Origin of the sequence: Achromobacter spanius (genome assembly GCF_003994415.1) — a bacterium.
GTDB lineage: Bacteria > Pseudomonadota > Gammaproteobacteria > Burkholderiales > Burkholderiaceae_B > Achromobacter > Achromobacter spanius_C.
Map to the genome: position 1 here is coordinate 2,375,543 of NZ_CP034689.1, position 922,746 is coordinate 3,298,288.

General features: G+C 64.9%; 773 protein-coding genes, 1 tRNA gene, 14 pseudogenes and 2 riboswitches (2 of these 790 only partly in view). Of the genes and pseudogenes, 387 read left to right on the forward strand and 401 right to left on the reverse strand.

What is annotated here, in order from left to right; translation table 11 throughout:
- Positions 1-850: the 5' portion of a succinylglutamate desuccinylase/aspartoacylase domain-containing protein gene (locus tag ELS24_RS11025; RefSeq protein WP_050448583.1), read on the reverse strand. Its footprint begins 104 nt before the window's first position; only the first 850 of its 954 coding nucleotides appear in the window; the start codon lies at positions 848-850; the stop codon falls past the left edge of the window.
- A gap of 257 nt (positions 851-1,107) precedes the next feature.
- On the opposite strand from ELS24_RS11025, the gene ELS24_RS11030 reads away from it, so the two are divergent.
- Both ELS24_RS11030 and ELS24_RS11035 read left to right on the forward strand, forming a co-directional pair.
- The gene (locus tag ELS24_RS11030) at positions 1,108-1,362 is read left to right on the forward strand and encodes a hypothetical protein (protein ID WP_050448582.1); all 255 of its coding nucleotides are present in this window, start codon (positions 1,108-1,110) and stop codon (positions 1,360-1,362) included.
- Positions 1,363-1,572: 210 nt separating this feature from the next.
- Positions 1,573-2,166, forward strand: coding sequence for a BPSL1445 family SYLF domain-containing lipoprotein (locus tag ELS24_RS11035; protein ID WP_127184128.1), 594 nt, complete (start codon positions 1,573-1,575; stop codon positions 2,164-2,166).
- Between the two features lie 84 nt (positions 2,167-2,250).
- On the opposite strand, the gene ELS24_RS11040 is transcribed toward ELS24_RS11035, so the two are convergent.
- Together ELS24_RS11040 and ELS24_RS11045 are read right to left on the reverse strand one after the other, a co-directional pair.
- Positions 2,251-2,484 (reverse strand): hypothetical protein, encoded by a 234-nt coding sequence (locus ELS24_RS11040; RefSeq protein WP_050448580.1) that lies wholly within the window; start codon positions 2,482-2,484, stop codon positions 2,251-2,253.
- 115 nt (positions 2,485-2,599) lie between these two features.
- A complete protein-coding gene (locus ELS24_RS11045) occupies positions 2,600-3,070 on the reverse strand; it encodes an Lrp/AsnC family transcriptional regulator (RefSeq protein WP_006218755.1) in 471 nt (156 codons plus the stop codon).
- Positions 3,071-3,229: 159 nt separating this feature from the next.
- Between ELS24_RS11045 and ELS24_RS11050 the strand changes: the two genes are divergently transcribed.
- The 6 genes from ELS24_RS11050 (at position 3,230) to ELS24_RS31595 (ending at position 7,365) form a co-directional block, all read left to right on the forward strand.
- The gene (locus ELS24_RS11050) at positions 3,230-4,141 is read left to right on the forward strand and encodes a DMT family transporter (RefSeq protein WP_127184129.1); all 912 of its coding nucleotides are present in this window, start codon (positions 3,230-3,232) and stop codon (positions 4,139-4,141) included.
- A 60-nt stretch (positions 4,142-4,201) separates the two neighbouring features.
- Positions 4,202-4,948, forward strand: a complete 747-nt coding sequence (locus ELS24_RS11055) for a sulfite exporter TauE/SafE family protein (protein ID WP_050448578.1) — start codon at positions 4,202-4,204, stop codon at positions 4,946-4,948.
- Between the two features lie 55 nt (positions 4,949-5,003).
- Positions 5,004-5,228: a hypothetical protein gene (locus ELS24_RS11060; protein WP_050448577.1), complete on the forward strand. Its 225-nt coding sequence runs from the start codon at positions 5,004-5,006 to the stop codon at positions 5,226-5,228.
- Positions 5,229-5,576: 348 nt separating this feature from the next.
- On the forward strand, positions 5,577-5,789 hold the full coding sequence (locus tag ELS24_RS11065; RefSeq protein WP_006218759.1) for a hypothetical protein: 213 nt from the start codon (positions 5,577-5,579) through the stop codon (positions 5,787-5,789).
- 148 nt (positions 5,790-5,937) lie between these two features.
- Positions 5,938-7,047 carry an AGE family epimerase/isomerase gene (locus tag ELS24_RS11070; RefSeq protein ID WP_050448636.1) on the forward strand — a complete coding sequence of 370 codons (1,110 nt, stop codon included), beginning with the start codon at positions 5,938-5,940 and terminating at the stop codon, positions 7,045-7,047.
- Positions 7,048-7,149: 102 nt separating this feature from the next.
- Positions 7,150-7,365, forward strand: coding sequence for a hypothetical protein (locus tag ELS24_RS31595; RefSeq protein ID WP_025135384.1), 216 nt, complete (start codon positions 7,150-7,152; stop codon positions 7,363-7,365).
- A 110-nt stretch (positions 7,366-7,475) separates the two neighbouring features.
- Here the strand turns inward: ELS24_RS31595 and ELS24_RS11080 are convergent, their stop codons facing one another.
- On the reverse strand, positions 7,476-8,411 hold the full coding sequence (locus tag ELS24_RS11080; RefSeq protein ID WP_127184130.1) for a LysR substrate-binding domain-containing protein: 936 nt from the start codon (positions 8,409-8,411) through the stop codon (positions 7,476-7,478).
- 115 nt (positions 8,412-8,526) lie between these two features.
- Between ELS24_RS11080 and ELS24_RS11085 the strand changes: the two genes are divergently transcribed.
- The 3 genes from ELS24_RS11085 to ELS24_RS11095 all read left to right on the forward strand — a co-directional run bounded on the left by ELS24_RS11085 (position 8,527) and on the right by ELS24_RS11095 (position 10,850).
- Complete coding sequence (locus tag ELS24_RS11085) at positions 8,527-9,519, forward strand: Bug family tripartite tricarboxylate transporter substrate binding protein (protein ID WP_050448574.1); 993 nt, start codon at positions 8,527-8,529, stop codon at positions 9,517-9,519.
- Positions 9,520-9,521: 2 nt separating this feature from the next.
- A complete protein-coding gene (locus ELS24_RS11090; RefSeq protein ID WP_127184131.1) occupies positions 9,522-10,400 on the forward strand; it encodes an N-formylglutamate amidohydrolase in 879 nt (292 codons plus the stop codon).
- 147 nt (positions 10,401-10,547) lie between these two features.
- Positions 10,548-10,850, forward strand: coding sequence for a hypothetical protein (locus ELS24_RS11095; RefSeq protein ID WP_050448572.1), 303 nt, complete (start codon positions 10,548-10,550; stop codon positions 10,848-10,850).
- 8 nt (positions 10,851-10,858) lie between these two features.
- On the opposite strand, the gene ELS24_RS11100 is transcribed toward ELS24_RS11095, so the two are convergent.
- Entirely contained in the window at positions 10,859-11,701 is an 843-nt protein-coding gene (locus tag ELS24_RS11100; RefSeq protein WP_127184132.1) for a LysR substrate-binding domain-containing protein, read from the reverse strand.
- Positions 11,702-11,816: 115 nt separating this feature from the next.
- Here ELS24_RS11100 and ELS24_RS11105 point away from each other — a divergent pair, with 115 nt between their 5' ends.
- Positions 11,817-12,800 carry a bile acid:sodium symporter family protein gene (locus tag ELS24_RS11105; protein ID WP_050448570.1) on the forward strand — a complete coding sequence of 328 codons (984 nt, stop codon included), beginning with the start codon at positions 11,817-11,819 and terminating at the stop codon, positions 12,798-12,800.
- 14 nt (positions 12,801-12,814) lie between these two features.
- On the opposite strand, the gene ELS24_RS11110 is transcribed toward ELS24_RS11105, so the two are convergent.
- Complete coding sequence (locus ELS24_RS11110; protein ID WP_127184133.1) at positions 12,815-13,222, reverse strand: Rieske (2Fe-2S) protein; 408 nt, start codon at positions 13,220-13,222, stop codon at positions 12,815-12,817.
- Between the two features lie 51 nt (positions 13,223-13,273).
- Entirely contained in the window at positions 13,274-15,079 is a 1,806-nt protein-coding gene (locus ELS24_RS11115; protein WP_127184134.1) for an ABCB family ABC transporter ATP-binding protein/permease, read from the reverse strand.
- A gap of 284 nt (positions 15,080-15,363) precedes the next feature.
- Between ELS24_RS11115 and ELS24_RS11120 the strand changes: the two genes are divergently transcribed.
- Positions 15,364-16,191, forward strand: a complete 828-nt coding sequence (locus tag ELS24_RS11120) for an aldo/keto reductase (RefSeq protein WP_127184135.1) — start codon at positions 15,364-15,366, stop codon at positions 16,189-16,191.
- A gap of 74 nt (positions 16,192-16,265) precedes the next feature.
- Here the strand turns inward: ELS24_RS11120 and ELS24_RS11125 are convergent, their stop codons facing one another.
- Both ELS24_RS11125 and ELS24_RS11130 read right to left on the reverse strand, forming a co-directional pair.
- Entirely contained in the window at positions 16,266-16,469 is a 204-nt protein-coding gene (locus tag ELS24_RS11125) for a hypothetical protein (protein WP_050450087.1), read from the reverse strand.
- Positions 16,466-17,641, reverse strand: a complete 1,176-nt coding sequence (locus ELS24_RS11130) for a PepSY-associated TM helix domain-containing protein (RefSeq protein WP_050450086.1) — start codon at positions 17,639-17,641, stop codon at positions 16,466-16,468. Before ELS24_RS11130 ends, ELS24_RS11125 begins: the two co-directional genes overlap by 4 nt.
- Positions 17,642-17,883: 242 nt before the next feature.
- Between ELS24_RS11130 and ELS24_RS11135 the strand changes: the two genes are divergently transcribed.
- Positions 17,884-18,597 (forward strand): metallophosphoesterase, encoded by a 714-nt coding sequence (locus ELS24_RS11135; RefSeq protein ID WP_050450085.1) that lies wholly within the window; start codon positions 17,884-17,886, stop codon positions 18,595-18,597.
- A gap of 63 nt (positions 18,598-18,660) precedes the next feature.
- Here the strand turns inward: ELS24_RS11135 and ELS24_RS11140 are convergent, their stop codons facing one another.
- Positions 18,661-21,321 (reverse strand): PBP1A family penicillin-binding protein, encoded by a 2,661-nt coding sequence (locus tag ELS24_RS11140; RefSeq protein ID WP_127184136.1) that lies wholly within the window; start codon positions 21,319-21,321, stop codon positions 18,661-18,663.
- A 261-nt stretch (positions 21,322-21,582) separates the two neighbouring features.
- A complete protein-coding gene (locus tag ELS24_RS11145; RefSeq protein WP_127184137.1) occupies positions 21,583-22,401 on the reverse strand; it encodes an AraC family transcriptional regulator in 819 nt (272 codons plus the stop codon).
- A 165-nt stretch (positions 22,402-22,566) separates the two neighbouring features.
- Here ELS24_RS11145 and ELS24_RS11150 point away from each other — a divergent pair, with 165 nt between their 5' ends.
- Positions 22,567-23,808: an MFS transporter gene (locus ELS24_RS11150; protein WP_127184138.1), complete on the forward strand. Its 1,242-nt coding sequence runs from the start codon at positions 22,567-22,569 to the stop codon at positions 23,806-23,808.
- A 424-nt stretch (positions 23,809-24,232) separates the two neighbouring features.
- Complete coding sequence (locus tag ELS24_RS11155) at positions 24,233-25,474, forward strand: GGDEF domain-containing protein (RefSeq protein ID WP_127184139.1); 1,242 nt, start codon at positions 24,233-24,235, stop codon at positions 25,472-25,474.
- On the opposite strand, the gene ELS24_RS11160 is transcribed toward ELS24_RS11155, so the two are convergent.
- Positions 25,471-27,387, reverse strand: a complete 1,917-nt coding sequence (locus ELS24_RS11160; protein WP_370641208.1) for a S9 family peptidase — start codon at positions 27,385-27,387, stop codon at positions 25,471-25,473. The two genes, ELS24_RS11155 and ELS24_RS11160, sit on opposite strands and share 4 nt — an antisense overlap.
- Positions 27,388-27,524: 137 nt before the next feature.
- On the opposite strand from ELS24_RS11160, the gene ELS24_RS11165 reads away from it, so the two are divergent.
- Complete coding sequence (locus ELS24_RS11165) at positions 27,525-27,980, forward strand: BPTD_2524 family lipoprotein (protein ID WP_050450079.1); 456 nt, start codon at positions 27,525-27,527, stop codon at positions 27,978-27,980.
- 39 nt (positions 27,981-28,019) lie between these two features.
- Here ELS24_RS11165 and ELS24_RS11170 read toward each other — a convergent pair whose 3' ends face one another.
- Complete coding sequence (locus ELS24_RS11170) at positions 28,020-28,436, reverse strand: PaaI family thioesterase (protein WP_050450078.1); 417 nt, start codon at positions 28,434-28,436, stop codon at positions 28,020-28,022.
- 117 nt (positions 28,437-28,553) lie between these two features.
- Between ELS24_RS11170 and dinB the strand changes: the two genes are divergently transcribed.
- Positions 28,554-29,636 (forward strand): DNA polymerase IV, encoded by a 1,083-nt coding sequence (dinB, locus tag ELS24_RS11175; RefSeq protein ID WP_127184140.1) that lies wholly within the window; start codon positions 28,554-28,556, stop codon positions 29,634-29,636.
- A gap of 12 nt (positions 29,637-29,648) precedes the next feature.
- Here dinB and ELS24_RS11180 read toward each other — a convergent pair whose 3' ends face one another.
- The 20 genes from ELS24_RS11180 to ELS24_RS11270 are packed head-to-tail and all read right to left on the reverse strand — an operon-like array spanning position 29,649 to position 45,699.
- Positions 29,649-30,110 carry a GatB/YqeY domain-containing protein gene (locus tag ELS24_RS11180; protein ID WP_050450076.1) on the reverse strand — a complete coding sequence of 154 codons (462 nt, stop codon included), beginning with the start codon at positions 30,108-30,110 and terminating at the stop codon, positions 29,649-29,651.
- 50 nt (positions 30,111-30,160) lie between these two features.
- Positions 30,161-30,601: a hypothetical protein gene (locus ELS24_RS11185; RefSeq protein WP_050450075.1), complete on the reverse strand. Its 441-nt coding sequence runs from the start codon at positions 30,599-30,601 to the stop codon at positions 30,161-30,163.
- Positions 30,602-30,656: 55 nt separating this feature from the next.
- Positions 30,657-31,883: a beta-ketoacyl-ACP synthase gene (locus ELS24_RS11190; RefSeq protein ID WP_127184141.1), complete on the reverse strand. Its 1,227-nt coding sequence runs from the start codon at positions 31,881-31,883 to the stop codon at positions 30,657-30,659.
- Positions 31,883-32,614, reverse strand: a complete 732-nt coding sequence (gene fabG, locus ELS24_RS11195) for a 3-oxoacyl-ACP reductase FabG (RefSeq protein ID WP_050450073.1) — start codon at positions 32,612-32,614, stop codon at positions 31,883-31,885. The genes ELS24_RS11190 and fabG overlap by 1 nt, the downstream gene beginning before the upstream one ends.
- Complete coding sequence (locus ELS24_RS11200) at positions 32,611-33,099, reverse strand: hotdog family protein (RefSeq protein WP_127184142.1); 489 nt, start codon at positions 33,097-33,099, stop codon at positions 32,611-32,613. Before ELS24_RS11200 ends, fabG begins: the two co-directional genes overlap by 4 nt.
- On the reverse strand, positions 33,096-34,310 hold the full coding sequence (locus ELS24_RS11205; protein ID WP_205736963.1) for a beta-ketoacyl-ACP synthase: 1,215 nt from the start codon (positions 34,308-34,310) through the stop codon (positions 33,096-33,098). The genes ELS24_RS11200 and ELS24_RS11205 overlap by 4 nt, the downstream gene beginning before the upstream one ends.
- Before the next feature lie 59 nt (positions 34,311-34,369).
- A complete protein-coding gene (locus tag ELS24_RS11210; RefSeq protein ID WP_127184143.1) occupies positions 34,370-34,924 on the reverse strand; it encodes a hypothetical protein in 555 nt (184 codons plus the stop codon).
- Positions 34,925-34,932: 8 nt separating this feature from the next.
- A complete protein-coding gene (locus tag ELS24_RS11215; protein ID WP_205736964.1) occupies positions 34,933-36,180 on the reverse strand; it encodes an NAD(P)/FAD-dependent oxidoreductase in 1,248 nt (415 codons plus the stop codon).
- A gap of 42 nt (positions 36,181-36,222) precedes the next feature.
- Entirely contained in the window at positions 36,223-38,091 is a 1,869-nt protein-coding gene (locus ELS24_RS11220) for an MMPL family transporter (protein ID WP_240669548.1), read from the reverse strand.
- The gene (locus ELS24_RS31245) at positions 38,061-38,549 is read right to left on the reverse strand and encodes a hypothetical protein (protein WP_240669490.1); all 489 of its coding nucleotides are present in this window, start codon (positions 38,547-38,549) and stop codon (positions 38,061-38,063) included. Before ELS24_RS31245 ends, ELS24_RS11220 begins: the two co-directional genes overlap by 31 nt.
- Positions 38,533-39,216 carry an outer membrane lipoprotein carrier protein LolA gene (locus ELS24_RS11225; RefSeq protein WP_240669491.1) on the reverse strand — a complete coding sequence of 228 codons (684 nt, stop codon included), beginning with the start codon at positions 39,214-39,216 and terminating at the stop codon, positions 38,533-38,535. Before ELS24_RS11225 ends, ELS24_RS31245 begins: the two co-directional genes overlap by 17 nt.
- Positions 39,213-39,656 (reverse strand): acyl-CoA thioesterase, encoded by a 444-nt coding sequence (locus ELS24_RS11230; protein ID WP_050450067.1) that lies wholly within the window; start codon positions 39,654-39,656, stop codon positions 39,213-39,215. Before ELS24_RS11230 ends, ELS24_RS11225 begins: the two co-directional genes overlap by 4 nt.
- Positions 39,649-40,581, reverse strand: coding sequence for a glycosyl transferase (locus ELS24_RS11235; RefSeq protein ID WP_050450066.1), 933 nt, complete (start codon positions 40,579-40,581; stop codon positions 39,649-39,651). The genes ELS24_RS11230 and ELS24_RS11235 overlap by 8 nt, the downstream gene beginning before the upstream one ends.
- The gene (locus tag ELS24_RS11240; RefSeq protein ID WP_127184145.1) at positions 40,578-41,333 is read right to left on the reverse strand and encodes a glycosyltransferase family 2 protein; all 756 of its coding nucleotides are present in this window, start codon (positions 41,331-41,333) and stop codon (positions 40,578-40,580) included. The genes ELS24_RS11235 and ELS24_RS11240 overlap by 4 nt, the downstream gene beginning before the upstream one ends.
- Positions 41,317-43,017, reverse strand: coding sequence for an AMP-binding protein (locus tag ELS24_RS11245; RefSeq protein ID WP_127184146.1), 1,701 nt, complete (start codon positions 43,015-43,017; stop codon positions 41,317-41,319). Before ELS24_RS11245 ends, ELS24_RS11240 begins: the two co-directional genes overlap by 17 nt.
- A gap of 3 nt (positions 43,018-43,020) precedes the next feature.
- Positions 43,021-43,569, reverse strand: coding sequence for a hypothetical protein (locus ELS24_RS11250; RefSeq protein WP_050450364.1), 549 nt, complete (start codon positions 43,567-43,569; stop codon positions 43,021-43,023).
- On the reverse strand, positions 43,566-43,820 hold the full coding sequence (locus ELS24_RS11255; RefSeq protein ID WP_050450365.1) for an acyl carrier protein: 255 nt from the start codon (positions 43,818-43,820) through the stop codon (positions 43,566-43,568). The genes ELS24_RS11250 and ELS24_RS11255 overlap by 4 nt, the downstream gene beginning before the upstream one ends.
- Before the next feature lie 15 nt (positions 43,821-43,835).
- Complete coding sequence (locus tag ELS24_RS11260) at positions 43,836-44,096, reverse strand: phosphopantetheine-binding protein (RefSeq protein WP_050450366.1); 261 nt, start codon at positions 44,094-44,096, stop codon at positions 43,836-43,838.
- Positions 44,093-44,938 carry a lysophospholipid acyltransferase family protein gene (locus tag ELS24_RS11265; protein ID WP_127184147.1) on the reverse strand — a complete coding sequence of 282 codons (846 nt, stop codon included), beginning with the start codon at positions 44,936-44,938 and terminating at the stop codon, positions 44,093-44,095. The genes ELS24_RS11260 and ELS24_RS11265 overlap by 4 nt, the downstream gene beginning before the upstream one ends.
- Positions 44,935-45,699, reverse strand: coding sequence for a beta-ketoacyl synthase chain length factor (locus tag ELS24_RS11270; protein ID WP_127184148.1), 765 nt, complete (start codon positions 45,697-45,699; stop codon positions 44,935-44,937). The genes ELS24_RS11265 and ELS24_RS11270 overlap by 4 nt, the downstream gene beginning before the upstream one ends.
- A gap of 135 nt (positions 45,700-45,834) precedes the next feature.
- Here ELS24_RS11270 and ELS24_RS11275 point away from each other — a divergent pair, with 135 nt between their 5' ends.
- The 6 genes from ELS24_RS11275 to ELS24_RS11300 all read left to right on the forward strand — a co-directional run bounded on the left by ELS24_RS11275 (position 45,835) and on the right by ELS24_RS11300 (position 51,655).
- Positions 45,835-46,473 (forward strand): 4'-phosphopantetheinyl transferase family protein, encoded by a 639-nt coding sequence (locus ELS24_RS11275; RefSeq protein WP_240669492.1) that lies wholly within the window; start codon positions 45,835-45,837, stop codon positions 46,471-46,473.
- Between the two features lie 102 nt (positions 46,474-46,575).
- Entirely contained in the window at positions 46,576-47,793 is a 1,218-nt protein-coding gene (gene hmpA, locus ELS24_RS11280) for an NO-inducible flavohemoprotein (RefSeq protein ID WP_127184149.1), read from the forward strand.
- 55 nt (positions 47,794-47,848) lie between these two features.
- The gene (locus ELS24_RS11285) at positions 47,849-48,286 is read left to right on the forward strand and encodes an Rrf2 family transcriptional regulator (RefSeq protein WP_127184150.1); all 438 of its coding nucleotides are present in this window, start codon (positions 47,849-47,851) and stop codon (positions 48,284-48,286) included.
- Positions 48,287-48,397: 111 nt separating this feature from the next.
- Positions 48,398-49,645, forward strand: coding sequence for a D-amino acid dehydrogenase (locus tag ELS24_RS11290; protein WP_127184151.1), 1,248 nt, complete (start codon positions 48,398-48,400; stop codon positions 49,643-49,645).
- Positions 49,646-49,728: 83 nt separating this feature from the next.
- The gene (locus ELS24_RS11295; RefSeq protein WP_127184152.1) at positions 49,729-50,724 is read left to right on the forward strand and encodes a proline dehydrogenase family protein; all 996 of its coding nucleotides are present in this window, start codon (positions 49,729-49,731) and stop codon (positions 50,722-50,724) included.
- Positions 50,725-50,764: 40 nt separating this feature from the next.
- Positions 50,765-51,655 carry an AraC family transcriptional regulator gene (locus ELS24_RS11300; protein ID WP_127184153.1) on the forward strand — a complete coding sequence of 297 codons (891 nt, stop codon included), beginning with the start codon at positions 50,765-50,767 and terminating at the stop codon, positions 51,653-51,655.
- Here ELS24_RS11300 and ELS24_RS11305 read toward each other — a convergent pair.
- On the reverse strand, positions 51,580-52,245 hold the full coding sequence (locus ELS24_RS11305; protein WP_127184154.1) for a flavodoxin family protein: 666 nt from the start codon (positions 52,243-52,245) through the stop codon (positions 51,580-51,582). The two genes, ELS24_RS11300 and ELS24_RS11305, sit on opposite strands and share 76 nt — an antisense overlap.
- 133 nt (positions 52,246-52,378) lie before the next feature.
- Between ELS24_RS11305 and ELS24_RS11310 the strand changes: the two genes are divergently transcribed.
- On the forward strand, positions 52,379-53,383 hold the full coding sequence (locus ELS24_RS11310) for a LysR substrate-binding domain-containing protein (protein ID WP_127184155.1): 1,005 nt from the start codon (positions 52,379-52,381) through the stop codon (positions 53,381-53,383).
- Here the strand turns inward: ELS24_RS11310 and ELS24_RS11315 are convergent.
- Complete coding sequence (locus tag ELS24_RS11315) at positions 53,340-54,749, reverse strand: MFS transporter (protein ID WP_127184156.1); 1,410 nt, start codon at positions 54,747-54,749, stop codon at positions 53,340-53,342. The genes ELS24_RS11310 and ELS24_RS11315 overlap by 44 nt on opposite strands.
- A 108-nt stretch (positions 54,750-54,857) precedes the next feature.
- Here ELS24_RS11315 and ELS24_RS11320 point away from each other — a divergent pair, with 108 nt between their 5' ends.
- The 4 genes from ELS24_RS11320 (at position 54,858) to ELS24_RS11335 (ending at position 58,586) form a co-directional block, all read left to right on the forward strand.
- On the forward strand, positions 54,858-55,823 hold the full coding sequence (locus tag ELS24_RS11320) for a LysR substrate-binding domain-containing protein (protein ID WP_127184157.1): 966 nt from the start codon (positions 54,858-54,860) through the stop codon (positions 55,821-55,823).
- The gene (locus tag ELS24_RS11325; protein ID WP_127184158.1) at positions 55,820-56,725 is read left to right on the forward strand and encodes a LysR family transcriptional regulator; all 906 of its coding nucleotides are present in this window, start codon (positions 55,820-55,822) and stop codon (positions 56,723-56,725) included. Before ELS24_RS11320 ends, ELS24_RS11325 begins: the two co-directional genes overlap by 4 nt.
- Positions 56,726-56,864: 139 nt before the next feature.
- Entirely contained in the window at positions 56,865-57,494 is a 630-nt protein-coding gene (locus tag ELS24_RS11330; RefSeq protein ID WP_127184159.1) for a glutathione S-transferase family protein, read from the forward strand.
- Positions 57,495-57,557: 63 nt separating this feature from the next.
- Entirely contained in the window at positions 57,558-58,586 is a 1,029-nt protein-coding gene (locus tag ELS24_RS11335; protein ID WP_127184160.1) for a pyridoxamine 5'-phosphate oxidase family protein, read from the forward strand.
- Here the strand turns inward: ELS24_RS11335 and ELS24_RS11340 are convergent.
- The gene (locus ELS24_RS11340) at positions 58,583-59,041 is read right to left on the reverse strand and encodes a winged helix-turn-helix transcriptional regulator (protein ID WP_127184161.1); all 459 of its coding nucleotides are present in this window, start codon (positions 59,039-59,041) and stop codon (positions 58,583-58,585) included. The genes ELS24_RS11335 and ELS24_RS11340 overlap by 4 nt on opposite strands.
- A gap of 183 nt (positions 59,042-59,224) precedes the next feature.
- On the opposite strand from ELS24_RS11340, the gene ELS24_RS11345 reads away from it, so the two are divergent.
- Positions 59,225-60,418 carry an MFS transporter gene (locus ELS24_RS11345; protein ID WP_127186303.1) on the forward strand — a complete coding sequence of 398 codons (1,194 nt, stop codon included), beginning with the start codon at positions 59,225-59,227 and terminating at the stop codon, positions 60,416-60,418.
- Here ELS24_RS11345 and ELS24_RS11350 read toward each other — a convergent pair.
- A complete protein-coding gene (locus tag ELS24_RS11350; protein WP_127184162.1) occupies positions 60,400-62,169 on the reverse strand; it encodes an acyl-CoA dehydrogenase in 1,770 nt (589 codons plus the stop codon). The genes ELS24_RS11345 and ELS24_RS11350 overlap by 19 nt on opposite strands.
- Positions 62,170-62,211: 42 nt before the next feature.
- The gene (locus ELS24_RS11355) at positions 62,212-63,924 is read right to left on the reverse strand and encodes an acyl-CoA synthetase (RefSeq protein ID WP_127184163.1); all 1,713 of its coding nucleotides are present in this window, start codon (positions 63,922-63,924) and stop codon (positions 62,212-62,214) included.
- A 180-nt stretch (positions 63,925-64,104) separates the two neighbouring features.
- Here ELS24_RS11355 and ELS24_RS11360 point away from each other — a divergent pair, with 180 nt between their 5' ends.
- Entirely contained in the window at positions 64,105-64,815 is a 711-nt protein-coding gene (locus tag ELS24_RS11360) for a Crp/Fnr family transcriptional regulator (RefSeq protein WP_050448023.1), read from the forward strand.
- A 6-nt stretch (positions 64,816-64,821) separates the two neighbouring features.
- Here ELS24_RS11360 and ELS24_RS11365 read toward each other — a convergent pair whose 3' ends face one another.
- Entirely contained in the window at positions 64,822-65,526 is a 705-nt protein-coding gene (locus tag ELS24_RS11365; protein WP_127184164.1) for an aspartate/glutamate racemase family protein, read from the reverse strand.
- A gap of 120 nt (positions 65,527-65,646) precedes the next feature.
- Between ELS24_RS11365 and gorA the strand changes: the two genes are divergently transcribed.
- A complete protein-coding gene (gene gorA, locus ELS24_RS11370) occupies positions 65,647-67,005 on the forward strand; it encodes a glutathione-disulfide reductase (RefSeq protein WP_127184165.1) in 1,359 nt (452 codons plus the stop codon).
- 2 nt (positions 67,006-67,007) lie between these two features.
- Here gorA and ELS24_RS11375 read toward each other — a convergent pair whose 3' ends face one another.
- A complete protein-coding gene (locus tag ELS24_RS11375; protein WP_127184166.1) occupies positions 67,008-67,829 on the reverse strand; it encodes a DUF72 domain-containing protein in 822 nt (273 codons plus the stop codon).
- Positions 67,830-68,056: 227 nt separating this feature from the next.
- Here ELS24_RS11375 and ELS24_RS11380 point away from each other — a divergent pair, with 227 nt between their 5' ends.
- Both ELS24_RS11380 and ELS24_RS11385 read left to right on the forward strand, forming a co-directional pair.
- On the forward strand, positions 68,057-68,689 hold the full coding sequence (locus ELS24_RS11380; RefSeq protein WP_050448019.1) for a LysE family translocator: 633 nt from the start codon (positions 68,057-68,059) through the stop codon (positions 68,687-68,689).
- Positions 68,689-68,985 carry a hypothetical protein gene (locus ELS24_RS11385; protein WP_100855228.1) on the forward strand — a complete coding sequence of 99 codons (297 nt, stop codon included), beginning with the start codon at positions 68,689-68,691 and terminating at the stop codon, positions 68,983-68,985. The genes ELS24_RS11380 and ELS24_RS11385 overlap by 1 nt, the downstream gene beginning before the upstream one ends.
- Here the strand turns inward: ELS24_RS11385 and ELS24_RS11390 are convergent.
- Entirely contained in the window at positions 68,982-70,490 is a 1,509-nt protein-coding gene (locus tag ELS24_RS11390) for a PLP-dependent aminotransferase family protein (protein WP_127184167.1), read from the reverse strand. The two genes, ELS24_RS11385 and ELS24_RS11390, sit on opposite strands and share 4 nt — an antisense overlap.
- A 275-nt stretch (positions 70,491-70,765) precedes the next feature.
- Here ELS24_RS11390 and ELS24_RS11395 point away from each other — a divergent pair, with 275 nt between their 5' ends.
- Both ELS24_RS11395 and ELS24_RS11400 read left to right on the forward strand, forming a co-directional pair.
- Positions 70,766-71,494 carry a GNAT family N-acetyltransferase gene (locus tag ELS24_RS11395; protein WP_050448016.1) on the forward strand — a complete coding sequence of 243 codons (729 nt, stop codon included), beginning with the start codon at positions 70,766-70,768 and terminating at the stop codon, positions 71,492-71,494.
- Positions 71,485-72,369: a DMT family transporter gene (locus ELS24_RS11400; RefSeq protein ID WP_127184168.1), complete on the forward strand. Its 885-nt coding sequence runs from the start codon at positions 71,485-71,487 to the stop codon at positions 72,367-72,369. The genes ELS24_RS11395 and ELS24_RS11400 overlap by 10 nt, the downstream gene beginning before the upstream one ends.
- A 550-nt stretch (positions 72,370-72,919) precedes the next feature.
- Here the strand turns inward: ELS24_RS11400 and ELS24_RS11405 are convergent.
- From ELS24_RS11405 to ELS24_RS11420, 4 genes are all read right to left on the reverse strand, one after another.
- Complete coding sequence (locus ELS24_RS11405) at positions 72,920-73,810, reverse strand: DMT family transporter (protein WP_127186304.1); 891 nt, start codon at positions 73,808-73,810, stop codon at positions 72,920-72,922.
- A 188-nt stretch (positions 73,811-73,998) separates the two neighbouring features.
- On the reverse strand, positions 73,999-74,334 hold the full coding sequence (locus ELS24_RS11410) for a thioredoxin family protein (protein ID WP_006226863.1): 336 nt from the start codon (positions 74,332-74,334) through the stop codon (positions 73,999-74,001).
- Positions 74,335-74,438: 104 nt separating this feature from the next.
- Entirely contained in the window at positions 74,439-75,734 is a 1,296-nt protein-coding gene (locus tag ELS24_RS11415) for a Zn-dependent hydrolase (protein ID WP_127184169.1), read from the reverse strand.
- A gap of 114 nt (positions 75,735-75,848) precedes the next feature.
- Entirely contained in the window at positions 75,849-76,643 is a 795-nt protein-coding gene (locus ELS24_RS11420) for an enoyl-CoA hydratase/isomerase family protein (RefSeq protein WP_127184170.1), read from the reverse strand.
- 137 nt (positions 76,644-76,780) lie between these two features.
- Between ELS24_RS11420 and ELS24_RS11425 the strand changes: the two genes are divergently transcribed.
- Complete coding sequence (locus ELS24_RS11425) at positions 76,781-77,734, forward strand: SDR family oxidoreductase (protein WP_127184171.1); 954 nt, start codon at positions 76,781-76,783, stop codon at positions 77,732-77,734.
- Here ELS24_RS11425 and ELS24_RS11430 read toward each other — a convergent pair.
- A complete protein-coding gene (locus tag ELS24_RS11430) occupies positions 77,680-78,423 on the reverse strand; it encodes a TetR/AcrR family transcriptional regulator (protein ID WP_127184172.1) in 744 nt (247 codons plus the stop codon). The two genes, ELS24_RS11425 and ELS24_RS11430, sit on opposite strands and share 55 nt — an antisense overlap.
- A gap of 105 nt (positions 78,424-78,528) precedes the next feature.
- On the opposite strand from ELS24_RS11430, the gene ELS24_RS11435 reads away from it, so the two are divergent.
- The 4 genes from ELS24_RS11435 to ELS24_RS11450 all read left to right on the forward strand — a co-directional run bounded on the left by ELS24_RS11435 (position 78,529) and on the right by ELS24_RS11450 (position 83,455).
- Positions 78,529-80,151 (forward strand): acyl-CoA synthetase, encoded by a 1,623-nt coding sequence (locus ELS24_RS11435; protein ID WP_127184173.1) that lies wholly within the window; start codon positions 78,529-78,531, stop codon positions 80,149-80,151.
- A 143-nt stretch (positions 80,152-80,294) separates the two neighbouring features.
- Entirely contained in the window at positions 80,295-82,151 is a 1,857-nt protein-coding gene (locus ELS24_RS11440; RefSeq protein WP_050448009.1) for a phosphoenolpyruvate carboxykinase (GTP), read from the forward strand.
- Between the two features lie 99 nt (positions 82,152-82,250).
- A complete protein-coding gene (locus ELS24_RS11445) occupies positions 82,251-82,829 on the forward strand; it encodes a PDDEXK nuclease domain-containing protein (RefSeq protein ID WP_127184174.1) in 579 nt (192 codons plus the stop codon).
- Positions 82,826-83,455, forward strand: a complete 630-nt coding sequence (locus ELS24_RS11450) for a class I SAM-dependent methyltransferase (RefSeq protein WP_050448007.1) — start codon at positions 82,826-82,828, stop codon at positions 83,453-83,455. The genes ELS24_RS11445 and ELS24_RS11450 overlap by 4 nt, the downstream gene beginning before the upstream one ends.
- Before the next feature lie 36 nt (positions 83,456-83,491).
- Here ELS24_RS11450 and ELS24_RS11455 read toward each other — a convergent pair whose 3' ends face one another.
- On the reverse strand, positions 83,492-84,361 hold the full coding sequence (locus ELS24_RS11455) for a pirin family protein (RefSeq protein WP_050448006.1): 870 nt from the start codon (positions 84,359-84,361) through the stop codon (positions 83,492-83,494).
- A 302-nt stretch (positions 84,362-84,663) separates the two neighbouring features.
- Between ELS24_RS11455 and ELS24_RS11460 the strand changes: the two genes are divergently transcribed.
- The 4 genes from ELS24_RS11460 (at position 84,664) to ELS24_RS11475 (ending at position 90,449) form a co-directional block, all read left to right on the forward strand.
- Entirely contained in the window at positions 84,664-85,197 is a 534-nt protein-coding gene (locus tag ELS24_RS11460) for a DNA-deoxyinosine glycosylase (protein WP_050448005.1), read from the forward strand.
- Between the two features lie 212 nt (positions 85,198-85,409).
- The gene (gene dsrO / locus ELS24_RS11465) at positions 85,410-86,180 is read left to right on the forward strand and encodes a sulfate reduction electron transfer complex DsrMKJOP subunit DsrO (RefSeq protein ID WP_127184175.1); all 771 of its coding nucleotides are present in this window, start codon (positions 85,410-85,412) and stop codon (positions 86,178-86,180) included.
- 19 nt (positions 86,181-86,199) lie between these two features.
- Positions 86,200-87,234: an NrfD/PsrC family molybdoenzyme membrane anchor subunit gene (gene nrfD, locus ELS24_RS11470; RefSeq protein WP_127184176.1), complete on the forward strand. Its 1,035-nt coding sequence runs from the start codon at positions 86,200-86,202 to the stop codon at positions 87,232-87,234.
- A 20-nt stretch (positions 87,235-87,254) separates the two neighbouring features.
- The gene (locus ELS24_RS11475) at positions 87,255-90,449 is read left to right on the forward strand and encodes a tetrathionate reductase subunit A (RefSeq protein WP_127184177.1); all 3,195 of its coding nucleotides are present in this window, start codon (positions 87,255-87,257) and stop codon (positions 90,447-90,449) included.
- 187 nt (positions 90,450-90,636) lie between these two features.
- Here ELS24_RS11475 and ccmI read toward each other — a convergent pair whose 3' ends face one another.
- The 16 genes from ccmI to ELS24_RS11555 form a co-directional block, all read right to left on the reverse strand.
- The gene (gene ccmI / locus ELS24_RS11480) at positions 90,637-92,112 is read right to left on the reverse strand and encodes a c-type cytochrome biogenesis protein CcmI (protein WP_127184178.1); all 1,476 of its coding nucleotides are present in this window, start codon (positions 92,110-92,112) and stop codon (positions 90,637-90,639) included.
- Entirely contained in the window at positions 92,109-92,636 is a 528-nt protein-coding gene (locus ELS24_RS11485) for a cytochrome c-type biogenesis protein (RefSeq protein WP_127184179.1), read from the reverse strand. Before ELS24_RS11485 ends, ccmI begins: the two co-directional genes overlap by 4 nt.
- Positions 92,633-93,154, reverse strand: a complete 522-nt coding sequence (locus tag ELS24_RS11490; RefSeq protein WP_083447438.1) for a DsbE family thiol:disulfide interchange protein — start codon at positions 93,152-93,154, stop codon at positions 92,633-92,635. Before ELS24_RS11490 ends, ELS24_RS11485 begins: the two co-directional genes overlap by 4 nt.
- The gene (locus tag ELS24_RS11495; protein ID WP_127184180.1) at positions 93,151-95,175 is read right to left on the reverse strand and encodes a heme lyase CcmF/NrfE family subunit; all 2,025 of its coding nucleotides are present in this window, start codon (positions 95,173-95,175) and stop codon (positions 93,151-93,153) included. The genes ELS24_RS11490 and ELS24_RS11495 overlap by 4 nt, the downstream gene beginning before the upstream one ends.
- Positions 95,172-95,699 carry a cytochrome c maturation protein CcmE gene (gene ccmE / locus ELS24_RS11500; RefSeq protein ID WP_240669493.1) on the reverse strand — a complete coding sequence of 176 codons (528 nt, stop codon included), beginning with the start codon at positions 95,697-95,699 and terminating at the stop codon, positions 95,172-95,174. Before ccmE ends, ELS24_RS11495 begins: the two co-directional genes overlap by 4 nt.
- Positions 95,696-95,887 (reverse strand): heme exporter protein CcmD, encoded by a 192-nt coding sequence (ccmD, locus tag ELS24_RS11505; RefSeq protein WP_127184181.1) that lies wholly within the window; start codon positions 95,885-95,887, stop codon positions 95,696-95,698. Before ccmD ends, ccmE begins: the two co-directional genes overlap by 4 nt.
- Positions 95,884-96,633, reverse strand: a complete 750-nt coding sequence (gene ccmC / locus ELS24_RS11510; RefSeq protein ID WP_127186305.1) for a heme ABC transporter permease CcmC — start codon at positions 96,631-96,633, stop codon at positions 95,884-95,886. The genes ccmD and ccmC overlap by 4 nt, the downstream gene beginning before the upstream one ends.
- Before the next feature lie 101 nt (positions 96,634-96,734).
- Positions 96,735-97,400 (reverse strand): heme exporter protein CcmB, encoded by a 666-nt coding sequence (ccmB, locus tag ELS24_RS11515; protein WP_127186306.1) that lies wholly within the window; start codon positions 97,398-97,400, stop codon positions 96,735-96,737.
- Positions 97,366-98,055: a heme ABC exporter ATP-binding protein CcmA gene (gene ccmA, locus ELS24_RS11520; protein ID WP_127184182.1), complete on the reverse strand. Its 690-nt coding sequence runs from the start codon at positions 98,053-98,055 to the stop codon at positions 97,366-97,368. Before ccmA ends, ccmB begins: the two co-directional genes overlap by 35 nt.
- Positions 98,042-98,695 carry a cytochrome c3 family protein gene (locus tag ELS24_RS11525; protein ID WP_050447997.1) on the reverse strand — a complete coding sequence of 218 codons (654 nt, stop codon included), beginning with the start codon at positions 98,693-98,695 and terminating at the stop codon, positions 98,042-98,044. The genes ccmA and ELS24_RS11525 overlap by 14 nt, the downstream gene beginning before the upstream one ends.
- A 16-nt stretch (positions 98,696-98,711) precedes the next feature.
- Positions 98,712-99,200, reverse strand: coding sequence for a nitrate reductase cytochrome c-type subunit (locus ELS24_RS11530; RefSeq protein ID WP_050447996.1), 489 nt, complete (start codon positions 99,198-99,200; stop codon positions 98,712-98,714).
- Between the two features lie 19 nt (positions 99,201-99,219).
- On the reverse strand, positions 99,220-101,715 hold the full coding sequence (napA, locus tag ELS24_RS11535; protein WP_050447995.1) for a periplasmic nitrate reductase subunit alpha: 2,496 nt from the start codon (positions 101,713-101,715) through the stop codon (positions 99,220-99,222).
- A complete protein-coding gene (locus tag ELS24_RS11540; RefSeq protein ID WP_127184183.1) occupies positions 101,699-102,016 on the reverse strand; it encodes a chaperone NapD in 318 nt (105 codons plus the stop codon). The genes napA and ELS24_RS11540 overlap by 17 nt, the downstream gene beginning before the upstream one ends.
- Before the next feature lie 23 nt (positions 102,017-102,039).
- A complete protein-coding gene (gene napE / locus ELS24_RS11545) occupies positions 102,040-102,198 on the reverse strand; it encodes a periplasmic nitrate reductase, NapE protein (RefSeq protein WP_127184184.1) in 159 nt (52 codons plus the stop codon).
- Positions 102,199-102,416: 218 nt separating this feature from the next.
- Positions 102,417-103,271: a 3-keto-5-aminohexanoate cleavage protein gene (locus tag ELS24_RS11550; RefSeq protein ID WP_127184185.1), complete on the reverse strand. Its 855-nt coding sequence runs from the start codon at positions 103,269-103,271 to the stop codon at positions 102,417-102,419.
- Entirely contained in the window at positions 103,268-104,230 is a 963-nt protein-coding gene (locus ELS24_RS11555) for a 3-hydroxyacyl-CoA dehydrogenase family protein (protein WP_127184186.1), read from the reverse strand. The genes ELS24_RS11550 and ELS24_RS11555 overlap by 4 nt, the downstream gene beginning before the upstream one ends.
- Positions 104,231-104,353: 123 nt before the next feature.
- On the opposite strand from ELS24_RS11555, the gene ELS24_RS11560 reads away from it, so the two are divergent.
- Positions 104,354-105,262: a LysR family transcriptional regulator gene (locus ELS24_RS11560; RefSeq protein ID WP_050447990.1), complete on the forward strand. Its 909-nt coding sequence runs from the start codon at positions 104,354-104,356 to the stop codon at positions 105,260-105,262.
- A 59-nt stretch (positions 105,263-105,321) separates the two neighbouring features.
- Here ELS24_RS11560 and ELS24_RS11565 read toward each other — a convergent pair whose 3' ends face one another.
- From ELS24_RS11565 to ELS24_RS11590, 5 genes are all read right to left on the reverse strand, one after another.
- Positions 105,322-106,437 carry a hypothetical protein gene (locus ELS24_RS11565; protein WP_127184187.1) on the reverse strand — a complete coding sequence of 372 codons (1,116 nt, stop codon included), beginning with the start codon at positions 106,435-106,437 and terminating at the stop codon, positions 105,322-105,324.
- Complete coding sequence (locus tag ELS24_RS11570; protein WP_342672812.1) at positions 106,437-108,626, reverse strand: T6SS effector BTH_I2691 family protein; 2,190 nt, start codon at positions 108,624-108,626, stop codon at positions 106,437-106,439. Before ELS24_RS11570 ends, ELS24_RS11565 begins: the two co-directional genes overlap by 1 nt.
- A 62-nt stretch (positions 108,627-108,688) precedes the next feature.
- Entirely contained in the window at positions 108,689-109,150 is a 462-nt protein-coding gene (locus ELS24_RS11580) for a toxin VasX (protein ID WP_127184190.1), read from the reverse strand.
- Positions 109,147-110,043, reverse strand: a complete 897-nt coding sequence (locus tag ELS24_RS11585; protein WP_127184191.1) for a DUF4123 domain-containing protein — start codon at positions 110,041-110,043, stop codon at positions 109,147-109,149. The genes ELS24_RS11580 and ELS24_RS11585 overlap by 4 nt, the downstream gene beginning before the upstream one ends.
- Complete coding sequence (locus ELS24_RS11590; protein ID WP_127184192.1) at positions 110,040-112,151, reverse strand: type VI secretion system Vgr family protein; 2,112 nt, start codon at positions 112,149-112,151, stop codon at positions 110,040-110,042. The genes ELS24_RS11585 and ELS24_RS11590 overlap by 4 nt, the downstream gene beginning before the upstream one ends.
- A gap of 142 nt (positions 112,152-112,293) precedes the next feature.
- Here ELS24_RS11590 and ELS24_RS11595 point away from each other — a divergent pair, with 142 nt between their 5' ends.
- Positions 112,294-112,530 (forward strand): AbrB/MazE/SpoVT family DNA-binding domain-containing protein, encoded by a 237-nt coding sequence (locus ELS24_RS11595; protein WP_127184193.1) that lies wholly within the window; start codon positions 112,294-112,296, stop codon positions 112,528-112,530.
- Positions 112,531-112,581: 51 nt separating this feature from the next.
- Here the strand turns inward: ELS24_RS11595 and ELS24_RS11600 are convergent, their stop codons facing one another.
- Entirely contained in the window at positions 112,582-113,265 is a 684-nt protein-coding gene (locus tag ELS24_RS11600; protein WP_050447984.1) for a GntR family transcriptional regulator, read from the reverse strand.
- 17 nt (positions 113,266-113,282) lie between these two features.
- Complete coding sequence (locus ELS24_RS11605; protein WP_164741241.1) at positions 113,283-115,058, reverse strand: IlvD/Edd family dehydratase; 1,776 nt, start codon at positions 115,056-115,058, stop codon at positions 113,283-113,285.
- A gap of 222 nt (positions 115,059-115,280) precedes the next feature.
- On the opposite strand from ELS24_RS11605, the gene ELS24_RS11610 reads away from it, so the two are divergent.
- Positions 115,281-116,276, forward strand: a complete 996-nt coding sequence (locus ELS24_RS11610) for a Bug family tripartite tricarboxylate transporter substrate binding protein (RefSeq protein ID WP_050447982.1) — start codon at positions 115,281-115,283, stop codon at positions 116,274-116,276.
- Positions 116,277-116,576: 300 nt separating this feature from the next.
- Entirely contained in the window at positions 116,577-118,574 is a 1,998-nt protein-coding gene (pdeR, locus tag ELS24_RS11615) for a cyclic di-GMP phosphodiesterase (protein WP_127184194.1), read from the forward strand.
- Between the two features lie 27 nt (positions 118,575-118,601).
- Here pdeR and ELS24_RS11620 read toward each other — a convergent pair whose 3' ends face one another.
- On the reverse strand, positions 118,602-119,486 hold the full coding sequence (locus tag ELS24_RS11620) for a crotonase/enoyl-CoA hydratase family protein (RefSeq protein WP_127184195.1): 885 nt from the start codon (positions 119,484-119,486) through the stop codon (positions 118,602-118,604).
- Between the two features lie 386 nt (positions 119,487-119,872).
- On the opposite strand from ELS24_RS11620, the gene ELS24_RS11625 reads away from it, so the two are divergent.
- A complete protein-coding gene (locus ELS24_RS11625; protein ID WP_275066574.1) occupies positions 119,873-121,453 on the forward strand; it encodes a TonB-dependent receptor in 1,581 nt (526 codons plus the stop codon).
- Positions 121,450-121,971 (forward strand): TonB-dependent receptor domain-containing protein, encoded by a 522-nt coding sequence (locus ELS24_RS31520; protein ID WP_275066575.1) that lies wholly within the window; start codon positions 121,450-121,452, stop codon positions 121,969-121,971. The genes ELS24_RS11625 and ELS24_RS31520 overlap by 4 nt, the downstream gene beginning before the upstream one ends.
- Before the next feature lie 8 nt (positions 121,972-121,979).
- Here the strand turns inward: ELS24_RS31520 and ELS24_RS11630 are convergent, their stop codons facing one another.
- Positions 121,980-122,735: an SDR family oxidoreductase gene (locus ELS24_RS11630; protein ID WP_127184196.1), complete on the reverse strand. Its 756-nt coding sequence runs from the start codon at positions 122,733-122,735 to the stop codon at positions 121,980-121,982.
- Between the two features lie 140 nt (positions 122,736-122,875).
- On the opposite strand from ELS24_RS11630, the pseudogene ELS24_RS11635 reads away from it, so the two are divergent.
- Positions 122,876-123,088, forward strand: a pseudogene (locus ELS24_RS11635) (helix-turn-helix domain-containing protein); the annotation flags it as partial.
- Positions 123,089-123,158: 70 nt separating this feature from the next.
- On the opposite strand, the gene ELS24_RS11640 reads toward ELS24_RS11635, so the two are convergent.
- The 6 genes from ELS24_RS11640 to ELS24_RS11665 all read right to left on the reverse strand — a co-directional run bounded on the left by ELS24_RS11640 (position 123,159) and on the right by ELS24_RS11665 (position 130,030).
- Entirely contained in the window at positions 123,159-124,553 is a 1,395-nt protein-coding gene (locus tag ELS24_RS11640; protein ID WP_127184197.1) for a GntP family permease, read from the reverse strand.
- Between the two features lie 153 nt (positions 124,554-124,706).
- Positions 124,707-125,135 (reverse strand): NUDIX hydrolase, encoded by a 429-nt coding sequence (locus ELS24_RS11645; RefSeq protein ID WP_127184198.1) that lies wholly within the window; start codon positions 125,133-125,135, stop codon positions 124,707-124,709.
- 62 nt (positions 125,136-125,197) lie between these two features.
- Positions 125,198-126,460, reverse strand: a complete 1,263-nt coding sequence (locus ELS24_RS11650) for an ABC transporter substrate-binding protein (RefSeq protein WP_083447436.1) — start codon at positions 126,458-126,460, stop codon at positions 125,198-125,200.
- 132 nt (positions 126,461-126,592) lie between these two features.
- Positions 126,593-127,336, reverse strand: a complete 744-nt coding sequence (locus ELS24_RS11655) for a GntR family transcriptional regulator (RefSeq protein ID WP_050447974.1) — start codon at positions 127,334-127,336, stop codon at positions 126,593-126,595.
- Between the two features lie 3 nt (positions 127,337-127,339).
- Entirely contained in the window at positions 127,340-128,986 is a 1,647-nt protein-coding gene (locus ELS24_RS11660) for an AMP-binding protein (protein WP_127184199.1), read from the reverse strand.
- 3 nt (positions 128,987-128,989) lie between these two features.
- Entirely contained in the window at positions 128,990-130,030 is a 1,041-nt protein-coding gene (locus tag ELS24_RS11665; protein ID WP_050447972.1) for a cyclase family protein, read from the reverse strand.
- 120 nt (positions 130,031-130,150) lie between these two features.
- Here ELS24_RS11665 and ELS24_RS11670 point away from each other — a divergent pair, with 120 nt between their 5' ends.
- Both ELS24_RS11670 and ELS24_RS11675 read left to right on the forward strand, forming a co-directional pair.
- Positions 130,151-131,146, forward strand: coding sequence for a Bug family tripartite tricarboxylate transporter substrate binding protein (locus tag ELS24_RS11670; protein ID WP_127184200.1), 996 nt, complete (start codon positions 130,151-130,153; stop codon positions 131,144-131,146).
- The gene (locus ELS24_RS11675) at positions 131,143-131,865 is read left to right on the forward strand and encodes an SDR family oxidoreductase (RefSeq protein WP_127184201.1); all 723 of its coding nucleotides are present in this window, start codon (positions 131,143-131,145) and stop codon (positions 131,863-131,865) included. Before ELS24_RS11670 ends, ELS24_RS11675 begins: the two co-directional genes overlap by 4 nt.
- Positions 131,866-131,917: 52 nt before the next feature.
- On the opposite strand, the gene ELS24_RS11680 is transcribed toward ELS24_RS11675, so the two are convergent.
- Complete coding sequence (locus ELS24_RS11680; RefSeq protein WP_127184202.1) at positions 131,918-132,364, reverse strand: hypothetical protein; 447 nt, start codon at positions 132,362-132,364, stop codon at positions 131,918-131,920.
- Positions 132,361-133,248, reverse strand: a complete 888-nt coding sequence (locus tag ELS24_RS11685) for a GlxA family transcriptional regulator (protein ID WP_240669550.1) — start codon at positions 133,246-133,248, stop codon at positions 132,361-132,363. Before ELS24_RS11685 ends, ELS24_RS11680 begins: the two co-directional genes overlap by 4 nt.
- 90 nt (positions 133,249-133,338) lie before the next feature.
- On the opposite strand from ELS24_RS11685, the gene ELS24_RS11690 reads away from it, so the two are divergent.
- Positions 133,339-134,013 (forward strand): DJ-1/PfpI family protein, encoded by a 675-nt coding sequence (locus tag ELS24_RS11690; RefSeq protein ID WP_127184204.1) that lies wholly within the window; start codon positions 133,339-133,341, stop codon positions 134,011-134,013.
- A gap of 21 nt (positions 134,014-134,034) precedes the next feature.
- Here the strand turns inward: ELS24_RS11690 and ELS24_RS11695 are convergent, their stop codons facing one another.
- Positions 134,035-134,517: an Lrp/AsnC family transcriptional regulator gene (locus tag ELS24_RS11695; RefSeq protein WP_050448032.1), complete on the reverse strand. Its 483-nt coding sequence runs from the start codon at positions 134,515-134,517 to the stop codon at positions 134,035-134,037.
- Positions 134,518-134,659: 142 nt separating this feature from the next.
- On the opposite strand from ELS24_RS11695, the gene ELS24_RS11700 reads away from it, so the two are divergent.
- Positions 134,660-135,283, forward strand: coding sequence for a LysE family translocator (locus tag ELS24_RS11700; protein WP_232312089.1), 624 nt, complete (start codon positions 134,660-134,662; stop codon positions 135,281-135,283).
- Positions 135,284-135,315: 32 nt separating this feature from the next.
- On the opposite strand, the gene ELS24_RS11705 is transcribed toward ELS24_RS11700, so the two are convergent.
- Positions 135,316-137,214: an ABC transporter ATP-binding protein gene (locus ELS24_RS11705; protein ID WP_127184205.1), complete on the reverse strand. Its 1,899-nt coding sequence runs from the start codon at positions 137,212-137,214 to the stop codon at positions 135,316-135,318.
- A 353-nt stretch (positions 137,215-137,567) separates the two neighbouring features.
- Positions 137,568-138,500 carry a LysR family transcriptional regulator gene (locus ELS24_RS11710; RefSeq protein ID WP_050447962.1) on the reverse strand — a complete coding sequence of 311 codons (933 nt, stop codon included), beginning with the start codon at positions 138,498-138,500 and terminating at the stop codon, positions 137,568-137,570.
- A 156-nt stretch (positions 138,501-138,656) separates the two neighbouring features.
- On the opposite strand from ELS24_RS11710, the gene ELS24_RS11715 reads away from it, so the two are divergent.
- Positions 138,657-141,251, forward strand: coding sequence for a penicillin G acylase (locus ELS24_RS11715; RefSeq protein ID WP_127184206.1), 2,595 nt, complete (start codon positions 138,657-138,659; stop codon positions 141,249-141,251).
- Here ELS24_RS11715 and cydC read toward each other — a convergent pair.
- Positions 141,223-144,846, reverse strand: coding sequence for a thiol reductant ABC exporter subunit CydC (cydC, locus tag ELS24_RS11720; RefSeq protein WP_127184207.1), 3,624 nt, complete (start codon positions 144,844-144,846; stop codon positions 141,223-141,225). The two genes, ELS24_RS11715 and cydC, sit on opposite strands and share 29 nt — an antisense overlap.
- 94 nt (positions 144,847-144,940) lie before the next feature.
- On the opposite strand from cydC, the gene ELS24_RS11725 reads away from it, so the two are divergent.
- Positions 144,941-145,912, forward strand: a complete 972-nt coding sequence (locus tag ELS24_RS11725; protein ID WP_127184208.1) for a LysR substrate-binding domain-containing protein — start codon at positions 144,941-144,943, stop codon at positions 145,910-145,912.
- A 45-nt stretch (positions 145,913-145,957) separates the two neighbouring features.
- Here ELS24_RS11725 and ELS24_RS11730 read toward each other — a convergent pair whose 3' ends face one another.
- From ELS24_RS11730 to ELS24_RS11740, 3 genes are read right to left on the reverse strand one after another with little or no spacing between them, the layout of a single operon-like run.
- On the reverse strand, positions 145,958-146,746 hold the full coding sequence (locus tag ELS24_RS11730; protein WP_050447955.1) for an ABC transporter ATP-binding protein: 789 nt from the start codon (positions 146,744-146,746) through the stop codon (positions 145,958-145,960).
- A complete protein-coding gene (locus ELS24_RS11735) occupies positions 146,734-147,504 on the reverse strand; it encodes an ABC transporter permease (RefSeq protein WP_050447953.1) in 771 nt (256 codons plus the stop codon). The genes ELS24_RS11730 and ELS24_RS11735 overlap by 13 nt, the downstream gene beginning before the upstream one ends.
- Positions 147,505-147,522: 18 nt before the next feature.
- Complete coding sequence (locus ELS24_RS11740) at positions 147,523-148,521, reverse strand: aliphatic sulfonate ABC transporter substrate-binding protein (RefSeq protein ID WP_050447951.1); 999 nt, start codon at positions 148,519-148,521, stop codon at positions 147,523-147,525.
- 265 nt (positions 148,522-148,786) lie between these two features.
- On the opposite strand from ELS24_RS11740, the gene ELS24_RS11745 reads away from it, so the two are divergent.
- From ELS24_RS11745 to ELS24_RS11760, 4 genes are all read left to right on the forward strand, one after another.
- Positions 148,787-149,974, forward strand: coding sequence for an NAD(P)/FAD-dependent oxidoreductase (locus ELS24_RS11745; RefSeq protein ID WP_127184209.1), 1,188 nt, complete (start codon positions 148,787-148,789; stop codon positions 149,972-149,974).
- Positions 149,975-149,978: 4 nt separating this feature from the next.
- On the forward strand, positions 149,979-150,635 hold the full coding sequence (locus tag ELS24_RS11750) for a HutD/Ves family protein (protein ID WP_127184210.1): 657 nt from the start codon (positions 149,979-149,981) through the stop codon (positions 150,633-150,635).
- 72 nt (positions 150,636-150,707) lie between these two features.
- Positions 150,708-151,457 (forward strand): electron transfer flavoprotein subunit beta/FixA family protein, encoded by a 750-nt coding sequence (locus ELS24_RS11755; protein ID WP_127184211.1) that lies wholly within the window; start codon positions 150,708-150,710, stop codon positions 151,455-151,457.
- Positions 151,457-152,389 carry an electron transfer flavoprotein subunit alpha/FixB family protein gene (locus tag ELS24_RS11760; RefSeq protein WP_127184212.1) on the forward strand — a complete coding sequence of 311 codons (933 nt, stop codon included), beginning with the start codon at positions 151,457-151,459 and terminating at the stop codon, positions 152,387-152,389. The genes ELS24_RS11755 and ELS24_RS11760 overlap by 1 nt, the downstream gene beginning before the upstream one ends.
- Before the next feature lie 57 nt (positions 152,390-152,446).
- Here the strand turns inward: ELS24_RS11760 and ELS24_RS11765 are convergent, their stop codons facing one another.
- Both ELS24_RS11765 and hutG (ELS24_RS11770) read right to left on the reverse strand, forming a co-directional pair.
- Entirely contained in the window at positions 152,447-153,460 is a 1,014-nt protein-coding gene (locus tag ELS24_RS11765; protein WP_127184213.1) for a LysR family transcriptional regulator, read from the reverse strand.
- Between the two features lie 69 nt (positions 153,461-153,529).
- Complete coding sequence (hutG, locus tag ELS24_RS11770; protein ID WP_127184214.1) at positions 153,530-154,333, reverse strand: N-formylglutamate deformylase; 804 nt, start codon at positions 154,331-154,333, stop codon at positions 153,530-153,532.
- Between the two features lie 280 nt (positions 154,334-154,613).
- Here hutG (ELS24_RS11770) and ELS24_RS11775 point away from each other — a divergent pair, with 280 nt between their 5' ends.
- Positions 154,614-155,282, forward strand: a complete 669-nt coding sequence (locus tag ELS24_RS11775; RefSeq protein WP_127184215.1) for a MarC family NAAT transporter — start codon at positions 154,614-154,616, stop codon at positions 155,280-155,282.
- A 262-nt stretch (positions 155,283-155,544) separates the two neighbouring features.
- The gene (locus ELS24_RS11780) at positions 155,545-155,760 is read left to right on the forward strand and encodes a hypothetical protein (RefSeq protein WP_127184216.1); all 216 of its coding nucleotides are present in this window, start codon (positions 155,545-155,547) and stop codon (positions 155,758-155,760) included.
- Here ELS24_RS11780 and ELS24_RS11785 read toward each other — a convergent pair.
- Both ELS24_RS11785 and ELS24_RS11790 read right to left on the reverse strand, forming a co-directional pair.
- Positions 155,757-157,058, reverse strand: a complete 1,302-nt coding sequence (locus tag ELS24_RS11785; protein WP_050447937.1) for an LLM class flavin-dependent oxidoreductase — start codon at positions 157,056-157,058, stop codon at positions 155,757-155,759. The two genes, ELS24_RS11780 and ELS24_RS11785, sit on opposite strands and share 4 nt — an antisense overlap.
- Before the next feature lie 5 nt (positions 157,059-157,063).
- Positions 157,064-157,846, reverse strand: coding sequence for a 3-oxoacyl-ACP reductase (locus ELS24_RS11790; protein WP_127184217.1), 783 nt, complete (start codon positions 157,844-157,846; stop codon positions 157,064-157,066).
- 106 nt (positions 157,847-157,952) lie between these two features.
- A riboswitch (TPP riboswitch) is annotated at positions 157,953-158,057 on the forward strand.
- Between the two features lie 101 nt (positions 158,058-158,158).
- On the opposite strand from ELS24_RS11790, the gene ELS24_RS11795 reads away from it, so the two are divergent.
- Positions 158,159-159,610 (forward strand): sodium:solute symporter family protein, encoded by a 1,452-nt coding sequence (locus ELS24_RS11795; RefSeq protein WP_127184218.1) that lies wholly within the window; start codon positions 158,159-158,161, stop codon positions 159,608-159,610.
- Between the two features lie 111 nt (positions 159,611-159,721).
- Here ELS24_RS11795 and ELS24_RS11800 read toward each other — a convergent pair.
- From ELS24_RS11800 to ELS24_RS11815, 3 genes are all read right to left on the reverse strand, one after another.
- A tRNA-Ala gene (locus ELS24_RS11800) sits at positions 159,722-159,797 on the reverse strand.
- A gap of 68 nt (positions 159,798-159,865) precedes the next feature.
- Positions 159,866-160,648: an exodeoxyribonuclease III gene (gene xth / locus ELS24_RS11805; protein WP_127184219.1), complete on the reverse strand. Its 783-nt coding sequence runs from the start codon at positions 160,646-160,648 to the stop codon at positions 159,866-159,868.
- A gap of 362 nt (positions 160,649-161,010) precedes the next feature.
- A complete protein-coding gene (locus tag ELS24_RS11815; RefSeq protein WP_050447931.1) occupies positions 161,011-161,814 on the reverse strand; it encodes a FadR/GntR family transcriptional regulator in 804 nt (267 codons plus the stop codon).
- A gap of 281 nt (positions 161,815-162,095) precedes the next feature.
- Between ELS24_RS11815 and ELS24_RS11820 the strand changes: the two genes are divergently transcribed.
- Positions 162,096-163,532, forward strand: coding sequence for an aldehyde dehydrogenase family protein (locus ELS24_RS11820; RefSeq protein ID WP_127184220.1), 1,437 nt, complete (start codon positions 162,096-162,098; stop codon positions 163,530-163,532).
- 123 nt (positions 163,533-163,655) lie between these two features.
- Positions 163,656-164,360: a riboflavin synthase gene (locus ELS24_RS11825; RefSeq protein ID WP_050447929.1), complete on the forward strand. Its 705-nt coding sequence runs from the start codon at positions 163,656-163,658 to the stop codon at positions 164,358-164,360.
- A gap of 63 nt (positions 164,361-164,423) precedes the next feature.
- On the opposite strand, the gene ELS24_RS11830 is transcribed toward ELS24_RS11825, so the two are convergent.
- On the reverse strand, positions 164,424-165,917 hold the full coding sequence (locus ELS24_RS11830) for a M81 family metallopeptidase (protein WP_050447928.1): 1,494 nt from the start codon (positions 165,915-165,917) through the stop codon (positions 164,424-164,426).
- Between the two features lie 324 nt (positions 165,918-166,241).
- Here ELS24_RS11830 and ELS24_RS11835 point away from each other — a divergent pair, with 324 nt between their 5' ends.
- From ELS24_RS11835 to ELS24_RS11875, 9 genes are all read left to right on the forward strand, one after another.
- On the forward strand, positions 166,242-167,675 hold the full coding sequence (locus ELS24_RS11835; RefSeq protein ID WP_127184221.1) for an amidase: 1,434 nt from the start codon (positions 166,242-166,244) through the stop codon (positions 167,673-167,675).
- Positions 167,676-167,735: 60 nt separating this feature from the next.
- The gene (locus ELS24_RS11840; RefSeq protein ID WP_127184222.1) at positions 167,736-169,319 is read left to right on the forward strand and encodes an ABC transporter substrate-binding protein; all 1,584 of its coding nucleotides are present in this window, start codon (positions 167,736-167,738) and stop codon (positions 169,317-169,319) included.
- Between the two features lie 14 nt (positions 169,320-169,333).
- Entirely contained in the window at positions 169,334-170,275 is a 942-nt protein-coding gene (locus ELS24_RS11845; protein ID WP_050449721.1) for an ABC transporter permease, read from the forward strand.
- Positions 170,276-170,287: 12 nt separating this feature from the next.
- Positions 170,288-171,157: an ABC transporter permease gene (locus tag ELS24_RS11850; protein WP_127184223.1), complete on the forward strand. Its 870-nt coding sequence runs from the start codon at positions 170,288-170,290 to the stop codon at positions 171,155-171,157.
- A 5-nt stretch (positions 171,158-171,162) separates the two neighbouring features.
- On the forward strand, positions 171,163-172,815 hold the full coding sequence (locus tag ELS24_RS11855; protein WP_127184224.1) for an ABC transporter ATP-binding protein: 1,653 nt from the start codon (positions 171,163-171,165) through the stop codon (positions 172,813-172,815).
- A 21-nt stretch (positions 172,816-172,836) separates the two neighbouring features.
- Positions 172,837-173,763, forward strand: a complete 927-nt coding sequence (locus ELS24_RS11860) for a 2-hydroxyacid dehydrogenase (protein WP_127184225.1) — start codon at positions 172,837-172,839, stop codon at positions 173,761-173,763.
- Between the two features lie 71 nt (positions 173,764-173,834).
- Positions 173,835-174,818, forward strand: coding sequence for an alpha/beta hydrolase fold domain-containing protein (locus ELS24_RS11865; protein WP_127184226.1), 984 nt, complete (start codon positions 173,835-173,837; stop codon positions 174,816-174,818).
- A 15-nt stretch (positions 174,819-174,833) separates the two neighbouring features.
- Entirely contained in the window at positions 174,834-175,475 is a 642-nt protein-coding gene (locus ELS24_RS11870; protein ID WP_127184227.1) for an FMN-binding negative transcriptional regulator, read from the forward strand.
- Positions 175,476-175,502: 27 nt separating this feature from the next.
- Complete coding sequence (locus ELS24_RS11875; RefSeq protein WP_127184228.1) at positions 175,503-176,267, forward strand: class II aldolase/adducin family protein; 765 nt, start codon at positions 175,503-175,505, stop codon at positions 176,265-176,267.
- A 32-nt stretch (positions 176,268-176,299) separates the two neighbouring features.
- Here the strand turns inward: ELS24_RS11875 and ELS24_RS11880 are convergent, their stop codons facing one another.
- Complete coding sequence (locus ELS24_RS11880; RefSeq protein ID WP_127184229.1) at positions 176,300-177,091, reverse strand: IclR family transcriptional regulator; 792 nt, start codon at positions 177,089-177,091, stop codon at positions 176,300-176,302.
- 347 nt (positions 177,092-177,438) lie between these two features.
- On the opposite strand from ELS24_RS11880, the gene speG reads away from it, so the two are divergent.
- Positions 177,439-178,023, forward strand: a complete 585-nt coding sequence (gene speG, locus ELS24_RS11885) for a spermidine N1-acetyltransferase (protein ID WP_127184230.1) — start codon at positions 177,439-177,441, stop codon at positions 178,021-178,023.
- A 76-nt stretch (positions 178,024-178,099) separates the two neighbouring features.
- Here speG and ELS24_RS11890 read toward each other — a convergent pair whose 3' ends face one another.
- Positions 178,100-180,460 (reverse strand): heavy metal translocating P-type ATPase, encoded by a 2,361-nt coding sequence (locus ELS24_RS11890; protein WP_127184231.1) that lies wholly within the window; start codon positions 180,458-180,460, stop codon positions 178,100-178,102.
- A 104-nt stretch (positions 180,461-180,564) separates the two neighbouring features.
- Here ELS24_RS11890 and cadR point away from each other — a divergent pair, with 104 nt between their 5' ends.
- The 6 genes from cadR (at position 180,565) to lpdA (ELS24_RS11920) (ending at position 187,041) form a co-directional block, all read left to right on the forward strand.
- Positions 180,565-180,999, forward strand: a complete 435-nt coding sequence (gene cadR, locus ELS24_RS11895) for a Cd(II)/Pb(II)-responsive transcriptional regulator (protein WP_050449728.1) — start codon at positions 180,565-180,567, stop codon at positions 180,997-180,999.
- A 103-nt stretch (positions 181,000-181,102) separates the two neighbouring features.
- Positions 181,103-181,711: a nitroreductase family protein gene (locus ELS24_RS11900; protein WP_127184232.1), complete on the forward strand. Its 609-nt coding sequence runs from the start codon at positions 181,103-181,105 to the stop codon at positions 181,709-181,711.
- A 231-nt stretch (positions 181,712-181,942) separates the two neighbouring features.
- Positions 181,943-183,175, forward strand: a complete 1,233-nt coding sequence (locus ELS24_RS11905) for a 3-methyl-2-oxobutanoate dehydrogenase (2-methylpropanoyl-transferring) subunit alpha (RefSeq protein ID WP_050449730.1) — start codon at positions 181,943-181,945, stop codon at positions 183,173-183,175.
- 2 nt (positions 183,176-183,177) lie between these two features.
- Positions 183,178-184,221, forward strand: coding sequence for an alpha-ketoacid dehydrogenase subunit beta (locus ELS24_RS11910; protein WP_046804595.1), 1,044 nt, complete (start codon positions 183,178-183,180; stop codon positions 184,219-184,221).
- 1 nt (position 184,222) lies between these two features.
- Positions 184,223-185,623 (forward strand): dihydrolipoamide acetyltransferase family protein, encoded by a 1,401-nt coding sequence (locus tag ELS24_RS11915; RefSeq protein ID WP_127184233.1) that lies wholly within the window; start codon positions 184,223-184,225, stop codon positions 185,621-185,623.
- Between the two features lie 2 nt (positions 185,624-185,625).
- Positions 185,626-187,041 carry a dihydrolipoyl dehydrogenase gene (gene lpdA / locus ELS24_RS11920; protein ID WP_127184234.1) on the forward strand — a complete coding sequence of 472 codons (1,416 nt, stop codon included), beginning with the start codon at positions 185,626-185,628 and terminating at the stop codon, positions 187,039-187,041.
- 55 nt (positions 187,042-187,096) lie between these two features.
- Here lpdA (ELS24_RS11920) and ELS24_RS11925 read toward each other — a convergent pair whose 3' ends face one another.
- Positions 187,097-189,148, reverse strand: coding sequence for a PEP/pyruvate-binding domain-containing protein (locus ELS24_RS11925; protein WP_127184235.1), 2,052 nt, complete (start codon positions 189,146-189,148; stop codon positions 187,097-187,099).
- A 486-nt stretch (positions 189,149-189,634) separates the two neighbouring features.
- Between ELS24_RS11925 and ELS24_RS11930 the strand changes: the two genes are divergently transcribed.
- On the forward strand, positions 189,635-189,820 hold the full coding sequence (locus ELS24_RS11930) for a type II toxin-antitoxin system HicA family toxin (RefSeq protein WP_127184236.1): 186 nt from the start codon (positions 189,635-189,637) through the stop codon (positions 189,818-189,820).
- A gap of 78 nt (positions 189,821-189,898) precedes the next feature.
- Positions 189,899-190,318 carry a type II toxin-antitoxin system HicB family antitoxin gene (locus ELS24_RS11935; RefSeq protein ID WP_127184237.1) on the forward strand — a complete coding sequence of 140 codons (420 nt, stop codon included), beginning with the start codon at positions 189,899-189,901 and terminating at the stop codon, positions 190,316-190,318.
- Positions 190,319-190,435: 117 nt separating this feature from the next.
- On the opposite strand, the gene argH is transcribed toward ELS24_RS11935, so the two are convergent.
- Complete coding sequence (argH, locus tag ELS24_RS11940; RefSeq protein WP_127184238.1) at positions 190,436-191,857, reverse strand: argininosuccinate lyase; 1,422 nt, start codon at positions 191,855-191,857, stop codon at positions 190,436-190,438.
- 160 nt (positions 191,858-192,017) lie between these two features.
- Here argH and ELS24_RS11945 point away from each other — a divergent pair, with 160 nt between their 5' ends.
- From ELS24_RS11945 to ELS24_RS11955, 3 genes are all read left to right on the forward strand, one after another.
- The gene (locus ELS24_RS11945; protein WP_050449736.1) at positions 192,018-193,385 is read left to right on the forward strand and encodes a mechanosensitive ion channel family protein; all 1,368 of its coding nucleotides are present in this window, start codon (positions 192,018-192,020) and stop codon (positions 193,383-193,385) included.
- Between the two features lie 75 nt (positions 193,386-193,460).
- Complete coding sequence (locus ELS24_RS11950; RefSeq protein ID WP_127184239.1) at positions 193,461-195,524, forward strand: NAD(+) synthase; 2,064 nt, start codon at positions 193,461-193,463, stop codon at positions 195,522-195,524.
- Positions 195,525-195,661: 137 nt separating this feature from the next.
- Positions 195,662-196,000: a P-II family nitrogen regulator gene (locus tag ELS24_RS11955; RefSeq protein ID WP_050449738.1), complete on the forward strand. Its 339-nt coding sequence runs from the start codon at positions 195,662-195,664 to the stop codon at positions 195,998-196,000.
- 75 nt (positions 196,001-196,075) lie between these two features.
- Here the strand turns inward: ELS24_RS11955 and gspF are convergent, their stop codons facing one another.
- Positions 196,076-197,281, reverse strand: coding sequence for a type II secretion system inner membrane protein GspF (gene gspF / locus ELS24_RS11960; RefSeq protein ID WP_127184240.1), 1,206 nt, complete (start codon positions 197,279-197,281; stop codon positions 196,076-196,078).
- A 180-nt stretch (positions 197,282-197,461) separates the two neighbouring features.
- Here gspF and gspD point away from each other — a divergent pair, with 180 nt between their 5' ends.
- Together gspD and gspE are read left to right on the forward strand one after the other, a co-directional pair.
- Positions 197,462-199,867, forward strand: a complete 2,406-nt coding sequence (gene gspD / locus ELS24_RS11965) for a type II secretion system secretin GspD (protein WP_127186310.1) — start codon at positions 197,462-197,464, stop codon at positions 199,865-199,867.
- Positions 199,864-201,291: a type II secretion system ATPase GspE gene (gene gspE / locus ELS24_RS11970; RefSeq protein ID WP_127184241.1), complete on the forward strand. Its 1,428-nt coding sequence runs from the start codon at positions 199,864-199,866 to the stop codon at positions 201,289-201,291. Before gspD ends, gspE begins: the two co-directional genes overlap by 4 nt.
- An 18-nt stretch (positions 201,292-201,309) precedes the next feature.
- Here gspE and gspN read toward each other — a convergent pair whose 3' ends face one another.
- The 13 genes from gspN to ELS24_RS12035 all read right to left on the reverse strand — a co-directional run bounded on the left by gspN (position 201,310) and on the right by ELS24_RS12035 (position 210,868).
- On the reverse strand, positions 201,310-202,068 hold the full coding sequence (gene gspN, locus ELS24_RS11975) for a type II secretion system protein N (RefSeq protein ID WP_127184242.1): 759 nt from the start codon (positions 202,066-202,068) through the stop codon (positions 201,310-201,312).
- Positions 202,068-202,718, reverse strand: coding sequence for a type II secretion system protein GspM (gene gspM, locus ELS24_RS11980; RefSeq protein ID WP_127184243.1), 651 nt, complete (start codon positions 202,716-202,718; stop codon positions 202,068-202,070). The genes gspN and gspM overlap by 1 nt, the downstream gene beginning before the upstream one ends.
- Positions 202,715-203,707, reverse strand: a complete 993-nt coding sequence (gene gspL, locus ELS24_RS11985; RefSeq protein WP_240669494.1) for a type II secretion system protein GspL — start codon at positions 203,705-203,707, stop codon at positions 202,715-202,717. The genes gspM and gspL overlap by 4 nt, the downstream gene beginning before the upstream one ends.
- The gene (gspK, locus tag ELS24_RS11990) at positions 203,704-204,657 is read right to left on the reverse strand and encodes a type II secretion system minor pseudopilin GspK (RefSeq protein WP_127184245.1); all 954 of its coding nucleotides are present in this window, start codon (positions 204,655-204,657) and stop codon (positions 203,704-203,706) included. The genes gspL and gspK overlap by 4 nt, the downstream gene beginning before the upstream one ends.
- The gene (locus ELS24_RS11995) at positions 204,654-205,283 is read right to left on the reverse strand and encodes a PulJ/GspJ family protein (protein WP_127184246.1); all 630 of its coding nucleotides are present in this window, start codon (positions 205,281-205,283) and stop codon (positions 204,654-204,656) included. The genes gspK and ELS24_RS11995 overlap by 4 nt, the downstream gene beginning before the upstream one ends.
- Positions 205,280-205,690: a type II secretion system minor pseudopilin GspI gene (gene gspI / locus ELS24_RS12000; protein ID WP_127184247.1), complete on the reverse strand. Its 411-nt coding sequence runs from the start codon at positions 205,688-205,690 to the stop codon at positions 205,280-205,282. The genes ELS24_RS11995 and gspI overlap by 4 nt, the downstream gene beginning before the upstream one ends.
- The gene (gene gspH / locus ELS24_RS12005) at positions 205,677-206,165 is read right to left on the reverse strand and encodes a type II secretion system minor pseudopilin GspH (protein WP_127184248.1); all 489 of its coding nucleotides are present in this window, start codon (positions 206,163-206,165) and stop codon (positions 205,677-205,679) included. Before gspH ends, gspI begins: the two co-directional genes overlap by 14 nt.
- Positions 206,137-206,508, reverse strand: coding sequence for a type II secretion system major pseudopilin GspG (gspG, locus tag ELS24_RS12010; RefSeq protein ID WP_240669551.1), 372 nt, complete (start codon positions 206,506-206,508; stop codon positions 206,137-206,139). The genes gspH and gspG overlap by 29 nt, the downstream gene beginning before the upstream one ends.
- A gap of 131 nt (positions 206,509-206,639) precedes the next feature.
- On the reverse strand, positions 206,640-207,599 hold the full coding sequence (locus tag ELS24_RS12015; protein ID WP_127184250.1) for a tripartite tricarboxylate transporter substrate binding protein: 960 nt from the start codon (positions 207,597-207,599) through the stop codon (positions 206,640-206,642).
- Between the two features lie 62 nt (positions 207,600-207,661).
- The gene (locus ELS24_RS31600; protein ID WP_127184251.1) at positions 207,662-207,946 is read right to left on the reverse strand and encodes an FAD-binding oxidoreductase; all 285 of its coding nucleotides are present in this window, start codon (positions 207,944-207,946) and stop codon (positions 207,662-207,664) included.
- Between the two features lie 3 nt (positions 207,947-207,949).
- Entirely contained in the window at positions 207,950-208,195 is a 246-nt protein-coding gene (locus tag ELS24_RS31605) for an FAD-binding oxidoreductase (protein WP_164741242.1), read from the reverse strand.
- 168 nt (positions 208,196-208,363) lie between these two features.
- Positions 208,364-209,386, reverse strand: a complete 1,023-nt coding sequence (locus ELS24_RS12030) for an NAD-dependent epimerase/dehydratase family protein (protein WP_127184253.1) — start codon at positions 209,384-209,386, stop codon at positions 208,364-208,366.
- A 6-nt stretch (positions 209,387-209,392) separates the two neighbouring features.
- A complete protein-coding gene (locus ELS24_RS12035; RefSeq protein ID WP_127184254.1) occupies positions 209,393-210,868 on the reverse strand; it encodes an aldehyde dehydrogenase in 1,476 nt (491 codons plus the stop codon).
- A 92-nt stretch (positions 210,869-210,960) separates the two neighbouring features.
- On the opposite strand from ELS24_RS12035, the gene ELS24_RS12040 reads away from it, so the two are divergent.
- The gene (locus ELS24_RS12040; RefSeq protein WP_127184255.1) at positions 210,961-211,911 is read left to right on the forward strand and encodes a LysR family transcriptional regulator; all 951 of its coding nucleotides are present in this window, start codon (positions 210,961-210,963) and stop codon (positions 211,909-211,911) included.
- Between the two features lie 240 nt (positions 211,912-212,151).
- Here the strand turns inward: ELS24_RS12040 and ELS24_RS12045 are convergent, their stop codons facing one another.
- The gene (locus tag ELS24_RS12045; RefSeq protein WP_050449344.1) at positions 212,152-212,595 is read right to left on the reverse strand and encodes a hypothetical protein; all 444 of its coding nucleotides are present in this window, start codon (positions 212,593-212,595) and stop codon (positions 212,152-212,154) included.
- A gap of 263 nt (positions 212,596-212,858) precedes the next feature.
- Here ELS24_RS12045 and ELS24_RS12050 point away from each other — a divergent pair, with 263 nt between their 5' ends.
- From ELS24_RS12050 to ELS24_RS12065, 5 genes are all read left to right on the forward strand, one after another.
- The gene (locus ELS24_RS12050) at positions 212,859-214,808 is read left to right on the forward strand and encodes a PhoX family protein (RefSeq protein ID WP_127184256.1); all 1,950 of its coding nucleotides are present in this window, start codon (positions 212,859-212,861) and stop codon (positions 214,806-214,808) included.
- A 264-nt stretch (positions 214,809-215,072) separates the two neighbouring features.
- Positions 215,073-217,016: a PhoX family protein gene (locus tag ELS24_RS12055; protein WP_127184257.1), complete on the forward strand. Its 1,944-nt coding sequence runs from the start codon at positions 215,073-215,075 to the stop codon at positions 217,014-217,016.
- Between the two features lie 134 nt (positions 217,017-217,150).
- Positions 217,151-219,115 (forward strand): alkaline phosphatase family protein, encoded by a 1,965-nt coding sequence (locus tag ELS24_RS12060; protein ID WP_127184258.1) that lies wholly within the window; start codon positions 217,151-217,153, stop codon positions 219,113-219,115.
- Positions 219,116-219,135: 20 nt separating this feature from the next.
- Entirely contained in the window at positions 219,136-219,309 is a 174-nt protein-coding gene (locus ELS24_RS30915) for a hypothetical protein (RefSeq protein WP_164741243.1), read from the forward strand.
- 49 nt (positions 219,310-219,358) lie between these two features.
- Positions 219,359-221,530, forward strand: coding sequence for a phosphocholine-specific phospholipase C (locus ELS24_RS12065; RefSeq protein WP_050449341.1), 2,172 nt, complete (start codon positions 219,359-219,361; stop codon positions 221,528-221,530).
- Positions 221,531-221,533: 3 nt separating this feature from the next.
- On the opposite strand, the gene ELS24_RS12070 is transcribed toward ELS24_RS12065, so the two are convergent.
- The gene (locus ELS24_RS12070; protein ID WP_127184259.1) at positions 221,534-222,436 is read right to left on the reverse strand and encodes a LysR family transcriptional regulator; all 903 of its coding nucleotides are present in this window, start codon (positions 222,434-222,436) and stop codon (positions 221,534-221,536) included.
- 114 nt (positions 222,437-222,550) lie between these two features.
- Between ELS24_RS12070 and ggt the strand changes: the two genes are divergently transcribed.
- From ggt to ELS24_RS12125, 10 genes are all read left to right on the forward strand, one after another.
- Positions 222,551-224,179 (forward strand): gamma-glutamyltransferase, encoded by a 1,629-nt coding sequence (ggt, locus tag ELS24_RS12075; RefSeq protein ID WP_050449339.1) that lies wholly within the window; start codon positions 222,551-222,553, stop codon positions 224,177-224,179.
- A gap of 49 nt (positions 224,180-224,228) precedes the next feature.
- Entirely contained in the window at positions 224,229-225,743 is a 1,515-nt protein-coding gene (locus tag ELS24_RS12080; RefSeq protein WP_127184260.1) for an ABC transporter substrate-binding protein, read from the forward strand.
- Between the two features lie 143 nt (positions 225,744-225,886).
- A complete protein-coding gene (locus ELS24_RS12085) occupies positions 225,887-226,831 on the forward strand; it encodes an ABC transporter permease (RefSeq protein ID WP_050449337.1) in 945 nt (314 codons plus the stop codon).
- Positions 226,828-227,706, forward strand: coding sequence for a nickel transporter permease (nikC, locus tag ELS24_RS12090; protein WP_050449336.1), 879 nt, complete (start codon positions 226,828-226,830; stop codon positions 227,704-227,706). The genes ELS24_RS12085 and nikC overlap by 4 nt, the downstream gene beginning before the upstream one ends.
- 14 nt (positions 227,707-227,720) lie before the next feature.
- Positions 227,721-229,589, forward strand: coding sequence for a dipeptide ABC transporter ATP-binding protein (locus tag ELS24_RS12095; protein ID WP_127186311.1), 1,869 nt, complete (start codon positions 227,721-227,723; stop codon positions 229,587-229,589).
- Positions 229,590-230,046: 457 nt separating this feature from the next.
- Positions 230,047-231,003, forward strand: a complete 957-nt coding sequence (locus ELS24_RS12100; RefSeq protein ID WP_127183044.1) for an IS110 family transposase — start codon at positions 230,047-230,049, stop codon at positions 231,001-231,003.
- Positions 231,004-231,528: 525 nt separating this feature from the next.
- On the forward strand, positions 231,529-232,065 hold the full coding sequence (locus ELS24_RS12110) for a YaeQ family protein (protein ID WP_050449334.1): 537 nt from the start codon (positions 231,529-231,531) through the stop codon (positions 232,063-232,065).
- Positions 232,066-232,221: 156 nt separating this feature from the next.
- Positions 232,222-232,812 (forward strand): TetR/AcrR family transcriptional regulator, encoded by a 591-nt coding sequence (locus tag ELS24_RS12115; protein WP_050449333.1) that lies wholly within the window; start codon positions 232,222-232,224, stop codon positions 232,810-232,812.
- A gap of 117 nt (positions 232,813-232,929) precedes the next feature.
- Positions 232,930-233,622 (forward strand): SDR family oxidoreductase, encoded by a 693-nt coding sequence (locus ELS24_RS12120; protein WP_127184261.1) that lies wholly within the window; start codon positions 232,930-232,932, stop codon positions 233,620-233,622.
- 19 nt (positions 233,623-233,641) lie between these two features.
- Positions 233,642-235,132 carry an MFS transporter gene (locus ELS24_RS12125; protein WP_240669495.1) on the forward strand — a complete coding sequence of 497 codons (1,491 nt, stop codon included), beginning with the start codon at positions 233,642-233,644 and terminating at the stop codon, positions 235,130-235,132.
- 38 nt (positions 235,133-235,170) lie between these two features.
- Here the strand turns inward: ELS24_RS12125 and ELS24_RS12130 are convergent, their stop codons facing one another.
- Positions 235,171-236,529: an ATP-binding protein gene (locus ELS24_RS12130; RefSeq protein ID WP_127184262.1), complete on the reverse strand. Its 1,359-nt coding sequence runs from the start codon at positions 236,527-236,529 to the stop codon at positions 235,171-235,173.
- Positions 236,526-237,197 carry a response regulator gene (locus ELS24_RS12135; RefSeq protein WP_050449330.1) on the reverse strand — a complete coding sequence of 224 codons (672 nt, stop codon included), beginning with the start codon at positions 237,195-237,197 and terminating at the stop codon, positions 236,526-236,528. Before ELS24_RS12135 ends, ELS24_RS12130 begins: the two co-directional genes overlap by 4 nt.
- A gap of 141 nt (positions 237,198-237,338) precedes the next feature.
- Between ELS24_RS12135 and ELS24_RS12140 the strand changes: the two genes are divergently transcribed.
- From ELS24_RS12140 to ELS24_RS12165, 6 genes are all read left to right on the forward strand, one after another.
- Positions 237,339-237,965 carry a thermostable hemolysin gene (locus tag ELS24_RS12140; protein WP_050449329.1) on the forward strand — a complete coding sequence of 209 codons (627 nt, stop codon included), beginning with the start codon at positions 237,339-237,341 and terminating at the stop codon, positions 237,963-237,965.
- Complete coding sequence (locus ELS24_RS12145; protein ID WP_127184263.1) at positions 237,962-239,452, forward strand: AMP-binding protein; 1,491 nt, start codon at positions 237,962-237,964, stop codon at positions 239,450-239,452. Before ELS24_RS12140 ends, ELS24_RS12145 begins: the two co-directional genes overlap by 4 nt.
- 6 nt (positions 239,453-239,458) lie before the next feature.
- On the forward strand, positions 239,459-240,130 hold the full coding sequence (locus ELS24_RS12150) for a TenA family transcriptional regulator (RefSeq protein WP_127184264.1): 672 nt from the start codon (positions 239,459-239,461) through the stop codon (positions 240,128-240,130).
- Positions 240,127-240,942, forward strand: a complete 816-nt coding sequence (locus tag ELS24_RS12155) for an SDR family oxidoreductase (RefSeq protein WP_127184265.1) — start codon at positions 240,127-240,129, stop codon at positions 240,940-240,942. The genes ELS24_RS12150 and ELS24_RS12155 overlap by 4 nt, the downstream gene beginning before the upstream one ends.
- On the forward strand, positions 240,939-241,592 hold the full coding sequence (locus ELS24_RS12160; protein WP_083447526.1) for a hypothetical protein: 654 nt from the start codon (positions 240,939-240,941) through the stop codon (positions 241,590-241,592). The genes ELS24_RS12155 and ELS24_RS12160 overlap by 4 nt, the downstream gene beginning before the upstream one ends.
- Positions 241,593-241,689: 97 nt before the next feature.
- Complete coding sequence (locus tag ELS24_RS12165; RefSeq protein ID WP_127184266.1) at positions 241,690-242,151, forward strand: GNAT family N-acetyltransferase; 462 nt, start codon at positions 241,690-241,692, stop codon at positions 242,149-242,151.
- A gap of 230 nt (positions 242,152-242,381) precedes the next feature.
- Here ELS24_RS12165 and ELS24_RS12175 read toward each other — a convergent pair whose 3' ends face one another.
- Both ELS24_RS12175 and ELS24_RS12180 read right to left on the reverse strand, forming a co-directional pair.
- Positions 242,382-244,499, reverse strand: a complete 2,118-nt coding sequence (locus tag ELS24_RS12175) for a TonB-dependent siderophore receptor (RefSeq protein ID WP_127184267.1) — start codon at positions 244,497-244,499, stop codon at positions 242,382-242,384.
- Positions 244,500-244,650: 151 nt separating this feature from the next.
- Positions 244,651-245,532: a LysR substrate-binding domain-containing protein gene (locus ELS24_RS12180; protein WP_127184268.1), complete on the reverse strand. Its 882-nt coding sequence runs from the start codon at positions 245,530-245,532 to the stop codon at positions 244,651-244,653.
- Positions 245,533-245,652: 120 nt separating this feature from the next.
- On the opposite strand from ELS24_RS12180, the gene ELS24_RS12185 reads away from it, so the two are divergent.
- Together ELS24_RS12185 and ELS24_RS12190 are read left to right on the forward strand one after the other, a co-directional pair.
- Complete coding sequence (locus ELS24_RS12185) at positions 245,653-246,276, forward strand: glutathione S-transferase family protein (RefSeq protein ID WP_127184269.1); 624 nt, start codon at positions 245,653-245,655, stop codon at positions 246,274-246,276.
- A gap of 95 nt (positions 246,277-246,371) precedes the next feature.
- Positions 246,372-247,334: an LLM class oxidoreductase gene (locus tag ELS24_RS12190; RefSeq protein ID WP_127186312.1), complete on the forward strand. Its 963-nt coding sequence runs from the start codon at positions 246,372-246,374 to the stop codon at positions 247,332-247,334.
- 230 nt (positions 247,335-247,564) lie between these two features.
- On the opposite strand, the gene ELS24_RS31065 is transcribed toward ELS24_RS12190, so the two are convergent.
- The 6 genes from ELS24_RS31065 to ELS24_RS12220 all read right to left on the reverse strand — a co-directional run bounded on the left by ELS24_RS31065 (position 247,565) and on the right by ELS24_RS12220 (position 263,076).
- Entirely contained in the window at positions 247,565-255,097 is a 7,533-nt protein-coding gene (locus ELS24_RS31065) for a filamentous haemagglutinin family protein (protein WP_205737023.1), read from the reverse strand.
- Complete coding sequence (locus ELS24_RS31070) at positions 255,067-259,947, reverse strand: filamentous hemagglutinin N-terminal domain-containing protein (RefSeq protein ID WP_205736965.1); 4,881 nt, start codon at positions 259,945-259,947, stop codon at positions 255,067-255,069. Before ELS24_RS31070 ends, ELS24_RS31065 begins: the two co-directional genes overlap by 31 nt.
- Before the next feature lie 143 nt (positions 259,948-260,090).
- The gene (locus tag ELS24_RS12205) at positions 260,091-261,071 is read right to left on the reverse strand and encodes a FecR family protein (RefSeq protein ID WP_127184270.1); all 981 of its coding nucleotides are present in this window, start codon (positions 261,069-261,071) and stop codon (positions 260,091-260,093) included.
- A 106-nt stretch (positions 261,072-261,177) separates the two neighbouring features.
- Positions 261,178-261,693 carry an RNA polymerase sigma factor gene (locus ELS24_RS12210; RefSeq protein WP_050450442.1) on the reverse strand — a complete coding sequence of 172 codons (516 nt, stop codon included), beginning with the start codon at positions 261,691-261,693 and terminating at the stop codon, positions 261,178-261,180.
- Entirely contained in the window at positions 261,690-262,343 is a 654-nt protein-coding gene (locus ELS24_RS12215) for an STN domain-containing protein (RefSeq protein WP_127184271.1), read from the reverse strand. The genes ELS24_RS12210 and ELS24_RS12215 overlap by 4 nt, the downstream gene beginning before the upstream one ends.
- Positions 262,344-262,635: 292 nt before the next feature.
- Positions 262,636-263,076: a rhodanese-like domain-containing protein gene (locus tag ELS24_RS12220; protein ID WP_127184272.1), complete on the reverse strand. Its 441-nt coding sequence runs from the start codon at positions 263,074-263,076 to the stop codon at positions 262,636-262,638.
- A 125-nt stretch (positions 263,077-263,201) separates the two neighbouring features.
- Here ELS24_RS12220 and ftrA point away from each other — a divergent pair, with 125 nt between their 5' ends.
- A complete protein-coding gene (gene ftrA / locus ELS24_RS12225) occupies positions 263,202-264,230 on the forward strand; it encodes a transcriptional regulator FtrA (RefSeq protein WP_240669496.1) in 1,029 nt (342 codons plus the stop codon).
- A gap of 57 nt (positions 264,231-264,287) precedes the next feature.
- Here the strand turns inward: ftrA and ELS24_RS12230 are convergent, their stop codons facing one another.
- Positions 264,288-264,659 carry a hypothetical protein gene (locus ELS24_RS12230; RefSeq protein ID WP_127184273.1) on the reverse strand — a complete coding sequence of 124 codons (372 nt, stop codon included), beginning with the start codon at positions 264,657-264,659 and terminating at the stop codon, positions 264,288-264,290.
- 511 nt (positions 264,660-265,170) lie between these two features.
- On the opposite strand from ELS24_RS12230, the gene ELS24_RS12240 reads away from it, so the two are divergent.
- Both ELS24_RS12240 and ELS24_RS12245 read left to right on the forward strand, forming a co-directional pair.
- Positions 265,171-269,721 carry a beta strand repeat-containing protein gene (locus ELS24_RS12240; RefSeq protein ID WP_164741244.1) on the forward strand — a complete coding sequence of 1,517 codons (4,551 nt, stop codon included), beginning with the start codon at positions 265,171-265,173 and terminating at the stop codon, positions 269,719-269,721.
- Positions 269,618-270,376, forward strand: coding sequence for an autotransporter outer membrane beta-barrel domain-containing protein (locus tag ELS24_RS12245; protein ID WP_127184275.1), 759 nt, complete (start codon positions 269,618-269,620; stop codon positions 270,374-270,376). The genes ELS24_RS12240 and ELS24_RS12245 overlap by 104 nt, the downstream gene beginning before the upstream one ends.
- Positions 270,377-270,429: 53 nt before the next feature.
- Here ELS24_RS12245 and ELS24_RS12250 read toward each other — a convergent pair whose 3' ends face one another.
- Together ELS24_RS12250 and ELS24_RS12255 are read right to left on the reverse strand one after the other, a co-directional pair.
- Positions 270,430-270,879 (reverse strand): GNAT family N-acetyltransferase, encoded by a 450-nt coding sequence (locus tag ELS24_RS12250; protein ID WP_127184276.1) that lies wholly within the window; start codon positions 270,877-270,879, stop codon positions 270,430-270,432.
- 43 nt (positions 270,880-270,922) lie between these two features.
- Complete coding sequence (locus ELS24_RS12255) at positions 270,923-271,579, reverse strand: DUF7424 family protein (protein WP_050449012.1); 657 nt, start codon at positions 271,577-271,579, stop codon at positions 270,923-270,925.
- Between the two features lie 202 nt (positions 271,580-271,781).
- Here ELS24_RS12255 and ELS24_RS12260 point away from each other — a divergent pair, with 202 nt between their 5' ends.
- The 13 genes from ELS24_RS12260 (at position 271,782) to ELS24_RS12320 (ending at position 285,696) form a co-directional block, all read left to right on the forward strand.
- The gene (locus tag ELS24_RS12260; protein ID WP_050449011.1) at positions 271,782-272,579 is read left to right on the forward strand and encodes a GntR family transcriptional regulator; all 798 of its coding nucleotides are present in this window, start codon (positions 271,782-271,784) and stop codon (positions 272,577-272,579) included.
- Between the two features lie 18 nt (positions 272,580-272,597).
- Positions 272,598-273,803 (forward strand): ABC transporter substrate-binding protein, encoded by a 1,206-nt coding sequence (locus ELS24_RS12265; protein ID WP_127184277.1) that lies wholly within the window; start codon positions 272,598-272,600, stop codon positions 273,801-273,803.
- A gap of 9 nt (positions 273,804-273,812) precedes the next feature.
- Entirely contained in the window at positions 273,813-274,685 is an 873-nt protein-coding gene (locus ELS24_RS12270) for a branched-chain amino acid ABC transporter permease (RefSeq protein ID WP_050449009.1), read from the forward strand.
- 2 nt (positions 274,686-274,687) lie between these two features.
- Positions 274,688-275,656, forward strand: coding sequence for a branched-chain amino acid ABC transporter permease (locus ELS24_RS12275; RefSeq protein ID WP_127184278.1), 969 nt, complete (start codon positions 274,688-274,690; stop codon positions 275,654-275,656).
- Entirely contained in the window at positions 275,649-276,404 is a 756-nt protein-coding gene (locus tag ELS24_RS12280; protein ID WP_127184279.1) for an ABC transporter ATP-binding protein, read from the forward strand. The genes ELS24_RS12275 and ELS24_RS12280 overlap by 8 nt, the downstream gene beginning before the upstream one ends.
- Positions 276,401-277,111 carry an ABC transporter ATP-binding protein gene (locus ELS24_RS12285; protein WP_127184280.1) on the forward strand — a complete coding sequence of 237 codons (711 nt, stop codon included), beginning with the start codon at positions 276,401-276,403 and terminating at the stop codon, positions 277,109-277,111. The genes ELS24_RS12280 and ELS24_RS12285 overlap by 4 nt, the downstream gene beginning before the upstream one ends.
- Before the next feature lie 68 nt (positions 277,112-277,179).
- Positions 277,180-278,445 (forward strand): 3-isopropylmalate dehydratase large subunit, encoded by a 1,266-nt coding sequence (locus ELS24_RS12290; protein WP_127186313.1) that lies wholly within the window; start codon positions 277,180-277,182, stop codon positions 278,443-278,445.
- Complete coding sequence (locus tag ELS24_RS12295; RefSeq protein ID WP_127184281.1) at positions 278,442-278,975, forward strand: 3-isopropylmalate dehydratase; 534 nt, start codon at positions 278,442-278,444, stop codon at positions 278,973-278,975. Before ELS24_RS12290 ends, ELS24_RS12295 begins: the two co-directional genes overlap by 4 nt.
- A 10-nt stretch (positions 278,976-278,985) precedes the next feature.
- Positions 278,986-280,665, forward strand: coding sequence for a hydantoinase B/oxoprolinase family protein (locus tag ELS24_RS12300; protein ID WP_127184282.1), 1,680 nt, complete (start codon positions 278,986-278,988; stop codon positions 280,663-280,665).
- Positions 280,662-282,725: a hydantoinase/oxoprolinase family protein gene (locus ELS24_RS12305; RefSeq protein WP_127184283.1), complete on the forward strand. Its 2,064-nt coding sequence runs from the start codon at positions 280,662-280,664 to the stop codon at positions 282,723-282,725. Before ELS24_RS12300 ends, ELS24_RS12305 begins: the two co-directional genes overlap by 4 nt.
- 9 nt (positions 282,726-282,734) lie before the next feature.
- Positions 282,735-283,343, forward strand: a complete 609-nt coding sequence (locus ELS24_RS12310) for a cysteine hydrolase family protein (protein ID WP_050449001.1) — start codon at positions 282,735-282,737, stop codon at positions 283,341-283,343.
- Positions 283,340-284,839 (forward strand): FAD-dependent oxidoreductase, encoded by a 1,500-nt coding sequence (locus tag ELS24_RS12315; RefSeq protein WP_428839690.1) that lies wholly within the window; start codon positions 283,340-283,342, stop codon positions 284,837-284,839. Before ELS24_RS12310 ends, ELS24_RS12315 begins: the two co-directional genes overlap by 4 nt.
- Positions 284,836-285,696, forward strand: coding sequence for an isocitrate lyase/PEP mutase family protein (locus ELS24_RS12320; protein WP_127184284.1), 861 nt, complete (start codon positions 284,836-284,838; stop codon positions 285,694-285,696). The genes ELS24_RS12315 and ELS24_RS12320 overlap by 4 nt, the downstream gene beginning before the upstream one ends.
- Positions 285,697-285,770: 74 nt before the next feature.
- Here ELS24_RS12320 and ELS24_RS12325 read toward each other — a convergent pair whose 3' ends face one another.
- The 3 genes from ELS24_RS12325 to ELS24_RS12335 form a co-directional block, all read right to left on the reverse strand.
- The gene (locus ELS24_RS12325) at positions 285,771-286,286 is read right to left on the reverse strand and encodes a hypothetical protein (RefSeq protein ID WP_127184285.1); all 516 of its coding nucleotides are present in this window, start codon (positions 286,284-286,286) and stop codon (positions 285,771-285,773) included.
- A 114-nt stretch (positions 286,287-286,400) separates the two neighbouring features.
- A complete protein-coding gene (locus ELS24_RS12330; protein WP_127184286.1) occupies positions 286,401-288,104 on the reverse strand; it encodes a SulP family inorganic anion transporter in 1,704 nt (567 codons plus the stop codon).
- A 144-nt stretch (positions 288,105-288,248) separates the two neighbouring features.
- Positions 288,249-288,869: a chorismate--pyruvate lyase family protein gene (locus tag ELS24_RS12335; protein ID WP_127184287.1), complete on the reverse strand. Its 621-nt coding sequence runs from the start codon at positions 288,867-288,869 to the stop codon at positions 288,249-288,251.
- A 130-nt stretch (positions 288,870-288,999) separates the two neighbouring features.
- Here ELS24_RS12335 and ELS24_RS12340 point away from each other — a divergent pair, with 130 nt between their 5' ends.
- Positions 289,000-289,731 (forward strand): pseudouridine synthase, encoded by a 732-nt coding sequence (locus tag ELS24_RS12340; protein WP_050448996.1) that lies wholly within the window; start codon positions 289,000-289,002, stop codon positions 289,729-289,731.
- Positions 289,732-289,840: 109 nt separating this feature from the next.
- Here the strand turns inward: ELS24_RS12340 and ELS24_RS12345 are convergent, their stop codons facing one another.
- On the reverse strand, positions 289,841-290,746 hold the full coding sequence (locus ELS24_RS12345; RefSeq protein WP_050448995.1) for a LysR family transcriptional regulator: 906 nt from the start codon (positions 290,744-290,746) through the stop codon (positions 289,841-289,843).
- Positions 290,747-291,021: 275 nt separating this feature from the next.
- Between ELS24_RS12345 and ELS24_RS12350 the strand changes: the two genes are divergently transcribed.
- The 3 genes from ELS24_RS12350 to adeC are packed head-to-tail and all read left to right on the forward strand — an operon-like array spanning position 291,022 to position 296,875.
- Positions 291,022-292,197: an efflux RND transporter periplasmic adaptor subunit gene (locus ELS24_RS12350; RefSeq protein WP_127186315.1), complete on the forward strand. Its 1,176-nt coding sequence runs from the start codon at positions 291,022-291,024 to the stop codon at positions 292,195-292,197.
- 14 nt (positions 292,198-292,211) lie between these two features.
- Positions 292,212-295,391 carry an efflux RND transporter permease subunit gene (locus tag ELS24_RS12355; RefSeq protein WP_127184288.1) on the forward strand — a complete coding sequence of 1,060 codons (3,180 nt, stop codon included), beginning with the start codon at positions 292,212-292,214 and terminating at the stop codon, positions 295,389-295,391.
- Positions 295,391-296,875: an AdeC/AdeK/OprM family multidrug efflux complex outer membrane factor gene (gene adeC, locus ELS24_RS12360; protein ID WP_127184289.1), complete on the forward strand. Its 1,485-nt coding sequence runs from the start codon at positions 295,391-295,393 to the stop codon at positions 296,873-296,875. The genes ELS24_RS12355 and adeC overlap by 1 nt, the downstream gene beginning before the upstream one ends.
- A 136-nt stretch (positions 296,876-297,011) precedes the next feature.
- Here adeC and ELS24_RS12365 read toward each other — a convergent pair whose 3' ends face one another.
- Entirely contained in the window at positions 297,012-297,263 is a 252-nt protein-coding gene (locus ELS24_RS12365) for a GlsB/YeaQ/YmgE family stress response membrane protein (protein WP_050448991.1), read from the reverse strand.
- 137 nt (positions 297,264-297,400) lie between these two features.
- The gene (locus ELS24_RS12370) at positions 297,401-298,015 is read right to left on the reverse strand and encodes an SCO family protein (RefSeq protein WP_050448990.1); all 615 of its coding nucleotides are present in this window, start codon (positions 298,013-298,015) and stop codon (positions 297,401-297,403) included.
- Positions 298,016-298,348: 333 nt separating this feature from the next.
- Between ELS24_RS12370 and ELS24_RS12375 the strand changes: the two genes are divergently transcribed.
- Both ELS24_RS12375 and ELS24_RS12380 read left to right on the forward strand, forming a co-directional pair.
- Complete coding sequence (locus ELS24_RS12375; protein WP_240669553.1) at positions 298,349-298,969, forward strand: class I SAM-dependent methyltransferase; 621 nt, start codon at positions 298,349-298,351, stop codon at positions 298,967-298,969.
- 1 nt (position 298,970) lies between these two features.
- A complete protein-coding gene (locus ELS24_RS12380) occupies positions 298,971-299,204 on the forward strand; it encodes a hypothetical protein (protein ID WP_127184290.1) in 234 nt (77 codons plus the stop codon).
- Positions 299,205-299,315: 111 nt separating this feature from the next.
- Here the strand turns inward: ELS24_RS12380 and ELS24_RS12385 are convergent, their stop codons facing one another.
- From ELS24_RS12385 to ELS24_RS12405, 5 genes are all read right to left on the reverse strand, one after another.
- Positions 299,316-301,382: a M3 family metallopeptidase gene (locus tag ELS24_RS12385; RefSeq protein WP_127184291.1), complete on the reverse strand. Its 2,067-nt coding sequence runs from the start codon at positions 301,380-301,382 to the stop codon at positions 299,316-299,318.
- Positions 301,383-301,852: 470 nt separating this feature from the next.
- On the reverse strand, positions 301,853-302,986 hold the full coding sequence (locus ELS24_RS12390; RefSeq protein ID WP_127184292.1) for an IS481 family transposase: 1,134 nt from the start codon (positions 302,984-302,986) through the stop codon (positions 301,853-301,855).
- Between the two features lie 146 nt (positions 302,987-303,132).
- On the reverse strand, positions 303,133-303,984 hold the full coding sequence (gene folD / locus ELS24_RS12395; protein ID WP_050448987.1) for a bifunctional methylenetetrahydrofolate dehydrogenase/methenyltetrahydrofolate cyclohydrolase FolD: 852 nt from the start codon (positions 303,982-303,984) through the stop codon (positions 303,133-303,135).
- Positions 303,981-304,607, reverse strand: a complete 627-nt coding sequence (locus tag ELS24_RS12400; protein ID WP_043545730.1) for a response regulator transcription factor — start codon at positions 304,605-304,607, stop codon at positions 303,981-303,983. The genes folD and ELS24_RS12400 overlap by 4 nt, the downstream gene beginning before the upstream one ends.
- Positions 304,604-306,358, reverse strand: coding sequence for a PAS domain-containing sensor histidine kinase (locus ELS24_RS12405; RefSeq protein ID WP_050448986.1), 1,755 nt, complete (start codon positions 306,356-306,358; stop codon positions 304,604-304,606). The genes ELS24_RS12400 and ELS24_RS12405 overlap by 4 nt, the downstream gene beginning before the upstream one ends.
- A gap of 356 nt (positions 306,359-306,714) precedes the next feature.
- Between ELS24_RS12405 and aceE the strand changes: the two genes are divergently transcribed.
- The 3 genes from aceE to lpdA (ELS24_RS12420) are packed head-to-tail and all read left to right on the forward strand — an operon-like array spanning position 306,715 to position 312,927.
- Positions 306,715-309,423, forward strand: a complete 2,709-nt coding sequence (aceE, locus tag ELS24_RS12410) for a pyruvate dehydrogenase (acetyl-transferring), homodimeric type (RefSeq protein WP_127184293.1) — start codon at positions 306,715-306,717, stop codon at positions 309,421-309,423.
- Positions 309,424-309,435: 12 nt separating this feature from the next.
- Positions 309,436-311,103 (forward strand): dihydrolipoyllysine-residue acetyltransferase, encoded by a 1,668-nt coding sequence (gene aceF / locus ELS24_RS12415; protein ID WP_127184294.1) that lies wholly within the window; start codon positions 309,436-309,438, stop codon positions 311,101-311,103.
- 12 nt (positions 311,104-311,115) lie between these two features.
- Positions 311,116-312,927 (forward strand): dihydrolipoyl dehydrogenase, encoded by a 1,812-nt coding sequence (gene lpdA / locus ELS24_RS12420; protein WP_127184295.1) that lies wholly within the window; start codon positions 311,116-311,118, stop codon positions 312,925-312,927.
- Between the two features lie 157 nt (positions 312,928-313,084).
- Here lpdA (ELS24_RS12420) and ELS24_RS12425 read toward each other — a convergent pair whose 3' ends face one another.
- The 8 genes from ELS24_RS12425 to rfbG all read right to left on the reverse strand — a co-directional run bounded on the left by ELS24_RS12425 (position 313,085) and on the right by rfbG (position 319,686).
- The gene (locus ELS24_RS12425; protein ID WP_050448982.1) at positions 313,085-313,276 is read right to left on the reverse strand and encodes a putative motility protein; all 192 of its coding nucleotides are present in this window, start codon (positions 313,274-313,276) and stop codon (positions 313,085-313,087) included.
- A 223-nt stretch (positions 313,277-313,499) separates the two neighbouring features.
- The gene (locus tag ELS24_RS12430; protein WP_127184296.1) at positions 313,500-314,402 is read right to left on the reverse strand and encodes a hypothetical protein; all 903 of its coding nucleotides are present in this window, start codon (positions 314,400-314,402) and stop codon (positions 313,500-313,502) included.
- A gap of 285 nt (positions 314,403-314,687) precedes the next feature.
- Positions 314,688-315,188 carry an acyltransferase gene (locus tag ELS24_RS12435; RefSeq protein WP_127184297.1) on the reverse strand — a complete coding sequence of 167 codons (501 nt, stop codon included), beginning with the start codon at positions 315,186-315,188 and terminating at the stop codon, positions 314,688-314,690.
- A gap of 16 nt (positions 315,189-315,204) precedes the next feature.
- Positions 315,205-315,960: a cephalosporin hydroxylase family protein gene (locus ELS24_RS12440; protein WP_127184298.1), complete on the reverse strand. Its 756-nt coding sequence runs from the start codon at positions 315,958-315,960 to the stop codon at positions 315,205-315,207.
- Entirely contained in the window at positions 315,961-316,824 is an 864-nt protein-coding gene (locus ELS24_RS12445; protein ID WP_240669497.1) for an NAD-dependent epimerase/dehydratase family protein, read from the reverse strand. It lies immediately after the preceding gene.
- Positions 316,824-318,065 carry a class I SAM-dependent methyltransferase gene (locus ELS24_RS12450; protein ID WP_127184300.1) on the reverse strand — a complete coding sequence of 414 codons (1,242 nt, stop codon included), beginning with the start codon at positions 318,063-318,065 and terminating at the stop codon, positions 316,824-316,826. Before ELS24_RS12450 ends, ELS24_RS12445 begins: the two co-directional genes overlap by 1 nt.
- Positions 318,062-318,619, reverse strand: a complete 558-nt coding sequence (locus tag ELS24_RS12455; RefSeq protein WP_127184301.1) for a dTDP-4-dehydrorhamnose 3,5-epimerase family protein — start codon at positions 318,617-318,619, stop codon at positions 318,062-318,064. Before ELS24_RS12455 ends, ELS24_RS12450 begins: the two co-directional genes overlap by 4 nt.
- Complete coding sequence (gene rfbG / locus ELS24_RS12460) at positions 318,616-319,686, reverse strand: CDP-glucose 4,6-dehydratase (RefSeq protein WP_127184302.1); 1,071 nt, start codon at positions 319,684-319,686, stop codon at positions 318,616-318,618. The genes ELS24_RS12455 and rfbG overlap by 4 nt, the downstream gene beginning before the upstream one ends.
- Before the next feature lie 246 nt (positions 319,687-319,932).
- Between rfbG and ELS24_RS12465 the strand changes: the two genes are divergently transcribed.
- The gene (locus ELS24_RS12465) at positions 319,933-320,682 is read left to right on the forward strand and encodes a class I SAM-dependent methyltransferase (protein ID WP_127184303.1); all 750 of its coding nucleotides are present in this window, start codon (positions 319,933-319,935) and stop codon (positions 320,680-320,682) included.
- A gap of 85 nt (positions 320,683-320,767) precedes the next feature.
- Here the strand turns inward: ELS24_RS12465 and rfbF are convergent, their stop codons facing one another.
- From rfbF to ELS24_RS12490, 5 genes are all read right to left on the reverse strand, one after another.
- Positions 320,768-321,538, reverse strand: coding sequence for a glucose-1-phosphate cytidylyltransferase (gene rfbF, locus ELS24_RS12470; protein ID WP_127184304.1), 771 nt, complete (start codon positions 321,536-321,538; stop codon positions 320,768-320,770).
- Positions 321,535-324,981, reverse strand: coding sequence for a bifunctional class I SAM-dependent methyltransferase/glycosyltransferase (locus ELS24_RS12475; RefSeq protein WP_240669498.1), 3,447 nt, complete (start codon positions 324,979-324,981; stop codon positions 321,535-321,537). Before ELS24_RS12475 ends, rfbF begins: the two co-directional genes overlap by 4 nt.
- 225 nt (positions 324,982-325,206) lie before the next feature.
- The gene (locus ELS24_RS12480) at positions 325,207-326,898 is read right to left on the reverse strand and encodes a flagellin (protein WP_127184305.1); all 1,692 of its coding nucleotides are present in this window, start codon (positions 326,896-326,898) and stop codon (positions 325,207-325,209) included.
- Between the two features lie 239 nt (positions 326,899-327,137).
- On the reverse strand, positions 327,138-328,742 hold the full coding sequence (locus tag ELS24_RS12485) for a methyltransferase regulatory domain-containing protein (protein ID WP_127184306.1): 1,605 nt from the start codon (positions 328,740-328,742) through the stop codon (positions 327,138-327,140).
- A gap of 152 nt (positions 328,743-328,894) precedes the next feature.
- Entirely contained in the window at positions 328,895-329,650 is a 756-nt protein-coding gene (locus ELS24_RS12490) for an RNA polymerase sigma factor FliA (RefSeq protein ID WP_050448970.1), read from the reverse strand.
- Between the two features lie 432 nt (positions 329,651-330,082).
- On the opposite strand from ELS24_RS12490, the gene flhD reads away from it, so the two are divergent.
- The 16 genes from flhD to flhF all read left to right on the forward strand — a co-directional run bounded on the left by flhD (position 330,083) and on the right by flhF (position 348,994).
- Positions 330,083-330,406: a flagellar transcriptional regulator FlhD gene (gene flhD, locus ELS24_RS12495; protein WP_006219025.1), complete on the forward strand. Its 324-nt coding sequence runs from the start codon at positions 330,083-330,085 to the stop codon at positions 330,404-330,406.
- 32 nt (positions 330,407-330,438) lie between these two features.
- Entirely contained in the window at positions 330,439-331,020 is a 582-nt protein-coding gene (flhC, locus tag ELS24_RS12500; protein ID WP_050448969.1) for a flagellar transcriptional regulator FlhC, read from the forward strand.
- A gap of 129 nt (positions 331,021-331,149) precedes the next feature.
- Positions 331,150-332,019, forward strand: a complete 870-nt coding sequence (gene motA, locus ELS24_RS12505; RefSeq protein WP_046806435.1) for a flagellar motor stator protein MotA — start codon at positions 331,150-331,152, stop codon at positions 332,017-332,019.
- An 11-nt stretch (positions 332,020-332,030) separates the two neighbouring features.
- The gene (gene motB / locus ELS24_RS12510; RefSeq protein WP_127184307.1) at positions 332,031-333,020 is read left to right on the forward strand and encodes a flagellar motor protein MotB; all 990 of its coding nucleotides are present in this window, start codon (positions 332,031-332,033) and stop codon (positions 333,018-333,020) included.
- 2 nt (positions 333,021-333,022) lie between these two features.
- Complete coding sequence (locus tag ELS24_RS12515) at positions 333,023-333,403, forward strand: response regulator (protein WP_050448967.1); 381 nt, start codon at positions 333,023-333,025, stop codon at positions 333,401-333,403.
- Positions 333,404-333,433: 30 nt separating this feature from the next.
- Positions 333,434-335,569, forward strand: coding sequence for a chemotaxis protein CheA (gene cheA, locus ELS24_RS12520; protein WP_127184308.1), 2,136 nt, complete (start codon positions 333,434-333,436; stop codon positions 335,567-335,569).
- 16 nt (positions 335,570-335,585) lie between these two features.
- A complete protein-coding gene (gene cheW / locus ELS24_RS12525) occupies positions 335,586-336,086 on the forward strand; it encodes a chemotaxis protein CheW (protein WP_006219029.1) in 501 nt (166 codons plus the stop codon).
- Between the two features lie 93 nt (positions 336,087-336,179).
- Entirely contained in the window at positions 336,180-337,883 is a 1,704-nt protein-coding gene (locus ELS24_RS12530; RefSeq protein WP_050450350.1) for a methyl-accepting chemotaxis protein, read from the forward strand.
- A gap of 8 nt (positions 337,884-337,891) precedes the next feature.
- Positions 337,892-338,746 carry a CheR family methyltransferase gene (locus ELS24_RS12535; RefSeq protein ID WP_050450351.1) on the forward strand — a complete coding sequence of 285 codons (855 nt, stop codon included), beginning with the start codon at positions 337,892-337,894 and terminating at the stop codon, positions 338,744-338,746.
- A 20-nt stretch (positions 338,747-338,766) separates the two neighbouring features.
- On the forward strand, positions 338,767-339,825 hold the full coding sequence (locus ELS24_RS12540) for a protein-glutamate methylesterase/protein-glutamine glutaminase (protein ID WP_127184309.1): 1,059 nt from the start codon (positions 338,767-338,769) through the stop codon (positions 339,823-339,825).
- A gap of 51 nt (positions 339,826-339,876) precedes the next feature.
- Positions 339,877-340,266, forward strand: coding sequence for a chemotaxis response regulator CheY (gene cheY, locus ELS24_RS12545; RefSeq protein ID WP_043545108.1), 390 nt, complete (start codon positions 339,877-339,879; stop codon positions 340,264-340,266).
- 8 nt (positions 340,267-340,274) lie between these two features.
- Entirely contained in the window at positions 340,275-340,910 is a 636-nt protein-coding gene (gene cheZ / locus ELS24_RS12550) for a protein phosphatase CheZ (protein WP_050450353.1), read from the forward strand.
- Positions 340,911-341,091: 181 nt separating this feature from the next.
- Positions 341,092-342,606, forward strand: coding sequence for a methyl-accepting chemotaxis protein (locus tag ELS24_RS12555; RefSeq protein WP_050450356.1), 1,515 nt, complete (start codon positions 341,092-341,094; stop codon positions 342,604-342,606).
- Positions 342,607-342,716: 110 nt separating this feature from the next.
- Positions 342,717-343,871: a flagellar biosynthesis protein FlhB gene (gene flhB / locus ELS24_RS12560; RefSeq protein ID WP_127184310.1), complete on the forward strand. Its 1,155-nt coding sequence runs from the start codon at positions 342,717-342,719 to the stop codon at positions 343,869-343,871.
- 3 nt (positions 343,872-343,874) lie between these two features.
- Positions 343,875-345,995 carry a flagellar biosynthesis protein FlhA gene (flhA, locus tag ELS24_RS12565; protein WP_050450355.1) on the forward strand — a complete coding sequence of 707 codons (2,121 nt, stop codon included), beginning with the start codon at positions 343,875-343,877 and terminating at the stop codon, positions 345,993-345,995.
- On the forward strand, positions 345,992-348,994 hold the full coding sequence (flhF, locus tag ELS24_RS12570) for a flagellar biosynthesis protein FlhF (RefSeq protein WP_127184311.1): 3,003 nt from the start codon (positions 345,992-345,994) through the stop codon (positions 348,992-348,994). The genes flhA and flhF overlap by 4 nt, the downstream gene beginning before the upstream one ends.
- Positions 348,995-349,299: 305 nt before the next feature.
- Here flhF and ELS24_RS12575 read toward each other — a convergent pair whose 3' ends face one another.
- The 3 genes from ELS24_RS12575 to flgA all read right to left on the reverse strand — a co-directional run bounded on the left by ELS24_RS12575 (position 349,300) and on the right by flgA (position 350,946).
- Entirely contained in the window at positions 349,300-349,776 is a 477-nt protein-coding gene (locus ELS24_RS12575; protein WP_050450239.1) for a flagella synthesis protein FlgN, read from the reverse strand.
- 32 nt (positions 349,777-349,808) lie between these two features.
- Positions 349,809-350,102, reverse strand: a complete 294-nt coding sequence (gene flgM, locus ELS24_RS12580; RefSeq protein WP_050450227.1) for a flagellar biosynthesis anti-sigma factor FlgM — start codon at positions 350,100-350,102, stop codon at positions 349,809-349,811.
- 127 nt (positions 350,103-350,229) lie between these two features.
- Positions 350,230-350,946 (reverse strand): flagellar basal body P-ring formation chaperone FlgA, encoded by a 717-nt coding sequence (flgA, locus tag ELS24_RS12585; RefSeq protein ID WP_050450228.1) that lies wholly within the window; start codon positions 350,944-350,946, stop codon positions 350,230-350,232.
- 177 nt (positions 350,947-351,123) lie between these two features.
- Here flgA and flgB point away from each other — a divergent pair, with 177 nt between their 5' ends.
- The 19 genes from flgB (at position 351,124) to ELS24_RS12680 (ending at position 375,859) form a co-directional block, all read left to right on the forward strand.
- Positions 351,124-351,531, forward strand: a complete 408-nt coding sequence (gene flgB / locus ELS24_RS12590) for a flagellar basal body rod protein FlgB (protein ID WP_050450240.1) — start codon at positions 351,124-351,126, stop codon at positions 351,529-351,531.
- A 22-nt stretch (positions 351,532-351,553) separates the two neighbouring features.
- Complete coding sequence (flgC, locus tag ELS24_RS12595) at positions 351,554-351,973, forward strand: flagellar basal body rod protein FlgC (protein WP_050450229.1); 420 nt, start codon at positions 351,554-351,556, stop codon at positions 351,971-351,973.
- A 19-nt stretch (positions 351,974-351,992) separates the two neighbouring features.
- Positions 351,993-352,694 (forward strand): flagellar hook capping FlgD N-terminal domain-containing protein, encoded by a 702-nt coding sequence (locus ELS24_RS12600; protein WP_050450230.1) that lies wholly within the window; start codon positions 351,993-351,995, stop codon positions 352,692-352,694.
- A 71-nt stretch (positions 352,695-352,765) separates the two neighbouring features.
- Entirely contained in the window at positions 352,766-354,235 is a 1,470-nt protein-coding gene (locus ELS24_RS12605; protein ID WP_050450231.1) for a flagellar hook-basal body complex protein, read from the forward strand.
- Positions 354,236-354,268: 33 nt separating this feature from the next.
- Positions 354,269-355,030 carry a flagellar basal body rod protein FlgF gene (locus ELS24_RS12610; RefSeq protein WP_050450232.1) on the forward strand — a complete coding sequence of 254 codons (762 nt, stop codon included), beginning with the start codon at positions 354,269-354,271 and terminating at the stop codon, positions 355,028-355,030.
- A gap of 63 nt (positions 355,031-355,093) precedes the next feature.
- Positions 355,094-355,879, forward strand: coding sequence for a flagellar basal-body rod protein FlgG (gene flgG, locus ELS24_RS12615; RefSeq protein WP_050450233.1), 786 nt, complete (start codon positions 355,094-355,096; stop codon positions 355,877-355,879).
- Positions 355,879-356,568 carry a flagellar basal body L-ring protein FlgH gene (locus ELS24_RS12620; RefSeq protein ID WP_050450234.1) on the forward strand — a complete coding sequence of 230 codons (690 nt, stop codon included), beginning with the start codon at positions 355,879-355,881 and terminating at the stop codon, positions 356,566-356,568. The genes flgG and ELS24_RS12620 overlap by 1 nt, the downstream gene beginning before the upstream one ends.
- A 2-nt stretch (positions 356,569-356,570) precedes the next feature.
- Positions 356,571-357,707 (forward strand): flagellar basal body P-ring protein FlgI, encoded by a 1,137-nt coding sequence (locus tag ELS24_RS12625; protein ID WP_050450235.1) that lies wholly within the window; start codon positions 356,571-356,573, stop codon positions 357,705-357,707.
- Between the two features lie 5 nt (positions 357,708-357,712).
- On the forward strand, positions 357,713-358,690 hold the full coding sequence (gene flgJ / locus ELS24_RS12630) for a flagellar assembly peptidoglycan hydrolase FlgJ (protein WP_050450236.1): 978 nt from the start codon (positions 357,713-357,715) through the stop codon (positions 358,688-358,690).
- A 73-nt stretch (positions 358,691-358,763) separates the two neighbouring features.
- Positions 358,764-360,437 carry a flagellar hook-associated protein FlgK gene (flgK, locus tag ELS24_RS12635; protein WP_050450237.1) on the forward strand — a complete coding sequence of 558 codons (1,674 nt, stop codon included), beginning with the start codon at positions 358,764-358,766 and terminating at the stop codon, positions 360,435-360,437.
- A gap of 47 nt (positions 360,438-360,484) precedes the next feature.
- On the forward strand, positions 360,485-361,744 hold the full coding sequence (flgL, locus tag ELS24_RS12640; protein ID WP_050450238.1) for a flagellar hook-associated protein FlgL: 1,260 nt from the start codon (positions 360,485-360,487) through the stop codon (positions 361,742-361,744).
- 132 nt (positions 361,745-361,876) lie between these two features.
- A complete protein-coding gene (locus tag ELS24_RS12645; protein WP_127184312.1) occupies positions 361,877-363,820 on the forward strand; it encodes a methyl-accepting chemotaxis protein in 1,944 nt (647 codons plus the stop codon).
- A gap of 110 nt (positions 363,821-363,930) precedes the next feature.
- Positions 363,931-365,820 (forward strand): methyl-accepting chemotaxis protein, encoded by a 1,890-nt coding sequence (locus ELS24_RS12650; RefSeq protein ID WP_127184313.1) that lies wholly within the window; start codon positions 363,931-363,933, stop codon positions 365,818-365,820.
- Between the two features lie 29 nt (positions 365,821-365,849).
- The gene (locus ELS24_RS12655) at positions 365,850-366,320 is read left to right on the forward strand and encodes a hypothetical protein (protein ID WP_050450295.1); all 471 of its coding nucleotides are present in this window, start codon (positions 365,850-365,852) and stop codon (positions 366,318-366,320) included.
- A 137-nt stretch (positions 366,321-366,457) separates the two neighbouring features.
- Positions 366,458-368,185, forward strand: coding sequence for a methyl-accepting chemotaxis protein (locus ELS24_RS12660; RefSeq protein ID WP_050450296.1), 1,728 nt, complete (start codon positions 366,458-366,460; stop codon positions 368,183-368,185).
- 440 nt (positions 368,186-368,625) lie between these two features.
- The gene (locus ELS24_RS12665; RefSeq protein WP_127184314.1) at positions 368,626-370,221 is read left to right on the forward strand and encodes a methyl-accepting chemotaxis protein; all 1,596 of its coding nucleotides are present in this window, start codon (positions 368,626-368,628) and stop codon (positions 370,219-370,221) included.
- A gap of 84 nt (positions 370,222-370,305) precedes the next feature.
- On the forward strand, positions 370,306-372,810 hold the full coding sequence (locus ELS24_RS12670) for a type VI secretion system Vgr family protein (protein ID WP_127184315.1): 2,505 nt from the start codon (positions 370,306-370,308) through the stop codon (positions 372,808-372,810).
- Entirely contained in the window at positions 372,807-374,624 is a 1,818-nt protein-coding gene (locus ELS24_RS12675) for a lipase family alpha/beta hydrolase (RefSeq protein ID WP_127184316.1), read from the forward strand. The genes ELS24_RS12670 and ELS24_RS12675 overlap by 4 nt, the downstream gene beginning before the upstream one ends.
- The gene (locus ELS24_RS12680) at positions 374,621-375,859 is read left to right on the forward strand and encodes a T6SS immunity protein Tli4 family protein (RefSeq protein WP_127184317.1); all 1,239 of its coding nucleotides are present in this window, start codon (positions 374,621-374,623) and stop codon (positions 375,857-375,859) included. The genes ELS24_RS12675 and ELS24_RS12680 overlap by 4 nt, the downstream gene beginning before the upstream one ends.
- Before the next feature lie 17 nt (positions 375,860-375,876).
- On the opposite strand, the gene fliR is transcribed toward ELS24_RS12680, so the two are convergent.
- From fliR to fliF, 13 genes are all read right to left on the reverse strand, one after another.
- Positions 375,877-376,665 (reverse strand): flagellar biosynthetic protein FliR, encoded by a 789-nt coding sequence (gene fliR / locus ELS24_RS12685; protein ID WP_050450301.1) that lies wholly within the window; start codon positions 376,663-376,665, stop codon positions 375,877-375,879.
- A 34-nt stretch (positions 376,666-376,699) separates the two neighbouring features.
- A complete protein-coding gene (fliQ, locus tag ELS24_RS12690) occupies positions 376,700-376,969 on the reverse strand; it encodes a flagellar biosynthesis protein FliQ (protein ID WP_050450302.1) in 270 nt (89 codons plus the stop codon).
- A gap of 16 nt (positions 376,970-376,985) precedes the next feature.
- Positions 376,986-377,777, reverse strand: a complete 792-nt coding sequence (gene fliP, locus ELS24_RS12695) for a flagellar type III secretion system pore protein FliP (protein ID WP_083447589.1) — start codon at positions 377,775-377,777, stop codon at positions 376,986-376,988.
- A gap of 27 nt (positions 377,778-377,804) precedes the next feature.
- Entirely contained in the window at positions 377,805-378,128 is a 324-nt protein-coding gene (gene fliO, locus ELS24_RS12700) for a flagellar biosynthetic protein FliO (protein WP_127184318.1), read from the reverse strand.
- A 12-nt stretch (positions 378,129-378,140) separates the two neighbouring features.
- Entirely contained in the window at positions 378,141-378,698 is a 558-nt protein-coding gene (gene fliN, locus ELS24_RS12705) for a flagellar motor switch protein FliN (RefSeq protein WP_050450304.1), read from the reverse strand.
- Entirely contained in the window at positions 378,691-379,698 is a 1,008-nt protein-coding gene (gene fliM / locus ELS24_RS12710; protein ID WP_050450305.1) for a flagellar motor switch protein FliM, read from the reverse strand. The genes fliN and fliM overlap by 8 nt, the downstream gene beginning before the upstream one ends.
- 2 nt (positions 379,699-379,700) lie before the next feature.
- Entirely contained in the window at positions 379,701-380,309 is a 609-nt protein-coding gene (locus ELS24_RS12715; RefSeq protein ID WP_050450306.1) for a flagellar basal body-associated FliL family protein, read from the reverse strand.
- 170 nt (positions 380,310-380,479) lie between these two features.
- Complete coding sequence (locus ELS24_RS12720) at positions 380,480-381,862, reverse strand: flagellar hook-length control protein FliK (protein ID WP_127184319.1); 1,383 nt, start codon at positions 381,860-381,862, stop codon at positions 380,480-380,482.
- 24 nt (positions 381,863-381,886) lie between these two features.
- On the reverse strand, positions 381,887-382,336 hold the full coding sequence (gene fliJ, locus ELS24_RS12725) for a flagellar export protein FliJ (protein WP_050450423.1): 450 nt from the start codon (positions 382,334-382,336) through the stop codon (positions 381,887-381,889).
- Positions 382,329-383,828, reverse strand: a complete 1,500-nt coding sequence (gene fliI, locus ELS24_RS12730) for a flagellar protein export ATPase FliI (RefSeq protein ID WP_050450424.1) — start codon at positions 383,826-383,828, stop codon at positions 382,329-382,331. The genes fliJ and fliI overlap by 8 nt, the downstream gene beginning before the upstream one ends.
- Positions 383,825-384,568 carry a flagellar assembly protein FliH gene (gene fliH / locus ELS24_RS12735; protein WP_127184320.1) on the reverse strand — a complete coding sequence of 248 codons (744 nt, stop codon included), beginning with the start codon at positions 384,566-384,568 and terminating at the stop codon, positions 383,825-383,827. The genes fliI and fliH overlap by 4 nt, the downstream gene beginning before the upstream one ends.
- Complete coding sequence (gene fliG / locus ELS24_RS12740; RefSeq protein ID WP_127184321.1) at positions 384,561-385,571, reverse strand: flagellar motor switch protein FliG; 1,011 nt, start codon at positions 385,569-385,571, stop codon at positions 384,561-384,563. Before fliG ends, fliH begins: the two co-directional genes overlap by 8 nt.
- Positions 385,561-387,240: a flagellar basal-body MS-ring/collar protein FliF gene (gene fliF, locus ELS24_RS12745; protein WP_127184322.1), complete on the reverse strand. Its 1,680-nt coding sequence runs from the start codon at positions 387,238-387,240 to the stop codon at positions 385,561-385,563. Before fliF ends, fliG begins: the two co-directional genes overlap by 11 nt.
- 66 nt (positions 387,241-387,306) lie before the next feature.
- On the opposite strand from fliF, the gene ELS24_RS30920 reads away from it, so the two are divergent.
- Together ELS24_RS30920 and fliE are read left to right on the forward strand one after the other, a co-directional pair.
- The gene (locus ELS24_RS30920; RefSeq protein ID WP_157055552.1) at positions 387,307-387,483 is read left to right on the forward strand and encodes a hypothetical protein; all 177 of its coding nucleotides are present in this window, start codon (positions 387,307-387,309) and stop codon (positions 387,481-387,483) included.
- Between the two features lie 77 nt (positions 387,484-387,560).
- Positions 387,561-387,893, forward strand: a complete 333-nt coding sequence (gene fliE / locus ELS24_RS12750; RefSeq protein ID WP_050450428.1) for a flagellar hook-basal body complex protein FliE — start codon at positions 387,561-387,563, stop codon at positions 387,891-387,893.
- 86 nt (positions 387,894-387,979) lie between these two features.
- Here fliE and ELS24_RS12755 read toward each other — a convergent pair whose 3' ends face one another.
- The 7 genes from ELS24_RS12755 to ELS24_RS12785 form a co-directional block, all read right to left on the reverse strand.
- Positions 387,980-388,783 (reverse strand): flagellar brake protein, encoded by an 804-nt coding sequence (locus ELS24_RS12755; protein WP_050450429.1) that lies wholly within the window; start codon positions 388,781-388,783, stop codon positions 387,980-387,982.
- Between the two features lie 11 nt (positions 388,784-388,794).
- Positions 388,795-389,148: an EscU/YscU/HrcU family type III secretion system export apparatus switch protein gene (locus tag ELS24_RS12760; protein ID WP_050450430.1), complete on the reverse strand. Its 354-nt coding sequence runs from the start codon at positions 389,146-389,148 to the stop codon at positions 388,795-388,797.
- Positions 389,148-390,494, reverse strand: coding sequence for a flagellar hook-length control protein FliK (locus ELS24_RS12765; RefSeq protein ID WP_127184323.1), 1,347 nt, complete (start codon positions 390,492-390,494; stop codon positions 389,148-389,150). The genes ELS24_RS12760 and ELS24_RS12765 overlap by 1 nt, the downstream gene beginning before the upstream one ends.
- Entirely contained in the window at positions 390,491-390,844 is a 354-nt protein-coding gene (locus ELS24_RS12770) for a flagellar protein FliT (protein ID WP_050446578.1), read from the reverse strand. Before ELS24_RS12770 ends, ELS24_RS12765 begins: the two co-directional genes overlap by 4 nt.
- A 47-nt stretch (positions 390,845-390,891) precedes the next feature.
- On the reverse strand, positions 390,892-391,320 hold the full coding sequence (gene fliS, locus ELS24_RS12775; protein WP_050446577.1) for a flagellar export chaperone FliS: 429 nt from the start codon (positions 391,318-391,320) through the stop codon (positions 390,892-390,894).
- A gap of 28 nt (positions 391,321-391,348) precedes the next feature.
- Entirely contained in the window at positions 391,349-392,734 is a 1,386-nt protein-coding gene (fliD, locus tag ELS24_RS12780) for a flagellar filament capping protein FliD (protein ID WP_127184324.1), read from the reverse strand.
- A 143-nt stretch (positions 392,735-392,877) separates the two neighbouring features.
- On the reverse strand, positions 392,878-393,255 hold the full coding sequence (locus ELS24_RS12785; RefSeq protein WP_050446575.1) for a flagellar protein FlaG: 378 nt from the start codon (positions 393,253-393,255) through the stop codon (positions 392,878-392,880).
- A 142-nt stretch (positions 393,256-393,397) separates the two neighbouring features.
- Between ELS24_RS12785 and ELS24_RS12790 the strand changes: the two genes are divergently transcribed.
- Positions 393,398-394,135 carry an IclR family transcriptional regulator gene (locus ELS24_RS12790; RefSeq protein ID WP_050446574.1) on the forward strand — a complete coding sequence of 246 codons (738 nt, stop codon included), beginning with the start codon at positions 393,398-393,400 and terminating at the stop codon, positions 394,133-394,135.
- Positions 394,136-394,196: 61 nt separating this feature from the next.
- Here the strand turns inward: ELS24_RS12790 and ELS24_RS12795 are convergent, their stop codons facing one another.
- The 4 genes and pseudogenes from ELS24_RS12795 to ELS24_RS12810 form a co-directional block, all read right to left on the reverse strand.
- Positions 394,197-395,363, reverse strand: coding sequence for an acyl-CoA dehydrogenase family protein (locus tag ELS24_RS12795; RefSeq protein WP_050446573.1), 1,167 nt, complete (start codon positions 395,361-395,363; stop codon positions 394,197-394,199).
- Complete coding sequence (locus tag ELS24_RS12800) at positions 395,363-396,613, reverse strand: CaiB/BaiF CoA transferase family protein (protein WP_127184325.1); 1,251 nt, start codon at positions 396,611-396,613, stop codon at positions 395,363-395,365. Before ELS24_RS12800 ends, ELS24_RS12795 begins: the two co-directional genes overlap by 1 nt.
- Positions 396,591-397,564, reverse strand: a pseudogene (locus tag ELS24_RS12805) (Bug family tripartite tricarboxylate transporter substrate binding protein). The gene ELS24_RS12800 and the pseudogene ELS24_RS12805 overlap by 23 nt, the downstream one beginning before the upstream one ends.
- Before the next feature lie 67 nt (positions 397,565-397,631).
- Positions 397,632-398,048: a cupin domain-containing protein gene (locus ELS24_RS12810; RefSeq protein ID WP_050446587.1), complete on the reverse strand. Its 417-nt coding sequence runs from the start codon at positions 398,046-398,048 to the stop codon at positions 397,632-397,634.
- Positions 398,049-398,211: 163 nt separating this feature from the next.
- On the opposite strand from ELS24_RS12810, the gene folC reads away from it, so the two are divergent.
- The 4 genes from folC to purF are packed head-to-tail and all read left to right on the forward strand — an operon-like array spanning position 398,212 to position 402,457.
- Positions 398,212-399,522 (forward strand): bifunctional tetrahydrofolate synthase/dihydrofolate synthase, encoded by a 1,311-nt coding sequence (gene folC / locus ELS24_RS12815; protein WP_050446570.1) that lies wholly within the window; start codon positions 398,212-398,214, stop codon positions 399,520-399,522.
- Between the two features lie 53 nt (positions 399,523-399,575).
- Complete coding sequence (locus ELS24_RS12820) at positions 399,576-400,418, forward strand: SPOR domain-containing protein (RefSeq protein ID WP_127184327.1); 843 nt, start codon at positions 399,576-399,578, stop codon at positions 400,416-400,418.
- Positions 400,418-400,906 carry a CvpA family protein gene (locus ELS24_RS12825; protein ID WP_050446568.1) on the forward strand — a complete coding sequence of 163 codons (489 nt, stop codon included), beginning with the start codon at positions 400,418-400,420 and terminating at the stop codon, positions 400,904-400,906. Before ELS24_RS12820 ends, ELS24_RS12825 begins: the two co-directional genes overlap by 1 nt.
- Before the next feature lie 30 nt (positions 400,907-400,936).
- Complete coding sequence (purF, locus tag ELS24_RS12830; protein ID WP_050446567.1) at positions 400,937-402,457, forward strand: amidophosphoribosyltransferase; 1,521 nt, start codon at positions 400,937-400,939, stop codon at positions 402,455-402,457.
- A gap of 84 nt (positions 402,458-402,541) precedes the next feature.
- Here the strand turns inward: purF and dld are convergent, their stop codons facing one another.
- The 6 genes from dld to map form a co-directional block, all read right to left on the reverse strand.
- Positions 402,542-404,332, reverse strand: a complete 1,791-nt coding sequence (gene dld, locus ELS24_RS12835; protein WP_240669499.1) for a D-lactate dehydrogenase — start codon at positions 404,330-404,332, stop codon at positions 402,542-402,544.
- A gap of 101 nt (positions 404,333-404,433) precedes the next feature.
- Complete coding sequence (locus ELS24_RS12840; protein ID WP_050446565.1) at positions 404,434-404,955, reverse strand: M48 metallopeptidase family protein; 522 nt, start codon at positions 404,953-404,955, stop codon at positions 404,434-404,436.
- An 87-nt stretch (positions 404,956-405,042) separates the two neighbouring features.
- Positions 405,043-405,525 carry a disulfide bond formation protein B gene (locus tag ELS24_RS12845; RefSeq protein ID WP_127184328.1) on the reverse strand — a complete coding sequence of 161 codons (483 nt, stop codon included), beginning with the start codon at positions 405,523-405,525 and terminating at the stop codon, positions 405,043-405,045.
- Between the two features lie 52 nt (positions 405,526-405,577).
- The gene (locus ELS24_RS12850; protein ID WP_050446563.1) at positions 405,578-406,291 is read right to left on the reverse strand and encodes a MarC family protein; all 714 of its coding nucleotides are present in this window, start codon (positions 406,289-406,291) and stop codon (positions 405,578-405,580) included.
- 104 nt (positions 406,292-406,395) lie between these two features.
- Entirely contained in the window at positions 406,396-409,002 is a 2,607-nt protein-coding gene (locus tag ELS24_RS12855; protein ID WP_050446562.1) for a [protein-PII] uridylyltransferase, read from the reverse strand.
- A gap of 18 nt (positions 409,003-409,020) precedes the next feature.
- Positions 409,021-409,842, reverse strand: a complete 822-nt coding sequence (map, locus tag ELS24_RS12860) for a type I methionyl aminopeptidase (RefSeq protein ID WP_050446561.1) — start codon at positions 409,840-409,842, stop codon at positions 409,021-409,023.
- 779 nt (positions 409,843-410,621) lie between these two features.
- Here map and rpsB point away from each other — a divergent pair.
- The 18 genes from rpsB to ELS24_RS12950 all read left to right on the forward strand — a co-directional run bounded on the left by rpsB (position 410,622) and on the right by ELS24_RS12950 (position 427,387).
- Complete coding sequence (gene rpsB / locus ELS24_RS12865; RefSeq protein WP_050446560.1) at positions 410,622-411,371, forward strand: 30S ribosomal protein S2; 750 nt, start codon at positions 410,622-410,624, stop codon at positions 411,369-411,371.
- 181 nt (positions 411,372-411,552) lie between these two features.
- Positions 411,553-412,431 (forward strand): translation elongation factor Ts, encoded by an 879-nt coding sequence (gene tsf / locus ELS24_RS12870; RefSeq protein ID WP_050446559.1) that lies wholly within the window; start codon positions 411,553-411,555, stop codon positions 412,429-412,431.
- A gap of 177 nt (positions 412,432-412,608) precedes the next feature.
- Positions 412,609-413,325 (forward strand): UMP kinase, encoded by a 717-nt coding sequence (gene pyrH, locus ELS24_RS12875; protein ID WP_006219097.1) that lies wholly within the window; start codon positions 412,609-412,611, stop codon positions 413,323-413,325.
- 15 nt (positions 413,326-413,340) lie between these two features.
- A complete protein-coding gene (gene frr / locus ELS24_RS12880; protein WP_050446558.1) occupies positions 413,341-413,901 on the forward strand; it encodes a ribosome recycling factor in 561 nt (186 codons plus the stop codon).
- Between the two features lie 177 nt (positions 413,902-414,078).
- Complete coding sequence (uppS, locus tag ELS24_RS12885; RefSeq protein WP_050446557.1) at positions 414,079-414,843, forward strand: polyprenyl diphosphate synthase; 765 nt, start codon at positions 414,079-414,081, stop codon at positions 414,841-414,843.
- Between the two features lie 52 nt (positions 414,844-414,895).
- Complete coding sequence (locus tag ELS24_RS12890) at positions 414,896-415,753, forward strand: phosphatidate cytidylyltransferase (RefSeq protein ID WP_127184329.1); 858 nt, start codon at positions 414,896-414,898, stop codon at positions 415,751-415,753.
- Positions 415,750-416,949: a 1-deoxy-D-xylulose-5-phosphate reductoisomerase gene (locus ELS24_RS12895; RefSeq protein WP_127184330.1), complete on the forward strand. Its 1,200-nt coding sequence runs from the start codon at positions 415,750-415,752 to the stop codon at positions 416,947-416,949. The genes ELS24_RS12890 and ELS24_RS12895 overlap by 4 nt, the downstream gene beginning before the upstream one ends.
- Before the next feature lie 43 nt (positions 416,950-416,992).
- A complete protein-coding gene (gene rseP, locus ELS24_RS12900) occupies positions 416,993-418,324 on the forward strand; it encodes an RIP metalloprotease RseP (protein WP_050446554.1) in 1,332 nt (443 codons plus the stop codon).
- A 53-nt stretch (positions 418,325-418,377) separates the two neighbouring features.
- The gene (bamA, locus tag ELS24_RS12905) at positions 418,378-420,711 is read left to right on the forward strand and encodes an outer membrane protein assembly factor BamA (protein ID WP_127184331.1); all 2,334 of its coding nucleotides are present in this window, start codon (positions 418,378-418,380) and stop codon (positions 420,709-420,711) included.
- Between the two features lie 108 nt (positions 420,712-420,819).
- Positions 420,820-421,380: an OmpH family outer membrane protein gene (locus ELS24_RS12910; RefSeq protein ID WP_006219105.1), complete on the forward strand. Its 561-nt coding sequence runs from the start codon at positions 420,820-420,822 to the stop codon at positions 421,378-421,380.
- A 17-nt stretch (positions 421,381-421,397) separates the two neighbouring features.
- Positions 421,398-422,495: a UDP-3-O-(3-hydroxymyristoyl)glucosamine N-acyltransferase gene (gene lpxD / locus ELS24_RS12915; protein WP_050446552.1), complete on the forward strand. Its 1,098-nt coding sequence runs from the start codon at positions 421,398-421,400 to the stop codon at positions 422,493-422,495.
- 67 nt (positions 422,496-422,562) lie between these two features.
- Positions 422,563-423,018 (forward strand): 3-hydroxyacyl-ACP dehydratase FabZ, encoded by a 456-nt coding sequence (gene fabZ, locus ELS24_RS12920; RefSeq protein WP_050446551.1) that lies wholly within the window; start codon positions 422,563-422,565, stop codon positions 423,016-423,018.
- Entirely contained in the window at positions 423,019-423,813 is a 795-nt protein-coding gene (gene lpxA, locus ELS24_RS12925) for an acyl-ACP--UDP-N-acetylglucosamine O-acyltransferase (RefSeq protein ID WP_050446550.1), read from the forward strand.
- Entirely contained in the window at positions 423,810-425,006 is a 1,197-nt protein-coding gene (lpxB, locus tag ELS24_RS12930) for a lipid-A-disaccharide synthase (protein ID WP_127184332.1), read from the forward strand. Before lpxA ends, lpxB begins: the two co-directional genes overlap by 4 nt.
- Entirely contained in the window at positions 424,993-425,601 is a 609-nt protein-coding gene (gene rnhB, locus ELS24_RS12935) for a ribonuclease HII (RefSeq protein WP_050446548.1), read from the forward strand. Before lpxB ends, rnhB begins: the two co-directional genes overlap by 14 nt.
- The gene (locus ELS24_RS12940; protein WP_127184333.1) at positions 425,598-426,386 is read left to right on the forward strand and encodes a TrmH family RNA methyltransferase; all 789 of its coding nucleotides are present in this window, start codon (positions 425,598-425,600) and stop codon (positions 426,384-426,386) included. The genes rnhB and ELS24_RS12940 overlap by 4 nt, the downstream gene beginning before the upstream one ends.
- Before the next feature lie 105 nt (positions 426,387-426,491).
- Positions 426,492-426,920, forward strand: coding sequence for a hypothetical protein (locus tag ELS24_RS12945; RefSeq protein ID WP_050446546.1), 429 nt, complete (start codon positions 426,492-426,494; stop codon positions 426,918-426,920).
- Positions 426,917-427,387, forward strand: coding sequence for a DUF2846 domain-containing protein (locus tag ELS24_RS12950; RefSeq protein WP_127184334.1), 471 nt, complete (start codon positions 426,917-426,919; stop codon positions 427,385-427,387). Before ELS24_RS12945 ends, ELS24_RS12950 begins: the two co-directional genes overlap by 4 nt.
- A gap of 30 nt (positions 427,388-427,417) precedes the next feature.
- Here the strand turns inward: ELS24_RS12950 and ppsR are convergent, their stop codons facing one another.
- Positions 427,418-428,245, reverse strand: a complete 828-nt coding sequence (ppsR, locus tag ELS24_RS12955; RefSeq protein ID WP_050446544.1) for a posphoenolpyruvate synthetase regulatory kinase/phosphorylase PpsR — start codon at positions 428,243-428,245, stop codon at positions 427,418-427,420.
- 180 nt (positions 428,246-428,425) lie between these two features.
- Here ppsR and ppsA point away from each other — a divergent pair, with 180 nt between their 5' ends.
- Positions 428,426-430,792 carry a phosphoenolpyruvate synthase gene (gene ppsA, locus ELS24_RS12960; protein ID WP_050446543.1) on the forward strand — a complete coding sequence of 789 codons (2,367 nt, stop codon included), beginning with the start codon at positions 428,426-428,428 and terminating at the stop codon, positions 430,790-430,792.
- Positions 430,793-430,887: 95 nt separating this feature from the next.
- On the opposite strand, the gene ELS24_RS12965 is transcribed toward ppsA, so the two are convergent.
- Positions 430,888-431,763 carry a bifunctional transcriptional activator/DNA repair enzyme AdaA gene (locus ELS24_RS12965; protein WP_127184335.1) on the reverse strand — a complete coding sequence of 292 codons (876 nt, stop codon included), beginning with the start codon at positions 431,761-431,763 and terminating at the stop codon, positions 430,888-430,890.
- A 94-nt stretch (positions 431,764-431,857) separates the two neighbouring features.
- Positions 431,858-432,595, reverse strand: coding sequence for a glutamine amidotransferase (locus tag ELS24_RS12970; protein WP_127184336.1), 738 nt, complete (start codon positions 432,593-432,595; stop codon positions 431,858-431,860).
- A gap of 168 nt (positions 432,596-432,763) precedes the next feature.
- Between ELS24_RS12970 and ELS24_RS12975 the strand changes: the two genes are divergently transcribed.
- The 3 genes from ELS24_RS12975 to ELS24_RS12985 all read left to right on the forward strand — a co-directional run bounded on the left by ELS24_RS12975 (position 432,764) and on the right by ELS24_RS12985 (position 435,423).
- Positions 432,764-433,201, forward strand: coding sequence for an NfeD family protein (locus ELS24_RS12975; protein WP_050446540.1), 438 nt, complete (start codon positions 432,764-432,766; stop codon positions 433,199-433,201).
- Between the two features lie 88 nt (positions 433,202-433,289).
- A complete protein-coding gene (locus ELS24_RS12980) occupies positions 433,290-434,216 on the forward strand; it encodes an SPFH domain-containing protein (protein WP_050446539.1) in 927 nt (308 codons plus the stop codon).
- Positions 434,217-434,241: 25 nt separating this feature from the next.
- Positions 434,242-435,423, forward strand: coding sequence for a GGDEF domain-containing protein (locus tag ELS24_RS12985; RefSeq protein WP_127184337.1), 1,182 nt, complete (start codon positions 434,242-434,244; stop codon positions 435,421-435,423).
- 15 nt (positions 435,424-435,438) lie between these two features.
- On the opposite strand, the gene smpB is transcribed toward ELS24_RS12985, so the two are convergent.
- A complete protein-coding gene (gene smpB / locus ELS24_RS12990) occupies positions 435,439-435,912 on the reverse strand; it encodes an SsrA-binding protein SmpB (protein ID WP_006219123.1) in 474 nt (157 codons plus the stop codon).
- A 108-nt stretch (positions 435,913-436,020) separates the two neighbouring features.
- Between smpB and ELS24_RS12995 the strand changes: the two genes are divergently transcribed.
- The 7 genes from ELS24_RS12995 to ELS24_RS13025 all read left to right on the forward strand — a co-directional run bounded on the left by ELS24_RS12995 (position 436,021) and on the right by ELS24_RS13025 (position 441,530).
- The gene (locus ELS24_RS12995; protein ID WP_006219125.1) at positions 436,021-436,455 is read left to right on the forward strand and encodes a type II toxin-antitoxin system RatA family toxin; all 435 of its coding nucleotides are present in this window, start codon (positions 436,021-436,023) and stop codon (positions 436,453-436,455) included.
- The gene (locus tag ELS24_RS13000) at positions 436,445-436,792 is read left to right on the forward strand and encodes an RnfH family protein (protein WP_127184338.1); all 348 of its coding nucleotides are present in this window, start codon (positions 436,445-436,447) and stop codon (positions 436,790-436,792) included. Before ELS24_RS12995 ends, ELS24_RS13000 begins: the two co-directional genes overlap by 11 nt.
- A gap of 235 nt (positions 436,793-437,027) precedes the next feature.
- Entirely contained in the window at positions 437,028-438,182 is a 1,155-nt protein-coding gene (locus tag ELS24_RS13005) for an acyl-CoA dehydrogenase family protein (RefSeq protein WP_050446536.1), read from the forward strand.
- Positions 438,179-439,354 carry an enoyl-CoA hydratase/isomerase family protein gene (locus ELS24_RS13010; RefSeq protein ID WP_050446535.1) on the forward strand — a complete coding sequence of 392 codons (1,176 nt, stop codon included), beginning with the start codon at positions 438,179-438,181 and terminating at the stop codon, positions 439,352-439,354. Before ELS24_RS13005 ends, ELS24_RS13010 begins: the two co-directional genes overlap by 4 nt.
- Before the next feature lie 78 nt (positions 439,355-439,432).
- A complete protein-coding gene (mmsB, locus tag ELS24_RS13015; RefSeq protein WP_050446534.1) occupies positions 439,433-440,323 on the forward strand; it encodes a 3-hydroxyisobutyrate dehydrogenase in 891 nt (296 codons plus the stop codon).
- Between the two features lies 1 nt (position 440,324).
- Entirely contained in the window at positions 440,325-440,762 is a 438-nt protein-coding gene (locus ELS24_RS13020; RefSeq protein ID WP_127184339.1) for a PaaI family thioesterase, read from the forward strand.
- Between the two features lie 78 nt (positions 440,763-440,840).
- Positions 440,841-441,530 carry a VIT1/CCC1 transporter family protein gene (locus ELS24_RS13025; protein WP_127184340.1) on the forward strand — a complete coding sequence of 230 codons (690 nt, stop codon included), beginning with the start codon at positions 440,841-440,843 and terminating at the stop codon, positions 441,528-441,530.
- 25 nt (positions 441,531-441,555) lie between these two features.
- On the opposite strand, the gene ELS24_RS13030 is transcribed toward ELS24_RS13025, so the two are convergent.
- Complete coding sequence (locus tag ELS24_RS13030) at positions 441,556-442,554, reverse strand: YgfZ/GcvT domain-containing protein (RefSeq protein WP_127184341.1); 999 nt, start codon at positions 442,552-442,554, stop codon at positions 441,556-441,558.
- Positions 442,555-442,707: 153 nt separating this feature from the next.
- Between ELS24_RS13030 and mltG the strand changes: the two genes are divergently transcribed.
- The 13 genes from mltG to ELS24_RS13095 all read left to right on the forward strand — a co-directional run bounded on the left by mltG (position 442,708) and on the right by ELS24_RS13095 (position 455,180).
- Positions 442,708-443,859, forward strand: coding sequence for an endolytic transglycosylase MltG (gene mltG / locus ELS24_RS13035; RefSeq protein WP_050446530.1), 1,152 nt, complete (start codon positions 442,708-442,710; stop codon positions 443,857-443,859).
- Positions 443,856-444,479 carry a dTMP kinase gene (gene tmk, locus ELS24_RS13040; protein ID WP_127184342.1) on the forward strand — a complete coding sequence of 208 codons (624 nt, stop codon included), beginning with the start codon at positions 443,856-443,858 and terminating at the stop codon, positions 444,477-444,479. Before mltG ends, tmk begins: the two co-directional genes overlap by 4 nt.
- The gene (gene holB / locus ELS24_RS13045; protein ID WP_050446528.1) at positions 444,476-445,525 is read left to right on the forward strand and encodes a DNA polymerase III subunit delta'; all 1,050 of its coding nucleotides are present in this window, start codon (positions 444,476-444,478) and stop codon (positions 445,523-445,525) included. The genes tmk and holB overlap by 4 nt, the downstream gene beginning before the upstream one ends.
- 68 nt (positions 445,526-445,593) lie before the next feature.
- Positions 445,594-446,364: a TatD family hydrolase gene (locus tag ELS24_RS13050; RefSeq protein ID WP_050446527.1), complete on the forward strand. Its 771-nt coding sequence runs from the start codon at positions 445,594-445,596 to the stop codon at positions 446,362-446,364.
- Positions 446,365-446,402: 38 nt separating this feature from the next.
- Positions 446,403-447,278, forward strand: a complete 876-nt coding sequence (locus ELS24_RS13055; RefSeq protein ID WP_127184343.1) for an ankyrin repeat domain-containing protein — start codon at positions 446,403-446,405, stop codon at positions 447,276-447,278.
- Between the two features lie 273 nt (positions 447,279-447,551).
- Positions 447,552-448,292 (forward strand): IclR family transcriptional regulator, encoded by a 741-nt coding sequence (locus tag ELS24_RS13060; protein WP_127184344.1) that lies wholly within the window; start codon positions 447,552-447,554, stop codon positions 448,290-448,292.
- Between the two features lie 124 nt (positions 448,293-448,416).
- On the forward strand, positions 448,417-449,160 hold the full coding sequence (locus ELS24_RS13065) for a transporter substrate-binding domain-containing protein (protein ID WP_050446523.1): 744 nt from the start codon (positions 448,417-448,419) through the stop codon (positions 449,158-449,160).
- Positions 449,157-449,825: an amino acid ABC transporter permease gene (locus ELS24_RS13070; protein WP_127184345.1), complete on the forward strand. Its 669-nt coding sequence runs from the start codon at positions 449,157-449,159 to the stop codon at positions 449,823-449,825. Before ELS24_RS13065 ends, ELS24_RS13070 begins: the two co-directional genes overlap by 4 nt.
- On the forward strand, positions 449,822-450,604 hold the full coding sequence (locus tag ELS24_RS13075) for an amino acid ABC transporter ATP-binding protein (RefSeq protein ID WP_050446521.1): 783 nt from the start codon (positions 449,822-449,824) through the stop codon (positions 450,602-450,604). Before ELS24_RS13070 ends, ELS24_RS13075 begins: the two co-directional genes overlap by 4 nt.
- Positions 450,601-451,548 (forward strand): formimidoylglutamase, encoded by a 948-nt coding sequence (hutG, locus tag ELS24_RS13080; protein WP_050446520.1) that lies wholly within the window; start codon positions 450,601-450,603, stop codon positions 451,546-451,548. Before ELS24_RS13075 ends, hutG (ELS24_RS13080) begins: the two co-directional genes overlap by 4 nt.
- 306 nt (positions 451,549-451,854) lie before the next feature.
- Entirely contained in the window at positions 451,855-453,144 is a 1,290-nt protein-coding gene (locus tag ELS24_RS13085) for a Glu/Leu/Phe/Val family dehydrogenase (protein WP_050446519.1), read from the forward strand.
- A 188-nt stretch (positions 453,145-453,332) separates the two neighbouring features.
- A complete protein-coding gene (locus ELS24_RS13090) occupies positions 453,333-453,812 on the forward strand; it encodes a thioesterase family protein (RefSeq protein WP_127184346.1) in 480 nt (159 codons plus the stop codon).
- Between the two features lie 258 nt (positions 453,813-454,070).
- On the forward strand, positions 454,071-455,180 hold the full coding sequence (locus ELS24_RS13095; protein ID WP_050446517.1) for a porin: 1,110 nt from the start codon (positions 454,071-454,073) through the stop codon (positions 455,178-455,180).
- Between the two features lie 189 nt (positions 455,181-455,369).
- Here ELS24_RS13095 and ELS24_RS13100 read toward each other — a convergent pair whose 3' ends face one another.
- The 6 genes and pseudogenes from ELS24_RS13100 to ELS24_RS13125 form a co-directional block, all read right to left on the reverse strand.
- Entirely contained in the window at positions 455,370-456,179 is an 810-nt protein-coding gene (locus ELS24_RS13100) for an RsiV family protein (RefSeq protein ID WP_127184347.1), read from the reverse strand.
- Positions 456,180-456,211: 32 nt separating this feature from the next.
- Positions 456,212-456,988 (reverse strand): lipoate--protein ligase family protein, encoded by a 777-nt coding sequence (locus ELS24_RS13105; RefSeq protein ID WP_050446515.1) that lies wholly within the window; start codon positions 456,986-456,988, stop codon positions 456,212-456,214.
- A complete protein-coding gene (locus ELS24_RS13110; protein WP_050446514.1) occupies positions 456,985-457,260 on the reverse strand; it encodes a lipoate protein ligase C-terminal domain-containing protein in 276 nt (91 codons plus the stop codon). Before ELS24_RS13110 ends, ELS24_RS13105 begins: the two co-directional genes overlap by 4 nt.
- A 30-nt stretch (positions 457,261-457,290) precedes the next feature.
- Positions 457,291-457,755 carry a GNAT family N-acetyltransferase gene (locus tag ELS24_RS13115; protein WP_050446513.1) on the reverse strand — a complete coding sequence of 155 codons (465 nt, stop codon included), beginning with the start codon at positions 457,753-457,755 and terminating at the stop codon, positions 457,291-457,293.
- Positions 457,756-457,781: 26 nt separating this feature from the next.
- On the reverse strand, positions 457,782-458,483 hold the full coding sequence (locus ELS24_RS13120; RefSeq protein ID WP_050446512.1) for a glutathione binding-like protein: 702 nt from the start codon (positions 458,481-458,483) through the stop codon (positions 457,782-457,784).
- 142 nt (positions 458,484-458,625) lie between these two features.
- A pseudogene (locus tag ELS24_RS13125) lies at positions 458,626-459,513 on the reverse strand (DMT family transporter); the annotation flags it as partial.
- A gap of 127 nt (positions 459,514-459,640) precedes the next feature.
- On the opposite strand from ELS24_RS13125, the gene ELS24_RS13130 reads away from it, so the two are divergent.
- Positions 459,641-460,108, forward strand: a complete 468-nt coding sequence (locus ELS24_RS13130) for an Lrp/AsnC family transcriptional regulator (protein WP_050446510.1) — start codon at positions 459,641-459,643, stop codon at positions 460,106-460,108.
- A gap of 58 nt (positions 460,109-460,166) precedes the next feature.
- Here ELS24_RS13130 and ELS24_RS13135 read toward each other — a convergent pair whose 3' ends face one another.
- Entirely contained in the window at positions 460,167-460,658 is a 492-nt protein-coding gene (locus ELS24_RS13135) for a glutathione peroxidase (protein WP_050446509.1), read from the reverse strand.
- Between the two features lie 215 nt (positions 460,659-460,873).
- On the opposite strand from ELS24_RS13135, the gene ELS24_RS13140 reads away from it, so the two are divergent.
- Positions 460,874-461,206, forward strand: coding sequence for a hypothetical protein (locus tag ELS24_RS13140; RefSeq protein ID WP_083447338.1), 333 nt, complete (start codon positions 460,874-460,876; stop codon positions 461,204-461,206).
- A 51-nt stretch (positions 461,207-461,257) separates the two neighbouring features.
- On the opposite strand, the gene phrB is transcribed toward ELS24_RS13140, so the two are convergent.
- Positions 461,258-462,676: a deoxyribodipyrimidine photo-lyase gene (phrB, locus tag ELS24_RS13145; RefSeq protein ID WP_050446508.1), complete on the reverse strand. Its 1,419-nt coding sequence runs from the start codon at positions 462,674-462,676 to the stop codon at positions 461,258-461,260.
- 274 nt (positions 462,677-462,950) lie between these two features.
- On the opposite strand from phrB, the gene ELS24_RS13150 reads away from it, so the two are divergent.
- Positions 462,951-464,399 (forward strand): CoA transferase, encoded by a 1,449-nt coding sequence (locus tag ELS24_RS13150; RefSeq protein ID WP_127184348.1) that lies wholly within the window; start codon positions 462,951-462,953, stop codon positions 464,397-464,399.
- A gap of 57 nt (positions 464,400-464,456) precedes the next feature.
- On the opposite strand, the gene ELS24_RS13155 is transcribed toward ELS24_RS13150, so the two are convergent.
- From ELS24_RS13155 to ELS24_RS13175, 6 genes are all read right to left on the reverse strand, one after another.
- Entirely contained in the window at positions 464,457-464,993 is a 537-nt protein-coding gene (locus tag ELS24_RS13155) for a peroxiredoxin (RefSeq protein ID WP_127184349.1), read from the reverse strand.
- An 83-nt stretch (positions 464,994-465,076) separates the two neighbouring features.
- The gene (locus ELS24_RS13160) at positions 465,077-466,327 is read right to left on the reverse strand and encodes a YXWGXW repeat-containing protein (RefSeq protein WP_127184350.1); all 1,251 of its coding nucleotides are present in this window, start codon (positions 466,325-466,327) and stop codon (positions 465,077-465,079) included.
- 60 nt (positions 466,328-466,387) lie between these two features.
- Complete coding sequence (locus ELS24_RS30925; protein ID WP_164741246.1) at positions 466,388-466,552, reverse strand: hypothetical protein; 165 nt, start codon at positions 466,550-466,552, stop codon at positions 466,388-466,390.
- 258 nt (positions 466,553-466,810) lie between these two features.
- Entirely contained in the window at positions 466,811-467,218 is a 408-nt protein-coding gene (locus ELS24_RS13165; RefSeq protein WP_050446505.1) for a DoxX family protein, read from the reverse strand.
- 216 nt (positions 467,219-467,434) lie between these two features.
- A complete protein-coding gene (gene dbpA / locus ELS24_RS13170; RefSeq protein ID WP_050446504.1) occupies positions 467,435-468,823 on the reverse strand; it encodes an ATP-dependent RNA helicase DbpA in 1,389 nt (462 codons plus the stop codon).
- A gap of 71 nt (positions 468,824-468,894) precedes the next feature.
- Positions 468,895-469,653: an IclR family transcriptional regulator gene (locus tag ELS24_RS13175; RefSeq protein ID WP_127184351.1), complete on the reverse strand. Its 759-nt coding sequence runs from the start codon at positions 469,651-469,653 to the stop codon at positions 468,895-468,897.
- A 197-nt stretch (positions 469,654-469,850) separates the two neighbouring features.
- Here ELS24_RS13175 and xsc point away from each other — a divergent pair, with 197 nt between their 5' ends.
- The 6 genes from xsc (at position 469,851) to ELS24_RS13205 (ending at position 475,328) form a co-directional block, all read left to right on the forward strand.
- On the forward strand, positions 469,851-471,662 hold the full coding sequence (xsc, locus tag ELS24_RS13180) for a sulfoacetaldehyde acetyltransferase (protein WP_127184352.1): 1,812 nt from the start codon (positions 469,851-469,853) through the stop codon (positions 471,660-471,662).
- Between the two features lie 71 nt (positions 471,663-471,733).
- Positions 471,734-472,666 carry a bifunctional enoyl-CoA hydratase/phosphate acetyltransferase gene (locus tag ELS24_RS13185; protein ID WP_127184353.1) on the forward strand — a complete coding sequence of 311 codons (933 nt, stop codon included), beginning with the start codon at positions 471,734-471,736 and terminating at the stop codon, positions 472,664-472,666.
- Between the two features lie 119 nt (positions 472,667-472,785).
- A complete protein-coding gene (locus ELS24_RS13190) occupies positions 472,786-473,178 on the forward strand; it encodes a nuclear transport factor 2 family protein (RefSeq protein WP_127184354.1) in 393 nt (130 codons plus the stop codon).
- A 19-nt stretch (positions 473,179-473,197) separates the two neighbouring features.
- Positions 473,198-474,598, forward strand: coding sequence for an NAD(P)/FAD-dependent oxidoreductase (locus ELS24_RS13195; RefSeq protein ID WP_205736967.1), 1,401 nt, complete (start codon positions 473,198-473,200; stop codon positions 474,596-474,598).
- 59 nt (positions 474,599-474,657) lie between these two features.
- Positions 474,658-474,930: an antitoxin gene (locus tag ELS24_RS13200; RefSeq protein ID WP_127184356.1), complete on the forward strand. Its 273-nt coding sequence runs from the start codon at positions 474,658-474,660 to the stop codon at positions 474,928-474,930.
- Positions 474,927-475,328 carry a type II toxin-antitoxin system VapC family toxin gene (locus ELS24_RS13205; RefSeq protein ID WP_127184357.1) on the forward strand — a complete coding sequence of 134 codons (402 nt, stop codon included), beginning with the start codon at positions 474,927-474,929 and terminating at the stop codon, positions 475,326-475,328. The genes ELS24_RS13200 and ELS24_RS13205 overlap by 4 nt, the downstream gene beginning before the upstream one ends.
- Positions 475,329-475,401: 73 nt before the next feature.
- On the opposite strand, the gene ELS24_RS13210 is transcribed toward ELS24_RS13205, so the two are convergent.
- The 4 genes from ELS24_RS13210 to tauA form a co-directional block, all read right to left on the reverse strand.
- Positions 475,402-476,934: a PLP-dependent aminotransferase family protein gene (locus tag ELS24_RS13210; protein ID WP_127184358.1), complete on the reverse strand. Its 1,533-nt coding sequence runs from the start codon at positions 476,932-476,934 to the stop codon at positions 475,402-475,404.
- A gap of 112 nt (positions 476,935-477,046) precedes the next feature.
- Positions 477,047-477,874 carry an ABC transporter permease subunit gene (locus ELS24_RS13215; protein ID WP_127184359.1) on the reverse strand — a complete coding sequence of 276 codons (828 nt, stop codon included), beginning with the start codon at positions 477,872-477,874 and terminating at the stop codon, positions 477,047-477,049.
- Entirely contained in the window at positions 477,867-478,697 is an 831-nt protein-coding gene (locus tag ELS24_RS13220; protein ID WP_050446495.1) for a taurine ABC transporter ATP-binding protein, read from the reverse strand. The genes ELS24_RS13215 and ELS24_RS13220 overlap by 8 nt, the downstream gene beginning before the upstream one ends.
- Before the next feature lie 63 nt (positions 478,698-478,760).
- Entirely contained in the window at positions 478,761-479,786 is a 1,026-nt protein-coding gene (gene tauA / locus ELS24_RS13225; RefSeq protein ID WP_127184360.1) for a taurine ABC transporter substrate-binding protein, read from the reverse strand.
- A gap of 395 nt (positions 479,787-480,181) precedes the next feature.
- On the opposite strand from tauA, the gene ELS24_RS31525 reads away from it, so the two are divergent.
- Entirely contained in the window at positions 480,182-481,888 is a 1,707-nt protein-coding gene (locus ELS24_RS31525) for a methyl-accepting chemotaxis protein (RefSeq protein WP_275066583.1), read from the forward strand.
- A 152-nt stretch (positions 481,889-482,040) separates the two neighbouring features.
- The gene (locus ELS24_RS13235) at positions 482,041-483,384 is read left to right on the forward strand and encodes an amidohydrolase family protein (protein ID WP_164741247.1); all 1,344 of its coding nucleotides are present in this window, start codon (positions 482,041-482,043) and stop codon (positions 483,382-483,384) included.
- A gap of 24 nt (positions 483,385-483,408) precedes the next feature.
- Here ELS24_RS13235 and ELS24_RS13240 read toward each other — a convergent pair whose 3' ends face one another.
- The 6 genes from ELS24_RS13240 to ELS24_RS13265 form a co-directional block, all read right to left on the reverse strand.
- Positions 483,409-484,101, reverse strand: coding sequence for a response regulator transcription factor (locus ELS24_RS13240; protein ID WP_127184363.1), 693 nt, complete (start codon positions 484,099-484,101; stop codon positions 483,409-483,411).
- A gap of 679 nt (positions 484,102-484,780) precedes the next feature.
- Positions 484,781-485,326, reverse strand: coding sequence for a GTP cyclohydrolase I FolE (gene folE / locus ELS24_RS13245; protein ID WP_050446490.1), 546 nt, complete (start codon positions 485,324-485,326; stop codon positions 484,781-484,783).
- 402 nt (positions 485,327-485,728) lie between these two features.
- The gene (locus ELS24_RS13250) at positions 485,729-486,541 is read right to left on the reverse strand and encodes an alpha/beta hydrolase (protein WP_240669500.1); all 813 of its coding nucleotides are present in this window, start codon (positions 486,539-486,541) and stop codon (positions 485,729-485,731) included.
- 61 nt (positions 486,542-486,602) lie between these two features.
- A complete protein-coding gene (locus ELS24_RS13255) occupies positions 486,603-489,404 on the reverse strand; it encodes an autotransporter outer membrane beta-barrel domain-containing protein (protein ID WP_127184364.1) in 2,802 nt (933 codons plus the stop codon).
- A gap of 155 nt (positions 489,405-489,559) precedes the next feature.
- Positions 489,560-490,063 carry a hypothetical protein gene (locus ELS24_RS13260; protein ID WP_050446488.1) on the reverse strand — a complete coding sequence of 168 codons (504 nt, stop codon included), beginning with the start codon at positions 490,061-490,063 and terminating at the stop codon, positions 489,560-489,562.
- Between the two features lie 92 nt (positions 490,064-490,155).
- On the reverse strand, positions 490,156-490,911 hold the full coding sequence (locus ELS24_RS13265; protein ID WP_050446487.1) for an SDR family NAD(P)-dependent oxidoreductase: 756 nt from the start codon (positions 490,909-490,911) through the stop codon (positions 490,156-490,158).
- Between the two features lie 186 nt (positions 490,912-491,097).
- Here ELS24_RS13265 and ELS24_RS13270 point away from each other — a divergent pair, with 186 nt between their 5' ends.
- Positions 491,098-491,994, forward strand: coding sequence for an AraC family transcriptional regulator (locus ELS24_RS13270; protein ID WP_127184365.1), 897 nt, complete (start codon positions 491,098-491,100; stop codon positions 491,992-491,994).
- Positions 491,995-492,052: 58 nt separating this feature from the next.
- On the forward strand, positions 492,053-493,267 hold the full coding sequence (locus ELS24_RS13275) for an alpha/beta hydrolase family protein (protein WP_127184366.1): 1,215 nt from the start codon (positions 492,053-492,055) through the stop codon (positions 493,265-493,267).
- 28 nt (positions 493,268-493,295) lie between these two features.
- Here the strand turns inward: ELS24_RS13275 and ELS24_RS13280 are convergent, their stop codons facing one another.
- Positions 493,296-493,949, reverse strand: coding sequence for a hydrolase (locus tag ELS24_RS13280; RefSeq protein ID WP_050446485.1), 654 nt, complete (start codon positions 493,947-493,949; stop codon positions 493,296-493,298).
- A gap of 150 nt (positions 493,950-494,099) precedes the next feature.
- On the opposite strand from ELS24_RS13280, the gene ELS24_RS13285 reads away from it, so the two are divergent.
- The gene (locus ELS24_RS13285; RefSeq protein ID WP_127184367.1) at positions 494,100-494,984 is read left to right on the forward strand and encodes a LysR family transcriptional regulator; all 885 of its coding nucleotides are present in this window, start codon (positions 494,100-494,102) and stop codon (positions 494,982-494,984) included.
- 20 nt (positions 494,985-495,004) lie between these two features.
- On the opposite strand, the gene ELS24_RS13290 is transcribed toward ELS24_RS13285, so the two are convergent.
- Positions 495,005-495,784 (reverse strand): alpha/beta fold hydrolase, encoded by a 780-nt coding sequence (locus ELS24_RS13290; RefSeq protein WP_127184368.1) that lies wholly within the window; start codon positions 495,782-495,784, stop codon positions 495,005-495,007.
- A 155-nt stretch (positions 495,785-495,939) separates the two neighbouring features.
- On the opposite strand from ELS24_RS13290, the gene ELS24_RS13295 reads away from it, so the two are divergent.
- Together ELS24_RS13295 and ELS24_RS13300 are read left to right on the forward strand one after the other, a co-directional pair.
- On the forward strand, positions 495,940-496,410 hold the full coding sequence (locus ELS24_RS13295) for a MarR family winged helix-turn-helix transcriptional regulator (protein ID WP_050446482.1): 471 nt from the start codon (positions 495,940-495,942) through the stop codon (positions 496,408-496,410).
- Positions 496,411-496,555: 145 nt separating this feature from the next.
- The gene (locus ELS24_RS13300; RefSeq protein WP_127184369.1) at positions 496,556-497,596 is read left to right on the forward strand and encodes a Kelch repeat-containing protein; all 1,041 of its coding nucleotides are present in this window, start codon (positions 496,556-496,558) and stop codon (positions 497,594-497,596) included.
- A 47-nt stretch (positions 497,597-497,643) separates the two neighbouring features.
- Here the strand turns inward: ELS24_RS13300 and ELS24_RS13305 are convergent, their stop codons facing one another.
- Positions 497,644-498,540: a LysR family transcriptional regulator gene (locus tag ELS24_RS13305; RefSeq protein ID WP_127184370.1), complete on the reverse strand. Its 897-nt coding sequence runs from the start codon at positions 498,538-498,540 to the stop codon at positions 497,644-497,646.
- A gap of 33 nt (positions 498,541-498,573) precedes the next feature.
- Between ELS24_RS13305 and ELS24_RS13310 the strand changes: the two genes are divergently transcribed.
- The 4 genes and pseudogenes from ELS24_RS13310 to ELS24_RS13325 all read left to right on the forward strand — a co-directional run bounded on the left by ELS24_RS13310 (position 498,574) and on the right by ELS24_RS13325 (position 502,087).
- Positions 498,574-499,176: a DUF2231 domain-containing protein gene (locus tag ELS24_RS13310; protein WP_240669501.1), complete on the forward strand. Its 603-nt coding sequence runs from the start codon at positions 498,574-498,576 to the stop codon at positions 499,174-499,176.
- A gap of 59 nt (positions 499,177-499,235) precedes the next feature.
- A pseudogene (locus ELS24_RS13315) lies at positions 499,236-500,512 on the forward strand (PQQ-dependent sugar dehydrogenase).
- A 145-nt stretch (positions 500,513-500,657) separates the two neighbouring features.
- On the forward strand, positions 500,658-501,263 hold the full coding sequence (locus ELS24_RS13320; protein ID WP_127184371.1) for a TetR/AcrR family transcriptional regulator: 606 nt from the start codon (positions 500,658-500,660) through the stop codon (positions 501,261-501,263).
- A gap of 146 nt (positions 501,264-501,409) precedes the next feature.
- The gene (locus ELS24_RS13325) at positions 501,410-502,087 is read left to right on the forward strand and encodes a type 1 glutamine amidotransferase domain-containing protein (protein ID WP_127184372.1); all 678 of its coding nucleotides are present in this window, start codon (positions 501,410-501,412) and stop codon (positions 502,085-502,087) included.
- A 40-nt stretch (positions 502,088-502,127) separates the two neighbouring features.
- On the opposite strand, the gene ELS24_RS13330 is transcribed toward ELS24_RS13325, so the two are convergent.
- Entirely contained in the window at positions 502,128-502,556 is a 429-nt protein-coding gene (locus tag ELS24_RS13330) for a bleomycin resistance protein (protein WP_050446476.1), read from the reverse strand.
- Positions 502,557-502,655: 99 nt separating this feature from the next.
- Here ELS24_RS13330 and ELS24_RS13335 point away from each other — a divergent pair, with 99 nt between their 5' ends.
- Both ELS24_RS13335 and ELS24_RS13340 read left to right on the forward strand, forming a co-directional pair.
- A complete protein-coding gene (locus ELS24_RS13335; protein ID WP_050446475.1) occupies positions 502,656-502,958 on the forward strand; it encodes an ArsR/SmtB family transcription factor in 303 nt (100 codons plus the stop codon).
- Between the two features lie 62 nt (positions 502,959-503,020).
- A complete protein-coding gene (locus ELS24_RS13340; protein ID WP_127184373.1) occupies positions 503,021-503,989 on the forward strand; it encodes a zinc-dependent alcohol dehydrogenase family protein in 969 nt (322 codons plus the stop codon).
- Here ELS24_RS13340 and ELS24_RS13345 read toward each other — a convergent pair.
- Entirely contained in the window at positions 503,986-504,897 is a 912-nt protein-coding gene (locus ELS24_RS13345; RefSeq protein ID WP_127184374.1) for a LysR substrate-binding domain-containing protein, read from the reverse strand. The two genes, ELS24_RS13340 and ELS24_RS13345, sit on opposite strands and share 4 nt — an antisense overlap.
- A 108-nt stretch (positions 504,898-505,005) precedes the next feature.
- Here ELS24_RS13345 and metC point away from each other — a divergent pair, with 108 nt between their 5' ends.
- The 5 genes from metC to ELS24_RS13370 all read left to right on the forward strand — a co-directional run bounded on the left by metC (position 505,006) and on the right by ELS24_RS13370 (position 510,336).
- The gene (gene metC / locus ELS24_RS13350) at positions 505,006-506,157 is read left to right on the forward strand and encodes a cystathionine beta-lyase (RefSeq protein WP_127184375.1); all 1,152 of its coding nucleotides are present in this window, start codon (positions 505,006-505,008) and stop codon (positions 506,155-506,157) included.
- A 67-nt stretch (positions 506,158-506,224) separates the two neighbouring features.
- On the forward strand, positions 506,225-507,319 hold the full coding sequence (locus ELS24_RS13355; RefSeq protein ID WP_198158159.1) for an amino acid ABC transporter substrate-binding protein: 1,095 nt from the start codon (positions 506,225-506,227) through the stop codon (positions 507,317-507,319).
- A gap of 25 nt (positions 507,320-507,344) precedes the next feature.
- Positions 507,345-508,487 carry an amino acid ABC transporter permease gene (locus tag ELS24_RS13360; RefSeq protein WP_127184376.1) on the forward strand — a complete coding sequence of 381 codons (1,143 nt, stop codon included), beginning with the start codon at positions 507,345-507,347 and terminating at the stop codon, positions 508,485-508,487.
- The gene (locus ELS24_RS13365) at positions 508,484-509,578 is read left to right on the forward strand and encodes an amino acid ABC transporter permease (RefSeq protein WP_164741248.1); all 1,095 of its coding nucleotides are present in this window, start codon (positions 508,484-508,486) and stop codon (positions 509,576-509,578) included. Before ELS24_RS13360 ends, ELS24_RS13365 begins: the two co-directional genes overlap by 4 nt.
- A 50-nt stretch (positions 509,579-509,628) precedes the next feature.
- On the forward strand, positions 509,629-510,336 hold the full coding sequence (locus tag ELS24_RS13370) for an amino acid ABC transporter ATP-binding protein (RefSeq protein ID WP_269747731.1): 708 nt from the start codon (positions 509,629-509,631) through the stop codon (positions 510,334-510,336).
- An 81-nt stretch (positions 510,337-510,417) separates the two neighbouring features.
- Here the strand turns inward: ELS24_RS13370 and zigA are convergent, their stop codons facing one another.
- The 3 genes from zigA to ELS24_RS13385 all read right to left on the reverse strand — a co-directional run bounded on the left by zigA (position 510,418) and on the right by ELS24_RS13385 (position 514,088).
- Positions 510,418-511,632 (reverse strand): zinc metallochaperone GTPase ZigA, encoded by a 1,215-nt coding sequence (gene zigA / locus ELS24_RS13375; protein WP_127184377.1) that lies wholly within the window; start codon positions 511,630-511,632, stop codon positions 510,418-510,420.
- A gap of 193 nt (positions 511,633-511,825) precedes the next feature.
- Positions 511,826-513,046 (reverse strand): M20 aminoacylase family protein, encoded by a 1,221-nt coding sequence (locus ELS24_RS13380; protein ID WP_127184378.1) that lies wholly within the window; start codon positions 513,044-513,046, stop codon positions 511,826-511,828.
- 58 nt (positions 513,047-513,104) lie between these two features.
- Complete coding sequence (locus ELS24_RS13385; RefSeq protein ID WP_050446467.1) at positions 513,105-514,088, reverse strand: Bug family tripartite tricarboxylate transporter substrate binding protein; 984 nt, start codon at positions 514,086-514,088, stop codon at positions 513,105-513,107.
- Between the two features lie 108 nt (positions 514,089-514,196).
- Between ELS24_RS13385 and ELS24_RS13390 the strand changes: the two genes are divergently transcribed.
- Entirely contained in the window at positions 514,197-515,156 is a 960-nt protein-coding gene (locus ELS24_RS13390; RefSeq protein WP_050446466.1) for a LysR family transcriptional regulator, read from the forward strand.
- Between the two features lie 26 nt (positions 515,157-515,182).
- Here the strand turns inward: ELS24_RS13390 and ELS24_RS13395 are convergent, their stop codons facing one another.
- Positions 515,183-515,713 carry a GNAT family N-acetyltransferase gene (locus ELS24_RS13395; protein ID WP_127184379.1) on the reverse strand — a complete coding sequence of 177 codons (531 nt, stop codon included), beginning with the start codon at positions 515,711-515,713 and terminating at the stop codon, positions 515,183-515,185.
- A 126-nt stretch (positions 515,714-515,839) separates the two neighbouring features.
- Between ELS24_RS13395 and ELS24_RS13400 the strand changes: the two genes are divergently transcribed.
- Positions 515,840-516,100, forward strand: coding sequence for a hypothetical protein (locus ELS24_RS13400; RefSeq protein WP_127184380.1), 261 nt, complete (start codon positions 515,840-515,842; stop codon positions 516,098-516,100).
- A gap of 71 nt (positions 516,101-516,171) precedes the next feature.
- Here ELS24_RS13400 and ELS24_RS13405 read toward each other — a convergent pair whose 3' ends face one another.
- Both ELS24_RS13405 and ELS24_RS13410 read right to left on the reverse strand, forming a co-directional pair.
- Positions 516,172-518,205 (reverse strand): alkyl/aryl-sulfatase, encoded by a 2,034-nt coding sequence (locus ELS24_RS13405; RefSeq protein WP_050446463.1) that lies wholly within the window; start codon positions 518,203-518,205, stop codon positions 516,172-516,174.
- A gap of 313 nt (positions 518,206-518,518) precedes the next feature.
- Positions 518,519-519,775: a hypothetical protein gene (locus tag ELS24_RS13410; protein ID WP_127184381.1), complete on the reverse strand. Its 1,257-nt coding sequence runs from the start codon at positions 519,773-519,775 to the stop codon at positions 518,519-518,521.
- Positions 519,776-519,879: 104 nt separating this feature from the next.
- Here ELS24_RS13410 and ELS24_RS13415 point away from each other — a divergent pair, with 104 nt between their 5' ends.
- Positions 519,880-521,634 (forward strand): mechanosensitive ion channel family protein, encoded by a 1,755-nt coding sequence (locus ELS24_RS13415; RefSeq protein WP_232312014.1) that lies wholly within the window; start codon positions 519,880-519,882, stop codon positions 521,632-521,634.
- A 44-nt stretch (positions 521,635-521,678) separates the two neighbouring features.
- Here the strand turns inward: ELS24_RS13415 and ELS24_RS13420 are convergent, their stop codons facing one another.
- From ELS24_RS13420 to ELS24_RS13435, 4 genes are all read right to left on the reverse strand, one after another.
- Positions 521,679-524,354 carry a beta-eliminating lyase-related protein gene (locus ELS24_RS13420; protein ID WP_232312013.1) on the reverse strand — a complete coding sequence of 892 codons (2,676 nt, stop codon included), beginning with the start codon at positions 524,352-524,354 and terminating at the stop codon, positions 521,679-521,681.
- Between the two features lie 152 nt (positions 524,355-524,506).
- Positions 524,507-526,195, reverse strand: coding sequence for an aspartate-alanine antiporter (gene aspT, locus ELS24_RS13425; RefSeq protein ID WP_127184382.1), 1,689 nt, complete (start codon positions 526,193-526,195; stop codon positions 524,507-524,509).
- Between the two features lie 533 nt (positions 526,196-526,728).
- A complete protein-coding gene (gene ppk2 / locus ELS24_RS13430) occupies positions 526,729-527,592 on the reverse strand; it encodes a polyphosphate kinase 2 (protein WP_205736968.1) in 864 nt (287 codons plus the stop codon).
- Positions 527,593-527,745: 153 nt separating this feature from the next.
- The gene (locus ELS24_RS13435) at positions 527,746-528,663 is read right to left on the reverse strand and encodes a helix-turn-helix domain-containing protein (protein WP_164741249.1); all 918 of its coding nucleotides are present in this window, start codon (positions 528,661-528,663) and stop codon (positions 527,746-527,748) included.
- A 125-nt stretch (positions 528,664-528,788) separates the two neighbouring features.
- Between ELS24_RS13435 and ELS24_RS13440 the strand changes: the two genes are divergently transcribed.
- The 6 genes and pseudogenes from ELS24_RS13440 to ELS24_RS13465 all read left to right on the forward strand — a co-directional run bounded on the left by ELS24_RS13440 (position 528,789) and on the right by ELS24_RS13465 (position 534,183).
- Positions 528,789-529,265, forward strand: a complete 477-nt coding sequence (locus tag ELS24_RS13440) for a DUF3302 domain-containing protein (RefSeq protein ID WP_083447333.1) — start codon at positions 528,789-528,791, stop codon at positions 529,263-529,265.
- Between the two features lie 12 nt (positions 529,266-529,277).
- Positions 529,278-530,420, forward strand: a complete 1,143-nt coding sequence (locus ELS24_RS13445; protein WP_050446457.1) for an HlyD family secretion protein — start codon at positions 529,278-529,280, stop codon at positions 530,418-530,420.
- Between the two features lie 287 nt (positions 530,421-530,707).
- Positions 530,708-531,130: pseudogene (locus tag ELS24_RS31260) on the forward strand (TolC family protein); the annotation flags it as partial.
- A gap of 185 nt (positions 531,131-531,315) precedes the next feature.
- Positions 531,316-531,846: a TolC family protein gene (locus ELS24_RS31265; RefSeq protein WP_240669502.1), complete on the forward strand. Its 531-nt coding sequence runs from the start codon at positions 531,316-531,318 to the stop codon at positions 531,844-531,846.
- A gap of 310 nt (positions 531,847-532,156) precedes the next feature.
- Positions 532,157-532,384 carry a hypothetical protein gene (locus ELS24_RS13460; RefSeq protein ID WP_240669554.1) on the forward strand — a complete coding sequence of 76 codons (228 nt, stop codon included), beginning with the start codon at positions 532,157-532,159 and terminating at the stop codon, positions 532,382-532,384.
- Positions 532,385-532,464: 80 nt separating this feature from the next.
- Positions 532,465-534,183, forward strand: a complete 1,719-nt coding sequence (locus tag ELS24_RS13465) for a SulP family inorganic anion transporter (protein WP_050446454.1) — start codon at positions 532,465-532,467, stop codon at positions 534,181-534,183.
- A 28-nt stretch (positions 534,184-534,211) separates the two neighbouring features.
- Here ELS24_RS13465 and ELS24_RS13470 read toward each other — a convergent pair whose 3' ends face one another.
- Positions 534,212-535,075 (reverse strand): LysR family transcriptional regulator, encoded by an 864-nt coding sequence (locus ELS24_RS13470; protein ID WP_127184387.1) that lies wholly within the window; start codon positions 535,073-535,075, stop codon positions 534,212-534,214.
- A 111-nt stretch (positions 535,076-535,186) separates the two neighbouring features.
- Between ELS24_RS13470 and ELS24_RS13475 the strand changes: the two genes are divergently transcribed.
- Both ELS24_RS13475 and ELS24_RS30930 read left to right on the forward strand, forming a co-directional pair.
- Entirely contained in the window at positions 535,187-536,173 is a 987-nt protein-coding gene (locus ELS24_RS13475) for a zinc-dependent alcohol dehydrogenase family protein (RefSeq protein WP_127184388.1), read from the forward strand.
- Positions 536,174-536,580: 407 nt separating this feature from the next.
- A complete protein-coding gene (locus ELS24_RS30930; protein ID WP_164741251.1) occupies positions 536,581-542,646 on the forward strand; it encodes an autotransporter outer membrane beta-barrel domain-containing protein in 6,066 nt (2,021 codons plus the stop codon).
- Between the two features lie 40 nt (positions 542,647-542,686).
- Here ELS24_RS30930 and ELS24_RS13485 read toward each other — a convergent pair whose 3' ends face one another.
- The 5 genes from ELS24_RS13485 to ELS24_RS13505 form a co-directional block, all read right to left on the reverse strand.
- Positions 542,687-544,129, reverse strand: a complete 1,443-nt coding sequence (locus ELS24_RS13485) for an efflux transporter outer membrane subunit (protein WP_127184389.1) — start codon at positions 544,127-544,129, stop codon at positions 542,687-542,689.
- A gap of 10 nt (positions 544,130-544,139) precedes the next feature.
- On the reverse strand, positions 544,140-545,069 hold the full coding sequence (locus tag ELS24_RS13490; protein ID WP_127184390.1) for an efflux RND transporter periplasmic adaptor subunit: 930 nt from the start codon (positions 545,067-545,069) through the stop codon (positions 544,140-544,142).
- A complete protein-coding gene (locus ELS24_RS13495) occupies positions 545,062-545,256 on the reverse strand; it encodes a DUF1656 domain-containing protein (protein WP_050446448.1) in 195 nt (64 codons plus the stop codon). Before ELS24_RS13495 ends, ELS24_RS13490 begins: the two co-directional genes overlap by 8 nt.
- Positions 545,246-547,288, reverse strand: a complete 2,043-nt coding sequence (locus tag ELS24_RS13500) for an FUSC family protein (RefSeq protein ID WP_127184391.1) — start codon at positions 547,286-547,288, stop codon at positions 545,246-545,248. The genes ELS24_RS13495 and ELS24_RS13500 overlap by 11 nt, the downstream gene beginning before the upstream one ends.
- Positions 547,289-547,531: 243 nt before the next feature.
- Positions 547,532-548,464 carry a LysR family transcriptional regulator gene (locus ELS24_RS13505; RefSeq protein ID WP_127186326.1) on the reverse strand — a complete coding sequence of 311 codons (933 nt, stop codon included), beginning with the start codon at positions 548,462-548,464 and terminating at the stop codon, positions 547,532-547,534.
- Positions 548,465-548,628: 164 nt separating this feature from the next.
- On the opposite strand from ELS24_RS13505, the gene ELS24_RS13510 reads away from it, so the two are divergent.
- On the forward strand, positions 548,629-549,522 hold the full coding sequence (locus ELS24_RS13510) for an oxidoreductase (protein ID WP_127184392.1): 894 nt from the start codon (positions 548,629-548,631) through the stop codon (positions 549,520-549,522).
- 38 nt (positions 549,523-549,560) lie between these two features.
- On the opposite strand, the gene ELS24_RS13515 is transcribed toward ELS24_RS13510, so the two are convergent.
- The 3 genes and pseudogenes from ELS24_RS13515 to ELS24_RS31080 form a co-directional block, all read right to left on the reverse strand.
- Positions 549,561-550,055 carry a hypothetical protein gene (locus tag ELS24_RS13515; RefSeq protein ID WP_127184393.1) on the reverse strand — a complete coding sequence of 165 codons (495 nt, stop codon included), beginning with the start codon at positions 550,053-550,055 and terminating at the stop codon, positions 549,561-549,563.
- A gap of 8 nt (positions 550,056-550,063) precedes the next feature.
- The gene (locus ELS24_RS13520) at positions 550,064-550,402 is read right to left on the reverse strand and encodes a hypothetical protein (RefSeq protein WP_127184394.1); all 339 of its coding nucleotides are present in this window, start codon (positions 550,400-550,402) and stop codon (positions 550,064-550,066) included.
- 1,669 nt (positions 550,403-552,071) lie between these two features.
- Positions 552,072-552,371 (reverse strand): annotated as a pseudogene (locus tag ELS24_RS31080) (helix-turn-helix domain-containing protein); the annotation flags it as partial.
- A gap of 111 nt (positions 552,372-552,482) precedes the next feature.
- Between ELS24_RS31080 and ELS24_RS13535 the strand changes: the two are divergent.
- From ELS24_RS13535 to ELS24_RS13555, 5 genes are all read left to right on the forward strand, one after another.
- The gene (locus tag ELS24_RS13535; protein WP_164741252.1) at positions 552,483-553,700 is read left to right on the forward strand and encodes an MATE family efflux transporter; all 1,218 of its coding nucleotides are present in this window, start codon (positions 552,483-552,485) and stop codon (positions 553,698-553,700) included.
- Positions 553,701-553,820: 120 nt separating this feature from the next.
- Positions 553,821-554,771 (forward strand): GlxA family transcriptional regulator, encoded by a 951-nt coding sequence (locus ELS24_RS13540; RefSeq protein WP_127186328.1) that lies wholly within the window; start codon positions 553,821-553,823, stop codon positions 554,769-554,771.
- Positions 554,772-554,899: 128 nt separating this feature from the next.
- Positions 554,900-555,658 (forward strand): SDR family oxidoreductase, encoded by a 759-nt coding sequence (locus ELS24_RS13545; protein ID WP_127184397.1) that lies wholly within the window; start codon positions 554,900-554,902, stop codon positions 555,656-555,658.
- A 57-nt stretch (positions 555,659-555,715) separates the two neighbouring features.
- Entirely contained in the window at positions 555,716-556,909 is a 1,194-nt protein-coding gene (locus ELS24_RS13550) for an MFS transporter (protein ID WP_127184398.1), read from the forward strand.
- Positions 556,910-556,977: 68 nt separating this feature from the next.
- Positions 556,978-557,517 carry a carboxymuconolactone decarboxylase family protein gene (locus ELS24_RS13555; protein WP_127184399.1) on the forward strand — a complete coding sequence of 180 codons (540 nt, stop codon included), beginning with the start codon at positions 556,978-556,980 and terminating at the stop codon, positions 557,515-557,517.
- Between the two features lie 151 nt (positions 557,518-557,668).
- On the opposite strand, the gene ELS24_RS13560 is transcribed toward ELS24_RS13555, so the two are convergent.
- Both ELS24_RS13560 and ELS24_RS13565 read right to left on the reverse strand, forming a co-directional pair.
- Positions 557,669-558,532 (reverse strand): helix-turn-helix domain-containing protein, encoded by an 864-nt coding sequence (locus tag ELS24_RS13560; protein ID WP_127184400.1) that lies wholly within the window; start codon positions 558,530-558,532, stop codon positions 557,669-557,671.
- Positions 558,533-558,574: 42 nt separating this feature from the next.
- On the reverse strand, positions 558,575-558,955 hold the full coding sequence (locus ELS24_RS13565; protein WP_127184401.1) for a nuclear transport factor 2 family protein: 381 nt from the start codon (positions 558,953-558,955) through the stop codon (positions 558,575-558,577).
- Between the two features lie 323 nt (positions 558,956-559,278).
- Here ELS24_RS13565 and ELS24_RS13570 point away from each other — a divergent pair, with 323 nt between their 5' ends.
- Complete coding sequence (locus tag ELS24_RS13570; protein WP_127184402.1) at positions 559,279-559,599, forward strand: DUF1330 domain-containing protein; 321 nt, start codon at positions 559,279-559,281, stop codon at positions 559,597-559,599.
- A 173-nt stretch (positions 559,600-559,772) separates the two neighbouring features.
- Here ELS24_RS13570 and ELS24_RS13575 read toward each other — a convergent pair whose 3' ends face one another.
- From ELS24_RS13575 to ELS24_RS13600, 6 genes are all read right to left on the reverse strand, one after another.
- A complete protein-coding gene (locus ELS24_RS13575; protein WP_127184403.1) occupies positions 559,773-560,651 on the reverse strand; it encodes an alpha/beta fold hydrolase in 879 nt (292 codons plus the stop codon).
- Positions 560,638-560,895, reverse strand: coding sequence for an ArsR/SmtB family transcription factor (locus tag ELS24_RS13580; RefSeq protein ID WP_240669504.1), 258 nt, complete (start codon positions 560,893-560,895; stop codon positions 560,638-560,640). Before ELS24_RS13580 ends, ELS24_RS13575 begins: the two co-directional genes overlap by 14 nt.
- Before the next feature lie 270 nt (positions 560,896-561,165).
- Positions 561,166-562,050 (reverse strand): SDR family NAD(P)-dependent oxidoreductase, encoded by an 885-nt coding sequence (locus tag ELS24_RS13585; RefSeq protein ID WP_127184405.1) that lies wholly within the window; start codon positions 562,048-562,050, stop codon positions 561,166-561,168.
- A gap of 55 nt (positions 562,051-562,105) precedes the next feature.
- Entirely contained in the window at positions 562,106-563,374 is a 1,269-nt protein-coding gene (locus tag ELS24_RS13590) for a DUF1254 domain-containing protein (protein WP_127184406.1), read from the reverse strand.
- Between the two features lie 13 nt (positions 563,375-563,387).
- Positions 563,388-565,580, reverse strand: coding sequence for an acetate--CoA ligase family protein (locus ELS24_RS13595; RefSeq protein WP_127184407.1), 2,193 nt, complete (start codon positions 565,578-565,580; stop codon positions 563,388-563,390).
- Positions 565,581-565,725: 145 nt separating this feature from the next.
- The gene (locus ELS24_RS13600) at positions 565,726-566,628 is read right to left on the reverse strand and encodes a LysR family transcriptional regulator (RefSeq protein WP_127184408.1); all 903 of its coding nucleotides are present in this window, start codon (positions 566,626-566,628) and stop codon (positions 565,726-565,728) included.
- 182 nt (positions 566,629-566,810) lie between these two features.
- On the opposite strand from ELS24_RS13600, the gene ELS24_RS13605 reads away from it, so the two are divergent.
- The gene (locus tag ELS24_RS13605; RefSeq protein ID WP_127184409.1) at positions 566,811-567,791 is read left to right on the forward strand and encodes a Bug family tripartite tricarboxylate transporter substrate binding protein; all 981 of its coding nucleotides are present in this window, start codon (positions 566,811-566,813) and stop codon (positions 567,789-567,791) included.
- A gap of 46 nt (positions 567,792-567,837) precedes the next feature.
- Here the strand turns inward: ELS24_RS13605 and ELS24_RS13610 are convergent, their stop codons facing one another.
- From ELS24_RS13610 to ELS24_RS13640, 6 genes are all read right to left on the reverse strand, one after another.
- Entirely contained in the window at positions 567,838-568,128 is a 291-nt protein-coding gene (locus ELS24_RS13610; RefSeq protein WP_127186329.1) for a helix-turn-helix transcriptional regulator, read from the reverse strand.
- Positions 568,129-568,724: 596 nt separating this feature from the next.
- Positions 568,725-571,091 (reverse strand): TonB-dependent siderophore receptor, encoded by a 2,367-nt coding sequence (locus ELS24_RS13620; RefSeq protein ID WP_127184410.1) that lies wholly within the window; start codon positions 571,089-571,091, stop codon positions 568,725-568,727.
- A 202-nt stretch (positions 571,092-571,293) separates the two neighbouring features.
- On the reverse strand, positions 571,294-572,271 hold the full coding sequence (locus ELS24_RS13625) for a FecR domain-containing protein (RefSeq protein WP_240669505.1): 978 nt from the start codon (positions 572,269-572,271) through the stop codon (positions 571,294-571,296).
- On the reverse strand, positions 572,268-572,777 hold the full coding sequence (locus ELS24_RS13630; protein ID WP_127184411.1) for a sigma-70 family RNA polymerase sigma factor: 510 nt from the start codon (positions 572,775-572,777) through the stop codon (positions 572,268-572,270). The genes ELS24_RS13625 and ELS24_RS13630 overlap by 4 nt, the downstream gene beginning before the upstream one ends.
- A gap of 39 nt (positions 572,778-572,816) precedes the next feature.
- Positions 572,817-574,103, reverse strand: coding sequence for an MFS transporter (locus tag ELS24_RS13635; RefSeq protein WP_205736970.1), 1,287 nt, complete (start codon positions 574,101-574,103; stop codon positions 572,817-572,819).
- Positions 574,100-575,542 (reverse strand): amidase, encoded by a 1,443-nt coding sequence (locus tag ELS24_RS13640; RefSeq protein ID WP_127184412.1) that lies wholly within the window; start codon positions 575,540-575,542, stop codon positions 574,100-574,102. Before ELS24_RS13640 ends, ELS24_RS13635 begins: the two co-directional genes overlap by 4 nt.
- A 140-nt stretch (positions 575,543-575,682) precedes the next feature.
- Between ELS24_RS13640 and gcvA the strand changes: the two genes are divergently transcribed.
- Positions 575,683-576,636, forward strand: coding sequence for a transcriptional regulator GcvA (gene gcvA / locus ELS24_RS13645; protein WP_127184413.1), 954 nt, complete (start codon positions 575,683-575,685; stop codon positions 576,634-576,636).
- On the opposite strand, the gene ELS24_RS13650 is transcribed toward gcvA, so the two are convergent.
- The gene (locus ELS24_RS13650) at positions 576,597-577,502 is read right to left on the reverse strand and encodes a LysR substrate-binding domain-containing protein (protein WP_127184414.1); all 906 of its coding nucleotides are present in this window, start codon (positions 577,500-577,502) and stop codon (positions 576,597-576,599) included. The two genes, gcvA and ELS24_RS13650, sit on opposite strands and share 40 nt — an antisense overlap.
- A 165-nt stretch (positions 577,503-577,667) precedes the next feature.
- Between ELS24_RS13650 and ELS24_RS13655 the strand changes: the two genes are divergently transcribed.
- Together ELS24_RS13655 and ELS24_RS13660 are read left to right on the forward strand one after the other, a co-directional pair.
- Complete coding sequence (locus ELS24_RS13655; RefSeq protein ID WP_127184415.1) at positions 577,668-578,195, forward strand: sugar ABC transporter; 528 nt, start codon at positions 577,668-577,670, stop codon at positions 578,193-578,195.
- Between the two features lie 106 nt (positions 578,196-578,301).
- Positions 578,302-579,147, forward strand: a complete 846-nt coding sequence (locus tag ELS24_RS13660) for an MBL fold metallo-hydrolase (RefSeq protein WP_127184416.1) — start codon at positions 578,302-578,304, stop codon at positions 579,145-579,147.
- Positions 579,148-579,214: 67 nt separating this feature from the next.
- Here ELS24_RS13660 and ELS24_RS13665 read toward each other — a convergent pair whose 3' ends face one another.
- A complete protein-coding gene (locus tag ELS24_RS13665; RefSeq protein WP_127184417.1) occupies positions 579,215-579,829 on the reverse strand; it encodes a hypothetical protein in 615 nt (204 codons plus the stop codon).
- A gap of 47 nt (positions 579,830-579,876) precedes the next feature.
- Positions 579,877-580,269 (reverse strand): VOC family protein, encoded by a 393-nt coding sequence (locus ELS24_RS13670; protein ID WP_127184418.1) that lies wholly within the window; start codon positions 580,267-580,269, stop codon positions 579,877-579,879.
- Positions 580,270-580,483: 214 nt separating this feature from the next.
- Between ELS24_RS13670 and ELS24_RS13675 the strand changes: the two genes are divergently transcribed.
- The gene (locus ELS24_RS13675; protein ID WP_127184419.1) at positions 580,484-582,169 is read left to right on the forward strand and encodes a sensor domain-containing diguanylate cyclase; all 1,686 of its coding nucleotides are present in this window, start codon (positions 580,484-580,486) and stop codon (positions 582,167-582,169) included.
- A 531-nt stretch (positions 582,170-582,700) separates the two neighbouring features.
- Here the strand turns inward: ELS24_RS13675 and ELS24_RS13680 are convergent.
- The 3 genes from ELS24_RS13680 to ELS24_RS13690 form a co-directional block, all read right to left on the reverse strand.
- Positions 582,701-583,624, reverse strand: a complete 924-nt coding sequence (locus tag ELS24_RS13680) for an ADP-ribosylglycohydrolase family protein (protein ID WP_127184420.1) — start codon at positions 583,622-583,624, stop codon at positions 582,701-582,703.
- 18 nt (positions 583,625-583,642) lie between these two features.
- Entirely contained in the window at positions 583,643-584,086 is a 444-nt protein-coding gene (locus ELS24_RS13685) for a DUF695 domain-containing protein (RefSeq protein ID WP_127184421.1), read from the reverse strand.
- Positions 584,087-584,174: 88 nt separating this feature from the next.
- Complete coding sequence (locus ELS24_RS13690; RefSeq protein ID WP_127184422.1) at positions 584,175-585,116, reverse strand: LysR family transcriptional regulator; 942 nt, start codon at positions 585,114-585,116, stop codon at positions 584,175-584,177.
- A 98-nt stretch (positions 585,117-585,214) separates the two neighbouring features.
- Between ELS24_RS13690 and ELS24_RS13695 the strand changes: the two genes are divergently transcribed.
- From ELS24_RS13695 to ELS24_RS13715, 5 genes are all read left to right on the forward strand, one after another.
- Positions 585,215-586,312: a mandelate racemase/muconate lactonizing enzyme family protein gene (locus ELS24_RS13695; protein WP_127184423.1), complete on the forward strand. Its 1,098-nt coding sequence runs from the start codon at positions 585,215-585,217 to the stop codon at positions 586,310-586,312.
- 59 nt (positions 586,313-586,371) lie between these two features.
- Positions 586,372-587,364, forward strand: coding sequence for a Bug family tripartite tricarboxylate transporter substrate binding protein (locus ELS24_RS13700; RefSeq protein ID WP_050449462.1), 993 nt, complete (start codon positions 586,372-586,374; stop codon positions 587,362-587,364).
- A 92-nt stretch (positions 587,365-587,456) separates the two neighbouring features.
- Entirely contained in the window at positions 587,457-587,969 is a 513-nt protein-coding gene (locus tag ELS24_RS13705) for a sigma-70 family RNA polymerase sigma factor (RefSeq protein WP_127184424.1), read from the forward strand.
- Positions 587,966-588,931, forward strand: a complete 966-nt coding sequence (locus ELS24_RS13710) for a FecR domain-containing protein (RefSeq protein ID WP_127184425.1) — start codon at positions 587,966-587,968, stop codon at positions 588,929-588,931. Before ELS24_RS13705 ends, ELS24_RS13710 begins: the two co-directional genes overlap by 4 nt.
- Before the next feature lie 84 nt (positions 588,932-589,015).
- On the forward strand, positions 589,016-591,472 hold the full coding sequence (locus tag ELS24_RS13715; RefSeq protein ID WP_127184426.1) for a TonB-dependent siderophore receptor: 2,457 nt from the start codon (positions 589,016-589,018) through the stop codon (positions 591,470-591,472).
- A 99-nt stretch (positions 591,473-591,571) separates the two neighbouring features.
- On the opposite strand, the gene ELS24_RS13720 is transcribed toward ELS24_RS13715, so the two are convergent.
- The 5 genes from ELS24_RS13720 to ELS24_RS13740 all read right to left on the reverse strand — a co-directional run bounded on the left by ELS24_RS13720 (position 591,572) and on the right by ELS24_RS13740 (position 596,451).
- Positions 591,572-592,555 (reverse strand): Bug family tripartite tricarboxylate transporter substrate binding protein, encoded by a 984-nt coding sequence (locus ELS24_RS13720; protein ID WP_127184427.1) that lies wholly within the window; start codon positions 592,553-592,555, stop codon positions 591,572-591,574.
- A gap of 87 nt (positions 592,556-592,642) precedes the next feature.
- Positions 592,643-593,494 carry an enoyl-CoA hydratase-related protein gene (locus tag ELS24_RS13725; protein ID WP_127184428.1) on the reverse strand — a complete coding sequence of 284 codons (852 nt, stop codon included), beginning with the start codon at positions 593,492-593,494 and terminating at the stop codon, positions 592,643-592,645.
- A 17-nt stretch (positions 593,495-593,511) separates the two neighbouring features.
- Positions 593,512-594,729: a CaiB/BaiF CoA transferase family protein gene (locus tag ELS24_RS13730; protein WP_127184429.1), complete on the reverse strand. Its 1,218-nt coding sequence runs from the start codon at positions 594,727-594,729 to the stop codon at positions 593,512-593,514.
- A 148-nt stretch (positions 594,730-594,877) separates the two neighbouring features.
- On the reverse strand, positions 594,878-595,762 hold the full coding sequence (locus ELS24_RS13735; RefSeq protein ID WP_127184430.1) for a LysR substrate-binding domain-containing protein: 885 nt from the start codon (positions 595,760-595,762) through the stop codon (positions 594,878-594,880).
- A 2-nt stretch (positions 595,763-595,764) separates the two neighbouring features.
- The gene (locus ELS24_RS13740) at positions 595,765-596,451 is read right to left on the reverse strand and encodes a LytR/AlgR family response regulator transcription factor (RefSeq protein WP_127184431.1); all 687 of its coding nucleotides are present in this window, start codon (positions 596,449-596,451) and stop codon (positions 595,765-595,767) included.
- A 166-nt stretch (positions 596,452-596,617) separates the two neighbouring features.
- On the opposite strand from ELS24_RS13740, the gene ELS24_RS13745 reads away from it, so the two are divergent.
- Positions 596,618-597,697, forward strand: a complete 1,080-nt coding sequence (locus ELS24_RS13745; protein ID WP_127184432.1) for a sensor histidine kinase — start codon at positions 596,618-596,620, stop codon at positions 597,695-597,697.
- A 654-nt stretch (positions 597,698-598,351) separates the two neighbouring features.
- Here ELS24_RS13745 and ELS24_RS13750 read toward each other — a convergent pair.
- Both ELS24_RS13750 and ELS24_RS13755 read right to left on the reverse strand, forming a co-directional pair.
- Positions 598,352-599,137, reverse strand: a complete 786-nt coding sequence (locus ELS24_RS13750) for an SDR family NAD(P)-dependent oxidoreductase (protein WP_127184433.1) — start codon at positions 599,135-599,137, stop codon at positions 598,352-598,354.
- 9 nt (positions 599,138-599,146) lie between these two features.
- Positions 599,147-600,133, reverse strand: coding sequence for a Bug family tripartite tricarboxylate transporter substrate binding protein (locus ELS24_RS13755; RefSeq protein ID WP_127184434.1), 987 nt, complete (start codon positions 600,131-600,133; stop codon positions 599,147-599,149).
- A 165-nt stretch (positions 600,134-600,298) separates the two neighbouring features.
- Between ELS24_RS13755 and ELS24_RS13760 the strand changes: the two genes are divergently transcribed.
- On the forward strand, positions 600,299-600,571 hold the full coding sequence (locus tag ELS24_RS13760; protein WP_127184435.1) for a hypothetical protein: 273 nt from the start codon (positions 600,299-600,301) through the stop codon (positions 600,569-600,571).
- Positions 600,572-601,393: 822 nt separating this feature from the next.
- Here ELS24_RS13760 and msrA read toward each other — a convergent pair.
- The 5 genes from msrA to ELS24_RS13785 form a co-directional block, all read right to left on the reverse strand.
- A complete protein-coding gene (gene msrA / locus ELS24_RS13765) occupies positions 601,394-602,095 on the reverse strand; it encodes a peptide-methionine (S)-S-oxide reductase MsrA (RefSeq protein ID WP_127184436.1) in 702 nt (233 codons plus the stop codon).
- 69 nt (positions 602,096-602,164) lie between these two features.
- A complete protein-coding gene (msrB, locus tag ELS24_RS13770; protein WP_127184437.1) occupies positions 602,165-602,668 on the reverse strand; it encodes a peptide-methionine (R)-S-oxide reductase MsrB in 504 nt (167 codons plus the stop codon).
- Between the two features lie 177 nt (positions 602,669-602,845).
- Positions 602,846-603,157 carry a pentapeptide MXKDX repeat protein gene (locus ELS24_RS13775; protein ID WP_127184438.1) on the reverse strand — a complete coding sequence of 104 codons (312 nt, stop codon included), beginning with the start codon at positions 603,155-603,157 and terminating at the stop codon, positions 602,846-602,848.
- A gap of 41 nt (positions 603,158-603,198) precedes the next feature.
- Positions 603,199-603,990 carry a molybdopterin-dependent oxidoreductase gene (locus ELS24_RS13780; protein WP_127184439.1) on the reverse strand — a complete coding sequence of 264 codons (792 nt, stop codon included), beginning with the start codon at positions 603,988-603,990 and terminating at the stop codon, positions 603,199-603,201.
- 10 nt (positions 603,991-604,000) lie between these two features.
- A complete protein-coding gene (locus tag ELS24_RS13785; protein WP_127184440.1) occupies positions 604,001-604,633 on the reverse strand; it encodes a cytochrome b/b6 domain-containing protein in 633 nt (210 codons plus the stop codon).
- Between the two features lie 149 nt (positions 604,634-604,782).
- On the opposite strand from ELS24_RS13785, the gene ELS24_RS13790 reads away from it, so the two are divergent.
- Complete coding sequence (locus ELS24_RS13790; protein ID WP_127184441.1) at positions 604,783-605,511, forward strand: response regulator transcription factor; 729 nt, start codon at positions 604,783-604,785, stop codon at positions 605,509-605,511.
- The gene (locus ELS24_RS13795; protein ID WP_050450261.1) at positions 605,508-606,980 is read left to right on the forward strand and encodes a sensor histidine kinase; all 1,473 of its coding nucleotides are present in this window, start codon (positions 605,508-605,510) and stop codon (positions 606,978-606,980) included. The genes ELS24_RS13790 and ELS24_RS13795 overlap by 4 nt, the downstream gene beginning before the upstream one ends.
- Positions 606,981-606,985: 5 nt before the next feature.
- Here the strand turns inward: ELS24_RS13795 and ELS24_RS13800 are convergent, their stop codons facing one another.
- The 4 genes from ELS24_RS13800 to ELS24_RS13815 all read right to left on the reverse strand — a co-directional run bounded on the left by ELS24_RS13800 (position 606,986) and on the right by ELS24_RS13815 (position 611,519).
- Positions 606,986-608,143, reverse strand: a complete 1,158-nt coding sequence (locus ELS24_RS13800; protein ID WP_050450262.1) for an NAD(P)H-dependent flavin oxidoreductase — start codon at positions 608,141-608,143, stop codon at positions 606,986-606,988.
- A gap of 142 nt (positions 608,144-608,285) precedes the next feature.
- Entirely contained in the window at positions 608,286-609,674 is a 1,389-nt protein-coding gene (locus ELS24_RS13805; RefSeq protein ID WP_127184442.1) for a tripartite tricarboxylate transporter permease, read from the reverse strand.
- Positions 609,671-610,153 (reverse strand): hypothetical protein, encoded by a 483-nt coding sequence (locus ELS24_RS13810; protein ID WP_127184443.1) that lies wholly within the window; start codon positions 610,151-610,153, stop codon positions 609,671-609,673. Before ELS24_RS13810 ends, ELS24_RS13805 begins: the two co-directional genes overlap by 4 nt.
- A 76-nt stretch (positions 610,154-610,229) precedes the next feature.
- Positions 610,230-611,519 carry a hydroxymethylglutaryl-CoA reductase, degradative gene (locus tag ELS24_RS13815; protein WP_127186332.1) on the reverse strand — a complete coding sequence of 430 codons (1,290 nt, stop codon included), beginning with the start codon at positions 611,517-611,519 and terminating at the stop codon, positions 610,230-610,232.
- A 132-nt stretch (positions 611,520-611,651) separates the two neighbouring features.
- Here ELS24_RS13815 and ELS24_RS13820 point away from each other — a divergent pair, with 132 nt between their 5' ends.
- Positions 611,652-613,073 (forward strand): PLP-dependent aminotransferase family protein, encoded by a 1,422-nt coding sequence (locus ELS24_RS13820; RefSeq protein WP_127184444.1) that lies wholly within the window; start codon positions 611,652-611,654, stop codon positions 613,071-613,073.
- Between the two features lie 66 nt (positions 613,074-613,139).
- Here the strand turns inward: ELS24_RS13820 and ELS24_RS13825 are convergent.
- From ELS24_RS13825 to ELS24_RS13865, 9 genes and pseudogenes are all read right to left on the reverse strand, one after another.
- A pseudogene (locus tag ELS24_RS13825) lies at positions 613,140-613,899 on the reverse strand (anaerobic ribonucleoside-triphosphate reductase activating protein).
- On the reverse strand, positions 613,868-615,739 hold the full coding sequence (locus ELS24_RS13830; protein ID WP_342672809.1) for a ribonucleoside triphosphate reductase: 1,872 nt from the start codon (positions 615,737-615,739) through the stop codon (positions 613,868-613,870). Before ELS24_RS13830 ends, ELS24_RS13825 begins: the two are co-directional and overlap by 32 nt.
- Before the next feature lie 136 nt (positions 615,740-615,875).
- On the reverse strand, positions 615,876-616,226 hold the full coding sequence (locus ELS24_RS13835; RefSeq protein WP_050450266.1) for a DUF3325 domain-containing protein: 351 nt from the start codon (positions 616,224-616,226) through the stop codon (positions 615,876-615,878).
- Complete coding sequence (locus tag ELS24_RS13840; RefSeq protein WP_127184445.1) at positions 616,223-617,863, reverse strand: PepSY-associated TM helix domain-containing protein; 1,641 nt, start codon at positions 617,861-617,863, stop codon at positions 616,223-616,225. Before ELS24_RS13840 ends, ELS24_RS13835 begins: the two co-directional genes overlap by 4 nt.
- A 200-nt stretch (positions 617,864-618,063) precedes the next feature.
- Positions 618,064-619,197, reverse strand: a complete 1,134-nt coding sequence (locus tag ELS24_RS13845) for a serine hydrolase domain-containing protein (RefSeq protein WP_164741253.1) — start codon at positions 619,195-619,197, stop codon at positions 618,064-618,066.
- Between the two features lie 58 nt (positions 619,198-619,255).
- Positions 619,256-621,057 (reverse strand): annotated as a pseudogene (locus tag ELS24_RS13850) (dipeptide ABC transporter ATP-binding protein).
- A gap of 8 nt (positions 621,058-621,065) precedes the next feature.
- The gene (locus tag ELS24_RS13855; protein WP_240669510.1) at positions 621,066-622,598 is read right to left on the reverse strand and encodes an aldehyde dehydrogenase family protein; all 1,533 of its coding nucleotides are present in this window, start codon (positions 622,596-622,598) and stop codon (positions 621,066-621,068) included.
- An 11-nt stretch (positions 622,599-622,609) separates the two neighbouring features.
- On the reverse strand, positions 622,610-623,965 hold the full coding sequence (locus ELS24_RS13860; RefSeq protein WP_127184447.1) for an NAD(P)/FAD-dependent oxidoreductase: 1,356 nt from the start codon (positions 623,963-623,965) through the stop codon (positions 622,610-622,612).
- Positions 623,952-624,365, reverse strand: coding sequence for a Rid family hydrolase (locus ELS24_RS13865; RefSeq protein ID WP_164741254.1), 414 nt, complete (start codon positions 624,363-624,365; stop codon positions 623,952-623,954). Before ELS24_RS13865 ends, ELS24_RS13860 begins: the two co-directional genes overlap by 14 nt.
- Positions 624,366-624,706: 341 nt before the next feature.
- Here ELS24_RS13865 and ELS24_RS13870 point away from each other — a divergent pair, with 341 nt between their 5' ends.
- The 7 genes from ELS24_RS13870 (at position 624,707) to ELS24_RS13900 (ending at position 633,508) form a co-directional block, all read left to right on the forward strand.
- A complete protein-coding gene (locus tag ELS24_RS13870) occupies positions 624,707-625,840 on the forward strand; it encodes an NAD(P)/FAD-dependent oxidoreductase (RefSeq protein WP_127184449.1) in 1,134 nt (377 codons plus the stop codon).
- A gap of 46 nt (positions 625,841-625,886) precedes the next feature.
- Positions 625,887-627,539, forward strand: coding sequence for a peptide ABC transporter substrate-binding protein (locus ELS24_RS13875; RefSeq protein ID WP_127184450.1), 1,653 nt, complete (start codon positions 625,887-625,889; stop codon positions 627,537-627,539).
- Positions 627,540-627,555: 16 nt separating this feature from the next.
- The gene (locus ELS24_RS13880) at positions 627,556-628,506 is read left to right on the forward strand and encodes an ABC transporter permease (protein WP_127184451.1); all 951 of its coding nucleotides are present in this window, start codon (positions 627,556-627,558) and stop codon (positions 628,504-628,506) included.
- Between the two features lie 2 nt (positions 628,507-628,508).
- Positions 628,509-629,405, forward strand: a complete 897-nt coding sequence (locus tag ELS24_RS13885) for an ABC transporter permease (protein WP_205736971.1) — start codon at positions 628,509-628,511, stop codon at positions 629,403-629,405.
- A gap of 73 nt (positions 629,406-629,478) precedes the next feature.
- Positions 629,479-630,375 carry a LysR substrate-binding domain-containing protein gene (locus tag ELS24_RS13890; RefSeq protein ID WP_050444970.1) on the forward strand — a complete coding sequence of 299 codons (897 nt, stop codon included), beginning with the start codon at positions 629,479-629,481 and terminating at the stop codon, positions 630,373-630,375.
- A gap of 120 nt (positions 630,376-630,495) precedes the next feature.
- Positions 630,496-631,110, forward strand: a complete 615-nt coding sequence (locus ELS24_RS13895; RefSeq protein WP_127184452.1) for a hypothetical protein — start codon at positions 630,496-630,498, stop codon at positions 631,108-631,110.
- Between the two features lie 10 nt (positions 631,111-631,120).
- A complete protein-coding gene (locus tag ELS24_RS13900; protein ID WP_127184453.1) occupies positions 631,121-633,508 on the forward strand; it encodes a catalase in 2,388 nt (795 codons plus the stop codon).
- A gap of 94 nt (positions 633,509-633,602) precedes the next feature.
- On the opposite strand, the gene ELS24_RS13905 is transcribed toward ELS24_RS13900, so the two are convergent.
- Positions 633,603-634,583, reverse strand: a complete 981-nt coding sequence (locus tag ELS24_RS13905) for a Bug family tripartite tricarboxylate transporter substrate binding protein (RefSeq protein ID WP_127184454.1) — start codon at positions 634,581-634,583, stop codon at positions 633,603-633,605.
- A gap of 41 nt (positions 634,584-634,624) precedes the next feature.
- The gene (locus ELS24_RS13910) at positions 634,625-636,037 is read right to left on the reverse strand and encodes a M20 family metallopeptidase (RefSeq protein ID WP_127184455.1); all 1,413 of its coding nucleotides are present in this window, start codon (positions 636,035-636,037) and stop codon (positions 634,625-634,627) included.
- A 151-nt stretch (positions 636,038-636,188) separates the two neighbouring features.
- On the opposite strand from ELS24_RS13910, the gene ELS24_RS13915 reads away from it, so the two are divergent.
- From ELS24_RS13915 to ELS24_RS13925, 3 genes are all read left to right on the forward strand, one after another.
- Positions 636,189-637,100: a LysR family transcriptional regulator gene (locus ELS24_RS13915; protein WP_050444966.1), complete on the forward strand. Its 912-nt coding sequence runs from the start codon at positions 636,189-636,191 to the stop codon at positions 637,098-637,100.
- A gap of 135 nt (positions 637,101-637,235) precedes the next feature.
- Positions 637,236-638,348: a type IV toxin-antitoxin system AbiEi family antitoxin gene (locus ELS24_RS13920; RefSeq protein ID WP_127184456.1), complete on the forward strand. Its 1,113-nt coding sequence runs from the start codon at positions 637,236-637,238 to the stop codon at positions 638,346-638,348.
- Complete coding sequence (locus ELS24_RS13925; RefSeq protein WP_127184457.1) at positions 638,349-639,248, forward strand: hypothetical protein; 900 nt, start codon at positions 638,349-638,351, stop codon at positions 639,246-639,248.
- A gap of 34 nt (positions 639,249-639,282) precedes the next feature.
- On the opposite strand, the gene ELS24_RS13930 is transcribed toward ELS24_RS13925, so the two are convergent.
- From ELS24_RS13930 to ELS24_RS13940, 3 genes are read right to left on the reverse strand one after another with little or no spacing between them, the layout of a single operon-like run.
- Positions 639,283-642,378, reverse strand: coding sequence for an efflux RND transporter permease subunit (locus ELS24_RS13930; RefSeq protein WP_127184458.1), 3,096 nt, complete (start codon positions 642,376-642,378; stop codon positions 639,283-639,285).
- Complete coding sequence (locus ELS24_RS13935; RefSeq protein ID WP_127184459.1) at positions 642,375-645,458, reverse strand: multidrug efflux RND transporter permease subunit; 3,084 nt, start codon at positions 645,456-645,458, stop codon at positions 642,375-642,377. Before ELS24_RS13935 ends, ELS24_RS13930 begins: the two co-directional genes overlap by 4 nt.
- A 7-nt stretch (positions 645,459-645,465) precedes the next feature.
- On the reverse strand, positions 645,466-646,590 hold the full coding sequence (locus ELS24_RS13940) for an efflux RND transporter periplasmic adaptor subunit (protein ID WP_240669512.1): 1,125 nt from the start codon (positions 646,588-646,590) through the stop codon (positions 645,466-645,468).
- Positions 646,591-646,783: 193 nt separating this feature from the next.
- On the opposite strand from ELS24_RS13940, the gene ELS24_RS13945 reads away from it, so the two are divergent.
- Positions 646,784-647,725, forward strand: coding sequence for a hypothetical protein (locus ELS24_RS13945; RefSeq protein ID WP_050444960.1), 942 nt, complete (start codon positions 646,784-646,786; stop codon positions 647,723-647,725).
- Here ELS24_RS13945 and ELS24_RS13950 read toward each other — a convergent pair.
- The gene (locus ELS24_RS13950) at positions 647,722-649,029 is read right to left on the reverse strand and encodes an NnrS family protein (RefSeq protein ID WP_127184461.1); all 1,308 of its coding nucleotides are present in this window, start codon (positions 649,027-649,029) and stop codon (positions 647,722-647,724) included. The genes ELS24_RS13945 and ELS24_RS13950 overlap by 4 nt on opposite strands.
- 257 nt (positions 649,030-649,286) lie before the next feature.
- Between ELS24_RS13950 and mobB the strand changes: the two genes are divergently transcribed.
- The 5 genes from mobB (at position 649,287) to ELS24_RS13975 (ending at position 654,749) form a co-directional block, all read left to right on the forward strand.
- Positions 649,287-649,784: a molybdopterin-guanine dinucleotide biosynthesis protein B gene (mobB, locus tag ELS24_RS13955; RefSeq protein WP_127184462.1), complete on the forward strand. Its 498-nt coding sequence runs from the start codon at positions 649,287-649,289 to the stop codon at positions 649,782-649,784.
- A gap of 186 nt (positions 649,785-649,970) precedes the next feature.
- On the forward strand, positions 649,971-651,320 hold the full coding sequence (locus ELS24_RS13960; RefSeq protein ID WP_127184463.1) for an MFS transporter: 1,350 nt from the start codon (positions 649,971-649,973) through the stop codon (positions 651,318-651,320).
- Complete coding sequence (locus ELS24_RS13965; protein ID WP_050444956.1) at positions 651,317-652,336, forward strand: histone deacetylase family protein; 1,020 nt, start codon at positions 651,317-651,319, stop codon at positions 652,334-652,336. The genes ELS24_RS13960 and ELS24_RS13965 overlap by 4 nt, the downstream gene beginning before the upstream one ends.
- Positions 652,337-652,404: 68 nt before the next feature.
- Positions 652,405-653,376, forward strand: a complete 972-nt coding sequence (locus tag ELS24_RS13970; protein ID WP_050444955.1) for a LysR family transcriptional regulator — start codon at positions 652,405-652,407, stop codon at positions 653,374-653,376.
- 77 nt (positions 653,377-653,453) lie between these two features.
- A complete protein-coding gene (locus ELS24_RS13975) occupies positions 653,454-654,749 on the forward strand; it encodes an O-acetylhomoserine aminocarboxypropyltransferase/cysteine synthase family protein (protein WP_050444954.1) in 1,296 nt (431 codons plus the stop codon).
- A gap of 6 nt (positions 654,750-654,755) precedes the next feature.
- On the opposite strand, the gene ELS24_RS13980 is transcribed toward ELS24_RS13975, so the two are convergent.
- On the reverse strand, positions 654,756-655,214 hold the full coding sequence (locus tag ELS24_RS13980) for a surface-adhesin E family protein (RefSeq protein ID WP_050444953.1): 459 nt from the start codon (positions 655,212-655,214) through the stop codon (positions 654,756-654,758).
- A gap of 146 nt (positions 655,215-655,360) precedes the next feature.
- On the opposite strand from ELS24_RS13980, the gene ELS24_RS13985 reads away from it, so the two are divergent.
- Positions 655,361-656,683 carry a hypothetical protein gene (locus tag ELS24_RS13985; protein ID WP_127184464.1) on the forward strand — a complete coding sequence of 441 codons (1,323 nt, stop codon included), beginning with the start codon at positions 655,361-655,363 and terminating at the stop codon, positions 656,681-656,683.
- 35 nt (positions 656,684-656,718) lie between these two features.
- On the opposite strand, the gene ELS24_RS13990 is transcribed toward ELS24_RS13985, so the two are convergent.
- Both ELS24_RS13990 and ELS24_RS13995 read right to left on the reverse strand, forming a co-directional pair.
- The gene (locus ELS24_RS13990; RefSeq protein WP_050444951.1) at positions 656,719-657,138 is read right to left on the reverse strand and encodes a universal stress protein; all 420 of its coding nucleotides are present in this window, start codon (positions 657,136-657,138) and stop codon (positions 656,719-656,721) included.
- Entirely contained in the window at positions 657,135-658,142 is a 1,008-nt protein-coding gene (locus ELS24_RS13995; protein ID WP_050444950.1) for a TerC family protein, read from the reverse strand. Before ELS24_RS13995 ends, ELS24_RS13990 begins: the two co-directional genes overlap by 4 nt.
- Positions 658,143-658,289: 147 nt before the next feature.
- Here ELS24_RS13995 and nhaR point away from each other — a divergent pair, with 147 nt between their 5' ends.
- Positions 658,290-659,237, forward strand: coding sequence for a transcriptional activator NhaR (gene nhaR / locus ELS24_RS14000; RefSeq protein ID WP_050445023.1), 948 nt, complete (start codon positions 658,290-658,292; stop codon positions 659,235-659,237).
- Here nhaR and ELS24_RS14005 read toward each other — a convergent pair.
- Positions 659,219-659,908, reverse strand: coding sequence for a GntR family transcriptional regulator (locus ELS24_RS14005; RefSeq protein WP_050444949.1), 690 nt, complete (start codon positions 659,906-659,908; stop codon positions 659,219-659,221). The two genes, nhaR and ELS24_RS14005, sit on opposite strands and share 19 nt — an antisense overlap.
- Positions 659,909-660,040: 132 nt before the next feature.
- Between ELS24_RS14005 and araD the strand changes: the two genes are divergently transcribed.
- The 3 genes from araD to ELS24_RS14020 all read left to right on the forward strand — a co-directional run bounded on the left by araD (position 660,041) and on the right by ELS24_RS14020 (position 663,600).
- A complete protein-coding gene (araD, locus tag ELS24_RS14010) occupies positions 660,041-661,771 on the forward strand; it encodes an L-arabinonate dehydratase (protein WP_127184465.1) in 1,731 nt (576 codons plus the stop codon).
- A 62-nt stretch (positions 661,772-661,833) separates the two neighbouring features.
- Positions 661,834-662,544 carry a ribonuclease activity regulator RraA gene (locus tag ELS24_RS14015; RefSeq protein ID WP_050444947.1) on the forward strand — a complete coding sequence of 237 codons (711 nt, stop codon included), beginning with the start codon at positions 661,834-661,836 and terminating at the stop codon, positions 662,542-662,544.
- Between the two features lie 69 nt (positions 662,545-662,613).
- Complete coding sequence (locus ELS24_RS14020; RefSeq protein WP_127184466.1) at positions 662,614-663,600, forward strand: Bug family tripartite tricarboxylate transporter substrate binding protein; 987 nt, start codon at positions 662,614-662,616, stop codon at positions 663,598-663,600.
- A 104-nt stretch (positions 663,601-663,704) separates the two neighbouring features.
- On the opposite strand, the gene ELS24_RS14025 is transcribed toward ELS24_RS14020, so the two are convergent.
- Both ELS24_RS14025 and ELS24_RS14030 read right to left on the reverse strand, forming a co-directional pair.
- Positions 663,705-664,691 (reverse strand): tripartite tricarboxylate transporter substrate binding protein, encoded by a 987-nt coding sequence (locus ELS24_RS14025; RefSeq protein WP_050444945.1) that lies wholly within the window; start codon positions 664,689-664,691, stop codon positions 663,705-663,707.
- Between the two features lie 152 nt (positions 664,692-664,843).
- Positions 664,844-665,968 carry a muconate/chloromuconate family cycloisomerase gene (locus ELS24_RS14030; protein WP_050444944.1) on the reverse strand — a complete coding sequence of 375 codons (1,125 nt, stop codon included), beginning with the start codon at positions 665,966-665,968 and terminating at the stop codon, positions 664,844-664,846.
- Between the two features lie 107 nt (positions 665,969-666,075).
- Between ELS24_RS14030 and ELS24_RS14035 the strand changes: the two genes are divergently transcribed.
- Entirely contained in the window at positions 666,076-666,975 is a 900-nt protein-coding gene (locus ELS24_RS14035; RefSeq protein ID WP_127184467.1) for a LysR family transcriptional regulator, read from the forward strand.
- Positions 666,976-666,980: 5 nt separating this feature from the next.
- Here ELS24_RS14035 and ELS24_RS14040 read toward each other — a convergent pair whose 3' ends face one another.
- From ELS24_RS14040 to ELS24_RS14055, 4 genes are all read right to left on the reverse strand, one after another.
- On the reverse strand, positions 666,981-667,934 hold the full coding sequence (locus ELS24_RS14040; protein WP_240669513.1) for a hypothetical protein: 954 nt from the start codon (positions 667,932-667,934) through the stop codon (positions 666,981-666,983).
- A 229-nt stretch (positions 667,935-668,163) separates the two neighbouring features.
- Positions 668,164-669,354, reverse strand: a complete 1,191-nt coding sequence (locus ELS24_RS14045) for a hypothetical protein (RefSeq protein WP_127184468.1) — start codon at positions 669,352-669,354, stop codon at positions 668,164-668,166.
- 121 nt (positions 669,355-669,475) lie between these two features.
- Complete coding sequence (locus tag ELS24_RS14050; protein ID WP_127184469.1) at positions 669,476-670,381, reverse strand: hypothetical protein; 906 nt, start codon at positions 670,379-670,381, stop codon at positions 669,476-669,478.
- A gap of 175 nt (positions 670,382-670,556) precedes the next feature.
- Entirely contained in the window at positions 670,557-671,447 is an 891-nt protein-coding gene (locus ELS24_RS14055; RefSeq protein ID WP_050445020.1) for a LysR family transcriptional regulator, read from the reverse strand.
- A gap of 96 nt (positions 671,448-671,543) precedes the next feature.
- On the opposite strand from ELS24_RS14055, the gene ELS24_RS14060 reads away from it, so the two are divergent.
- Both ELS24_RS14060 and ELS24_RS14065 read left to right on the forward strand, forming a co-directional pair.
- Entirely contained in the window at positions 671,544-672,875 is a 1,332-nt protein-coding gene (locus tag ELS24_RS14060) for an arylsulfatase (protein ID WP_050444941.1), read from the forward strand.
- A 38-nt stretch (positions 672,876-672,913) separates the two neighbouring features.
- A complete protein-coding gene (locus ELS24_RS14065) occupies positions 672,914-673,888 on the forward strand; it encodes a Bug family tripartite tricarboxylate transporter substrate binding protein (RefSeq protein ID WP_050444940.1) in 975 nt (324 codons plus the stop codon).
- Between the two features lie 9 nt (positions 673,889-673,897).
- Here ELS24_RS14065 and ELS24_RS14070 read toward each other — a convergent pair whose 3' ends face one another.
- Positions 673,898-674,833 (reverse strand): LysR family transcriptional regulator, encoded by a 936-nt coding sequence (locus ELS24_RS14070; protein WP_050444939.1) that lies wholly within the window; start codon positions 674,831-674,833, stop codon positions 673,898-673,900.
- Between the two features lie 154 nt (positions 674,834-674,987).
- Between ELS24_RS14070 and ELS24_RS14075 the strand changes: the two genes are divergently transcribed.
- Complete coding sequence (locus tag ELS24_RS14075) at positions 674,988-675,386, forward strand: RidA family protein (RefSeq protein WP_050444938.1); 399 nt, start codon at positions 674,988-674,990, stop codon at positions 675,384-675,386.
- Positions 675,387-675,435: 49 nt separating this feature from the next.
- Here the strand turns inward: ELS24_RS14075 and ELS24_RS14080 are convergent, their stop codons facing one another.
- Positions 675,436-676,038, reverse strand: a complete 603-nt coding sequence (locus ELS24_RS14080; RefSeq protein ID WP_230694242.1) for a hypothetical protein — start codon at positions 676,036-676,038, stop codon at positions 675,436-675,438.
- A 290-nt stretch (positions 676,039-676,328) separates the two neighbouring features.
- Here ELS24_RS14080 and ELS24_RS14085 point away from each other — a divergent pair, with 290 nt between their 5' ends.
- A complete protein-coding gene (locus tag ELS24_RS14085; protein WP_127184470.1) occupies positions 676,329-677,162 on the forward strand; it encodes a DUF4189 domain-containing protein in 834 nt (277 codons plus the stop codon).
- Between the two features lie 116 nt (positions 677,163-677,278).
- On the opposite strand, the gene ELS24_RS14090 is transcribed toward ELS24_RS14085, so the two are convergent.
- From ELS24_RS14090 to ELS24_RS14100, 3 genes are all read right to left on the reverse strand, one after another.
- Positions 677,279-678,280 carry a Bug family tripartite tricarboxylate transporter substrate binding protein gene (locus tag ELS24_RS14090; RefSeq protein ID WP_127184471.1) on the reverse strand — a complete coding sequence of 334 codons (1,002 nt, stop codon included), beginning with the start codon at positions 678,278-678,280 and terminating at the stop codon, positions 677,279-677,281.
- A gap of 76 nt (positions 678,281-678,356) precedes the next feature.
- On the reverse strand, positions 678,357-679,409 hold the full coding sequence (locus ELS24_RS14095; RefSeq protein WP_050444935.1) for a hydroxyacid dehydrogenase: 1,053 nt from the start codon (positions 679,407-679,409) through the stop codon (positions 678,357-678,359).
- Between the two features lie 118 nt (positions 679,410-679,527).
- On the reverse strand, positions 679,528-680,427 hold the full coding sequence (locus ELS24_RS14100) for a LysR family transcriptional regulator (protein WP_127184472.1): 900 nt from the start codon (positions 680,425-680,427) through the stop codon (positions 679,528-679,530).
- A 154-nt stretch (positions 680,428-680,581) separates the two neighbouring features.
- Between ELS24_RS14100 and ELS24_RS14105 the strand changes: the two genes are divergently transcribed.
- The 3 genes from ELS24_RS14105 to ELS24_RS14115 all read left to right on the forward strand — a co-directional run bounded on the left by ELS24_RS14105 (position 680,582) and on the right by ELS24_RS14115 (position 683,416).
- Entirely contained in the window at positions 680,582-681,766 is a 1,185-nt protein-coding gene (locus tag ELS24_RS14105; RefSeq protein ID WP_127184473.1) for an alpha-hydroxy acid oxidase, read from the forward strand.
- 74 nt (positions 681,767-681,840) lie between these two features.
- The gene (locus ELS24_RS14110; RefSeq protein ID WP_240669514.1) at positions 681,841-682,719 is read left to right on the forward strand and encodes a hypothetical protein; all 879 of its coding nucleotides are present in this window, start codon (positions 681,841-681,843) and stop codon (positions 682,717-682,719) included.
- A 1-nt stretch (position 682,720) separates the two neighbouring features.
- Positions 682,721-683,416 (forward strand): hypothetical protein, encoded by a 696-nt coding sequence (locus ELS24_RS14115; RefSeq protein WP_240669515.1) that lies wholly within the window; start codon positions 682,721-682,723, stop codon positions 683,414-683,416.
- A gap of 30 nt (positions 683,417-683,446) precedes the next feature.
- On the opposite strand, the gene ELS24_RS14120 is transcribed toward ELS24_RS14115, so the two are convergent.
- The gene (locus tag ELS24_RS14120; protein ID WP_205736972.1) at positions 683,447-684,442 is read right to left on the reverse strand and encodes a type VI immunity family protein; all 996 of its coding nucleotides are present in this window, start codon (positions 684,440-684,442) and stop codon (positions 683,447-683,449) included.
- A gap of 17 nt (positions 684,443-684,459) precedes the next feature.
- Between ELS24_RS14120 and ELS24_RS14125 the strand changes: the two genes are divergently transcribed.
- From ELS24_RS14125 to ELS24_RS14135, 3 genes are read left to right on the forward strand one after another with little or no spacing between them, the layout of a single operon-like run.
- Positions 684,460-685,293, forward strand: a complete 834-nt coding sequence (locus ELS24_RS14125; protein ID WP_127184475.1) for a VRR-NUC domain-containing protein — start codon at positions 684,460-684,462, stop codon at positions 685,291-685,293.
- Complete coding sequence (locus ELS24_RS14130; protein ID WP_127184476.1) at positions 685,290-685,985, forward strand: hypothetical protein; 696 nt, start codon at positions 685,290-685,292, stop codon at positions 685,983-685,985. The genes ELS24_RS14125 and ELS24_RS14130 overlap by 4 nt, the downstream gene beginning before the upstream one ends.
- Positions 685,986-686,007: 22 nt before the next feature.
- Positions 686,008-686,499, forward strand: a complete 492-nt coding sequence (locus tag ELS24_RS14135) for a hypothetical protein (RefSeq protein WP_127184477.1) — start codon at positions 686,008-686,010, stop codon at positions 686,497-686,499.
- On the opposite strand, the gene ELS24_RS14140 is transcribed toward ELS24_RS14135, so the two are convergent.
- Complete coding sequence (locus ELS24_RS14140) at positions 686,483-687,664, reverse strand: type VI secretion system Vgr family protein (RefSeq protein WP_240669517.1); 1,182 nt, start codon at positions 687,662-687,664, stop codon at positions 686,483-686,485. The genes ELS24_RS14135 and ELS24_RS14140 overlap by 17 nt on opposite strands.
- A 207-nt stretch (positions 687,665-687,871) precedes the next feature.
- Here ELS24_RS14140 and ELS24_RS31275 point away from each other — a divergent pair.
- Positions 687,872-688,044 (forward strand): annotated as a pseudogene (locus ELS24_RS31275) (rhodanese-like domain-containing protein); the annotation flags it as partial.
- Positions 688,045-688,135: 91 nt separating this feature from the next.
- Here ELS24_RS31275 and ELS24_RS14150 read toward each other — a convergent pair.
- From ELS24_RS14150 to ELS24_RS14185, 8 genes are all read right to left on the reverse strand, one after another.
- Positions 688,136-689,284 (reverse strand): GGDEF domain-containing protein, encoded by a 1,149-nt coding sequence (locus ELS24_RS14150; protein WP_127184478.1) that lies wholly within the window; start codon positions 689,282-689,284, stop codon positions 688,136-688,138.
- Positions 689,285-689,359: 75 nt separating this feature from the next.
- Positions 689,360-690,793 (reverse strand): 3-deoxy-D-arabino-heptulosonate 7-phosphate synthase, encoded by a 1,434-nt coding sequence (locus ELS24_RS14155; RefSeq protein ID WP_127186338.1) that lies wholly within the window; start codon positions 690,791-690,793, stop codon positions 689,360-689,362.
- 100 nt (positions 690,794-690,893) lie between these two features.
- On the reverse strand, positions 690,894-691,394 hold the full coding sequence (locus ELS24_RS14160; protein ID WP_050445014.1) for a GlcG/HbpS family heme-binding protein: 501 nt from the start codon (positions 691,392-691,394) through the stop codon (positions 690,894-690,896).
- A 120-nt stretch (positions 691,395-691,514) separates the two neighbouring features.
- A complete protein-coding gene (locus ELS24_RS14165) occupies positions 691,515-692,144 on the reverse strand; it encodes a response regulator transcription factor (protein WP_127184479.1) in 630 nt (209 codons plus the stop codon).
- The gene (locus ELS24_RS14170) at positions 692,141-693,577 is read right to left on the reverse strand and encodes a sensor histidine kinase (RefSeq protein ID WP_127184480.1); all 1,437 of its coding nucleotides are present in this window, start codon (positions 693,575-693,577) and stop codon (positions 692,141-692,143) included. Before ELS24_RS14170 ends, ELS24_RS14165 begins: the two co-directional genes overlap by 4 nt.
- A 57-nt stretch (positions 693,578-693,634) precedes the next feature.
- A complete protein-coding gene (locus ELS24_RS14175) occupies positions 693,635-694,810 on the reverse strand; it encodes an HPP family protein (protein ID WP_127184481.1) in 1,176 nt (391 codons plus the stop codon).
- A gap of 109 nt (positions 694,811-694,919) precedes the next feature.
- A complete protein-coding gene (locus ELS24_RS14180) occupies positions 694,920-695,366 on the reverse strand; it encodes a MarR family winged helix-turn-helix transcriptional regulator (protein WP_127184482.1) in 447 nt (148 codons plus the stop codon).
- Between the two features lie 159 nt (positions 695,367-695,525).
- A complete protein-coding gene (locus tag ELS24_RS14185) occupies positions 695,526-696,419 on the reverse strand; it encodes a LysR family transcriptional regulator (RefSeq protein ID WP_127184483.1) in 894 nt (297 codons plus the stop codon).
- 162 nt (positions 696,420-696,581) lie between these two features.
- On the opposite strand from ELS24_RS14185, the gene argC reads away from it, so the two are divergent.
- Entirely contained in the window at positions 696,582-697,514 is a 933-nt protein-coding gene (gene argC, locus ELS24_RS14190; protein ID WP_127184484.1) for an N-acetyl-gamma-glutamyl-phosphate reductase, read from the forward strand.
- Positions 697,515-697,604: 90 nt separating this feature from the next.
- Here the strand turns inward: argC and ELS24_RS14195 are convergent, their stop codons facing one another.
- A complete protein-coding gene (locus tag ELS24_RS14195; RefSeq protein WP_050444921.1) occupies positions 697,605-698,498 on the reverse strand; it encodes an MBL fold metallo-hydrolase in 894 nt (297 codons plus the stop codon).
- Positions 698,499-698,601: 103 nt separating this feature from the next.
- Positions 698,602-699,507, reverse strand: coding sequence for a LysR family transcriptional regulator (locus ELS24_RS14200; RefSeq protein WP_230696084.1), 906 nt, complete (start codon positions 699,505-699,507; stop codon positions 698,602-698,604).
- 138 nt (positions 699,508-699,645) lie between these two features.
- Here ELS24_RS14200 and ELS24_RS14205 point away from each other — a divergent pair, with 138 nt between their 5' ends.
- The 4 genes from ELS24_RS14205 to ELS24_RS31280 all read left to right on the forward strand — a co-directional run bounded on the left by ELS24_RS14205 (position 699,646) and on the right by ELS24_RS31280 (position 704,237).
- On the forward strand, positions 699,646-701,259 hold the full coding sequence (locus tag ELS24_RS14205) for an ATP-dependent acyl-CoA ligase (RefSeq protein ID WP_127184485.1): 1,614 nt from the start codon (positions 699,646-699,648) through the stop codon (positions 701,257-701,259).
- Between the two features lie 38 nt (positions 701,260-701,297).
- Positions 701,298-702,611, forward strand: coding sequence for an MFS transporter (locus ELS24_RS14210; protein WP_050444918.1), 1,314 nt, complete (start codon positions 701,298-701,300; stop codon positions 702,609-702,611).
- Positions 702,608-703,780, forward strand: a complete 1,173-nt coding sequence (locus ELS24_RS14215; protein WP_127184486.1) for a thiolase family protein — start codon at positions 702,608-702,610, stop codon at positions 703,778-703,780. Before ELS24_RS14210 ends, ELS24_RS14215 begins: the two co-directional genes overlap by 4 nt.
- A 274-nt stretch (positions 703,781-704,054) precedes the next feature.
- Positions 704,055-704,237, forward strand: a complete 183-nt coding sequence (locus ELS24_RS31280) for a hypothetical protein (protein WP_240669518.1) — start codon at positions 704,055-704,057, stop codon at positions 704,235-704,237.
- Between the two features lie 34 nt (positions 704,238-704,271).
- On the opposite strand, the gene ELS24_RS14225 is transcribed toward ELS24_RS31280, so the two are convergent.
- Complete coding sequence (locus ELS24_RS14225) at positions 704,272-705,093, reverse strand: TlpA family protein disulfide reductase (RefSeq protein ID WP_127184487.1); 822 nt, start codon at positions 705,091-705,093, stop codon at positions 704,272-704,274.
- A 251-nt stretch (positions 705,094-705,344) separates the two neighbouring features.
- Between ELS24_RS14225 and ELS24_RS14230 the strand changes: the two genes are divergently transcribed.
- The 4 genes from ELS24_RS14230 (at position 705,345) to ELS24_RS14245 (ending at position 709,283) form a co-directional block, all read left to right on the forward strand.
- On the forward strand, positions 705,345-706,133 hold the full coding sequence (locus tag ELS24_RS14230; protein ID WP_127184488.1) for an amino acid ABC transporter substrate-binding protein: 789 nt from the start codon (positions 705,345-705,347) through the stop codon (positions 706,131-706,133).
- A gap of 21 nt (positions 706,134-706,154) precedes the next feature.
- Positions 706,155-706,808 (forward strand): amino acid ABC transporter permease, encoded by a 654-nt coding sequence (locus ELS24_RS14235; protein ID WP_006219374.1) that lies wholly within the window; start codon positions 706,155-706,157, stop codon positions 706,806-706,808.
- Between the two features lie 40 nt (positions 706,809-706,848).
- Complete coding sequence (locus tag ELS24_RS14240; RefSeq protein ID WP_127186341.1) at positions 706,849-707,601, forward strand: amino acid ABC transporter ATP-binding protein; 753 nt, start codon at positions 706,849-706,851, stop codon at positions 707,599-707,601.
- 122 nt (positions 707,602-707,723) lie between these two features.
- The gene (locus ELS24_RS14245) at positions 707,724-709,283 is read left to right on the forward strand and encodes an ArnT family glycosyltransferase (RefSeq protein ID WP_127184489.1); all 1,560 of its coding nucleotides are present in this window, start codon (positions 707,724-707,726) and stop codon (positions 709,281-709,283) included.
- A gap of 96 nt (positions 709,284-709,379) precedes the next feature.
- Here the strand turns inward: ELS24_RS14245 and ELS24_RS14250 are convergent, their stop codons facing one another.
- A complete protein-coding gene (locus ELS24_RS14250) occupies positions 709,380-711,608 on the reverse strand; it encodes an NADP-dependent isocitrate dehydrogenase (protein ID WP_127184490.1) in 2,229 nt (742 codons plus the stop codon).
- Between the two features lie 313 nt (positions 711,609-711,921).
- Here ELS24_RS14250 and ELS24_RS31530 point away from each other — a divergent pair, with 313 nt between their 5' ends.
- Both ELS24_RS31530 and ilvA read left to right on the forward strand, forming a co-directional pair.
- Positions 711,922-712,056, forward strand: coding sequence for a hypothetical protein (locus ELS24_RS31530; RefSeq protein ID WP_272868275.1), 135 nt, complete (start codon positions 711,922-711,924; stop codon positions 712,054-712,056).
- 96 nt (positions 712,057-712,152) lie between these two features.
- Positions 712,153-713,718: a threonine ammonia-lyase, biosynthetic gene (gene ilvA / locus ELS24_RS14255; protein ID WP_127184491.1), complete on the forward strand. Its 1,566-nt coding sequence runs from the start codon at positions 712,153-712,155 to the stop codon at positions 713,716-713,718.
- Positions 713,719-713,731: 13 nt separating this feature from the next.
- On the opposite strand, the gene ELS24_RS14260 is transcribed toward ilvA, so the two are convergent.
- Complete coding sequence (locus ELS24_RS14260; RefSeq protein WP_240669519.1) at positions 713,732-714,703, reverse strand: hypothetical protein; 972 nt, start codon at positions 714,701-714,703, stop codon at positions 713,732-713,734.
- Positions 714,704-714,883: 180 nt separating this feature from the next.
- Here ELS24_RS14260 and ELS24_RS14265 point away from each other — a divergent pair, with 180 nt between their 5' ends.
- Together ELS24_RS14265 and ELS24_RS14270 are read left to right on the forward strand one after the other, a co-directional pair.
- Complete coding sequence (locus tag ELS24_RS14265) at positions 714,884-716,059, forward strand: DUF1624 domain-containing protein (RefSeq protein ID WP_127184492.1); 1,176 nt, start codon at positions 714,884-714,886, stop codon at positions 716,057-716,059.
- A gap of 8 nt (positions 716,060-716,067) precedes the next feature.
- Entirely contained in the window at positions 716,068-717,156 is a 1,089-nt protein-coding gene (locus ELS24_RS14270) for a porin (RefSeq protein WP_127184493.1), read from the forward strand.
- Positions 717,157-717,163: 7 nt separating this feature from the next.
- Here the strand turns inward: ELS24_RS14270 and ELS24_RS14275 are convergent, their stop codons facing one another.
- The 10 genes from ELS24_RS14275 to kdgD form a co-directional block, all read right to left on the reverse strand.
- The gene (locus tag ELS24_RS14275) at positions 717,164-717,421 is read right to left on the reverse strand and encodes a PAAR domain-containing protein (protein WP_050444909.1); all 258 of its coding nucleotides are present in this window, start codon (positions 717,419-717,421) and stop codon (positions 717,164-717,166) included.
- A 98-nt stretch (positions 717,422-717,519) separates the two neighbouring features.
- Positions 717,520-718,638, reverse strand: a complete 1,119-nt coding sequence (locus ELS24_RS14280; protein ID WP_127184494.1) for a hypothetical protein — start codon at positions 718,636-718,638, stop codon at positions 717,520-717,522.
- On the reverse strand, positions 718,638-721,355 hold the full coding sequence (locus ELS24_RS14285; RefSeq protein WP_127184495.1) for a T6SS effector BTH_I2691 family protein: 2,718 nt from the start codon (positions 721,353-721,355) through the stop codon (positions 718,638-718,640). The genes ELS24_RS14280 and ELS24_RS14285 overlap by 1 nt, the downstream gene beginning before the upstream one ends.
- Positions 721,356-721,555: 200 nt before the next feature.
- Positions 721,556-722,296 (reverse strand): amino acid ABC transporter ATP-binding protein, encoded by a 741-nt coding sequence (locus ELS24_RS14290; protein WP_127184496.1) that lies wholly within the window; start codon positions 722,294-722,296, stop codon positions 721,556-721,558.
- 40 nt (positions 722,297-722,336) lie between these two features.
- Positions 722,337-723,440: an amino acid ABC transporter permease gene (locus tag ELS24_RS14295; protein WP_127184497.1), complete on the reverse strand. Its 1,104-nt coding sequence runs from the start codon at positions 723,438-723,440 to the stop codon at positions 722,337-722,339.
- 1 nt (position 723,441) lies between these two features.
- Positions 723,442-724,605 (reverse strand): amino acid ABC transporter permease, encoded by a 1,164-nt coding sequence (locus ELS24_RS14300; RefSeq protein ID WP_205736992.1) that lies wholly within the window; start codon positions 724,603-724,605, stop codon positions 723,442-723,444.
- 30 nt (positions 724,606-724,635) lie between these two features.
- Positions 724,636-725,844, reverse strand: coding sequence for an aminotransferase class I/II-fold pyridoxal phosphate-dependent enzyme (locus tag ELS24_RS14305; RefSeq protein ID WP_127184499.1), 1,209 nt, complete (start codon positions 725,842-725,844; stop codon positions 724,636-724,638).
- A gap of 167 nt (positions 725,845-726,011) precedes the next feature.
- A complete protein-coding gene (locus ELS24_RS14310; protein ID WP_050444902.1) occupies positions 726,012-727,028 on the reverse strand; it encodes an amino acid ABC transporter substrate-binding protein in 1,017 nt (338 codons plus the stop codon).
- Positions 727,029-727,469: 441 nt separating this feature from the next.
- Positions 727,470-728,198 carry a FadR/GntR family transcriptional regulator gene (locus ELS24_RS14315; RefSeq protein WP_050444901.1) on the reverse strand — a complete coding sequence of 243 codons (729 nt, stop codon included), beginning with the start codon at positions 728,196-728,198 and terminating at the stop codon, positions 727,470-727,472.
- Between the two features lie 300 nt (positions 728,199-728,498).
- Positions 728,499-729,413 carry a 5-dehydro-4-deoxyglucarate dehydratase gene (gene kdgD, locus ELS24_RS14320; RefSeq protein ID WP_050445009.1) on the reverse strand — a complete coding sequence of 305 codons (915 nt, stop codon included), beginning with the start codon at positions 729,411-729,413 and terminating at the stop codon, positions 728,499-728,501.
- Between the two features lie 289 nt (positions 729,414-729,702).
- On the opposite strand from kdgD, the gene ELS24_RS14325 reads away from it, so the two are divergent.
- The 5 genes from ELS24_RS14325 (at position 729,703) to ELS24_RS14345 (ending at position 736,898) form a co-directional block, all read left to right on the forward strand.
- Positions 729,703-730,686 carry a Bug family tripartite tricarboxylate transporter substrate binding protein gene (locus tag ELS24_RS14325; RefSeq protein WP_083447201.1) on the forward strand — a complete coding sequence of 328 codons (984 nt, stop codon included), beginning with the start codon at positions 729,703-729,705 and terminating at the stop codon, positions 730,684-730,686.
- Between the two features lie 151 nt (positions 730,687-730,837).
- A complete protein-coding gene (locus ELS24_RS14330) occupies positions 730,838-734,278 on the forward strand; it encodes a response regulator (RefSeq protein WP_127184500.1) in 3,441 nt (1,146 codons plus the stop codon).
- 36 nt (positions 734,279-734,314) lie between these two features.
- Positions 734,315-735,154, forward strand: a complete 840-nt coding sequence (locus ELS24_RS14335) for a CheR family methyltransferase (protein WP_127184501.1) — start codon at positions 734,315-734,317, stop codon at positions 735,152-735,154.
- On the forward strand, positions 735,151-735,750 hold the full coding sequence (locus ELS24_RS14340) for a chemotaxis protein CheB (RefSeq protein ID WP_050444898.1): 600 nt from the start codon (positions 735,151-735,153) through the stop codon (positions 735,748-735,750). Before ELS24_RS14335 ends, ELS24_RS14340 begins: the two co-directional genes overlap by 4 nt.
- A 20-nt stretch (positions 735,751-735,770) precedes the next feature.
- Complete coding sequence (locus ELS24_RS14345; RefSeq protein ID WP_127184502.1) at positions 735,771-736,898, forward strand: hybrid sensor histidine kinase/response regulator; 1,128 nt, start codon at positions 735,771-735,773, stop codon at positions 736,896-736,898.
- Between the two features lie 13 nt (positions 736,899-736,911).
- Here the strand turns inward: ELS24_RS14345 and ELS24_RS14350 are convergent, their stop codons facing one another.
- From ELS24_RS14350 to ELS24_RS14365, 4 genes are all read right to left on the reverse strand, one after another.
- Positions 736,912-739,317 (reverse strand): TonB-dependent receptor, encoded by a 2,406-nt coding sequence (locus ELS24_RS14350; protein ID WP_127184503.1) that lies wholly within the window; start codon positions 739,315-739,317, stop codon positions 736,912-736,914.
- Positions 739,318-739,462: 145 nt separating this feature from the next.
- The gene (locus ELS24_RS14355) at positions 739,463-740,455 is read right to left on the reverse strand and encodes a FecR family protein (RefSeq protein ID WP_050444895.1); all 993 of its coding nucleotides are present in this window, start codon (positions 740,453-740,455) and stop codon (positions 739,463-739,465) included.
- The gene (locus ELS24_RS14360) at positions 740,452-741,000 is read right to left on the reverse strand and encodes a sigma-70 family RNA polymerase sigma factor (protein ID WP_230695945.1); all 549 of its coding nucleotides are present in this window, start codon (positions 740,998-741,000) and stop codon (positions 740,452-740,454) included. The genes ELS24_RS14355 and ELS24_RS14360 overlap by 4 nt, the downstream gene beginning before the upstream one ends.
- Before the next feature lie 148 nt (positions 741,001-741,148).
- Positions 741,149-742,732, reverse strand: a complete 1,584-nt coding sequence (locus ELS24_RS14365; protein ID WP_127184504.1) for an aldehyde dehydrogenase (NADP(+)) — start codon at positions 742,730-742,732, stop codon at positions 741,149-741,151.
- A 258-nt stretch (positions 742,733-742,990) separates the two neighbouring features.
- Between ELS24_RS14365 and garD the strand changes: the two genes are divergently transcribed.
- The 6 genes from garD (at position 742,991) to ELS24_RS14395 (ending at position 749,717) form a co-directional block, all read left to right on the forward strand.
- Positions 742,991-744,565, forward strand: coding sequence for a galactarate dehydratase (gene garD / locus ELS24_RS14370; protein WP_127184505.1), 1,575 nt, complete (start codon positions 742,991-742,993; stop codon positions 744,563-744,565).
- An 85-nt stretch (positions 744,566-744,650) separates the two neighbouring features.
- Entirely contained in the window at positions 744,651-745,700 is a 1,050-nt protein-coding gene (locus ELS24_RS14375; RefSeq protein WP_127184506.1) for an SMP-30/gluconolactonase/LRE family protein, read from the forward strand.
- Positions 745,701-745,777: 77 nt separating this feature from the next.
- On the forward strand, positions 745,778-746,782 hold the full coding sequence (locus tag ELS24_RS14380) for a Bug family tripartite tricarboxylate transporter substrate binding protein (protein WP_127184507.1): 1,005 nt from the start codon (positions 745,778-745,780) through the stop codon (positions 746,780-746,782).
- Positions 746,783-746,864: 82 nt separating this feature from the next.
- Entirely contained in the window at positions 746,865-747,224 is a 360-nt protein-coding gene (locus ELS24_RS14385) for a hypothetical protein (RefSeq protein WP_127184508.1), read from the forward strand.
- Positions 747,225-747,480: 256 nt separating this feature from the next.
- A complete protein-coding gene (locus tag ELS24_RS14390; protein WP_230695941.1) occupies positions 747,481-748,389 on the forward strand; it encodes a helix-turn-helix domain-containing protein in 909 nt (302 codons plus the stop codon).
- 170 nt (positions 748,390-748,559) lie between these two features.
- On the forward strand, positions 748,560-749,717 hold the full coding sequence (locus tag ELS24_RS14395; RefSeq protein WP_127184510.1) for a cyclic nucleotide-binding domain-containing protein: 1,158 nt from the start codon (positions 748,560-748,562) through the stop codon (positions 749,715-749,717).
- A gap of 28 nt (positions 749,718-749,745) precedes the next feature.
- On the opposite strand, the gene ELS24_RS14400 is transcribed toward ELS24_RS14395, so the two are convergent.
- From ELS24_RS14400 to ELS24_RS14420, 5 genes are read right to left on the reverse strand one after another with little or no spacing between them, the layout of a single operon-like run.
- Positions 749,746-751,377, reverse strand: coding sequence for an MFS transporter (locus ELS24_RS14400; RefSeq protein ID WP_205736974.1), 1,632 nt, complete (start codon positions 751,375-751,377; stop codon positions 749,746-749,748).
- Positions 751,364-751,786, reverse strand: a complete 423-nt coding sequence (locus tag ELS24_RS14405; protein WP_127184511.1) for a DoxX family protein — start codon at positions 751,784-751,786, stop codon at positions 751,364-751,366. The genes ELS24_RS14400 and ELS24_RS14405 overlap by 14 nt, the downstream gene beginning before the upstream one ends.
- A 14-nt stretch (positions 751,787-751,800) precedes the next feature.
- Positions 751,801-753,690, reverse strand: coding sequence for an amidohydrolase (locus ELS24_RS14410; protein WP_127184512.1), 1,890 nt, complete (start codon positions 753,688-753,690; stop codon positions 751,801-751,803).
- Positions 753,683-753,979 carry a XapX domain-containing protein gene (locus ELS24_RS14415; RefSeq protein WP_050444885.1) on the reverse strand — a complete coding sequence of 99 codons (297 nt, stop codon included), beginning with the start codon at positions 753,977-753,979 and terminating at the stop codon, positions 753,683-753,685. Before ELS24_RS14415 ends, ELS24_RS14410 begins: the two co-directional genes overlap by 8 nt.
- Before the next feature lie 13 nt (positions 753,980-753,992).
- A complete protein-coding gene (locus tag ELS24_RS14420) occupies positions 753,993-754,646 on the reverse strand; it encodes a hydrolase (protein ID WP_050444884.1) in 654 nt (217 codons plus the stop codon).
- 364 nt (positions 754,647-755,010) lie between these two features.
- On the opposite strand from ELS24_RS14420, the gene ELS24_RS14425 reads away from it, so the two are divergent.
- From ELS24_RS14425 to ELS24_RS30935, 7 genes are all read left to right on the forward strand, one after another.
- Positions 755,011-755,808, forward strand: a complete 798-nt coding sequence (locus ELS24_RS14425; protein WP_050444883.1) for a transglutaminase family protein — start codon at positions 755,011-755,013, stop codon at positions 755,806-755,808.
- A 95-nt stretch (positions 755,809-755,903) separates the two neighbouring features.
- Positions 755,904-759,278 (forward strand): DUF2126 domain-containing protein, encoded by a 3,375-nt coding sequence (locus ELS24_RS14430; protein ID WP_127184513.1) that lies wholly within the window; start codon positions 755,904-755,906, stop codon positions 759,276-759,278.
- A 48-nt stretch (positions 759,279-759,326) separates the two neighbouring features.
- Positions 759,327-761,981, forward strand: coding sequence for a circularly permuted type 2 ATP-grasp protein (locus ELS24_RS14435; RefSeq protein WP_127184514.1), 2,655 nt, complete (start codon positions 759,327-759,329; stop codon positions 761,979-761,981).
- An 18-nt stretch (positions 761,982-761,999) separates the two neighbouring features.
- The gene (locus tag ELS24_RS14440; protein WP_127184515.1) at positions 762,000-762,983 is read left to right on the forward strand and encodes a transglutaminase family protein; all 984 of its coding nucleotides are present in this window, start codon (positions 762,000-762,002) and stop codon (positions 762,981-762,983) included.
- Positions 762,980-764,116 (forward strand): zinc-binding metallopeptidase family protein, encoded by a 1,137-nt coding sequence (locus tag ELS24_RS14445; RefSeq protein WP_127184516.1) that lies wholly within the window; start codon positions 762,980-762,982, stop codon positions 764,114-764,116. The genes ELS24_RS14440 and ELS24_RS14445 overlap by 4 nt, the downstream gene beginning before the upstream one ends.
- Positions 764,117-764,298: 182 nt before the next feature.
- Positions 764,299-765,444: a Fic family protein gene (locus ELS24_RS14450; RefSeq protein ID WP_240669520.1), complete on the forward strand. Its 1,146-nt coding sequence runs from the start codon at positions 764,299-764,301 to the stop codon at positions 765,442-765,444.
- Positions 765,445-765,451: 7 nt separating this feature from the next.
- Positions 765,452-765,619, forward strand: coding sequence for a hypothetical protein (locus ELS24_RS30935; protein ID WP_164741255.1), 168 nt, complete (start codon positions 765,452-765,454; stop codon positions 765,617-765,619).
- A 159-nt stretch (positions 765,620-765,778) separates the two neighbouring features.
- On the opposite strand, the gene ELS24_RS14455 is transcribed toward ELS24_RS30935, so the two are convergent.
- From ELS24_RS14455 to ELS24_RS14545, 19 genes are all read right to left on the reverse strand, one after another.
- Positions 765,779-767,278 (reverse strand): aldehyde dehydrogenase, encoded by a 1,500-nt coding sequence (locus tag ELS24_RS14455; protein ID WP_127184518.1) that lies wholly within the window; start codon positions 767,276-767,278, stop codon positions 765,779-765,781.
- Entirely contained in the window at positions 767,275-768,525 is a 1,251-nt protein-coding gene (locus ELS24_RS14460; RefSeq protein ID WP_127184519.1) for a Zn-dependent hydrolase, read from the reverse strand. The genes ELS24_RS14455 and ELS24_RS14460 overlap by 4 nt, the downstream gene beginning before the upstream one ends.
- A gap of 14 nt (positions 768,526-768,539) precedes the next feature.
- Positions 768,540-770,261 (reverse strand): thiamine pyrophosphate-binding protein, encoded by a 1,722-nt coding sequence (locus ELS24_RS14465; protein WP_127184520.1) that lies wholly within the window; start codon positions 770,259-770,261, stop codon positions 768,540-768,542.
- Positions 770,258-771,187 (reverse strand): HpcH/HpaI aldolase/citrate lyase family protein, encoded by a 930-nt coding sequence (locus ELS24_RS14470; RefSeq protein ID WP_127184521.1) that lies wholly within the window; start codon positions 771,185-771,187, stop codon positions 770,258-770,260. The genes ELS24_RS14465 and ELS24_RS14470 overlap by 4 nt, the downstream gene beginning before the upstream one ends.
- Complete coding sequence (locus tag ELS24_RS14475) at positions 771,184-772,467, reverse strand: TRAP transporter large permease (protein WP_050444873.1); 1,284 nt, start codon at positions 772,465-772,467, stop codon at positions 771,184-771,186. The genes ELS24_RS14470 and ELS24_RS14475 overlap by 4 nt, the downstream gene beginning before the upstream one ends.
- A 4-nt stretch (positions 772,468-772,471) precedes the next feature.
- The gene (locus ELS24_RS14480) at positions 772,472-772,951 is read right to left on the reverse strand and encodes a TRAP transporter small permease (protein ID WP_127184522.1); all 480 of its coding nucleotides are present in this window, start codon (positions 772,949-772,951) and stop codon (positions 772,472-772,474) included.
- Entirely contained in the window at positions 772,951-773,892 is a 942-nt protein-coding gene (locus ELS24_RS14485; RefSeq protein WP_404976350.1) for a DctP family TRAP transporter solute-binding subunit, read from the reverse strand. Before ELS24_RS14485 ends, ELS24_RS14480 begins: the two co-directional genes overlap by 1 nt.
- A 121-nt stretch (positions 773,893-774,013) precedes the next feature.
- Positions 774,014-775,144, reverse strand: a complete 1,131-nt coding sequence (locus ELS24_RS14490) for a YncE family protein (RefSeq protein ID WP_127184524.1) — start codon at positions 775,142-775,144, stop codon at positions 774,014-774,016.
- A complete protein-coding gene (locus tag ELS24_RS14495; RefSeq protein WP_240669521.1) occupies positions 775,141-776,010 on the reverse strand; it encodes an ATP-binding cassette domain-containing protein in 870 nt (289 codons plus the stop codon). Before ELS24_RS14495 ends, ELS24_RS14490 begins: the two co-directional genes overlap by 4 nt.
- Positions 776,007-777,017 carry an ABC transporter ATP-binding protein gene (locus tag ELS24_RS14500; protein WP_050444869.1) on the reverse strand — a complete coding sequence of 337 codons (1,011 nt, stop codon included), beginning with the start codon at positions 777,015-777,017 and terminating at the stop codon, positions 776,007-776,009. Before ELS24_RS14500 ends, ELS24_RS14495 begins: the two co-directional genes overlap by 4 nt.
- 4 nt (positions 777,018-777,021) lie before the next feature.
- Positions 777,022-777,891, reverse strand: a complete 870-nt coding sequence (locus tag ELS24_RS14505; RefSeq protein ID WP_127184525.1) for an ABC transporter permease — start codon at positions 777,889-777,891, stop codon at positions 777,022-777,024.
- Positions 777,888-778,805: an ABC transporter permease gene (locus tag ELS24_RS14510; protein ID WP_127184526.1), complete on the reverse strand. Its 918-nt coding sequence runs from the start codon at positions 778,803-778,805 to the stop codon at positions 777,888-777,890. Before ELS24_RS14510 ends, ELS24_RS14505 begins: the two co-directional genes overlap by 4 nt.
- A gap of 136 nt (positions 778,806-778,941) precedes the next feature.
- Positions 778,942-780,447 (reverse strand): ABC transporter substrate-binding protein, encoded by a 1,506-nt coding sequence (locus ELS24_RS14515; RefSeq protein WP_127184527.1) that lies wholly within the window; start codon positions 780,445-780,447, stop codon positions 778,942-778,944.
- Positions 780,448-780,655: 208 nt separating this feature from the next.
- Positions 780,656-781,390: a FadR/GntR family transcriptional regulator gene (locus tag ELS24_RS14520; RefSeq protein ID WP_127184528.1), complete on the reverse strand. Its 735-nt coding sequence runs from the start codon at positions 781,388-781,390 to the stop codon at positions 780,656-780,658.
- 287 nt (positions 781,391-781,677) lie between these two features.
- Entirely contained in the window at positions 781,678-782,922 is a 1,245-nt protein-coding gene (locus tag ELS24_RS14525; RefSeq protein WP_127184529.1) for a T6SS immunity protein Tli4 family protein, read from the reverse strand.
- Between the two features lie 61 nt (positions 782,923-782,983).
- Positions 782,984-784,084 (reverse strand): T6SS immunity protein Tli4 family protein, encoded by a 1,101-nt coding sequence (locus ELS24_RS14530; protein WP_127184530.1) that lies wholly within the window; start codon positions 784,082-784,084, stop codon positions 782,984-782,986.
- 95 nt (positions 784,085-784,179) lie between these two features.
- Positions 784,180-785,892, reverse strand: coding sequence for an esterase/lipase family protein (locus ELS24_RS14535; protein WP_127184531.1), 1,713 nt, complete (start codon positions 785,890-785,892; stop codon positions 784,180-784,182).
- Entirely contained in the window at positions 785,889-788,423 is a 2,535-nt protein-coding gene (locus ELS24_RS14540) for a type VI secretion system Vgr family protein (protein ID WP_205736975.1), read from the reverse strand. Before ELS24_RS14540 ends, ELS24_RS14535 begins: the two co-directional genes overlap by 4 nt.
- 140 nt (positions 788,424-788,563) lie before the next feature.
- The gene (locus tag ELS24_RS14545; protein ID WP_127184533.1) at positions 788,564-789,532 is read right to left on the reverse strand and encodes an alpha/beta hydrolase; all 969 of its coding nucleotides are present in this window, start codon (positions 789,530-789,532) and stop codon (positions 788,564-788,566) included.
- A gap of 212 nt (positions 789,533-789,744) precedes the next feature.
- Here ELS24_RS14545 and ELS24_RS14550 point away from each other — a divergent pair, with 212 nt between their 5' ends.
- On the forward strand, positions 789,745-790,326 hold the full coding sequence (locus ELS24_RS14550; RefSeq protein ID WP_127184534.1) for a DUF4202 domain-containing protein: 582 nt from the start codon (positions 789,745-789,747) through the stop codon (positions 790,324-790,326).
- 113 nt (positions 790,327-790,439) lie between these two features.
- Here ELS24_RS14550 and ELS24_RS14555 read toward each other — a convergent pair whose 3' ends face one another.
- The 3 genes from ELS24_RS14555 to ELS24_RS14565 all read right to left on the reverse strand — a co-directional run bounded on the left by ELS24_RS14555 (position 790,440) and on the right by ELS24_RS14565 (position 793,946).
- The gene (locus ELS24_RS14555) at positions 790,440-791,237 is read right to left on the reverse strand and encodes a ProQ/FinO family protein (RefSeq protein WP_050444860.1); all 798 of its coding nucleotides are present in this window, start codon (positions 791,235-791,237) and stop codon (positions 790,440-790,442) included.
- Between the two features lie 83 nt (positions 791,238-791,320).
- Positions 791,321-792,787, reverse strand: coding sequence for a hypothetical protein (locus ELS24_RS14560; protein WP_127184535.1), 1,467 nt, complete (start codon positions 792,785-792,787; stop codon positions 791,321-791,323).
- Positions 792,788-792,803: 16 nt separating this feature from the next.
- Positions 792,804-793,946, reverse strand: coding sequence for a metallophosphoesterase (locus ELS24_RS14565; RefSeq protein ID WP_127184536.1), 1,143 nt, complete (start codon positions 793,944-793,946; stop codon positions 792,804-792,806).
- A gap of 270 nt (positions 793,947-794,216) precedes the next feature.
- On the opposite strand from ELS24_RS14565, the gene fhuE reads away from it, so the two are divergent.
- Positions 794,217-796,424, forward strand: a complete 2,208-nt coding sequence (gene fhuE / locus ELS24_RS14570; RefSeq protein WP_127184537.1) for a ferric-rhodotorulic acid/ferric-coprogen receptor FhuE — start codon at positions 794,217-794,219, stop codon at positions 796,422-796,424.
- 12 nt (positions 796,425-796,436) lie between these two features.
- Here fhuE and treY read toward each other — a convergent pair whose 3' ends face one another.
- From treY to glgA, 9 genes are read right to left on the reverse strand one after another with little or no spacing between them, the layout of a single operon-like run.
- A complete protein-coding gene (gene treY / locus ELS24_RS14575) occupies positions 796,437-799,076 on the reverse strand; it encodes a malto-oligosyltrehalose synthase (RefSeq protein ID WP_127184538.1) in 2,640 nt (879 codons plus the stop codon).
- Complete coding sequence (gene malQ, locus ELS24_RS14580) at positions 799,073-800,839, reverse strand: 4-alpha-glucanotransferase (RefSeq protein ID WP_240669522.1); 1,767 nt, start codon at positions 800,837-800,839, stop codon at positions 799,073-799,075. Before malQ ends, treY begins: the two co-directional genes overlap by 4 nt.
- The gene (locus ELS24_RS31285; protein ID WP_240669523.1) at positions 800,836-801,234 is read right to left on the reverse strand and encodes a hypothetical protein; all 399 of its coding nucleotides are present in this window, start codon (positions 801,232-801,234) and stop codon (positions 800,836-800,838) included. Before ELS24_RS31285 ends, malQ begins: the two co-directional genes overlap by 4 nt.
- Positions 801,231-803,030, reverse strand: a complete 1,800-nt coding sequence (gene treZ, locus ELS24_RS14585) for a malto-oligosyltrehalose trehalohydrolase (RefSeq protein ID WP_127184539.1) — start codon at positions 803,028-803,030, stop codon at positions 801,231-801,233. The genes ELS24_RS31285 and treZ overlap by 4 nt, the downstream gene beginning before the upstream one ends.
- Positions 803,027-805,138 carry a glycogen debranching protein GlgX gene (glgX, locus tag ELS24_RS14590; RefSeq protein WP_127184540.1) on the reverse strand — a complete coding sequence of 704 codons (2,112 nt, stop codon included), beginning with the start codon at positions 805,136-805,138 and terminating at the stop codon, positions 803,027-803,029. Before glgX ends, treZ begins: the two co-directional genes overlap by 4 nt.
- 4 nt (positions 805,139-805,142) lie before the next feature.
- Positions 805,143-807,362, reverse strand: coding sequence for a 1,4-alpha-glucan branching protein GlgB (gene glgB, locus ELS24_RS14595; protein WP_127184541.1), 2,220 nt, complete (start codon positions 807,360-807,362; stop codon positions 805,143-805,145).
- Complete coding sequence (gene treS, locus ELS24_RS14600; protein ID WP_127184542.1) at positions 807,359-810,766, reverse strand: maltose alpha-D-glucosyltransferase; 3,408 nt, start codon at positions 810,764-810,766, stop codon at positions 807,359-807,361. Before treS ends, glgB begins: the two co-directional genes overlap by 4 nt.
- Before the next feature lie 17 nt (positions 810,767-810,783).
- Positions 810,784-814,047 (reverse strand): alpha-1,4-glucan--maltose-1-phosphate maltosyltransferase, encoded by a 3,264-nt coding sequence (locus ELS24_RS14605; protein ID WP_127184543.1) that lies wholly within the window; start codon positions 814,045-814,047, stop codon positions 810,784-810,786.
- Between the two features lie 11 nt (positions 814,048-814,058).
- Positions 814,059-815,657: a glycogen synthase GlgA gene (glgA, locus tag ELS24_RS14610; RefSeq protein ID WP_127184544.1), complete on the reverse strand. Its 1,599-nt coding sequence runs from the start codon at positions 815,655-815,657 to the stop codon at positions 814,059-814,061.
- Positions 815,658-816,005: 348 nt separating this feature from the next.
- Here glgA and ELS24_RS14615 point away from each other — a divergent pair, with 348 nt between their 5' ends.
- Positions 816,006-817,775 carry a thiamine pyrophosphate-requiring protein gene (locus tag ELS24_RS14615; protein ID WP_127184545.1) on the forward strand — a complete coding sequence of 590 codons (1,770 nt, stop codon included), beginning with the start codon at positions 816,006-816,008 and terminating at the stop codon, positions 817,773-817,775.
- 114 nt (positions 817,776-817,889) lie between these two features.
- Positions 817,890-818,288 carry a PRC-barrel domain-containing protein gene (locus ELS24_RS14620; RefSeq protein WP_050444848.1) on the forward strand — a complete coding sequence of 133 codons (399 nt, stop codon included), beginning with the start codon at positions 817,890-817,892 and terminating at the stop codon, positions 818,286-818,288.
- 10 nt (positions 818,289-818,298) lie between these two features.
- Here the strand turns inward: ELS24_RS14620 and ELS24_RS14625 are convergent, their stop codons facing one another.
- The 5 genes and pseudogenes from ELS24_RS14625 to ELS24_RS14645 all read right to left on the reverse strand — a co-directional run bounded on the left by ELS24_RS14625 (position 818,299) and on the right by ELS24_RS14645 (position 823,173).
- Positions 818,299-819,057: an alpha/beta hydrolase family protein gene (locus tag ELS24_RS14625; RefSeq protein WP_050444847.1), complete on the reverse strand. Its 759-nt coding sequence runs from the start codon at positions 819,055-819,057 to the stop codon at positions 818,299-818,301.
- 27 nt (positions 819,058-819,084) lie between these two features.
- Positions 819,085-820,209, reverse strand: a pseudogene (locus tag ELS24_RS14630) (DUF3182 family protein); the annotation flags it as partial.
- On the reverse strand, positions 820,206-821,210 hold the full coding sequence (locus ELS24_RS14635) for a lysylphosphatidylglycerol synthase domain-containing protein (protein ID WP_127184546.1): 1,005 nt from the start codon (positions 821,208-821,210) through the stop codon (positions 820,206-820,208). The pseudogene ELS24_RS14630 and the gene ELS24_RS14635, both read right to left, overlap by 4 nt.
- Positions 821,207-822,412 carry a cardiolipin synthase ClsB gene (gene clsB / locus ELS24_RS14640; RefSeq protein WP_127184547.1) on the reverse strand — a complete coding sequence of 402 codons (1,206 nt, stop codon included), beginning with the start codon at positions 822,410-822,412 and terminating at the stop codon, positions 821,207-821,209. Before clsB ends, ELS24_RS14635 begins: the two co-directional genes overlap by 4 nt.
- Complete coding sequence (locus tag ELS24_RS14645; RefSeq protein ID WP_127184548.1) at positions 822,409-823,173, reverse strand: endonuclease/exonuclease/phosphatase family protein; 765 nt, start codon at positions 823,171-823,173, stop codon at positions 822,409-822,411. The genes clsB and ELS24_RS14645 overlap by 4 nt, the downstream gene beginning before the upstream one ends.
- Before the next feature lie 329 nt (positions 823,174-823,502).
- On the opposite strand from ELS24_RS14645, the gene ELS24_RS14650 reads away from it, so the two are divergent.
- A complete protein-coding gene (locus ELS24_RS14650) occupies positions 823,503-824,225 on the forward strand; it encodes a ribonuclease activity regulator RraA (RefSeq protein ID WP_050444842.1) in 723 nt (240 codons plus the stop codon).
- A 9-nt stretch (positions 824,226-824,234) separates the two neighbouring features.
- On the opposite strand, the gene ELS24_RS14655 is transcribed toward ELS24_RS14650, so the two are convergent.
- Together ELS24_RS14655 and ELS24_RS14660 are read right to left on the reverse strand one after the other, a co-directional pair.
- Positions 824,235-824,453 carry a hypothetical protein gene (locus ELS24_RS14655; protein ID WP_050444841.1) on the reverse strand — a complete coding sequence of 73 codons (219 nt, stop codon included), beginning with the start codon at positions 824,451-824,453 and terminating at the stop codon, positions 824,235-824,237.
- A gap of 10 nt (positions 824,454-824,463) precedes the next feature.
- Positions 824,464-824,847, reverse strand: a complete 384-nt coding sequence (locus ELS24_RS14660) for a hypothetical protein (protein ID WP_083447197.1) — start codon at positions 824,845-824,847, stop codon at positions 824,464-824,466.
- Between the two features lie 237 nt (positions 824,848-825,084).
- Between ELS24_RS14660 and ELS24_RS14665 the strand changes: the two genes are divergently transcribed.
- Both ELS24_RS14665 and ELS24_RS14670 read left to right on the forward strand, forming a co-directional pair.
- Positions 825,085-825,597 carry a DUF2946 family protein gene (locus ELS24_RS14665; RefSeq protein ID WP_127184549.1) on the forward strand — a complete coding sequence of 171 codons (513 nt, stop codon included), beginning with the start codon at positions 825,085-825,087 and terminating at the stop codon, positions 825,595-825,597.
- Between the two features lie 73 nt (positions 825,598-825,670).
- Positions 825,671-827,170, forward strand: a complete 1,500-nt coding sequence (locus tag ELS24_RS14670) for a PepSY-associated TM helix domain-containing protein (protein WP_127184550.1) — start codon at positions 825,671-825,673, stop codon at positions 827,168-827,170.
- Here the strand turns inward: ELS24_RS14670 and ELS24_RS14675 are convergent.
- On the reverse strand, positions 827,146-827,805 hold the full coding sequence (locus ELS24_RS14675) for a GntR family transcriptional regulator (protein ID WP_050444839.1): 660 nt from the start codon (positions 827,803-827,805) through the stop codon (positions 827,146-827,148). The genes ELS24_RS14670 and ELS24_RS14675 overlap by 25 nt on opposite strands.
- Before the next feature lie 155 nt (positions 827,806-827,960).
- Between ELS24_RS14675 and ELS24_RS14680 the strand changes: the two genes are divergently transcribed.
- The 3 genes from ELS24_RS14680 to ELS24_RS14690 are packed head-to-tail and all read left to right on the forward strand — an operon-like array spanning position 827,961 to position 832,157.
- A complete protein-coding gene (locus tag ELS24_RS14680; RefSeq protein ID WP_127184551.1) occupies positions 827,961-828,743 on the forward strand; it encodes a LamB/YcsF family protein in 783 nt (260 codons plus the stop codon).
- Between the two features lie 8 nt (positions 828,744-828,751).
- The gene (gene pxpB / locus ELS24_RS14685; RefSeq protein WP_127184552.1) at positions 828,752-830,407 is read left to right on the forward strand and encodes a 5-oxoprolinase subunit PxpB; all 1,656 of its coding nucleotides are present in this window, start codon (positions 828,752-828,754) and stop codon (positions 830,405-830,407) included.
- A gap of 16 nt (positions 830,408-830,423) precedes the next feature.
- The gene (locus ELS24_RS14690) at positions 830,424-832,157 is read left to right on the forward strand and encodes an acetyl/propionyl/methylcrotonyl-CoA carboxylase subunit alpha (protein WP_127184553.1); all 1,734 of its coding nucleotides are present in this window, start codon (positions 830,424-830,426) and stop codon (positions 832,155-832,157) included.
- A gap of 69 nt (positions 832,158-832,226) precedes the next feature.
- Here ELS24_RS14690 and ELS24_RS14695 read toward each other — a convergent pair whose 3' ends face one another.
- Positions 832,227-833,666, reverse strand: a complete 1,440-nt coding sequence (locus ELS24_RS14695; RefSeq protein WP_127184554.1) for an efflux transporter outer membrane subunit — start codon at positions 833,664-833,666, stop codon at positions 832,227-832,229.
- Between the two features lie 171 nt (positions 833,667-833,837).
- Here ELS24_RS14695 and ELS24_RS14700 point away from each other — a divergent pair, with 171 nt between their 5' ends.
- From ELS24_RS14700 to ELS24_RS14710, 3 genes are all read left to right on the forward strand, one after another.
- Positions 833,838-834,455 (forward strand): TetR/AcrR family transcriptional regulator, encoded by a 618-nt coding sequence (locus ELS24_RS14700; RefSeq protein WP_127184555.1) that lies wholly within the window; start codon positions 833,838-833,840, stop codon positions 834,453-834,455.
- Positions 834,456-834,568: 113 nt separating this feature from the next.
- Positions 834,569-835,699, forward strand: a complete 1,131-nt coding sequence (locus ELS24_RS14705; RefSeq protein WP_127184556.1) for an efflux RND transporter periplasmic adaptor subunit — start codon at positions 834,569-834,571, stop codon at positions 835,697-835,699.
- On the forward strand, positions 835,696-838,803 hold the full coding sequence (locus tag ELS24_RS14710; RefSeq protein WP_127184557.1) for an efflux RND transporter permease subunit: 3,108 nt from the start codon (positions 835,696-835,698) through the stop codon (positions 838,801-838,803). The genes ELS24_RS14705 and ELS24_RS14710 overlap by 4 nt, the downstream gene beginning before the upstream one ends.
- On the opposite strand, the gene ELS24_RS14715 is transcribed toward ELS24_RS14710, so the two are convergent.
- The 3 genes from ELS24_RS14715 to ELS24_RS14725 are packed head-to-tail and all read right to left on the reverse strand — an operon-like array spanning position 838,792 to position 842,710.
- On the reverse strand, positions 838,792-840,315 hold the full coding sequence (locus ELS24_RS14715) for an amidase (RefSeq protein ID WP_127184558.1): 1,524 nt from the start codon (positions 840,313-840,315) through the stop codon (positions 838,792-838,794). The genes ELS24_RS14710 and ELS24_RS14715 overlap by 12 nt on opposite strands.
- An 11-nt stretch (positions 840,316-840,326) precedes the next feature.
- Positions 840,327-841,313 (reverse strand): Bug family tripartite tricarboxylate transporter substrate binding protein, encoded by a 987-nt coding sequence (locus ELS24_RS14720; RefSeq protein ID WP_127184559.1) that lies wholly within the window; start codon positions 841,311-841,313, stop codon positions 840,327-840,329.
- Entirely contained in the window at positions 841,310-842,710 is a 1,401-nt protein-coding gene (locus ELS24_RS14725) for a D-serine ammonia-lyase (RefSeq protein ID WP_127184560.1), read from the reverse strand. The genes ELS24_RS14720 and ELS24_RS14725 overlap by 4 nt, the downstream gene beginning before the upstream one ends.
- 123 nt (positions 842,711-842,833) lie before the next feature.
- On the opposite strand from ELS24_RS14725, the gene ELS24_RS14730 reads away from it, so the two are divergent.
- Positions 842,834-843,742 carry a LysR family transcriptional regulator gene (locus ELS24_RS14730; RefSeq protein WP_050444833.1) on the forward strand — a complete coding sequence of 303 codons (909 nt, stop codon included), beginning with the start codon at positions 842,834-842,836 and terminating at the stop codon, positions 843,740-843,742.
- Between the two features lie 188 nt (positions 843,743-843,930).
- On the opposite strand, the gene ELS24_RS14735 is transcribed toward ELS24_RS14730, so the two are convergent.
- On the reverse strand, positions 843,931-844,782 hold the full coding sequence (locus ELS24_RS14735; RefSeq protein WP_127184561.1) for a class I SAM-dependent methyltransferase: 852 nt from the start codon (positions 844,780-844,782) through the stop codon (positions 843,931-843,933).
- A 128-nt stretch (positions 844,783-844,910) separates the two neighbouring features.
- Between ELS24_RS14735 and ELS24_RS14740 the strand changes: the two genes are divergently transcribed.
- The 17 genes and pseudogenes from ELS24_RS14740 (at position 844,911) to ELS24_RS14810 (ending at position 893,232) form a co-directional block, all read left to right on the forward strand.
- The gene (locus tag ELS24_RS14740) at positions 844,911-846,998 is read left to right on the forward strand and encodes a transcriptional regulator (protein WP_127184562.1); all 2,088 of its coding nucleotides are present in this window, start codon (positions 844,911-844,913) and stop codon (positions 846,996-846,998) included.
- A 124-nt stretch (positions 846,999-847,122) separates the two neighbouring features.
- Positions 847,123-847,638, forward strand: a complete 516-nt coding sequence (locus ELS24_RS14745; RefSeq protein WP_050444831.1) for a sigma-70 family RNA polymerase sigma factor — start codon at positions 847,123-847,125, stop codon at positions 847,636-847,638.
- The gene (locus tag ELS24_RS14750; RefSeq protein WP_127184563.1) at positions 847,635-848,633 is read left to right on the forward strand and encodes a FecR domain-containing protein; all 999 of its coding nucleotides are present in this window, start codon (positions 847,635-847,637) and stop codon (positions 848,631-848,633) included. The genes ELS24_RS14745 and ELS24_RS14750 overlap by 4 nt, the downstream gene beginning before the upstream one ends.
- A gap of 180 nt (positions 848,634-848,813) precedes the next feature.
- A complete protein-coding gene (locus ELS24_RS14755; RefSeq protein WP_240669524.1) occupies positions 848,814-851,168 on the forward strand; it encodes a TonB-dependent siderophore receptor in 2,355 nt (784 codons plus the stop codon).
- A 15-nt stretch (positions 851,169-851,183) separates the two neighbouring features.
- Complete coding sequence (locus tag ELS24_RS14760; protein WP_127184564.1) at positions 851,184-851,705, forward strand: sigma-70 family RNA polymerase sigma factor; 522 nt, start codon at positions 851,184-851,186, stop codon at positions 851,703-851,705.
- Between the two features lie 159 nt (positions 851,706-851,864).
- Positions 851,865-852,092 carry an MbtH family protein gene (locus tag ELS24_RS14765; RefSeq protein ID WP_050444828.1) on the forward strand — a complete coding sequence of 76 codons (228 nt, stop codon included), beginning with the start codon at positions 851,865-851,867 and terminating at the stop codon, positions 852,090-852,092.
- Complete coding sequence (locus tag ELS24_RS14770) at positions 852,089-852,832, forward strand: thioesterase II family protein (protein ID WP_127184565.1); 744 nt, start codon at positions 852,089-852,091, stop codon at positions 852,830-852,832. Before ELS24_RS14765 ends, ELS24_RS14770 begins: the two co-directional genes overlap by 4 nt.
- Positions 852,810-853,523 (forward strand): 4'-phosphopantetheinyl transferase family protein, encoded by a 714-nt coding sequence (locus ELS24_RS14775; RefSeq protein ID WP_205736976.1) that lies wholly within the window; start codon positions 852,810-852,812, stop codon positions 853,521-853,523. Before ELS24_RS14770 ends, ELS24_RS14775 begins: the two co-directional genes overlap by 23 nt.
- A 63-nt stretch (positions 853,524-853,586) precedes the next feature.
- Positions 853,587-854,536 (forward strand): annotated as a pseudogene (locus tag ELS24_RS14780) (TauD/TfdA family dioxygenase); the annotation flags it as partial.
- Between the two features lie 84 nt (positions 854,537-854,620).
- Entirely contained in the window at positions 854,621-859,075 is a 4,455-nt protein-coding gene (locus ELS24_RS14785; RefSeq protein WP_127184567.1) for a condensation domain-containing protein, read from the forward strand.
- Positions 859,072-862,278, forward strand: coding sequence for an amino acid adenylation domain-containing protein (locus ELS24_RS14790; protein WP_127184568.1), 3,207 nt, complete (start codon positions 859,072-859,074; stop codon positions 862,276-862,278). The genes ELS24_RS14785 and ELS24_RS14790 overlap by 4 nt, the downstream gene beginning before the upstream one ends.
- Positions 862,275-863,666 (forward strand): annotated as a pseudogene (locus ELS24_RS31700) (condensation domain-containing protein); the annotation flags it as partial. The gene ELS24_RS14790 and the pseudogene ELS24_RS31700, both read left to right, overlap by 4 nt.
- A 102-nt stretch (positions 863,667-863,768) precedes the next feature.
- Positions 863,769-865,361: pseudogene (locus ELS24_RS31705) on the forward strand (amino acid adenylation domain-containing protein); the annotation flags it as partial.
- A complete protein-coding gene (locus ELS24_RS31710; RefSeq protein ID WP_428839701.1) occupies positions 865,347-870,209 on the forward strand; it encodes an amino acid adenylation domain-containing protein in 4,863 nt (1,620 codons plus the stop codon). The pseudogene ELS24_RS31705 and the gene ELS24_RS31710, both read left to right, overlap by 15 nt.
- Positions 870,209-878,071 carry a non-ribosomal peptide synthetase gene (locus ELS24_RS14800; protein ID WP_127184570.1) on the forward strand — a complete coding sequence of 2,621 codons (7,863 nt, stop codon included), beginning with the start codon at positions 870,209-870,211 and terminating at the stop codon, positions 878,069-878,071. Before ELS24_RS31710 ends, ELS24_RS14800 begins: the two co-directional genes overlap by 1 nt.
- Positions 878,072-878,076: 5 nt before the next feature.
- Complete coding sequence (locus ELS24_RS14805) at positions 878,077-879,600, forward strand: condensation domain-containing protein (protein ID WP_127184571.1); 1,524 nt, start codon at positions 878,077-878,079, stop codon at positions 879,598-879,600.
- 36 nt (positions 879,601-879,636) lie between these two features.
- Complete coding sequence (locus tag ELS24_RS14810; RefSeq protein ID WP_127184572.1) at positions 879,637-893,232, forward strand: amino acid adenylation domain-containing protein; 13,596 nt, start codon at positions 879,637-879,639, stop codon at positions 893,230-893,232.
- A gap of 79 nt (positions 893,233-893,311) precedes the next feature.
- On the opposite strand, the gene ELS24_RS14815 is transcribed toward ELS24_RS14810, so the two are convergent.
- The 6 genes from ELS24_RS14815 to fhuF all read right to left on the reverse strand — a co-directional run bounded on the left by ELS24_RS14815 (position 893,312) and on the right by fhuF (position 901,239).
- The gene (locus ELS24_RS14815; protein ID WP_240669555.1) at positions 893,312-894,277 is read right to left on the reverse strand and encodes an alpha/beta hydrolase; all 966 of its coding nucleotides are present in this window, start codon (positions 894,275-894,277) and stop codon (positions 893,312-893,314) included.
- Positions 894,277-896,424, reverse strand: a complete 2,148-nt coding sequence (locus tag ELS24_RS14820; RefSeq protein ID WP_127184573.1) for a TonB-dependent siderophore receptor — start codon at positions 896,422-896,424, stop codon at positions 894,277-894,279. The genes ELS24_RS14815 and ELS24_RS14820 overlap by 1 nt, the downstream gene beginning before the upstream one ends.
- 42 nt (positions 896,425-896,466) lie before the next feature.
- Positions 896,467-897,909 carry a diaminobutyrate--2-oxoglutarate transaminase gene (locus ELS24_RS14825; RefSeq protein WP_127184574.1) on the reverse strand — a complete coding sequence of 481 codons (1,443 nt, stop codon included), beginning with the start codon at positions 897,907-897,909 and terminating at the stop codon, positions 896,467-896,469.
- A 69-nt stretch (positions 897,910-897,978) separates the two neighbouring features.
- Entirely contained in the window at positions 897,979-899,301 is a 1,323-nt protein-coding gene (locus tag ELS24_RS14830; protein WP_127184575.1) for a lysine N(6)-hydroxylase/L-ornithine N(5)-oxygenase family protein, read from the reverse strand.
- Positions 899,302-899,309: 8 nt separating this feature from the next.
- Positions 899,310-900,335: a GNAT family N-acetyltransferase gene (locus tag ELS24_RS14835; protein WP_127184576.1), complete on the reverse strand. Its 1,026-nt coding sequence runs from the start codon at positions 900,333-900,335 to the stop codon at positions 899,310-899,312.
- Positions 900,336-900,480: 145 nt separating this feature from the next.
- The gene (gene fhuF, locus ELS24_RS14840; RefSeq protein ID WP_127184577.1) at positions 900,481-901,239 is read right to left on the reverse strand and encodes a siderophore-iron reductase FhuF; all 759 of its coding nucleotides are present in this window, start codon (positions 901,237-901,239) and stop codon (positions 900,481-900,483) included.
- Positions 901,240-901,459: 220 nt separating this feature from the next.
- Between fhuF and ELS24_RS14845 the strand changes: the two genes are divergently transcribed.
- Complete coding sequence (locus tag ELS24_RS14845) at positions 901,460-903,076, forward strand: cyclic peptide export ABC transporter (RefSeq protein ID WP_127184578.1); 1,617 nt, start codon at positions 901,460-901,462, stop codon at positions 903,074-903,076.
- Between the two features lie 121 nt (positions 903,077-903,197).
- Here the strand turns inward: ELS24_RS14845 and ELS24_RS14850 are convergent, their stop codons facing one another.
- The 5 genes from ELS24_RS14850 to ELS24_RS14870 all read right to left on the reverse strand — a co-directional run bounded on the left by ELS24_RS14850 (position 903,198) and on the right by ELS24_RS14870 (position 907,998).
- The gene (locus tag ELS24_RS14850; protein WP_127184579.1) at positions 903,198-904,115 is read right to left on the reverse strand and encodes an NAD(P)-dependent oxidoreductase; all 918 of its coding nucleotides are present in this window, start codon (positions 904,113-904,115) and stop codon (positions 903,198-903,200) included.
- A 54-nt stretch (positions 904,116-904,169) separates the two neighbouring features.
- A complete protein-coding gene (locus ELS24_RS14855) occupies positions 904,170-905,597 on the reverse strand; it encodes an aldehyde dehydrogenase family protein (protein ID WP_127184580.1) in 1,428 nt (475 codons plus the stop codon).
- A gap of 34 nt (positions 905,598-905,631) precedes the next feature.
- A complete protein-coding gene (locus ELS24_RS14860) occupies positions 905,632-906,228 on the reverse strand; it encodes a thiamine pyrophosphate-dependent enzyme (protein WP_050444814.1) in 597 nt (198 codons plus the stop codon).
- 15 nt (positions 906,229-906,243) lie between these two features.
- Entirely contained in the window at positions 906,244-906,759 is a 516-nt protein-coding gene (locus ELS24_RS14865) for a thiamine pyrophosphate-binding protein (RefSeq protein WP_050444813.1), read from the reverse strand.
- A 78-nt stretch (positions 906,760-906,837) separates the two neighbouring features.
- The gene (locus ELS24_RS14870; RefSeq protein WP_127186348.1) at positions 906,838-907,998 is read right to left on the reverse strand and encodes an ABC transporter substrate-binding protein; all 1,161 of its coding nucleotides are present in this window, start codon (positions 907,996-907,998) and stop codon (positions 906,838-906,840) included.
- Between the two features lie 223 nt (positions 907,999-908,221).
- Between ELS24_RS14870 and ELS24_RS14875 the strand changes: the two genes are divergently transcribed.
- Positions 908,222-909,145: a LysR family transcriptional regulator gene (locus ELS24_RS14875; RefSeq protein WP_127184581.1), complete on the forward strand. Its 924-nt coding sequence runs from the start codon at positions 908,222-908,224 to the stop codon at positions 909,143-909,145.
- An 11-nt stretch (positions 909,146-909,156) separates the two neighbouring features.
- Here ELS24_RS14875 and ELS24_RS14880 read toward each other — a convergent pair whose 3' ends face one another.
- Genes ELS24_RS14880 through ELS24_RS14900 form a run of 5 tightly spaced genes read right to left on the reverse strand, consistent with a single transcriptional unit; the run spans position 909,157 to position 914,158 of the window.
- Entirely contained in the window at positions 909,157-910,212 is a 1,056-nt protein-coding gene (locus ELS24_RS14880) for an acyl-CoA dehydrogenase family protein (RefSeq protein ID WP_127184582.1), read from the reverse strand.
- Positions 910,213-910,222: 10 nt separating this feature from the next.
- Positions 910,223-911,377: an acyl-CoA dehydrogenase family protein gene (locus ELS24_RS14885; protein WP_127184583.1), complete on the reverse strand. Its 1,155-nt coding sequence runs from the start codon at positions 911,375-911,377 to the stop codon at positions 910,223-910,225.
- Positions 911,378-911,413: 36 nt separating this feature from the next.
- Complete coding sequence (locus tag ELS24_RS14890; RefSeq protein WP_050444809.1) at positions 911,414-912,385, reverse strand: Bug family tripartite tricarboxylate transporter substrate binding protein; 972 nt, start codon at positions 912,383-912,385, stop codon at positions 911,414-911,416.
- Positions 912,386-912,437: 52 nt separating this feature from the next.
- On the reverse strand, positions 912,438-912,908 hold the full coding sequence (locus ELS24_RS14895) for a MaoC family dehydratase (protein ID WP_050444808.1): 471 nt from the start codon (positions 912,906-912,908) through the stop codon (positions 912,438-912,440).
- Positions 912,908-914,158: a CaiB/BaiF CoA transferase family protein gene (locus tag ELS24_RS14900; protein WP_127184584.1), complete on the reverse strand. Its 1,251-nt coding sequence runs from the start codon at positions 914,156-914,158 to the stop codon at positions 912,908-912,910. The genes ELS24_RS14895 and ELS24_RS14900 overlap by 1 nt, the downstream gene beginning before the upstream one ends.
- A 70-nt stretch (positions 914,159-914,228) precedes the next feature.
- Between ELS24_RS14900 and ELS24_RS14905 the strand changes: the two genes are divergently transcribed.
- From ELS24_RS14905 to ELS24_RS30940, 3 genes are all read left to right on the forward strand, one after another.
- Positions 914,229-915,131, forward strand: coding sequence for a LysR family transcriptional regulator (locus tag ELS24_RS14905; RefSeq protein WP_230695391.1), 903 nt, complete (start codon positions 914,229-914,231; stop codon positions 915,129-915,131).
- Positions 915,132-915,506: 375 nt separating this feature from the next.
- The gene (locus ELS24_RS14910) at positions 915,507-916,028 is read left to right on the forward strand and encodes a PAAR domain-containing protein (RefSeq protein WP_127184585.1); all 522 of its coding nucleotides are present in this window, start codon (positions 915,507-915,509) and stop codon (positions 916,026-916,028) included.
- Positions 916,012-916,470 carry a hypothetical protein gene (locus tag ELS24_RS30940; RefSeq protein ID WP_164741191.1) on the forward strand — a complete coding sequence of 153 codons (459 nt, stop codon included), beginning with the start codon at positions 916,012-916,014 and terminating at the stop codon, positions 916,468-916,470. The genes ELS24_RS14910 and ELS24_RS30940 overlap by 17 nt, the downstream gene beginning before the upstream one ends.
- Position 916,471: 1 nt before the next feature.
- On the opposite strand, the pseudogene ELS24_RS14915 reads toward ELS24_RS30940, so the two are convergent.
- Positions 916,472-916,935: pseudogene (locus tag ELS24_RS14915) on the reverse strand (hypothetical protein); the annotation flags it as partial.
- A gap of 70 nt (positions 916,936-917,005) precedes the next feature.
- A riboswitch (Fluoride riboswitch) is annotated at positions 917,006-917,079 on the forward strand.
- Positions 917,080-917,163: 84 nt separating this feature from the next.
- Between ELS24_RS14915 and ELS24_RS14920 the strand changes: the two are divergent.
- A complete protein-coding gene (locus tag ELS24_RS14920; RefSeq protein ID WP_050444803.1) occupies positions 917,164-918,477 on the forward strand; it encodes a voltage-gated chloride channel family protein in 1,314 nt (437 codons plus the stop codon).
- A gap of 28 nt (positions 918,478-918,505) precedes the next feature.
- Here ELS24_RS14920 and ELS24_RS14925 read toward each other — a convergent pair whose 3' ends face one another.
- Positions 918,506-921,238, reverse strand: a complete 2,733-nt coding sequence (locus tag ELS24_RS14925) for a cation-transporting P-type ATPase (RefSeq protein ID WP_127184586.1) — start codon at positions 921,236-921,238, stop codon at positions 918,506-918,508.
- Between the two features lie 154 nt (positions 921,239-921,392).
- Between ELS24_RS14925 and ELS24_RS14930 the strand changes: the two genes are divergently transcribed.
- On the forward strand, positions 921,393-921,818 hold the full coding sequence (locus ELS24_RS14930) for a universal stress protein (protein ID WP_050444801.1): 426 nt from the start codon (positions 921,393-921,395) through the stop codon (positions 921,816-921,818).
- 54 nt (positions 921,819-921,872) lie between these two features.
- Positions 921,873-922,331, forward strand: a complete 459-nt coding sequence (locus ELS24_RS14935; protein ID WP_050444800.1) for a universal stress protein — start codon at positions 921,873-921,875, stop codon at positions 922,329-922,331.
- Between the two features lie 14 nt (positions 922,332-922,345).
- Here ELS24_RS14935 and ELS24_RS14940 read toward each other — a convergent pair whose 3' ends face one another.
- A protein-coding gene (locus ELS24_RS14940; protein ID WP_127184587.1) for an MBL fold metallo-hydrolase RNA specificity domain-containing protein crosses the window boundary here: on the reverse strand, positions 922,346-922,746 show its final stretch. Its footprint extends 973 nt past the window's final position; 401 of the gene's 1,374 nt are visible here — the last part of the coding sequence; the start codon falls outside the window, past its right edge; the stop codon is at positions 922,346-922,348.

The following is a 922,746-nucleotide window of genomic DNA, read 5'->3' on the forward strand; positions in this document are numbered from 1 at the left end:
CGTTGATGGCGATCAGCTCGCCTTTGTCGAAGGTCTCAAAGCCGATGACGGGGCGGGTGAAGCGGAAGTCTTCGGACTTCACCATGTGTACTTCAAGCAGGCGGTAACGCTGCGGAACGGGCGGGGGCGCGGCGTCCTGGGGCGCATCGATCAAGCCGGTGTGGGCCAGAAAGCGCAGCGTGACGTCGGTGGCCAGTTCGGCCGCCGAACGCGCGAAGTGCTGGCCGCATTCGACCACCAGCGCGCCGCCGCTGTCAGACGCCGGGTCACCATGGTGGCCATAGCCCATGACGCCCGTGCCGGGAAACTTGTGCTGCGGCATCACTAGATGTATGGCCGGCGCCCCCACCGCCGCGGCCAATGCTGTGTTGCGGTCCATCTCGTTGTAAACCCAGAAGGGTTGCACCGGCGCGCGGGTCGAGTGGATGTCCAGGACGAAGTCGGCCGCGTCCAATACCGGCCGCAACTCGCGCGCGCGACGCAGTTCGGGGCTGTCTTCGGCGCCGTCCAGCATGGACGCGGACCAGATGCGGTTCAAGTTGTGGACAAGCTGGCGGTTTTCGTAGGGGTTGTCGATGTCGAAGGCTTCATAGGCTTCGACATGGGCAAAGCTGACGGTCAGCGTACCGATCTTGGGCCGCACTCCCGTGTCCAGCAAATGGGTGGCGGCAACCATGCCACAGATTTCGTTGCCGTGCGTGATGGCGTTGATCAGTACATGAGGGCCGGGCACGCCGGACTCGAAGCGATGGACATAAGGGATGCCGGTGTTGCCTTCGCGGTATGCCGATAGGTCGCGCGGCAGAACCTCAAGGGGAGCGGTGTCGGGTTCGAAAGCTGTGGTTTGCATGGGGATGGTTGGTTTCTTGTTGAACGTTGCAATATACCCCCGGGTATCTGGCGCGGGTCTATCGCGTGTTTTTTCCGCTGTCGCAAAAAATCTGAAAATGGCACAAAACGGGAGAAATTTCGTTGCCCTCCACCATTCGCAAGATGCGTCCGTACTAGGCGGCATAGTGCTTCATAACCGATTGAAACCATTGCTTTTCAGCGCGATTTTTTTTTGGCATATTGCGCGCGGTGAGTTCGATTTCAGGAGCGAGAAGAATGGGCGCGGTGCCTCAACGGCATATCGATGGTTTCCAAGTGGGTTGTGAAATCGTAAGCCTGGATGCAGGCGTGTTGGCCATCGAGATAATCGTGAGCCGGGTGGGCAATGACGGTGGACAGCAACGCTGGTCGCTGCCGCGTTTCGTGACGTTCGCCGACGCCGATGTGGCGCGGCGTCATGCTGAACTGGTCTTGTCGGCGATTTTGTCGGTGGACTCGGCGACTGGCGAGCCCCGCTACGGCATTCTGTAGCCATGTCGCAGGGGAAGTGATTCCTCTACGAAATGTTGCAGTGGCCATGCGCGTGCTTTCAGGTGCGCAGGCGCATGGTTGTTGAAAAATACCCGCCGTGGTCGAGGCGGCAGCAGGTAGGTTTTGTTTCGTTTATCACAATCCGACGCCGTGCTCCGACGGGTTTGGCCGGTACATTGGTGGCGGATGACAACAAGAAAGGAGAGTTCCATGCTTGATACTTTTCCTGTCCTGCGTCGTGCAGGCCTTGCGGCCGCAACGATTGGCGTAGCGGGCCTGCTGTTCGCGGGTTGCACCACTACCACGCCCCCATCCTCCGCCACGGCCACGGAGAAGCGCGACTCGATGAATAGCGCGGCCAACGCAACGCTTACCAAACTCTACGAGGCGTCGCCCCAATCCAAGGAACTGGTGGCGCGTGCCAAGGGCGTACTGGTGTTCCCTGATGTGTTGAGCGGCAGCTTCATTGTGGGCGCCGAGCATGGCAAGGGGGTGTTGCGTGTGGGCGGTTCCAATGCCGGCTACTACAGCACGACGGCCGGTTCTATCGGCTTCCAGGCCGGTGCGCAATCCAAGGCCATGGTGCTGTTGTTCATGACGGATGACGCCTTGACCAAATTCCGCAATAGCAGCGGTTGGACGGTGGGCGCGGACGCCACGGTGGCTGTGGTGAATATCGGCGCAAATGGCCGCATTGACACCAACACCGCGCAGCAGCCGATTGTTGGCTTCGTCATGAATAACGGCGGCCTGATGGCAGGCGTGTCGTTGGCGGGCACCAAGATCTCCAAGCTCGACTGGTAAGATCTTTCCCCATGAAAAACGCCGCGGATCATTCGTTTCCGCGGCGTTTTTATATTCGGCTGGCCATTAGTGAATCATGGCAAATCAGCCGATAAGGTTGTCGCCGTTATGGCGCACAGCGCTTTCGCGCTGGATTTCAGCTTCTTCGATATCGGGGTCCAGGCCGCGCCAACGCAGGATGCGCCCGCGTTCGGGCTCGGGTTCCCAGCCCAGCATGCCGTAGCGCGTGATTTCGGTTTCGCCTGTGTCAAATTCCACTTCAAAGTAACCCTGACGATCGGGTAGCGTGCTGCCGGGGGACCATTCTGTTTCGGGCATGGTTGCTCCTTGCTAAGCGATGGGAGGGAAGGCCGGCGCACCGTCGGCGCCGACGCAAGCATTGTGCGGGCGACCGCCTTATCCCGCAAGCGCGTCGATCACGCTGCGACGTCCGTCAGGCAAGCGGGACGGCGGTGGTGTAGAGCACCTGCTTCAACGCAAAGCTTGAGCGGATGCTGGCAACGCCCGGGATGCGGGTGATGTGTTCGACGATCAGGCGTTCCAGCGCATCCACGTCGGGCACCAGCGCGCGGATCAGGTAATCGGCGTCGCCCGACATCAGATAGCACTCCATGATTTCCGGCAGCACGGCGATTTCACGTTCAAAGACGTCCAGTGCCGCCTTGCGTTGCTTGTCCAGCGAGATCTGGATGAAGACGTTGACCTTCAACCCCAGCTTGCGCGCGTTCAGCAGGGTGACGCGGCGGTCGATCAGGCCATCGGTTTCCAGGCGCCGCACGCGGGCCAGACAGGGTGAGGCCGATAGGTTGACGCGGGCGGCAAGCTCCACATTGGTCAGGCGGGCATCACGTTGTAGTTCGTTCAGGATTCGGATGTCGGTTGCATCCAGGTTGATTTCCGGCATAAGTCACCTAGTTTTGTCGATCGGCAGTGCATTCATGCTGAGGCAGGAGTTTATCGGAGTCTATTCAGGTGAAATGTGCTGGGGTTTACCCTATAGACTATTCCATCCTTTTGCCAATCGGCAAAAGTGCGGAATATTCAAGCGGTAGATCGGGCAGTGATGAGTCAGCAAAGTACGTTGCGCAGGTTTTTGCCCTTGGCGGGCGCGGTCCTGATCTGGGGCGGCAATTGGCCCGTCATGAAGATGGGGCTGGCGCACATGAGCCCGCTTTGGCTGGCGGCCAGCCGTTTCGGATCGGCCGCGCTGATCAGTGTGGTGGTGCTCGCGATGCTGGGACGGATGCGCTTGCCCACGCGGCAGGAGTGGCCGCTGGTGGTGGGCGTGGCGTTGCTGCAAATGGGCGCGTTCACGGCATTGGCGCTGTGGGCGCTGCAATACGTGGCGCCTGGCCGCGCTTCCGTCATTGCTTATGCCACATCGATATGGGTCATCCCGTTGTCGGCATTGATTCTGAAAGAGCGCTTGAGCGCGGGCCAGTGGCTGGCAACGGCGCTCAGTTATGCGGGCATAGCCGTGATCGTGGCGCCCGCGTTCAGCCCGTGGCAGGCGCATACGGCGATCGGCCTGATCATGCTGCTGGGCGCCTCGTTCGCGTGGGCGTGCAACATCATCCAACTGCGCGGCAGCCGCCACGTGCGCTTGGGCGCCGACATGATCCCGTGGCAGACCGCGCTGGCCACGTTGCCGTTAACGGCGCTGGCCTGGCTACGTGACGGCGTGCCCACGTTCCTGGCGGTGCCCGACGCCTGGCCCATTATTCTGTACACCGGCCCGCTGGCTACCGCGCTGACATTTATCGTGGTGCTGGGCATGACGCAAAAGATGCCGCCCGTGGCGACGTCCATTGCCATGCTGTGCGTGCCGCTTATCGGTTTGCTGGTGTCATCCGCGGTCTTTCATGAACGCATCTCGGCAGACCTGGCGCTGGGCCTGTCCTTGATCGCGGCAAGCGTTGCGGCCTCCGCCCTGGCGGCGCGCATGAATCGTCCGCTTGCGCTGCGGCCGTCTTAGAACGCTTTAGAATGTCGTGCGCCGGGCGGGGCCTGGCAACACCTGTAGGTGCGCGGCAGAATGGACTCGTTATATGTATTGGTCGTGGTCGGCGCGGTGGCGGCCGGCTTCGTGCAAGGGTTGTCAGGGTTCGGCTTCGGGCTGGTGGCCATGTCATTCTGGGCGTGGACGATAGACCCCCGATTGGCGGCGGCGATGACCGTGTTCGGTGGGCTGACCGGCCAGTTGCTGGCGGCGTTCACCGTGCGCCGAGGGTTTTCGTGGTCGCATCTGCTGCCCTTCGTGGCGGGCGGGCTGGTGGGCATACCCGTTGGCGTGATGCTTTTGCCCCATCTGGATCCGGTGATATTCAAGGTTTGTATCGGCAGCTTGCTCGCGGTCTGGTGTCCGATGATGTTGTTCGCCACACGCTTGCCCCGCATCACAGCGGGCGGCAAGACGGCTGATGGGCTGGTGGGCGCGGTAGGCGGCATCATGGGCGGCATCGGTGGCTTTACAGGCGTGATTCCCACGCTGTGGTGCACCTTGCGCGGCTTTGACCGAAACGTGCAACGTTCGGTGATCCAGAACTTCAACCTGTCGATGCTGGTTGTGACGATGGCGGGCTACATCTATACGGGTGTGGTGACGAGCGACATGTTGCCGCTTTTCGCCATCATCGTGCCCGCGATGCTGTTACCGACGCTACTGGGCGCCCGTCTGTATGTGGGAATCAGCGATGTGACGTTTCGCCGCGTCGTGCTGGGTTTGCTGACGCTGGCGGGCGTGGCGATGCTGGCCTCTTCGGTTCCCAAGCTGTTGGCGTAGCCAGGCGGCCTTGACGGGCATGCTATCGTTTACGCCATTGAAGAGAGAATTACGCATGGCATTGCATCGTTTCCAGAAAGGCGAATTGAGTCATTGGCTGCGCATCGTGGCCGACAACTGTGAACCTGACGCCGCTCAAGCCGTGGTGCCTGCTGAAATTTCGCAGGCGCTGCAAACGTTGCGTTGCATCCAGCCCGGCCCCGATGGCCGTTGGTTGATTACCGAAAAGGGCAAGCTTGCCCTGCGCATGGAAGAGCCTGGCGCCATCCACGTACGCTGAGCGCCGCCAGGCAAAGAAGCGCCCCGCCGGTCAGTCCCTGGCCGCGCTTTTCTTTCAACTCCCTTAAATCTTTCTGCTTACTGCGCATTGAAGCAAGATGCGCGGAATTGCCGCACATCTTGCGAATGTTTTCGCCTTATGTCGCACTCAAGGGGGTATTTATGGGCCAGTACGGGAATCTCCTGAGACGGAATGTGCGATTTGGCATCTTCCGGACGTACCGCGCAAGTTATGTCGCCGGTAAGATGAACTTGCGTGACGCTTTCAGGTCTATTCATTTCGCGGGAATTTGCTCCCGCAACGTCACGCGTGGTTCACGCGTTTAGGTAACCGACTGGGAGGTAGCACATGCAGCATCGTGACCAGGAAGTACTGATCGACGTTTCCACGGCGGCCATGGATACCGGCGGATATGGCGTCTTGCTGACGGTAACGGCCGAGGGCGGCACCGAGGTGGATGCCGCGTTTTCCCACTTGGGCAACTGCGCTTCGTTGGACGAAGCACGTGATCGCGCGGAAATATTCGCGCAGAACTGGGTCGAGGAAAACATCTTCCGATAGGGCGCAAAGCTCTCGACGAAGCTGATCGGTGGGACCGGTCTGTGCTGGCATGAGGCTGCGGAGAATACTCAAAAAATTGCGACGAAATTTTCGGTTATCGTTGCTGCTCCGAAACCTGGAGCCCTTTTCGGGTATGCGTCGTTCCAAGATGACTGCCGCACAGACCACTCTTACTCTTACGGAACACGCCCGCGCCTTGCGGGCGCATTTTGATTCCGTGATCCTGCCTCTGTGGATGGGGCGGGGCTTCAATCAAACACTGGGTCTGCCCTACGAATCGTTGGATGGCGCGACGGGTGAGCCGTTGGCGCCCACCCGGTATCGTGCGATGGCTTGTGCGCGGCAACTGTATGTGTTTGCCCAGGCGCCAAGCGCTGAAGCCGGCCTGCATGCCGACCGGCTGTTCAATTCGCTATGTCGCGTGTTTCGCAATGAGCAAGGGGGCTGGTTGTACAGCGTGGACACCGATGCGCGCCCCTTGGATGACACGCAAGATCTTTATACGCACGCTTTCATTGTGCTGGCCTGCGCCGCGTACTTTCCGCGCAGCCGCAATGCCGATGCGCGTAAGCTGATGTTGTCGACGGCGGCCACGATCGAGTCGCGATTCAAGACAAATGACGGGCTGTACCACGCGGCGCTAAGCGCGGATCTTCTGCACCCGCTGAAAGCGCCAGCGCAAAATCCCATGATGCATCTGACCGAAGCCTATCTGGCTGCCGCGCAAGTGGCGGAACCCGCGCTGTTTGCACAGCATCTGCGTTCGCTGGCGCAAGGCGTCAGCCAGTTTTTCGTGCATGGGCCCACGCAGTGCATATCGGAGGCCCTGCAGGGCTCGGCCGGCAACCGGCTGGAACCCGGGCATCAGTTCGAATGGTTGTCGCTGGTGCACGGCGCGGCTGAAGTGTTCGAGGGCCTGGAGTTGGTGGAATCCTTGCCCCGCGCCGTGCGGTGGTCTCGCGAGCATGGCGTGGACGTGGGCGGCGCGGGCGTCGTGGCGTCGTTGGATGAGGCGGGCGCGGTCATCGATGACACTCGGCGCATCTGGGCGCAGACCGAATATCTGCGCGCATTGGCAGTGTTGGGCGATTGGCCCGCTCTGGAATCCGGCATGGCCGGTTTCCGCGCCCGTTTCCTGCACGACGGCGGTTGGTACGAGTGCCTGGACGGCCAGGGCGCGGTGGTGCGCGGCGATATGCCGTCAACGTCGCCTTACCATTTGGCAACCTGTCTTGCGGCATTACCAAACGTTGTTTAAACGCTCATTTAACAATTATTGTCATTCGATTGATATAAATTGATAGAAAAACATTGGTGAAATCCCTTACAATTCCGTAACACTGTTTGTGGGGAAGCATCAATGAGCGTCATGTGTTTGGCTTGCCAACGCATTAACCCGGGCCTTGCCGGCGTTGCGCCGCATTCGCATCTGGGACATCAAGGTTTCACCAATCCCACACAAAAAGGGCGCGAAGAGAGTCGCGAAGATCACTTCCGCTGCCTGAGTTGTGGGGCGAAATGGTTGCGTGAAACCGATAAGTGGGGCGTGGATCTGGGATTCAAGCTGGCGCCTTGAGCGTCGCACCGCCGCATGTGAGCCGGGCCTCTGGAAAGAGGCCCGTTTTATTTGGTTGCACGAATTTCCTTACGAACGAAACCAGACATTTCTGCCGAAGCAAGGCGCACTCAGCGGACTTGGTCCGCCGCCACGACGTCGGGGTCCGCCTGCGCGGTTTGCAGTAACCATTGCCGAAAGCAATCCAGCGCGTAATGGTCACGCCGCTGAGCCGGGGCGCACAAGTGATAGCCACGGCGCAAGCGTATCGGCAGCTTGGGAAAAGGCGCGGCCACGCGGCCGGCCTGAAGCTCATCGCGCACCAGGCAGCGCTGCAGCACGGCAATGCCCATGTCCGCCATGACCGCCCGGATCAGGATGGACACCTGATCGAACCCCTGTGACAGCGTGACGGCAGAGCGCGGGGCGCCAGCGGCAGTGAACCATTGCACCCAGTTGTCTTGCCCGTTGGTGTGGTAAAGCAGCGGCTCACCCAGCAGGCCCTGCGGCGTGTCCCATAGCCCTTTGGCCTGGCGCGCGGCCAGGCGGTCCGGGTGGCAGATCACCACCACTTCGCGTCCGATCACGTAGTCGGCCTGCCATCCCGGCCATTGCTCGGGCGTGCCCGCCAGGATGCTCGCGTCCGGCGTGGCGCCCGAAAAGTCTTCATTGCGGCGATAAGGCGAGAAGTTGAGCTGGATGTCGGGATGGCGCCGATGGAAGTCGGGCAGATGCGGTACCAGCCAGGCGCTGGCCAGCGTGGGCACCATGGATAGCGTCAGGTGCCGGCGGCGCTCGTCGGCGCGTAGCTCGGTGCTGAGCTTTTCGATGGCTTGTAGCGGCCCGTGCGCACCGTCGTAGAGTTTCTGGCCCATCTGGGTCAGGGTCAACCCATGCGCATTGCGATGCATCAGCGGCTGGCCGAAATGCGCTTCCAGACGCGAAATGGCGCGGCTGATGGCACCCTGCGTCACGCATAGCGTCTGGGCGGCCAGTGTGAAGCTGCCCAAGCGCGCTGCCGTGATAAAGGCATGCAACTCAGACATGGATGGCGAATGCAGCCGCATCGAGCATGATCTTTGGTAATGAAGGAGTGCAATATAGTCGTTTGAAAGGGGACGGTAAAGTTTGGACACTGGCGGCCTGTCTGAAACCCACACCTTCCTTTTTCGGAGTCGACTCATGTCTTGCCGCTTGCTTGGCCGATCCGCGCGTTTCGCGCTTGCTGGCGTCTTCGCCACCCTGTCTTTTGCCGGCGTTGTCCACGCCGCCGATTACCCCTCGCGACCCATCAAGCTGGTGGTGCCGTTCGCCGCCGGCGGCTCGACCGACATCGTGGCCCGCCTGGTGGCCGAGTATGCCGGCCGAGAGCTCAAGCAGACCATCGTGGTGGAAAACAAGGCGGGCGCGGGTGGCTCGATGGGTATGGAGCAGGTGGCGCGGTCCACGCCCGACGGCTACACGCTGGGCATGGCCACGATGAGCACGCACGGCTCGAATCCGGCCGTCTATCGCAAGATGAATTACGACCCCGTGAAGGATTTTGCGCCCGTGGCCAATGTGCTGGCGGTGCCCAGCATTCTGGCGATCAACCCGAATCTGCCCGCCAAGAACATGGCTGAATTCGTGGCAATGGTGAAGGCGGCGCCGGCTGAGCGCTACAGCTTCGCCTCGCCGGGCGTGGGCTCGCTGGGCCACGTGAATATCGAGAATTTCATGATGCTGTCCGGCATTCGCTTGCTGCATGTGCCGTATCGCGGCGCGGGCCCGGCCTTGAACGATGTGATGGGCGGGCAGGTGGACGCGATCACCGACAACCTGTCGTCGACGCTGCCGCAAGTGAAGGGCGGCAAGTTGCGGGCGCTGGCTGTGCTGGGCGCCGAGCGCTCGCCCTTGCTGCCGGACGTGCCCACCTACATTGAACTGGGTTACCCCGACATGGGCACGGGCGGTTGGTTTGGGCTGGTGGCCCCGGCGGGTACGCCCACGGCCGTGATCGACACGCTTAACCAGGCGGTGCGCGCGGCGATGAAAGATCCCGAGTTCCGCAAGAAGGCCGAAGACGTGGGTGGTACGCTGATGCCGACAACCCCCCAAGAGTTCCAGGACCAGATTCATCAGGCCCTGGCCCGCTACGCCAAGGTGGCCAAGGCCGCCAACATTCAGGCTGACTGACGATGACGCTTGCCGATTTCAACGTGGTTTCCGTGCATGAACCCCAAGGGCCGGCGCTGCCGCTGGTCTGTGATTCACCGCACAGCGGCGAGCACTATCCCGATGATTTCGGGGCGGTGGCCACGCGGGCGCAATTGCGCCAGGGTGAAGACACGCACGTGGACGCGTTGTGGTCGGCGGCCCCCGCGCTGGGTGCGACCTTGATTGCGGCGCACTTTCCGCGCGTGTATATCGATCCGAATCGCACGCTGCAGGACCTGGACCCTGAACTGTTGGCCGAACCCTGGCCGCACGCGCTGTCGCCCGGTGAGAAAACCCGCCTGGGCAAAGGGCTGATCTGGCGTCGCATGGACAAAGCCACGCCCATCTACGACCGCAAGCTGAGCCTGGCCGAAGTGCGGCATCGCATCCAGGCGTATTACGAGCCTTACCACGCCGCCTTGGCGCAGGCGATCCGCCAGGCCGAGCAGCGCTTTGGCGCGGTGTGGCATCTGAACCTGCATTCCATGCCCAACGACGCTTACGAGCGCCTGGGTCGGCAAAGCGAACATCCGCTGGCTGATTTCGTGCTGGGTGACCGCGACGGCACGACGTGCGAACCGGAGTTCATCGCGTTGATCGAAAAGGCTTTGCGCGACCTGGGCTATACGGTGGCGCGCAACGACCCCTACAAAGGGGTGCAGTTGATTGCGCAGATTGGGCAGCCCGCGCTGAATCGGCACAGCCTGCAGGTGGAAATTCGCCGGCCCTTGTACATGGACGAGGTCACGCGCGAGCGCAACCCGGGCTTTGAATTGCTGCGCGGGCATCTGTCGACGGTACTGGAGCAGGTGGCCGACTACGTGCGCGTGCGCATGGATGCGGTTACATCGACAAAATAGAATCGCTTGTGTGGTCGGCGGGCGGGGAAAGCCGGTGTTGATGCAGATCAACCCGGCTTTTTGCATGGCGCTTAAGTTTCCTCGTGCCGCGCCGTTGTCGCTAGGAACAAGCTGCGCCGTGTGTGGCCGTGGCGCGAGGGAACCGCAATGCTAGAGAAGACGATCAACGGATTTTCTGTGGTGGCGTACGCGACGCAGCCGGAAGGGCGCACGCCGCCTCGCGCCTTTTTGGAGACGCGGCGTTTGGCGCCCAAGGCAAAAGCGGGCGATGCGGCGCAGGACGAGGCGGAATCGGAAGAACCGCCGCAGGCTCCGGAAGGCCAGCCCTTCGAGATCTTCGTCAGCCGGCGCTTTCGCAGCACGATCGAAGCGATGTCGGCCGCGCGCAATGCCCTGGACCGCGTGCAGAGCGTGGACGAAGACGGCGTGCCGGACCCGTTGCCCGAATAGCCGCGCATTCAGGTCAAGGTGCTGCGCATCAGGATTTCCGTCAGCGCGCGGGTGGGCTTGTTGGGCGACGGCGCCGAGATGACGATGAATTCCACCTGCGGCAACGCCGGCAACTGAATCGCGCCGCCCGGCGCGGCCAGGCCCGCCGTGGACAAGTGCGAGGGTTGCACGGTAATGCCCAAGCCCGCGCGGGCGGCCGCCTGGCAACCCGCGTAACTGGTGCTGGTGCACACAATCTGCCAACTGCGCCCCACGCGCGCCAGCGCGTCCAGCGTAAGCGTGCGCGTGACGCTGGGTTCGCGCAGCAGAATCAGCGGCAGCGGCTCATCGGGCGCAAAGCGCAGACCTTCCTTGGCGCGCCACAGCAGTGCTTCCTTGTGCAGGGTCTGGCCCCGGCGATCGCCACGGCGGCGCTTGCCGATCATCACATCCAGGTCGTTGTCGTCCAGCAGTCTGTAAAGATCACTGGTAACGCCGATGGTCAGGTCCAGCTCGACTTCCGGATGCGCCAGGCGAAACGCGGCCAGCACATCGGGCAGGGGCCCCATGGCCAGATCGTCAGACGTGCCGAGCCGCACGCGGCCGCGCAGGCGCGGCGCATCGAACAGGCGTTCGGCGCGCTCATGCGCGTCAAGGATGATCTCGGCGTGAACCAGCAGGCTGCGGCCGTCGCTGGTCAGCACCAGTGAATGGGTGTCGCGCAGGAACAGGCGCCGGTTGACCGACTGTTCCAACTGCCGGATATGTTCGCTGACGGTGGGTTGCGTCAGCCCCAGGCGGCGAGCGGCTTCCGTGAAACTGGGCGCGGCCGCCGCGGCGGTGAAGGTCTTGAGCCATAAGGGATTCAGCATGGGGAACGCGGCCTGGTCATTATGATTTCCGATGACAGTTAAAGTAATCAGTGGGCTTCACGATGGCAAGCGGCGCGCCTATAGTTTTCCGTAATTTCTTGGAAACCCTTACGCCATGCGCCGCTTCCTGCCAGACCAGTTCACTTTGATCCTGCTTGCCACCGTGGCATTCGCCAGCTTTTTTCCCGCCGTGGGCAAGGGCGCGTCATTCATGATGGTGGCCAGCAACGTGGCCATTTCGCTGTTGTTCTTCCTGCACGGCGCGCGCCTGTCCACGGACGCCATCGTGGCGGGCGTGAAGGACGTGCGCCTGCATGCCCTGATTCTGGCGTCCACCTTCATTCTGTTTCCCGCGTTGGGCCTGGGCTTGCGTGCGCTGTTTCCGGGCCTCTTGACCCCATCGCTGTGGTTGGGCGTGCTGTTCGTGTGCACCTTGTCGTCGACCGTGCAGTCATCCATTGCGTTCACCTCGATGGCGCGCGGCAATGTGCCCGGCGCCATTTGCGCGGCGACGGCGTCGAACCTGCTGGGCACCGTGCTGACGCCGCTGCTGGTCGCGGTGCTGTTGCATCGGCAGGGCGGCGGGCACGGGCTGGCCGATGCGGGCCGCATTCTGGTGCAACTGCTGTTGCCGTTCGCCGTGGGCAGCTTGCTGCGGCCGTGGATTGGCGCTTGGGCGCAGCGCAACAACCGCACCTTGTCCAAGGTGGACCGCAGCTCGATTCTGCTGGCCGTCTACACCGCCTTCAGTGAGGCTGTGGCGCAGGGCATCTGGCACGCCTTTCCGGCGATAGACCTGGCCACGATGGTGCTGGTGAATGCCTTGTTGTTGGGGGCGGTGCTGGTGATTACCACCTGGGGCAGTCGCAAGCTGGGCATGTCCAAAGAGAACGAAATCACGCTGGTGTTCTGCGGATCGAAGAAGTCGCTGGCGTCGGGCATTCCGCTGGCCACGGTGCTGTTTGGCACGTCGCAGATGGGCGTGGTGGTGCTGCCCTTGATGATTTTCCACCAGATGCAGTTGATGGTGTGCGCGGTGTTGGCGCGTCGTTATGCGGAACGCCAGCCCCCGGCCCAGGCGGCGGTGGCCGGGGCCTAGAGGGGTGACAAGCGTCAAGCGTCGTTACGCGGAACGATCTTGCCGCTGGGGTGCCAGTAAACGGCGCCGTCTTGTTCGGAAACCGTCAGCACGGTCAGCCGGCCGTTCTTGCAGGGGCCGCCCACGCAAAGGCCCGTGTCGGGCTGGTACGTGGCGCCGTGGCGCGCGCACATGATCAGGTCGCCGGCGCGGGTGAAGAAGCTGCCTTCCCAATCCAGTTCAACGCCAACGTGGGCGCAACGGTTCAGGTAGCCGTGTACGCGGTCTTGATAGCGCACGAAGAACGCGGTGGTCTGGCCCGAGCCATCGGACACGGGCACTTTCACGCCCAGGCCGCCGTTGACCAGCTCGGAAGAGGCACAGACGTGAACACCGGGAGCGTCGGGAATCTCAGGGACGTCAGGGGCGGAAGAGTCCTGCATGGCGGGCCTTTGAAGAAAAGGGTGCGATCTTCGGATAGCGGGCCAGGCTTGTCAATCCGCCGGGGCGCTGTGGCTGCTGTCTTGCTGGCGGGCCCACATGCCGGCGTACACGCCGCGTTGGGCCAGCAATTGCGGATGGCGCCCGCGTTCGATGATGCGGCCTTCGGACAGCACGATGATCTCATCGGCGTCCGCTACGGTCGACAGCCGGTGGGCGATGATCAGCGTGCTGCGCCCTGCGCTGACTTCGCGCAGGTTCGCCTGGATTTCGCGTTCGGTATGGGTGTCCAGCGCGCTGGTGGCTTCGTCGAACAGGAAGATGACGGGGTTCTTCAAGATGGTGCGGGCGATGGCCACGCGCTGCTTTTCCCCGCCCGACAACTTCAGGCCGCGCTCGCCCACCATGGTCTGGTAGCCGTCGGGCATGGTCATGATCAGGTCGTGGATGTGCGCCAGGCGCGCGGCGGCTTCGATCTCGGCATCGGTGGCGCCGGGGCGGCCGTAGCCGATGTTGTAGTGGATGGTGTCGTTGAACAGCACCGTGTCTTGCGGCACCACGCCAATAGCCGCCCGCAGGCTGGCCTGGGTGACGCCGCGCACGTCTTGCCCGTCCACCAGAATGGCGCCACTGTCGGCGTCATAAAAGCGAAATAGCAAGCGGGCGATGGTGGATTTGCCGGCGCCCGAGGTGCCCACCACGGCCACGGTCTTGCCGGCGGGGATGCTGAAGCTGACGCCCTTCAAGATGGGCCGGCGCGCATCATAGCCAAAGTACACGTCGCGGAATTCAACCTGGCCGCCGGCCAGGTGCAAGGGTTGGGCGTCGGGGCGATCGGCCACTTCGCGGTCTTGGCCCAGCAGCTCGAACATTCGTTCCATGTCGATCATGGCCTGCTTGATTTCACGGTAGATGAAGCCGAAGAAGCTCAGCGGCTGGTAAAGCTGTAGCAGGTAGGTGTTGACCAGCACGAAGTCGCCCAGCGTGTAGCGGCCTTCGGCAATGCCGGTGGCGGCCATCCACATCACCAGCGTCAGGCCGACCGAGATGATGGCTGCCTGGCCCACGTTCAGGATCGACAGGCTGACCTGGCTGCGCACGGCCGCGCGTTCGTAGCGGGTCAGCGAGGCGTCGTAGCGGCGCGCCTCGTGCTCTTCGTTGCCGAAGTATTTGACCGTCTCGTAGTTCAGCAGGCTTTCGATGGCCTTGGTGTTGGCTTCGGAATCGGTTTCGTTCATCAGGCGCCGGAACTTGGCGCGCCATTCCGTCACCGCAAGCGTATAGGCCATGTACAGGATGACCGTGGCGCCGGTGGCCACGGCCAGCCAGATGTCGAACATCTTCCACAGCACAATACAGACCAGCCCGATCTCGAAGAACGTCGGCAGGATATTGAACAGCAGGAACGACAGCAGCGTCTGGATGCCCTTGGTGCCGCGTTCGATGGCGCGGGTCAGCCCGCCGGTCTGGCGCGACAGGTGAAAGCGCAGCGCCAGGGCATGCAGGTGCCGGAAGATTTGCAGGCCGACTTCCCGGATGGCGTGCTGCCCCACGCGGGCGAAGATGGCGTCGCGCAGTTCCGAGAACAGCAGCGACAGCACGCGCGCGGTGCCATAGGCCAGGATCAGGCCCAACGGCACCGTCACCGCACCGGGCGCGCCTTTGCCCAGTTCGTCAATGGCGTGCTTGTAGATCAGGGGGACGTAGACGGTCGCCGCCTTGGCGGCGAACAGGCACAGCAGCGCCAGCACCACGCGCACCTTGAGTCCCGTTTTACCTGGCGGCCAAAGGTAGGGGAACAGGGTTCGCAAGGTGGAAAAGCCGCCGCGATTCTTGGGCGGCGCGTCAGGGGAATTCATGGCGGGGCTTGGGGGCGCACGAAGGCGGGATGAGGGGCGGGATGAGGGGGAGGGCGGGCGGGATGAAGGGCATTATCGGGCACGGGCGCTATTATTTGGGAGATAACCCCTGGTAATTCCGGACCATTGCCAGGGGATGAGGGTTTGGTATTACGGCGCGGGCGCAGCTCGGCAAGCCCGTTTTTTATCTCTTCAATTCGGGGTTGGCCGGGCTGGACCCTGGATTGCGCGACCTGGCGCGTATTCGCCGCGCGAGCGTTGCGGTGCAAGTTTCGGAGGGTCTTATGGCGAAGGTACCCGCAGTGAAATTGAACGACGGCAATAGCATCCCGCAGTTGGGCCTGGGGGTGTGGCAGGTGCCCGACGACCAGGCGGCTTCCGCGGTCAAGGAAGCGCTGGCGGCCGGCTACCGGTCGGTGGACACCGCGGCCATCTACGGCAACGAAGCTGGCGTGGGCACGGGCCTGCGGGCGGCGGGCGTGGCACGCAAGGATCTGTTCATCACCACCAAGCTGTGGAACGACAAGCACGGCTACGACGATGCCCACAAAGCCATGGACGAAAGCCTGGAGAAGCTGGGCCTGGCGTATGTGGACCTGTACCTGATCCACTGGCCCGTGGCGGGCAGCACGAAGTTCCTGGACGCCTGGCGCGCCATGGTCGAGATGAAGGAAGATGGCCGCGCGCGTTCGATCGGCGTGTCCAACTTCACGCAGGCCAACCTGGAGCAACTGATCGAGTCGTCGAAAGTGGCGCCGGCGGTGAATCAGATAGAACTGCATCCGGGGTTCGCACAGCATGAACTGCGGGCGTTCCATGCCAGGCACGGTATCGCGACCGAGTCCTGGAGCCCCTTGGCGCAAGGCGGAGTCACCAAGGAAAAGGTCATCGTGGACTTGGCTGAAAAACACAATAAATCGGCCGCCCAGATCACGCTGCGCTGGCACTTGCAGAGTGGGCTGATCGTGATTCCGAAGTCGGTCACGCCTGCCCGCATCCGCGAGAACATCGACGTGTTTGATTTTGAGTTGTCCGCCGACGAGATGGCCGCCATCGATGCCATCAAGGACGGCGCGCGCTTGGGACCGGACCCGGAGAACTTCGGCCGATAGCTGGCCAGGTACGAGAGGGGCGAGGCCAGGGGTGGGGCAGCGGGGCCCCAAGACCCCACGGCCCGGCCTGCAATCTAGTGCTTCAGCGGGAACACCCAGTAGCGCAAAATGACCACCAGCAGGATGGTCAGCGTGATCCACGAGGCCCAGTGCCAGGCGCCCGTGCCCAATAGCGCGGCCAGCAGGCCGAACACGCTCAGCACGCCCAGCAAAATGGGCGCGCCCCATACGAACATGAAACCGCGTCCACCGCGGCTTTTGCTTTGGCGCTTGCTCATGCCGGCGTCCTTTGCGGCGTGGCGGCGGCCTGGTGCCTTTTCACGAGTTCGTTGATGCGCGCTTCCGTCGCGCGGCGCCGCGCGATCCACAGGTAGAGGCCGCTGACCAGAACCACGATGGTGATCAGGTCCAGCAGCGCCCAGATGATCTTCAAGGGCAGGCCGGCGTAGTCACCGAAGTGCAGCGGGCGGGACACCTCAAGCGCGGTCAGGTACCACGGCATTTTGGCCACGGTGGTGAGTTCGCCGGTTTTGCCGTCCACCAACACGGGGGTGTTCAGCTTGGAGGTCAGCGGCGTGTCGCCGCGCATCCAGGCAATGTAGTGGTGCGGGCTGCCGAAGGCGTTGCCGGGGAAGGAGATGAACGACACCTCGTTGCCGGGCATGGCTTTCTTGGCGGTGTCGGCGGCAAGCTGCGCCGAGGCCAGTTGCGTGGGCACGGTCTGGCCCTTGTAGGGCTCAAGAATGCGGACCAGCTCGGTGGACTGCCACAGGCGGAACAACGGCGTCGACAGTTCATTGATGACGCCCGTGAACCCCACGACGAACGCCCATACCAGCGTCACGATACCCAGCAGGTTGTGCAGGTCCAGCCATTTCAGGCGGGTGGAGCGCGCGGCGCGCACGGTGCCGAATTCCAGCTTCTTCATGAATGGGCCGTACAGCACCACGCCCGACACGATGGCCACGCAGAACAGCAGGCCCATGAAGCCCAGGAACAGTTCGCCGGGCAAGCCCGCGAACAGGTCCACGTGCAGGGCCAGCATGATGCCCATGAACGAGAATTTGTCTTCGGTATAGAGCGGGCCGTCCAGCAGCACCTCGCCTGTGCGGCCGTCCATGCGGACGGCGTGGCCGGAGGCCTGGCCGTCGCCCGGGGTTTTGGCCATGCCGACGTACACCTGGGGTTCATCGGGGTCGAAGAAAAGGTAGTCGACGACCTCGCCCGGGTACATCGTCAGGGCGCTGGCAACCAGCTTGTCCAGGTTGGCGGGCGGTGTGTCGGCCGGTACGTTGGACAGCGGCTTGCCATCATCCAGCCAGTGTTCGATCTCGTGATGGAACACCAGCGGCAAGCCGGTGAGGCAGATGATGAGCAGGAAGATGGTGCAGACCAGGCTGGTCCACTTGTGGATCCAGTACCAGGTTTTGATGGTGGACGCGGCTGTCATGGCGGCGGGAGGGCGGCGACGCGCGCGGCCCCCTTTAAGGTATTTGTGAGGAAGTACGGAACATTATCACGAACAATAGCGATTCTCGTAACGGATTATTTGACCTCGATGGCGGCGGGGCTGCAAGGCTTGCGTAATCCAAAGCGGGTTAAAAAGACAGGTCGGGGTTTACCGGGCGCAAGCCGCCACGGTGTGTTTCAAGGGACGGTTCATGTCCCCTCAACCGCTTGTCGAGAATCATCATGGAGCAGCGTTTTGTGAAAGTACCGCGCAACGAGCTGGGCCGCGATTTTGCGGTGGGCGACGTGCACGGGCATTTTTCACGTTTACAGGAAAGCTTGGACCGGCTGGGTTTCGACCCCGCCCGTGACCGGCTGTTCTCGGTGGGCGACCTGGTCGACCGTGGGCCGGAATGCGAGGCAGCGCTGGACTGGCTGGCCCGCCCGTGGTTCTACGCGGTGCAGGGCAACCACGAGGACTATGCGATCCGCCATGTACGCACGGGGCAGGTGGACGTGAAGAACTGGCGTGGCTATGGCGGCGGCTGGTTCCTGGACCTGCCCGCGGATCGGCAGGCGGTGTTTGCCGAGGCCTTTGCGCAACTGCCTATCGCGATCGAAGTCGAAACGTCCGAGGGCGCGGTCGGCTTGCTGCATGCGGATTGCCCGGTGCTGTTCTGGCCCCGCCTGGAATTTGCGTTGCAGGATCGCTACAAGCGCACCAGCGCGGCCTGCCAATGGTCGCGCGAGCGGCTGCGGCAGATGAACCGAACGGGCATCCAGGGTGTGCGCGCGGTGGTGGCCGGGCATACGCCGGTGGCCTCGCCCTTGGCCTTGGGCAATGTCTATCACATCGATACCGAAGGTTGGCGCGCGGGCTACTTCACCTTCCTGGACCTGGAGTCGCTGTCGGCATGGCCGTGCGAGGTGGTGACGGAGCTGGTGGTGGAAGCGTAGGGCTACCCCTGAAACGAAGACGGGCGCCGTAGAGGCGCCCGTTGGCATTTCAAGACCCGAGGATCAGAGCGGCCGGGCGACGACGGCGCTGGACGGGGTGATGGCGCTGGCGCTGGCCGCGCCGCCGTCGGCACCATTGATCGGCGTGGCCACGGGTACGCCCGCAGCCGGTACGCCTGAAGCCGAAGCCCCCGCAACTGGTATGCCCGCCGTCGGGACCGCCGGCAGTGCATTGCCGGCGCTGGGCGCCGGGATAGGCTGTAGCGGCGCCTGGATGGGGCTGTTCAAGCTAGGCGGCGGCACGGCGCTGCCGGGGGCCGGCAACGGCTTTACCGAGGTGTCCACGCCGTCGGTGCTGAGGTTGTTGTTCAGGAAGTCGGTCAGTTCATCCCCGGAAGACAGGTCCAGCGACGCCACGGCCTGGCCGGGCGGGAACTCCGAGAAATAGTATTCGCCGTTATCCACCAGCAGGCCGTCGGGACGTGGCGCCGGCTTGACTTCGGGCACGCCCTTCAACACCGGCTGCATGTAGTCCAGCCAGGTGCTCAGCGCCAGGCCGCTGCCAAACTCGTTGGTGCCCAGCGATTTGGGCTGGTCAAAACCCATCCAGACGGTCGTGGCCAGATCGGGCGTGAAGCCCGAGAACCAGACGTCCACCGCGTCGTTGGTGGTGCCGGTTTTGCCGCCCACGTCGTTGCGTTTGAGCACCTGGTGCGCGCGCGCGGCCGTGCCGTTGGTGGTGACGCCTCGCAGGATGTCGTCCATGACCCAGGCGGTGCGCGGGTCGATGGCGCGCGCCGTTTCGTCGCCCGCCTTGACCGGTTGCGCCTGCATCAGCACCTTGCCCGAGCGGTCCGTAACGTGATCCACCAGATACGGCGTGACGCGGTAGCCGCCGTTGGCAAACACCCCATAGCCGTTGACCACTTGCAGCGGGGTGGCGCCGCCCGCGCCCAGCGCCAGCGGCAGCACGGCCGGCCAGCGCGACTTGTCGAAACCGAAGCGGGTCAGGTAGTCCTGTGCGTATTGTGGGGAAATGGCCTGCAGGATGCGGATCGACACCATGTTCTTGGACCGGTACAGCCCCTGGCGAAACGTCAGCATGGGTTCGTACTTGTTGCCGTCGTTCTTGGGCTGCCAATCCTTCGAGCCGGTCTGGGCGGCGGTCAGCATGAAGGGCTGGTCGGAAATCTGCGTGGCGGGCGTGAAGCCGCGTTCCAGCGCCGCGGCGTAGACGAAGGGCTTGATATTGGAACCGGGCTGGCGCCAGGCTTGGGTCACGCGGTTGAAGCTGCCGCGGTGGTAGTCGAAGCCGCCGATCATGGCGCGGATGGCGCCATCCTGCGGCGCCATGGACACCAGCGCCGCCTGCAGCGTCGGCATGTTGATGATTTCCCAGCCGTCGCCGTCCTTGCCGCCGGTCTTGTGGATGTAGACGACCGAGCCGCGGCGGATGCGCTGGCTGTCGCTGGCCTTGGGGTTCAGGGCGCGCGCCACCACGGCCAGCGCCTTCTTGTCTGAAATGGTGATGATGTCGCGCGCGCTGCGGGCAACCTTGACCTCGGTGGGGCTGGCTGACAGCACCACGGCCGTCAGCAGGTCGTCGCTGTCGGGCGTGGTGTCCTGCACGCCGTCCAGAATGTCATCCAGCGCCTGCGGATCGCTTTCAACGTCATCGGGCAGGTCGATCTGGTCTTCCGGGCCGGGGTAGACGGCGCGGCGCGTGTAGTCCAGCACGCCATCGCGTACCGCGCGGTAAGCGGCCTCCTGGGCCTTGGAATCGATGGTTGTGTAGACGTCGATGCCCTTGGAATAGGTGTCTTCCTGGAACACGCCATACATCAGTTGGCGCGCCAGTTCCGACGGGTAATCTCCATGCACGGCGAAGCCGCGCGCGCTGGTGCCGTCGGCGCCACGGATGGTCAACTGCTGTTGCAAGGCCTGGTCGGCCTGCTCAGGCGTCAGGTAGCCCAGCGTCTTCATGCGGCCCAGCACATAGTGCTGGCGAATTTCGGCGCGCGGGAAGTTGGTGATGGGGTTGAAGCGCGATGGGGCCTTGGGAATGCCGGCCAGCATGGCGGCTTCGGCCGGCGTCACTTCCGACAGCGGCTTGCCGAAATAGGTGCGCGACGCGGCGGCGAAGCCGTAGGCGCGGTGGCCCAGGTAGATCTGGTTCATGTAGAGCTCCAGGATCTGGTCCTTGGTGAGCTCGTTCTCAATCTTGAACGTCAGCAGCAGTTCGTAGAACTTGCGCGAATAGGTCTTTTCCGACGACAGGTAGAAGTTGCGCGCCACCTGCATGGTAATGGTGCTGCCGCCCTGCGACTTCGACCCCTTGACCACGTTGGTCAGCACGGCGCGCGCCACGCCCATCCAGTCGACGCCGCCGTGGCTGTAGAAGCGGTCGTCTTCGGCCGCCAGCACGGCCTGGCGCATGACGGGGGGAATCTCGTCAAAGCGCAGCACGTTGCGGTGCTCTTCGCCGTATTCACCGATCAGCACTTTGTCGGCGGTGTAGATGCGCAGCGGCACCCGTGGCCGGTAGTCGGTCATGGCGTGCAGGTCGGGCAGGGCGGGCCAGGTCAGCGCCAGCGCCAGTCCAAGCGCAAGCGCGCCGCAGGCGCCGACGCAGGCTGCGGCGATGCCCGTTTTGACCAGGATGCGTTTCCAGGGAAGGCCCGATTTGCCGCCCGGGGTGGCGGAGGATTGCTGGGGGGTGCTCATTGCAGGCGATTCTAGGACAGAACGCTATAGACCGGCCAGGGTGCAATAAGGTTTCGGTAACCAAACTTGCCCGAGCCGGGGGGTGGCGTGTGCCAGGTAATTTGAGGGACGTGGTCCAGGATACGCAGAGAAGGGCCTTGCGCGCGGGGGCAATGGGAAATGTGCGGCGAAATGCGCTGTGAACCGCGCTATGAAATGTATTTCGCGCGGTGACAAACGGCAAGACTGGTTGCAAGCGTTTGTCGCGATCAGCCCAATTGTTCAGCTTCCATTCAGCGTTGACGCGTTGCGCTGATAGCGTTGTGGCGGCGCGCCCAGCGCGCGGTGAAACATGGCGCTGAACGCGCTGGGGCTGCGGTAGCCCAGGTCGGCGGCGATGCGCGCCACCGGCTCTCCCAGCGACAGCCTGCACATGGCATCCGCCAGGCGCACCTGCTGCACCCACTGCCGATAGTTCAGCCCCAGCTCGGCCTGGAACAGCCGGATCAAGGTCCGGGCGCTGGCGCCGACTTCGCTGCCCCAGGCTTCGATACCGTGTTGCAGGCCTGGCTGGGCCAGAATGGCCGAGCAGATGGTTTGCAGGCGGCGGTCACGCGGCCAGGGAATCTGGACGGGCACCACGCGGGCCGCCATCAGTTCCGTCAGGATCAGCGCGGCAATCTGCTCGCTGCGGCCGCCCAGCGGGTAGTCGATGGGTTCGGCGGTCAGCGCCAGGATCAGCTCGCGCAGCAGGGCGCTGACTTCAATCACCTGGCACTGTTGCCAGTATCTGGCTGCGGCATCAGCCTGGATGTAGAGCGAGCGCATGGCCACCGTGCCCACCATTTCCACGCCGTGCGGCACACCGGCCGGCACCCAGAGCGCGCGCAGGGGCGGCAGCGCCCAGAAACCGCTGGGCGTGGTGACGCGCATGACACCTTCGGCCGCATAGATCAATTGCGCGCGCGGGTGGGAATGCGCGCCGGTCTGCGCACCCGCCCGAAATTCCTTGGCCATCGCGGTGACCACCCGCGGGCGGTCCTGGTAGTCCTGGGCATTTACGCTGCGCGAAAGGTCTGGCGGAGGCAGGCGGATGGGCATGATGTCACTTCCGACGAAAGGAGTAGGGCGAAGTTGAACGCGCAATGCCGCTATTTTGTCACTTAGGCGACGAATATTGGCAGATCGTATCCATGGCGCGTTTTTACACTGTGGGCTGGTCCTGGCGGTTGGCCGGGCATACCCCTCTTTCCCTTCCGCATAACCATGACTTCCGTCCAGAACCCCGTTGCCGGCATCTCTGACGCCAACCTGCCCGCACCCGCCGCCGCCGCCCCGTCGACCGCCTTCAAAGTGCTGGGCGCGATCAGCGTGGCGCATTTGATGAACGACATGATCCAGTCGATCCTGTTGGCCATCTACCCCATGCTGAAGGATTCGTTCAGCCTGTCTTTTGCTCAGATCGGGCTGATCACCTTGGTGTATCAACTGGCGGCATCGTTGCTGCAACCGTTCATCGGCTTTTATACGGACCGTCATCCCAAGCCGTATTCCTTGCCGGTGGGCATGGGGTTTACCTTGCTGGGCCTGCTGCTGCTGTCGGTGGCGCCGTCGTTCGGCTGGCTGCTGGTGGCGGCGGTGCTGGTGGGCACGGGGTCGTCGGTATTCCATCCGGAATCATCGCGGGTGGCGCGCATGGCCTCGGGCGGGCGGCATGGCCTGGCACAGTCCTTGTTTCAGGTGGGCGGCAATGTGGGGTCGGCGTTGGGGCCGCTATTGGCGGCGCTGTTCATCATTCCGCATGGGCAGCGCAGCGTGGCCTGGTTTTCCTTGGCGGCCTTGTTCGGCATCGTGGTGCTGACGGGCATCGGCCGTTGGTATAGCGCCAACCGCATCAGCCTGAAGCCGCGCGCGCGCCGCGATGGGGACGGCAATGGCCTGACGCCCAAGCAGGTGACGGGCGCGCTGGCCGTGTTGGGCGTGCTGGTGTTTTCCAAATACTTCTATCTGGCCAGCCTGAACAGCTATTTCACTTTTTATTTGATCGACAAATTCGGCCTGTCGGTGCGCGAGGCGCAGCTCTACCTGTTTCTGTTCCTGGCCGCGGTCGCGGTGGGCACGGTGGTGGGCGGCCCCGTCGGCGACCGCATCGGCCGCAAGATCGTGATCTGGGTGTCCATCCTGGGCGTGGCGCCGTTCACCCTGCTATTGCCGTACGCCAACCTGTTCTGGACAGCCGCGCTGGTGGTGATTATCGGCATGGTGCTGGCGTCGGCATTTTCGGCCATCGTGGTGTACGCGCAGGAACTGGTGCCGGGTAAGGTAGGCATGATTGCCGGGCTGTTCTTCGGCTTTGCGTTCGGCATGGGCGGGGTGGGCGCCGCCGCGCTGGGCAAGCTGGCTGACGCCACCAGCATCGGCTATGTGTACCAGGTGTGCGCCTACCTGCCGTTGTTGGGCGTGGTGGCGATTTTGCTGCCGAATGTGGAAAAACGGTCGACACGGTAAAAATAGTCTTATCCGCGGGGCACACTACCAAAGCATGGTTGCCCCCACCGCGCACTAGCCCTTATGGACGACTATGAAGGGCGGCCCATAATAATTAATCTAGGGCCTGCCCGTGGCTCATGCCAATGGCGGACGGCAGCAACGTTTTAACTGTCAAATACTGCAAACGTTCAACCGGGCGCCGCGGCCTTGGCGTATTCTGCGTGCTTACCGCGCAATCGTCTTGGCGCGGGAGGTAAAGGTTCCGGACAAATTGTGCCCTCGCTACGACGCTTGACCGTCTTGCGGGGATAGCGCCCTTTTGTTCGTCTGGTAACAAAAAGCATCAAGCATGCTGACGTGTAACGCGTTTCCACTTACGAACCCAGTGCAACAGCAGGTCAGAAGCGACGGCGCATGCCCACAAGGCGGCCCGGCAAAAACCATGACGACTTCCTTGTTCTTCCTGATGTGGGGGCTGGCCACGGCCTTGGCTTTACCGCTGCTGCTGCCGTTTCAGGCGCGCGGGGTGCGTGGTATCCGCATGTTCATTGCCGCGAACGGTTTGGCGGTGCTGTCTTTGCTGGCCGTTGCCGCCGCCAGCCTCATTCCGCCTGGCGTCTCCGTCATCGTGTCCAACGCGGCGTGGGTGGGCGCCATCAGCCTGGTCTACGTGGGCGTGCGCCAATTCTTTTCGCTGCGCCCGCATAGTCTGCGCACGGCGGGAATCAGTGCGCTGTGTGTGCTGGGTTTTGCGCTGCTGTGGTTCGGCACGGATGATCTGACCAGCCGCATGCTGCTGTATTCCGGCTTTACCTGTGCCAGCGCGCTGATGACGGGGCGGGTGGTCTTTCAGCAGCGCAAGCAGATCCGCACGCGCGGCGTGGTGCTGTATCTGATGTTGTCCATTTTTGCACTGGCCGTGCTGCATGGGCTGCGCGTGCTGGTTTATGGCGCGGGCTGGGTGGCGCCGGTATCGTTGACGGAGCCGTCGCCGTGGGCCTTGTTCTTCATCGTATGCGGGTCGGTCACCGTGCCCGCCCTGTTTCTGGCGCTGCTGTTGCTGGTGCAGACCCGCTTGTCCGAGCAGATGCAGGCGGCGCTGACCTTTGACGGCCTGACGCAGGTGCATTCCCGCCGCAGCATCCTGGATGAACTCGAACGCGAACTGCAACGCTGCGGGCGTTCGGGCGGGCCCCTGGCGGTGCTGGTGCTGGACATCGACCATTTCAAATCCATCAACGACCGCTATGGCCATGCGGCCGGCGACACGGCGCTGCGCCATTTCGCCAAGGTGGCGCAGAACGCGGTGCGCGCCACCGACCGTGTCGGCCGATTGGGAGGCGAAGAATTCGTGCTGCTGATGGTGGACTGCGACCCCGCGCGCGCGCTGGTGCATGCACAGCGCGTGTGCGATGCGCTGCGCGACACGCCGCTATACCTGCAGGGGGTGGAAGTGCCCATGACCGCCAGCGGCGGCCTGGCTTCTTATCAGGATGGCGATAGCGCCGACGTGATCCTGGCACGCGCCGACGTGGCGCTGTACCGCGCCAAGGAGCAAGGGCGCGACCGGGTGGAAATGGCGTTCGGGGGGCGCGCCCCAAGCCGCATGCAGGTGAGCAGCCTGATGGGGATGGCGCCAGCGGCGAATGGGCCGCTGGTGACTCAGGAAGGCGCCGGACGTTAAGGCTTGAGGTGCTGCGTCAGGAACTTTTCCATGGCTTCGTAGAACTCGAACTTGTTCTCGTCGTTGTGGAAGCCGTGGCCTTCGTTGTCCTTGACCATGTACTCCACCTCAACGCCGCGCGCCCTTAACGCGGCCACCATCTGGTCGCTTTCGTCTTTGTTGACACGCGGGTCCTTGGCGCCTTGCGCCACGAACAGCGGCGTCTTGATCTTGTCCGCATGCAGCGCGGGCGAGGTCGCGGCCAGCCGGTCCTTGTCGCGTTCGGGGTGGCCGACCATGTCCTGCATCTTGTCCAGCATGGGCTTCCAGTACGGCGGAATCGACTTCATGAACGTGAACAGGTTTGACACGCCCACGTAGTCCACCGCCGCGGCGTACAGGTCCGGCGTGAAGGCCACGCCGGCAAGCGTGGCGTAGCCGCCGTAGCTGGCGCCGTAGATGCCGATGCGCTTGGGGTCGGCAATGCCCTGCTTGATCAGCCACTGCACGCCATCGGTGATGTCGTCCTGCATCTTCAGGCCCCATTGCCCGAAGCTGGCTTCCCAGAAGGCGCGGCCATAACCGGTCGAGCCGCGGAAGTTCATTTGCAGCACGCAGAAGCCGCGGTTGGCCAGGAATTGCGTTTCGGGGTTATAGCCCCAGCCGTCGCGCGCCCAGGGGCCGCCGTGCGGGTTGACGATGCAAGGCAGGTTCTTGGGGTCGCGGCCGGCGGGCAGCGTCAGGTAACCGTGGATGGTCAGCCCGTCGCGGCTTTGGTAGCTGATGGGCCGCACGTGCGACATGTCGCTTTCCGGAATGGCCGGGTTGATGTCGGCCAGCTTGGTCAGCGTGTCGGAGGTGGCGTCGTACAGATAACGCGAGCCCGGCGTGCGGTCGTTGTAGGCGGCGACGATGAACACGTTTTCGTCACGGTTGGAGCCTTGCAGCGCGATCTCGTAGCCCGGCAGCTTTTCCGTCAGCGTCTTGAACAAGGCTTCGGACTGCGCATCGAAGAACTTGAATTGCGGCTTGTCGGTCTGGTAGGCCGCCAGGGTCAGCACGCGGCGCTTGCGCGAGTAACCCGCGCCGTCCAGGTCGACGGTGTCGGGGGTGAAGATCTCTTCTTCGGCGTCGGGGCGCGCCGGGTCGATGACCACCAGCGACAGCTTGTCGCGACCGCGGTTGCTGAGCGCGTAGATCTTCTTGTCGTCGAACGTGAAGAAGGACGGGCTGACGTTGGTGCGGTAGTCGGTGGTGATCAGCGGGCGGAATTCCGAGGCTTCGTCGTCGCGGTAGAGCAGGGTGGTGTTCAGGCCGTCGCTGGTGACGGCGGCGCGCACCTTGCCCGCGTGGTCGGTCTGCCAGCCAACGATGTTGCCCGGGTTCTGCGCCACCAGCACGGCCGCGCCGGTGTGGACGTTGACGCGGTAGACGTCAAAGACCTCGGGATTGCGCTGGTTGTGGCTGATCAGGACGTGATCGGGGTCGTCTTCGAGATCGTCTTCGATGCTGGCGCGCGCGCCGTCATACGGGGTCAGGTCGGTGATCTTGCCGGTCTTGGCGTTGACGGCCAGCACGTGGTAGTTCTCGTCGCCGCCAAAATCCTTTTGATAGAGCACCACGTCGGCGCCCTTCCAGAAATAGTTGGAGATGTCGCGGGCGGTTTCGCTGGTGAGGCGGCGGGGTTCGCCCACCAGTTTGCTGCCTTGCAGCGCCTGCACATAAATGTTCATGCGGGCCGGCTGGCCGTCCACGCTGGTGGGCTGCATGAAGCCCAGCGTGCGGCCGTCGTCGGCCAGGCGGAAGAAGCCGCGTTCCGGATTGCGGAAAAAGTCCTTGAGGGGATAGGCGCGGGGCGGCGGCTGGGTGGCGCAGGCGCCCAGCGTGGTGCCGACGATGCCGGCCATGCTGGCGGCCAGGACGGTGCGCGTCATGAATGAAAACAAGGCAAGACCTCCGCGTTTTGGATGCGGTTGATAATGCCATAGTCGCGCGGACGGTGTCGAACCGGCCCCACTTATGCCGCTGTGCGGTTTGCGGGATAATCGCGGCAGTTCATCTGGAGAATTACATGGTCAGGAATTTGGTCGCGGCATCGGCGCTGGCGCTGGGCCTTGCGGGTTGCTCGCTGGGCATCTCGTCGGACAGCGCGTCGCCGCACAGCGAATTCAAGGCGCCGGTTGCGTTCAAGGACGCTTACGCCGCGGTGATCCGGCAGTCGAACAACTGCCTGCGCAGCACCGACAACGCCTATCGCGTGGTGTCCGATCTGAACGAGGCGGCGCAGACGGGCGTGGTGCGCGTGCTGGCGCCGTATAGCGACAACGTCATGTCGCGGGTCGACCTGAAGGCCGCTGGCCCGAAGAGCACCGACGTGCGCATCGTGATGTGGGGCAAGGGCACCTGGGACGCGGCGGCAATGCGCGCGATGCAAGACGCCATCTACTACAGCATCACGTCGTGCAGCAGCTACATGCCGCTGGACCCGCGCACGCCCGTCAAGCCTTCACGCGACCTGCCGGACTAAGCCCCGGCGCCGAGGGCGGGGGGGCTGGTCAGAAACTCGTCAGTCGCCGCCCGGGCGGCGGCGCACGATCTTGAACGTGGCAGTGGCGCGCGCCACCAGTTCGCCATCAGCACGGCGGATGTCGCCTTCACAGAAGGCGATGGACCCGCCGCGGCGCAGGCAGCGCGCTTCAATGACCAGGTCGCCCGTGCCGGGCGACAGGAACGTGGTGTTCATGTCGATGGTGGCCATGCCTTCGGTGGCGTCGGCCGACCCGCGCGCCGCCGCGCTAAGCGTGAAGTCCAGCACGCTCATGAGCGTGCCGCCATGCACATCGCCCCGGCTGTTGGTCAGGTCCTGGCGCCAGGGCAGCGTGGTGCGGGCGAAGCCCGGCGCGATGCTTTCGGGCACCAGGCCAATGAAGTGCATGAAGGGGATCGTCAGGCCGAAGTAGTCGGTGGAAGCGGTTGCGGTCATGGAAGGTGGGTGGGTAGGCAGTGGGTAAGCGATTCAGCCGGTCATAATATATTTTTTTGCAGTGCCCGCCAGCGTCCGCCAGCACGACGCGTTGGCGGCCACCTGGTCTTCATCGGAATGTCTGAACTCTTGCGCAAGATCGTGCACGTGGATATGGATGCGTTTTATGCGTCCGTCGAACAGCGCGACAACCCCGAGCTGCGTGGCAAGCCCGTCGTTGTGGCGTGGACCGGGCCGCGCTCGGTCGTGTGCGCCGCGTCTTACGAGGCGCGGCGCTTCGGCATCCATTCCGCCATGTCCGCCATCCGCGCCGAACGCCTTTGCCCGCACGCCATCTATGTGCCGCCGGACTTCAACCGATACCGCGACGTGTCGCGCCAGATCCGGCAGATCTTCGCCCGCCATACCGATTTGATCGAACCGCTGTCGCTGGACGAGGCCTATCTGGATGTGACCCAGAACAAATACGGGTTGCCCTCGGCAACCGAGGTGGCGCAAGTCATCCGCCAGCAGATCAAGGAAGAAACGGGCCTGACCGCGTCGGCCGGCATTGCGCCCAACAAGTTCCTGGCCAAGATCGCGTCAGACTGGAACAAGCCCGACGGCCAGTTCGTCATTCGGCCCACCAAGGTGCTGGAATTCTTGCAGCCCTTGCCGGTGCGCAAGGTGCCAGGGGTGGGCAAGGTGACGCAGGCGCGCCTGGAGCAATTGGGCATTCAGACGGTGGGCGACCTGGCCACGCACAGCGTGGAAGAGCTGTCGCATTATTTCGGCCGTTACGGCAGACGCCTGTACGAGCTGGCGCGTGGCATCGATGAACGCCAGGTTCAGACCGACCAGCCCTTGCAGCAGGTGTCGGCGGAGACCACGTTTTCGGAAGATATCCGCCTGAACGCCTTGGGCGACGCCATCGACCGCATGGCGGACAAGGTCTGGGATCAGGCTTTGAAGAAGGGCGCGCTGGGGCGCACGGTGGTGCTCAAGCTGAAGACCGACCGGTTTCGCATCCTGACGCGCAGCCAGACCAGCTTGAACCCGCCCGGTTCGGCGGCCGAACTGGCCTCGGTGGCCAAGCTGCTGTGCGAGCGTGTGGAACTGCCGCCGGAAACGCTGTACCGGCTGGCAGGAGTGGGGATGAGCAATTTTGCCGACCCCGCCGAACAGGCGCGCCAGCCAGATCTGTTTGGCGGCGCGTTCTGAGCGGTGGCGGGATCAGGCCAGGCGGGCCTTGACCTGCTGCGACAGCGCCGTCATGTCGGCGCGGCCAGCCAGCGCCTGCTTCAACAGCGCCATGACCTTGCCCATGGCGGGCGCGCCGGTCACGCCTTGCGCGGCCACTTCGGCCAGGGCGGCGTCGATGGCGGCGGCCACTTCTTCAGGCGTGGCGGCTTGCGGCAAGAATTCTTGCAGCACCAGCAGTTCGGCCTTTTCCTGTTCCGCCGTTTCGGTGCGGCCGGCCTGTTCAAACGCGGCGATGGACTCGCGGCGCTGCTTGACCTGCTTTTCGATGATGGCGGTGATTTCGGCGTCGTTCAGCTCGCGGCGTTCGTCCACTTCTTTCTGTTTGACGGCAGCCAACAGGAAACGCAGCGTGGTCAGGCGTTCCGAGGCCTTGGCGCGCATGGCGTCCTTGACGGCATCAGAGAGGCGGGTCTTGAGCGTAGCAGTGCTCATAAGTGAACCTTTTGGGTGGTGTTGCGGCAATCCGCAAGTGTAAATCGGGTTTACTTCAGCCGGGTCAGGTCGCCGCGCAGCGCCACGCCCGCCACGACCGCGCCAGCATGGCATTCGTAGTCGGTCTTGCTGCTGTATTCTTTTTTGCGATAGTAGCTGACGATATTCGTGACGGCGTTGGCGTTGGCCTTCTTGGCGGCTTCATGCAGCGCGATCACCGCCGATTGGGCCACCCACAGGCAGGCGTCCGCGTCTTTCTTGGCAAAGGCGTTGGTCTTGCGGTTGGTGACCACGCCCGCTTCCAGCACCTGGCCTTTCGGGCCGGTGCCCGCCAGGTAGAACTTCACGCTGCCGTCGATCTTGCCCGCCGCCAGCGCGGCGTCGATGGCGGGTTGCAGGGGCAGGAATACGGTGCGATCCGCCGCCACCGCGTGAGCGGAGCAGGCGAGCGACAGGGACAGGGCGCCAAACAGCTTGTAGGTGATCTTCATGACGAGCGTTTCCGGTTATGAAAGTGAATCAAGGGCTGAAAGAGAGGACGCCGGCTCAAGGCCAGCGGCGAAAAACCAGGGACGTGTTGATGCCGCCAAACGCGAAATTGTTGTTCATGACGTACTCGTTGCTCATGCGGCGGCCATCGCCTTGCAGGTAATCGAGTTCGCCGCAACGCGGATCGATATTGCGCAGGTTCAGCGTGGGGGCGTACCAGTCGCGATTCAGCATTTCGATGCTGAACCAGGACTCCAGCACCCCGCAAGCGCCCAGCGTGTGGCCCAGATAGCTTTTCTGCGAGCTGATCGGCATGCGGCTGCCGAAGAGCGCGTGCGTGGCCTGGGTTTCGGCGATGTCGCCTTGTTCGGTGGCGGTGCCGTGGCCGTTTACGTAGCCGATGGCTTCCGGGGGCAGGCCGGCATCCGCCAGCGCCATTTCCATGGCGACCCGCATGGTGGCGGCTTCGGGCCGGGTGATGTGGGTGCCGTCTGAATTGCTGCCGAACCCGACCACTTCGGCATGGATGCGCGCGCCGCGCGCCAGCGCGTGGTCCAGCGATTCCAGCACCAGCATGCCGCCGCCTTCGCCAATGACCAGGCCATCGCGGTCGCGGTCGTAGGGGCGGGGCGTGAGTTCCGGCGTGTCGTTCTGCTGGCTGGTGGCATACAGCGCATCGAACACCAGCGCTTCGCTGGCGCACAGTTCTTCCGCGCCGCCGGCCAGCATCATCTGCTGGCGGCCGTAGCGGATGGCCTCGTAGGCATAGCCGATGCCCTGGCTGCCCGAGGTGCAGGCGCTGGACGTGGGGATGATGCGGCCTTTCAGTTCGAAGAAAATGCCGACGTTGGCGGCCGTGGTGTGCGGCATCATGCGCACATAGGAATTGGCGTTCAGATCGTCGGTGACGCCGTTTTGCAGCATATTGCCGAAGGCGCGGATTTCGTCGGTGCTGCCCACCGACGAGCCGCAGGCCACGCCCATGCGGCCGTCGGTGATGCTGGCGTCGCCCAACAGCGCGGCGTCTTCCAGCGCCAGTTCGGCGGCGCGCACGGCCAGTTGCGACACGCGGCCCATGCTGCGCAGTTGCTTGCGGGTCCAGTGCGCGGGCACGCGGAAATCTTCCACCGGCCCGGCCAGCCGCGTATTCAGTTCAGCAAAGCGCGACCAGTCGGGCATGTACCGGATGGCGCTGCGGCCCGATTGAAATGCTTGCTGCACGCTGGCCCAATCCGAGCCCAGCGCGCTGATGCCGGCCATGCCGGTAATGACGACGCGGTTCATCAGCACAAGCCTCCGTTGACGGCGATGACCTGGCGCGTGATGTAAGCGGCGCCGGGTGACATCAGGAAGGCCACCGTGGCGGCGACCTCTTCGGGCTTGCCCATGCGTTGGGCCGGCACCGCCTTCAGGATTTCTTCAACGGGTACGTGCTCGTCGATCATGTCGGTATCGATCAAACCGGGCGCCACGCAGTTCACGGTGATCTGGCGCTTGGCCAGTTCAACGGCCAGCGCCTTGGCGGCGCCGATCAGGCCGGCCTTGGACGCGCTGTAGTTGACCTGGCCACGGTTGCCCACCAGGCCCGACACCGACGCCATGCAGACCACGCGGCCCGCCGCGCGGCGCCGGATCATGGGCATGGCCAGCGGGCTGAGCACGTTGTAGAAGCCGTCCAGGTTGGTGCGCAGCACCTGGTCCCAGTCGTCGCCGGTCAGCGCCGGGAACGCGCCGTCGCGCGTCAGCCCGGCGTTGAGCACCACGCCGTAATAGGCGCCGTGCGCGTCCACGTCCGCTTGCAGCACGGCCGCGCATTGCGCGCGGTCGGACACGTCGAATTGCAGGATGCGGGCCTGGCGGCCGCGCGCGGTGACCTCGGCCAGCACGGCTTCGGCCTGTTCGCGTTGTTGGCGGCAATGCAGGACCAGGTCATGGCCGGCGTCGGCCAGGGCCAGCGCGATGGCGCGGCCGATGCCGCGGCTGGAGCCGGTGACGAGTATGGGGGCAGCGCTCATGTGAGGGGGGCTTCCTGAGTAAATTCGTTGGGGTCCTTGGGCTGATAGACATTCAGCCGGGCGTGCGCCAGCAGAGGGGCGTCGTCGCCTTCGTTGCTTTCATTACGCTCTTCGCGCAATTCGCATTCGAAAACGCTCATGCCGCTGGCGTCGATCAGGCCGCGTTGGACGTGGATGGACAAGGCCATGCCCACGGGCAGGCCGTCGCAGTGGCAGTCATAGCGCCGGGTGCCAAGCAGGAATCCCAGCTTGACGGTGGCGCCCGCTTCGCGCGCGTGGCAGCCGGCCCAGGCGCCCACGGCTTGCGCCATGAACTCCATACCCAGCCAGGGCGGCAGCGAGCCGTCGGGCAAGGAGTAGGGGCCGGGCTTGACGACGGCGCGCGCGCGCAGGCTGTCGGCGTCGTAGCCCAGCACGTCGTCGATCAGGATCATGTTGCCTGCGTGCGGCAGCAGGCTGGCAATGGGCCAGGGGCATGCGTTCATGGGCGGGCTCCCAGGATCAGGCTGGCGTTGTTGCCGCCGAACGCGAACGAGTTGCTCATGGCGATGCGGGGCCGGCCTTGGGCGTAGCGGTGCAAGCCGTTGCTGAAATCCAGCGCGGGCAGCGCCGGGTCGGGCTGACCGTCCCAGACGTGGGGCATGAGCCGGCCATCGGCCGTGCGCTCGGACAAGGTGATCCATGCCAGCGCCGCTTCCATGGCGCCGGCGGCGCCCAGCGTGTGACCGGTCAAGGCCTTGGTGGACGCGCAGGGCACGCCTTCGGGAAACACGGCATGCATGGCCAGGCTTTCCATCGCGTCGTTGTGCACGGTGCCGGTGCCATGCAAATTGACCCAGCCGATGTCGGCGGGCGTGACGTCGGCGGCGCGCAGGGCGGCAAGCATGGCTTGCCGCGCGCCCGCGCCGGAGGGCTCGGGCGCCGACATATGCCAGGCGTCCGAACTGGCGCCGCCGCCCAGCAGGGCCACGGCATCCGCATCAGAGGCGTCGCGTTCCATCACGAACAGAACGCCGGCTTCGCCGATGTTGATGCCACGGCGGTTGGCCGAGAACGGCTGGCAAAGCCTCTCGTCGATGGCTTCCAGCGTGGCGAAGCCATTGATCGTCAGGCGGCAGAGCGTGTCCGCGCCGCCGCACACCACCGCGTCGCAAAGGCCCAGGGCCAACAAGCGGCGTGCCGACAGCAGCGCGCGGGCGCTGGATGTGCACGCGGTGGACAGCGTGTAGGCCGGGCCGGTCACGCCTAGATGCGCGGCCAGGAACGCGGCGGGCGACGACAGTGCCTGACGGCGGTAATCGTAGCCAGGGGGAAAGGCGCCTTCGGCGGCAAGCGCCCGGAAATCTGGCGCATTGTCGTTCACGCCCGACGTGCTGGTGCCCAGCACCACGGCAACGCGGGCCGGGCCATGGCGGGCGATGGCGCGTTGCAATGTCGGCGCGATCTGGTCCGCGCAGGCAAGCAGCAGGCGGTTGTTGCGGCTGTGCAGATGGGCGGGCAGGGCGTCGGACACCGTCGGCAAGGCGCCGTCATAAGCGCCCAGCGTCAGACTGCGGCCGTTGACCCAGCCGGCCTGCCTGCGCATGCCGTGCGTATCGCCGCTGAAGGCCGCTTGCGCAACGGCGTCCACGCCCGCGCCCAGCGCGCAGACGATGCCGGGGGCGCTTAGCCAACTGGTGATGGGGCTTCTATTCATGTCGGCTCCCGTTCATGTCGGCTCCCCTTCATTGCAGCCCGGTCCATTGCGGCTTCCATTCATGGCGACTCCTTCAGCGGTTCGACCCGCCACATGACGCCATCGGCGCCGCTGATGGTAAAGACGTCGGGCCGCGCGGCTTGCGGCCAGCGCACCGTCCATCGAACCTGGGCGCCATCCAGCAGGCTGCGTTCAGCAGTGCCGTCATCGTGCCGCTGCGCGCGCCACGCGCCCGCGCCGTAGGCCGCGTCCAGCTCTGCCTGCGGTGTCCACGCGAACATCAGCGCGGCGAAAAGATCGCGGGCCTGGGCGTTGGGACGCAGGAATCCATCGTTGCGCCAGCGACCGGCTTCCAGCATCTGCCGTGCTTGCGGCACGCCCATCGGGTCAAACAGCGACCAGCGCAACGCCGCGCCTTCGCGCTGCACCACCAGCATCGTGTCCACCCGTGGCTGGCCGGTGGCCGACTGCACCACATGCAATTGGCGCGGCAAGGCAAAGTGGGCGTCGCGCGCGGGAACGGGCGGGGCGCTGGCGCAACCGGCCAGCGCGGCAAGCAGCATCGCCGTGGCGATGGCGCGGCGCGGAGACAGGAGGGTTGAAAGGGGATGCATGATGCGCGTCAGACCGCTTCCGCTTGCGTGGCGGCGACACGGCAAAGTTCGCTCAGCATGCGCAGGCGGCGTTGCGGGCTGGCGACGAAGGGGTTGGCCGTGTCCCAGGCGTAGCCGGCCAGGATGGAACTGATCATGCGGCGGATTTCCGGCTGCGGGTTCTTGTGGAACACGACGTCCTGGAATTCGCCGCTGTACCAGCCCTGCACATAGGCGCGGAAGGTTTCCACGCCCAGCATCAGGGGCTTGGCAAAATCGGCCTGCCAATCAACCAGTTCGCCGCCCAATTGGCGGTGCAAGGCGTCGGTGGCCAGCTTGGACGAACGCAGGGCGATGGTGACGCCCGATGAAAACACCGGGTCCAGGAATTCGGCGGCGTTGCCCAGCAGCGCATAGCCGGGGCCGTGCAGCCGAGTGACGCTGGCCGAGTAGCCGCCGATGGTGTTGGCGGGCGTGTCCCAGACCGCGTTGGCCAGCACGCGCTTGAGGTTCGGGGCGGCGTCCGCCATGGCGCGCAGCGTCGTCATCAAGTCTTGGTCGGGGCCGCCGAACAGGTCTTGTCCGCCCACCACGCCGAACGAGCAGCGCCCGTTGGAAAACGGAATCAGCCAGTACCAGATGTCGGGCTGTTCGGGATGCACGCTGATCAGGATCTTCTCGCGGTCGAAACCGGGGTCGTCGATGCGGTCTTCGATGTGCGTGAAGATGGCCTTGCGCGGGGGCATGGACGACGGGCGTTCCAGGTCCAGCAGGCGCGCCAGCACGCGGCCGTAGCCGCTGGCGTCCAGCACGAAGCGGGTCTGAACCTGATAGCTGTCGCCGTTGGCGCCGCGCACGTTCAGCACGGGCTGCTCGCTGCTGAAATCAGCGGCGGTCACTTCCTGCTGGTAGCGCACGTCCACACCCTGGCGGGCGGCGTCGTCGGCCAGCACCTTGTCGAACTGCGCGCGCTGCACCTGGAAGGTGGTGCCGGGGCCGGCGGTGAATTTGTCGCGGAAGTCAAAGTAGGTGTAGTCGTCGCCGCGCGCAAAGGCGGCGCCGTTCTTCACTTGAAAGCCCGCCGCGTTCACGGCGGGCATCATGCCGGCTTCTTCCACGAATTCCAGGCAGTGGGCCAGCAGGCTTTCGCCGATGGAAAAGCGCGGGAACTGTTGGCGTTCCAGCATCAGCACATCGTGGCCTTGCCGCTTGAGCAGCGCGGCCGCGACCGCGCCAGCGGGGCCTGCTCCAATGACGACGACTTCACGATGTTCCATGCGAGTTGATTCCATGTCGGTGCAATAAAAGTTCGGCCACGATCAGGCCGCCGGGGGCGGACGCACCCAGGGTGACCACAGCAAGGAAAAGGCGACGCCCAGCGCCACCGCCATGCCGAAGTTGGCGATGGCGGGCGTCTGGCTCACGGCCAGCAAGCCGAACGACAGCAGCGTGGTGACGGCGCCCAGCAAGATGCCGACCAGGCTGGCTGCCGCGCCCGCCACGCGCTCGTACATGAAGATGGCGTAGTCCACGCCGATGGCGGACACCAGCAGCAGGCCGAACAGGCTGAACAAGGTCAGCGGCTGGCCCAGGTATCCCAGGGCCGCCAGGGCGCAGGCGGTGGCGGCCACGGGCACCGACAGGATGCGCCAGGTGGCGGCGCGGCCCAGGGTCAGCAACAGCAACGCCGCCGCCACCACGTAGGACAGCAGCTTGAGTTCGGCGGCTTCGATGCGGGTGGACGCGAACATCCGGTTCAGGTCACCACTGCGGTCCACCAGTTCGACTCCGGGCAGCCCTTGCGTGATGCCCTCCAGCGCGGCGGTGTTGCGCAGGCCCAGCAAGGTGACCATGCCGGCCGCCTCGCCGCCGTGCAGCCCCAGCCATTGCGCGCGCCAGCGTTCGGCCAGCGGTCCTTGCAGCGCGGCGTCGATGCCGAGCGCGGGCAGCGCGGCCAGGGCTTGCAGTTCGTGTTGCACGGCGTCCAAGGGAATGCCGAGGTCGGTCAATGGCTTCCACACCTGCGGCTGTTGCGCCAGGGCTGCCAGGCGTTGGCCCAGCGTCCGCTGGTCTTCAGCGGGCGACACCAGTTGGCTCAGCGCGTTGTAGCCGGCAAGATCGCCGCGCTTGACCAGCGCGTCCAGCTTGCTGGCCACTTGGGCCTGCCTGCGCAGCAGTTCATCAGCGTTGGCGCCGCGCACCAGGAAGAACTGGCTGGTGGGCGTGTAGCCGGTGATCTCGCCGATCTGGCGCGCCTGCTGCAACAGCGGCGCGGGCAGGCTCAGCCATTGGCGCAGGTCGTCCTGGATGACAAGGCGGCTGATGCCGCCGACCGTCGCGGCGCTGAGCGCCAGCGCGCCGACCACCAACAGCACGCGCCGGCCCGCCAGGCGTTCGCGCAGGCGCAGCGCGGCGTCTGCGGCTTGCAGCAAAGGCGGCCAGGGGCGGGGTTGCCAGCCGTTCATCCAGGCCGGCAACTGGCACACCGTGCAGGCGTAAGCGCCCAACAGGCCAGCCGCCGAAAAGACGGCGGTCTGTGTCAGTGCGGGAAACGGGGTGAAGGCCAGCGCGATATAGCCGACCAGACTTGCCGCCAGGCTGATGCTCAGCCCCGGCAACACGCGGCGCAACGCGGGCCACGCTCGCCAGTCGGCCATGCCGTAGCTTTTGCCTAGCCAATGCATGGGAAAGTCCACCGCCACGCCAATCAGGCTGGCGCCGATCACCAGCGTCAGCACATGGATCGAACCGAACACCGCAACGCAGGCCACCGCGCCGGTCAGCAAGCCCACCGCCACGGGCACGAACGCCAGCAGGGCGCGCACGCGGCGCAAGGCCAACAGCAGCACCAGGACGATGCCCGCCAAGGCGATGGACCCGATCCATGCACTTTCCGCCATGGCCTGCGTCCGCCCGGCCGCAGCGTATAGCGGGCCGCCCGCCACCAACAATTCAGCGCCGTCGGCGCGCAGCGCTTGGCGCGCGTCATCGATGCGCGCCGCCAGGTCTTGCGGCGCGTCGGTATCGAAAGCGTCCGCGCGGGTTTCGGCCCGCACCAACACCCAGCGCCTACCGCCGTGATCGGCTTGCAGCGTGCCGCTGCCCATGTCGTATTGCACGGTGCCGCCCGGGCGCAGCGCCTGTTCGGCGCGCCGCGTCAGGCCCAGCCAGTCCTGGTCCACGGACACCAGCCCCGACGATGAAAACGGGTCGGACAACTCACGCGCGCGCCGCTGGGCGTAGGCGGTGGGGTCGGAGGCCAGTTGTTCGCGGTCAGCCACCGGCAGCATGGCAAGCCGGCCCCCAGCAGTTGCGCGCGCAGCGCGGGAACGTCCACATTCAATTCAAGCTGTACCGACGCAAACAGGCCGCTTGCCCGCAGGCGCTCGGCCAAGGCGCGCGCGGGGGCAACCGGGTCGGCGCCAGGCGGTGCGGCCACCAGCGCCAGCAACTGCCGCGACAGCGGCTCCTGGATGCGGGCTTCGGCCAACTGCCGGGTGGCGTCGGTTTGGGCGTGCGGCACCAGTTCCATCAGGTTGGCGGACACCGGCCAGCCATGGCGGCACTGCCAGGCACCCACGCATAGCACCAGCAACAAGCCCAGCTTGAAGAGCCGGGGCAGCCAGCGCTCAATCGGCAAACGCACGTTGCTCCTCGGGGGTCAGTGCATCGGCGGGGGCCGCGTCCGTCATTTGCAGGACGCTGCGGTCGCCCTGGGTTTCGCGTAATTCGATGCGGTCGACAAGCTTGCCGCCGTTGATCTGGATGTTGTCGAAAATCTGGCGCAGCAAGGCGGAGCGGGGCGTCAACAGCAACTGCCAGGCGTGGGTCTCGCCCGTGAGCGTCAGGTCGAAGTTTTCTTGCAGGCCCTTCGTGTCGCCCGCCAGCACCGCCAGGAACAGCTGGTTCTCGCGGCTGGATCCGGTTTGCTGCGGCAGGGCTTGCCAGGCGCCGGATTCGTCGCGCCGCGCAATGCCCTTGGCGTTGATGCGCAGATCTTGCGCGATGGGCGTGCGCAGCAGCCACAACAGTCCTTTGCCGGCTGCCAACGTGAAGTCGCCCCGGCTGGTCAGCGGTTGCGGCAGCGAGCGCAGGAATTTTTGCTGCACGAAGTGGCCGCGCACAATGGGCGTGGCGCGCAACTGGGCTTGCAGGTCGTCCAGGCCAAAGGCGTGGGCGTGCGCGGGCAGGGCGGCCAGCAACAGCAGCAGAGCCATGCGATGCGCGACGGTGCGCGTGGCCTGAATCCAAGTGGCCCGGTGCAGGGAACGGAATACGTTCATGCCGAGCGCGTTGATGTTCAGCATGCTCATGCCGCGGACTCCAGCGCTTGCAGCCTGCGCTGCACGGCGTCCACGAAAACGGTGGGCGACGTCAATTGCATTTCGCGGGTTTCGATGCACACCGCGACTTGCTCCGAGGTGCCGCGCGTCAGCCGCTGGCCGGTGGCCGCGTCCAGGATCAGGTAGTTGATCTTCAAGCGGTTTTCCCATTCCACCAGTTCGGCGCGCACCGTCAGGCGCTGGCCGAATTGGGCGGGCTGGGCGTAGCGCAGATGCAGGTCGATCACCGGCCAGGCGTAGCCGCTGGCGCGCATGGCGTCGTAGTTGTGGCCCAATTGGTCCAGCAGTTCGCAGCGCGCCTGTTCCAGGTACTTCACGTAGTGGCCGTGCCATACGACGTTGAGCGAATCGACGTCGAAGAACGGCACGCGGATGTCGATTTCCGCGCCGATAAGGCCTCGTTTACGCATCGTCTTTCCAGAAAGGGTAGAAGTTGAACCACTGCAAGGGCGCTTGGCGGCAATACGCGGCAAGGCGGTCGGCGTAGCGTTGCGCCCAGTGGGCGATGCGTTCCTGGCGCGTTGCGCGCGTCCAGTCGATGCCGTCGGACAGGCGTTCCATGGCGACGCGATAGCGCGCGCCGTGGCGCGTGCAGAACAGCACGTTGACGGGGCAGCGCAGCAGGCCGGCCAGCAGCCACGGCCCTTGCGGCAGGGCGGCGCGGGCGCCCAGAAAATCAACCAGGGTTGTGCGGTCGCCTTGCAGCGGCACGCGGTCGCCGGCAATGGCTAGCCATTCGCCACGATCCAGCCGCTGCGCCAGGTCCAGCATGACGGGCGCATCCAGTTCGCTGACTTGAATCATGCGCAGCCCGCCGCCCGCTTCGCCCAGCAGGCGGTTGAAGTGGACCGCGTGCTTGCTGTGCACCAAAACGTTCAGCCGCAGCAGGCCGGACTTTTCCGCCAGCGCGCGGCAGACTTCGATATTGCCCAGGTGCGAGCCCACCAGGATCTGGCCACGGCCCACGCCCATTTGCGCGTGCAGGCCGTCCGGGTCGGACATGTCCAGGTGCGACATCGTGATCTTGCCTTGCCAGACATCCAGCTTGTCCAGCATGGCGTCGGCAAACGCCAGGTACTGGCGGTACACCGGCAGGGTGCGTGGCAGCGGTACGGGTTGTGATGGACGCGCCGTGCTTTGCGTCAACCGCTGCTGGTACTGCGCGATGGCGCGCCGCGCGCGGCCGCCGAAGGCGTAGAAGTACAGCACGACCAACCACACCACCGGCGCCACGACGCGGCGGCCCAGCCTGCGGGCGGCCCAGGCCGTCAGGCGCATCAGCGTGGGGCTGCCACGCTCGGGCTGGTGCGCCCAGTGGGGATCTGTGGCGCTCACGATCGTGCCTTTTGCGCCAGGCGGCGCCAAAGCAAGGCGGGCGCGCGGCCCAGCATGCCGAAGAACAGCCGCGCATGCATGCGGCTGATCAGCAGGTTGTCGCGCAGGCCCTTGAAGTGCGACACGCCGCCTTCGGGGTAGCTGACGTGGGTGGGCAGCCAGGCCATCGGCACGCCGCGCCAATGCAGGCGCACCAGGATGGCGATGTCGAAATCCATGCGGCGGCCCACGCTGGCCTGTGCAATGACCGGCAGCACGCGCGCCAGCGGATAGACGCGAAAGCCGCACATGGCGTCGGGGATGTCTAGCGACAGCGTGTTGATCCATACCCAGACGCGGGTCAGCCAGCGCCCATAAAGACGGCTGCGCGGCACGTCGTCGCCATAGACCGGCGCGCCGCAGATCACGGCTTGAGGCTGGGCGCGGGAAGCGTCGGCCAAGGCCACGGCGTCCGTCAGCGCGTGCTGACCGTCGGCGTCCACCTGCAAGGCGTGGGTATAGCCGAACGTGGCGGCGGCGCGCAGGCCATCCTGCACCGCCGCGCCCTTGCCGCCGTTTTCGCTGCGGCGAATCAGATGCGTGCGCGGTTGCGCGGCCAATGCGTCCAGCACGGCGGCGCAGCCGGGTTCAGAGCCGTCGTCCACCAGCACGCAGGGCAGGCCCTGCGCCGCCAATTGCGCATGCACGGCCGCGACGGTGGCGCCGTGGTTATAGACGGGGATGACCGCGCAGAGTTTATGTTGTTGCGCCATGGTCGTCTTGATGCGGAATGCGGCCGGACGAGCAAGGGGCGTCGTCCACCGTGCAGGTGAAATACAGCTTCTGTTTGGTGTCGTCCCAGCGCAAGGCAAGCAGGGCGCGGTCGCCCGGGCGCAGCAGGCGCTGGAACTTCAAGGCTTCCATGCCGCTAAAGCGCAAGCCGGGGCACAGCTCGCGTTGGGCGATCGATACGGCCCAACTGATCTGGGCCACGCCAGGCACCACGGGCACGGATGGAAAATGCCCGCTGAAGAAAGCCAGGTCGTAGGGGATGTCCAGCGTGTAGCGGCGTTCGTTGGCGGGCTGGCCGGGTATTTCCTGAGCAATCGGGTCAACCGGGCGTGGGCCGGCCGCCGCGTCGAACAAAGCCTGCGGCAGCTTGCCTTGAGCATTGCTGGGCAGGTGCCTGAAAAAGCGCCACGCGCGCGGAATGGCCAAGGATTCGAAACCGGCGCCCAGGTGCGCGCGCAGCGCCTCAACGACGGTTTTGCGGCCCTGGTTGCGCAGTACGTGCAAGCCCGTGGCCGACAGCGCCACCAGCCCCGTCAGGCGCGTGGCGCCGGTGGCGCTGCCCACGCGCGCGTCGCTGACATAGGCGTGGCGCATCAAGGACAGTTCCAGCATGGGCAGCGAGATGCGCTTTTCTTCAATCTTGACGATGCGGTCCAGGCGGCCCAGTAGCTGGAAGCCGTTGGCGCTAAGCTGCGCGCCGTCGGCAGTTTGCTCGTCGGCGGCATGCACCCACGGCGATTGCACGCGCAAGGCGCCGTCGGCGTTCACGCTGATGGTCGCGCCCGGCAGCGGCTGCCAGTCCGCCGACCCGCGCCGCCACGCGACCGCGCCGGTTTCAGAGCTGCCGTAGATTTCGGTGGGACGCAGGCCCAGTTCGCGTTCAATGTCGTCGGAAACCTCGGTCGGCAGCGCGCCGCCCGACGAGTGGATGCGCAGCAGCCGGCCGCGCAGTTGCGCCCAGTCCAGCCGTTGTCCCAGGCGGCGCAGCAAGGCGGGGCTGGCGATCCAGGTGAAGGTCGGGTAGCGCAGGCTGGCCTTTTGCAGTTCTTCGGGATAAAGCCGTTGGCGGCGGTCGATCAGCCGGCCCGCGCATAGCGGCCACAGCACGCGGAAAGGCAGGCCATACATGTGCTGGGCCGAGACGCTGCCCAGCACGGGCGCATCCAGGTCGGGCCATTGCTGCTGCAAGGCCTGGACCTCTGCCGACAATTGCCGCCACGGTTTGTGCAGAGGCTTGGGCGTACCGCTTGATCCCGAGGTACACAGCACCAGGCCCACGGACGGGTCCAGGCTGGCGGGCGCCAGCGGGGGATGGTCTTGCAGCTCGGCCAGCCGCCATTGTCGGGCAGGCGGCAGGGGCAAGTCGGCGTCGGTGAGCCATCCGGCAACTTCCGGGTCCAGCGCGGCGCAGGTGGCGGGCTGCGCGTCGCCGGGAAGCACGGCGACGACGCCCGCGCGCCAGCAGGCGAAGAGAGCTACGGCCAGCGCCGCGGCGTCGTCGAACCACAGCGCCACTCGGCGCGGCGCGCGCGCCTGCAAGGCCGCGGCCACGCGCAGACTGGTTTGCGCGAAGGCGGCGCGCGCAAGCGGCGGGTCGTCGGCGATGCACAGGTTGTCGGCGGTGTCCGACGGCAGCAGCAGGTGTTCCAGCGGTGTCCAGCGCATGGCTTAAACCGCCTTCGCGGCCGCTGGACGCAGCAGCCATTCGCCTGCCATCAGCAGGCCCATCAAGCCATAGCTGATGGCGCCGTTATAGGCCATCCACCAGCTCCACGGCCCCCACGCCGCCAAACCCGCCGCGACCGCGCCGTTCAAGGCGAAAAACACGCACCAGGCGCGCGTGACGTTGCGGGTATAGCGCACGCCTTCGGGTGGCAGGTTGGGGTGGCGCAGGCGCGCCAGCTGTTCGACCACCGGGCGGCCCACGCGCAGGCTGGCGCCGAAGATGGCCAGCATCATCGCGTTGACCATCACGGGATACCAGCGCAGCCATGCCTCGGTATTGCACAGGGCAAGAATCAGGCAGAAGGTGACGGCAACGGCGGGCAGCAAGCGGCCGCCGGGCTGTCCGGCGCGCGCGGTGAGGCCGCGCAACAACCACAGCACGGCCAGCGGCAAGGCCAGCCACGCGGGGCTGACCCGGCCCAGCGTCGCATGCACCACGAAGGGGTACGCCACGCCAGCTACGGCCAAACCGGCCGCCACGCCGCGCCTCATGCGTCGGGAGCCTGCTTTTGCCACATGGCCTGAACCACGTCCTCGACGGTGCGCACCGTGCGGAAGTCGTTCGCATCCAGCTTGCGGCCGGTCTGGCGGCGCACGTGGTCGATCAGGTCGATGGCGTCGATGCTGTCGATTTCCAGATCGGTGTACAGATGGGCCTCTGGCGTGACGCGCTCGGGTTCGATCTCGAACAGTTCGACCAGCGCATCGCGCAACGTATTGAAGATGTCCTCGCGGGTATGCATCGTGGACTCCATGCGTCAGGCGCGCCGCTGGGCGGTGACAAAGGCCGCCAGGCTGTTGATGCTGGTGAAATGCTCGCGCATGTTGCGCGTTTCAGGGTCGATGGCGATGCTGTAGCGCTTTTGCAGCGCCAGGCCCAGTTCCAGCGCATCGACCGAGTCCAGCCCCAGGCCGTCGCCGAAGAGTTGCGCGTCGGACGCGATGTCGTCGGGGCTGATGTCTTCCAGCCCCAGTGATTCGATGACGAGCGTCTTGAGCTCAAGTTCCAGTTGGTTCATCCCGCTTCAACTCCGCTGCCACCCGCCGGGGTGGCTTGTTCGTTCATGACAGCACCGGCCGGCGCGCGCGCCAGCTCGGCTTCGAAATAGGCATGCAGCCAGGCATTCATCTTGCGTCCGGCGGCGGGCAGGGGGTGCGCGCTGCTCCAGACGGTGGGGTCGATGTCTTCGCCCACCTGGATCACATAGCGCATCCGGCGCGCCGGAATTCGGTACCACGGTTCACCCTTGGTGAGGCTGCGCGGGTTCATCCGGATGACGACAGGTGTGACGACGCGCGCCCCACGCAGTGCAATGGCGCAGGCGCCCCGGTGAAACTGCGGCAAGGCATCGGGGGGCGTGCGCGTGCCCTCCGGAAAGACGATCAGGGTTTCGCCGTTGCGCAGCACATCGGCGGCGCGGTCGAACATGTCGAAGCTTTCGTCGTTCGTGATGTAGCCGGCGTTGGCGATGGGGCCGCGCGTGAATGGGTTGGTGGCCAGGCCGTGCTTGACGATGCAATTGGCGTTCTTGACATGGCCCACCAGGAAAACGACGTCTAGCAATGACGGGTGGTTGGCCAGAATCATCTGCCCGGGCTTGCCCAGGCGTTCAGCGCCCTTGAATTCCACCGTCAGGATGCCGACGCGGACCATGAACCGGATGAACAGGCGGAACGTGCCGTTCAGCGCCCAGCGCGCGCGGCGCTGGCGTTCCAGCTTGCCGCCCGGCAACAGGCGCTGGGGCGGAAAGACCAGCACGCGCAGCAGCACGCCGCCCAGGCCGAACATCGTGAACGCCATGCCGGTGGCCACCAGGCGCCAGAGCCAGAAGTCCTGGCGGGTTTGGGTAGGGCTAGTCATGCGTTGCGGGTCCAGGTCCAGCGTCGAGCGCGATTCACATGCCCCCAGGAGGGCGTGCGCAGCGTCAGGTGGCGCAGCAGATTCAAGGGGTTTGGCCAGGCTTGCGATGCCTCGGCGGCGGGGGGCGCGATGGCATCGGTGGCAGGGCGCGGGTTTGGGCGGGCCGGCTCGGCCGCCATGGACAGCGTCCATTCAGTGCCCGCGCGCAGGTGAAAGGCGGCGGCGTAGGTGTAGGGCACGTCGTCGATCCACGGGGCGTAGGGGGCGGGCGGGCGCTCTTCGGCCAGCACCACCAGCACGTCGTCATGTCCCTGTTCCAACAGCATGGCGCCTTCGATGAAAGCGTGTTCCAGGCCGTCGTCGTCCACGGAAATGGCGACCGATTCCGTGGTTTCGCGGCGTATGATCGACCACTGCGCGGCGATGGCGTTGTGCACGGACAGGCCGAACGCGGTGGGTGACAAGGGCTCATCCGCCGCCAAGGACTGCAGCAGGCCGAAATTGCGGCTGGTTTCACCGTGCCGCGAGGCGAACACCAGCGGCATCGCGGGGCGATCGGCGGCCAGCGGCCACGCGCACTCGAACACCGCGCGAGCCAATGGGCTGAGTCGGCGGCGTTGCATGGGCGGCAAAAAATCCAGGCGGGGCGCGCGAGGGCTATCCAGGGGGCAGTAAGGGTGTTGCGCCCAGTAATACCAGTCGTCGGGCGACTCCATTCCTTGCGTCCAACCTTGCCATTGCGCGATTGAAAACGTCAACATAGCGCGCGATTCTACTATGGCCAGTTGCGCGGACTTTGTTTTTAATGGTTACTTTGTCCTTGTCTATTAGCTACGGGGCAGGTTTACGGTACATATAATCGGTTACCTATTGCTGTGGATATTCAGGAACTATTCATGTATTGGGCGGACAAAGGCGCCGCCGATCACTATCTAGTGGAGAACTTGTCCCTGGAGGACAGGGCGCGCGTGTCCGGGCGGACAGGCCCCAAAGCCCAGGAAGACTGGCGGGTCAGCCGCGCGCTCAAGCACGAGGTCAGGCGGACTGCCGCCCCTGGAGCGGTGATGTCGCTTAGCCACAGCGGCGGCCATGCCGTCTGCGCCAGCGCGCCAGCGGGATGGGCGCTGGGCGCCGACCTTGAAAGCCTGCGCCCGCGAGATTTTGCCCGGCTGGCGCAATGGGTATGTTCGCCGCAAGAGGCCGCCGCGCTGGCGGCGCTGACGGGGCCGGCGCAAGGCCAACTCTTTTATCTGCTGTGGACGCTGAAAGAGGCCTTCATCAAGGCGGCGGCGCTGGATTTCCCTGCCGATATGGCCTTGTTCGGGCTGGACCCGGGTACAGACGGCCGATGGCGCTTGCGGGCGCCACCCGGTAATTGGCGCGCGTGCAGTTGGCGCCTGGGCAGCGCTTGGATGGCGTCGGTGGTCTGGCGGGGTCCCACTGACTACACAACGTATCCAACATGGCGCGGCGCCGTGGGTTGCGCATTGCCTGCGCTAACACTTGTTGGCGAATGGCTACGCGACGCTGACTGACATTACAAACGTATGGATCTTCGTTTTGTCCTTCGGATTTAAAGATGTATTATTAATGCATGTTTAAAAAGCGATCCCCGATCGCCCTTCAAGGAGCAGCAGATGTTGAGCCCCCAAGTCCGCGCGCTGGTCAAAGCCACGGCCCCCGTCCTCAAGACGCACGGCGTGGCGTTGACGCGCCATTTCTATGCGCGCATGTTCGAACACAACCCCGAGCTGAAGCAGGTTTTCAATCAGGGTCATCAGGCCGGCGGCCAGCAGCAGCACGCCTTGGCGGGCGCGGTGACGGCGTATGCCGAACACATTGACGACCCGTCCGTGCTGGCGCCCGTGGTGACGCGCATCGTGCACAAGCACGTCAGCCTGGGCATCCGGCCCGAGCACTACGCCATCGTGGGCAAGCATTTGCTGGCGTCCATCCGCGAAGTGCTGGGTGCGGACGCTACTGATGAACTGGTGGACGCCTGGGCCGCCGCCTACGGCCAGTTGGCCGATCTGCTGATTGCCGAAGAATCTCGCCTGTACGCGGAATCGGCCGCCAAGCCGGGCGGCTGGACGGGTTGGCGCGCGTTCCGCGTGGTGGGCAAGCAGCCGGAAAGCGCCGAGATCACGTCCTTCTACCTGGCGCCGTCCGATGGGGGCGCCGTGCCAGCGTATCGCCCGGGGCAGTACGTGTCGGTGCGCGTGTATGTGCCCGAGCTGGGCCTGATGCAGCCGCGCCAATACAGCTTGTCGGACGCGCCCGGCCAGGACCGCCTGCGCATTTCCGTCAAGCGCGAAGCGGCGGGGGCCGACACGCCGGCGGGGCGCGTGTCCAACGCCTTGCATGACCGCCTGCAAGAGGGCGGCGTGCTGGACGTAGCGCCGCCGCAGGGCGACTTCCATTTGAAGGACGACAGCGATGCGCCCGTGGTGTTGGTTAGCGGCGGCGTGGGCCTGACCCCCATGGTGTCCATCCTGAATCACCTGGTCCGCGCCAACGACGAACGCCAGATCCGTTTTGTTCACGGCTGTCGCAACCGTTCGGTGCACGCCATGAAAGACCATGTGAACCAGATTGCGGCCGAGCGCGGCAACGTGCGCAAGGCGGTTTTCTACGAAGAGGTGGGCCACGGCGACCAGGCCGGGGTGGACTACGACCATCGCGGCCGCGTGGACCTGCGCGCCATCACGGACGACGCCATCGTGCCCGGCGCCGACTACTACCTGTGCGGGCCGGCGCCCTTCATGGCCGCGCAACGCGCTGCCTTGCTGGAGCTGGGCGTGGAGCCGGGCCGCATCCATGCCGAAGCGTTCGGCACCGGCGGCGCGCCCGCCTGAGCGGTGTATCCTGGCGGCCTGATATTCCCAGGCCGTCCAGGGCCCCAACCACGCCATGCAACTGACCCGATTCACCGACTTCGGCTTGCGCGTCCTGATGTACCTGACGCAATGCCGTGACCGGCCCGCCGCCGTGACCATCCCGGAGATCGCCGGGCGGTTCGACGTGTCGCGCAATCACCTAGTCAAAGTGGTGCACTTCATGTCGCAGCGTGGCTGGGTCAGCACCGTGCGTGGCAAGGGCGGCGGCATGCGCCTGGCGCGCGAACCGTCCGCCTATCAGGTGGGCGACCTGATCCGCGAACTGGAACAGCAAGGGCCTTTGATCGACTGCCGCGAGCCGCCCTGTGCGCTGGACGGCGCCTGCCGGCTGGCGGGCGTGCTGGCGCAAACGCTGGCGGCGTTTTATGACGCGCTTAACGCCTACACCCTGGCCGATCTGGTGCGCGACCCCACCGCCGCCGCCATCATCAAGCTGCACCGCGCCGCCTGAACTGAACCCAGGGCATGATGTTTTGTTATGGATGCTGCGGCGTTTGGCATTTGCCGGGCGGCCCGCGCGCGCTCCAGAATGGAGGCGTTCCCTGTTCTCTTGGATGAAGGCATGCGCGTTTGCGTAATCGGTGCGGGCGTGGTCGGTGTGACGTCCGCCTATTTCATGGCGCGCCAGGGCCACGACGTGGTGCTGGTGGACAGCCAGGCGCGTCCGGCGGAAGTCTCCAGCTACGCCAACGGCGGCCAGCTCAGCTATAGCTATGTGGCCCCGCTGGCCGGCCCGGGCGTGCTGCCCAGCGTGCCCGGCTGGCTGCTGCGCCAGGATTCCCCGCTGCGCTTTCGGCCCCGGCTGGACCCCCATCAATGGCGTTGGTGCCTGCAATTTGCCCTGGCGTGCCGCGCGTCGGTCGCCAAGGCGTCCACCGCGCAATTGCTGGGCTTGTCCTACCTGAGCCGCGACGTCATGCACACGTTGCTGGAACAGGAAAACCTGGATTTCGGCCACTTGAAAAACGGCAAGCTGATCGCCTATCGCAGCGCGGCCTTGCTGGACAAGGCGCGCGCGCTGGTGGCCTACCAGGCGGGCCATGGCGCCCAGCAGCAGGTGCTGGACGCCCCGCAGACCTTGGCGATGGAACCCGCGCTTGCCGCCATGGGCAGCAAGCTGGCCGGCGCCATCTACACCCCCAGCGAAGAAGCCGGCGACTGCCGCCAGTTCACCGAAGGCCTGTTCGACCGCCTGCAATTGCTGGGCAACGTGGAATGCGCGATGTCCAACCCGGTAACCGGATTGCAGCGGGAGGGCCGCCGCATCGTGGCCGTGAACACGCGCAACGGCGATATCGGCGCCGACGCCATTGTGCTGGCCACCGGCATCGGCACCCGCGCGCTGCTCAAGCCGCTGGGGCATGACGTGCCCTTGTATCCGCTGAAGGGCTACAGCCTGAGCGTGCCCTTGTCCGACGACGACACCGTGGCTCCGCGCATCAGCGTCACGGACTACGAACGCCGCATCGTCTATGCGCGCGTGGGCAAGGTGCTGCGCATTGCCGCCATGGTGGATATCGGCAGCGACAACGCCGATATTGATCCGGCGCGCGTGGCGCTGTTGAAGCAGCAGGTGCACGAGGCATTTCCGGGGCTGGACCTGTCCCAGGCCATTCCCTGGGCTGGCCTGCGTCCCGCCACGCCGACCAGCAAACCGCTGATTGGGCGCAGCCCCGCCGCCGACAACCTGTGGCTCAACATCGGCCAGGGGGCCTTGGGCTTTACCTTGGCCTGCGGCAGCGCCGCGCTGTTGACGGCGCAGATGGCCGGCCTGGAATTGCCGCTGGACCCCGCGCCGTTCCGGCCTTGAATCCGGAAGGGTTCAAGATTCACGGGCGTTCAATACAAGCCCACGCCGCGCCGCCATAGTGTTGCTCTCTAGCGGGAGCATCCATGAGCATTTTCCAAAGAACCACCATCGCGCTGGCGCGTAGCCCCGCGATGGGGCGCGCCATGCGGGCGGTGGCGGCGCGCACGTCGCTGGCGCAGCGCTTTGTGGGCGGGGCGGACGTGGACGCCGCCGTGCGCACCGCGCTGCGGCTGCGCGACACGCACGGCATCCGGGCATCGCTGTTCTATCTGGGCGAATACGTGGCCGATCCGGCCGCCATCGAGCACAACGTGTCGCAGGCCATCCGTGCGTGCGGCGCGCTGGGCGCGGCGGGCCTGGACGTGCATGTGTCGGTGGACCCCACCGCTATCGGCTACATGGCCAGCGATGCCCTGGGCGAGGCCAACGCGCGACGCATCAGCCAGGCGCTGCGGCTGGCGGCGGGGCCGGGGACGGCGCAGGCGGTGGGACAAGCGGCGGGCGCGGGGCGGAACTGGATGGTGCTGGACATGGAAGATGCCGGCATCCGCGAACGCACCTGCGCCTTGCACCGCAGCTTGCTGGAAGCGGGGTTGCCCGCCGGCCTGACCTTGCAGGCGCGGCGGCGGCGCACGCCAGAAGACCTGGCCTGGGCAATCCGCCAGCACACGTCCTTGCGCCTGGTGAAGGGCGCGTTTCCCGAGCGCGCGCTGGACCACGCGGGCCGCGACCGCATCGACCACGCCTATCTGGACGCGGCCGCCATCATGCTGTCGCGCGAAGCCCGCGAGGCCGGTTTCTACCCCGTGTTCGGCACGCATGATGACCGCCTGGCCGGCGCCATCATGGCCTTGGCGCGCGAGCGCGGCTGGTCGCCCGACGCGTTTGAATTTGAAATGCTCTATGGCGTGCGGCCGGACTGGCAACTGGCGCTGCGCGGCTTGGGCTATAACGTCAGGGTTTATCTGCCCTTTGGCGGCGACTGGTGGCCCTACGCCATCCGCCGCGTGGGTGAAAATCCCGGCAATGCGTGGCTACTGGCCCGTTCGTTGAAGGCCGACGGCGGGTACTTCGGCTAACGACCGTATTGCGTTCTTCCAGCGTTTTTTTGGCGATCCCATGGCGGTTTCCCAACACATCTGGCATTGCGGCGCGGGTTTGCCCGGCGACGTGCTGATCGCGGACCTGCGCGCGTATCGCTACGCGCCGCATTTTCACGACGCCTGGTCCATCGGCGCTGTCGAACACGGCCACTGCGCGTTCACGGTGCATGGCGCGGAGTATTCGGCCGCCGCGGGCGACCTGGTGGTGATCGCGCCAGGCCAGGTGCACACGGGCGGCACGTCGGATGCGCCCTTGGCCTACCGCATGGCGTACATCGACGCCGCCTGGTTCGACGACCACGCGCAGGCCTGGTTTGGCGCCGCCGCGCGCTTGGCCGCACCGGTCATCACGGCGCCCGCGCTGTGCGCACAATGGCTGGCCGCGCTGACGCCTGCCCCCATCCCCGACGCCGAACGCCGCGAACGCATTTCGGCCGCCTTGTTCGGTCTTCTGGCGGCGCACGGCGACGCCATCGGCGCGGGGCATATGGAGGGCGCCAATGGGGCTGACGGCGCCAATGGCACGGACGATGCCGACAGTGCCGGCGGAAAGAACGAGCCGGACGTCTGCGCCTTGCTGCGCGAATGCATGGCCGCCGACCCCGCTTGCGCGCCGGACCTGGAAGCGCTGGCGCGCGCGCAGGACCGTCATCGCACCACGCTGGTCAAGCAGTTTGCGCGGCGTTACGGGCTGCCGCCGCAGGCCTGGCTGCGCAATTGGCGGGTGGCGCGGGCGCGGGTGTTGTTGCGCGCTGGCTTGCCCCTGGCGCAGGCCGCCCAGGCCGTGGGCTTTGCGGACCAGGCCCACCTGACCCGTGTGTTCAAACAGGTTTACGGCAGCACGCCCGGCGCGTTGCTGCGTGCGGATTCCCAGACGTTGCGAGCGCGCGGCGTTTCGATCCGGTAATCCGAGTATTTCCGGCTGAAGAACGTGGCGCCCAGTTGCTCGGCCGCCAACAAGGGCGCACGCGGGTCGGCCGCGATTTCACCGCGCAGGTTGCCGGCGCCATGCACGAACCCCACGAAATCCGAATGCGTATAGCGTGCGTATTCCTGCACCTGGTGCACGATGCCCAATGCCGCGCCGGGGTAGGTTTCTTCAGACGCCACGGCCAGGCCCAGCCGCTTGCCGGTCATGCGCGTCTTGACCCGTTCCGGCTCTGGCCCGCTGCCCGCGTAGTGGGTGAACGAGCGGTCAAAGAAGGCTTTGGTCTGCGCCGACATGCCGTACCAATAGATCGGTGTGCAGATCAGGGCACCGTCGGCCGGCAGGAAATGTTCAAAAAACAGCTCCGGATAGCGGTCTTCGGGCGCGGGCTGATGCCGCAGGTCCGACAGGAAGCCGTGGATGTAGTCGTCCAGAAAGAGCAGGGTGGTGGCAAGCCCGGCGGCGTTCGCGCCGCGTTGCGCGGCCGCGCCCAGGGCCGCGCTGTTGCCGTCGCGGCGGGGGCTGCCCACCAGGATAAGCAAGCGTTGAGTGGGCTGATTTGAATTCATGGCGAGTCCTTGGGTTAGGTGCAGATGAAATGCATCAATGTAGGGACCACCCGTTCCGGAGACAAATGACGATTCCTTGATTAAGATGAATCCAATTCATCCAAAGGAAGGCTCGACAAGGAGCCCCAGACCCATGTTTGCCACCCTGCCCGTTACCGCGTTGCGTGCCTTCGAGGCGGCCGCCCGGCTGCGCAGCTTCAAGCTGGCCTCGGCGGAACTGGCCGTGACGCCCACCGCGGTGTCGCACCAGATCAAATTGCTGGAGCGCCAAGTGGGTGTGGCGCTGTTTGACCGCGTGCCGCGTGGCGTGCGCTTGACCGACAGCGGCGCGCGTCTGTTCGCCAGTGTGCATGGCGCCTTGCTGGAAATTGCGCAGACGCTGGACGCCTTGCGTCCCGAACCGGCATCGGGCGCGTTGACGCTGTCCACCACGCATTCCTTCGCGGCGCTGTGGCTGGTGCCGCGCCTGGGGCGGTTTCACCAGGCCTGTCCGCAATACCAACTGAACCTGCAAACCGGCGCGGACGCGGTTGACCTGTTGCAGGACGCCAGCGTGGACGTGGCGGTGCGCTACAGCCGCCAACGGTATCCGGCCCTGCATACGGCGGCTACGTTGCCGGAATGGTTCGGCGTCTACGGTGCGCCGTCGCAAATCGCCCAGTTGGAAAAAAGCGAGGAAGAACGCACGCAAAAGCGCACGCAAATGCGCACGCAAATACGGCCAACGAAGCGCCCCGATAAGCGCTTGGAAAACCGCACCGAAAACCAGACAGCGCAGTCCCCGCCCCCGCCCGCCCCGGCGTTGGTCACCGTGCGCTGGCGCGATTCCGATCTGTACGACCAAGGCTGGCGCGCCTGGTGTCAGGCGGCGGGTTTGCCGGCATGGCAGGCGCCGTCGGCGGTACACGCCTATGAAGAAGAACACTACGCCTTGCAGGCCGCCATCGCCGGACAAGGATTGGTGCTGGCAAGCTCCGTGATGGTGTCCGACAGCGTGCGCGCCGGCACACTGGCCGCCTATCGGCCACAGGTGCGGGTGCCGGGCGCGGCCTACCAGGCGTTGTGCGCGCCCGGGCGCGAACGCCATCCGCCGGTCAAGGCTTTCCTGGCGTGGCTGGCGCGGGAATTCCAGGCATGACATCGGCGGCTTGCCGAAGGGCGGGGCGCGGCAACAAGGGCAGCGCCGCCAGCATCAACACGCCCGCCAGCACCCAGGCGGCGGGCCATGAACTGGCCGCGACCACGTGCGGAATGGCAAGCGGCGTCAGGAACAAGCCCAGGTAGACGCAGCTATTGGCCATGCCCAGCGCCGTGCCGGTGCGCGCGGCGCCCGCCAGCGTGGCCAGTTCGGTATACGCCACGCCATGCCAGGCGGACGCGCATATGCCTGCCGCCGCCAGCAGCCCCGCCATGGCAAACACCGCGCCCGCCGCCGTGGGCGCACCGCTGACCGCCCACGCCACCGCGCCCAGCCCCGCAAACAGCAGAAAGCTGAATTGCGCGCAGCGGCGCAGATAGGCGCGCCGGTTGCCGTGGCGATCGGTCCACCGGCCGCTGGCAATGCGCGCCACCATGGCGCCCAGTTGCACCGCCACCATCACCGCGGTCAGCGTGCCGATGCCGGCATGGCCGACGTCGTGCAGGAACACCGTGGCGAAGGTCAGCACGGCAAATTGCGGGCAGCACATCAGGCCGATGGCGGCGGCGGCGCGCCAGACGCGCGCGTCGCGCAGGGGCGAGGGGCCGATGCTTGGGCCCGTGGCCGGCAAGCGGTGGGCAGGTATGGCGCGTTGGGCGGATTGGGCGGACTGGACGGATTGGCCGTGCTGGGCGGATTGGACCGATGGGACGGATTGGACGGATTGGCCGTGCTGGGCAGGTTGGCCCCGCTTGACCGGCTCGCGCAGCCAGCAAGCGGCAAGCAGCGCCGCCACCGCGCACATCAGCGCCAAGGCACCGAACACCGCCGCGAAACCCGCGTGCGCCGCCAGCCAGGGCAGCAGCAGCGCGCCCAGGCCGCCGCCCAAGGGCACGGCGGTCTGGCGGATGCTCATGGCCAGACTGCGCTCGCCTTCGTCAAACCAGGCCATTACCGCCCGGCCGCTGGCGCCGTTGACACTGCCGCCCAGCACACCGACCAGCACCAGGCCCACCGCCAACAGCCACAGGCTGGGTACGGTGACACCATCCGGCGAGGCAAAGCCGCTCATCCAGGCCAGCGCCGCGGCGGTTGCGCCCAAGCCGGTCAACAGCACCGGCCGGTCGCCCCAGCGGTCGGTCAGCATGCCCCAGGGCAGTTCGAACAGGGCCACGCCCAAGCCCATCAAGCCCAGCGCCAAGCCCAACTGATCGTTGTCCAGGCGGTAGCCGGCGCGCATGAACACCGCCGTGGTGGGCAAGCCCGCCGCCGCGGCGGAAAAGGCGGCGTTGGCGGCCACGCCCACCGCCAGCACTTTCCAGCGATGGGTGGGGCGGGCTGATTCGGACGCAAGGGGCACGAACATGCAGAACTCCAAGGGCAGGTAACAAGGACCCAGCTAGTTTGCGCATCTGCTATCGTTTTGAAAATCAGGAAATATTGAGTCAATTGTTTTGAAAAATGGGACTATTCCATGCGGCCGGTGACCTTTGACCTGGATGTGCTGCGCAGCTTTGTCGCGGGGGTGGAGCTGGGCAGCTTCGGCCGTGCGGCCGACCGCCTGGGCCGTTCGACTTCCGCCATCAGCGCGCAGATGAAAAAGCTTGAGGAACAGGCCGGCGTGCCGCTGCTGCGCAAAGCCGGGCGCGGGCTGGCGCTGACCGAGGCCGGGGAAACCATGCTGGCCTATGGCCGCCGCCTGTTGGAATTGAACGACCAGGCCGCGCGCGCGGTGCAGGGCGGCGAGCTGGCCGGCCGCGTGCGGCTGGGCATGCAGGAAGATTTCGGCGAAATGGTATTGCCGCAGGTGCTGGGCCAATTCGCCAGGGCGCATCCCAAGGTGCGGGTCGAAGCGCGGGTCGCGCGCAATGCCGAGCTGCTGGAACGGCTGGCGGTGGGGCAGTTGGACCTGGTCCTGGCCTGGGACCACGACGCGCGTGTGCCGCATGCACAGCGTTTGCTGGATCTGCCCATGCGCTGGATCGGCCCCGCGCAGCCCACGTACGCGGCCAGCAGCCATGGCGACAGCAATGGCAATGGTAATGGTGACCTGCCGCTGGTGGCGTTCGAGGCGCCTTGCCTGTTCCGCACTTGCGCCACGGACGCGCTGGAGCGCGCCGGCCTGCCTTGGCTGCCCGCGTTCACCAGCCCCAGCCTGGCGGGGTTGTGGGCGGCGGTGTCGGCGGGTTTGGGCCTGACCGTGCGCACGCCCTTGGGCCTGCCCGCCAGCGTGCGGGCCCTGGCGCCGGGCGAACAGGGCCTGCCGATTTTGCCGTCGATTGCGTTGTCGCTGTATCGTGCCCAGGCGCAGCCCGACGCCGTCACCGCCGCCTTGGGCGATATCGTGCGGCAATGCATCCAGGACAGCGCAAGGGCATGGGCGGCCTCGTCTCCCTCATCCTCTTCGTTCAACGCCCCGAGCGCCAAGGTCCAGCCATGAATCGCTTCCAAGAAATGTCGGTGTTCCTGGCCGTGGCCGAGGCGCAGAGCTTTGCCGCCGCCGCGCGGCGCCTGGATATGTCCGCGCCCACCGTGACTCGCAGCGTCGCCGCGCTGGAGCGGCGGCTGGGTGCCTTGCTGCTGGTGCGCACCACGCGCAGCCTGCGCCTGACCGAAGCCGGCCAGCGCTACGCCGCCGATTGCCGGCGCATTCTTGAAGACGTTGAACAGGCCGATGACGCCGCCGCCGGCGTGATGGGGGTGCCGCGCGGCGCGCTGCATGTCACTGCGCCGGCTCTTTTTGGCGAACTGCATGTAATGCCGGTGGTGCTGGGGTATCTGCGCACCCACCGTGAAGTCTCGGTGCGCACGCTGTTGGTGGACCGCGTCGTGAACCTGCTGGACGAGGGCGTGGACGTTGCGGTACGCATCGGCGCCTTGCCGGATTCCACGCTGACGGCGGTGCCTGTTGGGCACGTGCGCCGCGTGGTGTGCGCCGCGCCCGCGTTTTTGCAGGAACACGGCGCGCCCGAGCATCCTGATGCGCTGGCGCGTTTTTGCACGATCACCGCGGCCATGGAAGGGCGCGGCGCGCAGTGGCGCTTCATGCAGGACGGCGAGCCACGGCGGATGAACGTGTCATCGCAACTGACGGTCACGTCGTTCCAGGCCGCCGTGCTGGCCGCGTGCGAAGGGTGGGGGCTGACGCAGGTGGTGTCGTACCAGGTGGCCCGCCACCTGAAAAGCGGCGCCTTGCAGGTGGTGCTGCGCGACTTCGAACTGCCGCCGATGCCGGTGCACGTGGTGTACCCGGAAGGCCGCCGCAGTTCGGCGAAGGTGCGCAGCTTTGTTGAATTCTGCGTAGAGGCCTTGCGCCGCGATCTGGCGGCGCAGCCGGTTTGAGCCGCCGCGCACGGGCGGCGCTGCGCTTTCCTGGCCTTCCTTTCAGTTTCCGCAATAGTGTCTTGTTGCGGCTGGCCGTTCACGCGGCGGGCGGGTAGGGCCAACATGGAGTCCTCGTTCACCCACCCTGGAAATCTCCATGTCCGCTGCCCCCTTGGTCTTCTATAGCTTTCCCCTGTCTGGTCACGCGCACCGCGTTGCCTTGATGTTGTCGCTGCTGAACGTGCCGCACCAGCGTGTTGACGTGGACCTGCGCGGCGGCGAACACAAGCGTCCGGACTTCCTGGCGCTGAATGCGTTCGGCCAGGTGCCGGTGATTGATGACAACGGCACGGTGGTGGCCGACTCGAATGCCATTCTGGTTTATCTGGCCACGCGCTACGGCGGCCAGGCCTGGTTGCCCAGCGACCCCGTGGGCGCGGCCGCCGTGCAACGTTGGCTGTCGGTGGCGGCGGGGCCCTTGGCCTACGGCCCGGCCACTGCGCGCCTGATCACGGTGTTTGGCGCCGCCCACGACGCGGACACCACCTTGGCGCGCGCGCATGCCTTGTTGAAGGTCATGAACGGCGAACTGAGCGGCCGCGATTTCCTGACGGGATCCACGCCGACGATCGCCGATGTGGCTTGTTATGCCTACGTGTCGCATGCACCCGAAGGCAATGTGTCGCTGGCGGATTACCCGCATGTGCGCGCGTGGTTGGACCGCATCGAGAACCTGCCCGGCTTCGTGCCCATGGCGCGTACCGCCGCGGGCCTGCAGGCGGCTTGAAGCCTCTATCGGCGTATTGGTATCAACGCTTTCGGCAGTATCCCCAACGGCAAGGACCGCATCATGACGAACGCTGACGCTATTTCGCACAACGGGTCTCCCTGGCATGCGGGCGAACGCCTGCTGCAAACGCGTGTCGGCGTGGCCGAACGCATGGCGCAGATTGGCCCCAAAGTCATCCGCGACTACATGCCGGACCAGCACCGCGCGTTCTTCGCGCAACAGCCCTTCCTGGTGATGGGGTCGGTGGACCCGCAGGGCGACCCCTGGGCCAGCGTGCTGGAAGGCGAACCGGGCTTTGCCGTATCCCCCGACCCGTACACGCTAAGCGTGGCCGCCGCGCCCGATGCCGACGACCCGCTGCGCGCGGGGCTGGGTCTGGGCCAGCCGGTGGGCCTCTTGGGGATTGAATTGCACACGCGCCGCCGCAACCGCATGAACGGCCGCATTGCCGCCTGGGATGGCCAGCGCTTTGATGTGGCAGTCACGCAGTCGTTCGGCAACTGTCCGCAATACATCCAGGCCCGCGACTTCAGCTTTTCGCGTCCGCCCTCGTTGCGCCTTGCCACGGCGCAAGCCGAGGCAAGCCAGCTGGACGAGGCAGCGCGCACGCTGATTCGCGCGTCGGACACGTTTTTCGTGGCCTCGTATGTGGATGCCGAGGTGAACCCCGATGTGAACCCCGATGTGAATCCCGATGTGCCCCTGGACATGGCCAACACCCCGCGTCGCGGCCGGGCGGTGGATGTCTCGCACCGGGGCGGCAAGCCCGGCTTCGTGCGGGTGGACGGCAATGTGCTGACCGTTCCCGACTTTTCCGGCAACCGCTTTTTCAACACCCTGGGCAATTTGACGGCGAACCCGCGCGCCGGGCTGCTGTTCATCGACTTTGAACAGGGCGACGTGTTGCAGGTATCGGGCCGCGCGGAAGTGGTGTTGGACAGCCCCGAAATTCAGACCTTCGCGGGCGCGGAACGGCTGTGGCGCGTGCACGTGCGCCGCGTGGTGCGCCGCCCCGGCGCCTTGGCGCTGCGCTGGCGGTTCAACGACTACGCCCCGACGGCGCTGGCCACGGGGCAGTGGCCAGCCTAAGTGGCGGGCGGCGTCGTCTTCTGCACGACCGTGTCGTCGGGCTCCAGCAGGCGGCCGTCCTGCGCGCGGATTTCCAGGCGCCGCACGGCCTGACCGCGCTTGCGGTCGATCAGCGTCGAATGGGCTTCGGCGGGGCCGTAATAATGATCTTCGCCCCATTGGCGCAAGCCGACGATCACGGGAAACAAGGCGCGGCCTTTGTCCGTCAGCACGTATTCCTGGTAGGCGCTGCCGTCCGAGGCGGGGGCCACGGCAAGAATGCCGTGGGCGACCAGCGTGCGCAGCCGGTCGCTAAGAATGTTCTTCGCCACGCCCAGGCTTTTCTGGAATTCGCCAAACCGCCGGATGTCGTCAAACGCATCCCGCACGATCAGCAGCGACCACCAGTCGCCGATGGCGTCTAACGAGCGCGCCACCGGACAGGCGGCGCCTTCAAGGCTGGTGCGTTTGACCATGGTGGGTCCTTGGAAGGAAGTAAAGGCAAAGGGATGGTGGAAACGGCACAAACTGAACGGTTGCATTATAAAACCTAAAGATCTAGCATTCTGGTTTTGTAATAAAACCATGTAAATGACATGCCAGATCCATCCCACACCCATGCCACCTCTGCCGGCTCAGCGGATTCCGTACCCAGCGCCATGCCGACCTCGCTGGTCATGTTGCTGGCCGTGGCTTGCGCCTTGAGCGTGGCCAACGTGTATTACGCGCAACCCTTGCTGGACGCCATCGGCCGCGAGTTCGCGCTGGATCAGGGGGCGGTGGGCGTGGTGGTCACGGCCACCCAATTGGGCTGCGCGGTGGCGCTGCTGTTGGTGGTGCCGCTGGGCGATCTGCTGGACCGGCGCCACTTGATGCTGGGCCAGTTGGGCCTCTTGATGCTGGCCCTGGTGGCGGTGGCGCTGTCCGCCAACACGCCCTGGCTGCTGGCGGGCATGGTGGCCCTGGGCCTGCTGGGCACGGCGATGACGCAGGGTTTGCTGGCCCTGTCCGCCGCCCTGGCCGCGCCCGACGAACGCGGCCGGGTGGTGGGCGCGGCGCAGGGTGGGGTGGTGATCGGCCTGCTGCTGGCGCGCACGGTGGCGGGCGTGGTGTCCGCTGCCTGGGGCTGGCGGGCGGTGTACGGGGTGTCGGCCGTATTGGCTGCCGTGCTGGCGCTGGTGCTCATGCGTCGTTTGCCTCAACGCCGGCTGCCCACGGCAAATCTGTCTTACGTTGCCCTGCTGCGTTCGATGGCGACGCTGCTGGCCACGGAACCCGTGCTGCGTGTGCGCGGCATGATCGCCTTATTGATGTTCGCCGCCATCAGCGCGTTTTGGACGGCGCTGGTGTTGCCGCTGAGCGCGCCGCCGCATTCCTTGTCGCACACGGCGGTGGGCGCGTTTGGCCTGGTGGGCGTATTGGGCGTGCTGATGGCGGCGCGCGCGGGCCGTTGGGCTGACCGGGGTCTGGGCCAGCGCACCACCGGCGCGGGCCTGTTGCTGCTGTGCCTGGCGTGGGCGCCCATCGCGCTGCTGGACCACAGCCTGTGGGCCTTGGCGCTGGGCGTGCTGGTGCTGGACGTGGCGCTGCAAGCCTTGCATGTGACCAATCAGACGATGATCTTCAGCATCAGCACGCAGGCGCATAGCCGGTTGGTGGGCGGCTACATGATGTTCTACGCCGTGGGCAGTGGACTGGGAGCGATTGCGTCAACGGCGGTGTATGCCCACGCGGGCTGGCTGGGCGTTTGCGCGCTGGGCGCCGCCATCAGCGTGACGGCGCTGTTGTTCTGGGTGGCGACGCTGCCCGCCAAGGCGGCGCCGCCACCATCCGGTCAGGGCTGCACCGCGTAGTCCTTGGACCCCAGCACCACGGCGGCCAGGCCAGGGGCCTGGGTCAGCTTGTGCAGGGCATAGGTCTGCACTGTGGCGATCTTGGCCTGATGGAATTCAGGGTCTTCAGCCTGGTGTTCTAGGCCGGCCAAGAGCGCGCGCGCCATCTGCCAACCCGCCAAGGTGGTGCCCGCCAACAGCAGATAAGGCACGGCCGAACCGAACACGGCGTTCGGCGCGCTGGCGGCATTGGCCAGTACGAAGTCCACCACGTTGGCCAGCGCCAGACGGGCCTGGCGTAGCGGCTTCAGCACCAGGCCTGCGGCGGGTTCGCTGCGCGATTCCAGTTCCGTTTCTGTCTGGCGGATGGCTTCCAGCAGGCCTTGCGCCACCGCGCCGCCGTCGCGCAGGGTCTTGCGGCCGACCAGGTCATTGGCCTGGATGGCGGTGGTGCCTTCGTAGATGGTCAGGATGCGGGCATCGCGGTAGTACTGCGCCGCGCCGGTTTCTTCAATGAAGCCCATGCCGCCATGCACCTGCACGCCCAGGCTGGCAACGTCGATGGACATTTCCGTGCACCAGCCCTTGACGATGGGCACCAGGAATTCCTGGATGGCCAGATGGCGCTTGCGTTCGTCGGCGTCGGGGCTGGCGTGGGCCAGGTCGGCGTGTCCGGCGGTGACGTAAGCCAGCGCGCGGCCGGCCTCGGTCAGGGCGCGCATGGTGCCCAGCATGCGGCGCACGTCAGGGTGATGGATGATGGTCACTGCCACGCGCGCCGACCCGTCCACCGGACGGCTTTGCACGCGGTCGGCGGCATAGGCCAACGCGTGCTGGTAGGCGCGGTCGGCAATGGCGATGCCTTGCACGCCCACCGCGTAGCGCGCGGCGTTCATCATGATGAACATGGCGTCCAGCCCACGGTTTTCCTGGCCGACCAGATAGCCCAGCGCGCCGCCCGCGTCGCCAAATTGCAGCGTGGCGGTAGGACTGGCCTTGATGCCCAGCTTGTGTTCGATGGACACGCAGGTGACGTCGTTGCGCGCGCCCAGCGAGCCGTCTTCGTTGACCAGGAACTTGGGCACCAGGAACAGGGAAATGCCCTTCACGCCCTCGGGCGCATCGGGCAAGCGCGCCAGCACCAGATGCAGGATGTTCTCGGTCAGGTCGTGGTCGCCGTAGGTGATGAAGATCTTGGTGCCGGACAGGCGATACGTGCCGTCGCCCACCGGTTGCGCGCGCGTGCGGATCATGGCCAGGTCTGACCCGGCTTGCGGCTCGGTCAGGTTCATGGTGCCGGTCCATTGCCCGGAAATCATCGGGCCGATGAAGCGCGTTTTCAGTTCCGGCGAACCGGCCGTCAACAACGCCTCGATGGCGCCGTTGGTCAGCAAGGGGCACAGCGCGAAAGACAGGTTGGCGGCGTTCAGCATTTCAGAGCAGGGCGAGCCGATCAGCCCGGGCAAGCCCTGGCCACCGTATTCCTGCGGATGCGACATGCCTTGCCAGCCGGCTTCGGTGTATTGCCGAAAGGCCTGCTTGAAGCCGGGCGAGGTGGTGACGGCGCCGTCGCGCCAGGCGCTGGGTTCACGGTCGGCCGGGTGGTTCAGCGGGGCCAGCACCTCGGCGGCGAAGTGGGCGGATTCTTCCAGCACGGCTTGGGCGGTGTCGGGCGTGGCCTCCTCGAAACCGGGCAGGGCGGCAACTTGCGGCAGGCCGGCCAGATGGTTCAACACAAACAGCATGTCTTTCACGGGGGCTTGGTACGTCATGGCCGAAAAACTCCTGGATGAAGGTGGCTGGGGCGCCGGCGTTCAGGCGGCTTTGTTGGGGGTGTCTTGGGTGGGGGCGGCGTCGGCGGAAGTGTCGGGCGACGTGCCTGCCGACGGGCCGGCCAGGTCAATGGCCTGGGTCGCGCCGATGGCGGCGCGCAGTTCAAACTTCTGGATCTTGCCGGTGGACGTCTTGGGCAGTTCACCGAAGCGCACCGCGCGCGGCACCTTGAAGCCCGCCAGCAGCAGCTTGCAATGCGCAATGATCTCTTCGGCGGTGGCGGTGCTGCCGGCCTTCAGTTCGACAAAGGCGCACGGCGTTTCGCCCCACTTCGGGTCGGGCATGGCCACCACGGCCACGGCCGCCACGGCGGGGTGGCGATAGAGCGCGTCTTCGACTTCGATGCTGGAGATGTTTTCGCCGCCCGAGATGATGATGTCCTTGCTGCGGTCCTTGATGCGCACATACCCGTCCGGCGTCATCACGCCCAGGTCGCCGGTGTGGAACCAGCCGCCCGCGAAGGCCTCGTCGGTGGCGCGTTCGTTCTTCAGATAGCCCTTCATGCAGATGTTGCCGCGGAACATGATCTCGCCCACGGTCTGCTCGTCGGCGGGCACTTCCTGCATGGTGTCGGGGTTGCGCACGGACACGCCCGCCTGCAAGTGGTAGCGCACGCCCTGGCGCGCGGTCAGCATGGCGCGGCGTTCGTCGTCCAGCGCGTCCCAGGCTTCCTGGCGGGCGCAGACGGCGGCCGGCCCGTAGACCTCGGTCAGGCCATATACGTGGGTCAGTTCAAAGCCGATCTCGCGCATCTTGGCGATGACGGCGGGTGCCGGCGCGGCGCCCGCCACCATGGTGCGCACGGTGTGCGTGATGCCCGCGCGCAGTTCGGCCGGCGCATTCGCCAGCGCGCTTTGCACGATGGGCGCGCCGCAGTAGTGGGTGACGCCTTCGGCGCGGATCAGGTCGAATACCGTCTTGGGGTCGAACTTGCGCAGGCAGACGTTCACGCCCGCGCGCGCGGCGACGGTCCAGGGAAAGCACCAGCCGTTGCAATGGAACATGGGCAGCGTCCACAGATAGACCGCGTGCTTGGGCATGTCCCATTCAAGTATGTTGCTGATGGCGTTCATATAGGCGCCGCGATAGTGGTAGACCACGCCTTTGGGGTCGCCGGTGGTGCCTGACGTGTAGTTCAGTGCAATGGCGTCCCATTCGTCGGCGGGCGGCTGCCAGTCGTAGCGGGCGGGAGCGTCGGCCAGAAAGGCCTCGTAGTCGATGGCGCCGGGCAGGGTGGCGGGCGCGCCATCCAGGTCATGGACCGAGATAACCGTCAGGTGGGGGAATTCGGCGCGGGCGCGTTGGGCGATGTCGGCGTATTCGGTGTCGATGATCAGCGCGCGGGCTTCGCCGTGGCCCAGCATGAACAGCACGCTGGGCGCATCCAGCCGGGTGTTCAGCGTGTTGAGCACTGCGCCCAGCATCGGCACGCCGAAGTGGGCTTCGACCATGGCGGGAATGTTGGGCAGCATGACGGCGACGGTGTCGCCGCGCTTGATGCCGGCCCGTTCCAATGCATTGGCCAGCCGCTGCGCGCGTTCGTAGGTCTGGCCCCAGGTGCGCCGTACCTGGCCGTGCACCACGGCCAGCCGGTGGCCATAGACTTCCGCCGCGCGGGCAATGAAGTCCACGGGCGTCAAGGGGGTGTAGTTGGCGTCGCGGCGCGCCAAACCATGGTCGAACATGCTGCTCATGCTTTGTCTCCGAATGGGGCGCGTCGTGCGGCCCCTGTCTTGTTCGAGGTGTGCTGATTGCGGAAAGCTTGATTCCCGTCGCTTGCGTGAGCTTAGGGGCGGCCCGAAAATACTGTCTGTCGCCTGCATGACATACCGCCGGCCGACCCCGCAAACTGCCAGTTTTACACGGTTCCGCCCATGTCCGACGTTTCAAACATTGTTTCCGATGCCGAGCTGGCCAGCCTGTTCCGGGCCTGTGCCTGGTTCGGCGCGCTGGAGGCCCGGCATCAGGATCTGGTGCTGGCCACGTCGCGGGCGGAGCACGTGGCAAACGGGGCCTGGATTGCGCGGCGCAACGCGCCATCGGACTACTGGCTGGGCGTGCATACGGGGCTGCTGAAGCTGGCCATCTATAACGAATCGGGGCGCAGTTGCACGTTTTCCGGCGTGCCGCGTGGCGGCTGGTTTGGCGAGGGCAGCGTCATCAAGCGCGAACTGCGCAAATACGATGTGGTGGCGATCCAGCCGTCGCTGGTGTTGTTGGTGCCGGCCGCGACCTTTCACGCGCTGCTTGCCGCCAGCCTGCCGTTTTCGCATTTCGTCATTGGCCAGTTGAACGACCGCATGGGCGAATTCATTGCGTCCATCCAGAACCACCGCTTGCTGGACGCCGATGCGCGCGTGGCGCAATCCCTGGCGCAGTTGTTCAACCCGCAGTTGTATCCGTCCACCGACCTGACGCTGGCCATTTCGCAGGAAGAACTGGGTTTCCTGACGGGCTTGTCGCGCCAGCGGGTGAACCAGGCTTTGCAGACGCTGGCGGACGCCGGAATCCTGGCGCTGGCGTACCACCAGATCCAGGTGCTGGACCTGAACCGCCTGCGGCAGTTCGGGCTGGACCAGATCTAGGCGCGCTCAGCGCGGCGCCAGGGCGCGGGCCAGCGCGGCGCGCGCCAGGATGCGGGTGGAATCCAGCGTGGGCAGGGCGCAATTGCCATCGTTCAGCACCAGCGGCAACTCGGTGCAGCCCAGCACCACGGCATCACAGCCGGCATCGCGCAGGCGCTCAACAATGCCTTGCAGCCGTGCCACCGATTCGGGCTTGAATTCGCCATAGACCAGTTCGTCCATGATGATGCTGGCCAGCGTGATGCGGTCTGCTTCGGTGGGGCGCAGGTAGTCCAGCCCCTGTGCACCCAGCTTGTCCGGGTAGACGCTGCTGTCGACCAGCCAGCGCGTGCCCAGGATGCCGATGCGCCGGTAGCCGCGCGCACGCGCCTCGGCCGCGACCTCTTCGGCGATATGCAGCCAGGGCAGCGGGGAATCCGGCAGCACATGGCCCAGCGCCTGGTGAATGGTGTTGTCGGGGCAGATCAGGAAGTCGGCGCCCGCGCGCGCCAGCTTGCCGGCCGACGACAGCATCAACGCGCCCACGCCGGGCAGGTCGCCCTGGTCCAGGCAGACCACGTAGTCCGCCAGCGAATGCGTATGCAGGGAGATTTCGGGGTGCGCATGCGGCCCCATGCGCTGCGCGCCTTCCGCGCACAGCGTGCGATAGCACAACGCAGCGCCCTCGGCGGAGCAGGCGACGATACCGATGTGCAGGGGGGAAGTGTTCATGGTGTGGTTTCCTTTGGGGAATCTTGCCAGAGCTTAAGGGCAGGGCGCGCCCCGGTAGTGTTAAATACGGTTTTCCCGGAAAGCGAACGCGGGCCCTCGGGCTTTAGCGAAGGAAACTATATGGCATTCGATTTTGATCTGTTTGTGATCGGCGCGGGCTCGGGCGGCGTGCGCGCGGCGCGCTTTGCCGCGGGCTATGGCGCGCGCGTGGCCGTGGCGGAAAGCCGCTACCTGGGCGGCACCTGCGTCAACGTGGGCTGTGTGCCCAAGAAGCTGCTGGTCTACGGCGCCCATTACAGCGAAGACTTCGAGCAGGCCCACGGCTTTGGCTGGACCACGGGCAAGCCGTCCTTCGACTGGGCCACGCTCATCGCCAACAAGAACCGCGAAATCGAGCGCCTTAACGGCATTTACCGCAACTTGCTGGTCAATAGCGGCGTGACGCTGCTGGAAGGCCATGCCCGCATCGTCGACCCGCATACCGTCGAGATCAACGGCCAACGCCACACCGCCGCCAACATCCTGGTGGCCACGGGCGGCTGGCCCAGCGTGCCAGACATTCCGGGCAAGGAACACGCCATCACCTCCAACGAGGCCTTCTTCCTGCCGGCGCTGCCGCGTCGCGTGCTGGTGGTGGGCGGCGGCTACATCGCCGTGGAATTCGCCTCTATTTTCAATGGCATGGGCGCGCAAACCGTCCAGGCCTATCGCGGCCCCTTGTTCCTGCGCGGCTTCGACCAGGGCGTGCGCGAGCATCTGCGTGACGAGCTCACGAAGAAGGGCGTAGACCTGCGCTTTTTCACTGACCTTGCCCGTATCGACAAGCAGCCCGACGGCTCGCTGGCGGCCACGCTGAAGGACGGCTCGGTGATTGAGACCGACTGCGTGTTCTACGCCACCGGACGCCGGCCCATGCTGGACAACCTGGGCCTGGAGAACACCGGCGTCAAGCTGCGTGAAGACGGCTTTATCGAGGTGGACGACGAATACCGCACGGCCGAGCCTTCCATTCTGGCCATTGGCGACGTGATCGGCCGCGTGCCGCTGACGCCGGTGGCGCTGGCCGAAGGCATGGCCGTGGCGCGCCGCCTGTTCCGCCCCGAGGAATACCGCAAGGTTGACTACAAGCTGATTCCGACCGCCGTGTTCAGCCTGCCGAACATCGGCACGGTGGGCATGACCACCGAAGAAGCGCGCGAGGCCGGCCACGAGGTCAAGCTCTTCGAAAGCCGGTTCCGGCCGATGAAGCTGACGCTGACGGAATCGCAGGAAAAGACGCTGATGAAGCTGATCGTGGACGCCAAGACGGACCGCGTGTTGGGCGTGCACATGGTGGGCCCGGATGCCGGCGAGATCATCCAGGGCATCGCCGTGGCGCTGAAGGCGGGCGCCACCAAGCAGGTGTTTGACGACACCATCGGCATTCACCCCACGGCCGCCGAAGAGTTCGTGACGTTGCGCACGCCGGTCGCGCAATAAGGCTACAGCCGTTCGATCATGGCGCGCGCCGCCGCCGGTGCGCGTTCCTTCGCCCCGTTGATGAAAAAGGCATAAACGTCCTGCGGGCGGGCCGCCCCAGGCGGCGGTTGGCCGATGCGGGGCAGGTCGGCCGGATCGGCCCCCCGCGCCCAGGTGCGCAGGCGTTCGGCCCAGGCGTCCAGCACCTTGGGCGCATAGCCCGCCCTGAACGCGGTGCTGGCGCGCATCAAACGTGCGTAGACAAAGTCGGCGGTGCGGTCGGCGATGGACGGAAAATCTTCGCTGTCTGTGTAGACCGTGGCGGCTTGGTGGCGGCGGGCCAAATCCAGGTATTCCTCGCAGGCGAAACTGGGGTGGCGCACGTCCAGCACGTGGCGCAGCGGCAGGCCATCGACCTTGTCGGGCAGCAGCGCCAGGAACGCGCCGAAATCCTCGGCGTTGAAAGTCTTGGTGGGGGCAAACTGCCACACCACCGGCCCCAGCTTGGGGCCCAGCTCGGCGATGCCGCTGTTCACGAAACGCAAGATAGAGTCTTTCGCGCCCGCCAGTTCGCGCCGGTTGGTCGCGTAGCGCGATGCCTTCAGCGAAAAGACAAAGCCGTCCGGCGTCTCGTCGCGCCACTTGGCGAAGGTGGCCGGCTTTTGCGTGCTGTAGTAGGTACCGTTGATTTCAATGGCGGTCAGCCGCTGGCTGGCGTATTCCAGTTCGCGCGCGTGGGGCAGGCCTTCCGGGTAGAAGGCGCCGCGCCAGGGGGCGTAGGTCCAGCCGCCGATGCCGACTCGGATGATGGGGCCTGCCCCTCCGGACGGATGACGCTTCGGCATGTCCAGGTGCTCCGTACAGTCGAACGATTCGGTTCAATGTATCGCTAGCCTGGCACGGTCGTAAAGGCGCGAATGCTGAACGGCAGGCCCTGTCCACGTGGGTGTGGCATCGGCGATACGAGATGAAAGCGGGTTTGGGAACATCAAAAAAATTCCTGTTCCGATACAGTTTTGCGATAACGTGTGCGAATCGATTTTCGACGACACCCGGCGTGCGCCGGCTCAACATGCCTGACCTGACCCATCTTTTGACGTTTGCCCTGGTTTCCCTGGGCATGGTGCTGACCCCCGGCCCGAACATGATCTACCTGGTGTCGCGCTCGATCTCCCAAGGCGCGCGCGCTGGCCTGATTTCGCTGGGCGGCGTGGCGGTCGGGTTCATCTTCTATGTCTGTTGCGCGGCCTTCGGCATCACGGCCTTGCTGCTGACAGTGCCCATGGCCTATGACGCGCTGCGTATCGGCGGCGCCCTGTATCTGCTGTACATGGCCTGGCAGGCCATCCGGCCGGGCGGCCGTTCGCCGTTCCAGGTGCGTGAGCTGCCCAAGAGCAGCGCGCGCACCTTGTTCACGATGGGCCTGGTCACCAACCTGCTCAACCCCAAGATCGCGGTGATGTATGTGTCACTGCTGCCGCAGTTCATCCAGCCCGACCACGGCAGCGTGTTCACGCAGTCGATTGCCTTGGGGATGACGCAAGTGATGATCAGCCTGTCGGTCAATGCCGTCATCGCCATCACCGCGGGCTCCATCGCCGGCTTCCTGGCGGGGCGCCCCTTGTGGATGGTGATACAGCGCTGGCTGATGGGAACCGTGCTGGCCGGCCTGGCCGTGCGCATGCTGATGGACACGCGCCGCTGATGCCCCAGGACGACGGATTTTTCGGGTCGCTGGGCGTCATGCTCGGCGAAGCGCTGCGCGCGGTGGTGGCGGGCATCAAATGGTTGCTGGGTGGTTTGGGCGGCGCCTTGGGCGACTTCTATGGCGGGCTGTCCAAGGCCATGGGCATGAGCCCATCGATATTCAATTTTGTCTTGCTGGTGCTGGGGCTGATGTTCCTGTGGGCCGCCATCAAGGCCTTGCTGCGCCGCTCCATCCTGGGCTTTTTGTTCTGGCTGGTGCTGGCGGTGCTGGTGCTGGGCGGCTTGGTGAATTAGCGGCGTGCCTGGCGCGCAAAGTCCCCCAGCCGTTTGATCATGGTGGGGAAGTGGTCGGCGCTGGTGTTGCCGTAGCCGATGACCAGGCCGTTGTCTTCGGGGCGCGGCGTTATGGCGAACGACGATAGCGCGCTGGGGTTCATGCCCGCTTGCCGCGCCTGCGCCACGATGGCGTGATCCGAAATGTCGGGGGGCAGGCGCACCGTCAGATGCAGCCCGCTGTGCCCGCCCAGCACCTCGTGATTCACGCGCAAATGGGCGGCCAGCGCCTCGCGCAAGGCAGATTGCCGGTCGCGGTACAGTCGCCGCATGCGGCCCAGGTGGCGCGAAAACTGGCCGTTGTCGATGAAGGCGGCCAGGGTCAGTTGTTCCAGCCGATGGCCGCCGCGCAGCATCTCAACGACCGAAGGCAGCGCCGTCTGCGCAAGCGCCTCGGGCAGCACCAGAAAGCCCAGCCGCAAGGCAGGGAACAGCGTCTTGCTGAAGGTGCCCACGTACAGCACGGGCGCGTTGGACACCAGCCCCTGCATGGCGGCGATGGGTTCGCCCTGATGGCGGAATTCGCTGTCGTAATCGTCTTCGATGATCCATGCGCCCGCGCGCCGCGCGCGTTCCAGCAAGTCCAGCCTGCGCGCCACCGACAGCACGGCGCCCGTGGGGTATTGGTGCGTGGGCGTGGTCTGGATCAGGCGCGGCGGTTGCGTGCGCCAGGCGTCTTCGGGGATGACGATGCCGTCGGCGTCCACACGCATGGCCACCACGCTCAGATCACCAGCATGAAAGGCCGACTTGGCGCCGCGATAGCCGGGGTCTTCCAGCCAGGCCGTGTCGCCCGGGTTGGTCAGCAATTGCACGCACAAGGCCAAGGCGCCTTGGGCGCCTTCGGTGATGATGATGCGCGAGGCGTCGCAGTGCACGCCCCGCGACACGCGCAGATACTGGGCGATGGCTTCGCGCAGCGCGGGTTCACCTATCGGGTGGCCGTAGCCCAGCGTGGCGGCGGGCGCGGCGTGCAGGGCGCGCTCTTGCGCACGGCGCCAGGCGTTCAGGGGAAATTGGGTCAGGGCCGGCGTGCCCGGCGTCAGCGGCAGCGAGCTGTCGCTGGGCGCGCGCGTGGCCACAATGCGCGACAGGCGCGTGGCGGTGGCCGGAGCAGGGGGCAAGGCGCGCTTGGCGGTGCGGGCCGCTGAAGGCAGGCGAGCCGTGGACAAGGACGCCGACAGCGGCGCCGACAGGGGAGCAACGCGCGTGCCCTGGCGGTCGGCAACGACATAGCCTTCGGCCGTCAATTGCTCATAGGCGATCAGCACCGTGTTGCGCGAAATGGCCAGGTCTTCGGACAGCGAGCGCGACGATGGCAGCTTGCCGCCGGCCGGCAATTGTCCGGCCAGGATGGCTTGCTTCAAGCGCTGAATAAGCTGACGCTGGCGGGGCAGCGCGCCGGGGCCACGCGCAAGCGGGCTGGATAGCAGGGCGCTGTCGGCGGGAATGTTCGGGCTTGGCATTTGGGTTGGTGTTTGGGTTGGCATTTGTATTGGCGCCGGGCTTGACGCTTGCGATGGAGCCTGGGCTGGTACGTGCAATGGCATCTGCGATGGCGCCGGGGTTGGTACTTGCGCCGCTGCCTGCGTCGGTGCCTGTGCTGGCATATTCATGGCCCCATTAAATTCCGCAGACGTGGTGCTTTTTATGATGCCACGATTCCGATATCGTGAGGCCATGCGTGTTGCGTCCGCCACGGTCGGCGGCGCGCGCTTACCCCTTGATGAGGCCCCGCCGCATGCCACCCCGCGTCAATGCTTTCCAACAACCCATCGGCCCCGACGTACCCGGCTGGACGCCGCGCCCGCGGCCCCCGCTGACCCCGATCACCGGCCGCTACTGCCGGCTGGAACCGCTGTCCGCCGAACGTCATGCGGCGGACTTGTACCGGGCTTTCAGCCAAGCGCCGGACGATAGCGACTGGACCTACATGGGCGTCGGCCCCTTCGCCGACGAAGCCGCGTACCGCGCCTTTGCCGAAGCCGCCCAGGCGGGCAACGATCCGCTGCATCACGCCATCATCGACCTGGAAACGGGTCGGGCCATCGGCACGCTGGCCTTGATGCGCATCGACCCGGCCAATGGCGTCATCGAGGTCGGCTTCGTGTCGTTCTCGCGCCAGCTCAAGCGCACCCGCATCGCTACCGAAGCGCAGTTCCTGCTGATGCGCCGCGCGTTCGACGAGCTGGGTTACCGCCGCTACGAATGGAAGTGCGACAGCCTGAACGCGCCGTCGCGCCAGGCCGCCGCAAGGCTGGGGTTCCAGTTTGAAGGTGTCTTCCGCCAAGCGACGATCTACAAGGGCCGTAGCCGTGACACGGCGTGGTTCTCGATCATCGATAGCGAATGGCCAGCGTTGCGCGCCGCTTACGAGCGCTGGCTGGATCCCGCGAATTTCGACGAGCAAGGCAAGCAGCGCCAGGGGCTGTCCGAACTGACCGCCATGGAAAAAGCCGCGTGCGCCTGATCCCGGTGGCGTTGGCCCTGTTCTGGGGTTTGAACTGGCCGGCGGTGAAGATCATCTTGGCGATCTTCCCGCCGTTTACGCTGCGCGTGCTGGGGCTGGGCAGCGGCGCCATCCTGTTGCTGCTGCTGGCGCGCACGAAACGGTTGGCGTTGCTGCCGCCGCGCGATTCCTGGCCAGGCATTGTTGTCGGCGGCGTGCTGGCCGTGGCCGTCTTCAATCTGGCGGTGGCCTGGGCGCAGCTCAGCACCAGCACGTCGCGCGCGGCGGTGCTGACCTTCACCATGCCCATGATGTCGGCGGTGCTGGCGTGGCTGGTCCTCGGCGAACGCCTGGACCGGCGTCGCGGGCTGGCCTTGACGCTGGGGGCGATAGGCGTGGCGATCCTGGCGTGGCCCGTGCTGCACGCGGTGTTCGCGGACCACGATCTGGCGGCAACCAAGGGTTTGATCTTTCCGCTGGTGGCGGCGTTCGGCTGGGCGGCCGGTACCGTCTATCTGAAGCGCTGGCCCGTGAACGGGCATCGCATCGTCATCACGGCATGGCAACTGGCCGTAGGCGCCGCCTGCGCGCTGACCGGTGTGTTGATCGCGGGTGAGTCGTTTCCCACCCAGGGTTGGAACGGTCGCATCGTGGCGGCGCTGTCCTTCCACATCATTCTGGGCACCGCGGTGGCGTATTGGCTGTGGTTTGTGCTGAGCGAGCGCGTCAGCGCCACGGTCGCGGCGTTGACGACATTGATGGTGCCGGTGGTAGGCGTGCTGGGCGCAATGGCCCTGGTCGGTGACAGACCCGGCGCGGCCGACTGGTGGGGATTCGCATTCGTGCTGGCGGGCGCGGCGTTGATCGTGTTGAACCTGGGGCGCGGGCGTGGCTGAGCGAGATGGGTTACGTGCGCTGGACGGCAGTCCCCCGGTGCGTAGCGTCTCGCACTCCACCCATCCTACGAACGTCCACCCGTACGATGGCCCGTAGGATGGGTGAAGCGCGGCAAGACCGGCACAAGAACGCCCCCACAAATCGCGCGCAACCCATCACCAACCGTCGCCCGTAGGATGGGTGAAGCGCGGCAAGACCGGCGCAAGAACACCCCCGCCAATCGCGCGCAACCCATCACCAACCGTCGCCCGTAGGATGGGTGAAGCGCGGCAAGACCGGCGCAAGAACACCCCCGCCAATCGCGCGCAACCCATCACCAACCGTCGCCCGTAGGATGGGTGAAGCGCGGCAAGACCGACGCAAGAACCCCCCCACGAATCGCGCGCAACCCATCACCAACCGTCGCCCGTAGGATGGGTGAAGCGCGGCAAAACCGACGCAAGAACCCCCCACAAATTGCGCGCAACCCATCACCAACCGTCGCCCGTAGGATGGGTGAAGCGCGGAAAAACCGGCGCAAGAACACCTCCGAAAATCGCGCGCAACCCATCACCCCCGCCGTCTACGCACCCACTCCCTGACCATTTCACCGCCACTCACCAGCGTGATGCCGATCAGCACCAGCACGGTCCCAACAGCGAACCCGGGGTCCAGCGGCTCATCAAGAATCAGCACGCCGAAGCTCACGCCAAACAACGGCGTCATGAATGACAGGATCGACAATCGCGATGCCAGATACCTGCGCAAGAGCCAGAACCACGCCAGATAACTCGACAGCGCCACCACCACGGATTGAAACGCAACGCTCAGGATGGCGGCTTGGGTTGCGTGGATGACATGCTGGCCTGTGGCCGCGGCATAGGCCAGCAGGCCGACTGCCGCAACCGCCATTTGATACAGCAGCGTCTTGGACGGCGCGGCCTCTGACAGCGATGTTGCGCGGATGGCGACGGTGGTGGCCCCCCACAGCAGGCCGGCCGCCAAACCCATCGCGTCGCCCAGCAGCATGTTGGGGGCGCCGGCCGCCGCTTGTGACGCATCGCCCTTGACCAGGAACGCGACCGCGATGCCGCCGAACGCCACCGCCACGCCCAACCATTGCAGCGGTTGCATGCGTTCTTCGGGCAGCAGCCAGTGCAGGCCCAGCGCGGCGAAGATGGGCGCCGTGTACAGGAACACTGACATATGCGATGCCGTGGTGTGCAGCAGCCCTTGCGCCACGAAGAGAAATTCGCCCGCGAACAGCAGCCCTACGATCAACCCGGGCAGCGCCGTGCCGTCGCGCACGGCGCGCAAGCCTTCGGCTCGCCACACCACCACGCCGAGCACCAGCGCAGCGAAGGTCGAGCGCAGGCCGATCTGCATGATTGGGGCAATGTCGGCCGCGACCAGCTTGATGGCAATCTGTTGAAACCCCCAGCACACGCACAGCAACAGCATGCCGGTGGTGGCCAGCGCGTCCAGCGGCAGGCGCAAGGGTTTTGAAGCCGGGGCCGGGTCAGGGGAAGACCCGGGAGCAAACCCGGAACCAACGCCAGAAGCAGACCCGGCAGTCGCCCCAGAAGTCGACTCAGAAGTCGCCCCAGAAGTCGACTCAGAAGTCGACTCAGAAGCAGGCACTCGCGTGCTCACGGCAGTTCGGCGGGATAGCTGTCCAGCGCCAGGCCGATCTGTTGGCGCAGGTCCCATTCGGCCAGCGTGGATTGCACCGGACCGAAGAACGCGCCATCGCGCGTGACGAACATGGCGGGCAGGTGAAAGACTTCGTAGCGTTCCACCAGGCCGCGGTTGTCGCCCGCATCCACCCAACACACGCGCTCCACCGGCAGTTCCAGCGCGGGCAACTGTTCGCGCGCGATGCGGCAGGTGCCGCAGGTGCGGCTATGGAAGACCAGCAGCGTAAGACCAGGGGCGTCCAGCAGGAAGCGGTCGGCGGTGCTGTCGTTGAGTTCTATCTGTTCCATGGCGTATCAAATCCGGGGCAGGGCAGCGAGGCAAGGCAGCCATTATGGCAGCGCGCCGCCCCGGTGCCGCCGATAACCTCGGGGGCGAGATGGACGGGCGCTGTTCAGGTGCCGCGCAGCACCCGGTCCAGTTCCAACACCGATTGGTACAACACCCGCGTGCCGTCCAGCAACTGTGCCGGTTCAATCCATTCTTCCGGGCAATGGCTGCGGCCGTTCAGGCATGGGATGAAGATCATGCCGATGGGGCCGGTGGGCGCCATGTAGACGGCATCGTGGCCGGCGCCGCTGGGCAGGCGCATCGACGCGTAGCCCAATTGGTCGGCCGCGGCCTTGACGGCATCCATCACCAAGGGCGAGCAGTCGGTGGGCTGGGCGCGGCTCAATGCCGTGAAGCCCGCCGTCAAGCGCAAGGCCTTCAGGTCGCTGGCCACGCCGGCCATCAGTGTTTCGGGGAAGGTGTCCAGCACCGCGTTGCTATCGCTGCGCACTTCCAGCGTCATCTCCACGCGCCCCGGCACCGCGTTCGCGGCGTTGGGTGTCATCGACAGCCGGCCCACGGTGGCCACCACGTAATGCGGGTTGCCGCTGGCGGCGCTGGCCTGGCGGCTGGCCGCGTCGATGATGCGGGCGGCGCCCACCAGGGCATCGCGGCGGATGTCCATGGGCGTGGTGCCGGCGTGGTCGGGCTGGCCTTCCACCACGATCTGCACGCGGCGAATGCCCACGATGTTGGTCACCACGCCAATAGGCAGGTTGCGGCTTTCCAGCACGGGGCCTTGTTCGATATGCAGTTCGACGAACGCGGCGGTGCCCCCGGGACCGCGCAGCGGCGCGTTCAGCGCGGCGGGGTCCCCGCCGATACGCGCGATGCCTTGCGCCAGCGATTCGCCGTCGGGGTTACAGGCGGCCAACATGTCAGCCGTGAGCTGGCCGCTGAGCGCGCGGCTGCCCACGCAGGAAATTCCGTAGTCGCTGGGTTCTTCGGACAGGAAGTCGATGACTTCAAACGAGTGCGCCAGTTCGATGCCGTGCTCTTGCAGCGTGTGCGCGACTTCAATGCCGGCCAGCACGCCGATGATGCCGTCAAAGCGGCCCCCGGCCATGACCGTGTCGCAATGCGAGCCGGTGGCGATGGGTTTGCGCAAGGGGTCGCGGCCAGCGCGGGTGCCGACCAGGTTGCCGCCCGCATCCAGCCGAGTCGCCAGGCCCGCGGCTTCGAATTCGCCGCGCAACCAGGCGCGCGCGTCATCGAACAGCGGCGAAAAAGCGCGGCGCGTCCAGGGGACGTCGGGCAGGGTGAACTGGGACAAGGCTTCAACGCGGGCCCACAGACGCTCGGCGTTGAGCGGCGGGAAGGCGGGGGAGGAGGCGGGGGCGGGGGAAGTCGGATGCGGCATGAAAAATTCCTGAAGATGCGCCAGGGATTATGTCATGCATGCAAGTGGCGTCCTGCTAGGGGGTGACCTATTCAGCCCGCTGCGGGCTTTGCAACGCCGCCTGGCAACCCCGCCTCAAGAACCGCGCCGCCAAGACGGTTCGCGCTTTTCCAGAAAGGCCGCCACACCTTCGCGCGCTTCGTCGGTGCTGCGGCAGGCCGCAATGCGTTCGACCGTGTCGGCGATCAGCGCGGCGTTGATGGGGGCGCCGGCAAAGTCGCGCACCAGCCGCTTGCTGGCCTTGACCGCGTCGGGACCATTGGCGCAAAGCGTGCGGCACACGGCGTCGACCACCTCGCCCAACTGGTCGGCGGGCACGACGTCATGCAGTAATCCGAGGCGCAGTGCGGTGGCGGCATCAAACCGCTCGGCGGTCAGAAAGTAGCGATTGGCGGCGCGTTCGCCCATGGCGCGGATCACGTAAGGGCTGATGGTGGCCGGCAGCAGCCCCAGGCGGGTCTCCGACAGGCAGAAGTGCGCGCTGTCGGCCGCGATGGCGATGTCGCAGGCCGACAGCAAGCCCATGCCGCCCGCATAGGCGTCGCCGTTCACGCACGCCACCACCGGTTTTGAACACGCCCAGATGGTGTGCAGCATGTTCGCCAACCGGGTGGCGTCGGCGCGGTTGTCCGCGTCGGTATGCGTGGCCATCTTGCGCATCCAGTTCAGGTCGCCGCCCGCGCAAAACGCCTTGCCGGCGCCGGTCAGCAGCAGCACGCGCACGTCGGGGTCTTGCTCGGCTTGCCGGACGGCGTGCGTCAATGCGGCGATAAGGGCCTCGTCGAAAGCGTTGCGCATGTCAGGCCGGTTCAGCGTCAGGCGGGCGATGGCGCCGTCGCGCGCGACGTCCAGCGGGGCGTTTGCAGTCATGCCAGTCTCCTGTTTCTTTGAATGGTGCTCAATAAATAAGAGGAATTCAGTCAGAAGATTCTATGGGTAAATCCTCCTGGCTAGGATGTGTTGATTGTAAATATTGAGTTATCCTCAAAAAAATTCCGGAGCGAACCATGGACCCCAAGGCAAACCACAATGCGGCCCCTCAACCGGGCGGCGACACCGCCACTGCCCGCTACGCCTCGGTCTTTCGGCCGGGCCTGTTTGACGGCAAGACCCTGGTGGTGACGGGCGGCGGCAGCGGCTTGGGCCGTTGCACCGCGCACGAGCTTGCGTCGTTGGGCGCGAACCTGGCGCTGGTGGGGCGCAAGCCGGAAAAGCTGGAAGCGGCAAGCGCGGAAATCGTGCGCATCTATCCGGAAGCAGCAGGGCGCATCAGCCTGCACGCCTGCGATATCCGCGACGAAGCCGGCGTGCGCGGCACGGTGGCCGATGTGCTGGCGCGCCATGGCGCCGTCGACGGTCTGTTCAATTGCGCGGGCGGGCAGTTTCCCGCGCCGTTGGACCGCATCAGCTTGAATGGCTGGAACGCCGTGGTGCAAAACAATCTGCACGGCACCTTCCTGATGGCGCGCGAGGTCTACACGCAGCATATGCGCCAGCACGGCGGGGCCATCGTGAACATGCTGGCCGACATCTGGGGCGGCATGCCGGGCATGGGGCATTCGGGCGCGGCGCGCGCCGGCGTGTGGAACCTGACCGAAACCGCGGCCTGCGAATGGGCGCATGCGGGTGTGCGGGTGAACGCGGTGGCGCCCGGTTGGATCGCGTCCAGCGGCATGGACAGTTACGACGACAACTACCGCGCGGTGCTGCGCGAATTGAAAACCAAGGTGCCGCTGCAACGCTTCGGCACCGAGGCCGAGCTGGCGGCGGCGGTGGTGTTCCTGCTGTCGCCCGCGTCCGCCTTCATCAACGGCTCGGTCATTCGCGTGGACGGCGGCGTGCCTAACGCCCGCCATTCCTGGACCTTGCAACCGGCCGAACGCGGCGAGGTCTACAACGGCTTTCCTCAGTACGTGCCGCCATCCTTGTTTGCGGAACCGTCCGATTCTTCCGCGGCCTGAAGCCGATGCAGCGCGTCGCGCACTTCGCCGCGAAAGCGGGCCAGCGCCAGCGCATGCTGGCGCGGGGGTTGCAAGGCCTGCCACAAAAAGCCGACCAGTTGCTCGGCAGTGACGGCCACGTCCACGCGCGCGCCACGCAGAATGGCGTCCCACAGCACGTGCTCCATCGGCCCGTACACGGTAGAACGCAGCAGACGCAACGGCATGTCTTGCCGGATGTCGCCATCCGCTTGCCCCTGGGCCAGAATACGCATCAGCGGCGCGGTATAGCGGCGCTGCAAACCGGCGTAGATCTCACCGAAATCGTCGTTGCGCGCACGGCCTTCCGACAGGATGAACGCACACAGCCCCGGCCCTTCGGCCAGCAGATGCCGCAAGTGTGTATGCACCAGATAGTGCAATTGCGCACGCGCGCCCTGCACATGCGGCAGGTTGTCTTCCACTTTGGCGATGATTTCGTCATACCAATCGCTGATCACCCGCACGCACAGTTCCCGCTTGCCGCCGAAGTACGTAAAGATGGTGGCTTCGGACACGCCCAGCCGCTGGGCAATCTCGGTGGTCGTGGCGGCCTGGAACCCGGCTTCGGAAAAGACCTGGCGGGCCATGTGCAGAATGTCGCGGATGCGTTGCTCGGACTTGGCGCTGGCCGGCGGGCGGCGGGTCGGGACGACGGGGGTTTTTTCCATGCGGACGGCAACAGGGCGGTGGGGCGGAGCTTATTATTGAGCCAGGGTCAAGCAAGTTGAGCAAGCCCTGGATGATCCATACATAACAACATCAGAGACAAAACCATGCTGTCCCGAGCCGAATCCTACAAGCAGCTTGTGTCCCAATTCCAATGGCAGGTGCCGGAATTCTTCAACATTGGCGTGGACGCTTGCGACAAATGGGCCGACGGCAGCGGCCGCCTGGCCCTGATCTTCGAAAAAAGCGACGGCGCGCAAACGCGCTATTCGTTCGACGACATCAAGGCGCAATCCAACCGCCTGGCGCATAGCCTGACACGCCACGGCGTAGCGCGCGGCGACCGCGTGGCCGTGTACCTGCCGCAAGCGCCTGAAACCGCGGTCACGCATATTGCGGTCTACAAGATGGGTGCGGTGGCGGTGCCGCTGTTCACGCTGTTCGGCGTGGACGCCATCCAGTTCCGCCTGGCCAACAGCGGCGCGGTGGCGCTGGTGACGGACACCGAAGGCTGCCGAAAACTGCGCGAGATACGCGCCAGCCTGCCGGACTTGAAGGTCGTGTATTGCATCGATGGCGACGGCGAGGAGGGCACTGTGCCGTTTCACGCGGTCTTGGCAGAAGAGTCGGACGACTACACGCCGGTGAACACCGCCGCCGACGACCCCGCCGTGATCATCTACACGTCGGGGACCACGGGCAAGCCCAAGGGCGCGCTGCACGCGCACCGCGTCCTGCTGGGCCACCTGCCGGGCGTGGAGATGTCGCACGAATTCTTTCCCGAAAATGCCGCCCTGATGTGGACGCCCGCCGACTGGGCCTGGATCGGCGGCCTGCTGGACGTGTTGCTGCCGGCCTGGCACCACGGCGTGCCGGTGCTGGCCCGGCGCTTTGAAAAATTCGACGGCACGTCGGCGTTGGAATTGATGGCGCGCCACGGCGTCACCCACACCTTCCTGCCGCCCACCGCGCTGAAGATGATGCGCGGCTCGGCCTACCCGGAAGGCGCCGGCCCGCTGGCGCTGCGCTCGGTGGCCAGCGGTGGCGAATCTCTGGGCGCCGAACTGATCGACTGGGGCCGCCGCGTGCTGGGGGTGACCATCAACGAGTTCTACGGCCAGACCGAATGCAACATGCTGGTGTCGTCGTGCTCGTCACTGTTCGACCCGGAAATCGGGTCGATCGGCCGCGCGGCGCCGGGGCATCGCGTGTTTATTGTGGATGACCAGGGCGTTGAAGTGGCCGATGGACAAGAGGGCAACATCGGCGTACTGCGGCCCGACCCCGTCATGTTCCTGGGCTACTGGAACAACCCCGACGCCACCGCCGAGAAATTCGTGGGCGACACCCTGCTGACCGGCGACCTGGGCGTGCGCGATGCGCGCGGCTTCATCCGCTTCGTGGGCCGCAACGACGACGTCATCACCAGCGCCGGCTACCGCATCGGCCCCGCGCCCATCGAGGACTGCCTGATCGGCCACCCGGCCGTGCGCATGGCCGCGGTGGTGGGCGTGCCCGACGAACAACGCACCGAAATCGTCATGGCGTATGTGGTGCTGAACGATGGCTTCGACGGCGACGAGGCCTTGGTCAAGGCCTTGCAGGCGCATGTGCGCACCCGCCTGGCCGCGCACGAATACCCGCGCGCCATTCGCTTTGTAACCAGTTTGCCAACCACCGCCACCGGCAAGATCATCCGTCGAGAGTTGCGCGACGGCAGCTACCGTTGAGCTCGTCTCAACCCGTGACAATCTCGTCCATGTGGATGGGTTGACGGGTTGCCCGGCGCTGCAAGTATGATGGCGCAAATTACATACGGCCCCACGCAATCGGGGCCGTATCACCATTTGTCTAAAGCATGGAGATAGCCCCAATGAATAAGCCATTGGATGGGGGTTTGGCTGCGTTGAACGTGCCTGCCTACGTCAAGCATCGCGGCCTGATCGACTGGGTAGCCAGTTTTGTTGCGCTGGCCAAACCGGATCACGTCGTATGGTGCGACGGCTCGCAAGAAGAATACGACCGCCTGTGCGAACAAATGGTCCAGGCCGGCACGATGCGCAGGCTCAACCCCGCCAAGCGGCCCAATTCCTTCCTGGCCTGCTCGGACCCGTCCGACGTGGCGCGCGTGGAAGACCGTACCTTCATCTGTTCCGACCGGCCCGAAGACGCCGGCCCCACCAACAACTGGGCCGATCCGGCCGAGATGCGCGATACGCTCAACGGCCTGTTCGACGGCGCCATGCGTGGCCGCACGCTGTACGTGGTGCCGTTCTCGATGGGCCCGTTGGGTTCGGACATCGCCCACATCGGCGTCGAACTGTCCGACAGCCCCTACGTGGCCGTGAACATGCGCATCATGACGCGCATGGGCAAGCAGGTGTACGACGTGCTGGGCACCGATGGCGACTTCGTTCCCTGTGTGCATTCCGTGGGCAAGCCGCTGGCGGCGGGCGAGGCCGACGTGGCCTGGCCGTGCAACCCCACCAAGTACATCGTGCACTTCCCCAAGAGCCGCGAAATCTGGAGCTTCGGTTCCGGCTATGGCGGCAATGCGCTGCTGGGCAAGAAATGCTTCGCCTTGCGTATTGCGTCCACCATGGGGCGCGACCAGGGCTGGCTGGCCGAACACATGCTGATCCTGGGCGTGACCTCGCCCAAGGGCCGCAAGTACCACGTGGCCGCGGCGTTCCCCTCGGCCTGCGGCAAGACCAACTTCGCCATGCTGATTCCGCCGCAAGGCATGGACGGCTGGAAGGTCACCACCATCGGCGACGACATCGCCTGGATCAAGCCCGGCCCCGACGGCCGCCTGCACGCCATCAATCCGGAAGCCGGCTATTTCGGCGTGGCTCCGGGCACCAGCGAGCAGACCAACTTCAACGCCATGGCCACCTTGAAGGCCAACGTCATCTTCACCAACGTGGCGCTGACCGATGATGGCGACGTCTGGTGGGAAGGCATGACCGACACGCCGCCCGCGCACCTGATCGACTGGCAGGGCCAGGACTGGACGCCCGCCATCGCCCGCGAAACCGGGCGCAAGGCCGCGCACCCGAATGCGCGCTTCACCGCGCCGGCCGCGCAATGCCCGTCCATCGACCCCGAATGGGAAAACCCCAAGGGCGTGGTCATCGACGCCTTCATCTTCGGCGGCCGCCGCTCCACCACCGTGCCGCTGGTGACCGAAGCGCGCAACTGGGTCGAAGGCGTGTACATGGCCGCCACCATGGGGTCGGAAACCACCGCCGCCGCCGTGGGGCAGCAGGGCGTGGTGCGCCGCGACCCCTTCGCCATGCTGCCGTTCTGCGGCTACAACATGAGCGACTACTTCAACCACTGGCTCAAGCTGGGCAAGCAACTGGAAGCCACCGGCGCCACCTTGCCGCGCATCTACTGCGTGAACTGGTTCCGCAAGGGTCCCGACGGCAAGTTCGTCTGGCCGGGCTTTGGTGAAAACATGCGCGTGCTGCGCTGGATGCTGGGCCGCATCGACGGCGAATCCAAGGGCGTGGACCAAGTGTTTGGCGTATCGCCCAGCTACCAGGACATCGACTGGACCGGCCTGGAGTTCACGCCGGACAAATTCGAACAGGTCATGTCGGTGGACGCGGACGCCTGGCGCGATGAACTGGCGCTGCACCATGAATTGTTCGGCCAGTTGTCGCAAGGCTTGCCCGAAGACCTGCCGGCTACCAAGACCAAGATTGAAGGGCGCCTGGCCGCCTGAGCGCTGATTTGGTCCGATAAGCCCGCGTGCTCTGTAGGCGCGCGGGCTTTTCTATTTCATGATGGCGCTCTTGACTCGGCTAACTGAGGAGTTGTCGTCGTGGCGAAATGGAATCTGGACCAAATCGGGAGCGAATCGTGGGGCGAATCCTGGGGCCGGCCGCAGGCCGAACCGCGCGGGGCGGCGTTGCATCGCCGTGGCCAGGATGGCGACCTGCAACTGGCCGTGGTCCGCGACATGGAGTCCTTCCTGCTGGAGCTGGACATCGGCTTTGCCTTCATTGCCCGGCAGAAGCGCATTCCCGCTGACGGCGATGACGGCTGCCTGGACCTGCTGTTCTACCACCGCAAGCTAGGCCGGCTGGTGGCGTTTGATTTGAAGGTGGATGAATTCAGGGTGGCCTACAAAGGGCAGATGGAACGCCACCTGCATTGGCTGAACAATTTCGAACGCCAGCCCGATGAAGCCGCGCCCTTGGGCATCATTGTCTGCGCGGGCAAGCAGACCGAGCAGATTGAATTGCTGGAACTGGACAAAGACGGCATACGCGTGGCGCAATACCTGGCCGACTTGCCGCCACGCGCGGTGCTGGCGCAACGGCTGCAACAGGCGGCCAGGCGGGCGCGTTCGCGGATCGAGCAGCGCGCAATGCACGAACGAGGCACAATCCATCCATGAAACTCGACCCGGAAGACCTGGCCAAGATCACTGCTTTGACCTTGGCGAATTATGAAGAGAATGCGGCGGCCTTCGAGGCCGGCACCCGCGCGCATGACGTCAGCCAGAACGTGGCCGCCTTATTGCGTCACATCCAGGGGGCACCTCCCTTCGACCTGCTGGACCTGGGTTGCGGCCCCGGCCGCGACTTGAAGACGTTCGCGGCGCTGGGCCATCGGCCGGTGGGGCTGGACGGCACGCCCAGCTTTGTCGAGATGGCGCGCGCCGCCTCTGGCTGCGAGGTCTGGCACCAGGACTTCCTGCAACTGTCCCTACCGCCGGAGCGCTTTGACGGTGTGTTTGCCAACGCCGTGCTGTTCCATGTACCCGGCCAGGAATTGCCGCGCGTGTTGCGCGACCTTTGGGCCACGTTGCGCCCGGGCGGCGTGCTGTTCTGCTCCAATCCGCGAGGCGGCAACCAGGAAGGCTGGAATCGCGGGCGCTACGGCGCTTACCACGATCTGGACGGCTGGCGTTCGCTGATGACGCAGGCTGGCTTTGACGAGCTTGAACACTATTACCGGCCTGACGGCCTGCCACGCGAACAACAGCCGTGGCTGGCGAGCGTGTGGCGGCGAGTCGGCTAGAGGGCAGGGCGAGCGGGCGCTTCAACCCCAATACCGTCAGTGCATCTGCCCGTAGCGGCCGGCGTTGAAGTCCTGGATGGCTTCGATGATTTCGGCTTGCGTGTTCATCACGAAGGGGCCGTAACCCACCACCGGTTCGCTGATCGGCTCGCCGCTCAATACCAGGAACACCGCGTCGTTGTTGGCTTCGACGGTGATGTCTTCGCCATCCTGGGAGAACAGCGCCAACTGCGCATCGCGCGCTACCGACTCGCCATTGATCAGCACCGTGCCGCGCAGCATCACCAGCATGCTGTTGCGGCCCGCCTCGATCGGAAAGCTTGCCGACTTGCCGGCATTCAGGCGCACGTCCCACACGTCCATGGGCGTAAAGGTGCGTGCTGGGCCGGCCAAGCCCGCGAAGTGGCCCGCGATCACCCGCACACTGCCGGCGCCATCGGGCAGGGCGGCGGTGGGAATGTCCGCGTTCAGAATGCTCTGGTAGCCCGCCGCCGCGGTCTTGTCCTTGGCCGGCAGGTTGACCCATAGCTGCACCATTTCCAGTTCACCGCCTGAACGCGTGAACGCCGGCGAGTGGAATTCTTCGTGCAGGATGCCCGACGCCGCCGTCATCCATTGCACGTCGCCGGGGCCGATGACGCCGCCGTTGCCGGTGGAGTCGCGATGCTCGACTTCGCCGCTGTAGACGATGGTGACGGTTTCAAAGCCGCGATGAGGGTGCTGGCCCACGCCGCGCGGGTGCTCGGCCGGCTCGAACCTGGCCGGGCCGGCGTAATCCAGCAGCAAAAAGGGGCTGACATTCTTGATCTTGTCGTTGTCGTGATACGAGAACATCGAGCGCACGGGGAACCCGTCGCCCACCCAGTGGGGGCGCGGAGCAGCGTGCAGGCCGAGGATCTTCTTCATGGCATCTAATTCCTATTGCGCGGCCCCTTCGGGGCCGTTCGTCATGGGGGTAAAGATAGGGGCGGAACAAGGATTCAGTAGTACCGGATTCTGATAAGGACTGTTCCATGAATCGGACGATTACCGGCTCTGGCTGCCGGGGCGACCGAGTGCGGTGAGACCGCATTGATCCGGCTTCGATACGCCGTTGAACCTGCTTCCCACTTATCTTTTCTGGCCTGGATCACCAGCAGCGAGGCCGGGATTTTTAAGAATAATCCGAATTTTTGAGCCCGGCCCCCGGTCTGACGTATCCTGCCGCCATGGAACACCGCGTTACGCTTGCGCCCGCCGGGCGCTCCGATCAGGTTTGGGGCTTTGCCCCGGTTGCCGCGCCCGATGCGCGGGTGCTGGTGCTGGGATCGATGCCCGGCGTGGCATCGCTTGAACAGGCCCGCTACTACGCCCATCCACGCAACGCCTTCTGGCCCATTGCGGCGCAAGTGCTGGGCTTTGATCCGGGCCTGGACTATGCGCTGCGCTTGCAGGCCCTGAAGGCGGCGGGCGTCGCGCTATGGGACGTGCTGCATGCCTGCGAACGCCCCGGTAGCCTGGACGCCGACATCCGCCGCGACACGCTGGTGCCGAATGATTTTGCGTCGTTCCTGGACCGTCATCCGGACATTGCGCGCATCTGCTTCAACGGCGGCAAGGCCGCCGCGCTGTATCGCCGACACGTCCTGCCCACCCTGGCGCGGCCAATGGACTACCTTGACCTGCCATCCACCAGCCCGGCCCACGCCGCCGCCTCGTTCGATGTGAAGCTCGCGGCGTGGCGGCGTGCATTGACGCTGTAGTGGCGAACGGCTAGCGCTGGGTTCACCCCCCCCGGTTCAGCCGCGCACCCAGGCCCACACCCAGGCCCGCCCCCAGGCCCGCCCCAACCGGCGGGCATTTTTATCGTCCGTTGCCCCTTCTCTGTCCCCGATTTGATTCATATCAACGTCCTATATAACCAGGAGTGATAAGTTAATAGCAACAAGATGTTATCTGTCCGGAGTTCTCCGCAATGCCTGCCTCACCCGTTCCCCCCGACCCTGCCCAACGCGGCAAACGCGGTTTTCTCAAAGGGCTGCTTGGCCTGAGCGCCGCCGCCACCATCATCCCCATCCATGCTGAAGCCACCGGCCTGAACGGCCAGCCGCCACGCCGTCCCGGCATGCCCGGCAAGCGCTATGGCATGGTGGTCGACCTGCGCAAGTGCATCGGCTGCCAGGCCTGTACGGTCAGTTGTTCGCTGGAAAACCTGCCGCCCATCGGGCAGTTCCGCACCACTGTCCTGCAATACGAAGTCACCCCCGACGCCGGCGGTCCCAGCGCCATGGTCATGCTGCCGCGCCTGTGCAACCACTGCGACAACCCGCCCTGTGTGCCGGTCTGCCCGGTGCAGGCCACGTTTCAGCGCGAAGACGGCATCGTGCTGGTCGACAACGAACGCTGCGTGGGCTGCGCCTACTGCGTGCAAGCCTGTCCCTACGACGCCCGCTTCATCAACCACGACACGCAGACGGCCGACAAATGCACGTTCTGCGAACACCGCCTGGAAGTCGGCCTGCTGCCGGCCTGTGTGGAAAGCTGCGTGGGCGGCGCGCGCGTCATTGGCGACATGAACGACCCCGACAGCGCCATCTCGACGCTGCTTGAGGAACACAAGGCCGACATCAAGGTGCTCAAGCCAGACATGAAGACCGACCCCCACGTCTACTACATCGGCCTGCCCGACGCCTTTGTCCACCAGGTCGATGGCCAGGCGGGCGTGCGTCTGGCTGGCGGACATTGAGCCATTGAAGGGGACTTTCATGCAGATCTCGGAATTGCTCACGCCGGTCTATGACGCCGCTTGGCTGCCTTGGGCCGTGCAATATTTCTTTCTTATCGGCATTGCCGCCACCACCGCGCTGACCGCCGTCTTTGCCGCCTTTGGCGAGGCCGGCTCGCCCTTGCGCCGCCTGTTGCCGGCCGCGGCCACCGTGCTGCTGGTCAGCGCCGTCGCCGCGCCCGTGTCGCTCTTGGCCGACCTGCACCAGCCCGGCCGATTCTGGCATTTCTATGCGCACATCACGCCCTGGTCGTGGATGTGGCTGGGCGCCTTGCTGCTGCCCGTGTTCGTGGGCTTGTCGGTGCTGTTCTACGCCGCGTGGTGGTGGGGGCGCATTGTCTGGCTGCGCGTGCTGGGCGTGGCGCTGGCGCTGTCCGCCGCGTCCATCCTGGTTTACACCGGCGCGGAAGTCATGGTGCTGCGCTCGCGGCCCTTGTGGCACACGGCGTTCCTGCCCGTGAACTTTGCCTTGACGGCCTGGCTGGGCGCGCTGGGCGCCATGTTCCTGGTGGGCCGTTGGCTGCCGGGCGGCATGAAGGCCTTGCCGGTGGCGTGCTTGCGCGGGTTGAGCGTGACCGCGGTGATCCTGATGGCGGTGGGAGCGGGCGCCTGGGCCGCGCTGGGCCTCGTGGGCGCCGACCCGTCGTTTGATGCGGCCTTGCGGTTGTTCGCGGAGTTTCCCATCTGGCGCCTGAGCCTGGCGGGCGCGGTCATCACGGGTTTTTGCATGATCGCCCTGTTGCAGCGGCCCGCGCCCACCTTGGCCGCGCCACTACCTTCTGCCGTCTTGGCGCTGACGATGCTGGGCGCCGCCTGGATCTTTCGCTGGGTGGTCTTCATGAGCGTGCAGGGCGTGCCCAAGTATGGCGCCGGCCTGTACCTGTACGACATGCCCTGGGGCAGCGATGGGTTGCTGGGCATGGTGGGCGTGTTGGGCTTGTGCGTGGCCCTGATCACCGCGGTGACCTGGGCCCTGGAAGCCTACCCGGCGCGTGCACGCGGCATGGCGGCCTGACAGCAATGGAACACAAAGCAATGAACAAGCAACACGAAGACGACAAGCTGGACCAGACCACAACCCCGGACACGCCCCAGGACGCGGCGCGGCGCAAGCTGATGGTGCGGGGCGGCATGGTCGCGGGTGGCATGGCCGCCTTTGCGGCCGGCTATGGCGAAACCGTCACGCGCGCCGTCAAGGGCCTGGCCCACGGTACGGCCGGCGCGCCCACGGCGCATGCCGTGCGCGGCAATTCGCTGACGCCGGAATTCCGTATCGACCCGCTGACGGGCGTACTGAGCCCGCAGCCCGGCCAGACGGTCAGCCCGTCCAGTTGCCTGGGCTGTTGGACCCAATGCGGCGTGCGGCTGCGCGTGGATACGGCGGAAAACCGCATCTTGCGCGTGGCGGGCAACCCTTATCATCCGCTGGCCACCACGCGCCCCGCCGCCATGGAAACCCCCGTGCGCGAGGTCTACGCGCAACTGGGTGGCGACAACGGTCTGGAAGGGCGCGCCACATCCTGCGCGCGCGGCTCGGCCATGCTGGAACAACTGCAAAGCCCGTACCGCGTACTGCAACCGCTCAAGCGCGTAGGCGCGCGCGGGGCAGGAAAGTGGCAGAGCATCTCGTTTGAACAACTGGTGCAGGAAGTGTGCGAAGGCGGCGACCTGTTCGGTGAAGGCCATGTGGATGGCCTGCGCGCCATCTTCGACCGCGACACGCTGCTGGACCCCGCCAACCCCGAGTACGGCGCGCGCGTGAACCAGTTCCTGTTCACCGACGCCTCCAACGAAGGCCGCACGCCGCTGATCCAGCGCTTTGCCGCGCAGTCCTTCGGCACGGTCAACGTCAGCAATCACGGGTCGTATTGCGGCCAGAGCTTCCGCGTGGGGGCGGGCGCCGCGCTGGGCGATTTGAAGGGCATGCCGCATGGCAAGCCTGATTGGGACAACGCGCGCTTTGGCCTGTTCATCGGCGCCGCGCCCGCGCAGGCCGGCAACCCGTTCCAGCGTCAGGCCCGGCAGTTGGCCGAAGCGCGCGTGCGTCCGGAAGAAAACAGCTTCACCTACGTGGTCGTGTCGCCCGTGCTGCCCGCGTCCTCCAGCCTGTCGGCCGGGTCGGGCAACGAATGGCTGCCGGTGAACCCAGCAAGCGACTTGGCCCTGGTCATGGGCCTGATCCGCTGGATTCTGGACCACGAGCGCTTTGACGCCAAGGCCTTGGCGCAGCCCGGCCCGCAGGCCATGCAGGCGGCGGGCGAAGCCGCCTGGACCAACGCCACGCACCTGGTCGTGGCCGAACCCGGCCACCCGCGCCTGGGCAGTTTCCTGCGCGGCGCGGACCTGGGCTGGCCACGCCCGTCGGATGCCGACGACAAATGGCAAGACGTGTATGTCGTGCGTCTGGAAGACGGCACGCTGGCGCCGCACACTGGCGCATCGCCCGCGACCTTGTTCGTGGATGAGCGCATCGCGGCGCCCGGCATGGCAGATGCGCCGCAAGCCTTGCGCGTGTGTTCTTCGCTGGCGCTGCTGCGCCAGGAATCGCATCGTAAAACCTTGGACGAATACGCCGACCTGTGCGGCGTGCCGGCTGACAAGATCGCCCAGCTTGCAGAACGCTTCACCAGCCACGGCAAGCGCGCCGTGGCCGACGCCCACGGCGGCACCATGAGCGGCGCGGGCTTCTACACCGCCTACGCCATCGCCATGTTGAACACCCTGGTGGGCAACCTGAACGTGGATGGCGGCCTGGTGCTGGACGCCGGCCCGTTCCCGCCCTACGGCCCCGGCCCGCGCTACAACATCGCGGGCTTCGCCAACCGCGCGACGCCCAAGGGCGTCGCGCTGTCGCGCAACCGTTACCCCTACGAGAAGTCCAGCGAATTCAAGCGCAAGCAGGCGGCGGGGCAGCCCGCGTATCCGGCCGAGGCGCCCTGGTATCCGGCCACTGGCGGGCTTAGTTCGGAAATGCTGGCGTCCGCGCTGGCGGGGTATCCGTATCGCGCCAAGGTGTGGTTCAACCACATGAGCAACCCGGTGTACGGCATCGCGGGCTTCAAGTCGGTGCTGGCCGACAAGATGAAGGACCCGCGCATCCTGCCGCTATCGGTGTCGATCAACCCCTTCATCAACGAGACCAACGCGCTGGCCGACTACATCGTGCCGGACACCGTCACCTACGAAAGCTGGGGCGTGTCGGCGCCGTGGGCCGACGTGGTGGCCAAGGCGTCCACGGTGCGCTGGCCGGCCGTGCGGCCGCGCGTGGCGCGCACCGCCACGGATGAACCGGTGTGCCTGGAAACGTTCTTGATCGCCTGCGCCAAGCGCCTGGGCATGCCGGGCTTTGGCGCCAACGCCATCACCGACAAGGACGGCGGCAAGCACGCGCTGGACACGCCCGAAGACTTCTTCCTGCGTGGCATGGCCAACATCGCCTTCGCGGCCGGCCGCCCCGTGCCCGAAGCCAGCGATGAAGACATGGCGCTGACCGGCGTGGACCGCTACCGCCGCCTGCTTGAATACAAGTTGAAGCCGGGCGAGTGGCGCCAGGTGGCCATGCTGATGAGCCGCGGGGGGCGCTTCGACAAGGTGGATGACGCCTGGGTGCAAAGCGACGAGACCCGCCAGACCCGCGCCGCCTACGCCAAGCCCTTGCAGCTATGGAGCGAAGACCTGGCGGCGTTCCGACATGCCATGACGGGCGAGCGCTACAGCGGCTGTCCGACCTGGTATCCGCCGCGCCTGGCGGATGGCCGCGACGTGCGCGCCGAGTATCCCGCCACGGACTGGCCTTTCTTGCTGACGTCGTTCAAGTCGAACCTGATGAGCTCGATGTCCATCGGCGTTAGCCGGCTGCGCCAGGTCCATCCGCACAACCCGGTGTCGATCAACCGGCAAGATGGCGAGCGGCTGGGCATTCGCAACGGCGACGCCGTGCGCGTGGTGACACCGGGCGGCGCCGTGACGGGGTTGGCCTTGCTGCGCGATGGCGTCCAGCCGGGCGCGGTCGGCATCGAACATGGCTACGGCCATACCGAGCTGGGGGCGCGCGCGCACGTGGTGGACGGCAAACCCATGCCGCATGACACCACGCTGGCGGCGGGCGTCAACCTGAACGATCTGGGCTTTGGCGACGCCACGCGCGGCGAACACGCCAACGTCTGGATCGACTGGGTGTCTGGCGCCGCTGTGCGCCAGGGCCTGCCGGCGCGGATCGAGCGGGTGTAGCGGTATCGCGGTATCGCGGCATCGCGGTATGGCAGGTATGGCAGGTATGGCAGGTATGGCAGGTATGGCAGGTATGGCAGGGGAGCCGCTTTAGCGCGGCGCCCCGGTTTACCTGGGGCAGCCGGTATAGCGGCTCTAACCGCTGTCGGCGGCTTAGCCCGTAGCCGGCCGGCAACCCGGGAGCGTGTCAACGCACCACGGTGTCGGCCACCAGCTCCAGGTCGCGTGCGCGGATGTCCACGTCGGGCAGCACGCCGGACAGGTCGCCGGGCTGGGCCGCGGCGGTGCCCGAGCGGCTGACGCGGATCTCGACCCGCACGCGGCTGGCCCCGGATAGCGTGGCCTGCGGCGACATGGCGTTGCTGTCATCCAGGACAAAGGCGCGCGGCAGGTCCGACACGCGCCACTGCGTGATGGCCAGCGGCATGCGCGAACCCGAGACGGGACGCGCCAGGATGAAAACCGTATCGCCGGGCTGGACCTGATCGTGCAGCGCGTCGGCAATGCGCGCGGTGCCGGAAATGCGGGCGGGAGCCGAGCGGGCGGGAGACACGCGGTTGGGCGGCGTCGTGGAGGTGGAGCTGGTCGACGGGGCGGTCGACGTGTTGGCCGAAATCGTATTCGAAGCGTTGATCGATGAGTTGTTCGAAGCGTTGATCGATGCGTTGCTCGATGCGTTGATTGCACTGCCGCTGTCTGGTGGCGTGATCGGTGCGCCAGCCGCTGTCGCGCGCGCCTGGGCAATGTTCGACTGGATCTGGCGCGCGGCCTCGGAGCCCGTCGGCAGCAGCGCTTGCAGGCGTTCCCAATGGACCAATGCTTCGGCCGCGTCGCCCCGGCGCAGCGCCATCATGCCCGCCAGCGCCAGGGCCTTGGGCTGGTCCGGGTCGGCAAGCAGTGCGCGCGCCACCGCCGCGATGGCCTCGGCGTCTGGCTTGCCCTGATTGGCCGAGAGCTGGGCGTCGGCCAGGTCCGCCAACACGGCGGGCTGCTCCGGCACCAGCCGCAGCACCTGCCGATACGCCGCCACCGCGTCCGTGTAGCGTCCCAGTGTTTCGTAGGAGCGTGCCAGCGTATACCAGCCGTCGGCGTCATCCGGCGCCGCCCGCAGCCGTTGCGCCAAGGCGTTGATGGCCAGAACCATGTCATTGCCAGCCGCGTTGCCTGCCTCGTTGTCAGCCGCGTTGTCGGTCCCATTCCTGGCCGTATTGCGGGTCCCTCCGCCGGCCCTGTCCGCCGCTTCGATGCCCGCCATGCTGGCATGCGCGGGCGCGGTGCGCGCCACAGTCATGTCCGCTGCCGCGCGCGGGTTGCCCAGCTTTCCATACAGCAACACGGCAGCAACGGGGATCAGCACGCTCAACAGACAGGCGGCGGCAAGGCCTGCGCGCTGGCCGCCCGCCGGCCCCAACCGAGGTTGGCGTGCCGCCAGATCTTGCAATAGTTCACGCTGCAATTCTTCCTCGGCCCGCGCCTTTGCCTCGGGGCTCAAACTGCCGGTGCGCAGGTCGCGCTGCAATTGTTCGCGCTGCGCCAGATAGAACGCGCGCAGGGTTTCGTTGGCCGCCGTCGCGTGGGTGGGCGCGCGGCGCAGTAGCGGAGGAATCAGGCACAGCAGGGTCGCCAGCAACAGCAGCACGACGATGATCCAGAGCGTGGTCATGAGCCTGTGTCCAGAAAGTTCGCGGCGCGGGCGCGTTCGTCGGCCGTCAACGGCGCACGGGCCACGGCGCGCCGCTTCAGGGTGCGTATCAACATCCAGAAGCCCAGCACCAGCAAGGCGAATGGCCCCAGCCACAGCAGCCAGGTAATCGGCTTGAAGGGCGGGTCATAGCGCACGAAGTCACCGTAACGGTCTTCAAAAAAACGCATGATCTGCGCGTCGCTGCGGCCTTGGGCCAATTGCGCATGGATCAGGTTGCGCATGTCCTGGGCCAGCGGCGCATTGGAGTCGGCCAGGGTCTGGTTCTGGCAGACCAGGCAGCGCAAGCCGTGCGCCAGTTTGTCGGCGCGCTGTTGGTCGGCGGGCGATAGCGTGGGCAGCGAGGCTGCCGAGGAAAGCGTGGCGGCGTGCGCGGCGGGCGCGGCCACTGTCAGCACCAGCAGCAATCCCAGCAGCGCAACGCCACACAACGCCGCCCACGACTTCAGCCACAGGCCCATGCGCGTTTGCCGCCGCGCGCTCATTTCAGCGCCTCGACGATCGGCAGGATCCGCATCTGGAAGATCTCTGGCGTGATCAGGCCCAGGTGCTTGTGGCGGATGCGGCCGGCGCCGTCGATGACGAAGGTTTCCGGCACGCCGTAGACGCCATACTCGATGCCCACGCGGCCATCCGTGTCGCTGGCCGAGGCCACGTAAGGGTTGCCGTTGCGCGCCAGCCAGGCGACGGCGTCTTCGGGCTTGTCCTTGTAGTTCAAGCCGTACAGCGGAATGGCGTGGCGCTGGGCGGCCTCGCGCAGCACCGGCAATTCTTCCTGGCAGGGTGCGCACCACGACGCCCACACGTTCAGCAACCACACCTGCCCGCGCAGCGCTTGCACGTCCAGCCGTTCGCCGGGCGCCTGCAGCACCGGCAGGTCGATAGGCGGGGCCGGCTTGTCGATCATGGCGGACGGCACGGCGCGCGGGTCGCGTGACAGACCCATCGCCAGGAACACGGCCATTGCCATGAAGACGGCCAGCGGCAGCACGTAGCGCATCAATAGCCCTCCCGTGGCTGGTGCCGTGGCGTCGCCAAACCGCGCTGGGCCTGGCGTGCCACTGCCTCTTGCTGGCGGCGATAGCGCTTGTCGCCCGCGGCCAGCAGACCGCCCAAGGCCATCAAGAGGCAACCCGCCCAGATCCACATCATGAAAGGCTTGACCTGGATGCGTACGGTCCAGGCAACCTTGCCGCCGGGTTCGCCCACCGGTTCGCCCAAGGCCACGAAGAGGTCGCGGGTGGGGCCGCTGTCGATGTCGGCCTGGCTCAAGGCCATGTCCTGCACGGTGTACAGGCGCTTTTCCGGGTAGAGCGTCACCACCGGATTGCCGTCGCGCGTGACGTTGAACACGGCGCGCTGGGCGTTGTAGTTGGGGCCGGCTGCGGGCGCGATGCCGGCAAACGTGAATTGGTAGCCGCCGGCTTCCTGGGTGGCGCCCAGCTCCATGCGGATCTCGTGCTTGACCTCATAGCCGTTGGCCAATGTGACGCCCGCGATGAAGATGCCGATGCCGGCGTGCGCCAGCAGCATGCCGTACCAGGACCGCGGCTGCCGCCCAAGGCGCCGCAGCCATTCGCCATCGGCGCCGTCGGTCAGCCGCTGCCACGCATGCGAGCCGGCCGCGGCCACCGACCAGGCGGCCAGCCACAAGCCCAGCATGACCAGCGGCGAACCCAGGCGCGCCGGCCCCGGCATGGCCAGCGGCAGCAACACGGCGGTCAACACGCTGACGACGAAGGCTGCGCGCAGCTTGCGCGCCAGGTCGGGCACTTCGGCCTGTTTCCAGCGCGCCACCGGCCCCACGCCCATCAGGAAGATCGCGGGCGTCATCAACGGTACGAACACCGCTTCGAAGTAGGGCGGGCCGATGGATATCTTGCCCCAGTCCAATACGTCGAGCACCACCGGGTACAACGTGCCCAACAGCACCGCGCCCGCCGCCACCGTCAGCACGACATTGTTGGACAGCAACAGCGATTCGCGCGACAGCAAGGAAAACCCGCCGCCCAGGCCCACCGAGGGCGCGCGCCAGGCATACAGCACCAGCGAGCCGCCCACGATCACGGTCATGAACGCCAGGATGTACAGGCCCCGCCCGGGGTCCACCGCGAATGCGTGTACCGAGGTGAGCACGCCCGAGCGGACCAGAAACGTGCCCAGGATGCTGAGCGAAAACGTGCAGATGGCCAGCAGCACGGTCCAACTGCGGAACGCGCCCCGGCGTTCGGTGACGATCAGCGAGTGAATCAGCGCGGTGCCCGCCAGCCAGGGCATGAACGAGGCGTTTTCCACCGGGTCCCAGAACCACCAGCCGCCCCAGCCCAATACGTAATACGCCCAGGCGCTGCCCAACAGGATGCCCACGGTCAGGAAGGTCCACGCGGCCAAGGTCCAGGGGCGCACCCAGCGCGCCCACAGCGCGTCCAGCTCGCCCGACAGCAGCGCCGCGATCGCAAAGGCGAAGGCCACGGAAAAACCCACGTAGCCCATGTACAGCATGGGTGGGTGCACGATCATGCCCGGGTCTTGCAGCAGCGGGTTCAGGTCGCGCCCGGCCATGGCGGGCGGCATCAGCCGTTCGAAGGGGTTGGACAGGAACAGCAGGAACAGCAGAAAGCCCACGCTGATCCAGCCCATGACCGCCAGCACGCGCCCGGTGAAGGGCAAGGGCAGGCGGCGGCTGAAGACGGCCACCGCCAGGGTCCAGGCCGTAAGCAGGTAAAGCCACAGCAGCAGCGACCCCTCATGCCCGCCCCACACGGCGGCAAAGCGATAGGCGGTGGGCAGGTCGGCGTGCGAGTTGCCGGCCACGTACAACACCGAAAAATCGTTGTCGACGAACGACCAGGCCAGGCAGCCAAAGGCCAGCGACGTCAGGCAGAACTGGCCCACGGCGGCGGGCCTGGCCACCCGCAACCCCGCCTGCCAGCCAGTGGCGGCGCCGATCAGCGGCAACGTTGCCTGGGCCAACGCCACCAGCAGCGCCAGGATCAGGCTGAACAGGCCGATCTCGGGAATCATCGGGCCTCCGGGCGAGCGGTGTAGTCGGCGGCGACGGTGCTTGCCGCACCCACCCGAGCACCGGCGACGTTGCCGGTCACGTCAACCGCGCCACCGGATGCGCCAGCAGCGCGCTTGATTGCATCGGCGGCTTCCGGCGGCATGTAGTTTTCATCATGCTTGGCCAGTACCTGCGTGGCGCGAAACACGCCGTCCGCGCCCAGCTTGCCCGCCACCACCACGCCCTTGCCTTCGCGGAACAGGTCGGGCAGCAGCCCCTGGTAGGCCACGGGCACGGTGTGCGCGGTGTCGGTCACGATGAAGCGCAGGGTCACGCCGTCGGGTTCGCGACGCACCGAACCCTGTTCAACCAAGCCGCCCACGCGGAAGCTGCCGTTGGCTGGGGCTTCTTTCGCGACGACCTGACTGGGGCTGAAGAAGAACACCAGGTTCGATTGCAGCGCGTTCAAGATCAGCGTGGTGGCCAGGGCCAGCAGCGTCAGTCCGCCGGCAATGGCCCAGGCGCGCCGCTTGCGCGGGCTCATGGGCGCCTCGCTTCAGCGCCTGGGCCAAGGGGCGGGCGCGGGGTGCGCCGAGTGTGCGGGCCGGCTTGCCTGCGCGCGCGGCGCCACAGCAAATAAACTTCCAGCCCCATCAACGCCGCCGTCACGCCGTAGGCGCCCAGTATGTACGGGCCATGGCCTTGCAAGGAAAACAGCATGTCCCAGCTCATGGCGCCTCCTGGCGCTTTGTGTGGCCCGCGTTCACAGCGCCCGGTTCGCGCTGCGCGATCAACCCGCGCACGCGCGCCAGCGCCACCGCCGCGCTGTAAAGCCAGAACGCCGCCACCATCAGCAGCATGGCCGTCAGCATGATGCGCGCCATGCTGGGCGCGGTGGTCAGGTTGATGGATGCGCCCTGGTGCAGCGTGCTCCACCACCGCACCGAGAAATAGATGATGGGCACGTTGATCACGCCGGCCAGCAGCAGGATGGCGCCGCTGCGGTCGGCCCGGCGGACGTCGTCGGTGGCCGCTTGCAGGGCAATGAAGCCCAGGTACAGAAACAGCAGAATCAATTCCGACGTCAGCCGTGCGTCCCAGACCCACCACGCGCCCCAGGTGGGTTTGCCCCACAGCGCGCCGGTCCACAAGGTCAGGAAGGTGAAGAGCGCGCCGGTAGGCGCCAGCGCGCGCATCATCATGAACGACAGGCGCGTGTGGTAGATCAGGCCGAGCGCGGCATAGCCCGCCATCACCAGGTACAGGAACATCGACATCCATGCGGCCGCCACATGAATGAACAGGATGCGATAGACCTCGCCCTGCTGACTGTCCGGGGGCGCGACCACCAGGCCAACGTACAAACCGGCGGCGGCAAAAAGGGCGGCGGCCAGCGCCAGCCAGGGGATCAATCGGCCGGCCAGCGGGTAGAACACAGCGGGCGATGCGTAGCGCATCCAGCCAGGGCGCGAGCGCATGCCAGAGCCTGAGCCCGCGTTCAAGTCCGGGTCCGCGCCCGATGCCGACGCCGTTGCCACGCCGCGTGGTTCGAAGACAGGTGACTTGTGCATGGATCCTCTCATTCCAGCGCCACGCGCAGCGCGGCGGACGCGCTCCAGGGGCATAGCAGGATCGCCAGGCACAGGCACGCGCCCAGCAGCGACAGTTGCGGCCCGGCGCCCAGCCCGGCGTGCTTGGCCGACACCGCGCCCGCGCCAAAGATCAGCACCGGCACATACAGCGGCAACACCAGCAAGGGCAACAGCGCGGCGCCACGCAGGCCCAGCGTCAGCGCCGCGCCCAGGCCGCCCACCAGCGCCAGCGTGGGGGTGCCCAACAGCAGGGACAGGACCAGCACGCCGATGGCTTGTGGCGGCAAATCAAACTGCAATGCCAGGATGGGGCTGGCAAGAATAAGCGGGACGCAAGCGCTGAACCAGTGCGCCGCCAGCTTCACGCCCACCAGCAGCGGCAGCGGATGCGGCGACACCAGCAACTGCTCCAGCGCGCCGTTGTCGTGGTCCTGGGTGAAAGGGCGATGCAGGCTCAGCAAGATGCCCAGCAGCGCACACACCCACAGCACGCCGGGGCCAATGGCGCGCAGCAGCACCGGGTCGGGGCCGACCGCCAGCGGAAACAGCGATCCGGCCACCACGAAGAACAAGGTGGCGCCCAGCGTGTCGGCGGGCCGTCGCCAGGCCAGCCGGATGTCACGCAACACCAACTGAGACAGCGTGGCCAGCATCCGCGTAGTCATCCATGTTCAGGGTTTGCAGGCGATCGGGCGCGGTTAGGGGTTGCCGATGGCAGGCCACCACCGCCGCGCCGCCACCGTCCAGGTGCGCGTCCAGCCTGGCCCATAGTTGCGCCAGGCTGGACGCGTCCAGCCCCGCATCGGGTTCGTCCAGCAGCCATAGCGGCTTGCCGCTAAGCATCACGGCCACCAGCGCCACCCGACGCGCCTGCCCTTGCGACAGGCGGGCCGCCGGGGTATGCAGGCAATCATGCAAGCGCCAGTTGGCCAACCCCGCCGCGATGGCGTCATCGCATTGCGGCACGCCGGAAACATGCAGGCTGTAGCGCAGGTTCTCCAACGCGGTAAGGTCCGCACACAGCCCATTGGCGTGGCCCAGATACGCCATCTGCGCAAAGTAGGACGATGGGTCGCGCGACACGTCACGGCCCCGTGCATGCAAGGCGCCAGCCACGGGCTGCAGCAAACCGGCCAGCATGCGCAGCACGCTGGTCTTGCCGCTGCCATTGGCGCCATGCAAGTGCAGCAACTGGCCGGCGTGCAGGTCGAAGTGCAAGGCGCCCAGGCCTTGCCCCGCCACACCGCCACGCGGGCAACACAGGCCGCTGGCGGCCAGCAAGGGCGGCGGTGCGTCAGCGGGTCGCACTGGCTGGCTCCGCCTTGGCTATTTCCTTGGGTGCGATGGCGGCCGGCGTCGCGTTGGACGTCTGCCCCGGCGGAATATGCGGCAAGGTGTGCGCGATACCCTTGTGGCAATCGATACAGGTCTTGGACTTGTCCGCCAGATAGGTCGAATGCATGTTCTGCGCGCGCACGCTCTGGCGCGTGAAGTCCATGTATTCGTAGTTGTGGCAGTTGCGGCATTCCAGCGAATCGTTTGCCTTGAAGCGCGCCCATTCGTGCTGAGCCAGTTCCAGCCGCTTGTCGACGAACTTTTCGCGCGTGTCGATGGTGCCGAAGATCTTGCCCCAGACTTCCTTGGACGCCTGCATCTTGCGGGCGATCTTGTCCGTCCAGTTGTGCGGCACGTGGCAGTCCGAACACAGCGCGCGCACGCCCGAACGGTTGGTGAAGTGGATGGTGCCCTTCAATTCCGCATAGACGTTGTCGCGCATTTCATGGCAGCCGGTGCAGAACTTTTCGGTGTTGGTGAGCTCCATCGCGGTGTTGAAGGCGCCCCAGAACAGGATGCCGCCGATGAAGCCGCCTATCGTCAGAAAGCCCAGGCTGAAATGCACGCTGGGGCGGCGGATGATGTTCCAGTAGCGCTTTAGCAGCTTGACCATGGCGGCGTCCTGTCCCTTACTTCTTGTCTGTCGCCGGGGCGGTCAGGCGCTTGAGGATCACGTCGATGTCCTGATAAGTGTTGGACACCAGCGGCTTGGCCTCGGCCTGCGGCACATGGCATTGCACACAGAAATACCTGCGTGGCGAGACCTCGGCCAGCACATTGCTGTCGCGGTCCATGTAGTGCGTGACGCTTAGCGGCGGGGCCTGGGTTTCCTCGGTGTTCACGCGCGCATGGCAGGCCAGGCAGCGGTTGTAGTTCTTGTCGATCTGATAGCCGTCGATCTTGTGCGGAATGGTGGGCGGCTGCATTGAATACGTGCGCATCCGCTTGATGTCCTTGTTTTCGATGGGGCTGATCAGGGGCGGGTCGGCCTCTTCGGCAACGGGCGTGGGCCCTCGCATGGGGTCTACGACCTCGAACGGCGGGGCGGCCCGGGCGGCGGGATTCAACAGGAAACCCGCAACAAGAGCGATGGCGATGGTGGCGGCGTGGTGGTTCATGGCTGTCTCCCCCAGACCTTCAGACTTTGACGATCCTGACCGCGCACTTCTTGAAGTCGGTCTGGAACGAGATCGGGTCGGTGGCGTCCAGCGTGACTTTGTTGATCAACTGGCCGGCGTCGAACCACGGCACGAACACCAGGCCGCGCGGCGGCTTGTTGCGTCCGCGCGTTTCCAGGCGGGTACGCATCTTGCCGCGCCGCGATTCGATTTCAACCTCCACGCCGCGTCGCAAGCCCATCGCCTGGGCGTCGTCGGGGTGCATGAAACAGACCGCGTTGGGAAAGGCGCGATACAGCTCGGGCACGCGCCGCGTCATGGACCCGGAATGCCAGTGCTCCAGAACGCGGCCAGTGGACAGCCAGAAGGGATATTCCTTGTCGGGGGATTCCGGCGGCGGTTCGTAGGGCAGGGCATAGATGATGGCGCGACCGTCGGGGTGGCCGTAGAACTCGAAGCCCGCGCCGGCCTTCACATAGGGGTCGCTGCCTTCGCGGTAGCGCCACAGCGTTTCCTTGCCGTTGACCACCGGCCAACGCAGGCCGCGCACCTCGTGGTAGGTGTCGAAGGGCGCCAGGTCGTGGCCATGGCCCCGTCCGAACTCGGCGTATTCCTCGAACAGGCCCTTTTGCGCATAGAAGCCGAATGCCTTGGCTTCCTGGTTTTCGTATTCCGCGTTCAATTCGCTGTTGGGGAATTTGTTGACCTTGCCGTTGGCGTACAGCACGTCAAACAGCGTCTTGCCGCGATATTCGGGTTTCTTGGCCAGCAGATCGGCGGGCCAGACTTCTTCCACCTTGAAGCGCTTGGAAAATTCCATCAACTGCCACAGGTCCGAACGCGCGTCGCCCGGCGCGTTCACCAACTGATGCCAGAACTGCGTGCGCCGTTCGGCGTTGCCGTAGGCGCCTTCTTTTTCCACCCACATGGCGGTGGGCAGGATCAGGTCGGCCGAAATGGTCGTGACCGTGGGGTAGGCGTCCGACACCACAATGAAATTGGCCGGGTTGCGGTAGCCGGGCAGCCCTTCGTTCATCAGGTTGGCGGCTGCCTGCATGTTGTTGTTCACCATCACCCAGTAGGCGTTGATGGTGCCGTCCTTCAGCATGCGGTTCTGCAACACGGCGTGCGCGCCCACCTTGTCGGGGATGGTGCCATCGGGCAGTTGCCAGATCTCTTCGGCGTGTGCGCGATGCTTGGGGTTGGTCACCACCAGGTCGGCCGGCAGCCGATGCGAAAACGTGCCCACTTCGCGCGCGGTGCCACAGGCCGATGGCTGGCCCGTCAATGAGAACGGGCTGTTGCCGGGCGTCGAGATCTTGCCGGTCAGCAGATGGATGTTGTAGGCCATGTTGTTGGCCCACACGCCGCGCGTATGCTGGTTGAAACCCATTGTCCAGAAAGAGGTCACGCGGATCTTCGGGTCGGCGTAAAGCTCGGCCAGATCACGCAACTGCTTTTGTGGCACACCCGTCAGCTTGGAGGTGTATTCCAGGTCGTATTTCGAGACGAACTTGGCGAATTCATCGAAGGTGATGGGCTTGGATCCGCCGGCCTTGTCCGCGTTCTTGGCGGCTTTCTGCAAGGGGTGATCGGGGCGCAGGCCATAGCCGATGTCGGTATTGCCTTCGTGAAACACGGTGTGCTTGTCGACGAAGTCGCGGTTCACCCGCTTGGTCTGGATGATGTAGTTGGCGATGTAGTTCAGGATGGCCAGGTCGGTCTGCGGCGTGAAGGTCAGCGTCAGGTCGGCCAGCTCGTAAGAGCGGTGTTCGAAGGTGGATAGCACCACCACGCGCGTCTTGGGCGCGGACAGGCGGCGGTCGGTGACGCGGGTCCACAGGATGGGGTGCATCTCGGCCATGTTCGAACCCCACAGCACGAAGGCATCGGCGTTCTCAATGTCGTCATAACAGCCCATGGGTTCGTCGGCGCCGAAGGTACGCATGAAGCCCACCGCCGCCGACGCCATGCAGTGGCGCGCGTTCGGGTCCAGGTTGTTCGACCGAAAGCCCGCCTTCATCAGCTTGAGCGCGGCGTAGCCTTCCCAGATGGTCCATTGGCCCGAGCCGAACATGCCCACGGCGGTCGGCCCCTTGTCTTTAAGCACGCGCTTGAACTGTTCGGCCATCACGTCGAAGGCCTGGTCCCAGGACACCGGGGCGAATTCACCGTCCTTGGCGTACTTGCCGTCTTTCATGCGCAACAGCGGCGTGGTCAGCCGGTCGTTGCCGTACATGATTTTTGACAGGAAATAACCCTTGACGCAGTTCAGGCCCTTGTTCACATCGGCATTGAAATCGCCATGCGTGGCCACGACCTGGTTGTCCTTCACCGCAACGTTCACGCCGCAGCCGGTCCCGCAGAACCTACAGGGCGCCTTGGACCATTTGAGCTTGGCGGCCTCGGATTCCGTCACGATGTTCTGCGTCATGCCGACGATGGGTATACCCGCCACGGTGGCGGCCGCCGCGGCGGCGGACTGCTTGATGAAATCTCTACGAGCCATGGACATCGCCAATCTCCTCGTTCATCGCGGCCAGCGTGTCGGCATGCTGGTAGACCAGCGCCGAAGCCAGTACGCCTTCCAGGCGCTGGATCTCGGAGATCCGCGCCATCATGTCGTCGGTGGTGGGCGCTTCCAGCGTGACGACCAGCTTGCCGGTGTCGGACGCGCCATGGATGTCCGACCCTGCTATCGCCAGGATGGCGGCGCGAACGTCGGGCAAGCGGTGGGGCAGGGCATGCACAACCAGACTGGCGATGTGCAGCTCGGGCGGCGCCAAGGGCGGCGCGTTGGGAGGAAGCGCGGACATGGAGGGGGTTCCGTCGCTTGGCATCAGCTGCCCGGGGGGCCGGCGATCAGCTGATAGGCCCAGACGATGAACCCATAGCCCGCCACGATGATGACCGTAAGAACGGGGGCCATGACAGCCGTCAGGAACAGGAAACTGCGAAGCTCCTGAGGCTTGGTGTAGCCATCAGACTCGTTTTGCACACACCACCTCGCTTTGACAGTTGGGGTATTGCGTTGAACGTGCGGATGTCGAAGTTTTTAGCAGTGCTTTTACATCGCGTCAATGTTGCGTCAATGTCGCGCCACGGTGCAACAGTTTTGCGGCGCTGCAATAAAAATGTGCCTGACACGTTTGCCGATTCAGGTCGGCAAGGCGTCAGGCACGCGACACGCAAGTGGTGTTGATTCGTGTTTTTAAATCAGGCGATCGCACCATAGATGCGGCGCGCGTCAGCGGCGCTGGCGATGGGGCGGCCCAGCGCGCGCGCGCCGTCCGCCGCCTGGCGCACCAGCGCGGCGTTGTCCGGTGCGATGCCGCCGTCGCGCAGCTTCAGGTTGTTTTCAAAGCCCACGCGCATGTGGCCGCCAAACGCCGCCGCCGTCGTCACGCAGGCGTTTTCCTCGGGGCCGAACGCGCATACCGCCCAGGGCAACGACTGGTCGTACGCGGCCAGGAACGGCAGCAAGTCATACGCCGACGAGGTCTGGCCCGCGCTGTAGCGGCCCAGCACGAACAGCACCGACCACGCGCCCGGCGGCACCAGCCCGCGGGCGCGCAGTGACAGCCAGCGCTGCACGTCGCCTTCGTCGTACAGGATGATCTGCGTCATGATGCGGCGCTCGGCCAACCACGCCAGGAACGCCGCCAGTTCCGCCTCCGGAATGTCCGGCACGGCAATTTCACGCAGGCCGATCGACACGGCTTCCGGCTGCAATTCGCGCACCAGCGCAATCTGCTCGGCCGCCTTGTACACGCCAGCGGCTTCACTGGTGACCTGCACCAGCAATTCGCGGCCCACGGCGCGGTCCACGGCGGCCAGCGCGTCGCGGTAGGCGGTGGCGTCCAGCAAATGGCTGCCGTCCGGCTTGCGCACATGCATGTGCATCATGCCGGCGCCCGCATCCAGGCAGGCGCGGGCTTCACGCGCCAGGTCGTCGGCGGTCAGCGGCACGGCAGGATGGTCGGCGGCTTTCTTGTAGGCGCCATTGGGCGCCACGGTGATGATGACGGGGGAGTCGGCCAGCGCGGCGCGCGGCAAGACAGAAGCGTTCAAGGCTGGATCTCCGGCAATTCCGGGTTGATGAGGTCTAGGCCGGCGCGCAGCAGGCGGTCGTAGCGCGCGCGTTCGGCGGCAATGGTCTCGGGCGTCCAGGCGTAGAAGCCTTCGCCCGCCTTCATGCCGTGGCGGCCATCGGCGGCGCGTTCGGTCAGGCAGCGCGCGGGGTGGTCGGCGTTGCAGAACGTGGGGTACATCGTGGCGCCCGCGGCGGCGTGCACGTCGATGCCGGCGTGGTCCCGCTGCATGACGGGGCCGGCGGCCAAAAAGCGAAAGCCAAAACCGAAGCGCACCGCGGCGTCCACGTCTTCCGGAGACGCAATGCCCCGGTCGATCAGGTCGAACGCTTCGCGCGACAGCGCATGCTGCAAGCGGTTGGCCAGGAAGCCGGGCAGGTCCTGCTTGACCTTGACCGGCACGCTGCCGCAACGGCGCATGAAGGCAATCAAGGAATCCGCGCAGGCGTTGTCGCTGGCTTCGCCCAGCACCACTTCCACCAAGGGCACCAGATGCGCGGGCATGAAGAAATGCAGGCCCAACATGCGGCCGCGCGTGTCCAGGCCCTGGCTGATGGCGCTGATCGGAAAGCTGGAGCTATTGCTGGCCAGGATCGCATCGGGACGCGCGCGCCGCGCCAGGTCCGCGAACAGCGCCTGCTTGATGTCCAACCGTTCGGGAATGCATTCGATGACGAGATTCACCGTGGACCAGTCCACCTCGTCCAGGCTGGCGGCCGTGCTCAGCAGCGCGGCGTTGGCCTCGCGCCCGATGGTCTTCAGATTTTCGGCCAAGCGCGCAGGCAGGCCCAAAGCGCGTTCGGTATTGGATTCGATCACGATGGTGCGGCAGGCAGCGCGGGTCAGCACCACCGCCACGTCGGCGCCCATCGTGCCGCCGCCCACCACCACTGCATGCGCCGCGCCCGGGTTGGGCAGCGCCGTTGCGTCCGTCTGCATGGAATGCTCCTGTGATTGCTTCGTTGTTGGGGGCGAGTGTAGAGAAGGGCGTTTGATAGATGAATCAGATTTTTTGGATAGAATGATCGATAAATCAGATCAATGAATGCGGGGTGTAGAGACATGCAGATCAACCTGTCGATGCGCGACATCGATACCACGCTGGTGCTGGGCCGCACGCTGAATTTTCGTCAGGCGGCGGCGCAATTGCATTTGTCGCAATCGGCGCTGTCCACACAGATACAACGGATAGAAGAGGCTTTGGGCGTGCGCCTGTTCGACCGCACCACGCGCACCGTGCGCCTGACGGCCGCGGGCGAAGTCTTCATGCAGCAGGCCGCGACATTGCAGGCGGCGTTTCGCGACGCCATCGCGGCGGTCAGCAGCATTACCAGCGCCGAGCAGGGGCAGGTGTCGGTCGCCGCGCTGCCCTCGCTTGCCGCCCGCTTGCTGCCGCGCGTGCTGATGAGCTATCGCCAGGCGCACCCGCATGTCGCCCTGAAAGTGCGCGACACCTTGTCGGGCCCGGCCTTCGACCTGGTGCGCGCGGGCGAAGTCGACTTCGCGCTCACCGCCGCCGACCCGCAGCACGCCGACCTGCACTATGTGCCGCTGATGTCCGACAGCTTCTTGCTGCTGATTCCGGAGTCGCATGCACTGGCCAAGTCGCGCGGCCCGCTGCGCTGGGCCGACACCGCCACGGCCGAGCATGTGTCGATGGTGCAGCCCAGCAGCGTACGGCAATACACCGAATGGGCGTTCTTGCAGAACCGCATCCGCTTCACGCCCGCGTTTGAAGCCGAGCACCTGACGACCATCGTGGCCATGGTCGAATGCGGCTTCGGCGTGGCCGCACTGCCCGAGATCGCGGCGGGCGCCGTGGCGCAGACGGGGATCGTGCAACGCCCGCTGATCGGGCCGGTGGCGGAAAGATCGATTGGCTTGGTCACGTCACGCAATCGCAGCTTGTCGCCGGCGGCGGCGGCGTTGGTGGGAACGTTGAAGGAGTATCTGGCGTTGCAGGGGCGGTGAGGGGGCGCTGGGGGGGGCGTCAACGACGGCTGCTACCGCCAGCGGCAAGCGGCTGGCGGTTAGCGTTTGCGGTTCTCCCAGCTTCCCTTGAGGGAAAATCGTTTGGGCCGTGGCGGCGGCGAACCCGGCCGCACGACCCATCGATGCGCGTTTTCCAGCAGCGCCGCACGAACATCGGGCGGGTAGTCGTCGATGGTGGTCAACGGCGGCGGCGGCTTGCCGGGCAAGCCAGCTTCCCGAATGATCTTTGGCCAACGCGGACGCCAGCACAACAGCAGCGACACCCAGTGGGCCAGCCCGATAACCACCAGTGCCGGGGATATCAATAGCATTCCAAGCCACGTCAGTGGGCCGCTGTGACGCAGGTAAGGACCCAGCGCCTCGAACTGTGCCGCGAACGCAGCCCAAGGCAGGGGCAGGTGCGAACTTAGGCGCGGCGGGTCCACCGCATCCAGGCCACCTTCATCCATGTAGCGACGGATGTATTCCCATTCGGCTTTCATTTCGAATTCGCTGACGCTCTTTTTTCCGACGAAAACCATGTTGGGAAACGGAAGCGGAGAGTAGGGCGGGTACCAACCGACGACGAGGTTCACGCCGGGGACGGTATCGTGATGAATGTCATCCCAAGGCAGCACGGCGATGCCGCCGCAACTGGCTGGGCGGTGCAGATAGACCTGGCGGGTGATGCGGTTGAAGCGGATGAGCAGGTGGCGGGAAGTGAAGGATTCCAGGCGGGTGAAGCGGAAGAGGTATTTGAAGTAGACGTAGAGCAGGCCAACTCCCTGCACGGTAACGAGTATCAGATGCAGCGTGCGGGCAATGCCCCAGGGGTTTCTGTCAAACTCGGACAAGAGTGTCGGAAGGTATATAAATGCCTCCACCGCAGCCCCGAATATGAAGATGGAAATCATAGTGATAAATCCGCGCTTTTCTTCCATGCCACCGCAGCGCATTTCGAGGATGGTGTTGTCGCAGGCGTAGACGGGGCCTCTTGACATGGCGTGGTCAAAGCGTGATGCGCGCAATCGCGCATATTCGGCGACAAGTAAATCTTCGTATACGGGTTCTAAGGCCTTGTTGACGATGACGTTCGGATTTTCGTCCGTCTGTTCCTGTAGCCACGCGTCGGACTTGATGACGGAAAGCCAAAGAATCCACTCCATCAAGTACATCAGATTATCTCCAGCAAGGCGCCGTACAGGTCGGCCAGTTCATTTTCCATTTCCTTATGCGGGCTGTTGTCTTGGTAGTCGACTCCGCGGTAGGTGCAGCGCTTGCACCATTTTTCCAAAGCGTCGTCGTCAAAGATGGCTATAGCCACGGTGGCGGCAACGCCTATCAACGTGCTACGCAATAGTGCACTGCGTAGCAGGACCAGCATGGCCGGCTTGCCGAGGTACGCGGATACCTTCGCCGCCGCCATGATGATGGAAGTTATCGCGTATGACTTTCCGCCTCGCTCCGCCAGGATCTTCAGCATTGGACTGGCGGCGGCGAAGGCAATGCTTGACTGGCTTCCTACCATCGCAAGCGCGGCCGCAAGCCGTAGTCGGTACGCCAGAGCCAATTCCGTTTTTCCCTCGCGCGTTGCGGCTCGCTCGTCTTTCAAGTCATACCCCATCAACACCACCCCACCCACCGCCGCGAGCGTTCCACCGACCAGCTTCAGTTGCCCCTGAAAAACCGTCGCGCCGCGCCCGGTCGCGCTGGCGGCGCTGTAACGCCCCAGCACCAACCCCGTACCCGCCGCCAATATCTCCGTTCCTGCAGCGCCCGCAAGCAAGCCATGGGCGATCAGTTCCCCCACGCCGCGTTCATCGCTGGGCATGTCCCGCACCCGCAAGGCAATCAAGGCCGCTTCAAAGAACAGCAGCCAGCTGCTGGCGCGTAGCTTGTAAAAATCACTGCGATGGGCATCCACAAGTTCCGTGGCAAACGCGAAGCGGGTGTTCCTGCCAATTTGGGCGCGCAACCGCTTGGGGTCCGCGCTGCGCCCCAACTGGGTCAGTTCGTCAATGCGCATGTTCGTGGCGCGCTTGCTGATGCTGGCGGCCAGCCAGCTTCGGGTGATGCCGTGGAGGAACCATTCCTTGCCGGTCGATCCGTAGCGCAGGGATTGGCGGGCCAGGCTGGAATACCAGGCCAGGGCGCCGCCCGCCAGATTCGTTTCTCCGGCTTCCGCCAACGCTTCAAATAACCCGTTCGCTTTGTCGAATAGATCGGCCAGCTGTTGAACCGCGACGAACCCCGTCTGAACCTGCTGGATCATCCTGTCGTTGGATAGGACGGGGTCATGCGCTTCGGTTTGCGCTCGAATTCGCGCTTCTTCCAGCGTGCGCTGCAATTCCGCTTGAATCTCTGTTTGGTTCAGCGCAAAACCACGCATCGCCAAGTTGGCGCGTTCGTTTGGGTTGCCGGTCCACCACTTTTCGATCAGATCCGCTGTGCTCTGGCATCCATCCGCGCCCAGGACGCACAAGCCGGTCTGGCCCGCGAAGCGCCAGCCGCTGGCCAGATCCCTGTCATCGTAGAAGTCCAGCGCGGTCAGTAGTTGCTTGCTGGCGAGCCACAGTTCGTGATTCTTGGCGCGCTTGGCGCCGATGGCTTCGGCGGCCTCCGATACGGCGTCGAAGGTTTTCAGCTCCGCGTCCATGTCTTCCACACGCAGCGCTTGCCCAGGTTTTGCGGGAGACAGGTATTTACCGTGAAACCTGCGCTGGTACTCACCGCTATCCAGCTTGGCCTGCACCTTGGCGCGCAGGGCGTCTTCGAACTGAGTGATGTACTGGTCTGCTTCGTTGTCCCAGCGTTCGCGCTCCTCGTCGTTCAAGATCCAGTTGCGGCCCGCCGCCATGCCCGGGTCATAGACCCGGGCGCGTTCTATATCGATGAAGTGCTGGGCTTCCAGCGCGGCCGAGCGGGATTCGAACTGCTGCTTGACGTCGGTAAACGCCTGCGCAACCAAGACCTTGCGCTGGTTCTCGATGCCTTTGTCGTCCTTCTTGTCCAAGTACCGCTGCACGGCTTCATAGGCGTCGTTGCGCCAGCTATTGAGTTGCTGGGTGATCCCGATGGCGTCATGCAGCACGATCCCAAAGCCACGAGCACGGCGCGCGCTTTCCTTCAGGTCCAGGGCGACAACGTTGCGCGCGTAGTGGTTTTCAGGATTGGAATACAACTGGCTTGCCAGAACTGGCGCGGTGTCGGGCTGGTCTTGCGCGATGGCATCGGCCAGCGTGTTGTCGATGATGCTGGGATCGAGCACGTCGGTTGCCCGCGAGCACGACATCATCAATCTCCGGATATCGAACGTTTGCAGTTGATTGCGTAGCGGGCTGAAGCTGGATATCAAGTTCAGCATGCGTGTCGTCAAGGGATCGGGCGTGAACAGGGCGCGAAGTTCTTCGATGTCTTCGGGGGCTTTCAAGCAAAGGGTCCAGCCACCCGGGCCGCTCTCGGCCGAGCCGTGCAGGTCGTGCACGCTGGCTGGCCGTTCATAGAGCGGCTCGTGTTCGAAGCGCTGGGGGCATAGGGAAATACACGCTTCAACAGCCCGCTGTCATAAGTGCGGTAGGCGCTTTCGCAGGACCAGTCGTTCCGGAATCGTTTCGTGAACAGGTAGAGATAACCCCTGCGCATCGTGCGTACGGCATAGCGCGCGTGCTCGCCTTGGAGTGGCGGTAACCCGGACGCAAGGTGAGGCGGCAGCGCTGGCGCCAAGGCTTCAAGCGCCGGGTCGGCGTCGGTCAGGACGGCGTAGCGCAAGGGCAGGATGGCGACTTCGCTCTTGCACGCGACGACCGCGCTGGGGCCGGCGTCGCAACGGGTTCTGTCGGCGATGCGCAGGATTTGCGGCACCAGGGACTCAAGGGTGGGCGTCGTCATCGGGAAGTCCTGTTGCGTGGCATGGGAATCGGAGTAGTGACGGCTAGCGGCGCTTCGCCAGCAACAGCCTGCTGTAGCGCGTGTTGCCATGCGCGGTCGGTTTGCAGGCTGGCCGCCGGCCGCGACAGTGCCGTGAATACGTAGGCAACCAGATCGTCGTGGCGGTTCAGCCCAATCTGATTCGCCGAGGCATGATGCGACCGGATCTGCGCCAGTCGGACGCCACGACATTGCGTGGAGAAAACGTCTGGCGACACTTGTTCAAGCTCGTCCAGCAGTCGGTGGGGAAGCGGGTCGCCCGCCAGGGCGTTCCACAGCGCTTCTGTCAGCACCAGCGGGCTGGGTGACCGGCAGCGTGCGTTTGCACTGCCCGGAATGCGGTGCCATTGCGGGTGCTGGATGTTGGCGCCCGCGAACCACCATGAAACGACCGGCGCGAAGACGCTGGCGACCCAGGCAGCATCGGCCGTACGGTACAAAACGGGTGTGATCAAGGGGTCGTAATAGCGCAGCAGGTAACGTTCGCCGTCATTGCCTAGCGCGAAACAGGCCTGGCTCAGATGGGTGGCCAGGTCGGCAGGGCAGAGAACGCTGGTGATCCAGGCCTGGACGATGTCGGTGTCGTAGGCGCCCGCGATCGACCGCAGGGCATCCCGCGACTTGGGACTGCTGTCGTCAGGCCCCACCAGCATTGCACCCAGCGGTCGCAAGGCCAGGAAATCGGGGTGCAGCAGCAGAGGATGCATCCGGCCGGGCATGTCGTGCTGGATCATGTCGCGCTGGGCATCCGATAACCGCGCCATATCGATCAGCACCATCAGGTACCGCGCTTGTCCGGCCGGCGCGGCGTGGATGTCTTCCTCCAACGCGCGTTGCAGTTGCTGCGGAATCATGGGCTTACCTTCATCAGGGCGGTGCGTTCTTTTGCGGCCTTGATCCAGCAGCTCAGGCAAATGGGTTCGTCCAGGTTTGGCGTGCCGTCGATGTTCAGGGGCAGCCCGGCGCCGACACCCTGCTGACTGAGCGGCCCCTTGATGTTGATCGCCACGCCATCCAGCGTGATGCCGCCCTCGTCCAGGGTGATGGACCCGCCAGGGCTTTGCAGCACGATTCGCTCGCGGGTATGCAGGCGGTAGATGGGGGTTTCCCGGTCAATGGCATGACCGGCTTCAATACGGTGATGGCCCTGCACCTGGTGCTCGACGTGGCCGCCCGTTTCTACCCAGTGATTGGCAAACGTCTTGTCGCGACGGTTGTTGCCGACCTCTTCCGTACGGTCCTTGCCAGTAATGATGGTGTGGTCGCGCACGATCTCCAGCAGGTCGTCCTGGCCGATGCGGTGGCGTCGGTCTTGGCCGATGTCTGCGCGTTCATCATTGCCCACGGTGTCTTCACGATCGTGGCCGATCACGATGGTTTCGTCGTTTTCTACTTTTTCACTGCGGTCATGCCCGACAAACGTGCTTTCGTCGTGATTGACGTGAATGTTCTGATCCTTCTGCGCGTGGATGTAGATTTCTTCCTGGTCGCGTTCGTCTTCAAAGCGCAGCTCGTTATAGCCCTGGCCCTTGTGGGTCTGGCTCTTGATGGTCATGCGTGTCTTGTGGCGCGGTAGTTCATAGGGCGGCAGTTGCAGCGCCATGTGCGTTCTGCCGGTGATGACCGGCTGGTCCGCGTCGCCGTCCAGATAGTTCACGATGACTTCCTGTCCGATCCGAGGTATCGCGATGTGACCCCAAGTGGCGCCCGCCCAGTTCTGCGACACGCGTATCCAACAGGAGCTGTGCTCGTCATGCTTGCCCAGGCGGTCCCAGGGAAATTGCACCTTGACTCGTCCATAGCTGTCGCAATAGATTTCCTCGCCAGCGGGGCCCGTCACCGTGGCGATCTGCGGCCCGTCGATCCTGGGTTTGGGTAAGGGCGCGGCTCGCCATTCGGCATGCTTGGACACAAGTTCCGCGGTGTAGCCGTAGCGCGTGCCGAGTTGGGCGTCGGCGCCGTCTTCTTGCTGGCTGGTGTGCTGGACGCCGTGATGGCGCATGCGTATCGGGCGCCAGCCTTGGTTGAGGTCGCTGCGCGGATGGCCGACGAGTTCGAAGGACAGCCCAGGAATCAGGCGCGGGTCGTCGCCTTCGACGGTTGCAACGCGCGCGTCCCGCCGCAGGCCACGCAGTCGGTTTTCAGTAAAGGGTTTGCCCGCTTCGTCGCGCTTGTAGCGACCCGGGTAGTCGTAACGTTCGTAGTGGGCGTGCTGATGTTGCAGGTCGCTGCCGTCGCGGCTGTGTTCCTGGGCGTATCGCGGATGGCTGTAGGTGTAGTCGCGCTGGGTCTGCCGAGCGGTACGGACTTGCTCGGCATAGGAAAGCCGCCGTAGCGCGGGTTCGGGTTGGTCGCCGCCGGGCGCGGGTTGATAACGCACGGCATCCCCGTCAATGCGGCCGTGTATGTGCAGGCGGTCGCTGTGCACCAGCCGGTGGCCCTTGGCGTGGTGATGAAAGGCGTAGAAAAATCCTTCTTCGCGGGCCAGGCGTTCAAGAAAGTGCAGGTCCGTGTCGCCCGCCTGTACGCAATATTCACGCGCCAGGTGCTCGTGCGTAATCGTCTGCTCGTAGTCGAGGATGCCGTGCTCTTTCAGCACGAGTTGCAGAATCTCGGGCACGGACAACTGCTGAAAGATCCGCCAATCGGAACACAGGCCTGCGCGGGCCAGCAGCGGTTCAACGGTGGCGCGATAGCGCGTGCGGCGAAAGCCGGTCGTGCCTTGCTCGAAGCGGGACACCACGCCGTGCACATAGCGCACCGGGGTGTCGCCGCGCCAAATGGTCAGCAGCGCGGGTTGATCCAGGATCCGGGCAAAGTCGATCGACGCATCATCGCTGGCCAGTTCCAGGTCCAGGCGAAACGGTTCGGAAAGCGCCTCATCCAGCGTGAATTCGACAAGCTCGAAATCCAAGCCGCCGACAACGCCGAAACTAAAACGCAGGTCGCATTGATGAGTCACGATAGCTCCCCGGAACGTGAGATGCCGACATGGTCGGCCACATCGCCGGAGTAGAGCTATAGGATGATTATGAAATGTAGACGGTGGTGTCTTCAGGCATCATTAATGGAAATGCCCTTCGTTTATCCAAGGAGTACCTCACATGCGAGTCGTCAAGTTCGGTAGCGGCCTGGCTTTACGCCTGCCCGACAACGTGGTCGATACGTTGAACCTGAAAGAGGGCGATGATGTTGAAATCCACGTCAAGGATGATCGCCGTTTCGAAGTGCGCAAGACCGTCGACGAGGAAGATGTGCTGATCAGGTTGCGTAAATTCCGTGGGAAGCTACCCGCGGATTTCATCTTCAATCGCGACGAAGCGAACTGCCGCGGTTGGTAACGCGGATTTTTTCTTTCCAACCTTACCTGATCTATGAAACGCCGCGGAATTTCACGCCCGTAACCGCGTCTGCTCCGACGCCAGATAGGCGTCTCTTGAAGGCAGCAAATGATCCCGGCAGATTGTCATCAGCGCGTCGCGGTCGCCTGCGCGCAGCGCCTGGATCATGGCCCAGTGTTCCTGCCTTGCGCGTTCGCGGTAGGCGGGTGCGACCAGCGTGCCGAAGCGGATCGGATGGGTGCGGCGGGCGTATTCCTCGATGGCCTGACCCAGCACGGCGTTGTCCAGCAGGCCGAAGAATTCGTGATGAAAGCGCTGATTGCTGCGGAACACGCGGCGCGCGTCGCCGTCCGCCACGGCGGCGTCGTGTTCGCGTTGCACCATGACCAAGGCCGCCAGTCGCGCTTCGGGCACGGGTAGCGGCATCTGGCTGGCAGCGTGCACTTCCAGCACTTCGCGCAGCGCGTACAACTCCATGACTTCGCGTGCCGAGAATGCCCGCACGACCGCGCCGACGTTGCGCTTTTTTTCCACCACGCCCAGCAATTCAAGCTCGGTCAGCACTTGCCGCACGGCATGGCGCTTCATGGAAAAGCGCGCCATCAGCTCGTCTTCGGTCAGGCGTTCGCGCGGGTGCAGCCGGCCGAAGACGATGTCTTCTTCCAGGGCTGCCACCGCGGATTGCGTGGCGTCGGGGGCCTCTGCTTGCAGGGCGTCGGGCGTGATGGCGTTCATGTCGGCTTTAAGTTGATTTACTTTTTCGGCACGGTGTCGTGCGTGACGCCAGCGCGCAGGAAGTCGAAGTCAACCCCCTGGTCAGCCTGCGTCACGGTTTGCAGGAACAGCTTGCGGTAGCCACGGTCGGCGGTCGGTCGCGTGATCGGCTTTTCCGCCGCGCGGCGCGCCAGTTCGGCGTCGTCCACCAGCAACGCGATTTCCCGGTTGGCCACCGACAGCCGGATGCGGTCGCCATTTTGCACGTAAGCCAGCGGGCCGCCAATCGCGGATTCGGGCGTGACGTGCAGCACGATGGTGCCGGCCGCAGTGCCGCTCATGCGGCCGTCTGAAATGCGGACCATGTCCTTCACGCCCGCGCGCGCCAGCTTCTTGGGGATCGGCATGTAGCCGGCTTCCGGCATGCCGGGTGCACCGGTCGGGCCGATGCGCTTGAGCACCAGGATGTCGTCGGCGGTCACGTCCAGCGCGTCGTCGTCGATGCGGCGCGCCATGTCCTCGGCGTCCTCGAACACCACGGCGCGGCCTTCATGCTCCATCAGCTTGGGGTTGGCGGCCGATTGCTTGATGATGGCGCCGCCCGGCGCCAGGTTGCCGCGCAGCACGGCCAGGCCACCCACTGGGTAGATGGGGGCGGCGGCGGTGCGGATCACGTCCTGCTTGAAGGGCGCGGGTGCGTCGTCCAGTTCCTGGCCCAGCGTGCGGCCGGATACGGTCATCACGTCCAGGTGCAGGTACGGGCGCAGTTCGCGCAGCAGCGCCAGCATGCCGCCCGCGTCGTGGAAGTCTTCCATGTAGTGCTGACCTGACGGCTTCAGGTCGACCAGCACGGGGGTTTCACGGCTGATGCGGTCCAGCCCGGCCAGGTCGATGTCGATACCCAGACGGCCGGCGATGGCGGTCAGGTGGACGATGCCGTTGGTGGAGCCTCCAATCGACAGCAGCACGCGCAGGGCGTTTTCAATGGACTTGCCGTTGATGATCTGATCGGGCGTCAGGCGCGATGCGGCCATGGCCACGGCGGTGGCGCCGGTGCGTTCGGCCACGCGCACACGGTCGGCGGTAACGGCTGGGGCCGACGCGCCGCCCGCCACCATCATGCCCAAGGCTTCGGTGATGCAGGCCATGGTGCTGGCCGTGCCCATCACCGAACAGGTGCCCACGCTGGCGACCAGTTGGTTGTTGACGTCGGCGATCTCGGGTGCGTCGATCTCGTCGGCACGGTAGCGGCCCCAGTAGCGGCGGCAGTCGGTGCAGGCGCCGACCCGTTCGCCACGATGCGAACCGGTCAGCATCGACCCCGTGACCAATTGAATGGCGGGCACGCCGGCGGATGCCGCGCCCATCAATTGCGCGGGCACGGTCTTGTCGCAACCGCCAATCAACACCACGGCATCCATGGGCTGCGCGCGGATCATTTCCTCGGTGTCCATGGACATCAGGTTGCGCAGGTACATGCTGGTGGGTTGCGAGAAGCTCTCGTGCACCGAGATGGTCGGGAAGTCCATGGGCAGGCCGCCCGCCAGCATGACGCCGCGCTTGACGGCTTCGATCAGTTGCGGCGCGTTGCCGTGGCAGGGGTTATAGCTGCTGCCCGTGTTGACGATGCCGATGATGGGGCGGGCCAGGGCGTCATCGGACAAGCCGGCGCCCTTGATGAACGCCTTGCGCAAGAACAGCGAAAAGCCCTTGTCGCCGTAGTTCGTGAGCCCGCGCGCCACGCCTTGCGCGGTGGCGCTGTCGCTATCAAAAGGGCCCATCGCGGGCTTGGCGCCCTTGCTCTCGTCCGTCATTTTCAGTCCCGATAATATTATTGATAATCCAGGCCGAAGATCATATCCAGCCTTTGAATACGTCGGCAAGCGGTTTCTGCGGACGCGAATATTGATCTAAATAAACGATCAGTCGATAGAAAAATTCTGATTCTTCAATCAAGTTCAGGCTCCTAAACTGGCGCGGTTGACGAGCCGGGCGTCCGTCCATTCCTATACTCATCCCGGCTGGAGAGAGACCTTATGTCAGACCTGCGTCTGCGGCCGCGCCGTGCCGTCCTGCTATCCCTGCTGGCCTTGTGTGCCGGTGTGTCCGCCCCGGCCCTGTCCGCCGATGCCTACCCGGACAAGCCCATCCGCCTGATCGTGCCGTATCCGCCCGGGGGCGCCACCGACGTGATCGGCCGCGTGCTGGCGCAGGAGCTGACGGGCGCGCTGGGCCAGTCCGTGATCGTGGAAAACCGCGCGGGCGCGGCGGGCAACATCGGCGCCGACCAGGTCGCCAAGGCGCAGCCGGATGGCTACACCTTGCTGATGGGCGCGCTGACCAGCCATTCCATCAATGCCGCCTTGTACCGTGGCCGCGTCACGTACGACGTGCAAAAGAGCTTCTCGCCGGTGTCCATCGTGGGCACGGTGCCGCTGGTGTTCGTGGTGAACCCGTCGGTGCAGGCCAAGACTTTGTCTGAGTTCATTGCCCTGGCCAAGTCCAAGCCGGGCTACATCACCATGGCGTCGGCCGGCAACGGTTCGCCGCAGCATCTGGCGGGCGAAATGTTCAAGCGCGCCGCCGGCGTCGACATCCTGCACGTGCCCTACAAGGGCAGTGGCCCCGCCATGACCGACCTGATGGGCGGCCAGGTGTTGAGCATGATCGAAACCGTGCCGGCCGCGCAGGGCAACATCAAGGCGGGCAAGCTGCGCGCCTTGGCGGTGACGTCGCCCACGCGTGTGGACGCGCTGCCGGACGTGCCGACCGCGGCGGAAGCGGGCCTGAAGGATTTCGAGGTCAGCTCCATGTTCGGCATCGTCGCGCCCGCCAACACCCCGGCGCCCGTGATCGACCGCTTGAACGGCGAACTGAAGAAGATTCTGGCCAAGCCAGAGGTGAAGGCGTCGTTGTTGAACCAGGGCGCCATCGCCACCTGGACCTCACCGGCCGATGCGGGCAAGCGGGTGTCGGCGGAAGTTGCGCGCTGGACCAAGGTGATCGACGAAGCCGGGGTGAAGCCAGAGTAAGCTTCGCTGCTGCGATTCACGGCTGAACCATTTAAGCCACACGCCGAAGATTTCCGTACGGAGTCTTCGGCGATATTTTTTGTGCAAGGGTAAAAGGGGCGGCGCAACAAGACGTTCGTTTCAGGGGAACACGGCGCATCAAAGGGCTCGGCGAAGCCGGTGGGTGTTCTACCGATGCAAACTGCCGATGCAATAATTCGTAATACAGGGTTTGTTGCACTGCACATGGGTATTGACCCTGTCCTGCCTAGGCCGTAATGTTCTTTGCGGTCCAGCCTAGGACAGTGGGGGGATACCACGATGACAGAGAATCAAGACGAAAAGTCGATCCTGTACACGCACTTCGGTACGCACAGCCCTTATTGGAGACTGTCGGCCGATAGCGACGCCATACAGTTGGCCGCCATCAAGGGGGCGACCAACATCGCATTGGCGCTGCGGCCGGATCAGGCTGACACGGTTCGATCGCTGACGGGAATTACCTCCAGCGTGCGGATAGACATCTCGCTGTATGGCGACCTGCTGCGCTTGCACCTGGTGGGCCGCAAGATCAACCCGAACGAATGGGCCGGCACCGCGTCCGCCTATTCCGATACCGAATCCGTTGCCAAGGATCTGGTCGAAGGCCTGTCGTTTGCCGAGACCGTGGTGTCCGAGGCCAATTCGGTGATTGTCATCGTGGACCAGAACGGCCGCGTGCAGCGCTTCAACAAGCTCAGCGAGGAATACACGGGCAAGCGCGAGCAAGACATCGTCGGGCGCAGCGTGTTTGAAATGTTCATGACGCGCGAAGAAGCCATCGCGTCCCGCCGCAACATCGCGGAATTCTACAAACGCGGCCAGTCGTATGAGGTCGAACGGCTGATCAACACGGTCAAGGGCCCGCGGCTCTTCCTGTTCCGCAACAAGTTCGTCACCAGCGGCAGCGGTGAAAAGCGTGTCTACCTGATCTGCTCGGGCACCGACATCACCGAAGAACGCCAGGCGCAGGAACGGCTGCGCGTGCTGGCCAATACCGACATGCTGACCAACCTGCCCAACCGGCACGCCATCACGTCGCGCCTGAAGGCGGCGTTGGCGGCGGGGCAGGACGGGCGCGGCGGTGTGCTTTTCCTGGACCTGGACAACTTCAAGCGCATCAACGACCACTATGGCCACGGCTTCGGCGACCGCCTGCTCAAGGCTGTGTCGGTGGCGATTTCAACCTGCCTGTCGCCAGGCCAGACGCTGGCCCGCCTGGGCGGCGACGAATTCATCGTGCTGCAGGAACAGGCGCAAGCCTGGGAACTGGAAGCCACTGCCGAACGCATCATCGAACGGCTGCGTGAACCCTTCCGCCAAGGCTTGATCGAGGTCTACACCAGTTGCTCGATCGGCATTGCCATGTACCCCGACCATGGCGCCGACCTGGACAGCGTGGTGCGCAGCGCCGACATCGCCATGTATGTGGCCAAGGAAGCAGGGCGCCATACCTACCGCGTGTTCCAGCCCGACATGGACCGCCGCAACGCCGACTACGTGTGGCTGGACACCAATCTGCGCAAGGCCTTGTCCGAGAATCACCTGATGCTGTATTACCAGCCCAAGCTGGTGGGCCGCACCGGCGAAGTCCACAGTGTCGAGGCGCTCTTGCGCTGGCGCTCGCCCGAGCGCGGCATGGTTTGCCCCGGCACTTTCATTCCTTATGCAGAAGAGTCCGGCCTGATCTCGCCGCTGGGCGTCTGGGTGATGCGCGAAGCCGCGCGCCAGGCGGCCGCCTGGAAGCGCGACGGCCTGAATATCCGCATCGCCATCAACATGTCGGCGCGGCAGTTGGACGACAAGGGCGTGGTCAGCGACTTCATGCGCGCCATCGGCGATGCGGGGCTTGAGCCTTGCATGCTGGATATCGAGCTCACCGAAAGCTGCCTGATCGAAGACGAGGGCGCCGCCATCGACCTGATCAAGCAGTTCCGCCAATTGGGCGCGCGCGTGCACCTGGACGATTTCGGCACGGGTTATTCGTCGCTGTCGCAACTGGCGCGCATTCCGCTGGACGCCATCAAGCTGGACGCCAGCTTTGTGCGCGGCGTGAACGAGAACCCGGTGTCGCAGGCGCTGGCTCGCGCCATCGTCGCCGTGGCCCGCACCCTGGAATTGAAGGTGATCGCCGAAGGCGTGGAAACCGTTGAGGAAACCGCCTTCCTGGATACCTTGGGCGTGGACGCCAAGCAGGGCTATCTGTATGCCAAGCCCATGCCGGCCGCCGAATTCGCCACCTGGCTGGCTCAGCGGCGCCGGCTGCATCTGATCGCCTGATGCCGCCGGCGCGATGCGGGTGTGCGCCTAGTGCATGGTGGCTTCCTGCACGGCTTCGCTGCTGACGGCGCTGCGGCGGTTCTGCGCCAGCACCAGGCGTTCCATGTAGGCGCGGTCTTTCGGGTCTATCGAGAACGCGGCCTCGACCCAGTCCTCGGTGATGTCCATCAGTTCGGAACGTGACAGGTTCAGCACGCGCTGGCGCGCGCGCAGCATGGCGCGCATGCCGTTGAGTTTGGGCCGCATCACATCGATGAAGGTGCGGGTGGCGCGGTACGCCTCGCCCGGTTCGAACAGCGTGTCCACCAGCCCCTTGCCGTGGAACCATTCAGCCGTATGCGATTCGCCCGTACTGATCAGTTCTTCGGCCAACTTCATGCCGGAACGGCGCGCCACCAATGAGTACCCGCCCATGCCCGGAAACAGGTTGAACGCCATTTCCGGAAAGCCCATGCGCGCATTGTTCTGCGCCAGCACGAAGTGGTGCGCCAGCGCGGCTTCAAAGCCGCCGCCCAGCGCCGTGCCTTCGATCATGGCCAACGAGATCGCCCCGGTATCGAAGCCGCGCGACGCTGCATGCACGCAGTCCACGCAAGCGCGTGCGTAGGCCCGCAGCGCTTCACGCTTGCCGGTGCGGATGGCTTCGGCGAAGAAGTTCAAGTCGCCGCCCACGTTGTAGATCTGCGGCACCAGCGAGCCCGTGACCCAGAAGTCGATGGGCAAGCCTGAATCCTTGGCGGCGCGCGCCAAGGTCATGATTTCGTCAATGAGTTCGTGGTTAAAGCACGGCCGCGGTTGTGCACGCAGCATCATCCACATGACTCGGCGTCCCTCCTCATAAAAGGCCGAGATTTGCTTCATGTCGCCCGCGGCGGTGAAGGGGTGGCAGTCGGTATGAATGAGTTGATTCATTTGCTTTAGTCCAATCGATCAAGGTGAGTCGGAGTACTGCCGGGTCAGCCTAAACCAGACCTTCCGGGTGCCGTCTCATGCAAATCTCGTCCGGCTGGCCAGACTTGGACGTAGGTCGAACTGCCGAGTGATTAACGAAAATGTCTTGACGTCAGGGCCAGGGTCTCGGCCGCTCGGGCGAGACGCGCATCGCCGCAATGGATGAGCAAGCTCGCAAATTCGCGAGCTTGCGGGCGATAGGCCAAACGCCTCTCGGGCGGCTTGCCGTCATGCGTTCGGATGAGAATGTTGCAGCGCTGCAACAAGATTGAGTCTCATTTGTAAATAGAATCAATTCTCGATAGCATCGCGCCTTTCATTTTTCTGAATCTTCAAAAGGTCTTGCGATGTATCCGCCGTATGTCCCGCGCTCCCTGTCTTTGGCGGTAGCGTTCGCCCTGTCATCCGCCGTGCCGCAGGCACTGGCCCAGACCGCCCAATTGCCTGCCATCAGCGTCGAAGGCGCCAATGTCGACGACCCGCGTGTGCCCGAAGTCACCACCGCCACGCGCACGCAGACGCCGGCCCGCTACGTGCCGCAGACCATCAACACTGTGAAGGTCGAAAACGTGCAGAACTACGGCGTCTCGACGATTAGCGACGCGTTGTCGGGCATGCCCAACGTATCCAGCGCGCAAGACACGCGCTTTGACTCGGTGCGTATACGCGGCTTTGACGCCAGCAGCGATTTCTATCTGGACGGTATCCGCGACGACAGCCAGTACGTGCGCGACTTGCGCAACATTGAGCGCATCGAAGTGCTGAAGGGGCCGGCCGCCGTGTTGTACGGACGGGGTAGCCAGGGCGGCATCGTCAACCGCATCAGCAAGGCGCCGCAGCCCGGCCGGGAATCCAGCATCGAAGCGCAGACCGGCAGTTGGGATTTGCGCAGCGTGTACGGCGACTTCAGCGCCGACCCCAGCGACAACGTCAGCGTGCGCCTGAACGTGGGTCAGGAAGACAGCAACAGCTTCCGCCACAAGATCGGCGGCACGCGCCAGTTGGTGGCGCCGGCCATCAACTGGCGCATCACGCCCAACCTGGACTGGCTGGTGCAGTACGAATACAGCCGCTATGACCGCACGCCCGACCGCGGCATCCCCAGCGTCAACGGCCGGCCCGCCGACGTGGGCCGCAGCACCGTCTACGGCGACCCCGACCGCGACTACATCGACGACCGCGCGCAATCATTCCGCTCGCGCCTGGCCTACACGCTGGCGCCGGATTGGCAATTGCGCTACACGCTGGGCGTGTTCAAGCTGGACAGCGATTTCGACAACACCTACCTGACGGGCTACAACGCCGCCACCGGCAAGGTCACGCGCACGCGCTGGCAGCAGAACCTCAGCACGCGCAACATCACCAACAACCTGGAAACCGAAGGGGTGTTCCATACCGGCGGCATCGAGCACCGCGTGCTGTTCGGGGTGGAACTGGCGCACCAGGACCGCTCGCCCACCTTGTATTCCGCCGCCACGCGCGGGCCAGGCGCGCAGCCCGTGCCGGCGCTGGATCTCTACGACCCGGACTTGTCCCAGCAGCACAACGGCGTCATGGCGCTCAGCAGCGACGCGCGCCACAAGGTCAAGAGCCAGGGCTATTACGTGCAGGATCAGATCCGCTTGAACGATGCGTGGCAGGTGCTGCTGGGCGTGCGCATGGACCGCTTCAGCATTGATTCCACCAACCGCCTGCTGGATGCCTCGGCGTCGCACGACAGCAGCGGCGTCAGCCCGCGCGTGGGCCTGGTGTGGTCGCCGCTGCGCGATCATTCCTTTTATGCCTCGTACAGCAAGACGTTTTCGCCCACGGGCGGCGGCACCATCGGCATCACGCCGAACGCGCGCGGCAACACCAACGAGCTGGCCCCGAACACACGCGCCAGACGGAAGTGGGCGTCAAGAGCGATTGGCTGGACGGGCAGTTGAGCACCACGCTGGCGCTGTACCAGCTTGAACTCTATAACCGCCGCACCACCGACCCCAACGACCCGACGCTGGTGCTGCTGACCGGCAAGCAGCGTTCACGCGGCATCGAGCTGACCGCCGCCGGCCGGCTGACGGGCAACTGGTATCTGCGTGGCGGGATCGGCCTGCAAAACGCCGCCATCATCGAAGACAACAACGGCATGGCAGGCAACCGCGTCAGCAACGTGGCGCGGCGCAACGGCAGCGTGTTCCTGACCTACAAGCCGGCCGAGGGTCTGTACGGTGAAACCGGCCTGACCTTCGTGGGCGAACGCTACGCCGACAACACCAACCTGACGACACTGCCGGGCTATGCGCGGTGGGATGCGCTGGTGGGCTATCGCACCGGCAAGTGGGACTGGCGCCTGGCCATGCGCAACATCACCGACAAGACCTACTACGGCTCGGCCACCAGCGCCGGGCAGATCCGGGTGGGCGAGCCGCGCACCGTGGTGGCCACGGCGCAATACCGGTTCTGACGCCGCGCTCAGGCCATGCCGCCATTGGCGCGCAGCACCTGACCGTTGACCCAGCCGCTGTCGGGGCTGGCCAGGAACGACACAATGCCCGAGATGTCTTCCGGCTGGCCCAGCCGTTCCAGCGGCGGCATCTTGGCAAAGTGCTCGATCAGTTCGGGGCTCTTGCCCGTCAGGAACAGTTCGGTGGCCACCGGGCCGGGCGCCACGGCATTGACCGTGATGCGGCGCCCGCGCAGTTCCTTGGCGAATACGTGCGTCAGGCTTTCCACGGCGGCCTTGCTGGCGATGTAGATGGCGTAGCCCGGCAGGTTGGTCGCCACGGTGGTGCTGGACACGTTGACGATGCTGCCGCCATCGGCCAGGCGCGTGGCGGCTTCGCGCAGCGTGTTGAAGGTGCCGCGGGTATTGATGTCGAAGGTCTGGTCGTAGTCTTCGTCGCTGGTCTGCGCCAGTGGCTGCACCTTCAGTACGCCTGCGCTGTTGACCAACGCGCTGATGCGGCCCAATTCCGATTCCACCTTGTCGAACAGCGCGCGCACCTGGGCGGGCTTGGCCACGTCGGCCTGTACCGCCAGCGCGCGGCCGCCGGCCTGGCGGATTTCGTCGGCCAGGGTCTCGGCATGCGTGGCGCTGGCCGCGTAGTTGATGGCGACGGCATAACCGTCCTGCGCCAGGCGGCGCACGATGGCCGCGCCAATGCCGCGCGACCCGCCGGTAACCAGGGCGACGCGTGGCGATGCGTGATCAGGGGCTTGCGTATTCATGTGACGGCTCCAATGAAAGGGGGATGCAAGGCAGGAGGTAAACCTGCATGGAACGAATGATGAACTATTCCAAACCGAAAATAATCACCCTATATTCGCTAAGTTAATTTCATCTGCATTAATAATCGGCAGGGGCTTTCGTGGACCGTTTCCAGGAAATGCAGGTAGTCGTCCGCATCGCCGAGCGGCGCAGCTTTTCGCAAGCGGCGGAAGACCTGCGCATCCCGCGCGCCACGGTCACCAACCTGATCAAGCGCATGGAAAAACGCCTGGGCGCGCGGCTGCTGGTCAATGCGCAAGGCACGCTGGCCAAATACTTTCTCATGCCCGGCTTGCCCGGCTTTCCCTGCAGAACCGGCAGGTGTCGGCGCGGGTGCGTGTGTTTACGCAGTGGCTGACCCAGGTGTTCGCCACTGCGTTCGATCAGACGATGCCGGTCAGGTAGTACGTCGCAATCACCACGAATACCGACAGCGTTGAAATCAGCGTAATGGCGAAGATGTCGCCATATGACTGGCGATGCGTCAGGCCGGTAACGGCCAGCAGCGTGATGACCGCGCCGTTGTGGGGCAGCGTGTCCATGCCGCCGCTGGCCATGGCGGCAACGCGGTGCAGCACCTCCATGGGAATGCCGGCCGCCACCGCGCCGTCGATAAAGGTCTGCGCCATCGCGGCCAGCGCGATGCTCATGCCGCCCGAGGCCGACCCGGTGATGCCCGCCAGCGACGTCACCGCCACGGCTTCGCCGACCAGCGGGTCGGGAATGGCCTTGAGCGCGTCGGCCACCAGCAGAAAGCCCGGCAGCGCGGCAATGACGCCGCCAAAGCCGTATTCAGCCGCCGTGTTCATGGACGCCAGCAGCGCGCCCGACACGGCGCTTTTGCTGCCTTCGGCAAAGTGCGCCTTGATGGCGGAAAACGAAAACAGCAGGATGGTCGCGATGCCCGCGATCAGCGCGCCCATCACGGCCCACAGCGCCACCTGGTCGGCGGCGTTGACGGGCAGGGGCTGGGCCAGGCCGGGCAGGTCCACTTCGGCGCCCGCCGGATACCAGCCGGGAATCCAGCGGGTCAGCAGGAAGTTCACCACCCCCACGACCACCAGCGGCAGCAGCGCGATCAGCGGATGGTGATCGCGTTCGGTAGCCGGGGTGGTGGGTTCGTTGTGCAGTTCGGTGCCATAGGTTTCGCCCGCCGCGGCCGCGCGCTTGCGTCGCCATTCCAGATACGTGATGCCCACGGTCAGCGTGAACGCCGCGCCAATCAGGCCCAGCCAGGGGGCGGCCCAGGTGGTGGTTTCAAAGAACGTGGTGGGGATGATGTTCTGGATCTGCGGCGTGCCGGGCAATGCCGTCATCGTGAAGGTGAACGCGCCCAGCGCAATGGCGCCGGGCATCAAGCGTTTGGGAATGCCGCCCTGGCGGAACATCTCGGCCGCGAAGGGGTAGACGGCGAACACCACCACGAACAGCGATACGCCGCCATAGGTCAATACCGCGCACACCATCACGATGGCCAGGATGGCGCGCTCGGCGCCGATCATGCGCAGCACGGCCTGCACGATGGCGCGCGAAAAGCCGGATAGTTCGATCAGCTTGCCGAACACCGCGCCCAACAGGAACACGGGGAAATACAGCTTGGCAAAGCCCGCCATGCGCTCCATGAAGATGCCCGAAAACACGGGAGCCAGCGCCGACGGATCCGTCAGCAACACCGCGCCCATGGCTGCAATCGGCGCACACAGGATGACGCTATAACCTCGATACGCCGCCAGCATCAAAAACGCCAGCGCCGCCACCACGATAAACAATCCGGTCATTCACGGCTCCAGGAATGAAGAGATAAGGGGTGCAGGGGGCTACACCTTACCTGATCATGCGGGCCGGGCCGGCAAGGGGCGGGGCGTGGACTGAGTTGACGCGGCGCGGCTCGGTTCAAGCGCGCACCATTGCACGGGCCTGGTGGGCGATGTTCAGGTCGACCCCGCCATCAGCGCCGCCGCCTTGCGGGCCAGCCGCGCCACGCCGAAGCTGGTGGCAAGCTCGTGTCCTTCCAGGTCGGCAAGCGCTATCCAGCGCGCCTCGCGCGCGTCGTCGCCGGCTACCGGCTCGCCGGATTGCCAGCGGCACAGCATGGCGATCAAGATGAAATGACGGCGCAGCGCGCCGGTGTCGTCGCGGTCGAAGACGTCCACCGCGTCGAACACATGCAGGGGCTCGGCCACGACGCCGGTCTCTTCCAGCAATTCGCGCGCGGTCGCGGCTTCGATGGGTTCACCGGCGTTGATCTTGCCGCCCGGAAAGGCCCAGCAGTTTTCATCGGGCGGGTTCGCGCGGCGCACCAGCAGCACGTGGCTGTCGCGGATGACGGCGGCGATGGTGGCGGCAATGGGGGCGGTCATGCGGCAATCTCCTGGGGGTGGCGCTCATCCTAACGTATCCGGCGAGGCCACCCCCAAGGCGCTTACTTCTTCACCAGCGGGCAGGTGGATTTGGACAAGGGCATGAAGGCCTGGTCGCCCGGCAGGGTGGCGACCAGCTTGTAGTAGTCCCACGGCCGCTTGGACTCCGAAGGCTGCTTGACCTCGAACAGGTACATGTCGTGCACCATGCGGCCGTCTTCGCGGATGCGACCGTTGGTGGCGAAGAAGTCGTTGATGGGCATGGACTTCATCTGCTTCATCACGGCGTCGGGCGCATCGGTGCCGGCCGCCTGCACCGCCTTCAGGTAGTGCATCACTGACGAATAGGTGCCCGCCTGGCTCATGTTGGGCATTTTCTTCAGCTTGTCGTAGTAGCGCTGCGACCAGGCGCGTGTCTGGTCGTTCATGTCCCAATAGAACGCTTCGGTCAGGGTCAGGCCGGCCGCGGCTTCCAGGCCGATGGCGTGGATGTCATTGATGTACAAGAGCAAGCCGGCCATCTTCTGGCCGCCCTGCGTCAGGCCGAATTCGCGGGCCGCCTTGATGGCGTTGACCGTGTCGCCGCCCGCGTTGGCCAGGCCCACCACCTGCGCCTTGCTGGCCTGGGCCTGCAGCAAGTAGGACGCGAAGTCGCTGGACCCCAAGGGGTGGCGAGAGGCGCCCAGCACCGTGCCGCCGTTGGCCTTGACCACGTCGGTGGCGGACGCTTGCAGCGTGTGGCCAAACGCGTAGTCGGCCGTCAGGAAGTACCAGGTCTTGCCGCCCTTTTCGACGTTGGCGCGCGCCGTGGTGTTGGCCAGCGACCAGGTGTCGTAGGTGTAGTGCACGGAATAGGGCGAGCACAGATCGTTGGTGATGCGCTCGGTGCCGGGGCCGCTGAACACCACGATCTTCTTCTTTTCACGGGCCACTTCCAGCACGGCCAGCGCGGGCGCGGAACCCGCCACGTCCATGATGGCGTCCACCTTCTGCGTGTCGTACCACTCGCGTGCTTTCGCGGCGGCGATGTCGGCCTTGTTCTGGTGGTCTACCACCATCATGTCGATCTTCTTGCCCAGCACCGTGCCGCCGAAATCGGCGATGGCCATCTCGGCCGCGGTGGCGCTGCCCTTGCCGGTCACGTCGGCGTAGACGCCGCTCATGTCCAGGATCAGGCCCAGCCGGACGACGTCGTCAGAGATGGCGGCGGGCTGCTGCGCCCAGGCGGGGGTGGCCGCTGCCGCCAACAGGGCGGACGCGGCGAATAGACGGGTGATCGTGCTGCGGCATTGCATGGAAATCCGGGGCGTGTTGGCGTAAGCCATGGTTTGTCTCCTCTTGTGCCGGATCGGTCTGGAACCTGCTGGCGCTTCAATGGCGCTCTGGTGTCTTGGGGCGGGCGGCGAAAGTGGGCGTGGTGGTGGGATGGGCTCCTTGGTTGGATAAGAAAGGCGGAATCAGCGTTGCGCCAGCAGGTCGAATTCCATCCGCACTTTGCGAAACGGAAACTCCAGCCGCGCGAAATACACCACGCGGCCGTCGATGCAGGCATAGCGGCGCAGCTCGGCCACGGGCGACGACACGGGAATCTGCAAGGACTCGGCCGATTCCTGGCCGGCTTCGATTACGTTCAGCACCTGGCGCGCTTCGCTGATGCGGGTGCCGTAGAACTGGTCCAGCACGGGCGCCACGGTGCTTTTCTGGATGCGGGTGCGATGCTTGCGGAACAGCCCGCTTTCCAGAAACACTTCGCTGTAGCAGAAGGGGCCGGCGTCGGTGGTGTGCACGCGCCGCAGGTATTGGAACAGCCCGCCGCGATCCGCCTCGCAAGGCATGCCCAGCGTGTCGGGCAATGGGGAGTCGGCGCTGGATTCCACCAAGGACACCGTGCCCAGTTGATTGCTCAGTTCCACGGTTTCGGCCCAGGTCTTGGGGATCAGCAGCGTGGGGGTTTCCGGCAGTTCCGCATTCACGAACGTGCCCGACCCGCGCGAGCGCCGGATCAGGCCGTCCTGTTCCAACAGGCCGAACGCTTGGCGTATGGTGGCCCGCGAAATGCCATAGGTTTCCATCAGCGACTCAAGCGGCGGGATCTGTTGCCCCGGCCGCCACGTGCGGTTCTGGATATGGCTGCGGAACAGCGCCGCCGCTTGCAGGTAAAGCGGCTGGGGGCTGCGCGAGAAAAGCTTGCGGGCGGGCATGGGTCAGGGCGTGGGTGGCAAAGAAGGATCCGAGAGCATAGCCTCAGCCATGTCGCGCAGCCGGTGTTTCTGGATCTTGACCGAATTGGCGCTTTCCACCGACGGAAAGGCCTCCAGCACGGTAAAGCCCACCGGGGCCTTGAAGCCGGCCATGGCGGCCTTGCAGGCGGCGGTCCAGCCGGTGGGGTCGGCTTGGGCGCCCTCATTCAACAGCACGAAGGCGTAGGGCACGATCTTGCCGTGGCGCGTGGCGCCCACCACCTGGCAGGCGCGCACGCCGGGCAGGGTTTCAACCACCTGTTCGATTTCCACGGGGTTCACCAGAAAGCCCGACAGGCGCAGGGAATCTCCCATGCGGGTCTGGAACACGAACTGCCGCTCGGTCAGCGTGTAGCCCAGGTCGCCCGTCTTGAAATAGCCGTCATTGGTGACGGCGTTGCGCGTGGCCTCGGGGTTGTCCAGATAGCCTTGCATCAGGCTGGGCGACAGGATTTCAATTTCGCCCGATTGGCCGTGCCGCAGCACCTGGCCGGATTCCGGGTCGCGGGCGCGGACACGCGCCTGGGGGTAGATCAGCGTGCCGCCGGGTTGGTGGCGGGCGGACACGTCGCCCTCGGCCGGGTCGCGGGGCTGGCCCGCCACCAGCGCGATCAATTCGCTGGAGCCGTACAGGCCGGTCAGCGGCACGCCGGCTTCGCGCGCCAGGTCCAGCATGTTGTCCAGTGCCGGCGTGAAGCTGGCAAAGCCGAACAGCCGGGCGGAGGCGAAGGCGTTGCGGGGCGCTGCCTGCATCATGCCCACTAGCGCTTCGTTGTTGGCATAGGTGTGGGTGACCCGGTAACGCGCCACCGCGTCGGCCGATTCGGCGGCGTTGAACACCGGCGCGCAGACCACGGGCACGCCTTGCGCCAGGCCGCCCGCCAGCGTCGCAAAGCCGAACGCCCCGCAGAACGGCGCGCTGGCCAGCACGCAGCTGTTGTCGTCATAGCCGAAAGCCTGTGCCACCGTGGCGCCGTGGCGCAGCAGCGTTTGTTGATCGTGCAGCACGAACTTGGGCTTGGACGTGGTGCCCGACGTGGTGAAACACAGCACCCCGGCATTGCCTTGCGCGGCGGGCGGCGGCTCTTGGCCTGCCATCAGGTCGGCGTAGCGATGGGTTGGTTTGCCGGGGATGAATGCGGCGGGCGGCGTGGCGGCCTCATTCAAGGTGGCGTCGGTCGGATCTGGCGTGGAAACGGCGATCACGCCTTGCAGGCGCGCCAGCTCCGACGGCGGAACACCCGCCAGGATGCCCGCGAAGTCGATGCCCTTGAAGCCCGGCCAGAACACCAGCCAGTCGGCTTGGCCACGCCCCAGGATGTCGGCCACTTCCAGGGCGCGAAAGCGCGTGTTGACGGCCAGCACCAGCGCGCCCAGATGCGCGCAGGCCAGGAAAGATTCCACCCAGGCGGCGCAGTTGGGCAACCAGACCGCCACGCGGTGGCCGGGGCGCACGCCGATGCGCGCCAGTCCCGCGGCCAGGGCGCGGCTCTGGCCGCGCAACTGCGCGGCGCTGATCCGCTGGTCTTGATCGATCAACAGGGTCGCATCGGGGCGGCGGGCGGCCAGCGCGTCCAGGTGCTCGGCGAAGGTCGAGTACGGCTGCGTCATGGTTTACACCGTGGCGATGGGCGTCACGGGCGAACCCACCGCGCCGGGCATGCGCAAGGGCGGGGCGGTCAACAGGAAGCGGTTGCGTCCGTTGGCGTGCAGCCAGTCGGCCAGGTCCTTCAAATACCACAGCTCTGCCAGCGGCACGCCCAGCTTGAACAGGCAGTGGTGGTGCAGCGGCAGGATGGAATGGCCGGGGCCGGAGGTGCGCGCCGGGTAGGATTCCACCGCGTAGTTGTCGGCGCAGATGGCGGCCACGCCGCTGGCGGATATCCAGTCCAGCAGCGCACTATCCGCGCCGTCCAGCACCGCGCCGGTCTGCTCCAGCGCGTGCGGGTCCGGCTGCCCGTTCATTTCAACCACGCGCTCGGCAAAACCGGTGCGCAACACCAGCATGTCGCCGCTTTCCACCACCACGTTCTGCTCCCGCATGGCGGCTTGCAATTGTTCGTGTCCCACCAGCGTGCGGCCCGGGCCGAAGGCACGCGCCAGGTCCACCAGCACGCCGCGCCCCTGCATGCCCTTTTCGGCATAGCGGCTGACGCTGAGCTTGCGCGCATATGAGCCGCCGGGCGGGCAGCAGGCCTCTGGCGCGGTGTCGGGGTCGGCGCCGCCAAACACGTCCACCCCGGCGGCGTAACCGTTGTAATACACGCGGCGGGCCTCGCCGTCGCCCTGGATGTCGAACAGCGCGCCCACGTGGCACAGGCCGTCCCACTGCGTGGAATACTGCATCGACAGCGTCACCTGGTCGTCGGACAGCACGTCCACGGCCTCGGGCTGCACTTGCGACATCGCAAAGTTCAGGTACGGCGTGCCCTCGCGGAAAGTGGGCTTGAGCGTGGGGGCGTGGCGGCGGGGGTTGAGCACGTTGCCGCCCGGCAGGTCCAGCGGCAGCGACAGGCAGAACACCTTGCCCGCGCGCACTTCGCGCACCGCCTGCAACACTTTCTCTTCGGTCAGCAGGTTCAGCCGGCCCAGCTCGTCGTCGGGCCCGAAGTCGCCCCAGGTGGATCCTTCGGGGCGTTGCGTCCAGCGTTTCATTTGCTTGTCTCCTATCCGATTTCTGTGTTTTTATAACTATAGTACGTATTTACGTACTTTGAGCAGTGATCCATTTCAAGAAGAAATCCGCATGCAGCGGATTCAACAGGAGACAAGTTCATGACCTCATCCGTACCCCCGCGCGCCGTGCGGCGCAGGCTGGCGCTGGCCGCCCTGGCCCTGCTGGCGTTGCCCGTGGCGCATGCCGCGGGCTATCCCGACCACCCTGTCACGGTGGTGGTGCCGTACCCGCCGGGCGGCGGCGCCGACATGTTCGGCCGCGCCATCGCCAACGCGCTGCAACCCGGCCTGAAGCAGACGGTGCTGGTTGAAAACAAGCCCGGCGCGGGCGGCAATATCGGCATGGCTTACGTGGCCCGCGCCAAGGCCGACGGCTACACGCTGGGCCTGGGCACGATCGGCACGCAGACCATCAACCAGTTCCTGTACAGCAACATGGCGTTCGACCCCGAAAAAGACCTGGTGCCGATCGCGCTGGTGTCCACCACGCCGAACGTTATCGCCGTCAGCGCAAAGTCGCCCTACAAGACGGTGGCCGACATCATCAAGGCGGCCAAGCAGTCGCCCGACAAGAAGCTGACCTACGCATCGCCGGGCATCGGGTCGTCGGTGCACCTGACGGGCGCGTACTTTGAGTCGATGGCGGGGGTGACGATGCTGCATGTGCCGTTCAAGGGCACGTCCGCGTCCTTGCCCGCCGTGGCGGGCGGACAGGTGGACCTGTTGTTCGACAATCTGCCCGGCTCGCTGGCGCAGATCAAGGACGGCGGCCTGGTGCGGGGCGTGGCCGTCACCTCAGTGCAGCGCGACCCCTCCGTGCCTGACTTGCCTACCGTTGCCGAATCCGGCTTGCCGGGGTTTGACGTGACGGCCTGGTTTGCGTTGTACGCGCCGCGCGGCACACCGGCGCCCGTGGTCAAGCAATTGATCGACGCGGCCCGCAGCGGACTGCAAGACGCCGCCCTGGCCAAGAATTTCGCCACCATGGGCGCCAAGCCCGGCACGCTGTTTGGCGATGACCTGGCCGCCTTCGAACGCAACGAGCGCAAGAAGTGGGGCGGGCTCATCAAAGAACAGGGGATCACCGCAAAATGAACACGCCCATCGCACTTGTCACCGGCGGCAGCCGGGGCATCGGCCGCGCCATCGTGGCCCGCCTGATCCAGGACGGCTACCAGGTGGTGAATTTCAGCCGTCGGCCGCCCGATGCCCTGCTGCCGGGCGAGACATTTCGCTCGGTTGACCTGGGCGATGCGGCAGCCACCCGCGAGGCCGCGCGCGAACTGGCGGCCGAGCGGCCTGTGCTGCATCTGGTGAACAACGCCGGCATGATCCAGGTGGCCAACATCGAGGACGTGACCGAGGCCGAGTTGCAGCGCACGCTGGCCTTGAACCTGACCGCGCCCGTGTTGTTGTTGCAGGCGCTGTTGCCCGGCATGCGCGAGGCGCAGTACGGGCGCGTCGTCAATATTGGCAGCCGCGCCGCGCTGGGCAAGGGTGGGCGCACGGTCTACGGCGCGTCCAAGGCCGGCCTGGCCGGCATGACGCGCACCTGGGCGCTGGAACTGGCAGCCGACGGCATTACCGTCAACACCGTGGCGCCGGGCCCGATCGCCACCGAACTGTTCAATCAGTCCAACCCACCGGGCCAGCCCAAGACCCTGGCGCTGGAAGCGTCCATTCCGGTGCGCCGGGTGGGGCAGCCGGAAGAGGTGGCGCACAGCGTGGCCATGTTCCTGGACAGGCAGGCGGGCTTCATCACCGGGCAACTGCTGTATGTATGCGGGGGCATGTCGGTGGGGTTGGCGGGGTAGCGCCTTACCGTCGCGGGTCTTCGCCGCTCCGGCGTCCAGTGGCGGTAGCCGCTTATTGTGGCTTCCATTCGCGTCCGTCCGTGGACCGGAAGCGGCCGCCGGTGGCGCAGCATCCGCCCGCGCCCATCGCCATTTCGCCGATGATGGCTTCCACCGTGTTGCCTTCGCGGCTTAAGGACTGGCGTTGGCAGGACATGAATGACGGGTAGAACTCGGGTTCCAGCACCTTCGTCCAGCGGCGGGCGCCGGCTGACGTGGAATCGGGATCGGCCTCGTTCAGGTAGACCTCGCAATCGTGGACGATCAAGTGCACCTGTTGGCCGTTCAACTCGCCCTTGAATTCCCGGTGGGGCGCCAGGTCCTTGAACAAGCGTTGTTCCAAGGTCAGCTTGGGCGAGTCGTCAGGCTTGTCGCAGCCCGCCAGCAGCGGCAGGGCCAGCAAGGCAAAGGCGGCAAGGGCGCGGCGCGCGGTCTTGCGGTGGACAGCCGGTGTCGTCATGGAGCGGGCCTGTTGTGCATCGGGCCCACATGTTGTAGGACCATTTTTTTCGACATCTTACCGGCGGCTTGCAAGGCGCTGGCGCGTTCCTGCCGCAGCCGTCGCAGCACTTCGGTGGGCGCCACGCCGAAGTGCGCCGCGAACTTACGTTGGAAGGTGCGGCGCGACATATGACAGGCATCGGCCATGTCATCCACCGACCAGCGGGCCGACAGCTTTGCTTCAATCTTTTCGACCAGATCCCGGAACGGTGCCGCCACGCGGTCTTGCAAGCGCAACGTCTGGCTGTACTGGCGCTGGTCGCCATCGCGCCGCATGAAGACGACCAGCCGGCGCGCCACCTGTTGCGACAGCGCGGCGCCCACGTCGCGTTCGATCAGCGCCAAGGCCAGGTCGATGCCGGCCGTGACGCCCGCCGACGTCCAGTACTTGCCGCTTTCGATGAAGATGCGGTCGTCTTGCACGCGCAGCGCGGGGTGCATCTGCCGCAGCCGGTCGGCGGACCGCCAATGCGTGGTGACGGCGCGGCCATCCAGCAGGCCGGCCGCGGCCAGCACGAAGGCGCCGGTACACACGCTGCACGTGCGCGGCGCGCCAGCGTTGCGGCGGCGCAACCAGGCCATCGTTTCGGGATGGGCGCTGGCGCGGTCCGCGCCCGGGCCGCCCGGTACCAGCAGCATGTCGATGGGTGCGTCGTCGTCTTGTGTGAAGGTGCGGTCCACCTGCATGCGCAGGCCCTGTTCCCAGGTGCTGACGACCGGCGTGGCGGCGATCGTGCTCAACTGGTAAAGCGGCTTTTCCGCCTCTTCGTTGGCGGAACTGAATGCCTGCCAGGGGCCGGCCAGATCCAGCGGCTGGAAGCCGTCGTACAGCATGAACACCACGCGCCGTGGCGCGGTTTGGCCGCATTCTGGCGCACTGGCGCGGGCGCGTCCGCCTATGCTGGACGCTGGCATTTCTGAGGGAGCATCGTCATGCATGTGAATTTTCTCTTGTTCGAAGGACTGACCCAGCTGGATATGACCGGACCCTACGAGGTCTTGGCGAACGTGCCGGACTTTAGCGTGGATTTTGTCGCAAAAACGCGCGATCCGGTACGGTGTGATCGCGGCTTGCAATTCGTGCCCACGCAAACCCTTGCGTCGGCAAGGCAGTGCGACCTGCTGGTGGTGCCGGGCGGGCCGGGCACGGATGACGCCATCATCGACGCGGACTGGGTGGCGTTCACGCGCACGCAGGGCCTGGCGGCGCAATACCTCTTCGGCATCTGCACGGGGTCGCTGCTGCCGGGCGCGGCGGGCCTCTTGCGCGGCAAGCGCGCGTCCAGCCACTGGCGCGCGCGCGAACTGCTGGCGCGCTTTGGCGCGATTCCCAGCGAGGAACGCCTGTGCGTGGACGGCAATACCTACACGGCCGGGGGCGTGACGTCGGGCATCGACATGGGCCTGAAAGTGGTGGCGGCGCTGTGCGGCGAAGACGTGGCCAAGCTGATCCAGTTGCAGATCGAGTACGACCCCAAGCCGCCGTTCCCGGGCGGCACGCCCGCCACGTCCGAGCCCGCCGTGGTTGAGCGTTACCTGGCCATGTCAGCGGCGCGCTTTGCACGGCGCGCCGCGCGGGTGGACCAGGCGGCCGCCAACATGCCTTAGCAAGCAAGGGCGTGGGGTGGGCTACTTGTTCAGATGGTCCAGCGGCAACGGGCTTTGCGGCTTCACCGTTTGAATGGCGAAGTTGCTGCGGATGTCTTTCACGCCGGTCAGCTTCAATAGCGTGCCCAGCAAAAAGCGCTCGTAGCCGCGCAGGTCCGGCACCACCACTTGCAGCAGGAAGTCGGACTCGCCCGACACCAGATGCGCCGCAATGACTTCGGGCAGGGCGCTGACCTCTTTGCGGAATTGCTCGGCGTCGCGCTCGTGGTGCCGTTCCACCTTCACGCCGACGAACACGGTCAGGCCCAGACCCACTTCGTCCGGCGCCAACCGCGCTTCGTATCCCTGGATCACGCCCGCGTCTTCCAGCATGCGCACCCGCCGCAGGCACGGCGACGGCGACAAGCCAATCTGCTCGGCCAGCTCTACATTGCTCAGGCGGCCGTTCTGCTGCAAGGCTTCAAGAATACGGCGGTCATACGCGTCCAGTTCGTGTTTTGGCATGAAATTATGAAAAGCTCTATTGGCATGGCGAAACGTGCCAATCATCATAATTTCATTGGCATGAATTGCAAGCACATGCCAGCCCGATTTACCTAGAATGAGCGCCTTGAAAGCAATGCATGGGAGCGCGGATATGGCCGATATGGCTTTGTTTCTTGGGGCCTTGTTGGTTGTGTATGTGGTGCCAGGCCCGGACATGATCCTGTTGTTGGAAACGGGTGTGCTGCGCGGACGCGGGCAAGCGCTGGCGGTCGCGGTGGGGCTGGCCATCGCGCGCGCCGCGCATGTGACCTTGGCCGCGCTGGGCCTGGCGGCGTTGTTCAAGACCCATCCCTGGGCGTTCGACGCCGCCCGCACGGTGGGCGGCTGCTATCTCGTGTGGCTGGGCGTAAAGCTGTTGCGCGCGAAGCCGGTCGTGCTTGACGCCATGGGCCAGCAAGCGGTGCGCGGCCAGGGGCTGGGAGCGGCGTTGCTCAGCGGCGTGCTGACCAACGTGCTCAACCCGAAGGCTTTGCTGTTTTGCTCGGTGCTGCTGCCGCAATTCGTGTCGCCCGCGCACGGATCGATCGGACAACAGTTTGCGGTGCTGGGCGTCATTCTTGTCAGCTTGGGGCTGACGTTCGACGTGATCTGCGCGCTGGCGGGCGGGGCGGTGGGGCGCTGGATGTCTGCCAGCCCCCGTGCCCAGAAGGTGCAAAGCGTGATCTTTGGCACCGCGCTGATCGGCTTCGGCTTGCGCCTGACCTTCGCGCAGCGCCCGGCGTAATGCCTGGGTTGCCGGGCGCTGCCCGCTGAACCTTATTTGCCGAAAGCGAACTCAGCGGCGTCCACATCGTTGTTGTCCGCCTGGTCCTTGACGGGCGGGGGCGTGGCGCCGTCTTGCAGCATTTCGGCGGCCGTCAGGCCCTTGGTCAGTTCCAGGGCCTGGCGTTCGAACAGGCGCCGATACAGGCCGCCCTGCAAGCGGATCAACTGATCATGGCTGCCTTCTTCGATGATGCGGCCGCGGTCCATCACCAGCAGACGGTCCAGCGCGCGCACGGTCGACAGGCGGTGCGCCACCACCAGCGTGGTGCGGCCCACCATCAGGCGGTCCATGGCCTGCTGGATCAGCACTTCGCTTTCGCTGTCCAGGCTCGAGGTGGCTTCGTCCAGGATCAGAATGGGCGAGTCCGCCAGGAACGCGCGCGCAATCGCCACGCGCTGGCGTTCGCCGCCCGACAGCTTGATGCCGCGTTCGCCCACCAACGTGTCGTAGCCCTTGGGCAGCGTCATGATGAAGTCATGCGCGCTGGCCTGTCGGGCCGCCTGCTCGATCTCGGCCTGGGACGCGCCGGGCCGGGCATAGGCGATGTTCTCCGCCAGCGTGCGGTGAAACAGCACCGGGTCCTGCTGCACGATCGCGATCTGGCTGCGCAACGACGCCTGCTTCACCTGGGCGATGTCTTGCCCGTCGATGGTGATGCGGCCGTCGTTCACGTCGTACAGGCGCTGGATCAGCTTGATGAACGTGGTCTTGCCCGAGCCCGAATGGCCCACCAGGCCGACGCGTTCCCCGGGCGCGATGCGCGCCGAGAAGTTCCGATACAGCGCCGTGTTGTGCGCGCCATAGCGGAAGGTCACGTCTTCAAAGCGGATTTCACCTTCGCGAATGTCAATGGCGCGCGCGCCCGGACGGTCGGCCACGCCCAGCGGCTGGCGCCCCATCGCCACCAGTTCTTCCATGTCGTTGACCGAGCGTTGCAGGTTGCGGATATGCATGCCCACGTCGCGCAGATAGCCCTGCAACACGAAGAACATCGTCAAGGTGAAGGTGATGTCGCCCACGGTGGCCTGGTTGCGCGACCACAGCAGCAAGGACGCGCCCAGGATGGCGGCCTGCATCGCCACCAGCATCGCGCCCTGGATGCCGCCGTTCAGCGTGCCGCGCACCCAGGTGCGGCGCGTGCGGTGGCGCCACTTGTTCACCACGCGATCCAGCCGCGCTTCTTCGCGCGCTTCCGCACCAAAGGCCTTGACCACCGCGTTGCAACTGACGGCGTCGGCCAGCGCGCCGCCCATGCGCGTGTCCCAGGCGTTGCCCAGGCGCGCGGCCGGCGCCACATAACCCAGCGACAGCGCGGCGGTGACGGCGATGTACAGCACCGAACCCAGGCCCACCACCAGCCCCATCAAGGGCCAGTGCGCGCCCAGCAGGGCCGTTGCGCCCACCAGCATCACCACGGACGGCAACAGCGCGATCAGCAGCGTGTCGTTCAGGATGTCCACGGCCCACATGCCGCGCGTGATCTTGCGCACGGTGGAACCCGCGAAGCTGTTGGCATGCCAGTCGGTGGAAAAGCGCTGCACGCGGTAGAAGGCGTTCGACACGATTCCGTTCATCATCTTCAACGTGAACGTGATGATGTTCTGGAACACCGCCTGGCGCAGCAGCGTGCCGCCCACGCCCAGCGCCACCAGCAGCCAGAAGGCCGTGATGGCGGCGTTCCAGGCCAGCGCGTCGCCGCTCGAGCCCGACGCCACGGCGTCAACCAGGCGGCCGGCATACATCGGCGTCAGGATATCGGCCACGGCCGACAGCAGGGCCAGCAACACAATGACCAGGGTGCGCCAGGGCTGCAAGGCCCAATGCTTGAAGGTAAAGCCCAGGACGTCCTTGAAGGCCTGTCCTCGAAAGTCGATTTTTTTTCTAGCCATAACAATGGCCTGGCGGCACAAGACACGCCAGGATGTCCTTGTGAGGAAAGAGGGATAACAAGCCGGATGCGCGAGGCATCGGCAACTGCGTTTACGGGTGTTGAGCGAGCGCGGTGGACCAGTCGCTAGGTAACGGGCTAGCGATGGATCCGCGCGGGCGACGACTTAATGGCGTCGCGGGGATACGCGCGGGACGGCGGTGAGCATGGGGCAAAACGTCATGCGGCCTCCCTGGCGGTAAGTGAAGTGGGTGAAAAAGAAAAGGGGCAAAGGCCCGAATTGCTGATTCTATATAGATGATGTAAGGGAATCAACGGGGTGAATTGTGTGGGTATTGCCGCTGTGGGTTTTTTTCAACGGCCGGGGCCGTGGGGCTTGAAGGCGGCGAACCCCGCCCAACATTGCTGCGTGAATTCGTACAGCGCATCTTGCGCCGCCAAGGGCGTGCGCCCGGCCAGGCGCGCCAGCACGTAATGGCCCTGACGCTGGCGATCAGGCGGCAGCGGCACTTCCACCAGTCGCCCCGCCTCTTGTTCGCGCCGCGTCACGCAGATCACGCCCAGCAGCAGCGTGTCGGTATGCAGCGCCAGGTCGGCCAGCGCATCCAGGTTTTCGCAACGCAGCGTCACCATCTGCTCGGGCGCGCCGCCCGGCCCCAAGGTGTCGGCAAGCCGCAGCGATACCTCTGGGCTTAGCGTGCTGGAGGCCACCGGATATTGCCGCACCTGTTCGATGCCCACGCGCTTGTGCGCCAGGATGGGGTGCCCCTTGCGGCAGACCATGCCTGCGCGCAGCGGCGCCAGCGGACGGGTGTCGATATCGGCGGCGTCGTACAGCATGCGCGCATCGCACACCATGGCATCGATGCGTTCGGCGCGCAGCATGTCGAGCAGCGCCGCCGTGCTGCCGAGTTCGACGCCCACGCGCACCTGGGGCCGGTGGGCGGCCATGTGCGCCAGAAAGGGCGACAGCAGCAACGATGCCGGGGCGGGGCTCAGGCCGATGGTGAGCGAGCCGGCATCGCCGCCGTGCAACGCCTTCAGTTCGCGTTGCAGCTCGGCTTCTTCAAAGCGCATGCGGCGCGCGCGCTCGGCCACGCAAGCGCCATAAGGCGTCAGGCGGACCCGGCGCGTGCCGCGATCCAGCAGCGGCAGGCCCAGCTCGGTTTCCAGCGCCTGGATGCTGCGGCTAAGCGCGGGTTGGGACAGGTTCACCTTTTCCGCCGCCAGCGAAAAAGTGCCGTGTTCCACCACTGCCAGCAAGTGTTTGAGCTTTTGAAAGTCCATGAGTTTTGCGCATTGAATCCATGACATAAATGCATTGGCATTATAAGTAGCGGCTTCTTATCATGGTCCCCGGACGGTGCCCGCCAGAGGCGCCGCATCCCGCGCTGAAGGTCGCTCGCAAGCATGGCGCGGTTTATCAATTTGGAGACAGATTCAATGAAGCAGCATTTGTTGTCGGCCGCCATCCTGGCAGCCTGCGCCGGCGTGGGCGCAGCCCCCGCGCAAGCGCAATCCCAGCCGCAATCCCAGACCCAGTCGTCGTTCACGGCTGACGCTCAGCGCCCCGCCGCCAGGCAGGTCACCATCCGCCGCGACGGCTACGGCATGCCCCACGTCTACGCCAACACGGTGTACGGCATCTTCTACGGCTACGGCTACGCGGTGGCGCAAGACCGCCTGTTCCAGATGGAGATGGCGCGTCGCAGCACGCAGGGCCTGGTGGCCGAAGTGCTGGGCGACAAAATGGTGGCCTTCGACAAATCGATACGCGGCAATTTTTCGCCCGAGCGTATCCAGCGCCAACTGGCGGCGCTGCCCGCGTCCGAACGCCAGATTCTGGACGGCTACGCCGCCGGCATGAATGCATGGATCGCGCGGGTGCGCGCCGAACCCGGCACGCTGATGCCCAAGGAATTCAACGACCTGCAATTCCAGCCGTCCGACTGGACGCCCTATGACGTGGCGATGGTGTTCGTGGGCACCATGGCCAACCGGTTTTCGGACGCCATTAGCGAAATCGACAACCTGGCGCTGCTGACCGCGCTACGCGACAAGCACGGCGAGGCGCGCGCCATGCAGATCTTCAACCAATTGCGCTGGATGACCGACAGCCGCGCGCCGACCACGGTGCCGGAAGAAGAGGGGGTTTATCAGCCCGCCACCTATCAGCCCACCGCGCCTGCGCCCGCCAAGCTGTCCTACGCCTTGCCGCGCTACGACGGCACGCCGCCCATGCTGGAGCGCGTGGCGCGCGACCCGCAAACGCGCGGCGTGCTGCAAGACGCGCCCGCCGACGCGCCCGCCCGCCTGCTGGCGCAGTTTGCGCAAACCGGCCAACCCGGCATCGCCGGCTTTCCCACCACCAGCAATATGTGGATCGTGGGCCGCGAGCACGCCAAGGACGCGCGTTCCATCTTGTTGAACGGCCCGCAGTTCGGCTGGTGGAACCCCGCCTACACCTACGGCATCGGCCTGCACGGCGCGGGCTACGACGTGGTGGGCAACACCCCGTTCGCCTACCCCAGCATTCTGTTTGGCCACAACGCGCACGTCACCTGGGGCTCCACGGCGGGCTTTGGCGACGACGTGGACATCTACGCCGAAAAGCTCGACCCCGCCGACCGCACCCGCTATTTCCACAATGGCGAATGGAAGACGATGGAAAAGCGCACCGAGCTTATCCAGGTCAAGGACGGCAAGCCAGTGCTGATGGACGTGTACCGCACGGTGCATGGCATCGTGACCAAGTTCGACGACAAGCAGCATGTGGCCTACGCCAAGGCGCGCGCCTGGGAAGGCTATGAACTGCAATCGCTGATGGCCTGGACGCACAAGACGCAGGCGCGCAATTGGGACCAGTGGAAGCAGCAGGCCGCGCGCCATGCGCTGACCATCAACTGGTACTACGCCGACGACCGCGGCAACATCGGCTACGCCCACACGGGCTTTTATCCCAAGCGCAAACCCGGCCATGACCCGCGCCTGCCCGTGCCCGGCACCGGTGAAATGGACTGGGACGGCATGCTGCCGTTCGCCACCAACCCGCAGGTCTACAACCCGCGCCAGGGCTACATCGCCAACTGGAACAACCAGCCCATGCGCGGCTATCCGTCCACCGACCTGTTCGCCATCGTGTGGGGCCAGGCCGACCGCTACGCCGAAATCGAAACGCGCATGAAGGCCATGACGGCCGATGGCGGCAAGGTCAGCGCGCAGCAAATGTGGGACTTGATCCGCACCACCAGCTACGCCGACGTCAACCGCCGCCACTTCCTGCCGTTCCTGCAACGCGCCGTGGCCGGCCTGCCGGCTGACGACGCCCGCGCGCGGCTGGTGGCGAACTTGTCCACCTGGGACGGCATGGGCACCAGCGACAAGCAGCCCGGCTACTACGACAACGCCGGGTCCGCCGTGATGGATGCCTGGCTACGCGCGATGCTGCGCGCCACGCTGGCCGACGAGATGCCCGCCGACTTCTTCAAGTGGTACAGCGCCACGGGCTATCCCACCCCGGCCGCGCCGGCCACCGGTTCGCTCAACCTGACCGTGGGCGTGAAGGTCTTGTTCAACGCGCTGGGCGGTCCCAACGCCGGCGTGCCCCAGCCCTATGACTTCTTCAACGGCAAGCGCCCCGAAGCGGTCAGTCTGGCCGCGCTGGACGAGGCCCTGGCCGCCTTGCAAAAAGCGTATGGCCAAGACCCGGCCGCGTGGCGCATCCCCGCGCCGCCCATGGTGTTTGCGCCGAAGAACTTCCTGGGCGTGCCGCAGGCGGACGACAAGGCGGTGCTGAGCTTTTCGGCCACCCAAAACCGGGGCACCGAAAACAATATGACGGTGTTCGACGGCAAGGGCGTGCGCGCGGTGGATGTGGTGGCGCCGGGGCAGAGCGGTTTCGTGGCGCCGGACGGCACGCCGTCCGTCCACACCCGCGACCAGTTCGACTTGTACAACCACTTTGGCAGCAAGCGGGTCTGGTTCACGGATGCGGAGGTGCGCGCCAACGCTACGTCGGTAGAGACGTTGCGCTACTGACCGTGTAGCCGCCCTGGTGGCTGGCCAGGCGCGCATAGGCCCCTTGCTTGCGCAGCAATTGGTCATGCGTGCCGGCCTCGGCCAGCGTGCCCCGATCCAGCACCAGGATCAGGTCCGCATTTCGAATGGTGGACAGCCGGTGCGCAATCACCAGGGTGGTGCGGTGCTGCATCAGCGCGTCCAGCGCCGCCCGCACCTGCATTTCCGACAAGGTGTCCAGGTGCGAGGTGGCCTCGTCCAGGATCAGCACCGGCGCGTTCTTCAAAAAGGCCCGCGCAATCGAGATGCGCTGGCGCTGCCCGCCCGACAACTGCATGCCGCGTTCGCCTACCTTGGTGGCCAGCCCATCGGGCAGTTGCTGCACGAATGCCGTCAGCGCCGCCTGGTTCAGCGCGCGCGCCAGTTCCTCGGGCGTGGCCTCGGGGCGCGCCAGCCGGATGTTGCCCTCCAGCGTGTCGTTGAACAGGTAGGTGTCTTGCGTGACCAGGGCCACGCGTTCGCGCAAGCCGTCCAGTTGCAGTTGGCGCACGTCCAGACCGTCCAGCTTGACCGCGCCTTGGCGCGGGTCCCAGAAGCGCAACAACAGGCTGGCCACGGTGCTCTTGCCGGCGCCCGAGGCGCCCACGATGGCCACCGTGGCCCCGGCCGGCGCCTTGAAACTCAAGTCCTTCAGCGTGTCTTCCTGTTTGCCGGGGTAGGCGAAGCTGACGCGCTCAAACGCCAAGGACAAGCCATGCGTGGCGACCGGCGGCGCCAGCGGACCATCGGTGACGGGTTCGGGCTCGTTGCTGACCACATGCAGGCGGCGCGTGGCGGCGATGGTGTCGGCCAACTGGCGGCTGACCTGCGAAATCTCGGACACCGGCAGAAAGGTCGCCATCGCAATTAACACCAGCAAGGGCAGCATGCTGGCCGACAGCGCGCCCGCCGATACCTGCAAGGCGCCCACGACCGCCACGGCCAGGCCGCCCAAGCCCATGGCTACTTCAAACCAGGCCGTTTGCTTGGAGAGATCGCGCAGGATGTCCAGGCGGCGAATACGGTAGTGGTCAGCCACTTTCAGGAACTGGCCTCGGCGGCGGTCGGTGGCCTGGAAGGCGGTCAGGTCGGCCAGGCCCTGGATGGTGTCGGTGGTGTGCGCGCTCATTTCGCCCAGCGCCTGCCGGGCCTTGTCGCCCAGCGAGTCGATATGGCGGCGGCCACGCACGGGCGACACCAGCGCATAGGCCAGGAAGGGCAGCAGCGCCAGGGCCACCGGCCAGCTATACACGCCCAAGAATCCCAGCACCGACAGCGGCACCAGCACCGACACGATGGCGGGGGCGATGGTGTGCGCGTAGAAATATTCGACCATCTCGATGTCTTGCGTGGCCAGCGCAACCAGATCACCCGAGCGGCGCTGCAACAGGTAGGCGGGAGCCAGCCGCTCCAGCTTGTCGAACAGCTTCACCCGCATGTCGGCCAGCAACTGATAGGCCATCGCATGCGCCAGCCACGATTCCAGCCAATGGAACAAGGCGGCCAACGGCGCGCAGATCAAGAGGCCGACGATCAGGCCGGAAACCTCGCGCCCGTCGCGGATGGCGGCCACGATCAGCGCGCTGAACACGCCCACGCCGATGAAGGCGGCCACCCGCGCAACGCCCAGCAGGATGGTGGCGGTCAGCGTGCCGCGCCACGGTTTGACCACGGACAGCAAGGTGCCCAGCGTGGCGCGCCAGCCCACCTGGTCGGCATCGGCATCCAAGGGCCGCAGGGCGGGGCCTTGCGTGCCGCCGTCGCCGCCGTCATCGTCTTCGGGCGTGGCGGCATCCAGCACCGGCGCCGACGCCAAGGCGGCCACACCGGCCGACGGGTTCTGGTGCGCTTCTGCCTGCTCGTGCATCAGCTGGTAGTACAGCCCGCGCGCCTGCATCAGTTGTGCATGCGGCCCGGCTTCCACCACGCGGCCCTGATCCAGCACCAGGCTGCGGTCGGCGCCGATGACGCTGGCCAGCCGGTGCGCCAGGATCAGCGTGGTGCGGCCGGCCATCAGGCGGTCCAGCGCTTGCTGGATCAGCGCTTCGTTTTCGGTGTCCACCGATGACAGCGCTTCGTCCAGGATCAGGATGGGTGCGTCGCGCAGCAGCGCGCGCGCGATGGCCACGCGCTGGCGTTGCCCGCCCGACAATTGCAGGCCGCGTTCGCCGATGCGGGTGGCGTAACCGTCGGGCAGGGCCATGATGAAGTCGTCGATATTCGCGGCACGGGCGGCGGCGCGCACCTGCTCGTGCGTGGCGTCCGGCCGGCCCAGCCGCAGGTTGTCGTCAATGGTGCCGTGAAACAGCGTGATGTCCTGGCTGACCAGCGCAATTTGCGACAGCAGCGTCTGCGTGTCCAGCGTGTTCACATCGTGCCCGCCCACGCGGATGACGCCCGCCTGCGGCACACATTCACGCAGCAGCAGCCGCACAATGGTGGACTTGCCCGCGCCGCTGGGGCCGACCACGCCAACGCGCTCGCCCGCCGCGATGCTGAACGCCAAGCCTTGATGCGCGCGGCGTTCGGGTGTGTAGGCAAACGCCACGTTATCGAATTCGATCGTGGGGGTTAGATGGGCAGGTGCAGTGCGCTTGCCCGGGGCCGTGGTGGGCACGGGCGTCAGCGGCTGCGCATCCATCAACGCATGGATGCTGACGGCGGCCGACTGGCCCAGCATGCCGCGGTGCAAGACCGAGCGCAGGTCGCGCAGCGGCCGGAAGATCTCGGTGCCGGCCATCAGCACGATCAGCAGCGCTTCCACGCTCATGTCGCCCGCGGCCACGCGCCAGGCGCCCAGCGTCAAGGCCAGCGCCGCGCCCAGCGCCACACCCAGGTCGCTGATGCCGCGCGTCAACAGGCTCACCGACAGCACCCAGAACGTGTTGTCCGACAGGCTGCGGGCGCGGGCCGCCAGGCGCCGGCCCCAGGCCTTGCCCTGGCCGTAAGACTTCAGCGTGGGCAGGCCTTGCACCGCGTCCAGGAAGTCTTCGCCAAAGGCATTCAGCGCCTGCGTGCGCGCCTGGCTGGCGCGGCGGTCCAGCATGTGCACCGCCATCGGGCCAAACAGCGCGAACAACGCCGCCACCAAAAACACCAGCGCGGTGGGCACGTCCCAGAACGCGATCACGGCGAAGATGGCAAAGGGCGCGGCGGCCGCAATGGCGACTTGCGGCAGGTATTGGCCGAAGAAGGTTTGCAACTGCTCCACGCCGTCCACCACGGTCAGCATGACGCCGCCCGTACGCTGATTGGCAAACCAGGCCGGCCCCAGGGCAACGATGCGGTCGTATAGCTTGCCGCGTAGCGTCTGCTGGATTTGCGCGGACGTGTGGTTGGCTTGCACGGTGCGCCAATGGTCGAACAGCGCGCGCAGCAGCACCATGGCGCCCACGCACAGGGCGGGCACGATCCAGTCTTGCCACGGCGCGCCGTCGAACACGCGGGCCAGCAACTGGCCCAGGAAGACATAGCGGGCAATGCCCGCCGCCAGCGCCAAGAGGCCCAGGAAAATGCCGCCCGCCATGCCGGCGCGCAATCCCGCCGTCAGGCGCCACAACCGAGAGTCGAAATACATATCAATGCTCCATGCAGAGCCTGCATGGTCGCTGATCCCACGCCGTTGCGATAGCGAGTCTTTTTCAATCTTGGGTTGAGATAAACTCAACCGCATGTCTGATCTGCCCAACCAGAATCCATCCCCCGAGCTGCCCACGCACACGCCGCCCCTGGCCGCCTTGCGTGCGTTCGAGGCCGTTGCCCGCCTGGGCAGCCTGAGCCGCGCGGCGGGGGAACTGCATGTCACCAAGAGCGCGGTCAGCCATCAGCTACGCGCGCTGGAGACGGACCTGGGCGTGCAACTGCTGCGCCGGGGCGGCACGGTGCGCCGCGCCGAAACCACCGAAGCGGGCGCCAAATTGCTGGCTTCCGTACAACAGGCCTTGACCCTTCTGGAGTCTGCGTGCCGCGATGTACGCGCCACCGCGCGGGGGCGTCGCCGCTACACGCTGAACGTGTCGGCCAACCCCTCGCTTGCCGCATTGTGGCTTGCGCCGCGCATCGGGCGTTTCATCGAACTGCATCCCGACATCGGCGTGCAGGTTTACTTGCACGCCAGCCAGGAGCCCGCCTGGAAAAGCCAGGACATTGACCTGGCCTTTCTGCACGTGCGCGCGCGCGGGCCGCATCTGGCCGAGCCGGGTGATATTGCGCTGATGACGGAAACCGTGGTGCCGGTGTGCAGCCCCGCGCTGATCGCCGAGGCCGAGCGCGGCGACCCGCGCGTGTTTTTGCGGCACCGCTGGCTGGAAGAAAAACACATCGACAGCCCCGAGACCGATTGGCGCACCTGGGGGCCGCGCTTGGGGCTGGCCGAATCCGATTGGCAAGAGCCCATGGTGTTCAGCGGCCTGAGCACCGTGGTGGCGGCCGCAGCCGCGGGGGTGGGCATAGCGCTGGGGCGCGCGCCGCTGATCGATGAAGACCTGGCCAGCGGCCGGCTGGTGCCGCTGATGCCGCAACTGCGCATGCCGGGCTCGTGGGGCTATGTAATGCGCATCCACGCCAACCGGCCGATGGATGCGTCGCTGCCCGCACTGGTGGAATTCCTGGCAGAAGAAGGGCGCAGCCAAGGCGCATGGTAGTGGACCAAGCGGGGGCTGACCGTGCCCGGTCGCGCCCCGGCCCGCCTAGTCGGTCGTCAGCTCCATGCTGCGCGTGACCTCTTCCTGCACCCGTTCCCAGATCGACCGCTTCAATTCCACAAAGCGCGGCGACAACTGCACGTCGGCGCTGCGCGGATGCGGCAGGTCGTTGTGGATGTCTTGCACGATGCGCCCGGGCTTGGAACCCATCACGGCCATGCGGGTGGACAGCGTCAGCGCCTCGTCGATGGAATGCGTGATGAACACAATCGTCTTGCCGCTTTGTTCGTAGATGGACAGCAACTGGTCTTGCAGCACCTGGCGCGTCATGGCGTCCAGCGCGGCGAAGGGCTCGTCGAACAGCATTACGTCGGGGTCATTGGCCAGCACGCGCGCAATCGACACGCGCTGCTTCATGCCGCCCGACAGCGCATGCGGATACTTGTCCGCCGCCGCCTTCAAGCCCACCATCTCGATGAACTTGCGGGCAATGGGCGCGCGTTCCTGCTTGGACATGCCACGCATCTTCAAGCCGAATTCCACGTTCTCTTGCACGGTGCGCCACGGAAACAGCGCGTACTGCTGAAACACCATGCCGCAGGCGGCGGTCACGTCGGTGACGGTCTTGCCATTGATGGCGACGGTGCCCGTGTTGGGCTGGATGAAGCCGGCCATCAAGTTCAGCAAGGTGGACTTGCCACAGCCGGACGCGCCCAACAGCACCAGGAATTCACCGCGCTTGACCTCCAGGTTGACCTTGTCCAGCACGGTCACGTCGCCATAGGCCTTGGACACGTCGGTCAACTGGATCATCGTTTCGTTCATCGTTGCCATGCCAGCACCCATCGTTCAAGCAGCCGCAAACACAGATCGGTCACCAGCACGGTGAAACTGATCAGCACCATGCCGAGCACCACGGTGTCGGTCTGGAAGAATTCCTTGCCGTTCATGATCATGAAGCCCAGGCCTTCGCGTGACGCCACCAATTCGGCCGAGATCACGCAGGTCCAGGACAAGCCCAGAATGATCTTCATGCCCGACAAGATCTGCGGCAGGCAGCCGGGAAACAGCACTTCACGCATCACCTGCCAGCGGTTGGCGCCCAGATTGCGCGCGGCACGCACCAGCACGGGGTCAATGCTGCGCGAGGCTTCCATCACATACAGCAGCGCCGGCACGAACGAGCCCATGAAGACGATGCTGTACTTCTGCGTTTCGGTAATGCCGAACCACAACAGCGACAGCGGAATCCAGCTCATCGATGGCAGCGGCCGCAGGAACGAGATGATGGGGTCAAAGACGGCGCGTGCCACCTTCGACGTGCCCAGCAAAATGCCCAGCGGTATGGCCACGAAGACAGCCGCCAAAAAGCCCACCATCACGCGGCGGGTGGAAGCCAGCACGTTGTAGAACAGCGTGCCCTGGTCCGACATGGACATGGCCCGCGCCAACACCTGCGACGGCGCGGGCAAAAAGATGGGGTCGACCGCGCCGGCACGGCACAGGCCTTCCCACAGCAACAGAAAGCCAAGAAGCGAAAACACGCTGACCCAGATCAGCCGTGTTTGCTTTGAAGATGAACGCGCGGACATGGCGATTGGGTTCCGCGTTTACAGGTACGAGGCCTGGACCCAGTCCTTGACCTGGGGCGCCTTGTCGATCTGCTTGAGCGACACCAGCATTTGGGCCAACTGCTGCATGCCGGTGACGAAGTTGCCCGGGTCCACCATCAAGGCCTTCTGGTCGGCGGCGGAATACCACTGCGTTTGCTTGATGACGGCCAGTTGCTCGGGCCGCGACAGGCCGGTCAGTTCCAACAACACGCTGGCCGCTTCATCGGGCTGCTCGGTCAGCATGGCGTTGGCCTGGAATACGGCGTGCAGGAATTTCTTCACGGCTTCCGGGTTCTCGCGCCCCAGCTTGGCGTGGGTCAGCAGCACGTCCGGGCCCGGGGTGATGGCGTATTGCTTGTAGAGCGAGAACGCCGTGTCGTCCAGCAGCACATGCGTGCCGGGCACGGCCTTGATGCGGTCGAAGGCGGGCGTCCAGGCCACCGCCGCATCAATCTGCTTGCCCTGGTAGGCAGACAGCAGGTTGGTGGCCGGCAGGTTGATGATGGACACGTCGCGCTCGGCGTCCAGACCGGCCTGGCGCAGCACATCAAGCAGCAGCACATGGGCGCTGGAGGCATAGGTGACGCCGATCTTCTTGCCTTTCAGGTCCGCCACCGACTTCACGTCTTCGCGCACCAGCACGCCTTCGGCGCGGCCGAAGTTGTTGGGCGTGGCGATCACCTGAAACTGTCGCGCGCCGGCCGCCATCAAGGCCAGCGACGACACCACGCCGGTGCCGGCCAGGTCGATGTTGCCGGCCATCACGGCGCTCATGCGGTCGGACGACGTGGCGAAGCTTTGCCACTTGATATCCAGGCCCTGCTTGGCGAACAGGCCCGTCTTCATGGCGATGTAGGCCGAGTAGTGGCCCAGCCACGCCGAGCCGCCATACGTATAAGACGCATTGGCGGCGCGGCCGATCATCGGAAAGCCCAGGGCGCTTGCGCCCGCCAGGGCAGCGGTGCGCACCAGCATGGCGCGGCGATTCATGTTCATGTTTTTCCCCTACGTGGATGTAGATTGACGGATAGATTCCATGTCGCCGGCACTCTATGGTGCGGCAGACGAGACTTTCACCCGGCCGCCGCGCCAAGCCATGAATATAAGTAGCGGCGATGGTCAAAATTCGCCGCGCTTAAGCAATCCGCTTTCGTCACGCCCTGTTCTTGCCGCGCTTTTATTAAGTATTCGCGATGCTTATATTGCGATCGGCCAGACCACGCAGGTTCACACTCGCGCCACTTGTCCTTGGAGCCTTGTCGTGAAAAGTTATGACGTGATCGTGATTGGTGCCGGCGTGATCGGCAGTTCGGTGGCGTTCCACCTGGCGGAGCTGGGCGCGAAGAACGTGCTGGTGCTGGACCGCGCGACCATCGGCGCGGGCACGACGTCGCAGTCGTCCGGTATTTTGCGCACCCATTATTCAGTGCGCGAAAACGTGGAGCTGGCGCAGCGTTCCTGGAACGTGTTCAACCACTTCGCCAATTATGTGGGTGACGACGAAGCGTCCTGCGGCCTGGTCAAGTGCGGTTATCTGATCACCGCTGCCGACGACGACAAGCTGGCGCCCCTGCAGAGCGCGCTGGACCAGCAACGCGAACAAGGCATTGCGCTGGAATTGCTGAACCCCGCGCAAGCCCGCGAACTGCTGCCGATTGCCTCGTTTGATAATGCCGCGCTGATCGGCTTTGAACCCGAAGCGGGCTTTGCCGACGCCTATCTGGTGGCCACCAGCTTCGCGCGCGGCGCGCGCCGCCGTGGCGTGACCATCCGCGAAAACGTGGACGTGAAAAAGCTGCTGGTGGAAAACGGCCGCGTGGTGGGCGTGTCCACCTCTGACGGCGATTACGCCAGCCCCGTGGTGATCAGCACGCAGAACATCTGGACCTCGGAACTGGCGGGCTGGACCGGCGTGGCGATGCCCGTGGTGCCTGAGCGCCACGCGGTGCTGGCGCTGGAGTGCGACGCCGCGCCCTATACCTATTCCATGCCGGTCTTCAAGGACCTGGCCTCGCCCGGCATGCTGTATTGCCGCAGCTATGGCGGCAACCAGATGCTGGTCAGCGAAGGCATCGTGGGTGAGGCGCTGCAAAACAGCGATGCCGAGCAAGGCGATATTCCGCTGGACTACGTGGCCGAAGTGGGCGAGCAGGTGGCGACGCGCTTTCCTGCCTACGAGACGGCGGGCCTGGCCTCGTCGTGGACGGGCGTGTACGACGTCACCCCGGACTGGAACCCCGTGCTGGGCCGCGTGCCGGGCGTGCAGGGTCTGATTGTGGGCTTCGGGTTTTCGGGCCATGGCTTCAAGCTGTCGCCGACGGTGGGCCGCGTGCTGGCGCAGGAAGCGCTGGGGCTGGCCACGGACGTGTCGCTCAAGCCCTATGACATCGGCCGGTTTGCAAGCGGTGCGTTGCTGACCGGCAAGTACGGCCTTGGCGCCGTCTCGTAACGCGATGCGCCCGTTGCACGCAAGCTGGTTGGCCGTTACGCCCGAGCCCTGGAAGAACGGCGGCGGCGTGACGCGCACGCTGTCGGTGGACGCCGCCCAGCAACCGCCACGCTGGCGGGTCAGCGTGGCGGACATCGACCGCGACGGCCCGTATTCCAGCTACCCCGGCTATGACCGCGTATCGGTGGTGTTGACGGGCGGCGGCGTTGAGCTGGTGGAGGATGCGGCGGATGTGGCCGACGTGGCGGATGCCGAGCGCATCACGCTTGCGCCCGGCGTGGCCACGGCCTTCGCGGGCGACGCGGCATTTCAATCGCGCCTGTTGAATGGGCCGGTGCGAGTGCTGAACCTGTTTGTATTACGCGGCGCGGCGGCGGCCAGCGTCGTGTGCGTGGGCGGCGGGAACGCTGCGGTAGAGGCGGGCGGCCTGACGCAAGACGGCGTTGCTACGCACACGCTGCGCATCATCGTCGCGGCGCAGGCGGGGCACTTGATCCACGCCGCAGAGGCCGGCGTGGTGCTGGCGGCGGGCGACTACATCGTCGGTCCGTCCTGTGGCATCGACGCGCGGCAGGCCTTTGCGCCTGCGCAGCCTACGGCACGGAACGGCGTGGCCGCAGCGGTGCTGGATGTGCGCGTGCCAGCGCCTGCCGCCGTCTGACCTGTTCCGCTTTATCCGCTTTATTTGATCCGTTTCATTTGATCCGAAATTTCCTGACCCAGGAGTGTTTGCATGAAGGTATTAACCGCGGTCAAGCGCGTGGTTGACTACAACGTCAAGGTGCGCGTGAAGGCCGATCAAAGCGGCGTGGACATCGGCAACGTCAAGATGTCGATGAACCCGTTCGATGAAATCGCCGTCGAGGCGGCTGTGCGCCTGAAAGAGCAGGGCGTGGCGACGGAGGTGGTTGCCGTGTCTTGCGGACCCGCGCAGTCGCAGGAGACGCTGCGCACGGCACTGGCCATTGGCGCCGACCGTGGCGTGCTGGTGCAGACCGACGCCGCGCTGCAACCGCTGGCCGTGGCCAAGCTGCTGCGCGCCGTGGTGCAAAAGGAACAACCCGCGCTGGTGATTCTGGGCAAGCAGGCCATTGATGATGACGCTTGCCAGACGGGCCAGATGTTGGCCGCGCTCTTGGGCTGGCCGCAAGCCACCAACGCCAGCGCCATCGAGATCGACGGCGGCACGGCGCGTGTCACGCGCGAAGTGGACGGCGGCCTGGAGGTGCTGGATCTGACCCTGCCTGCCATCGTCACGGCCGACCTGCGCTTGAACGAACCGCGCTACGTGACGCTGCCCAACATCATGAAGGCAAAGAAAAAGCCGGTGGACATCGAAACGCCCGAGGGCTTGAGCGTAGACCCCGCGTCGCGCCTGTCGACCTTGCGGGTGGAAGAACCCGCGGCGCGCGCGCCCGGCGTCAAGGTGGCCGACGTGGCCGCGCTGGTCGACAAACTGAAGAACGAAGCCAAGGTGATCTGATGACGGTCCTAGTTATTGCCGAACACGACAACCACAGCCTGAACAACGCCACGCGCAACGCCGTTGCCGCCGGGGCCAAGCTGGGCGTGCCGATCCATGTGCTGGTGGCGGGCGCGGGCGCGCAGGCCGTGGCGCAAGCCGCCGCGCGCATCGCGGGCGTGGAAAAGGTGCTGCTGGCCGACGCGCCGCATCTGGCCGATGGCCTGGCCGAGAATCTGGCCGCGCAAGCGGTCGCCGCTGCCGCAGACGCCTACACGCATGTATTCATGGCCGCCACCACGCAGGGCAAGAGCGTGGCCCCGCGCATTGCCGCGCTGCTGGATGTGGAGCAGGTGTCGGATGTGATCGAGGTGCTGGCGCCCGACACGTACAAGCGTCCCATCTATGCGGGCAACGCCATTGCAACGGTAAAAAGTGGCTACGCCGTCGTGGTGGCGACGATACGCCCGACCGCGTTCGACGCGGCGGCCGAGGATGGCGGCAACGCCGTGGTCGAAGCCATTGCCGCCGTGGCCGACCTGGGCCTTACGCAATTCAAGCGCCGAGACATCGCCGCGTCGGAACGGCCGGAATTGGGCGGCGCGCGCGTGGTGGTGTCGGGCGGGCGCGGGCTGGGCAGCGCCGAACATTTCAAGCTGCTGGACCCCCTGGCCGAAAAGCTGGGCGCGGCGCTGGGCGCCTCGCGCGCGGCGGTGGACGCGGGCTATGCGCCCAACGACTGGCAGGTGGGGCAGACCGGCAAGATCGTGGCGCCGGCACTCTACATCGCGGTGGGGATCTCGGGCGCCATCCAGCACCTGGCCGGCATGAAGGATTCCAAGACCATCGTCGCCATCAACAAGGACGGCGACGCTCCGATCTTCGGGGTGGCGGATTATGGCTTGGTGGGCGACCTGTTTGAGGCCGTGCCGGCGCTGACGGCGTCGCTGTAAGGGCTGAAAGAGCTGTAAGGGCTGCTAGGGCTGTAAGAGCTTAAGCGCCCGCCCGTCTCAACGGCGCATGCTGCGCCAGAGCGTGGCGGGCGGCAGGCCGAGGGCCGGCGCGATGTCTTTCTGGATCAGGCGTTCCACCGCCATCAGGATCACGTCGCGCGCCTCGGTGGGCAGCTTGCCCACCTCTTGCTGGCGCGAGGCCAGGTACAGCGTGCGCGACAGGCCAGGGTCATCGGCGCGCGTCACGCCCAGATACGGCGCCAGCGGCAGCACCCGCAACTGGTCCACGAAATGGCGCGACTGCCAGATGCACAGCGGCGTGCTGATCGCAAAGCCGATGCCCGCCGTCACCAGGCTGAGCAGCGGGTCGGTGTTGTCGAATTCGAAGGTGCGTTCGATCATCACGTCGTGCGCTTCGATCAGGCGGTCGATCTCGGCGCCGATGAATGAACGCGCGCTGTAGCGGATGAACTGCATGCGCTTGCCCAGGTCTTTCAGCGAGCCGATCTTGTCCACGTCCAGCGTGCGCGGCACGATCAACACATAGGGTTCGCTGAACAGGCTGATCTTGCGGATGGTGGGCTTGCCCGCCACGGCGCTGGTGGTGACGACAAGGTCCAGTTGCCGGTCTTCCAGTTGCTTGTCCAGCACGGGCGTAATGCCCGACCACAAACGAATCTGGCGCGACGCGCCGGACAGGCCATGGATCAAGGTCGGCCCCAAGGTGCCGGCAAAGGAATCCACGCAGCCGAAGCGCACGATGTTGCGCTTGGCCCGGCTCAGGTTGCGCACGCTTTCCGTCATGTCGCCGGCTTGCGCCAAGAGGCGCGCGGCGTGGTCGAACAGCAGTTCGCCCGCCGGGGTAGGCCGCGCCGGGCGCGTGCTGCGGTCCAGCAGCTCGGTCGACATGGCGGCCTCGAGTTGCTTGACCCGCTGCGACACCGCCGCCTGCGACAAGCCCAACAGACGTGCCGCGCCGGACACCGACGCGGCTTCCACCACCGCCACCCAGGTCAGCAGCAGGCTCCATTCCGGATAGTTTTCCGTCGTGCTGAAGGAAAAGCGGTTCATGGCCTGGGTGGTCCTGGATACGGTGGAGGAAAGGCTGGCGCTTGGCGTTTATCGCCTAGCGCTTAGTGCTTAACGCTGGCGCGCCGTGGTCTGCTCCAGCGCGGCCCGCACCATGGCTTCGACCACCGGGATGACGCGACCGGCCAGGTCGGGGCGATAGCCGTAGGGATGCGTTTCGTCCATGTAGGTGGACTGGCACATTTCCAGTTGGATGGCGTGCACGTTGTCGGCCGGCGAGCCGTAGTGGCGCGTGATGTAGCCGCCCTTGAAGCGGCCATTGACGGCCCAGGTGTAGTCGGTGCAAGGGTCCAGTTGCGCCTGGACGGCGGCCAGGATGTCGGGCGCGCAGGCCGCGCCGTCGGACGTGCCGATGTTCAGGTCGGGCAGCTTGCCGTCGAACAGGCGCGGCAACACGCTGGCGATGGAATGCGCTTCCCACAGCAGCACGGTGCCGTGCTCGGCCTTGATGCGGTCGATTTCGCTGCGCAGTTGCGCGTGGTACGGCTCCCAATAGGTCTGCAGGCGCTGCGCGCGTTCGGCGTCGGTCAGCACGGCGTCGTCCTGGTAGAGCGCATCGCCACGGAAGGTCTGGGTGGGGCAGAGGCCCGTCTTGGTCTGGCCGGGGTACAGGCTTTCGTCGTTGGGCGGGCGGTTCAGGTCCACCACATAGCGCGAATAGCGCGCGCCGATCACGGACGCGCCCAGCGCCTGGGCAAATTGGTACAGCGTATCCAGGTGCCAGTCGGTGTCGCCGGACTGCAGGCCCAGCGGCGTCATCTGCGCGCGCTGCGCATCGGGAATCTGGCTGCCAAGATGGGGAATGGAGATCAGCAGCGGGGCGGTGCCGCGGCTGAAATGAAAGAGGTCGCTCAAGGGAAAACTCCGGGTCACAAAATGAATGCGCGGCGTGGGGCGCTGCTGGCGGGGGCACGATAGCGTCTTTGTCAGCCGCCCGTAACAGCCAGCTATGCTAGGCAGCGCCGCCCCCATCCGTAATTGCATAAGTTTAATGGATGTTGATAATCACAGAGCGTGATGCTGATGGTCCGGTGCAGGACTGGGCCTGTGTAAGGTAGAGTGCGTGTCACGATTGCACCATTGAACGCGGTAAGCCGGCCGTCGTGCGGCCCGTGTTTCTTTTTCCGGGAGTCCCATGATTGATGACCTGATTGAACTGGGCAAGCTGATCAGCCTTGGCCTGGCGTTGATGCTGCCATTGGCCAATCCGCTGACCTCCATGACGCTGCTGCTGTCCCTGGGTGGGAAGATTCCCTACAAGGAGCGCGAACGCCAGGTCACGCAGGCGGCGTTCTACGTGGTGGGCGTCATGGTGGTGACCTACTACGCCGGCGCGTGGATCATGCACACGTTCGGCATCTCGATTCCGGGCTTGCGCATCGCCGGCGGGCTGATCGTGGTCAGCATCGGTTTCAGCATGCTGTTTCCGCCGGCCGAGCCTCGCACACTGGCCGTGGAAGCGGCGGCCGATGCCCAGCAGCGCGACGTGCCGAACATTGCATTCGTGCCGCTGGCGCTGCCCGGCACGGCGGGCCCGGGCACCATCGCCATGATCATCAGCGGCGCGGCGTCGGTGGACGGCGCCATCACGCCGCAGTATCCGGAATGGGTGGTTGCGGTGACACCCGTGATCGTCTTCGTCCTGCTGGGCGTGCTGTTCTGGGTATGCCTGCGTTCGGCGGGCCGCATCGTGGCGGTGATCGGGCAGAGCGGCGTCGAAGCCATCTCGCGCGTGATGGGCTTTCTGCTGGTGTGCATGGGCGTCCAGTTCGTCATCAATGGCGTGCTGGAAATCGTGAGCTAGCACGCGGGTGGCTAAGTGGGTGACGTCATCGCGGCGGTGTAACAGAGGCAGCGTAATGTGGGTGGGCTAATGCAGGCGCTGTGCGCCTGCCACATTCCATGACCTGTTTCTCGGCGTTACGGAACAGTGTTTTCCATTCCGTGATCGCGTATTTCGCGGCAATTGTGGAGTAAATTTTCTCCCGCATGCGCTGGGTTGTGAGTGTTTCCAGCGCGATTTTTCTGCCGGTTTCATACCGCGATGTCTTCAAGGAGGTCGTCAGATGTTCTGGCTGACCCTGGTTATTGCTGTTGTTGTGGCGGTCGGTATTGCCGCCGTGTTGTTGCGCCACCCAGGGGTTGTGTTCTATGACTGGATCGCCACCCACCGAACCGCACGCCACGCGCGTGAGCGCGCGGCCACGGCGCTGCCGCGCGTGCCAACGCCTGTTGGCAAGCATGTCAAGCGTGTCGACCCCGCGCCGTTGATGTCGAACTAACTGGCCGCGCCGCGAGTTTCCGGCCTGCTCAACCCCAGATGCCCACGCAAGGTGCGGTGTTCGTATTCCGTGCGGAACAGGCCGCGCCGTTGCAATACCGGAATGACATGTTCCACGAAATCGTCGATCCCGTCCGGCAATGACGGCGGCATCAGGTTGAACCCGTCGGCGCCTTCATTCCTGAACCAGTGCTCCATCTGGTCGGCAATATGCGTCGGCGTGCCCACCATGGTGCAGTGGCCGCCGCCCGCCGCCAGGCGCCCCAGCAATTGGCGCACGGTGGGTTGTTCGGTTTCGATAATGCGCAGAATCGTGGCGTAGCGTCCCTTCGGTCCCTTGAATTCATGCAAGGGCGGCAGGGCCGGCACGGGCGCGTCCAGTTCCCAGGCGGTGCAATCCTGCAGCACAAAACTGCCCAATTGACGCAGCGAGGCATCGCTGGGCAGCAGCTCATCCAGCTTGCGCTGCTTGGCGCGTGCCTCGGCGTCGGTCGACCCCACATAGGTAACCAGGCCGGGCATGATAGGCACGGAAGCGCTGCGTCCCGCCGCGCGCACGCGCTGTTTGATGTCGCGGTAATAGGCTTGCGCGGCCGGCAGGTCGTAGGCCACGGCGTAGATTGCCTCGGCGCGGCGGGCGGCCAAGTCGCGCCCCTGGTCCGATGCGCCGGCCTGGAACAGCACGGGATGCCCCTGCGGCGGGCGCGGCACGGTCAAGGGGCCGTCAACCAGGAAGTGATCGCCATGGTGGTGGATGGGCCGGATGCGGTCGGGCACGCCATAGACGCCGTCGCGGTCGATGGCCAAGGCGTCGTCTTGCCAGGAATCGAACAAGCGCAAGGCCACGTCGACGAACTCTTCGGCGCGCGCGTAACGCCAGTCGTGACCGGGCATGGCTTCAAAGCCGTGGTTGCGCGCTTCGGCGTCGAACATCGACGTGACCACGTTCCAGCCCATGCGACCGCCCGAAATATGGTCCAGCGACGCCACCATGCGCGCCGCGTGAAAGGGCGTGAAGAAGGTGCTGGACACCGTGCTGATCAAGCCGATGTGGGTGGTGGCGCGCGCAATCGCGGCCATGGTGGTCAGCGGCTCCAGATACCAGCGCGGCCCGTCGCCGATGTTGTCGGTGGACTGGCCGTCGGCAAAGAAAATGGCGTCCAGCTTGCCGCGTTCGGCCGTTTGCGCAAGCGCTTCGTAATAGCGGATGTCGCCCAGGCGTTCGGCGGCCGAATCCGGGTGGCGCCACGCGGCGCGGTGGTGGCCGCAGCCGAAGATGAACAGGTTCAGGTGCAGCATGGCGGTCAATTCTTGACGAGTCCGCCGTCCACGACCAGGTTCTGGCCGGTGACGCTGCGCGACCACGGGCAGGCGAAGAACAGCACCGCATCGGCGAACTGTTCGGGCGTGGTGACGGTGCGCAAAGGCGTGCTGGCCGCAATCAGGTCGAACACCGCTTCGGGCGTGGCGGCCGATGCGTCGGTGGTGCGCAGCAAGCCGCCCGACACCATGTTGACCGTGATGCCATCGGGGCCCAGGTCCTGCGACAGCGTGCGCGTGAATGACAGCAGCGCGGCCTTGGCGGCGGTGTAGTCGTGATAGGGCACCACCGGGTTCTGGACCAGGTTGGTGCCAATGTTGATGATGCGGCCCACGCCCGCGCCGCGCATGCCGGGCAGCGCGGCCTGCGTGGTGTTCAGCGCGCCGCGCACGCAGCCTTCGATCTGCTGGTTCAGGTGGTCCCAGGTCAGCGTGTCGGCGTGGGGGCGGGCATCGCCATTGAACTGAAAGGCGGGCAGCGCATTGTTGACCACCGTGCTCACCGGCATGCCGAAATGGCTTTGCGCCTGCGCGACCATGGCGGCCACGGCAACGGCATCGCGCACGTCGGCCTGCACCGCCAACGCCCGGTCGGGCGCGGCGGCCGCCAGCGCCTGGGCGGCATCCGCGCTGTTCAGGTAATTGATCACCACGCGCGCGCCTTCCCGCAGAAAGGCCCGCGTGATGTGCGCGCCCAGTCCGCGGGCGCCGCCCGTGACAATCACCAGTTGTTCGTTCAGGGCAGGGGCGGAAGGGGCAATGGACATGGTCGGCTCGTCGGTTCTCTGGCACGCATGCAAACAGGTGCCGCAAGCGGGCGAACTTAGCATAAATCCATGCGTTGACATTGGCTCGCCGCGACCCTAATCTTGCGGCAATTCCTGGGGGAGCCCGTTTGGGCTGAGATTCCGCGTCATGCGGTAACCCTTTGAACCTGATCCGGGTAATGCCGGCGAAGGGAAGGACATCGCACGGTTCGTGTGCCCTCCCTAGACTTTCATCCATCAGCGGCCCCTGTTCCTCACGGGCCGCCGCGTTGTGCGTCCGGCTATCGGCCGGGCCAGGGAGGACTGTTTTTCATGCTGACCCAAACCACCGCCTTGTTGTGGCTGCTGCTGTTTTCAGGCGGCTTCGCCGTCGCCAGCGTGCTCTATACCCGTCGCAAGCGCGGCACGCTGGAAGACTACATCGTGGCCCGCAACAGCCAGGGTGCGTTCGGCACCATCCTGACGCTGATGGCGTCTACGCTGGGCGCGTGGATCCTGTTCTCACCCGCGCAGGCCGCCACCTGGGGCGGACTGGCGGCGGTGATCGGCTATGCGCTGGGGTCCATGTCTCCACGCCTGGTAATGATTCCGCTGGGGCGGCGCATGCGTGAACTGATTCCGCATGGCCATACCCTGACTGAATTCCTGATGGCGCGTTACGGTCGCCCGATGTACGGGCTGGCGCTTTTCATCATGCTGTTCTATCTGTTCATAGCCTTGTCGGCCGAGGTCACGGCGATTGCCAAGCTGGTCACAATGCTGGCGCCCGTGCCGCTGTGGACCACCGCCGCCATCGTGATGGGCACGACGCTGCTTTACACCACCTATGGCGGGCTGCGTTCGTCGATCTTCACCGACCAGGTGCAGATGATGGTGATTCTGCCCTTGCTGGTGATCCTGTGCGTGGTGGGCTGGCAGGCGGCGGGCGGCGCGCTGCCCACCATCGAAGCGCTGCAAGCCCGCGCGCCCCAATTGCTGGACCTGACGGACCCCGTGGGCGTGAAGGCGGGCCTGACGTTCTTCGTGGCGATCCTGTTGACCGGCATCTTCCACCAGGGCAACTGGCAGCGCATCTACGCCGCGAAAGATGCGCGGTCGATGCGCAATGGTTTTCTGCTGGGCGGCCTGCTGGCCGCACCCTTCATCTTTCTGATGGGCCTGTTCGGCCTGGCGTTCGTGGGCCTGGCGCCGCAGGGCGATAGCTCTATCGCGCTGTTCAGCGTCATCATGCCGCACGCGCCGGCCTGGTTCGTGATTGCCTTGATCCCGCTGGGCCTGGCGTTGGTGATGAGCACGGCCGACACGGCGATCAGCGCGGTGTCCAGCATCGTGGCGGTGGACATGCGCCGGCTGATGCCGCAGGCCAATGGCGGCGACATGAAGCGCCTGGCCCGCTGGGCCGTGCTGCTGCTGGCGATTCCCGTGATGATCGTGGCTTCGCAAGGCTATAGCGTGCTGTATCTGTTCCTGCTGGCCGACCTGCTGTGCTCGGCCGCGGCGTTTCCGGTTTTCTACGGCCTGTTCAGCCGCAAGCATGACGGAGTGACTGCCACCACGGCAACGGCGGCGGGGCTGGTGGTAGGGCTGTTCTTTTTCCCGGCGCCGGGCGACAAGCCCACGTTCTTGCTGGAATCGTTTTTGCTGGCGGCGTTTGTGCCGGTTGTGGTGACGGTGCTGATGCGCCTGGCACGCCGTGGGGTGCAGGAGTTTGATTTGTCCACGCTGAGCGCGGCGGTGCGGCGGCTGGATAAGGATGCGGTCTGAGGGGCGAGCGGTCTGAGGGGGACGCGGTCTGAAGAGGCTTGACGGACAGGCCCCGAATACAAAAAAGCCTTGGAACACGTAGTGGTGTCCAAGGCTTTTTCGTCTGGTGTTTGGTGGAGCGGAGGAGGATCGAACTCCCGACCTTCGCATTGCGAACGCGACGCTCTCCCAGCTGAGCTACCGCCCCAATGAAGCAAGAGCAAAACTATACCTGAACTTCAAAGCGCCGCGCAATACGGCGCCAGGCAATTATTTTCAGACGAATTCCAGCGTGGCCACGACCGGCGCGTGGTCAGAAGGCTGCTCGTTGCGGCGCGGTTCCTTGTCGATGACGCAGGCCACGCAGCGCTTGACCAGCGGCGCGGACAGCAGCACGTGGTCGATCCGCAGGCCGGCGTTGCGGCGGAAGGCGAATTGCCGGTAGTCCCACCACGAAAACGACTTCTCCGGCTGCTCGAACAGGCGGAAGGAATCGGTCAGGCCCAGGTCGAGCAGGGCGCGCAAGGCGGCGCGTTCGGGCTCGGACACCAGCACCTGGCCTTCCCACTTTTCGGGGTTGTGCACGTCTTCATCGGCGGGGGCAACGTTGTAGTCGCCCAGCACGGCCAGACGCGGAAACTGCTTGATCTCGTCGGCCAGCCAATTGCGCATGGCGTCAAACCACGCCAGCTTGTACGCGTACTTGTCCGAATCCACGGCCTGCCCGTTGGGGCAATACGCGCAAACCACGCGGACATCGCCTTCCGGGCTGGGAAACGTCAGCGCCAGCACGCGCTGCTGCGGGTCTTCGTAGCCGGGAATGTTGCGCACCATCGTCGTGCCCGGCACACGCGACACGATCGCCACGCCGTTATAGGTCTTCTGGCCCGCCCAGACGGCGTGGTAGCCGGCTTCCTTGAAAGCCGCCTCGGGAAACTTGTCGTCCGTCAGCTTCAGTTCCTGGATGCACAGCACGTCAACCGGATTGGCCGCCAGCCAATCCAGCACCTGCTGCAGGCGTACGTTCAAGGAGTTCACGTTCCAGGTGGCGAGTTTCATATCTTTCGTAGACCGTTTGTTTATGCGGTTCTCAGGGGTGCTGCCTTCCAAAAAACCGATCTAGCTACGCAGTTGGATACGCATTTGGCTACTCATCCGTGGCGTGGTTGGCGAGCGCCATGGAGAAGGCCAGATGATACCTGCTGATGCTGCGTTCTTCTGCTGGCTGCTCAATGGGGGATGTGGGGCTCCTCTTGCGGCACGTTAGCCTTAGGGGGCCCTAGTTTCTTCATCTGCTTGACGTCGGTCGCGCTGAGTTCACAGGTGTCCACGTCTGCGGCGATGCCACGATTGATGGCTTCGTCCTCTTCCTGAGTGGGAACAATCGTTCCTTGCTTAAGCTTCGGCATACTTCACCCTGATCAACGCTCCGAGCCGCTGTTCAGCATCCGGCTCTTCGCTTTTTCTATATGCGCCCGCATGACGTTGCGGGCGCCGTCGGCGTCTTGTTCCTGGATCAGGCGGTAGATGTGGCGGTGTTCGTCGATGGCGGCGCGGGTGCGTTTCCAGGGTTCGCTGTGTACCAGGTGGCGCATGACGTTGACGGCGTGGCTGACGTCGTATTCCAGCGACTTCAACACCTGCACGAAGCGCTGGTTGCTGGTGGCGGTGGCGATGGCGCGGTGAAAGCCGTAGTCGTAATGGTGGGCGATGGCGCCGGAGGCGTCGGCTTCTTCGTAGCCGGTCAGCATGCGGTCCATCTCGCGCAGGTCGTCGTTGCTGCGGCGCAGGGCGGCCAGGTAGGCGCATTCGGGTTCGATCACCATGCGCAGTTCCAGCCCTTCCAGAATGTGGCCGACGCGGCGTGCCGGGTCGACGGCGGGCATGCCGCCCATCAGGTCGGGCTTGGCGCGCACGTAGGTGCCCGAGCCTCGGATGGAATCCACCAACTGGTCTTCGCGCAAGCGGTCCAGCGCCTGCCGGACCACCGGGCGGGACACCTCGAACAGCGCGGCCAGTTCCAATTCAGTGGGCAGCTTGTTGCCAGGGGCGATCTTGCCAGTGGCAATGGCATAGAACAGGCTTTCATAGACGCGCTCGGCAAAGCGCTCGGCGCGCACATAGCCCAAGCCCGACGCCACGTCCGCCAGCACATCCAGTTCGGGACGGGGGCGCGAGGCGGATTCCAGCAGTGAATCCAGTTGGGGGTCACGCACATTGCTCATTGGCGCGTTCCTGAATAGGTTGAAGACATTCGAAGTTTGTCAGTCGCCATGACAAAAATCGTGGGCCGCTGGTGTCAAGGCAATGGATTGATAAATCAGGGATTACCCGAATTCCAAGCTAAATATCCCGAAGCTTAGGAAGAAAGCTGTCAATTCAATTGACAAGTTAGGGGGGCTCCCTTAATTTTCGATCAGACGTTTGCCATCCGCACATTGCATCACTGACATCGCCCGCGCTTGACGCGCATCACAGGCCGTTCGGCCGCTACTTTACTCCGCACATCGTGACTCAGAAGAACTTTATCGCCAACCAATGGGTGGCCGCTGCCACCGGTGAAACCATCCCCGTCCTGAACCCGTCCGATGGCAAGCCCTTCGAGTCGATCGCCCGCTCGGGCGAGGCGGATGTCGACCGCGCGGTGCAGGCCGCCCGTCAGGCATTTGAAGGCGAGTGGGGCCAGATGGCGCCCGCCGTGCGCAGCCGCCTGTTGATGAAGATTGCCTTCGCGTTGCTGGACCGCCAGGAAGAACTGGCGCAATTGGAATCCGCCGACACGGGCAAGCCCATCAAGCAGGCGCGCGCCGACGCCGCCGCCGTGGCGCGCTATTTCGAGTTCTATGCCGGCGCCGTCGACAAGCTGCACGGCGAGACCATTCCCTACACCCCCGGCTTCACCGTGCTGACCGTGCGCGAGGCGCATGGCGTGACCGGCCATATCGTGCCGTGGAACTACCCGCTGCAGATCTTTGGCCGCAGCGTGGGCGCCGCGCTGGCCGCGGGCAATGCCTGCGTGGTCAAGCCCGCCGAGGATGCGTGCCTGTCGCTGTTGAAGCTGGCTGAAATTGCCGCGGAAGTGGGCCTGCCCGCGGGCGCGCTGAACATCGTGACCGGCTACGGCCACGAAGCGGGCGCGGCCTTGTCCGCGCATCCGGGTATCGACCACATCTCGTTCACGGGTTCGCCGCAGACGGGCAAGATGGTGGCCCACGCCGCCGCCGACAACCACGTGCCGGTGACCCTGGAACTGGGCGGCAAGTCGCCGCAGATCGTGTTCGACGATGCCGACCTGGACGCCGCCTTGCCCGTGCTGCTGGCCGCCATCATCCAGAACGCTGGCCAAACCTGCTCGGCGGGCAGCCGCGTGCTGATCCAGCGCGGCGTGTACGAAACCGTGTTGAAGCGCTTGTCGGATGCATTCGCGGCCACCGTGACCGGCCCCGCCGCGCAAGACCTGGACGTGGGCCCGCTGATCAGCGGCCGCCAGCATGACCGCGTGCGCGGCTTCTTGGCCGAAGCCGAAGCTGAAGGCCTGAAAGTGGCCGCGCGCGGCACGCTGAAGGAAGGCGCGCCCGAAGCGGGCTATTACCAGCCTCCCGTGCTGTTCCGCGACGTGCCGCCCAACAGCCGCCTGGCGCAGGAAGAAGTGTTCGGCCCGGTGCTGGCCGCCATGGTGTTCGACACCGAGGAAGAAGCGCTGGAAATCGCCAACGGCACGCTGTACGGCCTGGTGGCCGGTGTCTGGACGCGCGACGGCGGCCGTCAGATGCGTTTGGCTCGCAAGCTGCGCGCCGGCCAGGTCTTCGTGAACAACTACGGCGCCGGCGGCGGCGTGGAACTGCCGTTCGGCGGGTCGCGCCAGTCGGGCTATGGCCGCGAAAAGGGCTTTGAAGCGCTGTACGGCTTCACCACCTTGAAGACCATCGCCATCCGTCATTGATGGCGGCGCGGGGTGGCGTTCGCCCCCCCCGTGCACGGGGCGGCGCCTGGCAGAACATCGGAAAATATCGGTTAATGTTCATGTTTTGCTTCAGGGGCCCGCCGCCCCGTATTCAGGATCCGTATGTTCACCGGTATTGTTCAAGGCACCGCGACGATCGCGAAGATCGCGGATCGCGAAGGCCTGCGCACCTTCACGCTGGATTTTCCCCCTGGTTTCTGTGTTGACCTGGCCATCGGCGCCAGCGTGTCGACGGATGGCGTCTGCCTGACCGTGACCGAGTTGCTGTCAGACCACCAGGCCACGTTCGACGTCATGCTGCAAAGCCTGGCGATCACCACGCTGGGCAGCTACGTCGAAGGCGACCGCGCCAACGTCGAACGCGCGGCAAAAGACGGCGCCGAAATCGGCGGGCATCCGCTGTCGGGCCATGTGGACTTCACGTCTGAAGTCGTCATGGTGAAGTCGTCGGACACCAACCGGCTGATGCGGTTCAGCATCCCGGAAGCATTCCGCAAATACGTCTTCGCCAAAGGCTATATCGCCATCAACGGCGCCAGCCTGACCGTGTCCGAGGTGAACCGCGCCGAAGGCTGGTTTGAGGTGTGGCTTATCCCCGAAACCCGCCGCATGACGGTGTTCGAGGACAAGCAGGTAGGCGATTTCGTGAACATTGAAATCGAACGCAGCACGCAGGTGGTGGTTGATACCGTGCGCGAAACGGTCCAGGAAAGCCTGGGCAAGCTGCAGCCGCTGCTGGAAGCCATCCTGAAGGAAAAGGGTTTGACCCTGGAAGACTTCATCAGCCCCCAGGGCAAGCTGAAATAGCGAGCCGGAGTTTAAGCCCGGGATTCAAGCCCGGGATTCAAGCTCGGGCTATCCGGCTAGGTATTACCCATTGAACGGCCGGCCTTGAGGCCGCACGCGGATCCCTGGCTGCAAGCGGGTCCAGGGCAGATCCGCGGGGTCGGCCTGCATCGGCCCGGGCGCCTTGGCTACCAGCACCTCGTGCGCAATCGGCTGGAAGTCGGCGCGAAAATGCACCGAACTCTTCACGACCAGAATCCCCATTTCCTCGGGCTGCACTCCGCCCACGCGGAACAGGTTGCGGTCCAGCATTTGCGCCTTGCTGGCGCTGACCACCACGCGCACGCCGCCGATCCGCAGGCCGGCCACGGCGCCCAGGTCCACTTCCATGCCATGCATCATCGGCCCGTCAAAGCGCAGCTTGCCGGGCGATAGCGTTTCCACCACGAAGTCCCCCGTGAAAGGCGCGTCGCCCGCCACGCCCGACTGTCCGCCCAGGCTTAGCGTCACGGTTTGGCCGATGCCGGCGGCGGTGGCGGCGCGCACGGCCTCGGGGTCATAGAGCAGGCCCAGCGCGGCGTTTTGTGCATCGGCATCCACCAGTGCGCGCAGCATGCCCGTGGTGTTGGCGTCGCCGCCCGCGCCGGGGTTGTCCTGCGTGTCCGCAATCACAATGGGGCGCCGTGCACCGGCCGCCAAGGCCTGTGCACGGCGCACGGCGTCAGCAGGTTCCAGAAAGTCGGGCGACCATTGCGGCTCAAGTTCCAGCACCTGCCGATACAGTGATTCGGTGACTTGTTCGACCGCCGCCGCGTCGGTGCCGTAGGCCCACACCACCGGCCCGCACTCCGGAAAATCAGCCGCCGGAAAGCCCGGCGCAAACGACATCGATGCCACCCCCGGCGTCTGCTCCAACTGGGCCAGCGTGTTGTACACGCCTTGCGATGGTTGCAGCATCGTGCACATGCCGTTGATGGGAATCAGGAAGGGCAGGCGGCGCACATGCCGGGTCCAGCGCGAGCCGGCCGCGATGCGGTCCAGCAGCAGGCGCGCGGCGTGTTCCCCGGTATCGGCCATGTCCACGTGCGGATAGGTGCGGAAGGCCACCAGCGCATCCGCTTCCTGCAGCATCTGCGCGGTGACGTTGGCATGCAGGTCCAGGCTGGCCACCACCGGCACGTCGGGCCCCACTACCTGGCGGACGCGCGCCAGCAGCTCGCCTTCGCCATCGTCCAGGTGTTCGGTGACCATCGCGCCGTGCAGGTCCAGGTAGATGGCGTCATAGCGCCCGGCACGCGCCGCATCCACGATTTCTCCGGCAATGCGCTCAAAAGCATCGCGCGTGACGTGGGCCGACGGGCTGGCCCCCGCCCAGATCACGGGGTGCACGCTATGCCCCCGCGCCTGGATGGCGTTGATGAAACCGCCCGCGGGAATGTTGACCGAGCGCAGCGCCAGCATGTCCTGGCCGCGCACCATCGCGGGGAAACCTTCGCCGCGGACAAAGTTGTCGTACCCCGCCTTGGATGGCGCAAAGGTATTGGTCTCGTGCTGAAAGCCAGCCACCAGGATGTGCATGTCGTTTCCTCTTGATTTCAGGTCGGTGAAATTCCGGGTCTGCCGAATTATTGGAGACCGCGCGGGCTTTCAGCAATAGCGCTGTCCGCGCCCCGGTTCATTGCTTCCGCTTCCCGCCGATTTCGCGGGAAATCCCTGATCAAACTCGCGTTGCGTGCGCCCGATGGGCTCGCTTAGAATATTTTTATGAGCTACGTAGGTATTGCTAAACAATACTTTCAAGCAAGCAGGACGAACGCGGTATTCATCGGAACGGGGCATGCGCGCCGGCCGCTTCCGAGCCAAGTTCCGTCACACCCAGGCGTATCAAGGTTGCAGGACTTCATGCGGACAGAGGAATATGAAGAGCGCGATGGCTTGGGCTTGGCCCAACTGTTGGCTCACAACGAAACCACCCCGGCCGAGCTGATGGCGTGCGCGCTGGAACTCGCCAGCACACGCGGCACGCCATTGAACGCGCTGACCTATGTGCAGCCCGACACGGGCCGGGGCCTTGCTGCCGACTGGCGCCAGCGTGGCGCCTTTCGTGGCATTCCCTTCATCTTGAAAGATTCAGGTCTGCCCAGCCGGCGCTTTCCGTCCAGCCTGGGCTCGCACCTGTTCAACGACACGGCCTATGACATTGAGTCCACCTTGGCAGAACGTTTCGAAGCCTCGGGCCTGATTCCGTTTGCGCGCAGCACCGTGTCGGAACTGTGCATGGGGCCGTCCACCGAAGCGCGCCGCAACGGCGGCGCCACGCTGAACCCGCGCGCGCTGGACCGCTCGGTCGGCGGCTCCAGCGGCGGCGCGGCGGTGGCCGTGGCGGCGGGCATCGTACCGGTGGCGCACGGTAGCGACGGCGGCGGGTCGATCCGGATTCCGGCGGCGTGCTGCGGCGTGTTCGGCTTGAAGCCCAGCCGGGGCCGCGTCCCGATGGGCCCGGCGCGCGGCGAAGGGTGGGGCGGCATGGCCTGCGAAGGCGTGCTGTCGCGCAGCGTGCGCGATACCGCCGCCGCCCTGGACGGCATCGGTGGCTATGCCCCCGGCGCGCCCTATGCCGCGCCGCCGCAGCCCGGGTCGTACCTGGACTCGGTGCGTGAGCAGCGCCGCGAACCGCTGCGCATTGCGCTGTGGCGCCAGGCGTGGAACGGCATCGCGATTGCGCCGGAATGCCTGGCCGCTGTTGAACGCACGGCACGCCTGTGCCGCGAACTGGGGCACGAGGTGATCGACGCACCCTTGCCTGAACTGGATTACGCCGGCTTCGTCCGCGCACACGGCACGGTGCTGGCCACCAACATCGTGCTGGCCGTGCAGGCCCGCCTGACGCTGCGCGGCCGCGACCTGCGCGACGACGATCTGGAACCGGTCATCCGCGATGGCCTGTCGGTGGGCCGGGGCCTGACCGCCACGCAATACGTGGATTCGATCAACCGCTTCCATGCCATCGGCCGCGCCATCGAATCGGCCATGACGGGCTTTGACCTGGTGCTGACGCCCACCTTGGCGCAGTTGCCCGCCAAGCTGGGTGAGCTGGCGCTTGAGGGCGAGTTCTGGGCGTTTCGCGAAAAGGTGTCGCGCTACGCCACGTTTCTTGCCGTGATCAACGCATCGGGCCAGCCGGCGGCCAGCCTGCCGCTGGACTGGACTGAAACAGGGGTGCCCGTGGCCAGCCAGCTGATCGGGCACTTCGGGCGCGAGGACCAGATCCTGCGCCTGGCGGCGGAGCTGGAACGCGCCGCGCCTTGGGGCACGCGGCCAATCCTGCTGCCCTGAACCACGCCACGGTCCGCCGCCATACCGGCGGCGCCGTTCAAAACCATACAAGGGGAAGAAATGAAACGCGCTTTTCTGTTTTCGACCGCATTGTTCCTGGCCTCGGCCGGGCCGCTTGCCGCCGTGCCCACAACTAGCCAGGCCGAGACCACCGCCAAGTTCGTGATGCATGCGCCGCTGCGCGTGCTGGACCCGATCCTGACGTCGGCCTACGTCACGCGCAACCACGGCTATCTGGTCTACGACACGCTGTTCTCGATGAATGCCCAGGGCCAGGCCAAGCCGCAGATGGTGGATTCCTGGACCGTGTCGGAAGACCGCCTGACGTATACCTTCAAACTGCGGCCCGGCCTGAAGTTCCATGACGGCGCACCGGTGACGGCGGACGACGTCGTGGCCTCGCTGCAGCGCTGGGAAAACGGTGACCCCACCATCGGCAACCGGCTGAAGCTGGCCACGGCCGAATTGGCCGCAACCGGCGCCGACACCTTCACGCTGAAGCTTCGCACCCCCTACGGGCTGGTGCTGGAATCGCTGGCCAAGGAAAGCTCGCCGGTGCCGTTCATCATGCCCAAGCGGATTGCGTCCGTGCCGGCCTCGCAGGCAATCAGCGAAACGATCGGGTCGGGGCCGTACAAGTTCGTGCAGGCCGACTTCCAGGCGGGGGTCAAAGCCACCTACGTGAAGTTCGCGGACTACGAGCCGCGCAAGGAACCGGCCAGCGCATTCGCGGGCGGCAAGGTCGCCCGCGTGGACCGGCTGGAACTGGTGAACATCCCCGACAGCCAGACGGCCGTCAACGCGCTGCGCAATGGCGAGATCGACTTCCTGGAAGACGTGCCGCCTGACCTGATGCCGCAATTGAAAGACGCCAAGGGCATCACGCTGAAGTCGTATGGCAAGAACTCCAATATGTTCACGCTGCGCATGAACTGGCTGCAAGCGCCGTTCAACAACGTGAAGGTGCGCCGCGCGGCGCTGGCGGCCTTGAACCAGGTGGACTATCTGGACGCGCAGATTGGCGACCCCGAGGTCTACCAGGTATGCGGCGCGGTGCTGACCTGCGTGTCGCCGTATGCGTCTGAAGAAGGCGCCACGCAGATCAAGGCGCCAGACCTCGCGCATGCGCGCCAGTTGTTGAAAGACAGCGGCTACAAAGGCGAAAAGGTGGTGGTGCTGCACCCGACGGATCTGCCCATCTTCGCCAATATTGCGCCGGTAACCGCGCAGGCGTTGCGCAGCATCGGCATGAATGTCGAAATCCAATCGATGGACTGGGCCACCTTGCTCAGCCGCCGCAGCAAGAAGGACGGCGTGGAGCAGGGCGGCTGGAGCATCTTCCAGTCGAACATGTCCAGCCTGGACCTGACCTCGCCAGTGGGCAACCCCAACCTGGACGGACGCGCGGGTTCCACCTACCCCGGCTGGACGCACGACGACGCGATGGACGCGTTGCGCACCCGCTTCGCCGCCGCCGGTACTGAAGCCGAACGACGCGACATCGCCACCGCCATCCAGCGCCGCAATTACGAGCAGGTGATGTACGTGCCGCTGGGCGGGTATTCGAAGTTCAAGGGCTATGACGCCAAGTTCGCCGATCTGGTGGACGCGCCGATTCCGCTGTTCTGGACCTCGGCCAAGTAGCGGGAACTGCCATCATGCTGAATCTGATCCTCAAACGCCTGCTGGCGGCCATTCCCGTGATGTTGGTGGTGGCCACCGTGGTGTTCCTGCTGTTGCGCATGGCCCCGGGCGACCCCGCCCGGGTCATCGCCGGAGACATGGCCAGCGAAGAGGCCGTGGCCGAGGTCCGCGCCCAAATGGGCCTGGACCAGCCGCTGCCCACGCAGTACCTGCTGGCCATGGGCGCGCTGCTCAAGGGTGACCTGGGCGAGTCCATTATTTCGAAAGACTCGGTGGCCACGCTGATTGGCCAGCGCCTGGGGCCGACCTTCGCCCTTGCCCTGTGCGCCATTTTGCTGACGATCTTCGCGGCCATTCCCTTGGGGGTGTTTTCAGCCTGGTGGCATAAGCGTCTGATCGACCGCGTTACGTTGGCCGTGACGGTGCTGGCGTTTTCGGTGCCGGCCTTCGTGGTGGGGTATCTGCTGATCCTGGTGTTCTCGGTCAAGCTGAACTGGCTGCCGGTGCAGGGCTACGCCGGCCTGGCCTCCGGCTTCGGCACCTTCCTGTATCACATGGTCTTGCCCACCGTGACACTGGCCACCGTGTTCGTCGCGCTGATCACCCGCATCACGCGCGGCAGCATGCTGGAAGTGCTGGGCGAAGACTTCGTGCGCACCGCGCGCGCCAAGGGCGTGCCCGAACGCTACGTGCTGTACCGCCACGCGCTGCGCAATGCGGCGGTGCCCATCGTCACGGTGATCGGCCTGGCGCTGACCACGCTGATCAGCGGCGTGGTGGTCACCGAAACCATCTTCAACATTCCGGGCGTGGGGCGCCTGATCGTCGACGCCGTGCTGGCGCGCGACTATCCGGTGGTGCAGGGCACGATCCTGTTCTTCTCGTTCGTGTATGTCTTCATCAACCTGGCGATCGACCTGCTGTATGTGGTGCTCGATCCGCGCATCCGCTACTGAGGCCGGATCCCCATGACTTCAAACGCGATCTCATTTCCCCGGGCGCGCGCCTGGTGGCCCGCGCTGACGCGCGATCCCATGATGCTGACCGGGCTGGTGCTGCTGGTGGTGTTGATTGGTATGTCGCTGCTGGCGCCCGTCATCACCTGGCACGATCCAGCCAGCCTGACGCCGCGACTGCGCTTAAAACCCGTCAGCGCCGAGTACTGGCTGGGTACCGATTCGTTGGGCCGCGACCTGTTTTCCCGCGTGCTCTACGGCGGCAGGCTGTCGATCACGCTGGCCGCGCTGGTCAGCGTGATCTCGGTGTGCGCCGGTTTGCTGCTGGGCTTGCTGGCTGGTTATTTCCGCCAGCTGGACGCAGTGGTCATGCGCATCATCGACGGCATCATGGCCATACCCGGCCTGCTGCTGGCCATTGCCATGGTGGCGCTGGGCGGGGCGTCCATACCCACCATGGTCACGGCCATTGCCATTCCGGAAATTCCACGCGTGGCGCGCTTGGTGCGCAGCGTGGTGCTGTCGGTGCGCGAAGAGCCTTACGTAGAAGCCTCGCTGGGCATGGGCACCGCCACCTGGCGCGTGCTGTGGCGCCATGTGCTGCCCAGCACCATCAACCCGCTGGTGGTGCAGGCCACGTTCATCTGTGCGTCCGCCATCCTGATCGAAGCCGTGCTGGGCTTTCTGGGGCTGGGCTTTCCGCCCGAGATCCCCAGCCTGGGCAGCATCATTTCCGAAGGCCGGCCCTTCTTTCAGCGCGCCCCGTGGATCATTTTGTTTCCCGGCATTTTCCTGGCGCTGCTGATCTTGTCCGTGAACCTGTTCGGCGACGCGCTGCGCGACCGCCTCGACCCGCGCATGGCGCGTCTACGCAAGGGCTGAACGCCATGTCATCCACTCCCATTCTTGAAATCCGCGACCTGAACGTCAGCCTGCCCGGCGCGGGCGACCGCCGTTACGCCGCCGAAGGCATCAGCCTGACGGTGAGCGCGCGCGAAATTGTCTGCATCGTGGGCGAGTCCGGGTCGGGCAAGTCGGTCACGGCCAGCGCCGTCATGGGCTTGCTGCCCAAGAACGTGCTGCGCCTGGAAAGCGGCCAGATCCTGCTGTCGGGCCGCGACATCACGCACGCCTCGACCGCCGAGTTGCGCGAGCTGCGCGGCGACCGCATGGCCATGATCTTCCAGGAACCCATGACGGCGCTGAACCCGCTGATGCAAGTGGGCGACCAGGTGGCCGAGATCTTCCAATTTCACGGCCCGTCGCTGTCGCGGCGCGAGGTCGACGCCCGCGTGCTGGCCTTGCTGACGGACATGCGGTTGCCATCGCCCGAAACACTGCGCCATGCGTATCCGCATCAGTTGTCGGGCGGCCAGCGCCAGCGGGTGATGATAGCCATGGCGCTGGCGAAGGAGCCCGCGCTGATCATCGCCGACGAGCCCACCACCGCGCTGGACGTAACGTCGCAAGCGCAGGTGCTGCGCTTGCTGCACGGCCTGCGCGAGCAGCACGACACGGGCATTCTGTTCATCACGCATGACTTCGATGTGGTGGCCGAAATTGCCGACCGCGTCATCGTGATGCAGCAGGGCCGCATTGTTGAAGCCGGGACGGCGGCCGAGGTCCTGGCCAACCCCCAGCACCCTTACACCCGCAAGCTGATCGATGCCGTGCCCAAGGGGCAGTTTGGCGCGGGCGCGCCGCTGGCCGAGGGCGACCCGGTCATCAGCGTGGAAAACCTGGGCATGCGCTTTGTGACGGCTAGCCTGTTCAAGGCCAAGCGCCGCGAGGTGCTGGCGCTGGATGGGGTGTCGCTGTCCTTGGCGCGCGGCGAAACGCTGGGCATCGTGGGGGAATCCGGCTCGGGCAAGACCACGCTGGGCCGCTGCCTGGCGCATTTTGCGCGGCCCACGTCGGGGCGCATCGTGATGAACGGCGAAGATGTATCGCGCCTGTCGCGCGCCGCCTGGCGGCAATGGTGCAAGCGTATCCAGATGGTGTTCCAGGACCCTTACCGCTCATTCAATCCGCGCATGACCATTGAAGCCACGCTGGCCGAAGGGCCGATGAATTACGGCGAAGACCGCGCCCGCGTGCAGGCCCGCATGCGCGACATGCTGGAACTGGTCAGCATCGACGCCAGCGCGCTCAAGCGTTATCCGCACGAGTTCTCGGGCGGACAGCGCCAGCGCATTTCCATTGCGCGGGCCTTGATGATGGAACCCCAGATTCTGATTGCCGATGAAGCCGTGTCGGCGCTGGACGTGTCGGTGCAGGCGCAGATCCTGGACTTGCTGGAGCGCATTCGCGAACAACTCAACCTGAGCATGATCTTCATCACCCACGACCTGCGCGTGGCGGCCCGGCTGTGCCATCGCATCGCGGTGATGCAGCGCGGCCGTGTGATGGAGATCGGCCCCGCCGAGCAGATCTTCACGCGCCCCGGCAGCGGCTACACGCAGGAATTGCTGGCCGCCATTCCCGGCAAGGACGGGCTGGGCAGCCGCCCCGTTGCGGGCCTGGCCTTGGCCAGCGCATGACGGAATCCAGGAAACCAGACGATGACACGCGTTGCCTTATTGAGCCGGTCGGCCAATCTTTCGTATTTCCAACCCTTGCTGCAAGGGCTGGCGCCCGAGTTGGACGTGGCCGTCTGGCCCGACCCGCGCAGCCTGTCCGCCGACGTGGCGGTGTGCTGGAACCCGCCCGTGGGCGTGTATGACGACATGCCCAACCTGAAGCTGATCCACAGCATTGCCGCCGGCGTCGACAACCTGTTGGACGGGCAGCGCACGCGCGGCCTGCCGGTGTGCCGCGTGGTGGATCCGCAGTTGGCGCAGGGCATGTTGCAGTACGTGCTGTGGTGCGTGCTGACGTTTCACCGCAAGCTGGACGTGGCGCTGGCCAACCAGCGCAGCGCGCAATGGCAGCGGCCCGTGCAGACGCCCGCGTCGCAATGCCGCGTGGGGCTGATGGGCCTGGGCGAGCTGGGTAGCGCCATCGCGGCGGTGTTGCCGGGGCTGGGCTACCCCGTGAACGGCTGGTCGCGCACGCCGCGCCAGATCGATGGCATGCGTGGCTATGCGGGCGAAGCCGAATTCGATGCCTTCCTGGCCCATACCGATGTGCTGATCTGCCTGGTGCCGCTGACACCCGCCACGCGCGGCATTCTCAACCGCCGCACTTTCGACGCCTTGCCGGCTGGCGCGGCGGTGGTCAATTGCGGGCGCGGCGAACATCTGGTGCCCGCCGACCTGATCGATGCCTTGGCGCGCGGGCAGTTGCGCGGCGCGGTGCTGGACGTTTTCGCGCATGAGCCGCTGGACCCCGCCGACCCGCTGTGGCGCACGCCCGGCGTGATCGTGACCCCGCACATGGCCACCATGCCGGCCCCCGGCACCGTGGCCGAACAGGTGGTGGCCAACATCCGGCGCCTGGGCCAGGGCGCGGCGCTGGCCAACGCCGTGGACGCTACGCGCGGCTATTGAGCTGGCGCCTTTCCCGCTATTCCCTTATCCCCAATCCCCGATTTCATCCCGACCTCTCAACGAGACACACCATGTATTTCGACGACCCCGCGTTCACCATTCCCACCGGCACCCCCGCGCCTTTGGATCCGCAGATTGCCGAATTCCTGCGCCGCATGGCGGCCGACGCATCGCAGTACCCGCGCCGCGACACCTTGTCGATCGAGCAGGGCCGCGCCAATGCCGAAAAAGTGCGCCTGCCCTGGGCGCAAGGTGGCCCGGAAATGGCCCGCACCGTGGAACATCAGGTTGCCACCCGCCACGGCGATGTGCGCGTGCGCGTCTACTACCCGGCCGAACGCCGCTTGCCCGGCGCCTTCATCTACATCCACGGCGGCGGCTTCGTGCTGTTCAGCATCGATACCCATGACCGCGTCATGCGCGAATACGCCCAGCGCGCCGGGGTGGTGGTGATCGGCGTTGACTACACGCGCGCGCCCGAAGCCAAGTTCCCGCAACCGCTGGAAGAATGCGTGGACGTGGTGCGCTGGGTGGCGGCGTCGGGCCAGGCGCTGGACATCGACGCCAGCCAGCTCTTCCTGGGTGGCGACTCCGCCGGCGCCAACCTGTCCATGGGCACGGCGCTGACCCTGCGCGACGAGAACCAGCCGCTGCTCAAGGGCCTGGTGCTGAACTACGGCGGCTTCGGCAGCAACCTGTTCCGCAACTCGGTGGTGCGCTACGGCGCGGGCGACTACGGCCTGTCGCTGCACATGATGATCTGGTTCCGGGGTATGCACATCCGCCATGGCAAAGACTTTTTCGACCCGCGCGTGGACATCCTGCGCGCCGACGTGACGGGCCTGCCGCCTGCCTGGCTGGTGGTGACCGAATGCGATCCGCTGCATGACGACAGCATCGAACTGGAACGCAAGCTGCGCGAAGCCGGCGTGGACGTCGCCGCCAAGGTCTATCCCGGTACGGCGCACAGTTTCCTGGAAGCCGTGTCGATCGCGGCGGTGGCGGGCGAGGCCTTCGACGACACGGCGCGCTGGTTGCACGCCAAGGCCGCGTAAACGGAGGCCCCGGCCATGTACACCCCGCCGGCCTACGCCGAAAACGACACCCGCGTGCTGCATGCCTTCATGCGGGCGCATAGCTTCGCCACGCTGGTGACCGTGGGCGCGGACGGCGCCCAGGCCACGCACCTGCCGTTCCTGCTGCGCGAAGACGGCGGGCTGGGCACGCTGGTCACGCATCTGGCGCGCGCCAATCCGCAGTGGCGCCACCTGGAGGCGGGCGCGCGGGCGCTGGTGCTGTTCCAGGGGCCGCATGCCTTCATATCGCCTAGCTGGTACGTGAACCAGCAGACGTTTCCCACCTGGAACTACACGGCAGTGCACGCGCGCGGCGCGCCGCGCCTGATCCAGGAACCCGAGTCCATCCGCGCCGTGCTGTCGGCCACCGTCGCGCATTACGACACGCCCTTGGGCGGCGAGTGGACGTTTCCCGCCATGCCCGAAACCCTGACCGCCCCGCGCCTGAAGGCCATTGCCGCGCTGGAAATCCCGATTGCCACGCTGGAAGGAAAAATGAAGCTGAATCAGGATAAATCGGTGCAGGACCGCCTGGGGGTGATACGCGAACTGGAGCGTTTGGGCGACACTGGCGGCTTGGCCATCGCGCGCTTGATCCGTGCCCAGCTTGATCTGGCCGGCCAGGCGGATGCGTGAACCTTGATCGCAACCGGAGCCTTACTCATGATGCAAGAAGCAAGCGAAGCACAAGTGCGCGAAGAACTGGCGGCGCTGTACCGCCTGGTCGCGCATTTCCGCATGACGGACCTGATCGACACCCACATCAGCGCGCGGGTGCCCGGCGATAAACATCATTTCCTGATCAACCGCTACGGCGTGCTGTTCCATGAAATGCGTCCGCAAGATCTGGTGAAGATCGACCTGGACGGCAACCCCGTGGACCCGGGCGACGCCGAAAGCCAGGTGGTCAACGCCGCGGGTTTCACCATCCATTCGGCGGTGCACGCCGCGCGCCACGACCTGGCTTGCGTGGTGCACACGCACACGGCCGACGGCATCGCCGTGGCCTGCCAGCGCGACGGGCTACTGCCCATTACCCAGCACGCGCTGCGCTTCTACAAGCGGCTGGGCTATCACGACTATCAGGGCATTGCGCTGGACCTGGAAGAACGCGAAAGCCTGGTCGCCAGCCTGGGCCAGCACAAGGCCATGATCCTGCGCAATCACGGCCTGCTGGCCGCGGGGTCGTCGGTGGCCGAGGCCTTCGTCAATATCTACTACCTGGAACGCGCCTGCCAGGCGCAGGTCAAGGCGCAGTCGGCCGGCGTGCCGCTGGTGTTTCCGTCCGAGGCGGTGTGCGAACGCACCGCGGGTCAGTACGAACGGCCAAACGCCCCGATCTACACACAACGTGTCTGGACAGCGGCCCGTCGGCTGCTGGAGCCGGGCCTGGAGACAGCGGCGGGAGGCTCTTCCATGCCCGCCTGACCCACGCTGTTGACGACTGCCCGGCCCGCCAATCAGGACATGCCGACCTTGCCGCTCAGCGCGCGGGCGGCCGTCATCAGCAGGGGGGAATAGCGCCGCGCGAATTCTTCCGGCGAGTCCCATTCGGATACCAGCCCCGCAATCTGGATGGCCGCGACCGGGCGGTGGCGGTGGTCCAGGATGGCGGTGGCCAGGTTCAGTTCGCCCAGCAGGCTTTCTTCGATGGCCGTGGCGTAGCCGTCCTGGCGCGCCTGGACGACCAAGGCGCGGATGCGGTCCGGGTCGTTGTTGGTCTTGGGCGTGGTGGGGATGGTGGCGCGCGGCATGTCGATGGACCGCGTGAGGATGTCTTCGACTTCTTCATCAGGCAGGTGCGACATGATGGCGCGGCCGCCGGCAGTCTGCACCATGGGCAGCGCGCGTCCGGCCAGCGTGCTGCTGAAGGTCTGGCGCTTGGTCTGGCGGCGCAGCGCGAAAATGATGTAGAGGTCGTTGAAGAGACTCAGTTCGACCCTTTCGCTGGTTTCGCGCTGCATTTCGGCGATCAGTGGCGTGGCGCGTTCCAAGAGCGGTACGCTGCGCATGTAGTCGAAACTGCGTTGCAGGATCTTCTTGCCGGGCGTGTAGCCCTTGCCGCCCGCGCCGCGTTCCAGGTAGCCCAGCGTGACCAGCGTATGCGTCATGCGCTGGGTGGTGCTGCGGTCAAAGCCGGTGATTTCCATGAGCTCGTTCATGCTGAGCGTGGACGGCCGCTGGGCAAAGGCCTCCAGCAGCTCGAAACCCTTGGCCAGGGATTGCACGAATAGGGGGTCAGGGCGGCTCATGGTGTATGGCGGCGGAGTCGATGTCAGGCGGAAATTTCGGAATTTTGGAATTGTATAAAGATTCGGAAGTATTTCCTAGAGATACCTGGGCCGGCGGTATGACACTGCACTTGGCGCGCTATCTAGCGGGCCGCGCAGGCCGCGCCGCTGCGATTTTCGATGTTCTTATTGATGCGGCGTTGCTTCATATTTGAGAAATTCTTGATATTTAAAGCAAGCAATAACAACGCTTTCCAGGCAAAAGTGTCCTGTAAGCCGCATAAACGCTCAAGAATTTTCTGAAATGCCCATGAAATGGTAGTTTCGGGGCTAACAGGAATACAATGCCCGCACTTTCGGAGGTTTCTATGTCGGTCATATCCGATATCAAAATTCGCCCCCTGGAGCGCGGCGACCTGCACTTTGTGCACAAGATCAACAACAACGACGTCATCATGCGTTATTGGTTCGAAGAGCCTTACGAGGCCTACGACGAACTGGTCGCTCTCTATGATCGCCACTTGCATGATCAAAACGAACGGCGCTTCATCATCGAGCACGATACCGGCCAACCCGCCGGCCTGGTGGAACTGGTTGAAATCGACTACATCCATCGCCGTGCCGAATTCCAGATCATCATTGCCCCCAGCTACCAGGGCCGGGGTTACGCCAAGGCAGCCACCCGCATCGCGGTGGGTTACGCATTCCGCGTGCTGAACATACACAAGGTCTATCTGGTGGTGGACAAGGACAACACCGCGGCCGTGCACGTGTACGAACGCTGCGGCTTCCAGATCGAAGGGCTGATGAAGGAAGAGTTCTTTTCCAACGGCGCCTATCGTGATGCCTACCGCATGGCCTTGCTGCAGCACGAGCACTTGCGCGACGTTGGCCCCGGCGCACCAGACGCGCCCGTGCTGCGCGATTGGCCGCAAGAAGAACAGACGGGCTGAGGCCCAGGCCGGAACTGCGGCGGGGCTAACGCCGCGCGGGGCGTGAACCCCCGCGCGGCATGAGCGGCTACCGGGTTTAATCCGCCGCGCGCAGCAGCCGCAGGCCGTTGGCCACCACCAGCAAGCTGGCGCCCACGTCGGCAAACACCGCCATCCACAAGGTCGCATTGCCGGTCATGGCAAGCGCCAGGAACACCACCTTGATACCCAGCGCCAGCACAATGTTCTGGATCAGCACGCGATGGGTGGCGCGCGACAATCGCAGGAAAGTGCCGATCTTGCGCAGGTCGTCGTCCATCAGGGCAACGTCCGCCGTTTCGATCGCCGTACCGGTGCCGGCCGCGCCCATCGCAAAACCGATGTCGGCGCGCGCCAGCGCAGGCGCGTCGTTGATGCCGTCGCCCACCATGCCCACCTTGCCGTCGTTTCCCACATTGGCCGCCAGCTTGCTTTCAATGGCGGCCAGCTTGTCTTCTGGCAACTGATCCCCCCGCGCTTCATCCATGCCCACCTGCCGCGCAATGGCTTGGGCGGTGGGCGTGTTGTCACCCGTCAGCATCAGCGTGCTCACGCCCAGGGCGTGCAGGTCGGCGATGGCGGCGGCGCTGGTGGGCTTGACCGTATCGGCCACGGCGGCCAGTGCCAGCACGTGCGTGCCGTCCGTCAGGGCGATCGCGCTTTTGCCTTCGCGTTCCAATTCGTCCATACGCGCCTCCAGCGTCGGATTCGACACGCCCGCATCGCGCATCAGGCGGCGGTTGCCCAACTGGAACGTCATGCCGTCAATGCGCCCGCTGACGCCGCGGCCGGGCAGGGCGGTGAAGGCGTCCACATCCAGCAAGGTGCTGCCGGCCTCGCGCGCGGGGTTGGCGATGGCCAGCGACACGGGGTGGTCCGAGCGGGCGGCCAGGCTGGCCGCGATCAGCGTGGCGGGATGGGGGGTGAAGTCGGCCACGTCCCAGGCTTCCAGGTCGGTCTGCACCGGCTTGCCCTGGGTCAGCGTGCCGGTCTTGTCCAGCGCCAGCCACTTCAGGTTACGGCCTTCTTCCAGATAGACGCCGCCCTTGATCAGGATGCCTCGGCGCGATGCCGCGGTCAGGCCGCTGACGATGCTGACCGGCGTGGAAATGACCAGCGCGCAAGGGCAGGCGATGATCAGCAGCGCCAGGGCGCGGTAGATGGCGTCGAACCACGGCTGGCCCCAGAGCAGCGGCGGCACCGTGGCCACCAGCAGCGCCACCGCGACGACGGCGGGCGTGTAGATGCGCGAAAAGCGGTCGATGAAACGTTGCGTGGGCGCGCGCGCGCCTTGCGCCTGTTCGACTGCGTGGATGATGCGGGCCAGCGTGGTGTTGCCGGCGGCGGCGGTGACGCGATATTCGAAGGAGCCCGCGGCGTTCACAGTGGCGGCGTAGACCGGGTCGTCCTGCGCTTTTTCCACGGGCAGGCTTTCGCCGGTGATGGGGGACTGGTCCACGGTGGAGCTACCGTTGACGATGATGCCGTCGGCGGCGATGCGTTCACCTGGGCGCACGCGCACCACGTCGCCCACGTTCAATTGCGCGGCGGGCACTTGCAGCCAGGCGCCGTCGGCCTGGCGGACGGTGGCCGTTTCCGGCGCCAGGTCCAGCAGGCCGCGCACGGCATTGCGCGCGCGGTCCAGCGAGCGGGCTTCGATCAGCTCGGCCACGTTGAACAGGAACATCACCATGGCGGCTTCGGGCCACTGGCCGATCAGCACCGCGCCGGTGACGGCGATGCTCATCAGCGCGTTGATGTTCAGGTTGCCGTTGCGCACGGCGATCCAGCCCTTGCGGTAGGTGCTGATGCCGCAAGCCAGGATGGCGGCCAGCGCCAACGCCGCGGTCACGCCCCAATGCCAGCCTGCAAAATGCGAAAACTCGGACAGCGCGGCCAGCACGCCGGCCCCGCCAATCTGCCACCAGTTCACCGGCGTGGCGGCGGGGGCGGGCGTGCCCGCGCTGCCTTCGGCCAAGGGTTCGGGCGTCATGTCCAGGGACTTGATGGCGGCCATGATGCGGTCCAGCGCGCCTTCGGCGTGCACCACGGTCAGCACGCGCTGCATCAGGTTGAAGTCCAGCGCATGCACGCCGTCCAGGCCGTCCAGCTTTTTACGGATCAGCGTTTCTTCAGTCGGGCAGTCCATTTGCCCGATGCGCAGCCGCGCCAGCGCCTGGCCGGGGCCAGCGCTAAGCGTGGACGCATCGGCGGCCGCCGCGTAAGCGGGCGTGCCGGGGTCGTGCCCGCAGCAGGCGGATGCCGCGTGATCGTGGCTGTGATCGTGGCTGTGCTCGTGATTGTGCTCGTGGCTGTGGCTGTGCCCCTTCGTGTCGCGCGCATGCCCATGGCCAGCGCAGCCCGCGTGAGCGTGCTCGGCAGAGGGACGATCGTGAGATTTGACCGGCGGGAATGACATGGTTCTGGGCCTTGTTGAAACGGATGCCGTCATTCCACACCTTGGAGTTACTATAGGGTCAACCCCAAAAAAACACTCATTCGGATGCGATCCCAGGAGGCGTGATGCGAATTGGCGAATTGGCCACGGCGGCCGGCACCACGGTCGAAACCGTGCGCTACTACGAGAAAGAAGGTCTGCTGCCCGCCCCGGACCGGGGCCTGAACAACTACCGCAGCTACGGGCAAGCCCATCTGGAACGGCTGCGCCTGATCCGCAACTGCCGTGCGCTGGACATGACGCAAGACGAGATCCGCGCCATCCTGTCCTTGGCCGACAACCATCACACCGGCTGCGGCCCCATTAATGAACTGTTCGACGAACACATCTCGCACGTGGATGAGCGCATCGCTGAACTGATGCAGTTAAAGACCCAACTGACCGATTTGCGGCAACGCTGCCTGTCGGCGCAGCCCGATGCGGAAAATTGCGGCATCTTGCATGGCCTGTCTGAAATGCAGGTCGAAGAGCGCCAGGAGCGGCACACGCACCTGGGCTGACCCCGCCCGCGATGCCCTTTGCGCCGGCCGGGGGATACCCACCCCGGCCCGCGGCCTTCGCTTACTATGAGAATCTGTCTCTTTTACCTTTGCGCCTGAATCAATGACCGACTCCACGACCGCCACCCCGTTGCACGCGCTGACCACTCGCCGTTCCACCAAATTCCTGCGCGGCCCCGCGCCCAAGCCCCAAGAACTTGAACAGATCCTGCAAGCCGCCATGTCGGCGCCCGACCACGGCGCGCTGCGTCCGTGGCGCTTTGTCGTGATCCAGGGCGAGGCCATCGCCAAGCTGGCGGACGTGGCGCTGGATGCCGTCAAGCGCAGCGGCGACCCGCGCATGACGCCCGAAAAAGAAAAATCGGTACGCGAATGGATGGCCAGCGTGCCGTTGTTCATTGGCGTGGCGCAAAAGATCGCGCATGACAACACCAAGATCCCCGAGCATGAACAGTTGCTGGCCACCGGCTGCGCCGTCATGAACATCCTGAACGCCACCCACATGCTGGGCTACAGCGCGTTCTGGAGCACCGGCGTCGGCACCTACGTGGAAGACGTGCAGAATGCCTTGGGGCTGGACTCGATGGACTACCGCTTCCTGGGTTATCTGGCCATCGGCACGCCGGGTTGCGCCGTGCCGCCCGCCAAGCGCCCCGACTTCCGCGAGTTCGTCACGGAGTGGACCGGTCTGAACGCATCGCTGCGCACGTGATATGCCACTCTGAACCGCCCTGGGTAAACCGTGGAAAACCCCTAGTGCAACACGGGCCGGCAAGCCGCTTTGGCCCTCTCAACGCCCCTGTCCCCTGTGCTAATCTCGTCGACGGCCACGCATATTTATCCCTATGCGCGGGCCGACGATGGCAGCGCCCGGGGTCACACGCTCTTGGCAATGTCTTGGTAGGAAGAAAACGCGTGACACGATCAAGCGTGGAGACAATACATGAGCCAATATGGGCCGTTGAAGTTGCACGTCCCCGAGCCCACGGGGCGTCCGGGTTGCAAGACCGACTTTTCCTATCTGCATCTATCGCCGCCCGGCGAGGTGCCCAAACCCCCCATTGATGTTGCCGCGGTTGATACCGGCGCCCTGGCGTACAGCCTGGTCCGCGTGATTGACGACGACGGCCGCGCGGTGGGGCCATGGGCGCCCGAGATCAGCAACGACATGCTGCGCGCCGGCATGCGAGCCATGCTGAAGACGCGCATCTTTGACGGGCGCATGCTGACCGCGCAGCGCAAGAAGAAGATTTCGTTCTACATGCAAAGCCTGGGCGAGGAAGCCATCGGCTCCGCCCACGCGCTGGCGCTGGAACAGGGCGACATGTGTTTCCCGACCTATCGCCAGCAAAGCATTCTGCTGTCGCGCGATGTGTCGCTGGTGACGATGATGTGCCAGCTCATGTCCAACGAGCGCGACCCGCTCAAGGGCCGCCAACTGCCGGTCATGTATTCCGACCGCCCCAACGGCTTCTTCACGATTTCGGGCAACCTGGCCACGCAGTTCATCCAGGCGGTGGGCTGGGCGATGGCGTCTGCCATCAAGGGCGACACCCGCATCGCCTCGGCCTGGATCGGCGACGGCGCCACCGCCGAAGCCGACTTCCACACCGCGCTGACCTTCGCGCACGTCTACCGCGCGCCGGTCATCCTGAACGTGGTCAACAACCAGTGGGCCATCTCCACCTTCCAGGCGATTGCCGGCGGCGAAGGCGCTACCTTCGCGGGCCGTGGCGTGGGCTGCGGCATTGCGTCGCTGCGCGTGGATGGCAACGATTTCCTGGCGGTGTATTCCGCCTCGCGCTGGGCCGCCGAGCGTGCCCGCCGCAACCTGGGCCCGACCCTGATCGAATGGGTCACGTACCGAGCAGGCCCGCACTCCACGTCCGATGACCCTTCCAAATACCGGCCTGGCGATGACTGGGCGCACTTTCCGCTGGGCGACCCGATCGAACGCTTCAAGAAGCACCTGATCGGTCTGGGTATCTGGTCCGACGCCGAGCACGACGCCGTGCGCGCCGAACTCGATGCCGAGATCGTGGCTGCCCAAAAGGAAGCGGAAAGCTACGGCACCTTGGTGGACGGCCACGTCCCCAGCGCCGCCAGCATTTTTGAAGACGTCTACAAGGACATGCCGGAGCATCTGCGCCGGCAGCGCCAGCAGCTCGGAGTCTGACCATGGCAATCGATAACAACGCTGGTCCGGCCTCGGCGCCGATGACCATGATCCAGGCTTTGCGCTCGGCCATGGATGTGATGCTGGAGCGTGACAACAATGTGGTGGTGTTCGGACAGGACGTCGGCTATTTCGGCGGCGTGTTCCGGTGCACGGAAGGCCTGCAAACCAAGTACGGCAGCTCGCGCGTGTTCGACACGCCGATCTCCGAAGGTGGCATCGTCGGCGTTGCCGTCGGCATGGGCGCCTACGGCCTGCGGCCCGTTTGCGAAATCCAGTTCGCGGATTATTTCTACCCGGCCTCTGACCAGATCGTGTCCGAGGCCGCGCGCCTGCGCTATCGCTCGGTGGGCGAATTCATCGCCCCGATGACGATCCGCATGCCTTGCGGCGGCGGCATCTACGGCGGGCAGACGCACAGCCAAAGCCCCGAAGCCATGTTCACGCAGGTCTGCGGGTTGCGCACGGTAATGCCGTCCAACCCCTACGATGCCAAGGGCCTCTTGATTGCGTCCATCGAAAATGATGACCCGGTGATTTTCCTGGAACCCAAGCGGCTGTATAACGGCCCGTTTGACGGCCACCATGATCGCCCCGTCACGCCGTGGACCGGCCGCCCCGGCAGCGTGGTGCCCACCGGTTACTACACCGTGCCGCTGGACACGGCCGCCATCGTGCGGCCGGGCAATGCGCTGACGGTGCTGACCTACGGCACCACGGTGTATGTGTCCTTGACCGCCGCCGAAGAGACCGGCATTGACGCCGAAGTGATCGACCTGCGCAGTCTGTGGCCGCTGGATCTGGAAACCATCGTGAACTCCGTGAAGAAGACCGGCCGCTGCGTGGTGGTGCACGAAGCTACGCGCACCTGCGGGTACGGCGCCGAACTGATTGCGCTGGTGCAAGAGCATTGCTTCCATCACCTGGAGGCGCCTGTCGAGCGCGTGACCGGTTGGGATACTCCCTACCCGCATGCGCAGGAATGGGCGTACTTCCCCGGCCCGCGCCGGGTTGGCGAAGCGTTCAAACGCGCGATGGAGGTGTGACATGGGGATCCATATCATCAAGATGCCCGACATCGGCGAAGGCATTGCCGAGGTTGAACTGGTGGGCTGGCACGTCAAGGTCGGCGACACGGTGGCCGAAGACCAGCCGCTGGCCGATGTGATGACCGACAAGGCCACGGTGGAAATTCCGTCGCCCGTGGTCGGCAAGGTGATTGCGCTGGGCGGCGACGTGGGCCAGGTGATGGCCGTGGGCGGGGAATTGATCCGCCTGGAAGTGGAAGGCGAAGGCAACGTGCGCCCGGGATCGGGCGCGCCGCAGAAAGCGGCATCTGAAGGGGACAAGCCGGCAGGCAGTGACGCGTCCCCGTCCGCGCAAGGTGACGCTGGCGCGAAGGCGGGCGGCATCGCGGGGCAGATCGCGGCGTCGATGTCGCCGGCGGCCGCGTCGGCCTCCGCGTCGACCCAGCAAAAAGGCAATCAACAGGCCGATCAACCACCGAGGCAACAAGCCGCGCGGTCCTCATCCGCATCCTCCACCACCCCGGCCGTGCCGCGCCAACCGGGCGACAAGCCCTTGGCCTCGCCCGCCGTGCGCAAACGCGCCTGGGACTTGGGTATCGAACTGCGCTTTGTTGCCGGCAGCGGCCCGGCCGGCCGTGTCATGCACGAAGACCTGGACGCCTATCTGCAATCGCAAGGCGCGGGCCAGGCCGCGCGCGGCGGGTCGGCCTATGTGGAACGTCACGATCAGGACGTGGTGCCCGTCATCGGGTTGCGCCGCAAGATCGCGCAGAAAATGGCCGAGTCCAAGCGCCGCATTCCCCACTTCAGCTACGTCGAGGAAATCGACGTGACCGAACTGGAAGACCTGCGCGTGCAACTGAACCAGAAATGGGGTGATTCGCGCGGCAAGCTGACCTTGCTGCCGCTCCTGGCGCGCGCCATGGTGGTGGCGCTGCGGGACTTTCCGCAGATCAATGCGCGTTATGACGACGAAGGCGGCGTGGTGACGCGCTTTGGCGCCGTGCATATCGGCATCGCCACGCAAAGCGATGGCGGCCTGATGGTGCCCGTCATGCGCCACGCCGAAGCGCGCGACGTTTGGTCCATGGCGGCCGAGATCGGGCGTCTGGCGCAGGCGGTGCGCAGTGGCACGGCCGGGCGCGACGAGCTGTCCGGTTCCACCATCACCATCACCAGCCTGGGTCCCTTGGGCGGCATCGTCACCACGCCGGTGATCAACCACCCCGAGGTGGGCATCGTGGGCGTGAACCGCATCGTTGAGCGGCCGGCGTTCCGCAATGGCGCCGTGGTGGCGCGCAAGCTGATGAATCTGTCGTCGTCGTTTGACCACCGCGTGGTGGACGGCATGGACGCGGCGCGCTTCATCCAGGCGGTGCGCGCGCTGCTGGAACAACCCGCGCTGCTTTTCGTGGAGTAAGCATGAGTCAGATCACAAAGACTACGACCTTGCTGGTGATTGGCGGCGGCCCCGGCGGCTACGTGGCCGCCATCCGCGCCGGGCAATTGGGCGTGCCGACCCTGCTGGTTGAAGGCGCGCAACTGGGCGGCACCTGCCTGAACATCGGCTGCATTCCGTCCAAGGCGCTGATCCACGCGGCCGAGGAATTCGACAAGGCGCGGCACTATGCGGGGGAATCCGCGGGTCAGTCCGGCATTGGTATTTCAGTGTCCGCCCCGGCCATCGACATCGCGCGGACCGTGTCCTGGAAAGACGGCATCGTCGGCAAGCTGACCGGCGGCGTCGGCGCGTTGTTGAAGAAGAACGGCGTGCAAGTGGTGCAGGGCTGGGCGCACCTGCTGGATGGCAAGACCGCCGAGGTCACCACCGCCGATGGCGGCACCATGCGCATTCAATGCGAACACCTGTTGCTGGCGGCCGGGTCCGAACCCACGCCGCTGGTATCGATGCCGTTCGGCGGCATCGTGGAGTCATCCACCCAGGCCCTGTCGCCCACGTCCATCCCCAAGCAGTTGGTGGTGGTGGGCGGCGGCTACATCGGGCTGGAACTGGGCACCGTGTACCGCAAGCTGGGCGCGGAAGTCGCCGTGGTGGAAGCGCAGGACCGCATCCTGCCAACCTATGACGCCGAACTGACCAAGCCGGTGGCTGCCGCGCTGACCAAGATGGGCGTGGCCCTGCACCTGAACCGCAAGGTGCTGGGCTTGAACGCGGCGGGCAACGCGGTGCGTATCCAGGACGCATCCGGCGCCGAAACCCTGTTGCCGGCCGACCGCGTGCTGATCGCCGTGGGCCGCCGTCCGCGCACGCAGGGCTGGGGGCTGGAAAGCCTGCAACTGGATCGCAAGGGCAACGCGCTGCGCATCGACGACCAATGCCGCACGTCGATGCGCGACGTCTGGGCCATTGGCGACATTGCCGGTGAACCGATGCTGGCGCACCGCGCCATGGCGCAGGGCGAGATGGTGGCGGAACTGGTGGCGGGCAAACGCCGCCACTTCCAGCCCGCATCGATTCCCGCTGTGTGCTTTACCGACCCCGAAGTGGTGGTGGCGGGCTTGTCGCCGTCGGACGCGGAAGCAGCCGGGTTGGACTGCCTGGCGGCATCGTTCCCGTTTGCCGCCAATGGCCGCGCCATGACGCTGGAATCCACCGACGGTTTTGTCCGCGTGGTGGCCCGGCGCGACAACCATCTGATCGTGGGGTGGCAGGCGGTGGGGCGCGGGGTGTCGGAGCTATCGACGGCGTTTGGCCAATCGCTGGAAATGGGCGCCACGCTGGAAGACGTGGCGGGCACCATACACGCGCATCCGACCTTGGGCGAAGCGGTGCAGGAAGCGGCGCTCAAGGCACTGGGCCACGCGCTGCACATTTGATTCGTCGTTTGTTGATCGATGCTGATCGATGATCAGCCGGTGGCGGCAATTGCCGCTACCGGCTGCCGTCGATATACGGCCGCGCCTGCAAGACAATGATGTGGTCGCCCTGCACGGCCCATTCGATATCCTGATCCACATTGCCCAAACGCAGCTTGATCTGCTTGCCCACGGCGGCCAGCCTCGCGACGAGCGCATCGTTCAGCACTTGTCGTGATCCTTCGATCGGCACTTCGCGCACGCCACCCGCGGCGTCCGCCACCAACTGCGTGTCCTCGGCGGAACGGCTCAGCACCTGCACCGCCTTGGACCACGTCGAATACATCAGTTGCTCTGCCTGGCGCTTGCCTTCCACCACCTTGATGCCCAGCCCGCGCTTGGCGGAAATGTACGTGACGTAGCGGCGCGACGCATCAAAGGGATCGCGCGTGATCATCACGCCCGAGCTGTCCGACGCCGCCGCCTGTTGCACCAGCACCGCCATCACCACGGCATCCTGACCGATGCCGGCCGCGCGCCGGGCCTCGTAGGCTTCAAAGTTGTAGACCGACGCCCATACCGTCTGCACGGCTTGCGCCAAGGCATCGGCCCGCGTCACGTTGGGCACCGTGGTGTACAGGCCCGCGCCACTGAAGCCGGGCAGGTCTTCGGAATTGGATGAGCTGCGCACGAACACGCCGCGTCCCTTTAACTGCTGTTGCCAGCGTTCGCGCCAGGCGGCGGCCAGCGCGGCGTCGGGCGGGGCGGTGATGATGTCCTGGCGCAAGGCGGCCAGTTCGGCGCGGCGCACCTTGGCGTCACGGGCGAAGTCGGGCCGTTGTTCCAGCGCGGCGATACGTTGCGGGATGCCCAACTGCTTCATGAATGCCGCGTACTGGGCAAAGGGAATGCAGAAGCCGTCCGGCACGCTGGCCAGCGGCGGCAGCGCCGATTTAAGTGCGCCCAGGTTGGCCGCCTTGACCCCGCAGTACCGGCTGTCGCGCGTGGCCATGCCCGTCAGCGGCTTCAGCGTGTGCACCGATAGGTCGGGCTTGGGCAGCGGCAGGGCGGCTGCTTTGGGCGGGTCGTTGGGCTTGCCTTCGGGGTTGTCCTCGGGTTTGGCCTCCGGCTTGGCAATGGGCTGCACCTGATAGCCGTTACTAGTCACCGTCAGTTCCACCCACTGGCCGTCATACTTGCCCAGCGCCGCGACGGCATCGCGCACGTAAGCGTTGGGAATGCGCCAGCCCTTGGCCAGCAGGTTCACATGCGACAGCAAGGTGGAGGGCCGCTGCGTGACCAGGCCCGCGACCGGCGAGATGGCGACGGGCACTTCGTCCAGCACCACGATATCGGTGGGCGCCAGATCCGGCGTGTCATCCACCGACTTCACGATACGCAAGCGGCCCTGCGCATGGCCGGTGTTCAGCGGCAAGAACGTCTGCTCGCGCAGTAACGCCTCTTGCGTCACGAAGGCCAGGCTGGCGGTTTGCGCGGTCTGCTCTTGCGCCGTGGAGTTCGTCTTGAAACGCACCGGCTCGTAGAACGTGGCGCGCAGCTTGTCTTCGGTCAGGCGCAGCAGTGCGGGCGTGACTTGGTCGCCTTCCCAGAATTCGTAGGTGTAGCCGGGCAGGTCGTGCTGCCAGCTCAGGGTGCCGAACAAGAGCCGCCGCTTGGGGTCCTTGTATTGCGCGATCAGCGCGGCCCGGTCCGTGCCCGGCAGCAGCCGGTGTGCGCGCGCAAAGTTCTCGTGCAGGGAATAGCGCGGCGTGTCGACGTAATAGATGCGGTCGCCGCGCTCGCGGTCAATCACGAACAGCACATGCGGAATCTCAAGCGGCGTGCCGGCGTTGTAGACGCGGGCCAGTTGCTGGAATTCGGCCTGCGTGCCGATCCGATCCAGATACGCCGGGCCTCCACGCTTCGCGCCTTCCTGCGGCGGCGTCGCGAGTTCGTCGGGGCGCAGGGGGCGGGCGTTCTCGTAGGGAGAAGGCTTGCGGGCGGTTTGCGCCAGGGCCTCGGAGCCGCTGCCGGTGGCAAGCAGCAAGCCAAACGCGCTCAGAATAATCGGGCAAACACGCAGCCTGCGCGGCAGGCCAACACGGCGTAAGGCAGGCGATAGCGGCATGAAATAGGGGGCGGGTCGCAAGGAGTTGCGATGATATCGGAGCGCCGGCCCTGGCCTGTAGGCGAGTGTTTCCAGATGTGGCCAGTCATGCGTGGCCCATGCGCGCTGAATCGGCGCAACGAAAATACCCAATTCCAGTGATACGCGCCCAACGACGATTCCCGTGTAATCCAGTCTCGGCAATCAGCCGCGCCGGCGGCGCGAGAGCCACCCTGTTTTCGCACGCGCGGACTGGGAGCGGTTTCTCGTAGGGCCATTTACGCAGGGGGAGCGAAAGCTGCCCCTGTTTTTTTTCGGCTGAGGAATTGCGTTGGAGAAGTGAGGGATACCGTCGCCCGGTCTGATTTTCACCTGACGGCCGCGAGATTTTTGAGAAGGTCCTCTAAGGTGGCGCTGGGAGGAGACGGCGACAACGGACACAACACGGGTGTTAATAAGGACATCAGATGTGTTGTAATCTTGGCCTGTCGCTGCGTTCACATACGCATGACCTACAGCGAATTCAAAAGATGGCTGGAACGGCAAGGCGCGGTATTCGTACCGCATCGTTCAGGGAGTAGCCACTATCGTGTGACGTTAAACGGAGTGACTACGATTTTTCCATTTCACGGTTCAAAGGAAATGGGAAAACACCTGGAGCATCAGCTCAAAAAGCAGTTGGGTTTGAAGTGACGCGCTTATTCCGGCCATTCGCTTTCAATCCGAGCCGCACTACCCCTTGCGGGGATTCCCGAAAATCAGGAGGCCATTGTGCTGACCTATCCCTATACCCTCACTCCCGACACCAACGATACGTTGTTGGTGTTGTTTCCGGACTTCCCGGAGGCGACAAGTGTTGGGGATGACGAGCAAGACGCTGCCGTGAACGCCTTGGAGGCGCTTGAGGCCGCGCTGGAGATTTACTTCGACGAGCGCCGACCCATCCCGCTGCCCAGTCTTGACCGGCCAACACCGTACTCCGTGACGTTGCCGGCCGTCGTGACGAGCAAAGTGTTCCTGTCCAACGAGATGATCCGGCAAGGTGTGCGTAAAGCAGAGATGGCCCGCCGCTTGGGTGTTCATATGCCGCAGGTCGATCGTCTGTTGAACCTGCGTCATTCGTCACGGATCGAGCAGGTGGAGGCGGCACTGGAGAAGCTTGGCCGTCGCCTGGACGTATCGATCGCCTAGCGACTACCCCGGGATATTCCGCACCAAGCCCTCTATGGGTTCATTGCCTCCGACGCAACAAGGCCCCCTGTCGGGGGCCTTGTTTTACTTGGTTCACCAAGCCAGCCTGAGCCGGAATCAGCCTTCGGCCGTTTCCGCCAGTACGCGCCGGGCTTCTTCGGCCACGCGTTCGGGGGCGGTGCCGCCGACGTGCTTGCGGGCGGCTACCGAGCCTTCCAGCGTCAGCACCTGGTGGACGTCGTCGCCAATCTGGGCGTGGTAGGCCTTGAGTTCGTCGGTGGACAGGTCGGCCAGGTCGCAGCCGCGTTGTTCGCAGTCGCGCACGGCGTGGGCCACCACTTCGTGGGCGTCGCGGAAGGGCACGCCGCGCTTGACCAGGTAGTCGGCCAGGTCGGTGGCGGTGGCGAAGCCTTGCAGGGCGGCGGCGCGCATGTTGTCGGCCTTGACCTTGATGCCGGCAGCCATGTCGGCAAAGATGGTCAGCGTGTCGCGCACGGTGTCCACGGTGTCGAACAGGCCTTCCTTGTCTTCCTGGTTGTCCTTGTTGTAGGCCAGGGGTTGGCCTTTCATCAGGGTCAGCAGGGCGACCAGGTTGCCGTTGACGCGGCCGGTCTTGCCACGGGCAAGCTCGGGCACGTCGGGGTTTTTCTTTTGCGGCATGATCGAGCTGCCGGTGCAGAAGCGGTCGGCCAGGTCGATGAAGCCCACGCGCGGGCTCATCCAGAGCACCAGCTCTTCGGACAGGCGCGACACGTGCGTCATGATCAGCGCGCCGGCGGCGCAGAATTCGATGGCGAAGTCGCGGTCGGACACGGCGTCCAGCGAATTGCGGCACACGCCGTCAAAGCCCAGCGTCTTGGCGACGCGCTCGCGGTCGATGGGGAACGACGTGCCGGCCAGGGCGGCGGCGCCCAGCGGCAGGCGGTTCACGCGGCGGCGGCAGTCGGCCAGGCGCTCGGCGTCGCGGCCGAACATTTCGGCGTAGGCCAGCAGGTGGTGGCCGAAGGTTACGGGTTGGGCAACTTGCAGATGGGTGAAGCCCGGCATGATGGTGCCGGCGTTTTCCAGGGCCACGGCGGCCAGGGCGTGGCGCAGTTGGCGCAGCAGGTCTTGCAGGTTGTCGATTTCGTCGCGCAGCCACAGGCGGATGTCGGTGGCCACCTGGTCGTTGCGCGAACGGCCGGTGTGCAGGCGCTTGCCCGCGTCGCCCACCAGTTCCACCAGGCGCTTTTCGATGTTCAGGTGCACGTCTTCCAGATCCAGCAGCCATTGGAAGCTGCCGGCGTCGATTTCAGACAGGATCTGGGTCATGCCACGCTGGATGTCGGCCAGGTCTTGCGCGCCGATGATGCCTTGGGCGGCCAGCATGTCCGCATGCGCGAGCGAGCCCTGGATGTCGTGGCGCGCCAGGCGCTTGTCGAAATCCACGGACGCCGTGTAGCGTTTGACGAGTTCGGATACCGGTTCCGAGAACCGGGCGGACCAGGCCTGCGCCTTGTTGGCGAACTGGTTTTGATCGGGGGAGGGAGTGTTTGCCATGATGGGCGGAATTATAGGGCCTGCCGACAAGCCGGCGCACGCGGGGGCCGCCCCGGCCCTGATTTCCCGGGCGCGACAGCGCGCCAACGCCCGACTTGTCGGATAATCCAGCGTTGGTTTCAAGTCGTTGTTTCAAGAACTTAGAGCGAGTCAAAGACATATGCCCGTGGAATGGGAAGAACTGGTAACCCAACTCGACGCCCACATGCCGCACGAGGCCTGGGCGCAGACGCTGGTGGGCGTGGGCGTGCTGGTGCTGACCGCGCTGTTCGTGCAGTGGGTGGTGGCGCGCGTGGTGCTGCTGCTGGCGCACCGCGTGCTGGTGCTGAGCGGGCGGGGCGACTGGGACAAGGCGCTGCAGCGCCGCCGGGCGTACCAGAACCTGTGGTACGCGGTGCCGTTCGCCGTGGTGTCGATGGGCATCAACCTGGTGCCGCACGCGGAAAAAGCCGTCAGCATTGTCGGGCGGCTGGCCCACGCGGGCGCCTGGATCTGCGTGTTCGTGGCGTTCTCCGGCGTGCTGAGTGCCTGGCAAGACACCTATTCCGCCACCACGCGGGCGCAAACGCGCTCCATCAAGGGCTATATCCAGATCGGCAAGCTGATTCTGGCAGCGGTGTGCACCGTGCTGGTGCTTTCCATCCTGATCGACCGTTCGCCCTTGTGGATGATTTCCGGCCTGGGCGCGCTGTCGGCGGTGCTGTTGCTGGTGTTCAAGGACACGCTGCTGTCGCTGGTGGCCAGCACGCAATTGACCAGCAACGACATGCTGCGCATTGGCGACTGGATCGAAATGCCGCAGTCCAACGCCGATGGTTTCGTGAAGGACATCGCCCTGCACACGGTCAAGGTGCAGAACTGGGACAACACCGTCACCACGGTGCCGACTTACAAGCTGTTCTCGGAAAGCTATCGCAACTACCGCCACATGTTCGAATCCGGCGGGCGGCGCATCAAGCGCACGCTGCGCATCGATGCGACCAGCGTGCGCTTCCTGACCGACGAAGAGGCCCAGCGCCTGATGCGTTTTCGCCTGCTGCACGACTACCTGCAGGCCAAGACGCAAGACATCGCCCAGACCAACCAGACCATGGGCGAATTGGCCAGCGTGCCCGCCAACCGCCGCCGGCTGACCAATATCGGCACCTTTCGCGCCTACGGCGTGGCGTTCCTGAAGCAGAACCCGGAAGTGCGGCAAGACATGGCGATGATGGTGCGCATGATGGAGCCCGCGTCTGACGGCATTCCGGTCGAGGTCTATTGCTTTACGGCCGTGACCGCCTGGGTGGAATACGAACGTATCCAGGGCGACATCTTCGACCATCTGCTGGCCGTGCTGCCCGAACTGGGGCTGCGCCTGTACCAGCAGCCGTCGGGGGCTGATTTTGGCGCCCTGGGCAGCCATCTGCGCGAAAACGCCATCCAGGCGGCGTTGGCGGCTGACCGGGACCGCCCGGCGCCAGCCTTGCCGGATAGCTCGGGCGCTGTGTCCGAGCGCGGCCTGACCGACGGCAAGATGCCCACCTAGACGAAAGCGCCCCGGGCGCCGTGAGATAATCCGCCGGTTGGAACTTAGTCTTCATTGACCCCAGGCGAACCCCCGATGTCGAACCCGTTCTTCAACCTGTATTCCCACGGCTTCGCCCGGGTGGCGGTCGGCGTACCCGAATGCCGCATCGCCGATCCGGCCTTCAACGCCACGCAAACCATTGAACTGGCCCTGCAGGCCGCCCAGGGCGGCGCGGTGCTGGTGGCGTTTCCGGAATTGGGCCTGTCGGCCTACACCTGCGACGATCTTTTCCACCAGAAAGCCTTGCTGGACGAATGCGAGGAAGCGCTGGCGCGGGTGGTGGCGGCCACGGCCGAACTGGATATCGCCGTCATCGTGGGTGCGCCGCTGCGCGTGTCGCACCAGTTGTTCAACTGCGCCGTGGTTGCCGCCGGCGGGCGCGTGCTGGGCGTGGTGCCCAAGAGCTACCTGCCCAACTACGGCGAGTTCTACGAAGCGCGCCAATTCAGCGCCGCCGATTGCGCGCCCGTCACCGACATCCGCCTGCTGGACCAGACCGTGCCCTTTGGCGCCGAGCTGCTGTTCCAGATGGAAAAGCTGCCGCTGTTCCAGTTCCATGTGGAAATCTGCGAAGACGTATGGGTGCCGATTCCGCCCTCGTCGTTCGCGGCGCTGGCCGGCGCCACCGTGCTGGTGAATTTGTCCGCGTCGAACATCGTCGTGGGCAAGTCGGAATACCGCCACCAGCTTGTGGCGCAGCAGTCTGCGCGCTGCTTGTCCGCCTATATGTACACGTCGGCCGGCCGGGGTGAATCGTCCACCGACCTGGCCTGGGACGGCCAGGCGCTTATCTATGAAAACGGCGAACTGCTCGGGGAATCCGAGCGCTTCTTGGGCCATTCGCATTTGTTGTTCTCGGACGTGGACCTGGAACGTTTGTCGCGCGAGCGCATGCGCCAGACCACCTTCGGCCAATCGGTTCGGCGCCACCAGGACGAAGTGCGCAAGTTCCGCCCCGTGGCGGTGCCGGTGAACCCGCCGCTTGCCGACGCCGAGCTGCCGCTTGAGCGGCGCGTGGCGCGGTTTCCCTATGTGCCGGCCGACCCGCAACGGCGCGACGCCCGCTGCAAAGAGGTCTACAGCATCCAGGTGCAGGCGCTGGTCCAGCGCCTGTCAGCCAGCAAGATGTCGAAAGTGGTCATCGGTATTTCTGGCGGGCTGGATTCCACCCACGCGCTGCTGGTCTGCGCGCAAGCCATGGATACGCTGGGGCTGCCTCGGTCCAACATCCTGGCCGTGACGATGCCGGGCTTTGCCACCAGTTCCCGCACGCTACAACAGGCGCGCCGCTTGATGTCGGTGGTGGGCTGCACCGCGTCCGAAGTCGACATTCGCCCCAGTTGCCTGCAGATGCTGAAAGACCTGGGCCACCCCTATGCGGACGGCCAGCCGGTCTATGACATCACGTTCGAAAACGTGCAGGCAGGCGAACGCACCAACCATCTGTTTCGCATCGCCAACTTCAGCAACGCCATCGTCATCGGCACGGGCGACCTCAGCGAACTTGCACTGGGTTGGTGCACGTATGGCGTGGGCGACCACATGTCGCACTACAGCGTGAACGCCAGCGTGCCCAAGACCCTGATCACGCACCTGGTGCGCTGGGTGGCGGAATCCGGCCGGCTGGGCGAGGACGGCGCGGCCGTGCTGCTGGACGTGCTGGGCACGGACGTCAGCCCTGAATTGGTGCCGGGCAGCGACGAAAAGCCCGTCCAGAAAAGCGAAGATTCCATCGGCCCCTACGAACTTCAGGACTTCAACCTGTACTACACGCTGCGCTACGGCTTTGCTCCGACCAAGGTGGCCTTCCTGGCGTTTGCCGCCTGGCGTGACCGCGAGGTTGGCGCCTGGCCCGACGCCGGGCACGTGGTGCGCAACCAGTACGACCTGGCCGCCATCAAGCGCAACCTGAAGATATTCCTGGACCGGTTCTTCCGCACGACCCAGTTCAAGCGCACTTGCGTGCCGAACTCGCCCAAGGTGGGCTCGGGCGGTTCGCTGTCGCCGCGCGGCGACTGGCGCGCACCCAGCGATTCGGAATCGGTGGTGTGGATGCGCGACGCCGAGCGCATTCCCGACGCCGCGCCGCCGGGCTGATCGGGGTTGTCCCGCAATGCCGCAATCACCCCGCTTGCGGCGCGGGCCCCGGTGGTATTCTCTTATCCATTGCGTTTTGCCGGCCGAATCCGCGCGGGCAGGGCGCCGCAACACATTAAAAACCCAGGACGACCAACGTGAAACAAGTCACCGCCATCATCAAACCCTTCAAGCTTGACGAAGTCCGCGAAGCGCTGGCCGAAGTCGGCGTCAGCGGCCTGACCGTAACCGAGGTCAAGGGTTTCGGCCGCCAGAAAGGCCACACCGAACTCTATCGGGGCGCGGAATACGTGGTGGACTTCCTGCCCAAGATCCGCGTTGAAGTCGTGCTGCCCGACAGCCAGGTCGAAGCCGCCATCGAAGCCGTGGTCAAGGCCGCGCGCACCGGCAAGATCGGCGACGGCAAGATCTTCGTGTCCCCGGTCGAACAAGCCATCCGCATCCGCACCGGCGAATCGGACGAAGAAGCGCTGTGATCCGCGCCTGTTGAACCCAATCGCCTGACCGTCAAAGGCGCTCGCCCCTTCACCGGGGCGGGCGCCTTTGTCTTTCTAGCGGATCAGCTGATTCATCTCCAGAATCGGCATCATCACCGCCAGCACGATCAGCAGGACAAAGCCGCCCATCAGCAGGATCAGCGCCGGTTCCAGCAGCGCCGTCATCGCCATGGCGCGGCGTTCCAGATCGCGCGACAGGTTCTGCGCGCCGCGATCCAGCAGTTCAGGTAGCCGCCCGGTTTTTTCGCCGCTAGCGATCAGGTGCACCAACAGCGACGGAAACACCTTCTGCGCGCCCAGCGACGACGCTAGCGCCGCGCCCTCGCGCACGCGCGCCGACGCTTCGTCCACCGCCTGGCGCAGCACGTCATTGCCCAAGGTGCGGCGCGCGGCTTCCAGCGCGGTCAGCAGCGCCACGCCGCTGCCGCACAGAATGGCCAGCGTGGATGCAAAGCGCGCGGCGTTCACCCCCAGCACGAAGCGGCCCATCAGCGGCAGCCGCAGCACGCGCGCATGCCAGGCACGGCGCGCGGCGGGCGCGCGCAGCGTGTAGCGCCACAGCACAATGGCCAAGGCCACGGCCACGCCCGTCACCATGCCCCATTCGCGCACATAGTCCGACAAGGCCAGCATCACGCGGGTCAGCATCGGCAATTGCTGCTTGGCCTGGCTGAACGCCGACACCACCTGCGGCACCACATAGCCCAGCAGGAAGATCACGATGATGACCGACACGCTGGCAACCACCGCCGGGTAGATGAAGGCCGTCATGACCTTGCTGCGCAAGGTGTTGCGCTCTTCGATGTAGTCCGCCAGCTTTTCCATCACTTGCGCCAGGTCGCCGGACTCTTCGCCCGCGCCGATCAGGGCGCGGTAGATCTCGGGAAAGTCGCGGGGCCGGGCGGCCAGTGCCGTGGACAGGCGGTGACCGGCGCGCACATCGTCGCGCACGGCGCCAAGCGTTGCCGCAATGTGTTTTTTCTCCGCTTGTTCAAGCGTCGCGGAAAGCGCGGCATCCAGCGGCAGGCGCGCCGCCAGCAGGCTGGCCAGTTGGCGCGTCAGCCAGGCCAGGTCGGCATCCGACAGGCGGGTGCGCAGGCTGGCGCCCAGGCCTTCGGTGCGCGCGGCCGACGCTGTCGACAAGGGCAGCAGGCCACGGCCGCGCAACTGGTTGCGGGCGCCGCGCTCGGTGTCGGCGTCGATCGTGCCACGCACGATTTTGCCCAGCGCGTCAGTGGCTTCGAAACGGTAGGAAGGCATGGAGGAAGCAGGGGTCGACGCGCAAATGAAAAACGCGCAAGAGCCCCGAATTTAAAGGGTTTGCAGCCCGTATGTTGCATGTCAAATATGACCGTGGTGTTGCACCGTCACCCCGTATACTCCGACGCGATTTCATGTTTTTTCACCCCTGCATTCACGTCTGAAGGCACCACTCTCGTCATGCGTCACATTGCGCAATTCAGCCTTGCCGTCTTGCTTGCTGCAAGCCAGATCGGACCGGCCGTCAGCACGGCCCATGCTCAACAGGCGGACAACCGTGTCAGCTTGAATTTCGTCGACACCGACATCCCCGCTGTACTGCGCGCGCTGTCCTTGTTTACGCATCGCAACTTCCTGGTGGACCCGCGCGTCAAGGGCAAGTTGACGTTGGTGTCGGACCGACCGGTGGATAGCGGGCAGGCGCTGGCCATGCTGACGGGGGCGCTGCGGCTGCAGGGCTTTGCCATCGTGGACGTGGACGGCGTGACGCGCGTGGTGCCTGAAGCCGACGCCAAGCTGCAAGGCAGCGCCGTGGTGGGCAATACACGGCCAGCGGCCGGGTCTGCATCAACTGGCGCATCAACCAGCGCCGCGGCCGGCAATGCCACGCGTGGGCCGGTGCCCGTGTCGGCCTTTGCCAAAGGCGGTGGCAGCAGCGGCGAGATGCTGACGCGCGTGTTCCCGCTGAAGTACGAGAACGCCGCGAACCTGGTGCCGGTGCTGCGCCCGATGGTGCCGCCCAACAACCCCATCAATGCCTACCCCGGCAACAACACGCTGGTGGTCACCGACTACGCCGACAACCTGGAACGCATTGCGCAGGTGATCGCCCGTATCGACGTGCCCAGTTCCATCGATACCGACGTGGTGCCGGTGCAATCCGGCATCGCCACCGACATCGCCATCCTGGCCTCGCAATTGTTGGACACGCAAAGCAGCGACCCCACGCAGCGTATCGCGGTTGTGGCCGACCCGCGCAGCAACAGCGTGCTGGTGCGCTCGGGTAGCCCGGCGCGCACGCGTCTGGCGCGCGACCTGATCCTGAAGTTGGACGCGCAGCAAAACCGCGCGGGCAACCTGCATGTGGTCTACATGCGCAACGCGCAGGCTTCGCGTATTGCCGAGGTGCTGGGCGGCCTGCTGACCGGGCAGGCCAATTCCGCGCCTGGCGCGTCGGGCGGCGCAAGTAGCGCCACGGGCGGTTCGCAGGGCGGCGCACGCACGCAGAACACGTCCGCCGGCGCTGCGCAAAGCGCGCAAGGCATGGCGGGGATGTCGGGATCGTCGGGTTCGTCCAAGGGCGGTTTGTCTGGCGAGCAAGAGCGCATTGCGCGCGAAGACAACAGTTCGCAAGCCGTGTCGTATTCGGCGGGCGGCGCCACCATACAAGCCGACCCCGCCACCAACTCGCTGATCATCTCCGCGCCCGAACCGTTGTACCGCAGCCTGCGCGAAGTGATCGACCAACTGGACCAGCGTCGCGCGCAGGTGCTGGTGGAAAGCCTGATCGTTGAGGTCAGCGAAGAAAAGGCCGCGGAATTCGGCATTCAGTGGATGACGGGCGCCGGCAACATCAACAGCAACGGCACGAGCTTCATCGGCGGCACCAACCTGGGCGGCAGCGGCATCACGGGCAATGGCCCGACGTCCATCGACGCCCTGGGCGGCGGCCTGAGTCTAGGCGTGGTCAAGGGCACGGTGGACGTGTTGGGCAACCAGGTCATCAACCTGGGTGTGCTGGCCCGCGCCATGCAGAACACGGGCGAAGCCAATATTCTGTCCACCCCGAACCTGCTGACGCTGGACAACCAGTCGGCCAGCATCCTGGTGGGCAAGACGGTGCCGTTCGTGACCGGCCAATACGTCACGTCGGGCAGCAACGGCAGCTCGAACCCGTTCCAGACGATTGAACGCGAGGACGTGGGCTTGAAGCTGAACATCCGCCCGCAGATTTCGGAAGGCGGCGCGGTCAAGCTGGACATCTACCAAGAAGTCAGCAGCATCGACGAAAGCCGTTCCAATTCCACCAGCGGCATCGTGACCAACAAGCGCGCCATCGACACCAGCGTGTTGATCGACGACGGCCAGATCATCGTGCTGGGTGGCTTGTTGGAGGACAACGTGACCTTGACGTCCAACAGCGTGCCCGGCCTGGGTTCGCTGCCGGTGATCGGGTCGCTGTTTCGCTACGACACGCGCAAGCGCACCAAGACCAACCTGATGGTGTTCCTGCGGCCCTACGTGGTGCGTGACGCCAACCGCAGCGCCAGCGTCACCATGGATCGCTACGACTACATGCGCCGGGCGCAGGGGGCCACGCAGCCCGGCCACCACTGGGCGCTGCCCGATATGCAGGCGCCGATGCTGCCGCTGCCCGGCGCCGCGCCGTCCGTGTCGAACAACGCCTACGACCTGCGTCCGGAGCAGCAGGCCGCCACGCTGCGCCGCCCGCCGCCCACCACGGTGCAGTCGTTCGCGGTGCGCCAGTATCCGGGTAGCCTGCCCACGGGCAACGCCGCCTTGCCGATCCACGTGTCCAGCACCTTGATGCACAGCGTGGCGGTGGACCCCGAGTCGTTGCTATGAGCGCGCATCCCTTGCCCTACGCCTGGGCGCGCGCGCAGCGGGCCGTGCTGTCGCTGCGCGCGGGCCAGGTGCAGTTGACGGTCAGCCCGCGCACACCGGAATGGGCGGTGCAGGAAATCCGGCGCTGCCATGGCCATGTGGCGCTGGCGCAGGTGGACGACGAGGCGCTGGAAACCTTGTTGACGGCGGCATACAGCCATTCCGAAGATGCCGCGTCCGTGATGGGCGTGGCGGAAAACGAGATTGACCTGGACCGCCTGCTGCAAGACATGCCCGAGGTGGCCGACCTGCTGGAAGCGCAGGACGATGCGCCCGTCATCCGCATGATCAACGCGCTGTTCGCGCAGGCCGCGCGCGACGGCGCCAGCGACATCCACATTGAGCCTTTCGAAACGCATTCGGTGGTGCGCTACCGCGTCGACGGCACGCTGCGCGATGTGGTGTCGCCGCGCAAGGCCTTGCACGCGGCATTGATTTCGCGCATCAAGATCATGGCGCATCTGGACATCGCCGAAAAACGCCTGCCGCAAGATGGCCGCATTGCGCTGCGCGTGGGCGGCCGGCCCATTGACGTGCGGGTGTCGACCTTGCCCACGGGCCATGGCGAACGCGCCGTGCTGCGCTTGTTGGACAAGGAAGCGGGGCGGCTGCAATTGGAGCGCCTGGGCATGTGCCCCGAGGTGCTGACGCAACTGGACCGCCTGATCCGCCAGCCGCACGGCATTGTGCTGGTGACGGGGCCCACCGGCAGCGGCAAGACCACCACGCTGTACGCCGCGCTAAGCCGCCTGGACGCGGCCACCAGCAACATCCTGACGGTGGAAGACCCCATCGAATACGACCTGTCCGGCATCAGCCAGACGCAGGTCAACGCGAAGATCGACATGAGCTTCGCGCTGGCCCTGCGCGCCATCTTGCGGCAGGACCCCGACGTCATCATGATCGGCGAAATCCGCGACCTGGAAACCGCGCAGATCGCGGTGCAGGCCTCGCTGACCGGCCACTTGGTGCTGGCCACGCTGCACACCAACGACGCCGTATCCGCCGTGACTCGGCTGACGGACATGGGTGTGGAACCCTTCCTGTTGGCCTCGTCGTTATTGGGTGTGCTGGCGCAACGGCTGGTGCGCAAGCTGTGCCCGGAATGCAAGACGCCGTCGATGCTGGATGGCGTGCGCGTGTTCCATCCCGTGGGGTGCCCGGCCTGCAATCACACTGGCTACAGTGGGCGCTCAGGCATCCACGAACTGTTCACCGTGGACGACGAGGCGCGCCGCTTGATCCATGAAGGCCGCGATGAACGCGAGCTGCGCGTGGCCGCCATGGCCGCCGGCATGCGCACGATGCGTCAAGACGGACAGCGCTGGGTGGAAGGCGGGCAGACCTCGCCCGAGGAAATCGTGCGGGTCACGCGCGACGCCTAGCGCTGCGGACAGCCCCGGCTACTTGCCGGCGCGAAACACCACCGTGTCGCCCGAGCGGCGGCCCAGCGTGGACATCAAGCCGTCCAGCGCGGCCCGCTGTGCGGGCGTGGCCGCGTCCGCGAAGGTGGCGCGGCCCTCGAAGCGCACGCCGCGCGGGCCGGCGTTGCCCTGGCCCGTGACCGCCAGCAGGCCGCTTTCCGTGCTGAGCGTCAGCGTGGCGCCCGCCTTGCCTTGGCCCTGCACCCGCAGCAGATACGTGCCAACCGGGGCGATGGACGTCAGCGCGGTGCCGGCATTGCGCCAGCGCAGGTCGGCGATCTGGCCGCTTGGCAAGTTGCCGCCAAGGCGCAGCGCCTGCCAATTGATTTCCAACATGCCTTCGGGCGCCAGCGTATTCCAGGGCGCGCCCAAGGCGGGCAGCACGGTGGCGGGCACCCGCAGCGACTGCGCCGGTATGAGCAGGCCATTCCAGGCGACGCGCGCGCGCAAGGGGCCTTGCAGCCAGGGGTGAGTGATGGCCAGCGCCATCGTGTCCCAATGCCATTCCCATTGCACCGGCTGCGGCAACACGCGCTGCGAGCCGGGCGGGCCCAAGGCCACCCAGGCGCTGCCGTGCCATACCGTGCCGCTGGCGTCCGCCAACGAGACGAGCGCATCCTCCGACGGCATGGCCAGCAACCAGCGCGCGGGCAGCACGCTGACACCCGCCGCAACCGCAAAGGCAAAACTTGTCAGCCAAAGCGCGGCTGACCGCTTGTTCAAACGCGGCAACGCCATCAGCGGGCTCCCGGCTGCTTGGGCAGTGTCAGCGTGATGTGGCCGTTGACCAAGCCCGGCAGCGGTCGGCCATTGGGATTGGTGGCGCGGGTCAATTCCACCTGCTGCGTGCTCAGTCCCCAGTCTTGCCCGGCACCGTCCAACCAGGGCAGCAGGGCGGATGATGGCGCCTGGTTCAAGCGCAGTTGCAAGCCCTTGCCGGACTCGGGCGCGTCCAGGGTCCACATCGCCGCCGGCAAGCCGGCGCGTTCCAGGCTGGTGCTTACTTCGGCCGGCGTGGGCAGGGACGCCACGGGCGCGGCGGATCGTTGGCGCAGCGCGCGGGCCTGGGCCGTCAGGTCGGCAACGGCGGCAGCCTGGCCACGCAAGAGGGGCAATTCGGTATGCAGCTTGCGCATCGTGTTCAGGGGCGGTTCGATGAGCGTGACAAAGACCAGGGCCGCGCCCAGCAGCGCGCCGGCTGCCGTGACCAGACGGCGTTCGCGAGGCGCCAACGCCTGAAAGCGTAGTCGGGCGCGGGCAAGCGTGGGATCGACGGCTTGGCGCAGACGGGCGCGGGCGGTTTGCCAGCGGGCTTGCAGGCGGGTGTGCAGAGGCGTTTGCGAGGGGGGATGCAGACTCGTCTGCCGGTTTTCAATCGGGGCGTTCATGGTTGTTTGCGCACGATGCGCCAGGTGTTGTCGGTATCGCCGCGTTCCAGCTTCAGGCCCAAGGCGGCGGCTTGCTGGATCAGCGCGGGGGTTTCGGCTACGCGCTGCGCGTGCTCGCCGGACTCGGCAAGGGTCAGGGTCAGGGCCTGGTCCGCGTAGGTCAGTCGCGATACCTTGTCGGCCGCGAACGGCAGCAGCTGCGCGGTGGCGCGCGCCAAGGGCAGGAAGTCCGCCGCGTTGGCCGCGCCGCGATTGGCCTGTAGCGCATCCAGTCCTTGCTGGGCCTGGCGCGGCGGGTCCAGCACGACCGGCAGGTCGGGAAACGCGGCCAGCACCTGCTGGCGCATGCCCGCCGTCAAGGCTTGCGCTTCGGCGCTGAGCCGCGAGGCGTAAAGGTTCAAGCCCGCAATCCAGACCACGGCCGCCGCCGCGCCCCAGCGCCACACCGGACGCCAGCGCGAGACCTGGGCCGGCGCCAACTGCGGCATGGCCAGCGACCAGGTGGGCGACGGCGCCTGCCAACGCGGGTCGGCGGGGTCGCGCAGGGGCTCGGATGACGCGGGCGCCAACGTCTGCGGCGCGATCAGCGCGTGGGCGCGCAGGCCGTGGGCATTCAGCAGACCCCAGGCGCGCCGCACCGGTTCACGGGGTGACCACGCCAGCGTCACGCTGCCATCGGCGGCGCGCGCGCTGAACCCGATGGCCAGCGCGTCCAGGTCGCTTAGCACCAGAGGCTCCAGCGCGCTGTGCACCGCAGCGGTAAAGCGGGCGCGTGGCACGGCGGGAATACGCACCGTGGTGGCGATGACGTCGGCCGGGTGCAGCACCGCTTCGCAGGCGGCGTGGGGGTAGGCGTTGCCCAGGGCGCGCACGCTCAGTTCGCCCTGTTGGACGCACCGTCCGCGCCGGTCGAACCAGGCATAGGACAGGGGCGAGTCGGCGCTGAATTCGTCCAAGGGGGCAAGCGCGATGCGCAAAGCGTTCTTCAAGGGATTTCTCTTGTCCATATCGTTTCGGGCGCGGCGGGCGGCGCGCTGCGCACCAGGGCTTGCATGGCGACTCGCGCGCGTTCGTAGACGACGGTGCCGCTGGCCATGAACCAGCCACTGGCGGTGGTGACGGTGGGGGCGGTCGCCTCTACGCCGGTGCCGGCAAGGCGGTTGCTGAACTCGCCGGCGTTGTTGAACCAGTTGCCACGGTCGCGTTCGCCCGTCATGGCGCGCGCCTGGCTCAGCGACAGCCCCGGCACCAGGGCGGCGATGACCTCGGCGGGCGCGGTGTTGACGTTGACGCTGGTGGCCACCGGCAGCACCGTCATCGTGCGGCGCATTTCATTGCGCATGGCGGGCTCCAGCCCCAGCTGAGCGGCAATTTCATCCACGCCGCGCGGCAGCGGCGCGCGCGCATCCGGGGTGGCGGCGGGCTGGCCCTTGGCGCCCGACGGCGCGTCGGCGGCCAGGGCGGGCGGCTGCGCCAAGGCAATGATGTCGGTGATCTGAGCGGCCAGCGTGTCCGGCAACTGCTGCGCGGCCAGCAGGCGACGCAGCACTTTTTCCTGCTCGGGTTGCGGCACGCCGTTGCGCGCCAGGTTGCTCAGGTTGTACTTGCCCTGTTCGTCTTGCACGCGGCCCGAGAACACGGCGACGCGGTCGTCGCCGGGGCGTTCGATGCGCGTGTCCAGGATGGGCGTGGCCCATATCTGGTCGCCGCGCGTGGTGGATTCGCGCTTGCCGTGGTCGCGGATGACCAGGCGCGCCCAGTCGATGCCGCCCGCCAGCATGACGCGGGCCTGCACGCGCGACATCTCGTTTTCCACCCGCCGCGTGCTGGCGGTCTGGCGCTGGAACAGGCTGGTGGTCAGCGCCGCCACAATGGCCACGATGATCAACGCACTGATGACCGCCGCGCCGCGTTGCTTCAGGGTAGGGCGGGGCGTCATGGCAGCTCCAGAATGCGCGTGTAGCGCTGCGGCGCGTTGGCCGCGCCGCGTTCCAGCGTGATCTCGATGCCGGTGGGCGCCGTGCCGAAACTGGCATTGGCGTCTGCCCAACCCACGCCCGGCACCCAGGCGCGCAGGCTCAACACGCGCACGCCGGGCAGCAGCAGCACGGCGTTCACGGCGGCGGGTAGCGGGCTGCGCGGCGCGGGCGGCCCGCTGGCGCGCCACAGGCCGTCCGCCCGCACCTGCCATTGCACGCGCTGCCACAGGCCATTGCCGTCGGCATCGGGGCGCAGCAGTTCCAGCGTCTGCCCGCCCGTGTTCTGGCGCAGCAGGCGCAGCCCGCTGGTCAGCGCAACGGCGTCCTTGCCGGGCGCATCGAAGCGCGGGCCGGTATAGGACAGTTCCACGTCGCGCGCCACCTGGCCCAAAGTCCGGACGATGGCGTCGGTGTCTTCGGCCTGCTGTTCGATGCGGTCGCGCGCGCTGGATACGCTGGCCAGCCCGCGCCAGGCCATCAGGCTGACCAGCGCCATCAGCGCCAGCGCAACCAGCACCTCGATCAGGGTGAAGCCTGTCTGGCGGGCGCGCTTGGAGGGTGAGGGCAATACGCGGCGCATCGTCATCGCAGGCTTGATAGCAGGCCGTCCAATTGCAGCAGCACGGCGTCAGGCCGGCCCGACGCGGCGTCATGGACGTTGACTGACACCTGCCGGAAGCTGCGGTTCATGGAATTCGTGAAAACCAGTTCGCACTGCAACGCGCGGCCGCCTTGCGGGCAGGGCACGGTCTTCGACCCGGCGCGCGGCAAGCTCTGTTCCAGCCGCAACTGGGTCAAGGCATTCTGCGCGGCCAGCAGCGCCAGCGTCTTGTCCTGCAAGGCGCGGTTGTTGGCGGTCATGACGCCGGTGGCGCGCAGCGCGGCCGCCATCGCCACGGCAATGATGGCCAGCGCCACCAGCACTTCAATCAGGGTGAAGCCGCGCTGGTGCCGGGTTTGCTTGGCAGGCGGGAGAAAATCACTGGATGTCATAACGGCCGGCGGCGTCGCGGTGCAGGGTGACCTGGTCATCGCCCGCGCGCAGGGTCAGCGTGATCGGGTCGGCGACCCATTCGGTGTTGAACACCAGCGGTCGGTCGGGGCTCAGGGTCAGGTGGACGACGCCCGCCTGCCACGACTGCGGGCGCAGCATGTCGTCGTGATCCAGGTGGTCTACCGGCACGGGCAGGTTTTCGTCGGCGCTGGGACCGGGCAGGCGCCCTTGGCGCTCGAACGACCAGCCTTGGTCGTCGGCCAGCCAGCGGATGGACCGGCCGTCGCTGCGGGCTTCGCTTTGCGCCACGGTGAATGCATCGGCCAGGCGTTCGGCGTCGGCGCGCAGGCCGTTGTCGCGCTTGCCGATGGACAGGCTCACCATGCTGGCGGCAATGGCCACAATCACCAGCACCACCAGCACTTCGACCAGCGTGAAGCCGCGCTCAGAGCTCCCAGGAACCGATGTCGGCATCGCCGTTTTCTCCACCGGGCTTGTTGTCGGCGCCAAACGAGAACACGTCGATGTCGCCCTTCACGCCCGGGCTCAGGAATTGATAGGGGTGACCCCAGGGGTCGTTGGGCAGCTTGTCCAGGTACCCGCGCCAGTTCGACGCGCCATCCGGCTTTTCAGCCAGCGCGCGCAGACCTTGCGCCGTGGTCGGATAGCGGCCGTTGTCCAGCCGGTACAGCTTCAAGGCCTGCATGATGCCGGCGATGTCCTGGCGCGCCGCCACCTGCCGCGCCTGATCGGGGCGGTCCAGCACGCGCGGCACGATCAGCGCGGCCAGAATCCCCCTGATCACAATCACCACCATGATCTCGATCAGGGTGAAACCTTGCTGACGGGCAAGCCCGCGCGGTAGCTGACGCACTTTACGACTCCGGTCCTCTAGTAGAAGCCCGGAATTGTGGACATGAAATATGACAGTAATGCTTGCATTGGCGCTTATTCCACCCAGGGAGTTTGTGCCCAGATCTCACGCAGGCGGGCGTCGTCACCCTTCAGGCGTTCCTGCCACTGTGGGCCGTCCACGTAATCCATCTCGGTGAACTGCTGCTTCATCTGGGCCTGGAAGTCCGGATTGGCCGCTACCTTGCCCAGCGCCTTGCGCAATTTTTCAGACACGTCGGCGGGCAGTCCCTTGGGCGCGACGATCCCGCGTTCCGATGCAAACACCAGGTTCACGCCCTGTTCCTTGAAAGTGGGCACGTCAGGTCCCAATGGCGAGCGCTTCTCGCTGGCTTGCGCCAGCACCCGCATGTTCTTGCCGTGATAGGGCATGACTTCACCCAGGTTCAGGCCGCCGAGGACGGTATGTCCACCCAGTACCGCAGTGCGCAGGGGACCCGCGCCGTTGTAGGGCACGTGGTTCAGCTTGGTGCCGGTCTGGGCCTGGAACAGCACCAGCGCCAGATGGTCGTCGGTGCCGACGCCGGTGGACCCATAGCTGATCGTGTCGGGCTTTTCCTTGGCGGCGGCGATCAGGGCTTCCAGCGTTTGATAGGGGCTGTTGCTGGCCACGCTGAAGGCGCTGGGGTCGCGCACCAGATTGGCCAGGTAGGTGAAGTCGTCACGGGTGAAGCCTGCCTTGCGCTCGATGGGCAAGGACACCAGCCCAGGCATGTTGGTCATGGCCAGCGTGTAGCCGTCCGGCTTGGCGCGCGCCACGTAGGCCAGGGCAATGGCGCTGGACGCGCCCGGCTTGTTTTGCACCACCACGGTGGCGCCCAGCTCCTTTTCCAGAAAGACCGCCAGCGCACGGGCAGTGAGGTCCGTGCCGCCGCCAGGCGCAAAACCCACAATCAATTCGATCGGGTGGTCGGGCCATGCCCAGGCGGGCAACGCGGCGCACAGGCCAGCAACGGAAAGGATCGCGCGCGCGGCGCTCTTGCGTGTAAAAAACATGTTGTCTCCAGGTTTTGTGTTTGAAGTTGGACGTGGGAAATGGAAGCGGGCAGGGCGGCCGGCTAGGGAACGCGAAGCGAGCCGCTTGCCGGCAGCACCTTGCCGGGGTTCATGAGCCCCTGGGGATCCAGGGCAAGCTTGATGCGCCGCATCAGGTCCTGCGCCAGCGCGCTTTTGTAGCGCTGCAGATCCTCTACGCAGCATTGGCCGATGCCTTGTTCGGCGCTGATGGATCCGCCGGCGTCGTGGGCCCTGTCGTGCACCAGCCGCTGGATGTCTGCGTGCGATGCGCCCATGGGCGGCAGCAGGTTGTAGTGCGGGTTGCCGTCGCCCAGGTGTCCGAACACGCGCTACGCCACACCGGGAAAGGTGGCGGCAAGCGCCTGGTCGGTGGCCCGCACAAAATCGGGGATGCGCGAGACAGGCAGTGAAATGTCATGCTTGACGCAAGCCTTGGCCCACGCCAATGCCAAGGTGATGCTTTCGCGCAAATGCCAGAAGGCAGCGCTTTGCGCGCCGGACACCGCGACCACGGTGTCCAGGGCTACGCCAGATTGCAAGGCGCCCGCCAGGACGGCTTCCAGCCGCGTTCGCAAGCAAGGCGCCAGCGATGCGATGTCGCTTCTTCATTGTCATGTCTCCTCATGTGCGCATCGGGTCCGCTTTGTCTTGATGCGGACCCTGAATGCGTTTGCTGTTTATTGCCTGACGCTCTACGGCGCCATGTGGCGGGTTTTGCCTTGGGTTCGCCCGAGGCTGCGGACTCAGCCGGCTTCTTGCGCTTCGCGCCAGGCGAGCAGACGCGCCACGCCTTCAGCCATGCCGACCTTCGGCTGCCAGCCGATGTGCTGGCCGGCCAGGTCGTGGGGAATATGGAACGCGCCGCCCGAGGTCAGGCGCACGGTGCCCGGCGGGTCTGGTTTGATCTCGGGCTGTAGATCGCTCTTGCAGTAGTCGAGCACCAGGCGCACCAGTTCGCCGGTGGTGATGGGCGCGGGGCCCGACACGTTCACCGCCACGTCCGTCGCCGTGCTCTGGAACGCCGCGACGTTGGCGCGCGCCACGTCGGATACGTGCACGAAGTGTTTCGTATCGGTGCCGTCGCCCGGCAGTACAGGGCGTTCACCTTTGCGCACGCGGTCGTAGGTTTCCATGATGTACAGCGAGTTGGCGGCGCGGTAGTGCTGACGTTCGCCGTAAACGGTGGAGTAGCGCAGCACCACGTAGTCCAGCCCGGACTTCTGGTAGTACTGGCGGCAAAGCTGCTCGCCCATGATCTTGGACGCGCCATACAGGATGGCGGCCGGGGGCGCGCCTTCGGAATGGAAGGGGCCGTTCTCGACCAGCGCGCCGGCGATGCCGGTGCCGTAGCCGTAGACCGCGTTGGATGAGGCGAAGACGATTTTCCGCACCTTGTTGGCGCGGCAGGCTTCCAGCATGTTCTGCGCGCCGCGCACATTGACGTCCACCGCCTGCCATGGCGTCTGGGAAAAGCCCAGCGTCATGTAGGCGGCCAGGTGCAGCACGCCGTCCACGCCCTCGGTCGCAGCCAGCAGGTCCGGCAAACGCATAAGGTCACCACGAACCACTTTCACGCGGGGGTTGTCCTGCAGGTGTGCAATGGCTTCGGGCGTGCCGAATGCAAAATTGTCCAGCAGGATCACTTCTTTCGCGCCGGCGGCCAGCAAGGCGTCGGCGGTGTGGGAACCCACCAGGCTGGCGGCGCCAGCGATCAGGATGCGGGAATCGGCCAGCGACAGCGCCGCGCTTTTCTTTTCAGTTGTCATATTGCTTCAAAGTCCCATGGGTTTTTCGTGCATGCCCCAGTACAGGCTCTTGACCTGGCTGTACAGGCGCAGGCCGTGCAGGCCCTTTTCGCGCCCGATGCCGCTGGCCTTGAAGCCGCCGAAGGGGGTGGCAATATGCGATTGCTTATAGGTATTGATCCAGATGGAGCCGGCCTCGATATCGCGGGCCACGCGCCAGGCGCGGGCGTAGTCGCCCGTCCACATGCCGGCCGCCAGCCCGAAGGCGGTGTCGTTGGCCTGGCGGACAACGTCGGCCTCGTCGTCAAAGGGCAGCGCCACCAGCACGGGGCCGAAAATCTCTTCCTGGCACACGCGAGCCTGGTTGCCCAGCCCGTCTATGACCGTGGGCAGATAAAACCAGCCATTGGCCAGTTCCGCCTGCGTGGGCGCAGCACCGCCCACCAGCACGCGGCCACCTTCGGCGCGGCCGATGTCCACATAGCCCGCGACCTTGTCGCGATGCGCGCGCGACACCAGGGGCCCCATCTGCGTAGCCGGGTCGTCCGGCAGCCCGACCCGCACCTGCCGGGTGCGTTCCACCAAGGCTTCCATGAAGCGCGGGTAGATGGATTTCTGCACGAACAGGCGCGAGCCCGCAACGCAGCTCTGGCCCGCCGAACCGAAGATGCCCGAAACCACGCCCGCCACGGCGCGGTCCAGGTCGGCATCGTCGAACACAATGTGAGGTGACTTGCCGCCCAGTTCCAGCCCGACCGGAATCAGGCGTTGGCCCGCGATACCGCCAATGGCGCGTCCGGTGTCAGTGCCTCCAGTGAACGACACCATGCGCACGCCGGGGTGTTTGACCAGCGCCGCGCCCACGTCTTCGCCATGGCCGGGCAGCACGGTCAGCAGGCCTTCGGGCAAGCCGGCTTCGCCGCAGATGCGCGCCAGTTCCAGGGCCAACTGCGGCGTTTCCTCGGAAGGCTTGAGCAACACGGCGTTGCCGGCCGCGAGCGCTGGCGCGGCTTTCTGCGCCTCGTTCATGATGGGAGAATTCCACGGCGTAATGGCCGCGATGACGCCGAAGGGTTCGGCCAGCGCCATGGAAAAGTACTCGCCGCGCGGCGAAGTCATTTCGTTTTGCCAGGTTTCGCACACGGCCGCGTAGTAGCGGAAATGGCCGGCCGCGCTGTCGACCATGTTCAGGCATTCTTTCCAGGGCTTGCCGCTGTCTTGCATTTGCAGGCGCGCCAAGGGCTCGCGCTCGGCGGCAAGGCGTCGGCCGATTTCGTACAAGGTGGCGGCCCGCTGATCCGGGCGCAGCTTGCGCCAGGGCTTATTGTGAAAGGCGTCCCAGGCAATGGCCACGGCCGCGTCCACGTCCTGCGCAGAGGCACGCGTGACGATGCCGGCTATGCTGCCGTCGGCCGGATTGATCGAGGTGATGACGGGCTCGCCGTCTTGGCTTTGGCGCCAGTTGGCGCCCAGCCGGAAGGGCTTGTTGCTTGATGCGTCCATAACGTCTTTGAGAATCAAGGGCTTCGGTAGACGTCATCATCGGCCGCTCAATTATTAGACACAAATAGATATTTATTTAATATTCTTAGCCTATGGCTATCAATATCAAATACCGTCCCCTCAAGGCGTTTCTGCTGGCGGTCGACAGCGGTTCGTTTACGCATGCGGCAAACCAGCTGGGCGTGACGCAGCCCTCGTTCACCGCGCTGATCCAGGACCTGGAAGAAGTGCTGGGGCTGCGCTTGTTCGAGCGCACCACCCGCAACATCAGCCTGACCAGCGCCGGGCATGATTTTCATTCGCGCGTGCAGCGTCCCATTGCCGACCTGGAAGAGGCCTACCGCAGCCTTGCCGATCTGGCTGCGGTGCGGCGCGGCAATGTTGCCTTGGGGGCGCTGCCGTCCACCGCCCTGACGCTGCTGCCCGCGGCGGTTGGTGCGCTGCGGCTGGCGCATCCGGCGTTGAAAGTGCGCGTGGTAGAGGCGCACAACGACGAACTGCTGGCTATGTTGCGCACCAACCAGATTGAGTTCGCAGTAGCCGCCCAGGCTGATCCGGCTTCCGACCTGACCTTTACGCCGTTGGGTGAGGACTGCTTTTGCGCGGTTTTTCCGGCAGGGCACCCGCTGGGTGAGGTGCGTGGGACGCTGCATTGGCGCGATGTACTGCGTTACGACCTGATCTTGCTGTCACAAGGGTCCAACGCGCGTCAGCAGTTTGACCGTGCCGTGCGCGACGAAGTGGACGCACCCGCTACCGCGCTGCGTTACGACGTGACCAACATGGGCACGGCCGCCGGCATGGTGCGGCAGGGGCTGGGCGTGAGCGTACTGCCCCGCCTGGCGCTGCCCGAGCTGAACCTGTCCGGCCTGCGCTGCGCGCCGTTGGGCGATGCGTCGGCACGGCGCTACATTGGATTGCTGCACCGGCGCGACCGCTCGCTGTCGCCCGCCGCGCAGGCCTTGGTGGCGCAGTTGGAAAACGTCATGGCAGGGGTCCTGCCCAGCCTGTTGCCCTTGCCGCCGCTAGGGAAACCCGCCTGATCCAGCAGGTCTTACCTTTGCCTATCGCGGCGGCTTTCCCCACCCCTGCTACCATGGCCCCTCTACAAGGAGCGGTAATGGCTACAAAAGAGAAGTCTTCGACTGGTTTGGCGGCGTTGGTTGAAAAGGCGCTTCAGCAGAAGAAGCTGGCTGCCGCCACACAAAAGCCGACGGGGTCGTCCCTGTCGAACATGGCGGGACGCAAGCAAATGGGGCGACCCGCAGGCCGCAAACGCTGATTCATTTCACGTTGGCAATTCCCGCCGGCGCCTCCAGCGCGGCGGGCGTTGCCAGTTTGTTCAATCTTCCCCCTTGCTCCACCGTCACGGCGTCTGCCGCGATATCGCGCAGCACGATGCCTGGCGCCACTTCGGTGCCTACCCGCCACGCCAGGGGCGGGCCGCCGTCCACGCTGAGCACCGCCGCGCCATCCGGGCCGGCCGCGATCAAACCGAGCACGCTGATCTGCGTGCGCATCACTTCATCCTTCCCAAACCATAAGGCCACCGGCATGTTGTCGGCCGCGCGCGGCGGCGCGGCTGATACGGCGGGCGGCAACGCGCCTGGACGCGGCGCCAGCAATATCGCCCCCCACACCCCCACGCCCGCCGCCAGCGCCAGTACGGCAAGCACACGCAGCGCGGCGGGCGCGGAAGGCAGGGAAGGGCGCAAGGTAAGAGACATGGGTGTACAGCGAAGGGATACAAGGGAAGGCCACAACGGCCCACAACGCGCCCGACTATAGCGGGGCTGCGTGACAATTACGCGATAGCGACAGCGTCCTGGCGCAACACGCCAACATCGGCCCGGCATCACCGCAACCGCTGTGCGGGCGGATTCAGCTTCCCTACAGTTTTTTGTCATTCCGCTTACACGGCGCGTATCTAGCATGCGGACACGCTCGGCTTGAACGCTTGAGCATCCATCCGAACCAACAGGGAAACCGCATGCAAGACATGAATCAAGCCAATCGCCGCCGACTGCTGAAGATGCTGGGAGGCGCGCCGATGCTGCCGATCAGTGGGGTCAGCATGGCGGCGTTGCTGGCCGGCTGTAATTCAAGCGATGACGATGACGACGCAACCGGCTCGCCGCCCGCCACGCCGGTCACCTTCACGTCTGCCTCGTTTACGTCCATGCCCGCGCCCACGCTGGCCAACCCGGAACTGATGGCCCGCACCACGGTGAGCTCGGCCATGAATCTGATGTTCAGCGATGGCTCCAAACGCACGGTGGAACTGGGCTACGAGCCGTTCTTCATCACGGGCGACAACGTGCCCGACGGCAAGGGCGGCGTCGCCATTGCCGGCGGCTATTTCAACCTGGCCGGCGCGCCCATCATGGACAATTCGGTGCCGGCCCAGGCGCGCCAGTTCTTTTCGAACTGTCCGGACGGTACGTCGTTGTTGGCGCTGTCGGCCCCCACCACCGTGCCGGGCGTCGCGGGCAACGCGCTCTACGCAGTGGTGCAGTTCGAATATCAATCGAAGGACCAGGCCGGCAATGACATGTATGGCTTGCTGCCGTCGCCTATCGCCGTGTTGACGCTGTCGCAAGACCCCAATACGGGCAAGCTCAGCCTGGTGAAGTACAGCAATGTGGACACCTCGTCGGTGCATGGGCTGTGGATCACCTGCGGCGCCAGCCTGTCGCCTTGGGGCACGCACCTGTCCAGCGAAGAGTACGAGCCGGATGCGACCACGGCGGCCGGCTCGGCTTCGTTCCAGGCCTATAGCAACAACCTCTATGGCGATCCCAACCAAGCCAACCCGTACCACTACGGCCACCTGCCGGAAGTGACGGTGCACCCTGACGGCACCGGCACGATCAAGAAGCACTACTGCATGGGCCGCATCTCGCACGAGCTGGTGCAGGTGATGCCTGACCAGCGCACCACGCTGATGGGTGACGACGCCACCAATGGCGGTCTGTTCATGTTCGTGGCCGACCGCAAGGCCGACCTGTCGGCCGGTACGCTGTACGTGGCGAAATGGACGCAGACCTCGGGCACGGGTCCCGGCGCGGGCACACTGACCTGGATCAAGCTGGGCCACGCCACCAGCGCCGAGGTCAAGGAACTGGCCGACCAGCTTACCGCCGCCGACATCATGGACGTGCGCACGGTTGACCCCGCCGACCCCACCTTCACGCAGATCCGCTACAGCGGCCACGACAACTGGGTCAAGCTGCAGCCGGGCCGCCGCCAGGCCGCCGCCTTTCTGGAAACGCATCGCTACGCGGCGCTGGTGGGGGGCACGCTGGCCTTTACCAAGATGGAAGGCACCACCGTCAACATCAAGGACAAGATCGCGTACAGCGCCATGTCGCGTATTGATTCGTCCATGACGGACGGCCTGGTCGCGGGCTTCAAGGTGGAAGCCAATTCCGCCGGCGCCGTGTATCAACTGCATCTGCAAGCGGGGCAGGTGGATACCGACGGCGGCGTCATCGACAGCGAATGGGTGCCGGTGAACATGGCCGCCGTGCCCGAGCTGATTGGCAAGCCGCTGGCCACGCCGGATGCGTTGGGCAACACGCACAACGCCGACTTCGTGTCCAACCCCGATAACCTGAAGTTCTCGGAAAAGCTGCGCACGCTGTTCATAGGCGAGGATAGCGGCGGCCACGTCAATAACTTCCTGTGGGCCTACAACATCGACACCAAGGCCTTGTCGCGCCTGTTGTCGTGCCCGGTGGCGGCGGAATCCACCGGCTTGCAGGCGGTGGATGAAATCAACGGCTGGACCTACATCATGAGCAACTTCCAGCACCCGGGCGATTGGGGCGGCGTGCATGCGGTGGTGCGGCCCACGCTGGAACCGCTGATCAAGGCCAACTACAAGGACGGCTTTGGCGCGGCGGTGGGTTACCTGACGGGCGTGAAGATCGGCGCGTAAGCGCACGGCCGCTGTCAGCGGCTGACATTGCGGCATCAGGGGACCGGTACGCCGGTCCCCTGATTCATTCATGGCATCCGTACCAGCAGGAATCATTTCACAGGTGTAACGCCAGCCATGCCGTTGGCGGTGGCCTCCTACACTCGGCGGCATCAGGCGTGGTCGATGGGCTTGATGTGTCTGCCGTGCCTGATGTGTCGTCCGGCTTGCGTGCTGCGCGCATGGCCGGTTCGTTGTTGGGGGTTTGAACCCGGGAGCGTTCACATGAAAAATCCTGACCACATTGATCGTCGCCGGCTGCTCAAGATGTTGGGCAGCGCGCCGCTGTTGCCGCTGGGCGGTGCGACGCTGGCGGGCGTGCTGGCGGGACGCCATGCGTCAGCCGCGACGCAGGCGCCCGCATTCGTATCCGCCGAATTCATATCGATGCCCGCGCCGGGCTTGTCGGATCCCGCAGGCATGGCGCGCACCACGGTGGAATCAGCGATGGAACTTGTCTTTGCCGACGGCCGTCGGCGGCGCGTGCAACTGGGCTACGAAGCGTTCTTCATGACGGGCGACCTCGTGCCCGACGGCAAGGGCGGCACCGTGCTGGCGGGCGGCTACGTCGATATCCACGGCAAGCCCATCCTGGACACCTCCGTGCCCGGGCGCACACGGCCGTTTTTTTCAGACTGCCCGGACGGCATGTCGCTGTTGACCCTGGCGCGGCCCGTGGGCGAGGCCGATGGCGCCACCGGCCCGCCGTGCGCCACTGTGTACGCCGTGGTGCAGTTTGAATACCTGTCGCGCAACCAGGCGGGCGATGACATGTGGAGGCACCTGCCATCGCCGATTGCCGTGCTGACCCTGGCGCAGGACTTGCAGACTGGCAAGCTGAGCCTGGTTCGCTACTGCAACGTCGACACCGAGCCGGTGCACGGCCTGTGGGTCACCTGCGGGGCCAGCCTGTCGCCCTGGAACACGCATTTGTCCAGCGAGGAATACGAGCCCGACGCCACGATCGCGCGCGACTCGGCATCTTTCCAGGCTTTCAGCCGCCACCTGTATGGCGACGCGCGCCGCGCCAACCCCTATCACTACGGCCATCTGCCTGAAGTGACGGTGCACGCGGACGGCACCGGCAGCATCAAGAAGCACTACTGCATGGGCCGCATCTCGCACGAGCTGGTGCAGGTGATGCCTGACCAGCGCACCGCGTTGATGGGCGACGACGCCACCAACGGCGGCCTGTTCATGTTCGTGGCCGACCGCAAGGCGGACCTGTCGTCGGGCACGCTCTACGTGGCCCGTTGGATGCAGACCTCGGGGGTGGGGCCGGGCGCGGCGGTGCTGCGCTGGATAAGGCTGGGCCACGCCACCAGCGCCGAGGTCAAGGAACTGGCCGACCAGCTTACCGCCGCCGACATCATGGACGTGCGCACGGCCGACCCCTCGGACGCGAGCTACACGCACATTCGCTTTGATGGCAAGGACAACTGGGTCAGGCTGAAGCCGGGCCGGCGCCAGGCCGCGGCTTTTCTGGAAACGCACCGCTACGCGGCATTGGTGGGCGGCACGCTGGCCTTCACGAAGATGGAAGGCACCACGGTGAACGCGCACGACAAGATCGCGTACACCGCCATGGCGCACATCGAAACGTCCATGGTCGACGGCACGTCGCCGCATTTGCGCGTGGAAGGTCCCGAGGCAGGCGCGGTCTATCAACTGCGCCTGCAAGGGGGGCAGTCGGACACCGGGGGCGTCGCCATCGACAGCGAGTGGGTGCCGGTCGACATGGCGGCCGTGCCTGAACTGGTGGGTGCGCTGCTGTCCGCGCCCGACGCGCTGGGCAACCGCCACCGAAGCGACTGCATCTCCAACCCCGACAACCTGAAGTTCTCGGAAAAGCTGCGCACCCTGTTCATTGGCGAAGACAGCATGGGCCGCGTGAACAGCTTCCTGTGGGCGTTCAACGTGGATACGCGCGTTTTGTCGCGCCTGCTGTCTTGTCCGGTTGCCGCCGAATCCACGGGTCTGCACGCGGTGGATGACATCAATGGCTGGACCTACATCACCAGCAGCTTCCAGCACACGGCGGATTGGAATGACGTGCATGGGGTGGTGCGGCCCGTGCTGGCTCCCTTGGTCAAGGCCAATTACAAGGACGGCACGGGCGCGTCGGTCGGCTACCTGACGGGGGTGAAGATAGACGCCAAAGAATCCTGATTCGTCGATCAGTCTTTCTGGCCTTCTCTTCATGGACGTTTCACGTTGGCCCGCCACTATGTGCGCAGCGGAAACCCTGTTCCTGAATCAAGAAGGCAAGCATGAAAGCGATGGATTGGAAAAGATGGTGTGCCATGCTGTTGGCCGCTAGCGCGTTGGCGGGTTGTGGGGGCGATGGCGACGATGACGACGCCCAGGCGTCCCCGCCCGTGACCGAGCCGGCGCCGGCCACCATCGACAAAGTATTGTTCATTGGCATTGACGGCCTGACTTATGACGCTCTGCGTCGTGGCGTCGCCGACAAGACGCTGACCAACATCGGCCAGTTGACGGCTACGCGTGCCTGGACGGGCGGCGTAACGGGCGAGGTCACCCAGCAGCCCACGCTGGCCGCGCCGGGTTGGGCGACCCTCTTGACTGGCCAGTGGGCGGACGTGCACGGCGTGCGTTCCAACGCGTCCGGCCAGGCGATGAAAGCGCCCAGCCTGTTCCAGCGCATCAAGACGGCGCACCCCGCGGCACGCACGGCGGGCGCCTTCAATTCGCCCTTGCTGGCAGGTCTGGTTGCTAGCGATCGCGACGCCGGCTATCTGCAAACGCTGACCGATTGCGCGGGCGTTGACGACTGCGTCGCCTCGCAAGCGCGCGACCGCATCACGGAAGGCTATGACGTGGTCGTGGCCCAGTTCGGCGCACCCGAACGCGCCGCGTCCGATAGCGGCTTTGGCGCCAACTACAACGCTGTCATCCGCCGGACCGACGCCGCCATCGGCGAGCTGGCCAAGCAGATCGCCGACCGCCGCGCCGACCATCCGGACGAGAATTGGCTGATGATCGTGGCGTCCAGTCACGGTCTGGGCAAGACCGGCGTGGCCGACGGCCTGCCGCAAGCCGCGAACAAGACCATCTTCCTGGCATCGAACCAAGCGGCGCTGCTGGGCGGCAGCGCGGACGACGCGTCGTTTGACGGCGTCTGGGACAACAACTGGTATGCACTGCCCAGCGCCGCCGACGTGGCGCCCACCATGCTGGCGCATCTGGCCGCGCTGCCCGCGGCCGGGCAATACGACATGGCGGGCACGCCGCTGTCTGAACCCCTGGCGCTGCGCCGCCTGTCGGCCCGCACGTCCATGGACAACAAGACTGTGACGCTGTCCTGGGTGCGCGTGGGCGAACCCGAGGGCGACATCGTGGTCAGCCGAGACGGCGTTGAAGTGGCGCGCCTGCCGGGCACGGACACGGGCTATGCCGACACCGGCTTCACCTTCGATACCGAAGGCGTGCATACGCTGAACTACAGCGTGTCACTGGGCCACGCCACCAGCGCCACCCACGCCACGGTGGTGTACGCCAAGCCGGTGGAACTGCTGGCGTCGCTGCGCACTGGCCTGACGATGCTGTTTCCCTTCGAAGGCGATGTGACCGACGTGGCCGCGGGCGGCGGCGCCATCACCCCGTATGACGGCGTGCAGGCGCCGGCATTCGCCGATGCCGGTGTGTTCGGCAAGATGTTCCAGAACGAGCGCGGCTCGGCCGCCCTGGGCGCCTTCAAGCTGGACTATCCGGCGGGCATGCTGGACAGCCTGTCCGTCTTCACGATCGGCTTCTGGTATCAGTCGGACGGCACGGCGAACGACCGCTCGATCCTGGGCAACAAGGACTACAACTCCGGCGGCAATCCCGGCATCACCATCGCCCAGTGGGCCGGCCCCGAGCTGCGCTTCAACGTGGCGGGCGGCGGTGCTCGCGCCGACATCAACGGGGTGAAGTTCACACCGAACAAGCCGGTCTACGTCGCCATGACCATCAACAAACCCGCCAAGACCATGACGGCCTTCGTCTACGACAGCGAAATCGGTTTCTCGCGGCGCAACACGACCACGGGCTCGGTTGACCTGGGGCTGGTGGCCGGCGTGTTTGGTCCGCACATCGGCCTGAACGAAGACGGCCTTGGCACCTACGGCATCTGCTGCGCGGGCACCAAGGGTCCTTACACCATGAATTTTGACGATCTTGCCTTCTGGTCGCGCGCATTGACCGAGGACGAAGTGAAGTCCCTGGCGCTGTCCGGCAAGTCCGTTTCCGACCTGTTCCCCTGATGTTTCTAGGATAGAAAACCATGAGCCATTCCCTGATCTTGCGCGGCCTGCTGCGCGCTGGCGCGGTGCTGATGCTGACCGCCACCCTGGCCGCTTGCGGCGGCGACGACGGTGACGACAGCACGACGCCGCCTGACAACGGCGGGACGGAAACGCCCGCGCCAGCCAAGCCCGAACTGCGTTGCGCGCCCTGAATTGCGCCCCATCCACCGCGCCCTCTACCGAGTCATAGGAAACCCATCCGTGAAGTCCGAAAAAGACCCGATCCACGCCGGCAAGCGCCGCTTCCTGCGCAACGCCGCCGCGTCCACCGCCGGCCTGACCGCGCTGTCGATGTTCCCGCCCGCCATCCGCCGCGCGCTGGCCATCCCCGCCAACAACCGCACCGGCACGATCAACGACGTTGAACACGTCGTGATCCTGATGCAGGAAAACCGTTCGTTCGACATGTACTTCGGTACGTATAAGGGCGTGCGCGGTTTTGGCGACCGCATCACCATTCCGCTGCCGCAGAACCGTTCGGTGTGGGAACAGACCAACGGCACCCGCGTGGTCATGCCGTATCACCTGGACAGCACGCAGGGCAACGCCCAGCGCGTGGCCGGCACGCCGCATGATTACGTGGACGCGCAGATGGCGTGGGACGGTGGCCGCATGGACCAGTGGCCGCGCTACAAGCAGAACCAGTCCATGGGTTATTACCGCCAACAAGAGGTGAACTTCCAGTTCCTGCTGGCCGAAGCCTTCACGCTGTGCGACGCCTACCACTGTTCCACCCACGGCGGCACCAACACCAACCGCCTGTTCCTGTGGACGGGCACCAACGACCCGCTGGCTCAAGGCAACGGCCCGTCGACCCGCAACCAGTGGGACAGCCTGGGTGCGTCCACCACCGGCTGGACGTGGAAGACGTATCCGGAACGCCTGCAAGAAAACGGCGTGACCTGGAAGGTCTACCAGAACCTGCCCGAGAACTTCGGCGACAACTCGCTGGCGGGCTTTCAGCAATACCGCCGCGCCAACGAACAGGCGGGCAACGCCGCCAATGGTTCGCCGTATCCGGCCTGGACGCCCAGCATGGACGCCGCCAACCCCTTGTACAAGGGCACGGCCAACACCATGCCGGATGGCGGCTTCCTGCAATCGCTGCGCGACGACGTCAACAACGGCACCTTGCCGCAAGTGTCCTGGATCGTGGCGCCCGCCACGTATTCCGAACACCCTGGCCCGTCCAGCCCCATCCAGGGCGCGTGGTATATCCAGGAAACGCTGGACGCGCTGACGGCCAACCCGGACGTCTGGAGCAAGACGGTGCTCTTGATCAACTTCGACGAAAACGACGGCTACTTCGACCACGTGCCGCCACCCGCCGCGCCGTCGCTGAACGCCGATGGCTCGATGGCGGGCGCGTCCACCGTCAATACCGACCTGGACCGTCACACGCACGCCTCGGCCCAGGATGCGGCCGATAACCGCGTCTACGGCCCCGGCCCGCGCGTGCCGATGTACGTGGTGTCGCCGTGGAGCCGTGGCGGCTGGGTCAATTCCCAGGCCTTCGACCACACCTCGGTGCTGCGCTTCCTGGAAGCCCGCTTCGGTGTGCCCGAAGACAACATCAGCCCGTGGCGCCGCGCCGTGCTGGGCGACCTGACCTCGGCCTTCAACTTCGCCACGCCCAACGACGAAGCGCTGCCCGACCTGAATATCCTGACGCGGGCTGGCGCCGACCAGTTGCGCGCGGACCAGCAGGCCTTGACCGCGGTGCCGCTGCCGGACACCACGGTGCAGGCTCGGCCCGAGCAGGAAAAGGGCGTGCGCTATTCGCGTCCCTTGCCGTATGAGCTGCACACCAGCGGCCGCAGCCAGCCCACCACGGGCAATATGTGGCTGCTGTTCTCCAACACCGGCAAGCAAGCCGCGGTCTTCCATGTGTATGACCGCCTGCATCTGGACCGCCTGCCGCGCCGCTACACGGTGGAACCCGACAAGCAGTTGGAAGGAAGCTGGGATACGGCTGCCGACGGCGGCAAGTATGACCTGTGGGTGCTGGGCCCCAACGGCTATCACCGCCACTTCGCGGGTGACCTGGCCTTGGCGCGCACGTCGCAACTGGACCCGGAAATCCGCGTCTGCTACGACATCGCCAACGGCGACGTCTACGTCAGCTTCATCAACAGCGGCAAGGTCGACTGCACCTTTGAAGTCACGCCCAACGCCTACTACAGCAATAACGAGCGCTGGACGCTGACGGTGCCGGCGGGCGCCAAGGTCGAGCAGCATTGGGCGCTGGAAGCCAGCGGCCACTGGTACGACTTCACGGCCCGCCTGGCTGAAGACCCGGCCTACCTGCGCCGCTTTGCCGGCCGCGTTGAAACCGGCAAGCCTTCGGTGACCGACCCGGCAATGGCCACGTAAGGCTCAGGCGGCAGTCTGCGGTTCGCGCGCCCGGAAAGCCGTGGCGCACGCGTCGCAGATTGCCGCCGTGATGCCCTGGCGCGCATGCTCGCGCCGTTCCAGCATGCCGATGGCCCGCGCAAGCGGGCCCAAGTCCTGGGGCAGCGTCAGAATGCGAAGTTCCGGGCTGTGCTGCCAGTTGGACCCATTGATCAGCGGCAGCAGGGTCACGCCCACTTCCTGACGCACCAGTTCCACCAGCGTCTCGATGGCGTTGAGTTCCAGGAATTCATTCAGCGGCACGGCCAGGCGCCGCAGCAGGCGGTCAATCTGCAAGCCCGTGCGCTGCGTGCGGTCAAAGCGCAAGAAGGGATTGTTGGCCAGTACCTGGCGGGCGTCCTTGCCGGGCGCCGACGCGGGCGCAATCACCACCAGTTGTTCTTCATATAGCGGCGTCCAGCGCGTGCTGGCCATCTTGCGCCCGGCCTCCACCAGAAAGGCCGCGTCCAGCTCGCCGTCTTCGACCTTGCCGGCCAATTCACTGGCCTTGCCCGACAGAATGCGCACGTCCAGCTTGGGGTGGGCCTTCTTCAGCCCCGACACCACCTTGGACAGCGTGCCCATGCACGACACGATGCTGCCCACCGATACCGCGCCCGCCAATTCGCCCGGCACGGTTCTCGGTAGCCGCATTCGGTCGTATAAATCCAGTAAATGCTTGATTTCAGGTAGCAATTCGCGGCCAGCTGCGTTAAGAATGGCAAGTCGGCCGCTGCGGTCAAAGAGTTCGCGCCCCAGCTCGGCCTCTAGCGTGCGCATCTGGAAGCTGACGGCGGCCTGGGTCAGCGCCACTTGCTCGGCCGCTTCCGAAAAAGAGCCATGGTGGGCGACCGCCAGAAAAGTGCGTAAAAACCGAATGGTGCTCATGGTGGCGACTCATAAAAATTTCTTTTATGACGGAACAAAAAATCAAATTGATTTAATTAGATCACGAGAGTACCTTCGCCTGCTTAACCGTTCAGACCGTTTAGAGACAAGCACATGAAAACCTTCGACTGGGCCAACCCGTATCCTTCCGTCCGCATTCCGCTGTTCGCGCGCAACGTGGTGTCCACGTCGCACCCGTTGGCGGCCCAGGCGGGCCTGCGCATGATGCTCAAGGGCGGCAACGCCGTGGACGCCGCCATTGCCGCCGCCGCCACGATCGTGTTGGTGGAACCGGTGTCTTGCGGCCTGGGCGGCGACTGCTTCGCCATCGTCTGGGACGGCAAGGAACTGCATGGCTTGAACTCGTCGGGCGTGGCGCCCGCCGCGTGGAATACCGAATACTTCAAGGCCAAGTACGGCACGGGCCCCGACGGCCTGGCCATCCAGCCCAAGCGCGGCTGGGACGCCGTGACGGTGCCGGGCGTGGTGGCCGGTTGGGCCGCGCTGCACGAAAAGCTGGGCAAGCTGCCGTTTGAACAACTGTTCGAACCCGCCATCGAAATCGCCGAGCGCGGCTACGCCGTGCCGCCGGTCGTGGCGCACAAGTGGGCCGCCGCCGCCGACGAACTGAAGTCGCAGCCGGGCTACGCCGCCGCCTTCATGCCCGAGGGCCGCGCGCCCAAGGTCGGCGAACACTTCCGTTTCCCCGACGCCGCCAACACGCTGCGCCGCATCGCCGAATCCAAGGGCCGCGACTTCTATGAAGGCGAGCTGGCCGAACGCATCGCTGCCTTCAGCAAGGAATGCGGCGGCGCGATGACGCTGGAAGACCTGCGCAACTACCGTCCGGACTGGGTCAAGCCCATTTCGAAGTCGTACCGTGGCTACGAGCTGCACGAAATCCCGCCCAACGGGCAGGGCATTGCCGCGCTGATCGCGCTGGGCATCGTCGAACGCTTCGATATGTCCGACATTCCCGTGGATTCGGTGCAATCGCAGCACATCCAGATCGAAGCCATGAAGCTGGCGTTTGCCGATCTGTATAAGTACGTGGCCGACCCGCGCGCCATGCAGGTGACGCCCGAGCAGATGCTGTCGGACGCCTACCTGGACAGCCGCGCCAAGCTGATCCGCCTGGACCAGGCCACGCATTTCGAAGCCGGCCGCCCGCATGCCGGCGGCACCATCTACCTGACCGCCGCCGACGAAAACGGCATGATGATTTCGTTCATCCAGTCCAACTACATGGGCTTCGGATCGGGCGTGGTCGTGCCGGGCACCGGCATCAGCATGCAGAACCGTGGCGTGGGTTTCTCGATGGATCCCAAGTCGGCCAACGTGGTGGAAGGCGGCAAGCGCCCGTTCCACACCATCATCCCGGGCTTCCTCACGCGCGGCGGCAAGCCGGTGATGAGCTTTGGCGTGATGGGCGGCGACATGCAGCCCCAAGGCCACATGCAAACCGTGGTCCGCATGATCGACTACCACCAGAACCCGCAGGCCGCGTGCTGCGCGCCGCGCTGGAAGGTCAACCGCGACTTCACGCTGGACATCGAGACCAACATGAAGGCCTCCACCATTGCGGGCCTGAAAGACCTGGGTCATGCTTTGAAGTCGGTTGACGATCCGTACATGGACTTCGGCGCCGGCCAGTTCATCTGGCGCATGTCCGAAAACGACAACGAACTGGGTTATGTCGCCGCCAGCGACAGCCGCCGCGACGGCCAGGCAGTCGGCTTCTAAGACAGCCCTTCACATTCAAGCATCGCAAGCACCAAGGGGAAATACCACAATGAAACGCTTGACCTTGACCTTCGGCGCCAGCTTGCTGGCGCTGGCCGCCGGCGCCGCGTGCGCCCAGAACATCCGCATCGGCCTGCAGGAAGATCCGGACGTGCTGGACCCGCACCGCGCCCGCACCTATGTGGGCCGCATCGTGTTCACGTCGCTTTGCGACAAGCTGGTGGACATTGATCCCAAGCTGCACTTCGTGCCGCAACTGGCCACGTCGTGGTCGTTCAGCCCCGACAACAAGGTGCTGACCTTCAAGCTGCGTGACGACGCGCTGTTCCACGACGGCTCGAAGTTCGACGCCGCCGCGGCCAAGGCCAACATCGAACGCGCCAAGTCCCTGCCGGACAGCCTGCGCAAGGGCGAACTGGCCTCGGTCGACAAGGTAGATGCGCCGGACGCCACGACGCTGGTGCTTACCCTGAAAAAGCCGGATGCCACCTTGCTGGCGCAGTTGTCGGACCGCGCCGGCATGATGCTGTCGCCCGCGACCTTCAACGACGCCGACGTGGCCGCCGTGGGCCGCAAGCCCGTGTGCTCGGGCCCGTACAAGTTTGTGGAACGCATCCAGAACGACCGCATCGTGCTGGAGAAGTTCGACAAGTACTACGACGCCAAGGACTACGCCTTCCAGCGCATCACCTTCCTGCCCATCCCCGACACCACCGTGCGCTTGTCGAACCTGCGCGCGGGTGACCTGGACATGCTGGAACGCCTGAACCCGTCGGATGCACCGCAAGTCAAGACCGACGCCAGCCTGACGTTTGCACCGGTGGCGGGTCTTGGCTTCCAGCAGTTCATGTTCAACGTGGGCAACGGCAAGCGCGCCGAAGACAACCCGTTCAAGAACAAGCTGGTGCGCCAGGCGTTCCAGTACGCCATCGACCGCAACGTCATCAACGACGTGGCCGGCGGCGGCATCTTCGAACCCGCGCAGCAACCCTTCCCGCCCGCAAGCCCCTATCACAGCGACAAGTTCCCCGTCACCAAGCGCGACGTGGCCAAGTCCAAGGCGCTGTTGAAGCAGGCCGGCATGGAACGCGTGAAGGCCGAGCTGGTGTTCGGCAACAACACGACCACCTCGTCCATCGCGGAAATCGTGCAGGCCATGGCGGCCGAGGCGGGCTTTGACCTGTCCCTGCGTCCCACGGAATACGCGGCCCTGCAAAAAGAAGCGTCGGCCGGCAACTTCCAGATCGTGATGCTGGGCTGGTCCGGCCGGGTTGATCCGGACGGCAACATATACGCCTTCGTGACGTGCAAGGGCGCATTGAACGACGGCCATTACTGCAATCCGGAAGTGGACAAGCTGCTGAACGAAGCCCGCACCATTCCGGATGAAGCCCAGCGCAAGGTCATCTACGAAAAGGCGCTGACCATCATGCAGGACGAGCTGCCCGGCGTGTACAACTACTACCAGCCCTGGCCCTTCGTGATGGCCAAGAAGGTCAAGGGCTTCACGCCGTATCCGGATGGCATGATTCGTCTGAAGGGCGTGACGTTCGCGCAGAAGTGATGACGAGGCGCGGCGGCCCGCCTGCTTGGTGGCCGCCGCGCGCGTGGGGCGCAGCGATGCGTCCCATGGCTTTTTGCGGCGGACGCGCGCCAGGTGTTGTGGCCTGAGCCCGTCCGCCGTTCCTGTTTTACGGTTTCCCCCACATGCTTAAACTTATCTTGCGCCGCGTGATCGTCGCGATACCGACCCTGATTCTGGTGTCGATGATCGTCTTCATGCTGCAGAAAATCTTGCCTGGCGACCCGGTGCTGACGCTGGCCGGCGAAGAGCGCGACCCGGCCGTGCTGGATTATCTGCGCGACAAATACCGCCTGAACGACCCGCTGCCCGTGCAATACGCGGCCTGGGCCGGGCAGGTGCTGCAAGGCGATTTGGGCAAATCCCTGCGCACCGACGTGCCCGTCACGACGCTGATCGCGCAGAAGCTGCCCGTGACCTTGCAACTGGCCGCCATGGCCATGTTCTTTGCACTCTTGATCGGCATTCCCATGGGGATCATCGCCGCGGTGCGCAAGGGCAAGCCCATTGAAATGGGCGCCAACATCGCGGCGCTGTCCGGCATGTCGATTCCGAACTTCTGGCTGGGCATCATCCTGATCATGGTGGTGTCGGTGCAATGGCGGCTGCTGCCGGCCTCGGGCTATGTATCGCCCGCCGAAGACTTCTGGCTGTCGATCAAGACGATGCTGATGCCGTCGCTGGTGCTGTCCACGGCGATTGCGGCGTATCTGATGCGGCACACGCGTTCGTCCATGCTGGAGGCGCTGTCAGCCGATTACGTGCGCACCGCGCGCGCGAAGGGCGTATCGCCGCGCAAGGTGGTGCTGCGCCATGCCTTGCGCAATGCGTTGATGCCTATCGTGACGCTGGTGACCTTGCTGTTCGGTGAATTGCTGGCCGGCGCCGTGCTGACCGAACAGGTCTTCACGATTCCGGGCTTTGGCAAGCTGGTGGTGGACGCGGTGTTCACGCGTGATTACGCGGTGGTGCAGGGCGTGGTGCTCTGCGTGGCGGTGGGCTTCATCTTGATGAACCTGCTGGCCGACATTCTGTACATCCTGGTCAACCCCCGCCTGAGGCACTCATGAGCGCAAATACTGCAACGGCCGCTGCCGTCACGCCGCCCCGCAGCCGCAATCGCGCCTGGGGCAAATTCAAACGCAACCACATCGCGATGCTCGGCTTGGGCATCGTGGCGTTCTTCGTGCTGCTGGCCGTGCTGGCGCCGTTTATCGCCAACCACGATCCCTTGCAGACCAGCTTCACCACCATCCGCAAGGCGCCGTCGGCGTCGTATTGGCTGGGCACGGATGAACTGGGCCGCGATATTTTCAGCCGCATGGTCTATGGCGCCCGCGCGTCCTTGATGGCGGGTCTGGTGTCGGTGCTGATCGCCTTGGTGGTCGGGGTGCCGTTCGGGCTTGCGGCCGGCTACTTCGGCGGCTGGACGGACAGCATCATTTCGCGCGCCACGGAAGCGTTGCTGGCCATTCCGTTTTTGATTCTGGCGATTGCGCTGGCCGCGTTTCTTGGGCCCAGCCTGACCAATGCGATGATCGCCATTGGCGTATCGGCCGCGCCGAAGTTCGTGCGGCTGACGCGCGGGCAGGTGCTGGCGGTGAAGAACGAAGACTATGTGCAGAGCGCGCGCGCGCTGGGCGCGTCGGACTTGCGCATCATCGGCCGGCACGTGTTTCCCAACGTGATGCCGCCGCTGATTGTGCAGGCCACCATCACCATCGCCACGGCCATCATCGCCGAGGCCAGCCTGTCGTTCCTGGGGCTGGGTCTGCAACCGCCGACGCCGTCGTGGGGCTCGATGCTGAACACGGCCAAGAACTTCATGACCCAGGCGCCCTGGATGTCGATCTTTCCCGGATCGGCCATTTTCCTGGTGGTGCTGGGCTTCAATCTGCTGGGCGACGGGTTGCGCGACGCGCTTGATCCGCGTCAGGAAAAGTAATCACTATGGCAACAATGGATTCCAAACGCGTCGTCGAGGTCAGTGGCCTGTCGGTGCGCTTCAAGACCCCGGATCGCACGGTGGATGCCGTGCGCAATGTGTCGTTCCATGTGGATCGTGGCGAAACCCTGGCCATCGTGGGCGAGTCGGGTTCGGGTAAGTCGGTGACGTCGCTGGCGCTGATGCGCCTGGTGGAATACGGCGGCGGCAAGATCATCAATGGCGATATGTTCCTGCGCCGCCGCAATGGCGAGGTGCTGGACTTGGCGCACGCGCCGGACACGACGTTGCAGCGCGTGCGCGGTGCGGACGTGGCGATGATTTTCCAGGAGCCGATGACGTCGCTGAACCCCAGCTTCACGGCGGGCAATCAGATTGCCGAGGCCTTGCAACTGCACCAGGGGCTGGACGCGGCGGCGGCGCGTGCGGAAACGCTGCGCATGCTGGAGCGGGTGCGCATCCCCGAGGCGCGGGCCATTCTGGACCGTTATCCGCACCAGTTGTCGGGCGGGATGCGGCAGCGGGTGATGATTGCGATGGCGCTGTCGTGCAAGCCGCAATTGCTGATTGCGGATGAACCGACCACGGCGCTGGATGTGACGATTCAGGCTCAGATCCTGCAACTGATCCGTCAGTTGCAGGAAGAGATGGACATGGGGGTGATCTTCATTACGCACGATATGGGCGTGGTGGCGGAAGTAGCCGACCGTGTGCTGGTGATGTATCGCGGCGACAAGGTGGAAGAGGGCGGTTCGGACGAGATTTTCGCGCGTCCGCAGCATGCGTATACGCGCGCGTTGTTGTCGGCGGTGCCTCGCTTGGGGGCGATGCACGGCACGGATGAGCCGGCGCCGTTTCCGCTGTTGAAGCTGGAAGAGGCGGCGCAGGTGGCGAACCCGGCGGCGCTGGTGGATGCGCCGGTGGCGGCGCCGTCAACGGTGCGCCGCGAGAATGGGCCGGTGTTGAAGGTGCGGGACCTGACGACGAGTTTCGATATTACGGGCGGCATTCTGGGCCGGGTGCAGAAGCGTGTGCATGCGGTGGAGAAGGTCAGCTTTGATCTGTATCCGGGCGAGACGCTGTCGCTGGTGGGTGAGTCGGGCTGCGGCAAGACGACGACGGGTCGGTCGCTGTTGCAACTGGTGAAGAGCAAGGGCGGGACGATCGAGTTCGACGGCAAGAACATTGGTGCGCTGCGCGGTAGCGCGATGCAGACGTTGCGCCAGCATATCCAGTTCATTTTCCAGGACCCGTTCGCGTCGCTGGACCCGCGCATGACGGTGGGGTATTCGATCATGGAACCCTTGTTGATCCACGGGGTGGCCAAGGGCAAGGCGGCCGAGGAACGGGTGCGCTGGCTGATGGAAAAGTGCGGGCTGTTGCCGGAAATGATCGACCGCTATCCGCATGAGTTTTCGGGCGGGCAGCGTCAGCGTATCTGCATTGCGCGGGCGTTGGCGTTGAATCCGAAGGTGGTGATTGCGGATGAGTCGGTGTCGGCGCTGGATGTGTCGATCCAGGCGCAGATCGTGAATTTGCTGCTGGATCTGCAACGGGAATTGGGGGTGTCGTTCCTGTTCATTTCGCACGATATGGCGGTGGTGGAACGGGTGAGTCACCGGGTGGCGGTGATGTACCTGGGGCAGATCGTGGAAATCGGCCCGCGCCGCGCGATCTTCGAAAACCCGCAGCATCCGTATACGAAGAAGCTGATGGCGGCAGTGCCGATCGCGGACCCGCAACGGCGGCATCGTGAACGGTCGCTGCTGGTGGATGAGATTCCCAGCCCGATGAGAAAGCTGGGGGACGATCCGCTGGTGGAGCCGCTGGTGGCCGTTGGGGAAGGGCATTTCGTGGCGCGGCATTCGGTTGGGGTTTATTGAGGGCGATGTTGGTCCTGGGGTTCGATGTGGATCTAAGGATTCGACGTGGATCCTGGGCTGCGATGTGAGTCCGAGGATGCGAATTTACGCCCGGAATGGGCTGTTGGTCCTGGGATGGGATGTTGATTCTAGGATGGGATGTTGGTTCTTAAGGCGCGTTTGGCGTTGGGGCGAGGATGAGCTTGGCTCAACGATTGCGGTCCGGAGCCTTCGCTCCGGACGTCCCCTTCGTCATCCTTGTATGGTGTAGGTGCGCCCTCTGCAGTGGGGAGGGCGCTGGGGTATGGGACGTCGTCATCCATCAGCCGGTAGGCGCCGGACTGCCACAACGAGAGCATCCCACCCCGCCTCACAGCGTCGATAAGGAATCTAGCGGCCAGGACCGCCGATTGATCGCAAGGTAACGCCCGAGGCGAGGCTACCCCAGCGGACTTAACGTATCGCAGGGAGAGCAATCATGCAAACATCAGGCTGTTTTATTGGGGTCGATGTCGGTAAGTTTGAGCTGCAAGTTGCCGGTCATGAAGGAAGGATTGTGGCGGGCGTGCTGCCCAACAATCGTTCCAGTATCGTCGGTTGGCTCAAGCGTTTGCCCGCCGGCAGCGTGATCGCGATGGAGGCGACTGGGGGCTACCAGGAGTTGTTGGCCCGCACGGCGCACGACCAGGGATTTGAGGTTTACGTCCTGAACCCTACCCATGTGCATCATTACGCCATCTCGTTGGGCAACCGGGGCAAGACCGATCGTCTGGATGCCGAGGTTATTGCGCAGTACATCGCACAGCGGCGTACAAAACTACACCGTTATGAGCCAATATCGCCAGAGCTGCAACAGGCCAAGTCGCTCCAGGCGCTTCGGTCAACGGTGGTGCGCGTAGGCACGTCGTTGAGGCTGTCCGCGCAGCGCCATGGTTGCGCCAGCAGCCATCAGAAGAAGGCCCTGGCAAGCCTGAACTTGTGGGCCGAACAGCTTGAGCGGGAGTTGATCGCCACGATCAAGGCCGACAGTGAGTGGGCCAAGACCTACGGCCTGCTGACTAGCATCTGCGGCATCGGCCCGATCAATGGCGCGGCCCTGACGACCTTGTTCAACCGGGTCCACTTCGCCAGCAGCGATGCAGCGGTGGCCTTCTGTGGGCTGGACCCCAGGCCGAACGAGTCCGGTAGAAAAACGGGCCGGCGGCGCTTGAGCAAACAGGGAGACAAGGCAGCCAGGACCTTGCTCTACAACGCGGCCAGTTCGGCAGCGCGTTCGATTTACTTCAAGGATTACTACGCCATGCTCCGGGCACGCGGCCTGGCTTCGACGGCAGCCTTGGTGGTGATTGCGCGCAAACTCTTGCGCATCGCCTACGGGGTCTGGCGCACTGGTCAGTCCTTCGATCCTGGGAAATTGCGGCCGGTTATGGGTTGACCCAAACCATAGAATCTCGTTGCCGCCTGCGGCGGCTGCCTTCGGATTCCCTCGGGCGCATCGACTCGCCTCGCTCACCCTCGCCCCAACGCCAAACGCTCCAGCCATAGCCGGTGACGGATGCCGGGGCGAGCGGTGTGCTTGGCATTCTTGCCTCGGGGGTGGTTTGGCGGAAGGCCTTGCAGGGCCGCCAAAGCCGGCCGCGCGGGCGGCCTTTTTTGGCATTTGGCGGTGACTTGCCGCGCTAGTTATTCCCTGCTGCCGGCCGATGTTACCCATGGCACGGACCTCACCACTGTAGGATGGGTGAAGCGCGGCATGCCTTGAACAAAAACGCCAACCTCCATCGCGCGTAACCCATCACCCACCCCCGCAAAAAAACCTACCCCTACTCCAACGCCAATTTCAACCCAAACGCAATAAACACCGCGCCCGTCATCCGGTCCAATCCCCGCATGACTTCCGGCCAGGCGGTATCATGGCGGGCTTCACGCAATTCGCACCATTCACTACGGATTTTTCGCCATGGCCCTGCGCGCCACCATCTACAAGGCCGAACTCAACGTCGCCGACACGGACCGCCATTACTACGGCAGCCATGCGCTGACGGTCGCCCGCCACCCCTCTGAAACGGACGAACGCATGATGGTGCGCCTGGTGGCGTTTGCGCTGCATGCGCAGGAAGAACTGGCATTCACTAAAGGTTTGAGCGACACCGACGAACCTGACTTGTGGGTCAAGGACCTGACCGGCGCGGTCAAGCTGTGGATCGAAGTGGGCCAGCCCGAAGAGCGCCGCATTCTGCGTGCTTGTGGGCGTGCCGACGAAGTCATCATCTATTGCTACGGCGGGTCGGCCAGCAAGATCTGGTGGGACGGCGTGCGTAACAAACTGGAACGCACCCGCAACCTGAAGGTGGTGAACCTGCCGTCCGATCAGAGCCGGGCGCTGGCCAAGCTGGCCGAGCGCACCATGCAACTGAACGCCAACATCTCGGACGGCATTGTGTATTTCTCGGCCGACAAGGGCGAGGTCAGCGTCGAACCCGAGGTCTGGCGTTAGGCACGGCGCCTGTGGGCGGGGCTGCTGTAGTTGAAACCCCTGCTTTGAACACCCCGTAGTTACGACTCCAGCAGTTACAAAATCCCCCACATTCTTCTTGCGCGCCGGATTTTTGCGGGATTAATATGATGAGCATCATATTTCAGGATCCCGAGCATGTCTGGCCCCTCGAACCGCAAGGCGCTTTCTCACGAACGGATTGTTGACGCCGCCGCGCGCGCCATCCGTCGGGAAGGGTATGCCGGCGTGGGCGTGGCCGACATCATGAAGGAAGCCGGGTTGACGCATGGTGGGTTCTACGCGCATTTTCCGTCGCGCGACGCGCTGTTGGCTGCCGCGATGGAACGTGCCGGGCGCGATGGTGCATCGCGCATGATGCAAAGTGTGGCCAAGCGCCAGGCCGAGGGCGCCAGCGCGCTGCAAGCCTGGGTGGACGCCTATCTGGGCGACGCGCATCTGCAAGGTTGCGAACGGGGTTGCCCGGTGGCGGCGCTGGCTTCCGAGATGCCGCGCCAGTCGCCTGAAGTGCGCGAGGTGTCGGCCGCGCGTGTGCAGCGGCTGATGCAGGCGGTGCGTGAAGTTTTACCCCCGGACGCGGGCGAACATGCCGCCGCTGGGGTGACCAGCACGCTGGTGGGTGCGCTGCAACTGGCGCGCGCGCTGGGCGATAACGCCGAAGGGCGCGCCGTGCTGGCGTCGGCCCGCCAGACCATCCTGGACCAGTACGACACCGGGACCGCCTCATGAGCTTGACCGCCTACCGATTTCCAGGCCGCCGTGCGCGGCCTTTTTACCCGACAGAAATATGATGATCATCATATTTAAACCAGTCAGCAGTCTCTACTTCCCGACAAGGACCCCATCATGAATCTCAAGAATGCAGTCGTGTTGATTACCGGCGCCAACCGCGGTCTGGGTTTGGCTTTTGCGCGCGTCGCGTTGGCCCGTGGCGCCCGCAAGGTCTACGCCGCCGCGCGTGATCCGTCCACGATCACTCTGCCTGGGGTCGAGGCCATCAAGCTGGATGTGTCCAACCCCGCCGATGTGGCGGCCGCCGCGGCGCACGCCAAGGACGTGACGCTGGTCATCAACAACGCGGGCATCGCGGCCATGGGTGGCTTTCTGGACGCCGACGCCATCGAATCGGCGCAACGCCACCTGGACGTCAATCTGTTCGGTTCGTTGCGCGTGGCGCAGGCATTCGCGCCGGTGCTGGCCGCCAATGGCGGCGGCGCGTTGCTGAACGTGCTGTCGATCGCCAGTTGGATCAACGGCCAACCGCTGGGCCTGTACGCGATGAGCAAGTCGGCCGCCTGGGCCATGACGAACGGCTTGCGTCACGACTTGCGCGCGCAGGGCACGCAGGTGCTGGGCTTGCACATGGGCTTTGTCGATACCGATCTGACCAAGGGCATAGACGCGCCAAAGTCCACACCGGATTCCATCGTCAACCAGGCGTTCGATGGCCTGGAAGCGGGTGCGGAAGAGGTGTTGGCCGATGAGCGGACTCGCCAGGTGAAGCAAGGTTTGTCGGCCAATCCGTCCGTTTACCTGTAGGCGCGGGGCAAAGACCACCATGCATGCCAACGCGCATTCTCAAACGCCGCCGACCACCGCGCCCGCGGTAGCGCCCGCAGCGCTCACCGCCGCGCCCGTCACGGCTTCCCCCTGGCCCGTCTTCTGGGTGGCCAGCATCGCCGTGTTCCTGGTGTCGCTGGACGCCACCATGCTGTACGCGGCGTTCGGCGCCTTGCGCGCGGGCTTTCCCCAGGCGTCGGCCGCGGATATGTCCTGGGTGCTCAACGCCTACACCGTGGTGTTCGCGGCCATGCTGATTCCGTCGGGCGGCCTGGCCGACACGCATGGTCGCAAGCGCATGTTCATGATGGGGGTGGCCTTGTTCCTGGCTGCTTCCGCCGCTTGCGGCTTGGCCGGCAATGTGGGGTGGCTGATTGCCGCGCGCGTGTTGCAGGCGGTTGGCGCGGCGCTGTTGATGCCGGCGTCCCTGTCGATTGTGTTGGCGGTGTTTCCCCCGCAAAAGCGCGCGGTGGCGGTCAGTTTGTGGGGCGCGGTGGGTGCCCTGGCAGCGGCCATCGGCCCCAGCCTCGGCGCATTCGTGGTGGACATGGCGGGCTGGCCCTGGGCGTTCTACATCAATCTGCCGCTGGGCGCCGTGTCGCTCTGGTTTGGCGCCGGGCTGTTGAAGGAATCGGTCAAGCCCGAGGCGCGCCGCCGTGTGGATGGCGTGGGCATGGTCTTGTTGATGGTGGCGGTGGGCGCGCTGGCGTTGGCGACGGTGCAATCGGAATCCCCAACCTGGACCCGCGTGGAACTGTTGGTGGTGGCGGCGGTGGGCGTGGTGTCGATGGGCGCGTTCGTGGCCTGGGCGCGTTCCACGCCGCATCCGCTGGTGGATCTGGCCTTGTTCAAGCACCGCACCTACCGCTATGTGAACCTGGCCACGCTCAGCTTCGGCATTGCGTTCGCGATGATGTTCTTCGCCTACTTCTTCTACATGACGGGCGTGTGGCACTACAGCCTGCCGCGCGCGGGCCTGGCGGTCACGCCCGGCCCCTTGCTGGTCATGCCGACGGCGATCATTACCGGCCGCCTGGCGGCACGCCTGGGTCACCGGCCGTTCCTGGTGATGGGTTCCTTGATCTACGCGGCCAGCGGTCTGTGGTTCTTGCTGGTGCCCGGCGAACAACCCGCTTATCTGACGCAGTGGTTGCCGGGCCTGCTGTTAAGCGGCATCGGCGTGGGGATGGTGCTGCCGTCTTTGTCGGGCGCCGCCGTCAGCCGCTTGCCGGCGCAACACTACGCGGTGGGCAGCGCCGTCAACCAGGCCACGCGCCAGATCGGCGGGGTGATGGGCGTGGCGATCACGGTGTTGTTGTTGGGGCAGGGCGCAGTCAGCCATGCGGATTTCTCGCCGCTGTATATGGGGCATGTGGGGCTGGCATTGTTGACGGCGCTGTTGTGCCTGGCGGTGGATACGCGGCCAGACCAACCCAGGCACGAAGGCAAACACGAAGGCAAGCACGACGGCAAGCGGCCGCGCAGGTAAAAGCCGTGCCTTCCCTGTCAGCCGGGATACCAGCCGCGTTACGCGCCGCGCCGTATCGTCACACGCAGCCCGGGGCCGAAGTCAGTTGCCGCCTCGCGCATCGCAAAGCGGATGTTCATGCCGTGGTTCTGCGCAATGCGGCGAGCGATGGATACGCCCAGCCCGCTGCCGGCTTCTTCGTGGCCCGCCGCGCGCAAGAATCGGTCGCCCAGCCTGGGTAGTATGTCGGGCGCGATGCCCGGGCCTTCATCGTCAACGGTGATGTCCGTTGCCGAAAACGTCAGGCGTACGCGCGAATGCCGGGGGCCGTAGCGTATCGCGTTGTCCAGAATGTTCTTGAGCATGATCGTCAGCGCGTTTTTATCGCCCGCCATCGGCAACGGCAGCACACCGGTTTGGGGCCACTCCACGGCGATGTCGATGTCGCGCCGATCCGCGATCCACAGGCAATCCCCCACCGCTTGTTCGGCCACGACACGCCAATCGACCGAGCCACCAAAGTCCGCGTGGTTGGCACTGTCCAGCCGGGCCATGATCAGCAATTGCGATACCAGCCGGTCCAGCCTTTCCATCCCGCGACTAACGCTCTCCTGTGCCTGGCGTTTTGCAGCGGGGTCCTGGGTACGCTGCACGACATCCCATTGGGCCCGTACTGCCGCCAAGGGCGTGCGCAACTCGTGGGCGGCGTCCGCCGTCAGGCGTCGCTCTTGTTCGATCAACGTTCCGACGCGCGCCAGCAAGCCGTTCATCGCGTCCGTAAGAACCTTCAGTTCGCCCGGTACTTGCGAGCTTGACAAGGGCGTGGCGTCATCGGGGCGGCGTCGTTCCAACTGCTTCGATAGATCTCGTACCGGCCGCATCGCCTGGCGCACGGCGAAGATCAGCAAAGCGATCAGCACGGGCAGCCCCACCAGCCAGGGAACAATCTGGCCAGCGATGTAGGCAACCACCAGGTCGTTGCGTTCGCCGATGCGCTGTCCGACAGCAATGCGCGTTTGGTTGGCGGGGTCGCTCAGATAGACCAGCCGCCAGGCCTCGCCGCTGATGACGCTGTCGAAAAATCCTTCTCTATCCCCCTCGCGCGGAAACTGCATCGCTTCGGGATCAAGCACCAGCGGGGCGCTGGCGCCGCGCCAGATCGCAACGGAAAGATCGCCCAGCCCGGCATCGCCCGTATTGGCCGATGACGGCGTCTTCGCGGGCGTGGGCAAGAGGGTGGCTGACGGGGGAATCAGCGCCGAGATAGCCAGCGTCTGCTGCGCAAGCCGCAGCATGTCGGTGTCGTAAAGCTCGTTGATCTCGTGCGAGGCACGCCAGTAGGTCCCGGCGATGGTGATCAGCCACGCGAATGGTGCAGCCAGCAGTACGGCCACGATAAGCCTGCGTTGCAAGGTCATGAGTCAGCGTCCACTTGACCCAGCGCGTAGCCCGATCCCCGCACGGTGCGCACGATCTTGGGGTGAATCTTCTTGCGCAGGTGGTGTACGAATACCTCAAGCGCATTGCTTTCAAGTTCCGAGTCCCAGTCGTAGAGTTTGTCGCGGATGAAATCGCGGGTAAGGACGCGGTTGGGATGGGTGAGAAAGAGTTCAAGCAGCAGCGCTTCGCGCGTGGTCAGATCCACTTTTTGCCCCTTCCAGTGCACTTCGTGCAGGGCGGGGTGGTAGTCCAGGTGGCCATGGCGCCACACGGGTTCGGGCTTGCCCGCCACGCGCCGTGTCACCGCGCGCAAGCGTGCCGCCAATTCGTCCAGCGTAATGGGTTTGATCAGGTAGTCGTCCGCGCCGGCATCCAGCCCCGCGATGCGGCTTTCGACGGCTTCGCGCGCGGTCAGGATCACCACCGGCAAGCTGCGTCCGCCACGGCGCCAGCGCTTGAGCAACGCCACGCCGTCTTCGCCCGGCAATCCAAGATCCAACACCACGGCATCGTAGTGCACCACGTCCATGGCCTGGTCGCCTTCGCGGCTGTTGGTGAACCAGTCGACGGCATAGCCCAGCAAGCGCAGGCCGGATTTCAAGCCATCGCCGATCAGCGGGTCGTCTTCAATGATGAGGATTCTCATTTATTGCCTTCGCGCCATTTTCTTTCGCGCCATGTTCGGCTGAGATTACCACCGCGTACCCGTTAATTTCTCATTAAGGTTGGCTGCCTAAGCTGCGCACCAGATGTCGATAAACCGACGCCACATCGACCGGATGCCAGTATGCCGCAAACCAAGTTTTCATCGTCGACCACGCAGATATCGATCGCTGCACAGCCAAGGCCTATACCCCGTACCCTGCACATCCACCCCGTCGGCGACCCCATGCGTGGCCGCGTGGAAACCTACATTCATCAACGCTATCAGCAACGATTCGGCGCAACGCTCAAAGATTGGCTGCCCACGCTCGTCAGCGTGCAGGAAGACGGAGAAATCCTCGCGGCGGCCGGCTATCGGGGCGCGGACGATCCCTTGTTTCTTGAACGCTACCTGGCGGCGCCGATCGAGCAGTATCTGCGTGACCAGAACGCCCCGGTGGCGCGCCGCCTGATCGTCGAAGCCGGTCAGTTCGCCGCCGTTCGGCCTGGCGGCGGGCGGTTGCTGGTGCCGCTGCTTGCCCGCCACCTGCACCAGCAGGGCTTTGACTGGGCGGTCAGCACGCTGACCAGCGAATTGCACCACCTGTTCGCCCGCATGGGCCTGGCGCACCAGCCGATTTCAGCGGCCACTTCCGATCATCTGAATGAGCAGGAACGTGGCGATTGGGGCGACTACTACGCCCATGCACCCCATGTTTTCGCGGGACGCCTGCACGCCATTCTTGAACACTTTCCGGAGCAGGACGCATGAACGCCGCCGAGTTCTTTTCCCTATTGCGGGACCCGAGCCGCGCCGGTCGCCTTGCCGTCCACACCGCCAAGGAATCATGGGACTACGACGCCCTGATTCACCGCGTGCAAACGCGGGCCGACCTGCTTGCGACACATCGCGCACACGTCACCGCGTCGTTGATGGACAACGGCGCCGACTGGATCGTCCACGACCTGGCGTGCTTGCTGGCGGGCGTGGTGCATGTGCCGCTGCCCTTGTTCTACACGCCGGAGCAGTGGCGTCAAACGCTGGACGCGGCGGGCGTGAATACCGTCGTGGCGTCCTCGTCGACGCAAGCCATGTTGCACGCCTTCGGCTTTGACGTGGCCGAGTCCTTGCCGGACTCGTTGGCGCTGTTCCGGCGCGCCGCGCCCTCCGCGCCCTCCGCGCCACTGCCGCAAGGCACCGCGAAGATCACATTCACGTCTGGCTCCACCGGCAGCCCCAAGGGGGTGTGCCTGGGCGCCCGGGAAATGCTGGCCGTCGCCGCCAGTCTGGCGGCGGCGACAAGGCCGCTAGGCATCCTCCGCCACCTGACTGCGTTGCCGCTTCCCGTGCTGTTGGAAAACATTGCCGGCGTCTATTCGCCCCTGATCGAGGGCGCGGCGATTACCGTGCGCGCATTGAGCGAAACCGGGCTGCAGGGTTCATCCCGCTTTGATCCCGCCATCTTTCATGCGGCGCTTGTCGATGCCAAGGCGCAAAGCGTCATCGTCCTGCCGCAGATGCTGCGTGCGTATACCGGCTGGCTGCGGGCAACAGGTGCCAGCGCGCCTTCCGACCTTCGCTTGATGGCGGTAGGCGGCGCGGCGGTGCGCGCGGACTTGCTGGCCGCCGCCCGCGCGCACGGACTGCCCGCCTACGAAGGCTACGGCCTGTCCGAAGCCTGCTCGGTGCAAACCTTGAATTTGCCCGGCGCCGATGGTCCGGGTTCGGCGGGCCGCCCCTTGCCGCATGCCCGTCTGCGCGTGACCGCCGACGGTGAAATCGAGGTGGCCGGCACGCATGCGCTGGGCTACCTGGGCCAGCAGGCCGCGCCACGGCAGTGGCTGCCTACTGGCGATCTGGGGCGGCTGGACGAAGCGGGGTTCCTGCACATTGATGGACGCAAGAAAAATCTGCTGATCACGGGCTACGGGCGCAACGTGTCGCCGGAATGGATAGAGCTGCGGCTGACGAACCAGCCCGCTATCGCCCAGGCCGTGGTGCTGGGTGAAGGCCAGCCTCAGTTGGGCGCCGTGATCTGGCCGCTGGGCAATGCCAGCGACGAGGCCATTTGCGCCAGCATCGATAGCGCCAACGCCGCGCTTCCCGACTACGCACGGATCGGCCCCTGGATGCGCGCGCGGGCCGAGTTCGGCGCCGCAAGCGGCATGGCCACCGCCAACGGTCGTCCGCGCCGCGCGGCGGTGGCGGACCGGCATACCGACCTGTTTTCGCGGAAATCCGCACAACCTCTGGTGTAAATCGTCATGACTTTTTTCGACAAACTGCTTGCTCAGACCCGTGAAAGCCGGGAATCGCTGGTGGCGACTCCGATCATCCAGGATTGCCTGCGCGGCAACGTCGCCTTGCCCGCCTACATCGCGTTCCTGCGTGAGGCCTACCACCACGTCAGCCATACCGTGCCGCTGATGCATGCGGCCCGTGCCCGCATGCCGGCCCGACTGGCCTGGATGCTGGCGCCCATCGACGAGTACATCGAAGAGGAAATCGGGCACGATGCCTGGATCCTGAACGATCTGCGGGCGCTGGGCCAAGATGCCGACGAGGTCCGCCAGGCCGGGCCTGGCCCACAGACCGAGGTAATGGTGGCCTATGCCTATGACACCATTGCCCGCAAGAACCCGATGGGCTTTTTCGGGATGGTTCATGTGCTGGAAGGGACCAGCGTCGCCCTGGCGTTGAACGCGGCCGATCAGATTCAGCAGAATCTGGCGCTTCCGGCATCCGCCTTCAGCTATTTGCGCTCGCATGGCACGCTGGACCAGGAACACACCGCGCACTTTGCCGAACTGATGAATCGCCTGGACGATGCCGGCGACCAGGCCGCGGTGATTCATGCCGCCAATATGTTCTACGCGCTTTACGGTGCAATTTTCCGTGCACTGCCACGTCCGCAGATGCAAACGGAGGCCGCATGAGCCCGCGCGATGCCTCCATCGTGTTGACCGGCGCGGCAGGGGGGCTGGGCAGCGCGATTGCTCGGCAACTGTACGCCGAAGGCGCGCGTCTGCTTTTGATCGGGCGCACGGCGGGGCCGCTGCTGGCGTTGGCGCAATCGTTGAATGCCGGCGCGCAGCACCGCACGCGCGTCGACGCCTTGGTGGTGGACGTGACGACGGATCACGGTCGTGCAGCGATCATCGACGCCGCCGAGGCCCGAAGTGCAAATGTGCTGATCAACAACGCGGCGCTCGCGGCGTTTGGGCCCGCGCAGGACGTGCAGAGCGACGACGCCCGTCGCGTGATGGAAACCAATGTCGTGGCGCCCATGATGCTGACGGCGGGGATGCTGCCGCTATTGCGTAGCCGTCCGCGCGCGCAGGTGTTGAACATCGGGTCTACGTTGGGCAGCCTGGGGGTGCCCGGGTTCTCGGTCTACGGCGCCAGCAAGGCCGCGCTTCGCCTCTATACCGAGTCGTTGCGGCGCGAACTCGCCGACTCAAGCGTCCGGGTGCAGTACTACGCACCGAGAGCGATTGAAACGCCTTTCAATTCGCTTCAGGTCCAGGCATTCAACCAAGCGACCGGCTCCGCCAGTGATACGCCAGAGGCGGTCGCGGCCTGTGTGTCGCGCATGCTGCAAAGCCGATCGCGTCAACGTTTCGCGGGCGGCGTCGAAGCGATCGCCGCGCGTCTGAACGGCTTGTGTCCCGAGTGGCTGGACGGTGTATTCGCCAAACACCGCCGCGCGCTCATGTCCTTGAAATTTCCTTCAGGAGCCTCTTCATGATTAAAAGACTTTTCTTGCTGAAAGCCGTCGCGGGCTTACTGGCCAGCGCGGCGCTGTCCCTCTCGGCCTTCGCCGCGCCCGCCGAGCTTGATCAAGGCATAAGCGCCCTGCAGAACGACTGGGCGGTGATCCAGTACCAGACACCCGCCAAGCAGCGCGAGGCCCGTTTCGAAGCGCTGTCGCAACAGGCGCATGCGCTGACGGCGCGTTACGCCACCCGGGCGGAACCGCATATCTGGGAAGGGATCATTCTTAGCTCCTGGGCAGGCGCCAAAGGCGGTTTGGGGGCGCTGGGCCTGGCCAAGCAGGCCAAGGCGGAATATGAAACGGCGATCCAGATCGACAGCAAGGCGCTGGGCGGGTCCGCCTTGAACAGCCTGGGCGTCCTGTACTACAAGGTGCCGGGCTGGCCGGTGGGATTCGGCGACAACAAAAAGGCCGAAGCCCTGCTGCAACAGGCCTTGGCCTTGAACCCCGATGGCATCGACGCGAACTACTTCTATGCTGACTACCTGGTTTATCGAAACCGAAAGACGGAGGCCATTCCGTATCTTGAGAAAGCACTGAAGGCGCCGCCACGGCCAGGCAGGGAAGTGGCGGATGCCGGGCGCAGACAGGAGGCCCAGGCGTTGCTGGATACGGTGCGATAGAGGGTGCTGGTTCGGACATAGCTGAAAGCCGCCGTAAACTTGCCTCTTTCATTTGTCGGCCTCAAGCGTCGAACCAGAACCTTTAACGGGACAACATATGGCCCTATCGCTGCACGCTTTTTCCGAGATCCCGACAGAAGACTGGCTAGGCCTGCTGAACCATCCCGACGTAATCCGCCACATGCCGCTTGCGACTGGCGATTGGACCGAGCAATCCGTCGCCGACTGGGCCAAGGGAAAAGACGCACAGTGGCTGACGAACGGGTATGGGCCATGGGCCATGCGGATTGATGGCAGGTTTGCAGGCTGGGGCGGCTTTCAGAAGGAAGGGGACGAGGCCGACTTTGCCTTGGTGCTGCTGCCCGCCTACTGGGGGCAGGGCGCGATGATCTTTCGCCACGTCATGAGCCGCCGCCATGAACTTGGCATCGGCCCGGTAAGCATCCTGCTGCCGCCGAGTCGGCCCCGACTGAAAGGTCTGACGAGGCTAGGCTTCGAATTCGTGGGCGAGCTGGCTTACGAAGGCCAACGCTTTTTGAAGTTTCAAGCTGTCGGGTAAGGGGCGGGGGGCGAGATCGGGACGATCCCCCTTGATGCCAGGCCACTCATCCGTCATCACTTTCGATCTTCTCTGCTGGTCGGCGACGCCCACACAACCGTAGACATGACGCACAACGGCGCACCGCCGCCAGCTGCCGTGATCAGCCATACGAATATGTATTGGGCAAATCAAACGGCGCCGGGTCGCTTGGGTGGTGTTGTCGAGAGCCAGGGCGTGGATTTCGCGCATCAATAGGTATAGCTGATCCCCAGTTGCGCGGTACGCGGCGCGCCCGGATACACGTAGGTGTTGAACGCGCCTTCGTCGTAATTGCGATTGAACAGATTCGTCACGTCCAGGCTCACGCGCAGGTTTTTGTTGACCTGATAGAAACTGAAAAGATCGACCGCCACGTAGGCGCCCATGTTGTACGACGTTGCCGTGGTCTGGCCGGCGCGGTCGTCCACATAGCGCACGCCCACCCCCAGGCCCAGGCCGCGCGCGGGGCCTTCGTGGAACTCATACATGTTCAGCAGGCTGAACGTGTTGCGCGGGATGTTGGCCAGGCGCGTACCCGTGGGTAGCGTGTTGTCCTGCGTCACCTTGGCGTCCACGAACGAGTAGCCGCCGATCACGCGCCATTCGCGCGTGATGTTGCCCGCCACGTTCAGGTCGAAGCCCCGGCTGCGCACCTTGCCCGCCGCCACCCGGTAGGTGGAGTCAGCGGGGTCTACGGTCAGTACGTTGGTCTTGTCGATCTGGTAGGCCGCCAGGTCAACGCTTAACTGTTGGTCCAGCAATTCCCATTTGGCGCCCACCTCAAAAGACTTGCCTTCTTCAGGGTCAAAGCCGTTGCCCTGGCGGTCCGCGCCGGTGTTCGGCTTGTACGAGCGCGCCGTGTTGGCGTAGACGGCCAGCGTGTCGGTCAGGTCGTAGATCACGCCCAGACGCGGCGTGATGGCCGAATCCGTGGTGCGCCAGCTTGTGCCTGTGGGAAGCCGGTCGCGGTAGGTGTGTTCGAAGTGCTCGAAGCGCAAGCCGGCCAGCACCTTGAAGCGCTCGGTCAGCGCCACCTGATCCTGCACGAAGGCGGCCCAGGTCTTGAGGTTTTCCTTGTCGTGCGTGGTGGTGCGGGTCAGGGCAGGGCGCGGTTGGCCCAGCACTGGGTCGAAGAGGTCGATCGGGTAGGCGTTGGCGCCCGCGGCCGAACGCTGGATGATCGACTGGTAGTCGTAGTCTTCAACCTCCACCCCGGTCAGCAAGGTGTGGCGCAGCCCGCCGGTGCTGAAGTTGCCGGTCAGGTTCAGTTGTACGTCGCGGTCGGTCCAGTCCAGCTTGCGGTAATTGAAGTTGCGGCCCAGCGTGCGGCCGTCGGCTTGCAACGCGTTGGCTTCGACCGCGTTGCCCTTCAAGGTTCCATCCAGCCACTGCGCACCGCCGCCCAGCTTCCAGTTGTCGTTCAGCGCGTGTTCAAAGCGCAGTTGCACCAGGTTGTTGTCGTTGTGCAGTTTGTTGTCGGTACCGGTTTCCCACACGTTGGTGTCGCGCGAGGCGCGTCCGGCCTGGTTGGGGTAGCGGGTCAGGCCACGGTCCAGCGGATGGTTGTTGCGCATCAGCTCGGCTTCCAGCGTGATGCGGGTGGCGGCGCTGGGCTGCCAACTGATCACGGGCGCAATGCCATAGCGTTCGGTGCTGACGTCGTCACGGAAGCTGTCGCCGCCTTCGGCCAGCGCGTTGACGCGGTAGGTCAGGCTGCCGTCCTCGTTCAGCGCGCCCGTGGTGTCGAGGGTGGCGCGGCGCATGCCTTGCGTATCGAACTGCGTGCCCACGGTCACGCGCGATTCAGCCTCGGGCTGCTTGGTGACCACGTTGAACGTGCCGCCAGGGTCGCCCCGGCCATACAAGCTGGTGTTGGGCCCACGGATCACTTCAAGGCGTTCCAGCGTGTAGGAATCGGGCGCGTTGGGATAGCCGCGATTCATGGGAAAGCCGTTGCGGTAATACTCGCCGGTGGTGAAACCGCGCACGGTCACCGTGGTCAGCCCCTGCCCGCCAAAGTTGTTGGCGCGGCCGACGCCGCCCGCGTAGTCCAGCACTTGTTCCAGGCGCGTGGCGCCGGTGTCTTCGACCACGTCGCGCGGCACGACGGTGATGGATTGCGGCACCTCATGCAGGGCGGTGTCGGTGCGCGTGGCGCTCAGGGAGCGGGTGGCGCGATAGCCGATCACCGGACCATCGGCGCGCTCGGCATCGCCATACACGCTGACCGCGTCCAGCTCGATGGGCTTGGCCTCGCCGATGTCATTGGCCAGCACCACGGGAACTGCCGTGTTCAGTAGACAAGCCGAGAGGATGACGCGCCGCATTCCAGGATCCGAGAATTTTTGAAAGAGGCGCGATCTTACTATCACTGCGATCGATTCGCATTTGCAACAAATGGTGCGCGGGGTCGATGTCGGGTTTTAGCAACGGTGTGGCGAGCAGCCTTGGCCCGACGCGGGCATTAGATTGCCGGCGCTAGGACGCAGCCTCTTCACCTATCCAGTCCAGGAACGCACGCACTTGCGCGCGTTCCGCAGCCCCTGGCCGTGTCACCGCGTAATACGCGAATCGCGCGGGCCACGGCTTGTCCAGCACCTGTACTAGCCGGCCCGCCGCGATTTCATCTTGTGCATAGGCTTCAGGCACCAGCGCCAAACCCTGGTCCGCTTCCGCCGCGCGGATCAGCAAGAAGTCATCCTCGAATGCGCTACCGCGTTCCACGCGCGCGTCGTCATCGACCCCGTGCGCCTTCAACCAAAGCGGCCAGTCCGCGCGGTCGGAGTCGTGCAGCAGGGGATAGTTCAGGCAATCGCGGGCTTCACGGATCACGGCCTGCTGGTTCTGCATAAAGGTGGGCGAAGCCACCGGCATCAAGACGGGCGCCATCAGCGGCCTGACATCCAGCCCGGGATAGTCGCCCAGCCCATGGCGCAAGGCCACGTCCACGCGATCACGGCGCAGGTCAACCAGCTCAGACGTGGCTTCCACGCGGACTTCGATATCAGGGTGCAATTGCTTGAAGCGCCCCAGCCTGGGCACCAGCCAAGACGCCGCAAACGCGGCCACTGTACTGACCGTCAGACTCTTGCCGCCCTTGGCCGCTTCCAAGGCATGCACGGCCAGGTCAATTTGAAGGAACGCATTCTGTACCTTGGGATGAAAGCTTGCGCCCGCAGCGGTCAGGCGCATGCCAAGGCGCTCGCGCTCCAGCAATACAACGCCCAGGCGGTCTTCAAGCAACCGAATTTGTTGGCTTACCGCGCCAGGCGTGACATGCAGCGCCTGTGCCGCGGCCTTGATGCTGCCGCGCTGTCCCACTTCCACAAAGGTGCGTAGCGCTTGCAAGGGATAGGTCATTTGAAGTTTAGATTTACTAAATTTAATCGGCAGAAAGCATCGCTTCTAACGAAACAGAATAAGCATGAGAATTCGTGCTCCCCCCTGTGAAGGCATTAATTTAGTTTATCTATAGACGCTATGTTGCATCTTTATTCCGACAGCTCGCCCAATGGCTTCAAGGCAAGCATTGCACTTGAAGAGCTTGCCTTGCCGTATCGCCTGCACCACGTGCGCATCGATGAAGGCGAAAATCGCCAGCCAGACTTTCTTGCGCTGAACCCGCATGGCCGGATCCCCGTGCTGACGGACAGCGAGACGGGCGTGGTGCTTTTTGAGTCCGCGGCGATTCTGCTGTACCTGGCCGGCAAAACGGGCAAGCTGCTGCCCCCGGACCCGCTTGCCCGCTGGGAAGCTATCAAGTGGTTGCAGTTCCATGCCTCCAGCGTGGGGCCGATGCTGGGCCAGCGCGTGCATTTCGAGCTCTTTGCGCCGGAACCCATCCCCAGCGCCATCGACCGATATCGACGTCTGACGGAAGAGGCGTTCGCGGTGCTGGATCGCGTGCTGGCGGATCGCGCTTATCTGGCTGGCGACGACTACTCCATCGCGGACATCGCCCATTTCGGCTGGACACACATCGCGCGAATCATCCATTTCGACTTCAGCCGGCACCGTCACTTGAGCGCATGGCATGAGCGCGTGGCGGATCGACCCGCCGTCCGCAAGGGCATCACGTTGCCGGCACCGGCAACCGGCGCGTGAACACAAGGCATATCCCAATGAACGCAAGCAACTTCCCCGTCCACAAGAGCGGCGCGTCCTACGCCGCGTTTTACGCACACCCCGGATACCGTCGCATGTTCGCGCCGGATAAATTGACCGTCGGCATCTTCCTGCCACTGCGCAACTACGCGGGCGACATGAAGGTGCTTGCCGGCCAGGCCGACCTGGTCAGCCAGATCGACAGGCAGGGCTTCGCCGCCGTGTGGGTCCGTGACGTGCCCCTGTTCGATCCGTCCTTTGGGGATGCCGGACAGGTGTTCGACCCTTTCACCTATCTGGCCTACCTGGCCGCGCGAACGAAGCATGTGGCGCTGGCGACGGGCAGTGCCGTTATCTCTTTGCGGCATCCCATCGATCTGGCCAAAGCCGCCACAACGATTGATCAGTTGTCTGGCGGCCGCCTGGTGATGGGCGTGGCGTCTGGTGACAGGCCGATTGAATTCCCGGCTTATGGGCTGGAACACGGGGATCGGGCAGAGCGTTTCGCCCACGCGCTCAGCTACATGCGTCAGCTTATGCAGGCCGGGCTGTTGGCCATCGATTCCCCGCTGGGGCGCTTCAAGGGCGCCGAGTTCCTGCCCAAGCCCGTCGCGGGTGCGATTCCGATGATGGTGACGGGCTCGTCCGGCCAGTCGCTCGCGTGGATTGCCGAGCACGCGGACGGTTGGCTGACGTACCCAAACGCAACCCATACGCCCACAGGCCCTCAGCATCTGGCCGAAAAAATCCGTGCCTGGCGGGACCTTATTCCTGGTGGTGCATTCCGTCCGCACATGACCAACGAATGGATAGATCTGGTGGACGACCCCGACCATCCGCGCACGCCGTTGCACGGCGGTTATGTCCTGCGCACGGGGCGCAAGGGCCTGATGGCGCTGCTGGAAGCGTGGCAGGCGGCGGGCGTGAACCACGCCGCCCTGGGGATACAGTTTTCGCAGCGCCCGGCATCCGAGGTGTTGGAGGAACTGGCCGCCGATGTGCTGCCGCATTTTCCCTCGCACGGGGCGGTGCCGCCATGTCGTCCTTGGAATTTCTGAAGCACCGCAACCTGGGCTTGCTCTACCGCGACCACCACGGGTGGCTGCGGAGTTGGCAGCAACGGCGCTTGTGCGTTGGGAAAGCGGCAGCGACTATTCCAGCCGTCGCCCGGCACGGCTCAGGTGGCCGTGCCGGACCAAATGGTCCTTTCGCAAAGCAGGGAAGGCTAGCTCGCGACGCTCAGCCCTTCCGTTTGCGGGTCTTGCCCGTCAATGTCATGGCGCGCCAACTACAGTCCAAACGCGGTCCTCTCCTCAGGGCTCAACTTTTCGAGTTGCGCCGACGTAAGTGCTCCGTTGCCGACGACCTGCACCATATTGTTCGGTCGATATGCCGAGGCGTTATCGGATCGGCTGTCACGCTGGAGCGGCGGTGCGGCGCCAGATAGCGGCTCCTCTCCAAAGCCCAGGATCTGCACGTTGATGATGGAGGGTTGGCCTTGACGCGCGCGGTCCTGGTTGCGTTGCACGGATTCCTGGGCGGCGTTGACCGCCGAGGTTGCCGCCGTGCTGGCTGACGTAAGTGCGCCGGTGTTGACGGTAGCGGCGAGCGGGATGCCGACGCTGTCTCCTTGCGTCTTGATGTTGGCGGCGTTCAGCACGGATTGCGCGGCAATGTTGACGTTGCCCGACACGCGGATGCCCGCTTCCCCCGCATCAATGGTGCCCAACGGTGCGTACAGATCCACGTCGCCGGCGGGCACTTCCGCCAACGGCGCCAGGGTGGCAATGCCGGCGCCGCTGGACGGCGCGGCGGAAGACAGCGTGATGTTGCCTACGCTGTCGTATAGCCGGCGGGGCGGGGTGTAGACCACCGTGGTCTTGGAACCGCGTCCCGCGTTGATGTCGCCTTGCGCGGACCAGGCCAGGATGTCACCGCCGAAAGTCGTCATGACTCGGCTTTGTCCCAGCAGAATGCTGTCCTGCGCATACAGCTGGATGTCGCCGCTACCTTGGGTCAGCACGCCCGCGGTGGCGGGCGGCGCCGCGCCTTCCACGCCGTAGACCTGCGCACCGCCGGGCGTCAGAACCTGGACGTTGCCGCCGCTGCGGGTTTGCAGGCCGGCGCCCCCGTACAGGGTGATGCTGCCTTCGTAGCGTTGCGTCTGCCCCGTCGTGCTCAGGGACGGGAACAGCGCGGCAATGGCTTGCCGGCCGCGCAAATAGCTGCCTTCGCGCGGGCTGCTCCGGTCGTTGAATTCGCGGCCGCCGGCACGGAGTTCGGCGAAGTAGACCTGACGCGCGAACACGCGCTGCTGCGCTGGCGGCAGCGCATCGAAAAAGGCGCGGGCGTCATCCATGCTGCCGGCAAATCCATAGGCCTGCGTCAGCCAAAGCAGCAGTTCGGCTTCATAGGTCTTGAACGGCTTGCCTTGGTCGGTCAGCGGCAGGCCGGGATCGGCGACGCCCCCATCGAGGTAGTGACGTAGCAAGCCGGCGTAGTCGCCGCCCTGCGCACCGAGCCCCGCTTGCAGCACGATGCTGGCGCCTGGACGGGTATCGCCGGTCACGACAGGGCCCAGGCTGACGACCGCCGCCTTGTCTTCCATCAGGATGTTGCGGCCCGCGCTGATTTCCAGCGTGCCAGGGCCGGCCACGGTGAAGCTGCCGTAAAGGATGTCGCGGCCGGCTTGCACCACGGACACGTCGTTCGCATCGCCATGCACGAAAAGATTGTCGGTGTATTGATACGGGATCGGACCGGATAGCGAATCGGTTGCCCCCAGCGGGCTGCCGCTGCCGACGATGTCCCGGCCGGCGATCATGCGCACTGGGCCGCCCGCGGCGTACCAGTCGGTGCCGGTCAGGACATTGCCGATGTTCGCCAGCCGGATATGCCGGCCGCTACTGACGCCGACAAGGTCGCCGTCCCTGGCATAAAAGCGCGAGGGCGCCATGACGTCCGACGTGGCGGCCGTCAACGACCCGAAGGCGAACAGTACGTTGTCCCGATAGGCGCCGTCGGGCGATAGGGTGGTGGGGCCCCAGATGATGCTGCTGCTTTGGGCGGCCTTTACCTTTCCGGCAAAGGCCGGCCGGTCGATGGATGCCAACGCGCCGGGATCGGCGCTGGTGCGTCCAAAGGGGGCGTCGCCACCATAAATGGATTGACCGGCCAGCAGGTCCAGGCGGGACAGGGCGCCGGGCGCGAGGGCGACCGGATTGTCGTACCGGATATCTCCATGAGCGGCGACTGCTGAGAACTGCGAGGGGTAGATGACGATGCCATCGTTGTCGATGCCGGCCCTGAATGCCGGCGCCACGTCGCCGCCCGCGCTGAACAGATCGATGGCGGTATTGGGCGTCCATAGCGAAAACCAACTGTCGGATCCGTAAACGCCCAGCGTGCCATCGGCCTGTGTGTACGGCATGGACACGGGCAGGAGGACGCGGCCGGGGTCCCTGGCGGTCTGGATGACGAGGGCGCCCAAGCTTTGCACCTGGAAAGCGCTGTCTCCCGGCGTCAGCGTCAATGCCCCCGCGGGCTCGTAGGTGCTGGCCTGGAAGCGGTCCAGCGCGCGCGTGTCGCGTGCCGCCCGAAGGTTGTAGATCGGGTCCATCCGGCCCATCGAGGCGGCTTGCAGCAGCGTCTGGCCGCGCAGGTTGGTGACCGCGCCCGGGGCTTCATAGAAGCTGGGCAGCGCAGGGTTCAAGCTGCCGCCGACCCGCAGGATGAGGTCGCCGCCACCGGTCAGCGCCAATGTGCCGTCGGCCATCACGCGGCCCGTGCTGGCCACGGCCAGCGTCAAGGCCTGGCTGCGCGGGTTGATCTGGCGTTCCTGGTAACTGATGGGGTGCGAAGTGATGATGCCGGCGTCGCCGCGCACGTCGATGTCCAGGTTGCCGCCGCCCAGTGTGCCGAAGCCGGTGAAGCCGCGCAATTCATCGGCTTGGTCTGGCGCGCTGGAGGTATAGGTGCCGAAGTTCAGCCACCATGCGGTGGGCTGTGCCTGGCCTATCGCCGCGTCGCCGCTGCCCTGGCGCCACAGCCAGTTTCCGACCAGGTCGGAGGAGTAGCCGGTCGAGCGGGTCAATGGCCGCCCGTACGAAGCCACGGATGCCGTCATCAGATCGCCGGTCAGGCTGACGCCGGCACGCAGCGTCACGTTGCCACCGCCATCCGGATACCAGGCGCGGTAGACGCTTTGCGGACCGCCGTCCACAAAGGCTTCAAAGCCCTTGCTCGGGTCGCGCAGCACCGTGTCGTCGGAATTGATCAGGCGCGGCTGGTTGTAGGGGTCGCCCGCGTAGGTGCCCGTGGATGACGTGCCCGCGGTGTAGACGCCATACAGCGACTGCATGCGCAAGCTGCCGCCCGCCAGCAGATCCAGGTCGCCGGTGCCGGTACGCAACACGCTGAAGCGCGGGGTGGCGGGCGCGGGGATGTAGTTGTTCGCGCCGCTTGAGGCGCAGTACTCGGGGAGGTCGGCGCACAGGGCGCCGGCACTCGGATAGCCGAACATGTCGCGGGTGAAATCGTCCTCGATGACCTGCCCCACCAACTCCGGCATGCCGAGGTCGTCGGCGACCAACTGCGTCCAGACGAAGTTGCCGGGGCCATCAAAGCCATACATGCCGTAGTGGCTGTCGGCCAGCACCAGGTCCCCACGCTGAAGCCCGACCTTCGTGGCGTACTGCGTGATGCGTGTATCGGCCGCGCCCAGATCAGCGCCGCCCGCAAGCCGCATAGACCACGATTGCGAACCTTCAGGCAGCATGGGCGCCACGGCCCACACCTGGCCCTGGGCGCCGTCGACGCGCGGGCGCAGATCCACGTATTCCACCCCGGGTTCCAGCATCACGTTCGTGCCCGACGGGATCAGCGCGCCGCGCGGCAGGGTGACCGCGGCGGCCAGGTTCGCGTTGGCGGGCAGGGGAATGCCGGCAGGCCAGGTGACGGCGCCAAGGAAGGCGCTACTTGATAAGCGCGTGCCTGCCGCCAGGGCCATGCCGGGGGGCAGTGTCAACGCTTGGTGCAGCACGGTGCCGGCTGCGTGCGCCACCGTGCCGTCCGGGTTGAAGATGGGCGCCGATAGCACCGTGCCCGCGGGAAGTATCAACTCCCGGGCCAAGGGGGCAGTAACGGGCAATACGGAATTTTCGGCAAGCATGCCGCCTTGCAGCATCAAGTCGTAATTCAGTATGGCGCCGACCGGGAACGCAGTACCGGCGGCCAGCACCACGCCGGCATGGGGCGTGATCATGTCGCCGCCAGTGAAGTCCCGGCCCGGCAGCAGGCGCCAGCCGTTCAAGTCCTGCTTGACCTCAGGAGGCGGGGCGAAGCCGTCGTTGATGCTGCCGTGGATCTGCAAGTCGCCGCCTGCGCGGATGACCAGATTGCCCACTTCCCCCGAGCCGTAGACGCCCGGTCGCAGCGGCGTATGCGGGTTCAGGCTGGCATAGCGGAAGCCGGACAGGTCCAGATCGCCTTGCACCACCAGGTTGCCGTCCGCGGTGGCGCTGCGGATCTCGACGCCGGGGCGCAGGTGCAGGGCGTCGCCATAGGCGAGCAGGCCGGCCAGCTTGCCGTTGACCAGGTTGCTGTTGGACCGAGCCCGGTCAATGAAGTCGACGCTGTCGTCGTGCAGGCGATTCAGGTAGGCCTGGTCGATGACCTGGTAGGGCTTGCCGTCCGCCGTGGTTTCGGTCCCGGGTGTTGCGTCCGTATAGACCCAGACCCCGTTGACCGCGATGCTGCGCGCGCCGCGGATGTCCAGCGGCCCGCGCGCATCGATGTTGATGTCGCCGCCGGTCGCGCCGCCCAGACGCGGCGCATTCAGCGCCAGCGTGCCTCGCGGCAGGCCGTCGTTGCGGGGCGCGCCCGTGCCGGCGCGCAAATCGATGACCGCGCCTGCGTCCATTCGCAACAGGCCATTGCCCGAATTCAGTTCCACGATGGCGCGGTTGGGTGCGTCAATGATCTTGCCGTAGCTGTCCACGCGCAGTGTTGTGCTGTGCGCATCCAGTGCGGCGGTGGACGCCAGGCGCAGGCCATCGCGCGCCGCCAGCCGGATGCTGCCGGCACCGTCGCCACTGGCGTCAATGCGGCCGGTCACGGTCAGGCTGCCGGCATCGACCGAGATATTCACATTTCGGGCACGTACCTCGTCGCCGATGGCAAGGTTGCCGCGCTTGAGCTGAAGGCTGCGCCCGCCGAAGACCTGGCCCTCGTTCAGGCGTTGGTTCAGCGCCGCGAAGTCCACTTGCTGCGCTCGGATATCCACTTCGCCAAAGGCGTAGGGGACCAGGGTGCCGCCCGCGTCATACCTGCCCGAAGCCATGCCCAGAATGCGGCCTTGCAGGTCCACGCGGCCAGCGTCGTCGGCCAGCGCCACGGCGGTCAGGCGCCCGGCGCGGTTGTATTGGGCGGAGACATCGATGATGCTGCCCGCCGCTTGCGTGATGTCGCCTTGCCGGCTGTGGAGGCTGACGTCGCCTCCCCAGCTGTATTTTGTGATGTCGTCGAATGGCACGGGCCGGCCAGCTACGTCCAGATGCGCGCCGGGCCCCAGGATCAAGGCGTTGTCCGCGATTGCGCTCAGCTTGCCCGTGGGCAGGGTGATGCGGCCGTTGATGTTCAGCGCGCCGGCGTCCAGCGCCAGTTCCGCGCCCATCCCGAGCCCCTGGGGAACGGATGCCACTGCCAGCGGACTGCTGAAGTTGATCGCGGTGCCGGCCTTGATTCGGTTGATGGAACCGGATTCACCCGTCAGAAGGGGAGCCTCCATGTTCAATGTGCCACCGCTGTAGCCCCAACCGGAGGCGGTATCGAAAGCGCCCCGGGACTGGTACACGGCCAGGCTGCCTTGATGATTGGCGGTGATGCGGTCGCTGGCGCTCAGGTTGACGTTGGCAAAACCCAAGGCCAGACGGGCATTGTCCAGTTCGCCCAGCGGCTGAGTGTAGGGGCCATAGCCGAATTCGATGCGCTCGGCCTGGATATTCAGCGTGCCGCTGCCGGTGCCCGCCCCGTTATCGATTACGCCGACGGGCGGCGTGACCGATCCGTTCCAGATCAGGTTGCCCGCGCGCAGCGTGGCCACGTCGCCCGCTTGGCCATAGCCGTAGATGGCCGGGGCCGTCAGCGCCAGCGTTTGCAGGCGCGACTTGCCGGTGGCGGGATCGGTCGTGTCCAGCGTGACGGTTTCGAAGAAGTTGAACGAGTCGCTGACGGCCAGGTTCAGCATCTCAAGCGCCGGCGCGCCAAAGCGCTGGTCGCCCGCCATCAGGCGATTCAGCAGCGTCTGGTCCAGGCTAAGCCCTGCGCCAAGCGCGCCGCGCGCGGCTGCCGCCGCCAGGGCCTGTTCGCTGCCGGCGTTGATGGCGCCTACCGCCAGCGTCAGGTAGCGCGCGCCGTAGCTGGCGGCGCTGCCCAGGTCGAAGGTCTTGTTGGTGACGGCGGCCAGCGTGCCCTCGGTGTACAGCAGGGATTCACCGGCGCAGGTAACACCGCACACGCCGATGCGGATAGGGCCGGCGCCTTTGGGTTCCTGGTCCGCGGTGGGCGGAAGCATGTTGATCCAACCGTTGGACAGGGCCAGGAAACTGCTGGCGGATGCCCCATAGGTGTAGCCGGCAGTGGAATCAAAAGGCGCCTTGCCGCGACCGATGGTGTTGATGGATGCCCCCCGTTCAACGGTGATGCCGGTGGTCAGACCGCTGGTCACCAGGAAGACTTCGGCCGCTGAGAGCGACGCGCCCTCGCGCAGCGCCACGGATAAGAAGTGCGTGCGGGCGTAGCCGAAGTCGACGGTGTTGCTGTTGTTGGTGTAGTCCACATAGGGGACGGCGCCCAGCACCAGGCGGGGCGCGCCAAGCGCGCTGAGCTGGCCGGAATCCAGGGATAAGCCCTCGAAGCCTGCGCTGCGCCCCGCGCCCGGGGCGGTGACCTCTAGATGCCCCGCCTTGGTATCGCTGGACGAGACGGCGAACGTGCCGCCGTAGCCGGCTGTGGCGGCGGAAAAGTCGACCTGGCCCGCGAACGAAAAGGCCTGGCCCTGGGCGCCGCCCGCCAGATAAGCCCGCAATGTGCGCGCGTCGGCGGGCAGCATGGCGCGCGGAACGCCGCGGCGCACGCCGTCGGCCTGCACGAAGGCTGCGTAGTCCATCTCGTTGTATTGCGAGTACTGGCGCAGGACGTCGCCGGACGTGATCAACAACTGCTTGGGCGCCGCCGTGGCGAGGTTTGTGCCGGCCGTGCCGACGTTGCCCGCAATGGACCAGGAGCCGTTGCGCAGCGGTATCGCGCCTGAAGCGGGCACGCCCGCCGCCAGGCCGTTGACTTCCACGCGGAACGCGCCCGGCATCAGGGCATAGGTGGATGGCATCAGCGTATAGGTGCCGGCGGGCAGGCCGGGCACGCCGCTCCCCACCGTGACTTGCTGACCGATCTGCGGCGAATGCTGGCGCCCGTCGGGCGTGGTGGGGGCCACGGGCGCCTGCATGCCGGGCACCAGCGCGTAGACCGGGTTGCTTGCCAGGCCCGGCAGGGTGAAGCCAGCACCCTTGGCATTGATCTGCACCAGCGGGTTGAATCGGGCGTCGGTGGAACCTCCCCGGCCCGTCACGAAAGCGGCCCCCAGCAATTGACCACCGCCGGACAGGTCGAGCATAGCGTTGCTGCCTACCCGAACCTCTTCGCCCGCCAGCTGGATACCGCTGCTTAATTCGCCGCCGATCGTGGCGGCGCCTGCGCCGGTCAACACGATGTTCTGCCCGGCGTATTGATAGGTCACGCCGTCGACGGTGCCGCCGTAGGGCATGACCAGCCCCGGCCACTGACGGACGTGACGCTGCCTGGCAGCAGATTGACGCGGGAGGTGGTGCCGGTGGTATCCGCGACCCCCACTTCCAGCATTCCGAGCGGCGCGCGCACCACGCCGCCCTGGTCGATGATGTCGGCGGCTAAGCGCAGCTTGCCGAACGCGCTGTACGGAAGCGGGGGAAGGGCGTCGCTATTGCGGCGGATGGTAAGCGTGCGGTCCGCTTCGTAGCCGATGACGCCGTCGCGCGTGCCGTTCGGGCCGGCCACGATCCGCGTCACCGCTCCCGTGTCCGGATAGATCTGCGCGGCGGTCAGGCTGAGATTGCCCGGGGCAGCAAGCTGCGTGGTGTAGGGCTGGTTCGCCAGCGCGACCTGCGTGCCCCGGCCGCCCAGCACACGGATGTCGCCCTGGCTGCGCAGGTCGGTCTGGGTGAAGCCCGTGCCGACGTAGCTGACATCGCCGTTCGGCGCCCGCTGCGTGGTCAGCGCGCCCAGCACGACCATGTCGCGGATATCGATGAATCCGGCATCCGCGATGAAGGCGGATTCGCTGACGCGAGTGGAGGGCGGGCGCGAGGATGTCGGGCGGGTGTATAAGTCGGGCGCGCCGTTGTCGGTGGCCCCCGCCAGCATCACATAGGGGGCGGCCAACCGCACCTGGGCCGTGGAGGGGGCGGCTTCCGTCATGTTGAGCGACGTGCTGAACAGGCGCAGGCTTTGACCCATGCGCAGGTCGACGTCGCCCGCAAAGCTGATGGCGCCGTTGCTCAGCAGGTTCAGGCTGCCGAACCCCCCGTCCCGCACTTGCGCCACACTGATGGCGCCGCGCCCATAGACCAGTTCGTCGGCCGCGGCCTCCGGGTCGGCAAAGTCGGCAAGCTCGTCGGGCAAGGCCTGTTGCGACAGGAGCAGGTCACGTCCTTGGTTCACTCGGGCTGCCATCGCCGCCGTGCGGTAGACCGGTGCATCCAGGCCGATTGACAGGGTGCCGCCGGCCGCGCCCGCGCCGCCTGCAAGGGCGGTCATGCGGCCATCCAGGTACAGGCCGTTGCCGGAACTGATGGTGATGCTGCCGCCAGCGCCAGCCAACCTCGTTGGCGCGCCGTTGACCAGCACCGTGGCGGCGCTGCCCGAGGCGTCCAGGCGGCTGCCGGGGCGCAAGACGATGAACAGGTCGGGCGACGGGGAGACGCCCAGCGACACGTCCACCTGGCCGCCCAGCACGATGCTGCCGCCGTCCTGCACGCGGCCATATGCCTGGCCGTCGTGGTTGAAGGCGGTGGCGGCGCGGCCCGCGACGTCCAGCACGGCGGTTTCGCCCAGCCAGATGGATCGGCCATGCCCGGCCGCGATGGCGTCATCCGCGGACCCGGGTCGTATCCCCCGGACCGCGATAGCGCCGCCCCACGCGTTGAATGTGCCGTTCAGCGTGATCTGCCCGATGCCGGCCAGATCGATCTTCTGCCCTGGGTCCACCTCGACGAGGGCGCCGTCGCCCACGCGCAGAACCGTGGTCGCCAAATCGGCGGCGGTCGACAACGAGGATCCCGCCTGCAGCGCCAGGCTGGCGCCCTTGCGTTGCGTCAGCAGGCTTTTGGCCGGATTTTCCTGGTAGAGCACGGGCATCCAGGTCTGCAGGGCTTGCGACTTGTCCTGGATGGCGCGCACGCCGGAGGCGTAGCGCTGGACCGGCATCGTGACCCGGACTTGCGCCCCGTCCGCGACCTCCAGGCCATGGAAGCCGATCACTTCGTATTGCGAGAACCCCATGTCGAAGGCGTTGTCGGCCAGGACGGAGACTCTGCTTCCCGCCGCGTCGGCGATCGCCGCGGCCACCTGACCTGCCGCTACGATGCGCACCTTGTCCGCCTGCAAAGACAGCTTGCCGCCGCCGTCCACGCCCTGTGCCGCAATCGTCCCTTCGTGGCTGAGCGCGGCATCAAAGCCCGCCGCCAGCGTGACGTCGCCTCCCTTGCCGCCGAGGGTCTTGCCATTGGCCAGTATGGCTGCGCCGCCAGACACGTCCAAGATGCTGCCCGGGGCCAGTGTTACGCCCTGGGTGCTGCGCAGCGATACGGTGCCGCCCTGGCGATAGGCCAGTGCGCCGGAAGCGGCGGGGTTGGCAAGCACATTGGTCCACAGGCCGCCGGCGTCCAGTACCGCGTTTGCCGAGACCGCCACGCCGGTGGGCCGGTCGGCGGGCGCGAGCACCGGCGTGTCTTCGTTGCGGCCGTTGGCGTTCCATTGCTTTATGATGTTGCCAGCCAGAATCCGGCCGCCCGCCGCGCTGATGCCGGCGTTGATGTCGACCTGGGGCGCATACAGAACCACGCTTGCACCCGTTGCCGTGTGCAAAGCCTGATCGACCGCGACCCCCTCGGTTCCGGCCAGCCGGATCGCGCCCAGATTGGCGGCGTTGAGCCAGGCCGCATCCAGCCGGATCTCGCCGTCGGCGGCGGCGCCCGCGCCTGCCGTCACATGCTTGGCGACCCCACCCAGCGTCCAGGCCAGCATGTTGGCGCTGGCATCGAAGATCGGCGTATAGCTCCCGACGGTCAACTGCGCGCGGCGCGCGACGGCCGTTTGCGATTGGTAGTAGCCGTCCATATCCCATTGCGGTGCGTCGACCTGGCGCGCTCCCTGGTAGACCTCGCCCGTCAAGGTGCCCGCCAACTGGGCGGCGCCAGTGGAGACGATTAGCTGCCCCGCATCGCGGCCCACGGTGTAGCCGCTTTCAAAGCGCGATTTCGGGGCGATCAAGGGGTTGTAGAAGGTGCGCGTGGCCTTGTCGCCCCAGCGTGCATGGATATCTTCATATCCCCGGTACAGACCGGTGTAGAGCAGGTCGCCGGGCGCGCGCGAGACTTCGTACAGGCGGCCATCGGCGCCGCGCAGCCAGCTTTGGCGGATGTTGCCGTCCTGCACGTCCAGCGTGCCGCCCGACAGGTTGATGTCGGAGCCGGCCCGGGTGATCAATTCCCCGCCCGTGACGGTCACGGTACCGCCTTGCGCCAGCCATTCGCCGGCCCCACGTTCACGGGTGGCCAGATACCCGCCCACTTCCAGCAGACCGCCGCTGGTGTACCAGCGGTCGCCGCTGTAGCCATTGGTGCCGCTGGCGACTTTCACCAGGGTGCGGCGGTCCACCCAGACATCGCTGTTGTTCAGCAGCTTGCTGTCGCGGTTGACGGGCGCGTCGCGCTGCTCGTTGCCCTGCACGTTGATTTGCAGGTTGTTCGATTCCATCGACACGCTGACGCCAATGGCGCCCGCCACGTCGAGTTCCGCGCCGTTCTCCAGCACGGCCTGCCTTTTGGCTGAAACGACGATCTGCCCGCCAGTGGCCAAGGTGGTCGAGCCGCCCTTGAAAGACGCCACGTCGCCCGTCACCACCTCGATGCGCGACAGATCCAAGCGGTCGGCGACCGTGCTCAGATTGTCGAATGCGCCGGTGGCCTTGTTGGTGGGCGAGCCGTCCACCGTCTTGATCGCGGCCTGGCGCTGGCTGTCCAGGCCGGTCAGGGCGGACGCCTCTACCAGCACGGCGGTGACGCTGCCCGCGCCCAGCGTCACGCTGCCTGCTGCATCGCTGGCCCGGTTCAGCAGATGGATGGCGCCGCGCGCAGTGATATCGGTGGTGGCGACCAGCACCCCGTCCTGGCGCACGGCATGGCCCGTCATCGTGATGTCGCCGACAGGCGCGCTGATCAGGCCGGTGTTGCGGACCTGGCCTGCCTTGCTGTCGGTTTTCAGCGTGGCGCTGATTTCGACGCCCGTGGTGGTGGACCTGGGATTGCCGTCGGTGCCGTAACCGCGGCGAATAACGAAATCGTCGCCCGCGGCCAGCACGGCCTGCCCGCGCGGGGTGGTGAGCGTGCCGGCGTTGTGGACTTCACTGCCCAGCAGCAGCACGTAGCCGCCGCCCTTGGTGGCGGTGGTGGGGGCGGCGGTATCGATGCGCGCGCCGGGCTGCACCAGCACGCTGCCCAGCGCGTCCTTGAAGGTGGGTTGCGTGCCGTCCGTGTCAACGAACAGGCCTTTTTCGCGGAACTGCGCGTCGGTGATGGTGGCGGCCGCGGCGACCAGGTTGCGGGCGTTGACCTGACTGGTGCCGCTGAAGATCACGCCGTTCTGGTTCACCACCAGCACGGTGCCGTCGGCTTTGATCGCGCCCTGGATCTGGCTGGGCCTGGCGTTGGCGCCGACAACGCGGTTCAGCACGGCATCGCTGGCGTCCTGCTTGAATTGCAGCGTGGTATTGCGGCCGACGTTGAAGGTGTCCCAGTTCAGGATCGCGCGGGACTTCGTCTGTTCGATCGTGACCGTATGCCTGCCGCCGCTTGATGACGAGGTTGCCGCCTTGGCGCCTTCCCATTTGGCTTGCGCGCCCTGGGCTTCCCATAGGCCGCCTTCGACCCGCCCGTCCGGCACGTCCACACCGCCTGCCGCGGCGGCGGCGCGGGCGGCTGCCTGCGCCGCTTGCTGGGCGGCCACGGCGGCGGCCGTGCGGTTCAGGTTTTCCAGTGATTTCCGCAGTTGCTGACGTGATTGGGCCTGCTGGCGCGCGCTGTTGCCGATGCCTGCAAAGCTGCCGTCCGGCATGCGCCCAGTGCGCTGCGCGGTCGACTGCACCGCGTTCTTCTCGGAAAACCAGCCGGGGCTGAACGCGCGCGTCTGGGCCTGCGCCACGCCGCTGGCGGTGCCCGCGATAGCGAAGGCCGCAAGGGCCTGGGACAGCGGGCTCAGGCGCCGGGCAGCCTCACCGCCAGGATGGCGCGAACCCTTGGGGGCGGGGACGTGTTGCGGGCGAGAGGAGGCAAAAGGCGTAGCGGACGTAGACGAGGACATGGCGTGATTCAAGGATGTCGATGAAGGGCGGCAGTGACATGGCCACCGTGCCCGCTTACTCATCTAGTCGAACGACGCCTTGGGGCTCGGCACAGAAATCCCCGTGAATTTTTTATGACAGGCGTCAGGCCCGCAGGGGGGTGTCAGCTTAAGAACACCACTTCGCCCATGCGACGAACCGACACGCCGTACAACTGCTGGATCTGCGCAATGGCCTGATCAAGGTTCTTCACCTCGTAGCGCGCGCTTAATCGATGCTTCGCGAGCGCGTCGTTCAACAGCACCACCCGCCCAGGACGATATCGGTTGATTTCGTCTATTGCCAGGTTCAGCGGTAAGTCGTGAAAACTGACGATGCCGGTACGCCAATCCGACACCGTCCGGGTGAAGACGGTTGGCGCATCCAGCGTATCGGCGTCGTAGCTGAGTTGCTGTCCCGCTGTCAGCAGCATCGTGGCTTTGGGATGCGTCAGCTCAATCTGGCCACTGTTGCAGCGCAAGTGAACACGGTCGTCATGCAGGCGGCGTACCTCGACGTCTCCGGTGAACAGGCGCATGCGCGCCGACCCGGCGAGCACCGCGCAGGGTTGACTTCGAGCGGCCCGGATCGCGGCTTCGCCAGACACCACTTCAATGCGCGGTTCGTCGCCCCGCGTCGATACGTTGATGCTGGTCTGCGTGTTCAGATCCAGTTCGAGGTGCTGGCCCGCTATTTCGATGCTGCGTTGTTCGCCCGTGACGGTGCGATAGTCGGCATTGGCTTGTGCCCAGGATGGCCACAGACCAAAAGGTGGCCGCAGCAGCGCAACCGCGGCCATGCTGGCGAAGGCGCCGGCCCCTCCCGCCAGGAACCATCTTCTGCCCAGCTTGACCGTGGCGGGGCGGGCCGGGTTGGGCGCTGGGTTGCATGCCCTGTAGGCGTGCGCGGCGTGGCCCAGTTCGTTCCAGGCGCGGGCGGCGTTTACCCAGGCGCGCTCGTGCGCCGCGCTTTGGGCGCGCCATGCCTTGAACGCGTCGCCGTCTCGCGTGGTGGGCGCATTGGTCGCCAGCATGCGCGCCCAGGCATGGGCCTCGCGCTCGATGGCGGGGTCGGGAACAGGGCCCGGGTTAAGGTTGGTATCCATAGGGTTGTTTCGCATGCGCGGCGCGATTTTTGCCGTGCTGATATCTAGACGTTTTCACGAAGCCGGAACGGAACCCCATCGGACTGAAATGAACACTTTCTTGCAATTATTTCTCCGTCCGAGCCATCGCCCGCACGCAATGCTCATGCGCGGTCTGTAGTTCACGCCCCACCAGCCGCACCGATATGCCCCAGCGCTTGGCAAGCTCGGGCCGAGACAGGCCTTCCACGCGCGCGGCAAGCAAGATATCGCGCTGACGGGGCGTCAGCGCGTCCAAGGCCTTGAACATCTGCGTCATGTCCGAGCGTGACTGCATCACCACGTCCGGCCCGGGGCTGGCATCCGCGACGTCGAAAAATTCACTCACCTCGCTTTCGCTGAGCAGGCGCACATCCTGCCGGATGCGGTCAATGGCCACGTGCACGGCGGTGTTGACCAGATAAGACTGCGGGTGGCGAATGGCGTCCAGGTCGTCGCGCACGGACAAGCGCATATAGGCATCGTGCAGCGCGTCACCCGCCAGGTCGGACGCGCCGCCCAACCGGCGAGCCACCTGATGCTTGATGGCGTCGTAGCGCTCGGCGATCAGGCGCCGAAGCGCGGCCAGACCGGCACCGCTCATGGCGCGCAACCGCCATAGCGGCGTGCAGCCTCGGGTGTGATCAGCAGGGTAGCGGGTAGGCCGAAGCCGGGCGGCGGGGCGCCGATGGGCAGGCCGGCGAGAGACTCGCGCAACGCTGCCTCCATCTCGGGTCGGCCGGTGGCGTGGACCAACACGTTCGACAGGGAATGTTGTTGATCCAGGTCTACGCGTAACGCGACACGGTATTGGCCCGTGCGCAAGGCCGGGCGGGAGCACAGGGCGGTCAGCACCCGGGTCTGCAGCAGCCCATAGTATTGCTGTCGGGCGGCTTGCGAAATTGGCGGCACAGGGGCGGGTGGGGTGCGCGTGCGAGGCTGCAGCAGCAGCGCTTTCGGGGCGGTATAGCGGGCTTGCAGCTCGGTACCAGCCAGCATGCTTGTCAGCGCCTCGTGGGGGGTATAGCGGCCGGACAGCGCCGCCGCCATTTTTCCTGCCGTCTGCCCACTGTCGTACAGCACGGAGTCTCCGGTTAACTGACTATATCGTTGCAAAGCATCATGTAGCGGCTGGCGTGGCCAGTCCAGGTCATAGGCCAAGACAGGATCGTGGACGGTCGAGAGCTCGGCGCCTGCCGACGCCGACGAGACGATGGCAGCCCCGGTGGCCAAAGTCGCTAGAATTTTCCGCATGAGCCTCAGGCCAATGTGCACGGCGGCGACGAGTAACCAGGGGGAAAAGCCTTGGCGAAACAGGGCATATCGCAAGAGAGTCAACGCAGGCCGACGCAAGGCGGCAAATAGGCTCACATGCTAAGGGGCCGCGATGACAATTTTGCTACGGTGACATTACGCTTTTCGCAATCTGGTTATCTGAACCCAGCTGCACTTCTTGTCGGTGCCATCGATATCGGCTCGAAACTCGGGCTTCCGGAATCGCCGCATCTGCCCGTCCCGCTCCATGCGAAAAAGCAGGAATGCCCGATTATCGACCAGGTCGAGAGGCTTCACTGCGATGCGTCGCATCGCTCGTCGCCAGGTCGAAACCCTCGTCCAGCCAACCGGTGATTCCGCCGATCATCACCTTCACCGGCCGCCCCAACTGGGCAAATCGCATTGCGCCACGCGTCGCACCGTTGCAGTGCGGCCCGGCGCAGTACGTGACAAAGAGCGTATCCACGGGATAGTTCACGAGTTTCGATTCCACGATCTTGCCGTGCGGCAGATTCAGCGCGCCCGGCACGTGTCCTTGCGCGAACAGGGCAGGGCTGCGGACATCAAGCAGAACGAAGCCGGGGGCGTCGCTGGCAAGCGCGCTGGCTACGTCCGAACAATCGGTCTCGAACTGCATTGCCGCGCGAAAGTGGGCAAGCGCGGCTTCACTGTGGGCGGCCGGGATCGCGGTGACGGCGTTGGGGGTCGACATGGTTGGACTCTGTAGAAATGGTTCGGGAATAACGTGCCTGGAAAACCGATCCAGTAGCCTCATTCTGGCGGTTGGCGGCCATCCGCGGTAGTGGCGTAATTGCCATTATTCGGTAAGATCCCGCCATGGCTAATCATCTTGTCGTTGCGCTGGCTTACGACCGGCTTTGTACTTTCGAATTCGGGTGCGTGACGGAACTCTTCGCGCTGGAACGCCCCGAGCTGGGGGTCGATTGGTATCGTTTCGCCGTCTGCGCAAGCGAGCCCGGCCCGCTGCGCGCCGCCGGCGGCATCACGGTCGCCGCGCCGTACACGCTCAAGATGCTTGATCGCGCCGATACGATCGTGGTGCCCGGTTGGCGCGATGCCGACGAATTGCCGCCCGAGGCGCTGCTCAAGCGAATCCGCATGGCATACCAGCGCGGCGCGCGGCTATGTTCGATCTGCTCCGGCGTGTTCGTGCTGGCCGCGGCCGGCGTGCTCGACGGCAAGACCGTAACCACACATTGGCGATACGCCGAAACGCTGCAGCGTCGTTACCCGCAAGTGCGGGTTGAGCCGGATGCGCTCTACATCGATGAAGGCCAGATCATCACGTCGGCGGGCTCGGCGGCGGGGCTGGACATGTTGCTGCACCTGGTGCGGCGCGATTACGGCGGCGCCGTGGCGAACCGGGTCGCGCAGCGGCTGGTGGTGGCGCCGCACCGGGAAGGCGGCCAGGCGCAGTTTGTGCCGCGCCCCATGCCGCACGACGACAGCGGGCGTTTGACGAAGTTGATGGACTGGATGCGCCAGCATCCCGCCTTGCCGCACACGCTGCGCGCTCTGGCGGAACGCGCCGCCATGAGCCCGCGCACGCTGCAACGGCAATTTCATGACGCTACCGGCATGGCGCCGTATGAATGGTTGGTGCGCGAACGTGTGGCGGTGGCCCGTGAGATGCTTGAGGCGCAAACGCCCTTGCCGATCGGTCGTATTGCCGAGTTGGCAGGGTTCGGCTCGGAGGAGTCCATGCGCAGGCACTTTCGGCGCATCGTGCTGACTAGTCCGACTGCGTATCGCGAGAAATTTGGGCGGGGTGTGGCGCCGCTGAAACACGAGGCCGCGAGCGCCAGTCGGTTGCGTGATGCACGGGCTGGCTCCCGCTCTGGCTGATGCGTCAGTCATGCGCGAAAGCCAGAGCTTCCTTTGGCTAGCAAGCCCAACGAGCGCTCAGAAAATCTCGAAAGTCGATGCGCGCCCACTGCTTGCATTCTCTTTGACGCGTTCAGTGATGCGCTCTTGCACGAGTCGGGCAATTTCTTCCTTCTCCGCGGGCGTCATCGCTTCATATTCTTCTTTTGAGATGCCTAGCGACCGTAGCGTCATCTCAAAAAAACGCTCTTCGGCGGACATGCTCACATAATTGTGCAGATCCTGTTCAGCGGCGGACAGTGGGACAGGCGGTTTACCCATCTGGAATCGGTCCGTGTTGCGCTGGGATTCTTCAAGCACATCAGCAAACGAGGCATTGGACGCACTGGCGCGCCCCTGTTTCGCCAGCGAGGCGCCAAGGCCCATGGTCGACAGTTCAACTCTGTTCATGGCTGTACCTATTGTTCCGGGTGACTAGCAGCACATTGAACGCCATCCGACATTGGCCCAAAACGCCGAACTCGGCGTTCTTTTCCGCTCACCTGTGCGCTTACACGGTAGTTCGCGCGCGATCTTGTCATGCGCATGAGCGGCGTTTCTGACGCCGAGCGAGGTGCGGTCATGGCCCGTCTTCTGAAGCGATTCCCGGTTGGGGTTATTCCCTGTTGGGTTGGGCTTGAACAGCTGGGGTGATTTCGGGTAAATAGCTGGGCAGCTTTCTGAATGGGGAAATACGCCGCAAAAAAATCCGCGGCATCCCCTAAATTTTCGGATTCGCCCGCCGATAACAGGGGTAGTCGGCTCACGGTTTTGTGACCATCCACGCACGTTCCATCGCGCGGAATTGTCAGCCCCGATTGAACAAGCATCTCGGCCCCTGGCAGGTCGGGCCGAAGGCTGTGCAATATTCCCGCCAGCCGTACCTATGTCAACACCAACCCTCCCACTCGAGACATTGCCCATGCGTACCCCCTCTGCCGTCCGCAAGCTGAAACTTAGCCCCGGCTATCTGGCGCTTGCTGCCGTCACTTGCATGCCGCTTGTTGCCACCCCGTCATTTGCGGAGAGCCTGCTTGTGGGCAATGGCGGCAATGGCGGCGTGACGTCGGCGGGTGCGTCGGCGGGCGGTAGCGGCGGCGGCGGGGGTATTGGCGGGGGCGGCGGTGGCGGCGGGAATGCCGTTGGTGGTGGCGCGGGAGGCGGAGTGGAGCGCGGAGGCGATGGACTCTCCAGCCCTGACTCGTCCGGAGGCAGCAGCGGCGGCGCCGGTGGCGCGTCGAGCACCGTGGGCGGACAGAGCGGCGTGGGCGGTGGTGGCGGCGCGGGCGGTCCAGCGGCACCCGCGGCCGGTGGAGGCAGTGGCGGTGGCGCGCTGGGTGCTGGCGGCGGCCTGGGCAACGGCGGTGCCGGCGGCGACGGCGGCAACATTGTCGGAACTGACGGAACGTCTGCCGGGGGTACCGCAGGCCAGGGCGCCCAGGCGGTTGGCTCGGGAACCATCAGCATCTCGACAAGCTACGACTACGTCGGCATTGGTGGCGGTGGCGGTGGCGCCAGCTTCGACGGTGAGGCCGGCGGTGATGGCGTGGCAGGCAGCCTGGGCGTCAGCAATGCGACCTTGACGGTAAACCATTCACTGCTGGTGGGCGGGGCGGGCGGAGGCAGCAGCGCGACGGGCGTCGGTGGCAGTGGCGGATCCGGCGCACTGACGTTGACGAACGCCACGCTTTCCGTGGCTGACACGCTTCTGATCGGCGGGTCGGGCGGGGGCGCGAGCGGTTCGCAGGCAGGTGGCCAAGGCGGCAGCGGCACGGTGACCGTGGAGGGCAATTCCACCCTGTCGTTCGGCAACGGGGCGCGGCTGGTGGTCGGCGGGGGAACGGGCGGCGGAGCCGGCGTGTTGAACCTGGGGCCGGGCACGGCAAACTTCGCGGGCGGCGGGGCGTTCATCATCAACGCCAACGGCACGCTTAACATCGGAAGCGACACGGCCAACGCCACGATCGGCGGCGCGATCACCAACCTGACCACACTGGTCAATAACGGAACCATCAATTTCAACCAGGCCGGGGCCTACCAACTGGCCTCGGACATCACAGGCTCTGGTTCCCTGGTGGTCAACGGCATCGGTGGTGTGACGCTTACCGGCGCCAACACGTATACGGGCGGAACGACCGTATCCGGGGGCCCCTTGTACATTGGCGCGGGCGGCGCCACGGGCTCTATCAGCGGCGATATCGTCAACAACTGGTCGGTCACCTTCAGCAGAAGCGGCACGGTCGAGTATGCGGACGACATGAGCGGCACCGGTTCGCTGGTCAAGTTGGGCACAGGCCTGCTGCGGCTGACGGGGGCGACCACCACGGCAGGACAGATCTTGGCCAGCAACGGTTCCATGGAAGTGACGGGCCCGTTAGCGCGCTTGGGCAGTGCGACGTCGGACGTGTACATCGGCTCGGCCGGCGAGGCGGAAATTACCGTAAGCAACGGCGCACAAATGACGTCCCATGATGTGTGGGTCGGCTCTGCTTCCGGCGGTACCGCAATCGTGACGGGCGCGGATTCGACGTGGTCGGCCAACTACTTCGCGGTCGGTGGGGGCGCTAACGCGACCAACGAGTTGCATGTGCTGGACGGCGCCAGGTTGTCCACCGCGCGCAGCTTTGTCGGCGCCTACACGGATGGGTCCGCCCTGATCTCCGGCGCGAACTCGGTGTGGTCGAGCGATACCGCGCTGGTGATCGGCAATCAAGCAGGCACGACCGGCACGGTGGTCGTGCAGAACGGAGCCACGGTGAGCGTCGCGCAGATCGAGCTCGGCGACGGCAGCGGGATCTTGCAGGTCAATGGCTCTGACGCTGACGGACGGGGCGTTCTGCGGACAGGGCCCGTTGTCAGGAAGGCCGGCAGCACGACAGGCACGATCGACTTCAATGGCGGCGTGCTGCGCGCGGCCACCTCGGAAGCGAACCTCTTGCAGGGCTTCAGCGCGGGCGACATCACGTTGGGCGCGGGCGGCATGTTCCTGGATTCCAACGGCTTCGACGTGGGTATCTCCGCCGTGCTGGACGGCAGCGGCCGGCTGAGCAAAACCGGCGTGGGCACACTGACGCTGTCCGGGGCCAACACGTATACGGGCGGCACCGCCGTGCAGGCGGGCACCTTGGTGGCGGGCGCGTCGCAGGTTTTCGGCGGTGGCGCCATGAACGTCAGCGCCGGCGCCACGCTGAATCTCAACGGCTATGGGCAGTCGCTTGGCGCGCTGTCAGGTGCGGGCACTGTGCAACTGGGCAGCGCCACGCTGACGCTGGGCGCCGACAACACCAGCACCACGTACTCGGGCACGCTCAACGGGTCTGGCGGATTGCTCAAGCAGGGCACCGGCGCGTTTACTTTGTCGGGCACCAGCACGTATACCGGCGCCACCCAGATCGACGCCGGTTCGTTGGTGGTGAACGGTTCCATCGCCAGCTCAGCCGTCACCGTCGGCAACGGCGCGCGGTTGGGCGGCAGCGGCACCGTGGGCGCCACTACCGTGACCGCGGGCGGCGTCATCGCGCCGGGTAATTCGCTGGGCAGCTTGCGGGTGGCGGGCAACTTTACGCTTGCCGCCGGCGCAACGCTGGACTACGAGCTGGGCGCGCCGGGGAACGATGCCTCGGCGCCAGGCGCCAGCGACCATCTGCAGGTTGATGGCGACGTGCAACTGGACGGCACCCTGGCGCTGAGCGACCCCGACAGCACCGCGGGGTTGGGTTATTACCGCTTGATCAGTTATGGCGGCCAACTCACCGGCAGCGGCCTGCAAATGGGCGCCATGCCGGCCTCGCTGTCCGCGTACGACGTGCGCCTGGTGTCTGAAGTGGCTGGCCACCTGGACCTGCGAGTCGGCGTCACGGGCAGCAATCTCCTGCAGACCTGGACGGGAGGCAATGGCACCTGGGACGCCACGGCCACCAATTGGGTGAACGACGGCGGCACCGTGCCCGAAGCGTGGGCAGGCAATCACGCCGTCTTCCTGACGACGGGCGGCGGCACGGTAAGCGTGCAAGGAACGCAATCGTTCGCAGGCCTGCAGTTCGTGGCCGACGGCTACCGCCTGAACGGCACCGGCGCTTTGGAAACGCGCGCGGGTGGCAGCGAACTCCGGGTCCTGGGCGGCGCGACCGCCGTGATCGATACGGTGATATCCGGCGCGGGCGGCATCGACAAGACTCAAGGCGGCACGCTGGTTCTCAACGGCGCAAACACCTACGCTGGCGGCACCACCGTTTCCGCGGGCGTGCTGGCGGTGTCCGACGACGCCAACCTGGGCGCAGCCGGCACCGGCGTGACGCTCAACGGCGGCACGCTGCGCATTGCCGATGCCGCCTATACAGGCACCGGGCGCGGCCTGACGCTGGACGCCGCGGGCGGCGCGCTTGACCTGACGAATGCTTTCACCCTGCAAGGCGCCGTGTCCGGCGGGGGCGCGCTCAACAAAATCGGGGCGGGCATGTTGACGCTGGCTTCGGATAGCAGCGCCTATACCGGCACGGCCACCGTGTCGGCAGGAGGGCTGACGCTGGCCGAGAACGCCCGCCTGGGCGGCACCCTGCAGGTCGCGTCGGGCGCCATGCTGGCGGGCGCCGGCACCCTGGGGTCGGCCACTATCTTGGCGGGCGGCGTGCACGCGCCGGGCGGCGACGGCATCGGCACACAGACTTTTTCCGGCGACTACGTCAACCACGGCACGCTGCGCATCAACGCCACCCCCACCACGCACGACAGCGTGGTGGTGGCGGGCGGAGTCGACATCACGGGTGCCACCCTGGACCTGCGCCTGTCGCCCGCGGACGCGTCGGCCTGGAACGCCGACACCGGCCCCTACACCTTGATTGCCAAGCAGAGCGCCGGCGCGGTCGCGGGCGGGTTCGCCGCGGTGAACAATCCCCTGCTGTTCCTGGATGCCTCGGTCAATACGGCGGGCGATGACGGCAACGACGTGACCCTGACGCTGGCGCGTAACGACCGCAGCCTGGCAAGCGCCGCGCAAACGCCCAACCAGCGCGCCGTGGCGGCGGCCATCGACAGCCTGCCGCAAAGCCATGAGGTCTGGCGCAGCGTCATGCTGAGCAGCGATGCCAGCCAGTTGCTGCAAGCCCTGAACCAATTGTCCGGCGATACGCACGCTGGCGTGGCGTCTGGTTTGATGAGCGCCGCGCCGTTCACCACGCAGGCCGGATTGGCCCGCTTGCGCACCAACCTGTCGGCGCCGATGCTGTCGGGCGGGTTCAGCGCGCAGGCTGGCATGTCGGACGCGCCACCGTCAGCCGCGATGCTGCCTCGGTCCGGCGCCTCGCCGCTGTGGGCGCAGGTAATCGGAGACCGTCAACGCCTGCGCGGCGACGGTAACGCGCCGGGCGCGGATCAAAGCAGCACCGGCGTCGTGGTGGGGGGGCGACGTTGGCGTAGGGCAGGGGTGGCGCGTCGGCGGCGCCTTCGGCTATACGGATGCCCGCTTGAGTCCTGACCAGCGCTCGGCCACCGCCAAGACGCAGAGCTACACCGCAACGATCTACGGCGGCAAGTCCTTTGCCACGGGCGCGGGCGCCGTGAACGTTCTGGCGGGCGCGGCCTACAGCTGGCACGACATCGACACGCGCCGCCAGATTCGCTACGGCAGCCTGGACCAGACGCTGAAAGCGAACTACAGCGGCAACACCACGCAGTTATTCGCCGAAGCGGGATATTCCCTGGCGGTGGCGCCCACCGTCACGCTAGAGCCCTTTGTCGGCCTGTCGTGGAGCCAATTGCGCGTGCGTGGCTTCTCTGAATCGGGCGGATCCGCGGCCCTGTCCGGCCGCGCCCAGACGCAGGACAGCACCAGCACGCTGGCGGGGCTGCGCGGCCAATGGTCGCCCGCGCAATCCGCCATCGTGCTGCGCGGCATGCTGGGCTGGCGCCACGCCTATGGCAGCCTGCAGCCGACGCAGACGCTGGCTTTCGACCAGGGGGCTTCGTTTTCCGTGGCGGGCGCGCCCATCGCGCGGGACGCGGCCCGCATTGAACTGGGCGCCGACCTTGTCGCGGTGCGCAACATGACGGCGGGCCTGAGCTACGGCGGGGAATTCGGAGGTGGCAACCGTCAACACACGGGGTCGGTGGACGTGCGCTGGAAGTTCTGACGAGTTCAGCAGCGGGTGTCGGCGGGTGCGGTACGCACCTCAGTGATCAGCCGTCAAAACAAATACTCCAGCACCTCGTCGCCCGCGTCATTGAAGGTGCCTGTGGACCGCCATCCCAGGTGCCGATAAAACCCATAGGACCGCACCGCCGGATCCGTGGCGCAACCCAGGAACGCACGCGCGAATCCGCGCGTGCGTAGCGCCTCGACCACCATGCCCAAGAGCGTCTTGCCCACTCCCAGGCCTTCATAGTCAGGCAGCAAGGCCAGCACGACGATCTCGCCGGTATCACGGTGCGCGAAGCAATAGCCCGCCAGCACGTCGCCGTCCATCGCGACCACGCCGGGGTATAGACCGGCGTCGATACCCGCCGCCCAGGTTTCGCGCGTGATACCGGCGGCGGCAAGTTCCGCTTCGGTGACCGCGTTTTCGCGGGTTTGGGTGCGCAGCGTGATGCACGCGGCGGCGTCGTCGGCAATGGCGGATCGGTAGGTGATGGGCATGGCACGTACCCTGTCAGATGTCGTCCTGTAATCCACGGGCGGCCTACTGCTGGGCGTGCGCCAGAACCACCGCATTGCCGAATTGGACTGCGCTCTTGGCGGACACGTCAGAGAGCGCCACAACAAATGACTGTCCTGGCTTGACCGTCAAAACGCCATAGACGACAGGTTGTTTGTCGACGAACACGGCGATCGCAGCAAACGGGAGCGCCTCGCCTGTGTCGTTCTTTACCTTGATTTCGAATTTGAGATCTAGCTTGCCCACGGGCGACTTCTTTTGGGTGCTGTCGATCTTTGCCCTGATCGACTCCGGCACGCTGACGGACAGCAGTTGGCGTTCATTCGACACCAAGTTGATGTGCGATTGCGAAGCCAGCTTGCCGTCACTGCCCTTCGTCAGAACGATCGGCATGGAGAACCGCGCATAGGAATCGAAGCCTTTGCGGAAGCACTCCGCGTACTTCGCGTCTGAAAAAATACCCGGTACGGCTTGCTGCACGTCCACCAGGATTTTCGACGGCTGACGGGAATCTTCATGACTTTGGCAAGCCGGCACTTCGACCAGGAGATTGCCGGCGATCTGCTTGGAAGTTGCATCAAGCAAATCCGAAACCTTGACCTCGGTCTCGACCGTTGTCTTGCAACCCGCGAGCAATGCCGCGGTAAGCACCAACATTGCCAGCTTCGTTGTCTTCTTCATTCCTCTTTCCTGGATGGTGTGGGCGTTGGCCCGGTTTCGAATGCGGCTGTCGCCGTCCCCAATTATTAATTTCAGACGGATTGTGTCAGAAATTAGCCGGGTGCGGTATCCCGTCCAGACCGTCAGTGTTTTCCCGATAGAACAACCCTTCCAGTCATTTGTTCCATTGACGGTACATTAGGACACCCCTAGAGTTTCCGGCATGGGAACCACACTGCCTCTGCCGAAATACCACCAGATCTACCTTGTGCTGCGCGAGCAGTTGCAAGAGGGCCGTTTCGACCAGGACGGCTTGCCGGGCGAGCACGCGCTGGCCGGGCAGTTCGACGTGGCCCGCATCACCATCCGCAAGGCCATGGAAATGCTGGTGGCCGATGGTCTGGTGTCGCGGCGTCCTGGCTTGGGGACCTGGCCTTTGCGGGCGGCGTCCAACGCGCAAGCCGCGCCCGCCGCCAACGCGTCGCAGAAGGCGCACCTGACCGGGCTGCTTGAGAACATCGTCAACATGGGCCTGCGCACCTCTGTGCAGGTGTTGGACAGCGCGCTGGTGTCCGCACCGCCCACGGTGGCCGAATCGCTGGGCATTCCGGTGGGCACGCCGGTCCACAAGAGCCTGCGCGTGCGCAGCACCGAGGCCGGGCCGCTGTCGCACATCACCACGTATGTACCGCAGGCCGTGGCCGACTTCACGCGTGAAGACCTGGAACGCGAACCCTTGCTGATGCTGCTGGAAGCGGCCGGCGTGGAGTTTGGCGGCGCCACGCAAACCATTTCGGCGCGCCTGGCCGATGCGCAGGTGGCGCGCCATCTGGATGTGTCGGTGGGGTCGGCGCTGCTGGCCGTGACCCGCGTCGTGCGCGACGTGAACGACCGCCCCGTGCAGCTCTTGCAGGGCCTGTATCGGCCCGACCGCTACCAATACCAATTGCAGTTGTCGCGCGTCGGCAGCATCGACGCCAAAGTCTGGGTCAGCGAAGAGCTGTCGGCCCAATTTCATTGAACCCCTCGGAGATCTCCCATGAATTCGCGCCGCACTTTTCTGTATCGATCCGCCGCCGCCACGGCGCTGCTATCCGCGCCCTGGGTGGCGCGCGCGCAAGGCGCCACGCCTGTGAAGGTGGGTGTGCTGCACCCGGTGACGGGCGCTTTGGCGTATTCGGGCCAGCAATGCCGGCTGGGCGCGTTGCTGGCCATTGAAGACATCAACAAGGCGGGCGGCATCAAGTCCTTGGGCGGCGCGCCCTTGTCCGCCGTGTTGGGCGACGCGCAGTCGCGCCCCGAAGCGGGCTCGGCCGAAGTGGAAAAGATGAACGAGGCGGGCGTGTCGGCCATTGTCGGCGCGTATGCGTCCGCCATCTGCCTGGCCACCACGCAGACCGCGGCCAAGTACAACCTGCCGCATGTGGTGGACGTGGGCGTGGCCGACCAGATTGTGGAGCGCGGCCTGAAGAACACCTTCCGTTTCGGCCCGGGGTATCGCGCCTGTAGCGAACGCGCCATTGCCGACCTGGTGGCCTTGAACGATGCCGCTGGCAAGCCGGCCAAGACCGTGATGATCGTGCACGAGGAGTCCCTGTTCGGCACCGGCACGGCGGCGTTGTTGTCCAAGGCGCTGCCGCAGCATGGCTTCGAGGTGAAAGAAGTGGTGAAGCACCCGAACCCCACGCGCGATTTCAACAACATCGTGCTGCGCATGCGGTCCGTGAACCCGGACATCGTCATCCCGGCCAACTACTACAACGAATATGCGCTGCTGCTGCGCGCCATGAAGCAGCAGAAGGTGCAGCCCAAGGCAATTTTTTCGGTGCTGGGAGGCGCGGCGTCCAGCTACAAGTTCCTGAAGGAATTTCCGGACATCGCCAACGGCATCATCGACTGCAACCACTGGTTCAACCCCAAGGATGCGCGCGTGGCGCCTTTGAAGGCCCGCGTGGAAGAGAAGGGCGCGTACTTCAGCTACGAGGTCTTCATGACCTACGTGGCCGTGCAGTTGCTGGCCGACTCCATCGAACGCGCCAAGTCGGCTGACCGCGCCGCCATCACCGACGCGCTGGCGTCCAGCACCTTCCACGACAACCTCATGCCCTATGGCCCCACCAAGTTCGTCAACGGCCAGAACACGGGCGCGCAACCGCTCCTGACGCAAGTCATCGGTGGCGACATCAAGGTGATCATCCCGGCCGAATATCGCCAGGCCGACGCCATTTTTCCGTTGAAGGCCTGAGCGCGCAGCATGCTGGATCCCGCCATCCTCTTTTCATCGGTGCTGAACGGCCTGACGACCGGCGCGGTGTACGCGCTGATCGCCCTGGGGCTGACCCTGATCTACGGGGTGCTGCACATCATCAACTTTGCCCACGGCGCCGCGCTGATGGTGGCGCTGTACGCCGTCTACCTGCTGAAAGACCGGCTGGGCATCGACCCTTATGCGGCGTTGCCCCTGGTGGTGGCGGGCATGTTCGCGCTGGGCTATGCGCTGCAGCGCGTTGTGATCAACCGCGCCAGCCATGGCAAGGACGAGAACATCCTGCTGGTGACGCTGGGCCTGGCCATCGTGCTGGAAAACCTGGCGCTGGTGTGGTTCAAGTCGGACACGCGCAGCATCGACACGGCCTACACGCTAAGCACGGTTGAGATCGGCCCCGCCATGATCGCGCTGCCCAAGGTCATTGCCTTCTTTGGCGCGCTGGCGGTGGCGGCGGTGCTGTTCTGGATTATCCGCAGCACCGACCTGGGCCGCGCCATACGCGCGGTGGCGCGCGAAAAGCAGGGCGCCAAGCTGATGGGCATTGATGTTGAAAAGGTCTATGCGCTGTCGTTCGGTATCGGCATGGCCTGCCTGGGCGCGGCGGCTTGCTTCCTCTTGCCCGCCTACTACGTCAACCCACAAGTGGGCAGCGGCTTTGTGCTGGTGGCCTTCACCATCGTGGTGCTGGGCGGCATGGGCAGCTTTGTGGGGGCCTTGGTGGGCGGCTTGCTGATCGGCGTGGTGGAGTCCATCGGCGGCCTGTTCCTGGGCGACTCGCTGGGTCAGATGGGCATTTTTGCGATCTTCATCGCGGTGCTGCTGTTTCGCCCGCAGGGGCTGTTCGGGGCGAGGGGCTGAGCATGAACCGGGATCTTATTTCTATCGCGTTATTCGGGGTGGCGCTGGCCGTCTTGGCGACGTTCGCGCAGTCTGGCGTGTTGCTGACGTTTGTGATGATGTCGCTATACGCGGCGCTGCTGTCGCAGGCCTGGAACATTCTGGGCGGATACGGCGGCCAGTTGTCGTTTGGCCACGCGCTGTTCTTTGGCGTGGGCGCCTACGCGCAGGCGCTGGGCCAGCTTAGCCTGGGCATCAACCCCTGGCTGGCGCTGCCGATGGCGATAGCGCTGGGCGCGCTGACGGGCCTGGCCGTGGGCGGGCTGACGTTCCGCTACGGGCTCAAGGGTTCGTACTTCGCGCTGGTGACGCTGGCGTTTGCCGAGGTCTTTCGCATCCTGGCCTTGTCCGCGCCCTTCACGGGCGGCGGGGTGGGGCTGATGGTGCCGCTGCAAGAGGGCGCGGCCAACATGCAGTTTGTGTCGCGCCGGGGCTATATCTATCTGCTGCTGGCGTTCGTGGTGCTGGCGTTGGCCGTGACGGCCTGGCTGCGTCATTCGCGCTTTGGCGCGTACCTGCAAGCGGTGCGCGACAACGAGGACGCGGCGCGCGCCATCGGCGTGAATCCGCTGCGCGTGAAGCTGGGCGGCATTGCCTTGTCGGCGGCGTTCATGAGCGCGGCGGGCGCCTTCTATGTGCAGGTGTTCCAGTACATCGACCCGGGCATCGCCTTTGGGTCGGCCGTGTCGGTGGAAGCCCTGGTGGGCGCCATCGTGGGCGGCATGGGCACGTTGTGGGGGCCGGTGCTGGGCGCGGTGGCGCTGCATGGCCTGGCCGACCTGACGCGCAACCTGTTTGGCGAACTGCCCGGCATCAGCATGGTGATCTACGGCGTGGTGCTGATCCTGATCGTGATGTTCCTGCCGCGCGGCATCAGCGGCAGCGGGCAGTCGCTGCGTGGGCTGTTCAGCAAGGAGCGCGCCCGTGTCTGAGATCCTGCTGCAAGCCCGTAATTTGTCTATTTCCTTTGGTGGCCTGAAGGCGGTTCAGGACGTAAACCTGGCCGTGCCGCAAGGCTCGCTGACCGCGCTGGTGGGCCCCAACGGCGCCGGCAAGACCACGCTGTTCGCGCTGCTGTCCGGCTTTCTGACACCCGGCGCGGGCTCGGTGCATTTTGCCGGGCAGGACATCACGGGGCGTGCCCCGCATGAGTCCGCGCAACTGGGCCTGACCCGCACCTTCCAGATCGTGCAGCCCTTTGGCGCGCAGACGGTGCGCCAGAACATCGCGGTGGGCGCGCACCTGCGCCTGCGTGACCGGGGCGCTGCCCTGGCCGAGGCCGAAGCGGTGGCCGCGCGCGTCAACCTGCAAGGCGTGCTGGACAAGCCCGCCGCCGACCTCACGGTAGCGGGGCGCAAGCGGCTGGAACTGGCCCGCGCGCTGGCCACGCGGCCGCGCCTGTTGTTGCTGGACGAGGTGCTGGCCGGCCTGAATCCGAGTGAGATCGACGAGATGATTCCGGTGGTGAAAAAGCTGGTGGACGATGGCGTCACCGTGCTGATGATCGAACACGTCATGCGCGCGGTGATGAGCCTTGCCGAACACGTATGGGTGCTGGCGCAGGGCCGCTTGATTGCGTCGGGCACGCCCGGCGAAGTGACGCGCGACCCGACGGTGGTGGAAGCCTATCTGGGGCACGGCGCGGCGGCCCGCCTGGCCGCGCAAGGGGCGCCGGCATGAGCGCGCTGCTTGAAGTCTCCAGCCTGCGGGCGGGCTACGGGCGCATGGAAGTGCTGCGCGGCGTGGACCTGACCGTGAGCGAAGGTGAAATCGTCGTGCTGCTGGGCAGCAACGGCGCGGGCAAGTCCACCTTGAACAACACCGTGTGCGGGCTGTTCAAGCCCTGGGGCGGGTCGGTGCGCTTTGACGGGCAGGACCTGACGGGGCGGCACTACCGCGACGTGGTCAAGGCCGGCCTGATCCAGGTGCCCGAAGGCCGCCGCATCTTCCCGAACCTTAGCGTGCGCGAAAACCTGGAGCTGGGCTCGTTCACCCGGGCGCGCGAGCACCGCGCGGCCAACCTGGACCGCGTGCTGGACATCTTTCCGCGCCTGCGTGAACGGCTGGCGCAAGTGGCCGGCACCATGTCGGGCGGCGAACAGCAGATGCTGGCGATAGGGCGGGGCTTGATGGCCGAGCCCCGGCTGCTGATCCTGGATGAACCGTCGCTGGGCTTGTCGCCCTTGATGGTGGAAGAACTGTTTGGCCTGATCCAGCGCCTGCACGCCGACGGCTTGGCGATTTTGCTGGTTGAGCAGAACGTCGGCCAGTCGCTGGAAACGGGGCAGCGCGCTTACGTGATGGAAAACGGCGCCATCCGCTATAGCGGGCCGTGCGCGCAACTGATGGCCAGCGACGACGTGCGCCGCGCGTATCTGGGGATGTAGCGATGCCTGTTGATCAAACCCCGCGGCTGCAAAGTCCGCCCCGAAGTTCACCCCATAGTTCGCCGCGAATTCCGCCACAAACCCTGGCCCAGAAGCTGATCGCCGCCGCCTGTGGCCGCGCCTCGGTCGAGCAGGGCGAGATCGTGACCTGTGGCGTGGACCTGGCGATGTTCCATGATTCCAGCGGCCCGCGGCGCTTGCAGCCCATGCTGGAAGAATTGGGCGCATCGCTGTGGGACCCGAAAAAGATCGTGCTGGTCATCGACCACTACGTGCCCGAATCTGATGATGAATCGCGCCGCATCGTGCGCATTGCGCGCGACTGGGCGGCGGGGCAGCAACTGCCCAACGTGTATGACTCGGTCGGCATCTGCCACGTCGTCGTCCCCCAACACGGCCATATCCGCCCCGGCATGTTCTGCGTGGGCGGAGATTCGCATTCGCCCACAGGCGGCGCGTTCGGCGCGTACATGTTCGGCATTGGCAGCACCGAAATGCTGGGCGTGGCCGTCACCGGCAAGATCTGGGTCAAGGTGCCGCAGACGCTGATGATGCGCTGGAACGGCCGGCTGGCCGCTGGTGTGACCGCCAAGGACATGATGCTGCACATGATCGGCCGCTACGGCATGAATGGCGGGCGCTACCAGGCCGTGGAATTCTGCGGCGAGGCCGTGCGCGCGCTGCCCATGCAGGAACGCATGACCTTGTCGAACATGAGCGCCGAACTGGGCTCGCAGGTGGGCCTGATTGCGCCTGACGAAACCACCGCCGCCTATCTGCGCGCGGCGGGCGTGACCGATACGCTGGACCTGGCCCGCTGGCAAAGCGATGCCGGGGCAGACGCCGAATGGCACGACTTCGACGCCGCCTCGCTGGCGCCGCAGGTGGCCGCGCCCCACAGCCCGGCCAATGCGCGCGACGTGGACCAGTACCGTGATGTGCCGGTGCAGGTGGCTTACATCGGCGCCTGCACCGGCGCCAAGCTGGAGGACCTGCGCGCGGCGGCCAGCGTATTGCGCGGGCGTCGGTTGGCACAGGGCATGCGCCTGATGGTCGCGCCGGCCAGCCGCCTGGACCAGCAACAGGCGGAACAGGAAGGGGTGATGCAGGTGCTGCAAGACGCCGGCGCCCAGGTGCTGGCCACCTCTTGCGGGGCCTGTGCCGGTTATGGCGGATCCATTCCCGACGACGCCAGCGTCATCTCCACCACCGCGCGCAACTTCAAGGGCCGCATGGGGTCCGAGACGGCGCAGGTCTATCTGGCCTCGCCCTACACCGTGGCGGCGTCGGCCGTGGCCGGCCGCATCGCAGACCCGCGCGAGGTGATGGCATGACGGACCGGATTGCAGCATTCCCCACCGCAACCCATTCCACCGCCACCCATCGCGTCTGGCGCGTGGGGGCCGACATCGACACCGACGCGCTGGCGCCGGGCGCCTACATGAAGTTCGGCATCGACGAGATCGCGCGCCATTGCCTGCAACGGGTCCGCCCGGAATTCGCGGGGCAGGTGCAGCCGGGCGACGTCCTGGTGGCTGGGCCGAATTTCGGCATCGGCTCGTCGCGCGAGCAGGCGGCGTCGGCGCTGGTGCGCCTGGGCGTGGCCGCCGTGATCGCGCCATCCTTCAACGGCCTGTACTTTCGCAACGCCTTCAACGTGGGCCTGCTGCTCTTGACCTGCCCGCAGGCGGACGCGTTGGCGGAAGGCGAGCGCATCACCCTGGACCCCGAGTCTGGTCGCATCGGCCGCGCGGCCGGTACCGACCCGTCTGAACTGCATTGCGAAACCGTACCCACCTTCCTGATGGACATGGTGCGGGCCGGCGGACTGCTGAATCTGCTGAAACAGCGCCAAACCTCTTAGGAAGAACACGATGCTTGATCCCGTCACCCTGGCGGTCCTGAAGGGCCGTCTGGAACAGATTGCCGATGAGATGGACGCGACGCTGTACCGCAGCGCGTTCAACCCCATCATTGCCGAGGCCCACGACGCCTGCCACGGCATGTACGACGCGGCCACCGGCGCCACGCTGATCCAGGGCAAGTCCGGCCTGCCCGTGTTCGTGGGCGCGATGGCCTTTGCCGTGAAGGCGGCCGCCAAGGTGGCCGCCGAGCGCGGCGGCATGGTGGATGGCGACGTCTGGCTCTTCAACGACCCCTACGAAGGCGGCACGCACGCCAATGACTTCAAGCTGGTGCGCCCGGTGTTCCGGGGCGACAAGCTGTTCTGCTTTCTGGCGTCGGCCGCGCACTGGCACGACGTGGGTGGCGCGGTGCCGGGCAACTACAACCCCGCCGCCACCGAATGCTGGCAGGAAGCGGTGCAGATTCCGCCCGTGCGCATCCTGCGCGCAGGCGTGCTGGACCAGGACGTGCTGGCCATCCTGAAAGCCAACACCCGTCTGCCCGATAGCCTGTGGGGCGACCTGAACGGCCAACTGGCCGCGCTGGAGCTGGGTGCGCGCCGGCTGGACGGCCTGCTGGATGAGTACGGCGATGACACCGTGCTGGAATCCCTGGATACCTTGCGCGAGCGCGCGCGCCGCTTGATGCGCGACCACATTGCGCGCCTGCCCGACGGCGAATACGCGTTCGAAGACATGCTGGACAACGACGGCGTGCGCGACGTGGCGCTGCGCATCGCGCTGAAGCTGACGATTACCGGCGACCGGCTGACGCTGGATTTCAACGGCACCTCACCCGCCTGCGCGGGCCCGGTCAATATTTCGCGCGCCACCGCCATTGCGGCCTGCTACGTGGCCTTGAAGCACCTGTTTCCCGACGTGCCGGCCAACGCGGGCGTGCTGGACGCGGTGGACGTGGTGCTGCCGGACGGCCTGGTGATTTCGGCTGACCGCCCGCGCCCCGTGGGCGGCTACACCGAAACCATCCTGCGCATGATCGACGTGATTTTCTGCGCGATGGCGCAGGCCGCGCCCCAGCGCGCCATGGCGCAGGCCTATGGCACGATCAACGCCTTGTCCATCGCGGGCTATCGCAGCGATGCCGCACGCAAGGGCCAGCGTTGGGTGATGTTCAGCTTCTTTGGCGGTGGCCATGGCGGGCATTCCGACGGTGACGGGCTTAGCCATGGCAACGCGCCGATTTCCACCGCCACCATTCCGCCGCTGGAAATCCTGGAAGCGGCGTACCCCGTGCGCTTCACGCAGTGGGCGCTGCGCCCGGATTCGGCCGGCGCCGGCACGCATCGCGGCGGCCTGGGCGCCATCTACGAAATTGAATTGCTGGAAGACAGCGCCGAAGCCTTCATCTTTGGCGAACGCGGCCGCAGCGCGCCCAAGGGCATCGCGGGCGGCGGCGAGGCCGCCTTGAACGTGTTCCGCTATCAGCAGGACGGGCAGTGGCGCACCCCGCCCATGAGCTCCAAGATGCTGGGCATTCAATTGCAGCGCGGCGACCGCGTGCGCTTGGAAACACCGGGCGGGGGCGGTTATGGCGACCCCGCCGGCCGTGCGCCGGAAGCGCGTGAACACGACCGCAAGATGGGCTATGTGGGCGATATCGCCAACAACAAGAAGGAGCAGTTGGCATGAGCGCGGCAGATAAGAACACGGCACAGGGACTCGTCGTCGGCGTGGACGTGGGCGGCACGTTCACGGACCTGTTCGTGCTGGACGAGGCAGCCGGCACGGCGCGCGTGGTCAAGGTGCCGTCAACGCGCGGCGAAGAGGCGCGCGGCTTCATGAACGGCATCGCGCGCGTGGCCGACGGCGCCAGCGCCATTGCCACCATCGTGCACGGCACCACCGTGGGCACCAACGCGCTGCTGGAACGCAAGGTGGCCCGCACCGGCATCATCACCACGGCGGGCTTTCGCGATGTGCTGGAAATGCGCCGGCGCGATCGTCCCCAGACCTGGGGCCTTCGTGGCAACTACGAACCTGTCGTGCCACGCGACCTGCGCCTGGAAGTGGCCGAGCGCGTGCTGGCCGACGGCACGGTACACACGCCCGTGGATCTGGATCAGGTGGAAGCGGCGGCCCGGGCGCTGCTGGCGCAGGGCTGCGAGGCGGTGTGCGTGTTCTTCGTCAACGCCTACGCCAACCCGGTGAACGAAGCCCAGGCCGCGACCCGCGTGCGCGCCATCTGGCCGAATGGCAACGTCACGGCGGCCACCGCAGTGCTGCCCGAAATCCGTGAATTCGAACGCTGCTCAACAGCAGTGTTGAACGCCGCCTTGCAGCCCGTGGTGGGCAGCTACCTGACGCGCCTGGAATCTGACTTGCAGCAGAACGGCTTTGACGGCGAGCTGCTGGTGGTGCAGAGCAACGGCGGGGTGATGTCGCGCCAGACCGCGTGCGACGTGCCGGTGCGCACCGCGCTGTCGGGTCCAGCGGCGGGCGTGATCGCCTGCGCCGCCATCGCGCGCGCCTCCGGCTTTCCCAACGTGGTGACGGGCGACATGGGCGGCACCTCGTTCGACGTGTCGCTGGTGGCGGGCGGCGAAGCGTCGCTGTCGGCGCAGACTTCCATCGACTTCGGCATGGTGGTGCGCGCGCCGATGATCCAGATTGAAACCATCGGCGCGGGCGGCGGCTCGATTGCCAGCGTGGATGCGGGCGGCCTGTTGCAGGTGGGCCCCGAATCCGCCGGCAGCATTCCCGGCCCGGCCTGCTATGGCCGTGGCAACACCCGGCCCACCGTCACCGACGCCAACGTGCTGCTGGGCCGCATTTCGGCCGAGCGCCCGCTGGGCGGCGGGCTGCTGGCCACCATGAATGTAGACCTGGCGCGCGCGGCTATCGACGAACACGTGGCGCGGCCGCTGGGGCTGGACGTGCATGCGGCGGCCGAGGCCATCCTGACCGTCGCGAACGCCAAGATGGCGGGCGCGATCCGCGTGGTGTCGATTGAACGCGGGCACGACCCGCGCAAGTTCGCCTACATGCCGTTCGGCGGCGGCGGTGCGCTGCACGTGTGCGCCATGATGAACGAAGTGGACGCGGCCCATGGCATCGTGCCGCGCTACCCGGGCGTGACGTCCGCGCTGGGCTGCGTCATGGCCGACATGCGGCACGACGGCGTGCAGACGCTGAACACCGCGTTGGATGCCTTGGACGTCCCCGATCTGCTGGCGCGCATCGACGGTCTGGCGCAAGCCTGCCAGGAACGGCTGGACTCGGCGGGCGTGGCTTTCGAAGGCATCCGCGAAAGCATCGAGCTGGACATGCTGTACGTGGGCCAAAGCCATACCGTGCGCGTGGAACTCACGCGCGCCGAGCTGGACCGTGCGGGCATTGCCGCCGCCTTCGACCGCGCCTACCGCGCGTCGTTCGGCCGCAGTCTGGATGGCATTGCGGTGCGCATCCTGAACCTGCGCTATGCGCGCATCGGGCAGCGCCCCAAGTTTGATCTTGCGCTGCTGGCGCCCACCTGCCAGGACATGCCCGCCGCGCTGGGCACGCAGCGGGTGTTTCACGCGGGCCAGTGGCACGATGCTGTGCGCTACGCGCGCCTGGATCTGCCCGTGGAGGCGGAAGTGGCCGGCCCCGCCATTCTTGAACAGCCCGACACCACCATCTGGATCGAACCCGGCTTTGCCGGCCGCGTCGACGCGCTGGGTAATCTGCTGATCACGCGACAGACCGCCTAGGAGACCGCCATGCATGCCTTGGACCCTCGCACTACCGCCTTGCTCATCATCGATCTGCAGAATGATTTTCTGGCGCCGGGCGGCGCCTATGACCGGGGCGGCGCTGTCAGCCGCGAGGCGCGCGCCTTGCCCGCCCGCGTGGCGCCGCTGGCCCGTGCGCTGAAGGCGCAAGGTGGCCTGGTCGCCGCCAGCCTGTTCACCTTGTGGCCCGATGCGCATGGCGAACCCATGATCTCGCCGCACCTGAAGCAACTGCGCCCGTTCCTGGCAAAAGGCGATTTCGCGGCTGGCTCGCCCGGCCAGGCGAATGTGGCCGAACTGGACGGGTTGGTCGACGTGTCGGTCTGGAAAGTGGCGTATTCGGCCTTCTTCAACACGCAACTGGATTGGGTGCTGCGCCGCGCGGGCGTGTCCAGCGTGGTCATTGCCGGCATCGTCACCAACGGCGGCGTGGCCAGCACGGCGCGCGACGCCCATATGCGCGACTATCACGTGACGGTGCTGGCCGACGGCTGCGCCGCGCCCACGCCCGCCATGCACGACGCCGCGCTGGCGGACCTGCGCACGGTGGCCGACGTGATCACCTGCGCGGACTTCATGGACAGGCTGGCGTCGTGAGCGCGCCGGTCGTGAAGCGGGGCAACCCCGGCGGTATTGTCGGCAGCACCCCCGTCAGCACCCCCGTCAGCACCCCGGACGCCGACATGATGCAGGTGCCGGTGCTGATCATCGGCGCGGGCGCTTGCGGGCTGACCGCCGCGCTGCGTCTGGCGCATGCTGGTATTGAAACCGTATTGATCGAGCGCGACGCCGCGCCCAGCGGCTCGTCGGCGCTGTCGTCGGGATTCATTCCGGCGGCGGGGTCCGCCGTGCAGCGCGCGGCTGGCATCGATGACAGCGCGGAGCGTTTCGCCGCCGACATCCAGGCCAAGGCCCACGGCACGGCCGCGCCGCATCTGGTCGCGGCCTACACGGATGCGGCCGCACCGGCCATGGACATGTTGGCGCGGCACGGCTTGGTGTTCGACGTGCTGGACGGCTTTCTGTATCCGGGCCACAGCGCGCGCCGCATGCATGCCTTGCCCGAACGCACGGGCGTGGCCTTGGTGACCGCGCTGGAACGCGCCGCCACGGGCGCGGGCGCGCATCTGTTGACGCGCGCGTTGGCCCGAGAAATCTGGGTTGAAGATGCGGGAGGGGAAGGCGGCGATGGGAACAACAGCGATGGGAACCCCAGCGGCCGCATCACCGCCGTGGGTTGCGAACGACCCGACGGATCCATCGACGTAATCGGCTGCCAGGTGCTGATCCTGGCCTGCAACGGATTTGGCGGCAACGCCGCCATGGTGGCCGAACATCTACCCGCCATGCGCGAGGCCGTCTACGGCGGTCACGTCGGCAACGACGGCAGCGCCATCGAATGGGGCAAGGCCTTGGGCGCGCGCCTGGCTGACCTGGGCGCTTACCAGGGACACGGGTCCTGGGCCACACCGCAAGGCGCGCTGATTTCCTGGGCCGTCATGATGGACGGCGGCGTGCAGATCAATCGCGACGGCCTGCGCTTCCATGACGAAACGCAGGGCTATTCCGAAGCCGCCGTCCATGTATTGGCGCAGCCGGGTGGGGTGGCCTGGAACGTGTTCGACGACCGCACGCTGGCATTGGCGCGCGGCTTCCCGGATTTTGTCGCGGCCGAAGCCGGCCATGCGGTGAAGACCTGCGCCGACGTGTCTGCGCTGGCCGCGTTGATCGGCTGCGACGCCGACGTGTTGCAACAGACCTTGCAGGGCGTCAGCCCGGATGTGGCCGACCCCCATGGCCGCCGCTTCGACCGCGCCCTGCAAGCGCCGTATCACGCAGTCAAGGTCACCGGCGCGCTGTTCCATACCCAAGGCGGCCTGGACATTGATGCGCAATGCCGCGTCCTGAATCGCAATGGTCAGGCATTGCCGAATCTGCTGGCTGCCGGCGGCGCCGCGCGCGGCGTGTCGGGCAACGACGTGTCGGGCTATCTGTCCGGCAATGGATTGCTTAGCGCGGTGGCGGGCGGCTATATCGCCGCAGCGACCGCCGCCGCGATGCTGGGGCAAGAACTTGATCAGGAATCACCATGAAACACGCACTGAAAACGCAATTGGCCACAGGCGCCGTGCTGGCGCCCGGCATCTACGACGCCCTGTCGGCGCTCATCGCCGAACAGGCGGGCTTTGATGCGTTGTACCTGTCGGGCGCGTCCATCGCCTACACGCGGCTGGGGCGCTCGGACATCGGTCTGACCACGTATTCGGAAGTCGAGGACACGCTGGCGCGGATCACCGAGCGCGTGGCCACGCCGGTCATCGTGGACGCCGACACGGGCTTTGGCAATGCGCTGAACACGCAGCGCACAGTGCGTGGCTTTGAACGCGCGGGCGCCGCGATGATCCAGTTGGAAGACCAGACCTTTCCCAAGCGTTGCGGCCATCTGGACGGCAAGACGGTGATACCCGCCGCCGAAATGTGCGGCAAGCTGCGCGCGGCGGTGGACGCGCGGCTTGATGCGTCCACGCTGATACTGGCGCGTACCGACGCGGTCGCCGTCGACGGGCTGGAAGCCGCGCTGGACCGCGCCGAATCCTATCTGGAAGCGGGCGCGGACGCGCTCTTCATCGAAGCGCTGCGCACGCCCGAACAGATGCAGGCGGCCTGCGCGCGCTTTGCCGCTCGCGTGCCGCTGCTGGCCAATATGGTGGAAGGCGGCAAGACGCCCGTGCAAAGCGCCGACGCCTTGACCGCGCTGGGCTTTCGCATCGTCATCTTTCCCGGCGGCACCGCGCGCGCCGTGGCGCACACCTTGCAGGGCTATTACGGCAGCCTGCGCCAACACGGCACCACCGCGCCGTGGCAACAGCAGATGCTGAATTTCGACGGCTTGAATACGGTGATCGGCACGCCGGAATTGCTGGCGCAAGGGCGGCGGTACGAGGGGTAGGCGCGGCAGGCGGGCGCGTGGGGCAAGCGTGTATCGCCGGGGTCTAACTCATGCCGGACCGCCGCCGCCTTGGGTCAACGCGGCTGGGCGCCTCGGTGGAGCTGCTGCTGCATCATTTGCTCCATCATCATCTGCTGCATGCCCATGTATTGATCCCGCATGTACTGACGTTCCCGGATCTGCTCGGGGCTCAGGTTCGAATAATTTCCCCGCATGGCATTCCACCCCATCTGCCCGCGTCCCCGGTGATGCGGCCCGCCGGCACCCATGGCCCCACAGCAACCCATGGCGCCGCTGCCCCAGAATTCGCCCATCATTCCCATCGTGGTCTGCATCAGCTCCTGATGCGTTTGAAGCAGTTTCCGACGTTCGTTCGGGTCAGTCGTCTTCTGTATCTGATTCATGGTTTGCTGCATTTTCTCCATGTTTTCCCTGACTTCGGCGGCTTTCTTGTCAAACTGCTGCGTGTCGCCGGCGGGCTGTTCAGCCGACTGAGCGGGAGAGGGCGGCGCGGTCTGCGCGACAGCGGCCGTCAAGGCGGGGGCCAGCACGGCGACGAATGCCAGTGCGGCCAGATTGCGGATGTTCATGGTCAATCTCCACGTGGTTGGCACCTTGGACTGCTAGGCAAATCAAGAGGATTTGCAGCGTCAGCGTAGATCCGCCAAGACAATGCGACTTGACCATAGTCAACATATTCCCGCTCAGGACGCAGACCGGCTGGTGTCCTGGTATTTGTGGACGGCCTCTTCAAGTGTCTGGAACAAACCGTCCGCGCCCAGGGTTTCGCCCAACGGGGATCGTCTTACCGTGGCCAGCACGCCAGGGCTTAGATTCGCCAGCCAAAGCTGAACACCGTCCCGCTTTAACCGGCGTTCCGCCTCGTTCATCATTTTCAGCGCGGTGTATTCGATATCGAAAACACTTCCCATATCCAGCACGACTACCCGCGGCCGTGTCGCGGTGATCAATTGGGTGATCTTCTGGCCGATATTGTCTGCATTCACAAAGAAGATGCGTCCCTCGGGCCGAAGCAGCAAGATGCCTTCAAGCGCCTCGTCGTCGGGATGGTCCGGGGACGCCGGACGGAACAGGTTCGTGTTCGGCTTACGCAGCAGCCGATGCAAGGGCGGGTTGGAAACCTGGTGGGCCAGCGCGACGAGCGACACGATGATGGCGACGAGTATCCCTTGCAGCGTGCCCAGCAGCACGACACCGGCAAGCGCCACCAAGGCCCAGACAAGCTCTGTGCGCCGCACCCTGGCAATCGCACGGAACTCGGCCGGGTCGAACAGCCCAACCGAGTACATGATGACCACCGCCGCCAGGGTGGCGTGCGGCATAGCGCCAATCAAAGGCGCCAGCAGCAGCATGACGCCCAGCGTAAGCCCGGCGGTGACGCACTCGGCGACCTGGGTGCGTGCGCCGGCGCGCCGATTCACGGCGGTTTGCGACGTCCCGCCGCCCGCCGGCATGGCGCCGAAGAGCGCGCCGCCCACATTCGAAAATCCCGTGGCCAACAATTCTCGATTGGCGTTCGGCAGGGCCTCGCCCGCTTTCGCAAAAGCGCGTCCGGCCGCGATCGTTTCGGTGAAACTCATCAACGCGATTCCCAGCGCCATGGGCCAAAGCTCGCCCACCAATGACGTATCCGGCAGCGTCAGCGACGGCAAGCCCGTGGGCACATGGCCCACTGTTTGCACGCCAAGATCGCTTAGTCCGAACAGGCTGGTTGCCGCGATGGCGATGGCGACCGTCACCAGCGGCGCTGGCGCGCGCGGCATGAATCGTTCCAGTACAAGGAGCAGGCCCAATGTGATCGCGCCGACGGCGGCTGTGGCGATCGACAGCTGTGTAAAGCCATGAAAAATTGACAGCACGTTCGACAGAAACGGCCCCTTGGGAAAGTGCAGCCCAAGCAGCTTCGGTATTTGATCGACCACGATCACGATGGCGATGCCCGCCTTGAAGCCGACCAATACCGGTTCGGAAATAAAGCTGGCCAAGTAGCCAAGCCGCAACAGAGACGCCGCTATCAGCACGATGCCAACCAGCAGCGCCAGCGTTGCCGTGGCAACCAGCAGTTGCGTGGCGTCGCCGCCTGGCACGGCGCGATCCAGGGCTGTCGCGGTAAGGATGGCCAGTGTGGTCGTGGTGCTGACGCTAAGCGGCCGGGATGTGCCGAGGAAGGCGTAAACAAGCATCGGCACGAACGCGGTGTAGAGCCCCACCTGAACCGGTAGCCCCGCTACGGCGGCATAGGCAAGCGCTTTCGGAATGACGACGGCGGCGGTCGTCAGGCCGGCTGTGACGTCATCCTTTATCCACGGCTTTTGGTACTGGCATAGCCAGTCAGGCAGCGCAACGCGTTGCCGGCGAACAGATTTTTCCGGCGGTTCGTCTTCCATGGGCGGGCCTCTTTGGCACGACGCATTGGCTGGAATTGATTGTGAACCTGGACGGCGCATGGCGTCCATGATGATTCCGGCGAAATGCCGTAAGAAAGGCGCTCAACGATCGACGCCTAACGCCCAACGCCCAACGCTTGACCATCAACGCGCCGTGCGCTGATGCGGCACCAGCGGCGGCACGGGCTGGTTGGCGATCTCATCCCAGAACCCGGGCAAAAAGCACTCGGCCACCAATAGCGGCTGACCCTGGCGCCAGAAGACGGATCGGCGCGCCCAGACCCGGGCGGCGTCCTGCTCCCGACGATCCGCCGACAAGGCCCCGCGCGCCGTGGCGTGGAAAGGCACGGGTGACGCCAGGCGGCGGCAGGCAAAGGGCGAGCGGATGACGGTGCTGTCGTGATACAGCATGTCGGCAAGCGGCCGGGTCAAGAGCCGGCGCATGCCTTGCCAGGCGCCGTGCGAGGCGCGCAGCGGCGTCAGGCTGCGGGCGGGCACGCTGTCCACGCCGTTTACCGACATCAGCACTTCGCGGATCCACACGGGCGAGCCGGGCGCGATGCCCATGGCGCGCGCTTCGTCGGGCGGCGCGCCGTCGGCGTATTCGGCCAGCACGCGCAGGCGTACCTGGCCCACCTGGCGCAAGCCGGCGGTGAGCGCGCCAGGGCGGAACAGCCAGTGGCGCATGGCGGGGGGCAGGACGGGCGGCGCGACGGCCAGCCAGCCGGGGGCAAGCGGGGGGTGATGGGCTGCGGGTTTCATCATGGCTGCGTATTATGCCAAGCTCGGCGCGCGGCCCGCCTGCGTCGCAATGCCGCAGGCAGGTGGCAAGGGCAAGCGGAATGGCAGAGCGGCGCGGGCGGCGGGCGGCCCGCCAACGCATACAATACCGCCCATGGAAAAAGTACGTATCTCCAAGCTCATGTCCGAGCGCGGACTCTGCTCGCGCCGCGAGGCCGACAGCTATATCGAACGCGGCTGGGTCCGCGTGGACGGCGTCGTGGTGTCCGAATTGGGCGCCAAGGCGTTCCCCGACCAGGTCATCACCCTTGAGCGCGCCGCGCAGGCGCGCCAGACGTCGCGCGTCACCATCCTGATCAACAAGCCGGTGGGGTATGTGTCGGGCCAGGCAGAAAAGGGCTATACGCCAGCGGTGGCACTGATCGACTCGCGCTCGCGCTTTGCGGGCTGCCGGCATCCGCAGCGCTTTGAACGCGCGCACCTGGAAGGGCTGGCGGTGGCTGGCCGCCTGGACATCGACTCGCAAGGCCTGCTGGTGCTGACGCAAGACGGCCGCATCGCCAAGCATCTGATCGGCGAAGACTCCAGCGTTGATAAGGAATACCTGGTGCGCGTGCAGGGCGATTTGCCCGACCGTGGGCTGGAACTGTTGAACCATGGCCTGTCGTTGGATGGCAAGGCGCTCAAGCCCGCGCACGTGCGTTGGCAGAACCACGACCAACTGCGCTTTGTGCTGCGCGAAGGCAAGAAGCGCCAGATTCGCCGCATGTGCGAACTGGTCGGCCTGAAAGTGGTGGGCTTGAAACGCGTACGCATCGGCCGCGTGCAACTGGGTGATTTGCCGCTGGGTCAGTGGCGTTATCTGCGCGACGACGAAGGGTTTTGACGCTTCTTTTTTGATTCTTCTTTCAGGGAATATTCAGCTTCCCTGTTCGGCTCAGCCGACAACTGATGTCGGCGCCCAGCAGATTTTTCAGTCTGTTTCCAAGCCCCCTTTATTTCATGAAAGCGGGGGTATCCTTCGCCTGCCCGTTGCTGCCCAGACGCTCCATCAGGAATTCGATGAAGATCCGGGTCTTGGCCGGCAGCAACCGAGTTTCGGTGACCGCATAGACAGGGAAGGGGCCCAATTGCCAGTCTGGCAATACGCGCCGCAACTGCCCTGATTGCTGTTCGGCCGTCTGGCCGCCCACCAGCACCGCGATGCCCGCGCCCAGCATGGCCAGGCGCCGCGCCATGGCGACTCCGTTTACCGAAAACCGGTTGCCCGGCGTGAACTCGATGTGCTGATCGCCGCAGTTAAGCGGCCAGCGCGTGACGCGGCCCGCGCCTTCCGCGCGGAATTCGATGCACTCGTGACGGGTCAAGTCACTGGGGTGCTTGGGTTCTCCGTGCTTTTCCAGGTAGTCGTGCGAGGCATACAGGTGCGCGGGCAGCATGCCCAGCAGCCGGGCGATTTGCGTCGAATCGGGCAGTTCGCCGATTTCGATCGAGATATCGCAGGTCTGGAACACGCGCGAGGCGTGATCCGGATTTGCCAGGTCCAGGAAAAACGTAACGTCGGGATAGCGGCGGGAGAACTCCATGAACGATTCAGCCAGGAAGTCCGTGCCGAAATCGGCGGGCATGTTCACCCGTAACGGCCCGGCTGGCGTATCGACCAGTTTCTGCAATTCTTCATGGGCAATCTGCGCTTCGGCCACGATGCGTTGGCAGCGTTCAAAGTACAGCCGCCCGGCGTCGGTCAGTTCCACCTTGCGGGTGGTGCGGCTCAACAAGCGCAGGCCCACCGACTTTTCCAATTCGGCCACCTGGCGAGACAAGGTGGATTTAGGCACGCCCAGCGTTGCTGCAGCGCGGCTAAAACTACGTGTCTTGGCCACTTCGACGAAGAGTTCCATGCCTTGTAAGCGTTTCATGGCGAGATTCTTTCACAGACCCAGTTCGGGAAATTGTCCCATAAATGGAATGATGTTTTCTTTCTGCGCCCCTTTGTTTCCAGGGCGGGATAACTCAGAATGCGGGTTCTGCAATGCAGCAATGCACTAAAGCCCCTCTTGCGTTTTCAATGCCAATCCACCCATTCGATGCACAAGACCTCCCCCCTTACCGCGGGCGGGAGGCGGGCTCCTATTTTTGTCGGAAATCGGGAATATCTATGAATAAGAAAAGCGCTATGTGGCGCAGCGCGGCAGTGCTCACGCTGACGGCATCGGCTCTCACCCTGGCCGCTTGCGGCAAGAAACAAGACGCGCCGCAGGCGGGCAAACCGCAGGTTACCGTGGTGACCCTGGCCACGCAGCCTGTTTCCCTGACCACCGAATTGCCGGGCCGCACGTCCCCGTTCCGCGTGGCCGAAGTGCGGCCGCAAGTGAACGGCATTGTGCAAAAGCGCCTGTTCACTGAAGGCGGCGAGGTCAAGGCCGGCCAGCAGCTCTATCAGATCGACCCGGCGCTGTACCAAGCCAATGTGGACAGCCAGAAGGCGGCGTTGGCCCGCGCCCAGGCGCAGCAGAAGACGGCCGCCTTGCTGGCCGAACGCTACAAGCCGCTGGTGGCCACGCGCGCCGTCAGCCAACAGACCTACGACAACGCCGTGGCCTCGCGTGACCAGGCCGCCGCCGACGTGCTGTCGGCCAAGGCCGCGCTGGATACCGCGCGCATCAACCTGGTCTACACCAAGGTGCTGTCGCCCATTGCAGGCATCATCGGCCGTTCGTCGGTGACCGAAGGCGCGCTGGTCACGGCCAACCAGACCGCGGCCTTGGCGTCGGTGCAGCAGATTGACCCGATCTACGTTGACGTGACCCAGTCCAGCGTGCAGTTGCTGCGCCTGCAAGACGCACTGGCCAGCGGCCAGTTGAAGCGTGCCGACGGCGAACAGGCCGCGCTGGTCACGCTGACCCTGGAAGATGGCTCGCAGTACAAGCAGACCGGCAAGCTTCAGTTCTCGGAAGTCACGGTAGACCAGGGCACCGGTTCCATCACGCTGCGCGCGGTGTTCCCCAACCCCGACCGCCGCCTCTTGCCGGGCATGTTCGTGCGTGCGCGACTGGCTGACGGCGTGGCCGCCGACGGCTTGCTGGTGCCGCAACGCGGCGTGACGCGCAACCAGCGCGGCCTGCCGACGGCGCTGGTCGTCAACGCCAAGAACCAGGTGGAACTGCGCGAACTGAAGACCGACCGCGCCATTGGCGACAAGTGGCTGGTTACCGACGGCCTGGCCGCCGGCGACAAGGTCATCGTGGAAGGTCTGCAAATGGTGCGTCCGGGCGTTGAAGTCGTCGCCACCGAAGCCGGCGCCAAGGCGCCGCAGCCGCAGGCGGCCAATGCCGCCCCGGCCAAGCAGTAATCAGGGAGCCACGCATGGCAAAGTTTTTTATCGATAGGCCGGTTTTTGCCTGGGTGATCGCGATCGTGCTGATGATGGCCGGCGCGCTGTCCATCCTGCAATTGCCGGTTTCGCAGTATCCCAACATCGCGCCGCCCGCCATCGGCATCGCGGTGACCTACCCGGGCGCGTCCGCGCAAACCGTGCAGGACACCGTGGTGCAGGTCATCGAACAGCAGATGAACGGCCTGGACGGCTTGCAGTACATCTCGTCGGAAAGCAATTCCGACGGCAGCATGTCCATCACGCTGACCTTCAAGCAAGGCACCAACCCGGACACGGCGCAGGTGCAGGTGCAGAACAAGCTGTCGCTGGCGCAGCCGCTCTTGCCGCAGGAAGTGCAGCAGCAGGGCATACGCGTCACCAAGGCCACCAAGAACTTCCTGATGGTGGCGGGCTTTGTGTCCACCGACGGTTCAATGACGCGGGACGACCTGGCCGATTACGTCGCGTCCTACATTCAAGACCCCATCAGCCGCACGCAAGGCGTGGGCGACTTCCAGCTGTTCGGCTCGCAGTACGCGATGCGCATCTGGCTGGACCCCGCCAAGCTTGTGAACTACGGGCTGACCACGGTGGACGTGGTGTCGGCGATCCAGGAACAGAACGTGCAGGTGTCGTCCGGCCAGTTGGGCGGCCTGCCGTCCGTGCGTGGGCAGCAGTTGAACGCCACCATCATCGGGCCCTCGCGTCTGGAGAAGCCGGAAGACTTCGGCCAGATCCTGCTCAAGGTCAATACCGATGGTTCGCAAGTGCGCTTGCGCGATGTCTCGCGCATTGAGCTGGGCGGGCAGACCTACGCCATCGACAGCTACTACAACGGCAACCCGGCCGCGGGTCTGGCGATCAAGCTCGCGCCGGGCGCCAACGCGCTGGATACGGCGCAGGCGGTGCGCGACACCATCAACAACCTGAAGCCGTATTTCCCGCAGGGCATGGACGTCGTGTATCCGTACGACACGACGCCGTTCGTCAGCCTGTCGATTCATGAAGTGTTCAAGACCCTGGTAGAAGCCATCATCCTGGTCTTCCTGGTGATGTACCTGTTCTTGCAGAACTTCCGCGCCACCATCATCCCCACGCTGGCCGTGCCGGTGGTGCTGCTGGGCACGTTCGGCGTGCTGGCCGCGTTTGGCTATTCCATCAATACCTTGACGATGTTCGGCATGGTGCTGGCCATTGGCCTGTTGGTGGACGACGCGATCGTGGTGGTGGAAAACGTGGAACGCGTGATGGCCGAAGAGGGCCTGACGCCCAAGCAGGCCACCCGCAAGTCCATGAGCCAGATCACGGGCGCGCTGGTCGGCATTGCCATGGTGCTGGCCGCCGTGTTCGTGCCCATGGCGTTCTTTGGCGGCTCCACGGGCGTGATCTATCGCCAGTTCTCCATCACGATCGTGTCGTCCATGGTGCTGTCGGTGCTGGTCGCCATCGTCTTCACGCCGGCCTTGTGCGCCACCTTGCTCAAGCCCATTCCCAAGGGCCATCACGGTTCGAAGCGAGGCTTCTTTGGCTGGTTCAACCGCACGTTCGAACGCAGCAGCAATGGTTACGCCAACACCGTTGCGCGCGGGCTGAACCGCACCAAGCGCCTGATGGTCGTGTACCTGGCCCTGGTCATTGCCATGGGCTGGCTGTTCACGCGCATTCCCACCGCCTTCCTGCCGGGCGAGGATCAGGGCATTTTGTTCGCCCAGATCCAGACGCCTGCCGGCGCCACCGCCGAAGCCACCAAGGCCGTCATCGACGACGCCACCAAGTACCTGCTGACCGAAGAAAAGGATGCCGTGACCTCGGTGTTCGCGGTCAACGGTTTCAACTTTGGTGGCCGTGGTCAGAACGCGTCCATCCTGTTCATCAAGCTGCGTGACTGGGAAGAGCGCGGCGACGCCAGCCTGAAGGCGGCCGCCGTGGCGGGGCGCGCCAATGCGCACTTTGCCAAGACCGAGCGCCGCGCGCAATTGTTCGTGGTGCCGCCGCCGTCCGTGATGGAACTGGGCAACGTCACCGGCTTTGACTTCCAGCTGATGGACCGCGCCGGCGTGGGCCACGAAAAGCTGCTGGCCGCGCGCAACCAGTTGCTGGGCGAAGCCGCCAAGAGTCCGGTGCTGGTGGGTGTGCGTCCCAACGGCATCGAAGACGCGCCGCAGTACCAACTGGACATCGACCGCGAGAAAGCGCGTGCGCTGGGCGTGGCCGTGTCCGACATCAACAGCACGCTGGCCACCGCGTGGGGGTCGTCGTACGTCAACGACTTCATCGACCGTGGCCGCGTGAAGAAGGTGTTCGCGCAGGGCGAGGCATCATCGCGCATGCTGCCGGATGACCTGAACAAATGGTATGTGCGCAACAACGCGGGCGACATGGTGCCGTTCTCGGCATTCTCGAAGGCTACGTGGAGCTTCGGTCCGCAAAAGCTGAACCGCTATAACGGCGTGCCGTCCTACAACATCCAGGGCCAGGCGGCGCCGGGCTACAGCTCGGGCGCGGCCATGGAAGAAATGGAAAGGCTGGCGGCCAAGCTGCCGGTGGGCGTGGGCTTTGAATGGACGGGGCTGTCGTTTGAAGAGCGCTTGTCGGGCTCGCAGGCGCCGGCGCTGTACGCGATTTCCTTGATCGTGGTGTTCTTGTGTCTGGCCGCCTTGTACGAAAGCTGGTCCATCCCGACGGCGGTGATGCTGGTGGTGCCGCTGGGCATTATCGGCGTGCTGCTGGCGACGCTGGCGCGCGGCTTGTCCAACGACGTGTACTTCCAGGTGGGGCTATTGACCACGGTGGGGCTGGCGGCCAAAAACGCCATCCTGATCGTGGAGTTCGCCAAGGAACACTTCGAGTCCGGTGCAAGCCTGACGGAATCGGCCGTTCACGCCGCCCGCCAACGCCTGCGGCCCATCTTGATGACGTCGCTGGCGTTCATCCTGGGCGTGACGCCGCTGGCGATCTCGTCGGGCGCCGGTTCGGGCAGCCAGAACGCCATCGGCACGGGTGTGATCGGCGGCATGCTGACCGGCACGTTCCTGGCCATCTTCTTTGTTCCGGCCTTTTTCGTGATCATGCTGCGCGTGTTCAAGGTCAAGCGCGTCAGCGAAAGCCAAGACAAGCACGACGCCAGCGCCAACGGCTCGAAGGATGTGTCCGCCGAGGGGCAACCGTAATGAAACTTCAGATGAGAACCTTGTTGTCTGTTTCCCTGGCGGCGGCCCTGGCGGGCTGCTCGCTGGCCCCCACCTATGAACGGCCGGACGCGCCGGTCAGCGCAACTTATCCCACCGGCCCGGCCTACCAGGCCGACGGTGCCAACGCGGCGCTGGGCATGTCCACGGCCGATATCGGCTGGCGCGATTTCTTCAGCGACCCGCTGCTGCAACAGTTGATTGAACTGTCCTTGGCGAACAACCGCGACCTGCGCGTGGCGGCCTTGAATGTGGAAGCCGCGCGTGCGCAGTACCGCATCCAGCGCGCCGACCTGCTGCCCAGCGTGGGCGTGGCCGGCCAGGAATCCGCCCAGCGCACCCCGGCGGACTTGTCCGCCAGCGGCCGCGCCACCACCAGCCGCAGCTACCAGGTGGGCGCCGCCATGTCCGCGTGGGAACTGGACTTGTTCGGCCGCATCCGCAGCCTGAGCGACCAGGCGCTGGAGTCCTATCTGGCGCTGGACGAAACGCGCACGGCCACGCAGTTGACGCTGATAGCCGAAGTGGCCAACGCCTACCTGACGCTGCGCGCCGACCAGGAACTGCTGAGCCTGACGCGCGACACGCTCAAGAGCCAGGAAGATTCCTACAAGCTCACGCAGCAAAGCTATGACCAGGGCCTGTCCACCGCGCTGGACTTGAGCCAGGCGGAAGTGTCGCTGCGCACGGCCCAGCGCAACCTGTCTCAATACACGCGCCAGGCCGCGCAGGACCGCAATGCCTTGACGCTGCTGGTGGGCCAGCCCATGTCGCCCGAGATTGTCGCGGCGCTGGACCAGGCGGTGACGCTGGACGACGGCATGCTGCCGACCACCTTGCCCGCCGGCCTGCCGTCGGACCTGCTGGCGCGCCGCCCGGACATCCGCGCGGCCGAGCATCAGCTTAAAGGCGCCAATGCCAATATCGGCGCGGCGCGCGCGGCGTTCTTTCCCACCATCAGCCTGACCGGCCAGGCGGGCACCGCCAGCGCCAGCCTGGGCGGTTTGTTCGAAGGTGGTTCGGGCGCCTGGAGCTTCGCGCCCCAGATCACCGTGCCGATCTTCGCGGGCGGTTCGCTGCGGGCGAGCCTGGACTTGGCCAAGGTGCAAAAGAACATCCAGGTGGCGCAGTACGAGAAGTCCATCCAGACGGGGTTCCGCGAAGTGGCGGACGCCTTGGCCGGACGGGGCACGCTGGACGACCAGATTGAAGCGCAGCGCTTGCTGGTGAATGCCAACCAGCGCGCCTACGACGTGTCGGACCAGCGTTTCCGCCAGGGTATCGACGACTACCTCAGCGTGCTGGATTCGCAGCGTTCGTTGTATACGGCGCAACAGGCCTTGGTGGATACGCGCCTGGCGCGGCTGTCGAACCTGGTTACCTTGTACAAGGTGCTGGGCGGCGGTTGGACCGAGCGCACGGTGGCGGCGCAGACGGCGCCGGCCGTGTCGGCCACGGGATCGTAAGCGGGGTGCGCTGAATTTTTTGGCGCAATAAATTCAGCGCAAAAGAAACTCAGCAAAAAAAGAAACTCAGCAAAAAAAGAAACGGGCCGATCGAAAGATCGGCCCGATTTTTATTGATGATTGTCTTGGCAGGGCGTCAAGCGCGCTTGCGGGCGATCAGGCCAACCACGAACAACACGATGATGGCGCCGATCACCGACGCGATCCAACCCGCGGGTTCGCCTTCCGCATACCAACCCATCGTCTGTCCCAGGAACCCGGCCACCACGGCGCCGACGATACCCAGGATGGTGGTCATGATGATCCCCATGTTCTGGTCTCCGGGCATGATGGCGCGGGCGATCAAGCCCACGATGAACCCGACGATGATCATGATGATAATGCTCATGCGCGTACTCCTTGCTTTGGAAAAAAGGGGGCGATGCGCACTGATGATACCCACGCTCTTTATGACGCGGCTGTAACAACTGGTATGTGGGGTTGCCATGCAACATGTTGCGGTGCACGGTCCCCGTGGCGTCCGGGTCAGGACGTAATGTCGATCAACTGCCGGACGTCTTTGGTCAGGGCGTCGACGCTGTCGGTGTCGGACGCCAGCAGGCGCGCGTGGCCGTCCTTGTCGAAAATATACACACCGCGGCTGTGCGTCACTTCGTACATGTCGGCGTCGTCGCCGGGGCGCGGCTTTTCAATCTGGTAGGCCACGCGGTAGCGGCGGGCCAGATCCGCCACCTGCTTTTCATTGCCGGTCACGCCGATGGCATTGTTGTTGAAGGCATTGACATAGGCCTGCAGGATGTCGGGTGTGTCGCGGTGGGGGTCGACGCTGACGAACACGATGCGCACGTTTTCGGCCTTGTCGCCCAGGTTCTGCAGCACCGCGGTCAGTTGCGCCATGGTGGTGGGGCAGATGTCGGGGCAACTGGCGTAGCCGAAGAACAGCATGACGGTCTTGCCCTTGAGATCATCGCTGTTGATGGTCTTGCCGCCCGCGCCGGGCAGCGAGAATTTCAGATCGGGCAAATGGCCCTTGACGTTGTAGAGCGTCCAGTCCACGTTCCGATCGCCGCAGGCGGCAAGAAACACACACAGAGCCAGCAGCAGGCCGCGCCAGGCGCGGCCGGTAATGAGGTGTCGCATGAGTCCAGGAAGTGCCAAAAGGTTGAACGAAGGGCAAGCCCGCGGCAAGCTTGTTGATTCTACCTTCATGAGTGGGGCGGGGCGGCGGGCGGAGGGGCATTGCGGGCCTGATGCAAGGCCGACGTTTGTCTTGCCGCAAACTTATGGCGTGTTGCTCACCCTTTCAACAGACCGCAACGCCGAAGTACATTCGGTGCGTCGTCAGTGTGATGTGAAGAGAGCGTTAACGTGGATATGGCAGCGAACACCGCCCTTTGTTACCCGTATTACCCGGTGGTTATCGAAATTTTGCGCACCCGGCGTGCCCAGCGGGTGCTGGACGCGCCTTGCGGCGTGGGCTGGTTGGGTGAAACGCTGTCTGCGGAAGCCGACGGGCAAGTGGTCGTTGACGGTGTGGGCCTATGGGAATTCCCACCAGCAAGCGCCAGCTATCGGTCGGTGACCGAACACGATCTGGATACCCCGCTGAGCGTGGCCGAGGCGTATGACGCTGTGGTCTGCTGCGAGGCGATTCACTTGATGACGAATCCGGGCGTGCTGCTGCAGAGTTTGCACGATGCGCTGCGCCCAGGCGGCACGGTGATCATCACCACGCCCAATACCTGGAACATGCGATCACGGCTGCAGTTTCTGATGCGCGGTTTCCATTCCGGTTTCCGGCCGATGGTGGGCCGCAAGCGGGGCGATGACTACATCACGTATTTCCCGTGGAGCTTTCCGCAACTGCATTTGTTGTTGTCGCATTACGGTTTCGTGGATATCACGCTGCATGAGGTTGATGAACCGAAACCGAAGCGAATGATGGAACATGTGTTGGCGGTGCCGTCACGGTTTTATTACCGTCGGCGTGTGAAGCGGGCGGAGGATGAGGAGATCCGCGGATTTTGGAAGCAAGCGGGATCCAGGCAGTCGGTGCATGGAAGGTGGTTGGTGGTGTCGGCGGTGCGTGCGTAGGATGGGTGAAGCGCGCGATGCGGGGCAGAAGAATATCGGCGCTGCATCGCGCGCAACCCATCTGGTGGCATCGGCGTTATGGTCGCGGCTGCTGATGGGTTACGCGCGGCAGGTACCGTATTTTTTGCATCGACTTTGCCGCGCTTCACCCATCCTACGTTCGTCGTTCGTTTTTCGTAGGATGGGTGAAGCGCGCGATGCGGTGCAGAAAATCAATGGCCTGAATCGCGCGTAACCCATCTGGTGGCGCTGGCGTTATGGTGCCGGCTGCTGATGGGTTACGCGCGGTAGATGCTGTGCTTTTTGCATCGACTTTGCCGCGCTTCACCCATCCTACGTTGGCGTTTTACGTGCCGCTCATGCCGCTGTGGCGCAGCAGGGCGTCGATGCGGGGGGGGCGGCCGCGGAAGGCGGCGAAGGAATCGGCGGCGGGGCGCGAGCCGCCTACGGCCAGGACTTCGCGACGGAAGCGGGCGCCGGTTTCGGGGTCCAGCGTGCCCAGCGCGTTACCGGGCTGCTTGGCCGCGGCTTCCTCGAAGGCCTCGTAGGCATCCGCCGACAGCACTTCGGCCCACTTGTAGCTGTAGTAACCCGCGCCGTAACCGCCCGCGAACAGATGCGAGAACGCGTGCGGCAGGCGGTGCCACGACGGCGGGAACAGCACCGCCACTTCCTGACGAACTTCCTGCAGCAGCGCCAGCACTTCCGAAATGGATGCACCCTTGGCGCGGTCGTGCATCAGCATGTCGAACAGCGCGAATTCAATCTGGCGCACGGCCTGCATGCCGCTTTGGTAATTGCGCGCCGCGACCAGCCGGTCGTACAGCGCGCGCGGCAGCGGTTCGCCCGTGTCCACATGCGCCGACAGCTTTTGCACCACTGCCCATTCCCAGCAGAAATTCTCCATGAACTGCGAGGGCAGTTCGATGGCGTCCCACTCCACGCTGGCAAATGCCGCCGCGCCGGGTTCGTCCACTTCCGACAACAGCGCGTGCAGCGCATGGCCGGTTTCGTGGAACAGGGTGATGACGTCGTCGTGCGTAAGTACGGCGGCGCGGTCGCCGTTGGGGCGCGAGAAGTTGCAGGTCAGGTAGACCACGGGCGTTTGCACCTGCCCCGCCACCACGCGGCGAGCGCGTTCGCTATCCACCCAGGCCCCGCTTTGCTTGCCGGAACGGGCATACAGGTCCAGGTACAGATAACCGATCAAGCCGCCGTCCGGGCGTTCCACGCGCACGCCGCGTGCGTCGCTGTGCCAGGTGGAGACGGGCGTTTCGGTCAGGCGCACGTCGAACAGTTTTTCAATGACGTCGAACAGGCCGGCCAGCACGCGGGGTTCGGTGAAGTACTGCTTCACTTCATCTTCGGAATAGGCATAGCGCGATTCGCGCAGGCGTTCAGACGCAAAGGCCACGTCCCAGGGTTGCAGCTCGTCCAAACCCAATTCGCCGGTGGCGTAGGCCTTGAGTTCGGCCAGGTCACGCTGCGCAAACGGCTTGGCGCGCGCGGCCAGATCGCGCAGGAATTCCGTGACTTCGCGGGCGTCGCGCGCCATGCGGGTTTGCAGGCGCAGCGATGCGTAGGTGCCCAGGCCCAGCAAGCCGGATTCCTCGGCGCGCAGGGACAGCAGTTCTTCGATCAGCGGAGAATTGTCGAACTTGGCTTCGCCTTGTTCGGAGGCAACGGTGCCATAGCCCCGGTACAGCGCTTCGCGCAACGCGCGGTCTTGCGCGTACTGCATCACGGGCAGGTAGCACGGCATTTTCAGGGTCAGCTTCCAACCCGGCTTGCCGTCTTCTTCGGCGGCGGCGCGGGCGGCTGACAGGACGTCGGCGGGGATGCCGGTCAGACGCGATTCATCGTCCACCAGCAAGGACCAGGCGTCGATGGCGTCCAGCACGTTTTCGGAAAACTTCTGCGACGCCTGGGCTTCGCGGTCGGAGATCTGCGCATAGCGCTCGCGGTCGGCGCCTTGCAGTTCCACGCCGCTCAAGCGGAAGTCGCGCAGCGCCATCTCGACGATGCGGCGGCGCACGGGCGACCACGATGCAAAATCGGGGGCGGCGGCCAGGCGCTGGTATTGCCGGTACAGGCCTTCGTGCAGCCCGACCCAGGTGGAAAATTCGGTAATGAGCGGCAGCGCGGCGTTGTAGGCTTCGCGCAGTTCCGGCGTGTTGACGACCGCGTTCAGGTGGCCAGCCACCGACCAGGCGCGCCACAGGCGTTCGGAGGCGGTATCCAGCGGTTCCACCACGGCTTCCCAGGTGGGCGCCAGTGCGGCATCAGCGGCATGGTCGACCGCCTGGCGGGCGATGCCCAGCAGTTCTTCCACGGCGGGGACGATATGCCCCGGCTTGACGGCCGCATAATCGACCAGGTCGGAGACAGGGGCAAGCAGGGGATTCTGGGTCATGGTGTTACCGGAAAAGGCGAGAGACATAGGGAGCAGATAGGGGCGATCTGCCCAAAAGCAAGGGGAGGATTGCGTGGACCCGTGTGCGTCGCGCGTCAGCCTACGTTCATCGTAGGATGGGTGCAGCGCGAACGCCTATTAAAAAGAACCCCGGCAAACAACGCGCGAAACCCATCAAGCAGCGTCGGCGCCGCGCAAACGCAGCCACACGGGCTTTCGAAGGTGGCACCGTGGCACCGTGGCAGGTGCGGGCACCCTGGCTTTCGTGAATTGCATGCGGGTGTTTTTACCAAGCCCCGCCACGGTCCTGGCGTAGCCTGATGGGTTTCGCGCGAACGGCGGCGGGGTTCTTCTACATGGTCGTGCGCGCTGCACCCATCCTACGATGTGATGGGTTGCGCGCGCACTGTATGGACCGGGGACATGGGTGACACATGTTCGGGGACATGGGTAACACATAGGTTTTTATCCTATTGGCGTGCTCTGAGGTCGATCTGTTGGACAATTTTGTACAGGAAGACGACATCGAGCACGCCGTCTTGCGAGGAGGGTCTGACCGCGACCGGCAGACCCGCCATTCCCTCTCCGACGAAGACGACGCGTCCGTTCACAATGATCTGCCCCTTGGTCCTGACCTTGAGCACTCGATCGCCCGGCTCGTATTCGATCGGGGGCAACGAGGCAGGATAGCGACGAGGGCTAGGTCTATATCTCGATAGGGGCGGCATCTGCCCCAATGCCTGGTGGGGCCGGATGTGGTTGTACTGTTCACGCCACTGATCCATGGCTTGCTGGCAGTCCAGCAGACTGCTAAACCCCCGGGCCTGGATCAACTCGCGCTTGAGCGTTCGATGCAGGCGTTCTAGCTTGCCTTGGGTTTGCGGGTGGCGAGGACGACTGTGGCTGATACGCACACCCAGCCGCATGAGCCAAACCTCCAGGCCTGTCAGCCCCAGGCCGCGCACCGATGCCCAGGATGGGCCGTTGTCCGCGGTGATCCGTTCGGGCAATCCGTAACGGCGAAATACGGCCTTCAGGTGCTGCTGCACGGTTTTGCTGCGCTCATCGCCACAAGCCTGGATGCACAGGGCGTAGCGTGAGTGATCGTCCAATAGCGTCAGCGGATGGCACCGTCCCTGACGCGCGTCGGTCAGGGCAAAGTGCCCCTTGAAATCCATCTGCCACAACAGGTTCGGCGCCTCATGCTCAAAGCGCTGGTTCGCCAGCCCGACGTTCGAGTCCTCGCCTTGGACCCGATAGCCATGTCGTCGCAAAATTGCCGAGATGGTGCTGGGCGCGGGCGCCGTAGTCGGCCCAAGCAGCGCCCGCAACTTGCGAGGCCCCCAGTACGGGTAACGCTTGTGCAGGTCGATCACCTGCGCTTCGATTTGCTCACACGTGCGCCCAGGACTATTGCCAGGCCTGCGAGACAGATCTTGCAACCCAGCCTGGCCGTTCCGCTCGTAGCGGCCCAACCACTTGTAGGCGGTCTTGGCGCTGATATCAAAACGCCGGCAAAGCTCCCGCACATTGCTGCCCGGTTGCAGGGCAAGCTGAACGAACTCCATTCGGCAGGACATAAGGCTTGACTCCTTCCACGGCATCGCTCGCTCCTAAAAACGACCATACCGTGATGCTAGAAGTGTTACCTATGTCCCCGAACACCCGTTACCCATGTCCCCGGGCCATACACGCGCACGGCGGTGGGGTTTTTTTACACCGCCAATCGCGTTGCTCCCATCCTACCGGATCAACCCGCCGCGCGTTCGGCGGCTTCTACCGTGTTGACCAGCAGCATGGCGATGGTCATCGGGCCCACACCGCCCGGTACGGGGGTGATGGCGCCGGCCACTTCCTTGGCGGATGCGAAGTCCACGTCGCCGCACAGTTTGCCGTCTTCGCCACGGTTGATGCCCACGTCGATCACCACGGCGCCGGGCTTGATCATCGAACCGTCGATCATGCCGGGCTTGCCGGTGGCAACGACCAGGACATCCGCGCGGCGGGTTTGGGCCGCCAGGTCGCGCGTCTTGGAATTGCAGATGGTGATGGTGGCGCCCGCTTGCAACAGCAACATGGCCATCGGCTTGCCGACGATGTTGCTGGCGCCGACGATTACGGCTTCCGCGCCGCGCAGCGTCACGCCTTCCGATTCCAGCATCTTCATCACGCCGTAGGGCGTGCAGGGGCGGAACAGCGGCTGGCCGGTCATGAGCAGGCCGGCGTTGCTGATGTGGAACCCGTCCACGTCTTTCTCGGCCGCGATGGCTTCGATGACCTTGTGGGAATCCATGTGCTTGGGCAGCGGCAACTGCACCAGGATGCCGTGTATGGTCGGATCCTGGTTCAACACGGCGATGCGGGCCAGCAGTTCGGCCTCGGTCATCTCGGCCGGGTACTGTTCCTTGACGGAATGCAGGCCGGCTTTCTCGCAGGCGGCAACCTTGTTGCGCACGTAAACCTGGGACGCGGGGTCCGCGCCCACCAGCACCACGGCCAGGCCGGGGCGCGTGCCCTTGGCCGCCAAGGCCGCAACACGTTGGGCCACTTCTTCGCGAATGCGCAGCGACAGGGCCGCGCCATCAATAATCCTAGCGGTCATGCATGTGCCTCGGGTTTGGCCAAGGCCACTTTCATCAAATCAGCAACGGTAGTCACTTCCAGTTTTTCCATGATGTTGGCGCGGTGCGCCTCGACGGTCTTGATGCTGATGCCCAGGTCGTCGGCAATCTGCTTGTTCAAGCGGCCGGCGACAATGCGCTCCAGCACCTGTTGCTCGCGCGCGGTCAGGCGTGCCAGCATGGCTTCGTGGTCCTTCTGAGCCTGGTGCTTGCTGACCCGCTGCGTGGCCTGCTCCAGCATGCGGGCGACGATCTCGCGCAGGTCGGATTCGTTGAAGGGCTTTTCCAGAAAATCGACAGCGCCTTTCTTCATCGTGGACACCGCCATGGGCACGTCGCCGTGGCCCGTGATGAACACGATGGGCAGGGGGGCGTTGCGGGCGATCAGTTGTTCCTGGAGTTCCAGGCCGCTCATGCCGGGCATGCGCACGTCGGCGATCAGCACGCCGACCTGGCTGGCGTCGTAGTCTTCCAGGAAGGACTCACCGCTGGCATAGGCGCGAACGCGATAGCCATTGGCTTCCAGCAGCCAGCGCAACGAATCGCGGACCGCTTCGTCGTCGTCAACTATGAATACCGTGCTCGACAGGTGGGGCGTGTTCATGCGTGCAACTCCTCTGACTGATCATTCTGGGCCTGCGGCTGGGATGCAGCGCAGGGCAGGGTAAAGCGGAAAATAGTACCGCCGGCGGGGTTGGGGTCTGCCCACAGACGGCCGTGGTGCGATTCAATAATGGTACGGCAGATATTCAGCCCCATGCCCAGGCCCTGGGACTTGGTGCTGAAGAAGGGTTCGAACAGGCGTTCGGGCTCGGCCAGGCCATGGCCACGGTCCACCACGGCCACTTCGATGTGCTGCTCGTGCAGGATCACCGCCACCTTGAGCTCATCGACCTCGCTGTTTTCCATGGCTTCCAGCCCGTTCTTCAGCAGGTTCAACAGCACCTGTTCAATCAAGATGGGGTCGGCCAAGACGTCAGGCGCGTTGGACGGCACGAAGCTGTCGATGCGGATGCGGCGCTTGCGGGCGTCGATTTCGGCAAAGCCGATGGCGTTGTCGACAATGCGGCCAATGGCCACGCGCTGGCGGCGCGGCTCGCTGCGTTTCACGAATTCGCGGATGCGGCTGATGATCTTGCCGGCGCGTTCGGCCTGTGACGCGGCCTTTTCCAGCGCCGGCAGCAGCATGTTGGGGCTGGTGTGGCCAGCCTTGACCAGGGCGACGGCGCCCATGCTGTAGTTGGCGATGGCGGTCAGCGGCTGGTTCAGTTCGTGCGCCAGGGACGAGGCCATTTCGCCCATGGTCGTCAGGCGGCTGGTCAGCTGGATCTTTTCCTGCTGCACGCGCGACGCTTCTTCATGGCCCCGGCGCTCGGTGATGTCGCGCGCCACCTGCATGCGCACGCGGCGGCCATCGGTCCAGGCCAGCATGCGATGGTGCACTTCAAACCAGCGTTGTACAGAAGGCGCGAACACTTCCACCGATTCGTCAGTGAAGCGGCCCCGGCGCCCGGCCAGCAGTTCGTCGTGGCCGCCCGTCTGCGCGCCAAAGACGCGGCGGTAGGTGCGGTTGGCGAACAGCAGTTCCAGGCCATCGTGCGTGTCGGCCGTCACCGAGATGGCGTCGTCCAGGCCTTCCAGCACCGTCATGAAACGCTCATGCGCGGCGGTCAAAGCTTCGCGAATGCGCTTGGGCTCGGTGATGTCGGTCATCGACGTCATCCAGCCGATCTGGTTGCCGTTGGGGTCCAACAGCGGCGACACATACATGCGCGCGGTAAAGCGCGAGCCGTCGCGCCGTTGCGCTTCCACTTCCAGACCGCTGCTGGGCGTCTTGCCCGACATCAGCACGTCCAGCGTGTGCTGGTGCTGTTCGTGGCGACCGGGCACCCAATAAGGAAAGGGCGGGCTGCGGCCGATCAGGTCAGCTTCGTTCCAGCCGATCATGCGGCAGAAGGCCGGGTTCACATAAGCGATGCGGCCTTCCATATCCAGCACGCGCATGCCGGTGGACATGGAATTTTCCATGGCGCGGCGAAAACCCGTTTCGGCGATCAGCGCGGCTTCGGCGGTGGAGCGGAACCGCGTATAGCGCCACAGCATCAACAGGCTGATGACGATGACGCAAGACAATGCCAGCACCACCCATATCAGGCGTTGCTGGCGCATTTCCTGGTCGATCGTCACAAACATGACGCTATCGTCATGAATGCGCTGCAGCCAGAAGAACACCCCCATCACACAGAGGTATAGGATCAGCACCATGGCGGGCGTGACCCAATACACGCCGCGGCGGCGGGTGCGGGCGTGATCGTGGAACGGCGTAGGAATATTTGACTTGGGCGCGCTGGACATGGAATTCGGGCCGGATAGACCGCGCATTTTAGTGCGTGTTGGCCGGGAATTGCCGGGAATCAAGCCCTGCTTTTGGCGTACAGCTTAAAAAGTGCCGTCATCGGCCATTCAGCTTGCGGTCAACATTTCACATTACGAAATGCCGTACCGCAACATGAAATTTTCCTTGCGACCGGTTAATCTTCTTTCTTAGAATGCCGGCTGATAGGGAACCGACCCAAAGCAGGTCTCTAGAAAAACACCCCCCGACCCATGCCTGTCATGGCAGCCCGGATGATCCCGGCTACCATGCAGAGTCCGCAAGTTGAACGAATAAGCGGGTGTGGTCACGAACGAACCCCAACAGGAGACACACGATGTCCTCTTTCGCCCAGGCTGGCGCCCCGCAGGCTGCCAACGACGAAGACACCCTTGAAACCCAGGAGTGGCTCGAAGCCCTGGCGGCAGTCCTTGATCGCGAAGGGCCGCAGCGCGCGCACTACCTGCTGGAACGCCTGATCGACGAAGCCCGTCGTTCCGGCGCCCACATCCCGTTCTCGCCAAATACCGCTTACGTCAACACGATTCCGCCCGGCCTGGAGCCGGCGCATCCGGGCAACCTGGAACTGGAATCGCGCATCCGTTCGTACGTGCGCTGGAACGCCATGGCCATGGTCGTCAAGGCCAACAAGCACAACCCGCCGGACGGCGGCGACCTGGGCGGCCACATCGCGTCGTTCGCCTCGCTGGCCACCATGATCGGCTGCGGCCAGAACCACTTCTGGCACGCCGAAGACGAAGGCCACGGCGGCGACCTGGTCTACTTCCAGGGCCACACGTCCCCCGGCATGTACGGCCGCGCCTATCTTGAAGGCCGCCTGACCGAAGAACAGCTGAACCACTTCCGCCAGGAAGTGGACGGCAAGGGTCTGTCGTCGTACCCGCACCCGAAGCTGATGCCGGAGTTCTGGCAGTTCCCGACGGTGTCGATGGGCCTGGGCCCGCTGATGGCCATCTATCAAGCCCGCTTCCTGAAGTATCTGCACGCCCGCGGCATTGCCGACACCAGCAACCGCAAGGTCTGGGTGTTCTGCGGCGACGGCGAAATGGACGAACCCGAATCGCTGGGCGCCATCGCGCTTGCTGCTCGTGAAAAGCTCGACAACCTGATCTTCGTGGTGAACTGCAACCTGCAACGCCTGGACGGTCCGGTGCGCGGCAACGGCAAGATCATCCAGGAACTGGAAGGCGACTTCCGTGGTTCGGGCTGGAACGTGATCAAGCTGATCTGGGGCGGCTACTGGGATCCGCTGCTCGCGCACGACAAGGAAGGCATCCTGCGCCAGATCATGGAAGACACCGTTGACGGCGAGTACCAGGCGTACAAGGCCAACGACGGCAAATTCGTTCGCGAACATTTCTTTGGCAAGCACCCCAAGCTGCTGGAAGCCGTCTCGCGCATGAGCGACGAAGACATCTGGCGCCTGAACCGTGGCGGTCACGACCCCCACAAGGTGTACGCCGCGTTTGACGCCGCCACCAGCCACACCGGCCAACCCACCGTCATCCTGGCCAAGACCATCAAGGGCTACGGCATGGGCCACGTGGGCCAGGCCAAGAACCCGACCCACCAGCAAAAGAAGCTGGAACTGGAATCCATCCGCGAATTCCGCGACCGCTTCGGCATCCCGATTCCGGACGACCAACTGGAAGACCTGCCGTACTTCAAGCCGGCCGATGATTCGCCCGAAATGAAGTACCTGCACGAGCGCCGCGCCGCGCTGGGCGGCTATCTGCCGCGCCGCCGCGCCAAGGCCGACGAGCAACTCAAGGCCCCCGCGCTGGACGCCTTCAAGGCCGTGCTGGAACCCACCGCCGAAGGCCGTGAAATCTCCACCACCCAAGCCTTCGTGCGCATCCTGAACCAGGTGCTGCGCGACAAGGAACTCGGCCCGCGCGTGGTGCCGATTCTGGCCGACGAATCGCGTACCTTCGGCATGGAAGGCCTGTTCCGCCAGATAGGTATCTATGCGCCGGAAGGCCAGAAGTACATCCCGGTCGATAAAGACCAGGTCATGTACTACAAGGAATCGGCCGACGGCCAACTGCTGCAGGAAGGCATCAACGAAGCGGGTGCAATGAGCTCGTGGATTGCGGCGGCCACGTCGTATTCCTCGAACAACCGCATCATGATTCCGTTCTTCATCTACTACTCGATGTTCGGGTTCCAGCGCATTGGCGATCTGGCCTGGGCAGCGGGCGACATGCAGGCGCGCGGCTTCCTGTTGGGCGGCACCGCCGGCCGCACGACGCTGAACGGCGAAGGCCTGCAGCACGAAGACGGCCACAGCCACATCCTGGCGTCCACCATTCCGAACTGCGTGTCGTACGACCCGACGTTCGGCCATGAGCTGGCCGTGATCATCCAGCATGGCTTGAAGCGCATGGTGGAAGACCAGGAAAACGTCTATTACTACCTGACGGTGATGAACGAAAACTACCCGCAGCCCGGTCTGACCCAGGGCGACGAGGAAGGCATCATCAAGGGCATGTACAAGCTGAAGTCGCACGGCAAGGGCAAGAACCGCGTGCAACTGATGGGTTCGGGCACGATCCTGCGCGAAGTCATGGCGGCGCAGGAACTGCTGGACGCCGATTGGGGCGTGGCCTCGGACATCTGGAGCGTCACCAGCTTCACCGAACTGCGCCGTAACGGCCTGGACGCCGAGCGCCACAACATGCTGCACCCTGAAGAAAAGAAGCCGCAAGTGGCTTACGTCACGGAACAGCTGGCCAAGACCGAAGGCCCGATCATCGCGTCGACCGACTACATGAAGTTGTTTGCCGACCAGATCCGTCCGTTCGTGCCCAAGGGCCGCGAATACAAGGTGCTGGGCACCGACGGTTTCGGCCGCTCGGACTTCCGCTCCAAGCTGCGTGAGCACTTCGAAGTGGATCGCCACTTTGTCGTGGTTGCCGCGCTGCGCGCGCTGGCCGACGAAGGCAAGGTTCCGATGGCCAAGGTGGCGGAAGCCATCAAGAAGTACGGCATCAATCCGAACAAAGCCAACCCGCAATACGCCTGAGGGTAAAGAGACATGAGCAACATCGTGCAAATCAAGGTTCCCGACATCGGCGACTTCAAGGAAGTGGAAGTCATTGAGGTGTTGGTGGCGGTGGGCGACACGATCAAGGCCGAACAAAGCCTGATCACCGTGGAATCCGACAAGGCTTCGATGGAAATTCCCGCGTCGCAAGGCGGCGTGGTGAAGTCCATCACCGTGAAGGTCGGCGACAAGGTCGCCGAAGGCGCGGTCGTGCTGGAAGTGGAAGCCGAAGGCTCGGGCGCCGCCCCGGCCGCCAAGGAAGAAGCCCCCAAGGCCGCTGCTAAAGAAGAGCCGAAGCAGGCCGCTGCCGCTGCCCCCGCCGCCAAGGCCGAAGCCGCCGCGTCTGCCGCCGCCAGCGGCCCGGTCAATATCGAAGTGCCGGACATCGGCGACTTCAAGGAAGTGGAAGTCATCGAAGTGATGGTTGCCGTGGGCGACACCATCAAGGCCGAACAAAGCCTGATCACCGTGGAGTCCGACAAGGCCTCGATGGAGATCCCGGCGTCGCAAGGCGGCGTGGTCAAGGAGGTGAAGGTCAAGGTGGGCGACAAGGTCGCCAAGGGTTCGGTTGTGGTCGTCGTTGAAGGCGACGCCGGCGCTGCGCCTGCTGCCAAGCCGGAAGCCCAGGCCGAAGCCAAGACCGAAGCGAAAGCAGAATCCAAGGCTGAAGCGCCCGCCGCCGCTCCTGCTTCGCGTCCGGCACCCGCCGCCGCGCTGGAAGACCCCAACCTGAAGCCCGGGCAACTGCCGCACGCTTCGCCTTCCGTGCGCAAATTCGCGCGCGAACTGGGCGTGAACCTCAGCAAGGTCAAGGGTTCGGGTCCCAAGGAACGCATCACCGCCGACGACGTGCGCGGTTTCGTCAAGCAAGCGCTGGCCGCCGGCCCCGCAACCGCCGCTGCCGGTGGTTCGGCCGATGGCGCCGCGCTGGGCCTGTTGCCGTGGCCGAAGGTCGACTTCACCAAGTTCGGCCCGATCGAAGCCAAGCCGCTGTCGCGCATCAAGAAGATTTCTGGCGCGAACCTGCACCGCAACTGGGTCATGATCCCGCACGTCACCAACAACGACGAAGCGGACATCACCGACCTGGAAGCGCTGCGCGTCACGCTGAACAAGGAAAACGAGAAGTCGGGCATCAAGGTCACGATGCTGGCCTTCCTGATCAAGGCCGTGGTCGCGGGCCTGAAGAAATTCCCCGAGTTCAACGCGTCGCTGGACGGCGACAACCTGGTGTTGAAGCAGTACTACCACATCGGTTTCGCCGCCGACACGCCCAACGGGCTGGTGGTGCCGGTGATCCGCGACGCCGACAAGAAGGGCATCTTGCAGATCGCCCAGGAAATGACGGACCTGTCCAAGAAGGCGCGCGACGGCAAGATCTCGCCCGCGGAAATGCAGGGCGGCTGCTTCTCGATTTCGTCCTTGGGCGGTATCGGTGGCACGTCCTTCACGCCCATCATCAACGCGCCCGAAGTGGCCATCCTGGGTGTGTCGCGTTCGTCGCACAAGCCCGTCTGGGACGGCAAGCAGTTCGTGCCGCGCCTGATGGTGCCGCTGTCGCTGTCGTACGACCACCGCGTCATCGACGGCGCCTCCGCTGCCCGCTTCAACGCCTATCTGGGCGCCTTGCTGGCCGACTTCCGCCGCATCGCGCTGTAAACGGGGAGCCCTATGAGCAATACCGTTCAAATCAAAGTGCCGGACATCGGTGACTTCAAGGAAGTGGAAGTCATCGAAGTGCTGGTCGCCGTGGGCGACACGATCAAGGCCGAACAAAGCCTGATCACCGTTGAGTCCGACAAGGCTTCGATGGAAATCCCCGCGTCGCAAGGCGGCGTGGTGAAGTCCATTGCGGTCAAGGTCGGCGACAAGGTCGCGGAAGGCGCGGTGGTGCTGGAAGTGGAGGCATCTGATGCCGCCGCCGCGCCGGCCGCCAAGGACGCCCCGGCGAAAGATGCCCCGACCAAGGAAGCCCCCAAAGCTGCTGAAGCCCCCAAGAAGGCCGAAGCCGCTGCGGCTCCGGCCGCCAAGGCCGCGGCACCCGCCGCATCCAGCTTCAAGGGTTCGGCCGACGGTGAATACGACATGCTGGTGCTGGGCGCGGGCCCCGGCGGCTATTCCGCCGCCTTCCGCGCTGCCGACCTGGGCCTGTCCGTGGTCCTGGTCGAACGCTACCAAACGCTGGGCGGCGTCTGCCTGAACGTGGGCTGCATTCCGTCCAAGGCGCTGTTGCACAACGCCGCCGTCATCGACGAAGCGCGCGAGCTGGCTGCCCACGGCATCAGCTTTGGCGAACCCAAGATCGACCTGGACAAGCTGCGCGGTTACAAGGACAGCGTGGTCGCCAAGCTGACCGGCGGCCTGGCCGGCATGGCGAAGGCGCGCAAGGTCACCGTGGTGACGGGCGTGGGCGAATTCGCCGACCCCTACCACCTGACCGTGACGTCCGCCGACGGCAAGACGCAGACGCTGCGCTTCAAGCAAGCCATCATCGCCGCCGGCAGCCAGTCGGTGAAGCTGCCGTTCATGCCCAAGGACGACCGCGTCGTCGACTCCACCGGCGCATTGCTGCTGCGTGAAGTGCCCAAGAAGATGTTGATCGTGGGCGGCGGCATCATCGGCCTGGAAATGGGCACGGTGTACTCCACGTTGGGCGCACGCCTGGACGTCGTGGAAATGCTGGACGGCCTGATGCAAGGCGCCGACCGCGACCTGGTCAAGGTCTGGCAAAAGAAAAACGCCTACCGCTTCGACAACATCATGTTGAAGACCAAGACCGTGGGCGCCGAAGCCAAGAAAGACGGCATCTACGTCACCTTCGAAGGCGAGGGCGCGCCCAAGGAACCGCAACGCTACGACCTCGTTCTGCAAGCCGTGGGCCGCAGCCCCAACGGCAAGAAGATCGGCGCCGACAAGGCGGGCATCGCCGTGACCGACCGCGGGTTCATCGAGGTCGATCGCCAGATGCGCACCAACGTGCCGCACATCTACGCCATTGGCGACATCGTCGGCCAGCCGATGCTGGCGCACAAGGCCGTGCACGAAGGCCACGTGGCAGCGGAAGCCGCCGCCGGCCAGAAGTCGTTCTTTGACGCGCGCGTCATTCCGTCGGTGGCCTACACCGATCCGGAAGTGGCATGGGTGGGCCTGACCGAAGACGAGGCCAAGAAGCAAGGCATCAAGATCGAGAAGGGCGTGTTCCCGTGGGCGGCTTCCGGCCGCGCCATCGCCAACGGCCGCGACGAAGGTTTCACCAAGCTGATTTTCGACGCGGAAACGCATCGCATCCTGGGCGGCAGCATCGTGGGCACCCACGCTGGCGACCTGATCAGCGAACTGGCCCTGGCCGTGGAAATGGGCGCCGACGTGGTCGACATCGCCAAGACCATCCACCCGCACCCGACGCTGGGTGAATCGGTGGGCATGGCGGCTGAAGTGGCGGAAGGCGTCTGCACCGATTTGCCGCCGATGAAGAAGAAGTAAACGTGTGGTGGGTAGCGTGTTGCGGCGCTTGCCGTCGCATGCGCCGCCTCACACACTGACGCCGCAATGCAAAAAGCGCTGGCCTTGTAAAAGGACCAGCGCTTTTTTTATCCGATGCCGCCCTGTGCTGGGCGGCGCGGAGTTCAGGTGTTCGCGATCAGGCGTGCGTGTTGATGCGCGAGCCCAGCGTGGCGTCAACGGCCATCGGGGCGACGGACTGCATCAGCGTCAGCGCGGTGTCGGCTTGCGCGTTCAGCGCCTTCTTCAGCACGCGGGCCTGGACTTCCTGCGTAAGGTTCACGTCTTGCAAGGCCAGGGCGGCGTTGACGGTGCTGCTGATGGAATCCATGGTTTGTGTCCTTGTAGAGGAAAGCTGGCGGCAGGCGCTACGGCGAAGCCGATGTGACCTAGCCAAATCAAACATGTCGCATTATTACGCAGGTTTGCGGTTTTGGTGCAAAGAATTGTCGGGTTTTTACGTGGCCGGGATGTGACAGCGATGGGGCGTGAGTTGATGCCTGATCAAGGCAGGGATAGCAAAGCCTGGCCAATCAAAGCCAGGCTAATCAAAGTCAGGGCCGGGCAGGGCATTCCTTCACGACGCCCCAGCCCTGATTCGGCTCGCAGAATTGCCTGCGTGCTTCCCATGCGCAATTCGGTCGTTCAAAAAAACCCAGCTCGGCGCAACGCGCCAATGCATCTTTCAAGGTATCGACCCAGGCCAAGGGGTTTTCCGCCGGAATCTCGGTAATGTGCAGCGTGGGCTGCGGCGCGGTTGATGTCGTGCTTGATGCCGCGGCCGATGTCGCGCCTGATGCGTCGTTCGCGGCCGGACTTTCGCTTGTGTGCCCATCGGCCGGAGCCGTGCCAGTTTCTTCCGGGGCGACAGGCGCGGGCGCCGCCTGCGCGACGTGCGGCGCCTTGTCGGGTTCCGGATTGGCGGTCGGCGCGTCTTGCGTGCGCGGACTCAGTACAGGGGGGGGCCCTGACGTATCCCAATCGCTGGGCGCCTCGTTAGCGGGCACGAGGGGCAGGCGCGTCAGCGGTACGCGGCCCGAACTGACCGCACCCGTGGTGCCAGGCCCTGCGATGCCATTGTTCGGCGCATTCCAGGACACCACCAGCAGCACCAACGCAGCATAGATGGCCAGCGTGTACAGCACGGTCAGCGTCGCCGAACCGACCCGGCGCCCGGTCATCGGCGGAGCATCCTCGCGCCAGAATAGGGCACGCCAACCCACCAGCGCGGCGCCCGGCGCCGAAATCAGCGCCCAGCCGATGCGGCGCAGGCAGCCCGATTTGGCGGGTGGGGGCGTGGGAGCAATGGACTGCACCTGGGCGGCCAGCAATTCGCGCAATGCGCGGTTCTCTTCGCGCAGACGCTGGGTCTGCGCATCATCGACCGGTGCCGTGGCATCTGGATCCGTCGTGCTGTCGTACTGCGTAGCGAAAGGATCGGGGGGCGTGGCGGTCATGGGGCTGAAAAATATAGATACAAAAGCGGTGCGACGGCAATTATGAGGGAAGCGGCAAGTACCTCAAAAGGGGAATAGCGTGGAAAAAGTGCGGTTTGGTGAGGATTGGGCGTAGGGGCCCGGTTGATGCGGGCGACTTAGCCTGTTGGCGCGTGGCTTGACCTCAAGGGCTGAGTGAACCTACTGGACCGAGAGGGCTGAACGGGGCCAACTGGGACCGCCCGGGGCCAATGTGACGAATGGCCCGAATGGAACGCCTGGGCCGCACGATGCCGCCACGCCCATTCAGGCGCCGCTATCTTCGCGCCAGCCCAGCACCGCCATGGGGTTTCCGCCCTGTATCGAAAATGCCGCGACTTCGCCGCGCACAATCGTGCCCGCCGCAATCACGCAGCCCTGGCGCAGGATCGCCCCATCCAGCAAAACGCAGTTGGCGCCGATCCACACGTCGTCTTCAATTACGATGCCGCCCTTGCTGGGACGGAAGCCCTGCTCACGGATTGGCAAGTCACGGCGGCGGAACTCGTGGTTGGCGGGAGCGAACGTGCAGTTCGCCGCAACCGCCACGCGCGCACCCATGCGGATACCGTTACCGGTGTAGAGCACGCAGCCGGAATTGATGACGCATTCCGGCCCGATCTCCACATCGCCCGATCCGCCTGCGGGCTTGACCTTGACAAAGGAATCGACCACGGCCCTGGGGCCGACCACGATACGTGTGCCGCGCGTGGAATCCTCGATGTCGGCAAGCGGCGACACGCGTGCGGTGGGATCGATCAGAATCACAATGTCGCCTGGCTCGTCAGGCCTTGCGGCGCAGAAAACCGTCCGGTGCGGACGTGACCAGCAGGCGGTCTTCCACCGAGCGGTCGATCTCGAACTCGGGGTGCTGCTTGATCCATTCCCACACTGCGGTCTTGGGGTTGTTGCCCTTGCCCCAGTGACGGCCCGGCCATTCGTAGTCGGCGGGCATGTCTTCCACGAAGGTGTCGAAGACCACGCAGTAGCTGCCGACGCTGACCAGATCGGCGTAGGCATTCAGTTCCGCCAGCACGTGCTCGTGCGTGTGGTTGGAATCCAGGCAGACCATGATGTTCTTCTTGCCCTCGGCATGTGCGCGCACTTGAGCGATGGTCGCGGGATCAATGCTGGACCCTTCAATCAGGTGGATACGCTGCGCCAGCGGATGCGCTTCGATCGCCTTGCGGTTGTGCTCGCGGATCTCGATGTCCACGCCCACCACTTCGCCCACGCCCAGCAATTGCAGCATGGACGCCGACAGCATCAGCGATCCGCCGTGCGCAATGCCCGTTTCAATGATCAGGTCCGGCTTCACGGCCCAGATCAGCTCTTGCATTGCCATGGCGTCCATGGGCAGTTGGATCAGCGGTCGGCCGGCCCACGAGAAGTTGTTCATGTACTTGCGTTCCAGCGCCATCTGGCGCCACGCAATGGACAGCTCGCGGAATTCCTGGTCGGTGGCGAAGCCGGCAATGCGGGCTTCTTTTTCCTGGCGGTAGTCGGGGTGCGCGTCGGGCGTGGTTTCAAGGTAGGACATTCAGATTCCTTTGTGCAGGCGGTACTGCGCCAGAAAATTCGGGAAATAGTCGGAGAAGGCGCGCGGCGCAACGCCGCAAAGCGCCTGGATGCGGTTCACGTCTACATCGGCAAAGGCCCATTCGGGTGCACCGGGCGCCACGTTGCAGCGATAGCCCAGCGTGTGTTGCAACCAGTGGGCAACTTCGCGGTTGTCGACGCTTGCGCCATGCGCCACGTTGAAGATGCCGCGGGCGACTTCTGATTGCGCAATAGCCAGTATTTGCGTCACCGCGTCGTCAATGTAGAGATAGTCCTTGCGTGAAGAAAGCGAGGTGCGCAGCGTAATGCCGTTGCCGCGCGCGCCTTCTTCCAGCAATTGGTCGATAAAGCTGTCGGGCGTATCGCGCAGGCCCACGATGTTGGACAGGCGCGCCACCTTGGCCCCGCTGCGGCCACCGTGCAGGCACAGCGATTCACCCATGAGCTTGGACAGGTTGTATAGGTCGCTCGGGTCATTTGGGTTGACGGCAAGCGTGGCGCTTTCGCGCGTATCGGCAGAGCCGGCGTAGACCCGCGTGCTGGACAGGTAGGTCAGGCTATCGAAGTTGCCGGCCGCAAGCAGGCTGCGCAGCAGGCAGACATGCGCCTCCACAGTGTCCAACGGCCGGCTGCGGAAATCCGAGGTCAGACCGATGGCGTAGACGACGTGGCCCAAGGGCCGGGTCAACAGCGACGGGTCTTGGCGAGGCGGCGCTTCGCAAGGCGTGCCGTCCGCGCGCAGGCGCGCGACAAGATGCCGGCCGATGAAGCCCGTGGCGCCCAACACCGTGACCGGCGGCTTGTCCGGTTGTTTGTCCGGTTGTCTGTCCGGCTGTTTATGCATTACTGCGCCGCGCTCTCGATGGACAAGGATGGAATGGCCGTGACCAGCTTCGCGTTCCATTCACGGCGCGCGTAGTCCAGCTGCGCCGACACCTCGGTCTTCAGGTTCCACGGCAGGATCAGGATGTACTCGGGCTTGTCTTCCCGAAGCGTGGCTTCCGCGACGATGGGAATGTGGCTGCCGGGCAGGTACTTGTCTTGTTTCGCGGGGTTCAGGTCGACCACGTAGGCAAGCAGGTCGGGACGCACGCCGGCGAAATTCAGCAGCGTGTTGCCTTTGGCGGCCGCGCCATATGCGGCGATGCGTTTGCCGCTGCGGCGCAGTTCCACCAGGAAGGCCAGCAGGTCGTTCTTGACGCGTTCGGCCTGTTCCTGGAAGCGCGAATAGAAGGCGGGGCTGGTCATGCCGGCCTGCTGCTCTTCGGCCAAGGTGCGCGCCACGTCGGCGGTGACGTCATGCTTGCCCGTGTCCAGGCGTTGCGCAAAGACGCGCAGGCTGCCGCCGTGGGTGGAAAGAGGCTCTACGTCAAACACCGCCAGCCCGTTGGCGGCGAAGATCCGCGACACGGCGGTCAAAGACAGGTAGGAGTAATGCTCGTGGTAGGCGGTGTCGAACTGACTTTCCTGCACCATGCGCAGCAAGTGCGGAAATTCGAACGTGGCCACGCCCTGCGGCTTGAGCAGCGCCGCGAAGCCGGAGACGAAATCATTGATGTCCGGCACGTGCGCCAGCACATTGTTGGCAGCGATCAAGTCCGCCGCGCGGCCCTGTTCGGCCAACTCGTCGCCGAGTTCCACGCCAAAGAACCGCTGCACGATGTCGATACCGCGCTCGCGGGCGGCTTGCGCGGTGCTGGCCGTGGGTTCGACCCCATAGCAAAGGATGCCGGCCGCCTGCACGTACTGCAGCAGATAGCCATCGTTGGCGGCGATTTCGGTGACCATGCTGCTGGCGTTCAGGCCGAACCGGCCGATCATCTCATCCACATAGCGGCGCGAATGGGCCAGCCAGGAAGACGAAAACGAACTGAAGTAGGCATAGTCGTCGGTGAACAACGCTTCGCGACCGGCGTGGTCTTCGGTTTGGACCAGCCAGCACGTTTCGCACACCAGAATGCGCAGCGGAAACCAGGTCTCGGGGCCGCGCAGGGCAGTGGCGCTCAGGTAGGCATTGGACGGGGGCGCGTGGCCCAGGTCCAGGAAAGGCAGGCGCAATTCAGCCTGGCAATGACGGCACTTCACAGTGCGACTCCCGGAAATGCAGTGTCCACGCGAGGATGTTGCTGATCACGCTCGGACACTTGGGTAAGGGGAAGGGGCCAGACGATACCCAGTCGGGCGTCCTGGCAGTGCAGGCCGGCCTCGGACTGGGGCGCATACGGCGCGGAATGGCAATAGAGCATGTCGACGTCGTCGGTCAGGGTTTGAAAACCGTGAGCGAAGCCTTCCGGGATCAACAGCGCGCGGCCGTTGTCGGCGGACAGGTGCTCGGCATGCCACTGAAGAAAGGTGGGCGAGCCTTCGCGCAGGTCGATGGCCACGTCCCACACAGCGCCGCGGATGCAACTCACCAGCTTCATTTCCGCATGGGGCGGCAATTGATAGTGCATGCCGCGTATCGTGCCGGACCGCGCAGTAGAGGTGTGGTTCACCTGCTCGATTCGGCCGTGCCAGCCACAGGTGCGCAGGTCGGCCGCGTCGAACAGGCGCGCCAGGAAGCCGCGCGCGTCGCCGCGCGGGTGGCGCTGCACGATCTTCAGGCCGGCAAGCGGCGTATCGACAATGTCCAGGCTCATGGGCGCGACTCGTACAGGTCGATATCGGCGTTGCACAGGTCTCGCGCGTGCTCGCCCGCATCAAAGCGGCGATACCAGTCTATGCTGCGTGCGACGGCCTGCGCCAACGGCCAACGGGGCGCTACGTTCAGCGTTGCGCGGGCCTTGGACGTGTCTAGGGTGAGCAGGTCGGCCTCGTGCGGGCCTTCGACCTGGTCTGCGTAGCGGGTGCTGCCCTGGCCATATGTGGCCTGGGCCAGATCCACCACGGTGCGCACCGGCGCGGCTTCGCCGGCGTGGGGGCCGAAGTTGTAGGCGTCCGCCAGCGCCGGCGTGTCCCACAGCGCCTGCGCCAGGGTTAGGTAGCCGGCCAGTGGTTCCAGCACGTGTTGCCACGGACGGACGGACTGCGGCCGCCGGACATGCAGTTCGCCATTGCCGCGCCAGGCGCGCACGGCGTCGGGCAGCAGGCGGTCCTGGGACCAGTCGCCGCCGCCGATCACATTGCCGGCGCGCGCGCTGGCGATTGCCAGTCCCTGGCCCTGCAGAAAGGCGTCGCGGTACGAGGCGATGACCAGTTCGCTGGCCGCCTTGCTGGCGCTGTAGGGATCATGCCCGCCCAGCGTGTCGTTCTCGCGGTAGGGATAGGGCCATTCATTGTTGCGGTAGACCTTGTCGGTCGTGACCATGACGGCGGCCCGGGCCGACGGCGCGGCGCGCAGGGCATCCAGCAGATGGGCCGTGCCCATGATGTTGGTGGCGAAAGTCTCTACCGGCTGCGCGTAGCTCGGGCGGACCAGGGCCTGCGCGGCCAGGTGTAGCACGATGTCCGGCTGGACGGCGACCACCTGTTCGCGCAGCGCCGCAGCGTCGCGGATGTCGCAATAACGGCTGTCGACCAGGTCGCCGACGCGGGCGGCCCGGTACAGGCTGGGCTCGGTGCAGGGCGGCAATGCGATGCCAGTGACCTGAGCACCCAGGCGATGCAGCCAGATCGCCAGCCAGCCGCCCTTGAAGCCCGTGTGGCCAGTCAGCAGAACGCGTTTGCCGCGCCAGAAGGGGGGGGGAGGCGCAATGGACCCGGTCATGAGTGGTTCTGCCGCAAATAAGAAGCAGGCGGCATTCTTGATTGATGAAAAGTGAGGGAATGGACTCTTTGTAGTGTGGGCATTCTAAGCAGGTAAGCGTTCGCCAATAGATGGATCAGTATAGAAATCAACCCCTAGTTTTCCGGCAAGCGGAGGATGCTGGTCCGGTAACATTTCCGTTGATATTCCGCGAGCACTCTGCCCGTACTCCGTACTTAGACGCCCCCATTCACTAAGAAGTCGAACATGAGCAACAACCATTTGAAAACGGTGTTTTTTGGGCTGAAAGATCCATCAAAGTTCTTTCAGGGAATCCAATCTGCCATGGATGGAGTGAACGTTCTCGCGGGCACCTACGCCGGCGACAACCTCTTCACCTATCACCGGAATCTGGGGTTTTTGGAAGACCAGAAGCTGATGGATGCCTTCAAAAAGCATGCAGCTACCGAAGTGGAGCAGGCCGTGTTGTGGCGAATTTCAGTCGTGCTCTGGGGGGTGCGAAACGGCTTGCGCCTGGAGGGAGATTTCGTCGAGTGCGCCTGCTATAAAGGCACGACGGCACGAATCGTCTGCGATGCGATCGACTTTGGGTCGCTTCAAGATCGCCACTATTACCTTTACGACCTTTTCGAACACGCCCCCAACTTGCCCCACCATGCCATGCCGGAGCACAGCAAGGAGTTGTATGGCTGGGTGAAAGAAAGGTTTTCCGACCTACCCAACGTAACCGTTACGCAAGGCAAGGTTCCCGATGTCCTGGAGGATGTCGCACCTAAAAAGATCGCATTCATGCATCTCGACTTGAACAATGCTGACGCGGAAGTCGGAGCGCTTGATGTACTGTTTGATCGAATGGTGCCTGGTGCCGTGCTCCTTCTGGACGACTATGGCTGGCTCGCTTACCGTGCGCAAAAGGACGCCGAAGATCCCTGGTTCGCGGAACGGGGTTATCGGGTATTGGAACTGCCGACGGGGCAGGGCCTGATCATCAAGTGAACGCTGCTGAATCGGGACGGCGCACTGCCGTCCCTTCCCGCGATTGTTTCAAGGGACTTTGGTTATTGGCTGGCAAATGACCCCCTCACCAAACCTTCCAAGGCGCCTCGCCAGAGTTCCAAAGCGACTCAAGCAGGTTTTTTTCACGGAGCGTGTCCATGGGCTGCCAGAAGCCCAAGTGTTCATAGGCATGCAGTTGGCCGCTGCGGCTCAATGATTCCAGGGGCGCAGCTTCCCAACTCGTGTCATCGCCCTCGATCAACGACAACACGCTAGGCGATAGAACGAAGAAGCCGCCATTGATCAGCCCGCCGTCGCCGCGAGGCTTTTCCGTGAAGCCGGTTACGCGGTTGCCTTCGCGTCGCAGTGCACCGTATCGGCCTGGAGGTTGTACCGCGGTCACGGTTGCTTGCCTTCCATGGTCGCGGTGGAACGCGAGTAGCGCGCTGATGTCTATGTCGGCAACTCCATCGCCGTATGTAAAGCAGAAGGCTTCTTCGTCCTTCACGTAATCAGTCACTCTCTTCAGCCGGCCCCCGGTCATCGTGGTTTCGCCGGTGTCGACGAGCGTCACGCGCCAAGGCTCCGCCTTTCGCTGGTGAACTTCCATGCGGTTGTCGGCCATGTCGAAGGTGACATCCGACATGTGCAGGAAGTAGTTGGCGAAGTACTCCTTGATCATGTAGCCCTTGTAGCCGCAGCAGATCACGAAGTCGTTCACGCCGTGGGCGGAATAGGTCTTCATGATGTGCCACAGGATGGGCCGCCCGCCGATCTCGATCATCGGCTTGGGGCGCGTGTGGGTTTCTTCAGAGATCCGGGTGCCCAGGCCCCCGGCAAGAATGATGGCTTTCATGCTTGGGATTCGCACCAGGTGTTGAACATGCCGCGCAGGGCGGTTTCGAACTTGCGGGCGAACGCGGGTTCGTCCATCAAGGGGCTTGCGTGCATTTCCGCGCGCAGGTTGGCGCGGGTGTTCGCCAATGCCGGAAGATCGCTGGCTAGTGTCACGACCTTCTGGATGTATTCCTCTTCGGTCTGGGCTATCCATTCCGGGCGGCCGATGCCGTGCAGAATGGAACTGCCGATGCGGCCGACGCTGGGGCGGTCGGCCAGCGTGATGTAGGGCACGCCCATGTATAACGTTTCGACCAATGTGACGCCGGAGTTGTGGGGGAAACAGTCCAAGCCGATGTCCATGTTGCGCAGCACGTCCCAGGGTGGGCTGTGGCAACCGATCATCAACCGCGACCGATCAATGCCCTGTGCTTCAAAGCGCGCGATCAGACGTTCTTGTGTGGGCTTGTCACGATAGCTGTTGCTGTCGACCACTAGGCGGCCTTGTGGCAGGCGTCGCAGAATCTCGGACCACACGCGAATCGTACGATCATTCATGCGGATCGCGCGGGTTAGTGAACCCAGCGTGACATAGCCGTTGGCCAGTGCGGGCAGTGGGCCGAAGTCGCCCATGGCGGGGTTGGGCCGGTAGACGAAATTGCTTTGTTCAAGCCGCCACGGCTTTTCGGAGAACAGATGCTCACTGCCTTCGGGCACCATTGCTGCATCCGTCAGGATGTAGTCAATTGCGGAGAGCCCGGTGGTGTAGCCGAAACCCAGCCAAGTCAGTGACACCGGAGCGGGCTTACGGGCGAAGGTGCTCAGTCGATTGTCGGCGGTATGCCCTGCAACGTCGATGAGGATATCGATGCCATCTGCGCGGATGCGCTCGGCCAGTTGGGCGTCAGTGAGCGTTGCCGTGGGCACCCAATGGTCGAAATAGGTTCTCAGCCGAGTACTGGTGGCGTCCGGGTTGACGAGTTCGGCATAAGCGGTCAGCTCAAAATTCGCACGGTCGTGGTGCGCGAACAGTGGCTCGATAAAGTAGTTGCCCGAATGCTGGCGAAAGTCCGGCGACACATACCCAACCTTCAACTTTCGCTGTGTTTGGCGGCTGTTTTTGTGCGGTTTCCAGTTGGACCGCAATGCCAGACACAGGTCGGTGTCGTAGTCGCGATAGGCTGCGAATACCTCCTCGGCGGAGTGGCTATCAGAGTAGTTAAGCGCGAACAACAGGTTGTTGCGTGGCATTCTGTCGTTAGGAAACGCAGCCACCGTCTCACGCGCGGCGTCGACGGACGCAGCGACCTCTCCGGCATCGATCAGCGTTTTGCATAGATTGACTCGCGCCTTGCGATGCTGGGGATTCAGAGCAATCGCGCGGCGATTGCTCTCTTCCGCTTCCTTATAGCGCCGTTCGGCCGCCAGACCATCCGCAAGCGCTGAATGTGTTTCCGCGCTGCCAGGATCCAGTTCGACGGCGCGCCGACCGGCGCCAATGGACTCTGACGTGCGGCCCAATCGTGTCATCAGCGCGGACAGAATGACGTAGCTTTGGGCATCGGCTGGTGCCAGCTCAACCATGTTCAAGGTTGGCAGGATGGCTTCGTTCAAGCGTGCGGTGCTAAAGAGCGCGATCGCCAACGCTTCCCACGCGTCCCAGAATCTGGGTGCGGTTCGGGTCAGGCGCCGCGCAATGGGTTCGGCGTCCAAGTACGCCTGGCGCCTCATCAGTTCGTGTAACTGCTTGGCCTGAGGGAGGATTGCAGAACCAGGATTTGGCTGGTGCCCCGACTGGGTAAGGACGCGTGTGTAGAGGCTCAGACATGCCTGCGCTCCGACATACATGCCAAACAGCGGCGCCTTGCCTCCCGTTGCTACCAGCGTGGCGTGCAGCATCCGACACCACGATCTCGGCGACCCCTGCACCAATCCATAACGTTTGGCCAGCGAGAGACATTCCGCCACCTCTCCAAGATCAACTGCCTGCCCGGCCATTGTGGCCTCGTCTGGTCGCAGGCCGGAGGCCATGGCCTGTAGTGTCGCCGTCTGCGCATCAGAGCGCGTCAGCAATACAGGCTCATGCCAGAGGTTGAATTGCGGCCACGGCGCGTCGGCCAGGGCTTGTTGTGACAAGTCCAGGCACGGTAAAGGCCGCAGAGCGCTTTCGCACTCATCCTCCCGCTCGTAAGGTCCCGCGTCCAGGCAGTAATGCGTCAGGTCGTTTTCCATCAATGCGCGTATGGCGCGGTCCAGCGCCTTGCCTGCCTGCGCGTCGTCTTGTTGATTGCGGTGCATCAGTACCGCCAGCAACGTGCTGTGGGGCAGTGATGCAGGCCATGCGTGCGCCAGGGTGTCCACAACCGTCACCACGTCGTTGTCGTGGGTGACTAGCGCCCGTCCAAGGTGGTTGATATAAGTGGCGCCGGTTTGTTGGCCATTCGCCGCCAGGCGGGTCAAGCCGGATGCAAAGCGCAAATCGCGCAAGCGGTCGAGTTCTGGCTTGCCGTGGATACCCGTGGCGCGTTCTTGCGTCACCCAAAGGGATTGGCGGAAGGCACGGCCTGTCGCAAAGTCCAGGTATTGCTGGCGGACGCCGGCGGGCTGCCCCATTGCCAGCAGACTGTGGTTCAGCGACACACCTTGGCCGAAATTCAGTGGAATCTCGCTAAGCGGCTGCGCGTCTCCGACATAAGCCAGCCCGGCTTCTGTAGCTCGTCCCGCGATCTCGACAAAGTAACTGGGGTTGCAGGCAAGTGGATTGGGGGTTGCGGGGGCGCCAGTAGGTAGGTCGGCTAGTGCCCGGTCAAACCAGGTCGCCGCGGCGTTCAGCGTCGCGGCCTGGGAGTTGGACGCCGACATACCGTCCTTGAACAACGCCAGCGCGGCGCGGGCACTTTGATGCAGTTCCGCCTGTGTCTGCGCTGCGTGGCCGTGCAGCATGATCGCGTCGCGCACGACGTCCAGCGCCTTGGCGCCGGGATATACGGGGTTATCTACATATAGCAGGCCAAGAGGCGAAAGGAGCTTGCCGCACGCTTCAAGCAGCGCTTGTGCCGCATCCGGCGGCAGGTAACTATATAAGCCGGTTACGACGATGTAGTCGAACACGCCCAGTTGGGTGCCAAGGTCGGTGGCCTCTCCGACGTACAGGGCGATATTGGTAACGCCCATTCCTTGAGCTGCCGCCGTTCCTCGCGCGATCAAGTGTTCGCTGCTATCTACTCCTACAGCTTGCGCATTCGGATAGGCGAATGCGAACGGCAGCAACCCTTCGCCAGCGCCACAGCCTATGGCCAGTACGCGCGCGCGCTCAAGCGGTACGGTTTCGACCCCATAAAGATGGGCAGTGGCTCGTAGATGGGCCGGCGAATGGCTAGCCGCGAGCCGACCCGGCTCAGCAACGGTTTGACGATGGGAGAAGGCCGGATAGGACATGTGACGGGTGAAGGGCGAAGCCAAGGAATCTATTGCAAGAATTCTACGAACGACGACCCTCATCCATTCGTGGAATCAGCATCGGAATTCACCGCCAGTTTGTGCAAAGCTCTCGGGTGTGGCCGAAACGAAAAAACCCGCCGTGAGGCGGGTTTTTGGAGTTCCAGGGGTAGATGCGAAGGACCTGCCCCTGGCTGCCAGCTAGAGAAAACCAAAGTTTCCTCTGCCAACCGAGTCTGTCGCTGAGAATTAACGCAGCAGGGACAGAACGGTTTGCGGCACTTGGTTGGCTTGCGCCAGAACCGAGGTACCAGCTTGTTGCAGGATCTGAGCCTTGGACATGTTCGACACTTCCGTGGCGTAGTCGGCGTCTTGAATACGCGAACGAGCGTTGGACAGGTTGTTGACCACGTTGTTCAGGTTCGAGATAGTCGATTCCAGACGGTTCTGCACAGCACCCAGTTCGCCGGTCAGCTTGTCCAGCTTAGTGAAGGCAGCGTCCAGCGTCTTCAGCGGATCGGTGGTCTTCGTGCCCTTGCTGGTGTCTTCCGTGGTCAGCTTGCCCGAGCTGTTGACCTTGGCTTCAGCACCAACCTTGGCTTCGTAGTCGCCCGTGCCCGTGCCGCTCTTGACCGTAGCCTTGCCCGTGTTGGGGTCAACGGTGTAGGTCGTGTCGTACTTGTCGGTCGTGGTGAACGTGCCCTTGTCGTCAACGTACGTGTCGGTCGACGCGCCGCTGGTGAAGGTGACGTCGGCGCTGGTGATGCCTTGACCCAGCTTGATCACCACGTCGCCGGCGGTAGCGTTGGCCTTGACGTCGGCCAGCAGAGCGTCGGTAGCGACGGTGTTGGTGAACTGCAGAGCGCCAGAACCGGCAGCGGTGTTCGAGTAGGTCTTGCCACCGATCGAAACGGACGAGGTGCCAGCGGCGCCGGTACCTTCCGAAGCAGCCAGCATGACGCTGTCCAGCGTGGCGGCGGTGGCGCCAGCGTTGTTGGTCGTCAGGTTGCCATCGGCGTCCAGGAATGCGTCTTGACCGCCAACGGTAACCTTGCCGGTCGCGTCAACTTGGAACGACGTCGTGGCCGAACCCGAGTTGGAGAACGTGCCAGTGACGGTGCCGGTTGCCGGCAGGAGCGAGGTAGCCAGATCGCTGACGGCGCCCGCATCGCTGGCCGACTTGTCGGTGAACGTGAAGTTCTTGTTGGCGGCGTCGTACGTGTATACCGTAGCGTCGGTGCCGGCGGCGCCAACGGTAACGGTATTGCCGTTTTCCAGCTTGGCGAAGGTTTGGTCAGCCGTTGCAGCAGCGTGCGTGGTGGTGACAGTCCAGTCGTTGCCAACGGACGAGCCGCCAGCAGCTTGCAGGTCGGACACGGTGGCCGAACGGTTTTGGGTCACGCCCGAGCCGTTGACGTTGAAGCCGTCCAGACCCAGCGTCTTGACGCTGATTTCCGACAGGTTCAGGGTGATCGTTTCGCCGTCGTTGGCGCCAACTTGCAGCGTCAGGGGCTTGGCCGAATCCGACAGAACCTTCACGCCGTTGAAGTCGGTTTGTTCCGAGATACGGTCGATGTCCGACAGACGCTGGTTGATTTCGTCTTGCATCGAGTTCAGCTGTTCTTGCGAGTAGCTGCCGTTGGCGGCTTGCACCGACAGTTCGCGAACACGTTGCAGGTGGGTGTTGACTTCGGAGGCGGCGCCTTCCGTCGTCTGAGCCAGCGAGATACCGTCGTTGGCGTTACGAGCGGCTTGGGTCAGGCCCTTGACGTTCGCGGTGAAGCGGTTGGCAATGGCCATACCGGCAGCGTCGTCCTTGGCGCTGTTGATGCGCAGGCCCGACGACAGGCGTTCGATGGCGGTACCCAGGGACGATTGCGACTTGTTCAGGTTGTTCTGAGCAACGAGCGACAAGTAGTTGGTATTAATGACTGCAGCCATGTTTAGGCTCCCAAGAGAGAAAGGCTTCTTCAAACCGGGCAGCGGGGCCGCCCATCGTGTTAACGGGAGAATTCGCTTTCTTGCGTCTTCGAATTTCTCCGTTGTCAGGATTACGGCAGTCCCAAATCAATCTTTAGGCTTTTTTTTCGGCAATCGTAAATATGTTGGCTTTATGGGGCGGTTCCGCGGCGCTTGCCCCGCGCTTGCCCATAAGGCGCTGGCCGCGGAAGTTGTAAGCGTCAATTCACCAGCAGGCCCGTGCGACGCAATTCGGCCAGCAAGGCATTCAGGAATTCCTGCGCGACGGGTTCCAGATTCCGCGCACCCTTATAAGACTGGCCGTTGGGGTGGGGCGTGCGTCCGGACGTCAGGGTGTCGCGCGTCAGGGTGCGCAACTCGGCTACGCTGCGCGAGCCGTCCATATGCTGGGCAACGAATCGGCCCAAAGCGTCGGCAGGCGGCGTTACGGGTTGGTGCCACAGGTTGTACATGCCCACTTGGCATGCCGTGCTTGTTACTTCATGTAGGAGTTCGCGGGCGCCCGGGATCAATGCGGGCTTGCTGTCGGGCGCCAGGTAGGGCGATGGTTCCATACGGAAATGAACCCCGCTGGATTGCACTAGCGTGATCAGGTTCATATAGACCGCATTGGCCAGGTTCTCACCTTGCATGCCCGGATTGTGCGCTCGCGCAATGTCCAGCAGCGCGTCAAACGGCAGCGAGCGGGGCCATGCCTTGTTCAGCGCGTCGATCATGCCGAGCATGGCCGGGTCTTTGCTGCTGAGCGTCGCGCCGTTGCGGGTCAGGTAGTGGCGATGTTCCGCCGAGGCGCCAGGCGAGGCGGCGGCGGCGTCAAGCCGCGTGGCGAAGTGCATCGCCTTGAACGCCGTGCCTTCGGGTTGTTCCAGCATTTTTTCAGCGCGCTCGCCATGCACCAGCAGGCTTTTGCGGAAAGAGCGGCCCACGGCGAAATCCAGATACTGTTCGCGCATTTCGCGGTTGCCCTTGGCCGACAAACCGTTCAGGCCTAGCGCTACCTTGCTGCCGTAGGTGGAAGCGAAGGTCAGATGCGGTTCGGCGTCCGTCACATACGCCAGCCCGGCCTGCTGGGCGGCAGCGGCGAATTCCAGGAAGTAGCAAGGCGTGTTGATCGCTTCCAGGTATTCGTGCAGCAGGTAGTGGTCGGACTGTCCGCGAAGTTTGTGCGCCGCGCCTTGCAGAGCCGACTGCAGCGGATTGTTGTGCCACAAGCCGTTTTCCAACAGGTCCAGCATCTCTTTGGCGCTGGCCAGCTTCTCTTGGGCGGTTTGCGCGCCAAAGCTGTTCAGGATCATGGCATCGCGGACCACGTCCGCGGCTTTCCATCCTGGGTAGGTGTTGTAACTGACGTAGGCAACACCTTCGGGCGCCAGGTTTTCGCGGCAGATGCGCAGGATGGCGTCGCGGACTTCGGGCGGAACCCAGCTGAACACGCCGTGGCAGATGATGTAGTCGAACACGCCCAATTCAGGGGTGACATCGGTCACGCTCATTGCGCGCAGGTCCAGATTGCGGGCGCCAGTCTTTTCCGCCACCTGTTGGCCCGCCTCGATCTGGTGCGGCGCCAAGTCTATGCCGACGACGCGAGCGTTGGGATAGGCCAGCGCGAAGGGAAGCAGGTTGCCGCCCGCGGCGCAGCCCAGTTCCAGTACCCGGGCGCTCTCAAGCGCGGGCGCGGCCAAGCCATAAAGGCTTGCCACTGCGCGCAGGTTGCCCGGCGACGTGTACGCGAATGCGTTCGATATATAGGGGGTTTCGTCGTAGGCGTCGGAGATGGCCTGAGTCAAATGATCGGCTGCGGTCATTGCGAAATTCCAGGAAAAGGGGCGGCGCGCGGTTTGAACGCGACTGCTTGCGGATTAGTGAGCTGTGCGAAAGGCTATCAGCGTGGCGTTCGGCTATATGGCCCGAACAGCGATGGATTTCCGGGGGAGTTTCCTGTCGCGAAATGGACCCATCAAATGATCTGCGCGATCTGCCCTTCCAGCGGCAGCTCCTGCCAGGCCATTTCTTTCAGCTTGGCCCGGATCCGCGCGGTCGCCTGCGACCTCAGTTGGCACACCCGTGCCTCGGTCACATTCATGATGGCGCCGATCTCTTTCAAGTTCAGCCCTTGCTCGTAACACAGCGACAGCAACAATTTTTCGCGATCAGGCAGCGCATCAATCGCCTGCACCAGCGCCTGGCGGAAGTCGCCAGCCAATAGGGCATCCAGCGGGTTGCCACCGGCCGAGCCGTGGTTTAGCGTCGCGGTCCAGTCGGATTGGCCGGAGGCGGAATCGGGTTCGGTGGTGAAGTCTTCGTAATGCACGATCTGCACGCCTTGGGCGTCGTGCAGCAGCGATTGGTATTCCCCGATCGGCATTTCAAGCTGGGCGGCGATCTCGGCCTCGGAAGGCGCGCGCATCAAGCGTTGTTCTAGCTGTTGAATGGCCTGCTCGATTTTGCGCGCCTTGGTGCGGACGCTGCGCGGCAGCCAGTCCTGGCCGCGTAGCTCGTCCAGCATCGCGCCACGGATACGGGTCGTGGCGTAGGTCTCGAATTGGGCGTCTGCGGTTTCCTGATAGCGCCTTACGGCGTCAAGCAGGCCGATCATGCCGGCCTGTATCAGGTCGTCGAGCTCAACGCTGGCGGGTAGCCGGGCGAGCAATTGCAGGGCCAGCTTCCGCACTAGCGGGGCATATTCGACCAAGCTGTCATCTGCGTGGGGCATTGCGGGAATGTCAGGCTGTATCCATCGTGACGCATCGTCAAACGTTGTCAATTTGCGACATTGTCGACAAACGCGCGGCTGCGCTAAGGCGACCAGGATTGAGTGATCGGCAAGGTGTCATTGTCGGCACAACACAACATTTCATTCGCGGAAGTACGCAATGTTTTGAATGCTTATTTGCCAAATTGACGTAAATTCGTCACGAGTTTCTATGTCAATGTGTATCTAAACTCACAGGTTGCGCAATATCAACAAAGATTTGTCATATAAGTCATAGAAAATGACATCACCTGTGGTAAATTTTACTTAAATTGCGAACAAATGATACATTTCGCATTAAAACAGGATGCAGCAGCATTCAGGCGCTATTAAGGCGTCGGTGCTTTTGGTCATAGAGCCCCTGTGGGTGGGATTAGGGATAGGGAGTAGGGCGTGCAACAAGTCGAAAATTCATTGCTGGCAGATATTCGTGAAGTGAATCTGTCATACCTGTTACTTGCGCAACGTATGTTGCGTGATGACTATGCAGCATCCATGTTTCGTTTGGGATTCAGCAACGAAGTTGCCGATATTCTGATGCGTCTGTCACCGGCGCAATTGGTGAAGTTGGCCAGCTCCAGCTCGCTGTTGTGCCGGTTCCGCTTTGATGATTACAGCCTGCTGTCCGCGCTGACCCACGATGTGCTGGGTGGTGCGCTGCAACAAGCCCACGCAACGATCCTGTTGGCCAAGCAACCTGTTGAAGAACTGGCCTGACGGCCGCTCGACCACCCACTCGGACTCGCGTAATGGCCTCCAAAAGCGTATCTCAGGAAGCGGACGACATCCTGCTTGCCAGCTCCATGATTACCCTGGGGGCCCGGTTACAGGTTCTGGAAGCTGAAACCAGCCTCAGCCACGACCGCCTCGCACGCTTGTACCGTGAAATTCGCGGTTGCTCGCCACCCAAGGGCATGCTGCCGTTCTCGGTTGACTGGTTCATGACCTGGCTGCCGAACATCCACTCGTCGCTGTTCTACAACGTTTATTCGTTCTTGAACGCGCGCACCAGCAGCAAGGGCATACGGGCCATCATCGATGCCTATCGCCTCTACCTGGAAAACGCCGGCCTGGATACGGCCGAAAGCGCCGAGCCCGTGCTGAGCTTCACCCGCGCCTGGATGCTAGTGCGCTTCTTTGACAGCGGCATGCTGCAGCTGTCCGCCTGCCGCCAATGCGGCGGCCATTTCATTGCCCACGCCCACGATCCGCAATCGGATTTTGTGTGCGCGATCTGCCGTCCGCCACCTCGCGCCGGCAAGACGCGCGCAGCGGCCAAAGCGCGCGCCGGCACCCGTCCCGCGCCTCTCTTTGGCGACGCCCGTCCCTGACCGGACGCGCGCAGTTTGCGTCCAAATACATCAAAAGCCCTGGAAAACTCCCCGTAACCCGCCTTTTTGGGTCGGGGGGAACAGGGGATCATTGACGCTAGTTTTAGACTTCGTTGGCAGGGGCCTGATGTGTTGATTGTTATCGGTTTTCTCGTGGTGATCGTGTCGGTCGTCGGCAGCTTCATAGCGCTGGGCGGCCATTTGGGCGCGCTTTACCAGCCCTTCGAGCTGACGCTGATCTTTGGTGCGGCCTTTGGGGCTTTTCTGGCCGGCAACAGCAAAAAGTCGCTGATGCTGGTGAAGAAGGCGCTGCCCGACGCGCTGAAAAGCTCGCGCTACAGCAAAGATGTGTACATGGAGCTGATGGCTCTCTTGTATGTGTTGCTGAACAAGGCGCGCCGTGAAGGCCTGATGGCCATCGAATCGCACATCGAGGATCCGGCGTCCAGCCCGATCTTCAGCGAATATCCCCGCATCGCCAAAGACGCGAAGCTCATGGAGTTCATTACGGACTACCTGCGCATCATGATCAGCGGCAACATGAGCTCGTTTGAAATCGAAACGCTCATGGACGAGGAAATCGAGACCTATCGCCATGAACGCGAAGTGCCCGCGCATGCGCTGCAGCAGATGGCCGACGGTCTGCCGGCCTTCGGTATCGTGGCCGCGGTGCTGGGCGTGATCAAGGCGCTGGCCGCCGTGGACCAGCCGCCCGCCATTCTGGGCGACCTGATCTCCAAGGCCATGGTCGGTACGTTCCTGGGCATCTTGCTGGCGTACGGTTTCGTGGGGCCGCTGGCCTCGCGGGTTGAACGCCGCAACGACGAAGCCATGAAAGTGCTGGAATGCATCAAGACCACGCTGCTGGCCAGCATGAACGGCTACCCGCCCCAACTGGCGGTGGAATTTGGCCGCAAGGTGCTGTTCTCGTCCGTGCGTCCGACCTTTGGTGAACTGGAAGAGCACGTCCGGCAAACCAAGTCGACCGGCAAGGCCTGACGGAGCGGGCCATGAGCACGGTAAACAACCACCGTGTGGTGATCCGCCGCAAGAAGGTCAAGGGCGGCGGACACCACGGCGGAAGCTGGAAAATCGCCTACGCCGACTTCATCACCGCGATGATGGCGTTCTTTCTGGTGCTGTGGCTGATCAGCATCGTGCCACGCGAAGAACTCAAGGGCATCGCGGAATACTTCCGCATGCCGCTGCGCGTGGCGATCACGGGCGGCCCCAGCAGCTCGGCCGAAACCAGCGCGGTGCCGGGCGGCGGGCGTGACCCCTTGCGCAGCGAGGGCGATGTCCGCAAGGGTCAGGGCAACCGGGTTGAGTCCCAGCCCATGGGCGACGCCGAACGGCGCGAGCAGCACCGCCTGGAAAACCTGAAAAAGCGCCTTGAGAACGTCATCGAGACCAGCCCCGTCCTGAAAAGCTTCAGGCCGCAACTGCTGATCGACCTGACGACCGAAGGCTTGCGCATTCAGATCATCGACAACCAGAACCGCCCCATGTTCGCCATCGGCCGCGCCGAAGTGCAGCCGTACATGCGCGACATCCTGCGCGAGCTGGGGCCGGTGCTGAACGAGCTGCCCAACAAGGTCAGCATCTCGGGCCACACCGACGCGTCGCAGTACGCGCGCGGCGAACGCGCCTATAGCAACTGGGAATTGTCGGCTGACCGCGCCAATGCCTCGCGCCAGGAATTGGTGGCCGGCGGCATGAACGAAAGCAAGGTCATGCGCATCCAGGGTCTGTCTTCCAGCATGAGTCTGGTTAAAGATGATCCGTATGCAGCCGTTAATAGACGTATCAGCCTCGTGGTGCTCAATATGAACACCCAAAAGCGCATCGAAAGCGAGAACGCCGCCGCGGCGGACATCAGCGCCAAAGATGCCCGCGAGGTGGGGGCGGCCGTGGAGGCGGCGCAAGCCGGCGCCCAGGCCGGGACGGTAACCAAACAAGGTGAAGCGGCGAATGCGCCGCCCGCCGAAGGGGTTCGATAGCAATGGCGGCAACGATTCTGGTGGCGGACGATTCGGCGACGATGCGAATGATCGTGCAGGCGACGTTGACGGGCGCGGGATGGAAAGTGCTGACGGCCGGCAACGGCCAGGAAGCGCTGGAAGTGGCCAAGAGCCACCAGGTGGACCTGGTGGTCAGCGACTGGAACATGCCCGTCAAGGGCGGGCTGGAGCTGATTCAAGGCCTGCGTGAACTGGACCAGTACCTGGATGTGCCGGTGCTGGTGCTGACCACCGAGGACGATGTGGATAGCAAAATGGCCGCTCGGGATCTGGGCGTTTGTGGCTGGCTGTCCAAGCCGGTCGACCCCGATGTGCTGGTGGAATTGGCGACCGAGCTGCTCGATGAGCAGGCCGGCGCGTAAAGCAGGTTCATTTATGAAGGCGTACGGGTCATGAGTTCTGGTTTGGACCTCAGTCAGTTTTACGAGACCTTTTTCGATGAGGCGGACGAGCTGCTCGCGCAGATGGAGCAGTTGCTGCTTGAACTCGACGTGGGTTCTCCCGACATCGAACAGCTCAATGCCATCTTCCGCGCGGCCCACTCGATCAAGGGCGGCGCGGCGACATTCGGCTGTTTTACGCAGTTGGCGGGCACGACCCACCTGCTGGAAAACCTTCTGGACGCAATCCGCCGTGGCGAAATGGCGCTGCGTACGGACATGATTGATATCTTTTTGGAAACGAAAGACGTGCTCAAAAGCCAACTGGATGCCTATCGGGCCTCCGAAGAGCCCGATGAAGCCGTGTTTGAGCGTATCTGCGCTGTCTTGAGGCAGTTGGCGCTGGAGCATAAGGACCCGGCCGCGGCCGCGCCCACGGCTCCCGTGCCCGCGCCCGTGGCGGCCGCTCCGGCTCCCACCCCGGCTCCCGCGCCTGTCGTCGCGCCCGAACCCGTGCCGCCCGCGGCCGATGCCGGCGACCTGCCGCTCAAGGTCAGGATCACCAAGGTGTCCGACAAGGACGCCGCGTCCCTGCTGGAAGAAATGGGCAACCTGGGCAACGTGCGCGCAAGCGAACGAGCCGATGGCGCCCTGACCGTGTGGATGGACAGCACCTGCACGCCGGACGACATTGAAGCGGTGTGCTGCTTCATCGTGGACGGCGATCAGCTCAGCATCACCCGCGAAGCGGCGCCCACCGGCCAGGTGGCCGTGGCTGCCGCCGAACCGGTGGCGGTCGCCGCCGCCGCGCCCGTCGCGGCAGCCGCCGTTGCGCCCGCTCCGGCCCCGGTCGAGCCGACGCCCACCGTGGCGGACACCGCCGCCGCGACCGAGGCCATCACGCAAGCCGCCTCGCGTGCTTCGCGTCCGGCCGCGCCCGCGCATGCCGACAAGGAATCTACGTCCATTCGCGTGGGCGTCGAAAAGGTCGACCAGGTGATCAACCTGGTGGGCGAACTGGTCATCACGCAGGCCATGCTGGCGCAAACGGCTTCCACGCTGGACCCCGTCCTGCATGACCGCCTGTTGAACGGCATGGAGCAGTTGGAACGCAACGCCCGCGATCTGCAGGAAGCGGTGATGTCGATCCGCATGATGCCGATGGACTACGTGTTCAGCCGCTTCCCCCGCCTGGTGCGCGACATTGCCGGCAAGATGGGCAAGCAGATCGAACTGCAAACGTATGGCCGCGCCACCGAGCTGGACAAGAGCCTGATCGAACGCATCATCGACCCGCTGACGCACCTGGTGCGCAACAGCCTGGACCACGGCATCGAAACGCCCGAAAAGCGTATTGCCGCGGGCAAAGACCCGGTCGGCCAACTGGTGCTGTCCGCGCAACACAATGGCGGCAACATCGTCATTGAAGTCAGCGATGACGGCGGCGGCCTGAGCCGCGAAAAGATCCTGAAGAAGGCCATGGCCCAGGGCCTGGCCGTGAACGAGAATTCTCCTGACGATGAAATCTGGCAACTGATTTTCGCGCCAGGCTTCTCCACCGCCGAAAAGGTTACCGACATCTCGGGCCGTGGCGTCGGCATGGACGTGGTGCGCCGGAACATCCAGGACATGGGTGGCCATGTGCAGTTGTCGTGCGAGCCGGGCAACGGCACCACGACGCGCATCGTGCTGCCGTTGACGCTGGCCATTCTGGACGGCATGTCGGTGCGCGTGGGTGAGGAAACCTTCATCCTGCCGCTGAACCATGTGACGGAATCGCTGCAACCGACCAATGACCAGATCTATTCGGTGGCGGGCAACGAACGCGTGATGCATGTGCGCGGCGAATACCTGCCGCTGGTGGAAATGCACCGCGTGTTCTCGGTCAGCCAGGCGCAGACCGACCCCACGCAGGCCATCGCCGTCATCATGCAGGCCGAAGACCGCCGTTTTGCGTTGCTGGTGGATCACCTGATCGGCCAGCACCAGGTGGTGGTGAAGAATCTTGAGTCCAACTACCGCAAGGTTCCCGGCATCTCGGCGGCCACCATCCTGGGTGATGGCAGCGTGGCCCTGATTGTCGACGTATTTGCGCTTGCGCGCGCCAACCGTGAACGTTGGTCGCAGCCCGAAGCCATTTTGAATTGATGGAGCATTAAAAATCATGGCAGCCAAACCGCAAGCGCAATCCGCGCGCAACGAAGATGTCGGCAGCGAATTCCTCGTCTTCACGCTGGGCGACGAAGAGTACGGCATCGACATCCTGAAAGTGCAGGAAATCCGGGGCTACGACGCCGACACGGTGACTCGCATCGCCAACGTTCCGACCTTCATCAAGGGCGTGACGAACCTGCGCGGCATCATCGTTCCCATCGTCGACCTGCGCATCAAGTTCAACCTGGGCCGCGTTGACTACAACGAGCAGACCGTGGTCATCATCCTCAACCTGGATCGCCGCGTGGTCGGCATCGTGGTTGACGGTGTGTCGGACGTGCTGATGTTGAACGCCGGCCAGATTCGTCCGGCGCCGGAATTCGGCGCCACGCTGTCCACGGAATACCTGACCGGCCTGGGCACGGTGGACGAGCGCATGCTCATCCTGGTCGATATCGAGAAGATGATGACCAGCGATGAAATGGCGCTGGTGGAGAAGGTTGCCTCCTGATCGGAGTTTGACCGGAACGCGGGGTAGAGGCGCCATATTCATTGCGATGTGGCGCTTTCCTTTAACGATTGCAGTCAAAGGGTGGTTCTTGAGATGCGCAAGTTTTTCGCGAACATGACGATACGCAGCAGCCTGTTGTGGGTGCTGGCGTTCTTCTCATTCATGTTGGTGATTGGGGCGGCGCTTGGCGTGTTGTCCCTGCGCATCAGCAATGGGACCCTGGCCGAGATCAAGCAGTCGCAGGAACTGAATGACGCGGTGAGCCGGGTCGTGTCCAGCTACAAGGACACGATGAGCGGCCTGGGCCGCGCCGCCGCCGCCAACTATGCGGACATCGTCAGCAACGTGGGCCAAGCCACCTTGCTGACGCAGGGCCTGTCGGCGGAAGCCACCGGCTTGCTGGAACGCGCCAAGGCGTCCATGAACAAGGGCCAGGCGGAATTCGAATACTACAAGACGCTGCCGCAGCCTCCGGACGCGGTCGAGTCGCTGAAGGAAATTGAAGCGGCCTACGCCATGCTGGTGCAGCAAGGCTTGAATCCGCTGGTCGCCGCCTTGGAAAAGGCCGACATGCCGGCTTACCAGAAGCAGGTTCAGACGGTGCAGGACGCGCTGGAAGGGCGCTTTTCACGCGCCATCGAGGCCTTTGATTTCTGGCGTGCCAGCAAGATGATGGACGCGCATGACGTGGCCCAGGTGCGCTATCAATTCGTGCTGATAGCGGTGGCGGCGGGCGGTGTGATCGCCGCGCTGCTGGTGTTTGCCACCTATGTTTTCCTGCGCCGTCGCGTGCTGCAGCCCTTGAAGGAAGCCGGCCAGCACTTTGACCGCATCGCGGGTGGCGACCTGACCGCCCGGGTGGACGCGCGCAACACCAATGAAGTTGGCCAGTTGTTCGCCGCCCTGAAACGCATGCAGGAAAGCCTGACGCGCACGGTGGCAACGGTGCGCCGTGGCGTGGACGAAATCAACGTGGGCTCGCATGAAATCGCGGCCGGCAACACGGACCTGTCCAGCCGCACGGAACAGCAGGCGGCATCCCTTGAGGAAACCGCGGCATCCATGGAAGAGCTGGCGTCCACCGTGAAGCAGAACGCCGACAATGCGCGCCAGGCCAATCAGTTGGCGGCCAGCGCGTCGGACGTGGCTGAAAAAGGCGGTTCGGCGGTATCCGAAGTGGTTACCACCATGCAAGAGATTTCGGCCAGCTCGCGCAAGATTTCGGAAATCGTTTCTGTCATTGACGGCATTGCCTTCCAGACCAACATCCTGGCGCTGAACGCGGCCGTGGAAGCGGCGCGCGCGGGCGAGCAGGGCAAGGGCTTTGCGGTGGTGGCGGGCGAAGTGCGCTCGCTGGCGCAGCGCAGCGCGCAGGCCGCCAAGGAAATCAAGGGTTTGATTGAGGACTCGGTCACCAAGGTAGGCGCGGGTTCGCAGCAGGTGGAACGCGCCGGTGCGACGATGCAAGAGATTGTGGCGTCGGTGAAGCGCGTGACGGACATCATGGGCGAGATCTCGGCGGCGTCCGAAGAACAGTCCAGCGGTATCGACCAGGTCAACCGCGCCGTGTCGCAGATGGACGAAGTGACGCAGCAGAATGCGGCGCTGGTGGAAGAAGCCGCCGCCGCGGCGGGCTCCTTGCAGGAGCAGGCCGAACGCCTGGCCGAAGCCGTGGCGGTGTTCAAGATCAATGCGGGCGAAGTCATCGAAGTGCCGGCGCAGCGCCTGTCTTCGGTGCGCTCGTCCGATGAAGACTCACGTTTGCAATCGCCCGATGCGCTTGCGCTTGGGCACTGAGGAATCGCGTGGCAACTGCGGCAACCCAGGCGCCGTCCGTTTCGGTGGACCGCCAATTCGATTTTCGCGACGCGGACTTTTCCCGCGTCCGCAAGATGATCCACGCGCGCGCGGGCATCTCGCTGGGCACGCACAAGCGTGAAATGGTCTACAGCCGCCTGGCCAGGCGTTTGCGCGCCCTGGGCCGCCAGGACTTCGGCAGTTATCTGGACCAGTTGGAACACGAACCCGACGCGCACGAGTGGGAAGAATTCGTCAATGCCTTGACGACCAACCTGACCGCCTTCTTCCGCGAATCGCACCACTTCCCGATCCTGGCCGAGTTCGCCCAAAAACGCGGCGGCCCGGTGTCCGTGTGGTGCTGTGCCGCGTCCACCGGCGAAGAGCCGTATTCCATTGCGATGACGCTGGTCGAGGCCCTGGGCCCGCGCGCGGCATCGTCCACGGTGCTGGCCACCGACATCGACACCAATGTGCTGAACCGGGCGCGCGCCGCCGTCTACCCGGCCGAACGCGTCGCCAAGATGGAAGACGAGCGCCTGCGCCGCTTCTTCCTGAAAGGCCGTGGCGCCAACGCCGGCCAGGTGCGCGTGCGGCCTGAGATTGCCGACATGGTGCGGTACGAAACCTTGAACCTGTTGGCGCCGTCGTGGCCGATCAACGAAAAGTTCGACGTGATCTTCTGCCGCAACGTGATGATTTATTTTGACAAGCCGACGCAGGCGAAGATTCTGGAGCGCTTTGCGCCGCTGCTCAAGCCGGGCGGCCTGCTGTTTGCCGGGCACTCCGAGAACTTCACCTACATCAGCCGGGATTTTCGTCTGCGCGGGCAGACCGTCTACGAATGTGCGAGTAAGGCCTGAACCGGCCAAGGCAGCAGACAATGAAAAAAATAAGCGTTTTATGTGTGGACGACTCCGCGTTGGTGCGCGGGCTGATGACTGAAATCATCAACAGCCAACCTGATATGGAAGTGGTCGCGACCGCGCCCGACCCCTTGGTGGCGCGCGACCTGATCAAGCGCCACAACCCCGACGTGCTGACGCTGGACGTGGAAATGCCCCGCATGGACGGGCTGGATTTCCTTGAAAAGCTGATGCGCCTGCGGCCGATGCCGGTGGTGATGGTGTCGTCCCTGACCGAGCGCGGCGGTGAAATCACCCTGCGCGCGCTGGAACTGGGCGCGATCGATTTCGTAACCAAGCCCAAGCTGGGCATCCGCGACGGCCTGCTGGAATACACCGAGATCATCGCGGACAAGATCCGCGCGGCCTCGCGCGCCAAGCTGCGCGCGCCCACGCCGCATTCGGCGCAGGCCGCGCCCGCGCCGATGTTGCGCCGCCCGCTGTCCAGCTCGGAAAAGCTGGTGATCGTGGGGGCGTCCACGGGCGGCACCGAAGCCATCCGCGAAGTGCTGCAACCCTTGCCGCCGGACAGCCCGGCCATCCTGATCACGCAGCACATGCCGGCCGGCTTCACCCGTTCGTTCGCACAGCGGCTGGATGCGCTGTGCGCGGTGACAGTGCGCGAAGCCGTTCACGGCGACCGCGTGCTGCCGGGCCACGTGTACCTGGCGCCGGGCGGCGACACCCACATGCGCCTGGGCCGCAGCGGTGCCAACTACGTGATCGAGCTTGAAGCCAGCGAACCCGTCAACCGCCACCGCCCGTCGGTGGACGTGTTGTTTAATTCCGCCGCCGTGGCCGCCGGCAAGAACGCCATCGGCGTCATCTTGACCGGCATGGGCAAGGACGGCGCGGCCGGCATGCTGACCATGCATCGCGCGGGCGCGCACACCATCGCGCAAGACGAAGCCAGCTGCGTGGTGTTCGGCATGCCCCGCGAAGCCATCGCCATGGGCGCCGTGGATGAAGTGGTTGCGCTGTCGGCGATTAGCGAACGCATTCTGACTCGCCTGGGCGACCGTGGGCACCGCGTCTGACGCGTCTGCCACCCACGATCGATCTCAAGCAAATTTCTTCTGGAGTGAAAGATGGTAGACAAGGGCATCAAGATTCTGGTGGTGGATGACTTCCCCACCATGCGACGAATCATCCGCAACCTGCTCAAAGAGCTGGGTTTCGAGAACGTGGACGAAGCCGAGGATGGCGCGATCGGGCTGGAGAAGCTGCGTAACGGCGGCTTCCAATTCGTCGTGTCCGACTGGAATATGCCCAACCTGGACGGCCTGGAAATGCTCAAGCAGATCCGCGCCGACGCATCGCTGGCCTCGTTGCCGGTGTTGATGGTGACGGCGGAAGCCAAGAAGGAAAACATCGTTGCGGCGGCCCAGGCCGGCGCCAACGGTTACGTGGTTAAGCCTTTCACGGCGGCAACGCTGGAAGAAAAGCTCAACAAGATCTTCGAGAAAATTGCCGGCTGAGGTGAGCAATGAGCCCCACGGAACAAGTTGAAGCCGCCGCCGAGAACCCCGATCTGATCCATCGAATTGCCTCGCTGACGCGCATGCTGCGCGACAGCATGCGCGAACTGGGTCTGGATCAGGCGATCAAAGATGCGGCCAATGCCATCCCCGATGCGCGCGATCGCCTGCGCTACGTGGCCCAGATGACCGAGCAGGCCGCCAACCGCGTGCTGAACGCGACCGAGCAGGCCGGCCCGATCCAGGACGGCATGTCGCGCTCGGCGCAGGCGCTGGATAGCCGCTGGCAGCAGTGGTACGACCAGCCGCTGGAATTGCCCGAGGCGCGCGAACTGGTGAAAGACACGCGCGCCTTCCTGGCCGACGTGCCCAAGCAGACGCAGCAGACCCAGTCCCAACTGATGGAAATCATCATGGCGCAGGATTTCCAGGACCTGACGGGCCAGGTCATCATGCGCATGATGGACGTGGTGGGCGCGATTGAACGCGAACTGCTGCAGGTGCTGCTGGACAACGTGCCGCAGGAACGCCGCGACGAAGCCAACAGCCTGTTGAACGGACCGCAGATCAGTCCGCAAGGCAAGACGGACGTCGTCACCAGCCAGGACCAGGTCGACGACCTGCTGGCCAGCCTGGGGTTCTGATCGACCCATCGCGCCGGCCGGCCTGGCCGCCGGTGGCGCGTGCCTAGAAGAATAAGCAGGGGGGGCTTGCAGTACGAGACAAGGCGCGCGCCGCGCGCCAGGCAACGGACGCCCACAGAAGGCGATCCGGGCCAGCACAAGGAGGTCCATCATGGCCAGATCCGTATTCCGCCTGGGCGGTATGTGGGCACTGCTACGCCGCTTGAACCGGGGCGACGGCACGCTGTCCGAACGTACCCTTTCCCTCAGCCCCGCGGTTTTCTCCCTGCATCGCTTCCTGGCGCGGATGCGCGGGCGCATCGTCACCGTGCGGCAATCCAGTATCGAAATCGCCTTGAACGCGGCGCGTACCCAATACCAGGCGGGGCGTTGCTCGGTCTTGGCGCAAGAGCAGGCGCGCGCGGCGGGTGCACTGGCCGACAGCGGCGCGCAGATTGCGGCCCTGTCCACGTCCACGTCGACCCATGCGCGCCAGATTGCCGACGTGTCCGGCCAGAACCTGCACGCCGCCGAGCAGGCCTTGTCCGAACTGTCGGAGGTGAAGGCGCGGGTAGACCGGATGACCCGCGAGATGGCCGCCTTTACCGAAGTCGTGGGCCAGTTGACCCTGCGCGCGCGCTCGGTGGCCGACATCAGCAAGCTGATCAAGGATATTGCGCTGCAAACCCAGTTGCTGGCCTTGAACGCGGGCGTCGAGGCGGCCAGGGCAGGGGATGCGGGACGCGGTTTCGCGGTGGTGGCCAGTGAAGTGGGCCGTCTGGCCGAACGGGTCAATGCCGCCACCAATGATATCGGTCGGCATACCGTCGAAATGCTGGACCTGGTGGACACCACCCAGCGCCAGACCGGCACGCTGCGGGAAGACGTGGACGCTTCCGGCGCCGTGCTGGACCGCACCTGCACCGATTTCGAGCGCTTCGTGCGTGACTTCGGCAGCATGAACCTGCAGGTGAACGAGGTGGTGCAGGCCATCGGCGAGGTTGATGCCACCAACCACGGCATGAGCGAGGAGGTGGGGCGCATTGCCGCGTTGAGTGCCGACGTGCTGGAGCGCGTGGGCAGCATGTCGAATGAAATCGACCGTATCCGCCGCCAGACGGAAAGTGTGCAGGAAGTGCTGGCCGACGTGCGCACGGGCAAGACGGCGTTTGACCGGCTGTGCGAAACACTGGAGAGTTTTCAGGCCGCGGCGCAGCGTCTGCTGGACGACGCCCGCCGCCGGGGCGTGGATGTGTTCGACCGCCATTACCAGCGCATTGCCGGCAGCGAACCGCCGCGCTACCACACGCGCTATGACCGGGCCATCGACGACGCCTTGACGCAGCTGCTGGACGGCGTGCTGGAGGCGGTGCCGGGAGGCATCTACACGCTGGTGGTCGACGCCCGGGGCTACGCGCCTGCCCACAACGGCTGCTTTTCGCACCCGCCCACGGGCGACCCCAAGGTGGACATCGCGCGGTCGCGGCACAAACGGATTTTTGACGACCCCGTGGGCGCCCGGCTGGCCGCCAACACCGGCGCGATGCTCTTCCAGACCTATTCGCGCGATACCGGCGAGATCATCAACGACATTTCGATTCCGCTGTATTTGGGGTCGGAACACTGGGGCGCGGTCCGCATCGGGCTGGACTACGTCAGCTTCCAGGCGGCCCTGGATGGCGCCGCGCCGGCCGCCATGCTGCGCAGCGCGGAATAGCACCGCTTTCTTCCCGCTTCTTGGCTTATCGCCCAAGCCCGGGCGATCCTAGAATCTCGGCGGGCGGCTCGTAATCCGAAAATCCGCGAGCCGCAACAGAACCGCAGAGCATGGCTGAAGAAAGCGACCTCGAGAAATCCGAAGCAGCCTCTCCCAGGCGCCTGGAAAAGGCGCGCGAGGAGGGGCAGATTGCGCGTTCCCGGGAACTGGGCACGTTCATGATGCTGGCCGCCGGTGTGGGCATGATCTGGGCCGGCGGCGGATCTTTGTATCAGGGCCTGAGCGGCGTGTTGCACAACGGCCTGGCGTTCGATCAGCGCATTGTGACGGACCCCGGCGTGATGGTTGAACAGGCGGTGATCGGCTTTGGCCACGTCTTGATGACGCTGCTGCCGGTGTTTGGCGTGCTGATGGTGGTGGCCGTGCTGTCCAGCGTGTTGCTGGGCGGCATCGTGATCTCCGGCAAGCCCCTGCAGGCCAATTTTTCAAAGCTGAGTCTGTTTGCCGGCCTGAAGCGGATGTTCTCCTCGCAGACGGTGGTGGAACTGATCAAGGCGCTGGCCAAGGCCCTGCTGGTGGGCGGCGTGGCCGTCTGGGTCATCTGGCGCTATCACGACGAGATGATGGGCCTGATGCACGTGGCGCCGTCCGCGGCGCTGATCAAGGCGCTGTCGCTGGTGGCGCTGTGCTGCGTCTTCATCGTGGCGTCCCTGCTGGTGATTGTGCTGTTGGATGTGCCCTGGCAGATCTGGAGCCATTTGAAGAAGCTGCGCATGTCCAAGGAAGACGTGCGCCAGGAACACAAGGAAAGCGAAGGCGATCCGCACGTGAAGGCGCGCATCCGCCAGCAGCAGCGCCAGGCCGCGCGCCGCCGCATGATGTCGGAAGTGCCGAATGCGGACGTCGTGGTGACCAACCCGACGCACTACGCGGTGGCGTTGAAGTATGACGAAGACAAGAGCAGCGCCCCGCGCGTGATCGCCAAGGGCACGGGCCTGATCGCGGCGAAGATCCGCGAACTGGCTGCCGAGAACCGCATTCCCACATTGGAAGCGCCGCCCCTGGCGCGCGCATTGCATCAACACGTCGAGCTGGGGCAAGAAATCCCGGCCGAGCTATATACCGCGGTGGCGGAAGTGCTGGCGTGGGTCTTCCAGCTGCGTTCGTGGCGTTCAGGATGGGGGGCCGAGCCGTCGGTCCCGACCAAACTGGCCGTGCCCGCGGCGCTGGACCCGCAGGCATCAACCGCAGCACAAGGAGTTTAAGGAATGAGCGCTTTGCTCACCATGTTGAAGAGTAGCGGGGCCGGCCATGCGCGGCTTCTGGCAGGGCCGATCCTGATCGTGATGGTGCTGGGCATGATGGTGCTGCCCCTGCCCACGTTCCTGCTGGACCTGCTGTTCACCTTCAACATTGCGCTGTCCGTGATGATCCTGCTGGTGGCCATGTTCACGCGCAAGCCGCTGGACTTCGCCGCCTTTCCGGCCGTGCTGCTGTTCGCGACCTTGCTGCGCCTGTCGTTGAACGTGGCGTCCACGCGGGTCGTGCTGCTGAACGGCCACACCGGCCCCGACGCGGCGGGCAAGGTGATCGAGGCGTTCGGCCACTTCCTGGTGGGCGGCAACTTCGCGGTCGGGATCATCGTGTTCGTGATCCTGACCATCATCAACTTCATCGTGATCACCAAGGGTGCGGGTCGTATCGCCGAAGTGGGCGCGCGTTTCACCCTGGACGCGATGCCCGGCAAGCAGATGGCGATCGACGCCGACCTGAACGCCGGCCTGATCGGCGAAGACGAAGCGCGCAAGCGCCGCGCCGAAGTCTCGCAGGAATCGGACTTCTTCGGCTCGATGGACGGCGCCAGCAAGTTCGTGCGCGGCGATGCCATCGCCGGCCTGTTGATCATGGTGATCAACGTGATTGGAGGCCTGATCGTGGGCGTGGCCCAGCACGATATGTCGATGGCCGAGTCGGGCCGCGTCTACACGCTGCTGACCATCGGCGACGGCCTGGTTGCGCAAATCCCGGCGCTGGTGATCTCGACGGCCGCCGGCGTGGTGGTGTCGCGCGTGTCCACCGACCAGGACGTTGGCCAGCAGATCATGAGCCAGCTGTTCTCGAACCCGGCCGTGCTGTTCCTGACGGCGGGCATCATCGGCATCATGGGCCTGATTCCCAACATGCCGCACGTGGCTTTCCTGACGCTGGCCGGTGCGCTGGGCTGGGGCGGCTGGATGCTGCACAAGCGCCGCCTGGCCGCCGCGCAAGCCGCCGAAGAGGTGCCGCCGCAAGCGATCACGCAGGCGCAGGCCGCCGCCGCCGAGGCCAGTTGGGACGACGTGTCCATGGTGGATCAGTTGGGGCTGGAAGTGGGCTACCGGCTGATTCCGCTGGTGGACCACGCCCAGAACGGCGAACTGCTGCACCGCATTCGCAGCCTGCGCAAGAAGTTCGCGCAGGACGTGGGCTTCCTGCCGCCGGTGGTGCACATTCGCGACAACCTGGAACTGAAGCCGAACGATTACCGCATCCTGCTGTCGGGTGTTGAAGTGGGGCAGGGCGTGGCGATGCCGGGCCAATGGCTGGCCATTGACCCGGGCGGCGTCACGGTACAGATCAAGGGCACGCCCACCACCGACCCCGCATTCGGCTTGCCCGCGCTGTGGATCGATGGGGGCTTGCGCGATCAGGCCCAAGTGGCGGGCTATACGGTGGTGGACGCGGGCACGGTGGTGGCCACGCACTTGAACCATCTGATGCACCGCCACGGTTCGAACCTGTTGGGCCGCCAGGAAGTGCAGCAGTTGCTGGACCGCATTGGCCGCGACGCGCCCAAGCTGGTGGAAGACCTGGTGCCCAAGACGCTGTCGCTGACCGCTTTGCAGAAGGTGCTGCAAGGCCTGCTGTCGGAAGAAGTGCCGATCCGCGACATGCGCACCATTATCGATACGCTGTCCGAGCACGGCCCGCGCCTGGCGGCGCAGGCGGCGGGCACCGGCGGTCAGCCCGACATCAACGAGCTGATCATGCTGGTCCGCCGTTCGCTGGGCCGGGCTATCACGCAGCAATGGTTCCCGGGCGAGGGCGAACTGCGGGTGATTGGGCTGGACGTCAAGCTGGAGCGGGTGCTGTCACAGGCGATGACCACCAGTGGCGGCCTGGAGCCGGGTCTGGCCGATACCTTGCTGCGCGAAACGCAAGCCGCCGTCGAACGCCAGGAATCGCAGGGCAATGCGCCGGTGCTGCTGGTGTCGCCGATCTTGCGCGCGCCGCTGTCGCGCTTCTTGCGACACCATCTGCCGCAGTTGGGCGTGTTGTCGAATACGGAAATACCCGATGAGCGCATGGTCCGCGTGACCGCGCTGATCGGCGGGAGCAACGGGCAATGAAGATAAGCCGCTTTTTCGGGGCGAACAGCCGTGAAGTGATGCGCCAGGTGCGCCAGGTGCTGGGGCCGGATGCGTTGATCGTGTCGAACCGCAGCGTCGATGGCGGGGTGGAAGTGCTGGCCACGGTGGACGGCGCGTTCGAGGATGCGGCGTCGGAAGCGCCGCCGCGCGAGGCGTCGGGGTACGCTGCGCCGGCCGGGGAGGTGCGTCAACCCGCGCCCGCGCCCGCGCCCGCGGCCATGCCGCAGCCGATGCCGTCGGCCATGCCGCAGCCCACGCATGCCGCCATGCCGCCGCCGAGGCCGCAGACCGGCTACTCGACGCCGTCGCCTGCGCAGGCGCCGATGCCGCAGACCAACTTCTCAACGCCGTCGCGCTCCATCGCTGCGTACCAGTCGGCCTTTGCCTCGTCCGCGATGCCGGAAATGGATGCGATGCCGGCGTCGAACGGCGTCGATGCACCTCAATCCGCCATACCCCATCCCACAGCGCTTGCGCCTGCGTCGCTACACCCGTCGCCCGCGCAGCAGGTGCCCATGCCGCATCCTGCCCCCGCGCCAGCTGCTGCCCCATCCATCGCCGTGCAGCCCGCTGTGCCGCTGACTGGCGCGGCGACCCGTGTCGAACTGCCAGCCTTGCCGCCCGCCCGGCCGGCGACGCCTGCGACGGCGCCCGGCTATGTGCCGGCTGCGTCCGCACCTGCGACGGCGCCCGGCTATGTGCCTGCTGCGTCCACGCCTGCCGCGGCGCCTGCCTATGTGCCGCGTGCGTCCGCAACGGCGGCGACGCCCGCCTACGCGCCCGCGGCCGCGCCGTCGATGGCCCGGATGCCCGACGCGCCCTTGCGCCAGGCGCCACCCATGGCGCCACCGTCGCTGCCGGCAAACACCACGACCGGTTTGGAGGACGCCATCAGCGCCTTGCGTGGCGCGCTGGAAACTCGCATGGATGGCCTGTTGTGGGGCGGCCGGCAGGGCGCGGGCCGCGAGCCCGCCGCCGCCGCGCTGTTCCGCAGTCTGCTTGACGCCGGTTTCAGCACGAAGCTGGTGCGCACGCTGGTCGACCGCCTGCCGCAAGGCCTGTCGGCCGACGCCGCCCAAGCCTGGGCACGCAATGAGCTGGTCACGCACCTGCCCGTGGTCGCTTCCGAAGACGAATTCCTGGTCGGCGGCGTCTATGCCCTGGTCGGCCCCACCGGCGTGGGCAAGACCACCACCCTGGCCAAGCTTGCCGCCCGTTGCGTGGCGCGCGAAGGCCGTGAACAGGTTGCAATGCTGACGACCGACTTGTTCCGGATCGGCGCGCTTGAACAGTTGCAGATCTACGGCCGCCTGATGGGCGTGCCCGCGCATTCGGTGCGCGACGCGGGCGAGCTGCGCCGCATTCTTGCCGAGCTCGGCAACCGCAAGATCGTGCTGATCGACACCACCGGCATCAGCCAGCGCGACCGCCTGGTGGCGGAACAGGCCACGATGCTGTGCAACGCGGGCAAGCCGGTGCGCCGGCTGCTGGTGCTGAATGCCGCCAGCCAGGGCGATACCCTGGATGAAGTGGCGCACGCCTACCGCAATGGGGTGGGCGAGGACGTGGCCGGTTGCATCATCACCAAGCTGGACGAAGCCACGCGCCTGGGCGCGGCGCTGGACACGGCGATCCGCCATCGCTTGCCGATTCACTATATGTCGGTGGGCCAGAAGGTGCCTGAACACATGGACCTGGCGCGCGCCGACGTACTGATCGACCGCGCCTTCCAGATGGTTCAACGCGCGCGTGCCTTGTATACGCCCAGCGAAGCGGATCTGGCATCCCTGATGCCGGCCGCGCGCGAGGCGGACGCGGTTGACCCCGCGCGCCGCAGGCAATTGCTGGCGTCGGCGATCCTGCGTCCGCAGGGTGGCTCCGCATCGGTGGCGGCGGCGCAAAACCTGGATGACACGATCGGCTTGCTGGATAGCGACCCGGCTTGTGTGCAGGCGCGTGCGTCCTGGCGTGAATATGTGGGCGATGGCGCGGGCGCCAGCCTGGCGGCATTGGCTGACGAGCCCTTGGCGATGGTGCGGCGTGAATTCTCATCCGTCTGCAACCGGCACCTGTTGGCCATGCACGGCAAGACCAGCATGAAAGGCGAGGCCTTGCCGGGTGGCGTCTTGATGGGGTCCTTGTTGATGAGCGATCGCGGCGTAGCCTTGGCGGCGCCGGCGCAGCAGTTGGCGCTGGCTCACGGCATGCTGACGTCGTTCGCGCCCGCGGCGCCCGGCCTGGCGGATGCCGGCCCGGCGTTGGAGGCGCGCGTGCGCTGGTTGGGCGAACAGTTACCGCGCCTGCCGCTGGTGCATCTGCTGGAAGCCGGCACGTCGGCGTTGTGGCAGTCGCTAAGCGAGCAGGGCGCGTCATGGGTGGCGCGCTGTCCGGGCGGCATGCGCGTGGTGCAGGACGAATGCCCAACCAATTTGAATGCCGTCGGCAAGAGCGTGGGCTACTTGCCGGTGGGCCAGCCGGGGGATATGCCAGGGTTGGTCAGCGAGCAGGACGGCAAGCCCGTGCCGCTGGCGCTGTGGGCGTCGGGAACGGAGATCGCGTTGCCGGGCCGGGGCGAGAATGCGGCGTTCCGCCTGGTGTGCGCGCGGTTGATCGACACGGCAAGCGGGGAAGTGGCGGGCCAGTTGTTTGGCGTGACGAACCTGTCGGCGTCTCAAGCCGACGCGGCGACGGTGGCGCGGTGGCTGGTGTTGCAGGACGAAGCCAAGGCCGGTTTCCGTTATATGGCGAGCGCCTGGCAGGCATTGCCGGCGGTTGATGGTTCGCATACGTTGGCCAGGCAGTCGCTGATGGCGGGCCAACTGGGCGCCGCGTGCTGGCAGATGGCGCATTCCGCGTCTGCCGAGGTGGCGCGGGGGCCGTTGTCGGGAATTATGGGGTCAGAGAGAAAGCTATCGGGGAAGTTGCTGCCGGTGGCGATATTGAAGATGTTCGCGATGTTGGAGATGGCGGCGGGGTGATGTAGCCATCCGGCGGGGTCTGGATTTTGGGTGGCGGCTGATGGGTTTCGCGCGTTGTGCGCTGATGCTTTTTTGGCGGGCGTGCCGCGCTCCACCCATCCTACGGATGTGCGGTGGTGCTTGTAGGATGGGTGCAGCGCGTGGGGGTCGTGGCAAGATCGCTGGGGCTGCATCGCGCGGAACCCATCTTGCGGTGAGGCCGTGCATATCCAGCCGCTGCTGATGGGTTTCGCGCGTTGGGCGCTGGTGCTTTTTTGGTGGGCGTGCCGCGCTCCACCCATCCTACGGACCTATTTCGTGCGGAATTATCCGGCGACGATGGGTTTGCGGCTGGGGGCGCCTCGGGCGCCGCGGCCGTAGGCGTCGTACGTGACGTTGCCCTTGGCGCCGTTGATGTCGCGCAGCGCGTCCAGCGATTGCTGGGTGTAGCGCAGGTGGACGTCGATCAGGGCGCCGTTGCGCATATTGATTTCATTGGCCGACGCCGACTTGCTCAGCAGCGCTTGCCAGACCCCTGACAACTGCGGGTGCAGCACCGCGGCCTGCTCGGTGCCGGTGTGGCCGGCGGGCAGGCCGATTTCGGCCAGCAGGCCGTCGCGCGTGTCGCTCAGATCCACCAATTGCTGCGCCACCCGGCCCTTGCGTTCCGTGATGGTCTGCAGCGCGCCCACATTGCCCGGCCCGACCAACACCTCGGTCTCTTCTTCCAGAATCGCCGAAAACTCGGTAATCAGGGCGTCTTCCTGACGCATGCAGGACTGGAGGGCGTCGACGGGGTTCATGGTCATGCTTCTGATCAGGCGTTGAACAAGGATTACTTCAACAGATCGCGCGCGCTGGCGATCAGGCTGTCGGCAATGCGGCCGGTGTCGATCTTCAATTGGCCAGAGGCAATCGCGGCGCGAATGGCGGCCACGCGCTCGACGTTGATGTCGTTCGAGCCGTCTTGCAGGGCCAGCATCTTGCGCGACGCCGAGCTCAACGCCACTTGCGAGCTGCTTGAGCCCGTGGCGTTGCTGGCGCCGTAGGCCTGCGCAACCGCGGAATCCGGGCGCTGGCTGACGGCGTCGGCCGAAATGGGCCGGTTGGAGGTCGAATTGATTTTCAAGGTTTTCTCCGCAGGGCGTTCTGGGTCGGTTTGCGACGGATCCGCCTACTTATGTCTGAGTAACGACAGGGGCGGATGGAACTTTAGGGCAGCTTGCCCGCCGCCGCAACGCGATTTGTAACAGAGCCTACAGTTGTATTTCCACCAAGCCCGCGTTGCGCACCACACCGCTGACCACCTGGCCGTTCGCGGTGCGGACCTGCACCCGGGCGCCCGGCGCGGCATTATCCAGCGCCTCGCCCTCGCTGCTGACCACAAACCCCTTGCCGCGGGCGTTGATCCGCACATTGGAGCCGCGCAGCACCGTTTGCGCATTGCGCAAGGATGAACTTCTTACCGGCTGGCCAGCGTTGATACGGTAGGCGGCCGTCATGCCCTCAACCATGTGCGGATCCGTGATGGCGCCGGGCGGCAGCGACACCAGATCGCCATCGCGGGGGGACAGGTCAGCCGGCGTGATCGCCTGGCCGGCCGCGATCAAGCGCGACGCGACGTAATAGTACCCGGACACGCTGACCGTGGCCTGCACATAGGTCGTCCAGGGTCGGGGCGCGTTGCACCGCACGCCCACCGTCATCCGCGACCGCAGTCGCACGCCCGACGGCATGAACGGGGTCATGGCGTCGCAGGGCGTCAAGTGTTCCACGCGCGGCGCGTCGACGGTCACGGCGGGTTGGCCGGGCAGGCCGGCCAACTGATCCAGCAGATAGTCTTGCGCCACGGTCGCGACCGCCGAGGGCGGCTGGCTGACGGCGCTTTGGGCCAGCGCCGCCCCGGAACCAGTCAGCGCCAGAACGATCAGGCCGCTTGTGCGCGCGAGGAGGAGTCGTGCGGAGATTTTCATGATGACTGAATTGTAGGAGTCCGCCGCGCTTGGCAATACGTGAATTGGATGAGAAATGGCAGGTTATTTGGCTGATTGTGTTACGCCGCCGGCCCCTATGATTCCGTCATCCAATGGGATACCGGTGTGTTCGGCGTCCCGTGCTTTATCCGTATTGCAACGCATGAAGGCGCCACGATGCTAGACAGGCTTAACGAAGATTTCCGGTTCTACCAGCAGGCTTTGGCGTTGCGCGCGCAGCGCCAGGAAGTGCTGTCGTCGAACATCGCCAACGCCGACACGCCGAACTACAAGGCGCGCGACTTTGATTTCAAGACCGCGATGCAGAACGCCCTGGAAGATTCCAAGCGCCTGGCCGACACCTCGTTGACGCTGACCTCGGCGCGCCACATTCCCGCCAAGGCCGTCTCGCAAGGTCCGACCGACCTGCTGTACCGCCTGCCGTACCAGCCCAGCATGGACGGCAACACGGTGGACATGGATATCGAGCGCGTGCAGTTCGCCGACAACACCTTGCACTACCAGAGCACGATGCAGTTGATCTCCGGCCGCATCCGGTCGCTGCAGACCGCTATTCAGGATTGATCCTTAAAGGGAGCAACAGGCCATGTCCTTGTTGAGCATTTTCGATATCGCCGGTTCCGCGCTCAGCGCGCAGTCGCAACGCATGAACGTGTCGGCCAGCAATATGGCCAACGCCGACAGCGTCGTCGGCCCCGACGGCCAGCCGTACCGCGCCCGCCAGGTCGTGTTCCAGGTCAACCCGGCTCCGGGGCAGGCCTTGGGGCAGGAGATCGGCGGCGTGCGGGTGGCCGGCGTCATCCAGGACCCGTCGCCCTTGAAGCAGGTCTATGACCCCAAGCATCCGTTGGCGGACGCCCAGGGTTACATCAGCATGCCCAACGTCGATCCGGTGGCCGAAACGGTCAACATGATCGCGGCGTCGCGGTCCTATCAGGCAAACGTCGAGGTGCTGAACACCGCCAAGTCGTTGATGCAGAAGACCTTGACCATTGGTCAATCCTAAACCCTGACTGAGCGAATCCATGACCACCGTCAATCAAAATACCAGCGCCACCGGCCTGGCCTTGGCCCAAACGGGTTCCACCAGCAACATCACGGCGCAGGGGCTGCAAGATCAGTTTCTGAGACTGCTCACGACACAGTTGCAAAACCAGGATCCCCTGAACCCGATGGAAAACGCCGAGCTCACCTCGCAGATGGCGCAGATCGCGACGGTGGAAGGCGTCAACAACCTGAAGAACACGATGTTGGCCATCAGCGGCCAGATCGACGTGTCGCAGTCGATGAATGCCGTGTCGATGATCGGCAAGGGCGTGCTCATCCCCGGCAACAAGATCAAGGTCGGTGTCGACGGCGACAACGCCGCCGAGCGCGTGATCACCCCTTATGGCCTGGACTTGCAAGGCGACGCGCAGAAGGTGCAGGTACGCATCGCCGACGCCAACGGCGCCATTGTGCGCACCATTGAAATGGGCGAGCAGAAGACCGGCGTGTACACGCTGGACTGGGATGGCAAGAACGACGGCGGCGTGGTGCTGGAGCCGGGCGCGTACACCGCGTCCGTTCTGGCCACCGACGGTGACGGCAAGAAGGTCAACGCGGAAGTGTTGAGCTACGGCCAGGTCAAGAGCGTGGCGTATTCGACCGACGGCTTGCGTCTGGACATGGGCCTGGACGGCCAGGCCAGCATGCTGGATGTGCGTAAGGTAATCGGCGGCGCCTGAATCGGGCGGACATGAAACGGTGCCGGCGCACGAGCGGCGGCTTTCCTAGATAAAGATCAGCGAGAGAAAACATGGGCTTCGGACAAGGATTGAGCGGCTTGAATGCCGCTGCGCAGAACCTGGACGTCATCGGCAACAACATCGCCAACTCCGGCACTGTCGGTTTCAAATCGGCCACCGCGTCGTTCGCGGACGTCTACGCCAGCTCGCGCGTGGGCCTGGGCGTGAAAGTGGCTGCCATCAACCAGCGCTTCACGGTGGGTACCGTGCAGGGCGGCGGCGGTGAGTACGACATTGCCATCGACGGCGCCAAGGGCATGTTCCGCCTGACCGACCAGAGCGGCGCGGTCATGTATTCGCGCAACGGTGAATTCCTGGTCGACAAGAACAGCTACATCGTCAACGCCCAGGGCTACCGCCTGACGGGCTATCCGGCCGGCGCGATCGGCGCGAACCCGGTTGAACTGCAAGTGCCGACCGCCAACGTGGCCCCGCAAGCCACCGCCACCGGCACCACCGTGGCCAACCTGAACGCCAACGCCAAAGTGGTGTATCTGACCGATACGGTGACGTCGCCCGCGGTCAACGGCACGGTGACGCTGGGCGGCACGCCCTACGAGTTCACGCGTGACGCCGGCGGCGCCCTGGTCTGGGACGCGGCCATTCCGCCCGCCGGCACGTACGGCACCGCGCCGAACGAGGTCACCATCGACGGCGCGGGCGCCATCACGGCGGGCGACATCAGCCAGATTCCGGGCTACGTCAACTACACCGCCGAGGTCACGGAAATCGGCCGTCCCTTCGACCCCACCATTTCCGCCAGCTACACCAACGCGTCGCCCATGACGGTGTACGACTCCCTGGGCAACTCGCACCAGGTGATGCAGTACTTCGTGAAGCGTCCGGCCGACGTCGCGGGCAACAGCGTCTACGACGTCTACTACACGATGGACGGCCAGGCCATGTCGCCCACCACCGAGGCGGCGGGCGTCTGGGGCAACCCCCAGCAGTTCACGTTCAACAAGGCTGGCGCGATGACCAGCGCCCCGGTCGTGACGCTGAGCTTTGCCGCGCCGGGCGGCGCCGTCACGCCGGCCGACCCGCTCAGCATTGCCATGAACTACACCGGCACCACGCAGTACGGCAGCGACTACAAGCTGGTGGCCAAGCCCGACGGCTATACGTCCGGTGAATTCAGCGGCATCAACATCGGCGCCGACGGCAGCCTGGTGGCCGCCTACACCAACGGCGAAACGCAAGTCGTCGGCAACATCGTGCTGGCTGACTTCTCCAACCTGCAAGGCTTGCAGCCCATCGGCAACAACGCCTGGTCCGAAACGGCAGCCTCCGGCCAGCCGATCCTGGGCCAGCCCGGCACCAACGGCATGTCCCGCGTGGTCGGCCAGGCGACGGAAGCGTCCAACGTCGACATGAGCAAGGAACTGGTCAACATGATCATTGCCCAGCGCACGTACCAGGCCAACTCGCAGACCATCAAGACCCAGGACGAAATCATGCAAGTCCTGATGAACCTGAAGTAAAGCTGGCTCGCGACGACACCGACGGAATAGGCAATGGACAGAATCATCTACACCGCCATGAATGGCGCAGCGCGTATCACTGAGCATCAGGCCGCGCTCTCCAACAACATGGCCAACGTGAACACGACGGGCTTTCGCGAGCAGATCGCGCTGTACCGCTCGGTTCCGATGGCGGACGGGGTGAGTCTGCCGACGCGCGTTTCGACGGTGGCGTCCACGCCCGGCAACAGCTTCCAGATGGGCACGATGCAGACCACGGGCCGCGACATGGACGTGGCGCTGGCCAGCGAGAACGGCTGGATTGCCGTGCAGACGCCGCAAGGCGAGGCCTACACGCGCAACGGCAGCCTGCAAGTGGGCATCAACGGCCTGTTGCAGACGTCCTTGGGTCAGCCGGTGCTGTCGGATCAGGGCGGCCCGATCGATGTGCCCGACCAGGCCGCGCTGAGCATCACGTCGGACGGCACCATCACCGCCATCGGCGCGGGCGACGGCCCCAACAACATCCTGAACCTGGGTCGCCTGAAGCTGGCCAACCCTGACAACACGCAGCTGGTGCATGGTGACGACGGCGTGTTCCGCCGCGCGCCGATCAACGGCCAGCCGGCCCCGCCGCTGCCCGCCGATCCCGGCCTGCGCCTGTTGTCGGGCGTGCTGGAAGGCAGCAACACCAATCCGATGAAGGCGATGGTGGGCATGATTGAAAACGCCCGCCGCTTCGAGCAGCAGATGCAGGTAATCCAGCAGTCTGACCGCAACGCCGAACGCGCCAACGGCATTCTGTCCGTCAGCTGATTCGACCGCTGATTCAAACATTTATCGCGCGCGGCCGGGCCGCGCCACTAGGAGTACTTCACCATGATGCGTTCGCTGTGGATTGCCAAGACGGGCCTGGAAGGGCAACAGATGTCCATGGACGTCATCTCCAACAACTTGGCCAACGTCTCCACCAACGGCTTCAAGCGCGGTCGCGCCGTGTTTCAGGACCTGATGTACCAGACGCTGCGCCAACCCGGCGCCCAGGTGGGTGACGCCACGCAACTGCCGTCCGGCCTGCAATTGGGCACGGGCGCGCGCGTGGCCGCCACCGAACGCATCCACACGGACGGCAACCTGAACAACACCGGCGGCGAAATGGATATCGCCATCAACGGCCGGGGTTTCCTGCAAGTGGAACTGCCCGACGGCACCCAGGGCTACACCCGTGACGGCGCGCTGCAACGCGACCAGAACGGCCAGTTGACCACGGTGTCCGGTTATGTGATCCAGCCGCCGATGAACGTGCCTGACAACGCCTTGTCCATCTCCATCGGCAAGGACGGCATCGTCTCGGTGACGCAGCCTGGCGCCGCCGGCGTGAACGTGCAGATCGGCCAGTTGCAGATCGCCACCTTCATCAACCCCACCGGCCTGCAAAGTATTGGCGAAAACCTGTATCTGGAAACGGATGCTTCGGGCCCCGCCAACCTGCTGCAGCCGGGCGTGGACGGCGCGGGTTCGATCATGCAGAACTACGTGGAAACCTCGAACGTGAACGTGGCTGAAGAACTGGTCAACATGATCACGACGCAGCGCGCGTACGAAATGAACAGCAAGGCCGTCAAGACCTCTGACGAGATGCTGGCCCGCCTGTCCCAACTGTGATGCCCATGTCTGTCCTGCGTCTGGTATTCAGTGCGGCGCTGGCTATGCTGGCGGCCGGTTGCGCCATGATTCCGCCCGAGCCCATCGTGACCGGGCCGACGACCGCCGCGCCGCCGCCGCCGCCCATGCCCATGGCACAGCCCACGGGCTCGATCTACCAGCCCACCACCTACGGCAACTACCCGTTGTTCGAAGACCGCCGGCCGCGCAATGTGGGCGACATCGTCACCATTGTGCTGAACGAGCGCACCAATGCGTCCAAGAACGTGGCCACCAACACCAACCGCACCGGCTCGGCCACGCTGGGCATCGCGGCGGCGCCGTCGTTCATGAGCAGTTGGGCCAACGCCAACCTGAATACCGAAGCGAATGGCGGCAACGTCTCGCAGGGCAAGGGCGACAGCACCGCCAACAATGCCTTTACCGGCACCATCACGACCACCGTCGTGGGCGTGATGTCGAACGGCAATTTGCAGGTGGCTGGCGAGAAGCAGATTGCAATCAACCGGGGCAGCGAGTACGTACGCTTTGCCGGTGTGGTGGATCCGCGTTCCATTACCGGCACGAATACCGTGTCGTCCACGCAAGTGGCCGACGCTCGCATTGAATACCGCAGCAAGGGCGTCATGGATGAAGTTCAGACCATGGGCTGGCTGCAACGCTTCTTCCTGCTTGCTTCGCCGTTCTGATCATGACAAAACCCACTCCGATATCCGCCGTGCTGTCCTTGTTCGCTCGCGTGTGCGTGGCGGTGGGGCTGCTTGCCGGCGCCGGTGCGGCGCAGGCCGAACGGCTCAAGGATCTGGCTTCGATCCAGGGCGTGCGGGGCAACCAGCTGATCGGCTACGGCCTGGTCGTGGGCCTGGACGGCAGCGGTGACCAGGTGCGCCAGACGCCCTTTACCCAGCAAAGCCTGACCAACATGCTGTCGCAACTGGGCATCACGGTGCCCGCCGGCAGCAACATGCAATTGAAGAACGTGGCCGCCGTCATGGTCACCACCACCATGCCGGCGTTTGCCCGGCCCGGCCAGACGCTGGACGTGGTGGTGTCGTCCATGGGTAACGCCAAGAGCCTGCGCGGCGGCACCTTGCTGATGACGCCGCTGAAGGGCGCCGACAGCCAGGTCTACGCTATCGCCCAGGGCAACATCCTGGTGGGCGGCGCGGGCGCGTCGGCCGGCGGCTCCAGCGTGCAGATCAACCAATTGAATGGCGGGCGCATCAGCTCGGGCGCCATCGTCGAGCGCGGCGTGCCCACCACGTTCTCGCGCGACGGCTACATCCACGTCGAACTGAACAACACCGACTTCGGCACGGCCCAGAATGTGGCGGTGGCCTTGAACCGCAAGTTCGGCCAAGGCACGGCCACCGCGCTGGACGGCCGCGTGGTGCAGGTGCGCACACCCATGGAGCAGGCTTCGCAGGCGCGCTTCCTGTCGCAGGTGGAAGACCTGCAGGTCACGCGCGCGCCCACGGTCGCCAAGGTCATCATCAACGCCCGTACCGGCTCGGTCGTCATGAACCGCACGGTCATGATCGAAGAGGCCGCGGTGGCGCACGGCAACCTGTCGGTCATCATCAACCGCCAGAACCAGGTGTCGCAGCCGGACACGCCTTTCACGGAAGGGCAGACGGTGGTGGTGCCCAACACGCAGATCGAAGTGCGGCAGGACAATGGTTCGTTGCAGCGCGTGAGCACCAGCGCCAACCTGGCTGACGTGGTCAAGGGCTTGAACGCCCTGGGCGCCACGCCGCAAGACCTGCTGGCCATCCTGCAGGCCATGAAGTCCGCGGGCGCCTTGCGCGCCGAACTGGAAATCATCTGACGGCCATGGCAATTACTCAAGACGCGGCGCGCGGCGCCACCCGCCAGGATTCGGTGTTCGACATGGGCCGCTTGTCGGACCTGAAGCGCGACGTCAAGAAAGATCCCGAAGGCACCGAGCAGCAGCGCCAGGTGGCCAAGCAGTTCGAAGCCCTGTTCCTGCAGATGATGGTCAAGCGCATGCGCGAAGCCACGCCCAAGGAAGGGCTGTTCGATTCGCAACAGACGCAGATGCTGCAGTCCATGGCCGATGAGCAACTGGCGCTGCACCTGGCGTCGCCCGGCATCGGACTGACCCAGTCCATCCTGGCGCAGATGCAGCAGGGCAAGCCGGCCGATATGTCCGACGATGCCGTGCGTGCCATCGCGCAGGGCGGTGACCTGGATTTCCGCACGGGCGGCTCGCGCGAAGTGTCTGCGCTGCTGAACGTGATGCGCAACAACCGCGCCAGCGACCGCGCATTGGCGGCAGCCGAGGGCGCGCCCGAGCATGTGGTCGACTTCGTGTCGAAGATGTCGCGCGCGGCCAACCTGGCGTCGCAGCAAAGCGGGGTGCCCGCTCGCCTGATCATGGGCCAGGCGGCCCTGGAATCGGGTTGGGGCCAGCGCGAAATCAAGCATCCGGACGGCAGCACCAGCTACAACCTGTTCGGCATCAAGGCGGGCGGCAGTTGGAAGGGCCAGGTCGTCAATGTGCTGACCACTGAATACGAGGGCGGTGTCGCCAAAAAGGTGACGCAACCTTTCCGCGCCTATTCCTCTTACGAAGAATCGTTCTCGGACTATGCCCGCCTGATCGGCAACAGTCCGCGTTACGAAGCCGTGACGCAGGCGCGTAACGAAATCGACGCGGCGCGCAAGATCCAGGACGCGGGCTACGCGACCGACCCGCGCTATGCGCAAAAACTGATCGGCATCATGGGCCAGTTACGTGGGGCAGCCTCTGACGTGGAAATTTCGCGCCAGATGTTGGAAGGACTCTAAATTTGGACGATCTCCTGCCGTTATTGGAGTATCCAGAGATATCACCTGCGGTTACACACGGGGCATTGTTAGCATGAACTTGTACAAAACAGCGCTGAGCGGGCTGAACGCCGCCCAGGCAGGCTTGTCAACCACCACTCACAACATCAACAATGCCACCACGGTTGGCTACAACCGTCAGCGCGTGCTGACGTCGACCGCCGGCGCCCAAGCCACCAGCAACGGTTACATTGGCCGCGGCGTGCAGGTCGATACCGTCGAACGCAGCTACGACAGCTTCCTGTACAAGCAGTTGGTGGGCTCGACCGGCAGCGGCGCGCAGTTGCAGACGCAGTATGCGCAGGTGTCGCAGATCAATAATCTGTTTGCCGATCGCACCGTGGGTATTGCCCCGGGCCTGACTGATTTCTTCACCAGCATGAACACGGTCGCCAGCAAGCCGGCTGACCCGGCGGCGCGCGCCGACCTCTTGGGCAAAGCCAATAGCCTGGCCACGCAGATCCGTTCGGCCTACACCGAAATGCAGAATCAGCGTGAAGGTCTGAACACCCAGATCACCACGACGGTTGAACAGGTCAACAGCTACCTGAGCCGTATCGACGATCTGAACACGCAGATTTCGCTGGCGGCCGGCAAGGCCAATGGCAGCCCCCCCAACGACCTGCTCGACCAGCGTGACCAGGCCGTGCTGGAACTGAACCAGCTCATCGGCATCACGACCTATCCGCAGGGCGACAAGATCAACGTGTCGCTGACCAAGGGCGGCCAGTCGCTGCTGTCGGGCTCCACCTTGTATCCCTTGCAGGCCGTGGCGTCGACCAAGGACGCCAGCCGCACGGTCATCGCCTACACCTTGCCCGCCGGAGCGGGCAAGACGGTGGCGGTGGAAATGGACGACAGCGAAATCACCGGCGGCACGCTGGGCGGGCTGTTGCAATTCCGCTCGTCGTCGCTGGACTTGATGCAGAACCAACTGGGCCAGATGGCCGTCGGCCTGGCCTTGTCGTTCAACGAACAGCACACCCAAGGCCTGGATCAGAACGGTAATCCGGGCACCGATTTCTTCAGCGTCAGTTCGCCCGAGGCCGTGCCGAACACCGCCAACAAGAGCAACGCGCAGATCACCGGCACGTTCACCACCCTGGGCAATGTCAACGCCAAGGACTACGAGATTTCGTTTGACGGCACCAACTACCAGGTGCTGCGCATGCCGGAAGGCGCGCGCGTCTATAACGGCCCCGCGACCGGCACGCCGCCCAACGCGACGCTGAACCTGGACGCCGAGATGGGCGTGACGCTGACGATCGACGCGCCGCCGCAGGCGGGCGACACGTGGTCGCTGTCGCCCACGCGCAATGCCGCGCGCGACATCAATGTGCTGATTACCGATCCGGAAAAAGTGGCCGCGGCCGACGCCGAGGGTGGCGACGCCAACGGCAAGAACGCGCTGAAATTGGCGCAACTGCAAAGCGCCAAGGTGCTGGGCCACGGCACGATGAGCACCACCGACATGTTCGCGCAGGTGGTGAACACGGTGGGCGTGCAAACCGCCCAGGTGAAGTCGGCCGCCACCGCGCAGGCCAACCTGATCAAACAGACCACCGCTGCCCAGCAGTCGGTGTCGGGCGTCAACCTGAACGAAGAATACGTCAGCCTTTCGTTGTATCAAGAGCAATACCAGGCCAGCGCCCGCATCATCGATGTGGCCAGCACCGTGTTCGACACGTTGCTGGGCCTGCGTGGTTAAGACGAAATTTCCATTGTGATGACTAAAAAGAAATCCGGAGCCGCACCATGCGCCTGAGCACCACGATGATGTATTCGAATGGCCTGAGCGGCATTCTGAATCAAGAGTCGGACATGAACCGCCTGGTCGAACAGGTAGGCAGCGGCCGCAAGTTCCTGACGCCGGCGGATGATCCGCTGTCTGCCTCGCTGTCTATCGGCGTGGCGCAGACCAAGAGCATGAACAGCACGTATGGCATGAACCGCGATGCGGCGACGACCAGCCTGGGCCAGGAAAGCAATGTGCTGGATTCGATCACGACCGCCTTGCAGGACGTGCGCACCCGCGTCATCCAGGCCGGTAACGGCACCTTTGCCGACAGCGACCGCCAAGCGCTGTCGACCGCGCTGAAAAGCGCCCGCGATGCCCTGCTGGGCCTGGCGAACAGCACGGACGGCAACGGCCAGTACCTGTTCTCGGGTTACCAGGGCGGTGTGGTTCCCTATTCGCAGGACGTCAACGGCAAGATCGTCTACAGCGGCGCCACCGGCGAACGCACGATGCAGGTGGACCAGTCGCGCCAGTTGTCCACGAGCGATCTGGGCAGCGATATTTTCAACCGCGCCAACCCGGGCTCGCAGGCGTATGTCAGCACCGCCGCCAACGCCAATATTGGCACCGCGCAGTTCAGCACGGTGTCGGTGACCCCCGGTTCGGCCAACATCGGCAAGAGCTTCCAGATCCAGTTTGAAGCGGATCCGGCCACGGGCAACATGGGCTACCGCGTCACGACGACGGACCCGAACGCCAACCCGCCGGTCCCGCCCGTCATCGCGCCCGCGCCGCCGGCCGCGCCCACGCAATACACGCCGGATTCGGCCATCGATTTCGGTGGCGTGTCGGTGGTGATCAAGGGCACGCCGGCCAACGGCGACGTGATCAACGTCGAAAGCGTGCAGTCGGCCGACGTGGACATGTTCAATACGTTGGACAGCCTGATCAAGGTGCTGGATTCGCCGATTGCCGGCGATGAAGTGGCACTGGCCAAGCTGAACAACGAGCTGGCGACCGCCAACAAGAAGCTGGCAAGCAATTACGACAACGTCTTGACGGTCTCGGCGTCGGTCGGCGCCCGCATGAACGAGCTGGAAGCGCTGGACGCAACCGGCACGGCAAAGGGCTTGAACTATTCCAAGACGCTGTCGGACTTGGAAGATTTGGACTACTACGCCGGCGCCAGCCAGCTTGCTCTGCGCCAGGTGGCGTTGCAAGCGGCTTCCGCCGCGTTCATGACGATTCAGGGATCCAGCCTGTTCAGCCGCCAATAAGCGGCGGGTTCCCAGGCCGCGCCCAGGCGCGGCGGTTCGCCATTCTCGGACGCTGCCGGTCAAGGACCGGGGCGTCCGTGGTTGCGTTCAGGGTAGGTTGTGTCGTTTCACTGTTTAACGCTCGGGTAATTCATGCTTGTCAATTTGAAAGTCCGCACCTGTATCGTTCTGGTGCTCTTGCTCTTCACGGGCGCCATGTTCCTGTCGAACGGGGTGGCGTGGATGGGGCTGAACTCCAGCAACGGAAAGCTGGAACAGGTCAATGACGCCTATTCCAATCAGGCGACGCAATTGAATCGCGCCTACATCGCGTTTCTGCGCGGCCGGCTGCTGTTGGCGAATTCGCTGATGGATATGCAGCAGGGAAAAACCGAGCAGGCCACGTCCCAGGCGCAGCGCGCCGACACCTTGATGCGGGAAGGCAACGAGCAGCTTGACGCGTTTCGCAAGGTGCCGCGCATGGCGGGTTCGGAAGCACTCGTTGAAAAGCTGGATACTGCATACCGTCAGTTTGACGACGTCTACAAGCGTCAGGCGGCCGCATTGGCCAACCTGTCCATCCAGGAATATCTGGACCTGAACGATGCCGGCGGTGCGGCCAACACCGCATTCCGTGAAGCCGTGTATGGCGTATTGCAGTTCGTGGATACGCGCACCAATGAACTCGTGGCGCAAGCCGAGAGCGACCATCGCATTTCGCGCACGGTGACGATTGCGTTGTTGGCAATCACCTTGCTGCTGGCGCTGGGCTGCTGGATTTTCATCAACCGCACCGTGCTGCGTCCGCTGCACCAGGCGGGAGACCATTTCGACAAGATCTCGGGCGGCGACTTCACCGGCCGTATCGACGTGCGCAGCACCAACGAGATTGGCCAGTTGTTTGCGGCCATCAAGCGCATGCAGGAAAGCCTGACGCGCACGGTGGCAACGGTGCGCCGTGGTGTGGACGAAATCAATGTGGGTGCGCGCGAGATTTCCGCGGGCAATACGGACCTGTCCAGCCGCACGGAACAGCAGGCGGCATCCCTTGAGGAAACCGCGGCATCCATGGAAGAGCTGGCGTCCACCGTGAAGCAGAACGCGGACAACGCGCGCCAGGCCAACCAGTTGGCGGCCAGCGCGTCGGACGTGGCCGAACGCGGCGGTTCGGCGGTGTCGGAAGTGGTCAGCACGATGCAGGGCATTTCGGCCAGCTCGCGCAAGATTTCGGAAATCGTGTCGGTCATCGACGGCATTGCGTTCCAGACCAACATCCTGGCGCTGAACGCGGCGGTAGAAGCGGCGCGTGCCGGTGAGCAGGGCAAGGGCTTTGCGGTGGTGGCGGGCGAAGTGCGCTCGCTGGCGCAGCGCAGCGCGCAGGCCGCCAAGGAAATCAAGGGTTTGATCGAAGACTCGGTCTCCAAGGTGGGCGCGGGCTCGCAGCAGGTGGAACGCGCTGGCGCGACCATGCAAGAGATCGTGGCCTCGGTGAAGCGCGTGACGGACATCATGGGCGAGATCTCGGCAGCGTCCGAAGAACAGTCCAGCGGTATTGATCAGGTCAACCGCGCCGTGTCGCAGATGGACGAAGTGACGCAGCAGAACGCGGCGCTGGTGGAAGAAGCGGCCGCTGCGGCCGGCTCCTTGCAGGAGCAGGCGCAGCGCCTGGCCGAAGCCGTGGCGGTGTTCAAGATCAATGCGGGCGAAGTGATTGAAGTGCCGGCGCAGCAACTCGCCAGCCAGCAGGCCGCGCCGCGGGTGTCGTCGCGCGTGTCTTCGCATGAGTCGTCCGGACAAGCGACGCCTCGCGCGCAGGCGCCGGCCGCACATCTGCCGCATTCGGCGCAGGCTGCGACAGCGCCGGCCGAGACGGCGACGCAAGATACGGACGAAGCACCGGCCGCGCCCAAGCCCGCGCCGCGCAAAACGCAGGTGGCGCGTCCCAAGCCAGCCGCTACGGCGGCCACCGTGGTGCGCCCGCTGCGTCGACCGGCCACGCGCGCGGACAGCGCCGCCACCCGTGCCGATGCGACGCCGGCCGCTTCGGCGGCCAGCCGCCGGGCCGCGCCCGCGGATGATGATTGGGAGTCCTTCTGACGAATCCCGCGTCAGTGTATTGAACAGGCAGTTGCTTAAAAACAGTACCCCCCCTTTACGGACTGGCGGCCATTGCGTGCCGCCGGGACGACTACCGGAACTATTGAAAAATGTTCAGCAATCTGAAGGTGCGTACGGGCTTGATGCTCGCTCAGTTGGCAATTGCCCTGGCCGCACTGGTTGCAATTGGTTTGGGCTGGAACAGCATGCGTGCCAGCGCGGTGACGATCAATACGCTTGACTCGTTGAGCGTGCAACAGAGCAACCTGATCAAGGATGCCTACACGCAGATGCTGCGCGCCACGATCCGCGCCGACATCGCCGCCGCACAGCGCGCGGCGGGTGACGCCAACGGCGCGGCCGACAATGCGCGCACGGTGCAGCAACTGATCGGCGACGCAAAGAAGAAGATGGATGCCTTCAAGGCCATTCCGAAAATGACGGAAACGGGCAAGGAGTCCGAAGGGCAACTGATCTCGTCGTTCAACGGTTTTTCGGATGCGCTGCAGTCGATGATGGCTGCGTTGGACAAGGGCGACGCCGCCACCTACCTGACCTTGAAGAACACCAAGGCAGGCGCCGCCAGCGGCGCCTTCTTTAAAGAGCTGACGGGCTTTGCCGACAACATCAGCACCTACAGCGAACACGAAGTGCAAGCCGCGCGCGCTCAGGCTTCGTTGATGACCTACGTATACCTGGGCCTGGCCGCGTTGATCGTGGCCGTATCCCTGGGCGCCTTCCTGTTCATGAACCGCGTCGTGCTGCGTCCCTTGCGCTCGGTCAGCGACAGCTTCGACAAGATCGCGGGCGGCGACCTGACCGTGCGCGTGGAGGCCACGTCAACGAACGAAATCGGTCACCTGATGGCCGCTGTGAAACGCATGCAGGAAAGCCTGACGCGCACGGTGGCCACGGTGCGCCGTGGTGTGGACGAGATCAATGTGGGCGCGCGCGAGATCTCGGCGGGCAACACGGACCTGTCCAGCCGCACGGAACAGCAGGCGGCATCCCTTGAGGAAACCGCGGCATCCATGGAAGAGCTGGCGTCCACCGTGAAGCAGAACGCGGACAACGCGCGCCAGGCCAACCAATTGGCGGCCAGTGCGTCGGACGTGGCCGAACGCGGCGGTTCGGCGGTGTCGGAAGTGGTCAACACCATGCACGATATTTCGGCCAGCTCGCGCAAGATTTCAGAAATCGTGTCGGTCATTGACGGCATTGCGTTCCAGACCAACATCCTGGCGCTGAACGCGGCGGTTGAAGCGGCGCGTGCCGGTGAGCAGGGCAAGGGTTTCGCGGTGGTGGCGGGCGAAGTGCGCTCGCTGGCGCAGCGCAGCGCGCAGGCCGCCAAGGAAATCAAGGGTTTGATCGAAGACTCGGTCTCCAAGGTGGGCGCGGGTTCGCAGCAGGTGGAACGCGCCGGCGCGACCATGCAAGAGATCGTGGCCTCGGTGAAGCGCGTGACGGACATCATGGGTGAGATCTCGGCGGCGTCGGACGAGCAGTCCAGCGGTATCGACCAGGTCAACCGCGCCGTGTCGCAGATGGACGAAGTGACGCAGCAGAATGCGGCGCTGGTGGAAGAAGCCGCCGCCGCCGCGGGTTCCTTGCAAGAGCAGGCGGAACGCCTGGTGCAAGCCGTGGCCGTGTTCAAGATCAATGCGGGCGAAGTCATCGAAGTGCCGGCGCGCCAGTTGGCGCAGCCAGCCCAGCCGCCGCGCGCGCCGAGGGTTGCCGCACCGGCCCCGGCCCCGGCCCCGGCCCCGGCTCCGGTCGATGCGCCCGCTGAAGCGACCGCCAGGCCCGCGCCTGCCGCCCGTCTGACGCACGCGCCACGCGCCAAGCCGGCTGCTGCTGCCGCTGCTGCCGAGGGCGCATCGGCCGCGCGGCCGTTGCGCCGTCCGGCTCCGCGTCCGGCAGCGCCTGCGGGCGAAGCCAAGCCGGCGCCCGCGGCAAGCCGCCGACAAGCGCCGTCCGACGACGATTGGGAATCTTTTTGATGCCAGCACCGCTGGCGCATAGGTAGGGTATGCGAGGCTATAGACATCTTCTGGCGGCTGCCGCCATCGCGTTGCTGCTTGGCGGCTGCGCGGCCACGGGCCACAACTTTGATCCGGGCAAACTGGGCACGCTGACCCCTGGCCAGACGACGCTGGAAGAAGCCTCGCGGGCGCTCACCGCGCCGCCCGACAAGTTTTACCGACAGAGCGACGGCACATTGCTGGCCCTCTGGTCGCACAAAATCACGTTTGTCACCGACGGGCTCTACAGCCGCAAGGAAGCGCTCTTGCAGTTCGGCCCGGACGGCCGCCTGATGCGGCTGGTCGACAGCACCAATATTCTGCTGGAACCTTGGGAACGCCAGAAATTGCTGGGTCCCGCGCCGATGCCTGACGCGCGTCAGGATTGGCCGCCGCCCTTGGCGGAGCCCGAGGTGCAAACCATCTACATACCCGGTCCGGGAGAACCGACCGGGTTGGCTCCACAGGGCAAGCAGTAGGCCTGGTAGTCCGGCAGAGAACGTTGCGGCGCGCGCCGCAATGTACGTCGCCTTGAATGTACCCGCCATGTAACAGGGCGTGTCGGCAAGGTGGTTTTTCATTTGGTCAGAGCAGTTCCTGAGGGATGGGGAAAAATATGGAAGCGAGTCTCGAATCCGGCGCAAAGGCCGGCAAAGGCAGGAAAAAGGCCGCGCGCGCGCCCAAGGTAAAACGCAAGCTGCGGCTGCGTGACGCCCGCGTCGGTACGATGCTGCTGTGGGTGATGGCGTTTTTCGCGATCCTGATCGCGGCGGTGGGCGGCTTGGCTGCATTCTTCTTGCAGCACAATTACGAGTCCATCCGCGAAGTGAACGCGCTGACCGAGCGTGCCAAGCAGGTCGAGACGATCAACACCGACATGCTGCGCGCCCGCGTGAGCCTGATGGTGGCGGCGCGCCACCTGCAGGAATCCGGCTGGGGCAGCGGCGAGAACTCGGCCCGCGACGCGGCCGCGGCATTGAAGGCCGCCACCGACCTGTTGACAGGCGTGCGCAGCCGCTTCTCGGACTTCCAGAAGAACATGCTTCAGGACGACACCGGCCGCCAACTGTCGATGAACCTGGTGCGCCGTTATCGCTCCTACATCGACGACGGTGTGGACACGATGGTGGAAGCCCTGCGCAGCGAAGACTATTCGACGTTCTACATGGTGAACAACGAATACGGTACGCCCCGCAGCGCGGCCTTCATCGAGGCGATCAGCGACTTCAGCAAGTACATTGGCGGCCAGCAGCAAGCCACCATTGATCAAGCCGAAGCCAACTTCAATCGCGCCATGGTGGCCGTGGCCGTTGCAGTGGGCCTGGCCCTGGTGTTGATGGTTTTCTGCCGCATCCTGTTCGGCCGCCTGGTCGTGCGCCCGCTGGTGGAAGCCGGCCAGCACTTCGACAAGATCGCCGCCGGCGACCTGACGAGCCGCGTGGAAGTGAAGTCGCATAACGAAATCGGCCAACTGATGGCCGCTGTGAAACGCATGCAGGAAAGCCTGACGCGCACGGTGACGACGGTGCGCCGCGGTGTGGACGAGATCACCGTGGGTTCGCGTGAAATCGCGGCCGGCAACACGGATCTGTCCAGCCGCACGGAAGAGCAGGCGGCGTCCCTTGAGGAAACCGCGGCATCCATGGAAGAACTGGCGTCCACCGTGAAGCAGAATGCGGACAACGCGCGCCAGGCCAACCAGTTGGCGGCCAGCGCGTCGGACGTGGCCGAACGCGGCGGCTCGGCGGTGTCGGAGGTGGTCAGCACGATGCAGGGCATTTCGGCCAGCTCGCGCAAGATTTCGGAAATCGTGTCGGTCATCGACGGCATTGCGTTCCAGACCAACATCCTGGCGCTGAACGCGGCGGTTGAAGCGGCGCGTGCCGGTGAGCAGGGCAAGGGTTTCGCGGTGGTGGCGGGCGAAGTGCGCTCGCTGGCACAGCGCAGCGCGCAGGCCGCCAAGGAAATCAAGGGCTTGATCGAAGACTCGGTGACCAAGGTGGGCGCGGGCTCGCAGCAGGTGGAACGCGCTGGCGCGACCATGCAAGAGATCGTGGCCTCGGTGAAGCGCGTGACGGACATCATGGGCGAGATCTCGGCGGCGTCCGAAGAACAGTCCAGCGGTATCGACCAGGTCAACCGCGCCGTGTCGCAGATGGACGAAGTGACGCAGCAGAACGCGGCGCTGGTGGAAGAAGCGGCGGCGGCGGCGGGTTCGTTGCAGGATCAAGCCCACCGCCTGGCCGAAGCCGTGGCGGTGTTCAAGATCAACGCCGGCGAAGTGATCGAGGTGCCCGCGCATCAGTTGAGCGGCTACGCGTCGCCGACGCTGACGCAAGGTTGATCGGTAGGTAGGCCGCCTGGGAAAACCGTGCGACGCCGTCGATGTAATCGACGGCTCGTAGGATGGGTGAAGCGCGTCCGGGCGTCGACCAGAACAAGGCTGCCGATCGCGCGTAACCCATCAGACGGCGCCACGGTTCTTAACCGGACCCGCCACAACGCAACGCTCGTCTGATGGGTTACGCGCGTTTGGTGTTTGTTTGCGCGGGGCGGACGGTGCGCGCTTCACCCATCCTACGCACGTTAAGTTTTTATTAAAAATACCGTTAATAACAATAACGCCTGAAAGAGGGCGGTGAACTGAGTTTGATGGCTGGGGTTGCGCGTGAGGGCGTCCCGGCCAGACAAACCAGGCGGGGGTCAGGTCGATGCGGGGCGCCACGTCCCGGTTTGCTCGCTGCTATTCATTCGCTGCTCTATTGATGTCACTGGAGACTAGCTGTGCGCGTGAACTTACCCATCAATGATGTGGAAACCAAGCTGCGCGAAGATCAATACCTGATCTCGCGAACCGACACCAAAGGCCGTATTGTTTACGCGAACCCGGCGTTCGTTGAAGTCAGCGGCTTTACCCGCGAAGAACTCATCGGCAAGCCGCACAACATCGTGCGCCATCCCGATATGCCGTCCGAAGCCTACGAAGACTTGTGGGAAACCTTGGAAGCCGGCGAATCGTGGCTGGGGCTGGTCAAGAATCGTCGCAAGGACGGTGGCTATTACTGGGTGCTGGCCAACGCCACGCCCATCGTCGAGAACGACGAAGTCGTCGCGTATTCGTCGGTGCGGGTGCGGCCTTCGGATGAACAGATCGAGATGGCCGAAGAACTCTATGCGCGCATCCGCGAAGGGTCGGCGCGCGGTATCCGCATCAAGCGCGGGCGACCGGTGCGCGCTGGCTGGCGCCGTGGCCTGGACGTGGTGGCGTTTCCGTTCAAGCGCAGCGTGCGCAGCCGGATGTTCCGCCACGCCCTGGTGTCCGCCGGCATCGTCGCGGGCGCGGGCGCCTATGGCCTGCACGCCAATTGGGACAGCCTGGGCGCCTGGGGCGCAACCCTGGGGTGCGGCGCCATCGCGCTGGGCGTGATCGCCATATTCGGCATGGGCTGGAGCTTGTCGCGGTCCCTGCTGGACCCGATGTCTGACGCGGCCAACATGGCGCGCCAGGTCGCCGCCGGCAACCTCACCACGCAGATCATCGCGGATTCGGATGACGAAGTGGGTAGCTTGAAGTTCTCGCTGGAAGTCATGCGCAAGAGCCTCATCGGCATTGCTCAGGACGTCTATCGCGGGATCGAAGGCACGACCCACGCGGCCGTGCACATCGCGCGCGGCAACCAGGAACTGGCCGGCCGCACGGAAGGGCAGGCCTCGTCCTTGCAGCAAACCGCCGCCAGCATGGCGCAGCTGACTTCCACCGTGCGCCAGAACGCCGACAACGCCCGCCAGGCCAACCAGTTGGCGGCCAGCAGCATGGATGTGGCGCGGCGCGGTGGCGTGGCCGTGGGGCAGGTGGTCGACACCATGCACGGCATTTCGGCCAGCTCGCGCAAGATCGCCGACATCGTCAGCATCATTGAAGGCATCGCATTCCAGACCAACATCCTGGCGCTCAACGCCGCGGTGGAAGCGGCCCGGGCCGGCGAAACCGGCAAGGGCTTCGCCGTGGTGGCGGGCGAAGTGCGCAGCCTGGCGCAGAAAAGCGCGCAGGCGGCCAAGGAGATCAAGGGCTTGATCGAAGACTCCGTGGACCGCGTGTCGGAAGGCTCGGCGCAGGCCGAACAAGCGGGCGCAACGATGGAAGAAATCGTGGCGGCCGTGCATCGGGTCACCGACATCATCGGGGAAATCTCGCAGGCGTCCCAAGAGCAGTCCAGCGGTATCGAGCAAGTGGATACGGCCGTGTCGCAGATGGACGTGATGACGGTGCAGAACACGGCGCTGGTACAGGAACTGGGCGGCGCGGTGATGCAGTTGGGCACCCAATCCGGCGCGTTGCGCGAGACGATCCGGGTATTCCGGCTTACCGGTCAACCCTGAGTAATTTCGTAAGCGTCCTATAGACGCGGAACCTCTCGGCTGCCCACACTGGCCCCTCCCATTCGATCCGTCGGGGAGGGGCCAGTGCCATCTCACGCGAACCATCACCGATTCACCTTCACCTCCGCCAGCGGCGCGGCGTTTGACGTCGTTGAATTCACGCTGCATGAAGCCCTGTCCGAGACCTATCGGCTGTGCATCGAACTGTCCAGCATCGACCCCGCTATTGATTTCGGCACGCTGCTGGATCAGCCCGCGCTCTTCACCATCTGGCGCGGGGACCAGGCGGTACGCCATGTACACGGCATCGTCACCGAGTTCGTACAAGCCGACACCGGTTTTCACCGCACGCGCTATCGGGTAGTCGTAGAACCCTCCCTGGCTCGCGCCGCGTTGTGTTCTGACTGGCGCATCTACCAGCACCTGTCAGTACCCGAGATCCTGGCCGACGTCATCAAGCGGCAAGGCATCACCGACTACGAACAGGTCACCACCTTTGAGCACCTGCCCCGCGAATACTGCGTGCAAGCCGGCGACACCAACTTGGCGTTTCTGGACAGGCTGGCGGCCGAAGAAGGCTACTTCTACCGCTACGCGCACTCGGAACACGGGCACCGCCTGATTCATGGTGACCGCATCTACATCCATGGCGAGATCGCGGGCGGGCCGGTCCTGTACAACCCCATGCCTGGCGGCGACCAGGTCGAACCAGCGCTGCATCGCTTTGCCTACGCCGAGCGCATCCGTACCGCCGTGCAGACCCAGCGCGACTACACGTACACCCATCCGCACTATAGCCAGGAACATTCCCCGGTCGCCACCGACCTTGCCCACCAGGATCATCGCTACGAACGCTACGACTACCCCGGCCGCTACAAGCGCGACGAAGCGGGAAAGCCTTTCACACAAACCCGCCTGCTAGGCCGCCGCCGCGATGCGCGTGTGGCGTTCGTCGAAGGCGATGACGCGCGCTTGATCCCCGGTGTCGCCTTCGACCTGACCGGCCACCCGCGCGAAGACTGGAACCAAGGCTGGCGCCCCGTGCGCATGCGCCACCACGGCGTGCAGCACACGAGTCAAGAAGAAGACGCGGCGGGTTCCGAACAAGGCACGCACTACCACTACACCGCCGAACTTGTGCCCGACAAAGTCGACTGGAAGCCCGAGCCCCAACCCAAACCCCGCCTCGACGGCCCACAGATGGCCACCGTGGTTGGCCCGCCCAACGAAGAGATCTATTGCGACGCCTGGGGCCGCGTCAAGGTCCAGTTCCCCTGGGACCGGCTGGGTCGCAACGATGAGCACAGCTCCTGCTGGATCCGCGTCTCGCAGAACTGGGCCGGCGCGCTGTGGGGGCACATGGCTATCCCCCGCATCGGCCAAGAAGTCATCGTGCAATTCGCAAATGGTGATCCAGACCAACCTTTGGTCATCGGGAGAACCTTTCGCGCCACCAACCTGCCGCCGTATGAACTGCCGCGTCACAACATCCTGAACACGATCAAAAGCAAGGAGCACAAGGGCAACCGCGCCAATGAACTGCGCCTGGACGATACCTCGGCACAGATCAGCGCGGCCTTGATGAGCGAGCACGGGGATACGCAGCTGCACTTGGGGTACTTGACGCATCCGCGTCCCGGCGGTGGGGAGCCACGCGGCGAAGGGTTTGAATTGCGTACGGATCAGCACGGGGCGTTGCGCGCGGCAAAGGGCCTGTTGTTAAGCACCGAGGCGCAGTTGCAAGCCAAGGGCGGGCAATTGGACCGATCCGATATCGTTGCGGCGTTGGAATCCGCGTTAGAACTGGCCCGCAATCTTGGAGACTACGCAAGCACCCACGAAGGCGTAACCCACGACGCCCAGCCCCAACAGTCATTGACCGAAGCAGTACGCAATCTGGGGCACGGCGCCAACAACCAATCGGCCGGCACCGGCCAAGGCGATGCCGGCGCAATGGGCTTAAGCGCGCCAGCCGGCATCGCCGCCGCCACCCCCGCCAGCATCGTGATGACGGCAGGCGCCCACATCGACAGCATCGCCCAGCAACACCAGCAGATCAGCGCCGGTGAAAAGGTAGTCATCAACGCAGGCGGCGATCTGGGCCTGTTCTCGCAAAGCGGCAACCTGCGCCACATCGCCCACCAAGGCGAACTGCTGCTGCAAGCGCAACACAACGCCATCCGCATCCAGGCTGACCAAAGCGCCGAAATCACCTCCAGCAAACAGCATGTATTGGTGGCCGCCGACAAGCACATCACGCTGCTTTGCGGCGGGGCTTACATCAAGATGGCCGACGGGAATATTGAACTCGGCATGCCGGGCAAGCTGACGGTGAAGGCGGCACAACACAACTTTGTGGGGCCAAACAGCGCGCCGATGGAATTCAACACCTGGGAGGCTACGCCGTTTGACGACCGCTTCCAGGCCACGCTCGCCGACGGCTCCCTCGCTCGCAATGCCGAATACACCCTATGGCGCAACGACGGCTCCCAAGTGACCGGCCGTACGGATAGCGAGGGTTTTCTGACCATGCAAAAAGACATGCGCATGGACGGCGTTTATATCGAATGGAAAGGCGATAAGAAATGACTGACATCAAACCTGAGAAAGACCCGCCGACCGAGCGCGTGGCGCCGTTTCACTACGACGCCCGGGGTCAACAGTGCTTCACCTGGACGCTGACGGATTGCAAGATCACCGACCCGGTTCAACTACGTATCGGGCCGGATCTGATCCTGCCGGTGATATTCATTCCAGGGGTGATGGGGAGTAATTTACGGTCGGTTTCCAAGCACCTCGACCAAGAATCCGAACCGGTGTGGACCCTCGACTACGGAGCGCTGGGGTTGCCGACTCACTTGCTAGCCCAGTGGGTCACTAAAGAGGCGGGCTTTCGTCAGAGACGCTTGCATCCCGAACGTGTAGAAGTCGATGACCAAGGCGCGGTCCCCGACGTTCCGCTAGGAATGGTGCAAGAGAACGGACAACTACTACCCGCCGCCCGCAAAGCTGCCCTTAGGGACCGTTATCGGGAACGAGGTTGGGGAGAGGTTGGGCAGACTAGCTACGAACGCTTCCTGCGGTGGTTGGAGTATGCCCTGAACTCCCCCACAGTTCCTCGCCACGAAAACTATGCGCTTGAATTGGAGGACAAGCACTGGGAGGATCCAACAGCAACGTATCGACGCCTTAAGCCGGGCGTGGATGTTTTTATGCCCGGGTTGAACGGGCTGGATCGAAACGGAAGCGATGGACGCGTAAAACCGTTAACCACGGACGATCTGCTGGCCGGCGCACGGTTCAATATGCCAGTGCATGCGTTTGGGTATAACTGGCTGGCTTCAAATACCGATTCCGCCAAGAAACTCAAGGAACGCATAGAAACCCTGCTGGAGCAGTATGGAGATCGCTGTACGCAGGTGCTGTTGGTGACGCACTCAATGGGCGGCCTGATTGCCCGAATGTGCGCGACCCTGCCCGGCATGGAGACGGCAATCTGCGGAATTATCCACGGCGTCATGCCAACCAACGGCGCCCCGGTAGCCTACAGGCGTTGCAAAGTTGGCATGCAAGATGAGGACTACGGAACCTCGCTTGTGATCGGCGGCAGCGGGCAGGAAATGACGGCAGTTTTTGCTCAGTCGCCTGGTGCGTTGCAATTGCTGCCGACGCAGCGATATTCACCGGGATGGCTGAAGCTATTACGCGAGGAACAATCGCGCACCACTCCCGCAATGCCGGCAATCCCGTCCCCTTCGCAATGCCCGTATGAAACGATCTATCTCGAGAGATATCGGTGGTGGGGGCTCATCAAAGAAGAATGGCTGGCGCCAAAAGGCGGGACCGCTATCGAATGGCACGACTATGAGCAAGCAATTGGAAACGCGAAGGACTTTCACGAAGCCCTAAAGACCTATTACCACCCACATACCTTCGTGTTCTACGGGTCGGATACCAATTTCGCGAGCTTCGAATCCATTCGATGGACGATACGCCCGGGGTTGCGCCCAGCACACACCACACAGCCACCTATCCCGATCGAAGCCCTTCTCGAGGCCCGAAACTCGGATATTCAGCACGATGGTCGCACGCCGCTTTATGCAAGAGGACAAAGCCGCGTGGCGTCCCCCTCGCTACGGTATCTCGACGCCACTTTCCCGCCGGGAAAACTGCAATACAGCGATTGGGAGCTGCACTGCGAAATGCAGGACGGCATTGGGGACGGCACGGTCCCCATCAGTTCAGGTCGCGCACCGATTGACCAGGCCAAGCGCGGCCAAGTGAAAGAACAACTCGAAATGCAGGGGTTCGAACATGAAGGTCCATTCCGAAATGAATTGGTCCAGCAGATCACGTTGCAGTGGATCCTGAAACTAGCGGCCCAGGCGAGGAAGTCATCATGAAAACCCGCGTTGTTGCCGCCGCAATTGCGCTTGCTGCCCTCGTCGCCGGCAGCATCCTGCTCCTACAACACAAGGACACCCCAGTGACCAACGCAACCACAGACATCCGCACCTGGGCATTCGGCCGACACTTGATCGACTTGCCTTCGAACTGGCGGTACAGCACAGGCAGCGACGTCACGTTGTATTACGGATTGGATACCGATTTCACGACCGTCGAAGTCAGAGTGCTAGGTATGGATGTATCCCCTGAGCGCTTTACCAGCGCAGTAAACGACAGATCGTCGCAGATCCAGCAGGTCGCTCATGATTCAGGCGGCTCTATGTTGCTCGCTCAGATCAGCCTAAATCCAACACAAACCCTGCTGCGTTTTTTTCGCAATCCAGAGCAGAAAAACTATCACACCCATGAACTGCATCTTCTTGTCGACGACGTTTACGTCCTGATCAAAGCCCATTCATACAAGAACGTCATGGCGCCCGTCGAAGCCCGCATCCAAGCCTTGGCCAAGACCATCTCTAAGATCACCGACCCGCAGAGTGCCGGACCTGGTTTTGGGCTCGGTCCCATCATCATCCGCGAACATCATGACCAGGAAATCGGCATGCTGGAGTTTTACATATCGGGGTCCAACATTAATTTGGAGGCCCGCATTACCGCCCTGCAGCCAGACTCATCCACGGGCCTTCAAGCACGCGCCAAGAAACAGCTATCCGGCATCTGGCATAACAGGTTGCGCGCGGGAAAGTTAACCCTTGCCGCCATGCCGGCGGAACAGTTTGCCTTCGGGTACACCGACGCCAATCACCACCGGTTCCTTTTCTTGGCGGAAAGCTACCGCGACGCGCCAGGATTCACACAGCCGTCCATTCACATTAGCATGCGTGGTGGTGGCGCGCTCCCTCCCACCTTGGCAGAAGACTACCAACCCGACCTCGTCCGCTGGTCCCTCCCGCGCTTCGTCCCCGACAAGCACGCCATTCCCCCCTGGAAACGCCCGCCCGCGCCACCCCGCGTGGACGCGGCCTTGTCCGATAGGGAGGCCGGCAAGATTTGGGACGCCATGTTGGCGTCAATACGCCTGCGTTACCGAGCCGTCGCGCCCAAACCGCCATCGGCCTTTGATCAGGTCGTCAACCCCGAGAAAGCCGCTGCCGACAAGAAGGCGTTGGACGATTTCCTCAGCACTGATGAAAACGGAATGCCCTGGACGCCGCCGGAATCTGGAATTTGATAGGTGAGCGACCCGTTCTACCGCCCCGCCAGCGCATCCACCACCCGGCTCATTGCCTCCAGGCCGGATTCGAACAAATGCTCCAGGAATGGCCCTGAGTGCGGCAGCACCACGGTCAGCACCACCACGCCGATGATGAGCGTGACGGGAAAGCCCACCGAGAACACGGACAACTGTTGCGCGGCGCGGTTCAGGATGCCCATGGCCAGGTTGATGGTCAGCAGTGCGCAGATCAGCGGCAGCGCCAGCAGCAGACCCGAGACGAACACGGTCTTGCCCCATTCCACCACCACGCCCCAGCCATTCTGGTGCAGTTGGATCGTGGCTACGGGCAAGGTGTCGAAGGACCGCACCAGGGCGGCCAGCACCAGCAGGTGGCCGTCCAGCGCCAGGAACGTCAGCATTGCCACCATGTTGAACAAGCGCGACAGCACGGCGGTGTTGGCGCCGGCGCTGGGGTCGAAGAACGAGGCGAACGACAGGCCCATCTGCAAGCCGACGAATTCACCCGCCGTCTGAACGGCGGCGAATACGATGCGCATCGTGAAGCCCATGGCGATGCCGATCAGCACCTGCTGCATCACCATCCACAGGCCCGCGTACGAGCCGGGGGAAACGGGCGGCATGGGGTCCAGCGCTGGGCTGACCGCCACGGCCAGCATGAACGACAGGCCCACCTTGACCTTCACGGGAATGGCGGATTCCGAGAACAGCGGTGCCGTGCCGACCAGCGCCAGGATACGCACGAAAGGCCAGAGAAACTGGCCGATCCAGCCGTTGAGCTGTTCGAGCGTGAAGGCGATCATGGGGAAACGTCCGGGGCCGGGCGGCGCGGGCCGCTCAGGACACCAGCATGGGGATCTGGCCGATCAGTAGCCGGATGTAGTCGACCATGACGCCGATGAGCCAGGGGCCCAGCAGCACCAGCACGCCGCACATGGCCAGCAGCTTCGGAATGAACGACAGCGTCATTTCGTTGATCTGCGTGGCGGCCTGGAAAATGCTGATGACCAGGCCCACCACCAGCACCACCAGCAGCAGCGGGCCGGCCATCGCCAGGACGATCTTCATCGCCTGGTAGGCCATGGTCATGACGGTTTCAGCGGTCATGGCGATTGCTCCGGCGTTATTGGTAGAAGCTCTGGGCCAGGGAGCCCATCAGCAGGTTCCAGCCGTCGGCCAGCACGAACAGCATCAGCTTGAACGGCAGCGCCACGGTCACGGGCGGCACCATCATCATGCCCAGCGCCATCAGCACGCTGGCCACGACCAGGTCGATGATGAGGAAAGGAATGAAGATGGTGAAGCCGATCTGGAATGCGGTCTTCAATTCGCTGGTGATGAAGGCGGGCACCAGGATGCGCAGGGGCACTTGCGACGGATCTTCCAGCGCCGGCTGCTTGGCCAGGTTGGCGAACAGCGACAGATCGTTCTCGCGCGTCTGGTGCAGCATGAAGGTGCGCAGGGGGCCGGCGGCGCGTTCCACGGCGGTCTCGAATGGGATCGACCCTTCGGACAAGGGCTTGTAGGCGTCGGCGTAGATCTTGTCGAACACCGGCGACATCGTATAGAAGGTCAGGAACAGCGCCAGCCCGATCAGCACGTGGTTGGGCGGCGACATCGCCGTGCCCATGGCGCTGCGCAACAGGCCCAGCACGATGATGATGCGGGTAAAGCCCGTCATCATCAGCAAGGCGGCCGGCAGGAACGACAGCGACGTCATCAGCAGCATCGTCTGCATGCTGAGCGAGTACGTCTCGGAGCCGTTGGGGCCGGGGGTGGCGGTCAGGGCGGGCAGCGTGGCCTGGGCGACGACTCCGGCCGGAAAGAAGGCCAGGCCCAGCACCGCGGCGGCCGCCAGCAGGGGCAGGGCGCGCGGACGGGCGGGCAGGAGTGTCGTGCGAGAGAGAAAGCTCATGGGTGTCGCAAAGATGCGCGTGTCGCGCTAGCGGCGCTTGAGCGCCTGGCCCAGCTTGGCCGCGAAGGCCGCGGCGGGCAAGGGCGAACCCTCCGGCATCTGGCCGGCGGGCAGGGTGTGCAGGGTAGTGAGCTGGTTCGGGCCCACGCCCACCACCAGCCAGGTACTGTCGATTTCAACGACGACGATGCTTTGGCGCGCACCGACGGGCAGGCTGGCGATCTGCTTGAGCAGGTTGCCGCCGCCGCGTTGGGTCAGGCCGGCCCGCCGCGCCAGCCAGGCCGAAGCCAGGATGGCGGCCACCACCAGCACCAGGCCGATGACGACGCGCAGCAAGGCGGATTCAGTCATGGCGCCGGACTGCTAGCGGCGGTTGTTCAAGCGGTTGATCCGCTCGGACGGGGTGATGATGTCGGTCAGGCGGATGCCGTACTTGTCTTCGACGACCACGACTTCGCCTTGGGCGATGAGGTAGCCGTTGACGAAGATGTCCATCGGCTCGCCGGCCAGGCCGTCCAGCTCGACCACGGAACCCTGGCCCAGCTGGAGCAGGTTCTTGATGGTCAGGCGGGTGCGTCCCAGTTCAACCGTCAACTGGACGGGCACGTCCATGATCAGGTCGATATCGTTGCCGGAGCCGCTCGTGGCGCCAGCCAGCGGCTTGAACACCGACTGCGCCGCCGATTGTGCGGCGGGGGCGGTGGGAGCAGCGGGAGCAGCCGGCGCCGGCGCAGCCGGGGCAGGCGCCGCGGCCTCGGGCGGCGTGGAGGCGGTTTGTTCAGCCATCGCGGCCGCCCAGTCGTCCTGCGGCTTGAGGCCGTCGGCTTGGGTGGGCGGGGTGGCGCGGGATTGTTCGGCGAGCGCGTCGGCCCAGTCGTCGGCCGGGGACGAGCCGGTGCCAGGCTCGTTCTTGTCAGTCATGGTCGGGGGCCTCGTTTGAATCGGTATCGTAGGTAAACATGTTCTGTACGCGAAGCGCGTACTGGCCATTGAAAACGCCGTAGCCGCATTCCATCAGCGGCACGCCATCCACATGGGCAATGACGGTCTGGGGCACGTCCACGGGAAGGACGTCGCCCACCTTCAAATGCATCAGTTCGCGGATCGACGACGGGATGCGCGCGAACTCCGCCACCACGTCGATGTCGGCGCTGCGCACCTGGCGCGACAACTGCTGCGACCAGCGCTGGTCAACCTCTTCCATCGTGGTTTCTTGCAGCGGCCGCGTCAGCAGATCGCGCACCGGCTCAATCATGGAATAGGGCAGGCAGATGTTCAGGTCGCCGCCGGTCGCGCCGAATTCGATGTGGAACGAGGTGACGACCACCACTTCATTGTTGCCGGTGATGCTGGCGAACTTGGTGTGCATCTCCGAGCGCACGTACTCGAATTCGATGGGATAGACGGGGTCCCAGGATTTGCCGTAGCTTTCCAGCGTCAGGTTCAGCAGACGCCGGATGATGCGTTGTTCGGTCGTGGTGAAGTCCCGGCCTTCGACGCGTGTGTGGTAGCGGCCATCGCCGCCGAACAGGCTGTCGATGACCAGGAACACCAGGTTCGGGTCATAGGTGAACAGCGCCGTGCCGCGCAGGGGCTTCATCTGAATCATGTTCAGATTGCTGGGCACGGGCAGGTTGCGTTCAAAGTCCGCGTACTTCTGGATCTTGATCGAGCCGACGGTAATGTCGGCGCTGCGGCGCATGAAGTTCAACAGCACGTTGCGCATGTGGCGCGCAAAGCGCTCGTTGATGAGCTCCAGCGTCTGCATGCGACGGCGCACGACGCGCTCGGGCGAGCTCAGGTCGTAGGCGCGCGCGCCATCGTTTGCGTTCGCGGCCGCCGACTTGCTATCGCTCTCGCCGGTAACGCCGGCTAGCAGCGCATCGACTTCGTCCTGCGAAAGAAATGCCTCGTAGGCCATGCTTATTGCACCACGAACGCCGTGAACAGTACGTCGGTGACATACTGGCCATCAGGCAGCGGCGAGAACGGCTGGTTGACCGCGGTCTTGATCGCGTTGGCCATTTCGGTCTTGCCTTGCTGGGTCTGCACGCCGGTGGGCGATTGCGCCGACAGCACCATCAGAATGCGGCTGCGCACTTCAGGCATGTACTTTTCAAGCCGGGTGCGGGTCTGCTCGTCGCTGACGCGCAGCGTCAGGCCCACGTGCATGATGCGCTCGGTTTCGGCGTTCTGCAGCGTGACGGTGAACGCTTCGATCGGAACGAAGATCGGGGCGGGCACGGCGATGGGGCCCGCGGGCGGCGCCACAAACGTGGTCGGCGTGGCCTGGGGACCCTGGCCGGCTTGACCCGGTTGGCCGGGCTGGCCGCCGGGCACCTGGCCCACGCCCAACTGTACGGGGGCGCCCGCTTGCGGTTGCTGCATGCGTTGCGTGATGAACCAGGTTGCGCCGGCACTGGCGGCGGCAACAAGGAGCAAGACCAACAGGCCCAGCAGCAGGCGAAGAATGCCGATGCCGCCGGATTTCTTGGCGCCCGACGGCGCGGTTATGGGTTTGATAGTCGCCATCTCGGTTTCGATGCGTATTGAGCCGCTGGTGAAAACGGATTCTTAGTGGATGAAAGCATTCTGCCCCAAACTACGCCTCGGCTTGGAGGCGAAAAACAGGGCGAAAGCCGCGTATCTCAAGCTATTGCTGCACTGCCCGCGTCCGTTGCCAGGCGCGGGCGGCGCATTTGTCACGCAAAGGTGTCGACCAGTGCGTTGGCGTTGCGCGACACGGTCGCGGTGGGGGCCGCGTTGTCGGTCGACGCATCGGCAAGCGCCGACCCGTTGCCCGACTGGCGCTGCGATCCACCGTTGCCTTGCTGTTGCGCGAACTCCTGCTGCGCGGACTGTTCGCCCACGCTGGTCTGGCCCAGCGAAATGCCGGCTTGCGCCAAGGCCTGCTGCAATTGCGGCATTGCGGTTTCGATGGCTTGGCGCACGGAGGCATGCGCCGATACGAACGAGGCGCTGGCCACGCCGTCGGCAATGTTCAGGCTGACACGCAGGGGACCCAGGTCGGGCGGGTCCAGCCGCAATTCGGCGGTCTGCATGCCCTGGCGTGCGTTGGTGCTCATCATCACCACTTGCTGACCCAGCTCGGTGCCCCAATGCGTGCCGCCGACCGGGGTGGCGACCTGCATCACAAGCGGCACCGCCGGCGGAGCAAAGGCCGCCTGGTTCACGGCAGGGGCGGCCTGGCGTTGGGTCGCGGCGGCGATTGCCTGCGCCAGATGGTCCTGCGCCGTGGCGCCATGCTGAGGCGCCTGGAACTGCTGGGTGCTGCTGGTCAGGGCCGCGACCACTTCTTCTTCGGTGCGCGCGGGCAAGGTCGTGGTGGTGTGCTCGGGGTTGGCCTTGGTTTCGCGCGCAACGCGGGGTAGCGGCAGGTCGGCGGTGGCGCGCGGTGCGTCGGCCTTGACGGCCGGCTGAGCGGTCGGCGCGGCGGCGACGACCGGAGCCGCGGCGCTGCCCGGCTTGACAGCGGCGGTCAGCACGGGCTGCGCAACCTGGGCATCGCGCGCGGCAATGGCGGCGGCGACTTCCGCTTGCGCGGCGGTCACGGCGACCGGCGCGCGCGTGGTGGCGGGGGCGGCGACGTCGGCGGCGTTCAGCGCGGCGGTCAGCACGGCCGCGCTGCTGCCGAGTGCGGCAGCGGCGGCTTCGGCGGTGCCGCGCGCAAGCTGCACTTGTTCGGCGGCCTGCGCCGCGAGTTCAAGCGTTTGCTGCGGCAGGGCAGGCGCAGGTGGCTGCGCGGCGGCCACGGCCAGCGCGCCAGCCTCGGCGGAGGTCGCGGTGTTCACGGCGTCGTTGATGGCGCCGACGGCGGCGTCTTCAGCCTTGCCGACGGTATCGGTAGCGGCGTCAGCGGTCTTGCCAGGCATCTTGTCGGGCGTTTTGGCGCCATCATTTGCCGGACGCGAATCGGCCGACGGCTTCGGGCGTTGCTGGGCCAGCACGTCCGAGAAGCTCGGGCCTTTCTTGTTCGCGGGCGCGGGCTTGTTGGCGCCCAACGCATCGGCGATGGACGTTTTCGCAACCGGCGCGAGGGTGGGCAAAGGCAGGGGAGCGGTCATCTGGGGCTTCCTGTTAGGTATTGCTTAATGCATCCCGGCCTGGCGCTGGACCAGGCGGGCGGAATATTCATCGTTAGCGCGCTGTTCGCGACGGGATTCCACGACGGCCTGCGCGCGCATCTCGCGCTGCGCCAGGGCGTCATAGGAGCTGAGCTTGCGTTTTTCCTGCTGCCAGTACTGGCGGCCCTTGGCCAGGTTGTCGTCCGCTTGGCGCAGCACGGTCTGCTGCTGGCCGATGGCGTCGTCCAGGGTGCCGATGAAGCGCTGGTAGTTGTGGCAATCGCTGGCAGACATGCCGGTCGTCATGGCTTGTTGCAGGCGTTCCAGGTAGTCCTGGCGGTAATCGCTCAACATGCCAAGCTGGCGCTCGGCATTGGTGCGTTCGGCGCTGAGCCGGCCTAGCAGGCGCGCGGCTTCATCCGTGCTTTCCTTGGCCAGGTTGATCAACATGTCCAAGGGCAATTGGCTAGGCATAGGTATCCCTTAACTCGAAACTGGCGCGCAACTGGTTGACGGCGTCGTCGTAGCCGATGTTTTCGCCGATGTCTTGCTGCAAGTAGGCTTCCAGGCGCGGATAGCGCGCGATGGCTTCGTCCAGTTGCGGATCGTTGCCGGCCGCATAGGCGCCCACGGCGATCAGGTCGCGGTTGCGCTGGTAGCGCGACAGGTTCTGCTTGAAGCGGCGCACGATGGCGAACTGCTGTGGTGTGATCAGCGAGGTCATCGCGCGTGAAATCGATGCTTCGATATCGATGGCGGGGTAGTGCCCGGCCTCGGCCAGATGGCGCGACAGCACCACGTGGCCGTCCAGGATGGCGCGCGCCGAGTCGGCGATCGGGTCTTGCTGATCGTCGCCTTCGGCCAGCACCGTATAGAACGCGGTGATGGAACCGGCCTTGCCGGAAGGGCCGGGTGCGCCCATGCCGGCGCGTTCCACCAGCATCGGCAGCTTGGCGAACACCGAGGGCGGGTAGCCCTTGGTGGCCGGCGGTTCGCCGATGGCCAGCGCGATTTCACGTTGCGCCATGGCGAAACGGGTCAGCGAATCCATGATCAGCAGCACGTCTTGGCCCTGGTCACGGAAGTGCTCGGCCAGGCGGGTGGCGTAGGCCGCTCCCTGCAGGCGCAGCAGCGCGGACACGTCGGCGGGCGCCGCCACGACGACCGAACGAGCCAGGCCTTCAGGGCCCAGGTTGTGTTCGATGAATTCCTTGACTTCGCGGCCACGTTCACCGATCAGGCCCACGACAATCACATCGGCCTTGGTGTAGCGGGCCATCATGCCCAGCAGCACGGATTTACCCACGCCGGAACCGGCGAACAGGCCCATGCGCTGGCCTCGGCCCACGGTCAACAGCCCATTGATGGCGCGCACACCCGTGTCCAGCACGGTGTCGATGGGCGCGCGCGACAAGGGGTTGATGGGCAGCGCGGACAGCGGCGCCAGTTCGGCGCCCGTCAACGGACCCAGGCCATCCAGCGGGCGACCGGCGCCATCCAGCACCCGGCCCAGCAGGGCGTTGCCCACGGGCAGGTGGCGGCCCAGTTGCGGTTTGGCGTTGCCATTCAATTCAGCCTTGCGCGGCAGCGGAATCGCGCGTTGCACCGGCGGTTCTCCGGGCACGACGCGCGCGCCGGGCGGCAGGCCGGAAATGTCGGCCTGCGGCATCAGGTACAGCGTGTGGCCGTCAAAGCCCACCACTTCGGCGTCGGCCCAGTGGTCATGGCCGCGCGCGATTTCGATGCGGGCGGCGGCGCCCACGGGCAGGCGCAGGCCGGTGGCGTGCAGCACCAGGCCGGTGGCGCGCGTGATCTTGCCGCTGACCAGCCAGGGGTCGGTGGAGGCGGCGCGGATCGAACCGATCTGCAACTGCGTCTGCCAGCGTTCCAGCACGGGCACGGCCGGGCTGGACGCCGCGGGCGCGGGTGTCAGACCAGGTTGCGCCGGGGCCGGGTTGCCGCTCATGCCGGATCCTCCCAGGACGCGTTGCGGCCCAGCGAGGCCGCGACACGGCGCCAGCGGGTTTGCAGGGTGGCGTCGACGTCGCCAAAAGGCGTTTCGGCGCGGCAGCCGCCGCGCGCGATGGACTCATCGGCCAGCACGCGCCAGTGGCCTTCCTTGAGTTCGTCCGCCAGGTGCAGACGAATCAGTTCAACATCTTCGGGGTTGGCCCACAAGCGCATCTGGCCATGGGTCGACGGGTTGATGTGCAGCACGTCGCGCACCGCCGCGGCCACGGCCTCGGGTTGTTCGGACAGGGTGGTGCGCACGACCTGCTGCGCAATGTCCAGCGCCAGCGTCAGCAGGCTCTGGCCCATCTTTTCTTCCAGGGCGCCCACGGACGCCGCGCAAGCCTGCACCAATGCGTGCAAGCGCTGCGCTTCTTCCGCGCCTTGTTCGCGCGCCTGGGCCAGGCCTTCGGCGTAACCGGCTTCACGGCCCGCGGCGTAGCCCGCTTCGTGGCCTGCCTGCTGGCCGGCTTCGACGCCGGCCGCATGGCCTTGCGCGTAGCCTTCCTCGCGCCCTTCGGCCATGGCCTGGGCGCGCAACTGCGCCATCACCACGGCGGGGTCGGGGCCCGGATCGGGTTCCGGCTCGGGCTCCACTTCGACGGGCTCCGGCTCGTCGAACGACAGCATCTGCCAGCGCCGCCAGGCGGCACTGCGCGAGATGAGCGTCGTCGCGCCGTTGTCCGCTTCAGACATACGCGTCGTCTCCGGAATTGCCCAGCACGATCTGGCCGCTTTCGGCCAGGCGGCGAGCGATCTGCAGAATCTTCTTCTGTTCGGTTTCGACCTTCGACATGCGGATCGGGCCCTGGGCTTCCAGGTCCTCGCGCAGCATTTCGGCGGCGCGGCTGGACATGTTGCGCAGGAACTTGGCGCGCAGCTCTTCCTGGGCGCCCTTGAGCGCGACCATGAGCGTGTCGTTGTCGATTTCCTTGAGGATGAGCTGGATGGCGCGGTCTTCGACGTCGAGCAGGTTGTCGAACACGAACATCTCGTCGATGATCTTCTGCGCCAGGTCGTTGTCGCGTTCGCGCAGGCTGGCCACGACGGTTTCCTCGTCCGAGGAATTCATCATGTTCAGGATCTCGGCCGCGGTGCGCACGCCGCCCATCTTGCTGCGCTTGGCGTCCTGGCCGGCCAGCACGGAATTCAACACTTCGGTCAGTTCGGACAGGGCGGCCGGCTGCACGCCGCCGAACGTGGCGATGCGCAGCATGACGTCGTTGCGCAGGCGGTCGGTCAACAGTGCCAACACGCCGGCGGCGCGGTCGCGCTCCAGGTGCACCAGGATCGTGGCGATGATCTGCGGGTGTTCGTCGCCGATCAGTTCGGCCACGGTGTTGGGGTCCAGCCAGTTCAGCGCGTCGATGCCGCTGCCGCCGTCGCCGGCTTCCAGAATGTCTTCGATCAGGCCCGCAGCGCGATCGCTGCCCAGCGCCTTGGTCAGCACGCTGCGGATGTAGTCGTCCGAGCCCAGCGTGACGGCCATGAACTGGTCGGCTTCCTGGCGGAATTCTTCCAGTACCACGGCCACGTCGTTGCGCGTGACCTGCTTCAGGCTGGCCATCGCGCCGCCCACCTGCTGCACTTCACGGGCGCTCAGGTACTTGAAGACTTCGGCCGCGGCGTCCTCGCCCAGCGACATCATCAGGACGGCGCTGCGCGTCATGCCGTCCATCGGAGTGGAATCATTTTTCATCTTTGCTCATCCAGGTGCGCAGGACCATCGCGACGGCGCGCGGATCCTTGTTGGCCATCGTGCGGGCGCGTTCCAGGTTGTCTTCGTAACGGTTGACTTCCTTGGCGCGGGCCACGTCCTGGGCCTCGCGCACCGCTTCCTGACGCTCGGCTTCAGCCATTTCCGGATCCACCGGCGGGTACAGGTATTCGGTGACCGAGCGGCGCACCTTGCGGTACAGCCACAGAGCAAGCACCAGACCCACCAGCCACGCAAGAATGGTCTTGAACAGGGCGATCATTTCCGGGTCGCGCCACATCGGCAGCGGCGGCGGGCCATCGTTGAACTGGCTGTTGACCAGGTTCAGCGAATCACCACGCGATTCCGAATAACCCATGGCTTCGCGGACCAGGTTGGTCAGCTTGTTCAGTTCTTCGGGCGGCAGGGCCTGCGGCTCGCCGTCCTTGTCGCGCACGTAATTCACCACCACGGCGACCGACAGGCGCTTGACGTTGCCCACCGGCTGCTTGATGTGGCTGATGGTGCGGTCCACTTCATAGTTGGTGGTGGCGTCGCGGCGCTCGTTCAGGTTGGCGGTGGCCGCCTGGGTGCCGGTCTGCTGTTGTTGCTGTTGTTGCTGCTGCTGTTGCTGTTGTTGCTGGGCATTGGCCGGCGGCTGCGGCGGCTGCGCGGGCGGGTTCGTCAGCGGGGCCTGCGCATTGGGCGGCGCCTGGTTGGACAGCGCGCCGGGCACGCCTTGCGCGGGGTTCACGCCGCGCTGCGTGGAATCGCTGGTTTGCTGGCTGCGCACGGCGGCCTGGCCAGGTTCCTGGTTCGGGCGGTAGACCTCGGAGGTTTCTTCGCGGCGGGCGAAGTCGACGTCGGCGCTGGCTTGGGCGTGGACGTTGCCCGGGCCGACCAACGGGTTCAGGATGGTCAGGATGCGTTCGACAGTGCGCTGTTCCACTTCGCGCACAAAGCGCATCTGGTCGGCGTCCATGCCACGGCCTTCGCCTGCCGGGGCCGACAACAACCGGCCGTTCTGGTCCACGATGGACACGTTTTCAGCGGGCAACTCAGGCACGCTGGAGGCCACCAGCCACGAAATGGCCGACACTTGCGCGTCGCTCAGGCTGCGGCCGGGATACACGTTCAGCAGCACCGAGGCGGTGGGCGCCTGGCGTTCGCGCACGAACAGCGACTGGCGCGGCATGGCCAGGTGAACACGGGCGTGCTGCACCGTGTTCATGGCCTCGATCGAACGGGCCAGTTCGCCTTCCAGGCCACGCTGGTAGTTGATCTGTTCCGAGAATTGGCTGGCGCCGAAACGGGCGTTGTCCATCAGCTCGAAGCCGACGGAGCCGCCGCGCGGCAGGCCTTGTGAAGCCAATTGCAAACGGGCGTCGTAGACGCGGTCGGCCGGCACCAACAGCGCGGTGCCGTTTTCGTTGTAGCGGTACGGCACGTTCATGGAACCCAGGGCCGTCACGATGGCGCCGCCGTCGCGGTCATCCAGGTTCGAGAACAGCACCTTGTACTGGGGTTCGCTGCTCCACATCACGGTGGCGACGATCAGCGCGATGACGGCGGCAGCTGCGCCAAGCAAAATAGGCTTGGGCAGTGCGCGGACCTTTTCCAGCACAGGGAACTTCGCCAGCAGCGACGAACTCAGAGTGGCCTGCTGATTCATCGATGGCTCCCGCTGGCTACGCGGCGCAAGGAAAAAGTCTTCATGTCTTGGTGGGGCAGATTACACATGCAACGTGCTTCTGGTCTGGGGAGAGCCTGGATTATTGCCGTTCGCTCGACAATCCCAATCGATGAAAACAGCAGGTTTTTGGCGTTACTTATCCTCTATGTCGACGCAAGGGCGGTTGATGCGGCCCCGGTTGGCGGCATTCAAGGAAATGTCGGGTTTTTTGGCGGTTTTTAGCGGCTATGGGCGCGCGCGATCGGCGTTACGCTTTGCGGCAACATGGCGACATCGCCCCACCAGCAAGGAATCAGGTAATGGCTGTATCAGGCTTGAACGGCATCGAAAGCATGCTCCAGCAGATGCGCACCGTCGTGAGCAAGGCGGAAACCGGCAATCTCGCCGCGGGGGAAGCGGTCGGCCAGCCCGACGGTTTTGCCGCCGAGTTGCAGCGCTCGATCCGCCGCGTGACGGCGGCCCAGAACGCCTCGTCGGCACAGGCGAGGGCCTTTGAAATGGGCGCCCCCGATCTTGCGCTGAACGATGTGATCATCGACATGCAGAAAGCCAGTCTTGGCTTCCAGACGGCGGTGCAGGTGCGTAACAAGCTGGTTGCTGCCTACAAGGAAATATCGTCGATGGCCGTGTAAGGGCGTCGATCTGAAAAAGGCCTTTCCATGGGTTGGAAAGGCCTTTTTGCATTGGGGCTTTGCTTTGTTTTACAGCCGGCGTTGCCTTAATTGCGCTGCGCGCCTTTCTCCAGGCGCCACACCACTTTCTGCAGCCAGTTTTCCTGGCGCGCGTCCAGGTTCAGGAACACCGCGCCCAGGTGGCTCATCGGCGGTTCGCCGGTCAGCGACACGTGTCGGGGCACGGCGTCGTCGGGGCTGTCGGGTTGAATCATCGGCTGGCCGGAAATGGGATAGATATTGCGCACTTCCAGCGTGGCGCTGAGCTTGCCCAGCTCGCCAAAATCCAACTGCACGTCTTCCATCACCGTGCCACGTTCCGGCAATTCGGGCACGGCGAGCGCGGCCCGCAGCCCCACGCCGTCGACCGAAATATCGCGCACCGTGAACTGAAAAGGCTTGGTCTTGGGGTCGGGTTGCCAACTGGCCTGGCATTGGCCCGCGCCGGTGACCAGCGAGGCGCGAAACATCTTGCGCCGCTGGATGCGCGCCAGGCGATCAGGAAAGGGCGACATCAGCGCCGCGCTGCCGTCGTCGAAGTGAATGACTTCGGGACGCTGCACGCGAAAGCGGATCTGCACGCCGCCATAGGCGGTGGCATGGAAATGAAAGGTCGTGCCGCTCAACAGGCCCATGCTGTCGGACTGCTCGAAGTCGGCGCCGGCGTAGTCGCGTGGACGCCAGAAGAACTGGCGGGTTTGCTTGTCGGCGCCCAGCACCAGCACCGCCATCTCGCGGTCGGCGGCGTCGCGCACCAGGATGTGGCTGTCGGGGTGCGTCAGCTCAAAGAGGGCGGAGCGCATGTCTTCCGGCCGGGTCAGCAGGAATTCCGGGTCGCTGGCATCCAACACGATGGTGGTCCTTAGAGAGTGAGGTCAGGCGGCGCGGCCTGGGGAAGCTCGCGCGATTCCAGGCGATACAGCCAAGCCAGCAATTCTGCCACCGCTACGTACAGTTGGGGAGGAATATGTGCATCCAGGTCCACCTGCATGAGCAGGCCGACCAATTCGCGCGACTCGTGCACGTACAGACCGTTCTCTTCGGCGGCGCGCACGATGGTATCGGCCAGTTGACCGTAGCCCTTGGCCACGACGCGCGGCGCGCCGTCCTTGTCGTCATAGGAAATGGCGACGGCCGCGTTGCGGTTGGCGTTGGGGCCAGCGTTGGGGGCGCCGCTTTGGCCGCTGTCCGCAGAGGTTTGGGGGGCGTTGCTCATCAGAAATCGGTCGGGATGACAGGGCGCGGGTCGGTCACGCTGACGGCCAGATTGCTCAAAGTCAGGCCCGCGGCCAGAAGGCGCGAGCGCAGTTGGTCGGACGCATCATTGATTTCGCCGGCAGCCAGCGGCGCGACCAATTGCAATACGATCTGATCGCCCGCCAGGTTCAGGCGCGCATCCACCAGCCCCAGGCGGGGAAGGTCCAGCTTGAGCCGCGTGGCCCAGGTGGGTGTTGCCGAATCGGGGTCGCCGCCGTAAGGGTCGCGTTCCACTTCCCATTCCATCGGCGTGCCGGGCCAGGCTTCGCCTTGCCAGGTCAGCGATTGATTGGCCAGCACATCCAACTGCTGGCGCACCAACACGGTCAGGTCCTGGTGGATGCCGGCCACGGGCGTGCCGGGGGCGGGTGATCCGCTGCCCGACGCCGCCTCGGCGCCGCCGCCAGTGCGCGCGGTGGTCGGCGCGTCCGAACGGTTGCGCGCCGCCGTGGAATTTTGCTGGGCGGTGTCGCGGTTCAAGCGGGCCTGCGGCTCTTCCTGCAGGGCGGCCGGGTTGGTCCGGCCGAACACCATGTCGGTCAAATGCGATTCATAGAACAGGCCGCTGGTCTGCAGGGCTTGGCGTAGCGCCTGGCCCAACAGGCGCGCGGACGGGCCGCCGGCCGCCAGCGAGGCATGGGCGGCAGCGTCGGCGCCGCGTGCCGCATGGGCATCGGCCTGGCCAGCGGGCCGCGTCAGCTTGGCCGCGGCAGCAGCATCCGCGCTGGCGGTGGTGGCGGTGGCAGCAGGCAGTGTGGGGGGCAGGGCGGGCGCCGTGGCCGCGGGCTGTCCGGCGGCGGCTTGGCCGGGCGGCGTGCCCGGACCCGCAGCGGGCGCGGGCTGGGGCGAGGCTTGCGCGGGGGCTTGCCCGGGGGTTTGCCCAGCGCTGCCGCCATTGGCGTTCCAGAGCGGGGCGCGCCCCTGGACAGCGGGCGCGGCTTCGGGAAACTGGGCCAGCAAGGCAAGAATCGTCCGCGCGGTGGTGCCCAGCGTGGTCGGGGCGGATGCGGTGGTGTCGCTGCTGGTGACCAGCCCGCGCGCGGCCAGCGCCAGCGCGGCAGCCGTCTTGGCGTCGACAACGGCATTCTGGCGGTCGCCTCGGGCGCCGCCAGTCTGTATGCCTTGTCGGGGGTCGCGGGTGGAGCCGTCCGATGATCCGGGCTTTTCCGGGCCGCCGGGTTGGCTGACGGCATCTGGCCGTGCGCCCGACACCTGGTTGGCATTCGCGGCGGACATCGTCGTGCCAAGCACGGCGTCCAACCGCTGCACCAGGACGTTACCGAGTGCGGCGGGACCGACGCTCATTCTTCAGGCGCCTGATATCCGTAGGCCGACAGCAGGGTCTGCTGGCGCTTCATGCGTCCCAGCAGCTCGCCCAGCCGGGCCAACTGCGGGATAGCCAGGTCGCGCGTCAGCGCATCGTTTTCCAGAATCCGCACAAGCAGGTCATATTTCATGGCGCGGGCGGCTTCGTCCAGCGGCGCCGTCTGTTCCGTCTGGCGCAGGAGCTCGACGCGCTCGCAGTATTGCTGGCCATGGACCATGGCCAAATCCCAGTCGCCTGCCTTGGCGGCAGTCAGCATTTCCCCGGTGATGAAGGCGATCTCCTGGTAGTGCTCCAGGATGGCGGGAAGGGACTGGGTCAGGGACGTCATGGAAATCTCGGGCGTTCTCAGGCTGGCTAAAGGCATGGTTCGGGCCATTACGGCTCCATGCCGCCAGCCGGCCGGTCGATGGAAGTCTGCCAGGCTTCGGCCAGATCGGCCAGCAGCCGGTCGGCAATGTCAAGCTGCTCGACATCCGCTTTCAGGTTCGCTGTCAGCAGCGTACGGATGATGTAGTCGTAAAGCAAGGCGAGGTTGGCGGCGATATCGCCGCCGGCCTCCATGTTCAGCCCCGTTTTCAGGCCTTCATCGACGATTTTGATCGCTTTCGAGATGGCCGCCCCGCGCTCGGCGATGCGGCCTTCGTTCAAATGGATGCGCGCCTGCCCGATGGCCGCCCGCGCACCCAGGTAAAGCAGGGTGATCAGCCGCTCCGGGCTTGCGCCCAGGACTTGCGTTTCCAGGCCGATATCGGCGTAGGAACGAACAGAATAAGACCCTGAGGGCCGTCGGGCGGCATACGTCATTTAATGCATCTTCTATTAATTGAGTGAGTTACTTGGACTTGTTCATGGCCTCAAACTGCTGGGTCAGATAGCTGCCCGTGCTTTGCATCTGCATGTAGAAGGTGTCCAGCGCAACAAACTGCGTGCGCATCCGCTCGATTTCGGCATCGCTCGATGCCTTGGCGCGCGCCTTCTGCGCGTCCAATGCGGTGATCGACTTGGCCAGGCCGTCCTGGCGCGTCTTCAAGGAGCCGGTCGAACCCAGCACATCCTTGAGCGCCGCGTCGATATTCTTCGCCAGGCCGTTTTCACCCGTCAACAGCTTGGTGACGTCGGCGGGGTTTTCGGTCAGGGCCTTGGTCAGCTTGGTCGTGTCCAGCTTCAGTTCGCGGGCGGTGGCGTCGGTGGTGATGCCCAGATCAGCCAGCGAACGCAGCGTGCCGTCGCCCAGCACGCCTTGCAGCGCGCCGGACAACGCCGACTGGATCGAGCGCGTGGTGCCGTCGCCCGTCAGCGGTTGGTTGGTGGCCGCCGAAGCGTCAAACGCGGTCAGGTTCTTGATCGTGGTTTGCAGCGTCTTGTACTTGGTGACGAAGTCCTGCACCGCCTTGCTGGCCACCGAGGTATCGGCTTCCAGTTTCAGGGTGATGGGCTTGTCGGTTTCGGTCTTTTCGGCCAAGTTCAGCGTAATGCCGTCGATGGCGGTCGAAATGTTGTTCGAACCGCTCTTGACCGTGATGCCGTTGATGATGACTTCGGCGTCCTGCCCGGCGGTGGAGGTCATGCCGGAGGTCACGCCATTGGCATCCGTGCTGAACGTCAGGATGTCTTTCAGCGACTGGTCGCCGTTGACGGTGATGGACTTCACCGATGCTTCCGTGCCCGTTTCGCGCGAGGTCAGCATCAGGTAGTTGTTGCCATTGCCGTCGTTGATGACGGTGGCGCGCAAGCCGGTCTTGTCGTCGGCGTTGATGGCCTTGACGATGCCGTTCAAGGACGTATCGTCCTTCAGGTCGACCGTGCGCTTGGTGCCGTCGGCCAGTTCGATTTCGAAGGTGCCAGTCGTGCCGTTCTTGGCGGTGCGGTCGGCCACGGCCGACGATTGCAGGCTTTGCGCCCGCGCCAGGTTCTTCACTTCGATGGTGTATTCGCCAGCCACCGCGCCCTCGGCGGCCACCGTGGCCGTCAGGGCGGAACCGCCGGTGACGCTGCCCTTGATGGCACCCATGGTTTCAGCCTTGCCCAGCACGGCGGCCGACGACTTCAGGGCTTCCAACGCGCTTTGAAGCTGCGAGTAAGCGTCGATACGGGTTTGATAGCTTTCGGCGCGGGTCGTGTAGACCGAAAGCTTTTTCGTCTCGGCGTCTTGCAGGTCCGACAGGATCTTTTCCAGCGGCAAGCCGGACACGGACCCAAGGTTGGTGATAGAAGCCATGTGATTTCCTTCCTAGCGAAGCGATTCTGACAAAAATAGGGTGCCGGCGATTGGCCGGGTAAGGGCATAAGGCGGGCCTAATTCGGGGTTTCCCTCACGCATAGGCGCCAAAACAGCTGAAGAACACTGTTTTAAGGGTCAGGTCACGCAGTGGTTTTAATGCCGTTGCCTTGCATGTTCACGATCATTTTGGCGATTTTGAGTACCGTTTCGCTGGGGATCGTGCGAATGACGTCGCCCGATTCCGCATCTACGACCGACACCACCACCTGATGCACATTCGGGTCGATTTCGAACTGCAATTGCGTCGACCACGCCTTCATCTGGTCGTTGATTTCGTCCAGCGCCTTGTCCAACGGCAGCTTTTGCGAATCTGATTGATCCGACGTGGCGCTGTCGGAGGCGCCGCTGTTGGTCGCGGCTGCGGCCGGCGTCACATTCACGGCCGGTTCGGCCACGATGGGCGCCTGCACGGGCGCAGCGGGTGCGAACGTAGCGGGGGCTAGGGGGGTTACGGCCATGATCACTCCAGCGGCGATGTGGGCGTCTCGGAGGAACGCGCTGTTTTCAGGGTATTCTCAGCTACGATAACGGCAGCCCCGCAGGGAACTTTAGCCCCCGGCGAGGCAGGTGTTTTACGTGCTAATCAGTTTGGATCGGGCAATGAGTGTCAAGACGGCGCTGCGAGTCATCGAAATCATCGAAACCTTTGCCCGCGAGAAGCGCGCGCTGCCCTTGTCGGAGCTGGCGCGCCTGTTGGACGTGCCGGTTTCCAGTTGCCTGGCGCTGATCCGCACGCTGACGGGCCTGGGTTATTTGTATGAAACCGGCCGGCGCCAGGGCTACTACCCCACCGGCCGCCTGTTGGCCATGGCCCAGCGCATTGCGCGTGCCGACCCCGTTTTGGACCGCGTCTACCCCAGCCTGTCGGAATTGCGGGACGCTACCCGCGAAACGGTCGTGTTCGCCAAGCTGACGCAGGACGGGCGGGTGGTCTATCTGGATGTGCTGGATTCCCCACATACCATCCGATACGCGCCCGTTGCCGGCGAATTCAAGGATGTACACGCCAATTCGCTGGGAAAGGCGCTGGTGTCGCTGATGGATGCGCCCCAACGCCAGAGCCTGCTGTCCGACATGCCCATGACGCGCTACAACGAGCGCACCCTGGTCACGCCGCAAGCGCTGGAAGACGACCTGCAACGGTCGCGCCAGCGCGGTTGGTTCATGAACAGTGGAGAATCGATTGCCGACGTGGGCGCCATCGCCTGGCCCGTCACCTTGTCGGGCGAGCACTATGCGATTTCGGTGGGCGGCCCGATCTACCGGATCGAGCCGCAGCAAGAGGCCTATGCGCGCATTCTGCGGGCGGCATGCACCGCGCTGGAACAGCAGGCCTGAACTTGGCCCGGGCGGGCCTGCGCCGGCCTGAATCGCCGGGCGTCGCGCCCGGCGCGAACCCTCAGTAAGACTTCGGCAGGCCCAGCACCTTTTCCGCGATAAAGCACATGATCAGTTGCGGGCTTACCGGCGCGATGCGCGGAATGAAGCTTTCGCGCAGCAGCCGTTCCACATGGTATTCCTTGGCGTAGCCCATGCCGCCCAGCGTCATCACCGCCGTTTGGCAGGCGTTGTAGCCGGCTTCCGCCGCCAGGTATTTGGCCGTATTGGCATAGGGGCCGCAGGGCAGGCCCGCGTCGTACAGGCTGGCGGCCTTGAACACCATCAGGTCGGCGGCTTCCAACTGCATCCAGGCCTGCGCCAAGGGATGCTGGATGCCCTGGTTCTGGCCAATGGGGCGGCCGAACACCGTGCGTTCACCCGCGTATTTCACGGCGCGATCCAGCGCGGCGCGGCCAATGCCCACGGCTTCCGCCGCGATCAGGATGCGTTCGGGGTTCAGTCCGTGCAGGATATATTCAAACCCGCGGCCTTCTTCGCCGATGCGGTCGGCCACCGGAATGCGCAAACCATCAATGAACAGCATGTTCGAGTCCACGGCCTTGCGGCCCATTTTCTCGATTTCGCGCACTTCGATCTTCTCGCGGTCCAGATCGGTATAGAACAAGGACAGGCCCTGCGTGGGCTTGTCCACCTCGGACAGCGGGGTGGTGCGCGCCAGCAGCAGCATTTTGGTGGCGACCTGCGCGGTCGATATCCAGATCTTGCGGCCATGCACCACGTATTCGTCGCCTTGGCGCACCGCGCGGGTCGATAGCTTGGTGGTGTCCAGGCCAGCATCGGGTTCGGTCACGGCAAAGCAGGCCTTCTCGCGCCCGGCGATCAGCGGTTCCAGCCAGCGGCCGCGCTGCTCGTCGGTGCCGAACACCACCACGGGGTTCAGCCCGAAGATATTCATGTGCACGGCGGATGCGCCGGTAAAGCCCGCGCCGGACGCGGCGATGGTCTGCATCATCAGCGCCGCTTCGGTCATGCCCAGGCCCGCGCCGCCATATTCCGGCGGCATCGCAATGCCCAGCCAGCCGTCGCGGGCCAGGTCGGCGTGCAGCGGTTCGGGAAAACCGCCTTCGCGGTCGCGTTCCAGCCAGTATTCATCGGGGTAGCGGTCGCAGATGCGCGACACGGCGTCGCGCAGCGCCAATTGCTCGGGGGTAAAGGCAAAGTCCATCAGTCGTTTCCATCCTGGGTAATGCCGCGGGCGACCAGCGCGTCGATCCGGGCGTCGTCGTAGCCGGCTTGCGCCAGCACCTCGCGGCTGTGCTCCCCCAGCCGGGGGGCGGGCCGGCGCAGGGACGTGGGCGTGCCTTGGTAATGGCCCAGCGGCGCGGGGGTGCGCAGGGGGCCTTCGCTGGGGTGATCCACATGGCGGATGAAGTCGGTGGCCACCAGGTGTTCGTCCACCAGCAGGTCGTCCACCGTGTAGAGCTGCGACGCGGGGATATCCGCGCGGGCCAGGGCGTCCAGCCACTCCTGCGTGGGGCGGGTGCGGATCACGTCGGCCACATAGGCGTAGACCTCGCCGATGTGCGCCGCCCGCGCGCCGTGCGTGCAAAAGCGAGGATCTTCGGCCAACTCGGGCTGGCCGATCAGGTCAAAGAAGTTGCGCCAGTGTTTGTCGTTGTAGATCAACAGGCAAAGGTAGCCATCGGCCGTGGCGTAGGGCCGGCGATGGGGCGCCAGCAGGCGCGCGTAGCCGGTCGGGCCCATGGGCGGCTCGAACGTCGCGCCGCCCAGGTGGTCGCCCAGCACCAGGTGGGCCATGCCTTCAAACATGGGGATTTCCACCTGCTGGCCACGCCCCGTCGTTTTGGCGTGCAGCACGGCCGACACCAGGGCAATGGCCACATGCAGGCCCACGGCCCGGTCGGCCAGCGTCAGCGGCGCGTAGCGGGGCACGTCGCCGCTTTGCTGGGCCGACAGGGCGGCAATGCCCGTCTGCCCCTGGATCAGGTCGTCATAGGCGGGCCGGCCGGCGTACGGGCCGGCTTCGCCAAACCCGTAGGCGCCCAGGTAGACGATGTGCGGGTTGCGCGCCGCCACCGTGTCATAAGACAGCCCCAGCCTGGCCATGGCCTGCGGCCGGATGTTGTAGAGCAGGGCGTCGCAGCTTTCGGCCAGCTTCAGGCAGGCCTCAAGCCCTTCGGGCGTCTTCAGGTCCAGCACGATGGACCGCTTGTTGCGGTTCAGGTGCAGGTACAGGTGGCCCATGCCGGGATTGCGCATGGGCCCCACGGCCCGCATGTTGTCGCCCGCGGGCGATTCCACCTTGATCACATCGGCGCCCAGGTCCGCCAGCGTCTGCGTGGCGTAGGGGCCCATCACGACCGAGCTCAGGTCCAGGATGCGCACGCCGGCCAGCGGGCCGGCTGGCGTGGCGTCAGGGGCGGGGGGAATGTCATTGCTGTTCGATTCCTGCATCTTTGATCAGCTTGCCCCACAGCGTGCGCTGCTCGCTGACGAACTGCGCGAAGGCTTCCGGGGTGCTGGAAAAGGCGTCAAAGCCCAGGCCCGCCAAGCGCTTCTTGACCTCGGGCTTGGCCACTACCTGGTTGATGGCGGCGTTCAGCTTCGCCACCACTTCGGGCGGCAGGCCGGCCGGGCCGAAATAGCCGTTCCAGGAATTCAGGTCGAAGTCCTTCACGCCGGCCTCGGCCATGGAGGGCAGGTCGGGCACGATGACGCTGCGTTCGGCGGTGGACACGGCCAGGGCGCGCAATTGGCCCGACTGCACAAAGGGCAGGCCGGAAGCCAGGTCGGTGAACATGAAGTCCACCTGGCCGCCCACCACGTCGGTCAGGCCTTGCGGGGTGCCTTTGTAGGGAATGTGCAGCAGGTCGATACCGGCGCGGTTGGCCAGCGTGGCGCCGGCGACGATGCCGGTGCTGTTGCCGCTGGCGTAGGTGATGCGGCCCGGGTTTTTCTTGGCGTCGGCCACCAGCTCACCCACGTTCTTCCAGGGGCGCTTGGGGTTCACGACCAGGATGAAGGGCAGGTTGCCGCCGCGCGCGATGGGGGTGAAGTCCTTGACCGGGTCATAGGGCACGTTCTTCATCAGCCAGGGCGCGGCCGAATGCGAGGTGTTGGTGGTGACGAAGAGCGTGTAGCCGTCGGGCTTGGCGCGCGCCACGTAGTTGGCCGCGATGGTGGCGTTGGCGCCCGGCTTGTTCTCGACGACGATCTGTTGGCCCAGGATGGCGGACAGTTCAGATCCGAATATCCGGCCCACCGCATCGGTGCCCGAGCCCGCCGGGAAGGGCACGATCAGGGTGATGGGCTTGTTGGGGTAGTCGGACGCCGCCTGGGCGATGGGGCGGCCATCAAGGCCGCGCCGCTGATCAGGGCGGCGCTAAGCAAACGGAAAGGGTGCATGGGGTTGTCTCCAGGTTTATAGGGAATTCAGGCGCGGCTCTGCGTCCGCTGCCTGCGCCGCCGGGGGTCAGGCGGCGGGCGGTGGCGCCGGAAAGTCCCGGATCACGCGATCCGGGGATTCTTCATACGGGGGGGTGTAAATCACCAACAGCCTGGCGGGCTCGTCGCTGGTCACGGTAAAAACGTGGGGCACGTCGGGCGGGAAGTAACAGCAGTCGCCCGCCACCATGTCGGCTGTTTCGTCGGCCACCTGCGCGCGCGCGGTGCCCGACAGCAGATAGCAAACTTGCTCAATGCCCGGGTGCGCATGCGGCAGCGCGCCCTGGCCTTTTTCGATGACGCCCAGCAACACTTCCACGCCGCGCGAGCCCACGGTGTCGGGACCGATCAGACGGCGGTTCAAGGTGCCAGTGTGATTGGCGGGGTGATAGCCGGGCACCTCGGCTTCGCGGACCAGCCAGCGGGGGGAAGTTGCTTGCGTCATGTTCATCCATCTAAATTTTCATACATAAATTTATTTTCACGTATGAGAAAAACGTCGGCAAGCGATTTTTCAGCTGGGATACTGTGTCGCGCTCTAGGGGATTAGGGAAAACACCGTGCGCGGACTGCTAAAATCTCGCGCTGATCTTCTTTCACGGCCCGCCATGTCTTCCGTTTGTCCGCCTGACGCCTCCGCCACGTTGTCTGATTGGTTGCAATACCTGGAATCCATCCACGCCACCGCCATCGACATGGGCCTGGACCGCGTGCGCGAAGTGGCCACGCGCATGGGGCTGGAACTCTCGGGCGTGAAATTCGTTGTGGGTGGCACCAACGGCAAGGGATCCACCTGTGCCATGTTGGAAGCCATGTTGCTGGCGGCCGGCTACAAGGTGGGGCTGTACACGTCGCCGCACCTGATCGACTTCAATGAACGCGCCCGCGTCAACGGCCAGATTGCCTCGGACGGCGACCTGATCGCCCAGTTCCAGGCCGTCGAGGCGGCACGTGGCGAGGTCTCGCTGACCTACTTCGAATTCACCACGCTGGCCATCCTGCGCCTGTTTTCGCAAACGCGCCTGGATGCAATCGTGCTGGAAGTGGGCCTGGGCGGCCGCCTGGATGCCGTCAACATCGTCGACGCCGATTGCGCCATCGTCACCAGCGTTGATCTTGACCACACCGACTGGCTGGGCGATACCCGGGAAAAAATCGGCTTCGAGAAAGCCCACATCTACCGCGCCGGCCGGCCCGCCATCTGCAGCGATCCGGTTCCGCCGCAATCGCTGTTGGATCACGTGGAGAAAATCGGCGCGGATCTCTGGCTGTTCGGACGCGACTACAACTATTCCGGTGACCGCCAGCAATGGGCGTATGGTGGGCGCGAACAGCGCCGCAGCGCGCTGGCCTATCCGGCGCTGCGCGGCGCCAACCAATTGCTGAACGCGTCCGCCGCGCTGGCCGCCCTGGAATCCGTGCGCGACCGGCTGCCGGTGCAACAGCAGGCGGTTCGCCTGGGGCTGCTGCAGGCGTCGTTGCCAGGCCGCTTCCAGATTCTGCCGGGCCAGCCCTCAGTGATTCTTGACGTGGCGCATAACCCGCATGCAGCGGCCGTGCTGGCGCAGAACCTGGACAACATGGGCTTCCATCCCTACACCCACGCGGTGTTCGGCATGCTGAACGACAAGGACCTGGCTGGTGTCGTGGCCAAGCTGGGTACCCGCATCGACCACTGGTATTGCGCGGGCCTGCCCGGGCCGCGCGGCATGTCGGGCCAAGCGCTGGCCGACAAGGTCGCCGCGGCCTTGCCGCCATCACCCGCCGGAGCTGAAAGCCCCAGCATCGCCGCCTTTGAAAATCCCGCCCAGGCCTATGCCGCGGCGCGCGAGCGGGCGGTCGAGAATGATAGAATCGTCGTGTTTGGGTCGTTTCTCACCGTGGCCTCGGTTTTGCAGGCACTGGGTCGCAAGGCATAGGCAAAAACGGGCATGGCGGCCCGCCGCCACATTGCCGCAAGGAATTCTCTTCCATGGGTTTTTTCAATCGCAAAGATCCTGCCGACCAGGCGCAGTCCTCCAAACGGGCGGCAGTGCCTAGCGAGGTTCAGGCTGCGGAGCTGCGCGGCCGTGCGCGGCGCAGGTTGGCAGGCGCCGTTGCCCTGGTGCTGGCGGCTGTCATCATTCTGCCCATGGTGCTTGATTCGCAGCCCGTGCCGGTTGCCGACAACATTCCCATCCGCGTGCCGGAACGCAACACGCCGTTCCAACCCCAGGTGAGCGAGCCGCAAGCGGCGCCCCAGTTGGGAGGCGCGACGGTTGCAGGTAACGGCGCCACTCCCGCGGATTCCTCCGTGCCGACGCCGCCCCCCGTTACATCAACGCCGTCAACCCCGCCCACGACTTCCGCACCGCCCGAGTCGGCAGCCCCGCACACGACCACGGTGCAGGTGACGCCGCCGCTCGTGGCGCCCAAGCCTGAAGCCAAACCCAAGCCCGAAGCCAAGCCCGAGGCGAAGCCCGAATCCAAGCCGGCTCCCAAGCCCGACACGCGCTCCGACGACGGCGCGCGTGCGCTGGCGCTGTTGGAAGGGCGTGCCGCGCCGGCCGCCGCCGCGCCGGCGCCCAAGCCTGCCGCCAAGGGCAATTTTGTGTTGCAGATCGCGGCATACACCACGTCGGAAGACGCCCAGTCGCGCCGCGCCAAGCTGCACCAGGCAGGCGTGACCAACGCATTTGTGGAACAAGCCACCATCAGTGGCAAACAGCAGTACCGTCTGCGTGTGGGGCCGTTCCCCTCGCGCGAGGCGGCGCAGGCGGCCCAGGCGCGGTTGCGCACCTTGGGCTATGACAATGGTTTTATTGCCGCCCAATAGTGACCGGCTTCGACTTCGTCGTGCTGGCCATCCTGGTGGTCTCGGGTGTGCTGGGCCTGGTGCGCGGCCTGCTCAAAGAGGTGCTGTCGCTGGTCGCCTATCTGCTGGCCTTCGTGGCCGCGATATGGTGGGGCCCCACGGTGTATACGTGGCTTGAGCCCTATATTGAAACGACGCTGCTGCGCATGGGAGTCTCATACGCCGTGGTGTTCATCCTAGTGCTGCTCGGTGTGGGTTTGGTCAACATGACGCTAGCCGCCTTGATCCGCAGTACCGGACTCAGCCCCGCCGATCACGGCTTGGGCGGTATGTTCGGGCTGGCCCGTGGTCTCGTGATCGTGCTGGCCTTGGTGGCCGCTGCCGGCTATACGCCGCTACCCCAAGAGCCGTGGTGGAAGGACGCCATGTTTTCGCATTCGGCCATCGAGGCCATCAAACATATCAAAACGTGGCTGCCGCCGTCTTTGGCGACTTGGCTGCCGTATTGATTAGCTTCAAATCAACCAGGAAATCTCACCATGTGTGGAATCGTAGGGGTCATCGGGCGCGGGCCGGTCAACCAGCTGCTCTATGACAGCTTGCTGCTGTTGCAGCATCGCGGGCAGGACGCCGCGGGCATCGCGACGTCGCAAGGCAACCAATTCAATATGTACAAGGCTCACGGCCTGGTGCGCGACGTCTTCCGTACGCGCAACATGCGTTCGTTGCCGGGTACGTCCGGCGTCGGCCAGGTCCGCTATCCCACCGCGGGCTCCAGCGCCAGCGAGGAAGAGGCCCAGCCGTTCTACGTCAACGCGCCGTTCGGCATCATGTTTGCCCACAACGGCAACCTGACCAACTGGCGTGAACTGCGTGAATCGCTCTACCGCGTCGACCGCCGCCACATCAACACGAATTCCGATTCCGAAGTGCTGCTGAACGTGCTGGCGCACGAGCTGCAATCGTCGGCCAACGGCGTGTCGCTGGACGACGACGCGATCTTCCGCGCCGTGTCGGCGCTGCACAAGCGCGTGCGCGGCGCCTATGCCGTGGTGGCGCAGATTTCCGGTTACGGCCTGCTGGCGTTCCGCGATCCGAACGGTATCCGCCCCTTGTGTATCGGCCGCATGGAAACCGACGAAGGCGTTGAGTGGATGGTGGCCTCGGAATCGGTGGCGTTGGAAGGCAGCGGTTTTGTCTTCGTGCGCGACGTCGAACCCGGCGAAGCCGTGTTCGTCGACCTGGACGGCCGTTTCGTCAGCCGTCAGTGCGCGGAAAACCCGCAACTGGTGCCGTGTATTTTCGAATACGTGTACTTCGCGCGTCCGGATTCGCTGATCGACGGCGTGTCGGTCTACGACGCCCGCCTGCGCATGGGTGAATACCTGGCCGACAAGGTCGCGCGCAACATGCGCCTGGGTGACATCGACGTCGTCATGCCGATTCCGGATTCCTCGCGTCCGGCCGCGATGCAGTTGGCCGCCCGCCTGAACCTCGACTACCGCGAAGGGCTCATCAAGAACCGCTACGTGGGCCGCACCTTCATCATGCCGGGCCAGGCCGTGCGCCGTAAGTCCGTGCGCCAGAAGCTCAATGCCATCGGCATGGAGTTCAAGGGCAAGAACGTGCTGCTGGTTGATGACTCCATCGTGCGTGGCACCACCAGCCGCGAAATCGTCGACATGGCGCGCGCGGCCGGCGCCAACAAGGTGTACTTTGCCTCCGCCGCGCCTCCGGTCCGTTTCCCGAACGTGTATGGCATCGACATGCCCACGCAATCGGAACTGATCGCCACGGGCCGCAGCGACGAGGAAATCGCCCGCGCCATTGGCGCCGATTCGCTGATCTACCAGGATCTGTCCGACATGCAGCAATCGGTGCGTGACCTGAACCCCAAGATGACCCGCTTCGAAGCCTCGTGCTTTGATGGCGAATACATCACGGGCGACATCACCGCCGAATACCTGGCGCGCCTGGGCCAGTCGCGCGCCGAACCCGGCCAGGACGAAGGCGCAAGCGGCCTGCAATTCAACATGGGCTACGCCGCCAACGACGCCTGACCCTTCAGGGCAAGGCTTCAAGAAAAATGCCGTTCACGCGAGTGAACGGCATTTTTTTCTGCACGCCCGCCTTGCTGATGGGGGCTATCTTGTCCCCGGGGCGTCGGCGGCATCGGCATCGGCATCGGTGTTGACGCCGTAGGCGGCCGGCATGCCTTGTTGCCCGCAGCACGCGCCCCAGTTCAGCAGCTTCGAGGTGTGCCCGATGCCCGGGTTGAACGTGTTGGTGGGGTCCAGGTCCCGATAGAACGCGGTCAATGCCGGCTTGGCCACATACAAGTGGCCCACGTTGTGCTCGGCGGGATACTCCGCCTGCCGCGCGTCCAGCAATGCCCACATGCGATGCTCCATCGCGATCGGGTCGACCCCTTTGCGCACGATGTAGTCCTGGTGGAACACATGGCAGAAGAAATGGCCGTAATAGAGCTTGTGGACGATATCGCGTTTCATGTCGGCGGGCAGCGTCTCGACCCAGTCGCGGTCGTTGCGGCGCAGCGCGATGTCCAGCGGCACAATGTCCTCGACCGATGCGCGATGGGTGTCGCGATAGCGTATGGCTGCGCCCGCGATGGCAAAGCGATGCAGGAAGGCTTTGCGTCCTTCTTCGGCATCGCATTCAAAGAACGCCGCATCCGCGCGCTCCGCGAAATGCTTCGTCAAGAAGGCGCGCGCGGCGTCGGCCGTATCGTTGGACACCCGCAGCAGCAGGTGGTGTTCGTAGCGGTCGCGGTAATCGCGCATGCGGCGGGGCAGGTGATTCGGCAGCAACGTCACAACGGCCTGTATCGCGCGGTCGACCAAGCCGGGCAGGCCCAGCCGTTCAGCAATGCCGTCCATCCGGCTCTTGATGGCGAACGCCTTCGGCACGCGCGCCGTACCCAGTTTGTCGATCAGCAAAAACACGTCCTTGCCATAGCGCGCGCCGATGTCGAACGCATCGCGATGGATGTATTCGCCCGCGATCGGCAGCCGCGGCAGCTTGGCCAGCAGTTCGCGGCGTACGGCGGTCAGGTCGTCGGGCAGGTTGCTGCCGATATAAAACACTGTGCTGGGTTCGCGCTCGAATGTGTCCAGCCGCACCGCGAACAGGCAGACGCGGCCGGCCGAACCCGATGCTTCGTACAGGCGCGAGGGGTCGGCGTTGAAGCGGGCGGGCGTGGGCTCGTCGATCTGGCGCACATGCTGCGCGTAGTGCGGATCCGACGCCGCGCCCACGTCATCGCGGATGTCGTCCGGGCCATATTGCCCAGCCTGCAAACGGGTCAGGATCTCTTCGGGCGTAGCGCCCAGTTCAATGCCCAAGTGGTTCACCAGGCTGAGCGAACCGTCGTCGCCCACGCGCGCGTACAAGGCCAGTTCGGTGTAGGCGGGGCCGCGCCGCATCAGCGCGCCGCCCGAGTTATTGCACACCCCGCCCAACACGGACGCCCCGATGCAAGACGAGCCGATCACCGAATGCGGCTCGCGCCCCAGCGGCGCCAGGGCCTGTTCCAGCCGGTCCAGCGTGGCGCCGGGAAGGCAAACCACTTGCTTGCCATCGCGGATCACCTGGATACCCGGAATGCGCAGCGTGCTGATCAGCACGATCTCGCGGTCATATTGATCGCCGTCGGGCGTGGAGCCTCCGGTCAGGCCCGTATTGGCCGCCTGCATGATGACGATGCGGCCGGATTGCACTACGGCCTGCAGCACGCGCCACTGTTCCAGCAAGGTGCCGGGCCGCACCACGGCAAGGACGCGGCCTTCACCAGTGCGATGGCCCCTGCAAAAGCGGCGCGTGGCCGAATCGCTGGTCAGTACCTGGGCGGGGCCGACCACGGCGCGCAGTTGCGCCAGCAGGGCGGCGCCCTCGGTCATGTTGGACGAAAGCGTCATGGTAGGGGGGGGCAGGGCCGGATTCGGCGAAGGTTCCAGGGCGGGCGAGGCGTCGCGCGCGGGGCCATGATACCGAAGATTCAAGCGGGGACGGCGGCCCGTCAGCCCTTGGGCGCCCACAGCGATTCGCGCGTGGCCTCCAGGTGCGTCAGGTACAGGCGCAGATCGAATTCGTATTGGTGGTAGTGCGGTTCCATGCGCAGGCACAGGTTGTAGAAGGCCTTGTTGTGGTCCTTCTCTTTCAGGTGCGCCAATTCGTGCACGGTGATCATCTTCAGGAATTCGGCCGGCACGGTCTTGAACAGCGTCGCCACCCGGATCTCGTGCTTGGCGCGCAGCTTGCCGCCCTGCACGCGCGAAATGTAGGTGTGCTGGCCCAGGGCATGCTGGATCACATGGATCTTGCTGTCGTAGGTGACTTTATTGATCAGGTCGCCGTTGCGCAGATACGTGTTCTTCAGGTCCGTCACGTACTGGTAGAGCGCGCGGTCTGTGCGGATATCGTGCGGGCCGTCGGGGTAGCGCGACAGCAGGGCCGCGCCCAGCTTGCCACGTTCAAGCAGCGTTTGGGCCTGGGCGAGCAGCGGTTCCGGATAGCCGGTCAGGTATTTCAGGGTAGTCACAGCAGGGAAAGAACTTCCGCGCGGCCGCGCCGCCTTATGGGGGGCGCAACCGGCGCGGTGTTGTCGGGCGCGCGCCCGCGATTGAGTTCAGGCTCGGGCGCGGCCGAAGACGACGGGCAGCGCCATGAAGAACAAGACCACGAAGAGCGCCAGGCTCCACAAGGCGTATTCAATGCCCAGCACCGGCACCTTGGCGTCCATGCAAGTGGCGAAAATACCGAACAGCCACGGCACGTTGCCTTCCAGGCCGATGCCGGTCATGAAGCGGTCGGCAAAGGTCTGGTCGCACGACAGCATGTTGGCCGCCACGCTGTACTGGTACCAGGCCGCCACCACGCCCGACAGCGACAGCAGCGCCGCCAGCGCGCCGGCGATGCGGGTCAACGCCCGGCCGCCGCCAAAGCCACCAATCAGCGCCACCACGCCGATGACCAGATAGATCAAGCGTTGCAGCACGCACCACGCGCACGGCGGCATATCGAAAACGTGTTGGGAAATCAGGGCCACGCCAACGGCGCCGAAGCAAAGCAGGGCAATCAGGCGAAGCAGGCGTTCAGAGCGGGTAGTCATTTTTTAACTTGTTTTGAGATTGATCGATGCGGGCGTGCGGCCCGGCCAACGCTTAGGCCTTGGGAACCGGAATTGGTTGCATCACCTGCGTCAACAAACCCAGCATCAGGTCGCGCGCGCCTTCCCAGAAGATCTGCACGCCCAGGCACAGCATGATGAACGCCGACAGCCGCATGAACACGGCCGTGCCGTTGTCGCCCAGGCGGTGCAGCATCTGGGCGGCAAAGCGCAGGCAGACATAAAGGGTCAGGGACACCGCGATGATGCCCGGGATGGAGCCGCCCAGCCGCACCAGGCTCAGCACATGGTTCTGGTCGCGCAAGGACACGCCCACGGTGATGGCGGCGGCGATGGAGCCCGGGCCGCAACTGATGGGAAACGTCAGCGGGTAGAACGCGCGCGCCTTCGCCATTTCGGGCGTGAACGATTCGGCCATGCGCGCCACGCGCTCGGTGTCGGCGTCGGGCGAATTCACCAACCGCCAGGCACTGGCAATCACCAGCATGCCGCCGCCCACGCGCACGATGGACAAGGAAATGCCGAAGAAGCTGAGCAGCACGTTGCCGGCCACCATGGCGACGATCAGCATCAGGCAGACATTGACCGCCACCCGTTTGGCCAGCACCACGCGCGTGGCCGACGAGGCGCCTTCGGTCAGCGACAGGAAGATCGGCGCAATGGCAGGCGGGTTCAGGAAGGGCAGCAGGGTGGCCAGCGCAAAGAAGAAGCTGCCACCGAAGACGCGCAGATAGTCGTTAAGCTGCATGGGAGCGGGTATCGCCTGGCCGAAAACCCGGATTGTATGCGGTTCGGGCGCGGGTTGGTGACCCGATCAGGTCACCCGATCAGGCGACCTGATCACCGCCTCGATTACGCAACGCGCTGTTGCGCCTCGTCGCCGGCCAGCGCATCCAGGATGTCGCGTTCGAACTGCATCTGGATGCGGGGGCGCGCCAGCGCCGACCCATCCACGATGAACACGTCTTCCACGCGGTCGCCCAGCGTCATGATCTTGGCCATCAGCAGGTTGATCTCGTGCTGGGCGAATACGCGCGCCAGCGCGTGCAGCAGGCCAGGGCGGTCGGTGGCGGTAACCGACAAGCGCCACGACGTGCTGCGTTCGTCCGGCTGCAGCTCGGCTTGCGGCATGACCGGGAACACGCGCGACACGCGCGATTGCCGGTTGCGCCCGTAGTAGCCGCCGCGGCTGGGCTGCGCCTGAGCGGCGGCGTGCGGGTCTTTCAAGCGTTCGGCCAGTTCGTGTTCCACCAGCGTGGCCTGGGCGCGCAGGTCGCTGGCGCCTTCTGGCAGCAGCACAATAAAACTGTCCAGCGCCCAGCCGTGGCGCGTGGTGTGGATGCGCGCGTCTTGAATCGACAGGTTCTTGGCGTCGAAGTAGCCGCAGATGGCCACGAAAAGGTCCGGCGCATCGCGCGTATAGACCATGATCTGCAGGCCTTCGCCTTGCTCGGTGGGGCGGGCCTTGACCACCGCCTGGGTGGGCGCCACCTGGTGATACAGGTGGCGCGTGTGCCAGGCAATGTCCGAGGCGTCGTGGCGCAGGAAGTAGGCCACGTCCAACTGGTTCCAGAAGGCTTCGCGGGCGTCGTCGCGCAGGCCGGCCAGGCGTGTCAGGCGGGCCGCTTCTTCCTTGCGCTCGGTCAGCACCGTGTGGGCGTCGGCATGGGCGCCGCCCAGTGCGGCCAGGGTCAGCTTGTACAGGTCTTCCAGCAGCTTGCCCTTCCAGGCGTTCCAGACCTTGGGGCTGGTGCCGCGAATGTCGGCCACCGTCAGCAGGTAGAGCGCCGTCAGATGGCGCTCGTCTTTCACCGTGGCGGCGAAATCCTGCACGACGGCCGGGTCGGACAGGTCGCGCTTTTGCGCCACGGCCGACATCAGCAGATGCTGGCGCACCAGGAATTCCACCAGTTTGGCGTCTTCGGGATCCATGCCGTGGTCTTGCGCGAACTTGCGCACTTCGCGGGCGCCGAGTTCGGAGTGGTCGCCGCCGCGGCCCTTGGCGATGTCGTGAAACAGCGCCGCCACGTACAGCAGCCAGTGGCGATCCAGCCCAGCAATCAATTGGCTGGCCAGCGGGTATTCCTGGGCATGCTCGGGCATGGTGAAGCGGCGCAGGTTGCGCACCACGGCCAGCGTGTGCTGGTCCACCGTGTAGGCGTGAAACAGGTCGTGCTGCATCTGGCCCACAATGCGGCGGAACACCGGCAGGTAGCGGGGCAGGATGTTCAGCATGGTCATGCGCCGCAGTTCGTGCACGATGCCGCGCGGCTGCTGCAGGATCTGTAGAAACAGCCTGCGGTTGACCGGGTTGCGGCGGAACTGCGCGTCGATGCGATGGCGCGAATGCCAGATGGCGCGCAATGTGCGCGCCGACATGCCGGTGAGTTCGGGGCGTTGCTGCATCACCAGGAAGGCGCGCAGCAGCAACGTGGGATTGCGTTCGAAGCCGTCGTCGCGAATGATGTCCAGGCGGTCGCGCAGGTTGCGGAAATCGTCGTCGATGTCGCGCGCGTCGCTATCGGGGCGCGGGAACAGCCTTTCTTCGATGTTCTGCACCAGGATGCCGTTCAACTGCGTCACCAGCCGCGCGGCCCAGTAGTAGCGCTGCATCAGCAGTTCGCTGCCGCGCCGCGTGGCGGTAGCGTGGATGCCGTAGACCTCGGCCAGCGCCGGCTGCAGATCGAACAGCACGCGGTCTTCGCGGCGCTTCGACAGCAGGTGCAGCTCGATGCGCAAGCGCTTGAAGGCTTGTTCGGCCTTGCGCAGGTCGCGCGCTTCAGAAGAGGTCAGCAGCCCCGCCTGCGCCACCGAGCGCCAACTATTGCCAAAGCCCGCGGCACGCGCCATCCACAGAATGACTTGCAGGTCGCGCAAGCCGCCGGGCGATTCCTTGCAATTCGGTTCCAGCGCGTAGGGCGTGTCGTGATAGCGCGCATGGCGCTGCTGCATCTCGACCCGCTTGGCGCGGAAGAAGGCGCGTGGATCCAGCCGCGACTTGGTCGCGGCATCGAACTTGCGCATCAGGATGCGGCTGCCCGCCAGCCAGCGCGATTCCAGCAGCGCCGTTTCCACGGTGATGTCGGCATCGGCCTCGCGTTCGCAGTCTTCAATGGTGCGCACGCTGTGGCCGGGTTCCAGGCCCAGGTCCCACAGCGAGGCCACCAGCCGTTCAATGGCGGATTCCTCTTCGGGTGTGGGGGCGTGCGGCAGCAGGATCAGCAGGTCAACGTCGGAATGCGGGTAAAGTTCGCCCCGGCCATAACCGCCCACCGCCGCCAGCGTGGCGCCCAGGGGTAGCGGGCAATGCTTGACCAGGTCGCGCAGCGCGGCGTCCACGATGCGCCGCAATTCAGACAGCAGCGTATCCGGGCGCTCGTGCTCGCGGAACTGGGTTACCGCGGCGCGTCGGGCTTGCTGAATGCGTTCACGCAGGGAACTGAGGAATTCGGCGGTCATGGGGCGGGCGGCGGAGCCTTACACGGCGGGAATGACGATGGGCTCTTTGATGAAAGCGGGCGGCGGCGGCATGCCAGGCGACAGTGTCAGCACTTCGTAGCCGGTATCGGTCACGCAGACGGCATGTTCCCACTGGGCCGACAGGCTGTGATCGCGGGTCACGACCGTCCAGCCATCGGCAAGCTGGCGAATTTCGCGGCGGCCGGCGTTGATCATGGGTTCGATGGTGAACAACATACCCGTCACCAATTTCACGCCCGTGCCCGGCTTGCCATAGTGCAGCACCTGCGGATCTTCATGGAAACGCTGGCCGATGCCGTGGCCGCAGAATTCGCGCACCACCGAAAAGCCGTTGGATTCCGCGTGCTTCTGGATGGCGTTGCCCACGTCGCCCAGGGTGGCGCCGTTTTTCACCTGCTGGATTCCCTTCCACATGCATTCGAAGGTGATCTCGGTCAGGCGGCGCGACAAGATGGACTGTTCGCCCACGGCGTACATGCGGCTGGTGTCGCCGAACCAGCCGTCTTTGATGATGGTGACGTCGATATTGAGCGAGTCCCCGTTTTTCAGCACCTTGTCGCCCGGAACCCCGTGGCAGACCTGGTGGTTCACCGACGTACAGATGGCGCCGGTGAAGGGCGGGTAGCCGGGCGGGGCGTAGCCCACCGTGGCGGACTTGACCTTCAATTCGTCAGTCAGGTATTCCAGGCACAGGCGGTCCAGCTCGCCGGTGGTGACGCCCGGTTTCACGTAAGGAGTGATGAAATCGAGAACTTTGGCGGCGTCCTGGCAGGCGGCGCGCATCTTGGCCAGGTCGGCCGGATTGGTAATTGTGCCCATGGAGTAACTTGACGATCTCTCGCTTGAATGTCTGCTTGAAAGAATAGTAGAATTATAGGCTTCCCTAAAATTTTGGGGAGCAATCGGGTTACGGCAAGAGCCGATCCCGCGAAGGTAGGACGAAAACTAAAGTCCACTTTCTCAAGGCCATTTCATTGGCCCACCGATTTGTTTCATGAGATCGGCGGCAAGCCCTGAAGTTTCACCGCAAGCGAAGGTTGTGGAGCGAAATCGGGCAGGCTGTCAGGTTCTGAGGCGCAGCGGGCGGGGTGATGACGGGCCGGGAGTCTGAAGTGGAATTGGCTGGAATCTTACCCAAGCCGGGGCACGGCGTGCTTGTAAGCTCGGTCATGTTTTTGAGCGGCGATGCAGGTTCGGTATGGGCGCCAGATTAAGTTCTTGAAAACCTTCGGGTTTTTTGAAGAAATGCCCTGGTGGTCTGATGCGCAAGATGGCGTCAAGCCTGAATGCGAAGAGCTGGATTTCGCTGCCAACAAAACAAGTCCGGGTGCGCTGAACCCCGGAAACTTCCAGGAATTTCCTGGAGTGTCTGGCTCAGCGCCTGTGTATGCGGAACAAGCGTCAAGTGCAAGGCTCTCGTCGTGTCGGTCGTCTGGGTTTATCGCGGAAGCAGTAGTTTTATTGCGGCAGTGATCGGTCGGCCCGGTTAAAATTTTGTCCATCCCGCGTGTTGCGGGAAATCGCGCGTCTCACCACCCAGGGTGTCAGCCAGAGGCTGATGCAGGTGCGGCGCAAGAAATCAACCCTTGGAGAATTACATGTCTTTGATGCGCGAAATGCTGGAAGCGGGTGTCCACTTTGGTCACCAAACCCGTTACTGGAACCCCAAGATGGCTCCGTACATCTTCGGTCACCGCAACAAGATTCACATCATCAACCTGGAAAAGACGGTTGATAAGTACCAGGAAGCCACCAAGTTCGTGAAGCAGATCGCTGCTCGCGGCGGCAACATCCTGTTTGTCGGCACCAAGCGCGCTGCTCGCGAGCTGGTCGCCTCCGAAGCCGCCCGTTGCGGCATGCCCTTCGTCGACGCCCGCTGGCTCGGCGGCATGCTGACCAACTTCAAGACGGTCAAGACCTCGGTCAAGCGCCTGAAGGACATGGAAGTCGTCGTTGCCGAAGGCGGCGCCGAGCGCATGATCAAGAAGGAAGGCCTGCTGTTCCAACGCGAACTGGACAAGCTGAACAAGTCGATCGGCGGCATCAAGGACATGAACGGTCTGCCTGACGCCATGTTCGTCATCGACGTCGGCTACCACAAGATTGCCATCGCCGAAGCCAAGACGCTGGGTATCCCCGTGGTCGCCGTGGTTGACACCAACCACTCGCCCGACGGCATCGACTACGTCATCCCGGGTAACGATGACTCGGCCAAGGCCATCGCGCTGTACGCCAAGGGCATCGCCGACGCCGTGCTGGAAGGCCGCGAACAGAACATGAATGGTCTGGTCGAAGAGCTGGGTGAAGGTCAGGAAGAGTTCGTCGAAGTGCAGGACAACCAGGCCTAAGCCTGTTGTCATGTCCGGCGGTTAGTGTCCGGGAGCGGCTTTTGAAACAGAACCGCTCCCGCCTCGCCGGCACTGCGAAGGTGGGCTCCCATCTTCCTGGCCCGCCACTGGCGGGCGTCCCATCGAATCAAATCACTGCCCCGGCGAGCCGGGGCGTGTCTTAGCAAAATTTGGAGCAAACATGGCTGAAATTACCGCTGCCCTGGTCAAGGAACTGCGCGAGAAGACCGACGCGCCCATGATGGAGTGCAAGAAGGCCTTGACGGAAGCCGAAGGCGACCTGGTTCGCGCCGAGGAAATCCTGCGCGTCAAGCTGGGCAACAAGGCCAGCAAGGCCGCTGCCCGCGTCACCGCCGAAGGCCTGATCGGTCTGTTCATCTCCGCCGATGCCAAGCAAGGCGCCGTCGTTGAAATCAACTGCGAAACCGACTTCGTCGCCAAGAACGACGACTTCGTCGGCTTCGTGAACAAGCTGGCTGAACTGGTCGCCACGCAGAACCCGGCCGACGTCGCCGCTCTGTCGGCCCTGCCGTTCGGTGAAGGCACCGTTGAAACGACCCGCACCGCCCTGATCGGCAAGATCGGCGAAAACATCTCGATCCGCCGCTTCGAGCGCATCGAGACGCCGAACGCGCTGGCCAGCTACGTGCACGGCGGCAAGATCGGCGTGCTGGTGGAATACTCCGGCGCCGAGGAAGTGGGCAAGGACCTGGCGATGCACATTGCCGCCACCAAGCCCAAGGCCCTGAACGCCGACGGCGTGAACCCTGCCGACATCGCCGCCGAGCGTTCGGTCGCCGAGCAGAAGGCCGCCGAATCCGGCAAGCCGGCTGATATCGTGGCCAAGATGGTTGAAGGTTCGGTCGCCAAGTTCCTGAAGGAAGTGACCCTGCTGTCGCAACCTTTCGTCAAGAACGACAAGCACACGGTCGAACAGCACCTGAAGGCCAATGGCGCTTCGATCAGCAAGTTCGTGCTGTTCGTTGTCGGCGAAGGTATCGAGAAGAAGACCAGCGACTTTGCCGCTGAGGTTGCCGCTGCCGCCGCCGGCGCAGCCTAACCTTCAGGGGTAGTGCTTAAAGGCCGGCACTAGATTAAATTCTAGTCCGGCCTTTTTACGCCGCGATGCCGGTTCTCAGGGGGAAACCTCCTGGGCAGAGCGTGAACTCGCGGCATTGAGGGGGTTCCCTCATTCTTGTCTTACACTTTCGTCGGATTGTTCTTCGGGATATCACCTATGAGCAGCAGAGCATACAAACGGGTTCTTCTCAAACTTTCCGGCGAGGCGCTGATGGGCGAGGATGCTTTTGGCATCAATCGTTCCACCATCGTCCGCATGACCGATGAGATCGCCGAAGTCGCCGCCACCGGCGTCGAACTGGCCATCGTCATCGGCGGAGGTAACATTTTCCGTGGCGTCGCCCCGGGTGCGCAGGGCATGGACCGCGCCACCGCCGACTACATGGGCATGATGGCCACCATCATGAACGCGCTTGCGCTGCAAGACGCGCTCAAGCACAAGGGGATCGACACCCGCGTACAATCGGCCCTGAACATCGATCAGGTCGTCGAACCCTACATCCGCCCGAAGGCTTTGCGTTACCTCGAAGAGGGCAAGGTCGTCATCTTCGCCGCGGGCACGGGCAACCCCTTCTTCACGACCGACACTGCCGCCGCCTTGCGTGGCGCCGAAATCGGCGCGGAGATCGTGTTGAAAGCCACCAAAGTGGACGGCATCTACAGCGCGGATCCCAACAAGGATCCCACCGCGACGCGCTATGCGCGGATCAGCTTCGATGAAGCGATCGTGCGCCGTCTGGAAGTCATGGACGCCACGGCCTTCGCGCTGTGCCGTGACCAGAAACTGCCGATCAAAGTGTTTTCGATCAATAAGTCCGGCGCGCTCAAGCGAGTGGTCAGCGGCGAAGACGAAGGCACGTTGGTACACGTTTAAAGAAAAGGAAATTTCATGAGCGCAGCAGAAATCCGCAAATCCGCCGAAGCCAGGATGGCCAAGTCGCTTGATACGCTCAAGATCAACCTGGGCAAGATCCGGACGGGCCGCGCCCACACCGGCATCCTGGACCACGTACAGGTTGACTACTACGGTTCGCCCGTGCCGGTCGGTCAGGTCGCCAACGTCAACCTCGTGGACGCCCGCACCATCAGCGTGCAGCCCTACGAAAAGCAGATGGCTGGCCCGATCGAAAAGGCAATCCGTGAATCGGATCTGGGCCTGAACCCGATCTCGATGGGCGACACCATCCGCGTGCCGATGCCGGCCCTGACCGAAGAGCGCCGCCGTGACCTGACCAAGGTCGTGCGCAGCGAAGGCGAAGACGCCAAGATCGCCGTGCGCAACCTGCGCCGTGAAGCGAACGAAGCGTTGAAGAAGCTGGTCAAGGACAAGGAAATCTCCGAGGACGACGAGCGTCGCGCCCAGGACGATGTCCAAAAGCTGACCGATCGCTCCGTGGCGGACATCGACAAGATGGTCGTTCAGAAAGAAGCGGAAATCATGACCGTATAATCCGTGATTGTTTCGGGGTAGTCGGCCAGGCCGTCTTCCCCGGCGTCAGGATTTTCTTGCCTATGCGCCGTCCTTACCATTGCTTCGCAGCACCGCTATGCAGCAATGGAACGACGGCGCAGGTTTTTCTACCGTATTTCTGATTTTCGCCGGCCTTCCGCGCGCAGCCCCACACCCATGGCAACCAGTTCGACCCAGGCGGTTCCCGATACTCGCGACATTCCCGAACACGTCGCCATCATCATGGATGGCAACGGGCGATGGGCTACGCGGCGGCTGCTGCCTCGTACGGCGGGCCATGCCAAGGGCGTGCAGGCCGTGCGCCGCGTGGTCGAGGCCTGTGGGCGTGCCGGGGTGCGTTACCTGACGTTGTTCGCCTTCAGTTCCGAGAACTGGCGCCGACCCGCTGAAGAAGTCTCGTTGCTGATGCGCCTGTTCGTACAGGCGCTTGAGCGCGAGATCGGCAAGTTGGACGAGCAGGGCGTGCGGCTGCATGTCATTGGCGACCTGAGCGCGTTCGAACCCCGCCTGCAAGAGCTGATCGCGGCCGCGCAGGCACGCACCGCGCACAATGACCGCCTGCACCTGACGGTTGCCGCCAACTACGGCGGACGCTGGGATATTCTTCAGGCCACCCGCGCAATGCTTGCCGCCGAGCCCGGGCTGGCGTCCCACCCCGAGCAAGTCAATGAAGATCGGCTGGCGCGGCATCTGTCGATGTCTTGGGCGCCTGAACCCGATCTGTTCATCCGCACCGGCGGTGAACAGCGCATTTCCAATTTCCTGATCTGGCAGATGGCCTACGCGGAGTTCTACTTCACGGATCGCTATTGGCCGGATTTCGGCGCTGCTGAACTGCAAGCGGCTTTTGACTGGTATCGCACCCGCGAACGCCGCTTCGGCCGTACCAGCGCGCAAGTCAACGAAAGCGGCGAGCAGTAAGCAGACGGCGACAAGCGCGTCTTTCCAGAGCAGCACACGAGGAGACCGTCATATGTTGGGCCAGCGTATCGTTACCGCAGTCATCCTGTTGGCCATTCTGGCCGCCGCGATGATCAGCGCCAACCCCTGGTGGTTCGTCGCGTTGTTGGCCTTGGCCGCCGCGTGCGCCAACTGGGAATGGCTGCGCTTGACGCTGCCCCAGCCTCCGTCCCCCCTGATTTCCATCGGCGTTGCCGTGCTGCTGTTCGGCGGCATGCTGGCGCTTGCCTCGGCCTGGCTTGCTGGCGGCGGCGTGGGTTGGCGCGATCCGGCCTGGGTGATGCGCTATGTGGTGCCCGGGGTGGCCGCCGTCTGGCTGTTTGGCGGCGTTACCGCCGTGGTCCGTGGCCGTTCCGATGCGCCGCCCGCCAGCCTGGGCTGGTCCGTCTTTTCCGTACCCGCCGCCTTTGCCGCCTGGGCCGTGCTGGCGCAGATGTTCGTCGCGCGTGGCGCGGGCTTTGTGGTGTCGCTGCTGGCGCTGGTCTGGGTGGCCGACATTGCCGCGTATTTTGCCGGCCGCGCCTTCGGCAAGCGTAAGCTGGCCCCGCGCGTCAGTCCGGGCAAGACCATCGAAGGCGCCGTCGCCGGGGTGCTGGGCGCCGTGATCTGGATCGGGCTGTCCAGCCTGTGGGCCGGGTCGTTCGGCCACGCGCTGGTGGAACGCTGGACCTTCTGGCTGGCCCTGCCTATTGCCGCGCTGCTGGGCGTGGTGTCCATCGTGGGCGACTTGTTCGAATCGCTGCTCAAGCGCCGCGCGGGCCGCAAGGATTCCAGCACGCTGTTGCCCGGCCATGGCGGGGTGTATGACCGAATCGACGCGATTCTTCCGGTCGCGCCGTTTGCGCTAATTTTGTCTGGAGTGCTGTTTTGACGGTTTTTCAACGCGTCGTCGTGCTCGGGTCGACCGGATCGATCGGTGAAAGCACGCTGGATGTGATTGCCCGCCACCCCGAGCGCCTGGGGGTTTATGCGCTGTCCGCCCACAGCCGGATGGAGCGTCTGGCCGAGCAGGCGCTGGCCAGCCGCGCCGCTGTCGTGGTGGTGCCTGATGCCGCCGCCCGCAAGCGATTCATTGCCGCCTGGACGGGCTCCCAGCCCATGCCCGACATCCGGGTGGGCGCGCAGGCGCTGGCCGACACAGCGGCGGACCCGCAGTGCGATTCGGTCATGGCCGCCATCGTGGGCGCGGCCGGCTTGCCCGCCGCGCTGGCCGCCGCCCGTAGCGGCAAGCGTGTGTTGCTGGCCAACAAGGAAGCGCTGGTCGCCGCGGGCTCGCTCTTCATGCGGGCCGTGCGCGACAACGGCGCCGAACTGCTGCCCATCGATAGCGAACACAATGCCATTTTCCAGTGCCTGCCTCATGGCGGGCGGGCCCAAGCGCCCGATGCGCCCGCGCCAGGCGTACGCCGCCTGTTGCTGACGGCATCCGGCGGTCCGTTCCGGGGGCGCGATCTCGAAGACCTGCACGATGTGACCCCCGCTCAAGCCTGCGCCCACCCGAACTGGAGCATGGGCCGCAAGATCTCGGTGGACTCGGCGACCATGCTCAACAAGGGGCTGGAAGTGATTGAAGCGCATTGGCTGTTCGCCATGCCCGCCGACCGGATCGAAGTAGTGGTGCACCCGCAAAGCGTCGTGCATTCCATGGTCGAGTACGACGATGGATCCGTGCTGGCGCAGCTGGGCCAGCCCGACATGCGGACTCCTATTGCCTACGGGCTGGGCTTTCCTGAACGCCTGGAAAGCGGTGTCGGGCCACTGGATCTGACCCGACTTGGCCGTCTGGATTTCGAAAAACCTGATCTGGCCCGTTTTCCTTGCCTGGCCTTGTCCTTTGACGCCTTGCGGGCGGGGCAGGGCGCCTGCGTGGCGCTCAACGCCGCCAACGAAGTCGCCGTTGCCGCGTTCTTGGACGGCCGCCTCCCCTATACGTGGATTGCGCGCGTGATCGAAGCCACCCTGGAGTGGCAGGCGGGGCAAGCATCTGTTACGCTCAACAGTCTTGACGAAGTGCTCGCGCTGGATGCAGATGCGCGCACCTTCGCAGGTAACCTTGGGCTGGCCTGACGGCTGGCCCCGCTTGCTTCTGATTCCCTAGATCCCGATCCCCATGCTTTTCACCCTGCTGGCCTTTGCGGTAGCGCTTGGCTCACTGATCACCTTCCATGAGCTGGGACACTATTGGGTGGCCCGCTTGTGCGGCGTGAAAGTGCTGCGGTTCTCGTTGGGGTTCGGCAAGGTGATTCTGCGCCGCACGGACAAACATGGCACGGAATGGGCTGTGTCCGCCTTGCCGCTGGGCGGCTACGTCAAGATGCAGGATGACGCGCCCGCCGGCGCCACGCCGGCCGAGGCCGCCAGCGCGTTCAACAACAAGCCGGTCGGCCAGCGCATCGCCATCGTCGCGGCCGGCCCGCTATTCAACCTGATCCTTGCGGTAGTCCTGTATGCCGGCCTGAACCTGGCTGGCACGGACGAGCCGCAGGCCATCATCGCCCAACCCACGGCGGAATCACCCGCCGCGCAGGCCGGCCTGCTGGCCGGCGACCGCATCCTTGCCATCGACGGTCAAGAGGTCGCGTCGTGGTCAGACGCGCGCTGGCGCCTGATGGACGTCATGTCCTCCGGCGGCCGCGCGCAGGTCGAAGTCAGCACGCCGTCGGGCGCGGTCCAGCAGCGTGAATTGAACTTGCCGCCCAATGCCATGGATCCTTCCGCCGGCGACCCGCTTGCGGCGGCCGGTATCCGCCTGGCACAGCCCAAGCCGGGCGTGCGCGCCGTCAATGACGGCGGCGAAGGCCAGGCGGCCGGGCTGCGTGCCGGCGACACCATCGTCGCGATCAACGGCCAGCCCACGCCGGAAACCGGCTTGGTCATCAAGCAGATCCAGCAAAGCGCCGGCAAGACTCTGGCGCTGACCGTACTGCGCGACGGCGCCAATATCTCGCTGAATGTCACGCCGCGTCCCGAAATGGTGAACGGCCAGGAAATCGGGCGCCTTGGCGTCCAGTTGGGCGGCGACGTGCCCATGGTGACCGTGCGCTATGGTCTGTTCGAAAGCGTATGGCTAGGCGCGGTGCGCACCTGGGATACGGCCTGGTTTTCGCTGCGCATGATGGGCCGCATGGTCACGGGTGATGTTTCGTGGCGCAATATCAGCGGGCCGGTCACCATCGCCGACTACGCCGGCCAGACCGCCAGAATCGGCATTGTTGCGTATATCGCCTATATTGCTTTGATCAGTATCAGCCTGGGCGTATTAAATTTGCTTCCCATTCCTATGCTGGACGGCGGCCATCTGCTGTACTATCTCGTCGAAATTGTGCGGGGTAGCCCGCCGCCAGCGAGGTGGATCGATATTGGACAGCGCGCCGGCATAGGTTTATTGGCAGGCCTCATGGGGCTTGCGCTGTTTAACGATTTCACGCGTTTATTCACCTAATCGCGATTTAGCATAAAATCCCCCGCCATTTGCACGACCGAGGATAGTCAAGGATGTCTTTTCGCCGGATGTTTCATCACAAAAAGGGTGTACTGCCGGGTCTGATCGCCGCATTAATGCTGCCGGCCATGGCCCAAGCCTTCGACCCTTTTGTCGTGCGGGATATCCGCGTAGAAGGTATTCAACGGACTGACGCCGGTACCGTTTTCGGTTATCTCCCCGTGAAGGTGGGCGAGAAATTCACCGAAGAAGAAGCGACCGAGGCCATCCGCCGCCTGTATGGCACGGGTTTTTTCACCGACGTGCAGATCCAGACGGACAACAACGTTGTTGTCGTCGTGGTGCAGGAACGGCCGACGATCGCCTCCGTTAATTTCAACGGCATGCGCGAATTCGATTCCAAGGCGATCACCACGTCGCTGCAGCAGGTCGGTTTCGCCGAAGGTCGCATTTTCGACCGATCCATGCTCGAACGCGCGGAATACGAACTGAAGCAGCAATACCTGTCCAAGGGCAAGTACGGCGTCGAAGTGACGTCCACCGTGACGCCGCTGCCGCGCAACCGCGTCGGCGTGAGCTTTGACGTGTTTGAAGGTGATGTCGCTCGAATCCAGGAAATCCGCTTCGTGGGCAACAAGGCTTTCTCGGAAAGCGACCTGCTCGACGAATTCAAGCTGACCACCCCGGGCTGGCTGACCTGGTATACGGATACCGACAAGTATTCCCGCGAAAAGCTCGAAGGCGACCTGGAAACCCTGCGCTCGTTCTACCTGGACCAGGGTTACCTGGAGTTTTCCGTCGAGCCTCCGCAGGTCACGATTTCGCCCGACCGCAAAGATATCCGCATCACGATCACCGTCCACGAAGGCGAACCCTACAAGGTGCGCAGCGTGAAGCTGGCCGGCAATCTGCTGGGCCTGGACAAGGAAATCAACGCACTGGTGCAGGTCAAGCCGGACGAGACCTTCTCGGCCGCCAAGGCCAACAATTCCGCCAAGGCCATTACCGATTACCTGGGTGAACTGGGCTACGCCTTCGCCAACGTCAACCCGAACCCGCAACTGGACCGCGCCAAGCACGAAGCCGACCTGACGTTCTACGTCGATCCGAGCCGCCGCGTTTACGTGCGCCGTATCCAGATCGGGGGCAACACCCGTACGCGCGACGAAGTCGTGCGCCGCGAAATGCGCCAGCAGGAAGCTGCCTGGTACGACGCCAAGGACATCAAGACGTCCCGCGACCGCGTCGACCGCCTGGGCTATTTCAGCGACGTCAACGTCAAGACGGATCCGGTTCCGGGCTCGCCCGACCAGGTCGACGTGAACGTCGACGTGAAAGAAAAGCCCACCGGCATGATCAACCTGGGCGTGGGCTACGGCTCGTCTGAAAAGGCGATTCTGTCGGCCGGTATCAGCGAAGACAACGTATTCGGCAGCGGCACCAACCTGACGCTGCAATTGAATACCAGCAAGACCAACCGCGCGATCGTGCTGTCGCACACGGACCCGTACTGGACCAAGGACGGCATCAGCCGCACCACGTCCGCGTACTACCGTGTGACCGAGCCCTGGAACAACAACGACGGTGATTACCGCGTCAAGGCCATCGGCCTGGGTATGAACTTCGGTGTTCCGATTTCCGAGTACGACCGGATCTTCCTGGGCGCGAACTTCGAGCACAACCAGATCGATCTGTTCACGAACTCGCCGCAGGCCTACAGGGACTTTGTGGGGCAGTACGGCGATTCGACCAACTCGGTCATCTTCAGCACCGGCTGGTCCAAGGACACCCGTGACAGCGCCTTGGCGCCCACCAGTGGTTCGTACACGCGTCTGAAGGCCGACGTGTCCACGGTGGACCTGCAATACACCATGCTGACGGGTCAGCAGCAGTATTTCCTGCCCTTGGGCGGTTCCTATACCTTGGCCTTGAACGGCATGGTGGATTGGGGCCGCAGCTACGGCAGCAAGGACTACCCGGTCATCAAGAACGTCTATGCCGGCGGTATCGGTACCGTGCGCGGCTACGAAGGCTCGTCGCTGGGTCCGCGCGATACGCTCACGGGCGATTATCTGGGCGGCACGCGCCGTATCGTCGCCAACGCCCAGTTGTATCTGCCGTTCCCGGGCGCCACCAAGGACCGCACGCTGCGCTGGTTCATCTTCAGCGATGCGGGCCAGGTTGCCGCCGGCAGTGGTCTGAGCTGCACCCGCGGCCGCGACAACACCGAGGTCGAAGATCCTTGCGGCTGGCGTTTCTCGGCCGGTATCGGCCTGTCGTGGCAGTCGCCGATGGGGCCGTTGCAGTTGTCTTACGCTCGTCCGCTCAACTCCAAGCAAGGCGACGACAAGCAAAGCTTCCAGTTCCAGATCGGGACCGGATTCTAAGCGCGCCGTTACGCTTGAAAACAAGGGAGGGGTCCCGTGGGCCGGCTCCCTTGCTGTTTAGTGGCACAATACACACTTTGGCTTTGCCTTACGGAAGGTGAGATTTTCATGATGTCTGATTTCGCACTTAAATCATCGAATACGCCGCGCGCCAAGCGCCGTGGCAAGCTGGGCGGCTCCATTGCCCTGGTGGGTGCGCTCATTCTCGGTTCGGCTGCTGCGATTCCCGCGCAGGCTCAAAATACCAAGATCGGCTTCGTCAACACTGAACGGATTCTGCGTGAATCGGGTCCGGCCAAGACGGCGCAAAGCAAGATCGAAGCCGAATTCAAGAAGCGCGACGACGAACTCCAGCGCCTGAACAACAGCCTGCGTTCGCAAGCCGAGAAGTTCGACAAGGACGCCCCCGTGCTGTCGGAGTCGGATCGCGTCAAGCGCCAGCGCGAGCTGTCCAATCTGGATACCGACCTGCAACGCAAGCGTCGCGAATTCCAAGAAGACTTCAATCGCCGCCGCAATGAAGAATTCTCGGGCATCGTGACGAAGGCCAATGAGGCCATCAAGCGTATCGCCGAGCAAGAAAACTACGACCTGATCATCCAGGACGCCGTGACGGTCAACCCGCGCATCGACATCACCGACAAGGTGATTCAGAGCCTGGGCAAGTAAGCAGTACCCGTCGCACCATGCCGGTTTTACTGGATCTTGCTCGCGCGCCCACCCTTGAAGCACTGTTGAGCGCCGCCAATACCCAGGGTATGGACTGGCGCGTCAGCGCGCCTCCCGGGGCGCAACCTTTAAGGGTTTGCGGCATCGGTACGTTGTCTTCGGCGAGTAGCCGGGAAATTACCTTCCTGGCCAACCCCCGCTATCAGAGCCAACTTGGGTCCACCCAGGCCGGAGCGGTCATCGTCTCGGCCGATGTGGCCGAGACGCTGGAAGCCGATGGCGCCGAGCGGCCGCCTTTTGCGCTGGTCGTTTGCAAGCATCCCTATCTGCTTTACGCCCGTGTGGCGCAATGGTTCGACGCCGCGCGTCGGCCGGCGCTGCCGGGTTCCACGCATCCTTCCGCTGTCATCGCGCCTGATGCCGTCCTTGAAGAGGGCGTGCGCGTTGGCCCTAATTGCGTGGTGGAGGCCGGTGCGCGCATCGGCCGCGACACGATTCTTGGGCCGGGCTGCGTGGTGGGAGTGGGCTCGTCCATCGGTGCGGGCAGCCGCCTGCACGCACACGTCACCCTTTACGAGGGCGTGAAAGTGGGCGAACGGGCCATCATCCACAGCGGCGTCGTGCTGGGCGCGGACGGTTTCGGCTTTGCGCCGGACCCTACGCTAGGGCAGGGCGCGTGGGGCAAGATTCCCCAACTGGGTGGCGTGTCGGTGGGCAACGATGTCGAAATCGGGGCCAATACCACCATCGACCGGGGAGCCCTGGACGACACCGTGGTGTCCGACGGCGTCAAGCTGGACAACCAGATCATGGTGGCGCATAACGTGCGCATCGGCGCGCATACGGCGGTCGCGGCATGCGTCGGCATCGCAGGGTCCACGACCATCGGCGAACGCTGCACCATCGGCGGCGCCGCGATGCTGTCCGGCCATTTGACCTTGGGCGACGACGTACACATTTCAGGTGGTACGGCGGTTACGTCCAGCATTAGCAAGCCAGGCCGCTATACGGGCGTGTTCCCGTATGCCGAGCATGGTGAATGGCAGCGCAACGCCGCCGTGATACAACAGTTGGCGCAACTGCGCCGCCGCGTGCGCACGCTCGAAAAAGATTAAGGGGCGCGATTGCCGCCTCGGCGTGCACGCGCCAGAATAATTTCATCTCGCAGGAAAGCATAGAAAAATGGAACTCGACATCAAGGGGATCATGGAGAGGCTGCCGCATCGTTATCCGATGCTGCTGATTGATCGCGTCGTCGAAATGGTGCCCGGCAAATCTATCGTCGCCATCAAGAATGTCTCGATCAATGAACCGTTTTTCAATGGCCACTTTCCCCATCATCCGGTGATGCCGGGCGTGCTCATCGTGGAAGCCATGGCCCAGGCCTCGGCGCTGTTCTCGTTTACTGACGAAAACGGCGGGCTGAAGTGCGATAGCTCCAAGACTGCCTACTACCTGGTTGGCGTCGATGGCGCGCGCTTCCGCCGTCCTGTGGTGCCTGGCGATCAGCTGCGCCTTGAAGTCGAAGCCGAACGCCTGAGCCGCAGCATCTGTAAGTACGCTGCGCGTGCAACGGTTGACGGACAGGAAGTCGCGTCCGCCAAGCTGATGTGCGCGATTCGCAGCCTGGAAGAGTAAATGGCAGGAAACATCCATCCTACCGCTGTCGTTGATCCGGCGGCAAAGATCGACCCGAGCGCCGTGATCGGCCCGTTTGCCGTGGTGGGACCAGACGTCACCATCGGCGCCGGCACCGAGATCGGTCCGTATTGCATAGTCGATGGCGTGACCACCATCGGGCGCGACAATCGTTTTTATCGCTACTGCTCGATCGGCGGCATGCCGCAAGACAAGAAGTATGCAGGCGAAAAAACGCGCTTGACGATTGGCGACCGCAATACCGTGCGCGAATTTGTCACGCTGAACACGGGTACTGTGCAGGATGGCGGCGAAACCACGCTGGGCAGCGATAACTGGATCATGGCGTATGTGCACGTTGCCCATGATTGCCACGTGGGTAACCACACGATCCTGGCCAACGCGGTGCAACTGGGCGGCCACGTGCACGTGGGCGACTGGGCCATCATCGGTGGCCTGACCGGTGTGCATCAATTTGCGCGTGTGGGCGCGCACACGATGACGGGCGGCAACAGTTCGCTCATGCAGGACTCGCCGCCTTTCGTGCTGGCGGCCGGCAATCCGTGCCGCCCCGTTGGCATCAACGTCGAAGGCTTGAAGCGCCGCGGCTTTACGCCCGTGATGATTTCGGCCCTGCGCGAAGCCTACAAGATCATTTATCGCCGTGGCTTGCAGCTGGACGCGGCGCGCGCTGAATTGCACAAGCGCCAACAAGAAATTCCCGAAGCGGCCGAGCACCTGCAAACGCTGCTCGATTTTCTGGACGTCGCATCGCGCGGCATCATTCGTCCATGAACACGCGGATCGGCATGGTGGCCGGCGAGCCTTCGGGCGACTTGCTGGCCGGTCGTATCATTGCCGGTCTGCAAGCGCGCGACGCTGGCGTGCGCTGCGAAGGCATAGGCGGGCCGCAAATGCAGGCGCGCGAATTCGATACCTGGCATCCCATGCATGCGCTGACCGTGTTCGGCTACGTCGATGCACTGAAGCGTCTGCCCAGCTTGCTTTCCACCTATCGCGACGTTAAACGACGCTGGCTGGCCGAGCCGCCCAAGGTGTTCGTGGGCATCGACGCGCCTGACTTCAATTTGCGGCTCGAGCATCAACTGCGCCTGGCCGGTACGCCCACGGTGCATTTCGTGGGGCCGTCCATCTGGGCGTGGCGCTATGAACGCATCCACAAGATCCGTGAGTCGGTGTCGCACATGCTGGTGCTGTTCCCGTTCGAGGAAGAGATCTACCGGAAGGAAAACATTCCGGTGACCTATGTGGGCCACCCGCTTGCCGGCGCCATTCCGATGCAGCCGGACCGCGCCGCCGCGCGCGCAAGCCTGGGTATCGACCCGACTGCGCGTGTGCTGGCGATTCTGCCCGGCAGCCGTTCGTCCGAGATTCGCCTGCTGGCGCCGCGCTTTCTTCAAGCGGCGCAATTGCTGCTGAAGAAAGATCCCACCTTGCAGTGCGTCGTACCCATGGTCAACGATCAGCGGCGCGCCGAATTCCAGGCAATTCTGGCCGAGCACCCCGTGCCCGGCCTGCGCTGCATTACCGCTGACGATCTGCACGGTGCCGGTGGCGATCGCAAGGCCCCGGTGGCATGGTCCGTCATGGAAGCGGCCAACGCCGTGCTGGTGGCCAGCGGCACGGCCACGCTCGAAACCGCGCTGTACAAGCGGCCCATGGTGATTTCCTATGTGTTGTCGTCGTGGATGCGCCGCATCATGACGTGGAAGTCGGGGCAGCAACGGCCGTATCTGCCGTGGGTGGGGCTGCCCAACGTGTTGCTGCGCGACTTCGCCGTGCCTGAATTGCTGCAAGACGATGCCACGCCTGAAAAGCTGGCGGAGGCTTGTTGGGCGTCCTTGACTGACGATGCGTTGATTGCCCGCGTCGAGGCCCGCTTTACCGCCATGCACCAGGAGTTGCTGCGCGACACGCCAGCCCTGGCGGCCCAGGCGATCCTGGAGGTGGCGGGTGGAGCAGCCTGACCTGTTCGCGGCCCCGGTGCAGCCCGCCATGGTGACTGCCGGCGTTGACGAGGCGGGCCGTGGCCCGTTGGCGGGCGCCGTCTATGCGGCGGCGGTGATCCTGAACCCCGCGCGGCCCATCACCGGGCTGGCGGATTCCAAGGTGCTGAAGGCGGCCACCCGCGAAGCCCTGGCGCTTGAAATCCAGGAATACGCCTTGGCCTGGTGCGTGGCCAGCGCCAGCGTAGAAGAGATCGACACCCTGAATATTCTGCGCGCCACCATGTTGGCGATGCAGCGGGCAGTGCAGGGGCTGTCCATACCGGCGCAGCTTGCGCTGGTGGACGGCAACCAGGCGCCCAAGCTGGGCTGCACGGTGCAGACCGTCATCAAGGGCGATGCCCTGGTGCCCGCCATTTCGGCGGCTTCCATCCTGGCCAAGACCGCGCGCGACGCCGATCTGCTGCGCCTGCACAGCTTGTATCCGCAATATGCCTTCGACCAGCACAAGGGCTACGGCACCGCGCTGCACCTGCAAATGCTGCGCGAACATGGGCCCTGCGCCGAACATCGGCGCAGTTTTGCGCCCATCAAGGCATTCGGCCTGGCGACATGAAGCACATCAGTTCCCGCGAGAACCCAGCCGTCAAGGCCCTGGCCAAGCTGGCCGGCACGGCCGGCAAGCGCGGTGCGCCCGTCCTGCTTGATGGCGTGCACCTGTGCCAAGCCTGGTTGCAGCACCATGGCGCGCCCGATCAAGCGATTTTCGACGTTGATCGCCTGTCCCAGCCCGACATCGCCGCGCTTGCGGCTGCCGTGCCGGACGCGCGCTGCCTGGCGCTGGACGCGCGGCTGATGCAATCCTTGGCTAGCGTGGAAAGCGGGCAGGGGGTGGCGTTCCTGGTTACGCCGCCCGTTCTGGACATGCCGGTCACCGTGGAAGAGAACTGCGTTTTGTTCGATCGGATCCAGGATCCCGGCAACGTTGGCACCTTGCTGCGCACCTGTGCCGCAGCCGGTGTGAAGCGGGTGTTTCTGGCAACCGGCACGGCGGCCGCCTGGTCGCCGAAAGTCTTGCGCAGCGGGCAGGGCGCCCATTTTTCGCTGTCCATCCACGAGCACGTTGACCTGACCGATCTGCTTGCGCAGTTGCGGGTGCCCTTGGTGGCCACGGCCCTGGATGGCGCGCAAAACCTGTATTCAGGAAGCCTGCCCCAACGGTGTGCGTGGGTTTTCGGGCATGAAGGCCAAGGCGTGGCGCCGGCGCTGCTGGCCGCGGCCAGCCTCAAGGTCTGCATCCCGCATGACATGGACGCGGTCGAGTCCTTGAACGTGGGCGCGGCGGCCGCGGTTTGCCTGTTCGAGCAACGCCGTCAGGCCTTGACCGCTTCGCCCGGCTGATACGCGCCATCCAGCACCGCCGTACCGGACTCTGTCGCGACGCGGCATGTTTTGTAAAAGTCCGTCGTACTCATATACTTCGCGCTTTGCAAATCCGAGGTGGCTATGGCGTCATCGCTGTTTCATAGATTTCAGGTGCGCTTTGCGCGGCGCGCGCAGGGCCTGCTGCTGGCGTCTTGCGTCGTCGCGCTGGCGGGATGCATGTCGGTCAGCACGCAGAAGATCGGCATGGTTCCCGTGGCCGCGGCAGATCCCGTCTATACGATTCAACTCTCCAGGCTGGTCATCGCGGCGTTGCCGAACGAAAGCAGCGTAACGCTGCGGGCGGGCTCACAGTGGCGCCGTGTGGGCGCCTTGCCGCAGGGCGATGTCTACCGCGCCCAGGATGGCTTGTTCACGATTCAAACCCGGCGCCAGGGCGAGGCCTATCTGGTTGCCTCGTCTGGCCGACTGCTCGGTTTTTACTTGCCGGGCGAAAGCGCATACCTGCCGCTTACCCGTCCTGTGACTTTGCCCGTGGAGATGCGTCAATGAAGTCGTGGTTCAAAGGCTTGGCGGCAGCCGCCATCGTCACCGTGCTGGCGGGTTGCGCCGGAGGCAAGTATGAAGCGCTGCAAGGCAGCATCCCGCCTATTGCGCAGGGAAATGGCCGCATCTATTTCTATCAGCCGCAGGCGGCCAATCTGGCAGCCGCGCAGCAGAAGATGCGCGTCAATGGTGAAGTGGTCGGGCGTAACAAGCCGGGCGCGTTCTTCTTTGTTGACCGGCCTGCTGGCAGCTACGTCGTCACCAACCTGTACTGGACCGGCGACGGCGTGAGCTTCATGCTGGACCCCGGCCAGTCGCGCTATATCCGGGTCATGGCCGAGGTGTATGGCGCCACGGGGGCCGTGGGCAATCTGTCGATGCGCCTGGTTGATCCGCCCGAACTGGCGGAAAGCGAAATGCGCGGCCTGCGCTATTGGGGGGCTGCCAGCCCCGAACGGGTGCCAGGCCTGTAAGGCAATGAGCGGTCAACCCGCTCAGCCCGCTCAACCCCGATCCAGCCCCACTTCCTGCAGCACCGTCGTGGCGATCTCTTCGATTGACTTGGTGGTGCTGGACAGCCACGAAATGCCCTCGCGGCGCATCATGCGTTCGGCTTCGGCCACTTCGTAGCGGCACTGCTCAAGCTGCGCATAGCGGCTGTTGGGACGGCGTTCGTTACGCACTTCGGCCAGGCGTTCGGGCTGGATGGACAGGCCGAACAGCTTGCCGCGGTGCGGAGCGATGGTTGAGGGCAGGGTGCCGCGCTCGAAGTCATCAGGCGTCAGCGGGAAGTTGGCAGCCTTGATGGCGTACTGCATGGCCAGGTACAGGCTGGTGGGCGTCTTGCCGCAGCGCGACACGCCCACCAGGATGACGTCGGCCTGGTCCAGTTGATTGACGAACTGGCCATCGTCATGCGCCAGGCTGAAATTGATGGCGTCGATCCGGGTGCGGTATTTCTCGGAATTGGCCTGCATGTGCGAGCGGCCGATGGAATGGCTGGACTTCAAGCCCAGCGCCTGTTCGATATGGCTGACGAAGGTGCCGAACAGGTCCATGAAAATGCCGTTCGCCTGGCGAACACGCGCCAGGATCTCGGGGTTGACCAGGGTGCTGAACACGATGGGGGGCACGCCGGCTTCAAGCGCGCTGCGGTCGATGCGCATGGCGACCTCGGCCGCCTTTTCCAGTGTGTCGACAAAAGGCAGCCGGATCGGCTTGAATTCCACCTCTTCGAACTGGGACAGCACCGACTGGCTGAAGGTCTCGGCGGTGATGCCGGTACTGTCGGAAACGATGTATACCGTGCGTGCGATCGGGGTAGATGTCATGTGTAAAAAATTCCAACCAGTCAGATAGCCGAGGGTACTCCACCGAGTACAATCAGGCCCCTATAAGTCACCCCAAGGGCGGTCCAAGGCCAGTTTGGTCAGCGTCTGAAAAAGCGGAATTTTCCGCCGATTCGTGCTTTGACCTAACTCGCTTTCATTCCATTGTAAAAGGTGACTTCAATGTCGTATGTTGTTTTGTTCGAGCAGCTCCGCATGACGGACGTGGACTCGGTAGGAGGCAAGAACGCATCACTAGGCGAAATGATCAGCCAGCTGTCTGGCGCGGGCGTCCGCGTGCCGGGCGGCTTTGCCACGACCGCCGACGCTTTCCGCGATTTCCTGAAAGCCTCGGGCCTGGACCAGCGCATTGCTGAACGCCTGACCACGCTGAACCCCGAAGACGTGCGCGAACTGGCCAACGCCGGCGCGCAGATCCGCCAATGGATCGTCGAAGCGCCGTTCTCGGCTGAATTCGAAGCACAAATCCGTGCAGCCTTTGCCAAGCTCGACGCTGACGGCAAGGGCTCGTTTGCCGTGCGCTCGTCCGCCACGGCGGAAGATCTGCCCGACGCGTCCTTCGCCGGCCAGCAGGAAACCTTCCTGAACGTCGTGGGCATCGACGACGTGCTGGACAAGATCCGCCACGTGTTCGCGTCGCTGTACAACGACCGCGCCATTTCCTATCGCGTGCACAAGGGTTACGCCCACGCCGATGTGGCCTTGTCGGCCGGCATCCAGCGCATGGTGCGTTCCGACAAGGGCAGCGCCGGCGTCATGTTCACCATCGACACCGAATCGGGTTTTGAAGACGTCGTGTTCATCACGTCGTCCTATGGCCTGGGCGAAACCGTGGTGCAAGGCGCCGTCAACCCCGACGAGTTCTACGTCTTCAAGCCCACGCTGGCGCAAGGCAAGTTCCCCATCGTTGGCCGCCGCATTGGCTCCAAGCTGATCAAGATGGAATTCGACCCGGAGCGTCCGGAAGGCCGCGCCGTGCGTACCGTTGACGTGCCCGTGTCCGAGCGCAACCGCTATTCGCTGACCGACGACGAGGTCAATGAACTGGCCCGCTACGCGGTCATCATCGAACAGCACTACAAGCGCCCGATGGACATCGAATGGGGCCGTGATGGTGTCGACGGCAAGATCTACATCCTGCAAGCGCGCCCGGAAACGGTGAAGTCGCAGCAAGGCGTGAACGATGTGCAGCAACGCTACCGCCTGAAGGCCACCGGCCAGGTCCTGATCACCGGCCGCGCAATCGGCCAGAAGATCGGCGCAGGCCCCGTGCGCGTGGTGGGCGACATCTCCGACATGGACAAGGTCCAGCCGGGCGACGTGCTGGTCACCGACATGACGGATCCCAACTGGGAACCTGTGATGAAGCGTGCCGCGGCCATCGTGACGAACCGTGGCGGCCGTACCTGCCACGCCGCGATCATCGCGCGCGAGCTGGGCATTCCGGCTGTCGTGGGTTGCGGTAACGCCACCGACCTGCTGAAGGAAGGTCAGGCCGTGACCGTGTCTTGCGCGGAAGGCGACGAAGGCCGCATCTATGACGGCCTGATCGAAACCGAAGTGGAAGAAGTGCGCCGTGGCGAAATGCCCGCCATCGATCTGAAGATCATGATGAACGTGGGCAACCCGCAACTGGCCTTCGACTTCGCGCAGATCCCGAACGGCGGCGTCGGCCTGGCGCGCCTGGAATTCATCATCAACAACAACATCGGCATCCACCCGAAGGCAGTCCTGGACTACCCGAATGTGGACGGCGAACTGAAGAAGGCCGTGGAATCGGCTGCCCGTGGGCACGCCAGCCCGCGCGCGTTCTTCGTTGAAAAGATGGCGGAAGGCGTGGCGACGATTGCCGCCGCGTTCTACCCCAAGCCGGTCATCGTGCGCATGTCGGACTTCAAGTCCAACGAATACCGCAAGCTGGTGGGTGGTTCGCGCTACGAGCCCGAGGAAGAGAACCCCATGCTGGGCTTCCGTGGCGCATCGCGCTACATCGCCGAGGACTTCGCCGAGTGCTTCCGCATGGAATGCGAAGCGCTGAAGAAGGTTCGCGACGACATGGGCCTGACCAACGTTGAAATCATGGTGCCGTTCGTGCGCACGCTGGGTCAGGCCGAAAAGGTTGTGAACCTGCTGGCCAAGCACGGTCTGGCTCGCGGTGAAAACGGCCTGAAGCTGATCATGATGTGCGAAGTGCCGTCCAACGCCATCCTGGCCGATGAATTCCTGCAATTCTTCGACGGTTTCTCGATCGGTTCCAACGACATGACCCAGCTCACGCTGGGCCTGGACCGCGATTCCGGCATGGAGCTCCTGGCCGCTGACTTCGACGAACGCGACGAAGCCGTGAAGTTCATGCTGCGCCGCGCGATCAAGGCTTGCCTGGCCGCCAACAAGTACGTGGGTATCTGCGGCCAGGGCCCCAGCGACCACCCGGACTTCGCGCAATGGTTGAAGGACGAGGGCATTCTGTCGATGTCGCTCAACCCGGATACCGTTGTCGACACCTGGCAGCGCCTGGCCAAGCAATAAGCGGCTGGCAGTTCCAACAAAAAACCCCGCGTCCGATCAGGACGCGGGGTTTTTGCTTGTGGGCGCGAAGAACGGGCGCGAAGAACGGGCGTGTATTAGGCCGCTTTCAATTCACGCGCGATCAATTCGCGCTTGCGGTCGATGCCCCAGCGGTAACCCGCCATCGACCCGTCGGTGCGTACCACGCGGTGGCAGGGAATGGCCAGCGCGATGCTGTTGGTGGCGCAAGCGCGCGCCACCGCGCGTACGGCGCGGGGCGCACCGATGCGTTCGGCCACCTGCGTGTACGTGGCCGTAGTGCCCACGGGAATGTCCCGCAACGCTTCCCACACACGGTGCTGAAAGGCGGTGCCGCGCACGTCCAATGGCAGGTCCAGCCCGCGCGACGGGTCTTCGACGAAGCTCACCACGGCGGCCACCCAGGTTTCGAACTCAGCGTCCGCGCCGATCAGGCGGGCGGCCTTGAAGCGGTCTTGCAGGTTACGAACCAATTGTTCGGGGTCGGCGTCCAGCGATATGTCGCAGATGCCCGTGCCGGTGGCCGCCACCAGCAGCGCGCCCAGCGAACATTGCGCCACGGCGAAGCGGATGTCGATGCCGGCGCCGTTCTTGCGAAAGGCGGTGGGGGTCATGCCCAGAATGGCGGGGGCGGCTTCGTAGAACCGGCCGCTGGAGTTGAAGCCCGCGTCGTACATGGCGTCGGTGACGCTGGCGCTGCTTTCAAGTTGCTGGCGCGCCCGGGCAGCGCGCAGCGCGTTGGCGTAGGCCTTGGGCGTAACACCCGTGGCCGCCTTGAACACGCGGTGAAAGTGAAAGCGGCTCATGCCGGCTTGTTCGGCCAGCGTGGTCAGGTCGGGCGGCTGCTCCGCCTCAAGGGCGCGGCAGGCGCGTTCGACCACGCTGGCGTGTTGCTTGCTTAACGAGGCGGCGGCGGATTGCTGTGTGCTCGAGGGGGCTGCGGCGGGGCTCATCGATGACTCCTGACATGCGCGTAATGGATTGCGCTTTAGGTTCATGGTCTCAGGCGCCGTCCAGCCCCGCACTCCGGATGTTGCGCGCGGCCGCTCAGGCGGGCGCGTAGGCGTCCAGGAAGCGGCGCAGCAGCTCGCCCGCCACGGGGGTGGCGCGCACGTTGGCCGTCAAGTCGGGCATGTCGAGGTTTTCGGCGGCGTAACGGCGGCTGTAGCGGTCCAGATGGGCCCGAACAAAATCAGGGCCGAATTCGGGATGGAACTGGGTGGAAAAGACGTTGCGGCCGATGCGGATCATCTGGTGCTCGTCCAGGTCCGAACGCGCCAGCACGGCCGAGCCGGGCGGCGGTTGCAGCACGGTCTGGGCATGCAGCATCTGCGCGGGAAAGGTGCGGGGCAGGCCAGCCAGCAGCTTGTCGCCGGAGGCTGGCGGCAGCAGTTCGACGGTTTGCGTGCCGACTTCGCGGCCCGCCGGGTTATAGCCCACCTTGCCGCCCAACGCATACGCCAGCAACTGGTGGCCGTAGCACACGCCGAACATGGGGAGTTCTGCCGCTGCCGCTTCGCGCAACCAGGCGGCGGTGTCTTCGCTCCAGGGTTCCTTGTCCGTGACCATGGCGGGCGAACCCGTGATCAGCGCAGCGCGGTAGTGGGCGGGGGGCTGGGGGCGCTGGCCTTCATGCACCGAGACAATCTCGACGGCGTCGGCGGCCAGGCCAGCGGCTTCTTTCAATTGTTCGGCATAGCCGCCGAACTGGCTTTTAAGCATGTCTTCCGGATCGCCGGTGTGCAGGATCAAGACGGGCAGGGCAGGGGATATTGCAGCGGTCATGGATAGGTGTGCTTGGAATAGGCCGACACGGGCAATCCGGGTGGGATCGGCGCGCCAGGGCACATCATAATCCAGCGCAAATGTTCTTGATGTGGCCGCCTTACCCGTTGCGTCCCGGAAATACGTACAATCCGCACACGACTCATCCTTTCGGGCGGCATTACAACTATGTGGATCTGGCTGGGATTGGCCGCGCTGGCCCTTATCGGGGAATTGGCGACGGGTACTTTCTATCTGCTGCTGGTGGCCTTGGGGCTCGCGGCGGCAGGGGCCGCCGCCTGGTTTGGCAGTGGCCTGGAATGGCAATTGGTGGCGTGCGGCGTGGTGTTGCTGCTGGGCTTGCTGGTGTTGCGCAAGACACGCGTCTTGAAAAAGCGCGAAGTCAATTCCGCGCGTAACGCCGATGTGAATCTGGACATCGGCCAGACGGTTTCCGTGGATTCGTGGTCCGAACACGGCACCACCCGCGTCTGGTATCGCGGCGCCCATTGGCAGGCCGAACTGGCGCCGGGGCAAGCACCCGCCGCTGGCGAATACATCATTACCGAACTGCGCGGTTCGACCCTGGTGCTGACGCCCCTGGGCGCGCCGGGTACGGCTAGGTAGAACCGGACCGCGCCACGCGCGGTCCGCAAGGCGCTCTTGGCTTCTGGCCAGAGCGCCAACGCATTTACTCCAGGAGAGGTTCCAAATCATGATCGATACATCCACTATCGTCCTGCTCGTTGTTGTCGCGCTGGCGGTCCTGATCGTCATCAAGTCGATTGCCATCGTGCCGCAACAGCATGCCTGGGTGGTCGAACGCCTGGGTAAGTTCGACCGCGTGCTGTCGCCTGGCGCGGGCTTTGTCATTCCGTTTATCGAGCGCGTGGCCTACAAGCATTCGCTGAAGGAAATCCCGCTGGACGTGCCCAGCCAGGTTTGCATCACGCGCGACAACACGCAACTGCAGGTGGATGGCGTGCTGTACTTCCAGGTGACCGACCCGATGCGCGCGTCGTACGGTTCGTCGAACTACATTTCCGCCATCACGCAGTTGTCACAAACCACGCTGCGTTCGGTCATCGGCAAGATGGAACTGGACCGCACCTTTGAAGAACGCGATTCGATCAACAGCAACATCGTGTCGTCGCTGGACGAGGCCGCGCTGAATTGGGGCGTGAAGGTGCTGCGTTACGAGATCAAGGACTTGACGCCGCCCAACGAGATCCTGCGTTCGATGCAGGCGCAGATTACCGCCGAGCGTGAAAAGCGCGCGCTGATCGCGGCCTCGGAAGGCCGCCGCCAGGAACAGATCAACATCGCCACTGGCGAACGCGAAGCCGCCATCGCCCGTTCGGAAGGCGAAAAACAGGCGCAGATCAACCAGGCGCAAGGTGAGGCCGCCGCGGTACTGGCCATTGCCGAAGCCACCGCCAAGGCCATTACGCAGGTGGCCGACGCGGTGCGTCAGCCGGGCGGCATGGAAGCCGTCAACCTGAAGGTGGCCGAGCGCTACGTGGAAGCGTTCGCCAATGTGGCCAAGGAAGGCAACACGCTGATCCTGCCGGCCAATATGTCGGACGTGGGCGGCATGATCGCCTCGGCCATGACCATCGTGAAAGCCACGCGCAACACCTGACCCCGCGCTTCGCGGCGCGCCACCCATGATCGCTCCCGTTAATTTGCTTTTGATAGCAGCACTGGCGGGGGTGCTATCGCTCTGCGTGCTGGGGTCGCTGGCTCGCAGCGGCATGGCCGGCATCCGCGAAACCATACGCGCCAACTTGCTCACGCTGTTGGCGTTTTTTACGTTTGCGCTGCAGAACACCTCGGCGCCCTGGTGGTTGTCGGTGGTGGTGCCGAACGCGGCGATCGGGCTTGCGCTGTTCTCGTACTATTCGGGCCTGCGGCGGCTGTTGGGCTTGAGCGTGCCCAAGCACCTGATGACGCTGGCTTGCCTGCTGGCGCTGGTGGTGCTGCTGGCCTATACCTATGTGGATTGGCGGGTGGGGCCGCGCATCGTAGTGATGTCGCTGTTGCAAATGGGCTTTCTGCTGGCGGTGGCGGTCACGGTTCAGCGCAACATGCCCACGCACCGTTCCCGCTATAGCTATCGCTTTGTGTGGGCGGTGTCGGCCATTTCCGCGGCGCTCTGCGCGTTGCGGGCCGCCGTCTATCTGCTGGACCTGGCGCTGCCCTTGCCCTTGCTGGAGCCCAGCGCCTGGAACATCGCCTTCCTGACCCTGGGCGTGCTGATCATGCCGTGCCTGACGCTGGGCACCATCATGATCATCCACGACCGCATGCTGGCTGACCGCGAGCAAGAGGCGAACACGGATTTCCTGACAGGGCTGATGTCGCGCAAGGCGTGGTGGCTGCAGGCCGAACGCTATTGCGCGCAGGCGCTGCGCACGCGCCGTCCCTTGACCTTGCTGCTGCTGGATGTCGATTATTTCAAGCGCATCAACGACACGCATGGCCATGTGGCGGGCGACGCCGTGCTGCGCCATTTCGGCTTGCTGGCCACGGCCACGTTGCGCACCGGTGACCATGTCGGCCGCGTGGGCGGCGAGGAATTTGGTGTGTTGTTTCCCGACATGCGGGCCGATGCGGTGATGGACGTGGCGGCCCGGCTGCTCGATTCCGTGCGGCGCACCCCTTGCTCGCATGGCGGCAGCACCATTTCCGATACGTTCAGCGCGGGCGTGGCGGAATGGGTGCCCGGAGAAAACCTTCAGGTGTTCTTTGAACGCGCCGACCGCAAGCTCTATAGGGCCAAAGAGGCGGGGCGCAACCGCATCGTCGGGCCGGGCGAGCCGGCCGACCGTTTGCCGGCCGCGGCCTGAATCAAGGGTGCGTGGTCAATCGTCTTTGTCTTTGCGCGGGGCGCGCGTGTCGTGCTTCATGATGCGTTCTTTTTCACGCTGCCAGTCTTTTTCGCGCGCGGTGTCGCGCTTGTCGAACAGCTTCTTGCCACGGCCCAGCGCGAAGTCCAGCTTGATGCGCCCGTTCTTGTAGTGCAGGTTCAGCGGCACCAAGGTGTAGCCGCGCTGCTCGACCTTGCCGATCAGCTTGCTGATTTCCTCGGCCTTGAGCAGCAGCTTGCGCGTGCGCATGGCATCGGGATGAATATGGGTGGACGCCGTGGGCAGCGGGCTGACGTGCATGCCCAGCAGGTACAGTTCGCCATCGCGTACGATGACGTAGCTTTCCTTTAGCTGCACGCGGCCATCACGGATCGCCTTGACTTCCCAGCCTTGCAGGACAAGGCCGGCTTCATAGCGGTCTTCAATGAAATAGTCGTGCGAGGCCTTGCGGTTGTCGATAATGCTCATAACGCCTTTTTGCTGATAACGCCAATTTGCTTGCTGCAAAGCGCCACATTAGGCTCATGGTGCGCGGTGCCGGTAAAATCTTGCCATTCTAGCCATTTGCGATAGTCGATGCACAAAGTACAACGATCCGTCCTGGTGCCCTACAGCGCCGCCCAGATGTTCGACCTGGTTGCCGACGTGGAGAAGTACCCCGAGTTCATGCCGTGGTGCGGCGGGGCCGAGGTGCAAAGCCGCGATGAACACGGCATGCAGGCCTCCATCCTGATCAGTTTCGCGGGCATGAAGCAGCGCTTCACCACGCGCAACACCCACGTCTATCCCGACCGGATCGACCTGGAACTGGTGGATGGCCCCTTTTCCAGCCTGGTCGGGCACTGGGAATTCCAACCCCTGGCGGAAGACGCTTGCAAGGTTCTGTTCACCATGGAGTACGCATTTTCAAATCGTGCCCTGGAAATGGTGGTGGGACCCGTCTTCAACCGTATCGCCACCAGCTTCATTGATTCCTTCACCAAGCGGGCGCAGGCCAAATATGGCGAATGAGCCCTCCGTGGCCGCGCTGATCAACGTCAGCGTCTGCTATGCCTTGCCGGGCCATGTGTGGTTGCGAGAACTGCGCGTGCCCGAGGGCGCCACCGTGTCGGATGCCCTGGCGGCCAGCGGGTTCGCGCAGGCGTTTCCCGTGGTGCAGCCGTGGGAGCGCGGCGTGGGTATCTTTGGCAAGGCCGCTGAGCCGCAATCCAGGCTGGCCGAGGGCGACCGCGTTGAGATCTATCGCGGCTTGAGCTTCGACCCCAAGGAATCACGCCGCCGCCGCGCCGAACACCGACGCGCCAAGACGGCCAAAAATGGCCGGGTGCGGCCAGCCGGGCTGCTGTAACGCGGCCGGCGTGCCGGACATCGCCCGGCATGCGCGGCACCTCCGGCTTTTCCGGGGCATTCGCCCGCGCCGACATTGTCACTAATAAGACAAATTCCGCCGAGGCATCCGGCGTAACATAAACGCGGTTTCATATTTACGTTTACGTTAACGTCATGCCAAAATCGGCTGGCGAGCGTTTACGAGACGACCCGCAACGCCAACAGACAACACCGACACCATCAGGAGACAGGCTGTGGACTTGGAACTGACCGACGAGCAGCGCGCGTTTGCGCAGGCCGCCCGCGACTATGCCGAGGGTGAACTGGCCCCTCATGCCGCGCGCTGGGACGCCGAGGGCATCTTTCCCCGCGAGGCCTTCGCCCGGGCCGGCGAGATGGGCTTCTGCGCCATCTACGCCAGCGAAGAGATCGGCGGCCTGGGCCTGCCGCGCCTGGACGCCACGCTGGTGTTCGAGGAAATGGCCGCGGTGGATCCGTCGACCACGGCCTTCCTGACCATCCACAACATGGCTACCTGGATGGTCGGCAAATGGGGGCAGCCCGCCTTGCGCGAGGCCTGGGGCCCGCTGCTGGCCAGCGGCCAGAAACTGGCGTCGTACTGCCTGACCGAACCCGGCGCGGGTTCCGACGCCGCGTCGCTGTCCACGCGCGCGCAGCGCGACGGTGACGATTACGTGCTGAACGGCGCCAAGGCCTTTATTTCGGGCGGCGGCGACACCGACCTGCTGGTGGTCATGGCGCGCACGGGGGGCGAGGGGGCAAGCGGCATCAGCGCGTTCGCGGTGCCCGCCGACAGCCCGGGCATCAGCTACGGCCGCAAGGAAGAAAAAATGGGCTGGAACAGCCAGTCCACGCGCCCCATCACGTTCGAGAACGTGCGCGTGCCGGCCGGCAACCTGCTGGGCCAGGAAGGCGAAGGCTTCAAGATCGCCATGAAAGGCCTGGATGGCGGCCGCATCAATATCGGCACCTGCTCGGTGGGCGCGGCCCAGGGCGCGCTGGATGCCGCGCGCCGCTACATGGACGAACGCCGCCAGTTCAACCGCCGCCTGGCGGAATTTCAGGCCCTGCAATTCAAGCTGGCGGACATGGCCACCCACCTGGTCGCCGCGCGTCAGATGGTGCGCCTGGCCGCGTGCAAGCTGGATGCCGGCGCGCCGGACGCGGCCACCTATTGCGCCATGGCCAAGCGCTTCGCCACCGACATGGGCTTTCAGATCTGCCTGGACGCGCAACAGATTCATGGCGGCTACGGCTACCTGAAGGACTATCCCTTGGAGCGCTTGGTGCGCGATACTCGCGTTCATCAGATTCTGGAGGGCACCAACGAGATCATGCGCGTGATCATTGCCCGCCAATTGTTGGAAAAAGGAGCCGACATAAGATGAATGCCCCGGTGTTGTTCGAAGAAAGAAGCGCCGCGAACGGTGTGCGGTTCGGGATTGCGACGCTGAACGCGCCGCAGACGCTGAACGGCCTGTCGCTGGAAATGGTGGACTTGCTGGCGGCGCGCCTGGATGAATGGGCGCGCGATCCCGGCGTGGCGCTGGTGGTGTTGCAAGGTGCGGGCGAAAAGGCGTTTTGCGCGGGCGGCGACCTGCACGGCCTGTATCGCAGCATGACCGAAAACGCCGGCAAGAGCGGCTGGAGCAATGCCTACGCGCGTCGCTTCTTCGAGCACGAATACCGCCTGGACTACCAGATCCACACCTATCCGAAGCCCGTACTGTGCTGGGGCCATGGCATTGTCATGGGCGGCGGCATCGGCCTGATGATGGGCGCCAGCCACCGGGTCGTCAGCGAAAGTTCGCGGCTGGCGATGCCGGAAGTGTCGATCGGCCTGTTCCCGGACGTGGGTGGCAGTTGGCTGTTGAACCGCATGCCGGGCCGCATTGGCCTGTTCCTGGCGCTGACCGGCGCCCAGATGAATACGGCGGACGCCTTCTTCGCGGGCCTGGCGGATTTCCGCCTGAACCACGCGGACTGGCCCAAGTTGCTGGCGTCGCTGGAAGAACAGCCCTGGGCCGGGCTGACGGCGGGCGCATCGGAAGAGGCCATGGCGCCGCGTTCCATCAATGACGGACTGCTGCGCCGCGCGTTGACCGCGCTGGAGCCGCAGACGCCGCTGGACCCCGGCCACCTTCGCCAGCATTCCTTCCTGATCAACAACCTGTGCAACGGCAACCGTCTGGACGAGATCTACGAAGAGCTGGCGCTGCTGAAAGACCACGACGACCCCTGGCTGGCGCGCGCGGCATCCACCATGCTGGCCGGTTCGCCGGGTTCGGTGCGCCTGGCTTTCGCCTTGCAGCAACGCACGCGCCTGCGCTCGCTGGACGACGTGTTCCGTGCCGAGTACATCGCGGCGCTGGCGTGTACCGCCCATGGCGATTTCGCCGAAGGCATCCGCGCCTTGCTGATCGACAAGGACAAGAATCCGCGCTGGAATCCCGCCGTCATGGACATGGCCACCGACGCCTGGGTACAGAAGTTTTTCGACGAGCCCTGGCCCGAGGGCCAGGCGCATCCGTTGGCCGATCTGGGCCAGGAAGGGCGCTGACGCAAACAGCCCGGGCACCCGTCATGCAGGTCACGATGAATCCATACCTATAGCAATAGCAACAGGAGACAAAACATCATGAGCAGTATCGCGTTTATCGGTTTGGGCAACATGGGCGCGCCCATGGCATTGAATCTGGTCAAGGCCGGCCATAGCCTCACGGTCTTTGACCTGGTCCCCGCAGCGGTCAAGCTGTTGACCGACGCTGGCGCGCAAGCCGCGGCATCGGCGTCGGAAGCGGTCAAGGGCGCTGACGTGGTCGTGTCCATGCTGCCGGCCAGCAAGCACGTTGAAGGGCTGTACCTGGGCGAAGACCTGCTGGGCAAGATCTCGTCCAGCGCGCTGGTCATCGAATGCAGCACCATCGCGCCGGATTCGGCGCGCAAGGTGGCGCAGGCGGCCGAGGCGCGCGGCATCACCATGATCGACGCGCCCGTCTCGGGCGGCACCGGCGGCGCGGCGGCGGGCACGTTGACCTTCATCGTGGGTGGTCAGGCGGAAGCGCTGGAGCGTGCGCGCCCCGTGCTCGAAAAAATGGGCAAGAACATTTTCCACGCCGGTCCCGCCGGCGCCGGCCAAGTGGCCAAGATCTGCAACAACATGCTGTTGGGCATCCTGATGGCCGGCACGTCGGAAGCGTTGGCGCTGGGCGTGGCCAACGGGCTGGACCCGAAGGTGTTGTCCGACATCATCGCCAAGAGCTCGGGCCGCAACTGGGCCACCGAACTCTACAACCCCTGGCCGGGCGTGATGGAGCACGCGCCCGCCTCCAAGGGCTATGCCGGCGGCTTCGGCGTGGACTTGATGTTGAAGGATCTGGGCCTGGCGGCCGAAGCGGCGCTGTCGGCGCGTGCCTCGATTCCGTTGGGCGAGTTGGCGCGCAACCTGTATTCGCTGCATAGCGCGGGCGGCTCGGGCAAGCTGGACTTCTCCAGCATCGTCAACCTGGTCAAGCGCGAGCAAGACTGACATGAGCGCACCCCAGGCGCTGACCGACCCCGCCGCGCGGGTCAAGGAAAGCTTCGACCGGCAAAGCATCATGCGGCTGCTGGGCGCCGGGCTGGACGTGGTGGAGCCGGGCAGGGTGGACATCGTGCTGCCTTACCGCGCCGATCTCTGCCAGCAAAACGGCTTTCTGCACGCGGGCATTTCCACCACGATCGCCGACAGCGCGGGCGGTTATGCCGCCTACACGCTGTTTGGGCCGGGCGAAGACGTGCTGACCTCGGAGTTCAAGATGAATTTCCTGGCGCCCGCCAAAGGCGACCGCTACGTGGCCAGCGGCCGCGTCGTCAAGCCGGGTAAGCGTTTGTCTGTCTGCCAGGTTGAAGTACATGCCTACGATGGCGAGCAGGCCACGCTTTGCGTGATAGGCTTGCTCACCGCGGTACGCGTGACGCCGCGATGAATCCGGCGCGCCGCGCGTGTCGCCCTTGACGGGGCGGGCGCGCGGCGCGCTTGTCACGCGTCGCATGGGTATGGGGCAATGCCTGCAAAAGAACACCACCGAATTTTCCGCAGCAACTGGCTGCGCGCCGCTGTGTTGGGGGCCAACGATGGCATCGTTTCCACCGCCAGCCTGATTACCGGCGTGGCGGCGGCGCAGGCCTCGCATGGGGCCATCCTGACGTCGGGTCTGGCCGGGCTGGTGGCCGGAGCCTTGTCTATGGCGGCTGGCGAGTATGTGTCCGTGCGGTCCCAGGCTGATATCGAGGCAGCCGATCTGCGGATGGAGCAGCGGTCACTGAAAGGCAATTCAGAAGAAGAGTTGGCCGAACTGATCGATATCTACGTGGGCCGCGGCCTGACGCGGAATCTGGCGACGCAGGTGGCGCGCCAACTGACGCGTCACGACGCGCTGGACGCGCACGCGCGCGACGAACTTGGCATTTCCGTGCATAACCGCGCGCAGCCCGTGCAGGCGGCGGTGGCGTCCGCCGCTTCGTTCGCGGCCGGCGCGGCCTTGCCCTTGGTTGTCGCGGTGACGGCGCCCCTGCCGCATTTGATCGCTTGGGTGATCGGTGCATCGGTGGTGTGCCTGGCCGCGCTGGGGGCATTGGCCGCGGGGGCGGGCGGCGCGCCCAAGGGGCCGGCCGCCTTGCGCGTGACGATACTGGGCGCGTTCGCCATGGCGGCCACGGCCGCCGTAGGCGCGTTGTTCGGCGTGGCAGTCTAGCGCGGCTGCTCGCTGGAACCCTGGTTCAGGGCGTAATAGAGTAGGGCAGCGGCGTGGTGCTAATGCGCGGGCCGTCTTCCGCGCCCAGCCGCAGATCGCCCTGGGGCAGCGCGGCAAGCGTGGTTTCGAACAGCACGGCGGCCACGCCTGCGTCACTGGCGCCATCCACGATGCGGCCAATGGGCTCGCCCGGCTGGGTGGCGTCGAAGACGTCCACCCCGGCCAGCGCCGCGCCTTGCACGCTGGCATCGGCGATGGTGCCGTACGCCATGCGCCGCTTCACGGTGCCCCGGTAATGGCTGCGCGCCACCACTTCCTGCCCCGGATAACAGCCCTTGGTGAAGCTCACGCCCTGCACCAGTTCCAGGTTGACGGTTTGCGGGATGAATACATCCTGCGTGGCGGTGGCAATCCAGGGGATGCCGGCGGCCAGATCCGCCATCTGCCATTGCGCGGCGGGCGCCAGCCCCAGCACGCTGGCCAAGGCTTGGGACTGTTCCAGCTGTTCGTCGGACGCGATCCACCACCAGCGCAAGTTCGTATCCGCCGACGGCGCCGCGATCCAGGTGCCGGACGGCAGGTCCACCCGCTGCCAGTCCGCGCGCGGCAAGGCACCGGTCACGGCTTCCAGCGCGGCGGCCTGTTCGCTGCTTGCCTGCACGCCGGCCACGTTCAGCGCGGTGGCGGCAAGCTTGACCTTGGCGCGCAGCACGAACATGGACAGGCGCTTGAGCAGGGCTTGGGACAGGTCCCGGCGCACCAGGCCATAAAGCTGCGGGTCATCGTCCGCGCCGGGGGCGGCGCGCCACATGATCAGCGTGGCCAGCAGCCGGCCCTTGGCCGTGCAATAGCCCGCCAGGCGGGCGGCATCGGCGGGCAGGCCGGTGACGTCTTGCGTCAGTTGGCCGTGCAGGAAAGTCAGTGCATCGGCGCCGGATGCGCTGAAAACCAGAAAGTCATCCAGCGGCGCGCATGGCGCGCAACCTTCGGCGCGGACGGGAATCGAAGAATAGAAAGCGTGCATGGCGGCGGTGTGATCACGTCATCAAAGTGCAGATGATAGCCGCCTTCCCGCGGGCCATGGCCCATGCCCCCGACGGGCAAAGGGCCGCGCCATGAGCGCTGGCCCCGTTTTTGCCACGCCAGATTCTCGCGATCCATTAAACTTCCGGGACTTATGAAAAAGCGACTCAGTTTCTACGTCTTGTGGTTATTCCTGCTTATCGTGATTGCCGCCGCGGCAGCGGTGGGCGCCGCCTGGAGCTGGATGCATCGGCCCATACCTCTGTCAGCTGACAGGATCGATTTCGTGGTGGACCCGGGCAGCAGCCCGCGTACGGTTGCGCGCGCCTTGAACGCCGCGGGCGTGCCGATCTGGGAGCCCGGATTTGTCTGGATGGCGCGGCTGTCCGAACAGGACAAGCTGCTGAAGGCGGGCGGCTATCAGGCCATCGAGGGTGACACGCCCTGGCTGCTGCTGGAACGCATGGCGCGCGGCGACATGACCCAGCGCCAGATCACGTTCCTGGAAGGCTGGACGTTCCGCCAGATTCGCCAGGCGCTGCGCGAGAACCCCGACGTCAAACAAACCCTGAACGACGTCAGCGACGAAGAGTTGATGACGCGGCTGGGGTCGGACATCAAGCATCCGGAAGGCATGTTCTTTCCGGACACTTATATCTTCACGCCGGGCAGCACTGACTACGACCTGCTGCGCCGCGCCTACCAGGAAGGCCAGCGCATCCTGCAGGACACCTGGGCCAAGCGCCAGCCGAACCTGCCGGTGGCCACGCCTTACGAAGCACTGGTGCTGGCGTCCATTATCGAAAAGGAAACGGGCCACGGCCCCGACCGCCGCCGCGTGGCCGGCGTGTTCACGAATCGCTTGAAGATCGGCATGTTGCTGCAGACGGACCCCACCGTCATCTATGGCATGGGCGAGGCCTACCAGGGCCGCATCCGCAAGCGCGACCTGCAGACCGACACGCCCTGGAATACGTACACGCGGCCGGGCCTGCCGCCCACGCCGATCGCGGCGGCGGGGCGCGCGGCGCTGCTGGCGGCGGTGCAGCCCGAGCAGCACAAGTACCTGTTCTTCGTGTCGCGCGGCAACGGCACCAGCGAATTCGCGGAGAACCTGTCCGGACACAACCGCAACGTGTCGCGCTACATCCTCGGGCAGAACTCGCGCCCCAGCACGCCGCCCGCACCTGCTCCTTCCGTGACGCCTGCGACGCCAGCAGCTACAGCGCCGGTCACCGTACCTGACGCCAGCCCGGATTCCGCCTCTGGATCCACACCCGAATCAGCACAAGGACAAGAGCAATGACCCCTCGCGGACGCTTCATTACGCTGGAGGGCGTTGACGGCGCGGGCAAAAGCACGCACACCGACTGGATCGCGGACTTCCTGCGCGGTCAAGGGCGGGAAGTCATCTCCACGCGCGAACCGGGCGGCACGCCCCTGGGCGAAAAGCTGCGCGCCCTGGTGCTGACGGATCAGATGGGCCTGGATACCGAAACGCTGCTGATGTTCGCGGCGCGCTGCGAGCACGTGCGGCAGGTGATCGAGCCGGCGCTGGCGCGCGGCGCGTGGGTGGTGTGCGACCGTTTTACCGATGCCACCTATGCCTACCAGGGCGGGGGCCGCGAACTGGGCGCCGAGCGCGTGGCGGTGCTGGAACAATGGATGGGGGCGGGCCAGCCCGACCGCACCTGGCTCTTTGATGTGCCGCTGGAGGTGGCGCGCGCCCGCCTGGCGGACGCACGCGAGCCCGACCGTTTCGAGCGCGAAGGTGCGGCGTTCTTTGAACGCACCCGCCAGGCCTATCACGCGCGCGCCAAGGCCGACCCCGGCCGCATCCATATTGTCGATTCCACCCAGTCCATCGCCCAGGTTCGCGCGGCGCTCGAAGCCGGGCTGCGCGCGCTGCTGGCGGTTTCGGCATGAGCGCACCCCAGTTTCTGCCGTGGCAGATGGAGACGGCACGCGCCTGGCTGGGCAATCGCGACCGTTTCGCGCATGCATGGCTGGTGCATGGGCTGGCCGGCATCGGCAAGCTGGATTTTGCCGTGGCCGCCGCCGCCAGTCTGCTTTGCGAGACGCCGGACAACGGCCTGGCCTGCGGCCATTGCGCTGCCTGCGCCTGGTTCGCCAGCGGTAATCACCCCGATCTGCGCCGCATCCGGCCCGAGGCCGTGGCCGTGGAAGAGGGGGCGGATGCCGCCGAACCTGCCGAGGACGCCGAGCCCGCCTCGGGCACCGCCAAGCGCGCGCCGTCCAAGGAAATTCGTATTGACCAGATCCGCTCGCTGGAGTCCTGGTTCAACACCGCGACCCACCGGGGCGGATGGCGCGTGGCCTTGCTGTACCCGGCGCACGCGCTGAACGTGGTGTCGTCCAATGCCTTGCTCAAGGTGCTGGAAGAGCCGCCGCCCCATACCATTTTTCTGCTGGTTGCCGACGCGCCCGACCGCCTGCTGCCGACCCTGGTGTCGCGTTGCCGGCGCTTGCCCTTGCCGGCGCCTGACCCCGATACCGCGCTGCAATGGCTGCGCGCCCAGAACGTGGAGCCGGCGCGCGAATGGTTGGCGGCGGCCGGCGGCGCGCCCCTGGCCGCCTTGCGTCTGGCGCAGGCCAGCGACACGCCGTGCCCGCCCTGGCTGTCGCAATTGATCAGCCCCTTGGCGCAAGGGCAGGCGCCCGACGTCGGCACCTTGGCGGAAAGCCTGGAAAAGGTGCCCGCCACTGAATGGATCGACGCCTTGCAACGGGTATACACCGACCTCATGCTGGCCAGTGCCGGCGCGCCCGTGCGCTACTTTCCCACCCTGGCCACGGGCGTGGCCCAGGTTGCCGCGCGCATGAACACGGCCCGCGTGGCCGAGGCGGCGCGCTGGCTGACGCGGCAGCGCGCGCTGGCCACGCACCCCCTGAACGCCAAGCTTTTCGCGCATGCCACCCTGCAACGCGTGGTGCTATCCTGCCAGGCTTAAGTCTCTGATCCAGCGGCGTTTTGCCTGGCGGCAGGCCGGGCGCCGCGGTCACTTTATGTAGTCACATCATGTACGTTGATTCGCACTGTCATTTGAATTTTCCCGAGCTGGCGGCCGATCTTCCCGGCATTCTTGACCGGATGGCCGCCAACCAGGTCACCCACGCGCTGGTGGTCAGCGTCAACATGCCCGATTGGCCGGGCCTGATGTCCCTGGTTGAGCCGCACGCCAATTTGTGGGCCTCGGTGGGCGTCCACCCCGATTACGAAGACACGCCGGACCCGTCGCCGGAAGAACTGGTACGCCTGTCGGAACACCCCAAGGTCGTGGCCATAGGCGAAACCGGGCTGGACTACTACCGCCTGTCTGAACCGCTGGACTGGCAGCGTGAACGCTTTCGCCGGCACATCCGCGCCGCGCGCGACACGGGCCTGCCGCTGATCGTGCATACGCGCGCCTCCGCCGAAGACACCGTGCGCATGCTGAAGGAAGAAAAGGCGGCGGAAGTGGGCGGCGTCATGCACTGTTTTACCGAGAACTGGGAAGTGGCCCAGGCAGCGCTGGACCAGAATTTCTATATCTCCTTGTCGGGCATCGTCACCTTCAAGAACGCCCAGGTGGTGCACGAAGTGGCCACCAAGGTGCCGCTGGACCGCTTGCTGATCGAAACGGATTCACCGTATCTGGCGCCCGTGCCGTATCGTGGCAAGCTCAACGACCCGTCCAAGGTCATCCACGTAGCCGAAAAGATTGCCGACCTGAAGGGCATTCCGGTGGCGGATGTGGCGCGCGCGTCGACGGATAATTTCTTTAATCTTTTCAATAAGATAAAGAAATAATCTCACTTAACACCTTAAATGTTGATTCCAGGATAGCCATGGCCACCCGCACGCTGATTTCCCGTTTTGTCCTGGCGCGGTGCCGAGGCGCGCTGTTGGCGTTGGCCGTCGGCCTGGCCGCGCCGACCGCGCACGCAGCCAGCCCGGGCGACTGGTGGGTCTATGTGGCCAACGACTATCCCGACGACGTCAAAAGCCTGCTGGCGCAAGGCGCCGACCCCAACGTCCGCTACCAGAACGGCCAGCCCGCCCTGATGCGCGCGGTGGTGGACGGCGCCTGGAAGGTGTTTGACGTGATCGCCGCCGACAAGCGCACCGACGTCAATGCCGAGAACCCGGCTGGCGAGACCCCGTTGATGTACCTGGCGATTGCCGGCCAGACCGAACGCGCGAAAAAGCTGATCGCGCGAGGCGCGCAGGTCAACCGCCTGGGCTGGACGCCGCTGCACTATGCCGCGTCCAAGGGCCAGATGGAAATGGCGCGCATGCTGCTGGGCAAGAAAGCCATGGTCAACGCGCCCGCGCCGGGCGGCGAAACGCCGTTGATGATGGCGGCCTTGGGCGGCTACCGCGACATGGTGGACCTGCTGGTGAAAGCCGGGGCGGACGTCACCACCCGTGACCTGAAAGGCCAAAGCGCGGCCGACTGGGCCCGCAACGGCAAGTCGGCATCGTTGGCCACCTACCTGACCACGGTGGTGGCGCAGGCGGACGAGGCCAAGCGCGTTCGCCGTGCAACTGGCGCCGCGCCCGTCGACGCCAATGGCGCCTCGGCTCCCGCCGCCACGGAGCAAGCGGCTTCGCCGGCGCCAGCACAGCCGACGCCCGCCGCGTCTGCTCCAGCGGCGACGCCCAGCGTGGGCGGTGTGTCGGGCGTGCGCCTGAACAACTACGACACCCCCGCCGCGCCCTGATTGCGTGGCAGGCAGACGCCCCGGGCTCATGCTTGGGGCGTCCGCGACGCAGTCCGGCGCAGACCCCAGCCAAGACCCCAGCCAAGACTCCAACCAGCCTGACGCAGACCGCTTAGCGGTCTTTTTTTTTGCCCGTTTTTCGTACGGTTTTTGTCATTAATTTTCGTACTTATCTGGGGTTTTCCCTGTTTATTCTCACTCGATGGGAATAATTCCTGGAACGACCACCATAAATTGATAATCTCGGCCCCTCATTGCTTGGAGCTGAGTTTCATGTCGGAACCCTCGGTTGGGGCGGGCGCGGATCGTGTCCTGTACGTGTTGGCCACGCTGGCCCGGCACGATGGCCCCCTTACGATTGCCGCGCTGGCCGAAAAAACCGGCCTGGCGCAAAGCACCCTGTACCGCCAGGTGGCTTTGCTCAAGCGCTGGGGTTTCGTGGCCGAGCACGAAGGTGAGTACGGCCCCGGCCCGCTGTGTGTGCAATTGGCCTGGGGCTTTGACCAATCTTCCTTCCTGATCCACGAAGCGCAGCCCGACATGGCGGCGCTGGCTGCCGCTTCCGGCGAAACCATTGGCCTGCTGGTAGCCGTCAAGGACCAGGCCGTTTGCCTGGACATGGTGGAAAGCCAGCACCCGCTGCGTTGCTCTTTCACGAAAGGCCGTGGCCTGCCGCTGGCGCGGGGCGCGTCCGCCAAATCACTGCTGGCCTTCATGCCCTTGGCCCGCCTGCAAACTGCCCTGGACTACCTGGCCGGTGAGGCCGGCGTGGACGCTTCCCGCCTGAGCGACGAACTGGAACTGATCCGAGGCCAGGGTTATGCCGTCACGGACAGTGAAGTGGACGCCGGCGTGTGGGGCGTCAGCGTCCCGATCTTCCAGCGTCCCAACCAGGCAGTGGCCTCGATCACCTTGATGGCGCCTTCCACGCGGGCGGCGCAACGCCCGGACGCCCTGATCGCCATGACGGTTGCCGCGGCACGCCGCATCTCCGAACGGCTGAAGGTGCACTGACGGCGCGCCGCTCGCCATTGACCGCTTTTGATCCGATCTTTCCCCGAATTCCACGCTGTACCGCATCCCGGCTTCAATCTTCCGACGTACCCACCGCCGTATCTCTTACGCATAGGACTAGACCATGACCACTCGCCGCACACTGCTGACCGCCGCCCTGACGTTGGGCCTCGCCTGGAGCGCGGGCGCCGCGCACGCCCAGGAAACCATCCGCGCTGTCACCGACGCCACCTTTCCCCCGATGGAGTTCGTCAAAGACGGCAAGCGCACCGGCTTCGACATTGAATTGGTGGAAGCGCTGGCCGGCGCCATGGGCAAGAAAGTCGAATGGATCGACATCGACTTCAAGGGCCTGATTCCCGCCTTGCAAGCCGGCCGCGCCGACATCGCCGTGTCCGCCATCTACATCACGCCCGAGCGCGCCAAGGTGGTGGATTTCACCGACCCGTACTACGCCGGCGGCCTGGTCGTGTTGACCAAGACCGATGGCCCCATCAAGACGCTCAAGGACCTGGACGGCCGCAAGGTGTCGGTGCAGGTGGGCACGAAGTCGGTCAACTATCTGAAGGACAACTTCCCGGCCGTGCAGCGCGTGGAAGTCGAGAAGAACCAGGAAATGTTCAACCTGGTGCAGATCGGCCGCGCTGATGCCGCCGTGACCGGCAAGCCGGCCGCCAAGCTGTTCGCGCAAAGCACCAAGGACCTGACGGTGCTGGACCACCAGATCACCACCGAGGACTACGGCATTGCCGTGCCCAAGAACAAGCCCGAGCTGACCCGCGAGCTGAACGCCGCGCTGCAAAAGCTCAAGGGTGACGGTACCTACCAGGCCATCGTGAACAAGTGGTTCGAGGCCCCCAAGAAATGAACCTGGAATTCGCCCCCGTTTTCGCCGACTTCGACGCGTTGCTGCGGGGCGCGGTGGTCACCGTCGAGGTGACTGCCGGCGCCTTGCTGCTGGGCTGCGTCATCGGCCTGCTGGTCGGCGTTGGCCGCCTCAACCCGCAGCGCTGGATCGTCTACAACCTGTGCAGTGTCTACCTGCTGTTCTTTCGCGGCACACCCTTGCTGGTGCAGTTGTTCATCTGGTTTTTCGGCCTGCCGCAGTTCGGTCTGACCTTGCCGGCGTTTGCCTGCGGGGTGCTGGGCCTGGGCATGTATTCGGGCGCCTACGTGTCGGAAATCGTGCGCGGCGCCATCCAGTCAGTGGACCGTGGCCAGACCGAAGCGGCGCGTTCGCTGGGCATGTCGTCGGGCCAGGCCATGCGCGTCATCATCCTGCCGCAGGCGGTGGTGCGCATGATCCCGCCGCTGGGCAACGAGTTCATCGCGCTGATCAAGAATTCGGCGCTGGTGTCGCTGCTGACCATTCACGATCTGATGCACGAAGGGCAGAAGATCATCAGCGTGTCGTACCGCTCGCTGGAAACCTATCTGGTGGTGGCCTTGATTTATCTGGTGCTGACGACGACCGCCATGTTGATTTTGCGCAGGGTTGAACAACGCTTGCGCGCCGGGGGGATGGTGCAATGAACCAGTTTGGCAAACCGCAGGAAATGATCCGTATCCGCGGCCTGGAAAAATCCTTTGGCGATCATGCCGTGCTGAAGGGCATCGATTTCGACGTGCTGCCTTCGCAGGTGGTCGTGGTGATCGGACCCAGCGGGTCGGGCAAAAGCACCTTGCTGCGCTGCTGCAATGGTCTGGAAGTGGCTCAGGCGGGCACCGTGGACATCTGCGGTCAGACCTTGCTGGACGAAGGCACGCTCTTGCCCGAAGCGGCGCTTAACCAGTTGCGCATGCAGGTGGGCATGGTGTTCCAGGGCTTCAACCTGTTCCCGCATTTGTCGGTGCTGGAAAACGTGACCGTGGGGCCGCGCAAGCTGCGTGGCCTGGGCCGCGACGAAGCCAATGCGCTGGCCGAAGACCTGCTGAAAAAAGTGGGCTTGCTGCAGAAGGCGTCGGCCATGCCGGCCAGCCTGTCGGGCGGGCAGAAGCAGCGCGTGGCCATTGCCCGCGCGCTGGCCATGCAGCCGAAAGTCATGTTGTTCGACGAGCCGACCTCGGCGCTGGACCCGGAGTTGGTGGGCGAAGTGCTGCAAGTGATGAAGCTCTTGGCCCGCGAAGGCATGACGATGATGGTCGTGACGCACGAAATGGGCTTCGCGCGAGACGTGGCCGACGTCGTGGCGGTGATGGACGGCGGGGTCATCCTGGAATCCGGCCCGCCCGAAGTGATCTTCACCGAGCCGCGTGAACCGCGTACCCGGGAATTCCTGCAAGCGGTGCTGAGCAAAGGGGCGACGACGTGAGCGCGCCGCAATTGGATAAGAGCCTGTGGAAGGCGCGCGACGACAGCGCCGAGCAGGGCGACACGCGCCGGCTGGCGCATATTGTCGAACCCGCCTCGGGCCAGGTGGAGGCGGGCGAAGCCGTGCTGTTGGGCTTTGCCTGCGACGCCGGCGTGGCGCGCAACCAGGGGCGCGTGGGCGCTGCCGAAGGCCCGGCCGGCATCCGCAAATTCATGGCGGGGCTGCCCGCGCATGGCCTGACCCGCTTGCTGGACGCCGGCGACGTCGTCTGCCAGGGCGACCAGTTGGAAGCCGCGCAAGAGCAGCTTGGGCTGCGCGTGGCCGAGCTTCTGGAGCAGGGCGCCCGGCCCCTGGTGCTGGGCGGCGGTCATGAAATTGCCTGGGGCAGCTTCCAGGGCCTGGCCCGCTGGCTGGAAGCCCGGGGCGACACCGAGCCGGTGCTGGTGCTGAACCTGGACGCGCACTTCGACCTGCGCACCGGCCGCCCCGGCAGTTCCGGCACGCCTTTCGACCAGATCGCGCGCGACTGCGAAGCGCGTGGACGGGCGTTGCAATACGCTTGCCTGGGTGTGTCGCGGCTGGCCAATACGCCGGCACTTTACGCGCGGGCCGCCGAGGTGGGCGCCGTGTGGGTGGAAGACCGCGACATGCAGGAGCGTCACCTGAACGCGCGCCTTGCCAATGTGGACGCCTTGCTTGCTCGAGCCCGCCACGTCTACCTGACGATTGACCTGGATGTGCTGCCGGCGGCGGTCATGCCGGGCGTGTCGGCCCCGGCGCCTTATGGCGTGCCGATGGCCGTCATTGAAGAAATCGTGTTGCGCGTCAAGGCCAGCGGCAAGCTGCGCCTGGCCGACATGGCGGAATACAGCCCGCGCTTCGACGTGGACGGCCACGGCGCGCGCGCCGCGGCAAGGCTCGCCTGGCATCTGATGACGCCTTGAAGCGGTAGCGCCTGAAGGTCAACGGCGGCTACCCAGGGGCAGGCAAGGCAAAGGGGCAGTTCTCTATCGAGACTGCCCCTTTTTTCATTGCTGGGCGGCAGGCATCGCGTCGCCGCGGCCTGCGGTCGCCCGAAGCTGGACGCTTCCGGTTTGGCGGCATAGGATAGGGCAGTTTTCGAGCCGGGCTTGTGACCCGCACGGTGTTCACGATAATAATACGTCCCCATTTAAAATATTTAGTGTTTAAATGGGGACGATATGATTTTCGTGGATAAAATGGCGCAACTTTGTCAGGAGATCATGCTCATGTCTCACACTCCCACCCATGTCTTGCCGTCTTATCTGAATGCCGATGACCTCGGTCCTTGGGGTAATTACCTGCAACAAGTCGACCGTGTGACGCCGTATCTCGGCACCTTGGGTCGGTGGGTCGAGACGCTGAAGCGTCCGAAGCGCGCCTTGATCGTCGATGTGCCGATCGAACTGGACAACGGCACCATCGCCCACTTCGAAGGCTATCGCGTGCAGCACAACGTGTCGCGCGGCCCGGGCAAGGGTGGCGTGCGCTTCCACCAGGACGTGACCCTGTCCGAAGTCATGGCGCTGGCCGCCTGGATGTCGGTCAAGAACGCCGCGGTCAACCTGCCTTATGGCGGCGCCAAGGGTGGCATCCGCGTCGATCCGCGCACGCTGTCGCACTCCGAACTGGAACGCATGACCCGCCGCTACACCAGCGAAATCGGCGTCATCATCGGACCCGCCAAGGACATTCCCGCCCCCGACGTCGGCACCAACGCCCAGACCATGGCCTGGATGATGGACACGTATTCCATGAACGAAGGCGCCACCGCCACCGGCGTGGTCACCGGCAAGCCGATCGCCCTGGGCGGTAGCTTGGGCCGTGTGGAAGCTACCGGCCGTGGCGTGTTCGTGGTGGCGTGCGAAGCCGCCCGCGACCTCAACATCGACGTCTCCAAGTCGCGCGTGGTGGTGCAGGGGTTTGGCAACGTGGGCGGCACCGCCGCCCGCCTGTTCCATGAAGCCGGCGCCAAGGTCATTGCCGCGCAGGACCACACCGGCACGGTGCACAACGCCGCCGGCCTGGACGTCCACAAACTGTTGTCGCACGTGTCGCAACACGGCGGCGTGGGCGGTTTTTCGGGTGGCGAGGCGTTCGACAAGGACGAGTTCTGGACGCTGGAAACCGAATTCCTGATTCCCGCCGCACTGGAAAGCCAGATCACCGCTGAAAACGCCACCAAGGTGCGCGCGAAAGTCGTGGTGGAAGGCGCCAACGGCCCGACCACCCCGGAAGCGGACGACATCCTGTTTGAACACGGCGTATATGTGGTGCCGGACGTGCTGGCCAACGCTGGTGGCGTGACGGTGTCCTACTTCGAATGGGTGCAGGACTTCTCCAGCTTCTTCTGGAGCGAAGAAGAAATCAATCAGCGCCTTGAACGCATCATGCGCGAGGCCTACGGCGCGGTGTCGCAAGTGGCCAAGGAACACAAGGTGACGCTGCGCACGGCGGCGTTCATCGTGGCTTGCACACGCATCCTGCAAGCACGCCAGGTGCGCGGTCTGTATCCGTGATGAAAACTCAGCGATGCGTCACTGACGTATCGCCGAGGAGGCCGAGGTAGACAAACCCGGAAATCGCCCCGCAAGGGGCGATTTCCATTTCGGGGGGGCAATGGCTTGTTCACAGGCGTGCTCACATAGAATGTGCCCAACCGGCCGCTACCCACCCAAGCCGGATTTGAAGCCCTCTGGAGGAATGCATGACCCAAGCCCTGCCGTCCACCACGCTTGCCGTGGACCCCGCCTGGATTGACGCCTACGGCCATTTGAACGCCGCGCATTACGTCGGCATCTTTGACCGCGTGGGATTCGAATTGCTAAGCCAGGTTGGCGTGGGCCTGGACTACACCGAGGCCACCCGCTGCGGCATCTACACCATGAACGTGCATGTGGCTTATCTGCGCGAGGTCTTGGCCGACGACCCGCTGATGCTGCGCGTGCGCTTGCTTGAAGCCGACAACAAGCGGTTGCTTTGCCTGATGGAATTGACGCAGACGCGCGACGGCTATCTGGCCGCCACGATGGAGCAACTGTCCTTGCACGTGGACCTGAACACGCGCCGGTCCACGCCGTTTCCCGCCGAACTGGCGCAGCGGCTCGCCCGCACTGTGACGGAACATGCCGCGCATCCGTTGCCGCAGGGGTATCGCCGACTGCTGCCCTTGACAGGAACGCGCTGAAACGGATGCCGTGATTGCATTGTGCGTCGCGCCTTCTTAACATGCTGACGTGACGTGCTTGCTGCCGTGCAGACTTTCAAGCCCGACTGTAGAGCGCAAACCACGAATGGGGTTTTTTCTGCGAATCGGGGCCGTTAGTTCTTGCGTACCAGTTTCTGACACATTGCGTCCCTAGAATTCGTTTCTGCCATGCGCCACGCGCTGCTTGCGATGCCAGCAAGCCCGCTGCGCAGGCATGTTCAATCTAAGGAATAAGCAATGAAAAAGACTCTGCTCGCAACCGCGCTGTTGGCCGCCGTGTCCAGCGTGGCGCACGCCGAAACCTCGGTGACCTTGTATGGCTTGATCGATACCGGTATCGGCTACCAGCGCATCAAGGGCGACGGTTATCACGAATCGAAGGTCGGCATGGCCAACGGCGTGTCGAGCGGCTCGCGTTGGGGCTTGCGCGGCGCCGAAGATCTGGGCGACGGCCTGAGCGCCGTGTTCACGCTGGAAAGCGGCTTCAATTCGGGTAATGGCCAATCGGGCCAAAGCGGCCGCCTGTTCGGTCGCCAAGCCACCGTCGGCCTGAAGTCGGCGTCGTGGGGCCTGCTGGAATTGGGCCGCCAGACCAACATCGCGTCCAAGTACCTGGGATCCATTGATCCGTTCGGCGGCAGCTACGGCCAAGCCAACGTGGGCGTGGCCTTCAGCGCCGCCAACACGGTCCGCTACGACAACATGGTGCAGTACTCGACGCCGTCGTTCAGCGGCTTCCAGTTTGGCGTTGGCTACTCGTTCAACGCGGCTGACACGACCGCCGCGCAAACCGGCTTCAAGACCGCCGACAACACCCGCGCCATCACCACCGGCCTGCGCTACGTCAACGGCCCCTTGAACGTGGCCGCCACCTACGACCAACTGAACCCCGCCAATCAGTTGCGCAACGACGCCACGCCCAAGTCGTGGTCGATTGCCGGCGCCTATGACTTCGAAGTGGTCAAGCTGGCGTTGGGCTTTGGCCAGACGCGTGACGGCTGGTTCGCCGGTCAGGGCGTCAACGCGCTCGGCAGCGGCAGCCCCACGGCCAGCGGCTTCGGCACGAACGTTGCGGTGTCGGGCTTCAAGGCCAATTCGTATCTGGTGGGCTTAAGCGTGCCGCTGGGCGCCAGCAACATCATGGCGTCGTGGCAGCGTGCCGACCCCAACGGCAACCCGCTGACCGCCGGTAACGAGTCGACGATGAACGTCTACAGCATCGGCTACACGTACAACCTGTCCAAGCGCACCAACCTGTACGCGCTGGGTTCGTACGCCACCGACTACGCGTTTGTTGACGGCGTCAAGAGCACCGTCGGCATCGTGGGTGTGCGCCACCGCTTCTAAGCGTGCAAGGCAGGCCGGCGGCAGCAATATGCGCGCCGCCGGCGCTTTCATGCCGCGGTTGTACTGAGCGGACTGGGCGTCTTACCCGGCCACAGACGCGAAAAAAGCGGCCACCTCCCTAGCTCCATCCTCAGTCCGCTCACCTGAACCGTGGCGTCCGTGGGGTCTTTGCGCTGCGTCGCGAAGGCCCTACGACGCCTGCAACAGCTCGGGCTTCAACACGCCGCGCAAGTCGGCGTAAGGAATGCTCAGTTCCGGTTCGCCATGCGAGTAGGGCGCGATGGAATACGCGTCGTACTTCACCACCATGCCGTCACGGGTCAGCGCGAAGTTATCGCTTTCCTGGAACGGCCACATCTTGTTGTAGGCGGCGGGGTCTCGTTTGGCGTCGGGATTTTCGGCCAGCCATTTGGCATGGGCGGCTTTCAGCGCCGCCACATATTCCGCGCGGCGGCCCGGTATCAACGCTTCGTCCAGGCTCATCACGCGGCCGCGCGAACGTTCCCAGTTCAGGTATTGCGTGGCCGGAATGCCGTGCGCGGCGCCGGTCAGGAACTGTTCGGTGTGCAGTTCAATCGACACGATGTCGCCCACCGTATCCTTGACCGAGGCCTTGAAATAGGTCGCGTCGCGCGGGCGCGCCGTGGACCAGAAATACTGCGTGTATTCCGACAGCGTGTTGTAGGGGCCGCGGCGGTTGGCGTCGGTGCCGGTCATATAGGCCAGCACGTGGTCCACCAAGGCGGTCAGTTTGGGTATGCCAGGAAATGCCACGCTGTCGATTTCGATGCGCGGGCAGTCGCCTTCGCAGCCCGGCTTGCTTGAGGCCCACTTGATGCGCTCGGTGGACAGGTCCCCCACCTTTTCGGACGTGGTCGAGGCAGACTCGGCCAAGGTGATGTTGGCTGGGGGCGCGCTGCCGCAGCCGGCCAGGGCCAGCAGGGCGGCGCCCAGGATCAGACCGCTTATCGCGCCTGGCGGCGTGAACGTGCGACGCATTGAACTACCTCCGCTAAATCTAACGCTTGCCGTCAAGGCACCACGCCCGTCCATTCCGGCGTGGAGAACTTTTCGTCGGCCTGTTGCTGGGCGCGCGCCAGCGTGTCGCTGCCGATTTGCCCCGGAGTCAGACGATGCAGGCCGGCAAAAGTTTCCAGCATGCGCTCGATGATGACTTCGCGCGCCAGGCCCGTTTGCGTGCGCAAAGGGTCCACGCGCTTCTTGGCGCTGGTGGTGCCTTTGTCGGAAAGTTTCTCGCGACCGATGCGCAAGACCTCGACCATTTTATCGGCGTCGATGTCGTAGGACATGGTCACGTGGTGCAGCACCGCGCCAGCGCGTCGGGCTTGCGCCGCGCCGCCGATCTTGCCGATGTCGGAGGCAATGTCGTTCAGCGGTTGATACCAGGCCTTGATGCCCAGCCCTTGCAATGCCGTCAGCACCCAGGCATCCAGGAACGCATACGATTCCTGGAAGCTCATGCCGTGCACCAGGGCTTGCGGCGCGCTGAGCGAGTAGGTGATGGAGTTACCCGGTTCAATGAACATGGCGCCGCCGCCACTGACGCGGCGCACGACTTCAATGCCGTGGCGTTGCGCGCCGTCGGGGTCCACTTCGTTTTTCAGGGATTGGAAACGGCCGATGACGACGGCGGGGGCGGCCCATTCCCAGATGCGCAGCGTGGGCGGGCGCTGGCCCGCACCGACTTCATCCGTAATGACGGCGTCCAGCGCCATATGCAGCGACGGCGCCTGCGGGCCCTCGTGGATCAATTGCCAGTCGTAGTCGTTCCAGTCAGTGCGCGTCATGCAAGCGCCCTCCGCAGCACCACGGCCACGGCCTCGGCCGAAAAGCCAAACAATTCGGCGTCGGCGGGCAGGGCGGATTGCACCGCCACCGCCAGTTCCAGTTCGCCGGCGTCGGCCGGCATGCCGTTCAAGCCTTGGTTGATGGCCTCCAACGCTTCGGGCGGCTCTAGAAAGAAGTCGCCGCTGATGCGCACGTTGGCCAGGCGGCCATCTTGCACATCGAGATCCGCGACGACCAGTTTGCCGCCGGGGACTTTGTATTCACCATGCATGGGGGGCTCCTTCGAAATCAATATCAAAAACTACAGGCTGAGCTTCATGCCGTCGTGGCTGGCCTTGAAACCCAGGCTTTCATAGAACCGGCGCGCATCGGGGCGCGCGCGATCGGTCGTCAACTGGACCAGGCCGCAGCCCTGGGCGCGGCACTGTTCAATGGCCCATTCGAACATGGCGCGTCCCAGGCCCTGGCCCCGCGCCGACGACGCGATGCGGACGCTTTCGATCTGCCCGCGCCATTGTCCCAGCCGCGATAGGCCGGGTATGAACGATAACTGCAAACAGCCGACCCGGTCTTGGCCTTGCACAACGATGGCAAGGAATTGGTTGGGATCTTGTGCGATGGCGGCGAAGGCGGCGATGTAGCGGGGGTTGAGCGGAACGGACGTATCTTCGCGAGTTGCGCCCAGTTCATCGTCGGCCAGCATGGCGATGATGTGCGGCAAGTCTTCCTGCCGCGCGCGGCGAAAGACCAAGTGCGGGTCGGACATGGTCGGCATCCTGGGGGTCTGACGTTTTAGCGGGCGATGTTCTGCGCGGTCTGGCCGAACAGGATGCGGCGCGATTCGTCGTCGCTGATGGAGGGTGTGGTGTTGATGGTGTCCGCCAGCGCATAGGCGCGCTGCGTGGCGGGGCGGGCCGCGATGGCGTTGAACCAGCGCTGCAAGTGCGGGAAGTCGTTCAGGTCCTGCCCCTGCTTGGCATGCGGCACGATCCAGGGGTAGGCCGCCATGTCCGCGATGGAGTAATCGCCCGCGACGAATTCACGGTCTGCCAGGCGTTTGTCCAGCACGCCGTACAAGCGGTTGGTTTCTTTCACGTAGCGCTCGATGGCGTAGGGAATGCGTTCGGGCGCATAGCCAGAGAAGTGGTGGTTCTGGCCCGCCATGGGACCCAGGCCGCCCATTTGCCAGAACAGCCATTGCAGGGCGTCTGCCCGGCCGCGCAGGTCGGCTGGCAGGAATTGGCCGGTCTTTTCCGCCAGGTACAACAAGATGGCGCCGGATTCGAACATCGGGATGGGCGCGCCGCCGTCGGCGGGCTGGGTGTCCACGATGGCGGGGATGCGGTTGTTGGGCGCAATGGCCAAAAATTCGGGCTTGAATTGATCACCGCGGCTGATGTTCACCGGGTGGATCTTGTAGGGCAGGCCGGCTTCTTCAAGGAACAGCGTGATCTTGTGGCCGTTGGGGGTGGTCCAGTAGTAGAGATCGATCATGGGGTGCGTCCTGGGAATCAAGGCGCCGCCGGCCGTGCCGGCGGATGGAAGGCCATGATAGCGGCAGGCCTTGTCCCCGGTCCCGAATAACCGGGGCCAGGACCGGGTTTCTACCTGCTGGCCAGGCAAGGACGCTCGGCCGCCTATACCGCCCCGGCAGGCGCCACGTCCAATTCAGGCTGACACCCGCCGCGGCCAGGAAGATCAGCGCCACGCCCAGCACTTGCAGCGGTTCCATGCGCTGGCCGTAGACCAGCAGATCCAGCATGATGGCCACGGCCGGGTAGATGAAACTGAGTGCGGCGGTGGAGGTCGTTGGCAGTTTCTGGATGGCCGAGTACATCAGGATGTACATCAGGCAGGTGTGGATCAGGCCCAGCGCCACCAGATAGCCCCATTGCAAGGGCGCGGCCGGCAGGGCGTTGAAGTCCGCCATGGGCAGCAGCATGAAGGCGCCCAGTGTCACTTGCACCAGCGCCAGCACTTGGGGCGGTATGCCTTTCAAGCGCTTGACGATGACCGCCGTCACCCCGTACAGCGCGGCCGCGCCCAGGCCCAGCAGCAGCCCCGACAGATACGCGCCTCCCGGGGCCTGCGCGTTGGTCAGGCGCAGCACCAGCAGCAGGCCAGCGAACGCCACCACGGACCAGGCCAGCTTGCCGCGCGACGGACGTTCCCCCAGGAACAGCACGCCCAGCCCGATCAGGAAAAAGGGCTGCACGTTGTAGACGGCGGTGGCCAGCGAGATGGACGCGAGCCGGTAGGCGGAAAACAGCAGCACCCAGTTCATGACCAGCGCGGCGCCGGCCGCCAGCGCCAAGGCCAGCGTCTTGCCGGTGAACAGGCCGGGCTTGAGCAGACCGCGCGCCCAGCAATACAACAGCAAGGCAAGGGCGCCGAAGACACAGCGGAAGAAAACGACGTTCCACGCGTTTTGGCCGGACTCCAAAACAAACACGCCTAGCGTGCCGGACAAGGTCATGGCGGCGGCCATTTGCGCCAGGCCAAGGCGTTCTGATGCAGGGGACATGGAGTTTCTCCGACGGGCCGCGAGGTGGACCACGATTTCGATGGAGAAATTATCCCAGGCAGATCAAGGCGGTTATATGATCATTTGGTGGCGATTTTATCTTGATGCCTTCATTTAGGTGGAAACTATGCAAAATGACCTAAAGAACGAAAATCCGGTCCTGGATGGTATCGACCGCCGCCTGGTGCAGACCCTGGCGGCCAACGCGCGCACCACCACGGCAGACCTGGCGCGGCAGGTGGGCATGTCGGCGCCCAGCGTGGCGGACCGGCTGCGGCGGCTGGAGGAATCGGGGGTGATCCGCGCCTACACGGTGGATGTGGACCCGGTGGCGCTGGGCTACACGCTGCAAGCCATCGTGCGCATCCGCCCCTTGCCGGGGCAATTACGCCATGTGGAGGGGCTGATCAAGGATATTCCGGAGTTTGTCGAATGCGACAAGGTGACCGGCGACGACTGCTTTATTGCCCGCGTGGTGTTGCGCTCGATCTTGCATCTGGACGGCATCCTGGAACGGGTAACCGAGTTCGCCGAGACCAATACCGCCATCGTCAAGGCGCACACGGTGCCGCGCCGCCTGCCGCCGCTGCGCTAGGGCTTGCCGTCGCTGGCAGTCGAAGCCCGGGCTGAAGACAAGCTGCGGCGGCGTGGCCTCAGACGGGGGCGGACAGCGCCCGCACGATGTCTTCCTTCAGGCTGGCCGGAGTATCGGTGGGGCCATAGCGCTTGATGACCTGGCCGTCGCGGCCGACCAGGAACTTGGTGAAGTTCCACTTGATGCCTTCGGTGCCGAAGACGCCGGGCTTTTCGCCTTTGAGCCAGCGGTACAGCGGATGCGCGTCGGCGCCGTTGACGTCGATCTTGGCGTAAAGCGGGAAGGTGATGTCGTACTGCGTGGCGCAGAAATTGCGGATCTCGGCTTCATCGCCCGGTTCCTGATGGCCGAACTGGTCGCAGGGAAAGCCCAGCACCGTCAGGCCGTCGTCACGCAGCGAACGGTAAAGTTCTTCCAGCCCGGCGTACTGGGGCGTGAAGCCGCACTTGGATGCCACGTTGACCACCAGCAGCACACGGCCGCGATATTGGCTCAGGGATTGGTCCGCACCCTGAATGTCGCGGGCCGAGAAATCAAAGATGGTGCTCATGTGGGCTCCTGTGTCGGGCAAGATGCGCGGACGCGGCGGGGTGCCGATCAAGCGCTGAGTGTAGCGCTGCGCGTGCCGTCCTGACCGCTTGCTGTCGCGTTGGCGCTTATCCGGGCGGGCGATGGGGCCATTGCCCCGGCCGGCTTGGGCGCCGTCCTATCATGGCCGCATTGAAGGCAGGCAAGCCGCGGATGCAAACGACTGGGAGCGCAGTGATGGAAGGAATGATCGAACGCCTGGAGGCGATGCTGGCCAAGGGCACCGACAACATGCTGTTGCGGTTTTCGTTGGGCAAGGCCTACGCCGAACAGGATTGCTTTCGCGAAGCCGAAGCGCATCTGCGCGCGGCGCTGGCTTTTGACCCGGCGTACTCGGTGGCTTGGAAATGGCTGGGCAAAGCCTGCCTGGGGCGGGGCGATCAGGACGGCGCGCGCGCGGCCTGGAACAGCGGCTTGGCGGCTGCCCAGGCGCGCGGCGACAAGCAGGTCGAAAAGGAAATACAAGTGTTCATCCGACGCCTGGACAAGCAGGCGGCGGCGAATTCCTGATTCGCCAGGAGTGCCAGGGAACGCCCAACCTCCGCAGGGGGGCGCCCCGTGTCACGCAGCGGGCAGGTTGCCAAAGGCCTCCAGCGCCCGCAACCGGCTTTGGGCCAGGTCCACGATGGGCAACGGGTAAGCGGCTGCCGCGCGCTCCATGGGGCTGGGGTCGTGGATGGCCTGGTCATCCAGATGCGCCAGCTCAGGCAGCCATTCCCGCAGGAACACTCCGCGCGGATCAAAGCGCTTGGATTGCGACAAGGGGTTGAACACGCGGAAGTACGGCACGGCGTCGGCGCCCGTGGATGCGCTCCACTGCCAGCCGCCGTTGTTGGCGGCCAGGTCGCCGTCCACCAGATGCTCCATGAACCAGGCTTCGCCCAAGCGCCAATCAATCAGCAGGTTTTTCGACAGGAACATGGCCGTCACCATGCGCAGGCGGTTGTGCATCCAGCCCAGCGTCAGCAACTGGCGCATGGCCGCGTCCACGATGGGGATGCCGGTTTTGCCCTGCTGCCAGGCGCGCAGGTCGTCGGGCGCGTCACGCCACGGCACGGCGGCGGTTTCCGGCTTCATGGGCTGATGCATGGACAGCGACGGATAGGCGGCCAGCAGATGCAGGTAGAACTCGCGCCACAGCAGTTCGTTGATCCATGTAGCCGCGCCCGCCCGGCCGCTGTCCAGTTCGCCCTGATTGGCGACCAGCGCAGCGCGCAGCGCCTGGCCCGCAGACAGCACGCCCGCCGCCAGATACGGCGACAGGCAACTGGTGGCGGGCAGGGACGGGAAGTCGCGTTCATCCTTGTAGGCGTCGATCACGCCGTCGGCAAAGGCGTCCAGCCTGTCGGTGGCCGCCGCTTCGCCCGCGGGCCATAGCGCGCGCACGGCGTCGCTGGGCGGCGCGTAGCCTTCGAAAGCGTCGGGCAAGGGGTCTGCCTGCCAGTCGGGCGGGGTCTGCGCGCGAGGGGCGGGCAGCGCGGCAATGGGCGCGCTGCGCAGGCGTTCGCGGCAGGTGCGCGCATACGGCGTATAGACGCGATAGCAATCACCCTTGCCCGTTTGCACGGTGCCAGGCCTGAGCAGCGTCGCGCCATGGTGCAGCGTCCAGTCCACGCCGATCGCCTCCAGGGCGTTCGCCACGGCCGCATCGCGGCGGCGCTCGTTGATGGCCCACTCGGTGTTGGCGTGCACTTGGGATATGCCGTGCGCTTGGCAGAAGGCCGCGATGGCTGCGGGCGCCTGGCTCCAGTCGGCCACGGTCAGCAGCTTCAGAGGGATGCCGCGTTCACCCAGGCTGCGCGACAATTCGTGCAAGTTGCGCAGCCAGAAGTCCACCTTGGCCGGCGCGTCGCCATGCAGGCGCCATTGCTCGGGGGCGGCCAGGAACAGGGCGGTGACCGTGCCGTTTTCGGCGGCGGCCGCCAGCGCGGGGTTGTCGTGCATGCGCAGGTCGGTGCGTAGCCAGAGCAGCGTATTCATGGATGGCGGGTCCAGGGCGAAAGAGGGCGGAAAAGAAAGCAGAAAACAGAGGGCGGACAGCAGCGCTGACCGTCGAGGCTGGCATTCTATATTGGCCAGAGTCATGGAAGACGATGTAAAAACTACGAGTAGATGTGACGAACCCGTGCGGGTAGCGCACCCGCTACGGCCCTGATAGCGGTCAAACCGTGAAACACGCTGGCCCAAGGTTTGTATTGACGCGCCTGGGCCGTCGCCATGTAATCAGTTCAACGACTAAGAAAAGTTGAACGCTATGGGAAATCTGATGGACCTTCGCCCGTCCTTTCTACGAGGACGCTCATCCGCCGGCACGACCTCCCGCGACGCCCTCCAGACATTGTGGCGTTCACTTGATTTGCCCGGCGAATCGCTTGATCACGTGATGCTGACCGGCGCCGACCCAGTGCTTCCCTCGTCTTTTGCGGTAGGGACCGCGGCGCAAACGAGCATGGCGGCCGCTGCGCTGGCCGCGGCGGAACTTTGGTATTTGCGTGGCGGCACGCGCCAGCAGGTCAGCGTCGACATGCTGCATGCCGCGCAGGAATGCCGCAGCCATTTCACGATCAACGGCGTCACGCCCAACATCTGGGACCCCATCAGCGGCCTGTACCGCTGTGGCGACGGCGGCTGGGTCCGCATCCATGCCAACTTTGCGCATCATCGCGACGGCGCGTTGGCGCTTCTGGGCTGCCCCACGGGCGAAGGCACCACGCGCGAAACCGTCGAAGCCGCATTGAGCCGCTGGAAAGCGCTGGACTTTGAACAGGTGGCCGCCGACGCGGGCCTGGTGGTGTCGGCCATGCGCAGCTTTGACGAGTGGGACCGCCATCCCCAGGGCCAGGCCATTGCCGCCCAGCCCCTGATGACGATCGAACGCATTGGCGAGGCCGACCCCCGGCCCTTGCCCAAGTACGGCCATGACGCGCGGCCGTTGAAAGACATCCGCGTGCTGGACCTGACGCGCATCATCGCCGGCCCGGTCTGCGGACGCACGCTGGCCGCCTATGGTGCTGATGTGATGCTGGTGAATTCACCGCAATTGCCCAACATCGACAACATCATCGAAACCAGCCGAGGCAAGCTGTCGGTGCTGGCGGACCTGGACACCGCGGACGGACGTATCGCGTTGGGCAATCTGCTGCGTAGCGCGCACGTGTTCGTGCAGGGCTACCGGCCTGGCGGCCTGGCCGCCCTGGGCTTTGGCCCGCAGGATGCCGCGCGTATCCGCCCCGGCATTGTGTATGTGTCGCTGTCGGCGTATGGCACCGTGGGCCCGTGGGCGAATCGCCGTGGTTTTGATTCCCTGGTGCAAACCGCCACGGGCTTCAATCATGCCGAAGCCCAGGCGGCGGGCCAGGACGCGCCCAAGCCCTTGCCCGTGCAGATTTTGGACTACGCCTCGGGGTATCTGATGGCGTTTGGCGCGCAGGCGGCGCTGGCGCGCCAGGCGACGGAAGGCGGTAGCTGGCACGTGCGCGTGTCGCTGGCGCAAACCGCGCACTGGCTGCGTGGCCTGGGCAGGGTGGATGGCGGGCTAAGCTGTCGCATGCCTGGCTTTGACGGCTTGCTGGATACCGAGGCGTCGGGTTTCGGTGAATTGGTGGCGGTGCGCCACGCCGCGCGTTTCTCTGATACGCCGGCCCGTTGGACGCGTCCGTCGAACCCGCCCGGATCGCATCCCACGGTGTGGCCGTTCAATTAGGCCGGCCACCCTGTTTCAATGCCAAGGCGCCCGCGGGCGCCTTGTTTTTTTTGCGCCTTATTGCTTGGCTTTCCAGTCGCGCAGGGCGCGCATGGTGTTGGCCACGTGTGATTCGGGGCTCATGTCAGTGAATTCATACAGGATCTTGCCTTCCGGCGAAATCACGTAGGACACGCGCTGGGCGTATTCCGGGCGCTTGTCGTGGACGGCGTCGTAGGCTTTCATGATCTTGCCGTCGCCATCGGCCGCCACGGCGAATTTGCCACGGCATTCGCTGACCGAAAATTTGTTCAGCGTGTCGATGTCGTCGGTGGACACGCCAATGACGGTAGCGCCCAAGGACTTGTATTCGTCCGTGGCCTCGGCAAAGTTGTGCGCTTCGATCGTGCAGCCCTGCGTGAACGCGGCGGGAAAGAAATACAGCACGACCGGGCCTTGTTTGAGCGCATCGTTCAGCTTGAAGGTGAAGACCTTTCCGCCCAAGGATGCCTGCGTGCTGAAGTCGGGAGCGGGGGAGCCGACATTCAAGGCGGCCTGGGCGGACGCGGCGGCAAGCAGGCCGCAGAACATCAGGCAGGGTACGAGGCGCTTCATGGGAGTCTCCAATAAATCAGTGGCGCGCGCGGCGGTTGGCGGCAAGTGGCCTACTGTAGTCCGCGCGCGGCGAGGGGTCCAGTTCAGTCACGGTTCGGCCCGCCGCCTCGGCCTTCGCCGCCTTGCTGCCGCTGCGGGGGTTGCTCTCGTGCCTGCTGCGGGCGATCTTGCGCATGCTGCCGGGGCTGTTCTCTTGCCTGCTGCGGGCGCGCCGGCTGTTCCCGTGCAGGTTGCTGGCGAGCCTGTTGGTGTTGCGGTTCGCGGCCTTGCTGCGGGCGTTGCTGCTGGCGTTGCTCGCGTTCCTGCTGCGGGCGGGCCTGTTGTTGTCGATCGTGCTGCTGTCGATCTTGCTGCTGACGGGCCTGCTGATCTCGCGACTGCTGTTGGCGCGACTGCTGCAAGGCGGCTTGCTGGTCTCGCTGCTGGTCTCGCGGTTGGTCTCGCTGCGACGGGCCGCGTGCCTGCGACGGCGCAGGACCCCGCGCTTGATCACCGCGATTCGGGTTGCCGCGATCCGTGTCGGGGCGCCTGCCGTCGCCGCCGGGCCGTTGGCCTTGGGGCGGACGGTCATTGTCGCGATGGTCGACGAACGCTTGCGGCGGGCGGCCCTTGTTGTGGTCGTAGAACTGCGCACGGTTGCTGCCGGCGTCGCGCATGTAGCGGCGTTGCATGTCGGTGGGCGGCGCGTGGCGGTCATGGCGCGCGGCCAGTTCGCGCGGGTCCGCCGCGCGCCGGATGCCATCGGGGCCGCCGTGATAGCTGACGCGTCGCCTATCAACGTTGTTGACCACCACGGTGTGGTTGTACACGTTGGTGACGCGCGTGACGTTCACGTTGGTCACCGAGCGGTTGTAGTAGAAGCGGTCGCGCTTCCAGTAGCCGCCCACATACCCCAGGCCCACATAGCCGAAGCCGTAGTTGATGCCGCCATAAAAGCCGACGTGGGGCTCCCAATAACCGGCATTCCACACGTACAGGCCATTCGTGTACCCCCAGTATCCGGGCGTCCATAGCGCCCCGATGTACGGCGCCTGTACCCAGGCGCCAGGTACCCAGAAATAGCCGTAGCGGTTGCGGCTCCAATAGCCGGGCACCCACATATAGCCGTCGGCCGGGGCGGGGGGCTGCACATAGACGGGCAGGGGCGGGGGCGGCTCGGGGCTGCGGTCCACCAGCGCCAGGTTGGCGTTGGCGGGGTCGCCGGCGTCATAGGCGGGCGCCGCGGGCGCGGGGGGCGGCGCATAGGTTTGCGCCATCGCGCCGGCGCTTATCGCCAATAGCGCAACGGTGGCCACGGCGGGCCGCAAGCGGAAAATCCGGATAGAGGGCGTCATGGCTGCTCCTGAGACACGTCGCGCACGATGATCAATAACGCGACGGTCAATAACGCGCGGTCAATATCCGCGGTAGTAATAATGCGGCGCGGGATACGCGGGATAGTAGTAGTGCGGCGTGTAATACACCGGTGCCGGTCGATAGTGGGCCGGGCGCGCGGGCACCACGACGCAACCGGTCAGCGAACTGGCCATCACCATCATCAACAGCAGGCTCTTTTTCATTTCATGACTCCCAACCAGCGCCAGGCGTGGCTTACGCCCTGGTGCGCTGGTAAGGATTAGGCCATACCGGATGGCGGCGGTTCGTCTTTGTAATCGATCCGAAACAGCTTTCGCGTGACCGATGTTTGCGCCTGCGTGACGGCGCATGTCGTTGGTATCAATCTTTGCCGCAAAAGCAACGGGGCCGCATGAGCGGCCCCGTGTTGCGTAACGTCGCGTCATGCGGCGTTACGGCGATGGCGCATGGCGCGCCTGGCGTCAGTTCCAGCGACCGCCGTTGCCAGCCAGGCTGAAACGGCCAGCGCCCATGAAGGCTAGCGCCAGCGCGGTGAACAGGAACATGCCTTGCAGTTCCAGCGCCCAGCCGCCGTTATTGCTCAGGCTGCCCAGTTGGCCGGCATGCGCCAGCAAAATGGCAACCACCATGTTGATGGCGATGATCAAAGCGCCCAGACGCGTGTAGACGCCAATGATGAGCAGCACGGGCGCGATGATTTCGCCCACATACACGCCATAGGCCAGAAAGCCAGGCAGGCCATGCGAAGACAGCATGCCGCTGATGCCCGTCACGCCGCCGCCCATCAGTTTGGACAGGCCGTGAAGCAGAATCAGAATGCCGAGGGTCAGGCGCAGGATCAGCTTGCCGGTATCGTCGGACTTGATCATGGTGAGTTTCTCTTGTGATGGTTGATAAGGGACAAGGCTTCGTTGGAACCCACCGCGAACCCATGGTTCCAAGTCCACACCGCCGCGCGCCAAGCGTGGCGGCTGCGTCAAGCGGCGCCATTATGGCAAATGCCCAGCGAAATCATCAAGCTTTCGTCACGCTGACATCGCGATGCGTCGCGCGAAGTCCGTCCAAATATCCGGTCAAGCCAGAAATCAGAATTCCTCAAGAAAGCGCATACGGAAGCGCCGGCCCTTGATGTTGCTGTTGGATACCCGCGAAAACGCCTGCTTGGCAATCTGGCGGTCCAGCGCCACATAGGCGTTGAATTCCGTGATGTTGATCTTGCCCACCTGTTCAAAGGTCAGCCCGCCGTCGCCGGTGAGCGCGCCCAGCAGGTCGCCCGGGCGCAGCTTGTCTTTCTTGCCGCCCTGGATGCACAGCGTGACCATGGGTGCGCGCAGGGGGCGGTCGGCCTTGGGCTTGAGCGATTTGATGTCGCCCCATTTCAAGGGCGAGCCCTGGTATTGCTCAACCAGGTTCGCCCAGCGCATCTCGTCGGGCGAGCACAGGCTTAGCGCCAGGCCTTTCTGGTCGCCCCGGCCGCTGCGGCCGATGCGGTGCACGTGCACTTCGGTGTCTTTGGTGACGTCCACGTTGATCACGGCGCCCAGGTTCTGGATGTCCAGGCCACGGGCGGCCACGTCGGTGGCCACCAGCACGGCGCAGCTCTGGTTGGCGAACTGGATCAGGATTTCGTCGCGTTCGCGTTGTTCCAGGTCGCCGTTCAGGGCTTGCGCGCTGATGCCGTCGGCCCGCAGGCGTTCAACCAGGTCGTGGCTGCGGATCTTGGTGTTGCAGAAGGCCAGTGTGGATACCGGGCGGAAATGCGCCAGCAGGCGGGCCACGGCGTCCAGGCGGTCTTTGCCGTCGATCTCGTAGAAGATCTGTTCTATGCGGCTGGAATCGTGCTGCGCTTCCACCTTGACTTCGGCCGGGTTGCGCAGGAAACGCGCGCTGAGCTTGCGGATGTTGTCCGGGTAGGTAGCCGAAAACAGCAGCGTCTGGCGCTTCGGTGGGCAGTGCGAGGCAATGGCGACGATGTCGTCGTAGAAGCCCATGTCGACCATGCGGTCGGCCTCGTCCAGCACCAGCGTGGTCAGGCCGGCCAGGTCCAGGCTGCCGCGTTCCAGGTGGTCTTGAATGCGGCCGGGCGTGCCCACGACCAGATGCGCGCCGCGCGCCAGCGATTCGGCTTGCGGGCGAGCGGGCGCGCCGCCGCACAGGGTCAGGATCTTGACGTTGGGAATCAGGCGGGCCAGGCGGCGCAGTTCCTGCGCAACCTGGTCAGCCAGTTCGCGCGTGGGGCAAACCAGCAGGGCTTGCGGCGTCAGCGTGGTGGTGTCCAGCTTTTGCAGCACGCCCAGGCCGAACGCCGCGGTCTTGCCGCTGCCGGTCTTGGCTTGCGCAATGATGTCGCGGCCTTCCAGGATCAGTGGCAGGCTTTGCGCCTGGATAGGCGTCATTTGCTCGAACCCCAGGCTTTGCAGGTTGTCGAGCAGGGCGGGCAAGAGGGGCAGGGTGGAAAAGGGCGTGTTGGTCACAATATGGCGGATCGCAAAATCCGCGAAAAAACAAAGTCGACCGACAGTGTAAGGCCTGCCATGCCCAGGCCCTAGCCCTCGGCGTCGTAGGTGCCGGCAAGCGCCTGGGCGGCCTCTTGCATGCGGGGCAGCCAGGCACGCGCGCCGTCGATGGACAGCCGCGCCACCGGGGCGTGCAGCGCCACCGCGGCAATCACGCGCGACCCGCGCAAAATGGGCACCGCCATGCAGACGATGCCCAGCAGAAATTCTTCGCGGTCGAAACTGGCGCCTTCCTTGCGGATGGCGCTTAGCTCTTGTTCCAAGGCGCCTACGTCGCACAGGGTGTTGGGCGTATAGCGCGGCAAGGGGGCGGCGGCCAGCAGCCGCGCGCGCGCTTCGCGCCGCATGTGGGCCAGAAACAGCTTGCCGCTGGCCGAGCAATGCAGGGGCACGCGCGACCCCGTTTGCAGGTTCACGCGCAGCGGCCAGGCGGTTTCCACGCGGTCCAGGTAGATGACTTCGTCCCCGTCGACCATGGTGCAGTTGCAGGTTTCTCCGATCTCGTCGACCAGGCTGTCCAGGATGCGATGGCGTTCGCCCCGCAGCGGGGAATTCAGCAGGGTGTCGCGCGCCAGGGCGCTTAGCCGAGGTCCGCTGACATAGCTTTTGCCGGCGGGCTCGCGCAGCAGCATGCCGGCATCGACCAGGCGCGTCAGGATGCGCAGCACCGACGGCTTGGGCAGGCCCGTGGCCTCGGTCAGCGCCGCCAGCGACACGGGCGCGTCGGATTGGGCCACCTGTTCCAGCAGGGTCAGCGCGCGCAAGGCGGCGGAGGATTCGTCTTTCATCTTTCAATAATTGAAGATTCAGCGGCGGTGGGGGCAGCGTTGCACGGATTTTGCAGAAAATGGAACGCGGCGGTATGGGAAACGCGGGATTTCTCCGGCAGTATCGAATCACCCCGGCCATGATGCAAGCACGAAGCGAGCCCCCCGGCACGCTTTGCGCAAGCCTCCCACGGCGCCGGCCTGCCAGGAGAGAGACCATGAGCAGCAAGCAACACATGACCCCCAGTGAAGCGTTCGTTGAAACGCTGGTCGCGCAGGGCGTCAAAGACGTATTCGGCATTGTCGGTTCGGCCTTCATGGACGCGCTGGACCTGTTTCCCGCCGCCGGCATCCGCTTTGTACCCACCGTGCACGAGCAAGGCGCCGCCCACATGGCCGACGGCTATTCGCGGGTGACCGGCCGCCATGGCGTCTGCATTGCGCAGAACGGGCCGGGCATCACCAATTTCGTGACCGGGGTGGCCGCCGCCTACTGGGCGCACAGCCCCGTCGTGGCGATCACGCCCGAAACCGGCACGGCCGGCATGGGCCTGGGCGGCTTCCAGGAAACCGAGCAACTGCCCATTTTTTCGCGCATCACCAAGTACCAGGCGCACGTGAACCGCCCCGACCGCATGGCGGAATTCACGGCCAAGGCCTTTGACAACGCGCTGGCTGAACGCGGCCCGACGCAACTGAACATTCCGCGCGATTATTTCTACGGCGAAATCGACGTGGCCATCCCCGAGCCGCGCCGCATCCGGCGCGGGCCGGGCGCGGAAGAAGACCTGGAAGCGGCCGCGCGCCTGTTGGCCGAGGCCAAGTTCCCGGTCATCGTGGCGGGCGGCGGCGTGTTGTTCTCGGAAGGCCAGGCCGAATGCGTGGCGCTGGCTGAATTGTTGGGCGCGCCGGTCGTCACCAGCTATCTGCACAACGACGCCTTTCCCGCCAGCCATCCGCTGTGGTGCGGGCCGCTGGGCTACCAGGGCGCCAAGGCCGGCATGAAGTTGCTGTCACAGGCCGACGTGGTGCTGGCCTTGGGCACGCGCCTGGGTCCCTTTGGCACCTTGCCCCAGCACGGGCTGGACTACTGGCCCCAAGGCGCGCGCATCATCCAGGTGGATGCCGACCACCGCATGCTGGGGCTGGTGCGCCCGGTGTCGGTGGGCATCTGCGGCGACGCCAAGCCGACCGCCGCCGCCTTGACCGCCAAACTCAAATCGCGCGAGGTGGCGTGCGTGCGCACCAAGGCCGCGCGCGGCGACGACATTGCGTCCCAAAAGGCGGCCTGGGAAGCGGAGCTTGACGGCTGGTCGCACGAACGCGACGACTGGAGCCTGGACATCATTGAACAAGGCGGCGGCCGCATGCACCCCCGGCGCATGCTGCGCGAGCTGGAACGCGCCATGCCCAAGCATGTGATGGTGTCCACCGACATTGGCAACATCTGCTCGGTGTCCAACAGCTACCTGCGCTTTGACGAACCGAACTCCATGCTGGCCGCCATGAGCTTTGGCAACTGCGGCTACGCCTTGCCGGCGCTGATCGGGGCCAAGCTGGGCCGGCCCGACCGGCCGGCCGTGGCCTATGTGGGCGACGGCGCCTGGTGCATGAGCTTCCAGGAACTGCTGACCTGCGTGCGCGAGAAAATTCCCGTCACCGCCGTCGTCTTCCATAACGGCCAGTGGGGCGCCGAAAAGAAAAACCAGGTGGACTTCTACGGCCGCCGCTTCGTGGGCAGCAACCTGCTGAACCCCAACTTCTCTGAACTGGCGCGCGCCATGGGGGCCGAGGGCATCCGGGTCGAGCACGCGGACCAGGTGGGCGCCGCGTTGCAGGCCGCGTGCCAGGCGCAATCCGAAGGCAAGACCACCGTGCTGGAAATGATGGTCAGCCAGGAACTGGGCGACCCCTTCCGGCGCGACGCCCTGAAGCAGCCGGTGCGCTTCCTGGACAAGTACAAGCCTTACGTGAACCAGCCGTTCCAGGCGGGTGAGGTGCCCTTGCCGATTGATCCGGCGCGGCGCTGATCGCAGGCGGCTTCTGCGCCCGGCGCCTTCGCGCCGGGCGTTCGTTTCCTGGCTCTGGGAGCACGGTCTATATGGCTAGCGATCGATTGTTCGCGCCGCTGCGCGATGCCGCGCTGTCGGCGGGGCGCCTGCGCACGGCGGTGGCGTATCCCTTGTCCCCGTCCAGTCTTGAGGCCGCGGTCGAGGCGCAACGGGCCGGCCACATCGAGCCGGTGCTGGTCGGGCCGGCGCGCAAGCTGCTGGAGCGCTTGGAGCAAGCAGGCTTGCGGCCGGGGGATTTTGACATCGTCGATACGCCCGACGATGAACGGCTGGCCGCGCAGACGGCGGCCGGCTTGGCGCGCGACGGCGCGGTGCAGATGCTGATGAAGGGCAGCCTGCATAGCGATAATTTCATGGCGGCCGTGGTGTCGCGGGAATCCGGCCTGCGCACGAATCGGCGCATCAGCCACGCCTTCGTGATGGCGGTGGAAGCCTATGCCAAGCTCTTCATCCTGACGGACGCGGCGGTCAACATCGCGCCCACGCTGATGGAAAAGGCCGACATCGCGCAAAATGCCATCCACCTGGCGCAGTCGCTGGGCATCGCCCGGCCCAAGGTGGCGGTGCTGTGCGCCACCGAATCCGTCAACCCCGCCATGCCGGCCACGCTGGACGCGGCGGCCTTGTCCAAGATGGCCGACCGCCAGCAAATCCGGGGCGGCGACATCGACGGCCCGCTGGCGTTCGACAACGCCATATCGCGCGAGGCGGCGCGGGAAAAGTGCATTGAGTCGCGGGTGGCGGGCGACGCTGACATTCTGCTGGCCCCGGATATCGAGGCGGGCAACATGCTCTACAAGGAACTGACCTGGCTGGCGGGCGCGGGCACCGCCGGCCTGGTGCTGGGCACGCGCGTGCCGGTGCTGCTGACCAGCCGGTCCGATTCCGTGCAGGCGCGCGTCAACAGTTGCGCCATTGCCGTGCTGCACGCGCGCGCGATGCTGGCGGCACGCGCCGAGTGATGGTTCTGGTGCAACCGATTCCCCGTGTCTGGTTCTAGACCCTGCCACCCCCGCCACGTACCTTGAGTCCAGACGCCCGCGCGCGCTTCGCGCCGGCCTTTCAAGTAGAGGGGTAGGCAATGCAAAACACCGTCACCGCCGACATGCTGGCCGAATTCGCGGCCGCCTGGAACCGCCACGATATCGATGCCCTGATGGGCTTCATGAGCGAAGACTGCGTGTTCGAAACCGTGGGCGGCCCCGACGCCTGCGGCAGCCGGCACACGGGCACGGAAGCGGTGCGGGCGGCGTTCGCGGCGGCCTGGAAAAACTTCCCCGACGCGCAGTGGAACAACGGCCGGCATTGGGTCGCGGGCGATCGCGGCGTGTCGGAATGCACGTTCACCGGCACCGCCGCCGACGGCTCGCGCGTAGAGGCCGACATGGTCGACATCTTCACGTTCCAGAACGGCAAGATCCGCGTGAAGAATGCGTTCCGCAAGCAGCGCCCCGCCTTGCCCGCGCGTGCGTGAGACACGCATGGATACCCAAATGTCCTTCGAACCTACGCGCCCGACGCCGGGTGCTGCCGCGCGCGCCGCCTACAACCCCACCTACGACCCGCTGGTGTCGCCACCCGGGCAGGGGCAGGACTACGCGCCCACCTACTGGGTCGCCACGGCCGGCGCGCCGCCCGAAGATGATGGCCCTATCCAGGGCGACGTCGATGCCGATGTGGTGATCGTGGGCTCGGGCTTTACCGGCCTGTCGGCGGCACTGACTTTGGCGCGCGACTTCGGCGTACGCGCGCTGGTGCTGGAAGCCAACCGCGCCGTGTGGGGCTGCACCAGCCGCAACGGGGGCCAGGGGCAAAATGCCTCGGGACGCTTGTACCGGTCGCAATGGATCAGCCGTTGGGGGTTGGATACCGCCAAGCGCCTGGACGCCGAAATCCGCGAGGGCTTCGAGTATTGGAAAAGCCTGGTCGCGCAGGTGGACTGCGACGCGCAGCCGGGCGGGCACCTGTACACCGCGCATCGCCAGAAGAAAATGGCGTTCCTGGCCAACGAAGCGCGGGTGATGCGGGAAGTGTTTGGCTACGACGCCAAGATGCTTACCCAGGACGAACTGCGCGAGCGCTACGTCCACGACCACGAGGCGGTCGGCGCCATGCACGAGCCCGACGGCGTGGGCGTGCACCCCTTGAAATTGGCGTACGGCTACCTGCGCCAGGCACGTGCGCTGGGCGTGCGGGTGCATCCGTCCAGCCCCGTCCTGGGTTGGCGCATGGACAAGGGCGCCATTCTGCTGCACACCCCAGCCGGCGTGGTGCGCGCCCGCCGCGTCGCCTTCGCCACGGGTGGCTACACCGCGCAGGGCGTGAACCCGCTGCTGGACAACCGCATCATGCCGGTGCTGTCCAACTCCATGGTCACGCGCGTGCTGACGGATGCCGAACGCGCCGCCGCCGGCCTGAAAAGCACGGTCTTCATCACCGACACCCGCACGCTGCGCTTCTATTACCGCCTGCTGCCCGACGGCCGCATGCAGATCGGCAGCCGCAGCGCCCTGCACGGCGCCGACGCGCAACACCCGCGCCATCTGGCGCTGCTGCGCGAAGGCCTGGCCAGGAAGTTCCCGTCGCTACGTGACGTCGAAGTGGCGTATTCGTGGTGGGGCTGGGTAGACGTCAGCCACGACATGATGCCGCGCGTCACGCAACCCGACCCCGCCCAGCCCGTGTATTACGCCTTCGGCTACGGCGGCAACGGCGTAGCCTTTTCCGCGCAAGCCGGCAAACGGCTGGCCCAGCGAATGATGGGCAAGGACGGCGCCCCGTGGAACCTGCCCATCTACGATTCCCCGCTACCCGGCCATCTGTTCGCCCCGTTCAGACGACTGGGGCAGGGCTTGCTGTACCGCTGGTATCACCTGCGGGATGAGCATTTGTAGTGCAAATTTGAGATTGGCATATACAATGTGGCATATGCAACCTGAGCGAGACCAGTGCCATGCCCATTCCAGTTATCGCGTCCCGGCCACGCGAGGCCAAACTCTTCCGAAATAATCGGAGCCAGGCCGTCCGTATTCCCGCTGAATTCGAACTGCCTGGCGACCGAGTATTGATCCGTCGTGAGGGCACCAAGCTCATCATTGAACCTGTGGCGGGACCGAGGAACATTGTTGAACTGCTGGCTCAATGGCGAAAGGATGAGCCGCTCGGGCCCGACGATCAATTTCCCGATATCGCTGACATGCCGCCCCAGCCGGAGGACATTCTGTGAGCGGCTATCTCTTGGACACCAACATCATCAGTGCCCTGGTTCGTGACCCCGATGGTCCCGCTGCGCGTCATATCGAGCGGGTCGGTCATCAGGAAATTTGCACCAGCATCGTCGTGGCGGCCGAGTTGCGTTACGGCTGCGCCAAGAAAGGGTCTCCCAAGCTGACAGCCAAGGTTGAGAGCTTGTTGGAGACGATTCCGATCCTGCCTCTCGATGTGCCGGCTGATGCCGAGTACGGCGGCATTCGCGCCGAGCTCGAAGCCGAAGGGAAAACCATCGGGGCCAACGATATGTTGATTGGTGCCCAGGCCTATGCCTTGCGCCTTACGCTCGTGACCGGGAACACCCGAGAATTTGAACGTATCCGTGGCCTTGCCGTTGAAAATTGGCTCATCTAACGCCCTTCGTCACTCGTTAAGCCTCGACGCGCACCGCGCCTTGCCGCCCATTGGCGACGGCGTTGTCTGCCCCCTAAGCCGCCGCCCGCAACCGAAATCGGCGCACCACTTGCGCCAGTTTCGCGATACCCGGTTCGATCAGTTCCGGGCGGATCGACGTGAAGCCCACGCGCAAGACATTGCCGGGGGCGTTGGCGCCGTTCATGAAGAAGACGTCGCCGGGTTCCACCACCACGCCTTCGGCCAGCGCGGCTTCTGATAATTCGGCGGCGTTCAGCCACGGCGGGCCTTGCAGCCAGCAGGACGAAGAACCCGTGATGGGGGTGGGGGTGAAGTCGGGTAGGTGGCGGGCCAGCGCTTGGGTCAGTTCGGCGCCGCGCTTCTGGTAGGCCTGCGATTGCTTGCGCAGCAGCGAATGGTGGTGGCCCAGAGAAATAAACAGCGAGAACGCACGCTGGATGTAGGCGGACGGGTGGCGCAGCATCAGCCGGCGCAGCGCGCGCAGTTCGCGGGTCAGTTCGCGCGGCGCGACGATATAGCCGATGCGCAAGCCGGGCGCGAACGACTTCGCCAGGCTGCCCACGTAGATGACGCGGCCATCGCGGTCCAGGCTTTTCAAGGCCGGAATGGCGCCTTCGCCCCAGCGGCTTTCGCTTTCGAAATCGTCTTCAATGATCATGCTGTCGGCCTGGCGCGCCAGGGCCAGCAGGGTTTCGCGGCGTTCCATCGACAGCGTGACGGTGGTGGGGCATTGATGGCCCGGCGTCACGAAGACATAGTCGCAGCCCAGCAGGTGCGTGCCCGTGCACAAGCCGCCTTCGTCCACGGGCATGGGCAGCAGGTGGCGCGTATGGCTGGCGAAGATGTTGCGGGCGTCCGGGTAGCCAGGGTCTTCCATGCCCACCACCGTGTCTTCGTTGACCAGCAGGTCGGCCAGCAGATACAGCGCATGCTGCGCGCCCACGGTGATGACGATTTCCTCGGCGTCGGCCCACACCCCCCGGCGCGGCAGCACTTGCGTGCGGATCTGTTCGATCAGCGCGGGGTCGTCGTGGGTGATCAGGTCGGGCGCCCAACTGCGGATGTCCAGCACCGACAGCGCCTTGATGCAGCACTCGCGCCATTCCGCCGTGGGAAACAGGTCGGGGTCGAACTGCCCGTACACAAAAGGGTAGGGCTGCTTCTGCCAGTCTTGCGGCTTGCTGATATTGCGCTGGCGCGACGGGCGAAAGCGCAGCCGTTCGTCCCAGCGGATCTGTTGCGGTTCCTCAGCAGGGGACACGGCCGCCGCCGCTTCGCTGGCCGACCCCGAATGCCCCTGCATGACGGAATCGCAGACAAAATGGCCGCTGCGTTCGCGTGACACCAGATACCCTTCGCTGACCAGTTGCTGGTAGGCGAAGACGACGGTGTTGCGCGCAATGCGCAACTGATCGGCTAACTGGCGGCTGGAGGGCACGGGCATGCCGGGCGGCAGATGCCCGCTAAGAATGGCCGACACCAACATCTGCCGCACGCGGCCTTGCAGACTGAGGTTGGGCGCGCTTTCCCGTTCGAACAGACGATCCCACAACACAGGCTTTTGCATGGCGGCCTGGCTGGACATGACGGCTCCTTGTGAAGGCGGCGCGGGCCCCCAAGGCGGGGGCGGCGCAATCCGCTTTCCAGAATAGAGGACGCAAAAATGGGGCGGAATGGGGGATTGCCCTGCCGGCTGTCTAGACACGCCCCTTCCACGGAATGGCGAATTTTTCCACGTAGCGCACCAGCAGATCGAACGCGAAGGCGAACACGCCGATCACGATGATGCCCATGATGACGATGTCGCTGGCCAGGAACTGCGCGGCGTTCAGCACCATGAAGCCCAGGCCACGGTCGGCGGCCACCATTTCCGCCGCCACCAAGGTGGTCCAGCCCACGCCGATGCCGATGCGCAAGCCCGTGAAGATCTCGGGCATGGCCGCCTTCAGAATCACATGCCAGACGATCTGCATGCGCGTACCGCCCATGGCGTAAGCCGCATGGATCTGTTCGATGGATACCGACCGCACCCCGGCGCGCGCCGCGATCGCCATCGGCGCGAAGATGGCCAGGTAGATCAGGAGGATCTTCGGAAATTCGCCGATGCCGAACCAGATGATGATGAGCGGCAGGTAGGCCAGCGGTGGCAGCGGGCGGTAGAACTCGATGGGCGGGTCGAAGATGCCGCGCGCGTAGCGGTTCACGCCCATCAATATGCCGATGGGCACGGCGGTCACGCAGGCCAGGAAGAACGCCGAGAACACCCGTGTCAGGCTGGCCATGGCGTGTTCGGCCAGCGTGGAATTGGCCACGCCGTCGGTCATGGCCGAGATGAACTTGTCGTAGACCGCAAAGGGCGACGGCAGGAACAGCGGCTTGACCCAACCCGTGCTGGTGGCCAGGAACCACAGTGCAATCAGCGCGACGGTGGTGATCAGGCTGATGTGGCTGCTGTAGCCCGCGCCCGGCGCGCCATACACCTTGCCGGGTGCGGCGGGCTTGTGGCCGCCGCGCGCTTTATGCATGAGCGGGCTCGTGGGCGGCAAGCTCGTCGCCGTAGATGATGCCAAGGACTTGCTCGCGCATGGCGATGAAGTCGGGGCTGGATTTGATGCGGCGGCCATCGCGGGTCTCCAGGTAGCGCCGGTTGAAGTCCGGCGTGAAGGTGTGTGTGATGCGGCCCGGGCGCGGCGACATGACGATCAACCGCGACCCCAGGAACAGCGCCTCTTCCACGCTATGGGTAATGAAGAAAAACATCTTGTTGGTCTGGCGCCAGATGTCCAGCAGCAGCTCCTGGATGGTTTCGCGCGTCAGCGCGTCCAGCGCCGCCATCGGTTCGTCCATCAGCAGCATGGCGGGGTCGCAGGTCAGGGCGCGGGCAATGCCCACCCGCTGCTGCATGCCGCCGGACAACTGGTAGATCATGTGACGGTGAAAGTCCTGCAGGCCCACCAGTTCCAGGTTGCGGCGGGCGCGGGCGCGCCGTGTGGCTTTGTCCACGCCTTGCAGTTTCAGGCCGAACTCGGTGTTCTCCAGCACGTTCAGCCAGGGCAGCAGCGCGTGCTTCTGGAACACCACGCCGCGCTCGGCGCCCGGGCCCGTGATGGGCCGTCCGCCCAGCGTGATCTCGCCTTCGGTTGGCGACAGGAAGCCGGCCAGCAGGCTCAGCAAGGTGGTCTTGCCGCAGCCGGACGCGCCCAGCGCCACCACGAATTCGCCGGGTTCGATGGTCAGGTTGACGTCATGTAGCGCCACCACCGGGCCGCTGTCATGCATGCCGGGGTAGGTAACGCCGACGTGGTCCGCGCGCAAGGCCAGGGCGGCGGGGTGGGATGGCTGGGTCATGCGGATTCCCCTTATGACGGCACGCCCGCGGCAAGGCGGGCGTGCTGGGCAAAGACGGCGCGGCTATTTGGCGGCGGCCTTCGCGTACTGGTCCGTAACGTGCGGGCTGTAGTCGGTCAGCGCGCGGTCGATCTGCTTCTGGTCTTTCAGGAACTTGGCGCTGGCGTCCAGCGCCCGTACCGCGCCCGCATCCTTGCCGCCCAGCCAGGTCGGTGACGCCTGTTCCTGCGCGGTCGGGAACACCAGCAGCTTGAGCGCGCTGACAATGTCGTCCGGCTTGCCGCCGATCAGCCGCACGATGCCCTTGACCTCGGGCGATTCGGGCGTCCATTTGGCGCCGTTGGCGTGGTAGTCGGCGTAGGACTTGGCCAGCACGCTGGTGAAGGCGGCCATGAATTTCGGGTTCTTGGCGGCCCAGGCGCGGTCCACAACGATGCCGTCAAACGTGGGCACGCTGGCGCGGCCAATGGCTTCGGAGTCGGCGATGACCTTGCCGGTCTTTTCGATTTCAGTCAGCGCGGGCGGCCAGACATAGGCGGCATCGATGTCGCCGCGCTGCCAGGCGGCCACGATCTGTGGCGGTTGCATGTTCAGGATGCGCACGTCGCGCGGGTTGATTTTCCAGACCTGATCCATGCCCACCAGCAAGTGGAAGTGCGAGGTCGACACGAACGGCGTCGCCACGCGCTTGCCCTTGAGGTCGGCCGTGCTGTTGATGCCCGAGCCGTTGCGCGCCACCAGGGCTTCGGACTTGCCGATGTTGTCCAGGATCCAGAACAGTTGCAGGTCCACGCCGCGGGTCGCGGCCGACGTAATGCCCGTGGAACCCAGTACGCCGACCGGCACATTGCCCGAGGCGAGCGCCGTGGAAATGTCGCCGCCCGAGGTGAACTGGCGCCAGTCGACCTGGTAACCGGCGTCTTTCAAGGCTTTGTCGAAACTGCCGTCGGCAATGGCGGACAGGAAGGGTCCGACGATGAGCTGGTAGCCAACGACCAGCTTGGTCTGCGCGTAGGCAGGCGCCGCCAATAGCGCGGCGGCAAGGCCGGCCAGGGTGCAGCGGCGGATGAGGCGGTAAATCGCGTTCATGGTGATCTCCGAAAGAGAGTGGGCCGCGCCCCGACGCGACCGGCTTTGTGCCGGTGCGGCCTGGTGCCAGTTTGCCCGGATAGGGCCAGAACGCTAGGTCCAGATGGGCGGTTCAGTAGGAGCCAAACCGCGTGGCGGCGGGTGGGTCTCAGCGTGTGCCGGGGCCGCGGCATCGGGTATCGGCCAAATGCCCGATGCCGCCATAGCAGCACGAGTTACCAGCAGCGCTGGATTTTCCAGTGACGGAAATGTCATTCATTTGTTAACGATTTGTCTGGCGTGCTGGGATACAGTCGTTTCGTCCGGCCATGCGGGTGCGATGGAGGGCCTGGAGTGTCGGTGTTCCGCTGGCGCCTGGCCGCAGCCCCCGGGGCCATGAATTCCGTCGAGGTCGTATGTTCACCAATCTAAGAATCCGCAGCTGCCTGGGCATCTTGCTCGCGCTGTTTTTTATTGGCATGTTGGCCGCCAACGGCGCGGCCTGGCTGGACACCCGGTCCAGCAATGCCAAGCTGGACCAGGTCAACGAAGCCTATTCGATGCGCGTCGTGCCCGCCTACGAGGCCTACACGCTGATGCTGCGGGCGCGGCTGGCGATGGACGCGGCCATGATCAACCGGCAGGTCGGCCGCACCCAGCAAAGCGATGCCGACGCCGCCCGCGCCGAAGATCTGTGGCGCCGTTCGCGCGCCCGCTTCGAGGCCTTCTCCAATGAGGTCCGGGCCCCTGCGCTGCAAGAAAAAGCCGCGCCGGTGGCGGCCGCGTTCAAACACTATGACGCGCTGGCCGCCGAGCAGTTCGAATCCATGCGCGGCCAGGATGCCCGCGCCTTCGCCTTGCAGATGGATGCGGTGCAGGGCGCGCACCTGGCCTTTGACCACGAGGTGGCCGACTACCTGGCCTATGTCGATGCGCAGACCAACGCTTATGTCGCGGCGGCGGCCAGCCAGCACCTGCGCGCCAACATCCTGATCGCGGCGCTGCTTGCCGCCGCCGTGTTGCAGAGCATTGGCGCCGCGCTGTTCGTCAGCCGGTCCGTGCTGCGTCCCTTGCTGCGCGCCGGCGCTCACTTCCAGAGCATTGCCGACGGCAATTTGACCAACCACATCGAGATCAAGTCCCACAATGAAATCGGTCAGCTTTTTCTTGGCCTGCAACGCATGCAGGCCAGCCTGGCCAAGACGGTGGCCGCCGTTCGCCAAAGCGTGCAGCAGATCAGCCGGGGTACGCACGACATTGCGGACGGCAATGTGTTGTTGTCGTCGCGTACCGAGCAGCAAGCCGCCACGCTTGAAGAAACCGCGTTGTCGATGGGTCGGTTGGCGGTAACCGTCAAGGAAAACGCCGACAACGCGCTGCGCGCCAACGAGCTTGCCGAGGGCGCGTCGCAAGTGGCGGGGCGCGGCGCGGCGGTGGTGGCGGACGTGGTCGGCACCATGCAGGACATCAGCGCCAGTTCGGCCAAGATCACGCACATCGTGTCGGTGATCGACGGCATTGCCTTCCAGACCAACATCCTGGCGCTCAACGCCGCGGTCGAGGCGGCTCGCGCCGGCGACCAGGGCAAGGGTTTTGCGGTGGTGGCAGGCGAAGTGCGCGCGCTGGCGCAACGCAGCGCCCTGGCGGCCCGTGAAATCAAGCAATTGATCGCCGATTCGGCTGGCCGGGTCCAGGCGGGCGCGCAACAGGTGGAGCTTGCGGGGGCCACCATGCGCGAAATCGAGAACGCCGTGCACCGCGTGACCGACATCATGGGAGAAATCGCCGCCGCGTCCAGCGAGCAGGCGCAAGGCATCGACCAGGTCAACCTGGCGGTCTCCAGCATGGACGAGGCCACGCAGCAGAACGCCGCGCTGGTCGAGCAGGCAGCCGCATCCGCGCGGGCCTTGCGTGACCAGGCCGAAGGCCTGGCGCAAACCGTCGCCATCTTCAACGTGTCGCCGCGCGTGGTGATCGACATGCCTGTCGCGCGCGAACCGGTCCAGGCCCACCAGGTCCAGGCTCAGGCCAGGGCCCCGGCAGCGCGCCGCCGCGTGGCCTTGCAACGGCCCAAGGCGGCCGGCGCCGGGGCCGACGTGCAAGACGATTGGCAAGTGTTCTGACGAAGCGGCGCCGGAAGGAGGATCTGGCGCCTGCCCGGTAGTATCCGGTGGCCCGTTTCCGCGGGGAGCAGGCCGACGGTCGATCAACGCTACGCATGCGTGCGTCCCCGGGGATCGGGGCAAGCGTGTGCTCTCACGACAAGAAGAAAACAATGAGCGATTTCGACATGGTGATACGCGGTTCGCTGATCAGCGCCGATAGCATTCTGGAAGACGGTTGGTTAGGCATCATGGACGGCAGGATCGCGGCAATGGGCAGCCACAGCCCGCCCGCCGCGCGCGATCAGGTGGATGCGCGCGGGCTATGGGTGCTGCCGGGCGCTGTCGATAGCCGTACCTATATAGGCGGTTGGGCAGACGGTTGCGGCATTGGCCGGGCATCCCGCGCGGCGGCGGCAGGGGGCGTGACGACGTTGGTGGACATGCCCTACGAGCACGCTGAAGTGGTAGCCAGCCGCGCGCAGCTGGATGCGATGGTCTCGCGCATCGGACGCGAGGCGCATGTGGATGTGGCAGTGGCTGGCACCGTCAACACCGAGCATGGCCTGGACGCGGCGGACGCCTTGGCGCGGGGTGGGGTATGCGCGTTTTCCATCCCCACATTCGAGGCCGAACGGCAGCGCTTCGCCCATCACGAAAGCGATTTGCTTCAGGCCTTCCAGGGCATTGCGCGCTTTGGGCTGGCTTGCAGCATGCACAACCATGCGCGCCTGACCGTCAGCCGCAATGCGCGGCGGCTTCTGAACGCCGGCAGGCCGGGCAGGGAAGTGCTGGCCCGCGCCAATCTGCCGCTGATCGAAGGCTTGACGACGCGGTTGCTATGCCGCGTGGGTGCGGCGGCTGGCGTGCGCATGCAAGCCGCCGATGTCTGGTCCGAACAGGGCTATGCCTTGTGCGCCCGTTACCGCCAGGCCGGGCATTGGGTCACGATCGAAACCAGCCTGCGCAGCCTGATGATGAGCATCGAAGACGCGCTGCAGCAGTTTGGTGGGACACCTGACGACTATCCGCTGCTGCGTCCGCGTGTGGAGGTCGACGCACTGTGGCGGCGTCTGGCGACCGACATGGGTACTTTCGTATCGTCGGGCTACCTGGCCCGCGGCGACGATGGCGGCGAATGGCCGGCGCCCATGGTCGATTACGGCCCCGACCTGCTTCTGCCGGCGCTGTGGTCCGGCTGCGAATCGCGTGGCCTGTCGCCGTGCTTGGTGGTGCGCCTGCTGTCGCAAAAGCCCGCCGAACATTTCCTGCTGGACGACCGCAAGGGGTCGTTGGACATAGGCAAGGACGCGGACTTCGTTGTGCTGGCGCCCGGACGTTCGGCTTCGCGGCAAACCGAGCACGTCGGGCAGCCCCATACCGTGCATGTTTTTGGGACGTGGCGGCGCGGCCAATTGGTGTATGACGGCAGTCGCGTGCACGGCGAGCCGGGCACCGGCCATTACCTTCGACCGCGCGCCGTGTCCAGGGAAGGCCACGGCGCCACGGTGATGTGATGGTGAACTGATGCGCCAAGCGCGTCAGTTCGACGGCTCTCGCTGTTCCATGACGTAACCCAGGCCCCATACGGTATGCAGCAGGCGCGTGCTGAAGGGGTCATCCATCTTCATGCGCAGCCTGCGCACGGCGACGTCGATGGCATTGGTGCCACGGTCGAAATTGATGCCCCACACATGCGCGGCCAGGTTCATGCGAGATTGCACTTCGCCGTGCTTGCGCATCAGTCGTTCAAGCAGGGCGAATTCAATGGCCGTGAGCCGGATGCGCTGCCCTTCGCGCAAGGCCTTGCGGCTCAGTAATTGAAGTTCAAGATCACCCACGCGCAAGACATGCTGCGCGCCAGCGTCGTCGATGGGCGAAGACCGTCGGCTGATGGCCTTCATCCGCGCGACGAGCTCGCAGGTGGCATAGGGTTTGGCCAGGTAGTCGTCCGCGCCTTCGCTCAAGCCTTGCACGCGGGCTTGCAGCTCGTCGCGGGCCGAGACGATCAGCACGGGCACATTGCTTTCCTTGCGCAGTTCCCGCAGCACCGTAAAGCCATCCATGACGGGTAGCTGCACATCCAGCAGGATCAGGTCGTACGGAAACGTTTTTGCGATGCGAAGACCGCTTGCGCCATCGGTGGCAATGTGAACGATCTGGCCTTGCTCGGCAAGCGTGTGGCTCAGTGCTTCAGCCGAGGTCTTGTCATTGTCGATTACGAGGACTTTCATGGGTTACTGCATCGAATGGACACCATGGGCTTGCGGGGCCGCGCCAAGACGCGGTTTGCAAACTGCCGGCGTTCCTCACACGGACTGGCGCAACGAAATGCAGCGGTAAGGCATGCACGCCAGGCGACCCGTCATGCTGACGGCTAATAACGCTCTTGTGAATTGGAAGAGTCTTAAAAGTGCCCCGGCCGGCAGGCCGGCCGGGGTAAAGTTGCTGCGAACGGTGCGCCAGATCGGGGGGGGAAGGCGGCAACACCGTTTTTGCTGCGACGACTGCAACTTCAAACAACAACTAGACATCTCACGACGTTTGCTTTCGAAGGCTGTGGCGGCTCCGATCGCTTGGTCGCGGTTCGCAGCGTAATGATTGTGAGGGGGCTGCGAATGACTTCAATGTACAGCCCGCTTTCGCCAGTCGGTCGCATGAAAACAGCCGCTTGCCGCAGGGATTTGAGCCATTTCAATTGGCCGAAATCAGGCGCCTCAAAGTGGCGGTTTGGTCTGATTTTTATCCTGGTGCACGCGTGCCGCGCGAAACCGGCCTGGGGGCGCGAAAGGCCGGCGGGCAATTGAGCAAGCAAGAGCTGTGTGGCGGGCTATCTCTGCCGATTCAATGCCAAGTGAAACGGGCGGTGCAGCCTGCCTGGCCGCACCGCCCGTTGTGGGGATGGGGGAAATATCAGCGGATCAGGCTGAGGAACTCTGCCCGCGTGGACGGGTTGTCGTGAAATTCGCCCAACATCACCGAAGTGACCATGGACGAATTCTGTTTTTCCACGCCGCGCATCATCATGCACATGTGTTGGGCCTCGATCACCACGGCCACGCCGGCCGCGCCGGTCACGCTTTGCACGGCCTCGGCCACCTGGCGGCTGAGGTTTTCCTGGATTTGCAGGCGGCGCGCATACATTTCCACAATGCGGGCCACCTTGGACAAGCCCAGCACCTTGCCGGCCGGCAGATAGGCCACGTGGGCCTTGCCGATGAAGGGCAGCATGTGGTGTTCGCACAGCGAATACAGTTCGATGTTTTTCACCAGGACAATTTCGCGCGTGTCGGACGTGAACAGCGCACCGTTGACGATTTCGTCCAGGTCTTGCGAGTAGCCACGGCACAGATGGCGCATGGCCTTGGCCGCGCGGGCGGGCGTATCGGCCAAGCCTTCGCGGGACGGGTCTTCCCCTAGCGCTTCGAGAATGGCGGTGTAGTGCTTTTCCAATGACATCGGGGGACTCCTGGGGCAACGCGTTCGTCGTGGCGTCGTGTCGTGCCGCGTCGGCGACGCGGAATTGCAGGCAAGTCTACCGCAGCACGGGATTGTCTACCGTGGCGCGGGGTTGTGTGCCATGGCCGCCGCCGCTGATGGGTTCCGTGCGACAAGCGTTTGTTTTCGCGGGCCGGCGTTGCCGCACTTCACCCATCCTACGATCCACCATCCGTAGGATGGGTGAAGCGCGTCATTCGCTCTGCAAGAACCCCGCCAACAATCGCGCGCAACCCATCATGCAGACGTTCCCCGGGACCTATCGCGCAGATGTCCCCGTAACCTATCGCGCAGACGTTGGCGATGGGTTACGCGCGGCAGACGCCGGTTTTCGCGGGCAGGCCCTGCCGCGCTTCACCCATCCTACGGTTTGAGTCCAGCCATCGCGCGACGCCATAGCGTTGGCCATTGTTCTGCCCAACAATAGGCGTGAGTCATGCCCGGCACGCTCTCCACGGTTGGTCGACGGGTGGCGGGATAACGGGCCGCGTAGCCGTGCGCCAGCGCCGGCGGAATCACGGTATCGCTGGCGCCGGCAAAGTGATACTGCGCCAGCCTAATCAGCCGGTCCGTTTCCGTGGCGGGGTCAAGCGAGCCGGTCAGCGGCGACAAACCGTGCAGACGGACCCAGGCGTTGGGATCAAGATTGCCGGCCACGCTCAATAGCGCGACCACGTCGTGGCGGCGGGCCGCGGCCAGCGCGGCGATCGCGGCGCCACCCGAATAGCCGACCAGCACCAGGCCACGGGGGCCCAGCCTGCGTTGCAACGCGTCCAGAGCCTGGTTCGTCGCCGCCACCGCTTCCGGCGCAAAGCGGCGCGTGGTCCAGAGCGCGGGGGAGCAGGGGGAGCGGTGCGCGCCGGTGAACTGGCAGGGCCGCGCCAGATAGGCGGCCTGACCTTCCGGTTGCGCCAACGCCAGGCGCAACCCCACGGGATCAATGGGCGTGGGGTCTGGCGAAACTTGGGACGGCGTCAGCCACGCCAAGCCGTCCCCTTCGATATACACGGTCAACCATCCCGTTTGTGCGGCGGGCGGCGGCGGGACATAGGCCCGCAAGGAAAAACCGGCCGCTTCCAGCGTCAGGGCCGACCAGCCATGCGCGGCGGCAAGTGCGTCGGCGTGGTGGGCGCGCTTGGCCGGCGTTGGCGGCGTGGCGCAGCCGCTGGCCAGCACAAGCGCCGTCGCGGCGATCAGGGGCCGCCATCCTGGCCAGCCCCCGAAACGCTGCGTTGGCTTAGAAGAACCAGCGCACACGCAACGAGGCCGTCTGGCCGAAGAAACGATCACGGCGCACGGCGTCGTAGCGCCCGGTGATTTCGGTGCCGCCTTCCGTGGTGTAGGACAGGCCGGCGCCCGCTCTCACCAGCCACGGCGACTGCTTGGTGCCGTAGGTTACGAAAGCCGCATCCGGGGCGCCCGCGAAGGCGGATGTGATGCTGGCGTCGCGGTTGTAAAGGTCATAGCCGACGCCGATGTTGGCCAAGGCGTTGAAGCGATCCGACAGCGCATGCGTGAACTTGCCGTCCAGCCCAAGCACCAGCGCGTCCGTGCTGCGCGACTTGACCTGCAAGCCCAAGCCGTTGGCGCCTTGCTCTTGGTAAGCGTCGTCTTTGATCCAGGTGTAATCCAGGCGCAGCGCCGGGGCGAACACCGTCTGCTCGCTCAGCGCAAAGCGCCGGTCCACCGAGACGCCGGCATGCACCGTCTTGCTGTCATAGCGGGAATTGGCCGTCAAGCCCAGGAAGTCGATGTCGCGCTGCCCCTTGTTGCGCATGCGGCCGCCGTCCAGCTGGAACGACACGTCAGAGCGGCTGTCCAGCGCCTGCGAACCGTAGGTGATCAACTGATAGCTGTCGATGTCGGCTTTCTGACGCGGGCCGCTGGAATTGCTCGACACGTCGGTATGCGCGTAGGCAAATGCCAGGCCCAGGTTGGTGCCCGGGCGCACGCTGCCATCCACGCCGATGATCAGGCCGCCGGTGTCTGCGCTGTAACCGGGCACGCCGTCCTGGTCTTGCTGGCGCGAGTGGGTGCCGAAAGGTTTGATCCAGGCGTGGCGATCGCTGAAGAAACCGTCTCCGGAAGCCATGCCGCGGGTAGCGTCGATGCGCGATTGCACGACCCCGTTCACCGTGTTCATCGTGTTGTTGGCCAGCGACAGCCCATTGCCCGTCAGCAACGGCAGCGTCTGTTGCACCGCCGCGCTGACTTCCTCGGCGCTGCTGCTGTTGACGAACGCATCAAGCGCGCGCTGCAGTTCGGGGGACGTCGTGCCCTGGGCCAAAAGCTGGTCAAAGACCGCGGCGGCGCCACTGGCGCCGGGCGAACGCGGGTCGACCGCGCCCTGGATGCTTCGCATGCCCGTATCGCGCACCGCCAAATCAACGCCATTGGCGCCGAACACTGCCGAGAAGGCGTAGCGCAGCGAGTTGTCGGTCAGGGCCAGACCGTTGTTGGTCACGCCGCCGTCGGCCGTCACCACATTGGCCAAGGTGCCGCCGACATAGCTGGATTTGACGTCCACGTCGATCGTGCCGCCCAGCGCGGCGCTGCCGCCCACGGCCAGCTTGCTGTAATCGTTCGCGCTGGCCGCCGCAATGCGCAGCGTGCCGCCGGCGGTCTGCGTGTAGTTGCCGCCAATCTTGCCCGACGTGGACGAACCCGTGTTGCGCGGGTTGTTCAGGTCGGCCCCTTGTTTAAGCAGCACGACGCCAGCGTTCGACAGGCTGGCCTGGTTGCCCAGCGACAGTCCGCCCGCCAGCACGCCGCCTGCTTCGTTGTTGACGGTGAACTTGACGCCGTCATCCACGCGCACCGTGTCGCCCGCGCTGGTGATGGTGCCGCTGTTGGCCAGGCTGCCCCCCGCGGCCGCTGTGACATAGACGCCGGCGCCGCTTGCGTCGGTGACGTTGATCAGGCCCTGGTTGGTAATGCTGACTGCGCCGCCCGTGGAATCGGCCTGGATGCCATAGCGCGCATCGATACGACCGGCGTTCAAAAGGGTGATGCTGCCCAGCTCGGTGTTGGCCATCATGCCGGCGTTGGACGCGGCATTCAACACGCCCGTGGCGTCGTTGGTGACGGTGAGCTTGCCGGTGCCGTCGGTGTAGGCGCGGATGGCGGAATAGCCCGACACCGCGACCCGACGCAGCACGGTTTGGTGGTTGGCGGTAATGGTCCCGCTGTTGTAGACCAGCGTGTCGGCGCCCGTGCCGCCCGCCACCAACGCGTCGTAGTTGTCGGCGACCACCGTGCCACTGTTGATGATTTCGGCACCGCCCATGTTGGACCATGCCACCAGGCCTTGCGCGGTCGTCGAGCGCACGCTGCCCGTGTTTTCGATGCGCGACGTGCCCGCATAGTTGATGGCGCGCGCGGCGGCCTGATAGGCCTGCACCGTTCCTTCGTTGCGGATGAGAACGGTGTCGGGTTTGGTGACATTGCCGCCGTCGGCATACAGGCCGCGCGACTGGGTCGAGGTCACCGAGCCCCGGTTGATCAAGGTCACCTTGCCGTTGTTGGACGTGGCGGTAATCCCGACGGTGTCGCTGCCCGTGGCGACCACGGTGGCGGCGCTGTCAATATAGATGTCGTTGCGAAATGCCGTGTTCGCGCTTTCGGACCGTACCCATAGGGCGCCGAACAGGCCCGCCGAGCGCAAGGTCACGCCTGAGCCGAGCTTTACGTTGACGCTCCAGTCATCCGCGCTGGAATTCAGGAATACGGCGGGATAGTCATTGCGTTCAAGCGTCGTGCTGCCGGTAATGCTCAGGTTTTGCACGAACGGGCCCGTGGTGACCGACGGATCGTTACGCAGTGACACAGATGAAGCGGTGACATCCTCGACGAACAGCGACGAGGTGCCCGCGCCGCCGCGCAATTCGATTTCGGTCGGTCCGCATTGCAAGGCCACGACGCTGCCGGTGGCGGAACACCCCTCCAGCGCCGCGGGCACGGCAAACACCGGGGTAGAACCCAGAAGAAGCAGGGCGGGAAGAACCCGGTAAGGCAGGGAGGGGCGGTTACGCGGAGGCATGGTTATCGCAGGATGTAATAAGAAGTTAGCATTACATCTCAATTTGTCACCAAATGAACGCGGGAAAACCCTCGAATGGCCTCCTGATGGACAGGGATTTTTTGGCTTTGCCTGACCCCTGCCTGCCCCTGCCTGCCCCTGCGTGTTCCCGCGCCTCAGCCTTCCTTGCCGAAGCCGCCGCTGGCCCACTCCGACGCGCGCTGTACCGTCAGCTTGTAGGTTGGCGCGACGTGGACCTGCGCCAGTTGTTCGCCCGATTCGTCGTAGGCGCTTAGCACGGCATAAGGCTCGTAGTCGTCGGGCACGATATCCAGCTTGATGGTCAGCCGGCCAGCGGCAGCGTCGATCTTCACGCTCTTGTGCAGCGTCGCATGTAATTGCTGTTCATGGCGGCGCAGCACTTCGTTGGCGGTTTTCACCAGCGTGAAGAAGGCGGGGGAGTCCAGCGGCTTGGGGTTCTTTTTGTCACGGCCCATGGTCCAGGGACCCACCAGGGCCGGCTCCGCCTGCCCATCCAACGTCATCTCGACGGCCCAACCGTCGTCGTCTTCATTCTTGATGATCCGCGCCGTCCAGCCGTCATCGCGCCAAAGCCTGGCTTCCTGTTCCTTGCGGGCCTCGGGGATAGCGTCGTCGTCGGGGTGGGAGGTGTCATTCACTGCGGTACTGCTCCTGGATTCGTCTGCTTGCAGACCGGCACTGTAGCCTACCCGGCGCCGACCGCCGGCGCCTTCCCCCGTTGTTGTCGTCTCTAGATGCCTTGGCCGCCGGATATTTCAATGCGCTGGGCGTTGATCCAGCGGTTGTCCTCGGCAAGCAGGTTCGCAACTGCCGGCCCGATGTCGTCCGCCACGCCCACGCGCCCCAGCGCCGTCATTTCCGCGAAGAATTGATTGAATTCCGGCGTATCGCGCACCGCGCCGCCGAAGAAATCAGTTTCGATCGCGCCCGGCGCCACCACGTTGACGGCGATGTTGCGGCTGCCCAGCTCCTTGGCCAGATAGACGGTCAGCACTTCGATCGCGCCCTTGACCGCGGCATAGACCGACCAGCCCGGGGTGGAAATTCGCGTCAGGGCAGAGGACAGGTTCACGATGCGGCCGCCGTCCGCCAACAGTGGCAGCAGCGCCTGGGTCAAAAAGAACACGCCTTTGAAATGCACGTCGACCAAGCGGTCGAACTGCGCCTCGGTCGTATCGGCAATCAGGGCTACATCGCCATGGCCGGCGTTGTGGATGAGGTGATCCAGCGTGTCGCGCTGCCATGTGTTGCGCAGCGTTGCCTTCAGGCGCTGCGCGAAGTCCGGAAAGGCCGAGGTGTCGCCTACGTCAAGCGGCAGGGCGACGGCCTTGCGGCCCATCTGTTCGATGTCGGCGACCACGGCGTGGGCGTCCGCTTCGCGGCGCTGGTAGGTGAAGATGACGTCGCCCCCTTTGCGCGCGATATTCAGGGCGGCGTTGCGGCCCAGCCCGCGGCTGCCGCCAGTGATGAAGGAAATTGTCGTCATGCTAAGGCTCCTTGGTTGAGGGTGAATCCGGGAGTGATTCTGAGCCGTCTGCGCGCCGCGGCCTTTGCCTGAATCGTGATGTCCTTGGCCTGTTTCTACGAAGATGCCGGCCGGGCTTTGAATGTCCGCTACGATCACGCTGCGGACAAAACGACAGCAAAAACCACAAAGCCACGGCGCCTGCGTATGAACGACTCATTACTCCGAACTGTCCGGCGTTACGTCGAGGCACATGGCGGCCCCACGGACCTGGCCCAAACCCCCATCCCGGGTTTGGCCGTCATTCGGTGCATCCGGCCCAGCGGGCTGGAATATGCCATCTCTCGGCCGCTGGCCTGCCTGGTGTTGCAGGGCAGTAAACGGGTTTCGATGGGCACCCGAACCTTCGAATTCTCGGCGGGCGATTCGCTGCTGATTACGGCGGACGTGCCGACCGTCAGCCAGATCACTGCCGCCAGCGGCGACCAGCCCTACCTGTCGCTGGTGCTGGATCTGGACATGGCGGTCATTGCGGAACTGGCCGTGGAAATGAAACTGCGCCCGCTGGCGCAAGATGTCCCCGTGCTGGTCGAACCCACCGATGCCGAAGTCGCGGATGCCGCGCTTCGGCTGATGCGCCTGATCGACCGCCCCGACGCCTTGCCGGTGCTGCAAACACAACTGCTGCGCGAGCTGCACTACTGGCTGTTGGCGGGACGGCATGGCGGGGCCATTCGTCAGTTGGGCGGTCCGGAAAAGCACGCCCGGCGCATCGCTCGGGCCATCGTCCTGCTTCGCACCGAATTCGCGCGGCCGCTGCCAATGGAGCGGCTTGCGGCCGAGGCCGGCATGAGCCCGTCGTCGTTCTACCAACATTTCCGCGCCGCCACCTCCCTGTCGCCGCTGCAATTTCAGAAGCAACTGCGTTTGATCGAGGCCAGGCGGCTGCTGGCGGCGGGGGACGTATCGGCCAGCAGCGCCGCGTTTTCAGTGGGCTACGAAAGCGTGCAGCAGTTCACCAGGGAATATCGGCGAATGTTCGGGTTGCCCCCGGGCAAGGCGTCCGAGGCGCTTCGGGCCCACCTTGCCGACGTTCAGGCGTAAGCTTGCATGCGATGGCCAGCACAGATCCCGTTGCCGTAATGGAACCAAGGAGAACCCGATGGGCTTGGCATTCAACAACCCGCTGCATGACGAATTCGGTACCTGGCCGGTTGCCTACATTCCGTATGGCGGGGCGGACATGGGCGAGATTCTTGCCGTGGGCCAGGCGGTGGGCGACGGCGACGACTGCGCCTTTCATGAGGCCTGGATGGCAGCGGGTGACCGCCTGGCCGACGAAGCCGCGCAAACGCAACGCCGTGGCCTGCGCGCCAGCGCAAGAGAGCTGTTTCTGCGCGCCAGCGCGTTCTATTCGGCGTCCTACCATCCGCTTTATGGCCCGCAACGCGACCCGCGCCTGCTGGCGGCCTTTCGTAAGCAGGTCGATGCGTTGGACCAGGGGCTGGCGTTGTCAGACGTGCCTGTCCTGCCGATGCGGATTCCGTTCGAAGGCACCTCCATGCCGGCCTACCTGATTCCCGCGGCCGGGCAGGAGCACGCCACCCGGCCTCTTGTCATCTTCACGAATGGGTACGACGGCACCATCACGGATCTTTATTTCGCGTCCGCCGTGGCGGCATCGCGCCGTGGCTACCATTGCCTGATTTTCGATGGACCGGGGCAGGGCGAGATGTTGGTTGAGCAGTGCCTGTATCTGCGCCCCGATTGGGAAACCGTCATCGCGGCGGTGGTCGACTTCGCGCTGCAACTCAACGTCGTCGATCCGGCACGCATCGTGCTCAGCGGCTGGAGCCTGGGTGGTTACTTTGCGCCGCGCGCCGCATCCCAAGAGCATCGCCTGGCCGCATGCATCGCCGACCCCGGCTTGTGGGGCATCGCCGGGCCGTTTCGCGCGCTGGCCATCAAGCTTGGCGCGGCCCCCGATGCGGTGGCGGACCTGGGCGGCCTTGACGAACAGATCCTGGCGCAGTTTGAACACGTCATCGCAAACGACCCTGGCCTGAAGTGGAAGGTCCACCAGCGCGGGTTCTGGACCCATGGCGTGGATACGCTCAGCGCCTTTCTGCGCAGCGCAGACCAGTTCACCATGGACGGCCGCGCCGGCGCCATTGCTTGCCCGGTGCTGATGACGCTTGCCGAGCATGATGGCTTGTCAGCAGGCACCCAGGCTTTCTTCGATCAGCTTCAAAGTCCGACAAAAACCTTGCTTCGGTTCAGCGCGGCCGAAGGCGCCGGCATGCATTGCGAGATGCGGAACAGGTCGCTGTTGAACCGCAGGGTTCTTGACTGGCTGGACCAGGTGTTATTCCCCTAGCTGCTGTTCCGCTGGCTGTTATTTCCGATCAGCCGGCCTTGCCCGGCACCGGCGTATTCAGCAACTGCTGCTCCCACAGGTAGGCGATGCCGCTGCCGCCAGCGTGTTGCGTGATCACTTCCGTCAGGGCCGCGGCCTGTTCGGCGCGCGCCCAGTCCCGCTGCCATTCGGCCGCCAGCGCCAGCCAGGTCATCATGTTGGCGCCCGCCGCGATCATGCGCTGGATGGCCACTTGATGGGCCTCGACCGACACCGCGCCCGATGCGTCGGTGATTACGGTAACGTCCCAGCCTTCACCCAGGGCCTGGATGGTGGGCATGGCCACGCAGACTTCGGTCCACAACCCGGCAATGACCAGTTGCTTGCGGCCGGTTGCCTTGACCGCGTCCACCACGCGCGGGTCTTGCCAAGTGTTGATGAGCGTGCGGTCGATCACTTCCTGACCTGGGAACACGTCGGTGATCTGCGGAAAGAGCAGTCCGCCGCGCTCGGCGATCACTGTCGTCAAGATGGTCGGAACGCCGAAAGCCTTGGCGGCTTTTGCCAGGCCCGCCGTATTGTTGATCACCATCTGCGGTTCGTGGCTGTTCACGTTCGCCAGTTGGTAGGGCTGGTGGTCGATCAGGACAAGTACCGAATCCTCGGGGCGAAGCAGCGAAGCAAGGCCGTTGCGGAAAGTCATTGATGCATCCTTATGCAGTGGGTCAGAGGTTGGCTCCGGGAAACACGCGCCAGCGGCGGCATTGCCCGGAAGCCATATTCTGTTGTTCCCGCAATCGATGCGGTAGTACCATTTCGCGCTGAGCTGTGTTGCGGAAAGAGGAACGCCGACGTGGACATCGAAGCGCTACGGACATTCGTGGAAGTTGCCGACGCGGGTGGCGTTTCGCCTGCCGCGCTGCGGCTGGGGGTGTCGAAATCAATCGTCAGCCGTCGGCTTGCCGGGCTGGAATCGGAACTGGGCGTCTTGCTGCTGGCGCGTTCCACGCGCGGCGCGTCGCTGACCGAAGCCGGTGCCACGTTCCGCAACCATGCCGCCCGCGTCTGCGCCGAGATGGACGCGGCCAGGGAAGCCATCCTGCCTGCCGGCGAGCTGCGTGCCCGCTTGCGCGTGTCCGCGCCACTGTCTTTCGGGGCGGCCCACTTTGCCCCCGCGCTGGCCGAAATGGCGCGACGCCATCCGCAACTGCATATGCAGACCTGCTACAGCGACCGCTTCGTTGATCTGATCGCCGAAGGCTACGACTGCGCGATACGGGTGGGCTATCTGCAAGACTCCAACCTGATCGCAAGGCGCATCGGCCCACTTTATGGAAAGCTGGTCGCCAGCCCGGACTACCTCAAGGCGCATGGCGAACCCCAGACACCCGAAGCGCTGGTGGCCAATCATCAGGCCCTGATGCAAGGCACCGAAGCCTGGCAGCTGATGGATGGCGACAAGACCATTACGGTGCGTCCGCAAGGCCGCTTCAAGGCCGACAACGGCAGCGCCCTGGTGGCGGCAGCGGTGGCGGGGCTTGGCATTGCCTACCTGCCTGATTGGCTGACGCACGACTACGTGGCTTGCGGGGCGCTGGTGCCGATCATGACCCGCTATCCGCCGCCGCCAGCGGGCGCCTATGTCGTCAGGCCGCCCGGGCAGCATCCCGCGCGAAAGATCCGGGAGCTGACCGAGCTGTTGATTGAATATTGCGAGCAGGCCAAGCACCCTGCGTAGGCGTCACCCGCGCCGCGGCTTCAACGGGCGATGGTACGTGCGGCGTCGTCAATCGAGTCGGCCACTGCCTTGGGCTGCGTGAAAAACGCTACGTGGCTGCCCACGACCTCGGACCGAGTGGCGCCGATCTTGTTGGCCGTATAACGCAGCAGCTTCGGGTCGATCGCCTTGTCCTGCGTGGCGATAATGGCCCAGCTTGGCTTGGTTTTCCACGCGGCGTGAGTCACCTTGGCATTGAAAATGGCCATGTTGATGGGCACCTGTGAATCGCGCAGGAAGGCGGCGTCGGCAGGGCTTGTGTCGCCCGCAAAGCCTTGCTTGAATTTTTCAAGGTTGACGAAACCGTAGCCGTCTTTCTGCGTGTCGATCACGAATTCAGCGGGCGGCGGAATGTCCTTGAACTGCGACCCCGTGGTTTCACCGACGTCGGGCGCCAGCGCGGACACATAGACCAGGCCAGCCACCTTGGGGTCCACACCCGCTTCGGTGATGACCGTTCCGCCATAAGAGTGGCCGACAAGAAGTGTCGGGCCGTCTTGGCGATCCAGCACGCGCTTCGTGGCGGCAACATCATCGGCCAACGACGTCAGGGGGTTCTGGACCACCGTGACCCGATAGCCGCGGCCGGTCAGCTCGTCATAGACGCCGCGCCATCCTGAACCATCGGCAAACGCGCCGTGCACCAGCACCACGTTGCGCACTACCTGCTTGGGGGATATGGGCTCGGCCGCGTGGGTGAGGCTGGCCGCTGCAATACCCACGATGGCGGTCGTGGCGGCGAGGAGGGCTTTGATCTTCATGGCTAGGTCCTTTGTGTGTTGTGATAAGAATTATCGCGATAATTAAGTGCGACGAACGAATGCTAGGACTCGTTTTTAGTGCTGTCAAGCGATAATTATTATTGCGATATGTATTCTCGCAGCATGCTATTCTTCACGCACCCTGGAGCGAAGCAATGACCGCCAAAAAAGACACGTCCCCGCCGCCGCTGGATGGCCAGCTTTGCTACGCCGTGTACTCGGCCGGCATCGCTATCCAACGGATCTACAAGCCCTTGCTGGACAAGATGGGGCTGACCTATCCGCAATATCTGGTGCTGAACGTGCTTTGGCGGGAAGACAGCCAGACCGTCAGCGGCATCGCGGAAAAATTGGCCCTGGAACCCAGCACGCTGACGCCACTGCTGAAGCGGCTGGAAGCCGCCGGCTTTCTTGGCCGCGTGCGTAACCCCGACAACGAGCGCCAGGTGGTGGTGGCGCTGACCGAGCGCGGCCGTCAGCTTCAAAATACGTCAGGCTGTCTGGGCGAATCCTTGCTGGCCGCGTCCGGCCAATCGCCCGCCGAACTCGCCGAACTGAATACGCAGATTCGGCAATTGCGTGACGCGATCTACACGCATCTGGATGGCTGGACGCCGCCTGCGTAGCCGATGGAAGGCCAGGCAAGCTTGCAGGGGTGTGAGTTCGCCGGATTGTTAATCCAGGCTGAACACCTTGCTAAGCATCGCGTATCTAGTGCGCCAAGCGCGGGCTACCTACCATGGTCCTACCTACCATTCACGAGGTTCGACCATGCAACGACGCGACATCCTGCGCCAGGGCGCCGCCCTGGCCGCCACTTTGGCCGCAGCCCCATTTCTTCGCTCCGCCTACGCGCAGTCCGCCGCACCGCACTGGACCACGGCGGCCGCGCCGTCCCTGGCCCGCCAGGAACTCTATCCCGAGGTGCTCGACGGCCGCATCTATGTGGCCGGCGGATTGCTGACGCCCAACACCGGGTATTCCGCGCACTTCGAATCCTATGACCCGGCAACGGACAAGTGGACGCGGCTGGCGACGCTGCCCGAAGCCCGCCACCACATCGCGCTAGCCGCTGCGGACGGCCTGATCTACGGCGCGGGGGGCTTCAGCGGCGGGTTTCCGAACTGGCGCGCCCAGGCTTCGGTCTACGTCTACGATCCCCGAAACAACCGCTGGCGTGACGGCGTTGCCATTCCTCATCCCTCGGCCGAAGGCGTATTCGCGGCTATCGCCGACCGGCTTTACCTGGTGGGCGGACGCATCCGCGCCCACGAGGACGCGCGCCATTTCAACGACCACATGGATACCGCGCAAGCCTTGATGTTCGACCCCGCCACCGGGCGCTGGTCGGCCATTGCCGATGCACCCACCGTGCGCAATAGCGCGGCGGCGACGGTCATTGACGGGCGTCTCTTCGTCGTGGGCGGGCGGCAGGCCATCAAGCAAGCCGATGGATCACTGCGCCAGGTCAATGTGCCGGTGCTGGAGGTCTACGACCCGAAGACCAATCGATGGACCGTCCGCGCGCCCATGCCGCAGGCCCAGGGCGGGCTGGCCGCTGCCGCCCATGGCGGTCGTCTGTACGTGTTCGGCGGGGAACAATGGGTGCCCCAGCAGAAGGTTTTCGACAACGCCTGGGTCTACGATCCGGCAAGCGATCGTTGGAGCGTGCTGCCGCCGCTGCCCACGCCCCGGCACGGCCTGGGTGCGGCCACGCTGGGCAATCGCATCCATGTGATCGGGGGCGGCACACGCGTCGGCGGCGACCATGCCAGCGCCGTGCATGAAGTGCTGGTGCTGCCCGAAGCGTAGGCCCGGTTGTAGGCCTGGTCGTAGGCCCGGTCCGCGCACGGCAGGCATCACGACCAGTCGTAATCGCGGACGTAGGCCAGAAATGCGCGCATTGCCGCGCTAGGGTGGCGGCGGCTGGGGTAGTACAGGCACCAGCTTGGCAATGTCTGCTTCCAGTCGACCAGCAGCTCAAGCAGGCTGCCTTGTTCGATATGCTCGCGCACGTAATCCTCGAACAAATGCGCGACGCCTGCGCCCGCCAACGCGGCTTGAAGCTCTTGCTGGGCTGAACTTAGCGTCAACCGTCCTTGGGGCGTGATCTCTTCTGCCTTGCCATCTTTGGCGAACTTCCATGTGACCGTGGTGCCGCCGGGAAATCGGCGGCGGATGCAATCGTGCGCCGCCAGGTCGGCAGGCAGGGCAGGGCGCGGGTATTTCTGAAGATAGGCAGGCGACGCCACGATTGCATAGCGCAGTGCCGCGCCCAAGGGCATGGCCACCATGTCCTGCGCCAACTGCGTGCCAAAGCGCACCCCCGCATCGAAACCTTGCTCCACGATGTCGACAATCGCCGCGTCGCTGATGATCTCGACCTTCACGTCCGGATACGTCTCCATGAAACGGAACGCCAACGGACACAGCACGTGGTCCACGGCGGGACCCGGCGCGTTGATGCGCAAGGTGCCGGTCGGGTTCTCACGAAACCGATTCAGCTCGTCAACGGCGGCCCGGATGTCGAGCAGCGCGGGCGTCAGCCGTTCAAGCAGGCGCTCGCCCGCTTCGGTGGGCGCCACGCTGCGGGTGGTGCGGTTCAACAGCCGAATGCCCAACGTGGCCTCAAGCGCCGTGATGGATTGGCTGATGGCCGACGACGAGACCCCCCGCCTGAGCGCCGCCGCCCGAAAACCGCCGTGCCGCACCACGTCCGCAAAGATTTCCAGACTGTCCAGGCGCAGCGATGACATGGTGAATTTTCCGCTTTGAGTGGTTGTGGGGGTATGCAGGGCGTGCAGGGCAGAAAGGGCAGGCCGGTAAACCCTGCCCACAGGGCAAGAATTTACGGCATTTCATCCATTGACTCGCCCTTTGCCCGCCACCGCGCGCCACGGGAACGGCATTTGCTGCGTTTTGACAAGCGTGCTTTCCAGTCCGTTACCCAGGAGGCAATCCAATTGAACCCAATCATTGAACATCGGTATGCCCTGACCGTGCATCCGGTCCATGCGGTATTTCTGGCGGGGATGCTGCCCTGGTTTCTTGGCGCAGCCTTGGCGGACGCTGCCTATGCGAAGTCTTTTGACATCCAGTGGAACAATTTCGCCTCGTGGTTTCTGGTGGGCGGTTTGGTGTTCGGCGCCATCGCGCTGCTCTTTGCCGTTATCGATGTGTTCCGGCCCACGCAGCGCGCTCGGGGAATTATTCCGTACGTCGTGGTCTTGCTGGCGACGTGGGTCGTGGGCGTTGTGAATGCGCTGATTCATGCCCGCGACGCCTGGGCAAGCATGCCTGCCGGCCTGGTCTTGTCGGTCATCGTTGTGGTGCTGGCCTTTGTGGCGGTATGGCTGGGCTTTCGCACTCCGCACATCAGGGGAGCCGTATGAAATACACGCGCATGAAAACCAAAACCGCCAACTGGCTTGCCGCTATCCCCTTGTCCGCCATGATGGGCGTATGTGTCGGCCAGGCCGGACCGTCGCAGGTAGGCCCCAACCCTGAACTGCCCAAGCCCGAGAGGGGGCTGCTGCCCAATATGGTCATTGCAGAGCCCGCCCCTTGGGGAGACAAGACGCCGACCGTGCCTGACGGTTATACGATCACCGCCATCGCCACCGATTTGAAAATCCCACGGCAGACTTTGATACTGCCCAACGGCGACATTCTGGTGGCCGAGGGCAAGGGCGGCAATGCCCCAAGCCTGAAACCCAAAGACGTGATCGCCGGCATCATCAAGGCCCAAGGCACCAGCTCGGTCAAGGGCGGAGACCGCCTGACCTTGCTGCGCGATGCCGACGGCGACGGCACCTATGAAGTATCAACGTTCGCCGAGAACCTGAACGCACCCTACGGCCTGGCCTTGGTGGACAACAATCTGTACGTCGCCAACCAGGACGCCGTGGTGCGATTCGACTACCAGCCAGGGCAGACCAAGGCCAGCGGCCCCCCCGAAACCGTGACGCCCCTGCCATCGGCAATCAACCACCACTGGACCAAGGCCATGACTGCCAGCGCCGATGGCCAGTACCTGTACGTGGGCATCGGGTCCAACAGCAACATCACCGAACGCGGCATGACGGCGGAAGTCGACCGCGCCCGCATTTGGCGGATCAACGCCGAAACCGGTGAACACAAGTCGTATGCCACCGGCTTGCGCAACCCGACCGCGCTGACCATCCAGCCCGGCACCGACCAATTGTGGGCGGTGGTGAACGAACGCGATGAGATCGGCCCCAACCTGGTTCCCGACTATCTGACTTCTGTTCAGGAAGGCGCCTTCTATGGCTGGCCCTACAGCTACTGGGGGCAAAACGTGGACGAGCGCGTGCGGCCGCAGGATCCGGAAAAGGTCGCCGCGGCCATCAAACCTACAGCCTGGGCTCGCACGTGGCGGCGCTGGGCGTGGATTTCTCGAACGAGGCGATGGGCGCCAAGTTCGCCAACGGGGTGTTTGTCGGGGAACACGGTAGCTGGAACCGCAGCGATCCGGTCGGCTACAAAGTGGTCTTCGTGCCGTTTCAGGACGGCCGGCCGTCTGGCGACCCCGTCGATTTCGTCGCCGGGTTCCGCGATAGCGATGGCACCACACGCGGCCGCCCGGTAGGCGTGACGGTGGATCCGAAGGGCGCGCTGATTGTTGCGGATGATCTGTCGAACACCATCTGGCGCGTAACGCCAACGCAGGCAGCGCAGTCGCCGCAGCCGGTTGCGGCGGCGCAGTAGTGGGAGGGTCAGGGCAGGGGCCATAAGACGCGAATCCGTCTGCGTCTTCGGTCCTTGCTTCTGGCTGGTGGATAGTCGGTCGTTGAAAAACACTTGCGCAAATATTTGTAGACGACCGGTCTAATCGAATGTAAAGTGCGAACCCATGAACTCAGCCACCACCTCCCAAGCTACCGACGTCCGCGACAAGATCCTGGCCACGGGCCAACGGATCATGGGCGGCAAAGGGTTTTCGGCGGTGGGTTTGAATGAAGTGCTGACGTCCGCAGGGGTGCCGAAGGGGTCGTTCTATCACTACTTTGGATCGAAAGAAGCGTTTGGCGAGGCCTTGCTGGAGAACTACTTCCAGGATTACCTGGCCGACATGGACCGTATATTCGGCCAAGCGGATCAGACCAAAGCGCAGCAGCTCGGCAACTATTTCCTGGCCTGGAAAGACAACCAGTCCTTCGAGGACTGCCAGGGCAAGTGCCTGGCGGTGAAGTTGGGTGCCGAGGTCGCAGACCTTTCCGACGCGATGCGCGCCGCCCTGAAACGCGGCACGTCGGCAATCATCGAACGTCTGGCCAGCGCGATTGCGGCGGGCGTGGAAGAGGGCTCTTTATCGGTAGAGGGCGATTCAACAGCCGCCGCGCAAAGCCTGTACCAACTTTGGTTGGGGGCGAGCGTGATGGTCAAGATCGTGCGCAACACGCAGCCCTTTGAAAACGCCTTGAGCACGACAACACAGGTTTTGCATCTTGCTCGCTAAGGACGCGCAGATTTACGAAGCAGGTTTGTGAAGCAAGCCTATGTAGCAAGCCTATATAGCACTTCAGGCAGAAGTGCTTTTTTATCCACCGGAATCTAGACGACCGGTCTAATATTTAAAGTTCATTCCTAGACAGGAGCATCACCATGAAAGTCCTCATCGTTCTGACCTCGCATGATCAGCTTGGCAATACCGGCCGCAAAACCGGCTTCTGGCTCGAAGAGTTGGCCGCCCCTTACTACACGTTCAAGGACGCCGGCGCCGACATCGTGCTGGCCTCGCCCCAAGGCGGGCAGCCGCCGCTGGACCCCAAGAGCAACGAACCCTCGTTTCAGACCGAATTCACCCACCGCTTCGAAGCTGACCCGGCGGCCAACGAGCAACTGGCCAACACCGTGCGCCTGGACAGCGTCTCGCAAGCCGACTTCGACACCGTGTTTTACCCGGGCGGTCATGGCCCGCTGTGGGATCTTGCCGAAGACGGCAATTCCATCTCCTTGATCGAATCATTTATCGAAGCCGGCAAGCCGGTCGCGCTGGTCTGCCACGCGCCGGGCGTGCTGCGCCACGTGAAGGCAGCCGACGGCAAGCCGCTGGTCGCCGGCAAGCAGGTGACCGGCTTCACGAACACCGAGGAAGACGGCGTCGGCCTCACCGATGTGGTGCCGTTTCTGGTGGAAGACGAACTCAAGGCGAAGGGCGGGGTGTACTCGAAGGGTCCGGACTGGGGCTCGTATGTCGTCAGCGACGGCCTGCTGATCACCGGCCAGAACCCGGCGTCGTCCCTGGAAGCCGCTGCGGTGTTGTTGAAGCGGTTTGCTTAGGTGTGAGGCAGCGCGTTACGCCGTTGCCCGATCGCCCCCGTCACGCGGGGCGGTCGCCAATCCATTCAGAAAATCGCAACAGATAGCCATCGGGATCCTGCACCAGGAATTGCCGCACGCCGATCTCGACGTCGTCGCTTCGATACCAGCGTTCCTGCATCTGCCGGTATAGCGGCCAGTCCGCATCCACCAGGCGCTTGTGCAGCGCGTCGATGGACTTCACCTTGATCTCGAAGTTCACGCCACGGCCCAAGGGGGCTTCCAGCGGCGCGGTGATCCAGCCGTCGTCGCCGCGCACCTCTTCCAGCATGAATTGCGCGCCGTCCCGATCCAGGAAGACAAAGCCTTCCTCTTCGCGCTGATAGACCACTTCGAAGCCGCACAGGTCGATCCAGAATTGCCGGCTGCGCGCCAAGTTCTTGACCATCAGTTCGGCGACCATGCGCGCCCGGTACGATTTGTCTTCCATCGTTTCTCCTTATTGGGCGGCCATGATAACGGGCGACCAACCCCACAACATCCGCAATCATCGTATTGACATATCGGGAAATCCAGATATCATCACGCCATGGAATTACTCGACATCTTCAAAGCCCTCTCAAACCGTACGCGCCTGGAAATCCTGAAAGGGTTGAAGGACCCGGTGAACAGCTTCCCGCCCCAGGACGAAGGCGATGTTCATACGGTAGGCGTCTGCGTCAGCAGCATTCAAGAGGGCGTCGGGCTGTCGCAGTCAACGGTGTCTGATTACCTGGCCACGTTGCAACGCGCAGGCTTGGTCGACGCCACGCGCATTGGTCCGTGGACGTATTACAAACGCAATGAAGCAAACATCCAGGCTCTTGCCGAGATCATCGGGAAAGACCTGTAATTTTTTTACTCCTAGATATCGGAATATCCCGATATCCCACTTTATCGATAAGAGGTGATGCAATGAAAGCTGTCGTACTGAACGCATTTGGTGGCCCGGAATCGTTCGCGCTGCAAGAACTGCCCAAGCCAGTGCCGCAGGCGGGGCAAGTTCTGGTGCGCGTCCACGCCACGTCCATCAATCCCTTGGATTACCAGGTCCGGCGAGGCGACTATCCCGACCTGGTGCCACTGCCGGCCATTACCGGGCACGACGTATCCGGCGTGGTTGAAGCCGTGGGGCCGGGCGTGACGGCATTCGTGTCCGGGGACGAGGTCTGGTACACGCCGCAGATATTCGACGGACAAGGAAGCTATGCCGAATACCACGTTGCCGCCGAAAGCATAGTCGGCAAGAAGCCGCCGTCGCTAAGCCACCTGGAAGCGGCAAGCCTTACGCTGGTTGGCGGAACGGCGTGGGAAGCGCTGGTTGTGCGCGCGGGCTTGAGAGTCGGCGAAAGCATCTTGATACACGGCGGCGCGGGCGGGGTCGGCCATGTGGCGATCCAGCTTGCCAAGGCCATCGGCGCAAAGGTGTACACGACGGCGCGCGAAGCCAACTTCGAGTTTGCGCGACGCATGGGCGCCGATGTCGTCATCGACTACGCAAAGGAAGATTATGTCGACGCCATCCTGCGGGAAACCGGGGGCCGTGGAGTCGACGTGGTATTCGACACCATCGGCGGCGACACCTTGTCGCGCAGCGCCGATGTGCTTGCACAACTGGGCCGCGTGGTCTCGATCGTGGACATCGCGCAACCGCAGAACCTGTTGCAAGCCTGGGGCAAGAACGCCAGCTATCACTTCGTCTTCACCCGGCAAAACCGCGGCAAGCTTGATGAGCTGAGCGCGTTGATCGAGCGCGGCCAGTTGCGGCCGCATGTGGGCGCCGCTTATCCGCTGGCAGATATTGCGCAGGCCCATGCCCGGCTTGAGGCGCCCAACAATGGCCTTCAGGGAAAGATCGCGATTGCGGTCGCGCCGTCTGTTTAGCCCAAGGCCGCCTGCATCTTCTTCAGATCGTTTTGCAGTTGGATGCGCATCACCTTCAGCAACTCGCGGGCGTTGCCCGACATGGGCATGCCCGAGCGGAACACCAGCAGGCTGGTAAAGCTGATTTCCAACGACACGCGCTTGATCGTGAGCCCGCGCGACAGATAATCCAACGCCATGATGGGATGCACCATGCCGATGCCCACGCCATTGAGCGCGAACTCGCAGACCGAGTTGGAATAGGGCGTTTCCAACATGGGCCGCAGATTCAGGCCCACCGCCTGCATCGCGGCTTCCAGGCGTCGTCGGCTGGCGTCTTCCGGGTTGAGCGCAATGAAAGGGTGTTCAACGAGGTCTTGCGGGTCGATCACTTTCTTGCGCGCCAGCGGATGGCGGTTGTGCATGGCGATCACGCCCGGTGTGCGCAGGAATTCCGAGTGTTCAAGGCCCAGCACCGAGAGCTCGTCGGCCATCAGCCCGAAGTCGAGCTGGCCCGCCGCCACCTGGCGCAGCACTTCGCGCGAACTCATGATCTGAAACGACATCTGCAGGCGGCGGTCGGCCAGGCCGAAGGCAGCGATGGCGCGTGGCATGAAGCCGGTGCCCAAAGCGGGCAACGAACCAATCGCCAGCCGGCCCACGCCAAACGATTTAAGGCTGCGGATGCGGTGTTCGATCAACTCGAAACCGGCGAAGCAGCGATCTACCTCTTCCATCAGCGCGCCGGCCTCGGGCGTGGCGACCAGCCGGCCGCGCACCCGTTCAAACAGGCGCAGCCCCGAGCTGTCTTCAAGTTTGCGGATGGACTGGCTGATGGCGGGTTGCGACACCCCCAGCAGGTTGGCGGCCTTGCTGGTCGTACCTGCCTGCATGACGGCGCGGAAAACCTGGATTTCACGCATATCCATATATAAGTCCTGCTTATCGACTAAGTCAGTTCAATTGTTGAGGGAATTGGTCTGAGCGTCCAGACTGCGTGTCATCGAGATCTCTCCTACGTGCCGAAAATAGTTTAAATGAACACCAAAAGCCCCTCGAATACTGATTTCGCCAGCCTGTCGCCGGCTGTCCAACGCGCCTCCACGGTGGTGTTCGGCTCGCTCGCCGACTTCGTCAACCGCAAGCAGCGCCAGCCCGACGGCTATAGCTATGGCATTACCGGCACGCCGACGGCGCGGCTCCTGGAGCAGCGCATCGCGGCGCTCGAAGGCGCCCGCCACTGCGTGATCACCCCCTCGGGGGCGTCCGCGCTGATGACCGTGGTGATGGGATTCGTGCGCGGCGGCGATCACCTGCTGGTGTCTGCGGCCTGCTATGGCGCGCTCAAGACCTTTGCCGAGAAGTGGCTGGCCCACATGGGCGTGGAAGTCGAGCTCTACCAGCCCGCCATTGGCGCCGAGATCGAGGCGCTGATCCGGCCCACCACCCGCATGATCTGCATGGAAGCGCCCGGCACCGTCACGATGGAAATGGCCGACATTCCGGCGATTGCCGAGGTGGCGCGCCGCCATGGCGTGCTGACCATGATGGACAACACCTGGGCCAGCCCGCTGGGGTTCCAGCCCTTGGCGCATGGCGTGGATTTCAGCGTGGAGGCCGCCACCAAGTTCTTCAGCGGCCATTCCGATGTACTGATGGGCAGCATCAGCCTGAATGATGCCGACCACTACGCCGTGCTGCGCGAGACGCAGAGCATTCTGGGCCAGCAGGTCAGCCCGGAAGATTGCTTTCTGGTGCTGCGCGGCCTGGAAACGCTGGACCTGCGCGTGCGCGCGCAAAGCGCCGCCACGCTGGAAATCGCGCAGTGGCTGCAGGCGCAACCGCAGGTTGAACGCCTGTTGTATCCGCCGCTTGAAGGCGACGCCGGCCATGCCCTGTGGCGGCGTGATTTCCGCACTAACGGCTGCCTGTTCTCGTTGATCCTGAAGCCGGCGCCCGAGCAGGCATTCAACGGTTTCTTCGACACGCTTGAACACTTCGCCATTGGCGCGAGCTGGGGCGGGGTGCACAGCCTGGCCGCGTACTACCCGGCGCCATTGCAGGCCGGCCGCGTGCATCCGGCCACGGATCAGCCGGTGGTGCGCCTGTCGATCGGGCTTGAGGGAGTCGACATCCTGAAGGAAGACCTGCGCCGGGCGCTTGACGCCTACGCCCGCCAGGCACGCTGATATTCATCCTGGGCCAGCCGCCAACAAGAGCTTCATGGCCCGCCAACACATTGCAAGGGGAATTGCCATGTACCGTATCCGTACCCTGTCGCGCGCGCTCATCCTGGGCGCCGCCGCCATGCTGCCCGCCCTGGCCGGCGCGCAAAATGCCACGCCCGCCACACCCACCGCCACACCCGCCGCCTCGCCGGTGGTCTCCGCGCCCAGCAACAGCCCGACCGTGGACCAGATCCGCGCCCGTGGCTATGTGATCTGCGGATCGGGCCACGGCACCACCGGCTTTTCGGCGCCAGACAAAGACGGCAACTGGAAGGGGCTGGACGTGGAAACCTGCCGCGCCATCGCGATTGCCGTGCTGGGTGACGGCACCAAGGTGCGCTTCGTGCCGTTGACCGGCCAGCAGCGTCTGACCGCATTGCAGACGGGCCAGATCGACGTGCTGCCGCGCACCACCTCGTGGACCTTGCGGCGCGATGCCAACGGCATCAACTTCACCTATCCCAATTACTACGAGTACGACGCCTTCATGGTGCGCAAGGACCTGGGTATCACGCACACCAAGGACATGCAGGGCGCCACCATCTGCGTGCAGACCGGATCGACCAACGAAGTGACGGTGGCCGACCTGTCGCGCAAATTCAAGCTGGGCCTGAAGACCGTGTTGTTCGACAACGTGGCCGCTTCGCGTCAGGCCTTTTTCACGGGCCGCTGCGATGGCTTGATCACGGACTCGTCGGCGCTGGCGGCGGTGCGCGCCACGCAGGCGCAGAACCCGGACGACTACGTCATCTTTCCGGCCAGCGGCAACAGCGAGGCCCTGACACCCGCGGTGCGCCATGGCGATGACCGCTGGTTCGACATCGTCAAGTTCGTGGTCCAGGTGCCGATCGCGGCCGAAGACATGGGCATCACGCAGGCCAACGTGGACGACATGCTCAAGTCGGGCGATCCGCGCATTGCCCGCTTCCTGGGCGTAGAACCGGGCAACGGCAAGGCGCTGGGGCTGGACGAACGCTGGGCCTACAACATCGTCAAGGCGCAGGGCAACTACGGCGAGATGTTCGAACGCAACGTCGGCAAGAACAGCCCGTTGAAGCTTGAGCGCGGCCTGAACCGGCTGTATCGCGATGGCGGTCTGATGTACCCCTACGTTTTCAACTGACCCGAGTGCCGGGCGGGGCTGATTCATGTTTAAGCGACTTTGGTACGACGCGCGCGCGCGGTCCGTGCTGGCGCAGGTGCTCATTGCCTGCGTCTTCTTCGGCACGCTGTCTTGGCTGGTGTGGAACGCGCACGCCAACCTGACCCAGCGCGGCATCACCACCGGTTTTGGGTATCTGGGGGATGCGGCGCGCTTCCCGGTGTCGGAAAGCCTGCTGGCTTACCGGCCCACCGACAGTTATGGGCGCGCGTTTGTCGTCGGGCTGGTCAACACGCTGTATATCTCGGCGCTGGTGATCGTGGCCTCGACGGTGCTGGGGTTCCTGCTGGCGCTGGCGCGCCGCAGCCGGCATCCGCTGGTGCATGGCATCGCCACGCTCTATCTGGAAATCACGCGCAACACGCCGTTGGTGGTGCAACTGCTGTTCTGGTATAGCCTGGTCACCATCAATCTGCCCTCGCCGCGGCAAGCGCTCAACCCGATGCCCGGCGTATTCCTGTCGATTCGTGGCCTGTTCTTTCCCAGCGTGCAGTCGCAGGGCGATTGGCTGCCGTTGTTGTGCGTGCTGTTGGCGGCGCTGCTGGCGTGGTGGGGCTTGCGCCCGCTGCGCAAGCAGCGTCCGGCCCTGCCGCTGGGCCGCATCCTGCTCGTCGTGACGGCGCTGGCTAGTGTGGCGGCCTGGCAGTGTGGCGGCCTGACCTTGAGCAGCACCGCGCCGCAACTACGCGGGCTGAACTTCGTCGGCGGCACCGCGCTGACTCCCGAATTCACCGCGCTGCTGGTCGGCCTGACGTTGTATTCGGCGGCCTTTTCGGGCGAGATCATCCGTGGCGGAATCGAGGCCGTCGCGCAAGGGCAATGGGAGGCGGCGCAGTCGCTTGGGCTGCGCCCCTGGACCACGCTGCGCCACGTGATCGTGCCGCAATCGCTGCGCGTGATCGTGCCGCCCATGACCAGCCAGTACCTGTCTATCGTGAAGAACACCACGCTGGCGCTGGCGGTGGGATATCCGGACCTGTCGTTCGTGATCACCACCACCATCAACCAGACCGGGCAGGCCATCGAAGGGCTGGCGATTCTGATGGGCGTGTATCTGTGCATCAGCCTGAGCGTGTCGCTCTGCATGAATCTCTACAACCGGCGCATCCTGCGGACAGAACGCAAATGAATACGACCGTGATCTCTACAGATATGCCGTCCCGGCCCGCGCCGGTGGATCGCCGGGCGGGCGTGGCCCAGCGCCTGTTTGGCAATATTCCCAGCAGTATCGCCACCGTGTTGGCATTGGGCCTGGCGCTCTATGCCATGGGGCGGTTCATTGATTGGTCGCTGTTGAACGCCGTGTGGCCGGGCGAACCCGGCGCCATGTGCCGGCAGGCCAGCGGGGCGTGCTGGGCGTTCCTGGCCGAAAAGCTGAATCAGATTCTGTTCGGCATTTATCCGCGCGCCGAGCAATGGCGGCCAGCCGTGGTGTGCGTGGCCATTCTGGCCATGGTGGTCGTGTCGCTCGACCCGCGCCAATGGCGGCTGCGCACGGTCGGGCTGTGGCTGGCGGGGATGGCCGGCGCGTTGGCGCTGATGCTGGGCGGTTGGGCGGGGCTGACCCAAGTGCCCACCGCGTCGTGGGGCGGCCTGCCCGTGACGCTGCTGCTGGCGGTGTGCGCGCTGGGGTTGGGCATGCCGCTGGGCATCCTGCTGGCATTGGCGCGGCGCGGGTCGCTGCCGATGGCGCGCTTCATCGCCACATGCGTCATCGAACTGATCCGTGGCCTGCCGTTGATCAGCCTGTTGTTCATGGCGTCCATCGTGCTGCCCATCATGCTGCCGGCCGGCATGACCATCGACAGCCTGCTGCGCGCCGGCATTGCGCTGACGATTTTCTCGGCCGCCTATCTGGCCGAGGTGATCCGTGGCGGCTTGCAGTCGCTACCCGCGGGGCAGATGGAAGCCTCGCGCGCGCTGGGCCTGTCGTGGTGGCAGATGACGCGGCTGGTGGTGTTGCCGCAGGCCATGCGCAAGGTGATTGCGCCGCTTACCAATACCGCCATCGTGATGATCAAGAACACCAGCCTGGTGCTGATCGTGGGCTTGTTCGACCTGCTCAGTTCGGGGCGTGCCGCCTTGACGGATCCGGCCTGGCCCACGCCCTATGTAGAGACCTATCTCTTTATCGCGGGCATTTATTTCTGCATCTGCTTCGGCCTGTCGCGCTATTCGATGTGGCTGGAGCATCGCTTCAAAAAAGGGGAACTGCGTTGAACCAACAACAAGGCGGCGCGGCTGCGCCGATGGCAGTGAGCATTGCCGGCATGAGCAAATGGTATGGCGATTTTCAGGTGCTGCATGACATAGACCTGCAAGTGGCCGCTGGTGAACGCCTGGTGATCTGCGGGCCATCGGGCTCGGGCAAGTCCACGATGATCCGCTGCATTAATCGGCTGGAACGCCATCAGGAAGGCAGCATCGTGGTCAACGGCGTGGCGCTGGCCGACGACCTGCGCGCCATTGACGAGGTGCGGGCGGATGCAGGCATGGTGTTCCAGCACTTCAATCTGTTTCCGCATCTGACCGTGCTGGAAAACTGCATCCTGGCGCCCATGCACGTCAAGCGCATGGCGCGCGCGCAGGCCGCCGAACTGGCGCTGCAATACCTGGCGCGGGTGCGAATCCTGGACCAGGCGGACAAGTATCCCGGCCAGTTGTCCGGCGGCCAACAACAGCGCGCGGCCATCGCGCGCTCGTTGTGCATGCAGCCCCGCATCATGCTGTTTGACGAGCCCACGTCCGCCCTGGATCCGGAAATGGTCAAAGAGGTGCTCGACACCATGACTGCGCTGGCCGACGACGGCATGACCATGCTGTGCGTCACGCACGAAATGGGTTTTGCGCGCAGCGTGGCCGACCGGGTCGTGTTCATGGATGGTGGCCGCATCCTGGAGTCGGCCGCGCCGGACGCTTTCTTCGACCGGCCTCGGCATGAACGCACGCGCGCATTTCTTGAGCGCATCCTGCATTGAGCAAAGGCAAGGCTGGCCTTTGAGGACGCAGTGTCGCGTCCTTGATCACGGCATTCGATGAAGTATTTGCGGGTTGCAGGCTCAAGGCCAGTTCTGAAAGGGGTTTTTCCAGGTCTTCCACACCAGCGGGCCCAGGGCCATTTCGTCGTCGGTCAGCAGACAGGCATTGAGCTTGGCGCGTAGCGCCGGCTCATCCATGTCGATACCGATCAGCACGATTTCCTGGCGCGCATCGCCCACGCCGTCCGCCCATTTTTGCCGGATCATGGCGGCTGCCTCGGGATCATCCGGCCACTGTTCGGGCGGCATCGCCGCCCACCAATAGCCGGCCGCGCCGTGGCGGGCGACGGCGCCAGCCTGCGACCAGGAACCCGCCATTTCAGGGTGGCTGGCCAACCAGAAGTAACCCTTGGAACGCACAACCCCCGGCCATTCGCTTTCGACACAGGCCAAGAAGCGCTCGGGATGCAAGGGCCGCCGCGCCTGATAGACAAAGCTGCGGATGCCATATTCTTCCGTCTCGGGGGTGTGCTGGCCGCGTAGCTCGCGCAGCCAGCCTGGCGCTTCGGACGCTTGCGCAAAGTCGAACAGCCCCGTCTCCAGCACCCGGTCCAGTGGCAGCTTGCCGAACTCGGCAACTTCAATGCGGGCGCGTGGGTTCAGGGTGCGCAAGATCGCCATCAGGCGCTCGCGCTCGTCAGCCGAAACCAGATCGACCTTGTTCAGCACGATGACGTCGCAGAACTCAACCTGCTCGATCAGCAGGTCGACCACCGTGCGCTCGTCGTCTTCGCCCAGCGACTCGCCGCGTTTTTGCAGGCTGTCTTGCGAGCTGTAGTCACGCAGGAAGTTGAAGGCGTCCACCACGGTCACCATCGTGTCCAGGCGGACCACTTCGCTCAGGCTGCGGCCATCTTCGCCTTCAAAGGTGAAGGTCTCGGCAACCGGCAGTGGCTCGGAAATGCCGGTGGATTCGATGACCAGGTGGTCGAAACGCCCGTCGCGAGCCAAGCGCTCGACTTCTATCAACAGGTCTTCGCGCAAGGTGCAGCAGATGCAGCCGTTGCTCATTTCGACCAGCTTCTCGTCGGTGCGCGAGAGCGCCGCACCGCCTTCGCGCACCAGCGCGGCGTCGATGTTGACCTCGGACATATCGTTGACGATCACGGCCACGCGCCGACCTTCACGATTGTTGAGGATATGGTTCAGCAGCGTGGTTTTTCCGGCGCCGAGAAAGCCGGACAGGACAGTGACGGGCAGCTTGTTCTGGGTAGAGAGTGAGGTGTCTGTTTTCATCGCGCGAGTGCATGGGGCGGTAAAGGGAAGGGCTACGGGAAAGGGCCGCTCCAACTCGGCAGGGATTCTAATTCAAAACGTTATAACATAACAATATCTGCACGAAGATGCCTTTCGTTGTTCAGGAATTGGGGATAAGCGCGGCCGGTGAGCGGCGTCTTGCGCAGCCCCCACCGTTACCGCGTTGACCGCTTCAGCCTTCGTCCCGCGCCAGGAACCGCTGCGCCAGCCGCACGAAATACGCCGCGCCCAGGGGGATGGCGTCGTCGTTGAAGTCATACGACGGGTTGTGCAAGCGGCAAGGCCCGGGGCCGTGCCCTGGCTCCCGATGCGCACCGGCGCCGTTGCCCAGCAGCACATAACAGCCCGGCCTTTCGGCCAGCATGAACGAGAAATCCTCGGACCCCATCAGCCGGGCCATGTTGTCCGACACGCGGTCCGCGCCGGCCACTTCGCGCATGACGTCCACCGCAAAGCGCGTCTGTTCCTCGTCGTTCACCAGCGACGGGTAGCAGCGTTCGAACGTTAGCGTTGCCGTGCAGCCGAAGGTGGTGGCGGCGCCGTCTGTAATTTCACCGATGCGCCGTTCGATCATGTCCAGTGTGTCGTCGCGGTGGGTCCGCACCGTGCCGCCCAACCACGCCTGCTGCGGGATGACGTTGACCGCGTCGCCGCCGTGGATCTGCGTGACGGACAACACCGCCGGTTCGTCGGGCGCGCGATTGCGCGAGATGACGGTTTGCAGCGCCAGAAGGATGTGGCCCGCGCAGACTAGCGGGTCGACGCTCAGCTCGGGCTGCGAGGCGTGGGCGCCCTTGCCGGCGATGTCGATGCGAAAGCGGTTGCTGGACCCCATGAACGGCCCAGCGCGCACGCCCAGGCTGCCCACGGGCAGGTCGGGCCAGTTATGCAACGCGAAGACGGCATCGCAGGGAAAGCGCTGGAACAGGCCGTCTTCGATCATGGCGCGCGCACCCGCCTGGCCGCCTTCCTCGGCGGGCTGGAAGATGCAGTGGATGGTGCCGTCGAAATCGGCGTGGTGCGCCAAGTACCAGGCGGTGGCAAGCAGGATGGCGGTGTGGCCGTCGTGGCCGCAGGCGTGCATGCGGTTGTCGTGTTGCGACTTGTGCGCGAAGGCATTGGCTTCGGGCATGGCCAACGCGTCCATGTCGGCGCGCAGGCCAATGTGACGGGAACCCGTGCCGCGTGTCAGCGTGCCGACCACGCCGGTGCCGCCGATGCCCGTCGTCACCTGCCAACCCCAGGCTGTCAGCTCGCGCGCCACCAACGAGGCGGTGCGATGTTCTTCAAAGCCGATTTCCGGATGCGCGTGCAGATCACGGCGGATGTCGCGAAACGCGGGGGTGGCGCTGATTGTTTTCAGAATGTCTTGAATGTCGCGATGCGGGTTCATTCGGGTCCTTAGGGATTCAGGGGGCTTGCCGCAACCGGCTTGCTCCAACGGCCTGGCCTCAGGGCTGCGTCGGCAGGTTCAAGGCGCGCAGGGCGGTAAGGTCGTCACGGATGCGGGCGTCGAAGCTGGCCTTGTCGTAGGCGGTTGCCGACACCATGCCCATGGACAGCACGCGCTCGCGCACCTCGGGCTTGTCCAGCACGGCGGCCAGCGCCTCGCGCACCCGTTGCAGGCGCTCGGGCGGCACGCCCTTGGGCGCCAGCACGCCCACCCAACCCACCATCTCCATGCCTTGCACGCTTTTGCTTTCATTGATGGTGGCCAGGTCGGGGTAGGCCGCCAGACGCTCACGGCTGATGACGCCCAAGGACTTGATGCGGCCTTGCTGCAAGTGCGGCAGCGCGGTGGGCGGGGCCATCACCGCCATGTCGATCTGGCCGCCCAGCAGGTCGTTGACCAGCGGCGCCGCGCCCTTGTAGGGCACGTGCAGCATTTTCGTGTCAGTGCGCCGTTGCAGGTCTTCGACCACCACCTGCTGGAACGTGCCTTGGCCCGGGCTGCCGTAGCTCAGGCTTTCGGGGTTGGTGCGCAGCGCCTGCACCACGTCATCGATATTCGATTGCGGCAAGTCCTTGCGCGCCACCAGAATCAGCGGCGAGGTGAACACCAGGGAAACCGGTTCGAAATTGTCGGTGCCGTAACGCAGGTTGGGGTTCAGCATCGGCTGCAAAACCACGTCGTTGATGCTGCCGGCCAGCAGCGTCGTGCCGTCCGCCTTGGCCTGCGCCACGCGGCCAGCCCCGATTGCACCGCTGGCGCCGCCCACGTTCTCGATGACGACCGTCTGGCCCAGCCGTTCGCTCAGTTGCGGCGAAATTGCCCGCATCACGGCGTCGATCGACCCGCCCGCCGGGAAGGGGATGACGATGGTCACCGGCCTGTCGGGCCAGGTTTGCGCCTGAACGGGCGCGGTCGTAGTACCCAATACCAGCGCGGCGGACAGCACCGCGCGCGTGCGCGCACGACGAAGGAAATGCAGCATGTGGAACCCCTTGTGTTGTTGGTGTCAGGCTGCTATTGCGCCCTGAATAGCTATACTTGAACAGTGAAATATCAGGCATAGATATGCCGTTTTGGAATAGATAAGCCCATGTCCACCGCCATCCCAAGCAGCCCCTCGTCGGCCGCAACCCTGTTGAACCGCCTGCTCGCGCGCACGCGCTTGCGGCATTTGCAGTTGATCGTGCTGGTGGCGGAACTGGGTAGCGTGCAGCACGCGGCGGCGCAGATCGGCCTGAGCCAGTCGGCCGCCACCAAAATGGTGCTGGAGGTAGAGCGCGTGCTTGAAGCCCGCTTGTTCGAACGGCATGCGCGCGGCATGCGGCCCACCTTTGCCTGCCGGGATTTGCTGCCCTTGCTGCGCAACGTCATGAACAGCCTGACGGGCTGCGCCGAATCATTGGCGGCGGCGGGGGCGGGCTTTGACGGTACGGTGCGCGTGGGCGCAATCACCGCCGGCGTCACGGGCGTGATCAACCCGGCGCTGCCGGCGTTCTTTGCCAGCCAGCCGCAGGTGCGGTTGGAATTGTTTGAAGATGCGCTGCCCGTGCTGCTGGGGCGCTATGCGGACGGCGAGCTGGACTTCCTGGTCACGCGCGAACCCGCGCAACTGGCGCCGGATTCTCAGTTCCAGGCCTTGCTGGCCGACGTCTGCGTGGTGGCTTCAGGCCCCGGGCATCCGCTGGTAGGGCGCCGCAATCTGCAAGCCGCCGACCTGCTGCGCTTTCCCTGGGCCAGTCCGCCGCTGGACAGCCAGACCTATCGCGCGTTCGAAGCCTTGTTTGCCGCATGCGGCGAACTGCCCGCCCAGCAGCCGCTTAGTACGCGGTCATTTGCAACCATGGTGCATTACCTGGGCGCCAGCCAGGCCTTGATGATGGGCCCCTTGAGTTTCGTGCGCGAAGGGCTGGACGCCGGCACACTGGTGCGGCTGGACTGCACGCTTGCCGAATCGCTGCCGCCCTTGGGGTTGGTCAGCCGTGTTGAACCCCGTAACCGCAGCGTGGCGGCCTTTCAGGCGCACCTGCTGGATGCGCAGGCGGTAGCCTGACGCCCGGAAAAACCCGCTGTTGCGGGCTAGGGCACAAGCGAGAACATTGCCGCCGACACCGGCCGCCCATGCAACTGGAGCCGGTTCCTGGCCTTGCCTTCAAATTGCGCGCCGATTTTCCTAGCCAGCGCCTCGCTTGCCGTGTTGCCTTCGGCAATGACGATCTCAACGCGTTGCATGCCCAAGGTGTTGAAGGCATAGGGCAGCATCGCCTGCACCGTGCGCAACGCCACCCCGCGTCGTTGCGCGGACTGTCGTACCCAGTAGCCAAGATTGCAAAACAGATGTTGATGATTGATCGAATTCAGGCCCACGCCGCCCATCAGCTTGCCTGACGCTTGGGCGAACACGCCGAATTCGTAGCCAGCCTGGGAACTGCGGCCGCTACGGCACAGCTCAAACCAGTCCAGCGCATTCTGCTCGGAAAACGTAGACGTACACCACGGCATCCACCTGCCTACGGTATCGACGGATTCGCGCGCGGCGTTCGCGAACGCTTCGGCGTCGTCATCAAGGAACTCTCGGATAACCAGGCCTTCGAAAATGAGGGGCTGCATGGATCTGATCTTGAGTCGGGGGCAGGGTGAATACTATCAAGCCGTCCCGCATTGCGAGTAAGGTTACGGAATCAAGGCCTGGCTTGTCCGGCATGTGGGCCTGTGCCATCAGCGGAAACTGAATTCATGAAGATAACTCGTTTAGCACTGCGCCTGGCGCTTGCCACGGCCGCGTGCGCATCGATTGCCGCCTGCGCGGGCAGTCAACCCCAGTCGACCGATATGGACTATCAAAGCCGGCCGCCTTCCTCGGCGCAAGGCCAGAGCAGCAACCCCGGCACCCCAGGCTCGTCAGGCCAACGCTTGACCATACAGTCTGGCGAAGGCGAAAGGTTGAACCTGCCCTGGTTCATCCAGGACACGAAGGACTGGGTCAACAGCAACTGACCGCAATCCGGGGGAGGGACTGCGAGGCCGACGCTTCTTCACGTCGGCCCCGTTCACGCCAAATGCCCTTGCTACGGCGTGACGATGTTGAACCAGAATTCAAAGTCATCCAACGAGCCGAACACGTCGTTCAGCTTTGACTGATCGCCGGTGATCTTGACGTCGCCCTTGGCCATGGCGTCCTTCAAGGTCGTCTGCTTCAACATGATGTCGTTCAAGGTGTTTCGCGTGAGCGATACGCTGGCGCTAGGCTCTTTCGCCGGCTTGCCCTCGGTGTGGTTGAGCACGCTATTCACCATTTCAAGCGTGTATTGCTGCTTGGTGTCGGTGAAGTCCACATTCAGGACGACGTGCTTGCCGGCGGCTTTCTCGCGATTCAATCGGACGGCGAAATAGTCGAAGAGCATGTCCAGCGTCATGGCGCGCACTGTGTCGGGGCTGGCGGTGTCGGGCACGGGCAGCTTCTTCACGCCTTCACGAAGCTCCTTGGCGCCTGTCAGATAGAAATTGCGCCACGGACCGCTTTCGGCCTGATAGCCCATCTGCTCCAGCGCGTCGGCCTGAAGGTCGCGCGCGGCCTGGTTCTTCGGGTCGGCAAAGACCGCGTAATTGACCACTTCGGCTACCCAGCGGTAATCCCCCTTGGCGTAATACTCGCGCGCCTTCTTCAGCAAGGCGTCGGTTCCGCCCATCATGTCGACGTAGCGCTTTGCGCCTTGTTCGATAGGCAGCGTATGCAGGGTAGCGGGGTTGCCATTGAACCAGCCCAGATAAAGCACATACGTGGCGCGCACGTTGTGGTTCAAAGACCCGTAATAGCCCCGGTTCGAGAACTTGTCGGCGATGCTCTTCGGCAGCTTTACCTGCTCGGCAATCTCCTCTTTGTTGTAGCCCATGTTGGCCAGCCGCAACGTCTCGTCGTTGATGTACCGGTACATGTCGCGCTGCATGCCGATCTGTTCCTGGACCGCCTTCTTGCCCCACACCGGCCAGTGATGCATGGCGTACATGACTTCCACATCATCACCCCACAGCGCCAGGGCTTCGTTCAAATACTTAGACCACGCCAGCGGGTCGCGAATCTTGGCGCCGCGCAGGGAATACGTGTTGTGCAGCGTATGGGTGGAGTCCTCCGCCGTATTCAGCGCCTTCTTTTCCTTGATGTAGTACAGCATTTCGGCGGGGGCTTCGCTGCCCGGCGCGTACAGGAACTGATACGTCAGGCCGTCGATGGTGCGCGTTTCACCGGTCTTTTCAATGATGTCCGTCGGCGCGATCAAGGTGACGGTCCCGGCGGACGTGGTGGTGCCCAGGCCCGCGCCTACCTGGCCCGTCGGGCTGGGCGGCAGCAGGTTTCCGTACATGTAGCTGGCGCGCCGGCTCATTGCCGTACCCGCCATGACGTTTTCAGCCACGGCGTGTTCAAGAAAGCCCAGGGGCGCATAGATCTTGACCTTGCCGGCCTTGACGTCCGCCTCGTCCACCACGCCGCGCACTCCGCCGTAGTGATCCACATGGCTATGGGTGTAGATGACCGCCACCACCGGCTTCTTTGGCCGATGCTGATAATAAAGATCCAGCGCCGCCTTGGCGGTTTCGGTAGAAATCAGCGGGTCCATGATCGTCAGGCCTTCCTTGCCTTCCACGATCGTCATATTGGACAGATCCAGATTGCGAACCTGGTAAATGCCATCCGTGACTTGGAACAGGCCTGAGATATTCAAAAGCTGCGATTGCCGCCACAGACTGGGGTTGACGGTGTCCGGGGCGTCCGAGCCTTCTTTAATGAAGTTGTATTTGGTGGGGTCCCATACCAGATTGCCTTGCTCGCCCTTGATCATGGCAGCGGGCAGTGGGGCGATGAAACCCTTATGCGCAAGTTCGAAAGACGTCTTGTCTGAAAATGGCAGCTCTTTCAGCAGCGCGGCATTTGCCTGCTTGGTGGCGTCTTCGGCAGGTTTGGGCGCCTGTTGCGCCCAGGCCGAACTTGCGGTGGCAAAAAATAGTGCCGCCAAGGTGGCGGACGCCAAGCGGCCGCGCTTGAGCGGGCTGCCGACATGAGGGGAGTTTGACCAGGGGGCGTTCGTACCGCGAGTGGGCTTCATGTTGACGATTTCTCCATACATTGACGGGCTGGGCCAGCGTCGTAAACGAGGTTCTATCGGGCAATAAAGTCACGCAACTACGGAGTGGAAATCAGCAGCCCCTGGCAGAGGAAAACGCAATGGCAATATGACGAAACTAATTGTTTCGAGTGATGGAGAAGGGGCATCTGCTAATCAATACAGTTTCGTAGCCTACATAAAAAAGCGCTCGCGGAATATAAAAATCTGATCAATGCAGTCATCGCGGCATCACGGTGACGCGGGTTGCCGCGCCCCCGGAGTTACCCCGAAATCACCCGTAGTTGCCCCCGACTTATCCCGGCCTACGCGGCGTGATCAGCTTGATCTCATCCACCTGGCTGGCATAGCTGGCGCCTTGCAGCAGCAGCACCGTTTGCGGGTTGCCGTTGCGGCGGTCCAGCCATTGCGACAGGGTGCCCGGTGTTTTCTTGCGAAACTGGATGTCGTAGTCGGCCGCCGCGTTGTCGTAGGGCAGGCGCACGTCTATCCAGCTTTCGCCCAGCAGGCGGTTGACGGTGCGGCGGCTGTCGCCCACCTTCAGGCCCACGATGCTGCCCTTGAACGGTGCGCGCACGGTAATGGAATCGACCTGGCCGGCGAAGCTGAACATCAGTTCAATGCCGCGCTCGGGAAAGTCAAGCTTGGTCTTGCCGGACTTGCCTGCTGGCTCGGGCATGCGGGTGGTGCCGAAGGCGGTCTGCACCTGGGCAATCGTGTCGCCCAGCCACACGCCCAGTCCGTTCGTGGTGAGCGCATCGTCGCCCGCGCCGGCGGGCTTGTCGCCGAAGCGCTCGCGGTAGGCGGCGGTTTGCACGGCCAGGTTGGCACGGTCGCGCAGCACGTCGCCAGCCAGCCAGTTCGTCATGAAGTCGCGCATCTGCGCGCCTTGGCAATCAAAGCGATCCGACGCATTTCGCGCCGCCAACTTCTGGGCGTTGGCGATGTACGTCTTGTCTTGTTCGTTCAGCAGTGCCGGGATCTCGTCCAGCACAAAGCGCTTGCCTGGGTTGTTGCACTTTTCGGCATACAGGTTGTACAGCGTGCCATTTGCGTGAATGCGGGCCAGTGACGTGGTGATGTCGTCTTGCAGCAGTACCTGGCTGACGGTCGCCGCGCGCTGTTCGGTGCGCGCGCGCATTTCCTTGTCTAGCTCGTTTGCCAGTGATTGCGGACGCGGTTCGCTCGGGCCGAAGAGCCTGGCTTGCAACTCCTGGATCGACTGGCCGACATTGACGTTGTAGAGACCCGCGGATTGGCCAATCTGGAACACGCACAGCAAAGCCGCCGCAACGCACAGCACGGAGCGTGCCCACCACCGCGACGGCTCGCCATACGAGCCGTCGTTCTTCAGCATTTTTACCGCCATGACCAGACCGGCGATGGCCAGGACCAAACCCAGGATATTGAAGCTGGAATCTTGCACCTTGATGCCGTTCACCGAGGCCTGCTGGGTGGTGCCCAGAAATAGCCAGAAAGGCAGCATGCCCAAGAGCAGGGCGAACAACGGGCGCCGCAGTCGGTGCCATAGGCCGGGTGTGTGCTGACTCATATCGCAGGGTCTCTCTATTTTGGTTTCGAGGACCCGCATTATTAACTGTTTTTGCGCGTCGATAGCGCTAAGATCAAACTGCTTGAATCAGCCGGCGGGCGATCGTGCCCGCCAAGAGAATCGTCGCTTACGGGCGGACGAATACAGCGATATCGGCAAGAGAGGACACCATGACTAGAACCATTCAAGTCTCCATCCTTGCCGCGCTGCTGTTGTTGATGATGATGACTCCGCTTCGCGCGGCGACGGATGATGGGCGTCCGGGAGCGTCCTCTTCTCTTGAAGTAACGCTTGAAACCGCCCCGGTAGAGATCGATGGCCAAGTGCTGTTCAAGGTGCGCGGGCTGTCCTCTTTTCCAGCTGAGAAGCGCGCCGAGACCATCAGGGAAAGAATCGAGAGCGTGGCGGCCCAGGCCACGTTTCCCAGCGGCGACCTGCGAACCGAGGTCATAGAGAACGGCACGGTAATCAGGGCAGGCGGGAACCCCTTGATGCTCGTCACCGACGCGGATGCTCAACTTGAGCAGACCACGCGCGACAGTCTTGCGGCGCTGCACCTGTTGCGTATTCAACGCGCCATTGACGATTTCCGGCAGGCGCGCAAACCCGACACGCTGCTGAAGGCGGGGCTGTATAGCGCCGGGGCCACCGTCTTGCTGGCGCTGGGAATTGCCATTCTGCTGATGCTCAACCGGTGGCTGGACAAGGCGGTGTCCAAGCTGTTGAAGAGCCGAGTCCGTTCGGTCGACATCCAGTCGTTTGAAATCCTGCGTATGGATACCATCTGGAAAGCGATGCATGGCCTGGTGCTGGCGGTTGGCGCGGTGACCATCGTCGTATCCGTGTATGCCTACCTGCAATACGTGCTGGCGCTGTTTCCCTGGACTCGCGCTATCTCGAATGACCTGTTCGATCTGGCCGCGGGCGCCGGCGAAAGGTTGGGTAAATCCCTGGCGGCCGTGATTCCCGATCTGGTCATTCTTGTCCTCATCTATTACCTGGCACGGTTCGTCCTGCGGCGAGTCAGGAAATTCTTCGAGGCGGTGGACCAGCGCCGCGTGGCATTTACCCAGTTCGAGGCGGAATGGGCGCTTCCGACTTACAAGCTGGTGCGGGTGTTGATTCTGGCATTCGCCTTTATCGTGGCGTACCCCTACATTCCCGGCTCCGAAACGCCGGCCTTCAAAGGCATTTCCATCTTCATCGGCCTGGTGGTGTCGCTAGGATCGTCAACCGCGATTTCGAATTTCATCGCCGGGTATCTGATGACGTATCGCAGGGTCTTCAAGGTGGGTGACCGCGTCAAGGTGGGGGAGGTGATTGGTGAGGTCGTTGCCGTTCGCCTGCAAGTGACCCATCTTCGAACGAACAAGAATGAGGAAATCACGATTCCGAATTCTCAGATCCTGAATAGCGACGTCACCAACTACAGTTCCCTGGCCAGCACCAAAGGGTTGATTCTGCATACCTCTGTCGGTATCGGTTATCAAACCCCATGGCGGCAGGTGGAAGCGATGTTGTGCACGGCGGGGCAGCGGACGGCGGGCGTTCTCACCGAGCCGGGACCATTCGTGCTGCTGACCAAGCTGGGCGACTTCGCGGTGACTTATGAATTGAACGTTTATATCCGCGACACGCAACGAATCGCCAAGACCTATGCCGAACTGCACCGCCACATCCTGGATGTCTTCAACGAATACGGCGTGCAGATCATGACGCCGGCCTACGAAGGCGACCCCGACCAACCGAAGGTGGTGGCGCCGGAGCGGTGGTATACGGCTCCGGCGACTGCTGGGACGCCCGCCACGCCTGCGACTCCCCCGACGCCCGCCGCGTCGAACCCCGGCGCCGAGCGTTGATCCGCGAGCGAATCCCATGCACCCGGCGCTTGCGCTGACGGCCGTTATTGACCGCTTGCCGGTCGAGGCTTGATGGCCGCCGGCTTGATCAGCTTGATGCCCCGTGCGGCGTTATAGCCATGGATCTCTTTCACATCCAGCTTGCGCATGAATTCGATGGTGTCGGCGTCGATGATCTGGCCGGGCACCATGATGGGAAACCCGGGCGGGTACGGAATCACGAAGTTCGCCGACACCAGCTCAGGGCCGTTGGCCAGGCGGTCATCCAGCGCTGCCGCCGACAGCGGGATGTACTCGCATTCGTCTTCGTTATAGGCCGCGAAGAAGGCAGTGCGTATGTCCCCTTCGGAGGTGGCGCTGGATGAATTGTCGCGGTACCCGTCGTGAAAGCGACTGAAGTTGGGCAAGTTGGGAACGTCTTCCATCAGGCTACGCACTTTCGCCGCGAACGCCGCTTGCTCGGCTTCACCCCCTTCCTTGAGCCTGGCTTCGATCGACCCGGAAATTTCAAGCAGCACCTTGATCAGCGCCGCGACGTCGCTGCGCGTGTTGTTGATATTGCTTTGCAGCAGCACGCTGTTGCGCGAGGTCTTGTTCAGCTGGATGTTGTAGGTGGACGCCAACAGGTTCTTGAAGGCGGTGCCGTCGTACCCCGCCGTGCCGCACACCAGCGTCATGCGGGTGGGGTCCAGGCAGAATTCATCATTCTTCAGGGCTTGCACCGCCGTCAGCCAGTTCATCCCGGGCGCCAGGTAATCCGAGAATCCTGAAGGGCGGAACTCGTCCGGAATCATCTTGTTGGCGCCCAGCACGCTGAAGTACTTCGAGATGATCGGGTGCTTGGCGATTTCACGGCGAATGGCCAGCGCAACCTCGATGGCGCGCATGACCAGTTCGTATCCCTCAAGCTCCATCTGCCGGCGCGCGACATCCAGCGACGCGATGATCTGCGCATTGGGCGATGTGGACGCATGGATGAACACGGCTTCGTGAAACGCCGAAATGTGGTGTTCGTAATCTTCGTCGCGCACGGCCACGAGCGACCCCTGGCGCAGGCTGGACATGGATTTATGCACGGAATCGGTTTCGTACACCCGCACGCGCATGGTCTTGGGATTCGGCACCAACTGCCGGTCCAGCAAGCGCGCGTCCTTCGGGTCCAGATCTTCTCCCAGTTCCTGGGCCTGTTCCTCCCAGGCTTGCAGGGCAGCAGGGTCATCACGCCACTGTTCCAGTGCGGCCGCCGCGCCCATGGCGGTGCGCGGGCGCAGGAAGGGCGACCAACGCGCAAAGCCGAACCACGCTTCATCCCAAAGAAAGATCAGGTCTGGCTTGATGGCCAGGCATTCCATCATTACCTGGCGGGTGTTGTAGATGTGCCCGTCAAACGTGCAGTTGGTCAACGTCACCATGGCGACCTTGTCCAGCCTGCCTTCGGCCTTCAAGCCCAGCAGTGCCTGTTTGATGGTGCGTAGCGGCACGGCCCCGTACATCGAGTATTCGGTCATGGGATAGGCTTCCACGTACAGGGGCTGCGCCCCGGACAGCACCATTCCATAGTGATGTGACTTATGGCAGTTGCGGTCGACGATGACGATGTCGCCCGGTTTGGTCACCGCCTGGTAAACCATCTTGTTCGACGTCGACGTTCCGTTGGTCACGAAGAACACATGATCCGCACCCACCGCGCGCGCGAACTTCTCTTGGGCGGTCTTGATGTTGCCCGTGGGTTCCAGCATGCTGTCCAGCCCCCCCGTCGTGGCGGACGTCTCGGCCAGGAACAGGTTCAGGCCGTAGAACTCCCCAAAGTCCCGCACCCAGTTCGACTTGATGATGGACTTTCCGCGTGCAATCGGAAGCGCGTGGAAGGTGCTGATCGGCCTTAGTGCGTAGTGCTTCAGGTTGTCGAAGTATGGGGTTGTCTGGCGCTCGCGCACGCCTTCCAGAATGCTCAGGTGTACTTCGATGGGTTCCTCGGCCTCGTAGAACAGGCGGCGGATCGACGAGGCCGCGGGGTCGCCCGCCAGCTGTTCAACCTTGCGGTCCGTCAGCATGTAGATATCCAGCTCTGGCCTGATGTTGGCGATGATGCGCGCCAGCCTGACGCCTATCCCGGCCGGCGCCTGGGAGGTATCCAGGCGCCGGTAGACGTCCAGGAAATGCTTCAGCAGCGGCACATCGTGCGCCGACGACATGGAAATGCCGTCATAGATCACGACGGCCTCGATTTTTCCGTTCAATATCGTGGCCAGGATGGCGTCTTCAAAACTGCCCACCAGCACCGGTTCATACACCAGGCCGTCGTCGGCACGCCGCAAGTGACGCAGTTCGTGGCATATCGCCGCCGAGCGCGCCGCCGACATCGGCGACACCAGCAGCACTTCAAAGTACGGCGGCCGGGCGGCTTGCCCGCCCAAGCCGGGCAGCAGGTGCTCTTGCGCGTCAGAGGACGATTCATCCGTCGCCGTCCATTCACTGTCGTGGTAGCGATAGCTGCCCGACAGCAAGGCATTGCTCATGCGAAGAATCAGGCGCGCCGTGCCCATGGCGTCGTGGTCCGCCAGGCGTTCTTCCAGGGCGCGCAGCAGAGGCGTGCCCGGATACGCGAAGTAGCTTTCCATGGGCAGCAATTCGGCCAGCGCCTCTTGCACGGCGGCGGCTCCGGCGTGGCCTTTGCCGCCGCGCGCGTCGCCCGCCCAGGCTTGTGCCTTTGCATTCATATCGCGCCACCTGTCCAAACGCGCGGCGGAGTTTGAGAACAGGTGGTCCAAGTGCTGACTGTCATCCGCTTTGCTCGTCATGGCATTTCCTTTGGTGGCTTTCCCGCTCGCCTGCCGCGCGTGCGCGACAAGGCAGCGGGCGAGGTTGTCGGCTAAGAAAGAATGATGATGATCACCATGCCCCAGATCGTCAGCAGCGTGTTGCCGACCGCGTAGGTGACGGTGTAGCCCAGCCCGGGCACCTGGCTCTTGGCGGCGTCGCACACCATGCCCAATGCAGCCGTGGTGGTGCGCGAGCCCGCGCAAATCCCCAGGATCAAGGCGGGGTCAAAGCGGAAGACGTACTTGGCCAGCAACATGCCGCCGATCAACGGCACCGCCGTTGCAAAGATTCCCCACAGGAACAGGCTGATGCCAAGCTTTTGAAGTCCGGCCACGAAGCCGGGGCCGGCGGATATGCCCACCACCGCGATGAACACGTTCAAACCCACCGAATTCATGAACCACAAGGTGGGCTCGGGAATGCGTCCGAAGGTGGGATGAATCGCCCGGAACCAGCCGAACACAATGCCGGCGATCAGCGCGCCGCCCGCCGTGGACAGCGTGATGGGAATGCCGCTGACGTTGATCACAATGGCGCCGATCAGCGCGCCCAGGGTGATCGCCAGTGACATGAACGCGACGTCCGTCACGGTGGTCGGCCGGTCAACATAGCCCAGTTGCTTGGCGGTGGCATTGATGTCCTGCGTGCGGCCGACGACGGTAATGACGTCGCCCCGGAACAACTGCGTCTTGGGCAGCACGGGAATGGGTGTTTCGGTCGGGCCGCGCCGAATACGCTTCAGGAAAACGCCGCGCGCACCTGGCCACTTGGCCAGTTCTTCCAGCGGCTTGCCGTCCACTTTCTTGTTCGAGATGTAGATGTCCACGCCCTCGGTCTTGATGTCCAAGAGCTCTGCATCTTCGACTTCGCGGCCGCTGGGGCCAAGCCGCTCGATCAATTGATTGCGTTTGCCACCAATGGCGACAACGTCGCCCGCTTCAATCACCGTGGTCAGATCCACCTCGATGACGGCGCCGCCCCGGCGTATCCGTTCCACGAATGCGCGATAGCCCGTTTGCGTGCCGGCCTCGATCTCGCCAATGGTCTTGCCGATGAAGGGGCTTTCGGGGGCGACTGAATAGGCCCGCACCTCGAATTCGTACCACTGGGTTGCGTCAGCCGCGCCGCCGCCCGCGCCAAGCTTCTGTTCATAGGCTTTGCAGGCCGCCACCAGATCGATGCCCAGCAGCTTCGGGCCAATCTGCGCCAGTATGATCGCCGAGCCCACCGTGCCGAAGATGTAGGTCACGGCATACGCGATGGGCATGGCGTCCAGCAAGGCTTGCGTTTCCTCGGGGGTTTGTCCCAGGCGGTTGATCGCGTCTGTCGCCAAACCCATCGACGCCGAAATGGTCTGCGAGCCGGCGAATAGCCCCGCGGCCGAACCCAGGTCATAGCCCGCAAGGATCGCCGCGATCGCGGCTGCCCCAAGCGATAGCAGCGCCATCAACACGGCAAAGATCGCTTGAGGCAAGCCGTCCTTGGCAATGCCCCGCACGAACTGGGGACCGACGCCGTATCCCACCGCAAACAGGAACATCAGGAAAAAGACCGACTTCACATTGGGTGAAATCTTCACGCCCAGAATGCCGATACCAATCGCCACCAGCAGGGTAGCGGTGACGGCGCCAAGGCTGAAGCCCTTGAAGCTCTTGCCCCCGATCCAGTAGCCGATCCCCAGCGCCAGGAAAATGGCGATCTCTGGATAGGCTTTCAAGGTTGCAACAAACCAGGTCATGTCCTTCTCCTTTGTGGATACCCGTAATCGGCGACGAAGAAGCATGCAAAGTCAGCGGTACGTCCATGACAGAGTCGTCTTGTGGACACTATGAATCACGTCGGCATGGCATTTCGCATGGACTCAACATCGTTGTTGATCCTCGTCAACTATTTGCTTCGCCAGACCGCATGGCTTGCGCAACGTCGCGGCCGGACTCAATAAAATGCAGATATGCCGTCAGGGATAGGCACGCGAAACCTGGGAGCAAGATGCCATGACCACAATGAAGACAATCCCGCCCAGTGAGTACGTCAAGCTTGTAAACAGCTTGAATGGGAAGGCGAACCCGGGCTGTAACGGGCAGTTGGTTACCTACACGGTCAGCGGGCTGAACCTGGACCAGCGCACGCACCTCAACGTTCCTCGCGACGCATGGTCTGCGTCGGCCGCTTCAATTTTTGAACTGCGGCGCAGGGGAATATTCTGTTTTCCTATCCTTGCGCCGCTTGAGGAACCCCGCCGGTCTCGGCCGTATCGCCGCACCGCACTGACTAGAACTTCTGTGGAACTTGCCTGATGGTGTGGGTGGGTTCGCGGTAGCCTTGCGGCTTTTGCCGCTTGGGCAACGTCACTTTTGTCCTGGGCAGCGCCTTGTACGGAATGCTCTGCAGGATATGGCTGATGATATTCAGCCGCACCCGCTTCTTGTTATTGGAATCGGCAATAAACCAGGGCGCCAAGCCTGTATCCGTGGCCGCGAACATGTCGTCGCGCGCGCGCGAATAGTCATACCAATGGCTGTACGAATCCAGATCCAGTTTGGATAGCTTCCAGATCTTGCGCTCGTCGTGGATGCGCGCTTGAAGGCGGCGCGTTTGTTCTTCTTCGCTGACTTCCAGCCAGTACTTGAGCAGGATGATTCCAGATTCCGTGAGGGCGCGCTCCACCAGCGGCACCGCCTTCAAGAAGCCCTTGGCCTCTTCCTTGGTACAAAAACCCAGCACCCGTTCCACCCCGGCGCGGTTGTACCAGCTACGGTCAAAAATCACGATCTCGCCGGCGGCGGGCAAGAGGGGAAGGTACCGTTGCATATACATCTGGGTCTTCTCGCGATCCGTGGGTGCGGGCAGCGCGATGACACGGAAGACGCGCGGGCTGACGCGGGCTGTAATGGCCTTGATCGTGCCCCCTTTGCCAGCGCCATCGCGTCCTTCAAAAATAATGCACACCTTGGCGCCCGTGTGGACGACCCATTGCTGGAGCTTGACCAGTTCGATGTGCAGCCGCGCCAATTCCTCTTCGTATCGCTTGCCCGATAACGCGGGCTGCTCTGGCGCGCCGTTTTCCTCCGCATCCTGCTTTTTTTCCGTGCTCTTTTTAGCCGTGTTCTTTTCAGCCATCTTCTTCTTAGCCATGATTTCACTCCTCAACCCGTTGTGCGAGTCCAATGGGAAGCATCAATGTGACCAGTGCAGGCGTCCGGCGTTGATTGTGAACGCAGTTAAAGCCCTACGTCCATGATGATTCCGGCGAAAAGCTGTAAGGAACGAAATCGGGCGTGCCCGGCGTTATTGCTGACGCAGCCGGTGGCGTGTCTGGGACGGCGTTTCCAGGAACAATCTGCGGTAGTGGGCCGCCGCATACGTTGAATACGCATACCCATGCTGAAGAAAACAATCCGCCACTGTCATTCGCGGGTCGCGGTTTTTGGCAAGATCCAAATAAACGTCGTGCAGCTTGCGCAGGCAAAGATAATGCCCCGGTCCCATGCCGAAACACGCCAGGAAAAAGTCTCGCAAGCTGCGCTCGCTGATCCTCATGGCTTTGCACAGGTCGTTGACATGCGCGGTGGCGTTTTGCTCGCGAAAAACCTTCAAGGCGGACTCGCACAGCTTGGACATTGATATCGAAGGGCGTCCCCGGCACCTTTGAACCGGGGTGCGGGAAGCGATCAGATCAAACAAGCGCTGCTCGATCAGACGACGGCCGATTTCCGGCGGACATGACGGCGCCAATGACGTGATGGCGGCATCACGCAATGCCGCGACCTGCAGGTAGTCTGTACGCACCATGCTTTCTGCGTCCGCCCAGCGCCGCAGCGTCTGCGCCATCAAACTGCTGCCCGCGAATAAGTCCGAACCGAGGGGCAAGGCAATCATGATCCACTCATTCGAACCCGCGGCCCGAAAGGCATAGCCTCTGGACGGCGCCAGGATGCCGACGGAATCCTGAGAAAACGGCAGCCCGTTCAACCACGTCGGGTTTGAAGGCGGTTGCGACAACAGCAGTGTCAGGTGCGTGGGGCGGCCCGTGGCTTCGCATAAGCTTGGCGCCGTTGCGACGCCACGTTGAACGTCGATGCCATTCACATCAAGATGGCCGATTCGCCATTCATTACCGCCAGGCCCCAGCAGGAATATGCGGGTGTGCGCTGCCAGAATCGCTTGCGCATACGAATCAAACGACTCGAAATGATGAAGATTCATACCTTCCTCCGGGCGCCGGGACTGTCGGTATTTTGCCGAAATTAGCATGGACTTTGCGAGCAGTCAGTGGCAACAATGCAATTCAAGTTCTCGCGAATCGCGTTATCGAGAAAAAGGGGCGCTATATGTTTCTTGCCAAGTTGCGGTCAAGACTCGTCGTAGCCGTAACCATCGCGACCGCACTCATTCCCATTACGGCGCATGCCGTGTCCGGACACCTGGAAGACACCATTGCCGATGTGCTCGTTTGGTTCGTGCTCGTTCTGGTGCCAATACTGGCCATCTGGATATTCTGGAAGCTCCATGTCCTGCCCGAAGTCATTGCCGAAAAACGGCATCACCCTCAAGCCGATGCAATCAAGGCGCTCTGCCTGATGTCCCTGGTATTTGGGGGCATGCTGTGGCCCTTTGCCTGGCTGTGGGCGTATACAAAGCCGGTCGGCTACCGGCTGGCTTACGGCCGAGACAAGCACGATCACTATTACCAGGAAATAAGCGCCAACGAAGGCGAGACGGCACGCGAAAACAAGACAGAAAGCCACACCAGTCCTGAACAGGAACCACGACAGGAACCACGGCCCGGTCCCAAAACAGTTAGTTGACGAGGGGGTGCAATGCTTGAGCTCATTGCGGTCGTGTATGGGCTGGTGGTTTGGCTTGTATTCATCAAGCTGAAGCTGCTCCCGTGGAATATCCAATCGCAGGTTGGCGTGGTCGCCGTGGGCGCGGCCGGATTGGTGGCGCTGGTGCTGACGATCAATGTCGTCACGCCTTCATCGTCAGAGGCGCGGGTGGTCAACTATGTGGTCGAGATCGTCCCCAGGGTGACCGGGCGCGTGGTGGAAATTCCCGTGGAAGGCAATCGGCTGATCAAGAAAGGCGACGTACTGCTGCGCCTGGACGCCGAGCCTTACGAACTGAAAGTCAGGCAGCTCGAAGCCAAGCTTATCGATGCGCAAACGTCCCAGCAGTCGCTGGATCGCGACTTGGCGGCGGCGCAATCGATGACGGCAGCCGCCCTGGCGCAAGTGGAATTGACCCGTATGCGCTTGCGCCAAAGCACCGCCTTGGCGGCGCGCGGGGCGGGCAGCCAATACGATGTGCAGAGTTTTCAAAGTGAATTGAAGGTACGAATTGCCAACTGGGAAGCGGCGCGCGAAGCGGAACAAAAGGTCCGGCTGAACGTATCCGCCGTGGTGGACGGCGACCAAGTGGCAGTGGCGCAGGTCAAAGCCGAGCTGGATACCGCCAAATGGGAACTGGCGCAGACCACGCTCTATGCGCCCGCGGACGGGTACGTCATCAACTTGCAGGCGCGGGTGGGCTCTTACGCCGCGGCGTTACCGCTACGCCCCATCATGTCGTTCGTCGAGACGACGCAGCAGGTGATCGCCTTCTTCGATCAGAATCAGCTTACGAAGGTCAAGCCTGGCAATGAGGTCGAGGTGTCGCTACGTACCGTCCCCGGCCACGTCTTCAAAGGCAAGGTGGATTCAATCGTCTGGGCAACGTCCCAGGGCCAAATCCAGGCATCCGGCGTGTTGCCCGGCACGACCGCCGAGGGCGCCCACGCCGCCGCACCCATGCAGTTCGCCGTGCGCATCGACCTTGAAGCGCCGCAAGACACGGCGCTGGCCATGGGTGCCCGAGGCCGCGCCGCCATCTACACAGACAGCCTGGGGATGCTGCATATGGTGCGCAAGGTGATCGTCCGCGTCTCCGCCAAGCTCGACTATCTGGTCCTTAAGCTTCATTGACGGGGGCCTCCATGCCAGCGCGCCGCCCGATCGCCCCACGCATGCTTGCAACGGTGTGCTGCGCCATGGCCTTCATGGCGGGCTGCGCCAACCTGGACCGCCCAGAGGACACCGCCTTGTACGAGCAAGCGATGTCCGGCACGCATGTGCCCGACCAATGGACGGCCAGCACAGCGGCCGCCGCGTTCTCGCCGCAATGGGCCGGCTTTGCGGATGGCGGCACGCTGACCGCCCTGATCAATGAAGCGCTGGCCAACAACATTGATCTGCGGGTGGCGGCCAGCAGGATGCAACAGGCGGCGCACCAGGCCAGGTTGGCGGGCGCCGACCTTTTGCCCACCGTCGGCATCGGCGCGCGCGCGGCCACGGACCCGACGCCGGGCAGCGCGTTTTCGGCCAATGGCTACGCCATCCTGCTGAACTGGGAAATCGACTTGTGGGGCAGGGCGCGGGCTCAGAAACTGTCTGGCGAAGCCGGATACCGTTCCGCCGAAGCGGACTACGCCTATGCCCGCCAGTCCATCGGCGCCTTGACCGCCCGCAGCTGGCTTGCGGCCCTGGAGGCAAGCGGCCAACTGTCGCTGGCGCAGCAAATTGAAGGCGCCACCGACGAGCAGCTCAAGCTGGTGCAGTACCGTCGCCGCATCGGCAAAGTCAGCGACATGGACGTGGCGTATTGGTCGGAACAGGTAGCCGCGGCCGCTGACGTGGTGGCCCAGCGAGAACAGGCGCGTGCCCAGGCCTTGCGGGCATTGGAGCTGATACTGGGACGCTATCCCGCCGGCGCCTTGCAAGCCAACGAGACCATTCCCGATGCGCCGGCGCTGCTGCCCCCGGTCTGCCTTTGGACCTGTTGGACCGCAGGCCCGACCTGGTCGCCGCGCGCGAACGCCTGGTGTCGGCGTACTTTGGCGCAGAGGAAGCAAAGGCCGCGCGCTTGCCGGCCATTTCGATATTCGCTGGTGCGGGGCGCTTCACGAAAGACTATTCCGGCCTGGCCACCAGCATGCAAAGCTGGGTGTTCCCGGTGGGCGCGTCGCTGGCCTGGCCGCTGTTCGACGGGGGGGCCCGCCAGATCACGTTGGAACTGCGCACCGAACAGCAACGCGAAGCCTTGGCGCTATACGCCCGCGCGATCCTGACGGCAATGGGGGAAGTGGAAAACGGCCTGACAGGCGAACAGCAATTGGCGCTGCGCGAACGATCAATACAGCGTCAGTTTTCCGAAAGCCTCCGTGCGTTGGAGTTGGCGCGGGTGCAACGGCAAATCGGCCAATTCGATGATTTTGATGTGTTGCAGCGCAAGCGCGATCTGTTGCGCGTGCAGAGCGACTTGATGCACATCCGCGCGCAACGCTTGGTTCAGCGCGTGAATCTGCATCTTGCATTGGGCGGGCATTTTGTTGCGGAGCCTTCGCCGGAATAGAGCGCCAGCGGAAGCGGGTACGGGACATTCCAGAAGGTCAAATCGCCGAGCAGGCCGAGGAAGTGCGCGGCGTGTTCCTGCGCCATATTTGTTGCGCTGGGCTTTGGCATCTTCATCGGCGCGGTGGTGGGGATATCGCTGGTGTTCCCCATTGGCAGCATGCATATCGCCCTGGGCAGCAGTGTCAGCACATTGATCCTGGGCTTGTTGGTGGGTTGGCGGAACTCGGCCAAGCCGTTGTTTGGCCGCATATCGCATGGCGCGCTTGAGTTCATGAAGTCGATCGGGGCTGGCGGGTATCGTGGTGACGATGGTTCCTTTGTTCGTCGGTTTGCTGGTGGGGCGATATCTGCTGCATCTTGAACCGCTGCTCTTGCTGGGCGCCCTGGCCGGGGCGCAGACCATGATGGCGGGTCTTGCCGCGGTACAGGAGAAATCCGAGAGCCCCATTGCCGTCATCGGCTATTCTGGCACCGTCGCGTTCGGGCATATCCTGATTACGACATGGGGAACGGTAATCGTCTGGCTGATGTACTGACGGCGAACCACTTCCCTTTGGATTTCAACGCTGTCACCGCATTTCATATGCATCCCCAGTTGCTACCGCCAAGGTGTTTCATGCCTTATCCGCCGCCCACGGCCGCGCCCGTCGACCATCCACCCCGGCACTGGCTGCGCTGGCTGCCGGGGGTGGCGGTACTAAGGTCGTATCAGGCAGGTTGGCTGCCCCGCGACCTGGCCGCCGGCCTGGCGTTGGCGGCGATGCTGGTGCCCGTGGGCATTGCCTATGCCGAGGCGTCGGGCGTGCCCGGCGTCTACGGCTTATACGCCACCATCGTGCCGCTGTTGGCCTATGCAATATTCGGCCCCAGCCGAATCCTGGTGCTGGGGCCGGACTCGGCGCTTGCCGCGCCGATCCTGGCGGTGGTGCTCAGCGTGTCCGTGGGCGACCCCATGCGCGCCGTGGCCGTGGCCAGCCTGATGGCCATCGTCGCCGGTTTGTTCTGCATCGTGCTGGGCCTGCTGCGGCTGGGGTTCATCACCGAGCTGCTGTCCAAGCCCATCCGCTATGGCTACATGAACGGCATTGCATTGACGGTGCTGGCAAGCCAGTTGCCCAAGATATTCGCGATTCCGATTGACGGCGGTGGCCCGTTGCAGGAACTGTGGCTGTTGACGCGGGCGGTTATCGATGGCCACACCAACTGGTACGCCTTTGCGGTGGGCGCGGCGACCCTGGCGGTGATCTTGCTGCTAAAGCGCTTTGACCGCGTGCCCGGCATTCTGATTGCGGTGATTCTGGCAACCTTGGCGGTCAGCCTGTTTCGGCTGGATGCACGGGGTGTCAACGTACTGGGCGAGATCCCGCAAGGGCTGCCAACATTCACGTTGCCGTGGCTGAGCAACGCGGACTGGGTCACGATCGTGCTTGGCGGCTGCGCCGTGGCGATGATTGCGTTTGCGGATACCAGCGTGCTGTCGCGCACCTATGCCGCGCGCACGCACACGCGCGTGGATCCGAATCAGGAAATGGTGGGGTTGGGCATGGCCAACCTGGCGGCGGGATTCTTCCAGGGCTTTCCCATCAGCAGCAGCGCATCGCGCACGCCCGTGGCCGAAGCGGCGGGCGCGCGCACCCAGCTTACCGGCGTCGTGGGAGCGGTTGCCGTGGCCGTGCTGCTCTTGCTGGCGCCGAACCTGCTGCGCTATTTACCCAGCAGCGCGCTGGCCGCCGTCGTCATCGCCGCCGCCATCGGCCTGTTCGAATTCAAGGACCTGCGCCGCATCTATCGCATCCAGCAATGGGAGTTCTGGCTATCCATGCTGTGCTTTGCCGCCGTGGCTGCGTTCGGCGCCATTCCCGGCATCGGGCTGGCCGTGGTCATCGCCGTCATCGAATTCCTGTGGGACGGCTGGCGCCCGCATTATGCGGTGCTTGGCCAGGTGCCGAACCTGCGCGGCTACCACGACCTGAAGCGCTACCCTCACGCCGCCCTGATAGACGGGCTGGTGCTGTTCCGCTGGGACGCGCCCCTGTTCTTCGCCAACGCCGAGCTGTTTCAGCAACGGCTGATGCAAGCCGTCGAGGCGTCGCCCACGCCGGTGCGGCGCGTGGTGGTGGCCGCCGAACCCGTCACCAGCGTTGACGTGACGTCGGCCGACATGCTGCGCGAGCTTAGCCAGCTTCTGGCCAAGCAGGGCGCCGCACTGCATTTTGCCGAGATGAAGGACCCGGTCCGCGACAAGCTCAAGCGCTTTGAACTGTCGGAGGTTTTCAGTGACACGCACTTTCATCCCACGGTGGAGAGTGCGGTGGAGGATTATCTGGGCCGGTGAATGACACGGCCCAGCGTCTGGCTCACGCCTACGCCAATGCTGCAACCGTGACGTCCAGCAGGGCACGCAGCCTTGCAACTCGGCGTAGGTCACGGTGATAGCCAAGCCATACATCGCGGCCCGGCGGCGCTTCGCCCAAGTCAATGCGCCGTATGCCCGGCGTGGCATCGCCAAGCGGACACGGCAGAACCGCGAAGCCGGAACCTTCGGCGCACATGCGTGCCTGCACGCCACGGTTGTTGCTACCGAACACGATCCTGGCTTTGGGCAGCATTCGCTTGACCCAATCAACGTCGGGCAGTGCACCGAAGGCGCGGTCCATGCTGATCAGTGTGTAGCCGTCGCCGTCGCCGCGTGATGGCGACACCAGATCGGCGTGCCCATACAAGGCGTAGTCGATGTGCATCAGCTTGCGCTGGATCACGTCGGGTTCGTCGAACGGTGTAATGCGAAACAAAAGATCGGCTTCGTGCCGCGCCAGGTTGTAAAGGCGTGAATCCGTAAGCAGCTCTAACGAGACGCCAGGGTGCTTCGCCAGAAAGCGCGCGAACACGGGCGTCAGTACGTGGATGCCAAACCAGTCCGATGAAGAGACCCGCAGCAGACCGCTCAGCTGGGATTCCTTTCCGGCCAGTACGCGGGTGAAACCCAGCGCCTCTTCTTCCATTCGCTCGGCATAGGCCAGCACGGCCGCGCCGTCATCGGTCAAGACAAAACCATCGCTGGTGCGCTGAAACAGCGTGTGCCCAAGCGCTTCCTCAAGCGCACGCAACCTGCGCCCCATGGTCGGTTGGGTCTGGCCCACGAGCTTCGCCGCGCCGCCCAGCGTGCCGCAGCGGGCAATCGCCAGAAAGACCCGGACATCGCTCCATTCCAGATGCATGTCATTCATTTTCGTTTGATTGCTGTGCAAAAACGTTGATTTACATGCGTTATAGCATGATCAATGATGCAGGCACGGACCTGTTCATTCGACGGGCCAGACACCAGAAAGGAGTTGATCATGACCATGCAGGCGCTTGTTATCAACCGCTACAACGGTCCGCTTGAATTGACCGAAATCCCCATGCCGCAGCCGGGCCAGGGCCAGGTGCGCGTACGCATCGCCGCAGGCGGCCTTAACCCGCTGGACACCAAGATTCGGGCCGGCAGCGCCGCGCACGCGAAGCATCCGCTGCCCCTGGTGCTGGGCATCGATATGGCCGGCGTGGTCGATGCAGTCGGGGCCGGCGTAGCCGCGTTCCACGTCGGCGACGAGGTCTATGGCATGACGGGTGGTGTCGGTGGCATCCAGGGGTCGCTGGCCCAGTATGCGGTGGTGGATGCCGACTTGCTGGCCATCAAGCCGGTGAACCTTTCGATGCGCGAAGCGGCGGCGTTGCCCCTTGCGTTTATCACGTCTTATTCGGGCATCGTCGACCGCGCGCGCCTGCAAGCTGGCCAGACCGTGCTGGTGCAAGGCGGCGCGGGTGGTGTCGGCCATGTGTCGGTGCAACTGGCGCGCGCCTTGGGCGCCCAGGTTTTTGCCACGGCTGCCTTGCGTGACCATGATCTGGTTGCGCGCCTGGGCGCAACGCCCATCGACTACCAAGCGCAGTCGGTGGAGACGTATGTGGCTTCGTTGACGCAGGGCGCGGGCTTTGACCTGGTTGTTGACACCGTTGGCGGCCCATCGCTGGATGCCGCGTTTGCCGCGGTCAAACACTTTGGGCATGTCGTCAGCGCGTTGGGATGGGGCACGCATGCGTTGGCGCCGCTGTCGTTTCGCGAGGCCACGTACTCGGGAATATTCACGCTTTATCCGCTTCTTACCGGCCAGCACCGCGCCCATCACGGCGCCATGCTGCGCGAGGCCACGCGGCTGGTGGAAGCCGGCAAGCTCAGGCCGAATCTTGATCCCCGCCGGTTCGACCTGCGATCAGCAGAAGCGGGGTACGACGCAATCACCCGCGCAAGCGCCTACGGAAAAATCGTGGTGGATGTGGCGTGACTTAAACGACCGGCCCCACATTGATGAACTTGGGAGCGGGATCGCGCGCTGCATCTGCTCGTCACTGAGACCTTGCGCGTCAAGAATGACCGCCTGATGCGCACGGACTGTCGTTGTGGTTTTTTGACAAGCCTGACACCGATTCGTCGACTGAAAAGTGCGTTTCGTCGAAACGTCAAAACGCGCCTCTGCCTGCGTGATAAAAACCACGGCATCAGAATGAATCAGAAAACTAATGCGGCCTGTTGTCACGGGCTTGCTGCGAGGGGTTGAAGATGAAGAAGGCGACCGCAACGCGAACTTTGCGCGCAAGGGCCGCTTTGCGCCCTGGGTTTGAACCGCGTCGATCCCTGCCGCGTCCGGCGAACTGGCTGGAGCTGCTTTCAGTTACGGCGGTTGGCCTGATCATGTCGCAGCCTGCCGCCGCGGCCTTGAGTTGCCCCGCGGTCAATACCAATCCCTCCACTTCCACCACCTGCACCATTTCGTCCAGCCAGGGTGGGGCAGGGGCGCAGGTGAACGTCACCAATACCGCCAACGCCGGCACCGGCGACAACATCGGCGACTACGGTGGCAACTACACGGTGATCAACAACGGCGCAGTGCTGCAGCCCAGCACCCCACAGGGCGGCATCTTCGTTCGGCTAACAGGCGGCATGGGGTCCAGCGACACCAGTAATAACGCCACGAACGGCGGTAACGGCGGCACCATCACCATCAACAACAATGGCGGGAACATCACGGTGCAGAACGCACCGACCGCCAGCGGGCAAGGCAGCGGACCCGGCATCTGGGCGGATTCAGGATCGCAGTTCGGCATCTATGGCGCCTCGGTCGGTGGCATTGGCGCCAACGCCAGCGATACGGTGATTGGCGGGGGCAACGGCGGTCGGGGCGGCGACGGTTCAGCCGTCACGATCACGAATAGCGGCAACATCAGCGTGTCGAACCTGCCGTATGGCGGCGTGGGTATCTACGGCGCCAGCATCGGTGTCGTGGGCGGGAACCAGGACAGTGCGGCGACGGGCGATCAGAACGGCGGCAATGGCGGGGGTAGCAATGTCGTCAATATCAACAACAGCGCGACCGTTTCGGTCACCGGCACCGCCGGGCGCTATGCCTGGGGCATCGGCGCCGAATCCATCGCTGGCGACGGGGGGCATGACAACGGCAGCGGCTCCAGCGCCGGGGCGACCAACTACTCGAATCCCACCATCATCACCAACACCGGCAACGTATCGGTGAACGTCAACGGGTCGGCCCTGGGCAGCGTACGCGGCCTGTATATCCTGAGCCAGGGCGGCAACGGCATGACGTCCGAGGACGGCAGCGATAACGGCGGCACCGGTGGCCAATTCGGCGCGATGAGCGTCGTCAACAGCGGCCAGGTCTCCGTGGCCAGCACGTCGACGGTAGCGCCCACCAGCCTGACGAATGCGTCTGGCGGCATTGTCGTCATCGGGCTGGGGGGCAATGGCGGCATGGGCCCGCAGACGATCACCAACACCAGCGGCGAGATCGGCGGATACGGCGGCGGCAACGGCAACACCACGACCGCCGTCACGCTGAACAGCGGGTCGTCGGTCACGACTTCCGGCGGTTACCTGCCTGGCGTCAATGTGATCACGCTGGGCGGTAATGGCGGCGCGGGCCGCGAGGACAGCAACGGCGCGGCCGGTGGCAACGGCGGCACCATCAACATCACCATGAACGGCAACGCCAGCATTCAGACCAACGGCGTGCAGTCGCACGGCATTTCGGCGATCAGCCAGGGCGGCGCGGGCGGCGGGGTCGAGACCAGCAGCGGCATCATCGACTTCACGCCCGAGAACGCCGGCAGCGGTGGCGCGGGCGAGGCAGTCACCGTAACCACCACCGGCGGCTCCATCCAGACCCGGAACGATGACTCCATCGGCATTCTTGGCCAGTCCCTGGGCGGCGTCGGTGGTGTCACCACGGGCAACTTCGAACTGTTCGGCAACGCTGGCGCGGATGCGGGTATTGGCGGGGCCAGCGGCTCGGTCACGATCAATAGCCAATCGTCGATCTCGACCACCGGCCAGTCATCCCACGGCATTTCGGCGCAGGCCATTGGCGGCGGCGGCGGAACAGCGGGTGTCAGCAGCGGCATCATCGCGTTGGGCGGCGCGGGCGGCACGGCGGTGTCTGGCGGCACGGTCAATATCAGCCAGTCCGGCGGGCTGAGCACCAGCGGGACGGGGTCAATCGGGATGTTGGGCCAGTCCATCGGCGGCGGTGGCGGGGACGGCGGCGCGGCAAGCGGCGTGGCCGTCATTGGTGGCCAGGGCGGAGGCGGCGGCAACGGTGGCTCGTCCACCGTCGGCATGAACGGCTACACATTGAATACCAGCGGCGACCATGCCTACGGCATCGTGTCGCAGTCCATCGGTGGCGGCGGCGGTACCGGCGGCGCGGCGTCTTCCTACGACGCCGGCGTGGGGTTTGCCATCGCCGTCGCGGTGGGTGGCACCGGCGGCAGCGGTGGCGCGGGCGGTACCGCGGTGGGCAATGTTTCCAACGCAAGCCTGACGACAGGGTCGTCGGGCACCACCAATGGCGACGCGCATGGCGTGGTCGTGCAATCCATCGGTGGCGGTGGCGGAGCCGGCGGCGCGTCGGTGGCGAAGGCCCTGGCGATTGCCGTGCCGGACGAGGACGCGTCCTTTGGGGTTGCGGTGACGTTTGCAATGGGCGGTTCCGGCGCAACGGGCGGTGGCGGTGGCTCGGCGTCGTCGGCCATCAACAACTCGATTCTGACCACCTACGGCGCCAACTCGCAGGGCGTGCTGGTGCAATCCATCGGCGGCGGCGGCGGCCTGGGCGGCAGCGCCTCGGCGCTGTCCACGGTGGTTGGCACGGGCGACTCCGTGGGCGGCACCGTTCAGTCGTCGGTGGGCGGCAGCGGCGGGCCGGGCAGCTACGGTGGTACTGCCATGCTTAGCCTGGCGGGCAGCACCATCACCACCTGGGGAGACTCCGCGAACGCCCTGGTGCTGCAAAGCATCGGCGGCGGCGGCGGGTCGGGCGGCGTGGGCTCTGCCACCGGGCGTAGTCCTAACGTGGACGCCAACGTTTCCATCACGGCGAACGTGGGCGGCATCGGCGGGGCTGGCGGGCAGGGTGGCATCGCGTCGCTTACCGTCGACCCCTCCAGCACGGTCGTCACCCACGGCGACGGCGCGCGCGCGGTGCTGGTTCAGTCCATCGGCGGCGGCGGCGGTGCGTCGCAAGGCGGCCAGGTCGGGCTTGCCGTCAATAGTGAAAGCGAAGACGGCACCACCGATGTCCGGGGCACTGTGTCGGTCGGCCGCGGCGGTACCGGCGGCGGCTTCGGCGGCACCATTATTCTGAACAGCGACGGCAACATCACCACCCATGGCGCGGATGCAGACGGCTTGCTGGTGCAGACCATTGGCGGCTCGGGCGGCCTGGGCGGGGCGGTGGGTGGCACCAGCGAGAACAACGCATCGGGGTCGCTGGGCGATTCCGGCACCACGTACCAGTTCAACGTTTCGGTGGGCGGCAACGGTGGCGCTGGCGGCAACGGCGGCGCGATAGGCACGACTTCCTCGCCCGCCAGCCTTGGCGCTTCCACAAATACCTTCGGCGACTACGCGGACGCGGCGGTACTGCAATCCATTGGCGGTGGCGGTGGCGCGGGCGGCGCATCGACCGCGTCATCCAGCATTTCTACATCCAACGTGTCGATTTCGGTGGGCGGTTCCGGCGGCTCCGGCGGCGCGGGCAACGGTATCAATGCCTTCCTGAATGGCAACGGCACCAACAGCTTCAACACGTCTGGTTATGGCGCCATGGGCATCGTCATGCAGTCCATCGGCGGCGGCGGCGGAATGGGCGCCACCGGATCGCCGCTGGCCAAGGGCTCGCTGCGTGTTGGGGCCACGGGTGGCAGCGGCGGAGCGGGCGGCAACGTCACGGTAACCGGCGGCAGCTATGCCTCCATCCAGACCAACGGCGATAGCGCCCACGGGCTGGTGTTGCAATCCATTGGCGGTGGCGGCGGTATTGCAATGGCCGGCAGCACGGCATCCGCCTCGAAGCCCGGCAGCCAGCAATTCAACCTGCACGCGGGCAGCGCCGGCGTTGGCGGCACGGGTGGGGCCATCAATGTGGCCACCGGCCTGAACCTGAACACCTATGGCGATCGGGCCATCGGCGTGATCGCGCAATCAATCGGTGGCGGCGGGGGCATCGTTACCTCCGGCACGGCAACCGGCGTAGGCACCACGGTTTTGGGCGGGGGCAATTCCAATGGCGGCTCGGTAAGCCTGAACCTGCAATACACCCTGAACACGCATGGCGCGGGTGCGCACGGCATTGTGGCGCAGTCCATCGCCGACGGCGGCGGCATCCTGGGCGACACGACAAAGCTGATCACCACGAACTCGGCCGGCTTTCTGCCTAGCACGTTCAACTCCAGCAGCGCCGGCAGCGTATCGGTTTCCTTTAACGGAAACCTGTCGACCGTGGGCGCCAATTCCTACGGCATCATCGCGCAGTCCTTCGGCGGTGGCGGCGGCCTGGCCGGCGGCCCGCAAGGCGGCTTTGCGGGATCGGTAAGCAGCAGCGCGGGCAATGCCAGCAGCGTCACCGTCAACCAAAGCGGAACGCTTAGCGCAACGGGTTCGGATTCCACGGGCATCATGGCGCAAAGCCAGGGCGGACAAAGCGAACAGAGCGTAACGGTCAACATCAACGGCAGTGTGGTGGGCGGCACCAACAGCGGCAAGGGCGTGTGGATACTGGACGGCCACAACAACGTGGTCAACGTCAATGCAGGCGGATCGCTTGCCGCGTTGTCGAACACGGCGTTGACGTTCAATGGCGATTCCACCACGGCGGCGGGTTCCTTTCTTACCCTGAACACCTACGGCACCGTCACCGGCAACGTCTATTGCGGCAACAGCGATTCCACCAGCGCGTGCAATTTCTACGTGCTGCCAGGCGGCGTTGCCAACGCGGCCGTTGCGTACCAGGCCAACGTCATCAACTCGGGGCTGATCGTGATTGGCTCGCCAGGCCAATTCCAGACCCTGACCGTAAGCGGCAATTTCCGGCAGGCCGATAGCGGCGTACTGCGCGCCGACGTGGATTTCGACCAGATGCGTGCCTCGCGAATGGTGGTGCAAGGCAATGGCGATCTGAACGGCAAGATCGACGTGCTTGCCGCCGCGCTGCTGCCCGACCGCGAGCTGACGGTGCTGACGGTGCAGGGCAGTTCCCAAGGCAGCGTGGACGCCATGGACAGCCCCGTCTTCGACTACGCCACGCGCCAGGTCGGCCAGGACACGCGCATCCGTGTGTCGGCCGCCGACTTCAATGCGCCGGCCATGCAACTGAAGTCAAACCAAGTGCAGGTGGCGGGTCACCTTCAACGCATCTGGGACGCTGGCGGCAACTCGGCCCTGGCGCCGCTGTTCGGCCAGTTGGACCAGGCTTCGCGCGCGGGGGCGGGCGCCTATCAAGACAGCGTGGCCAGCCTGTCGCCAGGCGTCACGGCCGCGCCCGCCGTGCAGTCGGCCGCAAACCTTGGGCAATTCACCGGCGGGATGATGTCGTGCCCCACGTTCACCGGCGTCGACGCTTTTACCGGCGAGCAGAATTGCTTCTGGGGCCAGGTCACGGGCCGCTCTACTGACCAGGACGGCAGCAAGGGCACGACGGGTTTCAGCTACGACACGGTGACCTACCAGTTTGGCGGCCAACGTGAAGTCAGCCCGGGCTGGTTCGTGGGCGGCTCGGCTGCCTATGAAAACAGCAAGGTGCGCGCCACCAACGGCAACGTGCGCGGCGATGGCGACAGCGGCTATGTTGGCACGGTGGTCAAGCGCGAGGAAGGGCAGTGGGTGTTCTCGGCGGCAGTGGGCGGCGGCTACGGCGGCTATCGCATGGATCGCAACATCGACATTGCGGGATACCAAGACACCCTGACCAGCCATCCCGACGTCTACGGCTTCAACGCGCGCCTGCGCGCCGCCCGCACCTTCGCTTACGACAACATGTATGTGAAGCCCTACCTGGATGTCGACGCCAGCTATACCCGCATGCCGGGATACCAGGAGTCGGGATCAAACCCGCTGGCCTTGTCGGTGGACGGCAACGACCAGTTCATCATGGGCCTGTCACCCATGATCGAATTCGGCGGACGCGCAGAGCTGCCCGACGGCGCGGTACTGCGGCCGTTCCTGTACGCGGGTGTGTCGTTCCTGTCGAAGAATGATTGGACGTCCAGCGCACGCCTGCGCGGCGCGCCTGCCGGGACGGGGTCGTTTGATACGACGCTGCCTATTGATGATGTCGTGGGGAAAGTGGGGGCGGGCTTGCATGTGATGCGAGCAGGAGGCGTGGATTTTCGGTTGCAGTATGACGGGCAGTTTTCTGAGCACGTGCGCAGCCATAGCGGGACGTTGAAGGTGATGGTGCCGTTTTGAGGGTGGGCGGCTTCAATTTGCCGGCTGCTTACACCGGCATCTAAGGGGCCAATGCCGTGTCCGACGACCCAGCCCCCAACGCCTTGTACAAGGCAATGCCTCCTTGCAATTGCCCCAACTGGCTGATGGCCAACGCATCGCGTGCCTGGTTCAGGCTGCGCTGCGCTACCAGCACCGGCAGGTAAGCGCTTAACCCGCGCGCGTAGAGTTGGCGGGTCTGTTCCAGGGCTTGTTGGCTGGCGGCCACGGCCTTCTGCAACGCGGCTTGTCGTTGGCGTTGGCTGGTCCATGCGGTCAAGGCGTCTTCCACGTCGCGCAGCGCCAAACGTACGTCCCGCTCGTAGACGCGCCGTACGGCGTCGGCGTTCGCCTGTGCCGCGGTCACGCCTGCGCGCGCGCGGCCGGCGTCGTAGAGCGACTGGTTGCCCTGCACGGCCGCCGACCACGCCAGGCTGGCGCCTGAGAACAGGTCGTGGATGACGCTGGCGGTGGTGCCCAGCCCCAAGGGAATACGGAATGTGGGAAAGCGTGCGGCCTGCGCCACGCCGATTTGCGCGGTGGCGGCGGCCAGGCGTCGTTCGTCCGCGCGCAGGTCGGGGCGTTGGCGAATGACGTCTGACGGCAGCGACAGCGGCAGGTCGGCTGGCATGGGCAAAGCCGGCGCGGACGTTGCAAGGTCGGCATGCCAGTCCCCAGGAAACCCGCCGGCCAGCACACCGATGGCATGGCTGAAACGGGCGATTTCCGCGTCCAGCAAGGGCGGCTGCGCCTCGGCGGTTTCGCGCTCGGCGCGTGCCAGGGTGACGTCGGCCAGCGTGCCCAGGCCACTGCGGTGCGCTTGTTCAGCCAAGCGCTCGGTTTCGGCCAGCGTACGAATGTTGTCTTGTGCGATGGCCAGGCGCAGTTGCGCGGCACGCAGCCCGGCGTAATCGGCCACCAGCTCGGCGACCAGACTTACTTGGAGCGCACGATGGTCCTCGGCCAAGGCCTGGATGCCGGCATCGGCGGCCTCGACCGCCCGGCGCGTGCCGCCGAACAGGTCCAGCTCCCAACTCGCATCCAAGCCCAGATGCCAGGCTCGCGCCTGTCCGCCAGGCTGCGAGCTGAGTGCCTTGCTGCCGCGTGTTGCCTCGCCGCCAGCTCCGGCCGAGACCTCGGGCATGGCGGCCGAGGCGATTTGCACGCGCTCGGCGCGGGCCTGGCGCAGGCGTGCCAAGGCGATGTCCAGATCCTGATTGTGCGCCAGGGCCTGTGCGACCAGGCGGTCCAGCAAGGGGTCCTGGAAGGTGCGCCACCAAGTGCGCAGGCCATCGTGGTCGCCATCGGACATGGCGGCGTCGGCCTCAATCCAGTGCGCGGGCGCATCCATCGTCGGCGTGCGGTAGTCCGGGCCCACCGTGGTGCAGCCGGTCAGGAATGCCAACAGGGAAAGAAGCAGCGCCTGCCGAAGGCGCGACTGGGTGCGAGGGATAGGTGCATGCATGGCCTTGTCCTCACATCCAGCGGTGTAGCAGCGAGATCAGGCGGCCCTGGGGCACCGGCGCGCCTGGCGAGGGCGTGACCTCGATGCTGCCGGTCATGCCGGCCGCCAGCAGGACGTCATGCGGGACATGCTCGAATTCGACGCGCACCGGGATGCGCTGCGCCAGCCGCACCCAACTGAAGCTGGGTTCCACGCTTGGCAGGCCTTGCGCGTCGGCCTGCTGGTTGCTGTCGGTAATGCCTCGCCCGATGCTGGCCACCCGCCCCGGCAACACCTGGTCGTACCCCATCAGGCGGATCCGCGCCGCCGCGCCGGGTTGGATGCCGCGCAGTTTGGTTTCCTCGAAGTAGCCGGTGATCCAGAAGCTGTGGGCGTCGATCAGGGCGATGTTGGGCTGGCCTGTCACGGCGTAGTCGCCCTTGTTCAATCGCAGGCGCGTGACGTAGCCATCGGTTGGCGCACGCAGTTCAGTGCGTGCAAGATCCAGCTTCGCTCGGTCCACGGCGACCTGTGCACTGCTTAGGTCGGCCCGGGCGATTGCGGCCGCCTGGTTCGCCCGCTGGATGTCTTCGGCCGGCACCAGGCTTTCCATGCCCCGGCGTCGCCGCGCCTCGTCGGTTTTCTGGCGCAAGGACACCTCGGCTGACGCCAACTGCGCTTCGGCCTGGGCCAACGCCAGCGCGAAGCTGGCATTGTCGATGCGATAGAGCAGGTCACCTTGTTTGACGTATTGATCGTCCATGACCGAGACCTCGACGACGGTGCCTGACACCTCGGGAGCGATACGCACGATCTGCGCGCTGACACGGCCATCGCGGGTCCAGGGGGCGACGACGTAGGCGCGCCACAGCGCGCTGACCAGAAACCCGGCAGCAACGACCACCGCCAGGGTGAGACCTGCGCGCAGCAGGAGTTTGGCGGGAAATGAACGTTCAGACATAAAGCACCAACAGGGAAACAAGGCAAAGGGAAATGGCGAACTCGAACAGGCCCGGATGCCACACCCAGCGCAGCACCCCGCAACGCACCAACACGAAGCGAAGGCCCATATAGATAGGCAGCGCCAGGCAGGCGTACACAAGGAACGGCGGCAGGTAGATGCCGGCCAAAGAAAATTCACTGAGCATGGGTGTGGCCTTCAGAGGAATACGGAACGTCGTTCGCATGGCGTTCCAGCAGCGCGGCGATGTCGAGCAGCACGACCGCCACGCGCCGTACCTCAGCCATCGTGGCGTTGGACCGCACCGGCAAACGCGCCAAAGAGGTCGCTGCGCGGCGGGCATGGCGTGCGGCTCGCGCGGGATCATCGGCCCGCTGGCGCAGATGGCGCAGCGTGCGCGCCACCGCGCGCGGCCATTCGGCGTCCTGGCGCGCCTGGCGCAGCCAGCGTCGCAGGCGCAGGATTTCCCGACCCAGATGCAGGCTGGTCAGCGCCTGGGCGATGGCGCGATCCATCGCCTGCGGCTGCGTCCTGAGCAAGGCGCCAAGTTGCGCGATGCGGTGTTGCTGGCGCCATTGCCAAGCTGGTGCATCGGGCGGCTCGTTGCGCAAGGTGGCCAGCGCCGCGTCGCGGATGCGCTGGCGCAAGCGCGTGACGTCGCGCGCCCCGTTGCGCGGCAGCACGATCTTGAAGCCCAGCAGCGTAAAACATGTCGCCAGGATCCAGGCCACCGCGCCATTGAGGAACAGGGCAAAGTCGTAGCGCATGGGGTTGTCCGCCGCCGCCAGTGTCGTGAACGCCACCAGATAGGCCACGCCCGCCAGCGCATAGCGCGGCATCGTGGTGGCATACACGCCAGGCAACCAGAACAGGCTCAGGGTCACCAGCAGCAGCGGCAGGCCCGAGACGTGCGGCAGCACGATGAAAGTGCATAGAAAGGCCATCGCCACGGCGGCCACCGTGCCCTTGATGAATTCGACCGCGCCCAGCGCGGGATTGGGCGCAGTGGACAGCAGGGCGCATGCCGCCGCCAAGCCCGCCAGCATCATGTTGCCTTCCGTCCAGCCGGTGGCGATCCAGAAGGCGCCTCCCATCAACACAGTCAACAAGGCGCGCAGGCCATTCTGGAAAGCCGCCACCGTGTCGCGGTGAAACGGCACGGACACGCGCGCCGGCGTTGGTGTGGCTTGGTGGAAGCGCTCGATACCTTCGATGGCTTGCAGGTAATCGTCCAGTTGCTCGATCAAGCGATCGCCTGCGATCATCAAGGCGGCTTGCTCGGAGGCATCGTCCAGCGAGGTCGCGGACAGGACCGCCACCAGCCGGGCGCGCAGGGCGTTCAGTCGTTCGATGGCTCGTGTCGTTGAGGTCGGGCCGTGTCCTGTCGGGCCGCGCTCGGCCGAGCCGCGTTCCTGCGCCAGAGCCTGCGCGACCTCCCGCCATGCTTCCTCCCAGTCCGGCTGCAACGCACTCAGCACAGCGAGACCGGCGCTGTGTTCGCGCAGGGGCGGCGCGCCGCCCACCAAGGCCGAAAACAGCGACACCATCGTGTGCCGCACCGTGCCGGCACGATGGGCCAGATCAGCGGACTCGGCCTTGCCCAGCGCCAGCAGATCGTCCACGCCATACACCTCGGTGATGAGCGAGCGTCGTCCGGCATCCAGGGGCTTGGCGCCCGGCTCGGCGCTGCCTTGAATAGCCTGGTGATGCGTCGCCAACACGCCCGCCGTGGCGGCCGCAAGGCGCTCGAGCAGTATGGCCAGGCGGCTATGTACGCTGCGGCTGCTGAACACGGCCGACACCAGCGCCAGGCAAACCACGCCGATCAGCACGGACGTGCCACGCCCCATCACCTGATCGAAGGTGCGTTCCGGATGCTGCATGGCGCCGTAGGCCGCCAAGCCCACGGTATAGCCCGCCAGCGTGGCGCCATAGGCCCGGAAATGACGCAGCAGCGTCATGCCCACCACGCACACCCCCAGCCATACGCCGAACCCGAACAGAAAGAGCCAGGGCATTTGGCCGAAGGCGCTCATCAGCACGAAGGCCGCCAGCATCCCGACCAGCGTGCCCAGCACCCGCCACACCCCTTTGCCGATCACGCCGCCCTGGACAGGGTTGATGACGAGCAGCACGCTGGAAGCCGCCGCGTAGGGCGCGTGCAATTCCAGCAGATAGGCCACCACCAAGGCCAGGCAAGCGGCCAGGATCGAACGCATTACGTAGGTTGCGCGTGGCGTCGTCAGATCAAGATAAGGCAGCCCACGCGCCAAGCCGTCCCGAAATCGGGAAAGGCGTGGAGAGACGCCCGAATTTGCTTCAGGCACGTTCGCCGAATGCACGTTGCAACCCTTCTACAGAGATCAATACGCATCACTGTAGGTAGGGCCAATCATTCCGAAAAGTGAATTTATTGCACTCCAACGATTGCGTAAGACGCACGCATTGGGGCAAGCACCTTCCTATGGCTTGGCGCGCTTGGCTGCCTGTGCCTGGCTCTCGTTTGAGAGCGTATGGATGGTTTTCCGCAACCATTGATGAGCCGGATCACCCTCCAGGCGCGGATGCCAGGCCTGTGTCAGCAGCACCGTTTCCAGCGGCGTCGGTAGGTCGAACACGCGAATACGCAGGCCCGCGGACAGCGCGGCGCTTGCCAGATGCCGGGGCAGGGGCAGCAGCAGATCCGAATCCTGCAATGCGAACAGCGCCGTGTACGGATTGGGCACCACCAGGGCGACGTGCCGGCGCAGGCCCTGCGCTTCCAGTGCGTCATCCAGCGGCCCGGCGGCCTTGCCACGCCGCGACACGTTGATGTGCTCCCAGCGCGTAAGGCGTTCGGGCGTGATCTCGTCGTCGAAAATCGGATGGTTGCCGCGCGCGACACCCGCGAACGTCGTGGTGAACAGGGACTGCACGCGAATCTCGGGCCCCAGCTTGCGCGAGGCGCTGATGAACAGGTCGATGCGACCACTGCGCAGCGCCTCTTCGTCCACGTCGTCTTCCTCCGGCGAAAAGCGCAGCATCGCCCGTGGCATGTCCCGTGCCATCGCATCCAGAAGATGGCCCAGATGGATACTCACAAACTCATCGGTGGCGCGCACGTTGAAACGCCGATCCAGCGATTTCAGGTCGATCTCGGCATCGGAAGCGAACACCTGCGAGGCCTGTTCGACCGCCACCCGCACCTGTTCGCGCAGTGCCAACGCTTTGGGTGTAGGCATGAGCTTGCGGCCGACCTGGACGAACACGGGATCGCCCAGCGCCTCGCGGATGCGGCTCAAGGTGCGGCTCATCGCGGGCGCACTCAAGTGCATGCGGCGCGCGGCGCCGATAACGCTGCCCTCGTCGAGCAGCGCATCCAGCGCCAGAAGAAGATTGAGATCGGGCCGTGGCATGGCTGCCCTCTGTTGATTTACTTTTTTGCAATCATAGTGTGTATTAAATAACGACCGAAGCATCTATCCAATGCTCGCCGGCAATTCAAGCTGGACGGATAATTGGCGCCACCACGGCACCCATCATGCGACACGCGAGACGGCCCACAAAGGAATCCGCTTTGATGAACACTGAAACCAACCCTATTGCTGTAGTGGGTCCTGGTGCGATCGGCACCACAGTCGCGGCGATGCTGCATAAGGTCGGCCGCACGCCATTGCTGTGTGGACGGACTCCCCGCAATCACCTGACGCTGCTAGAGGGCGGCGGCGCTACGACCGTCCCCGGTCCGGTTCGGACGACCCCAACGCAGATTACTCGTACGGCTGATCTTGTCTTTCTTGCCGTCAAGACCACGCAGATCGAGGCGGCAGCCGAATGGCTCGCCGTGCTGGTCGGCCCAGAGACAGTCGTGTGCGTCTTGCAGAACGGGCTCGAGCAGTTAGAGAAGGTTGGACCGCGCGCTCCACGCGGACGAATCGTTCCCGCTGTCGTGTGGTTTCCGGCACAGGCGCAATCCGATGGCTCGGTACGCCTGCGCGGCGACGTGCGCCTGACGCTGCCTGATACGTCTGCTTCCCGCGTCGTGGCCGAAGCGCTGCAAGGCACGCAGTGCTACGTGGACTTGGCCGAAAACTTCAGCGCTCTCGCCTGGCGCAAGCTGATGCAGAACGCCGTGGCGGGACTCATGGTGCTCACGTCTCGTCGCTCGGGCATGTTCGGCCGGCCTGACATCGCCGGGCTGGCGCTGGCCTACCTGCGGGAATGCTTGGCCGTGGCGCGCGCAGAGGGCATTGAACTTGGCGACGAAGTGCCGCAAGAGATTCTCGACAAATTCCAGTCGGCACCCGCGGACATGGGCACGTCCATCCTCGCGGATCGCGAAGCTGGCCGGCCACTGGAATGGGATATTCGCAACGGCATCATCGCGCGTCGCGGCCGGGCGCATGGCGTTCCGACGCCGATCAGCGACATCTTGGTGCCGCTTCTTGCGGCTGCGAGCGACGGTCCGGGCTGACCGCCGAGATAAGGTGTCAGACTGACACTATTGTTAGTTCAGGGAATCAGCCCGGCCTTCTGTAGCCGCCATTTCGGAATTTGATAGTCGTATGTGGCGGCTTTCAGCGTCTCAAATTGCTTGAACCAAGGCGCAATGTGCTGGTCGATATCGTCCGGCAGCGTGGCCAGCCAAGCGGGTAGTTCTTCGGGTTCGCACAGCGCCACCGGCGCGCCGCTGGCAAACGTGTCTTCCGGAACCAGACCCTGGCCAGGTACGAGATACGCACGTCGATAGAGCCGACCCTTGTCCCAGACTTCGGTGGGCACGTAGACGGGCCATTCGCCTTTATGCGGTACGGAAACGTAGACGCCGATCGAGACCAGTTGCCGGTTCTCGAACGAGTCCATGTAGCGGTTGAGTACCAAGCCCTGGTCCACCTCGTTAATCGTGCGCCACAGGCAACGCTTGCGCTTGCGCCAACCGGCGAACGCGGGGTGAGGGCGCACGAGGTCCATGAAACCGTCTTCGATGGGTTGGAAGTTGATGGGCATGTGGGGGGCTATTGAATGGACGCTGGAACGTCGTATAGAGACCGTTCCAATTCGGCTGGGGCATCATCGTCGGCAGAGCGCGACTGTTCCAACATGGCATCGGTCAACGTGCCAACGTAATCACACAAACTTTGAACCCCGCCCATCAGCGCGGCGACTGTCCATGCATCCAAGGGCGCCGCTCCTGTTGCGTCAGGTTCGAATGCGCTGTTGCCGACCAAGCGCGCGATGGCGTCAATGGCGTGGCGGGTGCGATCGACGTGATGAAGATGCGCCAAGGCGACGACGCCGAGTTCAGGGTCGGTGTCGACAGACCAGGGGTTTTGCGTGAAAGGGTGCTGCGTCATGAGTGCCTCCTACCTATAGTGGCGACGAACCCGCTCCCCGCTTCCAAACGGGGTGGGCGGGCACGAGACAAGGTTGGAAGACCGGAGCTATAGGACCCGGCGTGCGCAAGCGCACCCCCGTCAAGGCCCGCCCATAGGGACGTGCAAAGACGCGCGAACGAAAAAATGCCGCCTGAGCGGCGGCTGTCCGCCTATAGCTTTTCGGCTTCCACACCGAGCTACCGTTGGTGCGGTAGTGGGGGGAGTATAGGGCAATGGGGAAGCGGGGAGGGGTGGGGATTGCGTCATGGTCGGGTTTCGACCCGAAGCTGCCGTTCGAGCCTGACTTGTCGATGCCTGATAAGCAACGATTGCCCCTCTTGTAGTTGCTGTAAGACGAACTACGCACACAGCCATAAAGCGGCTATCCAAAGCACCAGACTAGAGCCAGCTACCTTGGAAGATGCTGCTCAATCAAGTCTGCCTCTCGGTTCATTCCGCGCTTGCGTAACTCTTGAATAAAGACTGGCCAGGGCGGAATATTGCTCATATATGGCGCAGGTCCCATCGACATACCTCCTCCGGGACCAATGGATAGTCCGCCACCAGGTCCCGTAGACAATCCACCCCCGGGACCAATGGAAAGACCACCACCTGGTCCAATAGATAGACCGCCACCTGGGCCAATGGAAAGACCGCCGCCTGGACCGATAGACATCCCTCCACCTGGACCTATAGACATTCCACCGCCAGGGCCAATGGATGCTCCGCCACCAGGCCCAATTGACATTCCTCCCCCTGGACCAATTGAACGCCCGCCGCCAGGGCCAGTACTCTGATTTCTGTTCCACATAGTTGCTTTCTCCGGCTTTGCTGAAAAACAGGCGTCAATTCATGGCCTGTCGACCAAGGAATACAAGAATTCTAAATATCTGCTTCTGGCCGCGAGCCGTCCTTGTCGAAAGGCCGAGGGCGACCTGAAGCGGCCGTTCGCGCGCCAGGAGCCAATGCTTGCTGTGCGGCGATAGCTTACCTTTCCTGTCACTCGCGGCTCTGTTCACCACATGACGCGTTCCTGCCCCATAGCGGATAGATCGAATGTTAAAAGATCCGGACATTCGCCTATCAGCAAATCTCGGTACACGGGAAGACTGACGGCTTTCCACTATTCCTTGAGCCAAGCTTTCCTGATCTCCCCAAAGTTGAGCTCCTTCCACTCTTCCTTCCATAGCTGGTAGTAGGGGATGTCGGTCGATGACGGCGGTGGATCGCAATGCTGAACCTTGATCAACGACGGCATCACCACAGATTCACCAATCAGCAGCGCCTCCCCGGCACCCAAGGTCGGGAGTTTGTCGCACAGGTTGCCGAGCGTATCGGGCAGAAGGCGCGCAACGTAGCTTTGGTCACTCGGATTGGTCAGGCGCATTGCCAGGAAGTTACTGCACTGGGAAAAGATAGTCTCGGAAATCTCGGACGGCCGCTGACTCGAAAGGAGCAGCGTCACGCCGTACTTGCGACCTTCCTTGGCGATGCGCTCGATTGAGAACTTGGACGCACGAAAACGCGCCAGGTCGCTGTTTGGCACGTACTTATGAGCCTCCTCGTACACTAATAGAAGCGGTGCGTCGGTGTTGATTTTCTCCTTCGCCGCAGTCCGCATAACCTTGTAGTGATACCCGTAGCCGCCCAAGAACTCCTTGAGTTGCGTCACGCCACCGGGGTAGCCCAGTTCCTGTATCTCGCGCAACAACACAGCCGCTGGGATCCAGTGTGGCCGCGCCGCTTCGATGCGGCCATGAAGGTAGTCCTTGTACGGATCCAGCTTGGTTGTGCGCGCCTCGCGTGGCTTGTACTGCTGGGCATCGGCCTCACGCAGATATCGCCTGATCGTGTTGCGTGAGCAGCCCAACTGTCTGGCCATCTCCCGAATACTGACGCCACGACGCGCCATTACCTTGATCTCCACTGCTTGCTCCTGAGTCAACATCTTCGGCGGCCAAAAGGCCACCATCATTGCCCAGGTGGGTCAGATTTACTCCGACGGGGTGGGTCAGTATTACATCGGCGATGACACCAAACCTTTGTCGGACTGATGGAGGTGTGGTTTCTCTCCCAGCTTGGTGAAGACGTGCTCGCTGGTGTGTCGGTTGTGTTTCCATTGCTGGCGTTGACGACGGCGCTTGCGACCGGCGCGGTGGGTGGGGGAATGCTTGGCGCGGTTGCGCGGGCGCTGGGGCGCAACGACCGCGTGCAAGCCAACGCGCTGGTTTGGCATGCTGTCGCGATTGCGGTGGCGTTTGGGCTTGTCACGGCGGGGCTCGTCTTGGCTTTTGGCACCGTGGCTTTCAGTGCCATGGGGGCCAGCGGCGCCGCGCTTGCGCACGCCGACCACTATGCCGCCGTCGTCTTTGGCGGGGCACCGCTGATTTGGCTGTTCAACGCACTGCTGGCGGTCATCCGGGGCAGTGGAAATGTGCGCTTGCCGATGCGGGTGGTGTGCGGCGGCGGGGTCATCCTGATACCGGTATCGTGGCTGCTGATCTTTGGCGCGGCAGGCTTTCGGGGGCTGGGCGTGACAGGCGGCGCGTTGGCAATGGTCTTGTATTACGCCGTTGGTAGCCTGGTTTTCGCAATATATCTTTGGCGTGGCCAAGGGGTGCTGCAGCCGGCTGCCAGACCGGTGCGGCTGCAACGTCGGCTATTTGCCGACATTCTCAAGGTCGGCGGCGTGTCGGCCCTTATCGCGACAAGTACCAATCTCACCATCGCCATCGTTACCGGCTACGTTGGGTCGTACGGTCTGGCGGCCGTGGCCGGGTACGGCGCGGCTGCGCGATTGGAATTCTTGTTGGTGCCGCTCAGTTTCGGCATCGGCGGGCCTGCCGCGATCCTGATTGGCACCAACGCGGCGGCGGGCAGGATCGATCGCGCACGCCGCGCCGCGTTGATCGCAGCCTGTCTGGGGTTCGCCGTTGCCGAGGCTATTGGGTTGGTGGTTGCGATATGGCCCGAGTTATGGCTGGGCGCGTTTTTGACGGACCCCGAAAGTGTGGCGACGGGAAGCGTTTACCTGCGCCATGTCGGCCCCTTTTTTGGCTTCTTCGGGCTTGGATTCACCCAGTACTGTGCCGCGCAGGGCACCGGCAAGATGGCGGTACCGTTGGCGGGCGCCTTGGCGCGCACGGTGGTGGCGTTGGGTGGGGGGCTGATCGCCACCACGCAGACCGGGCTGTTCGTCAGCGTGGGCCTGGGTATGGCGGCTTTTGGGGCGGCGGGGCTTTATGCGCTGCTGCGCGATTGCCGGAAACAGGAATAACGAAGGATGGCTTTCGACGTCCAAATGGCGCAACAAAGTGGGCCGATATTTTTCAACAACGTGGATGCCGTTCCCCGTGCCGGATTAAGCTGATCTTTCATTGCCTGAAAAGGAAGCATGATGCGGCACGTTGGTTTAATCCTGGAAGATGGCTTCCAGCTGATGGGTTTGGCGGCGCTCTCTGCCTTTGAGCTCGCCAATACTGAGTTGGGCGATAAGGGCTATCGGCTGACGGTGCTCTCTGAAAAAGGCGGCACGGTCAGGTCGTCCATGAACGCAGGTATCGAAACGACGCCGCTAGGTGTCATACCCGATACGCTGATGGTTGCCGGCCAATTGGCGCCCCAGGATATTTCGCCCGGGGTGCGTGCGTATCTCGCCCGTGCGGGGGAACAAGCCCGCCGGGTGGCTGGGGTATGCACAGGCGCTTTTGTGCTGGCGCACGCCGGTCTGCTTGACGGCCGTACCGCCACCACGCACTGGGCGCATGCGCCGGCGCTTCGGGCGCGCTTTCCGAAGGTCAGGGTCGAAGAGGACCGCATTTTCGTCCGTGACGGCAACATCTGGACGTCGGCGGGAATGTCATCGGCCATCGACCTGACGCTTGCGCTGATCGAGGACGACCATGGGGCTGCGCTTTCCCGGGCACTGGCTCGCAGGCTTGTCGTCTACCATCGTCGCCACGGCGGGCAATCGCAATTTTCGGCGATGCTTGCGCTGGAGCCTCGCTCTGACCGGGTAAAGCGCGCGCTGGCCTACGCTCGTGAAAACCTGCGCAATCCCTTGTCTGTCGAAGAGCTTGCCGAAGCTGCCAGCCTGTCACCGCGTCAGTTCAGCCGGGTATTTCGCGAAGAAACCGGGAGGTCTCCGGCCAAGGCCGTGGAAATGCTGCGCTTGGAGGCTGCGCGCGTCATGTTGGAAGACGGCCGTCACCCTTTGGAAATCGTGGCGCGTGACACGGGTTTTGCTGACCGTGACCGAATGCGGCGCGCCTTCCTGCGCAATCTTGGCCAGCCCCCGGCCAGCGTGAAGCGGAGCCTGGTGTCGATGCAAGACCGCGACGCCGCCTGACCGGCCATGGGCGGCCTGCTTATCACCCGTGTCCGTTTTTGCCGGATCTATGGCATTTGAGACTTCACCCGACCCGCGCATAGTACGTCCATCGAAGGCGCCATCCAGGCGCAACACAAGGACAAATCATGCAGATGACGGGCAACACAATCTTTATCACGGGCGGCACCTCGGGCATTGGCCGCGCGTTTGCCGAACAGTTTCATTCCCTGGGTAACAAGGTCATCATCGCCGGGCGCCGTCAGGCGCTGCTGGATGAAGTGGCGGCGGCCCATCCGGGGATCGAGGGCGTCGCCCTGGACATCTCGGATGCCGCCGACATTGACCGCGTTGCCGCGCAACTGATCCGCGACTACCCGACGCTGAACGTACTGATCAACAATGCGGGGATCATGCCGTTCGACGACCCCTCGGGCCGGATCGATGATGCCGTGTCGCGCCAGATTCTCGACACGAACCTGCTTGGCCCGATCCGGCTGACCTCTGCGCTGATCGAGCATCTGAAGGCGCAGCCGCGCGCGACGATCATTCACAACACCTCGGTTCTGGCCTACGTGCCTATTGCCACCAATGCCGTCTATTCCGCCTCGAAGGCGGCGCTGCACTCGTATGCCTTGTCGCAACGCTTCATGCTCAAAGGCACCAGCGTGTCCGTCCAGGAAATCGCGCCGCCGTGGGTCGACACCGACCTGATCAAGAAGAGCGGTGACCCTCGCGCCATGCCGCTGGACGCCTTCATCGCCGAAACGATGAAGGGGTTGGCAACCGACGCACCGGAAGTATTTGTTGAGGCGATTCGTGCCCTGCGCGACAACCCTGGCATTGGTGAACATGCGCTGATTGACGGTTTCAACACTGAAATCGCCGCCAATCCCATCCCCGTCTAAGACGCCTGACAGGCGGGCTCGCGCCCGCACAGACTGCATTTGTAGGAGAGTTGCGTCATGACCGCAACGCTTGCCGACGATTCGCGCACGGTGTTGCTGCCCGCGGGATTCCTGGCCTTGGGAACGTTCGCCATTGGCACCGAAGGCTTCATGATCGCGCCCTTGCTGCCGGTCATGGCGAAGGACTTTGCGCTGCCCGTGCCCACCATCGCGCTGTTGGTGATCGTGTTCACGCTGGTGCTGGCATTGTCGTCGCCGGTGACCACCGTGGCCACCGGCCGCATGGCCCGCAAGCAGGTGCTGCTGATTGCGATGGCCCTGTTCGCCATTGGCAACGTCGTGGCCGCGCTGTCTTCGTCGTTCACCGTGCTGATCGCCGCGCGCGTGCTGATGGCCATTGCGGCGGGGCTATATGTGCCCGCCGCCAATGGCCTGGCCGGCGTCATCGTCCCGCCCACGATGCGGGGGCGTGCGCTTGCCATTGTCAGTGGGGGGCAGACATTGGCCATCGCACTGGGCCTGCCGCTTGGCGGACTGATCGGCCACGCGTTCGGCTGGCGGGCAACCTTTCTGCTGGTCGGCGCGATGAGCCTGGTGGCCATTGCAGGCATTTTGACCGGCATCGACCGTGACGCGGGGCAGGGCATCGCGGTGGCCAGTTTGCGCGAACGTGTCTCGGTGGTGGCGCAGCGTTCCGTATTGCGCTTGCTGGCGGTCAGCCTGTTCTGGTCAATCGGCGCCTTTGCTGCCTACCCGTATATCGCCGAGTATCTGAGCGCCGTGTTGGCCTTCGGCCCATTGGAGATCACCGCGTCTGTCTCGCTCTGGGGGCTTTGTGCAGCGGCTGGGGTCATGACGGGTGGGGTCCTCAACGATCGCTTCGGGGCAGGCACGGTGGTGCGCGGGTCGCTCGTGCTGTTGGCGTTGTCGTTCCTGGCTTTGGCCGTTGCAACGGCGCTGCCACCGGGAGTTTCACTGGGTCTGGTCCTGGCCGCCGTCGCCGTGTGGGGCTTCACCGTGTGGTCATTCTTTCCCGCGCAGATGGCACGGCTTATCGGCGCGGGCGTCCCCTCGCAAGCGCCCGTTGCGCTAGCGCTTAACACCTCGACGATGTATTTCGGATTTTCAATCGGCAGCGCCCTGGGGGCCGCCGTGTTGGGCGCTGGCGCCATTTGGGCAATTGGCGTCGTGGCGGCCATGGCGGAACTGATCGCCTTGGGCCTGAACGCCGCCTTTGCGCGTAGAACTTGAATTTCTCTGTATCGGCGGGTTCACCGCTGCCGGATTTCAGCAACACCACTTTGAAAGGAACCAAGAAAATGACTTCCCGTATCAACACGCCCGCCGCCGCTAGCGCCTCCGGTGAAACCGCCGACGTTTTCGCCGCTATCCGCAAAGCGGTGGGCATGGTCCCTAATGCCTATGCCGCCATTGGCGCCTTGAATACGCCCGCACTTAAGGCGATGCTATCCGCCGACGCGGTGCTGGCGCAAGGCGTCCTGTCCGCGCAGGACCGCGAAACCATCAAGTTGGTGGTGAGCGCGATTGCCGGTTGTGACTACTGCGTCGCTGCACACAGCCTGGCGGGCAAGGCATCCGGCCTGCCCGTGGACACCGTGCGCGCCATCAGGGCGCTGCAGCCGACCGGCGATGCAAAGCGCGATGCGCTGATCCAATTTGTCCGGCACCTTCAAGAAGGCCGAGGCACCCTCGACGCCGAGCAATTCACGGCCTTGCGCGCGGCGGGTTATCCGGACGAGGCCGTCGTGGATATCGCATTGGCCATCGCCGTCATCACGTTCACGAACGTGTTCAATCGTGCGAATGACACCGTGGTGGACTTTCCAGAACTGAAGTGATGGGAGTGACGGGGGAAGGGGAGCAGTAAGGAGGGGCGGTCGGGTCGGGTCGATGACCGTTCCCGCCTCAAAGCGGGAGCAGCGCTGGGAAGCGCAGTGCAAGCTGACACGGCCACTGCAGCTTTACCCCCTTCGGGTACCCCCATCTCCTTCAAGCCTGTTCCGACATCGCTGCGCGCTCACGGAACCAGTGAGCCGTGGCCTCGTCAGCCGGAAAGAACGATTCGATCCGCAACTCGTGCACTGTCACGTCGTGCGGTGTGCCCATGGTGGCAATCGAAGTGAACAAGTTCAGCGCGACACCATCCTTGCGAATCTGCATCGGTAGGAAGGGCAGCGCACGCGCATCCAGGTTGGCTACGCGGGTTGTTTCGCTGATCCCTGGCAACGCGGTCAATTCATCGAGCAAGTTCGCCGCCTCGCTCCCGAGGCCGTCGCTCATCGCTTCACGCTGGATCCAATGCAGCAGATCAGCGCAGACGTCTTCCCAGTTCAGCAGGTGCTTGCGAACACCATTCGGATCGAGCATCAGTTTCAGCACATTGACGCCCTCGCTTGGCAAGGGGGCGCCGTTCGGCATTTCGAGCAGCCAGCGCATCATCATTGCCGCCGGCGCATTGGCCATCACGAGATTCCACAGCCGATCGACCACCAGCGCCGGATACGGGGCTTGCTGGGCCAGCATGAAGTCCAAGGCCTGCTTCACCGCGGACAGTTCCGGATCGGACAGGCGGCGTTCCCGGTAGGCCGGCGCATAGCCGGCCGCCAGCAGCATCACGTTGCGCTCGCGCAGCGGGATGTCGAGGACGATTCCAAGTTTCAGAACCATCTCGCGGCTCGCCTGCGAACGGCCGCTTTCAAGGAAGCTGATGTGTCGCTGCGAGATTCCGCTCTCGCTCGACAGCCGAAGCTGGGTATAGCCACGCTTGTCGCGCCAGTAGCGCAGTGCCGTGGCGAAATCGGCAAAGTAGCGGCTGTCGCGCTCACCCTGCCGGGCGTGGTCTTGTTGTTCCATGCTATCTCCATGCTGACTAGCTGCCACACGACACGTCCGGCTTCAAGAAGGCATTTTGTCAAGAAAGCCCGTGATCCGTTCGATGCGTCCGTCCGGCGCTACTACGGCAATATCGGTGCCAGCCGCCAGGTGTTCGGCATCCTCTGCACCAAGGGACCACGAAAAGCGAACGACGTCATGATGTCCATCCGGCGTTCCGGACACCTGAAAGCGTAAGCCGGCAAATTGTGCTTGGGCGGCACTGATCATCGCATCAAGGCCATCGTGCCCAGCCGCCTGCATGATCGGGTCCAGATAACTGGCCTGCGCCGTAAAGGTCTGTTCGATTAGCGTGCGGCGGCGTGCCGGATTGTTTTCGTTCCAAATGCCAACATATTGCTCGGCAATTTGGGCCGGGATGCTTGGACGGACATTTTCGCTCATGGGAATCTCCTTGGAAAAATGGTTTGGTTGCTGCGGACACGCATTGTCGAATGCGATAGCGTGATGTTGCTGCAGCGTGCGATCCCGGTCGATTACGTGCCAGGTAATAACGCTATTCCGCGCTTGACGTAGTCAGTGGCTGGCCCGGCAACCGGTAAGCCTCGGTCGTTCGCGCGATTGGAAGTACGCCAGCGGATGGCACACGACGCGATTACCTCCGACGTCATCGACGCACGGGATCGCCCAGTCGACACTGGCATCACATCGCCGCAACACATTGCATGGTTGCGCAGCTATCAACACCGTCACTTCAGGAGTCATTCATGCCAGCTTATGCCGTCGCCATCATTTCCGAAACGCACCTGAACGACGAGATCCGCGCCTATCTCGAGCAAATCGACTCGACACTCCAGCCGTTCGCAGGCCAGTTCATCATCCACGGCGGGCCGTATCTTTCGTTGGAGAGCGAGCCAACGGCAGACCTGATCGTCGTCAAGTTTCCCGATCTGGAGCGTGCGTCGCGCTGGTATGAGTCACCGGCCTACCAAGCGATAAAACCATTAAGAGCGGCAAACAGCGTTGGGACAGTGTTTCTCGTCCAAGGTGTGCCGGAAGACCACCGCGCTACGGACATTCTTGCTTGAGTGGTGCACCAACTGTCTGATGGAGCTATATCGCGCACTGCTTGTTTGTGCGCTGGCGAGGCATTTAATAGTGCTCGATAAAGCCATCCCTGGCTACATCGTGTTCTTGGTACCTCAAAAGGGCCTGCTTCATGGCCTATTCTGTCCTTCGGTAAGGAAGGGGCGGAGCGCGGTTAAGGCTTCGTGGGGGCCTCTTCCGGAATGAAGTGACCGCTTGGCATGGACGCAAAGCGAGCGTCCTCGCACCACGCGTTCCAAATCGCTTCAAGGTCGAAATGGCGTCCAGTCACGCCCGCGTCGCCCCAAAGGACAAGCGTGGGGCAGGCAATCTTGCGGCCCGCAGCCCGGTCCGCCGCGTCATGCTCTCTGTCGATGCCAAAGCCCGCGCGGAAGCACTCGCACATCGCGAAGATGGAAGCTGGTTCCGTGGACCTTTCTAAATACACCGCTAGCGCGTCCTCGTTGTAGGGCACCGGCTTGTCACCGAGCCCAAAAAGAATCTGGCGCTGAAACGCCTCTGCGTCGCCTTCGATCAGGCGGTCGGGTTGCGGGTAAGGCTGGGTCAGGAAATAGAAATAAAAATAGTCCTGCGCGATCTCGGCCGTCGCGTTTTCGTAGAAGTCCAGTGCAGGCACAATGTCCATGACGCAGAGGCGTTCGATGGCGTGGGGATAATCCAGGGCCATGCGACGGGCAACCCGTGCTCCGCGGTCGTGGCCGACCAGCGAAAACCGCTTGAAACCCAATTCACGCATGACAGCGATCTGTTCAGCGGCCATGGTGCGCTTCGCGAAAGGGTTGGGCGACTGTCCTGCTTTTGGCTTGTGGCTCTCGCCCCGGCCCCGAATGTCGGTCAGCACGACCGTGAAGCGGTCGGTCAGACTCGGTGCGATATCGTGCCAGCAGAGATGAGTCTGTGGATCGCCGTGCAACATCAGAAGGCCCGGGCCGGACCCGCCGACAAGTGCCAGGATTTTGTTGCCATCGATCTCGACGAACTGTCGTTTGAATCCAGGTAGTAGCTTTGCATCGGCCGCCTCAGAGATGTTCACGGAGCCACTCCTTGTAAGCGGCAATGGCCGCCTCGTTGCGTTTGAAAAAGGCCCACCGGCCGATGCGATGGACCGTCACGAACTCCGCCCGGCGGAGCAACTCCAGATGGCGGCTGACAGTGGGCTGCGCCATGCCCAGCTTCTCGGTCAGTAACGTGACGCAGACCCCGATCTCGCGTGGATCGCCGGTGACCTGATGGGAGAAGTGCTCGTGCGGCGTCCGCAACCAGTCGAGAATCGCCACGCGAGACTCGTTGGCAAGTGCCTTGGATTGTTCTATGGGATCTGTCATGCCGTACATTAAATAGCAATATAGCTATATGTCAATATCTGGCGGTAAATTTGAGTCGGGATGTTGGATCAGGAAATGCCAGGGGGCCATCATTGTTGCGACACGGGCGCCGTGCAACAGCCAGGCAATAAGGAGGCCCTGACCGTGAGGTCAGGGCCGAATTGATTGACGTAGAACCGACGCAAGAATTCCGCCTGCTCGTTCGCGGAAATCCCCGCCGCATTATCTGCTGCTTCCCCCAGCCAACGCTTTAGCCACTTCATGCCTGGCTTGGTCCCAGCCCGAGGCCGGACTCATCTGGCCAGCCTGGTCCTGCACTTGTGCCAACTTTGCCGGCAGCGTAACGGCGGGATCGTTGCCGTCGGCGATATGAATGCCTTGCGTCATGGTGATCTGGGCGCTTTCGAAACTGCCGCCGCCCGCCAGAAGAATCATGCGTGTGGGAGCGTCCTCGCCCACCAAGGCCAACAGCGCGGTACTAACGCGTTCCGGCGTCATTACCGCCTGCGCCTCGGGCGGCAGCAGTCCTTCCGTCATGGCCGTGACCGCGCTGGGGGCAAGGCAGTTCACCCGCACATTTCTTGCGGCGCCTTCCAGCGCCAGCGTCTGCATCAGCCCCACCAGCGCCATCTTCGCCGCACCGTAGTTGGATTGGCCGAAGTTCCCATATAGCCCTGACGAAGAGGTCGTCATGATGATGCGGCCATAGTTCCGTTCACGCATTCCCGACCACACCGCCTTGGTGGCATGGACCGTCCCCATGACATGCACATCGAGTACCAGGCGGAATTCATCCAGCGACATCTTGGCGAAGCTACGGTCACGCAACACCCCGGCGTTGTTCACCAGGATATCCACCCGTCCGAACTCAGCGACGGCATGCGCAGCCATGGCTTCCATGTCTTCGTAACGGGTAACGTCGCCCTGATGCGCGATGGCCTGACCGCCTGCTCGACGAATTTCCTCGGCCACGGCCTGTGCGGATTCGCCCAGGTCATTCACAACGACCTGGGCGCCGTGACGCGCCAGCTCCAGCGCATGTGTGCGTCCCAGCCCGCTGCCTGCGCCGGTGACTATCGCCACCCGATTCTTCAAGAAGTTCGACATTGCTTTCCCTTGCGCCGCGAAGATGACAAAGACATCTTTTGCATGGATTCTTCCCTCATGCCATACGCCGTACCGGCGGATAAGCAAACGTCCCTTCCAGGTGTGCGCGCGCTGGGGTATAGAGGCGCAATGTCAGGTAAAAGCCTTCACCCGCGGGCGCAGGCAGCCAGTTGTGCCCATGGCCGGGGTCGTCAGCTTGGATGCGTATGCGCAGCCCGCCATCGGCGTCTTGCAGCAAACCCTGTGTACGGTCACCGATCGAATGACGGCCTATGGGGTTCGCGACCAGCAGGCAGTCGCTGCGCCGGTACAGGGTGATGGACCAAAAGGATGCCACCTGCGGCAAGCCGGATCGTGGAAAGTGCAATTCATAACGATGCGCCCCGCTCAAGGCCAGCCCCTGTTCATCGACTTCCGCCATGATGTACATGGCTTCGTCGATACCCAAGGTGCCGATCCAGTTACGCGCGATGCGGGCTCGGGTAACGAAGTCGTCGCCGAAGTTGTCGCGCACGTTGACGGCGGTCGTCCAGCCGCCACCAAGTTCAGAAGACTGCGCGACGTCACGCAGTTCGGTGTATACGTCATCCAACGCCTGCTGAAGCAACTCGGGCGCGATCGGCCAGGCGGGCAATGGATGCGCGGATGGATTGCGCGCCAGCATCGTGTCGACCACGCGCGCATACTCCTGTGCCTGGGGCACGCCGGCGCCTCGCTCGTCGATCAAGGTATCGATGCGTGAAAGCGCCGGCGTACCGTCCATGCGAAGTAGGGCGAAACGGTCTTGCAACGCATGGACTTCCGCCAGATCTTGCGCCGTTGCATCCACCAGGATGCGGCCGATGACCCAGACATCATTGCTAGGAGCGCTGATTTCATGCATCCCCGTGGGCACGTTGCCGCGCCAGGCCGGCCCGTGCACGAAGAGTCGCTGCGCCTCGCACCCCGTCATGCGGCGGCCGGCGTAGGCCCAGGGGTTGGTCCAGGCGTCCAGAAAACCCAGTACCCAATAGCGCTGACCCATGGCCGGTACATCAATGACGACGGGGCCCTCGGATAGATCCAGCCAGGCATTGGTGAATAAGGTGTCATTGTTTGGCGTGACGACCTCCTTGTCGTCCGGGCTCCGCAGGCGCCTCGTGTGGGTGAACTGATTCAGCCAGCGCATGCGTGATGAAGGGCTATCGCCGGCAAACCCCTGGGCCGGGTGTTTGCGCGCCGTGTTGGCGGCGCGCATGCGGGCCATCTCGAACAAGGGCAATGTGATCATGACGGCATGGCGAGCGGCCGCTTGCACGCTGGATGCTTCGATATCGTTGTTCATGGTCAAACGACTCTCAGAAAGAAGTGGAGGGCGCCAATGCCGGCGAGCTTGCGTTCGTTGCGGCTGGCGGAGCCGTCAGCAACACGGCGTCAAGCGCCAGCGCGCCCTGGCCCGCGGGCAGTACGACAAACGGATTCAGTTCCACCGATTCAAGCGAGTCTCCCGCGGTCAGCGCAAAACGGGACAAGCGGACGATGGCTTCGGCCAAGGCCTCGACGTCGCAGGGGGGCTTGCCCCGAAAACCTTGCAACAGCCTTGCGGTCTTGAGCTCACCGACCATCGCGCGGGCCTGATCGATATCGACGGGCGCCAGGCGGAACGTGACGTCGCCCAGCAGTTCGACCGTCACGCCGCCTGAACCCAGCATGACGACAACGCCCAATGCCGGGTCGCGCCGCGCGCCTAGAATGCATTCGACGCCGCCGCGCACCATGCGCGCGACCAGCACGCCATCTATCCGGGCGTTTGGCGCAAAGGACCGCGCCGCATCCAGGATGCGGGCATAGGCGGCAGCGGCTTCGTCCGCATCATGGATGTTGAGGACCACGCCGCCGACATCGCTCTTGTGCGTGATGTCTGCGGAAAGAACTTTCATTGCCACGGGGAAGCCCAGCGACTGCGCGCCGGCAATGACGTCGTCAGGGCTGTTCGCGCGATGAAACGGGACGATGGGGATACCGTGTGCCGCGAGCGTTCTCAGGGCATCGGCTTCGTTGTGAGCCCCGCGTCGCAAGGGACCAGGCGCGGCGCTGGCGTCTTCGGGCGCCGGCATCGCGGCCATGGCGTCAGACCATGGCGTTTCCGCGTCCGGGGGGCTGACGCGCTCTTGTTGGCGGATGAAGAACTGCATGGCGGCCATGACCCGCACCGCGCGCGCCGGATCGGTAAAGGACAGGCACCCAGCGGCTTCCAGCGCGCGTTGTTGCGCCGTGTCCGCCAGGGTGCTGAAGATGATCAAGCGTCCGGGAAAGTCGTTGCGCAGCGCCTGCGCCATCTGCTGCTGCAATATCCGCATGGCCGGCGTGGCCCCAAACGCGGCAAGGAATATCAGCAGGTTGCCGTGACCGGCTTCACCCAGCATGATGCGCGCCGTGGCCTCCAGCAGATCCGGCTCGGCGGTGACCTGGCCGGTAATGTCCACCGGGTTATGGGTGGCCGCCAGCGGCACCCGGGCATGGATCATCGCTTGCGCGGCGGCAGGAAGCGCCGTGACCTCCAGTGCCGCGTCAGCGGCCTCGTCGGCCATCATGACTCCCACACCGCCGGACACCGTCAACAAGCCGACCTGCTTGTTGGGTGGCAGCCCGGCCACCGCCAGCCCATGGGCAACGTCGAAGAACTCCTCGATAGTGCGGGCGCGATACGCGCCGTGTTGCCGGAAAAGGGCATCGAAAACCGCGTCGTCGCCCGCCAGCGCGGCGGTATGGGACGCCGCGGTCAAGGCGCCCAGTTCAGTCCGGCCCACCTTGACCACCACGACGGGTTTGCCCGCGGCCCGCGCCAGGTCGAGGGAATCTCTCAGCTTACGGCCATCCTTGCATCCTTCCAGGTAGGCCATGATCACCCGCGTGGCTGGATCGCGTGCCATCCATGCAATGCAATCGGCAACACCGATATCCGACTCGTTGCCGGTGGTGATCCAAGCCGACAGGCCCAGCCCGCGTTCGCGCGCCATCGCGTAGGCATAGGCGCCAAAGGCGCCGCTCTGGCTGACGATACCGACGCAGCCCGACTCGTTCGCGCCGGTGGCAACCACGGGCGAAAAGGTGGCATAGACCGCCCGGGCCACATTCATGAAGCCCAGACAGTTCGGCCCCAGCACGCGTATGCCGGCGGCCTTGGCCCTGGCGGCAAACGCAGCCTGGGCCTGCTCGCCTTCCTTGCCCATCTCGGCGAAGCCAGCCGAGAACATGACGATATTCTTCACCCCGGCGGCGATGGCATCATCCAGCGCCGCGTCCACGCTGGATGCGGGAATGGCGAAAACGGCTAGATCGATGGAGGCTTCGACCGCCCGCAACGATGGATACGCGCGCCGGCCTTCGATCTGGTCCGCGCGGGCGTTGATGGGATAGATGGCGCCGTCGTAACCGTGCTCTACCAAATAGCGGACGGGCACGGCGCCGATCTTGGCGGGGCTGGAAGACGCACCCACGATCGCAATGGAACGGGGTGAGAGAAAAGAATCGAGGTCGGGCAACGTCATGGGCATCCGATGGCTAAAAGCGGCGACTACCGTTAGCGCGATGACGTCATGTTTTGGCGCGCGGCAGGTCTCCGGGAATAGGCAAAGATACCGGCCGCACTCTTATCAAACAAACTGTGATTTCTGAAGTTTCTATAAGCTAATCTTATTTATCTGCGTTGCGGCTGCCGAAGCGCAAGGCATGGTCAAGAAACCCTTCCACCGCGGGCGAAATCGAACTGCGGGGCCGCACGAAGATGGCGATCCGCCAGGTCACCACAGGCTGCAGGATGGGGCGAAACACCAGTCCAAACCCTTCGACCAAGGGGCGAGCCATGGATGGGCAGATCACGTATCCGGACCGTACCCGCAACATGGCCAAGGCCGTGTTCACCCGGTGGACCGCGACGATGTCCCGGGGATGACGGCTAGACGGCACGTTGGCCAGGACATTCAGCGCCAGGTTGGGCATGTAGTTGATCAAGGGCCGCTCACGCAAATCTTTCCAGGTCACCGATTCGCCGCTTGCCAAGGGGTCGTCCGCGCGCAGCGCTGCCCATAAGGGGTCCGCCCGCGCCACGTGCACATCGATTGCGTCGCCCGTCAACACACCCGCGGGTCCAAAGCCGATGTCCGCGCTGCCATTTTGCAGATTGGTCAACACCTGTTCGATGGGAATATCGTCAAAACGCACTTCTATCCCTGGATAAGCCTCGCTGTAACCGGCGATCAGCTCGGGCAGCAACGTGCAGGACAAGGGCTCGGGCGCGGCAACCCGCACCAGTCCGCGCCGCAGCGCCTTCAGATTACTGACCCCCTCCAACGCCTCGTCCAGGTCCGCGAGTACCCGCCGCACCATGGGCTCGAATGCCTCGCCGATTGCCGAGGCGCTGACGCTGCGGGTGTTGCGATCCAGCAGCCGTACGCCCAGCCGGCTCTCCAGCTCCTTGACCAAGCCGCTCAGCGCCGCCTGCGAAAGATGCAGGGTTTGCGCCGCCTCGGAAAAGCTGCCGCATTCCCGTACGGCCAGGAATGCACGCAACTGCCTGAGCGTTACCTCGATTGCCATGACGTCTCCTTTATTTCGCCGATTTTCGGCGGCCTGGAATTTATAACTTTACCCTTTGAATTATCAAGAAAATGAAGTTTGTACTGATAGATTTGCGCCCCTAATATTCCAAAAGATCGCCTCCCCACGCTATCGGCACGGTGCCGGGACGGCGATCACATACCAATAATCAGGAGACTCTTATGAACATGACCAGGCGGGCTTTTATCGGCACGGCCGCGGCAGGGCTGTGCGGCGGCGTGGCGCCGCGCGTTTTCGCTCAGGGCGATTGGCCCGCACGCCCCGTCCGCATCATTTCCCCGTATGGCGTCGGCGGCCCCAATGACCTGTCGGCCCGCCTGATCGCGGAATACCTTGGCCGTCGCCTGCACCAGTCCTTCATCGTCGAAAACAAGACGGGGGCGGGCACCCGGGTGGGCAATGAATTCGTTGCCCACGCGCCGGCTGACGGCTACACACTGCTGTATGGCGCGGCGCCATACGCCACGTTGGAAGCCCTGTACGGCAAGCTTGGCTACGACCCCAAGAAAGACCTGCAGGCGGTCGCCATGGCGGCGACCGTGCCATTGTTCTTGATCGTGAATGCCGAGTCGCCGGCACGGACAGCGCAGGAGTTGATCGCTTTAGGCAAATCGCAGGCCAACGGGCTGACTTTCGGTACACCGGGCACGGGTTCGCTTCCTCACCTTGCCGCCGAACTGTTTCTGCGTGACGCCGACGTCAAGGGTCTGAGCGTGCAATATCGCGGCGACGTCCCTGCGTATACGGATCTGCTCGCAGGCCGGCTCGACGCGACGCTGACCGCCATCACCGCCGCGCTACCGCACATCCAGGCAGGCAAGCTGCGGGTATTGGGCGTGGCGTCGCCGGCACGCAGCAAGATCTACCCGGACGCACCGACCTTGCGCGAACAAGGCCTGGCCAACGTGGTCGCCTCCGGCTGGTACGGCTTCCTGGCTCCCGGCGGGACGCCTGCCGCCGTCGTCAGCCGCCTTGACATGGAAATCAACGGCGCGCTCAACAACGCGGACATCCAGCGCAAGTTGCTGGCGCAGGGCATGGAACCCCGTCCCGGCAACGCGGCGGACTTTGCCGGCTTCATCGATAGCGAAATGAAAAAGTGGAGCGGCTTCATCAAAGAGGCGAAGATCAAGGGAGAGTGAGCGCCAGGCCTGGCGAGGATGCTCGCTGGCTGCCTAGCCTCGCACCTCAGCCCGACTTTCCACCCCTGCGAAACTTCGCCGGCGTCATCCCGATTTCACGCCGAAACACTCGAGTGAAAGCAGCCGGCGACTCGTAGCCAACTTGGCTAGCCACGTCGGACAGAGCGTGATTCTCCTGAAGCAACCGGCTCGCGCAGTGCATCCGCCATCCGGTCAAATAGTCCAGCGGTGATTGGCCGACCACGGCCTTGAATCTGGCAGCAAAACCAGAGCGCGACATGCCGGCCGCGCGCGCCAGCGATTCCACCGTCCAGTCCTGGGCCGGGGCGTCGTGCATCGCTTCCAATGCCAACGCCAGGTGGCGGTCGGCCTACGGTGGGCAAGCTGCTGCTGCATATGGCTTGAAACTGAAGGCGCTGTAGCTCGCGGGCGTGAGAGTCAGGTGTCGGCTGGTTTGGTCGTGGTTTCACCGATGTTTGATGGGTTTCGCGCGGTAGGTGTTGCGGCATTTGCGAAGGCCTTCTCGCGCTGCACCCATCCTACGGGCGTGAATTGCGTGAATTGCGTGAATTGTAGGATGGGTGCAGCGCGTCCTATCGATGGCAAGAACATCGCTGCCTATCGCGCGAAACCCATCTCGCGGTGTCGTCCACACGCTAGGCGTGCATGGCAGCCGAAATCGGCAGACGCATGCACGGGGTGACGCAACGCATGTTGACGCGCACCTTACGGCAGTTTGAGCGTGATGGCCGGTGCTGCGCCATGATTTCGACGAGACGCTTCCCAGAGTGGAGCACCAGATCTCGGACTCGGGCATGGCGCTGCTGGTCCGGATGATCCCGTTGTGGACCTGGGGCGTCGGGAATGCGGATGGCTTCAGGCAAGCGCGGCAGAAGTTCGATCGACAGCAGCCACCGCGCCCACCCCCCCGTTTCAATACTGATACCGCAACGTCAACATCACACTACGCGGTTGCCCGTAGTAGTTCTGCCGCGACGCGCCGCCGAGCTTCTCGTAGTACTTGCGATCGAACAGGTTGTCGACCGTCAGCGTGCCCTCAACGTGGCGGTTGTAGCGGTAACCAATCTGCGCCGACACGACCGCATAGCTGCCCTGGTCCCAACGCACGTTGCCGCTTTGCAGATAATTCCCGCTGTTCCAGCGCACGCCCGTGCCCACGCTGAAGCCTTGCAGCGTCGGTTCGGTAAACCGGTAACGCGTCCACAGGTTGATGGCGTGGCGCGGGGTGATCGTGCTGTACGACAGTCCTTCCGTGGCCGCGGCCGCCTCCAGGTACTTGGTCTGCGTGTAGGCATAGCCCGCCACGATGTCCCAGTTGGGCAGGGGCGAACCGCTGATCTCGGTTTCGAAGCCCTGGCTGCGCACCTTGCCCGCCGCCACCGAATACATGGGGTTGTTCAGGTCGCTCATTGCGCGGTTGCGGTCCACGATCTGGAACAGCGCGGCATGCGCGTTGAGCCTGCCGTCCATGAACGCACCCTTCAAGCCGGTTTCGATCTGGCGTCCCACGCGCGGCGACAGCGTGTTGCCTTGCGCGTCGATGTCGGTTTGCGGCTGGAAGATGCTGGTGTAGCTGGCGTAGGCGGACACTTGCGGCGTCAGGTCGTAGACCAAGCCGGCGTACGGCGTGGTGCGCGCGGCGATGCGCGTTTCGGTCTGGCTGAAGTCGCCGAAGTACTGGTTGGCGTTGCGCGCGTCGTTCTTCCACCAGCCCAGGCGAGCACCCGCGATGAACTTCAAATTGTCGGTCGCCTGGAAGTTCGCCCGGGTGTACAGGCCGAACTCGCTGGTGCGTCCGTCATTGCCGTTGACCTGTTCCATGTCGGGCATGGGCATGTCGATGACGGGCTCGTAGACGTTGGTCGGGAACAGCGTGCCGCCGCCGTAATTGAACTGCTTGCGCGTGTAGCTGTAGTCAGCGCCCACCAGCAGGCTGTGTTCGCGGCCGAAGGCTTCAACCGGCAGGTTCAGGTGGGCGTCCGCGCCGGTGGTTTTCCAGTGGTTGCGGTACGACCAGGCGATAAGGTTGGTATCGCCGGTAAGCGGGTCGACGGCTCGGTTGGACCAGGTGGTCTGGCGCGTGGGCGTATCGGTATCGCGATGGAACACGCTTGCCTTGACCACGCCACCGCCTTCAAGCCGGTGTTCCAGGTCGGCAAAGAACTCGGTGGATTCCTCTTCGATGCGGTTCCATTCCGCGCTGAGGTTGGTGCCACGGCGCACGTCAAGCAGCGAGCCATCGGCATAGGCGGGCAGGCCGAACGCCGGGGTCGTGCGCGAGCGTTGATGCGTGATGCCGGCCGCCAGCGTGGTGTGCGGCGTCAGGTCGGCCTCGATGATGCCGTATAGGGTAGGGCGCTCGGAATTCACGCGGTCCACGAACGAACCGCGATCTTCATAGGCCGCGATGAAGCGGCCGCGAAGCTTGCCCTCGCTATCGAAGGGTGTGCTCAGGTCGGCCACTGCCCGGTAGTAATCCCAGGACCCCACGCTGGCCTGCGCGCCGAAGGCGAATTCCTGTAGCGGGCGCTTGCGCACCAGATTCACGCTGCCGCCAGGTTCACCGGTGCCTTGATACAGCCCGGACGGGCCGCGCAGCACTTCAATGCGGTCGTAGATGGCAAGGTCGAAGCCCGCCGACAGGTTGCCCGCGCCGGCCGGTGCGCGCAGGCCGTCAAACTGGATCGTATCCAGCGTATAGCCGCGCGAAATAAAGCTGGAAATATTGCCACCGCTGGAAAGCGTTTCAACGGTGATGCCGGTCACGTTGCGCATTGCGTCCGACAGGCTATTCAAGTTCTGGTCATCCAACTGCTGGCGCGTCACGACCGACACCGACTGCGGAATTTCCTTGAGCGTCTGCGTGCCCTTGCCCAGCGTGACGGCATTGCTGGTGTACGAGTCGGTGCCTTCACTGGTGGCGGGCGTAGCCGCGCCCATGACGGTCACGGCCTCTAGCTGCGTGACGCCGCCTTGCGGCGCGGCCTGCAAGGCATAGGTGCCCGCGGCGCTGGGCACGGCGCGATAGCCGGTGCCCGCAAGCAGGCGGTCGAAGCCTTGCTGCACGCTCATCTCGCCCGAGATGCCCGGGCTCTGGCGGCCGGCCAGCCAAGCGGGGTCGTAGACGATCTGTACGCCGGCCGCAGCGGCATAGCGCGCCAGTACGGTATCGAGCGTGCCCGCGCCGATCTCCACGGCGCGCACTTGCGAGCTGGGCGTCGTGCCGCGCTGTGCCACCGACTGTGCTGCGGTCTGCGCGCCCGCCGTTGCACTCGCCATGGCGGTGCACCAAAGCGCTGACCAGATCATTGCCTTGCGGGGTGCTTTGCCCCGCGTTGCGCGTACACGTGCCATCACTCTTTCATCCTTTCATCGTCAAGCAAGAAGCGCCCGCATCCCCTCGATGCGGTTTCACTACCTACTCCGCACGACAACGAAAAAGTGATCACCTGAATGCAAATTATTTTTATTGCGCGTCAGATCAAGCGCCCGCCGGCCCGACCGATACCCAGTAGCGCGTGACGCGTTGCACGGCAATCGGCAGGCGTTCGGCCAACGCGCGCAGGGCGGCATCGGTATCGCGTAGCGACAGGGCGCCCGATACCCGCAGGTTGGCAACCTGGGGCGAGCAGCGCAGGATGCCCGGGCGATGCCGAGCCAGCTCGGACACCACATCGGCCAGGCGCTGGTCGCGCACGACCAACATGCCTTGTTCCCAGAGCGCCGCGCTGTCGTCCACCGGCGCGATCCCGCCGGCCTGGGCTAGCGTGAAGCTGCCGCGTTGCCCCGCGTCGATGCGCAAGGGGGCGGCGTGCGCGGGGCGCGCCAGTACGGCGTGTTCAAACACCATGACCTCGGTGCGATCATCGATCAAACGCACCGAAAAGCGCGTGCCCAATGCTTGCACCTCGCCTTGCGGGGTCTGCACTACAAACGGTCGGTAGGTGGATTGCGGTTCCTGCCCGGTGGTCACCATGACCTCGCCCGCCATCAGCACCAGACGGCGCTCAGCAGTGCCAAAGCGCAGATCGACGGCGCTGCCGCTGTTCAGTACCAGCCGCGTGCCATCGTCCAGCACGCGTGTCAATTGTTCGCCCGCGGCGGTGCGCATGTCCGCGCGCCAGGCGGGCGCTTCGCGCCACGCCATCCAGCCGACCGGTGCCACAACGCCCAGGCCCAGCGCCACGCGCAGCACGGCGCGGCGGCCTTGCCGCTTGCGGGTGGCGCGCAGCACGTCATGGCCGATCTGGGCGGGCAGGCCGTCAAACGCGCCCAGCACCTGCTCGGCACGTGCCCAAGCCTGCACATGAGCTTCGTTCTGCTCAAGCCAACGTTCGAATGCTCGTCGGGTGGTTGCATCGGCGGGTTCGTAGCGCAGCCGGATCACCCAGTCGGCCGCTTCTTCCAGCAACCGGTCGCTGGGCATGGCCGTCATGGCGTTGCTGCCCAGCGCGCTCATGCGGCGACAGCCATGCAGGCCATCAAGGCCTTGCGCAGATGGCGCCGTACCGTAATCACGGGTTTGCCGGTTTGCTCGGAGATCTCTTGCAAGGTCAGACCGTCCAGCTGCGCCAGCAGGAACATGTCGCGCGTGGCCGCAGGCAGGCGCTGCAGCATGGCGTCAATTGCCACCAGGGTCTGCACGATGATGAGGCCCGTTTCCGGCGGCGGCACTTGCGGTTCGGGCAGATGCGCGATGGCGTCCAGGTAGGCTTGCTGCACCGCGCGGCGGCGCCAATGGTCAACCAGCAACCCCTTGGCGATATGCGTGATCAGGGCGCGTGGCTCTTCACGCAACACGGGCGGGCGGCGGGCGGCCATCAGCCGCAAGAACGTGTCCTGCGCCAGATCGGCCGCGTCGCCGCTGTCGCCCAGCTTGCGATGGAGCCAGCCTTGCAGCCAGCCATGGTGATGGCGATAAAGCTGCTCGACGGCGGGGAGGGTAAAAGAGTCGGGTGATGGCAAGATGCCCGGAAGTTTACAGAATGCGAATAAGAAATACTATTACTTAGATTGCGCGGGCGGGTGCCAACGCGGCGTGCGCGCAACATGCTGCGTTTTGTCCGAACTGGTTATTGCCGCCGCCAGCGCGCTGCCCACAACCGCCGCGGCAATCGGCAGCCCGTAGCTGCCGCTTAAATCGTAGGCATATCCCGCCGCAACCGGCCCGACCAAGGTGCCAAGCGCCACGCTGGTATACAGCGCCCCAATAATCCCGCTGATATGGCGGCCACCAAAAGCGTCCATCACGACCGCCGGTAGCAGCGCTACCCAGCCGCCATAGAACACGCCAAACACCAAGGCGAATAACGCCAGCGTCCAAAACTGGCTGCAAGCGCCCCAGGCTGCCAGCGTGGCGGCGATTCCACCGTACATGGCCGCCAGCGCGTTGCGCCTGCCAATGCGATCCGCCAGCGGACCCAGGCAGAACCGGCCAGCCGTGCTGCCCACGCCGATCTGGCTAAGCAGCAGCACGGCCAGTTCGGGCTTTACACCGTGGTCCATTGCGTAGGGCACCAAATGCACGAACGGCACAAAGACGCCAAACGCGCAGACCAGGCAGGCGGCATATAGCTTGGCGAAAGGCTTGCTGCGGACGGCGTCCCGTACCGACAGGCCTTCGGGTGCTGGCGTGCTTGCTGACGTCGGGGCCGGTGGCTCGCCATCTGGCGTCAGGCCCCGGTCCAGCGGCGAGTTTTCCACCCAACGCGATGCGGCCACACCCAGCACCGCTATGCCCACGGCCAACGCAAGATAGGCGCTTCGCCATCCCCACAGCCCGATCAGCGTCGCAGCCAGTGGCGGCATCAGCAGCGTGCCCACCCCGATGCCGCTGACCGCCAGCCCCGACGCCAGCCCGCGCCGCCGCTGAAACCAGCGCTGCACCGCGCCCACCACCGGCACATACGAACATCCCACACCCAGGCCCACGCCCAGCCCATAAGCCAGATAGATCTGCGTCATGTTCTGTGCAGCGGCGGCAAGCAACAGGCCCAAGGCCAGCAGTAGCATTCCCGTCAGCGCCAACGCTCTTGATCCGTATCGGTCGGCCAACGGCCCGCTGAATACACCGAATCCAAAGTACAGGCATCCCGCCAGCGAGAACACCAGCGACACCGCCCCGCGCGAGGCGCCGAAGTCGCGTTGCAAGGCATCGACAAACGAGCTGAAGGAATAGGCGCTGCCGAAGCCCAGCAAGGTAATGGCGAAGGCGGCGGCCACGACGAACCACCCATGAAAAATTCGGCCATGGGTGGACGGCGTTGCGGTCTGTGGTGGGGGCATCGTCATGCTTGCGCCTTGGTGATGGGCCTGCGCAAATGCCAGGGCGTGGCGGCCTGGAAGGCGGCGCCCAGGGTAAACAAGCTCATCTCGGCCAAATGCGCCGCCACCAGTTGAACGCCCATCGGCATGCCGGCACTGCACTGGCCCGCCGGCAGCGTCAAGCAGGGGTGTCCCGTCATGTCGAATACGCAGGTGTAGCGCTGAAGCGCCGCAATCAGTTCGGGCTGCTCGCCTAGCGTGCTGATGGTGTGCAAGGTCAGCGGCGGCATTGGCTGCACGGGTGTCAGCAGCGCGTCGATGCCGACGAAGAGGGCGTCGACTTTGCCGCGCAGCGCCATGCGGCGCAGCAACAGGCGCTGATAGTCCAGGCCAGACAAGGCGTGGCCCGCATCCAGCACCGCCGCCAGGACGGGGCCATACTCCGCGCGGCGCGACGGGTAGGTATCGGCATGGGCCACCGCGGCTTCCACCGCGCAAATGGCCGCCCAGTCGAGTACCGCCTGTTCGGCGTCCGCAATCGGAAATTGCACCGGGACCAGTGTCGCGCCCAAGTCCTGGAACGTCTGCGCGGCCGAGGCCAGCATGCGCTGTGTTTGCGCGTCGACGTGGCTGCCGTTCCAATCGGAATCGATGCCGATCCGCAGGCCGTGCAGAGAGCTGGTGGCGTGTTGCGTGTAGCGCGGCACGGGCGCCTGCAACGCGGTCGGGTCCAGCGGATCGGCGCCCGCCATGGTCTCCAGCATGACGGCGGCATCTTGCGCGCTGCGCGCGATGACGCCGATGTGGTCCAACGATGCGGCCAGCTCTATGGTGCCGTGCCGGCTGACGCGGCCCCAGGTCGGCTTGATGCCGGTCAAGCCGGTGGCGGCGCAGGGCCAGCGGATGGATCCCCCGGTATCCGACGCCGTCGCCGCAAAGCAAAGCCCGGCCGCCGTGGCCACCGCGGAGCCGCTGGACGAGATGCCGGTCCAGTAGTCCGCGTTCCAAGGGTTGCGCGGGGGCGTGATGCTTGGGTGGTGATCGGAGTACGCGCCCTCGGTCATCTGCAACTGTCCCAGCAGGACCGCGCCCGCGTCGCGCAGGCGGCGGACAACGGTGGCGTCATGCGTGGCGGGCGCGTGGCGATGGATCGTCATGCCGGCGGCGGCGGGTACGCTTTTCTGGCGGCACAGGTCTTTCAGCGCAATAGGAATGCCGTGCAGCGGGCCGCGATATCGCCCCGCGCGTATCTCGGCTTCCGCGTCGCGTGCGGCTTGCAGGGCCAGGTCGGGCGTTAGGCAAGCGTAGCTGTGCAGTGCGCCGTCGCGGGCTTCGATGCGTTGCAATTGGCGGTGGGTCAGTTCAACCGGCGATACGTCGCGGGCTTGGATCAAGCTTGCGACATAGGTCAGGTCCTGGTCCAGCAGATCGGCGTCGGCAAGGTGTGTAGTGATGGTCTCATTCATATAGTTAAGCTATTCCCGGATGAATCGATGTTTCGCAATAATCCGGGTAAATTAGCGGCAATAAGCCAATGCAACAAACCCTGTTTTCTATTGAATTCAGATTAGTAAAACTATTCTGAATAATGCCGCGATGAACGCTCATGACCCCGTCACGACTGCCCCCGCTTAATGCGCTGCGCGCGTTTGACGCCGCCGCCCGCCATCAGTCCATGAAGGCCGCGGCGGAAGAACTGTGCGTGACGCCCGGCGCGGTCAGCCAGTTGATCAAGACCTTGGAACAGCACCTGGGCGTGGCGCTCTTTGTGCGAGTGAACCGGGGCATTCTGCTGACCGATGCCGGCAAGAATTACCTGCCGCCCATTCGCAATGCGTTTCGTCAGATTCTGGATGCCTCGGCTCGCATCGCGGCGCCGCCGGCAAGCCGCGTGCTGACGGTGGGCACCACCACTTTTTTTGCTTCGGCCTGGTTGATTCCTCGTCTGAACGACTTTCACGCGCGCCATCCCGACATTGACCTGCAAGTGGTGACCAACAACGCGTTGACGGATTTTTCACGCGACGGCGTGGATATCGCCATCCGGCATGGGCTGGGCCGCTACCCGGGCCTGCAAAGCGAACACCTGTTGACGGTGAGCGTCGTGCCGGTGGCATCGGCCAGCCTGGTCGCCTCGTTGGGCATGCCGGCGAATGCGCAAGACCTGCTGCGCTGGCCGCGCGTGCATGACGAAAAGCGCAGTGGCTGGCAGCTTTGGTTTGCGGCGCAGGGCGTCGAAGATGCAGGCATGCCCAGGGGGCCGGCGTTCGACGACGGCAGCCTGCTCTTGAAGGCGGTCGCCGCCGGGCAGGGCGCGGGGCTGCTGCCGGTGGCAATGGTGGAAGACGAGCTTGCCACGGGGCGGCTGGTCCGCTTGGCGGACGATGCCTGGCTGGAGGACTTTGGCTACTACCTGGTCTGGCCGGGCAGGGGGCCGATGGCGGACAAGGTGCGCGTGTTCCGCGATTGGTTGCGGGCGCCTCGTGATTCAGGGGTGGTTTCCACGTTAAGTGATGCACGTCAGGCGCTGAACGACGACGCCACGCCCTGCGCTTCGTGAAGCATCCATTTTGCAAATGCCTGTAGTGGCGCTTCACTCAACGTGATCGGCTCGGGAAGTACAAGGCAGAAGTGCTTGGCAATCGCTTTGCTGTCCGGCCAAGGCGCGACCAGACGGCCTTGTTCAAGCTCTGCCTCGATGTAAAGACGCGGCACCAGCGCGACTCCCAGGCCGGCTACCGCCGCCGCGATCAGCATGGAATGCAGATCGTAGCGCGCGCCCACCGCCGAATTCGTCAACTCGATGCCGGCCTCTTGAGCGTAACGCTGCCATGCGTCCGGGTTTTGCCGCCTGTGAAGGCGTGGCAGCTCGTCCAGCGACGTGTTGGCACCGGCTTCCGCCAGCAGAGCCGGGCTACAGACGGGCACCAGCACTTCCTCCAGCAGGTGATGCAGGTGCATTCCCGCCCATGCCGGATGCTCAAAATGGATGGCCGCGTCGAAACCACTACCCGCAAGAATGAAGGGTTCCATACGCTCGGTGATATGCACGGTGATGTTGGGATGCGCGTTTTGAAAGCGCTTCAGCCGAGGGATAAGCCAGCGGGTGGCGAAGGTGGGAATAGCGGCGATATCAATCGTCCCGCCTTCGGTGGGCTGCCCCATCACATAAAGGCTGTCTCGCTCAAGGCGATTCAGGATCTCGCGCACTTGCAGCGCGTATCGCATGCCGTTGGGTGCAAGCCGTACCCGATTCCCCACGCGCTCAAAGAGTGCGACGCCTAAAAATGCCTCCAGGCGACCGATCTGACGACTGATCGCGCCCTCGGTCAGCGCCAATTCCTGGGCTGCGCGGGCAAAGCTGCCGTGTCGCGCCGCTGCCTCGAATGCCAGAAGCGCGGAGTTACTGGGAATCTTACGTCGCATGGGGGCTCGTTGATGGGGGCGCGCTTGAAGCAGCTTGAGTCAATGTCACTGAAGGCTGATTTTATATCGCTATATACACGGTAGAGGCGGGTTTAGCATGACCTTACTGCAATGAAATGGGTTTGAGTGCCGAAAGCGCCTAGCCCGTGACGAAGGATTTTCCTGATGATCTATACCGTGGAATGCAGCTTCGCTGATCCCAATAGCGAAGCCGAATGGAACGACTTCTACAGTGCTGAAAAACTACCCGCCCTTATATCGGTCACGGGCTTTCACACGTCGCAGCGCTTCAAGGCGTTAAGCGTTGATTGCCCGATCTACCTGGCCCTGCACACGATTGACGGCCTGGATGTTCTGACGGGCGAGGAATACCGCCAGAAGGGCGGCGGCAATTTCGCAAGGTGGCAACAGCACATCACCGACTGGCACCGAAATCTGTACGGAGATATTGGCCATGCGCCAGCGGTCAGTAAGGACGAACTCCTTGTGCTGTGTGCAAGCTGCGCCGAGCCTCTGATCCAGATGGGCCTTACCCCCTTGGCCATGCGAGCCGTTGCGCTCGAGAAGTTTCCGGAGCGTCGTTGGCTGGGCAAACTGCCTTGGCGACAGGCTCGGTTAATCGAGCGCTTGCCTGAAGACGTTCACTTGTATGCGCCGATGACGGAACAACTGACAAGTTGCCGCAGCGCGTAAACCAACGCCATCACGCGCTGTGCTGATTGAAAGGCGCGCATCCGTTGTTCGGTTATGCAGCGCTGAATATTCAAGCCCGATACTACAAAGTCCACCGGAGAAATTTGTGTCCGCCAATCCATTTCCAAGCCAGCAAGCCGGGGATTTCACGGTTACCGCCCTCAGCGACGGCTACCTAGCCGCCAGCCTGGACTTGCTTTCGAATATCGAGCCGGGCGAGGCCTGCAGAATGCAAAATGCCGCGGGCCAGAACGAGCCGACCGCTGTCCATATCAATGCCTACTTGGTCCGCGGGGCGGGGCGCACCATGCTTATCGACGGCGGGGCGGGAGGGATTAAACAATGGGGTGGCCGGCTGCTATCGAATTTATCGCTGGCTGGCGTCGAACCCTCCGACGTCGACACCCTTCTGCTTACACACGCCCATCCCGATCACGTCGGTGGGCTGGTGGACGCAGCCGGACAAATCGTCTTTCCAAATGCGCAGCTTGTGGCGCATCAGCGCGAGCTTGCCTTCTGGCAGGATGACGGAAATTTAAGTCGTGCCAGCGAGCGCGCGCGCGGCAACTTCCTGATCGCGCGTAGAGTATTCGACGGCTACCGAAACATGCTCCGCACTTTCGAGGAAGGCGAGGTGGTTTCCGGTATCAGAGCCTTGCCGCTACCGGGGCACACGGATGGACATTCCGGATATCTTTTCGAATCTTCCGATCAGAGCCTGCTTGTTTGGGGAGATATTGTTCATTTTCCCCACATCCAGATTGAACGGCCGGATGTTTCGATTGCCTTTGATCAGAATCCTTCCCTTGCCGCCGCCACGCGATCCCGGTTGTTGGACATGGTCAGTTCAGAGAAACTCTTGATCGCCGGCATGCATTTGGGGGAACTTGGCTTCGCGCGAATAAGACAAAGCCGCGGGCGCTACGGCCTGGTGTATGAGACCGAGGCATGAAGCCCCCAAGCGCTGACCCGTCCTACCTGGACGCGGGGCAAACTCCATATGCGGGCGCCTTGCGCCGTCAATCCCTGTGCGCCAGCGCTTGGATAAAACCGCTGCACAACAGATGATCGTAGCTGTATTCGGCACGAGGGCTGGCACAGTTCACGCTGCTGGCGGGCAGGGCCAGCGCGGTCAGCGTCAGCGCAGCCATGAACATGATCCCGGCGAGCTTGGGTAGCGCGGACGCCAGGAACTGCCGTCTGCGGTCGCGCGGCAGGCGGCGGATGGGTTGGTTCAGGTCGAAGGCGTCTTGAAGCCGGCGCGCACGATCGTTGAACAGAAACTGGCGCCATTGCATGCTGGCGATGCAGAAGATCACCGGGAAGAAAAAGCCCAGGATGAGCGCTACGACGCCGCGGTTGCCAATGATATTCAATTGCCCCAACGCGGCGACGCCGGCGATGCTTGCCAGCGACAGCGTCGCAATCAATGTTGCCACTGCTCGTTCCGCCGCGACCTCATTTTCCTGGGCCTTCGTCCACAGCTCAAACCGGCGCGGTTCCCAAAACATGGCGGGATCCTCGGGAAGCGCCGGATCTCGCTCGTCATCCTGTCGAAGGTAAACGCTGAGTTTGCCCAGGCCGTAGGCGACGATGCCTACAATGATTGCCGTCATTTGTACTGCAAGCGTCATGTTGGAACCCTGAAAAGTTGTCTGTCCGGGGGCGAAGCGTTAATTCCTCAGCCTTGCACCGGCGTGCACAGTTCCACCAACGTGCCGTCAGGGCAGCGCAGGTACGACACCACTTGCCCCCACGGCTTGGCGGTCGGCGCGCTGAGTTCCGTTGCGCCCAGCGACAAGGCCTTGGCGTGGGCGGCGGCAACGTCGTCCGTCACAAAGCGGACCTCCATGCCCAACGGCTTCGGCGACGCTGACGCTTCGATGTGCCCCGTGGCGAAGTTCATTGCAGCCAGTTCATGCGCGGCGAACGATAGCGTGGTGGCGCCGGTATCAAGTTCTCCGTACGTTTTGGATTCGTGCAGGAATCGCACCGGAAAGCCAAAGGCGGCTTCAAAAAAAGACAACGACGCCGCTACGTCAGGCACGTAAACGATGGTGTATCCAAATTTCATGAGGTGTCCTTGAAAGCCAGGGTTGCGCGCCGACAAACAGGTCGGCGTTGATCGTGGGCATGATACGTGGGCGTTGCGGGGTGCCGACGTACTTGCGACCGCCCGGCCACAAGAATCCAAAAAAGCCCACGCAATTGTAGTGAGGAATGTGACAAAATGTCAGGCACGTTCCGTCCGGCTGTACCGGTGAATTCCGTATTGATCAGGTTCTGAAATGACCGTTATCGGTGATCCGTACCTAATCCAACCCCCTGGCGATGGCTCGGGCGGCGCGCAATGCAAACCCGACGGTTCTCTGGACCGGCTCGTGCGTCTTGCCCGGCGCCTGTTTGATGTGGACATGGCAATCCTGGCAGGCACCGACGTCGATGGCGAATGGCAGGTGGCGGATGGCACACCGCCCGCGAGCTCGCTGCCCTGGTCCATCGAATGCCCGGTGCGTGCCGCCGACGAGCGCCTGCTGGGCAGCTTGCGGCTGCTGCATGGGCAGGCGCGCGATGTCACCGAGGAAGACAGCCAGGCCCTGACGGACCTGGCCGGCCTGGCGGCCGCGGCCATTGAACAGCGCCATATGCGGTTGAGCGAGCGCGCCGACGAAGACACCTGGCGCGAAGAAGCCCGAAAGCTGTCGCTGGCCATCGCGGGTAGTGGCACGGGTGTTTGGGACCGCGACGTGGTGACAGGCGAGATCACCTATTCGCCCGGCTGGAAGGCCTTGCTTGGCTATTCCGAATCAGAACTCACGACGCGTATCGAAGACGCCTACAACCGCCTGCATCCGGACGACCTGGACTACGTGCGCGCCGCCATGCAGGACCATTTCGACGGCAAGACCGACAGCTATGAAGTCGAACACCGCATCCGTTGCAAGGACGGCAGCTACAAGTGGATCTGCAGCCGTGGCAAGGTTATCAGCCGGGACCCAGCGGGCAGGGCGCTGCGGATGATGGGCACAACCACCGACATCAGCGCGGTGCGCGCCATGTCCGAGCGGCTCAAGCGCACGGCGGACCTGGTCGTCAACCTGACCGACGCCGTGCCCGGCCTGGTCTTCCAGTGTCGGGCGGTGCCCGAGGGTGGCTCGTGGTTTTCGTATGTCAGCGCGGGCATCCGGGACATGTTCGAGCTTACCGCCCATGACGTGCTCGCCAGCACCACCGCGATCGAACAACGCATTCATCCCGAGGACCTGGCCGCCTATCGCGCATCGCTGCATGCGGCGGCGGCCGCGCTGACGCCGTGGCACCTGGAGTTCCGCGTCTGCCTGCCGGTGCAGGGCCTGCGGTGGCGGCAGGGGGCCGCCAGCCCGCGCCTCGACGCCGACAATGGCGTGGTGTGGCACGGGTTCGTCACGGACATCACCGACCGCAAGCGCGCTGAATTCGAATTGCGCGAGCTTGCCGCCACGGACGCGCTGACGACCCTGCCCAACCGCCGCCACTTCATGTCGCACATCGCGGCCGAGCTCACGCGGATCAAGGGGCGGGGCGGCCTGGGTTCGGCGGTGCTGATGTGCGACCTGGACCACTTCAAGCACATCAACGACACCTGGGGGCACGCCATCGGCGATGGCGTGCTTCAGCATTTTGCGCACATGCTGCGCGCGCAGTTGCGCGATACCGACCTGGTGGGGCGCATCGGCGGCGAGGAGTTCGCCGTCGTGCTGCCCGATACCGACATCGAAAGCGCGCACCTGTTCGCCCGGAACGTGCAGCGCCAGATGGCTGACAGGCCGTACCTGTTGGGCGAGCGGCACATACCGCTGACGGTCAGCATCGGCATTTCCACATTGCATACCAACGACGACGACGCCGAACTGGCGCTTAGCCGCAGCGACCGTGCGCTGTATTACGCCAAGCAACGGGGGCGCAATCGGATCGAATCGGTGGAGTTCAGATAGGAAAATCCGCTGCACCCTTCGTCCGCGTCGACCACGTCAATGCGACTGCGCCTCCGGAAAATCCTGCGAAGGGCTGCGAGATCTCGAGAAGACGAAAGGAATGACTACATGGGAAATGAAAGCCCTATCCTTCTCAGGAAGTCCTGGTCTGCACCACGTTAGCCAAACTAAGCGCGTGGCGAAATCCTGCAATTCGGAATTGCGGCTGAAACGCTTACCGTTCGCCTCAGCCAACGGCCTGATAGGTACAAACGTGCGATCGGAATATCCGGCGGCGAGAATCGCCACCGTTTCATCCTCGCCGCTAGGCTTGGGAACCTCAAAGCTACGCAGCTCTGCGCAACTCAGCGGAGGCGCACTAACCAAGTCCGGATTCGCGCCTTTGCCGGCGCATCCGCCCAACGCGATAGCTACGCCTATTGCCGCCAGTGATGCTCGCACTTTGCCTTTCTCCAATCGTGGGGATGGCGAGCATAGATGCACTTGGATGTCAGGAGTATTTCTTGAGCCGGCAAGCGAATTGAAGGCTGTTCAGATCTTCGCCCACAGGGACTCAACGAGCTTTTTCCCGCGCAGTGCCGCGAGCCAGCGGTCGGGGATTGCGGCTTCACCGTAGAGCAAGCCCGCCAAACCGCCGGCGATAGCTGCCGTCGTATCCGTGTCGTTCCCCAGTGCAATCGCGCGCTTTACGCAGTCTTCGTAGCTGCGGGTCGACAGCAGGCAATGAATGGCCGACCAGAAGCTGTCGACCACATAGCCCGACCCTTGTGGAGGATAGAAACGGCCGTCCAGTACGATCTTCAACTCGGCTTCTTCCACCAAGCCGGCATAGCGTCCCAGCAATTCATCTTCCGCCGCGCGGACGGCATCAGGTGCTGACTGGCCTTCCAGGATGCCCATCCCCGTGAGGCAACATAGCGCGCAGCACAATTGCGCGCGTATGTGCCCGTGCGTAATCACGCTTTGCTTGAAGGACAGGGCAATTGCACTATCGCGCGAAGGCGCCACCATTAGCACTGGCAAGCATCGCATCAGTGATCCATTGCCGTTGTCTCGCTCATCCGCAGGGCCGGCGGCGGCAGGCGCGGCGCCTGAAGTCAATGCCTGGAATGCCCGCTGCGTTTGCAATCCAATATCAAAGACCTTGCCGTCGGGGGTGAATCTTCCATCCCGGGCCCAGTCAAGCAGATTGATGGCGAGTGCGTGAAGATCGAGATCCCGATCGCGCAATAGCGCATCCAACAGAGCCAGCGCCTGGGCGCCGTCATCACTCCATGTGCCCGGTGGCACGCCGGCATGGGCTCGATCGAAGCCAGTGGGCGGCGTCATCTCGATATCGGAATGCGGAGGGATTGATTCCGGGCCGTGGAATTCATAGGGAACGCCTAGGGCGTCGCCCACCAATAGCCCCAACAGGCATCCGCGCAGGCGGTCTTGGTCAGAGTGGGTTATCACGGTAAATGCTGCTTATCGTCAATGAATCTGTTCCGAGCCTTCGGGCTGCAATTCCGACAGCCCATTCCAATCGGGGTCTTTGAACATGCGCAGATTTATGGGATAGACCGGGTGCCCTGCCAGGCATTCGTTGAAGGCGTCCAGAAAGGCCTCAACGTTCGGGGTGTAGTAACGCCACTCCTTCAGATGATTGCCGGTCAGGCAAGCCACCTGCACACCGACATTGGAATTCTCGAAGCCGTTCTCGATGGCTTCTTCAAAGCGATTGGTGTTTTGCTTGTCTTCGTCATTGGGCATGCCGGACTCGATGCCCGTATACGGCCAGGAGATGATGATCAGGTTCTCATTGATCTGACGATCAGGCGCCGCCGGCAGCCCGGTACGAAAACGAACGATGACCGACAAACCGTTGACGCGGGTTTCACCCACGGCCCAGAGATCGCCAGGAAAAATACTGCTCATTGAATGCCTTCCTATATAGAAACCGAACCGGCGGGTTCAGCGCTTGGTTCCGAGCAAAGCTAGTCATCAAAAGAAAGAAGCGCGAAGTCTATCGCAAGCCAGCAATCCCAGGCTGTGGGCCAAACGTGCCGCCCGCTTGCGTCGTAAGCCGCGCCTGTTCCGCCAACCCTGCCTGAAGCAATTGCGCCGGCCCACTCATGGCGCGGTCTTTCGACCACACCACCGCAAGCACTGGGTCCTCCAGTGACAGCAAATGCCGCGCCACCAATCCCTGGCGCTCCGCATACTGCGCGCCGAGACTTTCAACGATGGCCACGCCCAAGCCTTGCGCCGCCAGCGCGCAGGCCGCCGATGATTGCGCCACTTCGATGATTGGCCGATACGGCAGCCCTCGCGCTTCCAACGCCTGGCGGGTTGCGCGGCCGGCGGGCAGGGCGGGGGCCAGCACGATCGGGCCGGCGTTGGCGACTTCTTCCAGCGTCAGCGCCGACTCTCGCGCCCAGGGATGATCTTGCGCCATGACCGCATGCAGACCCAACGGCGCCAGACGCTGGCTGCTGACGCGGTCGATGTCGGACGGTGCGCCGATGATGATGCCCAGGTCGATGCGGTGGTCGACCGCCATTTCGATGATCTCCAGCGCGGTGCCGGCGCGAACGGTTACCGCTACCGACGGATGCGCCTGTCGCATGCTGGCCAGAGCCGGGGGCAGCAGGCTCGACGCCGCTATCGCCACCGCGCCCACGTCCAACCGCGCCAGCGCGCCTTGCCGGATATCGACGGCGAGCCGGTCGACGGCTTCGATGCCGGCCAGTGCGTTGAGCACCTCGGGTATCAGCGCACGGCCCTGGCTGGTGAGGTGCAGCCGGCGGTTCTCGCGGCTGAACAATGCGAAGCCCAAGCGGGTTTCCATGTCACGCAACAGCGCGCTGGCGGCGGGCTGGGTCATGTTGACCGACGCCGCGGCGGCGGTGACGGTGTCGTGCCGATACATGGCGCGCAGCAGCAGGAGTTCTCGCCGGTTGAGCATATGAATTTCATATGAAAATAGTCAATTCAGCTATTTGACCATATGAATAAGGCGCCGCCAGAATAGCCGGATCGCATTCTGCTTCTTCAGCTATCGCCATGCCCGCCAACACTATCGTTTCCGTCACTTGCATCCCCCTGCGCCTGCCGTTTCATCACTGGAGCCCGTCGCCGCTGTTCGCCGGCCGGCCGCGCAACAAGCTGGACAGCGCGCTGGTGCGTGTGCAGACGGAAGACGGCACGGTGGCCTGGGGCGAGTCGTATTGCGTGGAGCCGCGCGCCTTGGTCGCAATTTTTGAAACCCTGATCGCGCCGCTGGCTTGCGGACGCGACGCGGATGACGACACCTTGCTGCCGGGCATGCAGCGCACGCTGCACAACCTGGGGCGGTCTGGGCCCGTGGTACATGCGCTGGCCGGCCTGGACATCGCGCTGTGGGACCTGCGCGCCAAGCGGGCGGGGGTGCCCTTGCATCAGTTACTGGGCGGCAAGCGCCGCGAGCGCGTGCGCGTCTATGCGTCGCTGCTTCAGTACTACGGCAATGCCGAGCGCCTGGACGCGGTGACGACGCGCGCCATGAACGAAGGCTATACCGAGATCAAGCTGCACGAGCGCACCGCCGATGCGCTGGCCGCCGTGCGCCGCAGCACGGGGGCGGGCGTGCCCATCATGGTGGACACCAACTGCGCCTGGTTGCCTGGCGAAGCCGAAGCCGCCATCGCCGCCATGCGCCCGCATGACCCGTTCTGGATCGAAGAGCCGCTGTGGCCGCCGGAGGACGATCGCGCGCTGGCCCGCTTGAAGCGAGCCTGCGGCGTGCCGCTGGCCGTGGGCGAGAACGCCAGCAGCGTCACCGACCTGGAACGGGTGGTGGACAACGAAGCCGCGCAGTACGTGCAGCCCAGCGTCATCAAACTGGGCTTGACCGGCGCGTGGCACATCGCGCAGAAGTGCGCGGAAACGAACGTCATCTGCGCGCCGCAGGTGGCATTTTTTGGACCGGGCTATCTGGCCAGCCTGCACCTGATCGCGGCGCAGCAGGCCGAGGTATCGCTGGAACGCCTATACGTGGAACTGGCCCACGTGCCTTATGGGCGCAGCGTGCCCATCGCAGACGGTTGGGTGCAGGTGCCGGACGGGCCCGGGCTGGGTGCGGACCCGGAAGCGGAACTTGCCGAAGGCCGGTTCAGCGCCTGACACGACGACAACGCGAGCCCAAAGAGGCCGCATCAAAACATAAACCTGGAGACAACAACATGCATTCATCGCGCAGAGTGTTCTTGATCAACGGCACGGCCATGGCAGTGGGCGCGGCCGCGTTGCCCTGGAGCTTCGCGGCACGCGCCGCGCAGTATCCGGACAAGGCGGTGCGCTTGTACATTCCCTATCCGCCGGGCGCGGCGACCGACACGCTGGGCCGCATGGCGGGCCAGGTGTACGCCGAAGCGCTGGGCCAGCCCTTCGTGGTTGAGAACCGGGGCGGCGGCGGGACCACGATCGGCACGCGCGCGTTGGCGGTGTCGGCGCCGGACGGCTACACCATCGGCATGGTCGACTCCACGTTCACGATCAACCCCGCGCTGTTGGGCGATCGCCAGCCCTACGACGCGATCAAGGACTTTGCGCCGATCTCGCTGATGGCGACCGCGCCGTTCGTGATGGTGGTGCATCCGTCCGTCAAGGCCACCGACGTTGCCGCTTTTGTTGCGCTGGCCAAGGCGCAGCCGGGCACGCTGTCGTTCGGGTCGGCGGGGGTGGGCAGCGGTCCGCATCTGGCGGGCGAGCAACTGCGCCAGCAGGCGGGCGTGGACGTGCTGCACGTGCCGTATCGCGGCGGTGGCACCGTCATCACCGACCTGCTGGGTGGCCAGGTGCAATTCGCCTTCGCCACGGTTCCCACACTGCTGGAACACATCAAGGCGGGGCGCCTGCGGGCCTTGGCGGTCACGAGTCCCAAGCGCGTCAGCCAGTTGCCGGACGTGCCGACGTTTGCCGAGGCGGGTCTGCCGGGCGTGGACATCTCGCCCTTGTTCGGCCTGGTGGCGCCCGCGGGCGTGCCGGAACCGATCATCGAGCGGCTGTCGAAAACGCTGGCCGATTCCGTGCGCAACGGCGCGCTGCGCGACAAGCTGGCGGGCTTGGGTTTTCAGCCGGTGGGCAGCACCCCGGCAGAATTCGCGCAGCGGATAAAGGACGATGTGGCGAAGTGGACGGGCGTGATTCAGCGCGGGGGGATCAAGGCGGAGTAGGGCTTGCGGGCGGCTGGTGGCGATTGTCTTGGAGGGCGATCCACGTTATAAATGAGTGTTATTCCTATTAACATGCCTGTCGCCCACCCTCCATGGATTCACCCGCGAACCAGAACGTCCACCGGCTTTACGCGGAACACCATGATTGGTTGCTGGGCTGGCTGATCCGGCGCGTGAACAATCGCGCCGACGCCGCCGATCTGACGCAGGACACCTTCTGCCGCGTACTGACGTCGGCCACCTCCACCCCCATCGCCGAACCTCGTGCCTACCTGCTGACGTTGGCGCGCCGGCTGACCATCGACTTGTGGCGGGCGCGTGATGTTGAAGCGCGCTACCTGGAAGCGCTGGCGCACGAGCAGGAACCGGTGGCCGTGTCGCCCGAAACGCTGCTCATGCTCAAGCAAGCCGTCATGGAAATCGATGCCTTGCTCGACGGCCTGCCCGTGCCGGTGAAACATGCGTTCCTGCTGAACCGCCTTGACGGCATGACCCATCCCGCCATCGCGCAAACGATGGGTGTGTCGCTGGCCACGGTCGAGCGGCATGTGAAACGGGCATTCCTGCATTGTCTTGCCGCGCGGCGGGTGGCGGATTCCCGATGAATACGCCACCCGCAGGCGACGCGCTGACAGAGCGCGCGGTCGACTGGATCGTCTTGCTGACGTCGGGGCACGCCTGCGACCACGATCGCCAGCGCTTCGAGCACTGGCTCGCCAGCCATCCGGACCACGCGCGTGCGTGGGCTGAAGTAGACGGCCTGATGCGCCAGCCCCTTTCCCGGCTACGCGCGGCAGCGGGCGATGCGCCCGGCCCGGCGCGTGCCGCCCGCGCCACCTTGCTGCAAACCAGCGGTCTGGATCGGCGCCGGGTGCTGAAGCTTGCGATGCTGGTGGGCGGCATCGCCACCGGCGCGCTAGTCACCGACCGCTACATTCCGCTGGCCGGCCTGTCCGCCAGTTACGCCACACGGACCGGCAAGCGTCAGACCTACGCGCTGGCCGACGGCTCTGTGCTGACGTTGAACGCGCGCTCGGCTGTCGACGTGCATTACAACGACGCGCAGCGCACCGTCGTGCTGCGCCAAGGCGGCCTGTACGCCGAGGCGCGCGCCGGCGACCGGCCCTTCGTGGTGCGTACGCACCACGGCGAAGTATCGGCCCACTCGACCCGGCTGGCGGTCAGCCAGTTCGACGACTACGCCGTCGCCAGCGCGATTGAGCATTCGTTGCTTGTGCGCCCGGCGCGCGGCGATCCCATGGCCTTGCCGCAGTCCGCAACGGCGGCCTTCGATCAGGATCGCGCTTGGGCACGCGAGGATGGCGCGCAGGATGCCTGGCGCAACGGCATTCTGAGTGTGCGCGACGCGCGGCTGGACGAGGTCGTGGCTCAGGTGCGGGCGTATCAGCCCGGCCTGATACGGGTCTCGCAACGGGCTGCCGCGTTGCGGGTGTTCGGTGTTTTTCCGCTGGACGACCCGGACCGGACACTCTTGGCGCTGAGCCAAACGCTGCCGATCCGGATGCAGCGCTTTGGGCCGTGGCTGACGCTTCTGGATGCGGCATGACAGGGCAATGAGGGGATTGGAGGCCGGTAGCCGTCATGACTAATGACGCAACCGAATTCCCTATCCGAAAAACCTCCCGCAACTATGAAATTTCCCCTGACTACCGCCGCGACGCTCGTCGCTGGCGCGCTGAACGCCTGCCTGATGGCACCCTGCGCATATGCCCAGAATGCTCCCGTGGGCGTCGGGCAGCGGGCTGCCGTTGCCTATGACCTGTCCGCCGGCCCGTTGACCGACACCCTGAGCCGGATCTCGTTGCAAAGCGGCCAGACCATCTCCGCGGGCGCGGAGCTGGTGGCTGGCCGGCAAGCCGCGCCGGTGCGCGGCGTGCTGAGCGCCGAGGGGGCGGCCCGGCAGGCGCTGGCGGGAACCGGCCTGGAGCTTGTCGTGACAAGCGCTGGCGTGCTGACCGTGCGCCCGCTGCCCGCCGTGGGCGTGGTGACGTCGCTTGAACCCGTCCTGGTCAGTGCCAGCGCCATCATCCCGCCCAGCGAAGGCACCGGTTCCTACACAATCCCCGAGTCCACCTCGGCTACCCGAATGAGGCTGACGATGCGAGAAACGCCGCAGTCAGTCAGCGTCATCACACGCCAGCAAATGGACGACCAGGGCATCGTCAACGTGGCGCAGGCGCTCGAGCAGACGCCGGGTATTACGGTCAGCCAGGACAACTCCGAGGGTTACAGCTTTTACTCGCGCGGCTTTCAACTGTCGAATTTCCAGTTCGACGGCCTTCCCAGCCTGTCCAGCGACGGCGGCAACGTCCGCGATAACTACAGCATCACGAACTCGGTCATTTATGACCGCATTGAAGTGCTGAAGGGCGCCACGGGCCTGGTCAACGGGGCAGGCTATCCCTCGGGCGTGGTCAACTTCATCCGCAAGCGTCCCACCCAGGAATTCCAGGGCAGCCTGTCGGCGGGAGCCGGTTCCTGGGACCGCTACCGCAGCGAAGTCGATCTGGGTGGCCCCTTGAGCGAAAGCGGCAAGCTGCGAGGCCGCGTCGTGGGCGCCGCCGAGACCCACGGCAGCTTCATGGACCATGCCAAAGGCACGGAGTCCATCGGCTACGGCATCCTCGAAGCCGACCTGTCGCCCCGCACCACCGCGTCGTTCGGCGTGGACTACCAACAGAACCGGAATGACGGCACCACCAACACCCACCTGCCTTCGCTGTTTTCGGACGGCTCGCAAGTGACGTTCTCGCGTTCGACCAACCCGGCCGACAAATGGGCATGGCGCAACCAGGACACCACGCGCCTGTTCGCGGACATCAGCCACAGGCTGGACAACGGTTGGAACTTCAAGCTGGCCGCCGCGCACCGGGACTACAAATCGCGCGAGCTGATCTCGGGCATGGGCAGCGCGACGGTGGACGTGGTTGACCACAGCGTAAGCCACGGGTTCTATCCCGGCGGCGCCGCGCGTTTTGACACGGACTCGCGAGAAAACAGTATCGACTTCCAGGCGTCTGGCCCCTACACGCTGTTTGGCCGTCAGCACGACTTGGTGGTCGGCTACAACGCGGCGCGCACGCACGCGCAATCCCGCCGCGAGGACGGTGACACCGACCTGTGGATCGATGATGCGTTCAACTGGAACAACAACGCCACGGAGCCCGGCTCGTACGCCTGGTGGCTGACGCAAGACATGCAGGTCAATCAGAAGATCCTGTATGCCGCGACCGTGCTGCATCCGACAGACCGCTTTGCGTTCATCCTCGGCGGCCGCCTGACGAACTATTCCTGGAGCCAGGACATCCGGTATGCGAACGGCCGTTACGTTGGCTACTCGACGAACGTGAGTAGAAAACTCATACCCTACACGGGGGTTACCTACGATCTGGATGCGAACCACACGGTGTACGCCAGCTACACCGACGTGTTCAAGCCCCAGGCCTACAACTTCGATGCGAACAACCGCCAGCTTGACCCGCTGACGGGCAAGAGCATCGAGCTTGGCGCCAAGGGCGAGTATCTGGACGGGCGCTTGAATGCCAGCGTCGCGCTGTTCCAGCTCAAGCAGGACAACGTTGCCGAGCCCGACCCCAGTGGCGCCTCGACGCCCACCGGCGGCGCGGCTTATATCGCGGTGCCGGGCGTAACCACGCGCGGCCTCGAACTGGAAGTCTCCGGCGAAGTGTTGCCGGGCTGGCAAGTGAACGCGGGCTACACCTACAGCCGTTCGCGCGACCGCGACGGCCAGCGCGTCAGCACCACACAACCCGAGCATCTCTTCAAGCTGGCGACGGCCTATCGCCTGCGGGGTGACTGGCACCGCCTGACCGTGGGCGGAAACGTGCACTGGCAAGGCAATACCTACTTCACGCAGGAAGTGGACGCGCGCAACCACCGCTTCACCCAGGACAGTTACGCCGTTTTTGGTCTGATGGCGGGATATGACTTCAGCAAGGACTTGCGCCTGACGGTGAACGTGAACAACGTGCTGGACAAGCACTATTACTCGGGCATGGGCAACTACAACTCGGTCTTCTACGGCGCACCGCGCAACGTGTTCGCGCAGTTGCGCTACAAGTTCTGATCCGGCTCAATGATGTGCTGGATGGCCTGGAAGCGGCTGAGGGGGCCATTCAAAGATGGCCCGGCGCGCACGCCGATTCGGTGCATGCCCCATACGCAGCTATTCCGGCTTGATGCCTGCCGCCTTGATGACTCGGCCCCATTTCTGAAGCTCGGCAGCCTGAAACGCGTTTAGCTCGGCGGAGGTCGTTGTCCATGCCTGGGTTGCTGAGTTCCGAAAGAACGCTTGCGCGCCCTCGCTGGCTACGGCTTCGATCAATAACTGCCTTAGCTTCGCATCCGTCGGCGCGGGTGTGCCGACGGGTACGTAGGCGGCGAACCAATAGCCCATGTCATAGCCTTTGATGCCGGCCTCGTCCAGGGTAGGTACATCCGGCAGTTGGGGCAGGCGTTCCTGGGTTGATGCGCCAAGCGGGCGCAGTTTGCCTGCTTCGATCTGCGACAAACCCGTTACGGTGTCGATCACCATCATGTCGATGTGCCCACCCAGCAGATCGTTCAGCGCATTGGGATTGCTGTTGTAGCCGACCCAGACGATATCCGTGCCGGTCAGTTGCTTGAGCATTTCGCCCGCGATGCGGCTGGACGAATTGCCGCTGCCGAAGCTCAGTTTGCCGGGGGCTTGCTTGGCCGCGCGAATCAGGTCATCGACAGTGCGATAAGGCGAGTCGGCCTTCACCACCAGAACCAGGCCGCCGCGTCCCAATCCTGTCAGTGGGGTGAAATCCGCGGCTGGGTCATACGGGAGCGTTTTGAAAAGATGGGGGTTGGCGGCCTGCGTGGTGTTGGTGGTGATCAACACCGTGTAGCCGTCGGGAGCGGCTCGGGCAACGTGATGCGCGGCGATCATGCCGCTTGCGCCTGGCCGGTTTTCCACAACGACGGCTTGCCCCGTCTGCTGTGTCAGCGACGCTGACAATGCGCGTGCCAGCAGGTCGGTTGCACTGCCCGCGCCGAATGGCACGACAAATGTCACGGGCTTTTCCGGGTAGCCGCCCGCCTGTGCCGATGCGGTCCAGGCAAAGCCAAGCACGGCCAGCACCGAGGCCGCCAGGCGGACGATAGAAGTGATGATGGGATTCATGATGTTTGTCTCCTGTAGTTAGTTGGTGCGGGCGTCATTGGCCTGCACGCTTCGTATGCCAGCTTCCTGGGTGCGCGCTCAACGCGCTCAAGCGGGCTGACTAGCAAGATCGCGGCGGTCGCGCTGCGCTAGAAACTCACGGACAACCGCCTTGTGCTCATCGCCGCAAAGCAAAATCGCCTGCAGGGCGGCAGCGTTCTCCAGCGCCATCGGCAAGGTAGATTCGGCGGCATCCAATACCAGGCGCTTGGCCATGCGCAAGGCTTGGGGCGGGTTCGACGCAATGCGCCGGGCCAAGGCGGCGCTGGTCTCGTCCAAGGCTTCCGGCGCCACCACGCGGGACACCATGCCCAGTTGCAACGCGGTCGGTGCGTCGATGAATTCGCTGGTCAGCGTCAACTCCAGGGCCTTTGCCGTCCCCACGATGCGGGTCAAGAACCAGGCGCCGCCTATGCCAGACACCAGGCCCAGCCTCAGGAAGCTTTCGGCAAACGTCGCGCGTTCGCTGGCCACGCGCAGGTCGCACATAAGCGCCAGGTCGCAGCCGGCGCCGACCGCCGCCCCATTGACCGCCGCAATTGACGGCATCTGCAATGCTTGCAAGGCGTGGGTGATTCGATGCAGCGTGGATTTCAGCCTGGCGCGGACCTCGGTGGCCGAGCCCTGCATCAAGTCGGAGCCTCGCTCCATGTCTTTTACATTGCCGCCCGTGCAGAAGTGCTTGCCTGTGGCGCGCAGCAATACGCAATGCACGTTTGATAGCGAGTTGGCCTGCTCCAGGGCCTCGGCAAGCGCCTCGGCCATGCGTACCGACATGGCATTGCCTGTGTTCGGGTCGTTGAGGCTCAATGTAAGGACGCCGTCGGCGATGTCTTGCTGGATCAATATCTCGGCAGTGGCCGATGCGCCGGCTTCGGCGATGGATGTATTGGATGTCATCGGTGTTTCCTTGGCTTTCAGGTAGAAAATGGCTCGGGTGTTCCCAGGACGCCGCTACCGAACATGGCTTCTATCTCTGCTGGGTCATAGCCGCATTCGTTCAGAATCTGGCGGCTGTGCTGGCCCAGCGTTGGCGCGGCCGTGTTGGGGTCATGCGAGCTGGTCGCGTGAGCGGGCCCCGGCGCGAAGCCCGGCATGCGCACTTTTCCGGCAACGGGATGGTCAACCCAGCTGTCGATGCCGCTTGCGGCGTACTCTTGTGAGCGGACGACATCGTCGTAGTCCGCCACCGGCGCACAAAGAATGTCCAACTGGGAAAGCCGATTCACCCAGGCGTCGGTGGCGCGCTGCCGAAACAAGGGCGTCAACGCCTGGCGCAGCGCGTCGCGGTGCGCGACGCGGGATTCATTACTGGAAAAACGCGGATCATGTTCCAGTTCGCCGGCGCCCAATACGGCGCACAAGGCTTGCCAGCGCTTGGGGTGGTAGGCGGCCACCATGATCCAGCCATCAAGGGTCTGGTAGGCCTCGTTGGGCGCGGCGTAGGGGGCGGCGCTGCCCGCCTTGGCGGGTGCGGTGTCCGAGGCAAAGTACGACGCGTAGCCGATCTGCTGCAGCATCAACGTTGCGTTGTACAGGCTGATGTCCAGGTATTCGCCTTGGCCGCTGCGTTGGGCTGCGTGGTATGCGGCCAGAATCGCGATCGTGGCCATATAGGCCGTGGTCATGTCGGCGACCGGCGTCGCGACTTTTACCGGCTCGCCGTCCGCGACCCCCAAGGTGCTCATCAAGCCGCTGGCGGCCTGGATGATGCCGTCCACGCCGGGCCGGCCACGCAGCGGGCCGGTTTGTCCGTACGCGGAAATGGAGCAATACACCAATCCGCGGTTGCTGTTGGCCAGCGTGTCGTAGTCCAGGCCAAACGCCTGCATGACGCCCGGACGGTAGTTTTCAACCACCACGTCCGCGCGGCTGACCAAGCGGCGCGCGACTTCGCGACCGCTGTCGGATTTCAGATCCAACGCGATGCCGCGCTTGTTGCGATTCACGCTCAAGTACACGGCGCTTTCGCCCGCGATCCAGGGCGGGCCGATCTGCCGGCCGAGTTCCCCGCCGGGGGGTTCGATCTTGATGACGTCCGCGCCCATGTCCGCAAGCATCATGGTGCAGACGGGTCCCGCGAGTACGTGCGAGAAATCCACGACCCGCAGGTCTCGCAAGCTACGTTTGAACATCTCCTGTCTCCTGCACGACACGGTCTGATGGGTGACCGTGTTCTCTTGTCATGCAGGCAGAATAGGCAGCGGCTCCAGACCCGGCAAACGACTTTATCGACCGGATGCTTTGACTTTTTGTAAAAGGGTCAATGTAGGCGCTCGGGGATCAAACGGCGACAAGGGTGGACAGCCAATCGCGGAACACACGCAACGCTCGGGATTGCGGCTTGCCCGTCGGCCAGGCGAAGTAATACGTGAAATCCTCGTGGTCGAGTATGCGATCCAGCGGCGCCACCAAGCTTCCGTCCGCCAGTTCTTTTTCGATCAGCGCCTTTTGGCCAATGGCGACGCCATGGCCTTCGATGGCTGCCTGGTAGGCAAGCAACGAGGTTTCGTACTTCATGCCTTGCGCGGGGTTGACGTTGCGCAAACCGGCCGCGCGCAGCCATAGCATCCAGTCGTCGGGTCGCGCCATCGAATGCAGCAAGGTTTGTGTCGCCAGTTGCTTCTTGTGCGTCAGCCCCAGCGTGGGGGCCGCCACGGGAATCAGCTCGTTGCGCACAAGCTGCAGCGTGCGCATTCCCGGCCAGCGGCCATCGCCCAGCTGTATGCCGGCGTCAATGTCTTCGCGCTGAAAATCCAGCGGCGCGAACGACGTCATGACTTGAACGTCGATGTCTTTATGCTTCTGATGAAAACTTGCCAGTCGCGGGATGAGCCAGCGCACGGCAAAGGTGGCGGGTGAGCGGATGCGCAGCGTATCCCGGCCCTGGCTGTTGCCGGCCACCGCCAGGGTGGCCTCACGCAGCGTTGCAAACAAAGGGATCAAATCCGACAGGTAGCGTGCGCCTGCCGGTGTCAGCGTCAGGCCGCCGCGTATGCGTAAAAACAGCGGCGTGCCCAGATAGTTTTCCAGCGCCCGGACCTGCCTGCTTACCGCCGCGGGTGTCACGCACAGTTCATCGGCTGCCTTGGAAATGCTCAGCAGGCGCCCCGTGGCTTCGAACGCCCGGGCGGGATTCAATGGCGGAAGCAAGTCGCGGCGCGCCATGGTTAGCTCCGCGCCACCGCGCGCCGCAGCCGCAGCGACGCGACGCGGCCCAGCACGATGGGTGCTACGCCATTGCTGAAGCTCACTTCCGTTTGCGCGCCGGAAAGGGGCGACAACTGCGCGATGTGCTCAAGATTGATGATGATCGACCGGGACAAGGCGCAGAAAGGCGGGTAGGGCAGATGCGCGGCCAGGCGTTTGAGCGTGATGTGCATCAGCTCGTTGTCATTGGCGGCGCTGCACAGGCGGACGTAGTCGCCTTGCGCCTGCACAAGCGTCAGCCGTTCGACCTTGATGAGTTTGGTGCCGACCTTCGTTTTCATCGGCACGTAGCCGGTGGCGCGGGGCCGTAGCCGCGTCAGCGCCCGCGCAAGCCTGTCGGGGCTGACTGGCTTGAGCAGGTAATCGACCGCCGCGACGTCGAACGCGCGGGTGGCGTAGTCGTTGTGCGCGGTGACGAAGACCACGGCGGGCGCGGATTCCAGGCTGCTCAGAAGATCGAACCCGTTGCCGGAGGTCAGTTCGATATCCAGAAACAGGGCGTCTGGCGCATGGGCCTGGATCAGGTCGTGGGCTTGCTCAATGGTGGAGGCCTCGCCGGCGACGTCGATATTGGGCATGGCTTCGAGCAGCCGGCGCAGGTAGCGCCGTGCCGGGGCTTCATCGTCGACGATCAGCACACGTAGCATTTTCCTCTCAGGCGGCAGAGTGTGACGGGTATATTCTTCGGTTCGGCGATATCGTCGATTCCGATATCGCTTCGGTTTCGAACCGCCGGTAAATATAAGGCCATATGCGTTGTTCCGTGAACCCGTCGCGTTGCTTGAATATGGCTGTTACGAGAAGAGCGCGTCCATGATGTCGACATCACTCAGCCAGGGCCTTGGTCAAGGGGAATCGTCGCCGGGCTTCTGGCGCGCCCAGATCCTGGGATGGATTTTTCTTGCGATGGTCGGTTTTTTTATCCGGATGTCGCTGTTCGACAATGCGGCGGCGGCATTGTGGCTGACGCTTGTGATGGACTCGCTGGCGTTTGCGATGACCAGCACGGCCGCCGTGTTGCATGGACGTCGCGCGGGCAAGGCCGATTTGCCGGTCGTGGTGCTTGCCTGCGCCGTGCTGCTGTGCCTGGCCGCGGGGGCGCTGCTGGCGTCAATTGCCTACGCCATCCATCGGCTGTTGCCGCCAGGGGTCGTGCACCTGTTTCCCAGCCATGCCTACCGGTTGGGTTTGCTCTATTACATGGGCATCTTTTCGATTTGGACGCTGGTGTATTTCGGCGTGTCGGCCGAACTTGCCGCCCGCACCGAACGCATGTCCAAGATGAAGGCCGAGACCCGGTCCTTGCAATTGGAGCTTGAGCATCTGCGCTTGCAGATAGAGCCCCACTTTCTTTTCAATGCGCTCAACACGATCGTGGCCGAGATTGCCGAGCGCCCCGCCATTGCGGAAGAGATGACGCGCCGTCTGGCGGACTACCTGCGCTATTCGCTGGACCGTCGTGGACGCGGCCTGTCCAGGCTGGAAGAAGAGATCGAGGCGGCTCAAGCCTACGTGCGCATACAAGCCCTGCGCTTCGACACGCAGCTTGACTGCCAATGCCAGATCGACCCGGCCACGCTACACATCAACCTGCCGTTGATGACCTTGCAAGGCCTTGCCGAAAACGCCATCAAGCACGGCATGCGGTCTGCGTGCGAGCGCTTTGTGATCCACATTCATACCCGGCTCCAGGGCGACGAACTGATCATCCAGGTAGAAAACCCCGGCCGCTTGCAAGCCCCGGTTGATCTGGTCGGAAGCGGCGGTGGGCTAGGCAATCTTTGCCGCCGCCTTGAGTTGCGCTACGCCGGAAGATACGCTTTTTCGCTGGATCAGCGCGGTGACAGCACGGTCGCCGAGATCAGGCTGAGGGGCGCGCCGGATCCGCTGTAACTTGCTGGAAGCGTCCGCTCGCCCAGGCTTCACCGGCGACGCGGACGCCGCCAGATGGGTTACGCGCGATACAGCACCGATAATCTTCTGCCCCGCGTCGCGCGCTGCACCCATCCTACAAATGCCAATCGTAGGATGGGTGCAGCGCGGAAAAGTCGAAGCAAGAAATACGGCATAAGCCGCGCGGAACCCATCAGCAGCCGGGGCTCTGACGCGAACGCCGCCAGATGGGTTACGCGCGACACAGCACCGATAATCTTCTGCCCCGCATCGCGCGCTGCACCCATCCTACAAATGCCGACCGTAGGATGGGTGCAGCGCGGCAAAGTCGAAGCAAGAAATACGGCATAAGCCGCGCGTAACCCATCAGCAGCCGGGGCCCTGACGCGGACGGCGCCAGATGGGTTACGCGCGACACAGCACCGATAATCTTCTGCCCCGCATCGCGCGCTGCACCCATCCTACAAATGCCGACCGTAGGATGGGTGCAGCGCGGCAAAGTCGAAGCAAGAAATACGGCATACGCCGCGCGTAACCCATGTGGCAGCGGAAGCCGCGGCTGGCCAGAAGTCGTTCTTTGACGCGTCATTCCGTCGGTCCCTTTCGGGAAGTGGGTTGGCGCCTTGGTGGCACTGATGGCTCAGCCTCCATGTCTTAGCTTGCATACAGGTTCGCAAGCGACGCTTTGACAAACCCGCCGTCCACCACGATGTCCTGCCCATTCACATACAGCGACGCATCGCTGGCAAGAAACGCGACGGCTCCCGCGATATCCTGTGCAAGCCCGATGCGCCGCGCCGGGATGTGGGCGATGCGCTTTTGCAGCACGGCGTCGTCGCGGTAGTGCGCCTCGGACAGGGGCGTGCGGATCATGCCCGGGCTGATGGAATTTGCGCGGATCCCCAGCGGGCCCCATTCCACGGCCATCTGGCGGGTCAAGGCTTGCAAGGCGGACTTGGTGGTGCCGTAGGCGCCGACTCGCGTTGGTGTCTGGGCAGAGATCGACGCCACATTGATGATGCTGCCCGCCTGCTGCGGCCGCATCAGGGGAAACAGCGCCTGCGCGCACAGCAACGCGCCGCGCAGATTGACGCGGAAGATGCGGTCCCATAAGTCGATCGGGAAGTCCTCCAGCCCCACCGGCGCGGCGCTGATGGCTGCGTTGTTGACAAGAATGTCGCAACGGCCGAAGCGCTCGCCAAGCCGGCTGGCCATCGTCGCTACCGAGTCCGGGTCGGAAATATCGCAACGCACGTTCAGCAAGCCATCGGGTTGCGGGGCGGTATCGGAGGCGTTGATATCCACCTGCGCCACGGCCGCGCCCAGGGAACGCAGGTGTTTGCAGATGGCCAGGCCGATTCCGCCCGTGGCGCCCGTGACCACCGCCACGCGGCCTTGCAAGGCGTCGACCGCGAAGGCGGGATTGAAAGACGTGTCCATGCGTTTGGCCTACTTGTTTTTCAGGTCGGCCACTTTGGCCAGGCCTTGCCAGATGACGGCGTCGCGCTTGATCGATGCCGCGAATTCCTGCGCGGAAATTGTCGGGGGCACGATCATGTTCTGGCCTTCGATGCTTGCTCGGACCTCGGGCGTGTGCTGCGCGCGGTAGATCTCGGCGTTAAGCCGGTCGATGATCTCGGGCGGCGTGCCCGCCGGGGCAAATACGCCATACCAGCCGTCGGCTTCGAATTTGTAGCCTTGCTCGGCCAGGGTCGGCACGTCCATCGTGGCAGGCCAGCGCCGCGAACCCGTCTGACCCAGGGCCACCAACTTGCCGCTACGCATGAAGGGAACGGGTGAGGCGATGTCCATGAATCCCACGCTGATCGTGTTGGCCATCAGGTCGGTGCTTTCCGTGACCAATTGCTTGTAGGGAATATGCGGCATGTCCAGGCCGTAATGGGACTTGATGCCCTCCATGGCCAGGTTGCCGGACGAACCGGTGCCCCAGGATCCGTAGGCAAGCTTGCCGGGGTTGGCCTTGGCGTAGGCGACCATGTCCGCCAGATTCTTGAAGCCCATGCTGGGGTTGGCGACCAGCAGAATCCCCGCCGCGCCGACCTGGGCGACGGGCAGCAGGTCTTTTTCCGGGTCGTAGGGTAGCGAGGGAAGCACAACCGGATTCAGCAGGATGGCGGAAGAGGGCGCAAGCACCAAGGTATAGCCGTCGGGCGCTGCCCTGGCCACCGCGTCGCATGCGATCAAGCCGTTCGCGCCGGGCTTCGATTCCACGACGATGGGCTGCTTCAGCGCCTTGGACAAGGGCGCGGCGATCAGGCGGGCAAAGATATCGCCGCCCGCGCCCGGTGAACCGGCAACCACCAGCCGGATGGGGCGGTCGGGCCAATTGCCTTGGGCGGCAAAGGCGTTGACGCCCAGGCCCATCAGCATGCCGCCCAGCAGGATGGCCCGTCGTGTGGGAAGGGATTGGGTCATTGCTTGTCTCCGAATCTTTGAATTCTTTTTGAATTCATTTTTGAATTATCAGGAGCTCTAAATTCTAGGTAGCTGAACGAGCTTGGCTATAGCTGAACCCGCAGATCTGAACTGCGCGAATCGCAGGAATAACGGACATGGCCCGCCTGTAATGCCGATGCCTTCGTGCTGCGTTTTTTGCAGAAGAGATCTTTAGAATATGGCGGTATTGGATGGGCGGATGGCTTTTCACACTTTCAGGGAGACAACCGAATAAGAGCAAGCCATGCCTTTCGCCATTCGTCGCAGTTTGCTGTTGGGGGCGTAGCATTTTCGTTTGCGGCCGCCGTGGATGGGCTGACGGCCATTCTTGGCGGCCAGATCGACGGCTACTTCACCACGATCAGCACCCCCGAAGCAAGATCGGTAAGTGCTATGAAAACATACAAGGATGGGTGAAGCGCGGCACGGCGGTGAAAAATACGTTGAATTACAACGCGCGCAACCCATAAAGCAACCTAGCAGCCCCCAGCCGTTTCAGCCACAACGCAATGGCTGCATGATGGGTTCCGCGCGTTCGGGGATGCTTATCTTGTGCCGGTTTTCGCGCGCTTCACCCATCCTACGTACACGCTGGCTGGTGCTTGAGTCAATCGTAGGATGGGTGAAGCGCGGCACGGCGGTGAAAAATACGTTGAATTACAACGCGCGCAACCCATAAAGCGACCTAGCAGCCCCCAGCCGTTTCAGCCACAACGCAATGGCTGCACGATGGGTTTCGCGCGTTCGGGGATGCTTATCTTGTGCCGGTTTTCGCGCGCTTCACCCATCCTACGTACACACTGGCTGGTGCTTGGGACAATCGTAGGATGGGTGAAGCGCGGCACGCCGGTGAAAAATACGTTGAATTACAACGCGCGCAACCCATAAAGCGACCTAGCAGCCCCAAGCCGTTTCAGCCACAACGCAATGGCTGCACGATGGGTTTCGCGCGTTCGGGGATGCTTATCTTGTGCCGGTTTTCGCGCGCTTCACCCATCCTACGTACACACTGGCTGGTGCTTGGGTCAATCGTAGGATGGGTGAAGCGCGGAACGGCGGTGAAAAATACGTTGAATTACAACGCGCGCAACCCATAAAGCGACCTAGCAGCCCCAAGCCGTTTCAGCCACAACGCAATGGCTGCACGATGGGTTCCGCGCGTTCGGGGCTGCTTATCTTGTGCGGGTTTTCGCGCGCTTCACCCATCCTACGTGTGGGCCGGGATTCTGTGTCGCCGCGTTACTTCGCGTTTTCACTCACCAGAACCGGCTTTTCCCGATACTTCGCGGGAAACGTCTTCGCTAGATTTTCCACTTTCGGCACATCATTTATCACGATGTACATGCTGGTCGGGTGGCGCACCAGATAGTCCTGGTGATAGCCCTCGGCCGGGTAAAACGCTTGCAGCGGTTCAATCGTGGTGGCCAGCTTCTTCGAATACACCCCGGTCTTGTTCAATTGTTCGATATACGCTTCGGCCACCTTGCGCTGGCCTTCGTCCGCGGGAAACACGGCGGACCTATATTGCGTGCCGCGATCCGGGCCTTGGCGGTTCAGTTGCGTGGGGTCGTGGGCCACGGAGAAGTAGATCTGCAGCAGTTCGCCGTAGCTGACCTGTTTGGGGTCATACGTGATTTCAACCGCTTCGGCGTGGCCGGTGCGGCCGCCGCTGACGGTGTCGTAGTCCGCGGTATCCGCCTTGCCGCCCGCGTAGCCGGATACGGCGTTGCTGACACCTTTGACATGCTGGAACACGGCTTGCACGCCCCAGAAGCAGCCGCCGGCGATGACAGCTTTTGCTTGTCCGGCGGCGGCCTGGGTTTGGTCAACGGCCGGGGCGGGAATGATGAAGGCGGTTTCGGCGGATTGCGATGCGCCCGCACCCAACATGCCGCAGGCGGCGGCAAGGGCGGCGCAGAATTTTTTGGCTTGGAAGTTCATGGTCATAAATCCTGAAGGTGCGGATGTTCAGTCGGGCAGGTCAGCCCCGGGCAGGTGAGCCCCGGGCGGTCAGCCCTGTGCCGTAAACGTCATGGCGACGCCGTTCATGCAGTAACGCAAGCCGGTGGGGCGGGGGCCGTCATCGAAGACATGGCCCAGGTGTCCGCCGCAATTCGCGCAATGCACGGCGGTGCGGACCATGCCGAAGCCGGTGTCGCGGGTTTCGCCGACGGCGTTGGGCAGGGGCTGCCAGAAGCTGGGCCAGCCGGTGTGGCTGTCGAACTTGGTGTTGGACGAAAACAGGTGCTGCTCGCAGCCGGCGCATGAGAACGTGCCGTTGCGGTGTTCGTCGTTCAAGGGGCTGGAGTAGGGCCGTTCGGTGCCGTCGCGGCGCAGCACCTGGTATTGGGCGGGCGTGAGCCGGGCGCGCCATTGCTCGTCGGTCAAGGTGTAGGGATAGCTTGCGGCGGCTTTGGCGGCCGAGGCGCTGCGGGGAGTCAGCCAGGGGGCCAGGCCGGCCGCCAGCGCGGCGCCGCCGCCCAGGGTCAGGAAATGTCTACGGTTCAAACTCATGGCGTGGCTCCTTCAAGAGACGATAGGGGAAAGGGCGCAAGCAGGCGTTGGCAAGCAGGCGGAGGCAAGCAAGCGGTGCCAAGCAAGCGGTGCCAACCAAGCACTGCCAAGCAAGCGCCGGCAAGCAGCGGGGCGGGATCGAACCGCCGACCCCCGCGCTTGCCCGAAACTTGTCCCTTACTTCTTCATTCCATCCTTCGACATCCCATCCTTGGACATCGAATCCTTCTTCATGCCGTCGTGCGACATGTTGTCCTTGGACATGCCGTCCTTGCTCATGCTGCTCTTGGACATGCCGTCCTTGGCCATGCCATCTTTAGCCATGCCATCCTTGGCCATCCCGTCTTTAGCCATGCCGTCCTTGGACATCGAGCTCTTGCTCATGCCGTCTTTGCTCATGCTGTCCTTGCCCATGGTGTCGGCGGCATGCGCGGCCATGGCGCCAAAGGCCAGGCACAGGGAAAAAGCAGCGGTGGTGAGTGTCTTCATGATGCGTTCCTTTGATGGATTGAGTAAGACAGGAATTGCACCTAGCTTCCGCCGAACCAGTTGTAGCCCTGGTCCTCCCAGTAACCGCCTGGGTAGGTGTTGGTGACAAAAATCGCCTGTATGTGCTTGGGGTTCTTGTAGCCAAGCTTGGTAGGCATGCGCAGCTTCATGGGGAAGCCGTACTCGGGGGGCAAGGTCTTGCCGTCATAGGTCAGCGCCAGGATCGTCTGCGGGTGCAGTGCCGTGGGCATGTCGATGCTGGTGTAGTAGTCGTCGGAACACTTGAAGCCCACGTACTTGGCCGTCAGGTCCGCGCCAACGCGCTTGAGGAAGGTGGAAAACGGCACGCCGCCCCATTTGCCGATGGCGCTCCAGCCTTCCACGCAGATGTGGCGGGTAACCTGGTCCACCTGCGCCATGGCGCGCAGCTCTTCAAGCCGCCATTGGCGCTTGTCGGCCACCATGCCGGTGACTTCCAGCCGGAACGATTCCTCGTCCACGTGGCGCACTTCGTCGATGCCGTAATAGGCATTGAAGGGAAACGGCCGGGTGATCATGGATTCCGGGTAGGTGGGCGCCAGCTTGTTGGGGTCGAACAGCCAGCCCTGCACGCGGTCGTTGAAACGCGAGACGGATGTCAGCGCCTTTTCCACGTTCTCATCGTCGGACAAGGAACATCCCGACAGCATCGCCACGCCGCCCAGCGTCAGGCTGTTGCGCAGGAAGGCGCGGCGCGAGGGTTGCTCGACTCGCCGGGTGATCAGGTTCTTGGCTTCTTTCAGAATGGCCGCGCCGTCCAGGCCCAGCAGCGACAAGCGTTTTTTCTGGCTCACGTTGGGCTCCTTATTTGCCGCGGATCATGGCGATGAGGCTACGGGGCACCAGCGCCACCATCACCAGGTGTACGGCCACGAAGGCCACCAGCAGCGCCATGGCGAAGAAGTGGATGCGGCGTGCGAATTCATAGCCACCCATCAGCTCGCGCAGCAGGTCAAACTGCACGGACTTCCACAGCACCAGGCCGGACAGCACCAGCACCACGATGTCGACAATGACGAACAGGTAGGCCAGCTTTTGCACCTGGTTGTAGTGACGCAGATCACCGTGGGACAGCTTGCCGCGCAGGGCCGCACCCAGGTCGGCGGCCACGCCACGCGGGCTCAAGGGGAAGAATTTGCGCCAGAGCCGGCCGGTGGAAAGGTTCAGGGCCAGATACAAGATGCCGTTGGCGAACAGCAGCCACATCGCGGCAAAATGCCATTGCAGCGCGCCGCCCAGCCAACCGCCCAGGGTGATGCCGTTGGGAAAGGTGAAATCAAAGAACGGGGCGGCGTTATAAATGCGCCAGCCGCTCATCACCATGATCACCACCGCCAGCGCGTTCAGCCAGTGCACCACGCGCAGCCAGCCGGGGTGGATGACGCCGGGGGGGCGGGCGGCGGCGGGGGGAATGTGACTGGCGGGGCTTGCCATCATGGCGGGTCTCCGGGGCGGGGTGCTGTCGTTGGAGCTATTCTTCCCCGGGGCCGATATCGAAGTCCTCACGCAAACTTAAAAAAATTGTGATAACTCGCCGCCCGCGGATTGGCGACAATGGCGGTGTTCCCTTTGCCCGAGTTGCCCCCATGGATACGCCTCGCCGCGTGCTGATTGTTGAAGACGACGCCCACATTGCCGAATTGCTGCGCCTGCATCTGCGCGACGAGGGCTATGAGGTGGAACACGCGGCCGACGGCAACGAGGGCATGCGCCGGCTGGAAGAGGGCAGTTGGGACGCGCTGGTGCTGGACCTGATGCTGCCCGGCATCGACGGCCTGGAAATCTGCAAGCGCGCGCGGGCCATGGCGCGCTACACGCCCATCATCATCACCAGCGCGCGGTCCAGCGAGGTGCACCGCATCCTGGGCCTGGAACTGGGCGCCGACGACTATCTGGCCAAGCCGTTTTCCATGCTGGAGCTGGTGGCGCGGGTGCGGGCGCTGCTGCGCCGTAGCAGCGCCATTGAGCGCAATGCGCGCATCGACGCCGGCAGCCTGGCCGTGCATGGTGTGTCCATTGACCCTATCGCGCGCACAGTGGATGTGGATGATCGCCGGCTGGACCTGACGCCGCGCGAATTCGATCTGCTGCATTTCTTTGCCCGCCATCCCGACAAGGTGTTTTCCCGGATGGACCTGCTGAACCACGTCTGGGGCTATCAGCATGAAGGCTATGAGCACACGGTCAACACGCATATCAACCGGCTGCGCACGAAGATCGAGGCCGACCCGTCCGACCCCCGCCGCATCCTGACCGTATGGGGCAGGGGCTATAAATTCGCCGCTGGCCCGGGCGCTGCCGGAGCCGCACCATGAAACGATTCACCTTGACCCAACGCTTGTCCGCCGTGTTTGCGCTGCTGTTGCTGGCCTGCTGCGGGGCGTCGGCCTGGTTGCAGATTGCCGCCAATTCGCGCTACGAGCAGGAAGTGGTGCAGCGCTTGTCCAGTGGCCTTGCGCAGCATATTGCCGGCAGCACCGAGCTGATGGACGCCAACGGCTGGAAGCCCGACGCGGTGCGCTCGCTGTTCGACATGTTGATGGCGGTGAACCCAGCCGTTGAGGTCTATCTGCTGAACAACGACGGCCGCATCGTGGGTGACGCCGCGCCGGCCGGGCAGATCAAGCGGCGTCAGGTGGATCTGAACCCGGTCAAGCGCCTGTTGGCGGGCGGCACGCTGCCTATTGTGGGCGACGATCCGCGCAGCGAGGATGCCCAGAAGGTGTTCAGCGCCGCGCCCGTGCGTGTGGGGTCGTCGGACGCAGGCTACGTCTACGTGGTGTTGCAAGGCCAGGCGCACGATGCGTTGGCGATGTCGGTGTCGCGCAGTTCGGTGTTGCGCACCACGCTGTGGTCGATCGCCCTGGTGGCCTTGCTGGGCTTGGTGGCGGGCTTGACGGCGTTTGCGCTCATCACGCGGCCGCTGCGCGCCTTGACGCGGGCGGTCAGCGCGTTTGAAGGCGACGACGGCAAAGCGCTGGCTGCGTTGGCCCGGCCCGGCGACGCAACGGACAAGAGCCTGAATGAAATCTCGGTACTGCGCCGCAGCTTCGTGCAGATGGGCGGGCGCATCTCGGACCAATGGCGCGAGCTGACGCGGCAAGACCAGCAACGCCGTGACCTCGTCGCCAATATTTCGCACGACCTGCGCACGCCGCTGACGTCCCTGCATGGCTACCTGGAAACGCTGCGTTTGAAAGACGAGACGCTGGACGTCAGCGAGCGCCGCCGCTATCTGGACATAGCCCTGGCGCAAAGCCGCAAGGTGGGGCGGCTGGCGCAAGAGCTCTTCGAACTGGCGCGGCTTGAGTCTGGCTTGGTGCGGCTGGAACCGGAAACGTTTTCCCTGCCGGAACTGGTGCAGGACGTGATGCAGAAGTTTGAGCTTGCCGCCGAAGCGCGCCAGCAGGAACTGACGACCGACATTCCCCAGGCCTTGCCCTTGGTGCGCGCCGACCTGGGCCTGATCGAGCGGGTGCTCACGAACCTGCTGGACAACGCCATTCGCCATAGCCCACCGGGCAGCCGGATTGCCTTGCAGTTGGGCGTGGCGCAGAACCGTGTGCAGGTGCAGGTGAGCGATACGGGCAAGGGTATTCCGCTTGAACTGCGCAGCGGTCTGTTCACGCGCGCCTCTGCGTTGAACCGGGGGCCGCGTGATGGCGGCGGCCTGGGGCTGGTGATCGTGCAGCGCATTCTGCAACTGCATCAAAGCGAGATCCGGCTGGTGGAACGGCCGGAACCGGGGGCGGTGTTTCAGTTTGATTTGTCGGCGGCGCGGTAGGCGGCTTACGCCGCTGCCGGCATCTGCCCATGCAGCAGATAGTCCATCAGTTCGCGCACCGACCTCATGGCGCTGCCGAACGGCAGCTTGGACGCGCCTCGGAAGAACAACCCACGGCTGACTTCTCCGCGCAGCGCGGCAGCCAGCTTTAAATCAATACAAAACTGCCCAAAGCGCGACAAGCCATCGCGCAGCCCGCATTGCGTCAGGCAGTCCATGCGCTGGCTACAACGGCGGGGATCGCAACGCGTGCCGGCTTGCAAGGTGGATTCCTGGCGCAGATAGCGCGTCAGCCAAGGGGTGGCGACTGCGCGCGCGGGCAGTCCGGCCACGCTGGTGAATTCAGCCAGTTCGGCCGGGTCGGCATCCATCAGCACGCGCTTGAAGTTTTCATGGGCGTCGCCTTCCTGGGTGACGGCGAACGCGGTGCCCACCTGCACGCCATCGGCGCCGTGGGCTAGCCAATGGCGCACTTGGTCATGGCTGCCCACGCCGCCCGCCACGATCAGTTGCGGCGCGTCGCGGCCCAATTGCAGTTCATCGAACAGCGCATGGCAGTCGGCCAGCACGCGCTGGAAATCAAAGCGCTCGTCGTGAATGTCGGTGATGCGCGCAGCGCCCAGATGGCCGCCCGCATAGCCGGGGTGTTCGATCACCACGGCGTCGGCCAGCCGGCCCTTCTTCATCCATTTCTTCAGCACGACGGCCACGCCGCGCGCTTCGGACAAGATCGGCACCAACGCCACCTTGGGGAAATCCGCCGTCATCTCGGGCAGGTCCATCGGCAGCCCCGCGCCCATCACAATGGCCTGCGCGCCGCTTTCGCAGGCCTGCCGCACCAGCGCGGGGTGGCCGCGCACGGCTTTCATGACGTTCACCGCCACCAGGCCCCGGCCTTGCGCCGTGTCCAGCGCGGCGCGCACTTCGCGGTCCAGCGCCAGCAGGTTGACGCTGTCGATCAGGTCGCGGTCATTGCACTTTTCGGTTCTTTCAAGCAGGTCGGGATGGTGGTGGCGCAAGTCAATGCTGGCGATGGTGCCCACCGCATTCTGGCTGGCCACTGCGCCCGCCAAGCGATGCGCCGACACGCCGACGCCCATGCCGCCCTGCACGATGGGCAACAGCTCGCGGCCGGCAAGTTTGAGGGATGTGAACCACGTCATGTTGATGCCTTTCCTCTGGTCAAGTGGACAGAGGCTAGAGCAAGGCATGGCGGGTTGCCTTGCGCGGGATCAAGCGGCGGGGATTGAGTCGGCGGGGCGCATGGCCCCGCCGGTGTTGGCGCTGGTCTAGTGTGTCAAGCGCTTACGCCATCAGCTTCACAATAGCCGGCACCGACAGCACGGCCGTGTAGTAGCCCATGAACTGCACGCCCGTGTTGAAGCCGAAGCGGCGCGAGAGCAGGCCACCGAACAGGCCCATCGTCAGAATGACCAGCAGGCCCAGGAACTGGCCTTCCCAGATGCTGATGACGATGATCAGGCCCACGAAGGTGGCGATGATGGCTTCGTGGCTGACCCGGCGCGACACGAACAGCGCGGCGCGGCGCGCGAAGTTCATCGCGAAGGGATAAGACACCAGCGCCGCCAGCAGCACGGCCAGCATGCCGTAGCCCAGAAATTCCCAATGGCTCAGCAGGTTGTGCAGGTTGTGTGTCTGGCCGGTGGCGGCGTCCACCGTAAAGCGCGGCGGCGCGTTGAACAGCGGTGCGGCGGGGCCGGCGGCCACGGGGCTGAGCGGCAGGCCGAAGGCGATCAGCGGAATCAGCGCCTCGGCAATGTAGGTGGCTTCGGTGACGCCGTTGCGCGCCGACAGCACGGTCGTCAGCCGATGGTAGGCATGCTTGATGCGCGACCCCACCAGCTCGCCCAGCACCACGGTCATGGCGACGGGGCTGAACACGAAGGTGGCGCTGGAGACGGCGGCGGTGGCCAGGGTCCAACGTGTCTGCACGCGGTCCATGACCTTGAGCGGGTTGGGAAAATAACCCGACCAGCCCTTGACGTCGGGCGCCAGCGAGAACGTGCGGACCTTGTCGCGCATCATGCTCTTGCGCCCCATGGGCGACACCACGGTGAACAAATCCGCGATCAAGGGTCCGATGGCGATGCCCAGGAAATAGCTGATGCTGAGCTTGACGCCGTACTTGGCGGTCAGGCTTTGCAGGGCAATGATCACCACCACGAAGGGCACCAGCAGCGCCACCGCCGACCAGCGTCCGGCCGAGAAGTAGGCGATGAGCACCGCCGCCGCCAGGAAGATCCAGGGCGCGGATTTGGTGATGGCCGCGCCAAACGGCGCCAGCAGCACGGCGAACAGCACGGCCAGCGGCACCGCCACGAAGGCGGCCACGATGGCGCCCGACACCATCTTGCGCAACGCAATGTGCGGCACGCCCAGCTTGCGCAGCATGTTCGCGTCTTGCAGCAGCGGCGTGGCCATGGTGTCGCCCGGAATGCCCAATAGCGCTGTGGGCACCGCGTGCGTCATGTGCTTGGCCACGGCGCCGGCCAGAAAGAAGGTGAAGACGCCGGCGGGCGGCACGCCCAGCAGCACCACCAGCAAGGTCAGCGGCGCAAGCGTGGTGGTTTCGTCGGTGCCGGACACCAGGCCGATGGCGGCGAACACCACCGCGCCCAACAGGCCCATGGCGGCGGCCACCATGATTTGTTCAAGCAGGATGGGGTCGCTCATGCCAGCGCCTCCTTGGATGCGCCTTGCGGCAGGTCGGTGGACGGCGGCGTGACGGACTGCGGCTTGGCCTCGGCAAACAGCTCGTACAGGCCCAGTTCCTTCAGCTCGCGCACCACGGGTTCGGGCAGGTCGGCCAGCGAACCCAGGCCGCCCGGCTGCTCGGCCAGTTCGGCCAGCACTTCGGCGCGCCAGGCGGGGTCATGCGTGGAGGCGTGTTCGACCACTTCGCGTTTGGGCGGGAACAGGCGCGCGCAGATCACGCCCGCGATCACGCAGCCGGCCAGGCCGGCCAGCATGGCGTAGGCGTGCGCCAGTTCCGGCGACGCCACCACGCCACGCAGCCAGCGGCTGGCGGCGTAGAAGCCGGTGACGCTGATGGCGATGCCAATGCAAATGGCCCACGCCAGTTGGCGCAGGTCCACCGTGTCGTTCCACACTTCTGCCAGGCGCCAGGACGGCGCTGGGGATTTTGGTTCCATGTCTCTCTCCGTTGTGGTGGGGCGGTGCGGGCTGGCCAACACCGCCTCTGTTTTTATGTGGCCCGCGGGCCAGGGCTTATTTCTTGGCGCGCAGTTCCTCCAGCAAGGCCAGCGCGCGGTCTGTGCGTACGTCTTTTTCCTCGGCCATGCGCTTGGCGACCGTATCGATCTCGGCGCCCACGGCGCCTGCCACCAGCGCGATGTTGCGCGCGTGCAGGGCCATGTGGCCGCGTTGGATGCCTTCGGTGGCCAGGGCGCGCAGCGCGCCCAGATTCTGCGCCAAGCCCACGGCCACCGCCACTTCGCCCAGCTCTTGGGCCGAGCGCACGTCCATGATCTTCAAGGCCAGCCGGGCCAGCGGATGCGTCTTGGTGGCGCCGCCCACCAGACCCACGGGCATGGGCATTTCGATGGTGCCGACCAGCGCGCCCGACCCGTCTTTTTCCCAGGTGGTCAGTGACGTGTAGCGGCCCGAGCGCGCGGCGTAGGCGTGCGCGCCGGCTTCCACCGCGCGCCAATCGTTACCGGTGGCCACGATGACGGGGTCGATGCCGTTCATGATGCCCTTGTTGTGCGTGGCGGCGCGGTACGGGTCGACGGCGGCGAAGGTGTAGGCGTCCAGCACGCCTTCGATGATGTCGGCGCCGCTGCGATCCTTGGTGTCCAGCACTTGCGGCGTCAGGCGCACGCGGGCGCGCGCCAGGCGCAGGTCGGCCAGGTTGGACAGGATGCGCAGGCGCACCGAGCCGCCCGTGATTTCTTCCACCAGCGGCGCCACGGCTTCGGCCATGGTGTTGACGGTGTTGGCGCCCATGGCGTCGCGCACGTCCACGATCAGGTGCAGCACGATCATCGGGCCGCGCGGCGTGTCGGCGAACACATGCACGTCGATGTCCTGGCAGCCGCCGCCCAGCTCTATCAGCACCTTGTCGCGGCCGTTGGCCAGCGTCAGGATGCGTTCACGTTCGCGCAGCAGCGCCAGCCGCGCGCCGTGCGGGTCGGTCAGGCCCAGCACCTGCACCTGCGCGCGCATCAAGGGGCGCGTGCTGGACGTTTCAAAGCCGCCGCATTCGCGCGCCAGCTTGGCCATGTAGGACGCCGCCGCCACCACCGACGGTTCTTCCACGGCCATGGGCACCAGCACGTCGCGGCCATTGACCTGGAAGTTGCCCGCCACGCCCAGCGGCAGTTCGAAAGCGCCGATGACGTTTTCGATCATGCCGTCGGCACGGTCCAGTCCCAGCGCGCCGGGCTGGGCCAGCAACTGTTGTTCATCGGGGGTCAGCGCGGCGGCCTGGGCAATGGCGGCCAGGCGTTGTGCGGGGGTCAGCGCGCGGAAGTTGGGTAGGCGTGAATCGGCCACGATGGCAGGTCTCCGTATCGTTATTGAGTGGCCTGATTCTAGGTAAACTGTACCGCTATTGAGAGGTACAGTTTTGCCAAACAGTACCATCGCACTGCACCAATTTTGACGGACGCCCAGGGCGAAAAACACAGCATGAATGACCCCAGCAACACCGGTAAACGGCCGCGCGGCGCGCCCATTGCGGAAAGCCTGGCCAAGCTGATCGGCCAGCAGATTGCCGATGGCGTCTACCGCCCGGGCGACAAACTGCCGTCGCTGCGCGAACTGTCGCAATTGCATCGCTACGCCAAGAACACCGTGGTGGTGGCGTTTGAAATGCTGGTGGCCCAGGGGCTGGTCGAACCGCGCCGGGGCTCGGGCTTCTTCGTGCTGGCCGGCGATTTCGCGCGCAAGGCGGCCGACGAGGAACCCGGCCAATTGAGCCGCGCCATGGACATCGTCTGGCTGATGCGTGAACAGCTCAAGACGCAGCCCGACGCGGTCCAGGCCGGCGATGGCTTTCCGCCCGTGGAATGGCTGGCCGACATGCGCATGGACCGCTATCACCAAAAGGTGGTGCGCACTGGGCTGGGCGCCTTGTTCCGCTACGGCAGCCGCTTTGGCTACGCGCCGCTGCGCGAAAGCCTGGTGCGCAAGCTGGGTGACGTGGGCGTGAATGTGGCGCCGTCGCAGTTGGTGCTGACGCATGGCGCCAACGAGGCGATGGACCTGGTGATCCGCTACTTTGTGCCGCCGGGCGCCACCGTGCTGGTGGACGACCCGGGCTATTACCCGCTATTCGGCAAGCTGAAGCTGGCGGGCGTGCGCATGCTGGGCGTGCCGCGTTTGTCGGATGGGCCGGACGTGGCGGCGCTGGAAGCCTTGTTGCAGCGCGAGAAGCCGCGCTTGTTCTTTACGCAGTCGCTGGCGCACAACCCGACCGGGTCGGACATCTCGCTGGCCAAGGCCTATAAGGTGCTGCAGTTGTCCGAGCGCTACAACCTGATGATCGTGGAAAACGATGCGCTGGCGGACTTCAAGCCCACGTCGGCGGTGCGGCTGTCGGCGCTGGACCAGTTGGAACGCACCATCTACATCGGCAGCTTTTCAAAGTCGTTCTCGGCGGCGTTGCGCGTGGGCTTCATCGCCTGCAACGCGGCGCTGGCCAGCGACCTGGCCGACTTGAAGGCGCTGGTGCACGTCAGCAGTTCGGAATACTGCGAGCGCATGGTGGATGTGATGCTGCGCGAAGGGCACTACGAGCGCCATCTGGCGCGCTTGCGCCAACGGCTGGAGGCCGCCACCGGCCATGCCTTGCAGGTGTTGGATGCGCTGGGCGCCGAGGTGTATTCGCGGCCGACCAGTTCCTTGTATCTCTGGTCATCGTTTCCCGGCGTGGCGGACTCGTTGACGCTGGCGACGGATTTGATGCCCGAGAAAGTCATCATGGCGCCGGGCCGCGTGTTCAGCGTGGATCCCACGGCGGTGTCGCCGTGGTCGCGGTGCAATGTGGGCGCGATCGGGTCGCCGCGTTTTCGGGCCACGTTGGAAGCGGCGCTGGCGGCGCGGCGTTAGGCACCTGAGACTGCCGGTTGTATCTGCCGCTTTTTTCTGCCGCTTTTTTCCTCCGGCTTTTCTGGTTCAGCGATAAGCGAACTCCTCGAACCATTGCCCCAAGGCTCGCCTGCGCCTGCGGACTCAGCATGCGCGCGGCGGGCAGGTTGGAAGCACCGCGCGCCGACTGCACCGCAAAGCGCCGCACGCCCCGGCGCGCCAGCGCTTGCGCCAAGTCCAGCAGCCGTTCCTCGGCCAGCCAATCGGGGTGCCAGGTGATGCGGCATTCAAAGTCCGTACCGGCTGACAGCAACTGCGTCAGACACGCCATGGCCGGGCGATGGGAATCGCGGCGGCCGGTGATGTCGTCGTAGCCTTGCGCATCGGCCTTGATGTCCAGACCCACCCAATCCAGGTGGCGCAACACATCGGCCAGGCGCAAGGGGTAGATGCCGGCCGTGTGCAGGCCCACGCGGTAGCCCATGCGCTTCACGTCGCGTATCAACGATGGCAGGCGGGGTTCCGACAGCGGTTCGCCACCTGAAAACACCACGGCGTCCAGCAAACCCGCGCGGCTTTTCAGAAAGGCGCGCGTATCGCGCCAGTCGTAGCGGGCGGCGCGGGTTTGCAGATCGGGGTTGTGGCAGTAATGGCATCGCCAGGGGCAACCGGCAATAAAGACCACGGCGGCCAACTGCCCCGGCCAATCCACCGTGGAAAACGGAACCAGTCCGCCGATGGCGGGCGCATGCCGGGGCAGGGCCGTCGCCACGGGTGGCGGGGGCCCAGCATGCGCAGCCCTGCGCGCGACCGGTTCAGTGTTGTTCGACGAAGAAGCGGCGTTCATGGAATTCGCCTTGTTTGCCGGTGTTGAAGGACGACACGGGACGGTGATAGCCCATGACGCGGGTCCAGACCTCGCAGTGCACCGGTTCGGGGGTGTTGCCTTCGGCCTCGCACTTGGGGCAGACGTCGTGGTGCCCAGCCAGATACCCGTGGTGGGGGCAGATGGAAAACGTGGGTGTGACGGTGATGTAGGGCAGCCGGAAGTTCGACAGCGCGCGGCGCACCAATTCCTTGCATGCCTGGGCCGATGACACGGCCTCGTTCATGTACAGGTGCAGCACGGTGCCACCCGTGTATTTGCCTTGCAGCGTTTCCTGCAATTGCAGCGCGTAGAAGGGGTCGTCGGTATGGCCCACCGGCAATTGGCTGGAGTTGGTGTAGTAAGGCTGCGCATCGCTACCCGCCTGCAAGATGCCGGGAAAGCGCTTGCGGTCTTCGCGCGCGAAGCGGTAGGTGGTGCCCTCGGCGGGTGTGGCTTCCAGGTTGTACAGGTGCCCGGTCTGTTCCTGGAATTCGGTCATGCGCTCGCGCACGTGGTCCAACAGGCGCACCGCCAGCGCGTGGCCGGCCGGCGTGGTGACGTCGTCGGCGTCGTTGGTGAAGTTGCGGATCATCTCGTTGATGCCGTTTACGCCCAGCGTGCTGAAGTGGTTGCGCAAGGTGCCCAGGTAGCGGCGGGTGTAGGGGTACAGGCCTTGGTCGATGTAGCGCTGCACCACGCAGCGCTTGGTTTCCAGCACGTCACGGCCAAGCTCCAGCAGGTGGTCTAGCCGTTGCATCAGCCGGGCTTCATCGCCCCGGCAGGTATGGCCCAGCCGCGCGCAGTTGATGGTGACGACTCCCACGGATCCGGTCTGCTCGGCCGAACCGAACAGGCCGTTGCCGCGCTTGAGCAATTCGCGCAGGTCCAGTTGCAGGCGGCAGCACATGGACCGCACCATGTGCGGTTCCAGATCCGAATTCAGGAAGTTCTGGAAATAGGGCAGCCCGTAGCGCGCCGTCATCTCGAACAGGCGCGTGGTGTTGGGGTGGCTCCAATCAAAGTCCGGCGTGATGTTGTAGGTGGGAATCGGGAAGGTGAACACGCGGCCCCGGGCGTCGCCGGCCATCATCACTTCGATGTAGGCGCGGTTGATCATGTCCATTTCTGCTTGCAGTTCGCCATAGGTGAACGGCATTTCCTCGCCGCCCACGTAGGGCACCTGTTCTTTCAGGTCGGCGGGGCAGGTCCAGTCGAAGGTCAGGTTGGTGAAGGGCGTTTGCGTGCCCCAGCGGCTAGGCACGTTCAAGTTGAAAATCAGTTCCTGCATGGCCTGCTTCACGTCCGCGTAGGTCATGGCGTCGCGGCGGATGAACGGGGCCATGTAGGTATCGAACGAACTGAAGGCTTGCGCGCCCGCCCATTCGTTTTGCAGCGTGCCCAGAAAGTTGACGATCTGGCCGATGGCCGCCGACATATGCTTGGGCGGCGTGGATTCCACCTTGCTGGGCACGCCGTTGAAGCCTTCGGTCAGCAGTTGGCGCAAGGACCATCCCGCGCAATAGCCGCTAAGCATGTCCAGGTCGTGGATGTGGAGGTCGCCATCGCGGTGCGCCTGACCCGCTTCGGGCGTGAACACATGCGACAGCCAATAGTTGGCCGTGACCTTGCCGGCCACGTTCAGGATCAGGCCGCCCAGGCTGTAGCCCAGGTTGGCATTGGCGTTGACGCGCCAATCGCGTTGGTCCAGGTATTCCTCCATGGCGCTTTCCACATCGACCAGCTTGTTGCGGTCGAATGCAGCGGGAGGGGCTGGGACGTTAGGGGGGAGATCGTGCGGAAGCAGCATGTCGGACACCATATGTAGTGGAGTGTCAAAACTCTATCACTACATATGGTGTTGATGTCTGCCTATGGAAGACGATGTCAGCCTGGCTTGATGCGGGTCAAACAGGGAAAAACGGAGGGGAAAATCGCAATGCGGCTTTCGCCTGGCGTCAGAAGCCGATGCCAATACCCGCCAAGGAAATGGCCACGGCCAGCGCAGCGGTGCGGGCGGCAGGGCGGGGCGCCCAAGACAGCATGCCCACCCATAGCAACGCGCCCGCCGACAGCCAGCCCAGCCACGCCACCACACCCACTGTGTTGCCCCACAGGCCCACACAAGGCAGCAAGGCCAGCGCCAGCAACAGCACGCCCGCGCCGCGCAGCACGCGCGTGTGGCCCGCCGACGGATCGCGACCCCAGACCTGATCGTAATGGCGTGGCATGGCCAGGCTCAGGCAGGCCATGCCCGCATAGGTCAGCAACAAAGCCACTGCAATGGCGAATACGTCGTTCAGGTTCATGCCGCAGCCTTTTGAGTCGCGCGAGGGGTGCGCCGGGTGGGCGCGGGCTCAGGCCTTTTCCACAAACGGATGGCTGCCCAGGCGGATAGTACGCCAACGGCCAGGGCGGTCAGTTCCACGTCCGCGCTTTCCCAGTCGCCGCGCGCCATCTGCGCCACGGGGTGGTCGCCCAATGTGGCGAATGACAGCACCGGCAGCAGCAGGCATAGCGCCGCCAGCAAGCCCAGTTGGGTCGTCCACGCAAGCCGGGGCCGACACAGCCAGGCATGCGCCAGCATCAACGCCCACAGCCCGAAAAAGCAGCGCAGTTCCCACAAGGCGCGGTTTTCCAGTGCGACGGGCAGCAGGCGGTTGGCCCAGAAGTAGCCAATGCAGGCCACCGCCAGACCGGCAAGCGCGGCCACATTCAGGCCTTCGATCAGGCGGTACATGCGCGCGGTGGCGGCGCCGAATTCATTACCCAGCTTGGCGCGCCGCTTCACCATGAACAGCACGGCGCCCGTGCCCATCATGGCGGCCCCGGCCAGGCCGCATACGAAGTACAGCCACTTCACGGCCAGCCCGCCAAACGGCGCCATGTGCAGGTCGCCCATGACCTGGCGCGTGAGTGCCGGCGCGCCGCCGATGACGCCGCCCGCCGGGCGCATGCGCAGCAGTGCGCCCGTGGCCGCCGAGAACTCGGCCATGCCAGTGGTGGCGCTGATGTTGTGCAAGGCGTCGCTGGTTTCGTTCCAGCCGTAGACCGCAACGCGCATGGAACTGTCTTCGGGGTTCTGGATGACGATGGCGCGCGCGCTTTGGCCAATCAGGGATTCGGCACGCGCCACCAGCGGTTCCAGCGGCGGCATGGCCAGGGACTGGCCGGTGCGCACGGGCCTTTCTTCGCCCTGCATTTCGGCCAGGTAAAGGCGGGTGGCTTCCATGCCGGCCCCGTACTGCGCCACGACGGGGGCGGGCATCAGTTGCGCACTGGAAATCACGATGCCGGTGTAGGCAATCATGAACTGGAAGGGCAGCGTCAGCACCGCCACGGCGTTGTGCGCGTCCAGCCAGGAACGCTGGCCTTTCTTGGCGCGGAAGGTGAAGAAGTCCTTGAAGATGCGCTTGTGCGTGACCACGCCCGAGATCAGCGCGACCAGCATCGCCATGGTGGCGAACGCCACGATCCACACGCCGAAGCGGCTTTCGTGAAGCATGTAGTGGAAGTTGACGAAGTGCGTGCCGCCCAGGGTGGCGCGGCCTGCTTCGTCATGATGGTCGTCCAGTTCGGCGCCCGTGGCGGGGTCCAGTTCGGCGTCGGCGTACATGCCGTTCTTGTCGAACCAGTAGACCGACAAACCGTTGTCATGGTGCCGGTTAACGGGCCAGATCTCCCACATGCCCGCGCCCCGGTGATGGCGCGCCATGTAGTCCACGGCCAGGTCCAGACGGCGTGCGCGGTCCACGGGTGTGCGGTCTTGCGCGGCCGCCGCGGCATCGGCCGCCGCGGCATCGGCCGCCGCGGCTTCCGCCGCGTGGTGCTCGGGCGTCATCCAATGGGTGATGGGTTCGGCGAAGAGGGCCAGCGATCCGGTCAGGAACACCGCGTACAGCAGCCACGAAAACCACAGGCCGACCCAGGTGTGCAACCAGGCCATGGATAGGCGGAAACCGGATTTCAGAGCGAACCTCTTATTGTGGGATTGCCGCCGTGAGCTTGCGGGCAAGAAGTTTTATTGAGAATTGTTCCGATTCTAAGCTAATTGGGGACATCAATGTGAAGGCGCTTATGTGGCGACTTCAGTATGGCGACGTCAACGTTGAGGCGGCCGGACTCGCTCGTCTTGGCCCAAAGCGCTTAGAACGCCCGGGCCAGCGCCGCGAAGAAGGCGTCGTCGTTGATCTCGACGCGCTTCTTATAGCTGGGTTTGCCGCGCGCGCTCAGCACCACGACAACGAGCTTGTGCGCCGGGTTGATGTGGATGAACTGCCCATAGATGCCTTCTGCCTGGAAGGCGCCGGCCAGGGCGGGGTCCTTCAACTCTGGCACCCACCACATGTAGCCGTAGGGAATTTCAGTGTCGCCAATACGGTACGGGGTTCCTGCCTGCGCCACCCAGTCCTCGGGCAGCAGGCGTTCGCCATCCAGTTGCCCGCCTTCCAGGACGAATTGCCCGAACCGTGCGTAGTCACGCAGGGTGGCATTCATGCCGCTGCCCGAGATCGTCATGCCGCCGGGGCATTCCGCCCACCAGGTCGCGTCGGATTCCATGCCGATGCGCGACCACAGCCGCGACTGCAGGTAGTCGACCAGCCGCTGGCCCGTTGCGCCTTCCATCACCGCGCTCAGCAGATACGATTCCCCCGTGTTGTACGCCCAGGCCTGGCCCGCCGGTTGGCGCGCGGGCAGGCCTTTCATGAAGTCTCGGATGCCGCCTGCTTGCCAGCGGGTCTGGATGTCTAGCAATTGACGGCGCTCGGAGGCCGCGTCGCCGTAGTCCTCGTTCCATTGCACGCCCGAGCACATGCGCAACATCTGGCGCAGCGTAACTTGGCGATAGACCCCGCCCAAGTCCGCGTACCGCGTCACCGGATCGTCCAGCGAGTGGATCAGCCCTTCCTTGAGCGCCACGCCCACTAGCGTCGCCGCCACCGACTTGGCCAGCGAACACGAGTTCCAGCGCGTTTCAGGCGCGATGCCACGCTGATAGGTCTCGAACGCGACTTGCCCGTCCTTCATCACCAACAGGCCGGCCACGCCGTTGGTGGCCAGATAGTCGTACAGGTCGAACACACGCCCTTGATCCTGGATGCGCAAGGCGGGCATGCCGCCGGGCCGCAGTGGCAGATCACGCACGCGCTCGCCGCGCGCCACGGTGTCGGACGCAAACCAGCCGGGGTCGCTGGACAGCGCCAGCGCAAGTTCGTCGGGGAGCAGGGTTCCGTCGTAGAACCGCATCAGATGCGTCTTCAGGGCGGGCGTCAGGGGCATGGCAGGTTCCAGATTTGAATTCATGGGTGGTGGACGGCAGGCGCGCGCCATGCGGGCCTTAGTCGTCCTGCATCACAAAGTGGCCGGGCGCGACTTCCTGGTAGCGCCGTCGGGGTGGCGTATAGCCGGGCGGGCGCAGCGTGTGCCGGATCTCGTCCTGGATCAGATGGCGCGGCATGGCCAGGCGCGCGCCCGGGTCCGCCACGGGCACGGCGTCCAGCAAGCGTCGCGTATAGGGATGGCGGGGGTCGTACAGCACGGCGGCGCGGGAGCCGATCTCGACGATCTCGCCCATGTACATCACCGCGACGCGATGGCTTACGCGCTCCACCACGGCCATGTCGTGCGAGATGAAAAGATAAGCCAGCCCCAGGTCGCGTTGCAGCGTCAGCATCAGGTTGATGATCTGCGCCTTGATCGATACGTCCAGCGCGGATACTGCCTCGTCGGCCACCAGCAACGACGGCCCGAGCGCCAGGCTGCGGGCGATACAGATGCGCTGGCGCTGTCCCCCGAGAATTCCTGCGGGTAGCGGTCGCCGGCCGCGCTGTCCAGGCCCACGCAGGCCAGCAGTTCGGCCACGCGGGCGCGCAGTGCGTCGCCCTTGCAGACCTTGTTCACGATCAGGGGGCTGGCGACTGCCGCCGCAACGGTCTTGCGCGGATTCAGGCTGGAGAATGGGTCTTGAAACACCATCTGCACATGGCGCGCCATGGCGTCGCGGTCGCGGCCCCTGGCTGCGTGGATGTCCTGGCCATTGACCCGCACCGTGCCCGAGGTTGGCGTCAGCAGGTTCATGATGCTGCGGCCAATGGTGGACTTGCCGCAACCCGATTCGCCCACCAGCGCCAGGGTTTCGCCTGGCTGTACGCTGAACGACACGTTCTCGACGGCATGTACCATGCCGCGGTCGCGCGACAGCAACCCCGAACCCATGCGGTACCGCATCGTCAGCGCCTGAACCTCGAGCACAGGCGGGGCGTCGGCGCGCGCGGTGTTCGCCGTTTCCCGGGCTGGCGTCTTGATTCCGGTTTGACGGTCGATGGCGGGAAACGGCATCGGACGCGCTACGTCTTTCATGGCGCCCAGGCGCGGCACGGCCGCCAACAGGGCCCGCGTATAGGGCTCGGTGGGCCTATCGAAAATACGAGCGGTGTCGCCACATTCGATCTGCTGCCCGCCGCACATCACGACCATCCGGTCCGCCACTTCCGCCACCACACCCATGTCATGCGTGATGAACAGCACCGACATGCCGTCTTCCTGCTGTAGTTCGCGGATCAGGGCCAGAATCTGTGCCTGGATCGTGACGTCCAGCGCGGTGGTCGGCTCGTCGGCGATCAGCAGCCGGGGCCGGCAGGCCAGCGCCATGGCGATCATGACGCGCTGGCGCATGCCGCCCGACAGGTGGAACGGATAGTCTTTCAAACGAGTCGCCGCGGCCGGGATGCGTACCTTCTCAAGCAGGCGCAGCGCCTCGGCCTGCGCCGTCGGCCAGTCCAGGCCCCGATGCAGCATCAGCGATTCAGCCACCTGGAATCCGATGGTGCGCACCGGGTTCAGGCTGGTCATCGGCTCTTGGAAGATCATTGCGATATCGGCGCCGCGAATCTTGCGCATCTGGGGTTCGGGCAGCGCCAGCAGGTCGCGGCCGCCCAGCAGGACGCTGCCCGACACCTGCGTATCGCGCGGGTTGAGCAAGCGCATGATCGACATGGCCGTCACGCTTTTGCCCGAGCCGGATTCGCCCACCACGGCCACCGTTTCACGCGGGGCTACCTCGAAGTCCAGGCCGTTGACGACGGTCTTCCAGCCGCCCGGCACCCGGAAGCGGGTGTGCAGGCCGGCGACGCGTAGCACCGGCGCGTTCACGCGCTCAGCCCCATTGCGGACAGACGCAACCAGATCGTCTTGATCTGCTGGTATTGCGCCATGGCCTCCAGCCCTTTGTCGCGCGCCAGCGACCCCGAGCGCCGGTAGCCGCCGAAGGGGGTCTTGATGTCACCCTCGGTAAAGCCGTTGACCGCGACCGTGCCGCACTCCAGGCGGCGCGCGAAGTACATGGCGCGGTCCAGGTCACGGGTGTAGACGGTGGCATGCAGGCCGTAATCGGTGCCGTTGGCAATCTGCAGCGCCTGGTCCATGCTGTCCACCGGCAGGACCCCCAGGACCGGGCCGAAGATCTCTTCGCGGGCGATAACCATGTCCGGACGCAGGTCCGCGAAGACGGTGGGACCCAGATAGTGCCCGCGACCGCCCGGCGCGCCACCGGCTTCCAGCACGCGGCGCGCGCCTTCCTCCAGGCCCTTGGCCACATAGGACTGCACGCGGTTGCGCTGGCCCGCCGAAATCAGCGGGCCCATGTCGGTTGCCGGATTCAGCGGGTCTCCGATCACGATCTGCTTGGTTCGCGCGATGATCTTCTCCACGTAGGCGTCCTGCCGCGACCGCGCCACCAGTTGGCGCATGTTGGCCGAGCAATTCTGACCACCATTCCAGAACGCGGCCATCACGGCATTGTCGATCAGATCGTCGGTCAGGTCCGCGTCATCGAGGACGATGAAGGGGCTTTTACCGCCCATCTCCAGCCCCACCGTTTTCAGGTTGCTGGACCCTGCGTATTGCAGGAACAGCCGCCCCACGTCGGTGGACCCGGTGAACGACACGGCATCGATGTCAGGGTGTTGTCCGATCAAGCGTCCCGTGGTTTCGCCCGGCCCCGTCAGCACGTTCAAGACGCCCGGCGGAATGCCCGCCTCGATCGCCAGCGCCGCCAGGGCCAGGGTGGTCAGCGACGTTTCTTCGGCTGGCTTGACGATGACCGAGCAGCCGCTGGCCAGCGCGGGAGCCAGTTTCCACGTGGCCATCAGCAGGGGAAAGTTCCAGGGCAGCACCGCCGCCACCACGCCGATGGGTTCGCGCACGACCATCGCGCAGTCTTCCTGCCCGGTCGGGGCCACGTGGCCGTAGCTCTTGTCCACCAATTCGCCGTACCACTGAAAGATCGCCGGCACTTCCTGCGTGATCTCGCGCAGGCAGTCCCGAATGGGCTTGCCGCTTTCCAGGCTTTCCATGACGGCCAGCTTGACGCCATCACGGCGGATCAACGCCGCCAGCCTCAGCAGGGCTTCCTTGCGTTGCTCCGGTGCGCAGCGCGACCAGGCGCCGCTGCGGAACGCCGAGCGCGCCGCCGCCACCGCGCGGTCCACGTCTTTTTGACCGCAATGGGCCAACGTGCCGAGCACGGCGTCGGTGGCGGGGTTGCTGGTTTCGATCAGCGCTCCGTTATCGGACGCCGACCAGTCGCCGTCGATAAAGGCGCGGTCGGGCAAGCGCAGGCCGGCGGCCATGCGTTGTAGTTCTGCATGGCTGGGAAGGGGCAGGGCGGGTTCGGACATCATTGCTCCAGGAATTAGATGGCCGCGTAGGGGCGTGAATACGCTCCACGCAGGAAACGGTCGGCCGAGAACGGCGCCAGGTCGGTCTTGGGTTCGGCGCCTCGGGCCAATGCGGCAAGCGTGCTGCCGACCGCGGGACCCAGGCCGAATCCGTGTCCGGAAAACCCCGTGGCGATGATCAGGCCGCGAGCCGGCCAGGCGGCATCGATCACCGGCAGCGCGTCCGGCATGACGTCGATGTTGCCAGCCCAGGACTTGACGATTTCAACGGGGGGCATCCGCGCGAACAATTCCGCGAACCGCTTGCGGTTGTCGCGCACGCGATGCGTGTTGGGGGCGATGTCCGGATCGCGGGGCTTGATCGCCCAATCCGATTTCGGCACCGACAGCCGGGTGTACAGGTCATTGACGAAGGGCTTGCCCAAGCGGAACGAAAAGCCCTTGTGGTTGCGCACCACTTCACGCAGGAAATAATGCGAGGCGCGCAAAGAGTCCAGCGTCAGGTCGATATCGGTGCCGGCATCTGTGGCGATGATGCAGGACCCATCGGGCCGCTGACGCAAGCCCAGCCCGTAGCCCACGAAGCAAGGCAGGCCCATGGCGGGCAGCGGCGCTGTCAGCGATACGGTGCTGCGTACGACCTTCTGCGGCAGTTTCACATCCAGCGCCTGCAACAGGCGAAAGGTCTGCGCGCCGGCCGCGCAGATGACGATGGGGGCGCGCACGCTGCCGTGTTCGGTCTGCACGCCGCACACGCTGCCGCCCGCGACGTCCAGGGCGCTGACGCCGCAATCTTCCAGCACCACGGCGCCGGCGCCGATGGCCGCGCGGGCAAAAGCCAGGGTCGCCAGGGTGGGTTCGGCCTGGCCATCCGATTCGGCGATGATGCCGCCTTCGGTACGCCGGGACACCATCGGAAACCGCGCCGCGATCTCGTCGGGACTCAGCATGCGCGTGTCACTGACCCGGCCTCCGGCCTCGGCAAGCCAAGCCTGGTAGGACCGGCGCTCGGACTCGTCGGCGCACAGGAACAGGCAGCCGCTGCGCATCCAACCTGTCTCGTGGCCCAGCTCTGCCCGCAAGCCGGGCCAAAGCGACAGCGCCTGCGCCGCCAGGGGCAGCTCGGCCGGGTCTCGGTAGAGCGACCGCACAAAGCCCCAATTGCGTCCCGACTGCTGCGAGGCAATGCGGTTCTTTTCCAGCAGCACCACTTTCAGATTGGCGCGAGCCAGATACCAGGCGGCGCTGCAGCCCATGATGCCGCCGCCGATGATGACCACGTCGGCCGTGGCGGGCAGGGGCTCGGCCCTGTCCAGCAGGCGCGACACCGCGTCGGCCGGCGCATGGTGCAACAGGTTAAGCGGTGGCATCGACGATGGCGTCCATGTCGATCTCGACCCGGATGGCGGGATCGAACAAGCCGGCCTGCACGGTGGTGCACGCGGGATCTATGCCCCGAAACGCCGCCGCGTACACGTCCATGACGGCGTCGTAGTCTTCGGGCCGGGCGATATAAATACGCACCCGAACCACATCGCGCAGCGACGCGCCCGCCTGCTGGAAGGCATGCTGCGCATTACGCAGGATCTGCTCGGTCTGCGCCTGGGCGCCGTCGGCCAGCACGTCGGCGACATAGTCGTAGCCGGTTGTGCCGGACAGGCGGATGTGGCCGTTCAACGCGACGGCGCGCGCATAGCTGTAAGTGCGTTCATACTCGCTGCCGGAGTAGATGGCTTTGCGGCTGCCGTGTTGGCGGGTGTTGTCGTTCATGTGGGTGTTCATCCAGGAGTGCGTCATTGGCGAGCAGGATCGCGCGAAAGGCGTTGCCGCGTCGATGTCAAAAAATCGCGGGCGGGATGCAATTAATAGAACGACGGCGGATGGCCGCTTCGCCACGACGCGGGGCAGGGCACTTGCCTGGTCATGGTTTTCCCGTAGCGCGTTCCCCCGCGCTTGGGCGACCCCGGACCCGGTGCAGATTATTGCGGTTTCGATTCCATTTATTCGACTCGACACTGCCGAAGGCGTTGGGATTCAATCGGGTCATTCCGGGAACAGCCCGGCGCCGCGCAGCAGGCCTCGCGGCATTCCAGATGAAAGGGGAACGCAGGATGCAGGTGGATTTTGTCATTGTGGGCGGCGGGATTTCAGGCGCGGCAGCCGCCTACTTTCTTTCTCGGTCGGGAAAGGTGGCGCTGATCGAACAAGAGCCGCATTTCGGCTTTCATAGTTCGGGGCGTACCGCCGGCCAGTTCACCGTTGGCATTTCGGCCGACCAGATGCGCGCCATGGCCGCTGCCAGCCGCGCGTTCTTTTATGAACCGCCCTCGGGCTTTGCCGACCTTCCCCTGATCGAGCAGCGCGGCAGTCTGACCTTGGGCCGCCATGCTCAAAAGGCCGTGCTGGACACCTTGCACGCCCGTATCGGGCAAGCGGGCGGCAACGCCGAATGGGTGGACCGCGAACAAGCGATGGCCCTGTTCCCCGCGTTGCTGGCCGACAAGTTCGACCTGGGCGTCCATGAAACCGATGCGCAGGACATCGACGTGAACACGCTACTGCAGGCTTACCTGAAAGGCGCCAAGCGCAACGGGGCCGTGCTGGCGACCAATACGCCGGTGCAGGGGATAGAACGGCACGCCGGCAAGTGGCGCATCCGCACCCAGGAAGAGGACTACACCGCCAACGTGATCGTCAATGCGTCCGGCGGCTGGGCTGACACGATTGCCCAGATGGCGGGCGTGGCGCCCATCGGCATTACGCCGTACAAGCGCACGGCCTTTACCTTTCCGCTGCTGCCCGGTTCGGAAGGCGGGCACTGGCCGCATGTGTGCAACGCGGACTACCAGTGGTACGTCAAGCCGGAACATGGTTGCTTCATGGGCTCGCCCGCCGACGCGCAACCGGTGGCCCCGGGCGAGGTCTATCCCGAAGAGCTGGACGTGGCGCAGGGCATCTACAACATTGAGATGGAAACGAGCTTGCGCGTGCCGCGACCCCTCAGCGTCTGGGCGGGCGTGCGCAGCTATGTGCGCGACCGCAACCCGGTCTGCGGCGCGCGCGCCGACAGCCCTGATTTCATCTGGTATGCGGCGCTGGGCGGTTGCGGCGTGCTGACCTCGCCAGCGATGGGGCAGGCCGTGGCGGCGCTGGCGCAGCGCAATGCCTTGCCCGACGCGTTGCAAGCCCGTGGCCTGACGCCCGAGGCGTTGTCGCCCGACCGCGCCACGCTGCGATCCGCCTGATTCCGGCAAATTCAAACAAGCAAACCACAACGGGGAAACGCAAGCCATGATCCAACACAAGATTTCCAAACGGGATTTCCTGAAGCTGTCGGCCACGGCCGGCACCTTGATGGCCGCGCCCGCCTGGGCACAAGCGGCACCAGCCACGACCACGCCGCCGTCCGCCCCGCGCGGACAGGTGATTGCCGGCATTTCGCAGGAACCCACGGTATTCAATCCGCTGATGCCGGGCAGCGAAGTGGACCAGGGCGTGTGGTGGCAGTTGTTCAGCACGCTGTGGTTCATCGACGCGCAAGGCAACATCGTGGCCGACCTGGCGCGCGAAGTGCCGTCTGTCGCCAACGGCGGTCTGTCGGCCGACGGCCTGGTCTGGAAGGTGAAGTTGAAGACGGGCGTCACCTGGCACGACGGCAAGCCGTTCACTGCCCGCGACGTCAAGTACACGCTGGAATTGATCAACAACCCTGCGTTCCGGGCGCGCAATCGCGTCGGCCATTCGCTGGTGCGCGACATCACCGTCGTGGCCGATGACGAAATCCATTGGCGCATGGAAAGCAGCTTCACGCCGTACATGTCGGTGCTGTCCCAGACCTTCATGGTGCCGGAACACATACTTGCCACGGCCGCCGACCCCAACACCGCGCCGTATAACCAGGCGCCCGTGGGCACGGGCCCCTTCCGCTGGGGCGCGCGCCGCGCGGGCGACCATATCCAGTTGGAACGCAATCCCGCCTATCACGGCCAGGGCCCCTACCTGTTGCGCGTCATCTTCAAATACATCCCCGACCAGACGATGCTGTATACGCAATTCCGCAGCGGCCAGATCGACTACCTTGGGCTGTCGGGCATCCAGCCCAGCTTCGAACAAGAGGCGGCCAAGCTGCGGGGTGCGCGCATCATGGCGGTGCCCACGCCGTTTATTGAACACGTGGCGCTGAACCTGGGCTTTGCCCCGTTCGCGGACAAGTCCGTGCGCCAAGCCCTGTACCTGGGCATGAACAAGGAAGCCCGCATCAAGGCCATTTATCAGGGCCGGCCGCTGCCGACGGAATCCTATGTGCCTAAAGGCCACTGGGCGTACAACGACGCGCTGCCAGCGCACCGCTACGACCCGCAGGCCGCGCGCGCCTTGCTGGATGCGGCCGGTTGGGTGCCGGGCAGCGATGGCATCCGGGTCAAGAACGGCCAGCGTCTGGCGTTCACGAATTCCACGACGGCCGGCGCGCAGGCACGCGAGCAGTCGCAACAACTGCTGATGCAGGACTGGCGGCAGATCGGGGTGGAGATGACCATCGAGAACATGCCCGCGGCCGTCATCTGGGGTAATTTCTGGCAGAAGTCGCAATACCAGTCGGTCATGGTGGCGTCCAACTTCCTGCAAGGCAGCGACCCCGACGTGACCGCGCGCTTCTCCAGCGCATCCATACCCGCCAAGGGCGGCAGCGGTCTGAACACCTATCAATACCAGAACCCGGAAATGGATCAGTTGCTGATGCAGGGCACTCGGGAATTCAATCGGGACGAGCGCAAACGCATCTATCACCGTATCCAGGAGATCGTCAGGACCGACCTGGTGATGCTGCCCGTGTCGCAGACCGTCATCATCGAAGCCGTGAAGGACAAGCTGGTCGGCTACGAAAACAATATCAACAGCTCGTCCAACTGCTGGAACATGCGCAGTTGGTATTGGGCAAGCTGATGGGCGGAGTCTTTAGATGACCCAATACCTGCTCAAGCGCGGCGGCCAATCCCTGGTCCTGCTGCTGTTGGTTTCGCTGATTGGATTCGGCATCCTCTACCTGTCGCCGGGCGGTCCGCTGTCGCAGTTGGCGCAATCGTCGAACATGGCGCAAGAGGATATCGACCGCCTGACCCGCAGCATGGGGCTGGACCGTCCCTTCCTTATCCAGTACGGCGACTGGCTGCTGCGCATGGTACGTGGCGATTGGGGGGCGTCTTACCGCGACGGCATCGGGGTGCTGGCCACCATTGGTTCGCACATCGGCGCGACCTTGTCGCTGATGGCGGTATCCACCGTGATCGCCGCGTTGTTGGGCGGCATAATCGGCATCTGGGGCGCGGTGCGGCGGCATTCCTTGATGGACGCGCTGTCGTCGGTAGGCGCGATGATTGCGCTGTCCATTCCGACGTTCTGGTTCGGCCTGATGGCGATCTACCTGTTCTCGATCAAGCTGGGTTGGCTGCCGGCCGGTAACCAGCAGACCTTCGGCGACGGTTCGTTCCTGGACCTGGCGCATCACATGATTGCGCCGGTGATGGTGCTGGCGCTGGTCGAGACGGCGGTGTGGGCGCGCTTCATGCGTTCGTCCATGATCGAGACGCTGGAGCAGGATTACATTCGCACCGCCCGCGCCAAGGGGGCGGGCGGGCGCGCCATCATCCTGTCGCATGCCTTGCGCAATGCGCTGCTGCCCATGATCACCCTGGTCGGCCTGCAGTTCCCCACCTTGCTGGGCGGCGCGTTGATTACCGAGACGGTGTTCAGTTGGCCCGGCATGGGCCGCTTGTTCTTCGATTCGCTGGAATACCGCGACTACCCCGTGGTCATGGGCATTCTGATGCTGTCCGCCATCATGGTGATGCTGGGCTCGTTGCTGGCCGATGTGCTGTACGCCATCGCCGATCCTCGTATTCGGATGGACTGAGCATGATGAAAGCCCCTGGAATCTCTGATCCGGTCACGGCCGGCGGCGCGTACTGTCCGCCCGGCCCACTGCGCGCCGGCTGGCGTCGCTTGGCGCGCAACAAATTGGCGACCGCTGGCGTCGTCGCCATTGCCCTGATGGTGCTGCTGTGCTTCGCGGGGCCGTTGGTCTTGCGTCTGGACGCCAGCTATATCGACGTGCTTAACCGCTTTGCGCCGCCGCTAAGCGCCGGGCATCTGCTGGGTACGGACGAGCTGGGCCGCGACGTGCTGGCCCGCCTGATGGCTGGCGGGCGGATCTCGCTGACGATCGGCTTTGCGGCCATGCTGATATCGGTGGTGATCGGCACTATCGTGGGCATGGTCGCCGGCTACCGGCGTGGCTTCGTGGGTGCCTTGCTGATGCGGTTTGTCGACGCCATGCTGGCGTTTCCGACAATTTTCCTGATCCTGGCCCTGGCCATGCTGGTCAAGCCGGGCATCGTTTCAACCACCATCCTGATCTCGGCAACCTGCTGGATGGAAGTGGCGCGCCTGGTCGAGGGGCAGTACCGCTCGCTGCGCAATGCGGAATACGTGGCGGCGGCGCGCACGGTCGGGGCATCGGGCTTGCGCATCATGGTTGTTGAACTGCTGCCCAACGCCATGGGCCCCATCATCATCGTCGCTACCCTGAACGTGGCGCGCGCCATCTTGCTGGAGTCCTATGTGAGCTACCTGGGCTACGGTATCCAGCCGCCCGTGGCCAGCCTGGGCAACATGCTGAACAACGCCCAGATCTACCTGACTTCGGCGCCCTGGCTGGCCATCGTGCCCGGCGTGGCGATCGCGCTGACCGTGACCAGCGTGAACTTCATCGGCGAAGGGCTGCGCAATATACTCGAGCCGCGCAGCCACTGAAATCACCCGCGCGCGCGCCAGCCGGTCCCCCTTGATCCGAGCCTAGCCACCCTCACACGCCCTGGAGACCGGGATGCTTCGACGTCTGCCCTCGCTGAACGCGCTACGTTGCTTTGAAGTCGTGGCGGCCCACACCAGCGTCAAGAAGGCCGCGCAGATTTTGAACGTGAGCGAAAGCGCGGTCAGCCGGCAGGTTCGCATCCTGGAAGAGCAGTTGGGGCAGACGCTGTTTCTGCGCACCCACAGCGGGTTGGAAATCACCGAGGCCGGGCGCAAGCTTGCCACGACGGTGAAGGAAGCGTTCGACCATATCGCCAACGCCATCGACCCCACGCATACCGATCAGGACATTGTGACGCTGCGCGTGATTCCCACCTTTGCGCTGCGTTGGCTGTTTCCCCGGCTGCGGCGTTTTCACGAGCAATACCCGATGATCAAGGTCGTGGTGCGCACACGGCTCAACGACATGACGGCCGATGAAACGGATTCCGACCTGGGTATCCGCTACGCGCTTGGCAACTTCTCGCACGAAGACGCCACCGAACTCTACGCCGAATGGATCGTGCCGGTGTGCGCGCCCGGCCACATCGATGCCGCCGACCCCGAGCGCGGCTTGCGCGAGTCCACGCTGCTGCACCCCTTGCCCGACCACCAGGACTGGATCACCTGGTCCGAGAAGACCGGTATCGAGCTGCTGACGCGCGGCGGCCTGGATTTCGACGCACTGGATATGGCGTTGAGCGCCGCCGAGGCCGGCCTGGGCGTGGCCATCGCGGACGTAGTGCTGGCGCACCAGGCCATTGAGGATGGTCGTGTCGTCGTGCCGCTGCGCCGTGCGGTGCCCACCGGTGTGTCGTACTACCTGGTGCGCCGGCCAACCTTGCGCCATCGCCGGCAAGTCAAGCTGGTGGAAGACTGGATCGTCAGCGAATTGGTGGAATCCAAAGCCATCATTGCGTCCTACGCATAGCCCTTGGGGTGGGGGGCACGAGGTTGGGCATGCCGCTTGCTGAAGCTGCGCGTCATGCCGCCGGGTTCGTGCACGCAGGGCGCAACCGGCGAATTGACCCCCATGGACAAGGAGCCCCTGATGAAACGCAAAACGGCAAACGCCAAACAAATCAATGAATTGCTTTACCAGGCGCTGGAGACTGAAATCGGCGGCCTGACGGTGTACGAGACCGCCGTGTCCTGTGCCCTCAACGAGGACCTGAAGAAGGAATGGAAGGAATACCTGGAAGAAACGCGCACGCACCATCGTGTGCTTTTGACCGTATTTGAACAACTGGGACTTGACCCCGCCGAGCAGACGCCGGGGCGCGAGGTGGTGCGTCACCTTGGCGAGTCGCTGGTCAAGGCCATGAAAATGGCCATCAATGCGGGCGATGCCGATGCCGCGCAGTTGGTGGCGACGGAATGCGTGGTGCTGGCCGAGACCAAAGACCACGCCAACTGGTCGCTGATCGGGCTGCTGGCCGAGCAGCATTCCGGCAAGGAAGCCGCGATTCTGAAACAGGCCCACGACGCGGTGGCGCAGGACGAAGACCACCACCTGTATCACACGCAAGGATGGTCGCGCGAGCTGTGGGTGGAGTCGCTGGGACTACCTGCCGTGTTGCCCCCGCCTGAAGAAGTCAAACAAGTGAAGACCGCCATCGGCGCCTCGCGCGCCGAGCAGGCGCGCGGCGAAATGCTGAAACACTAGGAGAGACTCAATGGCAAGCAAGAAACCCGCAGCCAAGGGCGCCGCTGGCGCATTGCCCACTGCATACATGAACACCGACAGCGGCCCGGCCGCCGGTCCCTCGGGCAAGCCGACCGAACCCGCGCTAAAGCGCGCGGCCGCCGTGGGCGCCACGGCTGCGTCCATGCCCCACAACGCCAACAAAGCCGCCGAATACGGGGAACAGGCCGCGCGCTGTCCTTACACCGGCGCGCAGACGACACCGCCCGACCCCTCGGTGGGCGCCAGTTCCTTGTCGGAATCCGAGTCCACCGCCAAGACCGGCGACGCCGCCGCGCCTGGGGTCAACGAGGTGCACGGACGCCTGTCACGGGTGCGCTCGGACGGCAGCGGTCAGCCGTTGACGACCAACCAGGGCGTGCCGGTTGCCGACAACCAGCATTCGCTCAAGGCGGGCGTGCGCGGGCCGGCGCTGCTGAAAGACTTCATCCTGCGTGAAAAAATTACGCACTTCGATCACGAACGCATTCCCGAGCGCATCGTGCACGCGCGCGGCTCGGCCGCCCACGGTTACTTCGAGTGCTACAAGCCCTTGACCGACCTGACCGCGGCGTCCCTGTTTGCCGAAGCCGGCAAGCGCACGCCGGTGTTCGTGCGCTTTTCCACCGTGGCGGGCGAGCGGGGCTCCAAGGACACCGCGCGCGACGTGCGCGGCTTCGCGGTCAAGTTCTATACCGACGAAGGCAACTGGGACCTGGTCGGCAACAACATGCCTGTCTTCTTCATCCAGGACGCGATGAAGTTCCCGGACCTGGTCCACGCGGTAAAACCCGAGCCGCATCACGGCATGCCGCAGGCGGCGTCCGCCCACGACACGTTCTGGGACTTTGTTTCCTTGATGCCGGAGTCCACTCACATGCTGATGTGGGTGATGTCCGACCGGGGCATTCCGCGCAGCTATCGGATGATGCAGGGTTTTGGCGTGCATACCTTTCGGTTCGTCAACGCCAGCGGGGAGTCACGCCTGGTGAAGTTCCACTGGAACCCGGTTCTGGGCACGCATTCCCAGGTGTGGGACGAAGCCGTCAAGGTATCGGGGGCCGACCCCGACTTCCACCGCCGCGATCTTTGGGAAGCCATTGACGCGGGCCACGGCCCGGAATGGGAACTGGGTGTGCAGATCTTCACCGAGGAAGACGCCGAGCGCTACAGCTTCGACGTGCTGGACGCCACCAAGATCGTGCCCGAGGAATTGGTGCCCATCACGCCCATCGGCCGCATGGTGCTGGACCGCAATCCCGATAACTTCTTCGCGGAAACCGAGCAGGTGGCGTTCTGTACGGCGCACGTGGTGCCGGGCGTGGATTTTACGAACGACCCGCTGTTGGCGGGCCGCATCCATTCGTATGTGGACACGCAGATCTCGCGCCTGGGCGGCCCCAATTTCCACGAAATTCCCATCAACGCGCCGGTGGCGCCGGTGCATAACAACCAGCGCGACGGCATGCATCGCCAAGCCATCCACCGTGGCCGCGTGGCCTACGAACCGAACTCGCTGGCGGGCGGGTGTCCGTTCCAGGCGGGCATGCAGGGCTTTGTGCCTTTCCCCGAGCCGATCGCGGGCGATGAATTGCGCGGGCACCCCGAGAAGTTCGCCGAGCACTACAACCAGGCCACGCTGTTCTACAACAGCCAGACTGATTGGGAAAAGCAGCACATCATTCACGCCTTCTCGTTTGAACTGAGCAAGGTGACGGTGCCCGCCATCCGCCAGCGCATGGTGGCGTCGCTGCGCAATGTGTCCGATGAATTGGCGCAAGGTGTTGCCGACCTGTTGGGCATGGCCTTGCCCGAACCGATGCCGCGCGCGGCGGCGCAGCCGCCCAAGCCGGAAGTCGAGGTGTCGCCCGCGCTGTCGCTGACCGCAAGGCCGGGCGACGGCGGCGTGGCCACGCGCAAGGTTGCCATCCTGGTGGCGGAAGGCGTGGACGGCGCGGCGGTGACGGCGGTGGCTGACGCGCTGATCCAGGCGGGTGTGGTGGTGCGCCTGGTGGGCCAACGCATTGGCCCCGTGCAGGCCGAAGGCGGCGGCATGTTCGACGCCGATGCATCGCTGGACAATCATCCGTCCGGCCTGTTCGACGGCGCGGTGGTGCCTGGCGGCGAAGGCGCGGTGACGCGCTTGCAGGCGGATGGCCGCGCGCTGGAGTTCTTACGCGATGCGTTCCGGCACGGCAAGACCTTGCTGGGCTTGGGCCGGGGAGGGCAGTTGTTCGGGTCGGCGGGCATTGCGCCCGACGAGGCGGACAGTGGCCTGTTGATGGGCGGCGGCGCGCCGGCAAAAAGCGCGGCGGCGTTCATCCAGGCGCTGGCCATGCATCGGCACCCTGAGCGGGAAACGATGCCGCCGATGGTGTAGGGCGGTCTGACGTAAGCGCGCTTGGCCCCGGACGTTTGAAACGTGCCGGGGCCAAGCGTTTTTTCTGGCTTTTCTTGCTGGCTCTGGTCTGGATTTATTCCAGCTTGATGTCGGCCCGCTTGGCCACGTCTCCAAACGTTTTCACCTCTTTCGCGATCCGCTCCTTGAGCTCCTGCCCCGGCAAGTACACCGGTTCCAGCGCCAGGTCCGACACCGCCTTGCGCACTTGCGGGTCTTGCATGATCTTTTCCACCGCGCGGTTCAGCGTATCGATAACCGGCGCGGGCGTGCGCGCGGGGGCGGCCAAGGCGTACCAGCCCACGAACGACACCTGGGGTATGCCGGCTTCGGCGAAGGTGGGTACGTCCGGCAGCTGCGGCATGCGGTGGTCGCCGGTAACGGCCAGCGCGCGCACTTTGCCCGCACGCACCTGCGGCGCGGCGGACGACACGGTGTCCACGCCCAAGGACACTTCGCCGCCGATCATCGCGGTGATCAACTGCGCGCTGCCCTTGTATGGCACGGGCATCATCTTCGCGCCGGCGGCCTCGGCGAACATTTCTCCGGCCAGATGCGGTGCGGAACCCGGCCCAAAGGTGCCGTACATCAGCCCGCCCTTGCTGCTTTGCTGCTTGGCCAGCGTGGCGGCTTCCTGCACCGTGGTGGCGGCCAGGCCGTTCTGCGCCAGCAGCACCACCGGCGCGATGGCGACGATGCCAATGTGCTCAAAGCTACGCAGCGGGTCGTAGGGCAGTGAAGGCTTCAGCGCCGGCAGCACCGTGTACGTGGTGCTGCCCGACAGCAGCAAGGTGTAGCCGTCGGGTTGCGCGCGCGCCACTGCGTCGGCGCCGATCACCGTGGATGCGCCGGGGCGGTTCTCAACGATGACGGACTGGCCCAGGCTGCCCGACAGCTTGTTGGCCAAGAGTCGCGCCACGGCATCGGTGGCGCCGCCGGGCGTAAAGGGCACGACGATCTTGATCGTCTGCTCGGGATAGGCGGCGTGGGCCTCGCCCGCATAGGCGGCGACGGCAAGGTTGAACGCCATCACGGCGGCACAAAATCTAGCGGTCATTGCAACGCTCTCGGTCAGTCAGGAAAAAATCGGAATCAGGTTCAGGCCGCTGTTGCACGCGGGGTCTGGCGCAGGCTTGCGCCTTGGTCGCCCAGATCCCAGTACAGGCCCGCCATGATGGCCAGCCCTTCGCGCGCCACGCTGCCCAGCAGATGTTCGTTGGGCGCGTGCTGCGCGCAGGCGGGGTAGGAATGCGGCACCCACAGCGTGGGCAGGCCCAGCAGGTCGGCAAAAATTTCATTCGGCAGCGAACCGCCCAGGTTCGGCAGCAGCGCGGGGCGCTTGCCAGTGGTGCGTTCCAGCGACGCGGCGGCCCAGCGCACCCAGGCGTTGTCGGGCGATAGACGGGTGGCGCCGCCCTGCATGCCGATGCGCACTTGCACGTCTTCAAAGCCGCCTTGGCGCAGGTGTTCGCGCACATGGGTTTCTAGCGCGCGCCAGTCGGTGCCGACCACAAAACGCAGTTGGCACCACGCCACGGCTTCGGGCGGAATGGCGTTGACCGGTTTTGCCGGGTCGCCCGCGCCAAAGGTCAGCACGTCCAGGCTGTTCCAGCCGAACACCTTTTCCGGCGCGGACAGTCCGGGTTCGCCCCACCAGTGGTTGATCTCGGGGTCGTCTTCGCCGCCGCCCACCTCCAGGTCGGCCAGGGCCTCAGCCACGGCGGCGGGGATGGGGGGCGGGCGCAATCCCGGCACGGTGATGCGGCCTTGTGCGTCCACCATCGAGCCGATGGCGTGCATCAGCACGATGGCCGGGTTGGCCAGCAAACCGCCCCAGTTGCCCGAGTGATAGCCGCGTTCGCGGGCACGTAAGGACAATTCAAAGTTCACCGCGCCGCGTGACCCCATGAACAGGGTGGGGCGCGTCGCATGCAGGCGCGGCCCGTCGCTGGCAATGAAGACGTCGGCGGCCAGGGCATCGCGCTGCGCATCGCAGAACGCGGCCAACCCGGGCGACCCGGCTTCCTCGCCGGTCTCGATCAGCCAGGTGGCGTTGAAGCCCAGCTTGCCGCCGCGCGCGGCGATCACCTGCCGTAGCGCTTCCAGGTTGATGGAATGTTGGCCCTTGTTGTCGGCGGTGCCGCGTCCATACCAGCGGTCGCCGTCCACTTGCAGGCGCCACGGGTCGCGCCCGGCTTCCCATTTGGCGGCATTGCCGCGCACCACATCGCCATGCCCGTACATCAGCACGGCCGGCAGCCCCGGCTGTTCCACGCGGCGCGCCACCAGGATGGGCAGGTCGACCCCGGCGGGGTTGGCATGCACCTCACAGGTGAAGCCCAACTCGGTCAGGGTCGGAATCAAGTCCTGGTTCAGGTAGGCGTGTTGGGTGGGCGCCTGGTCCGGCACCTCGCTTTCCGTGGCGTAGGCGACGCGGCGCGCCAGCGTGGATTCAAGGGTGCCGTTGTCGAAGGCTTCAACGGCTTGCAGGACGGCTTGTTCACGGTTCACGGCGGCTCTCGAGACGCAAGGTTGCAAAAGAAGGCACAAAGTTATTACGCATCAGTACATGCCACAATTAGATAATTAGCACCTTTGCATTGCCTTTTAGGCATGGCATGAAAAACAGCTTGATTGGGGTCAATATGAGGGGGAAGGCAGCATGATTTCGTTAGGCCTGCGATATTTTCTTGAGGTTGCCCGCAGCGGCTCGATTGCTGGCGCGGCGGCGGCGCAGCATGTGGCCGCCTCCGCCGTCAGCCGCCAGATCGCCAAACTGGAAGACGGACTGGGCATTGCGCTGTTCGAGCGCCAGGCGCGCGGCATGGAACTAAGCGAGGCCGGACGCCAGCTTGCCGCCTACGCCAATGCGGCGGCCTTGGAGGCCGAGCGCATCACCACCGAAATCCGCCAACGCAGCCACGTGGGCGACGTCACCATACGGTTGGCGTGCACCGAAGGTTTCGCGCATCACTTCCTGCCGCTGTGCATGGCCGAGTTCAAGCGCATGCGGCCCGAGGCACGCTTTCATCTGCACGTGGAACGCCCGGAAGAGGTCAGCCGCCACATCCTGGAAGGCCTGTCGCAGATGGCCCTGCGCTACACCACGGCGCAGGACGACCGCCTGAAAACAGAACTGCTGACCCGCGCACCCGTCTACGCCGTGATGTGCCGCAAGCACCCGCTGGCCAGCCGCCGCAGCGTCAGCATGCGCGAACTGGTGAACTTTCCGCTGTCGCTGGGCGACCAGGGCACCACGGTGCGGCAACTGTTCGACGCCGCCTGCGCCAACGCCGGGCTGCACATCGAACCCGCCTACGTGTCGAACCATTCCGCCGCCTTCCTGCCCATGCTGCCGGGAAGCCAGATCGTTGCCCTGTCCGGTTACCTGACGCTGATGGGGCAGTTGGGCGGCGAAGGCGGGCTTGCGGCGGTGCCGTTCAGCAATCCGGAAATGCGGCAACGAAGCATCCAGGTACTGACCTTGCAAGGCAGAACCCTGCCGCTGCTGGCGCGGGAGTTCCTGGCGTTCATGGCTGATCGTTTGACGGCTGCACCGAGGTGGCCGGAGTAGTCCGGTTCAAACTGCAACGCATCTGGATTAGCTATTAAGCTAAGATTAGCTGCACAGCTAAGCTAACTGTTTTAGCTAAGGCAATTCTTTCCGGTCGGTTGCCAGACCTCTACGCCGAGACAATCCAGGCCAGCCATGAACTTAGCAATTGATACCCAAGATCGATTTGCTCTTAGCGCCAAAGAGCGCGAGATGGCGGCCCGCTTGGCGGCGGCTCTAGTCGACGCCACGGGCTTTGCATTGGTTGGCGTCAGCACAAGGGCGGTATCCGCCGAAGATAAGCGCCGTCTGCCTGTCGTGACGCTGCAAGCAAACCAAAGCAAGGTGGATATCGTTGTGCGTACGGTTCGCCACGCCTATCCGCGAGATGTTCGGGAAGCCATATGGCAATTGGAGTCATCCGAGGTACCTGACGCTGCCAAGCGAAACCAGATTCCGATGGTGGCTGCCGATTCATTAAGCCCGGGTGCGAAAGCCCTGCTACGCGAACGCGGCATTGGCTACTTCGAACCAGACGGGTGCCTTTACCTGCGGTGGCGCCATTGCTTGGTGAATATTGAACGCGCGAAGCGCGTGCCGGCCAAGGCGCGTTCGATTCCTCTCTTTAGCGGTGCGCGCGAAAACGTCGTGCACGCCTTGTTGATGTCTCGCGGCGCCTGGATTACCGGGGCGGAATTGGCCGAGCGCGCGCAAACCTCTACGTATACCTGCTCCGTTGTGCTGCAAGAGCTGGAAAAACGGGAATGGTGCCAAGCAAGCGGCGCCGGCCGCACTCTGCGGCGACGGCTTGTCGAACCAGGGCTGCTATTGGATGCGTGGGCAGAGCAGTGGGTGCTGCGCAAGAATCCAGCGAGTCACTGGTATACGTTTGCCCAGCGTCCAGATCAGCTCATGCGCCAACTGGCTGATCGCCTGCGCCAGTCAGAGATATCAACCCCCTGGGCATTCAGCGGTGCGGCGGCGGCTAACCTTTATGCACCGCTGTTGACGCACGTCGACACCGTCGACATTGTTATTGCACCTGGCGAATCAGAAGCGTTTGCCCACGCGCTGGCGCTTGAGCCGGTAGACCAAGGATCCAACGTCACCTTGGTGGAACGAGATGGCGCAAGCATGCTGTTTCGTCACGATTTCATGCAGGACCAGTCCCATTTATCCAGCCCTTTCATCCTTTACCTTGACCTACAGAATGGCCATGGTAGGAATAAGGAGTTAGCGCAAAGGGTGCGCGAAAAACTGGAGCTGTAAATGGCGGATGAAGTCAAACCGAGGGTCGCCGAAGGCTATCGCTCGGACGTGACCGTGGCATGTGAACGAACCTTGCTGACGTTATATGGCGCATTCGGCAGTCTGAAGACATCGTTGCGGCTTGTGGGCGGTTTGGTTCCGCGCTATTTGACACCTGCTTCCCCTCCTGAAGTCCCGCATCATGCCGGTACGTCGGATGTTGATGTGGTGCTCAACCTGCAAATCATCGCGCAAGGTGAAGGCTATGCATCGCTTTCCAAGCAATTGCTACATCGTGGTTTCGCGCGCTATGTCGATGCTCGGGGAGTAGCCTCGTCGTGGCGATGGACGCGCCAAGTGGACGATACGCACCACGTGATGATTGAATTTCTGCGCGACGCGGGAACCGTACAGCCGGGCAGGGCGGTAAGCGTCGACGGAGAGCGGGTGTCAGCATTGACAGTGAAATTCGCGGGGATCACGCACGACTGGTTTGAAGAGCAGATTGTCAGTGGCCTGCTTTTAGAGGGTGGTGGCATGTCTTCCGAACGAGTTCGCTATGCGGATGTACCCGCCTTTGTCATCTTGAAGGCGTTGGCTTTGGATGACCGGCATGAAAACAAGGACGCGGCGGATATCGTCCACGTACTGCAGTATGCAGGACCGATTGAACAGGTCGTGGAGCTTTTCGTGAATCGCATCTTTTCGGGGGATCATCCCGCTGCCGTTGACGCGGGCCTGGACGCGCTGCGCCGACGATTCTGCGACGATCACCTAGGCACGGGGCATTTGAAGTTGGGACCGATCGCGTACGCGCGGTTTCACCACGCACACGATGAGGACGCTTGCGTGCGTGCGCAGCGCTATGCTGCCGGACTTGTCCAAGCGCTGTTGGCTGGTATCGCGCTGCGAGTGCAGTAGGTTGTCGTGACCGTCCTCCACGCGCCCTCTGTCCTTAGACCGTACGCCTGCGCCCCACACCCCCCACCTTCAACCGCAGCCTTTCCAACGCCAAATAAACAATCGGCGTCGTATACAGCGTCAAGAACTGGCTGATCATCAGGCCGCCCACGATGGCGATGCCCAGGGGGCGGCGTAGTTCCGCGCCTTCGCCCATGCCCAGCACCAGGGGCAGCGCGCCCAGCAGGCCGGCCAGGTTGGTCATGACGATGGGGCGCAGGCGCAGCATGGCGGCGCGGTGGATGGCTTGTTCGGGGGTCAGGCCTTCGCGGCGTTCCAGGCTGAGGGCGAAGTCGATCATCAGGATGGCGTTCTTCATCACGATGCCCACCAGCAGGAACAGGCCCAGCAGCGCGATCAGCGTGAATTCGATATTCGCGATGCGCAAGGCCAGCAGCGCGCCCACGCCGGCGGACGGCAAGGTCGACAGAATGGTCAACGGGTGCAGCGGGCTTTCGTACAGGATGCCCAGCACCAGGTAGATGGCAATCAGCACGGCCAGGATCAGCCAGGGTTGGTCTTGCAGGCTTTGCTGGAAGTTGCGGGCGTCGCCGCCCAGGCGCGTCTGGATGGTGGACGGCACCATCAAGCTGGCCAGCGTGGCGTCGATGGCGGCCAGGCCCTGTTCCAGCGACACGCCGGGCGCCAGCGAAAAGCCCACGCCCACGGCGGCAAACAGGCCGTCGTGAAAGACGCGGTCGTTGACCAGGCCGTTTTCGTAGGTGGCGAACGCGGTCAGCGGAATGCGGGTGCCGTCGGCGGCCACCACCTGTACTTGCTCCAGCACTTCGGGGTCTTCGGTGTAGCGCGGGTCCAGCTCCAGCACTACGCGGTACTGGTTCATGGCGTCGTACATCGTGGCCACCTGCCGTTGGCTGAACGAATTGCTCAAGACGCTGCTGACCGTGTTCATGTCCACGCCCAGCCGTTGCGCGGCGCTGCGGTCGATGTTGATGACGACCTGCTGCGTGGCGCCGTCGCCTTCGGCATCCACGTCGCGCAGTTCAGGGATCTCTTGCATGGCCTTGGAGATCTTGCGCGACCATTGCCGCAGCGTGGGCACGTCGCTGGCCATGATGGCCAATTCGTGGTCGCCGGAATTGCCGAAGCCGCCGGGCATGCGCAAGTCTTGGTCGACGTTCAGGAAGAACATACCGCCGGGCACCGCCGGGGCGTTGGTGCGCAGCCAGTTGATGACTTCAGTGGACGATTCCCCACGCTCGGCCACGGGCTTGAGCCGGATCAAAAACAGCGAATTGCTGATGCCCAGGTTGCCGCCGTTATAGCCGATGACGTCTTGCACGGCGGGGTGCTTCAGCACCAGTTGGCGGTACTGGTCGATCTTGGGCTGCATGACCTGGAACGAAAAGCCGTCATCGCCGCGCACGAAGCCCATCAGTTGGCCGGTGTCTTGCACCGGCAGAAAGCCCTTGGGCGCGTCGATGTACAGATAAACGTTCAGGCCGACCACGGCGGCCAGCAGTACGAGGGTCAGGCGCGCATGGCCCAGCACGCGGGCGAGCGTTCTGCCGTACCAGTCATGCACGCGCGCAAAGGCTGCCTGCATGCGGGAAGGGCGGGGCGGGGCGGCGGTGGGGTCGGTGGGATTGGGATGAGCGGCCGGTTTCAACCAGCGCGCGCACAAGGCCGGGATGATGGCCACCGACACCACCAGCGATATCACCGTGGCCGCGACCAGCGTGATGGAGAACTCGCGGAACAGCCGTTCCACCAGCCCGCCCATGAACAGGATGGACACGAAGACGACGCTAAGCGCTACCGTCATCGCCACCAGCGTGAAGCCCACTTCGCGCACACCGCGCAGCGCGGCCTTGGTGGGCGACAGGCCACGTTCGAGGTGGCGTGAAATGTTTTCCAGCACCACGATGGCGTCGTCCACCACCAGCCCGGCGGCCACGATCAACGCCATCAGCGACAGGTTGTTCAGCGAAAACCCCCAGGCGTGCATGACGGCGAAAGTGGCGATCAGGCACACCGGAATCGCCACGCTGGGGATGGCCGCCGCGCGTGCGTTGCCCAGGAACAGCCACACCACCAGGATGACCAGCGCGGTCGCCAGCCCCAGCGTGATGTGGGCTTCGCGCAGGGTGGCGTTGATGCCGGGCGAGCGGTCCAGCGCCACGGTCAGGTCCACGTCGGCGGGCATCAGCGCGCGCAGGCCGGGCAGGGCGTCGTTGATGGCGCCGATGGTTTCAATGATGTTTGCGCCGGTCTGGCGGCTGATGGTCAGCACCACGGCGGGATTTTGGTTATGAAAGCCGCTGCTGTAGCGGTTTTCAACGGAATCGCTGACGCGCGCCACTTGCGACAGACGAATCACCGCGCCGTCTTCATGGCGCACGATCAGGCTGCCGTATTCCGGGGCGGTGCGCGGTTGTTCGGGCGTGCCCACTTCCCAGCGCTGGCCGGCCGAATCCAATTGGCCCAGCGGGCGCATGGGCGCGGCATCGGCGATGGCGTTGCGCACATCGTCCAGCGCCACGCCGTAATGCGCCAGGGCGTTGGGGTTGACCTGCACGCGCACGGCGGGCAGCGAGCTACCGCCCATCGTGACCTCACCCACACCATTGATCTGCGACAGTTTTTGCGCCAGCACCGTCGACCCCAGGTCATAAAGCTGGCCGGCGGGGCGCGTGGCCGAACTGAGCGCCAACGCCATGATGGGCGCTTGCGACGGGTTGACCTTGCGGTAGCTGGGGTTTTGCGGCATGCCCGCTGGCAGATCGCCGCGCGACGCGTTGATGGCGGCTTGCACGTCGCGGGCGGCTTCGTTGATGTCGCGGTCCAGCTCAAACTGCAACTGCACGCGGGTGGCGCCCTGGTTGCTGGACGAGGTCATGGCGCTGACGCCGGCGATGCTGCCCAAGGCGCGCTCAAGCGGCGCTGCCACGGTGCTGGCCATGCTTTCCGGGCTGGCGCCGGGCAGTTCGGCGCGCACCTCAATCGTGGGGAAATCCACCTGCGGCAAGGGGGCAACGGGCAGCAGCCGCCACGCCACCGCGCCCAGCAAGGTCAACGCCAGCGCCAGGAAGATGCAGGCGATGGGGCGGTGCAGCAGCGCGCGGATCATGGCTGTGGCCCGTCAGCCCTGGCCGGCTTGTTTTCTACGCCGCGCCGTTGGCCCAGCCGGTGAAAGAACAGATAGACGGCGGGCGTGGTGAAGAGCGTCAGCACCTGGCTGACCAGTAGCCCGCCCACCATGACCCAGCCCAGCGGCTGGCGCAGCTCGGCGCCCGAGCCCGTGGCCAGCATCAGCGGCAGCGCGCCGAACAGCGCGGCCAGCGTGGTCATCAAGATGGGCCGCAGGCGCAGCAGCGCGGCTTCGCGAATGGCGTCTAGCGGCGCCAGGCCGCGTGAGCGCTCGGCTTCCAGCGCAAAGTCCACCATCATGATGCCGTTCTTCTTCACCAGCCCGATCAGCAGGATGATGCCGATGACGGCAATCAAGTCCAGCGGCCGTCCCGTGATCAGCAGCGCCAGCAGCGCGCCGACGGTGGCCGACGGCAGCGTCGACAGGATGGTGACGGGATGGATGGCGCTTTCATACAGCATGCCCAGCACCAGATACATCGTGACCACCGCCGCCAGCATCAGCCACAGCGTGTTGGACAACGAGGCCTGGAACGCCGACGCCGCGCCTTGCAGGCGCAGTTCCACGCTGGGCGGCATGGCGATGTCAGCCTTGGCGGCGTCGATGGCGGCAATGGCCTCGCCCAGTGACCCGCCGGGCGGCAGGTTGAAGGACAGGTTCACTGCCGGAAACTGCGACAGATGGTTGATGGCCAGCGGTACGGCGCGCTCGCTGACGGTGGCCAGGGCCGACAGCGGAATCGCCTGCCCGTCTTCGGTTTGCAGGTGGATGCGTTCCAGCGCATCAGGGCTGAGCGCCAGCTTGCGGTCCACTTCCAGCACCACGCGGTACTGGTTGGACTGCGTGAATAGCGTGGCCACCTGGCGCTGGCCAAAGGCGTTGTATAGCGCCTGCACCACGTCGTCCATCGTCACGCCCAGCCGCGCCGCCGTGTCGCGCGACACTTGCAGATAGGCTTGGCGACCATTGCCTTGCAGGTCGGACGAGACCTCGGCCAAGGCGGGCGATTGGGCCAGCCGCTGCATCAGCGCCTGGCTCCATTGCGCCAGCAGCGCGCTATCGGGCGAGGTCAGGGTGAATTGGTACTGGCCACGGCTGACGCGGTCTTCGATGTTCAGTTCCTGCACCGGCTGCAAGAACAACGAGATGCCGTGGACCTGGCGGGCGCGCTCGTCCAGCCGCGCCATCACGTCCGCCAGCGGCGCGCTGCGCTCGCTCCAGGGCTTCAGGTTGATCAGCAGGCGGCCGGTGTTCAGCGTGGTGTTCATGGCGTCGATGCCGATGAAAGACGACAGGCTTTGCACGTCCGGGTCGGCCAGCAGGCTTTCCGCCACGGCTTGCTGGCGGCGCGACATGGCCTCGAACGAGGTGCTTTGCGCCGACTGCGTCACGCCTTGCAGCACGCCGCCGTCCTGCACCGGAAAGAAGCCCTTGGGCACGGCCAGGTAGAGCAGCCCGGTCAGCACCACGGTGCCCACCATGACCAGCAGCGTCAGGCGCTGGTGGCGCAGCGTCACGTCCAACCAGCCCGCATAGCGCGACTGGACGCGGTCCAGGAAGCCGGGTTTGCCGGCGTCCACATGCGCGGGCAACAGGCGCGCGCACATCATCGGCGTCAGCGTCAGCGATACCGCCAGTGATATCAGGATGGCCACCGCCAGCGTGATGGCGAATTCGCGGAACAAGCGGCCCACCACGTCTTCCATGAACAGCAGCGGAATCAGCACGGCAATCAAGGACAAGGTCAGCGACACCAGCGTGAAGCCGATCTGCCCCGCGCCTTTCAGCGCGGCCGCCATGGGGCTGTGCCCCTGTTCGCGATACCGCGCAATGTTCTCCAGCATGACGATGGCGTCGTCCACCACGAAGCCCGCGCCAATGGTCAGCGCCATCAAGGTCAGGTTGTTGGTGGAAAAGCCCGCCAGGTGCATGAAGCCGAAGGTGCCGATCAAGGACAGCGGCACGGCCAGGCTGGGGATCAGCGTGGCGGGCAGGTTGCGCAGAAACAGGAAGGTGACCAGCACCACCAGCCCCACGGCGAACACCAGTTCCCATTGCACGCCGCGCACCGACGCGCGAATGCTCTCGGTGCGGTCGGTCAGAATGCGGACCTGTACCGCAGCGGGCAGACTGGCTGTCAATTGGGGCAGCAGGGCTTTTACCTGGTCCGCCACCGCGATCACGTTGGCGCCCGGTTGGCGCTGGATGTTGACCAGTACGGCGGGCTGCTTGTCGACCCAGGCGGCCAGGTAGCGGTCTTCGGCGCCGTCTTCAATGGTGGCGACCTGGCCCAGCCGCACCGGCGCGCCGTTTTTCCAGGCCACGATCAGCTCGCGGTATTCGTCGGCGCTTTGCAGTTGGTCGTTTGCGTCCATGATGACCGAGCGCACCGGGCCGTCGAAGCTGCCCTTGGGCTGGTTCGAATTTGCTTTCGCGATGGCGTCCTGCACGTCTGATAATTGCAGCCCGCGCGCGGCCAGCGCCATCGGGTTGACCTGCACGCGCACGGCGGGCCGTTGGCCGCCGGCAAGGCTCACCATGCCCACGCCAGACAACTGCGACAGGCGCTGCGTCATGCGGGTGTCGACCAGGTCGTACACCGTGGGCAGCGGCAGGGAATCGGAGGTCACCGCCAGCGTCAGGATGGGCACGTCGGCGGGGTTGACCTTGCGGTACACGGGTGGGGTGGGCAAGTCGGACGGCAGCAACGAGCCGCTGGCGCTGATGGCCGCCTGCACTTCCTGCTCGGCCACGCCCAGCGAGACATCCAGCGAAAACTGCAAGGTGATTACCGAGATGCCGCTGCCACTGGTGGACGACATCTGCTTCAAGCCCGGTATCTGCCCAAAGCGGCGCTCCAGCGGCGCGGTGACCGCGCGCGCCGTCACGGTGGGACTGGCCCCGGGATACTGCGTGGTGACCTGGATGATGGGGTAATCCACCTGCGGCAGCGCGGCCACGGGCAGCATGCGCCACGCCAGAATGCCTGACAGCAGCAGGGCGATCATCAGGAAGGACGTCGCCACCGGACGCAGGATGAAGGGGCGTGACAGGCTCATGCGCGGTTCAAGTCTGGGGTTCTACGATCTGGACGTTGCGGCCGTCATGCAGGCGGTCCACGCCTTCGACAACAACGCGCTCGGCCGGGGCCAGGCCCGCTTCCACCACGATCTGGCCGGCATTGGCCGGACCCAGTTGCAGCACGCGGCGGGTGGCGCGGGCGTCGTCGCCGATGACGAAGACAAACGCGCCTTCCGACCCGTACTGCACGGCGGCCGACGGGATGGTGACCACGTTGTCCTGCTGCACCACGGCCAGGCGGATGTTCACGAACTGGTTGGGAAACAAGGCTTCGTCGGCATTGTCGAAGCGGGCGCGCAAGCGCACGGTGCCGCTGCCGGTCTGGATGCGGTTGTCCAGCGCTTCCAGCGTGCCTTCGGCCAGGATGCGGCGGTCGTCGGCGTCCCAGGCTTGCACGCGCAGCACGGCGGTCTTGGCTTGCGCCTGGCGCAGCACGTCCAGCCGCGTTTCTGAAATGCTGAAAAGGGCCGATATGGGCGTGGTCTGCACCAGCGTGGTCAGGCCGTTGGTGTCATTGGCGCGCACGTGGTTGCCGGCGTCCACGCGGCGCAAGCCGATACGGCCATCGTGCGGCGCCACGATGCGTGTCAACCCAAGCAGGCGTTTGGCATCGGCGACCCGCGCGCGGTTCAGTTCACGTTGCGCGGTGTAGGCGCGCACCTGGGCTTCGGCGGTGTCCAGTTGCTGGCCCGCCACCGATTCCTGGCGCGCCAGCTTGCGATAGCGCTGCAGGTCGGCCAGGGCGTTGTCCAGCAGCGCCTGGGTGCGCGCCAGTTCGCCTTCGGCTGACGCCAGCGCGGTCTGGTAAGGGCGGGCGTCAATCTCGGCCAGCAGTTGGCCGCGCACCACGGCCTGGCCCTCGGTGTAATGCACGCGCATCAGTTCGCCGTCGACCTGGCTGCGCAGCACCACCTGTGACAGTGGCGTGATGGTGCCCAAGGCATGCAGGTCGCGTTGCAGCGGGCCGACGCGCGCGGTCGCCACGGCGACGGCAACGGGAAGCTGCCCGTACTGGGGCGGTGGCGGAGTGCTGGGGCCCTTGTCGCCCGCCAGCCAATAACCGATGCCAACCAGCACGGCCAGCAACAGGGCGGCGGCGGTCAGTATCAATCGTTTGCGTGGGGGGCAGGGGCCGCAATGGGGGGCAGAGACATTGGGGCTGCCAATCTGGGGCGTTGCGGACAGCGGTGATTCTATATTAATAATAATGATTAGCGTTATTGATCTTGGATTTCAAGAGGGGTTTGCACGAATCGTTTAGAGTGGCGGCTACATTCATCAGCCGGTTTGCAAGGAGCAGGTCATGGGCGAGCATTCTTTAGAAACCCCGCGTCAGTTATTCGAACGTCTACAAGCCCGGCTTGAGACGGAACAGGCCCGCCTGCAACAGTGGCATGCGGTGGAAGACGAGTACCGGCGCAAGTACACCGAAGGCCTGGCGCCGCTGGAAAAAAAGCTGCACGAACTGCGCATGAAGCTGGTGCTGTGCTTTGACCACGCGCACAAGAACATGGGCTTGTCCAAGGCCGAACGCGAATTCGTGTCGGAACTGGTCACCGAGTTTTCGGCGGAACTGCTGCTGCTTGACGCCAAGGGCGAGCTGCCGGCGGGTTGCGATGCCGAACGCTTGAAGACGCTTTACAAGAAGCACAGCGGCGTCGGCTATGACGAGGCGGCCGCGGATGAAACCGAAGACGCCAAGGCTGAATTGATCGAGGCGCTGGAGCTGGACCCGGACACCGATCTGTCCACCTTCACGCCGACCCAGCTGCTGCGCATCATCCAGGACCAATTCGAGGACGACGAGGCCGAAGAGCTGCTGGCCCTGGCCCGCGCCGCACTGCGCAACACGACGTCTAACGCAGCGGCCTGGCAGGCGATGCAGGACGAAGAGCAGGCGCGACGCCAGCAAGGCACGCCCGACCTGACGCCCGTGGGCGAGGTGGCGGACGACCGCCTGCCCGCCGCGAACGCCACGCTGCAAGCCCAACTGGACGAAGTGCTGCACCAGGCCAGCTATGCGGAAGAGGGCTTCAAGCTGCGCTACGACCTGGACCCCTTCGCGTCATTCGACCCGGAGACGGTGCTGGAAGAACTGGACGACGACATCGAAGACATCCAGGAATACATCGGCGAGCTCGAACACGAGGTCATGCAGTTCGCCGACGAGGCATCGCTCAAGTCCTGGCTGAAGGCGATGCGGCGGGAAGTGGCGGCGATTGAGCGCCGGGAAGGTCGGGACTAAGTCCCGGTCCGCGCCACCGGTTCCACGCGGATAACCGGCGCTGGCGTCTTGGCGGCGTCGGCGCGCGGGCGAATCATCATTGGCAAGAAGCGCCACAGGTACAAGCCCAGCGCCAGCACCCAGGCCAGGGTGGCGGCATGCAGCAGGCCGATGGCAGCGGCGGTGGGCAACAAGGCCGCCAGCCGCAGCAGCGCGGCCAGAATCATCAGGACAAAACTCGTGACCATGGCGCGGTCGGTCTGCAATGGCCGCCCCAGGTGGCCCAGCGCCGTGCGCGTCACCATGCCCAGGATCAACACGGAAAAACCCGCCACCCCGATGACGTGGGCGGGCCAGGCCGGTCGGATCACAATTCCCAGCCAGGGTGTGTCCAGCGGATTACCCGCGGGAACGGCCAAAGGGTTGGCCAAAGGGGTAGCCAAATACGCCGCGCCCACCAGCAGGCCAACGCCCAAGCCGAAATACCCCGCATACAGCACCCACAGCAGCGGCACGCGCCGCACGGCCCAAGGTTTCCACGACACCCATTGCGCCAATGCGATCAAGCCAGTTGCGGCCAGCGCCGCCGCGGCCAGGTTTGCTTGGCCGGCCAACAGGCAGGCAATTGCGGCAAGCCCGGTTGCCAGTTGCCAATGGCCGCTGCGCGTGTGCGCCGGAATGTTCAGGCCCGCCACGGCGCGCTGGGCGAAGAACGGCATCACGCGGCGGGCGATCAGCAGCGTCAGCACCGCCATGCACAGCAGGCCCGCATTGAAGTAACGCATCAGCGCCACGTAGTCGCCTTGAAGGGCGGCCCACATATACAGCGCGTGGGTCCCGGCCAAGCCTAGCAGCAGTACCGGCACGCCCGCGTTGCGCCGGTTGCGCGACACCCAGACGACACGCGCCAAGGCGGCGGCGCCCCACAAGAAAAAGCCGGTGTCCGCCAGGCAGGCGATCAAGAAAGCGGGGTGGCCAGGCACCAGATACGCCACGCGCGCCACGAGCCAAAGCAGGCACAGCATGGCCAAGGCGTTGCCGCGCAGCGGATTCTTGCCGGTCCAGTTGGCGCCCGCGGTCAGCAGAAAGCCCACCGCGATGGTGGCTACAAAGCCCCACAACATTTCATGTGCATGCCAGAACACGCCACCCAACACGCCGGCAATGCGCGCGGGGGCGTGTACCCACAGCCAAACGGATGCCAGCGCCCAGAAGCAGCCCATCAGGTACAGCGGCCGAAAGCTCATTTCAGTGAAAGCGCGCCACTGCGGGCGAGGGCGGCGCGGGGCGGGGTCGGCCGGGGCGGGGGATAAAAGTGGAGGCATGGCGGAGTTGATCGCTCTGATTGGGCTTTAAGGTGTATTTAAAATGCATATTAAACCTGTCCAGGCGGACAACCAAGCGCCACGATTGATCCAGCGCAAACGCATGGCAGTCCGGGCCTAGATGCCCCAATGGACGTGTGCCCGAAAGCAGGCAAATGCCCTGAAAGCCGAGTCTTTGCTGGCATACTCGCCGCGGGCGGACGCCGGGTTGCCCGATGCGCTTTTGTCCCGGGATGTCCCTTGTTATCGGAGCATGCATGAGCCCAGTTTTTGGTATCGCCGGCCGGTCTGGCAGCGGCAAGACAACCCTGATCGAGGCCATGCTGCCGCTGCTCGCGGCGCGCGGCCTGCGCGTCAATGTCATCAAACACAGTCATCACGACTTTCAGATGGAGCCGCCTGGCAAGGACAGCGCGCGTTTTCGGTTGGCGGGCGCGCAGGAAGTGATGGTGGCCTCGCCCTTCCGCTACGCCATCGTGCACGAACTGCGCGGCGCACCCGAGCCCACGCTGGAAGAACAGGTGGCACGGCTGTCGCCCGCCGACCTGGTGCTGGTCGAAGGCTTCAAGCATGCGGCGATTGCGCGCATCGAGGTCTACCGCCCGGCGCTGGGCAAGCCGCCGTTGCACGCGGAAGACAACGGCTTTCTGGCGGTGGTGAGCGATGCGCCGTTGGACACCACCTTGCCTTGTCTGCCCCTGAATGATCCCGCGCGCGTGGTGGATTTTCTGTGTGGTGTGCTGGGGCTGGCGTGAAAGCGCATGCGATGTGAACGTGGCTTTCAGCACGGATGGCCAGACCCTCAGGCAGTAGGCCGGCTAAGGGTTTTCCCCTCATTAGGGTAGGTAATCTGGAAGATAAGAAATAAGAATTTTTCTTATGGTGGGGCCGAGGCTATAACGACGGGCTGATTAGCCTCAACCACCTTAAGAGAGACAAGCATGAGGGGAAAACCCGCGACGGGGCACCAGCCGGTGCGTGCGTCCACCGCCGCTTTTGTCGGCACCATGATCGAGTGGTACGACTTCTATATTTACGCCACCGCGGCCGCGCTGGTGTTCGGCAAATTATTCTTTCCGTCGGCCTCGGGCTTCTACGGCACCTTGGCCGCGTTTGGCACCTTCGCGGTGGGATTCTTTGCCCGGCCGCTGGGCGGCGCCATCTTCGGCCACATCGGCGACAAGATCGGCCGCAAGAAATCGCTGGTGATCACCTTGGTGATGATGGGCACGGTAACCGTGCTGATCGGCCTCTTGCCCACGCATGATTCCATTGGCGTCTGGGCGCCCGTACTGCTGATTTTGCTGCGCACCGTGCAAGGCATCGCGGTGGGTGGCGAATGGGGCGGGGCGGTGCTGATGGCGGGCGAACATTCGCCGGACAAAAGCAAGCGCACCTTCTTTGCGTCTTTCGCGCAGTTGGGCAGCCCGGCGGGCCTGATCCTGTCGATGCTGATGTTCAAGCTGGTGACCGGGCTGGATGACGAAGCATTCCTCAACTGGGGCTGGCGCGTGCCGTTCCTGTTTTCGGCAGTGCTGCTGGTTGTGGGTTTTGTGATCCGGCTGAGCGTCAACGAGTCTCCCGACTTCGTGGCCGAGCAGGCGGCGCAAGCCACACGCGCCAAATCCGCGTCCTTGCAACCCAGCAAGCCCCAACAGGCCCCGCTGGCCCAGGTGCTGCGCGGCGCGCCCGGCCTGCTGGCGATGGCGGTTGGCGCCAATGTGTTGGGCATTGCCGGCTTCTATTTCACCAATACGTTCATGATCGCCTACACCACGCAGTACGTGGGCCTGGACCGGGCGGTGATCCTGGATTGCCTGCTGCTTGTGTCCATCATGCAGTTCTTCATTACGCCGCTGTCCGCTTATATCGCCAGCCGCGTGGGCAACCTGCGCTTTCTGGGCGTCATGGCCTTTGTGTCGATCTTCACGCCCTATGCCATGTTCAACCTGGTCGACCAGGGCTCGCTTACCAGTATTACGCTGGGGGTCGGCGTGGCGGTACTCTTCATGGGCGCCTACTACGCCGTCATCGCGGGCTATGTCAGCGACAGCTTTCCGACGAGCATCCGCTACACCGGCATTTCGATGGCCTACCAGTTGTCGGGCGCCATCTTCGGCGGCCTGACGCCCTTGCTGGGCACGGTGCTGGCCGAAAATTTCAAGGGGCAGTGGTGGCCGCTGGCGCTGCTGTTCTCGGCGATTTCGTTGCTTTCCCTGGTTTCCGTTTTGCTGCTGGGCAATGTTGGCCAGCGCACCGAGCAACTTCACCTGAAGGATCAGCAAGCATGAAGGCTTTTTTTCACGACGAGCAGAAGCTGCATCATCCGCAGACCTATTTTTCACGCGGCAAGATGCGCACGCCGCAGGAAGTGCCGGCGCGCCTGGACGGGCTGGTGCAGGCGGCCCGCAAGCTGGGCTTTGATGTGCAGGCCCCGGAAGACCAGGGCGCGGGCGCCATTTCCGCCGTACACAGCCTGGACTACCTGCGCTTTCTGCAAAGCGCCCATGAAGACTGGATGAAGCTGCCGGGCGATTGGGGCGGCGAAGTGGTGTCCAACGTCTTCGTGCGCGAACCCAACGCCTTGCGCGGCGTGCTGGCCAAGGCGGGGCGCTATCTGGCCGACGGCAGTTGCCCGGTTGGCCCGCAAACCTGGCAGTCGGCCTATTGGTCGGCGCAATGCGCCGTGGCCGGCGCCGACGCCTTGCTGGCCGGTGACCGCCACGCCTACGCCATCTGCCGCCCGCCCGGTCACCACGCGCGGCGCGACGCGGCCGGTGGGTTCTGCTACCTGAACAACGCCGCCATCGCCGCGCAGCGGCTCACGTCCCAGTTTCCGCGCGTGGCCATCCTGGACACCGACATGCACCATGGCCAGGGCATCCAGGAAATTTTCTACGAACGCAGCGACGTGCTGTACGTGTCGATCCATGGCGACCCTGAAAACTTCTACCCGGTGGTTGCCGGTTTTGAAGACGAGCGCGGCGCGGGCGAGGGCTACGGCTACAACATCAACCTGCCCATGCCGCATGGCTCGCCGGAATCCGTGTTCTTTGAGCGCCTGGCGCAAGCGCGCCGCGCCATTGAACTGTTCCAGCCCGATGCGCTGGTGCTGTCCCTGGGATTCGACATCTTCGAGAAGGACCCGCAAGCCATGGTCAGCGTGACCGAAGACGGCTTCGAGCGCCTGGGCCGCGAGGTGGGCGGCCTGCGCCTGCCGACGCTGATCGTTCAGGAAGGCGGCTACTATATCGACGGATTGGAATCCAACGCGTCGCGCTTCTTCGCGGGGCTGACCGGCGTTTGACGCGTCGGGCATCGGCCGGGCCGGCGTGGATTCCACCCGGCCTTTTTTTCGACCCCGTCCGCCACGCCATGCCCGAAACGCCTGTTCGCACTCCGCCGTCGCTGCCGCTTGCCCCCGAACGCATGGACTGGAACCTGCTGCGCACGTTCATGTTCGTCGTGCAAGAGCGCGGCGTGGGCCGCGCGGCGCAGGCGCTGCATCTGAGCCAGCCGGCGGTAAGCCAGGCGCTGAAACGCCTGGAAGACGCAGTGGGCGGCCTGCTGCTGCACCGGCGCAACGGCGAATTCCGCCTGACGGGCCTGGGCGATGAAATCTACGCCATCGCGCGCGACATGTACGGCACGATGGCGCGCATTGAAAACGCCGCCACCCAGGACCGCGCCGAAATCGCCGGCACCTTGCGGCTGTTGGTGATGAGCAAGGTGCAAAGTCCGGCCTACGACGATTTCCTGGCGCAGTTTCATCGGCGCTATCCCAAGATTGAATTCCACGTTGACGTGTTGCCCAGCGCCGCCATTCTGGACGCGCTGGCCAAGCGCGTGCCCGCCTTGGGCATCTGCCTGTGCCGCCACCCGGTCGACGTGCTGGAGCGCCGGCTGTTCCTGCGCCACCGCTACGCCGTTGTCTGCGGACGCCATCACCCGCTGTTTTCCAAGCCGCGCGTCAGCCTTGAAGACCTGATGGACCAGAACTTTGTATGCTTCGCCAGCGACCAGATTGGCGATACGCTGTCGCCCTTGACGATCTTTCGCGATCAGCAGGGGTTTACGGGGCGTATCGTGGGCACGTCACCCAACATTGAAGAGATTCACCGCATGGTGGTGGCGGGCATCGGCTTGAGCTTTCTGCCGGAGCACCTGATCCGCCAGGACGTGCTGGGCGGCGACCTGCGCCGGCTGCCGCCCGCCGAGTCGGTGGCCGAAATCGATGTGTTCCTGACCTGGCACAAGCAGCGCAAGCTGACGGCGGTGGAAGTGGCCTATCTGAGCGCCTTTGATCGTTTCCTGAACCGCACGCCGCTGGATTCGCGCGCGGGTTGAACCCTTGAATTCACAACAGGTGGGGCAGGCGCCAATCTGGGCCAACCCCGCCAAAACCGTACTTTCTGGAGAGACAAATGACTGAACCGAAGAAGCCCAACTGGCGTTTGGAAACCGTGGCCGTGCATGGCGGCTACCGCCCGGATCCGACGACGCGCGCCGTGGCCGTGCCCATTTACCAGACCGTGGCTTACGCCTTCGACGATACGCAGCATGGCGCCGACCTGTTCGACCTGAAGGTGCCGGGCAACATCTATACCCGCATCATGAACCCCACGACCGACGTGCTGGAGCAGCGCGTGGCGGCCCTGGAAGGCGGCATTGCGGCGCTGGCGCTGGCCTCGGGCCAGTCGGCCGTGACCTACGCCATCATGACCATCGCCGAAGCGGGCGACAACATCGTGTCGTCCAGCACGCTGTACGGCGGCACCTACAACCTGTTCGCGCACACGCTGCCGCAATACGGCATCACCACGCGCTTTGCCAACCCCAGCGACCTGGCCGCCTTCGAAGCGCAGATCGACGACCGCACCAAGGCCATCTTCGCGGAATCGGTGGGCAACCCGCTGGGCAACATCACCGACATCGCCGCGCTGGCTGAATTGGCGCACCGTCACGGCCTGCCGCTGATCGTGGACAACACCGTGCCGTCGCCGTACCTGCTGCGCCCCATCGAACATGGCGCCGACATCGTGGTGCAGTCGCTGACGAAGTACCTGGGCGGCCACGGCACCAGCCTGGGCGGCGCCATCATTGATTCGGGCAAGTTCCCCTGGGCCGAGCACAAGGCCCGCTTCAAGCGCCTGAACGAACCGGACGTCAGCTACCACGGCGTGGTCTACACCGAAGCCTTCGGCGCGGCCGCCTACATTGGCCGCGCGCGCGTCGTACCGCTGCGCAATACGGGTGCTGCGATTTCACCGTTCAATTCGTTCCAGATTCTGCAAGGCATCGAAACGCTGGCGCTGCGCGTGGACCGCATCGTTGAAAACGCCGTCAAGGTGGCCAACTTCCTGCGCGAACACCCGAAGGTGGAATGGGTCAACTACGCCGGGCTGCCGGATCACCCGGACCACGCCCTGGCGCAGAAATACCTGGGCGGCAAGGTGCCGGGCTTGTTCACCTTTGGCGTGAAGGGCGGGCGCGATGCCGGCGCGCGCTTCCAGGATGCGCTGCAACTGTTCACGCGCCTGGTCAACATCGGGGATTCGAAGTCACTGGCGACGCACCCCGCGTCCACCACGCACCGCCAACTGAATCCGGAAGAGCTGCAAAAGGCCGGTGTGCGCGAAGAGACCGTGCGCCTGTCGATCGGCATTGAGCACATCGATGACCTGATCGCCGACCTGGAGCAGGCGCTGGCGCAAGTCTGAACGGGGCTACTTGCGCCCGCTCTTACCCGGCGCGGGGCAGACCACGGCGCGCAGCTTGCGCTGGACGGGGTCCCGCGCCACCGGGGCATTGTGGATGCCCGCCACCGGAATTGATTCCACCAAGGCGCCGGTGGCGTCATTGCCGGCGTAGTGCCGGGTTTCGGTGACGGTATAGGTGTCGGCGCTGCAGTTCAAGGTGATGGGCTGCGCCACCGAGCCATAAGTCTGGCCGGTCGTTTCCGATACGCGGTGCTGCGCATAGAACCAGGCGACCGTCACGGCCATGGTCACGGGTTTTTCCGACACGCGGGCAATCGATGCGCTGTCGTAGAACACGCCGGGCATGGTTTGCGGGTCTAGCGGTGTCCACACGACATCGGGCGAGGCGGCGCGCGCCAACGGCACCCAGACGACGGTTCCCAGCAAAGCCAGGGCAATGAAAAGCGGGGCATGCCTTGCGATCATGTCAGGGTTCCGTGGGCGGCCGGTGCAGCGTAAGAGTATGTCACGCCAGTATAGAGAACGTCGGGCAACACGCTATAGTTTCGCCCATTCCCGTTAAAAGATACCCGCCAAAAGGGGGGTGTTCGCGCTACAGAAGCCTTGCCTCCATGAACCTTAGACTGCTTGCCAGCGGTGTTGCGATCGCCGTCGCCGGGTTGATCGGGTATGGCATCTATCAGTTGGTGCCGCAGGGAAAACCCCTGGCGCGCAGCGAGATCATCGGTGAGCTCAATGGCCCGGCGCTGGCGTCGTCGTCGCGGGTGGCGCTGCAACGTTACGGCGAACGGCAGTTGCTGATCGGGCAACGCCTGGTGTCCGCCCAGGACATGGCGGCGCTGGATGCGGCGCCCATGCTGGACGCGCTGGTGCCCGCCCTGAGCGCGCGGCAGCCGAATCCCTGGCTGGTGGCCGACACGCGCAACCTGATTTACGGCGGCCATGGCACGGGGGCATTCGAACTGCTGGGTTCCATCAGCGGAGACGCCGGGGTCAGCCTGATCGGCACGCCGCAAGGTCGCGAGCTATATCTGGTGACCGGCATTCAACGCCCTGCCGACCAGGGTGTGCCAGCCGCGACCTGGGAGGTCCTGCAATCAAATGATCTGGGCGATACCTGGGCGTTGGCCCCCGACGTGGTGCTGGGTGCGCCGCGCCGGCATACGGTATTTCTGACGTCGGATCGCGCGGTGGCCTTGGAGCGGCATGAGGGGCGCCAGCGCTTGCTGTTCAGCCAGGACGGCGCCCGCCATTGGTCGGCCATCTTGCTGGACGAGCAGGTCTGGCCCGACGCCGCCGCGTTCGAGCACGGCTTTCGCGACCGCCTGGCCAAACAGGGCGGCGCGGGCGCGGATGACCTTTTGGCTTACGACTGGTCGCTGTATCCCCTGGATGAGCGCCGCGCCGTGGGGTGGAGCTGGCGCACGCGCATCAGCCTGAATGCCTCGGCCGGAAATCAGGTGCTGGAAACGCGGCGCTTTGAAGTCGAGCTGCAAGACGGGGCGCCGCCCGCGTTCCGCATTACCCAAGACGTGCCGCCGGTTCCGCCTCAGGCGGCGGAGGCCAGCGTCACGCGTGACCAGGCGGTGTTCGAGACCTGGGGCGACGCCATCTACGAACTGGACAAAGCCGAGCGCGTCTGGCGCCGGCGCGCGGCATCGCCAATGGTGCAGGGCCGGCCCAGCTGGATCGGCGATGCCTGGTTCGGGCGCAACGCCTGGGTCATCAAGACCTACGCCGACCATCTTTTTTCGTTCAACGAATACACCAAGACCTATTTCTATACGCGCGACCAAGGCAAGACCTGGCGCCCGTTTCAGATGCCGCTTGACGTAGAGATCGGGCTGCTGGGCCTGGACGCAACGGGAGACGGGCTGTTGTCGCTGGCGCAGCGCGAGGGCAGGACGGTGATTCGGCGCTACCCCCTGGATTGATCCTTCCACCAGCGCCGCCGTCGCCGTCCGCACCGTCAGATCACCAGCACCGGGCAGGGCGCATGCGCCAGGATCCGTCCGCTGACGGACCCCATCAGGGCGTTGATGAGCGGACTGCGGTGATGGGAGCCCAGCACGATTGCGTTGGCCTTGACGCGGGCTGCGTAATCCACGATTTTTCCGGGCGTGAAGCCGATCATTTCGTGGCATTCGAAGTTGATGTTGCCGCTGCGCAGTATGTCCACCACCGAGCGCATCGCCTTGCCGCTTTCTTCGTGATGCCAGGCATCCACTTCGTCCTTGCTGATGAACGCCCTGACATCCCCCGGCACTTCCGGTTCGCAATGCACCACATGCACGACGAAGTCGCGGTTCAGCAAGGGAGTCGCGACCAGGTAGCGGGCCGCCTCATCGCTGTACGTCGATCCGTCGGTGGCAAGAATGATCGTGTTCATGGCTGCTCTCCGGTTGGGGACTTCTTCACTTTATTGCGGTTGGCGCTCGCCTTCCGCGTTGGCCAGGCCAGGCTGGCGCCGATGGACGCCGCCAGAACCAGCCCGATAATGCCCAGCGACCAATGCACCGGCACGTGCACCCACTGCGCCGCCAGCATCTTTGCGCCGATGACCATCAGCACGACCGCCAATCCGTATTTCAGATAGTGAAAGCGGTCGACCATGTTGGCCAGCAGGAAGTAAAGCGCCCGCAGGCCCATGATGGCGAAAATGTTCGACGTGAAAACGATGAAGGGGTCGGTGGTGACGGCGAAAATCGCCGGGATGCTGTCAACGGCGAAGACCAGGTCGGTGGCCTCGATCAGCAGCAGCACCACGAACATCGGCGTCGCGTAGCGCATCCCGTGCAGTTGCACGAAGAAAGCCTGTCCGTGGTAGTCCTTGGTGATGCGCATGGTTGCCCGCATGAAGCGCACCAAGGGGTTGTGCGCAATGTCGGGTTGCTTGCCCGCCGAGGCCAGCATCTTGATGCCGCTCAGTATCAGGAACGCGCCCAGCACGTAGAACATCCATGCAAACTGGGTCAGCAGCCACACGCCGGCCAGTATCATCCCGATGCGCATGAAGATGGCGCCCAGCACGCCATACAGCAGCACGCGCCGCTGCAGTTCGGGGGGCACCGCGAAGTAGGTGAAGATCAGCGAAAACACGAACATATTGTCCGCGGACAGGGACAGTTCGATCAGGTACCCGGTGAAGTACTCCAGCGTTTTTTGATTGGCCACCGCGCGGCTCGCGTTGGCGTCAAGAAACCACCACATCAACAGGCCAAACACCGTCGCCAGCGACGCCCAGGTCAGCACCCAGAAAAGCGCCTCTCGAGGCGACACGCGGTGCGCGCGGTTGCCGCCCAGCGCATACAGGTCAAGCGCCAGCACGGCCACCACGAAAACGATGAATCCCACCCACATCGGCAGGGTGGCAAACGTTTCAACCGGCCCCATAAGCCGCCTCCCGCCCATCACCGCCGGCCGCCGAAAAGCGACCGTAACCGTGAACGATGCAAGATACGAGGCCAGTCTAGAGCTTGCGTATTCTTCGGACAATTCGCATAACATGAACCCATAGTCAGATTTTTTGGAATGATCGCCATGGTCACTCTCAACTACAAACATCTGCGCTATTTCTGGGTGGTTGCCAAGGCCGGCAGCATTGCCCGCGCGGCACAGCAACTGCAGCGCACCCCTCAGTCCATCAGTGGCCAGTTGCAAGACCTGGAATACGCGCTGGGCTCGGCGCTGTTTCGGCGCGTGGGGCGCGGGCTGGAGCTGACTGACATCGGCCGCCGCACGCTGCAGTACGCCGACCGCATCTTCACGCTGGGCGATGAACTGCTGGACGATCTGCGCGACCGCCCCGCACGACAAGCGCTTGATTTCAGGCTGGGCATTGCCGAAGGCGTGCCGAAATCACTGGTGTATCGGATGATTGAGCCGGTGTTGCGGCTGGAAGAGAACGTGCGGTTGATCTGCCGTGAAGGGCGGCTGGCATTTCTGCTGGCGGACCTGGCGGTACATCGCTACGACATGGTGATTGCCGACCGCCCGATGCCGACCCACCTGAATGTGCGCGGTTTCAGCCACCTGCTGGGCGAAAGCAGCCTGACGTTTTTTGGTGCGCCAGCGTTGCTGGAACAATTGTCGGGCCGCTTTCCCAAGATGCTGGATCAGGCGCCTTTTCTGTTGCCCGGCGAAGACGCGGCGATCCGCCAGCGGCTGCTGCAATGGTTTGATGACCACAATATCCGCCCGCGCATCGTGGGCGAATTCGATGACAGCGCGTTGCTGAATGCGTTCGGTCAAACCGGGGTGGGCCTGTTTGCCGCGCCGACCGCCACGGCCGCCTTCCTGGTCAAGCAGTATCGGGTGCGCACCATCGGCGGCGCCAGCGCCGTCAAGGAACAGCTTTACGCGCTGACCACTGAAAGGCAGTTGCAGCATCCGGCCATCATTGCGCTGCGCAAGGCGGCGCAGGAAGACATCTTCGGCGCCTCTGCGCCGCCCCGCGCGCGCAACCGGACTCAGGCGGCCAACACGTAGTCGGGATAGCGTTTGCAGATCTCGGCCACCTGGCTCAAGGTGCCGGACAAGTGTTCGCGCAGCACCTGTTGTGCGCGCGCCGGTTCCTGCGCGCGGATTGCGTCCAGCAAGCGCTGATGGTCGTCCATGATGCGTTCGGCCTTGCCGGCTTCGGGCAGGTGCAGCCGGCGCAGGCGGTCCAGATGGCCGCTGTAGCGCTGCTCAAGTTCCCACAGGCTCGTCACGCCCGCCGCAATATGCATGTCGCGGTGAAAGGCCTGGTCGGCGTCGATGAACTGTTGGTATTCGCCATTGGCGTGGCTGATGCGCTGCAGGTCGATGCTGGTTTGCAGGCGCTTGTGCAAGGCCGGGTCGGGCTGCTGCGCCAGCAGGTGCACGATTTCCAGTTCCAGCGATTGCCGCAGAAAGTGCGCCTGGCGCGCGGCGGGGATGTCGATGCGGCTGACCACCGTGGTGTGCTGCGGGTAGATCTCGACCAGCGCTTCTTCGGCCAGCCGCATCAGCGCGTCGCGGATGGGGGTTTGGCTCAGGCCATAGCTTTCAGCCAGCGTCACGCGCGACAGCGGGGCGCCGGGGGCGAGTTCCAGCGACACGATCTGTTCGCGTAGATGTTCGAAGACCTGGGGCGCGGCGTGGCGCGAGCGGTCCAGTCTGAGCTTGGGGCTTTGCATCAGGGGGCCTGACGGGAGTACGGTAGGAAAGCCCGCAGTGTAGCGGGTTTTCACCTAGCTGACGCACTAATGTATTAGTGTTTAAATGGCTCCATTCCACATCGTCATTGCTCCCAATTCCCCATACCCCCTATGAAACGTACCTACGAAAGTCTGCGCAGCGCCGCCTGGATGGCCAAGGACGACCTGCGTTCGTTCGGCCATCGTTCCCGCATGATGCAAATGGGCTATGCCCCGGACGACTGGGTCGGCCGGCCCATCATCGCCATCATCAACACCTGGTCCGACCTGAACCCCTGTCACAGCCACTTCAAGCAGCGCGTGGAAGACGTGAAGCGCGGCGTGTTCCAGGCGGGCGGGTTTCCGGTGGAACTGCCGGCGATTTCGGTGTCGGAATCGTTCGTGAAGCCCACCACCATGCTCTATCGCAACTTCCTGGCCATGGAAACCGAAGAGCTGCTGCGCAGCCATCCGGTGGATGGCGCGGTGTTGATGGGCGGTTGCGACAAGACCACGCCGGGCTTGCTCATGGGCGCCATCAGCGCCGGGCTGCCGTGCGTGTACGTGCCCGCCGGCCCCATGTTGCGCGGCAACTGGAAGGGCAAGATCCTGGGCTCGGGCTCTGATGCCTGGAAGCTCTGGGACGAGCGCCGCGCCGGCAAGATCACCCAGGAACAATGGACCGAAGTGGAAGGGGGCATTGCCCGCAGCTACGGCACCTGCATGACGATGGGCACGGCCAGCACCATGACCGCCATCGCGGAATCCATCGGCATGACGCTGCCGGGCGCGTCCTCGATTCCCGCCGCCGACGTCGGCCACATGCGCATGTCCGCCGAATGCGGCCGCCGCGTGGTGGACATGGTCTGGGACGACCTGACCCCCAAGCGCATCCTGAGCATGGCTTCGTTCAAGAACGCCATCAACGTGGCCATGGCCATGGGCTGTTCCACCAACGCCATCATTCACCTGGTGGCCATGTCGCGCCGCGCGGGCCATGCCGTGGGTCTGGAAGATTTTGATGCCGCCAGCCGCAAGGTGCCGGTCATTGCCAACATCCGGCCCAGCGGCGACACCTATCTGATGGAAGACTTCTATTACGCGGGCGGCTTGCCGGCGCTGATGACGCGCCTGGAAGGCCACCTGGACCTGTCGGCCATGACGGTTACCGGCAAGACGCTGGGCGAAAACATCGCCGGCGCCGAGGTCTATAACGACGACGTGATCCGCAAGCTGGACACCGCCATCTACGACGAAGGCGCGCTGGCCGTGCTGCGCGGCAATATCGCGCCCGACGGCTGCGTCATCAAGCCCAGCGCCTGCGCGCCGCAGTTCTTGCAGCACACCGGCCCGGCGCTGGTGTTCGACGACTACCCCAGCATGAAGGCCGCGGTGGACGACGAGAACCTGGACGTGACGCCGGAACACATCATGATCCTGCGCAATGCCGGCCCGCAAGGCGGCCCCGGCATGCCGGAATGGGGCATGCTGCCCATTCCGACCAAGCTGGTGAAGCAGGGCGTGCGCGACATGCTGCGCCTGTCGGACGCCCGCATGAGCGGCACCAGCTACGGCGCCTGCATTTTGCACGCCGCGCCCGAATCGTACGTGGGCGGACCGCTGGCGTTCGTGAAGACGGGTGACCTGATCACGGTCGATGTGCCGGCCCGCAGCATCCACCTGAACATCAGCGACGAAGAACTCGCCGCCCGCCGCGCCGCCTGGACGCCGCCGCCCAAGCGCTACGAGCGCGGCTACGGCTGGATGTATTCCAAGCACATCCTGCAAGCCAACGACGGCTGCGATTTTGATTTCCTGGAAACCGAGTTCGGCGCGCCCGTGCCGGAACCCGAGATTTTCTAGCCCGGTTTGCTTATTGCTTATTACCCATTCCTTGCCTATTGCCCGGAGCCATCGTGTCCCAAATGAATCCCGAAACCCGTGCCCGCCTGTCCGGCATCAGCACGGCCACCTTGTGCACCGCGCTGTTCAAACGCGGCCTGCGCAACCAGTTCATCCAGGACGTGCGTCCGCTGAACGCCAAGCTGCCCAATATGGTCGGCCCGGCCTTCACGCTGCGCTACATCCCGGCCCGTGAAGACCTGAACACCATCAAGGTGTTTGAAGACCGCTCGCATCCGCAGCGCGTGGCGGTCGAGACCTGCCCTGAAGGCGCGGTGCTGGTCATGGACAGCCGCAAGGATGCGCGCGCGGCGTCCGCCGGTTCCATCCTGATCACGCGCCTGATGAAGCGCGGCGTGGCGGGCGTGGTCACCGACGGCGGCTTTCGCGATTCCCCGGAAATTGCCGAACTGGGCTTCGCTGCTTACCACCAGCGCCCGTCGGCCCCCACCAACCTGACCTTGCATCAGGCGCTGGACATCAACGAACCCATCGGCTGCGGTGATGTGGCGGTGTGGCCCGGCGACATCGTCGTGGGCGACCGTGAAGGCGTGGTGGTGATCCCGGCGCATCTGGCCGACGAGATCTCGATTGAAGCGGTGGAAATGACCGCCTTCGAAGACTTCGTGACCAGCCAGGTGCAGCAGGGCGCGTCCATTCTGGGCCTGTACCCGCCCACCGACCCGGGCACCAAAGACAAATTCGCCGCCTGGCGTAAAGAACAAGGCCGTTGAGCTTTGCCGCCGGCCGCCCGGCCGGCGTTCCATACCAATAAGTCTATAAATCAAGGCAGGAGACAATCCATGAATACGCAACGACGCAGCGCGTTGGGCGCGCTGCTGGCCGGCGCCCTGTTTGCGCTGGCCATGCCCGCCAGCGCCGCCGACTGGCCCGCGCAAAAGCCTATTTCCTATGTGGTCCCGTTCACTGTGGGCGGTTCCACCGACGTGGTCGGCCGCGTGTTGGCCCAGAAGCTGGCTGACCGCCTGCACCAGAACGTCATCGTTGAAAACAAGCCCGGCGCGGCCGGTGGTATCGGCGCCACCTACGTGGCCAAGGCCGCGCCCGACGGCTACACCTTGTTTGGCGGCACCATCAGCACGCACGCCATCAACGCCAGCCTGTACAAGAACCTGAAGTACGACCCGGTCAAGGACTTCGAGCCGGTGTCGTTGATTGCCTACCTGCCCAACGTGCTGCTGGTGGACCCGAACCTGGGCGTGAACTCCGTGGCCGACCTGATCGCGCTGCTCAAGCGCGACCCCAACAAACGCACCTTCGCCTCGTCTGGCGCGGGCACGTCCACGCACCTGGCCGGTGAATTGTTTTCCAGCATGATCGGCGTGCCGCTCACGCACGTGCCGTACAAGGGCACACCGCCCGCCATGGTGGACGTGTCGTCCGGCGCGGTGACCTTCATGTTCGACCAGATGACGGCCGCGCTGCCGCTGCTGCAAACCGGCAAGCTGAAACTGCTGGCCGTCACCTCCAAAGACCGCATTGCGCTGGCGCCCGATGTGCCCACCATGCAGGAAGCCGGCGTGCCGGGCTTCCAGATGGCGTCCTGGCAGGCTGTCTACGCGCCCAAGGGCACGCCCAAGCCGATCCTGGACAAGCTGGCGGCGGAAATTGCCCTGATCCTGAAAGAGCCGGACGTGCAGGAAAAGCTGGGCAAGACCATGGGCATGCAGCTTGTGGGCAGCACGCCCGATCAACTGCGCGCGCTGATGGCCACGGAAATTCCGCGTTGGGCGGAAGTGGTGAAAAAGTCCGGGGCGACGGTGGAGTGATCCACGGGGAATGACCCACTGTGCAATGACTTCTGCTTAAGGCTGGCAAAACGCCCACGTGCACGCAAGTGCGACGTGGGCGTTTTACATGGGGGTGCAAAGTCTTAGTTGACCTTGATGTTCCGTTCCTTCACCAGCGTCTTCCACTGCGCCGTTTCCTTGGCCAGATGGTCGCGCAGCGCCTCGGGCGAACCGCCGATGGATTCCGCGCCAATCGAATCCAGCGTGGCCCGGACCTTGGGTTCGGCCAGCGCAACGCGCATGGCTTCGTTCAGCTTGGCCACCACTTCCGGCGGCGTGCCGGCGGGGGCGAAGGCGGCAAACCAGGGCATCAGTTCATAGCCCGGCACGCCCGCTTCCTGCATCGTCGGCACGTCGGGCAGGGCGGCGGAGCGCTTGGCGGTGGTCACGCCCAACGCGCGCAGCTTGCCCGTGGCAATGTGCGGCTTGGCCGACGTGATGCTGTCGAACATGTAGTCCACTTGGCCGCCCAAAAGGTCGGCCACGGCGGGGCCGCTGCCTTTGTAGGGCACGTGCAGCATCTCGACACCCGTCATCGACACGAACAATTCGCCCGCCAGGTGGATGGACGTGCCGACGCCGGCCGAGGCGTAGGTGTAGTGATTGGGCTGGGCCTTGGCCTTGGCGATGACGTCCGCCACGCTGGTGGCGCCGGTGCGCTCGGGGTTGGTGACCAGCACGTTGGGCACCACGGCCAGCAGCGAGATCGGGGCGAAGTCCTTGATGGGGTCGTAATTCAGGTCGGTGTACAAGGCCGGGTTCACGGCCATGCCGTTGGCCACGATCAGGATGGTGTAGCCGTCAGGCTTGGAACGCGCCACGCCGGCCGCGCCGATGTTGCCGCCCGCGCCCGCGCGGTTTTCCACGATGAACGTGGTGTTGAGCTGCTTGCCCATCGATTCGCTCAGCGTGCGGGCGATGCTGTCCATGGCGCCGCCGGGCGGGAAGGGCACGACCCACTTGACCGGGCGGTCGGGGTAGCTATCGGCCAGCGCGGCGGACGTGCCGCCCAGCAAGGACAGGGCCAGGATGGCGCGGGCAAAGGGTTTGATTACATGGCGCAGGCGCATGGTTGTCTCCGTGGTGCTTGATGGTTGGTGGGCGCGCTCTTGGCGGCGCGGGCCCGTCTTGCCGGGTATGAAAGCGTTATCCGTTAACGGTGCTTGGCGTTCGTCAGTGTTTGGTGGTGGTCGATCGTGTTTGATAGGGGGGGCAGCCGCGCTTAGCGGTCGCGGCGGTAGAAATTCAATTTGTCTTCGTCCAGCGTCAACCCCAGGCCGGGGCCGTCGGGCAGTTCCAGTTCAAAGTCGGCGTAGCGCGGCGGATTCGCCACGATGTCGTCCTTCAGCAGCAGCGGGCCGAACAGTTCCGTGCCCCACGACAGGCGGGGCAGGCAGGCAAAGCCGTGCGCCGACGCGATGGACCCCACCGAGCCTTCCAGCATGGTGCCGCCATACAGCGACATGCCCGCCGCGTCGCCCACGGCCGCCGTGCGCAGCATTTCATACAAGCCGCCGGACTTGGCGATCTTCAAGGCCAGCACATCGGCCGCGCCCTGGCGCGCGATCTCCAGCGCGTCTTCCGGGCCGTTGACGGCTTCGTCCGCCATGATGGGCACCACGAAGCGCGCCGCCAGCCGCGCCATGCCGGCCAGGTTGGCGCGCGGAATGGGTTGTTCGATCAGGTCCACGCCCGCCGCTTCCAGCCGGGCGATGGCGCCGGCAGCATCCGCTTCGTTCCAGGCCTGGTTCACGTCTACCGTGACGCGGGCGCGGTCGCCCAGCGCCTGCTTGATGCGCGACACGTGCGCCACGTCTTCCGACACGGCGCGGCGTCCCACCTTCAGCTTGAAGGTGTTGTGGCGGCGGCTTTGCAACAGCGATTCGGCTTCTTCGATATCGCGCGCGGTGTCGCCGCTGGCCAAGGTCCACAACACGGGCAGGCGCTTGCGTACCGCGCCGCCCAGCAAGGTGGACACCGGCACGTTCAGGCGCTTGCCTTGCGCGTCCAGCAGCGCGGTTTCCAATGCCGACTTGGCGAAGCGATTGCCGCGCGCCACCTTGTCCAGCCGCTGCATGGCGGCGTGGATATTGGTGGCGTCACCGCCCGCCAGCGCGGGCGCCAGATAGGTATCGATGGCCAGTTTGATGCCCTCGGGGCTTTCTTCTCCGTAGGACAGACCGCCGATGGTGGTGGCCTCGCCTATGCCTTCGATGCCGTCGCTGCACGTCAGCCGCACAATCACCAGCGTCTGGCGCTGCATGACCGCCATGGCCAGTTGATGGGCGCGGATGGTGGGCAGGTCCACCAGAATGGCCTGGACCGAGAGAATGCTTACCGGATTCATACTTTTACTGCCAAGGGTTGAGCACAAACCGCAGTATGGCTTGTGCTTTCCGCGCCAGTCCAAGACTATATGGGTTTCCATTAATACCTTTAAGGTCTAGGTCAGCCATGGAACTCAGGCACCTCCGGTATTTCCAGGCGGTAGCGGAAGAGGGCAGTTTCACGCGCGCCGCCGTCCGCCTGCACATCGCCCAGCCGCCGCTCAGCCGCCAGATTCGCCAGCTTGAGGACGAGCTGGGCGTGCTGCTGTTTGAACGCACGACGCGCGCGCTGCGCCTGACCGAGGCCGGGCGCTTTCTGTTGGAGCAGTCGCGCCTGCTGACCGCTCGGCTGGAAGAGGTGCTGGAAGGCACGCGCCGGCTGGGGCAGACTCAGCGGCGCTGGTTCGGCATTGGTTTCGTGCCGTCCACGCTATATGGATTCGTGCCGGAATTGATCCGGCAACTGCGCAGTGCCGACCCGCAAGTGGAAGTAGGGCTGATGGAAATGACGACCTTGCCGCAGCTGGAGGCGCTGAAGGCCGGTCGCATCGACCTGGGCATCGGTCGGATCCTGCTGGACGACCCGGCCATTGAACGGCGGGTGCTGATGACGGAGGCCCTGGTGGCCGCCGTGCCCCTGCACCACCCCTTGGCGGGCGCGCCCAGCGTGTCGGTGGCGCGCCTGGCGCAAGAGCCCTTTGTGCTGTATCCGGCGCGGCCCCGGCCCAACTTCGCGGACCACGTGCTGGGGCTGTTCCGCGCGGCCGGTCATTCGCTGCAAGTGGTGCAAGAGGCCAATGAATTGCAGACGGCAATTGGGCTGGTCGCGGCGGGCTTGGGGGTAACGGTGGTGCCGGCATCCGTGCAGCGCTTGCAGCGTCAGGACGTGGCGCATGTGCCGATCGAGGGCGATGGCTTTGTGTCGCCGGTAATTGCCAGCTATCGCAAGGACGACGGGTCGGAATTCCTGGCGCGCGCGCTGAGCCTGGCGCAAACCTTGGCATCCCGCAGCGAAACGCCCGCCTGACCCCTTCAGAAGCTGACCGCCAGCCCCACCGAAAACCCCGACACATTGGTGCCGAACACATAACGGCCCACCAGCCGCGTGCGGGTGATGATGACGTCGTAGGCGCTGGAATCCAGTTCCAGGCCCGCGCCCACGGACGTCAGGCGGTCAAAGCCCAGCACGCCGCGCTGGTCGCCCAGGAATTCGGAGTGCGTCAGTTCCAGCACATAGCGCAGCGGCCGTTGCAGCAGCACGATGCCCGTGGGCGCCCGGTAGCGCGCCCACAGGTTGGCCGATTGCGCGGTGGCGTTGCCCTGTACGGCGGCAGAACTGGAGAAGCTCTTCAGGCGAATGTCCGAATAGCGCAGTTCCACGTCCACTTCGTAGCCGGGCCGGTAGTGCTCGTAATCCAGCATCAGCGATCCGCCCAGGCCGTAGGCGTTCAAGGACCCACGGTCCAGGAAATCAACGTCGGTGCCGGTCTGCCGCCCCACATACCAGCTTGCGGCGCGCAGGTCGCTGGTGACGTTGCCTAGCGCCACGTTGAAGATGGGACGCAGCTTCAGTTCATCGGTCAGCTTGAAGTCCCAGCCGATGCCGCCGGTGGCCGACAGGCTGTTCCATTTGGTGGGAATGCTGCGGCTTTCTGCGCCTTGCGTAGCCACAAAGGTGGGGTCGTAGCGGCTGCCGGCCAACACGCCTTCCAGGTAGATGGGCACCGAATCCGAAATGGTGTCGCCGCCGCCCAACTGCGTCATGAAGAATTCGGTGGACCCCGTTGTGGAACCGCCACCACTGCCGATGGAAAGCGAACTGGTCGTGATGTCAGGCACGATGGAAAACGACATCAAGGCCAAGACGCCGTTGGCGCGCTTTTGCAGGTCGTCCTGGCTGAGCCGCAGCGATTGCGCGTTGGCGTCAGGCAGCACGGCCAGCGCGATCAGCACGGCCACCAAGCTCACTTTCCGTTTTGTCGCCATGTCGATGAGCCGTGTTGACCAGGGGTCGCAACGCTGGATAGGGCAAGCATGCCTGGCATGGCAGGACGCATCGGGGAGGTGACGCGCTTGCCCGCACCAGGAGGGTATAGAGGCATGCGGCTAGGTGACCGCCGCGAAAATCAGAATACAGAACTCTTTTTGTTTTTTCCAGACTTTCAGTCCGCGCGTCCAGGATCAAGCCTGGGGTCAGGTCTCGGTCCGACCCGGATCAGGCAGCGGCGGACCAGGCCATGCCGGGCTCGGCGCATTCCGGTAACGCCATGTCCGAGTGCCCGGGACCCACCCAGCGCACCCGTTCGCGCGTGGCGTCAATGCAACCGCCTTGCGCGTACACGCCCTGCGGATCGCGGATGCGCGCCATGCGTAGAAGCACGGCGGCGGTGGCCGCGGGGTCGGCCAAGGTTTGCCGCACGCGCTCGCGGACGATCTGTTCGTCCATATAGAGCTTGCCCGTGGCGTCGGTGCGCAGGCCATGGCGCCAATGGAAGATCTCCACGCATTTGGATGTCAATGTGTAGGGCTCGCCGTGTTCCCAGAAATTGTTGAACTGGCCGTTGCCCAGATAAAACACCCACGACCCCTCGTAACCTTCCACGTCGGAGGACACGGGGTCGGGGTTGCGGAACCACAGCCGGTCACCCGGCACGTAAAAGCGTTGCGGCAAAGGCGCGTCCAGGGACCCGTATTCGTGCAGGAAGGCTTCATGAAAACGGCCGGACATGACGGCGCGGGTTTCCCATTGGCGTTGCAGGCGGCTGGCCAGATCGGGGTTGGCGTGCTGGAGCTCTTGCGCAATGCCCAGCACGGTCACGTATTCCGTCGCGCGATAGCACGAGAACGCATACAACTGCCCCGACGCCTCGGGCTGCGTCGCCTTGCGCAAGCCCTCGATCAACGAGCGCCCCGGCAAGATGGTGAAGCCGCGCGTCTCGTCGTAAGTCCAGTAGTCTTCGGGGCGTTCCGCATGTTCGGTGTCGAACGCCAGCGCCGTCTTGCGGGCGGCCTGCACGATGTAGCGCCGGATCCGCACGGCCGACGCCAGTTCGGCCACGTTGGGAAAGGTGAACGGTACGGGGCTGGCCAGCATCGCCAGCAGGATTTCGCGGTCCAGGTCGCCGGTGTCGGTGTCGGGCCGCAAGCCCAACTTTCGCGCCACGTCCGTGGTGTCGTGTTGCGGCAGGAACGTCTGGGCAAAGGCGGCGTGCAGCCAGGCATGCGCCCCGGCCGTGGCCCCGGCCAGGCCTGCGCAGATGGCCGCCTGGCGCAGCCCGGTCTGCGCCAGAAACTGGTCCAGTTCAGGCAGTGCTTTGCTTGCATAGTGGGAACCGGGAGAGTCGGGAGACTCGATGCGTATGCCGCCCCGAGGCGGGGGAACCAAAGTTTGCTCAAAAAACCGCATGAAAGTCCAAGCCGAATAGTGGAACAGCATCCATGTGGAAATTGTAGGCAGGCGGCCTTAATAGCACCTGTACGCAAGCGGTATTTGTGCCTGGACGGGATGGGCTGCCTGCGCCGTTTGCCTATTTGGCGACGTAAACCTGGGAGGCGGCATCAAAGGCATATACGGCTACGTCCGCTGCTCCCAGTTGGCGCGTCTTGTTCGGCCCGGAAATCGTGGTGCCGCTGGGTTTGACGGTCACCGTGGGCATGTCCTGCCGGCCGTCCTGGGAAAAGACCAGTTCGCCCGTGCTGGACGTGCAGGGCATGACGTCGCCATCGGCGCAGGCCGCGCTGTTGTCTTCGCCGGTCAGCACGCTACCCACATAGGTCCAGACGTGGCCGTCGATGTCGTTTTTCAAGCGTTCGGGGTTGAAAACCAGCAGGGCATAGCCGTCGCTGGTGATGCCGTTGTCAAAGTTGGTGGTGGGCACGGCCAGCAGCAGCTTGCCGGCCGGGGTGCGATGTTCCCGCGGCTTGCGGCCGGTGTCGACATCTTCGCCGCGCTCGTACGCGCCAAATTCACCGATGGTGGGCTCCATGCCACGGAATTTCCAGGGTGTGTCGGAGGCCGGGTCGGTCAGGACGAAAGTGGCCTCGGCCAGGTTCACCCGCGTGCCGGGACCAGCTTCGTGTTCCGCTTCGGTCTGAGCGCCCGCCGCCTGGGTGTAACGGGGGGCGGTCTGCCAGGCGAAGCCGGTGTAATAGTGCGTGCCTTCGGATTCGAACGCATGGCCGAACCAGTAGGTGGCGATGCGGGCATTCTCGACCTCGACCGTCGTTTCGCCCTTACCGTCAATCTGAAAGAGGGTGTCCATCACCGTGGCGGCGTCGGGCGGCGTGACGGCCGCCGCGGCTTGCCGCGAGAGGGAGCCGGGCGCGTTGGGCGCGGCGGCGGCGGGCGTCGTGGCCAGGGCGGCAAACGCTACGGCAAGCAGGCTGGCCAAGGTCGCGCGCAGGGTTGGGGAGGCCTTCAAGGAGGAGGTCATAGCGGTTACGTTGTTATGTTGTTTTCGATTTGCAGCGGGCAGTTCGCGCCGATCATCTAGTCGGTGACAAGCGCCTGGGGCCTGCCGTGCGCTGGCGAGTATATAGGCGTGTGTGTACCAGGGGGCTTCACAATATTTCATGAGTTACAGGGTGCTTGCTGTGGCCCACCCCGCGCTACGCGCCCGCCAACACCGCCTCACGGAACTCTTTCATCAGCGGCGACCACAGTGTCCCGTGCCGCGAAATCAAGGCAATGTTGCGCCGTAGCGGCGGCCCCAGCGCCAACGGTAGCGCCGCCACATCCGCCGTGGTGGCCAGCGCGCTTCGGGGCAATATCGCCAGCATCTCGGATCCGGCCAGCAGCCGCAGCGAGCCTTCGGAAAAATGTTCGACCTCAAGCGCGGCCAGCGGCAGGCCCAGGCCCGCTTCCGAGAAACGTGCGTCCAGCAAGTGGCGGGACACGGACGTGGGCGGGGGCAGGATCCAGCGCTGGCTGCTTACGTCACCAAGCGTCACGCGCGCCTTCGAGGCCAGCGGGTGGCGCCTGCTGGCTGCGACGCACAAGGCATCGTCGAACATGATTTCGTGGCGCAGGCTGGCGGGGCCATCGGTATAGACGGGTGTGATGGCCAGATCGAGCTTGCCGCTTTCCACCCGGGCATTCAGATCGTCGGAAAGCCCTTGCGTAAGCTGCACTCGCAATGCCGGACGGCGAGGCAGCAAGCGGTCCAGCACCGGCATCACCACGCTGTCCATCGTGGCGCCGGTGGCGCCAAGGCGCAGCAGCCCCGCTTCGCCCACCCGCAGTTCCATGGCGTGGCGGACCGCATCGCGGTATTCGGCCCACAGCCGTTTGGCGTGCTGCAGGAACACCATGCCTTCGGAACTCAGCGTCAAGCCGCGTCCGTGCCGCAGCATCAGGGCCAGCCCGGTGTCGGCCTCCAGGCGCCGCAAGGATTTGGACAGCGCGGGCTGGCTGACCCCGCAGGCCGCTGCCGCCCGTTCCAGATGGCCGTGCTCGACGGCCGCCAAGAAATATTCGATGTCACGCAGGGATAGATTCATGAACGACAGGAATTCCAGATAGCACTTTTGGGAATATTACGCTGCTTGCGCACGCCTAGAATTCGGACATACCCCACTCAAACAAAGGCCCGCCAGATGTCGAATCGCCCCAATATCGTTTTGATCGTTGCTGACAACCTGGGTTGGGGCGAACTCGGCTGCTATGGCGGCGGGGCGCTGCGCGGCGCGCCCACGCCCAATATCGACCGGCTGGCCACCGAAGGCCTGCTGCTGCAGAACTTCAATGTGGAAAGCGACTGCGTGCCGACCCGCTCGGCGCTCATGAGCGGCCGGCACCCCATCCGCACTGGTTGCCTGCAATCCGTGCCGCCCGGTCTGCCACAAGGGCTGACTCGCGACGAGATCACGCTGGCCCAGCAACTGTCGGGGCAAGGCTATGCCACGGCGCATTACGGTAAATGGCATTTGGGCGATATTCCCGGCCGCTATCCGTCGGATCGTGGTTTTGACCATTGGTATGGCATTCCGCGCACCACCGACGAAAGCCAGTTCACGTCGTCGATCGGTTTTGATCCCAGCGTGGCCGATTTGCCCCACATCATGGAAGGCCGCGCGGGGCAGCCGTCAACCAACGTGAAGGTGTACGACCTGGACAGCCGGCGCGGCATCGACGCCGAACTGGTAGAGCACGCGCAGACCTTCATGCGCGAGCAGGCGCGCGGCGGACAGCCCTTCTTTTTATATCTGCCGCTGGTGCATCTGCACTTTCCCACGCTGCCGCACCCCGACTTTGCCGGACGCACCGGCGCGGGCGACTTCGCCGATTCCATGGTGGAAATGGATCACCGCGTGGGCCAGATCATGGCCGAAGTCGACGAACTGGGTTTGCGCGACAACACCGTCTTCATCTTTTGCAGCGACAACGGCCCGGAATTCCGCAAGCCCTATCGCGGCACGGCCGGCCCCTGGAGCGGCACCTATCACACGGCCATGGAAGGCAGCCTGCGCGTGCCGTTCATCATTCGTTGGCCGGGCAAGGTCAAGCCGGGCCAGGTGTCCAACGAAATCGTCCACGTGACCGACCTGTACACCACGCTGTCGCGCATCGGCGGGGCCAGCGTGCCGCAAGACCGGCCCATTGATGGCATCGACCAGACCGACTTCTTTACCGGCGCGCGTCCGGACTCGGCGCGCGAGGGCTTTCTTTTCTACATCAAGAACGACCTGCGCGCCCTGAAATGGCGCGACTGGAAGCTGCACTTCTACTGGGAACCCGAGGTGAACGAGGGCAAGGGCAAGCTGGAATCGCCGTACCTGTTCAACCTGAAGCAGGATCCCAAGGAAGAAAGCGATATCTTCGTTTTCAACACCTGGGTGCTCGGCCCCATGCTGAAAATGGTGCAAGCCTTCAATCAGTCTTGCGCCGAACACCCAAACACCACGCCCGGTCGACCTGACGGGGATTGAACGGCCCGCAAAGACGGCGCCAAGCACAAGGGGAAATCATGAATACCGTTGTACGTCGCAGTATCGCGTGTCTGGGCCTGGGTTGTGCGCTGGCCCTGCCTGTTGCTTCCCAGGCCGAGCCGCCGCTGGCCTGGCCTGCCAAACAGATCAACTGGATTGTGGGCTTCGTGCCGGGCGGCTCGGCCGACGTGTTGACACGGGTGGCGGCGCAGGACCTGGCGCAGCGCACGGGCTTGAACGTGGTGGTGGAAAACAAGCCCGGCGCGTCGGGCGCCATCGCGCTTCAGATCGTGGCGCGCAGCAAGGCCAGCGACGGCTACCTGATCACGGTGCCGGGTCCGCTCATCTATCCGACGCCGCAGCCGGCAATCGGCAAAGAGCTGGCGCCGGTGATGTTGATGGCGCAGGGGCCGATGGTGATCGTGGGTCCGGCCAAGCAAGCCTTGCCCAGCTTGGCTGACGTGTTGGCGGATGCACGCAAGCGCCCCGAGGCCTGGAGCTACGGCAGTTCCGGCAATGGCACTTCGCAACACCTGGCGGGCGAATTGTTGAATCAGGTTGCCGGCACGCGCATCGTGCACGTGCCCTACAAGGGCGGCGGACAGGCAGTGTCGGACGTGACCGGCGGCCAGATTCCCTTGGCCATCCTGGGCTCGTCGCCCGTGTTGCCGCAGATCAAGGCCGGCGCGCTCAAGGCCTATGCGGTGACGACTCCGCAGCGCTTGGCCGCCTTGCCCGAAGTGCCCACCGTTGCCGAATCCGGCTTTCCTGGCTATGCCGCCAGTCAGTGGTTTTCGGTGGCGGCATCGCCCGATATCGATGCGGCCGTGCTTGATCAGTTGAACGCGGCCTTGCAGAAAACGCTGCAGTCACCCGCGTTCCAAACCGCTGTCACCACTGCGGGCATGATCGCGGCAGGCGGCTCGCCCGCGGACCTGCAGCGCTTCATTGCGGACGACACGGCCAAATGGCAGAAACTGCTGGATAGCGGCGCCATCAAATTGGCAAACTGAACCCGCGGTTCATGGGGTGCGCGCCGGTGCCTGGGCCGCCAGCGGCGCGTACTGTCCCATCAACGCCACCACCCAATCGATAAACACCCGCAGCTTGGTGCTGACATGCCGGTTGGGCGGAAAGGCGATGGTCAGCGGCATGGACTCCAGCCGCCAGTCCTGAAACAGCGGCTGCAATTCGCCCGTGGCCAGGTGCGGCTGGGCCATGTATTCCGGTAGCCACAGTACGCCCAGCCCGGCCAGGCCCGCCGCCAGATAGGCGTTGCCGTCATCCACCGCCAGCACGTAGCGCCCATGCACGTGCACGCTTTCGTCGCCGCGCTGCATGGCGTAGGGAAAAGCCTTGCCCAGCCGTTGCCACAGATAGCCCACGATGCGGTGATGCGTGTCTTCCAGTTCGCGCGGATGCGCCGGCTGGCCGGCGCGTGCCAGGTAGCTGGGCGCGGCGTACACGCCCAGTTGCAGGTCGCCCACCCGGCGCGCCATCAAGGACAGGTCGGTCAATTCGCCGCCTCGCACCACACAGTCCACGTTTTCCGCGATCACATCCACGATGCGATCGCTTGCGCCCATGTCCAGTTGGATATCGGGATACTGCGCGTGAAAGGCAGGCAGCGCCGGAATCAGCACCATGCGCGCCAAGGGGCTGGGCACGTCCACCCGCAAGCGGCCCCGTGGCGAAGCCGACGCCGCCGACAGGCTGGTTTCGGCGTCGTCCATATCCGCCAGCAATTTCAACACCCGCTCGTAGTAGGCGGCACCGTCGGCGGTGACCTTTACCTGGCGCGTGGTGCGGTTCAACAGCCGGACGCGCAACCGCGCCTCCAGTTGCTGCACCAGCTGCGTCACGGTGGTCTTGCTCATGTGCAGGGTTTCGGCCGCCTTGGTGAAGCTGCCTGCTTCCACCACGCGGGCAAACGCCTGCATCGCATCGAATCGGTCCATGGGAACTCCGGCGGGCTTGAAGAGTGTTTGGATTCTACAAACAGTGATGGACAGGCTTGCGCGTTTATCGGCGCGCCGCGCGTCTTTACAGTGGAGCCATCGCTAACGACGGGCCGCTTTCCTTCCTGACGACGGCCCACCCACGGAGCTACTCATGACGACACGAGACGTTGTTTTTCCCGCCGGCCGCCACGCGCTTTACGAACGCCACCGCTATTCCCCCGCCATCCGGTCCAACGGATTCCTGTTCGTCTCGGGCCAGGTCGGCAGCCGCGAGGACGGCTCGCCCGAGCCCGACCTGCAAGCGCAGGTACGGCTGGCCTTTGACAATCTGAACGCCATTCTGAAAGCGGCGGACTGCACCTTTGACAATGTGGTGGACGTGACGGTGTTCATGGTCGACCCCGCGTCCAGGTTCGAGCAGATCTGGCAGGTGGTGCCAGAGTATTGGGGCGCTGCGCCGTATCCCTCGCTGACCGCCGTGGGTGTTACGTGGCTGGCCGGGTTTGACTTTGAAATCAAGGTGGTGGCAAAGCTGCCCGACAACGCCTGACGTGTTTGACGCGGGCCGCTGGCCGGCCCGGCGTACGTCCGGGCGGCGCTTACTTCACCACGTAGTTGTTGGCCTCGGCTTCACCCGCCCACTTGCGCAACGCTGAAATGAACTCGGGGCACACATTGCCGTCCACGCTGGAACTGGTGATGACGCTGTTTTCCATGCGCATCAGCACCGTGCATTCGTACACGCGCGTGCGGTTCTGATAGTGGCCGGTGCTATTGGTCTGGAATACCGGTGTGGCGGCGGACGTGTTGGTGGCGGGAATCATGCCCACCACCTGCTGGCTGGTGCCCGTGGTGACCCATTCCGTGTAGGGGGCGGCCTGGTAGTCGGACCATTCCAGTTCCATCGTGTTGCCTACGGCGCGCTTCTTCGACGGTTCACCCAGCGCGGCGATGGCGTCGTTGATGGAGCGGCCTTCCATGTTCTTGGCCACGTTCACGCTGGGTGAAAACGACAGCCCCGACTTGAACACATTGCTCAGCGAAGGCAGCCCGGAGCTACCTCCATCGGGCATCGGGGCGCACCCCGCCAAGCCTGTCGCGGCGACGATCAGGGCGGCCGGCAGCAGCAGCGGTTTGCGGCGGTTGGGGGCTTGCGTAGGCAACGTCATGGTGTTCGGGCGATGTTCCGTGGCAGAGGGCATGCGGCATCCGCAGCGGGCAGGCAAACCGGGCCTCGCGCGCTGTGTTTGTTTCTCTTCGTGACAAACCCCGCGTAGGGCATTGCACGGAAAAACCGGTGCCACGCGTGTGCTGACGAGTGATGCGCTTAAGAAAAGTCCGACATTTTTACCGGAAAACGGGGCCAGCATTCCTATCACGGTATGTGAAATTTGTTACGCAATATGCCTGGGTAAGCGCAATTCGGGGGGATGGAGCGGGGGAGCTCTTTGCTAAGATCGTCCCCGCTTCCAACCCCATCCAGATCCCGACGATGATGCCTGCCCGCTTTCACCCCCTGATCCGCGCCGCCTTCGCCGCTATCGCCTTGGTGGCGGGCCTGGCGGCCAACCCAGCCTATGCCGACAAGCAATTTGGCGGCATCGCCACCGATGGCAATCACGACAAGACCTATTGGGTCCTGCCCGAAGCATCGCAAAAGGATGCCGAGGCCGCGGGCCTGGCCGAGTGCCGGCGCCAGGGCGGCAAGGAATGCAAGAAATTAGGTTGGTTCTCGGACAGTTGCATGGCCTATGCGCGCAACTCGCGGCAGGATCTGTTTCCCGGCAACAGCGTGTCGCCCGAACTGGCCGCCAAGAAAGCCATGCGCCGTTGCACGGCCGGCAGCTCCGACGGCAAGTGCCGCTTGATGACCCTGCCTTACTGCGTCGGCCCGGGTTACAGCGCAGCCGACCTGCAGGCCGCCAGGCGCGCCAAGCCGGCAGAGGTGGAAGCCTTGTCCGCCAAGGTGAACGACCGCGAATTCTGGGGCGCCCTGGCCGAAAACGCCGACGGCGGTCTGCTGTATTCAGACGGCTATCCCAAGGAAGACGACGCCATCTCGTCGCTGCTGAAATGGGAAGACTGCAAGGACTGCCGCAAGGTCCTGACCTACAAAGACACCTGCGTCGGCATGGCCTGGGTGAAGGGCAGCGAAGGCCGGGGCACGCGCTTCACGGCGCTGAACCCCGACCCCGTTGCCGCGCGCGAGCAGGCGCGCTCGGTATGCACCACCAAGACCGGCGCACCGGCTTGCGTGGCGATGCTGCGTTGCTCGGGCCGAGCCTACATCGACGGCTACCCCGGCGAAGACGTCAAGCCGAAGTAAGCCGCAGATTCTGACACGCTACGCCTGGGCACGCGACGGATCACGCTCTTTGCGATCCTGGCTGCGCTACGCGGCTCCGGCGCGCCAGGCATCGGGCGCCTTATGAATCGGGCGGCCTATTTGTCCAGCCAGGGCGCGTCTTTCCACAGCTTCTGGAATTCGGTTTCGCCGTCGGCCAGTTCCCGGGCGTAGTCGGCGGGCGGCAGGTAGCGCAGGGGCACGAACATTTCCTTGGCCTTGGCCTGGAAGGCGGGGTCGTCCACCGTGCGCTTCACGGCATCCACCAGCTTTGCGCGCACGTCGTCGGGCAGGCCCTTGGGGGCGGCCAGGCCGCGCAGCGACGCCAGGTCGAAGTCGTAACCCTGTTCCTTGAAGGTGGGCACATCAGGCAGCGCGGCCGAACGCGTACTGCCCATCTGACCTAGAAAGCGCAGCGGCGTGCCGCCTTTCTGGTACTGCAGCGCTTCGCCCACGTTGATGGCGCCGATGGTGATTTCACCACCGGCCAATGCGCCGCGTACTTCGCCCGCGCCCTTGTAGGGGATGTGGCTCAGCTTGGCGCCCGACGTGCCTTCAAAGCGCAGCATGGCCAAGTGGTCGTCGGAGCCGGTGCCGGTCGTGCCCACCGTGACCTTGCCAGGATTCTTCTTGGCGTAGGCCGACAGGTCCGCCAGCGTCTTCAGTTCGTTGTCGTTGCGGACTGTGAAGGCGCCCGGATCGTCGATCAGATTGCCCAGCAGGTCATAGCTTTTCCAGCTGAAGGCCGACTTGCGTTCAATCGGAATGGTCAGCAGGTTGGGCGTGTTGATGAAGCCGATGGTGTAGCCGTCGGGCTGCGCACGGGCCAGTTCGGTGAAGCCGATGGCGCCGCCCGCGCCGGGGCGGTTCAGCACCACAATGCGCGCGTCGTTGCCCAGGTACTTTTGCAAGAAAGGCGCCATCATGCGCGCCACCAGATCGGTGCCGCCGCCGGGGCCGTAGGACACGATCAGGTTGATGGGGTGTTCCGGATAACCGGCCGCTTGCGCGCCGCCGGCAAACAGGGTGGCGCCGGACAGCAGGGCGACGGACGCGGCCAGCGCGCGCAGGGTGCGGCGCTTGAAGGGGGGGTGTTGCATGTTGTCTCCTCTTGGGATGGGTCGGCGGCTTCATGCCGCACTGTGTGTTCGGTTGCCGCGCGGGCGCGGCACCGTGTTACTGCAATTTCGCCAGTCGGGCTTGCGTGACCGGCCAGACTTCCGGGTTGATAAGTTGCGGCGGCCGTTCACCGCGCAGCATGGCCATCAACTGCTGGGCCGATGATTGCGCCACGTTGCGGCGGGCTTCGTGCGTAACGCCCGCCGTATGAAACGTGGCCACCACATTGGGCAGGGCCAGCAACGGCGCGTCGCGCGGGGGCGGTTCCTGTTGCCAGACGTCCAGTCCGGCGCCGCGCAGATGGCCGCCGTGCAAAGCGTCGTACAGCGCCGCCTCGTCATGGATGCCGCCGCGCGCCGTCGACACGAAAACGGCCCCCGGCTTCATGGCGGCGAACGCGCGCGCATCGATCATGCCGCGCGTCGAATTGTCCAAGGGGCAATGCAAGGACACCACGTCGGCTTGCGCCAGCAGCTCGGGCAAGGACACGGGCTCGGCGCCGCGTGCGCGGATGGTGTCGGCGTCCAGCAGCGGGTCATGCGCAATCACGCGCAGGCCAAAACCTTGCGCAATGCGGGCCACGCGCGAGCCGATCTGGCCAATGCCCACCAGCCCGATGACGGTGCCGTGGATCTCATGGCCCATCAGGTCTTCGCGGGTAAAACCCGTGTCGTGGCGCAGGCGCTGGTGTGATTCGACCACGCGGCGCTGCACGGCCAGCAACAACGCATACGTATGTTCGGCCACCGACGCGGCATTGCCGCCTGCCTGGTTCACGACCGCGATGCCGGCCGCCGTGCAGGCGGGCACGTCCACCGTGTCATAGCCCGCGCCGCCGGACGACACGCAGATCAGGTCGGGGCACTGCGCGATGAGCTCGGCGTTGACGAACCACTGGCGCGGCAGTTCGTCCTTGGCCGCCGACACATGGTAGGCGTGGGCCGTCTTCAGGCCCGCCAGCGTGCGGGCGTCGTCACCGTGCGCCGGCAGTACCGACAAGGCAATATCGGGTTGCGCGCCGATGATCTGGTCGAACACCGGGTTCAGCCATAGGTCCAAACGGCACAAACGTTTCGGGAAATTCTGCGAGGGGGTACCAAAATCCGGCATTGTGCCCAGTCTCCGTGTCAGTCTTCAATCTTGTTTGAAGCGACTCTACTCGGGCAGAAAGCGGAGATAAAGCGAATAATTTTCTTATTCAAGAGCGAAGTTTTAGAAACAGTGTCTGCTAGACCATGCCCGCCGGCGCGTCGAATTCCAGCGTGTCCTGCGCCAGGGTGCGCAGGCTTGCCAGCATGGGCCGCGTGTCGTCGCGCCGCCATTGAAAGGTGTAGGGCAGGGGCCGCAAGGGCGGCAAGCCCGGCAGGGGATGCAGGTCGCCGCGCTGGATCAGGATGCGCGCCCAGGCCGTGGGCAGAAAGCCCAGCCCCAACCCTTGGCGCAGCATGCCTGCAATGGCGCCCCAACTATTGCAGCACTGCATGCGGCCCGGCGAGATGCCTTGTTCGGTGAGCCAGTCGTCCAGCATGCGTATCACGCCGGAGCTTTGCGGTTGCGTGATCAAGGTCAGACCGGGCAGATCGGCAGGCGTCAGCGCGGTAGGGTCGGGCACCGCGCGCAGCGAGGCCACCCATTCAAATTCCGCGCTGCCGATCAAATGTGACGCGATGGACGCGCGCGACGACGGCCCGGCGATCACCGCAAAATCCAGCTCGCCTTCCTCCAGCCCGCGCTCCACCAATTCACCCACGCCCACATAGGGCTCGACCAGCAGGTTGGGGTGTGCGCGTTGAATTTCTTCGATCAGGCGCGGCATCCACGTCACAGACGTGAGTTCTCCCGCCCCAAAACGGCAGCGGCCCGAGAAAGTCAGGTTGCTGCTGGCCTGCTGCATGAATTGATCGGCGTTGCGCAGCAGGTCCTTGGCGTGTGGCACCAGTTGTTCGCCCAGCGCCGTCAGCGTGGCGCTGCGCGCGCTGCGGCTGAACAGGTCGGCGCCAAGGGAGGCCTCGAGTTCGCCGATGCGCTTGGACAGCGACGACACGGAAATATTCAGCCGGTTGGCGGCAATGGCGAAGTTCTTGCAGGTGGCGGCCCAGTAAAAGGCTTCAAGTTGCTTGAGTGTCATGGCGGCATGGGAAAGATCCAGGGCGAAGAAAAGTGTAATAAGCAATATCGATAAAGTCACTTTATTCAAAGCGCTGGCGCGCCTATAGTCGTCCGCGATCGCCCAATACAACAGCGCGGCCGCCTGTGCGCGGACCGATCGCGAGGAGCCAGACATGTACGACCCCCTGCGCCAGATACTCAGCCTGCATGATTTCGAAGCCGCAGCGAGAAGGCGCCTGCCCAAGCCCATCTACGCCTATGTGTCCGGCGCGGTGGAAGACGGGCATTCCGAGCGCGGCAACCGGCAGGCCTTTGCCCAGTACGGCTTTCGGCCGAAGGTGCTGGTGGACGTATCACAACGCAGCACGCGCAGCACGGTGTTGGGCCGCGAGTACGCCGCGCCGGTCGGCGTGGCGCCCATGGGCATTTCGGCGCTGTCGAGTTATCGCGGGGATGTGGTGCTGGCGCGCGCCGCCGCGGATGCGAATGTGCCCTGCATCATGAGCGGGTCGTCGCTGATCCGGCTGGAAGAGGTGATGCAGGCCGCGCCGGGCACCTGGTTTCAGGCCTACTTGCCGGGCGACGATGCGCAGATCGCGGCCTTGATCGACCGCGTGGCAGCAGCCGGTGTGACTACCTTGGTGCTGACCGTGGACACGCCCGTTGCCGCCAACCGCGAGAACAACGTGCGGGCGGGGTTTTCAACGCCGCTGCGGCCCAGTGTGGGCCTGGCCTGGCAAGGGCTCGCGCATCCGCGCTGGTTGTTCGGCACGTTCCTGCGCACGCTGTGGCGCCATGGCATGCCGCATTTCGAGAACAACTACGCCACGCGCGGCGCGCCGATTCTGTCGGCCAACGTGCTGCGCGATTTTTCCGACCGCGGCCATTTGAACTGGCGTCACGTGGCCGCCATCCGCCGGCGTTGGCAAGGGCAGATGGTGATCAAGGGCATTCTGCATCCCGACGATGCGCGCACCGCGCGTGCGCAGGGCATGGATGGCATCATCGTGTCGAACCACGGCGGGCGGCAACTGGACGGCAGCCTGTCGCCCTTGCAAGCGCTGCCGGAAATCGTGGAAGCGGCCGCTGGCATGGACGTGATGCTGGACAGCGGCGTGCGGCGCGGGTCCGACGTGCTCAAGGCCATGGCGCTGGGCGCGCGCTGCGTATTCGTGGGGCGCCCGTTCAACTATGCGGCCACGGTGGCCGGGCAGCGCGGCGTGGCGCATGCCATCACGCTGATCGTGGAAGAAGTCAGGCGCAATATGGGCCTGCTGGGCGTGGTGGATGTGGCGCAAGTCAACGCCGACACCTTGGTACGCGTGCCGTCGGCGGGGGACGGCGCGCAGCAAGGCTAGGCATGGCAAGACAAGGCCTGGCATGCCCTAGAATGCCGGCACCGCTTTGTCCAAAGCACCCTCCGCGAACCGCCTTGCCGCAACCATCCAGCGCCACTCTTTTTTCCAGCCCAAGCAAGCAATCTTGCCTATGCCTTGCGCTGGCACTGATTGCGTCTATACCCGCCATCGCCCGCGCGCAGCCCGCCGCCGCTGAGAATGCCTATGCAAAGATCGTCGAGCCCATCGGTGGCGACTTCGCGCTGCAAGGCTATCCGCGTTCACACCTGCGAGCCATCCTGTTTCGCGGCAAGCCCTATCGGCCCTTGAATGCCGTGGAGTTCATCCACGTGCGGGCGCTGGGGCCTACACAAGGCGGCCAGCCGATGCTGGTGGCAGTGTCGAACGACTTCATGGGTGTCGGCACAATACTGATCGCAGTGCAAAACGGCACGCCGCTTGCACGCGTATTGAGTCCCACCGTCGACATGCACGACCCCGACATGGGCGTGGCACAACCCGGCCGCAAGGACCTGCTGCTGTTCACGGCGGGCTCGCGGGCGCTGGTCACATCGACGGGCCAGGTGCTTTGGTTTGAGCATCAGCGGCAAAAGGAAAAACTACATTCCATTCCCGAGTTGGTATCCGTGTCGCCGGACAACCGACACGGCGCGCTGTTGCTGGACAACGAGATCCGGCTTGGCCGCTTGGATGATGGCCCCTACGCCACCGTGCCGTTCACCAAAGCCATGCAAACGAAGGCTTTCAGCGGCTTGTGGAATGAAAGTTCGCAGGCCGCCAGAAAGGCCCTGGACGCCGGCAAGCGCATCGACCAGCGCCGTCTGTACCGAAACTTGAAGGCGGAATGGATCAACAAGAATTTTCAGTGGCAAGAAGGCAAGAACGGATGGCAGTTCAATGGTTATGGCCTGAAGTCGGCGACGTTGCCGGTTGCCACGGCGCAGGAGCGGTGAGGTGAGGTCGAATGTATTGGTGCCGAATGTATTGACGCCGTCCATCCGGCGTATGGCGACGTCTGGCGTGCTGGCGCTGCTGGCGGGATGCGCGGGCCAAGCCGAGATCTTTCAAGAACATGTCCGCACCGAAGACGCCAAACCAACGGACGTGGTCCTGACGCTGGACGTTGCGTTCGCGCGCGCACCCGACTTCAAGCCCAGCACCAACACCTACGACGGCCCGCCCCGGCGCGTGGAATATTCCGGCTACCCCAGCCTGGACGTGCCGTTCTATCAAAAGGGCCTGGGCATGGACCTGGGCGTATTGGGCGATCCGCGCGCGTTACTCGCGCTACCGTACCCATCGCCCACCACCCGCACCACGTCGGCGCAACTGAAAATATTCGGCGAACGCCGCGATCCCAGGCATTACCGCTTCGTGGTGCTGCCTCGTTCCGGTTGGAACAGCTACAACAGCTTCCAGGTGTCGTTCGCCGTCAACGGCAGGCGAGAGGGCATGACGTTTGCCTACAGCACGAAGGCCGTGTGCGAAAGCGCGTTCGACGTAACGACACCCACCTACGGCTTCGGCATGTCGGTGTCGGCGAGCTTTGCTAACGGCAAGCCCGGCTGCTTGATGGCCTGCGATGCACGACCGGGTTACCCGGGCTATTGCGCGTTTGGCGCGGATGTTGAATCGGTGCTGGGGCGGTAGCGCCAAGCCGTGTGTGGTCAGTTCGGGCGGTTAACGCAAGAACCTGACCAGTATCCACGTCACGTCCTGACCCTTTACCCGTGGCATGGCAGTTTGATAGGCGAAGGTCTGCGGCCCGGTCGGCATTTCCTCGCACGTCCACGTTCCGGGGTATGGGCAGGGCTGTCCCGACCGCACGCGGGCGCTGGCGCCGGGGTCGACCTCGTGCACCCAGTGCCAAATGATCGCTTGCCCCTTGTAGGCGGGCAGGGCTTCATGTTTGGCGACTACGCACAGGACTTCGCCCTTGTCGTCGCCTCGCCACTGCCCCGCGCGCGGCGCAAGCTGGCCCGTTTCGGCGCAGCGTGCAGGTTCGGGTTCGGGGGCACTTTGATCAATGTCGCGCTGCCAGATGACGCGGCCGCGCGACGGGTCTTGGTGTATGGGTGGGGCGAGCTCGCCAGCGTTGAAGTGACGACGCGAACCGGTTTTTGCTAGCGTGTACCACCAGCCGGATGAAGGAATTTCTTCGCCTACGACAACATGGGTGGGCGTGGGTTCAGTGGGTGGGCCGCCGGGTGTACGGCCTCGAATCGCTGGCGTAGGCCAATCGCTGTCGTCGTCAAACCGGGCCAGCCAACGCTGCGTATCACGGCGGTCAAAGCGTTCGTTCGGGTCGCCATCCCATTCGCCAGACCCGACCAGGTCCAATTGCGGATGGCGAATGCGGCGCAGCAGTCGGTTGAGCAGGGCGGGAAGCTCGGGGACACCGTTTTCGACGGGATAGAGTTCAGGTTGCGGGCCAAGTTCGATCCATTGCCCGCAGCTAAGGGTGTCGATGCGGACGCGTGGGTCGGCAAGATGGGCGACGACATCTTCGCGGGTGATCGCCAGCTTTTCGCGCCAGATGTCGGACAGGAAGAAGCCCCAGGTCGGAGGGCGGATGCCGGAAGGTAGATCGGGCGTGAACATCATGCCGAACGGGTAATCAGTGTCCAAACCGTAGAAGTGCGGGGCGAGCGCGCGATCCCAAGTGGCGGTTCCCACCTTGAAGGAGACGCCTGATGGCCGCCCCCGCCGCAGCCGCCGCGCTGGTCTGGGGCTATCGGGCCTATCGCGCCTACGCCGCCCATGAAGCCGCCCAAACCGCCATCGAGACAGCCGAAACCCTGGCGCAGATCAGCGAACGCAAGAAGGAAGTCCAAACCCTTCTGAAAGACATCATCGAAGGCATGAAAAAAGAAATCGACGTCAAAAGCTCGACCTTCGTACGCACCGGCGGCAACAGCACCGTATCGCGTGGGCGCAAGGAAAACGTGACGTATCAGCAATACATCGAACGCAAAATTCCATTTCGCCCCGTCATCAGTACGGTGTGCCAATGGGCGCTGAAGTCGCCGCTGAAAGTCCCCAGGCGCATCCGCAAGAAGATCCCCGGTGAAGTCATCGAAACGACGATCGATATCGCGTTGAAGCAGACCACCGCGTCCCTGGTGTTTGAAGTGGTGGATGACTTGCTGGCGTGGCAGAGCCCGTTGAAGGCGGAGCCAAACTACGACGGCATCTCCTACATGCCGATGCTGGGAGATCCCTCCACACGCCCCAAGCGCATCAGCGAGTTCTTCCCTTTTTGGCCTCGGCCTAAAGGGAGCCTGGCACCGGATCTGGTCATTGTGGAGTATCGGCAGCAGCCGTTTGACGTCGGGAACGTTTTTGCGGCCGTCGAAATCAAGTTTCCCAATGATTGGGTGAAGCGGGATCAGCTTGAGGACTACGTCTTATTAATGGGTGAAGACAACAAAAAAGTAGCGCTACTTCGCGTACCAGAAGATTGCACGGGATTCAAACCTTCCACTGTGAAACCGGGCCAAGGAGGCTCACCAAGGAAAACGAAATGAGCACAAGCGAGAGGCTGTTGGACGATGACGACGTTTCCGGCATGGTGACCGACCTGAAGCGGTGGCCCAATACCGCCATCGATCTCGGCGCGTTCGAACTTGCTGTCACGCCGTATCTGACCTTCTACTTCACCTACGATCCCGAGCATTTGTTTCGGACAACACTGGATATGATCGAGATCCACGAAGCCTTCGAAACGCTTCTTGGCTGCCCCTACACCGTTGCAACGCACCCCACCTCTGAACGTCCTCATCCCTATGGCTCCAAGAGGCTGGGCGATATACGCGAATGGGCGCGAAAATTCCGTCCCGATAAATCGTTCACGGTCGGCTTTACTGATGAAAAGAACTCGCAAAGCACTCCTACGCATGCCGCCTACCTTTGGAGAAAGCGGAACTACACCGCGGAATGCAATTTCTCTTCCATTCAGTTCTATTACCGTTGGCAATGGTGGCTGGACAACAAGGATGCGTGGCGAAAATTCGTTCTGGAAACCATTGGCCGTCTAAAGCCTGCGCAGGTATACAGCGGCTTTGCCTGGGGCACACCGTTGGCGTTCGGCATGCAGTCCGAAATCGCGGTTTGGCACCGAGCACTAGCCCCGCATTTCTATGGTCTGGACACCGACGACACGTTCAGCATGGCGTTTACGCCCGAGCTGCCCTCCGGCACCCGGCGGCACACCCACTGAACCCACGCCCACTCATGTTGTCGTGGGCGAGGAAATTCCTTCATCCGGCTGGTGGTACACGCTAGCAAAAACCGGCTCGCGTCGTCACTTCAACGCTGGCGAGCTCGCCCCACCCATACACCAAGACCCGTCGCGCGGCCGCGTCATCTGGCAGCGCGACATTGATCAAAGTGCCCCCGAACCCGAACCTGCACGCCGCGCCGAAACGGGCCAGCTCGCGCCGCGCGCGGGGCAGTGGCGAGGCGACGACAAGGGCGAAGTGTTGTGCGTAGTCGCCAAGCATGAAGCGCTGCCGGCGTACAAGGGTGAAGCGATCACCTGGCACTGGATGCACGAGGCCGCCCCAAGCGCCAGCGCCGGTGCCCGCGTGCGCTCGGGAGAACCCTGCCCCTACCCAGGCTCCTGGACTTGCCAAGAACTTCCGACAGGTCCGCAGACCTTCGCCTACCAAGTGACGATGCCCCAGGTGAACGGTCGGGAAGTGACCTGGGTACTACTCACGTTTTTGCGTTAGGAGAACAGCCATGGCCGCCCCCGCCGCAGCCGCCGCCCTCGTCTGGGGCTATCGGGCCTATCGCGCCTACGCCGCCCATGAAGCCGCCCAAACCGCCATCGAGACAGCCGAAACCCTGGCGCAGATCAGCGAACGCAAGAAGGAAGTCCAAACCCGCCGCGTCTTCTTCTTGACTCGTGTGCTGCACGCCGTGGTGGCGCATGCGCACGGGGCGCCAGCCTTGGTTCCAGTCTTCGCGCGGGTGGCCGCTCAGGTCGAAGGCAACACCGGGGATTAAACGCGCGTCATCGCCTTCGACGAACGCCACACGCGCATCGCGGCGGCGGCCTAGCAGGCGGGTTTGCGTGAAGGGCTTGCCCGCTTCGTCGCGTTTGTAGCGGCCGGGGTAGTCGTAGCGTTCGTAGCGATGATCCTGGTGGTCAAGGTCGGTGGCGACCGGGGAATGTTCCTGGCTATAGCGCGGATGGGTGTACGTGTAGTCGCGCTGGGTCTGCACGGCGGTGCGGATGCGCTCGGCGTAGGCAAAGCGATGCAGCGCGGGTTCGGCCTGGTCGCCGCCTGGCATGGGGTTGTAGACCACCGGCCCGCCTGCGATCTCGCCATGGATGTAGATGCGGTCGCCGTGGAGCAGGCGGTGCCCGTGTTCCGAGTGCGCGTAGCGGTAGAAGTAGCCTTCTTCGGCCGCCAGCCTGTCCAGAAACGCCAAGTTGGTGTCGCCGGCTTGCACGCAGTATTCGCGGGGCAGGTGCTCAAAGGTGGTGACCTGTTCGTAGTCGGTAATGCCTTGGTGCTTGATCACGTCGGCCAGGATCTCGGGTACTGACAGGTGCTGGTAGATGCGCCAGTCAGAACACAGCGCGGCGCGAGCCAGGGAGGGTTCTACGACTACCCGATAGCGCGTCCGGCGAAAACCGGTGTCGGCTTGTACGAACTCGGTGACGATGCCGTGGACGTGGCGCACCGGACCATCCCCGCGCCAGATGGTGAAGAGCCCAGGCTGGTCCAGCAGCGTGCCGAAATCAATAGCGGGGTCGCTGCTGGACAGTTCTAGGCACAGCCGATAGGTCTCGGACAGGGCTTCATGCAGCGTGAATTCAACGACGTCAAACGCCGCGCCGCTGGCGGGGGTGAAGGTGAAGCGGTGGTCTTGCTTGTGAGACAACACGTTCGGTCCTCCTGGAAAACGCAGGTTGACCGACGATATTGCGCAATCGATCATGCGCGCGTCTATAGAACTCCTCTGATTTTGCGGGGTGGCCGCCACCACCGCCGCATAGCCATAGACGCATTTCTACGTTGTCCGGCATGAAGCGCCCACGTAGCCTGAGCGCTTCTTATCTTTGAAGCCCAGGTCATTCCATGAGTCTCTCTATCCAACGTGCCCAGCAAGGCGTTTGGTGAAGTCATCGAACACGAAAAGCACACGTCGTGGATCGACGTGGACGAGCTGCATGAGCGCGTTGCGCGGGCCGTACACGTAGCATCGTGGGCGCGCAGACCTTGATCGACGCAGGGATTTCCAACCGGGTGGCGTCGCTGCGCAATAAGCGCGCGAGTTACGCCCCGCTATCCCTTGCGAGGGGGGCCGTGCCCATTCCTGGTCTGCGGCGCTTCAGGCCTGCGGAACTTGGGGCTGTCAGGCCAATTCCAACCGGTTTCCGCCCAGTGATTTGGCGCGGTACAAGGCACGGTCCGCTGCCGCCAGGCTATCGGCCAGCGGCGGCGCGTTGTGGTCAAACCACGCCAGCCCGATGCTGACCGTGGCGTGGATGGCGCGGCGATCGATATCTTCGGAATACATGTCGGCAAAGCGCTGCGCGATGGCTACGCCCAGCGCCTGCGCGCGGCGCGCCTCCTCACCCGTCAGCAGCGCGGCGAACTCTTCGCCGCCGATACGCGCCAACAGCACGCCCGGCCCAGCCACGCTCTGCGCGATGTCGGCAAACGCCTTGAGCACCAGGTCGCCGGCCTGATGTCCGTGTCGGTCATTGATGGATTTGAAGTGGTCAAGGTCAAACGCCAGCACGGCCACCGGCCCTTGCTTTGCATGGGCGTGCAACAGGCGCGCGCCTTCCTCGAAAAACCAGCGGCGGTTGCCCAGGCGCGTCAGGTAGTCGGTTTGCGCTTCGCGCAACAACTGGCCGTGCGCCTCTTCGCGTACCAGCTTGAGCAGCGCCATGGGCAGCAATACCGAATACAGCACGCCTTCATACATGGTGATGTTGCTGGCCGCCAGTTGGACGACGGGACCATACACGTCAACCAGCCAGGGCAGGATCAAGGCCCTGAAGGCATAGAACAAGGCATGGATGCTGGCGACGGCGATGACGAAGCGACGCGGCGTCAGCGGCTTCATGGGTGTGCAACGCCACATTTCCCAGGCGGTCAGGGCCGCCACGGCGGCGATGGGCGCCGCGCTGATGTAGCTCCACATGATGCCTTGCCAACGGGTGCCGGCCGCCGCCCACAGCAAGACCGTGACGGCCAGCAAGCCGATCGACACCAGGCGGTAGCGCCTGCCGCTGAAGGCCGCGACGCCGTGCAGGACGAGTAGATAGCCACCAAGAATGATGAAGTTGCTTAGCCCGGGGCCAAGCACCGCGGGCAGGTGCCCGCGCAGCAGCACCACGGTACAGCCGACGGCGATGGTGGCAAAGCCCGTGGCCAGAATGCCCAGTTCCTTGGCACGCCGGGAATTCGTGCGGTGTTCCCAATAAAGCATCCCGGCGCTGGCGAGCAGCGTCCCGATGACGAGCAGGTAAAGGGTGTAGAGATCGACGTGCATCCCGGCGGTATCAGCGTGGCGCCGACACGCGTTGCCGACAGCGGGATTTTACGGGCAAAACTTGCCCATTTTGTGTTACAGGCTGGCGTGTTGCGTGGCTGCAAACAGGTCGTCTGTGTGCACCATCAGCGCGCGCACCTGATGCAGCAGCGGATACTGATTCAACACGCCAGCCCATTGCGGCGACGCCAGCAATCCTTGCCAAACGGCTTCCAGCGTTTGGGCGTCGGCGGGTTGGCGCAGCGCCAATTGGCTGGCGTAGGCGACGCTGGCCGGCGCGGACAGCAACTGCATGCGGCAGGCGGCGTTGAGCAAGCGCGGCGAGTCATCAACGGGCGTGTCGGCGGGCGCGTCGCAGCAATAGAGCACGGCGCCAGCCAGGTCGGAGCCGTGGGTGGGCAGGGTGCTCAGGGATGCGCCGCGCAACGCCACGGTGCCCTGGCGCGACAGGAACGGATAGATGACGCCGGCATCTGCCTGCGCCAGCCGTTGCATGCCGCGCAGCAAGCGGGGGAAGTCCGTACTGGCCGCGTCCACGGACGCCTTGGCCTCGACCAGCAGGCACACATCCCAGACGGGTTCGGCGTCTGGCGGGCTGGCGCGGCGCAGCAGCGCGGCGTCCCACTCGCTCTTGGCGCGGTCGGCCGAGCCAGGCAGCTCGGGCGGCATGTGCATCGAGGTCACCACCCGGTATGCGGCGGTGCTGGGGCCCAGGGTAGTGCCTTGCGGCCCTTCGGTATTGAGACGGTGCGCCAAGGCTTCCAACGCTGTCGCGGCCTGGGCCTCGACATCCGCGCCACGTTGTTGCGCGGCCAGGCCTTGCGCCACCGCGCCCGGCGTGCCGGAGCGCGGGCCGTTGCGGCTCCATAGGGCTTGGTAGCGCTGCACCAGCGCGTCGGAGGCCAAGGCGTCCAAGCGGCACAGGCGTTCCAGGGCGGGGCTGTTGCGCAGCCGGGCCAGGCTGCGAGACGTGGGGGAATCGCTTGCCGCCTCGGGCAGGGCGTCGATCCGTTCGACGGCCTTGGACAGCGCGGCCCAAGCCGGTGCCGACGCGGCGGCTTGCAACGCGCCCAAGACCTCGCGCTGCGGGCCGGGCGGCAGGCGTTGCAGCTTGGCCGGGTGGGCAATGGCGTTGACGGCCGCCACGACTTCACGCCGGTCCGACTCGGCACCCGCGGCCAGTGAGGCGTATTCACGCACCTGCACGGCTTGGTGGCGCAGGACCATGGCCTGGATGGCGGGGTCACCCTGGTTCTCGCGCATGGCTTCGCCGATAAGCTGTGCCAACGCGTCGACGAACGTCTGCTTGACCAAGGCAGGCGGTGTTTCTGCATGGGCCAACGCCCGACGCGCCTGGTCGATGGCCACGGCCAGTGTGCTGGTGCAGTGGTGGCTTCGGGCCGTTGAAGCCGATGCCAGCGCGGCTTCTGGCGTGGTGGGCACGAGATAGCGGCGGGCGACGATACGTAGCGTGTCGTCCAGCAGGGAGGGGCGCGGCGGCAGGGGCATGGTGTGAACCGGCTTCATTCAGACTGTGGCGCCGTAAGCCTAGCCTGTTGTCGATCCTGGCGCCAATACCCGCGCACGCGCGCGCGGTCGAGCAAGCGTCTTACTTGAACATTGCCGCGTTGTCTTGCAGCACCGCGTCGGCGCACTGCGCGTCCAGGTGGCCGCCCGGCGCGCCGGCTACCCCAATGGCGCCAATGACCTTATCGCCCGCCTTGACCGGCACGCCGCCGCCCAAGAGCAGGAAGCCCGGAATGTCGGTCAGGTTGGCGGCGCCCGGGTTTTTCTGTGCGTTTTCCATCATGGTCAGCGTGGGGGTCTTGGCGGACACGGCGGTGAAAGCCTTGGCGCGGCTGGCCTCGATGGTGTGCGGGCCGGCGTTGTCGGCGCGGGCAAAAGCCTTGAGCAGGCCGGCGCGATCCACGACGGAGGCGCTGACGTTGTAGCCCTTGGCCTGGCAGGCGGCAACCGTAGCGGTGGCGAGCTGCTGCGCGTCGGCCATCGACAGGTTGGTTTCCGTGAGCACGGCGGCTTGGGCGGCGGCGGACAAAACCAGCGTGGAGGCCAGGGTGGAAAAGAGGGTGGCAAGCGTCGTGGGCTTCATGGTCAGCATCCTTTTATGCGTTGGAGTAAGGAGCAGCCAGTGTGGCCAAAACGCGCGGCGGGCGGTATACGCCCGACTACTCGCGCGCCTCCGTAGCGTTACGGAGGGCAAAGGACGGGGCTAGTCGAGCAGGGTGGCGTATTGGCGGATCAGTTGCGCCAGCGAGTCGGCTTCCAGCTTGGCGAAGACGTTGGCCCGATACGTTTCAACGGTGCGTGGCGACAAATCGAATTCGCGCGCGATTTCCTTGTTGCTCATGCCTTGCACAATGCGCGCCAGCACCTCGTGTTCGCGTCCGGACAGGCGCGCCAAGCGATCGGCGGCGGCTTGGGTCACGGCCAGCTTTTCGCGGCTGGCGATGTGGGTGCGCACCGCGGCCTGCACGGCGTCCAGGAACACGTCGTCATCCACGGGTTTTTGCAGGAACTCCATGGCGCCGCCCTTGAAGGCGCGGCGGCACAGGTCCACGTTGGCATGGCCGGTCAGCATGACCACCGGCAGGTCGGACTGCGCGGCCAGGCGGGCAAGCACGTCCAGCCCGCTGATGCCAGGCATGCGGATATCCAGCACGACGCAGCCGATGGCGCTGGCGCTGAGTTGCGCCAGAAAGGCCTGCGGGTCGCCAAAGCCCACGCTGCGCAGGCCTACGCTACGCAGCAGCAGGCCCAGCGCATCGCGCACGGCGTCGTCGTCATCCACCAGGTACACCAGCGGGGAATGGTCGGGCGTGCGCGTGGGCGGCGTGTTCATGCGGGGGCCTTTGCACACGGCAGGGTCAAGGTGAAGCAGGCGCCCGAGGGCTTGAGATTGCGTGCGGCGATGCGGCCGTCCATGGAACCCGCCAGCGTTTCGCACAAGGCCAGCCCCAGGCCCATGCCTTGGGCGCGCGTGGTGTAGAACGGGGCGAACAGGCGGGGCAGCGCGTCGGCGGCGATGCCGGGGCCGGTGTCGCTGATGGTGAACCGGTATGCGTCGCCGTCGGCGCGGCCTTCCAGTTGAATCATCCGCGTGCTGTCGGTGCCCGCAAGGGCGTCGGCGGCGTTTTGCACCAGGTTGTGCAGGATCTGTTCCAGCGCTACGCGGTCAGCCAGCGGCCGCGCTCCTGGGCTGGCGTTGTTCCAGGCCAGGCGGATGCCTTGCCGGGCCAGCTCGGCTTCGCGTAGAAAAAGCAGCGACGCGACCAGCGCGTCCGGGTCCAGCGCTTCGCGCCGCGCGGGCGAACGCGGTTGTACCAGCGCGCGCATGCGGCTGATGATGTCGGCGGCGCGCTTGGCCTGCTCGGCGCTGGCCAAGAGCGCGTGGCGCACGGCGGGGCGTTCGTGTTCGTCGTCCAGCAGGCGCTGGGCGGCGCGGGTCTGGGCCAGGATGGCGGTCAGGGGCTGGTTCAGTTCGTGCGCGATGCCGGCCGCCATTTCGCCCAGCGTGCCCAGGCGCGCCATGGTGGCCAGGCGCGCCTGCTCTTGCTGGCGGCGGGCCTCGGCGCGCGAACGCTGCCAGGCAGCGGCGGCGGCTACCAGCAGGGCGCTGGCCAGGGCCCAGGCCAGCCAGGCTTTCCATGGCCAATAGACCGGCGTCAGCGTGTGGGTGCTGCGCATCGGGAAGGGCTGGCTGGCCGCGCCCAGCGGCTTTTGCAATGTCATCGCCAAGCCCCACGCGTCGTCCGCCTGCTTGGCCAGCAGCGCCAAAGGCTGCGGGCCAAGCAGCAGGCTCAGGTTGCTCAGGCCGGGGGGAAAGTCCGACGCCGGCACCAACTGGCGGGCGTCCAGCAGCAGGCTCCAACTGGAGGGCGCCACCAGCCAGTAGCGCGCGTTGTCCACCGGCAGCGTCACCGGGCGGCCCGCATCACGGGCGCGCGTCACGGCGGCCGACAAACCCGGCGGCGGTGGCAGGCTGCCGGCCCAGGCGCCATCGGCCAGATAGCCCAGCCCCAGCAGTTGGGGCATGGCGGGGTGCAGGCTGGGATACAGACGTTCGGGCGTGGGCGGGTGAGACAGCGCTGTCAGCGTGGCCAGCACGGCTTCGTGCTGCACCGTCTTCTGGCTCAGCATGCGCTGGGCGATGCTGGTGCTTTGAAAGAAGCGGTCGTGCTGATCCAGGGTTTCCTGGCGGGCGATCCAGGCGGCGCCCAGGCAGAACAGGATCAGCCAGCAGAGGAGGGCGCGCGTGCGCGATAGGGGGTTCACGGCTGAAATTATGCCTTGCGGCAGGCGCGGCCCGGCATCCGTAGGGCTACGGAGGCGTCATGCGGCGCGCGGAGCGGCCTGGCCGAATGGATCAGCCTGCGGATCGGCCTGTGAATTGGCCGACAGCGTCATCTGGTACAGCGCGGCCACCAGGTCCGACTGCGTGATCAGCCCGACCAGAGTGCGCGAGGCGTCCAGCACCGGCACGCAATGCAGGGTGTCAGACATGGGCCGAGCCAGTTCGATGACCGGCAGGTCTGGTGTGGCGAAGGGCACTTCGCTGCGCAGGCAGTCGGAAACCCGCTGGCGCGGCGGCGTGGCGTCATCTGGCGTGACCGCAAGCGGCCTGGCCTTGCGCGCCAGCACGTCGGCCTGCGACACCATGCCGGCATAACGACCGTTCGCGTCAACCACCGCCAAGGCTTGCAGCCGGTGCTTGTCGAACAGGCGGACGGCGTGGTCCAGGGGTTCATGTTCCTGCACGGTGACGACATCGCGCGACATGACGTCGGCGCACGACACCTCGCCAAACCGGCGCACGCTGGCGCGCAGTTCGGCGGCCAGCACGATATCTTCCAGGTCTTCCTTGCTGATGTCCAGGAGCTCGCCGCGTTGCGCCAGGGCATCATCCAGGTCGGCCCGGCTGAAGCCCAGGCGGGTGCTGGGCGCGGCGTCGCGGGTGTGATGTCCCTGTGCCGGGTCGGCATGGCGGCGGGGGTAATTGCGTTTCAGAGCGCCGTTGAAGGCCACGGCAATGCACAGCAGGATCAAGGAATTCAGGCCCACCGGCCACAGCGCGAAGCCATAGCCCAGGCTGGCTACGGACGGCCCGCCCAGCACCGCCGTCAAGGCCACCGCGCCACCCGGGGGATGCAGGCAGCGCAGGCTGAACATGGCGCCGATGGCCAGGGCTACCGCGACGGCCGCAGCCAAGCCGGGCAGCGGAATCATCTGGGCGCAGAACACGCCGATCAGCGCCGACACCACGTTGCCCGCCACGATGGACCAGGGCTGCGCGAGCGGGCTGGCTGGCGCGGCAAACAGCAGCACGGCCGATGCGCCCATGGGCGCGATGAACCAAGGGCTGGCCGCGCCCAGTGCGTGCCGGCCCACCCATTCCGTGCAGAACAGCCCCAGCAGCGAGCCGAGCACGCCAAGGATTTTTTCGCGCCCGTTGACGCCTACCGGCGCTGGCGCGAACGCGCTCAGCCAGCGCTTGAATGCCACCCCCAAAACGATCTCCTTGCTTGTCTGCAATATGTCGTGGGGCGACAATTTATCACGCGGCGGCTTACCGTCCGCTTATGCGCTTATGCGCTTATGCGCGGATGCGCGGATGCGCTCAGGTCGCGTCGTCGCCGATGCGCGCCAGCAAGCGGCCCAACAAGGGACGCATGGCGCGCAGCTCTTCCAGGTGCGCGGCGGACAGGCTCTCCAATACCCGTTCGGCCTTTGGCGTCAGCACGACTTCAACGCGACGGCCGTCTTCGGGATCGGCCTCGCGGCTGACCAGGTCCAGCCGGGCCAGGCGGCTGACCAGTTCGGCGGCCGTATGCGGACGGATCAACAGTCGGTCGGCGATTTCGCCTACGTACAGCCCACGACGGTCGGGCGGGGTCTTGCGGGTGCCTTTGATGGCCAGCAGGGTTTGATGTTGCTGCGGTGTCAGCGCCAAGGCGCCGGCCGCGCCCTCGCTGAAGGCCGCGAAGGTGCGCAGCGCATAGCGGAAGTCAGCCAGCAGTTCGTAGTCGGCGGGCGACAGGGGAGTGGGGGACAGAGTCGTTTTCACAGGCGAATTCTAATATGACGACGCGTGAATTCGCGCCGCGCTTCCGTGTCGTTAGTACGCTTCGTTACCGCTTTCGTTACCGCTTCCGTTACCGCTTTCGTTACCGCTTTCGTTACCGCTTCCGTTGTCACGTTCATCCGTCACATTCACCCGCCACATTCAGGCACCCCGTGTCGCCCGTAATTCCCACAGCACATCCAACACGTGCTGGGTGGCGCGTTCGACTTTTTCCGCGCGGTGCGCGATGCCCAGCGGCCGCCACAACGCCGGGCGCAAGGGCCGCATGATGATGCGCGGGTCGGCTTGGGGCGCGGTGGCTTCGTGCGGCAGCAGGGTCGCGCCGTAGCCGGCGGCCACCAGGCTTTTGATGGCGTCGTTGTAATTGAGCTGGATGCGGGTGCGCGGGTTCAGGCCGGCGGCGGCGAACCATTCGCCGGTCTGGCGCGAGAGCCGCGTGGTGGCGTCGTTCAGGATCAGCGCACGGTCCGCCAGCCAGGCGGGGGTGACGCGGGCAGGCGCCTGCCAGCTTGCCGGCAGAAAGGCCATGACGGGATCGCGCCGCCAGGGCTTGATGACGAGGCCATCGATAGGCGGCTGCGGCAGCGCCACCAGCCCCACGTCCAGAGTGCCGTCGTTCAAGCGCTGCAAGGTTTCCTGAGAGGTCAGTACCGCCACCTGCACGTCGATACCGGGGTGATGGCGGCCCAGTGTTTCCAAGGCGCTGGGCAGCAGATGCGCAATGGCGCCGGTGGAGGCGCCCAGGCGCACGCGGCCGGACAAGCCCTGCACCTGGCGTTGCACATCGTCCAGCGCCTGATCGGCTTCGGCCAGCAGCCGGCGTGCGCGTTCCAGCAGCGTGTCGCCAATGGTGGTGGGCCGGACCTGGCCGCGCTTGCGCGTCAAAAGCGGCGCGCCGATGCGGGCTTCCAGATCGGCCACGTGCAGGCTGACGGTGGGCGGCGCCAGATGCAGCGCGCGGGCGGCCTCGGCGAATGAGCCCAGGTCGGCAATGGCGACCAGGGTGCGCAGGCGATCCAGGCTGATTTCACGCATGGGGTTGATGTTCAGTAAACATGAATTGAACGGTCATGATATTCGACTTTTCTTATCGAAGAGCCAGGCCGAAGATACGGCTTGAACTTAACCGCTGCTACCTCTGCGGCTTCAACCCCTAAACCCTCATCCCTGATCAACCCCTCCCTCGACGGACCAGCCATGACCCACCCCCTAGTCTTTATCGACGGCGACCAAGGCACCACCGGCCTGCAGATTCATGAACGCCTGAACGGCCGTACCGACCTGCGCCTGCTGACACTGCCCGAGGCCGAACGCAAGGATCCGCAACGCCGTGCCGACGCCATTAACACCTGCGACGTGGCCATCCTGTGCCTGCCGGATGAGCCGGCGCGCCAGGCGGCGGCGTCGGTGGTGAACCCGGCGGTGCGCATCATCGACGCCAGTTCAGCGCATCGCACCACGCCGGGCTGGGTCTATGGCTTTCCCGAAATGAGCGCGGGCCAGGCCGACCTGATCGCTCAGGCCAAGCGGGTCAGCAACCCCGGCTGCTACCCCACGGGCGCCATCGCCTTGCTGCGCCCCTTGATCCAGGCCGGGCTGGTGCCCGCCGACTATCCGATGGTCGTGCATGCGGTGTCGGGCTATTCGGGCGGCGGCCGCGCCAGCGTGGATGCCTACGAAGGGGCGGGCGGCCTCCAAGGCCCGGCGTTCCAGTTGTACGGCTTGGGCCTGGCGCACAAGCACACCCCCGAGATCGAAACGCATGCGGGGTTGACGCAGCGCCCGGTGTTCGTGCCGGCCTACGGCGCGTTTCGCCAGGGCATTGTGCTGACGATTCCGTTGCAGACGCGCTTGCTGCCGGCTGGCGTAAACAGCGAGCAGTTGCATGCTTGCCTGCACCAGCACTACGTGGACACCACGCATGTGCAGGTGGTGCCGCGCCAGGAAGCCGCCAGCCACACGCATCTGGATCCGCAGGTACTTAACGGTACCAACGACCTGCGCTTAGGCGTCTACGGCAACGAGCAACACGGCCAGGTATTGCTGACCGCGGTGTTCGACAACCTGGGCAAGGGCGCGTCCGGCGCGGCGGTGCAAAACCTGGACCTGATGCTGGCCGCGATGGCATGAGGTGATGGCATAAGGCAATGGCGCCTCGCTGGAAGCGGGGCGCCATTGCTGTTCAGGGCATCACGCGTTTATCGTCACCCCTGCATTGCCTTACCACTTCATTTCGCCCTTGGCGACCTTGGCGCTCAACTCCAGGGACGCGGCCGCGCCCGCTTGCGGGTACTGCGCCTTCATGGCGGCGATCAGCGCGGCGCTGTCGGCGGCCTTGGCGGTTTGTGCGTCAAAGGCGCGGATGTAGCCCTGCGTATAGCGGACTGATTCCAGGGTCAACGGTGCGCCCGGCGCATAGTGGCCTGGAATGACCGTCATCGGCTTCAGCGCTTCAATGCGCGCCAAGGTGGCCAGCCAATCCTTGTGCGATTGAGGGGTCTGCGTATCGGCCATCCACACATGCAGGTTGCCGAACACCACGACGCCACCCACCACGGCCTTCAACGACGGAATCCACACAACGCTGCGATCGGGTTGCGGGCCGTCCAGGCCGGTGATTTCCAGCGTCTGGCCTTCCAGCGTCAATTGGCTGCCTTTCAGCACCTGCGGAATCACGGCCCGGGACGGCGCATCCGCGCCCAGCTTGGGGCCCCAGAACGCCAGCTTGCCGTCCACCGTTTCCTTGATGTGCTGCACCGTGGGTTCGGTGGCGACGACGCGCGCATTCGGGAAGGCGGCCACCACGGTGTCCAGGCCGAAGTAGAAGTCGGGGTCGCCGTGGCTGATGTAGATGGTGGTCAGCGTCTTGCCGCTGTCGCGCACCATTTTCACCACTTTTTCGGCTTGCGATTTACCAAACTGCGCATCGATCAGGATGGCTTCGCGCTGGCCGCTGACCAGCACGGAAGACACTTGGAAGATGGCGTCGTTGCCGGGGTTGAAATGGGTCAGTTGCAGATCGGTGCCGGCGGCGTGGGCAACGTAGGCGGGGCTGATCAACAAGGTCAGCGCGGCGCTTTGCAGCAGGCGGCGAAAGGTGGGGAAGGAAGACATGGCGGCGGCTCGTGAGTGGAGGGGGAAGGACGCCAGTCTAGTAGCGGCATTCGCGCCGATCTATCCCTGTCTTTGCCAGAGTCTGTTGCGCATTTCGATCAAATCATGCCGGGTTCGGATCCGCCAGGGTTGCCTCGACCTGGCGCCGCAGCCACATCGTGCCGGGGTCGCTTTCAAAGCGCGCGTGCCAGTGCACGGTCACGCTTAGCGGCGGCAGGGCGATGGGCAGGGGGCGGATTGCAAAAGCGTTGTCGCGGTTGAACCAGATGGCCGCGCGGTAGGGCAGCGTGACCGTCAAGTCGGTACGGCGCACGATTTCAGCGGCAGCCGAAAAATGCGGCAGCGTCAGATACGGCTGGCGATGCAGGCCGGCTTCGCTCAGCACCTCGTTCAGCAAGCGGTGCGCGCTGGCGCGCGAGGCCACCAGAATGTGATCCAGCCGCTTGAACTGGCCGCGCGTCAGCCCGGCCGACAGCACCGGGTGGCCACCTCGGCCCATGCAGACATAGCGTTCGCTGAAGAGATCGGCGTGACAGGTATGGCGGCCCAGCCCCGCCAGGTTGCCGATGGCCAGGTCGACTTCGCCCTCTTTCAGCGCCTGCGGCAATTGTTCCAGCGCAATCTCCATCACTTCCACTTGCAGGCGCGGCGCCAGCGCATGCACGCGCTCCATCAGCGGCGGCAGGAACACCATTTCGCCGATGTCGGACATCGACAGGCGAAAGCGCCGGGTGCTGGTGGCCGGGGTGAATTGCTGGCGCAGGCTGACCGCTTCGGCAAAGCTGTTCATGCCGCGTTCGATGGGGTCGGCCAACGCAAACGCCACCGGCGTGGGCTGCATGCCGGTGGCGGTGCGCACGAAAAGCGGGTCGTCGAACTGTTCGCGCAGACGGGCCAGCGCGTAGCTGACGGCGGGCTGCGTCAGGTTCAGCCGCTGCGCGGCGCGGGTCACGCTGCGTTCATGCAGCACCGTCAGGAAAACCCGCATGAGATTCAAGTCGAAGTCCACGCATGCCTCTGATATCAGCCGTATTTATAAGATAAATAATAGCCATAAATTTGACACATAAATAGTTGATTCCTAGACTAATTTCACTAGAGCCGCTGACCGGCAGGTAGCGGCAGAACAACCGGGGAAAGCGTCGTCATGCATGCGTTGACATTACCGTCGTTGTTGGTGGAACAGGCCGCGCGCCAGGGCGAGCGCTTGTGGGTGCAGGCCCCGGGCGGCTCGCTGCGGTTCTGCGATGCGCCGGCCCACGCGGCAAGCTGGGCCGCGCGGTTGGCGTCGGCGGGCGTGGCGCGGGGCGATCGGGTAGGGCTCATGGCCGGCAACCGTCGGGAATTCCTGTCGATCGTGTTGGGCTGCGCTTGGCTGGGCGCCGTGGTGGTGCCCATCAACACCGCATCGCGCGGCCTGCAACTGCGGCACATGTTGGCCAATAGCGGCTGTGTGCTGCTGGTGGCCGATGCGGCGTCCTGTCCGGCGCTGGCGGGCTTGGCGTCCTTGGCCGACACCGCGCACGATGGCCCGCTGGCCTTGCGCGCGATCTGGTTGCTTGACGACATTGATGCTTCTCACGCGCTGCCCGCGCCCGCGACTCTGGTGCCGTCGGAGCCCCTGGCTGATGACGCCACCCGCGATACGCCGCCGTTGCCCGCCGCCGACATCCGGCCCGGCGACACGCTGGCCATTCTGTACACCTCGGGCACCTCGGGGCCGTCCAAAGGCGTGTGCTGCCCCCACGCGCAGTTCTATTGGTGGGGCAGGATCGCCGCGCGCAACCTGGAAATTTCAGATGCCGACGTGCTCTACACCAGCCTGCCGCTGTTCCATACCAACGCGTTGAACGCCTGCTTCCAGGCGCTGGTGACGGGGGCTTCCATCATTTGCGACGAGCGCTTTTCGGCAAGCCGCTACTTTGACCGCCTGCAAGCCACGAACGCCACCGTTACCTATCTGCTGGGCGCCATGGTGCCGATGCTGCTGGCGCAAGAGGCTCGGCCATCCGAACGCGGCCATCGCACCCGCATCGCCTTGGCCCCCGGGGTGCCGGAACGCTTTCACGGTGTGTTCGCCGAACGCACCGGCATCGCCTTGCTGGAAGGCTACGGCTCCACCGAAACCAATTTCGCCTTGGGCGGCACGCTTTCCGAGCAGCGGCCGGGCACGATGGGCCGCGTGGCGCCGGAGTTTGACGCCATCGTGGCCGACGAACACGATGCGCCGGTGCCTGATGGCGAGCCGGGCGAACTGCTGCTGCGCGCCACGCCGCCGTTTGCCATTGCCACGGGCTATTTCGGCATGGCCGACAAGACCGTCGAGGCCTGGCGCAACCTGTGGTTCCACACGGGCGACCGCGTGGTGCGCGACGCCGACGGCTATTTCCGATTCCTGGACCGCCTGAAAGACGCCATCCGCCGCCGAGGCGAGAACATCTCGTCCTATGAAGTGGAACAGGTGCTGCAAGCGCATCCGGCCGTGGCCACCGTGGCCGTTTACGCAGTGCGTTCCGAACTGGCCGAAGACGAAGTGATGGCCGCGTTGGTCTACAAGGCGGGGCACGCGCCCACGCCCGAAGCCCTGCTTGATTTCTGCCAGCCTCGCATGCCGTATTTCGCCGTGCCGCGCTATCTGCGCGTGCTGGACGATTTGCCGCGCACCGAAAACGGCAAGGTCCGCAAGTTCCGCTTGCGGGAAGAAGGTATCACCGGCGACACCTGGGACCGGGACGCCGCCGGCTATCGCGTGGCGCGCTGAGGCGCCGTTGACTCACTTAAAAAATCCAAGGGGCGGCAATGACGATGGCATACAAGGGGGCGGCATTGTCCGCCGAAGACGAAGCAAAAAGAAAGCGCACCCGGCGCGTGGTGACGGCCTCGGTCGCCGGCAACGCCATGGAGTGGTACGACTTTTTCATCTATGGCACGGCGGCCGCGCTGGTGTTTGGCGACCTGTTTTTTCCCAAGGGCACGGACCCGCTGCTGGGCACCATGGGCGCCTTCGCGGGGTTTGCGGTGGGCTTTCTGGCGCGGCCGCTGGGTGGTGTGATCTTCGGCCACATCGGCGACCGCTACGGCCGCAAGCTGGCGCTGGAATGGACGCTGGGCCTGATGGGCGCGGCCACTTTCCTGATCGGCCTGCTGCCCACTTATGAGCAGATCGGCTTCTGGGCGCCGGTGGCGATGGTGGTGCTGCGCGTCTTGCAGGGCGCGGCGGCGGGCGGCGAATGGGGCGGCGGCGTGCTGCTCATCAGCGAGGCGGTCGGCGGCAAGCGGCGCGGCTACTTCTCGTCGTTCAGCCAGTTGGGCGTGGCGGGCGGTTTTGTGCTGTCGTCCGGCGTCTTCATGCTGGCGCAGCAATTGCCGCAGGACGCCTTCATGAGCTGGGGCTGGCGCCTGCCGTTCCTGTTCAGCGTGCTGATCTTCGGCGTGGGCCTGTACATCCGCAAGCACATCCCGGAAAGCGAGGAATTCGTGCAGGCCAAGAAGACGGCCAAGCGCGGCATGCCGGCGGTGGAAGTGTTTCGCCGCTATCCGCGCCAGGTGCTGACGGCGATGGGCTTGCGCGTGGCCGAGAACGGCGGTTCGTACATTTTCCTGGCTTTTGCGCTGGCCTACGGCAAGTTCCTGGGCATCCCCAACGACGTGATGCTGGGCGGCGTGCTGGTGTCCATGTTCCTCGAGCTGGGCACGCTGGTGTGGTTTGGCCATCTGTCCGACCGCATCGGGCGGCGCGCGGTTTATCTGATTGGTTCGGTGGGCCTGGTGCTGGTGGCGTTCCCGTTCTTCTGGATGGTGCAGACGAAAGAGCCGCTCTGGATTTTCCTGGCCTTCTTCCTGGGCAACACGGTGTGCCATGCCGCCATGATCGGCACCCAGCCCGCGTATTTTGCCGAGCTGTTCCCGGCTGAAGTCCGCTACACGGGTCTGGCGCTGGGCCACGAACTGGCGTCGGTGTTCGCGGGCGGCCTGTCGCCCTTGATTGCGATGGCGCTGCTGCGCAAGTATGAATCGGCCACGCCGGTGGCCTGGTTTCTGGTGGGCATGGCGGCCATTACGGTGGTGACCTTGTTGCTGACCCGCAATCCGCCCAGGCAGGACACGGAATGAACCCGGCCCTGTCTGCTGGCCACGGCCCCGGCCCCGGCCCCGGCATCGTCGCGGTAGGCGAAACTCCCGCGTTGCGCCATCCCGAGCCCACCTGCAGCACGGCGGGCTTGATTGCGCAGGCCATCGGGCAGGCGCTGCGTCAGGCGGGTATTGCACCCGCGCAGGTAGACGGGCTGGGCGTGGCCTCGTTCACGCTGCGCCCCGACCGCGCCATCGACCTGGCCTGGCGGCTGGGCTTGCGGCTGAACTGGTGCATGCAGGACGAGCTGGGCGGCGCCAGCGCCATCAACATGTTGCGCCAAGCCTGGCTGGCGCTGGAAGCGGGGCAGGCGCAAACCATTGTGCTGGTGTCGGGCGACCATTTCACGGGCGCGGATTTTGCCGGGCTGGTGCGCGGCTACAACCGCAGCGCGCAGGAATATCTAAGCCCGCTGGGTAGCGATGGGCCCAACCCGCTGTTTGCCATGCTGACCCAGCGGCAGATGGCGCAAACGGGGCTGCGCCGTGAAGATTACGGCGCCCTGTGCGTTACGCAGCGCGGCTGGGCGGCCGACAACCCCAACGCGGCCTATCGCCAGCCGCTGACCTTGGCCCAATACCTGCAAGCGCCGATGGTGGCGCCGCCGCTGGGCCGGCTGGACTGCGTGCCGGTCGTCAGCGGGGCCAGCGCGCTGGTGCTGCAAGCGCGGCCCACGGGCGTGCATGTGCGGCTGTTGGCCAGCGGCGCGCGCTACAACCACGACCAGCAGGAAGGCGACGGCTTGCAGACCGGCATTGCTGAATTCGCGCCCGGCCTGTGGCGTCAGGCGGCGGTGGGGCCGGAAGACATGGATGTGGTCAGCGTGTACGACGACTATCCGGCGATGGCGCTGGCGCAATTGCACGACCTGGGCTTTGCCGGCACGGACGACCTGCCGGGCTTCATCGCCCGCCGCATCGCCACGCGCGCGCTGCCCGTGAATACGGCGGGCGGCCAATTGTCGGCGGGCCAGGCGGGGACGGCGGGCGGCATGCACGGGCTGGTTGAGGTGGCGCGGCAACTGTTGGGCCAGGCGGATGGGCGGCAGTTGCCAGGCCCTCGGCACGGCGTCGTCACGGGATACGGCATGGTGCAACTGCGCTACGGCATGTGCGCCAACGCGGCCGTGCTGCGCCGGGAGGAATCATGAATCTGCATGTAGATGAACACCTCGGGGACCAATGCCGCGTGGATGAATGCCGCGCCTGTGGCCATCGCGTCTATCCCGCCCGGCTATGGTGCCCGGCTTGCGGACACGATAAGGCGCGGCCGGTTGCCGTGGACGAAGGCGAACTGCTGGCCTGGACGGTGATGCCGGACAAGGGCAGGGCGGCGCAGCCGGATTCCGGATCTGACTCACCAAATCCCCCCCGTCCCCTGGCCTCGCTGACTCGGGGCCGGTCATCATCGCGACGGTACGCGCAGTGCCCGTGGGGCCGGTGCTGGTGGCGCGGCTGCAAGCGTCGCCTTCGCATATCGGCCAGCGCTTGCGTCTGTTCCAGCGCCAGATGTCGGGGCGCGCGCTGCCGTGGGCGGAGCCGCTGCCGGACCAGACCCGTCAAGCCGACCCTGAAGCCTGCGCTTTGAAGCCGAACCTTAAATCCTGACCTTCGACGCCGAACCCGGCACCGGCCAGCCGCTTCACTTCCCCGCGCGGATCGATTCCAGCCTTTGCGCCAATGACGCGGTGGACAGTTCGCCCACGCGCAAATCCACCAAGCGGCCCTGGGCATCCAGGAACAGCGTGGCGGGCAGGCCGCGATTGCTGAATTTGCGCGACGCCTCGCCCGCCGGGTCGATCAGTACGTTCCGCAAGCCGGGCGCGTGTTCGTCCAGGAATTTCGTCACGTCGCGCGGGGCTTCCGCCTGGTTCAGGAAAACAAAGTTGACGTCCGGATTGGCAGCCTGCGCGGCGGCAAACGCCGGCATTTCGCGGCGGCACGGCGGGCACCAGCTAGCCCACAGGTTGATGACGGTGGGCTTGCCCTGAAAGGCGGATAGCGCGGAGGGGGCGCCGTCCAAGTTCTGTACCGCCAAGGCAGCCAGTTCAGGCTGCGGCTGCGGCGAGGCCGCCAGCCAGCGCCCGCCGCCCAGCCATGCCACGCTGGCCAGCGCCAAGGCGCCCAGCAAGGCCACACGCGGCGCGCGGCGCCGGATCACGGCGGCAATCGCATAGACCCAGGCAGCGGCGAGCCCGGCCAGGCCAATCCATCCGCCGTCGCGCAGGTCCAGCATCTTGATCGGGTCGGGCAGATAGTGGTCGCGGTACTGCCAGACGAAGGCGACGCGCGCGGCCAGCAAACCTATGACCAGCGTCCGCCACAACACCGTGCTCAGGCGGGCCGCGTCCTCGCGCTGACGATTGAACAGGTGCGCCGCCAGCAGGCCGACCAGGGCGGCAGCGATCAAAATCGCCAATTCAGTCGGAAATACCAGCGGGCCGATACGGATGGCGGGGCTCATTTCCCGCCCTCGGTCGTCGCCGTGCGCGCCTGCATCAGCTTGGTAAGGGGCCCCGCGTGGTCCTTGATGTTGAATTCCATGTTTGCTTCCCGGATGAAGCCGGCAAGCCTAGCATGGCGCGCAGGCGGTGCCGGGCCGCTTTCCGGCACGGTCTTGCAGTAACGCTAAAATGGCGGCTCGCGGCTGGCCATCCAGCCCTTTTTGCATTGTTTTCCTGCATTCCTATTCTTGCGCCTCGCGCTCCCCTGATCATGAAAAAACTGACTGCTGTTTTCCTCGTGTCCGCGACCACGTTGCTGACCGCCTGCGGCCCCAGCGACGACGCCAAGCCGACCGCCGGCGCGCCGGCCGCCGCCAGGAAGGTGGTGGTGGGCCTGGATGACAACTTCCCCCCCATGGGTTTCCGCGACGCCAGCAACCAGATCGTCGGTTTCGACATCGACATGGCCAAGGAAGCCAGCAAGCGCCTGGGCATGGAAGTGGAATTCAAGCCCATCGACTGGAGCGCCAAGGAAGCTGAACTCAACGGCAAGCGCGTCGACGTCCTCTGGAACGGCCTGACCATCACCGAAGAGCGCAAGAAGAACATCAGCTTCACCGCGCCCTACATGGCCAACCACCAGATCATCATCGTGGGCACCGCCTCGCCCGTGAAGGTCAAGAACGACCTGGCCGGCAAGACCATCGGCGCCCAGGACGGCAGCAGCGCCACCGACGCCATCGCCCGTGACCCCGTGGCCGCCCAGATCAAGGAAGTGAAGAAGTTCGGCGACAACGTCACCGCGCTGATGGACCTGGCCGCCGGCCGCCTGGACGCGATCGTGGTGGACGAAGTGGTGGGCCGCTACCTGATCAGCAAGCGCGCGGGCGAATACCGCGTGCTGGAAGAGAACTTCGGCACCGAAGACTACGGCGTGGGCGTGCGCAAGGACGACACCGAATTGCTGGGTCAGCTGGACAAGACGCTGAATTCCATGAAGCAGGACGGCACCGCCGGGCGCATCGCCACCCAGTGGTTCGGCGCCAACATCATCAAGTAAGCGGCGCGCGAACTCTTTTCAATGGACTACGTACTCTCTCTGTTGGGGCCGATGGCGGAAGGCGCGAAAGTGACCTTGACGCTGTTCTTCATTACCTTGGCCCTGGCAGTGCCCCTGGGCCTGGTGCTGGCGCTGGCGCGCATTTCCAAGTGGCCGCTGCTCAGCAACCTGGTCAACGGCTATATCTGGCTGATGCGCGGCACGCCGCTCATGCTGCAGATGCTGTTCATCTACTTCGCGCTGCCGTTCGTGCCGGTGGTGGGCGTGCGGCTGCCGGACTTTCCGGCGGCCGTGGTGGCCTTCGCGCTGAACTACGCGGCGTATTTTGCCGAGATCTTCCGCGCGGGCATCCAGTCGGTGGACCGTGGCCAGTACGAAGGCAGCAAGGTGCTGGGCATGACCTATCTGCAAACACTGCGCCGCATCGTGCTGCCGCAGATGGTGCAGCGGGTGCTGCCGCCGATGAGCAACGAAACCATCACGCTGGTCAAGGACACCTCGCTGATCTACGTGCTGGCCTTGAACGACATCCTGCGTACCGCGCGCGGCATCGTGCAGCGTGATTTCACCACTACGCCGTTCCTGGTGGCCGCGGCCTTTTATCTGCTCATGACGCTTGTCCTGACGTGGTTCTTCCAGCACATGGAAAAGCGCTATGCCAAATATGACCAATAATCCGCCGGCAGCCGCCGCCGCGCCGACGGGCCGGCCCGTCATGATCCAGGCCAGCGCCATCAGCAAGTCGTTCGGCGCGAACCGCGTGCTGGACAAGGTGTCGCTAACGCTCGAACAGGGCGAAGTGGTGGCGGTGATTGGCCCGTCCGGCTCGGGCAAGAGCACGTTCCTGCGTTGCCTGAACCACCTTGAAACCATCGATGAAGGCAGTATCGAAGTCGAAGGTGAAATGATGGCGCGCGCCGGTGACGACGGCCGCAGCCACTACGCCAGCGATGGCGACGTGCGCCGCATTTGCCGCAAGATGGGCATGGTGTTTCAGTCGTTCAACCTGTTCCCGCACATGACGGTGCTGCAAAACATCATCGAAGCGCCGATCACCGTCAAGGCCATGTCCAAGGCGCAGATCATCCCCAAGGCGGAAGAACTGCTGCGCAAGGTTGGCCTGCTGAACAAGCGCGACAACTATCCCACGCGCCTGTCGGGGGGGCAGAAACAGCGCGTGGCGATTGCGCGCGCGCTGGCGATGGAGCCCGACATCATGCTGTTCGACGAGCCCACGTCCGCGCTGGACCCGGAATTAACGGGTGAGGTGCTGCGCACCATGAAGCAGTTGGCCGACGAACGCATGACCATGCTGGTCGTCACGCACGAAATGGGCTTCGCGCGCGAAGTGGCGCATCGTGTCATCTTCATGGACGAAGGCCGCATCGTCGAAGAAGCGCCGTCGGCGGAATTCTTCCGCGCCCCGCAGCAGGCGCGCACCCGGGAATTCCTGGCGCACATGCTTTAAGGCCGCTACGGCAATTCGGCAAAAGAGGGACAGGCCGGCGCGTAATTTCATGAGAAATTGACGCGCCGGTTTCCATAATGGCGGGCACAACGTTGTTCCTATTCCTCTCCGCCTGACATTCCATGCCCCTTCGGTTTCCCTTTTTTCCGCGCCGCGCATTCCCCGGCTGGCTGGTTCTGCTCGCCTTGGCCGGTTGGCTGGCAGCCCTGGCCTGGGCGCGCTGGCTGACTTTGCCCGACGAAGGCCGCTACGCGGGCGTCGCCTGGGAAATGCTGCGCAGCCATTCGCCCATGGTGCCGCTGCTGGATGGCATGCCGTACTTCCACAAGCCGCCGCTGTATTACTGGCTGGCGCAGATAAGCTACGCGCTCTTTGGCGTGCATGAATTCAGCGCGCGCCTGCCGTCGCTGCTGGGCGCGTGGAGCGCGGGGGCGGGGCTGTATGCGTTCGTGTCGCGCTACCGCAATGTGGCGCAGGCGCGCTGGTCGGTTGCGGTGCTGGGTTTGATGCCCCTGTTCTTCGGCGCCGCGCAGTTCGCCAATATGGATATGTTGGTGGCCAGCATGATCACGCTGTGCATCCTGGCGGCCGCCGACACCGCCTTGCGCCGCGAAGAAGGTCGACCATTTCGCGCCATGTCGATCGCAACCGGTGTGCTGGCCGCGCTGGCCGTGTTGGCCAAGGGCTTGATTGGCCTGGCCTTGCCCGGCGCCATTGTGCTGGCCTGGCTGCTGCTGCGGCGCGACTGGCGCGGCATGCGGGCCTTGCTGTGGGCGCCGGCCTTGCTGGCGTTCGTCTTGGTTGCCGTGCCTTGGTTTGCGCTGATGCAGATGAAGTTTCCCGGCTTCTACCATTACTTCTTCGTCTACCAGCACTTCGAACGCTTCGCGCAAAGCGGCTTCAACAACGCGCAACCGTTCTGGTTCTATGTGCCTATCGTGCTGGGTCTGGCCTTGCCATGGTCAATCTGGGGCGTGGCGATTTTTACCCGCGCGTTCTGGCGTGAAGCCGATCCGCAGGGGGTGCGCCGGCTGATGGCGATCTGGATCGCGGTGGTGATGGTGTTCTTTTCCATCCCGCAATCGAAGCTGATCGGCTATGTGCTGCCGGTGTTTCCGCCGTTGGCTTTCCTGATCAGTGAGCGTCTCGCGCCCGCCTGGGCGGCGGGCAAGCGGCGGGGCGCAAGCATTGCAGTCGTGGCGGCGGCCATCATCTGCCTTGGAGCCATCGTCGCGGCGGCGTTCAACCCGCGCGGTAGCGCCGGCCCGACCATGAAGGACTTGCGTGGCGAAATGCGGCCGCAAGACACGCAGGTTGCGCTGCACGCCTTGCCATTCGATCTGGGTTTCTACACGCAGGCGTCCGCGCCCGCGTGGATCGTCGACAACTGGAACGACCCCGAGGTTCGCACGCGCGACAACTGGCGCAAGGAACTGTACGACGCCGCCCAGTTCGACCCTGCTGCCGGCAAGCGGGTCTTGATTCAAAACGAAGATTTGACCGCGCGGCTTTGCGCGGCGGCCGACGGTACGCGCTTCTGGATCTGGGGCCGCGACGATGACGCCGTGCGCTATCCCGCGATCACTGGCGTGGCGCCGCGCTTGCCGGGCGCCACGCGCGCGGTATGGCGGCTGGATGTCGATGCCGCTTTCCGTCTACGGATGTGCGGCGGCACGCGGTAAACGGACTTGCCCGTCTATCCGTAATAAAAAAGCCGGCAGCCCTTGAAAGGTTGCCGGCTTTTTGTGCTGGCGGCAAGTGCCGCCAAGCATTGACGCTTAGCCGATCGAGGCCAGCACCTGGTTCAGCGTGGCGCTGGGGCGCATGGCCTGGCTGGCCAGGGCTTCGTTCGGCTGGTAGTAGCCGCCGATATCCACCGGCTTGCCTTGCGCGGCCTTCAGTTCCTCGACGATCTTGGCTTCGTTTTCAGCAAACGCACCCGCCGCGCCGGCGAACTGCGCGGCCAGCGCGCGGTCGTCGGTTTGCGCGGCCACGGCCTGGGCCCAGTACATGGCCAGGTAGAAGTGGCTGCCACGGTTGTCCAGGCCACCGACCTTGCGGTCCGGCGACTTGTTTTCGTCCAGGAACTTGGCGGTTGCCTGATCCAGCGTCTTGGCCAGGATCTGGGCGGTCGGGTTCTTGTACGCGCGGCCCAGGTGGTCCAGGGATTCGGCCAACGCCATGAATTCGCCCAGCGAATCCCAGCGCAGGAAGCCTTCTTCCAGGAACTGCTGCACATGCTTGGGGGCCGAGCCGCCCGCGCCCGTTTCGAACAGGCCGCCACCGGCAACCAGCGGAACGATCGACAGCATCTTGGCGCTGGTGCCCAGTTCCATGATGGGGAACAGGTCGGTCAGGTAGTCGCGCAGCACGTTGCCGGTGACCGAGATGGTGTCCAGGCCTTCGCGGATGCGCTTGACCGAGAACTTGGTCGCTTCAACCGGGTCCATGATGCGCAGGTCCAGGCCGCTGGTGTCGTGGTCGTTCAGGTACTGCTTGACCTTGGCGATGATCTGGGCGTCGTGGGCACGCTTTTCGTCCAGCCAGAAGACGGCGGGCGTCTTGCTGGCGCGGGCGCGGTTAACAGCCAGCTTGACCCAATCCTGGATGGCGGCGTCCTTGGTCTGGCACATGCGCCAGAGGTCGCCCGCTTCCACGGCTTGTTCCAGCAGGACCTTGCCCGACGCGTCGGTGACGCGCACGGTGCCCGATGCCGGGACCACAAAGGTCTTGTTGTGCGAACCGTATTCTTCGGCGGCTTGCGCCATCAGGCCGACGTTGGGCACGCTGCCCATCGTGACCGGATTGAAGGCGCCATTCTTCTTGCAGTCGTCGATGACGGCCTGGTAGACGCCCGCGTAGCTGCGGTCGGGAATGACGGCCTTGGTGTCTTGCAGTTGGCCTTCGGCGTTCCACATCTTGCCCGAGTCGCGGATCATGGCGGGCATGGACGCATCGACGATGACGTCGCTGGGCACGTGCAGGTTGGTGATGCCCTTATCGGAATTCACCATCGCCAGTTGCGGCAGGGTCTTGTAGGCGGCGTCGATGTCGGCCGTGATGGCGGCTTGCTGGTCGGCCGGCAACGATTGGATCTTGGCGTAGAGATCGCCAATGCCGTTGTTGGGGTCGAAACCGGCTTGCTTGAGCACGGCGGCATGCTTGGCCAGCACGTCCTTGTAGAACACGGACACGACGTGGCCGAAGATGACCGGGTCGGACACCTTCATCATCGTGGCCTTCAGGTGCACCGAGAACAGCACGCCGGTGGTCTTGGCGTCGTCGATCTGGGCTTGCAGGAAGGACTTCAGCTTGGCGGTCGACAGCACGGCGGCGTCGATGATCTCGCCGGCCTTGACCGGGGTCTTTTCTTTCAGGACCGTCTTCGTGCCGTCAGCGGCGGTCAGTTCGATCTTGACGTCGCCGGCCTCGGCGATCAGCGCCGACTTTTCCGTGCCGTAGAAATCGCCTTCGGACATGTGGGCCACGTGCGACTTCGAATCCGCCGACCAAGCGCCCATCTTGTGCGGGTGCTTGCGGGCGTAGTTCTTCACCGACAGCGGCGCGCGGCGGTCGGAGTTGCCTTCGCGCAGAACCGGGTTCACGGCGCTGCCCTTGACCTTGTCGTAGCGGGACTTGACGTCGCGCTCAGTGTCGTTGGCGGGGGCGTCCGGGTAGTCGGGCAGCTTGTAGCCTTGATCTTGCAGTTCCTTGATGGCCGCCTTCAGTTGGGGCATCGAGGCGCTGATGTTCGGCAGCTTGATGATGTTGGCTTCGGGCTTGACCGCCAGCGCGCCCAGTTCAGCCAGGGCGTCGGACAGCTTCTGGCCGTCTTCCAGATAGTCGGGGAAGAGGGCGATGATGCGGCCGGCCAGGGAGATGTCGCGCGTCTCGACCGTGATGCCCGCGGGCTTGGCGAATGCCTGGACGATGGGCAGCAACGAACGGGTTGCAAGCGCCGGCGCTTCATCGGTGAGGGTATAGATAATCTTCGGAGTAAGAGACATGATCCTTGAATCTGTTCGGCGCATAGCGCTTTCGGCGCAAACCCGAACATGCTAAGCGGCGTACGCCGGTAGATGTTGTCGAGAGTGGGTTCGTATGGGCAGATGCGGGGCAGGCTCCGGATCTACTCAACTTGGCAGCGCCCGTCCTTTATTTGATGCCCGGTCGCCCGGTCATCCTGGAAGGTACGGCTGCCACGAAGGCGGTATTGTAATACCGCGACACGCTTGACGCGCAGGGAAATCACCGATAAAGCCTGCGTTATGGACTCGATATCGCAGCAATACGGCTTCGATATGGGTTTCAGAAACCGAATTGGCCAACAATTCCGCAGCCCGGCGGCCGCGCGATTTGACAAATTTCCACGACGCGCGCAAGCTTCCCGCCATGAATTTCGTCGCCGTCCGCATTGCGCTGATTATTACCATCATTCCGAAAATGGTGGGTTAGCGCGCGACCGCAACAGTCACAGCCACCCGCCCCACGAGGCGGGTTTTTTGTGGCCGCCTCTGCCGGGCAAGCCTTCCCAACGCAGAGAAACCCCCCATGCAAACCGCTACGACAGACACCGCATTCCAGCACGGCAACGCCTCGCCCATGGCGTACCTGCGTCAGATCCTTAGCGCCCGGATCTACGACATTGCCCGTGAAACCGAACTGGATCTGGCTCGCGGCTTGTCGGCGCGGTTGAACAACACCGTCTACCTGAAGCGCGAAGACAACCAGCCCGTGTTCTCCTTCAAGGTGCGCGGCGCCTACAACAAGATGCGCAATACGCCGCAGGCCGCGCTGGACCGGGGCGTGATCACCGCGTCGGCCGGCAACCACGCCCAAGGCGTGGCCATTTCCGCCGCCCGCCTGGGCGTGCGCGCCATCATCGTGGTGCCGCAGACCGCGCCGCAGGTGAAGGTGGATGCGGTGCGCGCCCATGGCGGCCCGACCGTCACCGTGGTGCAGGCGGGCGATTCCTATAGCGATGCCTATGCGCACGCGCAGACGCTGGCGCAGCAGCAGGACCTGACCTTCGTGCCCGCGTTTGACGACCCCTACGTCATCGCGGGCCAGGGCACCGTGGGCATGGAGATCCTGCGCCAGCATGCCGGGCCGCTGCATGCGGTGTTCGTGCCGATAGGCGGCGGCAGCCTGGCGGCCGGCGTGTCGGCCTATGTGAAAGCGGTGGACCCGTCGGTCAAGGTGATTGGTGTGCAGACCGTGGATTCTTGCGCGATGGCGCAGTCGATCAAGGCCGGCCAACGAGTCAGCCTGGCCGAAGTGGGGCTGTTTTCGGACGGCACGGCGGTCAAGCTGGTGGGCGAGGAAACCTTCCGCCTGTGCCGCGAATACCTGGACGAGATCATCCTGGTGGACACCGATGCGGTGTGCGCGGCCATCAAGGACGTGTTCCTGGATACACGTAGCGTGCTGGAACCCGCCGGCGCGCTGGCGGTGGCGGGTCTTAAACAGTACGTCGAACGCGAAAACGCGCAAGGCCTGTCGATGGTGGCCATCACGTCAGGCGCCAACATGAATTTCGACCGCCTGCGTTTCGTGGCCGACCGCGCCGAAGTGGGCGAGGCGCGCGAAGCGGTGTTCGCCGTGACCGTGCCCGAGGAACGCGGCAGCTTTCGCCGTTTCTGCCGCGTGATCGGTCAGCGCAGCGTGACGGAATTCAACTACCGCATTGCGGATGCGCACACCGCGCACATCTTCGTCAGCATGCAGATTGCGCGGCGCGGCGATGCCGGCGAGATCATGGCGGCGCTGCAAGAGCAGGGCTTTTCGGTCAGCGACCTGACGCATAACGAAGTGTCCAAGCAGCACATCCGCTACATGGTGGGCGGGCGCTCGCCATTGGCGGGCGGCGAACGGCTGTTCCGCTTTGAGTTTCCGGAACGTCCCGGCGCGCTGATGAAGTTCTTGTCGGAGATGGCGCCCAACTGGAATATCAGCCTGTTCCACTACCGCAACCAGGGCGCGGACTTCAGTTCGGCGCTGGTGGGCATTCAGGCGCCCTTGGCGGATAGCGCGGCCTTGGATGCGTTCCTGCTGCAACTGGGCTACGCGCATTTTGAGGAAACCGACAACGAGGCGTATCGGCAGTTTTTGATTTGAGCAGACAGCGGGCTCAGCCTCGCTTGCAGTTAGCCTTGGTAGGCAGTGCCACGCCGGGCTTGAGCTGCAAGGTGGCGCGGCCCGGGCCCTGCGTCAGTTGCAGTGTGGCGCCGCGCCAGGCGGGCACGTCATCAAAGAGCACATCGCGCTTGGCCGACGACGGATACAGCGGGTCGGGACGGTTGAATTCAATGGTGGGCAAGGTCAGGCACGTGTCCTTGATATCCAGGCGCGCCAGTTCGCGGCCGTCGCTTAAACGCACCGCGCGAAACGCCAGCGGCGTGTCCACGAATTTGACGACTTCCGGCACGATCCGCAGGTCGCCCTGCGCATCCTTGACGCGTGTGGCGGGCTGCACCACCACAACATCGCGGCCAGGCGGAATGGCCAGGTAGGCCACGTCGCCGTCCACATCCAGCAGCTTGCCCGCGCCCAGGTTCAGCGCCTTGAGCGGCGCGTGGCGGATCGTGACCGTTTCGGACCAAGCCGTTTCCACGCGAGTCCACCCTGGCATTCGCGCGTCTTCAAAGCGGGTGGCGGCCGGGCGGCTGCGTTCGCGCTGGTCGGCGAGCGCAACGCGCTTTACACGCAGCGCGCCGTCTACCACCTGCAAGTGCGCCAGGACGGTGTCGGCGCTGCCGCTGGTGAAGTAGGCCAGCACCGCGTCGGTCTCCAGCACCTTGGCATTGCCCGCGCAAAAGAAAGCATTGGCGTCCGGGTGCTTGCCGTCGGGATACAGCAGCCGACCGACGTCCCGGCCGCAAAGCTTGTTGCCCTGAAAGGTGATGGTGGTAGTGCGCGTGTTCTGACGCTGGCCGGTGTTCCAGTCGCCGCGGCTTGATGTTGCGACATCCACCATCAGGCCGTTGCTGTCGTAGAGCACGTCGGCGTTCGCCGGGGCGCTGGCGGGGCCCAAAAGCAGCAGCCCGAACAGCAGGCCGAAAAACTGGCTTGCACGTAACGTCGGGATGCGACTTCGGGTCATCGGCGGGTTTCCTGGGATGGATGCAAGGGTGAATATATACCGCCTGCAATGGGCCGGGGGCGGCCTGGCCCTGGCGCGACTGATGAAAATTCAGCTTGATATAAGAATGTTATTACATTACATTTACGACCCGTTTTCATCTCTTTCCATGCCGCGCCAACCGGACGCGGCGGCCGTTTCATGCATCCCACGCCTATCACCGTTTCCCCCCATGCCAGCGCCACGCGCCTGCGTTCCATCGACGCCTTGCGCGGCCTGGTCATCGTCATCATGTTGCTTGACCATGTGCGCGAAACCTTCTTTCTGCACCATCAAGTCACCGACCCGATGGACGTGGCGGCCACCGACCCGTTCTTGTTTTTCTCGCGCCTGCTGGCGCACCTATGCGCGCCGGTGTTCGTCTTGCTGACGGGCGTGTCCGCCTGGCTATACGGCGCCAAAGCCGGCAGCCAGGGCGCCACGGCCGCTTTCCTGGCCAAGCGTGGCCTGTTCCTGGTGCTGCTGGAAGTGCTGGTGGTGAACTTCGCCTGGACGTTCCAGTTCCCGCCGTCCGTCGTCTATCTGCAAGTGATCTGGGTGATCGGCCTGAGCATGTTGGCCCTGGCCGCGCTGCTGTGGCTACCGCGCGCGGCCTTGGTGGCGGTGGGCGTGGTGCTGGTGGCGGGTCACAACGCGCTGGACGGCGTGCACTTCGCGGTGGGCGAGTTCATGCATGTGCCGTGGGCCGTGCTGCATGACCGGGGTTGGATCAACGTGGGCGAGGCCTTGCGTCTGCGCACCTCGTACCCCTTGCTGCCCTGGATCGGCGTGATTGCGCTGGGCTACGCGGTGGGGCCGTGGTTCCAGGCCAAGGTGCCGGCGGCGGCCAGGCAGCGCGGGCTGTGGATGGCGGGTATCGCGGCCCTGATCGGTTTCGTGGTGCTGCGGGCCGTCAACGGCTATGGCCAAGCCCAGCAATGGGCCGTGCAGCACGACCTGCTGCACACCGTGATGAGCTTCGTGAACATCACCAAGTACCCGCCGTCGCTGATGTTCCTGCTGCTGACGCTGGGCTTGGGCCTGTGCCTGCTGGTGCTGATTGAACGCGCGCAGTCGGCCACATGGGTGGGCGTGCTGTGCGTGTTTGGCGCGGCGCCGATGTTCTTCTACCTGCTGCATTTGTACGTGCTGAAGGCCTTGTATCTGGCGGGCGAGGCAATCTGGGGCTTGAACCAGGGCAAGTTCTTCGGCGTGGACAGCATGGTCAGCGTGTGGCTGATTTCGGTGCTGCTGGCCGTGGCGCTGTATTGGCCGGTGCGTGGGTTTGGCCGCCTGAAGGCGGCGCGGCGCGATATCGCCTGGCTCAAATACCTGTGAGGGCCGCGATGCGTTTACGTGATGTGGTCGTGGGCGCGGCCACCTTGTTGGCGCCCTGCGTGGCCGACGCGCAACAAAACCCCGTGACCTTGTACGGCGTGGTCGACCTGAGCCTGGCGGGCTTTTCGACCCAGGATCGGGGCACGGCTTTGAACATGCAATCCGGCGTGCAATCGGGCTCGCGCTGGGGGGTGCGCGGCAGCGAGCCCCTGGGCAACGGTCTGCGCGCCAATTTTCAACTGGAAAGCGGGGTGCTTGCCAACAACGGCAGGTCGGCGCAGGGAGGCCGTTTGTTCGGGCGCGCGGCCTGGGTGGGGGTGTCGGGCAGTTGGGGCGATCTTCGGCTGGGCCGCCAGACTTCGGTGTCGTCGGCAACGCTGGCGGACTATGACGCCTTTCTGGCGTCCTACCTGATCACGGGCGCGCAGACGGCGCTGCTGCCCTACAACGCCAACCGAGCCGACAATACCGTGGCGTTGTGGACTCCGTCAGTGGGCGGCTGGCGCGCGGGCGCGGACATCAGCCTGGACTACGACGGCGGCGGCGGTTTCAAGACCACATCCACCAACAAGCTCTACAGCGCGGCGCTGGTCTATGAACAGCCCGGCTACGCGGTCACGGCCACGGTGGAAGGCGCGCGCTGGGCGGACGGCACGGTGCAGTCCGCCGCCATGGCGCAGGCCGGCGGCGCGCGCCAACCCATCGCCTACACGCTGGCGGGCCGCGCCACGCTGGGCGCCTTCACGCTGTATGCGGCCGGGTCCATCATGCGCAATGGCTCCACGATACCCGCGGTGCAATCGCCTGGGCAGCGCGTGTACTTTCCCGGCAGCACCGTGCATGGCGTGATGGCCGGCGCCTCGTGGCGCACGGGCGCCAGCACCGTCATGGCATCGTGGCAAGGCAGCCTGCCGGGCGGTGGCGCTCTGGCCCGCGATGGCGCCACGCACACGCAGCAGATCTATTCGCTGGGGTATGTGCATGACCTGTCCAAGCGCACCAACCTGTACGCCGTGCTTGGCTACATGCGGGGCGCGTGGTCAGACCCGTCGTGGCATGAAACGCAGTACGCGGTGGGCATGCGGCATCGGTTTTAAGGCTGGGCTAGGCCGACAGCCAATTGCCATCGCCCTCGATCAGCGTGCCGCCATGGCTGGTTGAATCGCCCTGGCGCGCCACCGCCTGTCCTTCAATTTTGGCTACCGCCGAACCACTGACGATGACCGCCCCGCAACTGATGCGATCGCCCACCCGGGCAATGGCGCGGCCGTTGATGGCTGCGGTGGATGCGCCGCTGACGATGGTGCCGGGGCCATGGATGGGGCAGGCATGCGCGTGGCCGACGAGGGCGATGGGAATCATGGGGTCTCCTTGGGATAAGGGCAGATTGGGCAATGGAGCCGAGATGCGGTGGTGCATCGGCGGCGGTGAAACCAATAGATGAAACGAATAGAGGGAAGTCAGGGTTTCTTTTGCTCGCGCCATCGCAGTCTTGTGTTGAAGCGCTTTGGTCGCGCGGGAGGCGAACCCGGCTGCACCACCCATCGATGCGCGTTTTCCAGCAGCGCGGCACGAACGTCCGGCGGGTAATCGTCGATGGTGCTCAGCGGCGGGGTCGGCTTGCCGGGCAAGCCGGCTTCCCGAATGATCTTTGGCCAACGCGGGCGCCAGCACAACAGCAGTGACAACCAATGCGCCAGCCCGATAATCACCAAGGCGGGGGATATCAACAGCATCCCAAGCCACGTCAAGGGGCCGCTGTGACGCAGGTACGGGCCTAGCGCCTCGAACTGTGCCGCAAATGCCGGCCAAGGCAGGGGCAGGTGCGAACTGAGGCGCGGTGGGGTTACCGCATCCAGACCGCCTTCATCCATGTAGCGGCGGATGTATTCCCATTCGGCTTTCATTTCGAATTCGCTGACGCTTTTCTTGCCGACGAAAGCCATGTTGGGAAACGGAAGCGGAGAGTAGGGCGGGTACCAGCCAACGACGAGGTTCACGCCGGGGACGGTATCGTGATGGATGTCGTCCCAAGGCAACACGGCGATGCCGCCGCAACTGGGGGGGCGGTGCAGGTACACCTGGCGGGTGATGCGGTTGAAGCGGATGAGCAGGTGGCGGGACGTGAAGGATTCCAGGCGGGTGAAGCGGAAGAGGTATTTGAAGTAGATGTAGGGAGCGCCTAGGCTACCTATCAATAAGCCGATCATTAATATCGTGTCGGCATAGCCCCAGGGCTGCTCTTCATACAGCGAAAAGGACAACCACATGAGGTCGATGCCCGCGATCGTCGGCAGAGAGAAGAAGGCGGATATTAGGGTGATAAATCCGCGCCTTTCTTCCATTGCGCCGCAACGCATTTCGAGGATGGTGTTGTCGCAGGCGTAGACCGGGCCCCTGGATTCGGCGTGGTCGGATCGCGCGGCGCGCAATCGCGCATATTCCGCGACGAGTAGATCCTCATAGACCGGCTCCAAAGGCTTGCTGGCAAAATCTTTCGGATTCTCGTCCGCCTGTTCCTGCAGCCAGGCATCGGATTTGATGACGGAAAGCCAAAGAATCCACTCCATCAGGTACATCAGATTATCTCCAGCAAGGCGCTGTATAAGTCGGCCAGCTCATTTTCCAGTGCCTTGTGCGGGCTGTTGCCTTGGTAGTCGATGCCACGATAGGTAGAGCGTTTGCACCATTTTTCTAGCGCGTTGTCATCAAAGATCGCTATAGCCACGGTGGCGGCAATTCCGATCAACGTGCTGCGCAAAAGCAGGCTACGCAATAATGCGAGGCTGGCGGCTCTTCCCAGGAATGAGGACGCCCTCGCCGCCATGAGAAGAAGCGAGGTCAGTGCGTATGATTTTCCGCCTCGCTCTGCGAGGATCTTCAACATCGGGCCGGCGGCGGCGAAAGCGATACTCGACTGGCTGCCGACCATCGCTAAAGCCGAAGCGAATCTGACGTAATAAGTAAAGGCCACAATAGGTTTCGCTTCTTGCTTCGATTTTCTTGCGTCCTCCCAGTCATACCCCATCAACACCACCCCACCCACCGCCGCCAACGCGCCGCCGACCAGCTTCAACTGCCCCTGAAAAACCGTCGCGCCGCGCCCGGTCGCGCTGGCGGCGCTGTAATGCCCCAGCACCAACCCCGTGCCCGCCGCAAGTATCTCCGTGCCCGCAGCCCCCGCAAGCAAGCCATGGGCGATCAACTCCCCCACGCCGCGTTCATCGCTGGGCATGTCCCGCACCCGCAAGGCAATCAAGGCCGCTTCAAAGAACAACAACCAACTGCTGGCGCGTAGCTTGTAAAAATCACTGCGATGGGCGTCGACCAGTTCCGTGGCAAACGCGAAGCGGGTGTTCCTGCCAATTTGGGCGCGCAATTGCTTGGGGTCCGCGCTGCGCCCCAACTGGGTCAGTTCGTCAATGCGCATGTTCGTGGCACGCTTGCTGATGCTGGCGGCCAGCCAGCTTCGGGTGATGCCGTGGAGGAACCATTCCTTGCCGGTCGATCCGTAGCGCAGGGATTGGCGGCCCAGGCTGGAATACCAGGCCAGGGCGCCGCCCGCCAGATTTGTCTCGCCAGCGGCGGCCAACGCTTCAAATAAGCCATTCGCCTTGTCGAATAGATCGGCCAGATGTTGAACCGCGACGAACCCCGCGTGCACTTGCTGGATCATCCTGTCGTTGGATAGGACAGGGTCATGCGCTTCGGTTTGCGCTCGAATTCGCGCTTCTTCCCGCGTGCGCTGCAATTCCGCCTGAATCTCTGTTTGGTTCAGCGCAAAACCACGCATCGCCAAGTTGGCGCGTTCGCTTGGGTTGCCGGTCCACCACTTTTCGATCAGATCCGCCGTACTTTTGCACCCATCCGCGCCCAGCACGCACAAGCCGGTCTGGCCCGCGAAGCGCCAGCCGCTGGCCAGATCCCTATCGTCGTAGACGTCCAATGCGATCAGCAGTTGCTCGCTGGCGAGCCACAGTTCGTGATTCTTGGCGCGCTTGGCGCCGATAGCTTCGGCGGCCTCCGATACGGCGTCGAAGGTTTTCAGCTCCGCGTCCATGTCTTCCACACGCAGCGCTTGCCCAGGTTTTTCGGGAGACAGGTATTTACCGTGAAACCTGCGCTGGTACTCGCCGCTATCCAGCTTGGCCTGCACCTTGGCGCGCATGGTGTCTTCGAACTGTGTGATGTACTGGTCTGCTTCGTTGTCCCAGCGCTTGCGCTCCTCGTCGTTCAAGATCCAGTTGCGGCCCGCCGCCATGCCCGGCTCATAGACCCGGGCGCGTTCTATATCGATGAAGTGCTGGGCTTCCAGCGCGGCCGAGCGGGATTCGAACTGCTGCTTGACGTCGATAAACGCCTGGGCCACCAAGACCTTGCGCTGGTTCTCGATGCCTTTGTCGTCCTTTTTGTCCAGATAGCGCTGCACGGTTTCACAGGCGTCGTTGCGCCAGCTATTGAGCTGCTGGGTAATTCCGATGGCGTCATGCAGCACGATGCCAAAGCCGCGAGCACGGCGCGCGCTTTCCTTCAGGTCCAGGGCGACGATATGGCGTGCGTAGCGATTCTCCGGGTCGGAATACAACTGGCTTGCCAGCACGGCCGCGGTGTCGGGCTGGTCCTGCGCAATGGCATCCGCCAGCGTGTCGTCGATGATGCTGGGGTCCAGCACGTCGGGCGCGCGCGAGCAGGACATCAGCAGTTTGCGGATATCGAACGCTTGTAGTTGATTGCGTAGCGGGCTGAAGCTGGATATCAAGTTCAGCATGCGTGTCGTCAAGGGATCGGGCGTGAACAGGGCGCGAAGTTCTTCGATGTCTTCGGGGGCTTTCAAGCAAAGCGTCCATCCACCCGGGCCGCTCTCGGCCGAGCCATGCAGATCGTGCACGCTGGCTGGCCGTTCATAGAGCGGCTCGCGTTCGAAGCGCTGGGGCGCATAGGGAAATACACGCTTCAACAGCCCGCTGTCATAAGTGCGGTAGGCGCTTTCGCAGGACCATTGCTCCCTGAAGCGCTTGGTGAACAGGTAAAGATAACCCCTGCGCATCGTGCGTACGGCATAGCGCGCTTGCTCGCCTTGGAGTGGCGGTAACCCGGACGCAAGGTGAGGCGGCAGCGCTGGCGCCAAGGCTTCAAGCGCCGGGTCGGCGTCGGTCAGGACGGCGTAGCGCAGGGGCAGGATGGCGACTTCGCTCTTGCACGCGACCACGGCGCTGGGGCCGGCGTCGCAACGGGTCTTGTCGGCGATGCGCAGGATTTTCGGCAGCAGCGATTCCAGGCTGGGATGGGTGGTCATGGCTAGGGGCGTGAAGGGGACTGCCAGGAAGGCGTGAAACCCTCCATGTTCCGCTTCTAGCCTGCCTGTTTCTATAGGATGGTTACGAAATCGCTCAGCGCATCCCTGCCAAACCCCCGCGCAAAAAAATGCCGTCCTTCAGGACGGCATTTCACCTCTGTTCCGCATCGGCGCCAATCACGCCGATGAAGGCGCGCGGCTTAGTGCAGGATCTGGCTCAGGAACAGTTTTGTCCGTTCATTTTGCGGGTTGTCGAAGAATGCGTCGGGGTCGTTCTGTTCGATGATCTCTCCCTGGTCCATGAAGATCACGCGATTGGCGACTTTGCGCGCGAAGCCCATTTCGTGGGTCACGCAGATCATCGTCATGCCGCTTTCCTGAGCCAGCGTCACCATCACGTCCAGCACTTCCTTGACCATTTCCGGGTCCAGCGCGGAAGTGGGTTCGTCAAACAGCATGACCTTCGGGTTCATGCACAAGGACCGCGCAATCGCCACGCGCTGCTGCTGGCCGCCCGACAACTGGCCGGGGAATTTCCTGGCCTGATCGGGAATGCGCACGCGTTCCAGGTACTTCATCGCCGTGGCTTCGGCTTGCGCGCGTGGCTGTTTCAGCACCCACATGGGCCCCAGCGTCAGGTTTTCCAGCACGGTCAGATGCGGGAACAGGTTGAAGTGCTGGAACACCATGCCGACTTCGCGGCGGATGGTCTCGATGTGCTTGAGGTCGTTGGTCAGTTCGGTGCCGTCGACGATGATCTGCCCTTGCTGGTGTTCTTCCAGCCGATTGATGCAGCGGATCATCGTGGACTTGCCCGAGCCGGACGGGCCGCACACCACGATGCGTTCGCCGGGCGCTACGTCCAGGTTGATGTTGCGCAGCACGTGGAACTGGCCGTACCACTTGTTCACGCCGTGCAATCGAATAATGGAATCCGACATGCTGGGTCTCCGTAAGGTTTACCGGGGGAGCGCCGCGCAATCAGCGCGCGTGCCCGGTGGCCAGGCGCTTTTCTAGCGCTTGGCTGTATTTGGACATGGAATAGCAAAAGACGAAGTAGATCAGCGAGATGAAGAGATAGGCCTCCACCCCGAAACCCCGCCATGCCGCGTCGGACAAGGCTGCCTTGGCGGCCAGCGTCAAATCGAAGATGCCGATGATGACAACCAGCGACGTGTCCTTGAACAGGCTGATGAAAATGCCGACCAGAGGCGGAATCACGATCTTCAGCGCCTGCGGCAGGATGATCTTGCGCATCTGTTGCCAGTAATTCAGGCCCAGCGAATCCGCGCCTTCATACTGGCCTTTCGGAATCGCCTGCAAGCCGCCGCGCACCGTTTCCGCGATATACGCCGCGGCGAACATGATGATGGCGATCTGCGCCCGCAGCAGCTTGTCGATGGTGAATCCTTCGGGCAGGAACAAGGGCAGCATCACCGACGACATGAACAACAGGCTGATCAGCGGCACGCCACGGATCAGCTCGATGTACACGACGCACAGCGCCTTGATGGCGGGCATTTTCGAACGCCGGCCCAGCGCCAGCATCACGCCGATGGGGAAGGCGAAGGCAATGCCGAAGGTGGCCAATATCAAGGTCAGCGGCAGGCCGCCCCAGCGCGAGTTCTCGACGTACGTCAGGCCGAACACGCCGCCCCACATCAAGAGCGCCACGGCCGTCAGACCACCCGTCCAGATCAGCGCCAGCTTGCCGTTCCAGAAGCGTCGCATGCCGCTGCACGCGATCACGCCGACGAGGAGCAGCGTGGCGATCAGTGGCCGCCATTGTTCATCGAAAGGATAGGTGCCGAACAGGATCAGCCGGTGCTTTTCCACGATGAACGCCCAGCAGGCGCCGCCGACCGACGCGCGGCATTCCGTGGCGTCGGTCGCGGTGAAGTTGGCTTTCAGGAAAGCCCATTCCACCAGCGCCGGCAACGACATCAACAGAAACCACGCCAGCAGTACCGTGATCAGGATGTTCAGCGGCGACGAGAACAGGCGGGACCGTACCCATGCCCAGGCGCCCACCTGGGTGCTGGGCGGGGGCAGGGCTTCGGTGAAGGAGTGCGTAGTGCTGCTCATCTCAACGCTCCACCAGCGCGATGCGCTTGTTGTACCAATTCATGAATATTGAAATCGACAGACTGACCGTCAGATACGCGCCCATGATGATGAGGATGCCCTCAATGGCCTGGCCGGTTTGGTTCAGCGTGGTGTTCACCACCGAGACGATGTCCGGATAGCCGATGGCGACCGCCAGCGAACTGTTCTTCAGCAGATTCAAGTACTGGCTGGTCATGGGCGGAATGATGACGCGCAAAGCCTGCGGAAGCACAACCAGGCGCAGCACTTTCGCGCGCGGCAGGCCCAACGAACCGGCGGCCTCCCATTGGCCGTTGTTGACCGCCTGGATGCCAGAGCGCACCACTTCCGCGATGAACGCCGAGGTGTAGACGGTCAGGCCCAGGAACAGGGCGACAAACTCCGGCGACAGCGTCAGCCCGCCGACAAAGTTGAAGCCTTTCAAGGCCGGCATGTCCAGCGTCAACGATGCGCCGCCGGCCAGCCAGCCCACGAACGGCAAGCCGATCAACAGGCCGATGGCCGCGCGGCCCAGCGGAAACACGCGGCCCGTGGCTTCCTGGCGCTTCGTGCCCCACTGGCCCAGGAGCAGGATGCCGACGATAGCCAGCGCCAGTCCGCCCAGCACCCAGTCCAGCGACGCGCCTTCCAGCCCGGGCACTTTCAGACCTCGGTTGGAAATGAACACGCCCGGCATGGGGTTGTGCGCCTGGCGCGGGCCCGGCATGTTTTCGGTGATCAGCGCATACCAGAAGAACAGTTGCAACAAGAGCGGCACGTTGCGCATCACCTCGACGTAGACCGAGGTGATTTTCTTCACGAGCCAGTTCTTCGACAAGCGGCCCACGCCGATGAAAACGCCCAGGATGGTCGCCGCAACCAAGGCCAACAGGCCAACTCGCAGCGTGTTCAGCACGCCCACGAAAATGGCGCGGCCATAGGTGTCGGCGGGGCCGTAGGCGATCACGGATTCGCCTATGGCAAAGCCCGCCTCGCGGTCCAGAAAGCCGAAGCCCGTGGCGATGTTGCGCATCGACAGGTTGTGCAGCGTGTTGTGCACCAGGAACCAGACGCCCGCCCCGACCAGCGTCAGGGCCAGCACCTGGTAGACCAGCGCGCGGGTGGCCGGGTCGTTCCAGGACACCCGGTGCGCGGGCCGCGGCACTGGGGATAGCGCGGTGTTCTTGGCCACGACTTAGTCCGCCATCAAGACTTTGACGGCCGCTTCCAGGCGGTCCATGCCTTGCTCGATGACTTCGGTGGACGTCGCGAACGAGAAACGCACGTAGGGCGACAAGCCGTACGAACCGCCGTCAATCACCGCCACGCCGGCTTCGCGCAGGAAGAACAGGCTGACGTCCAGGTCAGTCTTCAGTTCGCCGGCCGGGCCAGTGCGGCCGATCAGGCCCTGCACATTGGCGTACACGTAGAAGGCGCCGTCGGGCATCGCGCACGAAATGCCGGGAATGGCGTTCAGGCGGCGCACGATCAGGTCGCGGCGGGCTTGAAAGATGTCGACCATCTGGGTGACGCTGGATTGGTCGCCTTCCAGGGCGGCTTGCGCGGCCACTTGCGAGATGGCGCTGGGGCAGGACGTGCTTTGCGACATGACGGTGCTCATCGCCTTGATCAGGTCGGCCGGCCCGGCGCCATAACCCACGCGCCAGCCCGTCATGGCGTAGGACTTGGACATGCCGTTGACGATCAGCGTGCGTTCGATCAAGCGCGGCTCGACCTGCACGGGCGAGGCATGCGCCTGGCCGTTGTAGCAAAAGGGCGCATAGATTTCATCGCTAAGAATCCAGACCTGCGGATGACGGAGCAACACGTCGGTCAGGGCGTGCAGTTCAGCAGCGCTATACACGGCGCCGCTGGGATTGCTGGGGGAATTCAGGATCAACCAGCGCGTGCGCGGCGTGATGGCGGCTTCCAGCGTGGCGGCGTCCAGCTTGAAACCTTGCGATTCCGGGCCAGTCACGACCACGGGCTTGCCTTCGTTCAACAGCACCATGTCGGGGTACGAGACCCAGTACGGCGCGCAGACGATGACTTCATCGCCGGGTTCCAGGCTGGCCGTCAACGCGGCGCCGATGATCTGCTTGGCGCCCGCGCCCACGGTGATCTGGTCCATGCCGTAGGCTACGCCCAGGCTCAGTTGCAGGCTGTTGGCGATGGCGCGGCGCAGGCCGACGGTGCCATTCGGGCTGGTGTAGCGGATGTCGCCGCTGGCGATGGCGTCCTGGCCGGCGCGCGCGATGTGGGCGGGCGTGGACATGTCGGGTTCGCCGAGCGTGAAGTCGGCGATCTCGCGGCCCTGGCGGCGCAATTCGTCCACGACGATCTTGGCGGCCATGCTGGGCGAAGGTTTGATCTGTTTCAGGCGGGCGTTGACGATGCTGTTCATGGTTGCAACGTAAAAGAGGCAAACGGGGCCGTGCGATGGCCGGCTTGCGGGTAAAGAGAAAAGCGGCTTCGCGTGGAAGGCGAAGCCGCGCACGGGCGCGGTGGTGCGACGGCGCGGGGTTGTGTATGCACGTGCGTCGTCGCGAAGGCGAAGGCGAGGGCGGGCGCTTAGCGCACCGGCCAGCCGTACATCAGGCCGCCCTGGGTCCATTGCTTGTTCAGGCCACGCTCCAGCTTCAGCGGGCTGTCCTTGCCCATGGCGCGGTCATAGCTTTCGCCGTAGTTGCCCACCTGCTTGATGATGTTGTAGGCCCACTTGTCGTCCAGCCCCAGGTTCTTGCCCATGCCCGGCGTCACGCCCAGGATGCGTTGCACGTTGGGGTTCGTGCTCTTCAACATGTCATCCACGTTCTTGGACGTGATGCCGTATTCCTCGGCTTCCAGCATCGCGTTCAGCGACCAGCGCACCACGTTGAACCATTGCTCGTCGCCTTGGCGGACCATCGGGCCCAAGGGCTCCTTGGACAGGTTTTCCGTCAGGATTTCCCAATCTTCCGGCTTGGCCAGGCGCGTGCGCATGTTGGCGGCGGTGTTGGACTTGTCGTTGGTGTAAGCGTCGCAACGCCCCGTTTCCAGCAGGCGGAAGTTTTCGTCGTAGTTCTCGACCAGCACCGGCTTGAACGTCAGGCCACGGCTGCGGAAGTAGTCGGCCAGGTTCAGTTCGGTAGTGGTGCCGGGCTGCACGCAGATCGTCGCGCCGTCCAGTTCCTTGACGCTTTTCACGTTCATGGACTTTTTGACGATCAGGCCTTGCGCGTCATAGAAGTTCACGCCCACGCCGATCAGGCCCAGCGTGGTGTCGCGGGTCAGCGTCTGCGTGGTGTTGCGCGACAGCATGTCGATTTCGCCGGACTGCAAGGCGGTGAACTTGGCTTGCGCGGTCAACACATTGCCCTTGACCTTCGAGGCGTCGCCGAACATGGCGGCGGCCACGGCGCGGCACATATCCACGTCCAGGCCCGTCCATTCGCCCTTGCTGTCCAACACCGAGAAGCCGGGAATGCCGGCAAAGCCGCACTGCAAGAAACCCTTTTTCTTGACGGCATCGAACGTCACGCCGGCTTGCGCGCCAGAGGCGGCGCACAGCAAAGTCGCCGCAACGGCGGTGGTCAGAAACTTACGCATGAAGAATGCTCCTGGGGAGGGGGTCGAAAACGCTTGGGATAAGCGGGGAAAGTGGAAACCTTCCGCAACGCGCGCAGCCGATCGCCGGCCGGGGCCGGGCAGTGGCGCACGAGTGCGGAGGGGAAAGGGAAGCGGGCCCGGAACGGGCGCGGTGTGACCGGACTATGCGGTCAGGGGGTATGCCGATGGATACGCGTCGTGTAGCGCTGGAACGTGGTGCGTAGGGAAAGGATCGGACTCATCGGCGGTACTTGTACAACGTGGGTCATAACGAGGGTCATGCTTGGCGGGGCGGGCAGGGTCGGCAAACCGGCGTCCTTCCGGACCGCTAAGTCATAAGACGTATGATGGCAGTGGTCATACAGGCTAGCAAGTAAGGGGATTCCCGTAATTGCCGTGCCGGCGGTGACATTGCCGGCACGGTTCACCTGGTAAAACGGCTTACTGCGCGGGGCCGTGAGATAGCAGTTTGCGGTAGCGCGCGATACTGTCGCCCAGGTGGCGAGCCATGGCGGCGCGCGCGGCGCCGGGGTCGCGGCGCATGATGGCCGTCAGGATGGCTTCGTGCTCGCGCACGTTGCGGGTTTCGTAGGTTTCCAATTCTTCGGGCGTCTTGCCGCCGTGCTTGATGTTCAAGTCCAGCATGACGTCGCGCACGGCGGCGCGCAGCAGCGCGGGAAAGTGCGGGTTGTTCGACGCCTTGGCGATGGACAGATGGAATTCGTAGTCGGCCTTGACGGCGGCTTCCATGTCGCGCGTGGCGCGGTTGAAGGCGTCGAACGCTTCGACGATGCCGCTCAGGTCGGACGCGCTGCGGCGCTCGGCCGCCAGCCCACAGGCTTCGACTTCAAGCCCCGCGCGCAGCTCCATGATGTGCAGCGCCCAGCGCGGATCGGTGGCCGGTTCGATGACGAAGTCGATGGGCTTTTCGCGGTCTTCGGTGACGAATACGCCGATGCCGGGCTTGCTGACCAGCCGGCCGCTCAGGCGCATCGACGCGACCGCTTCGCGGATGACCGTGCGGCTGACGTTGAATTCGTCGCACAGCGCGTGTTCCGACGGCAGCTTGTCGCCGGCGCGATAGGTGCGGGCATCCAGGCGCTTGTTCAGTTCCTCGATGACCACGTCTGTCAGGCGCGAACGCTGGCGGGGCCGGGCGGGAGTTTCCATCGTCTCTCTTATGGGGGTGTGGCAATTGCAGCGGGCCATGGGCCCGCGTCCGGAGCCGCAAGTGTACGCTTTCCAGACACCGCGACCGGGCGTTCAACGGGGTGATAGAACGGGGTTCCGGCGTTGATGCAACGATATCGAACCCGCCGGAACAGTATGCTGTATGACAACATACAGGTGAGGCAAACGGCGATGCGGGTTTGTGCCCGATGCATCGGCAAAAGACGCCAAGCAAAAAAAACGCCCTCGAAAATCCGAGGGCGTTCTTGTCAGCCAGTGGCTGGTTTTATAGCTGGGCGTTTACTGCGGCCCGAGCTTCTTGATCAGCGCGTTGAGCATTTCCATTTCTTCGCCGGTCAGGTCGGTCAGCGGCGCGCGCACGGGGCCGGCGTCATGGCCGACAAGTTTCGCGCCAGCCTTGACGATGCTGACGGCGTAGCCGGCCTTGCGATTGCGGATTTCCAGGTACGGCAGGAAGAAATCATCCAGCAAGCGGTTGGTGGTGTCGGAATCTCCGGCGGCAATGGCGCGGTAGAAGTCCATGGCGGTCTTGGGCACGAAGTTGAAGACGGCCGAGGAATACACCGGCACGCCCAGCGCGCGGTAGGCGGCGGCATAGACTTCAGCGGTGGGCAGGCCACCCAGGTACGAGAAGCGGTCGCCCATTTTGCGGCGGATGCGGACCATGGCTTCGATGTCGCCGATGCCGTCCTTGAAGCCGACCAGGTTGGGGCAGCGTTCGGCCAACTGGGCCAGGCTGTCGGCCGACAGGCGCGACTGCGCGCGGTTGTAAACGATGACGCCGATCTTGACCGACTTGCAAACCTGTTCGACGTGGGCGGCGATGCCGTCCTGGGCCGCTTCGGTCAGGTAGTGGGGCAGCAGCAGGATGCCCTTGGCGCCCTGGCGCTCGGCTTCTTGTGCATAGGCGATGGCGGTGCGGGTGGGGCCGCCCGCGCCGGCCAGGATGGGCACCTTGCCGGCGCAGGTCTGCACGGCGGTGCGGACGACGTCTGAATATTCCTGGGGCGCCAAGGAAAAGAACTCGCCCGTGCCGCCGGCGGCGAACAGCGCGGTGGCGCCGTACGGGGCCAGCCATTCCAGGCGGGCGGCGTAGGTCTTGGGGTTGAAATCGCCGTTCTGGTCAAAGTCCGTCACGGGGAAGGAGAGCAAGCCTTCCGATACGATTTCCTTGAGTTCCTGGGGAGTCGTCATGCCTTCATCCAATAAAAAGTAAGTAAGAAAAGCGATCTGGGCGATGGCGGGGCCATCTGTCTTGAATAGATGTCGGTCATCGTACAACATGAAATTAAGGTAGGCAATAGGTCCGGGATGCGCTCGGATCTTGAGTGAAGAATCGCTACATCCCGCGGTAAAAAAACTCCGTAATTACCCTAGATTGAAATGCCGGTATTTGCCGCAGTATTCTCCGTTTCCGATAAGTTGTACGACAACGTACAAGAAAAGACGACCTTACCCTCGGGTCCCAATCAGGAGACAAACCTTGAAGGCATTTCCCTTGTTCCGCCGTACCTTGGCCGCGCTGGCCCTGACCACCCTGGGCGTCGCCGCCCATGCCGCCGACGACTGGCCGGCCGCCAAGCCGATCACCCTGGTGGTGCCGTTCGCGGCGGGCGGCACGTCCGACATCCTGGGCCGGATGGTCGCGCAGGAACTGGGCGCCAGCCTGAGCCAGACCGTGCTGGTGGAAAACAAGGGCGGGGCGGGCGGCGTGCTGGGCGCCGACGCGGTGGCGCGCGCCAAGCCGGACGGCTACACCTTGCTGCTGGGCACCATTGCCACGCACGCGATCAACCCGGCGCTGTTGCCCGGCATCAACTACAATGCCGCCCGCGACTTTGCGCCGGTGATCTTGCTGGGCAGCATCTCGAACGTGTTGCTGGTGGGCGCGAACCAGCCCTATAAGACGGTGCAGGACGTGGTGGCGGCGGCCAAGGCCAACCCGGACACCATCGCTTTTGGTTCGGCGGGCCAGGGCACGTCGCAGCATCTGTCGGGCGAAGTGTTCAAGCAATTGACCGGCGCGCATCTCACGCACGTGCCGTACCGAGGCAGCGCGCCAGCCATCCAGGACCTGATCGGCGGCCAGATTCCCAGCTCGTTTGAAACCGCGCTGGTGGCCTTGCCGTACGTGAAGAGTGGCAAGGTGCGCGCGCTGGCCGTCACGTCGGCCAAGCGCACCGAGGTCATGCCCGACGTGCCCACCATGCAGGAAGCGGGCGTGGCGGGGTTCGACGTCAGCAGTTGGCAGGGCATTTACGCGCCCGCCAATACGCCGCCGGCGGTGGTCGACCGCTTGAACAAGGCGATTGCGGCCATCATCGCCAAGCCCGAGGTGGACGCGAAGATGAAGGGCCTGGGCTTGGCGTACACGCCGAACACGCCTGCCGAGTTCAACGCGTTTCAAACCGGGGAACAAGCCAAGTGGGCAAAGATCATTGCGGACGGCAAGTTGCGACCCCAGTAAGCGGGGCCAAACCGGCAGGGCGGGCGGGGCAGCGGGGCGGCCAGCCGGCGAGGCAGGGTGGCCGGAAAAATTCCGGTAGGATTTCACCTTTAGCGAATTCCCGACGCGAATTCCTGCCACGAATTCCCAGCCCCAACCCCCACCCGCCACCATGCCAAAATCGTCGTCGCAGCCCGCCAACCGCTCTGCCTTTCCTCGGACGCTGCTGGCCGGCTTCTTGACGGCGGCGCTTGCCACGCTGCTGATCGCCTTCGTCAACGTGCGCTCGGCTGATGGACGGTCCAACGCGGTCATGGCCATGGACCGCAGCACCGAGACCCTGCGCCAGCTGAGCCTGTTCAATTCAGCGGTCAAGGATGCCGAGATCGGCCAGCGCGGCTATCTGCTTACCGGCGACCCCTCTTATCTGGAACCGTATCTGCGTTCGCTGCCCTTGATCCAGCAGCGCCTTGCCGTGATCCGGGGGGCCACCGACCACGACTCCGGGCAGCGCCGCCTGGTCAACGATATCGAAGGCATCACCCGACAGAAGCTGGCCGAGTTGCAGAGCACCATCGACATGCGCAAGGCGGGCAACGTGGAAGGCGCGCTGGCCGTGGTCCGTACCGACACCGGCAAAGAGGCGATGGATCGGCTGCGCGACCTGGTCGCTGATTTGTACACGCGGCAGATGGAGGAACTGGCGGCGGGCAAGAACGCCTGGTCCGACGCCACCACCACCTCGGCCTATTACTCCTGGGGCGGTTCGCTGCTGTTGCTGGTGCTGATCTCCATTTCGGCCGGCATGACCGTACGCGAATATCAGGCCAAGGCGCGCCAGTCCTGGGTGACGACCGGGCTTTCGGGCCTTAGTCTGCGGCTGCAGGGCGATCAGCGTCTGGACGAGATCGGCAAGCGCACGCTGGACTACCTGGCCGAATACCTGAATGCGGACGTGGGCGCGGGCTATGTGGTCGAGCGCAGTACGGGGGAATTGGAATTGTTCGGCGGCTTCGCGCTGCCGCCCGAACGTCTGGCGCAAAAATTCCTGCCCGCCGAAGGGCTGACGGGCCAGGCGGTCACCTCGCGCCGCTTGCTGCATGTGCGCGACGTGCCGGCGGGGCATTTGGAATTGGCCTCGGCCGTGGGGCGTTCCAATCCGGCTGAACTGATGCTGGCGCCCGCCATGCATAACAACCGCGTCTATGCCGTGATTGAACTGGGCTTCAATCACCCAGTGGGTGACCTGGAGCGCAGCCTGCTGGAAGGCGCGTCGGAAATGCTGGCGTCGGCGATCCGCGCGGGTCAGGACCGTAGCCGCCTTGAGGCGCTGCTGGAAGAAACCCAGCGTCAGGCGGAAGAACTGCAGACGCAGCAGGAAGAACTGCGCGTCAGCAATGAAGAGCTTGAGCAGCAAAGCCGCATCCTGCAGGAGTCGCAGGCGCGCATGGAACTGCAGCAGACCGAGCTTGAGCAGACCAATTCCAATCTGGAAGCGCAGGCCGAACAGTTGCTGCGGGTGCAGGGCGCGCTGACCGAAAAAGCGCGCCAACTGACGCAGGCCAGCCAGTTCAAGAGCGAGTTCCTGGCCAACATGAGCCACGAATTGCGCACGCCCTTGAATTCCACGCTGATCCTGGCCAAGCTGCTGTCGGACAACAAACCGGGCAACCTCAGCGCCGAGCAGGTCAAGTACGCGCAGACCATTTACGCGGCCGGCAGCGACCTGCTGACGCTGATCAACGACATTCTGGATCTGGCCAAGATCGAGGCCGGACAGGCCACCATGGAAATCGAGCAGGTGCCCATTGCGCTGACCTTGCAGCGCCTGCTGGAGCCGTTGCGGCCGATGGCGCTGGAAAAAGGCCTGGCGTTGGAGCTGGACATCGAGCAGGCCGTGCCCGCCACCATGCATACCGACCCCAAGCGCCTGGGCCAGGTGCTGAAGAACCTGTTGTCCAATGCGCTGAAATTCACCGAGCGCGGCAACGTCACCTTGCGGGTGTCGCGGGTGCTGGGGCAAGGGCGCGAGCGGCTGGCCTTTGCCGTGCACGACACCGGCATTGGTGTTCCGGCCGAGCAACAGGAATTGATTTTTGAAGCGTTCCGCCAGGCCGACGGCAGCACCCATCGCAAGTACGGCGGCACGGGGCTGGGCCTGTCTATTTCGCGCGACCTGGCCGAACTGCTGGGCGGCAAGCTGACGGTGGTCAGCACGCCCGGGCAGGGCAGCGTCTTTACCCTGGAAGTGCCGGTGCGCCTGGAAGGCCAGCAGCCAGCGACCGGTGCGGGTGGCGCGGCGGCATCGTCCCGGGTTACGGCGCCGACCTTGTGGGATGTGCCCAAGCAACGCCCGCCCGTGGCTCAAGCGCGGCCCGCCACGGCGCCCGCCGCCGAACCGCCCGCCAGCGACGGCCCGGAGTCCGATCGCAGCATTCTGGTCATTGAAGATGACGAGCGCTTTGCCGGCATTCTTGCCGATCTGGCGCGCGAAATGGGCTTTGGCTGCCTGTTGGCGCACACCGCGACGGACGGCCTGGACCTGGCGGTGCGCAAGCGGCCCAACGCCATCGTGCTGGATGTGAACCTGCCCGACTTCTCCGGCCTGGGCGTGCTGGACCAACTGAAGCGCAACCCGCAGACCCGGCATATTCCCGTGCACGTGGTGTCGGTGGCCGACTATGCGCAGGAAGCCATGGGCCGTGGCGCAGTGGGCTACGCGCTGAAACCGGTCAAGCGCGAAGAGCTGGTCGAAGCCTTGCGGCGCCTGGAGGCCAAGTTCACGCAGCATGTGCGGCGCGTGCTGGTGGTGGAAGATGACGACCGCCAACGCGAAAGCGTGCGCCAACTGCTGGCGCGCAATGACGTCGAGATCGTGCCCGCCGCCACGGCGCAGGCCGCACTGGCATTGCTGCGCGAGAATACCTTTGATTGCGTAGTGATGGACTTGAACCTGCCCGACATGAGCGGCTACGAGTTGCTGGAACAGATGGCCGAGCAGGACAGCGTGTCGTTCCCGCCGGTCATCGTCTATACGGGCCGCGCGCTGTCGCGCGACGAAGAGCAGCACCTGCGCCGCTTTTCCAAGTCCATCATCATCAAGGACGCGCGTTCGCCCGAGCGCCTGCTGGACGAGGTGACCTTGTTCCTGCATCAGGTGGAAGCCGAACTGCCGCCCGAGCACCGCCAGATGCTGGAGCTGGCGCGCAGCCGCGATTCGGCGCTGGAGGGCCGCACGGTGCTGGTGGTGGAGGATGACGTGCGCAATGTGTTCGCGCTGTCCAGCATCCTGGAGCCCACCGGCCTGCGGGTGGAAATTGCGCGCAATGGCCGCGAGGCGCTGGATGCGCTGGAGCGCGCGGGCGCGGACGGCGTGCCCGCGATCGACCTGGTGCTGATGGACATCATGATGCCCGAGATGGATGGCTACACGGCGATGCGCCACATTCGCAATCGGCCCGAGTGGCGGCGCTTGCCCATCATTGCGCTGACCGCCAAGGCCATGAAGGACGATCAGGAAAAGTGTCTGGCGGCGGGCGCCAATGACTACATCGCCAAGCCGCTGGACGTTGAACGGCTGCTGTCCCTGGTGCGCGTCTGGATGCGCAGCTAACGCTGCCGCCCGCGCCGATTTCCGCAGAACACCCCCATGCCCGCCTCCGCCAAAGCCCGTGTTGATGATATCGAGCAGCGCCTGCTGCTTGATGCCATCTATCACCATTACCACTACGACTTTCGGCAATATGCGCAGGCCTCGCTAAAGCGGCGCCTGCAAAGCGCGCTGACGCAGTTCGGCTGCAAAACGCTGTCGCAACTGCAAGACCGCGTGCTGCACGAGCCGTCGGTATTTACCGCGCTGCTGCAATTCCTGACCGTGCAGGTCAGCGACATGTTTCGCGATCCCACGTATTTTCTGACGCTGCGCACCGAGGTCATTCCCCTCTTGCGCACCTATCCGTCCATCAAAGTGTGGGTGGCGGGGTGCAGCGCGGGCGAAGAGGTCTATTCGCTAGCCATCCTGCTGGCCGAAGAAGGCTTGCTGGACCGCGCGCTGATCTACGCCACTGACATCAACCCGCACGCGCTGCGCGCCGCCGAGCAGGGCGTGTTCGACCTGGACCGGGTCGCGGCCTTCAGCAACAACCACGCGCGGTCCGGCGGGCGTACGTCTTTGTCGGACCACTACACGGCCCGGTACGGGCGTGTGGTGTTCGACAAGCGCTTGCGCGAACACATGGTGTTTTCGGATCACAGCCTGGCCACCGACAGCGTGTTTGCCGAAGTGCACCTGATTTCGTGCCGCAACGTGCTGATCTATTTCGAGCGCGACCTGCAAAGCCGCGCGCTGGGGCTGTTTCACGACGCGCTGGTGCATCGGGGCTTTCTGGGCTTGGGCTCGCGCGAGTCGCTGCGGTTTTCGGCGCAGGCCGACAACTTCGACGACTTCGTGCTGGAAGAGCGCATTTACCGCAAGAAGGCGGGACTATGAGCGCGAATGCCGGGCCATGGAACCGCATTGACGCCATCGTCATCGGCGGATCGTCGGGCGCCATCGACGCCTTGAACGCGTTGGTGCCGGCCTTGCCCGCGCGGCTGTGCGCGGCGGTGATCGTGGTGCTGCACCTGCCACGTGACCGCCGCAGCCTGCTCGTGGATATTTTCCGCGAACGCTGCGCCTTGCCCGTGCTGGAGGCGGAAGACCAGCTTCCGATACAGCCCGGCCATCTGTACTTTGCGCCCCCGGACTACCACTTGCTGGTGGACCAGGGGCCTCGCCTGGCCTTGTCGGTGGGCGCGCCCGTGTTTTTTTCGCGGCCATCGATTGACGTCTTGTTTGAATCCGCCGCCGACAGCTATGGCGACCGATTGATGGGCATCTTGCTGTCCGGCGCGAACGAAGACGGCGCGCAAGGCCTGGCGGCGATCAACGCCGCCGGGGGCCGCACCGTGGTGCAAGCGCCGTCGTCCGCCGCCATGCCCACCATGCCGAATGCGGCATTGGCGCGTTTTGCCGTGGACGATGTCCTGACGCCTGACGAAATTGCCGCCATGCTGTCCCAATTGCCAACGCAGCCTGTGCTGTAACCCAACACTGCCTTGACACCATGTTCCTGACGCCCCCCAAACCACAAGAAGAACGCATCAAATGCCTGCTGGTCGACGATGTGCCCGAAAACCTCGTCGCGCTGGAAGCGCTGCTGGATAGCAGCCGGGTCCAGGTGCTGAAAGCACAGTCCGGCCCCGAAGCGCTTGAACTGCTGCTGAACCACGGCGACGTGGCCCTGGCCCTGCTGGATGTGCAAATGCCCGACATGAACGGCTTCGAACTGGCCGAGCTGATCCGGGGCAGCGAGCGCACCCGCCACATTCCGCTGATTTTCATCACCGCCGGCTCGCGCGAGCAGAACTGGCAGTTCCGTGGCTACGAAAGCGGCGCCGTGGACTTTCTGTACAAGCCGATCGACCCGCACACGCTGCGCATGAAGGCCAACGTGTTCTTCGAACTGCACGAGCGCAAGCGCGCGCTGGCGCAGCAGTTGGAAGAGCGCACCGAAGCCCTGCGCATCAACGAGATGTTCATGGCGGTGCTAAGCCATGACCTGCGTACGCCGTTGCAGTCCATCGTCATGGGCGCGGCCCTGCTGCAGCGGCAGAACGACCCGACGCGCGTGGCCGGCCTGGCCCAGCGCATGCTGCAAAGCAGTGAGCGCATGGCGCGGCTGATCGACGACCTGCTGGACGTGACGCGCATCCGCCAGGCTGGCGGCCTGACGCTGGCGTCGGCGCCGCAGCGCATGGATACGCTGGTGCGCCGTACGGTGGATGAAGCGCAGACGGGCTTTCCCGACCGACAGATCGATTGTGATTGCGTGGGCGACATGGCGGGCGTATGGGACGGCGAACGCCTGTGCCAGGTGTTTGCCAACCTGATTGGCAACGCCTTGCACCATGGCGAGCGCGATGTACCCGTGCATGTAGAGGCCGATGGCGCGGCGGCGGACCGGGTCACCGTGACCGTCAGCAATGGAGGCACGATTGCCCCGGCTTTGCTGCCGCACCTGTTCAACCCGTTTCGCCGGGGCGAGCGCCGGGCCGACAACCCTGACGGGCTGGGCCTGGGGCTGTTCATTGCGCAGCAGATCGTGCTGAGCCATGGCGGGCGCATCAACGCGGAATCACGCGATGGCATCACCCGCTTTCGGGTAGAGCTGCCGCGCGGGGGCGCGGCCTAGTTACCGCGTCCGATCAGAACTCCGCCGACACCGACAGCAGCACCGTCCGGGGCGCACCAACGGTCAGGCCTTCGCGCGCGGCGGACTGCCAGTAGTTCTTGTTGAACACGTTTTCCACCGTGGCCCGCACCACCATCGGCGTGCCGTTGGCGTTGAACGCATAGCGCGCGCCCAGGTCGAAGCGCGTCCACCCGGGGATCGTCTGCGTGTTGCCGACGTCCACGTACTGCTGGGTGGTGCGCAGCATGCGCGCGGTCAGGGTCAGGCCTTGCAGGAAGGGCGTGTCCCATTCCGCCGCCGCGTTGAATTGAAAACGCGGCACGGCCGGTGCGTGGTTGCCATCGTTGACGCCGCCTTCCGTGCGGGTCAGGCGCGCGTCGGTGTAGGCCACGCCACCCAGCAGGCGCACACCGGGCGCGGCGTCACCTTGCACCAGGAATTCCAGGCCGCGATTGCGCTGCTGGCCGTTGGATACATAGCGCAGCGAGGCCGGATCCAGATAGCTGCTGGGCTTTTCAATCTGGAACGCGCTGAGCGTGGTGGAGAAGTCGCCGAAGTCGTACTTGCCGCCCACTTCGATCTGCTTGGCGATTTCCGGGGCAAACATCTCACCCGCGTTGACGGCGCCTTCAGGCGCGGTGGCGCCCTGGCTCAAGCCCTCGATGTAGTTGCCGTACAGCGACAGGCGTTGCGTGGGGCGCACCGTCAAGGCGAAGGCGGGCGTGACTGCCGACTTCTTGTATTCGGACGCGGTGCGGCCCGTGGCGGCATCGAAGTTGGTCGATTCGATACGCTGGTGCCGGAAGCCCGCAATGATCTGGACGCGGTCATCGGCAAACGACAGCTTGTCGGCCAGCGCCACGCTGTATAAGCGCGACTCGCTGGTGCGGGGCAGGTCACCGGGGCGCGCGATGTTCGGCTTGGGCAGGTCGGCCGGGTCGTACAGGTTGGAAAAGATGGTGCTGGAACGGATGCGCGCGGACGAATAGTCGATGTCCAGCGCGCTGGCGCTGATCGACGGCTCGTGCTTGACCGGGCCCGTGTTGAAGCGGCCACGCAGGCCGACTTCGCCCGTCTTGCTCAGCAGCGATTCATTCAGGCGGGCGGGCACGGCGCCGATGTCGCCATTGGTGTCCAGCATCAGCCAACTGGTTTGCAGGCTTTCAAAGTCGTGCTTGCGCGCGCCGATTGCGCCGTACACCGTCCAGTCCGGCGTCAGGTCGTATTCGGCGCGCAGCGCGCCCGACCATTCCTTGGTTTTCCAGTAGGTCCACGATGGGAAGAAGTTGCGGCGCGCGTCGGGCGCGGAACCAATGTCCGTGCCCGGCGCCGGCGCGAACAGCAAGCCGCTGCGTGCGTCGGTGTTGCGGTTCTGGTAGTTGATGTCGCCGTCTACTCGGAAGCGCTCGCCTTGGTAGTCCAGGCCCAGCGCCACCGCGCCCAGGGTTTCCTTGGACCCGTCCTGGGGCAGGTCGCCGTCGCTGCCGGCCACGTTCAGGCGCACGCCCCATTCCTTGCTGTCGCCGTAGCGGCGCGCCAGGTCGGCGTGGACGCCGAACTGCGAGTCGCCGATGTAGTTGACCGTGTAGCGGTTAAGCGGTTCGGCCCCGGCGCGCTTGGGCACCAGGTTGATGGCCCCGCCCACCGAGCCGTAAGGGGCCATGCCGTTGAGCAGGGCATTGGGGCCACGCAGCACTTCCACGCGTTCGACACCGATCAGCGAGCTGGCGTTGCGCGGCGACACGCCGTACAGGCCGTTGAACGACACGTCGTAGTTGAACAGCGTGAAGCCGCGGATGTTGAACTCGTCGCGCCCCGCGCCGCGTGAATAGGTGTTGCGCACCGATGGGTCGTTGACCAGCACGTCGCCAATGTTCTGCGCCTGTTGGTCTTCGATCAGCTTGGCGGTGTATTGCGTGGCGCTGAAGGGCGTGTCCATGTCGCTCATGTTGCCCAAGAGGCCGACGCGGCCGCCCGTGGCCACTTGGCCGCCCGCGTAGGCGGGGGGCAGGCCGCTACCCAGCCCGGTGGCGGTCACGGTAACGGGTTCCAGCGTGGTGGCGGTGCCCGCGTCGGGGATGGCGGACAGACGGAACTGGTTGGGCGCCTCGCGCGTGGCGCGCAGGCCGGTGCCGGCCAGGGCCTGGCTCAGGGCGTCGGCGCGGGAATAGCGTCCGCGCACGCCGCTGCTTTGGCGGCCGGCCAGCAGTTGCGGCGGGGCGGCCAGCAAGATGCCGGTTTCATTGGCCAGGCGGGTCAGCACCTGCGCGACGGGGGCGGCGGGAATGTCGAACGTCAGCAGTTCTCTGGCCTGGCCGGCGCCCGCCGCCGTGGGCTGGGCATGCAGGGCCGGCGCCCAGATCGCCGACAGGGCGAGGGCCAGCGCCAGCGTGGGGGCGGGGGTAAAACGATGGGACATGACGGAACCTGTGCGCGCTTGCGAAAAAGGAAAAGGAAGTTGGCAATGTCCTGCGTTGCAGGAGCTCTCACTTTCCTAAATCGAACCTGCCTTCAAAACCCGGAACCGCCGCGCGGACTTTTTTTGATTTTTTTGGATTTATTTTCTACGCACGCGGTTCAAGGCTGATCCACCAAGGCAAGGTGCGCTGCAGGCGGATGGGCAGCACCGAGGCCAGCATGTCCAGCGCGCGGTCCACGTCGTTCAGCGGATAGCTGCCAAACACCGGCAGATTCCGCAGTTGCGGCGCCAGACCCAGGTGCCCGGCATGGTAGCGGCGCAACGCGGCCACCACTTCCGACAAAGGCGTGCCGTCGGCCAGCAGCAAGCCTTGGCGCCAGCTTTCGCGCGCGGGGTCGGCCGGCGCCAGGGGCTGCAAGGTGTCGCGGGTGAACCGCGCCTGCCGGCCCGCCGAGACGACTTCGCTGGCGCCCGAACGCAAGGTGGTCACGCGGACCGCGCCGTCATAGACGGCGACCAACGTGTCCGTGTCGGCCTCGCTGATCGAAAAGCGCGTGCCCAGGGCCTGCAAAGAGCCTTGTTCGGTGTCCACGAAAAAGGGGCGCAGCGGGTCCTTGCCGGTATCGACGAGGATTTCGCCCGCCACCAATTGCAGCCGACGCTGCGTGTCGCTGTAGGCCACGTTGAAGGCGCTGAGCGCATTGATCCAGACGCGGGTGCCGTCGGCCAGTGTCACTTGCCGCGTTTCGCCCACGCCGGCGCGGTAGTCGGTGCCCCATAGGGTGGCCAGGGTGGACAAGGGTGTCTGGCGCCATGCGGTCCAGCCCAAGCACGACAGGCCGAAAGCCGCGCCCAAGCCCAGCAAGACCTGGCGCCGACGGCGCGGCGCGGCACTGATGGCCTGGTGGAAGGCCGATACGGCGGCGTTGCGGTCGGGGCTGGTTTGCAAGGGGTTGAAGCGGCGATCAATGCGTTCCACGTAGCTCCAGGCCTGGCGCTGCTCGGCGCCCCGGTCCAGCCACTGCCGCCATTGCTGGCGCTCGGCGGCGGACGCCTGGCCGGTGCGCAGCAAGGCGTACCACTCGGCGGCTTCTTCCATGACGTCGTGCGTGGGTTCGGACGCGGCCAGGGTGTTCATGGCGTGGCCGGGGCGGGGGTGATCGTTTCGGCGACCAGTCGGGCTTCGAGCTTCATGCAGCACAGCATGGCGCGCGCCACATACTTGCGCACCATGCGGGCGGATACGTTCAGTGTGTCGGCCACTTCCTGGTCAGTCATTTCGCAGGCCACCGCCATGACGAAGGCGTGCGCAACCTTGGGCGGCAGTTCACGCAACATGGTGTCGATTTCGCCCAGCGCCTCAAGCACCATGGCCTGGTCCTCGGCTGACGACACGGTGGGTTCAGGTTGGGCGGCAAGCGCGTCCAGCCAGGCTTGTTCCAGGCTGCGGCGGCGCCATAGGTCCACGCACATGCCGTTGGCCATCTTGCGCAAGTAGCTGCGCGCCTGCTGCGGGGTGTCGAAGTGGCAGGGGCGGGTCAAGAGTCGCACGAAAGCGTCGTGCGCCAGGTCCGCCGCGTCGGCTGCGTTGCCCAGGCGCCAGTTCACCCAGGCCAGCAACCAGTGGTGATGGTTGCCGTACAGGTGTTCAAAGTCCTGGGACAAAGGGGGGGCAGCGCTCAAGATCCCGCTCGCTCGCGATAAGTGTCCGCATCCATGAACAGCGATTAATGCTAATGCGAACACTTATCAATTATTTAACGAGCGCAGATTATGGCTTGCCCCCCGTGGCCTTGGCAACCCGGGATAAAACCAGTGTGGCGCTGCGGCGTCAGGCTGGCGTCATCACCCCATCGACCATGCGCATGAGCGACAGCGGGTTGGCGCGCTTGACGCCGTCGGGCAGCAGCGCGTCGGGCAGGTCCTGGTAGCAGACCGGGCGCAGGAAGCGGCGGATCGCGGTGGCGCCCACCGACGTGGACGCCGGGTTCGACGTGGCCGGGAAGGGGCCGCCATGCACCATGGCGTGGCTGACTTCCACGCCGGTCGGGTAGCCGTTGGCCAGGATGCGGCCGGCCTTGCGTTCCAGCACGGGCAGCAGCGCTTGGGCTTGCGCCACGTCGGCATCGTCCACGAACAGAGTGGCCGTCAACTGGCCTTCCAGGTGCTCGGCCACGGCCGTCATCTGGGCCACGTCGCGGCAGGCCACCACCAGCGAGGCGGGGCCGAACACTTCGGCTTCCAGCTCGTGCGACGCCAGGAAGCGGTCGGCTTGCGTGCCGAACACGACCGCGCCGGCGGCGTTGGCTTCCGGCTTGGACGCTTCGCCCCGGCCCAGCGTGGTGACGCTTGCGTGCTTGGCCAGTGCGTCGGCGCCGTCCTGGTAGGCAGCAAAGATACCGGGGGTAAGCATGGTGGCCGCGCCCTTGGCTTTGACGGCTTCGGCGGCGGCTTGACGGAAGCGGTCCAGCGCCGAGCCTTCCACGCCGATCACCAGGCCGGGGTTGGTGCAGAACTGGCCCACGCCCATGGCCAGTGAATCCACAAACCCACGGGCGATGGCTTCGGCGCGCGCGTCCAGGGCGGCCGGCATCAGGAACACCGGGTTGATGCTGGACATTTCGGCGTAGACGGGAATCGGCACCGGGCGGGCATTGGCGGCGGCAACCAGCGCCAGGCCGCCACGGCGCGAGCCCGTGAAGCCGACGGCGGCAATGGCCGGGTGCGACACCAGGGCGGTGCCGATTTCGCTACCCGCGCCAAACAGCAACGAGAACGTGCCTTCGGGCAAGCCGTGCTTGGCGACGGCGGCCTGGATCACGCGGCCCACCATTTCAGAGGCGCCGGGGTGCGCGTTGTGCGCCTTGACGATGACGGGGCAACCGGCGGCCAGCGCCGATGCGGTGTCACCGCCCGCCACCGAGAAGGCCAGCGGGAAGTTGCTGGCGCCGAACACCGCCACGGGGCCCAACGGCACGTTGGCCAGGCGCAGGTCGGCGCGCGGCAGCGGCTGGCGTTCGGGTTGCGCGGGGTCGATGGTGGCGTCCAGGAAGTAGCCGTCGCGCACCACGCGGGCAAACAGGCGCAACTGGCCCACGGTGCGGCCACGTTCGCCTTGCAGGCGCGCCACGGGCAAGCCGGTTTCCAGGTGGGTGCGTTCAATCAGCGCATCACCCAGCGCCATGATGCCTTCGGCGATGCTTTCCAGAAACTGCGCACGGGTTTCCAGCGGCGCGGCTCGGTAGGGGTCAAAGGCCGCGCGGGCCAACTCGGCGGCGCGCGCGACGTCGTCCGCCGATCCCGCGGGGAAGGCGGGTTCCAGGCGTTCGCCGGTGGCGGGGTTGATGGCGTGTTGCGCCGCGCCCGAGCCCAGGACGGCGCTTTTGCCGATCAGCATTTGGCCGGTCAGGGTCATGATGAATTCTCCAAAAAAGACAGCCCCTGGTCGGGGGCGTAGGTGCACGGTAGATGCCGCGTTGAATGTAAGTCATCGTACAACACGAAACACCCCAGTTTCAAGATGATTGCTCTATGTATGTACTTGTAGACAAGGGGAAACCCGAAATTTATTCATCAGCTATTTCGCGGATATTCTCATGGTTGTACGATAACGAACCCGATGCGCGGATTCGTGTGCATCGCTGCGTATCTCCCTCAGGCAAAAGGATTTTTCATGCAGGTTGCGGCAGACCAAACACCGGTGCTTATCAAGATTCACCCGCAAGACAATGTGGCGATCGTGGCCAACGAAGGGGGGCTGCCTGCCGGCACGGTGTTGCCCGATGGCTTGCAACTGGTGGACGCCGTGCCGCAAGGGCACAAGGTGGCCTTGCAAGACCTGGCCGAAGGCGAACCCGTGGTGCGCTACAACGTGGTGGTGGGTTTTGCCGCCAAGGATCTGCCGCGCGGCAGCTGGATCAACGAGCGTGTCACCACCATGCCCACCGCGCGCACCTTGCAAGACCTGCCCGTGGGCACGCGCATCACGCCGCTGCCGCCACTGGAAGGCTACACGTTCGAGGGCTACCGCAACGCCGACGGCACCGTGGGCACGCGCAATATCCTGGCCATCAGCACCACGGTGCAATGCGTGCAGGGCGTGGTCGAACACGCCGTGGCGCGCATCCGCCAGGAACTGTTGCCGCGCTATCCCAATGTGGACGACGTGGTCGGCATCGAACACACCTACGGCTGCGGCGTGGCCATTGATGCCCCCGGCGCGGCGATTCCCATCCGCACCTTGCACAACATCGCCCGCAACCCGAACTTCGGCGGCACGTCCATGGTGGTCAGCCTGGGCTGCGAAAAGCTGCAACCCGAACGGCTGCTGGCGCCGGGCGCCATTCCGATCCGCGCGGGCGAGGGCATGGGCGCCGACGGTGAAGGCGTGGACACCATCGTGCTGCAAGACGAAGAGAACGTGGGCTTTCAGTCGATGATCGACCTGATCATGCGCACCGCCGAACGCCATCTGCAAAAGCTGAATGCGCGCCGCCGTGAAACCTGCCCGGTGTCGGACCTGACGGTAGGCGTGCAATGCGGCGGCAGCGACGCCTTTTCGGGCTTGACGGCCAACCCCGCCGTGGGCTTCGCCACCGACCTGCTGGTGCGCGCGGGCGGCACGGTGATGTTCTCCGAGACCACCGAAGTGCGCGACGGCATCGACCAGTTGACCGCGCGCGCCGCCACGCCCGAAGTGGCCGACGCGCTGATCCGCGAGATGGCCTGGTACGACGATTACCTGCAACGCGGCATGGCCGACCGCAGCGCCAACACCAGCCCGGGCAACAAGAAGGGTGGCTTGTCGAACATCGTGGAAAAGGCAATGGGGTCGATCGTGAAGTCGGGCTCGTCGCCCATTCACGGGGTGTTGTCGCCCGGCAACCGCCTCACGCAAAAAGGTTTGATCTTTGCCGCCACGCCCGCCAGCGATTTCATCTGCGGCACGCTGCAACTGGCGGCCGGCATGAACCTGCACATCTTCACCACCGGGCGCGGCACGCCCTACGGTCTGGCGCAGGTGCCGGTCATCAAGGTGGCCACGCGCGACAGCCTGGCGCGCCGCTGGCATGACCTGATGGACGTGAACGCCGGCCGTATCGCCACGGGCCAGGCGTCTATCGAAGACGTGGGCTGGGAGCTGTTTCGCCTGATGCTGGACGTGGCCAGCGGCCGCCAGCAGACCTGTGCGGAAAAGCTCAAGCTGCACAACGCCCTGGCGCTGTTCAACCCCGGCCCGGTGACTTAAGGGCCAAAGGGCCAAAGGCCCGCCGCCTGCCGCCCACCCGCTCGACCGCATTGCCATCGCACTGCACCGACAAAAGGAGACACCGATGGAGCATGCCCCCTTGGCCCAACCCGGCCGCCGCCGACTGCTGGGCGCCGCATTGGCGTTGGGACCCGCCACGCTGGCGCAGGCGCAGTCGTTCAGCTTTACGCCGCAGCAACGCTACCCGGATTCGTCCGTGCAGATCCTGGATCCGGCATTTTCCAAATACCGCATCTACAGCAGCACCGTCGAGCAACTGGCCACGGGTTTCCGTTGGTTGGAAGGGCCGGTGTGGGTGGGGGACGGCCGCTATCTGCTGATGTCCGACATTCCCAACGACCGCATCCTGCGCTGGGACGACACCACCGGCGAAATCAGCGAATTCCGCAAGCCCGCCAACTTCAGCAACGGCCTGGCCCGCGACCGCCAGGGCCGGCTGCTGACCTGCGAGCACCTGACGCGGCGCGTCACGCGCACGGAGTACGACGGCTCCATCACGGTGCTGGCCGACCGCTACGACGGCAAGCGCTTCAATTCGCCCAACGACATCATCTGCCAGCGCAACGGCGCCATCTGGTTCACCGATCCGCCGTTTGGCATCGGCGGCCATTGGGAAGGCGACAAGGCCAAGTCGGAACTGCCGCATGGGGTTTACCGCATCGACCCATCGGACGGCCGCGTGACGCAGGCGCTGGGCGATCTGGCCGCGCCCAACGGCCTGTGCTTTTCGCCGGACGAGAAGATTCTTTATGTGGTGGAGTCGCGCCACCAACCCAACCGCGTGGTGTGGGCCTACGACGTGGGCGCGGACGGTGCGCTATCGGGCAAGCGCCTGCATATCGACGCGCAGGGGCCCGGCGCCATCGACGGCATCAAGTGCGATGAAGACGGCAACCTGTGGTGCGGCTGGGGCAGCAATGGCGCGGCCGGCGCCAAGCCCGAAGAGCTGGACGGCGTGATGGTGTTCAACCCGGCGGGCAAGTCCATCGGCCACATCCGCCTGCCCGAACGCTGCGCCAACCTGTGCTTTGGCGGCGCCAAGCGCAATCGCCTGTTCATGGCCAGCAGCCATTCGCTGTACGCCCTGTACGTGGAAACGCGGGGCGCTGTGTGACGTTAGCAAGCAGCGCGGCGTTGCAGGACGCCGCGCCGGTTTTATCCCAGAACAACATCAACCCGTGTGGAGACAGCATGAACGTAAGCAAGAGACATTTCCTGGGCGGCGCCGCGGCGCTATGCCTGTCGCCCCTGGTGCCCGCCTGGGCGCAGCAAGCAGGCGCTGGCGCAAGCGGCGCAGCGGCGAATTGGCCGACGCGGCCGGTGCGCATCATCGTGCCGTATCCGCCCGGGGGCTCTTCGGACATCATCGCGCGCATCCTGGCGCCGCGTCTGTCCGATGCGCTGAAGCAGACCGTGGTGGTCGAGAACAAACCCGGCGCCAATGGCAACCTGGGCGCGGGGCTGGTCGTGCAGCAGGCGGCCGAGGGCCATACCGTGCTGCTGTGCGACGTGGGCGCCCTGGCCATCAGCCCGTCCGTCTACACCAAGCTGTCGTTCGATCCGTCCAAGGACTTGCGCGCCGTCGGCATGCTGGCCTATTCGCCGCACGTGTTGGCCGTGCACCCCGACGTGCCGGCCAAGACCTTGCAGGACCTGGTGGCGCTGTCGAAAAAAGAACGCTTGAATTTTGCCGTGACGGCCATCGGCAGCGCGCCGCACCTGGCGGCGGTGGCCGTGCAGCAGGCCACGGGCGCGCAATGGGAATACGTGCCGTACAAGGGCGGCTCGCAAGCGGTGACGGACACGATCGGCGGGCAGACCCAGATCATCATGAACGGGCTGCTGGCGACCTTGCCGCACATCAAGTCCGGCAAGCTGCGCGCGGTGGCGATTTCGAAGGGCGAGCGCATGAAGCTCGTGCCCGACATTCCGACCATTTCCGAACAAGGCGTGAAGGGCTTTGAGTCCGGTACGTGGCAGGGCGTGATGGCGCCGGCGACCATGACCGACCCCGTGGCCGAACGCCTGGCCATGCTGATGGCGCAGATCGTGACCCAGCCGGACGTCACCGCGCAATTGAACGAGCAGGGCGCCGAAATCGTGACGCGCAGCCCGGCCGAACTGGCGCAGTTCTTCGCGAGCGAACGCGCGCGCTGGGCCAAGGTGGTGGAAAGCACGAACATCAAGCTGGATTGAACCGGGGCCAGGACGCGCGTGTTGCGAGGGGCGGACGAATGGGCGCACACTCGTGCCTGGTTCGTCTTGCCTTGGAGCCGCGATGAAAGCCCTGACCCTGGCCGCATCCTTCGGGCTGTTTGCTTGCGGCACGCTGGCCGCTGGCCCCGCGCTGGCGCGGGACGGCGTTCCCACCGTGCCACAGCCGCCCGCGTCCGCGCGCACCTTGCCAGACACCTGCCTGGGGACTTCATGTTCCAGGAAGGTGGATCCCGGCCGTACTGGCCAGCCTTGTCTGGGCACGTCCTGCGGGGGCGCGCGCTACCCGGAGCCGGCATCGGGCGCGAATGCAAACCGCGCGCCGCCGCCATGGAGCGGCCCGGCGCAACCGAAGCTGCCGCCGATGCCACAGCGTGGGCAACCCTTGGGACCCTTGACGCCGGGGCCCGCGCTGCCCCGCTAGGGACGGTGGAACGCGACATTGAAACGCGGCATTGAAACGCGACATTGAAACGCGGCTTTGAAACGTGCATGACATGCCGCGCGGTTGCAATGCAGGCAACGGCATTGAAAAAAACCGTGACGACGCTTGTTGCAAGGCAACATCGTTTGCTATCTTCCGGCCGTACCGCTTCTATCGTGACTTTGGGGAACCCACCACCATGCCTGCCCGCCCACGCCTAGCGCCAGCGCTCGCCCCGGAGTCCGAGACAGCGGTATTGTCTGCCCCAGCGCCCAAGCCCACCGCCGCGACCGACGCGCTTGGGTGTGCCGCCAGCAAGCTCATCTTGAACCAGCATTTTGAAGGCGGCGGGCTGACGTTCTATCGCAAAAGCACCGACAACAAACATTTCGGCCACGTTGCCACGCCCGCGTCCGACCGGGGCTATCTGGTGGGCGTGGCCATGCAGGGCGGACACCGCCGCCGCATCCTGCAAGGCAACCATGCATCGACCCATGATTTCGACATCGGGTCGGTCTATATCCGCGATTTCACTGACGATTACCGTGCCGACCTGCATGGCGGTTTCGATTTTGTGCTGATCGAGCTGTCGCGCGCTTTCATCGAGCGCATCAATGACGAAAACGGCGGCCCGCGCGTCAGCAGCCTGTTGCCGCGCGCAGGGCAGGGTGACCCCGTGCTGGCGCATATGTCTCATGTGTTGACCAGCGTCTTGGCGCAGCCGGAGCAACAGGGCGGCCTGTTCGTCGAACACCTGAGCCTGGCGCTGGGCGCGCACTTGCTGTCGCGCTATGGCGCGGGCGCCACCAGCGGCTTCACGGAATCCGGCGGCGGCCGCGTGCTGTCGCGCAAGCTGGAAGCGCGGGCCAAGGACATGCTGCTGTCGTCCCTGCGCGCGGACACGTCCATTGCCGACATTGCCGAGGCCTGCAATTTGTCGCGCAGCTATTTCATCAAGGCGTTCCGGCAGACGGTGGGCACCACGCCGCACCGTTGGCTGCTGGAGCAGCGCGTGCAAAAAGCGCAGGACCTGCTGCGCATGCCGGGCCGTTCCATCACCGACATCGCGCTGCTGTGCGGCTTTGCCGACCAGGCGCATCTGACGCGGGTGTTCACCAGCGTGGTGGGCCTGTCGCCCGGGGCCTGGCGCAAGGTCAACGCCTAGAGCGCATCGGGCGGTATCAGCCCGGGTCCAAGCCGGGGTTTTAGCCGCGGTGTACGATCACTGCTCTTTCAGACAAAGCAGCACCCAAGTACGCAAGACCGTCCGGCAGCCCGAAGCTAGCCTAGCGCTGTACCTTGCCGCTTTCTTCGGATGCCCCGGAATTGAATCCCATGAATCGTCCGCCCGTTGACGCCGCTTGCCATCCGCCTGAGTTACCGGCCCTGCATGCGCAAGCGTTCCCCATGCTGAGCCCCGAGCAGATCCGCCTGGCCGCGCCTTACGGCGAGGAAGTGCGGGTGTCGGCCGGCACCGTGCTCTTGCAAAGCGGCGGCGCGGAGGCCGCCTTCTACATCGTGCTGGACGGGTACGTCGAAGTACTGGAAGACGAACCCGACGGCGGCCAGCACAGCCTGTTGATGCATCGCGACGGCGAATTCACCGGCAGCCTGGACCTGTTCACCGACCGCCCCAACTCGGTGAGCGCACGCGCCGATTCCGACAGCCGGCTGCTGCGCCTGTCGCGCGCGGGGCTGACCCAATTGCTGCTGGCCGAGCCGTTGCTGGCAGACATCGTGCTGCGCGCCTTCATGCTGCGCCGCATCGGGTATTTGCGGCGCCGGCCCTATGGCGGCGCCATTTCGCGTGGCGGCGCTGTTTCACGGTCGGGAGCGGCGGCGGGGCAGGTCGACCCGGTGCTGGACCTGGCCGTGATAGGCGGCGGGCCGGCGGGCTTGGCGGCGGCGGCTTATGCCGCCTCGGAAGGCTTGCACACCTTGCTGGTGGGCGGCTCTTTATGCGAATCCGGGCCGTCGGGCGCCGCTGCGTCGGGCGCCGCTGCGTCGGGCTTTAACACGCCGGGCAAGCAGGCCTTGCCCGGCTTTCCCGGCACCATCACGGGCTTGTGCGACGGCGGTCTGCTGCGCCGCGCCGAAACGCAAAGCCGCCGCTTCGGCTCGCGTGTAATGCCCGTGCGCCTGGCCACGGCTTTTGACAGCACCTGTTACCCATATCGCGTGTGGCTCGATGACGGCCAGATGATCGAGGCGCGCAGCTTGATCGTGGCGACCGGGCGGGTGGCAGATGGCACTGGCGAGGGCAACACCGCCTGGTTGGACGGCTGCCTGGACACCGATGACCTGGGCTGCATCCTGACGGGCCGGGCGGCAGCCGGGTCCATGCAGGCGCGCGCGTATGAAAGCTCGCAGCCCGGCGTGTTCGCGGTGGGCGCGGTGCGTGCAGGATCCGTCAAGCACGTGCTTGCCTGCATCGCCGAGGGCGCGGCGGCGGTGCGTGTGGTGCACCGCTTCCTGGACGCCTCGGCTCACTAGTCTGCTGCGCAACTCGTCCGCCGCCTCGCTAGCTCGGGCCGCTGTCCCGCTTGGCCTGGCGCAAGTCCAGCGCCAGGAAATGGTGCACCGCGGGTTTTTCCGGCCCGATATGAAAGCGCTGCGCTTCGCCTTGCAGGTCGGCATCGGCGTGCGACACGCGCTGGTGCTGGCGCAAGTGCTCGGCCCAGGACTCCACCAGAAACCATTCCTGCACGCGCTCGGGCTCGCCCGTGTGTTCGGCCACGCCCCAGGCGTAGGCGCCGTCGCGCCGACGCTCTTCGGCCACCGCCTTGAGCGCCTGCAGGAACGCGGGGCGGTCCTGCACACGGATGCGGTATTCGATCTGCACCATGACCGGGCCGCGATCATGTTCAATGGGCGCGTCCAGCAGCGGCTCGGGCCAGTGGTTGGACGGATCCAGATTGGCCTCGCCCTGCGGCAGGCGCAGGCGATGCAGCACCAGGCCCGCCACCAGCAAGCCCACGGCGCCGGCCAGCAGGGTGCCGGGCACCCCGATTTCCTGCGCCAGCAAACCCCAGCCCAGGCTGCCCGCCGCCATTGCGCCGTTGAACACCATCAAGTAGATGGCCAGACCACGGCCACGCACCCAGTTCGGCAGGATGGCTTGCGCCACACCGTTGAAGGTGGTCAGCGCCACGATCCAGCCCATGCCCAACAGCAGCAACAGCAAGACGGCGGCCCATTGTGGCGGCGCGAAGGACAGTGCCGCCATCACCACGGCAGCGGCCACGGCGGCGGCCAGCACCAGGCCGTCGGCGTTCAGGCGCTGGCGTAGCTTGGGAAGCACTACCGCGCCCAGAATCGCGCCCACGCCCACGGCGCCCAGCAACACGCCATAAAAGCCCGCGCCACCGCCCAGCATGCGGCGCGCCACCAATGGCAACAGGGCCCAGACCGAACTGGCGAAAATGAAGAACACCGCCGCGCGCAACAGCACCACATGCAGCTCGCGGCTGGCGCGGGCGTAGCGCACGCCGGCACGGAAGGCGCCGAAGAACTGCTCGGACAAGCCATCGTCCACTTTCTTGGGGCGCTTCCACCAGATCAGCGCCGCGATCACGAACACATAGCTCAGCACGTCCGCGCCATAGGCAGCGGCCGCACCAAACGCGGCCAGCAGCAGGCCGCCCACGGCAGGCCCCAAGGCGCGCGCGATATTCACGCCCAACGAATTCAGGCCCACGGCGGTTTTCAGTTCGGCCTTGGGCACCAGTTCAGGCACGATGGCCTGCCAGGTCGGCCCCATCAACGCCGTGCCCACACCGCCCAGGAAGGTCAGCGCGATCAGTGTTTCGACGGTCAGCGTGTTGGTCTTGGCCATGACCAGTAGCGTGAGGCTGACGCAGCCCAGCAGCACCTGGATGGCGATCAGGAAACGCCGCCGGTCCAGGATGTCGGACAGCACGCCCGCCGGAATGGCCAACAGGAATACCGGCAAGGTGGCCGCCGTTTGCATCATGGCCACGGCGGCCGGGTTGCTGGACAGGTCGGTCACAAGCCAGGCACTGGCCACGTCTCGCATGAAGCTGCCGATATTGCCCAGGATGGTGGCGCCCCACAGCACGGCGAACAGCGTGTGCTTCAAGGGCGCCATGCCGCCCACGGCGGCGGGCGGGGTGTTGCGGTCAGGTCCGGCCATGCAGGCGCTCCGTCAAATCATGCCAGGCGACCAGGACGAATGCCCCGGCCAGCCCCAAGTGTTCATAGAACGCGTTCATTGCCATGAAGCGCGCGTCGGCGGGCGCTTCCCAATAGCGGTTGGCCATCAGTGCCGCCACCGCGGTAAAGAGCGCCAGCGCCAACGCGCCCAGCCAGCGCAGGCGTCCGGACAGAATCAGTGCACTGGCGCCGAGTTCCAGTGCAATGACCGCGCTGGCCGTGAGCGCGGTGGGATGCAGGCCGAAATGCGCCATCTCGGCTTGCGCGCCCGCGAAGTCCAGCAGCTTGACCAGCCCGCCCTGGATATACGCGCCGCATAGCGCCAGCAGAGCCAGCCAGCGCACCGTTTTCGAGAGCAGCGGACGGCGCAACGCAGGCGGGTGCGCCATGGAAGGGCGCAAGCTCATACCGCCCAGCACGCGCAGCCCAGCGCGCCCCAGAAGCCCTTCAGGTCGGACACGGGCAGCTTGCTGGCCCAGGCGCCGGCGTGCTGGTGACCGTGCACGTTGCAGTCGTTCAGGCAGGCGCAGGCGGCGGCCGCTTCGCGCAGCGTGGTTTGCAAGGGCTTGCCTTCGCTGTCGCTCCAGGCGCCATAGCCACCGAACAAGCGCGTGGGCGACCAATCCGGCATGGCGGGCGGCGGGGCGGCGTCATCATGGGCCGAGAATTCGCCCGCGCCCCAGACCACCTTGCCGCCCACCACCGTCAGCAGGCTGCTGGTGTCGGCAATGTCGGATTCCGGGCATGCAAAGAAGTCGCGGTCGGGCACCACCAGGTCAGCCAGTTGGCCGACCGCGATGCGGCCTTTCTTGCCCTGTTCGTTCGAGAACCAGGTGACGTTCTCGGTCCACATGCGCAGGGCGGCATCGCGGTCCAGGCAACTGCGTTGCGGCGTCAGGCGCAGGCCGCCGACCGTCTTGCCGGTGATCAGCCACGACAGCGATACCCAGGGGTTGTAGGACGCCACGCGCGTGGCGTCGGTGCCGGCCGACACATTGACGCCTTTTTCCAGCATGCGCTTGACCGGTGGGGTGGCTTCGGCCGCGCCCGCGCCATAGCGTTCGACGAAGTATTCGCCCTGGTACGCCATGCGGTGCTGCACGGCCACGCCGCCGCCCAGCGCGGCGATGCGGTCGATGGATTTCTCGGAAATCGTTTCGGCGTGGTCGAAGAACCAGTTCAGGCCGGCCAGCGGCACGTCCTGGTTGACGCGTTCAAACACGTCTAGCGAGCGGCTGATGGTTTCGTCATAGGTGGCGTGCATGCGCCAGGGCCAGCGGTTCTGCGCCAGGATACGCACCACTTCTTCCAGCTCGCCTTCCATCTCGGGCCCCATCTCGGGACGCGGCTGGCGGAAGTCTTCGAAGTCGGCCGCCGAGAACACCAGCATTTCACCCGCGCCGTTGTGGCGGAAATAGTCGGTGCCTTGCTTGTATTGCGACGTGGCGGTCCAGTTTAGGAAGTCTTCCTTTTCCTGCTTGGGCTTTTGCGTGAACAGGTTGTAGGCCAGTCGGATGGTCAGCTGATTGGCGTCGGCCAATTGCTGGATGACCTGATAGTCCTCGGGGTAGTTTTGAAAACCGCCGCCCGCGTCAATGGCGCCGGTGACGCCCAGGCGGTTCAGTTCGCGCATGAAGTGACGCGTGGAATTCACCTGGTATTCCAGCGGCAGCTTCGGCCCCTTGGCCAAGGTGGCGTACAGGATCGACGCATTGGGCTTGGCCAGCAGCAGGCCGGTGGGGTTGCCGGCCGAATCGCGCACGATTTCCCCGCCGGGCGGGGCGGGCGTGGTCTTGTCGTAGCCCACGGCGCGCAAGGCGGCGGCGTTGAGCAGGGCGCGGTCGTACAGGTGCAGGATGAACACGGGCGTATCGGGCGCCACGGCGTTCAGTTCTTCGATGGTGGGCAGGCGCTTTTCGGCAAACTGGTGCTCGGTAAAGCCGCCCACCACGCGCACCCACTGCGGGGCGGGGGTGATGGCGACCTGGCGGCGCAGCATGGCCATGGCGTCGGCCAGGCTGCGCACGCCGTCCCAGCGCAATTCCATGTTGTAGTTCAGCCCGCCACGGATGATGTGCAGGTGGTTGTCGATCAGGCCGGGCAGCACGCCACGGCCGTTCAAGGCGATGACCTTGGTGGCGGGGCCGGCCAGCGGCAGGATGTCGGCGGCGGCGCCCACGCGGGTGAAGCGGCCGTCGTGGATGGCGACGGCGTCGGCTGTGGGGTTCGCCGGGTCCAGCGTGGTGAAGCGCCCTTGGTGCAGGATCAGGTCGGGGGCTTGGGTGTCAACCATGGCGCTTGTCTCCACAGGCTTCGGCGCGTGTTTCAGGGAGGGGTGAAGTCTTGGGGCAGCTAGGCAGTTCACCGAACATATGCGGCTTGACCTGCTCGTGCAACCACGATGTGCGCGCGGCCGGTTCGGCCAGCATGCGCTTGACCAGCGGGGGAATCTGTTCCCCCGCCAGGATGCCCAGCAGGCCTACCAGGGCAATCACCGGAGGCGCTGGCGAGCGTACGTTGAACAGCGCATAGATCACGCCGACCAGCAGGCCAAGCGCCAACGAAACCAGGTAGACCTTCATGGGCGGGCTCCTATCAGCCTTCGTGGGCGTTGAACATGGACTTGGCGTAGATGATGCCCAGGCCATAGGCGCCGCCGAACTGCTTGGCGATGCCGGTGGTCATGTCGTAGGTGTCGGTGCGGGCCCAGTCGCGCTGCATTTCCAGCAGGTACTGCAAGGCGGTGATCGGCTGGCCGCCGGCTTGCACGATGCGCTCGACGGCGCGGTTATGGGCTTCCAGCGACACGTCGCCGCAAGCGTCGGTGATGACATACACCTCAAAGCCCTGGTCCAGCGCCGACAGGGCCGGGCCGACGATGCACACGCTGGTCCACAGGCCGGCCAGCACAATTCGCTTCTTGCCGATTTCATTGACCTGCTTGATGACGGCTTCGTCTTCCCAGGTGTTCATGGACGTGCGGTCCAGCAGCGCCTGGCCGGGGAACGGGGCGGTGACTTCGGTGAACATCGGGCCGGAAAAGCTCTTTTCGGCAACCGTGGTCAGGATGGTGGACGCGCCGAAACCGGCGGCGGCGTGGGCGACCAAGCCGGCGTTGTTGCGCAGCGTGATGGCATCGATGGAGTGGGTGGCGAACGCCATCTGCGACTGGAAGTCGATCATGATGAGCGTGTGGTCCTTGGGGGACAGCAGCTTGGCGCCGGGCTTGGCGTAGGCGGTGACGGACATGGGGGCTCCTTGGGATGCCGTGGGTGGAAATCCGAACATTCCGAGAAATTCCGGAAGACGCCCGCACTGTGCCTGTCCCTGCTATCGGTGTATTGAACGATTGTCAGCCGCTTTGAAGAATGGGATGGTGGCCGCCGGGCAGCGGACGGGTCGGCAGATGCGCCCGGCATGTGCCACAACAGGGCATATCCCGACGCATCCGGCGCACCGCATTGGTGCGTCTTGGGCGCCTGAAGGGATACCAGCCGTTACCTAGCGGGGTCGCGTCGCAATGCCGTAACCCGGCGCGCGCAAGCTGGCTGCCTGGCACGCATGTTGCTTGTTTTTCTTGATGGCGTTGCCGAATCGATGTGTGGAGACTTTCATGAAGCATCTCATCAAGCACGTGACCCGCTACCGCTATCCCGCCCCGGTCAACTACAGCATCCAGACCTTGCGGCTGACGCCCCGGCGCGACGACCATCAGCACGCGCTGCGCTGGCAGATTCAGACGCCGGGCGAGATCCAGCCGCAGGTGGACGCCTACGGCAACGTGACCCACACCTTGACGCTGCACCGCACCCACAGCGAAATCGAAATCCATGCGGTGGGGCAGGTAGACATCCACCCGTTGGCCCAAGGCCATGTGGGCGACGAAGACGAACGCCTGCCGGTGTACATCTATGGCGTGCCCACGGCCTTGACGCAGTGCGACGATAGCGTCCGCGATTTTTGCCGCCGCGTGGTGCCGGGCGGCGTGCATGTGCCGCAAGACGTGCTGACCCTGGCGGGCGCGATCCGCGAACGGGTCGCCTACCAGCCCGGCTTGGGCAGCGCGCCCATGACAGCCCCCGAAACGCTCGCGGCCCGGCGCGGCGGCAGCCATGACCAAACCCATCTGCTGCTGGCTTGCGTGCGCGCCTTCGGCACGCCGGCCCGCTTTGTCAGCGGGTATTGGCACGAAGCGGGCGACGACGCGGCCAGCCATGGCTGGGCCGACGTCTGGCTGGCCGGGCACGGCTGGGTCAGTGTGGACGTCAGCCATGCCACGTTCGCGTCCGACGGCCATTGCCGCCTGGCGGTCGCGCGCGACTACGAATCGGCCTCGCCCGTGCGCTGGCTGCATGGCGTGGCGGCCACGCTGTCGATGAATGTATCGGTGCAGGTACAGACCAGCCACTGAGGATTGGCGTACCCTGCACGAATGGCGTGACATTCCGCAAGCAAGGCGTGACCCCCCCCAAGAATTTCGGCAGTACAGTCGATCCGGAGAAGGCTTTGACTATCCACGTAGCGCTCAAGCACGTCACGCAATACAACTATGACCGCCTGGTCAGCCTGTCGGCCCAGGTGCTGCGGCTACGGCCCGCGCCGCACAGCCGCACGCCGATCCTGTCGTACTCGCTGACGGTGGAACCCGCCGAGCATTTCCTGAACTGGCAGCAGGACCCGTTCGCCAACTATCTGGCGCGCCTGAATTTTCCGGGCAAGACGCGCGAATTCAAGATCACCGTAGACCTGGTCGCCGAGATGGCGGTCTACAACCCGTTCGACTTCTTCCTGGAACCCGACGCCGAGGAATTCCCCTTCACCTATGACGATGTGCTGGCCCGCGAACTGGCGCCGTACCGCGTTTGCGACGAGGCCACGCCGCTGTTCGCGGAATTCCTGTCGCGGGTGGACGTGCGCGAGCAACGCACGGTGGATTTTCTGGTGGCTCTGAACCAGCAGGTGCACAAGGAAATCAGCTACCTGATCCGCATGGAGCCCGGCGTGCAGACGCCGGAAGAAACGCTGGCGCGCTGCGCCGGGTCGTGCCGCGATTCCGGCTGGCTGCTGGTGCAGGCCCTGCGCCATCTGGGGCTGGCGGCGCGCTTTGTGTCGGGTTACCTGATCCAGTTGAAACCCGACGTGCGCGCGCTGGACGGCCCCAGCGGCGCGCAAACCGACTTTACCGATCTGCATGCCTGGTGCGAGGTCTATCTGCCCGGCGCCGGTTGGATCGGCCTGGATCCCACGTCTGGCCTGCTGGCGGGCGAAGGCCATATTCCGCTGGCAGCCACCCCCGAACCGGGCAGCGCGGCGCCGGTGACGGGCGCGGTCGACAAGGCCGAGGTGGAATTCGTGCACACCATGTCGGTCACGCGCGTGTTTGAATCGCCGCGCGTCACCAAGCCGTACAGCGACGAGCAATGGCAGGCCATTCTGGACCTGGGCGACAAGATCGACGACCACCTGGACCACATGGACGTGCGCCTGACCATGGGTGGCGAACCCACCTTCGTGTCGGTCGCCGACCGCGACGGCGCCGAATGGAATACCGCCGCGCTCGGCCCCACCAAGCGCGGCTTTGCCCTGGAACTGCTGAACCGCCTGCGCACCCGCTACGGCGGCAACGGCTTTGTGCATGCCGGGCAGGGCAAGTGGTATCCGGGCGAGCAATTGCCGCGCTGGGCACTGTCGATCTTCTGGCGCGCCGATGGCGAGCCCTGCTGGGGCGACCCGGCGCTGTTCGCCGACGAGCGTCAGCGCAGCAGCTACACCGTGGCGGACGCGCAGCGTTTCATCACGCGCCTTGCCGAGCGCCTGGAAGTGGATGCGCGCCACATCGTGCCGGGCTACGAAGACGTCTTCTACTACCTGTGGCGCGAACGCCGCTTGCCCGCCAACGTGGACCCCTTTGATTCGCGGCTGGACGACGAAATGGAACGCGCGCGCCTGCGCCGCGTGTTCGAACAGAAGCTGGACAGCGTGGTCGGCTACGCCTTGCCGATCCAGGCGGGCGAGGGCGGGCCATGGGTGTCCGGCCCCTGGTTCCTGCGCGATGAACGCATGTATCTGTTCCCGGGCGATTCGCCGATGGGCCTGCGCCTGCCGCTGGACTCGCTGCCCTGGACGGCCGAGGCCGATGCGCCCGTGGTGGCGGATCGGGATCCCTTTGACGCGCGGCGTTCGTTGCCTGGGCCGGCGCAGTTGCTGGCGCAGAACCCGCGCGCCACGGTGGGGGCGGGATCGGGATCGGGGACGGGCGGGGCAGCAGGGGTGGGATCTGGCACAGGACCCGGGGCAGGACCGGGGTCCGCACCAAACCCGGACGCCACCCGCGCGCCCGCCAAGTTTGAATCGGCCTCGTGGCTGGCCCGCACCGCCATGTGCGTGGAGCCGCGCAATGGCCTGCTTTTTGTCTTCATGCCGCCGCTGCCGCGTCTGGAAGACTATCTGGCGCTGGTGGCGCAGGTGGAAGCCACTGCGCGTGACCTGAAGGTGAAGATCGTGCTGGAAGGCTATCCGCCGCCGCGCGACCCCCGTTTGAAGATGCTTCAGGTCACGCCTGACCCCGGCGTCATCGAAGTCAACATCCACCCCGCCAGCAACTGGGCCGACCTGGTCGACCACACCGAATTCCTGTACGAGGCCGCGTTCGAGACACGGCTGTCCACCGAAAAGTTCATGGCCGACGGGCGTCACACCGGCACGGGCGGCGGCAATCACTTCGTGCTGGGCGGCGCCACGCCGGCCGACAGCCCATTCCTGCGCCGCCCCGACGTGCTGGCCAGCCTGCTGGCGTACTGGGTCAACCATCCGTCCTTGTCGTACTTGTTTTCGGGCTTGTTCATCGGCCCCACCAGCCAGGCGCCGCGCATCGACGAAGCGCGCAACGACCAGGTGTACGAGCTTGAACTGGCGTTTCAGGAAATCCATCGGCGCTGCGCGGAGCAGGGCGCCCAGGTGCCGCCCTGGATGATCGACCGCGCGCTGCGCAACATCCTGGTGGACGTCACGGGCAACACGCACCGGTCAGAATTCTGCATTGACAAGCTCTATTCCCCTGACAGCGCGACGGGCCGACTGGGCCTGCTGGAACTGCGCGCCTTTGAAATGCCGCCGCATGCGCGCATGAGCCTGGCGCAGCAACTGTTGCTGCGCGGCCTGATCGCCCACTTCTGGAAGACCCCGTACACCGCGCGCCTGACGCGCTGGGGCACCGAGCTGCACGACCGGTTTCTGTTGCCGACCTTTGTGAAGATGGATTTCGAGGACGTGCTGGCTGACCTGAACGAAGCCGGCTACGCCTTTGACACCGCCTGGTTTGCCCCGCATTTCGAATTCCGCTTTCCGCTGTTTGGCGACGTGGCCGCGCGTGGCATCCACCTGGAACTGCGTGGCGCGCTGGAACCCTGGCACGTGATGGGCGAAGAGGGCTCGTCGGCCGGCACGGTGCGCTACGTGGATTCGTCGCTGGAACGGGTGGAAATCCGGGTATCGGGCTTGAACGACAACCGCTATGTTGTGACGGTCAACGGGCGCGCGCTGCCTTTGCAACCGACGGGGCGCGTGGGCGAATACGTGGCGGGCGTGCGCTACAAGGCCTGGGCGCCGCCATCCGCGCTGCATCCCACCATTCCGGTGCATGTGCCGCTGACGGTGGATATTGTGGACACCTGGAACCAGCGTTCCCTGGGAGGGTGCCGCTACCATGTGGCGCATCCGGGCGGGCTGAACCCGGAAACGTTCCCCATCAACGCCTACGAGGCCGAGAGCCGGCGCCTGGCCCGCTTTGAAAAAATTGGCCACACGCCGGGGCGCATGGACGTGGCGCCTGCCCAGGTCAGCCGCGAGTTTCCGTTCTCGCTGGATTTAAGGCACGATTGACCCCTTCTGGATGTTGAACCCGGCGCACCGGTCGCCCTCTGATTCCCCATGCCGCAATTTCTTTTTCAGACCGATCCGTCGCAGGATGTCGCATCCCTGGCGGTTCATGCGGCGCTGCCCGCACGGCCGGGCCACTATGACGAACTGCGCGCGCCGGCAGAGGCGTCGGGCGCCGTCGCGTCGGGCGCCACCCGGCTGCGCGAACCCTGGCCCCGTTTCTTCGAGCTATTGGGCACCAACGGCTTTGCCGACCTGGACCGGCGCGTTGACGTGGTGGCCCGGCAGATCCGCGAAAACGGCATCACCTACAACATCTACGCCGACGCCAACGGCTCGGCCCGGCCCTGGTCGCTGGACCTGCTGCCTTTCGTCATCAACGACACCGACTGGTCGGTTATCGAACAGGGGCTGCGCCAACGCGCCACCTTGCTGAACCGCATCTTGGGCGACGTCTATGGGCCGCAAACCCTGCTGGCCGACAAGCTGATTCCGCCCGCGCTGGTGTTCGGCCATCCCGGTTACCTGCGCCCCTTGCGCGGCTATCTGCCGCCGGGCGGCACCTATCTGCACATTGCCGCCTTCGACCTGGCGCGCGCCAGCGACGGCAACTGGTGGGTGGTGTCGCAACGCACGCAGGCGCCGTCCGGGCTGGGCTATCTGCTGGAAAACCGCCTGACCATTTCCGGCATGTTCCCCGAGGCCTTCAAGGAACTGCGCGTGCAGCATCTGGCGACCAGCTATCGCCGGCTGATGGACATGCTGTACAAGTTGAGCCCGGGCGGGTCGTCGGCCCAAGCCTTGCCGCACACTCCACCGCGCATCGTCCTGCTGACGCCCGGCCCCTACAACGAAACCTATTTCGAACAGACCTATCTGGCGCGCTACCTGGGTATTACGTTGGTGGAAGGCGGCGACCTGGTCGTGCGCGACCAGATGCTGTACCTGAAAACGCTGCACGGCCTGGAGCGCGTACACGCCGTGCTGCGCCGGCTGGATGACGATTTCTGCGACCCGCTTGAGCTGCGCTCGGACTCCACGCTAGGGGCGCCGGGCCTGCTGCAAGTCATGCGCGCGGGCAACGTGCTGGTGGCGAACTCGTTGGGCACGAGCTTTCTGGAATCCCCCGCCATCAACGGTTTCCTGCCCGCCATCAGTCGCCACCTGTTTGATGCCGACCTGTTGCTGCCGTCGCTGCCGTCGTGGTGGTGCGGGGAAGCGGCCGCGCGCGAACAGGTGCTGGCCAACCTGCCGGGCACGGTGGTCAAGTCCACCTATCCCAACAATATGCGGGGCGGCTTCGAACCCGTGATCGGGGGCGCCGTGCCGCCGTCCGAACATGCCGCGCTGCAAGCCCGCATCGCCGACCACCCCGACGCCTACACCATCCAGCAATACCTGCCGCTGTCGCAAGCACCCAGTTGGTCCGCCGGCCACATCGTGCCGCGCGCGGCCATGCTGCGCGTGTTCGTCATCGCGGACGGCGAGGGCGGTTGGAATGTGCTGCCAGGCGGGCTGACCCGCATCGCCAGCCGAGAAAAGCAGATCGTGTCCATGCAGCGCGGCGGCAGCAGCATGGACACCTGGGTCACCACCCGGGGCGCGGTGGATACATTTTCGATGCTGCCCGTGCAACTGCGGCCCGAAGAGCTGGTGCCGGCGAGCCGCCCGGTATCCAGCCGCGCCGCCGAAAACCTGTTCTGGATGGGGCGCTATACCGAACGCGCGGAGAACGACGTGCGCCTGGCCACGGTGGCGCTGACCTGGTTGAACAGCGACGAAGACAATGCCGGCGAACTGTTTGCCGCCGTCGATGCCTTGTGCCAGCGCAGCGGCCTGGTGCCGGCCGCGCCCACCTTGTCGGTGCGCATGTTTGAAGCCACGTTGGTGGCCGAACTGGCGGGCGGCCCGACGCAAGGCGGCGTGGCGCGCAACCTGGGCGCCTTGGCATTCGCCGCGGGCCAGATCCGCGACCGCCTGTCGCCCGAGCACTGGCGGCTGGTTGTGACGGCGCACGAAGGCTTCATGCGCATGGCGTCCGGCGGCAAGGGCGGCGAACCCGGGGTGCCGGAGTCGGGGTCGGGGTCGGACACGCCGCCGATGTCCGCGCCGGACGTGCTGCGCGGATTGAAAAGCCTGGGCATGCAGCTATCGGCCATCACCGGCTCGCAAACCGACCGCATGACGCGCGACGATGGCTGGCGCCTGCTGACAATCGGCCGGCAGATTGAACGCCTGTCCGCCATGGCCGGTCTGCTGGGCGCGCTGTTTCGCCAGAATGCGGTGCTGGGCGATAGCGGCTTCAACATGCTGCTGGACCTATTCGATAGCAAGATCACCTACCGCGCGTATTATCCGGGCCGCCAGGAAGTGCCGGCGCTGCTGAACCTGCTGGTGCAGGAACCCGCCAACCCGCGGTCGCTCGCCTGCGTGCTGAACGTGCTGCGCAAAGAGGTGGCGCGCCTGCCCGATACGGTGGCGGGCCCCGCCACGGACCTGGTCCGCCTGTTGCCCGAAGACGGCGTGGGCGTGACATTGGCGGAGCTGTGTGGACAGCACCAAAGCCAAAGCCAAAGCCAAAGCCAATACGGCGGCGTGCTGGCGCTGACCGCACAACTTGAGGACGCCGCCAGTGCGCTGTCCAACGCCATCAGCCTGCGCTACTTCAGCCACGCAGCCGGCCATGACCAGACGCTTAGCGCGTAATTTACCGGCCCCGTACCCATGAATTCTTCGACTTCCTACCTGGATGCACCCGCCGACGCCCCGGAGGTGGCCGTGGAGGCGACCCAAGGGATGACCCTGGGCGTGGACCACGAAACCGCTTACCGCTACGCCGCGCCCGTGGAGTTGGCGCATCACCTGGGTTATTTACGCCCGCTGAACGACGCCTGCCAGGTGGTCGACTCCTACACGCTAAGCGTCACGCCAGCACCGCCCTCCATTACCGAGGCCGTGGACGGCTTTGGCAATACGCGCTGCCTCTTCGCCCTGTACGCCCCGCATGACGCGCTGACCGTGCGCGCCACCAGCCGCGTCACCGTTTACCCGCGTTTTGGCGCGCTGGACCCCACGGCCGGCTTGCCGTGGGAAGACGCGGCACGGCGCTTGCGGTACGACCCCGCCTTGCCGTTTGCGCCGGAAGCGGAATTCAGCTTTCCCTCCACCTACGTGCCGCTGCATGCCGAGCTTCGGGCATACGCCTTGCTGTCATTCATGCCGGGGCGGCCCGTGGCCGAAGCCGCGCTGGACTTGATGCACCGTATCCACGCCGACTTCAGCTACCAGCCGGCGCATACGCAGGTATCCACGCCCATTCTTGACGTCTTTCACGAGCGCGTCGGGGTGTGCCAGGATTTTGCGCATCTGATGATCGGCTGCCTGCGCGCCATCGGCTTGCCGGCGCGCTATGTCAGCGGGTATCTGATGTCGCAGCCGCCACCCGGCCAGCCGCGCCTGATCGGGGCAGATGCCTCGCATGCGTGGGTGTCGGTGCATTGCGCGGGGGTGGACGTCAATGGCGGCTGGATCGACCTGGACCCCACCAACGACGTGGTGCCGGGCACGGCGCATGTGGTGCTGGCTTACGGCCGCGATTACGCCGACGTGACGCCCCTGCGGGGTGTCATCCGAGGCGGCGGCCATGAATTGGATGTGCGCGTGACCGTCGCGCCCATAGACGAGTTTCCGACTGGAATGGATGCATGACCTACTTCTTCGACGCGATCCACCGCCAACTGCGCGCCCCGAAACGCGCACGCGTGCGGCATGCGCGGGCGAAGGCCTTTCAGTGCGTGTGCGGGCAGCCCATTTTTTTCAGCAACACGGAATGCCTGAACTGCCATCGCCAACTGGGCTTTGACCCCAAGCGCGGGCACGTGGTGGCGCTGGACGTGGAGCCGGCCAGCGGCATCCTGCGTGAATCGGGCAAGGTGCGTGGCAGGACTTACAAACGCTGCGCCAATTTCGCCATGCCGGCCCTGTGCAACTGGCTGCTGCCCGCCCAATCGGCCGACACGCTGTGCCTGGCCTGTAGCTTGAACCACACCATTCCTGACCTGTCGGTGCCCGAAAACGGCCCGCTATGGTGCAAGGTGGAAGCGGCAAAGCGCCAGATGATCGCGCAGGTGCTGATGTTGGGTCTGCCCATCCGGCGCTCGGAAACGCCCGATGACGGCGGCCTGGCCTTTGACCTGCTGGCGCCCGGCGCCGAGGGCGCGCCCTTGCTGACCGGGCACGCGCACGGGCTGATCACCATCAACATCCAGGAAGCCGACGACGCCTACCGGGTGAAGGTGCGCGAAGACATGCGCGAGCCGTACCGCACCCTGCTAGGCCACTTCCGCCACGAAATCGGCCACTACTATTGGGACCAGCGCATTGCCGGCGGCCCGTGGCTGGAGCCGTTTCGCCAGGTGTTCGGCGACGAACAGGCCGACTACGCCCAGGCGCTGCAACGCAACTACGAACAAGGCCCCCCCGCCGACTGGGCGCTGCACTACATCAGCACCTATGCGTCCTGCCACCCCTGGGAAGACTGGGCCGAAACCTGGGCCCACTACCTGCACATGATGGATACGCTGGACACCGCCATCAGCTTCGGCATCACGCGGACGACGGTCGAGCAGTCCTACGAACCCTTCACCAAGGACGCGCTATACGACCCGGACGACCCGGAAGGGCAGGCGTTCCTGGACCTGGTCAACGCCTGGGTCGCCTTGACCGGCGTGCTGAACGAACTGGCCCGCAGCATGGGGCAACGGGATTTCTATCCATTCGTGCTGCCGGCGCAGGTGATCGGGAAGTTGCAGTTCGTGCATCGAGTGGTGAAGGGGGCTTAGCGCGCTGAAACAGCGGGAGAATGAACCGGCAAAGAAACCGGCAAGAAATTTCGTACAATCACCGAATTAATTAAATATATTGCTTATTTATCAATTTGATAAATGCAATAATAATCGGCAAAAAAACCGGCAAAAGAACCGGAAAATGCTCGGGCCAAATGTACGATTCTCCGCATCAATTCTTGCCCCTCCAGCCCGCCGAAGCCACATCCGTGCGGCTGCTGGAACGCGCTCGCGCGATCGTTCACCAATCGGTAGAACTCGGGGCGCTGGCGCATCCCGCCACGCGCGACGCCTTGCGCGATCTATTGCGCAACATGAATTCCTACTACAGCAACCGGATCGAAGGCCAAAGCACCACGCCCCGCAACATCGAAGCCGCCTTGCATCAGGAATTTTCAGACCGGCCCGAGGTGGCGCAATTGCAGCGCATTGCCGTGGCGCATATCCAGGCTGAAAAAGCCATGTCTCGCCTGGCCGATACCCAGGGCGCGCTGGGCGCTGACTTTGCCACCGCCGCGCATGGCGCCTTGTACAGCCATCTGGACGCCCGCGACAGAACCACCCAGGACGGCTACGTGGTGCAGCCTGCCGCGTTGCGCACGATCGATGTCACGGTAGGCCGCCACCATCCTCCCGCCTGGCAATCATTGCCGCAATTCCTGGCGGCATTCACCCAGCACTATGACCGCCCCAGGCCCGCCGACGCGCAGCTGATCGCCATCGCCTGCGCGCACCATCGCATGGCGTGGATGCATCCGTTTGCCGATGGCAATGGCCGCGCGTCGCGCTTACAGACCCATGCCGCCATGTTGCCGATCACGCAGGGGCTTTGGTCCGTCAACCGTGGCCTGGCGCGCAGCGTGAACGACTACTACGGCTATCTGGCGTGCGCGGACGCGCCGCGCCAGGGTGACCTGGACGGCCGCGGCAACCTGAGCGAAAAGGGCCTGGTGCAGTGGGTTGAATACTTTCTGGACGTTTGTGAAGATCAGGTGGCCTACATGACGCGCATGCTGGCCTTGGATTCGATGAAAACGAAGATCCATGCCGCCGTGCAGGTGGAAGCCGCGCACGGCCGCTTGCGGGCCGAGGCGGCCTTACCCATCTACTTTTTGTTTGCCGCAGGCCCCGTCAGCCGAGGCGAGTTTATTCAGATGACGGGGCTGGGCGAACGCACGGGGCGATCGTTGTTGGCGGCGGCATTGAAAAGTGGATTGGTGGCATCCGATACCCCGCGCGGCCCCGTGCGCTTTGCCTTCGCCCTGGATGCATTGCCTTTGCTGCTGCCATCGCTGTACGGAGGGGTGGACGATGTTGAGGGATGAAGGGTGGATGATTGGGATAGAAGAAGCCAAGCTCAACGTGCTCCGCGACGCCGCCGACAAGGGATGGGCTGACATCGCCGCAGGGCGCTTTACCGATGTCACAGACGATCAGCTCGAAAGTTTCATCGAACAGCTTGGGGCGCAGGCTGCCGCCAGGGTAAACATGAGGAAGTAATGTGGGTCTATCGGCTATCCAATCGGCCGAGTGCTGCACGATGTGATGGACTTGGCTCAGCACCTGGATTCTCGAAGATCGTGGTTTTAGCTTGCCCTTGGGCGGAATCACCTACCCGCTTGGCGGTGATTCTGCCCAAGGGCGTGAGCCATGACACGATTACACGGTCAAGCTGATCCAGGTGGTCTTCAGGTCCGAATATTTATCCAGCGCGTGCAGCGACTTATCGCGCCCGGAGCCCGATTGCTTGACGCCGCCGAACGGCACCGTGATGTCGCCGTCCGCATAGCAATTCACCCACACCAGCCCCGCGCGCAGGCGGCGCGACAAGCGATGCGCGCGTGACAGGTTGGCCGTCCACAGCCCGGCGCCCAGGCCGTACACCGAATCGTTGGCCAACTGGATCGCCTCGTCTTCGGTGCTGAAGCGCTGCGCGGCCAACACCGGTCCGAAGATTTCTTCGCGTACCAAGGCGGAATCCTGGTGGGCGCAATCGAAGATGGTGGGTTCGATGTAGTAGCCGCCCGACGCGCTGCGTGCTTGCTTGCCGCCGATGCGCAAGGTGGCGCCTTCGGATTGGCCGGCGGCGATGCGGGCCAGCACGCCTTGCATCTGGCGTTCGTCCACCATGGCGCCCATGGCGGTGGCGGGGTCCAGCGGGTCGCCGGGTTGCAGCGTGGCGGCGTAGGCGGCCACTTTTTCCATGAAGGCGTCGTAGATGCCGTCCTGCACGTACAGGCGCGAACCCGCGATGCAGACTTCGCCCTGGTTCGAAAAGATGGCCAGCGCGGCGGCTTGCGCGGCGCGGTCCAGGTCGGGGCAGTCGTCAAACACGATGTGGGGCGACTTGCCGCCGCATTCCAGCCACACGCGCTTCAGATTGGATTCGCCGGAATAGGTCATGAAGCGTTTGCCCGTGGCGGTCGAGCCCGTGAAGGCCACGCAATCCACATCCGGGTGACGGCCCAGCGCCTGGCCCGCCACCGCGCCCAAGCCGGGCACCACGCTGAAGACGCCCGCGGGGATGCCGGCTTCTTCGGCCAGCGCCGCCAGTCGGATGGCGGACAGCGACGCCTGTTCGGCCGGCTTCAAGATGACGCTGTTACCCGCGGCCAAGGCGGGCGCCACTTTCCAGGCCGCCATCATCAGCGGGTAGTTCCACGGCACCACGGCCGCCACCACGCCCAGCGCTTCGCGGGTGATGGTGGCCAGCGCGTCGGGGCCGGTCGGCGCGATCTCGTCGTAGATCTTGTCGATGGCTTCGGCGTACCAGGCGTAGCAGCGGGCGGTTTCCGGTACGTCGAATGCCAGCGCGTCGCGGATGGGCTTGCCCATGTCCAGCGTTTCCAGCAGCGCCAGTTCTTCGGTGTGCTGGTCGATCAGGGCGGCCAGGCGCAGCAGGCGTTCCTTGCGTTGGCGCGGCGCCAGCTGGCTCCATACGCCAGCTTCAAAGGCGCGGCGGGCGGCGGCCACGGCGCGGTCCACGTCGGCTTGGCCGCAAGCGGCCACGTCGGCCAGCTTGCGGCCGTCGATGGGGCTGGATGCCGGGAATGTGGCGCCGTCGGCGGCGTCGCAGTAGGCGCCGTCGATATAGGCTTGGCCCTTGAAGGTCAGCGCGGCGGCGCGGGCTTGCCAGTAAGCGTGATCGTGTTGGCTCATACGGGGTCTCCGGTGTGGTTGGCGCGGGCGACCATGGCGTCCAGCAGCACGTTGCAGCCGGCTTCCAGGTCAGCGGGTTTGGCGTCTTCGATTTCGTTGTGGCTCACGCCGTCCTTGCAGGGCACGAAGATCATGGCGGTGGGTGTGACGCTGGCCATGTAGACGGCGTCGTGGCCCGCGCCGGTGACGATGTCCATCGCGGCCAGGCCGCGCCGCGTGGCGCCGTCGCGTACCTTGGCGACCAGGTCCGGGTCGAAGGGGGTGGGCGGGAAATACTGCACCTGCTTCACGTCCACGGTAACGCCGTGGCGTTCGGCCACGTCGGTGCAGGCGGCCAGCCAGCGCGCATCCATCTGCGTCAGCGTGGCTTCGTCTTCATGACGCAGATCCACCGTGAAACGGACCTGGCCGGGGATGACGTTGCGCGAACCTGGGTGCGCATGGATTTCGCCGACCGTGCCGCGTCCGTGCGGCTGGTTGTCGTTGGCGATGCCAATCACCGCCTGCAACAGGAAGGTGGCGGCGTAGAGCGCGTCGCGGCGGATGGGCATGGGCGTGGGGCCGGCATGCATTTCCATGCCGGTGATGACCACGTCGTACCAGCGCACGCCCAGCGACCCCGTCACCACGCCAACCACTTTTTCTTCGTGCTCAAGAATCGGGCCTTGCTCGATGTGCGCCTCGAAGTACGCACCCACCGGCCGTCCGCCAACCGCGTCCGGGCCGGCGTAGCCGATGGCGGCCAGTTCGTCGGCCACGGATTTACCGTCGTGGTCGCGCGCGTTCAGCGCGACTTCCAGCGGGAACTTGCCGGCGAATACGCCCGAGCCCATCATCACCGGCAGAAAGCGCGAGCCTTCTTCATTGGTCCAGATGGCCACTTCCAGCGGGGCTTCGGTGACGACGCCATGGTCGTTCAGGCTGCGCATGACTTCCAGCCCCGCCAGCACGCCGTAGCAGCCGTCGAACTTGCCGCCGGTGGGCTGGGTGTCGATGTGGCTGCCGGTCATGACGGGCGGCAGGTTGTTGTTGCGGCCGGCGCGGCGGGCAAAGATATTGCCCACCTGGTCCACGCGCAGCGTCATGCCCACATCGCGCATCCAGCCGGTGACCAGATCGCGGCCCTGGCCGTCCAGCGCGGTCAGCGCCAGCCGGCAGTTGCCGCCCTTGGGCGTGGCGCCGATCTGCGCCAGGTCCATCAGCGACTGCCACAGCCGCTGTCCGTTGATTGAAATCGTGCTTGTCATGGAGTCAGGTCCTGTCAGAGGCCGTTATGTTGATGGCTGGCGATACGGGCCTGCGCAGCTTCGCGGATGCCCATCAGCGTTTCGCCCGGCGCGATGCCGTTGGCGTCGTAGCGGATTTCCAGCAGCGCGGGAAGATTGTTTTGCCGCGCAAACGCCAGCGCGCGTTCAAACGCCGGGCCGAAGTCGGCGGTGTTCTCCACGGCTTCGCCATGGCCGCCGTAACCCCGGATAATCTGCGTGAAGTCGGGGTTTTCAAAGCCCAGCGCAATCGCGCGCGCGGGAAATTCGCGTTCCTGATGCGCGCGGATGGTGCCCCAGATGCCGTTGTTGAACACCAGCACCACCACGCCCAGCTTGTACTGCAAGGCCACGCCCAGTTCCTGCATGTTCATCTGAAAGCAGCCGTCGCCCGCGTAGCAGACCACGTCGCGCTGGCGGTCTTCCAGCTTGGCGGAAATGGCGGCGGGCAGGCCGTAGCCCATCGACCCCACGGTGGGTGTCAGGCTGGTGCCCGGGCCGGCATAGCGCCGGTAGCGGTGCGGATACAGCGCGTAGTTGCCCGCGCCCACGGTCACGCAGGCGTCTGCGGGCAGGTGCGCGTCCACATAGGCGGCGGCCGCGTCCAGGCTCATTGCGCCGGGCGAGGGCAGCGGCGTCAGGCTCTCCACCAGTTGCTGGTGCGCGATGCGCACGGCGTCGCCACGCGGCGTGGCATGGCCGGGCGCCAGGTCCGCCACGCTGGCGGCAAAGCTGGCCACGTCCGCCACGATGGCCTGCGTGGGTGAGAACACGCGGCCCAGTTCGGCGGCGTCGGGGTAGACGTGTATCAGCTTCTGGCGCGGCAGCGGGCTTTCAATGACGGTATAGCCTTCGGTGGTGGCTTCGCCCAGGCGCGTGCCCAAGGCCAGCACCAGGTCGGCGTCCTTCAAGCGCTGGCGCAGGTCGGGCGTCATCGCCCAGCCGACGTGGCCGGCGGCGTTGGGGTGGCGCTGGTCAAAACACTCCAGGCGGCGCCACGCGGTGCCCACGGGCAACTCGAAGCGTTCGGCAAAGCCGGCGATCTGGTCGATGGCGGTTTGGTGCCAGCCGTTGCCGCCGAGCAGCAGGAACGGGCGTTCGGCGGCGTTCAGCAAGTCGACCATGCGCGTCAGGTCGGCCGCGCCCGGGTGGCTGTGCACGCGCGGGTAGCGCGGCAGGTCCGCCACGCGGGCGGTGCCCCACAGCGTGTCTTCCGGCAGCGCCAGCACCACCGGTCCAGGCCGGCCGCTGGTCGCCACGGCGAAGGCGCGCGAGATGAATTCGGGGATGCGGTCGGTGCGGTCGATCTGCGCCACCCACTTGGCCATTTGGCCGAACATGCGGCGGTAATCAATTTCCTGAAAGGCTTCGCGTTCCATGAAGTCATTGCCCACCTGGCCCACGAACAGGATCATCGGCGTGGAGTCCTGGTAGGCGGTGTGCACGCCGATGCTGGCGTTGGTGGCGCCCGGGCCGCGCGTCACAAAGCAGATGCCGGGTTCGCCCGTCAGCTTGCCATAGGCCTCGGCCATGTAGGCCGCGCCGCTTTCCTGGCGGCACACAATGGGTTCGATGGCGTCGGTGTGTTCGTTCAGCGCATCGATGCAGGGCAGGTAGCTTTCACCGGGAATCATGAACACGCGGCGCGCGCCATGGATGCGCAACTGCTGCATCAGGATCTGGCCACCATTGCGTTCGGGAAGTGCGGATGACGTCATGCAAGGTCTCCTGGTTGTGGGACGGCCTGCGCGCGGCGCTCGGCGGCCCATCGTTCGAATTGGTCGTGGCGCGCCAACAGGCGGCGCGCGGTGTTGTAGGTGGGCGGGTCGATGCGTTCGGCGTCATGCTGGCCGGCGCGCTGGGCCTCGAAGCGGGCCACGCAGTTGCGCGCGGCGTCTACGTCGGGCGCGCTGGGCGTGAACACCTGGTGGATCAGCGGCACTTGCTCGGCCACCGTCGCGCATTTGGATTTCAGGCCCAGGCGGCGCGCCCAGCGCAAGTCCGCTTCCAGCGCGGGCAGGTCGCGGTAGTTGAACGGGCAGTCGATCGGCACGCAGCCGGCGGCGGTGCAGTCCACCAGAAAGCGGGCGCGCACGGCGTGCAGTTCGATGCCGTCCTTGCCACGTTCGGCGCCCAGGCTGGCCGTCAGGTCTTCGGCGGCCAGCAGGCAGGCGGATACGCGCGGGCTGGCGGTCAGGATGTCATAGGCGCGCACCAGCCCCAGCGCGGATTCCAGCGTCGGCACAATTTCCGTGCTGCCGGCCGGCAGGCCCAGTTCGGCTTCCAGCGTGCTGATGGCCTGGTCCAGCGCGATGATCTGCGCGGCGCTTTCGGCGTGCGGCAGGAACACCGCGTCCGGGGCGCCGGGCATCACGCCGCGCAGGTCGGCCAGACCGTCGTCTTCCAGCTTGTTGATGCGCACGGCAGCCACCACGCCCTGGGCGCGGCAGGTGGCGAACAGCGCGGCGATGCGGGGCCGGGCGGCGGGCCGCTCGACGGGCGCGGTGAACTCTTCCAGGTCGGCCACCAGCGCGTCCGTGCCGCTGGCCAGGCCCGTGGCCTGCGCGGTCGCGTCCATGCCGGGCACAAACATCCAGCTGCGGCGCAGCGCGGGGGGGCGGCGTAGATAAGCGGTCGTTGTCATTGCACGTGCCTCGGCAGGAACAGCACCAGTTCAGGAACAAAGGTCAGCAGCAACATCACGGCGGTCATGGCCAGCATCATCCAGGACAGCGGGCGCAGGGTCTGCATCATGTTGATGCCGCCAATCTTGCAGGCGGCCATCAGGTCCACCCCGACCGGCGGCGTGTTGGCGCCGATGGCCATGTTGATGGACAGCAGAATGCCGAAATGCACCGGGTCGATGTTGTAGTGTGCCAGCACCGGCATCACCACGGGCGCCACGATGATGATGACGGGAATGGCTTCCATGAAGGTGCCCAGCAGCAGCAACACCACCGTCAGCACCAGCAGCACGGCCGTCTTGCTGTCGGTCCATTCCACCAGCAGGGTGGACAGTGCCTGCGGCACCTGTTCGGCCACCAGCACCCAGGCGAACAGGCCCGACGCGCCGATCAGCAGCAAGATGGACGCGCTGCTTTCACCGGTGGACTTCAGGTTGCTCCACAGCGACTTCAGGCTTAGCGAGCGATACCAGAAAAAGCCGATCAGCAAGGCGTAGACGATGGCGCTGGAAGCGGCCTCGGTGGCGGTGAAGATGCCGAAGCGGATGCCGCCGATGATCAGCACGGGCACCATCAGCGCGGGCAGCGCATCAATGGTGGCGGCACGCAGTTCGCCCCAGGAAAACGGCTGGCCACCCGCCCAGTTGTGCTTGCGCGACTGCCAGATGGCAACACCAATCAAGGAGAAGCCCAGCAAAATTCCCGGCACGATGCCGGCCACGAACAGCTTGCCCACCGACGTATCGGTGATGGTGCCGTAGACGATCAGCACGATGCTGGGCGGGATGATGGTGGACGTGGCGCCCGCGCTGCCCACCAGCGCGCAGGAAAAGCCCTTGTCGTAGCCGCTGCGCGCCATGGCGGGCAACAGCAGACTGCCGATGGCGACCACGTCGGCCACGCCCGAGCCGGACAGCGCGCCAAACATCAGGCAGGCCAGTACGGCCACGACCGCCAGGCCGCCCTTGATGTCTCCGACAATGGCGGCGCACAAGCGCACGATGCGCTGCGTCAGGCCCGCGCCGTTCATCAGTTGCGCGGCCAGGATGAACAGCGGAATGGCCAGCAGCGTGAAGCTGTCCAGCCCCACCACGTACTGCTGCGCGGCCACCATCATGGGCGCGGCGTCGTACACGGCCAGGTAGGCCAGGCACGCCAGCACCAGGCCGAATGCAATGGGCATGTCGATCAGCACCGTGATCGTGAACACGCCCATCAGGAAGAGAGCACCCGAAGACATCTTGTTATTCCTTTGCCATGGCGGGGGTGGGCGCGAATAGCTGCGCCAGATGAACCACGATGGTGATGGCGCACGCGAACGGCAATGCCAGGTACACCGTGCCGGCGGACACATCCAGCGCGGGCAGCGTCTGGTCGCCCGTCAGTTCGGCCAACTGCCAGCCGGCATAGCCCAGCACCGCCAGCCCCACGATGACCAGCGCCTGGTTGACGCGTTCAACCACGTTCAGCACGCGCGGGCTGCGCACCATGAAGGGCAGCAGGCCGGCCATGAGATGAGAGCGGTCATGGCTGCACGCCACGCCGCCAATGAAGGCCGACCACACCAGCACCAGGCGCGGCAATTCCTCGGCCCAATGCGGCGTGGTGTGAGTGACGAAGCGCGAGAACACCACGTAAGAGATCAGGATCGCCAGCAAGGCCACCGCCAGGGCGGCGAAGGCCTTGCTGATGCCCGACAGAATGGCGGACAGTCGGTTGAGCATTACTTGGCCTCGCGGTACTTCTGCACCAGCGCCATCAGCTCAGGGCCGTAGGTGACCGAGTAGGTCTTCCACACGGGTTGCACGGCGGCGGCAAAGGCGGCCTTGTCGACCTCGTTGACCTGCATGCCTTTTTCTTTCAATTGCGCCACGAATTGCTGATCGCCGTCGGTGATCATCTTGCGCTGGGCGTCGCGCCACTTGTCGGCGGCGGCCTGCACCACCTTCTTGTCGTCGGCCGAGATGCGGTTCCAGACGGGCTTGGAAATGATCAGGCTGGCCGGACCCCACACATGGCCCGTCAGCGACAGATACTTCTGCACTTCGAAGAACGACGAGGTGTAGATGATGGACAGCGGGTTCTCTTGCGCGTCAAACACCTTTTGCTGCAATGCCGAGTACAGCTCGCCAAAGGCCAGCGGGGCCGGGTTGGCGCCCAGCGCGGTGAAGGTGTCCAGGCGCATCTTGTCGGGCGTGACGCGGGTTTTCAGGCCGGCCAGGTCGGCGGGCTTGGCGATGGGGCCGCGGTTGTTGGTCACGTGGCGGAAACCGTTTTCCCACCAGGAAATGATGGTCAGGTTTTTCTTGTCGGCCAGCTTGGCCAGCGCCGCACCCAGCTCGCCGTCAAAGGCCTTGTAGGCCTGCTGCGACGACGACCACGTGTAGGGCAGTTCCACCACGCCGAACTTCGGTTCAATCGGCTGCAACGAGCCCGACCCGATGATGGCCGCGCCCTGGCTGCCGATCTGCAAGCCTTCCAGCATGGTCTTTTCGTTGCCCAACTGGCCGCTGGGGAACAGCACGAAGTTGACGCGGCCGTCGGTCTTTTCCTTGACCTCGGCGGCAAAGCCTTCGGCGGCCTTGTTCCAGCTATGGCTGGGGGCCAGCACGTGGCCCAGCTTGATGTCCATGGCATGGGCCGATAGCGGCGCAAAGCCGGCCATGGCGACAAGCGCGCCGCCGATCAGGGCGCGAAATGTTTGGGGAGCGTGGGTCATGGGGGTACTCCAGATGCGAAATGAGAAGGTGGGGTGGGTTCAACAGGCGGCGGGGGTGCGGCCCCGCTCAGTAGAATTGCCCCCGCATGGATGCGGGGTGGCCGGGCAGGGGGATACACGTACCGGTATCGGTCAGGCCGTTGTCTCCCACGGCCAGCACCTGCAGGGTTGCGTCCAGAAAATTGCCGACATACAGGTAGCTGCTGTCGGGGCTGAAGGCGATGCCTTCGGGTAAGGCTCCCACCTCGATGGCGCCCGCGCGCGTCACGCGCAAGCCGTTAATGCGCAGCAGCACGATCTGGCCACGCGGGTGGTGAAACCATTCAGATGACGGGTTGTTCGAGCCCTGCACGATGGCGACTGCGGCATGGCGGCCATCGGGGCTGATGGCGATGCCCTCGGGGCCGTCTTCCACCATCAAGCGGTCGATGACGCGCGGCGGCGCGCTTTGAAGATCCACCACGCTGATGGAATCCGCATGGCCGTCGGAGGCCGTCGGGCTGCCCATGTCCACGACCAAGGCCAGCGCGCCGTCGGGCGACACCACCAGGTTGAAGGGCACGAGGCCCGTGGTCAGGTCTTCGGCGGGGTCATGCGTGACGCGCGGCACGGGCCCGGTGTCGTCGATGTGCAGCACGGCCAGCCGGTGCGTGTCGGTCTTGACGGCGAAGGCGCGGCGGCCATCGGCCGAGAACGACACGGCGACAACGGGCGTGCCCAGGTCGACTTCAGCGACAACGTTGACGTGGGCATCGTTGATGCTCAGCACCGATACCGACTTCCCCGCCTTGTTCGCCACCAGCGCCATCGTGCCGGCGCGGTTGATCGACAAGCCGGACGGTTGCAGGCCCACTTGCAGGGTTTGCACGATGGCCGGCGGCGTGGCGGCCAGGTCCACCACGTAAAGATCGCGGCCCGGCGTGGGCTGCCAGCCCTGGCCATCGGCGCGCGCGGGCCATGCCATGGAATCGGCGATCAGGGCCAGCCGCTGGTCGGGCGTCACGGCCAGATTGACGGGCGGGCCGAACAGCGAATTGGGCAGGGGCAGCGTTGCGACATGCACCGGCGCGGCCGGGTTGGCGGCGGCGTCGAAAATGCTGAGCGTGTCGCGGCCGGGCGCCAGGAAGCGAATCTGGCCGTCGTCCCAGGTGACTTTTTCGTCGTTGCCGACCAGCAGGTAATGCGGCGCGGCGCTCATGCGGCAAGCTCCTGCGCGTCGGGCACAGCCAGCGTCGCGCCGATCAATTGCCGGGTGTAGGGATGCTGGGGCGAAAAGTACACCTGATCGGCCGTGCCGCGTTCGACGATGCGGCCGCCTTGCAGCACCACGATGTCATCGGCAATGTGCTGCACCACCGCCAGGTTATGGCTGATGAACAGATAGCCCAGGCCACGGTCGCGCTGCAATTGCATCAGCAGGTTCAAGATTTGCGCCTGCACCGATACGTCCAGCGCGGACGTGGGTTCGTCGCAGATCAGCAGTTGCGGCTCCAGCATCAGGGCGCGCGCAATCGCCACGCGCTGGCGTTGGCCGCCGGACAGTTCGCGCGGATATCGCGCGGCAAAGGCGGGCACCAGACCCACGGCGTCCATCATGCGGCGCACCGATGCCGCCTGAGACGCCGCATTGCCGATGCCATGCACGCGCAGCGGCGCGGTCAGGATTTCATTGATGGTGCGGCGCGGGTTCAGCGACGAATACGGGTCCTGAAACACCATCTGGATGCGGCGGGCGCGGGCGCGCGCCGGCATCGCGGCCAGCGGCTGGCCGTCCAGCAGCGCCTGGCCCTGGGTGGGCGCCAACAGGCCCAGCATGAGCTTGGCGATGGTGGACTTGCCGCTGCCGGATGCCCCGACTAGGCCGATGGTCTGGCCGGCGGGTACGTGCAGGTCGATGTCATGCAGGATGCGCGGCGCGGGGCGGCGCGAGAACAGGCCGGCGCGGCCGTATTGGAAGGACAGCGCGTTCAGGCGGATGCTGGCGGGCGAGGGCGCGGGGTGCGCGGCCGCAACCGCCTTGGAATTCTTGCTGGGATGCATGTTGGCGTTCAGCTTGTCGTTCATGCCGAGACTCCCGCAGTCTTCGTCGCCATCAACGCGCCCGGTTTCACGCACAGGCAACGGTGGCTGCCTTGCATGCGCGACACCAGCGGCTGCGCGCAACGGGCCTCGGCCACCGGGCAGCGTTCACGAAAGGCGCAGCCCCGGATGGCCACGTCCAGCGACGGCACCGCGCCCGCGATGGTGGGCAGGTCAGTGCGCGGGGCGGTGCGGCCCGGCTGGGGTATGCAGTTCAGGAGCATGGCGGTGTAGGGGTGGCTGGGGCGGGTCAGCACCTCTTGCACGGTGCCGCCTTCCACGATGTCGCCGGCGTACATGACGATGACGTGGTCGGCAATGCGCGCGACCAGGCCCATATCGTGCGAGATGAACACCATGCCCAAGCCGAACTCGGCCTGGATGTCGCGCAAGAGGTCCAGCAGTTCGGCCTGCACGGTGACGTCCAGCGCGGTGGTGGGTTCGTCGGCAATCAGCAGTTCGGGGCCGCACATCAGCGCCATGGCGATCATCACGCGCTGGCGCAATCCGCCCGATAGTTCGAACGGATACTGGCGCATGCGTTCTTCGGGGTTGGTGATGCCGACGCGGCGCAGCAGGTATTCGGCGCGCTCGGCGGCTTCGCGACGGCTGACGCGCTTGTGACGGCGCATCACGTCGATCAGCTGCGTGCCTATCTGAAACACCGGGTTCAAGGACGTCATCGGGTCCTGGAAGATCATGGCGATGCGTGCGCCACGCAATTCCGCCAACTGGCGCGCGTTCAGCGTGGACAGGTCCTGCCCGGCGAACTCCAGCCGCGTCATGCGGCGGCGCGCGGCGGCGGGCAGCAGGTCCAGCAAGGCCAGCGCCGTCAACGACTTGCCGCAGCCGGATTCGCCCACGATGCACAGCGTCTTGCCGCGTTCCAGCGTGAAGTCCACCGCGCGCACCACGTGCTTGGTGTGCGTGGCGGTATGGATGTCGATGTGCAGGTTTTCAACCCGCAGCAGGGGATGGGAAGTGGCGGTCATGGCGTCAACCTTTCTTCATCTGGATGGCGCGCAGCGTTTCGCCCGCCCGGTTCACACACAGCACCAGCACGAACAGCACAATGCTGGGGATGACCACCAGCGAGGGCTGGAACAGCATGTTTTCCTTGCCCTCGGCAATCATCAGGCCCAGCGACGGCATCGGCGCCGGCACGCCCAGGCCCAGGAACGACAGCGAGGCTTCCAGCGTGATGGCCATGGCCGCATCCACGGTGCCGATGATGAGCAGGTTGCCCACCAGGTTCGGCAGGATGTCGCGCCAGATGATTTGCAGATGCGTGCAGCCTTGCAAGCGCGAGGCCGTGACGAATTCCGCGTTGCGCAGCCCGGCGGCCATGGTGCGCGCAACCAGCGCGTAGCGTTCCCACAGCAGCAGGCCCAGCACCAGCACCACCACGGTCAGCGACGCGCCCACCACCGACACCACGGCCAGCGCCACCAGAATGATGGGCAAGGCCAGGCGCGCGGTGATCAGGAAGGACACGGCGCGGTCCACCGTGCCGCCGAAGTAGCCGGCGACGACACCCAGCGTGGTGCCGATCAAGCCGCCCATCAGCGCAACGGACAGGCCGATCAAGGCCGACACGCGCACGCCATACAGCGCGCGCGCCAGCACGTCGCGGCCCAACTGGTCGGTGCCCAGGATGTGGTTCCAGTCACCACCTTCGGCCCACACCGGCTCTTGCAGCCGGGCAAGCAGGTCTTGCGTATACGGGTCGTGCGGAATCAGCCAGGGGCCGATCAAGCCGGCCAGCACCACCAGGGCCAGCACGATAAGGCCCACACGTTGGCCGGCGCGCGCCAGGCGGTCGCCGCGCGGCGCGACGGGCAGGGGGGAGGGGATAGCGGTATTCATGAGGCGGCTCGCACGCGGGGGTCCAGCCAACCGTTGATCAGGTCGGCGACGAGAGTCAGGACGATGTAGATCAGCGCAAAGATCAGGATCAGCGCCTGCATCGTGGGAAAGTCGCCGCGTAGGATCGAGGTCCAGGCGAGCAGGCCCGCGCCGTTGATGGCGAAGACGGTTTCAATGACGACGGAGCCCGCCAGCAAGGTGCCCATCTGCGCGGCCGCCAGCGACACGAGCGGGCGCAGCGCATTGCGCAGCGCGTACTTCAGCACCACGCTGGGGCCGCCCAGACCCATGGCGCGGGCCGTGCGGATGTAGTCGGTGGCCAGCACGGTTTCCATCTCGGATTTCATCAGGCGCAGCATGGCGGGCATGGCGAAGAGCCCCAGCGCCACCACCGGCATTACGTAGTGCTTCCAGGTGTCAAAGCCCGAGGCGGGCAGCCATTGGTTGCGCACGCTGAACACGATGATCAACAGGAAGGCCAGGCAGAACGGCGGCATGGCTTGCGCGCAGGCCGACAGCAGCATGGTGGCGCGGTCGGCCAGCGAACCCTTGCGCATGCCGGCCAGCACGCCCAGCGGAATGGCAAGCAGCAGCGCGAAGGCCATGGCGGCCAGGCCCAGCTTGGCGGTGGCGGGAAAATGCTGGCTGAGCAGTTCGGCCACGGGGCGGCTGAAGTACAGGCTGTCGCCGAAATCGCCGCGCACTACGCCTGTCAGCCAGCGGCCGTACTGCAGCAGGATGGGGTCGTCAAAGCCGTGCTGTACCGACAGGCGGGCGGCATCCGCCGCGCTGCCTTCGCCGGCCAGACGGGCGGCCGGGTTGCCGGACGCAAACACCAGCGAAAAGCTGATCAGCGACACGAACACCACCAGCAGGGCGGCCACCAGCAAACGGCGAAACAGGAATGCAATCATGGGTCAACCTTTATGGGCTTGCGTCGGCGCGCGTCGACGTGCAGCGGCGCGCGCCGTTCCGGCCGGGGGCTTACACGCGCCCGGACCGGAATGGCACAACGCTTGGAACAAGGCCTGGGCGCAAGCGCCGCAAGCTTTATTTCCAGGAGGCCTTGTAAAAGCGCGGGAACTCGTCGCCGTCCACCGAGAAATTCAGGCCCTTGGCCTGCACGGCGTTCAGCGAGTGGTTCCACAAGGGCACCCAGTACGCCTGGTCGGCCACGATCTTCAGCGCGGCCGCGTAGTTCTTGGCGCGCAGGTCGCGGTCGACGGACGTGTCGGCCGCTTCCAGAAGCTTGATGACTTCCGGGTTGCGCGCCTGGTCATCCGGGCCGCCCCGGAAGAAGTTGCTGGTGGACAGCGCCGCGTCGGCAATGCCGTAGGAACCCCAGTTGGACGCCAGCATGGCGGTCTTGCCTTCGCGCCAGCTGGTCATGGCGGTGCCGTACTGCTGCTCAACCAGGTTCACCTTGATGCCGGCCTGCGCCATCTGGGCGGCGGCGGCGTCCAGGATGCTGCGCGGCGGCGCCGAGATCACCAGGTCCAGCGTGATGCCATTGGGGTAGCCGGCTTGCGCCAGCAGTTGCTTGGCGCGCGCCGGGTCGAATTTGTAGGACTGCACGTCGGTCGTGCAACCGAACTGCGCCGGGTTGCAGGCCGTGTTGATCACCTTGGACGCACCGCCCACTAGTGCTTTGCGGATGGCTTCGCGGTCGATGGCGTGGTTGATGGCCTGGCGCACTTCCTGCTTGGCCAGCGGCGACTTGCCGTCGTCAAAACGCGGGTTCAGCGAGATATAGCTGATGCGCATGATGCTGCTGCTTTTCACCGTGACCGACGGCGTTTTCTCCATGCGCTTGGCCACATCGGGCGGCACGCGCCAGATCCAGTCCAGGCCGCCGGACAGCAGCTCGGCGTATTGGGTGTTGGCATCAGGCAGCACGCGCACCACCAGCTTTTGCACGGCGGGCTTGGGGCCGAAGTAATCGTCAAAGCGTTCGTACACATAGCGGCTGCCGGGCTGGCTGTCGGTCAGGCGATACGGGCCCGTGCCGATGGGCTTGGCGCCCATGTCCGACTGATTCGCCTCGTAATACTTGCGCGGATAGATCGGCAGGTTTTCCGACAACATTTCCAGCGCCAGCGGGTAGGGCGTCTTCATCTTGATGCGCACGGTGTCGTCACCGACTTTTTCCGCTTTCGCAATCCAGGCCACCTGGTTCTGGAAGCGTGCCTTGAAGGCGTCGGACGACACCAGGTTCAGCGTGTAGAGCACGTCGTCGATGGTCAACAACGACCCGTCGTGGAACTTCACGTCGCGGCGGATGGGAAGTTCGATGGTGGTGTCGTCCACGAACTTGTAGCCCGTGGCGATGGCCGGGCCGAACTCGCCCGTGTCCTGGTTCTTTTGCAGCAAGCCCGAGAAGACCATGCGCGCCAGCGCCAGGCCGGGACGGTCCGATTCCTTGTAGGCGTCCAGAGTGGCGGGCGCGGCGTCGAATGCAATGTTGAGGGAATTGTCGGCCTTGTTGGCCTGGGCGGCGTGGGCGCCCAGCGCCAGTAGCGCCGCGCTCACGAACTTCACGGTACGGGTTAGCTGCATGTTTTCACCTTGATATGTTTTATGTGTGGGGCCTACGGGGTGCTGTGCTGCGGTCTTGCGGTGCTGCGTTGGTTGCGCTTTTTTCCTATCGACAGGCAAGCCGCTCCCCTTGCCGCGGGCAGCGCATATTGCGCCGGCGGTGCATGCACGGTCGGTCAGGGAAGGGGCCTGATGCGTTTCAGGCCTGGCGGATTAGAAGTTCGTCAAATCATCGGATCCCAACGTTGCCGAAGTCTTCCCGCAAGCGCGCCAGGATGCCGACCAGATGGTCGTGCATGGCGTGGCGCGCGCGGATGGGATCGCGGTCAACAATGGCCGCGAGGATGCGTTCGTGTTCTTTCTGGGCTTCGATCCACACCTTGGTGGTCACGAAGTGTTCTTCCAGGCGATGGAACACCGGGCTCAAAGTGCTTAGGTGCCAGATGTGCGAAATGGCGGCGGCCAGGGCGGCGTTGCCGCAAGCGGCGCCGATGGCGCTGTGAAAGGCGCGGTCATGCACGCTGGGCGATTCGGTCAGCGACATGCCGTCGTGCGCGGCGCGGATGGCGGCAATTTGCGCGGGCGAGGCCTTTTGCGCGGCCAAGGCGGCGCATTCCGGTTCGATCAGCAAGCGCGTTTCCAAGAGGTCGAAGGGGCCGATGTCGGTGGCTTCGACGCTGTCGGCGGCGGCGGCGGCCGGCGCCGCGTCTTGATACTGGCCGTCTTCACGCGGCTGGCACACAAACACGCCCGTGCCCACGCGCACATCCACATAGCCCTCGATTTCCAGGGCGATCAAGGCTTCCCGTACCGACGCCCGGCTGACTTGCAATTGCTCGGCCAGCTCGCGCTCGGCGGGCAGGCGGCCCCCAGCGGGAAAGTCGCCCGCCTTGATGCGCGCGGCGATCTGGTCGGCAATCATGCGGTAAAGGCGGGTTGAGGCTACGGCCTGTAGGGAAGTCATCGTGTGGCGGGTTGAAGTGTTCGGGACGCTGAGCGTAATAGGTTTGGGGCGGTGGTGTCTTGCGTGGGCGTAAGCGTTGCTGGATTTTGTTGAGATGCCTGATGGTCCAGTGGTCAGGCCACTGGACGAAATGTACCGGAGCGCGTGCGGCTTGTGAACGGGCTGGGCCGCCTAATTAACGGATTTCAGGGAAAACCACTAGCGCGGCCACACTATTCAAGTGTCCTTGAGCCTATCGCAATCAGACGACCGCATAAGCCGGGATGGCCGAGCATGGCGTCATGGCGTCACTCAATTCCAGATTCCGGCGGCGTCCAGGGCATTCCGTTTTCATCGGTGCTGAGAAAATCGTCCAGCGCCTTCTTGTCGGCAGCTGCCTTCTCCGGGTTGCCGACCTGATCGAACACCGATGGCGGTTTGGGCGCGACGGCTCGGTAACGCAGGCGTATTGACGCCAACATGGCGTCCCAGATCTTGCCGGCTTCCCTATCGGACAGGGCCGCGTTCACGCGGGGCGGCGCGGGTGGACGTTTCCAGGGGGGAATGGCGTGTTTGTCGGGGACGAAGCGGGGCAGGGACCAGCGGACGAGGTCCAGTTTGACTTCGTCGGGAACGGTCTGCATAAGCGCGCCGCCGCCACTCATGGTCAAGTGAATGGACGGCTGGGTAAATCCCGGCGTGTCCCGGTAGCTTTCCGCCAAAAAGAGGAAGGCATGATGGTCGGTGTCCGTGTATCCGAACGCAAACTGTTCCGCTTGCATGGCGGCAAGGGTCAGCTTTCCCGCGCGCAACCTGTTATGCCAGATACCGGATAGCTGTTTCTTGGCGCGTGCTTGAAGGCCGGTGGATGAGTCTGGCTGCAGGGCGGTAATTCGGGCTTCCAGTTCAATGTTGGAGCCGTCTACATAGAACTCCAGCATGCCGATTTCCTGATCGTGATGTTCGCGGATGATGACGGGACCGAGCCCAAAGCCTGGTCCGGCACTCTGCGGGTCGTCGATCTTCGAGATGGTCTTGGCCAGGGTTTGGATGCGGGCTTCGACTGGCGCGATGACGTTCTCGTACGACTGAGCTTTGATCAGGACGTAAACGTCGTCGACAAGAAGATGCAGTTCATGGGTGTGATAGTTTTTCTGCTCTGGGTTGCGAAAAAAGCGCAGCAAGGTTTGTGTCGGATTCAGGCCTATCTGAGCGAGCAACATAGACCCACCTGAATCATGATCGACGTTTTTAATCTGCGACGATCTGTCGTTCACCGCGTCCGCAAAGCGTTCGGGGGAGACTTCCATCCCTAACACCCTGACTTCGACGGTTTTGAAATCGGTATCCAATCCGTAATACAACGTGACGTAGCTGCCTGTGCTGTAAAACCAGTTCGAAGGCAAATCAATCAAGTGTCGGCCGAATGCCCAGGTGCGGATGTCTGTGGTTGCGTTGGTCACGGGGGTGTCCTTGTGTTGTAAGCACAGGATGCTGCTGCCAACCACGACCGCAAGCGCAATTGCGGCTGCGTAAACGCGTGCCTTCATCATGACTTCCTTGCCTGAGTAATGGGCACCGTGGTGTTCCCAAACATCTTGCATCGCATGCCAATCAGAACGCCTTGATCAGCCGCCAAGACACGACCTGCCCTTTGACCCGAGGCAGAATCTGGCCGTGCATAAACGTCTGTTCGCCGCCGAACGCCGAATCGTCACATTTCCAAACGCCCGGCCACGGGCATGGGCTGTCTGAGGCTGCAGTCATCCCGCCACTGGCCGCGGGCCCTGCCGATGAAGCGCCCGCCGCGCCGGGTCGTAGGCGAATGGATTCCACAATGGCGTCCCACAGCGCTACCGCCTCGGCGTCCGATGCAAAAGCGGGTGGCGGTGGCTTGCCCTGGTCGTCGGGGTTGCGTTCAAGTACACCCAATTGAGCGGCCAGGTTTGGCTCGGTAATGGAGTCGTCCTTGCCTTGGGATTCCCAAGTAAAGGAGTACAGCCGCTGCCCATCCTGGCTGCCCGCGGTGGCGTATTCCTCGGCCTGGATCTGGCCGATATTGCGGACGCCCTTTTTCAATGTAGTAATGCCCGCAGCCAGTTTGGCGACGCCCATCAGGAAGCCGCCCATTCTTTCCAGCAAACGGTTTTCCTCAGCGCCGGTGCTGGAGCGAAAGAGAAACTGCGCGCCGGGGTGGTCGGGGAAGGTGACACCGATTCGGAAGCCCTCGACTTGGAAAGCACTGCCGGCGATGAAGCCGTCATTGATGCAGAAGCCCGGGTCGGTGGGGATTTCGAGCGGTTCGCGTGAGCGGAGGTTGCTGGTCCATGCAGTCGCTTGATTCAGCGCAAGCGATTCACGATCGTCGGAGACGCGTACTTGTAATCGGAAAACCGGTCCGGCGGGCTCTGCGATCGCGTATGTGTCAAGACGGAATAGTTTCGTACTGACTTCGGAATTCCAGGAGTAGATACCTTTTGCTTTCGGACCAAATTCGATCCGACGCAAAAACAGGTTGCCATGGGACTTCAGATGGGGCTGAGCCTTAAGTTCGCGCTCCCGCGCATTCATGACACCCTCAAGCGCGGACGCGGGCAATTGAAGTGACTCCATCCGAGCGCCCCATAATCTATAGCCTGGCCTGATAACCGCGTTCGAGGGAAGGTCGATCAGAAAGCGGCCAAAGCAGTGCGTGATCCAACCATCTTTATTCATGGAGTTACTCCGGGATTGGGTTGAGAAGGAGGAGCAACCGGAGAGCGCTACGGAAGCCGCCGTGCCAATTGCAATCAATGGTCGAAGCACGTGAATCATGTCTTCCCTCTGTCGGTGGGGTGCCAGTTTGCAAGCTGCGCAATCTTGATGATGCTGAACATCGCGGCCCATTGAGCGCGCGCATCGACATAGCTATCTGCGTGTTCGTAGCCTTTTTCTTTGTTGTATTGGCCATAGCCTTTACTGCCATGTCGGAAACTGGCTTTGATGCCGCTTCTTCCCGGTGTGCGGCCAGAATCGGTTGAAACAGTTCCGTCTCCACCACTGCTATGCGTGTCTTGACCCTGTGCAGTCCACGGTGGGGTTGTAGGAATTAATGTGGGGAGTTTTCGTTCAAACCACCCCTGGTAGCTGCCGTTGCCGTCATCGCGAGGCTTGGCGCCAAATATCTCGAGGGGTGTGGGATCGCCTTGCCAGATAATCTCGCGCCAGCTATGCAAGCCGTCATCCGCCCCATAGTGCGCATACGTATGCGGGTGATAGCCCCCATGCCACAGACGATCATGAAACCTTGCAACCTGATCTACCAAGTCCTCAAAATCTGATCGGCCAGTTGCGGGAGCTTTTGAGGGTCCCGATTTCTCCAACATATTCAGGTATTCTGTGTTCTGTTCCGGTACCAAGCCATACCACGCCGAAGTTTTATAGATCTCCTCATACGGATCCCTGCGCTGCGGATACGCGCGCGGGACCCCGGCGGCATCTTTCAGCACCTGCCCCTTGGCATTGCGCATAAACAACCAGGGCATGCCGCCCCGGTGCTCCACCGTCGGCATCAACTCCAGGCCCCCAGGCGACCGGCCCACGACAGCGGTGACTTCCCCTGCGTTCGACCCCAGGATGATTTGGACCGCGCCCTCATAGCCGCAGCGCATGTGGTGATAAATGGCCGGTGCGCCGCTGGCGGGCTGCACGCCATGGACCACGCCCAGTACCTTGTCGTACCCCTGCAATTGGGTCAGCGCGCGGCTGACGATGCCGCCCATGGAATGCGTGACCAATATCACCTTCATGGCATCGGCCTGTTCTGCGCTGATGCCGCCGTGTTCCCGATAGTGGGCAAGTACGGTGTTGTCGATGTAGTCGCGTATGTCCGCTGCTGAGTCCGCATTGGATTGCAGCCAGTTGTAGCCACCGCACCAGACGTCGAACTGGTACTTGCCAGCCTGGATCAATTCATCTTCGGTGAGTACGGAGACCTGGCCACGTTCCTCGCCGTATTCCTTGGGATCGCGCAGGCTGTCTTCGTTCCACCATTTCTGAAGTTTCCGAGCGCGATAGATGTTGTCCAGGCGTTGTTCCATGCGGGCCAGGAATGGGTGGTAGTACATTTTGTGGGCGCTACCCCAGCCTCGCCGTTGTGCGGCCTTGGCGTTCAAGCAGGAATCACCAAGGTCGATGGGACCGCTGTCATCGACTTCAACTAGGTCCGGGTCCAGCAGCTCTTGACGCTCTTTGGGACCGCGGCTCCACCATGTAAAAATCGCGGCGATGAGCCCGAAAATATCTCCGATCGAAAAGCCGGTGTTTGGTGGGTGCCACACTGATTCCTTCGATTCCTTATTGCGCAAATTAGTACCCATGATTCCCGGTAGGAAAACCACCGGTATCGGCGCGGGTACGCTGCATAGCAAGACCTTGGCGCGCTTGTCTTCGGTTGGCGTCAGTCGCGTGGAATACACGCGCCGGCCTAGCTCGTCGCGCGTGCAGGGGATCAGCACTTCGTCATCGGGCAGTGGCGAGTTCATGAGTTCTCCTCCAAATTTTCTTGCGCGACCGAATTGGCCGTCACCGTTCGCATGCTGACCAAGTCCATCAACAGGTCCTGCTGCTTGGGCAGACGTCCTTGGGCATCCGTGATTACGCGAACGAGCGCGCCGTCGCCTCGGCGCAGTTCCACCTCTGTGTTCACCAGCGGTTCAAGGCTGGCGGCGTCTCGCACGACATAGGCATCGTCAAACGGCGTTGCCTCCCAGGTGTTGAATTCCATCGACGCGCTGTTTGGCCCCACAAAGTTGTGTTGTGCCGCCTTCACCGTCAGCTTGCCCGGCATGCCGAGTTCAATATTCCCGTCGGCCATCTTGATGTACGCCCCGCCGCAGAGCAGCGTGATGTGCTTGTCGGCGGCGATTAGCACATGCTGTTTGCTGGAGGTGATTTCGGCGCCTTGGTCGGCCTGGATGCGGATGGCGTTGTGTTGGGCTTGCAGCAGCAGTTCGCCTTGGTGGGCGATGTGGCGCATGGCGCCGCTTTGCGAGAACAGGCCCAGGTCGCCGCCTGCGTTGATGACTACCTTTTCCCCGGCGCTGATCTGCTGGTGCTGCTGGGCGATGCTGTCGATATGGGCGCCTGCCGTCATCACGATGCTGGCGGGGGTGGCGGCGGCGATGCCGGCTGGGGCGCTTAGGCCCATCGCGCCGGCATCGCCTTGGCCATTGCCGGCGGATTGGTTGTTGGCGCCGTGCCCCAGATTGCGTACTGCTTCGGTCAATGACTGTTGGGGCTGCGCGTCGTGGGGTACGCCTTCGTGGGTGGCGGCGTAGTCGCCCAGGTTACGAGCCAATTCCAATGCGGATTCCAAGGCGGCAACGATATCGGATCGGTCCAATTGCCCGCCCTTGGCTTGCAACTGCGCCTCGGTGCTTAACAACAGGCCCTTTGCCGCACGCAATGCGCCGTGTTCATCGGTGCGCAGTTCAAACCCCTCCCCACGAGGTTTGCCACCGCCCGGACGCGGATGCGTCAAGTACCCCAAGTGCAACTGCGTATCCCCGTGCTCGCTCATCAAGGCCGCGCTGATCTGTGCCGAGGTATCGTCCAGGCGCAGTTCATTGGCGCGGTTGCCCTTGTGCTCCTTGCTTTTGATCGTGTTCAGGATGTTGTGACGCGGCAGTTCATACGGCGGCAGGTTGGTGGCGCGGAACGTTCTCCCGATGACCAAAGGTTGGTCTGGATCGCCGTTTGCGAATTGCACGATGACTTCTTGTCCGATGCGGGGGATAGCCATGTGCCCCCATTGCGCACCAGCCCAGTTTTGCGACACGCGGATCCAGCAGGAGCTGTGTTCATCATTGCGACCCAGCCGGTCCCAGGGGAACTGCACCTTCACACGGCCCCAGGCGTCGCAATAGATTTCTTCATTTGGAGGGCCGACGACGGTGGCCATCTGCGGACCATCGAGGCGGGGTTTGGGTTGGGGCTCGGGCTTCCAGTCGACTTTGTCGGGCACAAGTTCGGCGGTGTAGTGGTAGTGCGTGCCTTGTTCGGAACCCGCCGCGTCTTCTTCTTGACTCGTGTGCTGCACGCCGTGGTGGCGCATGCGCACGGGGCGCCAGCCTTGGTTCCAGTCTTCGCGCGGGTGGCCGGTCAGGTCGAAGGCGACACCGGGGATCAAGCGCGCGTCATCGCCTTCGACAAACGCCACGCGCGCATCGCGGCGACGGCCCAGCAGACGGGTCAGGGTGAACGGCTTGCCCACTTCGTCGCGCTTGTAGCGGCCGGGGTAGTCGTAGCGTTCGTAGCGATGATCCTGGTGGGCAAGGTCGGTGGCGACCGGGGAATGTTCCTGGCTATAGCGCGGATGGGTGTACGTGTAGTCGCGCTGGTTCTGCACGGCGGTGCGGATGCGCTCGGCGTAGGCAAAGCGATGCAGCGCTGGTTCGGCCTGGTCGCCGCCAGGCATGGGGTTGTACAGGACCGGCCCGCCCGCGATCTCGCCATGGATGTAGATGCGGTCACCATGGATCAGGCGGTGCCCGTGTTCCGAGTGCGCGTAGCGGTAGAAGTAGCCTTCTTCGGCCGCCAGCCTGTCCAGAAACGCCAAGTTGGTGTCGCCGGCTTGCACGCAGTATTCGCGGGGCAGGTGCTCAAAGGTGCTGACCTGTTCGTAGTCGGTGATGCCTTGGCGCTTGATGACGTCGGCCAGGATCTCGGGTACTGACAGGTGCTGGTAGATGCGCCAGTCAGAACACAGCGCGGCGCGAGCCAGGGAGGGTTCTACGACTACCCGATAGCGCGTCCGGCGAAAGCCGGTGTCGGCTTGGACGAATTCCGTGACGATGCCGTGTACATGGCGCACCGCCTGGTCCCCACGCCAGATGGTGAAAAGCGCGGGCTGGTCCAGCAGCGTGCCGAAATCAACGGCGGGGTCGATGCTGGACAGTTCTAGGCACAGCCGATAGGTCTCGGACAGGGCCTCGTCCAGCGTGAATTCAACGACGTCAAACGCCGTGCCACTGGCGGGGTTGAAGGTGAAGCGCAAGTCGGACAGCCGAGGCACGGCGGTGCTCCTTTTGGCGGTGTGCAAGATGGAACCGAACATCTTGCACAGCGGCAAAAGGCGCTGTCTATTGGACGACTATGAAACTGCGTCCCGCTTTCCTATGCGGCCAAGCGAATCGGCAAAGCGAATCGGCAAAGCTAAGCCGCCAAGTTGCGCTTCAAGGCGTGGATCAAGTCCGCGCGTGCCTCTTGCGCTTGGGGCAACAGGCGAGTCATGCCGATGAAGCTGTGCGGCACGCCGGAGTACACAACCAGCATGGGCGCGGCGCCGGTGGCGAAGAGTTGGTTGGCCAAGTCCAGCGTGTCGTCCAGCAGCGGGTCCAGTGCGGCGGCTTGCAGGATCAGCGGCGGCAGGCCGTTCATGTCGGCGTGCAGTGGGGTGACGCCGGGGTCCTTCAATTGCGCGGCGTCGCCAACATACTGCCGCCAGTACCAATCGAGCTTTTCCGTGGACAGGCCAAAGCGTCCGTCGCCATAGGCGTCGTGCGAAGCCGTGTCGCGGCGGGCGGAGAGCATGCCGTAGATGACGACACCGGTCTTGATGAAGGCGTCGCCCTCGTCGCGCAGGCGTTGCAGCGCGGCCAGCGTGAGGTTGCCGCCGGCGGATTCGCCGCCTACCGACAAGCGCGACGCATCCAGGCCCAACGAGGGCGCTTGGTCGCGCAGCCAGCGCAGCGCGCCCAACACTTGTTCCAGCGCGACGGGGTAGCGGGCTTCTGGCGCCAAGGCGTAGGACAGGCCCGCCGTCACGATGCCGGCGTCGGCCGCGATCTCGCGTTTCCAGCGGTCCAGCGAGTCCAGGTCGCCGTGTGCGAAGCCGCCGCCGTGCAGATGCAGGTACAAGGGTAGCGGCGTGTCGTTCGCGCCTTCGGGGTAGTACAGGCGCAGCGTGGCGGGCACGGGCAGATGGTCCAGCTGATGTTCCACCACGCGGCCAACGGGCGGCGCGGGCTGGCTCAACCACTGTTGGTAGGCGCGGTTTTTTTCTCGGAATTCAGCGATGGGGGTGGTCAGCACGTTGGGCGTGGCTACGCCGTGCTGCTGAGCCAGTGCTTGCGCGGCCAGCACGTCGGGCGCCAGGGTAGGGGTGTGGGAAGCGTCGCTCATGGGGTGTCCGTAGGATGCCGATGCGGGAACGCGCCAGTATGACTCGGATTGCGCGGCCTCGCTGAAACCCGCTTGCGCGGCGCCGCTTGGCGCTATCATCGTTGCGTCTTTGGCCGCGCCTGCCCATCGCGCGGTTGCCGGCTAGCTTTTGCCGGGCTTGCGGTAGTCACGCTTGCCTTGTCACCCTTATCGCCTTCTTGGAAACGCCACGCATGAACGACCGCCTACACCAGACGCTGCTTCGGTTTGACCAGTACAACGGCACCGATCCGAATCTGTTCACCTGGCAGGGCGAAACCTGCCCGCAAGAACTGTTCCTGGCGCAGAAGCTGCACGAATGGGTGTTGAAGCTGGCCCCGGAGGCGCCCTTGCCGCTGGTGCTGGCCTCGCGTTGCCAGCATATCGGGCGCTGGGAAATCAGCCGCAAGAGCTACCCGGACGGGCGCGTGGGTTATCTGACGTGGCGCAAGGCCTTGGCGCGGCACCATGCCGCTGTCGCGGAAGGCATCTTGCGTGAAACGGGCTGCGAGGACGACGTGATTGACCGCGTCAAGACCATCGTCATGAAGCAGGGCATCAAGCAGGACGCGGATGTGCAGACTATGGAAAACGCCTTGTGCCTGGTGTTTCTGCAATATCAGTACGAAGCCTTTCACCCCGCCCACGGCGAGAAGATTGTGGAAATTTTGCGCAAGTCTTTGCAGAAGATGGACGCAGCGGGTCACAAGTGGGCGCTGACCTTGCCTTATAGCGCGGCGGGAACGGCGTACCTGGAGCAGGCGCTGGCGGCGTAAGGCCGGTACACACGCGCTGCGCGCACAAATACACAAGCCCGGCCGCAACGTGGATGTCGCGAGCCGGGCTTGTTGCCGTCGTGCAAGACGGAGCTTGCCCGAAGGCGGTATGACTACGCAGGCTTGTCGGTAGACGTATCGTCGGCATCCTTGGTGGATGCATCGTTGGACGAGTCCGGCGTGTCGGCGGATGCCGAGTCAGCGGAGATCTCGGTCGGCGTTGCAGCGCAAGCCTCAGCCGGCGCTTGCGGCGACGACTGGACCGGAGCCGAGACAGGAGCCGTGACCGGAGCAGCGACGGCGGCTGAGGCCGAAGCGGCGGTGTCGGTGCTTGCAGCCGCATCCGCGGCAGGCGCTTCGCCAGAGGCAGCGGCAGCCGCGGCTTCCTTCCTGGCCTTGTTGCGGGCAGCGGCGTTCTTGGATGCGCTGCGCGAGGCCATGCGCTTGGCATGCTTGGCTTCGTTGGCGGTGACGGCGCCCGAGGGTTCGCCGTTCAGGTCCACGCGCGGTGCGTCTTCCACCATGCAGGCCCAGTAGCGGCGGCCATCACACCAGGTCTTGACCGCTTCCTTGATCTGCGCCTCGTCCAGCTGCAAAGCCTGGGCATGCTGCACCAGGTCAGCCAGCACGCCCAGCTTGAGCGGCAGCTTCGGGGCGGGATTCTTCGGGAAGGCCTTGGGAAACTGGCGTTGCAGGCGCGAGATCGCGACCACGACCGGGTCCACGGGCGATTCGCGGCGTTCGCGCTGCGGGCGCTGAGCCTTGTCGCCACCTTGCGAACGGGCGTTCTTGTCGCCGCCTTGCGGGCGCGGGCCCTTGCCGCCACCGGGCGGGCGAGGTCCTTTGCCGCCGCCTTGCGAACGCGCATCTTTCTTGGGGGTAGGCTCTTCAGGCGCTTGTTTGGTGATCAAGGCCCGGATCGCGGCTAACTGTTCTAGTCCCATGTGCTACACAAAAAAAAGGTTGAGGCCGTGAGCATCAGCGCTCGGGCGGGCTATCCCGACAGCACGACAAGCAGTGCCAGGAATAAAAGAATGCCGAACGCGGCCAGGGCAAACGGCAGTAGTAGAACATACACGCCGCGTTCTTGCCCCTGTCCGTGGGCCAAACCGGCCGCAATCGACATGCGAACGGGGGAAAAAATGCCCATTGCCGTGCCCGAAACGTGTAACAGCGCAGCCGCTGCCGGCACGTTCAAACCCGCGTTAAGCGCCAATGATAGCTGCGATGGCATGAACAGGCTGTTCGGCGCGTTGCCACTGTTGGCGAGGATACCAAAGGCGCCCGCCAGCAAGGGGGTCATCAGAATGGTCCAGTCATGCAGCGTGGCAAACAGCCCATCGGCATAGGCCTGCGAGATGCCCGCGCCGGCCAGCACCTCGGCCATCATCGCAAACAGGAAGACGGACATGACGGCGTGGCGGCCCGTGTGCCACGCCGTGCGCGCCTGGGTCATCAACGCGCGCGGCTGGCGGCGCCAGGCGGCCAGCGCCAGCGCGCCCACCATCAGCCAACTGCCCGCGTGCAAAAAAGGCTTCCACGCGGGCAGGTCGGCAAAGGGTTGGATGTCGGCCCAGGCGCCCAGCGTGTGGTTGAACGCGGGCACGAGCCGTGTGACGGCCAGGCAGGCGATCACCAGCATGTAGGGCAGCGCGCGCCGGGCGGCGGCCAGCGCCTGGGCGCGGTCGGGGCGGCGGTCCAGCACAAAGCGCAGCACGATCAAGGGGCCAAAGGACACCAGCAGCGCGGTTTCTGGTCCCAGCACGGCGGTGGCGGCGCTCAGCAGGACCAGGCTGGCCGTGATCCAGGCGGCTTCGCGCCCGTGTTCGGCGGCATCGGCGCGCAGACCGGCGCGGCGCGCGGTGCGCCAGTACAGCGCCATCCACACCGCCATCAGCAAGGCCACCGCCACCATGCTGTACAGCGCCAACTGTGGGGCCGGCACGCGCGCATAGGCGGAGGCCAGCAAGGTGCCGCTGCCCATCGCGCCCCACGGAATCAGGGTCTGGCTCAGCAAGGCGAACACCATGATGTCGCGCGGCTTCAGGCCCAGCGGGCGGATCAGCAGCACCGTGCCCAGCATGCCCACGCCAAAACCCGTGGCGGATTCCGCGAAAGGGCCGATCAGGAAACAGGCGAAGAACAGCCGCCGCCGCCGGGCCAGCGGGTCGTTCAGTTCGGGGTGTGCGGCGGTCGCCTGCCCAGGCGCCTGGCCCTGCGAGGCCATCTGCCAGAACAGCAGCCCGCCCAGAATATAAGGCGTGATGATCCAGCCGATCCATGCGCCACGCTCAAGCGTCACCGCCAATTGCTCGCCGGCAAACGGGGCAGGCGCGGCGGACAGTGCAATGGGGACGGCGGCGCACAGGCCCAGCACCGCGGCCACCGTGGTGTTGACGCGCCCGCTGGCGATGGCGCCGATCACGATCAGGGCAGGCAGGGACCACAGCAGATAGGTCATGGGTTGGGGGCGCCGCTTATTGGACGGCGGCCTTGGCGGGTGAGCGCAGCACGACCTGCGTGATTTCCGAGGGGCGGCCCAGGCGGATCGGAAAGCCTGGCCACAGCCCCGCGCCGTTGCTGACGTAGAGGTGCATGCCGTCCACATCGTACTTGCCCGACACAAAGCCTTCGTTGGCCAGTTGGGTCAAGAGGTGCGGCCCCAGGATCTGCCCGCCATGAGTATGGCCGGACAATTGCAGCCCGGCGCCCGCGCGCGCATTCTGCGCCGCGCCGATTGGGCGATGGCTCAGCAGGATGACCGGGTCGGTAGCCCGCACGCCGTCCATGGCGCGCGCCACGTCCGGCACGTCCTGACCATAGGCGGCGGCCATCTTGTCCGTGACGCCGGCCAGCACCAAACGCTGCCCCTTGGGTGTCAAGGTGACGTGTTCATTCAACAGCAGGCGCAGGCCCAGCTTGTCGAACGCGGGTAGCCAGCGTTGGTATTCCGCGTAGTACTCGTGGTTGCCGGGGATGGCATAGACCCCGTCGGGGGCACGCAGTGCTTGCAGCGGCAGCACATCGGCCGCGCGGGCGTTGGTGGTGCCGTCGACCAGGTCACCGGTGATGACGATCAGGTCGGGCTTCAGCGCATTGGTTTTGTTGACCACGGCCTGCATCCATGGGGCTTCCAGCAGCCGGCTGGCGTGCAGGTCGGTCAACTGCACCAGCCGGTACCCGTCCAGCTCGGGCGGCAGCTTGGGCAGGGCGACTTCGATCGTCTTGACGTCGGGCACGCGCACGGCCTGCCACACGCCGATGGCCGACAGCGCCATGGCCAGCACGGCGGCGCTGGCGCCCCAACGGCGTGCCGCCAACACGCGCCGGCCGCGCGCGCGTGACACGGCGTAGACCGCCACGCCCGCCACGTCGCGCACCAGCAGCAGCATGGCCAACAGCAGCAGCCCGCCGAAGAGCCAGCCCAGCACCATGATCAGCGTGGCGGGAATTTCAGGGGAAGCCATCGAGCCGAAAAAGTGGCGCGTGACCAGATGGTGCTCAGCAACCCCAAGCAGCAAGGCGGACAGCAGCAGCTTGGCGGGTTTGGACCAGGACAGGGGCAGAACGAAACGCCAGATGACGTAGAGACTGATCAGTGCCGTGAAGACGTGGAACACGCGGTGATTCCTACTGGAAGAGGGCGGGATGCCGTTGGAAAAAATGGGGCCGGCCGGAGCCAGCGACATTATGCCGGTGCGGAGGCGTGTGCTGATGACAGGCCGTCTAGGCCCAGGCAAGCCGCAGCGGCAAGTGGGCGAGTCAATGAAACGTCGCGAATGTATGTGGCAAATACACGTCGTAAATTCGCAACAAAATATAGGTATGAGAAGTATTCGCATTACATTTCGTCCCCACATCAAAAGCCCATTCAGGGAGAGGAAGCCAGCATGCATGTCGCCAGGCCGCAGCGCCGCAAACCCCGTGTTCGTTCTCATCATCAGCCCGGTTTTCCGCTATGCCGCACCTCGGCCTTGGTGCTGATGGCGCTGGCTTGCGCCAATGCCGCCGCGCAGGACAGCGCCGTGGCGACCTTGCCCACCGTGCAGGTCGTGGGCGATGGCGACCCGACCACGACAGAAGGGACGGGGTCTTACACGCCGCGCGCCACGGCCGCCAGCACCGGCCTGCCGTTGACGCTGCGCGAAACGCCGCAATCCGTCACGGTGGTGACGCGCCAGCGCATGGAAGATGAAAACATGTTGTCGCTGGCCGACGTCATGGCCAGCACGCCCGGTATCTCGGTGCAAAACTACGACAGCGAGCGTTATTCGTTCAGCTCGCGCGGTTTCTCCATTACCAATTACCTGTACGACGGCGTACCCACCGACTTCAACACGGGCTATGCGGGCGGCGAATCGTCCATCGACCCCATCATCTATGACCGCGTGGAAGTTGTGCGCGGCGCCACCGGCCTGTTGACCGGCTCGGGCAATCCGTCGGCGTCCATCAACCTGGTGCGCAAGCACGCCACCAGCCGTGAGTTCAAGGCCGACGTCAGCGTCAGCGCCGGCAATTGGGACACCTATCGCGGCACGCTGGACCTGTCCACGCCGCTGAACAAATCCGGCAGCGTGCGCGGCCGCATCGTGTCGGCCTACCAGGACAACCATTCGTATCTGGACGGCTACCAGAACAAGAAAAAGATCTTCTACGGCGTGGTGGACGCCGACCTGACGTCGCGCACCACCTTCAGCGCGGGCTTCAACTACCAGGACAACGACCCGCAGCGCAGCAGCTGGGGCGGCTTTCCGCTGTGGTACGCGGACGGCGGGCGCACCGACTGGAAGCGGTCGTTGAACACGGGCGCGGACTGGAGTTCGTGGGCCAGCACCACGTCCGGCGGCTTCGCCAGCCTGGAACACCGCTTTGACAACGACTGGCGCGTGCAGGCCGTGGCGTCACATTCCAAGCACGAAATGGATGGCAAGCTGCTGTACCTGTATGGCTGGCCCGACCGCGAAACCGGCTTGGGCGTGAACGGATCGCCCGCGTGGTACCTGGGCGACCGCAAGCAGAACAGCCTGGACCTGAAAGCCTCCGGCCCGTTCACGGCCTTTGGTCGCCGCCATGAAGCGGTGGTGGGCGCCAGCTTCACCCGGCAATACGCGGACTTTGACTACCGCTCGGCGCTGGACGCCGCGCCGGTGGGCAACTTTTTCGACTGGGATGGCTCGTATCCCGAGCCGCAGTGGAGCGACACCGCCGTCACCGCCAGCCGCTACACCACCAAGCAAAGCGGCTGGTACGGCGCGCTGCGCCTGAACCTGGCCGACCCCTTGAAGCTGATCGTGGGTGGGCGCTACAGCACCTGGAAGACGGATTCGGTGGGCTTTGGCGGCGGCAGCCGCACGGCATTCGACAAAGACGCCTTCATTCCCTATGCCGGCTTGCTCTACGACATCAACGAGACCTACACCGCCTACGTCAGCTACACCGGCATCTTCAACCCGCAAAGCTACCAGGACCGCAACGGCAGCTGGCTGGACCCGCTGGAAGGCAAGTCCTACGAGGCCGGCATCAAGGGCGAATTCCTGGAAGGCCGCCTGAACGCCAGCGCCGCCATTTTCCAGGTCGAGCAGGACAACGTCGCCCAGACCGACCCGGGTTACCTGGTGCCGGGTTCGATCAACCAGGCATACCGGGCCGCACAAGGTACGCGCAGCCGCGGCTTTGACCTTGAGATGTCGGGTGAGGTGACGCCGGGCTGGAACGTGGCGGCCGGTTGGTCGCATTGGACCGCCCGCGACGGTGACGGCGCCCCCATCCAGACCAACCAGCCGCGCTCGCTGGTGCGCCTGTTCACCACCTACCAGTTGCCGGGTGATTGGAACCGGCTGACGGTGGGCGGCGGCGTCAACTGGCAAAGCGGCGTCTACACCATCGCCAGCGGCCCCAATGGCGACGAGCGCGTCGGTCAGGGCAGCTACGCCATCACCAACCTGATGGCGCGATATCGCTTCAACCGCAACCTGTCGGCGCAGTTGAACGTCAACAACGTGTTTGACCGCAAGTACTACAGCCAGGTCGGCTTCTATAGCCAAGGGGCCTGGGGCGCGGGCACCAGCGCCATGTTGACGATGCGCTATCAGTACTAAGGTGGGCGGCGCTCATGCGTTTGCGCAGAGCGCCACCGGGCAGTCACGCAAGAGCGCGGTCAAGGGCACTTCGCCCGCCGCGTTCGCGCTGACCTGAGCCTCGGACAACACGTTGCGGAGCGCGCCCGCATCAATATCCGGGGGCAGGGCAACGCGGGTGCCTTCCCAGTAGCGGCAGGCCTGCGCCGCTTGGTCCGTTGTATACGCCACCAAGGCCCGCGCGCATAGCCGGGGCGCCACCGCCACCATGCTGCGCCCCTCGTGCCGGCGCACGTACGCAATCACGTGCGCCGCGCGTGGGCCGATGACGGCAAGCGGCGTGTAATCCCCGTGGCTGAACAGGGCGGGGTGGCGGGCACGCAGCGCCAGGACGCGGCGGATAAGTTGCTGCTTGATGGCGCCGCTGCGCCACGCTGCCGCGCCGGTGGCCATGGGCAGGTCAGCATCCTCTGCCTTCAGCAACGCGGCCCGTTCGGCGTAGTCGACGGGGCGGCGGTTGTCGGGGTCAACCAGGCTGAAGTCCCACAGTTCGGTGCCTTGGTACAGGTCGGGCACGCCGGGTAGCGTGTTGCGCAACAAGGTCTGGGTCAGGCTGTTCACCAGCCCGGCGGGGGCGATGCCCAGCGCCCATGTGGCGATGTCGCGCAGCAGCGCCCGGCCGTCGCCCGGGTCTTGCAAGGTCGTGATGCAGGCTCGGGCGGCGTCTTCGTAGCTGGCGTCCGGGTCGGTCCAACTGGTGTGCAGCTTGGCTTCACGCTGGGCTTTTTCTTGCCACTGCGCGATGCGTAGAAGAAATTCAGAGACGGGCGCGGTGACCTCGTCACCGCCGTCATCCAGGCGCTCGACCGATAGCGACAGCGGCCACGCCCCCACCAGGCTTTGCAGCAGCAGGTAGCGGTCGGCGGGGCTGGGCGCGCCCGGCTTGGCCAGGCGCGGTATCCATGCGCCCACCATGCGCAGCCATTCGTCGGGCGCTTCGCTCAGCACGGCCAGCCGCGCGCGCGTGTCCTCACCGCGTTTATGGTCATGCGTGGCGGTGGCCAGCATGGCGTGGGGATGCGTGCGCGCGCGCGCCGCGCTCAGCGCATGAAAGGCTTGCAGCGGCAGCGCAAAACGCGTGGGGCTGGAACCCACTTCGTTGCGCGACAACAGCGGGCCACGGCGGTAGAACAAGGTGTCTTCCAGGGCCTTGGCCGCCAGCGGCGGGGTCAGTTGCTGGAAGCGGCGCAAGGCCACGGCGCGGGCTTGCGCCACGTCGTTATCGGTTTGCGGCGCGCCGCCCAGCCATTCGTCAATCTGTTCCAGCAATCGGGCGTCGGCATTGCCGTCGCCCAGCGTTTCGCGCGCCTGCTCCAGCGCCACGCGGCACCAATGCGCGTCCGCCGCGCTGCGGCCTCCGTCCTCCGCATAGCTGCGGTACACCGGAAACGCCGCCAGCAAGGCCGTCAGCACGCGGTCGATGGCGGGGGCGGTCCAGTCGCGCGTGCGCAGGTCGAAGCGGGCGATGCGCGTCAGCGCGCGCACCAGCGCTTGCCGTTCGGCGGGGAAATGCCGCGCCAGCATGCGATGGCGCGCATCGCGGAGCTGGGCAGCGGCGTCGCGCGGGTCGCCGCTAAGCGCGGCCCAGCAGCGCTCAAGCTGGGCCTGCGCTTCGGGCGCGTGCAGCAGCGCACCCACCTGGTCCATGAAGTCGTAGCCAGTGGTGCCCTCGGTGGGCCAGCGCGCGTCCAGCGATTCGTCGTCTGCCAGGATTTTTTCAATGATCAGGTAGGCGCCGCCGGGCAGGCCGGCTTGTTTGCGTTCGCCTTCCGCTTGCCGCAAGGCGTGGCGCAGGCGGCGCAGATAAGCGCCAGGGCTGGCCAAGCCGTCGATGTGATCGATGCGCAAGCCGTCCAGCACGCCTTCGCGATACAGGCGCAGCACCAGGCCATGCACGGCGTCGAAGACGGCGCCGTCTTCCACGCGCACGCCGACCAGTTCACTGATCTCGAAGAAGCGGCGCCAGTTGATCTGGTCGGGCGCGGTGCGCCACCACGCCAGTCGGTAGTGCTGGCGTTCCAGCAGCGCATGCAGCCGCGCCTGGCCCGCGTCGGCGGCCGAATCGCCAGCCAGGGAACCCGGCGCAAGCGGCAGCTGCTGGCCACCCGCGCTGATATGGCAGGCGCCTGCCTTCGCATCGTGTTCCAGACGGATGTCGCCTGCCGCCAGGGCCTGGCCGTACAGGTCGGGCAGCACGGGCAGCAGCACCTTGCCGCGCAACGCAGGGTCGGGCGCATCCCAGTCGATATCGAAGGTGGTGGCGTGCGCGCTGTCCTGTCCGTGGCGCAGCACGTCGGCCCACCAGGGGTTCGAGGCGTGCGCCGCCATGTGGTTAGGGACGATGTCGGCAATCAGGCCCAGGCCGCGCGCGCGGGCGGCGTCCGCCAACCGGCGCAGGGCGGTTTCCCCGCCCAGTTCGGTGCTGACCCGCTGATGGTCGATCACGTCATAGCCGTGGGTGGACCCTGCTCGGGCCTGGGTAATGGGCGACAAGTACAGATGGCTGACGCCCAGCGCGGCGTAATAGGGAAGCTGCGCGCGGGCGTCGTCCAGCGTAAAGCCGGCATGCAGTTGCAGGCGCGCGGTGGCGCGGGGAACTAGGGTCTGGTTCATGATCGCCCCCGCACGGCGCGCACCGGCCGCAGCCGCGCCTGGCTGTTGGGCGCGTTCAAACAGTCCGCCACGGACAGCGGTACGCGCTGGCGCCAGTTGGGATGATCCGTGGTGGTGCCGGGCAGGTTGGGCTGGTCCAACTGGCCGGTCAGGTCTTCCAGCGGAACCAGCATCAAGGGGCAAGGCGTAGCGGCGACGAAGCCCAGCAGTTCGGCGCTGGGCGTCTCGCGCGGCAACGGCAAGGTGGATGCGGCCGGCGAGCAGGACTGCACCGACCGCCACAAGGTGGCGCGGTCTTCCAGGCGCTCGGCGTGCAGCGCGGCCTGATCCTGACCGGGCGCCAGCAGGCGCAGCCGGGAACGCCACAGGATGTCTTGCGCGTGCCACCAGCCTTCCAGCGTGGGCAGATCGTGGGTGGTGGTCATGGCGACGGCGTTGGCGGGCCACTGCGAGGGCGGCAGGAATTCGGGAGGCTCGGCAGAGGGGGCTGGCGGCGTTGCGCTGTCGGCGCCGGCTTCCGGCGCGGAACCGGCGCCGCGCATGAACCACAGCACGTTCATGCCCAGGACCCCGTGCGCTTCCAACTGCGCGTCAAACCCTTCCGGCACCGTGCCCAGGTTTTCACCGACGATCAGCGCGCGGTGCAGCCGGGCTTCCAGCGCGGTCAGGCGCAGCAACTGCTGCAAGGGATACCGCAGGTAGCCGCCGTCTTGCGGGCTGGCGCCATCGGGTATCAGCCACATCCGGGCCATGCCCAGGATGTGGTCGATGCGTAATCCGCCGGCATGGGCCAGGCAGGCGCGCAGCATGGCCAGAAAGGCCGCGTAGCCGGAGGCCTGCAAGGCGGTGGGTGACAGCGCGGTCAGGCCCCAGCCTTGGCCCAGCGGGTTGTACAGGTCGGGCGGCGCGCCCACGCTGGCGCGTGCCATCAGGTCGGCCCGCCGACTCCAGGCGTGACTGCCCAGCGGGCTGCCGCCTACCGCCAGGTCGGCCACCACGCCCACCCGCATGCCGGCATCGCGGCTGGCGTGCTGTACGCGCCTCAGGCTTTCGGAGGCCAGCCATTGGCTGAACATGTGTGCGTCGACATCGTGCGCGTGATCGGACGCGTAACGTTGCGCGGCCGCTGAGCGCGGATCTTGCAATTCGGCGGGCCACTGCGTCCAGGGCACGGGCGCGCCCGCCGCCAGACTGTGCTCGGCGTGCAGGGCTTCGAATAGCGCGTGCTCAAACAGGTCTGGCCCGGCGGCGGCGCGGTAGCTGTCGTAAGCGCGGCGCTGCTCGGCGCTGGCGTGGGTGGAGAAGCGGTCGTGCAGGCGCCGCAGCAGCTGCTGGCGAAAGCCCGCCGCCGCGGGCCAGTTGATCAAGGGTTGCGCGTCCAGCACAGGCAGGCGCGCCGGGGTCATGCCCGCCAGCGCGTCGCGCACGGCATCCGCGCCCAGGATGCCGGCGGGGTCGGCGTACAGCGTGTTCAGGAACAAACGGCTGGATGGGGAATACGGGCTGCACTGCGCCGGGTCCGCCGCAAACATGGCGTGCACGGGGCTGATGGCCAGCGCATCGGCGCCGGCCGCGCCGGTGGCGATTGCCAGCTCACGCAGGGCGCCGAAATCGCCAAAGCCGTGCGTGGCCTGCGTGGGGTCGGGGGCCGGGCGCCGCAGGCTGTAGACCTGTACGGCCAGGCCCCAGGCGCGGGCGTCCTGCGCTTGCAACAGTTCATCCAGCGACGGCGCGCGCGGCGGGCACACGGCAAGAGTCGTCACCCCGGCCTGCGTGTGCAGGGTGTAGTAGCCGGGGTGGTTGGCGCGCGCAAGGTCGCGGCGGCGTCCTGTCCCGCCGTGGTGCGGCCGGAGAGGGCCGGCCCGGAAGAGGGTTCGATGCGATAGGTGCCCGCGCAGTCGGGCGGCAGCGGCACGGCCTCGCCCGGCAGTGCGACCAGCATCGCGGGCAGGTGCGCCTGCGCGGACAGGGCGGCCAGACGCTGGCGGCTGTCGCGGATGTCTGCCTCGGAATCGGCGGGCAGATCCATGGCGGCCAGCAGCGCGCGCAAGGTGTCGGGCGACACGCGGCGGGGGCGCTGGCCGGCGTCGGTCCAGTGCTCGGCAATGCCGGCCTCGTCGGCCAGTTCGGATAGCCCCGCGTGGGTGGCGGCGCTCATCTTGCGTCCTCCAGCAGCCAGACGGTGCTTTCCGGGCAAAGGCTGCCTTGGCTCAAGGCGTCAAACGCGCCCGCGCGCGACTCGAACAGCAGTGACGAGGCCAGGGGCGGTATGGTGGCTTGTTTGCGCGGCAGGGCCGCGTGCATCGGCCCCAGGTTGACGTACGCCGTCAGCAAGGCGCCATTGCCCAGACGCCACCGGGCATGCACGCTGTGATCGCCCACGGCGCGCGCGTACACGGTGCGCGCGCCTTCCAACCTGGGCGCGATAACGCGCAGGCGCAGGTCCAGCAGCGCGCGGTACAGGCTGCGCCACGACTGGGCTTCCGCGCTGTCGGCCTGGGGCCAGGGCGCGCTTTGGTCCCAGGTGGATTCGGCGTTCGGGTCGGGCACGGGTTCGCCGTTGGCGCCCGAAAACTCCGGGAACGCGGCGAATTCGCGTTGGCGGCCTTCGCGCACCGCTTGCGCCAGCGCCGGGTCCGTGTAGCTGGTGAAGTACAGGAAGGGCGCGCGGCTGCCGCTTTCCTCACCCATGAACACCAGCGGAATCTGCGGCGCCAGCAGTTGCAGCGTGACGGCGGCGCGCAGGCGTTCGGCGTTCTCGGCCAGCTCGGTCAGCCGTTCGCCCCAGGCGCGGTTGCCGGTCTGGTCATGGTTTTGCAGGAACAGCACGAAGGCCGTGGGCGGCAGGTGGCCGCTGGGTTCGCCGCGCGCCGCGCCTTGCCGGTAACGCGAGGGCTGGCCTTGATACAGCCATCCTTCGGCCAGGCAGCGCGCCAGCGCCTGGGCAGGCTGTTCCGCATAGTCGGCGTAGTAGCCGCGGGACTCCCCGGTCAGCAGGTGGTGCAGCACGTGGTGCGCGTCGTCGTTCCACTGCGCGTCATAGCCTTCAGTCAGCAGGCTGGCGCGGTTGTCGTCGTTTTCCAGCACCAGGTGCAGGTGGCGCTGCGCCGGCACTTGGCCCCGCACAAAGCGCGCCAGTTCCACCAGCCAGTCGGGGTCGGGAATGGCGTGCACCGCGTCCAGCCGCAAGCCGTCAAAGCGGTATTCCGTCAGCCAGTACAGGGCGTTTTCTTCAAAGTAGCGGCGCACGGGGGGCTGGCGGAAATCAATCGCGGCGCCCCAGGGTGTGGATACGTCATCGCGAAAGAAGGGCGCGGCGTATTGGGACAGGTAATTGCCGTCCGGGCCGAAGTGGTTGTAGACCACGTCCAGCATCACGCACAGGCCCAGGCCATGCGCGGTGTCGATCAGGCGCTTGAGCTCGTCGGGCGTGCCATAGGCGGTGTCGGGCGCATAGGGCAGGACGCCGTCGTAGCCCCAGTTGCGGGGGCCAGGGAAGTCGGCGATGGGCATCAGTTCAAGCACGGTGATGCCCAGCCCGGCCAGCTCGGGCAGGCGTTCAGTCAGGCCGGCAAAGCCGCCTGCCAGGCCGGGATGGGCTTCGTAGATGATGGCTTCGCGCCAGGGGCGGCCCATCCAGGACGCGTGCCGCCAGGGGTAGGTGTCCGGCCCCATGACAACGCTGGCGCCATGCACGTCGCCATCTTGCAAGCGCGAGGCGGGGTCGGGCACGAGCAGGTCCTGGCCGATGCGATAGCGGTAGCGCGTGCCGGGCGGACAATTCACGTCCACCTGGGCGTAGCCGTCGGCGTCGGGTCGCAGCGCGATGGGTACGCGCCCATCGATGACCAAGGCCAGGTCGGGTGGGGCCGACGGCGCCCACAGGCGAAAGCGCGTACGCCCGTCAGGCAGCGGCAGCGCGCCATGGGTATAGGGTTCGGGCAACACGGTCATGAGGCATTTCCGGGGATGCAGGTGGCGGTCAGCAGCACCAGGCTATGCGCCTCGACCGTAACCTCGGGTTCAGAAACGGGCGCCGCGGGCACTTGCGTGGCGGAATCCAGTTCACGCAGCCAGGCTTGCCCGGGTTCGGGCAAGGTGAAGGTGGCCGGTTCGGCGCTGGGGTTCATCAGCAGCAAGGAAATATCGGCGCTGCCGTCTTCGCGCAGCGCCGCGCGCCGCAAGGCCATGGTGCGCAGTTGCGGGTCGTCCCAAGCCGCCTGGTCGATGGGGCCACCGTGGGTGTCCAGCCAACTGATGGCGCTGACGCCCGGGCATATCTCCTGGGCCGCATCGCCGAAGCGCGCCGCGCGCAGGCTGGGATGATCGCGCCGCAGCGCCACCACCCGCGCCACGAAATGGCTGAGTGCTCGGCCCGCGTCGCTTTGGGCCTGGCTCCAGTCCAGCCACGATAGCGGGCCGTCCTGGCAATAAGCGTTGTTATTGCCATCCTGGCTGTTGCCGAATTCGTCGCCCGCCAACATCATCGGCGTGCCATCGGACAGGAACAGGGTGGCCAGCAAGGCGCGCTGGACACGGCCGCGCCGTTCAAGAATGGCGGCGTCTTCCGTCGGCCCTTCCTCGCCCCAGTTGTGGCTGTAGTTTTCCGAATGGCCGTCGTTGCCGTTTTCGCCATTGGCCTCGTTGTGGCTGCCGTCGTAGCTGACCACGTCCTGGAGGGTAAAGCCGTCGTGGGACGACACGAAGTTGATGCTTGCCCAGGGCCGGCGGTGGCGGCGGTCGAAGATATCGCGCGACCCGCACAGGCGCGCCGCCATGTCGCCGCGCATGCCTTCGTCGCCGCGCCAGTAACGGCGCACGGTGTCGCGATAGCGGTCGTTCCATTCGCCCAGGCCGGGCTGGTGGTTGCCCAGCTGGTAGCCGTCGGGGCCGATGTCCCAGGGTTCGGAAATGAGTTTCACGCCGGCCAGCACCGGGTCTTGCAGCAAGGCGTCGAAGAAGCCCGAACCGGGGTCAAAGCCCGTGCCTTCGCGGCCGAGGGTGACGCCCAGATCGAAGCGAAACCCGTCCACCCCATACGACTGCGTCCAGTACCGCAGGGAATCCATCACCATCTGCAGCACGCGGGGGTGGGACACGTTGACGGTGTTGCCGCAGCCGGTGTCGTTGATGTAGTAGCGTTCCTCGCCGGGCATCAGCCGGTAGTAGCTGGCGTTGTCCAGCCCGCGCCAGGACAGCGTGGGCCCCAATTCGCTGCCTTCGCAGGTGTGGTTGTAGACCACGTCCAGAATCACTTCCAGCCCGGCCGCGTGCAGGCGCCGCACCGCTTGGCGCAGGTCGTTGGGGCCGTTTTGCAGATAGCTCGGTTCCGGCGAGAAGAACGACAGCGTGTTGTAGCCCCAGTAGTTACGCAAGCCCCGTTCCAGCAGAAAGCGGTCTTGCAGGAAGGCGTGCACGGGCAGCAGTTCCACGGCGGTGACGCCCAGCCGGTGCAGGTGCTCGATGAAGCGCGGGTCGGCCAGCGCGGCGCAGGTGCCGCGCAGAGGCGGGCGCAGGTCTTCGCGCTGCATCGACACGCCGCGCAGATGCACTTCGTAGAGGGTGGTGTCCGTCCACGGGGTGTCGGGAGCCTTGCTGTTGCCCCAGTTGAATGGCACGTCTTCGGTCACCACGGCCTTGGCCATGGCCGGCGCGCTGTCGCGGCGGTCCATCGACAGGTCGGCGCGCGCGTGGTTCATGCGGTAGCCAAAGAGCGCATCGCTCCAACTGACCGGCCCGGTCATCTGGCGCGCGTAGGGGTCCAGCAGCAGCTTGTGCGGATTGAAGCGGTGGCCGTTGCGCGGGTCATACGGACCATGCGCGCGATAGCCGTAGACCAAGCCCGGTTGCGCATCTGGCAGGTAGCCGTGCCACACCTCGTCGGTGCACTCGGGCAGATCGAAGCGCCGCAGTTCCTTGCGGCCGCGCGCGTCGAAGATGCACAGTTCGATGCGGGTGGCGTTGGCCGAGAACACGGCGAAATTCACGCCCAGGCCGTCGCTGACGGCGCCAAGCGGATACGGCCGGCCGGTGGTAAGGCGGGTGAACTGAGTGGGGTCCATGGATTCAGCCTTGGTGCGTGAAGAACAGAGTGGCAAGCGGCGGCAAGGTCAGCGACAGCGATTGCGCGTGGCCATGGGCGGCTTGGTCTGACGACTGCGCCGCACCCTGGTTGCCCTGGCCCGAGCCGCCATACCAGCCCGCGTCGGTGTTCAGCGATTCGGCCCAGCGGCCGCCCAAGGGCACGCCGACGCGGTAGTCGTGCCGCGTGACGGGGGTGAAGTTGCAGACGGCCAGCATCAACGACGACGCGCTTCGGCGCACGAAGGCGGCCACGCTGTTGTCGGCATCGTCCATGACCAGCCAGTCAAAGCCGTCGGGCTCGGTGTCGCGTTCATGCAGCGCGGGCGATTCGCGATACAGCCGGTTCAGGTCGGCCACCAGGCGCTGCACACCCTTGTGGCCGGCGTCGTCCAGCAGGCCCCAGTTCAACGAGGCATCGTGGTTCCATTCGGCGGGCTGGGCCAGTTCACCGCCCATGAACAGCAGCTTCTTGCCCGGGTGCGCCCACATGAAACCCAGGTAGGCGCGCAGGTTCGCCAGTTGGGTGGCGGTGTCGCCCGGCATCTTGTTCAGCAAGGAGCCCTTGCCGTGCACCACCTCGTCATGCGAGAGCGGCAGGATGAAGCGTTCGGAATAGGCGTAGGCCATGCCGAAGGTGATGTCGTGATGATGGTATTTGCGATGGACCGGGTCTTCGTGCATGTAGCGCAGCGTGTCGTGCATCCAGCCCATGTTCCATTTGTAGTGAAAGCCCAGGCCGCCGTCAGCCACCGGCGCGGTCACACCGGGCCAGGCGGTGGACTCTTCGGCCACCACGATGGCGTCGGGCGCCTGTTCGCGCACCGTGGTGTTCAGTTCGCGCAGGAAGGCCACCGCTTCCAGGTTTTCGCGGCCGCCGTGTACGTTGGGGATCCATTCGCCGGGCTGGCGGCTGTAATCGCGGTAGAGCATGGAGGCCACCGCGTCCACGCGCAGGCCATCAATATGGAATTCCCGCAGCCAGTGCACGGCGCTGGCGATCATGAAGGCTTTGACTTCGGTGCGGCCCAGGTTGTAGACCAGCGTGTTCCAGTCGGGGTGATAGCCTTCGCGCGGGTCGGCGTATTCGTATAGCGGCGTGCCATCAAAGCGCGCCAGCCCGTGGGCGTCGTTCGGAAAGTGCGCGGGCACCCAGTCCAGGATGACGCCGATACCGGCGGCGTGACAGCGGTCGACGAAGCGGGCGAAGGCGGCCGGCGGACCAAAGCGCGCGGACGGCGCGAACATGCCCAGGGGTTGGTACCCCCAGGAGCCGCCGAAGGGGTATTCCATGATCGGCATCAGCTCCACATGCGAGAAACCCATGGCTTCTGCGTAGGCGGGCAGCTTGTCGGCGAGCTGGTCCCAGACGCAGCGCTCGGCGTCGGGCGCGAGCCATGAGCCGGCGTGCACTTCGTAGATGGAAATGGGAGCGTGGCGCGCTTGGCGCTCTGCGCGGGAACGCATCCATGCGTCGTCCGTCCAGGAATAGGGGGTGGGGTCGTCAACGACCGAAGCGGTGGCAGGCGCTGCCTGGGCGCGGCGCGCCATGGGGTCCGCCTTGAAAACAATGGCGCCCGCGTTGTCGGTAATGGCGAACTTGTAGCAATCGCCCGCCGTCACGCCGGGAATGAACAGTTCCCACACGCCGGCCGCGTGGCGCAGGCGCATGGGATGGCGGCGCGCGTCCCAGCTGTTGAAGTCGCCCACCACGGCGACGCGGCGCGCGTTGGGCGCCCAGACCGCGCAGCGCAGGCCGGGCACGCCATGCATCTCATCAAGCCGCGCGCCCAGCACCGACAGGGCCGCGCGCCAGTCACCGCTGGCCAGCCCGGCCAGATCGGCGTCGGACAGCACCGGGCCGAAGGCGTAGGCGTCGGCCGTCAGTTGTTCGGTCTCGGGCCACTGGATGACCAATTGGTATGAGCCCGGGTCGCCGGGGCGGGCGTCGGGGGCGGCCCCGGTATAGAGACCTTGGGCTTGTTCTTGCAGCGGCAGGCGGCTGCCGTCGGTGGTCACGACCGACACCGCGCGGGCGCCGGGCACCAGCGCGCGCACCACGCCATCGTGCGGCCCCAGGACCGCAAACGGGTCCGCGTGCTGGCCCGTGACCAAGGCCTGCAGGCTGGCCGCGTCAAGCTGGCCTGCTTGTGGCGCAGACGCTGGAGAAGACGGCTGGGGGGGGCCGTTGTCATGACGATTCATCGTGATTGTTCCTCGGCGCTGATCGCCGCTTCTTGCAAGAGTTCGCGTGCCAGCTCGGTCAGCGCGCACAGCGGAATGGAGATCCAGTCGGGGCGGTGGGCCGCTTCGTAGCTGACTTCGTAGGCGGCTTTTTCCAGTTGCGCCAACTTCAGCAGCGTGCTCTCTTGCGCGGCAGGGAGCGCAATCCTGGTTGAGGCGGCCTCTTGGTAGCCTTGCAGAAACGCCTCGACCGCGCGCGCGCCAAAGCGCGCCAGCAAGGTGTCGCGCAAGTCCTGCGGCACCCCGTGGGCGGCCGCCGAATCACCGGGGCCCGCGTTGGCGTCGGTGGGCGCGCCACCCATCGGGTCGCTGCGCGCCACCGATGCGGCGGCATAGTCGAACGAACGCAGCATGCCCGCCACGTCCTTGTACGGCGTCGTGACCGTGCGGCGGGTCTCCAGCGTCTGGATGGGCTCGCCTTCAAAGTCGATCAGGTAGGCGTCCGTCTGCGCCACCAGCACCTGACCCAGGTGGAAGTCACCGTGTACGCGAATCAGCGGCGCGCCCGTCAGCGCCTGCGCCATGCGGTCCACCTGCTTGGCCAGGCGGCCGTGATGTTCAAACAGCCATTGCGCGCAGGCGTGTGATGGCGCTTCCAGCTTGTCCTGCGCGGCACGCAGGTCCTGTTCGGCGCGGCCCAGTTGCGCGATGATGCGCGCGGCGTGTGCCTGCGCATCTTCCGCCGTGGCGGTTTGCACGGGAAAGGCGGGGTCGTCCGATTCCTGGGCCAGCGCGTTGTGCAGCTCGGCCAGGCGGCGGCCGATGGTGCTGGCCATGACCGTGTAGCCTTCCAGGCTGGCTTCGAATTCCTCGGGGCTGTTGCCGCCCAGCAGCGCCGCGCCCAGCGTGCGTTTCAGGGTGTCCAGCGTCCAGGTCCAGGCATCGCCCTCGTTGGTGACGAAGGCGTGCAGCACGGCCAGGGTATGGGGCACGCCGTCGGCGTCCTCGCGCAACACTTCACCCAGCAAGGCGGGAATATTGGCGTAGCCCACGCGCGTCAGGTGGCGCGATATTTCAACCTCGGGCGAGATGCCGGGCTGCACGTTGCGGATCAGCTTCAAGATGGCTTGCCCACCGACGATGACCGAACTGTTGGACTGTTCCGCGCTGATCCATTGCAGCGCGGGTTCTTCGCCGAAGTCCAGTTCGGCCAGACCTGGTTCCGGCAGGCAGCGGATCACGCCGGGTTTGTCGCCCGGCTTGCCGCCGTCGCGTCCATCGACCGCGTGGCCAGCGCGCATGGCGTCGACCACGCCCAGCACAAAGCCGGGTTGCAGAAAGGCGTCGGCCAAGGTGCCGACTTCGGCGCCCCGGCGCACGCGCGCAATGGGGTACTGCACCTGGGCGGTTTCGTCCCAAACGAGCACGAAGGGAGCCTGGACGCGCAGGGCGTGGGCTTTGGGTTTGAGGTCATCACGTCGGGCGCCATCCCCACTTTGGGCGCCATCCCCATCTTCAGGTTCGACTTCGGCCCAGTAATACTCGCCGCCGTTGGACTTGAAGGGCGTGGCGTAGGCCAGCCGCGCGCGCAACGGCGCCTTCGACCCCGGAAACCAGCGCTGGCGCGCCAGGTATTCAGGCAGCACCTCTGTTTCCAGCGTGCTGCGCGAGGCATCCGTCAAGGCCGCGCCGCCGCGCGACTTCAACACCAGGGTGGTCAGTTCCGGCATCTGCTCGGGCGCGCTGGCGTGCCAGCCTGGCGGGGCGGCGTCGGCGCTCAGGTCCATCCAGTAAAAGCCATAGGGCGGCAGCGTCAACAAGTAAGGCAGTTCGCCAATGGCGGGAAACGGCGTGCCGCCCAGCATTTCCACCGGCACGCGGCCGCTGAATGCCTGCAGCGGCAATTCCACGGGCTGCGCCGCGTTGGACAGGTTGGCCACGCACAGGATGATGGTGTCGTTCCATTGCCGCAGGTACGCCAGAATCTTGCGGTTGCCGGCCTGGATGAAGCGCAGCGTGCCGCGGCCGAACGCGTGGGTCTGGCGGCGCTGCGCCAGCATGCGGCGTGTCCAGTTCAGCAGGGAATGCGGGTCGCGCTGCTGGGCCTCGACATTGACCGCCTCGTAACCGTAGAGCGGCCCCATCAACACGGGCAGCGGCAGGCGCTCGGGGTCGGCGCGCGAGAAGCCGCCATTGCGGTCGGGCGACCATTGCATGGGTGTGCGCACGCCGTCGCGGTCGCCCAGGTGCACGTTGTCGCCCATGCCCAGTTCGTCGCCGTAGTACAGCACCGGTGTGCCGGGCATGGACAAGAGCAGGCTGTTCATCAGTTCGACCCGGCGGCGGTCGCGTTCCAGCAGGGGGGCCAGGCGGCGGCGGATGCCCAGGTTGATGCGCGCGCGCGTGTCGGCGGCGTACACGCTCCACAGATAATCGCGTTCGCGGCTGGTCACCATTTCCAGCGTCAGTTCGTCATGGTTGCGCAGGAAGATGGCCCATTGGCAGGTCTCGGGAATGTCGGGCGTCTGCCGGATGATGTCGGTGATGGGAAAGCGGTCTTCCTGTGCAATCGCCATGTACATGCGCGGCATCAGTGGAAAGTGGAACGACATATGGCATTCGTCGCCGGTGCCGAAATATTCCTGCGCGTCCTCGGGCCATTGGTTGGCTTCGGCCAGTAGCAGGCGGTTCGGATATTCCTGATCGATCACCGCGCGTATCTGCTTTAGCACCTGGTGCGTTTCCGGCAGGTTCTCGTTGTTGGTGCCTTCGCGTTCAACCAGATACGGCACGGCGTCCAGGCGCAGCCCGTCCACCCCCATGTCCAGCCAGTAACGCATCACCGACAGCACTTCCTTCAGCACTTGCGGGTTGTCGTAGTTCAGATCGGGCTGATGCGAATAGAAGCGATGCCAGAAGTAGGCATTGGCTTCGGGGTCCCAGGTCCAGTTGGATTTTTCCGTATCGCAAAAAATGATGCGGGTGCCGGCATAGGCCTTGTCGTTGTCGGACCACACGTAGAAATTGCGCGCCGCCGAACCAGGGCGCGAGGTGCGCGCGCGCTGAAACCAGCGATGCTGGTCCGACGTATGGTTGACCACCAGTTCGGTAATGACGCGCAAGCCGCGCGCATGCGCCTCGCGGATCAGCTTGCGTACGTCGGCCACGGTGCCGTAGTCGGGATGCACGCCTCGGTAGTCGGCGATGTCGTAGCCGTCGTCGCGCCGTGGCGAGGGGTAGAACGGCAGCAGCCAGATGGTGTTCACGCCCAGGCTGGCGATGTAGTCCAACTTCATGATCAAGCCGGGGACGTCGCCCACCCCATCGTCATTCGAGTCGAAGAACGACTTCACATGCAACTGGTAGATGACGGCGTCCTTGTACCAAAGACCGTCATCCTTATGGGGCTGGGTTTCAGTGATCATATTGGGCTCCGGGCGCGTCAACCATGCAGGGACAGGCGCCAGATTCGATAGGGTTGGTCGGGGGACAGCGTCACGGTGCGCGTCGCGTCGCGCCAGGTGTCGCGGCTGTCCATCAGCAGGTCTTCCACTTCCAGGTGCGCGGGCCGGGCCTCGCCGAAGAGCCAGAAGGGCGCCTCCACGTGCGCGGGTTGTGGGTGGAAAGGGTCCAGGCTCACCACGGTGAACACCACGTTGCCCAGGCCGGGCGTGGCTTTCACGAAGGCCAGCACGCGGTCATTGCCGCTGGGCACCGCCGTCAGCCCGCGATGCGTTTGCAGGGCGGGGTTGGCGTGGCGGATCTGGTTCAGGCGCGCGATCTCGGCGCGGATGTTGCCGGGGGCACGCCAGTCGCGCTGGCGCAATTCGTACTTTTCGGAATCCAGGTATTCCTCTTTGCCCGGCACCGGCGCGGCCTCGCACAGTTCAAAGCCGCTATACACCCCCCACAACCCCGAGCCCATGGCGGCCAGCGCGGCCCGGATCAAGAAACCGGGGCGGCCCGAGGTCTGCAAGAACACCGGGTTGATGTCGGGCGTGTTCACGAAGAAGTGCGGCCGGAAGAAATCAGCGGGCGGCGGGTGCGAGACTTCTTCCAGGTACGACTGCAATTCCGCGCGGTCGTTGCGCCAGGTGAAGTACGTGTAAGACTGCGTGAAGCCCACCTTGGCCAGCCGGTACATCATCTTGGGCTTGGTAAAAGCTTCGGACAGGAACAGCACGTCGGGATGCTGTCCGTGCACTTCGGCGATCAGCCATTGCCAGAACGGCAGCGGCTTGGTGTGGGGGTTGTCCACGCGGAAGATGCGCACCCCGTTCTCCACCCAGAACAGCACCACGTCGCGCAGCGCGCGCCACAGCGCCAGCTTGCGGGCGCGGCGGGGCGGGCTGCCATAGAACGACACATTGACGATGTCCTGGTATTTCTTCGGCGGGTTCTCGGCATAGCGCAGCGAGCCGTCGGGCCGCCACGAAAACCAGTCGGGATGCTGTTTCAGCCAGGGGTGGTCGGGCGAGCACTGAATGGCGAAGTCCAGCGCCATTTCCATGCCATGGTCGTGCGCGGCCCGCACCAGGCGCAGAAAGTCGGGCAAGGTGCCCAGCTTGGGTTCGATGGCGTCGTGCCCGCCCTCGGGCGAGCCAATGGCGTAGGGGCTGCCCACATCATCCGGCTCGGCGCTCAGCGCGTTGTTGCGCCCCTTGCGATTGCTCAGGCCGATGGGGTGGATGGGGGGCAGGTACAGCACGTCGAAGCCCATTTCCTGGATGTCGGGCAGGCGCTCGATGACGTCGTCAAAGGTGCCGTGGCGGCCGGGTTCGCGCGCTTGCGAGCGCGGAAAGAGTTCATACCAGGCGCTATGGCAGGCTTGCGGGCGGTCGACCCAGACCGGGTAGGGGGCGGGCGTCACGGTTTCAAAGGGGCGGGCGTCCAGCTCGCGCATGGCGCGGGCCAGTTCGGGGCTGAGCAGCAACGCGATGTGGGCGTCGCTGGGTTCCGTGCCCGACTTCGGGTCGGGCAGGGCTTTCAGGGTCTGCTTCACCACCGCCACACTGTCGGCGGAGTAGGCGTGCTGGCTGGCGCGCTTTTCGGCTTCGCGCAGCAACTGCATGCCTTCGGCCACTTCAAGCGATAGCGCCAGACCCGCGTTGTGCTTGACTTCAAGGTCATGGTGATAGGTCTGCCAGACGTCAAACCACGCCGCCACCTGAAACTCGTGCGGCCCAATCCGACGCGGCCGGAAGCTGGCCTGCCAACGGTCGTTGGACAGCAGTTTCAAGGGCGTGCGCTTCCAGTGGGATTCGTCCGCGGCGCGCCATCGCACCTCGCCCGCGATGCGGTCGTGTCCGTCCATCAGCAGGTCGGCCTGGACGGTAATGCGTTCGTGCACCGTGCACTTGACGGGGTGCGCGCCATCATCCACGGCGGGCGCCACGCTTTCGATGGCCACGCGCAGGCCGGCTCCGCCTTCGGTGCGCGGCCCCGGGTGGCGCGAGGCCTCGCGCACGGGGGGCATCGGCGTCACCGCCATCAGCACGCAGGCGCCGGGGGCCAGGGTGTCGCCAGCCAGCACGGGTGCGTCCGCCTCGCGTTGCGGCAGGATGTCGCCGGGCGGCAGGCTGGGGGCTACCGCGTCCCAATCGATGCGCGCGGGGCTGTTGTTGGCGGGGTTCAGCGCCAGCACGGCCGTGGCGCCGTCCGCCATCTCGCGCAGGATCAGCGTGGCGCGGCCATCGCGGCCGCCCAATACCCGGGGCAAGCCCGTGGGCAGGCCTGCCGGCGGTTCGTGCAGGCTGAGCCACTGATTGATGTCCTGGGTGGTGTCGTGATGGGTGTCATCGGGGCGCGTCTGCATACCGGCTGGCGCGTCGATCTCGCTTTCCGTCGCCATCCAGCCGTTGGCGGTGAAGGCGGCGGCCCAGGCGCCGCGCATGTCGGCATCGGGCCGATTCGGGGCGTGGCCTTCCAGCGGCTGGGTGCTGGCCAGCACGGGCGCCACCCGCCGCAGGCGCGCGGCCTCGTCGGCCAGCCACGCGGACTTGTAGTCCCACCACGGCAGGGACGAAAACACCCCGTCGAAGCCGGCATCGCGCAGGGCGTCCAGTTGAGGCTGGGTCAGGCCGGGCGTCCAGGCCAGACAGCGCGGTGGGCTGGCATGGCGGCGCAGTGGCGTCAACAGGTCCTGCCAGTTTGCGGCGGGCAGCGCCTGGGGGGATTCAAATACAAAGCCGGCCACGCCCGCATCGACCCAGCGCGTCAGCCGCTCGGCCCAGGCCTGGGCAAACGCTGGCGGCGGCGCCCGGTGCAGCGTCATCACGCCCCAGGTGCTGAGGGGCAGGCGGGGATCGCGGGCCGGATCGTCAGGCGGGGGGAGATACCAGCCGGCAGGCGCCGTGGCGGGGCTGGCATCGACCGATACGCGGTCCAGCACCACGCGCAGCATCAGCATCAAGCCTTGCGCCGCGGCGGCGCGTGACAGGCGGGCCAGGCGCTCGGTGATGGGTTCGGTGCCATCACCCGCCAGACTCAGGTCGGCATCAATGGGGGCTAGCGTACGTGCATCGGCCGGCCGCAGCCAGGGCGGCGGTATCAGCACGGCATTGAACCCGGCCTGTTGGATGCGGGCCAGCCGGGCTTGCAGGGCGGGGTCGCCTGCCGTCCGCGCGCCGTCCGGCAGACCCAAGGGCGCGTGGCAGATGCGCAACGCGGCGGGCGGGGTGGGGACGGGCGTCTGGGCAGCAGCCATATAGGTTCGCCTTAGATGGGCATGGGCAGGGAACCGCGCGCCTGCCGCGACCGCCGCTGGCGCGTGTCGGCCCGTTGGCCCGCTTGTGCGGCCTGAGCGCCCTCTGCCTGAACCGGGGCGGGTTGCGCCGTGTTGTCCTTGGCGTCGGCGCGGCCGGTCAGCGCTTGCAGCAGTGCTTCGTATGCGCCCACGGCGCGCTGCCAGCTGAAGTCGGTGTTCATGGCGTTGCGCTGCATGGCGCGCCACAGCGTCGGATGCCGACGCAGATGCATGGCGCGCGACAGCGCATCGGCCATGGCGTCGGGGTGGTCGCCGTCAAACAGCAGGCCGTTGGCAAACGCCATTGCCGTCAAGGGCGCGTGGGTACCCGGGTCTTCGATGGTGTCGGCCATGCCGCCCACGCGCGACCCGATCGGCAGGGTGCCGTAGCGCATGGCGTACAGCGGCGTCAGGCCAAAGGGTTCGAAGCGGCTGCCGTGCAGCAGGATGTCGCCGCCAGCGTGCAGGCGATGCGCGCCCGCCTCGTTGTAGCCAATGCGGGTGGCGCAGCGCTGGGGGTAGCGGTCGGCCAGCGCCTTCAACGCGGCTTCCAGGCGGCGGTCGCCCTGGCCCAGGATAGCCACCTGCATTTCCGGGTAGGTGTCCAGGGCGCGCGGCAGGGCCTCGGCGGCCACGTCGGCCATCTTCTGGTCGGTCAGCCGGCTGCCCATCACCACCAGCGTGGCTTGCGCGTCGGCCGCCAGGCCGAATTCACGTTGCAGCACGGTCTTGCACAGGCGCTTGTTGGCCAGATCAGAGGCGGTGTAGCGCAAGGGCCCCAGGTGCGGGTCGCGCGCGGGGTCCCACAGCGCCGTGTCGATGCCGTTGGGAATGGCGATGAGATCGGCTGCGCGCTCGCGCAGCAAGCCATCCAGCCCGCAGCCGAAGGCCGGCGTCAGGATTTCGCGCGAATAGGTGTGGCTGACGGTGGTGACGCGGTCGGCGTGGGCAATGCCGGCCTTCATGAAATTGAGCTTGTTCCAGGCCACGCTGGCGTGCTCGCCCCGGAAGGCGGGGGCAATGCCGAAGGCAGCGGCATCCTCTAACGGGAATTGGCCTTGAAACGCCATGTTGTGTATGGTCAGCACCGATTTCACGTCAGTGATGCCGGCTTGGCGCATCAACATGGGGGTCAGCGCCGCGTGCCAGTCGTGCGCGTGCACCACATCGGGGCGTGGCAGCCCCGGCACGCCGCGTGCAATCCGCATGGCGGCGTGCGACAGGGCGGCGTAGCGCAGGCCATTGTCAGGGTGTTCCTGGCCATCCTCGTCCACATACAGCCCGGCGCGGTCATAGAGCGCATCGTTTTCCAGCAGCAGAAAGGGCAGTTCCGACGAAGGGCATACGCCGGCCAGCAGGCGCGCGTCGCCGCCCGGCAGGTCTTCCAGCCGCGCCACTTCGTGCACGCCGTCCAGGCGCTTGACCGCGCCTCGGTAGGCGGGCAGCAGGATGGTGGCGGGCACGCCCCGCTGGACCATCGCCCGCGTCATGCCGGTGATGGCGTCGCCCAAGCCCCCGGTCTTGGCCAGGGGGAATGCTTCGGCAGCCACTATGAGTATTGTCGTCGCCATGCTTGTTGCTCCGGAGTAGGTCGGAGGGCCGCTGAAAAAGTGGGCCCGATTCCGTAAGGCCTTCTTATGCGCAAGTCGCGTGCCCAAGCCGATGCAGCGAGGGCGGGCGCGGGTTTGGCGGGGGTGACGCGTCGTTGTTGCTGGCGTTTGTAAATTTGGGAGCAGTGCAACAAATTGCGTCGAAGCGGCTTGGGAAAGGGCTTGGGAAAAGGCGAGCGACGGGCGAGCTACGGGCGGGCATGGCGATTGCGGCGCGCCGGGGTTGTCAACCGGGGTTGTCAACCGCGGTTGTCAACATTTCCGAGAACCGCCAAGCGGTTCGCAGACCCCTCTACCAGGAGCGCCGACTTGAAAACCGTTTCCGATTTTGTGCTCGCCCGCTTGGGCGAATGGGGCGTGCAGCGCGTCTTCGGCTATCCCGGCGACGGCATCAACGGGCTGATCGGCGCGTTTGGCAAAAACCAGGAACTGGAATTCGTGCAGGCCCGCCACGAAGAGGGCGCGGCCTTCATGGCCTGCGCCCATGCCAAATTCACGGGCCAGGTCGGCGTGTGCATGGCCACGTCGGGGCCGGGCGCCATCCATCTGTTGAACGGGCTGTACGACGCGAAGATGGACCACCAGCCGGTCGTGGCCATCGTCGGCCAGCAGGCGCGCAGCGCGCTGGGTGGCGATTACCAGCAGGAGGTGGACCTGGTCAGCCTGTTCAAGGACGTGGCGCATGACTTCGTGCACATGGTGACCTCGCCCTTGCAGGCGCGCCACATGGTGGACCGCGCCATGCGCATCGCCATGGAACGGCGCGGTGTCACCTGCCTGATCTTTCCCAACGATGTGCAAGACCTGGAAGCCGTCGAGGCGCCGCCGCGCGAGCATGGCACGGTGCATACCGGTATCGGCCTGACCTCCCACGCCGCGGTGCCGCCGGAAGCCGCGCTGGATAACGCCGCCGCCATCCTGAACCAGGGTGAGCGCGTGGCGATGCTGGTGGGCGCGGGCGCGCTGGAAGCGGGCGACGAGGTGCGCGCCGTGGCCGAGCGCTTGGGCGCGGGCGTGGCCAAGGCCTTGCTGGGCAAGGCCGTGGTGCCGGACGCGCTGCCCTACGTGACGGGCGCCATCGGCTTGCTGGGCACGCAACCCAGTTGGGAAATGATGAACGAGTGCGACACGCTGCTGATGGTGGGCACGTCGTTTCCGTACGCCGAGTTCCTGCCCAAGGAAGGGCAGGCGCGCGCGGTGCAGATTGATGTGGACGGCCGCAAGCTCAGCCTGCGCTATCCGGTGGAAGTGGGGCTGGTGGGCGACGCCCGCCTGACCTTGCAGGCCTTGTTGCCCAAACTGGAAACCAAAGCGTCCGACCGCTGGTTGAAGGGCATTGAAAAGCGGGTGTCGCGATGGCGCGAAACCGTGGAAGCCCGCGCCATGGTCAAGGCCAAGGGCGTCAACCCCCAACGCCCATTCCTGGAACTGTCCAGCCGCTTGCCGGAACACTGCATCCTGACTTGCGATTCCGGGTCCGCCGCCAGTTGGTACGCGCGTGACGTGCAGTTGCGCCAGGGCATGATGGGGTCGGTCTCGGGCGGCCTGGCCAGCATGGGCTGCGGCGTGCCCTATGCCCTGGCGGCCAAGCTGGCCCACCCCGGGCGACCGGTTGTGGCGCTGGTGGGCGACGGCGCGATGCAGATGCTGGGCATCAATGAACTGATCACCATTGCGCACCGGTGGAAAGACTGGGCCGACCCGACGCTGGTGGTGCTGGTGCTGAACAACGGCGACCTGAACATGGTCACGTGGGAGCAACGCGTGATGGGGGGCGACCCGCGCTTTGCGGATTCGCAATGGTTGCCGCCATTCTCGTACGCGGACTACGGGCGCATGCTGGGCCTGGAAGGCATCCGCGTGACCGAACCCGACGAGGTCGGGCCCGCCTGGGACCGCGCGCTGAACGCGGGCCGACCCACGGTGCTGGAAGTGGTGACCGACCCCGAAGTGCCGCCGATGCCGCCGCACATCCCGGCCAAGCAGGTGGCGGCCTACATGGCGGCCTTGCGCAAGGAAGATCTGGCCACCGGGGCAGCGGCGTTGCGCGCCACGATCAAGCAATGGTGGGCTAGCTGATTCGGGCGTCCGCTTGGCGTGCAACACGCAAGGTGCGCGGCGGGCACGGCGTTTGCGGACAGAGGGGTTCTACCACCAACACGCTGGACGGAAGTTCGGCAAAGGAGATAAAGCATGCAAACCCAAACCAACATCGTGGGCGGTCCCAAGAGCAGCCCCGGCGGCCCCGGCCCGGAAGTCATGGCGGCGGACACGTTGCAAGGCAACGACGTCTACAACTCGGCGGGCGAAGAGCTGGGGTCCATCAAGGACATCATGATCGACGTGCCCCGGGGCCGCGTGGCCTATGCGGTGCTGTCTCGCGGCGGCGTATTGGGCATCGGCGACAAGCTCTTCGCGATTCCGTGGGCGGCGCTCACGCTGGACACTGATCGCAAGTGCTTCGTGCTGGACGTGGACGAAGAAACGCTGAAGAACGCGCCGGGCTTTGACAAGGACAACTGGCCCAGCATGGCCGACGAGACCTGGGCGCGTAACCTGCACACGTACTACAAGCAGGACATCTATTGGTAAGCCAATAGCATCAAGGCACCGGCCGCGGGTCCCCCATCCGCGCGCCGGTCACCATTTCAGTCACCCAATTCACCAACACCGAGGTATAGGCACGCTGCGCGGATTTTTCCGTCAGCGCGTGGTCGGCGCCGTCGATGATGCGGTGGGTCATGGAATGCGAACGGCGGAACGCCGAGCGGTAGCTCATGATGGTGGAATGCGGGATGAAGGTGTCGTGCTCGGCTTCCACGATCAACACATCCCCGCTGAATTCCGCGCAGGCCTTCAGCGCGCGGTTGGTTTCCGGCGCCACATAGGTGTTGCGATAGGCGCGCAGCGTTTCCCGGTTCAACTGGTTTTTCGGCAGCAGCCATTCTTCGTCGCGGTACAGGGCGGGCACATGCAGCGCCAGCCAGCGCACGCGGCGCAGGCCGCTAAGCAGGGCGGCCAGGTAGCCGCCATAGCTGCTGCCCACCACCGCGACCGATCCGGAATCCAGCGACGGGTGGGTGGCCAGCAGGTCGTAGGCCGCCATGACGTCGCGCAGGTTATCTTCGCGCGTCACTTGTAATTGCTGCTCGCGCGTGGCCGCATGGCCGCGCAGGTCGAAAGTCAGGCAGACACAGCCCAATGCCGCAATGCCCTTGGCGCGCGACAGGTCGAATTCCTGGCTACCGCCCCAGCCATGGATGAACAGCACACCCGGCACCTTGTTCTCGGGCGTCAGGAAAGTGCCGTCCAGCACCTGGCCGTCCACCGACAGCGCGATGGGATCACTGTGCGCGGCCATGCCCAACCTCCTCCCAGCCCCCGGGCCGTCCAGCACGGCGACGGACTTGCTGATGTGGCCCACCGCCGAATCCACGCCATGAAAGACCAGATGCTGCGCAATGGGCAGCACCTGATCCGGCCCGTAGCGTTCGCGGGTGGCGGCGCGCACCGAGGTCAGCGAAGGTGACAGCGCAAACGCCTGCATGGCGGCCAGCTCCGCCAGACTGGCGCCGCCCGCCCGCCAGGACTGTTCCAGCACGCCGGCTCGCGCCTGCCCCGCACCGTTCGTGCCAAACGCCACGTCGTAATTGCGGCGCGAGGCGAACAACTGCGGGTAGGCGGTGGACACGGCTGTGTCGTATTGGCAGGCCATGGCCACGGCTTGGCGTTCGTGGTCGGTCAGGTCCAACGCACGCAGGGCATCGAAGCCGCCACGCGCCAAGCGCAGCTCCGACCCGCCGTAGACGGATCGGCCCTGGTTGTCCTGCGTGAGCGATTGCGTGCCCACATACGCGATTTCCATTTTTCCCACCCGCGCCCAGCCCACGCTGTAGGTGGACACGTCTTCCAGGTCCTCTTCCAGCACCAGCCCCAGTCGGCGCATGGCCAGCGGCGACTGTTCTTGCAGCGCGGCGCGCAGTTCCTGGGCATTGCGAGCCACTTTCTGGCCGCGCCCCGCCGTGGCGTCGGTGGGCTTGACGCGCAATGGCCCGGTTTTCAGCAGTTGCAGCCCGGCGGCTTCGGCGTCAGCGGGCGTGAAGACGGTATAGCCCTTCAGCACCACCTCGCGCAGCGCGTCCGCCAAGTCGGCCACCCAGGCCTTGGGCGCCTTGGCCTGCGGGCCGATGAGCCCATGGGTGATGGCCTTGCCGGCCACGAAGGAATGTGGGGCGACGCCACCGTACAGGTCGGCGGCGCGCTTGATGCCCAGGCGGGCCGCGCGAGTGGGGCCGATGATGGTGCGGTCGGGCACGTAGTAGGGGGGCGGTTCGTCGCGCCGTCGGCTGGGCCGGAAGTCTGGTTCAAAGCGGCGCCCCAACAAGGCCGCCAGGCGCAGGGCCATGGCTTCTTGCGACGCCACCTCGTGTTCAGAGGCACTGGCGCGCCGGGGGTAGGCCACCACCAGGTCGGATTCACTATCGGGTTCACGCTGGGCAGGGTGGCGTTTCATGAGGGCGGGTGAAGCAAGTTGTGTTCCTGTTGGGCCGGCGCGTGGCGCTTGCGCCACGCGGCGCGGGCTTCGAACAGCGGAAAGGCGGCCAAGGCCAGGCACATGGGGGCCAAGGCGTAGCAGGCGCGATAGGCCAGGGCGGCGCCCAGCGCTTCGGAATACGGCATGCGCGGGGCCAGCACGGCCACGAAGATGGCCTCGGTGGTGCCCAGCCCCCCCGGCACGCGCGTCAACACGGCCGCGAAACTCGCGCACAGCAAAATGCCCATCACCAGGGGATACGACGCCTTGCCCTGTAGCAGCACGTAGGCCACCGCGCCCATGAACATCCATGACAGTCCGGCGAACAGAACTTGCAGCAGCGCCATGCGTGCGCGCGGCAAGGTGACGCGCTGGCCCATCAAGGTGGCCGAGCGGCGGTTCGCGCGGGCGCACATCCACACGTAGGCGATGCCCACCGCCAGCAAACCGGCGCCAATCAGGCGCAGCACACCGTTGCCCACGTCCCAGCCTTGTGGCACCTTCAATGCGCCACTGACGAACACCACGCCCGCCACCCAGGCATAGCCGATCCAGTTCGACGCGGCCGAAAAGACGGCCACGCGTGTCGCCACCGATTTACGGCAGCCCAGCCTGGCGTACAGGCGCAAGCGCGCGCCCAGGCCGCCCACCAGCACGCCCAGGCTGAGGTTCAGCGCGTAGCTCAGCATCGCGATGCCCATCACACTGGGCCAGCCCAGCTTGTGCCCGGTGTAGCGGCGGCCCAGCAGGTCCAGCGCGCCATAGCTCAGATAGCCCAGCACCACTAGGCCGCTCGCCATCAGGATGGACTCGCCGGGAATGCTGCGCATGGCCTGCCAGACTTTCGGCCAATCCACCGAGCGGCCGAAATAGAACAGCAGCACGGCCACGACCGCCAGCACCACCCAGGGCAGCACCTTCTTGATACGCGGCCAGCGGTGGCGCAAGGAGCGCATGAACGTCGTTCGGTAAACCCTCATGCGGCCTCGCTTTCGCCGGGTTCAGGCGGCTTGATGGTTTGCAGACGCGGCTTGTGCGCCGGCAGGGCGCCTGCCCAGGCCGGAAAGCGCCGCAGAAAGTGAAACACCACCACGCCCACCCAGAAGCGCCGCAGCGCGCGTGTGGACTTGGGGCTGAACGGCACGGTCTTGCAGTCCTGCTCGATCAGGCGATCCAGGCTTTGTCGCAGGGCCTGATTCAGCGAACGGTCGCGCACCACCACGTTGGCTTCCAGGTTCAGGGCCAGGCTCAAGGGGTCCAGGTTGCTGGAACCCACGGTGCACCAGTCGTCATCCACGCAAGCCACCTTGCCGTGCAGCGGCCGCTTGCAGTATTCGTAGATTTCGACGCCCGCATTCTTCAGATAGTCATACAGCATGGTGGCGGCCAGGCGCGCCACCAGCATGTCGGGTTCGCCTTGCAGCAGCAGGCGCACGCGCACGCCCCGGCGCGCGGCCTTGGTCAGGTCGCGCAGCAGGTGATAGCCAGGGAAGAAATAGGCATTGGCAATCAGCACGTCGTGGCGGGCGGCGCGCAGGCCGGCGCGGTAGTAGCGTTCGATGTCGGTGGTGTTGCCATCGTTGTCGCGCACCACCAGGCGCCCGCCGCCATCGCCCTCGGGCACGGAAGCGGCGGCGGGGCGCCGCCATCGGCGTCGGGGCTTCGCAACGCCCAGGGCAGACCGGGCATAGTCGGCCAGGTCGGCCGCCAAGGGGCCGTCCACCCGCACCGCATAGTCCTGCTTGGCCTCGGGGCCGAAGTCGGCCAGATGATCCGCCGAAAAATTGATGCCGCCGATCAGCGCGCACACACCGTCCACCGCCACGATCTTGCGGTGCATGCGGCGGAACACATTGGTGCGCACGCCCAGCAGGCGCGGGCGGGGGTCGAAGATATGAAAGCGCACGCCGCTTTCGGTCAGGGCGCCAATGAATTCCTGGCTGAGCTGGTCCGAACCGTAGCCGTCCACCAGCACGTCCACGCTGACGCCGCGGCGGGCGGCGGCAATCAGGGTTTTCTGCAAGGCCTGCCCGACCTTGTCGTCGAACAGGATGAAGGTTTCAAGCAGCACTTCGTGCTTGGCCGAATCAATGGCTTCGTTCACGGCGGGGAAATAGGCTTCGCCGTTTTCCAGCAGCGTGTAGCGGTTGCCCGTCCGCCATCCCAAGTCAACCGGCGTCATAGCGCAATCTCCGCGGCAAGGGGTACGTGGTCCGACAGGCGCGACCACACGCGCGAGGCCTGCGGCATGGGGCGCCAGTCACGCACGTTGCGCACATAGATGCGATCCAGCCGCAGCAGCGGCCAGCGCGCCGGAAAGGTGCGGGCAGGGCGGCCCAGGCGCGTCGTGAATACCTCCTGCGCGCCGCAGCCGGCCATCAGGCGGTTGGCGTTCAGGCGCCAGTCGTTGAAGTCGCCCGCAATCAACAGGGGTTCATCGTCGGGCACCTCGCGGGCGACCAATTCGCACAGGCGGCCAAGCTGCTCGCCGCGATGGCGTTCCAGCAAGCCCAGATGCACGCAGATGGCATGCACGGGGGCGTCGCCCGGCACGCGCAGCACGCAATGCAGCAAGCCACGGCCTTCGTGCCCGTCCACGCTGACGTCGTGGTTTTCGTAGCGTTCGATGGGGTAGCGCGACAGGATGGCGTTGCCATGGTGCCCCGCCGGGTAGACCGCGTTGCGCCCATAGGCGTAATCCGTCCATAGCGTGTCGGCCAGGAACTCGTATTGCGACAGCGCCGGCCAGGCCTCGTGACGTTCGGCATGGGCCTGGTGCTCGCCCAGCACCTCTTGCAGGAACACCACGTCGGGCGCCGCCGTGCGCAGCGCCTCGCGCAGGTCGTGCAGCATGAAGCGCCGATTGAAGCTGGTGAATCCCTTGTGGGTATTGACGGTCAATACCGTCAAGCGCCGGTGGGATTCGTCGGTCGGGACGGGCATGGACTCTCCGGGGGAAATGGGTCCGCACCCCTGCGCAAGTTTCGTGCCTGAGCCGGCGCAGACGGGCGGAATTGCCGCCATCCGCGTCCGGGTAGGGGTGGGAATTGCCCGTACTGGTCAAATTTCCCCTGGGTTGAGTCCCTGAACAAGCCGACACAGCGCTCCATGCCGCCTCGGACTCGGGGCGCTCCCGGCGCAAGCCCTCCTTTCAGGCATAAAAAGCAGATTCTGAATCTGCAAAATCAAGGTTGTGCCGGGTTTTGCGCGGGGCCACAATCGGAGTCCCCATCGGGTGGCAACCCGCCCCCGCCCCAAGGAGAATTTGCATCATGACGATTGCCCCTCAGCCATTGGACAGTAGCGTGGTCCAGGCCCTGTCTCGCATCACCACGGCCACGCTGACGACCGTGTTGTTGAAGAAAGGGCTGCGCAACGTCTGGGTGCGCGGCGCGCGGCCGCTGGCGCCGGGCGCCAAGCGGATTGTCGGGCGCGCGTTCACGCTGCGCTTCGTGCCTGCCCGCGAAGACCTGGCCACGCCCGCGTCATGGGCATCGCCGATTTCCACGCGCGCCGCCATCGAAGCCATGCCAGAAGGCTGCATCGCCGTGGTGGACGCCATGGGCGTGACCGACGCCGGCATCTTCGGCGACATTCTTTGCGCCCGCATGCAAAAGCGCGGCGTGGCCGCGCTGGTGACCGATGGCGTGGTGCGTGACCTGGAAGGCGTTGAAGGCACGGGCCTGCCCGTGTGGTGCGCGGGCGCGGCGGCCCCCCCATCGGTGGCGGGGCTGACCTTCGTGGGTTGGCAAGAACCCGTGGGCTGCGGCGGCGTGGCGGTATTTCCGAACGACGTCATGGTGTTGGACCGCGACGGCGCCGTCCTCATTCCCGCCGCACTGCTGGACGAGGTGGTCGCCATCGCCATCGAACAGGAACGCCTGGAAGGCTGGATCATGCAGCAAGTAGAGGCCGGCGAAAAACTCCCCGGCCTCTACCCGCCCAACGAAGAAACCCAAGCCAAATACCAGGCCTGGCGAAACCAGCAACCGTAACCCCCGGGCTCAATTCCCCCCTCGGATATTCCCCGCGACCCCGCCCGCCACGCCGCCAATCGCGGCGCCCGTCCAGGCGCTGCCGCCGGCGATGGCGGCAATTCCCGCGCCCGCGGCCGCCCCAATGGCCGCCCCGGACATGGTCCCTTGCTGTTGCGGCGTCATGTTCGTGCACGCCGCAAGCGTCCCTATCGCGACGCCAATGACCAACGATCGAAAGATTTTCATGACGGCTCCTTCAAGGCTTGCGCTGCATGCCAGGAACGACGACCTCGAACCACAGGGTCTCGATCACCGGACGGTCCAGCCGCGAGGGGTTCGCGGCATACCAGCCGTCCAGGCTGTCGCGCACGGTATCCAGGGTGTGCGTTTGCAGGCCCTTGGAGAACCTGGGCACCAGGGTCTGCGTATCGGGCGGCGCGCGGCGTGCCTGGTACGCGCGTTCGACTTCAAGCAGGTTGGCAATCCCCAATAGATAGGCTTTCTTGAGATTGGCATCGGACTCGGTCCACTGCTTGCCGGTGACCATGGGGGCGGGGTCTGGCATTTGCGCCACGCTGGGCGCGGTGCACAGCAGCGACAGCGCCAAGGCTGCCGGTCCTAACAGGTGTTTCACTTTCATCGCATCGCTCCTAGCGGGCTTAAAAGATCAAAAACAACCTTTAGACACCGTCCACGTAGACCGGGCCAGGATGGCCCGCGCGGAAAACGGTATCACTGAATTTATGCCTGAACGCGGGCCTCGGCAAGCAGGCTTTTGATGGTAGGCAAGAGACGGATGGTCGCGGGCCGCCGCCATGGCGCGTAAAATGCGCCGCTTGATGCCGGCCTTTGCCGGCGTCGTGGATTGATTGCACGCATGCGTACCGGACTGTTCCGTCGCCTTCCTCGCTTTGCCTCGGCCGCCGATTTCGGACGGCTGTTGCTGCTGCTGTTGCTGGTGGCGCGGGCCTGGGTGCCGACCGGCTACATGCCCGATGCCGACGCGCTGCGGCAAGGCCGGCTGGCGCTGGGCTTCTGTACGGCGGGCGGCAACGTCATGGCGGCGCTGCAATCGCTGCCCGCGCCCGCTGACGATCATCCAACGATGCACGGCGATCACGGGCTGCACGGCGGTGAGGGCTACTCCGGCAACAATAGCCATCACGGCCATCACGGCGCCGGGCATGATGACGAACGCGGCGCGGGGCAGGAATGCCCGTTTGGCCTGAGCGCCCATCAAATCCTGAACCTGCCCCCCTTGGCGACCGTGGCGCCGGTGCTGTTGCGCTGGTTGGCGCAGCGCCCGCTGAAGCGGGACGGCGCGCGCCCACCCATGCCGGCCGCTGGCCCGCCACTGGGGCAACGGGCGCCACCCTCGATACGCGGATAACTGTTTCCGCCATGCGCCCCGCGCGCATGATTGCCGCCCGACTGGGGCGGCGTTGTTCGTATTCGAGATTTCCATGTCCACACAAACCCTGGATACCCCCGCCGCGCCCGCACGCGCGCGCGCCGTGGGCCACAGCGCCTTGTTGGCGCTGATCACGCGCCTGCATTTCTACATCGGGCTGTTCGTCGGCCCCTTCATCCTGGTGGCCGCGGTCACCGGCACCCTGTTCGTGCTGACCCCGCAGATCGAAAACCTGCTCTATGCCGACCAATTGCACACCTCGTCCACCGGGCCGGCGCAGCCCCTGGCCAGCCAGGTCCGGGCGGCACAGGAGCGCATCGGCGTAGGCCCGCGCCTGTTTGCCGTGCGGCCCGCGCCCGCGCCGGGCGACACCACCCGCGTGATGTTCACGCAGCCCGGCATGGGCGATTCGGAAAGCCGCGCGCTGTTCGTTGACCCCGTCACGCTGGACATCAAGGGCGACATGATGGTCTACGGCACCAGCGGCACGCTGCCGTTTCGCACTACGCTGGACTATCTGCACCGCAACCTGATGCTGGGCGCGCTGGGCCGCAACTACAGCGAACTGGCCGCGTCCTGGATGTGGCTGGCCACGCTGGGCGGGCTGGTGCTGTGGTGGGCCGGGCGACGCCGCCAGGCAAACGCAAATCAGGCAATGGCGCAAGCCGCGGCCCAAGCCCGCAGCCCCCGGTTGCGGGCGCGCAGCTGGCACACCGTGTTGGGTCTGTGGCTGGCGCTGGGGCTGTTGTTCCTGTCCGCCACGGGTTTGACGTGGTCGAATTGGGCGGGCGGCCGCGTGGACCAACTGCGCGCGCAACTGGGCTGGATCACCCCGGCGATTACGCTGAAGCTGCCTGGCGCGGCGGCCGATGCCGCGGCGGTCGATGCCGCGGCGGCCGGTGCCGCGGCGGCCGGTGCCGCGGCGGCCGGCGGTGAACACGCGCACCATCACGGCGGCATGCAGATGGGGGGCGGGATGGCAAGCCCCATGGCAAGCTCGCAAGACCCTGCCCGCGATTTCGACCGCATCCTGCAAACCGCGCGCCAGGGCGGCATCGACAGCAAGCAGTTGGAGATCCGTCCGCCGCGTAGCGCCGACCAAGCCTGGATGGTGCGCGAGGTAGCTCGTTCCTGGCCCACCCAGGTTGACACCATCGCCATCGACCCGGCCACCTACGCCATTACCAGCCGCGCCGACTTCGATACCTTCCCGCTGATTGCCAAGCTGATCCGCTGGGGCGTGGACATGCACATGGGCATCCTGTTCGGCTGGCCCAACCAGTTGCTGATGGGCGCGATCGGCTTGGCGCTGTCGGCCATGATCGTGCTGGGTTATCGCATGTGGTGGTTGCGGCGTCCGGCAGCGGGAGCGGGCGCCCAAACCCTGACCCAAGCCTGGGCCGCCTTGGGCTGGCCGGCGCGTATCGCGGCCTTGGCCGTGGCGGCGGCGCTGGGTTGGTGCCTGCCGGTCATGGGGGCGAGCCTGCTGGCCTTCCTGGTGGTGGACGTGCTGCGTTCGTGGCGCCTTCAGTTGCCCACGCGGCGCGCGTAGCTGGCCAGTACGATGCGCTCGGACTGCGCCAGGTAGTCCTTCAGCGCATCGGCCGCCTTGCCGAATTCGCCGGCTTCGACATTCTGCAGAATCTGCTGGTTCATGTCGGCATAGGGCGCATGCAGGAATTCCGGGTCTTGCAGCAGCCCGAAGACCAGCCGCAATTCGGCCAGCAATAAGGAAAACATGGCGTTCAGCCGTTCACTGTCGGCCAATTCCACAATGGCCATGTGAAACGCCATGTTGGCCGTGCCCACGCCGGGCCAGTCCTGGCGTTCGCGGCAGGCCAGGGCGTCTTCGACCGCCTGGCGCATGCGCTGGCGCGCCGGATGGTGCGGATACGCCTGCGCCAGCGCCTGGCATTCAATCATGCGCCGCACCCGATAAATATCAATAATGGAAGCCATGCTGGGCACGGCCACGGCCACCCCGCGGTTGGGCGAGTGCGTCAGCAGGCCTTCCTTGGTCAGGTTGCGAAACGCCTCGCGCAGTGTGTTGCGCGAGACGTCCAGCGATTGCGTCAGGGTGGCTTCCGATAGCCGCTGGCCGGGCATGAATTCCCCGTTGATCAGGCGGCGGCGGATCTGCTCGGTGACCTTGTCGGTCAGGGTCTGGTGCGCGGCGGGCGTTGTCATAGGCAGGGAAGGCGGTGGTCCGGTAGTGAAATTACCGATAGGCGAAAGCTTAGCTTTGATCTACCATACTAACCAATTTGTAGAACAATTGTGTAACTATCGTTCCACGATCGGCGGCAACCGCATCGCTGCCGCAGGCGGACTAAGGATCAGACATGGCTGAGATCGATTTAAACAGTGACTTGGGTGAAAGCCTTGGCGCCTGGCGCATGGGCGACGACGCGGCCATGCTGGCGGTGGTGTCCAGCGCCAACGTGGCCTGCGGTTTCCATGCGGGCGACCCGGCCGGCATCCTGACCACCCTGAAGGCCGCCGCCGCCAATGGCGTGACGGTGGGCGCGCATGTGTCCTACCCCGACCTGACCGGTTTCGGCCGCCGCAACATGGACGTGGCCAGCGCCGACCTGGTGGCCGACGTCATCTACCAGATTGGCGCGTTGAAGGGCTTGGCCGCCGCCGCCGGCACCGACGTGCGCTACGTCAAGCCGCATGGCGCGCTGTACAACACCATCGCCCACGACGCCCGCCAGGGCAACGACGTGATCACGGCCATTCTGGAGATAGACCCCAGCTTGATCCTGGTGGGCCTGGCCGGCGCGCCGCTGTTGACGCTGGCGCAAGAGCGCGGCCTGCGTGTGGTGGCCGAAGCCTTCGCCGACCGCGCTTACACCCCGCAAGGCGCGCTGGTGTCGCGCCGCGAAAAAGGCGCCGTGCTGCATGACCCGCAGGCCGTGGCGCAACGCATGCTGCGTCTGGTGCAAGAGGGCGTCGTGGAAGCCATCGACGGCAGCCTGACCCGCGTGCAAGCGGACTCCATCTGCGTGCATGGCGATAGCCCCGGCGCGGTGGACATGGCACGCGCGCTGCGCAGCCAGCTGGAACAGGCGGGCGTTCGCATCCGCTCGTTCGCCGCGACGGCCGCCGGCCAAACCGCCTAGGAGCCGGCGTGCGCTTTCTGCCCGTAAATACCGACGCGCTGCTCGTCGAGCTTGACGACCTGGAACAGACCCTGGCGTTGTTCGCCGCCTTGCAAAGCCGCCCCATTGAAGGCGTGACCGAACTTGTGCCCGCCGCGCGCACCGTGCTGGTGGTGTTCCAGCCCGAGCGGGTGTCACGTGACGCGCTGATCGCCGATATCGGCGCGCGCGACACCTCCAGCCGCGTGGCGCGCGACGGCAAGCTGATCGAGATTCCCGTCCACTACAACGGCGAAGACCTGGACGACGTGGCCCAGCACCTGGGCATCACGCGCGAAGAAGTCGTGCGCCGCCACACGGGCGGCACCTACAGCGTTGCGTTCACCGGCTTTGCGCCCGGCTTCGCCTACCTGAGCGGCGGCGACCCCACGCTGGACGTGCCGCGCCGCAAGACCCCACGCACCCGCATCCCGGCAGGCGCCGTGGCGTTGGCGGGCACCTTCAGCGGCGTGTACCCGCATGCCAGCCCGGGCGGCTGGCAGATCCTGGGCGTGACCCCGTTGGCCATGTGGGACCTGAACCGCGACACGCCGGCGCTGCTGCAACCGGGCTATCGCGTGCGCTTTGTCGACGCGGGCGTGGCGCTGGTATCGGAGACCTCCGCCGCATCGGCGGCATCGTCCGCATCGGCATCGACCGCCGCATCGTCCACATCCACCACGCCGCCCGGCGCCGCCCGCGCCACATCCGCCAGCCCCGCGCTGGAAGTCGTATCGCCGGGTTTGCAAGCCGTGTTCGAAGACCTGGGCCGCCCGGGCCAGGCACGTCAGGGCGTGGCCGCCTCCGGCGCCATGGACCGAGGCGCGCTGCGCGCCGCGAACCGGCTGGTGGGCAACGCGCCCGGCCAGGCCGGCATTGAAATTGTCTACGGCGGTTTCCAGGTGCGCGCTCACGGCCCCTGCGTGCTGGCCGTGACCGGTGCGCGCGGCGACATCACGTTGCGCAACCCCGCCGGCGCAAGCTGGACGGTCCCGGGCTACCAAGCCTTTGCCATGAATGATGGCGACACGCTGACCCTGGGCCAACCCGACGCCGGCATCCGCTACTACCTGGCGGCGCGCGGCGGTTTCGCGGTCGACCCCGTGTTGGGCAGTTGCTCTACCGACACCCTGGCCCGCGTCGGCCCCGAACCGCTGGCAGCCGGTGATCGCATCGGCATCCGGCCAGCCGGGCAGGGCGCCATCGTGGGCGCGGCCGAAACTCCGCCCGACGATCTGCCACGCGCGGACATCGAGGTGGTGCTGGACGTGGTGCTGGGGCCGCGCACCGACTGGTGCGACGCCGACGCGGTGGCGCTGCTGTCGCGCCAGGCCTGGACCGTGACGCCGCAATCCAATCGCGTCGGCATCCGCCTGCAGGGCGATGCCCCGCTGCAACGCGCCAACCATGCCGAACTGCCCAGCGAAGGCACCCGCAAAGGCTCCATCCAGGTGCCCGCCAGCGGCCAGCCCGTGCTGTTCCTGGCCGACCATCCGCTTACCGGCGGCTACCCCGTCATAGGCTCGGTCGCCCCCTGGCATCTGGACCGCGCCGCGCAAATTCCCATCGGCGCGCGCGTGCGCCTGAACCCCATTTCCGACTTCGTTCCGGTTGACGTGCCCGCCGTGCAAGTCACCCCGACCTAACGTGAACCTGCCTGCCATGAAGAAAGTCCTGATTGCCAACCGTGGCGAAATCGCCGTCCGCATCATCCGCGCCTGCGCCGACTACGGCGTCAAATCCGTGGCCGTCTACGCCAACGCCGATTTCGACGCGCTGCACGCGCGTATGGCCGACGAAGCCTATGGCCTGGACGGCGACCGTCCGGCAGATACCTATCTGAACATCGACAAGCTCCTGGACGTGGCGCGCCGCAGTGGCGCGGACGCCGTCCACCCGGGCTACGGCTTTCTGTCGGAAAGCCCCACCTTCGCGCGCGCCGTGATCAACGCCGGCCTGATCTGGATCGGCCCCTCGCCCGACACCATCGAACAACTGGGCGACAAGGTCCAGGCGCGCAAGATTGCGCTGGCGGTGGGCGCGCCCCTGGTGGCCGGCACGGCCGACCCCGTCAGCGGCGCCGAGGACGTGCTGGAATTCGCGCGCGAACACGGCTTGCCCATCGCCATCAAGGCGGCGTTTGGCGGCGGTGGCCGGGGCCTGAAAGTGGTGTGGCGCATGGAAGACGTGGCCGAACTCTATGAGTCGGCCGTGCGTGAAGCCGTTACCGCCTTCGGCCGTGGCGAATGCTATGTCGAACAGTTCCTGGACCGCCCGCGCCACGTCGAAGCGCAGGTATTGGCGGACCAGCACGGCAACGTGGTGGTGTTGGGCACGCGCGATTGCTCGTTGCAACGCCGCAATCAGAAACTGGTGGAAGAAGCGCCCGCGCCTTTCCTTAGCGACGACCAACGCCAGCGCATCCACGCGTCCGCGCGCGACATCTGCGCGCACGCCGGTTATGTCGGCGCCGGCACCGTGGAATTCCTGCTGAGCGCCTCGGGCGCCATCTCGTTCCTGGAGGTCAATACGCGCCTGCAAGTCGAGCACCCCGTCACCGAAGAAACCTGCGGGCTGGACCTGGTGGTGCAGCAATTGCGCATTGCCGACGGCCTGCCGCTGGGCTTCAACGAGGCGCCCGCGCCGCGTTGCCATGCCATTGAATTCCGCATCAACGCCGAAGACGTGGGCCGTGGCTTTCTGCCGTCACCGGGCCGCATCGCCAGCTTTGCCCCGCCGTCCGGCCCAGGGGTGCGAGTGGACAGCGGCGTGGAATCGGGCTCGACCAGTCCGGGCACCTTCGATTCCCTGATGGCCAAGCTGATCGTCACCGGCGCCACCCGCGAACAAGCCATTGCCCGCGCCCGCCGCGCGTTGGCCGAGTTCCGCATCGAAGGCGTGGCGTCGGTGCTGCCGTTTCACCGCGCGGTGTTGGCGCACGACGACTTCCTGGGCGACGCATCGGGCTTCAAGGTGCACACGCGCTGGATCGAAACCGACTTCGCCAATGACCTGGAAGCCGCCGTGCGACCCGAGCCGCTGGGCGCCGTGACGCTGCATCGCACGGCCGTTGAAATCGACGGCCGCCGCGTGTCGCTGGGCCTGCCCGCCGAGCTGCTGCGCGGCCTGCATGCCGCTGGCGCGGCTTCGGTTGACGCCGGCCAGTCCGGCGCCGCCACCGCCAACGCCCAAAGCGTAGCGGCACCCATTGCCGGCACCATCCAGGCCTGGAAAGCCGAGGACGGCGCCACGGTCAAAGAAGGTGATCTGATCGCCACGATGGAAGCCATGAAGATGGAAATGCAGGTGCTGGCGCATCGCAGCGGTGTACTCAAGCACGACGCCCAACCGGGCCAGGCCGTGGCGGCGGGCGCGGCGATCGGGCGGATTGATTAAGCAAGAGACTAAAACAAGGCCCAGGCAAGACCCAGGCAAGACCCAAGCGTTGTAACGCCCAAGCATCCGCTATTGCGGGCCTTCCCAGCCCCCGCCCAAGGCGCGGTAAGACGCAATGGCCGCTCGCGCCGATTCGGTTTGCGCGCGCGCGCTGGCGTCGCGGGTGCGTAGCACGGCACTGTCCGCGTCCAGCACTTCTATCAGGCTGACGATGCCGTTCTGGTAGGCAAGGTAAGCACTTGTCCGTGCCTGTGTCAGCGCTTCTACGCCTTCGGCCAGGTAGCGCGATTGTTGCTCGCGTTTGATCAGGGCCGAGAAGGCGTTCTCCACATCTTCCGAAGCGCGCAGCACGGCCAGCCGGTAGGCCGCCAGCGCTTCGGCGTTGCGCCCGCGGGCGTTTGCGATATCGGCTTCGATGCGGCCGAAGTCGAACAGGCGCCATCGCAGGCCAAGCATGCCTTGCATCTGGTTGGCGCTGTCGTTGAACAGGTTGCCGGATAGGGTGGTGGCGGTGCCGAGCACGGCGCCTAGCGAGAATGTTGGGTAGTACTCGGCGATCGCCGCGCCGATACCGGCGTTGGTAGCGGCAAGCTGGCGTTCGGCCGCGATCAGGTCAGGGCGGCGGCGCAGCAGGTCGGCGGGGGTGCCGGTGTCGGCGATGGCGGGCGGCAAAGGGATCGGCGCGGTGGCGGCCAGCAGGGCGCGATTGCTGCCGGGGGGCTCGCCCAGCAGCACGTCAAGCGCGTTCATGGCGGCCGCGAGCCCGTCTTCCAATACCGGCACGGTGCCGCGCACTTCGGCCAGCGCGCCTTTCGATTGATGTACCTGAAGCTCAGCCGCCAGCCCTTTGTCGAATTGCAGTTGCACGGTGGCAAGCAACTGGCTGCGGGTCTTGACCTGTACACGGGCGATGTGCAGGCGTGTCTGCAAGCCCCGGATCAAGACATAGATGTCGGCGGTCTGGGCCGCCACGGCCAGCCGAGCCGCGGCAACGCCGGCCTCGGCGCCCTGGTAGTTGGCGACGGCGGCTTCGCGTTGGCGTCGTAGGCCGCCGAACAGGTCGATTTCCCAGCCGGCGTTCAAGCCCAATTCGTAATAGTCGCCGTAGCGGTTGTAGTCGGGCGTGGCGTTCAGCAACTGGCCTTGCGGCGTCTCCAGCGACTGGCGCGCACGCGCAGCCTGGCCCGCCACGATGGCGGAAGGCAACAACGCGGCGGTGGCATTGCCCAGACCCGCGCGCGACTGGGCCACGCGCGCCACGGCCTGCGCAATGTCCAGGTTCTGGTCCAGTGCGCGCTCCACCAATTGGGTCAGTATCGGGTCATGAAACCCTTGCCACCAGACCCGTGCATCGGCCACGGCTGGCGCCTGACGCGCCTGGATCGCGGCCTCTCCCATAAAATGCGGGGCGGACGCCGTGTCGGGCTGCTGATAATCGGGGCCGACAGCGCAACCAGCCAGAAGCAAGCTTGAAAGAAACAGCGGCACAGCATGTTTACGGGGCAGCATGGCGGGGTCCTGCAAGACAGGTGAAAGAGAAAGTGGGCGCGTCTACCATCCGTACCAAGGGCTGAGACGCGTCCGTGCATCGAAAAAAGATCACGACTAAATCGCGAATGGTGACTATTGTACGATATGGTCATTAGTCGTCAATCGATATAGCCATAAGGTAGCGTTCCTATGTCCGACTCGTCACAGCAATCTCAAGGCCATCGCGGACCGACCGATCACAGCGTTCGAGACCAGATCGTCCAGGCGGCCAACGGGCACTTCAGCCACTATGGCTACGACAAGACCACGGTGTCCGACCTGGCGCGCGAGATCGGTATTTCCAAGGCCTACATCTACAAGTTCTTCGATTCCAAGCAGGCCATCGGCGAGGCGATCTGCACCAACGTGCTGGGCCAGTTGATGGCTGGCGTGGAGCAAGCCATCGCCCAGGCCGAATCGCCCACCGACCGTTTTCGCCGCTTCTTCCTAAGTGCCGTTCAGCTTTCGGCGGAGTTGTTTTTCCAGGACAGAAAGCTCTATGAAATCGCGGCGCATTCCTCGCTGGAAAAATGGGCATCGGCGCAGGCCTACGAACAGCGAATGCGAGCCATCCTGACCGACATCCTGCGCGAAGGAAGAGAGCAGGGGGAATTCGAGCGCAAGACCCCGCTGGACGAAACCGCGCGGTCGATCCATCTGGTGATGCTGCCGTTCATCAGCCCGCTTTTGCTTCAGTACAACCTGGACCGCTTGCCGGATGCCCCGCGTGAAGTGGCTAGCCTGGTGTTGCGCAGCCTGGCGCCCTGAGCGCGAGGAGTGCCGTTCGATTCGGATAAGGCAAAACCCCATTTAGTGACTATTGACAATAATAGTCATTAGACTCAAACTGCGCGGCAATCCGATTGCCCCAGGGGTGTCTTATGGTTTTCCGTCGTTCTGCCGTCATGGCGATCCCGGCCATCACGGCCGTCTTATTGGCCGGCGTCTTGTCCGGTTGTGGCCCAAACCAGGCCGATGATCCGCGTACCGCCATACCGCTAGTGAGGGTGGCCACGGTCCAGGCGCCTGCGCCCTTGACGCGGGAGTACACCGGGGTGGTGGTGGCGCGGGTGCAGAGCGATCTGGGCTTCCGGGTGAACGGCAAGGTGGCCGAACGTCTGGTCGATACGGGGCAGCAAGTCAAACGCGGCCAGCCGCTGATGCGGCTTGATCCTGTCGACCTGGCGCTGGCGGCGCGGGCGCGTTTGCAGGCCGTGAACGCCGCCCGCGCACGTGCCTCGCAAACGGCGGCCGACGAAAAGCGCTATCGCGTCCTGGTGGGTGCGGGCGCGGTCTCGGCATCGGCCTATGACCAGGCCCGCGCTGCCGCGGATACGGCTCGCGCCGATCTCAACGCGGCGCAGGCGCAGGCCGATGTGGCGCGCAACGAAACCAACTACGCCACGCTTTACGCCGATGCCGATGGCGTTGTCATGGCTACGCTGGCCGAGCCTGGCCAGGTGGTGACGGCGGGGCAGCCGGTGGTGCGGGTGGCGCAGTCCGGTCAGCGCGAGGCCTTGATTGATCTACCCGAAACCGTTCGGCCGGCCTTGGGTTCCACCGGCGTAGCCACGCTGTATGGCGACTCAAGCCAGCCTATTCCGGCGCAATTGCGAGAACTGTCCGACTACGCCGACCCCCGCACGCGCACGTTTGCCGCGCGCTACGTGCTTGACCCCAAGGCTGCCCAAGCCCCGCTGGGCGCGACCATCTCGGTGTCGATTGCGGGCGCGCAGGCCAAGCCGGTGTTCCAGGTGCCCTTGGCGGCGCTACACGATGACGGCCGGGGGCCGGGTGTCTGGGTATTGTCGGGCGCCCCCTCGCTAGTGCGGTGGCGTGCCGTCACGCTGGCGGGCCTGGGGGAAGAGACCGCCGCTGTCAGCGCGGGCCTGGCCCCGGGCGAGCGCTTCGTGGCCCTGGGCGCGCACCTGCTGCATGAGGGCGAGACGGTGCGCGTGGCCGCGCCGCAAGGTCAGCGCGCGCTGGCCGCCAAGGCGGGAGCGGCGCAATGAGCGGGTTCAATATCTCGGCGATCGCGGTGCGCGAGCGCGCCGTCACGCTGTTTCTCATCATCGCGATGTCGGCGGCCGGCATCTTTGCCTTCCTGCAACTGGGGCGGGCGGAAGACCCGAGTTTCACGGTCAAGACATTGACGGTGGTCACCGCCTGGCCCGGCGCCACGGCGCAGGAGATGCAGGACCTGGTGTCCGAACCGCTGGAAAAGCGGATGCAGGAACTGAAGTGGTACGACCGCACCGAAACGTTCACGCGGCCCGGTCTTGCCTTCATGACGGTCACCTTGCAAGACAGCACGCCGCCGTCGCAGGTGCCTGAAGAGTTCTACCAGGCGCGCAAGAAGCTGGGCGACGAAGCCGCCAAGCTGCCCCCTGGCGTGCTGCCCCCGATCGTGAACGATGAGTATGGCGATGTGACCTTCGCGCTCTATGCCTTGAAGGCGCACGGCGAACCGCAGCGCAAGCTGGTGCGCGAAGCCGAAGCACTGCGCCAGCGCCTGCTCAAGGTGCAAGGGGTGAAGAAGGTCAATATCCTGGGTGAGCGCCCCGAGCGCATCTTCGTGGAATTCTCCTACGCGCGGCTGGCCACGCTGGGCGTGTCGCCGGGCGAACTGTTCGCCGCCCTCAACGCCCGCAATCAGGTGACGCCAGCGGGCTCGGTGCAGACACAGGGCCAACAGGTGCAGATCCGCCTGGATGGCGCCATTGACGATCTGGAGCAAATTCGCGCAACGCCCATCGTGGTCGACGGCCGTACCTTGCGCGTGGGCGATGTGGCCGACGTGAAACGCGGCTATGAAGACCCCGCCACGTTTCTGATCCGCAGCCAGGGTGAGCCCGCCTTGATGCTGGGTGTGGTCATGCGCGAAGGCCACAACGGCCTGGAACTGGGTGGGTCGCTTGCCGCCGAGGCCGACGAGATCGCGAAGGATCTGCCGCTGGGCATGACTTTCACCAAGGTCACGGATCAGGCCGTCAACATCGAGGAGGCCTACGACGAGTTCATGCTCAAATTCTTCGTCGCGCTGGTGGTGGTGATTGTGGTGAGCCTGGTCAGCCTGGGTTGGCGCGTAGGCGTGGTGGTGGCGGCCGCCGTGCCGCTGACGCTTGCCGGGGTCTTTGTGATCATGCTTGCCACGGGGCGCGACTTCGATCGCATCACGCTAGGCGCGCTGATCCTGGCGCTGGGGCTGTTGGTGGACGACGCCATCATCGTGATCGAAACCATGGTGGTGAAGATGGAAGAGGGCATGGATCGCATTGGGGCGGCAACCTATGCCTGGGGCCACACGGCGGCTCCCATGCTGGCCGGCACGTTGGTCACCGCCATCGGCCTGATGCCGGTGGGCTTCGCCAAATCCACCGCCGGGGAATATGCCGGCAACATCTTCTGGGTCGTGGCGTTTGCCCTGCTGACGTCCTGGGTGGTGGCCGTGGTGTTCACGCCTTACTTCGGCGTGAAGCTCTTGCCCACGATCAAACCGGTGCAGGGCGGTCATGAAGCCATCTACGGCACCCCCGCTTATCAACGCCTGCGTCGGGGCGTGGTGTGGGCGGTGGCGCACAAGAAGAAGGTCGCGCTCAGCGTGGTCGGCTTGTTCATCCTGTCCTTTGTGGGACTGGGCCAGGTCAAGCAGCAGTTCTTTCCGATATCCGATCGGCCAGAGGTGCTGCTGGAAGTGCAGATGCCAGAGGGTTCCAGTATCGAAAGCACCACCACGGCGGTCACGTCGGTGGAAAAATGGCTGGCCCAGCAACCCGAAGCGAAGCTCGTCACCAGCTATATCGGGCAGGGTGCGCCCCGCTTCTATCTGGCGATGTCGCCGGAGTTGACGGACCCCTCGTTCGCCAAGATCGTGGTGTTGACGAGCAGCGAGAAAGATCGCGACGCGCTCAAGCTGCGCGCGCGCCAGGCGGTGGCCGATCAGCTTGCGCCGCAGGCGCGCGTGCGGGTGTCGCAACTGGTGTTTGGACCATATTCCCCGTTCCCGGTGGCGTTTCGCGTCGCGGGGCCGCAGGAAGAAACCGTGCGCCAGATTGCGCAACAAGTGCGTCAGGTGATGCAGGAAAACCCGTCGATGCGGCAGGTGAACACCGATTGGGGCGAACGCGCGCCCACGCTGCATTTCGTGCTTGACCAGGACCGGCTGCGCGCCATCGGCCTGAGCTCCGCCGACGCAGCGCAGCAGTTGCAATTTCTGCTGACTGGCATCACCGTGACGCAGGTGCGTGAAGACATCCGCTCGGTGGAAGTGGTGGCGCGCAGCGCCGGGGAGCAACGCCTGGATCCGGCCGAGATCGGCGCGTTCACGCTGGTGGGATCGTCGGGCCAACGAGTGCCGCTGGATCAGATCGGTCATACCGAGGTGCGGATGGAAAACCCCATCCAGCGCCGTCGCGACCGCGAGGTCACGATCACCGTGCGCGGCGACGTCGCCGAAGGCGTGCAGCCGCCGGACGTCTCCAAGCAGATCCTGCCCAAGCTGCAACCCACCATCGCCGCGCTGCCGGCCGGCTACCGCATCGTGGCGGCCGCCGACCTGGAAGAAGCGGGCAAGGCCAACGCGGCGCTGGCAGCGGTGTTTCCGCTGATGTTCATCCTGATGCTGGTGGTGATCATCTTCCAGGTGCGGTCGATGTCAGCGATGACCATGGTCGTGCTGACCGCGCCGTTGGCGCTGGTGGGGGTGGTGCCGACGCTGCTGCTGTTCAACCAGCCGTTCGGGTTCAACGCCATCCTGGGCATGATTGGGCTGGCCGGCATCATCATGCGCAACACCCTGATCCTGATGGGCCAGATCCATACCAACGAAGAGGAAGGCCTGACGCCTTTCCACGCCGTGGTGGAAGCCACGGTGCAGCGTGCCCGGCCGGTGATCCTGACGTCGCTGGCAGCCGTGCTGGCGTTCATTCCCCTGACTTTTTCGGTGTTCTGGGGCTCGCTGGCCTACACCCTGATCGGCGGCACCATTGGCGGCACGATATTGACGCTGGTATTCCTGCCGGCCTTGTACGCCATCTGGTTCCGCATCAACCCGAAGCAAACGCCGGCCGTGGAAGAACCCCAGGCGGCCGGCGCCTTGCATCACCTACACCGCTGATACGTTACCCGCCGACCCGCCCTTGGCGGCGTCCGGCGGCACCGTCACGATGGATGTCAACGACGGGTCCGCCGGCTTCAGCGCCGCCAGGTTCGGTCGCGGGCGTTGCAGTTCGGCATTGCCCGCAAACGCCTGTTCCATGCCTAGCGCCGCCTGCAGCACCTCGCGGTCGCCTCGGAAGCGCCCCACGATCTGCATGCCGAAGGGCATGCCCAGATGGTCGCTGCCGCAAGGCAGGGTCAGGGCAGGGTGGGTGGTCAGCGTGATCACATACGTAAGCGCCAGCCAGCGGTAGTAGTTTTCCTGGCGGCGGCCGTTGATGGACTCGGCATACAACTGCGTCCACGGGAACGGCGAGACCGGCGTGGTGGGCGACAGGATCAGGTCGTAGTCGTCGAAGGCGCGCTGGAAACGCTTGATCAGCCGCGTCTGCTCGGCCTGCGCCCAGGCGCAATCCTTCAGGCTCATGGCCGCGCCCATTTCGAAGTTGGCGCGGCTGTTGGGGCCCAGGCTGCTGGGGTCTTTCTCGTAGGCGTCGCGCATGCCGGCCACGAAGGCCTCGGCGCGCAGCACGTCAAAGCAGCGGTGGGCGTCGCCAAAGTCCAGGTCGATGGGATCACAGGCGGCGAACAGGTGGCGCATGGCCGCGATCTTGGCGCGGAAGGTGGCGCGGATGCCGTCGTCCACATCGCACACCCCGAAATCTTCGGTATAGGCCACGCGCAGGCGGCCCAGGTCGGCGGTGCCGGGGGTCAGGAATTGCAGCGGGTCCAGCGGGTAGCTGAGCGGGTCGCCGGCGTCGGGGCCGGCGCTGGCCGCCATTTGCAGGCAGGCGTCGGCCACCGTGCGGCCCATCGGGCCCACCACCGAGATCGGCGTCCAGCCCAGCAGCTTGCGCACGCTGGGCACCACGCCAGGCGATGGCCGAAAGCCCACCACACCACACTTGGACGCCGGAATGCGCAACGAGCCGCCGGTGTCAGACCCGGTGCAGAGCGGGAACATGTCGGTGGCCAGCGCGGCGGCCGAACCGCCCGAGGACCCGCCCGCATTCAGGTTGGGGTTGAACGGGTTGCCGGTGGCGCCCCACACGGTGTTGCGCGAATTGGCGCCCGCGCCCATCTCGGGCACGTTGGTCTTGGCGGCCACGATGGCGCCGGCGCGGCGCAGGCGCGCCACCAGCGTCACGTCTTCGGTCGGCACGTGGTCACGGTAGATCTGTGAACCAAAGGTCGTGAGCAAGCCAGCGGTGGGTTCCAGGTCTTTCACGCCCAGCGGCAGGCCGTGCAAAAGGCCCAGCGTGTCGCCCGCCATCACCGCCTGTTCGGCGGCGCGCGCTTCGGCGCGGGCCCGCTCGAACGCGGTGGCGGTCACGGCGTTGATGTAGGGGTTGACGGCCTCGACGCGCGCAATGCACGCCTCCAGCAATTCCACGGGCGAGAGTTGGCGCGCCCCGATCAGGCGCCGCAACTCCACCGCGGACAAGGTGACGAGCGTATCGTCCAGTGCCATGAAAGCTTCCTTTAATCGATCTTGATGTTGGCGCGCTGCGCAACGTCGCGCATCTGCGGCAGTTCCTTCTGGATCAGCGCTTCGCCGTCGGCGGCGCTGGAGAAGGCCGCTTCAAACCCCTGCGCTTCCAGGCTCTTGCGCACGTCCGCCGAACCGACCGTGGCGCGCAGGGCGGTTTCAAGTTTAGTCTTCACGTCGGCGGGCAGGCCGCGCGGGGCGGCGATCATCAGCCAAGTGTCCATGGCCACCGACGGGTAACCCTGTTCGGCAAAGGTCGGCACGTCGGGCAGGAAGCTGGACCGGGCGGGGGCCGACACGGCCAGCACGCGCACCTTGCCTTGCTTGCTTTGCGGCAGCGCGGCCGCCACGGTGTCGACGGAGAACGGAATCTGGCCGCCGATCAGGTCGGTCATGGCGGGAGCACTGCCCTTGTAGGGCACGTGGATCATCTTGATGTCGGCGGCCGACAGGAAGGCTTCGCCGACAAAGTGCGCGGTGGTGCCAGCGCCAAACGAGCCATAGGCAGGCGGTTCATTGCTGCGTTCCTTGGTGTAGGCCACCAGTTCCTTCAGGTTCTTGACCGGCACCTCGGGGTTGGCCAACAGCGCCAGCCCGGTACGGCCCACGATGCCGATCGGCTCGAAGCTCTTGACCGGGTCGTAGGGCAGCTTTTTCTGAATGGCGGGGTTGACCGTGAAGGTGGTGCCGGAGCTGACCAGCAAGGTGTAGCCGTCAGGCGCGGCCTTGGCCACGAAGCCGGCGCCGATTGCGGTGCCCGCGCCCGCGCGGTTTTCCACCACGATGGTCTGGCCCAGTTCCTGGCCCAGTTTTTGTGCGATGACGCGACCCAGCACGTCGGTGGCGCCACCGGGCGGGAAGGGCACCACCAGGGTGACGGGGCGCGTCGGGTAGGCGTTCTGCGCGCTGGCCACGGCGGGCACGGCGAAAGCGCCGGCCAAGGCGACGGAAAGGGCAATCAAGGAAGTCTTCATGATCATGCTCGACAAGAGTGGTGGAGGGAGGGCGCGTCGGTCGGCGCCTGGGGGGTTGCCGCGAGTCCATGCCCGCGGTTCAGAAATCGGTCGTACTCTTCGGCCGGCACGAACAGCCCGCCGGTGGTCCAGGCCAGATGCGTGGCGTGCGGCATGTGCGCCAGCAGCTTGCGTTGGCGCAGCCATTGCTGGCCCGCGATGCTGCCCAGCAACAGGCGCGGCCCGGAAAAGCCCGCGGCGGCCGACGGCTCGATGCGCAAGCCTTCGCTGTCATGCAAGCGCGCCAGGTCGGCATGAAGCGTGTCGTCAGCCACCGTGTAGACGCCTGCCAGCAACCGGCCGACGGCCTCGTATGCCAGTTCAGAGGCGCGCGGCACGGCCAGGCCATCAGCCTCGGTCTGGTTGGTCAGGCCGATGTCGTAGACGGACGGCGGCACCGGCACGCCGGGCAATTCCCCATTGCCGGCCATCATGCGCAGCAGAAAGCAGGGCGACTGCACCGGCTCGGCAAAGAAGCAGTGCACATGCGCGCCGAAAAGCAGCGACAGCCCGAAGGCAATGCCGCCCGGCGCGCCGCCCACTCCGCACGGCAGGTACACAAACAGCGGATGCTCGGCGTCCACCACGATGCCGGCCTGCGCAAGCTGGTCACGCAGCGCCAGGGCGGCGGCCGCATAGCCCAGAAAGAGCGAGGCCGAGCGTTCGTCGTCAACAAAGTAACCGTGCGGATCGGCCTCGACCTGGCGGCGGCCGGCCGCCACGGCTTTTTCGTAATCGCCCTGATGCTCGACCACTTCGACACCCCGGGCACGCAGGCGCGCCTTCTTCCATTCCTTGGCGTCCGAGGACATGTGCACGGCGGCACGAAACCCCAATGCCGAGGCGATCACGCCAATAGACAGGCCCAGGTTGCCGGTCGAGCCCACGGCCACCTGGTATTGCGCAAAGCAAGCGCGCGCCTCTGGCGTGCCTAGCTTGCTGTAGTCGTCGCCGGGCGCGATCAAGCCGCGTTCCAGCGCGAGTTTCTCGGTGAATTCCAGCACTTCATGAATGCCGCCACGCGCCTTGATCGAACCGGCCACGGGCAGCGCGTGATCGGCCTTTAACCACAAGCGCCCCGATGTCGCCGGCAAGCCCAGCGCCTGTTGCATCGCGGCGGCTTCCAGCAGCGGCGATTCAATCACACCGGCCGACGCTTCCAGTTCCGGAAACAATTGCGCCAGCAACGGAGCAAACCGCGCAAAGCGGTCGTGCGCGGCTTGCACGTCGGCCAGGCTGAACGGCGCGGCGGCCAGAGCGCGGGCGCCCGCCGCGGCCTTGCCGGAACGGGTCCACAACGTGGGCCGCGCGGCGCGCAGGGCTTGCAAGGACAAAGAGGAAACAGCAGCGTGGGACGGGGGCATGAATACGGTTGCAAAATGAAAAACGTCATCGAACGGTCACATCCTAGGCGGGGCCTTAGCGTTGCGGCAATATGCGTTGTTAGAATTGTTCGTTGCGCTTAACGCAAACCAAGGGGAAACCCGATGAACGTGCAAGTCCTGCAAGAAATGGCCGTTCGCTACTTCCTGGAAGTGGCGCGCTGCGGCTCTGTCAGTGTGGCGGCCGAAAAGCTGGACGTGGCGCCATCGGCGGTCAGCCGCCAGATTGCAAGGCTGGAACGCGAGCTGGGCACCTTGCTGTTCGAGCGCCGATCGCGCGGCATGACCCTGAACGCCGCCGGCGAATTGCTGGCCGCCCACGCCAAGCGCGCGCAGCAGGACGTGGAGCGCGTCTCCGGTGAAATCATGGGCCTGCGCGGCCTGCGCCAGGGCCTGGTGCGCGTCGTCTGCACCGAAGGCTTCGTGCACGACGTGGTACCGGCCGCCATCGCGGAATTCCGCAAGCAATACGCGGGTATCCGCTTTACGCTGGAGGTCTGTTCGCAGCGCGAAGTGCCGGCGCGGGTGCGCGATGGCGCGGCCGACATCGGCATCACCCTGGGCCTGACCTCGCACCGCGACATGCAAGTGGAGCTGCGCATGCCCGCGCCCGTGCGCGCGGTAGTGGCCGCCGACCATCCGCTGGCGTGCCGCGCCGACGTATCGCTGGCGCAATTGATGGCCTATCCGCTGGCGCTGCCCGACGCCGATTCCACCTTGCGGCAATTGATCGACATCAGTTGCAGCCGCCAGCAATTGCAGTGCGAACCGGTGTTCTCCAGCCGCAGCGTTGACGCGCTGGTGGCCTTTGCCGGGGCAGGTGGCGGCGTGGCGTTCTGTGGCGAACTGGCCATCCGCTATCGGCTACGCGGCAAGCTGGTGGTGGCGGTGCCGCTGCGCGACCGCGAAATGAACGAACGCCATTTTGAAGTGCAGACCCTGGCCGGGCGCGTGCTGCCGGAAGCGGTCAAGGCGTTTATCGCCAGCTTGCGCACGCAGTTGGATGCGGAATGACCCTATAGGAACAAGCAGCGCCAGGCGTATGATTTCAGCCAGAGGACCCGCACCGGCCTGACGGCGGGCAGCCAGCCCGCGCGCCAGCTTTGCCTATCACGGCTTCGCATCGTTCCATCCGCTTTCCATGCGCCGGAGCGAAAAGGCGTCGCGCCATGCACCATCTGCTGCTTGCTGCCTGCTTTCGGTCACCGACGGGTGATCACGATTTCCAGGTATTCGCTGGGCACCACCACCGTCGAGTCGCCAGAGCGATTGAACCGGTCTATTTGTGCCAGCAGATCGCTTTCCAGAGCGGCCTGCGCGGCCGGTTCCAGCATGGAAAATGCCTTGAGGACCGGGCCGTAATAGTTTCTGAAGACCTGCACGAAATGCGCCGGCGAGAGATAGCGGAACACGAAGTGCCGCGCTTCCACCTGGATCGCCGAGGCATGCGCGCCAAACATCTCGTCGATGCGTGCGCGGGTGCCCCACAGCGCCGGCGATTTCACGCCGGCCGGTGGCGGCACATGCTTGCCGATGGTCTTGAAAAGCTGTCCCACGAAGCTCTCCGGCGTCCAGTTGGCCAAGCCGATCTTGCCGCCCGGCCGGCACACCCGCACCAGTTCAGCGGCCGCCTTGTCCTGGTCGGCCGTGAACATCACGCCGAAGGTGGACAGCACGGCGTCAAAGCTGCCGGTCGGGAAAGGCAGGGCTTCGGCATCGGCCTCCTGGAATTCGATCTTCAGCCGTTCAGCGGCGGCGCGTTCGCGCGCGCGGCTCAGCAGCGTCGGCACATAGTCGGTCGACACCACCTCGCACCAACGCCGTGCGGCGGCCAGCGACGCGTTGCCGTTACCGGCCGCCACATCAAGGACTTTCTGCCCGGCGCGCACATCAAGGGATTCGCACAGTTGCTCGCCCACGATCTGAAGCGTGGTGCCGACAACGGCATAGTCACCGGAAGACCAGGTGGCTTGCTGGCGGGTCTTCACGGCGGCAAGGCTGGGCGGGGCGGAAGTTGGCGCGTCGGCAACGGCGGCAATATCGGATGCGGACATGGTCTGTCTCCATCAAGGTTGGGAAAAAGCGTCGGCGAACATCGCCGGCACGGCGCCGATGCGCGGGCAGGGGCCCAACAAGGGCTTGCGTGTACGGTGCGATCGGCACTCAACCGTAGAGCGGTCACGTGGAGGCAAGCGTGGTAGCGGGCGTGGAATCCGAGGCCGCGGGCGGGGAGGGGTTTCCCGAGGATGGTGGCGCCATTCGTATTCAACTGCTGGGGCCGACAACGATCAGCCGGGCGGGTGCGGTGTTGCCGTTGCCGCCCTCCCGCAAGCTGCGTGCGCTGGTGGCCTACCTGGCGCTGGCCTCGCACCCGGTTTCCCGCGCGCATTTGTGTGAACTGCTCTGGGACATTCCGAACGATCCGCGTGGCGAGCTGCGCTGGTGCCTCAGCAAGGCAAGAACCTTGCTGGACGATCCCGGCCACTCCCGCGTTCAGGCGGCGCAAGACAGCGTCACGCTGGACCTGCGCGATTGCCGTGTGGATGTCGTCGACATCGAACAGGCGATGCGACAGGGCATCAACCACGTCGGTACGGAACGGCTGCGCATGCTGGCGGCGCTGTTTGTCGGAGATTTCCTGGAGGGGTTGCAGATCCGATCCTGCCCGATGTTCGATAGCTGGCTGGTGGCGCAACGGCGGCGGTTCAGAGCCTGCCAGGCGGCGGTGCTGGAACACCTGGCCGTGACGCTGCCCGACGGATCCGAAGAGCGTTACGACAGCCTGGACAAGTGGCTGCGGCTTGCGCCGTTCGACCGGCACGCGCACGTGCGGATGCTGCAATCGCTGCACGCGCGTCAGCAACTGCGCGAAGGCGAAGAACACCTGGCCGCCGCAGTTCGGGCGTTTGAAGACGAAGGGCTGGATTGGCGTCCGTTGCGGGATGCATGGCGGCAGTTACGGCTGGCGCCGGCCGATTTTCTTCAGTCGCCCAATTCACCCGCGCCGCCCGAGCCCCCTGACCCGGCAGCAGCGCCCCACATCACAACGCTCGCGGCGGCGCCAGAAGCCGGCCAAGGCCAAACCCGGCGCGCGTCGATCGCGGTCATGCCTTTCGCGGATGCATCGGCGCGCAACGGGGTGCGGGGAGGGCTGGGCGATGGCTTGGCCTACGACATCATCACCCGCCTGGCCAAGCTGCGCAGCCTGTTCGTCATTGCGCAGGGCACGGTGTTCGCCCTGGACCAACGCAGCGTGGGGCCGGAAGAGGCCGGCCGGACGTTGAACGTGGACTTCGTGGTCAGCGGCTTGTTGCGCCGGCACGCCAGGCGGATCATCGTTGACGTGGCGCTTGTCCAAGCCCGGACTGCCCGCATCGTGTGGGCGGAAACCTTCGACCATGCGCTGGACGACGCCTTCGTGGCGCTGGACGACATAGGCAACCGGATCGTTGCCTCGGTGGAAATCGAAGTGGAATCCGCCGAGCGCGATCGCGCCATCCTCACGCCACCCAATTCGCTGGACGCCTGGTCGGCGCATCATCGCGGCCTGTGGCACATGTACCGCTTCAACCAAGCTGACAACGCGCAGGCAAGACGTTTCTTTCAGATGGCGGTGCGGCTGGACCCGACGTATTCCCGCGCGTACGCCGGGCTGTCGTTCACGCATTGGCAGGACGCTTTTCAACGCTGGGGCGAGCAGAACCCGGCTATGGAGCTGGCGTACCAAGCCGCAAGCCAGAGCTTGACCGCCGACGACCGCGACCCCGCCGCGCATTGGGCCATGGGGCGGGCGTTGTGGCTGCGCGGCAGCCAGGAGCCATCGCTGGCGGAATTGCAGCGCGCGGTGGACCTGAGCCCGAATTTTGCGCTGGGGCACTACACCCTGGGCTTCGTGCATTGCCAGTCGGGCGACGCGCAGGCGGCGATCGGGTCGTCCGATCATTCACGCCATCTGAGCCCCTTCGACCCCTTGCTGTTCGGCATGCTGGCCGTGCGCGCGCTGGCGCTGGTGCGCTTGGGGCGCGTTGAGGAAGCCGCTGACTGGGCAGTAAAGGCAGCCATGCGGCCCAACGCCCACCTGCACATTCTGGCGATTGCCGCGCATTGTCTGGCGCTGGCTGACAGGTTGGACGAGGCGCTGGGGTTTGTGGCCTTGATTCATCAGGCAAATCCGGCGTACCGGGTGGCGGATCTTCTGAATGCGTTCCGGCTGACGGTGGATGCGGAGGGCTTGTTCAGGGTCGCGGCTGGGCGGATTGGGTTGGGCTGAGGCGCCAGCGCCGCAAGGCGGATGTCATCAAAGTGAACGAAAACCGTTACTAGACTCAATAGATAATGGTTATCATTGCCGTTCCCTGGCGGCCAAGTCGGGTTGAAACTTTGGAGATCCACCCATGTCCAGCACCGACGCGACCGTGCACCGTCGAACGGAGACGCTATACGCCGAACACCATACGTGGCTGGCGGGATGGCTGCGCCACCGGATGGGAGGCGAGGACGTGGCCGCCGACCTGGCGCACGACACCTTCCTGCGCGTACTGACGGCCAGGGAAGCGCCCACGCTGCTGGAACCCCGCGCCTTTCTGGCCACCATCGCGCGCCGTCTGCTGGCCAACCACTATCGGCGCGAGAGCATCGAAAGGGCCTACCTGGAGACGCTGGCGACCCTGCCCGAGGCGCAATGTCCCAGCCCCGAAGACCGCAAGCTGGTGCTGGAAACGCTGTGCGCCATTGACCGGGCGCTTGAGACCCTGCCGGCCAAGGCGCGGGAAGCCTTCTTGCTGTCACAACTGGAAGGCCTGAAATATGACGACATCGCCGCGCGCCTGGGCGTCACGACGCGGACCGTGGGTAACTATATGGTGCGCGCGGTGCAGGTGTGCTTTTTTGCCCAGGAGCAGCCGACGTGAGCCGGCAGGCGGCGGCCATGGCCATGTATGCGGGCGGCATGCCGCTGGCGCCCCGCGTGGCGGAAGAGGCGTCGCGCTGGTACGTGCTGTTCATGTCCGGGATGGCGACCGACGAGGACAAGCGCGCCTGGCGCGACTGGTGCCAGGCGGATCCCGACCATGAACGGGCGTGGGCCCACCTGGCGCGCGCTGATGCTCGAATGCGGGATCTTGCGGGCAAGCCTGCGTATGAAGCCCTGTCGATGGACCGCCGCCAGAAGGGAAGGCGCCGCGTGCTGATCACCGCCGCCTTCATGGCCGGCTGTATCGGGCCCGCGCTGTGGGCCGCCGATCGGAACCGCTGGCTGCGCCTGTCGCCCGATTACGCGACCGGCGTGGGCGAGCGGCGCGACGTCACCCTGGCCGACGGCAGCAAGATCACACTGAATACCGATACGGCCATTGACGTGCGCTTTGAAGGCGGCCAGCGGATCGTCCGCTTGCGCCGGGGTGAAATCCTGGTCGAAACCGGCCATGCCGCCGCTTACGCCGCCATGCGGTTCCGGGTGGCGACGCCGCTGGGATCGGTGCAAGCGCTGGGCACGCGGTTTTCGGCGCGCCTGGATGCGGATTCCGTGCGCGTCGCCTTGTTCGAGGGCGCGGTGCGCATCATGCCGGATCAGGCCGCTGGCGCCGGCCTGGTGCTGGACGCCGGCCAGACCGCGCGCCAGACGGCGGCGCGGGTGACCGCTACCGGGCCGGTGGCCGCCAGCGATACCGCCTGGCTGCGCGGCGAGATCGCGGCGGACAACATGCCGCTGTCACAGTTCCTGGCCGAACTCAGCCGTTATCGGCCCGGCGTGATTTCCTGTGACGAGCGCGCGGGCCGGCTTCGCATTTCGGGGCTGTTCCCGCTGGCCGACACGGACCGGGTACTGGCGGCGTTGGGCCGTATGTTGCCGGTGCGGATCAGCCGGCACACGTCCTACTGGGTGCGGGTCTCGGCCTCCCGGTAAGCGCCGGCCGGCTGCCTATCGCCCGTCGCAAAAAATATTTCATGAAAACCTTTCCGGTTCTGGTTTTTGGCGTGTCCTCTTTATTGAACAGGACCGACATTCAACGCATCGACATCGGACATCATGGCCAGGCAGACAGGCAGCGGCACGCGCATTGCCCGGCCCCCCAGGGGGCGGGGCGTGCGTGCGCTTGTCACGATGCTGCTGCTGGCGCTGGCCGCGCTGCTGGGGCAGAAAGCCGTTGCGCTGGATGGCACTGCCGCGCGGGCGAACGTCAGTCTGCGCTACGACGTGCCCGCCGGACCGCTTGTGGCAGTGTTGCAGCAGATCGCCAGCCAGGCGGGCGTGCTGCTGTATTTCGATCCGTCACTGACGCGCGATCTCACTAGCAATGGCCTGACCGGCCGTTACACGGTCGAGCAAGCATTTGCCCAGGTGCTGGCCAGCTACGGGCTGGAAGTGCACCAGGACACGCCGGGCGCCTACCAGGTCAGAAGCGTGGGCTGGACGCCGTCGGTCACCTGGATGCCGCCGACCTTGGTTGAAGGCGCGACCGTTGGCGTTGGCGGTTTTGTGGCGCGGGTGGCGGACGTGGGCACCAAGACCGCGACGCCCATCATCCGTGTGCCGCAATCCGTGTCGGTGGTGACCGGACAAGAGATGCAGGCCCGCTACGCGCGCACGGTCACGCAGGCCTTGCAATACACCCCCGGCGTGCAGGTCAACAACTTCGGGAGCAACGAGGTTCGCAATGACTGGCTGGTGCTGCGGGGATTCGACGCCAAGCTGACGGGCGATTACCGCGACGGCCTGAGCCAGATGCCCTATGACCAGATTCGTGCGCGCATGCCCGCGTACGCGCTGGAAAGCATCGAGGTGCTGCGGGGGCCGTCCTCGGCCCTGTACGGGCAGGTAGCGCCGGGCGGCATCGTGAACCGCGTAACCAAGCGTCCGACCGCCACCGTCCTGCGCGAAGTGGCGGTCCAGGCGGGGTCGTTCGACAACAAGCAGGCGTTCCTGGATCTGGGCGGCCCGGTCAACGAGGCCGGCAACGCCGCCTATCGCTTGACCGCGACGGCTCGTGAGGCCGGCACGCAAGACAAGTACGACGACGACCACCGCTACCGCGACGACCTTGCCTACGTGGCGCCGGCGTGGCGCTGGCGCGATGCGGACACGTCAGTGACGTTGCTCACGCATTTCCAGCGCGACCGCAACGACGGCGAATCGCGCACCTACTACCCCACGCACACGCTGGTCGGCGATTACGCCTATGACCGCAACGAACGCGACTTCGCCAGCGTGGGCTACCTGTTCGAGCATCGGCTGAACAATACGTGGTCGTTGCGGCAGAACGCGCGTTATCAGCGCGGCGACATGAACTTGCGCAACCTGTATCCGCTGGCGCTGGCCGCTGACGGGCGCACGCTTTCCCGCATGCAGCTGCAAGCGCGCGAGCGCGCCGATGGCGTGGCGGTGGATACGCAGCTCGAAGGCCGGCTCGAAGGGGCAGGGCTGACGCACACCTTGCTGGCGGGCGTGGACTATCGCAGGCTGGCGGGCTCACAGAATTACCGGCAGGCGCTGGCGCCGGCGCTGGACATTGATGACCCCGTCTACAACCAGCCGATCAACGCGCTGGACGCCAGCCATACGGTGCTGGATGTGCGGCAGGTCAGCACGCAATGGGGGCTGTACGCGCAGGACCAGATTCAGGCCGGGGCCTGGACACTGACCCTGGGGGCTCGGCACGACCGCTACGTTGACGATACCGACGACCGGCTGGCTGGCGGCAGCCAACGTACCAGCGATCAGGCGCTTACGTGGCGCAGCGGCCTGTCCTACGCCTTCGCATCGGGCGTGGCGCCCTACGTCAGCTACGCGACGGGCTTCGTGCCGCAGGCGGGCGCAGCCTTCGATGGCTCGTCCTTCACGCCGGCCAGATCGGATCAGGTCGAACTAGGCGTCAAGTTCCAGCCTGCGAATTCGCAAAACCTTTACACCGTCGCCCTGTTCAACCTGAACCAGCGCAACGGGCTGACCGCGGACCCCGACCCGGCCCACGCGGGTTTCAGCGTGCAGTCGGGCCGTCTGCGGTCGCGCGGGGTGGAGCTGGAGGCCAAGCTCAGCCAGGGCAACGGCTGGGATCTGGTCGCCGCCTACACCTACAACGTCGTAACCAACGTCTCCAGCAATGACGGCGGGGCGGCCGGCAAGACGCCCATCGTCACGCCGCGCCACATGGCCGCGTTGTGGCTGGGGCATCGTTTCTCCGAAGGCGCCTTGTCCGGCTGGAATGCCGGCTTGGGCGTGCGCTATATCGGCCCGACCTATGTGGACGTGGCCAACACGATGAAGAACAGCGGCGCCGCCGTGTTCGACGCATCGCTGGCCTACGACACCGGCGCCTGGCGCTTCTCGGTCGACGCCATGAACCTGCTGAATAAAGAAACCGTGGTCTGTCGCAACGACCGCGTCAATTGCCGTTATGGCGTCGAGCGCACGGTGCTCGCGGCCGTCGCGTACCGCTATTGAATCAGGAGAGACATCATGTCCAACACAGCATCCATCAGGGACGAGCTGGCGGCCCTGTATCAGGTTCATCGACGTAAATTGCTGCACACCGCCACGCGCATTCTTGGCTCGCGGGACCTGGCCGATGACGTGGTCCAAGACACCTATCTGAAGCTGCTCGAAGGCCCGTCGCCCAAAGACGTGCGAGAGCCGGTGGCCTATCTGTTCCAGACCGTCCGCCATCTGTCGATCGACTATCACCGGCGGCGCGCGCTGGAATCGCGCCTGTTCGCGGGCCAGGAAGACGGGCAGTACGCGGTGTCGGAATCGGTGGCGGAAGATGCGGCGGTCAGCCATCAGGCGTTGGCGCTGGCCGCGCAGGCCCTGGCCACGATGTCGGCGCGCACCCGCCGCGCGTTCGAGCTGCATCGCTTTGAAGGCTGCACCCAGCGCGACGCGGCGCGCGAGCTGGGCGTGTCGACCACGCTGGTGAACTTCATGATCCGCGATGCGGACGTGGCGCTTAATTCCTGCCGCGAGTATCTGCTGCCCGGTTGAGGCGCATCGCGTTGCCGGTTGCGGTTTGCCGGGCCGGCATCGCCCGGACATCGTGAAACGCTTAAATTCCGGGCCTTCCTATTCGTCAATGTAAATAAGAGTCAATTCCGTCTTCAAGGCGGCATTGATGCACCTAGTCTCGTCTGGAGATGGATCGCTATGAGTTGTTTTGATCGTGATGACGCCGTGCTGCGCGTGTTGGTGAATGACGAAGATCAGTACTCGTTGTGGCCGGATTTCAAGGCAACGCCGCCGGGCTGGCGCGACACGGGCACCAAGGGCGACAAGCAAACCTGCCTGGCGTTCGTTGAACGTGTGTGGACGGATATGCGGCCCGCATCGTTGCGCCGCTTCATGGATGAACAGGCGCCGACGACTCCGCAATGACCACGCCCACCGTCACCCTGCTGTGTCTGCCGTGCGCAGGCGCCAGCGCCACGATGTATCTGCGCTGGCGGCGGGCGTTGCCCGCCTGGCTGCGCGTGGTTCCCGTGGAGCTTCCCGGGCGGGGCGAACGGTACGCACACGCCCATGCCACGGACCTGGATACGTTGGCCGCGCAGCTGTGCGATCGGCATGACGCCGACCTGCAAGGGCACTTTGTGCTGTTCGGTCACAGCATGGGCGCGCTGCTGGCTTACCGCATGGCGTCGTGGCTGCGTCGGCAGGGTCGCCACTTACCGGCTCTGTTGATCGCGTCGGCCAGCCCGGCCCCCGCGCTGCGCGATCCGGCACGCTTCGATGGCCTGGATCACGACGACGCGCTGATCGCCGACATGCGCAAGCAGGGCGGCACGCCCGAAGCGGTGTACGCCGATACCGAACTGCTGCGCCTGGCGCTGGACACGCTGGCGGCCGACTACCGCCTGTGCAAATTTCATTGCTACGCGCCGCAGCCCCCTTTGCCGTTTCCCATCGCGGTGTTCGCCGGGCGCGAAGACGACATCACGCCCGCGCAGGTGACGGGCTGGCGTGCCGAGACGTCGCGCGATTGCACCGAAACGTGGTTCGACGGTGGTCACTTCTTTATCCGGCATCAAGAGCCCGCCGTGCTGGCGGCCCTACGGGACGTACTGGCGGGCCTGGACTGCAATGCAAGCCAACATGCAAGCGCTCTACCTGCCTGAACGCGTACCCGCCGACGTCGAGGTCTGGCGCATTGCGCTGGCGGACGGCGACGAGCCCGTCTCCACGCACGGGCTATCGGCTGATGAGGTCCTGCGCATGCGGCGTTTTCGCCAGGCCGACGACGCCCGGCGCTTTGCCACCACGCGTCGAACGCTGCGCGAACTGCTGGCGCGGCGGCTGGACGTGGACGCGCTGGCGCTGGTCTTCGCGCGCGGCCTGCATGGCAAGCCAACGCTGGGTGCCGCGCAGCGCGGCGCCTGGGAATTCAGCGTGTCGCATTCTGGGCAGGCGGCCATGGTGGCGCTGTCGAATCAGCGCGCCGTGGGCGTGGACATTGAATGGTCGCGGCCGTGCCTGGACGTGCAGGCCATTGCGCCGGTCTGCCTGACAGCGGCTGAACGCGAACGCGTCGTGGATGCCGCCAGCTTCTATCGCCACTGGGTGAGCAAGGAAGCCGTACTCAAGGCGCTGGGGCTAGGCATCGGCCTGCACATGCAGCAACTGACCGTGACGCCCGCCGCCAACGGCGATTACGGCTTGCGGCACTGCCTGCCCGTTGCCGACGGCGATGGCGCCATCTTGGCCTGTGCGTTGCCGGCGCCCGCCGGCTACCTGGCGGCGCTGGCCTGGCTGGACGATCAGGGCGGCAGGCCGGCGGCCAGCGGGCGTGGAGTTGGCCAGCCTTTCTGACGCCGCCTTTCGCACCAGGGCCGTCGGGCGCCATGGGCGCCCAATTACTGTGGGAAAAGAGCAATGGAACGATTCGAGCGTATAGCACCGGCAGGCAGCGAATTGCCCCTGCTGTTGACGCCGGCCAGCGCCGGCGAACCCGTCATGATGGCGTTGGCGCGCCTGCGTGCCCAGATCGACACGGCATTGATCACGGTGGGGGGGTCTTGCTGCGCGGCTTCGACGTGCCGTCGGTGGATGCGTTCAAAAGCTTCGCCGCGGCGTTCGGACACGACCTGCTGAGCTATGAATTTGCGTCGACGCCGCGTAGCGCCGTGTCCTCGGGCGTATACACCAGCACCGAGTATCCGGCGCATCAGCACATCCCCCTGCATAACGAACAGGCCTACACACGCGACTGGCCGATGAAGATCTGGTTCCATTGCGTCAAGGCCGCGCCACAGGGCGGCGAGACCCCGATCGCCGACAGCCGCAACATCTATCGCCGCATGCCCGCCGCCATCCGCGAGCGCTTCGCGGCAGGCTTGCTGTACGTGCGCAACTACGGCGATTTTGATTTGCCCTGGCAAGACGTGTTCAACACCAACGAGCCGTCGCGGGTAGAGGCGTTCTGCCGCCAAAGCGGCATCGAATGGGAATGGCTGGACGACGGCGCCTTGCGCACGCGCCAACTGTGCCAGGGCGTGGAACATCATCCGCTGACGGGCGAAGCCGTGTGGTTCAACCAGGCGCATCTCTTTCATGCATCGGGTTTGCAGCCCGAGGTGCGCGAGTCGCTCGAAGACATCCTGGGCGTGGAGAACCTGCCGCGCAACGTCTACTACGCCGATGGCCGGCCCATCCCCGACGAGGTCTTTGACGAGGTGCGCGCTGTGCTGGCCGACGAGACCGTCACGTTCGGTTGGCAGGATGGCGACGTCATGATGCTGGACAACATGCTGGTCGCGCATGCCCGCACCCCGTTTTCCGGCCCGCGCAAGGTGGTGGTCGCGATGGCCGAACCCCACGGCAACCGATCCAAATCCGGGTCCGCATTCGGGGCCACATCCGGGTCCGGCGCAAGCTCCCAGCCCCTGGACTGCCTGGCGTAGACGTTGATGAATCATCCAGCTTCCGTATCCGAAACCACCGTCAGCATCGCGGCGCGCCTGCGCGAATTGGCGCACACCCGCGCCGACGACACCGCGTTGATCGTGCTGAACGCCCAGGGCGACACGTCTTATAGCTATGGGGCGCTGGACCTGCGTGTGCGCGCGTTGGCCGCCGCACTGCAAGCGCGCTATGACATCGGCGCGCGCTTGCTTTTGCTGCTGGACAACGACGAGCACTACGTCATTGCATTCTTTGCGTGCATGGCGGCGGGCATGACCTCGGTGCCCGCGTTTCCGCCGCAGTCCGCGCGCGATCAGCAACTGGAACGGTTGCGCCTGATGGCCAAGGACTGCCAGGCCGCCGGTGTGCTGGCCACCGCAAACGTTGCTAGCTGGCTGCAAGACAGTGACGCGGTATTCGCGGGCGTGGACGTGATGGCGGTGGACGACATCGACACGGCGCACGCGCAACGGTGGCAGCCCTTCGAACCGGCGGGCGAAGACGTCGCCTTCCTGCAATACACCTCGGGATCGACCGCCGCGCCCAAGGGCGTGATGGTGACGCACGCCAACTTGATGGCGAACGAACGGTCCATCCAGGCCGGCATGCTGACGCGGCGCGACGACACCTTCGTGTCGTGGTTGCCGCTGTATCACGACATGGGGCTCATCGGCGCGCTGTTGCAGCCCGTCTACGTGGGCTGCCGCGTGGTGCTGATGACGCCCAAGTATTTTCTTGAGCGGCCGTTGCGTTGGCTTCAAGCCATTTCCGCCTATCGCGCCACGGTCAGCGGCGGGCCCGACTTTGCCTACCGCCTGTGCGTGGAGCGCGTGACGCCTGAGCAAATCCGCATGTTGGACCTGTCGCATTGGCGCATCGCATTTTCGGGCGCCGAGCCGGTGCGCAATGACACCGTCGACGCGTTCGCGGCGTTGTGCGCGCCGGCCGGCATGCCGCGTCAGACCATCTACCCGTGCTATGGGCTGGCCGAAGCCACCTTGTTCGTGACCGGCAACCAGCGGGGCGACGGGCCCTTGATCACCCGCTTTGACGAAGCCGATTTGGCGAGCGGCCAATTGCGGCCGGCGCCCCTGGGCACGCCACTGGTCGCTTGCGGCGTTCCCGCCGTGGATCACCGCGTGCTGATCGCCGACCCGGCGACGGCCGAGCCGGCCGCGCCGGGCATGCTGGGCGAGATCTGGACGGCGGGTCCCAGCATCGCGGCGGGCTACTGGGGAAATCCGCAAGCCACGCAACAGACTTTTGTGGAGCGTGACGGCGTGCGCTGGTTGCGTTCCGGCGACCTGGGCTGCTTTCACGGTGGTCAGTTGTACGTGAACGGCCGCCTCAAGGACCTGATCATCGTGCGTGGGCACAACGTGTACCCGCAAGACATCGAGCGCGTGATCGAGGCGCGAGTCGATGGCGCCAGGAAAGGGCGCGCGGCGGTGTTTCGCGTGGACGGCCCGCAAGGCGAGGGCATCGGTGTGGCGGTCGAGATTTCGCGCACGCATCGCAAGAAGGCGACGGCCGCCGCCACGGTCTCGGCGCTGAACCACGCCGTCGGCATCGCTTGCGGCGAGCCTGCCTCCGTGACGCTGCTGCTGGAACCGGGCGCCTTGCCCAAGACGTCCAGCGGCAAGCTGCAACGCGCCGCCACCCGGCTGGGTTGGTTGGAAAAAACGCTGGACGCCTACGCCATTCATCAAGACGGGGTCTTCTTGCACGGCGGGCCGGTTGACAAACCCGCGCCGCAGCCGGCCAGGGGAGACACCGAACAGGCGCTGGCCGCGATCTGGGCCGAGGTGCTGGCGCGCGAGGCGCCAGGCCGTGACGCGCACTTCTTCGATCTGGGGGGCAATTCCCTCAGTGCGGCGCAAGTCGCCGCCCGGATTCGCGCGCGCTGGTCGGTGGACATGCCGCTGCGCGCCGTGTTTGAACACCCGCAACTGGCGCAGGCTGCCGCGTTGATCGACAGGTTGCCCAGGTTGAGCCCGGAGCATGAGGCCGCGCCCGTGCCATTGCCGCCCGCGCGGCGGCTGGCCGATACGCCCTTGTCGCCTGCGCAGCAGCGCTTGTGGCTGGTGGACCGGCTGGCCGCCACGCCGGCGCAGCGCGCCGCCTACAACCTTAGCGCGGTCTACGAACTGCACGGTGAGCTGGACCTGGACCGGATGGCCCGCGCCCTGAATGGCACGGTTCAGCGCCATGAAATTCTGCGCAGCATCTACCCGGAAGACGAGCACGGCGATCCGGTGGCGCGTGTGCTGCCGTCCGTGCCGCTGCCGCTGCCCGTCACCGACCTCTGCGCGCAGCCGGATGCGGCGGCGCACATTGCCGCCTGCGCCGCGCAGCCCTTTGACCTGGCTGCCGGGCCCCTGTTGCGCGCCGCCGTCCTGCGTCTGGCGGCCGATCGGCACTTGCTCGTTCTGGTGGCGCATCACATCGTGTTTGATGGCTGGTCCGCTGGCGTGTTCCTGCGCGAGTTGTGCGCGGGTTACGAGGGCCATGAACTGCCTCCCTTGGCGCTGCAGTATGGCGATTACGCGGCATGGAGCCGCGCCCACGCGCAGTCGCCCGCCATGCAGGCGGGATTGGACTATTGGCGGCGTGCGTTGGCCGGCGCCCCGGCGCTTAGTACCTTGCCCGGCGACCGCGAACGCGACGCCGTGGCGGACCTGCGCGGCGCGACGCTGCGCCTGCCCATTCCCGCAAGTCTGACCCGCCAGTTGGCCGACCTGGCTCGCCGCCATGACGCCACGCTGTTCCAGCTGCTGCTTGCGTCTTTCCTGTGGGTCTTGCACAGCCGCTCGGGCCAGGAAGAACTCGTGATCGGCACGGACGTAGCCGGCCGCGACCACGTCGAACTTGCGCCTTTGATCGGCTTTTTCGTCAATGTCGTGCCATTGCGCACACACGTGCGGCGGGATCAGGAATTCGGCGACTGGCTGGCGCAGGTGCGCGAGGGCGTGTTGACCGCATTTGAACAGCGGCACGTGCCTTTTGACCGCATTGTCGATGCCACCGGCGCCACGCGGGATCGCAGCCGCAACCCCTTGTTGCAGGTGTTGTTCGTCATGCAAAACACGCCGCATCACGCATTCACGCTGTCGGGCCTGGCGATCGAACCCCGCCATGCCCCCGCCACGGATTCGAAATTCGACCTGGGCGTTTTCGTGCACGAGCGCGAACAAGGCCTGGACGTGGAGTGGAACTACGCCACGGCGTTGTACGAACTGCCCACGATTGAACGCGTCGCCCAGGGATGGGCGGATCTGCTGCGCCAAGTGGCCGCTGACCCCGGCTTGCCACTGAGCGGCTACGCCTTGCCCTCATTCAAGGAGCCTCGCATGTCTGTCGCCAATCCGTCACCTGCCGCCAAGCTGGACCGTCTGCGCAGTTTGTCGGCACGGGGGCCGCTAGCGCCCGCCGCTACACACGCCGCTGCACGCGCCGTTGCACACGCTGCAATACGCACCTCGTTCCTGTCGCCTGATCGGCAATTTCCCATTGTGGTCGAGGCGCTGGACCCGGACCTGGACCCCGTGGCGTGGGCAGCAGCCGAGCGCGAGCGCATCGAGAACTGGCTGAAAACGCATGGCGGCATCCTGTTCCGCAACTTCGCGATCAGCACGGCGCAGCAGTTCGAGTCCTTTGCCGAGTCCGTCGAACCGGTGCTGTACGGCGACTACGGCGACCTGCCGAAGAAAGAGGGAGGACGCAACACCTACCGCTCGACCCCGTACCCCGAAAAGCAAATGATCCTGTATCACAACGAAAGCGCGCACCTGGATCGCTGGCCACGCAAACAACTGTTCTTCTGCGAGCTGCCGTCAAGGGTCGGCGGCGCCACGCCCATCGTGGATTGCCGCGAGATGCTGCGCCGCCTGCCCGCCGAATTGGTGCAAGAGTTTGAACGCAAGCAGTTGCTCTACATCCGAACTTTCACGGATCGCCTGGACGTCAGCTGGCAGTCGTTTTTCAAGACGGATGATCGCCGGCAGGTAGAGGCCACGCTGCGTCAGGCCGGGATCGATTTCGCCTGGCGGGGCGACGACGCCTTGCAAACGCGCACGCGTTGCCCGGCGGTCATCACGCATCCCGTCACGGGCGAGCGCGTCTTTTTCAATCAGGTGCAGTTGCATCACCTGCATTGCCTGGAGCCCGAAGTCCGCGAACACCTGTTGAGCACGGCCGGCCTGGAGTGGGTGCCGCGTCACGTGTGCTTTGGCGACGGCAGCCCCATTCCGGACGCGGTGATGGACCTGATCGGCAAGACCTATGAGGAATGCGCGGTGCGCTTCGATTGGCGGCGGGGCGATGTCGTGATGCTGGACAACATGCTGGCGGCGCACGCTCGCGACCCCTATGAGGAACCGCGCAAGGTGGTGGTGGCGATGGGGTCGATGTTCGACCGTGCGGCGCTGGACGCCCAAGCGGGTACAGGAGTCAGCCGATGAGCAACATCACCGATATCGTGGCGGGGGATTTCCTGCCGCTGAGCCCCGAGCAGCGGGCATGCATGGCCCGGTCCGGGCAAGCCCCGGCGCCTCGCTGGATGCTGGCCCGCATGGAATCCGAACACGACGGCGTAGCGTTGCAGGCGGCGTTACGCCGCGTGGTTGCCGCGCATCCGGCGCTTCGCCTGCGATTTGCCGAGGTGCCGGGATATCGGGGCCTGCGCCAGCAAGCGGGCGAGGACGCCGTCTGGACCTGGGAGGTCGTGGCGGGCGTGGGCAAGGACCCGACTCAGGCCGCGCGGGCCTGGTATGACCGCATTGCCGTCCGACACGAGGGGCTGCACACCGCCTGGTTCACGGGCGTCGGGCAGGGGGGCTGGCTGGCCTTGGCCGCCACGCCGCTCATCGCGGATGAGGGGTCGATGCTGCAACTGCTGAACGACGTGGCGCGGACGATGGATAGCGGCTCGAAGCCAAGCCCAAGCTCACCCCCCGATTGCGAGACCGGCGAAGTCGCAGCGTTCGATTACACCCACTATGTGCTGTGGCGCCAGGAGCTGGCTGCCGATCCGGATGCCGAGGCCGGGCGCGCGTATTGGCGCGACCATGGCGAGGCGTCCGGCTTGCAGGCGCCTCGGCTGTCCTATCGTGCGGCGGGCGCGGCGCAGGATAACGCCGCCATCGCCGTGTGTGCCGTGTGTGCCGCGACCGCCGCGGCCGTGCGTGGCGTGACGGAACTGGCGCAGCGCCTGGACTTGCCTGTCGAAACCTTGTTGCACGCCGCGTGGCTGGCGTTGCTGGGCCGTTTGACGGGCAGCTATCGTCACGTAACCGGCTGGCGGCACGACTGCCGCGCCGATTACGACATGCTGGCCGGCGCGGTCGGGGCCTACGAAAAAGTGCTGCCGTTGGAGATCGACTGGCAGCCGGACGACACGTTTGAGCACTGCGCGCGGCGGCTTGCCCTGCGCCGCCAAGCCCATATCGGCGCGCAGGAACACTACGCCCTTGCCGCCGATGGCGGCGCCCGGCATCACGAGGTCGGATTCGTCGCAATGCCGCAGGGCCTGCCTGGCGTTCACGTGGCGGCCGTGTGTTGGGAAACCAGCGCCGGGATGGCGGATTTCGAGCTGGCGCTGCATGTTGTGCTGACGCCGGCAGCCGACCAGGTTGCGCATTTGCAGTGTGTCTACGCGCCGCACCGCTATGGCGCGGCGGCCGTGCAGGGCTTGCTGGCGCAGTACCAGGATGTGCTGACGCAGGCGGCAAGCGCGCCGGAAACGCCCTTGTCCAAGCTCTTGCCGCCCGCCGCGCCGGATACCGCGTTATATGCAGGAGAAAACTGGGATCCCGGCGCGCAATCGCTACTGGCGCACGTGCTGGGGTGGGCCGCGCGCACGCCTTCAGCGCCGGCCATCGTGGACGACGGCGAGACGCTGGACTACGCGGCGCTGGCGGTTCGGGTGGATCAGGCGGCGCGCGTCCTGGCAGGGCAGGGCGTGGCGGCAGGCGCCGTCGTCGCGTTGCGCCTGCCGCGCGGCGCTGACCTGATCATTGCGCTGCTGGCGGCATGGCGTTGCGGCGCGGCGTATCTGCCGCTGGACCCGCAGTGGCCCGTTGCGCGGTGCGCGGCGCTGATGCAGGATGCGGCGGCCGCGTGCGTGGTGCAGCGCGCGCAGGACGCGGCGCTGTTTGACGGCGTGGCGCAAGTGACGCTGGGCGCCGGCATGTCAGACGCCACGCTACCCGCGCTGAACGACGCCGCGCTGCTGCGCCAACCCGCCTATGTGCTGTATACGTCGGGCTCCACGGGCGTGCCCAAGGGCGTGGCGGTGGGGCAGCGCGCCTTGCTGAACTATGTCGCGGGGGCTACGCATGCCATGGGGCTGGCCCAGGCGCGCCGTTGGGCGCTGACGGCCACCGTGGCGGCCGATCTGGGCAACACGGCGCTGTTTGGCGCGCTGTACAACGGCGCCGCGCTGGTGATCGCCAGTGACACGGCGATGCAGGACGCGCAGTCCTTCGCGGGATTCCTTCGCGAACAACGTATTGACGCCATCAAGATGGTGCCGTCGCATCTGGCCGCACTGCTCGATTGCGATACCGCCATCGCGCCGCGTACGGTGGTGTTGGGTGGCGAGGCGACCGCCGCCGCGCTGGTGCAACGCCTATTCAAGCTGACGCCCGGCTGCCGCCTGTTCAACCACTACGGCCCCACGGAAAGCACGGTCGGCGTCATGGTTCATGCGGTCAAGGATGCCGCGGATGGCGACGTGGGCGGTGTACTGCCGCTGACGTGCGTGCTGCCCAACTGCCGCATCCGCTTGCTGGACACGGACCTGACGGCCACGGCGCAAGGCGCGCTGGGCCAGTTGTACATCGGCGGCCCGCAGCTGGCCAACGGTTACCTGCGTGCGTCCGGCGACGACGCATTCATCGACGATCCCTACCTGCCGGGGCAACGTCTGTATCGCAGCGGAGACCTGGCTTACGCGCTGCCGGACGGCGCTATCCGTTTGGCCGGGCGCGCCGACCATCAGGTGAAGATCCGGGGCTTTCGGATCGAACCGGCCGAGATCGAAGCGGCGCTGCTGAGCCTGCCTGGCGTGCAACAGGCCGCCGTGCTGGCCATTGCCGGCGCGGCAGGCGTGGAACTGACGGCGTGCGTGACCATGGACGATGCGCATCAGTCCCAGACCGACGCCGAGCTGGGCGCGGCGCTAGCGCAGCTTCTGCCCGCACCGATGCTGCCCGCGCGCATCCAGTGTTTGCCCGACCTGCCGCGGCTGCCCAACGGCAAGGTAGACCGGCATGCGCTGCAAGCGCGGGTCGTCACGGCGCTTGATGCGGACTCCGCCGAGCTGGTTGCGCCTCGCGACGCGTTGGAGACCGTGGTGGCAGGGTGCGTCGCCATCTTGCTGGAGCGCGACCGCGTGGGCGTGCATGACGACTTCTTTTCGCTCGGTGGCCATTCGTTGCTGGTCATCAAGCTGGTCACGCGCTTGCGCAAACAATTGCGCGTCGAGGCAGTGCCGGGCCTGGTGTTCGACCATCCCACCGTGGCGCGCCTGGCCGCTGCACTGCGCCAGCAAGCCGAGGACCCCGCGCAACTGGACCGGATCGCGCAACTGCGCGTCCAGGTGAACAACTTGTCGCCCGAAGAGCGTGCCGCCCTGGCCGCCCAAGTGACGGAGCCCGCATGAGCGATACCCAGCAAGCCTTGTTGCGAGCCTTGCTCGCCGAAGACGACAACGACGATGACGCCACGCTGGACGCGTCGGCGATACCGCTGAGCGACGCGCGGGACGATGCGCCCCTGTCGTATTCGCAGCAGCAGCTGTGGTTTTTGCAAAAGCTGGATCCCGCCTCTACCGCGTACAACCTTCCGCGCGCCTTGCGCATCCGGGGCAAGCTGGACGTTTCTGCATTGCGAGCAGCCTTCGCCGCGCTGGCTCGTCGCCATGCGGTCTTGCGCAGCACCTTTCACGAACAGGATGGCGAACCGCGCCAGCGCGTGAACGCCGCGCATGCGTTCACGCTGGACGAAGTGGACCTGAGCGCGCTGCCGCCTGACGCGCGCGAAGCCGCGCTGCAAACCCACTGCGCGCGCATCGCAACCCATGTCTTCGACTTAACCCGAGAGCCAGCGCTGATCGCGTGCGTGCTCAAGTTGGAACGCGACGATCATGTGTTGGCGTGGTGCCTGCATCACATCGTTTCGGATGCGTGGTCCAACCCCATCTTCATGCGGGATCTGGCGCAAGCCTATGAAGACATCACCACGTCCGGCGCCGCGGTCGCCAACGAACCGCCGCGACGTTACAGCGACTTTGCCGCCTGGCAGCGCGGGCACGCGCAGGCCGGGGGGTATGCGGCGCACGTTGCGCACTGGAATGCGCATCTGCGTGACGACTTGCAAGACCTGGCCTTACCCACGGACCATCCGCGTCCCGCCGTACTGGGCGCCGAGGGCGCTTCGCTGTATGTCGAAGTCCCTGCGGCGCTGGTCGAAAGGCTGCGCGCATTTTGCCGCGCGTCGCAATGCACGCCGTTCGTCGCGCTGTTCACGGCGTGGCAACTGTTGCTGGCGCGGCTCAGCGGGCAGACCGGCTTTGCCGTGGGCGTGCCCAGCGCCAATCGCAATCGGCCAGAGCTTCAAGAGCTGCTGGGATTCTTCGTCACGACGCAGGTATTCCGCGTGAATGCGCCGGCATCGGCCAGCCTGCGCGAGGTCTGCCAGGCCGTGCGCGCTGACGCGCGTGCCGCCATGAACTATGCCGACCTGCCATTGGAACTGTTGCTGGAAAGCCGGGACGTCGTGCGTGACCCGGCGCGCAGCCCGTTGTTCCAGGTGCTGTTCGGCCTTCAGGTGGGCAGCGCCGGCCCAGGGCTGTCCTTGCCGGGCGTTCAGGTAGAGCGCTTGCCCGTGCCCGAGCGCAGCGCCAAGTTCGAGTGGTCGCTGGACCTGCTGTGGGATGACGCCGCCGGGCCGGTCCCCGCATTGCACGGCAGGCTGGAGTTCAACACGGCGCTGGTTGCCGAGGACACGGCGGCGCGGATGTGGCGGCGCTATCTGCGGGTGTTGGAGGCGCTGGTGACGCAGCCGGACAGCCGCGTGGCGGCTCTGGATGTGATCTTGCCTGAGGAGCGCGTGCAAGCGCAGGCCTGGAGCCGCAACGCCGCGCAACACGATGAGCGCGCGCCAGTGCATCGCTTGTTTGAACAGCAGGCCCGCGCCACGCCCGACGCCATTGCGCTGGTGTGCGGCGACGCCGCGCTCTGCTATGCCGACTTGAACGCGCGCGCGAATCGCCGCGCGCATGACTTGATCGCGCGGGGCGCGGGCCCTGACGCGCTGGTCGCCATCGCTATGCAGCGTTCGATCGACATGGTGGTTGGGCTGCTGGCCATCCAGAAGGCCGGCGCGGCCTATGTGCCTCTGGATCTGGACTACCCGGTCGAACGGCTGGCCTACATGTTGCGGGACAGCGGCGCGATGCTGCTGCTTTGCGCGCAAGATGTGCCCGATGGCCTGGTGTCGTCCGATGGGCCTGCCGTTGTCGATCTGCGTGATGCCCCGACCACCGACGCCGTGCACAACCCGGACGTGGCGCTGCATGGCGAAAACCTGGCTTACGTCATCTATACCTCTGGCTCCACCGGCCGTCCCAAGGGCGCCGCCAATCGGCATGCCGCCTTGACGAACCGCGTGGCATGGATGCAGCAGGCGTACGGGCTGGCGGCCGACGACGTCGTGTTGCAGAAGACGCCGTTCGGCTTTGATGTGTCGGTTTGGGAATTTTTCTGGCCCCTGATGACCGGCGCGAGGCTGGTCATGGCGCAACCCGGCGATCACCGCGACCCCGAGCGCCTGGCGGCGCTGATTCACCGCCATGCTGTTACGACCGTGCACTTCGTGCCGTCGATGCTTGCCGCCTTCATGGCGTACGAAGCGGCCGCGCGCTGCGCATCGCTGCGCCGTATTCTGTGTAGCGGCGAAGCCTTGCCCGCCGACGTCCGCGACGACGTGCTGCAACGCATGCCGTGGGCCGAACTGCACAATCTGTACGGCCCGACCGAGGCCGCGATCGACGTGACGGCGTCGCGGTGCGCGGCGGAGGACGGCGCGCGCGTGCCCATTGGCGCGCCCATCTCGGCCACCCAGGCATGGGTGCTGGACGCCGACCTGAACTTGAGCCCGCCCGGCGTTGTCGGTGAACTGTATTTGGGGGGCATGGGCCTTGCGCGTGGTTATGTGCGCCGCCCGGGCATGACGGCAGACCGATTCGTGGCGGACCCCTATGCGTCAGAGGCGGGCGCCCGGCTGTATCGCACCGGCGATCTGGCCTCATGGCGCGCCGATGGGCAGTTGCTGTATCAGGGGCGCGCGGACCACCAGGTCAAGATCCGCGGCTTTCGAGTCGAGCTGGGCGAAGTGCAGACGCGGCTGGGCGCGCAGCCCGGTGTGGCGGCAGCGGTCGCGGTGGCCCACGAGGCCGCCAGCGGCACGAAGCTTGTGGCGTATGTGTCGCCACGGGACGCCGCGCGGCAACCCGACCCGGTCATGTTGCGCGCGGCCCTGGCCGCCGAACTGCCTGACTACATGGTGCCCGCCGTCATCATGGTGTTGGCGGCGTTGCCGCTTAGCGCCAACGGCAAGATCGATCGCAAGGCCTTGCCCGCGCCGGATTTCCAGCGCGATAGCGAATTCCAGACACCGGTCGGCGACACCGAGCACTTGCTGGCCGGCATCTGGCGCGACGTGCTGGCCGTGCCGCGCATCGGCCGGCATGACAACTTTTTCGAACTGGGCGGGGACTCGATCCTGACGCTGAAGATTGTGGCGGCCGCGCGCAAGCAGGGCGTGAAGATCGCGCCGCGCGACGTCATGGAGCGCCAGACGATCGCCGCGCTGGCCTTGTCGGCGTCGGCGATACGTCCCGAGACGGCAACGGGCCCGGCCCGTGGCCCGGCCTTGTTGGCGCCGGTGCAACAGACGTTCTTCGATCTGTCCGTGCCCCATCGCAGCCACTGGAACCAGTCGGTGGTGCTGCGTCCCCATGGAGAGGTCGACGTGGCCGCGCTGCAACGCGCCATGGACGCGGTATTGGCGCACCACGATGCGTTCCGGCTGCGCTATCGGCAGGATAGACAGGCAGGGTGGGCACAGGAGTACGACAAAGACGCCGTGGCGCCGCGCTTGGCCTTGGCGCCATCCGGGGATGACGCCGCCGCCCCATTCGCGGACGTGGCGGACGCCTTGCAACGCAGCCTCGACGTGGAATCGGGCCCCGTGACTGCCGCGGCCTGGATCGAGCCGGACGTGGGCAGCCCTGACGCGGGCCGCCCTGACGCGGGCCGCCCAGACGTGGGCCGCCCAGGAAGGCTGTTGTGGGTGGCGCACCATCTGGTCGTGGACGCGGTTTCTTGGCGCGTCCTGCTGGAAGATCTGGAAGTCGCTTATGACCAGGCGCGCCGTGGCGCGACGCTGACCTTGCCATCGGCCACGACGTCTTTTGGCGATTGGACGCAGGCGCTTGCCCGCTATGGCGCCTTGCCCGCCACGCAGGCGCAATTACCCGAATGGCTGGCTATCTGCGGCGAGCAGGACACGCCGCTGCCCGTGGCGCGACCCCATGGCGCCAACCGCGTGTCGGACCAGCGCAGCGTGTCGGCGCAGTTGGACCCGGCGGCATCCGCGCGCTTGTTGTCCGGCGGAGCGCGGGCATATCGGGCACAGGCCTCCGAGCTGTTGCTGACGGCCGTGGCGCGCGTCCTGTGCGCCTGGACAGGCCAGGAAAGCGTGTTGCTGGAGCTTGAAGGCCACGGCCGCGAAGAGGACACTACGGGCGTTGATGCAGGCCGGGTCGTCGGCTGGTTTACATCCCTGTTCCCGTTGCGGCTGCGGCCGGGCGCGGCGGATATTGGCAGCGCCTTGGCGGCGGTCAAAGAGCAGTTGCGGGCGGTGCCCGACAAGGGCTTGGGCTATGGCGTGCTGCGCACCATGACGGATTCCGGCCGCGTGCTGGCCAACCATCCGTATCCCCGCATCACCTTCAATTACCTGGGCCGGACCGACGCCGTCGCGCGTACCTGGACTTGGGACAACGAGCCCGCTGGCGTTGAACGCGATCCCGATAGCGAGCGCCGCAGCGTGCTGGACATCGGCGTTGCTTTACGCGATGGCGCCTTGCGTTTTACGTGGTCGTACAGCGCCGCCATGCAGGATGAAAGCGAGGTCCGCGCGTTGGCCGACGCTTGCGTGGCCGAGCTTGCCCGCCTGGCGGACGTGGTCGACGCACCGGGAGCCGGCGGCGTGACGCCATCCGATTTTCCGCTGGCGGCCTTGTCCCAGACGCAGTTGAACCGCCTGGCGCCGAACCCGCGCGATGTGGCCGACATCTATCCCCCAACGCCCATGCAACAGGGGCTGTTGCTGCACACGCTGATGAACCCCGGCTCCGGCATGTACTTGATGCAGGACCGCTACCGCTTTGACCGGCACCTGGATCTGGACGCGGCGCACCGTGCGTGGGGCCTGATGGCGCAACGGCATGAAGCGCTGCGCGCGGGCTTCGCCTGGCAGGCGGGCGAGACCCCCTTGCAAGTCATCCGCCGCGAGGTCGAAACTCCCGTCCAGGTGTTTGACTGGCGCGAGCTGCCCGTGGAGGCGGCGCTGGCCCAGCTGGACCGCCTGTTGCAAGACGAGCTGGTGGCGGGCTTTGATATGGGCGCCGCGCCCCTGTGGCGCGTCCGGCTGGCGCGACTGGCCGACGGCGACCGGATGGTGCTGAGCTATCACCACATCCTGATGGATGCCTGGTGCCGGTCCTTGTTGCTGGCGGATTTCTTTGCCGCGTACGACGCCTATGCACAGGGGCAGGCGCCGCAGTTGGCGCTGCCGGTGCCGTACCGCGACTTCATCGCGTGGCTGGGGCGGCAAGACATGGCGGCCGCGCAGGCGTACTGGCGCGACACGCTGCGTGGTTTCGGCACGGTCACGCCCTTGCCGCTGGCTGGCCGTGGCGCGCCCACGCCGGGCCAGTCACGGACCGTCGACGCCGTCGTGTCACTGACCCCGGCCGAGACCACGGCGCTTCAGCGCGCGGCGCAGCAGCAGCAGTTGACGGTGAACACCTATGCGCAGGGCGCGTGGGCGTTGTGGCTCGCCCGCGTAGCCGGACTGCACGATGTGCTCTACGGCGTGACGGTCGCCGGCCGGCCCACTGACCTGAATGGCGTACAGGACACCATCGGCCTGTTCATCAATACCTTGCCGTTACGCGTCGACGTGCCGGGGCCGGACAGCCCGATCAGCGTGGCGCAGTGGCTGCGCACGGTGCAGGCCGGCAATGCCGCGCTGCGCGAACACGAACACCTGTCCTTGGCTGAGATCCAGGCGCTGGCTGACGTGCCGCGTGGCACCACGCTGTTCGACACCTTGTTCGTCTTTGAAAACGCGCCGGTTGACGGCGCATTGCTGGCGCGTGCGCAAGCGATCGGCGCGCATGCCGACGGCGCCCGCACGCATACCAACTATCCGCTTACGGTCGTGGTCAAACCGGGCGAACAGCTGGTGCTGCAACTGACGTATGACGCCGACCTGTTCGACGAGGCGTCGATCCTGCGAGTGCTGGACGGCTTGCGCCACGTGCTGGGGCAATTTGCCGGCCGACCGGCCGCGCCGTTGGCGCAAATCGGCCTGCTGCCCGACGACGAGCATGCACGCGTGCTGGGGCTGGGGCGGGGCGCAACGCCCGGCTATCCGCTGGACGCCGGGTACGCCAGGCTGTTCGAGGCGCAGGCGCGCCAGCACGCCCAACGCCTCGCGGCGCGCGACGCGAACGGAGACATCCGCTACGACGCACTGAATCGGCTGGCCAACCGCCACGCGCATGCGTTCCGAGCGGGCGGGGTGGGCCGCGACGACGTCGTGGTGGTGCTGGCCGAGCGTGGCATCGGCATGCTGGCGGCCGTGCTGGGTGCATTCAAGGCGAACGCGGCCTACCTGGCGCTGGACCCCGCCTTGCCCTCGCAACGCCTGGCGCAGATCCTGGACCTGTGCCGCGCACGCGCGGTCGTTACGGATCGCGGCGCGGCGGCGGCGCACGCCGACGTGATCGCAGCGCTGCCCGCCGCGGTGGCCCGGCACGACATCGACGTCCCGGCATCGAGCCACGACGCCGATCTCCGCGAACCCGCGCATCGCGACCAGGCGGCCTACGTGATCTTCACGTCCGGTTCCACGGGCACGCCCAAGGGCGTGGTCGTCACCAGCCAGGGCATGTTGAACAACCAGCTCAGCAAGATTCCCGCGCTGGGCCTTACCGAGCATGACGTTATCGGCCAGACGGCCGCGCAGAGCTTCGACATTTCGGTGTGGCAGCTGCTGGCAGGGTTGTTGTGCGGCGCGTGCGTCGAGATCGTGGCGGATAGCGTGGCGCGCGACCCGCAAGCCCTGATCCGCCGCGTGAACGATAGCGGCATCACCGTGCTGGAATGCGTGCCGACCCTGATCCAGGGCATGTTGATGGCCGACGCGGTGTCGATGCCCGGCCTGCGCTGGATGCTGCCCACGGGCGAAGCCAGTTCGGTGGCGCTGGCGCGCGCGTGGCTGGATCGCTATCCGGGCGTGCCGCTGGTCAATGCCTATGGCCCCGCCGAATGCGCGGACGACGTGGCGCTGTATCGCGTGGACGACGCCAAGAACGAGTCGGGCCCGGTACTGGCGATCGGCACGGCGGCCGACCACACGCAACTGTACGTGCTGGACGCGAACCTGGACCTGCTTCCCGCTGGCGCCATCGGTGAACTCTGCGTGGCGGGCGTGGGCGTCGGGCGCGGGTATCTGCATCAGCCGGGTCTGGCCGCCGAACGCTACATTGCCGATCCGTATGCGGCACGGCCCGGCGCGCGGCTCTACCGCACGGGCGATCTGGCGCGCTACCGGGCCGATGGCGTGCTGGAGTATGTGGGGCGCAGCGACCATCAGGTCAAGGTGCATGGCTTTCGCATTGAACTGGGTGAGATCGACGCCTTCCTGGCGCGCTTGTCCAGCGTGCGCCAGGCGGTTACGGTGGCGCGCGATGACGGGCAGGGCCATCGCCTGGTCGGCTATGTGACGCCGCGCAACCTGGCGCTGGCCGGGCCGCGCGACGACGCGCAGCGCGCCTGGTTGGAATCCGTGCAGGCCGAGCTGGCATCCGCCTTGCCGGCCTATATGGTTCCGGCCGTGTGGGTGGTGCTGCCGTCGATTCCGCTGACGCCCAACGGCAAGGTGGACCGCCGCGCGCTGCCGGCGCCCGACACTCAGGCCGCGCTACGTCACTACACCGCGCCTGAGGGTGACCTGGAACTGCAACTGGCCGATATCTGGGCCGCGGTGCTGGGCGTGCCGCGCGTGGGCCGCGACGACAGCTTCTTTGAGCTGGGCGGCCATTCCTTGCTGGTGATGCGCGTGGTTGCACGTATCCGGACCGATCTGGACATCGAGACGCCGCTGGCCGCGCTGTTCGAAGCGCAGACGCTGGCGCGCTTTGCCGAGCGCGTGGCCGAGGCGGCGCAGGCGGGTATTGGGCAGGCCGACGCAATGCGCGGCATCGACGCGTTCATCGATACCCTGGAGATGCTGTGATGGACGATACCCTGGCCCGGCAAATTGCCCGAAAATTCGCATCGCTTGCGCCTGCGCAGCGTCGCGCCGTGTACGACAAGATGCGCGAACAGGGCATGGACCCATCGCACCTGCCCATTCTTTCGCGCGAGGGGCCGCCGATGCTGTCGCACGCGCAGGAGCGGCTGTGGTTCCTGTGGCGCCTGGATCCCGGCGATGCCGCCTACCACCTGCCGGGCGTGTTGCGCCTGATGGGCGCGCTGGACGTCGAAAGCGTGCGCGTGGCCTTTGAGCGCGTGCTGGTCCAGCATGCGGCGCTGCGCACGCGATTCGACATGGACGCCGACGGCATGGCGCATCCGGTGGTGCTGGCGCCGTGGCGCATGGAGCTTGCTCAGGCAGACTTGCGCGCCGCACCGAACACGGATCAAGAGGAACGGGCGCGAGAGATTGCGCGTGCATGGATCGCCGAACCGTTCAACCTGCTGACCGGCCCTTTGCTGCGGGTGGGGCTGGTGCGGCTCGGTGACGAAGAACACCTGCTGGTCACCGTCATGCACCATATCGTGTCGGACGGATGGTCCATCGGGTTGCTGACCGACGCGTTCTGCAAGCACTATGCGGCGTTGCGGACGGGCACGGAACTCGCATCGCCGCCGCCCGCCATCGCCTATACCGATTACGCGGCCTGGCAGCGAAACCTGTTGGCGGCCGGCGAGGAAGATCGGCAACTGGCGTATTGGCGTCAGGCTTTGGCCGGGGATCACCCCGTTTTGCAGCTGAACGCCGATTTTCCGAAGCGTGGCGCAAGCGGGCAGGCGGCCGATGCCTGCATCAGCAACCTGCCGCAGTCCCTTGCGGACGAACTGCGGCGCTATGCGCACGCCCGGGGTTGCACCTTGTTCGTCGTCTTGCTGGCCGCATTCCAGGCCTTGCTGGCGCGCCATACCGGCCAGTCCGACATCCGCGTCGGCGTGCCGGTGGCGGGGCGCACGCGCCCCGAGGTGCAAGACGTGGTGGGACTGTTCGTCAATACGCAGGTGCTGCGCGCCAGGCTCGCCCCGGACTTGAGCTGGTCGGCGCTGCTTGCCCAAACGCGCGTAGCGGTGGCGCAGGCGCATGCCCATCAAGACCTGCCGTTCGAGAAACTGGTTGACGCCCTGCAACCCGAGCGCAGCCTGGACCATACCCCGCTGTTCCAGGTGCTGTTCAACCATCAACAGTTGCCGGGCGTAGACGGCTGGCAATTGGCCGGACTGCGTGCCACGCCGGAATCGTTTGCGCCGCCGACCTTGCCCTTTGCGTTGCAATGCGACACCGCTGAGTACGATGACGGCCGCTTGCGCGTGGCGTTGCGATATCCGCGCGACGCATTTATGCCCGGCACGCTGATGCGCATGGCCGGTCACTATCAAGCGCTGCTGCGCGCGATGGTGCGCGATGATTCCGCACGCGTGTGGGAGGCCGAGCTGTTGTCGCAGGTGGAATGCAAGACCTTGAGCGAATGGGAGACGGGCGCGCCATTGGCAGATGAGGTAGCGTCGTCGTTCGGCGCGCTGCCGGTGCATCGCCAGTTTGAACGACAGGCGGGCCTTTGGCCGGACCGTGTGGCGGTGACGTGCCTTGATGCGTCGCTGACGTATGGCGAACTGAACCGCCGCGCGAATCAATTGGCGCATCGCTTGCAGCGCATGGGGGTACGTGCCGAGCAGTGCGTGGGGATTGCTGCCGAACGATCGCTGGAACTCGTTGTAGGTTTGCTGGCGGTGTTGAAGGCAGGTGCGGCCTACGTGCCGCTGGACCCAGACTATCCGGATGACCGGCTGGCGTACATGCTGCAAGACAGCGGCGTGTCGCTGCTGCTGACGCAGTCCGGTTTGGCGGCACGGATGGGCGGGTTGTCGTCATCGACAACCTTGTTGGCTTTGGACCAGATCGACGTTTCGTCCGAGCCGGTCACACCGCCCAACGTTTCCCATCACTCCGAGAACCTTGCCTACGTCATCTACACCTCGGGCTCCACTGGCAAGCCCAAGGGCGCGGCCAACCGGCACGTTGCGCTGACCAACCGCTTGGCGTGGATGCAGCAGGCCTATGGTTTGACGGCAGACGATGTGGTGCTGCAAAAGACCCCGTTCAGCTTTGATGTATCGGTGTGGGAATTCTTCTGGCCTTTGATGACCGGCGCGCGGCTGGCGTTGGCAGGCCCGGGTGATCATCGCGATCCGGCGCGCCTTTCCGCGCTGATACGCGAACAAGGCGTGACTACGCTGCATTTTGTGCCCTCGATGCTGCACGCCTTCATCAGCCATGCCGAACAGGTGGGCGCGGATGGGTGCGCAACGCTGCGCCGTATCGTGTGCAGCGGCGAAGCGCTGGGCGCGGACTTGCAGGCGCGCTGCCTGGCGTTGTTGCCGCAGGCCGGGATGTACAACCTGTACGGCCCGACGGAAGCAGCAATCGACGTGACGCACTGGACCTGCATCGACGATGGCAGCGGTGTGGTGCCCATCGGCTATCCGATAGCGGGCATTCATACGCGAGTGCTGGACGCGCAGCTGAACCCTGTGCCCATCGGCGTACCGGGTGAGCTGTATCTGGGCGGGGTGGGTTTGGCGCGCGGGTATCTGAACCGCCCGGGCCTGACCGCCGACCGCTTTATCGCCGACCCGGACGGGCAGGGCGGCAGGCTGTATCGCACGGGTGATCTGGTGCGCTGGATGCAGGAGGGGCAGCTGGAGTATCTGGGCCGCCTGGATCATCAGGTGAAGATCCGTGGCTTGCGGATTGAACTGGGTGAGATCGAGGCCGCTCTCTTGTCACAGCCGGATGTGGAACAAGCGGCGGTGCTGGCGCAAGACGGCCCATCGGGCGCGCGGCTGGTGGCGTATGTCGCACCCGCCACCGTGGATACCACGGCACTGCGAACCGCATTGTCGGCAGCGTTGCCCGACTACATGGTGCCCGCCGCCTTCGTCGCATTGGATGCTTTGCCGGTCAACGCCAACGGCAAGCTGGATCGCAAGGCCTTGCCCAAGGCAGAGTTCGCCGCCAGCCAAGGCTACGAAGCGCCCGAAGGCGCGGTCGAAACTGCTCTTGCCGCCATCTGGTCGCTAGTGCTGGGCGCGCCGCAGGTAGGCCGTCACGACAACTTCTTTGAACTAGGCGGCGACTCCATACTCAGCCTGCAAATCGTGGCGCGCTTGCGCCAGGCAGGGTGGCAGATCACGCCGCGCCAGGTGTTCGAGCGGCAGACCGTGGCCGATCTGGCCAGCGTGGCGGTGGCCGCGCAGGCACAAGACCTTACCGACGAGGCCGTCGGGGACGTGCCGCTCTTGCCCATTCAGGCGGCGTTCCTGGCGTTGCCGCTGGCGTCCCACAACCATTGGAACCAGGCCGTGCTGCTGCATGGCGACGCGCCTGTCGATGCGCAAGCGTTGTCCGCCGCCTTGCAGGCGGTGGTCGCGCAACACGATGCGTTGCGTCTGCGCTTCACGCGCGAAGGCGGCGCGTGGCGCCAGCGCTATGAGGCCAGCCCCGACATGGCGGGCCTGCTGTGGCAACGCAGCGATGTGACCGACATCGAGGCGCAGTGCGATGCCGCGCAGCGCAGCCTGGATATCGAGCACGGCCCCTTGCTGCGCGCCGTGCTGATGCAGGTGGCCGATGGTACGTCGCGCGTGCTGCTGGTCATCCACCATCTGGCCGTGGACGGCGTATCTTGGCGCGTGTTGCTGGCAGATTTGCAACTGGCCTACACGCAAGCGCTGGCGGGCGGCGCGATCACCTTGCCCGCGCGTTCAGCGAGTTACGGCGCATGGGCGCGTCGCATCGAAGCCGCACGCACGTCGTATGAGCCTGAACTGGATTACTGGCGCGCATTGCCGCCCGGCGACGCCTTGCCGTGCGACGACGCGCAGGGGCCGAACCGCGTCGGTGACCAGCAACGCGTGGCGCTGGCGCTGGACCGCGCCACGACCCAAGCGCTGCTTAAGGACGCGCCTGCCGCGTACCGCACGCAGGTCAACGACTTGCTGCTGGCCGCGTTGGCACAGGCGCTGGGCGAGTGGGGCGGGTTGAAGCAGGTGCGTATCGATCTTGAAGGCCATGGCCGCGAAGACGCATCGGGCGAACTGGACCTGTCACGCACGGTGGGCTGGTTCACCAGCGTGTATCCGGTGGTGCTGGACACGCAAGGCGACACTGCCGAACGGCTGATGCGTGTGAAAGAAACCTTGCGTGCCGTGCCGTCGCAAGGCTTGGGTTATGGCGTGTTGACCGATGCCTTGCCTGGCCAGCCGCAAGCGCCCGTCCTGTTCAACTACCTGGGCCAATTCGACACGGTGACCGCGGGCGAGGCCGACTGGCGCATCGCCGCCGAAGCGTCCGGGGCAGGCCAGGACGAAGCCGCCGAGTTGATCCACGAATTGACCTTTAACGGCCACGTACACGACGGCCAGCTAAGCATTTCGTTGGGCTACAGCAGCAAGCGTCACGATCCCACCCGCGTGCAAGCGCTTGCCAAACAGTACGAAGCGGCCTTGCGCGCGCTGGTGGCGCATTGCGTCAGCGGTGTCCACGGCGTGACGCCATCGGACTTCCCGTTGGCGGGCCTGACTTGGGAGGGGCTGCGCGCGCTGGACATTCCCGCGCCGGCACACCAATGGCAAGACCTTTACCCGGTGACGCCGATGCAGGCGGGCATGCTGTTCCACAGCGTGTGGGATGCGGCATCGGGCGAAGACGAAGTCCCGGCCTACGTGAACCAGTTGCGCGTGGACATCGACGGGCTGGACGTGGAACGCTTCCGGTCCGCATGGGCGTCGGCGCTGGCGCGTCACGACGTGTTGCGCACCGGTTTCTTGCAACGCGCGGGCGCACCGCTACAGTGGGTGGCGCGCGACGTGGCGCTGCCGTATAGGGTGATTGATGCGCGCAACCATCACGATGCATCGCATCCTGTCGCAACGGTTTTGGATGCTCAGGCGCGCGCCGATCTGATGCAGGGCTTCGACCTGGCATCGCCGCCGCTATTGCGCGTGACGCTGATGCGCACGGCCGAGCAGCGCTATCACTTGATCTGGACGTTCCATCATCTGCTGCTTGACGGTTGGAGCGTGTCGCAGTTGCTGGGCGAAGTGCTGCGGACGCACGAAGGGCTGCCCGTGGCGGCGGGAGTGGGCCGCTATCGCGACTATCTGACGTGGCTGGCTACCAGAAGCGAAATTGATACGCAGGCGTATTGGCGTGGCTGCTTGCAAGCCTTGAGTGAACCCAGCCTGCTGGCGCCGGCATTGCGGCTTCGAGGCGCATGCACGGCAGCCACCGGCTACGCCGACCTGCATGCCCGGATGGACCCTGCCGCGTCGTCGGCATTGGCCGAGCGCGCCCGGCATCATCGCGTCACGGTCAACACCTTGGTGCAAGCCGCCTGGGCGCTGGTCCTGGCGCAGGTGACGGGGCAATCCACGGCTGTGTTTGGCGTCACGACGTCTGGCCGGCCCGACACCTTGGCCGGTGCGCAGCACATGCTTGGGCTGTTCATCAACACCTTGCCGTTGGCGGTGACGATTGCGTCCGATGCCACGCTGGGCGACTGGCTGCGTGGCATACAGGACCAAAACCTGACGTCGCGTGAACACGAGCACGCGCCGCTGTTCGACGTGCAGCGTTGGGCAGGCCACGGCGGCAGCGCCTTGTTCGACACGCTGTTGGTCTTTGAAAACTATCCGGTTGATGCGGCGCTGAAAACGCAGGCATCGGCGGGGGTGCGGTTTGCCACCTTGCAGAACCATGAACAGACGCATTACGCCCTGACGCTGGTCGTGACGCAGCAGCCTGGCCTGTCGTTGCAACTGAGCTATGACCGATCACGCCTATCAGAAGCGGTGGCGCAGGCGTTGGCGCAGCGCCTGCATTACATACTGGCGCGTCTGGCGGCGCACGAGGGCCGCGTGGGCGCGCTGCCATTGACGCCGCCCAACGAGTTGGCCTTGTTGAGTCCGAACGAAAGAGGCTTGCCGCTGTCGGCGGAGGTAGCGTCGTCGTTCGGCGCGCTACCGGTGCATCGCCAGTTTGAGAGGCAGGCGGGCCTTTGGCCGGACCGTGTGGCGGTGACGTGCCTTGATGCGTCGCTGACGTATGGCGAACTGGACCGCCGCTCGAACCAATTGGCGCATCGCTTGCAGCGTATGGGCGTACTTGCCGAGCAGCGCGTGGGGATTGCTGCCGAACGATCGCTGGAACTGGTTGTAGGTTTGCTGGCGGTGTTGAAGGCAGGTGCGGCCTACGTGCCGCTGGACCCAGACTATCCGGATGATCGGCTGGCGCACATGCTGAAAGACAGCGGTGTGTCGCTGCTGCTGACGCAGTCCGGTTTGGCGGCACGGATGGACGGGTTGTCGTCATCGACAACCTTGTTGGCCTTGGATCAGATCGACGTTTCGTCCGAACCGGTCACGCCGCCCGACGTTCCCCATCACCCCGAGAACCTTGCCTACGTTATCTACACCTCGGGCTCCACTGGCAAGCCCAAGGGCGCGGCCAACCGGCACGTTGCGCTGACCAACCGCTTGGCGTGGATGCAGCAGGCCTATGGTTTGACGGCAGACGATGTGGTGCTGCAAAAGACCCCGTTCAGCTTTGATGTATCGGTGTGGGAATTCTTCTGGCCCTTGATGACCGGCGCGCGGCTGGCGTTGGCAGGCCCGGGAGACCATCGCGATCCGGCGCGCCTTTCTGCGCTGATACGCGAACAAGGCGTCACTACGCTGCATTTTGTGCCTTCGATGCTGCACGCCTTCATCAGCCATGCCGAACAGGTGGGCGCGGATGCATGCGCGACGTTGCGCCGTATCGTGTGCAGCGGCGAAGCGCTGGGCGCGGACTTGCAGGCGCGCTGCCTGGCGTTGTTGCCGCAGGCCGGGATGTACAACCTGTACGGCCCGACGGAAGCTGCAATCGACGTGACGCACTGGACTTGCGTCGACGATGGCAGCGGCGTTGTGCCCATCGGCTATCCGATAGCGGGCATTCATGCACGGGTACTGGACGCGCAGTTGAACCCTGTGCCCATCGGCGTACCGGGTGAGCTGTATCTGGGCGGGGTGGGCTTGGCGCGTGGGTATCTGAACCGCCCCGGCCTGACCGCCGACCGCTTCGTCGCCGACCCGGACGGGCAGGGCGGCAGGCTGTATCGCACGGGCGACTTGGTGCGCTGGATGCAGGAGGGGCAACTGGAGTATCTGGGCCGCCTGGATCATCAGGTGAAGATCCGTGGCTTGCGGATTGAATTGGGTGAGATTGAAGCCTGCTTGTTGTCGCAACCGAACGTCGAACAAGCGGCGGTGCTGGCGCAAGACGGCCCATCGGGCGCGCGGCTGGTCGCGTATGTGGCACCCGCCACAGGGGATACCACCGCACTGCGAAGCGCATTGTCGGCAGCATTGCCCGACTACATGGTGCCCGCCGCCTTCATCACGTTGGACACCTTGCCGGTCAACGCCAACGGCAAGCTGGATCGCAAGGCCTTGCCCAAGGCAGAGTTCGCCGCCAGCCAGGCTTACGTTGCGCCCGAAGGCCAGGCAGAAGTGCGATTGGCCGAGGTCTGGGCGCAGGTGCTGCAGACCCCTCGCGTCGGCCGGCATGACAATTTCTTTGAGTTGGGCGGCGATTCCATCGCGGTGATGAAAGTGGTGGCCGCCGTCAAGCAGGTCCACGGTATCGATGTGCCCTTACGCACGTTGTTCGATGCGCCCACCGTCGCGCAGTTGGCGGCATTGCCGCTGCTGCACGCAATGCGGGGCGCAATGGGCGAGGGCGCCCAGGAGCGGCAGGCTGAGTTTGCCGCCATCGATTCCCTCTTGAATGAACTGGAGATGTAAGCACCATGGCAATCGATCCCCGCACGCTGGCCGAACGCATCGCGAAGCTTGATGCGCAGCAGCGCCAGACCTTGCTGGCCAAGCTGGTTGCCCAAGGCATCGACCCCGGCAGTCTGCCCATCGTGCCGTTCCCGGATGTGGTGACGTATCCGCTGTCGTACGCCCAGCAAGGTTTGTGGCTGACGTGGCGGATGGAGGCCGAGTCGTCGGCCTACAACATGGCGGGCGCGATGGCCTTGCGGGGCGCCTTGCAGCCCGAGGCGCTTCGCCGGGCGGCGCAGGCCCTTGCCGAGCGGCATGCCGTGCTGCGCAGCGTATTCGAGGTCGACGCAACTGACACGCCGATGCAGCGGGTATTGCCGGATGCGTTTGCGGCATGGCGGCACGAGAGCGTGGAACATCTGGATGGCGACGCGCGCGTTGCGGCGGCCCGCGTCCTGTGCCAAGACGACGCGACGCGGCCCTTTGACCTGGCGCGCGCGCCCGCGTGGCGGGTGACGTTGATCACGTTGTCGGCCGATACCCATTGGCTGTCGTTGACGATGCACCATATTCTGGCGGACGGCTGGTCGCAGGCAATCTTGCTGCGCGAGCTGGCCGCGCTCTATACGGAGCAAACCCGGGGTCAACCGTCCGAACTGTCACCGCTGCCCATCCAGTTTGGCGACTACGCCCTGTGGCAGCGTGAATGGTATGCGGCCGGCCAGTTGCCTAAACAGTTGCAGTATTGGCGCGAACGCTTGGGCCAGGATCCGGAGCCACTGCGGCTGCCGTTGGATCGGCCCCGGCCGGCGCGGCGCGATGCCGCGGCAGGCACCTACACCGTGACCTTGCCGGCAGAGCTGGCGGCATCCGCGCGGGCCTTGGCACAGCGCGGTGGCGCGTCCGTGTTCATGGTTCTGTTGGCGGCCTTCAAGCTGACGCTGGCGCGCTACTGCGGGCAGGACGACATTGTGGTGGGCGCACCGCTGGCCAACCGGGTTCGGCGTGAAACGCACGGGCTGATCGGCTACCTGACGAACATGAGCGTGTTGCGTACGCACGTGGACGCCAGCCAGGGCCTGGCTGCGCTGGTTGGCGCGGTGCGCGCGACCTTGCTGGATGCGCAGGCCAACCAGGATTGCCCGTTTGACCTGCTGGTGTCCGAACTCGTGTCCAAGCGCACCCCCGGTTTGAACCCGCTGTTCCAGGTCAAATGCACTGAACAATCGGATTCGGCCGACGCCGTGCCCGGCCGCTTCGCGGACCTGGAGATACAGGGCGTGGACGCTGCGGCACGCCATGCGCACTTTGACCTGAGCCTGGACTTCACGATCCGGCGCGACGAGATCCGCTGCCAGTTCGACTATGCCGAAGACGTGTTCAGTGCCGACACCATTGAGCGGATGGCGCGGGCCTACGCGGCGTTGCTACGGCAAGGCGCGGCGCAGCCGGACTTGCCGATGGCGCGGTTTGACCTTCCGGACGACGCCAGCCGCATTGACGGCGAGGCCGTGCAGTGGGAAGACAGCGATCTGCTTGCGCTGTAGTCGCGCGCGGCGGCGCGGCAGCCGGACGGCATCGCCTTGCAAGAGGACGCGCGGGCATTACGCCACGCGGACCTGGAACAGGCCGTGCAGCGCCTGGCTGCGCAATTGCAGGCACGAGGCGTGGCGGCGGATGTGCGCGTGGCGGTCCACGCGCCGCGCAGCATCAGTTTCGTGATTGCCATGCTGGCCGTGTTGCGCGCGGGCGGTGCGTATGTGCCGCTGGACCCAGCCTTGCCCGAGGAACGCCTGAAGCATCTGCTGCAAGACTGCGGGGCGGCCTTGATCCTGAGCGATGCGGACACGGCGTGGGCGCCCGAGATCCCGCGCCTGCCAATCAGCGCGGCGCTTGTGCCGGATCAGCCCGTGCCGGCACTGGCCTTGACGCCCGTGCATCCGGATCAGGCGGCTTACGTGATCTATACGTCGGGTTCGACCGGTGTGCCCAAGGGGGTGGTGGTCAGTCGGGGCGCCCTGACTCATTACGTGCTGGGCATGTTGCACCGCTTGGCGTTGCCCGGTGCGGCCCGCAGCATGGCCATGGTGTCGACGGTGTCCGCGGATTTGGGGCATACGACGCTATACGGTGCGTTGTGCACCGGGTGCACGCTGCACCTTGTCACGCAGGATTGCGTGTTCGACCCTGACGGCCTGGCCGCCTACATGGCGCGCCATCAGGTGGATGTGCTGAAAATCGTGCCTAGCCACTTGCAAGCCTTGTTGCAGGCGGCGCGCCCCGCCGACGTGCTGCCTCGCCACACGCTCGTGTTGGGGGGAGAGGCCAGTTCGCGGGCGTTGCTAGACCGCGTTGCGGCATTGGCGCCGCAATGCCGGGTGGTGAACCACTACGGTCCCACGGAAACCACGGTCGGCGCGTTGACGCAGGCGGCGGCGCAGGCGCAATTCGGCCCGCTGCAAGCCTTGCCGGTCGGCGCGCCGCTACCCAATATGCAGGCCTACGTGCTGGACGCGTGGCTGAACCCGGTGCCGCGCGGCGCCGAAGGTGAGCTCTATCTGGCGGGCGACGGCGTTGCCCGAGGCTATCTGGGACGCCCCGGCCTGACGGCGGACCGCTACGTGGCCAGCCCCTATGCGCCGGGTCAGCGCATGTATCGAACGGGCGACCGGGTACGGCAGGGCCACGACGGCAGCCTGGTATTCCTGGGGCGCATGGATGACCAGGTAAAGATCCGCGGCTATCGCGTCGAACCCGGCGAGGTCGCGGTGGTGTTGCGCGGCCTGCCCGGCGTGGCCGATTGCGCCGTGGTGGCGCGCGGCGAGGCGGATGCGGAGGCCACCCGCCTGCAATTGCACGCCTACGTCGTTGCAAGGCATGGCGCGGCCATCGACGGCGCCGCGCTGCGCGACGGGCTTGCCGCATGCTTGCCCGACTACATGGTTCCCGCGACGTTCACCGAACTGGACGCGCTGCCGCTCAACCCCAACGGCAAGGTCGACCGCCGCGCGTTGCCGGCCCCGCAGGCGCTGGAAGCGGCCCGCGATACGGCGGCGGACGCGCCCGTTGGTCCCGTTGAAACCGCACTGGCGGCGATCTGGTCCGAGGTGCTGGGCGTGGCCGAAATCGGGCGCACGGACAATTTCTTTGAGCTGGGCGGCGACTCCATCCTGAGCCTGAAAGTGATGGCGCGGGCTCGGCGGCAGAAGCTGGCCATCAAGCCGCGCCAGCTCTTTGACCATCAGACGCTACAGGCGTTGGCGGCGGCGATCAGCCCGCCCGTGGATGCGTCGGATGCGCCGGATGTGTCGACGGCTACGGGGACGGCAGTCCCGTCCGAGGGGTTGCCGGCCACGGTTGCCGCGCCCAGGGATGCGCTGGCGGATGAACCCGTCGCGGGGGCCGCCGCCGGCACCGCTGGCGTGCTGTCGCATGCGCAACAGCGCCAGTGGTTCCTGTGGCGCATGGAGCCGGACAGCACGGCATACCATGTGACCGGTGCGCTGCATTTGCGTGGCACGCTGGACCACGATGCGCTGAACGCGGCGTTCCACGAACTGGTGCGGCGTCATGCCAGCCTGCGCACGCGCTTTGTGGCGACCGACGACGGGCAGGCGCGGGCAATGGTGGCTGACCCAGCGCCCGTTCAGTGGCTGACGCATGACGCGCACACGCCGGTGGACGCGCTGGCGTGCGCGCAGGCGTGGATATGCACGCCGTTCGACCTGGAAACCGGCCCCTTGCTGCGGCTGGGCTTGATCCGGCAAGCCGACGACGATCATGTGCTGGTAGTGGTGATGCACCACATTGTGTCCGACGGCTGGTCAATGCAGATCATCGTGGACGAGTTCACAGAGCTGTATCGCGCTTATGTCGACAAGCGGACGGCGGCCTTGGCGGAGCTGCCCATCACGTACGCGGATTACGCGGCGTGGCAGCGGCGCTGGCTGGCCGACGGTGAAGGGGCGCGGCAGCGCGCGCATTGGGTACAGCGGCTGGGCGGCGCGCAACCCGTGCTTGAGCTGCCCGCCGATGGCGTGCGCCGACCGGGAGCGCGGTATCAGGCGGCGCGCCATACCTTCTATCTGACGGAGCAGGCGGCGCGCGAGCTGCGCGCCAGCGCCCAGGCCCGGCAGGCCACGCTGTTTGCGGCGCTGCTGGCGGGGTTCCAAGCGGTATTGCATCGCTACAGCGGCGAGACCGACATCCGCGTTGGCACACCGATCGCGAACCGCCATCGTGGCAACACGGACCGGGTGGTGGGGTTCTTCGTCAACACGCAAGTGCTGCGCGGGGATTGCTCGCCGGGCGTCACACTTGACGGTCTGCTATTGCAGGCGCGGGATGCGGCGCGCGAGGCCCAGGCGCATCAAGATCTGCCTTTCGAACAACTGGTTGACGCCTTGCAACCCGAGCGCGACGGCCATTCCCCGTTGTTCCAGGTGCTGTTCAACCACCAGCGCCCGGACTATCGCGGCTTGCAGGCGCTGCCGGGCTTGCGCGCCTCGGATTACGCCTTGGGCGAACAGGCCGCGCAGTTCGAACTCAGTTGCAATACGGCCGAGTTGGCCGACGGCCGCATACAGGTGACGTTGCTGTACGCGCAAGAACTGTTCGATGCGCGCACCATGTCCCAATTGGCCGGGCATTACGCCGCGGCGCTACAGGCGCTGGTGAGCGAGCCCTCGCAGCGGGTGGACCGCGTTGCCTTGTTGTCGCCGCGCGAGTGCGCCAGCCTGCGCGCCTGGAGCGGCGCGCCGCTCGCACGCTCGGCGGTCGACGAGGCCTTTGGGCAGGCCACGATCCACGGTTTGATCGAAGCGGCGGCACGCGCGCGCCCGGATGCGCCGGCCCTGACGATGGACGGCCAAACGCTGACCTACGGTGAATTCAACGCGCGCGCCAACCAATTGGCGCATCGGCTGATCGCCACGGGTGTGCGCCCGGAGGCCAAGGTGGGCATTGCGCTGGCGCGATCCGCCGACATGGTGATTGCCATGGTCGCGGTGTTGAAGGCGGGCGGCGCTTACGTGCCGCTGGACCCCGAGTATCCGGAAGACCGGCTGCGCTTCATGGCCGAGGACAGCGGCGTGTCGGTGGTGCTGACCGAATCCGCTCAGCACGACCGCCTGCCGTGGCTGGCGGCGGCGTTGCCCGATGTCGTGGTGCTGAACCTGGACGCGCTGGCGTTGGACAACAGCCCGGCGCACAACCCCGCCAGCCGGACGCACCCGGCGCATCTGGCCTATGTGATCTACACCTCTGGCTCGACGGGCCGGCCCAAGGGTGCGCAACTGTGCCACCACCAGGTGTGCCGGTTGCTGTCGCAGACGTCGGACTGGTTTGCCTTTGATGCGAACGACGTGTGGACGCTGTTCCATTCCTACGCGTTCGACTTCTCGGTCTGGGAGGTGTTTGGCGCGCTATGCACCGGTGGCCGGCTGGTGGTGGTACCCCATGCAATCAGCCGGGACCCCGAGGCATTCCTTGCGCTGCTGCGCCGCGAACGGGTGACCGTGCTGAACCAGACACCTTCGGCGTTCTTGCAATTGATGCAGGTGCCGGCGTTGTATCAGTCGCGCGTCGATACGTCGGGCGTCGATGCGTCGGGCGTCGCTACGTCCTCGCTCGCGTTACGGCAGGTGATTTTCGGCGGCGAGGCCCTGGAGCCGCGCAAGCTGCAACGTTGGTTCGACCACTTCGGCGACCAGTCGCCCGCACTGGTCAACATGTATGGCATTACCGAAACGACGGTGCACGTCACGTATCGCCGTCTGACCAGGGCCGACCTGGCGGCAGGCGGTAGCCCCATCGGCACGCGCATCCCCGACCTGGCGTTGCATGTGCTGGATAGCGAACTCAACCTGGCGCCGGTCGGCGTGCCCGGTGAGCTGCACGTCAGCGGCGCGGGCTTGGCGCGCGGCTACCTGAATCGGCCGGGTCTGACGGCCGAGCGCTTCATCGCCGACCCGCAGGGAAGTGGCCAACGCCTGTATCGCACGGGCGATCTGGTGCGTTGGACGCAGGACGGCCAGCTTGAATACCTGGGCCGGATCGACCAGCAGGTGAAGATACGCGGGTTCCGTATCGAACTGGGCGAGATCGAAGCCAGTTTGGTGTCCCAACCGGGCGTCGAACAAGCGGCGGTGCTGGCGCAGGACGGTCCATCGGGCGCAAGGCTGGTCGCGTATGTCGCACCGGCGGCAGTGGATACCGCCGCGCTGCGGGTCGCATTGTCGGCAGCATTGCCCGACTACATGGTGCCCGCCGCGTTCGTTACATTGGAGGCTTTGCCGGTCAACGCCAACGGCAAGCTGGATCGCAAGGCCTTGCCGAAGGCAGAGTTCGCCGCCAGCCAAGGCTACGCGTCGCCCGAAGGCGCGGTCGAATCTGCCCTTGCCGCCATCTGGTCGCAAGTCTTGGGCGCGGCGCGGGTGGGCCGTCACGACAACTTCTTTGAACTGGGTGGCGACTCGATACTCAGCCTGCAAATCGTGGCGCGCTTGCGCCAGGCAGGGTGGCAGATCACGCCGCGCCAGGTGTTCGAGCGGCAGACCGTGGCCGATCTGGCCAGCGTGGCGGTAGCCGCGCTGGCGCAAGACCATACCGACGAGGCCGTCGGCGACGTGCCGCTGTTGCCCATTCAGGCGGCGTTCCTGGCGTTGCCGCTGGCGTCCCACAACCATTGGAACCAGGCCGTGCTGCTGCATGGCGACGCGCCTGTCGATGCGCAAGCGTTGTCCGCCGCCTTGCAGGCGGTGGTCGCGCAACACGATGCGTTGCGTCTGCGCTTCACGCGCGAAGGCGGCGCGTGGCGCCAGCGCTATGAGGCCAGCCCCGACATGGCGGGCCTGCTGTGGCAACGCAGCGATGTGACCGACATCGAGGCGCAGTGCGATGCCGCGCAGCGCAGCCTGGATATCGAGCACGGCCCCTTGCTGCGCGCCGTGCTGATGCAGGTGGCCGATGGTACGTCGCGCGTGCTGCTGGTCATCCACCATCTGGCCGTGGACGGCGTATCTTGGCGCGTGTTGCTGGCAGATTTGCAACTGGCCTACACGCAAGCGCTGGCGGGCGGCGCGATCACCTTGCCCGCGCGTTCAGCGAGTTACGGCGCATGGGCGCGTCGCATCGAAGCCGCACGCACGTCGTATGAGCCTGAACTGGATTACTGGCGCGCGTTGCCGCCCGGCGACGCCTTGCCGTGCGACGACGCGCAGGGTTCGAACCGCGTCGGCGACCAGCAACGCGTGGCGCTGGCGCTGGACCGCGCCACGACCCAAGCGCTGCTTAAGGACGCGCCTGCCGCGTACCGCACGCAGGTCAACGACTTGCTGCTGGCCGCGTTGGCACAGGCGCTGGGCGAGTGGGGCGGGTTGAAGCAGGTGCGTATCGATCTTGAAGGCCATGGCCGCGAAGACGCATCGGGCGAACTGGACCTGTCACGCACGGTGGGCTGGTTCACCAGCGTGTATCCGGTGGTGCTGGACACGCAAGGCGACACTGCCGAACGGCTGATGCGTGTGAAAGAAACCTTGCGTGCCGTGCCGTCGCAAGGCTTGGGTTATGGCGTGTTGACCGATGCCTTGCCTGGCCAGCCGCAAGCGCCCGTCCTGTTCAACTACCTGGGCCAATTCGACACGGTGACCGCGGGCGACGGCGACTGGCGCATCGCCGCCGAAGCGCCCGGGGCAGGCCAGGACGAAGCCGCCGAGCTGATCCAAGAATTGACCTTTAACGGCCACGTACACGACGGCCAGCTAAGCATTTCGTTGGGATACAGCAGCAAGCGTCACGATTCCACCCGCATGCAAGCGCTTGCCAAACAGTACGAAGCGGCCTTGCGCGTGCTGGTGGCGCATTGCGTCAGCGGTGTCCACGGCGTGACGCCATCGGACTTCCCGTTGGCGGGCCTGACTTGGGAGGGCCTGCGCGCGCTGGACATTCCCGCGCCGGCACACCAATGGCAAGACCTTTACCCGGTGACGCCGATGCAGGCGGGCATGCTGTTCCACAGCGTGTGGGATGCGGCATCGGGCGAAGACGAAGTCCCGGCCTACGTGAACCAGTTGCGCGTGGACATCGACGGGCTGGACGTGGAACGCTTCCGGTCCGCATGGGCGTCGGCGCTGGCGCGTCACGACGTGTTGCGCACCGGTTTCTTGCAACGCGCGGGCGCACCGCTACAGTGGGTGGCGCGCGACGTGGCGCTGCCGTATACGGTGATTGATGCGCGTCCGGCGCAGCCAGCGGCCTTGCGGGCCAGGCTCGACGCTATCGCACAGGACGACTTGAGGCGCGGTTTCGACCTGAGCCTGCCGCCGCTGCTGCGCCTGACACTGGCGCGCATATCGGAAACGGCCTATCACTTGGTATGGACGCATCACCATTTGCTGCTTGACGGTTGGAGCGTGTCGCAGTTGCTGGGTGAAGTGCTAAGTGCGTACGCGGGGCAAGCCGTGCCGCGCGGCGCAGGCCGTTACCGCGACTTTCTGGCGTGGTTGACGACGCGTGACGCCCTGGCGACCCAACGCTATTGGGAGCAGGCGCTACGCGAGCTGGACGCGCCCACACTGCTTGCTGCCGCTTCGGGCGGGGCGGCCCAAGGCACGGGTCATGCCGATGTGCTGGCCTCTTGGGATGCGGCGCGCAGTCAGGACCTGGCGGCCTATGCGCGGCGCGAGCGCGTTACGGTCAACACCGTGGTGCAAGCGGCATGGGCGCTGGTGCTGGCGCAAGCGACGGGGCAGTGCACGGTGGCGTTTGGCGCAACAAGCTCGGGGCGGCCCGACAGCCTGCCGGGCGCGCAGCAAACGCTGGGTCTGTATATCAATACGCTGCCGGTTGTGGTGCCGACGACGGCAGCCGCCACGGTGGGCGATTGGCTGCGGACGCTTCAGGCGCAGAACGTTGCGTCGCGCGAGGTGGAGCACACGCCGCTTGCCGACGTGCAGCGCTGGGCCGGCGCCAACGGGCAGGCGCTGTTCGATACCTTGCTGGTGTTCGAGAACTATCCGGTCGACGCCGCCTTGCAAGCCGGCGCGCCCGCCGGCCTGCGATTTGTCGGTTTGACGCATCGCGACCAGGCCAGCTACGCGCTGTCGCTGGTGGTGGCGATCCGCGACACGCTGGAACTGCGCTTCACTTACGACCAGGCGCAATTCACCCGGTCCACCATTGATCGCCTGGCCGAGCGCATGAGCCTGGCCTTGCACCAACTGATGCAAGCACCGGCCGAACCCGTCGCAGGCGTTCGGATTTTGCCGGCAGACGAGCTGCGCTTGCTGTCCCAATGGGAAAGCGGGGAGCCACTGGCCGACGAAGTGACGGCGGAATTTGGCGCCTTGCCGGTGTATCGCCAGTTTGAACGACAGGCGGGCCTTTGGCCGGATCGTGTGGCGGTGACGTGCCTTGATGCGTCGCTGACGTATGGCGAACTGGACCGCCGCGCGAACCAGTTGGCGCATCGCTTGCAGCGCATGGGGGTAGGGGCCGAGCAGTGCGTGGGGATTGCTGCCGAACGATCGCTGGAACTGGTGGTGGCGCTGTTGGCGGTGTTGAAGGCGGGTGCGGCCTATGTGCCGCTGGACCCGGACTATCCGGATGATCGGCTGGCGTACATGCTGCAAGACAGCGGCGTGTCGCTGCTGCTGACGCAGTCCGGTTTGGCGGCACGGATGGGCAAGCTGTCCTCGACGACGACGCTGCTGGCTTTGGACCAGGTGGACGTTTCGTCCGAGCCGGTCACGCCGCCCGATTCGCCGCAACACCCCGAGAACCTTGCCTACGTTATCTACACCTCGGGCTCCACCGGCAAGCCCAAGGGTGCGGCCAACCGGCATATCGCCCTGATCAACCGCTTGGCGTGGATGCAGCAGGCCTATGGTTTGACGGCAGATGATGTGGTACTGCAAAAGACCCCGTTCAGCTTTGATGTATCGGTGTGGGAATTCTTCTGGCCCTTGATGACCGGCGCGCGGCTGGCGTTGGCAGGCCCGGGTGATCATCGAGATCCGGCGCGCCTTTCCGCGCTGATACGCGAACAAGGCGTCACTACGCTGCATTTTGTGCCCTCGATGCTGCACGCCTTCATCAGCCATGCCGAACAGGTGGGCGCGGATGCATGCGCGACGCTGCGCCGTATCGTGTGCAGCGGCGAAGCGCTGGGCGCGGACTTGCAGGCGCGTTGCCTGGCGTTGTTGCCGCAGGCCGGGATGTACAACCTGTACGGCCCGACGGAAGCGGCGATCGACGTCACGCACTGGACCTGCGCCGACGATGGCAGCGGTGTGGTGCCCATCGGCTATCCCATCGCTGGCATTCATGCCCGGGTACTGGACGCGCAGTTGAACCCCGTGCCCATCGGTGTACCGGGTGAGTTGTATCTGGGCGGGGTGGGTTTGGCGCGCGGGTATCTGAACCGCCCGGGCCTGACCGCCGACCGCTTCATCGCCGACCCGGACGGGCAGGGCGGCAGGCTGTATCGCACGGGTGATCTGGTGCGCTGGATGCGGGAGGGGCAGTTGGAGTATCTGGGCCGCCTGGATCATCAGGTGAAGATCCGTGGCCTGCGGATTGAATTGGGTGAAATCGAGGCCGCTCTCTTGTCACAGCCGGATGTGGAACAAGCGGCGGTGCTGGCGCAGGACGGTCCATCGGGCGCGCGGCTGGTCGCGTATGTCGCACCGGCGGCAGTGGATACCGCCGCGCTGCGAAGCGCATTGTCGGCAGCATTGCCCGATTACATGGTGCCCGCAGCCTTCGTCACATTGGATGCTCTGCCGGTCAACGCCAACGGCAAGCTGGATCGCAAGGCCTTGCCCAAGGCAGAGTTCGCCGCCAGCCAGGGTTACGAAGTGCCCGAGGGCGCGGTCGAAACTGCCCTTGCCGCCATCTGGTCGCAAGCACTGGGCGCGCCGCGGGTGGGCCGTCACGACAACTTCTTTGAACTAGGCGGCGACTCGATACTCAGCCTGCAAATCGTGGCGCGCTTGCGCCAGGCGGGGTGGCAGATCACGCCGCGCCAGGTGTTCGAGCGGCAGACCGTGGCCGATCTGGCCGCCGTAGCTGCGCAGATGCAGGACGTTTTGCCGCACAACGCGCTGCGTCACCGCACAACGCAGTCACTGGCCGACTACCCAGATGCGCCACCGATTGCCGAGCTGGGCTGGGATGCCGCCGACGTCGAAGACGTGTACCCGCTGTCGCCCACGCAGGAAGGGATGCTGTTCCATACGCTGGAGGCGCCAGGAACGGGGCTCTATGTGAACCAGTTGAGCGTGCGTATCGACGGTGTGGACGGTGATCGGTTGGCCGATGCGTGGCGGGCCATGGTGGCGCGCCACCCGGTGCTGCGCACGGCATTCCTGTGGCGCGCGGGCATGAAGCGCCCCTTGCAGGCGGTGCTGAAAGCGGCGCACCCCGACATCATCCGTGAAGATTGGCGCGACCCACTGGCCGCCGGTGATGCCGACGCCTATGCGGCCGCTGAACTGGCGCGCCAGATGGACTTTGCGCAAGCGCGCTTGGCGCGGGTGGTATTGATCCGGCTGGGGCCTGACGGCTATCAGCTGATATGGACCTATCACCATCTGCTGCTGGACGGATGGAGCGCGTCGCGCTTGATCGGTGAATGGCTGCGGACCTACGGCGGCGAGTCGCTGCCGACGGCGGGCCCCGGCTATGGCGACTATGCCCGTTGGCTTGGCGAGCAAGACCGCGCTGTTAGCGAGCACTTCTGGAAAACCGAGTTGGCCGCGCTTGATGGCCCGACGCTGCTGGCGCGGGCGGCGGAAAGTATCGTCGCGCCCGATGTGCGCGTCGAGACCGGAGACGGCCCCGCGACAACCCCGTACGCAAAGATCTACACGCGCCTGAACGCCACCGCCACGCAGGCGTTGCGCGCCTTGGCGCAAGCGCAGCGCGTCACGCTGAACACCGTCATCCAGGCAGCGTGGGGCATCGTGTTGCAGCGCTACACGCAGCAGGACACGGTGGTGTTCGGCGCAACCGTTGCCGGCCGTCCCGCCACGCTGGCGGGCGTCGAGGACATTCTGGGCCTCTTCATCAACACGCTGCCCGTGCCCGTCAGCCGGAACCCCGCGCAAACGGTGTCCGCGTATCTACAGGCCTTGCAGCGGACCAATCTGCGCCTGCGCGAACAGGAGCATGCCGCGCTGTCGGATATCCAGCGCTGGGCGGGGTCGTCGGGCCGTCCCTTGTTCGACAGCATCGTGGTGTTCGAGAACTACCCGGTCGACGAGACCCTCAAGCGCAATGAACGCTATGGCCTGCGCTTCGGCCCGGTGGCGGGGTCTGGGCTGACGGGTTACGTCATGGACTTGCAGGTTGTGGCGAATCAGGAATTGGAGATCGAGTATTGCTACGCGCGCGCCGCGCTTGGCGATGCGATGGCAGAGGGTCTACGCGCACAACTGGAACATGTGCTGGCGCAAATGCAGGCGGCGCCATCGCGCCCGGTGGGCGAGCTGACCTGGTTGGACGCCGCACGGCAAACGGCCTTGGACCAGTGGTCCGTGGACCCGGATCAACCCGCTATCGCGGCGGGCCGGCACGGCTTTGTGCATGAGCAGATCGGCGCACATGCGCTGGCCCGTGGGCAGGCATGCGCGCTGGCGCTGGGCGAGGCGCGCATGCGCTATGCGGAATTGGACCTGCTCGCCAACCGTCTGGCCCAGCGCCTGGTCCGCCTTGGCGTGCGGCCCGAGTCGCGGGTGGGCGTGGCGATGCCGCGGTCACTGGATACCGTGGTGGCCTTCCTGGCCGTGCTCAAGGCAGGCGGCGCGTATGTGCCGTTGGACCTGCAGCATCCGGCCGAACGGCTGGCCTATGTGATCGATGACAGCGGCATGTCGCTGGTGATCACCGGCGCCGAGCCCCCCGGCCATCTGCCGCGCCGCGCGGGCGTACAGACGCTGGCCTACGAGGCGGCCGCCGTGGCGGACGAACCGCCGCTAGCCCCCCACGTGGCGCTGTCGCCCGACAACATGGCGTACGTCATCTACACATCGGGGTCAACGGGCAAGCCCAAGGGCGTAGCCGTCACGCACGGCCCGCTAGCCATGCATTGCCGGGCGACGGCGCGCATCTACGGCCTGACGCCCGATTCGCACGAGCTTCTGTTCATGTCGTTCTCGTTCGATGGCGCGCATGAACGCTGGTTGACCGCGTTGACCACGGGCGCCGAACTGGCGGTGCGTGGCCCGGACTTGTGGACGGCAGAGCAGGCGCTGGACGCGCTGCGGCGGCACCAGACAAGTCATGCCGCCTTTCCGCCGGCATATCTGAACCAGATGGCGGAATGGGCGGCCGTGCAAGGCGATGCGCCGCCGGTCGATTTGTACGTGTTCGGCGGCGAAGCCATGCCACGCGCGGCTTACGAGCGCGTGCGGCTGAATCTGCGGCCCAACTGGCTGATCAATGGCTATGGCCCCACGGAAACCGTGGTGACGCCCTTGATCTGGAAGACGCCCGCCAACGCAAGTTTCGACTGCGCCTATGCGCCGATCGGCAAGCCAGTGGGTGCGCGCGCCGTCTACGTGCTGGATGGCGATCTGCAACAAGTGCCTGTCGGCCACCTTGGCGAGCTTTACATCGGCGGTTACGGCGTGGCGCGGGGCTATCTGGGCCGGCCAGGGCTGACGGCGGATCGCTATGTGGCGAACCCGTTTGGCGAACCCGGCACGCGCATGTACCGCAGTGGCGACATCGTGCGCTGGATGGGCGATGGCAATATCGAATACGCGGGACGTGGCGATCATCAGGTGAAAATCCGCGGATTCCGGATCGAGCTGGGCGAAATCGAAGCGCGCATCCTGGCGTTGGACAGCGTGGCGGAAGCCGCGGTGCTGGTGCACGAAGACGCGGGCGGCAAAAAGTTGGCGGCCTATGTTGTGCCGGCGGCGGGCGAGGGCGCAGGCCTCGCGGCCGAACTGCGTAGCCAGTTGGCCGCGCAACTGCCCGACTACATGGTGCCGGCGTCGTTCAGCGTGCTGACCGCCTTGCCGCGCCTGATCAGCGGCAAACTGGACCGCGCCGCCTTGCCCGCGCCACAGGCGGGCATGCAACGCGACTTCGTGGCGCCCTCGACCGAGCCGGCGCGCGTGCTGGCGAGCATCTGGCAGGACGTGCTTGGCGTGGACCGGGTGGGCCAGACCGACAACTTCTTCGAGCTGGGCGGCGATTCCCTGCTTAGCCTGAAGGTGCTGGCGCGGGTGCGGGCGTTGCGCCATCCCGAGCTGAGCTTCACGCTACGCGACCTGATGCAGCGGCCCAGCATTGGCCAACTGCTGCGCTTGCATACCGCCGAACCGGCGACGCTGTCCCTGCCCACACCGCTGAATGGCGGGCAGGGCGCGGGCGCGCCATTGTTCTGCGTCCATGCCGGCATGGGAACCTTGTTCGACTATCAACCGTTGGCACGGCGCCTGAACGGCGTGCGGCCGGTCTATGGGCTGCCGTGCCGCATGCTCCACGATCCGGCGCATCGCGATGTGTCGCTGGAACGCATGGCAGACGATTACTGCGCGCAGATCCAGGCATTGCAGGACCAGGGGCCGTATCATCTGGTCGGCTGGTCCTTGGGCGGCACGCTGGCCGCGCTGGTCGCCGCGCGCCTGGAAGCGCAGGGGCAGCAGGTGGCGTATGTGGGGCTGATCGATCCTTATGTGCCGGGTATCGGCACGGACGCGCTGCGGGATTGGCGCGACGACCTGCGCCACTTTACGGCGGTGGTCGCGCCCGGCGCGCAGGTGTCGCCCGAGAGCGCCGTAGCGCCTGCCGCCGGCCATCCCGACGAGCCGATCTCGTTGGCGGCCGTCCAGGCGCGTCTTGAGCAATATCTGGCCACGGCGGACTCCTTGCAAGGTTATGCCGGCATGGGCGCGGCCGAGCTGGCGCGCATCTTCCTAGTGGCGCGCGCATTGCAAGCCTTGTCGTTGCAGACGGCGACGGTGGATGCGGTGCGGGCGCCGGCGCGCTGCTGGTGGACGCCGGCACGCGACGGCGTGCAACGGCAGACACTGGCCGCGCAGTTGGGCCAAGCGGCGCTCGATAGCCAGGACATCGACACCGACCACTACGGCATCATCCGCGATGCGCGCATGCTGGATCAGATGTTGGCCCATCTGTCGGCGCTGGACATGGCAATCGCTGTATGAAGAAAGGGGTCACGGCCGTTGTTGCGGCCGTGACCCCTTTGGGGATGGCGTGTCCAGAACGCCGGAACGGTTCGGGCGATCAGGCGCCGAGGGCTGCCTGCTCGAAGGCGGCAGCCAGCGCGCGGGCCAGATCAGCGCGCAGGACGGCCGTTTGTTCGACGATGTTCCCCAGCCGTGCGAAGTCATGCACCATGCCCGGATAGATATCCAGGCGCGTCGCAACGCCCGCCTGTTGCAGCCTGCGCGCGTACGCCGTGCCCTCGTCGACCAGCAGGTCGCATTCGGCCAACGCAATATGGGCGGGCGCCACACCGCGCAGGTCGGGGTGCGCCAGCGGCGCAAAGCGCCAATCGTCTGCCTCTTCGGGGCGGCTCAGGGCGTTGGCGAACATCCAGTCCAACGTCGCGGCCTCAAGCAGATGGCCGGTGGCATAGCGCTGTTTGGACGAGAAGTCGTTGCTGGCGCTGGTGCACGGATACAACAGCAGTTGCAACAGCGGCGCCACGCCACCGGCGTCGCGCGCATGCAGACTCAAGGCGGCGGCGAGCGAGCCGCCGACACTGTCTCCGCCCACGGCAAGGCGGCCGGGCCGCCAGCCTAGCGGCGCGTCAGGCCCCAGCAGCCACGTCCAGGCATCCAGCGCGTCCAGGTAGGCGGTCGGAAAGCGGTGCTCTGGCGCGCGCCGGTAATCCAGCGCCAGCACCGCGCAGGGCGTCAGCGCCGCCAGATCGCGGCACAGGGAATCGTGGGATTCCAGGCCACCCAGGCAATAACCGCCGCCATGCAAGAACAGCAAAAGCGGCAAGTCGGAGCTGCCCGCCGCGCCGGGCCGGTACAGGCGCGCGGGCAGGCGTGCGCCGTCCCGGGTGGGCACCGCGAAGTCTTGCGCCAAGACACGCGGGTCGCCCGGCGCGTCCAGCATTGGCGTGGCCGCGTCATAGTCCGCGCGCGCCTGCGCGATGCCGACCTCGTGCATGGGCGGGTTGCCGGCCGCCGCCACCAGGTCCAGAAAGGCGGCCAGCTCGGGATGCGGCGCGCCCATCATCACCAGCGGTACGCCACCGAGGCGATCACCGTGCGTTCCAGGCCGTAGCGGCAGTTCACCGTGTTGTTGCGGCAGACCACCGTTTCCTTGTTGAACAGGTTCGTCGCGTCGACGGCGAAGCGCCAGTTGCGCAGTTGGTAGTGCAGGCCGGCATCGACCATGAACGACGAGCCGTTCTCGATGGTGTTGGCGACGTCGGCGTAGGTCTTGCCCAGGTAGCGCACGCCGACTCCCATGCCCAGCCCTTGCAGCACGGTGTCGGGCAACGTGTAGTTGACCCAGGCAGAGGCCATGTGGCGCGGCGTGACGATGGGCGTGTTGCCCACTTCGGCCGGGTTGTTGCTCTTGTTCACCTTCACGTCATTCAAGGTATACGACGCCACCACATCCAGCCCGCGCATCAGATTGGCCTTGCCTTCCAATTCGATGCCACGCGACTCGATCTCGCCCGTCTGCACGCTGAAGTTCGTGTTGCGCGGGTCGGGCGTGAGCGCATTGCGTTGCGTCAGGTCAAACACCGACAGCGCGACCAGGCTGTTCGAGCCCGGCGGCTGGTACTTGATGCCGAACTCGTACTGCTCGCCCTTGGTGGGCTTGAACGGCGTGCTGTCCATGCTGACGCCGCTTTGCGGCAGGAACGACGTGGAATAGCTCACGTAGGGCGTGATGCCCGAGTCGAACAGGTAGGCCAGCCCCATGCGCCCGGTGAAGGCGGTGTCCTGCTGGCGCACGGTGTTGTCGGTCAGCCGGTTGTTGCTGGAGCTGCGCGCCCAATCCTGGCGCGCGCCCAGCGTTACCACGACCTTGTCAACCCTGATCTGGTCCTGCAGGTACACGCCCAACTGCCGGTTCACATCCTTCTGGTCGATGATGGTGTTGGCGGCGGACGGGTAGGGGATGTCCTGGTCGTAGACCGGGTTGTCCAGATCCAGATTCGGCGCAAGGCCCTGGCGATACCATTGCTGACCGTCCTGGAACTTGTAGTCCAGGCCCGCCAGCACCGTGTGCGAGACACGACCCAGGTTGAATTTGTATTCAGCCTGGGTGTCGATGACGACGCCATCCATGCTTTCCTTGGACACCAGGGCATAGCGGCTGATGGTGTGGCCGTCGGCCAGCAGGCGCAGGTTGTAGAGGTCGCGCTGGTCCAGCTTGCCGTGCTGGTAGCGGGCATTCTGGCGAAGCGTCAGCGCGTTGTTGACACGGTGTTCAAGCAGGTAGCCGATGGCGTATTGCTTGCGGTCGTACTTGTTGAAGCCGTAGTCGCCCACGGGTACGTGCGTCGGGTAGACCGGGCGGGATTCTCCATCGGTCTGGTCATGCTGGTAGCTTGTCAGCAGCGTGAAGCTGGTGTCGGAATTTGGCCGCCACGTGAACGCCGGCGCGATGTAGCCCAGGTCGTCGGGGTAGCGATGATCGCTGTCGTACTTGACCTGCGTGCCGCCGTTGCGAAGGATCCCGGTCAGGCGGTACAGGTACTTGCCTTCTTCATCGATCGGCCCGCCGAAGTCGACCGCGGCCTGGCGCCGGTCGAAGTTGCCGCCCTGCAGGACGACTTCACCAAAAGACTCAGCGGTGGGGCGCTTGGTGACACGGTTGACCAATCCGCCCGGGGCGATCTGGCCGTACAGCACGGACGACGGGCCACGGATGACCTCCACGCGTTCCAGCGCGTACGGATCGGTGCGCGCGCGGATCTGGTCGTACGGTATTTGGCTGAGGCCGTCGCGGAAATCGCCCGTGATCTTGGCGTCAAAGCCGCGCAGCACGATCCAGTCATTGCGAACCTCGGCGCCGCCGAAGTTGCTGATCTGTACGCCGGGCACATATTGAATTGCTTGCGACACCGTCTGCACGCCACGGTCCAGCATCTCTTGTGCGCCCACCACCGAGACGGACTGCGGAATCTCCCGCAGCGCGGTCGGCGTCTTGCTGCCCGTCAGTGTTTCTCTTGCCACATACCCGTTCACCGGGCCGGTGGCAGCGTCCGGCGCGTCAGCGCGGACGTTGATGGCGGGGAGGGTGGGCGTGGTGCTGTCGGAAGCCTGTTGCGCCTGGGCCGGCGCGCCGATGGCCAGCCCCAGCAGCAGGGGATAGCGCAGTTGGCGGAGCGCGCGCGCGCGCGGTGTGATGCGAGGTGTTTTCATGGTCTTCTGTGCAATGTCGGGCACGACGAGGAGCCCGTTGTTTTAGGTTTGACTGCGGTTGGTGCGAAAGATCGCTTCCCCTTGGGCATGCAGCGCGGCCCTGAGGGAAGCGGAAAAAATATCGAAGACACGATCGATCTGGCGCGCGGTGATGATCAGCGGCGGCAGGAAGCGGACGACGCTGCCGTGGCGGCCACCCAGTTCGATAATCAGGCCGCGGCGCAGGCACTCGGCCTGCACGGCGCTGGCCAATCCCGGCGCGGCGGGTTGGGGCATGCCGGCGGGAAGCGAAGGCTCCACCAGTTCCACGCCCAGCATCAGGCCACGGCCGCGCACATCCCCCAGTTCGGGGTGGTCGCGCTGCAATTGCAGAAGCAGGCCGGTCAGCCGTTCGCCCATGGCGTGGGCGTGATCGGCCAGGCCTTCCGAGCGCAGCACGTGCATGGTGGCGGACCCGGCCGCCATCGCCAGCTGGTTGCCGCGGAAGGTGCCGGCGTGCGTGCCACTTTCCCACTGATCCAGGCTGTCGCGGTAGACCACCACCGCCATCGGCAGCCCGCCGCCGATGGCCTTGGACAGCACCACCACGTCCGGCTCGATGTCGGCGTGTTCGAAGGCGAACATGCGGCCGGTGCGGCCGAAGCCGGACTGGACCTCGTCCAGGATCATGGGCACGTCGGCTGCACGCGTCAGCTCACGCAGGCCTTGCAGCCATTCCAGCGGCGCCGGGATGACGCCGCCTTCGCCCTGGACGGCTTCCAGGATCATGCCGGCCGCAGGGGGCACACCGCCTTCCGGATCGTTCAGAACGGTGCTGATGTACCGCAGCCCGGCTTGCACGCCGGCGCCGCCCCGCAGCCCGAAGGGGCAGCGGTACTGGTAGGCGTAGGGCAGGAATTGCACGCCGGCCAGCGGCGACCGCAGCGACCGCTTGGGCCGCAAGTTGCCCATCAATTGCAGCGCGCCTTGCGTCATGCCGTGATACGCACCCTGAAACGCAAGAATGTCCGCGCGGCCGGTTGTGGTCTTGACCAGCTTGAGGGCCGCTTCGATCGCGTCGGCGCCCGTCGGACCGCAGAACTGGATCTTGGCGTTGCGCGAGAAGTTCGCGGGCAGCAGGTCGAACAAGTCCCGCATGAAGCGGTCTTTCACGGGCGTGGTCAGGTCCAGCGTCAACAGCGGCAGGTCCGCGTTCAGGGCCGCGCCGATGGCTTCGGTTACCGCTGGGTGGTTATGCCCCAGCGCCAGTGAACCGGCGCCGGCCAGGCAATCAATGAACACGCGGCCTTCAATGTCTTCGACGTAAATTCCCTTGGCCCGCTTGAGCGCCAGCGGGATGCGCCGGGGATAGCTGCGCGCATTGGACTCACGCTGCTCCTGGTATTGCAGCAACGTGTTCCCCGCGAGCGTGTAGGGGGCCGCAAGCGCATCGTGCTGACGCGCCAGATCCTGATCCGCCTGCGCGGCGGTGGGGAAGTAAGCCATGGTGATACGCCTTCAAAAAGGTCCGCGCGCAACGGGCGTGAACCGGTGAATGGGCAAGACGAAGCCGGGTCAGCCCGCCAGCGCGGCGCGACGTTCCCGTTGCGGCCTTTCCACTGCGTCGCCCGGGCTGCCCGCGCGCAGGGCATTGCCGATTTCCTGCGAACGGATGGCCAGGATGGACAGCAGACTGTCGCTGATGCCGTGCGTGGTTTCGCTGCCGCCTTGCACATAGATGGCGGGCTTTAACCGGGCGTCGGCGCGCAAGCGGTAGTGGCGATCGATGGCGTGGTCTTCCAGGTAGGGAGCCAGCGGGGCCAGCAGCTGTTTATGATGGTCGCGGACGTAGCCTGTCGCCAAAATCACCGCGTCATACCTGACGACTTCGCTGCGGTGCGTATCGCGGTCGAACAAGGTCAGCGCAACGCTTTGCCCGTCGCCATCCACGCCGTCCACGACTTCCACGGCATCGACCTGGCAACGGCGGCGCAACTGATGGCGCGCCTGGCGGGTCACCTGTTGTTGGTAGAACACGTTGTAGATGCGTTCGATCAACTCGACGTCCGGCGCCGAATAGTTCGTATGCCAAGCCTCTGACAGCAACCCCGCGCGTTCGGCGGGCGGCCGGCTGTAGATGTAGTCGGTGTGCTCGGCGTTGAAGATCTCGTTCATGTAAGGGCTGTCGTCGGACGGGCGCAGCGCGCGCCCGCGCATCAGCAGATCGACCTGGGGCCGATCCGGGTGCTCGTGCAGGTTCATGAAGATTTCAGCGGCGCTCTGGCCTGCGCCCAGCACTGCGATCCGGCGCGGATGCGCGATCTTGCCGATGGCCGACAGATACGAGCTGGTGTGAAAAATGCGTGGCTCGTCGCGCCAGGTCAGGAACGGTTCGGGAATGTGGGGCTTGCCGCCCACGCTCACGACCAGGTTGCGCGCCAGGCGTTCGCGGACCCGGCCTTGAGCGTCGCGTGAGCGCACCCGTAGCAGCGGCACCGTGTCGCCGACGGTTTCGGGCGCCACGTCGAACACGTCTTCGCCATAGGCGCAGCGGTCCGAGAAATGACCGGCCGCCCACGCCAGGTAGTCGTTGAATTCGTGCCGGCTGGGGAAGAACGTCTTCAGGTTGATGAACTGCTGTAAGCGGCCCTGGCTGTGCAGGTAATTCAGGAACGTGAACGGGCTAGCCGGGTTGCGCAACGTGACCAGGTCCTTCAAGAACGAGATCTGCATGTGCGTGCCGTCCAGCATCATGTGCGGATGCCAGGCAAAGCACGGCTGTTTCTCAAGGAACAGCGGCAGCAGGCCCGAATCGCCGCCATAGCGTTCTTCCAGGGCGATGGCCAGGGCGATGTTGGACGGGCCGAAGCCAATGCCGATCAGATCGTGTACTTGCATGGACACCTTCACTGCGTCAGGGATTGGGCGGGGACGCGGCGTGCGTCATGCGCCTCGGGGTGCGCCAGCTTGCTGCCGTCCGGCGCGCGCGGCAGCCAGAACCGTTCGCCGAAGAATCGTTCACGCGACAACGTGCCCAGCATGGCGCGCTTGTGCGGAAAGTCGAATTCCTTTTCCAGCGCGTAGCCGCTGCGGGCCAGGTTGCGGATCATCTTGACGTTGTCGGCGCGCGGTTCGATGACCAGGCGTTGGGTGCGCACATCGTCCAGCAGCAGGTAGTGCGAAATCGAAGGCAGCCAGGCGGGCACGAAGGCTGGGCCGCGGCAGGAGGCTTCGCCGATCAGCACATGCCAGCCACGGTCGAAGTCTGCCGCGTTGCAGAAGGGGGCAATACGGTCTTCGCGCGCCCAATAGGTTTCGAAATAGCCGAACGGCACGTTGTCCAGGCAGCCGATGAGCGCGAGCGTGTGCGGGTCGTCGGCCTGCTTGCGCAGATAGGCGCGGTGCTTGTCCAGGTCGCCTTCCTCTTGCCAGAACTCGGCGACGACGGGGTCGTTCATCCAGCGGTTCAGCCGCACCGCGTCCAATTCTTCCGTCGCCACCCGAAATGACAGGGTGGCTGACAGCCAGGGGATGGCCCGGCGGTACACCACACCCGTCGGCTTCGGGGGACGGCGAGGGTGACGGCGTTCGCCTGTCATCACATAGTCCAGCGGATACGCGGGCGCGGCGCCTCGCGGCAGCCACGACGCGGCAAGCTGCCAGAACATGCTGGCCTGCACCGTCTGCGTGCCGTGCGCGTCCGGCACCAGCAGGCCGGCCTCTTGCAGGGCGCGGGCCTGCGGCAGCGGGGCGCGCAGGGTCAGGTGCGTGGCTAAGGGCAGTTGGGAGAACGCCGATTCGATGGCAGCCATCAGTTCGTTCGCGTCAGGATCGCCTGCGCACGGGCCCAGCCATTCAAGACGCGGCGGTTGCGCGTCCGCGCTGAGATTCCACCGGGCGATTGCCGCGGCGCGTTCATGGTTTTGAGTCATCGGCACGAACCTTCGTCGGAATGATTGGCCGCAGGCGCTTGCCTTGCGGTCCATGCTCTTATTTCTAGACGAATGAGAATCGGTGCTGTTTAGTCCCAGCTGCAAAATTACCGGTGGCCGGGGCGGATATGGCGAGGAAGGGGCGCTAGGCGCCGCGCGTCTCGCGGGTGGGCCGATTGGGTGCGGACAGCGGGCAAAGATCGCAATACGCGTGGCCGGGCAGCATGTAGTACAGGCAGCAGCGGCGAAGCAGGGCGCGCGCGCGCGGGCCTTGTGGCGTGTCGCGCAGCACCTCGCGCGGGGCGCGGTACATCGGGTTGGGCTCGCCACGCCACAGGGGCGCGTCGAGCAGCAAGGCGCGGTCTTGCGCCAGTTGGGAGTTGCCCGGCATCGCCTGCATTAACTGCGACAACGTCAGGTCCAGATAGCGCGCAACGTTTCCCCAGGTGATCTTCGGGGACAGCCGCGCGCATTGCGCCAGCCGCGTCGCCAGCGGTTCCAGGTGTTCATGCAGCAAAGGCGCATAGCGTTCGTGAGTGTCACAGCCTGGCTGCGCCTGGCCGTCATGCGGAATCAACAGGCGCAACACCGCGCCGTCGCCATCAAATTGCGGCTTGACCTGGCGCGCCGCCGTGGGCAAGACGCGCTGCAGCACGCTGGCCGCTGCGGCAACGGGCGGCAGCAGGCGCCAGAAATACGTCAGCGTCCATACCGAGGCGACCGGGGCCAGCGCCGCCGCACCGAAATGCCGCGCCTGCCGGGTCAGGATGAGCGGCAGCGCTTCGGCGTCTTCAAGCAGTTGCGCCACCGTGGGCTGTCCGCAAGCGTTCTCGCCCGCCAGCGCCACCCCATCGCCATGCGCCGCCCAGTCGCCGGGAAACAGGGGCGCCAGCACCGGGATCATTGTTGGATTCCCCCGGAGCGCGCCCGCGCACAGCGATCACGGTCCAGGCGCGAGGGCGGTGTGGCAGCGGGCAGGGTGAGGGCGCAGTCCATCCCATACAGACGAACCGGCTCGACAAAAATTTAGCCCTGCATGCAGCGCGGCATGGCGACGCCTAAACATCCGCCAGGCTGCTTCGTCTTCATAAGTTGAGCGCAGGCATCTACGTCGAGGAATTCGGTTGATTACCCATCTGATCAGGCACTCCAAAAAACTCCTGGCGCTTGCATCGTTTACCTGCGTGTGCGCCGGCCTCTTCAGTGTGCTGCTGGTCATGCAGATCAACATCGCCCTGACGGCGGACGCCACCGAGCGTCCGCGCCTGGCCTGGATCTTTGCGCTGACGGCCGTGCTGGCGATGCTGGCGCGAATGGGTTCGGCGCTGCTGTTCGAACGGCTCAGCCAGCAAACGCATGCTGACTTGAGACGCTACATCACGGACCGCGCGATGCAGGCGGACTTTGCGCATCTGGAACGGGTGGGCGCCGACCGCATCCAGTCGGCGCTGACTGAGCACAGCGCCAACGTCGCCCAGTACTTCGTCAGCCTGCCCGCCATTCTGAACAATGCCGTCGTGGTCGCGGGTTGCCTGGTGTACATGGCGTTTCTGTCGTGGAAGGTGTTTCTTGTGGCGGTGCTGGTGGTCGGCCTGGGCTCGCTGGGCTATCACCTGGCGCATTTGCGCGCGATTAAGCATCTGGAGGTCGCGGCGCGCGAACAGGATCAGCTGTTTGGCTACTTTCGCGCGGTCAGCGCGGGCGCCAAAGAATTGCGGCTGAACCGCGGCAAGCGTTCGGCGTTCCTGGCGGACATGCTCCATCATTCGATCGAGGCGGTGCGCCGTGCCCGCACGCGCGGCATGTCCATCTTCGTCGTATCCGCCAGCTGGAGCAATTTCCTGGTCTACGCGTTCATCGGGCTGGTGTTGTTCGGGCTGGCCGGCAACCAGCCCGGCCAGGAACGCGTGATGACGGGCTTTGCGTTGCTGTTCCTGTACATGGTGGCGCCGCTTGAGGCCTTGCTGCTGAACATTCCGCGCGCCAACCTGGCGAAGGTGTCCGCCGGCCGTATCCACGACATCGTAGGCGGCATGGTGGCCTCGGAGCCCGCCGCCGGCGAGCTTACGCCCGCCGCCGCGTCGCCCCGCATTTCGCTGCACGAGGTCACCCACAGCTACCACCACGAACAAAGCGACTACATCTTTCAGTTGGGGCCGATCGACCTGTCGTTCGAGCCGGGCGAAATCGTCTTCCTGGTGGGCGGCAACGGCAGCGGCAAGACCACGCTGGCCAAGCTGCTGGTGGGACTGTATCGCCCGGAATCAGGCGAGGTGAGGGTGGATGGGGAGCCGGTAGGTGACCACAACCGCGACCGCTACCGGCAGGCTTTCTCGGCGATCTTTGCCGACTTCCACCTGTTTGACCGCCTGCTGGAAAGCGGCCGCGACGATGTCGACGACGTCGGCAACCGCTGGCTTGAGCGGCTGCACCTGCAACACAAGGTGCAGGTGCGCGATGGCGCCTTCAGCACCAGCGCGTTGTCGCAGGGGCAGCGCAAGCGCCTGGCGCTGGTGGCGGCCTACCTGGAAGACCGGCCCTTTGTGGTGTTTGACGAATGGGCGGCGGATCAAGACCCGTTGTTCAAGGAAGTCTTCTACCGGGACCTGCTGCCAGAGCTACGCAATCGCGGCAAGACGGTGTTGGTCATCTCGCACGACGACCGTTATTTCCCGCTTGCAGATCGCATCGTGTACATGGAAAGCGGCCGGCTGGTATCGGGCGCGGCGCTGGCGGCCTGAGTTGTTTATCCGAATCGCATAATGTGCATTATGTAAAGTAAAAGATCTAAGCCCAAACCCAAGAACACGCAACCCGCGCCGCGCAGGCGTGGGTTGCGGGATCACTTCCCTGGTTGGCATCTTATGAGTCAGGCGTCCAGCCTTTAGGAACGCGCGGCTTTTCAATCTGGGCAAAATGGCAGATGGCATCGGCAATGCCGGAAAAATCGATGCCGCCGAACTGGCCAGCCCGCGCCAGGCTGAAGGACTCGTGCACGGCGGCAGCCACTGGCATCGGCACCTTCGCGGCGTGCGCGGCGGCCACGATCAGCGACATGTCCTTGTGCGCCAGATCAATGGTGAACCCCGGTGCGGTGTCGCCCACCAGCACCTTGTTGGGGAAATTCATCCTTAACTGCCCGTTCGAGGCAGACGTGCCGTACAGCACTTGCAGCGTCTTGGTGATGTCCAGCCCGAAGCGCTGCGACAGCGCCAGCGCCTCCGCGTTCACCTGGCACAGCGTGACCGCCACGTAGTTGTTCACCAGCTTGGTGCGCTCGCCCGAGCCCACCGGGCCGCAATGGTAGGTGGTGGTGCCCATGGCGTCGAGCAGCGGTCTGACTCTGGCGAAATCCGCCTCGCTTGCCCCCACCATGAACAGCGATTCGCCCCGGTCGGCGTGCTCGGCCAGGCGCCCCACTGGCGCGTCCACCACCGTCATCCCGACCGTCAACGCCTGCTCTTGAAGGCGATCGGTTGCCAGCGGGTCGATCGTGCTCATATCCAGCAGCAGGCTGCCTTGGGCGGCGTTGGCGAAAACCCCGTCGCTTCCCAGTGCCACCTGCTCGACTTCCTTGGACGAAGGCAGCATCGTCACGATGATGCCGCACTGCCCCGCCACGTCCGCCACGTCGGCGCCCGCCGTCGCGCCCGCCGTCACCAGCTCATCCACGGCCTTTTGGTTGATGTCCAGCACCACCAGGTCGAAGCCCGCGCGGCGCAGGTTCAGCGCCATGGGCTTGCCCATCCGCCCCAAGCCGATAAAACCGATCTTTTCCATGCCTGTCTCCTGCCGGCGCCTGTTGCGACGCCGGATCGTGCTGCGGTTAATGGATCAATAGCCGATGTAGGCGGTCTTGGTGGACGTGTAGAAGTCGACTGCGTAGCGCCCCTGCTCGCGCGGACCGAAGCTGGAGGCCTTCACCCCGCCGAACGGCACGTGGTAGTCCAGGCCGGCGGTGGGAAGGTTGACCATCGTCAAGCCGCTGCGCACATTCAGCCGGAAATGGTTCGCCAGCTTGTGCGAGGTGGTGCAGATGCCCGACGACAAGCCAAAGGGCGTGTCGTCGGCGACCTGCAAAGCCTCGTCATAGCCGGACACGCGGATCACGGCGGCCACCGGGCCGAAGATCTCTTCGCGGTTGATCCGCATGGCGTTGTTGCTGTCGGTGAACAGGGTCGGCCGCAGGAAGTGGCCGGCGGTAGGCGTATCGACCCGCTTGCCGCCTTCGGCCAAGGTGGCGCCTTCGCCACGCCCGAGTTCGATGTAGCCCAGAATTTTGTCCAACTGCGGCGCGTTGATGACCGGGCCGATCTGGGTGGCGGGGTCTCGCGGGTCGCCCACCACAAGCTTGCGCATCCGCGCGGCCAGCGCCTCGACGAAACGGTCATGGATGCCCTCCGCGACGATCAGCCGGCTGCTGGCCGTGCAGCGCTGGCCCGCCGAATAGAAGGCGCCGTTCAGCGCGCACTCCACGGCCACGTCCAGGTCGGCATCGTCAAGCACCACCAGCGGATTCTTGCCCCCCATCTCCAACTGCACCCGGATCATGTGTTCGGATGCCGCCGTGGCGATCTTGCGGCCGGTGGCGACGCTGCCCGTGAAGCTGACGGCATCCACGCTTTCGAGCAAGGCGCGCCCGGCCGCCGCCCCTTCGCCGTTGACCAGGTTGGCCACGCCGCCAGGCAAGCCGGCGCGTTCAAGAATATTGAACAGTTCCCAAGCCGCGCCCGGTGTGTGCTCTGACGGCTTGAGCACCAACGTGTTGCCGAAGGCCAAGGCGGGCGCGATCTTCCAGGCGGGAATCGCGATCGGAAAATTCCATGGCGTGATCAGCGCGACGACCCCCACCGGGTGGCGGCTGATCTGTACGCCGATGTCCGAGCGCACGGACGGCAGGTTCTCGCCGCCATAGCGCACCGCCTCGCCGGCGAAAAACTGGAAGATCTGCCCGGCGCGTACGACCTCGCCCTGCCCCTCGGCCTGGGTCTTGCCCGCTTCGCGCGACACCAGAGCGCCCAGTTCCTCCTTGCGCGCCAGGATCTCGTTGGCGGCGCGAGACAGAATGTCGCTGCGCAACTGCGTCGTGCTGCGTTCCCAGGCGGGCGCGGCGGCGCGGGCCGCCGCTACCGCCTGCCGCATCTGCGCCTCGCTGGCGCAGGCGTATTGACCGATCACGTCCTGCGGGTCGGCGGGGTTCAGGTTCGCCAAGGTGGCGTCGCCCTCCACCCATGCGCCGTCGATGAAATTCGCTTTTTGCATCACTGTCTGCTCCTCGTCATGAATCGTTGAAGGATCATGCATGGCCACCCTTGCCCTTGCCCAGCACCGCCTCGCGAAACCGCGAACGCAGGTAGGGACCGTCGCGCGGCGGCAGGCTGCTGGCCTCTGGCGCTGCCGCCACCTTCAGCACCAGACATTGCAGGCCTGGCTGATACAGGCCGGGAATTCTCTCGTCCAGCTCGCGCCCGTTGCGCAGCGTGACGCTATCGGCGATGCCGCACGCGCGGGCAATGCCGGCAATGTCCACGCCGCGTCCCGAATGGGCGGGCTGCATGCCGGTTTCGCCGTAGTGTTCGTTGTCGATCACGATGATCTTCAGGTTCGACGGCGCGCGCACACCGATGGTCGCCAGCGACCCCATGCCCATCAGCATCTCGCCGTCGCCAACAAAGGCCAGCACCTGGCGTCGCGGTTGCGCCAGCGCCAGGCCCAGGGCCGCCATGCAGGCGCCGCCCATGGCACCCCACACGTAGAAATTCCTGTCGTCGTCGCCAGCCGCCGAGGTGTCGTAGGTAGGATTGCCCAGGCTTGCCACCACCAGGGCATCGCCGCGTTGCTCAAGTATGCGGGCCACGGCCGCCCGTCGGTTCATTGTCGCGCTCGCGTTCATATCGCTTGCCTCGTCCTACTTGTTGAAGTTCTTGATGCCAAGAATGCGTTGGGAGATCACGACGGCTACCGCCCGGTTCGAGTTGAACGCCAACAGGCTCGCGGCGCGAACCGTCTCGGGCACGTCATCGCCCTGCTCCACCCGCTGCACGAATACGCCGGCGCCGCGCAGCGCGGCCTCGGTAGACTGGCCCATGGGGCATTGCCATGGATTGAACTCGCCCCATTCGCCACGCATGGTGATGAGACACAGGAACGGCATGCGGCATTCCTGAATCAACGCCAGCATGTTGATGCAGTTGCCCACCCCGCTGGACTGTAATAACAAGACGCCCTTGGCGCCGCCCAGCCAGGCGCCACCCAGCATCGCCACGCCCTCTTCTTCCGTGGTCAGGGAAATTGCCTCCACGTCCGGATCCGCCTCGAACAGCTTGATCAACTGGCTATGCCCCGCGTCCGGCACATACGCCATCTGCGTGATGCCGGCCTCCTTCAGGTTCTGATAGACCATTTCGGGCCAACGCTCTGCCATGATTCGTTTCCTCTGGTGTGTGGATGAAGACCTGCTTGCGGGGCGAGCCGGTTGTGGCCGGCCCGCCGCCCGCCGCGCTCAGATTTTTGCGTTCAGCTTGCAGATGCCGGGCTGGGTGGGCGCATAGGCCTCCTCGCCTGGAATGGTGGCCACTTTCTTGTAGTAGTCCCATTCGCCCTTGGATGCTGAGGCCGACTTGACCTGCATCAGGTACATGTCGTGCACCATGGCGCCGTCGGCGCGGATATAGCCCTTGGTGAACATGTCGTCGATGGGCATGGACTTGAGCGCATTCATGACGGCGTCCGAGTCCGTCGTTCCGGCGCGCTCCACGGCTTTCAGGTAGGTGGTGACAGCGGAATAGTCGCCCGCCTGGAAGGTGGTGGGCATCTTCTTGTTGCGCGCGTAGAAGCGCTGGCTGAATTCGCGTGAACGGTCGTTCAGGTCCCAGTACCAGCCGTCGGTCAGGTACATGCCGGCGGTGGTGTCCAGGCCCAGGCTGTGGATGTCGGTAATGAAGACCATCAGCCCGGCCAGCCGCATCTTGTCGCTTATCCCGAATTCCTTGGCGGTCTTGATCGAGTTGATCAGGTCTCCGCCGCCATTGGCCAGACCCAGCACCTGCGCCTTGGACGCCTGCGCCACCATCAGGTAGGAAGAGAAGTCCGACGTATTGAGCGGATGGCGCGTCGATCCCGTCACCGAACCGCCGCTGGCCCGCACCACATCCATGCTGGCTTTTTCCAGCGAATAGCCGAAGGCATAGTCGGCGGTCAGCATGAACCAGCTCTTGCCGCCCTGCTGCACCATGGCCGCCGCCGTGCCGCGCGCCTGCGCGGACGTGGAATAGGTGTAGCGCACCGTGTAGGGCGTGCAGGCTTCTTCAGTCAGGCTGTCGGCGCCCGCGCCCGCGCTGATGAAGACCTTTTTCTTTTCGGCGGCAATCGTGCTGATCGCCAACGAGGCCGATGAATTCGAGCCGCCGATCACCAGGTCCACCTTGTCCTGGTCCCACCATTGGCGCGCGCGGTTCGACGCGATATCGGCCTTGTTCTGGTGGTCGGACGCAAGAACCTCGATAGGCTTGCCCAGCACCTTCCCGCCGAAATCCGCGACCGCCATGCGAATGGCGTCCAGCCCGCCCGCACCGTCGAAATCGGAATAAGGCCCGCTCATGTCGGTGACGAAGCCGATCTTCACCTTGTCGTCTTGAGCGCTTGCCCCCCCTGCCCCACACATGCCGACTACCGCCAACGCGACGGCACCTAACACTTTCGTACTGGTTTCCACGTCTTGTCTCCTCGCTATGCCGGCTTTGCCGCAGGATCGCCAAAGCCATCTCTTTTTTTAATAATATAGCTACACACAATCTATTGTTAGCATATCGTTAACCCGTACCATGGGGCCCGACAGTGGCCCTGCCTCCCTATAATCCGGTTTTCTCACACTGCCCCCACACACCATGGATCTGCGCCAGATCGAGTGCTTTCTTTGCCTGTACCGCAACGGCGGCATGACGCGCGCCGCGGCCGAATTGGGAATCGTCCAATCCGCGCTGAGCACGCAACTGGCCAAGCTGGAAAAGACCTTGAAGGTCCAGTTGTTCGAACGCTCCAGCCGCGGCGTCACGCCCACGGCCGCGGGCGCCGACCTCTACAAGATGCTGTTGCCGCTGTCCAAAGAAGTCGAAAGCGTGCGGCAACGCATGCTGGACCTGAGCGGCGACACGTCGGGGTTGATTCGCGTGGGGACGGTGCCTTCGCTGGGCGCCAGCATCGTGCCGCGCGCCCTTTCCGTTTACACCGCCGAAAACAAAGACGTCACCATCCGTTTGACGGAGGCCTACAGCGCGGGGCTGGTGGAGCGGCTGGATGCGGGCGAACTCGATGTCGCCATCGTCAATCTGATCCAGCCGGTGCGCAGCCTGGAGACCACACCGCTGGTCAGCGAGGAACTGGTGTTGGTCACGGCGTCGGACAGCGCGCTGCGCAACGTGGAATTCGCCGATCTTCCCATCGGCGCGCTGATCGTGCCGTCACTGGGCCAGGGCTTGCGCGCGATCATCGATCCGGTCTTGAAGAAGCGCAGCCTTGCTGCACGCCCGCGCCTGGAGATGGACGCTTTGACCCCCACGCTGGAACTGGTCAAGTCGGGCGCATGGGCCACCATCCTGCCCATCAGCGCCATCGCGCACGAACTCGACGCGGGCGCCCTGTCGGTGCGGCGCATTCATGCTGACATGCAACGCCAACTGGTGGTGGTGAACCATCCGCGCCGCCCGCTGAGCCTGGCCGCGCAACGCTTTGTGGCGGCACTCTCGGCCGAAGCGCACGACGCCGTATCGCGCGCGCAGCGCTTCATGAAATCGCTCAAGGGTCGAAAATAGGCGCGGCTGGGTCAGCGGGTCGGTGTCGACAACAGGGTGCGCACGTAGTCCAGCGCCGATGCGGCGCTGTCGGTTCGCAATGCATCCTGCCCGATGCGCGCAGACCAGTAGGATTCGGCGCCAGCAGCCCGACGCCATTCCCGAAGACGGCGCGTGTAGAGCTGCAGATCGTATTCCTCGGTAACGCCAATGGCCCCGTGGACGGCGTGCGCGATGTCGGCCACCATGACTGCCGCTGCGCTGGCACGTGCCTTGCCCACGGCAGCCAGCAAGGGGCTTGGCGCCCAGCTGTCGCTTTGAAACGCCAGTTGGGCCGCCATGCGCGTCGCCCAGATCTGTTCAACCAGGATGCTGAGTTGCTGCTGCACGGCCTGGAACCTTCCGATGGGCTTGCCGAATTGCGTTCGTTGATTCGCGTAGTCCAGGGTCAGTTCAAGGATCCGTTCCATTGCGCCGCTTATCAGGCCGGTGTAGGCAAGCGCGGCCAGTTCGGGCAGACCGGGCAATGCACCACCGTCAACCGTGTTTGGTGATATGGCTGACTGAGATGGCGCAGCTGATACCACGCTGCCGGCACCCGTCGGCCAGGACAGGTCCGCGCTCAAACTACCCTGACCGCCAGTCGGTATGACGCTGGCTTGGTCTACAGGCAGCAAGTGAATGCCACGCGCGTCCGCGGCCAGCATCCATTGCGCCACGCGGCCCCAAGGCGCCGCGGATAACGTCAGGCGGTCGTCCTGAGAGCTCAATCCGAACGGCGCAAGGGCGATGGGTCCATCCGGCGGGGCATGGCCGCCGGCCCGCAGCCAGGCGCGAGCCAGCACGGTATCGGCCAGCGGCGCGGGCACGGCGTGGCGTCCAGCCGCATGGATTACGGGCAGGATGTCTCCCAGTTGCAAACCCGCCCCGCCGTCTGCTTCGGCTACCAGCGCGTCCAGAAACCCCGCGTCGTGGCAGGCTTGCCACGCGGTCTGTGCCGACTGTCCGCGTTCGACTGCACGCACGACGGCGGGCGTGTAGTGCTGGGCAAACAGCCGTTCTGCGGCATCGCCAAAAAGATGGTCCACGTAATGCTCCTTATCTCAGGCCCAGGCCACGCGCGATGATGCCCCGCAGGATTTCCCGCGTTCCACCGCGCAGCGAAAAGGTGGGGCTGACTTGTTCCAGATAGGCCAGGGTTCGCAGCAAACTTCCCGGCAGAGGGCATTCGGGCGCTTGTCCCAACGCCTCTGCGATCAGTGCGGGAATGCGTTGTTCGAGTTCGGTGCCCAGATCTTTGACCAGCGCAGCTTCGGTTGCAGGGCTGCGGCCCTGTGCCAATTGGCCAGCGACCGCAAGCGACATTGCGCGAAGTACGGCGAGCTGCGACAGGATCTCGCCCATTGCGACATGGGTGGTTTTGTCCTGCCCCGCTTGTGCGCGGCAGTGCGCCAACCAACATTCCACCAGCGCCATGCTTGAGTACAGACGCTCGGGGCCGCTGCGCTCGAACGCCAATTCTGCATTCACTTGTTGCCAGCCCGCGCCTTCGTCGCCGATCAAGGCGTCAGGCGGAAGTGCCACGTTATCAAAAAACACTTCCGAGAAATGCGCGTCGCCCGCCAGATCCACGATGGGACGGATCGTCACACCGGGCAGCGACAGGTCAACGATTAACTGCGACAAACCTTGATGGCGACTGTCGGGCGTGCCGGAAGTGCGCACCAGCGCAATCATGTAGTGCGATCGGTCCGCATTGGTCGTCCAGATCTTGCTGCCATTCAGCCGCCAGCCTCCCTCCTTCAAGGGCTCGGCGCGCGTGCGGATGCTGGCCAGGTCCGATCCGGAACCGGGTTCGCTCATGCCTATGCAGAAGAACGCCTCGGCGCGGCAGATACGCGGCAGATAAAACCGGCGCTGTGCTTCCGTACCGTACTTCAGGATCAAGGGGGCACTCTGGCGATCAGCGATCCAGTGCGCGGATACCGGCGCGCCCGCGCCCAGCAGCTCTTCGGATAGCACGAAGCGTGCGAAATGCCCGCGGGCCTGTCCGCCGTATTCGCGCGGCAATGTCAAACCTAGCCAGCCACGCTCGGCCAGGCGCCTGCTGAAGGCGGCGTCGAAGCCCATCCACGAGCGCGCGCGCTTTTCGGGAGCCATGCCTTGCAGTTCCTGATCCAGGAATAGACGGATGTCGCGCCGCAAAGCCTCATCCTCCGCGGGCAAGTGGGTCAGTTCAAGCGTGTCAATCATGTTGCATCCCGTTGAGCGTCAGATGGGCTGTGCCGGTCAATCCAGCCGTACGTTGGCGGCCTTCACCACGTCCTTCCAACGGTTGATTTCGGCGCGAATGTAGTCGCTGTATTCGCTAGGGGTTGAACCCAATGGTTGCGCGCCCTGGGCCTGCAACTGCTTGAGCAGCGCGGGTGATTGCAAGGCTTTGCGGATCTGTGTGTTGAGGGCATTGACAATATCGGTTGGCGTTCCGGCAGGTACAACCATGCCTTGCCACGCGCCCATTTCGAAATCAGGCACTACCGTTTCGGCCAAGGTGGGCGTATCCGGCAACTGCGGGCTACGAGCCTTGCTGCTGACCGCCAGCGCGTTGAGCTTGCCGTCGCGCACGAAGCCCAGCGAGTCGTTCAAGGTGTTCGTCATGAACTGCACTTGGCCACCGACCAGGTCTGTCATGGCGGGCGCGCTGCCGCGGTAAGGCACGTGTACCGCGTCAATACCTACCGAACGCAAGAACAACAGAGCGCCCAGGTGCGTGACGTTGCCAGCGCCGGCGGACCCGTAGGAAAGCTTGCCGGGGTGAGCCTTGGCGTAGCTGACGAACTCACTCACGTTCTTGACTGGCAGGGACGGATGCGCGAGCAGCACGAGGGGAATGATTGCGGTTGAGGAGACCGCTTCGAAATCCTTGACCGGATCAAAAGGCAGGTTTCGGTACAGATTGGGGCTCAGCGCAATTGATGAGGTGTTGTACAGCACCGTATAACCATCAGGCTTGGCGGCCGCGACATATTGCATGCCGATGTTGCCGTTGGCGCCACCCTTGTTTTCCACCACGAAGGTCTGCCCCGTCTGGTCCGCCAGTTGCTTGGCAAGCACGCGGGCCACCAAGTCGGTGGGGCCGCCAGGCGGGAAAGGCACGACGACAGTTACCGGGCGTTCCGGCCACGCGGCTTGCGCGATCGGAGCGACGCAGGCGCAGATGATGGCTGCCAAGGCAGCCGTTGTACGGATAATGGTTTTCATGTTGTCTCCTGGTGTTGTCGTTGTTTTGGGGTACTACTTGAGCGTCCGGACGTCAGGCCGGTCGGCCCGCCAACATCCGGGTGGCGGTGTACGTCATCACCCGCTTGTCGTGCTGGTTGTGCACGTCAATCGTTGAATTGACCACAGCGCGATTGTGCTGCGACGTGGGACGTATGCCGGTGACTTCCACTTCAGCCCAAATCGTGTCGCCAGCCACGACCGGCGCCAGCATCTTCTTGTGCACTTCCAGCAAGGCCAAGCCTGTGCCCTGCACCATGCCTTGCATTAGCAGACCCTCTATGAGGCCGTAAGTAAGCGCGCCAGGTGCGGGCCGGCCCTGAATGGCGCCGCGGTCATAGGTGGCGTCGATAAATATCGTCTCCAGCATGCCGGTGACACTGATGAAATTAACGATGTCGGTCTCTGTCACAGTGCGGCGAAACGTACGAAAACGCTGACCCAGCCTCAGGTCCTGCCAGTAGTAGCCTTGGCCCAACATGACGGGCAAAGTGGGATCGTTCATTACATGTTCTCCGGAGGGGAAAGGGACGCTGGCGCGGTGGCAGCGTCGTGGGCGGCGCCGCTGCTTAGCAGGCGTGCGATGTGATCGGGGTCCAAGCCTGCCTGGCGCAAGACCTGCCGCGTATGCTCGCCCAGCCGTGGGGGCATCGTTGGCGGCACGTGCGAATGCTGTAAACGCACAGGGTTGCGAACAAACTGATAGCGGCGGCCAGCCGCACTTTGCAGCGGTACAAAAAAATCCACGCTACGAAGGTGCGGGTCCTGTTCCAGGTCTTCCAGCCGATTGACCGGCGCCGCGGGAATTTCCAAGCGCTGGCACAGGGCCAACCAATATGCGTTGTCGTGGCGAATCACGATGCCACCCACGCGTTCGTACAGTTCATCGATATGGCGGGTGCGCGCGGCAATATCGATAAAGCGCGCGTCCTGGGCCAGTTCGGGGTGGCCAGTTTCGTTGAAGAAGCGCTGCCAGTGCGCATCGGTATACGGCATCATGCAGAGGTGGGCGTCGGCGGTCTGGTAGGGGCGTCGCCATGGCGCCAACGCGCGCGGGTAGCCCGCGGGCCCTGGCTCATCGCACAGGTGGCGGCCATAGAAGTGCTCTACCAGCAGATAAGAGGTCATCGACTCGAACATGGGCACTTCCAGTTGTTGTCCGCGACCGGTGCGCTCACGCTGGAAAAGCGCGGCCAGGATGGCGTGCGCGCCAATCAACCCACAGGTTTTGTCAGCCGCGATGGTGGGCAGGTAGCGCGGCGTGCCGCCTTGCCGCTGCGTAATGTCGGCCACGCCCGCCAGCCCCTGCACGATGTCGTCGTAAGCCGGCATGCCCGCGTATGCCCCACCCTCGCCAAAACCGTAGAGACCCGCGTAGATCAATCGGGGATGACGGGCACACAGGGTTTGAGGATCCAGTCCCAGGCGCGCCATCTTGGCTGGCCGCATGCTGTGCATCAGCACGTCGGCGTGCTCCAACATCTTCAACAGCGCATCGCGGGCGTCGGGCTGCTTCAAGTCCAGCACCACGCTGCGCTTGTTCCGATTGATGCCTAGGAAAATGGCGGCCAAACCGTCTTCCTGGCTTGGCCCGGTGCGGCGGGTAGAGTCACCTCCGGGCGCCTCTATCTTGATCACATCGGCGCCGTAGTCGGCCAATATCTGAGAGGCATACGGGCCAAACACGACGGAGGTCAGGTCCAGCACACGCACACCGGCCAGTGCGCTGCGTTCGGAGTCAATTAGGCTAGTCATTCGTAAATCCTAATCACCCGAAACATAATCGTCTAATATCGCGTCGCTATAGTTCGATATAAGATTTGTTATGAGCCTGGACCTTCGACAGTTGCGCCAATTCATCTCCATCGCTGAACTTGGTAGCTATCGCCGCGCCTCTGAAGCGCTGCGCATCGCCCAGCCGGCCCTATCAGTGTCGATACAGAAACTGGAACACATTGTGGGTGTGCAGCTTCTTGAACGCGGCGCCAAGGGGGTGTCTTTGACTGCGGCTGGCGCCGCCTTGATGGAGGATGCGCGCCGTGCGCTGTTCCATGCGGACCAGGCGCGGCAGTCGGCGCGGCGCGTGGCGCTGGGGGAATTGGGCCGCTTGCGCCTGGGATTCGTGGGCTCGGCAACTTATATGCTGCTGCCGCGCTACCTTCCGACCTTTCGCCACCGTTACCCCGACGTCGAATTGGAACTGCGCGAGGACAGTACCGTGCGCCTGGCGGAAATGCTGCGGGCCAACGAGATTGACGCCGCGCTGGTGCGTGGGCCATTGGCCGAAGACCCATCGCTGTCGGCCTGGGTCGTCGAGCGCGACAGCCTGATCTTGGCGCTGCCAGCCGCCCATCCCTTGACCGGCGGGCGGGTGGCGCTGCAGTCTGTGCGTTCAGAGCCATTCGTGATGTACGCACCGGATAAGGTGCCCGGGCTGAACGGCGTGACGCAGGCACTATGCCGCAAAGCGGGTTTCTCGCCGCGCATCAGCCAGGAAGCCATCCAGGTGCAAACCGTGGTGAGTCTTGTCGCCAGTGGCCTGGGCGTGGCCCTGGTGCCAGGTGTGACGCGCGCTTATTCCACACCACATGTCGAGTTTGTGGACCTAAGCGATGAAGACGCCTATGAAGCCCTGGCGATTTCGCTGGTGACTCACCACGATACCTCTTGTGCACCGGTGCTGAAATTGCGAGACGTGATGCTCTCGATGGACGAGGATTGCAGCTGACCCGGCCGGGCCGCATTCCAGTCTGAAAAACCTGACCCCCTACGCATTTGGCATATGTCGGAAAACAAATGTTTCCCGACGGGCATTTTCACCGCTTGAATGCCGCAATTGGGCAATCCCACCCCATGGCGAATATGGCAGCATCGCCAGACGGGTATGTAAACATCAATCACCTGCTAGCAGTAGCGACCCTAAACACCGCCCCAGCAGCCGGTTTCCCATTGACGCAGTGGTCAACATCGTCGCCGCCCTCACCCGGCATTCCACCAGTCACGGAGAAGACATGGAAGGCATCCACGCCGCCGCAGCCATGGTCGCTGGCTTTTTGTCCAGACGGGCCGAAGCGAGCTATCGGCATGACATGTCGAGTGCGGCATGAAGCGCCACCACATTCGTATCGGCGACCTGACCACAGCCAATGGCGTGGTGGTGTCGGCTGCCGCCACCTTCATTTTGCTGGATAAGCAGCTCGCCACCGAAGGCGACAAGATCGCTTGCGGGAGTTGCCAATCTATGGGCTCCATCGTCTGCATCGGCCCACGCATCCCCGAATATTACGAAGGGCGGCAAGTCGCGCTGGAAGGTGACTTGTGCGCTTGCCGGTGTCCTGGTCCTCCCAGACTGATACCCAGTCAGAGGGTGCGTTTTCAGAATATCGAAGGAAGTTATGCGACCGCTGTGGGCGGTAGCTTCGGAGGAATACCGGCATTTGCCTCTCCCGCAAGTTCGTCGAAAAAACCCATGAACCGTCGAGGCATGAGTTTTGTCGAGAGGTCTGCTGCGAAACTGAGGGGATGGCCGAGCCGCATCTTCATGCCAGGTGATTTGAAAGAAATGTTGGAAGCGTCAGATATCAAGCAACCGTACCGAGTCCAATCGCATGGCAGCAGCCCCTAACACCAAATATGTCGTCGGACTAACTGCCGCAGCGATCACAGTGATAGGTATCGCTACGGCAGCGCATTTCTTTAAGGAAAAATCCATGGACCGAAAGTTCGCATTTCGTACTACTGAACCCTTGTTGATTTCCGCACCCAACGATGAGACCAATCACCATTTATTGCCTGTCGGCACGGTGATATACCACCAGCAATCTTTCGCTGAAGGACACAGTACTTACCTTGTCGAGTTGAACTATAAAGGAACCCCTCCAGCGGAACGCATTGACAGTATGGCCGGCGCAGAAAGTGCGCTTTGGGCCTTCCCGATACCAAAAGCTGACCTGCAGAAACTTATCTCAGACTATCCGCTGACGCGCGAAGAACTTGCGGCGTTATTGAAAGCCAGAAAAGTATCCCGTGACGAATTAGCTCAAATCGTTCGCGAGTGGAAGGACTAGTTTCGGCGATGTAGCCCGAGCCGTTGTCGGTTAGCCACTCAATGGGGTGAGGCGGTTTCAAGGTGCCACCGAAGCGGCTTTCAACGGCGGCCAGCATCACATCGCGGACGATGTCGCCGCTGTGCCCCGCAGTGGTGGTCGCCCAGCTCAACGCTTCGCGATCGCAACAGTCCAGCGCAAAACCCGATAAATGCGTTTGGCATTCACGGCAGCCTCGCTTCACTGGTCGTCCTCTGGCAACGAGGGTGAGCGCGCAATCCACTTTCGGGATTTCATGACGTCGACCGCCTCCCGCAGGATTTCGTTCTCCATCGTCTTCTTGCCCAGCAATCGCTGCAGTTCACGGACCTGGGCCAGCGCCTCCGACAGTTCTGAAGCGGGCACCACCTCCTCTCCCGAACTGACCGCAGACAGGCTGCCGTTCTGGTACAGCTTGCGCCAGCCAAACAACTGATTCGGGTTGATGAAATCGCACGGCGTAATCCCCTCGCACAACCGCTGCTTGCCTCGGCTTTAGCCGCCTGCTACCATCGCAACGCTTTTCGGAGATGGCATTCCTCCGTTAACCGCCGCGTTCTGTTCACCGCGGCTGATGATGCCTACAGATCCCTGGTCTTGCGGGGGCTGTAGGCATGTTTTGCGTCCTATGGCTGCGCGGATCAGGGGGTTTCTTGTCCCTCGACTCCTGATCTTATGCCGCGCTCAACCCGTCTGGAACAACTGGATCTCCTGCCTTATATCGGCAAGTGGCTGGTCCTGTCCTTCATCGTCGCCTGCCTGGCCGGCAGCGCCTCCGCCTTTTTCCTGCATGCGCTGGATTGGGCGACTTCCACCCGCGAAGCAAACCCCTTGTTGATCTGGCTGTTGCCGTTTGCCGGCTTTGCCGTCGGTTGGTGCTATCTACGCATGGGCCGGCCCGTTGAGGCCGGCAACAACCTGATCATTGACGAGATCCACGACCCCAAAAAGGTCATTCCCCTGCGCATGGTGCCCATGGTGTTGGGCGGCACGGTGGTCTCGCATCTGTTCGGCGCCTCCGTTGGGCGCGAAGGAACCGCGGTACAGATGGGTGGCGCGCTTGCCGACCAACTCACGCATGTGTTGCGCATGCGTCCCGAAGACCGGCGCATCATTCTCATGGCGGGTATCGCCGCCGGTTTTTCCTCTGTCTTTGGCACGCCATTGGCCGGCGCCATCTTCGGGCTGGAGGTGCTGGCAATCGGCCGCATGCGTTACGACGCGCTGTTCCCGTGCGTGGTGGCCGCCATCGCGGCCGACCAGATCGGTCTGCTTCTAGGTGTGCACCACACGCATTACTCGGTGCTGGAGATTGCTCCCTTGGGCCTGGTAAGTGTTCTGAGCGTGGTGCTTGCCGGTATTCTGTTCGGCTTGATCGGCATGATCTTCGCCAACAGCGCCCACGCAATCGGCGGCTTCATGAAGCGGCATGTGTCCTACGCGCCGCTACGGCCATTCATTGGCGGTGTCGTCGTGGCGGTGGCGGTGTGGGCGCTTGACGGCTACCGCTATATAGGCTTGGGGATTCCGTCCATTGTCCAGGCCTTCCAGCAACCGGTTGCGCCTTGGGATTTCCTGGGCAAGCTTCTGTTCACGGTGGCTTCGCTAGGCTCGGGCTTCAAGGGCGGAGAGGTCACCCCCCTCTTCTACATCGGCGCCACGCTTGGCAATGCGCTGGCGCCTCTTTTGCATTTGCCCTTTTCGATGCTTGCGGGTCTGGGATTCGTCGCCGTGTTCGCGGGCGCCGCCAACACCCCAATCGCCACCATTGTCATGGCCATCGAGCTGTTCGGCCCGGACATCGCGCCATTTGCCGCCATCGCCTGCATCGCCGCGTACCTTTTTTCCGGTCACAGCGGCATCTACGCCGCGCAGCGTGTTGGCCATTCCAAGCACCGGGTGTTGCCCGAAGGGATGCGGCTATCGGAACTGGGGGCATACCGCAAGCAATTGCGGCAGAAAACCACGGCTAACGCTCCTGAAAAGTAAGCCTGTACATTCCGAACTTCGACCTGAGTCAATAAGGGTCCGCCGCCTTTCCGACCCGTCTGATTGCCAGCCGGATCTGCTTTTCGATTTCAAGTACGGCGAACAGCACGACGCCTATGCCGACAATCAGCGCCCCATCCCGTAGTGGCACGGGCTCGGTCTCGAAGATGGCCTGCAATGGCGGCAAGTAGGTCACGGCAAACTGCGCGGCGGTCACGGCGATGACCATTGTCCAGACCACCTTCGTGCCCGCCACCGCCTTCCATGTCAGGGATGTCCCGTAGATGTTCCGAATGAAGAACAGATGGAAGATTTCCATGACCACCAGCGTGTTGAACGCCATGGTGTGCGCCAGCGCCATCGAATGGCCCTGCAGGCTGGCATAGTGAAAAACCCCGAACACAGCCAGCAGGAACAAGGCGCTTACCAACACGATGTGCCAGGCCAGTTCGCCGCCAATCAACGGGGTGTCGCGGGCTCGGGGCGGGCGGCGCATGGTGTTTTCTTCGGTGGGTTCAAAGGCCAGCGCCAGGCCCAGCGTGACGCCGGTCCCCAGGTTGATCCAAAGAATCTGAATAGGCGTCACGGGCAGGCTGGTGCCGGCCAGCAATGCCACGATCACCGTCAGGGCCTCGCCGGTATTGGTGGGCAGCGTCCAGCTAACCACCTTCTTGATGTTGTCGTAGACGGTACGCCCCTCTTGCACCGCGGCGACGATAGACGCGAAGTTCTCGTCCACCAACACCAGTTCCGCCGCTTCCTTGGCGGCTTCGCTGCCCTTCTCTCCCATCGCGATGCCCACGTCGGCGCGCCGCAGCGCCGGGGCGTCGTTGACGCCGTCGCCAGTCATCGCCACGATCATGCCTTGCGATTGCAGGGCCATGACCAAGCGCAATTTATGTTCGGGGCTGGTGCGGGCGAAGATGTCGCAATCTTGCGCCGCCTGGCGCAACGCGGCGTCGCTCAGGCCGTCCAGGTCGGCGCCGGTGAGCACGGTGCGGGCGTCTTGCAGGCCGATCTGTGCGCCGATGGCGGCGGCGGTCTTGGCGTGGTCGCCCGTAATCATCTTGACACCGATGCCGGCCGCGCGGCAGGCGCGCACCGCTTCGATGGCTTCGATTCTTGGTGGGTCGATCATTCCCACCATGCCCAGCAGCGTCAAGGTTCCGTCGACATCGCGGTTTTCAAGCACGGTGTGCGTGGGCTTCACGGCGCGCACCGCAACACCAAGCAGGCGCTGGCCGCTGGCGGCGATGCGGTCGGATTCGGCTTGCCAATAACGCGCGTCCAGGGGCTCCACGCCGCCCTCGGCCGCGCGCTGATTGGCGCACATGGCCAATATCCGTTCCGGCGCACCCTTTACATAGATGAAGGCTTGCCGTTCATGGTTGTGGCATAGCGTTGCCATGAAGCGCGTCTGGGAATCGAAGGCAATGGCGTCCGTGCGCGTCCAGCCTGCCCTGAGCTTCTGCACATCCGCCCCGGTTTTTTCTGCAAACGCCAGCAGCGCGCCCTCCATCGGGTCGCCCTCCACCGCCCAGTGGCCTCGGTGGTGCCGCAACGCCGCATCGTTGCACAAGACACTGGCGCGCGCCAGCTCCTGCAACACCCCATGGCCTTGCGCATCCACCTGCCTGCCGTCAAGCAGGATGTGCCCTTTCGGGTCGTAGCCCACGCCGTCAAGCGTCAGCACATGGCGCCGGGCCAGGACCGTGGCCACGACCATTTCATTGCGGGTCAAGGTGCCGGTCTTGTCCGTGCAGATGACAGACACCGCGCCGATGGTTTCGATGGCGGGCAGCCGCCGCACGATGGTGTTGCGCCGGGCCATGGCCTGCACGCCGATGGCCAACGTAATGGTCAGCACGGCCGGCAGCCCTTCGGGAATTGCCGCCACCGACAGTCCGACCACCGCCATGAACAGCTCGGTGAATTCGTAACCATGGACGAAATAGCCATGCACCAGCAGCAGCGCCGCGATGGTAAGAATCAAGGCGGTCAACCATTTGCCAAACACATCCATCTGCTTGACCAAGGGCGTGGCCAGCGCCTGAACCGTGGATAGCAGCGTGCTGATCCGCCCAATTTCCGTGCGCAGGCCCGTGGCCACCACGACGCCTCTGCCCTGCCCGGCCGCCACCAGCGTGCCGCAGTAGGCCATGGTCGAGCGGTCGCCCAAGGCGGCATCCATGGCGACGGGGGCTACGTGCTTTGCCACCGGCACCGATTCACCGGTCAGCACGGCTTCCTGCACCCGCATGGAATGCGCGGACAGCAGGCGCAGGTCCGCGGGAACGCGGTCGCCGGCCTCCAGCAGCACGATGTCGCCTGGCACCACCGCGTCGCCCGCGATGCTGCGGCGCTCGCCGTCGCGCAGCACGTTCGCGCGCGGCGCCAGCATCTGGCGGATGGCTGTCATTGCCTTCTCCGCCTTGCCTTCCTGCAGAAAGCCGATGATGGCGTTGGCCACGACCACGGCCAGAATGACGCCGGTGTCGACGCCATGCCCAAGCAGCGCGGTGATGGCGGCGGATCCCAGCAACACGTAGATGAGCACGTTGTGGAACTGCGCCAGAAAGCGGCTGACCATGCTGCGCTGGCGGGCAAGCGGCAGCCGGTTGGGGCCGAAGGTGGCCAGGCGGGACTCGGCTTCGGCCTGGTCCAGCCCGTTTGGGGTGGCCTTGAATGCGTCCAACACCGTGGCGCCCGCCTGGGCGTGCCAAGGTTGGGCGGGGTGGGGTTCCTTCAAGGTGTCTTGCATGGCTGGGTTTCCTGTGCCGGGCGGCATGCCAAGCATCGCACGGCCTGTTTGAAAAAGTTTGATGTGGATCAACACCTTGCTTCGGCGCTGCGTCATGCTGGCAGCAGGCGGGTAGACCTGTCACCCGCCGCCTACTGTGCCCTTTGGAGACACCATGAAGAACGTACTCATCCCCGTCGACGGTTCGGAAAATTCCCTGCGGGCCGTGCGCTACATGATTGATCACGTACGCGACTATGGCCCCTGCACCATCCATTTGCTGAATGTGCAGCTTCCCATCGTGTCCGGCACGGTACTGACCTTCATCTCGGCGGCCGATCTCCAGGAGTACTACGAAGACGAATCCAAGACCGCGCTGGCGAAGGCCAAGGACGCCCTGGATACCGCTGGCGTCATGTATCAGGCCGAGCTTCGGGTGGGCAACGTGGCCGACACCATCAAGGCTTACGCCACCGAACAGCATTGCGACCATATCGTCATGGGCTCACGCGGGCTGGGTGCGGCTGGCAGCCTGCTGCTGGGCTCGGTGGCGATGAAAGTGCTGCACACCATTCACATCCCGGTGGTGCTCGTCAACTGACAGGCGGCCAGTCCGCGCGCCCTCTTCCCCTTCTGCTGCTTTGGGAGATTCATCATGTACGAACGTATCCTGGTGCCCATCGATGGAAGCGCCACCTCTCAGGTGGGCTTGAAGGAAGCCATACGATTGGCGCAATTGACGCAGGCCAGCCTGCGCGTGATTCACGTCGTTGACGAGCTTTCTTTTGCGTTGACCGCGGACGCCTATCGCTATCACGCGGGTGAACTGCTGGATGTGACGCGCAAAAACGGCGCCAAGCTGCTCGAGGCCGCGGTGGGCGCGGCGCGCGCGGCGGGTATCGATGCCGACAGTGTGCTGTACGAGAACCTGGACCGGACGGTGCACCAGCGCGTGCTGGACGAAGCCGACAACTGGGACGCGGAGCTGATCGTGATGGGCACCCATGGGCGGCGCGGCGTGCGTCGGGCGGTACTGGGCAGCAGCGCCGAGGCCATCGCACGCGGCGCGACGGCGCCCGTGCTGCTGGTGCGTGCCCCGGATGGAACGTCCTGAGCAGCAGCCTGCCCCTATTCCAGTTCCACGGCCTCACCCTGCTCCACGGCGCGGCATCGCCAGCCCAGCTCGTCCTTGATGCGCAGGCGCAGCGCGTCCGCCGCCGCCGGTTCGCCATGCACGATGTAGGTCTCTTTTGGGGGCCGGGTGAAGCCGCGCAGCCAGCGCAGGATCTCGTCGGCGTCGGCATGGGCGGGCAGCATCGACAGGTTGTCCAGCTCTGCCCGAACCGGTACGTATTCACCATGTATCTTGACACTGCGGGCGCCATCCAGCATGGCCGCCCCACGGGTTCCCACCGCCTGGAAGCCCGCAAACAGAATGGTGTTGCGCGGATCGCTCACGAAGTGCTTCAGGTGATGAATGACACGCCCGCCCGTAGCCATGCCGCTGGCCGACACAATGATCTTCGGCA

Bases quoted from the DNA above. Each gene is read 5' to 3' on its own strand.
- aceF (WP_127184294.1), top strand. From the start codon at position 309,436: ATGAGCAACATCGTGCAAATCAAGGTTCCCGACATCGGCGACTTCAAG.
- ELS24_RS12240 (WP_164741244.1), top strand. From the start codon at position 265,171: ATGCGTACCCCCTCTGCCGTCCGCAAGCTGAAACTTAGCCCCGGCTAT.
- ELS24_RS14485 (WP_404976350.1), bottom strand. From the start codon at position 773,892: ATGGCCGGCTTTGCGCCGCTATCGGCCCATGCCATGGACATCAAGCTG.
- ELS24_RS31595 (WP_025135384.1), top strand. From the start codon at position 7,150: ATGAGCGTCATGTGTTTGGCTTGCCAACGCATTAACCCGGGCCTTGCC.
- ELS24_RS13545 (WP_127184397.1), top strand. From the start codon at position 554,900: ATGCAGATGACGGGCAACACAATCTTTATCACGGGCGGCACCTCGGGC.
- ELS24_RS13395 (WP_127184379.1), bottom strand. From the start codon at position 515,713: ATGCAGCCCCTCATTTTCGAAGGCCTGGTTATCCGAGAGTTCCTTGAT.
- ELS24_RS14515 (WP_127184527.1), bottom strand. From the start codon at position 780,447: ATGCAGCTAACCCGTACCGTGAAGTTCGTGAGCGCGGCGCTACTGGCG.
- ELS24_RS13095 (WP_050446517.1), top strand. From the start codon at position 454,071: ATGAAAAAGACTCTGCTCGCAACCGCGCTGTTGGCCGCCGTGTCCAGC.
- ELS24_RS14700 (WP_127184555.1), top strand. From the start codon at position 833,838: ATGTCCGACTCGTCACAGCAATCTCAAGGCCATCGCGGACCGACCGAT.
- folE (WP_050446490.1), bottom strand. From the start codon at position 485,326: ATGTCATTGGAAAAGCACTACACCGCCATTCTCGAAGCGCTAGGGGAA.
- ELS24_RS12515 (WP_050448967.1), top strand. From the start codon at position 333,023: ATGGCGGCAACGATTCTGGTGGCGGACGATTCGGCGACGATGCGAATG.
- ELS24_RS14080 (WP_230694242.1), bottom strand. From the start codon at position 676,038: ATGCCCTCTGCCACGGAACATCGCCCGAACACCATGACGTTGCCTACG.
- ELS24_RS13750 (WP_127184433.1), bottom strand. From the start codon at position 599,137: ATGGACACGTCTTTCAATCCCGCCTTCGCGGTCGACGCCTTGCAAGGC.
- flhC (WP_050448969.1), top strand. From the start codon at position 330,439: ATGGCCTCCAAAAGCGTATCTCAGGAAGCGGACGACATCCTGCTTGCC.
- ELS24_RS12050 (WP_127184256.1), top strand. From the start codon at position 212,859: ATGCAAGACATGAATCAAGCCAATCGCCGCCGACTGCTGAAGATGCTG.
- ELS24_RS12555 (WP_050450356.1), top strand. From the start codon at position 341,092: ATGTGGGCACTGCTACGCCGCTTGAACCGGGGCGACGGCACGCTGTCC.
- ELS24_RS13220 (WP_050446495.1), bottom strand. From the start codon at position 478,697: ATGACCCAGCCATCCCACCCCGCCGCCCTGGCCTTGCGCGCGGACCAC.
- araD (WP_127184465.1), top strand. From the start codon at position 660,041: ATGAAACGTACCTACGAAAGTCTGCGCAGCGCCGCCTGGATGGCCAAG.
- ppk2 (WP_205736968.1), bottom strand. From the start codon at position 527,592: ATGGCTAAGAAGAAGATGGCTGAAAAGAACACGGCTAAAAAGAGCACG.
- ELS24_RS11850 (WP_127184223.1), top strand. From the start codon at position 170,288: ATGACTTCAAACGCGATCTCATTTCCCCGGGCGCGCGCCTGGTGGCCC.
- ELS24_RS11125 (WP_050450087.1), bottom strand. From the start codon at position 16,469: ATGAGCAAGCGCCAAAGCAAAAGCCGCGGTGGACGCGGTTTCATGTTC.
- ELS24_RS14070 (WP_050444939.1), bottom strand. From the start codon at position 674,833: ATGGACCGATTCGATGCGATGCAGGCGTTTGCCCGCGTGGTGGAAGCA.
- ELS24_RS12970 (WP_127184336.1), bottom strand. From the start codon at position 432,595: ATGACCGCTGCAATATCCCCTGCCCTGCCCGTCTTGATCCTGCACACC.
- ELS24_RS11660 (WP_127184199.1), bottom strand. From the start codon at position 128,986: ATGACGCAGCCGTACTCGACCTTCGCCGAGCACCTGGACGCGCTGGCC.
- ELS24_RS13620 (WP_127184410.1), bottom strand. From the start codon at position 571,091: ATGGCGAGTGCAACGGCGGGCGCGCAGACCGCAGCACAGTCGGTGGCA.
- ELS24_RS14375 (WP_127184506.1), top strand. From the start codon at position 744,651: ATGGAGCATGCCCCCTTGGCCCAACCCGGCCGCCGCCGACTGCTGGGC.
- ELS24_RS11840 (WP_127184222.1), top strand. From the start codon at position 167,736: ATGAAACGCGCTTTTCTGTTTTCGACCGCATTGTTCCTGGCCTCGGCC.
- gspE (WP_127184241.1), top strand. From the start codon at position 199,864: ATGAGCGCGCATCCCTTGCCCTACGCCTGGGCGCGCGCGCAGCGGGCC.
- msrB (WP_127184437.1), bottom strand. From the start codon at position 602,668: ATGAGTTTGAACCGTAGACATTTCCTGACCCTGGGCGGCGGCGCCGCG.
- ELS24_RS13020 (WP_127184339.1), top strand. From the start codon at position 440,325: ATGAGCGCACCCCAGGCGCTGACCGACCCCGCCGCGCGGGTCAAGGAA.
- ELS24_RS13120 (WP_050446512.1), bottom strand. From the start codon at position 458,483: ATGATCGATCTCTACTACTGGACCACCCCCAACGGCCACAAGATCACG.
- ELS24_RS13300 (WP_127184369.1), top strand. From the start codon at position 496,556: ATGCAACGACGCGACATCCTGCGCCAGGGCGCCGCCCTGGCCGCCACT.
- ELS24_RS13705 (WP_127184424.1), top strand. From the start codon at position 587,457: ATGGATTCACCCGCGAACCAGAACGTCCACCGGCTTTACGCGGAACAC.
- ELS24_RS14650 (WP_050444842.1), top strand. From the start codon at position 823,503: ATGACGATTGCCCCTCAGCCATTGGACAGTAGCGTGGTCCAGGCCCTG.
- ELS24_RS11265 (WP_127184147.1), bottom strand. From the start codon at position 44,938: ATGACTAGCCCTACCCAAACCCGCCAGGACTTCTGGCTCTGGCGCCTG.
- pdeR (WP_127184194.1), top strand. From the start codon at position 116,577: ATGACAGAGAATCAAGACGAAAAGTCGATCCTGTACACGCACTTCGGT.
- ELS24_RS12660 (WP_050450296.1), top strand. From the start codon at position 366,458: ATGGAAGCGAGTCTCGAATCCGGCGCAAAGGCCGGCAAAGGCAGGAAA.
- ELS24_RS13840 (WP_127184445.1), bottom strand. From the start codon at position 617,863: ATGGCCTGGTTGCACACCTGGGTCGGCCTGTGGTTTTCGTGGCTGCTG.
- ELS24_RS31525 (WP_275066583.1), top strand. From the start codon at position 480,182: ATGTTCACCAATCTAAGAATCCGCAGCTGCCTGGGCATCTTGCTCGCG.
- ELS24_RS14440 (WP_127184515.1), top strand. From the start codon at position 762,000: ATGAATTCTTCGACTTCCTACCTGGATGCACCCGCCGACGCCCCGGAG.
- ELS24_RS14675 (WP_050444839.1), bottom strand. From the start codon at position 827,805: ATGACAACGCCCGCCGCGCACCAGACCCTGACCGACAAGGTCACCGAG.
- ELS24_RS13320 (WP_127184371.1), top strand. From the start codon at position 500,658: ATGAACTCAGCCACCACCTCCCAAGCTACCGACGTCCGCGACAAGATC.
- ELS24_RS31065 (WP_205737023.1), bottom strand. From the start codon at position 255,097: ATGCCCTACGGCGGCACCGTCGACGGCGTGACCTATCAATACGCCGGG.
- ELS24_RS13895 (WP_127184452.1), top strand. From the start codon at position 630,496: ATGAAACGCAAAACGGCAAACGCCAAACAAATCAATGAATTGCTTTAC.
- ELS24_RS13195 (WP_205736967.1), top strand. From the start codon at position 473,198: ATGTCCTTCGAACCTACGCGCCCGACGCCGGGTGCTGCCGCGCGCGCC.
- ELS24_RS13445 (WP_050446457.1), top strand. From the start codon at position 529,278: ATGCTTGAGCTCATTGCGGTCGTGTATGGGCTGGTGGTTTGGCTTGTA.
- ELS24_RS12325 (WP_127184285.1), bottom strand. From the start codon at position 286,286: ATGAACATCCGCAATCTGGCCGCACTGGCATTCGTCGCCGTGCTGGCC.
- ELS24_RS14235 (WP_006219374.1), top strand. From the start codon at position 706,155: ATGGACTACGTACTCTCTCTGTTGGGGCCGATGGCGGAAGGCGCGAAA.
- ELS24_RS11160 (WP_370641208.1), bottom strand. From the start codon at position 27,387: ATGACGCGCACCGTCCTGGCCGCCAGCATGGCCGGCATCGTCGGCACC.
- ELS24_RS14395 (WP_127184510.1), top strand. From the start codon at position 748,560: ATGAATCGTCCGCCCGTTGACGCCGCTTGCCATCCGCCTGAGTTACCG.
- rfbG (WP_127184302.1), bottom strand. From the start codon at position 319,686: ATGACCGGGTCCATTGCGCCTCCCCCCCCCTTCTGGCGCGGCAAACGC.
- ELS24_RS12650 (WP_127184313.1), top strand. From the start codon at position 363,931: ATGTTCAGCAATCTGAAGGTGCGTACGGGCTTGATGCTCGCTCAGTTG.
- ELS24_RS11675 (WP_127184201.1), top strand. From the start codon at position 131,143: ATGAACACGCCCATCGCACTTGTCACCGGCGGCAGCCGGGGCATCGGC.
- hmpA (WP_127184149.1), top strand. From the start codon at position 46,576: ATGTTGAGCCCCCAAGTCCGCGCGCTGGTCAAAGCCACGGCCCCCGTC.
- ELS24_RS14760 (WP_127184564.1), top strand. From the start codon at position 851,184: ATGTCCAACACAGCATCCATCAGGGACGAGCTGGCGGCCCTGTATCAG.
- ELS24_RS11670 (WP_127184200.1), top strand. From the start codon at position 130,151: ATGACCTCATCCGTACCCCCGCGCGCCGTGCGGCGCAGGCTGGCGCTG.
- ELS24_RS14480 (WP_127184522.1), bottom strand. From the start codon at position 772,951: ATGCTCAACCGACTGTCCGCCATTCTGTCGGGCATCAGCAAGGCCTTC.
- ELS24_RS13965 (WP_050444956.1), top strand. From the start codon at position 651,317: ATGAAGGCTTTTTTTCACGACGAGCAGAAGCTGCATCATCCGCAGACC.
- ELS24_RS12115 (WP_050449333.1), top strand. From the start codon at position 232,222: ATGTCTGGCCCCTCGAACCGCAAGGCGCTTTCTCACGAACGGATTGTT.
- ELS24_RS30935 (WP_164741255.1), top strand. From the start codon at position 765,452: ATGATTGGGATAGAAGAAGCCAAGCTCAACGTGCTCCGCGACGCCGCC.
- ELS24_RS12255 (WP_050449012.1), bottom strand. From the start codon at position 271,579: ATGAAGAAGACAACGAAGCTGGCAATGTTGGTGCTTACCGCGGCATTG.
- ELS24_RS14665 (WP_127184549.1), top strand. From the start codon at position 825,085: ATGCGTACCGGACTGTTCCGTCGCCTTCCTCGCTTTGCCTCGGCCGCC.
- ELS24_RS13335 (WP_050446475.1), top strand. From the start codon at position 502,656: ATGGAATTACTCGACATCTTCAAAGCCCTCTCAAACCGTACGCGCCTG.
- adeC (WP_127184289.1), top strand. From the start codon at position 295,391: ATGAAACTTCAGATGAGAACCTTGTTGTCTGTTTCCCTGGCGGCGGCC.
- ELS24_RS13905 (WP_127184454.1), bottom strand. From the start codon at position 634,583: ATGACCGCTAGATTTTGTGCCGCCGTGATGGCGTTCAACCTTGCCGTC.
- ELS24_RS13950 (WP_127184461.1), bottom strand. From the start codon at position 649,029: ATGCCTCCACTTTTATCCCCCGCCCCGGCCGACCCCGCCCCGCGCCGC.
- ELS24_RS11735 (WP_050447953.1), bottom strand. From the start codon at position 147,504: ATGTCCGCGCGTTCATCTTCAAAGCAAACACGGCTGATCTGGGTCAGC.
- ELS24_RS11560 (WP_050447990.1), top strand. From the start codon at position 104,354: ATGCAGATCAACCTGTCGATGCGCGACATCGATACCACGCTGGTGCTG.
- ELS24_RS14035 (WP_127184467.1), top strand. From the start codon at position 666,076: ATGGAACTCAGGCACCTCCGGTATTTCCAGGCGGTAGCGGAAGAGGGC.
- ELS24_RS11710 (WP_050447962.1), bottom strand. From the start codon at position 138,500: ATGGACTTTCAAAAGCTCAAACACTTGCTGGCAGTGGTGGAACACGGC.
- ELS24_RS14470 (WP_127184521.1), bottom strand. From the start codon at position 771,187: ATGACAACGACCGCTTATCTACGCCGCCCCCCCGCGCTGCGCCGCAGC.
- dsrO (WP_127184175.1), top strand. From the start codon at position 85,410: ATGCCTGCCTCACCCGTTCCCCCCGACCCTGCCCAACGCGGCAAACGC.
- ELS24_RS14730 (WP_050444833.1), top strand. From the start codon at position 842,834: ATGAACGTGCAAGTCCTGCAAGAAATGGCCGTTCGCTACTTCCTGGAA.
- ELS24_RS13740 (WP_127184431.1), bottom strand. From the start codon at position 596,451: ATGCTACGTGTGCTGATCGTCGACGATGAAGCCCCGGCACGGCGCTAC.
- ELS24_RS11795 (WP_127184218.1), top strand. From the start codon at position 158,159: ATGCTGACCCAAACCACCGCCTTGTTGTGGCTGCTGCTGTTTTCAGGC.
- ELS24_RS14815 (WP_240669555.1), bottom strand. From the start codon at position 894,277: ATGATGGGCGCGCCGCATCCCGAGCTGGCCGCCTTTCTGGACCTGGTG.
- ELS24_RS11380 (WP_050448019.1), top strand. From the start codon at position 68,057: ATGCCTGACCTGACCCATCTTTTGACGTTTGCCCTGGTTTCCCTGGGC.
- rseP (WP_050446554.1), top strand. From the start codon at position 416,993: ATGCTTTTCACCCTGCTGGCCTTTGCGGTAGCGCTTGGCTCACTGATC.
- gorA (WP_127184165.1), top strand. From the start codon at position 65,647: ATGGCATTCGATTTTGATCTGTTTGTGATCGGCGCGGGCTCGGGCGGC.
- ELS24_RS13500 (WP_127184391.1), bottom strand. From the start codon at position 547,288: ATGCGTTCGATCCTGGCCGCTTGCCTGGCCTTGGTGGTGGCCTATCTG.
- ELS24_RS12440 (WP_127184298.1), bottom strand. From the start codon at position 315,960: ATGTCCTACCTTGAAACCACGCCCGACGCGCACCCCGACTACCGCCAG.
- ELS24_RS11145 (WP_127184137.1), bottom strand. From the start codon at position 22,401: ATGCCCATCCGCCTGCCTCCGCCAGACCTTTCGCGCAGCGTAAATGCC.
- map (WP_050446561.1), bottom strand. From the start codon at position 409,842: ATGGGCACAATTACCAATCCGGCCGACCTGGCCAAGATGCGCGCCGCC.
- ELS24_RS12400 (WP_043545730.1), bottom strand. From the start codon at position 304,607: ATGAACACGCCCCACCTGTCGAGCACGGTATTCATAGTTGACGACGAC.
- ELS24_RS11210 (WP_127184143.1), bottom strand. From the start codon at position 34,924: ATGCATCCCCTTTCAACCCTCCTGTCTCCGCGCCGCGCCATCGCCACG.
- motB (WP_127184307.1), top strand. From the start codon at position 332,031: ATGAGCACGGTAAACAACCACCGTGTGGTGATCCGCCGCAAGAAGGTC.
- ELS24_RS13000 (WP_127184338.1), top strand. From the start codon at position 436,445: ATGGCGAATGAGCCCTCCGTGGCCGCGCTGATCAACGTCAGCGTCTGC.
- ELS24_RS14775 (WP_205736976.1), top strand. From the start codon at position 852,810: ATGCAAGCGCTCTACCTGCCTGAACGCGTACCCGCCGACGTCGAGGTC.
- ELS24_RS14405 (WP_127184511.1), bottom strand. From the start codon at position 751,786: ATGGCGCACCCGCCTGCGTTGCGCCGTCCGCTGCTCTCGAAAACGGTG.
- flgL (WP_050450238.1), top strand. From the start codon at position 360,485: ATGCGCCTGAGCACCACGATGATGTATTCGAATGGCCTGAGCGGCATT.
- ELS24_RS11120 (WP_127184135.1), top strand. From the start codon at position 15,364: ATGGCGAAGGTACCCGCAGTGAAATTGAACGACGGCAATAGCATCCCG.
- ELS24_RS13865 (WP_164741254.1), bottom strand. From the start codon at position 624,365: ATGAACGACAACACCCGCCAACACGGCAGCCGCAAAGCCATCTACTCC.
- ELS24_RS13275 (WP_127184366.1), top strand. From the start codon at position 492,053: ATGGGCTTGGCATTCAACAACCCGCTGCATGACGAATTCGGTACCTGG.
- lpdA (WP_127184295.1), top strand. From the start codon at position 311,116: ATGAGCAATACCGTTCAAATCAAAGTGCCGGACATCGGTGACTTCAAG.
- ELS24_RS12125 (WP_240669495.1), top strand. From the start codon at position 233,642: ATGCATGCCAACGCGCATTCTCAAACGCCGCCGACCACCGCGCCCGCG.
- ELS24_RS14195 (WP_050444921.1), bottom strand. From the start codon at position 698,498: ATGTCTTCCTTCCCCACCTTTCGCCGCCTGCTGCAAAGCGCCGCGCTG.
- ELS24_RS12185 (WP_127184269.1), top strand. From the start codon at position 245,653: ATGTTGCATCTTTATTCCGACAGCTCGCCCAATGGCTTCAAGGCAAGC.
- ELS24_RS14280 (WP_127184494.1), bottom strand. From the start codon at position 718,638: ATGTACCTGATGGAGTGGATTCTTTGGCTTTCCGTCATCAAATCCGAT.
- ELS24_RS11750 (WP_127184210.1), top strand. From the start codon at position 149,979: ATGCGCCCGTTGCACGCAAGCTGGTTGGCCGTTACGCCCGAGCCCTGG.
- ELS24_RS13720 (WP_127184427.1), bottom strand. From the start codon at position 592,555: ATGAATCCCATCATCACTTCTATCGTCCGCCTGGCGGCCTCGGTGCTG.
- ELS24_RS14465 (WP_127184520.1), bottom strand. From the start codon at position 770,261: ATGACGTCATCCGCACTTCCCGAACGCAATGGTGGCCAGATCCTGATG.
- ELS24_RS13805 (WP_127184442.1), bottom strand. From the start codon at position 609,674: ATGAGCGACCCCATCCTGCTTGAACAAATCATGGTGGCCGCCGCCATG.
- ELS24_RS14085 (WP_127184470.1), top strand. From the start codon at position 676,329: ATGATGCCTGCCCGCTTTCACCCCCTGATCCGCGCCGCCTTCGCCGCT.
- ELS24_RS12310 (WP_050449001.1), top strand. From the start codon at position 282,735: ATGCATGCCTTGGACCCTCGCACTACCGCCTTGCTCATCATCGATCTG.
- ELS24_RS11780 (WP_127184216.1), top strand. From the start codon at position 155,545: ATGTTCTGGCTGACCCTGGTTATTGCTGTTGTTGTGGCGGTCGGTATT.
- ELS24_RS12785 (WP_050446575.1), bottom strand. From the start codon at position 393,255: ATGGCCGTAACCCCCCTAGCCCCCGCTACGTTCGCACCCGCTGCGCCC.
- ELS24_RS11060 (WP_050448577.1), top strand. From the start codon at position 5,004: ATGGCATTGCATCGTTTCCAGAAAGGCGAATTGAGTCATTGGCTGCGC.
- ELS24_RS11230 (WP_050450067.1), bottom strand. From the start codon at position 39,656: ATGCGTAAACGAGGCCTTATCGGCGCGGAAATCGACATCCGCGTGCCG.
- ELS24_RS11200 (WP_127184142.1), bottom strand. From the start codon at position 33,099: ATGAACGCATGCCCCTGGCCCATTGCCAGCCTGCTGCCGCACGCAGGC.
- ccmB (WP_127186306.1), bottom strand. From the start codon at position 97,400: ATGCTGGCCACGCTGTCTCAGTTGGTGTTGCGTGACATCCGGCTGGCC.
- flhB (WP_127184310.1), top strand. From the start codon at position 342,717: ATGGCTGAAGAAAGCGACCTCGAGAAATCCGAAGCAGCCTCTCCCAGG.
- garD (WP_127184505.1), top strand. From the start codon at position 742,991: ATGCAGGTTGCGGCAGACCAAACACCGGTGCTTATCAAGATTCACCCG.
- ELS24_RS30930 (WP_164741251.1), top strand. From the start codon at position 536,581: ATGTCGCAGCCTGCCGCCGCGGCCTTGAGTTGCCCCGCGGTCAATACC.
- ELS24_RS11775 (WP_127184215.1), top strand. From the start codon at position 154,614: ATGATTGATGACCTGATTGAACTGGGCAAGCTGATCAGCCTTGGCCTG.
- fliR (WP_050450301.1), bottom strand. From the start codon at position 376,665: ATGATCGCCTTCACGCTCGAACAGCTCAACGGCTGGATCGGCCAGTTT.
- ELS24_RS11565 (WP_127184187.1), bottom strand. From the start codon at position 106,437: ATGTACTTGATGGAGTGGATTCTTTGGCTTTCCGTCATCAAGTCCGAC.
- ELS24_RS14670 (WP_127184550.1), top strand. From the start codon at position 825,671: ATGTCCACACAAACCCTGGATACCCCCGCCGCGCCCGCACGCGCGCGC.
- ELS24_RS11765 (WP_127184213.1), bottom strand. From the start codon at position 153,460: ATGAACCGCTTTTCCTTCAGCACGACGGAAAACTATCCGGAATGGAGC.
- ELS24_RS11655 (WP_050447974.1), bottom strand. From the start codon at position 127,336: ATGCCCGCCCGCAAGCTTTTCTCGCGCAGCCCCCAGCCGCTTTACCTG.
- ELS24_RS11430 (WP_127184172.1), bottom strand. From the start codon at position 78,423: ATGGAAAAAACCCCCGTCGTCCCGACCCGCCGCCCGCCGGCCAGCGCC.
- ELS24_RS13065 (WP_050446523.1), top strand. From the start codon at position 448,417: ATGACCACTCGCCGCACACTGCTGACCGCCGCCCTGACGTTGGGCCTC.
- rpsB (WP_050446560.1), top strand. From the start codon at position 410,622: ATGTCTTTGATGCGCGAAATGCTGGAAGCGGGTGTCCACTTTGGTCAC.
- ELS24_RS14860 (WP_050444814.1), bottom strand. From the start codon at position 906,228: ATGAACGCGAGCGCGACAATGAACCGACGGGCGGCCGTGGCCCGCATA.
- ELS24_RS14725 (WP_127184560.1), bottom strand. From the start codon at position 842,710: ATGCCCCCGTCCCACGCTGCTGTTTCCTCTTTGTCCTTGCAAGCCCTG.
- ELS24_RS11395 (WP_050448016.1), top strand. From the start codon at position 70,766: ATGCCACCCCGCGTCAATGCTTTCCAACAACCCATCGGCCCCGACGTA.
- ELS24_RS13945 (WP_050444960.1), top strand. From the start codon at position 646,784: ATGGGCGAGCATTCTTTAGAAACCCCGCGTCAGTTATTCGAACGTCTA.
- ELS24_RS14050 (WP_127184469.1), bottom strand. From the start codon at position 670,381: ATGACCTCCTCCTTGAAGGCCTCCCCAACCCTGCGCGCGACCTTGGCC.
- ELS24_RS11645 (WP_127184198.1), bottom strand. From the start codon at position 125,135: ATGACCGCCCCCATTGCCGCCACCATCGCCGCCGTCATCCGCGACAGC.
- ELS24_RS14165 (WP_127184479.1), bottom strand. From the start codon at position 692,144: ATGAACACGCCGCCCACGCGCACGCCCGACCATTCCCCGCTGGTGTAC.
- ELS24_RS12055 (WP_127184257.1), top strand. From the start codon at position 215,073: ATGAAAAATCCTGACCACATTGATCGTCGCCGGCTGCTCAAGATGTTG.
- ELS24_RS11785 (WP_050447937.1), bottom strand. From the start codon at position 157,058: ATGCTGCACCTGAACCTGTTCATCTTCGGCTGCGGCCACCACCGCGCC.
- flgG (WP_050450233.1), top strand. From the start codon at position 355,094: ATGATGCGTTCGCTGTGGATTGCCAAGACGGGCCTGGAAGGGCAACAG.
- ELS24_RS12150 (WP_127184264.1), top strand. From the start codon at position 239,459: ATGACTTTTTTCGACAAACTGCTTGCTCAGACCCGTGAAAGCCGGGAA.
- ELS24_RS13050 (WP_050446527.1), top strand. From the start codon at position 445,594: ATGTACGTTGATTCGCACTGTCATTTGAATTTTCCCGAGCTGGCGGCC.
- ELS24_RS11905 (WP_050449730.1), top strand. From the start codon at position 181,943: ATGAGCCAATATGGGCCGTTGAAGTTGCACGTCCCCGAGCCCACGGGG.
- ELS24_RS12845 (WP_127184328.1), bottom strand. From the start codon at position 405,525: ATGACTACCCGCTCTGAACGCCTGCTTCGCCTGATTGCCCTGCTTTGC.
- ELS24_RS14875 (WP_127184581.1), top strand. From the start codon at position 908,222: ATGGATCTGCGCCAGATCGAGTGCTTTCTTTGCCTGTACCGCAACGGC.
- aspT (WP_127184382.1), bottom strand. From the start codon at position 526,195: ATGACCTGGTTTGTTGCAACCTTGAAAGCCTATCCAGAGATCGCCATT.
- ELS24_RS13640 (WP_127184412.1), bottom strand. From the start codon at position 575,542: ATGAATGAGACCATCACTACACACCTTGCCGACGCCGATCTGCTGGAC.
- ELS24_RS13960 (WP_127184463.1), top strand. From the start codon at position 649,971: ATGAGGGGAAAACCCGCGACGGGGCACCAGCCGGTGCGTGCGTCCACC.
- ELS24_RS13060 (WP_127184344.1), top strand. From the start codon at position 447,552: ATGTCGGAACCCTCGGTTGGGGCGGGCGCGGATCGTGTCCTGTACGTG.
- ELS24_RS11270 (WP_127184148.1), bottom strand. From the start codon at position 45,699: ATGTTGACGTTTTCAATCGCGCAATGGCAAGGTTGGACGCAAGGAATG.
- ELS24_RS11320 (WP_127184157.1), top strand. From the start codon at position 54,858: ATGCGGCCGGTGACCTTTGACCTGGATGTGCTGCGCAGCTTTGTCGCG.
- ELS24_RS11425 (WP_127184171.1), top strand. From the start codon at position 76,781: ATGGACCCCAAGGCAAACCACAATGCGGCCCCTCAACCGGGCGGCGAC.
- ELS24_RS13380 (WP_127184378.1), bottom strand. From the start codon at position 513,046: ATGAACCCGCATCGCGACATTCAAGACATTCTGAAAACAATCAGCGCC.
- ELS24_RS13755 (WP_127184434.1), bottom strand. From the start codon at position 600,133: ATGACCCAATCCCTTCCCACACGACGGGCCATCCTGCTGGGCGGCATG.
- ELS24_RS11600 (WP_050447984.1), bottom strand. From the start codon at position 113,265: ATGAACGCCATCACGCCCGACGCCCTGCAAGCAGAGGCCCCCGACGCC.
- clsB (WP_127184547.1), bottom strand. From the start codon at position 822,412: ATGACGCCGGTTGACTTGGGATGGCGGACGGGCAACCGCTACACGCTG.
- ELS24_RS14770 (WP_127184565.1), top strand. From the start codon at position 852,089: ATGACCACGCCCACCGTCACCCTGCTGTGTCTGCCGTGCGCAGGCGCC.
- ELS24_RS14445 (WP_127184516.1), top strand. From the start codon at position 762,980: ATGACCTACTTCTTCGACGCGATCCACCGCCAACTGCGCGCCCCGAAA.
- ELS24_RS14535 (WP_127184531.1), bottom strand. From the start codon at position 785,892: ATGAACTCGCCACTGCCCGATGACGAAGTGCTGATCCCCTGCACGCGC.
- ELS24_RS12445 (WP_240669497.1), bottom strand. From the start codon at position 316,824: ATGCATAAACAGCCGGACAGACAACCGGACAAACAACCGGACAAGCCG.
- ELS24_RS13240 (WP_127184363.1), bottom strand. From the start codon at position 484,101: ATGAAAGTCCTCGTAATCGACAATGACAAGACCTCGGCTGAAGCACTG.
- ELS24_RS14205 (WP_127184485.1), top strand. From the start codon at position 699,646: ATGCATGCGTTGACATTACCGTCGTTGTTGGTGGAACAGGCCGCGCGC.
- ELS24_RS13175 (WP_127184351.1), bottom strand. From the start codon at position 469,653: ATGAAAGACGAATCCTCCGCCGCCTTGCGCGCGCTGACCCTGCTGGAA.
- treZ (WP_127184539.1), bottom strand. From the start codon at position 803,030: ATGACCGTGTTGCCCGAACCCTATACCCATGGCGCGCTGCCGCTGCCT.
- ELS24_RS14420 (WP_050444884.1), bottom strand. From the start codon at position 754,646: ATGTCCGTCACCGCCTACGCCAAGCCCGGCGCCAAGCTGCTGTCCCCC.
- ELS24_RS11525 (WP_050447997.1), bottom strand. From the start codon at position 98,695: ATGGTCAAGCTGCTAAAGCGCTACTGGAACATCATCCGCCGCCCCAGC.
- flgK (WP_050450237.1), top strand. From the start codon at position 358,764: ATGAACTTGTACAAAACAGCGCTGAGCGGGCTGAACGCCGCCCAGGCA.
- glgX (WP_127184540.1), bottom strand. From the start codon at position 805,138: ATGGACCCCACTCAGTTCACCCGCCTTACCACCGGCCGGCCGTATCCG.
- ELS24_RS12455 (WP_127184301.1), bottom strand. From the start codon at position 318,619: ATGAGCCTGGACATTGTCGATACGCCGCTTGCCGGCCTGAAGATCGTG.
- ELS24_RS12350 (WP_127186315.1), top strand. From the start codon at position 291,022: ATGTGGCGCAGCGCGGCAGTGCTCACGCTGACGGCATCGGCTCTCACC.
- ELS24_RS11915 (WP_127184233.1), top strand. From the start codon at position 184,223: ATGGGGATCCATATCATCAAGATGCCCGACATCGGCGAAGGCATTGCC.
- ELS24_RS11340 (WP_127184161.1), bottom strand. From the start codon at position 59,041: ATGGTCAAACGCACCAGCCTTGAAGGCGCCGCCTGTCCGGTGGCGCGC.
- ELS24_RS11495 (WP_127184180.1), bottom strand. From the start codon at position 95,175: ATGATTCCCGAGATCGGCCTGTTCAGCCTGATCCTGGCGCTGCTGGTG.
- ELS24_RS14230 (WP_127184488.1), top strand. From the start codon at position 705,345: ATGAAAAAACTGACTGCTGTTTTCCTCGTGTCCGCGACCACGTTGCTG.
- ELS24_RS14275 (WP_050444909.1), bottom strand. From the start codon at position 717,421: ATGATTCCCATCGCCCTCGTCGGCCACGCGCATGCCTGCCCCATCCAT.
- ELS24_RS11045 (WP_006218755.1), bottom strand. From the start codon at position 3,070: ATGCCGGAAATCAACCTGGATGCAACCGACATCCGAATCCTGAACGAA.
- ELS24_RS11285 (WP_127184150.1), top strand. From the start codon at position 47,849: ATGCAACTGACCCGATTCACCGACTTCGGCTTGCGCGTCCTGATGTAC.
- ELS24_RS14425 (WP_050444883.1), top strand. From the start codon at position 755,011: ATGAAGCATCTCATCAAGCACGTGACCCGCTACCGCTATCCCGCCCCG.
- ELS24_RS11215 (WP_205736964.1), bottom strand. From the start codon at position 36,180: ATGGAACATCGTGAAGTCGTCGTCATTGGAGCAGGCCCCGCTGGCGCG.
- ELS24_RS11205 (WP_205736963.1), bottom strand. From the start codon at position 34,310: ATGAATAGAAGCCCCATCACCAGTTGGCTAAGCGCCCCCGGCATCGTC.
- lpxD (WP_050446552.1), top strand. From the start codon at position 421,398: ATGCCGGTTTTACTGGATCTTGCTCGCGCGCCCACCCTTGAAGCACTG.
- ELS24_RS14500 (WP_050444869.1), bottom strand. From the start codon at position 777,017: ATGACCGCCACTTCCCATCCCCTGCTGCGGGTTGAAAACCTGCACATC.
- flhA (WP_050450355.1), top strand. From the start codon at position 343,875: ATGAGCGCTTTGCTCACCATGTTGAAGAGTAGCGGGGCCGGCCATGCG.
- ELS24_RS13105 (WP_050446515.1), bottom strand. From the start codon at position 456,988: ATGACGCGCACTGACTGGAACGACTACGACTGGCAATTGATCCACGAG.
- ELS24_RS14895 (WP_050444808.1), bottom strand. From the start codon at position 912,908: ATGAACGATCCCACTTTGCCCGTCATGTTGGGCCAAGGCTACTACTGG.
- ELS24_RS11455 (WP_050448006.1), bottom strand. From the start codon at position 84,361: ATGAAGAAGATCCTCGGCCTGCACGCTGCTCCGCGCCCCCACTGGGTG.
- ELS24_RS12380 (WP_127184290.1), top strand. From the start codon at position 298,971: ATGGGTGAAGCGCGCGATGCGGGGCAGAAGAATATCGGCGCTGCATCG.
- ELS24_RS11910 (WP_046804595.1), top strand. From the start codon at position 183,178: ATGGCAATCGATAACAACGCTGGTCCGGCCTCGGCGCCGATGACCATG.
- ELS24_RS13090 (WP_127184346.1), top strand. From the start codon at position 453,333: ATGACCCAAGCCCTGCCGTCCACCACGCTTGCCGTGGACCCCGCCTGG.
- ELS24_RS13405 (WP_050446463.1), bottom strand. From the start codon at position 518,205: ATGAAGCCCACTCGCGGTACGAACGCCCCCTGGTCAAACTCCCCTCAT.
- ELS24_RS12605 (WP_050450231.1), top strand. From the start codon at position 352,766: ATGGGCTTCGGACAAGGATTGAGCGGCTTGAATGCCGCTGCGCAGAAC.
- ELS24_RS14490 (WP_127184524.1), bottom strand. From the start codon at position 775,144: ATGAGCGCCGCGCCGCATTACCTGCTGGTCGGCAACGACGAAAAAGTC.
- ELS24_RS12305 (WP_127184283.1), top strand. From the start codon at position 280,662: ATGAGCGCGGCAGATAAGAACACGGCACAGGGACTCGTCGTCGGCGTG.
- ELS24_RS12110 (WP_050449334.1), top strand. From the start codon at position 231,529: ATGGCCCTGCGCGCCACCATCTACAAGGCCGAACTCAACGTCGCCGAC.
- rfbF (WP_127184304.1), bottom strand. From the start codon at position 321,538: ATGAAAGCCATCATTCTTGCCGGGGGCCTGGGCACCCGGATCTCTGAA.
- ELS24_RS14695 (WP_127184554.1), bottom strand. From the start codon at position 833,666: ATGCTGCCCCGTAAACATGCTGTGCCGCTGTTTCTTTCAAGCTTGCTT.
- ELS24_RS12250 (WP_127184276.1), bottom strand. From the start codon at position 270,879: ATGCCCATCACCTACCGATCCGCCATTGCCGACGACGCCGCCGCGTGC.
- ELS24_RS11845 (WP_050449721.1), top strand. From the start codon at position 169,334: ATGCTGAATCTGATCCTCAAACGCCTGCTGGCGGCCATTCCCGTGATG.
- ELS24_RS13270 (WP_127184365.1), top strand. From the start codon at position 491,098: ATGAACGACTCATTACTCCGAACTGTCCGGCGTTACGTCGAGGCACAT.
- ELS24_RS12795 (WP_050446573.1), bottom strand. From the start codon at position 395,363: ATGGACTTTGCCTTTACCCCCGAGCAATTGGCGCTGCGCGACGCCGTG.
- ELS24_RS13885 (WP_205736971.1), top strand. From the start codon at position 628,509: ATGATGAAAGCCCCTGGAATCTCTGATCCGGTCACGGCCGGCGGCGCG.
- ELS24_RS11870 (WP_127184227.1), top strand. From the start codon at position 174,834: ATGTACACCCCGCCGGCCTACGCCGAAAACGACACCCGCGTGCTGCAT.
- ELS24_RS13925 (WP_127184457.1), top strand. From the start codon at position 638,349: ATGGCGGATGAAGTCAAACCGAGGGTCGCCGAAGGCTATCGCTCGGAC.
- ELS24_RS14380 (WP_127184507.1), top strand. From the start codon at position 745,778: ATGAACGTAAGCAAGAGACATTTCCTGGGCGGCGCCGCGGCGCTATGC.
- ELS24_RS14560 (WP_127184535.1), bottom strand. From the start codon at position 792,787: ATGACCTATCTGCTGTGGTCCCTGCCTGCCCTGATCGTGATCGGCGCC.
- ELS24_RS14350 (WP_127184503.1), bottom strand. From the start codon at position 739,317: ATGTCCCATCGTTTTACCCCCGCCCCCACGCTGGCGCTGGCCCTCGCC.
- ELS24_RS13570 (WP_127184402.1), top strand. From the start codon at position 559,279: ATGCCAGCTTATGCCGTCGCCATCATTTCCGAAACGCACCTGAACGAC.
- ELS24_RS14935 (WP_050444800.1), top strand. From the start codon at position 921,873: ATGTACGAACGTATCCTGGTGCCCATCGATGGAAGCGCCACCTCTCAG.
- ELS24_RS13100 (WP_127184347.1), bottom strand. From the start codon at position 456,179: ATGCGTCGCACGTTCACGCCGCCAGGCGCGATAAGCGGTCTGATCCTG.
- ELS24_RS11360 (WP_050448023.1), top strand. From the start codon at position 64,105: ATGTCCGACGTTTCAAACATTGTTTCCGATGCCGAGCTGGCCAGCCTG.
- ELS24_RS11715 (WP_127184206.1), top strand. From the start codon at position 138,657: ATGAAGCAGCATTTGTTGTCGGCCGCCATCCTGGCAGCCTGCGCCGGC.
- ELS24_RS11625 (WP_275066574.1), top strand. From the start codon at position 119,873: ATGTATCCGCCGTATGTCCCGCGCTCCCTGTCTTTGGCGGTAGCGTTC.
- ELS24_RS14090 (WP_127184471.1), bottom strand. From the start codon at position 678,280: ATGCAACACCCCCCCTTCAAGCGCCGCACCCTGCGCGCGCTGGCCGCG.
- ELS24_RS12165 (WP_127184266.1), top strand. From the start codon at position 241,690: ATGGCCCTATCGCTGCACGCTTTTTCCGAGATCCCGACAGAAGACTGG.
- gspI (WP_127184247.1), bottom strand. From the start codon at position 205,690: ATGACATCCAGTGATTTTCTCCCGCCTGCCAAGCAAACCCGGCACCAG.
- ELS24_RS14460 (WP_127184519.1), bottom strand. From the start codon at position 768,525: ATGACAAGCACGATTTCAATCAACGGACAGCGGCTGTGGCAGTCGCTG.
- ELS24_RS12940 (WP_127184333.1), top strand. From the start codon at position 425,598: ATGAAGCACATCAGTTCCCGCGAGAACCCAGCCGTCAAGGCCCTGGCC.
- ELS24_RS11680 (WP_127184202.1), bottom strand. From the start codon at position 132,364: ATGACGACACCGGCTGTCCACCGCAAGACCGCGCGCCGCGCCCTTGCC.
- ELS24_RS11275 (WP_240669492.1), top strand. From the start codon at position 45,835: ATGTATTGGGCGGACAAAGGCGCCGCCGATCACTATCTAGTGGAGAAC.
- ELS24_RS14130 (WP_127184476.1), top strand. From the start codon at position 685,290: ATGAGCACAAGCGAGAGGCTGTTGGACGATGACGACGTTTCCGGCATG.
- ELS24_RS12260 (WP_050449011.1), top strand. From the start codon at position 271,782: ATGGGAACCACACTGCCTCTGCCGAAATACCACCAGATCTACCTTGTG.
- argC (WP_127184484.1), top strand. From the start codon at position 696,582: ATGACCCACCCCCTAGTCTTTATCGACGGCGACCAAGGCACCACCGGC.
- ELS24_RS11900 (WP_127184232.1), top strand. From the start codon at position 181,103: ATGACCGACTCCACGACCGCCACCCCGTTGCACGCGCTGACCACTCGC.
- flhF (WP_127184311.1), top strand. From the start codon at position 345,992: ATGAAGATAAGCCGCTTTTTCGGGGCGAACAGCCGTGAAGTGATGCGC.
- ELS24_RS11700 (WP_232312089.1), top strand. From the start codon at position 134,660: ATGGCTTTGTTTCTTGGGGCCTTGTTGGTTGTGTATGTGGTGCCAGGC.
- ELS24_RS13030 (WP_127184341.1), bottom strand. From the start codon at position 442,554: ATGCACGCTTTCTATTCTTCGATTCCCGTCCGCGCCGAAGGTTGCGCG.
- flgA (WP_050450228.1), bottom strand. From the start codon at position 350,946: ATGAAAATCTCCGCACGACTCCTCCTCGCGCGCACAAGCGGCCTGATC.
- ELS24_RS12330 (WP_127184286.1), bottom strand. From the start codon at position 288,104: ATGGAAGACGAACCGCCGGAAAAATCTGTTCGCCGGCAACGCGTTGCG.
- ELS24_RS12340 (WP_050448996.1), top strand. From the start codon at position 289,000: ATGGAAAAAGTACGTATCTCCAAGCTCATGTCCGAGCGCGGACTCTGC.
- ELS24_RS14095 (WP_050444935.1), bottom strand. From the start codon at position 679,409: ATGCCGGATTTTGGTACCCCCTCGCAGAATTTCCCGAAACGTTTGTGC.
- ELS24_RS14710 (WP_127184557.1), top strand. From the start codon at position 835,696: ATGAGCGGGTTCAATATCTCGGCGATCGCGGTGCGCGAGCGCGCCGTC.
- aceE (WP_127184293.1), top strand. From the start codon at position 306,715: ATGTCCTCTTTCGCCCAGGCTGGCGCCCCGCAGGCTGCCAACGACGAA.
- ELS24_RS11130 (WP_050450086.1), bottom strand. From the start codon at position 17,641: ATGACAGCCGCGTCCACCATCAAAACCTGGTACTGGATCCACAAGTGG.
- ELS24_RS12220 (WP_127184272.1), bottom strand. From the start codon at position 263,076: ATGTCGACCCCCAACGCCGTCACCGCGATCCCGGCCGCCCACAGTGAA.
- nhaR (WP_050445023.1), top strand. From the start codon at position 658,290: ATGGTCACTCTCAACTACAAACATCTGCGCTATTTCTGGGTGGTTGCC.
- ELS24_RS12070 (WP_127184259.1), bottom strand. From the start codon at position 222,436: ATGAGCACCATTCGGTTTTTACGCACTTTTCTGGCGGTCGCCCACCAT.
- ELS24_RS13890 (WP_050444970.1), top strand. From the start codon at position 629,479: ATGCTTCGACGTCTGCCCTCGCTGAACGCGCTACGTTGCTTTGAAGTC.
- ELS24_RS13505 (WP_127186326.1), bottom strand. From the start codon at position 548,464: ATGCCACGGCCCGATCTCAATCTTCTTCTGGCGCTGGATGCGCTGCTC.
- ELS24_RS11315 (WP_127184156.1), bottom strand. From the start codon at position 54,749: ATGTTCGTGCCCCTTGCGTCCGAATCAGCCCGCCCCACCCATCGCTGG.
- ELS24_RS12540 (WP_127184309.1), top strand. From the start codon at position 338,767: ATGAAAAAAATAAGCGTTTTATGTGTGGACGACTCCGCGTTGGTGCGC.
- fabZ (WP_050446551.1), top strand. From the start codon at position 422,563: ATGGAACTCGACATCAAGGGGATCATGGAGAGGCTGCCGCATCGTTAT.
- ELS24_RS12140 (WP_050449329.1), top strand. From the start codon at position 237,339: ATGCCGCAAACCAAGTTTTCATCGTCGACCACGCAGATATCGATCGCT.
- ELS24_RS11310 (WP_127184155.1), top strand. From the start codon at position 52,379: ATGTTTGCCACCCTGCCCGTTACCGCGTTGCGTGCCTTCGAGGCGGCC.
- ELS24_RS11100 (WP_127184132.1), bottom strand. From the start codon at position 11,701: ATGCTGAATCCCTTATGGCTCAAGACCTTCACCGCCGCGGCGGCCGCG.
- ELS24_RS14865 (WP_050444813.1), bottom strand. From the start codon at position 906,759: ATGGCAGAGCGTTGGCCCGAAATGGTCTATCAGAACCTGAAGGAGGCC.
- flgC (WP_050450229.1), top strand. From the start codon at position 351,554: ATGTCCTTGTTGAGCATTTTCGATATCGCCGGTTCCGCGCTCAGCGCG.
- ELS24_RS12045 (WP_050449344.1), bottom strand. From the start codon at position 212,595: ATGTCTCTTACCTTGCGCCCTTCCCTGCCTTCCGCGCCCGCCGCGCTG.
- ELS24_RS12625 (WP_050450235.1), top strand. From the start codon at position 356,571: ATGACAAAACCCACTCCGATATCCGCCGTGCTGTCCTTGTTCGCTCGC.
- gspG (WP_240669551.1), bottom strand. From the start codon at position 206,508: ATGGTGGTGATTGTGATCAGGGGGATTCTGGCCGCGCTGATCGTGCCG.
- ELS24_RS14645 (WP_127184548.1), bottom strand. From the start codon at position 823,173: ATGCCCGTCCCGACCGACGAATCCCACCGGCGCTTGACGGTATTGACC.
- ELS24_RS13695 (WP_127184423.1), top strand. From the start codon at position 585,215: ATGCCCGCCAACACTATCGTTTCCGTCACTTGCATCCCCCTGCGCCTG.
- glgA (WP_127184544.1), bottom strand. From the start codon at position 815,657: ATGGCGACGACAATACTCATAGTGGCTGCCGAAGCATTCCCCCTGGCC.
- ELS24_RS13185 (WP_127184353.1), top strand. From the start codon at position 471,734: ATGGCTAGCGATCGATTGTTCGCGCCGCTGCGCGATGCCGCGCTGTCG.
- ELS24_RS13915 (WP_050444966.1), top strand. From the start codon at position 636,189: ATGATTTCGTTAGGCCTGCGATATTTTCTTGAGGTTGCCCGCAGCGGC.
- dld (WP_240669499.1), bottom strand. From the start codon at position 404,332: ATGACGCTTTCGTCCAACATGACCGAGGGCGCCGCCCTGCTGGCGCAA.
- ELS24_RS11730 (WP_050447955.1), bottom strand. From the start codon at position 146,746: ATGGCAACGATGAACGAAACGATGATCCAGTTGACCGACGTGTCCAAG.
- ELS24_RS13360 (WP_127184376.1), top strand. From the start codon at position 507,345: ATGTTTAAGCGACTTTGGTACGACGCGCGCGCGCGGTCCGTGCTGGCG.
- ELS24_RS11355 (WP_127184163.1), bottom strand. From the start codon at position 63,924: ATGAGCAGCATGTTCGACCATGGTTTGGCGCGCCGCGACGCCAACTAC.
- ELS24_RS14455 (WP_127184518.1), bottom strand. From the start codon at position 767,278: ATGAGCCAACACGATCACGCTTACTGGCAAGCCCGCGCCGCCGCGCTG.
- ELS24_RS13365 (WP_164741248.1), top strand. From the start codon at position 508,484: ATGAATACGACCGTGATCTCTACAGATATGCCGTCCCGGCCCGCGCCG.
- purF (WP_050446567.1), top strand. From the start codon at position 400,937: ATGTGTGGAATCGTAGGGGTCATCGGGCGCGGGCCGGTCAACCAGCTG.
- ELS24_RS13690 (WP_127184422.1), bottom strand. From the start codon at position 585,116: ATGCTCAACCGGCGAGAACTCCTGCTGCTGCGCGCCATGTATCGGCAC.
- bamA (WP_127184331.1), top strand. From the start codon at position 418,378: ATGTCTTTTCGCCGGATGTTTCATCACAAAAAGGGTGTACTGCCGGGT.
- ELS24_RS14310 (WP_050444902.1), bottom strand. From the start codon at position 727,028: ATGCGTAAGTTTCTGACCACCGCCGTTGCGGCGACTTTGCTGTGCGCC.
- ELS24_RS14075 (WP_050444938.1), top strand. From the start codon at position 674,988: ATGACGACACGAGACGTTGTTTTTCCCGCCGGCCGCCACGCGCTTTAC.
- ELS24_RS11755 (WP_127184211.1), top strand. From the start codon at position 150,708: ATGAAGGTATTAACCGCGGTCAAGCGCGTGGTTGACTACAACGTCAAG.
- ELS24_RS12275 (WP_127184278.1), top strand. From the start codon at position 274,688: ATGAACCGGGATCTTATTTCTATCGCGTTATTCGGGGTGGCGCTGGCC.
- ELS24_RS13460 (WP_240669554.1), top strand. From the start codon at position 532,157: ATGGTTCCTTTGTTCGTCGGTTTGCTGGTGGGGCGATATCTGCTGCAT.
- ELS24_RS14550 (WP_127184534.1), top strand. From the start codon at position 789,745: ATGAACGACCGCCTACACCAGACGCTGCTTCGGTTTGACCAGTACAAC.
- ELS24_RS11610 (WP_050447982.1), top strand. From the start codon at position 115,281: ATGTCAGACCTGCGTCTGCGGCCGCGCCGTGCCGTCCTGCTATCCCTG.
- ELS24_RS11570 (WP_342672812.1), bottom strand. From the start codon at position 108,626: ATGCTGAACTTGATATCCAGCTTCAGCCCGCTACGCAATCAACTGCAA.
- ELS24_RS30920 (WP_157055552.1), top strand. From the start codon at position 387,307: ATGCAACGTGCTTCTGGTCTGGGGAGAGCCTGGATTATTGCCGTTCGC.
- ELS24_RS13930 (WP_127184458.1), bottom strand. From the start codon at position 642,378: ATGATCCGCGCGCTGCTGCACCGCCCCATCGCCTGCATCTTCCTGGCG.
- ELS24_RS13400 (WP_127184380.1), top strand. From the start codon at position 515,840: ATGAAGATAACTCGTTTAGCACTGCGCCTGGCGCTTGCCACGGCCGCG.
- ELS24_RS31285 (WP_240669523.1), bottom strand. From the start codon at position 801,234: ATGAGCGCCGCCACCCACGCGGGGCTATCCGAACTGGCCGACGAGGCC.
- fliN (WP_050450304.1), bottom strand. From the start codon at position 378,698: ATGACTGACAAGAACGAGCCTGGCACCGGCTCGTCCCCGGCCGACGAC.
- ELS24_RS12345 (WP_050448995.1), bottom strand. From the start codon at position 290,746: ATGGAACTCTTCGTCGAAGTGGCCAAGACACGTAGTTTTAGCCGCGCT.
- smpB (WP_006219123.1), bottom strand. From the start codon at position 435,912: ATGAGCATTATCGACAACCGCAAGGCCTCGCACGACTATTTCATTGAA.
- ELS24_RS12675 (WP_127184316.1), top strand. From the start codon at position 372,807: ATGACTGACATCAAACCTGAGAAAGACCCGCCGACCGAGCGCGTGGCG.
- glgB (WP_127184541.1), bottom strand. From the start codon at position 807,362: ATGAATCGTCATGACAACGGCCCCCCCCAGCCGTCTTCTCCAGCGTCT.
- ELS24_RS13510 (WP_127184392.1), top strand. From the start codon at position 548,629: ATGAACACTGAAACCAACCCTATTGCTGTAGTGGGTCCTGGTGCGATC.
- ELS24_RS11860 (WP_127184225.1), top strand. From the start codon at position 172,837: ATGACACGCGTTGCCTTATTGAGCCGGTCGGCCAATCTTTCGTATTTC.
- ELS24_RS13165 (WP_050446505.1), bottom strand. From the start codon at position 467,218: ATGATCAAGTCCGACGATACCGGCAAGCTGATCCTGCGCCTGACCCTC.
- ELS24_RS12430 (WP_127184296.1), bottom strand. From the start codon at position 314,402: ATGACCGCCACGCCCCCCGATCCTTTCGCTACGCAGTACGACAGCACG.
- ELS24_RS12820 (WP_127184327.1), top strand. From the start codon at position 399,576: ATGGGTTTTTTCAATCGCAAAGATCCTGCCGACCAGGCGCAGTCCTCC.
- ELS24_RS14045 (WP_127184468.1), bottom strand. From the start codon at position 669,354: ATGCGGTTTTTTGAGCAAACTTTGGTTCCCCCGCCTCGGGGCGGCATA.
- ELS24_RS12465 (WP_127184303.1), top strand. From the start codon at position 319,933: ATGAGCAACAACCATTTGAAAACGGTGTTTTTTGGGCTGAAAGATCCA.
- ELS24_RS14910 (WP_127184585.1), top strand. From the start codon at position 915,507: ATGAAGCGCCACCACATTCGTATCGGCGACCTGACCACAGCCAATGGC.
- ELS24_RS12575 (WP_050450239.1), bottom strand. From the start codon at position 349,776: ATGAACCCCGTCGACGCCCTCCAGTCCTGCATGCGTCAGGAAGACGCC.
- ELS24_RS14245 (WP_127184489.1), top strand. From the start codon at position 707,724: ATGCCCCTTCGGTTTCCCTTTTTTCCGCGCCGCGCATTCCCCGGCTGG.
- ELS24_RS11135 (WP_050450085.1), top strand. From the start codon at position 17,884: ATGGAGCAGCGTTTTGTGAAAGTACCGCGCAACGAGCTGGGCCGCGAT.
- ELS24_RS14385 (WP_127184508.1), top strand. From the start codon at position 746,865: ATGAAAGCCCTGACCCTGGCCGCATCCTTCGGGCTGTTTGCTTGCGGC.
- mltG (WP_050446530.1), top strand. From the start codon at position 442,708: ATGAAAAAGCGACTCAGTTTCTACGTCTTGTGGTTATTCCTGCTTATC.
- ELS24_RS11250 (WP_050450364.1), bottom strand. From the start codon at position 43,569: ATGAGGCGCGGCGTGGCGGCCGGTTTGGCCGTAGCTGGCGTGGCGTAC.
- ELS24_RS14030 (WP_050444944.1), bottom strand. From the start codon at position 665,968: ATGAATCCGGTAAGCATTCTCTCGGTCCAGGCCATTCTGGTGGACCTG.
- ELS24_RS13280 (WP_050446485.1), bottom strand. From the start codon at position 493,949: ATGACTTTCCGCAACGGCCTTGCTTCGCTGCTTCGCCCCGAGGATTCG.
- ELS24_RS12180 (WP_127184268.1), bottom strand. From the start codon at position 245,532: ATGACCTATCCCTTGCAAGCGCTACGCACCTTTGTGGAAGTGGGACAG.
- ELS24_RS13565 (WP_127184401.1), bottom strand. From the start codon at position 558,955: ATGAGCGAAAATGTCCGTCCAAGCATCCCGGCCCAAATTGCCGAGCAA.
- ELS24_RS12620 (WP_050450234.1), top strand. From the start codon at position 355,879: ATGCCCATGTCTGTCCTGCGTCTGGTATTCAGTGCGGCGCTGGCTATG.
- ELS24_RS12800 (WP_127184325.1), bottom strand. From the start codon at position 396,613: ATGCAGGAATCGAACAGCAATGACATTCCCCCCGCCCCTGACGCCACG.
- ELS24_RS13155 (WP_127184349.1), bottom strand. From the start codon at position 464,993: ATGAAGCGCCTCGTACCCTGCCTGATGTTCTGCGGCCTGCTTGCCGCC.
- ELS24_RS11725 (WP_127184208.1), top strand. From the start codon at position 144,941: ATGTCTGATCTGCCCAACCAGAATCCATCCCCCGAGCTGCCCACGCAC.
- lpxA (WP_050446550.1), top strand. From the start codon at position 423,019: ATGGCAGGAAACATCCATCCTACCGCTGTCGTTGATCCGGCGGCAAAG.
- ELS24_RS13420 (WP_232312013.1), bottom strand. From the start codon at position 524,354: ATGAATGCAAAGGCACAAGCCTGGGCGGGCGACGCGCGCGGCGGCAAA.
- ELS24_RS13700 (WP_050449462.1), top strand. From the start codon at position 586,372: ATGCATTCATCGCGCAGAGTGTTCTTGATCAACGGCACGGCCATGGCA.
- ELS24_RS14855 (WP_127184580.1), bottom strand. From the start codon at position 905,597: ATGCAAAAAGCGAATTTCATCGACGGCGCATGGGTGGAGGGCGACGCC.
- ELS24_RS13075 (WP_050446521.1), top strand. From the start codon at position 449,822: ATGAACCAGTTTGGCAAACCGCAGGAAATGATCCGTATCCGCGGCCTG.
- ELS24_RS11440 (WP_050448009.1), top strand. From the start codon at position 80,295: ATGAATAAGCCATTGGATGGGGGTTTGGCTGCGTTGAACGTGCCTGCC.
- ELS24_RS13515 (WP_127184393.1), bottom strand. From the start codon at position 550,055: ATGCCCATCAACTTCCAACCCATCGAAGACGGTTTCATGGACCTCGTG.
- ELS24_RS14250 (WP_127184490.1), bottom strand. From the start codon at position 711,608: ATGTCTCTTACTCCGAAGATTATCTATACCCTCACCGATGAAGCGCCG.
- ELS24_RS13325 (WP_127184372.1), top strand. From the start codon at position 501,410: ATGAAAGTCCTCATCGTTCTGACCTCGCATGATCAGCTTGGCAATACC.
- ELS24_RS11085 (WP_050448574.1), top strand. From the start codon at position 8,527: ATGTCTTGCCGCTTGCTTGGCCGATCCGCGCGTTTCGCGCTTGCTGGC.
- ccmC (WP_127186305.1), bottom strand. From the start codon at position 96,633: ATGCGCTCGCGCCCTGGCTGGATGCGCTACGCATCGCCCGCTGTGTTC.
- ELS24_RS11830 (WP_050447928.1), bottom strand. From the start codon at position 165,917: ATGCACATCCTGGTGGCTGGCTTTCAGCACGAGACCAATACCTTTGCG.
- ELS24_RS12855 (WP_050446562.1), bottom strand. From the start codon at position 409,002: ATGACCGCCGAATTCCTCAGTTCCCTGCGTGAACGCATTCAGCAAGCC.
- cheA (WP_127184308.1), top strand. From the start codon at position 333,434: ATGAGTTCTGGTTTGGACCTCAGTCAGTTTTACGAGACCTTTTTCGAT.
- ELS24_RS12015 (WP_127184250.1), bottom strand. From the start codon at position 207,599: ATGTTTTTTACACGCAAGAGCGCCGCGCGCGCGATCCTTTCCGTTGCT.
- ELS24_RS13875 (WP_127184450.1), top strand. From the start codon at position 625,887: ATGATCCAACACAAGATTTCCAAACGGGATTTCCTGAAGCTGTCGGCC.
- ELS24_RS14925 (WP_127184586.1), bottom strand. From the start codon at position 921,238: ATGCAAGACACCTTGAAGGAACCCCACCCCGCCCAACCTTGGCACGCC.
- ELS24_RS13265 (WP_050446487.1), bottom strand. From the start codon at position 490,911: ATGACGACAATTTCCTTCATCACTGGCGGCAGCCGCGGGCTGGGCCGC.
- ELS24_RS13490 (WP_127184390.1), bottom strand. From the start codon at position 545,069: ATGTCTGAACGTTCATTTCCCGCCAAACTCCTGCTGCGCGCAGGTCTC.
- ELS24_RS11325 (WP_127184158.1), top strand. From the start codon at position 55,820: ATGAATCGCTTCCAAGAAATGTCGGTGTTCCTGGCCGTGGCCGAGGCG.
- ELS24_RS11925 (WP_127184235.1), bottom strand. From the start codon at position 189,148: ATGCCGCTATCGCCTGCCTTACGCCGTGTTGGCCTGCCGCGCAGGCTG.
- ELS24_RS14105 (WP_127184473.1), top strand. From the start codon at position 680,582: ATGTACGACCCCCTGCGCCAGATACTCAGCCTGCATGATTTCGAAGCC.
- ELS24_RS11650 (WP_083447436.1), bottom strand. From the start codon at position 126,460: ATGGCTTACGCCAACACGCCCCGGATTTCCATGCAATGCCGCAGCACG.
- ELS24_RS12300 (WP_127184282.1), top strand. From the start codon at position 278,986: ATGCTTGATCCCGTCACCCTGGCGGTCCTGAAGGGCCGTCTGGAACAG.
- ELS24_RS14345 (WP_127184502.1), top strand. From the start codon at position 735,771: ATGTTCCTGACGCCCCCCAAACCACAAGAAGAACGCATCAAATGCCTG.
- ELS24_RS11890 (WP_127184231.1), bottom strand. From the start codon at position 180,460: ATGTCATTCCCGCCGGTCAAATCTCACGATCGTCCCTCTGCCGAGCAC.
- ELS24_RS11880 (WP_127184229.1), bottom strand. From the start codon at position 177,091: ATGAGCCGCCCTGACCCCCTATTCGTGCAATCCCTGGCCAAGGGTTTC.
- kdgD (WP_050445009.1), bottom strand. From the start codon at position 729,413: ATGACGACTCCCCAGGAACTCAAGGAAATCGTATCGGAAGGCTTGCTC.
- ELS24_RS11815 (WP_050447931.1), bottom strand. From the start codon at position 161,814: ATGAGCAATGTGCGTGACCCCCAACTGGATTCACTGCTGGAATCCGCC.
- lpdA (WP_127184234.1), top strand. From the start codon at position 185,626: ATGAGTCAGATCACAAAGACTACGACCTTGCTGGTGATTGGCGGCGGC.
- ELS24_RS14040 (WP_240669513.1), bottom strand. From the start codon at position 667,934: ATGGCGACAAAACGGAAAGTGAGCTTGGTGGCCGTGCTGATCGCGCTG.
- ELS24_RS11855 (WP_127184224.1), top strand. From the start codon at position 171,163: ATGTCATCCACTCCCATTCTTGAAATCCGCGACCTGAACGTCAGCCTG.
- gspD (WP_127186310.1), top strand. From the start codon at position 197,462: ATGCGTCACATTGCGCAATTCAGCCTTGCCGTCTTGCTTGCTGCAAGC.
- ELS24_RS13980 (WP_050444953.1), bottom strand. From the start codon at position 655,214: ATGATCGCAAGGCATGCCCCGCTTTTCATTGCCCTGGCTTTGCTGGGA.
- ELS24_RS11345 (WP_127186303.1), top strand. From the start codon at position 59,225: ATGCCGACCTCGCTGGTCATGTTGCTGGCCGTGGCTTGCGCCTTGAGC.
- ELS24_RS14335 (WP_127184501.1), top strand. From the start codon at position 734,315: ATGCCCGCCTCCGCCAAAGCCCGTGTTGATGATATCGAGCAGCGCCTG.
- ELS24_RS13670 (WP_127184418.1), bottom strand. From the start codon at position 580,269: ATGAAATTTGGATACACCATCGTTTACGTGCCTGACGTAGCGGCGTCG.
- ELS24_RS11150 (WP_127184138.1), top strand. From the start codon at position 22,567: ATGACTTCCGTCCAGAACCCCGTTGCCGGCATCTCTGACGCCAACCTG.
- ELS24_RS14605 (WP_127184543.1), bottom strand. From the start codon at position 814,047: ATGGCTGCTGCCCAGACGCCCGTCCCCACCCCGCCCGCCGCGTTGCGC.
- ELS24_RS13810 (WP_127184443.1), bottom strand. From the start codon at position 610,153: ATGGAACCAAAATCCCCAGCGCCGTCCTGGCGCCTGGCAGAAGTGTGG.
- ELS24_RS11605 (WP_164741241.1), bottom strand. From the start codon at position 115,058: ATGACGGACGAGAGCAAGGGCGCCAAGCCCGCGATGGGCCCTTTTGAT.
- ELS24_RS14060 (WP_050444941.1), top strand. From the start codon at position 671,544: ATGTCGAATCGCCCCAATATCGTTTTGATCGTTGCTGACAACCTGGGT.
- ELS24_RS14160 (WP_050445014.1), bottom strand. From the start codon at position 691,394: ATGAAGCCCACGACGCTTGCCACCCTCTTTTCCACCCTGGCCTCCACG.
- ELS24_RS12910 (WP_006219105.1), top strand. From the start codon at position 420,820: ATGATGTCTGATTTCGCACTTAAATCATCGAATACGCCGCGCGCCAAG.
- ELS24_RS14410 (WP_127184512.1), bottom strand. From the start codon at position 753,690: ATGGTTGACACCCAAGCCCCCGACCTGATCCTGCACCAAGGGCGCTTC.
- ELS24_RS13860 (WP_127184447.1), bottom strand. From the start codon at position 623,965: ATGCCACCGCTTAACCTGTTGCACCATGCGCCGGCCGACGCGGTGTCG.
- ELS24_RS11385 (WP_100855228.1), top strand. From the start codon at position 68,689: ATGCCCCAGGACGACGGATTTTTCGGGTCGCTGGGCGTCATGCTCGGC.
- ELS24_RS11245 (WP_127184146.1), bottom strand. From the start codon at position 43,017: ATGCGCTGGACACCGCTGGAACACCTGCTGCTGCCGTCGGACACCGCC.
- ELS24_RS11030 (WP_050448582.1), top strand. From the start codon at position 1,108: ATGGGCGCGGTGCCTCAACGGCATATCGATGGTTTCCAAGTGGGTTGT.
- ELS24_RS11110 (WP_127184133.1), bottom strand. From the start codon at position 13,222: ATGCAGGACTCTTCCGCCCCTGACGTCCCTGAGATTCCCGACGCTCCC.
- ELS24_RS14900 (WP_127184584.1), bottom strand. From the start codon at position 914,158: ATGACTAGCCTAATTGACTCCGAACGCAGCGCACTGGCCGGTGTGCGT.
- ELS24_RS14265 (WP_127184492.1), top strand. From the start codon at position 714,884: ATGCATCCCACGCCTATCACCGTTTCCCCCCATGCCAGCGCCACGCGC.
- ELS24_RS12850 (WP_050446563.1), bottom strand. From the start codon at position 406,291: ATGCAGCTTAACGACTATCTGCGCGTCTTCGGTGGCAGCTTCTTCTTT.
- ELS24_RS13085 (WP_050446519.1), top strand. From the start codon at position 451,855: ATGTCTCACACTCCCACCCATGTCTTGCCGTCTTATCTGAATGCCGAT.
- argH (WP_127184238.1), bottom strand. From the start codon at position 191,857: ATGGCAAACACTCCCTCCCCCGATCAAAACCAGTTCGCCAACAAGGCG.
- ELS24_RS11995 (WP_127184246.1), bottom strand. From the start codon at position 205,283: ATGACGATGCGCCGCGTATTGCCCTCACCCTCCAAGCGCGCCCGCCAG.
- phrB (WP_050446508.1), bottom strand. From the start codon at position 462,676: ATGAATACGCTGCTCTGGCTACGCACCGACCTGCGCATGCACGACAAC.
- ELS24_RS12985 (WP_127184337.1), top strand. From the start codon at position 434,242: ATGATCGCTCCCGTTAATTTGCTTTTGATAGCAGCACTGGCGGGGGTG.
- ELS24_RS12355 (WP_127184288.1), top strand. From the start codon at position 292,212: ATGGCAAAGTTTTTTATCGATAGGCCGGTTTTTGCCTGGGTGATCGCG.
- ELS24_RS11095 (WP_050448572.1), top strand. From the start codon at position 10,548: ATGCTAGAGAAGACGATCAACGGATTTTCTGTGGTGGCGTACGCGACG.
- xth (WP_127184219.1), bottom strand. From the start codon at position 160,648: ATGAAACTCGCCACCTGGAACGTGAACTCCTTGAACGTACGCCTGCAG.
- ELS24_RS13140 (WP_083447338.1), top strand. From the start codon at position 460,874: ATGGAAGGAATGATCGAACGCCTGGAGGCGATGCTGGCCAAGGGCACC.
- ELS24_RS11620 (WP_127184195.1), bottom strand. From the start codon at position 119,486: ATGAATCAACTCATTCATACCGACTGCCACCCCTTCACCGCCGCGGGC.
- nikC (WP_050449336.1), top strand. From the start codon at position 226,828: ATGAGCGCAAATACTGCAACGGCCGCTGCCGTCACGCCGCCCCGCAGC.
- ELS24_RS13160 (WP_127184350.1), bottom strand. From the start codon at position 466,327: ATGACGCCCTCTATCCGGATTTTCCGCTTGCGGCCCGCCGTGGCCACC.
- ELS24_RS14690 (WP_127184553.1), top strand. From the start codon at position 830,424: ATGAAGAAAGTCCTGATTGCCAACCGTGGCGAAATCGCCGTCCGCATC.
- nrfD (WP_127184176.1), top strand. From the start codon at position 86,200: ATGCAGATCTCGGAATTGCTCACGCCGGTCTATGACGCCGCTTGGCTG.
- ELS24_RS13150 (WP_127184348.1), top strand. From the start codon at position 462,951: ATGGGAAATCTGATGGACCTTCGCCCGTCCTTTCTACGAGGACGCTCA.
- ELS24_RS14305 (WP_127184499.1), bottom strand. From the start codon at position 725,844: ATGAACAGCATCGTCAACGCCCGCCTGAAACAGATCAAACCTTCGCCC.
- metC (WP_127184375.1), top strand. From the start codon at position 505,006: ATGAACACCAAAAGCCCCTCGAATACTGATTTCGCCAGCCTGTCGCCG.
- ELS24_RS13855 (WP_240669510.1), bottom strand. From the start codon at position 622,598: ATGATGTCCGAACCCGCCCTGCCCCTTCCCAGCCATGCAGAACTACAA.
- ELS24_RS14765 (WP_050444828.1), top strand. From the start codon at position 851,865: ATGAGTTGTTTTGATCGTGATGACGCCGTGCTGCGCGTGTTGGTGAAT.
- ELS24_RS13305 (WP_127184370.1), bottom strand. From the start codon at position 498,540: ATGTCATCGCTGCGCCTGGACAGTCTGGAAATCTTTGCGGACGTGGTG.
- ELS24_RS14660 (WP_083447197.1), bottom strand. From the start codon at position 824,847: ATGAAAGTGAAACACCTGTTAGGACCGGCAGCCTTGGCGCTGTCGCTG.
- ELS24_RS12485 (WP_127184306.1), bottom strand. From the start codon at position 328,742: ATGACCGCAGCCGATCATTTGACTCAGGCCATCTCCGACGCCTACGAC.
- ELS24_RS13795 (WP_050450261.1), top strand. From the start codon at position 605,508: ATGAAACGATTCACCTTGACCCAACGCTTGTCCGCCGTGTTTGCGCTG.
- fliH (WP_127184320.1), bottom strand. From the start codon at position 384,568: ATGTCTGAAGCGGACAACGGCGCGACGACGCTCATCTCGCGCAGTGCC.
- ELS24_RS14830 (WP_127184575.1), bottom strand. From the start codon at position 899,301: ATGCAAGTACACGATCTGATCGGCATTGGCTTCGGCCCGTCCAACATC.
- ELS24_RS12480 (WP_127184305.1), bottom strand. From the start codon at position 326,898: ATGGCTGCAGTCATTAATACCAACTACTTGTCGCTCGTTGCTCAGAAC.
- lpxB (WP_127184332.1), top strand. From the start codon at position 423,810: ATGAACACGCGGATCGGCATGGTGGCCGGCGAGCCTTCGGGCGACTTG.
- ccmD (WP_127184181.1), bottom strand. From the start codon at position 95,887: ATGAGCTGGGACATGCTGTTTTCCTTGCAAGGCCATGGCCCGTACATA.
- ELS24_RS13385 (WP_050446467.1), bottom strand. From the start codon at position 514,088: ATGCTGCATTTCCTTCGTCGTGCGCGCACGCGCGCGGTGCTGTCCGCC.
- folC (WP_050446570.1), top strand. From the start codon at position 398,212: ATGTCTTCCGTTTGTCCGCCTGACGCCTCCGCCACGTTGTCTGATTGG.
- ELS24_RS11415 (WP_127184169.1), bottom strand. From the start codon at position 75,734: ATGCCGCATCCGACTTCCCCCGCCCCCGCCTCCTCCCCCGCCTTCCCG.
- ELS24_RS11055 (WP_050448578.1), top strand. From the start codon at position 4,202: ATGGACTCGTTATATGTATTGGTCGTGGTCGGCGCGGTGGCGGCCGGC.
- ELS24_RS12980 (WP_050446539.1), top strand. From the start codon at position 433,290: ATGATCGATACATCCACTATCGTCCTGCTCGTTGTTGTCGCGCTGGCG.
- ELS24_RS14125 (WP_127184475.1), top strand. From the start codon at position 684,460: ATGGCCGCCCCCGCCGCAGCCGCCGCGCTGGTCTGGGGCTATCGGGCC.
- ELS24_RS11405 (WP_127186304.1), bottom strand. From the start codon at position 73,810: ATGCTGTTGCTGTGCGTGTGCTGGGGGTTTCAACAGATTGCCATCAAG.
- ELS24_RS12035 (WP_127184254.1), bottom strand. From the start codon at position 210,868: ATGGACGCATCAAGCAACAAGCCCTTCCGGCTGGGCGCCAACTGGCGC.
- ELS24_RS13730 (WP_127184429.1), bottom strand. From the start codon at position 594,729: ATGTTCAAACGTAGCTTGCGAGACCTGCGGGTCGTGGATTTCTCGCAC.
- ELS24_RS13710 (WP_127184425.1), top strand. From the start codon at position 587,966: ATGAATACGCCACCCGCAGGCGACGCGCTGACAGAGCGCGCGGTCGAC.
- ELS24_RS14270 (WP_127184493.1), top strand. From the start codon at position 716,068: ATGCGTTTACGTGATGTGGTCGTGGGCGCGGCCACCTTGTTGGCGCCC.
- ELS24_RS14655 (WP_050444841.1), bottom strand. From the start codon at position 824,453: ATGAAAATCTTTCGATCGTTGGTCATTGGCGTCGCGATAGGGACGCTT.
- ELS24_RS11070 (WP_050448636.1), top strand. From the start codon at position 5,938: ATGACTGCCGCACAGACCACTCTTACTCTTACGGAACACGCCCGCGCC.
- ELS24_RS13550 (WP_127184398.1), top strand. From the start codon at position 555,716: ATGACCGCAACGCTTGCCGACGATTCGCGCACGGTGTTGCTGCCCGCG.
- speG (WP_127184230.1), top strand. From the start codon at position 177,439: ATGTCGGTCATATCCGATATCAAAATTCGCCCCCTGGAGCGCGGCGAC.
- ELS24_RS13370 (WP_269747731.1), top strand. From the start codon at position 509,629: ATGAGCAAATGGTATGGCGATTTTCAGGTGCTGCATGACATAGACCTG.
- ELS24_RS14005 (WP_050444949.1), bottom strand. From the start codon at position 659,908: ATGCAAAGCCCCAAGCTCAGACTGGACCGCTCGCGCCACGCCGCGCCC.
- ELS24_RS13790 (WP_127184441.1), top strand. From the start codon at position 604,783: ATGGATACGCCTCGCCGCGTGCTGATTGTTGAAGACGACGCCCACATT.
- ELS24_RS13310 (WP_240669501.1), top strand. From the start codon at position 498,574: ATGCAGGGCGTGCAGGGCAGAAAGGGCAGGCCGGTAAACCCTGCCCAC.
- ELS24_RS12320 (WP_127184284.1), top strand. From the start codon at position 284,836: ATGAAACACGCACTGAAAACGCAATTGGCCACAGGCGCCGTGCTGGCG.
- ELS24_RS11630 (WP_127184196.1), bottom strand. From the start codon at position 122,735: ATGAATACGCAAGCCCCTGATCACGCATCGCCACGCGTCGCCCTGGTT.
- tmk (WP_127184342.1), top strand. From the start codon at position 443,856: ATGACCCCTCGCGGACGCTTCATTACGCTGGAGGGCGTTGACGGCGCG.
- ELS24_RS13215 (WP_127184359.1), bottom strand. From the start codon at position 477,874: ATGCATAAAGCGCGCGGCGGCCACAAGCCCGCCGCACCCGGCAAGGTG.
- ELS24_RS13870 (WP_127184449.1), top strand. From the start codon at position 624,707: ATGCAGGTGGATTTTGTCATTGTGGGCGGCGGGATTTCAGGCGCGGCA.
- ELS24_RS13465 (WP_050446454.1), top strand. From the start codon at position 532,465: ATGCCTTATCCGCCGCCCACGGCCGCGCCCGTCGACCATCCACCCCGG.
- ELS24_RS14885 (WP_127184583.1), bottom strand. From the start codon at position 911,377: ATGATTGACACGCTTGAACTGACCCACTTGCCCGCGGAGGATGAGGCT.
- fliG (WP_127184321.1), bottom strand. From the start codon at position 385,571: ATGAAAAATGATTCCACTCCGATGGACGGCATGACGCGCAGCGCCGTC.
- ELS24_RS13475 (WP_127184388.1), top strand. From the start codon at position 535,187: ATGACCATGCAGGCGCTTGTTATCAACCGCTACAACGGTCCGCTTGAA.
- ELS24_RS13390 (WP_050446466.1), top strand. From the start codon at position 514,197: ATGTCCACCGCCATCCCAAGCAGCCCCTCGTCGGCCGCAACCCTGTTG.
- ELS24_RS12765 (WP_127184323.1), bottom strand. From the start codon at position 390,494: ATGAGCGTCGGTCCCGCCGCACTCGGTAACGTCCTGGTGCAGCGGTTG.
- ELS24_RS11190 (WP_127184141.1), bottom strand. From the start codon at position 31,883: ATGAACCGCGTCGTCATTACCGGCATGGCCGGCATCAGCGCGCTGGGC.
- ELS24_RS13010 (WP_050446535.1), top strand. From the start codon at position 438,179: ATGAATGCCCCGGTGTTGTTCGAAGAAAGAAGCGCCGCGAACGGTGTG.
- ELS24_RS13555 (WP_127184399.1), top strand. From the start codon at position 556,978: ATGACTTCCCGTATCAACACGCCCGCCGCCGCTAGCGCCTCCGGTGAA.
- ELS24_RS12095 (WP_127186311.1), top strand. From the start codon at position 227,721: ATGGATTCCAAACGCGTCGTCGAGGTCAGTGGCCTGTCGGTGCGCTTC.
- ELS24_RS11300 (WP_127184153.1), top strand. From the start codon at position 50,765: ATGGCGGTTTCCCAACACATCTGGCATTGCGGCGCGGGTTTGCCCGGC.
- ELS24_RS11330 (WP_127184159.1), top strand. From the start codon at position 56,865: ATGTCCGCTGCCCCCTTGGTCTTCTATAGCTTTCCCCTGTCTGGTCAC.
- ELS24_RS14365 (WP_127184504.1), bottom strand. From the start codon at position 742,732: ATGACCCTGACCGGCCAAATGCTGATCGGCAAAAGCGCCGTCCTGGGC.
- mmsB (WP_050446534.1), top strand. From the start codon at position 439,433: ATGAGCAGTATCGCGTTTATCGGTTTGGGCAACATGGGCGCGCCCATG.
- ELS24_RS12085 (WP_050449337.1), top strand. From the start codon at position 225,887: ATGCTTAAACTTATCTTGCGCCGCGTGATCGTCGCGATACCGACCCTG.
- ELS24_RS12040 (WP_127184255.1), top strand. From the start codon at position 210,961: ATGGCTATCAATATCAAATACCGTCCCCTCAAGGCGTTTCTGCTGGCG.
- ELS24_RS11435 (WP_127184173.1), top strand. From the start codon at position 78,529: ATGCTGTCCCGAGCCGAATCCTACAAGCAGCTTGTGTCCCAATTCCAA.
- ELS24_RS14100 (WP_127184472.1), bottom strand. From the start codon at position 680,427: ATGACACTCAAGCAACTTGAAGCCTTTTACTGGGCCGCCACCTGCAAG.
- ELS24_RS11255 (WP_050450365.1), bottom strand. From the start codon at position 43,820: ATGCATACCCGCGAGGACATCTTCAATACGTTGCGCGATGCGCTGGTC.
- treS (WP_127184542.1), bottom strand. From the start codon at position 810,766: ATGATCACTGAAACCCAGCCCCATAAGGATGACGGTCTTTGGTACAAG.
- ELS24_RS12950 (WP_127184334.1), top strand. From the start codon at position 426,917: ATGAAGTCGTGGTTCAAAGGCTTGGCGGCAGCCGCCATCGTCACCGTG.
- ELS24_RS11050 (WP_127184129.1), top strand. From the start codon at position 3,230: ATGAGTCAGCAAAGTACGTTGCGCAGGTTTTTGCCCTTGGCGGGCGCG.
- ELS24_RS13635 (WP_205736970.1), bottom strand. From the start codon at position 574,103: ATGACGATGCCCCCACCACAGACCGCAACGCCGTCCACCCATGGCCGA.
- xsc (WP_127184352.1), top strand. From the start codon at position 469,851: ATGAGCAGCAAGCAACACATGACCCCCAGTGAAGCGTTCGTTGAAACG.
- ELS24_RS12945 (WP_050446546.1), top strand. From the start codon at position 426,492: ATGGCGTCATCGCTGTTTCATAGATTTCAGGTGCGCTTTGCGCGGCGC.
- fliI (WP_050450424.1), bottom strand. From the start codon at position 383,828: ATGAGCGGCAACCCGGCCCCGGCGCAACCTGGTCTGACACCCGCGCCC.
- fliP (WP_083447589.1), bottom strand. From the start codon at position 377,777: ATGAGCTTTCTCTCTCGCACGACACTCCTGCCCGCCCGTCCGCGCGCC.
- ccmI (WP_127184178.1), bottom strand. From the start codon at position 92,112: ATGACCACGCTCTGGATCATCGTCGTGCTGCTGTTGCTGGCGACCCTG.
- ELS24_RS13920 (WP_127184456.1), top strand. From the start codon at position 637,236: ATGAACTTAGCAATTGATACCCAAGATCGATTTGCTCTTAGCGCCAAA.
- cheZ (WP_050450353.1), top strand. From the start codon at position 340,275: ATGAGCCCCACGGAACAAGTTGAAGCCGCCGCCGAGAACCCCGATCTG.
- ELS24_RS13880 (WP_127184451.1), top strand. From the start codon at position 627,556: ATGACCCAATACCTGCTCAAGCGCGGCGGCCAATCCCTGGTCCTGCTG.
- ELS24_RS11035 (WP_127184128.1), top strand. From the start codon at position 1,573: ATGCTTGATACTTTTCCTGTCCTGCGTCGTGCAGGCCTTGCGGCCGCA.
- ELS24_RS12130 (WP_127184262.1), bottom strand. From the start codon at position 236,529: ATGACCTTGCAACGCAGGCTTATCGTGGCCGTACTGCTGGCTGCACCA.
- ELS24_RS11690 (WP_127184204.1), top strand. From the start codon at position 133,339: ATGCATGTGAATTTTCTCTTGTTCGAAGGACTGACCCAGCTGGATATG.
- ELS24_RS11295 (WP_127184152.1), top strand. From the start codon at position 49,729: ATGAGCATTTTCCAAAGAACCACCATCGCGCTGGCGCGTAGCCCCGCG.
- ELS24_RS30925 (WP_164741246.1), bottom strand. From the start codon at position 466,552: ATGAAAAAGAGCCTGCTGTTGATGATGGTGATGGCCAGTTCGCTGACC.
- ELS24_RS14495 (WP_240669521.1), bottom strand. From the start codon at position 776,010: ATGAACGACAAGCTGAACGCCAACATGCATCCCAGCAAGAATTCCAAG.
- cydC (WP_127184207.1), bottom strand. From the start codon at position 144,846: ATGTATTTCGACTCTCGGTTGTGGCGCCTGACGGCGGGATTGCGCGCC.
- ELS24_RS12295 (WP_127184281.1), top strand. From the start codon at position 278,442: ATGACGGACCGGATTGCAGCATTCCCCACCGCAACCCATTCCACCGCC.
- ELS24_RS12190 (WP_127186312.1), top strand. From the start codon at position 246,372: ATGTTCGCGCCGGATAAATTGACCGTCGGCATCTTCCTGCCACTGCGC.
- ELS24_RS12270 (WP_050449009.1), top strand. From the start codon at position 273,813: ATGCTGGATCCCGCCATCCTCTTTTCATCGGTGCTGAACGGCCTGACG.
- ELS24_RS11140 (WP_127184136.1), bottom strand. From the start codon at position 21,321: ATGAGCACCCCCCAGCAATCCTCCGCCACCCCGGGCGGCAAATCGGGC.
- ELS24_RS11350 (WP_127184162.1), bottom strand. From the start codon at position 62,169: ATGACGTACCAAGCCCCCGTGAAAGACATGCTGTTTGTGTTGAACCAT.
- ELS24_RS13725 (WP_127184428.1), bottom strand. From the start codon at position 593,494: ATGACATCCAATACATCCATCGCCGAAGCCGGCGCATCGGCCACTGCC.
- ELS24_RS13735 (WP_127184430.1), bottom strand. From the start codon at position 595,762: ATGGCGCGCCGCGACTTGCTTCCGCCATTGAATCCCGCCCGGGCGTTC.
- ELS24_RS12030 (WP_127184253.1), bottom strand. From the start codon at position 209,386: ATGACAACTGAAAAGAAAAGCGCGGCGCTGTCGCTGGCCGATTCCCGC.
- ELS24_RS14890 (WP_050444809.1), bottom strand. From the start codon at position 912,385: ATGAAAACCATTATCCGTACAACGGCTGCCTTGGCAGCCATCATCTGC.
- ELS24_RS14150 (WP_127184478.1), bottom strand. From the start codon at position 689,284: ATGCACGTCGATCTCTACACCCTTTACCTGCTCGTCATCGGGACGCTG.
- ELS24_RS12145 (WP_127184263.1), top strand. From the start codon at position 237,962: ATGAACGCCGCCGAGTTCTTTTCCCTATTGCGGGACCCGAGCCGCGCC.
- ELS24_RS12060 (WP_127184258.1), top strand. From the start codon at position 217,151: ATGCTGTTGGCCGCTAGCGCGTTGGCGGGTTGTGGGGGCGATGGCGAC.
- ELS24_RS13330 (WP_050446476.1), bottom strand. From the start codon at position 502,556: ATGGAAGACAAATCGTACCGGGCGCGCATGGTCGCCGAACTGATGGTC.
- ELS24_RS12335 (WP_127184287.1), bottom strand. From the start codon at position 288,869: ATGATGAAACCCGCAGCCCATCACCCCCCGCTTGCCCCCGGCTGGCTG.
- ELS24_RS14790 (WP_127184568.1), top strand. From the start codon at position 859,072: ATGAGCAACATCACCGATATCGTGGCGGGGGATTTCCTGCCGCTGAGC.
- ELS24_RS12175 (WP_127184267.1), bottom strand. From the start codon at position 244,499: ATGCGGCGCGTCATCCTCTCGGCTTGTCTACTGAACACGGCAGTTCCC.
- ELS24_RS13440 (WP_083447333.1), top strand. From the start codon at position 528,789: ATGTTTCTTGCCAAGTTGCGGTCAAGACTCGTCGTAGCCGTAACCATC.
- ELS24_RS14735 (WP_127184561.1), bottom strand. From the start codon at position 844,782: ATGTCCGCATCCGATATTGCCGCCGTTGCCGACGCGCCAACTTCCGCC.
- ELS24_RS11290 (WP_127184151.1), top strand. From the start codon at position 48,398: ATGCGCGTTTGCGTAATCGGTGCGGGCGTGGTCGGTGTGACGTCCGCC.
- ELS24_RS11555 (WP_127184186.1), bottom strand. From the start codon at position 104,230: ATGCAGACGGACGCAACGGCGCTGCCCAACCCGGGCGCGGCGCATGCA.
- ELS24_RS14355 (WP_050444895.1), bottom strand. From the start codon at position 740,455: ATGAACACCCTGGCCGCGTCCGAACCCACGCACGACGTCATGGAAGAA.
- fhuE (WP_127184537.1), top strand. From the start codon at position 794,217: ATGCATGTCGCCAGGCCGCAGCGCCGCAAACCCCGTGTTCGTTCTCAT.
- gspH (WP_127184248.1), bottom strand. From the start codon at position 206,165: ATGCCGACATCGGTTCCTGGGAGCTCTGAGCGCGGCTTCACGCTGGTC.
- ELS24_RS31070 (WP_205736965.1), bottom strand. From the start codon at position 259,947: ATGTCCTCGTCTACGTCCGCTACGCCTTTTGCCTCCTCTCGCCCGCAA.
- ELS24_RS11530 (WP_050447996.1), bottom strand. From the start codon at position 99,200: ATGAACCACCACGCCGCCACCATCGCCATCGCTCTTGTTGCGGGTTTC.
- fliQ (WP_050450302.1), bottom strand. From the start codon at position 376,969: ATGACCGCTGAAACCGTCATGACCATGGCCTACCAGGCGATGAAGATC.
- ELS24_RS14315 (WP_050444901.1), bottom strand. From the start codon at position 728,198: ATGGAAACTCCCGCCCGGCCCCGCCAGCGTTCGCGCCTGACAGACGTG.
- ELS24_RS14905 (WP_230695391.1), top strand. From the start codon at position 914,229: ATGAGCCTGGACCTTCGACAGTTGCGCCAATTCATCTCCATCGCTGAA.
- ELS24_RS11835 (WP_127184221.1), top strand. From the start codon at position 166,242: ATGCGGACAGAGGAATATGAAGAGCGCGATGGCTTGGGCTTGGCCCAA.
- ELS24_RS14185 (WP_127184483.1), bottom strand. From the start codon at position 696,419: ATGCGTGAAATCAGCCTGGATCGCCTGCGCACCCTGGTCGCCATTGCC.
- ELS24_RS12890 (WP_127184329.1), top strand. From the start codon at position 414,896: ATGTTGGGCCAGCGTATCGTTACCGCAGTCATCCTGTTGGCCATTCTG.
- fliS (WP_050446577.1), bottom strand. From the start codon at position 391,320: ATGACGTATGCCGCCCGACGGCCCTCAGGGTCTTATTCTGTTCGTTCC.
- ELS24_RS13800 (WP_050450262.1), bottom strand. From the start codon at position 608,143: ATGACGTGGTTCACATCCCTCAAACTTGCCGGCCGCGAGCTGTTGCCC.
- ELS24_RS14290 (WP_127184496.1), bottom strand. From the start codon at position 722,296: ATGTCGGATTCCATTATTCGATTGCACGGCGTGAACAAGTGGTACGGC.
- cheW (WP_006219029.1), top strand. From the start codon at position 335,586: ATGGCAGCCAAACCGCAAGCGCAATCCGCGCGCAACGAAGATGTCGGC.
- ELS24_RS14785 (WP_127184567.1), top strand. From the start codon at position 854,621: ATGAATCATCCAGCTTCCGTATCCGAAACCACCGTCAGCATCGCGGCG.
- ELS24_RS14240 (WP_127186341.1), top strand. From the start codon at position 706,849: ATGATCCAGGCCAGCGCCATCAGCAAGTCGTTCGGCGCGAACCGCGTG.
- frr (WP_050446558.1), top strand. From the start codon at position 413,341: ATGAGCGCAGCAGAAATCCGCAAATCCGCCGAAGCCAGGATGGCCAAG.
- ELS24_RS14330 (WP_127184500.1), top strand. From the start codon at position 730,838: ATGCCAAAATCGTCGTCGCAGCCCGCCAACCGCTCTGCCTTTCCTCGG.
- ELS24_RS13585 (WP_127184405.1), bottom strand. From the start codon at position 562,050: ATGTCGAACTTCTTGAAGAATCGGGTGGCGATAGTCACCGGCGCAGGC.
- ELS24_RS14340 (WP_050444898.1), top strand. From the start codon at position 735,151: ATGAGCGCGAATGCCGGGCCATGGAACCGCATTGACGCCATCGTCATC.
- ELS24_RS13830 (WP_342672809.1), bottom strand. From the start codon at position 615,739: ATGGTGTCCGACATGCTGCTTCCGCACGATCTCCCCCCTAACGTCCCA.
- ELS24_RS12790 (WP_050446574.1), top strand. From the start codon at position 393,398: ATGAGTGTCAAGACGGCGCTGCGAGTCATCGAAATCATCGAAACCTTT.
- ELS24_RS14850 (WP_127184579.1), bottom strand. From the start codon at position 904,115: ATGGAAAAGATCGGTTTTATCGGCTTGGGGCGGATGGGCAAGCCCATG.
- ELS24_RS11595 (WP_127184193.1), top strand. From the start codon at position 112,294: ATGCGAGTCGTCAAGTTCGGTAGCGGCCTGGCTTTACGCCTGCCCGAC.
- gspM (WP_127184243.1), bottom strand. From the start codon at position 202,718: ATGAACGCCCCGATTGAAAACCGGCAGACGAGTCTGCATCCCCCCTCG.
- fliF (WP_127184322.1), bottom strand. From the start codon at position 387,240: ATGAATCAGCAGGCCACTCTGAGTTCGTCGCTGCTGGCGAAGTTCCCT.
- ELS24_RS13290 (WP_127184368.1), bottom strand. From the start codon at position 495,784: ATGAAGATCAAAGCCCTCCTCGCCGCCACGACCGCCATCGTGGGTATT.
- ELS24_RS11170 (WP_050450078.1), bottom strand. From the start codon at position 28,436: ATGACCGCAACCGCTTCCACCGACTACTTCGGCCTGACGATCCCCTTC.
- gcvA (WP_127184413.1), top strand. From the start codon at position 575,683: ATGACCCCGTCACGACTGCCCCCGCTTAATGCGCTGCGCGCGTTTGAC.
- ELS24_RS13115 (WP_050446513.1), bottom strand. From the start codon at position 457,755: ATGTCCGACCCGCACTTGGTCTTTCGCCGCGCGCGGCAGGAAGACTTG.
- ELS24_RS12770 (WP_050446578.1), bottom strand. From the start codon at position 390,844: ATGACGTCCCTGACCCAGTCCCTTCCCGCCATCCTGGAGCACTACCAG.
- ELS24_RS13595 (WP_127184407.1), bottom strand. From the start codon at position 565,580: ATGACGTTGCCCGACCTCGATTCTTTTCTCTCACCCCGTTCCATTGCG.
- ELS24_RS11040 (WP_050448580.1), bottom strand. From the start codon at position 2,484: ATGCCCGAAACAGAATGGTCCCCCGGCAGCACGCTACCCGATCGTCAG.
- ELS24_RS12205 (WP_127184270.1), bottom strand. From the start codon at position 261,071: ATGGATACCAACCTTAACCCGGGCCCTGTTCCCGACCCCGCCATCGAG.
- ELS24_RS12975 (WP_050446540.1), top strand. From the start codon at position 432,764: ATGTGGATCTGGCTGGGATTGGCCGCGCTGGCCCTTATCGGGGAATTG.
- ELS24_RS12425 (WP_050448982.1), bottom strand. From the start codon at position 313,276: ATGGATTCCATCAGCAGCACCGTCAACGCCGCCCTGGCCTTGCAAGAC.
- ELS24_RS14620 (WP_050444848.1), top strand. From the start codon at position 817,890: ATGCAAACCCAAACCAACATCGTGGGCGGTCCCAAGAGCAGCCCCGGC.
- ELS24_RS14835 (WP_127184576.1), bottom strand. From the start codon at position 900,335: ATGACTCAAAACCATGAACGCGCCGCGGCAATCGCCCGGTGGAATCTC.
- ELS24_RS12210 (WP_050450442.1), bottom strand. From the start codon at position 261,693: ATGAGCGGTGCCGGTCTGGCCGCGCTTCGGCGCCTGATCGCCGAGCGC.
- folD (WP_050448987.1), bottom strand. From the start codon at position 303,984: ATGACCGCTAGGATTATTGATGGCGCGGCCCTGTCGCTGCGCATTCGC.
- ELS24_RS11240 (WP_127184145.1), bottom strand. From the start codon at position 41,333: ATGGCGCAACAACATAAACTCTGCGCGGTCATCCCCGTCTATAACCAC.
- ELS24_RS13355 (WP_198158159.1), top strand. From the start codon at position 506,225: ATGTACCGTATCCGTACCCTGTCGCGCGCGCTCATCCTGGGCGCCGCC.
- ELS24_RS12405 (WP_050448986.1), bottom strand. From the start codon at position 306,358: ATGTCCAGCGCGCCCAAGTCAAATATTCCTACGCCGTTCCACGATCAC.
- uppS (WP_050446557.1), top strand. From the start codon at position 414,079: ATGGCAACCAGTTCGACCCAGGCGGTTCCCGATACTCGCGACATTCCC.
- ELS24_RS11485 (WP_127184179.1), bottom strand. From the start codon at position 92,636: ATGAGCGCGCGGCGGCAAACGCGCATGGGCCTGTGGCTGAAGTCGTGG.
- ELS24_RS13345 (WP_127184374.1), bottom strand. From the start codon at position 504,897: ATGGATATGCGTGAAATCCAGGTTTTCCGCGCCGTCATGCAGGCAGGT.
- pyrH (WP_006219097.1), top strand. From the start codon at position 412,609: ATGAGCAGCAGAGCATACAAACGGGTTCTTCTCAAACTTTCCGGCGAG.
- treY (WP_127184538.1), bottom strand. From the start codon at position 799,076: ATGAACCAGACCCTAGTTCCCCGCGCCACCGCGCGCCTGCAACTGCAT.
- ELS24_RS14800 (WP_127184570.1), top strand. From the start codon at position 870,209: ATGGACGATACCCTGGCCCGGCAAATTGCCCGAAAATTCGCATCGCTT.
- ELS24_RS14015 (WP_050444947.1), top strand. From the start codon at position 661,834: ATGAATCCCGAAACCCGTGCCCGCCTGTCCGGCATCAGCACGGCCACC.
- ELS24_RS11580 (WP_127184190.1), bottom strand. From the start codon at position 109,150: ATGACGACGCCCACCCTTGAGTCCCTGGTGCCGCAAATCCTGCGCATC.
- ELS24_RS14475 (WP_050444873.1), bottom strand. From the start codon at position 772,467: ATGTCTTCGGGTGCTCTCTTCCTGATGGGCGTGTTCACGATCACGGTG.
- ELS24_RS11410 (WP_006226863.1), bottom strand. From the start codon at position 74,334: ATGGAACAGATAGAACTCAACGACAGCACCGCCGACCGCTTCCTGCTG.
- ELS24_RS11065 (WP_006218759.1), top strand. From the start codon at position 5,577: ATGCAGCATCGTGACCAGGAAGTACTGATCGACGTTTCCACGGCGGCC.
- ELS24_RS13775 (WP_127184438.1), bottom strand. From the start codon at position 603,157: ATGAAGACACTCACCACCGCTGCTTTTTCCCTGTGCCTGGCCTTTGGC.
- gspF (WP_127184240.1), bottom strand. From the start codon at position 197,281: ATGCCTTCCTACCGTTTCGAAGCCACTGACGCGCTGGGCAAAATCGTG.
- ELS24_RS11540 (WP_127184183.1), bottom strand. From the start codon at position 102,016: ATGTCCGCGCTTCCTCCCAACGCGCCGCCCTTGGCGCCGCCCGAGCTG.
- ELS24_RS11875 (WP_127184228.1), top strand. From the start codon at position 175,503: ATGATGCAAGAAGCAAGCGAAGCACAAGTGCGCGAAGAACTGGCGGCG.
- ELS24_RS13495 (WP_050446448.1), bottom strand. From the start codon at position 545,256: ATGCTCAGTGAATTTTCTTTGGCCGGCATCTACCTGCCGCCGTTCCTT.
- ELS24_RS13340 (WP_127184373.1), top strand. From the start codon at position 503,021: ATGAAAGCTGTCGTACTGAACGCATTTGGTGGCCCGGAATCGTTCGCG.
- ELS24_RS14295 (WP_127184497.1), bottom strand. From the start codon at position 723,440: ATGAGCAGCACTACGCACTCCTTCACCGAAGCCCTGCCCCCGCCCAGC.
- ELS24_RS11945 (WP_050449736.1), top strand. From the start codon at position 192,018: ATGCCCGTGGAATGGGAAGAACTGGTAACCCAACTCGACGCCCACATG.
- ELS24_RS11695 (WP_050448032.1), bottom strand. From the start codon at position 134,517: ATGCCAAAACACGAACTGGACGCGTATGACCGCCGTATTCTTGAAGCC.
- ELS24_RS11705 (WP_127184205.1), bottom strand. From the start codon at position 137,214: ATGGCTAGAAAAAAAATCGACTTTCGAGGACAGGCCTTCAAGGACGTC.
- ELS24_RS12370 (WP_050448990.1), bottom strand. From the start codon at position 298,015: ATGCGACACCTCATTACCGGCCGCGCCTGGCGCGGCCTGCTGCTGGCT.
- ELS24_RS14505 (WP_127184525.1), bottom strand. From the start codon at position 777,891: ATGAATACCGCTATCCCCTCCCCCCTGCCCGTCGCGCCGCGCGGCGAC.
- ELS24_RS14155 (WP_127186338.1), bottom strand. From the start codon at position 690,793: ATGCCCCTGCCGCCGCGCCCCTCCCTGCTGGACGACACGCTACGTATC.
- ELS24_RS11790 (WP_127184217.1), bottom strand. From the start codon at position 157,846: ATGTCCATTGCCCCTTCCGCCCCTGCCCTGAACGAACAACTGGTGATT.
- ELS24_RS11105 (WP_050448570.1), top strand. From the start codon at position 11,817: ATGCGCCGCTTCCTGCCAGACCAGTTCACTTTGATCCTGCTTGCCACC.
- ELS24_RS14635 (WP_127184546.1), bottom strand. From the start codon at position 821,210: ATGAGGGTTTACCGAACGACGTTCATGCGCTCCTTGCGCCACCGCTGG.
- ELS24_RS13935 (WP_127184459.1), bottom strand. From the start codon at position 645,458: ATGAGCCTGTCACGCCCCTTCATCCTGCGTCCGGTGGCGACGTCCTTC.
- ELS24_RS11930 (WP_127184236.1), top strand. From the start codon at position 189,635: ATGACCTACAGCGAATTCAAAAGATGGCTGGAACGGCAAGGCGCGGTA.
- ELS24_RS12100 (WP_127183044.1), top strand. From the start codon at position 230,047: ATGCAAACATCAGGCTGTTTTATTGGGGTCGATGTCGGTAAGTTTGAG.
- ELS24_RS14545 (WP_127184533.1), bottom strand. From the start codon at position 789,532: ATGAGCGACGCTTCCCACACCCCTACCCTGGCGCCCGACGTGCTGGCC.
- ELS24_RS14720 (WP_127184559.1), bottom strand. From the start codon at position 841,313: ATGATCATGAAGACTTCCTTGATTGCCCTTTCCGTCGCCTTGGCCGGC.
- ELS24_RS13625 (WP_240669505.1), bottom strand. From the start codon at position 572,271: ATGAGCGCGCTGGGCAGCAACGCCATGACGGCCATGCCCAGCGACCGG.
- ELS24_RS13470 (WP_127184387.1), bottom strand. From the start codon at position 535,075: ATGAATGACATGCATCTGGAATGGAGCGATGTCCGGGTCTTTCTGGCG.
- ELS24_RS14065 (WP_050444940.1), top strand. From the start codon at position 672,914: ATGAATACCGTTGTACGTCGCAGTATCGCGTGTCTGGGCCTGGGTTGT.
- ELS24_RS11335 (WP_127184160.1), top strand. From the start codon at position 57,558: ATGACGAACGCTGACGCTATTTCGCACAACGGGTCTCCCTGGCATGCG.
- ELS24_RS13520 (WP_127184394.1), bottom strand. From the start codon at position 550,402: ATGACGCAGCACCCTTTCACGCAAAACCCCTGGTCTGTCGACACCGAC.
- ELS24_RS12135 (WP_050449330.1), bottom strand. From the start codon at position 237,197: ATGAGAATCCTCATCATTGAAGACGACCCGCTGATCGGCGATGGCTTG.
- fhuF (WP_127184577.1), bottom strand. From the start codon at position 901,239: ATGATCCCGGTGCTGGCGCCCCTGTTTCCCGGCGACTGGGCGGCGCAT.
- ELS24_RS12655 (WP_050450295.1), top strand. From the start codon at position 365,850: ATGCGAGGCTATAGACATCTTCTGGCGGCTGCCGCCATCGCGTTGCTG.
- holB (WP_050446528.1), top strand. From the start codon at position 444,476: ATGAGCGCACCCCAGTTTCTGCCGTGGCAGATGGAGACGGCACGCGCC.
- ELS24_RS13255 (WP_127184364.1), bottom strand. From the start codon at position 489,404: ATGCCTCCGCGTAACCGCCCCTCCCTGCCTTACCGGGTTCTTCCCGCC.
- ELS24_RS12390 (WP_127184292.1), bottom strand. From the start codon at position 302,986: ATGCCGTGGAAGGAGTCAAGCCTTATGTCCTGCCGAATGGAGTTCGTT.
- mobB (WP_127184462.1), top strand. From the start codon at position 649,287: ATGAGCCCAGTTTTTGGTATCGCCGGCCGGTCTGGCAGCGGCAAGACA.
- ELS24_RS12645 (WP_127184312.1), top strand. From the start codon at position 361,877: ATGCTTGTCAATTTGAAAGTCCGCACCTGTATCGTTCTGGTGCTCTTG.
- ELS24_RS14055 (WP_050445020.1), bottom strand. From the start codon at position 671,447: ATGAATCTATCCCTGCGTGACATCGAATATTTCTTGGCGGCCGTCGAG.
- ELS24_RS13685 (WP_127184421.1), bottom strand. From the start codon at position 584,086: ATGAGCAGTATTTTTCCTGGCGATCTCTGGGCCGTGGGTGAAACCCGC.
- ELS24_RS11740 (WP_050447951.1), bottom strand. From the start codon at position 148,521: ATGAACATGAATCGCCGCGCCATGCTGGTGCGCACCGCTGCCCTGGCG.
- ELS24_RS12155 (WP_127184265.1), top strand. From the start codon at position 240,127: ATGAGCCCGCGCGATGCCTCCATCGTGTTGACCGGCGCGGCAGGGGGG.
- ggt (WP_050449339.1), top strand. From the start codon at position 222,551: ATGAAAACCTTCGACTGGGCCAACCCGTATCCTTCCGTCCGCATTCCG.
- ELS24_RS11225 (WP_240669491.1), bottom strand. From the start codon at position 39,216: ATGAGCATGCTGAACATCAACGCGCTCGGCATGAACGTATTCCGTTCC.
- ELS24_RS12715 (WP_050450306.1), bottom strand. From the start codon at position 380,309: ATGGCGACTATCAAACCCATAACCGCGCCGTCGGGCGCCAAGAAATCC.
- ELS24_RS14020 (WP_127184466.1), top strand. From the start codon at position 662,614: ATGAATACGCAACGACGCAGCGCGTTGGGCGCGCTGCTGGCCGGCGCC.
- ELS24_RS13235 (WP_164741247.1), top strand. From the start codon at position 482,041: ATGAGCGATTTCGACATGGTGATACGCGGTTCGCTGATCAGCGCCGAT.
- ELS24_RS13410 (WP_127184381.1), bottom strand. From the start codon at position 519,775: ATGAGTCAGCACACACCCGGCCTATGGCACCGACTGCGGCGCCCGTTG.
- ELS24_RS12265 (WP_127184277.1), top strand. From the start codon at position 272,598: ATGAATTCGCGCCGCACTTTTCTGTATCGATCCGCCGCCGCCACGGCG.
- ELS24_RS14625 (WP_050444847.1), bottom strand. From the start codon at position 819,057: ATGGCCGCGCACAGTGATCCCATCGCGCTGTCGGTGGACGGCCAGGTG.
- cadR (WP_050449728.1), top strand. From the start codon at position 180,565: ATGCGAATTGGCGAATTGGCCACGGCGGCCGGCACCACGGTCGAAACC.
- ELS24_RS12600 (WP_050450230.1), top strand. From the start codon at position 351,993: ATGACCACCGTCAATCAAAATACCAGCGCCACCGGCCTGGCCTTGGCC.
- ELS24_RS12760 (WP_050450430.1), bottom strand. From the start codon at position 389,148: ATGAGCAACGCCCCCCAAACCTCTGCGGACAGCGGCCAAAGCGGCGCC.
- ELS24_RS11665 (WP_050447972.1), bottom strand. From the start codon at position 130,030: ATGAAACGCTGGACGCAACGCCCCGAAGGATCCACCTGGGGCGACTTC.
- ppsR (WP_050446544.1), bottom strand. From the start codon at position 428,245: ATGACATCTACCCCGATCGCACGCACGGTATACATCGTTTCCGACAGT.
- ELS24_RS12160 (WP_083447526.1), top strand. From the start codon at position 240,939: ATGATTAAAAGACTTTTCTTGCTGAAAGCCGTCGCGGGCTTACTGGCC.
- ELS24_RS12810 (WP_050446587.1), bottom strand. From the start codon at position 398,048: ATGACGCAAGCAACTTCCCCCCGCTGGCTGGTCCGCGAAGCCGAGGTG.
- ELS24_RS11305 (WP_127184154.1), bottom strand. From the start codon at position 52,245: ATGAATTCAAATCAGCCCACTCAACGCTTGCTTATCCTGGTGGGCAGC.
- ELS24_RS12720 (WP_127184319.1), bottom strand. From the start codon at position 381,862: ATGACCGCTCCCCTGCCTTTGCCCACCCTCGCGCCGGTTGCGAAAACG.
- ELS24_RS13610 (WP_127186329.1), bottom strand. From the start codon at position 568,128: ATGCACGACGCCCCGGCCCAGGACTGGACGGTGGAATCGCTGGCGCGC.
- ELS24_RS13560 (WP_127184400.1), bottom strand. From the start codon at position 558,532: ATGGAACAACAAGACCACGCCCGGCAGGGTGAGCGCGACAGCCGCTAC.
- ELS24_RS14745 (WP_050444831.1), top strand. From the start codon at position 847,123: ATGTCCAGCACCGACGCGACCGTGCACCGTCGAACGGAGACGCTATAC.
- gspK (WP_127184245.1), bottom strand. From the start codon at position 204,657: ATGACGCCCCGCCCTACCCTGAAGCAACGCGGCGCGGCGGTCATCAGT.
- ELS24_RS13835 (WP_050450266.1), bottom strand. From the start codon at position 616,226: ATGAACCTGAACGACGTATTCGCCATTGCAGTGGCTTTGTTGCTGACC.
- ilvA (WP_127184491.1), top strand. From the start codon at position 712,153: ATGCAAACCGCTACGACAGACACCGCATTCCAGCACGGCAACGCCTCG.
- ELS24_RS14820 (WP_127184573.1), bottom strand. From the start codon at position 896,424: ATGAAAACACCTCGCATCACACCGCGCGCGCGCGCGCTCCGCCAACTG.
- ELS24_RS13715 (WP_127184426.1), top strand. From the start codon at position 589,016: ATGAAATTTCCCCTGACTACCGCCGCGACGCTCGTCGCTGGCGCGCTG.
- ELS24_RS12610 (WP_050450232.1), top strand. From the start codon at position 354,269: ATGGACAGAATCATCTACACCGCCATGAATGGCGCAGCGCGTATCACT.
- ELS24_RS11155 (WP_127184139.1), top strand. From the start codon at position 24,233: ATGACGACTTCCTTGTTCTTCCTGATGTGGGGGCTGGCCACGGCCTTG.
- napA (WP_050447995.1), bottom strand. From the start codon at position 101,715: ATGTCCATGGCTCGTAGAGATTTCATCAAGCAGTCCGCCGCCGCGGCG.
- ELS24_RS14930 (WP_050444801.1), top strand. From the start codon at position 921,393: ATGAAGAACGTACTCATCCCCGTCGACGGTTCGGAAAATTCCCTGCGG.
- ELS24_RS14510 (WP_127184526.1), bottom strand. From the start codon at position 778,805: ATGATTGCATTCCTGTTTCGCCGTTTGCTGGTGGCCGCCCTGCTGGTG.
- ELS24_RS13435 (WP_164741249.1), bottom strand. From the start codon at position 528,663: ATGAATCTTCATCATTTCGAGTCGTTTGATTCGTATGCGCAAGCGATT.
- ELS24_RS13900 (WP_127184453.1), top strand. From the start codon at position 631,121: ATGGCAAGCAAGAAACCCGCAGCCAAGGGCGCCGCTGGCGCATTGCCC.
- fliM (WP_050450305.1), bottom strand. From the start codon at position 379,698: ATGGCCTACGAGGCATTTCTTTCGCAGGACGAAGTCGATGCGCTGCTA.
- ELS24_RS11760 (WP_127184212.1), top strand. From the start codon at position 151,457: ATGACGGTCCTAGTTATTGCCGAACACGACAACCACAGCCTGAACAAC.
- msrA (WP_127184436.1), bottom strand. From the start codon at position 602,095: ATGAACTTCCAAGCCAAAAAATTCTGCGCCGCCCTTGCCGCCGCCTGC.
- ELS24_RS13745 (WP_127184432.1), top strand. From the start codon at position 596,618: ATGATGTCGACATCACTCAGCCAGGGCCTTGGTCAAGGGGAATCGTCG.
- ELS24_RS11185 (WP_050450075.1), bottom strand. From the start codon at position 30,601: ATGAAGATCACCTACAAGCTGTTTGGCGCCCTGTCCCTGTCGCTCGCC.
- cheY (WP_043545108.1), top strand. From the start codon at position 339,877: ATGGTAGACAAGGGCATCAAGATTCTGGTGGTGGATGACTTCCCCACC.
- ELS24_RS11460 (WP_050448005.1), top strand. From the start codon at position 84,664: ATGGAACACCGCGTTACGCTTGCGCCCGCCGGGCGCTCCGATCAGGTT.
- ELS24_RS12285 (WP_127184280.1), top strand. From the start codon at position 276,401: ATGAGCGCGCTGCTTGAAGTCTCCAGCCTGCGGGCGGGCTACGGGCGC.
- ELS24_RS13845 (WP_164741253.1), bottom strand. From the start codon at position 619,197: ATGCCCCTGACGCCCGCCCTGAAGACGCATCTGATGCGGTTCTACGAC.
- ELS24_RS14225 (WP_127184487.1), bottom strand. From the start codon at position 705,093: ATGAGCCCCGCCATCCGTATCGGCCCGCTGGTATTTCCGACTGAATTG.
- ELS24_RS13605 (WP_127184409.1), top strand. From the start codon at position 566,811: ATGAACATGACCAGGCGGGCTTTTATCGGCACGGCCGCGGCAGGGCTG.
- ELS24_RS14400 (WP_205736974.1), bottom strand. From the start codon at position 751,377: ATGGCCGGACCTGACCGCAACACCCCGCCCGCCGCCGTGGGCGGCATG.
- ELS24_RS13055 (WP_127184343.1), top strand. From the start codon at position 446,403: ATGGCCACCCGCACGCTGATTTCCCGTTTTGTCCTGGCGCGGTGCCGA.
- ELS24_RS13650 (WP_127184414.1), bottom strand. From the start codon at position 577,502: ATGCGACGTAAGATTCCCAGTAACTCCGCGCTTCTGGCATTCGAGGCA.
- ELS24_RS14520 (WP_127184528.1), bottom strand. From the start codon at position 781,390: ATGACTTCCCTACAGGCCGTAGCCTCAACCCGCCTTTACCGCATGATT.
- ELS24_RS14525 (WP_127184529.1), bottom strand. From the start codon at position 782,922: ATGATGAAGGCACGCGTTTACGCAGCCGCAATTGCGCTTGCGGTCGTG.
- ELS24_RS11375 (WP_127184166.1), bottom strand. From the start codon at position 67,829: ATGCCGAAGCGTCATCCGTCCGGAGGGGCAGGCCCCATCATCCGAGTC.
- ELS24_RS11180 (WP_050450076.1), bottom strand. From the start codon at position 30,110: ATGAGCACTGCTACGCTCAAGACCCGCCTCTCTGATGCCGTCAAGGAC.
- ELS24_RS11950 (WP_127184239.1), top strand. From the start codon at position 193,461: ATGTCGAACCCGTTCTTCAACCTGTATTCCCACGGCTTCGCCCGGGTG.
- ELS24_RS30940 (WP_164741191.1), top strand. From the start codon at position 916,012: ATGGCAGCAGCCCCTAACACCAAATATGTCGTCGGACTAACTGCCGCA.
- ELS24_RS13025 (WP_127184340.1), top strand. From the start codon at position 440,841: ATGCCTGCAAAAGAACACCACCGAATTTTCCGCAGCAACTGGCTGCGC.
- ELS24_RS12995 (WP_006219125.1), top strand. From the start codon at position 436,021: ATGCACAAAGTACAACGATCCGTCCTGGTGCCCTACAGCGCCGCCCAG.
- ELS24_RS11450 (WP_050448007.1), top strand. From the start codon at position 82,826: ATGAAACTCGACCCGGAAGACCTGGCCAAGATCACTGCTTTGACCTTG.
- ELS24_RS12385 (WP_127184291.1), bottom strand. From the start codon at position 301,382: ATGACCCAGAATCCCCTGCTTGCCCCTGTCTCCGACCTGGTCGATTAT.
- ELS24_RS13540 (WP_127186328.1), top strand. From the start codon at position 553,821: ATGCGGCACGTTGGTTTAATCCTGGAAGATGGCTTCCAGCTGATGGGT.
- ELS24_RS11080 (WP_127184130.1), bottom strand. From the start codon at position 8,411: ATGCGGCTGCATTCGCCATCCATGTCTGAGTTGCATGCCTTTATCACG.
- ELS24_RS13820 (WP_127184444.1), top strand. From the start codon at position 611,652: ATGAATGACCCCAGCAACACCGGTAAACGGCCGCGCGGCGCGCCCATT.
- ccmE (WP_240669493.1), bottom strand. From the start codon at position 95,699: ATGAGCCCGCGCAAGCGGCGCGCCTGGGCCATTGCCGGCGGACTGACG.
- ELS24_RS11865 (WP_127184226.1), top strand. From the start codon at position 173,835: ATGTATTTCGACGACCCCGCGTTCACCATTCCCACCGGCACCCCCGCG.
- ELS24_RS14435 (WP_127184514.1), top strand. From the start codon at position 759,327: ATGCCGCAATTTCTTTTTCAGACCGATCCGTCGCAGGATGTCGCATCC.
- ELS24_RS14530 (WP_127184530.1), bottom strand. From the start codon at position 784,084: ATGAATAAAGATGGTTGGATCACGCACTGCTTTGGCCGCTTTCTGATC.
- ELS24_RS13590 (WP_127184406.1), bottom strand. From the start codon at position 563,374: ATGAACAACGATATCGAAGCATCCAGCGTGCAAGCGGCCGCTCGCCAT.
- ELS24_RS11365 (WP_127184164.1), bottom strand. From the start codon at position 65,526: ATGAACACTTCCCCCCTGCACATCGGTATCGTCGCCTGCTCCGCCGAG.
- fliJ (WP_050450423.1), bottom strand. From the start codon at position 382,336: ATGCCTAGCCAATTGCCCTTGGACATGTTGATCAACCTGGCCAAGGAA.
- ELS24_RS14025 (WP_050444945.1), bottom strand. From the start codon at position 664,691: ATGCGCCTGCGCCATGTAATCAAACCCTTTGCCCGCGCCATCCTGGCC.
- ELS24_RS13200 (WP_127184356.1), top strand. From the start codon at position 474,658: ATGCCCATTCCAGTTATCGCGTCCCGGCCACGCGAGGCCAAACTCTTC.
- ELS24_RS13295 (WP_050446482.1), top strand. From the start codon at position 495,940: ATGACCGCCAAAAAAGACACGTCCCCGCCGCCGCTGGATGGCCAGCTT.
- ELS24_RS13210 (WP_127184358.1), bottom strand. From the start codon at position 476,934: ATGTCCAGCCAGGCCGCCATGCAAAAGCCTGTGTTGTGGGATCGTCTG.
- ELS24_RS11115 (WP_127184134.1), bottom strand. From the start codon at position 15,079: ATGAATTCCCCTGACGCGCCGCCCAAGAATCGCGGCGGCTTTTCCACC.
- tauA (WP_127184360.1), bottom strand. From the start codon at position 479,786: ATGAACGCGATTTACCGCCTCATCCGCCGCTGCACCCTGGCCGGCCTT.
- ELS24_RS13665 (WP_127184417.1), bottom strand. From the start codon at position 579,829: ATGACGCTTGCAGTACAAATGACGGCAATCATTGTAGGCATCGTCGCC.
- ELS24_RS12365 (WP_050448991.1), bottom strand. From the start codon at position 297,263: ATGAGCATTATCATCATGATCATCGTCGGGTTCATCGTGGGCTTGATC.
- ELS24_RS13675 (WP_127184419.1), top strand. From the start codon at position 580,484: ATGACCGTTATCGGTGATCCGTACCTAATCCAACCCCCTGGCGATGGC.
- ELS24_RS14215 (WP_127184486.1), top strand. From the start codon at position 702,608: ATGAACCCGGCCCTGTCTGCTGGCCACGGCCCCGGCCCCGGCCCCGGC.
- ELS24_RS13190 (WP_127184354.1), top strand. From the start codon at position 472,786: ATGCAAAACACCGTCACCGCCGACATGCTGGCCGAATTCGCGGCCGCC.
- ELS24_RS13070 (WP_127184345.1), top strand. From the start codon at position 449,157: ATGAACCTGGAATTCGCCCCCGTTTTCGCCGACTTCGACGCGTTGCTG.
- zigA (WP_127184377.1), bottom strand. From the start codon at position 511,632: ATGAAAACAGACACCTCACTCTCTACCCAGAACAAGCTGCCCGTCACT.
- fliD (WP_127184324.1), bottom strand. From the start codon at position 392,734: ATGGCTTCTATCACCAACCTTGGGTCCGTGTCCGGCTTGCCGCTGGAA.
- ELS24_RS14285 (WP_127184495.1), bottom strand. From the start codon at position 721,355: ATGACCACCCATCCCAGCCTGGAATCGCTGCTGCCGAAAATCCTGCGC.
- fabG (WP_050450073.1), bottom strand. From the start codon at position 32,614: ATGAGCGCTGCCCCCATACTCGTCACCGGCTCCAGCCGCGGCATCGGC.
- ELS24_RS11475 (WP_127184177.1), top strand. From the start codon at position 87,255: ATGAACAAGCAACACGAAGACGACAAGCTGGACCAGACCACAACCCCG.
- ELS24_RS14715 (WP_127184558.1), bottom strand. From the start codon at position 840,315: ATGGCACTGGACGATACGCTCGTCACCTTGTCCGCGGTGGAGTTGCGG.
- ELS24_RS14825 (WP_127184574.1), bottom strand. From the start codon at position 897,909: ATGGCTTACTTCCCCACCGCCGCGCAGGCGGATCAGGATCTGGCGCGT.
- ELS24_RS11090 (WP_127184131.1), top strand. From the start codon at position 9,522: ATGACGCTTGCCGATTTCAACGTGGTTTCCGTGCATGAACCCCAAGGG.
- ELS24_RS14870 (WP_127186348.1), bottom strand. From the start codon at position 907,998: ATGTGTGGGGCAGGGGGGGCAAGCGCTCAAGACGACAAGGTGAAGATC.
- ELS24_RS12680 (WP_127184317.1), top strand. From the start codon at position 374,621: ATGAAAACCCGCGTTGTTGCCGCCGCAATTGCGCTTGCTGCCCTCGTC.
- flgJ (WP_050450236.1), top strand. From the start codon at position 357,713: ATGGCAATTACTCAAGACGCGGCGCGCGGCGCCACCCGCCAGGATTCG.
- ELS24_RS14705 (WP_127184556.1), top strand. From the start codon at position 834,569: ATGGTTTTCCGTCGTTCTGCCGTCATGGCGATCCCGGCCATCACGGCC.
- ELS24_RS13655 (WP_127184415.1), top strand. From the start codon at position 577,668: ATGATCTATACCGTGGAATGCAGCTTCGCTGATCCCAATAGCGAAGCC.
- ELS24_RS13600 (WP_127184408.1), bottom strand. From the start codon at position 566,628: ATGGCAATCGAGGTAACGCTCAGGCAGTTGCGTGCATTCCTGGCCGTA.
- ELS24_RS12490 (WP_050448970.1), bottom strand. From the start codon at position 329,650: ATGCCCCACGCAGATGACAGCTTGGTCGAATATGCCCCGCTAGTGCGG.
- ELS24_RS13990 (WP_050444951.1), bottom strand. From the start codon at position 657,138: ATGAACACGATCATTCTTGCCACCGACGGATCGACGTACAGCGATGAG.
- ELS24_RS13970 (WP_050444955.1), top strand. From the start codon at position 652,405: ATGCCCGAAACGCCTGTTCGCACTCCGCCGTCGCTGCCGCTTGCCCCC.
- ELS24_RS11420 (WP_127184170.1), bottom strand. From the start codon at position 76,643: ATGACTGCAAACGCCCCGCTGGACGTCGCGCGCGACGGCGCCATCGCC.
- ELS24_RS13485 (WP_127184389.1), bottom strand. From the start codon at position 544,129: ATGCATGCACCTATCCCTCGCACCCAGTCGCGCCTTCGGCAGGCGCTG.
- ELS24_RS14680 (WP_127184551.1), top strand. From the start codon at position 827,961: ATGGCTGAGATCGATTTAAACAGTGACTTGGGTGAAAGCCTTGGCGCC.
- ELS24_RS11390 (WP_127184167.1), bottom strand. From the start codon at position 70,490: ATGCCAAGCCCGAACATTCCCGCCGACAGCGCCCTGCTATCCAGCCCG.
- ELS24_RS14260 (WP_240669519.1), bottom strand. From the start codon at position 714,703: ATGACCCGAAGTCGCATCCCGACGTTACGTGCAAGCCAGTTTTTCGGC.
- ELS24_RS13975 (WP_050444954.1), top strand. From the start codon at position 653,454: ATGACTGAACCGAAGAAGCCCAACTGGCGTTTGGAAACCGTGGCCGTG.
- ELS24_RS12215 (WP_127184271.1), bottom strand. From the start codon at position 262,343: ATGCGGAAAATTCTAGCGACTTTGGCCACCGGGGCTGCCATCGTCTCG.
- ELS24_RS13130 (WP_050446510.1), top strand. From the start codon at position 459,641: ATGCAAAATGACCTAAAGAACGAAAATCCGGTCCTGGATGGTATCGAC.
- flgB (WP_050450240.1), top strand. From the start codon at position 351,124: ATGCTAGACAGGCTTAACGAAGATTTCCGGTTCTACCAGCAGGCTTTG.
- ppsA (WP_050446543.1), top strand. From the start codon at position 428,426: ATGTCGTATGTTGTTTTGTTCGAGCAGCTCCGCATGACGGACGTGGAC.
- ELS24_RS14805 (WP_127184571.1), top strand. From the start codon at position 878,077: ATGGCAATCGATCCCCGCACGCTGGCCGAACGCATCGCGAAGCTTGAT.
- ELS24_RS14415 (WP_050444885.1), bottom strand. From the start codon at position 753,979: ATGAAGGTCTACCTGGTTTCGTTGGCGCTTGGCCTGCTGGTCGGCGTG.
- ftrA (WP_240669496.1), top strand. From the start codon at position 263,202: ATGGCTAATCATCTTGTCGTTGCGCTGGCTTACGACCGGCTTTGTACT.
- ELS24_RS12530 (WP_050450350.1), top strand. From the start codon at position 336,180: ATGCGCAAGTTTTTCGCGAACATGACGATACGCAGCAGCCTGTTGTGG.
- gspN (WP_127184242.1), bottom strand. From the start codon at position 202,068: ATGGCGTTGCCGCGTTTGAACAAGCGGTCAGCCGCGCTTTGGCTGACA.
- ELS24_RS13110 (WP_050446514.1), bottom strand. From the start codon at position 457,260: ATGCATGGTGAATACAAAGTCCCCGGCGGCAAACTGGTCGTCGCGGAT.
- ELS24_RS12230 (WP_127184273.1), bottom strand. From the start codon at position 264,659: ATGAACAGAGTTGAACTGTCGACCATGGGCCTTGGCGCCTCGCTGGCG.
- ELS24_RS12965 (WP_127184335.1), bottom strand. From the start codon at position 431,763: ATGAGCCCCGCCGCAGCCCCCTCGAGCACACAGCAATCCGCCGCCGCC.
- ELS24_RS12080 (WP_127184260.1), top strand. From the start codon at position 224,229: ATGAAACGCTTGACCTTGACCTTCGGCGCCAGCTTGCTGGCGCTGGCC.
- dinB (WP_127184140.1), top strand. From the start codon at position 28,554: ATGTCTGAACTCTTGCGCAAGATCGTGCACGTGGATATGGATGCGTTT.
- ELS24_RS11640 (WP_127184197.1), bottom strand. From the start codon at position 124,553: ATGACCGGATTGTTTATCGTGGTGGCGGCGCTGGCGTTTTTGATGCTG.
- ELS24_RS14920 (WP_050444803.1), top strand. From the start codon at position 917,164: ATGCCGCGCTCAACCCGTCTGGAACAACTGGATCTCCTGCCTTATATC.
- ELS24_RS11585 (WP_127184191.1), bottom strand. From the start codon at position 110,043: ATGATTCCGCAGCAACTGCAACGCGCGTTGGAGGAAGACATCCACGCC.
- fliE (WP_050450428.1), top strand. From the start codon at position 387,561: ATGGCTGTATCAGGCTTGAACGGCATCGAAAGCATGCTCCAGCAGATG.
- ELS24_RS30915 (WP_164741243.1), top strand. From the start codon at position 219,136: ATGAGCCATTCCCTGATCTTGCGCGGCCTGCTGCGCGCTGGCGCGGTG.
- ELS24_RS13995 (WP_050444950.1), bottom strand. From the start codon at position 658,142: ATGGGGCCGGTTGAAACGTTTGCCACCCTGCCGATGTGGGTGGGATTC.
- ELS24_RS13135 (WP_050446509.1), bottom strand. From the start codon at position 460,658: ATGAGCACCATCTTTGATTTCTCGGCCCGCGACATTCAGGGTGCGGAC.
- ELS24_RS14210 (WP_050444918.1), top strand. From the start codon at position 701,298: ATGACGATGGCATACAAGGGGGCGGCATTGTCCGCCGAAGACGAAGCA.
- ELS24_RS12120 (WP_127184261.1), top strand. From the start codon at position 232,930: ATGAATCTCAAGAATGCAGTCGTGTTGATTACCGGCGCCAACCGCGGT.
- ELS24_RS13785 (WP_127184440.1), bottom strand. From the start codon at position 604,633: ATGATGGCAAGCCCCGCCAGTCACATTCCCCCCGCCGCCGCCCGCCCC.
- ELS24_RS11825 (WP_050447929.1), top strand. From the start codon at position 163,656: ATGTTCACCGGTATTGTTCAAGGCACCGCGACGATCGCGAAGATCGCG.
- tsf (WP_050446559.1), top strand. From the start codon at position 411,553: ATGGCTGAAATTACCGCTGCCCTGGTCAAGGAACTGCGCGAGAAGACC.
- ELS24_RS11165 (WP_050450079.1), top strand. From the start codon at position 27,525: ATGGTCAGGAATTTGGTCGCGGCATCGGCGCTGGCGCTGGGCCTTGCG.
- ELS24_RS11260 (WP_050450366.1), bottom strand. From the start codon at position 44,096: ATGAACCAACTGGAACTTGAGCTCAAGACGCTCGTCATCGAATCACTG.
- ELS24_RS13985 (WP_127184464.1), top strand. From the start codon at position 655,361: ATGAACCTTAGACTGCTTGCCAGCGGTGTTGCGATCGCCGTCGCCGGG.
- fliO (WP_127184318.1), bottom strand. From the start codon at position 378,128: ATGACTGAATCCGCCTTGCTGCGCGTCGTCATCGGCCTGGTGCTGGTG.